777 protein-coding genes, 6 tRNA genes, 3 rRNA genes, 4 pseudogenes and 3 riboswitches (2 of these 793 only partly in view) are annotated in these 922,746 nt (G+C 71.0%); of the genes and pseudogenes, 484 read left to right on the top strand and 306 right to left on the bottom strand.

Annotation, left to right across the window (positions count from 1 at the left end; genetic code table 11):
- From AC2XR2_RS30825 to AC2XR2_RS30845, 5 genes are all read left to right on the top strand, one after another.
- Window positions 1-607 carry the 3' portion of a L,D-transpeptidase gene (locus AC2XR2_RS30825; RefSeq protein WP_381304862.1) on the top strand. 644 nt of this gene lie to the left of the window's left edge, so the window shows 607 of its 1,251 coding nt (coding positions 645-1,251); its start codon lies beyond the left edge, outside the window; its stop codon occupies window positions 605-607.
- A gap of 77 nt (window positions 608-684) precedes the next feature.
- Window positions 685-1,452 (top strand): enoyl-CoA hydratase/isomerase family protein, encoded by a 768-nt coding sequence (locus AC2XR2_RS30830; protein ID WP_123763165.1) that lies wholly within the window; start codon window positions 685-687, stop codon window positions 1,450-1,452.
- A gap of 262 nt (window positions 1,453-1,714) precedes the next feature.
- Window positions 1,715-2,218: an ATP-binding protein gene (locus tag AC2XR2_RS30835; RefSeq protein ID WP_491516837.1), complete on the top strand. Its 504-nt coding sequence runs from the start codon at window positions 1,715-1,717 to the stop codon at window positions 2,216-2,218.
- Window positions 2,219-2,260: 42 nt separating this feature from the next.
- Window positions 2,261-2,989: a polysaccharide deacetylase family protein gene (locus tag AC2XR2_RS30840; RefSeq protein ID WP_491516838.1), complete on the top strand. Its 729-nt coding sequence runs from the start codon at window positions 2,261-2,263 to the stop codon at window positions 2,987-2,989.
- Window positions 2,989-4,182: a YncE family protein gene (locus tag AC2XR2_RS30845; RefSeq protein WP_381304855.1), complete on the top strand. Its 1,194-nt coding sequence runs from the start codon at window positions 2,989-2,991 to the stop codon at window positions 4,180-4,182. The genes AC2XR2_RS30840 and AC2XR2_RS30845 overlap by 1 nt, the downstream gene beginning before the upstream one ends.
- A gap of 231 nt (window positions 4,183-4,413) precedes the next feature.
- Here the strand turns inward: AC2XR2_RS30845 and AC2XR2_RS30850 are convergent, their stop codons facing one another.
- Window positions 4,414-5,070: a GNAT family N-acetyltransferase gene (locus AC2XR2_RS30850; protein WP_449350681.1), complete on the bottom strand. Its 657-nt coding sequence runs from the start codon at window positions 5,068-5,070 to the stop codon at window positions 4,414-4,416.
- A gap of 49 nt (window positions 5,071-5,119) precedes the next feature.
- Between AC2XR2_RS30850 and AC2XR2_RS30855 the strand changes: the two genes are divergently transcribed.
- Together AC2XR2_RS30855 and AC2XR2_RS30860 are read left to right on the top strand one after the other, a co-directional pair.
- Window positions 5,120-6,031, top strand: coding sequence for a MerR family transcriptional regulator (locus AC2XR2_RS30855; RefSeq protein WP_491516839.1), 912 nt, complete (start codon window positions 5,120-5,122; stop codon window positions 6,029-6,031).
- Between the two features lie 56 nt (window positions 6,032-6,087).
- Window positions 6,088-6,306 carry an EF-hand domain-containing protein gene (locus tag AC2XR2_RS30860; RefSeq protein ID WP_330264349.1) on the top strand — a complete coding sequence of 73 codons (219 nt, stop codon included), beginning with the start codon at window positions 6,088-6,090 and terminating at the stop codon, window positions 6,304-6,306.
- A gap of 51 nt (window positions 6,307-6,357) precedes the next feature.
- On the opposite strand, the gene AC2XR2_RS30865 is transcribed toward AC2XR2_RS30860, so the two are convergent.
- Both AC2XR2_RS30865 and AC2XR2_RS30870 read right to left on the bottom strand, forming a co-directional pair.
- The gene (locus AC2XR2_RS30865; RefSeq protein WP_491516840.1) at window positions 6,358-7,146 is read right to left on the bottom strand and encodes an ABC transporter ATP-binding protein; all 789 of its coding nucleotides are present in this window, start codon (window positions 7,144-7,146) and stop codon (window positions 6,358-6,360) included.
- Window positions 7,143-8,855, bottom strand: coding sequence for a 2-isopropylmalate synthase (locus tag AC2XR2_RS30870; protein WP_491516841.1), 1,713 nt, complete (start codon window positions 8,853-8,855; stop codon window positions 7,143-7,145). The genes AC2XR2_RS30865 and AC2XR2_RS30870 overlap by 4 nt, the downstream gene beginning before the upstream one ends.
- A gap of 181 nt (window positions 8,856-9,036) precedes the next feature.
- Here AC2XR2_RS30870 and AC2XR2_RS30875 point away from each other — a divergent pair, with 181 nt between their 5' ends.
- Window positions 9,037-9,714 (top strand): FadR/GntR family transcriptional regulator, encoded by a 678-nt coding sequence (locus tag AC2XR2_RS30875; protein WP_491516842.1) that lies wholly within the window; start codon window positions 9,037-9,039, stop codon window positions 9,712-9,714.
- Window positions 9,715-9,745: 31 nt separating this feature from the next.
- Here AC2XR2_RS30875 and AC2XR2_RS30880 read toward each other — a convergent pair whose 3' ends face one another.
- From AC2XR2_RS30880 to AC2XR2_RS30890, 3 genes are all read right to left on the bottom strand, one after another.
- A complete protein-coding gene (locus AC2XR2_RS30880; RefSeq protein ID WP_449350685.1) occupies window positions 9,746-10,288 on the bottom strand; it encodes an MOSC domain-containing protein in 543 nt (180 codons plus the stop codon).
- A gap of 20 nt (window positions 10,289-10,308) precedes the next feature.
- The gene (locus AC2XR2_RS30885; RefSeq protein ID WP_381304839.1) at window positions 10,309-10,866 is read right to left on the bottom strand and encodes a glycoside hydrolase family 25 protein; all 558 of its coding nucleotides are present in this window, start codon (window positions 10,864-10,866) and stop codon (window positions 10,309-10,311) included.
- A gap of 145 nt (window positions 10,867-11,011) precedes the next feature.
- On the bottom strand, window positions 11,012-11,377 hold the full coding sequence (locus AC2XR2_RS30890) for a cupin domain-containing protein (RefSeq protein ID WP_330264344.1): 366 nt from the start codon (window positions 11,375-11,377) through the stop codon (window positions 11,012-11,014).
- A gap of 186 nt (window positions 11,378-11,563) precedes the next feature.
- Between AC2XR2_RS30890 and AC2XR2_RS30895 the strand changes: the two are divergent.
- A pseudogene (locus AC2XR2_RS30895) lies at window positions 11,564-12,607 on the top strand (LacI family DNA-binding transcriptional regulator); the annotation flags it as partial.
- A gap of 683 nt (window positions 12,608-13,290) precedes the next feature.
- On the opposite strand, the gene AC2XR2_RS30900 reads toward AC2XR2_RS30895, so the two are convergent.
- Window positions 13,291-13,458 (bottom strand): hypothetical protein, encoded by a 168-nt coding sequence (locus AC2XR2_RS30900; protein ID WP_381306143.1) that lies wholly within the window; start codon window positions 13,456-13,458, stop codon window positions 13,291-13,293.
- On the opposite strand from AC2XR2_RS30900, the gene AC2XR2_RS30905 reads away from it, so the two are divergent.
- From AC2XR2_RS30905 to araD, 8 genes are all read left to right on the top strand, one after another.
- Window positions 13,457-14,854 carry an ABC transporter substrate-binding protein gene (locus AC2XR2_RS30905; protein WP_491516843.1) on the top strand — a complete coding sequence of 466 codons (1,398 nt, stop codon included), beginning with the start codon at window positions 13,457-13,459 and terminating at the stop codon, window positions 14,852-14,854. The genes AC2XR2_RS30900 and AC2XR2_RS30905 overlap by 2 nt on opposite strands.
- Before the next feature lie 142 nt (window positions 14,855-14,996).
- On the top strand, window positions 14,997-15,938 hold the full coding sequence (locus tag AC2XR2_RS30910) for a carbohydrate ABC transporter permease (RefSeq protein WP_491516844.1): 942 nt from the start codon (window positions 14,997-14,999) through the stop codon (window positions 15,936-15,938).
- Window positions 15,935-16,903: a carbohydrate ABC transporter permease gene (locus AC2XR2_RS30915; protein ID WP_381306135.1), complete on the top strand. Its 969-nt coding sequence runs from the start codon at window positions 15,935-15,937 to the stop codon at window positions 16,901-16,903. The genes AC2XR2_RS30910 and AC2XR2_RS30915 overlap by 4 nt, the downstream gene beginning before the upstream one ends.
- 43 nt (window positions 16,904-16,946) lie before the next feature.
- The gene (locus AC2XR2_RS30920) at window positions 16,947-19,073 is read left to right on the top strand and encodes a beta-galactosidase (RefSeq protein WP_491516845.1); all 2,127 of its coding nucleotides are present in this window, start codon (window positions 16,947-16,949) and stop codon (window positions 19,071-19,073) included.
- Between the two features lie 88 nt (window positions 19,074-19,161).
- Window positions 19,162-20,898 (top strand): RICIN domain-containing protein, encoded by a 1,737-nt coding sequence (locus tag AC2XR2_RS30925; protein WP_491518536.1) that lies wholly within the window; start codon window positions 19,162-19,164, stop codon window positions 20,896-20,898.
- 122 nt (window positions 20,899-21,020) lie between these two features.
- Complete coding sequence (gene araB, locus AC2XR2_RS30930; protein WP_330264338.1) at window positions 21,021-22,712, top strand: ribulokinase; 1,692 nt, start codon at window positions 21,021-21,023, stop codon at window positions 22,710-22,712.
- Between the two features lie 28 nt (window positions 22,713-22,740).
- Window positions 22,741-24,258, top strand: a complete 1,518-nt coding sequence (gene araA, locus AC2XR2_RS30935; RefSeq protein ID WP_491516846.1) for an L-arabinose isomerase — start codon at window positions 22,741-22,743, stop codon at window positions 24,256-24,258.
- A gap of 31 nt (window positions 24,259-24,289) precedes the next feature.
- The gene (araD, locus tag AC2XR2_RS30940) at window positions 24,290-24,997 is read left to right on the top strand and encodes an L-ribulose-5-phosphate 4-epimerase AraD (protein ID WP_381306126.1); all 708 of its coding nucleotides are present in this window, start codon (window positions 24,290-24,292) and stop codon (window positions 24,995-24,997) included.
- 59 nt (window positions 24,998-25,056) lie between these two features.
- Here araD and AC2XR2_RS30945 read toward each other — a convergent pair whose 3' ends face one another.
- From AC2XR2_RS30945 to AC2XR2_RS30955, 3 genes are all read right to left on the bottom strand, one after another.
- On the bottom strand, window positions 25,057-25,680 hold the full coding sequence (locus tag AC2XR2_RS30945) for an HAD family hydrolase (protein ID WP_491516847.1): 624 nt from the start codon (window positions 25,678-25,680) through the stop codon (window positions 25,057-25,059).
- Between the two features lie 31 nt (window positions 25,681-25,711).
- Window positions 25,712-26,701 carry an LLM class flavin-dependent oxidoreductase gene (locus AC2XR2_RS30950; RefSeq protein WP_491516848.1) on the bottom strand — a complete coding sequence of 330 codons (990 nt, stop codon included), beginning with the start codon at window positions 26,699-26,701 and terminating at the stop codon, window positions 25,712-25,714.
- 77 nt (window positions 26,702-26,778) lie between these two features.
- Window positions 26,779-27,987, bottom strand: a complete 1,209-nt coding sequence (locus tag AC2XR2_RS30955) for an MFS transporter (RefSeq protein ID WP_491516849.1) — start codon at window positions 27,985-27,987, stop codon at window positions 26,779-26,781.
- A 90-nt stretch (window positions 27,988-28,077) separates the two neighbouring features.
- Between AC2XR2_RS30955 and AC2XR2_RS30960 the strand changes: the two genes are divergently transcribed.
- The gene (locus AC2XR2_RS30960) at window positions 28,078-28,839 is read left to right on the top strand and encodes a DeoR/GlpR family DNA-binding transcription regulator (RefSeq protein WP_491516850.1); all 762 of its coding nucleotides are present in this window, start codon (window positions 28,078-28,080) and stop codon (window positions 28,837-28,839) included.
- Between the two features lie 17 nt (window positions 28,840-28,856).
- Here AC2XR2_RS30960 and AC2XR2_RS30965 read toward each other — a convergent pair whose 3' ends face one another.
- Window positions 28,857-30,437 carry a GMC family oxidoreductase gene (locus AC2XR2_RS30965; protein WP_491516851.1) on the bottom strand — a complete coding sequence of 527 codons (1,581 nt, stop codon included), beginning with the start codon at window positions 30,435-30,437 and terminating at the stop codon, window positions 28,857-28,859.
- Window positions 30,438-30,609: 172 nt separating this feature from the next.
- Between AC2XR2_RS30965 and AC2XR2_RS30970 the strand changes: the two genes are divergently transcribed.
- Window positions 30,610-32,196, top strand: coding sequence for a GMC oxidoreductase (locus AC2XR2_RS30970; RefSeq protein WP_491516852.1), 1,587 nt, complete (start codon window positions 30,610-30,612; stop codon window positions 32,194-32,196).
- 19 nt (window positions 32,197-32,215) lie between these two features.
- On the opposite strand, the gene AC2XR2_RS30975 is transcribed toward AC2XR2_RS30970, so the two are convergent.
- Window positions 32,216-33,823 carry a PucR family transcriptional regulator gene (locus AC2XR2_RS30975; protein ID WP_449350692.1) on the bottom strand — a complete coding sequence of 536 codons (1,608 nt, stop codon included), beginning with the start codon at window positions 33,821-33,823 and terminating at the stop codon, window positions 32,216-32,218.
- Window positions 33,824-33,950: 127 nt separating this feature from the next.
- On the opposite strand from AC2XR2_RS30975, the gene hisD reads away from it, so the two are divergent.
- The 7 genes from hisD (at window position 33,951) to AC2XR2_RS31010 (ending at window position 45,037) form a co-directional block, all read left to right on the top strand.
- Window positions 33,951-35,276: a histidinol dehydrogenase gene (gene hisD, locus AC2XR2_RS30980; protein ID WP_491516853.1), complete on the top strand. Its 1,326-nt coding sequence runs from the start codon at window positions 33,951-33,953 to the stop codon at window positions 35,274-35,276.
- A 104-nt stretch (window positions 35,277-35,380) separates the two neighbouring features.
- Complete coding sequence (locus tag AC2XR2_RS30985; protein ID WP_491516854.1) at window positions 35,381-36,991, top strand: APC family permease; 1,611 nt, start codon at window positions 35,381-35,383, stop codon at window positions 36,989-36,991.
- Window positions 36,988-37,680 (top strand): ThuA domain-containing protein, encoded by a 693-nt coding sequence (locus tag AC2XR2_RS30990; protein WP_449350695.1) that lies wholly within the window; start codon window positions 36,988-36,990, stop codon window positions 37,678-37,680. Before AC2XR2_RS30985 ends, AC2XR2_RS30990 begins: the two co-directional genes overlap by 4 nt.
- Before the next feature lie 23 nt (window positions 37,681-37,703).
- Window positions 37,704-39,491: a thiamine pyrophosphate-binding protein gene (locus tag AC2XR2_RS30995; RefSeq protein WP_491516855.1), complete on the top strand. Its 1,788-nt coding sequence runs from the start codon at window positions 37,704-37,706 to the stop codon at window positions 39,489-39,491.
- Between the two features lie 186 nt (window positions 39,492-39,677).
- Window positions 39,678-40,130, top strand: a complete 453-nt coding sequence (locus AC2XR2_RS31000; RefSeq protein WP_491516856.1) for a hypothetical protein — start codon at window positions 39,678-39,680, stop codon at window positions 40,128-40,130.
- A 68-nt stretch (window positions 40,131-40,198) separates the two neighbouring features.
- Complete coding sequence (locus AC2XR2_RS31005; protein WP_491516857.1) at window positions 40,199-41,863, top strand: hypothetical protein; 1,665 nt, start codon at window positions 40,199-40,201, stop codon at window positions 41,861-41,863.
- Window positions 41,864-42,019: 156 nt separating this feature from the next.
- Window positions 42,020-45,037, top strand: coding sequence for a protease pro-enzyme activation domain-containing protein (locus AC2XR2_RS31010; protein WP_491516858.1), 3,018 nt, complete (start codon window positions 42,020-42,022; stop codon window positions 45,035-45,037).
- Window positions 45,038-45,154: 117 nt separating this feature from the next.
- On the opposite strand, the gene AC2XR2_RS31015 is transcribed toward AC2XR2_RS31010, so the two are convergent.
- The 4 genes from AC2XR2_RS31015 to gcvT all read right to left on the bottom strand — a co-directional run bounded on the left by AC2XR2_RS31015 (window position 45,155) and on the right by gcvT (window position 49,450).
- Window positions 45,155-46,522 carry an L-serine ammonia-lyase gene (locus tag AC2XR2_RS31015; protein WP_491516859.1) on the bottom strand — a complete coding sequence of 456 codons (1,368 nt, stop codon included), beginning with the start codon at window positions 46,520-46,522 and terminating at the stop codon, window positions 45,155-45,157.
- A 56-nt stretch (window positions 46,523-46,578) separates the two neighbouring features.
- Window positions 46,579-47,844: a serine hydroxymethyltransferase gene (gene glyA, locus AC2XR2_RS31020; RefSeq protein ID WP_491516860.1), complete on the bottom strand. Its 1,266-nt coding sequence runs from the start codon at window positions 47,842-47,844 to the stop codon at window positions 46,579-46,581.
- A 14-nt stretch (window positions 47,845-47,858) separates the two neighbouring features.
- Window positions 47,859-48,236, bottom strand: a complete 378-nt coding sequence (gcvH, locus tag AC2XR2_RS31025) for a glycine cleavage system protein GcvH (protein ID WP_007384830.1) — start codon at window positions 48,234-48,236, stop codon at window positions 47,859-47,861.
- 98 nt (window positions 48,237-48,334) lie between these two features.
- The gene (gene gcvT / locus AC2XR2_RS31030; protein ID WP_491516861.1) at window positions 48,335-49,450 is read right to left on the bottom strand and encodes a glycine cleavage system aminomethyltransferase GcvT; all 1,116 of its coding nucleotides are present in this window, start codon (window positions 49,448-49,450) and stop codon (window positions 48,335-48,337) included.
- Between the two features lie 44 nt (window positions 49,451-49,494).
- Window positions 49,495-49,596: riboswitch (glycine riboswitch) on the bottom strand.
- Window positions 49,597-49,693, bottom strand: a riboswitch (glycine riboswitch).
- 194 nt (window positions 49,694-49,887) lie between these two features.
- Here gcvT and AC2XR2_RS31035 point away from each other — a divergent pair.
- The 10 genes from AC2XR2_RS31035 (at window position 49,888) to AC2XR2_RS31080 (ending at window position 61,231) form a co-directional block, all read left to right on the top strand.
- The gene (locus AC2XR2_RS31035; protein ID WP_491516862.1) at window positions 49,888-50,556 is read left to right on the top strand and encodes an AAA family ATPase; all 669 of its coding nucleotides are present in this window, start codon (window positions 49,888-49,890) and stop codon (window positions 50,554-50,556) included.
- Window positions 50,557-50,697: 141 nt separating this feature from the next.
- The gene (locus tag AC2XR2_RS31040; protein WP_330264327.1) at window positions 50,698-51,489 is read left to right on the top strand and encodes an enhanced serine sensitivity protein SseB; all 792 of its coding nucleotides are present in this window, start codon (window positions 50,698-50,700) and stop codon (window positions 51,487-51,489) included.
- Between the two features lie 139 nt (window positions 51,490-51,628).
- Window positions 51,629-52,423 carry an enhanced serine sensitivity protein SseB C-terminal domain-containing protein gene (locus AC2XR2_RS31045; RefSeq protein ID WP_381305051.1) on the top strand — a complete coding sequence of 265 codons (795 nt, stop codon included), beginning with the start codon at window positions 51,629-51,631 and terminating at the stop codon, window positions 52,421-52,423.
- Window positions 52,424-52,758: 335 nt separating this feature from the next.
- Window positions 52,759-53,757: an ABC transporter permease gene (locus AC2XR2_RS31050; RefSeq protein ID WP_330264325.1), complete on the top strand. Its 999-nt coding sequence runs from the start codon at window positions 52,759-52,761 to the stop codon at window positions 53,755-53,757.
- 59 nt (window positions 53,758-53,816) lie between these two features.
- The gene (locus tag AC2XR2_RS31055; protein ID WP_330264324.1) at window positions 53,817-55,568 is read left to right on the top strand and encodes an ABC transporter substrate-binding protein; all 1,752 of its coding nucleotides are present in this window, start codon (window positions 53,817-53,819) and stop codon (window positions 55,566-55,568) included.
- 69 nt (window positions 55,569-55,637) lie between these two features.
- On the top strand, window positions 55,638-56,645 hold the full coding sequence (locus AC2XR2_RS31060; RefSeq protein WP_020139913.1) for an ABC transporter permease: 1,008 nt from the start codon (window positions 55,638-55,640) through the stop codon (window positions 56,643-56,645).
- Window positions 56,642-57,733, top strand: a complete 1,092-nt coding sequence (locus AC2XR2_RS31065) for an ABC transporter ATP-binding protein (protein WP_491516863.1) — start codon at window positions 56,642-56,644, stop codon at window positions 57,731-57,733. Before AC2XR2_RS31060 ends, AC2XR2_RS31065 begins: the two co-directional genes overlap by 4 nt.
- Entirely contained in the window at window positions 57,730-59,061 is a 1,332-nt protein-coding gene (locus tag AC2XR2_RS31070; protein WP_491516864.1) for an ABC transporter ATP-binding protein, read from the top strand. The genes AC2XR2_RS31065 and AC2XR2_RS31070 overlap by 4 nt, the downstream gene beginning before the upstream one ends.
- A 98-nt stretch (window positions 59,062-59,159) precedes the next feature.
- Window positions 59,160-60,551, top strand: a complete 1,392-nt coding sequence (locus AC2XR2_RS31075) for a M1 family metallopeptidase (RefSeq protein ID WP_449353193.1) — start codon at window positions 59,160-59,162, stop codon at window positions 60,549-60,551.
- 23 nt (window positions 60,552-60,574) lie between these two features.
- Window positions 60,575-61,231 (top strand): trimeric intracellular cation channel family protein, encoded by a 657-nt coding sequence (locus tag AC2XR2_RS31080; protein ID WP_123763231.1) that lies wholly within the window; start codon window positions 60,575-60,577, stop codon window positions 61,229-61,231.
- Here AC2XR2_RS31080 and AC2XR2_RS31085 read toward each other — a convergent pair.
- Window positions 61,140-62,360, bottom strand: coding sequence for an alpha/beta hydrolase (locus AC2XR2_RS31085; RefSeq protein WP_491516865.1), 1,221 nt, complete (start codon window positions 62,358-62,360; stop codon window positions 61,140-61,142). The genes AC2XR2_RS31080 and AC2XR2_RS31085 overlap by 92 nt on opposite strands.
- A 145-nt stretch (window positions 62,361-62,505) precedes the next feature.
- Between AC2XR2_RS31085 and AC2XR2_RS31090 the strand changes: the two genes are divergently transcribed.
- The 3 genes from AC2XR2_RS31090 (at window position 62,506) to AC2XR2_RS31100 (ending at window position 64,903) form a co-directional block, all read left to right on the top strand.
- Window positions 62,506-63,360, top strand: a complete 855-nt coding sequence (locus AC2XR2_RS31090) for a thioesterase family protein (RefSeq protein WP_491516866.1) — start codon at window positions 62,506-62,508, stop codon at window positions 63,358-63,360.
- Window positions 63,361-63,388: 28 nt separating this feature from the next.
- Entirely contained in the window at window positions 63,389-64,393 is a 1,005-nt protein-coding gene (locus tag AC2XR2_RS31095; RefSeq protein WP_491516867.1) for a helix-turn-helix transcriptional regulator, read from the top strand.
- Between the two features lie 114 nt (window positions 64,394-64,507).
- Window positions 64,508-64,903, top strand: a complete 396-nt coding sequence (locus AC2XR2_RS31100; protein WP_491516868.1) for a hypothetical protein — start codon at window positions 64,508-64,510, stop codon at window positions 64,901-64,903.
- Window positions 64,904-64,993: 90 nt separating this feature from the next.
- Here the strand turns inward: AC2XR2_RS31100 and AC2XR2_RS31105 are convergent, their stop codons facing one another.
- Complete coding sequence (locus AC2XR2_RS31105; protein ID WP_330264316.1) at window positions 64,994-65,620, bottom strand: TetR family transcriptional regulator; 627 nt, start codon at window positions 65,618-65,620, stop codon at window positions 64,994-64,996.
- Window positions 65,621-65,745: 125 nt separating this feature from the next.
- On the opposite strand from AC2XR2_RS31105, the gene AC2XR2_RS31110 reads away from it, so the two are divergent.
- The 4 genes from AC2XR2_RS31110 (at window position 65,746) to AC2XR2_RS31125 (ending at window position 67,852) form a co-directional block, all read left to right on the top strand.
- Window positions 65,746-65,910 (top strand): hypothetical protein, encoded by a 165-nt coding sequence (locus AC2XR2_RS31110; RefSeq protein ID WP_174269245.1) that lies wholly within the window; start codon window positions 65,746-65,748, stop codon window positions 65,908-65,910.
- 35 nt (window positions 65,911-65,945) lie between these two features.
- Window positions 65,946-66,212: a DUF4190 domain-containing protein gene (locus tag AC2XR2_RS31115; protein ID WP_381305071.1), complete on the top strand. Its 267-nt coding sequence runs from the start codon at window positions 65,946-65,948 to the stop codon at window positions 66,210-66,212.
- A 66-nt stretch (window positions 66,213-66,278) separates the two neighbouring features.
- Entirely contained in the window at window positions 66,279-67,448 is a 1,170-nt protein-coding gene (locus AC2XR2_RS31120; protein WP_381305073.1) for a cysteine desulfurase family protein, read from the top strand.
- A gap of 26 nt (window positions 67,449-67,474) precedes the next feature.
- Window positions 67,475-67,852, top strand: a complete 378-nt coding sequence (locus tag AC2XR2_RS31125) for a DUF1304 family protein (protein WP_491516869.1) — start codon at window positions 67,475-67,477, stop codon at window positions 67,850-67,852.
- Window positions 67,853-67,872: 20 nt separating this feature from the next.
- Here AC2XR2_RS31125 and AC2XR2_RS31130 read toward each other — a convergent pair whose 3' ends face one another.
- Window positions 67,873-69,423 carry a multicopper oxidase family protein gene (locus AC2XR2_RS31130; RefSeq protein WP_491516870.1) on the bottom strand — a complete coding sequence of 517 codons (1,551 nt, stop codon included), beginning with the start codon at window positions 69,421-69,423 and terminating at the stop codon, window positions 67,873-67,875.
- Window positions 69,424-69,597: 174 nt separating this feature from the next.
- Window positions 69,598-70,269 (bottom strand): N-acetylmuramoyl-L-alanine amidase, encoded by a 672-nt coding sequence (locus AC2XR2_RS31135; RefSeq protein WP_491516871.1) that lies wholly within the window; start codon window positions 70,267-70,269, stop codon window positions 69,598-69,600.
- Window positions 70,270-70,329: 60 nt separating this feature from the next.
- Between AC2XR2_RS31135 and mnmA the strand changes: the two genes are divergently transcribed.
- Window positions 70,330-71,454, top strand: a complete 1,125-nt coding sequence (gene mnmA, locus AC2XR2_RS31140; protein WP_330264310.1) for a tRNA 2-thiouridine(34) synthase MnmA — start codon at window positions 70,330-70,332, stop codon at window positions 71,452-71,454.
- Window positions 71,455-71,483: 29 nt separating this feature from the next.
- On the opposite strand, the gene AC2XR2_RS31145 is transcribed toward mnmA, so the two are convergent.
- A complete protein-coding gene (locus AC2XR2_RS31145; protein WP_381305087.1) occupies window positions 71,484-72,266 on the bottom strand; it encodes an alpha/beta fold hydrolase in 783 nt (260 codons plus the stop codon).
- Between the two features lie 37 nt (window positions 72,267-72,303).
- Complete coding sequence (locus tag AC2XR2_RS31150) at window positions 72,304-72,627, bottom strand: DUF427 domain-containing protein (protein ID WP_123763241.1); 324 nt, start codon at window positions 72,625-72,627, stop codon at window positions 72,304-72,306.
- A 50-nt stretch (window positions 72,628-72,677) separates the two neighbouring features.
- Here AC2XR2_RS31150 and AC2XR2_RS31155 point away from each other — a divergent pair, with 50 nt between their 5' ends.
- From AC2XR2_RS31155 to gatB, 9 genes are all read left to right on the top strand, one after another.
- The gene (locus tag AC2XR2_RS31155) at window positions 72,678-73,217 is read left to right on the top strand and encodes an LOG family protein (RefSeq protein ID WP_491516872.1); all 540 of its coding nucleotides are present in this window, start codon (window positions 72,678-72,680) and stop codon (window positions 73,215-73,217) included.
- 23 nt (window positions 73,218-73,240) lie between these two features.
- Window positions 73,241-73,930, top strand: a complete 690-nt coding sequence (locus tag AC2XR2_RS31160) for an SDR family oxidoreductase (protein WP_491516873.1) — start codon at window positions 73,241-73,243, stop codon at window positions 73,928-73,930.
- Between the two features lie 51 nt (window positions 73,931-73,981).
- Window positions 73,982-74,983, top strand: a complete 1,002-nt coding sequence (locus AC2XR2_RS31165; protein ID WP_381305091.1) for a methionine synthase — start codon at window positions 73,982-73,984, stop codon at window positions 74,981-74,983.
- 15 nt (window positions 74,984-74,998) lie between these two features.
- The gene (gene ligA / locus AC2XR2_RS31170; RefSeq protein WP_491516874.1) at window positions 74,999-77,191 is read left to right on the top strand and encodes an NAD-dependent DNA ligase LigA; all 2,193 of its coding nucleotides are present in this window, start codon (window positions 74,999-75,001) and stop codon (window positions 77,189-77,191) included.
- Between the two features lie 272 nt (window positions 77,192-77,463).
- Entirely contained in the window at window positions 77,464-79,704 is a 2,241-nt protein-coding gene (locus AC2XR2_RS31175) for a putative bifunctional diguanylate cyclase/phosphodiesterase (protein WP_491516875.1), read from the top strand.
- Window positions 79,705-79,838: 134 nt separating this feature from the next.
- Window positions 79,839-80,135 carry an Asp-tRNA(Asn)/Glu-tRNA(Gln) amidotransferase subunit GatC gene (gene gatC / locus AC2XR2_RS31180; protein ID WP_007384860.1) on the top strand — a complete coding sequence of 99 codons (297 nt, stop codon included), beginning with the start codon at window positions 79,839-79,841 and terminating at the stop codon, window positions 80,133-80,135.
- A 5-nt stretch (window positions 80,136-80,140) separates the two neighbouring features.
- Window positions 80,141-81,634, top strand: a complete 1,494-nt coding sequence (gene gatA, locus AC2XR2_RS31185; protein ID WP_330264302.1) for an Asp-tRNA(Asn)/Glu-tRNA(Gln) amidotransferase subunit GatA — start codon at window positions 80,141-80,143, stop codon at window positions 81,632-81,634.
- A complete protein-coding gene (locus AC2XR2_RS31190) occupies window positions 81,631-81,870 on the top strand; it encodes a hypothetical protein (protein ID WP_330264301.1) in 240 nt (79 codons plus the stop codon). Before gatA ends, AC2XR2_RS31190 begins: the two co-directional genes overlap by 4 nt.
- Window positions 81,871-81,885: 15 nt before the next feature.
- Complete coding sequence (gene gatB, locus AC2XR2_RS31195) at window positions 81,886-83,400, top strand: Asp-tRNA(Asn)/Glu-tRNA(Gln) amidotransferase subunit GatB (protein WP_381305102.1); 1,515 nt, start codon at window positions 81,886-81,888, stop codon at window positions 83,398-83,400.
- Window positions 83,401-83,449: 49 nt separating this feature from the next.
- Here the strand turns inward: gatB and AC2XR2_RS31200 are convergent, their stop codons facing one another.
- Window positions 83,450-84,256: an SAM-dependent methyltransferase gene (locus tag AC2XR2_RS31200; protein WP_449353182.1), complete on the bottom strand. Its 807-nt coding sequence runs from the start codon at window positions 84,254-84,256 to the stop codon at window positions 83,450-83,452.
- 139 nt (window positions 84,257-84,395) lie between these two features.
- On the opposite strand from AC2XR2_RS31200, the gene AC2XR2_RS31205 reads away from it, so the two are divergent.
- The 7 genes from AC2XR2_RS31205 to AC2XR2_RS31235 all read left to right on the top strand — a co-directional run bounded on the left by AC2XR2_RS31205 (window position 84,396) and on the right by AC2XR2_RS31235 (window position 92,181).
- On the top strand, window positions 84,396-84,713 hold the full coding sequence (locus AC2XR2_RS31205; RefSeq protein WP_381305106.1) for a hypothetical protein: 318 nt from the start codon (window positions 84,396-84,398) through the stop codon (window positions 84,711-84,713).
- 215 nt (window positions 84,714-84,928) lie between these two features.
- Window positions 84,929-87,172, top strand: a complete 2,244-nt coding sequence (locus AC2XR2_RS31210) for an MMPL family transporter (RefSeq protein ID WP_491516876.1) — start codon at window positions 84,929-84,931, stop codon at window positions 87,170-87,172.
- Window positions 87,150-87,725, top strand: coding sequence for a GNAT family N-acetyltransferase (locus AC2XR2_RS31215; protein ID WP_330264296.1), 576 nt, complete (start codon window positions 87,150-87,152; stop codon window positions 87,723-87,725). The genes AC2XR2_RS31210 and AC2XR2_RS31215 overlap by 23 nt, the downstream gene beginning before the upstream one ends.
- A gap of 35 nt (window positions 87,726-87,760) precedes the next feature.
- On the top strand, window positions 87,761-88,342 hold the full coding sequence (locus AC2XR2_RS31220) for a hypothetical protein (protein ID WP_491516877.1): 582 nt from the start codon (window positions 87,761-87,763) through the stop codon (window positions 88,340-88,342).
- 142 nt (window positions 88,343-88,484) lie between these two features.
- On the top strand, window positions 88,485-88,727 hold the full coding sequence (locus tag AC2XR2_RS31225; RefSeq protein ID WP_381305115.1) for a hypothetical protein: 243 nt from the start codon (window positions 88,485-88,487) through the stop codon (window positions 88,725-88,727).
- A gap of 140 nt (window positions 88,728-88,867) precedes the next feature.
- Window positions 88,868-91,927, top strand: coding sequence for a helix-turn-helix transcriptional regulator (locus tag AC2XR2_RS31230; RefSeq protein WP_491518537.1), 3,060 nt, complete (start codon window positions 88,868-88,870; stop codon window positions 91,925-91,927).
- A gap of 35 nt (window positions 91,928-91,962) precedes the next feature.
- A complete protein-coding gene (locus tag AC2XR2_RS31235; RefSeq protein ID WP_330264294.1) occupies window positions 91,963-92,181 on the top strand; it encodes a DUF6191 domain-containing protein in 219 nt (72 codons plus the stop codon).
- Here AC2XR2_RS31235 and AC2XR2_RS31240 read toward each other — a convergent pair.
- Both AC2XR2_RS31240 and AC2XR2_RS31245 read right to left on the bottom strand, forming a co-directional pair.
- Window positions 92,174-93,349 (bottom strand): PQQ-dependent sugar dehydrogenase, encoded by a 1,176-nt coding sequence (locus tag AC2XR2_RS31240; RefSeq protein ID WP_381304208.1) that lies wholly within the window; start codon window positions 93,347-93,349, stop codon window positions 92,174-92,176. The genes AC2XR2_RS31235 and AC2XR2_RS31240 overlap by 8 nt on opposite strands.
- Window positions 93,350-93,454: 105 nt before the next feature.
- The gene (locus tag AC2XR2_RS31245; protein WP_381304206.1) at window positions 93,455-94,453 is read right to left on the bottom strand and encodes an aldo/keto reductase; all 999 of its coding nucleotides are present in this window, start codon (window positions 94,451-94,453) and stop codon (window positions 93,455-93,457) included.
- Window positions 94,454-94,527: 74 nt separating this feature from the next.
- On the opposite strand from AC2XR2_RS31245, the gene AC2XR2_RS31250 reads away from it, so the two are divergent.
- The 6 genes from AC2XR2_RS31250 to serA all read left to right on the top strand — a co-directional run bounded on the left by AC2XR2_RS31250 (window position 94,528) and on the right by serA (window position 104,579).
- Window positions 94,528-95,490 carry a 2-hydroxyacid dehydrogenase gene (locus AC2XR2_RS31250; RefSeq protein ID WP_381304204.1) on the top strand — a complete coding sequence of 321 codons (963 nt, stop codon included), beginning with the start codon at window positions 94,528-94,530 and terminating at the stop codon, window positions 95,488-95,490.
- Between the two features lie 393 nt (window positions 95,491-95,883).
- A complete protein-coding gene (locus AC2XR2_RS31255; RefSeq protein WP_491516878.1) occupies window positions 95,884-98,880 on the top strand; it encodes a putative bifunctional diguanylate cyclase/phosphodiesterase in 2,997 nt (998 codons plus the stop codon).
- 207 nt (window positions 98,881-99,087) lie between these two features.
- Window positions 99,088-100,932: an acetolactate synthase large subunit gene (locus AC2XR2_RS31260; protein WP_330264289.1), complete on the top strand. Its 1,845-nt coding sequence runs from the start codon at window positions 99,088-99,090 to the stop codon at window positions 100,930-100,932.
- Between the two features lie 21 nt (window positions 100,933-100,953).
- Window positions 100,954-101,481 (top strand): acetolactate synthase small subunit, encoded by a 528-nt coding sequence (gene ilvN / locus AC2XR2_RS31265; protein ID WP_037712203.1) that lies wholly within the window; start codon window positions 100,954-100,956, stop codon window positions 101,479-101,481.
- 117 nt (window positions 101,482-101,598) lie between these two features.
- Window positions 101,599-102,597 (top strand): ketol-acid reductoisomerase, encoded by a 999-nt coding sequence (ilvC, locus tag AC2XR2_RS31270; protein WP_037712202.1) that lies wholly within the window; start codon window positions 101,599-101,601, stop codon window positions 102,595-102,597.
- Between the two features lie 392 nt (window positions 102,598-102,989).
- Window positions 102,990-104,579, top strand: coding sequence for a phosphoglycerate dehydrogenase (gene serA, locus AC2XR2_RS31275; protein WP_330264288.1), 1,590 nt, complete (start codon window positions 102,990-102,992; stop codon window positions 104,577-104,579).
- An 8-nt stretch (window positions 104,580-104,587) separates the two neighbouring features.
- On the opposite strand, the gene AC2XR2_RS31280 is transcribed toward serA, so the two are convergent.
- The gene (locus AC2XR2_RS31280; RefSeq protein ID WP_491516879.1) at window positions 104,588-106,117 is read right to left on the bottom strand and encodes an MFS transporter; all 1,530 of its coding nucleotides are present in this window, start codon (window positions 106,115-106,117) and stop codon (window positions 104,588-104,590) included.
- 97 nt (window positions 106,118-106,214) lie between these two features.
- On the opposite strand from AC2XR2_RS31280, the gene AC2XR2_RS31285 reads away from it, so the two are divergent.
- Window positions 106,215-106,805 (top strand): TetR/AcrR family transcriptional regulator, encoded by a 591-nt coding sequence (locus tag AC2XR2_RS31285; protein ID WP_491516880.1) that lies wholly within the window; start codon window positions 106,215-106,217, stop codon window positions 106,803-106,805.
- Window positions 106,806-106,852: 47 nt separating this feature from the next.
- On the opposite strand, the gene AC2XR2_RS31290 is transcribed toward AC2XR2_RS31285, so the two are convergent.
- Window positions 106,853-108,058 carry a PucR family transcriptional regulator gene (locus AC2XR2_RS31290; RefSeq protein WP_491516881.1) on the bottom strand — a complete coding sequence of 402 codons (1,206 nt, stop codon included), beginning with the start codon at window positions 108,056-108,058 and terminating at the stop codon, window positions 106,853-106,855.
- Between the two features lie 145 nt (window positions 108,059-108,203).
- On the opposite strand from AC2XR2_RS31290, the gene AC2XR2_RS31295 reads away from it, so the two are divergent.
- The 3 genes from AC2XR2_RS31295 to AC2XR2_RS31305 all read left to right on the top strand — a co-directional run bounded on the left by AC2XR2_RS31295 (window position 108,204) and on the right by AC2XR2_RS31305 (window position 111,846).
- Window positions 108,204-109,130 carry a proline dehydrogenase family protein gene (locus tag AC2XR2_RS31295; protein ID WP_381304195.1) on the top strand — a complete coding sequence of 309 codons (927 nt, stop codon included), beginning with the start codon at window positions 108,204-108,206 and terminating at the stop codon, window positions 109,128-109,130.
- 199 nt (window positions 109,131-109,329) lie between these two features.
- Window positions 109,330-110,961, top strand: coding sequence for an L-glutamate gamma-semialdehyde dehydrogenase (gene pruA, locus AC2XR2_RS31300; RefSeq protein ID WP_449353177.1), 1,632 nt, complete (start codon window positions 109,330-109,332; stop codon window positions 110,959-110,961).
- 66 nt (window positions 110,962-111,027) lie between these two features.
- Window positions 111,028-111,846, top strand: coding sequence for an alpha/beta fold hydrolase (locus AC2XR2_RS31305; protein ID WP_491516882.1), 819 nt, complete (start codon window positions 111,028-111,030; stop codon window positions 111,844-111,846).
- Here AC2XR2_RS31305 and AC2XR2_RS31310 read toward each other — a convergent pair.
- A complete protein-coding gene (locus AC2XR2_RS31310; RefSeq protein WP_491516883.1) occupies window positions 111,843-112,832 on the bottom strand; it encodes an NADP-dependent oxidoreductase in 990 nt (329 codons plus the stop codon). The two genes, AC2XR2_RS31305 and AC2XR2_RS31310, sit on opposite strands and share 4 nt — an antisense overlap.
- 102 nt (window positions 112,833-112,934) lie before the next feature.
- Here AC2XR2_RS31310 and AC2XR2_RS31315 point away from each other — a divergent pair, with 102 nt between their 5' ends.
- Window positions 112,935-113,831 (top strand): LysR family transcriptional regulator, encoded by an 897-nt coding sequence (locus AC2XR2_RS31315; RefSeq protein ID WP_491516884.1) that lies wholly within the window; start codon window positions 112,935-112,937, stop codon window positions 113,829-113,831.
- Between the two features lie 215 nt (window positions 113,832-114,046).
- Window positions 114,047-114,178, top strand: coding sequence for a hypothetical protein (locus AC2XR2_RS31320; protein WP_491516885.1), 132 nt, complete (start codon window positions 114,047-114,049; stop codon window positions 114,176-114,178).
- A gap of 51 nt (window positions 114,179-114,229) precedes the next feature.
- On the opposite strand, the gene AC2XR2_RS31325 is transcribed toward AC2XR2_RS31320, so the two are convergent.
- Entirely contained in the window at window positions 114,230-115,786 is a 1,557-nt protein-coding gene (locus AC2XR2_RS31325; protein ID WP_491516886.1) for a purple acid phosphatase family protein, read from the bottom strand.
- A 142-nt stretch (window positions 115,787-115,928) separates the two neighbouring features.
- Here AC2XR2_RS31325 and AC2XR2_RS31330 point away from each other — a divergent pair, with 142 nt between their 5' ends.
- Window positions 115,929-116,972 carry a 3-isopropylmalate dehydrogenase gene (locus tag AC2XR2_RS31330; protein ID WP_381304185.1) on the top strand — a complete coding sequence of 348 codons (1,044 nt, stop codon included), beginning with the start codon at window positions 115,929-115,931 and terminating at the stop codon, window positions 116,970-116,972.
- Between the two features lie 255 nt (window positions 116,973-117,227).
- On the top strand, window positions 117,228-118,316 hold the full coding sequence (locus AC2XR2_RS31335) for a branched-chain amino acid aminotransferase (RefSeq protein WP_330264272.1): 1,089 nt from the start codon (window positions 117,228-117,230) through the stop codon (window positions 118,314-118,316).
- Window positions 118,317-118,342: 26 nt separating this feature from the next.
- Here the strand turns inward: AC2XR2_RS31335 and AC2XR2_RS31340 are convergent, their stop codons facing one another.
- Complete coding sequence (locus tag AC2XR2_RS31340; RefSeq protein WP_381304183.1) at window positions 118,343-119,773, bottom strand: cytosine permease; 1,431 nt, start codon at window positions 119,771-119,773, stop codon at window positions 118,343-118,345.
- A 115-nt stretch (window positions 119,774-119,888) separates the two neighbouring features.
- On the opposite strand from AC2XR2_RS31340, the gene ureA reads away from it, so the two are divergent.
- The 8 genes from ureA (at window position 119,889) to cimA (ending at window position 129,760) form a co-directional block, all read left to right on the top strand.
- Window positions 119,889-120,584, top strand: coding sequence for an urease subunit gamma (ureA, locus tag AC2XR2_RS31345; RefSeq protein WP_491516887.1), 696 nt, complete (start codon window positions 119,889-119,891; stop codon window positions 120,582-120,584).
- Complete coding sequence (locus tag AC2XR2_RS31350) at window positions 120,581-122,290, top strand: urease subunit alpha (protein WP_491516888.1); 1,710 nt, start codon at window positions 120,581-120,583, stop codon at window positions 122,288-122,290. Before ureA ends, AC2XR2_RS31350 begins: the two co-directional genes overlap by 4 nt.
- A gap of 32 nt (window positions 122,291-122,322) precedes the next feature.
- Window positions 122,323-123,348, top strand: a complete 1,026-nt coding sequence (locus AC2XR2_RS31355) for an agmatine deiminase family protein (RefSeq protein WP_449353170.1) — start codon at window positions 122,323-122,325, stop codon at window positions 123,346-123,348.
- Window positions 123,349-123,357: 9 nt separating this feature from the next.
- Window positions 123,358-123,855: a hypothetical protein gene (locus AC2XR2_RS31360; protein WP_381304176.1), complete on the top strand. Its 498-nt coding sequence runs from the start codon at window positions 123,358-123,360 to the stop codon at window positions 123,853-123,855.
- Window positions 123,852-124,454 carry a TetR/AcrR family transcriptional regulator gene (locus tag AC2XR2_RS31365; protein WP_381304174.1) on the top strand — a complete coding sequence of 201 codons (603 nt, stop codon included), beginning with the start codon at window positions 123,852-123,854 and terminating at the stop codon, window positions 124,452-124,454. The genes AC2XR2_RS31360 and AC2XR2_RS31365 overlap by 4 nt, the downstream gene beginning before the upstream one ends.
- A gap of 123 nt (window positions 124,455-124,577) precedes the next feature.
- The gene (locus AC2XR2_RS31370; RefSeq protein ID WP_491516889.1) at window positions 124,578-126,626 is read left to right on the top strand and encodes a hypothetical protein; all 2,049 of its coding nucleotides are present in this window, start codon (window positions 124,578-124,580) and stop codon (window positions 126,624-126,626) included.
- Between the two features lie 29 nt (window positions 126,627-126,655).
- Window positions 126,656-127,834 carry a hypothetical protein gene (locus tag AC2XR2_RS31375; RefSeq protein ID WP_491516890.1) on the top strand — a complete coding sequence of 393 codons (1,179 nt, stop codon included), beginning with the start codon at window positions 126,656-126,658 and terminating at the stop codon, window positions 127,832-127,834.
- Between the two features lie 321 nt (window positions 127,835-128,155).
- Entirely contained in the window at window positions 128,156-129,760 is a 1,605-nt protein-coding gene (cimA, locus tag AC2XR2_RS31380; RefSeq protein ID WP_491516891.1) for a citramalate synthase, read from the top strand.
- 9 nt (window positions 129,761-129,769) lie between these two features.
- On the opposite strand, the gene AC2XR2_RS31385 is transcribed toward cimA, so the two are convergent.
- Window positions 129,770-130,261 (bottom strand): hypothetical protein, encoded by a 492-nt coding sequence (locus AC2XR2_RS31385; protein ID WP_381304167.1) that lies wholly within the window; start codon window positions 130,259-130,261, stop codon window positions 129,770-129,772.
- 182 nt (window positions 130,262-130,443) lie between these two features.
- On the opposite strand from AC2XR2_RS31385, the gene AC2XR2_RS31390 reads away from it, so the two are divergent.
- Window positions 130,444-133,455: a glycoside hydrolase family 3 N-terminal domain-containing protein gene (locus AC2XR2_RS31390; RefSeq protein WP_491516892.1), complete on the top strand. Its 3,012-nt coding sequence runs from the start codon at window positions 130,444-130,446 to the stop codon at window positions 133,453-133,455.
- 74 nt (window positions 133,456-133,529) lie between these two features.
- Entirely contained in the window at window positions 133,530-134,912 is a 1,383-nt protein-coding gene (locus AC2XR2_RS31395) for a hypothetical protein (protein WP_491516893.1), read from the top strand.
- 193 nt (window positions 134,913-135,105) lie between these two features.
- On the opposite strand, the gene AC2XR2_RS31400 is transcribed toward AC2XR2_RS31395, so the two are convergent.
- Both AC2XR2_RS31400 and AC2XR2_RS31405 read right to left on the bottom strand, forming a co-directional pair.
- Complete coding sequence (locus AC2XR2_RS31400) at window positions 135,106-135,888, bottom strand: serine protease (RefSeq protein ID WP_449353163.1); 783 nt, start codon at window positions 135,886-135,888, stop codon at window positions 135,106-135,108.
- A gap of 296 nt (window positions 135,889-136,184) precedes the next feature.
- Window positions 136,185-136,739 (bottom strand): YceI family protein, encoded by a 555-nt coding sequence (locus AC2XR2_RS31405; protein ID WP_330264259.1) that lies wholly within the window; start codon window positions 136,737-136,739, stop codon window positions 136,185-136,187.
- 134 nt (window positions 136,740-136,873) lie between these two features.
- Here AC2XR2_RS31405 and AC2XR2_RS31410 point away from each other — a divergent pair, with 134 nt between their 5' ends.
- The 3 genes from AC2XR2_RS31410 to AC2XR2_RS31420 all read left to right on the top strand — a co-directional run bounded on the left by AC2XR2_RS31410 (window position 136,874) and on the right by AC2XR2_RS31420 (window position 141,206).
- Window positions 136,874-139,210: a polysaccharide lyase 8 family protein gene (locus AC2XR2_RS31410; protein WP_491516894.1), complete on the top strand. Its 2,337-nt coding sequence runs from the start codon at window positions 136,874-136,876 to the stop codon at window positions 139,208-139,210.
- A gap of 151 nt (window positions 139,211-139,361) precedes the next feature.
- Complete coding sequence (locus tag AC2XR2_RS31415; RefSeq protein ID WP_330264258.1) at window positions 139,362-140,957, top strand: acyl-CoA carboxylase subunit beta; 1,596 nt, start codon at window positions 139,362-139,364, stop codon at window positions 140,955-140,957.
- Window positions 140,958-141,014: 57 nt separating this feature from the next.
- Entirely contained in the window at window positions 141,015-141,206 is a 192-nt protein-coding gene (locus tag AC2XR2_RS31420; RefSeq protein WP_330264257.1) for an acyl-CoA carboxylase subunit epsilon, read from the top strand.
- A gap of 75 nt (window positions 141,207-141,281) precedes the next feature.
- Here the strand turns inward: AC2XR2_RS31420 and AC2XR2_RS31425 are convergent, their stop codons facing one another.
- From AC2XR2_RS31425 to AC2XR2_RS31465, 9 genes are all read right to left on the bottom strand, one after another.
- The gene (locus tag AC2XR2_RS31425; RefSeq protein ID WP_491516895.1) at window positions 141,282-144,446 is read right to left on the bottom strand and encodes an NACHT domain-containing protein; all 3,165 of its coding nucleotides are present in this window, start codon (window positions 144,444-144,446) and stop codon (window positions 141,282-141,284) included.
- A 107-nt stretch (window positions 144,447-144,553) separates the two neighbouring features.
- Window positions 144,554-145,135 carry a GTP-binding protein gene (locus AC2XR2_RS31430; protein ID WP_009314218.1) on the bottom strand — a complete coding sequence of 194 codons (582 nt, stop codon included), beginning with the start codon at window positions 145,133-145,135 and terminating at the stop codon, window positions 144,554-144,556.
- Window positions 145,116-145,697, bottom strand: coding sequence for a DUF742 domain-containing protein (locus AC2XR2_RS31435; protein WP_330264255.1), 582 nt, complete (start codon window positions 145,695-145,697; stop codon window positions 145,116-145,118). Before AC2XR2_RS31435 ends, AC2XR2_RS31430 begins: the two co-directional genes overlap by 20 nt.
- Before the next feature lie 98 nt (window positions 145,698-145,795).
- On the bottom strand, window positions 145,796-146,209 hold the full coding sequence (locus tag AC2XR2_RS31440) for a roadblock/LC7 domain-containing protein (protein WP_004983065.1): 414 nt from the start codon (window positions 146,207-146,209) through the stop codon (window positions 145,796-145,798).
- Window positions 146,210-146,219: 10 nt separating this feature from the next.
- Window positions 146,220-149,507 carry a sensor histidine kinase gene (locus tag AC2XR2_RS31445; RefSeq protein WP_381298706.1) on the bottom strand — a complete coding sequence of 1,096 codons (3,288 nt, stop codon included), beginning with the start codon at window positions 149,505-149,507 and terminating at the stop codon, window positions 146,220-146,222.
- A gap of 402 nt (window positions 149,508-149,909) precedes the next feature.
- A complete protein-coding gene (locus AC2XR2_RS31450; protein ID WP_007384912.1) occupies window positions 149,910-150,485 on the bottom strand; it encodes a GTP-binding protein in 576 nt (191 codons plus the stop codon).
- Window positions 150,466-150,864, bottom strand: a complete 399-nt coding sequence (locus AC2XR2_RS31455; RefSeq protein ID WP_003973454.1) for a DUF742 domain-containing protein — start codon at window positions 150,862-150,864, stop codon at window positions 150,466-150,468. The genes AC2XR2_RS31450 and AC2XR2_RS31455 overlap by 20 nt, the downstream gene beginning before the upstream one ends.
- Before the next feature lie 111 nt (window positions 150,865-150,975).
- Window positions 150,976-151,389 carry a roadblock/LC7 domain-containing protein gene (locus AC2XR2_RS31460; RefSeq protein WP_003993189.1) on the bottom strand — a complete coding sequence of 138 codons (414 nt, stop codon included), beginning with the start codon at window positions 151,387-151,389 and terminating at the stop codon, window positions 150,976-150,978.
- Window positions 151,390-151,398: 9 nt separating this feature from the next.
- The gene (locus tag AC2XR2_RS31465) at window positions 151,399-155,292 is read right to left on the bottom strand and encodes a nitrate- and nitrite sensing domain-containing protein (protein ID WP_449353160.1); all 3,894 of its coding nucleotides are present in this window, start codon (window positions 155,290-155,292) and stop codon (window positions 151,399-151,401) included.
- A 568-nt stretch (window positions 155,293-155,860) separates the two neighbouring features.
- Between AC2XR2_RS31465 and AC2XR2_RS31470 the strand changes: the two genes are divergently transcribed.
- Window positions 155,861-156,046, top strand: a complete 186-nt coding sequence (locus AC2XR2_RS31470) for a hypothetical protein (protein WP_330264252.1) — start codon at window positions 155,861-155,863, stop codon at window positions 156,044-156,046.
- A 60-nt stretch (window positions 156,047-156,106) separates the two neighbouring features.
- Here AC2XR2_RS31470 and AC2XR2_RS31475 read toward each other — a convergent pair whose 3' ends face one another.
- Together AC2XR2_RS31475 and AC2XR2_RS31480 are read right to left on the bottom strand one after the other, a co-directional pair.
- Complete coding sequence (locus AC2XR2_RS31475; RefSeq protein WP_491516896.1) at window positions 156,107-157,006, bottom strand: hypothetical protein; 900 nt, start codon at window positions 157,004-157,006, stop codon at window positions 156,107-156,109.
- An 81-nt stretch (window positions 157,007-157,087) separates the two neighbouring features.
- Window positions 157,088-157,528 (bottom strand): hypothetical protein, encoded by a 441-nt coding sequence (locus AC2XR2_RS31480; RefSeq protein WP_381298700.1) that lies wholly within the window; start codon window positions 157,526-157,528, stop codon window positions 157,088-157,090.
- Window positions 157,529-157,805: 277 nt separating this feature from the next.
- Between AC2XR2_RS31480 and AC2XR2_RS31485 the strand changes: the two genes are divergently transcribed.
- The 9 genes from AC2XR2_RS31485 to AC2XR2_RS31525 all read left to right on the top strand — a co-directional run bounded on the left by AC2XR2_RS31485 (window position 157,806) and on the right by AC2XR2_RS31525 (window position 162,236).
- Complete coding sequence (locus AC2XR2_RS31485) at window positions 157,806-158,591, top strand: fumarylacetoacetate hydrolase family protein (RefSeq protein ID WP_330264249.1); 786 nt, start codon at window positions 157,806-157,808, stop codon at window positions 158,589-158,591.
- Entirely contained in the window at window positions 158,575-160,059 is a 1,485-nt protein-coding gene (gene gltX / locus AC2XR2_RS31490) for a glutamate--tRNA ligase (RefSeq protein WP_491516897.1), read from the top strand. Before AC2XR2_RS31485 ends, gltX begins: the two co-directional genes overlap by 17 nt.
- 110 nt (window positions 160,060-160,169) lie before the next feature.
- Window positions 160,170-160,832: a DUF4241 domain-containing protein gene (locus tag AC2XR2_RS31495; protein ID WP_491516898.1), complete on the top strand. Its 663-nt coding sequence runs from the start codon at window positions 160,170-160,172 to the stop codon at window positions 160,830-160,832.
- Between the two features lie 50 nt (window positions 160,833-160,882).
- A complete protein-coding gene (locus tag AC2XR2_RS31500) occupies window positions 160,883-161,614 on the top strand; it encodes an HAD family hydrolase (RefSeq protein WP_330264246.1) in 732 nt (243 codons plus the stop codon).
- 92 nt (window positions 161,615-161,706) lie between these two features.
- Window positions 161,707-161,778 (top strand) — tRNA-Gln (locus AC2XR2_RS31505).
- Window positions 161,779-161,819: 41 nt separating this feature from the next.
- Window positions 161,820-161,892, top strand: a tRNA-Glu gene (locus tag AC2XR2_RS31510).
- A gap of 62 nt (window positions 161,893-161,954) precedes the next feature.
- Window positions 161,955-162,027, top strand: a tRNA-Glu gene (locus AC2XR2_RS31515).
- Window positions 162,028-162,047: 20 nt separating this feature from the next.
- A tRNA-Gln gene (locus AC2XR2_RS31520) sits at window positions 162,048-162,119 on the top strand.
- Window positions 162,120-162,163: 44 nt separating this feature from the next.
- A tRNA-Glu gene (locus AC2XR2_RS31525) sits at window positions 162,164-162,236 on the top strand.
- 49 nt (window positions 162,237-162,285) lie between these two features.
- On the opposite strand, the gene AC2XR2_RS31530 is transcribed toward AC2XR2_RS31525, so the two are convergent.
- Window positions 162,286-162,930 (bottom strand): MerR family transcriptional regulator, encoded by a 645-nt coding sequence (locus tag AC2XR2_RS31530; RefSeq protein ID WP_491516899.1) that lies wholly within the window; start codon window positions 162,928-162,930, stop codon window positions 162,286-162,288.
- A 79-nt stretch (window positions 162,931-163,009) separates the two neighbouring features.
- On the opposite strand from AC2XR2_RS31530, the gene AC2XR2_RS31535 reads away from it, so the two are divergent.
- Complete coding sequence (locus AC2XR2_RS31535; RefSeq protein ID WP_381298690.1) at window positions 163,010-163,531, top strand: DUF4188 domain-containing protein; 522 nt, start codon at window positions 163,010-163,012, stop codon at window positions 163,529-163,531.
- Window positions 163,532-163,707: 176 nt separating this feature from the next.
- Here AC2XR2_RS31535 and ndgR read toward each other — a convergent pair whose 3' ends face one another.
- On the bottom strand, window positions 163,708-164,424 hold the full coding sequence (gene ndgR, locus AC2XR2_RS31540) for an IclR family transcriptional regulator NdgR (protein ID WP_015036427.1): 717 nt from the start codon (window positions 164,422-164,424) through the stop codon (window positions 163,708-163,710).
- A gap of 190 nt (window positions 164,425-164,614) precedes the next feature.
- Here ndgR and leuC point away from each other — a divergent pair, with 190 nt between their 5' ends.
- The 4 genes from leuC to AC2XR2_RS31560 all read left to right on the top strand — a co-directional run bounded on the left by leuC (window position 164,615) and on the right by AC2XR2_RS31560 (window position 167,950).
- Complete coding sequence (gene leuC / locus AC2XR2_RS31545) at window positions 164,615-166,039, top strand: 3-isopropylmalate dehydratase large subunit (RefSeq protein ID WP_491516900.1); 1,425 nt, start codon at window positions 164,615-164,617, stop codon at window positions 166,037-166,039.
- Between the two features lie 5 nt (window positions 166,040-166,044).
- Entirely contained in the window at window positions 166,045-166,638 is a 594-nt protein-coding gene (leuD, locus tag AC2XR2_RS31550; RefSeq protein ID WP_330264242.1) for a 3-isopropylmalate dehydratase small subunit, read from the top strand.
- Between the two features lie 297 nt (window positions 166,639-166,935).
- Window positions 166,936-167,166 carry an SCO5555 family protein gene (locus tag AC2XR2_RS31555; RefSeq protein ID WP_028809826.1) on the top strand — a complete coding sequence of 77 codons (231 nt, stop codon included), beginning with the start codon at window positions 166,936-166,938 and terminating at the stop codon, window positions 167,164-167,166.
- Between the two features lie 136 nt (window positions 167,167-167,302).
- On the top strand, window positions 167,303-167,950 hold the full coding sequence (locus AC2XR2_RS31560; RefSeq protein ID WP_123763305.1) for an HU family DNA-binding protein: 648 nt from the start codon (window positions 167,303-167,305) through the stop codon (window positions 167,948-167,950).
- A gap of 95 nt (window positions 167,951-168,045) precedes the next feature.
- Here the strand turns inward: AC2XR2_RS31560 and AC2XR2_RS31565 are convergent, their stop codons facing one another.
- Window positions 168,046-168,237, bottom strand: coding sequence for a hypothetical protein (locus AC2XR2_RS31565; RefSeq protein WP_491516901.1), 192 nt, complete (start codon window positions 168,235-168,237; stop codon window positions 168,046-168,048).
- 9 nt (window positions 168,238-168,246) lie between these two features.
- The gene (cofC, locus tag AC2XR2_RS31570; RefSeq protein ID WP_330264241.1) at window positions 168,247-168,885 is read right to left on the bottom strand and encodes a 2-phospho-L-lactate guanylyltransferase; all 639 of its coding nucleotides are present in this window, start codon (window positions 168,883-168,885) and stop codon (window positions 168,247-168,249) included.
- Window positions 168,886-169,040: 155 nt separating this feature from the next.
- On the opposite strand from cofC, the gene AC2XR2_RS31575 reads away from it, so the two are divergent.
- The 3 genes from AC2XR2_RS31575 to AC2XR2_RS31585 all read left to right on the top strand — a co-directional run bounded on the left by AC2XR2_RS31575 (window position 169,041) and on the right by AC2XR2_RS31585 (window position 172,052).
- Complete coding sequence (locus AC2XR2_RS31575) at window positions 169,041-169,805, top strand: lysophospholipid acyltransferase family protein (RefSeq protein ID WP_356458724.1); 765 nt, start codon at window positions 169,041-169,043, stop codon at window positions 169,803-169,805.
- Window positions 169,802-170,812 (top strand): NAD(P)H-dependent glycerol-3-phosphate dehydrogenase, encoded by a 1,011-nt coding sequence (locus AC2XR2_RS31580; RefSeq protein ID WP_381298687.1) that lies wholly within the window; start codon window positions 169,802-169,804, stop codon window positions 170,810-170,812. The genes AC2XR2_RS31575 and AC2XR2_RS31580 overlap by 4 nt, the downstream gene beginning before the upstream one ends.
- Before the next feature lie 82 nt (window positions 170,813-170,894).
- Window positions 170,895-172,052: a D-alanine--D-alanine ligase family protein gene (locus tag AC2XR2_RS31585; protein WP_330264238.1), complete on the top strand. Its 1,158-nt coding sequence runs from the start codon at window positions 170,895-170,897 to the stop codon at window positions 172,050-172,052.
- 37 nt (window positions 172,053-172,089) lie between these two features.
- On the opposite strand, the gene AC2XR2_RS31590 is transcribed toward AC2XR2_RS31585, so the two are convergent.
- Window positions 172,090-172,572: a DUF3515 domain-containing protein gene (locus AC2XR2_RS31590; protein ID WP_381298685.1), complete on the bottom strand. Its 483-nt coding sequence runs from the start codon at window positions 172,570-172,572 to the stop codon at window positions 172,090-172,092.
- Window positions 172,573-172,592: 20 nt separating this feature from the next.
- Entirely contained in the window at window positions 172,593-172,826 is a 234-nt protein-coding gene (locus tag AC2XR2_RS31595; RefSeq protein WP_003997603.1) for an Lrp/AsnC family transcriptional regulator, read from the bottom strand.
- A gap of 206 nt (window positions 172,827-173,032) precedes the next feature.
- On the opposite strand from AC2XR2_RS31595, the gene AC2XR2_RS31600 reads away from it, so the two are divergent.
- Both AC2XR2_RS31600 and thiD read left to right on the top strand, forming a co-directional pair.
- The gene (locus AC2XR2_RS31600) at window positions 173,033-174,001 is read left to right on the top strand and encodes a thiamine-phosphate kinase (RefSeq protein ID WP_123763312.1); all 969 of its coding nucleotides are present in this window, start codon (window positions 173,033-173,035) and stop codon (window positions 173,999-174,001) included.
- On the top strand, window positions 173,998-174,813 hold the full coding sequence (gene thiD / locus AC2XR2_RS31605; RefSeq protein ID WP_491516902.1) for a bifunctional hydroxymethylpyrimidine kinase/phosphomethylpyrimidine kinase: 816 nt from the start codon (window positions 173,998-174,000) through the stop codon (window positions 174,811-174,813). The genes AC2XR2_RS31600 and thiD overlap by 4 nt, the downstream gene beginning before the upstream one ends.
- 108 nt (window positions 174,814-174,921) lie before the next feature.
- Here thiD and rpmB read toward each other — a convergent pair whose 3' ends face one another.
- Window positions 174,922-175,107 (bottom strand): 50S ribosomal protein L28, encoded by a 186-nt coding sequence (rpmB, locus tag AC2XR2_RS31610; RefSeq protein WP_330264235.1) that lies wholly within the window; start codon window positions 175,105-175,107, stop codon window positions 174,922-174,924.
- Between the two features lie 257 nt (window positions 175,108-175,364).
- On the opposite strand from rpmB, the gene AC2XR2_RS31615 reads away from it, so the two are divergent.
- The gene (locus tag AC2XR2_RS31615) at window positions 175,365-177,101 is read left to right on the top strand and encodes a DAK2 domain-containing protein (RefSeq protein WP_491518538.1); all 1,737 of its coding nucleotides are present in this window, start codon (window positions 175,365-175,367) and stop codon (window positions 177,099-177,101) included.
- Window positions 177,102-177,128: 27 nt separating this feature from the next.
- Here the strand turns inward: AC2XR2_RS31615 and AC2XR2_RS31620 are convergent, their stop codons facing one another.
- On the bottom strand, window positions 177,129-180,254 hold the full coding sequence (locus AC2XR2_RS31620; RefSeq protein WP_491516903.1) for a tetratricopeptide repeat protein: 3,126 nt from the start codon (window positions 180,252-180,254) through the stop codon (window positions 177,129-177,131).
- Window positions 180,254-182,080: an HSP90 family protein gene (locus AC2XR2_RS31625; protein ID WP_381298679.1), complete on the bottom strand. Its 1,827-nt coding sequence runs from the start codon at window positions 182,078-182,080 to the stop codon at window positions 180,254-180,256. Before AC2XR2_RS31625 ends, AC2XR2_RS31620 begins: the two co-directional genes overlap by 1 nt.
- Before the next feature lie 167 nt (window positions 182,081-182,247).
- Here AC2XR2_RS31625 and recG point away from each other — a divergent pair, with 167 nt between their 5' ends.
- The 8 genes from recG to mutM all read left to right on the top strand — a co-directional run bounded on the left by recG (window position 182,248) and on the right by mutM (window position 189,528).
- The gene (gene recG, locus AC2XR2_RS31630; protein ID WP_491516904.1) at window positions 182,248-184,449 is read left to right on the top strand and encodes an ATP-dependent DNA helicase RecG; all 2,202 of its coding nucleotides are present in this window, start codon (window positions 182,248-182,250) and stop codon (window positions 184,447-184,449) included.
- A 39-nt stretch (window positions 184,450-184,488) separates the two neighbouring features.
- Window positions 184,489-185,091 carry a 16S rRNA (guanine(966)-N(2))-methyltransferase RsmD gene (gene rsmD / locus AC2XR2_RS31635; RefSeq protein ID WP_330264231.1) on the top strand — a complete coding sequence of 201 codons (603 nt, stop codon included), beginning with the start codon at window positions 184,489-184,491 and terminating at the stop codon, window positions 185,089-185,091.
- Between the two features lie 26 nt (window positions 185,092-185,117).
- The gene (coaD, locus tag AC2XR2_RS31640) at window positions 185,118-185,597 is read left to right on the top strand and encodes a pantetheine-phosphate adenylyltransferase (RefSeq protein WP_020138732.1); all 480 of its coding nucleotides are present in this window, start codon (window positions 185,118-185,120) and stop codon (window positions 185,595-185,597) included.
- 57 nt (window positions 185,598-185,654) lie between these two features.
- Window positions 185,655-186,713 (top strand): F0F1 ATP synthase subunit B family protein, encoded by a 1,059-nt coding sequence (locus AC2XR2_RS31645; protein ID WP_330264230.1) that lies wholly within the window; start codon window positions 185,655-185,657, stop codon window positions 186,711-186,713.
- A 143-nt stretch (window positions 186,714-186,856) separates the two neighbouring features.
- The gene (locus AC2XR2_RS31650) at window positions 186,857-187,507 is read left to right on the top strand and encodes a YceD family protein (RefSeq protein ID WP_020138734.1); all 651 of its coding nucleotides are present in this window, start codon (window positions 186,857-186,859) and stop codon (window positions 187,505-187,507) included.
- 2 nt (window positions 187,508-187,509) lie between these two features.
- The gene (gene rpmF / locus AC2XR2_RS31655; protein WP_006139588.1) at window positions 187,510-187,683 is read left to right on the top strand and encodes a 50S ribosomal protein L32; all 174 of its coding nucleotides are present in this window, start codon (window positions 187,510-187,512) and stop codon (window positions 187,681-187,683) included.
- Between the two features lie 19 nt (window positions 187,684-187,702).
- A complete protein-coding gene (gene rnc, locus AC2XR2_RS31660; protein ID WP_381298669.1) occupies window positions 187,703-188,518 on the top strand; it encodes a ribonuclease III in 816 nt (271 codons plus the stop codon).
- 149 nt (window positions 188,519-188,667) lie between these two features.
- Entirely contained in the window at window positions 188,668-189,528 is an 861-nt protein-coding gene (gene mutM / locus AC2XR2_RS31665; protein WP_491516905.1) for a bifunctional DNA-formamidopyrimidine glycosylase/DNA-(apurinic or apyrimidinic site) lyase, read from the top strand.
- Here the strand turns inward: mutM and AC2XR2_RS31670 are convergent.
- Window positions 189,501-189,902, bottom strand: a complete 402-nt coding sequence (locus tag AC2XR2_RS31670; RefSeq protein ID WP_491516906.1) for a winged helix-turn-helix transcriptional regulator — start codon at window positions 189,900-189,902, stop codon at window positions 189,501-189,503. The genes mutM and AC2XR2_RS31670 overlap by 28 nt on opposite strands.
- Window positions 189,903-190,010: 108 nt before the next feature.
- Window positions 190,011-191,114 (bottom strand): CAP domain-containing protein, encoded by a 1,104-nt coding sequence (locus AC2XR2_RS31675; protein WP_381298665.1) that lies wholly within the window; start codon window positions 191,112-191,114, stop codon window positions 190,011-190,013.
- Between the two features lie 172 nt (window positions 191,115-191,286).
- Between AC2XR2_RS31675 and AC2XR2_RS31680 the strand changes: the two genes are divergently transcribed.
- The 4 genes from AC2XR2_RS31680 to AC2XR2_RS31695 all read left to right on the top strand — a co-directional run bounded on the left by AC2XR2_RS31680 (window position 191,287) and on the right by AC2XR2_RS31695 (window position 197,561).
- Window positions 191,287-191,568: an acylphosphatase gene (locus tag AC2XR2_RS31680; RefSeq protein WP_057616505.1), complete on the top strand. Its 282-nt coding sequence runs from the start codon at window positions 191,287-191,289 to the stop codon at window positions 191,566-191,568.
- A gap of 382 nt (window positions 191,569-191,950) precedes the next feature.
- A complete protein-coding gene (locus tag AC2XR2_RS31685; RefSeq protein ID WP_016432419.1) occupies window positions 191,951-192,154 on the top strand; it encodes a hypothetical protein in 204 nt (67 codons plus the stop codon).
- 222 nt (window positions 192,155-192,376) lie between these two features.
- A complete protein-coding gene (gene smc, locus AC2XR2_RS31690) occupies window positions 192,377-195,961 on the top strand; it encodes a chromosome segregation protein SMC (RefSeq protein WP_381298663.1) in 3,585 nt (1,194 codons plus the stop codon).
- Between the two features lie 181 nt (window positions 195,962-196,142).
- Window positions 196,143-197,561 (top strand): sugar porter family MFS transporter, encoded by a 1,419-nt coding sequence (locus AC2XR2_RS31695; RefSeq protein ID WP_381298661.1) that lies wholly within the window; start codon window positions 196,143-196,145, stop codon window positions 197,559-197,561.
- Window positions 197,562-197,677: 116 nt separating this feature from the next.
- Here the strand turns inward: AC2XR2_RS31695 and AC2XR2_RS31700 are convergent, their stop codons facing one another.
- From AC2XR2_RS31700 to AC2XR2_RS31710, 3 genes are read right to left on the bottom strand one after another with little or no spacing between them, the layout of a single operon-like run.
- Complete coding sequence (locus tag AC2XR2_RS31700; protein ID WP_381298659.1) at window positions 197,678-197,848, bottom strand: hypothetical protein; 171 nt, start codon at window positions 197,846-197,848, stop codon at window positions 197,678-197,680.
- Window positions 197,849-197,892: 44 nt separating this feature from the next.
- Window positions 197,893-198,864, bottom strand: a complete 972-nt coding sequence (locus AC2XR2_RS31705) for an LLM class flavin-dependent oxidoreductase (protein ID WP_449353151.1) — start codon at window positions 198,862-198,864, stop codon at window positions 197,893-197,895.
- Between the two features lie 53 nt (window positions 198,865-198,917).
- Complete coding sequence (locus AC2XR2_RS31710; protein WP_491516907.1) at window positions 198,918-200,333, bottom strand: cytosine permease; 1,416 nt, start codon at window positions 200,331-200,333, stop codon at window positions 198,918-198,920.
- 105 nt (window positions 200,334-200,438) lie between these two features.
- On the opposite strand from AC2XR2_RS31710, the gene ftsY reads away from it, so the two are divergent.
- Window positions 200,439-201,635: a signal recognition particle-docking protein FtsY gene (gene ftsY / locus AC2XR2_RS31715; RefSeq protein ID WP_449353149.1), complete on the top strand. Its 1,197-nt coding sequence runs from the start codon at window positions 200,439-200,441 to the stop codon at window positions 201,633-201,635.
- A 67-nt stretch (window positions 201,636-201,702) separates the two neighbouring features.
- Here the strand turns inward: ftsY and AC2XR2_RS31720 are convergent, their stop codons facing one another.
- On the bottom strand, window positions 201,703-202,359 hold the full coding sequence (locus tag AC2XR2_RS31720; RefSeq protein ID WP_381298651.1) for a bifunctional DNA primase/polymerase: 657 nt from the start codon (window positions 202,357-202,359) through the stop codon (window positions 201,703-201,705).
- 434 nt (window positions 202,360-202,793) lie between these two features.
- Between AC2XR2_RS31720 and nsdA the strand changes: the two genes are divergently transcribed.
- From nsdA to ffh, 5 genes are all read left to right on the top strand, one after another.
- On the top strand, window positions 202,794-204,299 hold the full coding sequence (nsdA, locus tag AC2XR2_RS31725; RefSeq protein WP_449353147.1) for a transcriptional repressor NsdA: 1,506 nt from the start codon (window positions 202,794-202,796) through the stop codon (window positions 204,297-204,299).
- Between the two features lie 324 nt (window positions 204,300-204,623).
- A complete protein-coding gene (locus AC2XR2_RS31730) occupies window positions 204,624-205,955 on the top strand; it encodes an ammonium transporter (RefSeq protein ID WP_449353146.1) in 1,332 nt (443 codons plus the stop codon).
- Window positions 205,952-206,290 (top strand): P-II family nitrogen regulator, encoded by a 339-nt coding sequence (locus tag AC2XR2_RS31735; protein ID WP_055725071.1) that lies wholly within the window; start codon window positions 205,952-205,954, stop codon window positions 206,288-206,290. The genes AC2XR2_RS31730 and AC2XR2_RS31735 overlap by 4 nt, the downstream gene beginning before the upstream one ends.
- 26 nt (window positions 206,291-206,316) lie before the next feature.
- Window positions 206,317-208,770 carry a [protein-PII] uridylyltransferase gene (locus AC2XR2_RS31740; protein ID WP_491516908.1) on the top strand — a complete coding sequence of 818 codons (2,454 nt, stop codon included), beginning with the start codon at window positions 206,317-206,319 and terminating at the stop codon, window positions 208,768-208,770.
- A gap of 84 nt (window positions 208,771-208,854) precedes the next feature.
- Window positions 208,855-210,408: a signal recognition particle protein gene (ffh, locus tag AC2XR2_RS31745; protein ID WP_381298644.1), complete on the top strand. Its 1,554-nt coding sequence runs from the start codon at window positions 208,855-208,857 to the stop codon at window positions 210,406-210,408.
- Between the two features lie 90 nt (window positions 210,409-210,498).
- Here the strand turns inward: ffh and AC2XR2_RS31750 are convergent, their stop codons facing one another.
- Window positions 210,499-211,356, bottom strand: a complete 858-nt coding sequence (locus AC2XR2_RS31750) for an SAM-dependent methyltransferase (protein ID WP_491516909.1) — start codon at window positions 211,354-211,356, stop codon at window positions 210,499-210,501.
- A gap of 198 nt (window positions 211,357-211,554) precedes the next feature.
- Between AC2XR2_RS31750 and proS the strand changes: the two genes are divergently transcribed.
- From proS to AC2XR2_RS31840, 18 genes are all read left to right on the top strand, one after another.
- The gene (gene proS / locus AC2XR2_RS31755; protein ID WP_381298640.1) at window positions 211,555-212,970 is read left to right on the top strand and encodes a proline--tRNA ligase; all 1,416 of its coding nucleotides are present in this window, start codon (window positions 211,555-211,557) and stop codon (window positions 212,968-212,970) included.
- A gap of 261 nt (window positions 212,971-213,231) precedes the next feature.
- Window positions 213,232-213,834: a hypothetical protein gene (locus AC2XR2_RS31760; RefSeq protein ID WP_381298638.1), complete on the top strand. Its 603-nt coding sequence runs from the start codon at window positions 213,232-213,234 to the stop codon at window positions 213,832-213,834.
- 251 nt (window positions 213,835-214,085) lie between these two features.
- Window positions 214,086-214,505, top strand: coding sequence for a 30S ribosomal protein S16 (gene rpsP, locus AC2XR2_RS31765; RefSeq protein WP_491516910.1), 420 nt, complete (start codon window positions 214,086-214,088; stop codon window positions 214,503-214,505).
- Between the two features lie 2 nt (window positions 214,506-214,507).
- Window positions 214,508-214,747, top strand: coding sequence for an RNA-binding protein (locus tag AC2XR2_RS31770; RefSeq protein ID WP_003973401.1), 240 nt, complete (start codon window positions 214,508-214,510; stop codon window positions 214,745-214,747).
- A gap of 91 nt (window positions 214,748-214,838) precedes the next feature.
- Window positions 214,839-215,381 (top strand): ribosome maturation factor RimM, encoded by a 543-nt coding sequence (gene rimM / locus AC2XR2_RS31775; RefSeq protein ID WP_381298636.1) that lies wholly within the window; start codon window positions 214,839-214,841, stop codon window positions 215,379-215,381.
- 3 nt (window positions 215,382-215,384) lie between these two features.
- A complete protein-coding gene (gene trmD, locus AC2XR2_RS31780) occupies window positions 215,385-216,218 on the top strand; it encodes a tRNA (guanosine(37)-N1)-methyltransferase TrmD (RefSeq protein WP_449353143.1) in 834 nt (277 codons plus the stop codon).
- 133 nt (window positions 216,219-216,351) lie between these two features.
- Window positions 216,352-216,702: a 50S ribosomal protein L19 gene (rplS, locus tag AC2XR2_RS31785; protein WP_123763339.1), complete on the top strand. Its 351-nt coding sequence runs from the start codon at window positions 216,352-216,354 to the stop codon at window positions 216,700-216,702.
- Window positions 216,703-216,747: 45 nt separating this feature from the next.
- Complete coding sequence (gene lepB, locus AC2XR2_RS31790; RefSeq protein ID WP_381298632.1) at window positions 216,748-217,443, top strand: signal peptidase I; 696 nt, start codon at window positions 216,748-216,750, stop codon at window positions 217,441-217,443.
- On the top strand, window positions 217,436-218,530 hold the full coding sequence (gene lepB, locus AC2XR2_RS31795) for a signal peptidase I (protein WP_330264208.1): 1,095 nt from the start codon (window positions 217,436-217,438) through the stop codon (window positions 218,528-218,530). The genes lepB (AC2XR2_RS31790) and lepB (AC2XR2_RS31795) overlap by 8 nt, the downstream gene beginning before the upstream one ends.
- On the top strand, window positions 218,418-219,401 hold the full coding sequence (lepB, locus tag AC2XR2_RS31800) for a signal peptidase I (protein ID WP_381298629.1): 984 nt from the start codon (window positions 218,418-218,420) through the stop codon (window positions 219,399-219,401). The genes lepB (AC2XR2_RS31795) and lepB (AC2XR2_RS31800) overlap by 113 nt, the downstream gene beginning before the upstream one ends.
- Before the next feature lie 228 nt (window positions 219,402-219,629).
- Window positions 219,630-220,406, top strand: coding sequence for a signal peptidase I (lepB, locus tag AC2XR2_RS31805; protein WP_491516911.1), 777 nt, complete (start codon window positions 219,630-219,632; stop codon window positions 220,404-220,406).
- 328 nt (window positions 220,407-220,734) lie between these two features.
- On the top strand, window positions 220,735-221,211 hold the full coding sequence (locus AC2XR2_RS31810; protein ID WP_030315817.1) for an NUDIX hydrolase: 477 nt from the start codon (window positions 220,735-220,737) through the stop codon (window positions 221,209-221,211).
- Between the two features lie 56 nt (window positions 221,212-221,267).
- On the top strand, window positions 221,268-221,576 hold the full coding sequence (locus AC2XR2_RS31815) for a DUF2469 domain-containing protein (RefSeq protein ID WP_003965949.1): 309 nt from the start codon (window positions 221,268-221,270) through the stop codon (window positions 221,574-221,576).
- Between the two features lie 121 nt (window positions 221,577-221,697).
- Window positions 221,698-222,060, top strand: a complete 363-nt coding sequence (locus tag AC2XR2_RS31820) for a YraN family protein (protein WP_330264205.1) — start codon at window positions 221,698-221,700, stop codon at window positions 222,058-222,060.
- Window position 222,061: 1 nt separating this feature from the next.
- Complete coding sequence (locus AC2XR2_RS31825; RefSeq protein ID WP_381298624.1) at window positions 222,062-223,687, top strand: YifB family Mg chelatase-like AAA ATPase; 1,626 nt, start codon at window positions 222,062-222,064, stop codon at window positions 223,685-223,687.
- Window positions 223,684-224,829, top strand: a complete 1,146-nt coding sequence (dprA, locus tag AC2XR2_RS31830; protein ID WP_491516912.1) for a DNA-processing protein DprA — start codon at window positions 223,684-223,686, stop codon at window positions 224,827-224,829. The genes AC2XR2_RS31825 and dprA overlap by 4 nt, the downstream gene beginning before the upstream one ends.
- 243 nt (window positions 224,830-225,072) lie before the next feature.
- A complete protein-coding gene (gene whiG / locus AC2XR2_RS31835; protein ID WP_330264202.1) occupies window positions 225,073-225,915 on the top strand; it encodes an RNA polymerase sigma factor WhiG in 843 nt (280 codons plus the stop codon).
- A gap of 105 nt (window positions 225,916-226,020) precedes the next feature.
- Window positions 226,021-226,578: a TetR/AcrR family transcriptional regulator gene (locus tag AC2XR2_RS31840; protein ID WP_491518539.1), complete on the top strand. Its 558-nt coding sequence runs from the start codon at window positions 226,021-226,023 to the stop codon at window positions 226,576-226,578.
- A 97-nt stretch (window positions 226,579-226,675) separates the two neighbouring features.
- Here the strand turns inward: AC2XR2_RS31840 and AC2XR2_RS31845 are convergent, their stop codons facing one another.
- On the bottom strand, window positions 226,676-227,251 hold the full coding sequence (locus AC2XR2_RS31845) for a murein hydrolase activator EnvC family protein (protein WP_491516913.1): 576 nt from the start codon (window positions 227,249-227,251) through the stop codon (window positions 226,676-226,678).
- A 272-nt stretch (window positions 227,252-227,523) separates the two neighbouring features.
- Between AC2XR2_RS31845 and rpsB the strand changes: the two genes are divergently transcribed.
- The 13 genes from rpsB (at window position 227,524) to AC2XR2_RS31910 (ending at window position 240,012) form a co-directional block, all read left to right on the top strand.
- A complete protein-coding gene (gene rpsB, locus AC2XR2_RS31850) occupies window positions 227,524-228,444 on the top strand; it encodes a 30S ribosomal protein S2 (protein ID WP_491516914.1) in 921 nt (306 codons plus the stop codon).
- A 158-nt stretch (window positions 228,445-228,602) separates the two neighbouring features.
- Window positions 228,603-229,439, top strand: a complete 837-nt coding sequence (tsf, locus tag AC2XR2_RS31855) for a translation elongation factor Ts (protein ID WP_381298618.1) — start codon at window positions 228,603-228,605, stop codon at window positions 229,437-229,439.
- 189 nt (window positions 229,440-229,628) lie between these two features.
- Window positions 229,629-230,387 (top strand): UMP kinase, encoded by a 759-nt coding sequence (gene pyrH, locus AC2XR2_RS31860; RefSeq protein ID WP_020138770.1) that lies wholly within the window; start codon window positions 229,629-229,631, stop codon window positions 230,385-230,387.
- A 147-nt stretch (window positions 230,388-230,534) separates the two neighbouring features.
- Window positions 230,535-231,092, top strand: a complete 558-nt coding sequence (gene frr / locus AC2XR2_RS31865) for a ribosome recycling factor (RefSeq protein ID WP_059198018.1) — start codon at window positions 230,535-230,537, stop codon at window positions 231,090-231,092.
- A complete protein-coding gene (locus AC2XR2_RS31870) occupies window positions 231,092-232,264 on the top strand; it encodes a phosphatidate cytidylyltransferase (protein WP_449353135.1) in 1,173 nt (390 codons plus the stop codon). The genes frr and AC2XR2_RS31870 overlap by 1 nt, the downstream gene beginning before the upstream one ends.
- A 213-nt stretch (window positions 232,265-232,477) precedes the next feature.
- Window positions 232,478-232,807 (top strand): WXG100 family type VII secretion target, encoded by a 330-nt coding sequence (locus AC2XR2_RS31875; protein WP_491516915.1) that lies wholly within the window; start codon window positions 232,478-232,480, stop codon window positions 232,805-232,807.
- Window positions 232,804-233,940, top strand: a complete 1,137-nt coding sequence (locus tag AC2XR2_RS31880) for a WXG100 family type VII secretion target (protein WP_491516916.1) — start codon at window positions 232,804-232,806, stop codon at window positions 233,938-233,940. The genes AC2XR2_RS31875 and AC2XR2_RS31880 overlap by 4 nt, the downstream gene beginning before the upstream one ends.
- The gene (locus AC2XR2_RS31885) at window positions 233,937-234,200 is read left to right on the top strand and encodes a hypothetical protein (RefSeq protein ID WP_381298612.1); all 264 of its coding nucleotides are present in this window, start codon (window positions 233,937-233,939) and stop codon (window positions 234,198-234,200) included. The genes AC2XR2_RS31880 and AC2XR2_RS31885 overlap by 4 nt, the downstream gene beginning before the upstream one ends.
- 37 nt (window positions 234,201-234,237) lie before the next feature.
- On the top strand, window positions 234,238-235,344 hold the full coding sequence (rlmN, locus tag AC2XR2_RS31890) for a dual-specificity RNA methyltransferase RlmN (protein ID WP_381298611.1): 1,107 nt from the start codon (window positions 234,238-234,240) through the stop codon (window positions 235,342-235,344).
- A gap of 126 nt (window positions 235,345-235,470) precedes the next feature.
- The gene (locus AC2XR2_RS31895; protein WP_491516917.1) at window positions 235,471-236,541 is read left to right on the top strand and encodes a thiamine ABC transporter substrate-binding protein; all 1,071 of its coding nucleotides are present in this window, start codon (window positions 235,471-235,473) and stop codon (window positions 236,539-236,541) included.
- A complete protein-coding gene (locus tag AC2XR2_RS31900; protein WP_491516918.1) occupies window positions 236,517-238,181 on the top strand; it encodes an ABC transporter permease in 1,665 nt (554 codons plus the stop codon). The genes AC2XR2_RS31895 and AC2XR2_RS31900 overlap by 25 nt, the downstream gene beginning before the upstream one ends.
- Window positions 238,181-239,200, top strand: a complete 1,020-nt coding sequence (locus AC2XR2_RS31905; RefSeq protein ID WP_381298605.1) for an ABC transporter ATP-binding protein — start codon at window positions 238,181-238,183, stop codon at window positions 239,198-239,200. The genes AC2XR2_RS31900 and AC2XR2_RS31905 overlap by 1 nt, the downstream gene beginning before the upstream one ends.
- Before the next feature lie 23 nt (window positions 239,201-239,223).
- A complete protein-coding gene (locus AC2XR2_RS31910; RefSeq protein ID WP_491516919.1) occupies window positions 239,224-240,012 on the top strand; it encodes a maleylpyruvate isomerase family mycothiol-dependent enzyme in 789 nt (262 codons plus the stop codon).
- A 195-nt stretch (window positions 240,013-240,207) separates the two neighbouring features.
- Here AC2XR2_RS31910 and AC2XR2_RS31915 read toward each other — a convergent pair whose 3' ends face one another.
- From AC2XR2_RS31915 to AC2XR2_RS31945, 7 genes are all read right to left on the bottom strand, one after another.
- Window positions 240,208-240,903: an LAETG motif-containing sortase-dependent surface protein gene (locus AC2XR2_RS31915; RefSeq protein WP_491516920.1), complete on the bottom strand. Its 696-nt coding sequence runs from the start codon at window positions 240,901-240,903 to the stop codon at window positions 240,208-240,210.
- Window positions 240,904-241,050: 147 nt separating this feature from the next.
- The gene (locus tag AC2XR2_RS31920) at window positions 241,051-242,172 is read right to left on the bottom strand and encodes an LOG family protein (RefSeq protein ID WP_491516921.1); all 1,122 of its coding nucleotides are present in this window, start codon (window positions 242,170-242,172) and stop codon (window positions 241,051-241,053) included.
- Window positions 242,173-242,208: 36 nt separating this feature from the next.
- Window positions 242,209-242,628, bottom strand: coding sequence for a VOC family protein (locus AC2XR2_RS31925; RefSeq protein ID WP_330264173.1), 420 nt, complete (start codon window positions 242,626-242,628; stop codon window positions 242,209-242,211).
- A gap of 94 nt (window positions 242,629-242,722) precedes the next feature.
- On the bottom strand, window positions 242,723-244,072 hold the full coding sequence (locus AC2XR2_RS31930) for a hypothetical protein (RefSeq protein WP_491516922.1): 1,350 nt from the start codon (window positions 244,070-244,072) through the stop codon (window positions 242,723-242,725).
- Window positions 244,054-244,794, bottom strand: a complete 741-nt coding sequence (locus tag AC2XR2_RS31935; RefSeq protein WP_123763362.1) for an ABC transporter ATP-binding protein — start codon at window positions 244,792-244,794, stop codon at window positions 244,054-244,056. The genes AC2XR2_RS31930 and AC2XR2_RS31935 overlap by 19 nt, the downstream gene beginning before the upstream one ends.
- A gap of 202 nt (window positions 244,795-244,996) precedes the next feature.
- Window positions 244,997-246,361 carry an aspartate aminotransferase family protein gene (locus AC2XR2_RS31940; RefSeq protein WP_381298594.1) on the bottom strand — a complete coding sequence of 455 codons (1,365 nt, stop codon included), beginning with the start codon at window positions 246,359-246,361 and terminating at the stop codon, window positions 244,997-244,999.
- A gap of 19 nt (window positions 246,362-246,380) precedes the next feature.
- A complete protein-coding gene (locus AC2XR2_RS31945; RefSeq protein ID WP_062026720.1) occupies window positions 246,381-246,896 on the bottom strand; it encodes an Lrp/AsnC family transcriptional regulator in 516 nt (171 codons plus the stop codon).
- Between the two features lie 170 nt (window positions 246,897-247,066).
- On the opposite strand from AC2XR2_RS31945, the gene AC2XR2_RS31950 reads away from it, so the two are divergent.
- From AC2XR2_RS31950 to AC2XR2_RS31965, 4 genes are all read left to right on the top strand, one after another.
- Window positions 247,067-248,506: a gamma-aminobutyraldehyde dehydrogenase gene (locus tag AC2XR2_RS31950; RefSeq protein ID WP_381298590.1), complete on the top strand. Its 1,440-nt coding sequence runs from the start codon at window positions 247,067-247,069 to the stop codon at window positions 248,504-248,506.
- Window positions 248,507-248,668: 162 nt separating this feature from the next.
- A complete protein-coding gene (locus AC2XR2_RS31955; protein ID WP_491516923.1) occupies window positions 248,669-249,859 on the top strand; it encodes a polyamine ABC transporter substrate-binding protein in 1,191 nt (396 codons plus the stop codon).
- 174 nt (window positions 249,860-250,033) lie between these two features.
- The gene (locus AC2XR2_RS31960; RefSeq protein ID WP_491516924.1) at window positions 250,034-250,462 is read left to right on the top strand and encodes an SRPBCC family protein; all 429 of its coding nucleotides are present in this window, start codon (window positions 250,034-250,036) and stop codon (window positions 250,460-250,462) included.
- A 60-nt stretch (window positions 250,463-250,522) separates the two neighbouring features.
- Complete coding sequence (locus AC2XR2_RS31965) at window positions 250,523-251,038, top strand: hypothetical protein (RefSeq protein WP_491516925.1); 516 nt, start codon at window positions 250,523-250,525, stop codon at window positions 251,036-251,038.
- Here AC2XR2_RS31965 and AC2XR2_RS31970 read toward each other — a convergent pair.
- Entirely contained in the window at window positions 251,031-252,164 is a 1,134-nt protein-coding gene (locus AC2XR2_RS31970) for a serine hydrolase domain-containing protein (protein ID WP_491516926.1), read from the bottom strand. The genes AC2XR2_RS31965 and AC2XR2_RS31970 overlap by 8 nt on opposite strands.
- A gap of 243 nt (window positions 252,165-252,407) precedes the next feature.
- Between AC2XR2_RS31970 and AC2XR2_RS31975 the strand changes: the two genes are divergently transcribed.
- On the top strand, window positions 252,408-254,069 hold the full coding sequence (locus tag AC2XR2_RS31975; protein ID WP_491516927.1) for an RNA polymerase sigma factor: 1,662 nt from the start codon (window positions 252,408-252,410) through the stop codon (window positions 254,067-254,069).
- Between the two features lie 20 nt (window positions 254,070-254,089).
- Here AC2XR2_RS31975 and AC2XR2_RS31980 read toward each other — a convergent pair whose 3' ends face one another.
- Window positions 254,090-254,785 carry a glycerophosphodiester phosphodiesterase gene (locus AC2XR2_RS31980; RefSeq protein ID WP_449348515.1) on the bottom strand — a complete coding sequence of 232 codons (696 nt, stop codon included), beginning with the start codon at window positions 254,783-254,785 and terminating at the stop codon, window positions 254,090-254,092.
- Window positions 254,786-254,833: 48 nt separating this feature from the next.
- Window positions 254,834-255,892 (bottom strand): adenosine deaminase, encoded by a 1,059-nt coding sequence (locus tag AC2XR2_RS31985; RefSeq protein ID WP_491516928.1) that lies wholly within the window; start codon window positions 255,890-255,892, stop codon window positions 254,834-254,836.
- A 516-nt stretch (window positions 255,893-256,408) separates the two neighbouring features.
- On the opposite strand from AC2XR2_RS31985, the gene AC2XR2_RS31990 reads away from it, so the two are divergent.
- The gene (locus AC2XR2_RS31990; RefSeq protein WP_381298576.1) at window positions 256,409-257,095 is read left to right on the top strand and encodes a DUF4190 domain-containing protein; all 687 of its coding nucleotides are present in this window, start codon (window positions 256,409-256,411) and stop codon (window positions 257,093-257,095) included.
- Here the strand turns inward: AC2XR2_RS31990 and ybiA are convergent, their stop codons facing one another.
- Window positions 257,096-257,665: a riboflavin biosynthesis intermediates N-glycosidase gene (gene ybiA / locus AC2XR2_RS31995; protein ID WP_491516929.1), complete on the bottom strand. Its 570-nt coding sequence runs from the start codon at window positions 257,663-257,665 to the stop codon at window positions 257,096-257,098. It lies immediately after the preceding gene.
- 210 nt (window positions 257,666-257,875) lie between these two features.
- Between ybiA and AC2XR2_RS32000 the strand changes: the two genes are divergently transcribed.
- The 8 genes from AC2XR2_RS32000 to AC2XR2_RS32035 all read left to right on the top strand — a co-directional run bounded on the left by AC2XR2_RS32000 (window position 257,876) and on the right by AC2XR2_RS32035 (window position 267,496).
- Window positions 257,876-259,411 carry a gamma-aminobutyraldehyde dehydrogenase gene (locus tag AC2XR2_RS32000; RefSeq protein ID WP_491518540.1) on the top strand — a complete coding sequence of 512 codons (1,536 nt, stop codon included), beginning with the start codon at window positions 257,876-257,878 and terminating at the stop codon, window positions 259,409-259,411.
- Between the two features lie 56 nt (window positions 259,412-259,467).
- Window positions 259,468-260,715 carry an ABC transporter substrate-binding protein gene (locus AC2XR2_RS32005; RefSeq protein WP_381298573.1) on the top strand — a complete coding sequence of 416 codons (1,248 nt, stop codon included), beginning with the start codon at window positions 259,468-259,470 and terminating at the stop codon, window positions 260,713-260,715.
- Window positions 260,712-261,878, top strand: a complete 1,167-nt coding sequence (locus tag AC2XR2_RS32010; protein ID WP_381298571.1) for an ABC transporter ATP-binding protein — start codon at window positions 260,712-260,714, stop codon at window positions 261,876-261,878. The genes AC2XR2_RS32005 and AC2XR2_RS32010 overlap by 4 nt, the downstream gene beginning before the upstream one ends.
- The gene (locus AC2XR2_RS32015; protein WP_449348512.1) at window positions 261,878-262,807 is read left to right on the top strand and encodes an ABC transporter permease; all 930 of its coding nucleotides are present in this window, start codon (window positions 261,878-261,880) and stop codon (window positions 262,805-262,807) included. Before AC2XR2_RS32010 ends, AC2XR2_RS32015 begins: the two co-directional genes overlap by 1 nt.
- Window positions 262,808-263,608, top strand: a complete 801-nt coding sequence (locus AC2XR2_RS32020) for an ABC transporter permease (RefSeq protein WP_381298567.1) — start codon at window positions 262,808-262,810, stop codon at window positions 263,606-263,608. It abuts the gene before it with no gap.
- Entirely contained in the window at window positions 263,605-265,017 is a 1,413-nt protein-coding gene (locus tag AC2XR2_RS32025) for an NAD(P)/FAD-dependent oxidoreductase (RefSeq protein ID WP_491516930.1), read from the top strand. The genes AC2XR2_RS32020 and AC2XR2_RS32025 overlap by 4 nt, the downstream gene beginning before the upstream one ends.
- 119 nt (window positions 265,018-265,136) lie before the next feature.
- The gene (locus AC2XR2_RS32030; protein WP_330264131.1) at window positions 265,137-265,595 is read left to right on the top strand and encodes a hypothetical protein; all 459 of its coding nucleotides are present in this window, start codon (window positions 265,137-265,139) and stop codon (window positions 265,593-265,595) included.
- 104 nt (window positions 265,596-265,699) lie between these two features.
- Window positions 265,700-267,496, top strand: a complete 1,797-nt coding sequence (locus AC2XR2_RS32035) for a chitinase (RefSeq protein WP_491516931.1) — start codon at window positions 265,700-265,702, stop codon at window positions 267,494-267,496.
- Window positions 267,497-267,499: 3 nt separating this feature from the next.
- Here the strand turns inward: AC2XR2_RS32035 and AC2XR2_RS32040 are convergent, their stop codons facing one another.
- From AC2XR2_RS32040 to gabT, 3 genes are all read right to left on the bottom strand, one after another.
- Window positions 267,500-268,000, bottom strand: a complete 501-nt coding sequence (locus AC2XR2_RS32040; RefSeq protein ID WP_491516932.1) for a hypothetical protein — start codon at window positions 267,998-268,000, stop codon at window positions 267,500-267,502.
- Window positions 268,001-268,027: 27 nt separating this feature from the next.
- Entirely contained in the window at window positions 268,028-268,852 is an 825-nt protein-coding gene (locus tag AC2XR2_RS32045; protein ID WP_491518541.1) for a phosphatase PAP2 family protein, read from the bottom strand.
- A gap of 168 nt (window positions 268,853-269,020) precedes the next feature.
- Window positions 269,021-270,355 carry a 4-aminobutyrate--2-oxoglutarate transaminase gene (gene gabT, locus AC2XR2_RS32050; protein ID WP_491516933.1) on the bottom strand — a complete coding sequence of 445 codons (1,335 nt, stop codon included), beginning with the start codon at window positions 270,353-270,355 and terminating at the stop codon, window positions 269,021-269,023.
- Window positions 270,356-270,602: 247 nt separating this feature from the next.
- Here gabT and AC2XR2_RS32055 point away from each other — a divergent pair, with 247 nt between their 5' ends.
- The 3 genes from AC2XR2_RS32055 to AC2XR2_RS32065 all read left to right on the top strand — a co-directional run bounded on the left by AC2XR2_RS32055 (window position 270,603) and on the right by AC2XR2_RS32065 (window position 276,148).
- Entirely contained in the window at window positions 270,603-272,720 is a 2,118-nt protein-coding gene (locus tag AC2XR2_RS32055; RefSeq protein WP_491516934.1) for an ATP-binding protein, read from the top strand.
- A gap of 139 nt (window positions 272,721-272,859) precedes the next feature.
- Complete coding sequence (locus AC2XR2_RS32060) at window positions 272,860-274,566, top strand: PucR family transcriptional regulator (protein WP_381298557.1); 1,707 nt, start codon at window positions 272,860-272,862, stop codon at window positions 274,564-274,566.
- Window positions 274,567-274,702: 136 nt separating this feature from the next.
- Window positions 274,703-276,148 (top strand): aldehyde dehydrogenase family protein, encoded by a 1,446-nt coding sequence (locus tag AC2XR2_RS32065; RefSeq protein ID WP_381298556.1) that lies wholly within the window; start codon window positions 274,703-274,705, stop codon window positions 276,146-276,148.
- 136 nt (window positions 276,149-276,284) lie between these two features.
- On the opposite strand, the gene AC2XR2_RS32070 is transcribed toward AC2XR2_RS32065, so the two are convergent.
- On the bottom strand, window positions 276,285-279,140 hold the full coding sequence (locus tag AC2XR2_RS32070) for a glycoside hydrolase family 3 C-terminal domain-containing protein (protein ID WP_491516935.1): 2,856 nt from the start codon (window positions 279,138-279,140) through the stop codon (window positions 276,285-276,287).
- A 318-nt stretch (window positions 279,141-279,458) separates the two neighbouring features.
- Between AC2XR2_RS32070 and AC2XR2_RS32075 the strand changes: the two genes are divergently transcribed.
- From AC2XR2_RS32075 to AC2XR2_RS32110, 8 genes are all read left to right on the top strand, one after another.
- On the top strand, window positions 279,459-281,147 hold the full coding sequence (locus tag AC2XR2_RS32075) for an extracellular solute-binding protein (RefSeq protein WP_449348505.1): 1,689 nt from the start codon (window positions 279,459-279,461) through the stop codon (window positions 281,145-281,147).
- Window positions 281,147-282,226 (top strand): ABC transporter permease, encoded by a 1,080-nt coding sequence (locus AC2XR2_RS32080; RefSeq protein ID WP_491516936.1) that lies wholly within the window; start codon window positions 281,147-281,149, stop codon window positions 282,224-282,226. The genes AC2XR2_RS32075 and AC2XR2_RS32080 overlap by 1 nt, the downstream gene beginning before the upstream one ends.
- Window positions 282,223-283,149, top strand: coding sequence for a carbohydrate ABC transporter permease (locus AC2XR2_RS32085; protein WP_330264122.1), 927 nt, complete (start codon window positions 282,223-282,225; stop codon window positions 283,147-283,149). Before AC2XR2_RS32080 ends, AC2XR2_RS32085 begins: the two co-directional genes overlap by 4 nt.
- Before the next feature lie 123 nt (window positions 283,150-283,272).
- Window positions 283,273-285,465, top strand: a complete 2,193-nt coding sequence (locus tag AC2XR2_RS32090) for a WD40/YVTN/BNR-like repeat-containing protein (protein ID WP_491516937.1) — start codon at window positions 283,273-283,275, stop codon at window positions 285,463-285,465.
- Complete coding sequence (locus AC2XR2_RS32095; protein WP_491516938.1) at window positions 285,462-287,444, top strand: beta-galactosidase; 1,983 nt, start codon at window positions 285,462-285,464, stop codon at window positions 287,442-287,444. Before AC2XR2_RS32090 ends, AC2XR2_RS32095 begins: the two co-directional genes overlap by 4 nt.
- Complete coding sequence (locus AC2XR2_RS32100) at window positions 287,441-289,639, top strand: glycosyl hydrolase family 95 catalytic domain-containing protein (RefSeq protein WP_491516939.1); 2,199 nt, start codon at window positions 287,441-287,443, stop codon at window positions 289,637-289,639. Before AC2XR2_RS32095 ends, AC2XR2_RS32100 begins: the two co-directional genes overlap by 4 nt.
- A gap of 39 nt (window positions 289,640-289,678) precedes the next feature.
- Window positions 289,679-290,392, top strand: a complete 714-nt coding sequence (locus AC2XR2_RS32105) for a glycoside hydrolase family 12 protein (RefSeq protein ID WP_330264118.1) — start codon at window positions 289,679-289,681, stop codon at window positions 290,390-290,392.
- Between the two features lie 35 nt (window positions 290,393-290,427).
- Window positions 290,428-291,048 (top strand): chorismate mutase, encoded by a 621-nt coding sequence (locus tag AC2XR2_RS32110; RefSeq protein ID WP_491516940.1) that lies wholly within the window; start codon window positions 290,428-290,430, stop codon window positions 291,046-291,048.
- Between the two features lie 65 nt (window positions 291,049-291,113).
- On the opposite strand, the gene AC2XR2_RS32115 is transcribed toward AC2XR2_RS32110, so the two are convergent.
- Complete coding sequence (locus AC2XR2_RS32115) at window positions 291,114-293,162, bottom strand: glycoside hydrolase family 31 protein (RefSeq protein ID WP_491516941.1); 2,049 nt, start codon at window positions 293,160-293,162, stop codon at window positions 291,114-291,116.
- 144 nt (window positions 293,163-293,306) lie between these two features.
- The gene (locus AC2XR2_RS32120; protein ID WP_123763396.1) at window positions 293,307-294,320 is read right to left on the bottom strand and encodes a LacI family DNA-binding transcriptional regulator; all 1,014 of its coding nucleotides are present in this window, start codon (window positions 294,318-294,320) and stop codon (window positions 293,307-293,309) included.
- Window positions 294,321-294,659: 339 nt separating this feature from the next.
- Here AC2XR2_RS32120 and AC2XR2_RS32125 point away from each other — a divergent pair, with 339 nt between their 5' ends.
- The 5 genes from AC2XR2_RS32125 to ispG all read left to right on the top strand — a co-directional run bounded on the left by AC2XR2_RS32125 (window position 294,660) and on the right by ispG (window position 302,702).
- Window positions 294,660-296,591, top strand: a complete 1,932-nt coding sequence (locus tag AC2XR2_RS32125) for an acyl-CoA dehydrogenase family protein (RefSeq protein ID WP_491516942.1) — start codon at window positions 294,660-294,662, stop codon at window positions 296,589-296,591.
- A 72-nt stretch (window positions 296,592-296,663) separates the two neighbouring features.
- Window positions 296,664-297,920, top strand: a complete 1,257-nt coding sequence (dxr, locus tag AC2XR2_RS32130; protein ID WP_491516943.1) for a 1-deoxy-D-xylulose-5-phosphate reductoisomerase — start codon at window positions 296,664-296,666, stop codon at window positions 297,918-297,920.
- A gap of 8 nt (window positions 297,921-297,928) precedes the next feature.
- Window positions 297,929-299,221 (top strand): M50 family metallopeptidase, encoded by a 1,293-nt coding sequence (locus AC2XR2_RS32135; RefSeq protein WP_491518542.1) that lies wholly within the window; start codon window positions 297,929-297,931, stop codon window positions 299,219-299,221.
- 248 nt (window positions 299,222-299,469) lie between these two features.
- Window positions 299,470-301,374: a recombinase family protein gene (locus AC2XR2_RS32140; protein ID WP_491516944.1), complete on the top strand. Its 1,905-nt coding sequence runs from the start codon at window positions 299,470-299,472 to the stop codon at window positions 301,372-301,374.
- A gap of 170 nt (window positions 301,375-301,544) precedes the next feature.
- Complete coding sequence (gene ispG, locus AC2XR2_RS32145; protein ID WP_028809840.1) at window positions 301,545-302,702, top strand: flavodoxin-dependent (E)-4-hydroxy-3-methylbut-2-enyl-diphosphate synthase; 1,158 nt, start codon at window positions 301,545-301,547, stop codon at window positions 302,700-302,702.
- 9 nt (window positions 302,703-302,711) lie between these two features.
- Here ispG and AC2XR2_RS32150 read toward each other — a convergent pair whose 3' ends face one another.
- Window positions 302,712-303,449, bottom strand: a complete 738-nt coding sequence (locus AC2XR2_RS32150) for a hypothetical protein (RefSeq protein ID WP_491516945.1) — start codon at window positions 303,447-303,449, stop codon at window positions 302,712-302,714.
- Window positions 303,450-303,689: 240 nt separating this feature from the next.
- On the opposite strand from AC2XR2_RS32150, the gene AC2XR2_RS32155 reads away from it, so the two are divergent.
- The 3 genes from AC2XR2_RS32155 to AC2XR2_RS32165 all read left to right on the top strand — a co-directional run bounded on the left by AC2XR2_RS32155 (window position 303,690) and on the right by AC2XR2_RS32165 (window position 306,874).
- The gene (locus AC2XR2_RS32155; RefSeq protein WP_491516946.1) at window positions 303,690-304,538 is read left to right on the top strand and encodes a GNAT family N-acetyltransferase; all 849 of its coding nucleotides are present in this window, start codon (window positions 303,690-303,692) and stop codon (window positions 304,536-304,538) included.
- A 25-nt stretch (window positions 304,539-304,563) separates the two neighbouring features.
- Window positions 304,564-305,094, top strand: a complete 531-nt coding sequence (locus AC2XR2_RS32160) for a GNAT family N-acetyltransferase (RefSeq protein ID WP_381308248.1) — start codon at window positions 304,564-304,566, stop codon at window positions 305,092-305,094.
- A 76-nt stretch (window positions 305,095-305,170) separates the two neighbouring features.
- Window positions 305,171-306,874, top strand: a complete 1,704-nt coding sequence (locus AC2XR2_RS32165) for a proline--tRNA ligase (RefSeq protein ID WP_491516947.1) — start codon at window positions 305,171-305,173, stop codon at window positions 306,872-306,874.
- A 42-nt stretch (window positions 306,875-306,916) separates the two neighbouring features.
- On the opposite strand, the gene AC2XR2_RS32170 is transcribed toward AC2XR2_RS32165, so the two are convergent.
- The 3 genes from AC2XR2_RS32170 to AC2XR2_RS32180 form a co-directional block, all read right to left on the bottom strand.
- Window positions 306,917-307,813 (bottom strand): aminoglycoside phosphotransferase family protein, encoded by an 897-nt coding sequence (locus AC2XR2_RS32170; RefSeq protein ID WP_491516948.1) that lies wholly within the window; start codon window positions 307,811-307,813, stop codon window positions 306,917-306,919.
- Between the two features lie 69 nt (window positions 307,814-307,882).
- Window positions 307,883-308,329: a ferritin-like domain-containing protein gene (locus tag AC2XR2_RS32175; RefSeq protein ID WP_330264108.1), complete on the bottom strand. Its 447-nt coding sequence runs from the start codon at window positions 308,327-308,329 to the stop codon at window positions 307,883-307,885.
- Entirely contained in the window at window positions 308,326-308,886 is a 561-nt protein-coding gene (locus AC2XR2_RS32180; RefSeq protein ID WP_491516949.1) for a hypothetical protein, read from the bottom strand. Before AC2XR2_RS32180 ends, AC2XR2_RS32175 begins: the two co-directional genes overlap by 4 nt.
- Before the next feature lie 176 nt (window positions 308,887-309,062).
- On the opposite strand from AC2XR2_RS32180, the gene rimP reads away from it, so the two are divergent.
- From rimP to AC2XR2_RS32225, 9 genes are all read left to right on the top strand, one after another.
- Window positions 309,063-309,560, top strand: coding sequence for a ribosome maturation factor RimP (gene rimP / locus AC2XR2_RS32185; RefSeq protein ID WP_330264106.1), 498 nt, complete (start codon window positions 309,063-309,065; stop codon window positions 309,558-309,560).
- 2 nt (window positions 309,561-309,562) lie between these two features.
- Entirely contained in the window at window positions 309,563-310,570 is a 1,008-nt protein-coding gene (gene nusA, locus AC2XR2_RS32190) for a transcription termination factor NusA (protein ID WP_330264105.1), read from the top strand.
- 127 nt (window positions 310,571-310,697) lie between these two features.
- Window positions 310,698-310,994 (top strand): YlxR family protein, encoded by a 297-nt coding sequence (locus AC2XR2_RS32195; protein WP_381308260.1) that lies wholly within the window; start codon window positions 310,698-310,700, stop codon window positions 310,992-310,994.
- 146 nt (window positions 310,995-311,140) lie between these two features.
- On the top strand, window positions 311,141-314,269 hold the full coding sequence (gene infB / locus AC2XR2_RS32200; RefSeq protein WP_449348496.1) for a translation initiation factor IF-2: 3,129 nt from the start codon (window positions 311,141-311,143) through the stop codon (window positions 314,267-314,269).
- Window positions 314,270-314,415: 146 nt separating this feature from the next.
- A complete protein-coding gene (locus tag AC2XR2_RS32205; protein WP_030315687.1) occupies window positions 314,416-314,709 on the top strand; it encodes a DUF503 domain-containing protein in 294 nt (97 codons plus the stop codon).
- 32 nt (window positions 314,710-314,741) lie between these two features.
- On the top strand, window positions 314,742-315,194 hold the full coding sequence (gene rbfA, locus AC2XR2_RS32210; protein WP_330264101.1) for a 30S ribosome-binding factor RbfA: 453 nt from the start codon (window positions 314,742-314,744) through the stop codon (window positions 315,192-315,194).
- Window positions 315,191-316,096 (top strand): tRNA pseudouridine(55) synthase TruB, encoded by a 906-nt coding sequence (gene truB, locus AC2XR2_RS32215; protein WP_381308265.1) that lies wholly within the window; start codon window positions 315,191-315,193, stop codon window positions 316,094-316,096. The genes rbfA and truB overlap by 4 nt, the downstream gene beginning before the upstream one ends.
- 855 nt (window positions 316,097-316,951) lie before the next feature.
- Window positions 316,952-320,971 carry a trypsin-like peptidase domain-containing protein gene (locus tag AC2XR2_RS32220; protein WP_491516950.1) on the top strand — a complete coding sequence of 1,340 codons (4,020 nt, stop codon included), beginning with the start codon at window positions 316,952-316,954 and terminating at the stop codon, window positions 320,969-320,971.
- A gap of 142 nt (window positions 320,972-321,113) precedes the next feature.
- A complete protein-coding gene (locus tag AC2XR2_RS32225; RefSeq protein WP_491516951.1) occupies window positions 321,114-322,064 on the top strand; it encodes a bifunctional riboflavin kinase/FAD synthetase in 951 nt (316 codons plus the stop codon).
- A gap of 58 nt (window positions 322,065-322,122) precedes the next feature.
- Here the strand turns inward: AC2XR2_RS32225 and AC2XR2_RS32230 are convergent, their stop codons facing one another.
- The 4 genes from AC2XR2_RS32230 to eccE form a co-directional block, all read right to left on the bottom strand.
- The gene (locus AC2XR2_RS32230) at window positions 322,123-325,209 is read right to left on the bottom strand and encodes an SCO5717 family growth-regulating ATPase (RefSeq protein WP_491516952.1); all 3,087 of its coding nucleotides are present in this window, start codon (window positions 325,207-325,209) and stop codon (window positions 322,123-322,125) included.
- Between the two features lie 293 nt (window positions 325,210-325,502).
- On the bottom strand, window positions 325,503-325,820 hold the full coding sequence (locus tag AC2XR2_RS32235; RefSeq protein WP_330264096.1) for a DUF397 domain-containing protein: 318 nt from the start codon (window positions 325,818-325,820) through the stop codon (window positions 325,503-325,505).
- Window positions 325,821-325,957: 137 nt separating this feature from the next.
- Window positions 325,958-326,785, bottom strand: coding sequence for a hypothetical protein (locus AC2XR2_RS32240; protein ID WP_381304634.1), 828 nt, complete (start codon window positions 326,783-326,785; stop codon window positions 325,958-325,960).
- Window positions 326,785-328,116, bottom strand: a complete 1,332-nt coding sequence (eccE, locus tag AC2XR2_RS32245; protein ID WP_381304637.1) for a type VII secretion protein EccE — start codon at window positions 328,114-328,116, stop codon at window positions 326,785-326,787. The genes AC2XR2_RS32240 and eccE overlap by 1 nt, the downstream gene beginning before the upstream one ends.
- 196 nt (window positions 328,117-328,312) lie before the next feature.
- Here eccE and eccB point away from each other — a divergent pair, with 196 nt between their 5' ends.
- The 16 genes from eccB to AC2XR2_RS32325 all read left to right on the top strand — a co-directional run bounded on the left by eccB (window position 328,313) and on the right by AC2XR2_RS32325 (window position 346,283).
- Window positions 328,313-329,884, top strand: coding sequence for a type VII secretion protein EccB (eccB, locus tag AC2XR2_RS32250; RefSeq protein WP_330264094.1), 1,572 nt, complete (start codon window positions 328,313-328,315; stop codon window positions 329,882-329,884).
- Window positions 329,885-330,110: 226 nt separating this feature from the next.
- A complete protein-coding gene (locus AC2XR2_RS32255) occupies window positions 330,111-330,431 on the top strand; it encodes a WXG100 family type VII secretion target (protein ID WP_007385064.1) in 321 nt (106 codons plus the stop codon).
- 67 nt (window positions 330,432-330,498) lie between these two features.
- On the top strand, window positions 330,499-330,792 hold the full coding sequence (locus AC2XR2_RS32260; RefSeq protein ID WP_007385065.1) for a WXG100 family type VII secretion target: 294 nt from the start codon (window positions 330,499-330,501) through the stop codon (window positions 330,790-330,792).
- Between the two features lie 188 nt (window positions 330,793-330,980).
- The gene (gene mycP / locus AC2XR2_RS32265; RefSeq protein ID WP_381304639.1) at window positions 330,981-332,273 is read left to right on the top strand and encodes a type VII secretion-associated serine protease mycosin; all 1,293 of its coding nucleotides are present in this window, start codon (window positions 330,981-330,983) and stop codon (window positions 332,271-332,273) included.
- Window positions 332,274-332,278: 5 nt separating this feature from the next.
- Window positions 332,279-332,593: a WXG100 family type VII secretion target gene (locus AC2XR2_RS32270; protein WP_020122655.1), complete on the top strand. Its 315-nt coding sequence runs from the start codon at window positions 332,279-332,281 to the stop codon at window positions 332,591-332,593.
- 39 nt (window positions 332,594-332,632) lie between these two features.
- On the top strand, window positions 332,633-334,060 hold the full coding sequence (locus AC2XR2_RS32275; protein ID WP_449348494.1) for a WXG100 family type VII secretion target: 1,428 nt from the start codon (window positions 332,633-332,635) through the stop codon (window positions 334,058-334,060).
- An 89-nt stretch (window positions 334,061-334,149) separates the two neighbouring features.
- Entirely contained in the window at window positions 334,150-335,457 is a 1,308-nt protein-coding gene (mycP, locus tag AC2XR2_RS32280; RefSeq protein WP_491516953.1) for a type VII secretion-associated serine protease mycosin, read from the top strand.
- A gap of 96 nt (window positions 335,458-335,553) precedes the next feature.
- Window positions 335,554-336,897: a type VII secretion-associated serine protease mycosin gene (gene mycP, locus AC2XR2_RS32285; protein ID WP_491516954.1), complete on the top strand. Its 1,344-nt coding sequence runs from the start codon at window positions 335,554-335,556 to the stop codon at window positions 336,895-336,897.
- Between the two features lie 523 nt (window positions 336,898-337,420).
- On the top strand, window positions 337,421-338,197 hold the full coding sequence (locus AC2XR2_RS32290) for a hypothetical protein (protein WP_491516955.1): 777 nt from the start codon (window positions 337,421-337,423) through the stop codon (window positions 338,195-338,197).
- A 409-nt stretch (window positions 338,198-338,606) separates the two neighbouring features.
- Window positions 338,607-338,981 carry a hypothetical protein gene (locus tag AC2XR2_RS32295; RefSeq protein WP_381304655.1) on the top strand — a complete coding sequence of 125 codons (375 nt, stop codon included), beginning with the start codon at window positions 338,607-338,609 and terminating at the stop codon, window positions 338,979-338,981.
- Between the two features lie 92 nt (window positions 338,982-339,073).
- A complete protein-coding gene (locus tag AC2XR2_RS32300) occupies window positions 339,074-341,269 on the top strand; it encodes a DUF6571 family protein (RefSeq protein ID WP_491516956.1) in 2,196 nt (731 codons plus the stop codon).
- The gene (locus AC2XR2_RS32305) at window positions 341,266-341,928 is read left to right on the top strand and encodes a hypothetical protein (RefSeq protein WP_491516957.1); all 663 of its coding nucleotides are present in this window, start codon (window positions 341,266-341,268) and stop codon (window positions 341,926-341,928) included. Before AC2XR2_RS32300 ends, AC2XR2_RS32305 begins: the two co-directional genes overlap by 4 nt.
- A gap of 79 nt (window positions 341,929-342,007) precedes the next feature.
- Window positions 342,008-343,003: a hypothetical protein gene (locus AC2XR2_RS32310; RefSeq protein ID WP_491516958.1), complete on the top strand. Its 996-nt coding sequence runs from the start codon at window positions 342,008-342,010 to the stop codon at window positions 343,001-343,003.
- 327 nt (window positions 343,004-343,330) lie between these two features.
- Window positions 343,331-343,708: a hypothetical protein gene (locus AC2XR2_RS32315; protein ID WP_491516959.1), complete on the top strand. Its 378-nt coding sequence runs from the start codon at window positions 343,331-343,333 to the stop codon at window positions 343,706-343,708.
- Window positions 343,705-344,835: a WXG100 family type VII secretion target gene (locus AC2XR2_RS32320; RefSeq protein WP_491516960.1), complete on the top strand. Its 1,131-nt coding sequence runs from the start codon at window positions 343,705-343,707 to the stop codon at window positions 344,833-344,835. The genes AC2XR2_RS32315 and AC2XR2_RS32320 overlap by 4 nt, the downstream gene beginning before the upstream one ends.
- A gap of 26 nt (window positions 344,836-344,861) precedes the next feature.
- Window positions 344,862-346,283 (top strand): hypothetical protein, encoded by a 1,422-nt coding sequence (locus AC2XR2_RS32325; RefSeq protein WP_491516961.1) that lies wholly within the window; start codon window positions 344,862-344,864, stop codon window positions 346,281-346,283.
- Between the two features lie 74 nt (window positions 346,284-346,357).
- Here the strand turns inward: AC2XR2_RS32325 and AC2XR2_RS32330 are convergent, their stop codons facing one another.
- Genes AC2XR2_RS32330 through AC2XR2_RS32350 form a run of 5 tightly spaced genes read right to left on the bottom strand, consistent with a single transcriptional unit; the run spans window position 346,358 to window position 351,686 of the window.
- A complete protein-coding gene (locus AC2XR2_RS32330) occupies window positions 346,358-348,241 on the bottom strand; it encodes a WD40 repeat domain-containing protein (RefSeq protein WP_491516962.1) in 1,884 nt (627 codons plus the stop codon).
- Between the two features lie 17 nt (window positions 348,242-348,258).
- Entirely contained in the window at window positions 348,259-349,050 is a 792-nt protein-coding gene (locus AC2XR2_RS32335) for a nucleic acid/nucleotide deaminase domain-containing protein (RefSeq protein WP_381304678.1), read from the bottom strand.
- Between the two features lie 5 nt (window positions 349,051-349,055).
- On the bottom strand, window positions 349,056-349,316 hold the full coding sequence (locus AC2XR2_RS32340) for an SUKH-4 family immunity protein (protein WP_491516963.1): 261 nt from the start codon (window positions 349,314-349,316) through the stop codon (window positions 349,056-349,058).
- A 12-nt stretch (window positions 349,317-349,328) separates the two neighbouring features.
- Window positions 349,329-349,961, bottom strand: a complete 633-nt coding sequence (locus AC2XR2_RS32345; RefSeq protein ID WP_491516964.1) for an SUKH-4 family immunity protein — start codon at window positions 349,959-349,961, stop codon at window positions 349,329-349,331.
- A gap of 9 nt (window positions 349,962-349,970) precedes the next feature.
- Window positions 349,971-351,686 carry a nucleic acid/nucleotide deaminase domain-containing protein gene (locus AC2XR2_RS32350; RefSeq protein WP_491516965.1) on the bottom strand — a complete coding sequence of 572 codons (1,716 nt, stop codon included), beginning with the start codon at window positions 351,684-351,686 and terminating at the stop codon, window positions 349,971-349,973.
- Between the two features lie 204 nt (window positions 351,687-351,890).
- Between AC2XR2_RS32350 and AC2XR2_RS32355 the strand changes: the two genes are divergently transcribed.
- The 6 genes from AC2XR2_RS32355 to AC2XR2_RS32380 all read left to right on the top strand — a co-directional run bounded on the left by AC2XR2_RS32355 (window position 351,891) and on the right by AC2XR2_RS32380 (window position 357,219).
- On the top strand, window positions 351,891-352,607 hold the full coding sequence (locus tag AC2XR2_RS32355; protein ID WP_381304690.1) for a DinB family protein: 717 nt from the start codon (window positions 351,891-351,893) through the stop codon (window positions 352,605-352,607).
- A gap of 156 nt (window positions 352,608-352,763) precedes the next feature.
- Window positions 352,764-353,501, top strand: coding sequence for a hypothetical protein (locus AC2XR2_RS32360; protein ID WP_491516966.1), 738 nt, complete (start codon window positions 352,764-352,766; stop codon window positions 353,499-353,501).
- Window positions 353,502-353,612: 111 nt separating this feature from the next.
- Window positions 353,613-353,900 (top strand): DUF6317 family protein, encoded by a 288-nt coding sequence (locus AC2XR2_RS32365; RefSeq protein WP_381304695.1) that lies wholly within the window; start codon window positions 353,613-353,615, stop codon window positions 353,898-353,900.
- 67 nt (window positions 353,901-353,967) lie between these two features.
- Window positions 353,968-355,218, top strand: coding sequence for a putative T7SS-secreted protein (locus tag AC2XR2_RS32370; protein ID WP_381304697.1), 1,251 nt, complete (start codon window positions 353,968-353,970; stop codon window positions 355,216-355,218).
- A gap of 5 nt (window positions 355,219-355,223) precedes the next feature.
- Window positions 355,224-356,339: a hypothetical protein gene (locus tag AC2XR2_RS32375; protein ID WP_491516967.1), complete on the top strand. Its 1,116-nt coding sequence runs from the start codon at window positions 355,224-355,226 to the stop codon at window positions 356,337-356,339.
- A 25-nt stretch (window positions 356,340-356,364) separates the two neighbouring features.
- Window positions 356,365-357,219: a hypothetical protein gene (locus tag AC2XR2_RS32380; protein WP_491516968.1), complete on the top strand. Its 855-nt coding sequence runs from the start codon at window positions 356,365-356,367 to the stop codon at window positions 357,217-357,219.
- A gap of 75 nt (window positions 357,220-357,294) precedes the next feature.
- On the opposite strand, the gene AC2XR2_RS32385 is transcribed toward AC2XR2_RS32380, so the two are convergent.
- The 5 genes from AC2XR2_RS32385 to eccCa form a co-directional block, all read right to left on the bottom strand.
- On the bottom strand, window positions 357,295-357,897 hold the full coding sequence (locus tag AC2XR2_RS32385; protein WP_449353409.1) for a hypothetical protein: 603 nt from the start codon (window positions 357,895-357,897) through the stop codon (window positions 357,295-357,297).
- Between the two features lie 20 nt (window positions 357,898-357,917).
- Window positions 357,918-358,634, bottom strand: a complete 717-nt coding sequence (locus AC2XR2_RS32390; RefSeq protein WP_491516969.1) for a hypothetical protein — start codon at window positions 358,632-358,634, stop codon at window positions 357,918-357,920.
- A 13-nt stretch (window positions 358,635-358,647) separates the two neighbouring features.
- A complete protein-coding gene (locus AC2XR2_RS32395) occupies window positions 358,648-359,946 on the bottom strand; it encodes a hypothetical protein (RefSeq protein ID WP_491516970.1) in 1,299 nt (432 codons plus the stop codon).
- Window positions 359,943-360,254: a DUF6317 family protein gene (locus AC2XR2_RS32400; protein ID WP_381304712.1), complete on the bottom strand. Its 312-nt coding sequence runs from the start codon at window positions 360,252-360,254 to the stop codon at window positions 359,943-359,945. Before AC2XR2_RS32400 ends, AC2XR2_RS32395 begins: the two co-directional genes overlap by 4 nt.
- A gap of 86 nt (window positions 360,255-360,340) precedes the next feature.
- Entirely contained in the window at window positions 360,341-364,279 is a 3,939-nt protein-coding gene (eccCa, locus tag AC2XR2_RS32405; protein ID WP_381304715.1) for a type VII secretion protein EccCa, read from the bottom strand.
- A 260-nt stretch (window positions 364,280-364,539) separates the two neighbouring features.
- Here eccCa and eccD point away from each other — a divergent pair, with 260 nt between their 5' ends.
- The 6 genes from eccD to AC2XR2_RS32435 all read left to right on the top strand — a co-directional run bounded on the left by eccD (window position 364,540) and on the right by AC2XR2_RS32435 (window position 371,700).
- Window positions 364,540-366,003, top strand: a complete 1,464-nt coding sequence (eccD, locus tag AC2XR2_RS32410) for a type VII secretion integral membrane protein EccD (protein ID WP_491516971.1) — start codon at window positions 364,540-364,542, stop codon at window positions 366,001-366,003.
- A 257-nt stretch (window positions 366,004-366,260) separates the two neighbouring features.
- The gene (gene rpsO / locus AC2XR2_RS32415) at window positions 366,261-366,548 is read left to right on the top strand and encodes a 30S ribosomal protein S15 (protein WP_028802543.1); all 288 of its coding nucleotides are present in this window, start codon (window positions 366,261-366,263) and stop codon (window positions 366,546-366,548) included.
- A gap of 326 nt (window positions 366,549-366,874) precedes the next feature.
- The gene (locus AC2XR2_RS32420; RefSeq protein ID WP_330264062.1) at window positions 366,875-369,094 is read left to right on the top strand and encodes a polyribonucleotide nucleotidyltransferase; all 2,220 of its coding nucleotides are present in this window, start codon (window positions 366,875-366,877) and stop codon (window positions 369,092-369,094) included.
- The gene (locus AC2XR2_RS32425; RefSeq protein WP_491516972.1) at window positions 369,091-370,470 is read left to right on the top strand and encodes a M16 family metallopeptidase; all 1,380 of its coding nucleotides are present in this window, start codon (window positions 369,091-369,093) and stop codon (window positions 370,468-370,470) included. The genes AC2XR2_RS32420 and AC2XR2_RS32425 overlap by 4 nt, the downstream gene beginning before the upstream one ends.
- 25 nt (window positions 370,471-370,495) lie before the next feature.
- Window positions 370,496-371,248: a 4-hydroxy-tetrahydrodipicolinate reductase gene (gene dapB / locus AC2XR2_RS32430; protein ID WP_381308997.1), complete on the top strand. Its 753-nt coding sequence runs from the start codon at window positions 370,496-370,498 to the stop codon at window positions 371,246-371,248.
- On the top strand, window positions 371,248-371,700 hold the full coding sequence (locus tag AC2XR2_RS32435) for a tetratricopeptide repeat protein (RefSeq protein ID WP_123763444.1): 453 nt from the start codon (window positions 371,248-371,250) through the stop codon (window positions 371,698-371,700). The genes dapB and AC2XR2_RS32435 overlap by 1 nt, the downstream gene beginning before the upstream one ends.
- A gap of 148 nt (window positions 371,701-371,848) precedes the next feature.
- Here AC2XR2_RS32435 and AC2XR2_RS32440 read toward each other — a convergent pair whose 3' ends face one another.
- Together AC2XR2_RS32440 and AC2XR2_RS32445 are read right to left on the bottom strand one after the other, a co-directional pair.
- Complete coding sequence (locus tag AC2XR2_RS32440) at window positions 371,849-372,403, bottom strand: SCO5741 family PH domain-containing membrane protein (protein ID WP_449350020.1); 555 nt, start codon at window positions 372,401-372,403, stop codon at window positions 371,849-371,851.
- Window positions 372,404-372,493: 90 nt separating this feature from the next.
- On the bottom strand, window positions 372,494-372,733 hold the full coding sequence (locus AC2XR2_RS32445; RefSeq protein WP_330269584.1) for a hypothetical protein: 240 nt from the start codon (window positions 372,731-372,733) through the stop codon (window positions 372,494-372,496).
- 150 nt (window positions 372,734-372,883) lie between these two features.
- On the opposite strand from AC2XR2_RS32445, the gene thyX reads away from it, so the two are divergent.
- From thyX to AC2XR2_RS32485, 8 genes are all read left to right on the top strand, one after another.
- The gene (gene thyX, locus AC2XR2_RS32450; RefSeq protein WP_330264058.1) at window positions 372,884-373,624 is read left to right on the top strand and encodes an FAD-dependent thymidylate synthase; all 741 of its coding nucleotides are present in this window, start codon (window positions 372,884-372,886) and stop codon (window positions 373,622-373,624) included.
- A 211-nt stretch (window positions 373,625-373,835) separates the two neighbouring features.
- Entirely contained in the window at window positions 373,836-374,735 is a 900-nt protein-coding gene (gene dapA / locus AC2XR2_RS32455) for a 4-hydroxy-tetrahydrodipicolinate synthase (RefSeq protein WP_491516973.1), read from the top strand.
- A 154-nt stretch (window positions 374,736-374,889) separates the two neighbouring features.
- Window positions 374,890-376,575, top strand: a complete 1,686-nt coding sequence (locus tag AC2XR2_RS32460) for a ribonuclease J (protein ID WP_381309005.1) — start codon at window positions 374,890-374,892, stop codon at window positions 376,573-376,575.
- A gap of 501 nt (window positions 376,576-377,076) precedes the next feature.
- Window positions 377,077-378,602: ribosomal RNA gene (locus AC2XR2_RS32465) — 16S ribosomal RNA — on the top strand.
- 300 nt (window positions 378,603-378,902) lie between these two features.
- A 23S ribosomal RNA gene (locus AC2XR2_RS32470) occupies window positions 378,903-382,025 on the top strand.
- Window positions 382,026-382,095: 70 nt separating this feature from the next.
- Window positions 382,096-382,212: ribosomal RNA gene (gene rrf / locus AC2XR2_RS32475) — 5S ribosomal RNA — on the top strand.
- The 16S, 23S and 5S rRNA genes sit together here, the layout of an rRNA operon.
- 114 nt (window positions 382,213-382,326) lie before the next feature.
- The gene (locus AC2XR2_RS32480) at window positions 382,327-382,989 is read left to right on the top strand and encodes a DegT/DnrJ/EryC1/StrS family aminotransferase (protein WP_381306537.1); all 663 of its coding nucleotides are present in this window, start codon (window positions 382,327-382,329) and stop codon (window positions 382,987-382,989) included.
- 75 nt (window positions 382,990-383,064) lie between these two features.
- Window positions 383,065-383,137, top strand: a tRNA-Thr gene (locus tag AC2XR2_RS32485).
- Between the two features lie 49 nt (window positions 383,138-383,186).
- Here AC2XR2_RS32485 and AC2XR2_RS32490 read toward each other — a convergent pair.
- Window positions 383,187-385,940, bottom strand: coding sequence for a SpoIIE family protein phosphatase (locus tag AC2XR2_RS32490; protein ID WP_330264055.1), 2,754 nt, complete (start codon window positions 385,938-385,940; stop codon window positions 383,187-383,189).
- Between the two features lie 396 nt (window positions 385,941-386,336).
- Here AC2XR2_RS32490 and AC2XR2_RS32495 point away from each other — a divergent pair, with 396 nt between their 5' ends.
- From AC2XR2_RS32495 to AC2XR2_RS32535, 9 genes are all read left to right on the top strand, one after another.
- Window positions 386,337-391,808, top strand: coding sequence for a HAMP domain-containing protein (locus tag AC2XR2_RS32495; RefSeq protein WP_381306532.1), 5,472 nt, complete (start codon window positions 386,337-386,339; stop codon window positions 391,806-391,808).
- A 244-nt stretch (window positions 391,809-392,052) separates the two neighbouring features.
- Window positions 392,053-392,736 (top strand): response regulator, encoded by a 684-nt coding sequence (locus tag AC2XR2_RS32500; protein WP_330264053.1) that lies wholly within the window; start codon window positions 392,053-392,055, stop codon window positions 392,734-392,736.
- Between the two features lie 140 nt (window positions 392,737-392,876).
- On the top strand, window positions 392,877-395,600 hold the full coding sequence (locus AC2XR2_RS32505) for a DNA translocase FtsK (RefSeq protein WP_491516974.1): 2,724 nt from the start codon (window positions 392,877-392,879) through the stop codon (window positions 395,598-395,600).
- Between the two features lie 245 nt (window positions 395,601-395,845).
- Window positions 395,846-396,682 (top strand): helix-turn-helix domain-containing protein, encoded by an 837-nt coding sequence (locus AC2XR2_RS32510; protein WP_491516975.1) that lies wholly within the window; start codon window positions 395,846-395,848, stop codon window positions 396,680-396,682.
- A gap of 106 nt (window positions 396,683-396,788) precedes the next feature.
- Window positions 396,789-398,276 (top strand): 30S ribosomal protein S12 methylthiotransferase RimO, encoded by a 1,488-nt coding sequence (gene rimO / locus AC2XR2_RS32515; protein ID WP_491516976.1) that lies wholly within the window; start codon window positions 396,789-396,791, stop codon window positions 398,274-398,276.
- Complete coding sequence (pgsA, locus tag AC2XR2_RS32520; protein ID WP_491516977.1) at window positions 398,273-399,148, top strand: CDP-diacylglycerol--glycerol-3-phosphate 3-phosphatidyltransferase; 876 nt, start codon at window positions 398,273-398,275, stop codon at window positions 399,146-399,148. The genes rimO and pgsA overlap by 4 nt, the downstream gene beginning before the upstream one ends.
- On the top strand, window positions 399,145-399,690 hold the full coding sequence (locus AC2XR2_RS32525) for a CinA family protein (RefSeq protein WP_381306518.1): 546 nt from the start codon (window positions 399,145-399,147) through the stop codon (window positions 399,688-399,690). The genes pgsA and AC2XR2_RS32525 overlap by 4 nt, the downstream gene beginning before the upstream one ends.
- A gap of 109 nt (window positions 399,691-399,799) precedes the next feature.
- Entirely contained in the window at window positions 399,800-400,180 is a 381-nt protein-coding gene (locus AC2XR2_RS32530) for a helix-turn-helix domain-containing protein (RefSeq protein WP_007385114.1), read from the top strand.
- A 274-nt stretch (window positions 400,181-400,454) separates the two neighbouring features.
- The gene (locus AC2XR2_RS32535; RefSeq protein ID WP_449353198.1) at window positions 400,455-400,724 is read left to right on the top strand and encodes a hypothetical protein; all 270 of its coding nucleotides are present in this window, start codon (window positions 400,455-400,457) and stop codon (window positions 400,722-400,724) included.
- Window positions 400,725-400,816: 92 nt separating this feature from the next.
- Here AC2XR2_RS32535 and AC2XR2_RS32540 read toward each other — a convergent pair whose 3' ends face one another.
- From AC2XR2_RS32540 to AC2XR2_RS32550, 3 genes are all read right to left on the bottom strand, one after another.
- On the bottom strand, window positions 400,817-401,581 hold the full coding sequence (locus tag AC2XR2_RS32540; RefSeq protein ID WP_381306515.1) for an SDR family NAD(P)-dependent oxidoreductase: 765 nt from the start codon (window positions 401,579-401,581) through the stop codon (window positions 400,817-400,819).
- A gap of 32 nt (window positions 401,582-401,613) precedes the next feature.
- Complete coding sequence (locus AC2XR2_RS32545; protein WP_491516978.1) at window positions 401,614-402,432, bottom strand: Fpg/Nei family DNA glycosylase; 819 nt, start codon at window positions 402,430-402,432, stop codon at window positions 401,614-401,616.
- A gap of 412 nt (window positions 402,433-402,844) precedes the next feature.
- Window positions 402,845-407,779 carry an ATP-dependent helicase gene (locus AC2XR2_RS32550; protein ID WP_491516979.1) on the bottom strand — a complete coding sequence of 1,645 codons (4,935 nt, stop codon included), beginning with the start codon at window positions 407,777-407,779 and terminating at the stop codon, window positions 402,845-402,847.
- A 489-nt stretch (window positions 407,780-408,268) separates the two neighbouring features.
- Here AC2XR2_RS32550 and AC2XR2_RS32555 point away from each other — a divergent pair, with 489 nt between their 5' ends.
- Genes AC2XR2_RS32555 through AC2XR2_RS32565 form a run of 3 tightly spaced genes read left to right on the top strand, consistent with a single transcriptional unit; the run spans window position 408,269 to window position 410,168 of the window.
- Window positions 408,269-409,258 (top strand): AraC family transcriptional regulator, encoded by a 990-nt coding sequence (locus AC2XR2_RS32555; RefSeq protein ID WP_381306509.1) that lies wholly within the window; start codon window positions 408,269-408,271, stop codon window positions 409,256-409,258.
- On the top strand, window positions 409,222-409,863 hold the full coding sequence (locus tag AC2XR2_RS32560; protein WP_491516980.1) for an AzlC family ABC transporter permease: 642 nt from the start codon (window positions 409,222-409,224) through the stop codon (window positions 409,861-409,863). Before AC2XR2_RS32555 ends, AC2XR2_RS32560 begins: the two co-directional genes overlap by 37 nt.
- Entirely contained in the window at window positions 409,860-410,168 is a 309-nt protein-coding gene (locus AC2XR2_RS32565) for an AzlD domain-containing protein (protein ID WP_491516981.1), read from the top strand. Before AC2XR2_RS32560 ends, AC2XR2_RS32565 begins: the two co-directional genes overlap by 4 nt.
- Window positions 410,169-410,295: 127 nt before the next feature.
- Here AC2XR2_RS32565 and AC2XR2_RS32570 read toward each other — a convergent pair whose 3' ends face one another.
- Entirely contained in the window at window positions 410,296-411,240 is a 945-nt protein-coding gene (locus AC2XR2_RS32570; RefSeq protein ID WP_491516982.1) for a hypothetical protein, read from the bottom strand.
- An 80-nt stretch (window positions 411,241-411,320) separates the two neighbouring features.
- On the opposite strand from AC2XR2_RS32570, the gene AC2XR2_RS32575 reads away from it, so the two are divergent.
- Window positions 411,321-411,515, top strand: a complete 195-nt coding sequence (locus AC2XR2_RS32575) for a DUF3046 domain-containing protein (RefSeq protein ID WP_030326905.1) — start codon at window positions 411,321-411,323, stop codon at window positions 411,513-411,515.
- A 154-nt stretch (window positions 411,516-411,669) separates the two neighbouring features.
- The gene (locus AC2XR2_RS32580; protein WP_491516983.1) at window positions 411,670-412,983 is read left to right on the top strand and encodes an AI-2E family transporter; all 1,314 of its coding nucleotides are present in this window, start codon (window positions 411,670-411,672) and stop codon (window positions 412,981-412,983) included.
- Window positions 412,984-412,995: 12 nt separating this feature from the next.
- Here the strand turns inward: AC2XR2_RS32580 and AC2XR2_RS32585 are convergent, their stop codons facing one another.
- Both AC2XR2_RS32585 and AC2XR2_RS32590 read right to left on the bottom strand, forming a co-directional pair.
- Window positions 412,996-413,796, bottom strand: coding sequence for a hypothetical protein (locus AC2XR2_RS32585; RefSeq protein ID WP_491516984.1), 801 nt, complete (start codon window positions 413,794-413,796; stop codon window positions 412,996-412,998).
- Entirely contained in the window at window positions 413,796-414,236 is a 441-nt protein-coding gene (locus tag AC2XR2_RS32590; protein WP_491516985.1) for a hypothetical protein, read from the bottom strand. Before AC2XR2_RS32590 ends, AC2XR2_RS32585 begins: the two co-directional genes overlap by 1 nt.
- 377 nt (window positions 414,237-414,613) lie before the next feature.
- Between AC2XR2_RS32590 and recA the strand changes: the two genes are divergently transcribed.
- Window positions 414,614-415,738, top strand: a complete 1,125-nt coding sequence (recA, locus tag AC2XR2_RS32595; protein ID WP_381306488.1) for a recombinase RecA — start codon at window positions 414,614-414,616, stop codon at window positions 415,736-415,738.
- Between the two features lie 240 nt (window positions 415,739-415,978).
- Entirely contained in the window at window positions 415,979-416,911 is a 933-nt protein-coding gene (gene recX / locus AC2XR2_RS32600; RefSeq protein WP_491518543.1) for a recombination regulator RecX, read from the top strand.
- 274 nt (window positions 416,912-417,185) lie between these two features.
- On the opposite strand, the gene AC2XR2_RS32605 is transcribed toward recX, so the two are convergent.
- From AC2XR2_RS32605 to AC2XR2_RS32635, 7 genes are all read right to left on the bottom strand, one after another.
- Window positions 417,186-417,710, bottom strand: a complete 525-nt coding sequence (locus AC2XR2_RS32605) for a cupin domain-containing protein (protein WP_381306487.1) — start codon at window positions 417,708-417,710, stop codon at window positions 417,186-417,188.
- 76 nt (window positions 417,711-417,786) lie between these two features.
- Entirely contained in the window at window positions 417,787-417,834 is a 48-nt protein-coding gene (locus AC2XR2_RS32610) for a hypothetical protein (RefSeq protein ID WP_309506048.1), read from the bottom strand.
- A gap of 116 nt (window positions 417,835-417,950) precedes the next feature.
- Complete coding sequence (locus tag AC2XR2_RS32615; protein ID WP_449353206.1) at window positions 417,951-419,555, bottom strand: FAD-dependent monooxygenase; 1,605 nt, start codon at window positions 419,553-419,555, stop codon at window positions 417,951-417,953.
- A gap of 188 nt (window positions 419,556-419,743) precedes the next feature.
- Window positions 419,744-420,658, bottom strand: coding sequence for an amino acid ABC transporter permease (locus tag AC2XR2_RS32620; RefSeq protein ID WP_381306482.1), 915 nt, complete (start codon window positions 420,656-420,658; stop codon window positions 419,744-419,746).
- The gene (locus AC2XR2_RS32625; protein ID WP_028809886.1) at window positions 420,655-421,332 is read right to left on the bottom strand and encodes an amino acid ABC transporter permease; all 678 of its coding nucleotides are present in this window, start codon (window positions 421,330-421,332) and stop codon (window positions 420,655-420,657) included. The genes AC2XR2_RS32620 and AC2XR2_RS32625 overlap by 4 nt, the downstream gene beginning before the upstream one ends.
- A gap of 233 nt (window positions 421,333-421,565) precedes the next feature.
- Window positions 421,566-422,411, bottom strand: coding sequence for a glutamate ABC transporter substrate-binding protein (locus AC2XR2_RS32630; protein ID WP_123765205.1), 846 nt, complete (start codon window positions 422,409-422,411; stop codon window positions 421,566-421,568).
- Window positions 422,412-422,472: 61 nt separating this feature from the next.
- Entirely contained in the window at window positions 422,473-423,249 is a 777-nt protein-coding gene (locus tag AC2XR2_RS32635; protein WP_330264033.1) for an amino acid ABC transporter ATP-binding protein, read from the bottom strand.
- Between the two features lie 311 nt (window positions 423,250-423,560).
- On the opposite strand from AC2XR2_RS32635, the gene AC2XR2_RS32640 reads away from it, so the two are divergent.
- Complete coding sequence (locus tag AC2XR2_RS32640) at window positions 423,561-424,247, top strand: response regulator transcription factor (protein ID WP_330264032.1); 687 nt, start codon at window positions 423,561-423,563, stop codon at window positions 424,245-424,247.
- Window positions 424,248-424,542: 295 nt separating this feature from the next.
- A complete protein-coding gene (locus AC2XR2_RS32645) occupies window positions 424,543-425,925 on the top strand; it encodes a sensor histidine kinase (protein WP_491516986.1) in 1,383 nt (460 codons plus the stop codon).
- Between the two features lie 123 nt (window positions 425,926-426,048).
- Here AC2XR2_RS32645 and AC2XR2_RS32650 read toward each other — a convergent pair whose 3' ends face one another.
- The 3 genes from AC2XR2_RS32650 to AC2XR2_RS32660 all read right to left on the bottom strand — a co-directional run bounded on the left by AC2XR2_RS32650 (window position 426,049) and on the right by AC2XR2_RS32660 (window position 429,418).
- The gene (locus AC2XR2_RS32650) at window positions 426,049-427,044 is read right to left on the bottom strand and encodes a TAXI family TRAP transporter solute-binding subunit (protein ID WP_491516987.1); all 996 of its coding nucleotides are present in this window, start codon (window positions 427,042-427,044) and stop codon (window positions 426,049-426,051) included.
- Between the two features lie 656 nt (window positions 427,045-427,700).
- Window positions 427,701-428,927 (bottom strand): cation:proton antiporter, encoded by a 1,227-nt coding sequence (locus AC2XR2_RS32655; RefSeq protein ID WP_381308628.1) that lies wholly within the window; start codon window positions 428,925-428,927, stop codon window positions 427,701-427,703.
- Window positions 428,928-428,932: 5 nt separating this feature from the next.
- Window positions 428,933-429,418, bottom strand: coding sequence for a cation:proton antiporter regulatory subunit (locus tag AC2XR2_RS32660; protein WP_381308625.1), 486 nt, complete (start codon window positions 429,416-429,418; stop codon window positions 428,933-428,935).
- Window positions 429,419-429,586: 168 nt separating this feature from the next.
- Here AC2XR2_RS32660 and AC2XR2_RS32665 point away from each other — a divergent pair, with 168 nt between their 5' ends.
- Both AC2XR2_RS32665 and AC2XR2_RS32670 read left to right on the top strand, forming a co-directional pair.
- Window positions 429,587-430,534 carry a HAMP domain-containing sensor histidine kinase gene (locus AC2XR2_RS32665; protein WP_491518544.1) on the top strand — a complete coding sequence of 316 codons (948 nt, stop codon included), beginning with the start codon at window positions 429,587-429,589 and terminating at the stop codon, window positions 430,532-430,534.
- Complete coding sequence (locus tag AC2XR2_RS32670; protein ID WP_330264026.1) at window positions 430,534-431,187, top strand: response regulator transcription factor; 654 nt, start codon at window positions 430,534-430,536, stop codon at window positions 431,185-431,187. Before AC2XR2_RS32665 ends, AC2XR2_RS32670 begins: the two co-directional genes overlap by 1 nt.
- Here AC2XR2_RS32670 and AC2XR2_RS32675 read toward each other — a convergent pair.
- Both AC2XR2_RS32675 and AC2XR2_RS32680 read right to left on the bottom strand, forming a co-directional pair.
- Window positions 431,174-431,662: a hypothetical protein gene (locus AC2XR2_RS32675; protein WP_491516988.1), complete on the bottom strand. Its 489-nt coding sequence runs from the start codon at window positions 431,660-431,662 to the stop codon at window positions 431,174-431,176. The two genes, AC2XR2_RS32670 and AC2XR2_RS32675, sit on opposite strands and share 14 nt — an antisense overlap.
- A 102-nt stretch (window positions 431,663-431,764) precedes the next feature.
- Window positions 431,765-434,683: a SpoIIE family protein phosphatase gene (locus AC2XR2_RS32680; protein ID WP_491516989.1), complete on the bottom strand. Its 2,919-nt coding sequence runs from the start codon at window positions 434,681-434,683 to the stop codon at window positions 431,765-431,767.
- 168 nt (window positions 434,684-434,851) lie between these two features.
- On the opposite strand from AC2XR2_RS32680, the gene rutA reads away from it, so the two are divergent.
- Window positions 434,852-435,925: a pyrimidine utilization protein A gene (gene rutA, locus AC2XR2_RS32685; protein WP_491516990.1), complete on the top strand. Its 1,074-nt coding sequence runs from the start codon at window positions 434,852-434,854 to the stop codon at window positions 435,923-435,925.
- A gap of 82 nt (window positions 435,926-436,007) precedes the next feature.
- On the opposite strand, the gene argG is transcribed toward rutA, so the two are convergent.
- Entirely contained in the window at window positions 436,008-437,462 is a 1,455-nt protein-coding gene (gene argG, locus AC2XR2_RS32690; protein ID WP_123763482.1) for an argininosuccinate synthase, read from the bottom strand.
- A 655-nt stretch (window positions 437,463-438,117) separates the two neighbouring features.
- On the opposite strand from argG, the gene miaB reads away from it, so the two are divergent.
- The 3 genes from miaB to AC2XR2_RS32705 are packed head-to-tail and all read left to right on the top strand — an operon-like array spanning window position 438,118 to window position 440,686.
- Window positions 438,118-439,644: a tRNA (N6-isopentenyl adenosine(37)-C2)-methylthiotransferase MiaB gene (gene miaB, locus AC2XR2_RS32695; protein WP_491516991.1), complete on the top strand. Its 1,527-nt coding sequence runs from the start codon at window positions 438,118-438,120 to the stop codon at window positions 439,642-439,644.
- A gap of 27 nt (window positions 439,645-439,671) precedes the next feature.
- Window positions 439,672-439,968 (top strand): hypothetical protein, encoded by a 297-nt coding sequence (locus AC2XR2_RS32700; RefSeq protein WP_330264021.1) that lies wholly within the window; start codon window positions 439,672-439,674, stop codon window positions 439,966-439,968.
- A 10-nt stretch (window positions 439,969-439,978) separates the two neighbouring features.
- Window positions 439,979-440,686 carry a class III extradiol dioxygenase subunit B-like domain-containing protein gene (locus AC2XR2_RS32705; protein ID WP_491516992.1) on the top strand — a complete coding sequence of 236 codons (708 nt, stop codon included), beginning with the start codon at window positions 439,979-439,981 and terminating at the stop codon, window positions 440,684-440,686.
- A 176-nt stretch (window positions 440,687-440,862) separates the two neighbouring features.
- On the opposite strand, the gene AC2XR2_RS32710 is transcribed toward AC2XR2_RS32705, so the two are convergent.
- Together AC2XR2_RS32710 and AC2XR2_RS32715 are read right to left on the bottom strand one after the other, a co-directional pair.
- The gene (locus tag AC2XR2_RS32710; protein ID WP_381307730.1) at window positions 440,863-441,129 is read right to left on the bottom strand and encodes an antitoxin; all 267 of its coding nucleotides are present in this window, start codon (window positions 441,127-441,129) and stop codon (window positions 440,863-440,865) included.
- 24 nt (window positions 441,130-441,153) lie between these two features.
- The gene (locus AC2XR2_RS32715; RefSeq protein ID WP_491516993.1) at window positions 441,154-441,402 is read right to left on the bottom strand and encodes a hypothetical protein; all 249 of its coding nucleotides are present in this window, start codon (window positions 441,400-441,402) and stop codon (window positions 441,154-441,156) included.
- A gap of 269 nt (window positions 441,403-441,671) precedes the next feature.
- Between AC2XR2_RS32715 and miaA the strand changes: the two genes are divergently transcribed.
- The 6 genes from miaA (at window position 441,672) to hflX (ending at window position 450,540) form a co-directional block, all read left to right on the top strand.
- Complete coding sequence (gene miaA / locus AC2XR2_RS32720) at window positions 441,672-442,610, top strand: tRNA (adenosine(37)-N6)-dimethylallyltransferase MiaA (RefSeq protein ID WP_491516994.1); 939 nt, start codon at window positions 441,672-441,674, stop codon at window positions 442,608-442,610.
- 108 nt (window positions 442,611-442,718) lie between these two features.
- Window positions 442,719-443,222, top strand: coding sequence for a hypothetical protein (locus tag AC2XR2_RS32725; RefSeq protein WP_330269581.1), 504 nt, complete (start codon window positions 442,719-442,721; stop codon window positions 443,220-443,222).
- Window positions 443,223-443,319: 97 nt separating this feature from the next.
- Window positions 443,320-444,189, top strand: a complete 870-nt coding sequence (gene dapF / locus AC2XR2_RS32730) for a diaminopimelate epimerase (RefSeq protein ID WP_381307722.1) — start codon at window positions 443,320-443,322, stop codon at window positions 444,187-444,189.
- A gap of 282 nt (window positions 444,190-444,471) precedes the next feature.
- On the top strand, window positions 444,472-446,868 hold the full coding sequence (locus AC2XR2_RS32735) for a RelA/SpoT family protein (protein WP_491516995.1): 2,397 nt from the start codon (window positions 444,472-444,474) through the stop codon (window positions 446,866-446,868).
- A 456-nt stretch (window positions 446,869-447,324) separates the two neighbouring features.
- Window positions 447,325-448,875, top strand: a complete 1,551-nt coding sequence (locus AC2XR2_RS32740) for a M1 family metallopeptidase (RefSeq protein WP_491516996.1) — start codon at window positions 447,325-447,327, stop codon at window positions 448,873-448,875.
- A 168-nt stretch (window positions 448,876-449,043) separates the two neighbouring features.
- On the top strand, window positions 449,044-450,540 hold the full coding sequence (gene hflX / locus AC2XR2_RS32745) for a GTPase HflX (protein WP_381307716.1): 1,497 nt from the start codon (window positions 449,044-449,046) through the stop codon (window positions 450,538-450,540).
- Between the two features lie 186 nt (window positions 450,541-450,726).
- Here hflX and AC2XR2_RS32750 read toward each other — a convergent pair whose 3' ends face one another.
- On the bottom strand, window positions 450,727-451,956 hold the full coding sequence (locus tag AC2XR2_RS32750; protein ID WP_491516997.1) for a trypsin-like serine peptidase: 1,230 nt from the start codon (window positions 451,954-451,956) through the stop codon (window positions 450,727-450,729).
- Window positions 451,957-452,376: 420 nt separating this feature from the next.
- Here AC2XR2_RS32750 and AC2XR2_RS32755 point away from each other — a divergent pair, with 420 nt between their 5' ends.
- From AC2XR2_RS32755 to AC2XR2_RS32770, 4 genes are all read left to right on the top strand, one after another.
- A complete protein-coding gene (locus AC2XR2_RS32755) occupies window positions 452,377-453,927 on the top strand; it encodes a diaminobutyrate--2-oxoglutarate transaminase family protein (RefSeq protein ID WP_491516998.1) in 1,551 nt (516 codons plus the stop codon).
- 560 nt (window positions 453,928-454,487) lie between these two features.
- The gene (locus tag AC2XR2_RS32760) at window positions 454,488-456,491 is read left to right on the top strand and encodes an IucA/IucC family protein (protein WP_491516999.1); all 2,004 of its coding nucleotides are present in this window, start codon (window positions 454,488-454,490) and stop codon (window positions 456,489-456,491) included.
- A gap of 36 nt (window positions 456,492-456,527) precedes the next feature.
- Window positions 456,528-457,370: a GNAT family N-acetyltransferase gene (locus AC2XR2_RS32765; protein ID WP_491517000.1), complete on the top strand. Its 843-nt coding sequence runs from the start codon at window positions 456,528-456,530 to the stop codon at window positions 457,368-457,370.
- 310 nt (window positions 457,371-457,680) lie between these two features.
- Window positions 457,681-459,708, top strand: coding sequence for an ATP-dependent DNA helicase (locus AC2XR2_RS32770; protein ID WP_381307704.1), 2,028 nt, complete (start codon window positions 457,681-457,683; stop codon window positions 459,706-459,708).
- Window positions 459,709-459,849: 141 nt separating this feature from the next.
- Here the strand turns inward: AC2XR2_RS32770 and lexA are convergent, their stop codons facing one another.
- Window positions 459,850-460,629 (bottom strand): transcriptional repressor LexA, encoded by a 780-nt coding sequence (gene lexA / locus AC2XR2_RS32775; RefSeq protein ID WP_057613273.1) that lies wholly within the window; start codon window positions 460,627-460,629, stop codon window positions 459,850-459,852.
- Between the two features lie 560 nt (window positions 460,630-461,189).
- Here lexA and nrdR point away from each other — a divergent pair.
- The 3 genes from nrdR (at window position 461,190) to AC2XR2_RS32790 (ending at window position 465,681) form a co-directional block, all read left to right on the top strand.
- Window positions 461,190-461,768 (top strand): transcriptional regulator NrdR, encoded by a 579-nt coding sequence (gene nrdR / locus AC2XR2_RS32780; RefSeq protein ID WP_491517001.1) that lies wholly within the window; start codon window positions 461,190-461,192, stop codon window positions 461,766-461,768.
- A gap of 161 nt (window positions 461,769-461,929) precedes the next feature.
- Window positions 461,930-464,830, top strand: coding sequence for a vitamin B12-dependent ribonucleotide reductase (locus AC2XR2_RS32785; protein WP_449353223.1), 2,901 nt, complete (start codon window positions 461,930-461,932; stop codon window positions 464,828-464,830).
- Window positions 464,831-464,973: 143 nt separating this feature from the next.
- Window positions 464,974-465,681, top strand: a complete 708-nt coding sequence (locus AC2XR2_RS32790; RefSeq protein ID WP_449353224.1) for a DUF6215 domain-containing protein — start codon at window positions 464,974-464,976, stop codon at window positions 465,679-465,681.
- 4 nt (window positions 465,682-465,685) lie between these two features.
- Here AC2XR2_RS32790 and AC2XR2_RS32795 read toward each other — a convergent pair whose 3' ends face one another.
- On the bottom strand, window positions 465,686-466,210 hold the full coding sequence (locus AC2XR2_RS32795; protein ID WP_381302251.1) for a TerD family protein: 525 nt from the start codon (window positions 466,208-466,210) through the stop codon (window positions 465,686-465,688).
- 148 nt (window positions 466,211-466,358) lie between these two features.
- Between AC2XR2_RS32795 and AC2XR2_RS32800 the strand changes: the two genes are divergently transcribed.
- The 3 genes from AC2XR2_RS32800 to AC2XR2_RS32810 all read left to right on the top strand — a co-directional run bounded on the left by AC2XR2_RS32800 (window position 466,359) and on the right by AC2XR2_RS32810 (window position 468,661).
- On the top strand, window positions 466,359-466,964 hold the full coding sequence (locus AC2XR2_RS32800) for a YdbC family protein (protein ID WP_330264004.1): 606 nt from the start codon (window positions 466,359-466,361) through the stop codon (window positions 466,962-466,964).
- A gap of 119 nt (window positions 466,965-467,083) precedes the next feature.
- Window positions 467,084-467,743 (top strand): histidine phosphatase family protein, encoded by a 660-nt coding sequence (locus tag AC2XR2_RS32805; RefSeq protein ID WP_330264003.1) that lies wholly within the window; start codon window positions 467,084-467,086, stop codon window positions 467,741-467,743.
- Between the two features lie 12 nt (window positions 467,744-467,755).
- Window positions 467,756-468,661, top strand: a complete 906-nt coding sequence (locus tag AC2XR2_RS32810; protein ID WP_491517002.1) for an ADP-ribosylglycohydrolase family protein — start codon at window positions 467,756-467,758, stop codon at window positions 468,659-468,661.
- Between the two features lie 272 nt (window positions 468,662-468,933).
- Here AC2XR2_RS32810 and AC2XR2_RS32815 read toward each other — a convergent pair whose 3' ends face one another.
- Window positions 468,934-470,481, bottom strand: coding sequence for an MFS transporter (locus AC2XR2_RS32815; protein ID WP_491517003.1), 1,548 nt, complete (start codon window positions 470,479-470,481; stop codon window positions 468,934-468,936).
- Between the two features lie 186 nt (window positions 470,482-470,667).
- Between AC2XR2_RS32815 and AC2XR2_RS32820 the strand changes: the two genes are divergently transcribed.
- The 3 genes from AC2XR2_RS32820 to AC2XR2_RS32830 all read left to right on the top strand — a co-directional run bounded on the left by AC2XR2_RS32820 (window position 470,668) and on the right by AC2XR2_RS32830 (window position 472,811).
- Window positions 470,668-471,291, top strand: a complete 624-nt coding sequence (locus AC2XR2_RS32820; RefSeq protein ID WP_381302254.1) for a TetR/AcrR family transcriptional regulator — start codon at window positions 470,668-470,670, stop codon at window positions 471,289-471,291.
- Window positions 471,292-471,372: 81 nt separating this feature from the next.
- A complete protein-coding gene (rnhB, locus tag AC2XR2_RS32825; protein ID WP_491517004.1) occupies window positions 471,373-472,074 on the top strand; it encodes a ribonuclease HII in 702 nt (233 codons plus the stop codon).
- Between the two features lie 68 nt (window positions 472,075-472,142).
- A complete protein-coding gene (locus AC2XR2_RS32830; RefSeq protein ID WP_491517005.1) occupies window positions 472,143-472,811 on the top strand; it encodes a hypothetical protein in 669 nt (222 codons plus the stop codon).
- Between the two features lie 247 nt (window positions 472,812-473,058).
- On the opposite strand, the gene AC2XR2_RS32835 is transcribed toward AC2XR2_RS32830, so the two are convergent.
- On the bottom strand, window positions 473,059-473,691 hold the full coding sequence (locus tag AC2XR2_RS32835; protein ID WP_330263997.1) for a hypothetical protein: 633 nt from the start codon (window positions 473,689-473,691) through the stop codon (window positions 473,059-473,061).
- Window positions 473,692-473,982: 291 nt separating this feature from the next.
- On the bottom strand, window positions 473,983-476,154 hold the full coding sequence (locus tag AC2XR2_RS32840; protein ID WP_491517006.1) for a RecQ family ATP-dependent DNA helicase: 2,172 nt from the start codon (window positions 476,152-476,154) through the stop codon (window positions 473,983-473,985).
- Between the two features lie 184 nt (window positions 476,155-476,338).
- Between AC2XR2_RS32840 and AC2XR2_RS32845 the strand changes: the two genes are divergently transcribed.
- The 7 genes from AC2XR2_RS32845 to AC2XR2_RS32875 all read left to right on the top strand — a co-directional run bounded on the left by AC2XR2_RS32845 (window position 476,339) and on the right by AC2XR2_RS32875 (window position 487,832).
- Window positions 476,339-478,309 (top strand): DUF4192 domain-containing protein, encoded by a 1,971-nt coding sequence (locus tag AC2XR2_RS32845; RefSeq protein WP_491517007.1) that lies wholly within the window; start codon window positions 476,339-476,341, stop codon window positions 478,307-478,309.
- Window positions 478,310-478,953: 644 nt separating this feature from the next.
- Window positions 478,954-480,861 (top strand): glycogen debranching N-terminal domain-containing protein, encoded by a 1,908-nt coding sequence (locus tag AC2XR2_RS32850; protein ID WP_491518545.1) that lies wholly within the window; start codon window positions 478,954-478,956, stop codon window positions 480,859-480,861.
- A 131-nt stretch (window positions 480,862-480,992) separates the two neighbouring features.
- The gene (locus tag AC2XR2_RS32855) at window positions 480,993-481,751 is read left to right on the top strand and encodes an NUDIX hydrolase (RefSeq protein ID WP_491517008.1); all 759 of its coding nucleotides are present in this window, start codon (window positions 480,993-480,995) and stop codon (window positions 481,749-481,751) included.
- 40 nt (window positions 481,752-481,791) lie between these two features.
- Window positions 481,792-483,807 (top strand): ABC transporter ATP-binding protein, encoded by a 2,016-nt coding sequence (locus tag AC2XR2_RS32860; RefSeq protein WP_491517009.1) that lies wholly within the window; start codon window positions 481,792-481,794, stop codon window positions 483,805-483,807.
- Window positions 483,808-483,969: 162 nt separating this feature from the next.
- Window positions 483,970-484,857, top strand: a complete 888-nt coding sequence (locus tag AC2XR2_RS32865) for a FadR/GntR family transcriptional regulator (RefSeq protein ID WP_381302261.1) — start codon at window positions 483,970-483,972, stop codon at window positions 484,855-484,857.
- A gap of 428 nt (window positions 484,858-485,285) precedes the next feature.
- Window positions 485,286-486,827 (top strand): RNA polymerase sigma factor, encoded by a 1,542-nt coding sequence (locus tag AC2XR2_RS32870; RefSeq protein WP_381302262.1) that lies wholly within the window; start codon window positions 485,286-485,288, stop codon window positions 486,825-486,827.
- Window positions 486,828-486,947: 120 nt separating this feature from the next.
- Window positions 486,948-487,832, top strand: coding sequence for a serine protease (locus AC2XR2_RS32875; RefSeq protein WP_491517010.1), 885 nt, complete (start codon window positions 486,948-486,950; stop codon window positions 487,830-487,832).
- A 103-nt stretch (window positions 487,833-487,935) separates the two neighbouring features.
- Here the strand turns inward: AC2XR2_RS32875 and AC2XR2_RS32880 are convergent, their stop codons facing one another.
- A complete protein-coding gene (locus tag AC2XR2_RS32880; protein ID WP_062022557.1) occupies window positions 487,936-488,166 on the bottom strand; it encodes a DUF7455 domain-containing protein in 231 nt (76 codons plus the stop codon).
- Window positions 488,167-488,608: 442 nt separating this feature from the next.
- Between AC2XR2_RS32880 and AC2XR2_RS32885 the strand changes: the two genes are divergently transcribed.
- From AC2XR2_RS32885 to AC2XR2_RS32910, 6 genes are all read left to right on the top strand, one after another.
- Window positions 488,609-490,732: a DNA gyrase/topoisomerase IV subunit B gene (locus AC2XR2_RS32885; protein ID WP_356462920.1), complete on the top strand. Its 2,124-nt coding sequence runs from the start codon at window positions 488,609-488,611 to the stop codon at window positions 490,730-490,732.
- Window positions 490,733-491,301: 569 nt separating this feature from the next.
- On the top strand, window positions 491,302-491,838 hold the full coding sequence (locus tag AC2XR2_RS32890) for a DUF1453 domain-containing protein (protein ID WP_381302265.1): 537 nt from the start codon (window positions 491,302-491,304) through the stop codon (window positions 491,836-491,838).
- Window positions 491,835-492,986 (top strand): sensor histidine kinase, encoded by a 1,152-nt coding sequence (locus AC2XR2_RS32895; RefSeq protein WP_491517011.1) that lies wholly within the window; start codon window positions 491,835-491,837, stop codon window positions 492,984-492,986. The genes AC2XR2_RS32890 and AC2XR2_RS32895 overlap by 4 nt, the downstream gene beginning before the upstream one ends.
- The gene (locus tag AC2XR2_RS32900) at window positions 492,983-493,681 is read left to right on the top strand and encodes a response regulator transcription factor (protein WP_330263985.1); all 699 of its coding nucleotides are present in this window, start codon (window positions 492,983-492,985) and stop codon (window positions 493,679-493,681) included. Before AC2XR2_RS32895 ends, AC2XR2_RS32900 begins: the two co-directional genes overlap by 4 nt.
- Window positions 493,682-493,741: 60 nt before the next feature.
- Window positions 493,742-494,305: a DUF485 domain-containing protein gene (locus tag AC2XR2_RS32905; protein ID WP_491517012.1), complete on the top strand. Its 564-nt coding sequence runs from the start codon at window positions 493,742-493,744 to the stop codon at window positions 494,303-494,305.
- Window positions 494,302-495,894, top strand: coding sequence for a monocarboxylic acid transporter (locus tag AC2XR2_RS32910; protein WP_381302269.1), 1,593 nt, complete (start codon window positions 494,302-494,304; stop codon window positions 495,892-495,894). Before AC2XR2_RS32905 ends, AC2XR2_RS32910 begins: the two co-directional genes overlap by 4 nt.
- Before the next feature lie 115 nt (window positions 495,895-496,009).
- Here AC2XR2_RS32910 and AC2XR2_RS32915 read toward each other — a convergent pair whose 3' ends face one another.
- A complete protein-coding gene (locus AC2XR2_RS32915; RefSeq protein ID WP_330263982.1) occupies window positions 496,010-496,702 on the bottom strand; it encodes a response regulator in 693 nt (230 codons plus the stop codon).
- Window positions 496,703-496,863: 161 nt separating this feature from the next.
- On the opposite strand from AC2XR2_RS32915, the gene AC2XR2_RS32920 reads away from it, so the two are divergent.
- The 3 genes from AC2XR2_RS32920 to AC2XR2_RS32930 all read left to right on the top strand — a co-directional run bounded on the left by AC2XR2_RS32920 (window position 496,864) and on the right by AC2XR2_RS32930 (window position 499,744).
- Window positions 496,864-497,679, top strand: a complete 816-nt coding sequence (locus AC2XR2_RS32920) for an ABC transporter ATP-binding protein (protein WP_449353236.1) — start codon at window positions 496,864-496,866, stop codon at window positions 497,677-497,679.
- Window positions 497,669-498,535 carry an ABC transporter permease gene (locus AC2XR2_RS32925; RefSeq protein WP_491517013.1) on the top strand — a complete coding sequence of 289 codons (867 nt, stop codon included), beginning with the start codon at window positions 497,669-497,671 and terminating at the stop codon, window positions 498,533-498,535. Before AC2XR2_RS32920 ends, AC2XR2_RS32925 begins: the two co-directional genes overlap by 11 nt.
- Before the next feature lie 138 nt (window positions 498,536-498,673).
- Window positions 498,674-499,744 carry an ABC transporter substrate-binding protein gene (locus tag AC2XR2_RS32930; RefSeq protein ID WP_491517014.1) on the top strand — a complete coding sequence of 357 codons (1,071 nt, stop codon included), beginning with the start codon at window positions 498,674-498,676 and terminating at the stop codon, window positions 499,742-499,744.
- A gap of 39 nt (window positions 499,745-499,783) precedes the next feature.
- On the opposite strand, the gene AC2XR2_RS32935 is transcribed toward AC2XR2_RS32930, so the two are convergent.
- The 4 genes from AC2XR2_RS32935 to AC2XR2_RS32950 all read right to left on the bottom strand — a co-directional run bounded on the left by AC2XR2_RS32935 (window position 499,784) and on the right by AC2XR2_RS32950 (window position 504,557).
- Entirely contained in the window at window positions 499,784-500,464 is a 681-nt protein-coding gene (locus AC2XR2_RS32935; protein ID WP_491517015.1) for a response regulator, read from the bottom strand.
- The gene (locus AC2XR2_RS32940) at window positions 500,464-502,161 is read right to left on the bottom strand and encodes a sensor histidine kinase (RefSeq protein ID WP_491517016.1); all 1,698 of its coding nucleotides are present in this window, start codon (window positions 502,159-502,161) and stop codon (window positions 500,464-500,466) included. Before AC2XR2_RS32940 ends, AC2XR2_RS32935 begins: the two co-directional genes overlap by 1 nt.
- An 89-nt stretch (window positions 502,162-502,250) precedes the next feature.
- Window positions 502,251-503,195 (bottom strand): ferredoxin family protein, encoded by a 945-nt coding sequence (locus AC2XR2_RS32945; protein ID WP_491517017.1) that lies wholly within the window; start codon window positions 503,193-503,195, stop codon window positions 502,251-502,253.
- 99 nt (window positions 503,196-503,294) lie between these two features.
- On the bottom strand, window positions 503,295-504,557 hold the full coding sequence (locus tag AC2XR2_RS32950; RefSeq protein ID WP_491517018.1) for a citrate synthase: 1,263 nt from the start codon (window positions 504,555-504,557) through the stop codon (window positions 503,295-503,297).
- Window positions 504,558-504,679: 122 nt separating this feature from the next.
- On the opposite strand from AC2XR2_RS32950, the gene AC2XR2_RS32955 reads away from it, so the two are divergent.
- Window positions 504,680-505,846: a citrate synthase/methylcitrate synthase gene (locus AC2XR2_RS32955; RefSeq protein ID WP_491517019.1), complete on the top strand. Its 1,167-nt coding sequence runs from the start codon at window positions 504,680-504,682 to the stop codon at window positions 505,844-505,846.
- A gap of 10 nt (window positions 505,847-505,856) precedes the next feature.
- Here AC2XR2_RS32955 and AC2XR2_RS32960 read toward each other — a convergent pair whose 3' ends face one another.
- From AC2XR2_RS32960 to AC2XR2_RS32975, 4 genes are all read right to left on the bottom strand, one after another.
- The gene (locus tag AC2XR2_RS32960; protein WP_491517020.1) at window positions 505,857-506,555 is read right to left on the bottom strand and encodes a DUF6082 family protein; all 699 of its coding nucleotides are present in this window, start codon (window positions 506,553-506,555) and stop codon (window positions 505,857-505,859) included.
- 124 nt (window positions 506,556-506,679) lie between these two features.
- The gene (locus tag AC2XR2_RS32965; protein WP_491517021.1) at window positions 506,680-506,949 is read right to left on the bottom strand and encodes a hypothetical protein; all 270 of its coding nucleotides are present in this window, start codon (window positions 506,947-506,949) and stop codon (window positions 506,680-506,682) included.
- Between the two features lie 211 nt (window positions 506,950-507,160).
- Window positions 507,161-507,397 carry a hypothetical protein gene (locus tag AC2XR2_RS32970; protein ID WP_449353243.1) on the bottom strand — a complete coding sequence of 79 codons (237 nt, stop codon included), beginning with the start codon at window positions 507,395-507,397 and terminating at the stop codon, window positions 507,161-507,163.
- A gap of 119 nt (window positions 507,398-507,516) precedes the next feature.
- Entirely contained in the window at window positions 507,517-507,999 is a 483-nt protein-coding gene (locus tag AC2XR2_RS32975; protein WP_449353244.1) for a DUF6082 family protein, read from the bottom strand.
- A 321-nt stretch (window positions 508,000-508,320) separates the two neighbouring features.
- Between AC2XR2_RS32975 and AC2XR2_RS32980 the strand changes: the two genes are divergently transcribed.
- Window positions 508,321-509,403, top strand: coding sequence for a CobW family GTP-binding protein (locus tag AC2XR2_RS32980; RefSeq protein ID WP_491517022.1), 1,083 nt, complete (start codon window positions 508,321-508,323; stop codon window positions 509,401-509,403).
- Here the strand turns inward: AC2XR2_RS32980 and AC2XR2_RS32985 are convergent.
- Window positions 509,400-511,853, bottom strand: coding sequence for a DNA gyrase/topoisomerase IV subunit A (locus AC2XR2_RS32985; RefSeq protein WP_491517023.1), 2,454 nt, complete (start codon window positions 511,851-511,853; stop codon window positions 509,400-509,402). The genes AC2XR2_RS32980 and AC2XR2_RS32985 overlap by 4 nt on opposite strands.
- A 425-nt stretch (window positions 511,854-512,278) precedes the next feature.
- Between AC2XR2_RS32985 and AC2XR2_RS32990 the strand changes: the two genes are divergently transcribed.
- The 4 genes from AC2XR2_RS32990 to AC2XR2_RS33005 all read left to right on the top strand — a co-directional run bounded on the left by AC2XR2_RS32990 (window position 512,279) and on the right by AC2XR2_RS33005 (window position 517,106).
- Entirely contained in the window at window positions 512,279-513,679 is a 1,401-nt protein-coding gene (locus tag AC2XR2_RS32990) for a M16 family metallopeptidase (protein ID WP_381302287.1), read from the top strand.
- Window positions 513,676-515,064, top strand: a complete 1,389-nt coding sequence (locus tag AC2XR2_RS32995; protein WP_330263968.1) for a M16 family metallopeptidase — start codon at window positions 513,676-513,678, stop codon at window positions 515,062-515,064. The genes AC2XR2_RS32990 and AC2XR2_RS32995 overlap by 4 nt, the downstream gene beginning before the upstream one ends.
- 209 nt (window positions 515,065-515,273) lie before the next feature.
- Window positions 515,274-515,436: riboswitch (cyclic di-AMP (ydaO/yuaA leader) on the top strand.
- Between the two features lie 13 nt (window positions 515,437-515,449).
- Window positions 515,450-516,211: a M23 family metallopeptidase gene (locus AC2XR2_RS33000; protein WP_330263967.1), complete on the top strand. Its 762-nt coding sequence runs from the start codon at window positions 515,450-515,452 to the stop codon at window positions 516,209-516,211.
- Between the two features lie 199 nt (window positions 516,212-516,410).
- Window positions 516,411-517,106, top strand: a complete 696-nt coding sequence (locus AC2XR2_RS33005; protein ID WP_391198334.1) for a GntR family transcriptional regulator — start codon at window positions 516,411-516,413, stop codon at window positions 517,104-517,106.
- Window positions 517,107-517,242: 136 nt separating this feature from the next.
- On the opposite strand, the gene AC2XR2_RS33010 is transcribed toward AC2XR2_RS33005, so the two are convergent.
- The gene (locus AC2XR2_RS33010) at window positions 517,243-517,524 is read right to left on the bottom strand and encodes an HPr family phosphocarrier protein (protein ID WP_381302289.1); all 282 of its coding nucleotides are present in this window, start codon (window positions 517,522-517,524) and stop codon (window positions 517,243-517,245) included.
- Window positions 517,525-517,720: 196 nt separating this feature from the next.
- Here AC2XR2_RS33010 and AC2XR2_RS33015 point away from each other — a divergent pair, with 196 nt between their 5' ends.
- The 4 genes from AC2XR2_RS33015 to AC2XR2_RS33030 are packed head-to-tail and all read left to right on the top strand — an operon-like array spanning window position 517,721 to window position 523,093.
- Entirely contained in the window at window positions 517,721-520,558 is a 2,838-nt protein-coding gene (locus AC2XR2_RS33015) for a bifunctional acetate--CoA ligase family protein/GNAT family N-acetyltransferase (protein ID WP_491517024.1), read from the top strand.
- Window positions 520,559-520,600: 42 nt separating this feature from the next.
- Window positions 520,601-521,197, top strand: a complete 597-nt coding sequence (locus AC2XR2_RS33020) for a DUF5998 family protein (protein WP_079069891.1) — start codon at window positions 520,601-520,603, stop codon at window positions 521,195-521,197.
- The gene (locus AC2XR2_RS33025; protein WP_491517025.1) at window positions 521,197-522,393 is read left to right on the top strand and encodes an alkaline phosphatase family protein; all 1,197 of its coding nucleotides are present in this window, start codon (window positions 521,197-521,199) and stop codon (window positions 522,391-522,393) included. The genes AC2XR2_RS33020 and AC2XR2_RS33025 overlap by 1 nt, the downstream gene beginning before the upstream one ends.
- A 40-nt stretch (window positions 522,394-522,433) precedes the next feature.
- Entirely contained in the window at window positions 522,434-523,093 is a 660-nt protein-coding gene (locus tag AC2XR2_RS33030) for a thymidine kinase (RefSeq protein WP_330263963.1), read from the top strand.
- Between the two features lie 48 nt (window positions 523,094-523,141).
- Here the strand turns inward: AC2XR2_RS33030 and AC2XR2_RS33035 are convergent, their stop codons facing one another.
- Window positions 523,142-523,933: a VOC family protein gene (locus tag AC2XR2_RS33035; protein WP_381302292.1), complete on the bottom strand. Its 792-nt coding sequence runs from the start codon at window positions 523,931-523,933 to the stop codon at window positions 523,142-523,144.
- 298 nt (window positions 523,934-524,231) lie between these two features.
- On the opposite strand from AC2XR2_RS33035, the gene AC2XR2_RS33040 reads away from it, so the two are divergent.
- Window positions 524,232-525,089: a sulfurtransferase gene (locus AC2XR2_RS33040; protein ID WP_491517026.1), complete on the top strand. Its 858-nt coding sequence runs from the start codon at window positions 524,232-524,234 to the stop codon at window positions 525,087-525,089.
- Between the two features lie 157 nt (window positions 525,090-525,246).
- On the opposite strand, the gene sepH is transcribed toward AC2XR2_RS33040, so the two are convergent.
- The 3 genes from sepH to AC2XR2_RS33055 all read right to left on the bottom strand — a co-directional run bounded on the left by sepH (window position 525,247) and on the right by AC2XR2_RS33055 (window position 529,220).
- Window positions 525,247-526,272, bottom strand: a complete 1,026-nt coding sequence (gene sepH / locus AC2XR2_RS33045) for a septation protein SepH (protein ID WP_330263960.1) — start codon at window positions 526,270-526,272, stop codon at window positions 525,247-525,249.
- Window positions 526,273-526,702: 430 nt separating this feature from the next.
- The gene (locus AC2XR2_RS33050) at window positions 526,703-528,022 is read right to left on the bottom strand and encodes a D-arabinono-1,4-lactone oxidase (protein WP_381302294.1); all 1,320 of its coding nucleotides are present in this window, start codon (window positions 528,020-528,022) and stop codon (window positions 526,703-526,705) included.
- Window positions 527,982-529,220 (bottom strand): MFS transporter, encoded by a 1,239-nt coding sequence (locus AC2XR2_RS33055; RefSeq protein ID WP_381302295.1) that lies wholly within the window; start codon window positions 529,218-529,220, stop codon window positions 527,982-527,984. The genes AC2XR2_RS33050 and AC2XR2_RS33055 overlap by 41 nt, the downstream gene beginning before the upstream one ends.
- Window positions 529,221-529,395: 175 nt before the next feature.
- Here AC2XR2_RS33055 and AC2XR2_RS33060 point away from each other — a divergent pair, with 175 nt between their 5' ends.
- Together AC2XR2_RS33060 and AC2XR2_RS33065 are read left to right on the top strand one after the other, a co-directional pair.
- Window positions 529,396-530,523, top strand: a complete 1,128-nt coding sequence (locus tag AC2XR2_RS33060; RefSeq protein ID WP_491517027.1) for a ferrochelatase — start codon at window positions 529,396-529,398, stop codon at window positions 530,521-530,523.
- A gap of 8 nt (window positions 530,524-530,531) precedes the next feature.
- Window positions 530,532-531,347, top strand: a complete 816-nt coding sequence (locus tag AC2XR2_RS33065; protein ID WP_491517028.1) for an inositol monophosphatase family protein — start codon at window positions 530,532-530,534, stop codon at window positions 531,345-531,347.
- A 111-nt stretch (window positions 531,348-531,458) separates the two neighbouring features.
- Here AC2XR2_RS33065 and AC2XR2_RS33070 read toward each other — a convergent pair whose 3' ends face one another.
- On the bottom strand, window positions 531,459-531,623 hold the full coding sequence (locus AC2XR2_RS33070) for a hypothetical protein (RefSeq protein ID WP_330263955.1): 165 nt from the start codon (window positions 531,621-531,623) through the stop codon (window positions 531,459-531,461).
- Between the two features lie 415 nt (window positions 531,624-532,038).
- On the opposite strand from AC2XR2_RS33070, the gene AC2XR2_RS33075 reads away from it, so the two are divergent.
- The 4 genes from AC2XR2_RS33075 to AC2XR2_RS33090 all read left to right on the top strand — a co-directional run bounded on the left by AC2XR2_RS33075 (window position 532,039) and on the right by AC2XR2_RS33090 (window position 535,549).
- Complete coding sequence (locus tag AC2XR2_RS33075) at window positions 532,039-532,692, top strand: response regulator transcription factor (RefSeq protein WP_030605557.1); 654 nt, start codon at window positions 532,039-532,041, stop codon at window positions 532,690-532,692.
- A 6-nt stretch (window positions 532,693-532,698) separates the two neighbouring features.
- Entirely contained in the window at window positions 532,699-533,937 is a 1,239-nt protein-coding gene (locus tag AC2XR2_RS33080) for a sensor histidine kinase (RefSeq protein WP_381302298.1), read from the top strand.
- A 405-nt stretch (window positions 533,938-534,342) separates the two neighbouring features.
- Window positions 534,343-534,639 (top strand): DUF4193 domain-containing protein, encoded by a 297-nt coding sequence (locus tag AC2XR2_RS33085; RefSeq protein ID WP_005481602.1) that lies wholly within the window; start codon window positions 534,343-534,345, stop codon window positions 534,637-534,639.
- A 13-nt stretch (window positions 534,640-534,652) separates the two neighbouring features.
- Window positions 534,653-535,549, top strand: a complete 897-nt coding sequence (locus tag AC2XR2_RS33090; RefSeq protein WP_381302299.1) for a hypothetical protein — start codon at window positions 534,653-534,655, stop codon at window positions 535,547-535,549.
- Between the two features lie 54 nt (window positions 535,550-535,603).
- On the opposite strand, the gene AC2XR2_RS33095 is transcribed toward AC2XR2_RS33090, so the two are convergent.
- Window positions 535,604-536,068, bottom strand: a complete 465-nt coding sequence (locus AC2XR2_RS33095) for a DUF3093 domain-containing protein (protein ID WP_330263952.1) — start codon at window positions 536,066-536,068, stop codon at window positions 535,604-535,606.
- Window positions 536,069-536,181: 113 nt separating this feature from the next.
- On the opposite strand from AC2XR2_RS33095, the gene AC2XR2_RS33100 reads away from it, so the two are divergent.
- From AC2XR2_RS33100 to AC2XR2_RS33130, 7 genes are all read left to right on the top strand, one after another.
- Window positions 536,182-536,766, top strand: coding sequence for a PaaI family thioesterase (locus AC2XR2_RS33100; RefSeq protein WP_381302300.1), 585 nt, complete (start codon window positions 536,182-536,184; stop codon window positions 536,764-536,766).
- Window positions 536,763-537,314: a dUTP diphosphatase gene (gene dut, locus AC2XR2_RS33105; RefSeq protein WP_381302301.1), complete on the top strand. Its 552-nt coding sequence runs from the start codon at window positions 536,763-536,765 to the stop codon at window positions 537,312-537,314. The genes AC2XR2_RS33100 and dut overlap by 4 nt, the downstream gene beginning before the upstream one ends.
- A gap of 1 nt (window position 537,315) precedes the next feature.
- A complete protein-coding gene (locus AC2XR2_RS33110; RefSeq protein WP_330263949.1) occupies window positions 537,316-538,074 on the top strand; it encodes a DUF3710 domain-containing protein in 759 nt (252 codons plus the stop codon).
- 159 nt (window positions 538,075-538,233) lie between these two features.
- Window positions 538,234-539,400, top strand: a complete 1,167-nt coding sequence (locus tag AC2XR2_RS33115; protein WP_491517029.1) for an alginate lyase family protein — start codon at window positions 538,234-538,236, stop codon at window positions 539,398-539,400.
- 87 nt (window positions 539,401-539,487) lie between these two features.
- Window positions 539,488-540,180 (top strand): ABC transporter ATP-binding protein, encoded by a 693-nt coding sequence (locus AC2XR2_RS33120; protein WP_381302303.1) that lies wholly within the window; start codon window positions 539,488-539,490, stop codon window positions 540,178-540,180.
- A 318-nt stretch (window positions 540,181-540,498) separates the two neighbouring features.
- Window positions 540,499-543,090, top strand: coding sequence for a DUF4118 domain-containing protein (locus AC2XR2_RS33125; RefSeq protein ID WP_491517030.1), 2,592 nt, complete (start codon window positions 540,499-540,501; stop codon window positions 543,088-543,090).
- Complete coding sequence (locus AC2XR2_RS33130) at window positions 543,087-543,770, top strand: response regulator (protein ID WP_330263945.1); 684 nt, start codon at window positions 543,087-543,089, stop codon at window positions 543,768-543,770. Before AC2XR2_RS33125 ends, AC2XR2_RS33130 begins: the two co-directional genes overlap by 4 nt.
- Here the strand turns inward: AC2XR2_RS33130 and AC2XR2_RS33135 are convergent.
- On the bottom strand, window positions 543,674-544,000 hold the full coding sequence (locus tag AC2XR2_RS33135) for an aldehyde dehydrogenase family protein (RefSeq protein ID WP_491518546.1): 327 nt from the start codon (window positions 543,998-544,000) through the stop codon (window positions 543,674-543,676). The genes AC2XR2_RS33130 and AC2XR2_RS33135 overlap by 97 nt on opposite strands.
- A gap of 124 nt (window positions 544,001-544,124) precedes the next feature.
- On the opposite strand from AC2XR2_RS33135, the gene AC2XR2_RS33140 reads away from it, so the two are divergent.
- Together AC2XR2_RS33140 and AC2XR2_RS33145 are read left to right on the top strand one after the other, a co-directional pair.
- A complete protein-coding gene (locus AC2XR2_RS33140; RefSeq protein ID WP_330263944.1) occupies window positions 544,125-544,523 on the top strand; it encodes an OB-fold nucleic acid binding domain-containing protein in 399 nt (132 codons plus the stop codon).
- Window positions 544,524-544,526: 3 nt separating this feature from the next.
- Window positions 544,527-545,291 (top strand): DUF3159 domain-containing protein, encoded by a 765-nt coding sequence (locus AC2XR2_RS33145; protein WP_330263943.1) that lies wholly within the window; start codon window positions 544,527-544,529, stop codon window positions 545,289-545,291.
- A 62-nt stretch (window positions 545,292-545,353) separates the two neighbouring features.
- Here the strand turns inward: AC2XR2_RS33145 and AC2XR2_RS33150 are convergent, their stop codons facing one another.
- Both AC2XR2_RS33150 and AC2XR2_RS33155 read right to left on the bottom strand, forming a co-directional pair.
- The gene (locus AC2XR2_RS33150; protein WP_037710885.1) at window positions 545,354-546,028 is read right to left on the bottom strand and encodes a potassium channel family protein; all 675 of its coding nucleotides are present in this window, start codon (window positions 546,026-546,028) and stop codon (window positions 545,354-545,356) included.
- Complete coding sequence (locus AC2XR2_RS33155; RefSeq protein WP_123763562.1) at window positions 546,028-546,699, bottom strand: potassium channel family protein; 672 nt, start codon at window positions 546,697-546,699, stop codon at window positions 546,028-546,030. The genes AC2XR2_RS33150 and AC2XR2_RS33155 overlap by 1 nt, the downstream gene beginning before the upstream one ends.
- Before the next feature lie 405 nt (window positions 546,700-547,104).
- Here AC2XR2_RS33155 and AC2XR2_RS33160 point away from each other — a divergent pair, with 405 nt between their 5' ends.
- Complete coding sequence (locus tag AC2XR2_RS33160) at window positions 547,105-549,156, top strand: APC family permease (protein ID WP_330263942.1); 2,052 nt, start codon at window positions 547,105-547,107, stop codon at window positions 549,154-549,156.
- A 55-nt stretch (window positions 549,157-549,211) separates the two neighbouring features.
- The gene (locus AC2XR2_RS33165) at window positions 549,212-550,540 is read left to right on the top strand and encodes a class I SAM-dependent RNA methyltransferase (protein ID WP_449353252.1); all 1,329 of its coding nucleotides are present in this window, start codon (window positions 549,212-549,214) and stop codon (window positions 550,538-550,540) included.
- A gap of 142 nt (window positions 550,541-550,682) precedes the next feature.
- Here AC2XR2_RS33165 and AC2XR2_RS33170 read toward each other — a convergent pair whose 3' ends face one another.
- The 4 genes from AC2XR2_RS33170 to AC2XR2_RS33185 form a co-directional block, all read right to left on the bottom strand.
- Window positions 550,683-551,552 carry an alpha/beta fold hydrolase gene (locus tag AC2XR2_RS33170; protein WP_491517031.1) on the bottom strand — a complete coding sequence of 290 codons (870 nt, stop codon included), beginning with the start codon at window positions 551,550-551,552 and terminating at the stop codon, window positions 550,683-550,685.
- Between the two features lie 129 nt (window positions 551,553-551,681).
- Window positions 551,682-552,932, bottom strand: coding sequence for a hypothetical protein (locus AC2XR2_RS33175; RefSeq protein WP_491517032.1), 1,251 nt, complete (start codon window positions 552,930-552,932; stop codon window positions 551,682-551,684).
- Window positions 552,929-553,378 carry a DUF6114 domain-containing protein gene (locus AC2XR2_RS33180; RefSeq protein WP_330263938.1) on the bottom strand — a complete coding sequence of 150 codons (450 nt, stop codon included), beginning with the start codon at window positions 553,376-553,378 and terminating at the stop codon, window positions 552,929-552,931. Before AC2XR2_RS33180 ends, AC2XR2_RS33175 begins: the two co-directional genes overlap by 4 nt.
- 79 nt (window positions 553,379-553,457) lie before the next feature.
- A complete protein-coding gene (locus AC2XR2_RS33185) occupies window positions 553,458-554,072 on the bottom strand; it encodes a DUF6230 family protein (RefSeq protein ID WP_381305023.1) in 615 nt (204 codons plus the stop codon).
- Window positions 554,073-554,302: 230 nt separating this feature from the next.
- Here AC2XR2_RS33185 and AC2XR2_RS33190 point away from each other — a divergent pair, with 230 nt between their 5' ends.
- The 7 genes from AC2XR2_RS33190 (at window position 554,303) to AC2XR2_RS33220 (ending at window position 561,268) form a co-directional block, all read left to right on the top strand.
- Window positions 554,303-554,998 (top strand): MerR family transcriptional regulator, encoded by a 696-nt coding sequence (locus AC2XR2_RS33190; RefSeq protein WP_491517033.1) that lies wholly within the window; start codon window positions 554,303-554,305, stop codon window positions 554,996-554,998.
- 180 nt (window positions 554,999-555,178) lie between these two features.
- Window positions 555,179-556,678, top strand: a complete 1,500-nt coding sequence (locus tag AC2XR2_RS33195) for an MFS transporter (protein ID WP_449353256.1) — start codon at window positions 555,179-555,181, stop codon at window positions 556,676-556,678.
- A gap of 135 nt (window positions 556,679-556,813) precedes the next feature.
- Window positions 556,814-557,383, top strand: a complete 570-nt coding sequence (locus AC2XR2_RS33200) for a TetR/AcrR family transcriptional regulator (protein ID WP_491517034.1) — start codon at window positions 556,814-556,816, stop codon at window positions 557,381-557,383.
- A gap of 243 nt (window positions 557,384-557,626) precedes the next feature.
- Window positions 557,627-558,751, top strand: coding sequence for a 4Fe-4S binding protein (locus AC2XR2_RS33205; protein WP_491517035.1), 1,125 nt, complete (start codon window positions 557,627-557,629; stop codon window positions 558,749-558,751).
- A 250-nt stretch (window positions 558,752-559,001) separates the two neighbouring features.
- Complete coding sequence (locus AC2XR2_RS33210; protein WP_381303686.1) at window positions 559,002-559,571, top strand: TetR/AcrR family transcriptional regulator; 570 nt, start codon at window positions 559,002-559,004, stop codon at window positions 559,569-559,571.
- A 96-nt stretch (window positions 559,572-559,667) separates the two neighbouring features.
- On the top strand, window positions 559,668-559,973 hold the full coding sequence (locus AC2XR2_RS33215) for a hypothetical protein (RefSeq protein ID WP_491517036.1): 306 nt from the start codon (window positions 559,668-559,670) through the stop codon (window positions 559,971-559,973).
- A 119-nt stretch (window positions 559,974-560,092) separates the two neighbouring features.
- Window positions 560,093-561,268: a pyridoxal phosphate-dependent aminotransferase gene (locus AC2XR2_RS33220; RefSeq protein ID WP_491517037.1), complete on the top strand. Its 1,176-nt coding sequence runs from the start codon at window positions 560,093-560,095 to the stop codon at window positions 561,266-561,268.
- A 57-nt stretch (window positions 561,269-561,325) separates the two neighbouring features.
- Here AC2XR2_RS33220 and katG read toward each other — a convergent pair whose 3' ends face one another.
- Both katG and AC2XR2_RS33230 read right to left on the bottom strand, forming a co-directional pair.
- Window positions 561,326-563,542, bottom strand: a complete 2,217-nt coding sequence (katG, locus tag AC2XR2_RS33225; RefSeq protein ID WP_491517038.1) for a catalase/peroxidase HPI — start codon at window positions 563,540-563,542, stop codon at window positions 561,326-561,328.
- Between the two features lie 24 nt (window positions 563,543-563,566).
- On the bottom strand, window positions 563,567-564,013 hold the full coding sequence (locus AC2XR2_RS33230; protein WP_330263929.1) for a Fur family transcriptional regulator: 447 nt from the start codon (window positions 564,011-564,013) through the stop codon (window positions 563,567-563,569).
- Window positions 564,014-564,173: 160 nt separating this feature from the next.
- Between AC2XR2_RS33230 and AC2XR2_RS33235 the strand changes: the two genes are divergently transcribed.
- The 5 genes from AC2XR2_RS33235 to AC2XR2_RS33255 all read left to right on the top strand — a co-directional run bounded on the left by AC2XR2_RS33235 (window position 564,174) and on the right by AC2XR2_RS33255 (window position 571,481).
- Window positions 564,174-568,424: a bifunctional nitrate reductase/sulfite reductase flavoprotein subunit alpha gene (locus AC2XR2_RS33235; protein WP_491517039.1), complete on the top strand. Its 4,251-nt coding sequence runs from the start codon at window positions 564,174-564,176 to the stop codon at window positions 568,422-568,424.
- 48 nt (window positions 568,425-568,472) lie between these two features.
- Window positions 568,473-569,195, top strand: a complete 723-nt coding sequence (locus AC2XR2_RS33240) for a hypothetical protein (RefSeq protein ID WP_491517040.1) — start codon at window positions 568,473-568,475, stop codon at window positions 569,193-569,195.
- A gap of 39 nt (window positions 569,196-569,234) precedes the next feature.
- On the top strand, window positions 569,235-569,969 hold the full coding sequence (locus AC2XR2_RS33245; RefSeq protein WP_491517041.1) for a YcnI family protein: 735 nt from the start codon (window positions 569,235-569,237) through the stop codon (window positions 569,967-569,969).
- Between the two features lie 66 nt (window positions 569,970-570,035).
- The gene (locus AC2XR2_RS33250) at window positions 570,036-570,716 is read left to right on the top strand and encodes a hypothetical protein (protein WP_381303697.1); all 681 of its coding nucleotides are present in this window, start codon (window positions 570,036-570,038) and stop codon (window positions 570,714-570,716) included.
- A 180-nt stretch (window positions 570,717-570,896) separates the two neighbouring features.
- Window positions 570,897-571,481 carry a sigma-70 family RNA polymerase sigma factor gene (locus tag AC2XR2_RS33255; RefSeq protein WP_381303698.1) on the top strand — a complete coding sequence of 195 codons (585 nt, stop codon included), beginning with the start codon at window positions 570,897-570,899 and terminating at the stop codon, window positions 571,479-571,481.
- An 81-nt stretch (window positions 571,482-571,562) separates the two neighbouring features.
- On the opposite strand, the gene AC2XR2_RS33260 is transcribed toward AC2XR2_RS33255, so the two are convergent.
- Window positions 571,563-574,694, bottom strand: coding sequence for an FAD-binding and (Fe-S)-binding domain-containing protein (locus AC2XR2_RS33260; RefSeq protein WP_491517042.1), 3,132 nt, complete (start codon window positions 574,692-574,694; stop codon window positions 571,563-571,565).
- 59 nt (window positions 574,695-574,753) lie between these two features.
- Window positions 574,754-575,236, bottom strand: coding sequence for a MarR family winged helix-turn-helix transcriptional regulator (locus tag AC2XR2_RS33265; protein ID WP_491517043.1), 483 nt, complete (start codon window positions 575,234-575,236; stop codon window positions 574,754-574,756).
- Between the two features lie 83 nt (window positions 575,237-575,319).
- Here AC2XR2_RS33265 and AC2XR2_RS33270 point away from each other — a divergent pair, with 83 nt between their 5' ends.
- Window positions 575,320-575,835, top strand: a complete 516-nt coding sequence (locus tag AC2XR2_RS33270; RefSeq protein ID WP_491517044.1) for a YceI family protein — start codon at window positions 575,320-575,322, stop codon at window positions 575,833-575,835.
- On the opposite strand, the gene AC2XR2_RS33275 is transcribed toward AC2XR2_RS33270, so the two are convergent.
- On the bottom strand, window positions 575,816-577,486 hold the full coding sequence (locus AC2XR2_RS33275; protein WP_381303703.1) for a hypothetical protein: 1,671 nt from the start codon (window positions 577,484-577,486) through the stop codon (window positions 575,816-575,818). The genes AC2XR2_RS33270 and AC2XR2_RS33275 overlap by 20 nt on opposite strands.
- A gap of 267 nt (window positions 577,487-577,753) precedes the next feature.
- Here AC2XR2_RS33275 and AC2XR2_RS33280 point away from each other — a divergent pair, with 267 nt between their 5' ends.
- From AC2XR2_RS33280 to AC2XR2_RS33295, 4 genes are all read left to right on the top strand, one after another.
- A complete protein-coding gene (locus AC2XR2_RS33280; RefSeq protein ID WP_330263920.1) occupies window positions 577,754-578,143 on the top strand; it encodes a cell division protein SepF in 390 nt (129 codons plus the stop codon).
- Between the two features lie 130 nt (window positions 578,144-578,273).
- Window positions 578,274-579,470, top strand: coding sequence for an AAA family ATPase (locus AC2XR2_RS33285; protein WP_491517045.1), 1,197 nt, complete (start codon window positions 578,274-578,276; stop codon window positions 579,468-579,470).
- Complete coding sequence (locus AC2XR2_RS33290) at window positions 579,467-579,793, top strand: nucleotide pyrophosphohydrolase (protein WP_381303708.1); 327 nt, start codon at window positions 579,467-579,469, stop codon at window positions 579,791-579,793. Before AC2XR2_RS33285 ends, AC2XR2_RS33290 begins: the two co-directional genes overlap by 4 nt.
- Before the next feature lie 155 nt (window positions 579,794-579,948).
- Window positions 579,949-580,413, top strand: coding sequence for a DUF6099 family protein (locus AC2XR2_RS33295; protein ID WP_330263917.1), 465 nt, complete (start codon window positions 579,949-579,951; stop codon window positions 580,411-580,413).
- 297 nt (window positions 580,414-580,710) lie between these two features.
- On the opposite strand, the gene AC2XR2_RS33300 is transcribed toward AC2XR2_RS33295, so the two are convergent.
- On the bottom strand, window positions 580,711-580,866 hold the full coding sequence (locus tag AC2XR2_RS33300; RefSeq protein WP_491517046.1) for a hypothetical protein: 156 nt from the start codon (window positions 580,864-580,866) through the stop codon (window positions 580,711-580,713).
- Window positions 580,867-581,441: 575 nt separating this feature from the next.
- Here AC2XR2_RS33300 and AC2XR2_RS33305 point away from each other — a divergent pair.
- A complete protein-coding gene (locus AC2XR2_RS33305; RefSeq protein ID WP_491517047.1) occupies window positions 581,442-581,627 on the top strand; it encodes a hypothetical protein in 186 nt (61 codons plus the stop codon).
- 587 nt (window positions 581,628-582,214) lie between these two features.
- Window positions 582,215-582,844: a hypothetical protein gene (locus AC2XR2_RS33310; protein WP_491517048.1), complete on the top strand. Its 630-nt coding sequence runs from the start codon at window positions 582,215-582,217 to the stop codon at window positions 582,842-582,844.
- A 104-nt stretch (window positions 582,845-582,948) separates the two neighbouring features.
- Here AC2XR2_RS33310 and AC2XR2_RS33315 read toward each other — a convergent pair whose 3' ends face one another.
- Window positions 582,949-583,131 carry a hypothetical protein gene (locus AC2XR2_RS33315; RefSeq protein ID WP_491517049.1) on the bottom strand — a complete coding sequence of 61 codons (183 nt, stop codon included), beginning with the start codon at window positions 583,129-583,131 and terminating at the stop codon, window positions 582,949-582,951.
- A gap of 221 nt (window positions 583,132-583,352) precedes the next feature.
- Here AC2XR2_RS33315 and AC2XR2_RS33320 point away from each other — a divergent pair, with 221 nt between their 5' ends.
- The 3 genes from AC2XR2_RS33320 (at window position 583,353) to AC2XR2_RS33330 (ending at window position 588,427) form a co-directional block, all read left to right on the top strand.
- Entirely contained in the window at window positions 583,353-584,276 is a 924-nt protein-coding gene (locus AC2XR2_RS33320) for an LLM class F420-dependent oxidoreductase (protein ID WP_449353267.1), read from the top strand.
- 132 nt (window positions 584,277-584,408) lie between these two features.
- Window positions 584,409-585,887, top strand: coding sequence for a 3' terminal RNA ribose 2'-O-methyltransferase Hen1 (locus tag AC2XR2_RS33325; protein WP_491517050.1), 1,479 nt, complete (start codon window positions 584,409-584,411; stop codon window positions 585,885-585,887).
- On the top strand, window positions 585,884-588,427 hold the full coding sequence (locus AC2XR2_RS33330; protein ID WP_491517051.1) for a polynucleotide kinase-phosphatase: 2,544 nt from the start codon (window positions 585,884-585,886) through the stop codon (window positions 588,425-588,427). The genes AC2XR2_RS33325 and AC2XR2_RS33330 overlap by 4 nt, the downstream gene beginning before the upstream one ends.
- Before the next feature lie 40 nt (window positions 588,428-588,467).
- Here the strand turns inward: AC2XR2_RS33330 and AC2XR2_RS33335 are convergent, their stop codons facing one another.
- Together AC2XR2_RS33335 and AC2XR2_RS33340 are read right to left on the bottom strand one after the other, a co-directional pair.
- Window positions 588,468-589,358, bottom strand: coding sequence for an NAD(+)/NADH kinase (locus AC2XR2_RS33335; RefSeq protein WP_381303720.1), 891 nt, complete (start codon window positions 589,356-589,358; stop codon window positions 588,468-588,470).
- Window positions 589,355-590,359, bottom strand: coding sequence for an SPFH domain-containing protein (locus tag AC2XR2_RS33340; protein ID WP_491517052.1), 1,005 nt, complete (start codon window positions 590,357-590,359; stop codon window positions 589,355-589,357). The genes AC2XR2_RS33335 and AC2XR2_RS33340 overlap by 4 nt, the downstream gene beginning before the upstream one ends.
- A 123-nt stretch (window positions 590,360-590,482) precedes the next feature.
- Here AC2XR2_RS33340 and AC2XR2_RS33345 point away from each other — a divergent pair, with 123 nt between their 5' ends.
- Together AC2XR2_RS33345 and argF are read left to right on the top strand one after the other, a co-directional pair.
- On the top strand, window positions 590,483-591,706 hold the full coding sequence (locus tag AC2XR2_RS33345; protein ID WP_330263911.1) for an arginine deiminase: 1,224 nt from the start codon (window positions 590,483-590,485) through the stop codon (window positions 591,704-591,706).
- A gap of 59 nt (window positions 591,707-591,765) precedes the next feature.
- Window positions 591,766-592,773, top strand: a complete 1,008-nt coding sequence (gene argF, locus AC2XR2_RS33350) for an ornithine carbamoyltransferase (RefSeq protein ID WP_330263910.1) — start codon at window positions 591,766-591,768, stop codon at window positions 592,771-592,773.
- Window positions 592,774-592,783: 10 nt separating this feature from the next.
- On the opposite strand, the gene AC2XR2_RS33355 is transcribed toward argF, so the two are convergent.
- The gene (locus AC2XR2_RS33355; RefSeq protein ID WP_491517053.1) at window positions 592,784-593,230 is read right to left on the bottom strand and encodes an ATP-binding protein; all 447 of its coding nucleotides are present in this window, start codon (window positions 593,228-593,230) and stop codon (window positions 592,784-592,786) included.
- 341 nt (window positions 593,231-593,571) lie between these two features.
- On the opposite strand from AC2XR2_RS33355, the gene AC2XR2_RS33360 reads away from it, so the two are divergent.
- Window positions 593,572-594,399: an enoyl-CoA hydratase family protein gene (locus AC2XR2_RS33360; protein ID WP_491517054.1), complete on the top strand. Its 828-nt coding sequence runs from the start codon at window positions 593,572-593,574 to the stop codon at window positions 594,397-594,399.
- Window positions 594,384-596,720, top strand: coding sequence for a bifunctional salicylyl-CoA 5-hydroxylase/oxidoreductase (locus tag AC2XR2_RS33365; protein WP_491517055.1), 2,337 nt, complete (start codon window positions 594,384-594,386; stop codon window positions 596,718-596,720). Before AC2XR2_RS33360 ends, AC2XR2_RS33365 begins: the two co-directional genes overlap by 16 nt.
- 31 nt (window positions 596,721-596,751) lie before the next feature.
- Here the strand turns inward: AC2XR2_RS33365 and AC2XR2_RS33370 are convergent, their stop codons facing one another.
- Together AC2XR2_RS33370 and AC2XR2_RS33375 are read right to left on the bottom strand one after the other, a co-directional pair.
- Window positions 596,752-597,564, bottom strand: a complete 813-nt coding sequence (locus tag AC2XR2_RS33370) for a PaaX family transcriptional regulator (RefSeq protein WP_491517056.1) — start codon at window positions 597,562-597,564, stop codon at window positions 596,752-596,754.
- A gap of 15 nt (window positions 597,565-597,579) precedes the next feature.
- Window positions 597,580-599,172 (bottom strand): AMP-binding protein, encoded by a 1,593-nt coding sequence (locus AC2XR2_RS33375; protein ID WP_491517057.1) that lies wholly within the window; start codon window positions 599,170-599,172, stop codon window positions 597,580-597,582.
- Window positions 599,173-599,318: 146 nt separating this feature from the next.
- On the opposite strand from AC2XR2_RS33375, the gene AC2XR2_RS33380 reads away from it, so the two are divergent.
- Together AC2XR2_RS33380 and AC2XR2_RS33385 are read left to right on the top strand one after the other, a co-directional pair.
- Window positions 599,319-600,494 (top strand): acyl-CoA dehydrogenase family protein, encoded by a 1,176-nt coding sequence (locus tag AC2XR2_RS33380; protein ID WP_491517058.1) that lies wholly within the window; start codon window positions 599,319-599,321, stop codon window positions 600,492-600,494.
- A 22-nt stretch (window positions 600,495-600,516) separates the two neighbouring features.
- The gene (locus tag AC2XR2_RS33385; protein ID WP_491517059.1) at window positions 600,517-600,915 is read left to right on the top strand and encodes a RidA family protein; all 399 of its coding nucleotides are present in this window, start codon (window positions 600,517-600,519) and stop codon (window positions 600,913-600,915) included.
- Between the two features lie 22 nt (window positions 600,916-600,937).
- On the opposite strand, the gene AC2XR2_RS33390 is transcribed toward AC2XR2_RS33385, so the two are convergent.
- Window positions 600,938-601,132, bottom strand: coding sequence for a DUF5999 family protein (locus tag AC2XR2_RS33390; protein ID WP_330263903.1), 195 nt, complete (start codon window positions 601,130-601,132; stop codon window positions 600,938-600,940).
- A gap of 262 nt (window positions 601,133-601,394) precedes the next feature.
- Here AC2XR2_RS33390 and AC2XR2_RS33395 point away from each other — a divergent pair, with 262 nt between their 5' ends.
- Complete coding sequence (locus tag AC2XR2_RS33395) at window positions 601,395-601,823, top strand: DUF6299 family protein (protein ID WP_491517060.1); 429 nt, start codon at window positions 601,395-601,397, stop codon at window positions 601,821-601,823.
- Between the two features lie 39 nt (window positions 601,824-601,862).
- Here AC2XR2_RS33395 and AC2XR2_RS33400 read toward each other — a convergent pair whose 3' ends face one another.
- Entirely contained in the window at window positions 601,863-602,066 is a 204-nt protein-coding gene (locus tag AC2XR2_RS33400) for a hypothetical protein (RefSeq protein ID WP_381303741.1), read from the bottom strand.
- A 168-nt stretch (window positions 602,067-602,234) separates the two neighbouring features.
- Between AC2XR2_RS33400 and AC2XR2_RS33405 the strand changes: the two genes are divergently transcribed.
- Complete coding sequence (locus tag AC2XR2_RS33405; protein ID WP_491517061.1) at window positions 602,235-602,924, top strand: M24 family metallopeptidase; 690 nt, start codon at window positions 602,235-602,237, stop codon at window positions 602,922-602,924.
- 7 nt (window positions 602,925-602,931) lie between these two features.
- Here AC2XR2_RS33405 and AC2XR2_RS33410 read toward each other — a convergent pair whose 3' ends face one another.
- The gene (locus AC2XR2_RS33410) at window positions 602,932-603,327 is read right to left on the bottom strand and encodes a TOBE domain-containing protein (protein ID WP_381303744.1); all 396 of its coding nucleotides are present in this window, start codon (window positions 603,325-603,327) and stop codon (window positions 602,932-602,934) included.
- 148 nt (window positions 603,328-603,475) lie between these two features.
- Here AC2XR2_RS33410 and AC2XR2_RS33415 point away from each other — a divergent pair, with 148 nt between their 5' ends.
- Together AC2XR2_RS33415 and AC2XR2_RS33420 are read left to right on the top strand one after the other, a co-directional pair.
- Window positions 603,476-604,153: a class I SAM-dependent methyltransferase gene (locus AC2XR2_RS33415; RefSeq protein ID WP_449351094.1), complete on the top strand. Its 678-nt coding sequence runs from the start codon at window positions 603,476-603,478 to the stop codon at window positions 604,151-604,153.
- A gap of 103 nt (window positions 604,154-604,256) precedes the next feature.
- On the top strand, window positions 604,257-604,985 hold the full coding sequence (locus AC2XR2_RS33420; protein WP_491517062.1) for an SDR family oxidoreductase: 729 nt from the start codon (window positions 604,257-604,259) through the stop codon (window positions 604,983-604,985).
- Between the two features lie 144 nt (window positions 604,986-605,129).
- Here the strand turns inward: AC2XR2_RS33420 and AC2XR2_RS33425 are convergent, their stop codons facing one another.
- The 3 genes from AC2XR2_RS33425 to AC2XR2_RS33435 form a co-directional block, all read right to left on the bottom strand.
- On the bottom strand, window positions 605,130-606,659 hold the full coding sequence (locus tag AC2XR2_RS33425) for a helix-turn-helix domain-containing protein (protein WP_491517063.1): 1,530 nt from the start codon (window positions 606,657-606,659) through the stop codon (window positions 605,130-605,132).
- An 83-nt stretch (window positions 606,660-606,742) separates the two neighbouring features.
- Window positions 606,743-606,943, bottom strand: a complete 201-nt coding sequence (locus AC2XR2_RS33430) for a DUF4236 domain-containing protein (protein WP_123763654.1) — start codon at window positions 606,941-606,943, stop codon at window positions 606,743-606,745.
- Window positions 606,944-607,061: 118 nt separating this feature from the next.
- The gene (locus AC2XR2_RS33435; protein WP_491517064.1) at window positions 607,062-607,907 is read right to left on the bottom strand and encodes a class I SAM-dependent methyltransferase; all 846 of its coding nucleotides are present in this window, start codon (window positions 607,905-607,907) and stop codon (window positions 607,062-607,064) included.
- Window positions 607,908-608,174: 267 nt separating this feature from the next.
- Between AC2XR2_RS33435 and acnA the strand changes: the two genes are divergently transcribed.
- The 5 genes from acnA (at window position 608,175) to AC2XR2_RS33460 (ending at window position 616,200) form a co-directional block, all read left to right on the top strand.
- Window positions 608,175-610,892, top strand: coding sequence for an aconitate hydratase AcnA (gene acnA / locus AC2XR2_RS33440; protein ID WP_491517065.1), 2,718 nt, complete (start codon window positions 608,175-608,177; stop codon window positions 610,890-610,892).
- Window positions 610,893-611,151: 259 nt separating this feature from the next.
- On the top strand, window positions 611,152-612,654 hold the full coding sequence (locus AC2XR2_RS33445; protein WP_491517066.1) for a sensor histidine kinase: 1,503 nt from the start codon (window positions 611,152-611,154) through the stop codon (window positions 612,652-612,654).
- Between the two features lie 154 nt (window positions 612,655-612,808).
- Window positions 612,809-615,001, top strand: coding sequence for a serine/threonine-protein kinase (locus AC2XR2_RS33450; protein ID WP_491517067.1), 2,193 nt, complete (start codon window positions 612,809-612,811; stop codon window positions 614,999-615,001).
- Between the two features lie 42 nt (window positions 615,002-615,043).
- On the top strand, window positions 615,044-615,469 hold the full coding sequence (locus tag AC2XR2_RS33455) for a hypothetical protein (RefSeq protein WP_491517068.1): 426 nt from the start codon (window positions 615,044-615,046) through the stop codon (window positions 615,467-615,469).
- A 149-nt stretch (window positions 615,470-615,618) separates the two neighbouring features.
- Entirely contained in the window at window positions 615,619-616,200 is a 582-nt protein-coding gene (locus AC2XR2_RS33460) for an HD domain-containing protein (protein WP_491517069.1), read from the top strand.
- 19 nt (window positions 616,201-616,219) lie between these two features.
- On the opposite strand, the gene AC2XR2_RS33465 is transcribed toward AC2XR2_RS33460, so the two are convergent.
- Entirely contained in the window at window positions 616,220-616,477 is a 258-nt protein-coding gene (locus tag AC2XR2_RS33465) for a Uma2 family endonuclease (protein WP_491517070.1), read from the bottom strand.
- A gap of 495 nt (window positions 616,478-616,972) precedes the next feature.
- Here AC2XR2_RS33465 and AC2XR2_RS33470 point away from each other — a divergent pair, with 495 nt between their 5' ends.
- Together AC2XR2_RS33470 and AC2XR2_RS33475 are read left to right on the top strand one after the other, a co-directional pair.
- Window positions 616,973-618,037, top strand: coding sequence for a lytic polysaccharide monooxygenase auxiliary activity family 9 protein (locus AC2XR2_RS33470; RefSeq protein WP_381300122.1), 1,065 nt, complete (start codon window positions 616,973-616,975; stop codon window positions 618,035-618,037).
- A gap of 353 nt (window positions 618,038-618,390) precedes the next feature.
- Window positions 618,391-621,651, top strand: coding sequence for a GH92 family glycosyl hydrolase (locus tag AC2XR2_RS33475; RefSeq protein ID WP_491517071.1), 3,261 nt, complete (start codon window positions 618,391-618,393; stop codon window positions 621,649-621,651).
- On the opposite strand, the gene AC2XR2_RS33480 is transcribed toward AC2XR2_RS33475, so the two are convergent.
- On the bottom strand, window positions 621,632-622,636 hold the full coding sequence (locus AC2XR2_RS33480) for an acetylxylan esterase (RefSeq protein ID WP_491517072.1): 1,005 nt from the start codon (window positions 622,634-622,636) through the stop codon (window positions 621,632-621,634). The genes AC2XR2_RS33475 and AC2XR2_RS33480 overlap by 20 nt on opposite strands.
- A 264-nt stretch (window positions 622,637-622,900) precedes the next feature.
- Between AC2XR2_RS33480 and AC2XR2_RS33485 the strand changes: the two genes are divergently transcribed.
- The 6 genes from AC2XR2_RS33485 (at window position 622,901) to AC2XR2_RS33510 (ending at window position 629,521) form a co-directional block, all read left to right on the top strand.
- The gene (locus AC2XR2_RS33485) at window positions 622,901-623,821 is read left to right on the top strand and encodes an ABC transporter permease (protein WP_491518547.1); all 921 of its coding nucleotides are present in this window, start codon (window positions 622,901-622,903) and stop codon (window positions 623,819-623,821) included.
- The gene (locus tag AC2XR2_RS33490; RefSeq protein WP_491517073.1) at window positions 623,815-624,687 is read left to right on the top strand and encodes a carbohydrate ABC transporter permease; all 873 of its coding nucleotides are present in this window, start codon (window positions 623,815-623,817) and stop codon (window positions 624,685-624,687) included. Before AC2XR2_RS33485 ends, AC2XR2_RS33490 begins: the two co-directional genes overlap by 7 nt.
- A gap of 35 nt (window positions 624,688-624,722) precedes the next feature.
- Entirely contained in the window at window positions 624,723-626,378 is a 1,656-nt protein-coding gene (locus AC2XR2_RS33495; RefSeq protein ID WP_491517074.1) for an ABC transporter substrate-binding protein, read from the top strand.
- Window positions 626,375-626,728, top strand: coding sequence for a hypothetical protein (locus tag AC2XR2_RS33500; RefSeq protein WP_491517075.1), 354 nt, complete (start codon window positions 626,375-626,377; stop codon window positions 626,726-626,728). The genes AC2XR2_RS33495 and AC2XR2_RS33500 overlap by 4 nt, the downstream gene beginning before the upstream one ends.
- Window positions 626,729-626,837: 109 nt before the next feature.
- On the top strand, window positions 626,838-627,515 hold the full coding sequence (locus AC2XR2_RS33505) for a YesL family protein (protein ID WP_491517076.1): 678 nt from the start codon (window positions 626,838-626,840) through the stop codon (window positions 627,513-627,515).
- Entirely contained in the window at window positions 627,512-629,521 is a 2,010-nt protein-coding gene (locus AC2XR2_RS33510) for a beta-galactosidase (protein ID WP_491517077.1), read from the top strand. Before AC2XR2_RS33505 ends, AC2XR2_RS33510 begins: the two co-directional genes overlap by 4 nt.
- On the opposite strand, the gene AC2XR2_RS33515 is transcribed toward AC2XR2_RS33510, so the two are convergent.
- Both AC2XR2_RS33515 and AC2XR2_RS33520 read right to left on the bottom strand, forming a co-directional pair.
- The gene (locus AC2XR2_RS33515; RefSeq protein WP_491517078.1) at window positions 629,515-631,446 is read right to left on the bottom strand and encodes an alpha-glucuronidase; all 1,932 of its coding nucleotides are present in this window, start codon (window positions 631,444-631,446) and stop codon (window positions 629,515-629,517) included. The two genes, AC2XR2_RS33510 and AC2XR2_RS33515, sit on opposite strands and share 7 nt — an antisense overlap.
- A gap of 20 nt (window positions 631,447-631,466) precedes the next feature.
- Window positions 631,467-635,186 carry a GH92 family glycosyl hydrolase gene (locus AC2XR2_RS33520; protein ID WP_491518548.1) on the bottom strand — a complete coding sequence of 1,240 codons (3,720 nt, stop codon included), beginning with the start codon at window positions 635,184-635,186 and terminating at the stop codon, window positions 631,467-631,469.
- A gap of 421 nt (window positions 635,187-635,607) precedes the next feature.
- Here AC2XR2_RS33520 and ngcE point away from each other — a divergent pair, with 421 nt between their 5' ends.
- From ngcE to AC2XR2_RS33565, 9 genes are all read left to right on the top strand, one after another.
- Window positions 635,608-637,053: an N-acetylglucosamine/diacetylchitobiose ABC transporter substrate-binding protein gene (gene ngcE / locus AC2XR2_RS33525; protein ID WP_449353288.1), complete on the top strand. Its 1,446-nt coding sequence runs from the start codon at window positions 635,608-635,610 to the stop codon at window positions 637,051-637,053.
- A gap of 67 nt (window positions 637,054-637,120) precedes the next feature.
- The gene (locus AC2XR2_RS33530; protein ID WP_330263855.1) at window positions 637,121-638,056 is read left to right on the top strand and encodes a carbohydrate ABC transporter permease; all 936 of its coding nucleotides are present in this window, start codon (window positions 637,121-637,123) and stop codon (window positions 638,054-638,056) included.
- 17 nt (window positions 638,057-638,073) lie between these two features.
- Window positions 638,074-638,997 (top strand): carbohydrate ABC transporter permease, encoded by a 924-nt coding sequence (locus AC2XR2_RS33535; protein WP_491517079.1) that lies wholly within the window; start codon window positions 638,074-638,076, stop codon window positions 638,995-638,997.
- 183 nt (window positions 638,998-639,180) lie between these two features.
- A complete protein-coding gene (locus AC2XR2_RS33540) occupies window positions 639,181-640,380 on the top strand; it encodes an ROK family transcriptional regulator (RefSeq protein WP_330269574.1) in 1,200 nt (399 codons plus the stop codon).
- A gap of 133 nt (window positions 640,381-640,513) precedes the next feature.
- Window positions 640,514-641,605, top strand: a complete 1,092-nt coding sequence (locus tag AC2XR2_RS33545; protein WP_449353391.1) for a sugar ABC transporter substrate-binding protein — start codon at window positions 640,514-640,516, stop codon at window positions 641,603-641,605.
- 276 nt (window positions 641,606-641,881) lie between these two features.
- Window positions 641,882-642,673, top strand: a complete 792-nt coding sequence (locus tag AC2XR2_RS33550; RefSeq protein ID WP_030313847.1) for an ATP-binding cassette domain-containing protein — start codon at window positions 641,882-641,884, stop codon at window positions 642,671-642,673.
- Entirely contained in the window at window positions 642,670-643,989 is a 1,320-nt protein-coding gene (locus tag AC2XR2_RS33555; RefSeq protein ID WP_449353289.1) for a sugar ABC transporter permease, read from the top strand. The genes AC2XR2_RS33550 and AC2XR2_RS33555 overlap by 4 nt, the downstream gene beginning before the upstream one ends.
- Window positions 643,990-644,122: 133 nt before the next feature.
- Window positions 644,123-646,042 carry a 1-deoxy-D-xylulose-5-phosphate synthase gene (gene dxs / locus AC2XR2_RS33560; protein WP_491517080.1) on the top strand — a complete coding sequence of 640 codons (1,920 nt, stop codon included), beginning with the start codon at window positions 644,123-644,125 and terminating at the stop codon, window positions 646,040-646,042.
- A gap of 143 nt (window positions 646,043-646,185) precedes the next feature.
- Entirely contained in the window at window positions 646,186-647,670 is a 1,485-nt protein-coding gene (locus tag AC2XR2_RS33565) for an amino acid permease (protein ID WP_491517081.1), read from the top strand.
- Window positions 647,671-647,853: 183 nt separating this feature from the next.
- Here AC2XR2_RS33565 and AC2XR2_RS33570 read toward each other — a convergent pair whose 3' ends face one another.
- Window positions 647,854-648,222, bottom strand: a complete 369-nt coding sequence (locus tag AC2XR2_RS33570; RefSeq protein WP_491517082.1) for a PIN domain-containing protein — start codon at window positions 648,220-648,222, stop codon at window positions 647,854-647,856.
- Window positions 648,223-648,292: 70 nt separating this feature from the next.
- Between AC2XR2_RS33570 and AC2XR2_RS33575 the strand changes: the two genes are divergently transcribed.
- Entirely contained in the window at window positions 648,293-649,321 is a 1,029-nt protein-coding gene (locus AC2XR2_RS33575; RefSeq protein ID WP_449353293.1) for a DUF8189 domain-containing protein, read from the top strand.
- A gap of 87 nt (window positions 649,322-649,408) precedes the next feature.
- Here the strand turns inward: AC2XR2_RS33575 and AC2XR2_RS33580 are convergent, their stop codons facing one another.
- The 4 genes from AC2XR2_RS33580 to AC2XR2_RS33595 form a co-directional block, all read right to left on the bottom strand.
- Window positions 649,409-651,535, bottom strand: a complete 2,127-nt coding sequence (locus AC2XR2_RS33580; RefSeq protein WP_491517083.1) for a 3-hydroxyacyl-CoA dehydrogenase NAD-binding domain-containing protein — start codon at window positions 651,533-651,535, stop codon at window positions 649,409-649,411.
- Window positions 651,532-652,758, bottom strand: coding sequence for a thiolase family protein (locus AC2XR2_RS33585; protein WP_062022059.1), 1,227 nt, complete (start codon window positions 652,756-652,758; stop codon window positions 651,532-651,534). Before AC2XR2_RS33585 ends, AC2XR2_RS33580 begins: the two co-directional genes overlap by 4 nt.
- 118 nt (window positions 652,759-652,876) lie before the next feature.
- A complete protein-coding gene (locus tag AC2XR2_RS33590) occupies window positions 652,877-653,905 on the bottom strand; it encodes a LacI family DNA-binding transcriptional regulator (protein WP_381300103.1) in 1,029 nt (342 codons plus the stop codon).
- On the bottom strand, window positions 653,902-656,259 hold the full coding sequence (locus AC2XR2_RS33595) for a glycoside hydrolase family 2 protein (protein WP_491517084.1): 2,358 nt from the start codon (window positions 656,257-656,259) through the stop codon (window positions 653,902-653,904). Before AC2XR2_RS33595 ends, AC2XR2_RS33590 begins: the two co-directional genes overlap by 4 nt.
- A 154-nt stretch (window positions 656,260-656,413) precedes the next feature.
- Here AC2XR2_RS33595 and AC2XR2_RS33600 point away from each other — a divergent pair, with 154 nt between their 5' ends.
- From AC2XR2_RS33600 to AC2XR2_RS33610, 3 genes are read left to right on the top strand one after another with little or no spacing between them, the layout of a single operon-like run.
- Complete coding sequence (locus AC2XR2_RS33600) at window positions 656,414-657,733, top strand: ABC transporter substrate-binding protein (RefSeq protein WP_491517085.1); 1,320 nt, start codon at window positions 656,414-656,416, stop codon at window positions 657,731-657,733.
- Window positions 657,733-658,674: a carbohydrate ABC transporter permease gene (locus AC2XR2_RS33605; RefSeq protein WP_449350766.1), complete on the top strand. Its 942-nt coding sequence runs from the start codon at window positions 657,733-657,735 to the stop codon at window positions 658,672-658,674. The genes AC2XR2_RS33600 and AC2XR2_RS33605 overlap by 1 nt, the downstream gene beginning before the upstream one ends.
- Entirely contained in the window at window positions 658,671-659,501 is an 831-nt protein-coding gene (locus AC2XR2_RS33610; RefSeq protein WP_491517086.1) for a carbohydrate ABC transporter permease, read from the top strand. Before AC2XR2_RS33605 ends, AC2XR2_RS33610 begins: the two co-directional genes overlap by 4 nt.
- A gap of 79 nt (window positions 659,502-659,580) precedes the next feature.
- On the opposite strand, the gene AC2XR2_RS33615 is transcribed toward AC2XR2_RS33610, so the two are convergent.
- The 3 genes from AC2XR2_RS33615 to AC2XR2_RS33625 form a co-directional block, all read right to left on the bottom strand.
- A complete protein-coding gene (locus AC2XR2_RS33615; RefSeq protein WP_491517087.1) occupies window positions 659,581-660,861 on the bottom strand; it encodes an HRDC domain-containing protein in 1,281 nt (426 codons plus the stop codon).
- 157 nt (window positions 660,862-661,018) lie between these two features.
- The gene (locus AC2XR2_RS33620) at window positions 661,019-661,681 is read right to left on the bottom strand and encodes a response regulator transcription factor (protein ID WP_007385400.1); all 663 of its coding nucleotides are present in this window, start codon (window positions 661,679-661,681) and stop codon (window positions 661,019-661,021) included.
- 235 nt (window positions 661,682-661,916) lie between these two features.
- On the bottom strand, window positions 661,917-662,585 hold the full coding sequence (locus tag AC2XR2_RS33625; protein WP_330263842.1) for a DUF3000 domain-containing protein: 669 nt from the start codon (window positions 662,583-662,585) through the stop codon (window positions 661,917-661,919).
- A 116-nt stretch (window positions 662,586-662,701) separates the two neighbouring features.
- Here AC2XR2_RS33625 and hemE point away from each other — a divergent pair, with 116 nt between their 5' ends.
- Window positions 662,702-663,757: a uroporphyrinogen decarboxylase gene (gene hemE, locus AC2XR2_RS33630; RefSeq protein WP_330263841.1), complete on the top strand. Its 1,056-nt coding sequence runs from the start codon at window positions 662,702-662,704 to the stop codon at window positions 663,755-663,757.
- A gap of 6 nt (window positions 663,758-663,763) precedes the next feature.
- On the opposite strand, the gene AC2XR2_RS33635 is transcribed toward hemE, so the two are convergent.
- Window positions 663,764-664,591: a rhomboid family intramembrane serine protease gene (locus AC2XR2_RS33635; RefSeq protein ID WP_330269571.1), complete on the bottom strand. Its 828-nt coding sequence runs from the start codon at window positions 664,589-664,591 to the stop codon at window positions 663,764-663,766.
- A gap of 136 nt (window positions 664,592-664,727) precedes the next feature.
- Here AC2XR2_RS33635 and AC2XR2_RS33640 point away from each other — a divergent pair, with 136 nt between their 5' ends.
- Entirely contained in the window at window positions 664,728-665,054 is a 327-nt protein-coding gene (locus AC2XR2_RS33640) for a hypothetical protein (RefSeq protein WP_185093058.1), read from the top strand.
- A gap of 35 nt (window positions 665,055-665,089) precedes the next feature.
- Here the strand turns inward: AC2XR2_RS33640 and AC2XR2_RS33645 are convergent, their stop codons facing one another.
- Window positions 665,090-666,487, bottom strand: coding sequence for an FAD-dependent oxidoreductase (locus AC2XR2_RS33645; protein WP_491517088.1), 1,398 nt, complete (start codon window positions 666,485-666,487; stop codon window positions 665,090-665,092).
- A gap of 366 nt (window positions 666,488-666,853) precedes the next feature.
- Window positions 666,854-667,849: a DUF4349 domain-containing protein gene (locus AC2XR2_RS33650; RefSeq protein WP_491517089.1), complete on the bottom strand. Its 996-nt coding sequence runs from the start codon at window positions 667,847-667,849 to the stop codon at window positions 666,854-666,856.
- Between the two features lie 157 nt (window positions 667,850-668,006).
- On the opposite strand from AC2XR2_RS33650, the gene hemG reads away from it, so the two are divergent.
- Both hemG and hemQ read left to right on the top strand, forming a co-directional pair.
- Complete coding sequence (hemG, locus tag AC2XR2_RS33655; RefSeq protein ID WP_491517090.1) at window positions 668,007-669,446, top strand: protoporphyrinogen oxidase; 1,440 nt, start codon at window positions 668,007-668,009, stop codon at window positions 669,444-669,446.
- Window positions 669,447-669,451: 5 nt separating this feature from the next.
- Window positions 669,452-670,183, top strand: a complete 732-nt coding sequence (hemQ, locus tag AC2XR2_RS33660; protein WP_020133767.1) for a hydrogen peroxide-dependent heme synthase — start codon at window positions 669,452-669,454, stop codon at window positions 670,181-670,183.
- On the opposite strand, the gene AC2XR2_RS33665 is transcribed toward hemQ, so the two are convergent.
- The 18 genes from AC2XR2_RS33665 to zapE all read right to left on the bottom strand — a co-directional run bounded on the left by AC2XR2_RS33665 (window position 670,184) and on the right by zapE (window position 687,414).
- Entirely contained in the window at window positions 670,184-671,800 is a 1,617-nt protein-coding gene (locus AC2XR2_RS33665; protein ID WP_491517091.1) for an alpha/beta hydrolase, read from the bottom strand. It abuts the gene before it with no gap.
- Window positions 671,801-671,916: 116 nt separating this feature from the next.
- A complete protein-coding gene (locus AC2XR2_RS33670; protein WP_381299154.1) occupies window positions 671,917-672,708 on the bottom strand; it encodes a TIGR04222 domain-containing membrane protein in 792 nt (263 codons plus the stop codon).
- Window positions 672,709-672,808: 100 nt separating this feature from the next.
- On the bottom strand, window positions 672,809-673,603 hold the full coding sequence (locus tag AC2XR2_RS33675; protein WP_381299155.1) for a DUF4142 domain-containing protein: 795 nt from the start codon (window positions 673,601-673,603) through the stop codon (window positions 672,809-672,811).
- Window positions 673,604-673,726: 123 nt separating this feature from the next.
- Window positions 673,727-675,049 carry an MbnB/TglH/ChrH family RiPP precursor modification enzyme gene (locus tag AC2XR2_RS33680; RefSeq protein WP_491517092.1) on the bottom strand — a complete coding sequence of 441 codons (1,323 nt, stop codon included), beginning with the start codon at window positions 675,047-675,049 and terminating at the stop codon, window positions 673,727-673,729.
- A gap of 141 nt (window positions 675,050-675,190) precedes the next feature.
- Window positions 675,191-675,739: a TIGR03086 family metal-binding protein gene (locus AC2XR2_RS33685; protein WP_491518549.1), complete on the bottom strand. Its 549-nt coding sequence runs from the start codon at window positions 675,737-675,739 to the stop codon at window positions 675,191-675,193.
- Window positions 675,655-676,194 (bottom strand): hypothetical protein, encoded by a 540-nt coding sequence (locus AC2XR2_RS33690; RefSeq protein WP_491517093.1) that lies wholly within the window; start codon window positions 676,192-676,194, stop codon window positions 675,655-675,657. Before AC2XR2_RS33690 ends, AC2XR2_RS33685 begins: the two co-directional genes overlap by 85 nt.
- 82 nt (window positions 676,195-676,276) lie before the next feature.
- On the bottom strand, window positions 676,277-676,879 hold the full coding sequence (locus AC2XR2_RS33695) for a TetR/AcrR family transcriptional regulator (RefSeq protein WP_491517094.1): 603 nt from the start codon (window positions 676,877-676,879) through the stop codon (window positions 676,277-676,279).
- Window positions 676,876-677,592: a peptidyl-tRNA hydrolase gene (locus AC2XR2_RS33700; protein ID WP_491517095.1), complete on the bottom strand. Its 717-nt coding sequence runs from the start codon at window positions 677,590-677,592 to the stop codon at window positions 676,876-676,878. Before AC2XR2_RS33700 ends, AC2XR2_RS33695 begins: the two co-directional genes overlap by 4 nt.
- Before the next feature lie 16 nt (window positions 677,593-677,608).
- Complete coding sequence (locus tag AC2XR2_RS33705; RefSeq protein WP_381299159.1) at window positions 677,609-677,788, bottom strand: hypothetical protein; 180 nt, start codon at window positions 677,786-677,788, stop codon at window positions 677,609-677,611.
- A gap of 9 nt (window positions 677,789-677,797) precedes the next feature.
- Window positions 677,798-678,619, bottom strand: a complete 822-nt coding sequence (locus tag AC2XR2_RS33710; protein ID WP_491517096.1) for a polysaccharide deacetylase family protein — start codon at window positions 678,617-678,619, stop codon at window positions 677,798-677,800.
- A gap of 61 nt (window positions 678,620-678,680) precedes the next feature.
- Window positions 678,681-680,198, bottom strand: coding sequence for an FAD-dependent oxidoreductase (locus AC2XR2_RS33715; protein ID WP_491517097.1), 1,518 nt, complete (start codon window positions 680,196-680,198; stop codon window positions 678,681-678,683).
- A 21-nt stretch (window positions 680,199-680,219) separates the two neighbouring features.
- Window positions 680,220-681,140, bottom strand: coding sequence for a PPK2 family polyphosphate kinase (locus AC2XR2_RS33720; RefSeq protein WP_491517098.1), 921 nt, complete (start codon window positions 681,138-681,140; stop codon window positions 680,220-680,222).
- A gap of 80 nt (window positions 681,141-681,220) precedes the next feature.
- Window positions 681,221-682,588, bottom strand: coding sequence for a PhoX family protein (locus tag AC2XR2_RS33725; RefSeq protein ID WP_491517099.1), 1,368 nt, complete (start codon window positions 682,586-682,588; stop codon window positions 681,221-681,223).
- 101 nt (window positions 682,589-682,689) lie between these two features.
- The gene (locus AC2XR2_RS33730) at window positions 682,690-683,466 is read right to left on the bottom strand and encodes a slipin family protein (protein ID WP_123763704.1); all 777 of its coding nucleotides are present in this window, start codon (window positions 683,464-683,466) and stop codon (window positions 682,690-682,692) included.
- Between the two features lie 114 nt (window positions 683,467-683,580).
- Window positions 683,581-685,062, bottom strand: a complete 1,482-nt coding sequence (locus AC2XR2_RS33735) for a SulP family inorganic anion transporter (protein WP_491517100.1) — start codon at window positions 685,060-685,062, stop codon at window positions 683,581-683,583.
- Between the two features lie 5 nt (window positions 685,063-685,067).
- Window positions 685,068-685,646 (bottom strand): carbonic anhydrase, encoded by a 579-nt coding sequence (locus AC2XR2_RS33740; protein ID WP_123763705.1) that lies wholly within the window; start codon window positions 685,644-685,646, stop codon window positions 685,068-685,070.
- Between the two features lie 112 nt (window positions 685,647-685,758).
- Window positions 685,759-686,154: a hypothetical protein gene (locus tag AC2XR2_RS33745; protein ID WP_491517101.1), complete on the bottom strand. Its 396-nt coding sequence runs from the start codon at window positions 686,152-686,154 to the stop codon at window positions 685,759-685,761.
- A 183-nt stretch (window positions 686,155-686,337) separates the two neighbouring features.
- Window positions 686,338-687,414, bottom strand: a complete 1,077-nt coding sequence (gene zapE, locus AC2XR2_RS33750; RefSeq protein ID WP_381299239.1) for a cell division protein ZapE — start codon at window positions 687,412-687,414, stop codon at window positions 686,338-686,340.
- Window positions 687,415-687,487: 73 nt separating this feature from the next.
- Between zapE and AC2XR2_RS33755 the strand changes: the two genes are divergently transcribed.
- The 5 genes from AC2XR2_RS33755 to AC2XR2_RS33775 all read left to right on the top strand — a co-directional run bounded on the left by AC2XR2_RS33755 (window position 687,488) and on the right by AC2XR2_RS33775 (window position 692,380).
- Window positions 687,488-688,333 carry a pyrimidine reductase family protein gene (locus AC2XR2_RS33755; protein ID WP_491517102.1) on the top strand — a complete coding sequence of 282 codons (846 nt, stop codon included), beginning with the start codon at window positions 687,488-687,490 and terminating at the stop codon, window positions 688,331-688,333.
- A 160-nt stretch (window positions 688,334-688,493) separates the two neighbouring features.
- Window positions 688,494-688,967, top strand: coding sequence for an indole-3-glycerol phosphate synthase (locus AC2XR2_RS33760; protein ID WP_330263819.1), 474 nt, complete (start codon window positions 688,494-688,496; stop codon window positions 688,965-688,967).
- A 45-nt stretch (window positions 688,968-689,012) separates the two neighbouring features.
- Entirely contained in the window at window positions 689,013-690,404 is a 1,392-nt protein-coding gene (murC, locus tag AC2XR2_RS33765) for a UDP-N-acetylmuramate--L-alanine ligase (RefSeq protein ID WP_449353306.1), read from the top strand.
- A gap of 13 nt (window positions 690,405-690,417) precedes the next feature.
- Complete coding sequence (msrB, locus tag AC2XR2_RS33770; protein WP_330263817.1) at window positions 690,418-690,825, top strand: peptide-methionine (R)-S-oxide reductase MsrB; 408 nt, start codon at window positions 690,418-690,420, stop codon at window positions 690,823-690,825.
- 76 nt (window positions 690,826-690,901) lie between these two features.
- Complete coding sequence (locus AC2XR2_RS33775) at window positions 690,902-692,380, top strand: glycoside hydrolase family 3 protein (RefSeq protein WP_491517103.1); 1,479 nt, start codon at window positions 690,902-690,904, stop codon at window positions 692,378-692,380.
- A 75-nt stretch (window positions 692,381-692,455) separates the two neighbouring features.
- Here AC2XR2_RS33775 and AC2XR2_RS33780 read toward each other — a convergent pair whose 3' ends face one another.
- Window positions 692,456-693,766 (bottom strand): glycoside hydrolase 5 family protein, encoded by a 1,311-nt coding sequence (locus tag AC2XR2_RS33780; protein ID WP_491517104.1) that lies wholly within the window; start codon window positions 693,764-693,766, stop codon window positions 692,456-692,458.
- 8 nt (window positions 693,767-693,774) lie between these two features.
- Between AC2XR2_RS33780 and AC2XR2_RS33785 the strand changes: the two genes are divergently transcribed.
- Window positions 693,775-694,860: an N-acetylglucosamine kinase gene (locus AC2XR2_RS33785; RefSeq protein WP_491517105.1), complete on the top strand. Its 1,086-nt coding sequence runs from the start codon at window positions 693,775-693,777 to the stop codon at window positions 694,858-694,860.
- Complete coding sequence (locus AC2XR2_RS33790) at window positions 694,857-697,067, top strand: glycoside hydrolase family 3 N-terminal domain-containing protein (RefSeq protein ID WP_491517106.1); 2,211 nt, start codon at window positions 694,857-694,859, stop codon at window positions 697,065-697,067. The genes AC2XR2_RS33785 and AC2XR2_RS33790 overlap by 4 nt, the downstream gene beginning before the upstream one ends.
- On the opposite strand, the gene AC2XR2_RS33795 is transcribed toward AC2XR2_RS33790, so the two are convergent.
- The 6 genes from AC2XR2_RS33795 to AC2XR2_RS33820 all read right to left on the bottom strand — a co-directional run bounded on the left by AC2XR2_RS33795 (window position 697,031) and on the right by AC2XR2_RS33820 (window position 706,336).
- Complete coding sequence (locus AC2XR2_RS33795) at window positions 697,031-697,915, bottom strand: carbohydrate ABC transporter permease (protein WP_491517107.1); 885 nt, start codon at window positions 697,913-697,915, stop codon at window positions 697,031-697,033. The two genes, AC2XR2_RS33790 and AC2XR2_RS33795, sit on opposite strands and share 37 nt — an antisense overlap.
- Complete coding sequence (locus AC2XR2_RS33800) at window positions 697,912-698,916, bottom strand: carbohydrate ABC transporter permease (RefSeq protein ID WP_491518550.1); 1,005 nt, start codon at window positions 698,914-698,916, stop codon at window positions 697,912-697,914. The genes AC2XR2_RS33795 and AC2XR2_RS33800 overlap by 4 nt, the downstream gene beginning before the upstream one ends.
- A gap of 17 nt (window positions 698,917-698,933) precedes the next feature.
- On the bottom strand, window positions 698,934-700,310 hold the full coding sequence (locus tag AC2XR2_RS33805; RefSeq protein WP_449353308.1) for an extracellular solute-binding protein: 1,377 nt from the start codon (window positions 700,308-700,310) through the stop codon (window positions 698,934-698,936).
- A gap of 118 nt (window positions 700,311-700,428) precedes the next feature.
- Entirely contained in the window at window positions 700,429-701,166 is a 738-nt protein-coding gene (locus AC2XR2_RS33810) for a peptidyl-prolyl cis-trans isomerase (RefSeq protein ID WP_491517108.1), read from the bottom strand.
- On the bottom strand, window positions 701,112-705,323 hold the full coding sequence (locus AC2XR2_RS33815; protein WP_491517109.1) for a glycoside hydrolase family 38 N-terminal domain-containing protein: 4,212 nt from the start codon (window positions 705,321-705,323) through the stop codon (window positions 701,112-701,114). Before AC2XR2_RS33815 ends, AC2XR2_RS33810 begins: the two co-directional genes overlap by 55 nt.
- Before the next feature lie 128 nt (window positions 705,324-705,451).
- Window positions 705,452-706,336 carry a MurR/RpiR family transcriptional regulator gene (locus tag AC2XR2_RS33820; protein WP_330263809.1) on the bottom strand — a complete coding sequence of 295 codons (885 nt, stop codon included), beginning with the start codon at window positions 706,334-706,336 and terminating at the stop codon, window positions 705,452-705,454.
- Window positions 706,337-706,455: 119 nt separating this feature from the next.
- Between AC2XR2_RS33820 and AC2XR2_RS33825 the strand changes: the two genes are divergently transcribed.
- Window positions 706,456-707,220, top strand: a complete 765-nt coding sequence (locus AC2XR2_RS33825) for a sugar isomerase domain-containing protein (RefSeq protein WP_491517110.1) — start codon at window positions 706,456-706,458, stop codon at window positions 707,218-707,220.
- Between the two features lie 91 nt (window positions 707,221-707,311).
- Here AC2XR2_RS33825 and AC2XR2_RS33830 read toward each other — a convergent pair whose 3' ends face one another.
- The 4 genes from AC2XR2_RS33830 to AC2XR2_RS33845 all read right to left on the bottom strand — a co-directional run bounded on the left by AC2XR2_RS33830 (window position 707,312) and on the right by AC2XR2_RS33845 (window position 713,171).
- Window positions 707,312-710,377, bottom strand: a complete 3,066-nt coding sequence (locus AC2XR2_RS33830; RefSeq protein ID WP_491517111.1) for a beta-N-acetylglucosaminidase domain-containing protein — start codon at window positions 710,375-710,377, stop codon at window positions 707,312-707,314.
- 47 nt (window positions 710,378-710,424) lie between these two features.
- Window positions 710,425-711,465, bottom strand: coding sequence for a lysylphosphatidylglycerol synthase transmembrane domain-containing protein (locus AC2XR2_RS33835; protein WP_491517112.1), 1,041 nt, complete (start codon window positions 711,463-711,465; stop codon window positions 710,425-710,427).
- A gap of 224 nt (window positions 711,466-711,689) precedes the next feature.
- On the bottom strand, window positions 711,690-712,151 hold the full coding sequence (locus tag AC2XR2_RS33840) for a hypothetical protein (protein ID WP_356466821.1): 462 nt from the start codon (window positions 712,149-712,151) through the stop codon (window positions 711,690-711,692).
- Between the two features lie 117 nt (window positions 712,152-712,268).
- Window positions 712,269-713,171, bottom strand: coding sequence for a hypothetical protein (locus AC2XR2_RS33845; protein WP_491517113.1), 903 nt, complete (start codon window positions 713,169-713,171; stop codon window positions 712,269-712,271).
- A gap of 384 nt (window positions 713,172-713,555) precedes the next feature.
- Between AC2XR2_RS33845 and AC2XR2_RS33850 the strand changes: the two genes are divergently transcribed.
- From AC2XR2_RS33850 to AC2XR2_RS33870, 5 genes are all read left to right on the top strand, one after another.
- Complete coding sequence (locus tag AC2XR2_RS33850) at window positions 713,556-717,098, top strand: AfsR/SARP family transcriptional regulator (protein WP_491517114.1); 3,543 nt, start codon at window positions 713,556-713,558, stop codon at window positions 717,096-717,098.
- A 153-nt stretch (window positions 717,099-717,251) separates the two neighbouring features.
- The gene (locus AC2XR2_RS33855; RefSeq protein WP_330263802.1) at window positions 717,252-717,917 is read left to right on the top strand and encodes a M15 family metallopeptidase; all 666 of its coding nucleotides are present in this window, start codon (window positions 717,252-717,254) and stop codon (window positions 717,915-717,917) included.
- Between the two features lie 133 nt (window positions 717,918-718,050).
- A complete protein-coding gene (locus tag AC2XR2_RS33860; protein WP_381299182.1) occupies window positions 718,051-718,533 on the top strand; it encodes an RNA polymerase sigma factor in 483 nt (160 codons plus the stop codon).
- 110 nt (window positions 718,534-718,643) lie between these two features.
- On the top strand, window positions 718,644-719,789 hold the full coding sequence (locus tag AC2XR2_RS33865; RefSeq protein WP_381299183.1) for a C40 family peptidase: 1,146 nt from the start codon (window positions 718,644-718,646) through the stop codon (window positions 719,787-719,789).
- 200 nt (window positions 719,790-719,989) lie between these two features.
- The gene (locus AC2XR2_RS33870; RefSeq protein ID WP_491518551.1) at window positions 719,990-722,911 is read left to right on the top strand and encodes an ATP-binding SpoIIE family protein phosphatase; all 2,922 of its coding nucleotides are present in this window, start codon (window positions 719,990-719,992) and stop codon (window positions 722,909-722,911) included.
- On the opposite strand, the gene AC2XR2_RS33875 is transcribed toward AC2XR2_RS33870, so the two are convergent.
- On the bottom strand, window positions 722,898-724,265 hold the full coding sequence (locus AC2XR2_RS33875; RefSeq protein ID WP_491517115.1) for a hypothetical protein: 1,368 nt from the start codon (window positions 724,263-724,265) through the stop codon (window positions 722,898-722,900). The two genes, AC2XR2_RS33870 and AC2XR2_RS33875, sit on opposite strands and share 14 nt — an antisense overlap.
- Before the next feature lie 93 nt (window positions 724,266-724,358).
- Here AC2XR2_RS33875 and AC2XR2_RS33880 point away from each other — a divergent pair, with 93 nt between their 5' ends.
- Both AC2XR2_RS33880 and AC2XR2_RS33885 read left to right on the top strand, forming a co-directional pair.
- On the top strand, window positions 724,359-725,585 hold the full coding sequence (locus AC2XR2_RS33880; RefSeq protein WP_491517116.1) for a molybdopterin-dependent oxidoreductase: 1,227 nt from the start codon (window positions 724,359-724,361) through the stop codon (window positions 725,583-725,585).
- Window positions 725,585-726,022: a hypothetical protein gene (locus AC2XR2_RS33885; RefSeq protein ID WP_449353316.1), complete on the top strand. Its 438-nt coding sequence runs from the start codon at window positions 725,585-725,587 to the stop codon at window positions 726,020-726,022. The genes AC2XR2_RS33880 and AC2XR2_RS33885 overlap by 1 nt, the downstream gene beginning before the upstream one ends.
- A gap of 179 nt (window positions 726,023-726,201) precedes the next feature.
- Here AC2XR2_RS33885 and AC2XR2_RS33890 read toward each other — a convergent pair.
- The 3 genes and pseudogenes from AC2XR2_RS33890 to AC2XR2_RS33900 all read right to left on the bottom strand — a co-directional run.
- Window positions 726,202-726,741, bottom strand: a pseudogene (locus AC2XR2_RS33890) (methyltransferase domain-containing protein); the annotation flags it as partial.
- Complete coding sequence (locus AC2XR2_RS33895) at window positions 726,738-727,346, bottom strand: TIGR04282 family arsenosugar biosynthesis glycosyltransferase (protein WP_449353317.1); 609 nt, start codon at window positions 727,344-727,346, stop codon at window positions 726,738-726,740. The pseudogene AC2XR2_RS33890 and the gene AC2XR2_RS33895, both read right to left, overlap by 4 nt.
- Window positions 727,343-728,053, bottom strand: a complete 711-nt coding sequence (locus AC2XR2_RS33900) for a glycosyltransferase family 2 protein (RefSeq protein WP_491517117.1) — start codon at window positions 728,051-728,053, stop codon at window positions 727,343-727,345. The genes AC2XR2_RS33895 and AC2XR2_RS33900 overlap by 4 nt, the downstream gene beginning before the upstream one ends.
- A 103-nt stretch (window positions 728,054-728,156) precedes the next feature.
- Here AC2XR2_RS33900 and AC2XR2_RS33905 point away from each other — a divergent pair, with 103 nt between their 5' ends.
- Together AC2XR2_RS33905 and AC2XR2_RS33910 are read left to right on the top strand one after the other, a co-directional pair.
- Window positions 728,157-728,873 carry a response regulator transcription factor gene (locus AC2XR2_RS33905; RefSeq protein WP_449353318.1) on the top strand — a complete coding sequence of 239 codons (717 nt, stop codon included), beginning with the start codon at window positions 728,157-728,159 and terminating at the stop codon, window positions 728,871-728,873.
- A gap of 2 nt (window positions 728,874-728,875) precedes the next feature.
- Window positions 728,876-729,988, top strand: coding sequence for a sensor histidine kinase (locus tag AC2XR2_RS33910; protein ID WP_491517118.1), 1,113 nt, complete (start codon window positions 728,876-728,878; stop codon window positions 729,986-729,988).
- A gap of 85 nt (window positions 729,989-730,073) precedes the next feature.
- Here the strand turns inward: AC2XR2_RS33910 and AC2XR2_RS33915 are convergent, their stop codons facing one another.
- From AC2XR2_RS33915 to AC2XR2_RS33925, 3 genes are read right to left on the bottom strand one after another with little or no spacing between them, the layout of a single operon-like run.
- The gene (locus tag AC2XR2_RS33915) at window positions 730,074-731,075 is read right to left on the bottom strand and encodes an NAD-dependent epimerase/dehydratase family protein (protein WP_491517119.1); all 1,002 of its coding nucleotides are present in this window, start codon (window positions 731,073-731,075) and stop codon (window positions 730,074-730,076) included.
- Window positions 731,076-731,127: 52 nt separating this feature from the next.
- Window positions 731,128-732,576 carry a sensor histidine kinase gene (locus AC2XR2_RS33920; RefSeq protein WP_491517120.1) on the bottom strand — a complete coding sequence of 483 codons (1,449 nt, stop codon included), beginning with the start codon at window positions 732,574-732,576 and terminating at the stop codon, window positions 731,128-731,130.
- Complete coding sequence (locus AC2XR2_RS33925; RefSeq protein WP_123763728.1) at window positions 732,573-733,247, bottom strand: response regulator transcription factor; 675 nt, start codon at window positions 733,245-733,247, stop codon at window positions 732,573-732,575. Before AC2XR2_RS33925 ends, AC2XR2_RS33920 begins: the two co-directional genes overlap by 4 nt.
- A 175-nt stretch (window positions 733,248-733,422) precedes the next feature.
- Here AC2XR2_RS33925 and AC2XR2_RS33930 point away from each other — a divergent pair, with 175 nt between their 5' ends.
- The 6 genes from AC2XR2_RS33930 to AC2XR2_RS33955 all read left to right on the top strand — a co-directional run bounded on the left by AC2XR2_RS33930 (window position 733,423) and on the right by AC2XR2_RS33955 (window position 738,815).
- Window positions 733,423-734,763: a ferredoxin reductase family protein gene (locus tag AC2XR2_RS33930; protein ID WP_491517121.1), complete on the top strand. Its 1,341-nt coding sequence runs from the start codon at window positions 733,423-733,425 to the stop codon at window positions 734,761-734,763.
- 10 nt (window positions 734,764-734,773) lie between these two features.
- The gene (locus AC2XR2_RS33935; protein WP_381299194.1) at window positions 734,774-735,472 is read left to right on the top strand and encodes an FMN-binding protein; all 699 of its coding nucleotides are present in this window, start codon (window positions 734,774-734,776) and stop codon (window positions 735,470-735,472) included.
- Between the two features lie 8 nt (window positions 735,473-735,480).
- On the top strand, window positions 735,481-736,212 hold the full coding sequence (locus AC2XR2_RS33940) for an FAD:protein FMN transferase (protein WP_381299195.1): 732 nt from the start codon (window positions 735,481-735,483) through the stop codon (window positions 736,210-736,212).
- Between the two features lie 121 nt (window positions 736,213-736,333).
- Entirely contained in the window at window positions 736,334-737,464 is a 1,131-nt protein-coding gene (locus AC2XR2_RS33945; RefSeq protein ID WP_381299196.1) for an ABC transporter ATP-binding protein, read from the top strand.
- Window positions 737,461-738,150 carry an ABC transporter permease gene (locus AC2XR2_RS33950; RefSeq protein ID WP_330263786.1) on the top strand — a complete coding sequence of 230 codons (690 nt, stop codon included), beginning with the start codon at window positions 737,461-737,463 and terminating at the stop codon, window positions 738,148-738,150. The genes AC2XR2_RS33945 and AC2XR2_RS33950 overlap by 4 nt, the downstream gene beginning before the upstream one ends.
- The gene (locus AC2XR2_RS33955) at window positions 738,147-738,815 is read left to right on the top strand and encodes an ABC transporter permease (RefSeq protein WP_123763734.1); all 669 of its coding nucleotides are present in this window, start codon (window positions 738,147-738,149) and stop codon (window positions 738,813-738,815) included. Before AC2XR2_RS33950 ends, AC2XR2_RS33955 begins: the two co-directional genes overlap by 4 nt.
- Window positions 738,816-738,847: 32 nt before the next feature.
- Here the strand turns inward: AC2XR2_RS33955 and AC2XR2_RS33960 are convergent, their stop codons facing one another.
- Genes AC2XR2_RS33960 through AC2XR2_RS33975 form a run of 4 tightly spaced genes read right to left on the bottom strand, consistent with a single transcriptional unit; the run spans window position 738,848 to window position 743,000 of the window.
- Window positions 738,848-739,450, bottom strand: a complete 603-nt coding sequence (locus AC2XR2_RS33960) for a GTP-binding protein (protein ID WP_381299197.1) — start codon at window positions 739,448-739,450, stop codon at window positions 738,848-738,850.
- Complete coding sequence (locus AC2XR2_RS33965) at window positions 739,437-739,853, bottom strand: DUF742 domain-containing protein (RefSeq protein WP_007385463.1); 417 nt, start codon at window positions 739,851-739,853, stop codon at window positions 739,437-739,439. The genes AC2XR2_RS33960 and AC2XR2_RS33965 overlap by 14 nt, the downstream gene beginning before the upstream one ends.
- Before the next feature lie 19 nt (window positions 739,854-739,872).
- Window positions 739,873-740,349, bottom strand: a complete 477-nt coding sequence (locus AC2XR2_RS33970; RefSeq protein ID WP_330263784.1) for a roadblock/LC7 domain-containing protein — start codon at window positions 740,347-740,349, stop codon at window positions 739,873-739,875.
- Window positions 740,346-743,000 (bottom strand): sensor histidine kinase, encoded by a 2,655-nt coding sequence (locus tag AC2XR2_RS33975; RefSeq protein WP_491517122.1) that lies wholly within the window; start codon window positions 742,998-743,000, stop codon window positions 740,346-740,348. The genes AC2XR2_RS33970 and AC2XR2_RS33975 overlap by 4 nt, the downstream gene beginning before the upstream one ends.
- A gap of 384 nt (window positions 743,001-743,384) precedes the next feature.
- Between AC2XR2_RS33975 and AC2XR2_RS33980 the strand changes: the two genes are divergently transcribed.
- Entirely contained in the window at window positions 743,385-744,350 is a 966-nt protein-coding gene (locus AC2XR2_RS33980) for an ABC transporter substrate-binding protein (protein WP_330263782.1), read from the top strand.
- Window positions 744,351-744,404: 54 nt separating this feature from the next.
- Here the strand turns inward: AC2XR2_RS33980 and AC2XR2_RS33985 are convergent, their stop codons facing one another.
- From AC2XR2_RS33985 to AC2XR2_RS34005, 5 genes are read right to left on the bottom strand one after another with little or no spacing between them, the layout of a single operon-like run.
- Window positions 744,405-745,301, bottom strand: a complete 897-nt coding sequence (locus AC2XR2_RS33985) for an ROK family protein (RefSeq protein ID WP_491518552.1) — start codon at window positions 745,299-745,301, stop codon at window positions 744,405-744,407.
- Window positions 745,302-745,303: 2 nt separating this feature from the next.
- Window positions 745,304-746,923: a dipeptide ABC transporter ATP-binding protein gene (locus AC2XR2_RS33990; RefSeq protein ID WP_491517123.1), complete on the bottom strand. Its 1,620-nt coding sequence runs from the start codon at window positions 746,921-746,923 to the stop codon at window positions 745,304-745,306.
- Window positions 746,920-747,804, bottom strand: a complete 885-nt coding sequence (locus AC2XR2_RS33995) for an ABC transporter permease (RefSeq protein WP_491517124.1) — start codon at window positions 747,802-747,804, stop codon at window positions 746,920-746,922. The genes AC2XR2_RS33990 and AC2XR2_RS33995 overlap by 4 nt, the downstream gene beginning before the upstream one ends.
- The gene (locus AC2XR2_RS34000) at window positions 747,801-748,760 is read right to left on the bottom strand and encodes an ABC transporter permease (protein WP_491517125.1); all 960 of its coding nucleotides are present in this window, start codon (window positions 748,758-748,760) and stop codon (window positions 747,801-747,803) included. The genes AC2XR2_RS33995 and AC2XR2_RS34000 overlap by 4 nt, the downstream gene beginning before the upstream one ends.
- Window positions 748,760-750,505, bottom strand: a complete 1,746-nt coding sequence (locus tag AC2XR2_RS34005) for a peptide ABC transporter substrate-binding protein (protein WP_381299202.1) — start codon at window positions 750,503-750,505, stop codon at window positions 748,760-748,762. Before AC2XR2_RS34005 ends, AC2XR2_RS34000 begins: the two co-directional genes overlap by 1 nt.
- A gap of 180 nt (window positions 750,506-750,685) precedes the next feature.
- On the opposite strand from AC2XR2_RS34005, the gene AC2XR2_RS34010 reads away from it, so the two are divergent.
- Window positions 750,686-751,879, top strand: a complete 1,194-nt coding sequence (locus AC2XR2_RS34010) for an ROK family transcriptional regulator (protein WP_491517126.1) — start codon at window positions 750,686-750,688, stop codon at window positions 751,877-751,879.
- 92 nt (window positions 751,880-751,971) lie between these two features.
- The gene (locus tag AC2XR2_RS34015; RefSeq protein ID WP_491517127.1) at window positions 751,972-753,471 is read left to right on the top strand and encodes a M81 family metallopeptidase; all 1,500 of its coding nucleotides are present in this window, start codon (window positions 751,972-751,974) and stop codon (window positions 753,469-753,471) included.
- 3 nt (window positions 753,472-753,474) lie between these two features.
- Here AC2XR2_RS34015 and AC2XR2_RS34020 read toward each other — a convergent pair whose 3' ends face one another.
- From AC2XR2_RS34020 to AC2XR2_RS34040, 5 genes and pseudogenes are all read right to left on the bottom strand, one after another.
- The gene (locus AC2XR2_RS34020) at window positions 753,475-754,071 is read right to left on the bottom strand and encodes a GTP-binding protein (protein WP_330263774.1); all 597 of its coding nucleotides are present in this window, start codon (window positions 754,069-754,071) and stop codon (window positions 753,475-753,477) included.
- Window positions 754,058-754,417 carry a DUF742 domain-containing protein gene (locus AC2XR2_RS34025; RefSeq protein WP_123763742.1) on the bottom strand — a complete coding sequence of 120 codons (360 nt, stop codon included), beginning with the start codon at window positions 754,415-754,417 and terminating at the stop codon, window positions 754,058-754,060. Before AC2XR2_RS34025 ends, AC2XR2_RS34020 begins: the two co-directional genes overlap by 14 nt.
- Window position 754,418: 1 nt before the next feature.
- The gene (locus AC2XR2_RS34030; protein ID WP_030313681.1) at window positions 754,419-754,841 is read right to left on the bottom strand and encodes a roadblock/LC7 domain-containing protein; all 423 of its coding nucleotides are present in this window, start codon (window positions 754,839-754,841) and stop codon (window positions 754,419-754,421) included.
- Window positions 754,842-755,955: 1,114 nt separating this feature from the next.
- Window positions 755,956-757,879 (bottom strand): annotated as a pseudogene (locus AC2XR2_RS34035) (sensor histidine kinase); the annotation flags it as partial.
- 45 nt (window positions 757,880-757,924) lie between these two features.
- Window positions 757,925-758,935: a substrate-binding domain-containing protein gene (locus AC2XR2_RS34040; RefSeq protein ID WP_381299206.1), complete on the bottom strand. Its 1,011-nt coding sequence runs from the start codon at window positions 758,933-758,935 to the stop codon at window positions 757,925-757,927.
- Window positions 758,936-759,273: 338 nt separating this feature from the next.
- On the opposite strand from AC2XR2_RS34040, the gene AC2XR2_RS34045 reads away from it, so the two are divergent.
- Window positions 759,274-760,005 carry a Type 1 glutamine amidotransferase-like domain-containing protein gene (locus AC2XR2_RS34045; protein ID WP_123763745.1) on the top strand — a complete coding sequence of 244 codons (732 nt, stop codon included), beginning with the start codon at window positions 759,274-759,276 and terminating at the stop codon, window positions 760,003-760,005.
- A 196-nt stretch (window positions 760,006-760,201) separates the two neighbouring features.
- Here AC2XR2_RS34045 and AC2XR2_RS34050 read toward each other — a convergent pair whose 3' ends face one another.
- Both AC2XR2_RS34050 and AC2XR2_RS34055 read right to left on the bottom strand, forming a co-directional pair.
- Window positions 760,202-760,759, bottom strand: a complete 558-nt coding sequence (locus tag AC2XR2_RS34050; RefSeq protein ID WP_491517128.1) for a DUF6114 domain-containing protein — start codon at window positions 760,757-760,759, stop codon at window positions 760,202-760,204.
- Window positions 760,759-761,424, bottom strand: a complete 666-nt coding sequence (locus AC2XR2_RS34055) for a DUF6230 family protein (protein WP_381299208.1) — start codon at window positions 761,422-761,424, stop codon at window positions 760,759-760,761. The genes AC2XR2_RS34050 and AC2XR2_RS34055 overlap by 1 nt, the downstream gene beginning before the upstream one ends.
- A 665-nt stretch (window positions 761,425-762,089) precedes the next feature.
- On the opposite strand from AC2XR2_RS34055, the gene AC2XR2_RS34060 reads away from it, so the two are divergent.
- A complete protein-coding gene (locus tag AC2XR2_RS34060) occupies window positions 762,090-762,752 on the top strand; it encodes a Tat pathway signal sequence domain protein (RefSeq protein WP_381299209.1) in 663 nt (220 codons plus the stop codon).
- Window positions 762,753-762,770: 18 nt separating this feature from the next.
- Here the strand turns inward: AC2XR2_RS34060 and AC2XR2_RS34065 are convergent, their stop codons facing one another.
- The gene (locus tag AC2XR2_RS34065; protein WP_381299243.1) at window positions 762,771-763,700 is read right to left on the bottom strand and encodes a lytic polysaccharide monooxygenase; all 930 of its coding nucleotides are present in this window, start codon (window positions 763,698-763,700) and stop codon (window positions 762,771-762,773) included.
- Window positions 763,701-764,128: 428 nt separating this feature from the next.
- On the opposite strand from AC2XR2_RS34065, the gene AC2XR2_RS34070 reads away from it, so the two are divergent.
- Window positions 764,129-765,913 carry a S8 family peptidase gene (locus AC2XR2_RS34070; protein WP_491517129.1) on the top strand — a complete coding sequence of 595 codons (1,785 nt, stop codon included), beginning with the start codon at window positions 764,129-764,131 and terminating at the stop codon, window positions 765,911-765,913.
- 190 nt (window positions 765,914-766,103) lie between these two features.
- Here AC2XR2_RS34070 and AC2XR2_RS34075 read toward each other — a convergent pair whose 3' ends face one another.
- Window positions 766,104-766,766, bottom strand: coding sequence for a ScbR family autoregulator-binding transcription factor (locus AC2XR2_RS34075; protein ID WP_381299211.1), 663 nt, complete (start codon window positions 766,764-766,766; stop codon window positions 766,104-766,106).
- 159 nt (window positions 766,767-766,925) lie between these two features.
- Between AC2XR2_RS34075 and AC2XR2_RS34080 the strand changes: the two genes are divergently transcribed.
- The 4 genes from AC2XR2_RS34080 to AC2XR2_RS34095 all read left to right on the top strand — a co-directional run bounded on the left by AC2XR2_RS34080 (window position 766,926) and on the right by AC2XR2_RS34095 (window position 770,562).
- Window positions 766,926-767,852, top strand: a complete 927-nt coding sequence (locus tag AC2XR2_RS34080; RefSeq protein ID WP_381299212.1) for a ScbA/BarX family gamma-butyrolactone biosynthesis protein — start codon at window positions 766,926-766,928, stop codon at window positions 767,850-767,852.
- Window positions 767,853-767,922: 70 nt separating this feature from the next.
- Window positions 767,923-768,570: a ScbR family autoregulator-binding transcription factor gene (locus AC2XR2_RS34085; protein WP_330263764.1), complete on the top strand. Its 648-nt coding sequence runs from the start codon at window positions 767,923-767,925 to the stop codon at window positions 768,568-768,570.
- Between the two features lie 20 nt (window positions 768,571-768,590).
- The gene (locus AC2XR2_RS34090; protein ID WP_491517130.1) at window positions 768,591-769,742 is read left to right on the top strand and encodes a damage-control phosphatase ARMT1 family protein; all 1,152 of its coding nucleotides are present in this window, start codon (window positions 768,591-768,593) and stop codon (window positions 769,740-769,742) included.
- A 67-nt stretch (window positions 769,743-769,809) separates the two neighbouring features.
- On the top strand, window positions 769,810-770,562 hold the full coding sequence (locus tag AC2XR2_RS34095) for a class I SAM-dependent methyltransferase (RefSeq protein WP_381299214.1): 753 nt from the start codon (window positions 769,810-769,812) through the stop codon (window positions 770,560-770,562).
- On the opposite strand, the gene AC2XR2_RS34100 is transcribed toward AC2XR2_RS34095, so the two are convergent.
- The gene (locus AC2XR2_RS34100; RefSeq protein ID WP_491517131.1) at window positions 770,520-773,792 is read right to left on the bottom strand and encodes a tetratricopeptide repeat protein; all 3,273 of its coding nucleotides are present in this window, start codon (window positions 773,790-773,792) and stop codon (window positions 770,520-770,522) included. The two genes, AC2XR2_RS34095 and AC2XR2_RS34100, sit on opposite strands and share 43 nt — an antisense overlap.
- Before the next feature lie 210 nt (window positions 773,793-774,002).
- Between AC2XR2_RS34100 and AC2XR2_RS34105 the strand changes: the two genes are divergently transcribed.
- The 6 genes from AC2XR2_RS34105 (at window position 774,003) to cyc2 (ending at window position 780,815) form a co-directional block, all read left to right on the top strand.
- On the top strand, window positions 774,003-774,869 hold the full coding sequence (locus AC2XR2_RS34105; RefSeq protein ID WP_491517132.1) for a TIGR03619 family F420-dependent LLM class oxidoreductase: 867 nt from the start codon (window positions 774,003-774,005) through the stop codon (window positions 774,867-774,869).
- 103 nt (window positions 774,870-774,972) lie between these two features.
- The gene (locus tag AC2XR2_RS34110; protein WP_491517133.1) at window positions 774,973-775,944 is read left to right on the top strand and encodes an ABC transporter substrate-binding protein; all 972 of its coding nucleotides are present in this window, start codon (window positions 774,973-774,975) and stop codon (window positions 775,942-775,944) included.
- Between the two features lie 39 nt (window positions 775,945-775,983).
- Window positions 775,984-776,781, top strand: coding sequence for an ABC transporter permease (locus AC2XR2_RS34115; RefSeq protein ID WP_491517134.1), 798 nt, complete (start codon window positions 775,984-775,986; stop codon window positions 776,779-776,781).
- 155 nt (window positions 776,782-776,936) lie between these two features.
- Window positions 776,937-777,716, top strand: coding sequence for an ABC transporter permease (locus AC2XR2_RS34120; protein ID WP_491517135.1), 780 nt, complete (start codon window positions 776,937-776,939; stop codon window positions 777,714-777,716).
- Window positions 777,717-777,763: 47 nt separating this feature from the next.
- A complete protein-coding gene (locus tag AC2XR2_RS34125) occupies window positions 777,764-778,528 on the top strand; it encodes an ABC transporter ATP-binding protein (protein WP_449353399.1) in 765 nt (254 codons plus the stop codon).
- Window positions 778,529-778,655: 127 nt separating this feature from the next.
- Window positions 778,656-780,815 (top strand): germacradienol/geosmin synthase Cyc2, encoded by a 2,160-nt coding sequence (gene cyc2 / locus AC2XR2_RS34130; RefSeq protein ID WP_491517136.1) that lies wholly within the window; start codon window positions 778,656-778,658, stop codon window positions 780,813-780,815.
- Window positions 780,816-780,975: 160 nt separating this feature from the next.
- Here the strand turns inward: cyc2 and AC2XR2_RS34135 are convergent, their stop codons facing one another.
- A complete protein-coding gene (locus tag AC2XR2_RS34135; RefSeq protein WP_491517137.1) occupies window positions 780,976-782,184 on the bottom strand; it encodes a hypothetical protein in 1,209 nt (402 codons plus the stop codon).
- A 165-nt stretch (window positions 782,185-782,349) separates the two neighbouring features.
- On the opposite strand from AC2XR2_RS34135, the gene phsA reads away from it, so the two are divergent.
- Together phsA and AC2XR2_RS34145 are read left to right on the top strand one after the other, a co-directional pair.
- Window positions 782,350-784,218 (top strand): O-aminophenol oxidase PhsA, encoded by a 1,869-nt coding sequence (gene phsA / locus AC2XR2_RS34140; protein WP_491517138.1) that lies wholly within the window; start codon window positions 782,350-782,352, stop codon window positions 784,216-784,218.
- 216 nt (window positions 784,219-784,434) lie between these two features.
- Complete coding sequence (locus AC2XR2_RS34145; protein ID WP_491517139.1) at window positions 784,435-785,025, top strand: PDZ domain-containing protein; 591 nt, start codon at window positions 784,435-784,437, stop codon at window positions 785,023-785,025.
- 40 nt (window positions 785,026-785,065) lie between these two features.
- Here the strand turns inward: AC2XR2_RS34145 and AC2XR2_RS34150 are convergent, their stop codons facing one another.
- A complete protein-coding gene (locus tag AC2XR2_RS34150; protein ID WP_491517140.1) occupies window positions 785,066-785,821 on the bottom strand; it encodes a metallophosphoesterase in 756 nt (251 codons plus the stop codon).
- 245 nt (window positions 785,822-786,066) lie between these two features.
- On the opposite strand from AC2XR2_RS34150, the gene AC2XR2_RS34155 reads away from it, so the two are divergent.
- From AC2XR2_RS34155 to AC2XR2_RS34165, 3 genes are all read left to right on the top strand, one after another.
- Complete coding sequence (locus tag AC2XR2_RS34155) at window positions 786,067-787,191, top strand: aminopeptidase P family protein (protein WP_491517141.1); 1,125 nt, start codon at window positions 786,067-786,069, stop codon at window positions 787,189-787,191.
- 47 nt (window positions 787,192-787,238) lie between these two features.
- Complete coding sequence (locus tag AC2XR2_RS34160; RefSeq protein WP_491517142.1) at window positions 787,239-788,186, top strand: aminoglycoside phosphotransferase family protein; 948 nt, start codon at window positions 787,239-787,241, stop codon at window positions 788,184-788,186.
- A gap of 95 nt (window positions 788,187-788,281) precedes the next feature.
- Window positions 788,282-788,809 carry a hypothetical protein gene (locus AC2XR2_RS34165; RefSeq protein WP_491517143.1) on the top strand — a complete coding sequence of 176 codons (528 nt, stop codon included), beginning with the start codon at window positions 788,282-788,284 and terminating at the stop codon, window positions 788,807-788,809.
- Between the two features lie 29 nt (window positions 788,810-788,838).
- Here the strand turns inward: AC2XR2_RS34165 and treZ are convergent, their stop codons facing one another.
- Entirely contained in the window at window positions 788,839-790,584 is a 1,746-nt protein-coding gene (gene treZ, locus AC2XR2_RS34170) for a malto-oligosyltrehalose trehalohydrolase (protein ID WP_491517144.1), read from the bottom strand.
- Between the two features lie 172 nt (window positions 790,585-790,756).
- On the opposite strand from treZ, the gene AC2XR2_RS34175 reads away from it, so the two are divergent.
- The 3 genes from AC2XR2_RS34175 (at window position 790,757) to AC2XR2_RS34185 (ending at window position 793,233) form a co-directional block, all read left to right on the top strand.
- Window positions 790,757-791,308, top strand: a complete 552-nt coding sequence (locus AC2XR2_RS34175) for an FHA domain-containing protein (protein WP_330263747.1) — start codon at window positions 790,757-790,759, stop codon at window positions 791,306-791,308.
- A gap of 138 nt (window positions 791,309-791,446) precedes the next feature.
- The gene (locus tag AC2XR2_RS34180) at window positions 791,447-792,811 is read left to right on the top strand and encodes a M14 family zinc carboxypeptidase (RefSeq protein ID WP_491517145.1); all 1,365 of its coding nucleotides are present in this window, start codon (window positions 791,447-791,449) and stop codon (window positions 792,809-792,811) included.
- Window positions 792,808-793,233, top strand: a complete 426-nt coding sequence (locus tag AC2XR2_RS34185; protein WP_381299230.1) for an SSI family serine proteinase inhibitor — start codon at window positions 792,808-792,810, stop codon at window positions 793,231-793,233. Before AC2XR2_RS34180 ends, AC2XR2_RS34185 begins: the two co-directional genes overlap by 4 nt.
- A 44-nt stretch (window positions 793,234-793,277) precedes the next feature.
- On the opposite strand, the gene AC2XR2_RS34190 is transcribed toward AC2XR2_RS34185, so the two are convergent.
- The 3 genes from AC2XR2_RS34190 to treY all read right to left on the bottom strand — a co-directional run bounded on the left by AC2XR2_RS34190 (window position 793,278) and on the right by treY (window position 797,433).
- Window positions 793,278-794,528, bottom strand: a complete 1,251-nt coding sequence (locus AC2XR2_RS34190; protein ID WP_491517146.1) for a M14 family zinc carboxypeptidase — start codon at window positions 794,526-794,528, stop codon at window positions 793,278-793,280.
- 101 nt (window positions 794,529-794,629) lie between these two features.
- Window positions 794,630-794,863, bottom strand: a complete 234-nt coding sequence (locus AC2XR2_RS34195; RefSeq protein ID WP_491517147.1) for a hypothetical protein — start codon at window positions 794,861-794,863, stop codon at window positions 794,630-794,632.
- Between the two features lie 212 nt (window positions 794,864-795,075).
- Window positions 795,076-797,433, bottom strand: a complete 2,358-nt coding sequence (gene treY / locus AC2XR2_RS34200) for a malto-oligosyltrehalose synthase (RefSeq protein WP_491517148.1) — start codon at window positions 797,431-797,433, stop codon at window positions 795,076-795,078.
- Between the two features lie 431 nt (window positions 797,434-797,864).
- Between treY and AC2XR2_RS34205 the strand changes: the two genes are divergently transcribed.
- The 5 genes from AC2XR2_RS34205 to AC2XR2_RS34225 all read left to right on the top strand — a co-directional run bounded on the left by AC2XR2_RS34205 (window position 797,865) and on the right by AC2XR2_RS34225 (window position 800,688).
- A complete protein-coding gene (locus AC2XR2_RS34205) occupies window positions 797,865-798,647 on the top strand; it encodes a thioesterase II family protein (RefSeq protein ID WP_491517149.1) in 783 nt (260 codons plus the stop codon).
- Window positions 798,648-798,676: 29 nt separating this feature from the next.
- Window positions 798,677-799,504 carry an AfsR/SARP family transcriptional regulator gene (locus AC2XR2_RS34210; protein WP_491517150.1) on the top strand — a complete coding sequence of 276 codons (828 nt, stop codon included), beginning with the start codon at window positions 798,677-798,679 and terminating at the stop codon, window positions 799,502-799,504.
- 83 nt (window positions 799,505-799,587) lie between these two features.
- Window positions 799,588-799,851, top strand: coding sequence for an acyl carrier protein (locus AC2XR2_RS34215; protein ID WP_381299236.1), 264 nt, complete (start codon window positions 799,588-799,590; stop codon window positions 799,849-799,851).
- Entirely contained in the window at window positions 799,851-800,231 is a 381-nt protein-coding gene (locus tag AC2XR2_RS34220) for a SchA/CurD-like domain-containing protein (RefSeq protein WP_381299237.1), read from the top strand. The genes AC2XR2_RS34215 and AC2XR2_RS34220 overlap by 1 nt, the downstream gene beginning before the upstream one ends.
- A gap of 4 nt (window positions 800,232-800,235) precedes the next feature.
- Window positions 800,236-800,688, top strand: coding sequence for an anthrone oxygenase family protein (locus tag AC2XR2_RS34225; RefSeq protein ID WP_381299238.1), 453 nt, complete (start codon window positions 800,236-800,238; stop codon window positions 800,686-800,688).
- Window positions 800,689-800,755: 67 nt separating this feature from the next.
- Here the strand turns inward: AC2XR2_RS34225 and AC2XR2_RS34230 are convergent, their stop codons facing one another.
- Window positions 800,756-801,139, bottom strand: a complete 384-nt coding sequence (locus AC2XR2_RS34230; RefSeq protein WP_381308213.1) for a SchA/CurD-like domain-containing protein — start codon at window positions 801,137-801,139, stop codon at window positions 800,756-800,758.
- Between the two features lie 207 nt (window positions 801,140-801,346).
- On the opposite strand from AC2XR2_RS34230, the gene AC2XR2_RS34235 reads away from it, so the two are divergent.
- The 11 genes from AC2XR2_RS34235 (at window position 801,347) to AC2XR2_RS34285 (ending at window position 808,435) form a co-directional block, all read left to right on the top strand.
- Complete coding sequence (locus AC2XR2_RS34235) at window positions 801,347-801,682, top strand: TcmI family type II polyketide cyclase (protein ID WP_381308211.1); 336 nt, start codon at window positions 801,347-801,349, stop codon at window positions 801,680-801,682.
- Window positions 801,679-802,137 carry a cupin domain-containing protein gene (locus AC2XR2_RS34240; RefSeq protein WP_381308208.1) on the top strand — a complete coding sequence of 153 codons (459 nt, stop codon included), beginning with the start codon at window positions 801,679-801,681 and terminating at the stop codon, window positions 802,135-802,137. The genes AC2XR2_RS34235 and AC2XR2_RS34240 overlap by 4 nt, the downstream gene beginning before the upstream one ends.
- Window positions 802,134-803,432, top strand: a complete 1,299-nt coding sequence (locus tag AC2XR2_RS34245) for a beta-ketoacyl-[acyl-carrier-protein] synthase family protein (protein WP_381308205.1) — start codon at window positions 802,134-802,136, stop codon at window positions 803,430-803,432. Before AC2XR2_RS34240 ends, AC2XR2_RS34245 begins: the two co-directional genes overlap by 4 nt.
- 1 nt (window position 803,433) lies before the next feature.
- Window positions 803,434-804,675: a ketosynthase chain-length factor gene (locus tag AC2XR2_RS34250; protein ID WP_491517151.1), complete on the top strand. Its 1,242-nt coding sequence runs from the start codon at window positions 803,434-803,436 to the stop codon at window positions 804,673-804,675.
- Window positions 804,676-804,715: 40 nt separating this feature from the next.
- Window positions 804,716-805,177 carry an SRPBCC family protein gene (locus AC2XR2_RS34255; RefSeq protein ID WP_381308200.1) on the top strand — a complete coding sequence of 154 codons (462 nt, stop codon included), beginning with the start codon at window positions 804,716-804,718 and terminating at the stop codon, window positions 805,175-805,177.
- A 36-nt stretch (window positions 805,178-805,213) separates the two neighbouring features.
- Entirely contained in the window at window positions 805,214-805,675 is a 462-nt protein-coding gene (locus tag AC2XR2_RS34260) for an anthrone oxygenase family protein (RefSeq protein ID WP_381308198.1), read from the top strand.
- 71 nt (window positions 805,676-805,746) lie between these two features.
- The gene (locus AC2XR2_RS34265) at window positions 805,747-806,502 is read left to right on the top strand and encodes an SDR family NAD(P)-dependent oxidoreductase (RefSeq protein WP_381308195.1); all 756 of its coding nucleotides are present in this window, start codon (window positions 805,747-805,749) and stop codon (window positions 806,500-806,502) included.
- Window positions 806,502-806,822 carry an antibiotic biosynthesis monooxygenase family protein gene (locus AC2XR2_RS34270; protein WP_381308193.1) on the top strand — a complete coding sequence of 107 codons (321 nt, stop codon included), beginning with the start codon at window positions 806,502-806,504 and terminating at the stop codon, window positions 806,820-806,822. Before AC2XR2_RS34265 ends, AC2XR2_RS34270 begins: the two co-directional genes overlap by 1 nt.
- The gene (locus AC2XR2_RS34275; RefSeq protein WP_381308190.1) at window positions 806,815-807,123 is read left to right on the top strand and encodes an antibiotic biosynthesis monooxygenase family protein; all 309 of its coding nucleotides are present in this window, start codon (window positions 806,815-806,817) and stop codon (window positions 807,121-807,123) included. The genes AC2XR2_RS34270 and AC2XR2_RS34275 overlap by 8 nt, the downstream gene beginning before the upstream one ends.
- A 107-nt stretch (window positions 807,124-807,230) precedes the next feature.
- Complete coding sequence (locus AC2XR2_RS34280; protein WP_381308189.1) at window positions 807,231-808,097, top strand: NAD(P)-dependent oxidoreductase; 867 nt, start codon at window positions 807,231-807,233, stop codon at window positions 808,095-808,097.
- Window positions 808,098-808,102: 5 nt separating this feature from the next.
- On the top strand, window positions 808,103-808,435 hold the full coding sequence (locus AC2XR2_RS34285) for an antibiotic biosynthesis monooxygenase family protein (protein ID WP_381308186.1): 333 nt from the start codon (window positions 808,103-808,105) through the stop codon (window positions 808,433-808,435).
- A gap of 40 nt (window positions 808,436-808,475) precedes the next feature.
- Here AC2XR2_RS34285 and AC2XR2_RS34290 read toward each other — a convergent pair whose 3' ends face one another.
- From AC2XR2_RS34290 to AC2XR2_RS34300, 3 genes are all read right to left on the bottom strand, one after another.
- The gene (locus tag AC2XR2_RS34290; protein WP_491517152.1) at window positions 808,476-809,180 is read right to left on the bottom strand and encodes an SDR family NAD(P)-dependent oxidoreductase; all 705 of its coding nucleotides are present in this window, start codon (window positions 809,178-809,180) and stop codon (window positions 808,476-808,478) included.
- On the bottom strand, window positions 809,177-809,911 hold the full coding sequence (locus AC2XR2_RS34295) for an SDR family NAD(P)-dependent oxidoreductase (protein ID WP_381308181.1): 735 nt from the start codon (window positions 809,909-809,911) through the stop codon (window positions 809,177-809,179). The genes AC2XR2_RS34290 and AC2XR2_RS34295 overlap by 4 nt, the downstream gene beginning before the upstream one ends.
- A gap of 97 nt (window positions 809,912-810,008) precedes the next feature.
- Complete coding sequence (locus AC2XR2_RS34300) at window positions 810,009-811,025, bottom strand: methyltransferase (RefSeq protein WP_381308179.1); 1,017 nt, start codon at window positions 811,023-811,025, stop codon at window positions 810,009-810,011.
- Window positions 811,026-811,226: 201 nt separating this feature from the next.
- On the opposite strand from AC2XR2_RS34300, the gene AC2XR2_RS34305 reads away from it, so the two are divergent.
- Window positions 811,227-812,084, top strand: a complete 858-nt coding sequence (locus AC2XR2_RS34305; protein ID WP_381308176.1) for an LLM class flavin-dependent oxidoreductase — start codon at window positions 811,227-811,229, stop codon at window positions 812,082-812,084.
- Window positions 812,085-812,163: 79 nt separating this feature from the next.
- Here the strand turns inward: AC2XR2_RS34305 and AC2XR2_RS34310 are convergent, their stop codons facing one another.
- The 6 genes from AC2XR2_RS34310 to AC2XR2_RS34335 form a co-directional block, all read right to left on the bottom strand.
- Window positions 812,164-813,339 (bottom strand): nucleotide disphospho-sugar-binding domain-containing protein, encoded by a 1,176-nt coding sequence (locus tag AC2XR2_RS34310; RefSeq protein WP_491517153.1) that lies wholly within the window; start codon window positions 813,337-813,339, stop codon window positions 812,164-812,166.
- A gap of 58 nt (window positions 813,340-813,397) precedes the next feature.
- A complete protein-coding gene (locus AC2XR2_RS34315; RefSeq protein ID WP_491517154.1) occupies window positions 813,398-814,423 on the bottom strand; it encodes an LLM class flavin-dependent oxidoreductase in 1,026 nt (341 codons plus the stop codon).
- Window positions 814,424-814,464: 41 nt separating this feature from the next.
- Window positions 814,465-815,562, bottom strand: coding sequence for a methyltransferase (locus AC2XR2_RS34320; RefSeq protein ID WP_491517155.1), 1,098 nt, complete (start codon window positions 815,560-815,562; stop codon window positions 814,465-814,467).
- Between the two features lie 60 nt (window positions 815,563-815,622).
- Complete coding sequence (gene asnB, locus AC2XR2_RS34325; protein WP_491517156.1) at window positions 815,623-817,470, bottom strand: asparagine synthase (glutamine-hydrolyzing); 1,848 nt, start codon at window positions 817,468-817,470, stop codon at window positions 815,623-815,625.
- A 239-nt stretch (window positions 817,471-817,709) separates the two neighbouring features.
- Window positions 817,710-819,437: an MFS transporter gene (locus AC2XR2_RS34330; RefSeq protein ID WP_491517157.1), complete on the bottom strand. Its 1,728-nt coding sequence runs from the start codon at window positions 819,435-819,437 to the stop codon at window positions 817,710-817,712.
- A 199-nt stretch (window positions 819,438-819,636) separates the two neighbouring features.
- A complete protein-coding gene (locus AC2XR2_RS34335; protein ID WP_381308162.1) occupies window positions 819,637-820,392 on the bottom strand; it encodes a TetR/AcrR family transcriptional regulator in 756 nt (251 codons plus the stop codon).
- 182 nt (window positions 820,393-820,574) lie between these two features.
- Between AC2XR2_RS34335 and AC2XR2_RS34340 the strand changes: the two genes are divergently transcribed.
- The gene (locus tag AC2XR2_RS34340) at window positions 820,575-822,689 is read left to right on the top strand and encodes an MMPL family transporter (protein ID WP_491517158.1); all 2,115 of its coding nucleotides are present in this window, start codon (window positions 820,575-820,577) and stop codon (window positions 822,687-822,689) included.
- A 91-nt stretch (window positions 822,690-822,780) separates the two neighbouring features.
- Here AC2XR2_RS34340 and AC2XR2_RS34345 read toward each other — a convergent pair whose 3' ends face one another.
- On the bottom strand, window positions 822,781-822,990 hold the full coding sequence (locus tag AC2XR2_RS34345; protein WP_381299997.1) for an acyl-CoA carboxylase subunit epsilon: 210 nt from the start codon (window positions 822,988-822,990) through the stop codon (window positions 822,781-822,783).
- Window positions 822,991-823,030: 40 nt separating this feature from the next.
- Window positions 823,031-824,623, bottom strand: coding sequence for an acyl-CoA carboxylase subunit beta (locus AC2XR2_RS34350; protein ID WP_491517159.1), 1,593 nt, complete (start codon window positions 824,621-824,623; stop codon window positions 823,031-823,033).
- A gap of 163 nt (window positions 824,624-824,786) precedes the next feature.
- On the opposite strand from AC2XR2_RS34350, the gene AC2XR2_RS34355 reads away from it, so the two are divergent.
- Window positions 824,787-825,038: a DUF6059 family protein gene (locus AC2XR2_RS34355; protein WP_381300000.1), complete on the top strand. Its 252-nt coding sequence runs from the start codon at window positions 824,787-824,789 to the stop codon at window positions 825,036-825,038.
- 84 nt (window positions 825,039-825,122) lie between these two features.
- Window positions 825,123-825,728 carry a response regulator transcription factor gene (locus AC2XR2_RS34360; protein WP_381300092.1) on the top strand — a complete coding sequence of 202 codons (606 nt, stop codon included), beginning with the start codon at window positions 825,123-825,125 and terminating at the stop codon, window positions 825,726-825,728.
- 78 nt (window positions 825,729-825,806) lie between these two features.
- Here AC2XR2_RS34360 and AC2XR2_RS34365 read toward each other — a convergent pair whose 3' ends face one another.
- The gene (locus AC2XR2_RS34365; RefSeq protein WP_449353351.1) at window positions 825,807-826,823 is read right to left on the bottom strand and encodes a sensor histidine kinase; all 1,017 of its coding nucleotides are present in this window, start codon (window positions 826,821-826,823) and stop codon (window positions 825,807-825,809) included.
- A 532-nt stretch (window positions 826,824-827,355) separates the two neighbouring features.
- A complete protein-coding gene (gene glgX, locus AC2XR2_RS34370; RefSeq protein ID WP_381300003.1) occupies window positions 827,356-829,482 on the bottom strand; it encodes a glycogen debranching protein GlgX in 2,127 nt (708 codons plus the stop codon).
- A gap of 196 nt (window positions 829,483-829,678) precedes the next feature.
- Here glgX and AC2XR2_RS34375 point away from each other — a divergent pair, with 196 nt between their 5' ends.
- From AC2XR2_RS34375 to AC2XR2_RS34390, 4 genes are all read left to right on the top strand, one after another.
- Window positions 829,679-830,500 carry a Tat pathway signal sequence domain protein gene (locus tag AC2XR2_RS34375; RefSeq protein WP_381300004.1) on the top strand — a complete coding sequence of 274 codons (822 nt, stop codon included), beginning with the start codon at window positions 829,679-829,681 and terminating at the stop codon, window positions 830,498-830,500.
- A 61-nt stretch (window positions 830,501-830,561) separates the two neighbouring features.
- Window positions 830,562-831,881, top strand: coding sequence for a copper amine oxidase (locus AC2XR2_RS34380; protein ID WP_491517160.1), 1,320 nt, complete (start codon window positions 830,562-830,564; stop codon window positions 831,879-831,881).
- Window positions 831,882-831,995: 114 nt separating this feature from the next.
- Window positions 831,996-833,240, top strand: coding sequence for a DUF5919 domain-containing protein (locus AC2XR2_RS34385; protein ID WP_381300005.1), 1,245 nt, complete (start codon window positions 831,996-831,998; stop codon window positions 833,238-833,240).
- 111 nt (window positions 833,241-833,351) lie between these two features.
- Entirely contained in the window at window positions 833,352-834,074 is a 723-nt protein-coding gene (locus tag AC2XR2_RS34390) for a 3'-5' exonuclease (protein WP_381300006.1), read from the top strand.
- Window positions 834,075-834,081: 7 nt separating this feature from the next.
- Here the strand turns inward: AC2XR2_RS34390 and AC2XR2_RS34395 are convergent, their stop codons facing one another.
- The gene (locus tag AC2XR2_RS34395) at window positions 834,082-835,068 is read right to left on the bottom strand and encodes a DMT family transporter (protein ID WP_491517161.1); all 987 of its coding nucleotides are present in this window, start codon (window positions 835,066-835,068) and stop codon (window positions 834,082-834,084) included.
- Window positions 835,069-835,149: 81 nt separating this feature from the next.
- Here AC2XR2_RS34395 and AC2XR2_RS34400 point away from each other — a divergent pair, with 81 nt between their 5' ends.
- Entirely contained in the window at window positions 835,150-836,058 is a 909-nt protein-coding gene (locus AC2XR2_RS34400; protein WP_491517162.1) for a LysR family transcriptional regulator, read from the top strand.
- 46 nt (window positions 836,059-836,104) lie between these two features.
- Here AC2XR2_RS34400 and AC2XR2_RS34405 read toward each other — a convergent pair whose 3' ends face one another.
- Window positions 836,105-836,959 (bottom strand): phosphotransferase, encoded by an 855-nt coding sequence (locus tag AC2XR2_RS34405; RefSeq protein WP_491517163.1) that lies wholly within the window; start codon window positions 836,957-836,959, stop codon window positions 836,105-836,107.
- A 201-nt stretch (window positions 836,960-837,160) separates the two neighbouring features.
- Here AC2XR2_RS34405 and AC2XR2_RS34410 point away from each other — a divergent pair, with 201 nt between their 5' ends.
- From AC2XR2_RS34410 to mgt, 4 genes and pseudogenes are all read left to right on the top strand, one after another.
- Window positions 837,161-838,093 carry a carbohydrate ABC transporter permease gene (locus AC2XR2_RS34410; RefSeq protein ID WP_491517164.1) on the top strand — a complete coding sequence of 311 codons (933 nt, stop codon included), beginning with the start codon at window positions 837,161-837,163 and terminating at the stop codon, window positions 838,091-838,093.
- A complete protein-coding gene (locus tag AC2XR2_RS34415) occupies window positions 838,090-838,923 on the top strand; it encodes a carbohydrate ABC transporter permease (RefSeq protein WP_330263733.1) in 834 nt (277 codons plus the stop codon). The genes AC2XR2_RS34410 and AC2XR2_RS34415 overlap by 4 nt, the downstream gene beginning before the upstream one ends.
- Window positions 838,923-840,194, top strand: a complete 1,272-nt coding sequence (locus tag AC2XR2_RS34420; protein ID WP_491517165.1) for an ABC transporter substrate-binding protein — start codon at window positions 838,923-838,925, stop codon at window positions 840,192-840,194. Before AC2XR2_RS34415 ends, AC2XR2_RS34420 begins: the two co-directional genes overlap by 1 nt.
- A gap of 6 nt (window positions 840,195-840,200) precedes the next feature.
- Window positions 840,201-841,473: pseudogene (gene mgt, locus AC2XR2_RS34425) on the top strand (macrolide-inactivating glycosyltransferase).
- A 72-nt stretch (window positions 841,474-841,545) separates the two neighbouring features.
- On the opposite strand, the gene AC2XR2_RS34430 reads toward mgt, so the two are convergent.
- A complete protein-coding gene (locus AC2XR2_RS34430; RefSeq protein ID WP_381300015.1) occupies window positions 841,546-843,813 on the bottom strand; it encodes an MMPL family transporter in 2,268 nt (755 codons plus the stop codon).
- 234 nt (window positions 843,814-844,047) lie between these two features.
- Between AC2XR2_RS34430 and AC2XR2_RS34435 the strand changes: the two genes are divergently transcribed.
- Together AC2XR2_RS34435 and AC2XR2_RS34440 are read left to right on the top strand one after the other, a co-directional pair.
- Window positions 844,048-844,596: a DUF1697 domain-containing protein gene (locus AC2XR2_RS34435; RefSeq protein ID WP_491517166.1), complete on the top strand. Its 549-nt coding sequence runs from the start codon at window positions 844,048-844,050 to the stop codon at window positions 844,594-844,596.
- Between the two features lie 59 nt (window positions 844,597-844,655).
- Window positions 844,656-845,675, top strand: coding sequence for a ketopantoate reductase family protein (locus AC2XR2_RS34440; protein ID WP_491517167.1), 1,020 nt, complete (start codon window positions 844,656-844,658; stop codon window positions 845,673-845,675).
- Between the two features lie 7 nt (window positions 845,676-845,682).
- Here AC2XR2_RS34440 and AC2XR2_RS34445 read toward each other — a convergent pair whose 3' ends face one another.
- The 21 genes from AC2XR2_RS34445 to AC2XR2_RS34545 form a co-directional block, all read right to left on the bottom strand.
- Complete coding sequence (locus AC2XR2_RS34445; RefSeq protein ID WP_449353359.1) at window positions 845,683-846,420, bottom strand: sirohydrochlorin chelatase; 738 nt, start codon at window positions 846,418-846,420, stop codon at window positions 845,683-845,685.
- A gap of 5 nt (window positions 846,421-846,425) precedes the next feature.
- The gene (locus AC2XR2_RS34450) at window positions 846,426-847,304 is read right to left on the bottom strand and encodes an ABC transporter permease (RefSeq protein WP_381300020.1); all 879 of its coding nucleotides are present in this window, start codon (window positions 847,302-847,304) and stop codon (window positions 846,426-846,428) included.
- A complete protein-coding gene (locus AC2XR2_RS34455; protein WP_330263725.1) occupies window positions 847,291-848,100 on the bottom strand; it encodes an ABC transporter ATP-binding protein in 810 nt (269 codons plus the stop codon). Before AC2XR2_RS34455 ends, AC2XR2_RS34450 begins: the two co-directional genes overlap by 14 nt.
- A 13-nt stretch (window positions 848,101-848,113) precedes the next feature.
- On the bottom strand, window positions 848,114-849,217 hold the full coding sequence (locus AC2XR2_RS34460) for an aliphatic sulfonate ABC transporter substrate-binding protein (protein ID WP_449353360.1): 1,104 nt from the start codon (window positions 849,215-849,217) through the stop codon (window positions 848,114-848,116).
- 222 nt (window positions 849,218-849,439) lie between these two features.
- Complete coding sequence (locus AC2XR2_RS34465) at window positions 849,440-850,774, bottom strand: sulfate adenylyltransferase subunit 1 (RefSeq protein ID WP_381300023.1); 1,335 nt, start codon at window positions 850,772-850,774, stop codon at window positions 849,440-849,442.
- Between the two features lie 2 nt (window positions 850,775-850,776).
- Window positions 850,777-851,715, bottom strand: coding sequence for a sulfate adenylyltransferase subunit CysD (gene cysD, locus AC2XR2_RS34470; RefSeq protein ID WP_330263722.1), 939 nt, complete (start codon window positions 851,713-851,715; stop codon window positions 850,777-850,779).
- Window positions 851,712-852,248: an adenylyl-sulfate kinase gene (gene cysC, locus AC2XR2_RS34475; RefSeq protein WP_381300025.1), complete on the bottom strand. Its 537-nt coding sequence runs from the start codon at window positions 852,246-852,248 to the stop codon at window positions 851,712-851,714. The genes cysD and cysC overlap by 4 nt, the downstream gene beginning before the upstream one ends.
- A gap of 23 nt (window positions 852,249-852,271) precedes the next feature.
- The gene (locus AC2XR2_RS34480; protein WP_123763790.1) at window positions 852,272-852,982 is read right to left on the bottom strand and encodes a phosphoadenylyl-sulfate reductase; all 711 of its coding nucleotides are present in this window, start codon (window positions 852,980-852,982) and stop codon (window positions 852,272-852,274) included.
- Entirely contained in the window at window positions 852,979-853,158 is a 180-nt protein-coding gene (locus AC2XR2_RS34485) for a hypothetical protein (protein ID WP_330263720.1), read from the bottom strand. The genes AC2XR2_RS34480 and AC2XR2_RS34485 overlap by 4 nt, the downstream gene beginning before the upstream one ends.
- The gene (locus AC2XR2_RS34490) at window positions 853,155-854,852 is read right to left on the bottom strand and encodes a nitrite/sulfite reductase (RefSeq protein ID WP_449353363.1); all 1,698 of its coding nucleotides are present in this window, start codon (window positions 854,850-854,852) and stop codon (window positions 853,155-853,157) included. The genes AC2XR2_RS34485 and AC2XR2_RS34490 overlap by 4 nt, the downstream gene beginning before the upstream one ends.
- Before the next feature lie 127 nt (window positions 854,853-854,979).
- Window positions 854,980-855,063, bottom strand: coding sequence for a putative leader peptide (locus AC2XR2_RS34495; RefSeq protein ID WP_349817346.1), 84 nt, complete (start codon window positions 855,061-855,063; stop codon window positions 854,980-854,982).
- Window positions 855,064-855,190: 127 nt separating this feature from the next.
- The gene (locus tag AC2XR2_RS34500; RefSeq protein WP_449353364.1) at window positions 855,191-855,763 is read right to left on the bottom strand and encodes a GNAT family N-acetyltransferase; all 573 of its coding nucleotides are present in this window, start codon (window positions 855,761-855,763) and stop codon (window positions 855,191-855,193) included.
- A gap of 17 nt (window positions 855,764-855,780) precedes the next feature.
- Window positions 855,781-857,076, bottom strand: a complete 1,296-nt coding sequence (locus tag AC2XR2_RS34505; protein ID WP_491517168.1) for a hypothetical protein — start codon at window positions 857,074-857,076, stop codon at window positions 855,781-855,783.
- A 154-nt stretch (window positions 857,077-857,230) separates the two neighbouring features.
- Complete coding sequence (locus AC2XR2_RS34510) at window positions 857,231-858,538, bottom strand: GAF domain-containing protein (RefSeq protein WP_491517169.1); 1,308 nt, start codon at window positions 858,536-858,538, stop codon at window positions 857,231-857,233.
- Window positions 858,539-858,849: 311 nt separating this feature from the next.
- The gene (locus AC2XR2_RS34515; RefSeq protein WP_491517170.1) at window positions 858,850-860,484 is read right to left on the bottom strand and encodes an acyl-CoA dehydrogenase family protein; all 1,635 of its coding nucleotides are present in this window, start codon (window positions 860,482-860,484) and stop codon (window positions 858,850-858,852) included.
- Between the two features lie 691 nt (window positions 860,485-861,175).
- Window positions 861,176-862,159 carry a 2,3-diaminopropionate biosynthesis protein SbnA gene (gene sbnA, locus AC2XR2_RS34520; protein WP_449349800.1) on the bottom strand — a complete coding sequence of 328 codons (984 nt, stop codon included), beginning with the start codon at window positions 862,157-862,159 and terminating at the stop codon, window positions 861,176-861,178.
- A 31-nt stretch (window positions 862,160-862,190) separates the two neighbouring features.
- Window positions 862,191-863,222 (bottom strand): 2,3-diaminopropionate biosynthesis protein SbnB, encoded by a 1,032-nt coding sequence (sbnB, locus tag AC2XR2_RS34525; protein ID WP_491517171.1) that lies wholly within the window; start codon window positions 863,220-863,222, stop codon window positions 862,191-862,193.
- A complete protein-coding gene (locus AC2XR2_RS34530) occupies window positions 863,219-864,205 on the bottom strand; it encodes a TauD/TfdA family dioxygenase (RefSeq protein ID WP_491517172.1) in 987 nt (328 codons plus the stop codon). Before AC2XR2_RS34530 ends, sbnB begins: the two co-directional genes overlap by 4 nt.
- 12 nt (window positions 864,206-864,217) lie before the next feature.
- Window positions 864,218-866,293 (bottom strand): non-ribosomal peptide synthetase, encoded by a 2,076-nt coding sequence (locus AC2XR2_RS34535; protein ID WP_381300035.1) that lies wholly within the window; start codon window positions 866,291-866,293, stop codon window positions 864,218-864,220.
- 46 nt (window positions 866,294-866,339) lie between these two features.
- Window positions 866,340-868,805, bottom strand: a complete 2,466-nt coding sequence (locus AC2XR2_RS34540) for a Pls/PosA family non-ribosomal peptide synthetase (RefSeq protein WP_491518553.1) — start codon at window positions 868,803-868,805, stop codon at window positions 866,340-866,342.
- A gap of 74 nt (window positions 868,806-868,879) precedes the next feature.
- Window positions 868,880-870,088, bottom strand: coding sequence for a heparan-alpha-glucosaminide N-acetyltransferase domain-containing protein (locus AC2XR2_RS34545; protein WP_381300036.1), 1,209 nt, complete (start codon window positions 870,086-870,088; stop codon window positions 868,880-868,882).
- Between the two features lie 585 nt (window positions 870,089-870,673).
- On the opposite strand from AC2XR2_RS34545, the gene AC2XR2_RS34550 reads away from it, so the two are divergent.
- Window positions 870,674-871,819, top strand: coding sequence for a YihY/virulence factor BrkB family protein (locus AC2XR2_RS34550; RefSeq protein ID WP_330263709.1), 1,146 nt, complete (start codon window positions 870,674-870,676; stop codon window positions 871,817-871,819).
- Between the two features lie 106 nt (window positions 871,820-871,925).
- Here AC2XR2_RS34550 and AC2XR2_RS34555 read toward each other — a convergent pair whose 3' ends face one another.
- Window positions 871,926-872,762 (bottom strand): NmrA family NAD(P)-binding protein, encoded by an 837-nt coding sequence (locus tag AC2XR2_RS34555; RefSeq protein WP_491517173.1) that lies wholly within the window; start codon window positions 872,760-872,762, stop codon window positions 871,926-871,928.
- Window positions 872,763-872,843: 81 nt separating this feature from the next.
- On the opposite strand from AC2XR2_RS34555, the gene AC2XR2_RS34560 reads away from it, so the two are divergent.
- On the top strand, window positions 872,844-873,788 hold the full coding sequence (locus tag AC2XR2_RS34560) for an AraC family transcriptional regulator (RefSeq protein WP_491517174.1): 945 nt from the start codon (window positions 872,844-872,846) through the stop codon (window positions 873,786-873,788).
- 19 nt (window positions 873,789-873,807) lie between these two features.
- Window positions 873,808-874,473 (top strand): helix-turn-helix domain-containing protein, encoded by a 666-nt coding sequence (locus AC2XR2_RS34565; RefSeq protein WP_491517175.1) that lies wholly within the window; start codon window positions 873,808-873,810, stop codon window positions 874,471-874,473.
- Here the strand turns inward: AC2XR2_RS34565 and AC2XR2_RS34570 are convergent.
- Both AC2XR2_RS34570 and AC2XR2_RS34575 read right to left on the bottom strand, forming a co-directional pair.
- The gene (locus AC2XR2_RS34570) at window positions 874,456-874,857 is read right to left on the bottom strand and encodes a VOC family protein (RefSeq protein WP_381300040.1); all 402 of its coding nucleotides are present in this window, start codon (window positions 874,855-874,857) and stop codon (window positions 874,456-874,458) included. The two genes, AC2XR2_RS34565 and AC2XR2_RS34570, sit on opposite strands and share 18 nt — an antisense overlap.
- Window positions 874,858-874,909: 52 nt before the next feature.
- A complete protein-coding gene (locus AC2XR2_RS34575; RefSeq protein WP_491517176.1) occupies window positions 874,910-875,542 on the bottom strand; it encodes a VOC family protein in 633 nt (210 codons plus the stop codon).
- Between the two features lie 117 nt (window positions 875,543-875,659).
- Here AC2XR2_RS34575 and AC2XR2_RS34580 point away from each other — a divergent pair, with 117 nt between their 5' ends.
- Together AC2XR2_RS34580 and AC2XR2_RS34585 are read left to right on the top strand one after the other, a co-directional pair.
- Entirely contained in the window at window positions 875,660-876,334 is a 675-nt protein-coding gene (locus AC2XR2_RS34580; RefSeq protein ID WP_491517177.1) for a ThuA domain-containing protein, read from the top strand.
- A 215-nt stretch (window positions 876,335-876,549) separates the two neighbouring features.
- Window positions 876,550-877,089 carry a peptidoglycan-binding domain-containing protein gene (locus AC2XR2_RS34585; protein WP_491517178.1) on the top strand — a complete coding sequence of 180 codons (540 nt, stop codon included), beginning with the start codon at window positions 876,550-876,552 and terminating at the stop codon, window positions 877,087-877,089.
- A 34-nt stretch (window positions 877,090-877,123) separates the two neighbouring features.
- On the opposite strand, the gene AC2XR2_RS34590 is transcribed toward AC2XR2_RS34585, so the two are convergent.
- The 8 genes from AC2XR2_RS34590 to AC2XR2_RS34625 all read right to left on the bottom strand — a co-directional run bounded on the left by AC2XR2_RS34590 (window position 877,124) and on the right by AC2XR2_RS34625 (window position 886,718).
- Window positions 877,124-877,579, bottom strand: a complete 456-nt coding sequence (locus tag AC2XR2_RS34590) for a helix-turn-helix domain-containing protein (protein ID WP_491517179.1) — start codon at window positions 877,577-877,579, stop codon at window positions 877,124-877,126.
- Window positions 877,580-877,745: 166 nt separating this feature from the next.
- Window positions 877,746-878,789, bottom strand: coding sequence for a LacI family DNA-binding transcriptional regulator (locus AC2XR2_RS34595; RefSeq protein ID WP_381300095.1), 1,044 nt, complete (start codon window positions 878,787-878,789; stop codon window positions 877,746-877,748).
- Window positions 878,790-878,959: 170 nt separating this feature from the next.
- On the bottom strand, window positions 878,960-880,597 hold the full coding sequence (locus AC2XR2_RS34600; RefSeq protein ID WP_491517180.1) for a glycoside hydrolase family 43 protein: 1,638 nt from the start codon (window positions 880,595-880,597) through the stop codon (window positions 878,960-878,962).
- Window positions 880,594-881,502, bottom strand: a complete 909-nt coding sequence (locus AC2XR2_RS34605) for a carbohydrate ABC transporter permease (protein WP_449353376.1) — start codon at window positions 881,500-881,502, stop codon at window positions 880,594-880,596. The genes AC2XR2_RS34600 and AC2XR2_RS34605 overlap by 4 nt, the downstream gene beginning before the upstream one ends.
- A complete protein-coding gene (locus AC2XR2_RS34610) occupies window positions 881,502-882,386 on the bottom strand; it encodes a carbohydrate ABC transporter permease (protein WP_381300046.1) in 885 nt (294 codons plus the stop codon). The genes AC2XR2_RS34605 and AC2XR2_RS34610 overlap by 1 nt, the downstream gene beginning before the upstream one ends.
- A 20-nt stretch (window positions 882,387-882,406) precedes the next feature.
- A complete protein-coding gene (locus AC2XR2_RS34615; protein ID WP_381300048.1) occupies window positions 882,407-883,741 on the bottom strand; it encodes an ABC transporter substrate-binding protein in 1,335 nt (444 codons plus the stop codon).
- Window positions 883,742-884,125: 384 nt separating this feature from the next.
- Entirely contained in the window at window positions 884,126-885,214 is a 1,089-nt protein-coding gene (locus AC2XR2_RS34620; protein WP_491517181.1) for a LacI family DNA-binding transcriptional regulator, read from the bottom strand.
- A 490-nt stretch (window positions 885,215-885,704) separates the two neighbouring features.
- Window positions 885,705-886,718: a hydroxyacid dehydrogenase gene (locus AC2XR2_RS34625; RefSeq protein ID WP_491517182.1), complete on the bottom strand. Its 1,014-nt coding sequence runs from the start codon at window positions 886,716-886,718 to the stop codon at window positions 885,705-885,707.
- Window positions 886,719-886,999: 281 nt separating this feature from the next.
- On the opposite strand from AC2XR2_RS34625, the gene AC2XR2_RS34630 reads away from it, so the two are divergent.
- From AC2XR2_RS34630 to AC2XR2_RS34660, 7 genes are all read left to right on the top strand, one after another.
- Window positions 887,000-888,349: an extracellular solute-binding protein gene (locus AC2XR2_RS34630; RefSeq protein ID WP_491517183.1), complete on the top strand. Its 1,350-nt coding sequence runs from the start codon at window positions 887,000-887,002 to the stop codon at window positions 888,347-888,349.
- On the top strand, window positions 888,346-889,338 hold the full coding sequence (locus tag AC2XR2_RS34635; RefSeq protein ID WP_491517184.1) for a carbohydrate ABC transporter permease: 993 nt from the start codon (window positions 888,346-888,348) through the stop codon (window positions 889,336-889,338). Before AC2XR2_RS34630 ends, AC2XR2_RS34635 begins: the two co-directional genes overlap by 4 nt.
- A 50-nt stretch (window positions 889,339-889,388) precedes the next feature.
- On the top strand, window positions 889,389-890,237 hold the full coding sequence (locus tag AC2XR2_RS34640; protein ID WP_381300096.1) for a carbohydrate ABC transporter permease: 849 nt from the start codon (window positions 889,389-889,391) through the stop codon (window positions 890,235-890,237).
- A 33-nt stretch (window positions 890,238-890,270) separates the two neighbouring features.
- Window positions 890,271-891,803 (top strand): glycosyl hydrolase family 28 protein, encoded by a 1,533-nt coding sequence (locus tag AC2XR2_RS34645; protein WP_491517185.1) that lies wholly within the window; start codon window positions 890,271-890,273, stop codon window positions 891,801-891,803.
- A complete protein-coding gene (locus AC2XR2_RS34650) occupies window positions 891,800-895,147 on the top strand; it encodes an alginate lyase family protein (RefSeq protein ID WP_491517186.1) in 3,348 nt (1,115 codons plus the stop codon). Before AC2XR2_RS34645 ends, AC2XR2_RS34650 begins: the two co-directional genes overlap by 4 nt.
- Window positions 895,148-895,175: 28 nt before the next feature.
- Entirely contained in the window at window positions 895,176-896,429 is a 1,254-nt protein-coding gene (locus AC2XR2_RS34655) for an alginate lyase family protein (RefSeq protein WP_491517187.1), read from the top strand.
- A 93-nt stretch (window positions 896,430-896,522) separates the two neighbouring features.
- Entirely contained in the window at window positions 896,523-898,103 is a 1,581-nt protein-coding gene (locus AC2XR2_RS34660) for a carboxylesterase/lipase family protein (RefSeq protein WP_381300059.1), read from the top strand.
- Between the two features lie 15 nt (window positions 898,104-898,118).
- On the opposite strand, the gene AC2XR2_RS34665 is transcribed toward AC2XR2_RS34660, so the two are convergent.
- The 3 genes from AC2XR2_RS34665 to AC2XR2_RS34675 all read right to left on the bottom strand — a co-directional run bounded on the left by AC2XR2_RS34665 (window position 898,119) and on the right by AC2XR2_RS34675 (window position 902,776).
- Complete coding sequence (locus AC2XR2_RS34665) at window positions 898,119-899,174, bottom strand: LacI family DNA-binding transcriptional regulator (RefSeq protein ID WP_381300060.1); 1,056 nt, start codon at window positions 899,172-899,174, stop codon at window positions 898,119-898,121.
- A gap of 219 nt (window positions 899,175-899,393) precedes the next feature.
- Entirely contained in the window at window positions 899,394-900,335 is a 942-nt protein-coding gene (mmuM, locus tag AC2XR2_RS34670; RefSeq protein ID WP_491517188.1) for a homocysteine S-methyltransferase, read from the bottom strand.
- 392 nt (window positions 900,336-900,727) lie between these two features.
- On the bottom strand, window positions 900,728-902,776 hold the full coding sequence (locus AC2XR2_RS34675) for an autotransporter (protein WP_491517189.1): 2,049 nt from the start codon (window positions 902,774-902,776) through the stop codon (window positions 900,728-900,730).
- Between the two features lie 237 nt (window positions 902,777-903,013).
- Here AC2XR2_RS34675 and AC2XR2_RS34680 point away from each other — a divergent pair, with 237 nt between their 5' ends.
- Both AC2XR2_RS34680 and AC2XR2_RS34685 read left to right on the top strand, forming a co-directional pair.
- A complete protein-coding gene (locus AC2XR2_RS34680) occupies window positions 903,014-904,090 on the top strand; it encodes a glycoside hydrolase family 43 protein (protein ID WP_491517190.1) in 1,077 nt (358 codons plus the stop codon).
- A complete protein-coding gene (locus AC2XR2_RS34685; protein WP_491517191.1) occupies window positions 904,087-905,499 on the top strand; it encodes an RICIN domain-containing protein in 1,413 nt (470 codons plus the stop codon). The genes AC2XR2_RS34680 and AC2XR2_RS34685 overlap by 4 nt, the downstream gene beginning before the upstream one ends.
- Before the next feature lie 7 nt (window positions 905,500-905,506).
- Here AC2XR2_RS34685 and AC2XR2_RS34690 read toward each other — a convergent pair whose 3' ends face one another.
- The gene (locus AC2XR2_RS34690) at window positions 905,507-907,189 is read right to left on the bottom strand and encodes a rhamnogalacturonan lyase B N-terminal domain-containing protein (protein WP_491517192.1); all 1,683 of its coding nucleotides are present in this window, start codon (window positions 907,187-907,189) and stop codon (window positions 905,507-905,509) included.
- 193 nt (window positions 907,190-907,382) lie between these two features.
- Between AC2XR2_RS34690 and AC2XR2_RS34695 the strand changes: the two genes are divergently transcribed.
- Window positions 907,383-908,423: a rhamnogalacturonan acetylesterase gene (locus AC2XR2_RS34695; RefSeq protein ID WP_491517193.1), complete on the top strand. Its 1,041-nt coding sequence runs from the start codon at window positions 907,383-907,385 to the stop codon at window positions 908,421-908,423.
- A 151-nt stretch (window positions 908,424-908,574) separates the two neighbouring features.
- A complete protein-coding gene (locus tag AC2XR2_RS34700) occupies window positions 908,575-910,263 on the top strand; it encodes a DUF2264 domain-containing protein (RefSeq protein ID WP_491517194.1) in 1,689 nt (562 codons plus the stop codon).
- Here AC2XR2_RS34700 and AC2XR2_RS34705 read toward each other — a convergent pair.
- Window positions 910,253-911,761, bottom strand: coding sequence for a hypothetical protein (locus AC2XR2_RS34705; protein WP_491517195.1), 1,509 nt, complete (start codon window positions 911,759-911,761; stop codon window positions 910,253-910,255). The genes AC2XR2_RS34700 and AC2XR2_RS34705 overlap by 11 nt on opposite strands.
- A gap of 500 nt (window positions 911,762-912,261) precedes the next feature.
- On the opposite strand from AC2XR2_RS34705, the gene AC2XR2_RS34710 reads away from it, so the two are divergent.
- The gene (locus AC2XR2_RS34710; protein ID WP_491517196.1) at window positions 912,262-912,720 is read left to right on the top strand and encodes a hypothetical protein; all 459 of its coding nucleotides are present in this window, start codon (window positions 912,262-912,264) and stop codon (window positions 912,718-912,720) included.
- Here the strand turns inward: AC2XR2_RS34710 and AC2XR2_RS34715 are convergent.
- Both AC2XR2_RS34715 and AC2XR2_RS34720 read right to left on the bottom strand, forming a co-directional pair.
- Window positions 912,674-913,507: an alpha/beta fold hydrolase gene (locus tag AC2XR2_RS34715; RefSeq protein ID WP_491517197.1), complete on the bottom strand. Its 834-nt coding sequence runs from the start codon at window positions 913,505-913,507 to the stop codon at window positions 912,674-912,676. The genes AC2XR2_RS34710 and AC2XR2_RS34715 overlap by 47 nt on opposite strands.
- Window positions 913,500-914,087 (bottom strand): TetR/AcrR family transcriptional regulator, encoded by a 588-nt coding sequence (locus AC2XR2_RS34720; RefSeq protein WP_491517198.1) that lies wholly within the window; start codon window positions 914,085-914,087, stop codon window positions 913,500-913,502. Before AC2XR2_RS34720 ends, AC2XR2_RS34715 begins: the two co-directional genes overlap by 8 nt.
- A gap of 142 nt (window positions 914,088-914,229) precedes the next feature.
- Between AC2XR2_RS34720 and AC2XR2_RS34725 the strand changes: the two genes are divergently transcribed.
- The 3 genes from AC2XR2_RS34725 (at window position 914,230) to AC2XR2_RS34735 (ending at window position 917,429) form a co-directional block, all read left to right on the top strand.
- Entirely contained in the window at window positions 914,230-914,817 is a 588-nt protein-coding gene (locus tag AC2XR2_RS34725) for an ArsR/SmtB family transcription factor (protein WP_381300073.1), read from the top strand.
- The gene (locus AC2XR2_RS34730) at window positions 914,814-916,121 is read left to right on the top strand and encodes an MFS transporter (RefSeq protein WP_491517199.1); all 1,308 of its coding nucleotides are present in this window, start codon (window positions 914,814-914,816) and stop codon (window positions 916,119-916,121) included. Before AC2XR2_RS34725 ends, AC2XR2_RS34730 begins: the two co-directional genes overlap by 4 nt.
- A gap of 63 nt (window positions 916,122-916,184) precedes the next feature.
- Window positions 916,185-917,429: an MFS transporter gene (locus AC2XR2_RS34735; protein WP_491517200.1), complete on the top strand. Its 1,245-nt coding sequence runs from the start codon at window positions 916,185-916,187 to the stop codon at window positions 917,427-917,429.
- A 13-nt stretch (window positions 917,430-917,442) separates the two neighbouring features.
- Here AC2XR2_RS34735 and AC2XR2_RS34740 read toward each other — a convergent pair whose 3' ends face one another.
- Entirely contained in the window at window positions 917,443-917,880 is a 438-nt protein-coding gene (locus AC2XR2_RS34740; protein ID WP_330263673.1) for an Lrp/AsnC family transcriptional regulator, read from the bottom strand.
- A gap of 210 nt (window positions 917,881-918,090) precedes the next feature.
- Between AC2XR2_RS34740 and AC2XR2_RS34745 the strand changes: the two genes are divergently transcribed.
- Together AC2XR2_RS34745 and AC2XR2_RS34750 are read left to right on the top strand one after the other, a co-directional pair.
- Window positions 918,091-919,368, top strand: coding sequence for an ArgE/DapE family deacylase (locus AC2XR2_RS34745; protein ID WP_491517201.1), 1,278 nt, complete (start codon window positions 918,091-918,093; stop codon window positions 919,366-919,368).
- Between the two features lie 48 nt (window positions 919,369-919,416).
- Complete coding sequence (locus tag AC2XR2_RS34750; RefSeq protein ID WP_381300078.1) at window positions 919,417-919,740, top strand: hypothetical protein; 324 nt, start codon at window positions 919,417-919,419, stop codon at window positions 919,738-919,740.
- Window positions 919,741-919,752: 12 nt separating this feature from the next.
- On the opposite strand, the gene AC2XR2_RS34755 is transcribed toward AC2XR2_RS34750, so the two are convergent.
- From AC2XR2_RS34755 to AC2XR2_RS34770, 4 genes are all read right to left on the bottom strand, one after another.
- Window positions 919,753-920,397: a hypothetical protein gene (locus AC2XR2_RS34755; RefSeq protein WP_449349363.1), complete on the bottom strand. Its 645-nt coding sequence runs from the start codon at window positions 920,395-920,397 to the stop codon at window positions 919,753-919,755.
- 92 nt (window positions 920,398-920,489) lie between these two features.
- Window positions 920,490-921,290 carry an ABC transporter permease gene (locus tag AC2XR2_RS34760; protein ID WP_356464931.1) on the bottom strand — a complete coding sequence of 267 codons (801 nt, stop codon included), beginning with the start codon at window positions 921,288-921,290 and terminating at the stop codon, window positions 920,490-920,492.
- A gap of 4 nt (window positions 921,291-921,294) precedes the next feature.
- Window positions 921,295-922,098 (bottom strand): ABC transporter permease, encoded by an 804-nt coding sequence (locus tag AC2XR2_RS34765; protein WP_491517202.1) that lies wholly within the window; start codon window positions 922,096-922,098, stop codon window positions 921,295-921,297.
- 1 nt (window position 922,099) lies between these two features.
- Window positions 922,100-922,746: the 3' portion of an ABC transporter ATP-binding protein gene (locus AC2XR2_RS34770; protein ID WP_330263668.1), read on the bottom strand. 349 nt of this gene lie beyond the right edge of the window; the window shows 647 of its 996 coding nt (coding positions 350-996); the start codon falls outside the window, past its right edge — the gene reads right to left on this strand; the stop codon is at window positions 922,100-922,102.

Below are 922,746 nucleotides of genomic sequence, written 5' to 3' on the forward strand. Positions count from 1 at the left end.
GCTGGACTTCCGCCCCGAGCAGTACTGGAAGGAAGGCACCAAGGTCACCGTCGAGCTCCGCCTCGACGGCGTCGAGGGGCGCAAGGGCGTCTACGGCAAGCAGAACAAGACCGTCTCCTTCACCATCGGCCGCAACCAGGTCTCCGTCGTGGACGCCAAGAAGCACACGATGAAGGTCACCCAGGACGGCAGGACCATCAAGACCCTCAAGGTCACCACCGGCAAGCCCGGCTACGACACCTGGAACGGCCAGATGGTCATCAGCGAGAAGCTCGCGGTGACCCGGATGAACGGCGAAACGGTCGGCTACGGCGGCGAGTACGACATCAAGGACGTCCCGCACGCGGCCCGTCTCACCGACTCCGGCACCTTCATCCACGGCAACTACTGGGGCGGCGACGCCTTCGGCAACTACAACGCCAGCCACGGCTGCGTGGGCCTGCGCGACGTCAAGGGCGGCTACGACAGCGGGGTGCCGGCGGCCTGGTTCTTCAACCACTCCCTGCTCGGCGACGTGGTGGTCGTGAAGAACTCCGACGACGCGACGGTCGCCCCGGACAACGGGCTCAACGGCTGGAACATGTCGTGGGAGAAGTGGACGGCGTAGTTCTTACGACGGTCAGCGGGTCCGGTGTGAGGTACTGCACCGGGCCCGTTCCCGTTAGTGCCCGTTAACCTGCTGACATGACCGTGAATCTCGAAGTCGCCGAAGGCGTCGGCACCATCCGTCTCGACCGGCCGCCCATGAACGCGCTGGACGTGGCCACCCAGGACCGGCTCAAGGAGCTCGCCGAGGAGGCGACCCGGCGCGAGGACGTGCGCGCGGTGGTCGTGTACGGCGGGGAGAAGGTGTTCGCGGCCGGCGCGGACATCAAGGAGATGCAGAACATGGACCACACCGCGATGGTCCTGCGCGCCCGCGACCTCCAGGACTCCTTCACGGCCGTGGCCCGCATCCCCAAGCCGGTCGTCGCGGCGATCACCGGCTACGCGCTGGGCGGCGGCTGCGAACTCGCCCTGTGCGCCGACTTCCGGATCGCCGCGGAGAACGCCAAGCTGGGCCAGCCGGAGATCCTGCTCGGTCTGATCCCCGGCGCGGGCGGCACCCAGCGCCTGGCCCGGCTGGTCGGCCCGTCCAAGGCGAAGGACCTGATCTTCACGGGCCGTATGGTCAAGGCGGACGAGGCGCTGACGCTGGGCCTGGTGGACCGGGTCGTCCCCGCCGACGAGGTGTACACGCAGGCGCACGCCTGGGCGGCGAAGCTGGCGCAGGGGCCGGCGATCGCGCTGCGCGCCGCGAAGGAGTCGATCGACACGGGGCTCGAGACCGACATCGAGACGGGCCTCGCGGTGGAACGGAACTGGTTCGCAGGCCTGTTCGCCACCGAGGACCGCGAGCGGGGCATGAAGAGCTTCGTCGAGGAGGGCCCCGGCAAGGCGAAATTCCTCTGAACCCCTTGCAGTTGACACGATGTCTGATCCGGGTCCCTCGATGGGGCGGTTTATGGGAGCCTTAAGGCAGCCTTAAGTCTGCCTTGTCGAGGGAGTCCGTCGATTGCCTCCTCGTGAGCCTACGCCGCAGGTCACGGGGGCTGTCGACGGCGCCGATGTGCCTGCGGCATATGCCGATCGGTGCTCTCGGAGCGACGCATTCCGGGGGGCGTATTCGTCAGGAACGGCCCCGGAGGGCGCTTTGGGCGGCCATGATGGGGTCATGGCGGGGCTGGAGGGTTTCGAACAGCCGCGGGGAGACGGCCGTGTGACGGCGGCGCGCTGGTCTCCGGCGGTCGAGGACGAGCACGCACTGAAGGCGCTCGAACTGTTCGGAAACCCCACCGAGGCGGAGGTCCCGCTGCCCTCCCGGCCCGAGTCCGCGGCGGCCGCCCGGCGCCTGACCCAGGTCATCGTGCTGCGTCAGTGGGGGCTGACCCCCAAGATGACGGAGGACGCGGTCTTACTCGTGTCCGAACTCGTCGGCAACGCCGTACGGCACACGGGGGCGCGGGTGTTCGGCCTGCGCATGCGGCGTCGGCGGGGGTGGATCCGGATAGAGGTACGGGATCCCTCCCGGGGGCTGCCCTGTCTGATGCCGGTGCAGGAGATGGACGTCAGCGGCCGGGGGCTGTTCCTCGTCGACAAGCTGTCCGACCGGTGGGGGGTCGATCTGCTGCCCCGCGGCAAGACCACCTGGTTCGAGATGCGTGTGGCCGACCGGTAGCCGGTGGGTCGATCAGCGGCAATCCGTGACGGAACCCCTTAAATGGGGCGGGTGACCGCTACCGATCGCCGGGCCGTGCTGCTCGCCACCGCTGGGCTGACGTTGGCCGCGGGATGTGCGACCAGGAGTGCCGTCGCTCATCCCGCCCACTCCGCCGGCAGCGCCCCACCCCTCCCCGCCCAGCTCACCCACGGCCCCCGCGACCGCCCCCGCGTCGCCCTCACCTTCCACGGCGCCGGTGATCCCGCCGTCGCCCGCGCGCTCCTCACCGAGGCCGAGCAGCGCGGCGCCCGGGTCACCGTGCTCGCCGTGGGCAGCTGGCTCGACACGTACCCCGACCTCGCCCGCCGGATCCTCGACGGCGGGCACGACCTCGGCAACCACACCCTCAACCACCTCGACATCAACGCGATGTCCGAGTCCGAGGCGCGTCAGGAGATCACCGGCTGCGCCGAGCGGATCCGGCGGCTCACCGGCTCGGTCGGGAGCTGGTTCCGGCCCTCCCGTACGCCCACCGCCTCCCCCCTCGTCGTCCGGCTGGCCCAGGAGGCCGGCTACCCGCACGTCCTGTCCTACGACGTCGACTCCCTCGACTTCACCTCGCCCGGCGCCGCCGCCGTCGCCCGCAAGGTCCTCGCCGAGATCCGCGAAGGGTCCGTGGTGAGCCTGCACTTCGGGTACGCCGACACGGTCGCCGCGCTCCCCGTCGTACTGGAAGAACTCGACCGGCGCGGCCTGGCCGCGGTGACCACCACGGAGTTGTTCAGCTGATGCCCCGCACCCTCGCCCAGCGCGCTCTGCTCGCCTGTGCAGCCCTCGCCGTCCTCGCCGCCTGCGGCACCGAGACCAAGGACGGGGCGACCGAGGCCCTCGGCACCAAGGCCGCCGTCCCCGCCCCGGTGAAGCCGGTGGAACCCGTGCGGAAGCGGGTCCAGGGGCTGCCCGGGATGCCGCCCGTGCTCGACCCGAAGGACGTGTACGCCGCCGACCGCCCGAACCGGCTCTCGCCCGTGGTGAAGGACTTCCCGTCCCGGGTCTACGTCCCCAACACCGAGTCCGACACCGTCTCCGTCATCGACCCGAAGACGTACCAGGTCGTCGAGACGATCCGTGTCGGGCGGCAGCCCCAACACGTCGTGCCGTCCTGGGACATGAAGACGCTGTGGGTCAACAACAACCGCGGGCACACCCTCACCCCGATCGACCCGAGCACCGGGAAGGCGGGCGAGCCGGTCGAGGTGCACGACCCCTACAACCTGTACTTCACGCCGAACGGCAGGTACGCCGTGGTGATGGCCTCCCTCGACCGGGAGCTCGTCTTCCGCGACCCGCACACCATGGAGCGCAGGAAGACGGTCCCGGTCAGCTGCTACGGCGTCAACCACGCCGACTTCTCCCTGGACGGCCGGTACTTCATCGTCTCCTGCGAGTTCAGCGGGGAACTGCTGAAGGTCGACACCGAGAAGATGAAGGTGATCGGGCAGCAGAAGCTGCCCTTCGACGGGGCCATGCCGCAGGACGTCAAGGTCTCGCCCGACGGGAAGCGGTTCTACGTCGCCGACATGATGGCCGACGGGATGTGGGTCCTGGACGGCGACACCTTCGGCAAGCCGACCCTGCTGCCCACCGGCAAGGGCACCCACGGCCTGTACGTCAGCCGCGACTCCCGCGAGATGTACGTCTCCAACCGCGGCGAAGGGACCGTGTCCGTCTTCGACTTCACCCGGAACAGGATCACCAGGAAGTGGCACCTGCCCCAGGGTGGCAGCCCCGACATGGGTGGCGTCTCCGCCGACGGCAAGGTCCTGTGGCTCTCCGGCCGCTACAACTCCGAGGTCTACGCCATCGACACCCGCACCGGCGAACAGCTCGCCCGCATCAAGGTCGGCAGCGGCCCGCACGGCCTCGCGGTGTACCCCCAGCCGGGCCGCTACTCCCTCGGCCACACCGGGATCTTCCGCTGAAGCCGGCCCGGCGCCGTCGTCGAGTCCCCGCCGCTCCATGCCGCAGCCGGCACCCAGTGTTCCGGGGTGTCCTGACGACCGGCCGGGCGGGCCGGAGACGCCGCGGGGGCCCGCCGACGACCGGGTCTCGCTCCGCCGGCCGCCGCCCGCCACTCCAGCCTCCGACCCGTCCCGGGGCTCGCCCGGACACCACGGCCTCCGGCACTACCGCCGCCGGAACGCACCGCTTCCTCACCGAGGTGGGCCGGTGACCCGTCCAGGCGCCAGCAGCACCGCCTCCGCGCCCACCGGGCGGTAGCCCGCCGCCTGGAAGGCGCGCAGGCTGCGGGCGTTGCCGGGGGAGACCTGGGCCCACAGGGGCTCCGCGGTCAGGTGGCGGGCCGCCGTCACCAGGGCGCGGCCCAGGCCCCGCTGCCGTACGGCCTCGTCGACCTCGACCGAGACCTCCAGGCGGCCGCCCACGCCGCGTCCCGTCACCAGCACCCCGCCGTCCGCCGTCCACGCGCGGATGTCGTCGCGGCGCCGGCGGGCGTAGGCGATACGGGGGTGGTTCGCGTCCTCGATCTCCTTCAGCGGGAGCGGTGGTTCGCCCGGCAGGGGGTCCGCGACCAGCATCACGTCGATGGTCTCCGACCTGCGGCCGGTCCGGTCCTGGAGGGCGGTCAGGAAGCGCGGGTTCATGGTCGCGGCCAGCGCGTCGCAGTCCAGGCCGCGCAGGGTGGCGTGGACCCAGGCGGGGTCCTCGTCGGTGAAGACGACCGAGTGGGCCGTGAAGGACAGGACGCCCGCGTCCCGCCGACAGGACTGCGGAACGACTGTGGTGCCGCCGTCCGCGGGCGGGAAGACACCACGGGCCGCCGCATCGAGAATGTCCCGCAAAGTCTCCATCACCGCGCTCCTTGAGTCTCCACCCGCTGGAAGGCCCAGACTCGCAGACATGATCGAAGACGGCACCGGCCTTTTCACCATCGGCGAGCTGGCCCGGGCCACCGGACTGACCGTGCGGACCATCCGCTACTGGTCCGACGAGGACGTCCTCGGCCCGGTGACCCGCTCCGCCGGCGGCTACCGGCTCTACGACACCGAGTCCGTCGCCCGCCTGGAGCTGATCCGCACGCTGCGGGAACTGGGCCTCGGGCTGGACGTCGTACGTCAGGTGGTCGCCGGCGAGAAGGACCTCGCCTCCGTGGCCGCCGCGCACGTGGCGGCCCTGGACGCGCAGATCCGGTCACTGAAGGTGACCCGGGCGGTGCTGTCGACCGTGGCGCGACGCGGTTCGACCGCGGAGGAGATGACGTTGATGAACAAGCTGGCACGGCTGTCCGCCGCCGAGCGGCAGCGGATCGTGGACGACTTCGTGGAGGAGACCTTCAGCGGGCTGGACACCGCCGACCCGGTGATCCGGGACCGGCTGCGCCGGATCGGCGTAGACCTGCCCGACGACCCCACCCCCGAGCAGGTCGACGCCTGGGTCGAGCTGGCCGAGCTGCTGCGGAAGGAGGACTTCCGGGCAGCCATGCGCAGGATGATCGAGTTCAACGCGGCCGGCCGCGGCCCCGACACCCCGGCCGGCACCTCGATGTGGTTCATCCGGCGGCTGGTCGAGCTGGTCGGGGACGCCATGGCGCGCGGCACGGCACCCGAGGACCCCGAGGCGGACGCCCTGCTCGACGAACTGCTGGGGGAGGGGACGGACCGGGCGGCGGTGCTGGAACGCATCGACCTGGGCCAGGAGGTCGCCCGCTACCGGGAGTTGGCCGCCGTCATCTCCGGCGCGCCCGAGCCACCGAGGTACCAGGCGGAGTTCTCCTGGGTGGTCGCCGCGCTGCGGGCCAGGACCGGCGGCTAATCTGACCTGCGGCAGCAAGCCAGCGAGACACGAAGCACAGGAAAAGGGGCGGACCGGTGGCGCACATCGACATCGAGGAAGCACGCAAGCAGTTCGAGCGCATCGATGCGGACGGTGACGGCTCCATCACCGCCGCCGAGTTCAAGTCCGCCCTGGCCCAGGGCGGCGACTGGAACGTGACCGAGTCGGTCGCCGAGGCGATCATCAAGAGCCGCGACCTCAACGGCGACAAGCTCCTGTCGTTCGACGAGTTCTGGGCCTACCTGAACAAGTAGGACGTACGGGGAAGGGGGCGCCGCACCGGCTTCCGGTGGGCGCCCCCTTCGTCATGCCGGGCGCCTGATCCGTACCGTCCAGCGGCCGTCGTGCCGCTCCAGCACCAGCGGCAGGTCGAAGCACGTGCCCACCTGGTCGCCGGTGAGGACGTGCGACACCGGGCCCCGCGCGAGGACCCGGCCCTCGCGCAGCAGCATCGCGTGGGTGGTGCCGGGCGGAAGCTCCTCCAGGTGATGCGTGACGAGGACGGTCGCCAGTTCCGGATGCTCCCGGCGCAGGGAGTCCAGGGCGTCGATCAGCCGCTCGCGGCCCGGCAGGTCGAGGCCGGTGGCCGGTTCGTCGAGCAGCAGCAGCCGTGGCTTCGGCATCAGCGCGCGGGCGATGAGCGTACGGCCGCGCTGCCCGTGGGAGAGCGTGGGCCAGCGGGCGTCGGCGACACCGGCGAGACCGAGGGTGCCGATGAGCCGGTGGGCCCTCTCGCGCTGCCCTGGCGTCGGCCGCCAACGGGGGAGGAGCGCCACGGAGTTGGTCAGCCCGGTCAGGACGACGTCCCGGACCCGCAGCGGCGCGGTGAGCGGATGGCGCGGGTCGACATGACCGACGTGGGCGCGCAGCTCCCGCAGGTCCACCCGGCCCAGCCGGCGGCCCAGCACCTCGACCGTGCCCGCGGTGGGATGCGTCAGGGCGCCGAGCAGGCCGAGCAGCGTGGACTTGCCCGCGCCGTTGGCGCCCAGCAGCGCCCAGTGCTCCCCGGCCCGGACGGTCAGGGAGACCTCCTGGAGGATCGCCCTGCCGTCCCGCACGACACGGACGTCCTCGGCGCGCAGGACCTCCCTCACCGCAGTGCCCGATTGACCGCGGACAGCACGGCCCGGACACCGGCGGCCGGTCCCACACCGGCGCCCCAGGCCGCCGTACGACCGTCGACACGGCACTCGGCGTAGGCCGCCGTGCCGTCCTCGGCGAAGTCGACGACCTCGACCGTGTACCCGGCGCCGGCGAGCGCGTCCACGAAGGCCGAGAGCGCGCTGGTGCCCGTGCCCTCGTGGTCGCCGACCCGGTCGTCGCACTCCAGGGTGCCGACGAAGCGGTGGACGCCGGGCGCCTCCTCGTACGCCGTCCCGTCGTGCAGCCGGACCTCGCCCTCCGTGAGATAGGTGGCCCGGAACAGCTCGTACAGCTCTTGCGGACTCATCTCCCGGCCGCTGGTGTCGGTGGCCTCCTGGACGGTCCGGGAGAAGTCGGGGCGCATCCGGGGCGGCAGGTCGATGCCGTGGTGGGTGCGCAGCAGGTATGCCGTGCCGCCCTTGCCCGACTGGGAGTTGACGCGGATCACCGCCTCGTAGGTGCGCCCGATGTCGGCCGGGTCGATCGGCAGGTAGGGGACCTGCCAGGGCTCGTCCGGGTGCTGGTCCCGGTGGGCGAGGCCCTTGCTGATCGCGTCCTGGTGGGTGCCGGAGAAGGCGGTGTGGACGAGGTCGCCGGCGTACGGGTGGCGGGGGTGCACGGGGAGCCGGTTGCAGTGCTCGACGGTCTCCTTCACCGCGTCGAGGTCGCCGAAGTCGACCATGGGGTCCACCCCTTGGGCGTACAGGTTCATCGCGAGGGTCACCAGGTCGACGTTCCCGGTGCGCTCGCCGTTGCCGAACAGGCAGCCCTCCACGCGCTGGGCGCCGGCCAGCACGGCGAGTTCGGCGCAGGCGACGCCGGTGCCGCGGTCGTTGTGCGGGTGCACGGAGAGGATCACGGAGTCACGGCGGGAGAGGTTCCGGTGCATGTACTCGATCTGGTCGGCGTACACGTTCGGGGTGGCGATCTCGACGGTGGCGGGGAGGTTGAGGGTGACGGGGCGGTCGGGGCTCGCGTCCCACAACCGCGTGAGCATGTCGGACAGTTCGAGCACGAAGTCGGGTTCGGTGAGGTTGAAGGTCTCGGGGGAGAACTGGAAGCGGACGGCGGTGCCGGGGAGGGCGTCGGCCCGCCGTGCCATGTGCGCGGCCGCCTCCCGCACGGTCCGCCGCACCTCGTCCCGGTCCCGGCCGAGGACGACGTCCCGCCACACCGGCGAGGTGGCGATGTAGAGGTGTACGACGGCCCGCGGCAGCCCGGCGATCGAGTCGAAGGTCCGGTCGAGGAGGTCCTCGCGGGCCGGGGTGAAGACGACCGGAGTCACGTCGTCGGGGACGGCACCGCCGGTCACCAGGTGCCGGACGAAGTCGAAGTCCGTGCGGCTCGCGGAGGGGTAGCCGACCTCGATCTCCTTGAAACCGGTCCGCACCAGCAGCTCGAGGAAGCGGCTCTTGCGGGCGGTGTCCATCGGCTCGGCCAGGGCCTGGTTGCCGTCCCGCAGGTCGACGGGGACCCACAGGGGCGCGCGGTCGATCCGGGCGGAGGGCCAACTCCGTTCGGTGACGGGGACGTTCACCCGGTCCTGGAAGGGGCGGTAGCGGTGGAACGGCATCGGGCTCGGGCGCTGGGGGTTCCAGACGGGGGCCGCGGGGGCCGCGGGGGTGGGTGTCATGGGGCCGGTGTCCTTCTGCTCGGTCATGGGCTGGACCGGCAGCACGGCGTCCCGCGGCGGGGTGCCGGTCGCGTCAGGCCCCGCCGCGGCAGCCGAGAAGAAGGAGACCGCGGAAGATCACGGGGGTAGGCTAGTCACTCCTCAGCTCCTCAGACAAGTGAGAATTCGCTGAGTGCCCCTTGTCGTCGCGTGAGTTGGTGAACCGCAGATGCCGCTAGGTCCCGTCCGTCCCAGTCCTCTGGTCGAGCAGGCCGCCGAGCGGCTGCGCGAGCAGATCACCGCGGGGCACTGGCCCGTCGGCACCAGGCTGCCCGGGGAGACCACGCTCGCGAAGGACCTCGGCGTCGGCCGCTCCACGGTCAGGGAGGCGCTGCGGGCGCTGGCCGGGGCGGGGCTGGTGCGGGCGAGGCAGGGGGCGGGGGTCTACGTCACGGCCACGGAGGCGGTGGGGGACTGGCCGACCCGGCTGCGCCGGGCCGCGGTCACCGACGTCTACGAGGTCCGCATGGCCGTGGAGGTCCACGCGGCCCGCCTCGCCGCGCGCCGCCGTACCGCCGAGGACGTGGCGGCGATGGCACGCGCGCTGGAGGGCCGCCGGGCCGCCTCGGCCTCCTCCGACGCCGACTTCGTGGACGCGGACATCGCCTTCCACGCGGCGGTGGTCGCGGCCGCCCACAACCCCGTACTCGCCGACCTCTTCCGGGAGTTCACCCCGGTCCTGCGCGAGGGCCTGATCGAGCTGCTGACCCTGACCGGCCTGCGCGCCACCGACCCCAACACCGCCGACGAGGCCCACGCGGCGCTGGTGCGGGCGGTGACGGACGGGGACGCGGAGGGGGCGGCGGAGATCCTGCGGGGGGAGCTGGAGGATCCGTTCGGGGGCTAGGGCGTCGTCCGCCGGACAGGCCCCGCATCGGCTACACGATGTCCAGGGGCTCGTGCGGGCCGGACGGGAGGTTGATCTCCACCGCGTCGCCGGGCCGTATCTCGCCGCCCGTCACCACGATGCTCATGATTCCGGAGCGGAACCGCGGGCGGCCGTCCTCGGCTCGGCCCACGACCTGCTTCATCAGGCCCTTCTGGAAACCGTCGATCTGGGCGCACGGATTGCGCAGGCCCGTCACCTCGACGACGGCCGTGTCCCCGAGCCGCAGCCGTGTGCCCCGGGGCAGCGACAGGAGGTCGATCCCCCGGGTGGTGACGTTCTCGCCGAGTTGTCCGGCCGCGACCTCGAACCCGGCCTGCCGTACTTCCTCGAAGAGCTCCTCGTGGATCAGGTGCACCTGCCGGAGGTTCGGCTGGGAGGGGTCCTTCTTCATCCGGAACCGGTGCTTCACCGTCGCCCCGCCGTGGACGTCCCCCTCCACCCCGAACCCCGCGAGCAAGGTGATGCTCTCCCGGTTCGGCTTGCTGAAGGAGTACGTGCCGTTGCTGCTGACCGCGCTGATCATCCCACCCATGGGGCAAGCCTAAGCGCCGGTCAGGCGTCGGCGGCCCACTCCCGCAGCGCCGCCTTGCTCGCGAAGTCGGCGACGTTCTTGTCCAGCGGGTCGTCGGTGTACTGGTGGAAGCGCCACTTCGCCTTGATGCGGGGCTTGCCCGCCGTGACGTAGTCGGCGATCCAGAGGCCGTCGCCGGCGTAGGACGTGGTGTCGACGTTCAGCCAGTAGTGCCGGTTGCAGTACAGGATCACCCTGTTGTTCGGCCGGAGCTGCCGCACCTTGCGGATGAAGGCGTCCTTCTCCGCGTTGGTCGCGTGGGTGCCCTCGCCGGTCGTCTCCCAGTCCACGGCGAGGATGTCGCCCGCCTTCTCGGGGGCGTGCTTGACGAAGTACTCGGCCTGGGCGGTGAGGTTGCCGGGCCACAGGAAGTGGTAGAAGCCGACGACCAGGCCGGCGTCGCGCGCGTGCTTGGTCTGCGCCGCGAGTTTCGGATTGACGTAGGAGCGGCCCTCCGTCGCCTTGATGAAGACGAAGGAGAGACCGTCCGTGGCGTAGGACGAGGACTGGTAGGCGCTGACATCGATACCGCGGAGCATGTGGGGGCTCCCTGAAGTGTCGTCGGGGGGACGGGAGTTGTCATGATGCCCCCGATGCGCCGGAAGACACCTCGGGGAGGCTGCCGCGCTGCTTCCGGGACGCTGCCGCGCCACCTCGGGAAGGCTGCCACGCCGCCTCGGGGCGCTACTGCGGTACCGCGTAACCGGGCACGGACGGCCACCGGACGGTCAGGAGCACCGACTCCTCCTCCGCGTACCAGGAGTGGTCCACCCCGTGCCCCCACACGACGTAGTCGCCCTGCTCCGCCAGGACCACGTCCCGCCCGGGCAGCTCCACCCGGAAACGGCCGCTGATCAGGACCAGCAGCGCGGTACGCGCTTCGCCCCGCACCCACTCCTTGCGCCGGTCGCCGCGCGGGTGGATGCCCCACTTGATCTCCACGGCCTCGCTGTGGCGCGGATCGCCCGGCTCCTTGAAGTGGCCGAGGAGCCAACCCCGGTCCAGCGGGGCGTCCTTGCCGGCGTTGCCCACGTACACGCTGTCGTTCATGGCGGGGGATGCTAGCAACTTCCGTTTTGCCGGGAACCGGCGCGGTGTCCCACTCCCACATGACGGCAATGTTGCGGAAACCCTTGACGCGCGGAGCCCCGCTGCGTAGATATGTCTGCGCAGTCATGTCAGCGCAGTCATACGGGACCGGCCGGGCTGACGACTGCCGGAGATCAGGAGAGACCCATGGCACGACTGGCAAGCCGCAGCACCGGCACCGCACCACGCAGCATCGACGTGGCGCGGCTGGCGGGCGTCTCGCAGAAGACGGTGTCCAGGGTCATGAACGGTGAGCAGTACGTCTCCGGTGACCTGCGCCGACGGGTCCTGGAAGCGGCCGAGACCCTCGGCTACCGGCTCAACCACGCCGCCCGGGCGCTGGCCTCCGGGCGGACCCGGTCCATCGGCGTGGTGACGCTCGGTACCGCGCTGTACGGACCCGCCTCGCTGCTGATGGGCCTGGAGCGGGCCGTCCGGGACACCGGCTACACGCTCCGGGTGGTCAACACGGTGGAGGGGGACGCCGCGGGGATCGCCGGTGCCGTCGACTCGCTCCTCGACCAGGGCGTGGACGGCATCGTCATCTCCGAGCCGATCGACGAGGAGGGGGACGCCGGTGTCGCGATCCGCGCCGACGTGCCGTTCCTGGTCCTCGGTGCGCCGCCGCCGTTCACCGCGCACCGGGTGGTGACCGCGGGGCTCGTCGCCCACCAGCTGGCCCGGGCCGTCACCGAGCACCTGCTGGACCTCGGGCACCCGACCGTCCACCATCTCGCCGGTCCGCAGCGCTGGTACGCCGCCAGGGACCGGATGGAGGGATGGCGGGCCACGCTGGCCGCGCACGGCAGGCGCGAACCGCCGGTGACCGTGGGCGACTGGTCGGCCGCCTCCGGGTACCGCGCGGGGCTCGAACTGGCCCAGGACGGTGAGGTCACGGCGGTGTTCGCCGCCAACGACGACATGGCCATCGGGCTGATCCGCGCGCTGCTGGAGACGGGGCGGCGGGTGCCGGAGGACGTCAGCGTCGTCGGTCTGGACGACATACCAGTGGCCGCGTATGTGACTCCGCCGCTGACGACGGTCCGGCAGCCGTTCGACGCGACGGCGCAGGACGGCCTGAAGCGTCTGGTGCACGCCATCGAGAACCCGGACGCCGCGCCGATCCCGCTGGACGACCCACCGATCAACCTTGTCGTACGAGCGTCCACGGGGCCTCCGGCGGGTCGGACGGTGTCGCCGGGGCGGACGGTCTTGTCGGACCGGGTGGGGGCGGGGGACCGGGTGGCTGCGGCGGATCGGCTCGCTGTGCCGGATCGGGTGGTTGCGGCGGATCGCGTCGCTGTGCCGGATCGGGTGGTTGCGGCGGACCGGGTCGCCGTGCCGGATCGGGTGGCTCCGCCGGACCGGGTCGCTGTGCCGAGCCGGGTGGCTGCGGCGGACCGAGCGGAAGCGCCGGACCGGCCCGCTGTGCCCAGCCGGGTGGCTCCGCCGGACCGGGTCGTTGCACCGGATCGGCTCGCTGTGCCGGACCGGACGACCCCGTCCGAGCGAACCCCCTCGGCCGCCCGGCGAACCACAGCCTGACCCGTCGTCCGCCCCGCAGCCCACCGGCTCGCAGCCCGTTCCCCGTACGCGGTACCCGGATCCCCGTACCCGGTTCCCCGTACCCGGCACCCCGACCCCCGTTCCCCGATCCCGATGGGAGACCCGCCCACCCCCAGCGCCCACCCTCACCCGCAGCCCCCCCGCACCCCGCACCCCGCACCCCGCACCTGAGTGCGCGAGCCGGCCCCGTCGCATCGGGTCGTCGTACCGCCCACTCACCTGCGCGGAGGCCTGGGCGTCTCCCCCCGAGCCGTTTGCCCGCCCAGGGCCCCTGCCCCCTCCCGCCACCCCCGGCGGGAGCCCCCCTGTCAGCCGACGAGCGTGACGTGCCCCGCCCCGGCCCCCGTGAGGGAACACCCCACGGCCCGCCGGACCCGGCCCCGCCCCGCCGCCCGTGCCGAACCCAGCTCTGACATCCCGAACAGCACGCCGTCGCCGGTGCGCCGATTCCCTACGCCCTCTGCGGAGTCCACCATGTCGAAATTCCTCTCAGCCGCCTCCTCGGCCCCCGTGAACCCGGCCCCCTTGAACCGCCGCGGCTTCCTCGCCGCGACCGGCGCCCTGACCCTCGCGAGCACCCTCTCCGCCTGCGGAGGCGGCAGCGGCGGCGGCTCCGCCGCCAAGGCGGTCAGCCAGGCCGACATCGACAAGGCGATGAAGACGCCCACCGAGCTGGTGTTCTGGACCTGGGTCCCGAACATCGACAAGGAGATCGCCCTCTTCCAGCAGAAGTACCCGGCCATCAAGGTCAAGGTCGTCAACGCCGGACAGGGCGTCACCCACTACACGAAGCTGCGCACCGCGCTCAAGGCCGGCAGCGGCGCCCCCGACGCCGTACAGATCGAGTACCAGGCCATCCCGACCTTCACCATCACCGACAGCCTGCTGGACCTGCGCCCGTACGGCGCCGCCAAGCTCAAGGACACCTTCGTCGACTGGACGTGGGGACAGGTCAGCGGAGCCGACGGGGAGGTCTTCGCGATCCCGCAGGACACCGGCCCGATGGGCATGCTCTACCGCAAGGACATCTTCGACCAGCACAAGATCGAAGTCCCCACCACCTGGGACGAGTTCGCGGCCGCGGCCCGCACGCTGCACAAGGCCGACCCGAACGTCTACCTCACCAACCTCGCGGCGAACGAGGCCGCCGCCTGGCACGGTCTGCTCTGGCAGGCAGGGGCCAAGCCCTACGCCCTCTCCGGCAAGAGCGACATCACCATCAGCGTCGACGACGCCGTCTCCCGCAAGCTCGGCGACTACTGGGGCGGCCTCGCCAAGGAAGGCGTCATCGGCACCGAGCCCGACTTCGCCGACTCCTGGTACGCGGCCCTGAACAAGGGCAAGTACGCCACCTGGATCACCGCGGCCTGGGGCCCGGCCTTCCTGTCCGGCTCGGCCAAGTCCACCGCCGGTCACTGGCGCGCGGCCCCGCTGCCGCAGTGGGACGCGGCCAAGCCGAGCTCCGGCAACTGGGGCGGTTCGACCACCGCCGTCATCAAGAGCACCAAGAACCCGATCGCCGCGGCGCTGTTCGCGCAGTTCCTCAACAGCGACCCGGCGAGCGCGAAGATGTTCGCCACCGAGCAGTTCTTCTTCCCGGCCACCAAGGCCCTGCTCGGGGACGCGAGCTTCACGGGCGACGCGCCCTCCTTCTACGGCGGCCAGAAGGTCAACCAGGTCTTCGCCGACGTCAGCTCCACGGTCTCGCCCTCCTTCCAGTGGCCGCCGTTCCTCGACCAGGCGGCCACGGACTGGACCGAGACCGTGGGCAAGTCCCTCGCCGACAAGACCGACACCGTGCGCGCGCTGGGCGCCTGGCAGACACGGCTCACCGGCTACGCGAAGAAGCAGGGCTTCACGGTCACGTCCTGACGGCCCGCAAGGGTCCCGAGCCGCCCGGCCCGGGACCCGCCCGCCTCCTCCGACACCGGCCCCTCCCGCACCCGCCCCCTCCCGCACCCGCACATGCACCCGCCCCTCCCGCACCCGCACCCTCCCTCAGAAAGGCCCGCCCATGACTGCCACAACCGCGGCCTCCTCCAAAGGCCGGCGCCGAGACGGGCCGACCCGCCCCGCGCGCGGCGGCAGGCGCCACCGCCGGTCGGCAGGGCCCCTGTTCGTCGCCCCCTTCATGGTGCTGTTCCTGCTGCTCTTCCTCGCCCCCCTCGGCTACGCCGCCTACCTCAGCCTCTACCAGGAGCGGCTGATCGGCGGGACGGTCTTCGTCGGCCTCGACAACTACGTCCAGGCCGTGACCGACCCGCTGCTCGTCCACGGCGTCGTACGCGTCGCGCTGTTCTTCGTGATCCAGGTCCCGCTGATGCTGCTGCTGGCGCTGCTGTTCGCCCTCGCGCTCGACAGCGGCCTGCTGCGGCTGGCCCGGGTGATCCGCCTCGGCATCTTCGTCCCGTACGCCGTGCCGAGCGTGGTCGCCGCCCTCATGTGGGGCTATCTGTACGGCCCGGACTTCGGCCCGTTCGCCCAGCTCAGCCGGGACCTCAGCCTGCCGGTGCCGCGGTTCCTCAGCGAGGGCTGGATGCTCGGGAGCCTCGCGAACATCGTGACCTGGGAGTTCGTCGGCTACAACATGATCATCCTGTACGCCGCCCTGCGCACGATCCCGGCCGAGCTGTACGAGGCCGCCGCGATGGACGGCGCCGGTGCCTGGCGGATCGCCTGGTCGATCAAGCTGCCCGCGCTGCGTCCGGCGCTGCTGCTCACCCTGCTGTTCTCGGTGATCGGCAGCTTCCAGCTCTTCAACGAGCCCAACCTGCTGATGAAGGTCGCCCCCGACGTGATCAGCAGCTCCTACACCGCCAACCTCTACGCCTACTCCCTCGCCTTCACCGGCCAGCAGGTCAACTACGCGGCCACGGTGTCCTTCCTCCTCGGCCTCGTCATCGTGATCGTCTCCTACGCCGTCCTGCTCACCGCGAACCGCAGGAGGACGTCATGACGACCACTCCCCAGCCCTCGGCCTCCCTCGCCCAGGGCACCCCGCCCGCGGCGGCCCCGACCACCCCGGCCGCGAAGCCGGCCCGCGGCGCACTGCCGAGGCGGCCCCGGCGCGGCCCCCGCCGCAGCACCCCGCTGACCATCGCCATGCTGGCCGCCCTCGCCTACTTCCTGCTGCCGCTGTTCTGGCTGGTGATCGCCTCGACCAAGAGCACCCAGGACCTGTTCAACACGTTCGGCCTGTGGTTCTCGCACGCCCCGCAGCTGCTGACCAACGTCAAGGACACCTTCACCCAGGACGACGGCGTCTTCGTGCACTGGCTGCTCAACACGGCCCTGTACGCGGGCGTCAGCTCGGTCGGCGCCGCACTGCTGGCGGCGGCCGGCGGGTACGGGTTCGCCAAGTTCCGCTTCCGCGGCGACCGGGCCGCCTTCAACCTCGTGGTCGGCGCGGTCATGGTCCCGGCCACCGCGCTGGCCATCCCGACCTATCTGCTGTTCGCGAAGGCGGGCCTGGTCAACACCCCGTGGGCGGTCATCCTGCCCTCCCTGGTCAACCCCTTCGGCCTCTACCTGATGCGGGTCTACGCCGAGGACGCCGTACCCGAGAGCATCCTGGAGGCCGCCCGTATCGACGGGGCCGGCGAGCTGCGGATCTTCTTCCGGATCGTGCTGCGGCTGCTCGGCCCCGGCCTGGTCACGGTCCTGCTGTTCACGCTGGTGGCGACCTGGAACAACTACTTCCTGCCGCTGATCATGCTCAACGACCCGGACCTGTACCCGATCACGGTCGGCCTGTCCTCCTGGGCCGCGCAGGCCCAGAACGGCGGATCCGGCGCCAGCAGCGACATGCTCGCGCTCGTGGTGACCGGCTCGCTGATCTCGATCGTCCCGCTCGTCGTGGCGTTCCTGATGCTCCAGCGGTACTGGCAGAGCGGCCTCGCCTCCGGCGGCGTCAAGCAGTAGCGCACACCTCTCCCTCGTCCCCCGTCTCCCGGAGGTTCCCCCCATGGCGGCTCTGCCTGCCCGTGTCCTGTTCGGCGCCGCGTACTACCACGAGTACACGCCCGCCTACGACCCCGAACTCCAGCCGGACGAACGGCTGAAGACCGACCTCGACCTGATGGCCGAGGCGCACTTCACCGTCATCCGGGTCGGCGAGTCGGTCTGGTCGACCTGGGAGCCGAGCAACGGCCGTTTCGACCTCGACTGGCTCCAGCCCGTCCTCGACGGCGCCCACGAGCGCGGCATCTCCGTCATCCTCGGCACCCCGACGTACGCCGCACCGCAGTGGCTGGCCCGCCAGTACCCGGAGATCACCGCCGAGCGCGCCACCGGGCAGCGGATGGGCTGGGGCGCCCGGCAGGAGATCGACTTCACCCACCCCGCGTTCCGCTTCCACGCCGAGCGGGTCATCCGGAAGATCGCCGCACGCTACGCCGACCATCCCGCGGTCATCGGCTGGCAGGTCGACAACGAACCCGGCCTGCACCTCCTCCACAACCGCGGGGTCTTCCAGCGGTTCGTGGACCACCTGCGGGACACGTACGGCGACGTCGAGACCCTCAACCGCGAGTGGGGACTGGTGTATTGGTCCCATCGCCTGTCCGACTGGTCCGACCTGTGGACGCCCGACGGCAACGAGCAGCCGCAGTACGACGTCGCCTGGCGGGAGTTCCAGGCCCGCCAGGTCACCGAGTTCATCGGCTGGCAGGCCGACATCGTCCGCGAGTACGCGCGCGAGGGGCAGTTCGTCACCACCTGCATCTCGTACACCCGCCAGGGGGTGGCCGACGACGAGCTCGCCGCCCGTCTCGACATCGCCTCCGGCAACCCGTACTACGACATGCAGGACGGCCTGCTGCTCCCTGACCCCACCCCCGACACCCACGAGCAGGTCTGGAAGACCACCGGCGTCTGGTCGATGTACCAGACCGCCGACTGGATGTTCTCCTCCCGCCAGGAGCCCTTCCTCGTCACCGAGACCAACGCCCAGAGCATCGGCTTCGCGTGGGACAACCGGCCCGGCTACGACGGCCAGTGGCGCCAGGCCGCCTGGGCGCACGTGGCGCGCGGCGCCCGGATGATCGAGTACTGGCAGTGGCAGACCCTGCGCTTCGGCGCCGAGACCTATTGGGGCGGAGTCCTCCCGCACACCGGCCGGCCGGGTCGCACGTACGCCGAACTGGCCCGGCTGGGAGCAGAGTTCGAGGCCGCGGGCCCGCTGGTCGCCGGTCTCGAACCGGACGCCGACCTCACGATGGTCTACTCGACGCCCAGCAAGTGGCTCATGCAGAAGTACCCGCCGCTCGCGACCCCCGACGGCGAACCGGACACCGCCGCCTACCACCGCCTCTTCGACCCCTTCTACCGCGGCGCGTTCGACGCCCGCCGCCAGGTACGGATCGTGCACGCCCGGCAGTTGGGGGACCTGACCCCGGAGGAGGCCGTACGGCGTCACCCGGTCCTCGTCGTCCCGGCCCTGTACGTCGTCGACGACGTCACCCTGGACCAACTGGCGGCCTACGCCCACGCGGGCGGCCATCTGGTCCTCGGGCCCCGCACCGGCTACGCCGACCACGAGGCGAGGGCCCGGCTCACCCCGGCCCCCGGCCGTCTCGCCGAGGCCGCGGGTGTGTCGTACGACGAATTCAGCAACCTCCACCAGGACGTTCCCGTGCGCGGGACGCCCGGCGGCCCGCTGCGGCTGACCGGGTCCGCCACCGCGACCCGGTGGATCGAGTGCCTGAACGCCACCGACGCCGAGGTGCTCGCCGGTTACGACCACCCGCACTTCGGCCGGTGGCCGGCGATCACCACCCGCCGTCACGGCACGGGCCGGGTCACGACCGTCGGCACGGCACCGGGCCGCGACCTCGCCCGCGCGCTCGCCGAATGGCTGGCGCCCACCCCGACCGGCGGATGGCAGGACCTCCCCGAGTCGGTCACCGCGGCGACCGGCACCGCTCCCGACGGTCGTCGGGTCCACATCGTTCACAACTGGAGCTGGGAGGCCGCGAGCGTGAGCGTGCCGGCCGATCTCTCCGACGTTCTGGACGGCACGTCCGTTCCCGCCGGCAGCACGCTGGCTCTGGGTCCCTGGGACGTCCGTGTGCTCATCACCGCAACACCGTGACATCCCCGAAGGAGGGGCAGTGAAGAGAAGAACCACAGCAAAGGCGCTGGGCAGTTCGATTGCGGCGGCGGCACTGCTGGCCGGCTCCATGGCCGGAGCCCAGGCGTACAACCCGACCGGCGGGACCCTGTACCAGCTGGGCGGTGAGCCGTGTCTGAAGGGGCGGGGCAACTGCGCGGTCTACCCGAAGTCGGCCCAACTGCCCGGCGGACGGCTGGTCGCGTCCTTCGAGAAGTCGACGGTCGTGACGTCCTCGGGCAGCGCGGCCGGCCAGACCCTGCCGGTCTACAAGAGCGACGACGACGGCACGAGCTGGCAGCCCCTGTCGGAGGTCAAGGCGCCGGCGTACCTCTCCAAGGACCCCAAGTACGCCCGCTACACGAGCAATTGGACCAACCCGTACCTGTACGTCCTCCCGCAGGGCGTCGGTGGGATGAAGGCCGGCACGCTGCTCCTGGCGAGCGTCGTCTCCGGCGACGACGCCTACTACAAGGAGCACAAGGCGGCCGACCCGAACTGGACCCCGAACAACGACGGGGACCGCAGCGACCTGGCCATCGCCCTGTACTCCAGCACCGACCAGGGCCGCAGCTGGAAGGTCGTCAACGTCGTGGCGACCGGGGGGTGGCAGGGCGGCAGCGCGGGCGCGGTCGGGCAGAACGTCGCCGCCGCCAACACGTACCGGCAGGTGGACCCGCTCTGGGAGCCGTACCTGATGGTCCACAAGGGCAAGCTGGTCTGCTACTACTCCGACGAGAACGACTACACCGGCTTCGACCCGGTCACCGGCGTCCCCAGGAAGGACCCCGCCAACGACACGGCGACCGACTCGCACGGCCAGATCCTCGTGCACCGGACCTGGGACGGGAGGAGCGCCGGCTGGAGCGACCCCGTCGTCGACGTCTCCGGATCCGTCCAGGACATGGGCGGCGGCAAGACCGAGATCGGCGGCGGCCGGCCGGGCATGACCAACGTCGTGCCCACGACCGACGGCAGGTGGATGCTCACCTTCGAGTACTGGGGCGGCGGCGCCAACACCCGGTACGTGATCGCCGACGACCCGCTGAAGTTCTTCAAGGGCAGCCAGACGGGCATGTCGGTCGGCTCGCTGCCGGTCGTCGCCGGTTCCCGTCCGCTCAGCGGCGGGGGCAGCCCGGTGCTGATCCGGCTGCCCGACGGGCGCCTGGTCTACAACGCGTCCAACAGCGGCGACGTGTGGGTCAACGACAGCGGACGCAGCGACGGAGTGTGGACCGAGTACCAGACCACCTCACCGGCGGCCTACAGCCGCAACCTCCAGTACGTCGACGGCACCGGCCGCATCGCGATCCTCAACAACCAGGGCACGTCCACGATCGCGTACGCCGAGGTCGACCTCGGTGACTCGGCCGGCGCCTACTACCGGCTGGTCAACCGGAAGACGGGCCAGGTGATCGGCACCGGCAACAGGACCAACGACGCCAACCTCGGCAACGCGGACACCCCGGACGTGGTCCTGGAGGACTCGGGCGCGGCGGCGAACCGGGACACCCAGTACTGGCACGTGGTGACCGAGCCGGGCGGCGGTACGACCCTGCTGAACAAGTCGGGGGGCCGCGCCGCCGCCGTCTGGACGGGCAACGCCACCGTGGGGCAGCGCATCGGCCAGTGGGTCGACAACAGCTCGACGGGCAGCTGGAACCTCGTCAGGTCCGCCGACGGCTACTACCGGCTCCAGGCCGTCAAGAACACGAGCCTCTATCTGACCGGCGCCTCCACCTCGGCGCCCCTGACCCTCCAGAACGCGGCCGACGACGGTTCGCAGGACTGGAAGCTCGTCCGCTAGCCGGTGGTGGTGGTTCGGGGCGCATTCCGGGCCACCACCATCTACCTGCCGCGGAAGGACCGTGTCATACTCCCACGCGGGATATCGAACGCCATACGAAATATCGAACAAAGGGTGGTGTGATGGTGCACGCCGAGAACCAGGAACAACAGCCCCGACCCGAAACGTACGTCGTCGGGGTCGACTACGGAACTCTCTCGGGGCGGGCCGTCGTGGTCCGGGTGTCCGACGGCGCCGAGGTGGCCGCCGCCGAGCACCCCTACCCGCACGCCGTCCTGGACCGGCAGCTGCCCGACGGGACCGCGCTGCCGCCGGACTGGGCGCTCCAGGTCCCGTCCGACTACATCGACGTGCTGCGGATCGCCGTACCCGAGGCGCTGGAGCGTGCCGGGGTCCGTCCCGAGCAGGTCATCGGTATCGGCACGGACTTCACGGCCTGCACGATGGTGCCGGTGCTGGCGGACGGCACCCCGCTGTGCGACCTGCCGGAGTACGCCTCCCGCCCGCACGCCTACGTCAAGCTGTGGCGCCACCACGCGGCACAGGCGCAGGCCGACCGGATCACGGAGCTGGCGGAGCAGCGCAAGGAGCCGTGGCTGAAGCGGTACGGCGGGAAGATCTCCTCGGAGTGGGAGTTCGCCAAGGCCCTTCAGCTGCTGGAGGAGGACCCCGAGATCTACGCCCGCGTCGAGCGGTGGGTGGAGGCCGCCGACTGGATCGTGTGGCGCCTGTCCGGGACGTACGTCCGCAACGCCTGCACGGCGGGTTACAAGGGCCAGTACCAGGACGGCAGTTACCCCTCGCGCGAGTACCTGGCCGCCCTCAACCCGGACTTCGCGGACTTCGTGACCGAGAAGCTGGAGCACCCGATCGGTCAGCTCGGCGACCGTGCCGGTGGGCTGACGGCCGAGGCGGCCGCCTGGACCGGGCTGCCGGAGGGCATCGCGGTCTGCGTGGGCAACGTCGACGCCCATGTCACGGCGCCCGCCGCGACCGCCGTCGAACCCGGCCGGATGGTCGCCATCATGGGCACCTCCACCTGCCACGTGATGAGCTCCGACCAGTGGGCCGAGGTACCCGGCATGTGCGGGGTCGTCGACGGCGGCATCCTGCCGGGCCTGTGGGGCTACGAGGCCGGACAGAGCGGCGTCGGCGACATCTTCGGCTGGTTCGTGCGCAACGGCTTCCCCGCCGGGTACGCCGAGGAGGCCGCGGCCCTGGGCCGCGACCCGCACGAGCACCTCACCGCGCTGGCGGCCGAACAGGCCGTCGGTGAGCACGGGTTGATCGCGCTGGACTGGCAGAGCGGCAACCGGTCCGTCCTGGTCGACCACGACCTCAGCGGCGTCCTGGTGGGCCTGACCCTCTCGACCCGCCCCGAGGACATCTACCGGGCCCTGCTGGAGGCCACCGCCTTCGGCACCCGCACGATCATCGAGGCGTTCACGGCGTCCGGGGTCCCCGTCCAGGAGCTGATCATCGCGGGCGGTCTGATGAAGAACGCCCTGCTGATGCAGATCTACGCCGACGTCACGCGGCTGCCCCTGGGCGTCATCGACTCGGCGCAGGGTCCCGCCCTGGGCTCGGCGATGCACGCCGCGGTCGCCGCGGGCGCCTACCCGGACATCCGGGCCGCCGCCCAGGCCATGGGCAAGGCCCGCCCGGCCGTCTACCTCCCCGACCCGGAGCGCGCGGCGGCGTACGACCGCCTCTACGCCGAGTACCAGCTGCTGCACGACTACTTCGGCCGCGGCACCAACGAGGTCATGCACCGCCTGCGCCGCATCCGCGCCGAAGTCTCCGCGTCCTCCTGACCCGCAAGCCCGAAAGGAACCACCCCTCATGAACACCAACGCCCCCGCTTATCCCGATCACGAGATCTGGTTTCTCACCGGCAGCCAGGGCCTGTACGGCGACGACGTGCTGCGCCAGGTGGCGGAGCAGTCGCGGAGCATCTCCGAGACGCTGGGCCGGCCGGGCAAGGTGCCGGTCAAGATCGTGTGGAAGCCGGTGCTGACCGATGCCGAGGCGATCCGTCGGATGTGTCAGGAGGCGAGCGCGTCCGACACCTGTGTGGGTGTGATCGCGTGGATGCACACCTTCTCGCCGGCGAAGATGTGGATCGCGGGCCTGAGCGCGCTGGACGTGCCGCTGCTGCACCTGCACACCCAGTACAACCTGTCGCTGCCCTGGCCGAGCATCGACATGGACTTCATGAACCTCAACCAAGCCGCCCACGGGGACCGGGAGTTCGGGCACATCGAGTCCCGCGTCGGCGTGGACCGCAAGATCGTCGCCGGTCATGCCACCGACCCGCGCGTGATCCGCCGGATCGCCGCCTGGGCCCGGGCCGCCGCGGGCCGGCACGCCGCGCGCGGCCTGCGCCTGGCCCGCTTCGGCGACAACATGCGCGACGTCGCGGTCACCGAGGGCGACAAGGTCGAGGCACAGATACGGTTCGGGTTCTCCGTCAACACCTACGGCGTCAACGACCTGGTGGCCGTGGTCGACGAGGTCGAGGACAAGGCGGCGGCCGAACTCGCCGCCGAATACGTCGAGTTGTACGACGTCGTGCCCTCCCTGCGTCCGGGCGGCATCCGCCATGACTCCCTGCTGTACGCGGCCCGCCAGGAGATCGGCCTGCGCACCTTCCTCACCGAGGGCGGCTTCACCGCGTTCACCACCAACTTCGAGGACCTGGGCGGGCTGCGCCAGCTTCCCGGCCTGGCCGTGCAGCGGCTGATGGCCGACGGCTTCGGCTTCGGCGGCGAGGGCGACTGGAAGACCTCCGCGCTGCTGCGCACGATGAAGGTGATGGGCCAGGGACAGCCCGGCGGCACCTCCTTCATGGAGGACTACACCTACCACCTGGGCCCCGGCGAACCGCGCATCCTGGGCGCCCACATGCTGGAGGTCTGCCCCTCGGTGGCCGCCGACCGTCCCAGCTGCGAGATCCACCCGCTGTCCATCGGCGGCCGTGAGGACCCGGTCCGCCTGGTCTTCAACGCGGCCGAGGGCCCCGCCGTCGTCGTGGGCCTGTCCGACCTGGGCGACCGCTTCCGCCTCACCGCCAACGCCGTGGACGTCATCTCCCCCAACGAGCCGCTGCCCCAGCTCCCCGTCGCCCGCGCGGTGTGGAAGCCACAGCCCTCGCTGGCCGAGTCGGCCGAGAGCTGGCTGCTGGCGGGCGCCCCGCACCACACCGTCCTCAGCTCGGCGGTCGACATCGAGACCCTCACCGACTACGCGTCCATGACCGGCGTCGAACTGCTCACCATCGACCAGAACACCACCACCGAGCAGTTCGCCAAGGAAATCCGGTGGAACGCCGCCTACCACCGACTCGCCCAGGCCCTGTGACGGCCGCGCACCGGACTCCAGGAGAGAACCGATGACCGTACACGTCCGCGACGGCCTCCGGCAGGAGGTCCTGGACGCCAACCTGACCATCCCAAAGGTCGGCCTGGCCACCCTGACCTGGGGCAACGTGAGCGGGGTCGACCGCGAGGCGGGCGTCTTCGTCATCAAGCCCTCGGGGGTGCCGTACGACGACCTGGCGTTGGAGCACCTGGTGACGGTACGGCTGTCCGACGGCGAGGTCGTCGACGGCGACCTGCGTCCCTCCACGGACACCGAGACCCACCGCTGCCTGTACCTGGCGTTCCCCTCGATCGGCGGGGTGACCCACACCCACTCGACCCACGCCGTCGCGTTCGCGCAGGCCCGCCGGGACATACCGGTGCTCGGCACCACCCACGCCGACACCTTCAACGGGCCGATCCCCGTCACCCCGGACCTGACCGCGGAGCAGTGCGCGAAGGACTACGAGTACAACACCGGGCGCGTCATCGTGGACCTGCTGGAGGAGGACGACCAGCGGGCGGTCGAGGTCCCGGCCGCGCTGGTCGCGAACCACGGCCCCTTCACCTGGGGTTCGACGGCCCGCAAGTCCCTGGAGCACGCGATCATCTGCGAGGCCGTCGCCGACATCGCCCTCCACACGCTCAGCCTCGGCCCGACCGCTCCACCGCCCCCGCACCTCCTCGCCCGCCACTACACCCGCAAACACGGCCCGGACGCGTACTACGGCAACCCCTGAGTTCACCCTGACCGCCGGGCGCGCGACGAACCGTCACGCACCCGGCGGTCCCGCGTCTTTCACGGGCCGGCCGGCAGCCACGCGTCGATGACGGCGGCGAGTCCGTCCTGGCTCGTGAAGACGTGCCCGTCCATGCCGACCGCCCGCGCCGCGCGGACGTTCTCCTCGCGGTCGTCGACGAAGAGGAAGTCGGCGGGGGCGGCCCGCAGGGCGCCGACGCACGTCCGGAAGGCCGCCGGGTCGGGCTTGGCCGCGCCGATCCTGCCGGAGAAGGCCACGTGGTCGAGGTCGTGCAGCCAGGGCTGGGCGGCGAGGAAGGCGTCCGCGTGGTCCGCGGGGATGTTGGACAGCAGGGCCACCCGGGCCCGGTCCCGCAGGCCGCGCACGTAGGCGACCATGCGGTCGTCGACGCGGGACCAGCTGTCGATGTCGGTGAGCCGCAGCTCCTCGATCGTGTCGGCGTCGGCGGGGCGGGCCAGCGCACGCAGTACGTCGGTCCAGTACGCGGACGCGGTCTGCCGGCCGGCGTCGTAGGGCGGGCGGTGGGTCCAGTAGGCGCTGGTGAAGGCGTCGGCGGCGGCGCCGCAGCGGGCGGCCATCTTCTCCAGGGCGCCCGGGCGCTGGTGGCGGGCTATGACCCCGAAGAGGTCGAAGAGCACGATGCGGCGGCGGTCGGTGGACATACGGATCCCTTGAGGTCTCGGGGTGTTCGGGTCAGTGCCGGTGGGGCAGGGCGCGGGCGAGCGAGTCCAGTGCGGCCAGGCGGTCGGGGCCCGCCGGGGCGAGGACGACACTGGTCGCGCCGGCCACGTGGCGGGCGTCGATCGCCGCGCGGGCCTGGGCGGGAGTACCGGCGATGCTGAGCGCACGGACCCAGTCGGCGGGCATCGTCCTGGCGAAGTGCCGGGCGTCGGGGCTCGCGGCGCGGTGTGCGCGCAGTTCCTCGGCGAAGGGCAGCGGGTCGATGTGCGCGGCCCACTGCGGCTCACCGACGGACTCCAGGGCCGCGCGGACGCGGGTCAGGGCGGCCTCCTCGTCGTCGTCCACGGCCGCGGCGTCGTAGACGACGATCTCCGGAGAGTCCGCGGCGGCGGGACCCAGATTGCGCAGGGAGGCGGCGATGTAGCCGGGGGCGGCGGGCTCGGCCAGGAGGAGGCCGTCGGCCACCTCGCCCGCGACCGCCTGCGACTTGGGGCCGCGGACACCCAGGATCACCGGGGGCACGGTGTCCGGGATCTCGGTGAGGACCACGCCCTCGCAGCGCACGTACCGGCCGTCGGCGGGGCCGGGCTTTCCGGCGACCAGCAGGCGCAGGGCTCTCGCGTACTCCTTGATCAGCGTCAGGGGGCTTTCCGGCCAGGAGCCGACCGAGCGCATCCAGCCGGGCATGCCGTGGCCGACGCCCGCGACGATCCGGCCCGGGTGGAGCTGGGCGAGGGTGGCCAGTTCCATCGCGGCGAAGGCCACGTTGCGGGCGCCGGCGGGCATGATCCCGATGCCGACGGTGAGGTTCGTGGTGGCGGCCAGGACGGTGGCGGCCTGGGCGACACCACCGCGCCAGCCGAGGTCCTCCACCACCCAGACCTGGTCGAACCCCAGCTCCTCGGCACGCCGGACATAGGGCAGCACCTCGCCGACGGGGAGATCGAGCGGCAGCATGACGCCGACCTGGGCGGGGGCGGGGTGGGTGGGGGACTCGGACATCGGGGCTCCTTCGGTCGGCCGGCTTTCAGAGGTGAGCTTGTGCGGCACGGTTGTCAGGGACCGCACCGCACAAGCGGTCAGTGGGTGGTGGCCGCCATCTCGCGTTCGCGGCCGCGGTCGGGTCCGGTGCGCAGGACGCCGGCGCCCACGGCCGTGGTCACGCACAGCAGGATCAACAGGACGAAGGCGTGGTCGAGGGCGACGACGTGGGTCAGCCAGCCGATCACGGCGGGCCCGGCGAGCATGCCGACGTAACCGAGCCCGGCGACGCGGGACACGTTGGCCCCCGCGGCGGAGGGGTCCGCGTGCCCGGCCGCGCTGAACAGCTGCGGGACGCAGCCGGACAGGCCCAGGCCGAACAGCGCCCAGCCGGCGAACACCGCCCACATCCACGGGCCGAGGGTCACGAGGGTGATGCCGACGGCGGCCAGGGCCGCGCCGTGCCGCAGGATCGCCAGGGAACCGAACCGGGCGGCGAAGCGGTCGGCGAGCAGCCGGCCGAGGGTCATGGCGGCGGCGAAGGTGCCGTACGCGAAGGCCGCGGCACCGGCGGAGGCACCCATGACGTCCCTCAGGTGCAGGGCGCTCCAGTCGTTGGCGGCGCCTTCGCACAGCATCACCATCAGCGCCAGGACGGCCAGCAGCCAGACCCGGCCCGTGGCGCCGCCGCCCCCGACGGCCGGTGACGTCCCGGTCCCCACCTCGCGGTCGGCGTCCTCGACGGCGGGAGCCGCGGGCAGCAGGGCACGTGCCGTGGCCAGGGCGATCACGACGCCCACGGCTCCCATGGCGGCCATGGCCGCGACCGGGGGCAGTCCGGCGCCCGCCGCGGCCGCTCCGGCGAGCGCGGCGAGGACACCGCCGACGGAGAACGTGGCGTGGAAGCCGGACATGACGGGGCGGCCGTACGCCTTCTCCACGTGCACGGCGTGGGCGTTCATGCTCACGTCCAGGCACCCGTTGCAGAGCCCGAAGACCAGCAGCGCGCCGGCCAGCGTCCACGGATCGTGGGCGAGACCGGGCAGGAACAGGGTCGCCCCGCAGAGAAGGCCGCCCGCGGGCACCACGGTGCGGGTGCCGAGCCGGTCGGTCAGCGGACCCGCCACCCGCATGCCCACGAAGGCCCCGAGGCCGAGCACCACCAGCAGGCCGCCGAGCGCCGCGTGGCTGATGCCGACGCGCTCCTCGATCGCGGGGATGTGCACCACCCAGGTGCCCAGCAGGGTGCCGTACAGGACGAAGTAGACATAGGTCGCCACACGGGCGGCTCGCAGGGAACGTTCCATACCGGCCACCGTAACGAACATCTGACGTGTTTGAAAGTCGGGATAATGAACAAGTTGAGTGTTCGTTTCTCGGTGGTGTTCAATCGCCGTATGAGCAACGCAGACCGGCACCGGTTGATCGCGAAGGTCGTCCGGGACTCCGGAGGTGCCACCGTCCAGGAGCTGGCGGAGCTGACCGGCGCCTCGGAGATGACCATTCGGCGCGACCTCGACACCCTCGCCGCCCAGGGCGTGCTCGAACGCGTCCGCGGCGGGGCCCGCACCCTGCTGCTGCGGGGCGAGGAGCCCCCCTTCGCGCTCCGCGCCCACGAGGCGGTCGACGCCAAACGCCGGATCGCCGCCGAGATCTGCGCACTCGTCGCCGACGGTGAGAGCGTCCTGCTGGACAGCGGCACCACCTGCCTGGAGGTCGCCCGCCTCCTGCGCGAGCGGCCCGTCACCGTGATGCCGCTGTCCCTACAGGCCATCCATGTGCTGGCCGAGACACCCGGCCCGGCCACCCTGGTCGTGCCCGGCGGCCAGCCCCGCGCCGCCGAAGGAGCCCTCACCGGCCCCCTCACCCTGGCCTCCCTGGCCGCCCTGCGCTTCGACACCGCCGTCATCGGCTGCTGCGGGCTCAGCGCGGCCGACGGCGTGACCGCCTACGACCTCGACGACGCCGCGGTGAAGAAGGCGGGCATCGCCTCCGCCCGCCGGGTCGTCGCCGCCGCCGACGGCAGCAAACTCGGCCACACCGCCTACGCCCACGTCGGGCCCGCCGCCCTCGTGAACACCCTGGTCACGGACACCACCGCGCCCACCGACGAGGTCACCGCACTCGAAGCCGCCGGCACCGTCGTCCGCACGGTCTGACCTCGCGGCCCCCGGCGTCAGCCGGCCGACGTCCGGATGAAGGAGGCGGCCCGCTCGCCGATCATGATGGCGGGGGCGTTGGTGTTCCCGGTGACGAGGGTCGGCATGATCGACGTGTCCGCCACGCGGACGTTCTCCAGCCCCCGCACCCGGAGTTCGTGGTCGACGACCTTGCCCATCATGCAGGTGCCCGACGGGTGGTAGAAGGAGAACGACTGCGTGCGGACGAAGTCGTCGATGTCCTGGTCGCTGTCCGACAGCGGCGCGAGCCCGGCGTCGGCGGCCGCGCGCAGGTCCGCTTGCAGCAGGGACGTCAGCCGCCGTTCACGGGCGATGCGCATGCACAGCCGCACGCCCTCCCGCAGTCGCCGCCGGTCGTCGGGGTCGTCGAGGTAGTTGTGGAAGATGCGCGGCTTGGCGTAGGGGTGGGAGTGCCGCAGCCGCACCGAGCCGCGGCTCGCGGGCCGCGCGACGTACGGCCCGAACGACATGCCGGGCTCCAGCGGCGCGGCGAGTCCCTCGTCGCGGACGATCCCCAGCGCGGCGTGGACCTGGATGTCGGGAGCGGGGACGTCGTCGCCGGAGCTGAAGAAGCCGCCGACCTCGTTCCAGGCCATCGGGCCGGTGCCCCGCTCGCGCAGGAGCTGCTCCTCCCGGGAGGTGTCCGGGCCCAGGAGCGGCTCGGTGGCGCTGAAGAAGCTGATGAAGCACCCGGTGTGGTCCTGCATGTTCCTGCCCACGTCCGGCAGGTCGTGCAGCGGGGTGATCCCTCCCGCGGTCAGCTCGTCGGCCGGTCCGACACCGGACTGGAGGAGGAGGTGGGGCGAGTTGTAGGCCCCGAGGGACAGCACGATCTCCCGGTCGACGTGGACCGTCCGGACGGTGCCGAGGTGGTCGACCTCCAGGCCGGTGGCCCGCGTGCCGTCGAAGGCGAGGCGCAGGGCGGTCGTCGAGGGAAGCACGGTGAGGTTCGGGCGCCCCGCGGCAGGCTCCAGGAAGGCGATCGCACTGCTGCACCGCAGCCCGTTCCGCTGCGTGACCTGGTGGTGGCCCACGCCCTCCTGCTCGGCTCCGTTGAAGTCCGGGTTGTACCTGTGGCCCGCGTCCTGAGCCGCCTCGACCCATGCCGTCAGCAGCGGATGGACGGAGCGCGGGTCGCTGACCGTGAGGGGGCCGCCGGTGCCGTGGAAGTGGTCCGCCCCGCGCTCGTTGTCCTCGGACTTCCTGAAGTACGGCAGTACGTCGTCGTACCCCCAGCCCGGGTTGCCGAGCCGCTCCCACGTGTCGTAGTCGTAGCGGTGCCCGCGCACGTACAGCATCGTGTTCATGGAGCTGGTGCCGCCGATCACCCGGCCCCGGGGCAGATAGGCGCGGCGCCCGCCGAGCCGCGGCTCGGGTTCCGTCTCGAAGTCCCAGTCGAACGCCGATTTGAGCTGCTGCGAGAACAGCGCGGGTATCTCGAAGAGGCGGCCCCGGGCCGGTGGCCCCGCCTCGATCAGGGCGACCGTGACCTCCGGGTCCTCGGACAGCCGGGCCGCGAGCGCGCAGCCGGCCGAGCCGGCCCCGACGACGACGTAGTCGTACGATTCCCTGTTCATTCCGCCTCCAGGAGCTGGTTCCTGGGAGAGGCTAGGGACGCCGGACAGGCTCGGCACATGCACGAAGTGAGCAACTCGGGCGGCAGTCGTTACCCATTCCGTGCATGTGCTGCATTCGGGCCGCTGCTTAGGCTCTTTTCGAAATACCGCGGCAAAGAGGGGACCCCGACCCATGTCCGAACCGGTCCGTCATGACTACACACCCCCGGAGCTTCGGCCCGACGCCCTGGTATCCGTCGGCACCGCCGAGGAGATCAGCACCGACGTCCTGATCATCGGTTCCGGCATGGGCGGTTCCGCGCTGGCCTGGGCGCTGAAGGACTCAGGTCTCGACGTGCTCGTCGCGGAAAGGGGCCATTTCCTGCCGCGCGAACCGGAGAACTCCCAGCCGGCCGAGATGTATCTCAAGGGCCGGTACAAGAACGCCGGCTATTGGTACGACGGCAGCACCGGCAAGCCTTTCGCGCCGGGTGTGTATTACTGGGTGGGCGGAAACACCCGTTTCTACGGCGCCATGCTGCCCCGGTTCCGGCGCAGCGACTTCACCGAGGTGGAACACCACGAGGGCGTCTCACAGGCCTGGCCTTTCGCCTACGACGACCTGGAGCCCTTCTACACCGCCATGGAGGAGTTGCTCCAGGTGCACGGGCAGACCGGCGAGGACCCGACCGAGCCGCCCCGCTCCAAGCCCTACCCGTACCCGGCGCTCCAGCACGAACCGGAGATCGAGCGGTTCTCCCGGTCGCTGCGACGGCAGGGCCTGCACCCGTTCCACACCCCGAACGCCCTGAACATCAGCACCCAGGCCGACCGCGCCGCCGTGACGACCGCCGACGGTTGCCCGGACGGGACCGGCATGAAGTCCGACGCCGAGAACCGGCTCCTGCTGCCCGCACTGAGCGACGGCGTGAAGATCCTCACGGGTACCGAGATCACCCGCCTGATCACCTCGTCCGACGGCCGGAAGGTCGTCGCCGCCGAGGCACGGCACGCGGGCCGGGTCCTGCGGATCAACGCCAGGACCTTCGCCCTCGCCGGAGGTGCCGTCAACTCGGCCGCGCTGCTGCTGCGTTCCGCCGACAATGCGCACCCGCAGGGTCTCGCCAACTCCTCAGGGCTCCTCGGCCGCAACTACATGGTCCACAACAGCACGTTCTTCGTCGGGGTCAACCCCCTGCGGACCAACCCCACCCAGTGGCAGAAGACCCTCGGCCTCAACGACTTCTACGAATCCGGACCCGGCACCCGCTTCCCGCTCGGGAACCTCCAGATGCTCGGCAAGCTCCAGGCCCCCATGCTCAAGCCCGCCCGTCCGTGGGCACCGACCTGGGCCCTGAAGCTCATGGCGGCCAGGAGCCTCGACATCTACCTGACGACCGAGGACCTCCCGTCCCGGGACAACCGGGTACGCGTGGACGGCGACCGCATCCTCATCGACTGGACGCCGACCAACCTCGCGCCCCACCACGAACTGGTGCGCCGGGTGACCCGGGCGGTCCGCAAGGCCGGCTATCCGCTGATCTTCACCCAGCGCATGGGGATCGAGACCAACTCCCACATGTGCGGCACGGCCGTCGCCGGTCACGATCCGGCACGGAGCGTGCTCGATCCGCTGTGCCGCAGCCATGACGTCGAGAACCTCTGGCTGGCCGACTCGTCGTTCTTCCCGTCCTCCGCGGCGCTCAACCCGGCGCTGACGATCGGCGCGAACGCCCTGCGGATCGCCCCGTCCCTGACCCGGGCGACGAAAACGTCGTAGCGGTCAGGTCCGTCGCACGTCACGTCCGTCGCAGCGTCGGCTTGCGCAGCAGGTCGTGTCCCCGCACGGCCAGTTGCAGCCGCTGCTGGTTGCTGACCTGCGTGAGGTCGAGGCCGAGGATCTCGGAGAGCCTGTCGAGCCGGTGGTAGAGGGTGCGCCGCTGGATGAAGAGCTCCTCCGCCGCCCGCGCCTTGTTGCCACCGCAGTCGAGGAAGGTGCGCAGGGTGGGCAGCAGGGGGTTCTTCACCAGCGCGTCGTGCTCCAGGAGCGGACCGAGCTCGTCCTCGACGTACCGCCTCAGCTCGGGTCCCTCGGAGAGGGCGACGAGGAGACGCAGCGCCCCCAGGTCGTCGAAGTGACGCACTTCCGTGGTCGAGGCAGCCGCCGCGACGGAGGCCGCGCTGCGGCTCTGGCGCAGCGCCAGCGGAAGGGCCGCCGGCTCCACGATCCGGCTGATGCCGGCCCGTACCCCGTGCTCGGCCAGCAGGGTCCGGACCTGGCCGGCGTCGGTGCGTGCGGGCAGGCCCACGACCGCCACGTCGAAGTCCCCGGTGTCGCCCACGACGGCGGGCCAGCCGGCGTCCGCCAGAAGGCGGGCCAGAAGGTGGTCCTTGGTGGGCTCCTCGTCCCCCGCCCACGCCGTGACGACGATCAGGTCCCGCCCCCGCAGGTCCTGACCGAGCGCCAGGCCGAGGATCACGAACCGCTCGCCCGTGATGTCGCCCAGCAGCAGCCGGTTCAGCAGTGCCGTCTGGCGCTGGGAGGCGCGGGCACCGCTCTCCCGCTCGCTCAGCAGCGAGATCGCGACGGCCGCGGCGGCGCGTTCCAGCGTCCGTAGTTCGGGCGGGCTCGGCTGCTGTCCCCCGTGCAGCAGATGGAGCCAGCCCCACGACTCGCCCCGGAGCACCACGGGCTGGCGGGCGCAGGGCGCGACCTCGCGGAACGAGGCCGCCGACGCGGTCGGGACCTCGGGGCCCTGCGCCAGGAGCGAGGGATGGCGTTCGTGGATCGCCCGGGAGTGCGCACTCCACTCGTCCACGACCCGGTCGGCCTCCGGAGTCGCGCCGCCGTACGCCAGCATCTGATGGGCGACGTCCTCCAGCACCACGGGGTGTCCGGTGCGCCGGGCCAGCTCCCTGACCACGCCGACGTAGTCCTCGTCCGCCAGGAGCAGGTCCATGAACGCCTGGCTGGTCGCCTCCTCGGCGATCAGCTGCTTGACGCGCATCCCCACCAGCACCTCGTGGACCTGGGCCGAGGTCTCGACGAAGGGGATCTCGTCGGTGAGCCCCACCAGCGGCAGGCCGACCGCCTCCGCCTCCTCGATCACCGCCTCCGGCATGGCGTCGAACATGCGCCCGGCCAGCTCGACGACGAGGACGGCCGCGTGGGCGTCCGCGAGCCGCCGGATGAAGGCCCGCTGCTCCAGCGGTGTCGCGCCCATGCCGAGGCCCGCCGTCAGCAGCATCTCCTGACCGGTGAGAAAGCGGTGGATGTCCGGGATCTCGCCGGTGTGCACCCAGCGCACGGGGCGATCGAGATTCCGCTCCCCGGCGTACACCCGCACGGTCGTGCGCGTGAACACCTCGAGCTCCAGTGCGGCGCGAACCGTCAGGACTTCAGCCATGAGCCACGACCTCGGTGTGTGCAGGACCAGCGCCCAATATTGCACACGTTGTGCCTGTCGCCCCACCCCCCGTTTCCCCAGACTTCAGGGCAAGCCCGCAGGCACGACCCCGTGCAAGGAGTGCAGAGTGTCAGCCCACCACCAGACCATCAAGGCTCCTGTCGCCGTGCAGACGACGCGGACCAGCCGTCCGGAAATCGTCGAGACCGTCGCGGACGTGATCGCCGACGTACGGGCCAACGGCGATGCCGCCGTACGCCGTTGGTCCCAGAAGTTCGACGACTGGAGCCCGGAGTCCTACCGCCTCGGCCCCGACCGGATCGCCTCCGTCGTCTCCGCCGTCCCCGAGACGGTCCTCGACGACCTCCGGTTCGTCCAGAAGCAGGTCCGGGGCTTCGCGCAGGCACAACGGGACTCCCTCACCGCCTTCGAGGTGGAGACCCTGCCCGGAGTGTTCCTGGGACAGCGCAACCTCCCCATCGGGGCGGCCGGTGCCTATGTGCCCGGCGGCCGCTACCCCCTCACCGCGTCGGCCCACATGACCGTCCTGACGGCCAAGGTCGCCGGCGTCGAACGGGTCGCCGCGACCACCCCGCCGGACCGGGGCGCCCCGCCGCCCGTGAGCATCGCCGCGATGCACCTGGCCGGGGCCGACGAGATCTACGTCATGGGCGGGGTCCAGGCCGTGGCCGCCCTGGCGCTGGGCACCGAGACCATCGAGGCCGTCGACATGCTCGCGGGCCCCGGCAACGCCTACGTGGCGGAGGCCAAGCGCCAGCTGTTCGGCGAGGTCGGGATCGACCTCTTCGCCGGACCGACGGAGGTGCTGATCGTCGCCGACGACACCGCGGACCCCTTCGTGGTGGCCACCGACCTGCTGTCCCAGGCCGAGCACGGCCCCGACTCCCCGGCGGTCCTCATCACGACCTCCGAGGAGGTGGGCCGGCAGACCATCGCCTGGGTGGACAAGCTCCTGCCCGGCCTGCCCACCGGAGACGTCGCCGGCCGTGCCTGGCGTGACCACGGCGAGGTGATCGTGGTCCCCACCCTGGACGCCGCCTACACCCTCGCCGACGAGTACGCGAGCGAACACGTCCAGATCCTCACCGCCAGGCCCCGCGAGGCCCTGCACCGGATGCGCAACTACGGCGCCCTGTTCCTCGGGGACAAGACGTGCGTCGCGTACGGCGACAAGGTCATCGGCACCAACCACGTGCTGCCCACCCTGGGCGCGGCCCGCTACACCGGCGGCCTCTGGGTCGGCAAGTACCTCAAGACCGTGACCTACCAGGAGATCCGGGACCCCGCCTCCAGCGCCCGGCTCGGCGAGATCTGCGGCAGGGCCTCGCGCACCGAGAACTTCGAGGGCCACGCGCGCTCCGGCGACGTCCGCGCCGCGCGCTACGGATCGGCCCCGCTGGACTGGGCCGACCACACCTTCGAGCAGAGCTGATCCGCGATGACGGATCGCGATTTATGCCGGCGCGCCGAAGCGGCCCGGCAGCCGTTCGACAAGGAGCACCTCCCGCACCTCCCCCTAGACCCACGGAGATCGACATGTCAGCCACCGACAACGAGGCGCACTCGGCGCCCGCATCCACCCCCCTGGGCCGATCCGGCGGGGTGCCCGAGCCCGTCTCCTCGGCCGCGGACGCGGAAATGCTCGCCGTACTCGGCTATGAGCAGAAGTTCGACCGCAAGGTCAGCCTGTGGGGGAACTTCGCCCTCGGCTTCGTCTACCTCTCGCCCCTCGTGGGTGTCGTGGCCCTCTTCGCCGTCGGTCTGGCGACTGCCGGCGGGCCGTCCGTCTTCTGGATCGGCATCGTCGGCGCCGGGCAGTTCCTCGTCGCGCTGGTCTTCGGCGAGGTCGTCTCACAGTTCCCGCTCGCGGGCGGCCTGTACCAGTGGGTCAGACGGCTGTGGAACGGGCGCTATGCCTGGTTCAACGCCTGGACGTACATCTGTTGCATCACCATCGGCATCACCAGCACCGCGCTGTTCAGCTCGGACTTCGCGGCCAGCCTCTTCGCCGGAACCGCCGCCGAGCCCGCCATCAGCTCCACTCCCGCCCAGCGCCTGTGGATCGCCGTCGCGGTGACCGTCGTCTGCCTGATCTGCAACTGCTTCGGCACCCGGACCCTGGCCCTGATCTCGAAGATCGGACTCGCCGCCGAACTGATCGGCATCGTCCTCGTGGGCTTCTACCTGCTGATCTTCGAACGGCACAACTCCGTCTCGGTCTTCTTCGAGACCAGCAGCTCCACCCACGACAACTACGTCATGGCCTTCATCGCCGCCTCGCTCGTCGGGCTCTTCCTCTTCTACGGCTTCGAGGCGTGCGGCGAGATCGCCGAAGAGGTCCCCAACCCCTCCCGCAGCATCCCGCGGGCCATGCAGCTGACCGTCGCCGTCGGTGGCGTGGCCGCGCTGTTCGCCTTCGTCGGGTACGCACTCGCGGCGCCGGACCTCGCCTCGATCCTCTCCGGCAAGGACACCAACCCGATCCCCTCGATCCTCCAGAGCTCGGTCGGCACCGTCGGCACCAAGGCCGTCCTCACGGTGATCATGACCTCCTTCATCGCGGGTGTGATGAGCCAGCAGGCCGCCGCGAGCCGGATCGTCTTCTCCTTCGCCCGCGACGACATGTTCCCGGGCTCCCGCGTCTTCTCGCAGATCACCCGCAGGCACCGCATCCCCCTGAACGCGTTGCTGGCCGTGAACGTCCTTCCGCTGCTGCTCTTCGTGTTCGTCTACTACTCGCCGGACTCCCTCACCAAGATCGCGGCGTTCCAGATGCTGGCCGGATACGGGGCCTTCATGATGGTCGTACTGGCCGCCCTGCGGATGCGCCTGAAGGGCTGGCGCCCCGCCGGAGCCTGGACGCTGGGCCGCTGGGGCTTCGCGGTGACCGTGGCGGCCCTGACCTACGGCGTACTCGGCATGGTTCTCCTCGCCTGGCCGACCGGTGACTCCGGAACCCCCTTCGTGGACCGGTGGATCGCACTCATCGGGTTCCTCATCGTCTCGGCCGTGGGTCTGGTGTACCTGTTGACCGCCAAACCGGAGCGCAAGTCCACCGCGCCGGAAGGCGACGCCATCGAGGTGGCCGAGCGTCTGCGCAGCCGCGCCGAAGCCCTTGCCCGTACGACCTCAGGGAGCACCGCATGACCCGCGTTCTGTATCTGTACGGAGGCTGGCCCGGCCACAAGCCCTACCAGGTGGCCGAGGAATGGGCCCTGCCGATCTTCAAGCACCTCGGCTTCGACGTCGACGAGACCAACGACATCTTCTCGCTCGACGCCGACCTCACCGGCTACGACCTCATCGCCCTCAACTGGAACAACGCCCTGCTCTCCGAGGGGCTCACCGCCGCCCAGGAGTCGAACCTGCTGGGCGCGGTGGAGAACGGCACCGGGATCGCCGCCTGGCACGGCGCCGCGGCCGCGTTCCGCACCAGCCTCAAGTACCACTGGCTGATCGGCGGCAGCTTCCTCGAACACCCCGCCGGCGAAGGCGTGAAGTACCCCTACCAGGTCACCGTCACGGACACCGGCCACCCGGTCACCGCCGGCGTGAAGGACTTCCGGGTCGCCTCGGAGCAGTACTACATGTCCGTCGACCCCAACAACCACGTCCTGGCCGAGACCACCTTCACCGGCGAACACCTGCCCTGGCTGGAGGGAAAGACGATCCCTCAGGCATGGACCAGGACCTGGGGCCGGGGCCGCGTCTTCTACAGCGCGGTCGGACACGACCTCGACGACCTCCAGAACCCGGACGTCACCCGCCTGTGCACGCAGGGCTTCGCCTGGGCCGCCCGCACCTTTGCCCACACCTCCGCCCGCACCTCCGCCTGAGCCACCGCCGAAAGGAACCCGACATGCCCGTCCTCACCGGAGGCCAGATCGTCGCGCGGACCCTGCGCAACTACGGGGTCGACGTCGTCGCCGGCATCCCCGGCCACGGCATCTGGTCACTGACCGACGCCTTCCTCGACGACGAGTCCAGGATCCCCTTCATCCAGACCTTCCACGAGCAGAGCGCCGTCCACCTCGCCGACGGCTACTACCGCGTCACCGGCCGCCCGCAGGCCGCGGTGACCTCCATCGGCGCCGGCGCCAGCAACACCGTCATCGGCATGGGCACCGCGTTCACCGACTCCACCAGCGTCCTCGTCGTCACCGGCGGCCCGCCGACCCACATGCGCGGCCACGGACTGCTCCAGGAACTCGACCGCTACACGGCGAACGACTTCCCCAAGGTGGCCGAGGCCGTCAGCAAACGGCACTGGGTCGTCACCCGGGTCGAGGAGCTCCCCTTCGTCCTGCACCGCTGTTTCAACTCCATGCTGACCGGCCGCCCCGGCCCGGTGCACCTCGAAGTCCCCATGGACGTACAGGCCGAGGCCGCGAACGTCGAACTCCACGACCTGGAGCGGCGCATCCCCGTCGGCCGCCAGCACCCCGACCCGGAAGCCGTGGAACGCGCGGTGGACGTGCTGCTCGCGGCGACCCGGCCGGTCATCGTGGTCGGCGGCGGCGCGATCACCTCCGAGGCCTCCGACCAGGTCCTCGCGCTCGCCGAACGGTGGCAGATCCCGGTGGTCACCACCTGGAACGGCAAGAGCGCCTTCCCCGAGGACCACGAGCTGTTCGCCGGCAGCGTCGGCCAGACCGGCACGATGACCGGCAACGCGATCGCGAGCTCCGCCGATGTCGTGATCTCCGTCGGCTGCCGCTTCACCGACTGGTCCGCCTCCAGCTACGCCAAGGGCATCAGCTTCTCCATCCCGCCCGCGAAGCTCATCCACATCGACATCGACCCGCACGAGATCGGCAAGAACTACCCCGCCGAGGTGGGCATCGTCGCCGACGCCCAGCGGGCCGTGGCCGCGATCGTCGACTCCCTGCCCTCCCAGGGCGTCGACCGCTCGGAGTACCTCACCGAACTCGCGAGCCTCAAGCGGGACTGGGAGGAGAAGCTCGCAGGGCGCCGCGACAGCGACCGCTTCCCGTTCACCTCCCAGCGCCCGCTCGGGGCCCTGCGCAACGTGCTCCCGCGCGACGCGATCATCGTCGCGGGCTCGGGCAACACCCAGGGAGCGGTCAAGCAGACCTTCCCGGTCTACTCCCCGCGCACCCACCTCACCTCCGGCGGCTTCTCCTCCATGGGCTGGGCCATCCCGGCGGCCGTCGGTGCCAAGCTTGCCCGACCGGACAGCCCGGTCGTGTGCGTCCTGGGCGACGGCGACTTCCTGATGACCTCCCAGGAGATAGCCCTGAGCGTCACCGCCGGTGCCCCGGTGATCTTCGTGGTCCAGAACAACGCGGGCTACATGTCGATCCGCGGCGGCCAGCGCAAGCAGACCTCGCGCCACATCGGCGTCGAGTTCTCGCACCCCGACGGCTCGCCGTACAGCCCTGACTTCGCGGCCCTGGGCCGCTCCTTCGGGCTGGAGTCGTGGAAGGTCACCGACGCCGCGTCCCTGGAACCGACCCTGCGCAAGGCGGTCCAGTCCGGCGCCCCCGCCCTGGTCGAGGTCCCCACGGACCGCGACGCCGCGGGCCCCTGGGTCCCCGGCTGGTGGGACTTCCCGATCCCGGCGTACATCAAGGACGAGCGCCAGGACGAGTACGACCGCCTCAGGGCCACGGAGCAGCACCTCTGATCCCGCCCGACCCCGACGACCGCCCGTGCAGCCGAGACCCGGCCGCGCGGGCGGCCTCAGCAGTTCCTGCGCCCATGGCTCGAGCCGTTGCGGGTTTGATCGTTTGATCGGTGAATCCTGCCCCTCCCTTTGCCTGTCGGCGATCACCTGGGAGGTACCTTGCGCCAGGACGAAGGCAGGGGGCCGATGGGACAGGGAACACTCCAGGCACGGCGCGCCGCAGGTACGCGGACCGTGCTGGACGTGCTGTTGCGCTGGACATGGATCCGGCGCCGTACGCCCGCGCAGGACATCGAGGACTACGACAACGGCCGGACGCTGCAGGTCGTGGGTTTCACCAAGAACCTCGGCGGTGTGGTGACGCGCTCCATCGGCCAGGGCAGGAGCATCGACCGGCTGCGGCAGGGGTATCTGCGGCTCACCCCCGGACAGGCGCCGGTCTGGAGCGACCGTCGCGGCGACCGCACCGCGACCCTGAACCCGCCGTTCCAGCTGAAGCCCGCGGCCGGAAAGGCGCCGATGGCGCGCAAGTTCGACCGCTATGAACTCGCCACCGCCGACGGGACGTACGACCTGATGGTGCCGAGGACGGACGGGGAACTCCTGCGGCACGTGCTGCGCTCGTCGGAAGCCGGTTGACCTACATCCTCGCCCGCACGGCCACCACCTGTCACGCCGTCATCCACTCGACCTCACGAGGAAACCCCTTGAGACGCAGCACCTTCCGCGCGGCAGCCACGGCGACCGCCCTGTCCGCCACCCTGCTCACGGGCCTTGCTCCCGCCCAGGCGGACGACGCGACCGGCGGCCCCGTCCTGGTCGGCGCGGACGGCTGCCACGGGCCGGGACTGATCTGCGTGACCGCGCACTCCGACAGCCCGCTCACCCACATCACGGCCCACTTCTTCCCGCTGGACGCACCGGCCGACGCACCGGAAGCCGGATCGACCGAGGACTTCACGCAGTACTCCGGACCGGACGCGACGTCAGGCATCTGGCAGGCACCGGTCCACCTGCCCGACCTCGGCGACTACCGGGTGACCGTCGACCTCCAGGACGCCTCCGGCGCCACCCTCACCGGCGCCCTCTCCCCGTACGACCTGGAGTACCGGACCGTCGTCACGATCCCCGACCTGTCCGTCACCCCCAGCGCGCCGGACTACCTCCACCAGCAGGTCTCCGTCAGCGGCACCGCCCTCGCCGAGGACCCCCGCCACCCCGGCACCCGCACGCCCGCCGCCGGCGTACCCGTCCTCATCGACACCTGGCGGGGCCGGCTGACCGCGACCACCGCGGCCGACGGGCGCTTCGACACCACCTTCGTGCCCACGTACACGACCATGTACGTGTCTGCCACGCCCCAGGCGTCCGACGACTACCCGGGCGCGATCGACCTGGAGACGCCCGAGCAGTTCGTGCAGACCGCCCAGGCGCCCGTCCGCTTCACTGCGAGCACTCACGCCCTGAACCTGAAGCAGGGCGCCACCGGCACGGTCACCGGTCGCGCGGAGATCCAGACCAGCGCGGGCTGGCAACCGCTGCCGCACACCCCGATCGGCATCGACGAGGCCGGTACCGGCCACCTGATCGGCGAGACCACCACGGACAGCCAGGGCGCCTACACCCTGCACGTCCCGTCGGACGGCCCGGCGCCGAACGCCGAGATCTACGCGGCCAACGCCGACCTGCCCTTCCAGCAGCAGGCGACCGAACCCTTCAGCCTCCACGTCGCCTACACCACGCACATCGGCGTGAGCGCAAGCCTCAACGACGACTCGTCCCTCGCGGCCGCCGGCTACGTCTACTTCGAGGATCCCCGCGCGAAGTGGCCCGCCAAGCCCACCGTCACCCTCCAGTACTCCCAGGACGGCAAGAGCGGCTGGAAGAACGCCGCCACCCTGCCCCTCAAGATCCGCTACAACAAGCCCCAGTTCGAGGAGACGTTCGCCCGCACCTTCACCACCCCGGACAGCACCGCGTACTGGCGCGCCCGCTTCAACGGCAACCCGGACCTGGCGACCAGCACCACCAAACCCGTCCACCTCTACCGCTACGCCACCCGCGTCACCGGTTTCCACGCCACCCCGGACCCGGTCCGCAAGGGCCGGCCGATCCGTTTCGCGGGCACGTTGCAGTACAGGAACGGCACCACCTGGAAGCCGCTCTCCGGCGCGGCACCGTCCCTCTACTTCCGCCCCCGCGGCTCCACCACGTACCACTACGTCACCGACCTCGCTTCCGACCGGCACGGCCACCTCGTCGGCATGGTGACCGCCGGACGCGACGGCACCTGGGCCCTCGCCCTCAGCCGCCAGACCGGAGACCACTACCTGAGAAGCCCCCGGGTCACCGACTACGTCGACGTCCGCTGAACTCCCGCCGGGGGTCGCCACGACGGCGTAAAGATCCGCTCATGGTTCCTTGGCGAACAGAGACTCCAACTGTCGTGTCCTGATAGGAAATGCACACTTCGACCATCGTCCCCACCACGGGTGTGACGATGTGTCAGTTCCCTAGGAGAATTCCGCATGGCCAAGAGGGCCCACGCCGCGCCGGGACGTCCCGAGCACGCGGCGGTCAAGACCGGCAGACGGCCGAGAGTGATCACGGCGGCGTCCACCGCCGCCGTCGCTCTGCTCGTCCTCACCGCGACCGCCCAGGGCGCGGTCGCCCAGGGGGGAACGGCCGGATCGAACCCACCGAAGCGAATAGGGGCGGCACCGCGTGTCCCGGCGGGTGCGACGGTCACCGGCACGACCGCGTCGGGAACCCGGCTGCACCTCAGCGTGAACCTGGCCCCGCGTGACCCGCGGTCGCTCGCGGACTTCGTCACCGCGGTGTCCACACCGGGGAACGCCCAGTACCACCACTACCTCGCCAAGGGGCAGTTCGCCTCGGTCTTCGGTCCTACGCAGGCCACCGTCGCGGGAGTCTCCCGGGCGTTGAAGGCGGCCGGTCTGACTCCCGGCAAGGTGAGCCCGGACGGCCTGTCCATCCCGGTCACCGCCACCGCCGCGCAGGCGTCCCACGCCTTCGGCACCGGCTTCCGCGACGTCCGCCTCAAGGACGGCACCACCGACTACCTCAACACCTCGGCCCCCGCGCTGCCCGCGAACGTGGCGTCCTCGGTGACCGGGATCGTCGGCCTCAGCAGCATCAACACCATCAGCAGCCACCACTCCGCGGTGCGTCGCACCAGCAGGCACACCTCCGCCACCGCCTCGGCCGTCTCCGGACGCGGTGCGGGCGCGGCGACCGCCGACGGGTACACCCCGGCACTCTGCGCCGACTTCACCGGCTCGGGCCTGACCGACGGCACCGACTACTACAGCCCCGGCAAGCTGGCCGGCGCCTACGGGATGACCAGCTCCGCCACCGCCGGTGCGGGGCAGACCGTGGCCGTGTTCGAGCTGGAGAACGTCGACGCCGCCAGCATCGCCGCCTACCAGTCCTGCATCGGCACCAACACCCCGGTGTCCCGTGTGTACGTCGACACGACGTCGGGTGCCGGTGCGCCGGCCACCGACGGATCGGACGGCGTGGAGTCGGCGCTCGACATCGAGGACCTGATCGGTCTGGTGCCCGGCGCGAGCGTCATCGACTACCAGGGCCCGGACGCCGAGTCCGCGACCGACCAGAACGTGCTCGACGTCTACCAGCGGATGGTCACCGACGACCAGGCGCAGGTCATCTCCACCAGCTGGGGTGAGTGCGAGGCGGTCGAGAGCAGCGCGACCGCGAACGCCGAGAACACCGTCTTCGCGGAGGCCGCCGCCCAGGGGCAGAGCGTGGTCGCCGCCTCGGGCGACGACGGCTCCAGCGACTGCTACCGGGCGACCGGCTCCACGGCCAAGGCCGTCGACGACCCCGCCAGCCAGCCCTACGTCACCGGGGTCGGCGGCACCACGATGACCACCTCGGGCAGCACCAGCACCCAGACGACCTGGGGCAACGCCGACGGCGGCACCGGCGGCGGGGTCTCCGCACGCTGGGCGCCCGTCGTCTACCAGGGCGGTGTCGCCACCACCGCCAAGCGGGCCGTCCCGGACGTCTCCGCCCTGGCGGACCCGGCCGACGGGTACCCGGTCTACTTCCAGGACGACAGCGAATCCTCCAGCCCTGTGCCCGGCATCGTCGGCGGCACCAGTGCCGCGGCCCCGACCTGGGCCGCCGCGGTCGTCCAGGCCAACGCCGGCACGGCCTGCCAGGCCAACGGGCGGGTCGGCTTCCTCAACAACGCCCTCTACCGGGCCGCGCGCGGCAGCTACCCGACGGACTTCTGGGACGTCACCAGCGGCAACAACTCCGTCTACGCCACCGGCTACACGGCCACGGCCGGCTACGACGAGGTGACCGGCCTGGGCTCACCGAGGGAGGCCGGCCTGACCTCCGCCCTGTGCCCGGCCCAGGGCAGCGCGGCCACCGGCGCCTCCACCTTCCACGCGCTCAGCAGCCCCAAGCGCCTGCTGGACACCCGCAACGGCACCGGCTGGGGCCTCAGTTCCCTTCCGAGCACCAAGCCCCTGGTCGCGGGCGGCACCGCCCCGGTCAAGGTCGAGGGCGCCGGGGGCATCCCCAGCAGCGGCGTGACCGCCGTCGTGCTCAACCTGACGGTCACCGGCACCACCGGCTCGGGTTCGCTGATCGCCTGGGCCGACGGCACCAGCAAGCCGTCGACCAGCAACCTCAACTGGACCGGCGCGAGCCAGACCATCGCCGCGTCGGCGACCGTGAAGGTGGCCGCCGACGGGGTCGTGGACCTCTACACGAGCAGCACCACCCACCTGATCGCCGACGTCCAGGGCTACTGGACCAGCGGCACCACCGGCTCCAAGTACACGGCCCTGACCCCGGCCCGTCTGCTGGACACCCGTTCCAAGGTCGGCATCTCCACCACCAGCAAGATCACCAACGCGGTGATCAGCCTCAAGGTCCGCGGCCATGGCGGCGTACCGACCGGCGCCACCTCGGTGGTCCTCAACCTGACGGCCACCCAGACCGTCGGCGGGGGATACCTGGAGGCCTACCCCGAAGGCGCCACCCGCCCGACCGCGTCCAACGTCAACTGGTCCGCCACCGGCACCACCATCCCCAACCTGGTGACCGTGCCGATCGGCAGCGACGGCAACGTCAGCATCTACGTGCACGGCACCAGCCACGTGATCGCCGACGTCTCCGGCTACTTCTCCACCAGCGGCGCGACCTTCCAGACGGTCACCCCGCTGCGCCTGCTGGACACGCGCCAGACGACGGCGCTGGGCTCCGGCAAGACGCTGGCCGTGCAGATCTCGGGCCGCGACGCCATCCCGTCCACCGGCGTCAAGGCCGTGGTCCTGACCGTCACCGTCACCGGCACCACCGGCAGCGGCTACCTCACCGCCTGGGCCGACGGCGGCAGCCGTCCGACGGCCTCCAACCTGAACTGGGCCCAGGGCAGGACGATCGCCAACCAGGTGATCGTGCCCGTCGGCTCGGACGGCAAGGTGGACTTCTACACGAACAGCACCACCAACGTGCTCGCGGACGTGGCCGGCTACATCAGCTGACCCGACCGACAACCCGACCACGATGCCCCGCCGGCCTGGACCGGCGGGGCATCGTAGCGAACAGGTCCTGGGACACCTGCACCACCGTGAACGCAGGGGCTGCCCGAACCCCGCCCCTCAGCACTCGATGATGTTCACCGCCAGCCCCCCGCGCGCAGTCTCCTTGTACTTCACGCTCATGTCCGCCCCCGTGTCCTTCATGGTCTTGATGACCTTGTCGAGGGACACCTTGTGGGAGCCGTCCCCCCGCAGGGCCATCCTCGCCGCTGTGACCGCCTTCACCGCGGCCATGCCGTTGCGTTCGATGCAGGGGATCTGGACCAGTCCGCCGACCGGGTCGCAGGTCAGGCCCAGGTTGTGCTCCATGCCGATCTCGGCCGCGTTCTCGACCTGTTCGGGGGAGCCGCCCAGGACCTCGGCCAGCGCGCCCGCGGCCATCGAGCAGGCGGAGCCGACCTCGCCCTGGCAGCCCACCTCCGCGCCGGAGATGGACGCGTTCTCCTTGAAGAGCATGCCGATGGCGCCGGCCGCGAGGAGGAAGCGGACCACGCCGTCCTCGTCCGCGCCGGGCACGAAGTTCATGTAGTAGTGCAGGACCGCGGGGATGATGCCGGCCGCGCCGTTCGTCGGGGCGGTCACCACCCGGCCGCCGGCCGCGTTCTCCTCGTTGACCGCCATCGCGTACAGCGTGATCCACTCCATGGAGTGGGCCAACGCGTCGCCCTCCGCCCGCAGTTGACGAGCCGTCATGGCGGCCCGCCGCCGCACCCGCAGACCGCCCGGCAGGATGCCCTCCTGGGACATGCCCCGGGACACACAGGCCCGCATGACGCGCCAGATCTCAAGGAGCCCGGCCCGGATCTCGTCCTCCGTGCGCCAGGCGCGCTCGTTCTCCAGCATGAGCGAGGAGATCGACAGGCCGGTCTCCTTGGTCAGGCGCAGCAGCTCGTCACCCGTGCGGAAGGGGTACTTCAGCACCGTGTCGTCGAGCTTGATGCGGTCCTCGCCGACCGCGTCCTCGTCCACGACGAAGCCGCCGCCCACCGAGTAGTACGTCTTCGACAGGAGCTCGGCCCCCGAGGCGTCGTACGCCCACACCGTCATGCCGTTCGCGTGGTACGGGAGCGCCTTGCGCCGGTGCAGCACCAGGTCGTCGTCGAAGGAGAAGGCGATCTCGTGCTCGGCGAGCAGCTTCAGCAGGCCCTCGGACCGGATCTCGGCCACCCTGTCGTCCGCCGTCGCCACGTCGACCGTACGAGGAGACGCCCCCTCCAGTCCCAGCAGCACCGCCTTCGGGGTGCCGTGCCCGTGGCCGGTCGCGCCCAGGGAGCCGTACAGCTCGCAGCGGACGGAGGCGACCGACGGCAGCAGGTCCTCGTTGCGCAGGCGGCGGGCGAACATACGGGCCGCGCGCATCGGGCCGACCGTGTGGGAGCTCGACGGGCCTATGCCGATCGAGAACAGGTCGAAGACCGAGATGGCCACGGGAACTCCTTCACAAAGGGCGGGGGCACACGTCGTCGGGTGCCCCCGCCGGGGAACTACTTGTTGAGGCCGGGGTACAGCGGGTGCTTGTCGGCCAGGGCCTTGACCCGGGCCTTCAGGGCGTCTGCGTCGTACGACGGCTTCAGCGCCGCAGCGATCACGTCCGCGACCTCGGCGAAGTCCTCGGCCGTGAAGCCGCGGGTGGCCAGGGCGGGCGTGCCGATCCGGAGGCCCGACGTGACCATCGGCGGGCGCGGGTCGTTCGGGACGGCGTTGCGGTTGACCGTGATACCGACCTCGTGGAGACGGTCCTCGGCCTGCTTGCCGTCCAGCTCGGACTCGCGCAGGTCGACGAGGATGAGGTGCACGTCGGTGCCGCCGGAGAGCACGTTGACCCCGGCCTCCCGGGCGTCGTCGGCCGTCAGACGCTCGGCGAGGATGCGCGCACCCTCCACCGTACGCCGCTGGCGCTCCTTGAACTCCTCCGAGGCCGCGACCTTGAAGGACACCGCCTTCGCCGCGATCACATGCTCCAGGGGACCGCCCTGGAAGCCCGGGAAGACGGACGAGTTCAGCTTCTTCGCGAAGGCCTGCTTGGCGAGGATGATCCCGCCGCGCGGTCCGCCCAGCGTCTTGTGGGTGGTGGAGGTGACCACGTCCGCGTGCTCGACCGGGTTCGGGTGCAGCCCCGCCGCGACCAGACCCGCGAAGTGGGCCATGTCGACCCACAGGTACGCCTCGACCTCGTCGGCGATCCGGCGGAACTCCGCGAAGTCCAGCTGGCGCGGGTACGCCGACCACCCGGCGATGATCACCTTCGGGCGGTGTTCGCGCGCCAGCTTCTCCAGCTCGGCCATGTCGACCAGACCGGTGGCCGGGTCCACGTGGTACGCGACCACGTCGAACTGCTTGCCGGAGAAGTTCAGCCGCATCCCGTGGGTCAGGTGACCGCCGTGCGCCAGGTCCAGGCCCAGGATGGTGTCGCCGGGCTGGGCCAGCGCGAACAGCGCGGCCTGGTTCGCGGAGGCACCGGAGTGGGGCTGCACGTTGGCGTACTCGGCGCCGAACAGCTCCTTGAGCCGGTCGATCGCGATCTGCTCGGCCACGTCGACGTGCTCGCAGCCGCCGTAGTAGCGGCGGCCCGGGTAGCCCTCGGCGTACTTGTTGGTGAGGACCGAGCCCTGCGCCTCCATGACCGCGAGCGGAGCGAAGTTCTCCGAGGCGATCATCTCGAGGGTGGACTGCTGACGGTCCAGCTCGGCGTCGACCGCGGCGGCGATCTCCGGGTCGAGCTCGTGCAGGGGGGTGTTCAGTGCGGACATCAGGTGCGGACTCCTCAGCCGGCGGAAAAGGCGGTGTACTCGTCGGCGGAGAGCAGGTCGGCCGGCTCCTCCGCGACGCGTACCTTGAACAGCCAGCCGCCCTCGAAGGGGGCGGAGTTCACCAGCGCCGGGTCGCTGACGACGTCCTCGTTGACCTCGGTGACCTCACCGGAGACGGGGGAGTACAGGTCGGAGACCGACTTGGTCGACTCCAGCTCGCCGCAGGTCTCGCCCGCGGTCACCGTGTCACCGACCTCGGGGAGCTGGACGAAGACGACATCGCCGAGCGCGTTGGCCGCGTGCTCCGTGATGCCGACCGTCGAGACGCCGTCCTCGGCGCCCGACAGCCACTCGTGCTCCTTGCTGTAACGCAGCTGCTGGGGGTTGCTCATGGCCTGAATTCTCCTGTACGCGGGAAAGTGCTGATGAAGGGGGGACTGCGGAAGGCGTGCGTGAGCAGCGACTGTGCGCTCAGCATCGCCTACGGCGGCTACTTCTGGCGCTTGTAGAACGGCAGCGCCACGACCTCGTACGGCTCGTGGCTGCCCCGGATGTCCACCGCGACACCCGTCGTGCCCGGCGCGGCGTACATGGCGTCGACGTAGGCCATCGCGATCGGCTTGCCCAGCGTGGGGGAGGGCGCCCCGGAGGTGACCTCGCCGATCACCTTGCCCTCGGCGACGACGGCGTACCCGGCGCGGGGGACCCGGCGGCCCTCGGCGATCAGGCCGACCAGGACGGGCGGCTCGTGGTTCGCGTTCTCCGCGGCCTCACGCAGGGCCGCGCGGCCCACGAAGTCGCCCTCCTTGTCGAACTTCACCACCCGTCCGAGGCCCGCGTCGAAGGGGGTCAGCTCGCGGGACAGCTCGTGCCCGTAGAGCGGCATGCCCGCCTCCAGGCGCAGCGTGTCCCGGCAGGACAGCCCGCAGGGGACGAGTCCGACGCCCTCGCCCGCCTTGGTCAGCGCCTGCCACAGCGTCTCCGCGTCGGACGGCGCCACGAACAGCTCGAAGCCGTCCTCCCCGGTGTAGCCGGTGCGCGCGATCAGCGCCGGCACCCCGGCGACCGTGCCCGGCAGACCGGCGTAGTACTTGAGCCCGTCCAGGTCGGCGTCGGTCAGCGACGCGAGGATCCCGGGGGACTCCGGCCCCTGTACGGCGATCAGGGCGTAGGCGTCCCGGTCGTCCCGCACCTCGGCGTCGAAGCCGGCCGCGCGCTCGGTCAGCGCGTCCAGGACGACCTGGGCGTTGGAGGCGTTGGCGACGACCATGTACTCGGTGTCGGCGAGGCGGTAGACGATCAGGTCGTCCAGGATGCCGCCGTCTTCCTGGCAGATCATGGTGTAGCGGGCCCGGCCGATACCGACCGAGGCGATGTTGCCGACGAGGGCGTGGTTCAGCAGTCCGGCGGCCTGGGGACCGGTCACGGTGATCTCGCCCATGTGGGAGAGGTCGAACAGCCCGGCCTTCGTGCGCACCGCGTTGTGCTCGTCGCGCTCGGAGCCGTAGCGCAGGGGCATGTCCCAGCCGGCGAAGTCGGTCATCGTGGCACCGAGGGAGCGGTGCAGGGCGTCGAGCGCGGTGTGCCGGGGCGCAGAACTGGTCATAGAGCGGTCGTCTCCAGAATCCAAGGCATGACGGGCGAGGTCGTTCCTCCCCATCTGTCATCGGAACCTGAGAGGTTCGCCATGAAGGACATGGCTTGCACCGTGGGTGGGGCCACCGGCGTCGGCGGCCCGCTTTTCAGATGTGCCTCGCCCGCGCGGTAACGGGGCCTGAGAGATTCAAGGGAGGGACTTGCTCCTTCGGCGCCCGGGTACATGTACCCGGGACTCTCCCGCGCGGATTCAAACGGCCGGTATGCAGTTGGCGCGGACATCATTGCACGCATCGGAGGCCGACGGCAGGGCCGCACCCGGCGCACCCTCCCGGTCCCCTTCTGTAACCGGCTTGTGGCGGTACGCGTACAGAAACGCGAGAGATCATCCATTACCTTCTCTTTACGCTCGGTGGGGAGGGGAAGCCCTGAACCCGGAGGAGGACGATGACGGTGAACAGGACCACCGCGTACGCGACGACCTCGGGCATCGCGCTGCCCAAGCAGCCCGCGGCCCCGGCCGTCGAGGCCCGCGGCGCCCACCCGGTCGTCCGTGACCTGCGCGACCGCGCGGGCCACGGCCCGCACGCCCTGCTCTTCGGTCCCGAGGACCTCGTCGTCATCACCGGCCTGCCCGGCAGCGGCAAGTCCACCCTGATGAAGCGGGCGGTCACGGGGACCCGGATCGACTCCCAGGACACCCGGGACCGCTGGGACGGCCGGCTGTCCCGCTTCCTGCCGTACGCCGTCTACCGCCCCCTGGTCCGGCTCGCGCACTACGCCGGACTGCGCCGCGCCCTGCGCTCCGGCGGGGGAGTGGTGGTGCACGACTGCGGCACCCAGACCTGGGTGCGCGGCTGGCTGGCCCGCGAGGCCCGGCGCCGCGGCGGCACCCTGCACCTGCTGCTCCTCGACGTCACGGCGGACACCGCGCTGGAAGGCCAGCGCGAGCGCGGCCGGGGCGTCTCGCGGTACGCCTTCCTGCGGCACCGGGGCGCGGCCGCCCGGCTGATCCGCTCCGTGGAGCGCGGCGACCTGCCCCCGGGCTGCGGCTCGGCGGTGCTGATCGACCGGGACGCGGCGGACGTACTACGGCGGATCGACTTCACGGGCTGAGCCATACGCCTCGCGGCGGCTCGGCTGCTGAGGCTGAGCCACATGCCCCGCAGGCGATCCGCTTCACGGGCTGAGCCACACACCGTCCGCACCCGCTAGCCTTTCAGCCACATCAGCGGTTCACAGCAGGCGGTCAGACAGATGGACTTCCCGGCGGATCTTCCCGCGGACTTCCCGGCACAGTCGGCACACCCCCACCCGCACGGCGGGTGGCCCGGCAACGAGCTGGAGGAGGTGCTCTCGGCCTCCCTCGGCATGCCCTCGGCGGGCGGCCGGATCATCGAGGTGCTGGGCCGCAGCTTCGTCTGGGTCCCGCTGCCCAACGGCGGCGGCCCGCACAGCGGCCCCCTCGACCTGCCCACGCTGGAGCTCGGGGGCCAGGCGTTCGTCCCGGTCTTCAGCTCCGAGGAGCAGTTCCGCCAGGTCGTCGGCTCGCACCTGTCGTACACCATCGCCCCCGCGGTGGAGTTCGCCCGCGGTCTGCCCCCGCACGTGGGCATCGCCGTGAACCCCGACGGCGTGGTCGGCGTCCCGCTCCCGCCCGCCGCGGTGGCCGACCTCTGCCGCGTCGGCCGCACCCCGCTGGACGGCCCCAACACCGGCGGCCGCGTCAAGCTCTACGAGCCCGACTGGCAGGACGACCCGGTCGATTTCCTCGCGGCCGCGTCCGCGGAGTTCGCGGCGACCGGCGTGGTCCTCACCGCCCGCCGCTGCCTGGCCGCCATCGAGACGTCCGACCCGGTCATGTTCGTCGGCGTCGAACTCTCCCAGTGGGAGGGCGACCTGCGCACCCTCCCGATGGACGCCCTCGGCCGGGCGCTGGGCACGACCCCGGTGAAGTGGCCCGTCAACCTGGTCCTGTTGGACGTGGCGGACGACCCGGTGGGCCACTGGATGCGAGGACAGGTACGGCCCTTCTACACCCAGGGCTAGTCGAACCCGCTCAGGGGCGCGGGGAACTGCGCGACCAGCCACGGACAACGCGCACCCGCCGACGACGCACAGGTCCCCACCCGGTAGGCGCTTAAGCTGGTTTCATACTCGGGGAACTTTCAAGAAGGGGCGATACGACGTGAGCGCCAGCGGCACCGCGACCGGCTCGGTCGAGCACATGCTGCGCCAGGTGACCCCCGGGCGCTACGACGCCTACGAGGCACTGCTGCGCGCCCTCGCGACCCCGACCGCCGGCCAGATCTGGATGCTGCTGTGGCACGGCCAGTCCGGCTCCCCGGACGCCCAGTACGGAAACATGGAGGTCGACGGCCACGGTTACGCCCCCTGCGTGACCTCGGCCCAGGAGCTCTCCGCGAGCGGCTGGAACCGTTCCTACGAGGTCGTCGACGGCATCGACGTCGCCCGCACCCTCTACCCCGACCACTACGGTCTCTGGCTGAACCCGCACGCCCCCGGCGGTGGCGTCGGCATCCCCTGGCTCGACCTGCGCCGCATCGCCACCGGCCTGGAGCGCCAGCCCGCGGGCCCGCTCCGGCTCTCGGAGCCCGGTATCGAGGTCCCGCAGTTCTACGCCCTGCTCGTGCAGAACGCCCACCGCACCCCGGCGGTCCGCTCGCTGCGCCGCGCCTGGGTGCAGCCGGCGCTGGGGGCGCCGTATCTGGCCATCGGCCTGGATGTGTACGACACCAGCCCGTCGGCCGTGGACTCGGTGCGCGCGATGATGCAGCAGTCCATCGGCGCGGTCCCGGAGGGGCTGCCGGTGTCGACCGTGGCGATGTCCGACGAGTACGACCCGGTGGCGCTGTGGATGCGCGCGGGGGCCCGGCCCTTCTACGACCGTGAGGCGCACGGCGCTCCCGTCCAGGCCCCGGCGGCGGGGTACGGCTACCCGCCGGCCCGTGGCGGTTACTGAGAGTCAAAGCAACCCGTTCGGCTCGTTTACGTAACAGCCACATTTCTTCGCGCGTAGATAGCGGCGGATCATCACCGATGTCGCTTATTGTGCCGTTCTGTCCCAACTGGCATGCGTCCGGGAGGCGTTACCCGTTGTTCGGATAACGGAATCCCTCGTACTGCATCACGGTTACGCATACTTTCCTCGCCAGGCCTGGCGGGTGATCGCAGCGAAGCTGAAGACTCCCCAGGCAGACGCAGGATCAGATGTTCCTGTGAGCTGAGCAAGTCGACAAAGCCGTAATCCACGGCAGGTGTAGGCCGGTCACCACCGGCGAGAGGGGTCGGGTCACTGTGACCGCACCGATCGAGACCACCGGGGCGCAGGCCGAGGCGCAGCCTGAGGCTGTCCTCGCCGGGGCCGGCAAGGGGCAGATCGAGGGCCGTTCCCTGGGGCAGATCGCCTGGTCCCGTTTCAAGAGGGACAAGGTGGCGGTCGCCGGTGGCGTGATCGTCATCCTGCTGATCCTGGTCGCGGTGCTGTCCCGTCCCATCCAGGCCCTCTTCGGGCTGGACCCGAACGCCCTGCACCAGGATCTGATCGACCCCAACACCTCGCTGCCCAAGGGCGACTGGGGCGGCATGAGCTGGGACCACCCGCTCGGCGTCGAGCCGAAGTTCGGCCGCGACATCGCCACCCGCATCCTCGAGGGCTCCTGGGTCTCCCTGGTCGTGGCCTTCGGTGCCACGATCCTGTCCAACACGATCGGCGCGGTCCTCGGCGTGGTCGCCGGGTACTACGGCGGCCGGGTCGACACGATCATCAGCCGGCTGATGGACACCTTCCTGGCGTTCCCGCTGCTGCTGTTCGCCATCGCCATCTCGGCCACCCTGCAGGGCGGTGCCTTCGGCCTCGAGGGCCTGCCGCTGCACATCAGCGTGCTGATCTTCATCATCGGCTTCTTCAACTGGCCCTATCTGGGCCGCATCGTGCGCGGCCAGACGCTGGCCCTGCGCGAGCGGGAGTTCGTCGACGCGTCCCGGGGGATGGGGGCCAAGGGGCCCTACATCCTCTTCCGGGAGCTGCTGCCGAACCTCGTCGGCCCGATCATCGTCTACTCGACGCTGCTCATCCCGACCAACATCCTCTTCGAGGCGTCCCTCAGTTTCCTCGGCGTCGGCATCCAGCCTCCGCAGGCGTCCTGGGGCGGCATGATCAACCAGGCGGTCGACTACTACCAGGTCGACCCCCAGTTCATGATCGTGCCTGGTCTGGCCATCTTCGTGACCGTCCTGGCGTTCAACCTGCTCGGCGACGGTCTCCGCGACGCTCTCGACCCGCGCAGCCGCTGACCCGCGGCCGCGGTGAGAGTCCACAAGATTTCCGACAATTGAAGGGGAAGCAGACCATCATGCGAAGGTCAGCGCTGGCCGCAGTGGCGGCCATCGGCAGTGCGAGCCTGTTGCTCTCGGCTTGCAGCAAGGCCGATGACAACGACGGTGGAGACGGAAGCAAGTCGGCAGGGGCCAACGCAGCGACCAAGGGTGTCGTCAACGCCTCCACCCAGAAGGGTGGGACGGTCACGTACGAGTACTCCGACGTCCCGGACTCCTTCGACCCCGGCAACACGTACTACGCCTACATGTACAACCTCAGCCGGCTGTACGCCCGCCCGCTGATGACCTTCCAGCCCGGTCCGGGCGAGGAGGGCAACAAGCTGGTCCCGGACCTCGCCGAGAGCGCCGGCCAGCCGAGCGACGGCGGCAAGACCTGGACGTACAAGATCCGTTCGGGTCTGAAGTACCAGGACGGCACCCCGATCACCTCGAAGGACGTCAAGTACGCCGTCGAGCGCTCGAACTTCGCGCGTGACGTGCTCTCCCTCGGCCCGAACTACTTCCAGCAGTTCCTCGAGGGCGGCGACAAGTACAAGGGCCCCTACAAGGACAAGAGCGCCGAGGGCCTGAAGTCCATCGAGACGCCGGACGACACCACGATCGTCTTCAAGCTCAACCGCCCCTTCCAGGAGTTCGACTACCTGGTCGCCACGCCGCAGACGGCTCCGGTCCCGCAGGCCAAGGACACCGGCGTCGACTACGTCAAGAGCATCGTCTCCTCGGGCTCGTACAAGTTCCAGAGCTACAAGGAGGGCCAGCAGGCCGTCCTCGTGCGCAACGAGAACTGGGACGCGAAGACCGACCCGCTGCGCAAGCAGTACCCGGACAAGATCGTCGTCAAGCTGAAGGTCAACGCCGAGACGATCGACCAGGACGTCCAGGCCGGTGACGCGATCGACCTCGGTGGTACCGGCGTCCAGGCCGCGACCCAGGCGAAGGTCGTCAACGACTCCAACCTGAAGGCCAACACGGACAACACCTACGGTGGCCGTCTGGTCTACATGGCGATCAACACCCAGGTCGCGCCGTTCGACAAGGTCGAGTGCCGCAAGGCCGTCGAGTACGCCATCGACAAGGTCTCCGTGCAGACCGCCGAGGGCGGCCCGATCCGCGGTGACATCGCCACCACCGTCCTGCCGCCGGACATCCCCGGCTACCAGAAGGCCGACGTCTACGCGACCACCGGCAACAAGGGTGACGTCGCCAAGGCCAAGGAGCAGCTGAAGGCCTGCGGCAAGTCGACGATCAGCACCAACATCTCGGCGCGCAGCGACCGTCCGCAGGAGATCGACGCGGCCACCGCGATCATCGCCTCGCTGAAGAAGGTCGGCATCAACGCCAGCATGAAGCAGTACCCGTCGGGCAAGTACTTCACCGACTACGCGGGTGTGCCGAGCTTCGACAAGAAGCAGAACATCGGTCTGCACATGATGCAGTGGGGTGCCGACTGGCCCTCCGGCTACGGCTTCCTCCAGCAGATCCTGCACGGTGACGCGATCGGCGCGTCCGGCAACACCAACCTCTCGTATCTGAACGACAAGCAGATCAACGAGATGCTGGAGAAGGCCATCGCCACCGAGGACGACACCGCGCGCAACGCCCTGTACGGGCAGATCGACAAGCGTGCGATGGACCTGGCGGCGCTGGTCCCGCTGACCTACTTCAAGGTCCTGCTGTACCGTCCGGCCGGCTTCACCAACCTGGTGTCCTCGGCGGCCTTCAGCGGTCAGTACGACTACCTCAACATCGGCACGACCAAGAAGTAGCCCCGGAAGGCAGGTGAAGGCATTGGTGCCCGTGGGCTTCGCGGCCCACGGGCACCAGCGCCGGTCCCCGTGATCTCGTACATCCTCCGTCGGACGTTCGCGGCAGTGATCCTGCTGTTGGTCGTCACCGCGGTCACCTTCGCGATCTTCTTCCTGCTGCCACGGATGGCCGGTCAGACCGCCGACCAGCTCGCGCAGCAGTACCTCGGGAAGAGCCCGTCGAAGGCGGACATCCTCGCGGTCAAGCAGAACCTGGGTCTGGACGACCCCCTGTACCTCCAGTACTGGCACTTCATCAAGGGTGTCGTGTCCGGGGCCACCTACAACCTGGGTCCCACCACCGCGCACTGCGACGCGCCGTGCTTCGGTTACTCCTTCAAGACCCACGAGGCGGTCTGGCCGCAGCTCACCTCGCGCATCCCGGTGACCGCGTCGCTGGCCCTCGGTGCCGCCGTGCTGTGGCTGGTCTCCGGTGTCGTGATCGGTGTGATCTCCGCGCTCAAGCCCGGCAGCTTCTTCGACCGCAGCTTCATGGGCGTCGCGCTCGCCGGTGTCTCGCTGCCCATGTTCTTCACGGGCAACCTGGCGCTGCTGCTCTTCACCTACCAGTGGCCGATCTTCGGCCGCACCTATGTGCCGTTCACGGAGAACCCGGCCCAGTGGGCCAACACGCTCTTCCCGGCCTGGTGCTCGCTCGCTCTGCTGTACTCCGCCATCTACGCCCGGCTGACCCGTTCGGGCATGCTGGAGACGATGAACGAGGACTTCATCCGCACGGCCCGCGCCAAGGGCCTGCGCGAGCGCAACGTGGTCGGTCGGCACGGCCTGAGGGCAGCGCTGACGCCGATCATCACCGTGTTCGGCATGGACCTGGGTCTGCTGCTCGGCGGTGCGGTGATCACCGAGACCGTCTTCTCGCTGCCCGGCATCGGTCAGTACGCGGTCCAGGGCATCACCGACAACGACCTGCCCCCGATCCTCGGCGTGACGCTGCTGGCCGCCATCTTCGTCGTAGTCGCAAATCTCCTGGTGGACCTGCTGTACGCCGCCGCCGACCCGCGGGTGAGGCTCTCGTGACCGAACTCTCCAAGACCGGTGCCGCCCTGGGCGAGCCCGGGCCCGGCAACGCTCCCGACGCCTTCCTCGCGGTCCGCGACCTCAAGGTGCACTTCCCGACCGACGACGGCCTGGTCAAGTCCGTCGACGGGCTCAGCTTCCAGGTGGAGAAGGGCAAGACCCTCTGCATCGTCGGCGAGTCCGGCTCCGGCAAGTCCGTCACCTCGCTGGCCATCATGGGCCTGCACCGGCTCGGGGCGCGCGGCAAGAACGTGCAGATGTCCGGCGAGATCTGGCTGGGCGGCAAGGAGCTGGTCTCCGCCGACCCGGACGAGGTGCGCCGGCTGCGCGGCCGCGAGATGGCGATGATCTTCCAGGACCCGCTGTCCGCGATGCACCCGTACTACACGATCGGCAACCAGATCGTGGAGGCGTACCGGGTCCACCACGACGTCAACAAGAAGACCGCGCGCAAGCGGGCCGTCGAGATGCTCGACCGGGTCGGCATCCCCGAGCCCGGCAAGCGGGTCGACAGCTACCCGCACGAGTTCTCCGGCGGTATGCGTCAGCGCGCGATGATCGCGATGGCGCTGGTCAACAACCCCGAGCTGCTCATCGCGGACGAGCCGACCACCGCCCTCGACGTCACCGTCCAGGCGCAGATCCTCGACCTGATCCGGGACCTGCAGAAGGAGTTCGGCTCCGCGGTCGTCCTCATCACCCACGACCTGGGTGTGGTCGCCGAGATCGCCGACGACGTCCTCGTGATGTACGGCGGCCGGTGCGTGGAGCGCGGCAGTGTCGACGACGTCTTCGAGCGCCCGCAGCACCCGTACACCTGGGGCCTGCTGGGCTCGATGCCGCGCATCGACCGGGAGACGTCCGAGCGGTTGATCCCCGTCAAGGGCCAGCCGCCGAGCCTCATCAACGTCCCCTCGGGCTGCGCCTTCCACCCCCGCTGCCCGTACGCGGACATCCCCAAGGGCGATGTCACCCGTACCGTGCGCCCGGAGCTCCAGCAGGTCGGCGGCGGGCACTTCTCCGCGTGCCACCTCTCGCAGGAGGACCGCACGCGGATCTGGACCGAAGAGATTGCGCCGAAGCTGTGAGTGAGACGAAGAAAGCCGCCGACTCCGAGGTCCTGCTCAAGGTCGAGGGCCTCCAGAAGCACTTCCCGATCCGCAAGGGCGTGCTCCAGCGGCAGGTCGGCGCGGTCAAGGCGGTCGACGGCATCGACTTCGAGGTCCGCAAGGGCGAGACGCTCGGCGTGGTCGGCGAGTCGGGCTGCGGCAAGTCGACCATGGGCCGGGTCATCACCCGCCTCCAGGAACCGACCGGCGGCACGATCCACTTCGAGGGCCAGGACATCACGCGGCTGAACACGGCCGGGATGCGTCCGCTGCGGCGGGACATCCAGATGATCTTCCAGGACCCGTACGGCTCCCTGAACCCCCGGCACACCATCGGCGGAATCGTCTCTGCGCCCTTCCGGCTCCAGGGCGTGGAGCCCGAGGGCGGGGTGAAGAAGGAGGTCCAGCGCCTCCTGGAGCTGGTGGGCCTGAGCCCCGAGCACTACAACCGCTACCCGCACGAGTTCTCCGGCGGTCAGCGCCAGCGCATCGGCATCGCGAGGGCGCTCGCCCTGAAGCCGAAGCTGGTGGTGGCCGACGAGCCGGTGTCCGCGCTGGACGTCTCCATCCAGGCGCAGGTCGTGAATCTCATGGACGACCTCCAGGAGGAGCTCGGCCTCACGTACGTGATCATCGCGCACGACCTGTCCGTCGTACGGCACGTCTCGGACCGTATCGCGGTGATGTACCTCGGCAAGATCGTCGAACTCGCCGACCGCACCGCCCTGTACGAGGCGCCGATGCACCCGTACACCAAGGCGCTGATGTCGGCGGTCCCGGTGCCGGACCCGAAGCGCCGGGGTGCCAAGTCCGAGCGCATCCTGCTGCGCGGCGACGTCCCGTCCCCGATCTCCCCGCCCTCCGGCTGCCGTTTCCACACGCGGTGCTGGAAGGCCACGGAGATCTGCAAGACGACGGAACCGGCGCTGATCGAGCTGCGTCCCGGCCAGCGCGTGGCCTGCCACCACCCGGAGAACTTCGCGGACCAGGCGCCGCAGGACACGGTCCTGCTGTCGGTCGCGAAGGAGGCGGCATCGCTGGTCGCCGACGAGGTCCTGGAGGAGTCGGCGGAGACGTCGGCGGCGGTGGCGGCGGAGGTGGCTTCGCCGGAGACGGCCGAGCCGGCCGACACGGAGGCGTCCGAGGAGGTTCCGGAGAAGCCCGAGGTCACGACGGTGAAGACGGGTCCCGGAGCGAAGACGTCCCCCGTCGCTCCCGTCGTCGACCCGCAGTCGGACGACGAGCCGCAGTCGTCCGACGACACCACCGAACCGGAAGCCCCCGGTCAGGAGTCAACCGAGAAGTAACGCATGACGAGTTGGCAAAGTCATGCACATGCCCGAACGGGAGAGTGAAGAGTCGTCCGTGTCCGACTTATCGGTACACGCTCGAAAGGGACGACACCATGAGACTCTCCCGTTCGGCACGCTTAGGAGCCGTCGCGACCGCGGCGGCTTCCTTCTTTGTCATCGCGGCCGCCCCGGGCCCGAGACCCGGCGCCCCCGGCATCGGAGACCCCTACTTCCCGAACCTCGGCAACGGCGGCTACGACGCCCGCCACTACACCCTCGACGTGGCGTACGACCCGGACACCGACCGCCTGGACGGCCGTACGACCCTGTCCGCCCGCGCCACCCAGAACCTCTCCTCCTTCGACCTGGACCTCCAGCAACTCCAGGTCACCGAGGTCCAAGTCAACGGCAGGCGGGCGCAGTTCACGCGCGACGGCGACGAGATCCGCATCACCCCGCGCCAATCCCTGCGCAAGGGCAAGGACTTCACCGTCGCCGTCACCTACGGCGGTGTCCCGGAACCCCTCAGCGGTCCCATCGTCTTCGGCTCCGACTACGGCTGGATGAAGACCCCCGACGGCGTCTTCGTCGCCTGTGAACCCAACGCCGCCTCCACCTGGTTCCCGTCCAGCGACCACCCCTCGGACAAGGCCACCTACGACATCCGCATCAGGACCCCCAAGGGCCTGACCGCGGTCTCCAACGGCCGGCTCGTGTCGACGTACGACAAGGGCGGCTCGACGTACACCCACTGGCGCGAGAAGAAGCCCATGGCGACCTACCTCGCGACCGCCACCATCGGGAAGTTCGACGTGCGGACCGGGACGACACCCGGCGGCATCCCCATCTACACCGCCATCGACCCGGTGCTGGAGAACAGCAACAACGTCGACGTGTACGGCGTCACCGCCGAGGCCACCGACTACTGGTCGCAGGTCTTCGGGCCGTACCCCTTCGAGGAGACCGGCGCGATCGTCGACGACATGCCGCAGGCCGGGTTCTCGCTGGAGGTGCAGACCAAGCCGGTCTACTCGGCCGTCCGCAACGAGACGACGATCGTGCACGAGCTGGCCCACCAGTGGTTCGGCGACAGCGTCTCCGTCGCGCACTGGAAGGACATCTGGCTCAACGAGGGCTTCGCCACGTACAGCCAGTGGCTGTGGGCCGAGCACAAGGGCACCCGCAGCGCCCACGACTCCTTCATCGCGGGCTACGACGCCCGGCCCGCCGACAGCGCCTTCTGGCAGACCGTCGTCGGCGACCCGCAGCGCGACACCATGTTCGCCTCCGCGGTCTACCAGCGCGGCGCGATGACCCTCCAGGTGCTGCGCGAACGCATCGGCGACCAGGCCTTCTTCAAGCTCCTGCCGGCCTGGACCAAGCTGCACCGCTACGGCAACGCCGACACCGCCGACTTCGTCCGGCTCGCCGAGAAGGTCAGCGGACAGCAGCTCGACGACCTGTTCCGCACCTGGCTCTTCACGAAGGGCAAACCGGCCCTCTAGGAGCCCCTGCGCAAGAATGCGGTGTGCTCCAGCAACTGTTCAGCCCCTCCGTCCAGCACACGCTCGACCTCGTCGGCATCTTCGTGTTCGCCATCTCCGGCGCGCTGCTGGCCGTCCGCAAGAACTTCGACGTGTTCGGCATCGCCGTGCTCGCCGAGGTCACCGCGCTGGGCGGAGGGCTGTTCCGGGACCTGATCATCGGCGCGGTGCCGCCCGCCGCCTTCACGGACCTCGGGTACTTCCTCACCCCGCTGCTCGCCGCCCTCCTGGTCTTCTTCCTGCACCCGCACGTGGAGCGCATCCAGGTCGGCGTGAACGTCTTCGACGCGGCGGGCCTCGGCCTGTTCTGCGTCGCCGGGACGACCAAGGCGTACGAGTACGGGCTCGGCCTCACCCAGTCGGCGACCCTCGGTCTCGCCACCGCCGTCGGCGGCGGTGTCCTGAGGGACGTGCTCGCCAACGAGGTGCCCTCGCTGCTGCGCTGGGACCGCGACCTGTACGCGGTCCCGGCGATCGTCGGCGCCACCATGGTCGTCCTGTGCATCCGCTACGACGCCCTCACCCCGTTCACCAGCGGGCTCGCGGCGCTCACGGCCTTCGTACTGCGCCTGCTCGCGATGCGGTTCCACTGGCGAGCTCCGCGGGCCTGGAACCGGCGCTCGACCGTGCGTGAGGAGTAGCGCCCGCGCGGCCGTGCAGCAGGCCCATCTCCTCGGTCAGCCAGACGAAGGACGGCACCACCTGCGGCCGCCACAGCGCCATGTTGTGGCCGCCCGCGCTCTTCGGGATGTAGACGACGTGCACGGTCGTCGGCGCCTTCGCGACCTGTTCGAGGCCCACGGCCGCCTCGTAGCCGTCACCGGGCTGACCGGACTCGTAGAGCGCGATCGCGGGCGGGACGCGGTCGTCGCGCAGCAGCATGTAGGGGTTGTTGGCGCGGCGCAGGGCCGGGGTCTCGGAGGCCAGCGAGTTGCGTTCGCCGATCGGGTCGTTGTAGCCGGACATGCTGACCGCGGCCCGGTAGCGGTCGGGGTGGGCGACGGCGAGCTTGGTCGCGCAGTGCCCGCCCGCCGAGTACCCGGCCACCGCCCAGCCGGCCGGCCCGGGCTGGGCGCGGAAGTTGTCGGTGACCATCTTCGGCACGTCCACGCTGAGCCAGGTGTCGGCGTTGACCGTGCCGGTGATGTTGGCGCAGCCGGTGTCCACCCCGGCCAGCAGGTTCATCCGCGGGGCGATCAGGATGAACGGTGCCACCCGGCCGCTCCGCATGAGCGGTGCCAGCTGGTTCACCGCGTGCAGCGAGCCGAACCAGGCCTTCGCGGAGCCCGGGTAGCCCGACAGCAGTTCCACCACGGGGAACTTGTGGTGCCGGTAGGCGGGCTCGTGGTACTGCGGCGGCAGCCAGGCGTAGACCTCGGCGTTCACCCCGGAGACGCGGCCCTTGAGCTGGGTCACCCGCACGCCCTTCATGCCGGGGCCGCCCGCGTTCGTGAAGCGCTGCTTCACCCTGGGCAGCCGTTTCAGCGCGATGCCGCCGGTGCCGTCGGTGCCCAGGTTGGCGGCCTGCTGGACATGGTCGCCGGTGCCGAGCAGGTCGGCCCAGTTGTCGTACAGGTTGTTCTGGTTGTTGACCAGCACGAAGACGAGGGCGACCGCCGTGCCCTGGGCGAACAGCACCATCAGCAGCCGGGCGGTGGCGCGCAGGGCCCGCGGCCCTCCGATCCGCGACCACAGAACGAGCGGAAGCGCGACGGCGACGACGGACAGCACGATCAGCGTGTAGAGGAACGCGGTCCCGGTGAGGCTCATGTCCCTGTAGAGGGGGCGGGCAGGCCCCGGGTTTACGGACGAGTACGGACACTTACCGAGAAATTGCCGGGGTCTCACCTGAAACGGTCTTCCGTGATCCCGAGGAAAGCTACCGCTTAGTAGTTGGTTGTTGTACCGTTCAGGCATGCCAGAAGCAGCCTCCGTCACCCGGGCCACGATCGGCGACAGCGAGTTCGACCGGGACACCGCGGTCACCCGCCGCGCCCCCGGCGTCTACGACATCGACCTCTCCGCGGGCTGGACGATCATCAGCGCCGTCAACGGCGGCTACCTCCTGGCGGTCCTGGGCCGCGCCCTCGCGGACGCCCTGCCGCACGCCGACCCGTTCACCATCTCCGCGCACTACCTGACCGCGTCCCAGCCCGGACCCGCGGTCATCCGCACGGACGTCGTCCGCACCGGCCGCACCCTCTCCACCGGCCAGGCCTCGCTCTTCCAGTACGACGACGAGGGCACCGAGGTCGAGCGGATCCGCGTCCTCGCCTCCTACGGCGACCTCGACACCCTCCCCGACGACGTCCGTACGACGGCGAAGCCGCCCGCGTTCCCGCCGATGGACCAGTGCTTCGGCCCGGAGGACGGCCCGGCCCCGGTCGACGGCAGCTCGGCCATCACCGAGCGGCTGATGCTCAAGCTGGACCCCTCGACCCTGGGCTGGGCCCTCGGCGCACCCTCCGGCAGGGGCGAGATGCGGTCCTGGTTCGGCCTCGCCGACGGCCGGGACATGGACCCCCTCTCGCTGCTCCTCGCCGTGGACGCGCTGCCGCCGACCGCCTTCGAGATCGGCCTCAAGGGCTGGGTGCCGACGGTCGAACTGACCGTGCACGTGCGGTGCCGCCCGGCCCCGGGCCCCCTGCGCGTCTCCATCACCACCCGCAACCTCGCCGGCGGCTTCCTGGAGGAGGACGCCGAGGTCTGGGACAGCGCGGACCGGCTGGTGGCGCAGTCGCGGCAGCTGGCCCGGGTGCGGCTGGGCTGAGCCCGGCCCCGGGAGGGATCCTGGTGGGGTGAAGTCCGACCGCCTCCTGTCGATCCTGCTCCTGCTCCAGACCCGCGGCCGGATGACCGCCCCCGAACTCGCCGAGCGGCTGGAGGTCTCCGTCCGCACCGTCTACCGGGACGTCGAAGCCCTCTCCGCATCGGGTGTCCCGGTCTACGCCGAGCGTGGGCGGCACGGCGGCATCGAACTCCTCGCGGGCTTCCGCACCGACGTCACCGGCCTGACCGCCGACGAGTCCCGCGCGCTGTTCGTCCTGACCGCCCAGGGCGTCCACGCGGCCCTCGGCCTGGACTCCGCCCTGGGCTCGGCCCTGCGCAAGGTGATGGCCGCGCTGCCCGCCCCGCACCGCCCGGCCGCCGAAGTGACCTCCCGCCGGGTCCTGGTCGACGCCACCCGCTGGAAGGGCGGCCCGCAACCCGCCGCAGACCTGGACGTGTTGCAGGACGCCGTGTTCACCGACCGCCGGCTGCGGCTGCGCTACCGGCACAGCGGCGAGCGCACCACCCGGACGTACACCGTCGATCCGTACGGCCTGGTCGCCAAGGCGGGCGTCTGGTACCTGGTCGCCGACCGGCGCGGGCTGCCGAGGCTGTTCCGCGTGGACCGGGTGCGCTCCGCGACCGTGCTGGACGACCCCGTGCGGCGGCGGCCGGGTGCCGAACTCGCCGATGTCTGGGAGGAGTTGCGCCGCCAGGTCGAGGAGCGCCCCACCGGGGTCGAGGTCACCGTGCGGGTCCGCCGGGACCGACTCGACCTGTTCCGGCGGCTGATGACGCCGTATCTGGCCGAACCCCCCGAGCGCGACGGCACAGGCGGGTGGGTGACGGCCCGGCTGGTGTTCGGCGCGGTCGTCGAGGCCCGCCAACTCCTGATGTTCTCCGACCGGGTGGAGGTCCTCGCACCGCCCGAGGTACGCGCGGAACTGGCCGGGGCGGCCGCCTCTGTCACGGCCCTGTACCAGCGGGCAGGGGAGCGGCCGGGGGAGAACCCCAGCTCGGAGGGGGTGCTTTAGACGCGCTTTGCCCGGCGCACAGGCGGAGGACAGCGCGAACTCAAGGGGCCCCTAAACGGCGTTGGTTGAGTTCCGGGCCTCAGGACTTCCTCATCCTCCCTGGAGCTGTCTCTCATGAAGCGTCTGCGTCTCCTCCCCGCCGCGGCCCTGTTGGCGCTCTCGCCCCTCGCCCTGGTGGCCTGCGGCTCGGGCGACTCGTCGTCGACCTCGAACAGCGGCACCTCGGGTCAGCAGAACTGCCAGGCCCGCAACGCCTCCGGGATGCCGAGCGGCGCCCCCTCGGGCGCTCCCACCGGCAACGCCACCGTCCGGCCCTCGGGCGCGCCCAGTGGGAACCCCTCCGGCATGCCGAGCGGCGCGCCCGGTGGCGGGCGGGGCGGACAGGGCGGGCAGGGCGGCCCCGGTGGCGGTATGGGCGGCGGCTGCGGCGGTCCCGGCGGGGGCACCGGCGGCGCGGCCCCGAGCGGCGCGCCCAGCGGTGCCGCGAGCGCGGCGGCCACGAAGAGCTGACCTGGCGCGAAATCGCCGTACGAGAGGGGCGGCACTCCCGGTGAACGGGGGTGCCGCCCCTGTGCGCTGCCGACGCGTGCTGCGGCTGGGTCAGTCCAGCCAGTGATGGCGGCCGACGCTGATCAACCGCATCTGTCGCTTCGCCACCTGGGCGACCCGGGCGCGCTCCTCGTCCGACGCCTCCTGTGCCTCCAGGAACAGGGAGGCCGTGATCAGCATCTGGTCGACATAGAGGTTGGCGAGCATGAGCAGGTCGTCGTCGCTCCAGCCGTCGGACACGGGGTCCTTGGCCAGCTCCTCCTTCACCTCCTGCCCGAAGCGGGCCAGTTGGTCCCGGATGGCCTCCCGCACCGGCTGGACTCCGCCATGTCGTTCGCGGGCGATGAAACGGACGTGAGCGGGGTACCCGTGGACATGGCCGGCGATCAACTCGATGGCGCGCTCGATGCGTTGGTCGTGGTCGTCGACCGTGGACACCGTCGTCCGAATCATGGGGTGCAGGCTGCCCAGCGCCTCCTCGACCAGGGCCACGCCGAGATCCGCGATGGAGCGGAAGTGGCGGTAGAAGGCGGTCGGGGCGACGCCGACGGCCCGGGTGACCTCACGCAGACCCAGGCTGCTCAGGCTCTGCTCCTCCAGCAGTCCGAGCGCCGCGTCCAGGAGCGACTGCCGGGTCTTCTGTTTCTGTGCCTGCCGGATGCCGAGGGTGTGACTCATGTCATCCAGTTAACAACTGTTCTCCGTAATTGGAAAGCCGTACAGCGCGCTAGACTCTAGAGTCAGTGAACAACTGTAACTACAACTGTTCACCCAAACGTAACGACCGGAGGGGGATCCGTCCCATGCTGTTCCTCGTCGCCGCACTCATGCTCCTCGGCGTCGTCCTGGGCACCGTCGCCCACGCGCCGTTCACCTTCACCGCCGTCGCCGCCGCCGTGATCGCCGTCTGGCTGGGCGTCTTCGCGCTCCGCGAGCGTCACGCCCGCCGCCGCACCCCGTCCCACTGACCGCCGCCCCACCGTCCCCAGGAGCACTGATTCCCATGCAGCTCACCGCGCAGGCCAGCCCCCGCACCGGGGCCCGTGACGCCGACGGCATGGCCGTCGCGTCCTTCGTCCTCGGACTCCTCGGCCTTCTCGTCCTCAACGTCTTCCTCGGCCCGATCGCCATCGTCCTGGCCTCCGTGGCCCTGTGGCGCGGCACCGCCCGCCGCGGCCGCGCCTACCTGGGGCTCGGTCTCGGCGTGGCCGACCTGCTGGTCCTGGTGGCCTTCATGCAGTTCGACAGCACGGTATCCTGGAACCTGTGAGGCCGCCGGGACCGGCCGGTCCTGGCCTGAGGCCGCTCGGGTACGCCCCGTAGAATCGGCGTCACCATGGCATACCTCGACCACGCCGCGACCACCCCGATGCTTCCCGAGGCGGTCGAGGCACTCAGCGCCCACCTCGGCGCCACCGGCAACGCCTCTTCCCTCCACGCATCCGGCCGCAAGGCCCGCCGCACGGTCGAGGAATCCCGCGAGATGCTTGCGGAGGCGCTCGGCGCCCGCCCCAGCGAGATCGTCTTCACCTCCGGCGGCACGGAGGCCGACAACCTCGCCGTGAAGGGCCTGTACTGGTCCCGGCGTGACGCGGACCCCGCAAGGACGCGGGTCCTCGCCAGCCCCGTCGAACACCACGCCGTCCTCGACGCCGTCCACTGGCTGGGCGAGCACGAGGGCGCCACCGTCGAGTACCTCCCCGTCGACAAGCACGGCCGGGTCCACCCCGACGCCCTGCGCGCGGCCATCGCCCAGAACCCCGACGACGTCGCCCTGGCCACGGTCATGTGGGCCAACAACGAGATCGGCACCGTCCTGCCGGTCCGCGAACTCGCCGACGTCGCCGCTGAGTTCGGCGTCCCGCTGCACGCCGACGCGGTGCAGGCCTTCGGCCAGGTGCCCGTCGACTTCGCCGCCTCCGGCCTCGCCGCGATGACCGTCTCCGGCCACAAGATCGGCGGGCCGTACGGCATCGGCGCGCTCGTCCTCGGCCGTGAGTGGACCCCCGTCCCCGTCCTGCACGGCGGCGGCCAGGAGCGCCACGTCCGCTCCGGCACCCTCGACGTCCCCGCCATCGCCTCCTTCGCGGTGGCCGGCCGCCTCGCCGCCGAACAGCGCGAGTGGTTCGCCTCGGAGATCGGCGCCCTGCGCGACAGCCTGGTCGAGGCGGTCCGTACGGCGGTCCCGGACGCGATCCTCGGCGGCGACCCGGCACCGGGCGGCCGGCTCCCGGCCAACGCCCACTTCACCTTCCCCGGCTGCGAGGGCGACTCCCTGCTCCTCCTCCTGGACGCCCAGGGCATCGAGTGCTCCACCGGCTCCGCCTGCACCGCCGGCGTGGCCCAGCCCAGCCACGTCCTGCTGGCCACCGGCACCGACCCCGACCTCGCCCGCGGCACCCTGCGCTTCTCCCTCGGCCACACCTCCACCGAGGCGGACGTCGAGGCGCTCGCGAAGGCCATCGGCCCCGTCGTGGAGCGCGCTCGCGCGGCGGGGCTGACGTAACGGTCCCCGAGCAGGACACTCCTGGCGTGAACCTCGTATCCCAGGTCTTCACCCTGCTCGCGGCCGTGACCCATCTCGCCGTCGGCGTGCTCGAACGCTTCTTCTACGGCCGTGCGGCGGTCCGCGTCCTCCTCACCACGTCCCCCGCCGACGCCCCCGAGGTCACCCTGTGGCGCTCCGGCGTCGCCGTCTACAACCTGCTCCTCGGGCTCGGCCTGGTCGCCGGGGTGGTCGCGCTGCACGTCGGCGAACCCACCGCGGGCCGCACCCTGATCCTCTACCTCTGCGCCTGTCTCATCGCCTCCTCGCTCACCTTCGCCGCCTCCTTCCCGCGGCTGTGGCGAGGTGCCCTCGGGCAGGGGCTGCCGCCGGCCCTGGCGCTGCCGGCGGCAGCCGTGCTCTGAACTCGGCTCTCCGCGACCGTTCAGCTCTCCGTGACCATGAGGGACGCCATCATTCCCTGGTCCTCGTGCTGGAGCAGATGGCAGTGGAGCATGTACATGTACGTGTCGTCGGCGAAGTCGGTGAACTCCATGGCGATGACGAGGGTGCCGCCGCCGACCACCTCGTAGGTGTCGCGCCAGCCCAGATCGACCCCGGTGGGGGCCTCCCCGTTGATCGAGATCAACTGGTAGGGCACGTCGTGCAGATGGAAGGAGTGCTCCAGCTGGCTCGCGTTGGTGATCGTCCAGATCTCCTTCGCGCCCAGCGTGGTGCTGATCATGGCCATGCTGGACATGGTGAGCCCCGCCGAGCCGTTGATCTTCATGGTTGCGCCCGTGTTGCTGAGCGTGATGGTTCGGGCGGTGAAGCCGGAGGTGTCGTACCGCTCGATGGTGTTGAGGGTGCTCGGCAGGTCGTCCGGGGTGTCGGTGCCGCCCGCGCGGACGGTGAGGAACTCGTAGGTGCCGGAGCCGCCGCGGATCCAGCCGGTCGTGACGACGGCCTCCAGGGTGACGTCCGCGGTGACGTCCATGACGAACTCGGCTCGGGCGCCGGCCACCAGCCGGATACTGGTGACCTCGGTCGCCTCCGTCAGATAACCCTGTTCGGTGGCGATCTGGGTCAGCGTGCCACCGTCGCTGCGCTGGAGCGTGATGATGTCCGAGGGCGAGGCGTTGAGCGCCCGGAAGCGGTTGCGGGTCCTGGTGGCGGAGAAGCCGAGTGTGGTGTCGTCGACGTTCTCGCCGTTCACCAGCAGCGGGAAGCTGAGGCCGGAGCTGAGATAGCCCTTCTGGTCGTACTTGATGTCTCCGGCGCTGTCCACGGCCAGGCACTGGAAGATGAGCGGGATGTCATCGACGCCGTACTCGCCGGGCAGGGCGGCGGACGTGGTGGAGTCGTCCTCCACGATGATCATTCCGGCCAGGCCGTGGGTGGCCTGCTTGGCCGTGGTTCCCAGGGCGTGCGGGTGGTACCAGAGGGTCTTGGCCTCGTCCATGACCGTGAAGGTGGGGGACCAGACCGTCCCGGTCGAGAAGGCGTTCTGCGGACCGCCGTCCATCCTGGGCGGGACATGGGCGCCGTGGAAGTGGACGGAGGTGTCCTCGGTGAGGCTGTTGGTGATGTTCAGCAGCACGGTGTCGCCCTTGGTCCACTTCAGGGTGGGGCCGAGGAACGACTGGTTGTAGCCCGCGGTGCTGCTGGTGACCCCGCTGAGCACCTCGGCGGTGCCGGTCCGCGCCGCCAGGGTGTAGGTGGTCGTACCGTCGGCCGTGGTGCCCTCCAGCAACTCCGGGACGGTGAGGATGCGGTCCGTCGCGGCCGCCGCCTTGCTGCGGGTGCCGTCGGTCAGCAGGGAGAAGGTCGCCCCGGCCGCGCTCACCGCGGTGAGGCCCGCGCCGGCCATACCGCCGAGGAACTTCCGCCGGTGCAAACCCTTCTTGTGACCTCTGATCTCCATGTGGTGCTCGCCCTTGGCTTTCTGGCCGTCCCGCGCGTACGCGCCTCGGTCCGGCTCTGCGGTGTGTGTCATGGCCAGGGAGCTTCGGGCCGCGGCCTAGGGGAACACTGAGGTGAACCTGGGCGCGGGCCCGGGAAGCTGTGAAGCCGGCGTCCGGTCAACTCCCTTGAAGAAAAGCCAAGTTGACTGTCCGCAGGTCATGATCGGGGTGCGGGACATGTCGGGCACGCGATCACCGCCGGAAGTTCACACCTGGGCGGGGGCGCTCCTCGCCCCGCGGACCAGCTTCATGTACCGGTCCCAGTCCCAGTGCTTGCCCGGATCGGTGTGGTCCGTCCCCGGCACTTCCACGTGGCCGATGATGTGCTCGCGGTCGACGGGTATGTCGTAGCGCGCGCATATCCCGGCCGTGAGCCGCGCCGAGGCCGCGTACATCTCGGCCGTGAAGTCCTCCGGCCGGTCCACGAAGCCCTCGTGCTCGATGCCCACACTGCGTTCGTTGTAGGAGCGGTTGCCCGCGTGGTACGCCACGTCCAGCTCGCGGATCATCTGGGTGATGCGGCCGTCCTTGCCGACGATGTAGTGCGCTGCCGCACCGTGCCCCGGGTCCTGGAACACCTTCACCGCGCTGGCGAAACTGCCCTGGGTGACATGGATGACCACCATGTCTACGCCGTAGTCGTCGGGCCGGTCCGCGCGCCGCCAGTTCGCGTCGGAGGCCGCCACCCACTGCGCGCCGCGGAAGTCGACGGCGCCCTCGACCCGCGGCTTCTCCACGCCCGGCGCCCGCCACCACAGCCGCGCCAGCTCGTCACGGGCCAGCACCGCGGAGCCCACCGCGGCCGCCGTCCCGCCGACGATCAGCGCCCGGCGCCCGATGCGCCGGTCGGTGTCCCTGGAACCCTCTGTCGCCCCCATGTGATCGTCAACGGATACCCGGCGGCCCCGGTTCCCGCGCCCCCGTACTCTTGAAGGGTTATGACTGACACCACGCAGCGCCCCCTTCGCGTTCTCGCCGCCATGTCCGGAGGAGTGGACTCCGCCGTCGCCGCCGCCCGTGCCGCCGAAGCCGGCCATGACGTGACCGGCGTCCACCTCGCCCTCTCCGCGAACCCGCAGTCCTTCCGCACGGGCGCGCGGGGCTGTTGCACCATCGAGGACTCCCGCGACGCCCGCCGCGCCGCCGACGTCATCGGCATCCCGTTCTACGTGTGGGACCTTGCCGACCGCTTCCGTGAGGACGTCGTCGAGGACTTCGTCGCCGAGTACGAGGCCGGCCGCACCCCCAACCCCTGCCTGCGCTGCAACGAGAAGATCAAGTTCGCCGCGCTCCTCGACAAGGCGCTCGCGCTGGGCTTCGACGCGGTGTGCACGGGCCACTACGCGAAGGTGGTCACCCTCGCGGACGGCTCCCGCGAGCTGCATCGCGCCTCGGACATGGCGAAGGACCAGTCGTACGTCCTCGGCGTCCTGGACGAGCGGCAGCTGGCGCACGCCCTGTTCCCGCTCGGCGACACCGTCACCACCAAGGACGAGATCCGCGCCGAGGCCGAGCGCCGGGGCCTCGCGGTCGCCAAGAAGCCCGACTCGCACGACATCTGCTTCATCGCCGACGGCGACACCCAGGGCTTCCTCGCCTCCCGCCTCGGCAAGGCGGAGGGCGACATCGTCGACGAGTCCGGCGCGAAGATCGGCACCCACGAGGGCGCGTACGGCTTCACCATCGGCCAGCGCAAGGGGCTGCGGATCGGCACCCCGGCCGCCGACGGCAAGCCGCGCTACGTCCTCGACATCTCGCCGGTGAACAACACGGTGACGGTCGGCCCGGCCGCGGCCCTGGACGTCACGGCCCTCACCGCGATCAAGCCCCGCTGGTGCGGCACCGCCCCGGTGGGCCCCGGCACCTACACGGCCCAGCTCCGCGCCCACGGCGGCGAGACCGAGGTCCGCGCCGAACTCGTCGACGGCACCCTGGAGGTGACCTTCACCGAGCCCGTCCGCGGTGTCGCCCCCGGCCAGGCGATTGTTTTGTACGACGACACGCGTGTGGTGGGCTCGGCGACGATCGCGTCGACCACGCGCGCGACGGCCGGAGTGGCCTGACCGCTCACCGGGCACGCGTGGCCGGCCGGTCACTCCGCGAAGAATTCCGCCAGGGCCGGTGCCAGGGCGGTCGGGTCGACCATGTGGGTCTGGCCCTCCAGGACGCGGTACGCGCCGTTCGGGGCCGTTTCCGCGACCGCTCTGGTGCCCTCGCGCATCCACTCGGGGCTCGCGCCGCCGGCGACGGCCAGGACCGGGACCGTGACCGAGGCCAGCCGGTCCCGGGGGACCAGGCCGCCCGCCATGACCGCGTTGTCGTAGGCGAGGGTCGGGGCGACGGACTCCATGCCGGGCCACATCGGGGAGTTGCGGGCGCCCTGGATCATCTGCTCGCCCATGCCGGTGAGCCGCAGGAACAGCTCCACCGCGTCCCCGCGCCGGCCCTCGGCGAGCGCGGCCGTCAACTTCTCGGTGTACTCGGCGTTCTGCTCCGCGCCGCCCTCCAGGAAGTCGGCGAACGGCGTCTCGTACACCGCGACCCGGCGGACCGGCAGCCCGCTCGCCGCGGCCTCCAGCACCAGCGCGCCGCCGGACGAGATGCCGCACAGGCTCGCCTCGCCGCCCGCCTCCTCGATCAGCGCGGCGAGGTCCTCCACCTCGCGGGCCACGGCGTAGGGGGCCGTGTCGCCGCTCGCGCCGCGCCCTCGGCGGTCGTACACGAAGACACTGAACCGCTCGGACAGCGGCACGGCCAGGGGCGCGACCGTGCCGCCCGTGGACATCGCGCCGCTGACGAGGATGACGGCCGGGCCCTGCCCGGTGCGTTCGTACGCGATCGGGGTGCCGTCGCGCGAGAGGGTCTTCTTGTCCATGCTTTCCGAGACTGCCGCACGGCACGGAAATCATCGGTCAGGACACGTCGACTTCGTAGAAGCAGAGGTGGTCCTTGATCTCGGCGACGGCGGGTTTCGGGTCGGGATACGACCACACCAGGTCGGGCGCGTCCGGCAGCGACCAGTAGGACGCGGTGCCCTTGAAGGGGCAGTAGGTGTGCGTGTCGGAGGGGGTCAGCAGCTCCAGCCGTACGTCCTCGGCGGGCAGGTAGTACCGCGCGGGGCAGCCCGTCTCCCTGAGGACCAGCGGGCGGTCGCTCTCCGCGAGGACCTGGTCGCCGTGCACCACGCGCACGTGCTGGTCGACTTGCTCGATGGTGATCGTGTGTCCTTCGGCCATACCGGAAGAGCGCTCGCGGGCCCCCGGTTCTTCCCGCGTACGGTGACCTCATGCGAATCTGCGTCTTCCTCTCCGCCGCCGACCTCGACGACCGTTACACGCGCCCCGCGCGGGAGTTCGCGAAGCTGCTGGGCAAGGGTGGGCACACGCTGGTGTGGGGCGGCTCGGACGTCGGCCTGATGAAGGTGGTCGCGGACGGTGTGCAGGAGGCGGGCGGGCGGCTCGTCGGGGTCTCGGTGACGTTCCTGGCTTCCAAGGTCCGGCCCGGCGTCGACGAGATGGTGATCGCCGCCGATCTGGCCGAACGCAAGAAGCTGCTCCTGGAGAAGGCCGACGCCGTGGTGATCATGGTGGGCGGCACCGGCACCCTCGACGAGGCGACCGAGATCCTGGAGCTGAAGAAGCACGGGCACACCGACAAGCCGGTGGTGCTGCTGAACACGGCGGGCTTCTACGACGGCCTCAAGGAGCAGTTCCGGCGGATGGAGGACGAGGGGTTCCTGCCCCGTCCGCTCGCCGACCTGGTGTTCTTCGCGGAGGAGCCGGTGGGCGCGCTGGCGTACCTGGAGGAGTCGCTCGGTACCCCGTGACCGCGTGATGCGAGCATGGCGGCATGGCTACACATGTGATCACCGGAGCGGGCTCCGGCATCGGCGCGGCGGTGGCCCGCCGTCTGCACGCGCGCGGGGACGAACTCGTGCTGCACGCGCGCGACGCGGGCCGTGCGAAGGAGCTGGCGGCCCAGTTCCCGGGCGCGCGGACGCTGGTCGGTGACCTGGCCGACCCGGACAAACTGAGCTGGGCCTTCTCGCACCAGTCGCTGCCCGACCGGGTGGACTCCCTGCTGCACATCGCGGGCGTGGTCGACCTGGGCCCGGTGGGCGACCTGACCCCCAAGACCTGGCGCCACCAGCTGAACGTCAACCTGATCTCCCCGGCCGAGCTGACCCGCCACTTCCTGCCCCAACTCCGGGCCGCCCGCGGCCAGGTGCTGTTCGTGAACTCCGGCGCGGGCCTGACCGCCCACGCCGACTGGTCCGCCTACGCGGCCTCCAAGCACGGCCTGAAGGCACTGGCGGACTCCCTGCGCCACGAGGAGCACGGCAACGGCGTCCGCGTCACCTCGGTCTACCCCGGCCGCACGGCGAGCCCCATGCAGGCCAAGGTCCACCAGCAGGAGGGCAAGGAGTACGACGCCTCGCAGTGGATCGACCCGGAGTCGGTCGCCACGACGATCCTGACGGCGCTGGACCTCCCGAGGGACGCGGAGATCAACGACCTGACGGTGCGTCCGGGGCGCTGACGGCCAGGTGGGGGCGAGAAGGGCCGGCGCTCGCCTACGTAGGCTTCGTACGTGACCGCAGACTTCAGTTTCGCCCCCGCCACCGGCGTCGGCTCCCTCCCCGGCGGCGACGCCCGGGAAGCCGCCAAGACCGCCACCGGCTCCTTCGAGGACTTCCCCTTCCTGCCCGAGTTGCCCGCCCGCGGCCCCGGCGCCGACATGATCGGCCGGACCGCCGGGATGCTCGTCGAGCTGTACGCGCGCGTGGAGCCCAGCGGCTGGCGGATCGGCGACCGGCCGGGCCGGGACACCAAGCGGGCCCGGTCCTGGCTGGGGGAGGACCTGGACGCCCTGGAGGAGTTCACCCAGGGCTACGAGGGGCAGCTGAAGGTCCAGGCCGTCGGCCCCTGGACGCTCGCCGCCGCACTGGAACTCAGGAACGGCGAGGTCGCCCTCTCCGACCCCGGCGCCTGCCGGGACCTCGCCGCCTCCCTCGCCGAGGGGCTGCGGCTGCACCTGGAGGAGGTCCGCAGAAGGGTCCCCGGCGCGCAGGTCGTCCTCCAGCTCGACGAGCCCTCGCTCATCGCCGTCCTGCGCGGCCAGGTGAAGTCCGCCAGCGGCTACCGCACCCACCGGGCCGTCGACCGGCAGGTCGTGGAGGCCACGCTCCGGGACGTCGTCGGGGTTCACGCCGGCGGCCCCGTCGTGGTCCACTCGTGCGCACCGGACGTCCCCTTCGCCCTGCTGCGGCGGGCGGGCGCGGCGGCGATCTCCTTCGACTTCACGCTCCTCACCGAGCGTGACGACGACGCGATCGGTGAGGCGGTGGAAGGGGGTACCCGGCTCTTCGCGGGTGTCGTGCCGGGCACGGACACGGCATTGTCAGACCCTGCCGGTAGCGTCATGGGTGTCAGGACGTTGTGGCGCAGGCTGGGGCTGCATCCGGGACTGCTCGCGGAGGCGGTCACGGTCACTCCGTCGTGCGGACTCGCGGGGGCCTCCCCGGAGTACGCGCGCAGGGCCCTCGCCCACTGCGTCCAGGCGGCGAGATCCCTCGCGGACAACCCAGAGTAACGGGAGGACAACACGGTGGCCGGCGACAAGCAAGCGGAGACGACGGTGCCCGCCGAGGCACGGGAGAAGCACGCGCAGCTCGCTGAGCAGATCGAGGAGCACCGCTTCCGGTACTACGTGAACGACGCGCCGGTCATCAGCGACGCCGACTTCGACAAGCTCCTGCGCTCCCTGGAGGCGCTGGAGGAGGAGTACCCCGAGCTGCGCACGCCCGACTCCCCGACCCAGAAGGTCGCGGGGGCGTACGCGACGGAGTTCACGGCGGTCCAGCACCGCTCCCGCATGCTCTCCCTGGACAACGCGTTCAGCGACGAGGAGCTCGCGGCCTGGGCCGACCGCGTCGCCAAGGACGTCGGCACCACCGACTACCACCTGCTGTGCGAGCTGAAGGTCGACGGCCTCGCCGTCAACCTCACCTACGAGCACGGCAGGCTCACCCGCGCCGCCACCCGCGGCGACGGCCGCGCCGGCGAGGACATCACGCCCAACGTCCGTACGATCGCCGAGATCCCGGACCGCCTCACCGGCGACCAGGTCCCCGACCTCGTGGAGATCCGCGGCGAGGTCTACTTCCCGATGGAGAAGTTCGAGGAGCTCAACGCCCGGCTGGTCGAGGCCGGCGACAAGCCCTTCGCCAACCCGCGCAACGCGGCGGCCGGTTCGCTGCGCCAGAAGGACCCGCGCGTCACCGCCACCCGCCCCCTCCACATGGTCGTGCACGGCATCGGCGCCCTGGAGGGCTTCGAGGGCATGACCCGCCTCTCCCAGGGCTACGACCTCCTCAAGTCCTGGGGGCTGCCCACCGCGAAGCACAACAGGGTGGTCGACGACCTCGACGGAGTGAGGGAGTTCATCGCCTACTTCGGCGAGAACCGCCACTCCGTGGAGCACGAGATCGACGGCGCCGTCGTCAAGCTCGACGAGATCCCGCTCCAGGGACGGCTCGGCTCCACCTCCCGCGCCCCGCGCTGGGCGATCGCGTACAAGTACGCGCCCGAGGAGGTCAACACCAAGCTCATCAACATCCGCGTGGGCGTGGGCCGTACGGGCCGGGTCACGCCGTACGCCCAGGTCGAGCCGGTGACGGTGGCCGGCTCGGAGGTCGAGTTCGCCACCCTGCACAACCAGGACGTCGTCAAGCTCAAGGGCGTCCTGATCGGCGACACCGTGGTGCTGCGCAAGGCCGGTGACGTCATCCCCGAGATCCTCGGCCCGGTCGTCGACCTGCGCGACGGCAGCGAGCGCGAGTTCGTGATGCCGAGCGAGTGCCCCGAGTGCGGTACGGCGCTCAGGCCCATGAAGGAGGGCGACGTCGACCTGCGCTGCCCCAACGCCCGCACCTGCCCCGCCCAGCTGCGGGAACGCCTGTTCTACCTCGCGGGCCGCAAGTCGCTGGACATCGAGCACTTCGGGTACGTCGCCGCGGCCGCGCTCACCAAGCCGCTGGAGCCCGCGGACCCGCCGCTGGCCGACGAGGGCGACCTGTTCGACCTCACCATCGAACAGCTGCTGCCCATCAAGGCGTACGTCCTCGACCAGGACAGCGGTCTGCCCAAGCGGGACCCGAAGACCGGCGAGGAGAAGGTCGCCACCGTCTTCGCCAACCAGCAGGGCGAGCCCAAGAAGAACGCGGTGGCCATGCTGGAGAACATCGCGGCCGCCAAGGACCGCCCCCTCGCCCGGGTCCTCACCGGTCTGTCGATCCGCCATGTCGGCCCGGTCGCCGCCGAGGCCCTCGCCCGCAACTTCCGCTCGATCGAGCGCATCGAGGAGGCGAGCGAGGAGGAGCTGGCGGCCACCGACGGCGTCGGCTCGATCATCGCGAAGTCCCTCAAGGAGTGGTTCGCGGAGGACTGGCACCAGGAGATCCTGCGCAAGTGGAAGGCCGCGGGCGTGCGCATGGAGGAGGAGGGCTCGGGGGAGGACGAGGGCCCGCGCCCCCTGGAAGGGCTCACCGTCGTCGTCACCGGCACCCTGGAGCGCTTCACCCGTGACGGTGCCAAGGAGGCCCTCCAGACCAGAGGGGCGAAAGTAACCGGTTCGGTTTCGAAGAAGACGTCTTTCGTAGTCGTAGGCGACAATCCTGGTTCCAAGTACGACAAGGCGATGCAACTCAAGGTGCCGGTTCTGAACGAGGACGGCTTCGACGTCCTCCTGGAACAGGGCCCCGAAGCGGCCGCCGATGTGGCGCTTCCCACGGAGGAGTAGCGAGAAGCGGCGGTTGAAGGCCACCCGTTCGGCGCATACCAGATGCATACGGGTGGCCGGGGCGCATTCGGGCAACCGTCGACGACCGCTGCCCGTGGAAGCCTTCTGCGGCCTACTGTTGAGATGTGCGCCTGCCGTGCCCAGCTGCGGTTGGGGCATCCCCGTGCTCTTGATGAGCAAGGGGAAGGGTTTTCCAACGCGGCGCCGTCGAGGGTTTTGTCGGGCGAACGAGCCGCGTGGCGTGGGCACCGCCGGCTGTGAGAGGGACGGGAATGGAACCGACCGAGAGCGCCGCCCCGGACTCACGGCTGCGCCTGCGCCGGCTCACCGGCGCCTGGCGGGTGAGCCGGTGGTCCGGACGGCCTTCGGAGCGTCCGGGCGCGGAGGAACGTGCCGCCGGACAGTACACCGCGGCCGGTGGCCCCGGTGCCGCACAGCTCACCGCCGAGCGCGCCCCCGGCCTGCCGGACTCCGAACCCGATCGCCAGCTGTCCTGGCCCGCGCTGCCCACGGCGGTCGTCGCGGCCGCCGGATTCGTGCTCGGCGCGGGCTTCTACCGGGCCTTCACCGGCAGCCACGCCCTCTTCCCCTCGGGCACCGTCGGCTGGTCGCTGGCCGTGCTGACCGGCGTCATCGTCGGCCACCTCGTCGCCCTCGGCCGGGCCCGCTGGTGGGGCGGCACCGGCTCGGGCGCCGCCCTCACCCTCGCCGTCCTGCTGCTCTACGGCTGGGTGCCCGCCGGAATGGTCAGCCTCACCGTCGTGCTGCTGGTCGGCATAGCCAGGCGCCACCGCTGGCGGCAGGGCATCCTGCACGGCGCGGTGGACATCCTCGGCATAGCCACCGGCGCCCTGGTCCTCGCCGCCTTCGGCCAGTCCCCGTCCGTCGAGACCCCGTGGAACCCGGACACCTGGACGTTCTACACCGGCCCCGTGGTGATGCTCGTCGCGGCCGCCTACCTCGCCGTGACCCGTGTGCTCGGCTGGTACCTGCACTCCTCGCGCCACGCGGGACTGCCCACCATGGCCCGCACCGCCCTGGTCAGACAGGGCCTGGTCGCGGTCGCGCTGCTCGGCATCGCCCCGCTGGTCTGCGTGGTCGCCGCCGCCAAGCCCCTGCTGCTCCCGCTGTTCGCGATCCCGCTGATCGCCCTCGACTCCACCCTCTGGATGGCCCGGGCCCGCGCCGAGGAACAGCTGCGCGACCCGCTGACCGGACTGCCCAACCGGCAGTGGCTCCTGGAGCGCATCTGGACCGCCCTGGACGACGCCGAACGCATCGGCGCCCGGTCCGCCCTGATGCTCATCGACCTCGACCGCTTCCGCTCGGTCAACGACACCCTCGGCCACCTCGCCGGTGACCGGCTGCTCCTCCAGATCGCCGACCGGCTCAGGATCGCCCTGCCCCGTGGCGCCGAGGCGGCCCGGCTCGGCGGTGACGAGTTCGCCGTCTTACTGCCGGTCGCCGACTCCACGACCTCAGCGACCCGCGTCGCCCGCACCCTGGTCGCCGCCCTCAGCTCCCCGCTCGACCTCGACGGGCTCACCCTCGTCCTGGAGGCCAGCGCCGGAGTCGCTGTCTTCCCCGACCACGCCCTGGACGCCGAGGGCATGCTGCGCCGGGCGGACGTGGCGATGTACCAGGCCAAGCGGGACCGCACGGGCGTTGAGGTCTACGAGTCCAAGCGGGACTCCAACACCCCCGACCGCCTGGGTCTCCTGGGCGATCTGCGCCGGGCGCTGGACGCGCACGAGGTGCAGCTGCACTACCAGCCCAAGGTCCGCTTCGACGGACAGGTGGCCGGCCTGGAGGCGCTGGTGCGCTGGGTGCACCCGGAGCGCGGGAAGGTGCCGCCGGACGAGTTCATCGCGATCGCCGAGTCCTCCGGGCTGATGCCGCACCTCACCGAGTACGTCCTCGACACGGCTCTCGCGCAGGTCGCCGAGTGGCGGGCGCAGGGCCTGTTCGTCCCGGTCGCGGTCAACGTCTCCCCGCGTGACGTCCACACCCCGGGCTTCGCCGGCTCGGTCGCCGCCCGCCTCGCCCGGCACGGCGTCCCCGCGGGAGCGCTCCAGCTGGAGATCACCGAGCACGTCCTCCTGGAGGACCCCTCACGGGCCGGGGACACCCTCGCCGCGCTGACCGGCCACGGCGTCAAGATGTCCCTCGACGACTTCGGCACCGGCTACTCCTCCCTCGTCCACCTGCGCCGCCTCCCGGTCAGCGAACTGAAGATCGACCGCTCCTTCGTGGCCAAACTGGCCGTCGACACCGAGGACGCGGAGATCGTCCGCTGCACGGTGGACCTCGCCCACTCCCTGGGCCTCCTGGTGGTGGCCGAGGGCGTCGAGGACGACGAGACCTGGGAACGCCTGCGCGACATGGGCTGCGACGCCGTACAGGGATGGCTGGTCGCCGCGGCGATGCCCCCGGAGGAGACGACGGCGTGGCTGCTGGCCAGGGGATCGAGGGGCTGGCAGCGGCCCAGGGCGGCGCTGCCCGCGGCGGAGTGACCGCCTCAGGCATCCTTTGTCGCGGTATGGGGCTGCCCGTTGCCGTCGGCTGCGGGAAACCGTTTAACGGCCATCCGGCCGTGACCCATAGGATTGGCCCCAAACCACACACACTCACCCCAGAGGATCGCTGCATGCCTGGCATCACGCGCGAGGAGGTCGCCCACCTCGCACGGCTGGCGCGTCTGGAGCTGAAGCCCGAAGAGCTAGAGCACTTCGCGGGACAGCTGGACGACATCATCGGCGCGGTCGCACGCGTCAGCGAGGTCGCCGACCAAGACGTACCGCCGACCTCGCACCCGCTCCCGCTGACGAACGTCATGCGGGCGGACGAGGTCCGTCCGTCGCTCACCCCCGAGCAGGCGCTCTCCGGCGCCCCGGCCCAGGAGCAGCAGCGTTTCAAGGTGCCGCAGATCCTGGGGGAGGACTAACCGCCATGACGGACATCATCAAGCTCACCGCCGCCGAGACCGCCGAGAAGATCGCTTCCGGTGAGCTCACGGCCGTGCAGGTCACCGAGGCCCACCTGGCCCGGATCGACGCCGTCGACGAGAAGGTGCACGCCTTCCTGCACGTCGACCGCGAGGGCGCCCTCGCGCAGGCCCGCGCCGTCGACGAGAAGCGGGCCAGGGGCGAGAAGCTCGGCCCGCTCGCCGGTGTGCCGCTCGCGCTGAAGGACATCTTCACCACCGAGGGCATCCCGACCACCGTCGGCTCGAAGATCCTCGAGGGCTGGATCCCGCCGTACGACGCGACCCTCACCAAGAAGCTGAAGGCCGCCGACGTCGTCATCCTCGGCAAGACCAACATGGACGAGTTCGCCATGGGGTCCTCGACGGAGAACAGCGCCTACGGCCCGACCGGCAACCCCTGGGACCTCACCCGGATCCCCGGCGGCTCCGGCGGCGGCTCCTCCGCCGCGCTCGCCGCGCACATGGCGCCCCTCGCCATCGGCACCGACACCGGCGGCTCCATCCGCCAGCCGGCCGCCGTCACCGGCACGGTCGGCGTGAAGCCGACGTACGGCGCGGTCTCCCGCTACGGCATGGTCGCCTTCTCCAGCTCCCTCGACCAGGGCGGCCCGTGTGCCCGTACGGTCCTGGACGCGGCCCTGCTCCACGAGGTCATCGCCGGACACGACCCGCTGGACTCCACGTCGATCGACGCGCCCGTCCCGCCGGTCGTCGAGGCCGCCCGCAACGGCAGCGTGGCCGGCATGCGCGTCGGTGTCGTGAAGCAGTTCCGCGGCGAGGGCTACCAGGCCGGTGTCATCCAGCGCTTCGACGAGTCGGTGGCGCTGCTGAAGGACCTCGGCGCCGAGATCGTCGAGCTGGACTGCCCGTCCTTCGACCTGGCGCTCTCCGCGTACTACCTGATCGCGCCGAGCGAGTGTTCGAGCAACCTGGCCCGCTTCGACGGCCTGCGCTACGGCCTGCGGACCGGCGACGACGGCACCAACTCCGCCGAGGCGGTCACCTCCCTCACCCGTGAGGCGGGCTTCGGCCCCGAGGTCAAGCGCCGCATCATGCTCGGCACGTACGCCCTGAGCTCCGGCTACTACGACGCGTACTACGGCAGCGCCCAGAAGGTCCGCACGCTCATCACGCGGGACTTCGAGAAGGCCTTCGAGCAGGTGGACGTCATCGTCTCGCCGACGACTCCCACCACCGCCTTCCCGATCGGCGAGCGCGCCGACGACCCGATGGCGATGTACCTCGCCGACCTGTGCACCATCCCGACCAACCTCGCGGGCAACTCGGCCATGTCCCTGCCCTGCGGGCTGGCGCCGGAGGACAACCTCCCGGTCGGACTGCAGATCATCGCCCCGGCCCTGAAGGACGACCGCCTCTACAAGGTCGGCGCCGCCGTCGAGGCCGCCTTCGTGGAAAGGTGGGGCCACCCGCTCCTGGAGGAGGCACCGTCGCTGTGAGCAAGCTGACCAAGGCGAAGGACTTCAAGAAGTCCAAGTCCGGTACGTACCTGTCCATCGCCACCACGGCGTTCGGCGCCATCGGTGTCGCCAAGCGGCTCAAGAAGGCGCGCGCCGAGAACGACACGCTGGTCCTGGTCGACGCCACCGTCGCCGCGGTCGCCGTCGTCACCGGCCTCGCCGTCCTGTACCGCGAGCTGAAGCGGCTGGGCGACGACGACGTCCTGCTGGGCTGAGAGGGAAAACAGACCGTGACCACCACGACCGACCTGGTGTCGTACGAGGACGCACTCGCGTCGTACGACCCCGTCATGGGCCTCGAGGTCCATGTCGAACTCGGCACCAAGACCAAGATGTTCTGCGGCTGTTCGACCGAGCTCGGCCAGGACGCCAACACGCAGACCTGCCCCACCTGCCTCGGCCTGCCCGGCGCGCTCCCGGTCGTCAACGCGATCGGCATCGAGTCCGCCATCAAGATCGGTCTCGCGCTGAACTGCGAGATCGCCGAGTGGTGCCGCTTCGCCCGGAAGAACTACTTCTATCCGGACATGCCGAAGAACTTCCAGACCTCCCAGTACGACGAGCCGATCGCCTTCAACGGCTACCTCGACGTACAGCTGGAGGACGGCGAGACCTTCCGCGTGGAGATCGAGCGCGCCCACATGGAGGAGGACACCGGCAAGTCGACCCACGTGGGCGGCGCGACGGGCCGTATCCACGGCGCCTCGCACTCGCTCCTCGACTACAACCGCGCCGGCATCCCGCTCATCGAGATCGTCACCAAGCCGATCGAGGGCGCGGGCGAGCGTGCCCCCGAGGTCGCGCGGGCCTACGTCCGTGAGCTGCGCGAGGTCATCAAGGCGCTCGGCGTCTCCGAGGCCCGCATGGAGATGGGCCAGATGCGCTGCGACGTGAACCTGTCGCTGCGCCCGCACGGCACCGAGAAGTTCGGCACCCGCTCGGAGACGAAGAACGTCAACTCCCTGCGGTCCGTGGAGCGCGCGGCCCGCTTCGAGATCCAGCGGCACGCGGCCGTCCTCTCCTCCGGCGGGACGATCATCCAGGAGACCCGGCACTTCCACGAGGACACCGGGTCCACGACCTCGGGCCGCGTGAAGGAGGAGGCCGAGGACTACCGGTACTTTCCCGAGCCGGACCTCGTGCCGGTGGCTCCCTCGCGCGAGTGGGTCGAGGAACTCCGGGCCGGGCTGCCCGAGTTGCCGCTGGCCCGCCGCAACCGCCTGGTCGCGGAGTGGGGCATCACCGCGCTCGACATGCAGGCGATCCTCAACGCCGGTGCGCTGGACCCGATCGTCGCCACGATCGACGCCGGTGCCGACGCGGCCTCCGCCCGCAAGTGGTGGATGGGCGAGCTCGCCCGCAGCGCCAACGAGTCCGGCAAGGCGCTCGACGAACTGGCCATCACCCCGGCGCAGGTCGCCCGGGTGACCGAGCTGGTCTCGAAGGGTGACCTCAACGACAAGCTGGCCCGCCAGGTCATCGAAGGCGTCCTCGCGGGCGAAGGCACCCCGGACGAGGTCGTCGACAAGCGCGGTCTGAAGGTCGTCTCCGACGAAGGCGCCCTGGGCACCGCCGTCGACGAGGCCATCGCCGGCAACCCCGGTATCGCCGACAAGATCCGCTCGGGCAAGGTCGCCGCGGCCGGCGCCCTGGTCGGGGCGGTCATGAAGGCCACCCGTGGTCAGGCCGACGCGGCCCGCGTCAAGGAGCTGATCCTGGAGAAGCTGGGCGTCAGCGAGGGCTGAGCGCACACGCGTGACGGCCCCGGAGGACAGGTCCTCCGGGGCCGTACGGCTACTTACGGCGTCCTACGACCCGTACGAAGCCGAGGTGGCGGCCCTCGTCGACCCGCAGCATGTCGATGACCCGCCGGGACGTCTCCCGATGGAACTCCTCGGGGCTCTCCTCAGCGCACACCTGGCTCCACAGCAGCCAGTCGCGCCACCCGTCGGACAGCCAGTCGGCCTCCTCGACGTCCACGACACCGGTGCGGGTCCAATTGCGACGCCACCAGTCGGCGGTGTGGAACGCCCAGAATCCCGGATCGCCGAAGGCATGGATGTGCTCCGGCAGTTCGACGCCTTCCGGCTCCTCGCGGAACGCCGGTACGACGATCCCGATCCGCCCGCCCGGCTTCAACAGCCTGGTCAGCGTGGGCAGATAGAGATCGTTGGTGCCGAAGTACTGGTACGCGTCGATGCTCACGATCGCGTCGAAGCTGCCCTCGGCGAACGGCAGGTCGTGCGCCTCGGCGTGCACGGGCAGCACCCGGTCGGCGAAACCGGCCTCGGTGATGCGCTGTGCGTTCTCGTCGGGCTTGACCCACAGGTCGGCCGCGGTGACCTGGACGTCGTACTCCCGGGCCAGGAAGACCGAGGTCATCGCCCGGCCGCAGCCCAGGTCGAGCACACGGGCGCCGGGTCGCAGGGTGTCGAGGCCCAGGGCGGGCGCGAGCCACTCCAGCAGCCACAGCGCGTTCGGGCCCATCTGGTTGTCGATGACCCAGCGGACGTCGTAGCTGTTGCTGCGCGGGTAGCGGGCGTGGGTCAGTCGCTGGGTGAGGTCCTCATTCGAGGTCCTCGAGGTGATGTCGTCTGGCATCGGTGAACGGGCTCCTTGAGTCCGGAAAGGCGGAAAGGGATACGGAGGAGCTCGGTCGGACGCTCAAACAATGCACCTGCTTCGGCCGGGGGCGGACACGCCCTGGGATTCTCAGAAGGACACGCTACGCTCGCCCGCCATGAACGGTCCTGCGAATTCCGAGCCGTCCGGCATACAGCCCGGCGTACAGGAGGAGTACGACGATCAGGTGCTGGACGCCCGGCGGGCCCGCTGGACGGCCTCCGGCACCGGCGCCCTGCTGGCCCTCGCCGGCCTGGCCGCGGCGGCCCTGCGCGCCGCCGGTTCCGCTCCCGCGCTCGTACCGGCGGCCTACGCCTTCGGCGCCGCGGTGTGCGTGCTCGCGGCGCTCCTGGGCTCCCGCGGGCGCACCCGCAGAGCCCTGTGGCTGCTGATCGCGGGCGTCATGGTGATGGCGCTGGGCGACCAGTTCGACTGACGTCGGCGGACGTCCGGCAGGCGTGACAGAGTGACCGTTACTGTCCTGTGATCTGCCTCCCACTCTTGTGAATAACCGCACGATCGCGATAAACGATCACTTTCGCCTGCAAGAGTGGTCCACACATTGCTCATGCGTTCTTTGCGGGCTGTTCATCCCATGAACCACTGTTCCCGGTCAAAGATCCACAATTCGTCACCCCTGGGAGCAAGTTCGTGGCAGCCCTCGCACGCTGGTGTGTCAGGCGACGCCTTGTCGTCGTCCTCCTGTGGCTCCTCGCCCTCGGCGGAGTGAGCGCGGCCGCCGCCGTCACCGGCTCCGCGTACTCCAACGACTACGAGGTCCCGGGCACCGAGTCGGGCCGCGCCACCCAGCTGCTCCAGGAGGGCTTCCCGAACCTCGGCGGCGACAGCGACACCGTCGTCTGGCACGTCGACTCGGGCTCCGTCCGCGACGCCGACGTCGAACAGACGATGACCATGACCCTGGACAAGATCGCGGAGCTGCCCGGGTTGGCCTCCGTGGTCAGCCCGTACGACTCCGCGGGCAGCGGTCTGATCAGCGCCGACGGGCACACCGCCTACGCCGGCGTCACCTTCTCCCACTCCGCCGAGGACATAGACAAGTCCGAGGCGCGGGCCGTGGTGGACACCGCCAAGGACGCCGAGGCCGACGGACTCCAGGTCGAGCTGGGCGGCAGCGCCATCGCCTCCACCGAGTCCTCGGGCGGGCACCTCGCCGAGGTCGTCGGCGTGCTCGTGGCCGCCCTCGTGCTGTTCCTCGCCTTCGGCTCGCTCGCCGCCTCGCTGCTGCCCATCGCCACCGCCCTGGTCGGGGTGGGCACCGCCTACGCCGGGATCGTGCTCCTCGGGCACGCCATGACCGTCGCCGACTTCGCGCCCATGCTCGGCATGCTGATCGGTCTCGGCGTCGGCATTGACTACGCGCTCTTCATCGTCACCAGACACCGGCGCGGGCTGAAACGCGGCCTGACCGTCACCGAGGCCGTCGAGAACGCCGTCACCACCACAGGCCGTGCGGTCGTCTTCGCGGGTGCCACGGTTTGCATCGCCCTGCTGGGCATGCTGATCCTGCGGCTCGGCTTCCTCAACGGCGTCGCGATAGCCGCCTCCCTGACCGTGGTCCTCACCGTCGCCGCCTCCGTGACCCTGCTGCCCGCCCTGCTCTCCCTCATGGGCATGCGGGCCCTGAGCCGGCGCGAGCGGCGCCGCCTCGCCGAGCACGGCCCCGAGCCGGAACTGCCCACCGGGTTCGCCCACCGCTGGTCCGCGTTCGTGGAACGGCACCCCAAGCTGCTCGGCGCGATCGCCCTGGTGGTCATCACCGTCCTCGCCCTGCCCACCCTGGGCCTGCGCCTCGGCACCTCCGACCAGGGCAACGGCCCCGAGTCCGCCACCACCCGGCAGGCCTACGACCTCCTCGCGGACGGCTTCGGACCCGGCGTCAACGGCCCCCTCACCCTGGTGACTCGTGTCGACGGCGCCGAGGACAAACTGCTCCTCGACAACCTCGACGCGACCATCCGCACCACCAAGGGCATCGCGTCCACCACCCCGGTGACCTACGACAGCGGCGCCGACCTCGCCTACTTCACGATCGTCCCCGACTCCGCCCCGCAGTCCCAGCAGACCAGCGACCTGGTCGAGCGGCTGCGCACCGAGGTGCTGCCCCGCGCCGAGACCGGCACCACCCTCGACATCCACGTCGGCGGCATGACGGCGTCGTACGACGACTTCGCGGACGTCATCGTCGGCAAGCTGCCCCTGTTCGTGGGCGTCGTCATCGGCCTGGGCTGTCTGCTGCTCCTGCTCGCCTTCCGGTCCGTCGGCATCCCGCTGAAGGCCGCCGCGATGAACGTCGCCGCGGTCGCCGCCGCCTTCGGAGTGGTCGTCGCGATCTTCCAGTGGGGCTGGGGGAGCGAGCTGCTCGGGCTGGGCCGCGCCGGACCCATCGAACCCTTCCTCCCCGTGATCATGGTCTCGGTGCTCTTCGGGCTCTCCATGGACTACCAGGTCTTCCTGGTCAGCCGGATGTACGAGGAATGGCTGGAGACCGGCGACAACCGGCGGGCCGTGCGCGTGGGCCTCGCCGAGACCAGCCGGGTCATCAACTCCGCCGCGGTCATCATGATCTCCGTCTTCCTCGCCTTCGTCCTCAGTGGCGACCGCGTGATCGCCATGTTCGGCATCGCGCTCGCCGCCGCCGTGGCCCTCGACGCCTTCGTCCTGCGCACCCTTCTCGTCCCCGCCCTCATGCACCTGCTCGGCGGCGCCAACTGGTGGCTGCCCGGCTGGCTGGACCGCCGGATGCCCCGCATCAGCATCGAGCCGCCCGAGTGCCGCGCCGCGCATGAGAGGCTCACCGAAGTCGTGGAGCAGGACGTCGTGGAGCAGATGGAGAGGGAGCGGGACGAGGATGTACGCGATATCCCTGGGTGAGGACGGCGCCGAACTGCGGCCCCTGGAGCCCTGGCACGCGGAGGAGTTCCTGGCCAACCTGGAGCGCGGCCGCGAGTTCATCGGACAGTTCATCCCCTTCGGCTCCCAGGTCGTCGACCTGGCCTCCGCACGCGAGACGCTCGAGCGCTACGCCCGGATGCGCGCCGAGGACACCGGCGGCTACCACGGCATCTGGCTGGACGGGAAGCTCGTCGGCGGAGTGCTCACCCTGAACTTCGACGCCGAGCGGGGCAACTGCGAGGTCGGCTGCTGGCTGGAGCCCGCCGCGACCGGACGCGGCCTGATCACCCGTGCCATGCGCGTCCTGATCGACTGGGTCGTCGAGGAGCGCGGCGCCCACCGGATCGAATGGATCGCCGCGTCCGGGAACACCCCCAGCATCAACGTGGCCCGGCGCCTGGGAATGACCCGCGACGGAGTCCACCGGGAGGCGCACCCCTATCGTGGCGTACGGCACGACCTCGAGGTGTGGTCGGTTCTCGCCCCCGAGTGGCGTGAGGCACGCGCGCGTGCAGCCCGGAACGATCATTAAGAACCCTCTCAGACAGGATCCGTACGGTGCCCGACATGGGAACGAAGACAGCTGACGAGACCGGCGCCGAGACGGGCGCCGAGGCCACGACCGACCAGGAGAAGGTGAGCGTCGCCAAGACCGACGAGGTGACGGAGACGGAGGCCATCGCGGCCGACGACGACATCACCGCAGACCACGAGGACGAGTCGCCCGAGGCCGCCCAGGAGGAGGGCCCGACCGGCGTCGGCCAGGGCGCGGGCGCGGTCGTCTCCGCGGCGCTCGGCCTGGTCTCGCTCACCGGCAGCTGGATCGGCACCGTCGCCTCCGCGCGGCAGTCGCTCATCGGCCAGCTGCACGCGCAGACCGCGACCTCCTCCGACGTGGCGAAGCTCCTCGACGAGGGCTACGGCGACGCCTGGAAGGCCACCGCGCTCTGGGGTGGCGTCTTCGCGCTGTTCGCCCTGGTCGTCGGTGTCGCCGTGCTCGCCCGGCCCGCGTTCGGCGCCCCCGGCAAGCCGCAGGCCGGGTGGATCAAGTCCGTCGCCTGGGGCGGTGTCGCGCTCGGGGTCGTCGGCCTGCTCCTGGCCGTCCTCAAGTACACGGGCGCCCTGCTGGACCTGCCCTCCGCCGGCTGAACAACCGCAGGTCCCGAGGGGCCTCAGGGGCTCCGTAAGTACCTTACGGAGCCCCTGAGGCCCCTCCCGCGCGTCTAAGGCCCCTCCGGGCCCCCAAGATGCGGAACTCTCCCGATGTGGCGGACCCCCCTCGGAGACGAAAGTGGAGGCATCGCAGAAAGCGAAGCCCACCACCGACTCCCACGAGGACGACGCCATGTATCCCGAGTACGAGCTCTCCCAGTACCGCTCCGCCGAACTCCTCCGCCAGGCCGAGAACGAGCGGCTCGTCCGCGAGACCCTGCGGGGCCGCCGCGCCGCCCGCCGCGAAGCCGCCGAACGCTCCGCGGAGACCGATGCGCATACCGGCCGCCCCCGCCGGCACCGGTTCCTCCGCACGGCGTGAGCGCCGGGGGGAGGGAGGACGGCCGTACGGCTCTGCCCGTCCCCGCGGTCACCACCGCGGCCGTCCTCCCGGTGACCGGGGCGGGCCGGGACACCCGGCCCGCCCCGAAAACGGGTGCCCCGCCGTCGGACCCGCGTGTCATGCTCGGGCCTGTGCAGACCAGGTCCGTCAGTCCCGTGTTCGTCGGCCGCACCGAAGAACTGAACAGCCTGAACGAAGCGCTCGCCCGTGCCGCCGCGGGCGAGCCGCAGGCATTGCTGCTCGGCGGGGAGGCCGGCGTCGGCAAGACCCGGCTCGTCGAGGAGTTCGCCACCGCGGCCTGCCGGCAGGGCGCGGTCGTCGCCCTCGGCGGTTGCGTCGAGATCGGCGCCGACGGACTGCCCTTCGCCCCCTTCTCCACCGCGCTGCGCGCCCTGCGCCGCGCCCTGCCCGACGAACTCGCCGCCGCGGCCGCGGGCCAGGAGGAGGAACTGGCCCGGCTGCTCCCCGAGATCGGCGAGGCCCTCCCCGCCCGCGGCACAAGCCGGCACGACGAGGAGAGCCTGGCCCGCCTCTTCGAACTCACCGCACGCCTCCTGGAACGGGTCGCCGCCGAACGCACCGTGGTCGTCGCCCTGGAGGACCTGCACTGGGCCGACGCCTCCACCCGCCACCTCCTCGCCTACCTCTTCCGCACCCTGCGCACCGGCCGCCTGGTCGTCCTCGCCACCTACCGCGCCGACGACATCCACCGCCGCCATCCGCTGCGCCCCCTGCTCGCCGAACTCGACCGGCTGCGCACGGTCCACCGCATCGAACTCGGCCGTTTCACCCGGGACGAGGTGAGCCGCCAGATAGCCGGCATCCTCGCCACCGAACCGGACCCCGCCCAGGTCGACGACATCTTCGAACGCTCCGACGGCAACGCCTTCTTCGTCGAGGAACTCGCCGTCTGCGCCACCGAGGGCTGCGGCACCGGCCTCACCGACTCGCTGCGCGATCTGCTCCTGGTCCGGGTGGAGAGCCTGCCCGAGCGCACCCAGCGGGTCGCCAGGGTCGTCGCCGAGGGCGGCTCCACCGTGGAGTACCGGCTTCTGGCCGCCGTCACCGGGCTCGCCGAGGACGACCTCATCGAGGCGCTGCGGGCCGCCGTCAACGCCAACATCCTCAGCCCCGCACCCGACGGCGACGGCTACCGCTTCCGGCATTCCCTGGTCCGCGAGGCCGTCGCCGACGACCTGCTGCCCGGCGAACGCTCCCGCCTCAACCGGCGCTACGCCGAAGCCCTGGAGGCCGACCCCACGCTGGTCCCCGCCGACGAACGCGTCATGCGCCTGGCCAGCTACTGGTACCACGCCCATGACCCCGCCAAGGCACTGCCCGCCGTCCTGGACGCCGCTGCCGCCGCCCGCCGCCGGCACGCCTACTCCGAGCAACTCCGGTTCCTGGAACGCGCGATGGAGCTGTGGGACACCACCCCCGAGGACGTCCGGAACGCCCTGCGCCCCGTCGACTACACCGAGGTCTACCCTCCCTGCGGCTGCGACCCCGCCACCACCCCGCTGCGCTACCTCGACCTGATGGCCGAGGCCGCCGTGGCCGGGCGCCTGGGCGGCGAACGGGAACGCGCCCTGAAGATCGCCAAGCGGGCGCTGCACCTCCTGGAGGACGACGGCGACCCACTGCGCGCCGCGTGGTTCTGGGTCCAGCGCTCCCACCTCGTCCAAGGACTGGCCCGGGGTGACGGCTGGACCGAACTGGCCGCCGCCGAGGAGCTGGTGCGAGGTCTGCCGCCCTCGGAGGTGCACGCCGAGGTGCTGTACAACTTCGCGAACTGGTCCATGCTGCACTGCCCCGGCCCCGAGGCCGTCACGGCCGCCGAACGCGCCGTGGAGTACGCGCGGATGGTCGGTGCCCGCGAGATCGAGATGAACGCCTGCGTCACCGACGCGGGTCTGGCCGTCGAGTCCGGCGATGTCGAGACCGGTCTCGCCGCGATGTTCGAGATCCTGCGCCAGACCCTCGACGACGGGCTCTCCGCCGTCGTCGGCCGCGTCTACGTGAACCTGCCGAACGCCCTCGAAGCCATCGGCCGCTCCCGGGAAGCCGTCCCGATCCTGGAGGAAGGACTCGGCTACGCCCGGACGCACGGCATGTCCGACAAGGAGGCCTGGATCTGGGGCAACCTCGCCGAGTCCCTCTACTCCCTGGGCCGTTGGGACCAGGCGGCCGAGGCCGCCGTCCAGGCAGAACGCATCGGCCGCGGCGCCCAGCCCCGCGGCTTCCACGCGGCCAACCGGGCCACGCTCGCCCTCGCCCGCGGCGACCTCCCCGAGGCCGCACGCCAACTCACCGCGGCCCGCGGCTACTTCGGCTCCCACGACCGGACCCCGCAACACGACCTCCCACTCTCCGACCTGGCCATCGGCATCGCCGCGGCCGAAGGACGCCTCCTGGACGCCCGCGCCGACCTCGAACGCGTCCTGGACACCGGCTTCCCACCCGGCACCCAGCGCTACGCCTGGCCCCTGCTCCTCACCGCCGCCACCACGGAGGCCGACTCCCTCGGCCTGCCCGTCGCCGAGCAGGGCCGCGCGAAGATCCTCGACCGCATCCGGGAGGCCGCCAGGCCCCTCGCCACCAACGCCCCCGTCTGGCTGGCCCACGAGCGCTGGCTCCGCGCCGAACTGCTGCGCGCCGAGAGCGCCGACACCCCCGATCACTGGTCCGAGGCCGTCACCGCCTTCGAACCCCTGGAACGCCCCTACGACCTCGCCCGCGTCCGGCACCGGCTCGCCCAGGCCCTGCTGTCCGCGCCCGGGGGCGCCGAGCAGCCCGACCGCGACCAGGCCACCGAACTCCTGCGCCTCGCCCACGCCGCCGCCGACCACCTCGGCGCCCGGCTCCTCGCCGACGCGGTCGGCCTCCTCGCCCAGCGCGCCCGCCTCACCCTGACCGCGGAGCGGGCTCCCGCACCGGACGACCCGGCCCGCTCCCTCGGCCTCACCGGCCGCGAACGCGACGTCCTGCGCCTGGTCGCCCTCGGCCGCACCAACCGCCAGATCGCCGGGGAACTCTTCATCTCCCCGAAGACCGCCAGCGTCCACGTCTCCAACATCCTGGCCAAGCTCGCCGTCTCCGGAAGGGGCGAGGCCGCGGCCGTCGCACACCGGCTGGGACTGTTCCCCCAGGAGGCTCTCCAGGTGCCGATCACGGAGTGAGGCGTACGGTGGAGGGGACCGGCAGGGGAGGCCGTATGTTCAACATGTTCGAGGAACTGTTCGCACCCGGCCGCAAACACACCCACGACGAGCAGAAGCGGCTCGAGCTGACCCGGGAGGACGTCGGTGACGGCGACCCCGGACGCGGACCGATAGACCTCACCTCCGGGAAGGTCGTCGTACGCCTGCCCCAGCGGGACGAGGACCCGGCCGGAGCCCCTGCCGAGGACGAAGAGGAGCGCCCGGCTAGCTGACCTGTATCTCCAGGATCCGGTCGTCCCCGTCCTTCGGGCTGCCCCGGCCGTCGGTGTTGCTGGTGACCAGCCACAGCTTGTCCCCGCCCGCGGAGACCACCGTGCGCAGCCGGCCGTACTCGCCCTTCAGGAACGGCTGCGGGTCGGCCGAGGCCTCCGTGCCGTTCAGCGGGATCCGCCACAGGCGCTGTCCCTTGAGTCCGGCCATCCAGACGGAACCCTCGGCGTAGGCGGCACCGCTGGGGGAGGCGTCGTCGGTGTGCCACTGGGCTGTCGGGTTCTGGAACTTCTTGTCGTCCGACCTGCCCTCGGCGTCCGGCCAGCCGTAGTTGCCGCCGGGCTTGATCGCGTTCAGCTCGTCCCAGGTGTCCTGGCCGAACTCCGAGGCGAACAGCCGCTGCTTGGAGTCCCAGGTGAGGCCCTGCACATTGCGGTGGCCGTAGGAGTACACGGGGGAGCCGGGGAACGGGTTGCCCGGGGCCGCGTCGCCCTCCGGGGTCAGGCGCAGGATCTTGCCGCCCAGGGACTCGCGGTCCTGGGACAGCCCGGTGTTGCCGCTCTCGCCGGTGCCCGCGTAGAGCATCCTGTCGGGGCCGAAGGCGATCCGGCCGCCGTTGTGGATGAAGCCCTTGGGGATGCCCTTGAAGACGGTGTCGGGCGCGCCCAGTTGCTCGCCGGACGCCTTCCGCTCGTCGTAGACCATCCTGACGATGCGGTTGTCCGAGTCGGAGGTGAAGTAGGCGTACACCATGTGGTCGGAGGCGTAGTCCGGGGAGAGGGCGATGCCGAGGAGGCCGCCCTCGCCGGCCGCGGAGACCCCGGACACCTCGCCCAGCTCGGTCTTCTTGCCGGACTTCCCGTCGACCCTCAGGATCGTGCCGTCGTCGCGGGAGGAGACGAGCAGGTCGCCGTCGGGAAGCGGGGCGAGACCCCAGGGGGTCCTGAGGCCCTCGGCGACCGTGCGCAGCACCTTCACCGAGCCCTTCGCCGGCGGAGTCGCCCCGGCGGCCTGCCGGGTGGGGGAGGAGCCCGGAGCCGTACTGCCGGACGCGGCGCCGGCGCCGGCCCCGGAGGAGTCGTCTCCTCCGCCGTCGGAGGAGCAGCCGGCCGTCAGCAGGAGCGTGGTCGCGGCCAGTACGGCCGTCACAGCTCGACGATGCACGATCATGGTCCCTTCGAAGCGGCGGGTTCTACCTGTCATACACCGCTCGCGCCCCACAGGTTCCCGATCTTCGCGAGGCGATGCACGGAGGTGCCCACCGGCCCGGCCCGCTCAGTCCCACGACCCCAGCGCCGCCGGCAGTTCCGCCAGCTCCGTCAGGTCCTGCGCGGTCAGTCGCAGGGCCGTCGCCGCCGCGTTCTCCGTCACCCACCGCTCCCGCTTGGCGCCCGGTATCGGGACCACGTGGGGTGCCTGGGCCAGGACCCAGGCCAGGGCCACCTGGGCCGGGGTGACCGACTCCCCGTGGCGGGCCGCGACGCGGCGCAGGCCGGAGACGATCGGCTGGTTCGCGGCCATCATCTCGGCGGTGAAGCGGGGATGACGGGCGCGCACGTCGTCCGGTTCGAAGCCCTCGCCCGGGGTGAGGGTGCCGGTCAGGTAACCGTTGCCGAGCGGCATCGCCGCCAGGAACCCGATGCCGCGCGCCGCGCACCACGGCAGCAGCGTCTCCAGCGCCTCCCGCGACCACACCGACAGCTCGGCCTCCACCGCGCTCACCGGGAAGACCTGCTGGACCCGGCGCAACTGCCGGACCGTCGCGTCGTGCAGCCGGGTCCCGGAGCGGCGGCCACCCCGCGCCCCCATCGCGCACAGCCCCAACGACCGTACCTTTCCCGCCTGTACGAGCTCCGCCATCGCGCCCCAGGTCTCCTCGACCGGCACCTCGGGGTCCTCGCGGTGCAGTTGGTAGAGGTCGATCACATCGGTCTGGAGCCGTCGGAGGGACGCGTCGCAGGCCCGTCTCACATAGCCGGGGCGGCCGTTGGCCACGATGTGCTGCTCGCCCACCAGCAGGCCGACCTTGGTCGACACGAAGGCGTCCGCGCGCCGCTCCTTCAACACCCGCCCCAGCAGCAGCTCGTTGGTGAACGGGCCGTACATGTCGGCGGTGTCCAGCAGGGTCGAGCCCAGATCGAGAGCCCGGTGCACGGCCCGGACCGACTCGTCGCCCCGCTGCCGCGACCCGCTGTAGCCCCAGCTCATCGGCATGCACCCGAGTCCGACGGCTCCCACCGCGAGCGCCGCCGCGCCGATCGTCCTGCGCTCCACCTGCTCGTGACCCTCCCTATCCCGGCCCCCAACCTAACCTCTGGGCCGCCGGACCCCTGACATAGCCTCCTGGCATGACAGCTGACGTGTGGCTCCCCATCCCGCCGGACGAGATCGCAGGGCTCCCCGCAGGGCCCACCTATCTGTTCTGGGACGGGGGTGAGGACGGCGCTCAGGAGTTCCCCGGTGACCCCGCGGACTGCGTGCTGTACGTGGTGCCGTACATGAAGCGGCAGCCGGTCAAGGTACGGCCGCTGGCGCAGATGCCGAACCTCCAGGTGGTCCAGACGCTCACGGCGGGTGTCGACGACGTCATGGCAAAGCTGTCGGACCTGGCGCCGGGTGTGCGGCTCTGCAACGCGCGCGGTGTGCACGAGGCGAGCACCGCCGAGCTGGCCCTCACCCTGACCCTCGCGTCCCTGCGCGGCATCCCCGGCTTCGTCCGGGCCCAGCAACAGGAGCGCTGGCAGGGCGACTTCCATCCCGCGCTCGCCGACAAGAACGTGCTCGTCGTCGGCTACGGCGCGATCGGCGCCGCGATCGAGGACCGGCTCGTGCCCTTCGAGGTCGCGCGGGTGGCGCGCGTCGCGCGCTCCGCGCGCACCACGGAGCGCGGCCCGGTGCACCCGCTCACCGACCTGCCCGCACTGCTCCCCGAGGCGGACGTCGTCATCCTCTCCACCCCGCTGAACGACACCACGCGCGGTCTGGTGGACGCGGAGTTCCTGGCCCGGATGAAGGACGGCGCCCTGCTGGTGAACGTCGCCCGCGGCCCGGTCGTCGACACCAAGGCGCTGCTCGCGGAACTGGAGACCGGGCGCATCACCGCCGCCCTGGACGTGGTCGACCCCGAGCCGCTGCCCCCGGGGCACCCCCTCTGGCAGGCGCCGGGCCTCCTCATCAGTCCGCACGTCGGCGGACCCACCTCCGCCTTCCTGCCCCGGGCCAAAAGGCTCCTGGCGGACCAGTTGCACCGTTTCGTGAACCACGAGCCCTTGCGCAACGTGATCCTTACGACGGGCACGGCAGACGCATAGTCCGTTTTCGGTACCCTCCGCAACCTTTCGGACGCGGTCCGTGCTCCCAACTCCCCTGGTGGTCACGGAGCGTAGAGGAACTATGTCCCTGAGTGACGAGACTGGTGTATCGTCCCGACAGGGGCTGCGCCGCGCACCGTTCGGCGCCGGGGATGGACATTGCAGACTGTGAGGGGGGCGACGGGCGATGCACGGCCTATGGACGAGCGATCCGACGCGGCGGAGCCGCCGGCGGCGACCCTGGCAGACAGCCGCGCGCAGACGCGGTCACCACGCCGGTCACGGCGGCCACCACAGCCATCACCACCGCAGGCACAACAGCCGCAGGAGGCATGCGCACCCGGCGCACCCGGACCCCCGGGACCCCGGAGCGGCGCGGACCGGGAGGGCCCGGTGAGCTCGCCCCCGTCTCCCACGACCACCCTCGACGGAGCGCTGCGGGCCCCCCGCGCGCGGGGGGTGCTGCCCTCCCGGCCACCGGCCTCCCGCGGTGGGACGAGCCTGGTCCACCAACTCCTCCTCGCCCTGGTCTGCGCGGGCTACGCCGTCGGTTCCGCGCTCGGCTGGGGCTCGCCCGAAGCCGCCCTGATCATGGGCGACTTCGGGCTGAGCGCCGCGGCCGGCACCGCCGCCGTGTCCTGCTTCCTCTACGCCCGCGGCCGTCGGGTCCGCTTTCGACCCGCCTGGCTGCTCTTCGCGCTCTCCTCGGCGATGGCGGCCCTCGGCAACCTGGTCTGGGGGTGGTACGAGGTCGTCCTGGGGCGGCCCGTCCCCAGCCCCTCCTACGCCGACGGCTTCTTCCTCTGCTTCGCGCCACCGGCCATCGTGGGCCTGCTGGTCCTCGCCAAGCGCCCGGTCACCAAGGCCGGTTGGGTCTGCCTGGGCCTCGACGCCTGGCTGATCGGCGGCTCGCTGCTCACCCTGTCGTGGAGCCTCGCCCTCGCCCAGGCGGCGAAGTCCGAGGGACCCAGCGTCGCGCACACCGCGCTGTCGCTGGCGTATCCCATGCTGGACATCGCCCTCGTCAGCATGGTGCTCGCGCTGCACTTCCGGCGCTCGGCGGTCAACCGCACCGCGGTGAACACCGCGATCGGCGCGCTCGCCCTGACCGTGATGTGCGACGCCCTGTTCACCTCGCCGCTGCTCCACAACAACTACCGCTCGGGCCAGCTGCTGGACGCGGGCTGGTTCGCCGGCTCCCTGCTCCTCGCCTACGCCCCCTGGGCCGCACCCCGGCGCGGGGACGGCGAACGGCAGCCCCCGACCGGGCGCACCCGCGTGGTCCACGAACACCTGCCCAGGCACCGGTTCGGGATCCAGCACCACCCCTCCGCACAGGGCGCCCCGGGCGGTGATCACAGCCGGTACCCGGCCACCCGCCCCATCACCGGGTCACTGGCCGCGCTCACCCCCTACCTGGCGGCCGCGGTCTGCACCCTGGGCATCCTCTACAACGTCCTCAACGGCCGCAGCGTGGACCGCGTGGTGCTCCTCACCGGCGGCACCGTCGTGCTCGCCCTCGTGGTGCGCCAGGGCATCATGCTGCTCGACAACATCACCCTCACCCAGGAACTCGCGCAGAAGGAGAACCACTTCCGCTCCCTGGTGCAGGGCTCCAGCGACGTCATCATGATCGCCGCGCCGAACGGCATCCTCCGGTACGTCTCCCCGGCCGCCGCCGGTGTCTACGGCCGCCCGGCCGAGGACCTGGTGGGCACCGAACTGGCCGGTCTCATCCACCCCGAGGACCTGGGCTGCGTGGTGCACGAGGTGCGCCGTTTCCTCGCCGCCAACCCCCTCGAAGAGCCCACCACCCGCATCGAGTGCCGCTTCCGGTCCGGCGACGGCGGCTGGCTCAACGTCGAGTCCACCGTCAACCGCCACCACGGCGGCCTCATCTTCAACAGCCGGGACGTGACCGAAAGAGTGCGCCTCCAGGCGCAGCTCCAGCACAACGCCGAGCACGACCCGCTCACCGACCTGCCCAACCGCGCCCTGTTCACCCAGCGCGTCCAGCAGGCCCTGTCCGGCCGCCGCTCCTCCGACCGCGGCACCGCCGTCCTCTTCATCGACCTGGACGGATTCAAGGCCGTCAACGACACGATCGGCCACCAGGCCGGGGACGAACTGCTCGTCCAGGCCGCCCGCAGACTCCAGGACGCCGTCCGGCACGGCGACACCGCATCCCGGCTCGGCGGGGACGAGTTCGCCGCCCTGATCGTCGGGGACGGCACCCGCGACCGCACCGCCCGCGAGGGCAACATCCTGGAGCTCGCCGACCGCCTCAGGATCACCCTCTCGCAGCCCTACCTCATCGACGGCAACGATGTCCGGGTCGCCGCCTCCATCGGCGTCGCCTTCGCCGAACCCGGCCTCGGCGCGGGCGAGATCCTGCGCAACGCGGACCTGGCGATGTACCGCGCCAAGGCGGGCGGCAAGGGCCGCGTCGAGCTGTACGCACCGCAGATGCAGCAGGACGTCGTACGGAAGGCGGAGCTGGCCACGCGCCTGCGTGCCGCGCTGCACGACGGCGAGTTCGCCCTGCTGCACCAGCCCGTGGTGTCCCTGGAGGACGGCCGGATCACCTCGGTCAGCGCCCAGGCGCGCTGGCGGTCCTCCCAAGGGGTGCTGTTCACGCCCGCCGAGTTCCTGCGGGTGGCCGAGGACAGCGACCGGACGCAGGAGCTGGGCCGCTGGATCCTGGAGGAGGCCGTGGAACAGGCCGCCGAGCGCGCCGCGAACGGGCTCACCGTGCCGGTCGCGGTCCGGATGAACGCCCAGCGGCTGCTGGACCGCTCCCTGCCCCTGGGCTCCGTGGAGGCCCTGCTGACCCGGCACGGACTGCCCTCCGGCTCACTGCTCATCGAGCTCTCCGACGCCGACCCCAGGGTCTCCCTGGACGAGCTGGAGCGCCGGCTGACCGCGCTCCGGCGCGTCGGGGTCCGGATCGCCCTGGACGGCTTCGGCAGCGGCTACGCGGCGATCACCGCGCTGCGCAGACTCCCCGTCGACGTGCTGAAGCTCGACCGCAGCCTGGTCGAGGGCGTCGTGGAGTCCGCGCGACTGCACAAGATCACCAGCGGGCTGCTCAGGATCGCCGGGGACCTCGGGCTCCAGTCCGTGGCCGACGGGGTGGACCTGCCCGAACAGGTGGTCGCCCTGCGGGCGATGGGCTGCACCCATGGACAGGGCATGGCGTTCTCCGGGCCGTTGGACGAGTACCGGCTGCGCAGGGCGCTGGCCTCTGGGCACTATCCGGTGCCGCACGGCCCGGCGGAGCCCGCGTTCGCAGGTGGCGGTGCGGGGGTGTACACCGGAGGCATGACGGCCGTACTCGGTGGTGGGACGACCCTCCGCTCACATAATGAGACTCCCGTCCCACCCACTTGACAGTGGGTGCGTGCCGGGGGGAGGGTCAGTCTCATGCGCACCCGAATTCTCGTACTTGGAAAGCGCGTCGGCTGACGCTGAGCCACACACCGCTCAGCGATCCCCACCCGGCGCGCTCCCCTCGCTTGCCTTCTGGCACGAGGGGTTTTTTGTTGCCCAGCTTCCCCACCTCAGCTTCACACCCTCAGCATCGAGAAGAGAATGACGATGACCGAGCAGGCCACCGGGGCCCATCCGCAGCCGCGGCCCCGATCCGGAGGACAGCAGTCCGCCCCCGAGCACGTCACGGGCGCGCAGTCCCTCATCCGCTCTCTCGAGGAGGTGGGCGCCGAGACGGTGTTCGGCATTCCCGGCGGTGCCATCCTTCCGGCGTACGACCCGCTGATGGACTCCACCCGGGTGCGCCACGTCCTGGTCCGGCACGAGCAGGGCGCGGGCCACGCGGCCACCGGTTACGCGCAGGCCACCGGCAAGGTCGGCGTCTGCATGGCGACCTCGGGTCCCGGTGCCACCAACCTGGTCACCCCGATCGCGGACGCCCACATGGACTCGGTGCCGCTCGTGGCGATCACCGGCCAGGTGGCCTCCAAGGCGATCGGCACGGACGCCTTCCAGGAGGCGGACATCGTCGGCATCACCATGCCGATCACCAAGCACAACTTCCTCGTCACCAAGGCCGAGGACATCCCGCGGGTCATCGCGCAGGCCTTCCACATCGCCTCCACCGGCCGCCCCGGCCCGGTCCTGGTCGACATCGCCAAGGACGCCCTCCAGGCGAAGACGACGTTCTCCTGGCCGCCGGTCATGGACCTGCCCGGCTACCGCCCGGTGACCAAGCCGCACGCCAAGCAGATCCGCGAGGGCGCCAAGCTGATCACCCAGGCGAAGCGCCCCGTCCTCTACGTCGGCGGCGGTGTCATCAAGGCCGGCGCCACCGCCGAGCTGAAGGTCCTCGCAGAACTCACCGGAGCCCCCGTCACCACCACCCTGATGGGGCTCGGAGCGTTCCCCGACAGCCACCCGCTGCACGTGGGAATGCCGGGCATGCACGGTTCGGTCACCGCCGTCACCGCGCTGCAGAAGGCCGACCTGATCGTCGCCCTCGGTACCCGTTTCGACGACCGCGTCACCGGCAAGCTGGACAGCTTCGCCCCGCACGCCAAGATCGTCCACGCCGACATCGACCCCGCCGAGATCGGCAAGAACCGCGCCGCCGACGTCCCGATCGTCGGTGACGCCCGCGAGGTCATCGCCGACCTCGTCCAGGCCGTCCAGAAGGAGCACAGCGAGGGCCACCAGGGCGACTACAGCGCCTGGTGGAAGGACCTGTCCCGGTGGCGCGAGACCTACCCGCTCGGCTACGACCTGCCCGCCGACGGCTCGCTCTCCCCGCAGCAGGTCATCGAGCGGATCGGGCAACTCGCCCCCGAGGGCACGATCTTCGCCGCGGGCGTCGGCCAGCACCAGATGTGGGCCGCGCACTTCATCCAGTACGAGAAGCCCGCGACCTGGCTGAACTCCGGCGGCGCCGGAACCATGGGCTACGCGGTCCCGGCCGCGATGGGCGCCAAGGCCGGAGCCCCGGGCAACACCGTCTGGGCGATCGACGGCGACGGCTGCTTCCAGATGACCAACCAGGAGCTCACCACCTGCGCCCTGAACAACATCCCGATCAAGGTCGCCATCATCAACAACGGCGCCCTCGGGATGGTCCGCCAGTGGCAGACCCTCTTCTACAACCAGCGCTACTCCAACACCGTGCTGCACAGCGGCCCGGAGGACATCAACCCGGACGCGAAGGGCACGCGCGTGCCGGACTTCGTGAAGCTGTCCGAGGCGATGGGCTGCGTGGGCCTGCGCTGTGAGCGCCCGGAGGACCTGGACAAGGTCATCGAAGAGGCCAACTCCATCAACGACCGCCCCGTCGTCATCGACTTCATCGTCCACGAGGACGCGATGGTGTGGCCGATGGTCGCCGCCGGCACCTCCAACGACGAGATCATGGCCGCCCGGGACGTCCGCCCCGACTTCGGCGACAACGAAGACGACTGAGAGCCGTAAAGGAAGCAGATCATGTCCAAGCACACGCTCTCCGTCCTGGTGGAGAACACCCCGGGCATCCTGGCCCGGATCGCCGCGCTGTTCTCCCGCCGCGGGTTCAACATCGACTCGCTCGCGGTCGGTGTCACCGAGCACCCCGAGATCTCCCGGATCACGATCGTGGTCAGCGTGGTCGACGAACTGCCGCTGGAGCAGGTGACCAAGCAGCTCAACAAGCTCGTCAACGTCCTGAAGATCGTCGAACTGGAACCGGGTTCCGCCGTTCAGCGCGAACTCGTTCTGGTGAAGGTGCGCGCCGACAACGAGACGCGCTCCCAGATCGTCGAGATCGTCCAGCTGTTCCGCGCCAAGACCGTCGACGTCTCCCCGGAGGCCGTCACGATCGAGGCCACCGGCTCCAGCGACAAGCTGTCCGCGATGCTGAAGATGCTGGAGCCCTTCGGCATCAAGGAGCTCGTCCAGTCCGGCACCATCGCGATCGGCCGCGGCGCCCGCTCCATCACGGACCGCTCGCTGCGCGCCCTCGACCGAAGCGCGTAACCGGTGCGTCCGGGCGGCGGTTCCGGCCGCCGCCCGTATACCGAGACCCCGAGACTTCATCCCACCCCGCCGTCATACGGTGGGACGCAACACCTGCACTCAAGGAGAGAACCCAAAGTGGCCGAGCTGTTCTACGACGCCGACGCCGACCTGTCCATCATCCAGGGCCGCAAGGTCGCGGTCATCGGTTACGGCAGCCAGGGCCACGCCCACGCGCTGTCGCTCCGTGACTCGGGTGTCGACGTGCGTGTCGGTCTGCACGAGGGCTCCAAGTCCAAGGCCAAGGCCGAGGAGCAGGGCCTGCGCGTGGTGACGCCGTCCGAGGCCGCCGCCGAGGCCGACGTCATCATGATCCTGGTCCCGGACCCGATCCAGGCCCAGGTCTACGAGGAGTCCATCAAGGACAACCTGAACGACGGCGACGCGCTGTTCTTCGGCCACGGCCTGAACATCCGCTTCGACTTCATCAAGCCCCCGGCGAACGTCGACGTCTGCATGGTCGCCCCGAAGGGCCCGGGCCACCTCGTCCGCCGCCAGTACGAGGAGGGCCGCGGCGTTCCGTGTATCGCGGCCGTCGAGCAGGACGCGTCCGGCAACGCCTTCGCGCTCGCGCTGTCGTACGCCAAGGGCATCGGCGGCACCCGCGCGGGTGTCATCAAGACGACCTTCACCGAGGAGACCGAGACCGACCTGTTCGGTGAGCAGGCGGTTCTGTGCGGTGGTACGGCCGCGCTGGTCAAGGCCGGTTTCGAGACGCTGACCGAGGCCGGCTACCAGCCGGAGATCGCGTACTTCGAGTGCCTGCACGAGCTGAAGCTCATCGTCGACCTCATGTACGAGGGCGGCCTGGAGAAGATGCGCTGGTCGATCTCCGAGACCGCCGAGTGGGGCGACTACGTCACCGGCCCGCGGATCATCACGGACGCCACCAAGGCCGAGATGAAGAAGGTCCTCGCCGAGATCCAGGACGGCACCTTCGCGCGCGAGTGGATGGCCGAGTACCACGGCGGCCTGAAGAAGTACAACGAGTACAAGCAGCAGGACTCCGAGCACCTGCTGGAGACCACCGGCAAGCAGCTCCGCAAGCTGATGAGCTGGGTCGACGAGGAGGCGTAAGCCTCAGGTGACGGGACCGGAGCGGTCAGCTCCGGTCCCGTTGTCCAACCTGGCGGATCACGTCCGGGTGATCCTTCCGCGGAGGCGTAATACGCCCCCCATCGCGCCACTACACTGGCGCACAACATACGCGTCAGGCCCACAACGTCGTGCGTCTTCCACGCGGCTATGCGACACCGAGGAATTGTCCAGCACACCCCCACGCCGCCCGGCACGCACTCTCGCCGCACCGGCCAAAGGCCCTAGTAGCTCCGCTACGAGGACCTTCGTCCGGCACACCGAGAGCACGCACCGAACGACGCGGGAGCGCACCGGACAATTCCCCGGCGCCGCTCCCTCCACCGCCTGCGGCCGTCGGGACGGCCGTCCGCAATGGACCTGTGAGGACTCACGTGAGCTCGAAACCTGTCGTACTCATCGCTGAAGAGCTGTCGCCCGCGACCGTGGACGCGCTTGGGCCGGACTTCGAGATCCGGCACTGCAACGGCGCCGACCGGGCTGAGCTGCTGCCCGCCATCGCCGACGTCGACGCGATCCTGATCCGCTCCGCCACCAAGGTGGACGCCGAGGCCATCGCCGCCGCGAACAAGCTGAAGGTCGTCGCACGAGCCGGCGTCGGCCTGGACAACGTCGACGTCTCCGCCGCCACCAAGGCCGGCGTGATGGTCGTCAACGCCCCCACCTCGAACATCGTGACCGCCGCCGAGCTGGCCTGCGGTCTCCTCGTCGCCACCGCCCGCCACATCCCGCAGGCCAACGCCGCGCTGAAGAACGGCGAGTGGAAGCGCAGCAAGTACACGGGCGTGGAGCTGGCCGAGAAGACCCTCGGTGTCGTCGGCCTCGGCCGCATCGGCGCGCTCGTCGCCCAGCGCATGTCCGGGTTCGGGATGAAGGTCGTCGCCTACGACCCCTACATCCAGCCCGCCCGCGCCGCCCAGATGGGCGTCAAGGTGCTGTCGCTCGACGAGCTGCTCGAGGTCTCCGACTTCATCACCGTCCACCTCCCCAAGACCCCCGAGACCGTCGGCCTCATCGGCGACGAGGCGCTGCGCAAGGTCAAGCCGAGCGTGCGGATCGTCAACGCGGCCCGTGGCGGGATCGTCGACGAGGAGGCGCTGTACTCCGCCCTCAAGGAGGGCCGGGTCGCCGGTGCCGGTCTCGACGTGTACGCGAAGGAGCCCTGCACGGACTCCCCGCTCTTCGAGTTCGACCAGGTCGTCGCCACCCCGCACCTCGGTGCCTCCACCGACGAGGCCCAGGAGAAGGCCGGTATCGCCGTCGCCCGCTCGGTGCGGCTCGCCCTCGCCGGTGAGCTCGTGCCGGACGCGGTCAACGTCCAGGGCGGTGTCATCGCCGAGGACGTCAAGCCGGGCCTGCCGCTCGCCGAGCGCCTCGGCCGCATCTTCACCGCGCTCGCCGGTGAGGTCGCGGTCCGCCTCGACGTCGAGGTGTACGGCGAGATCACCCAGCACGACGTGAAGGTGCTGGAGCTCAGCGCCCTCAAGGGTGTCTTCGAGGACGTCGTCGACGAGACGGTGTCGTACGTCAACGCCCCGCTGTTCGCGCAGGAGCGCGGTGTCGAGGTGCGGCTGACGACCAGCTCCGAGTCGGCCGACCACCGCAATGTCGTCACCGTGCGCGGCACGCTCGGCAGCGGCGAGGAGGTGTCGGTCTCCGGCACGTTGGCCGGTCCGAAGCACCTCCAGAAGATCGTCGCCGTCGGCGAGTACGACGTGGACCTCGCGCTCGCCGACCACATGGTCGTCCTCAAGTACGAGGACCGGCCGGGTGTCGTCGGCACGGTCGGCCGGATCTTCGGTGAGGCCGGGATCAACATCGCCGGTATGCAGGTGTCGCGTGCGATCGCCGGTGGCGAGGCGCTGGCGGTTCTCACGGTGGACGACACCGTGCCCGCGGGCGTGCTGACCGAGGTCGCCGAGGAGATCGGCGCGACGTCGGCTCGTGCGGTGAACCTGGTCTGACAGCTGTCTCACACGCCGGACGGGCTGAGGGAACTCGGCTCGTCCGGCGTTTTGCTGTGCACCGGGATCCGCCGCAGCGTCAGCGCCGCCAGGCCCGCCGCTCCCACCAGCAGCACCGCCCCCGCGATCGCCGCGCCCTGCATCCCGCTGGTGAAGGCCTCCCTGGCCGTCGTCGCCAGCCCAGGGAAGCGGTCGGCGACCGCCAGCGCCCCGCCCAGCGTCTCCCGGGCCGCGTCCGGCGCCGACCCCGGCATCTCGTGGCGGTAGACCGCCGTACCGATCGAGCCGAGCACCGCCATGCCCAGGGCGCCCCCGAACTCCGTGCCCGTCTCCAGCAGCGAGGACGCCGACCCCGCGCGCTCCGCCGGGGCCGCGCCCAGGGCCAGGTCCGTCATCTGGGAGATCACCATGACGATCCCGGAGGCGAGGACACCGCAGGCGGTCAGGACCAGCCACATCGAGTCCGTACCGGCGAGGGCGAGGAGGCCGTATCCGCAGGCCGCGATCGCGAAGCCGGCCGTCACCACGTAGGCGCGGTTCACGCCCTTCTGGACCAGTGCGGTCGTCACCGGGGCCACCATGCCGATCGGCACCGAGGGGAGCAGTGCCCACAGGGCCGCCTCCAGGGCGCTCTTGCCGAGCACCGACTGGAGGTACTGCGTGGTGAAGACGGCCGAGCCCATCATCGCGAAGGCGGAGACGAGGTTGAGGACGACCGCGGGGGCGAAACCGTGGGCGCGGAACAGGGCCGGGGAGATCATCGGGTTGGTGGTGGTGCGCTGACGGTGGACGAAGAGAGCGGCGAAGAGCAGGCCGACGGTGATCGAGAGGACGTAACGGACGTTCCAGCCGTCGGAGGGGATCTCCTTCAGGCCGTAGACCACGGGCAGCACCGCCGCCATCGACAGCGGGACGCTGGGCCAGTCGAAGCGGCCGGGGGCGGGGTCGCGGGACTCGGGCAGCAGGAGCGGGCCGAGGACCAGCAGCAGCACCATCGCGGGCAGGTTGACCAGGAAGACCGAGCCCCACCAGAAGTACTCGACCAGAACGCCGCTCATCACCGAGCCGAGGGCGATGCCGGCCGTCATCATGCCGGACCAGATGCCGATGGCCTTCGCGCGCTGGCCGGGGTCGGTGAACATCGTGCGGATCAGGGCCATCGTCGAGGGCATCAGGGTCGCACCGCCGATGCCGAGGACCGCGCGGGCCGCGATCAGCATCTCGGCGCTGTTCGCGTACGCCGCCGCCAGTGAGGCCGCGCTGAAGGCGACCGCGCCGATCAGCAGCAGCCTGCGGCGGCCGATGCTGTCGCCCAGGGAGCCCATCGTCATCAGCAGGCCGGCCAGGACGAACGCGTAGATGTCGAAGATCCACAGCTGCTGGGTGCCGCTCGGCTCCAGGTCCGCGCTGATCGCGGGGATCGCGAAGTAGAGGACGGAGACGTCCATGGAGACCAGGAGCAGCGGAAGCATCAGGACGGCGAGTGCGGTCCATTCACGGCGGCCGGCCAGGGAGCCGGCGGAGGTCTGGGTTGTCATGCCGGTGACTGTACAAGCGTCTTAAACGCTTGTCTATGACGCTTGTATAAATCGCTTGTCTAGGACAGCTGTATGGATTCCTCGGTAGGCTGGGCGCATGGGACATCGCGAGGATCTGCTCGAAGGCGCCAAGCGCTGCCTGCTGGAGAAGGGGTTCCTGCGGACGACCGCGCGGGACATCGTCAAGGAGTCCGGGACGAACCTGGCGTCCATCGGCTATCACTACGGCTCGAAGGACGCGCTCCTGGTGCAGGCCTACGTCTCGCTCGTCGAGGCGACCGGCGACCGCTTCGACCCCGGTCGCGCGGGGCAGGGGTCGCTGTCGACGGCGCCGGGGTCGCTGGAGCGTTTCCAGGAGGTGTGGTCGCACATCGTCGGAGCGGTCGGGGAGTCGCGGGCAATCTGGATGCTGAGCTTCGAACTGATCGTCCAGGGCGACCGGTTGCCGGAGGTGCGCCGGATGCTCGTCGAGGCGGAGGAGCAGGGCCGCTCGGGGCTCCTGCCGCTGTTCAACGGCGTCCCGGAGGACGAGCAGCCCAAGGACGTCGTCGACACCGAGGGCCGCTTCTACCAGACCCTGCTCCAGGGACTCATGGTCCAGTGGCTCTTCAACCCGGAAACGGCCACGGACGCCGACCAGCTGACGGAGGGGCTGCGCCGGGTCATCGAGGGCGCGGTGAAGGGCTGACCGGCGCCGACACCGGCTCGTACGTCCGCGGGGTCACGTGCTCCTCGTCAGAGCCGCGCCCCCTTGAGTGTCATGTGCAGCAGGAGGCGGTCCTCTCCGTCGTCCAGGTCCAGGCCGGTGAGTTGTTCGACGCGGGAGAGGCGGTAATAGAGAGTCTGGCGGTGGATGCCGAGGGCGGCGGCGGTGCGGCCGGCCTGGCCCGCGCAGTCGAGGTAGACCTCGGCGGTGCGGGCGAGTTCGCGGTGGGCGGGGGAGAGGAGGGGGCGTACGGCGAAGTCCTGGGCTGTCTCCGGCGGCAGTGCGGTCAGCAGGCGGTACGGGCCGATCCGGGACCACTGAGTGACCGGGCCGAACCCCGGCTCCGCGAGCGCGGCCCGGGCCGCGGCGGAGGCCTCCTGCCAGGCGGCGGCGACTCCGGCGAGCCCGTCGCGCGGCTCACCGACCCCAGCCGCGCGGGACGGGGTGCGCGGCTCGCCCGTGCCGGGTCCTGACGTGCGGGTCTCCTCCGCGAGCAGGCGAGTCGCCGCCGTCGTCGCCGGGGTCAGGGTGTCCGGGGCCCGGAGGCGGACCAGAATCGCCAGGGCGTGGGCCGCGGGGCCCCACGGCACCGTGCACAGGGCCGTCGCGTGGGGGATCGTGCGGGCGGAGGGGGCGTCGTCGGGGTCGGTGGAGGGCCAGGGGGCGACGCAGACCATGGTGTACGGGCCGTCGCCGCGGGGGCCCAGGGCCGTGCGCAGGGCCGCCACCGCCATGTCGGCCTGCCAGCCGCGCTCGGCGGTCAGCACCGCCCGCAGTTCCCGGCTGAGGTCGGCCCCGTGCTGTGCCTCGTCCGCGAGCAACGCGCCGATCCGGGCCGTCACGCGCATGGCCGCGTCCAGTTGCCGGTCGGTCGGGCCGGGCTCGGAGTCCAGGAGCCAGACGTACCCGAGGACGACCCCGCGATGGCGTACGGGAAGGCAGATCCGGCCCCGGTAGACCCCTGCCTCCGGGGTCGGCGGAATCCGGACCGGACCGCTCGCCCGGGTGATGCCGAAGCCCTCGAACCAGGTCCGGACCGCGGTCGTGGAGCGCCGGGTCAGGATCGAGCGGGTGCGGACCGGGTCCAGCGCGGACGGATCGAGGTCGCCCTCACTGTCGTACGCGCCGAAGGCGATCAGTTCGAAGTCCCGGTTCTCCAGGGTCGCCGGAACGCCCAGGAGCTCCGAGATCTCGTCGACCAGCTCCTGGTAGTCACCTTTGTAGTCCCCTGTCACTCGGGCATTCTCGCGCAAAAACACCGCGCTTCATACATCTGTCTGAGATCTGCGGCACGGATGCGTGACAGCTGTCGATGGTCGACGATCGGAGGGATCCTTAGGTTTCACGGTGGTTCTATCTGCTGGTTTGTGGAGGTGCCCCGTGCTGGGTCCCGTGATTCTTGCCGCGTCGCGCAGCGACCGGATGCGACGTCTGATCTCGGCGGCCCCGGTGACCAAGCAGGTCGTCGACCGCTTCATCCCGGGTGAGAGCGTCGACGACGTGGTGCCGATCATCGAGGAGCTCACCGGTCGCGGCCTGGAGCTGACGATGGACGTCGTCGGCGAGGACATCACCACCCCCGAGCAGGCGGGCGCCGCCCGGGACGCCTACCTGGAGCTGATCGACCGGCTGCGCGACCTCGGTCTCGGCGAGCGCGTGGAGATGTCCGTCAAGCTGTCCCTGTTCGGGCAGGCGCTCGACGGCGGCCACGAGCTGGCCCTCGCCAACGTCCGGCCCGTTGTCGAGGCCGCCGCCGCGATCGGTACGACCGTCACGCTCGACGCCGAGGACCACACCACCCTCGACTCGATGTTCGCCATCCACGAGGAGCTGCGGAAGGACTTCCCGCAGACCGGCTGCGTGATCCAGGCCTACCTCTTCCGCACCGAGGCCGACGCCCGCCGGCTCGCCGCGGCCGGCAGCCGGGTGCGGCTGGTGAAGGGCGCCTACAAGGAGCCCGCCGAGGTCGCCTACCAGCAGAAGCACGAGATCGACAAGGCGTACGTCCGGGTCCTGCGCATCCTCATGGAGGGCGAGGGATACCCGATGGTCGGCTCCCACGACCCGCGTCTGATCTCCATCGCCCAGGAACTCGCCCGGCAGGCCGGCCGCAAGCCGGACGAGTACGAGTTCCAGATGCTGTACGGCATCCGGAGCGACGAGCACCTGCGGCTCGCCGCCGAGGGCCACCGCATGCGCGTCTACACGGCCTACGGCACCGACTGGTACGGCTACTTCATGCGGCGGCTCGCGGAGAAGCCGGCGAACCTGCGCTTCTTCGTCCGCAGCATGATCACCCGAGGTTGAAAAGTGACGGACACGCGAAGGCCTTTCTGCCGGGGGTCCGGGGGTCGCCCCCCGGGAAGGTGCAGCATGCGGCGGCTCGCGGAGAAGCCGGCGAACCTGCGCTTCTTCGTCCGCAGCATGATCACCCGAGGCTGAAGGCCTCCCCGTCAGCAAGGGCTGAGCCCCAACACCCGCTCAAGCACAAGGAGTTACGGAACCCATGGACGCTGTGACCCAGGTCCCCACCCCCGTCAACGAGCCGGTGCACGGCTATGCCCCCGGTTCCCCCGAGCGGGCCCGGCTGGAGGCCAAGCTCAAGGAGCTGGCCGAGAACCCGGTCGACCTGCCGATGACCATCGGCGGCGAGAAGCGGATGGGCGGCGGCGAGGCCTTCCAGGTCGTGCAGCCGCACAACCACAAGGCCGTGCTGGGCACTTACCGCAACGCCACCCAGCAGGACGCCCAGGACGCCATCGACGCGGCCCTCGCCGCCGCGCCCGCCTGGCGCGCGATGTCCTTCGACGACCGTGCCGCGATCATCCTGCGCGCCGCCGAACTGCTCGCCGGCCCCTGGCGCGAGACCCTCGCCGCGTCCACCATGCTCGGCCAGTCCAAGACCGCCCAGCAGGCCGAGATTGACACGCCCTGCGAGCTGGTCGACTTCTGGCGCTTCAACGTGAAGTACGCCCGTGACCTGCTCGCCGAGCAGCCCCCGGCCAACGCCCCCGGCGTATGGAACCGCCTCGACCACCGCCCCCTCGAGGGCTTCGTCTACGCGATCACGCCGTTCAACTTCACGGCGATCGCGGGCAACCTGCCCACCGCGCCCGCGCTCATGGGCAACGTGGTGGTCTGGAAGCCGTCCCCGACGCAGACCCACGCCGCCGTGCTGCTGATGCAGCTCCTGGAGGAGGCGGGTCTGCCCAAGGGCGTCATCAACCTCGTCACCGGCGACGGCATCGCGGTCTCCGAGGTCGCCCTGGAGCACCGCGACCTCGCGGGCATCCACTTCACCGGGTCCACCAAGACCTTCCAGCACCTGTGGAAGACGGTCGGCGCCAACATCGAGAAGTACCGCACCTACCCGCGTCTGGTCGGCGAGACCGGCGGCAAGGACTTCGTCGTCGCCCACCCGAGCGCCGACCGCGCCATCCTCAAGACCGCCCTCACCCGCGGTGCCTTCGAGTACCAGGGCCAGAAGTGCAGCGCCACCTCCCGGGCCTACATCCCGGCGTCGATCTGGAACAGCGGTTTCCGCGAGGAGTTCGCCGCCGAGGTCGACGGCATCGCCATGGGTGACGTCACCGACCTCACCAACTTCATCGGCGCCGTCATCGACGAGCGGGCCTTCGCCAAGAGCAAGGCCGCGATCGACCGCGCGCAGTCGGACCCCACCTGCACGATCGTCGCGGGCGGCTCCTACGACGACTCGGTGGGGTACTTCGTCCGCCCGACCGTCGTGGAGTGCACGGACCCGGCCAACGAGGTCTTCACCACCGAGTACTTCGGCCCGTTCCTCGCGGTCCACGTCTACGAGGACGACCGGTACGACGACATGCTGACCCAGATGGAGTCGGCCTCCGACTACGCCCTGACCGGCTCGGTCATCGCCAACGACCGCGCGGCGGCGGCGTACACGATGGAGAGGCTGCGCTACGCGGCCGGCAACTTCTACATCAACGACAAGTCGACGGGTGCCGTCGTCGGCCAGCAGCCCTTCGGCGGCGGCCGTGCCTCCGGCACCAACGACAAGGCCGGCGCCCCGCAGAACCTCCAGCGCTGGACCCTGACCCGCGCCATCAAGGAGACCCTGGTCCCGCCGACCGAGTACGGCTACCCGCACATGGGCTGACGTCCCGTCAGTCACCCTGAGGGGCCGGGCTGTTGCCCGGCCCCTTCGTGTGCGCACAATGCGGCCATGACCGTGATCACCGAGGACGGCGTACGACTGTGGGCTTCGCGTTCGGGTGCCCCTGACTCAGGTGACCCGCTGATTTTGTGCCACGGCGGGCCGGGTCTGTGGGACATGTTCGAGGACGTGGCCGCGATGCTCGGCGACCTGACCACGGTGATCCGCTGGGACCAGCGCGGCTGCGGCCGGTCCGACCGGTGCGACGGACCCTGGACGACCGACCGGTTCGTGGCCGACCTGGACGCCGTGCGCCGGCACTTCGGCCTGGACCGGATGGCCCTGCTCGGCCACTCCTGGGGCGCCCAGCTCGCGTTGAGCTATGCCCTGGCCCACCCGGCGCGGGTGAGCACGCTGATCTACGTGAGCGGGAACGGCATCGGTCCGGTGTCCGACTGGCACGCCGCCTACAAGGAGAACCTCGCGTCCCGCCTCGGCGGACAGGAGCGCCCGGGGGACGAGCGCGAGCGGGTGATCCTCCAGTGGTCGGCCGACTTCGCGGACCCCGCGCGCGCCCTGGAGCGGGCCCGGCGGATGGCTGACCCCTGGTTCGCGATCAACTACGCGTGCAACAGCGCGCTGAACACCGAGATCAAGAACACATGGGGCACTCCTGGGCTCCGGGTGGCCTGCCGGGCCCTGGACCTACCCGTCCTGATCGTCGACGGTGCCGAGGACATCCGCCCGCGCTCGGCCGTGGACTCCCTGGCGCAGGCGTTGCCACGTGTACGGCGGGTGGTGCTGCCGCGGGCCGGGCACCTGCCCTGGGTGGAGTCCCCGGCCGCCTTCCGGGAGGCCGTGACAGGGGCACTGGCCCACCGTCCCTAGGGCAGCGTCCGTACCAGGATCTTCCCCGTGTTCCCGCCCCGCAGCATCAGCAGGAACGCCTCCACGATGCGGTCGAAGCCGTCAAGGACCGTCTCGTCCAGGGCAAGGGTGCCGTCGAGCAGGCGCGGGACCGCGAACTCGTACAACTCCTCCTGCACGTCGGCGTAGTCGCGGACCAGGAAGCCCTCCAGGCGCAGGCTCTTCTCCACCACGTCCGCGTGGTTGAAGCGGACCGGGGGCGCGTCCGGGGTGTTGTACTGGCCGACCGTGCCCACGCGCACCACCCGTCCGCGGTCCCGCAGCGCGCCGATCGCCGCGCCCAGGTGCTCACCGCCGACGTTGTCCACGAACACGTCGATGCCGTCGGGCGCGGCCTGCGCGAGGAGGTCCGCGACCGGGCCGTCGTGGTAGTCGAACGCCGTGTCATAGCCGACCTGTTCCACCAGGTGGCGCACCTTGGCCGGTGAGCCCGCGCTGCCGATCAGCCGCCCCGCGCCCAGCAGCCGTGCGAAACGGCCCGTCGCCGTGCCGACCCCGCCGACGGCGGCGGAGACGAACAGGTCCTCGCCCTCGCGGAGCCGGGCGATGCGGGTGAGGCCGACGTACGCGGTGAGACCGGTGCCGCCGAGCACGCTCAAGTACGCGGAGAGCGGCAGGCCTTCGTGGCGGGGCAGGTGTCTGACCTCGGCCGGGCTCACCACCGAGTGGGTGCGCCAGCCCTTGCGGTGCACGATCAACTCGCCCTCACGCAGGGCCGGTTCGCGGGAGGCGACGACTCTGCCGAGGGTGCGGCCCTCCAGCGGGGCGTTCAACTCGAAGTCCCCGTCCATCATTTCGCGGTGGTAGGGGTCGACCGACCAGTAGAGGTTCTCCACGAGAGCCGTGCCGGGAGAGGGGGCGGGGATCGCCGACTCCACGAAACGGAAGTGCTCCGGGGTCGGGAAGCCGGTCGGGCGGGAGGTCTGGTGCACGGTGAGCGCGGTCATGTCCGGGACGGTAGGGAGGAATGCGCCGGGGCGGGCAGAGGGTTGGGCTCATGGAACGGGCGGGTCCATGAACCGCTCTCATGGCAGCAGGTGGGGGACAGGGTGAGCAGTGCCGTCGATCTCGCGCCCCAGGAGTTGCGGATCCTGGTGGCCGTCGCCGAGGCGGGCGGCTTCTCCGCGGCCGCGCCCCGCCTCGGCACCACCCAGTCCGCCGTCTCGCACGCCGTACGCGGCATCGAGCGCAAGCTGGGGGTCGTCCTGTTCGAGCGGGGCCGGTTCGGAGCCCGCCCCACCCCCGCCGGTGAACGGGCCGTGGCCCACGCCCGCCGGGTGCTGCGGATGCTCCAGGCGCTGGTCCGGGAGGCCCGGGACGCACCGAGGGCCGAGATCACCGGACCCCTGCGCATCGCCGCCTTCCGCAGCGCCGCCCTGTATCTGCTGCCGGCCGTCCTGGAGCGCCTCTCCGCACGGCACCCGGGGATCGAGGCGACCGTCACGGTCGTACGGGAGATCGGTCCCGGAACCGCCGGTGAGGTGGCCGAGGGGCGGGCCGACCTCGGCATCGCGACCTTCGCCGGCCGTACGGAGATCGCGCCGGGGCTCGTGGGGGACGTACTCCTGGAGGAGCCCTACGCCCTCGTCCACCCCGCCGGGCATCCCGAGCCGCGATCGCTGCCCCTGGTCGACTGGTGGGAGAACTGCTCCTCCTCCACGCGCGCGTGGTGGGCCGCGCAGGACTGGATCCCGGCCGCGACCGTCCGCGCCGAGGACGACGGGGCCGTGCTGTCGATGGTGGGCAGCGGGCTCGGGATGGCGATCATGCCCGTCCTCTCCCTCACCGCGGCCCCGCCCGGCACCCAGATCACCGACCTCGGACCCGAGCGGCCCACCCGCCGGGTCGGCTACGTCACCACTCCCGAGCTCGCCGCCACCGAGGCCGTCCGTGCGCTTGTCCGGGAACTCAGATCATCGGCGAAATCGCAGGTCAGCGCGGTGTGATCCACTTCGCCGTCTCAGATAGTAGGAAGTCCGAGTAATTGTGGAGACAGACCGGCCCTCCTCCCTTAGCTTTGTAGGAGCCGAACGTCTCGCTCGATCAAGCGAATGGCGGTCGTGAGCCAGGCCCGATGCAGGCAACCCCTGCGGCCGGTGCTCCCCGCCCCTTCCGGCGTCTCGTTTCCCCTTCCCGTGAAGTCCGAAGGAGTCGATTTCTCATGGCCGAGACGACCGCCCGCCGTCGAGTCCGTCGCATCTCCCGTACGAGCGATTCCGACCGCAAGAACGCCACCGCGGCGCTCCAGCGCGCCCTCGACCGCCGTGACAACGGCGGCTCGACCGGTCACTGACCGACCCCCGAAGCCGGGAGCCGCACCCGCACGAGGTGTGGCGCGGGACTCTCAGACCCCGCGCCGCACCTCGAAACGGTCGATGCGCTCCCCGCTCTGCGCGAGCGCCGACACCGTCAGCCGCGGCCGCGCCCCGCTCTCCACCTCCACCGAGAGCAGCGAGAAGCCGCGGTAGCGCACCCGCGACCACTCCACCGTCTCCTTCCGGGACTGCCGCGACTTCGTCCACTGGAAGGTCTCCACCGACTCGTGGTCGTGCACGCGCCCTTCGTAGCTCTCGCGCACGCCCGCGGGGAAGCCGTACAGATCCCGGCCGCCCCCGCCCGCCGTGACGTAGACGATCCCGTCCCGCGTCGGGTCCGTGGCCCCGCCGACCGGCACGGTCCGGCCCACCTCGCCACCGCGGATCGCGTCCGTCCGCTCGTACACGTGGTTGTGCCCGTTGATCACCAGGTCCACCCGGTGCTTCTCGAACAGCGGCAGCCACTCGGCGCGCACCCCGCCGTCGGAGGCGTGCGAGGACGTCGAGTACGCGCAGTGGTGGAAGTACACGACGACGAAGTCGATCCCCTCGGCCGCCCGCAGCTCACCGAGCCTCTTCTCCAGCCACCGCGTCTGCTTCCCGTCCGTGTAGCCGAAGTTGGCCTGGATCTCGTACGACACGTCGTTCGCGTCCAGCGCCACGACACCGACGTTGCCGTACGTGAAGGAGTACACGCCCGGTGCCGAGCGCGGGTCGAAGCCGCTGTCCGGCAGGGTCCAGCGGGCGAGCTGGCCGCCGTAGCCGTCGGGCGAGTACCAGGCCTCCATGTCGTGGTTGCCGGTCGTCACCATCCACGGCACGCTGCGCGCGACCCCCTCGTTCTGCTTGAGGAACAGGTCCCAGAAGCCCGGGTCGTAGCCGTCGGACGTCCGGCCCTGGCCGTTGGCGTCGGCGTAGCAGAGGTCGCCGGCGTGCAGGTGGAAGGCGGGCTTCTGGCGCAGCAGCAGGTTGTCGTTGGCGGCCGCGGCCGTGCCGACGCCCTGGTCGCCGAAGGCGGTGAACACGAACCTCTCCGGACTCGCCGGGGCCGTGCGGAAGCTCGTGATGGTCGCGCGGTGTCCGGAGTCCGCCGGGTCGAAGCCCTCGTGGCCGACGCCGTAGTAGTACGTCGTGCCGGGGCGCAGGCCGTCCAGGGCCGCGTGCAGGTAGTACTGGTCGAGGCCGAGGCGGACACCGGTCTGTCCGGGGGTGTGCAGGTCGCGGAGCTCCGCCTCGATCCGCCGGCCCAGGTCGTCGGGCCGCAGGCCGACGCGGACGTACGGCTTGCGGACCGCGAGCGGGACCTGCCACGAGATCCGCATCTGCGTCTTCGGGTCGGCACCGAAGGCGAGATGGCGGCCGAAGGGGGTGACGGCGGAGCCGTGCACCGTGGCCGTGGGGGAGGGGGAAGGGCCGGCCGTGGACGTCCCCGCGGCGGAACACCCCGACAGCAACCCGCTCGCCACCGCCCCCGCGGTCACCAGCGTCCGGCGCCGGGACAGCTTCGTGCGCAGGTACTCGTGCTGCTCGGCCATGCTCATCCGGCGCGCGAGCCGGGGCGGGATGCCGAAGTCGGGGAGATCCATGGTGGTGAACTTCCCAGCGGACCCCAACAACCGCCACACCTACGGGTGAACGCACGGAGAAGGGCTGACGCCCGGCCCCGCCGCGATGTCCGTATCGCGGACAGGCCATGTCATCCCATGGGACGAGGAGTAGGGTTCCCGCATGTCTCGCAGCATCAATCTCGCAGTGATTCCCGGTGACGGCATCGGCCAGGAGGTCGTGGCCGAAGGTCTGAAGGTCCTCTCCGCCGTCCTTCCGCAGGATGTGAAGCTGGAGACCAAGGACTTCGACTTCGGCGCCAAGCGCTACCACGCCACCGGTGAGACCCTCACCGACGCCGACCTCGACGCGCTGAAGCGGCACGACGCGATCCTGCTCGGCGCCATCGGCGACCCGTCGGTCCCCTCCGGAGTGCTGGAGCGCGGCTTCCTGCTCAAGCTCCGCTTCGCCTTCGACCACCACGTGAACCTGCGTCCGTCGAAGCTGCTCCCGGGTGTCGACACGCCCCTCAAGGGTGAGCCCGCGATCGACTTCGTCGTCGTCCGCGAGGGCACCGAGGGCCCGTACACCGGCAACGGCGGGACCATCCGCAAGGGCACCGAGCACGAGGTCGCCACCGAGGTCTCCGTGAACACGGCCTTCGGTGTCGAGCGCGTGGTCCGGGACGCCTTCGCCCGCGCCCAGGCCCGCCCGCGCAAGAAGCTCACGCTGGTCCACAAGAACAACGTGCTGACCTTCGCCGGACACCTGTGGACGAACATCTTCAACAAGGTGGCCAAGGAGTTCCCCGAGGTCACCACCGACTACATCCACGTGGACGCGGCCACCATCTACCTGGTCACCGACCCGGCCCGCTTCGACGTGATCGTCACCGACAACCTCTTCGGCGACATCATCACCGACCTCGCCGCGGCCGTCTCCGGCGGTATCGGCGTCGCCGCCTCCGGGAACATCAACCCGAGCGGCGAGTTCCCGTCCATGTTCGAGCCCGTCCACGGCTCGGCCCCAGACATCGCGGGCCAGGGCAAGGCCGACCCCACCGCCACCGTCCTGTCCGTCGCACTGCTCCTGCGCCACCTCGGCTACGAGGCCGAGGCCGCCCGCATCGAGGAGGCGGTCTCCGCCGACCTCGCCGAGCGCACCGGCAAGCCCGCCCGCAGCACCGCCGAGATCGGCGACGCGCTGGCCGTACGAGTAGCCGGCTGACCGGGCGGGCCACTCGAAAAGCATTCGAAGCCGCCGGGTCACTCGCACCCGGCGGCTTTCGCATGTCCCCCGCCGGGTGCCACCATCATCCCCCGGGTCGCATTTCACGCCGTTTCTTCCCCGGCTCCCCGCTTGCGATAATCGAACGCGGAGCCGCGGAATGAGGGAATGCTCGGACGTCCTAGCACTGGTCACTGACAGTAAAGGGGCGTGAGCGCGGCCCGTCACTACACAACCGGTGAAGGACAACCACTCATGACGACGCCCACGATCGAGCTCAAGCCCTCGGCCTCGCCACTTTCCTCCGCGGAACGCGAGGCGATCCTGGCGAACCCCGGGTTCGGCCGCCACTTCACCGACCACATGGTGGTCATCAAGTGGACCGAGGGGCGCGGCTGGCACGACGGCCAGCTCGTCCCGTACGCGCCGATCTCCCTCGACCCGGCGACCATGGTCCTGCACTACGCGCAGGAGATCTTCGAGGGGCTCAAGGCGTACCGCCAGCCCGACGGGACCGTCGCCACCTTCCGGCCCGAGAAGAACGCCGAGCGCTTCCAGCGCTCCGCGCACCGGCTCGGCATGCCGGAGCTGCCCGTCGAGACCTTCATCGAGGCCTGTGACGCGCTGGTCCGGCAGGACGAGGCGTGGGTCCCGGCGCACGGCGGCGAGGAGTCCCTCTACCTGCGTCCCTTCATGATCGCCACCGAGGTCGGCCTGGGCGTCAAGCCGGCCAACGAGTACCTCTTCCTGGTCATCGCCTCCCCGGCCGGCGCCTACTTCCCCGGCGGGGTCAAGCCGGTCTCCATCTGGCTCTCCGAGGACCGCGTCCGCGCCGTCCCGGGCGGCATGGGCGACGCCAAGACCGGCGGCAACTACGCCGCGTCCCTCCTCGCCCAGGCCGAGGCCGCCGCCAAGGGCTGCGACCAGGTCTGCTACCTCGACGCGGTCGAGCACAAGTGGGTCGAGGAACTCGGCGGCATGAACCTGTACTTCGTGTACGGCGACAAGATCGTCACCCCCACCCTCACCGGCTCCATCCTGGAGGGCGTCACCCGCGACTCCCTGCTGGCCGTCGCCCGCGACCTCGGCTACACCTCCGAGGAGAGCCGGGTCTCCGTCGACCAGTGGCAGCGTGACTCCGAGAACGGCACCCTGACCGAGGTCTTCGCCTGCGGTACGGCGGCCGTGATCACCCCCGTCGGCACGGTCAAGCGCGCGGGCGCCGAGTGGCACCAGTCCGGCGGCGAGCCCGGCGAGGTCACCCTGAAGCTCCGCCAGGCCCTCCTGGACATCCAGCGCGGCACGGCGGAGGACAAGCACGGCTGGATGCACAAGCTGGGCTAGGTGTACTGCCCGGGCAGGGTGTGGGCCTACCGCTTCGTCAGGGCCGCCGCGGACACCGGTTCCGCGGCGGCCCCGGTGCGTTCCCGGCGTGAGAGCAGCAGGTACACGGCCCCGCCGACCAGTCCCGACAACAGGAAGCTGCAGTCCACCCCGCCGGTCAGCGACAGCAGCGGTCCCTCGTACGACGGCAGGGAGACCGCCAGCAGGCCCACCCCGGCGCCCAGCGCCCAGGACACCGTCGCCGGGAGGTTCCAGCCGCCGCGGTACCAGTAGATCCCGCCCCGGGAGCGCCGGTTGAAGACCTGGAGGGCCTCCGCGTCGTAGACGCCCCGGCAGCGGGCGAAGCCGATGAGAGTGACGACCGCCCACGGGGTGCCGATCGCCGTCAGCAGGAGCACGAAGGACGTCATCGCGTCCTGCGCCGACGACCGGTAGTGGCCGACGAAGACACAGGCCGTCGCGACCACGGCGACCGTGTACGTGGCGGTCGCCCGGGACGCGCGCGGCAGGATCGCGTCCAGGTCGAGGCCCATGGAGTAGAGCATCAGCCCCGCGTTGCCGACCGAGCCGGCGGAGGCGGCCAGCAGCAGGGGGACCAGGTACCAGGCGGGGGACGCCGACACCAGGGGGCCCGCGTAGTCCGCCGCCGCGCGTGCCGCGTACGCCGTGAAGGTGCCGAAGAGCTGGGGGACCAGCAGACCCGCGATCAGCCCAAGCCAGGTGGCGTGCAGGACGCGGCGGGAGGTGTGCCGGGCCGGGGAGATGTAGCGGGTGTAGTCGCCGAGCAGCGTGATGAAGGCGACGGGACCGGACAGGCCGGCCGCGACCAGCGCCAGCAGCCAGGTCGGCCAGAAGCCGCCCAGCAGGTACCCGCCCGCCTCCGGCAGCGCGGCGGTGGTGAAGTGCGGGGCGTAGGCGACGACCCCCAGGACCAGCAGGGCCGTCATCCCGACCGCCAGCACCCGGGACATCGCGAGCAGCACACGGTAGCCGTACACCGCGCCCGCGACCGTCGCGGTGGCGAGCAGCCCGTAGACGACGCCGTACGACCATCCGCTCGCCGGGAGCCCGGTCAGCCGGCCCAGCGCGCCCACCATCACGTCGCCGCCGATCCACACCGTCAGCGCGGTGTAGCCGAGGGCCAGCAGGAGGCCGACGACCGAGCCGACGAGTCGGCCGCGCACGCCGAACTGGGCGCCGGAGGACGTCGACAGGTTGGTCGCCGTGCGCAGCGAGATCAGGGCGAGCGGGGCCGTGAGGGCGGTGCCGAGCAGGGTCCCCGCCACGATCGCGCTCACCGACGCCCACCAGCCCAGGCCGAAGGACGGCGGCAGCCAGCCGAAGACGATCACGCCCAGGCAGAGGTTGGAGCCGAGCAGGATCGAGACGAGGTCGCGGGGGCCGCTGGTGCGTTCCTCCTCGGGGATGGTGTCGACTCCGCGCTGTTCCATCGGCATGCTGGTCTCCCATTGTTAGAGCGACGTTCAATGTGGGGCGCTCCTGGCTCTGCCGTCAACCCTTTCCGTCACGGGATTTTTATGTTTAGAGTGATGCTCTAAAGAAGGGAACGACATGCGGCTGACCCCCACCGAACGCGACCGGCTGCTGCTCTTCGGCGCCGCCGAGCTGGCCCGGGCCCGCAGGGCGCGCGGGCTGCGGCTGAACGTCCCGGAGGCGACCGCGCTCATCGCGGACACCGTCTGCGAGGCCGCCCGGGACGGGGTGCGGTTGGCCGAGGCCGTGGAGCGCGCGCGGTCGGTGCTCGGGCCGGACGACGTGCTGCCCAGCGTCGCGGACGTCGTCACCGAGGTGCATGTCGAGGCGGTCTTCGAGGACGGCTCGCGGCTCGCGGTCGTGAGCGATCCGATCGGCGGGGGGCTCGGCGCCACGGCCCCGGGCGCGCTGCTGCCGGGTCCCGCGCACGAGGAGCCCGAGCCGGTCGTACGGCTGACCGTCACCAACACGGCCGGCGTGCCCGTCTCCGTCACCTCCCACTTCCACTTCTTCGAGGCCAACCCCCGGCTCGACTTCGACCGGGCCGCGGCGTACGGCATGCGGCTCGCCGTCCCCGCCGGGTCCTCCGTGCGCTTCGGTCCGGGGGAGAGCGTGCGGGTCGGGCTGCTGCCGGTCGGCGGCGACCGCGTCGCCATCGGCTTCGCCGGGCTCGTGGACGGGGCGCTGGATGCGCCGGGCGCGAAACAGGAGGCGCTGCGGAGGGCCGCCGCCTGCGGATACCTGGGGGCCCGGGACGAGGAGGCCACACGATGAGCCGGCCCGGAGGGCACCCCGCCGAAGCACGGCGGCTGACGCCCCACGAGTACGCCACCACTCACGGTCCGCGAGCCGGTGACCGGATCCGGCTCGGGGACTCCGGGCTGGTGATCCGGGTCGAGGAGGACGCGCAGCGGTACGGCGACGAGTTCCTCGCGGGGTTCGGGAAGACCGCGCGGGACGGGCTGCATCTCAAGGCCGCCGCCGTGCGCGAGACCTGTGACGTCGTCGTCAGCAATGTCGTCGTGATCGACGCCGTGCAGGGGATCCGCAAGGTCTCCATCGGCATCCGGGAAGGGCGGATCTGCGCCATCGGGCGGGCCGGGAACCCCGACACCCTCGACGGGGTGGACGTCGTCGTCGGCACCGGTACGTCCATCGTGTCCGGCGAGGGGCTCATCGCCACCGCCGGAGCCGTCGACACCCACGTCCACCTGCTGTCGCCGCGGGTCATGGAGGCCTCGCTGGCCTCGGGGGTGACCACGATCATCGGCCAGGAGTTCGGGCCGGTGTGGGGAGTCGGCGTCAACTCGCCCTGGGCCCTCAAGCACGCTTTCGGCGCCTTCGACGCCTGGCCGGTCAACATCGGCTTCCTGGGCCGGGGTTCGTCCTCCGACCCGGCCCCCCTCGTCGAGGCCCTCGCGGAGGGAGGCGCCTCGGGCTTCAAGGTGCACGAGGACATGGGCGCCCACGCCCGCGCCCTGGACACCGCCCTGCGGGTCGCCGAGGAGCACGACGTCCAAGTGGCCCTGCACAGCGACGGGTTGAACGAGTGCCTCTCCGTCGAGGACACCCTCGGGGTCCTCGAAGGCCGCACCATTCACGCCTTCCACATCGAGGGCTGCGGCGGCGGACACGTCCCGAACGTGCTGAAGATGGCCGGCGTCCCGAACGTCATCGGCTCCTCCACCAACCCGACCCTGCCCTTCGGCCGGGACGCCGTCGCCGAGCACTACGGCATGATCGTCTCCGTCCACGACCTCAAGCCCGACCTCCCCGGCGACGCCGCCCTGGCCCGCGACCGCATCCGCGCCGGGACCATGGGCGCCGAGGACGTGCTGCACGACCTGGGCGCGATCGGCATCACCTCCTCGGACGCGCAGGGCATGGGACGCGCGGGGGAGACGGTCCGCCGTACCTTCGCCATGGCCGGGAAGATGAAGACCGAGTTCGGCGCGCCCGACGAGCACGACAACGCACGCGTCCTGCGCTACATCGCCAAGCTGACCGTCAACCCGGCCATCGCCCACGGGCTCGCGCACGAGGTGGGGTCCATCGAGGTCGGCAAGCTGGCCGACCTCGTGCTGTGGCGGCCGGAGTACTTCGGGGCCAAGCCCCAGCTGGTCCTGAAGTCGGGCTTCCCGGCCTACGGCGTGGTCGGCGACCCGGGCGCGGCCACCGACACCTGCGAACCCCTCGTGCTGGGACCGCAGTTCGGGGCGCACGGGGCCACCCCCGCCGAGATCTCCGTCGCCTTCGTCGCCCGGGCCGCCCTCGACCAGGGCCACGACCTGATGCCGACCCGCAGGAGAAGGGTCGCCGTCCGGGGCACCCGCGGCATCGGCCCGGCCGACCTGCGCCTCAACTCCCGTACCGGAGCGGTGGACGTGGACCAGCGCACCGGACTGGTGACGCTGGACGGCGAGCCGATCCGCTCCGAACCGGCCGAGTCCGTCTCCCTCAACCGCCTGTACTTCCTCTAGCCACTTCTTCCAGCCCACGATCAGGACACGCCATGACCTACCGCATGCCGCCCGAGTGGGCCCCGCACGAGCGCACCTGGATGGCCTGGCCCGGCCCCAACCCCACCTTCACCGACGACGGGGAGCTCGCGGAGGCCCGCGCCGCCTGGGCCTCCGTCGCCCGCGCGGTGCGCCGCTTCGAACCGGTGACGATGGTGCACGGTCCCGGCCACGGCGAATCGGCGCGCGCGTTGCTCGGCCCCGGCATCACCCTCGTGGAACGCGAGCTGGACGACGCGTGGATGCGGGACATCGGCCCGACGTTCGTCCATGACGAGTCGGGGCGACCGGCCGCCGTGGACTGGGTGTTCAACGGCTGGGGCGGCCAGGACTGGGCCCGCTGGGAGCACGACTCCAAGATCGCCCGCCATGTGGCCGACCTGGCCGGGACGCCCGTGGTGAGCAGCCCGCTGGTCAACGAGGGCGGCGCGATCCACGTCGACGGCGAGGGCACCGTCCTGCTCACCGACACCGTCCAGCTCGGCGCCGGGCGCAACCCCGGCTGGACCCGGGAGCAGGTCGAGGCGGAGATCCACGCCCGGCTCGGCACCACCAAGGCGATCTGGCTCCCGCGCGGCCTGGCCGGCGACTACGGCAGGTACGGCACCCAGGGCCATGTCGACATCGTGGCCGCCTTCGCCCGCCCGGGCGTGGTGGTCGCGCATCACCAGCCCGACCCCGCGCACCCCGACCACGAGGTGACCAAGGAGGTCATCGGCCTGCTCCGGGACCGGACCGATGCGCGCGGCCGCCGGCTGGAGGTCGTCGAGGTGCCGGCCCCGACCGTCCTGGAGGCCGACGGCCACTGGGTCGACTACTCCTACATCAACCACTACCTCTGCAACGGCGGTGTCGTGCTCTGCGGCTTCGACGACCCGCGCGACGAGACCGCGGCGGCGATCTTCCGGCGGCTGTTCCCGGAGCGGACGGTCACGCTGGTCGACGCGCGGACCGTCTTCGCGGGCGGGGGAGGCGTCCACTGCATCACCCAGCAGCAGCCCAGGGCCGCTGTCGGGTAGAACGTACGCGTGAACGTGCTGACCTGTGCCGCCTGCGGAAGCCGGCTGACCGAGCCCCTGCGGCTCCTCGCCGAGCTGCCGCCCCGCCCGGAGTACGACCACCGGAAGAACCCCGACGGCTCGCGGCACCCCCCGCCGACCGTCCCGCGTGGGACGTACGCGGTGGACCCGGAGCCGTGCGGGGCGCCCTATGTGCCGCACCCCGACCCCGACTGGTGCGGCTCGGCCAACCCCGGCAACAGCTGCCTGGGCGACCCCGACGGCCCGGGGTTCCTGATGTCCGCCGGGCCGCGCGGCACCCTGGTGACCCACCCCGAGGACACCCGCGCACACCTGTCCGGCAACCCCGCCCTCCAGGAGATCGGCTGCTGCGGCCCGCCCGGTCGCGAGGGCCCCAACGAGGTGTGCGGGGAGTGCGGCGCGGTGGTGGCGACCCTGTACGCCGACTGCTCCGGCGCGTACGAGACGGACTTCCTGCCCCACGCCGTGCACGTGACCGCCGTATGAGCACCCCCCGCCGCACCCCTGCCCCGCCGCGCGAGCGGATCCTCGCCGCCGCCATGGAGATGATCGCCGAGCGCGGCCTGGAGAAGCTCACCATGGCGGCCCTCGGCCGGGAGGTCGGCATGAGCAGCGGCCACCTCCTCTACTACTTCCGCTCCAAGGACGAACTGCTGCTGCGGACCCTGGAGTGGAGCGAGGGACGGCTCGGCGCCGAGCGCGGCCGGCTGCTCACCCGCACCGCGACCGCCCGGGAACGGCTTGACGCGTACGTCGACCTGTACGTCCCGGGCGGCCATCGCGACCCGCACTGGACCCTGTGGCTGGAGGTCTGGAACCGCTCGCAGAACGCCGACGCCGACGCCCGTGACCGGCAGGCCGCCATCGAGGGCGCCTGGCACCGCGACCTGGTCGCGCTGCTCGCGGAGGGCATCTCGCGAGGCGAGTTCCGGGCCGTCGACCCCGACCGTTTCGCGACCCGGCTGCGGGCCCTGCTCGACGGCTTCTCCATCCACGTGGCGATCGGGCTGCGCGGCACGGACCGGGGGACGATTCTCGGCCACGTACGGGAGTTCCTCGACGAGAGCCTCCTCGCGGACGCGTGACCTCGCGCCCGGGTTGTACGCAATAAGGCCGATTGACCCTGTGGCCGGTGGTGCGTTTGCCTCGTGGGGAGCCCTCGGCGCGGGGCCGGGGGTAGTGCGTCAACGGGGATCACAGGGGGAAACATGTCCAGAGCCGCCGTATGCCTGTTGGGCACGGCCCTGCTCGTCGGGCTCACCGGAACCACCGCGGCCGCCGCGCCGCCCGTACGACACGCGCCGCACGCGCCGCACGCGCCGGTCGAGCGGGTGAGCACGGCGGCCGACGGCAGTCAGGCCGACGGGTCCTCGGGCGACGCCGGGATCAGCGCCGACGGCCGCACGGTGGCGTTCGTGTCCACCGCGGCGAGCTTCGGCTGCGCGCACTTCACCCCGTGCCTGCTGGTGAAGGACGTGCGCGACGGCGGGGTCACCAGGATCGACCTCGGCGAGGGGTACACGTACGGCTCACCGGCGCCGAGTGCCGACGGCAGCCGTGTCGCCTTCTCCGCCGGCACCCGCTTCCTGGCCCCCTACCTGTACGACCGCGCCACCGGTCGCGCGGAGAAGCTGTGGCCCCAGGACCCGCCCGGTTTCAACGAGTTGGGCCGCGCCCGGTCCATCAGCCCGGACGGCACCCACGTCGCGTACACCCTCGGCAACCGCCACGGCAACGAGAGCAGCGGCCTGCTCTACGTCCGCGACACCGCCACCGGCACCGACGCGCTGATCTCGCCGGCCGAGGAGGGCCAGAAGAACGGGGCCTCGGTGAGCGGCGACGGCAGGAAGGTCGCGTACGGCCTGCGCGTCGACAGCGAGACGGATCCCGCCGACGTCTACGTCAAGGACCGGACGACGGGCGAGCGGACCCGGGTGGACACCGGTCTCGGCGCCGCCTACCTGGTCGGCATCACCGCGGACGGCCGCCGGGTCCTCCTCGACGCGGAGAGCGGTCTGTACGTCCACGACCTGCGCACGGGCCAGTCGCGGCGGGTGGCCGACGGGCGCCCCCTCGCGGCCACCGCGGACGGCCGGTACGCCGTCGTCGACGGCGAGGACGGCACGCGTGTGCGTGACCTGCGCACCGGGGCCCGCGGGGCCGCGCTCCCGCGCGGGGACGCCCAGGTGACGGAGAACGCGCTGGCCGCCAAGGGCCGTGCCGTGGTGTTCGGTTCGTCCGCCTCCCACCTGGTGCCGGGCGACACCAACGCGGAGGACGACGTGTTCGTCTTCTCCGGCGCGCTGCGACGGAACCCGGCGCCTATGCCGTTCGTCACCGAGCGCCTGGCCACACCGGCCGGCGCCTCCCACGACCCGGTGATGGGGGAGAACAAGGTCGTCACCTTCACCTCCGAAGGCGATGTGTTCGTGAACACCCGCACGGGCGTCTCCCAGGTCAACTCGACCGGACAGCAGCCGTCGTCCGAGGGCAGCCCCTGCTACAGCGGGCGCATGATCGGCTACTCCGGCCCCTACGGGCCCGACGGCGGCCCGGGCATCCACGTCCGCAACCGCGCGGTCGGCAAGCTCACCAGCCTCGGCTCCCACCAGGGCGTCCGCTTCACCTGGATGGGACAGCCCGTGGTGGACCCCACCTGCCAGTGGCTCACCTACACGGCGACCCTGCCCGCCACCGACGCCGACCCGCACCCACAACCCCGCGTCTACCGCTTCAAGTTCAACGGTGGTGACACCGAGGTGGTCAGCGCCGCCACGAACGAACCGGCCGGCGATCCGGCCATCAACTACGACGGCCGGTACATCGCCTTCGAGCAGGGCGGCAGCGTCCACGTCCGTGATCTCGACACCGGCGCCCTGTCGGCGATCGGTCCCGGCGCGGACCCGTCGATCAGCGCGGACGGCCGCAAGGTGGCCTTCCAGCAGGGCTCCCAGGCCGTCGTGCGCGACCTGGACACCGGCACCACGATCCGGGTCAAGGGCACCCAGCCCTCGCTCGCCGGAGACGGCACGGCTCTGGCGTACACCTCGGGCCGCTCCGTGTACTGGCTCCGACTCGCCACCGGGGAGAAGCAGTTGATGAGTGTCGACCGCCGGGGCGGCCGCAACGACCTTCCGGCCGGGCACCCTTCGGTCAACGCGGACGGCACGGTCGTCGCGTTCGAGTCGGCCTCACCCGATCTGGTGGAAGGGGACACCAACGGGGTGACGGACGTCTTCCTGCGGACAGTGCAATGACAGGCAACGACCACAACGGGGGAACCATCATGCACAGCAGGACACACCTGGCGGCGATCGCCGCCGTGGCCGCGGTGGTGCTCTGCGCACCCACGGCGAGCGCCGGGCCCAGAGGCCCGCACACCGAGCCGGTCAGCGTCACCCCGGCGGGCAAGGCCGGCGACGGGGCCTCCCACGACGCCGTCATCAGCCGCAACGGCCGCTACGTGTTCTTCACCTCGGAGGCCGAGGACCTGGACCCGAACGTGCCGCACGGCGGGATGTACCTCCGTGACCTGCGCACCGGGAAGACCGAGTTCTCCGGATTCGGCGGCATCGTGGCGGTCCTGAACGACGGGCGCTACGCCTACACCCGGTCCGACGACGTCGTGGTCGACGACCCGCGCACGGGCAAGGAGGAGAAGTTCGGCATCGAGATCCCCGAGGGGTACGCGGGGCCGGTCGGCGAGGCCTCCATCAGCCCGAACGCCCGCTACGCCGTGTTCACGCTGCACGAGACCGGCGGGGGTGGCGTGGTCTTCCTGCGCGACCGGATCGCGGGCACCACCGAGCGGATCAGCCACCCGAAACCCACCTGGGAGCCGCGCAACGCCTCCTCGCCGACGGTCAGCGACGACGGCAAGCGGATCGTCTACCAGTACAACTACGCCAACGGCCCGCGCGGCGACGACTGGGGCGACGTGTGGATGTACGACCGCACGACCGGGGAGCGCACCCAGATCGACCGCTCCCACGACGGCTCACAGACCCAGCGCGAGTCGCTGGAGCCGTCCATCAGCGGCGACGGACGTACGGTCGTCTTCGAGTCCGCGGACACCCACCTGGTGCCCGACGACACCGACGGCAGCTGGAACGTGTTCGTGCACACCATCGCCACCGGCGTGAACCAGCGCATCCACGTGAGCCCCTCCCAGGCCTGGACCCGGGACCCGGCCGTCAGCGCGAACGGCCGGTACGTCACCTTCACGGGCCGGGTCGAGGGACTGCCCGGCGGCACCCGCAACCCCGTCTACCTGCGGGACCTGAGGAACGGCACCACCACCCTGGTCACCCCCGGCCCCGGCGGCGACCCGGTCTCCGCCCAGGTGGAACCCGGCGGTATCGCGGACGGCGCCCGGCGGATCACGTTCGTCTCCTGGGACGGCACGCTGATCCCGGGCGGGGACACCAACGAGGAGCGGGACGTGTTCGTACGGCACCTGCGGTGACCCCGGGGTGAGCAGCGCAGTGCTCGCATCCTGAGACGGAGGGTGAGCACGGGGACGGTCTGTGCCAGACTGCCCCCGTGCTCTCGTTCGCCATGATTATTGGCAGCAGGCGCGCCGGTCCGCAGTGACCACCACGTACGACCAGGTACGGGTGGACACCGTCGTCCTCGACCCGCGCGCAGACCTCTCGCACCCGCGAGGGGTTTTTCGCTTTTTCTGGCCCACCCGCAGCCGGAGGCGAGAGCGCGAGGGAGTATGTGGGGGCGGTGGAGCCGGTCATTCCGGTACGACCGAGACCAAATCCTCAGGAGCCTTGAGACCATGACCGCAACCAGCGAGCTCGACGATCAGTTCCACGTCTTCGACACCACCCTGCGCGACGGCGCCCAGCGGGAGGGCATCAACCTCACCGTCGCGGACAAGCTGGCCATCGCACGGCACCTGGACGACTTCGGCGTGGGCTTCATCGAGGGCGGCTGGCCCGGCGCCAACCCGCGGGACACCGAGTTCTTCGCGCGCGCCCGTCAGGAGATCGACTTCAAGCACGCCCAGCTGGTCGCCTTCGGCGCGACCCGCAGGGCCGGGGCCAAGGCCTCCGAGGACCCGCAGGTCAAGGCACTCCTCGACTCGGGCGCCGAGGTGATCACCCTGGTCGCCAAGTCCCACGACCGGCACGTGGAGCTGGCGCTCAGGACCACCCTGGACGAGAACCTGGAGATGGTCCGCGACACGGTGTCGTACCTGCGCGAGCAGGGCCGCCGCGTCTTCGTCGACTGCGAGCACTTCTTCGACGGCTACCGCGCCAACCCGGAGTACGCGAAGGCCGTCGTACGGGCCGCCTCGGAGGCCGGCGCGTCCGTCGTGATCCTCTGCGACACCAACGGCGGCATGCTCCCCGCCCAGATCCAGGCAGTGGTCGCCACGGTCCTCGCCGACACCGGCGCCCGGCTCGGCATCCACACCCAGGACGACACGGGCTGCGCGGTCGCCAACACCCTCGCCGCGGTCGACGCGGGCGCCACCCACGTCCAGTGCACGGCCAACGGCTACGGCGAGCGCGTCGGCAACGCCAACCTCTTCCCGGTGGTCGCGGCCCTGGAACTGAAGTACGGCAAGAAGGTCCTGCCCGACGGCCACCTGCGCGAGATGACCCGCATCTCGCACGCGATCGCCGAGGTCGTCAACCTCACGCCCTCCACCCACCAGCCCTATGTGGGTGTCTCCGCCTTCGCCCACAAGGCCGGCCTGCACGCCTCCGCGATCAAGGTCGACCCGGACCTCTACCAGCACATCGACCCCGAGCTCGTCGGCAACACCATGCGGATGCTGGTCTCCGACATGGCGGGCCGCGCCTCGATCGAGCTCAAGGGCAAGGAACTCGGCATCGACCTCGGCGGCGACCGCGAGCTGGTCGGCCGGGTCGTGGAGCGGGTCAAGGAGCGCGAGCTCAAGGGCTACACGTACGAGGCGGCCGACGCCTCCTTCGAACTGCTCCTGCGCGCCGAGGTCCAGGGCAAGCCGCTGAAGTACTTCTCCGTCGAGTCCTGGCGCGCGATCGTCGAGGACCGCCCCGACGGCAGCCACGCCAACGAGGCCACGGTGAAGCTCTTCGCCAAGGGCGAGCGCATCGTCGCCACGGCGGAGGGCAACGGCCCGGTGAACGCCCTGGACCGGTCCCTGCGCGTGGCCCTGGAGAAGATCTACCCGCAGCTCGCCAAGCTCGACCTCGTCGACTACAAGGTCCGCATCCTGGAGGGCGTGCACGGCACCCAGTCCACGACCCGCGTCCTGATCTCCACGTCCGACGGCTCGGGCGAGTGGTCGACGGTCGGCGTCGCGGAGAACGTGATCGCCGCGTCCTGGCAGGCCCTGGAGGACGCGTACACCTACGGCCTGCTGCGGGCGGGCGTCGAGCCGGCCGAGTAACCCCTCGGCTCAGCAGGAGTCCTCGGCGAGCTCCTCGAACTCGCCGAGGCTCATCGCCCGGTCGTCGGCCCAGACCTGACGGGGTTTCAGGGCCGCGAGATCGGTCGCCGTGAAGGTGACGACGCCGGAGTACTCGTAGTTGTACTCGTCCTTCCCGAAGGCGAGTTGATAGGTGTGCCCGGCCAGCACCCGCTGCTCGCCCACCGGAAGCACATGCCAGTCCCCGGGCGGCGAGAACAGCGGGAACTCGGCGTCGACGAGCCGCCGGCTGCCCGACGCCCTCCACCCGGACACGTTCCGCCCGGACTCCTCCTGACCGGTGGGCGTGCCGGTCAGGGACGGCCCCCGCACCAGATCGTCCCCGCACGGCCGCAGCACGACCTCCACCGCCCCCGCGTCATCGACCCGCACCGCGACGAGCGGCAGCGTCTCCGCGGTACACCCGCTCAACAGCCCTACGGCGGCGACCACTCCGGCCACCGCGAACAGTCCCCGTCTCATCCCTCCAGCACACCAACGAAGACGCCGCCGTACGACCACCGTTGCGCACCGGTCGGGTTGCGGTCGTACAACTCGCCCGGGGCGCGATGGCCGACGAGGTGTCTTGACGGATGTGTGGGCTCTCAGTTCACTCACGCCGTGAGGTAAGTCCTGTGCGAAACCTGAGAGTCGAGGGAAGGTCCATGCGAAGAACCGCCCTGCTCGTCTCCGCCGCGTTGCTCACCTCCCTGCTGCCGATGGCCGTCGCCCGGGCGGCCGACGATCCGCCGCCGATCCCCGTCGACCGCTTCGAGGGCGAGGTCCCCTTCGCGAGCCCCCCGGAGAACGGCCTCTTCACCTGGGGCGGCGACAACGACGACCCGCCCGCCCTTCAGCTCACCGCCAGGCCGGACGCACCCGAGGGCGACAAGGTCCTCGCCGGTACCTACGACATCAGCGGCTACGGCGGCTTCACCCACGACTTCGCCTTCGCCGAGCCCGCCCACGACTGGTCCGCCCGCAAGGGCGTCCGCTTCTGGTGGGACGGGCAGAACAACGGCAGGAAGGTCGCCTTCGAGCTCAAGGACGGCGGCGCCAACGGCGAGGCCTCCGAGCTGTGGACCACGTCCTTCACCGACGACTTCACCGGCTGGAAGCGGATCGAGATCCCCTTCACCGACTTCGCGTACCGCACCGACTACCAGCCCGTCGGCGGCATCGACCACGTCCTCGGGCTCACCGAGACCTGGGGCTACGCCGTCACCCTCCCCGTCGGCGCACCCGGCCGATTCGCCATGGACGGCGTCGAGTTGTACGGCAGGGCGGACCAGTCCCTGCGCGCCACCGTGACCACCGACTCCGTCGTCCACCCGGTGGGGGAGGGCAGGACCGCGTCCGTCGAGGTCACCGTCGCCACCACCGGCTCCGCCCCCCTCGACGAGCCCGTGACCGTCGCCTACGAAACGGCCGGCGGCACCGCCGATCCCGGCAAGGACTACACCCCCGTCTCCGGCACCCTCACCTTCCCGGCCGGTACGGCCTCCGGCGCCACCCGGACCATCCAGGTCCCGACCCTGAAGGACAAGGCCGCGGAGTCCGCCGAGACCATCCCCCTCAAGCTCACCGTGACCGGCGCCAAGGCCCCCGCCGAGACCCCGCAGGTCGTCATCGACGCGCACGGGCTGCCGTATCTGAACAGCAGGCTCCCCGTGCACAGGCGTGTCGCCGATCTCCTGTCCCGGATGAGCCTCGCGGAGAAGGCCGGCCAGATGACCCAGGCCGAGCGCGGAGCCGTCGGGGCCGGCGCCGACGTCACCGCCCACGACCTCGGCTCGCTGCTCTCCGGCGGCGGCTCGACCCCCACGCCCAACACCCCCGAGGCCTGGGCGAAGATGATCGACTCCTTCCAACTCCGGGCGCGGGCAACGCGGTTCCAGATCCCGCTCGTCTACGGCGTCGACGCCGTCCACGGCCACAACAACCTGGTCGGCGCCACCGTCCTGCCCCACAACATGGGCCTCGGTGCCACCCGCGATCCTCGACTCGTCCAAAAGACAGGTGCCGTGACCGCCGCCGAGGTCCGCGCCACCGGCGTCCCCTGGGACTTCGCGCCCTGCCTCTGCGTCACCCGCGACGAACGCTGGGGCCGCTCCTACGAGTCCTTCGGCGAGGACCCGGCCCTCGTCGAGTCCATGGAGACGATCATCCAGGGCCTCCAGGGCGCCGGGAACGGCAAGGACCTCGACCGGAGCGACAAGGTCCTCGCCACCGCCAAGCACTTCGTCGGCGACGGCGGCACCGCCTACGGCTCCTCCACGACGGGGACGTACACCATCGACCAGGGCGTCACCACGGTCACCCGGCAGCAGTTGGAGGCCGTCCACCTCTCCCCGTACAAGGAGGCCGTGAAGCGTGGCGTCGGGACGGTCATGCCGTCGTACTCCTCGCTGGACCTGATCGGGGACGGCCGAGGACCGGTCAAGATGCACGCCCGCGCCGACATGATCAACGGCGTCCTCAAGGACGGGCTCGGCTTCGACGGCTTCGTCGTCAGCGACTGGAACGGCATCGACCAGATCCCCGGCGACTACGCCTCGGACGTCCGGACCTCCGTCAACGCCGGCGTCGACATGGTCATGGCCCCCTACGCCTACCAGGACTTCCACAACACGCTGATCGCGGAGGTCCGGGCCGGACGGGTCAGCGAGCGGCGGGTCGACGACGCCGTGTCCCGCATCCTCACGCAGAAGTTCAGGCTCGGGCTCTTCGAGAAGCCGTACGCCGACACGAGCGGCGCCTCCAGGATCGGTTCCGCCGGGCACCGGGCCGTGGCACGGGAGGCGGTCGCCGAGTCGCAGGTGCTGCTGAAGAACAGCGGCGGACTCCTGCCGCTGAAGAAGTCGCAGAAGGTGTACGTCGCCGGGTCCGACGCCGATGACATCGGCAACCAGTCCGGCGGCTGGACCGTCACCTGGCAGGGCTCGTCCGGCGACATCACCCCCGGCACGACCGTCCTGGAGGCGATGCGCGAGAACTCCCCGGCGCTGACGTACTCCAAGGACGCCTCCGCACCGCTGAGCGGCTACGACGTCGGCGTGGTCGTCGTCGGCGAGACCCCGTACGCCGAGGGCGTCGGGGACGTGGGCAACGGCCACGACCTGGAGCTGTCCGCCGCCGACCGGGCCGCCGTGGACAAGGTGTGCGCGGCCATGAAGTGCGCGGTGCTGATCGTCTCCGGGCGGCCGCAGCTCGTCGGCGACCGGCTCGGTGCCGTCGACGCCCTGGTCGCCTCCTGGCTGCCGGGCACCGAGGGCGACGGCGTCGCGGACGTCCTGTACGGCAGGCGGCCGTTCACCGGTCAACTGCCCGTGACCTGGCCCAGGTCGGAGGCCCAGCTGCCGATCAACGTCGGCGACCCGACGTACGACCCGCAGTTCCCGTACGGCTGGGGCCTGACCACCCTCACCGAGGTCCCGCGGGGCGGGGAGACCACGCTGAAGTCGCTCGGGGTCGCGGCGAGGGCGGCCGAGCGGGCCGGGGCCGACGGGACGGGCCGGGCGCTGGTCACCCGGGCCCGGCTGATCGTCCAGCAGAAGACGGCCCAGCGGATGACGGCCGCGATCGCCGGGCCCTTCGCCGACGCCGACCACCTGCTGCTGACGGGACGCTACGCGGAGGCGGTGGCGAAGCTGACGCAGGCGTACCGGGCGGCCTGAGCGGACGGGCCCGGCAGCGCGAGCGGGTCCCTTCGCGGAGGTCTCTTTCGGGAGGCTTCGGGTAGCGTCGAAGTATGAAGGCCAGCGCACAGGCCGTAGTACCGACCCGAAGCCTCCCGGGGCTGCTCCTCACCCTGGTGGTGATGGCCCTGGCCGTCCTGTCGGCGGCCGCCCCGCCGGCCTCGGCCGCGTCCGTCACCAGCGCCTCGGAGATCGGCCGGGCCCTCCGCGAGAGCCCCGTCTACGTCGATCCGGCCGCCGCGGCCCAGCTGTCCGCCAAGGACGCGGACGCCCTGGCGGACCGGATCGCCAAGGCGGACCGGCCGCTGTTCGTCGCGGTGCTGCCCGCCGACTACCCGAAGCAGGACCTCTTCACCAAGCTGCGCACGGCGACCGGCATCACCGGCCTGTACGCGGTCCGCCTGGGCGACGCCTTCGACGCCCGGGCCGACTCCGCGGTCCTGTCGAACGCGGCCGTACGCAACCTGGTGACCACCGTCGAGGGCGAGGACACCCGCGCCCAGCTGACCGACTTCACCGCCGCCGCGCTCACCAACATGGGCGGCTCGGCCCCCTCGACCTGGCGGTCCGTGGACGACGGCGGCGGGGTGTCCGGCACCGCGCTGATCACCGTCGGCGCGGTCCTGGTGGCGGGCGGCGCCGGCGCGTACACGCTGGTGCGCCGCAACCGGCGCCGGCACGCCGAGGAGCAGCGGGCCGCGCTGGAGAAGCTGCGGGTGGTGGTGGACGAGGACATCACGGCGTTCGGCGAGGAACTGGACCGCCTGGACTTCCACCCGGCCGAGGCGGGCGCCGACGACGCGATGCGCGGCGACTACGAGCGGGCGCTGGACGCGTACGAGCAGGCGAAGTCGCTCATGGCGGCGGCCGCGAGACCGGAGGACGTGCGGGCGGTCACCCAGGCCCTGGAGGACGGCCGCTTCTCGCTGGCCCAGCTCGCCGCCCGCCGCGAGCACCGCCCGCTGCCCGAACGCCGGGTGCCCTGCTTCTTCGACCCCCGCCACGGCCCCTCCGTCACCGACGCCACCTGGACGCCGCCCGGCGGTGCCGCGCGCGAGGTACCGGTCTGCGCGGCCGACGCCACCCGCCTGTCCGACGGCCGCGACCCGGTGATGCGCGAGGTCGACACCGACCAGGGCCGCCGCCCCTACTGGGACGCGGGCCCGGCCTACGGCCCCTGGGCGGGCGGCTACTTCGGCGGCGGCCTCCTGCCCGGCCTGCTGGTCGGCACGGTCCTCGGCAGCATGATGGCCACCCCCGCCTACGCGGCCGACTACGGCTCCGGCTACGGCGACTTCGGCGGCGGCTACGAGGGCGGCGACCTCTCCGGCTCGGACTTCTCCTCAAGTGACTTCGGAGACTTCGGAGGTGGCGGCGACTTCGGCGGGGGCGGCGATTTCGGAGGGGGAGGGGACTTCGGGGGCGGAGGGTTCTGACCTGTCGAGGACTACGAAATCCAGCCCCTCCGGCGTTTGAGGAGCGGGGGTCCGGGGGCCGGCCCCCGGAGACGGGGGTCGAAGGGGGCAGCGCCCCTTGGAGGTGGGACGGGTAGGGGCGGCGGGGGCGAGAACCACGGGCCCGGCAACACCGCACCGGACCCGCGGACCACCGTACGAAACCGCCGTCACCTCACAACGACGCCGCCGCGGAGGCGATCGCCGAGGCGAACGTCGACACCTCGGTGTAGACCCCGGGCGCGTTCGGCTGGGCGCAGCCGATCCCCCAGCTCACGATCCCGACCTGGATCCACGCGTTGTTCGCGTCCCGCCGGAACATCGGCCCACCGGAGTCCCCCTGGCAGGTGTCCACCCCACCGGCCGCGTACCCCGCACAGATCTCCTCGCTCGCGATGAGCCCGCTGTACCCGCTGTACGACCGGCAGGTCGCGTCACTGACGAACGGCACGGTCGCCTTGAGCAGATACCGCTGCTGGGCCCCGCCCTGCGTGGCCGCACCCCACCCGGCGACGGTGAAGGTCCCGGTGTTGTACTGCGTGGTCGTGGCGATCTTCAGCGTCGGCAGGTTGATGGGCTGGGCGAGCTTGATGAGCGCCCAGTCCTTGCCGTCGCCGTTGTAGCCCGGAGCCCGGTAGACGTACGTCGACCTGACCTGGACCCGGCCGCTGGTGGACTGGAGGTCCACGACACCGGCGGTGGCGGTGATGCTGGTGTTCGCACCGGTGCCGTTCACGCAGTGCGCGGCGGTCAGCACGATCTGCTGGGTGTACAGGGCCCCGCCGCAGCCCATGGAGAGCCGGACCATGAACGGGAACTCGCCCTGTGCGGCACGGGTGCCGCCGACCACGGGCGAGGGGGCGGCCTGTGCGGCCGATACGGGCTGGAGACTGGCGATCGCGAGCGCGGCGGCTCCGACCGCCAGACATCTCTTGAGGGCTGTGAGGAGTTTCTTCAACGTGATGCCTTCCAGGTGGGGGTGGCATTGACGAGTTCATGCCAAATCTGGGCAGCAAAGCGATGCCCAAGTTCTGACATGGGCCGGTCAAATCCGCTGATGGATTATGAGAATCCTGTGAACTCCCGCACAAGGGGTGCGATTCAGCCAAGCGCTTCCGCGGCGTGAGCGGGGGCGGCGGATCGCCGAGAGGCGTCACGCGCGGCCACCGGAGATCCGGTGGCCGGAGTCCGGACGCTGCGTGGCCGGTCGATACGGAGTCGGGCCGGCCCCCCACCGAGGCCGACCCGTGCGACTCAGGCGTTCTTGATCGCCGAGATGTCGAAGCTCAGCTTGATCTTGTCGGAGATCAGGACGCCGCCCGTCTCCAGGGCCGCGTTCCAGGTCAGGCCCCACTCGGAGCGCTTGATCTCGGCCTTGCCCTCGAAGCCCACGCGCTCGTTGCCGAAGGGGTCCTTGGCGGCGCCGTTGAACTCGAGGTCGATGGTGAGCGGCTTGGTGGTGCCGAGGATCGTCAGGTCGCCGGTGATGCGGTAGTCCTCGTCGCCGAGCGCCTCCGCCTTGGTGGAGCGGAAGGTCATCGTCGGGAACTCCTCGATCTTGAAGAAGTCCGCGCTCTTGAGGTGCCCGTCCCGGTCCGCCGACCCGGTGTCGATGCTGTCCATCTTGACGTCGATGGAGGCCGTCGACGCGGACGGGTCGCCGCCGTCCAGGTGCAGCGAGCCGCTGAAGTCGTCGAACGTGCCCTTGACGTTGGTGACCATGGCGTGCCGGACGGTGAAGCCGATCGTGGAGTGGGCCGTGTCGATCGTGTAGTCGCCGGTCAGTGCGGTCAGGTCGGTGTTCGTCATGGCGAAGCTCCTTGGAGGCAGAATGTTGAACGTTGAACCACTCACCACGAAGCACCGTAGACCTATTCCATACAGGTTTCAACATCATCCGCGCAGTGTTGGCGGGATCGCCCCACGGTGGTAGACGCCCCTGTATGAACCCGCAGCGCAGAGCCCCCGTACGACCCACCCGCAGAGCCGTCTTAGTCGCGGCGGCGCTCCTCGCGGCCGCCGCCCCGCCCGCCCACGCAGCCTCCACAGCAGCGGCCGACTCCTACGGCACCCTCCGCCGCCGCTGGCTCGACCTCACCCTGGGCACCGGCTACGACCCGGCGGCCGAGCCCTACGCCTCCCGCCTCGCCGAGACCGGCGACCTCGCCCGCGCCTTCCGCGCCGCCATGGCCCCGACCCCCACCTCCCTCTGGCCGGGCGCCCCCTTCGACCCTCCGACGGGCATCACCCAGAGCTACAGCCGCCTGTGGACCATGACCCAGGCCCACGTCCAGCAGGGCACCGGCTCGACCGGCGACGAGGACCTCCTCGCGGACGTCCTGCGCGGCCTCGACCATCTCTCCGCCACCGTCTACAACCCCGCCACCACCCGCTACGGCAACTGGTGGGAATGGCAGATCGGCAGCCCCCGGCTCCTCATGGACATCACGGCCGCTCTGTACGACCACCTCGGCCCGGACCGCATCACCGCGGCCTGCGCCGCCGTGGACCACTTCATCCCCGACACGATGCTCACCGACTACTCCGGCACCTCCACCGGCGCCAACCGCGTCGACCTGTGCCGCTCGGTCGCCCTGCGCGGCATCCTCGGCAGGGACCCCGACCGGATCGCCCTGGCCCGCGACGCCCTCTCGCCGGTCTTCCCGTACGTCACGAAGGGCGACGGCCTCTACGCCGACGGGTCCTTCGTCCAGCACACCTGGGTCGCCTACTCCGGCACCTACGGCCAGGTCATGCTGGACGGCCTGGGCCGCCTCTTCACCCTCCTCGCCGGCTCCGACTGGGAGGTGACCGACCCGAACCGGCAGACCGTCCTCGACAGCGTCGAGCACGCCTACGCCCCGCTGATCCACGACGGGCTGGTGATGGACAGCGTCAACGGCCGGGCCATCAGCCGGGGTCTCCTCAAGAGCGACGACCGGCACGTCCTGCGCTCCGACCACTTCCACGGCCACGGCATCATCGCCGCCGTCGCCCTGCTGGCGGGCGGGGCGGGCGCGGCACAGCGGGAGCGCTGGTACGGCCTGCTGAAGGGCTGGATCCAACGGGACACCGTCACGCCGGTCCTGACCTCCCGCCAGTTCGGGGTCGCCGACCTCGCCCGGCTGCACGCCGTGGCCGGCTCACCGGTCCCGGCCGCCCCCGAACCCGTCGGCCACCACCTCTTCGCCGCCATGGACCGGGCCGTCCACCGCCGCCCCGGTTTCGTCGCGAACATCGCCATGGCGAGCGACCGCATCGCCGCCTACGAGTGCGGCAACGGCGAGAACCCCCGCGGCTGGCACACGGGTGCCGGAATGCTCTCCTGGTGGGCCGCGGGCCGCAGCGACCAGTACACGGACTGGTACTGGCCCACCGTCGACTGGTACCGCCTCCCCGGCACGACCGTCTCCACCCGCCGCCTCCCCGACCGGGCCGGCGGCGAATGGGGCGAGCCCAAGCCGGACGTCCGCTGGGTCGGCGGCACCACCGACGGCGAGTACGCGGCGGTCGGCCAGCATCTGAAGGGGCTCCAGTCCACGCTCCAGGCCCGCAAGTCGTGGTTCTGCGTCGCGGACGCGGTGATCTGCCTCGGCGCCGGGATCACCTGCACGGACGGCGTCCCGGTCGAGACGGTCGTCGACAACCGCAACCTGGGGGAGGGCGGGACGCAGTCCCTCGTACGAGGACGGGGCTGGGCGCACCTGGAGGGACACGGAGGCTGGCTCCTCCCGGACGGGGTGCGCACCCTGCGCGAGGACCGCACCGGCGCCTGGTCCGACATCAACACCACCAGCTCGGGCGAACGGCGCACCCGGCGCTGGCAGACCCTCTGGCTCGACCACGGCACCGACCCCGTGGACGCCACCTACGCCTACGTCCTGCTGCCCGGAGCCTCCCGCCGTGCGGTCGCCGCCCGGGCCGCCGACCGCCCCTGGCTGTCGGTCCTCGCCAACGACAGCGCGTGCCAGGCGGTCCACGTCGACCGGCTCGGCCTGACGGCGGCGAACTTCTGGCGGGCCGGCACGGCGGGTCCGCTCACCGCGTCGGCGGGGGCGAGCGTGCTGGTCCGCCGCACGGGCCGTACCGCTACGCTCTGCGTGGCCGAACCACCCCGAACGGGTGAACCCCTGGAGATCATCTGGAACCGGCCGGTGCGCTCGGTGATCCGGGCCGACGACACGGTCGACGTGCTCGCCACGGGCCGTCTGCTGCGGCTGCGCGTCACTCCGGGGGAGGTATGCGCCACCCATGTGTGTGAGGTGGCTCTCACGCCTTGACTTTGTGTGACCCCTACAAGCGACAGGCCCCTTGAGCAGTCAGAAGGCCTGCATGCCTCCAGGGTTCTGTTCAGTGGCACCAGGAAAACGGGCCGGAGACTGTACGGAGTCGACGGCTCGCTTTCCGCGCGGGTCTTCGTAAGGTCGCTACATGACCGTTTTGGATGAGGCGCCGAGTGAGTCGACGGGCGAGCCGACGGACGCGCGCGGACGGGTGGCCGAGCTGCACGAGATCCGTGCGGCGGCCCTGGCCGGCCCCAGCGAGAAGGCGACCGAGGCGCAGCACGCCAAGGGCAAGCTGACCGCACGGGAGCGCATCGAGCTGCTCCTCGACCCGGGTTCCTTCCAGGAGGTCGAGCAGCTGCGCCGGCACCGGGCGACCGGGTTCGGCCTGGAGGCCAAGAAGCCGTACACCGACGGTGTCATCACCGGCTGGGGCACGGTGGAGGGCCGTACGGTCTTCGTCTACGCCCATGACTTCCGCATCTTCGGCGGCGCGCTGGGCGAGGCCCACGCCACCAAGATCCACAAGATCATGGACATGGCCATCGCGGCCGGAGCGCCGCTGGTCTCCCTGAACGACGGCGCGGGCGCCCGCATCCAGGAGGGCGTCTCGGCGCTCGCCGGGTACGGCGGCATCTTCCAGCGCAACACCAAGGCCTCGGGTGTCATCCCGCAGATCTCGGTGATGCTGGGCCCGTGCGCGGGCGGCGCGGCCTACAGCCCGGCCCTGACCGACTTCGTGTTCATGGTCCGCGAGACCTCGCAGATGTTCATCACCGGACCGGACGTCGTCAAGGCGGTCACCGGCGAGGAGATCACCCAGAACGGCCTGGGCGGCGCGGACGTGCACGCCGAGACCTCCGGGGTCTGCCACTTCGCCTACGACGACGAGGAGACCTGCCTCGCCGAGGTGCGCTACCTGCTGTCGATGCTCCCGCAGAACAACCGGGAGAACCCGCCGCGCGTGGAGTCCTCGGACGCGGCCGACCGGCGCGGTGACGTCCTGCTGGACCTGGTGCCGGCCGACGGCAACCGGCCCTACGACATGGCCAAGGTCATCGAGGAGATCGTCGACGACGGCGACTACCTCGAGGTCCACGAGCGCTGGGCCCGCAACATCATCTGCGCGCTGGCCCGCCTGGACGGCCAGGTCGTCGGCATCGTCGCCAACCAGCCCTCCAGCCTCGCCGGTGTCCTGGACATCGAGGCGTCGGAGAAGGCCGCGCGCTTCGTCCAGATGTGCGACGCCTTCAACATCCCGATCGTCACCTTCCTGGACGTCCCCGGCTTCCTCCCGGGCGTCGACCAGGAGCACGGCGGCATCATCCGCCACGGCGCCAAGCTCCTCTACGCCTACTGCAACGCCACCGTGCCGCGGATCTCCCTGATCCTGCGCAAGGCCTACGGCGGCGCCTACATCGTCATGGACAGCCAGTCCATCGGCGCCGACCTCACCTACGCCTGGCCCACCAACGAGATCGCCGTGATGGGCGCCGAGGGTGCCGCGAACGTCATCTTCCGCCGCCAGATCGCCGAGGCCGAGGACCCCGAGGCCATGCGGGCCCGCATGGTCAAGGAGTACAAGTCCGAGCTCATGCACCCCTACTACGCGGCCGAGCGCGGCCTGGTCGACGACGTCATCGACCCCGCGGAAACCCGTGAGGTCCTGATCAAGTCCCTCGCCATGCTCCAGTCCAAGCACGCCGACCTGCCCTCCCGCAAGCACGGCAACCCACCGCAGTAACCCGGCGGACCCTCCGCGTCACCCTCGCGGAAACCTCTCTCACGGAGACTGTGACCTATGAACACCCCTGACATCCGCGTCGAGAAGGGCCACGCCGAGCCCGAGGAAGTCGCCGCCATCACGGCGATCCTCCTGGCCCGCGCCGCAGCCCAGCCCTCCGAGCCCCCGGCCCACCACGGCCGCCCCAAGGCCCGCTGGCGCCGCCTGGAACGCGAGGGCGGCTTCAGGGCTCCCCACAGCTGGCACTGAGCCCGCAACTGGCACTGAGCCCCGCAGCGCACACACGGCCCCGCTCTCCTTCGGGAGGGCGGGGCCGTACGCCGTTCAATGGCGTTTCACCCGGACGCCGGGTACCGGAGAGGTCGGCGGGCGCACGCTCGGGTCGATCGTCACGGTCAGCCGTGTCCGGTACGGGTCGCGGGCCAGGGTCGGCAGTCCGAGCGCGTGCTCGTCCGCCGTGCGGCACGCGCGCAGTTGCAGTCGGCGCAGCCGGTCCAGCGCGCCGATCGGCCCCAGGTCGCGGGGCAGCCGGCAGTTGAACAGATTCAGCACGCTCAGCCGGGGCGGCGCGCTCTCCAGCGTGGGCAGCCACGCACTGAGATCGAAGTGGTACAGCGTCAGGTGTGTCAGCCGGGTCAGGCGCGCGAGCCCGGACAGGCCTCGTGGGGTGCCGCTGCCCTGGAGCGCCAGTGACGTCCAGTCCGTGCGCTCCAGCAGCGGCCCCAGGTCGGTGTCCTCGTCCAGCCTGCCGAGCCCCAGACCCACCAGGCCGGCCGGCATCGGGAGCGTCTCCAGCGGCGGCACCGAGGCCCAGTCCTGGAGCTGGAGGTTGTGCAGCGAGGTCAGGCCGCGCAACGGGCCGACGTCCAGCAGCGGAAGATGCTCGCCGCCGCCGACGACGAGATTGCGCAGGGTCGGTCGTCGGGCGAGCGGCGAGAGGTCGTTGTCCCCGCGCAGTTGCGGCACCCACAGCCAGTCCAGCTCTCCCAGGGCCGAGGTGGCGGCGAGTCCGTCCGTGAACTCGTAGCCGATCCACACCCGCCGCGCCTCCTTCAGTCGCTGCGCCGCGGGCCACTGGGCGGGATGCGTCACCTGGAGGAGCAGCTCCTCCAGGGGGAGCCGGGGCAGTACCCGCTCCGCGTACTCGTCGGGGTCGAAGTACTCCCACGCGTCGACGAGTTCCTTCTGTACGTCCTCGCTCGCGCCCTCCGCGTACCCGGCCAGCAGCTCCAGTGCTCCCTCGCCGCCGACCAGGGCCGCGGTCCGCACGGTGGTGCGCGCCGCCCGCTCCGACAGGCGCTCCAGCGTCCGGGGCAGCCGACGCACGAGCGCGGGTCCCACCGAGGCCAGCGACCCGGCTTCCGAGCTTCGCCGGGGCGGCACCAGGGCGTCCAGCGCCTCGTCCAGCCTCCGTGCCAGGTCGTCGGGCACCGTGCTCATCGTCTCCAGACAGGCCGCCGCCAGCAGCCGCAGACGCCGAGTGTGCCGCGGCTCGGTGTCGGCCCGGTCCAGGATGCCCGCCACGAGCTCCCGGCGCTGTCGCAGATTCGCGTGCCCCGCCGCCATGACGATCGTCTCGCGCCAGAGGTCGAGGTGGGCCCGCTCGACGAGGTTGCCCATGTTGTCCTCGTCGGCCGCGTCCTGCGCGGCGAGGTACTCCTGGAAGGTGCGGTGCACGAAGTCGACCCGGCCCTCGACGGGGGAGCGCAGCACCCCCGACCTGGCCACCAGGTGGTCCAGGACGGCGGTCCTGTCGACGCCGTCCAGGTGCCGCATCGACGTCATCCGGGAGGCCACGAAACGGCGGGCCTGGTCGGTCGGGATCTCCGTGCGGTTGTTGTCGGACAGCCGCCAGGCCAGGTCGCGCAGCACACACAGCTTGTCCGGCAGGGTGAGCGGACCGGCCTCCGCGCTGGGCACCCGCCGGTCCGCGTCCCGATGCTGGACCAGTGTCTCCAGGGCGATCTTGTACAGCTCCATGCGGTTGCGCGGCAGTTGTCGGCCCTTGCTCAGATGCAGGGCGCAGATCAGCGCGGCCAGCAGGGGATTGGTTGCCAGGGACTGCAGATGCGGTCTGTCCTGGAGGCTGGTCAGCAGCGAGCGTTCGTAGTGCGGAAGTTCTTCCACGGAGCAGGGAAGTTCGTCCCCCTGCTCGCGCACCGCCGCATGCCACTGGCGGACGAACGCGGTGAGGTCCGCCGGGGTCATCCGCTCCAGCTGGTAGACCGTGAAGCCCTCCGTGCGCAGCCAGTCCACCCGAGCCGCCGCCGGCCGGGAGGTGACGACCACGCGCACGTCCGGGTACGCGTGCAGCAGCCGGCGCAGCCACTCGCGGACCGCGCTCCGCTCCACGGCCAGCAGTTCGTCCACCCCGTCGACGAGAAGCAGCACCCGCCCGTCCCGCAGCATCCGGTCCGTCCACCCCTTGGGCATGTGGCCGGTGAGCGGGCCCGCGACGCCGTCCAGCAGTGCCTCGGGCAGCGGCAGCCCCCGTCCGGCGTACCGGCGCAGTTTCACCAGGACCGGGACGAGCCGGTTCCACTCCCCGAGCGGTCCCCGGAAGGCGCTGCGGGCCGCCATGACCGCGAGCCACTGCATCAGGGTGGTCTTGCCGGACCCGGCCTCGCCGCGCAGCAGGACCCGGGACGCGCCCCCGAGCGCCTTCTCCACCCGCATTCCGGTGCCCTCGGCCTCCTCCCAGGCACGCAGTCCTCGGCGCAGCGGGGGCCGTCCGCCGGCGGTCCTGCGACGCCGTCCGTCGTCCGACGTGGCCCGCATGCTCACGTAAGCCACCGAGAGCTTCGCCCGGGTCACCTGCTCCGAGGCGAGCCGGAACAGCTCCACCTCGTCCAGTGAGCGGCTCACCAGTTCCAGGTACTCGCGAAGGAACGCGGTGTCCTCGTCCGTGCCCTCGGGCGCGTACAGCGACCGGGTCGGTAATCGCTCCAGGACCCTGGCGAGCTCCGCCCCGAGCGAGGTCGTACGGCCGAGCAGTTCGGTCAACGCGCGTTCGGAGAACACGGGCAGTCGGCGGAGGATGCGTACATAGCAGTCGCAGCACTCGGCGAACAGCAGGTCGTAGTAGCGCTCGCCGGCCTCGCCCAGTCCGACGGGCCGCGGCGCGTCGCGCCGGATGCGGCGCGCCAGCTCGGCCGCGTCGGCGTCCGACGCGAGCACCGACTCGTCCGACAGGTCTGCGTGCCGGAAGGTGTCCATGACACCGTGCGCGGCGGCCAGCCGTTCGTTCTCGGCCAGGCCCTGGAACTCGTGCGCCAGCAACGGCTCCATGCGGGCCGCCACCGCGTCCGCGATCTCCTCGAACTGCCGCTCCACACTGCGCTGGGAACGCAGCCCGGGGATCCGGAGCCGGACGAGCTCCGACATCCCCGTCAGCCGTTCCTGCTCGCTTCTGCGCCCGCCCAGCCACAGCCGAACCGCACTCGTCGCGACCGTCTGTCCGAGCCGCAGCGCGGCCACCTCGACGCTCATGCGCGCCCCCGTCGTCCCCCGGTTCCTGAAGAATTTCAGTGTGGCAGCGGGGTACGACAAAGGGGCCCTCTCCGCAGGGAAAGGGCCCCTTCGGTGAGGTCGGTCTGCTAGCGCAGCCGAGCCATCAACGCATGCTCCACGAGAGTGATCAGCGCGGACTTCGCGTCAGCGCGATGCCGGGCGTCCGTCGTGATGATCGGGGTGTCCGGGCCGATCTGGAGCGCCTCGCGCACCTCGTCCGGGTTGTACGGCTGCTGGCCGTCGAAGCCGTTCAGGGCGATCACAAAGGGAAGCCCCGAGTTCTCGAAGTAGTCGACAGCGGGGAAGCAGTCGGCAAGGCGCCTCGTGTCGACGAGGACGATCGCACCGATGGCACCGCGGACCAGGTCGTCCCACATGAACCAGAAGCGGTCCTGGCCCGGCGTACCGAAGAGGTACAGGATCAGGTCCTGGTCCAGGGTGATGCGGCCGAAGTCCATGGCGACCGTGGTGGTCGTCTTGTCCCCGGTGTGGGTGAGGTCGTCGATGCCGGCCGACGCGGACGTCATCACGGCCTCTGTGCGCAGCGGGTTGATCTCCGAAACGGCCCCGACGAACGTGGTCTTGCCCACGCCGAAGCCACCCGCCACCACGATCTTCGCCGAGGTGGTGGAGCGGGAAGGACCGCCGCTAGAGCTTGCGAAGTCCACTGAGCACCCTTTCGAGCAGTGTCACGTCTGGCTGGCCGCCGGCGTTCTCGTCGCCGCCGGGCTGATGGATGGCGACCAGGCCCGCCTCCGCCAAGTCGGCGACGAGGATCCTGGCCACGCCGAGAGGGATCGTCAGGAGCGCGGAGATTTCCGCTACCGACTTGATTTCCCGGCAGAGGTTGCAGATCCGCTGATGCTCGGGCAACTGGCCCTGCATCTGGTGCGGCTGCGCGGTGGTGTGCACCAGCGCCTCGATGGCGAGCTGGTAGCGCGGGCGAGTCCGGCCGCCGGTCATGGCGTACGGACGCACCAAGGGGTTGTTCGACGCCCCAGCGGGCGCCGGCTCAGAGCGTCGCTGCGGCTGCACGGGCTGGATGCGCGGGGCCGGCGGCTGGTCGTACGGCGAAGGACCGGGACCCTGCGGGCCCTGGGGCGCGTACGGCTGCTGCCGATGGCTGGGTGCGGAGGGGAAGTTGTAACGGTTCGGGTTCTGGCCGTCGTTCGGACCCTGGCCGGGTCCGTAGGACCAATTGCCAGATGAACCGCCTGGGGGTGTTGCCACTTTCTCTCCTCCTCCGACTGCGCCGGGCACCCATCAAACTGTGGAGCCGCGTCCCGAAACCTTACGGCCCCGGGACGCCAAAACGCACCGTCTGTCTGTCAGTTGAGCAGGCTGCCCTGGAGCTCCGCACGCAGATCGGGCGTCAGGACCGTTCCGGCACGGTCCACCAGAAGAGCCATCTCGTACCCGATGAGGCCGATGTCCGCCTCCGGATGTGCGAGAACCGCGAGCGACGAACCGTCGGAGATGGACATGATGAACAGGAATCCCCGCTCCATCTCCACAACGGTCTGGTTCACGCTGCCGCCCTCGAAAATGCGCGAGGCACCGGCGGTCAGCGAGGTCAGACCGGAGGCGACGGCCGCAAGCTGGTCGGCTCGGTCGCGCGGAAAGCCTTCGGACATCGCCAGAAGGAGTCCGTCGGCGGAGACCACCACCGTGTGGGACACCCCCGGGGTGTTGTCCACGAAGTTGGTGATCAACCAGTTCAGGTTCTGCGCCGCCTGGCTCATCGGGCTCACACTAACGCTCCTGGTTGTAGGTGCTGTCAGAACCGAAGCCCTGACCGTTCGTTTCACTGCCTGCGTTGCGGCCCCGCTGGACCCCGCGGCGCAGGTTGCTCAGCCTGCCCCGGACGTCCTCGGGGGCGCGGGAGACCGATGGGCCCCCCTGCGGGGTGGATTCGGCGGCTCCCTCGACCAGGTTGGCCTTGGGTACCCGCCGCGGCAGACCGGAGGAGGTGACCCCGCCCGCCTTGGGCTTCCGGAGCTGGGAGGCCTGCTGCCACCGCGCGTCGTTGGCCGAGCGCCAGATGTCGCCGCCGCCGTTGCTCTCCGGCGCGGAGGCCGGCGACTCCTGGTTCGCGTGCCGCGTACCGTTCGAGCCGTTCGCGCTGCTCCCGGTGGAGCCACGGCGGGGGAGCCCGGCGTCGGTCAGCTCGTGACCCTTGGTGGCGGGGGCCGGCCCCGGACGGTCGAAGCCTACGCGGTCGCGCTCACTCACGTCAGCGGCCTGCACAGATTCCGTTTCCGGAGCGTACTGGTCCGCGTAACCGCCCCGGTAACCGTCCGGTTGCGGCCAGTCATCCTGGTAGCGGCGCTCCTCGAAGCCCGAGAAGGTCTCCGGGGCGGCCGCGTGCACCGCCGCGGGCTCCTCCTGGACCGGCTCCGCATACCCCGGCTCGGGGTAGCCGCCGTTGGTGGAGAACAGGTCGTTCTGGGGCAGGCCGCCGTTCTGCGCGAAGTACGGCTCGTCGTACGCCGGGCGCTTCGGCTCCTCGTACGACGTCTGCCGCTGCTCCTCGTACGGCGCCTGCTGAGCCTCCTCGTACGACGTCTGCTGGTCGTATCCGGCGGGCTGCTGCTCCGGGAAGCCGTTCCTGCTGCTGTCGTAGCCGTTCTGCTGGGCGCTCTGGGGACCGTCGAACGCCTCGGTGTACGACGGGTCCGGGCCCTGCAGGGCCGCCGGCTGGTCCTGGTTCTGGGCCTCCAGGGCCGCGCGGCGCTCCTCACGCATCAGGGAGCGGCCGACCGGGTCCAGTTCGCGGATGTCGTCCGGGACCTCGGAGTAGCGGCTGTCGTCGAAGCCCAGCTCCGCGGCCGTACGCATGGGCAGACCGTTGTTGAAGTCCTCGCCCTGGTACTGCTGCTCCGGCATGATCTGCGAGACGGTGAACTCGTCGTTGGCCGGCTGGTGCTCGCCGCCACCGCCGTGGGTGATCGCGTCGGGCAGCATGACCAGCGAGGTGGTGCCGGCCTGCTCGCCCGAGGGGCGCAGCTGGACCCGGATGCCGTGCCGGTCGGACAGCCGGCCGACCACGAACAGACCCATGCGCTGCGAGATCGCGGCGTCCACGGTCGGCGGGTTGGCCAGCTTGTGGTTGATGTCCGCGAAGTCCTCGGCGGTCAGGCCGATGCCCTTGTCGTGGATCTCGATCATGATGCGGCCGTCGGGGAGACGGGTCGCGGTGACGCGGACCTTGGTCTGCGGCGAGGAGAACGTGGTGGCGTTCTCCAGGAGCTCGGCGAGCAGGTGCACGAGGTCGGTGACCGCGCGGCCGTGGATCTCGGCCTCCGGGACGCCGGACAGCTCGATGCGCTCGTACTGCTCCACCTCGGAGGAGGCGGCACGGAGCACGTCGACCAGCGGGACCGGCTGGTCCCAGCGGCGGCCGGGCTCCTCGCCGGCGAGGACCAGGAGGTTCTCGCCGTTGCGGCGCATACGGGTCGCGAGGTGGTCCAGGCGGAAGAGGTTCTCCAGCTGGTCCGGGTCGGCCTCGTTGTTCTCCAGGTCGGTGATCAGGGTCAGCTGGCCCTCGATCAGCGACTGGTTGCGCCGGGACAGGTTGGTGAAGATCGCGTTGATGTTGCCCCGCAGCAGGGCCTGCTCGGAGGCGAGCCGGACGGCCTCGCGGTGGACCTGGTCGAAGGCGCGGGCGACCTCGCCGATCTCGTCCTTGGTGTTGATCGGGATCGGCGCGACCCGGGTGTCGACCCGGCCGGGGTCGGTGCGCGAGAGCTGGTCGACCAGCATCGGCAGGCGCTGCTCGGCGATGCCGAAGGCGGCGTTGCGCAGCTGGCGCATCGAGCGGGACATCTGGCGGGCCACGGCACCGGCCAGGATGAACGCGAGGAGCAGGGCGACCACGACGGCGGCACCCACGATGAAGGCGTCCCGCTTGGCGTCGTCGGCGATGCTCGCGGCCTCGTTCACCGCGGTGTCGGCCAGATCGGTCTCGATCTGACGGTAGGCGTTGTACTTGAGGGTGTTGACCGCCCACCAGTTCTCGGCGGTGATGCCGTCCTTGGCGAGCGACTCACGGGCGCTCTGGTCCATCGACGGCAGCTGGGCGAGGCTGGAGACCATCTCCGTCGGGTTGGACGGCGGCGGCACGTAGTTCGGGTTCTTGGCGGCGGCCTCCTTGGCCAGCGCCACGCCCTCCGTCTGGATCTGCTTCTTCGCCGTCTCCAGCTTCGCCGCGTCGGCCTCGGTGCCACCGCCGACGTACTCCTCGACGGCGATGCCCTCCAGGTACGCGTACGAGGACAGGGCGACCTTCTGGCTGGCGAAGCTGCTCAGCCCCGGGCCCGGCTTGATCAGCAGGTGCATGCCGATGGAGCGCTGGAGCGACAGGGCCGCCTTGGTGAGCTCGATGGCGTAGACCGTACGGCCGTAGCTGGTGATGTTTCCGGTGCCCAGACCGAGCTCGTTGGCGAACTCGGTCAGCGGGTGCGCGACCTGGGTGTAGCCCTCCTCGGTCTTCACCCCGGTGAGCTTGGAGGAGGTGTAGGCGCCGGCGCGCAGCGTCTGGAGGCTGCCCTCGCCGTCCCGGAACAGCTTGAGGCGGCGCTCGAGGCCCGCCTTCTGCGGCATGTTCTGGGCGGCGGCGTCGAAGTCGTCCGCGGCCTCGTCGGTCTTCTTGCGGGCGGCGACGACCGTGGCGTTGTCCTGCCCCTGGCCGCTCAGCAGCGGGGCGGCGGTGCTGTCGCGCTCGTTGTAGAGGGCGTCGGCGTAGCTGAGGGCGGCCCGCACCAGACGCGCGGTGTTCTCCGCGTCCTCGGCCTCCCGCCAGGTGTCGATCGAGCTCTTCACCTGGAAGCCGCCCATGACGAGGCCGACGATCACGGGTATGAGCAGGATCGCGTTCAGCCGGGTCGGCACCCGCCAGTTGCGCGGGGAGAAACGACCACCGCTCGACGGCGGCGCGGCCGTCGGTTCCGGACCGGACACAGGGGCGGGCGCCGCTCCGCGCGGCGGCGGGGTGAAGTTGCCCCGGGCCGACGGCTCGGGACCGTTCTTGCTTCGCCTCACTCGACCAACAACCTCTCGGAGGGGTCGGCACCTACGTTGTGCCGCAGTCTCTCAGAGCCCAGTGCGTCATCGACTAGTGAGTACGTCTTTGACTATTGGGCAGTTCAGGCATTCCAGCACGACGGCCTGCGCACCTCCAAACATTGGTACGCGGGGATTCCGAGTGATGTAAGCCCCAGATAAAACGGTCATAAAGAGCGAGCCCCGTCAAAAGACGGGGCTGTTGTGAGCGCAGCGAGACCGGTTGGCAACCACGCGTGGCCGTACCACCCGATTCCTCTGCCGAAACGTTATGAACACCGGGGCCGACCGTGTCCAAGGCCACAGCCGGCTCCGGTACATCTACGACAACTGCCGTATGACGCTGTTGATTTGGGAGCTGCTCGACACGCCTTGAGGGCGTTACCGCAGACGTGCCATCAGGGCGTGCTCGACCAGCGTGATCAGGGCACTCTTGGCGTCCGAACGGTGCCGGGCGTCCGTGGTGATGATCGGGGCGTCCGGCCCGATCTGCAGGGCCTCGCGCACCTCCTCGGGAGCGTACGGCTGGTGCCCGTCGAAGCCGTTGAGGGCCACGACGAACGGCAGGCCGCTGTTCTCGAAGTAGTCGACCGCGGGGAAGCAGTCGGCGAGCCGCCGGGTGTCGACCAGGACCACCGCGCCGATGGCGCCGCGGACCAGGTCGTCCCACATGAACCAGAAGCGGTCCTGGCCCGGCGTACCGAAGAGGTACAGGATCAGGTCCTGGTCGAGCGTGATGCGGCCGAAGTCCATGGCGACCGTGGTGGTCGTCTTGTCCCCGGTGTGGGTGAGGTCGTCGATGCCCGCGCTCGCGGACGTCATCACGGCCTCGGTACGCAGCGGGTTGATCTCGGAGACCGCTCCCACGAACGTGGTCTTGCCCACGCCGAAGCCACCCGCCACCACGATCTTCGCGGAGGTGGTGGCCCGTCCCGCGTCAGAGCTTGCGAAGTCCACTGAGCACCCTTTCGAGCAGCGTCACATCGGGCGCGCCGCCGTTGTTCTCGTCGCCGCCCGGCTGGTGGATGGCCACCAGGCCGGCCTCGGCGAGGTCCGCGACGAGGATCCGAGCCACACCGAGCGGCATGGCGAGCAGCGCCGAGACCTCGGCGACCGACTTCACCTCACGGCACAGGTGGCAGATGCGCTGGTGCTCGGGGAGGAGCCCCATCAGCGCCGCCGGGTCGGCCGTGGTGCTGATCAGGGCCTCGATGGCGAGCTGGTAGCGCGGCCGGGTCCGGCCACCGGTCATCGCGTACGGACGTACCAGCGGCTGGTCGCCCTCATCCTCGTACGGCTCCGCGTACGGATCATGAGAGGCGGTGGGCGGGGTCATGAATCCTCCGGGCGGGACAGCAAGTCGGTAGGGCAAGCCGTCTGGTGAGGCCGGTGGGGGGATTGTGGCGGCCGGACGGTGGTTTGGTGAGACGGGTGGATCCGGGGCGGGTCAGTGGAGCAGACTGCCTTGCAGCTCGGCTCGCAGATCGGGCGTGAGCACGGCGCCCGCGCGGTCGACCAGCAGTGCCATCTCGTATCCGACAAGGCCGATGTCGCATTCGGGGTGGGCGAGGACCGCGAGCGAGGAACCGTCCGAGACGGACATGAGGAAGAGGAACCCCCGCTCCATCTCCACCACGGTCTGGGCGACGCTGCCGCCCTCGAAGATCCGTGAGGCACCCGCGGTCAGCGAGGTGAGTCCGGACGCGACGGCCGCCAGCTGGTCGGCACGGTCGCGCGGGAAACCCTCGGACATCGCCAGCAGGAGACCGTCGGCGGACACGACGACGGTGTGGGACACCCCGGGGGTGTTGTCCACGAAGTTGGTGATCAACCAGTTGAGGTTCTGTGCCGCCTGGCTCATCGGGCTCAACTAACGCTCCTGCTGGTGAGTGGGGTTCGGGAAGCTGCCCGTCTGGCCGTTGCCGCCGACCTGACGACCTTGCGCGATACCCCGACGGAGATTGGTCAGCCGACCGCGTACGTCGTCAGGCGCACGCGAGACCTGCGGACCGGTTTGGTGCTGTTGCTGCTGTGCGGTACCCGGGACGAGGTTCGCCCTGGGCACCCGGCGCGGCAGACCGGAGGTGGTGACACCGCCCGCGGCCGGCTGCCGGACGCGCTCCGCCTGCCGGACGAGGTCGTCGTTCGGCGAGGAACGCCAGGCCGCGGAGGCCGTGGGCCGCTGCGGAGCCGCAGCGGAACTCTGGGGGGCCGGAGCCTGCTGCGGCGGACGCGGGGCCGAGGCGGGGGAGGATCCGTTGCCGCCCGCCTGCTGTCCCTGGCCCTGACCGCCGTGGAACCAGTTGGTCTCCAGCGTGTCGTACAACGGCGTACGGCCGTCACCGGGGCCCGAGGCCGGGGGCAGCGCCTCCGGCTCCTGGCGGACCGGCCGCTGCTGCGGACGCGGCGGCATGGGCGGCCGCGGGGCGCCGAAGTCGGAGCCGTTGGTCCCCGGCCGCTCGAACTGGCCGGTGTGCGCGGGGTCCTGGCGGCCGGGCAGGGAGTGCTGCCCGGTGGAGCTGCCGTCGAAGCCCGGCACGGCGAACTGACCCGTCGAACCGCTGTCGTACGTTCCCGGACCCGGGTACTGCCCGGTGCCGCCGTTCTGCCCGGACGGGGTACCGAAGACGTCCGAGCGGACGAACTGACCCGTGTTCTGCTGGGAGTTCGTGTCCGGACGGGGGAACTCGCCCGTGTCCTGGGGGCTGTTCGAGCCGGGTCGCGGGAACTGTCCCGTGTTCTGCGGGGCGTTCGCACCCGGCCGCGGGAAGTCGTTCTGCGGGGCGTTCGCACCGGGCCGCGGGAACTGGCCGGTGTTCTGCGGGGCGTCGAAGTCCGGGCGGGGGAACTCCGAGGTGGCGGCAGGGCTCTGGTGCTCCTCGATCCGCGGCATGCGGGAGGTGGCCGCCGGGTCCTGCTCGTCATGGCCGCGCGGGACGTCGAGGGAGGCACGCGGCACCGGCGGCTGCGCGTTCTCGTCGCTCCAGCTGGGCGTGCGGGGCTGGTTGCCGCCCGGCAGCTCGGCCCGCGGACCACCGCGGCCCGGCAGCTGCGGCCGACGGCGCCGGCCCTGCTCGGGAGCCTGGCCGCCCTTCGGGGCCTGCGCCTGCGGGGGTACGGGGTTCCGGGAGCCGAAGGCGTCCTGGCCGGCGCCGAACGAGTTCTGTCCGCCGAAGGAGTCCTGGCCGCCGAAGGCGTCCTGAGCGCTGAAGGCGTCCTGGCCCGGCCCACCGGTGCCCGCGGCCTGGAGGCCCTGCGGGGCACCCGGCGCCTGGCCACCGAACCCGGCGCCCGCCGGAGCGGGCCGGCCCTGCGCGGGCGCACCCGGACCCTGCGGTCCGCGCGAGCCGCCCGGCGCACCGGGACGACCGCCCTGACCACTGCCGGGCAGCGCGGCCCGCGGTCCCTGACCGGAGTTGAGCCGCCCACCCGAGGGGGCGCCGGCACCGAGGGCGCCACCGCCCGCGCCACCGGGCGCACCGCCGAGGGCGCCACCGCCCTGGCCGTTGCCGCCACGGCGGGCCGCGGCCACACCGGCGGCGGCCTGCGCGGCCGACGGCGCGGCGGGAGCACCCTGACCGGGCTTGGGCTGGGGCTTCTTGCCGCCCTGGGCGACGTCGACGGGCAGCATGACCAGCGCGGTCGTACCACCGGAGTCGGACGGGCGCAGCTGGATGCGGATGCCGTGGCGCTGCGACAGACGACCGACCACGAAGAGGCCCATGCGTCGGGAGACCGAGACGTCCACGGTGGGCGGCGAGGCGAGCCGCTCGTTGATCGCCGCGAGGTCCTCGGGGGAGAGGCCGATACCGGTGTCGTGGATCTCGATCAGCACACGCCCGTCGGGCAGCGCGTGACCGGTGACCTTGACCTTGGTCTGCGGCGAGGAGAACGAGGTCGCGTTCTCCAGCAGCTCGGCGAGCAGGTGCACGAGGTCGTTGACCACGCGGCCGGCCACTTCGGTGGTCGGTACGGCGGCCAGCTCGATGCGCTCGTACTGCTCCACCTCGGACGCGGCGGCGCGGAGCACGTCGACCAGCGGGACCGGACGGGTCCAGCGACGGCCGGGCTCTTCACCGGCGAGAACCAGAAGGTTTTCACCGTTCCGGCGCATACGGGTCGCGAGGTGGTCGAGCTTGAACAGCGAGGACAGCTGGTCCGGGTCGGCCTCGCGGGACTCCAGTTCGGAGATGAGCGAGAGCTGACGCTGGATGAGGCCCTGCGAGCGGCGCGAGAGGTTGGTGAACATCGCGTTGACGTTGCCCCGCAGAAGGGCCTGCTCGGCGGCGAGGCGGACCGCCTCGCGGTGCACGTCGTCGAAGGCCGCGGCCACGCGGCCGATCTCGTCCCGGGAGTGCACACCGACCGACTCGACGGAGGTGTCGACGTCCTGCGGGTCCGACTCGGAGAGCTGCTTGACCAGCTCGGGCAGCCGGTCCTGGGCGACCTTGGTGGCGGTCTCCTGGAGCCGGCGCAGCGAGCGGATCATGGACCGGGCGACGACGAAGGCGCCGACCAGGGAGACACCCAGCACGATCAGGATCAGCGCACCGGCGATGATCGCGTCGCGCTCGGTGGCGCTGCGCAGCTCGCGGGCCTTCTGCTCCATGTCCTCGAGCAGCGTGTGCTCGATGTTGCCCATCTGCTGGATCTTGGTCGAGCTGTCGTCGACCCAGTCCTTGTACGAGCGCCGGTCCAGGTCGGCCAGGCCCTCGGGGCGGCCGAAGGCACGGCTGGCGTACTGGTCGGACGCCTCGATGGTGGAGTTGCCGTCCTCGATGGGCTTCAGAAGCTCCTCGGCGTCGTCGTCGCCGTAGATGCTCCGGAAGCTGCTGAGTTCGGACTCCTCGCTGTCGAGGGCGCCCTGGGCGTACAGCCGGTCGTTCTCGGTGAGGTTGCCGAGGGAGGTGTTGTTGGCCGGCAGGGCCGCGGCGAGGACCGCGCGCTGGATCGACGCGTACTCCTTGGCGGAGGAGAAGGCTGCCAGGGCACGCGTGCGCTGGATCATGTCCGGGTTGCTGGTGGCCTCGGCCATGTCCTGGGAGAGGTCCAGCAGGTGGGTGATCAGGCGGTGGTAGGACTCCACCGTCTGGGTGGCGTTGCCCTTGGTGTCGTAGGCGTCGCTGCGGATCTTGTTCAGCGTGTCCAGGTCGCGGACCAGGCCCACGAGGCTGTCACGGACGCCCTGGAGGTTGCCGTCCTTGCTGGAGGTGTCGATGTCCTCGGCGGCGTTGATGAAGTTGGTCGCGGCCCGGTCGGTCTTGTCCCGGTAGCCCTTGACCGTGATGTTGCTCGCCGTGGAGTCGTGCGCCAGCGGTCCGGCCGACTGGTCGCGCTCCTCCTGGAGGGCGGCGGCCAGCTCGGTGGCCTGCTTGGTCATCTCCGTCAGCAGCTTCATGTTGTCGAGCTGCTGGATGTCGTCCATGGAGTCGTTGATGCGCAGCGCGCCCAGCGAGGTGGCCGCCACCACGGGGAGCGCGAGCAGCGACACCAGGCGCGTGGAGATACGCCAGTTGCGCAGTGCTATTCGCGATCCCGGGCCGCTCGGGCCCTTCGGGGGCTTCACCGGCGGTGTGGCCGGTGCCGCCGGGCCCGAGGACGCCGACGAGCCGAGGCGGCCGGGTCCGGACGCGCCGTCGGCGGACGGTGCCGGGCCCGGGTTCTGGGCGTGCTGGGGGGAGGAACTGCCGACATTGGGGCCAGTCCCGCCGTGCCGCTCCGGCTCGGCCGAAGCGCTGCCATCCCTCTTGAAACGTCCCTGCACTAGCGTCGCAACCTCTGGACCAGGCGCTCCTCCGCAGGACGGCGGAGCACGGTGTCGGCGTTGTGGGGAGCGCCCTGAATGCGCGCCCCGGGTGGTCGTGAGTGACCGGCGCTGGCTCCCCCTTACTCACCGCCGCTCGGCGCTTCTCTGCGCCCCCTGTGCGCCGGTTCGATCCCGCGGCGGTCCGTGGAATTCCAGCACAGTGCCGGATCTCCAACAAGGTCCGAGGGTCAGACCGTGACCTACGTGACACCAAGTGAGGGCTGTGTCACCGGCCGTGGAAAGCGTTCTGGTGGAAAACGGACATGACCCCGCGAGTCACCTCGCCGTCAAGGGTGTCCCAGTCGCCATGATCAGGAGCGGAATGATGGCTTCAGGGAGTCAATGTCCGTTTCGTTGGGGTGGGTTGAGGCTGGGAATTGTCCGAATTGCCCACACGTCAGTGAGCAAACTCACACGCCGATCATTGAGTCTCCGTGGCGTGCGAGGGGAATGGCGCGCTTAGCCTGACGCTTTACAGGAGCGAGGCTTCTGTCGAACCCACCACTACCCGAGGTCGAGTACAACCGTGAAGACGACGATGATGTTCCGCAACATTGCCAACCCGCGGCGCACGACGCTGGTGCACGTCAAGGACGCCGGCGAACTGCACACCCCGGAGCAGCCGGAGCACGCGCTCGATCTCCCGGCCCAGACCGCCAACCCGCGGCGGACGGTCCTGATGGAGATCCCGGTCTCCGCAGCCGCAGAGTAGTCGACGAGGCCCAGCGGCCGCACAAGGGGCTCCCCGGTCACCCGGGGAGCCTTCTTCGTGTCAGGAGCCGGCCAGGATCTTCCGGGCCGCGCGCAGTTTCTTCTCGTGCAGTTCGCCCAGTTTTCCCAACGCTTCGGCATTGGCCTTGATCATGTCCTTCTGGATCGAGGACTCCGCGGCGAACCAGACGTCCGGGAGCCCGGTCCTCTCCTTGCAGGAGACATCGGCCACGGCGGTCTTCTTCTCGGTGTCCGACACCTTTCCCCGAAGGAAGGCGGGCGTGTCCAGCGCGTCCATGGGGGAGGTGTACGCATATCCCTCCTCCTTCATGCAGGAAGACCATTTCCCGAAGACTGTCCGGACTTCCGGGACCTTCTGGGAATCCTCGTAGCTCGCCGTCGAAATGCGGCTCGCCACTTCCGCTCCGGCTTTGTCCTCGTACGGTTTACGGAATCCGAGAATCGCGGCGCCCAGGCAGCCCTCGGCCGGTACCTTCTTTCCTCGGTATGTCAGTTCCGTGGAGTCCGCTCCGAGGGACCGGCTTCCGTACAGGACCTTGGTCTGGTCCTTCGTGAGTTTCGCCGTCGGCGTCTCCCGCTGCGGCGGCATCCGGTATCCGTAAAGCTCCGCGCTCTCCCTGTCCGTCAACCCGTACCGGCGATCCTCTGTCTCGGCCGGGGCCGTATTCTTCGTCGGCTCATAGGCGAGTCCGAAGTCCTTCATGCAGTCACGGGCCAGGACCTGCTCGGCCGCCCGGATCACCTCGTAATCGGCGTCGCTGTAGCTGTACACGGCGAGCGGCAGCCGGAAGGTGTAGCTCTTCCGCCCCGGTGACGACAGGCTCGGGCTCGCCTCCGGTGCCGAGGGGGAGCCGCTGGAGGGGCTCTCGGCCGACGGCTCGTGCGAGGTGCAGCCGACCAGCAGCGTGAGGAACAGGACGGGGATCGCCAAACGTCTCATGAGTCCAGATGTCTCTTGGATCCCCGCGCGGAGCAGATCACTCCGCGCGGGGCGGTGCGCTGTTTCCCTACAGGTGGCGGGTCAGTTCCACTTGTAGCAGTTCGTGCCGTTCCGGTTGAAATCGAAAGAGGCGTTCTCGTTGTACGTCTTGGCGAGCTTGTTGGTGTCGGCCAAGGGCGCGAACGTGTCGCAGGCACCGCCGTAGTTGCTGTTGAAGAAGACCGTGGCGATGTGGTCGACGCTCGCGTTCCAGAACGACGCGGCGTTGTTCTTCACGGTCTGTCCCTTACCGCTCCCGGAGGACAGGAAGTTGTACCCCGCGAGGTTGGAGACACCGTCGTCCGTGAAAGCGGTGTGCGACCCCGACAGGCCACTGTTGTAGTAGAAGACGGCGCAGTCGTTCGCCCACGTGGGACAGCTCTCTCTGGCCTCCGCGTGCGCCATCGGGGCCACACCCAGAACCGCTACGGCCGCAGCCGGAACCGCCATTGCCAGAGAAAGGACCTTACGCTTCGACTTCATGGATTCCCCTCGTTTGTGAATGCGCCGAGTGGCATTCGCGGAGATCACCCTAAAGAGGATGAAGCGATCACGACAAGCGATTTCTGGCCACTGGAGTGGCCGGGGACTGCCGGGTGTGCCCGGCCCGCAGCCCCACCCGGAGCCTCGCCCGGAGACCCGCTCGCCCGACCGGCGGCGGAGAGCCCGGACCGGTTAGCCTGGAGCGTCCAGAGTCGGCTGTCGCACCCACCAGCCGGCCCACGCACGCACAGTTCTCAGTGAGGGGCGCCCAGATCCCGTGCGCATCGCCAGATTCTCCATCGACGGGAACGTCGCCTTCGGCGCGGTCGAGGGCGACAAGCCGGACGAACTCGTCCTCGACATCATCAAGGGAATCCCGTTCGCGGACTTCGAGCTCTCCGGTACGAAGGTCCCGCTGAGCAAGGTGCGGCTGCTGCCCCCGGTGCTCCCCAACAAGGTCGTGGCGTACGGCCGTAACTACGCCGACCACGCCAAGGAGCTGGGCAACGAGGTCCCGGACGTCCCCTTCGCCTTCTTCAAGCCGTCCACCTCGGTGATCGGCCCCGGCGACGACATCCAGTACCCCTCCTTCTCCGCGGACGTCCACCACGAGGCCGAACTGGCCGTCGTCATCGGCCGCATGTGCCGCGAGGTCCCCCGCGAGCGTGTCAAGGACGTGATCTTCGGCTACACCTGCGCCAACGACATCACCGCGCGCGATGTCCAGAAGCGCGAGAAGCAGTGGGCGCGGGCCAAGGGCTTCGACACCTCCTGCCCGCTGGGCCCCTGGGTGGAGACCGGCCTGGACCTGGAGACGGCCGCCGACCTGACGATCCAGCTCACCGTCAACGGCGAGCAGCGCCAACTCGGCCGCACCAGCGAGATGATCCACTCCATCGAGGACCTGATCGTCAACATCTCCGAGGCCATGACGCTGCTCCCCGGCGACGTGATCCTCACGGGCACCCCGGCAGGCGTCGGGCCGCTCACCGTCGGCGACGAGGTCGCCGTCACCATCGAAGGCATCGGCACTCTCACCAACAAGGTTGTCAAGCGTGGCTAGCGCACCCGTCCGCGTACGTTTCTGCCCCTCGCCCACCGGTAACCCCCACGTGGGCCTGGTCCGCACCGCCCTGTTCAACTGGGCCTTCGCCCGGCACCACCAGGGCACGCTCGTCTTCCGCATCGAGGACACCGACGCGGCCCGCGACTCCGAGGAGTCGTACCAGCAGCTGCTCGACTCGATGCGCTGGCTGGGCTTCGACTGGGACGAGGGCCCCGAGGTCGGCGGCCCGCACGCGCCGTACCGCCAGTCGCAGCGGATGGACCTCTACAAGGACGTCGCCGCCAAGCTGCTGGACGCCGGCCACGCCTACCACTGCTACTGCTCCCAGGAGGAGCTGGACACCCGCCGCGAGGCCGCCCGCGCCGCCGGCAAGCCGTCCGGCTACGACGGCCACTGCCGCGACCTGAGCACCGAGCAGGTCGAGGAGTACCAGGCCCAGGGCCGTACGCCGATCGTCCGCTTCCGCATGCCCGACGAGACGATCACCTTCACCGACCTGGTCCGCGGTGAGCTGACGTTCACCCCGGAGAACGTCCCGGACTACGGGATCGTACGAGCGAACGGCGCGCCCCTCTACACGCTGGTCAACCCGGTCGACGACGCGCTGATGGAGATCACGCACGTCCTGCGCGGCGAGGACCTGCTGTCCTCCACCCCGCGCCAGATCGCCCTCTACAAGGCGCTGATCGAGCTCGGCGTCGCGAAGTCGGTGCCCGCCTTCGGCCATCTCCCGTACGTCATGGGCGAGGGCAACAAGAAGCTCTCCAAGCGTGACCCGCAGGCCTCGCTCAACCTCTACCGGGAGAAGGGCTTCCTGCCCGAGGGCCTGCTCAACTACCTGTCCCTGCTCGGCTGGTCGCTCTCGGCGGACAAGGACATCTTCGGCACCGACGAGCTGGTCGCGGCCTTCGACATCGCGGACGTGAACCCCAACCCGGCGCGCTTCGACCTGAAGAAGTGCGAGGCGATCAACGCCGACCACATCCGGCTGCTGGACGTGAAGGACTTCACGGAGCGCTGCGCGCCCTGGCTGAAGGCCCCCTTCGCGCCCTGGGCACCGGAGGACTTCGACGAGGCCAAGTGGCAGGCGATCGCCCCGCACGCCCAGACCCGCCTCAAGGTCCTCTCGGAAATCACCGACAACGTCGACTTCCTCTTCCTCCCCGAGCCGGTCTTCGACGAGCCGTCCTGGACGAAGGCGATGAAGGAGGGCAGCGACGCGCTGCTGAGGACCGCCCGCGAGAAGCTGGAGTCCGCCGACTGGGCCTCCCCGGAGTCCCTCAAGGAGGCCGTCCTGGCGGCCGGCGAGACCCACGGCCTCAAGCTCGGCAAGGCCCAGGCCCCGGTCCGCGTGGCCGTCACCGGCCGCACGGTCGGCCTGCCCCTCTTCGAGTCCCTTGAGGTCCTGGGCAAGGAGACGACCCTGGCGAGGATCGACGCGGCGCTGGCGAAGCTGGCCGCGTAGCGCACACGTGTGTGGAGGGGCGGTGGCCGTGGCGGCCGCCGTCCCTCGGCGTTGTCAGTGGGGCGCACTAGGGTTCCGGCATCGCACTCAAGATCCGGAAGGGCCCCGTCATGCCGATGTCGCCTCGTGACTACACCTGGCTGTTCACCCCGGGCAGCACGTTCGCCTACGAGTCCGGGCAGACCGGCGTCATCCACGTGACCGACGGCGGGATGCTCGACCTGCCCACCGGACGGGTCGTCGCCTGCGACCCCTTCGTCTACCTCGGGTCCGGGGACATAGAGCCGTTCACCGTCACCGTCGCCCCCGGCCGCTACCGCGTCGAGGCGGCCGTCGCGACCCTCACCCGCCCCGACGAGCCCCCGGCCGAGCGCCCCCACCGCCGGGTGGCGGCGGCCCGCCTGGTGATCAGCGACGAGCCCACCGCGACCTGGGAGTTGGCCCTCCAGCCGGAGCAGGATCTCGCCGAGCTCAAGGACGACGAGTTCTTCGGCTACGGCGTCGACGCCGGCACCGGCTGCTTCTACGACGCCTCGGCCGAGGAGGCCTTCCCCGGCACCGAGGAGGAAGAGGGGCCGCTGTGGGAGGCCTTCGAGAACAGCGACTGGTCGCAGGGGCCCCACCTGGTCACCTCCACCTCCACCGGCCACACCCTGGCCGCGTTCACCTCCGGCTGGGGCGACGGCTTCTACCCCACCTGGATCGGGCGTTCGGCGTCCGGCGAGGTCACCTGCTTCCTCACGGACTTCTTCGTCGCCCCCGACCCCTCCTGAGCCCCCACGATCCGCGGACGCGGCCCCCGACACCGGGTTACCGTCGGGTCATGAGCATTCGGGCCGTGGTCTGGGACGTCGACGACACCCTCTTCGACTACACGGGAGCCGACCGCATGGGGATGCGGCTGCATCTCGATGCCGAGGGGCTGCTGGGGGCGTACGAGAGTGTCGAGCAGGCCATCGCGCGGTGGCGGGCGGTCACCGATGCGCAGTGGGCGCGCTTCTCGGCGGGGGAGGTCGACTTCCCGGGGCAGCGGCGGGAGCGGGTGCGGGTGTTCCTCGGCCAGGAGCTGAGCGACGGGGAGGCCGACGCCTGGTTCCAGCGCTACATCGCGCACTACGAGACCGCCTGGGCCCTCTTCCCGGACGTCCTGCCCGCCCTGGACGCCCTCGCCGCCAGCCACCGGCACGCGGTGCTGTCCAACTCCAGCATCCACGTCCAGGACCACAAGCTCCGCGTCCTCGGCGTCCACGACCGCTTCGAGGTCATCCTGTGCGCGGCCGAGCTGGGCGTCTCCAAGCCCGAGGCCGGCGCCTTCCTCGCGGCCTGCGACGCCCTGGAGCTGGATCCGCACCAGGTGGCGTACGTCGGTGATCACCCGGAGATCGACGGACGGGGCGCCGCGGACGCCGGACTGCTCTCGGTCTGGATCGCCCGCGAGGGCCCGTACGCGACCGTCGAGGCGCCCGACGGCACCCACCGGATCGCCTCCCTCGCCGAACTCCCCACGATCCTCGGCTCGGATACCCGTTTTGGAGCCCCGTCCACCTTCGGGTAATGTTCTTCCTGCGCCGCCGGGGAGCGGGCCGAAAGGCCGGGAACCGGAGGAGCAGAACTAGAACAAGATCCCCGCAGGGGCTTGCGTTCCAGTGGCCTATGGTGTAATTGGCAGCACGACTGATTCTGGTTCAGTTAGTCTTGGTTCGAGTCCAGGTAGGCCAGCTCGCAGAGCTTATCTGCGCAGCGGAGATCAACTCCGTGAAGCCCCCGTTGTGTAGCGGCCTAGCACGCTGCCCTCTCAAGGCAGTAGCGCCGGTTCGAATCCGGTCGGGGGTACAGATCCTTCCCGGAGGGTCAGTCAGGGTCGCACCCACTGACTCTCATGCAGGATCGCTAGGGCCCCCGTTGTGTAGCGGCCTAGCACGCCGCCCTCTCAAGGCGGTAGCGCCGGTTCGAATCCGGTCGGGGGTACGCACTGGTCTAAACCACATTGGTCTATGGTGTAATTGGCAGCACGACTGATTCTGGTTCAGTTAGTCTTGGTTCGAGTCCAGGTAGACCAGCTCGGACCTGCGGCGATGTAGTTCCACACGCTTGCAGGCTCCACGCCCCCGTTGTGTAGCGCCCTAGCACGCCGCCCTCTCAAGGCGGTAGCGCCGGTTCGAATCCGGTCGGGGGTACGAGATGAAGGCCCTTCGCTTCGGCGGAGGGCCTTCGTTGCGTCCGGGCTCACTCGAAGCCGTACCTGCGCGCCGACTCCTCCTCCTGTGCCAGCCGGTGCAGCGCCTGGAGCGCCGGTTCGTTGAGGATCGCCCCCAGGACCGCGAACTCGACCCGCTCCCCTCCCGACGGGAGCGCTTCCAGGGAGTCCAGGTCCAGGATCGCCGTCCGCTGCATCAACTCGGCGTACGGCGCGAGCTGTTCGGCTCCCCAGTCGTAGCCGAGCCGGCGGAACGCGGCCACTGCCACGACCAGCGAGCGATACGCGGGGGAGATCGTCGTGAGCTGCTTGGCGTTCTCCCAGCCGAGCCGGTCCAGGAGTGCGCCGACCTCCCGGTGCGCCGCCTGTACGTACTCGTCCTCCGCGTCCGGCTCCGGGACCTGCGGCAGCGCCCACAGGGCCGCGCCGAGCCGGATCGTACGGCCCAGCGAGTCGTCGTCGACATGCCCCAGGACCTCGCGGACCGTCGCCACCGGGAGCCGGCCCACCTGGATCATGGCGCGCACCAGCCGCAGCCGCCGCAGATGCTCCTCGTCGTACTCCGCCGTCGTCGCGTTGATCTGGCGGCCGGGCGCCAACAGGCCTTCGCGCAGGTAGTACTTGATCGTCGCGGTGGACACCCCGCTGCGTTCGCTGAGTTCGGCCAGCCGCATCTCTTGTGCCCTTCCTCGGATAACGGCACTATCCAATCAGTCGCACTCGGATAGTGCAGCTCACCAACGAGGGGGTCCCGTGTCCGGGAAGTTCGGAAAGAAGGTCGCCGCGGGTCGTACCACCGCCGCGGCCGAGGGGGACGTGGTCGTCCTGTTGATCGGCATGCGGATCAATCACTTCTGGGCCGTGCACCACTGGGTGCCGGTCCTGCTCGCCATGCCGAGGATGCTGCGGGAGCTGGCGCGGGCGCCGGAGCGGGGGTTGCTCTCGCACGTCCTGCTGACGGCTTCACCGCGGACGTACTACGTCGTCCAGTACTGGGAGTCGAAGGAGAAGCTGTACGCCTACGCGCACTCGCCGGAGATGTTCCACCACCGTGCCTGGTCGATCATCAACCGCAAGGAGAAGGCGGGGAAGGTCCGGCAGCACGTGGGGCTGTGGCACGAGGCGTACGTGGTCCCGGAGGGCGCCTACGAGTCGATCTACGCGGACATGCCGGCGTTCGGATTGGCGGCGGCGCACGGTCAGGTACCGGTGGAGCGGCGAGGGCGGACCGCGAGGGAACGGTTCGCTCACAAGTCCGGACGTGTAGCTCCGTAAAGGGGCGCGGGGAACTGCGCGACAAGCCCCCACCGGCCGTCAGTCGACTGACTCGCCGTCGTGGCTGGTCGCGCAGTTCCCCGCGCCCCTGGGAAAGTCATCTCCCGTCGATCCAAGACCTGCCGCGGCGTTGAGGCTGGTCCCGCTCCGACGGGGTTACGACGATCTCGTGGCCCTCAGCCTGTTCGGCGCAGGGCCTCGGAGAGACGCGCCGCGGCGTCGATGACCGCCTGGGCGTGCATACGGCCCGGGTGGCGGGTGAGGCGCTCGATGGGGCCGGAGACCGAGACCGCGGCCACCACGCGGTTGGACGGACCGCGGACCGGCGCCGAGACGGACGCGACGCCCGGCTCGCGCTCGCCGATGGACTGGGCCCAGCCCCGGCGCCGTACGCCCGACAGGGCCGTGGCCGTGAAGCGGGCGCCCTGGAGGCCGCGGTGCAGGCGCTCCGGCTCCTCCCAGGCCATCAGGATCTGGGCCGAGGAGCCCGCCTTCATGGTGAGCGTCGAACCGACCGGGACGGTGTCCCGCAGGCCGGACAGGCGCTCCGCCGCGGCGACGCAGATGCGCATGTCGCCCTGGCGGCGGTAGAGCTGTGCGCTCTCGCCGGTGACGTCCCGCAGGTGCGTGAGCACCGGGCCCGCGGTCGCGAGGAGACGGTCCTCGCCCGCGGCGGCGGCCAGTTCGGCCAGCCGGGGGCCCAGAATGAAACGGCCCTGCATGTCGCGTGCCACCATGCGGTGGTGTTCCAGAGCCACGGCCAGCCGGTGGGCCGTGGGTCGTGCCAGTCCGGTCGCCGCGACCAGACCCGCGAGGGTGGCCGGACCGGACTCCAGGGCGCTGAGGACAAGGGCTGCCTTGTCCAGAACGCCGACGCCGCTACTGTTGTCCATGAAACGATACTCACGTCTCACTCTGTGAAACGCAAGTTCCTTTTTCCGTGAGACGCGCAACCCTTGTAGGCACAGCGGCCCGGTGACCGTACGGGCCTGGTGACGGGCGCCCGTGAACTGGGGCCGGGTGCCGTCTCCTCAAGATCTCTAGTTGGGCCGGTGGACGATCTCGCCGGCCGGAGGGAAAGCGATGGGTAGGACACTCGCGGAGAAGGTCTGGGACGACCATGTCGTCCGGCGCGCCGAGGGCGAGCCCGACCTCCTCTTCATCGATCTGCACCTGCTGCACGAGGTGACCAGCCCGCAGGCCTTCGACGGACTGCGCAAGAGCGGCCGCCAGGTGCGCCGGCTCGACCTGACCATCGCGACCGAGGACCACAACACCCCGACCCTCGACATCGACAAGCCCATCGCCGACCCGGTCTCCCGGGTCCAGCTGGAGACGCTGCGCAAGAACGCCGCCGAGTTCGGTGTGCGCCTGCACCCGCTGGGCGACGTCGAGCAGGGTGTCGTGCACGTCGTCGGCCCGCAGCTGGGCCTGACCCAGCCCGGTATGACCGTGGTCTGCGGCGACTCCCACACCTCCACGCACGGCGCCTTCGGCGGCCTGGCGTTCGGCATCGGCACCTCCCAGGTCGAGCACGTGCTGGCCACCCAGACGCTGCCGCTGGTCCGCCCGAAGACCATGGCCATCACGGTCAACGGCGAACTGCCCGACGGCGTCACCGCCAAGGACCTGATCCTGGCGATCATCGCCAAGATCGGCACGGGCGGCGGCCAGGGCTATGTCCTGGAGTACCGCGGCTCCGCCATCGAGAAGCTCTCGATGGAGGCCCGCATGACCATCTGCAACATGTCGATCGAGGCCGGTGCCCGCGCGGGCATGATCGCCCCCGACCAGACCACGTTCGACTACCTCGAGGGCCGTCCGCACGCGCCCAAGGGCGAGGACTGGGACGCGGCCGTCGCGTACTGGAAGACCCTGAAGACGGACGAGGACGCCGAGTTCGACGCCGAGGTCGTCATCGAGGCCGCCGAACTGTCGCCGTTCGTCACCTGGGGCACCAACCCGGGCCAGGGCGCCCCGCTTTCGGCGCACGTCCCCGATCCCGCTTCGTACGAAGACGCATCGGAGCGCCTCGCCGCCGAAAAGGCCCTGGAATACATGGGGTTGGAGGCCGGGCAGCCGCTGCGCTCCATCAAGGTGGACACCGTCTTCGTAGGTTCGTGCACCAACGGCCGCATCGAGGACCTGCGCGCCGCCGCCGAGCTCGTCAAGGGCCGCAAAGTCGCCGACGGCGTACGGATGCTGGTCGTCCCCGGCTCCGCGCGGGTCGGTCTCCAGGCCGTCTCCGAGGGCCTGGACGTCGTCTTCAAGGAGGCCGGCGCCGAATGGCGGCACGCGGGCTGCTCGATGTGTCTGGGCATGAACCCGGACCAGCTGGCCCCGGGTGAGCGCTCCGCGTCCACCTCCAACCGCAACTTCGAGGGCCGGCAGGGCAAGGGCGGCCGTACGCACCTGGTGTCGCCGCAGGTCGCGGCCGCCACCGCCGTACTGGGCCACCTGGCCTCGCCCGCCGACCTGTCCGACGCCCCTGTCGCCGCTGGAGTCTGAGAGTCATGGAAGCATTCACCACGCACACCGGCCGGGCCGTTCCGCTGCGTCGCTCGAACGTCGACACCGACCAGATCATCCCTGCTCACTGGCTCAAGAAGGTGACCAGGGACGGGTTCGAGGACGGGCTGTTCGAGGCCTGGCGCAAGGACGAGAAATTCATCCTCAACCAGCCCGAGCGCAAGGGCGCGACCGTCCTGGTCGCCGGCCCCGACTTCGGCACCGGATCCTCCCGTGAGCACGCGGTGTGGGCGCTCCAGAACTACGGCTTCAAGGCCGTGATCTCCTCCCGCTTCGCCGACATCTTCCGCGGCAACTCGCTGAAGAACGGCCTGCTCACGGTGGTCCTGGACCAGAAGATCGTGGACGCGCTCCAGGAGCTCACGGAGAAGGACCCCGAGGCGGAGATCACCGTCGACCTTGAGGCCCGCGAGGTGCGCGCCGAGGGCATCACCGCGAGCTTCGAGCTGGACGAGAACTCCCGCTGGCGGCTGCTGAACGGCCTGGACGACATCTCCATCACCCTCCAGAACGAGGCCGACATCGCCGCGTACGAGGCCAAGCGGCCCTCGTACAAGCCGCGGACGCTCCAGGCGTGACGCCCGGGTCGCCCCCGGGGTGACCCGAACTCCTTCGGAGCAACTGAACAGGTCGAGTTTCGGCCACCCAACACCCCCGCCGTACCCCCGATCAGCCCGATCGGGGGTACGGCTGTGTCTGCCCCCCGACGGCCCCGCGCGGTGCGACACGCCCGCTCAACTTCCCACGTTAAGACGGGTGTTGTCGGGGTACGCGTCCCTTGTCACCGCGGCTTCCGCAGGTGCCCGGAAGGCCGTCCGAGGCGGCAGTTGCACCCCTAGCAGGCGACAACTCGCCCCAGATGGCACAATCTGTGCATGGAACACGACGGCCAACTCGAGCTCTATGCGGCAGTCGCGGACCAACTGAAGGAAGCGCACGCAAGAGTGCGCGCACTGCAAGTCCCGGAGGGCGTACGGATGGCGCTGACCCGGAAGCTGCTGGTCATTACGGCCGCGGCCAAGCACGACGTCGTCGAAGCGACAAGGCGTCTGGAGCGGTTCACCGCTGACCTCGACGCGGGTCGAATCCCGGAAGAGGAACGCTGAACAAGTCCAGAGCAGCCGAGTTCGTTGCGGCACAAGGGTGATAAGCCCGTTTCGTGTTTGATTTGCGGTATATATCTGCCTAACGTGCGAAAAGCTTGAACACTTTCGTTCTGGCAATGTCTCCGAAGGGGAAGACGTGAACAAGGCGCAGCTCGTAGAAGCGATTGCCGACAAGGTGGGCGGCCGCCAGCAGGCCGCCGACGCGGTCGACGCGGTCCTGGACGCCATCGTCCGCGCGACGGTCGCGGGCGACCGTGTCTCGGTCACCGGCTTCGGTTCGTTCGAGAAGGTCGACCGGCCGGCCCGTTACGCTCGCAACCCCCAGACGGGCGAGCGGGTTCGGGTCAAGAAGACCTCCGTTCCGCGCTTCCGCGCGGGCCAGGGCTTCAAGGACCTGGTGAGCGGCACGAAGAAGCTCCCGAAGAACGACGTCGCGGTCAAGAAGGCCCCCAAGGGCAGCCTGACCGGCGGGGCTTCGGCCACGGTCAAGAAGGCGGCCGCCAAGAAGGCCACCGCCAAGACCGCCACCGCGAAGAAGACCACCGCGAAGAAGACGACGGCCAAGAAGACCACGGCCACCGCCAAGAAGACGACGGCGAAGAAGGCGCCCGCCAAGAAGGCGACCGGCACCGCCGCCAAGACCACCGCCGCGAACAAGACCGCCGCGAAGAAGACGACGGCCAAGAAGGCCCCGGCGAAGAAGGCGACCGCCAAGAAGGCGCCCGCCAAGAAGTCCGCTGCTCGCACCACCACCGCCAAGAAGGCCACGGCCCGCAAGAGGTAAGGGCACAGGGGCACTCACGCGCCGGGCCGGACTCCGTGACGGAGTCCGGCCCGCGGCGTGTGCAAGGGGTGCGTAAGGCCTGTTCGGAAGCCTGTTCAGAAGGTCTGGAGGGTCACCAGGGTGATGCTGTCCCCGTCCATCTCGACGCGCACGCGCTGACCGGGACGCAGCAGTCTCAGGCCGCCCGCGTCGAACGCCGGCGCGTCGAAGGGCACGGGGGTGCCGTCGTCGAGAAGCACCTGCCCACTGCGGCTCTCGGGGTCGTACGTGTACGCGGTCGCCTGCATGGCCGCAGCCTACTGCCCGGGAATCAGCAACCGCGCCGCGGCGGCGGCCGTCCGGGGACCCACCCCCAGCGCCAGCGCCGCCCGCAGGTCCTCGCCGGTGTCGACGTCCTGCCGTACGGAATCGACGTCGTCGAGACGGAGTTCCGCCGCTCCCGAGGCGTGGTGGCGGCGCCGGGAATCCGGGCCGAAGGCCGGGCGCAATTCCTCGCTTCCCGCCGCGGCCAACAAGGTCGTGCCCATGGCCGCCGCGTCCGGAAGGAAAGCGCGGGGGAATTCCGCAGCCGCGTCCAGGACCCGGGCCAATTCCAGGGGGCGCAGAGCCGGCAGATCGGCGTTCAGGGCGGCCAGGGCGCTTTCGGGGCGCGCCGACCGCACGGCGGACGCTCCGTGCCGCAGGGCCGCGTTCAGGCCGCCCCGGGGCTCGTCGGCGACGATGCGGGCGCCCAGGGCCGCCAGCTCGCGGCAGGCCAGGGCGTCGTCCGTGACTACCGCCACATCGCGGACCGCCGGGCAGGCCAGGGCCGCCGCCACGGTGTCCTGGGCGAAGGCCAGGGCCAGACCCGGGCGCATCCCGTCGTCGGCGGTGTCCGAGAGCCTGCTCTTGGCCCGCGCCAGGGGTTTCAGCGGGATGACCAACGTCCACTGCACGCGCGTTCCGTCCTTCTCTTCTCACGGTCATTGTCACTCAGTCGTCACGCGCCCCATCTGGCGGTGTCGGCGGCGGGGCGTACGGTGTTCTCGACAGACAGACGGCCCGGGGCGACACTTGTGCGGCCCCCCAGGCCCTAGAGGAAGGTGTCCGCGTGCCCCGCCGCAGAATCGGCTTCTGGTACCGCTTGGCAGCGGTGATCGCCAAACCGCCGCTCGTGGTTCTGATCAAGCGGGACTGGCGCGGATTGGAGAACATTCCGGCCGACGGCGGATTTATCACCGCGGTCAACCACAATTCGCACATCGACCCCTTCGCGTACGCGCACTTTCAGTACAACACCGGGCGCGTTCCGCGATTCCTGGCGAAGGCCGGTCTTTTCAAGAAGGGATTCGTCGGCGCCGTCATGCGCGGCACCGGACAGATCCCCGTCTATCGCGAGAGCACGGACGCGCTGAGCGCTTTCCGGGCCGCGATCGACGCCGTGGAGCGCGGTGAGTGCGTCGCGTTCTACCCCGAGGGCACCATCACCCGCGACCCGAACCAGTGGCCCATGACCGGCAAGACCGGCGCCGCGCGCGTGGCCCTGCAGACCAAGTGCCCGGTCGTCCCGGTCGCGCAGTGGGGCGCCAACGAGGTGCTGCCGCCGTACGCCAAGAAGCTCCACCTCTTCCCGCGCAAGACGCACCACGTCCTCGCGGGCCCGCCCGTGGACCTCACGCGCTTCTACGACAAGGACATGACCCAGGACCTCCTGAAGGAGGCCACCGAGGTCATCATGGCCGCCATCACCGCCCAGCTGGAGATCATCCGCGGCGAGAAGGCACCCGCGACCGCGTACGACCCGCGCCGCGAGCGGATCGAGCAGCGGCGCCGGAGCCAGGCCCAGAGCGGCCACGAGGGGGAGAAGAGCAAGTGAGCAAGCCCGTCAAGGCGGCCGTCTTCGGCACCGGTTCATGGGGTACCGCCTTCGGCATGGTGCTCGCCGACGCGGGGTGCGAGGTCACCCTGTGGGCGCGCCGCCCCGAGCTCGCGGACGCGGTCAACTCCACCCGCACCAACCCGGACTACCTCCCCGGTGTCGAACTCCCGGAGAACCTGAGGGCCACGGCGGACGCCGCCGAGGCCGCGCGCGACGCCGAGTTGACCGTCCTCGCGATCCCCTCGCAGACCCTGCGCGCCAACCTCGCCGAGTGGACCCCGCTGCTCGCGCCCGACACCGTCCTCGTCTCCCTCATGAAGGGCGTCGAACTCGGCTCGGCCATGCGGATGAGCGAGGTGATCGAGGACGTCGCCAAGGTGGGACAGGCCCGGATCGCCGTGGTCACCGGGCCCAACCTCGCGCGGGAGATCGCCGCCCGGATGCCGGCCGCCGCCGTGGTCGCCTGCACCGACGAGGCGGTCGCCAGGCGGCTCCAGGCCTCCTGCCACACGCCGTACTTCCGCCCGTACACCAACACCGACGTGGTGGGCTGCGAACTCGGCGGCGCCGTGAAGAACGTCATCGGCCTCGCCGTCGGCATCGCGGACGGCATGGGACTGGGCGACAACGCCAAGGGCTCGCTCATCACGCGCGGTCTGGCGGAGACGACCCGGCTGGGCCTCGCGATGGGCGCGGACCCCCTCACCTTCTCCGGACTCGCCGGTCTCGGCGACCTGGTGGCGACCTGCTCCTCGCCGCTGTCGCGCAACCACACCTTCGGCACCAACCTCGGCAAGGGCATGACCCTGCAGGAGACCATCGCGGTCACCAAGCAGACCGCCGAGGGTGTCAAGTCCTGTGAGTCCGTGCTGGATCTGGCCCGCAGGCACGGCGTCGACATGCCGATCACCGAGACCGTCGTCGGCATCGTGCACGAGGGCAAGTCCCCGGTGGTCGCCGTCAAGGAGCTGATGTCGCGCAGCGCGAAGCCCGAGCGACACTGAGCTACGACCTCGCCGTTCGCCTCGTCCGCCACCGGGGCGGACGCTGTATCGGGGCACTACCAACGGGTACTCTCAACGCGATATGAGCACCGAGAACCTCCCCCAGAGCCCTGAGCAGCCGCCTCGCAAGCCGCGCGTGGCCGTCGTGTTCGGCGGGCGCAGCTCCGAACACGGGATCTCCGTGGTCACCGCCGGCGCCGTCCTCAAGGCCATCGACCGGACGAAGTACGACGTCCTGCCGATCGGCATCACCCAGGACGGCCGTTGGGCCCTCACCGCCGACGAACCGGACCGCATGGCGATCACCGAGCGCCGTACGCCGAACGTCACCGAGCTCGCCGAGTCGCACGAGGGCGGGGTGGTGCTCCCCGTCGACCCCGCCAACCGCGAAGTCGTCTACAGCGAGCCCGGATCGGTGCCCAAGGCGCTCGGTGAGGTCGACGTCGTCTTCCCCGTCCTGCACGGCCCCTACGGCGAGGACGGCACCCTCCAGGGCCTCCTGGAGCTCTCCGGGGTCCCGTACGTCGGCTGCGGTGTGCTCGCCTCGGCCGTCGGGCAGGACAAGGAGTACATGAAGCGGGTGTTCACCTCCTTCGGACTCAAGGTCGGCCCGTACGTGGTGATCCGGCCGCGCGAGTGGGAGCGGGACGAGTCCGCCGCCCGCAAGAAGATCGTCGACTTCGCGGGCGAGCACGGCTGGCCGCTCTTCGTGAAGCCCGCGCGCGCGGGCTCGTCGATCGGCATCACCAAGGTCGACGACCTCTCCGGGCTGGACGAGGCGATCGCCGAGGCGCAGAGCCACGACCCGAAGGTCCTCGTCGAGGCGGCGCTGCGGGGCCGCGAGATCGAGTGCGGTGTCCTGGAGTTCGAGGACGGCCCGCGCGCCTCGGTCCCGGCCGAGATCCCGCCGCCGCAGGAGCACGCGTACTACGACTTCGAGGCGAAGTACATCGACTCGACCCCCGGGATCGTGCCGGCGCCGCTCACGCCCGAGGAGACGGCCGAGGTCCAGAAGCTCGCGGTCGACGCCTTCGACGCGGCCTCCTGTGAGGGTCTGGTCCGCGCGGACTTCTTCCTCACCGAGGACGGCGAGTTCGTGATCAACGAGATCAACACGCTCCCCGGCTTCACACCGATCTCGATGTACCCGCAGATGTGGGAGAAGAGCGGGATCAGCTACCCGGAGCTGGTGGACCTGCTGATCCAGGCGGCGCTGCGCAGGTCCACGGGCCTTCGGTAGCCGGTGGGCGGGCCTGCGTCGGCCGGCGGGTCGGTGGTCAGTCGGCGATCCCCTCGGGGATCGCCTTCTTTATGCCGGGCGCCAGGTCCACGAGGGGTGCCAGGCCGTTTCCGGTGCGCTTCTCGGGGATCGTCACCTCGACGTACGCCTTGCGCAGGGTCGTGGTGAGACGGAACGACCCGTCGTCCTGCTTCTCCAGCAGCCACCCCACCCCGTTGACCTCCACACCGTCGGCCTCCGGGTCGTCCATCTTCGCGGGCCGCTGTACACCGCACCGCAGTATGATCGCCGGGTCACCCCAGCCCGCGGTCAGCGCGGATGCCGGCTCGGGGTCCCGGCGATCCTGACCGTCGACCTTGGACGGCAGCGCCTTGTCGAGGTTCTCGCACAGCTCGGTGACTTCCGTGCCCGGGCTGGGAACCGCGGCCCGGGCGCCGTCGTCTGCTGAGGAGCAGCCCGTAATGGTGATCAGCGTGAGAAGCGCGGGCAGGCCGATGAGCCGGCGACGGAAATCAATCACCGGCCAAGGGTAGACGGGGGCTACAGATGGACCACCGGGCAGGTCAGGGTGCGGGTGATGCCGTCCACCTGCTGGACCTTCGCGACCACCATCCGGCCCAGGTCGTCTACGGTGTCGGCTTGTGCGCGGACGATCACGTCATACGGTCCTGTCACGTCCTCGGCCTGGATGACCCCAGGAATCTTGCTGATCGTCTCGGCGACGGTCGACGCCTTGCCGACCTCCGTCTGGATCAGGATGTACGCCTGTACCACGGAACCTCCAGGGCGGCCACGAGGATCATGTGGGGAAAAGGAACGCCACGGTATCGCGTCGTCGCTCGCCGCGGGGAGACCCGCGGGGGCGTGGACGCCCGCGCCGGGGTGCGGACACGACAGAAGTTCACGGTCCCCTCGACCGTATCGAGGACACTGATGACGCGCGACCGGGCACGGCACGGCACAGAAGGGGCGTAAGGGCCATGAAGGGCACTGTTGGTGAGCTCGGGGAGTTCGGGCTCATCAGGGAGCTCACCTCCCGTCTCACCACCACCCCGGCGGTCCGGGTGGGCCCCGGCGACGACGCCGCGGTGGTCGCCGCGCCCGACCGCCGGGTCGTGGCGAGCACTGACATCCTTCTGGAGGGCCGGCACTTCCGCCGCGACTGGTCCACGGCCTACGACGTGGGCCGCAAGGCCGCCGCGCAGAACCTCGCGGACATCGCCGCCATGGGCGCGGTGCCCACCGCCCTGCTGCTCGGCCTGGTCGTGCCCGCCGAACTCCCCGTCACCTGGCCCTCGGAGCTCATGGACGGCCTGCGCGACGAGTGCCAGGTCGCCGGCGCCTCGGTGGTCGGCGGAGACGTCGTACGGGGAGACACGATCATGGTCTCCATCACCGCCCTCGGCGATCTGCGGGGCCAGGAGCCCGTCACCCGGGCCGGCGCCCAGCCCGGCGACCTCGTCGCGGTGACCGGCTGGCTGGGCTGGTCCGCGGCCGGGTACGCGGTGCTCTCCCGGGGCTTCCGCTCGCCCCGCGCGTTCGTGGAGGCGCACCGGCGCCCCGAGCCGCCGTACCACGCGGGCCCCGCCGCCGCGGCGCTCGGCGCGACCGCGATGTGCGACGTGAGCGACGGACTGATCGCCGACCTCGGGCACATCGCCGAGGCCAGCAAGGTCCGCATCGACGTGCGCTCCGGCGCGATCGACATCCCCTCGCAGATGAACGACATCGGGCAGGCCGTCGGGGTCGACCCCATCCAGTGGGTGCTGACCGGGGGAGAGGACCACGCGATCGTGGCCACCTTCTCGCCGGACGTGAAGCTGCCGGCCCGCTGGAAGGTGATCGGCGAGGTCCTCAACCCCTCGGCGCTGCCCCAGGTGACGGTCGACGGGGCGCCCTGGACCAGCAAGGGCGGCTGGGACCACTTCGGCGAGGACATCGAGTCGTGAGGCCGCCCCTCGTGCTCACGGTGGCGGGCTCCGACTCCGGCGGCGGCGCCGGGATCCAGGCCGACCTGAAGACCATGCTCGCGCTCGGCGTGCACGGCATGAGTGTCGTCACCGCCGTGACCGCGCAGAACTCCCGTGGCGTACAGGGGGCTTGGGAGCTGCCGGTGGAGGCGGTGCGGGCCCAGTACCGCAGTGTCGTGGACGACATCGGCGTCCAGGCCGTCAAGACCGGGATGCTCGCCTCGGCCGAACTCGTCGAGACGGTGGCCGAGTTGCTCGGCGAGACCGGTGTCCCGGCCGTGGTCGACCCGGTCGGCGTCTCCAAGCACGGGGACTCCCTGCTGGCCTCGTCCGCCCTGGAGTCCGTGCGGCGAAAGCTGCTCCCGGTGGCCACCGTCGCCACCCCGAACCTCGACGAGGTGGCCCAACTCACCGGCGTGCAGGTGGAGTCGGAGTCCCGGATGCGGGAGGCGGCGGACGCCGTCCTGGCGTACGGACCGGCCTGGGTGCTCATCAAGGGCGGCCATCTTCCCGGTGACGCCGTCGACCTGCTCACCGACGGCTCCGAGGAGCACTGGCTGCGCGCGCCCCGCCACGACAACCGCCACACGCACGGCACGGGGTGCACCCTCGCCTCCGCGATCGCCTCCCAGCTCGCGAAGGGCCGGTCCGTGCCGGAGGCGGTGGCGGACGCGAAGGACTACGTCACCGGCGCGATCGCGTCCGGCTTCGCGCTGGGTGGCGGGATCGGACCGGTGGATCACGGCTGGGCGCTGGACCGGGATCTCACGCCGGGGGCGCCGGCGGCCTGACGCTGACGCCGGTCACATCGGCGTGGTGGGCACAGCAAAAAGCCGGCCCACCTTGCGGTGGACCGGCTCTGCAGCGAACCAGCAGTGGCCGCGCGCTTCAGCTGGGCGTCAGCGCTGGACCTTGCCGGCCTTGATGCACGAGGTGCAGACGTTCAGGCGCTTAGGCGTCCCGCCGATCACGGTACGGACGTGCTGGATGTTCGGGTTCCAGCGACGGGACGTACGGCGGTGCGAGAAGGACACGCTGTTGCCGAAGCCCGGCCCCTTGCCACAGACGTCGCAGTTGGCAGCCACGGGTCACTCCAAAGACTTCAGATGCACTTACGGTGGGATCCCGGGCGGGCCGGGATCGAGATCGCAGGATCAAAGATCTGAGTGGCGCTGCCAGGGGAATGGCCCGATCGGGATCGGGCAACCGGAGCAGCATACAACGACTGCGCCAGTAGAACGAAACTACCATGGCTGATCAGGCCCTCGCTCCCGGCCCTCTTCCGGCGGACGCCCGCCCGGGGTCTACGCTGCGTCCAGTCCAGCAGCCCGAGGAGGCGCAGGTGGCGCAGGTGCCGCAGACATTCTTCGATGCTCTCGCGGTGCGCACCTGGTGCGGTCTCGCGCTGCGGGCGCTGGGCCGGGCGCGCGAGGAGATCGACGCGATCAACGTCTACCCGGTCGCCGACGGGGACACCGGCACCAACCTGTACCTGACCGCGGAGTCCGCGGCCGCGGCCGTGGAGGCCGTCTTCGAGGCCCACGACGCCCATGACCAGGGGAAACCCGCACTCGCCGACGCCGCGCGCGCGATGGCGCACGGAGCCCTCATAGGCGCCCGCGGCAACTCCGGCACGATCCTCGCCCAGCTGCTGCGGGGCATGGCCCAGGTGCTGGCCGCCGACAGTGAGACGCCTCACACGGACGGCGAGGGACTCCGGCTCGCCCTGCGGCACGCCGCGGACTCCGCCCGCCAGGCCGTCGCCCACCCCGTCGAGGGCACGGTCCTCACGGTCGCCTCGGCCGCCGCCGACGCGGCCGGCCGGGCGGAGGGGGACTGCGGGACGGTCGCCCGGGCCGCCTACGACGGAGCCCGCGCCGCCCTCGCCGCGACCCCCGGCCAGCTGGCCGTCCTGGAACGGGCGGGAGTGGTGGACGCCGGCGGGCGCGGGCTGGTGGCGGTACTGGCGGCCCTGGTGGAGACGTTCACGGGGGAGGCGCCCAGGGCGGTTCCGGTGGCGGCCGACATGCAGCACGCGCGCGTGGCGGGCGGTACGGCCGTGACGTCCCCCGAGACCTCCGCGGACGTGTCCCGGATCCCCCCCGAAGGTCCCGTGGCCTCCCTGGAAGAGTGCGCCGACGGCCCGGACACCGGTGGCCCCGCCTTCGAGGTGATCTACCTCCTGGAGGCCGACGACACCGCCGTGGCGCGGCTGCGGGAGCGGCTCGACGGGCTCGGGGACTCCCTCGTCGTGGTCGGCGGCGACGGACTGTGGAACGTCCATGTGCACGTCGACGACGCGGGCGCCGCCGTGGAGGCGGGTGTCGAGGCCGGTCGGCCGTACCGGATACGGATCACCCACTTCGGCGTCGGCGACGTCCACACCACCGGCGCCGAACGGCCGCCCCGCGAGCGCGCCCAGCGGGCCGTCGTCGCCGTCGTGCCCGGCGAGGGCCTGGCGGGGCTGTACACCGAGGCCGGCGCGACCACCGTGCTCGCCCGCCCCGGGGAGCCGCCCGCGAGCGGAGAGCTCGTGGAGGCCGTACGGCGGGCCCACGCGCGCGAGGTGGTGCTGCTGCCCAACGACGCCGACCTGCGCCACACCGCGGCCGCGGCGGCCGAGCAGGCCCGCGCGGAGGGCATCCGGGTCGCGCTGATCCCGACCCGCTCCGCCGTCCAGGGCATCGCGGCGCTCGCCGTGCACGAGCCGGAGCGCCGGTTCGACGAGGACGTCGTGCAGATGACCTCGGCGGCCGGCGCGACCCGCCATGCCGAGGTCGTCGTCGCGGAACGCCAGTCCTGGACCATGGCCGGCATCTGCCAGGCCGGTGACGTCCTCGGCCTCATCGACGGGGACGTGGCCGTGATCGGCTCGGACGTCACCGCCACCGCCGAGGGCGTCCTCGACCGCATGCTCTCGGCCGGCGGCGAACTGGTCACCCTCGTTCTCGGCGACGAGGCCCCCGAGGCCGTCGCCGACCACCTGGAGACACGGGTGCGGGAGTCGTACCTCGCCGTGGACACGGTGGTGTACCGGGGCGGTCGACAGGGGGCCCTGCTGCTCATCGGGGTCGAGTAGGGCGGGCGGGCCCGTGGGCCCTGGGGGTCAGCCCTCCTGCTCCTCCATGAGCGCGAGCATCTGCTCGGCTTCGGCGCGACGGGCCTGTGCCGTTGCGTCGTCAGCGTCGCGACGGTCGGGTTTCGTCCCACCGCTCGCGTCGCGACGGGTCTGTTCCGTCCCGTCGTCGGCGGTACGACGGTCCTGTGCCGTTGCGTCGTCGGCGTCGCGACGGGCCTGTTGCGTCCCGTCGTCGGCGTCGCGACGCAACCGTGCCGTCCCGTCGTCCTCCCCACCGCCACCCCCGTCCCCGTCCCCGTCCCCGGCCCCGTAAGCAGCCAGCACCGCCCGCGCGCGTGCCGCTGCCTCCGCCGGGCGGCTCAGGTCCGCCGCCAGCCAGCCGGCCGCGAGTTCCGCGCCGGTGCGGGCGTCCAGGGCGGCGTCGCCGAGCGAGGCGAAGAGCACGATCGACTCGGCCACCTGGTCCAGCGCCTCCTCCAGAACCGCCTGGATCGCCTCGTCCTCGGCGTCCTCGGGCACGGAACGGGCCAACAGGTCACTGAACTGCCGGTGGGTGTGCCCGAGTTCGCCGACCAGCCGGAGCCGCGCCTCCTCGTCGGTGTCGGCGGCGCCCAGCGCGGCCTCGCCCTCCCGGACCGCCTCCGCCATCAACTCCCGTGCCGTGTCCGCCCCGTCCTCGGCCCGCAGCGCGAGCCACGCGCGGGCCCGCAGGGAGCGGATCAGGCCGTGCACATTGCCGAGCTCGCGCCACAGGCCACCCGCGCGCGCGTACGCCCGGTCCGCCTCGGCCGGCAGACCCGCGGCCCCGAGGGACTCGGCGGCAAGGTGGGCGAGCGTCGCGTGGTCGTGCTGCTCGGGCCAGTGCCGGGCGGTCTCGGCGGCCTGGAGACGCCGTTCGGCCGCCTCCCGGTGCTCACCCAGCTCGCTCAGGCAGTCGCCGAGCCACCACTGTGTCTGGACGACCACCCCGTCGCCGTGTGTCTCGGCGCTCAGGTCGGGCAGTGCCGACTCCAGTACCTCCGCCGCCTCGGCCCACCGCCCGAGCCGCACCAGGTAGCCGCCCAGCTGGTGCCGGGCCCAGGCCCCGAGGGTGGGGCCCTCCCCGGCCTCGTCGGCCCAGTGCGCGGCCTCCAGGGCGTGCTCGGCGGCCTCCTCGGCGAGTCCCCGGCCCCCGACGACCTCGGCGAGCTGGAGCCGCAGCTGGGCCTGTCCCACCGGCTCCAGATGCGGCCCGCCGTGCTCCAGGGCCGCGCGCAGCGCCCGCTCGGTCCCGGCCAGGTCGCCCAGGTGGTGGAGCAGCCCGGCCAGCCGGGCCTCGTACTCCACCGCGAACCAGGGCAGACCCGCGTCCACGAATCCCGCCGCGGCCCGTGCGAACAGCTCGGCGGCCGCCTCCACGTCCCCGGCCCGCGCGGCCAGTTCCGCCAGCATCGCCCGCGCCTCGGCCACGCGCGCGGCGAGCCGTACGTCGTCCCCGGTGCGCCCTTCCACGAGGGCGAGCACCTCCCGCACGGCCCCCTCGGCCTCGGAGCGGGCCTCGTCCTCCCCGGTCTCCTGCACCCTGCGCATCAGGATCCGTGCCCGGGACATCACCACCGACGCGGTCTGCCGTACGCCGGTGCCGTCCGCCGCGTAGAGCGCGAGGATCTCGTCGTACGGCCCGGCGACGGCTGTGAGGGCTTCGTCCACCTCGCCGTCCAGCGCCCGTACGTACGCGGCACGCGCGTGTGCGGCGAGTGCCTCGCCGGGGTCGCCCGCCCGCGCGTACAGCTCGGCGGCCCGCTCGAACAGTTCCACCCCCTCGGCGCCCCGGTCCATCGCCTCGTGGTCGGCCATCTCCGCGCGGTCGCGCGGGTCCAGCTCGACACCCTGTGCGGCCCGCGCGACCGCCGCCCACGCCTCCACGGCGTTCGGCTGGAGGGTGTCCGACAACCGCCGGGCCTCGGCGATCAGCGCGGGGAGTTCGGGCTCCTGGGCGGCCACGGGGGCCGGGGGCGCCACCGGGGGAGCGGCGACCGTCCGGACCGCCCGTACCCCGAGCGGCAGGCGTTCCACCAGCGGCCGCTGTGCCATCCGCGCGCGTGCCCGCTCGCTGACATGCGTCGTGCCGTTGCGCTCGTCGAAGCGGGCGGCCAGCGCGAGGGCCTCCTCGCGCGCGTGGGCGGCGAGTTCCGCGGCTGTCCAGGACCGGCCCGACGGCCCCGGCACCGGCCGGTCGGCCGGACCGAGCTCGACCAGACGGTCCATGAGCAGCGTCACCACGGCCATGAAGTCCAGCCTGCTGCGCGGATGACCGTCGTCCGTGAAGTACGCGGGACGCTCCGCGAGCAGCTCCAGGCCCCGCGCCTCGTTGCCGCTGAGCGCGCAGAACTCCACGTGGTCGGCGTAGGCGCCCCGCATGCTCTCCATGGACCGTACGAGCCGGAAGCCCCGCAGGTGGTTGGCGCGCGCCTCCTCCAGGCGCCCCAGCCGCAGCAGCGGCAGCAGGGAAGAGGCGAGGGCCGCGTGCGGCTCGTGGGCGCAGGTGAACTCGCCCGCCAGGACCGGCGCCCACAGCTCCAGCGCCTCCTCGTCGCTCCCGCGCTGCGCCTGCCACCAGCCCTGTTCGTGCAGCTCGCAGGCGTGGCAGTCGGCCATGCCGTCCCGGTCCGCGGCCAGCCACGCGGCGTAGGCGCGCTCGGCCCGCGCCAGGTCCCCGATGTGCGCGGCCACGCTGTACTCGGCGCTGCGCACGGCCCGTTCGGAGTGTCCCGCCAGCCGGTAGCGGTGCTCCATCTCGCCGAGCCACTTCTCCATGGCGGCCAGCGGGATGTGCGGCTGGTCGAGCATGCCGGCCGTCATCCACTTGAAGACCCAGTGCAGCGAGTGCGTCTCGTACTCGTCGAAGTCCTCGGGGCGCTCGTCCCACATGCGCAGCAGCCGCGCGAAGGGCACGAACATCTTGGCCTTCTCGGAGCTGTAGTTGTAGACCTTCAGCTGGTGTCCGAGCGCCTCGATCACCGCGAGCGGGACGTTCAGCTTCTCGGCCTCGGCGAGCAGCTGCTCCGCGCGCGCGTTGCGGGCCGGGCCCTCCGGCTCCTCGGAGTTCTCCGCCATCGCCCGGCGCAGCGCGTCGAGGTCGGTGATCCCGCCGAGTCCGTCGATCCCGCTCATCAGGGGCCCTCCTCGCCGTTCGTGGCCCACTCCAGGAGGCCGATGAAGGCCCGGTTCAGCAGCGCCGAGTCCGCGGGCCTGAGCGGGCGCTGGGCCATCAGCAGCGCCTGCCCGTACAGGGACTCGGTGGCGGTGCCGATCAGTTCCGGATCGCCGAGCGAACCGATCCGCCGTACCAGGGGGTTGAGATGGTTCAGCACGAGACGCGCGCGCGGGGCGCTCCCGCGCAGCGAGCCGAGGATGCCCGCCCACAGGTCGTCGGCCTGCTCCTCGGCGTCCGCCCGCGCCTGCTCGTGCCGGGCGTCCCGGTCGTCCAGGTGCAGCGCGGGCACGGACAGCGGCCGGAAGGCGCGCAGGACGACATCGCACCCCAGCGGGTCGAGCCTGGCCCGCGCGGCGGCGAGGAAACCGGACAGCGCCAGTTCCTCCACCGGGTCGACCAGGTCCATGTGGGCGGTGACGGTGTCCGCGTCCAGCTCGGTGACGACCGTCCCCGGCCGCACCGAGGGCAGCGCCTCGACCAGGTCGCTGTCGTACGTGTAACCGCCGTTGACCACCCCGACGCCCTGCGCGGAGGCGATCGGCGCGACCTGCCGGTACTCCTCGACGGTCCGCGTGAAGTGGACCACCGGGTGCCGCTGGGCGAACTCCTCCAGGGACAGCCGTCCGTCGGTCGTCTCGAACGGCAGCCAGGGCAGCATCGTGCGCAGCATCTCCCGGTCGTGCCGCGCGAGCGACTTCACGCCCAGGTGGTGCACGGACAGGAAGGCCGCGAGCCGCTCCGGGTCCCCGGCGGCCAGGCCCGTCAGCCAGGACCGGATCCGCTCGCCGAGCGCGTCCCGCACGGCGGCCAGCGTCTCGTCCTCGTACAGCGACTCGCGCGAGGCCGTGGGCCGCAGGCTGTCGGTGTCCAGGACGCAGCGCACGAAGAACGCCCAGTCCGGCAGCAGCTGTTCGGCCCGCTCGGTCAGCAGCATGCCCTTGAGATGCACGCGATGGGTGGCCCGCTGGGCAGGGCTGACGGCGGAGGGAAGGACGTACGCGACGCCCCGGACCCCGGCGAGCGGAACGTTCAGCTCGATCGAGTCCAGCGGGGTGAAGCCGAACAGGTCGTGGCAGTGCCGGGCCAGGGCCACCCTGCGGTTGGCCGGAGAGGGGTACGGGCGGTCCCAGGGCGCGGGCAGATCGGTGACCGCCTCCTCGCCGACCCGGACGTCGTACGGCAGCAGCGAGCCGAAGTCCCGCGCGAGCTGGAGGACGCGCCCGGGTGCGAGCCACTCGCCGGCGCCCGCGCGGGCGACCAGGTACACGGTCGTCCCCGGCTCCGGACGGGCGTCCGGGGGCAGCGTCCGCACCCGGTACGAACCGTCGTCGCTCGCCGTCCACTCCACGGGCGGGGCGTCCGGTGTACGGGCGCTGCGGCTGACCACGCGGATCCGCTCGGCGACCACGAAACAGGCGAGCAGGCCGATGCCGAACTGCCCGAGGAAGTCCGAGCGCGCCTCCTGAAGTCCCTCGGCCCGCTTGGAACTGCGCCCGATGGTGGCCAGCAGGCTGTGCACGTCCGCCTCGGTGAGCCCGACCCCGGAGTCCTCGACCCGCAGGGCGCCCTCCTCGGCGTACAGCCGCACTCTGGCCGGGGCGTCCGGCTGCTCGGCCCGCCGGGCCGTGATGGCGTCCACCGCGTTCTGGAGCAGCTCACGCAGGTAGACCTTGGGGCTGGAGTAGAGGTGATGGGAGAGGAGGTCCACCAGACCGCGCAGGTCGACCTGGAACGTATGAGGTTGCTGAGGTACCTGGGGTGTCTGTGAGGTCTGGGAATCCATCGTCGCAGCGCCGGTGGGGGGAACGTTCGGGCGGCGCGGGGTCGGGCGGTCCCGGGTGGGGCGGTGACCGCGGGGGATGGCCGGAGCGCGTCATCCTAAGCCCCAACCAGCCGCCTGACCAGGGGTTTCCCAGGACGTATACGGCAATGTCAGTGGCGTGGTGTGCAATGGATCTCGTGCCCGCACTGGAAGAACCACTGAAGAAGGTGCTCGGCCCCGCCACCGCGAAGGTGATGGCCGAGCATCTCGGCCTGCACTCCGTCGGCGACCTCCTGCACCACTACCCGCGCAGATACGAGGAGCGGGGGCAGCTGACCCACCTCGCCGACCTCCCCCTGGACGAACACGTCACCGTGGTCGCCCAGGTCGCCGACGCCCGCCTGCACAGCTTCGCCTCCGCCAAGGCGCCGCGCGGCAAGGGCCAGCGTCTGGAGGTCACCATCACGGACGGCAGTGGCCGCCTCCAACTGGTCTTCTTCGGCAGCGGCGTCCACAAGCCCCACAAGGAACTCCTGCCGGGCACCCGCGCGATGTTCGCCGGCAAGGTCTCCCTGTTCAACCGCCGCCTTCAACTGGCCCACCCGGCTTACGAGTTGCTGCGCGGCGACGCCGAGGAATCCGTCGAGACCTGGGCCGGCGCCCTGATCCCCATCTACCCCGCCACCGCCAAACTGGAGTCCTGGAAGATCGGCAAGGCGATCCAGACGGTCCTGCCCAGTGCCCAGGAGGCGCTCGACCCGCTCCCGGAGTCCCTGCGCGAGGGCCGGGGCCTGGTCACCCTCCCCGAAGCCCTGCTCAAGATCCACCGCCCGCACACCAAGGCCGACATCGCCGACGCCCACGCCCGCCTCAAGTGGGACGAGGCCTTCGTCCTCCAGGTGGCCCTGGCCCGCCGCCGCCACGCGGACGCCCAACTCCCCGCGGTCCCGCGCAAACCCGCTCCGGACGGCCTCCTCGCCGCCTTCGACGACCGCCTGCCCTTCACCCTCACCGACGGCCAGCAGAAGGTCTCCAAGGAGATCTTCGACGACCTGGCCACGGACCACCCGATGCACCGGCTTCTCCAGGGAGAGGTCGGCAGCGGAAAGACGATGGTGGCCCTGCGCGCCATGCTCGCCGTCGTCGACGCGGGTGGGCAGGCCGCGATGCTCGCGCCCACCGAAGTGCTCGCCCAGCAGCACCACCGTTCCGTCGTCGAGATGATGGGGGAGCTCGCCGAGGGCGGCATGCTGGGCGGGGCCGAGCACGCCACCAAGGTCGTGCTGCTCACCGGGTCCATGGGGACGGCCGCGCGCCGGCAGGCGATGCTGGACCTGGTCACCGGCGAGGCGGGGATCGTGATCGGCACGCACGCGCTGATCGAGGACAAGGTGCAGTTCCATGACCTGGGCCTGGTCGTGGTCGACGAACAGCACCGGTTCGGGGTCGAACAGCGGGACGCCCTGCGCGGCAAGGGCAAACAACCGCCCCACCTCCTCGTCATGACGGCCACCCCCATCCCGCGCACCGTCGCGATGACGGTCTTCGGCGATCTGGAGACCTCCGTCCTGGACCAGCTCCCGGCCGGCCGCTCCCCGATCGCCAGCCATGTCGTCCCCGCCACCGACAAGCCCCACTTCCTGAGCCGCGCCTGGGAGCGGGTCCGCGAGGAGGTCGAGAACGGCCACCAGGCCTACGTCGTCTGCCCCCGCATCGGCGACGAGGAGGACGACCCCAAGAAGGCCAGGAAGTCCGCCGAGGACGAGGCCGAGAAGCGGCCCCCGCTCGCGGTCCTGGAGATCGCTGACCAGCTCGCCAAGGGCCCGCTGCGAGGTCTCGCGGTCGAGGTCCTGCACGGCCGGATGCACCCCGACGACAAGGACGCGGTCATGCGCCGCTTCGCCGCCGGCGAGACCCATGTCCTCGTCGCCACCACGGTCATCGAGGTCGGCGTCAACGTCCCCAACGCCACCGCGATGGTCATCATGGACGCCGACCGCTTCGGCGTCTCCCAGCTCCACCAGCTGCGCGGCCGCGTCGGCCGGGGCTCGGCGGCGGGCCTGTGCCTCCTGGTCACCGAGATGCCGGAGGCCAGCCCGGCCCGCCAGCGCCTGAACGCGGTCGCCTCGACCCTGGACGGCTTCGAACTCTCCCGCATCGACCTGGAACAGCGCAGGGAGGGCGACGTCCTGGGCCAGGCCCAGTCGGGCGCCCGCACCTCGCTCAGGGTCCTCGCCGTGATCGAGGACGAGGAGATCATCGCGGAGGCGAGGGAGGAGGCGACGGCGGTGGTGGAGGCAGACCCGGAGCTGACGGCCCTGCCCGGCCTGCGCACGGCCCTGGACGCGCTCCTGGACGAGGAGAGGGAGCAGTACCTGGAGAAGGGCTGAGAAACTGGACCCGTAACCGCCCCCGAACAAGGACCGAAGATGACGCGCGTGATCGCGGGCAGGGCCGGCGGACGCCGCCTGGCCGTCCCGCCGGGAAACGGCACCCGTCCGACCTCCGACCGCGCCCGCGAAGGTCTCCTCTCCACCTGGCAGTCCCTGCTCGGCGGCCCCCTGTCCGGTGAACGGGTCCTCGACCTCTACGCCGGGTCGGGCGCCGTCGGCCTCGAAGCCCTCTCCCGCGGCGCGAGCCACACCCTCCTGGTCGAGGCCGACGCACGAGCCGCCCGCACGATCCGGGAGAACGTCAAGAGCCTCGGCCTCCCCGGCGCCGAGGTACGGGCGGGCAAAGCGGAACAGATCATTCAACAACCGGCGCCGGCACAGCCGTACGACATCGTCTTCCTCGACCCGCCCTACCGAGTCACAGATCACGATCTTCGGGAGATACTCCTCACACTCCGCGCCGAACACTGGCTAGCGCCCGAGGCCCTGGTCACCGTGGAGCGCAGTACCAGAGGGGGCGAATTCGTCTGGCCGCCCGGTTTCGAGGCGGTCAAGGCCCGTCGCTACGGCGAGGGAACGTTTTGGTACGGTCGCGCCGCCATGGGCGACAACGCCTCTACGTGCGAAGACGCACGATGACCGGACCGGAGAGCGAGGGATCTCAAGTGCGCCGCGCCGTCTGTCCCGGGTCGTTCGACCCGATCACCAACGGACATCTCGACATCATCTCCCGCGCCTCCAGGCTGTACGACGAGGTCTACGTCGCGGTGATGATCAACAAGTCCAAGAAGGGCCTCTTCGAGATCGACGAGCGGATCGACCTGATCCGCGAGGTCACCGCCGAGTACGGCAACGTGATCGTGGAGGCGTTCCACGGCCTCCTCGTCGACTACTGCAAGGAGCGCGACATCCCGGCCATCGTCAAGGGCCTGCGCGCGGTCAGCGACTTCGACTACGAGCTCCAGATGGCCCAGATGAACAACGGCCTCAGCGGTGTCGAGACCCTCTTCGTGCCCACCAACCCCACCTACAGCTTCCTCTCCTCCTCGCTCGTCAAGGAGGTCGCGACCTGGGGCGGAGACGTCTCCCACCTGGTACCCCCGAGGGTCCTGGAAGCGCTGAACGAGCGCCTCCGCAAAGGCTGATGGGGCTACAGTCGTCCCGTCCGTCTCCAACACAGCTGTAGAGAGTGGCGAGCACAGGTGGACGTGCAGAAGAAGCTCGACGAGATCGTGGCCACGGTCTCCGGCGCCCGGTCGATGCCGATGTCGGCCTCGGTGATGGTCAACCGCGCCGAACTGCTCGCGCTGCTGGAGGAGGTGCGCCAGGCCCTGCCCGGTTCCCTCGCGCAGGCCCAGGAGCTGATCGGCGACCGCGAGCAGATGGTCGAGCAGGCCCGCCAGGAGGCCGAGCGGATCATCGGGCAGGCACACGCCGAACGCGGCTCGCTGATCTCCGACACCGAGGTCGCCCGCCGCTCCCAGGCCGAGGCCGACCGGATCCTGGAAGAAGCCCGCCGGGAGGCCGAGGAGGTCCGCGCCGAGGCCGACGACTACGTCGACTCCAAGCTCGCCAACTTCGAGGTCGTCCTCACCAAGACCCTCGGCTCGGTCGGCCGCGGCCGCGAGAAGCTCCTCGGCACAGGCCCCGGCCTCGACGAGAACGGCTACGAGGACGAGGACGCCCCCGAGCGCAGTCACGACCCCGAGACCCTGCGCAAGGACGCCGACTCCTACGTCGACGCCAAGCTCGGCGCCTTCGAGGCGGTCCTCGCCAAGACCCTGGAGGCGGTCGGCCGCGGCCGCCAGAAGCTGCACGGCCGTATCGCCACGGACGACCTCGGCGCCCTCGCCGACGACCTGTCCACCGTCCAGCACTCCAGCGACGCCGACTACCTGGCCGACCTCGCCGCCCTCGCCGAGCGCGACAGCCAGGCAGTGGCCCAGGCGGCGGCCGCCGCGGCCGAGCAGCAGGACTACGCCCAGCAGGCGGCGTACGGCTACCAGCAGCAGAGCGAGGCCTACGCGGGCTACCAGCAGCAGCCCGATCCGTACGCCCAGCAGGACCCGTACGGCTACCAGCAGGCCGATCCGTACGCCTACCAGGGCTACGACCAGCAGCAGCCGGCCTACGACCCGAACCAGGCCCAGCAGCCCCAGCAGGCCCACCAGTCCTACGCCCTGGACGAGACGAGCCTCTTCGACACCGGCATGATCACGCCGGAGCAGCTGAGGGCGTACGAGCAGGGCCGCGGCCAGTGACGAACCCGTGAGGGACCACCGGATTGGGCCGTGAGCGAAAGGTCCAGTATCCTGGCTCTTCGGTCGCGCGTACGTCCGCGATCAACGCTGCCCGGGAACACCGAAGGGCGGCGTCCCTCTGAGCTCGAAGATCGAAAGCAGGAATGGCTCCCAACGCGCGCCTCGACCACCGCAACCCTCTTGTGTTCGACACACACGAGCTGGGGCGGCGTCCTGGCGCGCTGCAGCGCCTGACCCGCGAGATCGACGCCCCCAAGGATCTCGGGATCCAGGGAGTGATCGGAGTGCCGGAAGGCGCCCCGGTCGAGCTCGAACTCCGCCTGGAGTCGGTCATGGAAGGGGTGCTTGTCACAGGCACCGCCCGTGCACAGGCCAAGGGGGAGTGCGTAAGGTGTCTGGAGCCGCTGGAGCTTGCGCTCGAAGCGGACTTCCAGGAGATGTTCTCGTACCCTGACGCCGACGACCGTGGCCGCGTGAAGGCGGAACCGGCCGACGACGCCGAGGAAGACGAGGACAGGCTCTTCATCGAGGACGGCCTGTTCGACCTCGAACCCGTGCTGCGTGATGCGGTGGTGCTCGCACTGCCGATGCAGCCGGTGTGCCAGGACGACTGTCTGGGCCTGTGCTCCGAGTGCGGAGCGCGGCTCACGGACGACCCGGACCACCACCACGACGCCGTCGACATCCGTTGGGCGGCTTTGCAGGGACTCGCCGGTTCACTCGAAGACGGCGAGAAGGACGAGATGAGCGGCGCTGACGCGGAAGCGGGCGTCGACGAGAAGCAGGAGAAGTAGCCGTGGCTGTTCCGAAGCGGAAGATGTCGCGCAGCAACACGCGCCACCGCCGGTCGCAGTGGAAGGCTGCGGTCCCCACCCTGGTTGCGTGCGAGCGCTGCCACGAGCCCAAGCTGCAGCACATCGCGTGCCCCGCTTGTGGCACCTACAACAAGCGCCAGGTCCTCGAGGTCTGAGCGGCTGGTGAGAGGCACTGTGTCCACTCCGAAGAAGAACTCGGGCGACAACCAGGCCTCGTCCCACACGCTGTTGGAAGGGCGGCTCGGGTACAAACTCGAGTCCGCCCTTCTGGTGCGTGCGCTGACCCACCGGTCCTACGCGTACGAGAACGGCGGTCTGCCGACCAACGAGCGCCTGGAGTTCCTCGGGGACTCCGTGCTGGGGCTCGTGGTCACGGACACGCTGTACACCACCCACCCCGACCTGCCCGAAGGCCAGTTGGCCAAGTTGCGGGCCGCGGTGGTCAACTCGCGCGCGCTGGCGGAGGTCGGCCGTGGGCTCGACCTGGGTTCCTTCATCCGGCTCGGCCGTGGTGAAGAGGGCACAGGCGGCCGGGACAAGGCATCCATCCTCGCCGACACCCTGGAAGCGGTGATCGGCGCGGTCTATCTCGACCAGGGTCTCGATGCGGCGAGCGAGCTCGTCCACCGGCTCTTCGACCCGTTGATCGAGAAGTCCTCCAACCTCGGAGCCGGCCTGGACTGGAAGACCAGTCTCCAGGAGCTCACCGCGACCGAAGGACTCGGCGTGCCCGAGTACCTGGTCACGGAGACCGGCCCCGACCACGAGAAGACCTTCACTGCTGCCGCCCGCGTCGGAGGCGTCTCGTACGGCACCGGCACCGGCCGCAGCAAGAAGGAGGCGGAGCAGCAGGCCGCGGAATCCGCCTGGAGGTCCATCCGGGCCGCCGCGGACGAGCGCGCCAAGGCGGCGGCGAAGGCTGCCGAAGTCGCCGAAGCAGTCGAAGCCTCCGAGGACGACGACGAGGGTCCGTCGTCCGTCTCCGCCTGACGCCTGGAAACAGCGCGTCGGACGTCTGGAAGCACAGCGTCCGGCGCCTTGGAGAGAGCGCGTCCGGAAGCACAGCGCAGCCGAGCGCCTGTCCCGGTACACCGGGGCGGGCGCTCGGCTCATACACCGGTCCGTGACGGGGGAGCCCCATGCCCGAGTTGCCCGAGGTCGAGGTCGTACGGCGCGGTCTGGAGCGGTGGGTCGCCCACCGGACGGTCGCCGAGGCCGAGGTGCTGCACCCGCGTGCGGTACGACGCCACCTGGCCGGCGCCGACGACTTCGCGTTCCGGCTCAAGGGGCACCGCGTGGGCACCCCGAGCCGGCGCGGCAAATACCTGTGGCTGCCGCTGGAGGACACCGACCAGTCGGTCCTGGCGCATCTCGGCATGAGCGGTCAGCTGCTGGTGCAGCCGCACGCGGCGCCCGACGAGAAGCACCTCAGGATCCGTGTCAGGTTCGCCGACGAGGTCGACACCGAGCTGCGCTTCGTGGACCAACGCACCTTCGGCGGGCTGTCGTTGCACGACAACACCCCCGACGGGCTGCCCGACGTCATCGCGCACATCGCCCGCGACCCGCTCGACCCGCTCTTCGACGACGACGCCTTCCACCAGGCCCTGCGCCGCAAGCGCTCCACCATCAAACGGGCCCTGCTGGACCAGTCGTTGATCAGCGGGGTCGGCAACATCTATGCGGACGAGGCCCTTTGGCGCTCCCGCATCCACTACGAGCGCCCGACCGCGGGCTTCACGCGCCCGCGCACGGCCGAACTCCTCGGCCACGTGAGGGACGTGATGAACGCGGCCCTGGAGGTCGGCGGCACCAGCTTCGACAGCCTGTACGTCAACGTGAACGGTGAGTCGGGGTACTTCGACCGGTCCCTCGACGCGTACGGCCGCGAGGGGCTGCCCTGCAAGCGGTGCGGTACGCCGATGCGCCGACGGCCCTGGATGAACCGGTCCAGCTACTTCTGCCCGAGGTGTCAGCGGGCGCCGCGGGTCACGTCGTAGCGTTCGCGGGCGGCCAGGACGTCGTCCATGCGGCCCTCCACGAAGTGGATGAGGCCCAGGAGGCGCTCGGCGAGCTCATGGCCCAGCGGGGTCAGCTCGTAGTCGACCCGGGGCGGGTTGGTGGGCTGGGCGTCGCGGTGCACCAGGCCGTCCCGCTCCAGCGCCTGGAGCGTCTGGGAGAGCATCTTCTCGCTCACACCGTCGACCCGGCGGCGCAGCTCGTTGAAGCGCAGCGAGCCCTGGTACAGGGCGCCGAGGGTGAGCGCGCCCCAGCGGCCCGTCACGTGCTCCAGGGTGCCGCGCGAGGGGCAGGCCTTGGCGAACACGTCGTACGGGAGGTCCTGCGCCTCCAGGGGCTGCTGCGTGGTGTCCATATCGCAAGCGTACAGCGCTAACCCACGGGTTGCACTAACCATGAGTTAGTGCAACCCGCAAGCCGCACCCCGTGATCCGCAAGCCGTGCGGTCTGGGGGCCGACTCCGTCAGTACCCGAAGTCCTGCGTCCACCAGGGGCCGCCGGAGCCGAAGACCACACCCACGCCCAGCGTCTTGAAGTCGCAGTTGAGGATGTTGGCCTTGTGGCCGGGGCTGTTCATCCAGGCTTCCATGACCGCGGCCGGGTCGGACTGACCCCGGGCGATGTTCTCGCCGCCGAGGCTGGTGATCCCGGCCTGCGCGGCCCGGTCCCAGGGGGAGGCGCCGCTCGGGTCGGTGTGGTCGAAGAAGCCCTGGTCGGCCATGGCCTTGCTGAAGTCCGCGGCCAGGTCGGCCAGCGCGCTGTTGGCGGAGACCGGGCTGCACCCGACCTTGGCCCGCTCGACGTTCACGAGCTGGAGGACCTCGGCGGCGGCCGCGGCCTCCGTGGAGACCTCCACCGGCGCGGCGGTCTCCTTCTTCGCCGGCTCCTTCTCCTTCTGCGGAGGGTTAGGCTTCGGCTTCTTGCTCGGTGTGGTGGCCTCGGGCTTCTTCTCCGTCGGCTTCTCGGTCGGCGCGGCCGTCGAGGTGGACGGGGCCGGCGAGGGGGAGGCGGAGCGCTCGGCGTCGCGGCTCGTGGAGCTGCCGTCCTCGCGGCTCTCGGCGGCGCTGCCCGAGGTGCCGCCCTGCTCGGCGGGCGAGTTGGTGGGCGACCCGGCGGCCTGCACATCGCCGCCGGTGTTGCTGCTGCCGCCGATCTTGTAGTTGTCCAGGCCGGGCACCACACCGGTGGCGACGGCGACCGTGCCGATCGCGACGGCCGCGGAGACCCCGAGCAGACCGGTCTTGACCGGCGTCACGAGGTTCCTCTTGCGCCGGCGGTGCGAGCCGCCTCGCCGGGGTCCGTCGGCGGGCGTGTAGCCCTCGCCCCGGTACAGCGCGTACTCCTCCTCGGACGCGAACAGGTAGGCGTCACTGCGCGCGTACGGGTCGGGCTCCTGGCTCAGGTAGGTGGTGGTGCCCACCGAGGCGAAGTCGTAGGAGTCCTGCGGGGCGAATTGGTACGAGTCCTGCGGGTCGAAGCCGCTCCTGTGGGAGCTGTACGTCTCTGTGACCCCCGTGGCGCGGCCCGTGGCGGCGCGGCCGGCGGCGGAGCGTCGGTGGCGTCCCATGTCCTTGCCTTCCTCGTCTGTTCTTGAGGTCGACGCGTCCCCCCGGTCAACCAAAGTCACAAAACCCACACGATCGAGTGAGTTTCGTATGAGATTCATTGGCAGCGGACAGTACCGCATGGCGCCAGGGGAAGGAGTGTCCGGAGAGACATTGGCCGGTTAGGTTGCACCCATGAGCGAGGATGTACGACTGGTCGCCTGGGTGCGCGGACGCGTCCAAGGTGTGGGTTTCCGCTGGTTCACCCGGGCCAAGGCCCTCGAGATCGGCGGCCTGAGTGGTTTTGCTCTCAATTTGGACGACGGACGCGTCCAAGTGGTCGCGGAAGGACCGCGCAAGGGCTGCCAAGGACTCCTGGACTGGCTCCTGGGTGACGACACGCCCGGCCGCGTGGACGGCGTCACCGAGATCTGGGACACACCTCGCGGGGGTTACGACGGCTTCGCCATCCGGTGAGCCGTTTCTGTAAAACGACCCGGGCGGAAGCGGAGGGACCTGCCGCCGGCACCTGCCCGCAGCGGAAAGGTGCTGGTGGTTGCCAAGAAGCGTGTGCCGTGGCAGGCTCCGCACCTAAGATTGATCGCCACGCCCCGGGGGTCCCGAGGAAGCCGTCGCGCCGCCGTTCCAGGCCGCGCCGGAGCGGGTTGCCCACCAATACGGGGCGTGATCGTGTTGACCGTCAAACTTTTTGGTGAGACGCTGAAAGCACCCCGCGCACCTTAGCTGTTTGGCATGGTTGAACGGCACCACGAACTCAAAAGTGTCAAGCACCGCGGGTGCGAATCCCTCACGACCCACACCGCTTCGGTCGGTCACTCAGTGTGGAGGACCATCCATCATGGCAAAGGCGCTTCTCGGTTACGTCGGCGGCTCGGACCCTCGACTCCTCGCCGAGATGCGACGGCTCCAGCAGCGCGTCCAGGACCTGGAATCCGAGCTCGTACGGATCCAGGCCGAGAACGACGCGCTCGCGGCTGCCGCTTCTCACGACAGGATCATGGAGAGCATCGACGCACACCAGGCGGAGCCTGCGCTCACCTGATCGCTGTATCGCTCCACGACAGCTCACGCAGTGGTCGGGCGGCCCGTATCAACCGCTAAGTTGTCAGAGTTTGCAAGGGACGCTTCGGCGTCCCTTCTTTCTTGCCCCCGTGCACCCTTTCACTCTCTTAACGTTTGGTGTGCCCTTCACGTTCAACGGTGAAACCGCGGGCAACAGCGCGTTCATGGAGTGAGACACCCCCGGAAGGTAGAGTCCAGCGCCGTGCACCTCAAGGCCCTGACCCTCCGGGGGTTCAAGTCGTTCGCCTCGGCGACCACGCTCCGGTTCGAGCCGGGGATCACGTGTGTCGTGGGGCCCAACGGCTCGGGCAAGTCCAATGTCGTCGACGCCCTCAGCTGGGTGATGGGCGAACAGGGCGCCAAGTCGCTGCGCGGCGGCAAGATGGAGGACGTCATCTTCGCCGGCACCACCGGCCGCCCGCCGCTGGGCCGTGCCGAGGTGTCCCTGACCATCGACAACTCCGACGGCGCCCTGCCCATCGAGTACGCCGAGGTCACCATCACGCGGATCATGTTCCGCAACGGCGGCAGCGAGTACCAGATCAACGGCGACACCTGCCGTCTCCTCGACATCCAGGACCTGCTCTCCGACTCCGGCATCGGCCGCGAGATGCACGTCATCGTCGGCCAGGGCCAGCTCGACTCCGTCCTGCACGCCGACCCCACCGGCCGCCGCGCCTTCATCGAGGAGGCCGCGGGCGTCCTCAAACACCGCAAGCGCAAGGAGAAGGCCCTCCGCAAGCTGGACGCGATGCAGGCCAACCTCGCGCGCGTGCAGGACCTCACGGACGAACTGCGCCGCCAGCTGAAGCCGCTGGGACGACAGGCGGCGGTGGCCCGGCGGGCGGCAGTGATCCAGGCGGACCTGCGCGACGCCCGCCTCCGGCTGCTCGCCGACGATCTCGTACGACTGCGCCAGGCGCTGCGGACCGAGGTCGCGGACGAGGCCGCGCTCAAGGAGCGCAAGGAGGCCGCCGAGCAGGAGCTGAAGAAGGCGCTCCAGCGCGAGGCGCTCCTGGAGGACGAGGTCCGGCAGCTCACGCCCCGGCTCCAGCGGGCCCAGCAGACCTGGTACGAGCTCTCCCAGCTCGCCGAGCGGGTGCGCGGCACGATCTCGCTGGCCGACGCGCGCGTGAAGAGCGCGACCTCGGCGCCGCCCGAGGAGCGCCGGGGCCGTGACCCCGAGGACATGGAGCGCGAGGCCGCACGGATCCGCGAGCAGGAGGCCGAGCTCGAAGCGGCCCTGGAGGCGGCCGAGCGCGCCCTGGAGGACACGGTCGCGCACCGCGCCGATCTGGAGCGCGCGCTCCAGCAGGAGGAACGGCGCCTCAAGGACGTGGCCCGGGCCATCGCCGACCGCCGGGAGGGCCTCGCCCGGCTCAACGGCCAGGTCAACGCGGCCCGTTCCCGAGCCGCCTCCGCCCAGGCCGAGATCGACCGCCTGGCCGCGGCGCGGGACGAGGCCCAGGAGCGGGCGTTCGCCGCGCAGGAGGAGTACGAGGCGCTCAAGGCCGAGGTCGACGGCCTGGACGCGGGCGACGCGGAACTCGCCGAGCAGCATGACGCGGCCAAGCGGCAGCTGGCGGAGGCGGAGGCCGCCCTGACGGCTGCCCGCGAGGCGGCCACCGCGGCGGAACGCAGACGCGCGGCGACGCAGGCGAGGCATGAGGCGTTGGCGCTGGGGTTGCGCAGGAAGGACGGCACGGGAGCGCTGCTCGGCGCGAAGGACCGGCTCACGGGGCTGCTGGGCCCGGCGGCGGAACTGCTGACGGTGACTCCGGGCCACGAGGTGGCGTTGGCGGCGGCTTTCGGAGCGGCGGCGGACGCGTTGGCGGTGACGTCCCCGTCGGCGGCGGCGGACGCGATCCGCCTGCTGCGCAAGCAGGACGCCGGACGGGCGTCGCTCCTCTTGGCGGGCGCTCCGGAGAGCGCTTTTGGGGGCGCGGGGAACTGCGCGACCAGCCACGACGGACCCGCAGACGCCACCCATCAGCACGCGGCAGATCTGGTCCGCGCCCCCCAGGACCTCCTCCCCGCGGTAAGACGCCTGCTCCACGGCATCGTCGTCGTCGGCACCCTGGAAGACGCCGAAGACCTCGTCTACGCCAACCCCCACCTCACCGCAGTCACGGAAGAAGGCGACCTCCTGGGCGCCCACTTCGCCCACGGCGGCTCCGCGGGTGCTCCGAGCCTCCTCGAAGTACAGGCCTCGGTCGACGAAGCGGCGGCGGAACTCGAAGAGCTCGCGATCCGCTGCGAGGAACTCACCGAGGCCCAGCACACCGCCGTAGAGCAGCGAAAAGCAGCGGCCGCCCAGGTCGAGGAGCTCGGCGAGCGCCGCCGTACAGCGGACCGCGAGAAGTCGGCCGTGGCCCAGCAGCTCGGCCGGCTGTCGGGTCAGGCGAAGGGCGCCGCCGGTGAGGCCGAGCGGTCCACGGCCGCGGCCGCCCGCGCGCAGGAGTCGCTGGAGAGGGCCCTCGAAGAGGTCGAGGAGCTCGCCGAACGCCTCGCCGTCGCCGAGGAGATGCCGGTCGAGGAGGAGCCCGACACGTCGGTACGGGACCGTCTCGCCGCCGACGGCGCCAACGCCCGGCAGACCGAGATGGAGGCCCGCCTCCAGGTCCGTACGCACGAGGAGCGGGTCAAGGGGCTCGCGGGACGGGCCGACTCCCTGGACCGTGCCGCCCGGGCGGAGCGCGAGGCACGCGCGCGTGCCGAACAGCGGCGGGCCCGGCTGCGGCACGAGGCCGCCGTCGCGCAGGCCGTCGCCTCCGGCGCCCGGCAGCTGCTCGCCCACGTCGAGGTGTCCCTCGCCCGCGCCGACGAGGAGCGGACCGCGGCCGACGCCGCCAAGGCGCTCAGGGAACGGGAGTTGACCGCCGCCCGCACCACCGGCCGCGACCTGAAGGCCGAACTCGACAAGCTCACCGACTCCGTGCACCGGGGCGAGGTGCTCGGCGCCGAGAAGCGGATGCGGATCGAGCAGCTGGAGACCAAGGCGCTGGAGGAGCTGGGCGTCGAACCGGAGGGCCTGGTCGAGGAGTACGGCCCCCACCAGCTCGTCCCGCCGTCCCCGCCCGCCGAGGGCGAGGAGCTGCCCGAGGACCCGGAGCATCCGCGCAACCTGCCCAGACAGTTCCACCGGGCCGAGCAGGAGAAGCGGCTCAAGGCGGCCGAGCGGGCCTACCAGCAGCTCGGCAAGGTCAATCCGCTCGCCCTGGAGGAGTTCTCCGCGCTGGAGGAGCGGCACAAGTTCCTCAGCGAGCAGCTGGAGGACCTGAAGAAGACCCGAGCGGACCTGCTTCAGGTGGTGAAGGAGGTCGACGAGCGGGTCGAGCAGGTCTTCACCGAGGCCTACCGGGACACCGCCCGGGAGTTCGAGGGTGTGTTCAGCCGGCTCTTCCCGGGCGGCGAGGGGCGGTTGATCCTCACCGACCCCGACAACATGCTCACCACGGGCGTGGACGTCGAGGCGCGGCCGCCGGGCAAGAAGGTCAAGCGGCTCAGCCTGCTCTCCGGTGGCGAGCGGTCCCTCACCGCCGTGGCGCTGCTGGTGTCGATCTTCAAGGCGCGGCCCAGCCCGTTCTACGTCATGGACGAGGTCGAGGCCGCGCTCGACGACACCAACCTCCAGCGGCTGATCCGGATCATGCAGGAGCTCCAGGAAGCCTCGCAGCTCATCGTGATCACGCACCAGAAGCGGACCATGGAGGTCGCCGACGCGCTGTACGGCGTCTCCATGCAGGGCGACGGCGTGTCGAAGGTGATCAGCCAGCGGCTGCGTTGACCGCGGCTGACTTCAAGAAGTGAACGCATGTGACGGACGTCTGTCTAAGTTCTCACATTTCCCTGCGTTTGAATTTGAGACTTGAAGGCATAAGGTCAGCAACGTTTGGATTTACCTTCAGGTACCACCTATCTGGGGGCTGACCACACCGACAGCGTTGCCGGTGGCCCGAGGAGTAAACGTGACCAGCACAGCACAGGCATCCGAACCAGGAGCCCGGACGGCTCATCCCGATCATCTCGGGCACGTCATCTTCATCGCGGCGGCGGCCGCGATGGGCGGTTTCCTCTTCGGCTACGACAGCTCCGTGATCAACGGCGCCGTCGAGGCCATCCGGGGCCGCTACGACATCGGTTCCGCGGCCCTGGCGCAGGTCATCGCCATCGCCCTGATCGGCTGTGCCATCGGCGCGGCGACCGCGGGACGGATCGCGGACCGCATCGGCCGGATCCGCTGCATGCAGATCTCGGCGGTCCTCTTCACGGTCAGCGCCGTCGGCTCGGCGCTGCCCTTCGCGCTGTACGACCTGGCGTTCTGGCGGATCGTCGGCGGCTTCGCCATCGGCATGGCCTCCGTCATCGGCCCCGCCTACATCGCCGAGGTCGCCCCGCCGGCCTACCGCGGCCGTCTCGGTTCCTTTCAGCAGGCCGCGATCGTCATCGGCATCGCCATCTCGCAGCTGGTCAACTGGGGCCTGCTGAACGCGGCCGGTGGCGACCAGCGCGGCAAGCTGATGGGTCTCGAGGCCTGGCAGGTCATGCTCGGCGTCATGGTGATCCCGGCCGTCCTCTACGGTCTGCTCTCCTTCGCCATCCCCGAGTCCCCGCGCTTCCTGATCTCCGTCGGCAAGCACGAGCGCGCCCGCGAGATCCTCGCCGAGGTCGAGGGCGACAAGATCGACCTGAACGCCCGCGTCGCCGAGATCGAGCACGCGATGAAGAGCGAGCACAAGTCGACCTTCAAGGACCTGCTCGGCGGCTCCTTCTTCTTCAAGCCGATCGTCTGGGTCGGCATCGGCCTGTCGGTCTTCCAGCAGTTCGTCGGTATCAACGTCGCGTTCTACTACTCCTCGACGCTGTGGCAGTCGGTCGGTGTCGACCCGACGGACTCGTTCTTCTACTCGTTCACGACGTCGATCATCAACATCGTCGGCACCGTGATCGCGATGATCTTCGTGGACCGCGTCGGCCGCCGGCCGCTCGCCCTGATCGGCTCCGTCGGCATGGTGATCGGTCTGGCACTGGAGGCCTGGGCGTTCTCCTTCGACCTCGTCGACGGCAAGCTGCCGGCCGCGCAGGGCTGGACCGCGCTGATCGCCGCCCATGTGTTCGTGCTCTTCTTCGCCCTGTCCTGGGGTGTCGTCGTCTGGGTCTTCCTCGGCGAGATGTTCCCGAACCGGATCCGTGCCGCCGCGCTGGGCGTCGCTGCCTCCGCGCAGTGGATCGCCAACTGGGCCATCACCGCGAGCTTCCCGTCGCTGGCCGACTGGAACCTCTCCGCGACCTACGTGATCTACACGGTCTTCGCCGCGCTCTCCATCCCGTTCGTCCTCAAGTACGTCAAGGAGACGAAGGGCAAGAAGCTGGAGGAGATGGGCTGACGGCCCGCCCACGAGCCCGGGGGGAGGAGCCAACACCCCGCTGCCCCTCTCCCCGAACCGTCCGCCGCTTCCGGTCCGGCAACCGCCTGGACCGGGGGCGGCGGCGTCATACGGGGTCACCAGATGAGGACGCCGCCGCCGATCTCCTCTGCCTTGCGGATGCTGTCCTCGATGATCCGCAGCCGGGTGTCGATGTTGTCCCGGTGCTCGTCGAGGGTCCGCGGCCGCTGCGTGCCCTCGGCGACGTCGTCGAGACGGGAGCGCAGCAGCTCCACCAGCAAACTCATGGGCTCAGTGGAACATCGACAGGTCCACATGGATATCGCCCGGCTCAGCCGCCCAGCGCCGGAAGCACACGCTCCGCGAACAGCCGCAGGCTCCGCCAGCCCTCCGCCACCGGCATCCCGCCCGCCAGCGGATGCAGGACCAGGTTGTCGAGGTCCTGCTCCACGCACTGCTCGGGGGTGAGGATCCGGTACACGCCCTCCGCGCGCAGTTCGTCCACCGAGGTGGCCGCCGACCGGACCGCCGAGCGGATGTCGCCGGACTGCCAGGAGGCGTACGTGCGGGCCTCGTGGAGGAAGTGGTCGCCATAGGTCGCCCAGGTGCGGTCCGGGTCCTCCGCGATGTGCAGCAGCGGTGTCTCCGCGGTCGGCATCATGGTCCAGCCCTCGGTGCCGTACTCGACGAGCCGCTCCTTGTAGTACGCCTCCAGCTCCGGCAGATGCGCGCTGGGGAAGAAGGGCAGGCCGAGGCGGGCGGCTCGCCGGGCCGCGGCCTTGGAGGAACCGCCGACCAGGAGGAGGGGGTGCGGGTCCGTCAGGGGGCGCGGGGTGACCCGTACCGTACGGCCGCGGTACTCGAACTCCTCGCCGGTCCAGGCCTTGAGCAGGGTCTCCAGGAGCTCGTCCTGGATCCGGCCCCGGCGCCGCCACTCCACGTCGAACAGGGCGTACTCCTCGGGGCGGTAGCCGATGCCGGCCACCGTCACCAGCCGGCCGCCGCTCAGCAGGTCCAGTACGGCGATCTCCTCGGCGAGGCGCAGCGGGTCGTGGAGCGGGCCGATGACGGCCGAGACGGTGACCGCGATCCTCTTCGTCGCCCCGAACACCGCGCCCGCGAAGGCGAACGGAGAGGGCAGCCAGTTGTTGTCGACGCCGTGGTGCTCCTCGGTCTGCACGGTGGTGATCCCGTGCTCGTCGGCGTACGCGGCCATGTCCAGGGCGGCCCGGTAGCGGGCGCTGAGGGAGGCGGGCGTGGCGCCGGGCTCGACGAGGTTGAAACGGACGACCGTGACGGGCATGGGGGTCCCCCTTCACCGGGCGGTTGGTGCGGGGGACGGTAGCTGACGGTGCGTCAGAAGGCCATGGCCGTGGGTCGGTCGGAGACGGGTTCGGCGACCGCGGGCTTCGGCAGCACCGCGTAGAGCAGTCCCGAGGTCACGATCGTCACCGTCCAGCCGAGGCCGTACGCGCCGACCGGGTTGTTCGAGGCGAGCGGGCCGGTGAACCAGTCACAGGTGGTGAAGAGGAGGCCCGTGCCGAGGCCGGCCGCCCATGCGGTGACCGCGGCCGGGCAGAAGCCGTGCCGGTACCAGTAGGCGCCGGTGCGGGTCGTGTCGAGCAGGGCCTCGCCGTCGTACTCCTTGCGGCGGAGCATGTCCGCGCCGAAGACGCCGGCCCAGGCGGAGAAGGCCACCGCGAGCAGGGAGAGGAAGGCGACGAAGGTGCCCATGAAGCTCCGCGCGGCCAGCATGAGGATGCCACCGAGGACCAGGGAGATCAGCGCGTTGAGCGAGACCGCCCAGGGGCGCGGGACCCGGAAGCCGAGGGTCTGCGCGGTGAAGCCCGCGGAGTACATCGACATCGAGTTGATCAGCAGCGTGCCGACCAGGGCGGTCAGGAGATAGGGGACGGCGAGCCAGAGCGGGAGGAGCTCGCCGAGGAAGGAGACCGGGTCCCGGGCGGCGGCCAGGTCCGGGGTCGCCGACGCCATGACCGTGCCCATGAGCACCATCGGCAGCACGACGACCCCGGCACCGCACACCGTGTTGCGTACGATCGCCGCCGCCGACGCCGTGCCCGGCAGATAGCGGGTGAAGTCGGGGGAGGTCGGAACCCAGCTGATCCCGCCCGCGGCGACCAGCCCGATGCCCGTGATCATCGCCGACGCCGGTCCCGCGCCCCGTCCGAAGACCCGGCCCCAGTCCGTCTCGACGACCAGACGGGCCAGCACCAGGACGGAGAAGGCCCCGAACAGCCAGGTCGCCCAGGTCGTGCACCTGCGCACGGCCCGGATGCCCAGACCCGAGATCGCGAAGCTCGCGGCCACGAAGAGCAGCAGCGTCACGACGATCAGCGCGGTACCGCCGTGGACACCGAAGAGAATGTCCAGGACGGTGAGCAGGGCGTACGCGCCCGTCACCGCGTTGATCGTCTCCCAGCCCCAGCGGGCGACCCAGATCAGCGCCCCGGGCAGCAGGTTCCCGCGCTGACCGAAGACCGCGCGGGACAGGGCCATCCCGGGTGCGCCCCCGCGCCTGCCCGCGACACCGATCAGCCCGACCAGGCCGTACGACACCACCGGCGCCGTGACTCCGACGGTCAGGGCCTGCCAGAAGTTGAGGCCGTACGTCACGGCCAGGCTCGCGCCCACGGTCAGGAGGAGGACGCTCATGTTGGCGGCGACCCAGGTGGGGAACAGCTCGCGGGTCCTCGCGGTGCGCTCGTGGTCGGGAACCGGCTCCAGGCCGTGCGTTTCGAGGGCACTCATGATGAATCACCCTATATGCGGGCGAAATGGGGCGCAGATCGGTCGGTGTCCCCGGTGCGGCCGCTGCCCCTCCCCCGGGAGACAGGGATGGATACTGGACGGGTTATGGAAACCGTCATCCTTGCTGTAGTCATCGCCGTGGTCGTGCTCGGTGTGCTCGGCGGGCTCGTCGTCGGCAGCCGGCGCAAGAAGCCGCTGCCCCCGCCGCCCCCCGCCGCGCCCGACATCACCGCCCCTCCGGCCGAGCCGCACGTCGGCGACGAGGCCGAGACGCCGCGCGACGAAGCGCGCCGGACCATTGAGGAGGTGGATCTCCCGGACGGCTCCGCGCCGCCCGTCACCGAAGAGCTCCCGGCGGCGGCCGGGATCGAGATCCCGGAACCCACCGCGGGCCGCCTGGTCCGGCTGCGGGCCCGGCTCTCCCGCTCGCAGAACGCGCTCGGCAAGGGGCTGCTCACGCTCCTGTCGCGTGAGCACCTCGACGACGACACCTGGGAGGAGATCGAGGACACCCTCCTCACCGCCGACGTCGGTGTCGCCCCCACCCAGGAGCTGGTCGACGGGCTGCGCGAGCGGGTCAAGGTGCTCGGCACCCGCACCCCCGACGAGCTGCGCGGACTGCTCCGCGAGGAGCTGCTCAAGCTGGTCGGCACCGAGGTCGACCGCACGGTCCGCACCGAGCCGGACGACCGCAAGCCGGGCATCGTGATGGTCGTCGGCGTGAACGGCACCGGCAAGACCACCACCACCGGCAAGCTCGCGCGTGTGCTCGTGGCCGACGGGCGGACCGTCGTCCTCGGTGCCGCCGACACCTTCCGTGCCGCCGCCGCCGACCAGCTCCAGACCTGGGGCGAGCGGGTGGGCGCCCACACCGTGCGCGGGCCCGAGGCGGGCGACCCTGCCTCCGTCGCCTTCGACGCGGTGAAGGAGGGCAAGGAGATGGGGGTCGACGTGGTCCTCATCGACACCGCGGGCCGTCTGCACACCAAGACCGGGCTCATGGACGAGCTCGGCAAGGTCAAGCGGGTCGTGGAGAAGCACGCGCCGCTCGACGAGGTCCTGCTGGTCCTCGACGCCACCACCGGACAGAACGGCCTGGTGCAGGCCCGGGTCTTCGCCGAGGTCGTCGACATCACCGGCATCGTCCTGACCAAGCTGGACGGCACCGCCAAGGGCGGCATCGTGGTCGCGGTCCAGCGCGAACTGGGTGTGCCGGTCAAGCTGATCGGGCTGGGCGAGGGCGCGGACGATCTGGCGCCGTTCGAGCCGGAGGCGTTCGTGGACGCGCTGATCGGCGAGTGACAGCCTCTGCAGGCGAAGAAGCGCCCACCCCATGGTGCAGATGGGGTGGGCCCTTCGCTGTGGACGGCTATGCGCGCGACCGGTGCGCCACGTAGGCCAGGGTGCCGAGCAGGAGGCGGGCCGCCGGTGGCTTCGTCGCCGTGTCCAGTGACGGTGGCCGCAGCCACTGGACCGGGCCCAGGCCGCCGCGGTCCGACGGGGGAGCCGTGAGGTAGGTGCCGGGGCCCAGGCCGCGCAGGTCCAGGGAGGTCGCGTCGTCCCAGCCCATGCGGTAGAGGAGCTCGGTCAGGTCGGCCGCGGCGCCGGGGGCGACGAAGAACTGGGCGCGGCCGTCGGGGGTCGCCGTCACCGGGCCCAGGGGCAGGCCCATGCGCTCCAGGCGGACCAGGGCGCGGCGGCCGGCGGGCTCGGCGACCTCGATGACGTCGAAGGCGCGCCCGACCGGCAGCATCACGGAGGCGCCGGGGAACTCGGCCCATGCCTTGGACACGTCGTCGAGCGTGGCGCCGGCCGGGACCTGGGGCGCGAAGTCGAGCGGGTGGGCGCCTGGTTGGCGACAGTCCGGGCGTCCGCAGGAGCAGGCACCGGCCGCGGCCCGCGCGCCCGGGACGACGTCCCAGCCCCAGAGTCCGGTGAACTCGGCGACGGCGGTGCACTCCGAGGAGCGGCCGCGCCTGCGCGTACCGGAACGAATCTCCCGAATGCCGCCGATCGTGAAGCCCATGCCCCCTCCAACGGGTTCACCGCGCCGGTGGTTACGAGACGGACGCGGCCAGTCACTCTCCGTTTCCTCTTCCGGGCGATGGCGGCGCCCGGAAGTGCCCCGGGTGGTGCGCCGGGTCATGCGCGCCCCTGCGTGCACCGCTCCGCCCACCCCCGCACGGTCTATGTCAAGTGAATCGTGTGGAGGCGAGCGTGAGTTCATTCGAAGGGGTGGCGAATGGTGGCGTTTCCGGGATCGCCATGGCTGGACGGGTGATCGTAGGATTACTTTGAGTGCACGAGTCCTGGGGGCACATGCACTTGTGGGTATGCCGGAGGCAAGTCGGTTCCCCGTTCGAAGGCTGACAACCGCCGGACGAACGGCTGTATTTACCGGCATTCTGATAACGCTTGGCGCACTCGGCGACAAGTGGACTCAGGGATGGGGGCGTTCCAGTGGGCGGCAACAGCGGAAGCGGGACGGGCACCGGGAGCGCCGCGCAGAACTCCTCCTCGGCCGACAAGCGCCCCAACGAGCTGCTCACCTCCTGGTTCGTGCGCAGCGGCTGGTCGAAGGGCGAGCTCGCCCGCCAGGTCAACCGCAGGGCCCGCCAGTTGGGCGCCAACCACATCTCCACCGACACCTCGCGGGTGCGCCGCTGGCTGGACGGCGAGAACCCCCGCGAACCCATCCCCAGGATCCTGTCCGAGCTGTTCTCCGAGCGGTTCGGATGCGTCGTCTCCGTCGAGGACCTCGGACTGCGCGCCGCCCGCCAGTCACCGTCCGCCACCGGGGTCGACCTGCCCTGGACGGGCCCGCAGACCGTGGCCCTGCTCAGCGAGTTCTCGCGCAGCGACCTCATGCTGGCGCGGCGCGGCTTCCTCGGGACCTCGCTGGCCCTGTCCGCGGGCCCGTCCCTCATCGAGCCCATGCAGCGCTGGCTCGTCCCGGGCGCCGCCGGCACCCCGCACCGCGAACCCGACCCGGCCTCCGCCCGCCGGGCCGGCCGGCTCTCCCGCCCCGAGCTCGACCTCCTCGAGTCCACGACCGTGATGTTCCGGCAGTGGGACGCCCAGTGCGGCGGCGGACTGCGCCGCAAGGCCGTCGTCGGCCAGCTGCACGAGGTGACCGACCTCCTCCAGGAGCCCCAGCCCGAGGCGACCACCCGCAAGCTGTTCAAGGTCGCCGCCGAGCTGGCCGAGCTGGCCGGCTGGATGTCGTACGACGTCGGGCTCCAGCCCACCGCCCAGAAGTACTTCGTCCTCGCCCTGCACGCGGCCAAGGAGGCCGGTGACAAACCGCTCGGCTCCTACGTCCTGTCCAGCATGAGCCGCCAGATGATCCACCTCGGGCGGCCCGAGGACGCCCTGGAGCTGATCCACCTCGCGCAGTACGGCAGCCGGGACTGCGCGAGCCCGCGCACCCAGTCGATGCTGTATGCGATGGAGGCCCGCGCCTACGCCAACATGGGCCAGCCCGGCAAGTGCAAGCGGGCGGTCCGGATGGCCGAGGACACCTTCGCCGACGCCGACGACTGGGACGAGCCGGACCCCGACTGGATCCGCTTCTTCTCCGAGGCCGAGCTGTACGGCGAGAACTCCCACTCCTACCGCGACCTCGCCTACGTCGCAGGCCGCAGTCCGACCTACGCCTCGCTGGCCGAGCCCCTCATGCAGCGGGCCGTGGAGCTCTTCTCCGACGACGTCGAGCACCAGCGGTCGTACGCACTCAACCTCGTCGGCATGGCCACCGTGCACCTGCTGCGCCGCGAGCCCGAGCAGAGCACCGTACTGGTGGAACAGGCCATGCACATCGCCAAGAAGGTCCGCTCCGAGCGCGTCAACACTCGTATTCGAAAGACGGTCGACACGGCCGTACGCGATTTCGGTGATCTCGCCGAGGTCGTGGACCTCACGGAGAAGCTCGCACTCGAACTGCCCGAGACCGCAGAAGCCGTCTGAGAACCCCGCGGATCCCCGGAACCCCGGCCGCGGCCGGCCCTCCCGAACTGCCCGACTCGGCTCCCCCATGCCAGGTCATCGGAAGGCCGACCGTGGCCGGTTTTTTTCCTTCTACGAAGGTTGCGCCACGATAACGATCGACGTGGCCGGAATCTGCCAGTTCATCGACGCGTAACACACCAGGCGTCTTCGTCACGGCGGCGAAACAACGAGGGGCTTCCACCGAAACCGCGCTGCGTCAATCTCATGGCGCATAACCGGCCCACCCCTCAATCCGCTCTGGCTTCGCCCGCACGGGGCCGTACCTACGACGAGGAGACGCCGATGGCACCAGCCATCACGCTCGCCGCGGACAAGCTGTCCGTGGCCAACACAGGCTTCATGCTGATCTGTTCTGCCCTGGTGCTGGTCATGACCCCGGGCCTCGCCTTCTTCTACGGAGGCATGGTCCGCGTCAAGAGCACCCTCAACATGCTGATGATGAGCTTCATCAGCATGGGGATCGTCACCATCCTGTGGGTGGTCTACGGCTTCTCCATGGCGTTCGGTACGGACCACGGCTCGCTCATCGGCTGGGAGAACGACTTCTTCGGCTGGACCGGCATCGACAAGGGCGACATCTGGTCCGGGTACACGATCCCGGTCCTCGCCTTCGCGGTCTTCCAGATGATGTTCGCCATCATCACCCCCGCCCTGATAAGCGGTGCGCTCGCCGACCGCGTGAAGTTCTCCGCCTGGTCGCTGTTCGTCCTGCTGTGGGCGACGGTCGTCTACTTCCCGGTCGCGCACTGGGTCTGGGGCACCGGCGGCTGGGCCTTCGAGCTCGGTGTGATCGACTTCGCCGGTGGTACCGCGGTCCACATCAACGCGGGTGCCGCGGCACTCGGTGTGATCCTGGTCATCGGCAAGCGCGTCGGCTTCAAGAAGGACCCGATGCGCCCGCACAGCCTCCCTCTGGTCATGCTCGGCGCGGGCCTGCTGTGGTTCGGCTGGTTCGGCTTCAACGCCGGCTCGTGGCTGGGCAACGACGACGGCGTCGGCTCGCTGATGTTCGTCAACACCCAGATCGCCACCGCGGCCGCCATGCTCGGCTGGCTCCTCTACGAGAAGATCCGCCACGGCGCGTTCACCACGCTGGGCGCCGCCTCCGGCGCGGTCGCCGGTCTGGTCGCCATCACCCCCTCCGGTGGTGCGGTCACCCCGATCGGCGCGATCTGCGTCGGCGTCATCGCCGGTGTCCTGTGCGCCATGGCGGTCGGCCTGAAGTACAAGTTCGGCTACGACGACTCGCTGGACGTCGTCGGCGTCCACATGGTCGGCGGTGTCATCGGCTCCCTGCTGATCGGCTTCTTCGCCAGCGGCAAGGGCCAGTCCGACGTCGAGGGCCTCTTCTACGGCGGCGGCCTGGACCAGTTCTGGAAGCAGTGCGCCGGTGTCTTCGCGGTCCTCGCCTACTCCCTGATCGCCTCCGCGATCCTCGCCTTCCTGCTCGACAAGACGATCGGCATGCGGGTCAGTGAGGACGAGGAGGTCTCGGGCATCGACCAGGCCGAGCACGCCGAGACCGCATACGACTTCAGCGGTGCCGGTGGCGGCGCCGCCCGGACCTCCGTCACGGCCCCGGCCGCCGACGCGGGCAAGAAGGTGGACGCATGAAGCTCATCACCGCCGTCGTCAAGCCCCACCGGCTCGACGAGATCAAGGAAGCCCTCCAGGCCTTCGGGGTCCACGGCCTGACGGTCACCGAGGCGAGCGGCTACGGTCGTCAGCGGGGCCACACCGAGGTCTACCGCGGTGCCGAGTACACCGTCGACCTGGTCCCGAAGATCCGCATCGAGGTCCTCGCCGAGGACGACGACGCCGAGCAGTTGATCGACGTCATCGTCAAGGCGGCCCGCACCGGCAAGATCGGTGACGGCAAGGTCTGGTCCCTGCCGGTCGACACGGCCGTACGGGTCCGGACGGGCGAGCGCGGCCCGGACGCGCTCTGACCGAAGAACAGAACAGGAGCTGCTGGGTGACGAGCACGGACGTGCACAAGGACGTAGAGGACTCGGGACCCAGCGGCTATGCGGCGGCCCGGCTGCGCCTCCTCCAGGAGGGGGCGCGGTCCGGGCCGCCGCGCCGTTCCGCCCTCGCCGAACTGACCGACGACTGGCTCTCGGGACTCTTCGCCGCGGGCTCCGAGCAGCCGCGCGGGGTCTCCCTGATCGCCGTCGGCGGCTACGGCCGCGGCGAACTGTCGCCCCGCAGCGACCTGGACCTGGTCCTGCTGCACGACGGCAGCGACCCGGGCGCGGTCGCCGCCCTGGCCGACCGCATCTGGTACCCGGTGTGGGACCTGGGCCTCGCCCTCGACCACTCCGTGCGCACCCCCGCCGAGGCCCGCAAGACGGCCGCGGAGGACCTCAAGGTCCAGCTCGGCCTCCTGGACGCCCGCCACATCGCCGGCGACCTGGGTCTGACGGCGGGACTGCGGACGGCCGTCCTCGCCGACTGGCGCAACCAGGCGCCCAAGCGCCTCCCCGAACTCCAGGAGCTGTGCGCCGAGCGCGCCGAGCGCCAGGGCGAACTCCAGTACCTGCTCGAACCCGACCTCAAGGAGGCCCGCGGCGGCCTCCGGGACGCGACCGCCCTGCGCGCCGTCGCCGCCTCCTGGCTGGCCGACGCCCCGCGCGAGGGCCTCGACGACGCCCGGCGCCGGCTGCTCGACGTCCGGGACGCCCTGCACCTGACCACCGGCCGCGCCACCGACCGGCTCGCGCTCCAGGAACAGGACCAGGTCGCCGCCGAACTCGGTCTCCTGGACGCCGACACCCTGCTGCGCCAGGTCTACGAGGCCGCGCGGGTCATCTCCTACGCCAGTGACGTCACCTGGCGCGAGGTGGGACGCGTGCTCAGGTCGCGTGCCGTACGGCCGCGGCTGCGGGCCATGCTCGGGGGCGGCAAACCGGTCGCCGAGCGCTCACCGCTCGCGGAAGGCGTGGTGGAGCAGGACGGCGAGGTGGTGCTCGCCCGGGCCGCGCGCCCCGACCGCGACGCCGTGCTCCCGCTGCGGGCCGCGGCCGCCGCCGCCCAGGCCGGACTCCCGCTCTCCCTGCACGCCGTACGGCGCATGGCGGCGGGTGTCCGCCCCCTGCCCACCCCGTGGCCCGCCGAGGCACGCGAGCAGCTCGTGACCCTGCTCGGCTCGGGACAGTCCACCATCGACGTCTGGGAGGCGCTGGAGGCCGAGGGCCTGATCACCCGCATGCTGCCCGACTGGGAGCGGGTGCGCTGCCGCCCCCAGCGCAACGCCGTGCACATCTGGACCGTCGACCGGCACCTCATCGAGACGGCCGTGCGCGCCTCCGAGTTCACCCGCCGCGTCCACCGCCCCGACCTGCTGCTGGTCGCCGCGCTGCTGCACGACATCGGCAAGGGCTGGCCCGGCGACCACTCGGTGGCCGGCGAGATCATCGCCAAGGACGTCGCCGCGCGCATCGGCTTCGACCGCGACGACGTCGCCGTACTCGCGACCCTCGTACGGCACCACCTGCTGCTCGTGGACACCGCCACCCGGCGCGACCTGGAGGACCCGGCCACCGTGCGGTCGGTCGCCGAGGCGGTCGGGTCGCAGGGCACGCTGGAGCTGCTGCACGCCCTGACCGAGGCGGACGCGCTGGCCACCGGACCGGCCGCCTGGTCGTCCTGGCGGGGCTCGCTCGTCGCCGACCTGGTCAAGCGGGTGGCCGCGGTACTCGCCGGGGACGCCCCCGAGGAGCCCGAGGCCGCCGCGCCCACCGCCGAGCAGGAGCGGCTCGCCATCGAGGCCGTCGCGACCGGCGGGCCGGTGCTGTCGCTGCGCGCCCAGACCGAACCGCCGGTCCACTCGGAGGAGCAGCCGGCCGGGGACCCCGAACCGCTCGGTGTGGAGCTCGTGATCGCCGTACCGGACCAGCCGGGCGTGCTGCCCGCGGTCGCCGGGGTGCTGGCCGTGCACCGCCTCACCGTGCGCACCGCCGAACTCAGCACCCTGGACCTGCCCGACGGCGTCGAGGGCTCGGTGCTCCTGCTGAACTGGCGGGTCGCCGCCCAGTACGGCTCGCTGCCGCAGGCGGCCCGGCTGCGCGCCGATCTCGTACGGGCCCTGGACGGCTCCCTGGACATCGCCGGGCGGCTCGCCGAGCGGGACGCCGCGTATCCGCGGCGCCGGGGTGTCGTCGCGCCCCCCGCGCGCGTGGCGGTCGCCTCGGCCGCCTCCCGGCACGCCACGGTCATCGAGGTCCGCGCCCAGGACGCCCCCGGACTGCTGTTCCGGATCGGCCGGGCGCTGGAGGACGCCGGGGTGCGGATGCGCAGCGCGCACGTGTCGACGCTGGGCGCCAACGCGGTGGACGCCTTCTACGTGACCGACGCCAAGGGCGTGCCGCTCGCGGCCGGTGAGGCGGCCTCCGTGGCCCGGAAGCTGGAGGAGACCCTGCGGGGCTGACCGGGGGATCCCGGCGAGCCATGTCGCCGGGATACCCTGGAGGGCGATTCCCAGCTGCCACCGACCCCGAGGACCGCGAGCGCCGTGTTCGATACTCTTTCCGATCGCCTCTCAGCGACTTTCAAGAACCTGCGCGGCAAGGGACGGCTCTCCGAGGCGGACATCGACGCCACCGCGCGCGAGATCCGGATCGCGCTCCTCGAGGCGGACGTGGCCCTGCCCGTCGTCCGGACGTTCATCAAGAACGTCAAGGAGCGTGCCCTCGGCGCCGACGTCTCCCGGGCGCTCAACCCCGCCCAGCAGGTCCTGAAGATCGTCAACGAGGAACTCGTCACGATCCTCGGCGGCGAGACCCGGCGCCTCCGGTTCGCCAAGAACCCGCCCACCGTGATCATGCTGGCGGGTCTCCAGGGTGCCGGTAAGACCACCCTCGCGGGCAAGCTCGGCCGCTGGCTCAAGGAACAGGGCCACTCGCCGCTGCTCGTCGCCGCCGACCTCCAGCGCCCCAACGCCGTCAACCAGCTCAGCGTCGTCGCCGAGCGCGCCGGTGTCGCGGTCTACGCCCCCGAGCCGGGCAACGGCGTCGGTGACCCGGTCAAGGTCGCCAAGGACTCCATCGAGCACGCCAAGGCGAAGGTCCACGACATCGTGATCGTGGACACCGCCGGCCGTCTCGGTATCGACGCCGAGCTGATGCAGCAGGCCGCGGACATCCGCGACGCCGTCAGCCCCGACGAGATCCTCTTCGTCGTCGACGCGATGATCGGTCAGGACGCGGTCAACACCGCCGAGGCCTTCCGCGACGGCGTCGGCTTCGACGGCGTGGTGCTCTCCAAGCTCGACGGCGACGCCCGCGGCGGCGCGGCCCTGTCGATCCGGCAGATCACCGGCAAGCCGATCATGTTCGCCTCCAACGGCGAGAAGCTGGAGGACTTCGACGCCTTCCACCCCGACCGGATGGCCTCCCGCATCCTCGACATGGGTGACCTGCTCACCCTGATCGAGCAGGCGGAGAAGACGTTCAGTCAGGAAGAGGCCGAGAAGATGGCCTCCAAGCTGGCGTCCAAGAAGGGCCAGGACTTCACCCTGGACGACTTCCTGGCCCAGATGGAGCAGGTCCGCAAGATGGGCAGCATCTCCAAGCTGCTCGGCATGCTCCCGGGCATGGGCCAGATCAAGGACCAGATCAACAACCTGGACGAGCGGGACGTCGACCGCACGGCCGCGATCATCAAGTCGATGACCCCGGCCGAGCGCCAGGAGCCGACCATCATCAACGGCTCGCGCCGCGCCCGTATCGCCAAGGGCTCCGGTGTCGAGGTCAGCGCGGTCAAGAACCTCGTCGAGCGGTTCTTCGAGGCCCGCAAGATGATGTCCCGCATGGCCCAGGGCGGCGGGATGCCGGGCATGCCAGGGATCCCGGGCATGGGCGGCGGCCCCGGCCGCGCCAAGAAGCAGCCGAAGAAGGCCAAGGGCAAGCAGCGCTCCGGGAACCCGATGAAGCGCAAGCAGCAGGAGGCGGAGGAGGCGGCCCGCAAGGCCGCGGGCGCCCAGGGCGGCAGCGCCTTCGGCGTCCCGGGCCAGCAGGCCCCGCAGGACTTCGAGCTGCCGGACGAGTTCAAGAAGTTCATGGGCTGACGGATCATCGCGTACGGCGCCGGGGGCGCCCCTTGACGGGGGGCGCCCCCGGCGCCGTACGGGCCCGTGCCCCGGCGGGGAGACCGACGGCTAAGGCGTGCGTGCGATCAGGTAGCGGAACACGTTCGGCATCCACACCGTGCCGTCCCGGCGTTGATGCGGATGGAGTGCCTCCGTCACCTCCTTGTCCACTTGGGCCTGGTCGGTCTTCTCGATGGCCGCGTCGAACAGCCCGGTCGACAGCAGGCCCTTGAGGGCGCTGTCGAGGTCGGCGTACCCGAAGGGGCAGGCCACCCGGCCCGAGCCGTCGGGCCTGAGCCCCGCCCGCTGGGCGACCTCCTCCAGGTCGTCGCGCAGGGCCGGGCGCCAACTGCCCGCGCCGCGCAGCGGATCCGCCAGCCTGGTGGCCACCCGCAGCACGGACGACGTGGCACACCGCTCCGGCGGACCCCAGCCGACCAGCACCACGGGCGTCCCCCGCGCGGCGAGCGGGGTCGCCGCGGCGAGCAGGTCCGCGAGTCCCTCCGAGTCGCCCGCGAGGCAGCCGATCGGCTCGAAGGCGGTCACCACGGTGTACGGCGGAGTCCCGGCGTCGGCGACGTCCTCGGGCGTCCCCTCGGCGAGCCGGGTGCGGTACCGCGTGCGCGTGCCCGGTGTCTCCGGCAGCAGCCGCTCCCGCGCGAGGGCCAGCCGCTCGGGGGAGGCGGGTTCGACACCGGTGACCACGGCGCCTCTGGAGGCGGCCATCAGCAGGGCGAGTCCGCTGCCGCAGCCGAGGCCCAACAGCCGCGTCGCGGGGCCCACTTCCAGTCGCTCGTAGACGGCCTCGTACAGCGGAACCAGCATCCGCTCCTGGATCTCCGACCAGTCACGCGCGCGTGCACCGAGGTCCGCACGGGAGGTGGCTCCCGTCGAAGGCGGGTGCTGCCGCACGAGCGTAGGTGTCATGGATAAGCGCCCCAATCGCCGAGATTGCCTCTGTGCTTGATCACGTAGCCCCCGTGACGTGCGCTCGCGCTCCCCCCGTATGCCAGATAACTCCGCACTCGTCCGCGCGTCCAGAGGGCAAGGGGCCCCGCTTGCCGGGGAGGTGGTGCCGGGGAAAAGAATTCACATGGCGGCAACGTGCGCCCGTAACATCGCGCCATGGCAAAGGCACCTGTTCTCACACCCCGGGCGGACGACTTTCCGCGCTGGTACCAGGATCTGATCACCAAGGCCGAACTGGCCGACAACGGTCCGGTGCGCGGCACCATGGTCATCCGACCGTACGGGTACGGGCTGTGGGAGCGGATGCAGGCCGAGATGGACGCCCGCATCAAGGAGACGGGCACCCAGAACGCGTACTTCCCGCTGCTGATCCCCCAGTCGTACCTCACCCGCGAGGCCGACCACGTCGAGGGCTTCGCGCCCGAACTCGCGGTCGTCACCCACGGCGGCGGCAAGGAACTGGAGGAGCCCGCGGTCGTCCGCCCCACCTCCGAGATGATCATCAACGACTACTTCTCGAAGTGGGTGCAGAGCTACCGCGACCTTCCCCTGCTGATCAACCAGTGGGCCAACGTGGTGCGTTGGGAGCTCAGGCCCCGGCTCTTCCTCCGCACCACCGAGTTCCTGTGGCAGGAGGGCCACACCGCACACGCCACCCAGGAGGACGCGCGCGCGTTCGCCTCGCACATCCACCGGCGGGTCTACGAGGACTTCATGACCAATGTCCTCGCCATGGACGTCGTCCCCGGCCGCAAGACCGTCAAGGAGCGCTTCGCCGGCGCCATCAACACCCTCACCCTCGAAGGGATGATGGGCGACGGCAAGGCCCTCCAGATGGCCACCAGCCACGAACTGGGTCAGAACTTCGCCAAGGCCTTCAACACCACGTACCTGTCGAAGGAGGGCACCCAGGAACTCGTCTGGCAGACCTCCTGGGGCTCCACCACCCGCATGATCGGCGCCCTGGTGATGATGCACGGCGACGACCACGGCCTGCGCGTCCCGCCCCGGCTCGCGCAGACCCAGGTCGTCGTGCTCGCCATCAAGGGGGACGAACCGGTTCTGGCCAAGGTCCGCGAGATCGGCGACCGGCTGCGGGCGGCGGGCCTGCGCGTCCACGTCGACGACCGCACCGACACCCCCTTCGGCCGCCGCGCGGTCGACTGGGAGCTCAAGGGCGTGCCGGTCCGCGTCGAGGTCGGCCCCCGTGACCTGGAGAACGGCACCGCGATGGTGGCGCGACGGATCCCGGGCGGCAAGGAGGCCGTGTCGCTGGATTCCCTGACGGCACTGCTCCCCGGGTTCCTCGAGGAGGACCAGGCGCTGCTGCTGGCCCAGTCCCGGGAGCGCCGCGAGTCCCGTACGACCGAGGTGTCGACCTTCGACGAGGCCGTCGAGGCCGCTGTCGCCGGCGGCTGGGCGCGGATCCCGTGGGCCACTCTCGGTGAAGAAGGCGAGGCCAGGCTGGCCGAGCACGCGGTGACCGTACGGTGTCTGGTCGCCGAGGACGGGTCGGTGCCGGGCGCCGACGACGCGCCCGGTAACGTCGCGGTCGTCGCGCGCGCTTACTGAGGTAGCGCCCTTCCGGTGCGAGAGCGACCGAAACGCCCCTTGCCCACCCGCGGATCACAACCGCACCGGCGCGTGGACACGATCTACGCGCCGGGGCGTACTTCACACTACGTACCGGCTTGGTATGAGCTGTGAGGCTTCTCCGCAGATCAGCGCACCCGCCCTCGTCTCCACGCATCAGCGGCAACTGACGGGTACGTGCAAATTATTTGGGATGCCCCGGAATAGGAACACAGCGGCACTCTGGCTCGTTGTCATTACGTGAGCACGACACAGACACCACCTGTTCTCGCCGCAGAGCTGGCAGAGGCGTGGGCCGACATTCAGCGGTACCACCCCGAGCTGCCCGACCTTGCCGCGCCAGAGTCACTGATCGGGGAGTCGTCGTCCGCCTGCGGTCACGAGCTCTCCTTCGAGCGACTGCTTCACGAGGCAGTCCACGGCATCGCCGCCGCGCGAGGCATTCGCGACACCTCCCGCGCCGGCCGCTACCACAACCGGAGATTCCTCGCGATCGCCGAGGAGATGGGCCTGGACCACCCCGATGAGCCGCATCCCAGCAGCGGCTTCTCGCTGGTCACGCTCACCCCCGAGGCGAAGCGCCGGTACCGCCCGACCATCGAGCGGCTCCAGCGCGCCCTCAAGGCCCACACGGCGGCGACCTCCGCCGACACCGCCCGCTCCTTCCGGGGACCGGCGGCCCGGCACGGCTCCTCCGGGGGCGGGGTCCGGGTCAAGGCGGTCTGCGACTGCGGCCGCAACGTGCGGGTCGTCCCCTCCGTCCTGGCCCAGGCGCCGATCGTCTGCGGGGGGTGCGGCAAGCCGTTCCGGATCCCCGAGGTCGTGGGCGCGGCGGCGAGCTGAATCGCGGCTGCTCGTGGCAGCCGCGGTCGGCCCGGGGGCACCCGGAGTGCCGGGTGCCCCTCAGGCGTGCTCGCGCGCGACCTCGGTCCGAAGGGGGCCGCGGGGTGTGGCACAATGGCTAGCTGTACTCGACAGCCGCACAGGAACCCTCTCGCCTCCGGCTGACGCGTCCATCGGGCACTCGGGTACCGCAACCCCACGCGGCAATCTCGCCGTGCCCAACCACGTCAAAACCAGGAGAACCCACTCCCGTGGCAGTCAAGATCAAGCTGAAGCGTCTGGGCAAGATCCGTTCGCCTCACTACCGCATCGTCGTCGCCGACTCCCGCACCCGTCGTGACGGCCGTGCGATCGAGGAGATCGGTCTGTACCACCCGGTGCAGAACCCCTCGCGCATCGAGGTCGACACCGAGCGTGCGCAGTACTGGCTGGGTGTCGGCGCGCAGCCGACCGAGCCGGTTCTCGCCATCCTCAAGCTGACCGGCGACTGGCAGAAGTTCAAGGGCCTGCCCGCCCCGGCTCCGCTGCTCCAGCCGACCGAGAAGGCCGCGCGTCCCTCGTTCGAGGCCCTCGGTGGCGACGACGAGGGCAAGGGTGAGGCCATCACCCAGAAGAAGAAGGCTGAGAAGAAGGACGAGGCTGCCGCCGAGTCCGAGTCGACCGAGGCCTGAGCATGCTCGAGGAGGCTCTCGAGCACCTCGTGAAGGGCATCGTCGACAACCCTGACGATGTGCAGGTCGCCTCGCGCAACCTGCGCCGCGGACGCGTGCTGGAGGTCCGGGTGCACCCCGATGACCTCGGCAAGGTGATCGGCCGCAACGGCCGCACCGCACGCGCCCTGCGTACCGTCGTGGGCGCCATCGGCGGCCGCGGTGTCCGCGTCGACCTCGTCGACGTGGACCACGTCCGCTGACGCAACGCAGCACCGGCTCGGGCCGGGGAGGGCCGTCGGGCCGTCCCCGGCCCGTAGTCGTACCCATCTGTCGTCCAGGAGATCAAGCACAGTGCAGCTGGTAGTCGCTCGCATCGGCCGTGCTCACGGCATCAAGGGCGAGGTCACCGTCGAGGTCCGCACGGACGAGCCGGAGCTGAGGCTCTCGCCGGGTGCCGTCCTGCTCACGGACCCCGCCTCGACGGGCCCCCTCACCATCGAGACCGGCCGCGTCCACAGCGGCCGTCTCCTCCTGCGCTTCGAGGGCGTGAAGGACCGCACCGCCGCCGAAGCCCTCCGCAACACCCTCCTGATCGCCGAGGTCGATCCGGAGGAGCTGCCCGAGGAGGAGGACGAGTACTACGACCACCAGCTGATGGACCTGGACGTGGTCACCGCGGACGGCGTCGAGGTCGGCCGCATCACCGAGATCTCGCACCTGCCCTCCCAGGACCTCTTCATCGTGGAGCGGCCCGACGGCAGCGAGGTGATGATCCCGTTCGTCCAGGAGATCGTCACCGAGATCGACCTGGAGGAGCAGAAGGCGGTCATCACGCCACCGCCCGGGCTGATCGACGACCAGGCCGAGATCGCCTCGTCGCGGGAAGAGTCGTAGAAGATGCGCCTCGACGTCGTCACGATCTTCCCCGAGTACCTCGAACCCCTGAACGTCTCGCTGGTCGGCAAGGCACGCGCGCGTGGGCAGCTGAACGTGCACGTCCACGACCTGCGGGAGTGGACCTACGACCGCCACAACACCGTCGACGACACCCCGTACGGCGGCGGCCCGGGCATGGTCATGAAGACCGGGCCGTGGGGGGACGCACTGGACTCCGCACTGGCGGACGGCTACGAGACGGGCTCCCACACGCCCGCCCTCGTCGTCCCCACCCCGAGCGGCCGCCCCTTCACCCAGGAACTCGCCGTCGAGCTCTCCGAGCGCCCCTGGCTGATCTTCACGCCCGCGCGCTACGAGGGCATCGACCGACGGGTCATCGACGAGTACGCCACCAGGATGCCGGTCTACGAGGTGTCCATCGGCGACTACGTCCTCGCCGGCGGCGAAGCTGCTGTACTGGTGGTTACAGAGGCCGTCGCGCGGCTGTTGCCCGGTGTCCTCGGCAACGCCGAGTCGCACCGGGACGACTCCTTCGCACCCGGTGCCATGGCCAACCTCCTGGAGGGGCCCGTCTACACCAAGCCGCCCGAGTGGCGCGGCCGCGGCATCCCGGACGTGCTGCTCAGCGGCCACCACGGCAAGATCGCCCGCTGGCGCCGCGACGAGGCCCTCAGGCGTACGACGGCCCACCGGCCCGACCTCATCGAGCGCTGCGACCCCAAGGCCTTCGACAAGAAGGACCGCGAGATGCTCTCCATCCTGGGCTGGGCGCCGGACCCGGAGGGGGAGCCGTACGGCCGATTTTGGCGCAGGCCACAAGGCGTGGAAGAATAGCTCGCTGTTGTGCGTCGTCCGGCGTGCGCCCCTGCCACAGGGGGACACGACGCCCGCCCCGACACGGACAGCATCCTCAGAATCACCTAGCTACCGCCTATGACCTGTGGCATGGGCGAAGAAAGCAGACGAAATGTCTCACCTGCTCGACTCCGTCGACGCCGCGTCGCTGCGCAGCGACATCCCGGCCTTCCGCCCGGGTGACACGGTCAACGTCCACGTGCGCGTCATCGAGGGCAACCGCTCCCGTGTGCAGCAGTTCAAGGGCGTCGTCATCCGTCGCCAGGGCGCCGGTGTCCGCGAGACCTTCACGGTCCGCAAGGTCTCGTTCTCCGTCGGCGTCGAGCGCACCTTCCCGGTGCACACCCCGATCGTCGAGAAGATCGAGCTCGTCACCCGCGGTGACGTGCGTCGCGCCAAGCTGTACTACCTGCGCGAGCTGCGCGGCAAGGCCGCGAAGATCAAGGAGAAGCGCGAGAACTGAGCGCTTTTCGGAGGTCACAGCGGGGCCGGATAACATCTGGCCCCGATGGACACCGAAGCACAGCCGACGGAGCGCGACCGCTCCTCCCGTCCCGCACCAGGGACCGCGGAGGGACGGTCGCGTTTCGCGTTGGTGGCGAGGATCACCGAGTGGCTGCCCGGCGGCCGGATCTCGCTCTCCCTGCTGCTCTGCCTGGTCTTTCTTTTGCTGATCAGTACGTTCGTGGTCAGACCTTTCCAGATTCCTAGCGGATCCATGGAAAACGGATTGAGGGTCGGGGACCGCGTTCTCGTAAATAGGTTGGCGTACCGTTTCGGTGCCGAGCCGCGGCGCGGCGATGTGGTGGTGTTCGACGGAACCGGGTATTTCGGGGACGGGGACTACATCAAGCGCGTTGTCGGTGTGGGGGGAGACCATGTGCTCTGCTGCGACAAGAAGGGGAGGATCGAGGTGAACGGCCGGTCGGTCGACGAGTCGGGCTTCCTGTACCCGGGCGACGCTCCGTCCTCGGTGCCCTTCGACGTCGAGGTGCCCGACGGCACGCTGTTCGTGCTCGGTGACCATCGCAGTGTCTCCAGCGACTCCCGGGACCATCTGGGCTCCCCGGGCGGCGGCATGATCCCGGTCGACGACGTCCTGGGACGGGCGGACTGGATCGTCTGGCCGGCCGCGCACGCGGTCCGACTGCACCGTTCCGGCGCCTACGCGCGTGTGCCCGCCGTGGAGGGTGCGCATGGGTAACCGCGGCAAACCGCGCGGGGTGTCGAGCACCGCCGCCGAGAACCTCCTGCCCACCGGCGTCCGGCGCTCCACCAGTCCCGGCGGCGGCCGCTCGCGTGCGGAGCGCCGCCAGCTGCAGCGCAAGGTCAAGCGGCGCAGAAGGCGCGGAGCGGTCAAGGAGATACCGCTCCTCGTCGGCGTGGCCGTCCTCATAGCCCTGGTCCTGAAGACCTTCCTCGTCCAGGCGTTCGTGATCCCGTCCGGGTCGATGGAGCAGACGATCCGGATCGGCGACCGGGTCCTGGTCGACAAGTTCACCCCGTGGTTCGGCTCCGAGCCGAAGCGCGGGGACGTCGTCGTCTTCAAGGACCCCGGCGGCTGGCTCCAGGACGAGCAGACCACCACGAAGAAGGACGACCCCGTCGTCGTCAAGCAGGTCAAGGAAGGGCTCACCTTCATCGGCCTGTTGCCGTCCGAGAACGAGAAGGACCTCATCAAGCGGGTCGTCGGCGTCGGCGGGGACCGCGTCAAGTGCTGCGACGCCGAGGGGCGGGTGACCGTCAACGGCGTCCCCCTGAGCGAGACCGACTACCTGTATCCCGGAAACGCCCCGTCCGCCCAGCCGTTCGACATCACCGTCCCCCAGGGGCGGTTGTGGGTGATGGGCGACCACCGCGCCAACTCCGCGGACTCCCGCTCGCACCAGGACACCGACTACGGCGGCACCGTGTCCCTGGACTCGGTGGTGGGACGGGCCAGGGTCATCGCATGGCCTTTCGGACACTGGACCATGCTCGACGAACCGAAAACTTACTCTTCCGTTGCCGACTCGGCGGTCGGGGCGACCTCAGCCTCGCAGGCGTCGCTTAGGGTTGCTCCCGACGCTTCGAACGAAGCGATCCAACTCCCGAGCCCTGCGGAACTCCCGCTCGTTATGGGAGTGGTGGGCCTGCGCCGTACGTGGCGCAGGCGGCGGCACAGAGTAAGGAGTTGGCGTGGGGGATGTGGCGGTTGGCGCACGATCCGGGCACGACGGCGAGGAGCACCGCGGACGCCCCGTGGAAGCAGCCGACCCGGCCGCGGAGGGCGCCGTAACCTTCGGGAATGACCCGGCCGCGGGCGGCGAGGGCCCGCCGGTGGACGAGCCTCCCGGGACCGGTGGCGGCGGGACGGGCGGATCCGCGCCCAAGGCGAAGAAGCCGCGCTCCTTCTGGAAGGAGCTGCCCATCCTGATCGGTATCGCGCTGGTCCTCGCGCTGTTGATCAAGACGTTCCTGGTGCAGGCCTTCTCGATCCCGTCCGACTCGATGCAGAACACCCTCCAGCAGGGCGACCGTGTTCTGGTCGACAAGCTCACCCCGTGGTTCGGCTCCAAGCCCGAGCGCGGCGAGGTCGTCGTCTTCCACGACCCCGACAACTGGCTGGCGGGCGAGCCTACGGCGGACCCGAACGCCGTACAGACGTTCCTCTCCTGGATCGGCCTCATGCCGTCCGCCGAGGAGAAGGACCTCATCAAGCGCGTCGTCGGCGTCGGCGGCGACACGGTCTCCTGCTCCGGCACCGGCCCGCTGAAGGTCAACGGCAAGGCGCTGGACGAGGCATCGTACGTCTACCCCGGCAACACCCCGTGCAGCCAGGACGACCAGGGCGGCCAGTTCACCGTGAAGGTCCCCAAGGGCTACATCTGGGTGATGGGCGACCACCGCCAGAACTCCCGGGACTCCCGCTACAACCAGTCGGACGCGCACCACGGCATGGTCCCGGTCGACGACGTCGTGGGCCGCGCCATCGTCAAGGCCTGGCCGATCAACCGCTGGGGCACGCTGCCGAAGCCGGACACCTTCAGCCAGGCCGGCATCAACGACCAGGCGTCCGCGTCCGCCGCGCTGACCTTCGCGCCGCAGGGGGTCGCGCTCGTGGGCGTGGTGCCGGTGGCGCTGTGGCGGCGCAGGAAGCTGTCGGTGGAGCGGGGGCGCTGATCGCCTTGGGGTGAGGCTGCTCTCTCGGCGGATCGGCTTGGGGTGCGGAAGCCACCTTGGTGAATCGGCTTGGGGTGCGGGGGCTCCCTCGGTGAATCGGCCGGAGTCGCTGATCGCGGTCTGTTGCCCGAGGTATGGCATGACCTGGTGAAAGCTTTGCGGAGCTTGCGGCCCCGGGCGGCCGGGAAGGGCTGACCCCGTCAGTACCGCCGGGTAGGGTGCGGACCCATGGGTGGCGAGAGCGCAACACGTACGGCCCCGCGGAGCGGCGGCGGCACCGGCACACGCCCGGCGGGCAGCCGGACCGGACAGCGACTGTCCGGCCTGGCAGTCGCGCTGGGCATCGTGCTGTTCCTGGGTGGTTTCGCCTGGGGAGCGCTGCTCTACCGGCCGTTCACCGTGCCCACCAGCTCCATGTCGCCCACCATCGCCGCCGGTGACCGGGTGCTCGGACAGCGCGTCGACGCGGACGAGATACGCCGGGGCGACGTCGTCGTCTTCACCGACAAGGAGTGGGTGACCGGAGCCCTCGTGGTCAAGCGCGTCGTCGCGGTCGGCGGGGACACGGTCGCCTGCTGCACGAACGGCAAGCTGACGGTCAACGGCAAGGAGATCGACGAGCCGTACCTCAAGGGCGGTGTGGCCGAGGACAAGACCATCCCGACCGTGAAGGTGCCCGAGGGCCGGCTGTTCCTCCTCGGCGACGAGCGTCAGGGCTCCCTGGACTCCACCGCCCACCTCACCGACGCGGCCCAGGGCACGGTGGCGCGCAGCGCCGTGGAGGCCCGGGTGGACGCCGTCGTCTGGCCCTGGAAGGGCATGCTGGAGCGTCCGACCGGCTTCGGGAAGCTCGGCGCGATCTCCGAGCAGGGGCCGCTGAACACGATCCTCGTTCTGATCGTCGTCGGCGCCGTGCTGGTTCTGGGGGGCGGGGCGTACGGGCCGGTGGCCAAGTTGTTCGGCGGCCGCCGGGGGGTTCGGACGGAGCCTGCTGGTGCCCGCTGAGGTGGTGGGCGGGGGGTCGGGGTTTTCCTCGGGTTTGGTCCCGGACGGGGCCGCGGGTGGGGTGTCGGCCGGGGGCTCGGGCGGGGCTGTGGGGGTTTCGGGCGGGGCTTGCTCGGCGGGCCCGGGTGGGTTCTCGGTCGGGGGTTCCGGTGGGGCTGCGGAGGGATCTTCGGGGGAGGCGTCGGCCGGGTCCGCGTCCTCGGGCTCGGGCGGCGCATCGGCGGGAACATCGGGCGGGTCCCCGGTCGGAGCCTCGGCTGGATCCCTGGGTGGAGCCTCGGCCGGATCTCCGGGTGGGGCCGCGGCGGCGCACGAGGGCGAGGGTGAGTTGCGCAAGGTGGCGCGGGTGGTGTTGCTCGATCCCGAGGACCGCATCCTGCTGCTGCACGGACACGAACCGGACGATCCGGCCGACGACTGGTGGTTCACGCCCGGCGGAGGACTGGAGGGCGACGAGACCCGTGAAGAGGCCGCGCTGAGGGAACTCGCCGAGGAGACCGGCATCACCGAGGTGGAGCTCGGGCCGGTGCTCTGGCGGCGGACGTGCTCCTTCCCGTTCGCGGGCCGCCGCTGGGACCAGGACGAGTGGTACTACCTGGCCCGTACGACGCAGACGGCCACGGAGGCGAGAGGCCTCACCGAGCTGGAGCGGCGCAGTGTCGCCGGAGCGCGCTGGTGGACGTGTCAGGAACTGACCCGGGCACATGAGACGGTGTATCCGACCAGACTCGCCGAGCTGCTGCGCAGGCTGCTCGACGAAGGTCCCCCGGCCGGGCCCGTGACCCTCGACACCGAAATCGTCTAGGGGCTGACGGGACTGGCGCACAATGGTGGGATCGCACGGCTGAAGGGGAACATGCCATGAGCGCCGAGGACCTCGAGAAGTACGAGACCGAGATGGAGCTGAAGCTCTACCGGGAGTACCGCGATGTCGTCGGTCTGTTCAAATACGTGATCGAGACCGAGCGGCGCTTCTACCTGACCAACGACTACGAGATGCAGGTGCACTCGGTCCAGGGTGAGGTGTTCTTCGAGGTGTCCATGGCCGATGCGTGGGTGTGGGACATGTATCGGCCGGCTCGCTTCGTGAAACAGGTCCGGGTGTTGACGTTCAAGGACGTGAACATCGAGGAGCTGAACAAGAGCGACTTGGAGCTGCCGGGCGGGTGAGCCTGGCTGGATGGTGTTCGCCCGTGTGAGTGACGGGGTTTTCCACAACCGCTGAGTAGTCCACCAAGATCAACTCGGTGGGCGGAACTGCGTGATCGTCGGTGCCGGAGGTGGTGCCGACATGAACGCACGCAGTGCACTCGGCAAGTACGGCGAGAGTCTGGCCGCGAGGCGGCTGACCGAGGCCGGGATGACGGTCCTGGAGCGCAACTGGCGTTGTGGCAGGACCGGTGAGATCGACATCGTGGCGCGGGACGGGGAGGTCCTGGTCGTCTGCGAGGTCAAGACACGGCGGGCCGGGGCCTTCGAGCACCCGATGGCCGCGGTGACCCCCGAGAAGGCGGAGCGGCTGCGGGGGCTCGCGGCGTGCTGGATCCACGCCCACGGAGGCGCACCGCCAGGAGGCGTCCGGATCGACCTGGTGGGCGTGGTCCTGCCGCGGCGCGGCGCGCCCGTGGTCGAGCACGCGCGGGGGGTGGCCTGAGATGGGGTTCGCTCGTACGTGCTCGGTGGCGCTGGTGGGTGTCGAGGGGGTCGTGGTCGAGGTCCAGGCGGATCTGGAGCCGGGGGTGGCGGCGTTCACGTTGGTGGGCCTGCCGGACAAGAGCTTGACGGAGAGCCGGGACCGGGTGCGGGCCGCCGTCGTGAACTCGGGCGGGGAATGGCCGCAGAAGAAGCTGACCGTGGGGCTGAGCCCGGCGTCGGTGCCGAAGGCGGGTTCGGGGTTCGACCTCGCCGTCGCCTGCGCGGTGCTGGGCGCCTCCGAGCGGATCGACCCGCGGGTGCTCGCCGACATCGTGATGATCGGAGAGCTGGGACTGGACGGCCGGGTACGTCCCGTCCGGGGCATCCTGCCGGCGGTGCTGGCGGCGGCGGACGCCGGTTATGAACAGGTCGTGGTGCCGGAGTGCGCCGCAGCCGAAGCCTCGCTCGTGCCAGGTGTCTCCGTCCTCGGTGTGCGCAGTCTGCGGCAGCTGATCGCGGTCCTGGCCGACGAGCCGGTGCCCGAGGAGGAACCGGACGAGCCGGGCCGCCCCGACCCGCTGCTGGCAGGTCTGCGGGTGCCGGGCACCGGGGCCGCGACCGGAATGCACAGCGCGGGAGCGGCGCAGCAGGACCACGGGCACGACCTGGCCGACGTCGTCGGTCAGATCTCGGCGCGGACGGCGGTGGAGGTCGCGGCGGCCGGGGGCCACCACCTGTTCCTGGAGGGACCGCCGGGCGCCGGCAAGACGATGCTCGCGGAGCGCCTGCCGGCGGTCCTGCCCCGGCTGGCCAGGGAGGAGTCGCTCGAAGTGACGGCGGTCCACTCGGTGGCGGGTCTGCTGCCGCCGGGCAAGCCCCTGATCGACGTGGCCCCCTACTGCGCCCCGCACCACTCCGCCACCATGCAGGCCCTCGTCGGCGGCGGACCCGGCATCGCCCGGCCGGGCGCCGTCTCGCTCTCCCATCGAGGGGTGCTCTTCCTCGACGAGACACCCGAGTTCAACACCCAGGCCCTGGACGCGCTGCGGCAGCCCCTGGAGGCGGGACACGTGGTCATCGCGCGCAGCGCGGGCGTCGTGAGGTTCCCCGCGAAGTTCCTGATGGTGCTCGCGGCCAACCCGTGCCCCTGCGGTCGTTTCTCGCAGACGGACGACTTCTGCGAGTGCCCGCCCTCGGCGATCCGGCGCTACCAGGCCCGGCTCTCCGGCCCACTGCTCGACCGGGTCGACCTGCGGGTTCAGGTGGACCGGGTCACGCGGGACCAGCTCACTCAGCGGGGTGCCCGGGGCGAGTCGACCGAGGTGGTCGCCGACCGGGTGCGGGCTGCCAGGGAGAGGGCGGCGACGCGCTTCGCCGGCACCCCGTGGCGGACCAACAGCGACGTGCCCGGGCGTGAGCTGCGAAGCCGCTGGCACGCCGTGTCGGGGGCGATGGACGAGGCCGAGCGCAACCTGGAGCGGGGTGTGCTGACCGCCCGCGGACTCGACCGCGTCCTGCGGGTCGCCTGGACGGTCGCGGATCTCGTCGGTCACGACCGTCCTGACGCGACGGACGTCGCCCTGGCGCTGCAACTGCGCACCGGAGTGCCGCGGGGCGTGCCGATGGCCATCGGGGCACTGACGTGAACGACGGTGAGCTGGTCGATCGGGTGTTTCTTGGTCGGGTCATCGAGCCGGGGGACGAGGTCGGGGGGCGGTGGGTTCGGGAGTGGGGGGTGCGTGAGGTGGCCTCGCGGTTGCGGAGTGGTGGGGAGGCCTTGCCCGGGGTGAGTGAGAAGCGGTGGGGCGGGCTGCTGGGCCGGGCCCGGGTCGCCGACGCGGAGCGGGATCTCGGACTGGCGTACGAGGCCGGTGCCCGGTTCGTCGTTCCCGGCGACGCCGAGTGGCCCGGCCAGCTGGACGATCTCGGGGACGCGCGGCCCATCGGACTGTGGGTGCGGGGGCGGGCCAGTCTGCGGATGTGGGCGCTGAGATCGGTCGCCGTCGTCGGGGCCCGGGCCTGTACCGAGTACGGGGCCCACATGGCCGCCACCCTCGGCACCGGGCTCGCCGAGCGCGGCTGGGTCGTCGTGTCCGGCGGCGCCTACGGAGTCGACGGTGCCGCCCACCGCGGCGCCCTCGGCGCGGGCGGAGCCACCGTCGCCGTCCTGGCCTGCGGGGTCGACCGGCCCTACCCGCGCGGACACACCCAGTTGATCACCAGGATCGCGGAACAGGGCCTGGTCATCGGGGAGTTGCCGCCCGGCGAGCATCCGACGCCCAGCAGATTCGTGCTGCGGAACCGGGTGATCGCCGCCCTCACCCGCGGCACCGTGGTCGTCGAGGCCGCCCACCGCAGCGGCTCCCTGGTCACCGCGCGGGCGGCACAGCGGCTCGGCCGTCACACGATGGGGGTGCCCGGGCCCGCCACCAGCAGCCTGTCCGCCGGTGTGCACGAGCTGCTGCGCGGGGAGGCCACGCTGGTCACGGACGCCGAGGAAGTCGTGGAGCTCGTGGGCGACATGGGGGAGCTCGCCCCGGACCGGCGCGGGCCTGTGCTGCCGCGGGACCTCCTGGCCCCGGCGGCGCGGAGGGTTCTGTCCGCGCTGCCCGGACACCGGGAGGCCGGCGTGGACGAGATCGCCCGGGGTGCGCAGACCACCCGCGATGACGCGGTCGCGAGACTGTACGAACTCCGCTCACTTGGTTACGTCGAACGACACGGCGACGGCTGGAAGTTGACACGCCAGGCGATGATCTCGGTCCGCGGTGGCCGCGGCCCGTGCTGACCGAGCGTGTTCGGCCGTCCGGGGGAACCCCGACATCCTTGGTAATTACCGCAGTTGGGGTGTTCCGGTGATCACACAGGGCGACGATCGTGCCTCTGGGGAGGGGGCTGCGGTACGCATTCGCAGGCGTACTCCGCCACGCTGTTTGCGCACTGCGACACTTCAGTCACGCTACGCTCACGGGGATTCCGACGCACTTCACGTACATCGCGTACTTCACGGCAGAACGGCACAAGGCGACGAATGCCCCAGCACACTTCCGGATCCGACCGGGCGGCGATCCCCCCAGCCGCCCGTGACGGTGGCAGCGTGCGGCCGCCCGCTCCCTCGACACTCGACGAGCTGTGGCGGTCGTACAAGGCGTCGGGAGACGAGCGGCTGCGCGAGCAGCTGATCCTGCACTACTCACCGCTCGTGAAGTACGTCGCCGGGCGGGTGAGCGTCGGTCTGCCACCCAACGTCGAGCAGGCCGACTTCGTCTCCTCGGGGGTCTTCGGGCTCATCGACGCGATCGAGAAGTTCGACATCGACCGCGAGATCAAGTTCGAGACCTACGCGATCACCCGGATCCGGGGCGCCATGATCGACGAGCTGCGGGCGCTGGACTGGATCCCGCGGTCCGTGCGGCAGAAGGCGCGCAACGTCGAACGGGCCTACGCCACGCTGGAGGCGCGGCTGCGGCGGACGCCGACGGAGGGCGAGGTCGCCGGCGAGCTGGGCATCGCGGTGGACGATCTGCACGCGGTCTTCAGCCAGTTGTCGCTGGCCAACGTGGTGGCGCTGGAGGAGCTGCTGCACGTCGGGGGCGAGGGCGGTGACCGGCTGAGCCTCATGGACACCCTGGAGGACACCGCCGCGGACAACCCCGTGGAGGTCGCCGAGGACCGCGAGCTCAGACGGTTCCTCGCCCGGGCCATCAACACCCTGCCCGAGCGGGAGAAGACCGTGGTGACCCTGTACTACTACGAGGGCCTCACGCTCGCGGAGATCGGCAACGTGCTGGGCGTGACCGAGAGCAGGGTCAGCCAGATCCACACCAAGTCCGTGCTCCAGCTACGGGCGAAGCTGGCCGGTTTCGGCCGCTGACCGGGGCGGACGGCCTCCCGGTGGCAGCCGGTCGGGTGGAGTGACTCCCGTCGGCGGTGGCGCGTCCGTACAGTGGTTGACGTGCCAAGGATTCGAGCGGCCTCCGTGGCCGAGCACCGGTCGATGCAGCGAGCCGCCCTGCTGGACGCGGCTCGTTCTCTGCTGTCCGAGGGCGGGACGGAAGCGCTGACCTTCCCGGCCCTCGCCGAACGGACCGGACTCGCGCGGTCGTCGGTGTACGAGTACTTCCGGTCGCGGGCCGCCGTGGTCGAGGAGCTGTGCGAGGTCGACTTCCCCGTGTGGGCCGCGGAGGTCGCGGCGGCCATGGAGCGGGAGACCTCGCCCGAGGGCAAGGTCGAGGCGTATGTGCGGCAGCAGCTGGCACTGGTGGGGGACCGGCGGCACCGGGCGGTCGTCGCCATCTCCGCGAGTGAGCTGGACGCGGGCGCGCGGGAGAAGATCCGGGCGGCACACGGGGGCCTGGTGGCGCTGATCGTCTCGGCGCTCGCGGAGATGGGGCATGCGCAGCCTCGGCTCGCGGCGATGCTGGTGCAGGGGGTTGTGGACGCGGCTGTGCGGAGGATCGAGCTGGGGGCGGCGGAGGAGCCCGGTGTGATCACCGAGGCCGCGGTGTCCATGGCGCTGCGGGGAGTGCGGGGCTGAGGAAGGCTGCCGGGTGCGCGTCCGTCGTGGCTGGTCGCGCAGTTCCCCGCGCCCCTGGGGTGTCTGCCGCCGAGCCCTCTCGACCAGCGCCCGGTGCTTACGCAAGCAAGGGCACTCCCAGGACCGGCAGCAGTCTTGACGGGCCCCTGTGCAGGAGCCACGGCGGGAGCAGGGACAGCGGGTCCAGGTAGGTCTCGCCTCGCAGGAGTCCCCAGTGCACGCAGGCAGTGGGGCAGTGGGAGCCCGTAGGGGCCACCGTGCCGACCACCTCGCCGGCCTCCACCTCGTCGCCCTTCTCGACCGACGCCGTCACCGGCTCGTAGGTCGTTCGCAGATCTGTTCCTGTCAGGGCCACGGAGACCACACCCCTGCCCGCCACCTTGCCCACGAAGGACACCCGGCCCGCCGCGACCGCCCGTACCGGGGAGCCGGGAGGCGCCGACAGGTCCACGCCCCGGTGGCCGCGGCCGTACACCGTCGCCGGGGGTTCCCAGCCGCGCAGGACCACCGGGCGGGTGCCCACCGGCCAGGTGCGGCCGATCGCCGGTACCGAGGTGTCCGTGGCCGTCGGGGTGAGAAGGGGTGGCCCGGGTGCGGGGGTCGGTGCCGTCAGGAACAGCAGAAAGCCCAGCACCAGCCACCCGACGCATTGTCCGCATCGCTTCGCTCGCATGCGGAAACCGTCCCGTACCCGGACCGATCATGGCCGGGACCTGTGGACTACTCCCCGGTTGTGGACAGCGGCGTCACCCGGTACCTCGCGGGTCCCGTACACTTCTTCTGGCGATCCGGGTCACCGGGTCGACTTCGCACGCCCCGACACCACGCCGCCAAGCGGTCGGTGTCAGCGCCTCTCGGTCCTTTGTGGCAAGGCGCGTCGCGGGCGTCAGGCGCGGGTGCCCTCCGGTACCCGCGGTACAACCGAGAACACCAAGGAGAACGGCCATGGCCGTCGTCACGATGCGGGAGCTGCTGGAGAGCGGCGTCCACTTCGGTCACCAGACCCGTCGCTGGAACCCGAAGATGAAGCGCTTCATCTTCACCGAGCGCAACGGCATCTACATCATCGACCTGCTCCAGTCGCTGTCGTACATCGACCGCGCCTACGAGTTCGTCAAGGAGACCGTCGCCCACGGCGGCACGGTCATGTTCGTCGGCACGAAGAAGCAGGCGCAGGAGGCCATCGCCGAGCAGGCCACCCGCGTCGGCATGCCCTACGTCAACCAGCGCTGGCTGGGCGGCATGCTCACCAACTTCTCGACCGTCTACAAGCGTCTGCAGCGCCTCAAGGAGCTCGAGCAGATCGACTTCGAGGACGTCGCCGCCTCGGGTCTGACCAAGAAGGAGCTCCTGGTCCTCTCGCGTGAGAAGGCCAAGCTCGAGAAGACCCTCGGTGGTATCCGCGAGATGCAGAAGGTGCCCAGCGCCGTCTGGATCGTGGACACCAAGAAGGAGCACATCGCGGTCGGCGAGGCCCGGAAGCTCAACATCCCGGTCGTCGCGATCCTCGACACCAACTGCGACCCCGACGAGGTCGACTACAAGATCCCGGGCAACGACGACGCGATCCGCTCCGTCACCCTGCTCACCCGCGTGATCGCCGACGCCGTCGCCGAGGGCCTCATCAGCCGCTCGCGCGTCGCCACCGGTGACAAGGGCGAGAAGGCCGCCGGCGAGCCCCTCGCCGAGTGGGAGCGCGACCTGCTCGAGGGTGGCGAGAAGAAGGCCGAGGAGGCCCCCGCCGAGGCTGCTCCGGCCGCTGAGGCTCCCGCCGCCGAGGCCACCGAGGCCCCGGCTGCCGAGGCCCCCGCTGCCGAGGCCCCCGCCGCCGAGGCCGCTCCGGCCGCGGACGCCGAGCAGGCCTGACCCGTCAGCGTCAGCGGTGACGGCGGGAGCGGGGGCATGAACTCCGCTCCCGCCGTTCACCCGTAGGTCAGCGGAGAGTCGGCGGCCCCGGGCTAGATGGGGGCCGCAGACCCCGTAGATCTTCGATCTTCCAGACTTCGAGAAAGATTCACAGACTCATGGCGAACTACACCGCCGCCGACGTCAAGAAGCTCCGTGAGCTCACCGGCGCCGGCATGATGGACTGCAAGAAGGCGCTGGACGAGGCCGAGGGCGACGTCGAGAAGGCTGTCGAGGCGCTCCGGATCAAGGGCCAGAAGGGCGTCGCCAAGCGTGAGGGCCGCTCCGCCGAGAACGGCGCCGTGGTCTCCATCATCGCCGACGACAACTCCTCCGGCGTCCTCGTCGAGCTGAAGTGCGAGACGGACTTCGTCGCCAAGGGCGAGAAGTTCCAGGCCGTCGCCAACCAGATCGCCGAGCACGTCGCCGCGACCTCCCCGGCCGACCTGGAGGCCCTGCTCGCCTCCGAGATCGAGGCCGGCAAGACCGTACAGGCGTTCGTGGACGAGGCCAACGCCAACCTCGGCGAGAAGATCGTCCTGGACCGCTTCGCGCAGTTCGCCGACGGTTACGTGAGCGCGTACATGCACCGCACGATGCCCGACCTGCCCCCGCAGATCGGTGTCCTCGTCGAGCTGGACAAGCCCGACGCGGAGACCGCTCGCGGTGTCGCCCAGCACATCGCCGCGTTCGCGCCGAAGTACCTCTCCAAGGAGGACGTGCCGGCCGAGGTCGTCGAGTCGGAGCGTCGTATCGCCGAGGAGACCACCCGCGCCGAGGGCAAGCCCGAGGCCGCGATCGCCAAGATCGTCGAGGGTCGCGTCAACGGCTTCTTCAAGGACGCCACGCTGCTCGGTCAGCCGTACGCGCTCGACCCCAAGAAGTCGGTCCAGAAGGTCCTGGACGAGGCCGGTGTCACCCTGAAGCGCTTCACGCGCATCAAGGTCGGCATCTGAGTCCGTACCGCGAGCGACGCGCGGGCCCGATAGGGTCGTCAGCAGTCGTCCGGTACGCCGCCACGCACGCGCGTGGCGGACGACAGCAGATCTGACGAGGAGGCCATTGCCGCGCATGGGATGCGAACCAGTTCCCAACCGGCAGTGGCCTTCTTCGTATGTGCACCACGTGAAAGAGGCGGGATCTCCATGACCACCAAGGCCCAGAAGAGCGACGACGGCAAAGTACGCGGCCGGTTTCTGCTGAAGCTGTCCGGAGAGGCGTTCGCCGGTGGCGGGGGCCTGGGCGTGGACCCCGACGTGGTGCACAAGATCGCCCGTGAGATCGCCGCCGTCGTCCGGGACGGCGCCGAGATCGCCGTCGTCATCGGCGGCGGCAACTTCTTCCGCGGTGCCGAACTCCAGCAGCGCGGCATGGACAGGGCCCGCTCCGACTACATGGGCATGCTCGGCACCGTGATGAACTGCCTCGCCCTCCAGGACTTCCTGGAGAAGGAGGGCATCGACAGCCGGGTGCAGACCGCCATCACCATGGGCCAGGTCGCCGAGCCGTACATCCCGCTGCGGGCCGTGCGCCACCTGGAGAAGGGCCGTGTGGTCATCTTCGGCGCCGGTATGGGCATGCCGTACTTCTCCACCGACACCACCGCCGCGCAGCGCGCCCTGGAGATCGACGCCGAGGCGCTGCTCATGGGCAAGAACGGCGTGGACGGGGTCTACGACTCCGACCCGAAGACCAACCCCGACGCGGTCAAGTTCGACGCCCTCGGCTACGGCGAGGTCATCACCCGCGACCTCAAGGTCGCCGACGCCACCGCCGTCACGCTGTGCCGCGACAACAAGCTCCCGATCCTGGTGTTCGAGCTCCTGGCGGAGGGCAATATCGCCCGCGCCGTCAAGGGTGAGAAGATCGGCACGCTGGTGGGCGACCAGGACAGCCGGGACTGACCCGGGAAACACCCGGTCCCTGACCGGGGGATGGACAATGTCCTGCCGGTCGGGAACCGTGCAGGAAGAAGACGCGACGCAGCCGGCCGCCGCCCCCACGCATACGGAACAGCAGCCGGGCCTACTCAAGACACGCAGGAGCAAGTGGTGATCGAAGAGACCCTCCTCGAGGCCGAGGAGAAGATGGAGAAGGCCGTCGTGGTCGCCAAGGAGGACTTCGCCGCGATCCGCACCGGTCGTGCGCACCCGGCGATGTTCAACAAGATCGTGGCCGACTACTACGGTGCGCCGACGCCGATCAACCAGCTGGCTTCGTTCTCCGTGCCGGAGCCGCGCATGGCAGTCGTGACCCCGTTCGACAAGACCGCGCTGCGCAACATCGAGCAGGCGATCCGCGACTCCGACCTGGGCGTCAACCCGAGCAACGACGGCAACATCATCCGAGTGGTGTTCCCCGAGCTCACCGAGGAGCGCCGCCGCGACTACATCAAGGTCGCCAAGGGCAAGGCCGAGGACTCGCGCGTGTCGATCCGCTCGGTCCGCCGCAAGGCCAAGGACGCGATCGACAAGCTCGTCAAGGACGGCGAGATCGGCGAGGACGAGGGCCGCCGTGCGGAGAAGGAGCTCGACGACGCGACGCACAAGTACGTCGCCCAGGTGGACGAGCTCCTGAAGCACAAGGAAGCGGAGCTGCTCGAGGTCTGATGAACGACTCTTCCTGGGCGACTCCGCCCCACGCCGGGTACTGGGGGCCGTCCGACCAGGGGCCTGTCCAGGGGGCTGCCCCGGCGGGTCCCGCGTACGATGCGCATGACGCGCAGCACACTCGCCCCATGCCCATCGTGCCCGACGGACCCGCGTACGGCGGAGACCAGGATGACGACAGGGGGGCCGCTCGGCTGAGCGGTCCCTTGTTCCGGGACGAGACCTACCGGGACGAGACGTACCGGAACACGACCGTCCGCGACGAGACCACGCCGGCGCAGCCCCACGCGGCGCCGCAGAAGCAGGATCCGGAGCCCATGCCCGACGCCTCGCAGCCGGCGCCCGCGCCGCAGAAGAAGAGTGCGGGCCGGGATCTGGGCGCGGCCATAGGGGTCGGGGTCGGGCTCGGTGCGGTGATCATCGCGTCGCTGTTCTTCGTCAAGGCCGTGTTCGTCGGCGTGATCGTGGTCGCGGTCGTGGTGGGTCTGTGGGAACTGACCAGCAGGCTCCAGGAGCGCAAGGGCATCAAGGCACCGCTGGTGCCGCTGGCGCTCGGCGGGGCCGCGATGGTCGTCGCCGGGTACGTCCGGGGCGCCGAGGGGGCCTGGGTCGCCATGGCGCTCACCGCGCTCGCGGTCCTGGTCTGGCGGATGACGGAACCGCCGGAGGGCTACCTCAAGGACGTCACGGCGGGTGTCTTCGCGGCCTTCTACGTCCCGTTCCTGGCCACGTTCGTCGCCATGATGCTGACGGCGGACGACGGGGCGGTGCGGGTCCTGACCTTCCTGCTCCTGACGGTCGTCAGCGACACCGGCGCGTACGCGGTCGGCTGGCGCTTCGGCACGCACAAGCTGGCGCCGCGCATCAGCCCCGGCAAGACCCGGGAGGGACTGGTCGGAGCGGTGGCGTTCGCGATGGTGGCGGGCGCGCTGTGCATGCAGTTCCTGATCGACGACGGCCGCTGGTGGCAGGGCCTGCTCCTCGGCCTCGCGGTCGCGGCCAGCGCGACGCTGGGTGACCTCGGCGAGTCGATGATCAAGCGGGACCTCGGCATCAAGGACATGGGCACGCTGCTGCCGGGCCACGGCGGCATCATGGACCGCCTGGACTCGTTGCTGCCGACGGCGCCGGTGGTGTGGCTGCTGATGGTGCTGTTCGTGGGCTCGGCCTGACCGGCTTCTTCTCGTACGGCTTCTCGGCCCCCGTTCTGTTCTCAGGGCGGGGGCCGCGCCGTTCCTCCGCATATCGCCCAGGCGGGTATGGCCCAGGCCAGGCAGGCGCAAATTGTGCGTCAGGCCTTGCTTCGCACACGTAAAAGGGGCCGTTTCCGCCGGTCCTCGTCCGGGATGCTGACCGTCGCGTCGGGTTTCGAACGGGGGAGCGGGATGAGCGAGCAGTTCGGGGTGGACCCCGAGACGTTGACGGAGCTGGCGGGCAGGTTCGACCGGGAGGCGACGGGGCTTGCCGGGCCGATCGGGACGTTCTCGGGGAGCGCGGCGGAGATCGGGCAGGCGTTCGGGCTGCTGGGGATCTGCGACGGGGCGTCGGAGAAGTACCGGCAGCTGCTGGAGAACACCGTCAAGGCGCTCGGACACCTTCCGGACGTGCTCACGAGCGACGGCGACCGGCTGCGCCTGAACGCCACCCACTACACGGACTCGGACCGGACGGCCCTCGGCTATCTGCACTCCGCGGCCTCGGGCGGCCGCCCGTGAGCATCAACAGCTGGATCGACGGCAAGGTCCTGGAGATCCTCCAGGCGGCCGGTGTGGAACTCCCCGGCGGCGACGGCGACGCCCTCCGGACCATCGCCCGCGCCTGGGACGCCATGGGCACGGAGCTGACGGACGTCGTACGGGCCGTCGACGCGGCGATCGCCGGCGTCGACCGGCAGGGCTGGCACGGAGCCGCCCGGGACGCCTTCGAGAAGCACTGGGCCGAACAGAAGAAGGTCGTCCAGGACGTCGCGGCCGACTTCCACCGGGTCGCCGACGGCCTGCGGTCCTACGCGGACGAGATCGACGGGATCAACAAGGAGATCATCGACATCTGCGTCGAGATCGCCGAGATGGAGATCGCCGGGGTCGCGCTGTCGTTCTTCACCGGCTTCATCTCCGACCTGGTCGCCAACACGGCGGTGGCGGAGCGGGTGGCCAAGGTCGTGGACCTGGTGAAGTTGTTCACGTCGGCGGCGGAGCGGGTGGCGGGCCTCCTGGAACGGTTCTCGGGCCTGAGCGCGGAGACGGTCGCGACCCTGGAGAAGATGCTCACCGCTGTCGCAAGAGTCAGCGCGAGCTTCGCCAAGACGGGGCTGGAGAGCTTCGCGACGAACTTCGTGGCGGACTCGGGAAGCCTGATGGTGACCCAGGCCGTCAACGGGCAGCCGGTGACCGTGGGGGCCGACCTCACGAACGGTGCGTGGCTCGCGGGAGGAACAGCCGGGTTCACCGCCGGAGCCGGCGCGATCGGGGCCCGGTTCACAGGGGTGGCCGGAGACCTCCTGCGCGGGGAGGGCCTGCTCGGCACCTCGGTGAACGGCGCGCTCGGCAACGTCGCGGGGGGTCTGACAGCCGACTACAGGAACGGCCAGGACGCCTCGACCATGGGGCAGGACGCGCTGGCCAACGCCGCCGCCGGTGCGGTCGGAAACGCCCAGAACCACGGCGTCAACCATGCCCTGGAGCAGCACGGCAGCCTCGGCGGGGAACACCTCAGTGACCAGGGAAAGCTGGCGGACGGGGCCTTCAGGAACACCGTGGGCACCACGCTCAACACGGGCGTCTACGCCGCCGCGTCCGGTATCGAGTCCGACATCCAGGCCCTGACGAAGGACGAGAACGACCAGTGAGCCCCCTAGGCGAAGTGGCCCTCGCGGCCGTGTTCACCCCCAACCCGAAGCATCCCCTCACCGTGTCGGGCTTCTTCGAGTTCCTCGCCGTCGGCGTCGGCTGCGCCATCGCCCTCATCGGTCTCTACGCGGCGATCAGCACCTACCGCGGCCTCGACCCCACCCGCCGTCGCGGCCAGATCCTCCCCGTCACCCTCACCGGCGGCTTCTTCGTGGTCATCGGCCTGGCGGTCGCCGCCCTCGGCGCGTGGATCTTCTGACCACGGTCCCGGAATGATCTGCGACACTGGTACAGCTATGCCTAAGCCCGGAGAACTCACTTTCGTCGCCCCCCGCGGAGCCAAGAAGCCGCCGCGGCATCTCGCTGATCTCACTCCTGCCGAGCGCAAGGAGGTAGTGGCCGGGATCGGGGAGAAGCCGTTTCGGGCCAAGCAGCTCTCGCAGCACTACTTCGCGCGGTACGCGCACGACCCGGCGGAGTGGACCGACATCCCCGCCGCGGCGCGCGGGAAGCTGCAGGAGGCGTTGCTTCCCGAGCTGATGACCGTCGTACGGCATCTGTCGACCGACCAGGGGACCACGCGCAAGACGCTGTGGCGGCTGTTCGACGGGACGCTCGTGGAGTCGGTGCTGATGCGGTACCCGGACCGGGTGACCATGTGCATCAGCTCGCAGGCCGGGTGCGGGATGAACTGCCCGTTCTGTGCCACCGGGCAGGCCGGGCTGGACCGCAATCTGTCCACCGCCGAGATCGTCCATCAGATCGTCGACGGGATGCGGGCGCTCCGGGACGGGGAGGTGCCGGGCGGGCCCGCGCGGCTCTCCAACATCGTCTTCATGGGGATGGGCGAGCCGCTCGCCAACTACAAGCGGGTGACGCAGTCCATTCGCGCGCTCACCGATCCCGCCCCCGACGGGCTCGGGCTGTCGCAGCGCGGTATCACCGTGTCCACCGTGGGGCTCGTGCCCGCCATTCACCGGTTCGCCGACGAAGGGTTCAAGTGCCGGCTCGCGATCTCGCTGCACGCCCCCGACGACGAGCTGCGCGACACCCTCGTCCCCGTGAACACGCGGTGGAAGGTGCGCGAGGTGCTCGACGCCGGGTTCGAGTATGTCGAGAAGTCCGGGCGGCGGCTCTCCATCGAGTACGCGCTCATCCGGGACATCAACGACCAGGCCTGGCGCGGTGACCGGCTCGGGCGGCTGCTCCGGGGCAAGCCCGTGCACGTCAACCTCATCCCGCTGAACCCGACCCCCGGGTCCAAGTGGACCGCCTCCCGGCCCGAGGACGAGAAGGCCTTCGTCGAGGCGATCGCCGCGCACGGTGTGCCGGTGACCGTCCGGGACACCCGTGGTCAGGAGATCGACGGGGCCTGTGGTCAGCTGGCGGCCACCGAGCGGTAGTCTGACGGCGTACGTACATATTCATATCCGACAGGGGAGCGCAACAGCGCTGAGAGTGCGGCAACCGGGCCGCAGACCCTCTGAACCTCGCCCAGGTCATTCTGGGTAGGAAGTTCGGTCATCACCGTGAACAACAAGAAGCTTTTCGCTGCCGTCGTGGGCCTCGGCCTGGTCACGCTGTCCGCGTGCGGGTCGTCGTCCTCCGACTCCGGGAGCACCGGCTCCAAGACCATCACCCTCGTCAGCCACGACTCCTGGGCCGTCTCCAAGGGCGTCCTCGCCGACTTCGAGAAGAAGTCCGGCTACAAGGTCAAGGTCCTGGAGGACGGCGACGCCGGGCAGGCCGTCAACAAGGCCATCCTCACCAAGGACAACCCGCAGGGCGACGTCTTCTTCGGCGTCGACAACACCCTGCTCTCCCGCGCGCTCGACAACGGCCTCTTCCAGTCGTACGAGGCGAAGGGCGCCGACACGATCAAGGCGGGGTACCGCGTCGACGGGGACAAGGTCACGCCCATCGACACCGGCGACATCTGCGTCAACTACGACAAGGCGTACTTCACCGAGCACAAGCTCCAGCCGCCGACGTCGTACGACGATCTGATCAAGCCCGCCTACAAGAACCTCCTCGTCACCGAGAACGCCTCCACCTCCTCGCCGGGGCTCGGCTTCCTGCTCGGGTCCGCCGCGAAGTACGGGGACGACGGGTGGCAGGGCTACTGGAAGAAGCTGAAAACCAACGGCGTCAAGGTCGTCGACGGCTGGGAGCAGGCCTACAACGAGGAGTTCTCCGGGTCGGCGGGCGGCAAGAAGGCCAAGGCGGACCGGCCGCTCGTCGTGTCGTACGCCTCCTCGCCGCCCGCCGAGGTGATCTACGCCGACCCGAAGCCGAAGACCGCGCCCACCGGGGTCGCCGACGGCACCTGCTTCCGGCAGATCGAGTACGCGGGGCTGCTGAGCAACGCCAAGAACAGCAAGGGCGGCAAGGCGTTCCTGGACTTCCTGCTCACCAAGGAGTTCCAGCAGGACATGCCGCTCAACATGTTCGTCTACCCGGTCGTGGAGGGCGCACAGGTGCCCGCCGAGTTCACCGCGTACGGCCCGCAGGCCAAGGATCCCGAGACCATGGATCCCGCGCAGATCGCCGAACACCGTGACGACTGGGTCAAGTCGTGGACCTCGCTCGTACTGAAGTAGCCACCCGGCGCAAGGGGAGCGCGGCGCGGCTCGGGCTCATGGCCGTGCCCGTCGCGTTCTTCGCCGTCTTCTTCGCCTATCCCGTCGCCGCGATCGTCGAGCGTGGACTCCACACCGACGGGACCTGGCAGTTCGGCCGGATCCTCGATGTGCTGACCCAGCCGGACATCCGGCACGTCCTGTGGTTCACCACCTGGCAGGCGCTCGTCTCCACCGCGCTCACGCTGCTGGTCGCGCTCCCCGGCGCGTACGTCTTCGCGCGCTTCGACTTCCCCGGCAAGCAGATCCTGCGGGCCGTGGTCACCGTGCCGTTCGTGCTGCCCACGGTCGTGGTCGGTACGGCCTTCCTGGCGCTCGTCGGAAGGGGCGGCCTCACGGACGACCTGTGGGGCGTACGGCTCGACACCACCGTGTGGGCGATCCTGCTCGCGCACGTCTTCTTCAACTACGCGGTCGTCGTACGGACCGTGGGCGGACTGTGGGCGCAGCTGGACCCCCGGCAGGAGGAGGCCGCGCGGATGCTGGGCGCGTCCCGGCTCACGGCCTGGCGCACGGTCACCCTCCCCGCGCTCGGGCCCGCCGTGGCCGCCGCCGCGCTGATGGTCTTCCTGTTCACCTTCACCTCCTTCGGCGTGGTCCAGATCCTCGGCGGCCCGACCTTCTCCACCCTCGAAGTGGAGATCTACCGCCAGACCTCGGAGATCTTCGACCTGTCCACGGCCGCCGTGCTGACGATCATCCAGTTCGTGGCCGTGGGCGCGGTCCTCGCCCTGCACGCGTGGACCGTACGGCGCAGGGAGACCGCGCTCCGGCTCGTGGACGCGTCCGTCACCGCCCGCCGGCCGCGCGGTGCGGGGGAGTGGGGGCTGCTGGCCGGGGTCCTCGCGGTCGTCGCCGTCCTCCTGGTCCTGCCGCTCGCCGTGCTGGTACAACGCTCCCTCGGCGCACCCGACTTCGGCTACTACCGGGCGCTGACCCACGGCGACGGCGGGGTCTTCCTCGTCGCGCCGATCGAGGCGGTCGGGAACTCACTGGAGTACGCCCTCGCCGCGACCGCCATCGCGGTGCTGATCGGGGGGCTCGCGGCGGCCGCGCTCACACGACGGGACGCGGGGCGGTTCGTACGGGGCTTCGACGCGCTGCTGATGCTGCCGCTCGGGGTGTCCGCGGTGACGGTCGGCTTCGGGTTCCTGATCTCCCTGGACGAGCCGCCGCTGGACCTCAGACAGTCCTGGATCCTGGTGCCGCTCGCGCAGGCGCTGGTCGGGGTGCCCTTCGTCGTACGGACCATGCTGCCCGTGCTGCGGGCCGTGGACCACCGGCTGCGGGAGGCCGCGGCCGTGCTCGGGGCGCCGCCCTGGCGGGTGTGGCGGGAGGTCGACCTGCCGATGGTGCGGCGGGCGCTGCTGATCGCGGCGGGGTTCGCGTTCGCCGTGTCGCTGGGCGAGTTCGGCGCGACCGTCTTCATCGCACGGCCCGACAACCCGACCCTGCCGGTCGCGGTGGCCCGGCTGCTCGGACGCGCCGGTGATCTCAACTACGGCCAGGCGATGGCCCTTTCGACCATCCTGATGATCGTGTGCGCGGTGGCGCTGCTGGTGCTTGAACGGCTGCGGACCGACCGGACCGGGGAGTTCTGATGCTGCTGAGCCTTGCGGAGGCGACGGTACGGTTCGGCGGGCGGGCCGTGCTCGACGGGGTCGGGCTCGATGTCGCCGAGCACGAGATCGTGTGTGTGCTCGGGCCGAGCGGCAGCGGCAAGTCGACGCTGCTGCGGGCCGTCGCCGGGCTCCAGCCACTCGACGCGGGGCGGGTGTCGCTCGACGGCCGCGACCAGGCCGGGGTGCCCGCGCACCGGCGCGGGGTCGGGCTGATGTTCCAGGACCATCAGCTGTTCCCGCAGCGGGACGTGGGCGCCAACGTGGCCTTCGGACTGCGGATGCATGACGTGCCGAAGGCGCAACAGGGTGAGCGGGTGCGGGAGTTGCTCGACCTCGTCGGGCTGCCGGGGGCCGGGCGCCGGGCCGTCGCCTCGCTCTCCGGCGGTGAGCAGCAGCGGGTCGCGCTGGCCCGGGCGCTCGCTCCCCGGCCCCGGCTGCTGATGCTCGACGAGCCGCTCGGGCAGCTGGACCGGTCGCTGCGGGAGCGGCTGGTCGTCGAACTGCGGGAGCTGTTCGGCCGGTTGGGCACGACCGTGCTCGCCGTCACGCACGACCAGGGGGAGGCCTTCGCGCTCGCCGACCGGGTCGTGGTGATGCGGGACGGGCGGATCGCGCAGTCCGGTACGCCACTTGAGGTGTGGCAGCGCCCTGTGGACGAGTTCGTGGCCCGCTTCCTCGGCTTCGAGAACGTCGTGGAGGGGACCGTGACCGGCGAGGCGGCGGACACGGTGTGGGGCAAGGTGCCGGTGCCGCAGGGGGCCGCCCAGGGGGTCCGGAGCGTGCTGGTGCGGCCGGCGGGCGTACGGCTCGTGGCGTCCGACGAGGGGCTCCGCTGCACGGTCGCCGCACGCACCTTCAAGGGCACGCATGTCGCCGTACACCTGCAACCCGAGGACGGGCCGAGGTTGGAGGCCGCGTGCGCGCTGCGGGAGGCGCCGGAGGTGGGGGGCGTGGTGGGGGTGGAGTTCGACGCGGCCGAAATTGTCGTGCTGGGCTGACGGGGCCGACCTACAGTGCGGGCATGACGCTGCTCTCACACGACCGTTACTGCGACGAGATCGCCCATCAGGTGGGTCAGTTGAGGGCTCTCGTGGCCTCCGGGGCGGACCTTTCCGTGACCGTGCGGACCTGCCCTGACTGGTCGTTGCTGCGGTTGGTGCGGCATACCGGGGGTGCTCTGCGGTGGGCGGAGCTGATGGTGCGGACCCGGGCGCGGGAGGAAGTGCCCGAGGAGCGGGTGCCGTTGGGGGAGGGGCCCGAGGACGCGGGTGCGCTCGACGGGTGGCTCGCCGAGACCGGTGACGCCCTCGTCGCCACGCTGCGGGAGGCCGGGCCCGACGCCGAGGTGTGGTCCTGGGCCGGGGTCCCCACGTCCGGGTTCTGGGCCCGGCGGATGGCCCACGAGCTGACCGTGCACCGCGCCGACGCCGTGCTCGCCGCCGGACAGCCCTACGAGGTCGCCCCCGAGATCGCCGCCGACGCGATCGACGAGTGGCTGCAGATCGTGGAGTTCGTGCAGCGGACCGAGCCGCACGACGAGGCACGGGAGCTGCGGGGGCCGGGCCGGAGCATCCATCTGCACGCCACCGACGCGAGCGCGGAGCTCAACGCCGAGTGGCTGATCGGGTTCACCGAGGACGTCATCGACTGGCGGCGCGGGCACGAGAAGGCGACCGTCGCACTCCGCGGGCCACTGACCTCCGTCCTGCTCGCCTTCTACCGCCGACTGCCGCTCGACAGCCCCGATTTGGAGGTACTCGGCGACCGGAAGCTGCTGGAGTTCTGGCTGGAGCGGACGAGCTTCGGGTGACCCGGGACAGCGGAGAGGGCCCAGGCGTACGGCGGTCATCGGGCGAGCAGCTGCCTCTCAGGTCCGAAGCCGGAGGTTGCGGAAAGGCGAACGCGGCGCCAGCGGGCCTCTGGTGAGCGGCGACGGCCAGACACCCCCACCGACGCCGACGGCCCGCCCCCACCAAGGGGACGGGCCGTCGGGCTGTCGTGGGCGTCAGCGGGAGCTGCTCGCCCCGCGGCGGCGGAGGCCGAAGAAGACCGCGCCGCCGCCGATCGCCACGAGGGCGATCGCGATGCCGGCGATCAGGCCGGTGTTGGAGTTGGCGCCGGTCTCGGCGAGGTTGGAGTCGCCGGCCGCGGCCGACGGGGCGTTGCTCTCGACCGTGGCCGGAGCGGTGGTGCCCTCGGAGGCCGACGGGGTCGGGGTCGGGGTCTCCTCGGCCGGGGTGCTGGCGGAGTCCGACGGAGTGGGCGTGGGCGTCGGGGTCGGCGTCTCCTCGGTCTTGCAGGCGGTCGCCGGGGTGGTCAGGTTGGGCTTGATGTCCTCACCCTGGATGTAGGGCAGGGCCTCGATGCGGATGCGGTACTCGGCGTTGGGCGCCCAGTCCTCCTTGAAGGTGATGGTGGTGCCCTCCTTGGAGCCCTTCACCTTCTGCTCGCCGACCTTCTTCGCGTCGGCGCCGTTGTTCTGCAGGTACACCGAGACGGTGGCCTCGACGCCGGTCTTGTCGACGTCGGTCACGGTGATGACGCCCTGGGTGCCGTCACACTTGGCTTCGGCGGAGAACTCCTTGATGTTGCACGCAAGGGCGTTGCTGGAGGCGCCGAGCACGATCGCGGTCGAGGCGGCGGCGACGCCGAGGAAGCGCGCGGCGCGGGAGGTGCGGCGGGATATGGGCGTGAATGCCACGTTCATCCTTCACGGGGTGCGCAAATGCGGGGGGTTGACGGGAGGGTGATGTGTCATCACCATCCCCAGGAGTCTCACAGGTCTATAAGCGCTGCATAAGAAGTGTCAACGTGTAAGCCCCCTACAACCGTTGGCTTTACCTTCTTATTACACTGTGAGACGTTTCAGCGCCCCGGGAGCCTCCTCGATCCGGTCAACCAGGGCGATTCGGGCCTGCATTGACCGATCCCGCGCGAGCGCCTGGAGCAGCGGCCACGTCGGCAGTCTCTCCGTCCAGTGCGCGCGGTCCACGAGGACCATCGGCGTCGGTTCGCCGCGCGACTCGTAGTAGTTGGGCGTCGCGTTGTCGAAGATCTCCTGTACGGTCCCGGCGGCGCCCGGCAGGAAGACCACCCCGGCGTTGGAGCGGGCGAGCAGGCCGTCCTCGCGGGTGGCGTTGGCGAAGTACTTGGCGATGTGCGACGCGAAGGCGTTGGGCGGCTCGTGGCCGTAGAACCAGGTGGGGATGCCGACCGAGCGGCCGCCCCGGGGCCAGCGGCGGCGCACCTCGAAGGCGGCGCGTGCCCAGTCGGTGATCGAGGGCGTGAACGACGGTGCCCCGGCGAGCAGTTCGCACGCCTCGTCGAGCATGGAGTCCTCGAAGGGGGCGGCGTAGGCGCCGAGGTTGGCCGCCTCCATCGCGCCGGGTCCGCCGCCGGTGGCCACCGTGAGCCCCGCGCGGGCCAGTTCACGGCCGAGGCGGGCGGCACCGGCGTACTCCTCGGTCCCGCGGGCCATCGCGTGACCGCCCATGACCCCCACGACCCTGGTGCCGGGCAGCAGTTCGTCGAGGGCGTCGGAGACGGCGTCGTCGTGGACGGCGCGCAGCGTCGACGCGTATATGTCGCGGTCGGCCTTGGTGCGCTGGAACCAGGCGTACGCGAGGGCGTCGGGCGTCTGCTCGTAGCCCTTCTCCAGCCCGTCGAACAACTCGTCGGGGGAGTAGAGGAGACCGCGGTACGGATCGAAGGGGAGACCCGGGACGGGCGGGAAGACCAGGGCGCCGTCGGAGCGGATCTTCGCCGCCGCCTGCTCCCGCATGGGGCAGCCGAGGAAGACGGTGCCCGCGGTGTCGGTGGCGAGCAACTCCCTTGTCCGGTCGGTCAGATCGACGGCCTGGACACGGAATCCGGTGAGGGCGCCGCGGGCCGAGACGACCGCGTCGAACTCCTCCAGCGTCTCGATCTCACGGTCGTCGTGGTGTGCCGCGTGGGCGGGGCTCGTCTGCACCCGCCCATGCTCGCACGCCGGATTCCGGCCCGGGGGTCAGCCCTGGATCGCCGCCGGGTCCATCCACACGACCTCCCAGCCGTGGCCGTCGAGGTCGTCGAAGGAACGGCCGTACATGAAGCCCTGGTCCTGCACGTCGTCGTTGGCCGTGCCGCCCGCGGCGACCGCCTTCTCGACCAGCTCGTCCACCTTCGCGCGGCTCTCGGCGCTCAGACAGAGCAGCACCTGGCTGGACTTGGTCGCGTCCGCGATCTCCTTCTTGGTGAAGGTCGCGTAGAACGGCTTGGTGAGCAGCATCGCCACGATCGTCTCGCTGATCACGACGGAGGCCGCCTTGTCGTCGCTGAACTGTTCGTTCAGCGAGTAGCCGAGCTCCGTGTAGAACTTCTTCGAGGCCTCGAGGTCGTTCACGGGCAGGTTGACGAAGATCATCTGCTGGTAGGCCGGAGCGGTCATCGGAGTCTCTCCCATCGGGTGCGTGCGGTACGGGGGGTAGACGGGCGGGTGCGGCGGAACTCATCGGTGCGGAGAGATTTTTTCCGGCCGTCGGTCAGGGGGCCAGGGGGAGCGCCGCCAGCTCGGCCACGACCAGGGTCAGCGGGCCGAAGAGGGCCAGCAGGGCGCCCGCGCGCAGGGCCGCCGCGCTGCGGAGCATCGTGGCGGGGGCGCCGAGCCGGAGAAGGGCGGCCGTCGTGTCCGACCTCGCCTGCTTCGCCTCGACGGCGGCCGTGAGCAGTGTGGCGAGCGCGCAGCCGGTGACGAGGAGCAGCCCGAGGGTGGTGAGCGGGCCGACTTCGGGGCCCGTGGGGTCGTACAGCATGACCATCGCGTAGGTGCCGGAGGCGACCGCGCAGACGACACCGAGGGGGCGGCCGATGCGGGTCGCCTCGGCCATGAGGACCCGGCCGGCGAGGAGACGCAGGGCGCCGGGCCGGGTGGACTGGAGGAGCCGGCCGCACAGATGGGTGAGGCCGGGACCGGCCACCGCGAGGCCCACGGCGGTGAGGAGCCAGCCGACCAGCACGGAGGGGGCCCCGGTGAGGCCGGCGGGGAGGGGGGCGGCGGAGGCGGTGCCGTGGCGGTTGGCGTAGGCCTCCACGGCCAGGCCCGCGGCGAGGACGGCCACCCCCCAGGGAAGGCCTCTCGGGGCGGTTTGCGGGAGAGACGGGAGGGTGTCCGGCGTGAGGTCCGGGGGCTGGCTCTCGTCGAGGGCTGTTGCCGTGGGAGCGTCTTCGCCGGACTGGGTGGGTTCGGTGGCCTTGGACCCGCCCGCCGGCTGGCGTGCGCGGAAGCGGCCGTACGCCCCGAAGGGCTCCCTCGCGGTCGTCCTGCCGTACGCCCCGAAGCGGCCGTACGACCTCGCCTCCCGCTTCGCCGCTGCCGGTCTGTCGTCCCGTGGGCGGAGTACGAACCCCACCGTCACCGACGCGATCGCCGGGACCAGGGCCAGCAGGGTCAGGGCGGCCGGCAGCGGGAGGGGGGAGCCCGCGGCCAGGAAGTCCGCCGCCGCCCCGTCGAACGGCAGGCCCGTCAGGTCGCCCCGCAGATGGAGGAAGAAGAGCAGCGCCAGCATCGAGCCGAGCAGGCACGACAGGGCCGTGGTCGCCGCCGACACGGCCATCAGGCGGGCCGGACCCAGGCCGATCGCCGCGAGGCCCGGGCGCGGACGGGTCCCCGGGTCGGTGCGGGCGACCGCCAGGGCGAGGTGGACCGTGGCCGCCAGGGGGGTCAGGCACCAGGCCAGCCGGAGCACGGAGCCCGAGGGGTCTTCGGGGTGGCTCATCGCGTGGCCGAGGGTGCACAGGAGGAGGAAGCCCGTGCCCGCCGACGCCAGGGCCACCAGGAGGCGGCGCAGTTGTACGGTGGGACGGGCGCCCCGGGTCAGACGGAGAGCGAGCACGCGGTACGGCCTTCCGGGTCGGCCATCGGGGGCAGGTGCACGGTGTTGACCCGGCGGCCGTCCAGGAGGGTGACGGTACGGTCCGCCAGGGCCGCGGTGTCGGTGTCGTGTGTCGCGAGGACCACGGTGATGCCGTGGGAGCGGGCGGCCGTGGTGAGCGTGCGCAGGACGTGGCCGCGGTCCGCGCGGTGCAGCGGAGCCGTCGGCTCGTCGGCGAACAGCACCGAAGGCGCCGGGGCCAGGGCGCGGGCGATGCAGACGCGCTGGCGTTCGGACTGGGTCAGTTCGTGCGGGCGCCTGCGGGTGCGGTCGCCGATGTCGAGGCGCTCCAGCCACTCCAGGGCGGCGACCTTGGCCCTACGGCGGCCCGTGCCGCGCAGCATGAGGGGGAGGGCGGCGTTCTCCCAGGCGTTGAGCTCCGGGACGAGCACCGGGGCCGGGTCGATCCAGCCGAAGCGGTCCCGGCGCAGCCGCTCGCGGGTCATCGGGCCCATGGTGTGCACGGGCGCGCTGTTGAACCACACCTCGCCGCGCTGGGCCGGGGTGAGTCCCGCGAGACATCTCAGCAGTGCGGTCTTGCCGCTGCCGCGCGGGCCGCTCACGGCGAGGATCTCGCCCTCGCGCACTCCCAGGGAGACGCCTTGGAGGGCCGGCGAGCCGTCGCGGTGGGTGAAGTGCAGGGAGCGTGCCCAGAGCACATCGTTGTCGGGCGGGGCCTCCATGGGCGTACACCTCGTATCAGATCCGTTTGTGCCGTGCTGGTCCCCCGTGCGGGGGAACGAAGACAGGGCCGATCGGTTACCAGGCACGCTAGGGAAACGGGGGCGCGACCCCGGACAGCACGCGGCCCGGGGCGCATCCCTGTCACTCGGACGGGTGCACCCCGGGTCGTACAAGCGGCTGAATCGCCGAAGGTGTCGAAGGCTAGAGCTTCGTCCAGGCCTCGGTGAGGGTCGCGCGCAGGATCTGCTCGATCTCGTCGAAGGTCCCCTGGTCGGAGATCAGCGGCGGGGCGAGCTGGACGACCGGGTCGCCGCGGTCGTCGGCACGGCAGTACAGGCCGTTGTCGAAGAGGGCCTTGGAGAGGAAGCCGTACAGGACGCGCTCGGTCTCCTCGTCGTTGAAGGACTCCTTGGTCGTCTTGTCCTTGACCAGCTCGATGCCGTAGAAGAAGCCGTTGCCGCGGACGTCGCCGACGATCGGCAGGTCGTGGAGCTTCTCCAGCGTCGAGCGGAACGCGCCCTCGTGGTCGAGGACGTGCTGGTTGAGGTTCTCGCGCTCGAACAGGTCCAGGTTGGCGAGACCCACCGCGGCCGACACGGGGTGACCGCCGAAGGTGTAGCCGTGCAGGAAGGTGTTGTCGCCCTTGTAGAACGGCTCGGCCAGGCGGTCGGAGATGATGCAGGCGCCGATCGGGGAGTAGCCCGAGGTCATGCCCTTGGCGCAGGTGATCATGTCCGGGACGTAGTCGAACTTGTCGCAGGCGAACATGGTGCCCAGGCGGCCGAAGGCACAGATGACCTCGTCCGAGACGAGCAGGACGTCGTGGCGGTCGCAGATCTCGCGGACGCGCTGGAAGTAGCCGGGCGGGGGCGGGAAGCAGCCGCCCGCGTTCTGCACCGGCTCCAGGAAGACGGCCGCGACGGTGTCCGGGCCCTCGAAGAGGATCTGCTGCTCGATCTGGTCGGCGGCCCAGCGGCCGAAGGCCTCGGGGTCGTCGCCGAAGAGCGGGGCGCGGTAGATGTTGGTGTTCGGGACCTTGTGCGCGCCCGGGACCAGCGGCTCGAAGGGGGCCTTCAGGGCCGGCAGGCCGGTGATCGACAGGGCGCCCTGCGGGGTGCCGTGGTAGGCGACCGCGCGGGAGATGACCTTGTGCTTGGTCGGCTTGCCGGTGAGCTTGAAGTACTGCTTGGCGAGCTTCCAGGCGGTCTCGACCGCCTCACCGCCGCCGGTGGTGAAGAAGACCTTGTTCAGGTCGCCGGGCGCGTGCTGCGCGAGGCGCTCCGCGAGCTCGACGGCCTTCGGGTGGGCGTAGGACCACACCGGGAAGAACGCCAGGTCCTGCGCCTGCTTGAAGGCGGCCTCGGCGAGTTCCGTGCGGCCGTGGCCGGCCTGCACCACGAACAGGCCCGCGAGGCCGTCGAGGTAACGCCTGCCCTTGTCGTCGTAGATGTAGGTGCCCTCGCCCCGGACGATGGTCGGGACCGGGGAGTTCTCGTACGACGACATGCGGGTGAAGTGCATCCACAGGTGGTCGTACGCGGTGCGGCTGAGGTCCTTGGAGCTCACGGTTATCGGGTCCTCACGGTTATCGGGTTCCCCACATGTAGGTCTGCTTCTTGAGCTTCAGATAGACGAAGCTCTCGGTGGAGCGCACTCCGGGGATGGCCCGGATGCGGCGGTTGATGACCTCCAGGAGGTGGTCGTCGTCCTCGCAGACGATCTCCACCATCAGGTCGAAGGAACCCGCGGTCATCACGACGTACTCGCATTCCGGCATGGCCGTCAGGGCCTCGGCCGCGGACTCCACGTCGCCCTCGACGTGAATGCCGACCATCGCCTGGCGCCGGAAGCCCACGGTGAGCGGGTCCGTGACGGCGACGATCTGCATCACGCCCTGGTCGAGCAGCTTCTGGACGCGCTGGCGCACGGCCGCCTCGGACAGGCCGACGGCCTTGCCGATCGCGGCGTACGGACGGCGGCCGTCCTCCTGGAGCTGCTCGATGATGGCGAGGGAGACGGCATCCAGATGGGGGGTGCCGTTCCTGGACTCACGGGAGTCCCTGGGGTCTGCGCTTCGACTGGCCACGACGTCACTGTGCACGACGTCTCGACACTTCCGCAAGGCCAGGGCGATGAAATCCGTTGTTTACGCTACCGAGACCTGCGGATTTCGCAGCCTTGGCGCGATCGGGGGTGTTGAAAACGTGGGTGTGACGATTAGGGTGGGTGTCTCAGTCAGTGGACAGTTCCCATCCCCTCAGGAGGCCGGCAGTGAGCACCGAGCTGCGTCGTCTGCGCAACTACATCGACGGTGAGTTCCGGGACGCCGCCGATGGACGGACCACGGACGTGGTCAACCCCGCGACCGGTGAGGCGTACGCGACCGCGCCGCTGTCCGGGCAGGCGGACGTGGACGCGGCGATGGCCGCCGCGGAAGCCGCCTTCCCCGGCTGGCGCGACACCACTCCCGCCGAGCGCCAGAAGGCCCTGCTGAAGATCGCCGACGCGTTCGAGGAGCGGGCCGAGGAACTCATCGCGGCCGAGGTGGAGAACACCGGCAAGCCGATCGGGCTCACGCGGTCCGAGGAGATCCCGCCGATGGTCGACCAGATCCGCTTCTTCGCCGGTGCGGCGCGGATGCTGGAGGGCCGCTCGGCCGGTGAGTACATGGAGGGCCTGACCTCGATCGTGCGCCGCGAGCCGGTGGGCGTCTGCGCGCAGGTCGCGCCCTGGAACTACCCGATGATGATGGCCGTGTGGAAGTTCGCGCCGGCGATCGCGGCGGGCAACACCGTGGTGCTGAAGCCGTCGGACACGACCCCCGCGTCGACCGTGCTCATCGCCGAGATCATCGGATCGATCCTGCCCAAGGGCGTCTTCAACGTCATCACCGGCGACCGCGACACCGGCCGGCTGATGGTCGAGCACCCGACGCCGGCGATGGCCTCCATCACCGGGTCCGTGCGGGCCGGCATGTCGGTCGCCGAGTCCGCGTCCAGGGACCTGAAGCGGGTCCACCTGGAGCTGGGCGGCAAGGCCCCGGTCGTCGTCTTCGAGGACACCGACATCGCCAAGGCCGTCGAGGACATCTCCGTCGCGGGCTTCTTCAACGCGGGGCAGGACTGTACGGCGGCCACGCGCGTGCTGGTCCAGTCCTCCATCCACGACGAGTTCGTCTCGGCGCTGGCCAAGGCCGCCGCCGAGACGAAGACCGGGCAGCCGGACGACGAGGACGTGCTGTTCGGCCCGCTCAACAACCCGAACCAGCTCAAGCAGGTCTCCGGGTTCATCGAGCGGCTGCCCGCGCACGCCAAGGTCGAGGCCGGCGGCCACCAGGTCGGCGACAAGGGGTACTTCTACGCGCCGACCGTGGTCTCCGGGCTGAAGCAGGACGACGAGATCATCCAGAACGAGGTGTTCGGGCCGGTCATCACCGTGCAGTCCTTCTCCGACGAGGAGCAGGCCGTGTCCTGGGCCAACGGGGTCGAGTACGCGCTCGCCTCCTCGGTGTGGACCAAGGACCACGGCCGCGCGATGCGGATGTCGAAGAAGCTGGACTTCGGGTGCGTGTGGATCAACACGCACATCCCGCTGGTCGCGGAGATGCCGCACGGCGGGTTCAAGAAGTCCGGCTATGGCAAGGACCTTTCGGGATACGGGTTCGAGGACTACACGCGGATCAAGCACGTGATGACGTCGTTGGACGCGTAGGTTCTTCGGCGGCGGGGGTCTGGGGTTCTGCCGGTAGTGGTTCGGCCGCGGGTGCGTGGGGGCTGGTCGCGCAGTTCCCCGCGCCCCTCAGGTGGGCTCGCCGCCCCGGCGCCCGGAGATTCGGCCTTGTCGGCCCACCGTCAGGGACGGCATGCTGCGGCGATGCCCCTCACGCCCGAGCCGTTCCCGCCCTCCCGCAGGACCCTGCTGCGTGCCCTCGGTGGTGGGGCGGTGCTGGGTGGGCTCGCCGGCTGCGGGGTGCCCGCCGCGTACGTGGCCGCGGGTGACCGGGCCGGCCCCGACCGCTCCGCCGACGACAAGCGGCTGACCTGGGCGAACTGGCCGCTCTACATCGACACGGACGACGACGACTCGACGCGGCGGCCGACGCTGGACGCCTTCCGCAGGCGGACCGGCATATCCGTCGACTACGTCGAGGAGATCAACGACAACGACGAGTTCTTCGGCAAGATCAGCCCCGCGCTGATGAACCACCAGCAGACCGGCCGCGACCTCATCGTCGTCAGCGACTGGATGTGCGCGCGGTTCGTACGGCTGGGCTGGGTCCAGGAGATGGACCGGGCGCACCAGCCGAACGTCACCAAGTACCTTGACCCGCTGCTGCGTTCGCCCGCCTTCGACCCGGGCCGCAGGTTCACCGTGCCCTGGCAGTCGGGGATCACCGGGATCGCGTACAACCGCGGGAAGCTGGGCCGCGAGATCCGGCACGTCAAGGATCTCTGGGCGAGCGACCTCAAGGGCCGCGTCACCCTGCTCTCCGGGCTCGACGAGGCCTTCGCGCTGCTCATGCAGGGCAACGGCGTCGACATCAGGACGTGGACGGCGGACGACTTCCACGAGGTCTGCGACCAGGTCGAGAGGTACGTGAAGAACGGCCAGATCCGCCGCTTCACCGGCAACGACTACACCAAGGACCTCGTCAGCGGTGACGTCCTGGCCTGCCAGGCGTACTCCGGGGACGTGATCCAGCTCCAGGCCGACAACCCCGACATCCGCTTCGTCGTCCCCGAGGAGGGCGCGGAGCTGTGGTCGGACTCCCTGATGATCCCCGACCGCGCCCTGCACAAGGCGAACGCCGAGCGTCTCGTCGACTACTACTACGACCCCGAGGTCGCCGCGGAACTCGCCGCCTGGGTCAACTACGTCTGCCCCGTCCCCGCCGCACGGGAGGTCCTGGCCGCGTCGAAGGACGAGGACACGGCTGCGCTCGCCGAGAACCCCCTGATCTTCCCGGACACGCGGATGCGGGAGCGGCTGGTGATCGCACGGGACATCACGTCGAGGGAGCGGGTGGGGTTTGCGCGGCGGTGGAACGCGATCGTGGGGTTGTGAGGGGGCAGGGGTCGTCCCGCAGGAAGAGGTGAACGGAGACCGTCGTGGGGGGCGTTGGCCGAGCCCGGGGGCCGTTTCGCGGCACGAGATGAGATGAGCCGCCCCGACCGGGGTATCCGCTTCGCACCGCACCCGTCGGGCCGGGGCCCGGCCAACCGGAAGGAGAGGTAACGCATGTCCGCGTCCCTCGTGGAAACGGTCGATATCGAGGCTCCCGTCGCCGTCGCCTGGTCGCTGTGGAGCGATGTGACCCGGTGGCCGGCCTTTCTGAGCCACGTCCGTCTGGTGGAGCGGCTGGACGAGCGCCGTTTCGCCTGGCAGCTCCAACTGCCCGGCGCCGACAAGAACTTCGTCGCCGAGCTCACCGAGGTCGTCCCGGAGGACCGCATCGCCTGGCACACCGTGGAGGGCGTGCACCACGCGGGCGTGGTCACCTTCCACCGGCTCAGCGACACGTCGAGCCGGGTGACCCTGCAGATCGAGTACGACCCCCAGGGGTTCATCGAGCACCTCGGCGCCCTCACCAACCTGGACTCGGCCCTCGCCAACTACGACCTCGGCGAGTTCCAGAAGCTGGCCGAGACGACGGCGGCGGCCGGCTGACAGAGATCCCGGCACCCCTAACCTTTTGAACATGTTCAAATCCAGGCGTACGCTGCTGCCATGAGCGACAGAGCCGCCCAACTCCGGGGCATCCGCGCATGGCTGGTCTTCTTCGTCGTCTGCCTGGTGCTCAGCGGGGCCACCGCCTTCCCGCTGGTCCACGAACTGCGCTGGACCGAGGAGGTCCTGCGGCACCTGCCCGCGCCGGACGCCCTGATGGACTGGATCACGCGCGTCCGGCGCGGGCTCGACACCGCCGACGCGGACTACCCCTTCCTCCTGTACGGCACGGACTGGCTGGCCTTCGCCCACCTGGTCATCGCGGTCGCCTTCTACGGCCCCTACCGTGACCCGGTCCGCAACATCTGGGTCGTCGAGTTCGGGATGATCGCCTGCGCGGGGATCATCCCGCTCGCCCTGATCTGCGGACCGATCCGGGGGATACCGTTCTGGTGGAGCGTGATCGACATGTCGTTCGGGGTCATCGGGATCGTCCCGCTGTACGTCCTACGGAAGAAGATCAAGCGGCTGGAGGCGCTCACCCCGCCCGACGTCCGGGCCGTGCCCGCTACTTGAGCGCGGCGGCGACGATCCGGGCGACGACCGGGTTCGCGTCCTCGCTCTTCGCGTCGGTCGAGTTGACCGAGTGGACGAGCGTGCGGCTCAGGTCGCGGGTGCCGGCGATCGCCGAGTTGTAGCCGTACCGGCCACCGGACTTGAGCCAGTACACCGTCCCGCCGGACTCGAAGCGCCGGAGGCCGCCCGCGCTGTAACTCGCTCCGGTGATGTCCGCCGGGACCGAGAACACCTCCCTCATCAGCGGCCGCGGCACGATCCGGCCCCGGAAGAGGCCGGTGAGCAGGCGCTCCAGGTCCGCGGTCGTGGAGATCATGTCCCCGGCCGCGAACCGGTCCGCCTGGTTCCACTCCGTGACGTCCAGGAGCTCCGTGGTCCCGTCGGCCCTCCGCACCGCCTGGTAGCCCCGGTTGTGAGGGCCGCGAATGCGCGGGTCGGTGCCGGGGAAGTACGTGTCCCGCATCCCGGCCGGTGCCAGCACCAACCGGGCGGCCTCCGAGGCGTACGGCCGTCCCGTCACCCGCTCGATCAGCAGGCCGAGGAACGTGTAGTTGATGTTGAGGTAGTGCTGGCGCCTCCCCGGGCAGAACTCCGGTTCCTTCGCGCCCGCGGACGCCGCCACCCGCTGCGGGCCGAGCGTCTCGAAGCGGCGGGCGTACACCTCCTCGAAGGTGGCGCCGAGGTCGTCGCCCGCCGGGATGCCGCTGGTGTGGTTCAGCAGCTGCCGGACGGTGACCGGCCGGAACCGGCTGCCCAGGAGGCCGGGCAGGTAGTGCTGGACCGGCGTGTCCAGGTCGATCCGCCTCTCGTCCGCCAGGCGCAGTACGGTCGCCGCCGTCACCACCTTCGTCGTCGACCCGGCCCTGAAGCGCGCGTCGGGATCGGCCGGCCGCCCGCTCTCCAGGTCGCGCACGCCCGAACTGCCCCGCCACCTGCCGTCACGGCCACCGACCCGCACCAGGGCTGCGGTGGCGTCGGCGTCGGGGAGCCCCGCCAGCGCGGCGCGCAGTGCCCTGGCGTCCGGTCCGCAGGCGGTGTCCGCGTTCGCCGGGGAGGCCGGCAGGGCGGCGGCCAGGGGCGCGGCGAGGGCACCGGCGAGGAGACTTCTGCGACGGAGGTCACGCACGGGTCGACTCCAGGGGGTGTGGGATGTGTGTGATCATCCTGCGGGGCCTTCGAGGCGGCGTGATCCTCACCGAGGAGGGGCTCGACCCCGGGAAAGCCCTGAGCAACTCCCTTTGCCTGTAGGGGAGTTGCTCGGAGAAACCCCCTAGGGGAGAAAAAGTGTTATCGCGGAGCCCTTCACTCCGTCTCCACTGACGCACGCACGAAGGGGCACCACGAAGGGTCACCGCCCGGAAAGGACGACGTGGACACGCGGCAGTGGCGCGACACCATCGCGGCGGCGCAGGACGGCGACCGACGCGCGCTGGACGAGCTCGTCGAGGGCTGGCTGCCGCTGGTGTACAACATCGTCGGCCGTGCCCTGAACGGCCACGCCGACGTCGACGACGTCGTCCAGGAGACCATGCTGCGGGCCGTCGGCAACCTCGGCAGTCTGCGCGACCCGGACAGCTTCCGGTCCTGGCTGGTCGCCATCGCCATGCGCCAGATACGGGACCGGGCCCGCCGCAGGACCCCCGCCCCGCTGGACGAGTCGGCTGCGCGCGAAGCCGCCGACTTCGCCGAACTCACCGTGTTGAGGCTCCAGTTGGAAGGGCAGCGGCGCGAGGTCGCGGAGGCCGTGCGATGGCTCGACGACGAGGACCGGCAACTGCTGTCGCTGTGGTGGCTGGAGGTCGCGGGCGAGCTCACCCGGCGCGAGCTGGCCGCCGCCGTCGGGATCAGCCGGCAGCACGCCGCCGTGCGCGTGCAGCGGATGAAGGAGCGCCTGGAGACCTCCCGCGGCATCGTCCGCGCCCTCGACGGCGCCTGCCCGGACCTGCGCGAGCTGACCGCCCGCTGGAACGGCCGCCCCGACTCGGTCTGGCGCAAGCGGCTCGCCCGGCACATCCGCGGCTGCGGCTACTGCGGCGACACCCGCGAGTCCGTCGTACCGGCGGAGCGCCTGCTGGTCGGCATCGCGCTGGTGCCGGTCCCCGTGGGCTTCACCCTGTCGCTGGCCCTGGGGAGCAAGACGGCCGCGGCGGCCACGGTCGCGTCCGTGAGCTGGTCCGCCAAGGTGATGGGCGCCCTCACCCAGCCCGTCGTCGCGGCCACCGCGGGAGCGACGATCGTCGCGGGCGGGGCCTACGTCGTCACCCAGCAGCCGGACGCGCCGGCGCCACGGGTCGCGGTCTCACCCACGGCGGCCAGCACCCATCGCCCGCCGTCGCTCCTGCCCACCCCGCCGCCTTCACCGTCACCGTCTCCGTCCCCCTCGGCGATCCCCGCGAAGACCGTCCTCTACGGCAGTGTCGTCGACGCCGTCGACCGGGCCCCCGACCCCGACACCCCGCCCGCCGCCCTGCCCCACCGGCCGGAGACCGGCATCAGCAGCACCGGCGGCGCCCACGCCGTCCTGAACCACCGCGGGGACGCCGTCACGCTCACCGGCGAGGGCTACGTCCTCGTCCGCTGGCAGATCTCCCCGCAGTACCGGCCCGGCAGCCTGGTCCCGCCCTCCTGGACCGGCCTCGACGGCAAGCTGTTCCACGTCGCCTCGGGCGGCGGCCGCCGTATGGACGACTCCGTCAGCGCCACCGACAGCAGCGCCACCGGCATGGGCAGCGCGGCCACCGGCTACGCCGTCCTGCCCGCCGGCACCCAGCAGATGTGGCAGAACGAGTACTTCTACCTCGACGGCAGCGTCACCCTCACCGTCAACGAACGCGGCGCCGACTACGGCCTCAGCGTCTTCCCCTCGACGTGGGACGCGGCCGAGAAGGACATCACCACCGGCCCCGCGCAGGGGGCCGAGCGCTACGGCCTGGTCCGCGACACCGGCAAGGACGACGCCCCGGTCCCGCAGTACGTCACCCGCTCGACCCCCGCCGACCCGGCGACGGTCGCCCAGAAGTCCCGGGTGTAGCACCACGGCGCTTGTGCGCCCTACCCCGTCGGGTCGGCCGCCCGCAGCGCGCAGAGCACGTCCACCCGGTTCGTGGTGATCGAGTCGACGCCCATCCCGGCGAGGCGGCGCATCGAGCGGCGGGTGTCGGGGGTCCAGACGGAGATCAGGTAACCGTCCGTGTGGATGCGGTCCGCGAGGTCCCGGTCCATCAGGGTGAAGCGGTAGTTGAGCCAGCGGGGCTTGACCGCGTTCAGCAGGGCGGGGCGCGGGGGTGCGAGGCTGGTCCAGGTGAGCGCGATCTCCGCGGACGGGTCGGCCTCGCGGACGGCGAGCATGGCGGTGGCGTCGGCGCAGTAGTAGACGCGGTCCTGGGCTCCCTGCTCGCGGACCACGTCGACCACGCGGCGGGCGACCCGGGTCTCGCGCGTGCCGGGCAGGTCGAGCATCAGGCGGTGGCCGTCGGTGGCCCGCAGCGCCTCCGCGAGCGTCGGCACCCGGCCGTCGGTCAGCCCCCGCACCTCGTCCGCGGACAGCGACAGCAGCGGCCGGTCGTGCTCCCACAGCCGCTTCAGCGTGTGGTCGTGGAGCAGGACCGGTACGCCGTCCCTGGTGAGCCGTACGTCGACCTCCACCGCGTCCGCGCCCAGGTCGAGTGCGGTACGCAGGGAGTCGATCGTGTTCTCACGGACGCGGTAGGGGGCGCCGCGGTGTGCCACGGCCGTCAGCTTTTGCATGGGCCCATTGTGGTGCCGGTGGGTTGCGGGAGGGTGACGCAGTGCGGGTCAGGGGGCGAGCCAGGCGGTGGTGTAGGCGTCGATCTCGTCCTTGATCCTGGACTTGCCGGGTCCGTCCAGGAAGGACGCGTCCACGGCCGCCTTCGCCAGCTCCGCCAGGCCGCGTTCGTCGAGGTCCAGGAGCCTCGCCGCGACCGCGTACTCGGTGTTCAGGTCGGTGCCGAACATCGGGGGGTCGTCGGAGTTGACCGTGACGACGATCCCGGCGCGCACGAACTCCTTGATCGGATGCTCGTCGAGGGTGCGGACGGCCCGGGTGGCGATGTTGGAGGTGGGGCACACCTCCAGCGGGATGCGGTGCTCGGCGAGGTGCGCGAGGAGCTGCGGGTCCTGGAAGGAGTGCGTGCCGTGGCCGATGCGCTCGGCGCGGAGGTGGGTGAGGGCGTCCCACACGGTCTCCGGGCCGGTCGTCTCGCCGGCGTGCGGGACGGAGTGCAGGCCGGCGGCGATGGCCTGGTCGAAGTACGGCTTGAACTGGGGGCGGGGTACGCCGATCTCGGGGCCGCCGAGACCGAAGCTGACGAGGCCCTCCGGGCGGAGGCGGTCGTCGGTGGCGAGCCGTGTCGTCTCCTCGGCGGCCTCCATGCCGGCCTCGCCGGGGATGTCGAAGCACCAGCGCAGCACCGTGCCGAACTCGGACTCCGCCGCCTTGCGGGCGTCCTCGATCGCCTCCATGAAGGCGCGCTCGTCGATGCCGCGGCGGGTGGAGGAGAACGGCGTGATGGTGAGCTCGGCGTAGCGGACCTGCTGGCGGGCGAGGTCCCTGGCGACCTCGAAGGTCAGGAGCCGGACGTCCTCGGGGGTGCGGATCAGGTCCACGACGCTGAGGTAGACGTCGATGAAGTGGGCGAAGTCCGTGAACGTGAAGTAGTCGACGAGGGCTTCGGGGTCGGTGGGGACCTTGGAGTCGGGGTGGCGGGCGGCGAGTTCGGAGACGATGCGGGGGGAGGCGGAGCCGACGTGGTGGACGTGCAGTTCGGCCTTCGGCAGTTCGGCGATGAAGGCGTGGTGGAGGGGGGTTTGGGCGGGGTTGGGTGTCGTCGTCATGGGGGCCTCCCCTTGCAGGGCGCCTGGCACGGTGGTTTCTTGTGCGGCGCGGTGATCGGCTGATCGAGTGCGGCCATCGTAGGACGGGGGGTGGTGGGGTGGGTGCGGGTGGGTGGGGGCGGGCGTTTTTGCGCCCACGCGGCGGAGCCGCATATCGACACAGTCCCGCGCCCCTGGAGGCCTGCGGCGGCCCCTTGCGGCCCGGTGGGGGTGCGTGTAGCGCGTGCTGGTTCGTCTGGGGTCGGTGCCGGGGTGGGGGGTATCCGTCCTCGGTCCGGCGGCTCGGTCGTTCATGAGGGGCTCGGTAACGGACGCCGGCCGCTGCGGGCGGACACCCCCCACCCCGTCCCCTTCACGCCGTCGGCGGCTTGAGGAGCGTCCACCGTCCCCACCCAGGGGCGCGGGGAACTGCGCGACCAGCCACGACGGGCCCGCACCCGCCCGACAACCTGACCCGGCACCCCCCTTTCCGCGACCGGTAACATGGCCGCACGAACGACCAAGGGGGACATGGGCATGACGGACGGAACGCAGTCGGGTGGGGAGGCCGGGCGGGATCCGTGGGCGGCGCCGGAGAGTGGGCCGTCGTTGGAGAAGAGTTCGCCGCCGCCGTCCGTGCATGATCAGGCCACCGTGACGTCGGTGCCCAGTGACGGGTACGGCTTTCCGCCCCCCGCACCCGCCCCCGGTCCAACGCCCGGTTACGGCTACCCCGCTCCGGAGCAGGGCGTCCCCGGCCCCGGCCCCGGCATACCCGGTGGGCCCGGCTTCGTGCCGCCGCCTCCCATCGCGCCCGGTGGGCCCGGCGCCCCGGCCGGATACGGGTACCCCGGCTACCCCCAGGCCCCGCAGGGATACGGCTGGGCCCCGCCCATGCCCCCGCAGAACGGCATGGGCGTCGCCGCGATGGTGCTGGGCATCATCTCCTGCGTCATGTTCTGCCTGTACGGCGTGCTCTCCCTGGTGCTCGGCATCATCGCCATCGTCCTCGGCGTCAAGGGGCGCAGGAAGGCCGCGCGGGGCGAGGCCACGAACCACGGTCAGGCGCAGGCCGGCTTCATCATGGGCATCATCGGGACGATCCTCGGCCTCGCCGTCATCGTCTTCATGGCCATCGTCATCACGGCCGCCGTCACCTCCGACGACGAGCCCGACTACTACGACGGCTCCCTGCACGCCGTCCAGGTGGCACAGCAGTACTGATCAGAGGTCTCTGAGCCGCTCCCGGGCCGCCATCAACGCGAAGCCCAGGAGGTTCGGGCCTCGCCAGCGCTCCGGGTCGCTCGCCGCCTCGTCGTCCGCGGCGAGGCCGATGCCCCACACCCGGTCCACCGGGCTCGCCTCCACCAGCACCCGCTCGCCGGTGCTCAGCAGGAACTCACGCAGGTCGTCGTGGGCCGCGAACTTGTGCACGCTGCCCTCGACGACGATCCCGAAGCGCTCCCGCTGCCAGATCCGCTCGTCGAAGCCGCGCACCAGTCGGCCCGCTTTCTTGGCCTGGGACGGGTGGCCGGCGGCCAGCACTAGGCGCTCGGCTTCCTGATCTTCGAAAAGCCGCGCCTTCGCCGCCATCATCCAGTGCTCGGCGGTCGCATAGGTCACTCCGTCCACCACGAACGGTGACGGCCACCACTGGCTCAGACAGCTCGCGCCGACGCGGCCGTCCGAACGCGGGCGGTGTCCCCAGAAGTGCAGATACTTGATGTGTGCGCCTGCTCGGACCTGCTTGACCAGGGCGTCCTGTGAATCGGTCTTCCCCGTGATCTTCCCCATGCACGCGAGTCTGACAGGCACCACTGACACTCCGTCCTTCCTTTTCGGGGACGACTCGACACCTGGTCGACAGATTCCGTCGCGTAACCGAAAGGCAACAACGGAATCACTTGTAGGAGTGTCATTGCTCTGTCAGGATCGGCACTCAAATCGAGCTGGAGCTACGCCACCCGCCCTCGGGACCGAGGGATGACGGCGGAGGAGAGCGACATGCACAACCCGGGCAGTGCCACCCCGGACCGGTTCGCGGCCCAGGAGCGGTTCGCCGACGGCGCGCAGTTCATCGGAGGGCGTCTCGCCAAGGGGACCTCCGGGCGGACGCACGCCGTCGTGGACCCCGCGAGCGGGGAGGAGGTCCTCACCTACGAGCTGGCGGGCGCGGCGGACGTGGATGCCGCCGTCGCCGCGGCACGGGAGGCCTTTCCCGGCTGGGCGGGCGCCACTCCCGGTGAGCGGTCCGACGCCCTGCACCGGTTCGCCGCCGTGCTCGCCGACCGTGCCGAGGACTTCGCCCGCGCGGAGTCCCTCCAGTGCGGGAAGCCGCTGAAGCTGACCCGGGAGTTCGACGTTCCGGGGACCATCGACAACACGTCCTTCTTCGCGGGTGCGGCCCGTCATCTTCAGGGGCAGTCCGCCGGGGAGTACTCCGGGGATCACACGTCCTACGTGCGGCGGGAGCCCATCGGGGTCGTCGGGTCCATCGCGCCCTGGAACTACCCGCTCCAGATGGCCGCCTGGAAGATCCTTCCGGCGATCGCCGCAGGCAACACCATCGTGCTGAAGCCTGCTGAGATCACGCCTCTGACCTCGCTGCTCTTCGCCCAGGCTGCCACCGATGCCGGGATCCCGGACGGGGTCGTCAACATCGTCACCGGGACCGGGAAGGAGGCCGGGGAGCGGCTGGTCGGGCATCCCGATGTGGCCATGACCTCCTTCACCGGGTCCACGGCCGTCGGCAAGCGGGTCGCCGAGATCGCCACCGCCACCGTCAAGCGGCTCCACCTGGAGCTCGGCGGCAAGGCCCCCTTCCTTGTCTTCGACGACGCCGACCTGGAGGCCGCCGTCCACGGAGCCGTGGCCGGTGCGCTCATCAACACCGGGCAGGACTGCACGGCCGCCACACGCGCGTACGTGCAGCGGCCGCTGTACGAGGCCTTCGTGGAGCGCACCGCCGCGCTGATGGAGACCGTTCGCCTCGGCGACCCCTTCGCTCCCGGCACCGACCTCGGGCCGCTGATCTCGCACGTCCAGCGGGACCGGGTCGCCGGGTTCGTCGACCGTGCGCGTGCCTACGCGCGCGTGGTGACGGGCGGGGAGGCACCGGGCGAAGAGCTCGCCAAGGGGGCGTACTACAAGCCCACCCTCGTCGCCGACGCCGCCCAGGACAGCGAGATCGTCCAGTCGGAGATCTTCGGGCCCGTTCTCGTCGTGCTGCCCTTCGACAGCGACGAGGAGGGCATCCGGCTCGCCAACGACACCCCCTACGGGCTCGCCGCCTCCGCCTGGAGCCGGGACGTCTACCGGGCGAACCGCGCCACCCGGGAGATCAAGACCGGGTGCGTGTGGGTCAACGACCACATTCCGATCATCAGCGAGATGCCGCACGGCGGGTACAAGGCGTCCGGCTTCGGCAAGGACATGTCCTCGTACTCGTTCGAGGAGTACACGCAGATCAAGCACGTCATGTTCGACAACACCGCGATCGCCAGGAAGGACTGGCACCGCACGATCTTCGGGGACCGATAGCCGTTGTTCAGGCCGCCCGACCCGCGGCCGCCCACTTCCCGAAAGGGCACCAGCGCATGGAGCAGTACGAGCCCGACCGCCTGTCACCGGCCCAAGTGGCCGCCATGCGGCGCAGTTTCCGAAGCGGCCGGGCCGCCATGACCCGGCGGTCCCTGTTGCGCGCCTCCGCGGGCGGCGCGCTCGCGGTCGGCGGCCTCGGCACCCTGAGCGCCTGCGGCATCCCCGCGGCCGGCACCACCCAGGGCGGCGTCTCCGCCGACGACCACTCGGCCGAGGAGAAGGTCGTCAACTTCTCCAACTGGACCGAGTACATCGACGTGGACGAGAGCGAGAAGCACCACCCCACGCTCGACCAGTTCAAGAAGCAGACCGGCATCTCGGTCAAGTACACCGAGGACATCAACGACAACGTCGAGTTCTTCGGCAAGATCAAGCCGCAGCTCGCGGCCGGGCAGGACACCGGGCGCGACATCATCGTCCTCACGGACTGGCTCGCGGCCCGCCTCATCCGCCTCGGGTGGGTCCAGAAACTGGACGCGTCCAACCTGCCGCACGCCTACGCCAACCTCTCCCAGCAGTTCCGCGAACCCGACTGGGACCCGGGACGGGCGTACTCCTATGTGTGGCAGGGCATCTCGACCGTCATCGCCTACAACAAGAAGGCCCTTGACGGCCAGGAGGTGAAGTCGATCTCCGACCTGCTCGACAACCCCAAGCTCAAGGGGCGCGTCGGCTTCCTGTCGGAGATGCGCGACAGCATCGGCATGACCCTGCTCGACATGGGCAAGGACCCCGCGAAGTTCACCGCCGACGACTACGACGCGGCGATCGCCCGCCTCCAGAAGGCCGTCGACAAGGGCCAGATCCGCCGCTTCACCGGCAACGACTACACCTCGGACCTGACCAGCGGCGACTTCGCGGCCTGTGTCGCCTGGGCCGGGGACGTCGTCCAGCTGAAGGCGGACAGCCCCGACATCGACTTCATCATCCCGGACAGCGGATACATGACGTCGACCGACAACATGCTGATCCCCAACAAGGCCCGTCACAAGACGAACGCCGAGCGGCTCATCGACTTCTACTACCAGCCCAAGCCCGCCGCCGAGCTCGCCGCGTACATCAACTACGTGTCGCCCGTCGACGGTGTGAAGCCCGAGCTGGAGAAGCTCGACCCGGATGCGGCGAACAACCCGCTGATCATCCCCGACAAGGCCATGGCCGCGAAGTCCCACGCCTTCCGCTCGCTGAGCTCGAAGGAAGAGACGACCTTTGAAGAGAAGTTCGCGAAGCTGACTGGGGCGTGATCACCGTGACGAACAAGAACACCGACACCAGCGGAGACGTCCGCCTCTCCGGCATCAGCAAGACGTACGACAACGGCTTCACCGCCGTACACCCGCTGGACCTGACCGTGCCCCAGGGCTCCTTCTTCGCCCTGCTCGGCGCCTCCGGCTGCGGCAAGACGACCACCCTGCGCATGATCGCCGGACTCGAGGAGCCCACCACGGGCACCGTGCACCTCGGCGACCAGGAGGTCACCCGGCTGCCTCCCTACAAGCGGCCGGTGAACACCGTCTTCCAGTCCTACGCCCTCTTCCCGCACCTCGACATCTTCGAGAACGTCGCCTTCGGTCTGCGCCGGCGCGGCATCAAGTCGGTGAAGAAGCAGGTCGAGGACATGCTGGAGCTCGTCCAGCTGGGGGAGCAGGCCCGCAAGAAGCCGCACCAGCTCTCCGGCGGCCAGCAGCAGCGCGTGGCGGTGGCGAGAGCCCTGATCAACACGCCCAAGGTGCTCCTCCTCGACGAGCCGCTCGGCGCCCTCGACCTCAAGCTGCGCCGCCAGATGCAGCTGGAGCTCAAGCGCATCCAGACCGAGGTCGGCATCACCTTCGTGCACGTCACGCACGACCAGGAGGAGGCCATGACCATGGCCGACACGGTCGCCGTGATGAACGCGGGCCGCGTCGAGCAGCTCGGCTCGCCCACCGACCTGTACGAGAACCCGCAGACCACCTTCGTCGCCAACTTCCTCGGCACCTCCAACCTCATCGAGGCCGAGGTCGACTCCAAGAGCGGCGGCGAGATCGTCCTGAAGGCGGGCGGCGGCAAGCTGGTGCTGCCCGAGGCGCGGTACGCCGGGCCCACCGCGACCGGCGGCAAGGTGCTCGTCGGCGTACGCCCCGAGAAGATCACCCTCACGCACGCGGACGAGGCCGGGGAGATCCCCGAGGGCCGCAACCGCATCACCGGCACGATCGCCGACTCCTCCTTCATCGGCGTCTCCACGCAGTACGTCATCGACAGCCCCGTCTGCCCCGAGTTCGAGGTCTACGCCCAGAACATCGACCGCGACGCCCGCCTCGTGCCCGGCGCCGAGGTCGTCCTGCACTGGAACCCGGCCCACACCTTCGGTCTGGACGCGGCCCAGGACATCGACGCCGGCATCCAGGAAGAGGCGACGGTCTGATGGCGACGCTCACCGAGGCGCCACCGCCTCTGTCCCCGACCGCGCCGGAGAAGAAGCCGCCGCGCAAGAGGGGCCGCTTCACGCCGTACTGGCTGCTGCTGCCCGGCATCCTGTGGCTGCTGGTCTTCTTCGCCCTGCCGATGATCTACCAGGCCTCCACGTCCGTGCAGACGGGCTCCCTGGAGACGGGCTACAAGGTCACCTGGCACTTCGCCACCTACTGGGACGCGCTGTCCGAGTACTGGCCGCAGTTCCTGCGCTCGATCCTGTACGCCGGTGCCGCGACGATCCTCTGTCTGGTGCTGGGCTACCCGCTGGCGTACCTGATCGCGTTCCGCGCGGGACGCTGGCGGAACCTGATCATGATCCTGGTGATCGCGCCCTTCTTCACCAGCTTCCTGATCCGCACCCTCGCCTGGAAGACGATCCTCGCGGACGGCGGCCCGGTCGTCGGCGCCCTCAACACGCTGCACGTCCTGGACGTCACCGACTGGCTCGGCTGGACGGCAGGCGACCGCGTCCTCGCCACCCCGCTCGCGGTGGTGTGCGGTCTGACGTACAACTTCCTGCCGTTCATGATCCTGCCGCTCTACACCTCCCTGGAGCGCATCGACGGCCGGCTGCACGAGGCGGCGGGCGATCTCTACGCCAAGCCCGTCACCACCTTCCGCAAGGTGACCTTCCCGCTGTCCATGCCGGGCGTGGTCTCCGGGACGCTGCTGACCTTCATCCCGGCGGCCGGTGACTACGTCAACGCCGAACTCCTCGGCTCGACCGACACGCGCATGATCGGAAACGTCATCCAGACCCAGTTCCTGCGGATTCTGGACTATCCGACGGCGGCAGCCCTCTCCTTCATCCTGATGGCCGCGATTCTCCTCATGGTCACCTTCTACATCCGCAAGTCCGGGACGGAGGATCTGGTTTAAATGGCCCTCGTCAACTGGCTCAAGCGTCATTTCGTCGTCATCGCGGGACTGCTGACACTCGGATATCTCCTGCTGCCCAACATCGTCGTCACGGTGTTCTCCTTCAACAAACCGAAGGGGCGCTTCAACTACCAGTGGCAGCAGTTCTCCACGGACGCCTGGAAGGACCCCTGCGGCGTCGCCGACATGTGCGGCTCGCTGTCGATCAGCCTCCAGATCGCCTTCTGGGCGACGGTCGGCGCGACCGTCCTCGGCAGCATGATCGCCTTCGCGCTGGTCCGTTACCGGTTCCGCGCGCGGGGCACCGTGAACTCCCTGATCTTCCTGCCGATGGCGATGCCCGAGGTCGTCATGGCCGCCTCGCTGCTCACCCTGTTCCTCAACCTGGGTGCCCAGCTGGGTTTCTGGACGATCCTGATCGCCCACATCATGTTCTGCCTCAGCTTTGTCGTCGTCGCCGTCAAGGCGCGCGTGATGTCGATGGACCCGCGCCTGGAGGAGGCAGCCCGGGATCTGTACGCGAGTCCCGTCCAGACCTTCCTCCGGGTGACCCTGCCCATCGCGGCCCCAGGAATCGCCGCGGGCGCGATGCTGTCCTTCGCGCTCTCCTTCGACGATTTCATCATCACCAATTTCAACGCGGGCTCGACCGTCACCTTCCCCATGTTCGTCTGGGGTTCGGCACAGCGCGGCACGCCCGTGCAGATCAATGTCATCGGTACGGCCATGTTCCTGGTCGCCGTACTCCTGGTCCTGGCCTCGATGGTCATCAGCAACCGCCGTAACAGGCAAAAGGCATGAGTGCCATGAGCCGTTGGACGAAGGCACTCTCCGAAGCCCAGCCGGTTCCGTACTGGCTCGACGACCCCGGCCGGCCCCACCCCGAGCCCGCCCTCACCGGCGCCGAGACCTGCGACCTGCTGGTCGTCGGCGGGGGGTACAGCGGGCTGTGGACCGCGCTCAACGCCAAGGAGCGCGATCCGCAGCGGGACGTCGTCCTGCTCGAAGGCCGTGAGGTGGGCTGGGCCGCCTCCGGTCGCAACGGCGGCTTCTGCGCCGCCTCCCTCACCCACGGGCTGCCCAACGGGCTGACCCGCTGGCCGGACGAGATCGTGAAGCTCCAGGAGCTGGGCGCCCGCAACCTCGACGAGATCGAGAAGGCGGTCGCCCGGCACGACCTGGACTGCGAGTTCGAGCGCACCGGCGAGATCGACGTGGCGACCGAGACGTACCAGGCGTGGGAGCTGCGCGACTGGTACCAGGAGCTCCAGGAGAAGGGCCTCGCCGACGGCGTCGACTTCCTGGACGCCGACGCGGTGCGCGAGCAGGTCGCCTCGCCGACCTTCGAGGCCGGCCTGTGGGACCGCAGGGGCGTGGCCATGGTCAACCCGGCCAAGCTGGTCTGGGGCCTGAAGCGGGCCTGCCTGCGGCTCGGGGTCCGCGTCTACGAGCACACCCCCGCGCTCACGCTGAAGCCGTACGGCGCCGGCATGGCCGTACGCACGCCGTACGGCTCCGTCCGCGCCCGGCAGATCGCGCTCGGCACCAACATCTTCCCGAGCCTGGTCAAGCGGGTGCGGGCGTACACCGTGCCGGTCTACGACTACGCGCTGATGACCGAGCCGCTGAGCGAGGAGCAGCTGGCGTCGGTCGGCTGGAAGAACCGGCAGGGGCTCGGGGACTCGGCGAACCAGTTCCACTACTTCCGGCTCTCCGCCGACAACCGGATCCTGTGGGGCGGTTACGACGCCGTCTACCCGTACGGCGGCCGGGTGCGCGCCGAGTACGACGACCGGCCGGAGACCTACGCCAAGCTCGCCGGGCACTTCTTCACCTGCTTCCCGCAGCTGGAGGGCGTCCGCTTCACCCACGCGTGGGGCGGCGCCATCGACACCTGCTCGCGCTTCTCCGCGTTCTACGGCACCGCCCACCACGGCAAGGTCGCGTACGCGGCGGGCTACACGGGCCTCGGCGTCGGCGCGACCCGGTTCGGCGCGGACGTGATGCTGGACCTGCTGGCGGGGGAGCAGACCGAGCGGACCTCGCTGGAGATGGTCCGCAAGAAGCCGCTGCCCTTCCCGCCGGAGCCCTTCGCCTGGACGGGCATCGCCCTGACCAAGTGGTCGCTGGCGCGTGCCGACGCGCAGGGCGGCCGGCGCAATCTGTGGCTCAGGACGATGGACAAACTCGGTCTGGGATTCGACAGCTGAACGATCGTATGTGATCTGATTCACCCCAACGGGTGGTCGGAACCCGCGTAATGCCTGCCAGGGGACCTCCCTCTCCCTCGTGACGCGAACAGCGTCGAGAGAGAAAGGGAGGTCTTCTCATGACTGGGGCGAAGACGGCGGTCGAGTGGCTGGCATCCGTCGCACCGGATCCCGAGGCCTGCCGCTGGGAGTGGGAACGCAATCCCCTCGGGGTGGCGCTGCTGCCGGCGGGCAAGGCCTGGGACGTCCTGATCCTGCCGGGTGAGCTCGGCTATCCGACGCTCGACGTCCTCACCCGCATCCTCGACCAACTCGGCCCGGTGCTCGTCGACTTCGGTGACGCCCGGATGGGCTTCTTCGTGCCGCCGGGCACCGCGGCCCGCTGGCTGGGCACCGGCATCCGTACGGCGGGCGCCGGGACCTGGATCGTGGTGCCGTACCCGGGCCGGGTGGCCGGGGGAGGGGTGCGCTGGCTGGTGCCGCCGGACGGTTCGGGCACGCTCACCGACCCGGCGCTGCTGGAGCTGGCGATGCACGAGGCGGCGGCCGGGCTGGCGACGGAACAGGGCGACGGCTGAGCGGCCGGCCCCGAACCGCTGACGGGAGGTCTTGACAACCCGGATTGGTCTGGACCAAGTTGGGCGCGCTCCACCCTCCAAATCCCCCATGCCCGGAGGCCCTTGTGGAACGCACCGGACTCATCAGACCCGTCCTCGCCGCGCTGACGGCCACCTTGCTGGCCCTGCCCGGCATCACCGCGCTCTCGTCGGCCGCCCGTGCGGCCGACGCGGACCTGGCGAGGAACGGAGGTTTCGAAGCGGGACTCGACGGCTGGACCTGCTCCGCGGGTACGACGGTCAACAGCCCTGTGCACAGTGGGAGTTCGGCGCTCCAGGCGACCCCGGCCGGCAGCGACCACGCCCAGTGCGCCCAGACCGTGACCGTCCGGCCCGACGCGCAGTACACCCTGTCCGGATACGTCCGCGGCGCCTACGTCTACCTCGGCGCGAGCGGCACCGGCACCACCGACGTCTCCACCTGGACCCAGTCCGCCCCCGACTGGCAGCGGCTCACCACCACCTTCCGCACCGGCCCGGCCACCACCAAGGTCACGCTCTACACGCACGGTTGGTACGGGACAGGCGCGTACCACGCGGACGACGTGTCCCTCACCGGGCCGGGTGTCGACGCCGGACAGCCGCCGGCCACGCCCACCGGTCTGCAGGCGGGCACGGTCACGTCCTCCAGCGTGGCCCTGTCCTGGACGGCGGTCCCGGGCGCCACCGGCTACGCGGTCTACCGGGACGGCGCCAAGGTCCGGACGGTGAGCGGGACTTCGGCCTCCGTGAGCGGACTCGCGCCCTCGACGGCGTACGGCTTCCAGGTCGCGGCGGTCAACGAGGCGGGGGAGTCGGCGAGGACCGGCTCCGTCAACGTGACCACGACGGCCGGGACTTCCACGGACCTGCCCGCCCACGCCCTGGTCGGCTACCTCCACGCGAGCTTCGCCAACGGCGCCGGCTACACGCGCCTGGCCGACGTCCCCGACAGCTGGGACGTCATCGACCTGGCCTTCGGTGAACCCACCTCGGTCACCTCCGGCGACATCCGCTTCACCCGCTGCCCGGTCACCGAGTGCCCGAACGTCGAGTCCGACGCCGACTTCAAGGCGGCGATCAGGGCGAAGCAGGCCGCCGGGAAGAAGGTGCTGATCTCGATCGGCGGCCAGAACGGCCAGGTCCAGCTGACGACCACGGCCGCCCGGGACGCCTTCGTCTCCTCCGTCTCCTCGATCATCGACACCTACGGCCTCGACGGCCTGGACATCGACTTCGAGGGCCACTCGCTCTCCCTGAACGCCGACGACACCGACTTCAGGAACCCGAAGACCCCGGTCATCGTGAACCTGATCTCGGCGCTGAAGACGCTGAAGGCGAAGTACGGGGCGCGCTTCGTCCTCTCGATGGCCCCGGAGACCTTCTTCGTGCAGATGGGCTACCAGTACTACGGCACCGGCAAGTGGGGCGGCCAGGACCCGCGCTGCGGGGCGTACCTCCCGGTGATCCACGCCCTGCGCGACGACCTGACCCTGCTGCACGTCCAGGACTACAACTCGGGCCCGATCATGGGCCTCGACAACCAGTACCACTCCATGGGCGGCGCCGACTTCCACATCGCCATGACCGACATGCTCCTCACCGGCTTCCCGGTCGCCGGCGACCCCGCGAACGTCTTCCCGCCCCTGCGCCCCGACCAGGTGGCCATCGGCATGCCCGCCTCGGTGAACGCGGGCAACGGCTACGTCTCCCCGACTGAGGTCACCAAGACCCTCGACTGCCTCACGAAGAAGACGAACTGCGGCTCCTACCCCACCCACGGCACCTGGCCCACCCTGCGCGGCCTGATGACCTGGTCGGTCAACTGGGACCGCTTCTCCGGCGGGGAGTTCCAGAGGACCTTCGACGGCTATTTCGGCTGACGGTCACGCCAGCACCGCCGCCCACACCTTCGCGAGCGTCGAGTCCCGCTCGGCGTCCCCCAGGGCGCCGAGCACCGACGGAAGATGCAGGGACACCGACCGCACCCGGGCGGACATGGAGCCGTCCCAGCGTCGTACGGCGATGTTCCCCCGTGTCGCCGAGACGCTCCCCGGGTGGATCAGCACGCACGTCGGCGGACCGCCGGAGGGCTGCCGGGCCGGCGCGTGCGCGTACACGAACGCCTGGGGGCCGTCGATGGACCGGGTGAACGCGGTGCTGCCCGCTGTGTCGTGGGACGGGGCCGAGTCGATGAGTCGCCGCCACAGCAGACGGTCCGGGTCCGGGAAACGGGGGAGCGCGTCGCCGTCGGTGAGATGGCCGCACCGGGGATCGTGGTGGATCTTGCGGCCGTAGAGGGGAAGGACGACCTCGCCCGGTGACGGGGTCAGGGCGAAGTCGTGGTTCTCGAAGGCGACCGTCACCTGGTGCTGCTCGTCGGGCATGGTGCTTCCCCCCGGTCCCGGCCGCCGCTACGCGACCGGCTGGCTGCTCTCGTCCTGTGCCGACTTCCGACCGTATCGCCTGACGGTCAGCGTCAGGAGCTGAAGGAGTACGGCGGACAGGCACCAGCTCGCCGCGACGTCCAGGGGCCAGTGGTAGCCGCGGCGGATCAGGCCGTAGGAGGTGCCGAGGACCAGAAGGGCGCAGAGGAGGAGCAGGGCGCGGCGGAGCCGGGGGGTGGGGAGGAGGGGGAGGAGGGAGAGGGCGGCGGTGCCGTAGGCGATGGCCGCTGTCGCGGTGTGGCCGGAGGGGAAGTAGCCGGTGGCCGGGGGCACCACGGGGGTGCCGGGGCGGTCGGTCCAGATCTTGAGGGGGACGACGATCACCGGGACCAGGGCCATGAGGAGGGCTCCCGCGGTGGCCGGGAGCCACCAGCGGTCCGTGCCCGAGCGGCGGTGCCGCCAGGTCACGTAGGCCAGGGCCGCGACCAAGACGGGTACGGCCACCTGGACGCTGCCCAGGTCGGAGAGGGTGCCCCCGAGGCGGTCCGGGTGGACGAGGGCGCGGCTGAGGCGGGCGTCGGCACGCAGAAGCGGCCCGTCCTCTACGACCTGCCAGGTGATCAGGGCGAAGAGGAGGGCCGGGATTCCGAGAAGGAGGAGGAAGGCCGGCCGCCCCGGAACAGGGGGGGTGGTTCCGGGGCGGCCGATCAGATCGGGTCGTCGGCCGCCCCGGGGGGTTTGGGGCGGGCGACTGTCCGATCGGTGAGGAGATCCGGAGCCGGAGGCTCCAGTTGTGTGCGCGAGGGCACGACCAGGTCGAAGCTGGGGAGGCCCCGGCCTGGCGTCGCCCACAGTCCCCTGTGGGCGGGGTGTATCTCTCATCTGGAAAGAACCTACGACAGGGGGACGGCGTACGACAGGCAGAATCCCATCCTCACCGCCACCTCGCACACCTTCTTCACACCCTCTGCCGCTCGCCACCGCAGCCCCGGAATCCCAAGGGCTGTCAGGCCTGTGACGTCAGATGCGGGTGAAGGCCTGCTCGATGATGTCGAGGCCCTCGTTCAGCAGGTCCTCGCCGATGACGAGCGGGGGCAGGAAGCGCAGCACGTTGCCGTAGGTGCCACAGGTCAGGACCAGCAGGCCCTCCTGGTGGCAGGCCTTGGCGAGCGCGGCCGTCGCCTCCGGGTTCGGCTCCTTGGTCGTACGGTCCTTGACGAGCTCGATGGCGATCATGGCGCCGCGGCCGCGGACGTCGCCGATGACGTCGAACTTCTCGGCCATGGCGGTGAGGCGGGCCTTCATCGTGGCCTCGATCGCCTTCGCCTTCCCGTTGAGGTCGAGCTCCTTCATGGTCTCGATGGCGCCGAGCGCGCCCGCGCAGGCGACCGGGTTGCCGCCGTAGGTGCCGCCCAGGCCGCCCGCGTGGGCCGCGTCCATGATCTCGGCGCGGCCGGTGACGGCGGCGAGCGGGAGGCCGCCGGCGATGCCCTTGGCGGTGGTGATCAGGTCCGGGACGATGCCCTCGTCCTCACAGGCGAACCACTGGCCGGTGCGGCAGAAGCCGGACTGGATCTCGTCGGCGACGAAGACGATGCCGTTGGCCTCGGCGAACTTGCTGATCGCGGGCAGGAAGCCCTTGGCGGGCTCGATGAAGCCGCCCTCGCCCAGGACCGGCTCGATGATGATCGCGGCGACGTTCTCCGGGCCGACCTGCTTGGTGATCTGGTCGATGGCCTGCGCGGCGGCCTCGGGTCCGGCGTTCTCCGGACCGGTCGGCCAGCGGTAGCCGTAGGCGACCGGGACGCGGTACACCTCCGGCGCGAACGGACCGAAGCCGTGCTTGTACGGCATGTTCTTCGCGGTCAGCGCCATGGTGAGGTTGGTGCGGCCGTGGTAGCCGTGGTCGAAGACGACGACGGCCTGGCGCTTGGTGTACGCCCGCGCGATCTTGACGGCGTTCTCGACGGCCTCGGCGCCGGAGTTGAACAGCGCGCTCTTCTTCGCGTGGTCACCCGGGGTGAGCTCGGCGAGGGCCTCGGCGACCTCCACATAGCCCTCGTACGGGGTGACCATGAAACAGGTGTGGGTGAAGTCGGCGAGCTGTGCGGTGGCCCGGCGTACGACGGCCTCGGCGGAGGCGCCGACGGAGGTCACGGCGATGCCCGAACCGAAGTCGATCAGCCGGTTCCCGTCGACGTCCTCGATGATCCCGCCGCCCGCGCGCGCCGTGAACACGGGCAGCACGGACCCCACACCCTGCGCGACCGCGGCGACGCGGCGGGCCTGGAGCTCCTGCGACTTGGGGCCGGGGACGGGGGTGACGAGGCGGCGCTCCTGCGGAAGTGCGGTCATGAGGGGCTCCTGGGGTGTTGCCGACGCTTACCTTCTTTTCTCGCAGGCTAGGGCCGTCCTTGCGGGGCGGGCATGCTCCATGTGGGCGTTCTCGACGGCATGGGTTGTCCGTCTTGGACATAGCGGCGTACGGCTCGGGTATCGGCCACCTCCGCGAGCCCGGCCGCGTAAGCGGTGAACTCCCCTGGCGGGGGCGTTAGATTGACCGCTGATGGTGGACGGAACGGCTGGTCAAGGGGCGAGGGCGATGGACAGCGACGGGACGCGGGACACCAGGGGTACGCACGCGAACCCTGTGCCACGTCCGGCGGGACCGCCGACGGTGCCGCCTCGGCCGGAGCGGGCACCCGGTGTGCCCCCGCTGCCGGACGGTGCGGGGTTTCTCGGCTGGCTTCGGACCCCCCGGCCCGAGGCGGCACCCGGCGTGTGGCGCTTCGGCCACGTACCGCGGCCCGAGAAGGAACCGGAGCAGATCCCGACGCGGCAGCTGCTGAGCGGGGCCGTGATCGGGTTCCTCTGCGGGTGGCTGCTCTGCTCCCTGCTGTACAACGGTTTCCTCGGTGGCTTCTGGCTGTGGCCCTGGTTCGTGATGGCTCCGGACTCGTGGACGCTGGGGCGCGCGGGATGGCTCAGCAGCCTGTCCTATGCGTACGAGGCGCTGTTCTTCGCCGGGATCTTCGCGATCTTCGGGAAGATCAGCCGCTGGGGCGAGGTCTGGCGCCGCTTCGGTCCGCCTGCCTGGCGTCAGAAGGCCGCGACCTCCCACGAACCACCGCCCACCCCCGAACAGGACCCTGTCGAGTGGCCCCAGCTGCGCGCCGCCGGCGCCGTGGACGCTGCCGAGCGGCTGGCTGCTGAGGCCAAGGCCGGGTTGATGCGGGATGTGGATCATGCGCGGATTCTTCGGGCGTGGCAGGGCGTGCGCGGTGGGCGGTTCAGTCTCGCCACGTTCACCGGCACCGTGCTGAAGGACGGCGCCGCCGCCTGTCTGCACCCCTCCGGCGCCCGCGACCTGCCCGGCCGGCTGGCCCGGCACGACCTGCTGACCGGACAGGTACGGCTCGGCACCACCGCCGACGACGCCCGCAATCCGTACGCCTACCGGGGGACCGGGCTGGGCCTGGGGCCCGAGCTGCTCGGCACCTCGCTGCTCGCCGTCGGACCGGCCGGGTCCGGGAAGACCGGGACCGTCGTGCGGCCGCTCGCCGAGTCGCTGTGCCTGCACGCCCTCGCCGGGCGGGCCGCCGTCGTGGTCGTCGGTGCGGCGGGCGCCGGGCTCGGACCGGCCGACGCCTACGACGTCGTCGTACAGATCGGGAATCCGGAGTCGGTGTACGACCTCGACCTGTACGGGGGGACGACGGATCCCGACGAGGCCGCCGCCGTGCTCGCCGAGGCGCTCGTCGGGGACCTCGCCGAGCCGCACCAGGGGGGCGACACCCGGCGCTCCACCACCGTGCTCGCCCAGCTGCTCGGACCGTTCCGGGCGGTGCACGGCCGCTTCCCCGCCGTACCGGAGCTGCGGCAGCTGCTGGACGGCGCACCCGCGCCGCTGGCCGCGCTGCGCGAGGGCCTGGAGGACTCCGGGCAGGACGCGCTGCTGCGCGAACTCGACGCGCGGGAGCGGCAGATGGGGCACCCGGGGGATGTGGGGGGCATCCTCGCGGACCGGGTCGCGCTGCTCGACCGGCCCGCCTTCGCCGGGTTCTTCGACACGTCCGGGCAGTCGCGGCCGTTCTCGCTGAAGGCCCTCGACCATCCGGTGCGGGTGCGGATCGACCTGCCCCAGCGGGGGCACGCCGACGCCTCCCGGATGCTGGCGCGGCTGGTGCTCGCGCAGTTCACGGCGAGTGTCGCGGTGCGCGAGGACCGGTCGCTGTTCGCCTGTCTCGTCCTCGACGACGCCACGGGGGCCGTCACCCCGGAGGCCGTGCGCGGCATCCAGCGGCTGCGGTCCGGCAACGCCGGCGTGGTGCTGACGCTGCGGACCCTCGACGACGTGCCCCGGCCCCTGCGCGGACCCCTCCTCGGGGCCACCGGCTGCCGGATGGCGCTGTCGGGGCTCACCCCGTGGGACGGGCAGGACTTCGCCGAGGTGTGGGGCAAGGAGTGGATCGAGGCCCGGGACGTCACCGACCGGCAGATCATCGCGGAGACCCCGGCCGGCAAGGTGCTGCACGCGGTGCGCCAGGTCATCACCGGCAAGGCGCCGACCGCCCGGGCGGTGACCGTACGGCAGGTCGAGCGGGAGCGGTGGTCCGCGTCGGAGCTCGCACACGGGGTGCCGCCGGGACACGCGGTGCTGTCCCTGACCAGCGTGAAGGGGGAGCACGCGCCGCCGCTGCTGGTGGATCTGCGGGGCTGAGGGGATGAGAGGTGACCTGAGGACCGTACAGTGAGGCAGAATCCTCACAGGTCGTTCATACACCGCGGCCAAAAGATCACCACCTGATCGCCACTTGATCACCACCTGAGATCACACCGCTCCGAAGGTCCAAGGCCTCATGCCCCCCACCCTCGCCTCGCTCGTCCACCACTCCGCGCTCAAGCTGACCGTGCGCGCGGGCGAGGACCGGCTGGACGTCCCCGTCCGCTGGGCGCACGTCAGCGAACTCGCCGATCCCGTCCCCTACATGGAGGGCGGCGAGCTGTTGCTGATCACCGCGCTGAAGCTGGACGCGGAGGATCCCGAGGCCATGCGGCGGTATGTGAAGCGGCTGGCCGGGGCGGGGGTCGTCGGGCTCGGGTTCGCCGTCGGCGTGAACTACGAGGAGATTCCCGAGGCCCTCGTGGACGCCGCCCGCGACGAGGGGCTGCCGCTGCTCGAAGTGCCGCGCCGCACCCCCTTCCTCGCCATCAGCAAGGCGGTGTCCGCGGCGATCGCGGCCGACCAGTACCGTTCCGTCACCGCGGGCTTCGCCGCCCAGCGCGAGCTCACCCGACAGGCCCTGACCGCCGGCCCGGAGGGGCTGCTCGCCGCGCTCGCCTCCCAGGTGGACGGCTGGACGGCGCTCTACGACGCCTCGGGCGCCGTCGTCGCCACCGCCCCGGAGTGGGCCGGCCGCCGGGCGGCACGGATCACCGCCGACGTGGAACGGCTGCGGGAGCGGCCCGCACCCGCCTCCTCCGTGGTCGCGGGCCCCGAGGACGACGACCGGGTCGAGCTGCACACCCTGGGCACCGGGCGCCGGCCGCGCGCCGCGCTGGCGGTCGGCACGGCCGCCGCCCTCGGCACCGCCGAGCGGTACGCGGTGCACTCGGCGATCGCGCTGCTCACCCTGACCACCGAGCGCTCCCGCTCCCTGCACGCGGCCGAGCAGCGGCTCGGCGCGGCCGTACTGCGGATGCTGCTGGCCGGGGAGCCGGAGCACGCGCGCACGGTCGCGGGCGACCTCTACGGCGGGCTCCTGGACGCGCCCTTCCGGCTGGTCGTCGCCGAACCGGCGGCGGTACGGATGTCCGTCGACTCGCACGCGCACCTGGACCCGAAGGCCGCCACGGCGAGCCCCACGGCCGCCGGCGGCGCGCACGGCGATCCGCTCGCCGCGCTCACCGAGATCGTCGAGTCGGCCGCCGCGCGGGCCGGGGAGGCCGTGCTGGTCGTGCCCGAGGGGGACGGTGAGGGGCAGCGGCTGGTGGTGCTGGCCGCGGACGGCGGTGCCGCGGTGGCCGCCTGCGCGGACCACGCGGCGGCGCTGGAGGCCTCGCGGGCCGGCGTGGCCCGCGAACAGACGTCGAGGAACGGCACCGGGGCCCAGGGCCGGCCGGTCACCGCCCACGACGAGGACGAGCTGGTGATCGGGGTCTCCGCCCCGGTCGGGCCGATCGCCGCCGCGGCGGGGTACAAGCAGGCCGAGCAGTCCCTGTCGGTCGCCCGGCGGCGGGGCCGGCTGTACGTCGAGCACGAACAGCTGGCCGCCGGATCCGTGCTGCCGCTGCTCGCGGACGACGCGGTCAGGGCGTTCGCGGACGGCCTGCTGCGCCCCCTGTACGAACACGACGCGACCGGCCGCGGCGACCTGGTCGACTCCCTGCGGGCCTGGCTGTCCCGGCACGGCCAGTGGGACGCGGCCGCCGCCGACCTGGGCGTCCACCGGCACACCCTGCGGTACCGGATGCGCCGGGTCGAGGAGATCCTGGGCCGTTCCCTGGACGATCCGGACGTACGGATGGAGCTGTGGCTGGCGCTGAAGGCGACCACCACCGAATAGGCGTCGTCCACGGAGGACCCGTCACGGAGGACCCGTCGCCCACGGAAGAGCCCTTGGCCGGGCTGGAGTGCCGGCCCGCCGCACTGCTACACCCCGGACAAGTTCGATCCCGCCCCGACGGACCTACCGTGGGGGCATGACTTCCACCCACGCCTTCTGGCTCGCCGGCCGCCAGGTCACCGGCGAGGACACCTTCGACGTCACCTCCCCGTGGGACGGCCGGCTCGTCGGCAGGGCCGCCCTGCCGAACGACGCGCAGATCGAGGAGGCCGTGGCCGCCGCGTACGCCGTACGGGACGCGTTCGCCGCCACCCCCGCGCACGTCCGCGCCGCCGCCCTCGACCATGTGAGCCGTCGGCTCGTCGAGCGCACCGAGGAGATCGCACGGCTGATCTCCGACGAGAACGGCAAGCCGGTCAAGTGGGCGCGCGGCGAGGTCGGCCGCGCGGTGTCGGTGTTCCGGTTCGCGGCCGAGGAGGCCCGCCGCTTCAACGGCGGTGAGGCCCAGCGCCTCGACACCGACCTCGGCGGTCAGGGCCGTCTCGCGCTGACCCGGCGCTTCCCCAAGGGGGTCGTGCTCGGGATCGCGCCCTTCAACTTCCCGCTCAACCTCTGCGCCCACAAGATCGCCCCCGCGATCGCGGCCGGAGTGCCGATCATCCTGAAGCCCGCCCCGGCCACCCCGCTCTCCGGCCTCGTCATCGGCGAGCTGCTGGCCGAGACCGAGCTGCCCGCCGGTTCCTGGAGCATCCTCCCGGTCCCGAACGACCGGATGGCCGCCCTCGTCCAGGACGAGCGCCTGCCGGTGATCTCCTTCACCGGTTCCGAGAAGGTCGGTTACGCGATCATGGACTCGGTGCCGCGCAAGCACTGCACGCTGGAGCTGGGCGGCAACGGCGCCGCGGTCGTGCTCGGCGACTACGCCTCCGACGAGGACCTCGACTGGGCCGCGACCCGCATCGCGACCTTCTCCAACTACCAGGGCGGCCAGTCCTGCATCTCGGTGCAGCGGGTCATCGCCGACGCGTCGGTGTACGACCGGCTGCTCCCGCGGATCGTCGCCGCGGTGGAGGCCCAGGTCACCGGGGACCCGGCCGACGACAAGACGGACGTCGGCCCGCTGGTCAGCGAGGACGCGGCGAAGCGGGTCGAGGCGTGGGTGAAGGAGGCCGTCGAGGCCGGCGCCACCCTGCTCACGGGCGGCGACCGGGACGGCGCCTCCTACGCGCCGACCGTCCTCACCGACGTCCCGGCCGACACCACGATCTCCTGCGAGGAGGTCTTCGGACCGGTCCTCACCGTGCAGAAGGTGGACGGCGAGGACGCGGCCTTCGCGGCCGTCAACGACTCCAAGTACGGCCTCCAGGCAGGCGTGTTCACCCACGACCTCCAGGCCGCCTTCCGCGCCCACCGGGCCCTTGAGGTCGGCGGTGTCGTCATCGGCGACGTGCCCTCCTACCGGGCCGACCAGATGCCGTACGGCGGTGCCAAGCAGTCCGGCGTGGGCCGGGAGGGCGTGAAGTTCGCGATGGACGACTACACGTACGAGCGGGTGCTGGTGCTGACGGGGCTGGCGCTCTGAGGAAACCCCCACTAGTAAATGGGAACCATTTTCATGTAGTGTTGCGGCAGCGACGCTGACCCGCCGCCCCGAAGGGGCCCGGCACCGATGCCTTCCGGTGCCGGGCCCCTTCCTGTGTGCCGGCTCCTGCGGACCCTCAACCGGAGAAGCCGACATGCGCGAGCCGCAGCGGGCCGCGCAGCCTGAGATGCACGTCGTGCACGCCCTCGGCGACGATCCCGGCGCCGACGGTGAGGTAGTCGTACGGCCCGGACCCGGACTCCGCCACCTCCAGCACGGCGAGCACCGCGCCCCCGTCCAGCGACAGCTCGACCGCTCCCGCGCCGGAGACCAGGGCCGTCACCTCGGTGACGCCGGTGCCGAAGTCGCAGTCCCGGTAGACCAGTTCACCGGTACGGCCCGCGGCCGCCGTCACCGCGTCGCCCGCCGTCCTCGTGCGGTCGACGATCTCCACACCGCTCTGCTCGTCGAAGTCCGCCCCGTCCAGGCCCCGTTGGAGGACCGGACGCGGTGCGCCCGGCTCGCCGTCGAGCAGGACCGTCGTCCGCAGCCGGACGTCCTCGCTGGAGGCACCGGCCAGCAGCTCGTACGGACCCGGCTCCAGACGCCACCCGCCCCGCGCCACGTCCCAGAACTCGAAGGCGCGCAACGGTACTTCGAAGGACAGCTCCGCCCGGGCACCCGGCGCGAGCGTCACCCGGCGGTGCGCCAGCAGTTCGCGGCGCGGGCGGGGCATGGCCGGGTCGACCGCGCGGCCGTAGAGCTGGGCGACCTCGTCGGCGGTGACGTCACCGGTGTTCGTGATCGTGAACGAGACGTGCGCCGTGCCGCCGTCGACCCGGGTCTCCAGATCGCCGTAGGAGAAGGAGGCGTACGACAGCCCGTGGCCGAACGGGAACAGGGGCGTGCCCTCGAAGTAGAGGTAGGTCTGGCGGCTGCCGATCACGTCGTAGTCGAGCAGGCCGGGCAGGTCGGCGTCGCTCTCGTACCAGGTCTGCGGGAGCCGTCCCGCGGGGGAGACGTCACCGGCCAGGACGCGGGCCAGGGCGGTGCCGGCCGCCTGGCCGCCGTGGGCCGTCCACAGGGTCGCTGCCAGGTCGGACGTGTCGAGCGCGTAGGGGTAGGCCGACACCAGGGCGAGCACCGTGCGGGGGTTCGCGGCGCGCGCCGCCCGCAGCAGGCGCTCCTGGTGCGGGGGCAGCCTGAGGGACACGCGGTCCTCGGTCTCGCGGCCGTTGATGTGCGGGTCGTTGCCCGCGACGACCACGACGACGTCCGCCTCGGACGTGACGCGGGTCACTGCGTTCTCGCCGCGTTCGACGATGATCAGCTCGAAGGTCTCCGCGGTTGCGTCGCTGTCTTCGTTCTCGTCGGCAACCTTTACTCCGTCCGCGGCGACCGTGACGTGGCGGCCCGTGCCGAGATGCCTGAGGAGGTGACCGCCACCGTGCGGTTCCAGGCGGAAGGTCTCCTGGACGACCCAGCCTCCGGGCCGGTCGGCGGAGGCGCGCAGGTAGCCGTCCTCGGCGACCGAGAGATAGCGGCCGTCGGGGGCGCGCAGCGTGAGGACGCCCTCGTCCCAGTCGATCAGCGCGAACTCGGTGCCCCGCGCGTCGGTGGTCAGCGGCGGCAGGTCGGTGCGGCCCGCGAGCAGCGCCGGGTCCAGGGCGCCCTCGGCGCCGCGCACCTCGTCCGCGCTGTCCTCGGAGGCCGGGACGTGCAGAAACGTCCCCGCGGAGGTCTTCAGCCGGACCCGGTCCACCCCCTCAGCGAACTCCACCCGCTCGGCGCCGAACCGCTCGTAGAGCCCCTCCAGCGGGGTCGAGCGGTGGATGAGCGTGCCGCTGTACCAGTCGAGCTTGCACTCGTCGGCGAGCAGGCCGACCACCGCGATCCGGGTGTCGGGCGCGAGCGGCAGCACCCCGTCGTTCCTCAGCAGCACGATCGCCTGCTCGGCGGCCTCCTGCGCGAGCGCCCGGTGCGCCGGGGTGTCGAAGTCGGTGACGCCGGCGTGCGGGTCGTAGTGCGGGTCGAACTCGCCGAGCCGGAAGCGGACCGAGAGCTGGCGGCGGACCGCGGTGTCGATGTCGGCCTCGGTCAGCAGGCCCTGCTCATGGGCCCGCCGGATCCGCCCGACCATCTGCGAGCTGTCCGTGCCGTGGTCGGTGAAGCTGTCGACACCGGCCCTGAGCGAGGCGGCGGTCGCCTCCTCGTGGGTGTCGAAGTAGTGCTCGTGGTCGACCAGGTTGGAGGGCGCGCCCGCGTCCGAGCAGACCAGCAGCTCCTCCTCGGTCCAGGTGCGCAGCTGCTCGCGCAGATACGGCGAGACGTGGTTGGGGCGGCCGTTGACCAGGTTGTACGCCGGCATCACCCCGGCCACCGCGCCCGCCTCGACGGCCTCGCGGAAGGCCCGCAGGTCGTACTCGTGCAGCACGCGCGGCCGTACCGAACTCGACGCGGTGGCCCGGTCCGTCTCGTTGTTGTGGGCCAGCCAGTGCTTGAGCACCGGGGCCGTGCGCCAGTACGTGGGGTGGTCGCCGCGCAGCCCGTGGGTGTAGGCGGTGGCGATGGCCGAGGTGAGCTTCGGGTCCTCCGAGTAGCCCTCCTCGTTACGGCCCCACAGCGGATGGCGCAGCAGGTTCACCGTCGGTGCCCAGACGTTGAGGCCGACGCGGTCGTCGTGGGCGCGCATGGCCCGGATCTCCTTGGACACCGCCTCCCCGACCCGCCGTACGAGCTCGGTGTTCCAGGTCGCGCCGAGGCCCACCGCCTGCGGGAAGACGGTCGCCGGGCCCATCCACGCGACGCCGTGCAGCGCCTCCTGGCCGGTGCGGAACGCGGAGATGCCGAGCCGTTCGACGGCGGGCACGAACTGGTGCAGGAAGCCGATCTTCTCGTCGAGGGTCAGCCGCGACAGCAGATCGTCGATGCGCTTCGCGAACGGCAGTTGCGGATCGCGAAAAGGCGGAGTGTGCGGCGGGTGTGCGGTCACGTGGGGATCCCCTTGCGATGGATCGGTTCGATGCTTTCGAAGCGCTTCGATGCTGGTTCGACGGTGGGGTGGGTGTCAAGGGATCAACACCGTCACTTCAAGCGGTGCATAAGAAAAGGTCACCTCCCGTACGTACGAGGAATCTTGGGATCGACCCTTGTGCACCCCGGGGGGTTCACTTAACCTCACAGCAACATCGAAGCGCTTCGACTACGGATTCGGTCGGGGGATCGCTTCAGCTCAGCCAGTTCCACTCAAGACACCTCAGCCGACGGCCCCACCGCCGGGTGTCCTGGTGCGCCATGAAGGGTTGACGCAATGACGCCGAATGCCGCTGCCCCCTCCTCCGGTCCCTCCGGGCCCAGCCGGAGAAGCTTCCTCGCCTCGACGGCGGTCGCCACCGCCGCGGTGGCGGGAGGGATGCCGCTGCTGGCCGCCTGCGGCGGTTCGGACAGCGGATCGAAGGAGGGGACCACCTCGGGCAAGGCCGCGGACAAGATGCTCCCGGCCTTCGTCGCCAGCACGGTCGCCAAGCCGGACCTCCCGTCGAAGAACGGTTCCGCCGCCGGCTTCACCGGCAAGGTCGACCTCGCGGCCCTCGGGACCTCGGTCCCGAAGAAGCTCGGCACCGGCGCCCCCTTCAAGATCATGTCGCCGTTCTGGGGCTCCCCGCCGAAGGCCGGCTGCGCCTACTACACGGCGCTCGACGCGGCCGCCGGCACCAAGATCACCTGGCAGAACCAGGACGGCAACACCTACGGCGAGAAGCTCGGCGCGGTCCTCGCCTCCAGCTCCATACCGGACATGGTGGTCGTGCCCGGCTGGGAACTGGTCGGCAAGATCGCGAACGCGGTCACCGCGAAGTTCATGGACCTCAGCCCCTACATCGCGGGCGACAAGGTCAAGAAGTACCCGAACCTGGCCGCGATCCCCTCCGACGCCTGGCGCATGGGCATCTTCGGCGGCGCGCTGCGCGGGATCCCGATGCCGGCCGCCACGGCGAACTGGATCACGCCCTTCTACCGCAAGGACATCTTCGACAAGAAGGGCTACAGCGTCCCCAAGTCGACCGACGAGTTCCTCAGTTGGGCCAAGGAGGCCACCAGCGCCAAGGCCAAGGTGTGGGCCTGCGGTGACATGACCTGGAGCGCGTGGAGCATGTTCGGCGTCCGCCCCTCCGGCACCCTCGGCTGGAACATCGGGGACGACGGCAAGCTGACCTACCGCCATGAGGTGCCCGAGTACCTCGAGGCCCTGGAGTGGGTCCGCAAGCTGTTCGACGCGGGCGTGGTCCACCCCGACGACAAGGCGCGCTCGGGCGACGCGGGCCAGCGGTTCACCGCCGGGCAGATCCTCGTCTACAACGACAACATCTCCAGCTGGTACGGCAAGACCTCCGAACAGGCCGCCTCCAACCCGGACTTCGTCATCGAGGGCATGGACATCTTCGGCGCCGACGGCGGCGACCCGAAGCTGTGGGCGGGCCAGCCGGCCACCATCTGGTCGATGATCCGCAAGGGCGCCTCGAAGGAGACGATCGAGAACGCGCTCGCCGCCGCCGACTTCGCGGCCGCGCCCTACGGCACCAAGGAGCGGATGCTCGTCGACTACGGCGTCGAGGGCACCCACTACACCGTCAAGAACGGCGTCCCGGTCAAGAACGACCTGGGCAACTCCGAGGTCCTCAACGCCTGGGTGATGCTGGCCGCACCGGCCGCCTACTACGCCCACCCCGACTTCCCCGAGATCGCCCGCAAGCAGGTCGAGTGGCAGCAGAGGATGGGCGCCTTCATGAAGAAGACGTCCACCTTCGGCATGAACATCGTCGAACCGACCCGCTGGGCCAACCTCGGCAGCCAGTTCGAGCAGCTGGAGCTCGACTACGTGCGCGGCAACCGCAAGCTCTCCGACGTCCAGGCCGCCATCTCCACCTGGAAGTCCTCCGGCGGCGACAAGCTGCGCGACTGGTACAAGCAGCTCCTCGAAAAGAACGGCAGCGGCAACTGATGTCTCTCACGGCGGGGAGCCGGCCCGACGGGACCCGTCCTCCCGCGGCCGTCGAGGAACCGGCGGCCGCGGTCGCCGCCGCGGTCGCCAAGGACCGGGTTCCGGGCAAGGCGGGCAAGGCCGGCAGGGCGGGCAGGGCAGGGAAGGCCGGGAAGGTCCCCTTCAAGGTGCGGCTGCGCCGCGACCGCACGCTCATCCTGATGACGCTGCCGGTCATGGTCCTGCTCCTGGTCTTCAACTACGTCCCGCTGCTCGGCAACGTCGTCGCCTTCCAGGAGTACGACCCGTACGTCTCCAGCAACGGCATCACCGCGATCTTCCACAGCCCCTGGGTAGGGGTGGAGCAGTTCTCGCGGATGATCGACGACCCGCTGTTCTGGAGCGCCGCGAAGAACACCATCGTGCTCTTCGTGCTCCAGCTGGTGCTGTTCTTCCCGGTCCCCGTCGCCCTCGCGCTGCTCATCAACAGCGTGGTCCGGCCCCGGGTCCGGGCGGTGGCCCAGGCGATCATGTACCTGCCGCACTTCTTCTCGTGGGTCCTCGTCGTCACCGTCTTCCAGCAGATCTTCGGCGGCGCGGGCATCATCGCCCAGACCCTGGAGGACCACGGCTGGAGCGGCTTCGACCTGATGACCAACGCGAGCCTCTTCAAGTACCTGGTCACCGCGCAGGCCGTCTGGAAGGACGCCGGCTGGGGGATCATCGTCTTCCTCGCCGCGCTGGCCGCGGTCAGCACCGACCTGTACGAGGCCGCCGCCATGGACGGCGCCGGGCGCTGGCGCCGGATGTGGCACGTGACGCTGCCCGCGCTGCGCCCGGTGATCGCGCTGCTGCTGGTCCTCAGGGTCGGTGACGCGCTCAGCGTCGGCTTCGAGCAGTTCCTGCTCCAGCGGTACGCGGTCGGAGCCGGGGCCAGCGAGGTCCTCGACACCTACGTGTGGAACATGGGTATCCAGAACGGCGACTTCAGCTACGCGGCCGCGGTCGGCCTCGTCAAGGGAGCCATCGGAGTGTGTCTCGTCCTGGCCGCGAACAAGTTCGCGCACCTGCTGGGCGAGCAGGGGGTGTACCAGAAGTGAGCCTCAACACGCAGCTCGTCCGCAGCCTCAAGGCTCCCGCCCGGCCGGTGTGGGAGGAGGAGCCCAGCAAGGCCGGGCTCACCGCCAAGGGCGGCCTCCTGCTCCTGTGTTGCCTGGGCGTGCTCGGTCCGCTGTGGATCGTCATCGTCACCAGTCTCTCCCCGAAGCCGGTGATCGACCGGGTCGGCGGACTCGTCGTGATCCCGCAGGGCATCACCTTCGTCAACTACACGGAACTGCTCAGCGGGGGCCAGGTCAGCCGGGCCATCATGGTGTCGGTCGGGGTCACCCTCGTGGGCACGCTGTTCTCGATGACGGTGTCGGTGCTGGCGGCCTACGGGCTGTCGCGGCCGGGGAGTCTCGGACACCGGTTCTTCCTGATGACCATGATGGCCACGATGTTCTTCGGCGCCGGGCTCATCCCGACGTATCTGCTCGTGCAGTCGCTGGGGCTCACCGACACCTATCTGTCGCTGATCCTCCCGAGTGCGGTCAGCGTCTTCAACATCCTCGTGCTGCGGGCCTTCTTCATGGGGATCTCGCCCGAACTCACCGAGTCCGCGCGGATCGACGGGGCCGGGGACATGCGGATCCTGCTGACCATCGTCATGCCGCTGTCGCGGGCCGTGCTGGCGGTGATCTCGCTGTTCTACGCGGTGGGGTACTGGAGCGCGTGGTTCAACGCGTCGATCTATCTCAGCGACCAGTCGATGATGCCGCTCCAGAACGTGCTCATTCAGTTGGTGCAGAAGAACACGGAGGCCCCTACGGGGTTGCAGCAGGCGGTGCGGACGGGGCAGTTGTCGGCGCTGGGGTTGCAGATGGCCGTGATGGTGCTGGCGTTGATTCCGGTGGCGGTGGCTTCTCCGTTCGTGCAGCGGCATTTCAAGAAGGGGATGCTGACCGGTGCGGTGAAGGGCTGACCGTTCGCCATCCCACAGGGGTGGTTCTGACGGACGGCGGCCGCGGGTCGTCTGCGGCTGGGCGCGCAGTTCCCCGCGCCCCTGAGTGGGCTCACTTTCCCTTAGTTCAGAGCGAGGTTTGTCATGCTTACGTCCGGTCCCAGCCGTCGTGCTGTTCTCGCCGGGGCCGCGGCCGTTGCCGCGATCACCGCCGTCCCGTCCTTTTCCGGCGTGGCCTCGGCCGCCGACTCCGCCACCCCCTCCTACCGCTGGCGCCAGGTCGTCATCGGGGGGACCGGGTTCGTCACCGGTGTGCTCTTCCACCCGTCCGTGCGTGGGCTCGCCTATGCCCGGACCGACATCGGCGGGGCCTACCGGTGGGACGACCGGGGTGCGCGGTGGATTCCGCTCAACGACGACCTCGGGTGGGACGACTGGAACCTGCTCGGTGTCGAGGCGATGGCCGTCGACCCGGCCCATCCCGACCGGGTCTATCTCGCACTCGGCACCTACGCGCAGTCCTGGGCCGGCAACGGGGCCGTGCTGCGGTCCGAGGACCGGGGGGCCACCTGGGCGCGGGCCGACCTCACCGTGAAGCTCGGCGGCAACGAGGACGGCAGGGGGACCGGGGAACGGCTGCTCGTCGATCCCCGGGACAGTGACACGCTGTGGCTGGGAACCAGACACGACGGCCTGCTCAAGTCCACCGACCGGGGCGCCACTTGGGGCGCCGCGAGCGGCTTCCCGGGCACCCCGAGCGGCAGCGGCCAGGGCGTCACCCTGCTCGTCGCCGCCGGGCGGGTCCTCTACGCCGGCTGGGGCGACTCCGACGGCACCACCGCCAACCTGTACCGCACCCTCGACGGCACCACCTGGGAAGCCGTCCCCGGGCAGCCCTCCGGCACCTCCGCCAAGGTGCCGATCCGGGCCGCCTACGACTGCCACACCCGCGAGCTGTACGTCAGCTACGCCGACGCCCCCGGACCCAACGGACAGTCCGACGGCAGCGTGCACAAGCTGGCCGTCGCCACCGGCACCTGGACCGACGTCACCCCCGTCCGGCCCGGTGGCAGTGACACCTTCGGCTACGGCGGGGTCGCCGTGGACGCCCGCCGCCCCGGCACCGTCGTCGTCTCCACCAACAACCGCTGGGCGGCCGTCGACACCCTGTACCGGACCACGAACGGCGGCCGCACCTGGACCTCCCTGAAGGACTCCGCGGTCCTCGACGTGTCCGAGACGCCGTTCCTCACCTTCGGCGCCGACGCGCCCAAGTTCGGCTGGTGGATCCAGGCCGTCGCCGTCGACCCGTACGACTCGAAGCACATCGTCTACGGCACCGGCGCCACCCTCTACGGCACCCGCGACCTCAAGCACTGGGCCCCGCAGATCCGCGGCCTGGAGGAGACCTCCGTACGGCAGCTGATCTCGCCCCCGACCGGTCAGGCGCACCTGCTCAGCGGGCTCGGGGACGTCGGCGTGATGTACCACGAGCGGCTCACCGCCTCACCCTCGCGCGGCATGGCGTCGAACCCCGTGTTCGGATCGGCGACCGGCCTCGCCCAGGCCGCCGCCAAGCCGTCGTACGTCGTCCGCACGGGCTTCGGGGACCACGGCAACGGCGCCTTCTCGAACGACGGCGGCAGGACCTGGGCCCCCTTCGCGGCCCAGCCCGCCCTCGCCAAGGACGCGCCGGGACCGATCGCCACCAACACCGACGGCAGCGTGCTGCTGTGGACCTTCGTGCACTGGGACGGCACCAAGTACCCCGCCCAGCGCTCCACGGACAACGGAGCGAGCTGGTCCGAGGTCGCCTCGTACCCGAAGGGCGCCACCCCGCTCGCCGACCCGGCCGACCCGACGCGCTTCTACGCCTACGACACCGACACGGGCACCCTGTTCGCCAGCACCGACGGCGGGCTCACCTTCACCGGGCGTGCGAGCGGACTGCCCTCCGGGGACAGCCAGTTCCAGCTGGCCGCGGCCCCGGGGCGCTCCGGCGACCTGTGGCTGAGCACCAAGTGGAACGGCCTGTACCGGTCCACCGACGGCGGAGCGACCTTCACGAAGCTCACCAGCTGCTGGGCCTCGTACACCCTCGCCTTCGGCAAGGCCGCCGACGGCGCCGACTACCCGGCGATCTACCAGGTCGGCTCCACGGAGACGATCACCGCCGTGTACCGCTCCGACGACGAGGCGAAGACCTGGGTACGGGTCAACGACGACCGGCACCAGTGGGGCTGGATCGGCGCGACCATCGCCGCCGACCCGCGGCTCTACGGCCGCGTCTACATCGCCACCAACGGCCGGGGCATCCAGTACGGGGAGCCGGCGTGACCCCGGGACTCCAGGACGCCACCCGCGGCCGCATCCTCTACGGCGGCGACTACAACCCCGAGCAGTGGCCCGAGGAGACCTGGCAGGAGGACGTCCGGCTGATGAGGGCCGCCGGCGTCAACTCCGTCACCCTCGGCGTCTTCTCCTGGGCGAAGCTCGAACCCCGGCCGGGGGAGCGGGACTTCGGCTGGCTGGACCGGCTGATGGACCTGATGCACGCGAACGGCATCGGGGTCGTCCTCGCCACCCCGACCTCCTCACCGCCGCCGTGGCTGGGCCACCTGCACCCCGACACCCTGCCCGTCACCGAGGACGGCCGCACCGAGCACTGGGGCGGGCGCCAGCACTTCTCGCACTCCAGCGCCACCTACCGGCGGTTCGCCGCCGCCATCACCGAGGACCTCGCCGCCCGCTACGGCGGCCACCCCGCCCTCACCATGTGGCACATCAACAACGAGTACTGCACCTACGACTGGAGCGACGAGGCCGCCGCCCGCTTCCGGCTCTGGCTCCAGCAGCGCCACGGCACCCTCGACGCCCTCAACTCCGCCTGGGGCACCGCCTTCTGGAGCCAGGGCTACGGCGACTGGGCCGAGGTGCACACGCCCCGGCACGCGCACTACCTGAAGAACCCCACCCAGGTCCTCGACTTCCGGCGCTTCACCTCCGACATGCTTCTGGAGTGCTACCTCGCCGAGCGGGACATCGTCCGCCGGGCCACCCCGCACCTCCCCGTGACCACCAACTTCATGCCGCTGTGGTTCGGACAGGACGCCTGGCGGTGGGCCGAGGAGGAGGACGTCGTCTCCGTCGACATCTACCCCGACCCGCGTGATCCGCTGGGAGCCCAACAGGGCGCCCTCGTGCAGGACATGACCCGCTCGCAGGCCCGCGGGCCCTGGATGCTGATGGAGCAGGCCGCGGGACCGGTCAACTGGCGGGGCGTGAACCACCCCAAACCCCGTGGCATGAACCGGCTCTGGTCCCTCCAGGCCGTCGCGCGGGGCGCCGACGCCGTCTGCTACTTCCAGTGGCGCCAGTCCCGGCAGGGCGCGGAGAAGTTCCACTCCGGGATGGTCAGCCACGCGGGGGAGGAGGGCCGCACCTACCAGGAGGTCAAGCAGCTCGGCGCCGAACTCGCCCGCATCGCGCAGAGAGTGACGGGCCGTCACACCGCTCACGACATCGCGATCCTGCACGACTGGCACGCATGGTGGGCCGGCGCCCAGGACGGCCGGCTGTCCACCGAGGTCGATTACCCGGACGTCCTGAAGTCCTGGCACCGCGCCCTCTGGGAGGCCCACCTCACCACCGACTTCGCCCACCCCGAGCACGACCTCACCGCCTGGAAGGTGGTCGTCGTCCCCCAGCTCTACGCCCTCACCGACCCGGCGATCGACAACCTCCTCGCCTACGTCCGCCAGGGCGGCACCCTCGTCTCCGGATTCCTCACCGGCATCGCCGACCAGGACGACCGAGTACGCCCCGGCGGCATGGACGCCCGCCTGCGCGCACTGTTCGGCATCCGCACCCTGCACGAGTGGTGGCCGCTCGACGCGGGCGAGCACACCGAGTGCGAAGGCCCGCGGGGTGCCTTCCGGGGCACCCTGTGGTCGGAGGAGATCGACAAGACCGAGGACGCCACCGCGGAGGCCGTCTACAAGGGCGGTGAGCTCGACGGGCTGCCCGCGATCCTCCGCAGGGGCCGCGCCTGGTACCTCTCCACGCTCCCCGAACCGCACGCCCTGCGCGAGCTCCTCGCCCGCATCGCCGACGACGCGGGCGTACGGCCCGCCCTCGCCGGACTGCCCGACGGCGTCGAGGCGGTGCCCCGCGGCGACCTGCTCTTCCTCCTCAACCACGGGAGCGAGTCGGTGACCGTGGCGGTGCCAGGCACCCACCGGGACCTGCTGACGGGGCAGTCCGGCGCGGACCGGGTGACGCTGGACCGCTACGGAGTGGCGGTACTCGAACGATGAACGACGGCCCCGTCCACGGCACCTGGGAACCCGCACCGGCCGCCCGCTGGGAGGACGGCTTCCTGAGCGGCAACGGCCGCCACGGCGCCCTGCTGTTCGGCGACCCGCACGACGAGCGGGTCGTCGTCACCCACCACACCCTGGTCCGCCCCAACGGTGCCGAACACGCCCGCCCACCGCACCTCGCCGCGGAACTCCCCGCGCTCCAGGACCGGTTGCTCGCGGGGGAGCGCGACGCCGCCGAACGCTTCACGGACGGACGCCCGCTGCAGTGGGTGCAGCCCTTCCACCCCGCCTTCGAGATCCGGCTGCGCGCCACGGCCCCCGCCGAGGACACCGGCCACCGCCGCTCCGTCGACTTCGCCACCGGCGTCGTCCAGGCCGAGTCCGAGGACCGCCTCAGCCGCGTCTTCGTCTCCCGCGCCGACGACGTCATCGTCCACCAGGTCACCACCCCCGACCTGGCCGTCTCCCTCGACCACCGGCTCCCGGGCGTCCCCCACGGCCTGGCCGTCGGCCACGGCGCCGTCCTCACCTCCGAGGGCGCCCTGCTCACCCTGCGCGCCCGCTACCCCGGCAGCGACCGCGCCTACACCGGCGTCACCCTGGTCGCGGTCACGGGCGGCCGTACGACCCTCACACCCCCCGGCCTGCGCATCACCGGCGCGGACTCCGTCCTGCTGCTGACCCGGGTGCTGCGGCACACCGACGAGCCGGACGCCCTCGCCGAGGCCAGGGCCCTGGGCGAGCTACTGCCCGACGGCCACGGCGACCCGTACGGCCGTCTCCTCGCCCGCCACACCGAGCCGCACCGCACCGCCTACCGGCGGGTGACCCTGGACCTCGGCGCGGACCCCGCCGAACGCGCCCTGCCCGGCTCGGAGTTGCTCCGAAGGCCTGACAGCCCCGCCCTCCTGGAGCGCCTCTTCGCCGCCGGCCGCTACCACCTGCTCTCCTCCAGCGGCCTCAACCCGCCCCGCCTGACCGGCCTGTGGACCGGCGACTGGGACACCGCCTGGTCGGGAGCCTTCACCAACGACGCCAACATCAACCTCCAGACGGCATCGGCGGCCTGCGCGGCCCTCCCCGAAGTCACCGAAGCCCTCGCCACCCTGATCCACCGTCAGCTGCCCGACTGGCAGGACAACGCCCGCGAGATCTTCGGCGCCCGCGGTGTCGTGGCCCCGCCCCACTCCGACGGCGAGTCCGGGCTGACGTACCACTTCAACCGCGAGTACCCGCTACACCTGTGGACCGCGGGCGCCGACTGGCTGCTCAAACCCCTCGTCGACCACGACGAGACCCGCGGCGAACAGGACCCGCGCACCGCACACGCACTCGCCCAAGTAGCCCAGTTCTACGAGGACTTCCTGCACCGGACCGACGAGAACGGCCATCTCGTCGTCGTCCCCTCCTACTCACCCGAGAACCGCCCCGCCAACGCCGGCTGGGGCGCGATCAACGCGGCCATGGACCTCTCCGCCGCCCGGCACGCCCTGCGCACGGCCGCCTCCTACCACCCCGAGCGGGCGCAGACCTGGCGCGCCCTCGCCGACCGGCTCCCACCCCACCGCACCAACGCCGAAGGCGCCCTCGCCGAATGGGCCTGGCCCGGCCTCGACGACACCTACGACCACCGCCACCTCAGTCACCTCTACGGCGTCTGGCCCCTCGACGAGATCACCCCCTACGACACCCCCGACCTCGCCAAGGCCGCCCACCGGGCCCTCGAACTCCGGGGCGCCGAGAACGACTCGGCGCACGGACACCTGCACCACGCCCTCGTCGCCGCCCGGCTGCGCGACGGCGAACGGGTCGCGCACGCCCTCGGCCAGGTCCTGGGCGGCGACTTCTTCCACGACTCCCTGATGAGCGCGCACTACCCGAACCGGCACGTGTACAACGCGGACGCCGCCCACACCCTGCCCGCCGTCCTGATCGAGATGCTCGTGCAGTCGACACCGGACCGGCTGGTGCTCCTGCCGGCGGTCCCCGCCCGCTGCCCCCAGGGCGAACTACGCGGCATCCGCACCCGGTTCGGGGCGGAACTCGACCTCACCTGGAGCCCCACCGAAGCGACCGCGGTGCTGCGCCCCACGCGCACCCACCGCGTCGAACTGAGGACTTCCTCCGGCGCCGAACAGCTCGACCTCGTCGCCGGAGAAGACCACGTCCTGCGTCTGGAGGCGTGGTAACCACCCCCGCATTTCCCCCCACCCATGGAAAGGGACACCATGGCAAAGAACCCCCTCAACAAGATCACCACGGCGGTCCTGGCCCCGGCGATGGCCGTCGGCGCCCTCGTCGGTCTCGCCTCCGCCCCCGCGTCCGCCGCGGTCTGGAGCTCCTGCGACCAGTGGGCCAACACGAGCCTGAACGGCTACACCCTCTACAACAACATCTGGGGCTCCGGCGCCGGCAGCCAGTGCATCTGGGCCAACTCCGGCACCAACTGGGGCGTCAACGCCAACCACCCCAACACCGGCGGCATCAAGTCCTACCCGAACTCCAAGAAGGTGATCAACAAGTCGATCACCTCGCTGGGCTCGCTCTCCAGCAGCTACAACGTCACGGTCCCGTCGTCCGGCGCGTACAACACGTCGTACGACATCTGGGACACCGACTACGACTACGAGATCATGCTCTGGGTCAACAAGACCGGAGCCGTCGGCCCGCTCGGCACCTCGCAGGGCAACGTGACGCTCGGCGGCCACACCTGGACCGTCTACAAGGGCACCAACGGCGCCAACCAGGTCTTCTCCTTCGTGCGCACCTCCAACTCCAGCTCCGGCACGGTCAACATCCTGCCGATCCTGAAGTGGATCAAGGACACCAAGGGCTGGTTCGGCAACGAGACCATCGGTGACGTCCAGTTCGGCTTCGAGATCACCAGCTCGTCCGGCGGCCTGAACTTCACCACCAACAACCTGACGGTAAGCAGCAGTTGACCTGATCGTGGGACAGCGTCGGGTTTGATGGGGGCATGCGTACCACCACCCCCCTCCGACGTGCCCTGATCACCCTGACCGCGACCGCGGCCGTCGCCCTCACCGCGACGGGCTCCGCGGTCGCGGTTCCGGTCTCCGGCACCGCCCCGGCCCCCCACGCCACCGCCCTCTCCCTGTCCCCCCTGCACCCCGTCGTCGAGCTGGCCGCCGAACGCCTCGCCACCGCCGACCTCGTCGCGGCCGCCAAGTGGGGCACCGACAGCCCCATCGACGACCCGGCCCGCGAACAGCAGGTCCTCGACAACGTGGCCGCACAGGCCCAGCAGCTGGGCGCCGACCCGGACGAGATCCGGACGATCTTCCGCGACCAGATCGAGGCCAACAAGGTCGTCCAGCGCGGCCTGTTCCAGCGCTGGACCGACCACCCCGACGAGGCCCCGACGACCAAGCCCGACCTGACGGTTGTCCGCCGGCAGATCAACCAGATCACCAGCGCGCTGGTCCAGGCTCTGGCCGACACGTCGGAAAACCGCGACACGTTCGCATGCCGCCCCGAACTGGCCTTGGCTGCCTTCCAGGTCCACCACGAGAACCACTTGGACGCGTTGCACACCCACGCCCTGATCCGGGCCCTGCCCTCGATCTGCCGGGACTGACCTGCTTTTCAGGGGCGCGGGGAACTGCGCGACCAGCCACGACGGCGCCGCACCCGACGAACGACCTACCGCGGCACATCCTGAATCGGCAACCGCGCCCCATCCCGCAGAAACAACGGAATCCGGTCCAGCGGCGCAGCCACAGTCACCGTGGTACCGCCTTCATACGTCACTCCCGTCCACGCATCCGTCCAGGACGAACCCGCCGGAAGATACGTCGTACGGGCCGTGGCGCCAGCGGTAAGCACCGGCGCGACCAGCAGATCCGCCCCGAACAGATACGCGTCGTCCACCCCCCAGGCCGCCTGGTCCTCGGGAAACTCCAGGAACAGCGGCCGCATCGGCGTCACCCCCTCCTCGTGCGCCTGACGCATGACCCGAAGCACATACGGCCGCAACCGCTCCCGCAGCCGCAGGTACTTCTCCAGGATCGCGCCGGCCTCCTCCCCGTACGACCACACCTCGTTGGGCCCGCCCGTCATGTCCGGCCCGAGCGGCATCCCCGGATCCCGGAACCCGTGCAGCCGCATCAGCGGGGACAGCGCGCCGAACTGGAACCAGCGCACCATGACCTCGCGGTACGCCGGGTCGTCCGGGTCACCCCCGTGGAAGCCGCCGATGTCCGTGTTCCACCAGGGAATCCCGGACATCGCCGTGTTGAGACCCGCCGCGATCTGCGCGCGCAGTGTGGCGAAGTCGGTGCCGATGTCCCCCGACCACAGCGCGGCGCCGTAGCGCTGACTGCCCGCCCAGGCCGACCGGTTGAGGGTGATGACCTCCTCACCCGCGGCGGTGAGACCCTCGTGGAAGGTGCGCGAGTTCTCGGCCGGATAGCTGTTGCCGACCTCCAGGCCGGGCCCCGCCCAGTACCGCAGGTTCTCCTGGAACCCCGGCTTCAGCTCCGGCTCGCACGCATCCAGCCAGAACGCCGTGATGCCGTACGGCTCCAGGTAGTTCTCCTTCACCCGCGACCACACGAACTCCCGGGCCTCCGGGTTCGTGGCGTCGTAGAAGGCGACCTGGACGGTGGAGGCGACCCCCTTGTCGGGCCAGTCGGCGTGCGCCATCGGGCCGTACTGGGTGCCGATGAAGTAGCCGCGCTGCTCCATCACGGGGTGGTTCTCGCTGAGCGGTGACACCGACGGCCAGACGCTGACCACCAACTTGATGCCCAGCTCGTCCAGTTCGCGGACCATCGCCGCCGGGTCGGGCCACTCGGCCGGGTCGAACTTCCACTCGCCGAGGTGCGTCCAGTGGAAGAAGTCGCAGACGATCGCCGAGACGGGCAGCCCGCGTCGCTTGTACTCCCGTGCCACGGCGAGGAGTTCGTCCTGCGTGCGGTAGCGCAGCTTGCACTGCCAGAACCCGGCCGCCCACTCCGGCAGCATCGGCGTCCGGCCGGTCACCGCGCTGTAGCGGCGCTGGCCGTCCGCCAGGTCGCCCGCGGTGATCCAGTAGTCGATCTGGCGGGCCGAGTCGGCCACCCAGCGCGTGCCGTTGTGGGCCAGCTCCACACGGCCGACCGCCGGGTTGTTCCACAGCAGGGTGTAGCCGCGGCTGGAGGCGAGGACCGGGATGCTCACCTCGGCGTTGCGCTGGACCAGGTCCAGGACCAGGCCCTTCTGGTCCAGCTTGCCGTGCTGGTGCTGGCCGAGGCCGTACAGCTTCTCGTCGTCGTAGGCGGCGAAGCGCTGCTCCAGGCGGTGGTGGCCGTTGCCGACCGCCGTGTAGAGCCGCGAGCCGGGCCACCAGAAGTGGGCGCGGGCCTCCGCGAGCAGCTCGGACGAGTCCTCGGTGCGCAGGAAGCGCAGCTGCCCCTCGGCGTCGACGTGGACGGTCAGCCGGCCCACCGTCAACTGGGCTTCCCCGTCACCGATCTTGACCGTGCTCTCGGTGGCCGGCGGCTCGTCCAGCAGGGCGCCCGGCAGCCCCTCCAGGACCGGTCCGCCGAGCCGGGCCCGCACCCGGACCGCGTCCGGGCCCCAGGGCTCGACCCGCACGGTCTCCTGGCGCCCGCTCCACTCCAGCGCGCCGTCCCGCTCCCGGAACGTGCCGACGGTGGGGGAGGACTGCGCGAGGCTGACCTTGGGCTGGATTTCGGCAGGCTGATTCACGAGGGGTGCTCCTGAAGGAGTGCAGACAGCGAGTGCAGACAGGGGCGTGCCGCGCAGGCACGTGAACATGCGGTGCGTGAAGTGGGACGTGATGCGTGAGAGCCGTGGTGTGTGTACGGGGGGCTTCGAGGGGCGCCCGAGTGCTCAGGACACCGAAGGCGCCGGTCCCGTGCTCGACCGGACCGTCAACTCCGGTTCGATCAGGACGACTTCGTCCTCACCGCGGCCCTCCAGCTTCGCGGCGAGACGTTCCACCGCGTGCCGGCCCATCTCCTGGGCGGGGATGGAGACCGAGGTCAGCCGCACCGAGGCCTGGAGGGCTACCTGTTCGGGGCAGATCGCGACCACCGAGACGTCCTCGGGGACGGCCCGGCCCTGCTGCCGCAGCAGCGCGAGCAGCGGCTCCACCGCCTGTTCGTTCTGGACGACGAAGCCCGTGGTGGAGGGCCGCTCGTCGAGGATGCGGGCGACGGTCACGGCCATCGCGTCATAGCCGCCGTCGCACGGCCGGTGCAGCAGCCGTACGCCCAACTCCTGGGCCCGTGACCGCAGTCCGTCGAGCGTGCGCTCGGCGAAACCGGTGTGGCGCTCGTAGACCGCGGGGGCCTCGCCGATGACAGCGATGTCGCGGTGACCGAGCTTCGCGAGGTGCTCGACGCACAGCGCGCCGGTGGCCCGGAAGTCGAGGTCGACGCAGGTCAGACCCGAGGTGTCGGCGGGGAGGCCGATGAGCACGGACGGCTGGTCGGTGCCGCGCAGCAGCGGCAGCCGCTCGTCGTCGAGCTCGACGTCCATCAGGATCATCGCGTCGGCCAGCCCGCTGCCGGTGACCCGGCGCACCGCGTCGGGACCCTCCTCACCGGTGAGCAGCAGCACGTCGTAGCCGTGCGTCCGGGCCGTGGTGGCCACCGCGATGGCGATCTCCATCATCACCGGCACGTACATGTCGGTGCGGAGCGGGACCATCAGCGCGATGATGTTCGACCTGCTGCTGGCGAGCGCGCGGGCACCCGCGTTCGGGTGGTAGCCGAGTTCGCGGATGCTCTCCTCGACCCGCTGCCGGGTGCTCGTCGAGATGGACCGCTTGCCACTGAGGACATAGCTCACCGTGCTCGCCGAGACTCCGGCGTGCTGGGCGACCTCGGCGAGGGTGACCATCCAGCTCTCCAAGCTTTGTGAAGCGCTTCGACAGTGCGCAGTGCGAACAGGTGCGGGTGGGGGTGGTTCGACAGTAGCTCCCCCGGGAGTGGGTGTCCATAGGTTGTCGAAGCGCTTCGACAACCTCCTCCGCAGGGTGCGGCCTCCTGCCTACCACGCAAGGCGGCGGCTCGGCACCACCCCGTACCCGGCTGGACATCACCCCGTATTCCGTCCACATCGGCCGAACGGCCGCGCGCGGGGTGGTGACCTCGCCCGGGATCAGGTACATACGATCGAGTAGCACCGGTCAGTAACGCATCGGCACCAAGATCCCGATTCGCGACGAGGTGAGCCTTAATGTCCGCACCGTCCACCAAGCCCGTCGTCACCGAACGCGAGGCCCGCGAGGTGGCGGAGGCCGCCCGGGAGCAGGTCTGGCGCAAGCCCAGCTTCGCCAAGGAGCTGTTCCTCGGCCGATTCCGGCTCGACCTCATCCACCCGCACCCGATGCCCCCCGCCGAGGACGCCCGGCGCGGCGAGCGGTTCCTCGCCCAGCTCCGCGACTTCTGCGAGACCAAGGTCGACGGGGCGCTCATCGAACGCGAGGCCCGCATCCCCGACGACGTCGTCAACGGGCTCAAGGAGCTCGGCGCCTTCGGCATGAAGATCGACACCAAGTACGGCGGCCTCGGCCTCACCCAGGTGTACTACAACAAGGCACTGGCCCTCGTGGGCTCCGCGAGCCCCGCGATCGGCGTGCTGCTCTCCGCCCACCAGTCGATCGGCGTACCCCAGCCGCTCAAACTGTTCGGCACCCAGGAGCAGAAGGAGAAGTTCCTGCCCCGGTGCGCCCGCACCGACATCAGCGCCTTCCTCCTCACCGAACCCGACGTCGGCTCCGACCCGGCCCGCCTCGCCACCACCGCCGTACCCGACGGGGACGACTACATCCTCGACGGAGTGAAACTCTGGACCACCAACGGCGTGGTCGCCGACCTCCTCGTCGTCATGGCCCGCGTCCCCAGGTCCGAGGGCCACAAGGGCGGCATCACCGCCTTCGTCGTGGAGACCGACTCACCCGGCGTCACCGTCGAGAACCGCAACGCCTTCATGGGCCTGCGCGGCATCGAGAACGGCGTCACCCGCTTCCACCAGGTCCGGGTCCCCGCGGCCAACCGCGTCGGCCCCGAAGGTGCCGGTCTGAAGATCGCGCTCACCACCCTCAACACCGGGCGCCTCTCCCTGCCCGCCTCCTGCGTGGCCGCCGGCAAGTGGAGCCTGAAGATCGCCCGCGAATGGTCCGCCGCCCGCGAGCAGTGGGGCAAACCCATCGCCCACCACGAAGCGGTCGGCTCCAAGATCTCCTTCATCGCGGCGACGACCTTCGCCCTGGAAGCCGTCCTCGACCTGTCGAGCCAGATGGCCGACGAGGACCGCAACGACATCCGCATCGAGGGCGCCCTCGCCAAGCTCTACGCCTCCGAGATGGCCTGGCTCGTCGCCGACGAACTCGTCCAGATCCGCGGCGGCCGAGGATTCGAGACCGCCGAGTCCCTGCGGGCCCGCGGCGAGAAGGCCGTCCCCGCCGAACAGGTCCTGCGCGACCTGCGCATCAACCGCATCTTCGAGGGCTCCACCGAGATCATGCACCTGCTGATCGCCCGCGAGGCCGTCGACGCCCACCTGTCCGTCGCGGGCGACCTGATCGACCCGGAGAAGTCCCTCTCCGACAAGGCCAAGGCAGGCGCCAACGCGGGCGTCTTCTACGCCAAGTGGCTCCCCAAACTGGTCGCGGGACCAGGACAACTCCCCACCTCCTACGCCGAGTTCAAGCGCGAGGTCGACCTCTCGGCGCACCTGCGCTACGTCGAACGCACCTCCCGCAAACTCGCCCGCTCCACCTTCTACGCGATGTCCCGCTGGCAGGGCCGGATGGAGACCAAGCAGGGCTTCCTCGGCCGGATCGTGGACATCGGCGCCGAACTGTTCGCCATGTCCGCGGCCTGCGTACGCGCCGAACTCCTGTACACCACCGAGCCCCACGGCCGCGAGGCCTACCAGCTCGCCGACGCCTTCTGCCACCAGTCCCGCCTGCGCGTCGAGGAACTCTTCGGCCGCCTCTGGAACAACACCGACGACCAGGACCGCAAGGTCGTCAAGGGCGTCATGTCCGGCACCTACACCTGGCTCGAGGACGGCATCGTCGACCCCTCCGGCGAAGGCGCCTGGATCGCGGACGCCACCCCCGGCCCCTCCGAGAAGGAGAACGTCCACCGCCCGATCCGGTGACCGCGCGAGGACAGCGCGCCCCCGAGGGGACGCGCTGTCCTCCTACGCCGTCCTTACGGCCACAATGGAGGGATGAGCGACAGTCCAGCCCCCCTCGCCGACCCTCATCTCGTCTACGACCCGGTCGCGGGCGACGGCCCCAAGGACGTGGTGATCCTCGGCTCCACCGGGTCGATCGGCACCCAGGCCATCGACCTCGTGCTGCGCAACCCCGACCGGTTCCGGGTCACCGGGCTCTCCGCCAACGGCGGCCGGGTCGCGCTCCTCGCCGAGCAGGCGCACCGGCTGAGGGCGCGGACCGTCGCCGTGGCCCGCGAGGACGTCGTACCGGAGCTGAAGGAAGCCCTGAAGGCGCGATACGGCACGGCCGAACCCCTTCCCGAGATCCTCGCCGGACCCGACGCGGCCACCCACCTCGCCGCCTCCGACTGCCACACCGTCCTCAACGGCATCACCGGCTCCATCGGCCTCGCCCCCACCCTCGCCGCCCTGGAGGCGGGCCGCACCCTCGCGCTCGCCAACAAGGAGTCGCTCATCGTGGGCGGCCCGCTGGTCAAGGCCCTCGCCAAGCCCGGCCAGATCATCCCCGTCGACTCCGAGCACGCGGCCCTCTTCCAGTCCCTGGCCTCCGGCACCCGGGCCGACGTACGCAAGCTGGTCGTGACGGCCTCCGGCGGCCCCTTCCGCGGCCGTACGAAAGCCGACCTCGCCCGGGTCACCGTCGAGGACGCCCTCGCCCACCCCACCTGGGCCATGGGACCGGTCATCACCATCAACTCCGCGACCCTCGTCAACAAGGGCCTGGAAGTCATCGAGGCACACCTCCTCTACGACATTCCCTTCGACCGCATTGAGGTGGTCGTGCATCCCCAGTCGTATGTCCACTCGATGGTTGAGTTCACCGACGGATCCACGATCGCCCAGGCGACGCCCCCCGACATGCGCGGGCCCATCGCCATCGGCCTCGGCTGGCCCGAGCGCGTCCCCGACGCTGCCCCCGCCTTCGACTGGAGCAAGGCGTCCACGTGGGAGTTCTTCCCGCTCGACAACGACGCCTTCCCCTCGGTGAACCTCGCGAGGCACGTGGGACAGCTCGCGGGCACGGCCCCGGCGGTGTTCAATGCGGCCAACGAGGAGTGCGTCGAGGCCTTCCGGGCGGGCGCACTGCCGTTCAACGGGATCATGGAGACCGTGACCCGGGTGGTGGACGAGCACGGCACCCCGAGCCGGGGAACCTCGCTCACCGTCGCGGACGTCCTCGAAGCGGAGACCTGGGCGCGGACCCGGGCCCGGGAACTGACGGCACAGACGGCGGAGGCCCGTGCATGACGACCCTGATGTTCATCCTCGGCATAGGGCTCTTCGCCCTCGGCCTGCTGGTGTCGATCGCGTGGCACGAACTCGGTCACCTGTCCTTCGCCAAGCTGTTCGGCATCCGCGTGCCGCAGTACATGGTCGGCTTCGGCCCCACCATCTGGTCGCGCAAGAAGGGCGAGACGGAGTACGGCATCAAGGCCGTCCCCTTCGGCGGCTACATCCGCATGATCGGCATGTTCCCGCCCGGCGACGACGGCCGTATCAGCGCCCGCTCCACCTCCCCCTGGCGCGGCATGATCGAGGACGCCCGCTCGGCCGCCTTCGAGGAACTCCAGCCCGGCGACGAGAAACGCCTCTTCTACACCCGTAAGCCCTGGAAACGCGTCATCGTGATGTTCGCGGGCCCCTTCGCGAACCTGATCCTCGCGGTCGCGCTGTTCCTCACCGTCCTCATGGGCTTCGGCATCTCCCAGCAGACCAACACGGTCAGCTCGGTCTCCCAGTGCGTGATCGCCCAGAGCGAGAACCGCGAGAAGTGCAAGGCGTCCGACCCGGCCTCCCCGGCCGCGGCCGCCGGCCTCAAGGCGGGCGACAAGATCCTCTCGTTCAACGGCGTCAGGACGGACGACTGGAACAAGCTCTCCGACCTCATCCGCGCCAACCCCGACAAGACGGTCCCGATCGTCGTCGAGCGCGACGGCAAGGACGTCACGCTGACGGCGAAGATCGCCAGCAACCAGGTCGCCAAGAAGGACTCCAGCGGCCAGTACGTCCAGGGCGAGTACGTCACCGCCGGCTTCCTCGGCTTCAGCGCCGCCACCGGCATCGTCAAGCAGGACTTCGGCGACTCCGTGGTGTGGATGGGCGACCGCGTCGGCGAGGCCGTCGACTCCCTGGCCGCCCTCCCCGGCAAGATCCCGGCCCTGTGGAACGCGGCCTTCGACGACGCCCCACGCGAGCCGGACTCCCCGATGGGCGTGGTCGGCGCGGCCCGCGTCGGCGGAGAGATCTTCACCCTGGACATCCCCCCCACCCAGCAACTCGCCATGGCGCTGATGCTGGTCGCGGGCTTCAACCTCTCCCTGTTCCTCTTCAACATGCTCCCGCTGCTCCCCCTGGACGGCGGCCACATCGCCGGCGCCCTCTGGGAGTCCCTGCGCCGCAACCTGGCGAGGATCCTCAAGCGCCCGGACCCGGGCCCGTTCGACGTGGCGAAGCTGATGCCGGTGGCCTATGTGGTGGCGGGCATCTTCATCTGCTTCACGATCTTGGTCCTCATTGCCGACGTCGTTAACCCGGTCAGGCTCAGCTGAGAATCGGTCATTTTCTGTCAAGGTGGCGATAGTGCCTCGCCTTTCACTCAGGTAGCTCACATGGGTGAAAGGCGAGGCTTTCTTGTGCGAAGCAAATGCGGACTTTGTACGTTCCTGCTGTTCATGGGTGACCCCAGCGGTGCGCCAACACCCTGGGGTCTGGCCAGTCTTGGAAGGGACTGACATGCAGCAAGGCCGCCGGCACCGGTACTGCGCCGTGCGCAGGAGGCAAGAGCGGGGACACCGAGATGTCTGCCGTCGCCGCGTACATGCGCGTGTCGACAGCGGAGCAGAAGCGAAGGTATGGAATTCCGGCTCAGGCCGATGCCATTCGGACGTTCATGGAAGAGCGTTCGAAGTGGCGGCTCACGGGATCCTGGGAAGACCTCGGCGAATCAGGCTCGACCACTTCGAGGCCTGGACTGAATGACCTGCTCGCGGAAATCGTCGCAGGTCGGGTGGACGTCGTACTCGTGTCCAGCCTTGACCGTTTGGGGCGCACTGAGGCAGCGATCTGGCACTGCCTCTGGCAGATCGAGGACGGCGGGGCGGCACTTCAATGCTGTGAGCGGGACCTGGGGGCACTTGGACTGGACAGGTGGCTCACGATCGACCGGCTGGCACAGGCGGTGGAGGCGGACTACTCCCGAATCGTCACCCGCACCCAGTCGGGTCGGCAGCTCAAGGCCATGGGTGGCGGCTGGCCAGGCGGTCCGGCTCCCTACGGCTACAGGATCAGTGGGAAGGGCGCCTTCGGATCGACTCTCGAGGTCGATCACGCTGAGGCCGCCGTGGTGAGGCTTTTGGCAGACCTCGTGATCGAAGGTCGCCGGACTCTCTCGGAGCTTGCCGAGGAACTGAACAGGCGAGGCATTCCCACCCGCAGCGGCAGACCCTGGACGAGGGCGAATCTGCACCGACGGCTGAAGAGCGCAGCGTTTGTCGGAAGGGCCGTGTTTCGCCGCTCCGATCAGCAATGGGGCGGCCATTGCACCAGGCTTGACGGCTCCGGACGCCCCGTGCACGGCGAAAGCGTGGTGATCTCGCTGCCGCCGATTCTCCCGGCGGACCGAATCCGTGCCGTTCAACAAGCCCTGGCCGAGTTCGCCCGTCCACGCAGGATTCCCGTGGGGGAGTATCCACTCACCGGGCGAATCCACGGGCCGTGCGGACGGCCCTACGTCGGGTGTTTCCGCAGCAACGACGGAGTGCGGACGTACCGCTGTGCGGGGTGGCAGGAAAACGTCCCGTGCGGCTGCGTCTTCCTGCGCGCCGACTACGTCGAGGAACAGGTGGCACGGCATGTGGACGCTCTGCTGGCATCCACGTCCCTTCCTGATCGGCCGATGCTGCCGACTCCCTCGGAGACCCAAACGCAGCTGATCCTGCATGCCGAGCGGGTGAGGTCGCTGGAGGAACTTGTCGCGCAGTGTGGGGTGGAACTGGACGGACTGCGGCGCCAGGCGCCGCACAGTCGGATCATCGCCGCTGCGATGCGGCAGCTCGAAGCTGACAAGGGGACGTTGGAGCGCGTCCTGGCCCATGCACGGGACTGGCTGGACGAGCTGGAGGCCAGAGTGAGCAGGGATGGTCGACTGGCGGCTGTCCTGGGGGCAACCGCACCGGACAGTCGGTCTCTGTTGCCTTCGGAGCAGCGGTGCCTGATCGAGTCGCTCGACGTGCGGGTCGACATCGCGGACCCGGAGTTCCGGTACCGCGAGGGGACGAAATGTTTGACGATGCAGTGGCATGAGCGCACAGGCACACTCGTTCCTCCCGACCCGACAGATATCGTCTGGGCCCGTGTCGAGGAGTTCCTCCGCTCCAGATATCGGCCTCACCACTTCCGTTCGCCGCTCGATCTGCGAGCCGCCCTCACAGGAATGCTCCACCGTCTACGCACGGGCCTGATGTGGCGTGATCTTCCGGAGTGCTTCGGCGATCTTCGGAAGGTTCGGCTCCGACAGCGCACCTGGCTGGCGGACGGGGTGTGGGCGGAGATCGGGGGCATCCTCAGCGAGGAGGGAGAAGGCGCCCCTGTGCTGAGCCACGCGACCGTTCCCGAGTTGTCCATTCGCTCGGGGCCCGTCACCGAAGCACAGCTGGGCATGCCACCCGGCTCCAGGGTCGTTAACCCCGTGAGAATCTCCTAGTCATACGGCGTTGGCGGCGCCCCGGCACGGTCCGTGTCGGGGCGTCTTCCATTGAGTGGGTTTGGCGGGCGGGATGTGCTCGTGGGCCGGTCGGTGCCGTAATCTCGAAGCCTGGAGCCCGCCGCTGACGGGACCTGGGCCTTGATCCACGACTTGGGGTTGCACAGCAGATGACTGCGATTTCTCTCGGCATGCCGTCCGTTCCGACCAGGGTTGCCGAGCGCCGCAAGAGCCGGCAGATCCAGGTGGGGTCTGTGGCGGTCGGCGGCGACGCCCCCGTCTCCGTGCAGTCGATGACGACGACGCGTACGTCCGACATCGGCGCCACCCTCCAGCAGATCGCCGAGCTCACCGCGTCCGGCTGCCAGATCGTGCGTGTGGCGTGCCCCACCCAGGACGACGCGGACGCCCTCGCGACCATCGCGCGCAAGTCGCAGATCCCGGTGATCGCGGACATCCACTTCCAGCCGAAGTACGTGTTCGCGGCGATCGAGGCCGGCTGTGCGGCCGTACGCGTCAATCCCGGCAACATCAAGCAGTTCGACGACAAGGTGAAGGAGATCGCGAAGGCCGCGCGCGACCACGGCACGCCGATCCGCATCGGCGTGAACGCGGGCTCGCTGGACCGCCGTCTGCTCCAGAAGTACGGCAAGGCGACGCCTGAGGCCCTGGTCGAGAGCGCGCTGTGGGAGGCCTCGCTGTTCGAGGAGCACGACTTCCGGGACATCAAGATCTCCGTCAAGCACAACGACCCGGTCGTCATGATCGAGGCCTACAAGCAGCTCGCCGCGCAGTGCGACTACCCGCTGCACCTCGGGGTGACGGAGGCGGGCCCGGCGTTCCAGGGCACCATCAAGTCGGCCGTGGCCTTCGGTGCCCTCCTCTCCCAGGGCATCGGCGACACCATCCGGGTGTCCCTGAGCGCCCCGCCGGTCGAGGAGGTCAAGGTCGGCAACCAGATCCTGGAGTCCCTGAACCTCAAGCAGCGGGGTCTGGAGATCGTGTCCTGCCCCTCCTGCGGTCGCGCCCAGGTGGACGTCTACAAGCTGGCCGAGGAGGTCACGGCGGGCCTGACCGGCATGGAGGTCCCCCTCCGCGTCGCCGTCATGGGCTGTGTCGTGAACGGCCCCGGTGAGGCCCGCGAGGCCGACCTCGGTGTCGCCTCCGGCAACGGCAAGGGCCAGATCTTCGTCAAGGGCGAGGTCATCAAGACGGTCCCCGAGTCCAAGATCGTGGAGACCCTCATCGAGGAGGCGATGAAGATCGCCGAGCAGATGCAGGACGCGGGCGTGGAGTCGGGCGAGCCGTCGGTGTCGGTGGCGGGCTGACGCCGTGGCTCACCGGTGCCGCATCCAGACGTTCGGCTCCTGGTAGATGCCGACGTCGGCCGCCCGGTCGACCCGCAGCACACTCAGCCCGTCCGGGATGACGTAGTCGCCGGATGCGGGGAGGGCGAGGCCCGTCCAGCCCTCCCACTCGGTCACGGTCCCGGTCATCGTCTGGGACTCGGGCGCCGCGGCGAGAATCTCGGCGCCGAGGCGCTCGTGGGTGCGGATCCAGGGGTCGAGGGCGGTCCCGTCGTCCCGACGCCAGCGCATGTACGACTCGATCGGCGTCAGCGGGTAGCGGGCCTTCGCGGTCGGCCGCACGGGGGCGACGACGCGCGGCAGCCCCGCCCGCTGCCCGGCGTCCCGCAGCGCGGTGAGCATGCGTCCGGCGAGCCCCTGCCCCTTGAGTGACGGGGTGACGATCGCTCCGCAGATCACGAGCGTGTCGGGCCGCACACCCCGCTCATGCCCCTCGACGGCCCGCACGAGCGCGTCCGTGTACCCCGAGGGCAACGCTTCGGCCCGCCCGTCCCACCGCACCGGCACACCCCATCCGGCAGCCACGGGAACCCTGTTCCCGTCCAGCAGCATCAGATCCCACTCCGGGAAGAACTCCCGCACCCGGCCTATGTACTGCTTCACCAGCCGGTCCGCGGTGATGAACTGCGGGAAGCCCTCACTGAACAACTCGGCGAGCTGCTCGGCGGGCCAGTCCCGGGCATCGGACCGTTCAACGGTGAAGATCATCTGCCCTTCCTATCAGAGGGGCGCTGAGTCCCCACGCCGGTCCAGCATCCCCAGCCCGTCCGGCGTTTGAGGACGAGGCCCCTTCAGGGCCGAAGCGGGGGCTGGGGGCGCAGCCCCCAGGGGGGTTCACCGAAACGCACCGTGCCCCGGAGACGACCGGCACCCGAACACAGGTCGGCACGGCCCAGCTTCCGCAGGTACAGTGCGGAGATCAGCAGACCCCACCGTGAGGCCCCGCCCGTGTTGACCCAGACGACCTCCCGGGTCCTCGAACCGAGCGACCTGGACGCCGCGCTCGCCGTCCTCGACCGTGAGCCGGTCGCGAACGCCTTCGTGACGTCGAGGGTCCAGGTGGCCGGCCTCGACCCGTGGCGGCTCGGCGGCGAGATGTGGGGCTGGTACGAGGACGGCATGCTGACGTCCCTCTGCTACGCCGGCGCCAACCTGGTGCCGATCTGCGCCACCCCGCGAGCCGTCCGCGCCTTCGCCGACCGGGCCAGGAGGGCCGGCCGGCGCTGCTCCTCCATCGTCGGCCCCGCCGAACCCACCGCCCAGCTCTGGCGGCTGCTGGAACCCAGTTGGGGCCCGGCCCGTGAGGTCCGCGCCCACCAGCCCCTCATGGTCACCGACCGCATGTCCGCCGAGGTCGCCCCGGATCCGTACGTCCGCCGCATCCGCAAGGACGAGATGGAGACGATCATGCCGGCCTGCGTGGCGATGTTCACCGAGGAGGTCGGCGTCTCACCGCTGGCCGGCGACGGTGGCCTGCTCTACCAGGCCCGCGTCGCCGAACTGGTCGGCTCCGGCCGCTCCTTCGCCCGCCTCGACGAGCACGGCACGGTCGTCTTCAAGGCCGAGATCGGCGCGGCGACGGACCGGGCCTGCCAGATCCAGGGCGTCTGGGTGGCCCCCGAGTACCGGGGCAGGGGAGTGGCGGCCCCCGGGATGGCCGCGGTGCTGCGCTACGCCCTCGCGGACGTGGCCCCGGTGGTGAGCCTGTACGTCAACGACTTCAACACCCCGGCGAGAAGGACGTACACGAGGGTGGGCTTCCAAGAGGTGGGCGCGTTCATGAGCGTCCTGTTCTGAACCCGCCAACCTGTACGCTCCCCGCATGGACCTCGTCATCGGCCCCCTGGACCTGTCCGCCCACGTGGACGAGGCCCTCGCGGTCCAGGCCATCGCCTTCGGTCTCGGTGCCGACGAGGTGGCGGTCCGGCGTCAGATCGTGCTGCGCCACATGACCTACCCGGGTGCGAGAGCCCTCGGTGCGACGGTCGACGGCGCCCTCGTGGGATTCGTGTACGGCATGCCCAACGACCGCACCCACTGGTGGTCCACCGTCGTGGAGCCCTACCTCCGCGCCCAGCACAACGACCTCTGGCTCGACGACTCCTTCGTGATCACCGAGCTGCACGTCCACCCCCACCACCAGAACCGCGGGATCGGCCGGTCCCTGATCACCACCATCACCGACGGCGCCACCGAGCCCCGCTCGATCCTCTCCGCGATCGACACCGACAGCCCGGCCCGCGGCCTCTACCACTCCCTCGGCTACCAGGACCTCGCCCGCCAGGTCCTCTTCCCGAGCGCCCCGAAGCCGTACGCCGTGATGGGCGCCCCGCTGCCGCTGCGCCGCCGCTGACAGCGAATTTCCGCCCCCACAGCGCTCCCGGCTAACCTCCATGCCATCACCCTTTCCCGGCAGGAGTACGAGAACCATGGCGAACGCACCGGTCCAGCGCATGTCCCAGTTGATGGCGAAGACGCTGCGCGACGACCCGGCGGACGCCGAGGTCCTCAGCCACAAGCTGCTCGTGCGCGCCGGGTACGTCCGCCGCACCGCCGCCGGCATCTGGTCCTGGCTGCCGCTCGGCAAGAAGGTGCTGGCCAACGTCGAGCGGATCGTCCGCGAGGAGATGGACGCGATCGGCGCCCAGGAGGTCCTGCTCCCCGCCCTGCTGCCGCGCGAGCCGTACGAGGCCACCGGCCGCTGGGACGAGTACGGCGCCGAGCTGTTCCGGCTCCAGGACCGCAAGGGCGGCGACTACCTCCTCGGCCCGACCCACGAGGAGATCTTCACGCTGCTGGTGAAGGACCAGGCGTCCTCCTACAAGGACCTGCCGGTCATCCTCTACCAGATCCAGCACAAGTACCGTGACGAGGCCCGCCCCCGGGCCGGCATCCTGCGCGGCCGTGAGTTCCTGATGAAGGACTCCTACTCCTTCGACACCGAGGACGAGGGCCTCGCCCGGTCCTACGCCCTGCACCGCCAGGCCTACCAGAAGGTCTTCGAGCGCCTGGGCCTCGACTACCGCATCTGCGCCGCCACCGCCGGCGCGATGGGCGGCTCCAAGTCGGAGGAGTTCCTGGCCCCCGCCGAGGCCGGCGAGGACACCTTCGCGGACTGCCCGAACTGCGACTTCGCGGCCAACACCGAGGCGATCACGTACGAGTTGAAGCCGGTGGACGCGGGTGACCTCCCCGCTCTCGAGGAGATCCCCACCCCGGACACCCCGACCATCGAGACCCTCGCCGCGCACCTCGGCGTCGAGGCCTCCGCCACCCTCAAGAACCTCCTCGTGAAGGTCGACGGCGAGATCGTGGCCGTGGGCGTCCCCGGCGACCGCGAGGTCGACCTGGACAAGGTCGAGGCGCACTTCGCGCCCGCCGCCGTCGAGATGGTCACCGAGGCGGACTTCGCGGGCCGTCCGGACCTGGTCCGCGGCTACGTCGGCCCGCAGGGCCTCGGGGAGAAGGTCAAGTACATCGCGGACCCGCGCGTGGCCCCCGGCACGGACTGGATCACCGGCGCCAACAAGGAGGGCACGCACGCCAAACACGTCCTCGTGGGCCGTGACTTCGAGGTCGACGAGTACGTCGACGTCGTGGTCGTCCAGGAGGGCGACCCGTGCCCGAAGTGCGGCACCGGCCTCAAGCTGGACCGCGCCATCGAGATCGGCCACATCTTCCAGCTCGGCCGCAAGTACGCCGACGCCCTCAAGCTCGACGTCCTCGGCCAGAACGGCAAGCCGGTCCGCGTGACCATGGGCTCCTACGGCATCGGCGTCTCCCGCGCGGTCGCCGCCCTCGCCGAGCAGACCGCCGACGACAAGGGCCTGTGCTGGCCCGCCGAGGTCGCCCCGGCCGACGTGCACGTCGTCGCCGCCGGCAAGGCCCTCCAGATCGAACTGGCCCTGGACGTCTCCGAGAAGCTGCGCGCGGCGGGCCTCAGGGTGCTGGTCGACGACCGCGCGGGGGTCTCCCCGGGTGTGAAGTTCACCGACTCCGAGCTGATCGGCGTACCGAAGATCCTGGTCGCGGGCCGCCGTGCCGCCGAGGGCGTCCTGGAGCTCAAGGACCGCCGTACCGGTGAGCGCGAGGAGCTGACGGTGGACGAGGCGATCGCCCGCCTGTCCGCATAGGGCGAACCGGCACGGGGTGAGGCGGCGTACGCGGGCGCCGCCTCACAGCCACCCGGCGAACTCCAGCAGCAGCTCCGCGTCCCGGGGCCGTCCCACCCGCAGCGCCCGGACCCCCGACTCCACGGCCCGGAACAGCGTCCACCCCCGCAGCCGCTCCTGATCCACCTCCAGCGACTCCGCGAGCCGCTTCACCCGCCGCCGGGTCGTGGAGGCCCCCGACGTCGAGGCGATCAGGTCCTCGACCCGGTCCCGTACGAGCCGGGCCAGATCGAACGCGCACTCCCCGACCACCGGATCCGGCCCCACCGCCAGCCAGGGGGCCCGCTCACCGGCCAGCACCTTGCTCTGCCGGAACGTCCCGTGCAGCAACCGCACCTCGGGCGGCGCGGCCAGCAGCTCCTCCCGGGCCGAGAGCGCCGCGTCCACCAGCTCCGCGACCTCCGCCGCGGCGGGCGTGCCCCGCATGGCCTCGGCCTGCCGCCCGGTCCGCTCGGCCACCGTCTCGAAGCCGGCCCCCTCGGGCGGCGCCACCCACAGCCGCCGCAGCGTCCCCGCCGCCTCCAGCCACGCCTTCGCCTCCGGCAGCGACCGCACGGAGACCTCGGGATGCAGCCGCTCCAGCAGCAGGACACCCTCCGTCACGGCGGACTCGATCAGCTGTACGGCCCCGAGGCCGCCCCAGTGCGCCAGGGCCGCCCGCTCCGCCTCCGGCCGGGACCGCGGCGGGGCCAGCTTGAGCACCGCCGGGGTGCCGTCGGGGAGCCGCACCAGCACGACGAGGCTGCTGCGCCCACCCGGCACCTGGACCCGCTCCACGGTCAACTCCCGCAGCGCGACGGCCTGCCGTGTCGCCTCGGGCAGCTTCTCCACCCAGGCGTCACCGTCCGGGGCGCTCTCAGCGAGCGCCCGCACCAGCCGCTGCGGCGGTTCGAAAGCCATGCGCGAGTCGTCCCCTTCCGATGCCGATGCCGATGCCGATGCCGTGTCACGCCGTGGGCGCTCGTCGTGTCATGCCGTGGGCGATGCCGCGCCCGCCCGCTCCGCGAGCCCAGGGAAGGCTACGCTCTCGCCCCGCCAGCGCACGGCCCGCACCGCGGCCTCCCGCAGCGCCTCGGCGGCCGTGCCCCGCCGCCCGCCCTCGGTTGCCCGGACCACGTCGGCGTACACCCCCGCCACCCGGTCCTCCAGAACCGCGGCGAGCCGTACGGCCGCTGCCGAGTCCGGCACCGGGAAGGGCAGCGCGTACCCCGCCGCCGCGGCCACCGGGGTCCCGCCCAGGCCCCGCACCGCACGCACCAGCGCGTCCCGGCGGGCCCGGTGGGAGTCGTAGGCGGCCATGGCCTCCGCGCGCCGGGCCTCACCGATCCGGCCGCCGACGACGCCGTAGCCGTAGACGGCCGCGTGCTCGGCGGCCAGGGCCTCCTGGAGGGCCTGCACCTCGCGCTTCTCGCTCATCGGGAACCCTCCGTCAGCAGATAGGCGTGGGCCGCTCCGGCCGCCGCCACCGAGGCCAGCAGCCGGGCCAGCTCGCCCGGCACGTCCAGCAGCGCCTTGGCCCGCCGGTCGGCGAGCGCCCGCTCGGCGGCGGCGAGCTGGGCCAGGGCGTCCTTCTCGGTCGCGGGCACGGCGACCGACGACGCGGACGCGGAGGCCGACGGCGAGGCGCCGCCCGGTGTGCCGGAGGCGCTGCTCGACGGGCTGGGTGACGCCTTCGGGGCCGTCTCCCCGAACGCCTCCACATGCCGTACGGCTTCCGCCCGCAACGGTCCCACCCGCTCCGCGAGCGTCGGATGGGCGGCCAGGACGGCGTCGTAGCGCTCGACGATCCCCCGGCTGTCCCGCGCCGCACGCGCGCGTACCCGCTCGACGACGGACGGGCTGCCGGCGGTGCCCTCCTCGCCGCTTCCGGCGCCGTCGGAGCACCCCGCCAGCAGGGCGCCCCCGGCGACCGAGGCGAGCAGGGATCTTCTGCGCGGCCCCGAGGGGACGCGCGGCGGAGGGGGGTACGACACGGCAGACGTCCTCGGGAAGCTCGTACGAACACACGGGCGGGAGGTCGGGCCCGCCGGCGATCACGGTACCCGCGCATCCGACGTCACCTGGACGGCAACACCCCCCGCGACCGGATACCCTTTGACCAGACACGCGACCTACCCACAACAGCACACGCGGCCGAGGAGTCACCCGGATGAGCACCACCCAGAGCGAGAGGCTGCGAGAGCTCCTGGAACCGCTCGTCACCTCCCAGGGCCTGGATCTCGAAGAGATCGCCGTGGACTCCGTCGGACGCAAGCGCGTGCTGCGCGTCGTCGTCGACTCCGACACCGGTGCCGACCTGGACCAGATCGCCGATGTGAGCCGCGCGCTCTCGGCGAAGCTCGACGACAGCGACGCGATGGGCGCGGGGGAGTACACCCTCGAGGTCGGCACCCCGGGCGCCGAACGGCTCCTCAAGGAGCACCGGCACTATGTGCGCGCCGTGGACCGGCTGGTGAAGTTCCAGCTGACCGAGGGCGGCGAACTCGTCGCGCGGATCCTGAACGTCGACGACGAAGGCCTCGACCTCGAGGTCCCCGGTGTCAAGGGCCGCAAGGCCACCGCTCGCAGAATCGCCTTCTCCGACATCGACAAGGCGCGCGTGCAGGTCGAGTTCAACCGCAAGGACAAGAACGAAGAGGAGGCGTAGCCGTGGACATCGACATGAGTGCCCTGCGGGGCTTGGTACGGGAGAAGGAGATCTCCTTCCCCCTGTTGGTCGAGGCGATCGAGTCGGCCCTCCTCATCGCCTACCACCGCACCGAGGGAAGCCGCCGTCACGCGCGCGTGGAGCTCAACCGGGAGACCGGCCATGTGACCGTGTGGGCGAAGGAGGACCCCGACGACCTCGAGGAGGGCCAGGAGGCCCGCGAGTTCGACGACACCCCCTCGGGCTTCGGCCGGATCGCCGCCACCACCGCCAAGCAGGTCATCCTGCAGCGGCTGCGCGACGCCGAGGACGACGCGACGCTCGGCGAGTACGCGGGACGCGAGGGCGACATCGTCATGGGCGTGGTCCAGCAGGGCCGCGACCCGAAGAACGTCCTCGTGGACATCGGCAAGCTGGAGGCCATCCTGCCGGTGCAGGAGCAGGTCCCCGGGGAGACGTATCCGCACGGCATGCGGCTGCGGTCGTACGTCGTGCGGGTGGCGCGGGGCGTCCGCGGGCCGTCCGTGACCCTCTCGCGCACCCACCCCAACCTGGTGAAGAAGCTCTTCGCCCTGGAGGTGCCGGAGATCGCCGACGGGTCCGTCGAGATCGCCGCGATCGCCCGTGAGGCCGGTCACCGCACCAAGATCGCCGTCCGGTCCACCCGTTCGGGCCTGAACGCCAAGGGCGCCTGCATCGGCCCCATGGGCGGCCGGGTGCGCAATGTCATGGGCGAGCTGAACGGTGAGAAGATCGACATCGTCGACTGGTCGGACGACCCGGCCGAGATGGTGGCGAACGCCCTGTCGCCGGCCCGGGTCTCCAAGGTCGAGGTCGTGGACATGGCGGCCCGCTCCGCGCGCGTGACCGTCCCCGACTACCAGCTCTCCCTCGCCATCGGCAAGGAAGGGCAGAACGCCCGGCTCGCGGCCCGGCTCACCGGCTGGCGGATCGACATCCGCCCGGACACCGAGCAGACCGGCGAGCAGGGCGGCGAGCAGGACCGCTAGGACCGGAACACGGCTGCGGAACAGGGCTGAGGAATAGATCCAAGCCGTACGCCGCTGAGATCACGACAACAACCGTTCGATCCCTGCCCCCAAGGGGTGAGGTCGGTACGGGGAGGTAGACTTAAGAGTGTCTGGCCGGACGCACGCCCGCGCATGCCCTGAACGCACCTGTGTGGGATGCAGGCAGCGAGCGGCCAAGACCGATCTGCTGCGCACCGTGGCGATCAAGGACGCATGCGTCCCGGATCCTCGCGGTACGCTGCCCGGCCGGGGTGCGTACATCCACCCCGCCCTGGTCTGTCTCGACCAGGCGGTACGCCGCCGGGCGTTCACGCGGGCGCTGCGCGCCCCGGGAGCGCTCGACACAAACGCGTTGCGCCGGTACGTCGAGCAGACAGACAGTTGTCGGCAGGCAACACCGTAAGGAAGGTCGTGCGGAACCCCCGTGCGGCCCTGGTACCCCGCGAGTTGGAAGTAGGTCGAGATTGCGATGAGCACTCGATGAGCACGCGATGAGTACGCCCATGAAGTAGCGACGGTCCGGACGCACCCGGACCTAAAAGGAGCGAAGTGGCTAAGGTCCGGGTATACGAACTCGCCAAGGAGTTCGGGGTTGAGAGCAAGGTCGTCATGGCCAAGCTCCAGGAACTCGGTGAATTCGTCCGTTCGGCGTCTTCGACCATCGAAGCGCCCGTCGTCCGTAAGCTGACGGACGCCCTCCAGCAGGGCAACGGAGGCGGCAAGCCCGCCCCCGCACGCAAGGCCGCCCCGGCACGTCCGGCGGCCCCCTCTCCCGCGCAGGCAGCCCGTCCGGCCGCCCCGCGCCCGCCGGCCCCCAAGCCGGCCGCCGCCGAGAGGCCCGCGGCTTCCGCCGCCCCGGCCGCTCCCGGCCCCCGTCCCACCCCGGGCCCGAAGCCCGCGCCGCGCCCCGCGCCGGCGTCCCCGGCTCCGACCACGCCCGAGTTCACCGCGCCTCCGTCGGCCCCCGCCGCACCGGCCTCCCAGGGTCAGGGCTCCGGCCCGCGCCCGGGTGCCCCGCGTCCGGCCGGCCAGCAGGCCCCGCGTCCCGGCGCCCCGCGTCCGGCAGGCGGTCCCGGTCAGGGCGGCCAGGGCCGCGGTGACCGCCCCGAGCGTCCCGGCGCCCCGCGTCCGGGCGGCCAGGGCGCACGTCCCGGTGCCCGTCCGGCCGGTCCCCGTCCGGGCAACAACCCCTTCACCTCCGGTGGCTCCACCGGCATGGCGCGCCCGCAGGCGCCCCGTCCGGGTGGTGCCCCGCGTCCGGGCGGCCCCGGTGCCCCCGGCGCTCCCGGCGGCGCTCCGCGTCCGCAGGGTCAGGGCCAGGGCGGTCCCCGTCCCCAGGGCGCGGCGGGCGGTCCCCGTCCGCAGGCTCCGGGCGGCGCCCGTCCCAGCCCGGGCGGCATGCCCCGTCCGCAGGGCGGTCCCCGTCCCGGCGGCGGCCCCGGCGGCCCGCGTCCCAACCCCGGCATGATGCCGCAGCGTCCTGCTGCCGGCCCGCGTCCCGGCGGTGGCCCCGGCGGTGGCCGTGGTCCCGGCGGCGGCGGTCGTCCCGGTGGTGGCGGCGGTCGTCCGGGTGGCGGCGGCGGCTTCGCCGGTCGTCCCGGTGGCGGCGGCGGTGGCGGCTTCGCAGGCCGTCCCGGCGGTCCCGGTGGCGGTGGCGGCGGCTTCGCCGGTCGTCCGGGTGGTCCCGGCGCCGGTGGCGGCGGTCGTCCCGGCTTCGGCGGTCGTCCCGGCGGCCCCGGTGGCCGTGGTGGCACGCAGGGCGCCTTCGGTCGTCCCGGCGGTCCCGCGCGTCGCGGTCGCAAGTCGAAGCGGCAGAGGCGCCAGGAGTACGAGGCCATGCAGGCCCCGTCGGTCGGCGGCGTGATGCTGCCTCGCGGCAACGGCGAGACCATTCGCCTGTCGCGCGGTGCCTCCCTCACCGACTTCGCGGAGAAGATCAACGCCAACCCGGCGTCGCTCGTCGCGGTCATGATGAACCTCGGCGAGATGGTCACGGCCACGCAGTCCGTCTCCGACGAGACGCTCCAGCTCCTCGCGGGCGAGATGAACTACGAGGTTCAGATCGTCAGCCCCGAGGAGGAGGACCGCGAGCTGCTCGAGTCCTTCGACATCGAGTTCGGCGAGGACGAGGGCGACGACGAGGACCTGGTGGTCCGTCCGCCGGTCGTGACCGTCATGGGTCACGTCGACCACGGTAAGACCCGGCTCCTCGACGCCATCCGCAAGACGAACGTCATCGCGGGCGAGGCCGGCGGCATCACCCAGCACATCGGTGCCTACCAGGTCTCGACCCAGGTCAACGACGAGGACCGCGCGATCACCTTCATCGACACCCCGGGTCACGAGGCGTTCACCGCCATGCGTGCCCGTGGTGCCCGGTCGACGGACATCGCGATCCTGGTCGTCGCGGCCAACGACGGCGTCATGCCGCAGACGGTCGAGGCGCTCAACCACGCCAAGGCGGCCGACGTCCCGATCGTCGTCGCGGTCAACAAGATCGACGTCGAGGGCGCCGACCCGACCAAGGTGCGCGGTCAGCTGACCGAGTACGGCCTGGTGGCCGAGGAGTACGGCGGCGACACCATGTTCGTCGACATCTCCGCCAAGCAGGGTCTGCACATCGACTCCCTGCTGGAGGCCGTGGTCCTCACCGCGGACGCCTCGCTCGACCTGCGGGCCAACCCGAACCAGGACGCGCAGGGCATCTCCATCGAGTCCCGTCTCGACCGCGGCCGCGGTGCCGTGGCGACGGTCCTCGTGCAGCGAGGCACCCTGCGGGTCGGCGACACGATGGTCGTGGGCGACGCCTACGGTCGCGTCCGCGCCATGCTCGACGACAACGGCAACAACGTCGCCGAGGCGGGTCCGTCGACTCCGGTCCAGGTGTTGGGTCTCACCAACGTCCCGGGCGCCGGCGACAACTTCCTGGTGGTCGACGAGGACCGTACGGCCCGTCAGATCGCCGAGAAGCGTGCCGCCCGCGAGCGCAACGCGGCCTTCGCCAAGCGCACGCGCCGTGTCTCGCTCGAGGACCTGGACAAGGTGCTCAAGGCCGGCGAGGTCCAGCAGCTCAACCTCATCATCAAGGGTGACGCTTCTGGTTCCGTCGAGGCGCTCGAGTCCTCCCTGCTCCAGCTGGACGTCGGCGAAGAGGTCGACATCCGCGTCCTGCACCGCGGTGTCGGTGCGGTCACGGAGTCGGACATCGACCTGGCGATGGGCTCCGACGCCATCGTGATCGGCTTCAACGTGCGCGCCGCCGGGCGGGCACAGCAGATGGCCGAGCGCGAGGGTGTGGACGTCCGCTACTACTCGGTCATCTACCAGGCGATCGAGGAGATCGAGGCGGCCCTCAAGGGCATGCTCAAGCCGGAGTACGAAGAGGTCGAGCTCGGTACGGCGGAGATCCGCGAGGTCTTCCGCTCGTCCAAGCTGGGCAACATCGCGGGTGTTCTCATCCGCTCCGGCGAGGTCAAGCGCAACACCAAGGCCCGACTGCTGCGCGATGGCAAGGTCATCGCGGAGAACCTCAACATCGAGGGCCTGCGCCGCTTCAAGGACGACGTCACCGAGATCCGCGAAGGCTTCGAGGGCGGTATCAACCTCGGAAACTTCAACGACATCAAGATCGACGACGTCATCGCGACGTACGAGATGCGCGAGAAGCCGCGAGGCTGACCGTCACAGCACGCGATCGGGGCCGATCGGCGGAGCCGTTCCCTCTGGGAATTTCCGTCGATCGGCCCCGGCCGTTGCGTGTACGGTTCCCGTATCGGCGTCGACGCGGCGCCCGTACCCCGAACCGGCGGGACATCCGGACACACATGTATGTGGGGACTCTGTCCTTCGACCTGCTCCTCGGTGACGTGCACTCACTGAAGGAGAAACGCTCTCTCGTCCGTCCGATCGTGGCCGAGCTCCAGCGCAAGTACGCGGTGAGCGTGGCGGAGACGGGCAACCAGAACCTCCACCGACGGGCCGAGATCGGGCTCGCGGTGGTGTCCGGGGACACGGGACACCTCACCGACGTACTGGACCGCTGCGAGCGGCTGGTCGCCGGGCGGCCCGAGGTGGAACTGCTCTCGGTTCGACGCAGGCTCCACAGCGACGAAGACTGAAGCAACAAGTAAGTACTTAAGGAGACGGACCAGTGGCCGACAACGCGCGCGCCAAGAGGCTGGCGGACCTCATCCGAGAGGTGGTGGCCCAGAAGCTGCTGCGCGGGATCAAGGACCCGCGGCTCGGCTCACACGTCACCATCACGGACACCCGGGTCACGGGCGACCTGCGGGAGGCGACCGTCTTCTACACGGTCTACGGCGGCGAGGAGGAGCGAGCGGCCGCGGCAGCCGGACTGGAGAGCGCCAAGGGCGTGCTCCGGTCGGCCGTCGGGGCGGCGGCGGGCGTGAAGTTCACCCCGACGCTGACCTTCGTGGCCGACGCGCTGCCCGACACCGCCAAGACCATCGACGACCTCCTCGACAAGGCACGGCAGTCCGACGAGAAGGTGCGCGAGGTCTCGGCGGGTGCCGCCTACGCCGGTGACGCCGACCCGTACCGGAAGCCGGGCGACGAGGACGAGACGGACGACGCCGCAGAATGACCCAGAAGAACCGGACGCCCGACGGCCTTGTCATCGTCGACAAGCCGTCGGGCTTCACTTCGCACGACGTGGTCGCCAAGATGCGCGGGATCGCGAAGACCCGCCGCGTCGGACACGCCGGCACCCTCGACCCCATGGCGACGGGTGTGCTCGTCCTCGGCGTCGAGAAGGCGACCAAGCTCCTCGGACACCTCGCGCTGACCGAGAAGGAGTACCTGGGCACGATCCGGCTCGGCCAGACGACCCTGACCGACGACGCCGAGGGCGAGATCACGGGGTCGGTCGACGCCTCGAAGGTCACCCGGGAAGCCGTCGACGCCGGGATCGCCAAGCTGAGCGGCGACATCATGCAGGTGCCGTCCAAGGTCAGCGCCATCAAGATCGACGGGGTGCGCTCGTACAAACGGGCCCGTGAGGGCGAGGAGTTCGAGATCCCGGCGCGACCCGTGCGGATCTCGTCCTTCGCGGTGTACGACGTCCGGGACGCGGTCGCCGAGGACGGCACGCCGGTCCTCGACCTGGTGGTCTCCGTGGTCTGCTCCTCCGGCACCTACATCCGGGCGCTCGCCCGTGACCTGGGTGCGGACCTGGGCGTGGGCGGCCATCTGACGGCTCTGCGCCGGACCCGGGTGGGGCCGTACAAGCTGGACTCCGCGCGGACCCTCGACCAGCTCCAGCAGGAGCTGACGGTGATGCCGATCGGCGAGGCCGCGGCGGCCGCGTTCCCCCGCTGGGACGTCGACGCGCGGCGGGCCAAGCTGCTCACCAACGGGGTGCGGCTCGACATGCCCGAGGAGTACGTGGGTGTCGGCACGGTGGCCGTGTTCGACGCCGAGGGCGGCTTCCTCGCGCTGGTCGAGGAACAGAAGGGCAAGGCGAAGAGCCTGGCCGTGTTCGGCTGAGGCCTGTTCGGGGGCACCGGGGCTGGGCCTGCCCGTGGAGCGGCGATCACGGGGTTGTGCCGCCGCTCCACGGTCCCCCCTCGGTTCCCCCACCCCTAGGGTGTATCCGCCCGTCCCCTTCCATTCACCCGCGCGGGCAGGCGCTCGGAGTGAACCGGGGGAGTGGAAGGGGGCGCGTTCCGCACGCGATCTGTCCCGCTGATCACCCCGCGCCTACCGTCGAAAACAGGAACGTGCGTACGGCGGGAAGGCTCGACCATGACGACAGGGGGTGACTCCGTCGGCGGAGCGGCACGGCTTGCCTCCGGGGTGGAGAGCGGGGGGTGGGACGGCGGGGTCTTGGGGGAGGGGGCTCGGTGGGGCGGGCGGGCGTCGCAGGCAGGGCGGGCAGGAGAGGCAGGGCCGGCGGGGCGAGGAGGGCAGGGAGGCCGGGGGAGCGGTGAGGCTGTGTGGGCCGGATCCGGTTCGGGTTTTGCGGGGGCTGGCTCGGGTGGGGACTTCGGGTGGGCGGGTTCGGGTGGGGATCTTGCGGCGTCGGGTTTCGGTGGGGATTTCGCGGTGCCGGGTTCCGAGGGGGATCCCGCGGGGCCCGGTCCTGGTAGGGATTTGGCGGCGCTGGGTTCCGGTGGGGATTTTGCGAGGCCCGGTCCTGGTGAGGATCTTGCCGCGCCCGGTTCCGGTGGGGATTCAGCGTCGCCGTCCAGTGCCGGTGTGGGGCCCGCGGCCGACGGCGGGGGGCAGGTCCGGCGAGGTGGGTGTGAGGGGGGTCGGGCGCTGGGGTGGGGGCGTCGGTCGCGGTATGCGCGTGGGCGGGGGCCGGGTCCTCAGGGTGGGGTCGGGCGGGACGACTGTCTCGTGCGGGTTCATGATCTGGCCGGGCGGCTCCGCGGGGTCGGCTTCGTGGCCGATCACCACGGCACCGTCGTCACCGGTCACGAGGTCGTCGACGGGCTGGCCCGGATCGTGCTGCACGCCGGTGACCGCAGCTGTGTAGTGAGCGCCGACGCCGTGACCCCGCTGCCCGGGCGGGATCTGGCGCTCGTGCGGACCGAGGGCCTCGGCGTGGACCCGCTGCCCCTGTCCGTGCGCGACACCGTCGAACCCGGCACCTACGTACGCCTGCCCGCCGGCTGCTGGCGTGAGGCCCGGGTGCTCGGCCCGGTCACCGTGACCTACACGGCCACGGACCGCTTCCATCTCCTCGATGGTGTCCTGGAGTTGGCGATCGGCACCGCGGGCCGGGACGCGCTGCGGCTGGGCGGCGGGGCCGCCGGAGGGCCCGTACTCGACGCCGAGACCGGCGCGGTCGTCGCCGTCCTCGGCACCGCCCTGCAGAGCGGCCCCCGCGACACCGCCCACGCGATCCCCCTCCGGTCCCCCGGCAACGGCGCTGTCGCCGACGTACGCGCGAGGAAGGCCGTTACCGGGCAGCTCGTGGGGGACGCGGCGACGGGCCCGCTCGCCGATGTGTTCGCGCAGAACGCGGTGGTCGGCCCCCTCGGTGCCCGAGCGCAGAACGCGGTCCCCGGTTCCTTCGCTGAGAACGCGGTGGTCGGCACCTGCGCCGAAAACGCGGTCGCCGGCCGGCTTGTGGGGAACACGGCTGCTGGCCCGCTCGCCGATGCGCGGGCGGAGCACGCGGTCTGCGGCCCCTTCGCCGAGAGCGTGGCAATCGACCCCCTGGCCGAGAACGCGGTCGCCGGCAGGCTTGCGGGGGACGCGGCTGCTGGCCAGGTCGCCGATGCGCAGGCGGAGAACACGGCCCCCGGCCCCTTCGCCGAGAGCGTGGCAATCGACCCCCTGGCCGAGAACGCGGTCGCCGGCAGGCTTGCGGGGGACGCGGCTGCTGGCCCGGCCGCCGATGCGCAGGCGGAGAACACAGCCCCCCGCCCCTTCGCCGAGTACGCGGAAACCGATCCCCTCGTCCACAACGCGGCCACCGGCCAGCTCGCGGGGAACGCAGCAACCGGCCCGCTCACCGATGCGCGCACAGAGCACGCGCTCCCCGGCCGCCCCCTCCCCGAGCACCCGGTCACCGCCCGGCGCGCGGAGGACGCCCCCACCGACCCCCTAGCCGCCCTGCTCGCCGAGAACGCAGCCACCGTCCCCGCCTACGGAGCCGACCTCAACCTCGCCGGCGTGCTGGAGCTGGCCGCCACCTCCGTAGGCCAGGACGGGCCGTACGGCGCCCTGGCTGGTCATGTCGGGCGGGGGGACATCGCGGAGCCGGTGCAACGCGCCGTGACCGCGCGGGAGTTCGCCGCATTCACCGACGGCGACGCCACCGTGCTCGGGCTCGTCGGGCCGCCCGGCAGTGGTCGTACGACGGAACTCGCGGCCCTCGCCGCCCGCCGTCACCGTGGCCCCGCCCCCGCCCCCACCCTGTGGCTGCGCGGTGCCGACCTGGAGGCCACCGACGACTCGGTGGCCGACGCGGCGCGCCGCGCGCTCAGCAGGGCCGCCCGGATCGTCGCGACCTCTACGGACACCGACCTCGGCGACGTCACCCCCGAACGCCTGGCCCGGCTGTCCCGGGACGCCGGCCGACCCCTGTTCCTGCTCCTCGACGGCCCCGAGGAGATGCCCCCGGTCCTCGCCCACCGCCTCCCGGAGTGGACGCGGGGCACGGCACGGTGGCTGCGGGAGACGGGGGCGCGGCTGGTCGTGGCGTGCCGGGAGGAGTACTGGGAGGGCACGGACTTCCCGGCGGAGCTGTTGTACGGCGACCCGGGCCGGCACGTCCCGCCCCGCGTCCCCCTCGCCGACCTCACCGACGACGAGGCCCGCCGCGCCCGCAGCCGCTACGAACTCCCCGACGGCACCCTCACCGCCCCGGACGACCGGCACCCCCTCACCCTCCGGCTGCTCTCCGAGGTCCGTGCCGCCCTCCCCGGCACCGCGCACGCCCCCGTCGACCGCGACCAGGTCCTCGAGGCCTACCTCGACCTGATGTGCCTGCGTATCGCGGTGCGCCTCGCCACTCCGGGCGGGCTGCGCGGCAGCGCCGTGCGTCGGCTCGCCGCGAAGGTGTCCGGGCAGGTCCACGAGGCCGCCCGCCGCAGCCTCGGTCCCGGCCAGGGCGAGCTGGACCGCGCGTCGTTCGAGGCGGTGTTCCCCTGGGGCCCGGCCCCGAAGCGGCTCGGCGGCACCGGCTGGGCCTCCGCCGTCCTCACCGAGGGCCTCCTCGTCCCCGCCGGCACCGGCTACCGCTTCGCGCACGAGGAACTCGCCGACTGGATCCAGGGCATGCACCTGGACCTCGACGAGGCCCTGCGCGTCCTGGTCCACCGCCGCGGCACCGGGCGGGAGCAGCCCCTCCCCGTCCCGCACCACCGCATCGGCCCCGTCGTCGAGGCCCTGCTCCTCGTCGCCCGCCAGCACGGCGCACCGCAACTGTCGTACCGGCTGGAGGAGTTGCTCCACGCCCTCGACGCCGACCCGCACTCCTGGTGGGCCGCCCGCCTCCTCACCGAGACCCTCCTGAGGGTCCCCGACGCGACGCCGTACACCGATGTCCTGCGGCAGCTCGCCGACCGCCTCGTGGCCGGGCGCCGTCGGAGCGAGCCGGTCCCGCCCGGCTTCGGCCCCGCGTTCTGGACCGCGCTCCGGCTCCCGCAGGGCGCCCGCTTCGACCTGCTCCGCCGGCTCGTCCTCGCCGACGGGCCCCCGCAGGAGCCCGGGCCGCGGTTCCTGGACGCCGTGGCGGAGCTGCTCGCCGTCGACCCCACCGCCGTACAGCCGCAGCTGACGCGCTGGTTCGACGACGACCGGGCGCTGCCCGCGACCCCGCACGCGACCGTCGCCGAGGCCGCGCAGGCGCTGCTGCACACGCACCGGACCCGGGCCCTGGACGACCTCACCGAGGTGCTCGTCGGGTGTGCGCACCGGCGGGGCGACGAACTGCTCGCCGTGCTGGCCGAGGACGAGCCGTCGGCGGTGTGCCGGGCCGTGGACCGGTGGGCCCACGACGAGCGGCCGGCGAGGCGGGTGGCCGCGGTGGCGTACGGACTGCGGGCCGCCCCGCACGTCCGCACCGAGGCCGACCGCGAGCTGCTCCGCTACGCCGCCCTCGCTCTGCTGGCCCGCCCCGAGGACCGTGCCCTGCACGGCGGCGCGCTCGCCCTGCTGGTGCGCGATCCGCACACGCGTGCCCGTCATCTCCCGCAGGCGCTCGGGCACTTCGCGGCCGGCGACCCGCAGTTCCCGCCCGGCGCCCTGGTCCCCGCGCTCGCCACCCACCCCGGCCCGGTCCTGGACGCCTTCCGGGAGCGGCTGCGGCGGCCCGGTGCCGGGGACGCGCTGCGCACCCTCGCCGACGTCACCACGCCCGCCCTGGCCCGCCGGGTGGCCGCGCTGGTGCGGGAGGCCGTCGAGCGGCGCCCGGAGACCGCCGCGGACGTGGCCGCCTACGTCGACCGGCGCCTCGACCAGGGGCCCGCCGCCCGGGCCGTCCTCCTCCCGCTGGTCACCGGGCTCCTCGACGGCGGCCCGGAAGGCGTGCGGGCCGCGCTGGCGGCTGTCCTCGCGGGCCCCGGCACCCCCGCCTCCCGCCCCCTGCGCGACGAACTCCTCGACCACCTCCTCGACCACGAACAGGAGCCGTCGGTCCTGGCCGCCCTGCTGCCCGCGGCCGCCGCCCGCGCGGACGCCGACATCCGCGCCCTGGTCCACCGCATCGGCCTCCACCTGGTCCGCACCCCGGACGGCGCCACCCGCTTCGACCGCGGGCTCGTCGACCTCGGCCGGCATGTGCCCGGATTCGCCGCGCTGGTGGCCGGCTGGCTCGCCGAGGCCCCGCGGGAGTGGGCGGCGGTGGTCGGACCCAGCACCCGGCGGATGATCGGGAACCTCGCGGGCGTACGGGTGCCGGCCTGAGACCGCGCGGAGCACGCGGGGCGCGTGCGTCGGGTCACAGCCCCCATGCCGATGCGGGCCACGGGCACGCGGCATGGCACCCTTAGACCTGCGCAGGTCTTGAGAGTCAATACGGACACGGGTTCGACGAGGAGCGGTCACAGTGCAGCGCTGGCGTGGCTTGGAGGACATCCCCGAGGACTGGGGGCGCAGCGTCGTCACCATCGGTTCCTACGACGGGGTGCACCGCGGGCACCAGCTGATCATCCGGCACGCCGTGGACCGCGCGCGTGAGCTGGGCGTTCCCTCGGTCGTCGTCACCTTCGACCCGCACCCCAGCGAGGTCGTCCGCCCGGGCAGCCACCCGCCGCTGCTGGCCCCGCACCACCGACGCGCCGAGCTGATGGCGGACCTGGGCGTGGACGCGGTCCTGATCCTCCCCTTCACCACCGAGTTCTCGAAGCTCTCGCCCGCCGACTTCGTCGTCAAGGTCCTCGTCGACAAGCTGCACGCCAAGGCGGTCGTCGAGGGCCCCAACTTCCGCTTCGGCCACAAGGCCGCGGGCAATGTCGACTTCCTCGCCGAGCAGGGCAAGACGTACGACTTCGAGGTCGAGGTCGTCGACCTGTACGTGTCCGGCGCGGCGGGCGGCGGCGAGCCCTTCTCCTCCACGCTGACCCGGCGCCTGGTCGCCGAGGGGGACGTCGAGGGGGCCGGGGAGATCCTGGGCCGTCCGCACCGGGTGGAGGGCGTGGTCGTCCGAGGTGCCCAGCGGGGACGGGAGTTGGGCTTCCCCACGGCCAACGTCGAGACCCTCCCGCACACCGCTATCCCCGCCGACGGCGTCTACGCCGGCTGGCTGCACGTCCAGGGCGAGGCGATGCCGGCCGCGATCTCCGTCGGCACCAACCCGCAGTTCGACGGCACCGAGCGCACGGTGGAGGCGTACGCCATCGACCGCGTCGGGCTCGACCTGTACGGGCTGCACGTGGCGGTGGACTTCCTCGCCTATGTGCGCGGGCAGCAGAAGTTCGACTCGCTGGACGCGCTGCTGAAGGCGATGGCCGTCGACGTGCAGCGCTGCCGGGAGCTGATCGAGGGCGCGGAAGCCTGATCCAGGGCGTGAAAAGGGGGCCGGCACCTTCGAGGTGCCGGCCCCCTTCTCTGTCGGGCTACTGCTGCGGCGGCCGGCCCACGTTCGGGTCGTACGGCGGCTGCGGGTATCCGGGCTGGGGCTGACCCGTCTGCCAGGGCTGGCCCGGCTGGGCGCCGGGGAAGCCCTGGAACGGCGGCTGCGGGGCCGGGGGCTGCGGCTGCCCGGGGGCCTGCGGCTGGCCCGGCATCGGGGGCGCCATGGTCGGGGGCTGGTTGTTGCCGTTCCCCGTCCACAGCCCCTGCTCCTGCTGGGCGCGCGCGAAGTCCTCGGCCACCATCGTGGCGAGGTCGAAGTACGCCTCCCGGACCTTCGGCCGCATCATGTCGAGGTCGACCTCGGCACCGGCCGCCAGGTGCTCGTCGAACGGCACGACGATCACACCGCGGCAGCGCTGCTCGAAGTGGGTGACGATGTCCTCCACCTTGATCATCTTGCCGGTCTCGCGGACACCCGAGATCACGGTGATGGACCGCGACACCAGCGCCGCGTACCCGTGCGCCGACAGCCAGTCCAGGGTCGTACTGGCGCTGCTCGCCCCGTCCACCGACGGCGTCGAGATGATGATCAGCTGGTCGGCGAGGTCGAGCACGCCGCGCATCGCGCTGTAGAGCAGACCGGTGCCCGAGTCGGTGAGGATGATCGGGTACTGGCGGCCCAGCACGTCGATCGCGCGCCGGTAGTCCTCGTCGTTGAAGGTCGTGGACACGGCCGGGTCGACGTCGTTGGCGATGATCTCCAGACCGGAGGGCGCCTGCGAGGTGAACCGCCGGATGTCCATGTAGGAGTTGAGGTACGGGATCGCCTGGACCAGGTCACGGATGGTGGCCCCGGTCTCGCGCCGCACCCGGCGGCCGAGGGTGCCGGCGTCCGGGTTGGCGTCGATCGCGAGGATCTTGTCCTGGCGCTCGGTGGCGAGGGTCGAGCCGAGGGCGGTGGTCGTGGTCGTCTTGCCCACGCCGCCCTTGAGGCTGATCACCGCGATCCGGTAGCAGGACAGCACCGGGGTGCGGATGAGGTCGAGCTTGCGCTGCCGCTCGGCCTCCTCCTTCTTGCCGCCGAGCTTGAACTTCGAGCCACCCGGGGCCGGCCTGCTGCTCTTGGCCTTCTGCTTCTTGCTGTTGACCAGCCGGTCCGAGGTCAGCTCGACGGCGGCGTTGTAACCGAGCGGCGCACCCGCGCCGGCCACCTGCTGCCGCTGGTCGTGCTGAACGGCGGCCGGCCACGCGGCACCGGTACGGGGGTCCACGCCGGGCTGGCCCGGAGCGCCCGCGTAGGGGTTGGGGTTCGGTGCCTGGGGCGGCTGCTGGCCCGGGAAGTTCGGCTGTTCCGGCTGCGCGGGGGGCGGCGGCACGGGCTGGCCGGGGTGGGCCGGGGGCTGCTGCTGGGGGTAGCCGTAGCCGCTCTGGTTCGGCTGGGGGGCGGGAGGCTGCGGGAAGCCGTAACCGCTCTGGGGGTTCTGGGGCGCGGGCGGCTGGGGGAAGCCGTAGCCGGCCTGCGGGTTCTGGGGCGCGGGCGGCTGCGGGTAGCCGTAGCCGCCCTGGCCGGGCTGGGGGGCCGCGGGATGCGGGAAGCCGTAACCGCCCTGTGCGGCCTGGCCGTCCGGCTGCGGCGGGGTGGCCGGCCAGCCGCCGGGGGCGGGCTGCGGGGCCTGCGGCTGTCCCGTGGGGGCCGTCGGCTGGGCGGGCGGGAGCGGGGCGCCGGGCTGGGCGGGTGGCTGCGGCTGGCCGCCCGTCGTCCACTCCGGAGCGGAGGCGGGGGCCGTACCCGGGGCCGCCTGGGCGAACTGCGGCGGCAGCGGCGGGACCGCGCCCTGCGGCGCCGGCGGGGGACGCCAGCCTTCCTGCTGGGCGTCGGGCTGCTCGGGCGCCGAGCCCTGGGCGGGGGCCTGGGGCTGCTCGGGGGTGGGGGCCTGAGGGGGCTGGGGTGCCTGCGGTTGGTCGGGGGCGGGGGCCTGGGGTGCCTGCGGCTGCTCCGAAGTGCCGGTCGGCGTGGCCGAGGGCTGGTCCGGAGCACCGGTGTGGGCGGCGGGGGGTGCCGGGGCGTCGGGCGTGGCTGCGTGCGGCTCGGTACCCGGGTCAGTGCCGGGCTCGGTGTCAACGGCCGGGGCGGCGGGTGGGGTTGGGGCTTCGGGGGCTTCCGGTGCCGTGGCTTCGGGGGCGGGTGCGTCCGTGCCCTCGGCGGTGGTCCCGGTCTCCTCGGGGGAGGCGGGCTCGGTCGGGGCCGGGGCCGCCGGTGCCTCGGCTTCCGCCTCGGCGGACACCTGCGGGGCTTCGGCGGGGGCCGGGGGCTCGGGGGCGGTGGGAGCCGCAGGGGGCTCCGGGGCGCTCGTCGTCGTGGCGGGGGCGGAGGGCGCGTCGATACGGCCTTCCGCGTCAGCACCGGAGACGGCCGCGCCGTCCGTGCCGTCCACGCCGGAGGAGGCGGGAGCCACCGGGGGCGCGGGGGCCACGGGTGCCGTCGGAGGGGCGGGGGCCACGGGAGGCGCGGGGGGTGCGGGAGCGACTGGGGGTGCCGGGGCGACCGGGGGTGCTGGGGTCGCCGAGGCCGCCGGGGCGACCGGGGGTGCCGGGGTCGCCGGAGGTGCCGGAGTCGCCGAGGTCGCCTGGGGTGCCGTAGGAGGCACGGGTGGTTGCGGGTAGCCGTAACCGCTCTGCGGCGCGGGCGGTTGCGGATAGCCGTAACCGCTCGGGGGGTTCGGCGGTGTGGGCGGCTGGGGGTAGCCGTAGCCGCTCTGCGGGCTCGGCGGCGCGGGCGGTTGCGGGTAGCCGTAGCCGCTCTGCGGGTTCGGGGGCGCCGGCGGCTGCGGGGCCGTCGTGGGGGCGCCCGACCACGGCGGGGGCGGTGGCGTCGCGGCGGACGGTGTGGGTGCGGGAGCGGACGGATCGGGGTGACCGGGGTGGGGTGCAGGCGCGGCGGGGGCAGGGGTCGGCGCGGGAGGTGCTGCCTCGGGCTCGGGCTGGGGCGCCGCGCTCTGCGTGTACCAGGCAGGTGCGGCGTAGTCGATGGTGAACTCGCCCGTCATCTCGGTGGCGGACTCCGCGTCGGACTGGTCGTCGCTGGGCGTGGTCCAGCCCGCGCGCAGCCCGTCCCGATCGCTCTGCACAATTCCTCCTGGTTGGTCGAGCACCCAAGTGCCGTGTGGGCACTCATGTGCCGGGCTGGGGGCGACCGTTCCTGTTGTCCGATCCGACTGAAGTCCCCTGGACGCGAACAACCCACCCGTGGGTTCTTACGTCGCACCCGCATCAAGCGTAAACGCCACAGGCCTCGGCGGGGCAGGCCCGTCCGCTGTGCGCTCGCACGCACCGGACGGCCGCCTGCCCCGATGTCGGCCTTGTGACGGTTGTCTGTCTCCTGAAGCCCGGGACGGTCGGTCCTGCGGTCCGGCCGCCGCCCCTACTCCGCCGGGAGTCCGCCGTCGTGCGGCGCGGGCTCCAGGTCGAACTCGCCGTCGCGGGCGCCCAGTACGAAGGCCCGCCACTCCGCCTCCGTGTACCGCAGCACGGTGTCCGGGTCGAGGGAGGACCGCATGGCCACCGCGCCCTCGGGGAGGTAGGCGATCTCGACGCGTTCCTCGTGCTCCTCGGTCCCGGGCGCGCTGTGCCACTCGACGCCGGAGATGTCCAGGCCGTACAGCTCGTCCCGTTCCCGTTCCTTTCGCGCCTTCACATCCGGGTCCGGTGTCTTTGCGGCGATGTCGTCCGCGTCAGCCATGGTCGGCGGGCCCTTTCTCCTGAGCGAACCTCGTGCAGGAGCACCCTACTTGGCCTCGGTCCCCTCACACAGTGCAACGGTTCGCTCACGAACTCGCGCGAGCCGTCGAGGCCTTGGCCTCGCCACGGACCCGTCCGTCAGTCCATCCGGCGGGGCGCGCCGAGCAGACCGGTCTCCGCGTCGGTGGGCTGGGTCATCACGTACTGCCGCGACTTCTGCGTGCACCACAGGGCGACGTTGTCGGACAGGCTCGACAGGGACGAGGCGTCGCCCTGGGGCAACCGCATGGACTTGCCCACGACTTCGGACTCCTGCGGGGAGATCCGCTGCACACCGACGATGTCCGCGTTGGCGAGCAGCCGGGGCGCCGTCGGGCCGAGGTAGGGGAGCAGGGTCAGCACCGACTGCCAGGGCGCCGTGGTGAGACGGCTGCGCGGCGGACGGATGCCCAGGTCGCGGATGATGAGCACCGGGCTGGCCGGGGACGGCCCCTGCGGGGCGATCCGCCCCACCTGGTGCACCGTCACCGCCTGCTGGCCGCCGCCGGCCGCCTGCGCCATCGGCGCCCACAGCTGCGGACGGGCCGTCTCCACGGCCACGCGCGCGCCGATCGCCGCCGCGCGCAGGGCGATGACCTGGGCGAGCCAGGTGCCGCCCACCAGCACCATGTCCAGCCGGGTGGGGCGGCACAGCCCCAGCACCGCGGGCTGGTTGTCGGGGTCGATACCGAGGATCAGGCCGTCGTCGCCGACCGGAAGGGTCAGCTGCGCGAGCACGTCGGCGTCGACGAGGTGGCGCTCACGGCGCGGGCCGAGCAGCCCGAAGGCCTCCCGCAGCCGCCGCTCGGGACCGAGCCGGGCGGGCTCGGGGGAGCGGGGCAGATGCCCGGGACGCTGGCCGGGGAAGCCCGGAGCGGAGTTCCCGAAGCCGGAGCGGCCGGAAGGACGGACGGTGGGAGCGGACATCAGCGGGTACCTCCCAGCGGCAGGGTGGCCAGAACTCCGGGCAGCTGCTCACGGTCGAGCCGTACCAGGCCGACCTTGAACGCGGACGCGGCCCGCTCCAAGTGCTGGGCGGCCTCGCCCAGTTCGTTCTCACCGCGGCCGGTCAGCCGTACGTGCCCGGACAGCGCGAGCAGCTTGCCGCGCCGCCTGCTGATGGTGAGCGAGAAGGTGCTGGCGAGCGTCGGCGCCGAGGTCAGCGCGCCGACCAGCCGGGGGAAGGCCGGGCCGCCACCGCCGAACTGCGGCCACTTCGAGATCCAGTACGTGGTGTGCAGCCGGTCGTCGCAGCGCCAGGTGCGGGTGGTCTCGGCCGTACGGCGGCCGGAGCGGCTGCCGTCCAGGGCGGCACCGCCGGTGGTGGCCATCGGGTTGACACAGGCGGAGGTCGCGACGGCACCGCAGATGTCCGCCTCGCTCAGCACCTTGGCCTGCATACCGGCGCCCATGAGACGGCTGGCCAGCTGGTCGGCGACGCGCAGCAGGGCCCGCCGGGCACCCTGCATCCCGCCGCCGCGCGCCTCCACGGCCTCCGGGCACAGCTCCGGGTCGAGCTTGAGGGCGACCCAGGTGATACGGAGTCCGGGCGTCATGCTCTGGGCCTGGAGCGGGCCGTAGGAACGGACCGCCATGGCCTGCGGGGGCAGGTGCGGGGCGGGCGCGGGCTGGGTGTGCTGGACGACCTGGACGGAGGCGAGCCGGATGTCGTCCACCTCCAGCAGGCCCTGGAGCAGATCGAGGGGGATGTCCCCGGTGCCGTAGGACGGACGCAGGGGGGTGTCGGCGGCCTGCACCTGGACCAGCGCGGTGAGGAAGGTGCCGTCGCCGAGCATGCCGATCTCGCGCTGCTCGCGGTCCTGGAAGCTGTAGGTGCGCAGCGCCGGGTCGCACTCGACGGCCGGGGCGAAGCCGGGGTCGGTGCCGGGCGGCACGGGTTCGGCGTTGCGCTTGCGGCGGTCGCGGAGCGCGCGGGCGGTGGTGAACCACTCGGGCAGCGGGCGGCCGCGCCGGCGCAGCAGCCCGGCCAGGACCAGGGGTACGGCCAGCACGATGCCGACGGTGAGACCGATGGGGCGCAGCAGCCAGCCGATCAGCAGGACCGCGGCGGCCAGTTCGAAGCCGACCAGCTGCTGGATGCGGATCGGGCCGATGCTGCCGGGGCGCCTGGCGAGCGACGGCGAGGCCGGACTGGGGGCCGCGGCCGGCCGTGCCGGTTCCGGCACCTGCCCTGGCCCCTGGTTCTCCTGGGTACGACGGCTGCCGTTACGGCGCCGTGACCTGGTCGCAGTGCTCATCCCCCGGTACAACCCCTTTGCATTGTCTGGCCGCGACTCGAGCTGGCGGCGGATCACCGTACCCCGTACCGTACGGTGCGATCGTCACACGGCATAGTAGAGGCCCCTGCAGGAGCAAACGTCACGGAGTACCGGGCGGCCCTGGGGAGTTCCGCATTCGGAAACAAAGCGAAAATAACGGGGAGTTGACCCATCGATGGCGACACGTCGGGATGAGCTGAACGCTTACTCCTTCGCGCGCAGGCGCACGGTGGCGGCGTTTCTTCAGCCGTCGCCGCACGGTTCGGAGGAGGCGGCGCCGCGGCCCCTCAAGACCGTCCTGCCGAGTCTCGGTGTGGCGGTGTTGGTGCTCATCGGATTCGGGGCCTGGGGCATGCTCAGCCCGACCGCGCCGAAGGGCTGGGACGCACAGGGTAAGAACATCCTCGTCGGCAGCGAGTCGACGACGCGCTACGTGCTGGTGAAGACCAAGGGCGAGAACAAGCTGAGCCTGCACCCCGTGCTCAACCTGGCGTCCGCCAAGCTGCTGTTGAACGGCGAGAACCCCCAGGTCCTGAAGATCAAGGAGTCGGTGCTCGACAACAGCAAGTACCCGATGGGCGCGACGGTCGGCATCCCCTTCGCCCCGGACCGGCTGCCCTCCGCCGAGGACGCCAAGACGGCGAAGACCTGGGCGCTGTGCCAGGCTCCGGGCGAGGACGGGCAGCCGGTCAGCGCGACGTACGTGCTGGACAAGAGCGACTACCAGAAGCTCCTCCAGAATCACGGGGAGTTGAACCAGAACAAGGTCCTTTACGTCGAGGGCCCGAAGGATCCCGGTTCGGTCAGCGGCAACGGTCCGCGGTACATGGTCACTCCGGACGGGAGCGCCTATCTGCTCGGCGGCAAGACCTGGCGGCTGTCGAGCGAGAACGCCCTTCAGGACATCCAGCGCGCCGTGTTCGGTGAAGGGGTGCAGCCGCAGCGCGTCAGCGCGGACTTCCTCAAGACCCTGAACGTCGTGGGCGACCTCCAGTTCCCCTCGCTGGGTGGGGACGCCGGGGCGGCGGCGAACGTCGAGGGGCTTCCCACGCGCGTGGCCAAGGTGGGCATGGTCCTCGTGACCGGTACCGGGGCCAGGCAGCAGAAGTACATCGTGCTGAAGAACGAGGTGCGGCCCATCTCCGACTTCACGGCGGAGATGTGGCTCAGCAGCCCGTTCATCAACGCCGTCTACGCGGGCGCCACCCCGGCGCCGGCACAGGTCGGGTTCAACGACATCCACCCGGAGAACGGTGAGTGGATGGCGGAGAAGACCTGGCCCGAGCAGCCGGTGGTGCAGGCCAACACGTACTGGAAGCCGGGTGGCGACAAGGTCTCGTGCAGTGTCTGGCACGGCGGGGCGATCAACCAGAACAACAACCGGCAGCTGATGACGGTCTGGAGCGGCCGGGACTATCCCAAGGACCTCTCGCAGAGCGGTTCCCGCACCTACGTCTCGCCGGGCAGCGGACTGCTCTTCAAGCGGATCACGGGCACCGACGCCGGCGGCGGCAGCACCTTCCTCGTCACCGACACCGGCCTGCGCTACTCGGTCCCCGCTCGCAACGACAGCGAGGTCACGGGCGGCGAGAAGGCCGACGCCAACACCCAGCAGACCAACACCTCGCAGGTGCGCCTCGGTTACGGCAAGATCCGCGCGGCGTCGGTTCCGGCGACCTGGGCGGACCTGCTGGCGGCGGGGCCGGAGCTCAGCAGCGGCAACGCGGAGCAGGCGCAGGGGTCGTAGGCCCGCTTCGGGATCGCGGGTCGTCACTCGCACTTCACGAACGCACTTGTGAAAAAGGTGAGTTGACTTCATCGCGATCTTGCCACAAGCCCCAACTGATGTTCGCTCTGTCGGCGGATGCGACTAGAGTGGAACCAGACCGGACTGGATACGCCTGCCACCATTCGGTGACGGCGTTCCGAGTGAGGGTCTACTCAGAACTCCTACGTCTCATGGGGGACACAACATGGCTGGACAGCAGTTCACCATGACCGAGGAGGAGATGGTCGCGTTCAGCGGCAAGATCTCCTCGGTCAACTCCTCGATCCAGGGCGAAATCTCCCGCCTGCAGACCGTGATCGACACGATCACGGGCGGCTGGAAGGGCTCGGCGGCCACCGCGTACAACAACCTGCAGTCGCAGGTGAACCAGGATGCCAACAAGATCAACCAGATCTTGAACGACATCAAGGAAGCGATCGACCAGAGCACCAAGGCCTACGCGGCTTCGGAAGAGGAGCAGCGCGCGTCCATCCAGAACATCGCTGCCTCGTCCCCCTTCGGATGATCGGACCCGTGCGCCTCGGCGCACGTCCGTGATCGACCATCCATACATCTGAGGAGACACAGAAGAGATGTCCGGGCAGATTCTTGTAAATTTCGCCACGATCTCCCAGGCCGCGCAGGACGTCCGCAGCACCGCGGGCAAGATCCGTACGCAGCTTGACGAGCTCGAGAGCGGCGTGAAGCGCATCTCCGCCAGCTGGGAAGGCTCGGCGCAGGAGTCCTACCGCGCCAAGCAGGCCGAGTGGGACCAGCGCGCCGCCTCCATGCAGCAGACGCTGGAGGCCATCGCCAAGGCCCTCGACAGCGCCGCCCAGAACTACCAGGCGACCGAGTCGAAGAACGCCCAGATCTGGGGCGGCTGACGTGACCGTCTGATGGGGGCGAGTGTGCGACAGCGCGCTCGCCCCCATCGGCGGTTCACGGGGCGTGTGGACTTTCCGGCTGATAGCCGGGTCATCGGCGCAAGTCGAGTCATCGGCTCATAGTCGGGTGACCGGCTCGTAGCCGGTCCATGCGCCCCGTACAGAAACAAAACGGGAGGACGTAACAAGTGGGATCCGGGGCATCGCGCGCCGCGCGTCGGAGCGCCGCAGGCACCGCCGCCCTGGCGGTCCTCGCCTGTGGGCTGCCCTTCGCGGGCGCCGCGCCGGCAGCCGCCGCGGACCGGGTGCGGACCGTCTTGGCCGACGACGACGTGCGCTTCCAGGTCGACGACACCAGCTGCTCGTTCCCGTCCGACGTCATCAAGGGAACCCCCTGGTCGCTTCAGCGCGTGGTCCTCGACCAGTTGTGGCAGGACACCAGGGGCAAGGGTGTCAAGGTCGCCGTCATCGACACCGGCGTGGACACCGTCAACGCACAGCTCAAGACGGCCGTCGCCAACGGCAAGGACTACCTGCACGCGGGCGGCAACGGCAAGACCGACAAGGTCGGCCACGGCACCAAGGTGGCGGGCATCATCGCAGCCCGGAAGCTCGACGGCACCGGTTTCGTCGGCCTGGCCCCGGAAGCGACGATCATCCCGATCCGCCAGAACGACGACCAGGGCAGCGGCAATGTCGGCACCATGATGGACGCCATCAGGTGGGCGGCCTCGCAGGGCGCCAAGGTCATCAACATCTCGCAGGACACCGCGTCGAAGATGAACCCGACGGTCGACGCCGCCTTCCGTTCGGCGATCGAGTTCGCCCAGTCGAAGGACGCGCTGATCGTGGCCGCGGCCGGCAACGACGGTGCGGACGGCACGGTCAAGGAGACCTACCCGGCGGCGTACCCCGGCGTCCTCGCGGTCGCCGCCTCGGACCGGAACAACGCCCGCGCCCCCTTCTCCCAGTCGGGTCCTTTCGTGGGCGTCGCGGCACCGGGCATCGACATGGTCTCGACCGTCCCGGTGGGCGGCAACTGCGTCGACCAGGGCACGAGTTTCGCGGCGCCGTACGTCTCGGGAGTCGCCGCCCTGATCCGCGCCAAGCACCCGGACTGGGGCTACAAGCAGGTCATCACCCAGATCGAGCAGACGGCGGACCGGACCAAGGCGGGCCGTGACGACTTCGTGGGCTGGGGCGTGGTCGACCCGACCGCAGCGGTCAACGACGACACCACGGAGCCCTCGGCCGACGGCCCCAAGCCGGACTCGGCCGGCCCCGTGGGCGACGCGGCCGACGTCCAGGCCGCGACACTGGTCCTCGGCGAGACCGAACAGCAACGAACGGAACGGTACGCGCTGTACGTGGTCGCCGCCGGGTTCGCCCTGGTGCTGCTGCTGTTCGGAGGCGGCCGGGTTCTCGGCGACTGGCGGCGCAAGCAGGGTGTGGGTAACAACGTGGAGTCAACGGGGAGCTGAGCATTATGGCTGAGCAGTACAAGGTCGATCTCAGTGAGATCGAGGGGACGATCACCAAGCTGAACGGCGTCATCAGAGACATGACGACGTCCAAGTCGAGCTGCATGGGCAACACGTACCTGCCGCAGGGCGCGTTGGGGACGGGCTTCGGTGAGGCCAAGGCGCTGTACGACGCGCACGAAGCGATGAAGGAGCGTCTCTACGAGATCGTCGCGCACCTGGAAGACGTGCTGGACGACTTCGGGAAGAAGACGAAGAGGACGCATGACGCGTTCAGCGACGCTGAGGCGGAGAACTATGCGGCGTTCAACAGGAAGTAACGGGATGTCCTGCTACGTGGGTATGAGGGGGCTGTAGACATGGGCGACAAGGACATCGACGACTTCGAGTACGTCGAGACGAACCAGTGCATTTCGGCGAAGCACACCACGCCGTTCGGGCTGAACTACGACATGGACCAGATGAAGGACATGGTCCGTGACGCCGATCCGGGCACGGTGAACCGGGTGGCGGCGGCGTGGGACGCCCTGAGCAAGGACCTCGTCGGTCCCGGAGGGATCAAGGAGAGCCTCGACGCGGCTGTCGAGCACGTACTCGCCCACTGGGAGGGCCAGAGCGCGGATCTGTTCCGCCAGCGGGCGCAGGTGATCGGCCAGAAACTCACCGACAGCTCGAAGTACGCCTCCCACACCTCGACGTCCCTCAAGGGCGCCGCCGCGACACTCGCGCAGATCAAGCCCGAGATCATGGCGATGGAGAAGCCGGGCAAGGTCTCCAGCGCCCTCGACTACATCGGCAACATGGGCGACCGCGACGACTCGGGCGCGAACAACGCCCTCAAGAGCGGCGAAAGCTCGCAGGCGGCCCTCGACGGGAACGCGGGCAGCCTGTCGGAGGGGCGCGAGGCGCAGCTTCGGATGGCTGTGAAGATGGAGGCGTTGGGGGCGGCTTATAACAGTCGGGCTGCGGAGATGGGGCAATTCAAGCCTTCACCCAAACCCGGGACAGGCACCATCAGCGATGGTGATGATTGGCCGGGCGAGCCCGGTGGGGTTGCACCTGCGCCCGTAATCGTGCCGACGGAGACCACTCCTCGCAGCCCGAGAGGCGCAACCTCGAGCACAGCTCGCAGTGGGCAGGTTGGCACGATCGGCTCCTCGAAGCCAGTGACTCCGCCTTCTGGTATTACGGGTGGCGCACACAAGCCGACCACGACGCAGCCTCAAGTCAATACTGCGATCGACGGCATTTCCGGTGGTCGTGCAGGTGCGCCTGTGACTGGCGGTGTCGGCGCGGTCGGAGGCGGAACCACTGGTGGAGGCGGCGTCGGCGGTAGCGCTGGCTTTGTCGGAGGTGCTGTTGGCGGAGTGGCTGGATCCGGTGCAGTTCGCGGTGGCATGGTCGGTCGGGCCGGTGCCGGTGCCGGTGCCAGCGCCGGCACCGGTGGCATGGCAGGCCGCGCTGGCGGCGTAGGCGGTTCGGGTGCGACGGGTGCGGCTGGGCGAGTCGGAGGATCGGCTCGGGGTGGCGTAGTCGGCGGCGCGCCCAAGTCCGGTGCGGGTGCGGGCAGGGGCACGGCCGGCGGTTCGGGTCTGCACAGCAGCCGGGGTGCTGCAGGAAAGGGAGCCAGCGCTGTCCGTAAGGGCGGCATCGCGGGCGCGCCCGGTTCGCGCGCTGGTCGCCGCAAGGAAGACGAGCAGCACGAGGGCGAGCGTCCTGACTACTTGGTCGAGGACGAGGAGACGTGGACTCCGCAGACCAACGTGGCTCCTCGCGTGATTGAGTAGTCGCTCAGTGCTTACGGGCACGTGACAGGATGCGTGGGCGTGGCTTCCGGGCCACGCCCACGCTCGGTACTGGGAGAGGGAAGACGGAAATGGCCTTCAGGCGAATGGCATGCGCACTGAGCGCCACAGCACTGACTGGCGCGCTGGTCCTGGCAATGGCTCCTACTGCTTCTGCTGACCAGACCAGACAGGCTCAGTGGGCTCTGCAGACGCTGCAGGCCGAGTCCGCATGGAAGATCTCCGAAGGTAAAGGTGTCACGGTTGCCGTAATTGACACTGGCGTGAATGCCGAGCATGTGGATCTGAAGGGAAACGTCCTAAAGGGAAAAGACTTCAGTGACGGCGACGACGATGCATCGCCCGAAGCTTCTGAGGAAGACCCCTCGCACGGCACTGAGATGGCTGCCGTTATTGCAGGCCATGGCCACGGACCTAACGACACTGACGGCGTGATGGGGTTGGCCCCAGAAGCCAAGATTTTGCCGATCAGGGACGACACCGAGCGCGACTTCAGTTTCGCTGATGAAATTCGCTACGCTGTGGATCAGGGCGCCTCAATCATCAACATTTCGGGATTCACAACCCAAGACAGTGCAGCCGACCGTGCCGCCATTTCCTATGCATTGGAACGCGATGTCTTGGTCGTAGCTGGTTCTGGAAACCAGAACAAGGACCCGCAGATTCAATACCCTGCAAAGTATCCTGGCGTTTTGGCTGTCGGGGGAGTGACACAGGACGGGGCGATCTGGGATGGGTCAAACAGTGGCCCCGAGGTTCTACTGTCTGCTCCCGCCACTCGGATTGTGAGTGCTGGATGGCCCGGTAATAAGCTCCGTATCTCCGACGGAACCTCAAACTCGACCGCATTTGTTTCCGCTGCCGCAGCGTTGTTGCGATCGAAGTATCCTGATCTGACCGCCGGGCAAATCGCAAATCGCCTGGTCAAGACTGCTGTGCTTCCTTCTTCGGTAAAGGGCGCCTCTCTTCCTGACGAGAAGTACGGGTACGGAGAAATTCGGCCACTAGCGGCCTTGTCGGAGACTATCCCCGCCGGGTCGAAGTACGGCCCGCTCAAGGTTACTGGTGCAGGTGCTGAAAGCCCGTCTGCAGCTGCGACAGCTGGCCCGTCCGAGACCGAGCAAGCTGCCGAAAAGGAAAAGGCAGACCAGAAGCAAATGATCTTCTTCGTCGTCCTGGGTGTCATCGCCCTGGTCGTGGTCGGCATCATCGTGCTTCTGATCGTGAAGCTGTCCCGGCGCAACAAGAACAACAACGGTGGGCCCGGCGGCCCGGGAGCGTACCCACAGTACGGACAGCAGCCCTTCCCGCCGCAGCAACAGAACCCGTACCAGCAGCAGCCCACCCCGCCCCAGTCGCAGTGGCCGCCGCAGCAGTAGTGGTTTCGGGCTTCATCAGTGCTGATAGTGGCTTTGCCTGCGTGGGCGTGGCTTCCGGGCCACGCCCACGTTCAGTAACCGGATAGGGAAGACGGAATGGCTTTGAAGCGAACGGTGCATGCGTTGGGTGCCATGGCGCTGACTGGCGCGCTGATTCTTGGCGTAGCGCCCGCTGCTTCCGCCGACCAGACAAGACGTGATCAGTGGGCACTGGACGCGCTTCAAGCCGGATCCGCCTGGAAGGTCTCGAAAGGTAAAGGAGTAACGGTCGCAGTCATCGACGACGGGGTCAACGCCGAGCACCAGGACCTTGAGGGCAACGTGCTCCAAGGCAAGGATTTTGTCGATGGTGACAATGATGCGTCCCCGACAGATGACGATCATGGTACGGGGATGGCCTCCATCATCGCTGGACACGGTCATGGGGCAGGAGCGGCAGATGGCGTCATCGGGCTTGCACCAGAAGCTAAGATCCTTCCAATCCGCGTAAACCTGGAGCATGGATCCGGATTCGCAGATGAGATTCGTTATGCGGTGGATCATGGAGCGCAAGTCATCAATATCTCCATGACCCTCGTAGACTCTCGATACGAAAATAGTGGTTCGCCCGAGGATCTCGCGGCCGTTTCTTACGCGCTCGACAAGGACGTCTTGATCGTGGCTGGCGCGGGGAATGATGGGATCGGTCCCGATCTCCCGTTCCCGGCCAATGCTGCCGGCGTTGTGGCTGTCGGCGGTGTGGACAAGTCTGGTAAATACTGGGCAAATTCGAACTATGGCCCTAAGGTTATGCTTACCGCACCCGCTACACGTATCGTGACGGCGGGGGCTCCAGGAAACAGGCTACGGATCGGTGACGGTACGTCGGATTCGACTGCTTTCGTATCGGCTGCTGCCGCCTTGTTGAGGTCAAAGTTTCCTGACCTTACGGCAGGGCAAATCGCCAATCGCCTTGTGAAGACCGCGGTCCTCCCGGATTCTGCGAAGGGCATCTCTCTCCCCGACGAGAAGTACGGCTACGGAGAAATCCGCCCTCTCGCCGCGCTGACGGAAAGCATCCCCGTCGGCTCGAAGTACGGCCCTCTCGCCGCCCCGGGGTCGGATAACCCGTCCGCTGCCGCAAGCACCGGTACATCCGACACTGAATCCGCGGCAGAGAAAGAGAAGGCAGACCAGAAGCAGATGATCTTCTTCGTTGTTCTCGGTGTCATTGCCCTGGTCGTGGTAGGCCTCATCGTCCTGTTGATCGTGAAGCTGTCCCGGCGTAACAAGAACAACAACAACGGTGGGCCCGGCGGTCCGGGCGCGTACCCGCAGTACGGCCAGCAGTCCTTCCCGCCGCAGCAGAACCCCTACCAGCAGCCTGTCTCGCCGCAGCAACAGAATCCGTACCAGCAGCAGCCCACTCCGCCCCAGTCGCAGTGGCCGCCGCAGCAGTAACCGCAGGATCGGTCCCGCGCGGATCCTGATCCTCATGTGTGGGCGCAAAGATGTCTGACCATCTTTGCGCCCACCCCACGTTTTCGGGCAGGCCCGGAAGCGTTAGCACCCGCCTCTCCAGCACCTGCCCGATCGACATCACCACACCGTCCCAGCAGCCGGTCCCGGGAATCACCCGTCGCGCAAACGTACGGCGGCGATAGGGCTGGTGGCGGCGATCCCTGGCAGCCTGGAACCCCCTCGTCTGCTTCGCGCCCTAGCCTCCGCGTGGAAACACGGCGCGGGTCACGTGAATTATTGGTGTCGCCTCGCTCCAGCCCCCGGCCTTCACCCCCCTTTCGCGGTTTGGGCACCCAAGCAGACTCCGCTAAACTGCGGCAGCTCATCGGCAGCTCGGCGTGACGCCTCGGAGGAATTCGGGCGCAACTCCGCCTCCAGAGGGCCGATTTGGAGTGCCGGGTGACTTCTTGCTTAGATGATCAAGAACGTTCGTCCGTAATCAGGAATTGCCACGGGGGTATTCGTGCGCACGCATGTCCAACCAATTCGCCATGTCGCCGCCGCACTGTTCTGCGCAGCCGCACTGACGTCGCTCACCGCCTGCAACAGCGGCAGCGACAGCGACGCCGTGAAGTCGAAGTCCGCCGCCGGATCCGCGCCGTCCAAGGGGGCGGACGCCAGTCCCGTCGCCAAGTCGAACGGCATCGACAAGCTCTCCGCCAAGGAGATCTACGACACCGGCATGAAGACCAACGCCGAAGCGGGGTCCTTCCACGAGAAGATGGAGCGGGAGGGGACCAAGAGTGACCTCCGGCTCTCCGCCACGGAATGTGTGGGAAGTGTCGAGATTTCGGGGAAGGGTTCTTTCGAGATCATCCGAAAGGGCGACGACATCTGGGCCAAGCCCGATTCGACGTTCGCCGAAGGTATGAACTCGGCGCTCGGCGAGAAGTCGTTCTCCACCGAGAAGTGGACCCACGGCCCCTCGAGCAACCCGCTCATGGCGAAGCTCGCCAGCTGGTGTCACCAGGAGCAGGTCACCGCCCCCGACACGCTCGACGCCGGCAGCAAGGCGACCAAGGGGCAGGTCACCACAGTGGACGGGCAGTCGGCGGTGCCGGTTGTTCTGGCGGAGAAGGGGGAGTCCGTCACGTGGTACGTGGCGACCACCGGCAAGCCGTACTTCATCAAGCAGGACAGCACACGCGCTGACATGCAGGACCTCACGGACGACGGCTTCGGCCAGTCGGTGGGGGCGAAGGCGCCGACCGGCGCGGTCGTGGAGGCCCCGGCGGGCTGAACCACGGTGAGGGCTGACGGCTCGACGGGCAGGAACTCGTCGGGCCGTTCGCATGTGCATCCCCAGTTCATCCACAGTGCATCGCCGGTGCGTCCCTGGTGCATCCCCAAGTGGGTCTCCAGCGCATCGCCAGCGCGTCCCACAGTGCGGCCAACGGTGGTTCCCGGAAAGGAAGATCCGGTATCTTCGGCCTGCTGATTGGCATGTCCGTGCCTGGGTCGCCGAGGCGGGGCCGGGCGGAGTGGGCGCCTCACTGTCGTACGGATGCAACGCGCCCCGTCGTCGAGTGAGCGAACCCGGACTGCCCACCACTTTCACAACGGGGATGGGACAAGGGATGAGTACTCCCTTCGATGGGCCACAACAGGGTGGAACCTCTCAGGCGACGCCGCGGACGCGGCTGAACTCCGTGCCCGCCGAGGGTGGGGGAGGCGGCGGTGGCGGTGGTACCAACGTCGACACCCAGCGCCTCGACGAAGCCGCCAATGCCCTCGTCGAACTGCGCGGTGACACCGAGAACGCCGACAACGGCGCCGACGACGACTGCCTCAGCGCCTCCCGGGGGCTGAACAAGCACACGGCCGGCGGGATGGCCGAGGGCGGGTCATGGGCGACCGCCGGCTCCCTGGTGACCATGGACGTCCGCTGGGGCTCCCAGGTCCTCAACCTCAAGCGCCTCCTCCAGGACATCAGCGACAAGCTCCACGCCACCAGCGGGCACTACACCCGCACCGAGCAGGAGGAGCGGGCCCGGCAGAACTCGATCAGCACGCCCTTCGGGTGAGCCGACCCCCGGGCCGGTAGCGGTAGCCGTACCGCCGCGCCCGGGCGAGCCGTCGAGTCGTACCGGAACCCCTTCACAAGGAGCAGTCGCACATGGTGTCCATCCCCTACCTCGACAAGGCCGACCTCGGCCCGCTGGCCGACGCCGCCGCGTCCTGGTCGGCTCTGCCGGCCAAGTACGAAGCGTTGCAGCGGGAGTTCGAGCAGCGGGTCGTCAACCACCTCAAGGGTCACTGGGACGGTGACGCGGCCGACGCCGCGTTCGTCACCATGGGCAAGGCCCGCACCGAGTACGAGAACGCTGCCACCGAGGCGGAGCGCGTCGGCAAGCTGCTGCGGGACGCGCACGGCGAATTCGCCGCGTCCCAGAAGCAGTTGCACGCGCTGCTCGACGAGGCCCGCAACGATCACTACAAGGTGTACGACGACGGCCGCGTCGAGGACGTCGACCCGCGGCAGGACAGCCCGACCGCGTCCGCCTCGCCGGGCCTCGCCGAGGAGCGCAAGAAGAAGCTGGACTCGCTCGTCTCCCGGCTGACGCGGGTCCTGGAGGTGGCCACCGCCGCCGACGAGGCCGCCAGTTCGGCTCTGGAGCGCGACGCCAACGGCGACAACCAGTCCTTCAACACCAGCGTCTACACCACGCTCGACGCCGTCGAGGCCGACCAGGCGTCCGCGCTGATGAACAAGAAGGGCCGTCTCACCGACGCCGAGATCACCAAACTGAACCTGCTTCTCTCCGCCAACAGGAACGACCCTGAGTTCTCACGGGAGTTCGCGGTCAAGACCGGCGGCGAGAACATGCTCAGCAAGTACAACGAGCTCATGAGCCCACCGGCCGGCACCACGCTCTCCAAGGCACAGCTGGCTCAACTCAAGGAGCTCAAGGCGAACTTGGGCACCACCATCGGTACGGCCACCACCTCGGACGACCACCGCAAGGGCGGCCCCGACCCCGAGATCACCAAGTTCCAGAACGACCTCCTCAAGGCGGGCCAGCGGGACTTCAACGCCAACCCCACCGAGTCGCCGTACGGCCTCAGCGGCTACCAGCTCACCAGCAGCCTGATGAGCGAGGGCAAGTGGGACAAGGACTTCCTCCAGGACTACGGCGACGCGCTGATCACCGCGGAGAAGAACGGCGCCAACGGCGGGCAGAACCCGGATGCCTACTGGGGGTACCCGCGGACACTGGGCTCGACGAACATCGGGGCGCTCGACCCGATGACCGGCTTCATGGACGCTCTGGGGCACAACCCCGACGCCTCCACAGAGTTCCTCACCTCCGACGCCACCATCGACGGCGAGAAGGTGGACCACCTCGACTACCTGCTCAAGGACCGCCACTGGCCCGAGGGGCCGGGGTACACCGGTGACCCCGCCAACCCCAGTGGGTACAACAACCTCGGCCACGCCATGGAATCCGCCACCTCGGGCCGTGCCTTCGACGACGACGGTGCTCCCGTGAAGCACACCGCCGAGCGCGCGGCCCTGATGAAGGAAGTGGTCGACACCATCGGCGGCGATCCCAACCTCGCCAGTGACTCCGGCCGCGACGCGCTCCGCGACAGCCTGGGCAACATGACGGCGGAGTACATGGCGGACGTGCAGGCTTCCATCGCCAACGAACAGGGCACGATCAAGCCTTTCGGGGCGGATGCCCACCTCGACATGGGCACCCTGGAGCCGTTCATCTCCACGGTCGGGCGGGATCCCGACGCCTATGTCGCGATCACTGAGGCGTCCAAGGCCAACACGGCCATTTGGATGCAGGAGGTGGCCAAGGGAGACCCGTCGAACCTGACTGCCGCGATGCAGAATGTCACCTATCCCGGGGGCGTCGTGGCGGGATTTCTCAGCGACTCACGCGATCAGGCCATTTTCGAGGAGCACTCCGCCTCCGACAAGGACTTCAACGACGCCGTGGCCAACGGTGACAAGTGGGTCGGACGTGGTCTTGGTATGGCGGTCGGGGCGGCGACAGGGACGGCCGCACCGATCGTGGGAACGATTGCCGGCTGGGCTGTCGAGGATGTCCAAGCAATGGTGGTGGAACAAGTTCAACAAGACACCACGGATGAGGCCAAGCGGGAAGCGGCTAACAAGTACGCCGAAGGCTGGACTGCGGTCGGCAAGTCCAGTGCTGAATCGGTGAGGGAAGCCGTCGAACACTCGGGTCGGCACATGTCGGACGACGACCTCAGCCAGCTGGCCGGCTCCGTGGAGCAGGCCGCGAAGTCGGGCCATACGGCGGGCGCCACCTGGAACTCCTCAGTGAACGGACGATGATTGCTGTGCTGTCACGCGCTCCTCGGAGAACTCGAAACCTGATCGCAGTCGCCGTTGCCTTGCTGGCCGTGGCAGGTTGCAGCAGTTCGGACAAGCAGACGAACGACGAGAGTAAGCCGGTGTGCGGCGGCAAGCTCGACGGAGAGGCCTTCCAGACGCTGGTCGGCGACGACGGCGTCACCGAGGAGGACGTCGACAAGTTCTCGCCCACTAAGTGGACTGCTGCCGGGTCTTGCTCGGTCTACGGCAAGAAGCACGCCGTGGTTGTCGACTATCTCTTTCACTCGGACACCATCGACAACCTCGACAGGTACAGGTCTCCGGGCCCCTCTACCGTCAAGACCTTCAAGGTGGGGTCGGCTACCGGATTCCTGGAGACGACCAAGGTGCGGGTGGCCAAGGGAAACGTGAACCAGAACCGGGCGTGGCTGGCTCTGCCCTGTGCCATTCCGGGAAAGAAGACGAGCGATCACGCAATGCTTGAGATCGAGGTGAAGGAGCCGCCGCCGGCGCGGACTCTCGACGACGCGCTGACCAATGCGTTCGTCTCTGCCCTGACCATCGCCACGAGCTATCTCGGTGACGATGTCTTCAAGTGCTCGGCGGCTCCCTCGGCAACGCCGTCGGAACCGGCCTCTCCGGGCCCTTCGGGTGGCTGAAGGTGGCAGGGCTCTTGATGGCCGACTCCTCCGGCGCCTCCGAGGTGGGAATGGCCGACGTCGACTGACCGGTTCTGTGGTGGCTCTCGCCCTGCTGGGCGCCGGGTACTACGGATTCCAACTCCAGTACCCGGCGGCCAGGACCGCGCGGGCGTGCAGCGGCATGCTGCCCGTCGGCTCGGTCCTGGATCTCGCGGGAAAGTCCAAGCTCTCCCTGCTCGGTCTGGGATTCGACGTGTCCAGCTGGCAGTTCGACGTGGCGCACGACGTGACCGAGACGGCCGGTCTGGCGACGCGGTGCGCGGTCGACGGCATCGACATCGCCATCGAGACCACGGCCGGCGCCATGAACGCGTACGGCGCCTACCAGGACAACGAGAAGGCCACTCCCGTACCCCTGAACGGCGGGTGGCAGGGGCTCATGGTCGACAAGAACGAGGAGTCGACGGCATCGGTGCTCCTCAGCTGCAAGAACTGGACACCGAAGGAGGGCAGCGGAATCCTCGTGACGGCAGATTCGCCGTACGACGTCGAAGTCACCGAGTCCGTACGCCTCAAGCTCGCCCGGACCGCCGTGGAGACGGCGCAGCGGGCGGCTGACAAGACCGGCTGTGAGTCCGAACCGGGAGAGGCGGGCAAGCTGACCGCTCCGGCGGCAGGCGCCCGCACGGTGTCGGCCGGGGCCGCCACGGGGACCTGCGAGGGGATGACCTCCGCGCCGACCGTGCGCGAGACCGACGCCGCGAAGTCGCCGGTCGAGGAGTGCGTCCTCGGCGGTGACCTGCGACTCGTCGCCGCGTACGGGCCCTTCAGCGATGCGTCGGACGCCGTCGTCAACGGCAAGTACGGCGGTCACGAGACGCCTTCGGGGGTCGACAGCACCACGGCCTGGACGTCGGCCACGTGCCAGGGCGCGCTGGGCGTCGGCTACTACCACGCCACGCCGGTCCAGGGCAGCGACCGGAAGCTCACCTCGGACCCGCTCACCGAGAAGGAGCGGGCGGATCTGGCCCACTTCGCGCAGGAGTCGGCGGCTCGGCACGGCTGCGGCGCACCGGCGGCTCTGCGCTCCTGATCAGGGGCACCGCCGGGCTTTCGTGGTGCTCTGGCGACTCGGCACGTTGCCCCTCGCAGGGCTGCGGTCGCGGTCGCCGGCACTGAACCAACTCGCCTTGTGGGCCAGTTCGCCTCCTCCGCGTGACCGTACCCCGCCGTGTGCGACCCGCCTCGTCGACGGGTCGGCCGCCGACTCCCCCCATGGCGGGATAGTGCTGTCGGTGTCGAAGCAGGGGGCGATCGCGGACGTAGCCTCACCGCGCGCGTTCTCCGCAATGGGCGCTTGCCCGCACTGCGTTGACTCCGTCCTTCCATCGTGTGCAACCCGTGACTCTTCGGTCGGTGCGTGGTTGCGGAAGTGCACGTCAAGATCTCGGAGGACGGGGAGCAGGAGCTGCGTATGGCTGGGAACTTCTACTTGGATGCGCGGGAACTGGGGCAGCTGGCACGCGCGTTCGACACGCGCGCCCATGACCTGGCGATTGCGGTCGAGGCGTTCGAGCGTACGACGGGGGCGGAGCCGATCCATGACGGGTTCGGGTTTCTGACGGAGTCGGAAGAGGTCACGTCGGCCTACGTCGACTTGGCCGCCGGGATGGTCGAGGCATTGGGGAATCTGGCTCGGCAGTTCGATGCGGTGAGTCAGGCCGTACGGGACAACGCGAAGAACTCCGAAGCGGCGGACGACGCCCTCGCCGGGCTGTTCGGGGGCGGGAAGAGTTGAGCGAGGAGAGCGTCGCCGAAAAGGTCTACGAAGCCGGGATCGAGGTCGTGAATCCCGGTGGCCGTCCCGATGTGCTGCGTGCGGCGGCCAGGGGGTGGCGGACCATGGGGGAGGAGCTGGAGGAGGCGTACGGCGGGCTCGACCGGAGGGTGCGAGGTGTCCTCGGTGAGCACTGGCGGGGAGATTCGGCCGAAGCCTTCCACGCGTACTGGCGGAATGTCGGAAAGGCGGTCGAGGCGACCTTGCCGCTCTTCGAACAGGCCGCGAGAGGGCTTGAGAAGGCGGCCGACGACATTGAGGAGATCAATGACGAGATTCATCAGATCTACCTCGAGATCGGGGTCTCGATCGGTGCGTCCGTGTTGCTCTCCTTCGTCACTGTCGGGTTCTCGGCGGCCGCCGGGGCGGCGAATGCGGTGCGCTTGGGTGCGCAGGCCGTGGAGGCGGCCACGAGGTTGGGGCGCTTGCTGGCCGCTGCGGCCCGAATGTTCCAGACCATTCGCACGACGGTGAGGAACAGTAAGTGGCTGAGGCTGGGCGTCGAACTGGGTCTCCAGTGGGCCGCCGGGACCGGGGCCGGTGTCGCGACGAATGTGGCCACCGGCGATGACGCCGACTTAAGGAGCAACGCGGTCAACGGCGTTCTGGGAGCCCTCGGCGGCAGGTTCGTCGCGGGTCGCTTGGCTTCGCAGCTCGGCGGAGGTGTGGTCGCCAATGCTGTCGACGGCGTGGCTGTGGGCGCCTTCTCCTCCGTCGCCGGCGACACCGTCAACAACCTGCGGAGCGGGGACCGGTTCGACGGCTCGCAGATGGCGTTCGGAGCGGTTGCCGGAGGTCTCACCGGGGGAGCGGGGAGCGTGGCTGTTCACCGGGCCACGGACGGGCGAACCCTTTCGGCGGCGCGAAGCCTGACGGGTGATGTCGCCACCAACGTTCCTGTCGGCATCGCGCTCGGTGCGAGCGGCAACCTGTCCAAACACGGTGACGCGGCGGTCAACGGAGATCCCAACGCCGACGACAAGGAGGACCGACCCGGTGCGGCCGACGACACCAGCAGGAGAGCCCGTGACAGTGCGCGGGCCTTGCGGGATCGGCCCGACCCACGGCGTTATGGGGCGTTCGGATGAGTAGCGAGTGGACCGTCGACAAGGCCGTGACCGACATCCGTGCTTACCAGCTCTGCGGGAGGTTCGTCACCGTGGCCGTCCCGCTCGCCCTTGTGGCGCTGACCACCGCCTGGCTGTTCCTGGGAGCACCGGTGCGCACGGCTGTCCTGTGGTTCTCAGTGTCTCTGCTCGCCGCGTCCCTGGTCATCTGGGCGATGGCCGTGCTGCGCGACGGCGGTCGGCGCCGCGGTGAGACCTACGGATGGGCGGTCCGGGCGGCCTCGGCGTCGCCGGGAAGCGGCGACGGCACCGTGCCCCAGCGGATGGATGGCACACGCTGGCTGACGATCCGTTACGGCGGCGCGGTGGTCACTTCCCTCACTCTGATGGCTCTCTGGGTGATGCTCGCCGCATCGGATGCGCGAGGAACAGGCCTGAGCGCGGCGCTGGCCCGCGAAGGCGCGGTGATCGAACGGCGTCCCATCGTGAAGATCGAGAACCAGGACGCGGGCACCAGTCACCGCTCCTCCGCGACAGCCGACTACACCGTCCTGCTTCCCGCATCGGCCGGAGGCAGCAGCGTGCCCGCGACCTTCCGGGCAGACACCAACCGGCGCCAGGGGATCGGTAGCGAGCTGTACGTGGCGTCCGTACCGGAGCGGCCCGAGCTCGGCGCCATCGGCGACGATCAGCTCGCTGAGGTGCAGCGTCAACTCGACGGGCGTGCGGTGGAGTTCGCAAGCGTGTGGGTGATCGGACCTCTGTGGCTACTGGCGACTCTCGCCGCGACCGTGGGCTGGGCCCTGACCGGAAGCGTCCGTCGGCCCTCCCGCACGGTCACCACGGACTGGCGCACCATGCGCGTCACCGTCACCGGCACCGGCACCGGCACCGAAGAGCACACCGAAGTGCCTTTGCCAGGAAGTCCCGAGGCTGTCGACGAGAAGAAGCGCCGGGAGAACACTCGCCGGTTGCAATGCCTCGTGCTGGAATGCCGCGGTCACACGATCCCCTTCCACTCCCAGATGGGAACCGAGGCAGCGGGCGAAGTCCTGTCCGGCGCGCGGGGCCTGCTGCTCTGGCATCCCCGTCAACGCCGAGGCCGTGACGTCCTTGCCGAGTTGGTGGGCGACGACGGCTGGCAACTGCCCGGCGCCGTCCCGGTCCGCGTGGCCGAGGAGGCCGTGGCGCAGGATCTCACCGATCCAGCGCAGCCGGACCCCGAACGGCGGGTCAGGTTGTTGGACCTCGGAGCGGGTTGGCTGGTGACCGCCTCTCTGCCGGGAGTTGCGGGGTTCGCTGTGGCGTTCGGCTGCCTGGCCACCCTGCTGCTCGTCCCGGACAGCGGAGCCTGGCGATGGTGGACCGCCGTGGCGGGCGTGCTCGCTCCGGGCGTCGGCTTCACCGTGCAGGGGGTGGCGAGCATGGATCCCGGGACGGCGGCTCAGGGGCTTCAAGGGAGCCGGTGAACAGGGCCCTTACGCCGCCCGCGAGCCGAAGGCGTCAGCGACCGCCTGCCCCTTCGGCCAGCGGGCAGGGCACCTCACTGCTCCCAGAGGACGTCCAGCCGCAGCCGTACGGCGGAGAGCCCCCCGGGGTCGGCGATGACCAGCAGTCCATCAGGGGTCAGAGCGAGCGCGTCGCACCCCCGCAGCCAGGGCAGCACCCGCACCCTGCCGGAGAACACGTGCCACAGATGCAGCTCGCCGTCGTTCCACGCCACGGCGAGCACGGGACCCGCGGGGGTGTCCGCCGCGGCGAGCGCGGTGGTCCGGTATGGGCGCTGCTGCACCGGCACCGGCATCGGCTCGGCCGAGGTCTCCCACAGCCGCACCGAGCCGTCCGCCCCGGCCGTGAAGGTGAGCGTCAGCCCGTCGGCGGTGTCGACGCAGGTGGCGGCCGTGACCGGCTGTTCGTGCACCCGGTAGGAGCGCGGGACGTCCTGGTACTCGCCCAGGGACCACACGTGCACCGTGCCGCCCCGGTCGCCGACGATCGCGTACGGCGACCGGATGCCACCGCCACCGAGCGCGGTGACCAGCGACTCCTCCCCGGCGAGCGCGGCCGAACCATGGTGCTCGGCGATGCGCCCGAGCGCGAACGCGGTGGTCGGGTCGTCGTCGGTCACGAGCGGCAGCAGCGCGTCGGACCCGTCGAGCAGCAGCGCCGAGCGGGCGTCCCGAGCGGCGAGGGAGCGCGGTCGTACGACAGCGGGGTGGCCGAACCACGCGGTGGCCCCGGCGGAGACGCCGGACGCCCTGCTCGCGTCGGAGACGCCGGGTGACGTGTCGAGGGACGGCCCGCTGATGCCGGACATCGCCCCGCTTCCCACGTCATACGTCCCCAGCCGCCCCGTCCGCTCGGCCGCCAGCAGCCGTCCCTCCACACCCGGCACCAAAGCGAGCGCGCTCACGGAGAGGTCCGGGCGGCCCCACACCGTGGACCACCAGTGCTGTCCGGCGAGCGGACGCAGGTACTCGGCGAGGCCCGGGTCCGTGGCGGCCGCGGCTGCGTGCAGCAGGGCGGCCCGTTCGGCGCTGTCGGTGTGATACGCCGTCAGTTCCGGGGCGGCCCGCCGCCACACCTCGCGCAGTCGCCCGGGCACGGGGATGCGCTCGTCGGCGAGGGTGGCCGTGAGCGCGGTGGCCGAGCCGTGCACCAGGAACCCCGGGTCGGCCAACAGGCCGCGAACGGCGGCCCCTTGGTCATCGGTGCGCAGCGCCGCGTCGAGGATGCGGCGGAGCACGGGGGCGGGTGCCTGGGACCAGTCCGGGCGGCCGTCGACGGTGCGCGGGACCGCGGCCACGAGATCGACGTATGAGACGGACGAGACGGACGAGATGTACGAGACGTACGAAGACTGTCCGGTCCCGTCGCCGTCGCCGTCACCGCCGCCTTCACCCAGGTCCACGACCTCGGCACCGCCGTGCCCGGCCAGCAACCCCGACGCCCCGACCTCAACGGCCGCCCGCAGATGGGGAAGAGCCAGGAGCGGCTCCAGCAACTCCGCGACCAAGGTCTCCGGCGCGGCCGACGGCAGATCCGCGGGCCCCGCTCCCGCCCGGTGCAGATCGGGGACGAGCAGCAGCAACGGCCGTTCGTCCGCGGCGACTTGGTCGAGCAGGCGGTCGGGGGAGAGGGGGCCGTAGCCGAGCTGGCGGCCCAGCTCCCACGCGAAGCTCTCGGTGGTCAGCCCCTCGGACGGCACGGTGGCGTGGACCGTGAGTCCTGGCCGGCCGACGGTCCCGGCCAGCAGCCAGGCGAGCAGAGCGCTCTTGCCGCTGCCCCCTGCCCCCCGCACCAGACACAGCCGGGGCCCTTCGCCGGCGGTCGCCCAGTCGAGCAACCGCCGCCCCTGGGCCCGCTTCTCCTCGTCCAGCGGCGGCCAGGAGGTGATGTCCGGCGTGACGGTCGTACCGGCGGTCATGGTGTGCTGGATCCCCTTCACTGCGGCTGCTGGGCCGCTGCCTCACGCAGTTGCCGGATGCCCTCGGCGCGGGACTCGGCCGTCTCGCCGTAGGGGAAGTTGTGCGTCAGCTGAGCGTCGGGGAAGACCTGGCCGAGCCACAGCGAGCAGTAGTGGCCCGGCATGAAGCAGGCCTCCAACTCGGTGTGGATGCGCAGGACTTGCTGCGGCTCCACGCCCGCGGCCCGCAGCCGGGCCCACAGCCGCTCCTCCGGGTGCACACCGATGTCACCGGCCTGCGTGACGATCTGCTTCTCGCCCTGGTCGTTGACGATCTCGAAGGCGGTGAACCACTCCGCGCCCGCGGTGTCCCGGATGTCGTCCAGGACGAGGGGCCACCAGTGCTCCCGCCCCTCGAACGCCCCTGGGTCGATGGTCCGCAGCCGCTGCTCCAGCTCCGCGTACGCGGCGCCGGCCTCCTGCGGCTCGTCGGTGCCGAGGATCTGGGCGAGGCCCTGTTCGAGCGCGGTGAGCGACCGGGCGAAGGCCTCCGCGGTCCCGTTGACGAACCGCGACTCCTCGGTCCAGTCGAGGAGCACGGCGCGTACGACGCCCTCCTGATCGGCACAGATCTCGAACCCGCGGTCGGACCCGAACCGCGCCCACTCCCGGCATTCCTCCAGCACGACCGTACGCCCGACGGACTGGGCGAAGTCCTGCAACGGAACGGGGTCGGACGCGGCCGTCGTGAAATACGGGCCGACGGTCAGCGGAAGGGTGATCTCCCCGATGCGCCGAACACCGCTGTCATTCCTCGCGCTGTCATTCATCGCCATTACCTCGCCTCGGGTTCGGCGACATGAAGGCAGTGCATGACCCCGGAGACCCCGTCGAGGGCGATGTCGTCATAGGGCGCCATGCCCAGCAGAAGCCAGCCCCCGGCACCCTCGGGCAGGTCCGTCCACCGCTCGCGGAGGTCGTCGTAGGCCTCGCCGAGCGTCCTGACCTGTTCCGGAGTTCCGTCCACGAGGTCGAACCAGGGATTCGGGCGGGCCGGAATGCCGACATCGCGAAGAAGGTCCGCAGGGGCTGTCATGGGTGATTCCGCCTAGTCGATCGACTCGTACACGTTCGAAAGCACAGCATCCCACGGGGGCAGGCGGGGGGCGTCCTCGTCATCCCAGTCGAACTCCTCCGACCAGGCGGGCTCCACGCCCGCGAAAGGCAACGGGTCGGCCTCGATCATCCGCTCCCGCAGAGAAATCGCCACATCCTCGGATTCGTCGACGTCCTCGGACACCGAGTAGTCGTACTTGGGGCGCTCCAGCTGGAGGAGATACGTGAAATAGGCGAAGGAATCGAGGCTGCGGTTCAGCGGAAGGGCCCGGTATTCGCCGTCGGGCAGGCAGTACACCGTGCCGGACTCGGGGTCCAGCACGACGACGTCGTAGAAGATCTCACCGATGACGAGCCACTTCTCCCAGCCCTCCGGCATGTCCTCGTACTCGGAGAAGTGCTCCAGTTCCGCGCAGCGGCGGAATGCTGCCGGGGTGTCCTCGCCCTCGAAGAGCGCGCCGTCCAGGAGGAAGAAGGAGCTGCGGTCGTGCGGGAGTCCGACCTCGGTCAGGACCGTGCGCGCCGAGGCGTGGAGTCCGGCGGGGAGTTTCTCCTCCTGCCACGTCTCGATCTCCTCGGCGGGAAAGACCGACTCCATCATCGCGTGGTCGACGAGCGGGGGCATGTGCTGTTGCTACCTCTTCTTCGGGTTCATGCCGTTCAGGTACTTCTCCATCGCGTCGTTGCCCTTCTGCTTCGAATCCGGTGTGTCGCCGTATTCGACGGTATGGGAGACGCGGACGTCCTTCGGGAGGTACTCCGACATCCAGGCGCTGCAGTTCTGCGCGCCTTTTCCGGTCGTGCACGGTTCTCGTTCGGTGTAGAGCTCGGTCAGCCGGTCCTTGGTCCCGGCATTGAGGAACGGTATCCCCACCTGCCGTTCCGAATGCGACGCGGGCCATTTGCTGCGGCCGACGATGATGAACTCGTCGTCGTCCCCCGGCTTTCCGTACCGGCCTGCGGCGTAGTTCCGGCTGGAGAACTTCCCCTTCGACGTCCTTCCGTAGTCACCGTTGGCCTGGCGGGCCGTCCTGGTGGCCTGCGAGAGATCAGTGCTACCGAAGGCTACCTGCTGCGACGGTTTGCTCTCCCGCTTGCCCTTGGGCAGCGGATAGTTGCCCGCCTTCCGCTCGGGGACGGTGTCCCCCTGGAGGTTCAGTGAGGTCAGGCGGGTGCGGTCGTCGTCGGTGAGATCGTGGTGCCCCGCCGAGGTGATCCGGGTGACCTTGCCCTTGTCGTCGAGGTGGTAGACGGGGATGTCGCGGCCCGGCGACTTGGTGAGGCCCTGGAGTTCCGTCGCTATGCCGTCGTCGTTGTCCTTGTGCCGCTTGGCCATCTGCTTGAGGCCACCGGTCATGCTCTCGTCGAGGTGGGCGGCCGAACGCTTGACGCCCTTGCCGATGCCCTCCATGACCTCGTCCACCATGGGGTCGAGGAGGTTGGTGAGGGGGTCCTTGCCCCGGGCACGGCCGTGCGAGGACTTCGCGCGGGACAGCTTGGTGCCGGCCCCGTCGCGGATCTTGCCGCCCGCGCCCTTGAGGCCGTTGCTCGCGCGGTCGTAGGAGTCGAGGTCCATGCTGAACTGACCGCCGCCGCCGCCGCCTCCGCCGCCGCTCGACCCGCCGTCCCCGCCCGCACCGGCCAGCTGCATGGAACCGCCGCCGCCACCCGCGCTGGCCAGCTGCATCCCGCCCGACTTGAGGGTGTCGACGCCCTCGCCCAGACCCTTCTCGCCGGCCTTCGCGGTCTGGCCGAGGTCGACGCCGTTCTGCGTGCCGAGGGCGTTGCCGCCGATCTGCACCACGAGGTCGCCCGCCATCGCGCCGAGGGCCTGGAAGACCGGGCCCATCGCGACCTCCATGATCCGCCCGGCGATCTCCTCGCACACCTCCTCGAAGATGCGCTTCACCGCGATCCGGGTGACCTGCGTGCCCGCGACACCGCCGAGGGTGGACAGGCCGAAGGTGAGCGGGGCGGCGGCGATGGCGGCCGCGATCTCGGCCGCGAGGATGCCGAGTTGGGCGATCGCGGCGATCTTCGCGCCCTCGATCAGTACGGCGACCGCGTCCAGCGCGGTCGCCGCCACCCGGCCCGCGTCGGCGAGGTTGGTCAGGTGCTTGCCCTTGACGAGATCCCAGTGCCTCTCGAGCGCCTGGATCGCGAGGCCTTCGTTGCCGCCGACCAGGTCGGTGATCGCCTGGTGCGCGTCCGCGGCGCCGTCGTCGATGTCGTCGGCGAACTCCCGCATGGCCTGGGCCATGTCGCGGTAGTCGTCCTCGTCGACATTGGGCCAGCTGATGCCTATCAGGTCCAGGGCCGCATCCAGCTCGCTCGGCAGGACTACACCCACAGGGACCCCCGTTCGAAAGTTTCTCGGGGCAACGTAACTTTGATCGAATCTTGTGAACAAGTTGATCCGGTGTCACTTGACTTGAACTGAAGCCCAGTTGGCGCAGACCTTTCCGAACGGAACCGAAGGGCGCGGAAATCCGTCGCGCTCTCGCCGGCGGGCGGTTAGCCTCCGCCAGGACATGAGGGCGAGGGGAGCCGGGGCATGGAGACGGGACGCATACGGACCGACCGACTGGGCGTACTGCTGGACCAGTTCGACTGCGTGAGGGAGCGGGCGCAGGTACGGCTCGAAGGGCTCGGCGACGAGGAGTACCTCTGGGAGCCGGTTCCCGGCTGCTGGTCGATCCGGCGCCGCGGCGAGGCGGTGACACCTCGGGCCTACGGTCCCGGCGAGTGGGTCATCGACAAGGGCGCCCCGGACATCCCGTCGGGTGAGTACGCCGAGGTCGCCCGGCAGGCCGCCGACGGCATGAGCGTCGCCAAGATCGCCGAGGACTGGAGCGTGAGCGTCGAGCGGGTCGAGGAGGTCCTCGCGCACACCGGCCCCGTGGAACCCGACATCAGCCCGGTCACCACCATCGCGTGGCGACTCGCCCACCTCCACTCCTGCTTCGCCGGCGAATGGGAGTGGACCTTCGGTGAACGCCGCACGGATCCGCACCAGTTGGTCGACTTCACCCCCTCCGCCTCCCTCGCCCAGGAACGCTTCTGGTCCCTGCTCGACCGCTGGCGGGAGGCCGTCGGCAAGGTGACGGAGGAACAGCTCGACACCATCGGCTTCTCCCAGTACCCCTACGGCTCCGCCCCGGACGAGCCGTACATCGCCACGCTGTGGGGCTCCAACCTGGAACTCATCCACCACATGGCGGAGATCGCCCTGCTGCGCGATCTGTGGCAGGCCCGCCGTACCGAGGGCTGATCCGGCAGGGGCCGTACACCTTCGGGTGCGTGGTGTGGAAGTTCTGTGGACAAGTCGGCCGCGGCCCCGCCGACGCCGACCACCCCGCGACATCGCCGACCCACTTTTGAGAGTCTGTCGACCGTCAACGTCAACCGGACCGACAGTTGGGCGGCCATGAACCACAGCAGCCAGGAATGGGCCCCGCAGGCTCAGCAACCGGGGCCGTACGGCCAGGCGCCCGGTCCTGCGGAGACCGTGATCCACGTCCCCAACAAGAGACTGCGCAGATACGACAAGGCCGCACCGGGGGAGCCGGCCACCACCGTCCAGCAGGCCGGCCCCGGTCCCCAGGGCCCGCCGCTGGCGTACGTCCACGTCCCCCAGGACGCCCCGAAGGGCGGCCGCCAGAGCCGGCCGCCGTTCACCCTCAGCGGCCCGAACGGCGAACCGCTCGCTTCCGTACGGTCCGTCGGCGACGGTGTCTACGAGGTTTACGGCGGTGACGGCGTCCCGCTCGGCCGGATCACCCGGCGCGGTGGCCGGACGCTGCCGTGGCCGCGCCGGGTGCGGTGGAGCGTGCGGCCCGCCCAGGGAGAGGGGCCGCTGGCCGGCGAGGTGGGGACCGGCAAGGCGTGGACGGTGTTCGTCCTGATCTCCCCGATCTACTTCCTGTGCTGGGCGGTCATGTCGGCGCAGGGAGCGCTCTGGCTGCTGCTCGGCGAGAAGGGTGAGGCGAAGAAGGAAGCCGCCTGGGAGCTGGAGCCGCCGACCTGGACCCGGTGGCGCCGGGACGGTGAGCCGGACCCCGTGATCGAGTACCAGACAGGCCGCAAGTACCGCCTCGCCTCACCGCGTCTGGACCCCCGCCTCGCCTACGCCCAGGCCGTCCTGCACGTATGGGACCGCGCCTGAGCGTGCGCATGCCACAAATTGGCGACAGCGAACACCGCCAGGTAGGCCGGAAGTTGCTGCTCCGATAGTCTGACCGGCGATCACCGATGACGCTACGGGGAGGCAACGGGGATGGCGGACTTCCAGATCGATGTCGATCGTATGAAGACCCTGATCAACAGGCTGGACCAGGTGGACGACCGTATGCGCGGCGCCCAGGAGCGGCTGAACAAGGTCGGTCCCAAGGGCCTGGGCACGGACGGTCTCGACAACGCCTGTGACGGCTTCCAGGACGACTGGGGTGACGGCATCAAGCGCATCGCCGACGGCGCCAAGCAGCTGCACGAGGGGCTCCAGAAGACGCTCGAGGCGTACCGGTCGACCGACCAGGATTTGCAGAAGGGCTTCAGCCAGAAGTAGCCCGCAGCACTGCTGCACCACCTCCGCACCACCGCTTTGACAACACGCACACAACGGGGAGAAGACGATGGGGATGTTCGACGATCCCAACTGGCCCGGACTGACGTTCAATCCGGCCAAGGGTGACCTGCACACGATCCAGTCGCTGGCGTACGACGTCAAGACGGTCGGCGACGAGCTCGACGAGATGCGCGAGATGCTCGTCGGCATCGGCAAGACGGACGGCATCTGGGACGGCGAGGCCGCCAGGAAGTTCCAGGAGAAGGTCGGCGAGCTGCCCAAGTACCTCCAGCAGGGCCACGAGTCGATGAACGCCTGCTCCCGGGCGCTCAAGGGCTGGCACGACGAACTGGAGACCATGCAGCGCCAGGCCAAGAACCTGGAGGAGCGCGCGGTCGAGGCCCGCAAGCGGCTCGACCAGAAGAACGCCGACGTCGACCGGGTCAACGTCAAGATCGAGGGCGCGATGTTCCAGCAGCTCACCGAGCAGCAGGCCAAGGCGCTGTCGGAGGAGGCCGACTCCGCCTCCCGGGCCGCCCAGGACGCCGCGACCGACCTCAAGCTCCTCATCCAGGACGGCGAGGCACTCCGCAAGTACTGGGAGGAGCAGGCCGCGAAGGCCGAGAACGCCATTCGCGAGGCCGCGAACAACCGGCCGCCGGACATCAGCGTCTGGGACAAGATCACGGACGGTCTGAAGGGAGCCTGGGACGGCTTCAAGAACTTCCTGATCGACAACGCGGACCTGTTCTCCACGATCTCCGCCGCGCTCGCGGCCGCCGCCATCGTCGTCAACGTCATCCCCGTCGGCGGTCAGGTCGCCTCGGCGATCCTCGGTGCCGGCTCGGTCGCGTTCGCCGGTGCGGCGATGGCCGGCCACTGGATGGGCGGCGCCCCGATGTGGAAGGTCGGCCTCGACGCCCTCGGTGTGATCCCCGGTGTCGGTGGCGCCGGCAAGGCGCTCATCTCCGGCGGCAAGGCGCTGTTCACCGGGGCCCGGGAAGCGGGGGCACTGGCCTCCGGCGCCAAGGTCATGATGAACCAGATCAAGAACCCCATGAGCACCAAGATGATCAACTGGGGCCTCGGCAAGTTCGGCAAGGCCGTCGACCCCTCGCTCATCACCGGCGGTGTCAAGGGCTTCTCCACCGGCTTCGGCCTCGGCCACCTGATCTCCGGCGGCAACGAGGGCGGAGACGCGCCCGCGGTCTCGACCCAGCCCGCCCCGGCCACCGGCCAGCCCCGCCCCGAGCCCCAGGTCACGACGATGCCCTGGCCGGCCTCGGGTGACAAGTTCCACCAGACCCTGGCGGCCTGAGCACCATGAGCGAACTCACCACCGCCGCTCCGGCCACGGAGCCGTTCGCGCTGCACGTCGGCTGGGTGGTCCCGCCGTTCTTCCACGAACTCCCGCTGGGCACGGACGACGCCGAAGAGGCCGCCGAGCAGCTCTACGAGACGGTCCACAAGGTCATGCCGGGCGGCACCGACCAGGACCGGTTCCGCATGTTCGTCACCTACGCCGGCCTCATCGACGACCTGCGCAACGCCGGAGCCGTGTACGCGGGCTTCTGCAACCTGGACTTCGACGGCCGCCCCAGCACCGCCACCGTCGCCGTCTACCGCATGCCGCTGCACGACATCACCGCCGAGGACGTCCTGTCGGAGGCCCTCAGCGGCCTCCGGCGGGCCTACCCCGACGACGACGTCCGCCTCAGCACCCTGCCCTCCGGCAAGGGCGACTCCGAGGCCGTCGTACGGATCGGCCAGGCCCCCTTCACCCTCACCGCCGAGGCCTCGCCCACGGGGGAGCCCCTGGAGGTGCCGCGCGGCCAGATCCAGGTCTACATCCCGCTGCCGAACAACGCAGACCTGCTGGCGTTCGAGCTCTCCACGCCCTGCATGGAGGACTGGGACTTCTACTCGGAGCTCTTCGCGACGATCGTGCGGACCCTGGACTGGGCGACGGAGGAGCAGGCCGAGATGGAGGCCGCGCTCTCCCGGGCCCAGCCGGTCCCGGACGTGGCGCCCGACCCGGCCGTGGTCCAGGAGCTCTACTCCTTCTCCAGCCGGGTCCTGGACGGTCTCGGCGTCCGCGGCCGGATGGACGAGGGCAACGTGGTGTCCTCGGTGACCTGCGCCGACTGCTGGTCCAAGGGGCTGACGACGGTGTGCACGGCCCGCCACCTCTGGCAGATCGACGGGGTCGAGGACGCGCAGCTCGCGGTCGCCGTGGGGCGGCTCGACGAGACCTTCCAGAGCCAGGGCTGGCTCAAGCTGGCCGGCACACCGGGGGAGAGCGTGTCCCTGGCCGCGGACAGCGGCACGGGCCACCGCGTCAACGCCACCGTCATCCACGGCCGGCAGCGGCTCGTCGTCGAGGTCGTCGCCCCCTGCACCCGCACGGTGCGCGGGCCGGGCGACTCCGTCTTCGGATGACGTCCGGACAGCTGAGGATCGCATCATGAACGACAACGCGACGGGCCTCCTCCCCGTCGGCGCCCGCGCACTGTCCGCGGACCCCCGGCTCGCCACCGCCGTACGGGACGTCGGCAGAACCTACGGCTACGACTATTTCGACGACGAGACGGTCGGGCGGACCCTCGCCGAGCACGAGGCGGCCCTGCGCCGGCTCTCGCGCGGTGGACTGGTCCGGGCCGGCTCCCTGGCCACCGCGGTCGGGATCGTGTGGCTGGTGTGGGCCGCTTCCGGCGAGCCGGACGACATGGCGGTCGCCGTCACACCCCCGGCCGTCGTCCTGGTCCTGGCCCTCGCCGCCTTCGTCCAGGTCAACCTCCAGGGCAGGCGCAGGCTCCGCCACCCCTTCCTGGAGGGATACCGGCACGTCCTCGCGGCGGCACGCGCGCACGGCGCCCCCGTGTCGTTCGTGCCCGCCTGGCTGACCGGCCGGGGCGGCGCGGCGCTGGACATGGCCCCGCTGCCGTCGTACGAGGCACCGGCCGGGGGCCGTTCCACTGCCGTCGCTCCACCGCCCAAGCCCCCGGAGGTCGAGGAGTACGAGCGGATCGCCGACCAGGGCGGCTGGCACGACGAGGCGGGCGGGATCCTCGTCGTCGCGGGAGCCGTCGGTATCGGCTACGCCGTGGTCCAGGACCTGCCCGCGGCGTACGCGTCTGTCCTGCTCATCGCGCTCGGCATCTGGACCTGGATCGCCGGTCACCGTCTCGGCAGACGCCAGCGGGAGTTGTCCGGCGAGGCCCGCCGCTACCTCGACGAGCTGACCCGGGCCCAGGCCGCCGGAGCCCCCGTGCACGAGCTCTCGCCGCCCCTGCGCAAGCTCCTGGACACACGGCTCTGACAGACGGCACGCGTACGGCGGTGGCGGCACCCTCTCCGGGCGCCGCCACCGCCGTACTCACGACTGCTCAGCCCCTCAACCGACCCGCGCCCCCGCGGCCCTGGCCCGCTCCCGTGCCTCGGGGCTGACGCCCCGGGTGCGGGCCGACATCCGGTCGTCCACCGCCGTGCGCTGAGCGACACCGAACAGCCGACGCGGGCCCGGTACGGCGACGACGCCCAGGAAACGGGGGTCGCCGGCGAACCAGACCTCGCCGACCTCGCCGGACCTGACCTTGCGGACCCAGAACGTGCGACCGCTGCCCAGGAAGCTGCCGTAACCGAGGGAGACGGTCTTGTCCGGGCGTTCGGGGTCCGTGAAGGAGAAGCGGGTGGTGCCGTTCTTCGCGATCGAGGCGGCTCCCGGGACGGACTGCCAGGGGTAGACCTTCAGGATCCGGCGCAGCGATCGGATGCCCAGGACCCTCGCCGTGTTGAGCATGGCCAGGTAGATGAGCACGAACAGGGCCGGGAAGAGGATCCAGAGCGTCCATACCGGTGTCAGGAGCACCGCGTACAGCCAGGCCACGAAGGACACCAGCGAGAGCACGAAGGCACTGAGCCGGAACGTGGCCGTACGGCGCCAGGCCGACCGGGTGGCCGGGTCCTCCCAGGCCGTCTTCGTCAGGGGAACGTCCACTGCGTTTCACTCCCTCGGAGTCAGCCGAAGACCGCGCGCACGGACGCCTCGACCTCGGATGCGGGGATCTGGGCCTTGAACTCCTCGGGGAGCGGATTGTCGAAGCTCACCATCTCCGTCATGGCGCGGTGGACGTCACGGTAGTGCTCGCGAGCGTCCACGGCCGTCGTCGTCAGGGTGAGGATCGCGAGGTTGCGCCCGTCCGGGAACGGCAGGTACGCGGTCGCCTCGTACAGGGAACGCTGCCGGGCGTCGGCCTGAGGGGGCAGCTCCACCAGGGACTCGGTGAACGCGCCGGGCCCGCAGGGCAGGTCCGCCACGGAGACCGGCAGCGCGTTGCTCCGCGCGGTCACCGCCTGCGCCGCCGCCAGCTTGCGCGGAGTCCACGGGATCTCGCGCCGGGCCAGCAGCACGACCGATTCCAGCATCGTGCCGTCGTCCCCTTCGTGCGCGCCGATGGCGAAGCTCACCACGCCTTCCCGCCGCATCTCCGAGGTCAGGGCCCGGGCCTCGGCCAGCTGCTCCAGGAAGCCGGACTGCTGCTCCGGAGGAACCAGCTCCAGAAGGGAGTTGACGGCCTCGACCACCCTCGCGCCCTCCGGAGACTCCGGATCGGCGAACAGGTCGCGGAAGGGGACCTCCACATAGCCGGGCGCGAGCGCGAACCACAGGTCGCAGCCGCGCTCCATGGCCGACTCGTCGATGGCGTACTCGAACTCGTCCGTGTCGTCGGTCATGAGTTCCACTCCTTCAGTGCGTCGCGCCGAACAGGATCTTCAGCGTCTTCAGAGCGGTGGCACCATGGCCGGCCCCGTCGAAGCTGCTGGCCCGGACCCCGTCCGCCCCGGTCGCCGCGTTCTCCGCGACGGGGTTCTTGATCTCGTCCCACAGGTTCTTGGCCACGCCGTACGTCCCGGTGAGCGCACCCGCGCCGGAGACCGAGACATCGACGATCTTCGCCGCCGCGGACGGATCGGTGGCGCCCTTCACCAGCCAGGTGGTCAGCGGGTTCTCGGCGGCGTGGATGCGCTGGGCCGCCAGCCAGGTCTTGCCGCCCGCACTGCTCAGCTTCTCGCCCAGGGTGAGCGCCTCCGCACCGGCGCTCGCCGACCGCGCCGCACCGTTGACCCCGCGTGCGACGGCACCGATGCCCGGCACCATGCCGAGGCTGTCGCCGACCACGCCCACCGCGTTGCTCCAGAAGTCCGCGTCGAACTCCCCCTTGGTGAAGCCGTCCTTGAGGGACGCCCGCACCACCGGGTTCGACAACCGGCTGATCAGCGTCGCCGCGCTCGCCGCCGCCGCGACCAGCAGGAGGATGGGGCCGACCGGCACGGCGAAGAACAGCGCCGCGAGGCCCGCGATGGCCGCGATCGTGCCGAGGATGTCGGTGAGGTTGTCGCCGACCCAGTCCATGGCCTTCTCGAACCAGTTCGGCTCCTCGGGCGCCAGCTTGTCCGTGGAGTCCCGCAGCACGCGCGCCTTGCCGCGGGCGTCGGTGCCGTGCTCCTCCTGGAGCTCCTGCGCCTTCCTGATGACGTCGCTGTAGGCGGTCCTGGCGTTGGTCACCGCCTCGCGCGCCTTGGTGAGCTCCTCGGTCGCCTTGTCCAGCCGCGCCTGCGCGTTCCTCAGCTCGGCGTCATCGGTGAACGTCCTGCCCGCCAGCTTGAGATCGGGGTTCGCGGCAGCCGACTTCTCCTGTCCCTCCGCCGTCTCGATCTTCCCCTTGGCGTCCTTGGCGTCCCCGTCGAGCGCCCTGGCCCGCTGCTGGTAGCCGTCGAGCGCCTTCTGCCAGTCGGCCAGCGCGGTCGCCGCCCTGGTGATGGAGGAGTGGGCGTTCTTCAGGTTCGTCGGGAGCGCCCCGTCGAGCTGCTCCCGGAAGGCGACCGCCGCGTCCCCCTCCCAGTCGCCGCCCGACCGCAGGTTCTCGATCATCTTGTGGGCGTCGGAGATGGTCTGCGCGGACTTCTGGAGCCGGGACGTCAGTTCCGACACGACCGTGACGTTGCCCGGTGCCGGGTCGAAGCCCAGCGAAGGATAGGAGCTCACTTGCCGCCTCCCTGCGCCGCCGCCTTGCGGAAGCCCTCTTCGAGGGCGTGGTCGACCTCGTCGTAGTTGGCCTTGCTCTGGCCCACGCTGTCCGCGAACTTCCCGGTCAGCTCGGCGATCTGCTCGGAGCCGTACTTCCAGTGCTCGTGGAAGTCGGCACAGGCGGCGTCCAGCTCCTTGGTGCCGATGCCCTCCGCGGTGACGTCCTGCATCCACTTGCGGACGTTGTCGAGTTCCGCCTTCGCGTCCTCCAACGTCTTTCTGAAGCGCCCCAGTTCGGCGGTGTCGGTCTTGAAGTAGTCCGTCACGACTTCTCTCCCCGTTCGACAAGAATCTTCACAACAACAAAGAGGGGCGGACCGCAGACACGGCCCGCCCCCTCACCAGAGCAGGCTCAGCTCTCCGGCAGGTAACCCGTCTGCACGAGCTGGCCGCTCGTCCGGCGGGAGATGAACTGGCCTCGGCCCTGCGGCTGCGGAGTGGCCTTGATGTTGTTGAACACCGGGCCCTCCGACGGGTCGCCGGACAGCACGATGCCCTGCGCGCCGAGTTCCTTGATCCGGGTGAGGACCGGCTCGAAGGAGGAGCGCGAGGCACCGGAGGTGGTGCGGGCCAGGATGATCCGCAGACCGAGGTCACGCGCGAACGGCAGGTACTCCATGAGCACGGACATCGGGTTGCCCATCGACGTGGCGACGAGGTCGTAGTCGTCGATGAAGATGAACGCGTCGGGCTCGTTGTACCAGGACCGGTTGCGCAGCTGGTCCGGCGTCACGTCCGGGCCCGGCATACGGCGGCTCATCGAGCCGGCCAGCGACTCCATGACCTCCTGGAGCTGCGGACCCGAGGCGCAGTACTTGTACATGTGGCTCTCGGGCACCTGGCCGAGCAGGGCGCGCCGGAAGTCCGAGACCACGAACAGCGCCTTGTTGGGCTGGTACCGCTCCGCGATCTGCTTGGCCATGAACCGCAGCAGCGAGGACTTGCCGGACTCGCTCTCGCCGTAGATGACGAACAGCGGGTCGGTCTCGAAGTCCACGAAGACCGGCGAGAGGGTGAGCTCGTCGACGCCGACCGCGATACCGCGGCTGCCGAAGTCGCCGCCACCGGGCAGCTCGGACGCGTGCAGCATCGTCGGCAGCATCCGCACCTTGGGGGCCGTCGGGCCCTGCCAGGCGCTGTTGACGCTCTGCACGAGGTTCGCCATGCCGTCGGCCAGGTCCTCCACCTGCGTCGACCCGTCGATGCGGGGCGTGGCGGCGAGGTAGTCCAGCTTGTCCGGCGACAGACCGCGGCCGGGCTTGCCCATCGGCACGTTCTCGGCCCGCTTGCGGTCGAACTCCGACTCCATCGCGTCACCGAGGCGCAGTTCGAGCCGGCTGAGGATCTGGTCGCGCAGCGCGGGCCGCATCTCGGTGTACCGGGTCGCGGTGATGATCAGGTGGATGCCGAAACCGAGACCGCGGGTCGCGATGTCCGCGATGACCGGGTCGAGCATCTCGTAGTCGTTCTTGAAGGTCGCCCAGCCGTCGATGATGAGGAAGACATCACCCCACTGCTGGTCGGGGTAGTGCCCCTGCGCCCGGCGGGAGCGGAAGGTGCCCATGGAGTCGATGCTCTTGGAGCGGAAGAACTCCTCACGGGCGTTGAGGATGCCGTGCACCTCCGCCACCGTACGGCGGACCTTCTCCTGGTCCAGACGGGAGGCCGCGCCGCCCATGTGGGCCAGGTTCTCCAGCGCGAGCATGCCGCCACCGCCGAAGTCGAGGGCGTAGAACTGCACTTCGGCCGGTGTGTGGGTGAGCGCGAACGACGTGATCATCGTGCGCACCAGCGTCGACTTGCCGGACTGCGGGCCACCCACGATCAGCGCGTGACCGGCGGCACCCGAGAGGTCCGCGTACATCACGTCACGGCGCTGCTCGAAGGGCTTGTCGACCAGGCCGACCGGGACGATCAGCTTGCTCTGCGCGTGGTAGCCCTCGGCGTGCAGACCGCGCTCCGGGCTGACGCCCAGCGCCGGCAGCACCTGGTCGAGGCTGAACGGCTCGTCCAGCGGCGGCAGCCACACCTGGTGGGCGGGCGGACCCTGTCCCTCCAGGCGGCTGACGATGACGTCGAGGACGGTGTCGGCGAGCGCGTCGTCGACCTGGTTGCTGCGGGTCTCCGGCTCCGGCTCGGCGAGGATCCGCACCGGCACCGGCGCCGCGGTGAACAGCACGGGGGAGCGGTCGATCCGCCCGCCGCCCTGCGCCATCGGCCCGTTCGCACGGTAGGTGCCGGACACGTACGCGGCCTTGAACTGCACCATCGTCTCGGTGTCGTACTTGAGGATGCCCGCGCCGGGGACGTTCGGCAGGTGGTAGGCGTCGGGCACACCGATCGCGGTGCGGGACTCGGCCGCGGAGAAGGTGCGCAGACCGATGCGGTACGACAGGAAGGTGTCCAGGCCGCGCAGCTTGCCTTCTTCCAGTCGCTGCGAGGCGAGCAGCATGTGCACACCCAGCGAACGGCCGATCCGGCCGATCTGGATGAACATCTCGATGAAGTCCGGCTTGGCGGCGAGGAGTTCGCTGAACTCGTCGATGATCAGGACGAGCGAGGGCAGCGGGTCGAGCGCGGCACCGGCGGCGCGCGCCTTCTCGTAGTCGGTGATGTTGGCGTAGTTGCCGGCCTGCCGCAGCAGCTCCTGGCGGCGGGTCAGCTCACCGGTGATGGAGTCGCGCATGCGGTCCACCAGGGTGAGCTCGTCGGCCAGGTTGGTGATGACCGCGGAGACGTGCGGCATGGACCCCATGCCGGTGAAGGTGGCACCGCCCTTGAAGTCCGCGAGGACGAAGTTGAGCGTCTCGGAGGAGTGCGTGACCGCGAGGCCCAGCACCAGCGTGCGCAGCAGCTCCGACTTGCCGGAACCGGTGGCGCCGACGCACAGACCGTGCGGGCCCATGCCCTCCTGCGAGGCCTCCTTGATGTCCAGCATGACCGGCTCGCCGTTCTCGCCGAGACCGATCGGCACCCGCAGCCGCTCGTGCAGCGTGCGCGGCCGCCAGGTGCGCGAGACGTCCACGCCCGCCGCGTCACCGATCTGCATCAGGTCGGTGAAGTCCAGGTTCGCCAGCAGCGGTTCGTCCGCGTCGGCGGCACCGAGGCGCAGCGGCGCCAGCTGCCGGGCCAGCGACTCGGCCTGCGCCTGCGACAGCACGTCGGGGACACCGGTGAAGACACCCGTGCCCGCCTCCAGCTCCATGGCGTCCGGCCACACCCGGATCGACAACGAGCCCCGCGCCTCGTCGAGTTCACCGGGCACCACCTCGAGGATGGTCACGCCCTGCAGACCCTCCGCCGAGGCGAGCACCGAGTCCGCGGGCACCCCGCCGCCGTCGAGGACGACGACCACGTGCGGCTGGTCGAGGACCGGCGAACCGTCCCGGCTCCAGCGGGGGCGGCCCTCCAGCTGGTGGGCGATCAGCTCCTCCAGCTCGCCGAGGTCGTAGCAGAGCAGACGCCGGGAACCCGCGCCGTCGGACTCCTTGTGCTGCATGTGCGGCAGCCACTTGGTCCACTCCCAGTCCACCGCCGCGCCCGGCGAGGCCACGACCGCGACCACCACGTCCTCGGGCGAGTGCAGCGCGGCCAACTGGCCGACCATGGACCGGGTCTGGCCGTAGACCGTCTCGGCGTCACCGGAGATCGTCACGTGGTAGAAGGAGCGCAGCCCGATGGCCAGCGGGAGTTCACCGAGCGTGCCGTAGCTCGCGATGAACTGCTGCATCGCGTGGGCGGTCAGCGGCTCCAGCTCGTCCACCGGCGCGGTGTCGGGGGCGACCAGCGGGGTGGCCAGCTGCTGCGGGCCGAGGCCGATGCGGACCTGGACGAAGTCCTGGTCCATGGACCGCCGTTCCCACAGCCGGGACCCCTCGGCGACCAGCGCCCACAGCTGTTCCGGCGCCGGGTGCAGGTAGTACTGGGCGTCGCGCTGCTTGTGCACCGTGCGCCGCACCTCACGACGCTTCTGTGCCAGGTACTTGAGGTAGTCGCGCCGGGCCTCGGCCATCTGACCGGAGGGTCCCTTGCGGGCCCGCACGATCTGGGCGACCAGCATGGCGACCGTGGACACCATCATCAGGCCGCCCATGATCTTCATGAAGCCCTGGGCGCCCGGCATGAAGAAGAACGCCGCCGACGAACCCATGCCCAGCATGGGCAGCAGGTTCATCAGCAGACTGTCGTCCTCGGTACGAGGCAGTTCGGGAGGGGACTCGAGCTTGACCTCCTCATTCGGCACCTCCGGCGGGTAAACCCGCGGCGGGCGCTTGACGATGACGACGCTCACCGATCCACCAGTCCTTCACGCGATAGCAATGTCGAACCGCCCCCGTCGTGACGGCCCCCGTATGTTCGTCGACTCATGGGGCTCTGCCAACGCATGAGTCGGGCGTTGATCCTACTGTTCTGCGGGCCCGTTGAGCCGGGAGGGGATGAGGAGAAGCCGCAAGGGGACGGTAGGGTGACGCTCCAAACGCAGCGGGGAGCGGGTTTCGCCCTGGCAAACCGCGACGAATCACCGAGTACTGGACTAGGGGGAACCGTCAGGTGAGTACGGTTTCAGCAACCGGATTCTGCCGGGTCACGGTGGCGGCACCGAACAGCCGGATCGACGTGGCACTTCCCGAGGACGTGCCGCTCTCTGACGTATACCCGGAGATCCTGCGGCTGTCGGGACAGACGCCCGAGGAGGCCGCGCCCACCGGGTACAACCTGGTGCGCAGGGACGGCTCCGTCCTCGACGACGGCCGCTCGCTCGCCGAACAGCAGATACGCGATGGTGAATTGCTGCTCCTGCGGCCGTTCGCGGACTCGCTGCCGCCCGCCGTCTTCGACGACGTCGTGGACGCCGTGGCCGCGGTCGTCGAGGCCGACCGGCGCAGCTGGAACGACGGCATGATGCGGATCGTCGGCCTGACCGCCGGCGCACTGCTGCTGACCATGATGGCGCTGGCCCTGTGGTTCTCCGAGCCGCTGCGCCACGACATGCACGGCCTGCCCGGGGTCATCGCGGGCGTCACCGGCATCGTCCTGGTCGCGCTCGCCTCCGTACGCGCGCGGGTCTACGACGACCACCACGCGGCCGTGGCCCTCGGCATCGCCTCGCTGCCGCACCTGATGGTGGGCGGCTCCGGCGTCATGGGCCTCGACGCGGGCGAGGGCCCCGGCCGGCTGAACCTCCTCGTCGGTTTCGCCACCGTCCTCGTCGCCGCCGTGCTGCTCGTCCTGATGCTCCCGCAGAAGGACGCGCCCTTCATCGCCGCCGCGTTCGGCGCCGGCATCGGCGTTCTCGCCACCTTCGCCGCGATCGTCTCCGAGGCCGAGCCGCGCGAGACCGCCGCCGTCACCGCCGTCATCATGATCGCCGTCATCGGCTTCCTGCCCGGCTGGTCCGCCCGCTTCTCCCGGCTGCCCATCGGGTTCCGCTCGCCCGACCAGATCGCCAAGCGCGGCCGCGCCGAGGACCAGCAGGAGCAGGAGCCGGTCGACTACCAGCTCATCACCGACCAGGCCCGCCGCGGCCACGAGCTGCTGCTCGGCCTCGTCGGCGGCTGCGCGGTCACCGGGGTCGCCTCCGCCGGCGTGGTGCTCGGCTTCTCCACCAGCGGCTGGGCCCAGCTGCTGTCGCTGGCGGCCGGCCTCGCCATGCTGATGCGGGCCCGGCTCTTCCTGTACACGTCCCAGGTCGTGACCCTGATGATCTCGGGCATCGTCACCGTCAGCCTGCTGGTCCTGGGCCTCGCCCTGAACCCGCCGGCCGACATCATGGAAGAGCTCGTCTACAACCACAACCACGCCCCGCTGGACATCCGCACCGTCTGGCTCTCCGCCGCGGTCGCGTTCGGCGCCATGCTCCTGGTGGCGGTCGCCCTGATCGTCCCGCGCAAGGGTGTCACCCCGTTCTGGGGCCGCATGCTCGACCTGAGCGAGGGCGCGGTGCTGCTGTCCCTCGTCCCGCTGTGCCTCGCGGTCCTCGACCTGTACGCGGCGGCCCGCGGCATGACCAGCTGACGCACGCCCCGACCGGTTGACGGCGGCTGTCACCCACACGGGTGGCAGCCGCCGCTTCTTTCCTACGACGTCGGCGTGGCCCCGGGCACTCCCGCCGGGCTGATACCCTGGCTGACGGCCGTTTGTGTACGCACCCCCGGAGCCCCGCGCTCTGGAGGCCGCGCCCAGCGGATCCCCGCCTCCCGAGTTACGGAAGCTCCCCTGAGAAGTGGACCAGGGGCACTCGGTGGCTACCCAAGAGACTACGAGGAGTACGCGTGTCGCTCGACGCCGCTACGAAGAAGCAGATCATCTCCGAGTTCGGCCAGAAGGAGGGCGACACCGGCTCCCCCGAGGTCCAGGTCGCCATGCTCTCGCGTCGGATCTCCGACCTGACCGAGCACCTCAAGACCCACAAGCACGACCACCACTCCCGTCGTGGTCTGCTGATCCTGGTCGGTCAGCGCCGCCGCCTTCTCCAGTACCTGGCGAAGAAGGACATCCAGCGCTTCCGTACGCTGGTCGACCGCCTCGGCATCCGCCGCGGTGCGGCGGGCGCCAAGTAGGACGCCGTGAAGGGAGCGGTTCCCGAAACGATCGGGGGCCGCTCCCTTTGCCGTATGCGCGCCCCGTACGTGCACGCCGTACGTACGGAAACGTGCGCAGTGTCACACCCACTTTGTAGTGTGGTAGCACAACGCAGTACCACGAGGAGAAGTGCACCTCGCCGCCGCCGGTCCTCGGTAGTGGCCCCCGGGCCTTGCGAACCCGGGTGCTTCGATCGAAGACCGGCCCGCACCAGATGGAGCGCTTCTCCGCGCACGTCCCCCCGCCACACGGGCGGATCGGGACAAAAGACGATACGCAGACGAAAAGTAACGGAGAGCACCTAGTGGAGAACGAGACCCACTACGCCGAGGCCGTCATCGACAACGGCTCCTTCGGCACCCGCACCATCCGCTTCGAGACGGGCCGCCTCGCCAAGCAGGCCGCCGGCTCCGCCGTGGCCTACCTGGACGACGACACCATGGTGCTGTCGGCGACCACCGCCTCGAAGAACCCCAAGGACCAGCTCGACTTCTTCCCCCTGACGGTGGACGTCGAGGAGCGGATGTACGCCGCCGGCAAGATCCCCGGCAGCTTCTTCCGCCGCGAGGGCCGGCCCTCCGAGGACGCGATCCTCACCTGCCGCCTCATCGACCGCCCGCTGCGCCCCTCCTTCAAGAAGGGCCTGCGCAACGAGATCCAGGTCGTCGCCACCATCATGGCGCTCAACCCCGACCACCTGTACGACGTCGTGGCGATCAACGCCGCCTCCGCGTCCACCCAGCTGGCCGGTCTGCCCTTCTCCGGCCCGATCGGCGGCGTCCGCGTCGCGCTGATCAACGGCCAGTGGGTCGCCTTCCCGACGCACTCCGAGCTCGAGGACGCCGTCTTCGACATGGTCGTCGCGGGCCGCACCCTGGAGGACGGCGACGTCGCGATCATGATGGTCGAGGCCGAGGCCACCGAGAAGACCATCCAGCTCGTCAAGGGCGGCGCCGAGGCCCCGACCGAGGAGGTCGTCGCCGCCGGTCTGGAAGCCGCGAAGCCCTTCATCAAGGTCCTCTGCAAGGCCCAGGCCGACCTCGCCGCGAAGGCCGCCAAGCCCACCGGCGAGTTCCCGATCTTCCTCGACTACCAGGACGACGTCCTGGAGGCGCTGTCCGCCGCGGTCCGCCCGGAGCTCGCCTCCGCGCTGACCATCGCGGGCAAGCAGGAGCGCGAGTCCGAGCTGGACCGCGTGAAGGCGCTCGCCGCCGAGAAGCTCCTCCCGGAGTTCGAGGGCCGCGAGAAGGAGATCTCCGCCGCATACCGCTCCCTGACCAAGCAGCTCGTCCGCGAGCGCGTGATCAAGGAGAAGAAGCGCATCGACGGCCGTGGCGTCACGGACATCCGTACGCTCGCCGCCGAGGTCGAGGCCATCCCGCGCGTGCACGGCTCCGCGGTGTTCGAGCGTGGCGAGACCCAGATCCTGGGCGTCACCACCCTCAACATGCTCCGCATGGAGCAGCAGCTGGACACCCTCTCCCCGGTGACCCGCAAGCGCTACATGCACAACTACAACTTCCCGCCGTACTCCACCGGCGAGACCGGCCGCGTCGGCTCCCCGAAGCGCCGCGAGATCGGCCACGGCGCCCTCGCCGAGCGCGCCCTGGTCCCGGTCCTGCCGACCCGCGAGGAGTTCCCCTACGCGATCCGCCAGGTCTCCGAGGCGCTGAGCTCCAACGGCTCCACCTCCATGGGCTCGGTCTGCGCCTCCACCATGTCGCTGCTGAACGCCGGTGTGCCGCTGAAGGCCCCCGTCGCCGGTATCGCCATGGGCCTGATCTCCCAGGACATCGACGGCGAGACGCACTACGTCACGCTCACCGACATCCTCGGTGCGGAGGACGCCTTCGGCGACATGGACTTCAAGGTCGCCGGCACCAAGGAGTTCGTCACCGCCCTCCAGCTCGACACCAAGCTGGACGGCATCCCCGCCTCCGTCCTGGCCGCGGCCCTCAAGCAGGCCCGCGACGCCCGCCTCCACATCCTCGACGTGATGATGGAAGCGATCGACACCCCGGACGAGATGTCCCCGAACGCCCCGCGGATCATCACCGTCAAGATCCCCGTGGACAAGATCGGCGAGGTCATCGGCCCCAAGGGCAAGATGATCAACCAGATCCAGGAGGACACCGGCGCCGAGATCACGATCGAGGACGACGGCACCATCTACATCGGTGCCGCCGACGGCCCGGCCGCCGAGGCCGCCCGCACCACGATCAACGGCATCGCCAACCCGACCATGCCGGAGGTCGGCGAGCGCTACCTGGGCACCGTCGTGAAGACGACGACCTTCGGCGCGTTCGTGTCGCTGCTCCCGGGCAAGGACGGTCTGCTGCACATTTCGCAGATCCGCAAGCTCGCGGGCGGCAAGCGCGTGGAGAACGTCGAGGACGTCCTCGGTGTGGGCCAGAAGGTCCAGGTCGAGATCGCCGAGATCGACTCCCGCGGCAAGCTCTCCCTGATCCCCGTGATCGAGGGCGAAGAAGGCTCCGAGGACAAGAAGGACGACACCGACAAGTGACGTCGAGCAACTCCACGGCGACGGCCCGCACCTCCTCGGAGGCGCGGGCCGTCGCCCGTACCCAAACCCTGATCAAGGGCGAGAACGGCATCGGCACCGTCCGCAAGACCACCCTCCCGGGCGGCTTGCGCATCGTCACCGAGACCCTCCCCTCGGTCCGCTCCGCGACCTTCGGCATCTGGGCGCACGTCGGCTCCCGCGACGAGACCCCGTCCCTGAACGGCGCCACGCACTACCTGGAGCACCTCCTCTTCAAGGGCACCTCCCAGCGCAGCGCCCTGGACATCTCCTCCGCCCTCGACGCGGTCGGCGGCGAGATGAACGCGTTCACGGCGAAGGAGTACACGTGCTACTACGCGCGCGTGCTCGACTCCGACCTGCCGCTCGCCATAGACGTCGTCTGCGACATGCTGACCGGCTCCCTGATCCTCGAGGAGGACGTCAACGTCGAGCGCGGCGCCATCCTCGAAGAGATCGCCATGACCGAGGACGACCCGGGCGACTGCGTGCACGACCTGTTCGCGCACACCATGTTCGGCGACAACCCCCTCGGCCGCCCGGTCCTCGGCACCGTCGACACCGTCAACGCCCTGACCGCCGACCGCATCCGCCGCTTTTACAAGAAGCACTACGACCCGACCCACCTCGTGGTCGCGGCCGCGGGCAACGTCGACCACACCAAGGTCGTACGACAGGTCCGGGCCGCCTTCGAGAAGGCCGGCGCCCTCAAGAACCTGGAGGCCGCCCCCATCGCCCCGCGCGACGGCAGGCGGGCCCTGCGCACCGCGGGCCGCGTCGAGCTGGTCGGCCGCAGGACCGAACAGGCCCACGTCGTCCTCGGCATGCCGGGCCTGGCCCGCACCGACGACCGCCGCTGGGCCCTCGGCGTGCTCAACACCGCGCTCGGTGGCGGCATGTCCTCCCGGCTCTTCCAGGAGGTCCGCGAGAAGCGCGGCCTGGCCTACAGCGTGTACTCGTACACCTCGGGCTTCGCCGACTGCGGCCTGTTCGGCGTCTACGCCGGCTGCCGGCCCTCGCAGGTCCACGACGTGCTGAAGATCTGCCGCGACGAACTCGACCAGGTCGCCGAACACGGCCTGACCGACGACGAGATCGGCCGCGCCATCGGCCAGCTGCGGGGCTCCACCGTCCTCGGCCTCGAGGACACCGGCGCGCTGATGAACCGCATCGGCAAGAGCGAGCTGTGCTGGGGCGAGCAGATGTCCGTCGACGACATGCTGGGCCGGATAGCGTCGGTCACCCCGGACGACGTGCGCGAGGTCGCCCGCGAGATCCTGGGACAGCGCCCGTCGCTGTCGGTCATCGGCCCGCTGAAGGACAAGCAGGCGGCCCGACTGCACGAAGCGGTCGCGTAAGCCCTCCCCTTAAGGAAGCAAGAAGATGAGCAAGCTGCGCGTGGCGGTCCTCGGTGCCAAGGGCCGGATCGGTTCCGAGGCGGTCAGGGCCGTGGAGGCCGCCGAGGACATGGAACTGGTCGCCGCTCTCGGCCGGGGCGACAAGCTGGAGACCCTCGCCGAGACGGGCGCCCAGGTCGCCGTCGAACTGACCACGCCCGCCTCGGTGATGGAGAACCTGGAGTACTGCCTCGGCCACGGCATCCACGCGGTCGTAGGGACGACGGGGTGGACCGACGAGCGGCTCGCGCAGCTCGACGGCTGGCTCGCCGCCTCCCCGGAGACCGGCGTGCTCATCGCGCCCAACTTCTCCATCGGGGCCGTACTGAACATGAAGTTCGCGCAGATCGCCGCGCCGTACTTCGAGTCGGTGGAGGTCATCGAGCTGCACCACCCGAAGAAGGTCGACGCCCCTTCGGGCACCGCCACGCGCACCGCCCAGCTGATCGCCTCCGCCCGCGCCGAGGCGGGCACCGCCCCCGCGCCGGACGCCACGGAGACGGCCCTGGACGGAGCGCGCGGCGCGGACGTCGACGGCGTCCCGGTCCACTCCGTCCGGCTGCGCGGTCTGCTGGCCCACCAGGAGGTCCTGCTCGGCGGCGAGGGCGAGACCCTGACGATCCGCCACGACTCCCTCCACCACAGCAGCTTCATGCCGGGCATCCTGCTCGGCGCCCGCCGCGTGGTCACGACCCCGGGCCTGACCTTCGGCCTGGAGAACTTCCTGGACCTGGGCTGATGCGCGCCAAGCTGTCCTACGCCGTCACGGCCGCCGTCCTGGTCTTCTACTTCGTCCTGGTCGGCAGCCGCGGCGTCATGCTGATCGAGTCCGGCACCGTGGTCACCGTCACGTTCGGCGTCGCGGTGCTGATCCTGCCGGTGATCGGCCTGTGGTTCCTGTGGAAGAACACCCAGTTCGTCCGCAGGGCCAACGCCCTCGCCGCCGAACTCGACGCCGAGGGCGGTCTGCCCGTCGACGAACTGAAGCGCACGCCCGCCGGCCGGATCGACCGCGACTCGGCCGACGAGGTCTTCGCCAAACGCAAGGCCGAGACGGAGGCCGCCCCCGACGACTGGCGCAGCTGGTTCCGCCTCGCCGTCGCCTACCACGACGCCCGCGACACCCCGCGCGCCCGCAAGGCGATGCAGCGCGCGATAGCCCTGCACGACGGCAGGACGATCGAGGCCTAGCGGCCCGGCACCGACGTCGGGGCCTGGCCGCCCAGCACCGACATCGGGGCCTGGCCCCACAGCACCGAACATTGAGGCTTGGCCTCACGCACACCGAAGGGGCCGGTCCGCGTTCGCCGCGGATCGGCCCCTTCGACGTCTGTCCGGCTCAGACCCGCCCGTACTCCGCAGCCCACGCCTCCACCGCGTCCGCGGCCCGGTCGAAGGCCTGGCCGCGCGCGAGGAAGTCCGCGTTGTGCGTGGTCAGCAGCGGCGGCACGTCCTCCGGCGCCCGGCCCTGCCGTACGAGGGTCAGGGCCTGTCCCTGGACGGTGCGCGGGAGTCCGAGCCAGCGCACCGGCTGCTGGGCCGTGCGCACGGCGACGACCTGGTCCCAGGACACCGTGCGGGTGACCAGGAAGCCCACCCGACGGACCCCGCGGGCGCTCACCCACACCCCCATACGCAGCAGCCGCAGCGAGCCCAGGATGACGAGCAGCGCGATGCCGAGGACCACGCCGGCCTCCGACGGCGAGTCGGTCAGCGCGATGATCACCGCCGCGAACAGCACGTACGACGCGAGCAGCAGCAGGATCGCCGCCACACCCACCCGCCACGGACCGGGCCGGTAGGGGCGCCGCCAGCGGTCACGGTCGTCGAACGGCAACGCGACGTCGTCCGTCGTGTCGAATGCGCGGTCGGCCGTCAGGAAGGGCAGGGGCACGGCGGGTCCTCACTCGATCCAGGCGTGGGCTGTGCCCGGTGAGGCTATCCGCCGGTGTTGTCATGAGCCACTTCAGGGGGCCCGTCTGAGTCAGTGCCCCTGGGACGCCTGGGACTGCTGGCTCTGTGAGGGCGCCTGATCCTGCGACAGCGCCGGCATCCCGAGAACCAGTGAGCCCACGAGTCCGGCGACGATCGTCAGCCCCAGCAGCCAACGCCCGGCTATCTCACCGGCGGACGCGCGCTCCCGGGGCGGCGGGGTGACATCGCTGCGGAACCTGTCGGCTTCGGCGAGGAAGGCGAACGGTACGGGCTCGCGCCGACGCAACAGCATGGGGGTACTTCTCCCTTCGGGGATCGAACAGACAACTCCTGCCTGTACAGACGAGCGGGTACCGCAAATGGTGCCCTCTATTGGCAAATCGGTTCACGCGTAGAGTGGGCGCCGACCGCCGATGTGATGGGAAGGAACCCCCCGAACGTGACCTCCACCCCCGACGACGATTTCAAGATCGAACTGCGCGACGACGTCACCGTCGAACTGGTCAAGCACAGTGCGGCCGACTCCGACGTGCTGTTCGCCGCCAGGGTGTCGACCGTCGGAGAGCAGTCCCTGGACGAGCTGAACAAGGACCCGGAGCGCTCCAAGGGGCTGATCAACTACCTCATGCGGGACCGGCACGGCAGCCCGTTCGAGCACAACTCCATGACCTTCTTCATCAGCGCCCCGATCCTCGTCTTCCGCGAGTTCATGCGGCACCGCGTGGGCTGGTCCTACAACGAGGAGTCCGGCCGCTACCGGGAGCTCCAGCCCGTCTTCTACGTCCCCGGCCCCGACCGCAAGCTCGTCCAGCAGGGCCGCCCGGGCAAGTACGTCTTCGTCGAGGGCACCCCGGAGCAGCACGAGTCCGTCGGGCACGCGATGGAGGAGTCGTACCGCCAGGCATACCGGGCCTACCAGGACATGCTCGCGCAGGGCGTCGCCCGCGAGGTCGCCCGTTCGGTCCTGCCCGTCGGCCTGTTCTCCTCGATGTACGCCACCTGCAACGCCCGCTCGCTGATGCACTTCCTCGGTCTGCGCACCCAGCACGAACAGGCGAAGGTCCCGTCCTTCCCGCAGCGGGAGATCGAGATGGTCGGCGAGAAGATGGAGGCGGAGTGGGCCAAGCTCATGCCGCTCACCTACGCCGCCTTCAATGCGAACGGCCGTGTGGCGCCGTAACGGACGCCTGTTTCGCTGCAGGGCACAGATGTACGGGTCCACCTCGCGAAGTGTCCGTATTGCGGCATTTGGAGAAGTTCATCTAGCCTGATCAAACGGACCCGGCACTGCTTGAACCCCCGAGCAGGCAGTGCCGGGCTCCGCATTTGTCCGGACTTTTCCGAGCCCCCGAGGGCAGACCGTCCGATGAGCACCGAGTAGCGTGTATGCCATGGCTCCGACCTCCACTCCGCAGACCCCCTTCGGGCGGGTCCTCACCGCCATGGTCACGCCGTTCACGGCGGACGGCGCACTCGACCTCGACGGCGCACAGCGGCTCGCCACCCACCTGGTGGACGCAGGCAACGACGGCCTGATCATCAACGGCACCACCGGCGAGTCTCCCACCACCAGTGACGCGGAGAAATCGGACCTCGTACGAGCCGTACTGGAGGCGGTCGGCAACCGCGCCCACGTCGTCGCCGGAGTCGGCACCAACGACACCCACCACAGCATCGAGCTCGCCCGCGCGGCCGAACGCACCGGCGCACACGGCCTGCTCATCGTCACGCCGTACTACAACAAGCCCCCGCAGGAAGGCCTGTACCGGCACTTCAAGGCCGTCGCCGACGCCGCCGAGCTGCCGGTCATGCTCTACGACATCCCCGGGCGCAGCGGCGTGCCGATCAACAGCGAGACCCTGGTCCGTCTCGCGGAACACCCGCGGATCGTCGCCAACAAGGACGCCAAGGGCGACCTCGGCCGCGCCAGCTGGGCCATCGCCCGCTCGGGCCTCGCCTGGTACTCCGGCGACGACATGCTGAACCTCCCGCTGCTCTCCGTGGGCGCGGTCGGCTTCGTCTCGGTCGTCGGCCATGTGGTCACCCCGGATCTGCGCGCCCTGGTCGAGGCGTTCACCTCCGGCGACGTCCAGAAGGCCACCGAGATCCACCAGAAGCTGCTCCCGGTCTACACGGGCATGTTCCGCACCCAGGGCGTGATGACCACCAAGGCGGCGCTCGCCCTCCAGGGGCTCCCCGCCGGACCCCTTCGCGCCCCCATGGTCGAGCTCTCTTCCGAAGAGATCGAGCAGCTCAAGATCGATCTTGCCGCCGGCGGGGTACAGCTCTAACACCAGACTTCGCGCGCCGGGCGCGCAACCAGACTCAACAACTGAATACGCGGGCCACCGGTGCCCGCACACCACAACGACAACTGCTACACGCACGAACGTCACGCGCGCCACGTGCCCACCGGTACGTGGCGTGCGTGGTGAGGAGAGTCTTTTGAGTCATCCGCATCCTGAACTGGCCCCGCCGCCGCCGCTCCCCGAGGGCGGCCTGCGGGTCACCCCCCTCGGCGGTCTCGGCGAGATCGGCCGAAACATGACGGTCTTCGAGTACGGCGGCCGCCTGCTCATCGTCGACTGCGGTGTGCTCTTCCCGGAGGAGGAGCAGCCCGGAATCGACCTGATCCTGCCGGACTTCTCGTCCGTGAGGGACCGCCTCGACGACATCGAGGGCATCGTCCTCACGCACGGCCACGAGGACCACATCGGCGGCGTCCCCTTCCTCCTGCGCGAGAAGCCGGACATCCCGCTCATCGGCTCCAAGCTGACCCTCGCGCTCATCGAGGCCAAGCTCCAGGAGCACCGCATCCGCCCGTACACCCTCGAGGTGGCGGAGGGGCACCGCGAACGCATCGGCCCCTTCGACTGCGAGTTCGTCGCGGTCAACCACTCCATCCCGGACGCCCTGGCCGTCGCCATCCGCACCCCGGCCGGCATGGTGGTCCACACCGGCGACTTCAAGATGGACCAGCTCCCGCTGGACGGCCGCCTCACGGACCTGCACGCCTTCGCGCGGCTGAGCGAGGAGGGCATCGACCTCCTCCTCTCCGACTCGACGAACGCCGAGGTCCCGGGCTTCGTCCCGCCGGAGAAGGACATCTCCAACGTCCTGCGGCAGGTCTTCGCCAACGCCCGCAAGCGGATCATCGTGGCGAGCTTCGCGAGCCACATCCACCGCATCCAGCAGATCCTGGACGCGGCCCATGAGTACGGCCGCCGGGTTGCCTTCGTCGGCCGCTCGATGGTCCGCAACATGGGGATCGCGCGGGACCTCGGGTACCTCAAGGTCCCCCCGGGCCTGGTGGTCGACGTCAAGACGCTCGACGACCTCCCCGACCACGAGGTGGTCCTGGTCTGCACGGGCTCCCAGGGCGAACCGATGGCCGCCCTGTCCCGCATGGCCAACCGCGACCACCAGATCCGGATCGTCAACGGCGACACCGTGATCCTCGCGTCGTCGCTGATCCCGGGCAACGAGAACGCGGTCTACCGCGTGATCAACGGCCTGACCCGCTGGGGCGCCAACGTCGTCCACAAGGGCAACGCCAAGGTGCACGTCTCGGGCCACGCGTCCGCGGGCGAGCTCCTGTACTTCTACAACATCTGCCGGCCCCGGAACCTGATGCCGGTCCACGGCGAATGGCGCCACCTCCGTGCCAACGCCGAGCTGGGCGCCCTGACCGGCGTCCCGCACGACCGGATCGTCATCGCCGAGGACGGCGTGGTCGTCGACCTCGTCGAGGGCAAGGCGAAGATCTCGGGCAAGGTGCAGGCGGGATACGTCTACGTCGACGGCCTCTCGGTCGGCGATGTCGGCGAGCCGGCCCTCAAGGACCGCAAGATCCTCGGCGACGAGGGCATCATCTCGGTCTTCGTGGTCGTCGACTCGTCCACCGGCAAGATCACCGGCGGCCCGCACATCCAGGCGCGCGGCTCGGGCATCGAGGACTCGGCGTTCGCCGACGTGATCCCGCGGATCACGGAGGTCCTGGAGCGCTCGGCGCAGGACGGCGTGGTCGAACCCCACCAGCTCCAGCAGCTGGTGCGGCGGACCCTGGGCAAGTGGGTCTCCGACACGTATCGCCGCAGGCCGATGATCCTCCCGGTGGTCGTGGAGGTCTGACGGACCGTCGGACAGCCGTCCGGGTGAACTGGGAGCGGGGCGCCTCGATTTGCATCGAGGCGCCCCGCTCCAGTACGTTTACGGCTCCGCCCGAGGGGGAACCCGGCAGCTTCGTGCTCCGAGGCGAGCCTCCAGGGGGCGGGAATTCCGACTCAGAACCTCTGATAAAGTCGGAGCCGCCGGAAAGGGAAACGCGGAAGCGGAACCTGGAAAGCACCGAGGAAATCGGAACCGGAAACGGTCTGATAGAGTCGGAAACGCAAGACCGAAGGGAAGAGCCCGGAGGAAAGCCCGAGAGGGTGAGTACAAAGGAAGCGTCCGTTCCTTGAGAACTCAACAGCGTGCCAAAAATCAACGCCAGATATGTTGATACCCCGTCTCCAGTCAATCGGCTGGGGCGAGGTTCCTTTGAAATAAACACAGCGAGGACGCTGTGAATAGCCGCCTTATTCCGGTGGCTGTTCCGCTCTCGTGATGTGTGCACCGGATATCCGGTAAACATTCACGGAGAGTTTGATCCTGGCTCAGGACGAACGCTGGCGGCGTGCTTAACACATGCAAGTCGAACGATGAACCACTTCGGTGGGGATTAGTGGCGAACGGGTGAGTAACACGTGGGCAATCTGCCCTTCACTCTGGGACAAGCCCTGGAAACGGGGTCTAATACCGGATACCACTGCTCAAGGCATCTTGGGTGGTTGAAAGCTCCGGCGGTGAAGGATGAGCCCGCGGCCTATCAGCTTGTTGGTGAGGTAACGGCTCACCAAGGCGACGACGGGTAGCCGGCCTGAGAGGGCGACCGGCCACACTGGGACTGAGACACGGCCCAGACTCCTACGGGAGGCAGCAGTGGGGAATATTGCACAATGGGCGCAAGCCTGATGCAGCGACGCCGCGTGAGGGATGACGGCCTTCGGGTTGTAAACCTCTTTCAGCAGGGAAGAAGCGCAAGTGACGGTACCTGCAGAAGAAGCGCCGGCTAACTACGTGCCAGCAGCCGCGGTAATACGTAGGGCGCAAGCGTTGTCCGGAATTATTGGGCGTAAAGAGCTCGTAGGCGGCTTGTCACGTCGGGTGTGAAAGCCCGGGGCTTAACCCCGGGTCTGCATTCGATACGGGCAGGCTAGAGTGTGGTAGGGGAGATCGGAATTCCTGGTGTAGCGGTGAAATGCGCAGATATCAGGAGGAACACCGGTGGCGAAGGCGGATCTCTGGGCCATTACTGACGCTGAGGAGCGAAAGCGTGGGGAGCGAACAGGATTAGATACCCTGGTAGTCCACGCCGTAAACGGTGGGAACTAGGTGTTGGCGACATTCCACGTCGTCGGTGCCGCAGCTAACGCATTAAGTTCCCCGCCTGGGGAGTACGGCCGCAAGGCTAAAACTCAAAGGAATTGACGGGGGCCCGCACAAGCAGCGGAGCATGTGGCTTAATTCGACGCAACGCGAAGAACCTTACCAAGGCTTGACATACACCGGAAACGGCCAGAGATGGTCGCCCCCTTGTGGTCGGTGTACAGGTGGTGCATGGCTGTCGTCAGCTCGTGTCGTGAGATGTTGGGTTAAGTCCCGCAACGAGCGCAACCCTTGTCCTGTGTTGCCAGCGTGCCCTTCGGGGTGACGGGGACTCACAGGAGACCGCCGGGGTCAACTCGGAGGAAGGTGGGGACGACGTCAAGTCATCATGCCCCTTATGTCTTGGGCTGCACACGTGCTACAATGGCAGGTACAATGAGCTGCGATACCGTGAGGTGGAGCGAATCTCAAAAAGCCTGTCTCAGTTCGGATTGGGGTCTGCAACTCGACCCCATGAAGTCGGAGTTGCTAGTAATCGCAGATCAGCATTGCTGCGGTGAATACGTTCCCGGGCCTTGTACACACCGCCCGTCACGTCACGAAAGTCGGTAACACCCGAAGCCGGTGGCCCAACCCCTTGTGGGAGGGAGCTGTCGAAGGTGGGACTGGCGATTGGGACGAAGTCGTAACAAGGTAGCCGTACCGGAAGGTGCGGCTGGATCACCTCCTTTCTAAGGAGCACTTCTTACCGGGTTCGCTCGGTCAGAGGCCACTACGCAGGCAAACGTTCTGCGGTGGTTGCTCATGGGTGGAACGTTGATTATTCGGCACACTTGATCGTCTTCTCCTTCTAGTACTGCTCTTCGGAGCGTGGAACGTTGAGGGAAGCGGGGAGTGTGTCGGGCACGCTGTTGGGTGTTTGAGGGAATGAACCCCCTCGTGATGCCGGCCCCAGTGAACTCCAGCTTCGGTTGGGGGTGATGGGTGGCTGGTCGTTGTTTGAGAACTGCACAGTGGACGCGAGCATCTGTGGCCAAGTTTTTAAGGGCGCACGGTGGATGCCTTGGCACCAGGAACCGATGAAGGACGTGGGAGGCCACGATAGTCCCCGGGGAGTCGTCAACCAGGCTTTGATCCGGGGGTTTCCGAATGGGGAAACCCGGCAGTCGTCATGGGCTGTCACCCTTGCCTGAACACATAGGGCAAGTGGAGGGAACGCGGGGAAGTGAAACATCTCAGTACCCGCAGGAAGAGAAAACAACCGTGATTCCGGGAGTAGTGGCGAGCGAAACCGGATGAGGCCAAACCGTATGCGTGTGAGACCCGGCAGGGGTTGCGCATGCGGGGTTGTGGGATCTCTCTTCCACGGTCTGCCGGCCGTGGGACGAGTCAGAAACCGTTGATGTAGGCGAAGGACATGCGAAAGGTCCGGCGTAGAGGGTAAGACCCCCGTAGTCGAAACGTCAGCGGCTCGTTTGAGAGACACCCAAGTAGCACGGGGCCCGAGAAATCCCGTGTGAATCTGGCGGGACCACCCGCTAAGCCTAAATATTCCCTGGTGACCGATAGCGGATAGTACCGTGAGGGAATGGTGAAAAGTACCGCGGGAGCGGAGTGAAATAGTACCTGAAACCGTGTGCCTACAAGCCGTGGGAGCGTCGGACATCAAGCTTGCTTGGTGTCTCGTGACTGCGTGCCTTTTGAAGAATGAGCCTGCGAGTTTGCGGTGTGTTGCGAGGTTAACCCGGGTGGGGTAGCCGTAGCGAAAGCGAGTCCGAATAGGGCGTTTCAGTAGCACGCTCAAGACCCGAAGCGGAGTGATCTAGCCATGGGCAGGTTGAAGCGGAGGTAAGACTTCGTGGAGGACCGAACCCACCAGGGTTGAAAACCTGGGGGATGACCTGTGGTTAGGGGTGAAAGGCCAATCAAACTCCGTGATAGCTGGTTCTCCCCGAAATGCATTTAGGTGCAGCGTCGTGTGTTTCTTGCCGGAGGTAGAGCACTGGATAGGCGATGGGCCCTACCGGGTTACTGACCTTAGCCAAACTCCGAATGCCGGTAAGTGAGAGCGCGGCAGTGAGACTGTGGGGGATAAGCTCCATGGTCGAGAGGGAAACAGCCCAGAGCATCGACTAAGGCCCCTAAGCGTACGCTAAGTGGGAAAGGATGTGGAGTCGCAGAGACAACCAGGAGGTTGGCTTAGAAGCAGCCACCCTTGAAAGAGTGCGTAATAGCTCACTGGTCTAGTGATTCCGCGCCGACAATGTAGCGGGGCTCAAGCGTACCGCCGAAGTCGTGTCATTGCAGCAATAGGGCCAACGCCTGCTGTGATGGGTAGGGGAGCGTCGTGTGCCGGGTGAAGCTGCGCCGGAAGGCAGTGGTGGACGGTTCACGAGTGAGAATGCAGGCATGAGTAGCGATACACACGTGGGAAACGTGTGCGCCGATTGACTAAGGGTTCCTGGGTCAAGCTGATCTGCCCAGGGTAAGTCGGGACCTAAGGCGAGGCCGACAGGCGTAGTCGATGGATAACCGGTTGATATTCCGGTACCCGCTGTGAAGCGTCAAACATCGAACCAGGCGATGCTAAGTCCGTGAAGCCGCCCCGGAGCCTTCGGGCAAAGGGGAGTGGTGGAGCCGACGAACCAGACTTGCAGTAGGTGAGTGATGGGGTGACGCAGGAAGGTAGTCCATCCCGGGCGGTGGTTGTCCCGGGGTAAGGGTGTAGGCCGTGCGATAGGCAAATCCGTCGCACATGAGGCTGAGACCTGATGCCGAGCCGATTGTGGTGAAGTGGATGATCCTATGCTGTCGAGAAAAGCCTCTAGCGAGTTTCATGGCGGCCCGTACCCTAAACCGACTCAGGTGGTCAGGTAGAGAATACCGAGGCGTTCGGGTGAACTATGGTTAAGGAACTCGGCAAAATGCCCCCGTAACTTCGGGAGAAGGGGGGCCACACCTGGTGATCCAATTTACTTGGTGAGCTGGGGGTGGCCGCAGAGACCAGCGAGAAGCGACTGTTTACTAAAAACACAGGTCCGTGCGAAGCCGTAAGGCGATGTATACGGACTGACGCCTGCCCGGTGCTGGAACGTTAAGGGGACCGGTTAGTCACATTTCGGTGTGGCGAAGCTGAGAACTTAAGCGCCAGTAAACGGCGGTGGTAACTATAACCATCCTAAGGTAGCGAAATTCCTTGTCGGGTAAGTTCCGACCTGCACGAATGGCGTAACGACTTCTCGACTGTCTCAACCATAGGCCCGGTGAAATTGCACTACGAGTAAAGATGCTCGTTTCGCGCAGCAGGACGGAAAGACCCCGGGACCTTTACTACAGTTTGATATTGGTGTTCGGTTCGGCTTGTGTAGGATAGCTGGGAGACTTTGAAACGCGGACGCCAGTTCGCGGTGAGTCGTCGTTGAAATACCAGTCTGGTCGTGCTGGATGTCTAACCTGGGTCCGTGATCCGGATCAGGGACAGTGTCTGATGGGTAGTTTAACTGGGGCGGTTGCCTCCTAAAGGGTAACGGAGGCGCCCAAAGGTTCCCTCAGCCTGGTTGGTAATCAGGTGTTGAGTGTAAGTGCACAAGGGAGCTTGACTGTGAGACCGACGGGTCGAGCAGGGACGAAAGTCGGGACTAGTGATCCGGCGGTGGCTTGTGGAAGCGCCGTCGCTCAACGGATAAAAGGTACCCCGGGGATAACAGGCTGATCTTCCCCAAGAGTCCATATCGACGGGATGGTTTGGCACCTCGATGTCGGCTCGTCGCATCCTGGGGCTGGAGTCGGTCCCAAGGGTTGGGCTGTTCGCCCATTAAAGCGGTACGCGAGCTGGGTTTAGAACGTCGTGAGACAGTTCGGTCCCTATCCGCTGTGCGCGTAGGAATATTGAGAAGGGCTGTCCCTAGTACGAGAGGACCGGGACGGACGAACCTCTGGTGTGCCAGTTGTTCTGCCAAGGGCATGGCTGGTTGGCTACGTTCGGGAGGGATAACCGCTGAAAGCATCTAAGCGGGAAGCCTGCTTCGAGATGAGTATTCCCACCCCCTTTGAGGGGTTAAGGCTCCCAGTAGACGACTGGGTTGATAGGCCGGATCTGGAAGGCGGGTAACCGCTGGAGGTGACCGGTACTAATAGGCCGAGGGCTTGTCCATATTTGCTCGCGTCCACTGTGTTAGTTCTGAGGCAACGACCGTGTGTTTTCCGGTCTGAGTTTCATAGTGTTTCGGTGGTCATAGCGTGAGGGAAACGCCCGGTTACATTCCGAACCCGGAAGCTAAGCCTTACAGCGCCGATGGTACTGCAGGGGGGACCCTGTGGGAGAGTAGGACACCGCCGAACAATCATTCAAAGGGTTGGATCCTGAACTTCGGTTCGGGGTCCAACCCTTTTTTGTTGTGCGTCACTTGAAGTTCACGTTGCGCAACAACCATCCGAAGCATGGGTACTGCTGCAATGCTCAGGGCCGCCGGCGTCGGAGTCGGTGACGAGGTCGTCGTACCGGCCTTCGGGAACGTCGAGGTTGCCGAGGCGGTGACACTCGCCGGTGCGCTCCCGGTGTTCGCGGACATACATCCGTCGACCTACTGCCTTGACGCGTCCGCTGTCGACGCAGCCGTAACTCCGCGGACCGCGGCCGTCGTTGTCGTCCATCGCTTCGGACGGCCGGCCGACATGCGGCGGCTGCTCGAGGTCGGGCAACGGCACGGACTGCTGGTCCTGCAGGAGGGCGAGTCCGAGGCGCCGTACGACGAGGTCGCCCAGCGTCGGGAGCGGGCCTGTTATCTCGACGGGAAGCTGCGGGGCGTGCGCACGCCGGACGGCGGGGTCGGGCACACCTATCAGCAGTACGTGGTGCGGGTCCCCGGGAACGGGCGACCGGACCGTGATGCCTTCGCTCGAGCTCTGCGCGGCAAGGGAGTTGACTGCCGGGTGCCGGTGAAGACCCCCGTGCACCGGCTGCCGGAGTTCCGGCGCTGTGTGTCGCTGCCGGAGACCGAGCGGGCCGCCGACGAGACGCTCGCCCTGCCCGTGGACGCCTCGTTGACCAAGCGGGACATGCAGCGGGTCGTGGCCGCGTGCAATGCGCTCGGGGGACTGCTTCAGCCTGCTTTCTGAGCGGGTTGGGAGCACGGCTCTGTTCGGGGTATGATCTATTTCGTTGCCGCGAGGGAAACCTCGAAAAGGCGACAGGCCCCCTTAGCTCAGTCGGCAGAGCGTCTCCATGGTAAGGAGAAGGTCAACGGTTCGATTCCGTTAGGGGGCTCAGCCAAAAGGCCCCGCCCAATCGGGCGGGGCCTTTTTCGTGCTTTCTCTCAGTCCTTGTGGAGACCCGGGACGCGCATCGCCAGGATCGCCATGTCGTCGGACGGGGCGTCGGAGGCGAAACGCTCGACCGCGCGCATGATGCGGGCCGCGACCGCCCCGGCCGTCAGGCCCGTGCAGGTGGTCAGGACGTCGGCGAGGCCGTCGTCGCCCAGCATGCGGGTGCCCTCACGGCGTTCCGTGACGCCGTCGGTGACGCAGAGGAGGACATCGCCCGGGTCGAGGGTGACCGTCTGCTCGTAGAGTTCCAGGTCCTCCATGACGCCGAGGAGCGGCTGCGGCTCGGCAGCCGGTTCGACGGTGCCGTCCTGGCGCAGGCGGAGCGGGAGCGGGTGGCCGGCGCAGACGACCTTCAGGCGGGCGCTGCCGTCCTCCTGCGGCCACAACTCGCCGTAGAGCAGGGTCAGGAAGCGGCTGCGGGCGCCCTCGTCGAGGATCGCGGAGTTCAGGCGCTCCAGGACCGCCGGGCCGCTGAGGCCCTCGCGGGCCAGGAGGCGGAGGGCATGACGGGCCAGGCCCGTCACCGCCGCCGCGTTCGGGCCCGTACCGCAGACGTCGCCGATGGCGAAGCCGTAGGCGCCGTCGCTGATGGGGAAGACGTCGTAGAAGTCGCCGCCGACCTCGTTGCCCTCGCCGGCCGCGCGGTAGATGACCTCGACCTCGACGCCGTCGATCTCGGGGAGCTCGGGGGGCAGGAGGCTGCGCTGGAGGGACTGGCTGATCGCGGTGCGCTCGGAGTAGAGACGGGCGTTGTCCAGGGCCAGGGCGGCCCGGCGGCTCAAGTCCTCGGCCAGTTCCAGGATTTCCTGGCGGAAGTGTTCGTCGGTGGGCTTGCCGAGGGTGAGCATGCCGATGACGCGGTTGCGGGCGACCAGGGGGAGGACGACGGTCTCGCCGCCCACCGCGGACGCTGTGGCGAGCGTGGGGCCGATTCCGGAGGCGATCTGGTGGGTGGGGCCGCCGCTGAGTCCGAGGCTGCGCATGGAGCTGCGCAGGGCCGCCTGATGGGCCGCCTCGCCGGGCGCGGACCAGACGCGGGCGCCGGGGGTGGGGACCGGGTCCGGGGGCTGGACCTTCGAGAGCAGCGACTTGATGCCGTCGATGAGTTCCTCGTCCTCGTGCAGGACGTACGACAGATAGGGCTCGGAGGCCTGGTCGGCGATCGTGTAGACGGCGCACCAGGTGGCCAGGGTCGGGACGGTCATCTGGGCCATGAGGGCCAGGGTCTGGTCGCGGTCCAGGGTGCCGGCGAGGAGGTCGGAGGCCTCGACGAGGAAGCTGAGGGAGCCGCGGCGCAGGCGTTCCAGCTCGCCCAGTCGGGCCGACTCGACGGCCAACGCGATGCGGTCGGCGGCGAATTGGAGGCGCAGGGCCTCTTCGTTGGAGTATCTGCCGGGGGCTTCCGCGGCCACGCCGAGGGAGCCGGTGAGGCGGCCTTCGACCTTCAGCGGGACGGTGACGACCGAGCGCATCCCGGTGCCGTTCAGGAGGGGTACGGCGCCCGGTACGGCCGACAGGTCGTCGTGGACGGCAGGCATGCGGGCGGAGCCGTAGCGGCCGGGGCCCGCCTCGACGGGCACGCGCGCGAAGCGCTGGCGGGCGGAGGGCAGGCCGGTGGAGGCGCGGACCTCCAACTCCGTCTCGTCGTCGGTCGCGAGGAGCAGGAAGGCGGAGTCGCCGTCGAGCATGTCGCGGGCGCGTTCGACCGTGCGCTGGAGGAGGCCGTCGAGGTCGTCCGGGGCGGGCGAGCCGATGAACACCTCGAAGGGGTCGGTGCTCTGGCCGTCGGAGGACGTCGTGGTGTCGGAGGCGGCGACCCGCAACGGCGTCTGGAGTACGGCCCGTTCGTGGTCGCGGACCAGGAGGCAGACCGTGGAGGGCTCGCCGCCGGTGTCGCGGACGCGCAGGTGGGAGGCGTACACCGAAGTGACGCGGCCGTTGGCGGCCCTGATGCCGTAACTGCCCTCCCAGCGCGAGAGCCGGAGGGCCTCGGCGATGCCGGTGCCGGTGCCGGGGGTGTGCGGCCAGGCCGCGAGGTCGGTGAGGGGCTTGCCGATCACTTGTTCGGCGGCGTAACCGAAGAGTTCCTCGGCGTCCTCGTTCCACGAGGTGATGGCGCATGTGCGGTCGATCTGGACGACGGCGACGCGGACCCGGCCGTCGGCCAGCGGGAGGAGGTCGGCGGGCAGGGACGGGCCGGCCGTGCGGGTGCCCACCCGGCGCTCGGGCAGGTCGAGCTGGAACCAGACCTGCTTCTGGGTGGGGGTGTACTCCACGCCCCAGCGGCCGGCGAGCGCGGCGCAGAGCTGGAGGCCGCGGCCGCCCTCGCGGTCCAGGTTGCCCATGTTGACGGCCTGGCCCTGGAGCGGGATCTCGCGCTCGGGGTAGCGGTCGGCCACCTCGATCCGTACACCTTCGTCACTGCGCAGGCACAGGACGTCCGCGGACGTGCCCGCGTGGACCACCGCGTTGGTGACGAGTTCGCTGGTCAGGACGACCGCGTCGTCGACGATGTCGGCGAATCCCCAGCCCTGGAGGGTGTCGCGGACGAACGAGCGGGCGGTCGCCACCGATCGTCCGACGGGCTCGAAGCTGGCGGCCGCGCGCGCGGTGATCACAGAACTCCTCGACCGGTTGTCGACGTGCAGGGCTGCCTGGCCGACCGGCTGGTGCCGCTGCTGCGGCAGACCGCCCGTCGGCCGGGGGTCCGGGTTCTGTCCCCCGGGGATCAGTCCGGTGGTCATGTGTGCGGCCGCCCTCCGATGCCCGCTCGTGCTCGTGCCACCGCCCAGGCCGGACGGACCGGCTCGGCTGGACAGCCGCATGCAAGGTTACTTACCTTCGACGGCCATGCGGATGCCGGTCTGCAGTGTTTCCGTCCGGAGGGTGTGCGGACGATGTGCGAAGCTGCCGAACTGTTATGGCCGGGTTCAACCTGGGTGAAACACTGGGCAGGCTCCTGAAGAAGGTTCGGGCAGGCCGAGTGCCTTCCGCGTGAGACGGGCAGCAGCCCGTGGTGCGGCTTTGCACGCCCGGTTGAAATATCGCTGTAGTAAGCAGGAGTGCGCGGCAGCAACCGGTATGCCGCGCGGCACCACCCGAGCACAGCAGTAACGGTCGACCCCTGCGGGAGGGACACAGTGGAGTCTGGCGCAGCGACGCGGGGCACTAAGACGCGCGCGAAAGGCGGACAGTCCCCGAGCAACCAGCGCAAACCACGCAACGGGACCACCGCGGTGGACACGGCCGCCCTGAACCGGCTGCTGGCCGCGCTGGTGTCCATGCGGGACGGGAACTTCCGCAAGCGCCTCACGGTGTCCGGCGACGGCGTGATGTCGGAGATCGCGGCCGTTTTCAACGAGGTGGCCGACCGCAACCTGCACCTGACGGGTGAGCTGTCGCGGGTGCGGCGCATGGTGGGTCGTGAGGGCAAGCTCACGGAACGGCTGGAAACAGGTGCCTGTGAGGGCTCCTGGGCGGCAGCCATCGACGCCTCCAACGCGTTGGTGGACGATCTCGTACGGCCCGTCTCCGAGGTCGGCCGGGTGCTGTCCGCGGTCGCGGAGGGCGATCTGTCGCCCCGCATGGAGCTCAGGACCCAGGCGCCGGACGGGACGGGGCATCCGCTGCGCGGGGAGTTCCTGAAGGTCGGGCGGACTGTGAACAACCTTGTCGATCAGCTCTCGACGTTCACCGACGAGGTCACCCGCGTGGCCAGTGAGGTCGGCACCGAGGGCAAGCTCGGCGGGCAGGCACGCGTGCGTGGCATGTCGGGTTCCTGGAAGGACCTGACCGAGTCCGTCAACACGATGGCGTACCGGCTGACGGCCCAGGTGCGGGACATCGCGCTGGTGACCACGGCGGTCGCCAAGGGTGACCTGTCCCGCAAGGTCACGGTGCACGTGGCCGGCGAGATGCTGGAGCTGAAGAACACCGTCAACACGATGGTGGACCAGCTGTCCTCCTTCTCCTCCGAGGTGACCCGCGTCGCCCGTGAGGTGGGTGTCGAGGGCGAGCTGGGCGGCCAGGCGCAGGTGCCCGGTGTGGCCGGCGTGTGGAAGGACCTCACCGATTCGGTGAATCTGATGGCAGGAAACCTTACTGCCCAGGTGCGCGGGATCGCCCAGGTCACCACGGCGGTCGCCAACGGTGATCTGTCGCAGAAGGTCACGGTGTCCGCACGCGGTGAGGTCGCGCAGCTGGCCGACACGATCAACCAGATGACCGAGACGCTGCGGATCTTCGCGGACGAGGTCACACGTGTGGCCAACGAGGTCGGGGCCGAGGGGCAGCTCGGTGGGCAGGCGAACGTGCCGGGTGCGGCGGGGACGTGGAAGGACCTCACCGACTCGGTGAACACGGTCTTCCGGAACCTCACCACTCAGGTGCGGGACATCGCCGCGGTGACGACGGCGGTGGCCAACGGTGACCTGTCGCAGAAGGTCACCGTGGACGTGGCCGGCGAGATGCTGGAGCTGAAGAACACCGTCAACGGGATGGTGGACCAGCTGTCCGCGTTCGGTGCCGAGGTCACGCGCGTGGCCCGCGAGATCGGCGTCGAGGGTGAGCTGGGCGGTCAGGCGCAGGTGCCCGGGGCCGCCGGTACGTGGAAGGACCTCACCGACTCCGTCAACACGGCGTTCAGGAACCTCACCGGTCAGGTGAGGAACATCGCCCAGGTGACGACGGCGGTGGCCAACGGTGATCTGTCGCAGAAGGTCACTGTGGACGTCTCCGGCGAGATGCTCCAGCTGAAGAACACCGTGAACACGATGGTGGACCAGCTGTCGGCCTTCGCGGACCAGGTGACGCGGATGGCCCGGGACGTGGGCACCGAGGGCCGGCTGGGCGGTCAGGCCGTCGTGCCGGGGGTCTCCGGGACGTGGAAGGAGCTCACCGACTCCGTCAACTTCATGGGTGGCAACCTCACCTCCCAGGTGCGGCAGATCGCCCAGGTGACGACCGCGGTGGCCCGGGGTGACCTGTCGCAGAAGATCGACGTGGACGCGCGCGGCGAGATCCTGGAGCTGAAGAACACCATCAACACGATGGTCGACCAGCTCTCCGCCTTCGCCGACCAGGTGACCCGGGTGGCCCGTGAGGTGGGTACCGAGGGCCGTCTCGGCGGCCAGGCGCAGGTGCCCGGGGTTGCCGGTGTGTGGCGGGACCTCACCGACTCCGTGAACGGAATGGCAGGAAACCTTACTGCCCAGGTGCGGAACATCGCCCAGGTGGCCACCGCGGTGGCCCGGGGTGACCTGTCGCAGAAGATCGACGTGGACGCCCGGGGCGAGATCCTGGAGCTGAAGAACACACTCAACACGATGGTGGACCAGCTCTCCAGCTTCGCCGACCAGGTGACGCGGGTGGCCCGTGAGGTGGGTACCGAGGGCATCCTGGGCGGGCAGGCCGAGGTGCAGGGGGTCTCCGGCACCTGGAAGGACCTCACGCAGTCCGTGAACTTCATGGCGAACAACCTGACCATTCAGGTGCGCAACATCGCCGAGGTCACGACCGCGGTCGCCAAGGGCGACCTGTCGAAGAAGATCACCGTCGACGCGAAGGGCGAGATCCTCGAACTCGTCACCACCGTCAACACGATGGTCGACCAGCTGTCGTCCTTCGCCGAGCAGGTGACCCGGGTGGCCCGCGAGGTGGGCACCGAGGGCATCCTGGGCGGCCAGGCGCACGTTCCGGGTGTCACGGGCATCTGGAAGGACCTCAGCGACAACGTGAACCTGATGGCCAACAACCTGACCATGCAGGTGCGCAACATCTCCCAGGTCGCGAACGCGGTCGCCAACGGTGACCTGACGCGGACGGTGACGATCGAGGCGCGCGGCGAGGTCGCGCAGCTCGCGGACACCTTCAACACCATGGTGAAGACGCTGAGTTCGTTCGCCGACCAGGTCACCAAGGTGGCCCGTGAGGTGGGTACGGACGGCATCCTGGGCGGTCAGGCCCGGGTGCCCGGTGTGGCCGGCACCTGGAAGGACCTCACCGAGTCGGTGAACCAGATGGCGTCCAACCTGACCGGTCAGGTGCGGAACATCGCCATGGTGACCACGGCGATCGCCAAGGGTGACCTGACCAAGAAGATCGACATCGACGCGCGCGGCGAGATCCTGGAGCTGAAGACCACGATCAACACGATGGTCGATCAGCTGTCCTCGTTCGCCGAGGAAGTCACCCGAGTGGCCCGCGAGGTGGGTACCGAAGGACAGCTCGGCGGCCAGGCACGCGTGCGGGACGTCGACGGCACCTGGCGGGACCTGACCGAGTCCGTGAACGAAATGGCAGGAAACCTTACGCGCCAGGTGCGCGCCATCGCGCGTGTGGCGACCGCGGTGACCCGGGGTGACCTGAACCTGAAGATCGACGTGGACGCGTCCGGCGAGATCCAGGAGCTCCAGGACTACATCAACAAGATGATCGCCAACCTGCGCGACACCACGATCGCCAACAAGGAGCAGGACTGGCTCAAGGGCAACCTGGCCCGTATCTCGGCGCTCATGCAGGGCCGCCGGGACCTGGAGGACGTGGCCTCGCTGATCATGAGCGAGCTGACGCCGGTGGTGACCGCCCAGCACGGGGCGTTCTTCGTCGCGATGCCGCTCCTGGACGGCAAGGACCTGAGCGCCGAGGCCGAGGACCAGTACGAGCTGCGGATGCTCGGGTCGTACGGCTACTCGATGGGCTCCATGCCGACGTCGTTCCGGCCGGGGGAGGCGCTCATCGGGACGGCCGCCGAGGAGAAGCGCACCATCCTGGTGGAGAACGCGCCCAGCGGCTACCTGAAGATCTCCTCCGGTCTCGGAGAGGCGCCGCCCGCGCAAGTGATCGTCCTTCCGGTGCTGTTCGAGGGGAAGGTGCTCGGTGTCATCGAGCTCGCTTCCTTCACACCCTTCACGCAGATCCAGAAGGACTTCCTCAACCAGATCGCCGAGATGATCGCGACCAGCGTCAACACCATCTCCGTCAACACCAAGACGGAGGTGCTGCTGAAGCAGTCGCAGGAGCTGACCGAGCAACTCCGCGAGCGGTCGGCCGAGTTGGAGAACCGGCAGAAGGCCCTCCAGGCGTCCAACGCCGAACTGGAGGAGAAGGCCGAGCTGCTGGCCCAGCAGAACCGCGACATCGAGGTCAAGAACACCGAGATCGAGGAAGCGCGGCAGGTCCTGGAGGAGCGCGCCGAGCAGCTCGCCGTATCCATGCGGTACAAGAGCGAGTTCCTGGCCAACATGTCGCACGAGCTGCGGACACCGCTCAACTCGCTGCTGATCCTCGCCAAGCTGCTCGCCGACAACGCGGACTCCAACCTCACCCCGAAGCAGGTCGAGTTCGCCGAGACCATCCACGGGGCCGGTTCCGACCTGCTCCAGCTGATCAACGACATCCTCGACCTGTCGAAGGTCGAGGCGGGCAAGATGGACGTCTCCCCGACACGCATCGCGCTCGTGCAGCTCGTGGACTACGTGGAGGCCACCTTCCGGCCGCTGACCGCGGAGAAGGGCCTCGACCTGTCGGTACGGGTGTCGCCCGAACTGCCCGCCACGCTGCACACCGACGAGCAGCGCCTCCTCCAGGTGCTGCGCAACCTGCTGTCCAACGCGGTGAAGTTCACCGACTCCGGGGCCGTCGAGCTGGTCATCCGGCCCGCCGGGCGGGATGTGCCGATGGCGATCCGGGAGCAGTTGCTGGAGGCCGGTTCGCTGCGTGACGCGGACGCCGACCTGATCGCGTTCTCGGTGACCGACACCGGCATCGGCATCGCGGCCAGCAAGATGCGGGTGATCTTCGAGGCGTTCAAGCAGGCCGACGGCACGACCAGCCGCAAGTACGGCGGCACCGGTCTCGGGCTGTCGATCTCGCGGGAGATCGCGCAGCTGCTCGGCGGTGAGATCCACGCGCAGAGCGAGCCGGGCCGCGGATCGACCTTCACGCTGTATTTGCCGCTGCACCCCAGCGAACTGCCGCCCCAGGGCTACCAGCAGTCCATGCCCGCCCTGGAGGCCGGCGACCTGGTGGCGTCCACGTCGGAGAACGGGCTGTCCGGCGCCCAGGTGGAGACGCCGGCCGAGGTGAAGTCGTACCAGGAGACGCAGAACGGCGCAGCGGCGCTGTTCCGGCGCCGTCGCAGGACCGCGCCCGCCCTCGAACAGCGGATCGGACAGCCGGACCAGTGGTCGGCGGTGGAGCACCAGTCCGCGCCGCAGCCGCGCCGGGGCATCCGGTTCGGCGGGGAGAAGGTGCTGATCGTCGACGACGACATCCGCAACGTCTTCGCGCTCACCAGCGTCCTCGAGCAGCACGGGCTGTCGGTGCTGTACGCGGAGAACGGCCGTGAGGGCATCGAGGTGCTGGAACAGCACGAGGACGTGGCGGTCGTCCTGATGGACATCATGATGCCGGAGATGGACGGGTACGCGACGACGACGGCGATCCGCAGGATGCCGCAGTTCGCCGGGCTGCCGATCATCGCGCTGACCGCGAAGGCGATGAAGGGCGACCGGGAGAAGGCCATCGAGTCGGGTGCCTCCGACTACGTGACCAAGCCCGTCGATCCCGATCACCTGCTGTCGGTGATGGAACAGTGGATGCGGGGGGAGTGATGAGAATCCGCGAAGGACACGCGGAGTTGCTGACTCAGTGTGCCCGACGCCGTGTAGAACTACGGGATTCGGGGAACCTTCTGGTCTCCCGCTTCGTTTCTGCTACGTGCACAGTGACATCGCGGTGACAGGGTGTGGCGACAGACAGGGTGCGGCTACGATGACCGGCACAAGGACGGGCGGCGAAAGGGAGTCGTCCCCAGGGGCGGCACCCGGTGCACATCCGGGGCGAGGAGGGCGGGCCATGGTGCAGAAGGCCAAGATCCTCCTGGTCGATGACCGGCCGGAGAATCTGCTGGCGCTGGAGGCCATCCTCTCCGCGCTCGATCAGACACTGGTGCGGGCATCGTCCGGGGAGGAAGCGCTCAAAGCGCTGCTCACGGACGACTTCGCGGTGATTCTGCTGGACGTCCAGATGCCGGGCATGGACGGCTTCGAGACCGCGGCGCACATCAAACGGCGGGAGCGGACCCGGGACATCCCGATCATCTTCCTCACCGCCATCAACCACGGCCCGCACCACACCTTCCGGGGATACGCGGCCGGCGCGGTGGACTACATCTCCAAGCCGTTCGACCCGTGGGTGCTGCGCGCCAAGGTCTCCGTGTTCGTCGAGCTCTACATGAAGAACTGCCAGCTTCGGGAGCAGGCGGCGCTGCTGCGGCTCCAGTTGGAGGGCGGTGGCGGCAAGTCCGCGGTCGGCGACGCCAAGGAGCCGGCCGGCCTGCTCGCCGAGTTGTCGGCGCGCCTGGCGGCGGTCGAGGAGCAGGCGGAGGCGCTGTCCAAGCAACTGGACGACGAGTCCGCGGACGCGGCCGCGGTGGCCACCGCGGCCCATCTCGAACGCAAACTCACGGGGTTGCGGCGGGCGCTGGACGCGCTGGAGCCCGGGACCGGGCCCTCTCCCTCGGTGTCCTCGCAGAACTGACGCGGGATCGCCGGTGAGCATTCGTCAGTTCACCTGCTCCACAAGCGCGCGTCAGTTTCGTGCCTCTCCAGCAGCGACACGAACGGGTGAAGCACCGGGCACACGTGTCCGTTGCCTTCTCCACCGGTAATCTCACACCTATGGCCTCACGTCCCTCCGCAGCCAAGAAGCAGCCCGCCAAGAAGGCTGCCGCTCCCGCGAAGGGTCCGGCGAAGAAGGCCGCTGCCAAGAAGGCCCCCGCGAAGAAAGCCGCCGCCAGGAAGGCCCCCGCGAAGAAGGCAGTGCCGCCGAGGCCCGCGCCCAGTCCCACCGGTGGTGTCCTCCGGCTCATCCGTGCCCTCTGGCTCGGCCTCGCCCATGCCGTCGGCGCGGTGTTCCGCGGCATAGGGCAGGGCGCGAAGAACCTCGACCCAGCGCACCGGAAGGACGGCGTGGCCCTCCTGCTGCTCGGCCTCGGCCTGATCGTCGCCGCCGGCACCTGGTCGAACCTGCGCGGTCCCGTCGGCGACCTCGTCGAGATCATCGTCACGGGCGCCTTCGGCCGGCTCGACCTCCTCGTGCCGATACTGCTCGCGGTCATCGCCGTCCGCTTCATCCGGCACCCCGAGAAGCCCGAGGCCAACGGCCGGATCGTGATCGGTCTGTCGGCGCTCCTCATCGGGGTGCTCGGCCAGGTCCACATCGCCTGCGGCTCGCCCGCCCGCAGCCACGGCATGCAGGCCATAAGGGACGCCGGCGGCCTCATCGGCTGGGGAGCGGCGACCCCGCTGACGTACACCATGGGCGAGGTCCTCGCCGTACCGCTGCTCGTGCTGCTGACCGTCTTCGGCCTGCTCGTCGTCACCGCCACCCCGGTCAACGCCATCCCGCGAAGGCTGCGGGAGCTCGGGGTGCGGCTCGGCATCGTGCACGACCCGGGCGGGGACGAATTCACCGAGGACGACGAGCGCTACGACGAGCAGTGGCGCGAGGCGCTGCCCGCGCGCGGTCGCAGGCGCGGTCCCGCGCCCGAGTCGTACGACCCCGACGGCGCGGAGCAGGAAGCCCTCTCGCGGCGTCGCGGACGTCCCAGGCGCTCCGCGCTGCCGCAGCCCGCGATGGACCGGCAGATGGACGCCGTGGACATCGCCGCGGCCGCCGCCGCGGACCTGGACGGCGTGGTCATGCACGGCCTGCCGCCCTCGCCGCTGGTCGCCGACCTCACCCAGGGCGTGAGCGTGGGCGACCGCGTGGAGACGACCCCGGTGCCCACACCGGTCCCGGCCGCCCGGCCCAAGCAGGACGCGAAGCCCAAGCAGGAGAAGCTCAAGGTCGAGGTCGCCGACCTCACCAAGCCCGCTCCCGAGGCGCCGAGCGAGCTGCCCGCGCGCGCGGAGCAGCTCCAGCTGTCCGGCGACATCACCTACGCGCTGCCCTCCCTCGACCTGCTGGAGCGCGGCGGCCCGGGCAAGGCGCGCAGCGCGGCCAACGACGCCATAGTCGCGTCGCTGACGAACGTCTTCACCGAGTTCAAGGTCGACGCCGCCGTCACCGGCTTCACGCGCGGGCCGACGGTCACGCGCTACGAGGTCGAGCTCGGACCCGCCGTGAAGGTCGAGCGGATCACCGCGCTGGCCAAGAACATCGCCTACGCCGTCGCCAGTCCGGACGTGCGGATCATCTCGCCGATCCCCGGCAAGTCCGCGGTCGGCATCGAGATCCCCAACACCGACCGGGAGATGGTCAACCTCGGTGACGTGCTGCGGCTCGCGGCCGCCGCCGAGGACGAGCATCCCATGCTGGTCGCGCTCGGCAAGGACGTCGAGGGCGGCTATGTGATGGCCAACCTGGCGAAGATGCCGCACGTGCTCGTCGCCGGAGCCACCGGTTCGGGTAAGTCGTCGTGCATCAACTGCCTGATCACGTCCATCATGGTGCGCGCGACCCCCGAGGACGTGCGCATGGTCCTGGTCGACCCCAAGCGCGTGGAGCTGACGGCCTACGAGGGCATCCCGCACCTGATCACGCCGATCATCACCAACCCGAAGCGGGCCGCCGAGGCGCTCCAGTGGGTCGTACGCGAGATGGACCTGCGCTACGACGACCTCGCGGCCTACGGGTTCCGGCACATCGACGACTTCAACGAGGCCATCAGGAACGGCAAGGTCAAGCTGCCCGAGGGCAGTGAGCGCGAGCTCCAGCCGTACCCCTATCTGCTGGTGATCGTGGACGAGCTCGCCGACCTGATGATGGTCGCGCCCCGGGACGTCGAGGACGCGATCGTGCGCATCACGCAGCTCGCTCGCGCGGCCGGCATCCACCTGGTGCTCGCCACGCAGCGGCCGTCGGTGGACGTCGTCACCGGTCTGATCAAGGCGAACGTGCCCTCGCGGCTCGCCTTCGCCACCTCCTCGCTCGCCGACTCGCGGGTCATCCTCGACCAGCCGGGCGCGGAGAAGCTGATCGGCAAGGGCGACGGGCTGTTCCTGCCGATGGGCGCCAACAAGCCCACCCGTATGCAGGGCGCCTTCGTGACCGAGGAAGAGGTCGCGGCGATCGTCCAGCACTGCAAGGACCAGATGGCGCCGGTCTTCCGGGACGACGTCGTCGTGGGCACCAAGCAGAAGAAGGAGATCGACGAGGAGATCGGCGACGACCTCGACCTGCTGTGCCAGGCGGCCGAGCTGGTCGTCTCGACGCAGTTCGGGTCCACGTCCATGCTCCAGCGCAAGCTGCGGGTCGGCTTCGCGAAGGCCGGACGGCTGATGGACCTGATGGAGTCCCGGGGGATCGTCGGACCGAGCGAGGGGTCCAAGGCACGTGACGTTCTTGTGAAGGCTGACGAGCTGGACGGAGTGCTCGCGGTGATCCGCGGGGAGGCTTGAGGGGAGCCCGGAGCGGGTGCGGCCACCGATGTTCGATCGTGACTCACCCGTAAGGGATCATTGAGCAACCGTTTCCCTTCGGCGCACGTCAAGTTGAGGGAAGCGAAAAGCTGCTGCCCCACCATCGGCGTGTCCGGCCATACCGATGGCGTACAAAGTCCTACCGCCCGGTTGCCCCACCCTTTCGCACCCCCCCTAGACTGAACCCTCAGCACAGGTGGCTTAAACGCTCGAAAGGCGCCCCCGTGTCCATCGGCAACTCCCCTGAAGACGAGCGTCCGTTCGAAGACGACCGGCAGGAAGCCCGCCTCTCCGTCGGTCACGCCCTGAAACAGGCGCGGATCGCGGCCGGGCTGACCGTCGACGACGTCAGCAACGCCACCAGGGTCCGCATCGCCATCGTGCACGCCATCGAGGCGGACGACTTCGCCCCCTGCGGTGGCGACGTGTACGCCCGGGGCCACATCCGGACCCTGGCCAAGGCCGTCCACCTGGATCCGGCCCCGCTGCTGGACCAGTACGCCGCCGATCACGGCGGCGGACGTCCGGCCCCCACCCCGGCCGCCCCGCTGTTCGAGGCGGAACGCATCCGTCCCGAGCGCCGGGGACCCAACTGGACCGCGGCCATGGTCGCCGCGATCGTCGCCGTGGTCGGCTTCGTCGGGTTCACCGCCTTCAAGGGCGGCGACGACGGCGGGACGACCCAGGTCGCCGACGGCACCACGCCCGCCACCACCAAGTCCCCGACGCCCAAGTCCGCCAAGACCACCAAGGACCCGAAGCCGACGCCGTCCGACAGCGCCATCGCGGCGGCACCCCAGGACAAGGTGACCGTGCAGGTCAGCGCCGCCGACGGCAAGAGCTGGATCCTCGCCAAGGACCACAACGGCCGCAAGCTCTTCGACGGACTGCTCCAGCAGGGCGACTCCAAGACCTTCCAGGACAGCGAGAAGATCAACCTCGTCCTCGGCGACGCCGGGGCCATCCAGCTGTACGTCAACGGCAAGAAGATCGACGACGACTGGCAGCCCGGCGCCGTGGAGCGCCTGACCTACACCAAGGGCGACCCGCAGGTCGGCTGAGGAGCTGTTCGGTTTCGCTCTGTTCGGTTTCACCGCGAAGGGGTTGGCCAAGATCGGCCAACCCCTTCGACGTGGGGTGTCAGTGGGACGAAGTAGTCTTGAGCCCATGCCTGAACGCCGTACCGTCGCACTCGTCACCCTTGGCTGCGCCCGTAACGAGGTGGACTCGGAGGAGCTCGCAGGCCGTTTGGAGGCGGACGGCTGGGATCTCGTGGAGGACGCCGCCGACGCGGACGTCGCCGTCGTCAACACCTGTGGCTTCGTCGAGGCCGCCAAGAAGGACTCCGTCGACGCCCTCCTGGAGGCCAACGACCTCAAGGGGCACGGCAGAACCCAGGCCGTCGTGGCGGTGGGCTGCATGGCCGAGCGGTACGGCAAGGACCTCGCCGAGGCCCTTCCCGAGGCCGACGGCGTGCTCGGCTTCGACGACTACGCCGACATCTCCGACCGGCTCCAGACCATCCTCAGCGGCGGCATCCACGCCGCGCACACCCCGCGCGACCGGCGCAAGCTGCTGCCGATCAGCCCCGCCCAGCGCCAGGAGTCGGCGGCGTCCGTCGCCCTGCCGGGCCACGGTCCGGCCGTGGCGGAGACTCCTGCCCCCGCCGACCTGCCGGAGGGGCTCGCGCCCGCCTCCGGCCCGCGTGCGCCCCTGCGCCGCCGTCTGGACGGCTCCCCGGTCGCCTCGGTGAAGCTCGCCTCCGGCTGCGACCGGCGCTGCTCCTTCTGCGCCATCCCGTCCTTCCGCGGCTCCTTCATCTCGCGCCGCCCCTCGGACGTGCTGAACGAGACCCGCTGGCTCGCCGAGCAGGGCGTCAAGGAGATCATGCTGGTCTCCGAGAACAACACGTCCTACGGCAAGGACCTGGGCGACATCCGGCTGCTCGAGTCGCTCCTGCCCGAGCTCGCCGAGGTCGACGGCCTGGAGCGGGTGCGCGTCAGCTACCTCCAGCCCGCCGAGATGCGGCCCGGCCTGATCGACGTGCTGACCTCCACGCCCAAGGTCGTGCCCTACTTCGACCTGTCCTTCCAGCACTCCGCCCCCGACGTGCTGCGCGCCATGCGCCGCTTCGGCGACACCGACCGCTTCCTGGAGCTCTTGGACACCATCCGCGGCAAGGCCCCCGAGGCCGGCGTGCGCTCCAACTTCATCGTCGGCTTCCCCGGCGAGACCGAGGCCGACCTCGCCGAGCTGGAGCGGTTCCTGAACGGCGCGCGACTGGACGCCGTCGGCGTCTTCGGGTACTCCGACGAGGAGGGCACCGAGGCCGCCACCTACGACAACAAGCTGGACGAGGACGTCGTCGCCGAGCGGCTGGCGCGTGTCTCCCGGCTCGCCGAGGAACTCGTCTCGCAGCGCGCCGAGGAGCGCGTCGGCGAGACCGTGCACGTCCTGGTCGAGTCGGTGGACGACGAGGGCGTGTACGGCCGCGGCGCGCACCAGGCGCCCGAGACCGACGGCCAGGTGCTGCTCACGAGCGGCGAAGGTCTGAGTGTCGGTCGTATGGTCGAGGCGAAGGTGGTCGGCACGGAGGGTGTCGACCTGGTGGCCGAGCCGCTTCAGGGCGCGTGTAGTGAGGAGGCGGGCAGATGACCGGAGTTCCGGCGTCCGCTGCGGGTGGCCCCTCCGCCGCGAAGGGCGGACCGGTGGGCGAGGTCCCGGGTACCGCCTCCGCGGCGGCACCGGGCACTCCTTCGGACGCGGTCTCCGGTACGGCCGGTGAGGCGCGGGCGAGCGTGGTGGCCGGCGCGGGTGTCGTGCCCGGTGTGGCTGTCGTCCCCGAGGCGACCGTGGTGCCCGGGGAGGTCCCGGAGGCCGAGGACGGGTCCGACGCGAAGCCCGCGCGCGGGAAGAAGATCGCGGCCGCGGCCGTCAACCAGGCCAGCGTCTGGAACATCGCCAATCTGCTGACCATGCTCCGGCTGGTCCTGGTGCCCGGATTCGTCGCCCTGATGCTGGCCGACGGCGGGTACGACCCGGCGTGGCGATCGTTCGCCTGGGCGGCCTTCGCCGTCGCCATGATCACCGACCTGTTCGACGGTCACCTGGCCCGCACCTACAACCTCGTCACCGACTTCGGGAAGATCGCCGACCCGATCGCCGACAAGGCGATCATGGGGGCGGCGCTGATCTGTCTCTCGGGGCTCGGCGACCTGCCCTGGTGGGTGACCATCGTCATCCTCGGGCGGGAACTCGGGATCACCCTGCTGCGTTTCCTCGTCATCCGGTACGGCGTGATCCCGGCGAGCCGCGGCGGCAAGCTCAAGACCCTCAGTCAGGGAATCGCCGTAGGGATGTACATCCTGGCGCTGACGGGGTGGCTGGCCACCGCGCGGTTCTGGGTGATGGCCGTGGCGGTCGTGCTGACCGTCGCGACCGGGCTGGACTATGTGAGACAGGCCATTGTGCTGCGCAGGCAGGGAATCGCCGAGCGCGAGGCGGCGTTGGAGGAGACGGAAGCGTGAATTCCCCGGCCGCCCAAGTGGTGCGACTACTCACCGTGAAGGGACAGACGCTCGCGGTCGCCGAGTCGCTCACGGGTGGGCTGGTTGCGGCGGAAATCACAGCGGCTCCCGGCGCGTCCCAGGCGTTCCGGGGTTCGGTGACCGCCTACGCCACCGAGCTGAAGCATGAGCTGCTGGGGGTCGACGCCACCCTGCTGGACCAGCAGGGTGCGGTGGATCCGCAGGTCGCGGCCCAGATGGCGGCCGGAGTGCGCAAGGCGCTCGGGGCCGACTGGGGTATCGCGACCACCGGAGTCGCGGGCCCGGAACCGCAGGACGGCAAGCCCGTCGGAACGGTTTTCGTGGCTGTCGACGGGCCTTCCGACGGCGCTTCCGCGGCAACCGGTGGCGGGAAAGTGTCCGCGCTGCGGTTGAACGGCGACCGCGCGGAAATTCGTATGGAGAGTGTACGGAGCGTACTCGCTTTGCTCCTGGAAGAGCTTACGAGCGAACAGACCGGGAATGAGCGGGCACAGGATACGGAACGGAACGGGGGGTTTTGATGTTTGCAGCCCTGAGTGAACACGACATCGCTCCCCGCACGGCCGCGGCGCAAGGCGGTACGGTGGGGCGTGAAGGATGCGGCTACGCGGTCCGAGGAGGGAGCCACCGATGATTCTGCTCCGTCGCCTGCTGGGTGACGTGCTGCGTCGGCAGCGCCAACGCCAGGGCCGTACTCTGCGCGAAGTCTCCTCGTCCGCCCGAGTCTCACTCGGCTATCTCTCCGAGGTGGAGCGGGGGCAGAAGGAGGCTTCCTCCGAGCTGCTCTCCGCGATCTGCGACGCGCTGGACGTACGGATGTCCGAGCTCATGCGGGAAGTGAGCGACGAGCTCGCCCTCGCCGAGCTGGCCCAGTCTGCTGCGGCCACCCCCAGCGAGCCCGTACCGGCGCCGGTGCGCCCGATGCTGGGTTCCGTCTCGGTCAAGGGTGTGCCACCGGAACGGGTGACCATCAAGGCGCCCAGCGAAGCGGTGGACGTCGTCGCGGCGTAGTGCTCACCGCTGGTGTGAGCAGGTGCTGACAGCGCGCTGAGAAGAAGTGTGCGAGGCCCCGGACGGGCTTCTCCGGTTGATCTGGAGAGGCGCCGGTCGGGGTTTTCGTGCATCTTGGAGCGACGGCGTGAGCGGCCGTGCCGGGCGCCGGGCCGGTGTGCCGGGACGGTGCTGCGGTGGTGACGGTGGGCGTTTCCGGTGCGTCTGTGTGCCCGGGGTGCGCCCTCCCCCGTGGGTGAAGCGGAGGTCTAGCGTCCGGGCTGGAGGTGGCTGCATGGCGGGGCCGACAGTGTGCCGGGGCGTGGCTCTCGGGCTCGGGGTGCTGTGGTGGTGGGCCGTGGCGCGGTTGGTCCTCGCGCCCGACGCCGGGGCGCTCGAGGGGGCGGTGGCGGCCGGCGGGTGGGGGCTGAGCCTGTTGCCTGTCCACTGTGTGCCGAAGGGGCGGGCCGTGGGGGCGCTGAGGGCGGGACGGTGGCGTCGGGCTTGGGGGGCGGGCGCGGCGGGCGCGGTTTCGGGTGGGGAGAGCGGCGATCGGCCGGCGTAACGGGCGGGGCGGATGGGCGGTGGTGGCGGTGGCGGTTTGGCTGGAGGAGCCTGGGTGGGGTGCTGAGGGGGAGGGGCGCTGGGTGGGGGTGATTACCAGGGCATGGATACTCCACCGTTCGGGCGGAGGATTTGGCCTGTGGTGAAGGATGAGGCGGTTGACGCCAGGTGGAGGACGGCGTGGGCGATGTCCTCCGGCTCGCCCACTCGCCTGAGGGGTGACATGCGGGACATGAGGGCCTCGGTGTGCGTCTGGGCCTCATCGTCGTGGCGGTCGGTCATGGGGGTGCGGATCCAGCCCGGAGCGACCGCGTTGACCCGGATGCCGTAGCGGCCCACCTCGGTGGCCAGGGTCTTCGTCAGCTGGACCACCGCCGCCTTGGCCGCGCCGTAGCAGAGCAGGCCGGGGCCGCCCGTGTCCACGGCTCCCGAGGCCATCGTGACGATGCTGCCCTCCGTTCCACGCTCGATCATCAGGCGGGCCGCCTCCTGGCAGGCGTACAGCACGCCTTTGAAATTGACGTTCAGGACGCGGTCCAGGTCTTCGTCCCTCGTCTCCAGGACCGGGCTGCTGTGCATGATCCCGGCGATCGCGGCCAGGACGTCCAGACGGTCGCAGGAGGTGATGGCCCGCCGGAGCTGCTCGCGGTCGGTGACGTCCAGCGGGTGCGTGTGCGCGGTGCCGCCGGCGTCCCTGATGTGCGTCGCCGTCTCGTGCAGGCCCTTCTCGTCGCGGTCCGCGCAGTGCACGGTGGCGCCCGCCTCGGCGAGCAGGACGGCGGACGCACGGCCGATGCCGCTCGCGGCGCCGGTGACGAACGCGGTGCGTCCGGTGAGGTCGTACGCGCTGACGGCCATGGAGCGACCGTACGAGCGTTTCTGACGGAGCGTCAATTGGTCGTACGGCGTGAGGTTCCCGGGGTCGGGCCGGTCTGGCAGTGGGGGCACCAGTAGGTGGGGCGTTCCCGGGAGCCGTCGCCCTGGTCGGCGACCCGGATGGAGGTGCGGCAGCGCAGGCAGGGGCGCGGGGCGCGGCCGTAGACGAAGAGGTCCTGGCCGCGGCGGCCGGTCGTGCTGCGGATCGGGCGGTCGCGGTTGGCCTCCAGGAGCTTCTTCGCGAGCGCGGGGAGGTGGGCGGTGCGGTCGGCGGGGAGCGCGCCGACGGGGAGCCAGGGGGTGGCGCCGAGCAGGAAGCAGAGTTCGCTCTTGTAGACATTGCCGATGCCGGCGAGGTTGCGCTGGTCGAGGAGGGCCTCGCCGAGTTCGCGGGTGGGGTCCTGGAGGAGGTTCGCCAAGGCTCGCTCGGGGTTCCAGTCCGGGCCCAGGAGGTCGGGGCCGAGGTGGCCGACGGCTTTGTGTTCGTCGGTGGTGCGGAGGAGTTCCAGGACGGGGAGGCGGTAGCCGACGGCCGTGCGGTCGGTGTTGCCCAGGATCGCGCGGATCTGGTGGGTGGGGCCGCCGGTCCAGCGTTGGTCGTTGGCGTAAACCTTCCAGGAGCCGTCCATGCGGAGGTGGGAGTGGAGGGTGAGGCCGCCCTCCACGCGGGTGAGGAGGTGTTTGCCGCGGGGGGTGACGTCCAGGACGTGGCGGCCTGTGAGGTCGGCGGTGGCGTACTTCGGGACTCTCAGGTCGCTGCGGGTCAGGGGTTTGCCGGCGAGGGCTTCGTGCAGGCGTCTCGCGGCTTGCCAGACGGTGTCTCCTTCGGGCATGGGTCAAGGGTGGCATGAGGGTGGGGGCGGTGGCCTCGGCTGCACCTTCGGCGGTTTGTTGTCCCACCCGCACCACCCGTGCGGGTTTCGTGGTCGGGTGCGGGTGGCCCTTGTGGGGGCTCGTCGCCGTTGGCGGGTGCGGGTGCGGGTGCGGGTGGGCCGGTGCCGGTCGGAGTGGGGCGTGTGCGCCTTACGGGCTCGTGTGGGAGCGCGTGGGGCGTGGGCGTGGTTGTCCCGGGAACGCACGGCTGTCGGCGTCGGGGGGCGTGGGCGGGGCGCCTAGGCGTGGTTGGTCCTGGGGGCGCAGGGCTGTCGGCGTCGGGGCGTTCGTGGGTGGGGGTGCGTGGATGTCGGTGCGGGGGCTTCCGGGGCGTAGGGCTGTCGCGTGTGTTCTGGGGGTCGGGGGTGGGGGCTACGCGCGGAGGCGTAGGCCTCGGGGGGTGGCGATGAAGCCTGTTGATTCCAGGAGGGTGCCTGTGGGGGAGGTCAGGGCTGGGTTGCCGTTGATGCGTTCCACTGTGACTGTGCCCAGGGAGCCCGCCTTGGCCGCCGCGGCCAGGGACTCGGCCGCCACGCGCAGGCGGGGGTCGTCCGTGGGGGCGGTGTCGGGCGTGGAAGGCCAGGCCAGGAGGGTTTTGCCGCCTCGCTCCATGTAGAGCGTGAGCTCGCCGTCGACGAGGACGACCAGGGAGCCCGCCTTGCGGCCCGGCTTGTGGCCTGCCTCGGTCGGGGGGTCCGGCCAGGGGAGGGCGGCGCCGTAGGCGTTGGCGGGGTCGGCGGCGGCCAGGACGACGGCTCGGGAGGCATCGGCGGTGGTGTGCCTGCGGTTGCCGAAGCCTGAGCCTGGCGTGAGGTGGGAGTAGTCGTCAGGCGAGGGGGTCGGGGGGTAGTCCCGTGGGGAGATGTACTCGTCGCGGGAGGCCGGGGAGGCCGGGGTGCGGGTTCGGTGGGGGGTTTGGCCGTCCAGGTCGGTGGGTGGGTCGAAGGGGCCGAAGGCGTCCGCCCAGTCGAAGTCCTCGGGTGCGAGGGTGTCCGGGTCGGTGAAATTGTCGGAGGCGGTGGGTCCCGGAGCTGTGGGCGGGAGGGGTTCGCCCCGGTCGCGGGCGTTGGACACCGCCCGTAGGCGGTCCACTGCTCCGTCCATGGCGAACTGGGCCGCGCCGAGGCCCTCCACCACGTAGCCGCGGCGGGCCTGGCCGCTGTCCTCGAAGGCGGACAGGATGCGGTACGTCGCCGAGAAGCCGCCCTCCACGCCCTCCGCCGTGACCGCTCCGCGCGTGACCACTCCGTGCCGGTCGAGGAGGGTACGGGCCAGGGCGTGGGCGCGCACGGTCGGGTCGGGCTCGCGTGCGGGCAGGAGGGACCAGCGGCCGGCCACCGTCGGCGGGCCGGTGCGCGAGGCGGTGCGGGCCGCTGCGGTGAGGGAGCCGTAGCGGCCGCGCGGGACGCTGCGTTTGGCGCGGTGCGCGGTCGAGCCCGCGGTCCGGCCCGAGCCCAGCAGGGCGCGTAGGGGGGTGAGGGTGTCGTTGGTGAGCCGGCCGGACCAGGCCAGGTCCCATACGGCGTCGGCCAGTTGGGGGTCGGTGGCGTCGGGGTGGGTGGTGGCGCGGACCTGGTCGGCGATCTGGCGGAAGAACAGGCCGTAGCCGCCGGCGAGGGCGTCCAGGACGGACTGGTGGAGTGCCGTCAGCTCCAGGGGGTGGGGTGGGGGCAGGAGGAGCGGGGCCGCGTCCGCGAGGTAGAGGGAGACCCAGCCGTCCTTGCCGGGGAGCGCGCCCGCCCCGGCCCACACGATCTCCCCGGCGGCGGTGAGCTCGTCGAGCATGGCCGGGTTGTAGTGGGTGACGCGCGACGGCAGGACGAGCTTCTCCAGGGCGGAGGCGGGCACGGAGGCGCCTTGAAGCTGCTCGACCGCCCGCACCAGACCGTCGACGCCCCGCAGGGAGTGGCCCTTGCCGATGTGCTGCCACTGCGGGAGGAACTGGGCGAGGGCCGGTGGCGGCACCGGTTCGAGTTCGTGGCGCAGGGCGGCCAGGGAGCGGCGGCGCAGACGGCGGAGCACGGTCGCGTCGCACCACTCCTGGCCGATGCCCGCCGGGTGGAACTCTCCCTGTACGACCCGCCCGCTCGCGGCGAGCCGCTGCAACGCGCCCTCGGTGACCGCCGTGCCCAGGCCGAAGCGGGCCGCGACCGTCGCCGAGGTGAACGGGCCGTGGGTGCGGGCGTACCGGGCGAGAAGGTCGCCGAGTGGGTCCTTGACCGGCTCGGTGAAGGCCTCCGGGACACCGACCGGCAGTGCTGTGCCGAGGGCGTCGCGCAGGCGGCCCGCGTCCTCGATCGCCGCCCAGTGGTCGGCGCCCGCGACACGGACCTTGATCGCGCGGCGGGCTCGGGCGAGGTCCTGCGCCCACTGCGGTTCGGCGCCCCGCTCGGCCAGCTCGGCGTCCGTGAGCGGGCCGAGGAGACGGAGGAGGTCCGCGACGCCCTCGGCGTCCTTGACCCGGCGGTCCTCGGTGAGCCACTGGAGCTCCCGCTCCAGCTCGCTCAGCACCTCGGCGTCGAGCAGTTCCCTGAGTTCCGCCTGGCCGAGCAGCTCGGCCAGCAGCCGGGAGTCCAGCGACAGGGCCGCCGCGCGGCGCTCGGCGAGGGGCGAGTCACCCTCGTACAGGAACTGGGCGACGTAACCGAAGAGGAGGGAGCGCGCGAAGGGCGAGGGCTCGGGGGTGGTGACCTCGACCAGACGGACCTTGCGGGACTCCAGGTCGCCCATCAGCTCCACGAGGCCCGGTACGTCGAAGACGTCCTGGAGGCACTCGCGGACCGCCTCCAGGACGATCGGGAACGAGCCGAACTCGCTCGCCACCTGGAGCAGTTGGGAGGCACGCTGGCGCTGCTGCCACAGGGGGGTGCGCTTGCCGGGGTTGCGGCGGGGGAGCAGGAGCGCGCGGGCGGCGCACTCGCGGAAGCGGGAGGCGAACAGGGCCGAGCCGCCGACCTGGTCGGTGACCATCTGGTCGACCTCGCCCTTGTCGAAGACGACGTCCGCGGCGCCCACGGGGGCCTGCTCCGCGTCGTACTCCGTGCCGATCGCGGTCGGTTCCCGGTCCAGGAGGTCCAGGCTCATCAGGTCCGCGTCCGGCAGCCGGAGCACGATGCCGTCGTCGGCGTGCATGACCTGGGCGTCCATGCCGTAGCGCTCGGAGAGCTTGGCGCCGAGGGCCAGCGCCCAGGGGGCGTGGACCTGGGCGCCAAAGGGGGAGTGGACGACGACCCGCCAGTCGCCGAGTTCGTCGCGGAAGCGCTCCACGACGATGGTGCGGTCGTCCGGGATGTGGCCGCAGGCCTCGCGCTGTTCGTCGAGGTACGACAGGACGTTGTCGGCCGCCCAGGCGTCCAGGCCGGCCGCGAGGAGGCGCAGGCGGGCGTCCTCCTTGGGGAGCGAGCCCACCTCGCGGAGGAACGCGCCCACCGCGCGACCCAGTTCCAGGGGGCGGCCCAGCTGGTCGCCCTTCCAGAAGGGGAGCCGGCCGGGGACGCCGGGGGCGGGGGAGACCAGGACGCGGTCGCGCGTGATGTCCTCGATGCGCCAGGAACTGGTGCCGAGCGTGAAGACGTCCCCCACGCGCGACTCGTAGACCATCTCCTCGTCCAGCTCGCCGACCCGTCCGCCGCCCTTCTTGGGATCGGAGCCGGCGAGGAAGACGCCGAAGAGGCCGCGGTCGGGGATCGTGCCGCCGGAGGTGACGGCGAGGCGCTGGGCGCCCGGGCGGCCGGTGATGGTCCCGGCGATACGGTCCCAGACCACGCGCGGGCGCAGCTCGGCGAAGGCGTCGGAGGGGTAGCGGCCGGCGAGCATGTCCAGGACCGCGGTGAACGCGGACTCGGGCAGGGAGGCGAAAGGGGCCGCCCTGCGGACGGTGGCCAGGAGGTCGTCCAGCTGCCAGGTGTCCATGGCGGTCATCGCGACCAGTTGCTGGGCGAGCACGTCCAGGGGGTTCGCCGGGACCTTGAGGGACTCGATGGAGCCGGTGCGCATGCGCTCGGTGACGACCGCCGCCTGGACCAGGTCGCCGCGGTACTTCGGGAAGACCACGCCGGTGGAGACGGCGCCGACCTGGTGGCCCGCGCGGCCGACGCGTTGCAGGCCGGAGGCCACCGAGGGGGGTGATTCGACCTGGACCACCAGGTCCACCGCGCCCATGTCGATGCCGAGTTCGAGGCTGGAGGTGGCCACGACCGCGGGGAGTCTTCCTGCCTTCAGGTCCTCCTCGACCAGGGCGCGCTGTTCCTTGGAGACCGAGCCGTGGTGGGCCCTCGCGATGACCTGGGGTGCGCCCTGGGCCGCGCCCGAGCCGCCCATGAGCTCCGCGGGGGCGTGGTGTTCGTCCAGGGGTTCGCCGGTGGCCCGCTCGTAGGCGATCTCGTTGAGGCGGTTGCAGAGGCGTTCCGCGAGGCGGCGGGAGTTCGCGAAGACGATCGTGGAGCGGTGGGACTGGACGAGGTCGGCGATGCGCTCCTCGACATGGGGCCAGATCGAGGGGCGTTCCGCGCCGCCGCCGTCGCCGCCGTTGCTGTCGGCGACCGGGGAGCCGCCGAGTTCGCCGAGGTCCTCCACCGGGACCACCACCGAGAGGTCGAACTCCTTGCCCGACTTCGGCTGGACGATCTCCACCTTGCGGTGCGGGGAGAGGTAGCGGGCGATCTCGTCCACCGGGCGGACCGTGGCGGACAGGCCGATGCGGCGGGCCGGCTTCGGGAGGAGTTCGTCCAGGCGCTCCAGGGAGAGGGCCAGGTGGGCGCCGCGCTTGGTGCCGGCCACGGCGTGGACCTCGTCGAGGATCACTGTCTCGATGCCGGTGAGCGCGTCGCGGGTCGCCGACGTCAGCATCAGGAACAGGGATTCCGGGGTGGTGATCAGGATGTCCGGGGGGCGGGTGGAGAGGGCTCGGCGCTCGGCCGCGGGGGTGTCACCTGAGCGGATGCCGACCTTGACCTCGGGTTCGGGCAGGCCCAGGCGGACGGATTCCTGGCGGATGCCGGTGAGGGGGCTGCGGAGGTTGCGCTCCACGTCGACGGCGAGGGCCTTCAGGGGGGAGACGTAGAGGACCCGGCAGCGCTTCTTGGGGTCGGCGGGTGGGGGTGTGGAGGCGAGCTGGTCCAGGGCGGCGAGGAAGGCGGCGAGGGTTTTGCCGGAGCCGGTGGGGGCCACGACCAGCACGTCCGAGCCCTCGGCGATGGCCTGCCAGGCGCCTGCCTGGGCGGTGGTGGGGGCGTCGAAGGCGCCCGTGAACCAGCCGCGGGTTGCGGGGGAGAAGGTGTTGAGGGCTTGGTGTGCTGGGCTGACCATGCGTCCATCGTGCACCTCGGCACTGACAGTGGGTGGGTGGTGGGGGTGTCGGGTCGAGCGCGGGTTCGGTGGGGGCTGGCGTTTTTGCGCAGTTCCCCGCGCCCCTGGAGGCCTGCGGCGGCCCGTTGCGGCCCGGTGGGGGCTTGTGTAGCGCGTGCGGTCGGTTTGGGGTCGGGGCCGGGGTGGGGGGTATCCGTCCTCGGTCCGGCGGCTCGGTCCATCGGAAAAGGGGCCCTGTAACGGACGCCGGCCGCTGCGGGCGGACACCCCCCACCCCGTCCCCTTCGCGCCGTACGCGGCGAACGGCCGGTGGGGGGCGGACGCGGGCGGCTGACGGCCCGTGGGGTCGCAGGCCAACTGCAGCCCACCCAGGGGCGCGGGGAACTGCGCGACCAGCCACGACGGACCCGCCCCCGCCCGACAACAGGACCTGGCACCCCCCTAGGCGCCCGGTCCAAGCCCAGCGCAGCGGGGCGGCACAATGGGCGTATGGCAGGTACCAGCGAGCGGGCCAGGCATTGGCGGTATGCCGCCCTGCCCGGGGTTGATCTGCTGCGGGCGCGGTATGTGCGGAAGACGTTTGTGCGGCATACGCATGAGAACTTCGTGATCGCTGCCATTGCGGACGGGGTGGAGGTCTTTCAGCATCGGGGGGCCGATCAGTACGCGGGGGCCGGGGCGCTGGCTCTGGTGAATCCTGATACGGCTCATACGGGGCGGGCCGGGGTGCCGGAGGGGTGGCGGTACGGGGCTGTCTATCCGTCGCCCGAGGTTGTGGCCGGGATTGCCGCCGAGACCAGTTCGCTGCGTGGGACGCCGGGGTTCGTGAGGCCCGTGCTCGATGATCCGTACGCCGTGCGGCTGGTGCATCAGGTGCTGCGGGCCGCCGAGGAAGGGAACGCCCTGGCCGCCGACACCTTGTTGCGGGTGGCCGTGACGCGGTTGCTGCGGGTGAACGGTGGGGTGCTGCCGGAGCGGGACGTGCGGTCCGCCGGAGCGCGGGTGGCGGTGCGGGCGCGTGCCGTGCTGGAGGAGCGGATGGCTGAGCCGCCCTCTCTGGAGGGGCTGGCGGCTGATCTCGGGACCAGTCCGTTCGCGCTGCTGCGTGCCTTCCGGGGGGTGTACGGGATGCCGCCGCACACGTGGCTGACCGATGCCCGGGTGCGGCGGGCTCAGCGGTTGCTGGACGCGGGGGCCGGTCCGGCCGCCACGGCCGTCGAGGTGGGGTTCACGGACCAGTCGCATCTGAACCGGCACTTCACGCGGATCGTCGGTGTGCCGCCCGGGGCCTATCAGCGGGAGCGCAAGAACGTACAAGACTCTTCGGAGGCGCTGCTCGTAGCGTCCGAGGCGTGGCAGAACAGACCGCTCTCGCAGATACGCACCCCGACGGTGGAGGAAGGCCGGACGCCGCCGTCGTACGAGACGCCCTCGGCGTCGGGGTGGCCGTCGGACTGTCCGGTTTCGCCTTCGGGGTGACCTCGGCCGGCAGCGGGCTCACGCTGCCGCAGACCTGTGCTCTCAGCCTTCTGGTGTTCACCGGCGCGTCCCAGTTCGCCCTGGTGGGAGCGCTCGCGGCCGGGGGGAGTCCGTTCACCGCGGCCGCCGGAGCCTTCTTCCTGGGGGTGCGCAACGCGTTCTACGGGCTGCGGCTGTCGCAGTTGCTGGCCCTGCCGCGCATGCTGCGCCCGTTCGCCGCTCAGTGGGTCATCGACGAGACGGCCGCGGTCTCGCTGGCGCAGCCCACGCGGCGAGCCGGCCGGATCGGGTTCGCCGTCACGGGGCTCACCCTGTATGTGCTGTGGAACCTGACCACCTTGCTGGGGGCCCTGGGCGCCGACGCGATCGGGGACACGCGCGAGTGGGGGCTGGACGCGGCCGGGCCCGCCGTGTTCCTCGCGTTGCTCGCGCCCATGGTGAAGAGCGGCACAGAGCGGGCGGTGGCCGGGCTCGCCGTGCTGCTGGGGCTCGGGCTGCTTCCTGTGCTGCCCGCCGGGGTGCCGGTGCTGGCGGCCGCTCTCGCCGCGCCTCTCGTGCTGTGGGTGCGAGGGCGTCGGGAGCGGGCGCGGGAGGAGGGGCGGTGAACACCTGGATCGCGATCGGCGTCACCGCCCTCGGTTGCTATGTCGTCAAGCTTCTCGGGCTGCTGGTGCCCGCGGGCGTTCTCGACCGGCCCCTGGTGAAGCGCCTCGCCGCACTGCTGCCGGTGGCTCTCCTGGCCGCGCTCACCGCTCAGCAGACCTTCGCCGACGGGCGGATGCCGGTGCTCGACGCGCGGGCCGCGGGACTGGCCGCGGCGGCTGTGGCGCTCCTCCTGCGGGCTCCGTTCCTGGTCGTCGTCGCCGCCGCGGTGGTCGTGACGGCCGGGGTGCGGGCCCTGGCGGCGTGAGCGCGGCCGCACGCGTGTGTCCGGCCGCGCGTCGGCACGCGTGTGTGGGCTGCGCGTCGGCACGCGTGTATGCGGGCCTTCCGCCGGTAGCCGATCCCTCCCGCAGGTCACCGGTGCCTTCCGCGGGTCAGCCGATGCCGCGGCCGTAGGCGCGCAGGGTGTGCAGTGCCCGGATCGTCACCATGGGGCGCGCTTCCAGGGCGGTGGTCGGTGCCCAGGGGCGCCATCGGATCGGCCAGCCGCCGTCCTCCTGCTGCTCGGCGGCCAGGAAGTCCAGCGAACGGGCCATCTCGTCGTCCGTGAACCACTCGCGCGCGAGCGAGTCCGCGGTCTTCGCGTAGTCGTGCGGGAAGTGGTGCTCGCCCGGGGCGTAGCCGGGGGAGACGGGGAACGCCGCGAGGTCCGCCGGGTCCAGCACGGCCAGCCGTCGCTCGCGCACCAGGCGGCCCAGGCGGTCGGCGCCGGCCTGTGCGCGCGAGCGGTCGGGAACGGAGTCCAGGAAGGTCAGGGCGGCCTGGATCTCGTACGGATGGGACACCTCCAGGGACTCCACCGCCTGCCAGCAGAAGTCCGTGGCCCGGAACAGCCAGGCGTGCCACACCTCGTTGCGGTGCAGCAGGCCGACCACGGGACCGGTGGTGAGCAGTTCGCTCGGCGGGGCGTCCACGACCGGCAGGAAGGGGGCCGTCGGATAACCGCGTTGAGCGGGAGTGACGGCGGGCAGGGCGCCGTCCGAGGTGGAGACGGACGTGAGATAGCGGCACACGCGCTCGACGCGCTGTCCGCCGCAGCGTCCTACGGCGTCCAGGACCCGCAGGGCGTGAGCGGTGTGCAGGGGCTGGCTGACCGGCCCGCGCAGATCGGGCTCCAGGGCGTGGCCGTAACCGCCGTCCTCGTTGCGGTAGGCGTCCAGAGCCGTCTCCACCGGGTCGGGGCCGCCGTTCAGGAAGTGGTACGCGAACAGCCGCTGTTCCAGCACGCGCGCGGTGAGCCAGACGAAGTGCTCCGCTCGGAAGAGCGGGGAGTGCGCCGGTGACGTCTGGGGGAGTGGGGAAGCTCCTGTTTCGGGCATGCGACAGACCGTAGGGCGGAAAGCGGTCTCGGCAAGCGGTCCCGGCCGAGGCCCACCCCCAGGGGCGGGATACTGGAGTCATGCGGTTGACGGTCTTCTGGCAGCGGATGGCGGAGCACTTCGGTCCGGGGTACGCCGACACCTTCGCGCGCGATCATGTGATGGCGGAGCTCGGTGGGCGCACGGTGCACGAGGCGCTCGACTCCGGCTGGGACGCCAAGGACGTGTGGCGCGTGGTGTGCACCGTGATGAACGTTCCGGCGGAGAGGCACTGAGGGTGCCTGGGGGCGCTGAGGGTGTCGCTTTCGGGCGTGGACGTTCCGGGGAGAAGTGCCACCAGTCGTGAACATCTCACGAAAGAGGCACTGACCGGTCACGAAGATCGCAGGACGGCAGCCGATTGTCAGTGACGTGGGCGAGACTTGCTCCGTGGCACCCACTGACGAGTCCGGGCAGGCAGCCCCGCAGGCATCTCCGTTCGGCACGACGCCGCCCTCCCGGCCCCCGGCCGCCGGCGCCGGGCCGAACGCCCGCATGCCGCGCTGGCTGCCGCGCGCCATGGTGCTCGCGCTGGCCCTCATCGCCGTGTTCCAGTTCGGCAGTTGGGCCTTCCACCAGCTGATAGGCCTGCTGACCAACGTTCTCATCGCGTTCTTCCTGGCCCTGGCGATCGAACCCGCGGTGAGCAAGATGGCGGCCCGCGGCATGCGCAGGGGGCTCGCGACCTTCCTCGTCTTCTTCGGGGTGCTGATCGTGACCGCCGGCTTCGTCACGCTGCTCGGTTCCATGCTCGCGGGTCAGATCGTCAAGATCGTCGAGGACTTCCCGGACTACCTCGACTCCGTCATCAGCTGGATCAACGGGCACTTCCACACCGATCTGAAGCGGGTGGACGTCCAGGAGGGCCTGCTGCGCTCCGACTGGCTGCGCAACTACGTGCAGAACAGCGCCACCGGCGTCCTGGACGTGTCCGCCCAGGTGCTCGGCGGGCTCTTCCAGCTGCTGACGATCGCGCTGTTCTCGTTCTACTTCGCCGCCGACGGGCCCCGGCTGCGCCGCGCGATCTGCTCCGTCCTGCCGCCCGCCCGGCAGGCCGAGGTGCTGCGCGCCTGGGAGATCGCCGTCGACAAGACCGGCGGCTACATCTACTCGCGCGGTCTGATGGCGCTCGTCTCCGGGGTGGCCCACTTCATCCTGCTCCAGGCCCTGGACGTGCCGTACGCGCCCGTGCTGGCCGTGTGGGTGGGCCTGGTCTCGCAGTTCATCCCGACCATCGGCACCTATCTCGCGGGCGCCCTGCCCATGCTGATCGCCTTCACGGTCGATCCCTGGTACGCGCTGTGGGTGCTGGTCTTCGTGGTGATCTACCAGCAGTTCGAGAACTACGTGCTCCAGCCCAAGCTGACCTCGAAGACCGTCGACATCCACCCCGCGGTCGCCTTCGGGTCGGTCATCGCGGGCACCGCCCTGCTCGGTGCCGTCGGCGCCCTGATCGCCATCCCGGCGGTCGCCACGCTCCAGGCCTTCCTGGGGGCCTATGTGAAGCGGTACGCCGTCACCGACGATCCCCGGGTCCACGGCCACCGGAGGCGGGGGGACGGGCCCTCGCCGGTCACGCGCGCGCGTGCGCTGTGGGAGCGGCGGCGGCCGGCGGCGCACGACGCCAGCGACGCCAAGGACACCACCGGCACCCAGGACGCCCCTGGCGACCAGGACTCCAACGGCGGCGACGGCTCCTCCTGAAAGGGCCCCGGTTCAGTAGGTGAGGACGGCCCAGATCCCGGCACCGGCGACGGCTGTGACGTAGGAGCCGATCGCCGCGTACAGGATCCGTCGCCGTAGGGTCTCGCTCCACCGGGTGCGGGACAGCAGCCAGGCCAGTACGGGCAGGACCAGGACCGCGTGCAGGCTCACGCCGTGCAGCGGCTTGAGCGGGGCGGTCGAGTGGTAGGCCGCCTCCTGGTGTCCGGTACGGGTGAGGACGACCCCGCGCGCGATCATCGCGGCACCCGAGGCGAGTGCCACGAGCAGGAGCGCGAACCCGGACCGCACCGCGAGGTCCATCCCCGCCGGGCCTGAGGGCCGGTGGCGGAAGGAGGCGACCGCGAACGCCGTCAGCAGCAGCACCAGGACGCCGCCGCCCACCGCGAGCGTCATGGACACCGCCGTGTCGAAGGGCGTCTCCATGTCGAGGTGGGAGGGCACCCCGCGCCACGCCTGGAGGGTGATGCCGCCGACCTCGACCACACAGTCGGCCGCGAACACCGTGAGCAGCGCGGCACGCGTGCGTGTGCCGACGCGCAGATAGGACGTGACCCAGGTGACCGCGATCAGCGTCACCCCGAAGGACAGCCCGAACGTCACCGGCTTGCGCCAGGAGACCGGCCCGTCCCAGGGGCCGCCGGCCACGGCGAACACCACCAGGTGCGCGAGCCCGGAGAGGACGAGGAGCAGACCGGTGGCGTGACAGAGCCGCTCCACGCGGCGTGCGCCGGAGGCCCACGGCGCCGACGTCCCTGTCGGCAGTGCGGGCGGGTTCGCGAGGGCCGGGTCCATCAGGGCCGGGCTCCCTTGCGGGCGAGGCCGGCCGTCGTGCCGGCTGCCCCCTTCCGGGCCAGGCAGGCCGTGGAACCGGCGATCACCAGGGCGGTGAGGGCGATGACCTCGGCGACCGTGGCGGCGATGAGCGCGGTGTCCCCCGACGTGAGGTGGTCCGAGGTGTTCGGGGTCAGGATCGCGCCCACGCCGATGAACAGGCCGACGCCTAGGGCGAGTCCGGTCGTCCAGCGGTTCGCACGCCAGATCAGCAGGGCCGCCGCCACGAGCGGGATGACGAGGCCGGGCGGGACGGTCGGGTAGTCCGCGCCGGCGGCGATCTGGCCGACGATGGACACGGCCAGCAGGAGCAGGGCGGACAGGGTCACGATCACGGCCGGGGTACGTGGTGTCGTGTCGGCTTTCCGCGGCGGTACTCGGGTGCGCGTCTTGGTCTCCATGGCTCAAGACTGGCGAGAAGGGCTCCCGGGGTCGTCGTACGGCCGAAGGCTCCTCAAGTACGCCGCGGGAAGTAGCCGGAGGGTGCACGGGAGGTCGGCGGAGGGGACACGCGAGGGTGGCTGGAGGAGCCTGCGGGAGGGCGTCGACGCCTGGCGGGGGAAGTCGCTCGGGTGCCGCGTGGTGCGCTTGACACGAAAATCGAACATCCATTCTTATGGAGGCTCCGGTCAAGTCGGCGGCGGGTGTTTCGGCATGATTTGCCTGGAGAAGTACCCGAGTTATCCACAGGCCGGACGGGCGTCAGGGCGCATTGTCAGTGGCAGGCGTTAGCGTCTTTGACGTGAAGCGATCGACTCAAGCAAATCGGGTGGAACCCATGGCAGGAACCGACCGCGAGAAGGCGCTCGACGCCGCGCTCGCACAGATTGAACGGCAGTTCGGCAAGGGCGCGGTCATGCGCATGGGCGAGCGGCCGAACGAGCCCATCGAGGTCATCCCCACCGGGTCGACCGCGCTCGACGTCGCGCTCGGCGTAGGCGGCATCCCGCGCGGCCGAGTGGTGGAGGTGTACGGACCGGAGTCCTCCGGCAAGACGACCCTGACCCTGCACGCGGTGGCCAACGCGCAGCGGGCCGGCGGCCAGGTGGCCTTCGTGGACGCGGAGCACGCCCTCGACCCCGAGTACGCGCGCAAGCTCGGCGTCGACGTCGACAACCTGATCCTGTCCCAGCCGGACAACGGCGAGCAGGCCCTGGAGATCGTGGACATGCTGGTCCGCTCCGGTGCCCTCGACCTGATCGTCATCGACTCCGTCGCCGCGCTCGTGCCGCGCGCGGAGATCGAGGGCGAGATGGGTGACAGCCACGTCGGTCTGCAGGCCCGTCTGATGAGCCAGGCCCTGCGGAAGATCACCAGCGCGCTCAACCAGTCCAAGACCACCGCGATCTTCATCAACCAGCTCCGCGAGAAGATCGGCGTGATGTTCGGCTCCCCGGAGACCACGACCGGTGGCCGGGCGCTGAAGTTCTACGCCTCGGTGCGCATGGACATCCGCCGTATCGAGACCCTGAAGGACGGCACGGACGCGGTCGGCAACCGCACCCGTGTCAAGGTCGTCAAGAACAAGGTCGCGCCGCCCTTCAAGCAGGCCGAGTTCGACATCCTCTACGGCCAGGGCATCAGCCGCGAGGGCGGTCTGATCGACATGGGCGTGGAGCACGGCTTCGTGCGCAAGGCCGGCGCCTGGTACACGTACGAGGGCGACCAGCTCGGCCAGGGCAAGGAGAACGCGCGCAACTTCCTGAAGGACAACCCCGACCTGGCCAACGAGATCGAGAAGAAGATCAAGGAGAAGCTGGGCGTCGGCGTGCGTCCCGAGGAGCCGGCCGCCGAGCCGGGTACGGACGCCGCGGTGTCCGCTGCCGCGGACGACACCGCGAAGGTGCCGGCTCCGACGGCCGCGAAGGCGACGAAGGCCAAGGCCCCGGCCGCCAAGAGCTGATCCCGTACCGTGCCTGATTCAGAGACATGGCGAACCGACCGGGCCGAGCACGAGGACGCTCCGCGAGGGCGGGGCGGTAAGGGCGACGGGGGTTCTGTCGGGCCGGGCGGCGACGCGCGCGGAGACGGTACGGGGCACGGGGCGGACGGGGGACACGGCCGCCCGGTGTCGTCCGGCTCGGGCCGGTCCTCCGGCGACGAGCCCTCGGGGGGCGGTGCGGACGGGGGATTCGGCCGCGCGCTGAGATACGGCGACGGCCGGCCCTACGTGGTCCCTCGCTCCGACGGCGGCACATCGCAGGGCGGCGTGTCGAGCGACGACGCCTGGCAGGGCGGTCTGTCGAGCGACGGCGCGTCGGACGGCGGCAGTGGGGCGTGCGGTGACGACCCGTCATATGGCGGCGGTGGATCGTACGGTGATGGTGCGTCATACAGCAGTGCTCAGTCGTACGGTGACGGTCCGTCGTACGGCGATGACCTTTCTTCGTACGGCCGTGAAGGGACCGCTCGTGGTTCCCGGGCGGCCGGGCGGAGTGCGCGTCGCGGTGATGGCGGCGCTCCTGGCACGGGCGGTCCCCGTGGGCGTCGGCAGCGTCGGCGCGGCTTCGGGGAGGCGCCCGGTGAGGACGGAGGCGGCCCTTCCTCGTCGAGGGCCGAGAAGGGGGAGCCTCCGGCGGACCCGGTGGAGCGGGCGCGGGCGATCTGTCTGCGCCTGCTCACCGGGACCCCGCGTACGCGCAAGCAGCTAGCCGACGCCCTGCGCAAGCGGGAGATCCCGGACGACGCCGCCGAGGAGGTGCTGTCGCGGTTCGAGGAGGTCGGGCTGATCAACGACAGCGCGTTCGCGGACGCCTGGGTGGAGTCCCGGCACCATGGCCGGGGGCTCGCCCGGCGGGCGCTCGCCCAGGAGCTGCGGACCAAGGGCGTCGACTCCACGCTGATCGACGAGGCCGTCTCCCAGCTCGACTCCGAGCAGGAGGAGGCGACGGCACGCGAGCTGGTCGACCGCAAGCTGCGCGCGACCCGTGGCCTCGACCGCGACAAGCGGCTGCGCCGCCTCGCCGGGATGCTGGCCCGCAAGGGCTACCCCGAGGGCATGGCCCTGCGGGTGGTGCGGCAGGCACTGGAGGAGGAAGGCGAGGACACGGAGTTCCTCGGCGACGAGGGGTTTTGAGGCGCGGGGACCGCTCTCGGGGGACGAGAAAGCGCCCATGCAGGGAGCGGGGGCTGGGTAGCGGTTGACGTCGGTGACGGGAACGGTTCACGTCGGTGCCGGGGGGCGCAGGGCTCGCAGACCCTGAGCCGTGGCCGGCGCAGCCCGGTCGGGTGCACGGGCTCCGCCGTCAGGCCGGAGGCGCAGGCCACGACTTACGGATAGAAGCGCTCGACTCTCAGCACGGGGGATCAGTCAAGCGCACCCGTGCAGGGTCCTGTCGGCCGGGCCGTGCTCACTGCCAGTCCTCCGGGCGTTCCACATGCTCCAGACGCAGGGTCGGGCCCGTGCGGCTGTAGCGGCGGATCTGGGGGAGGGGCGGGTAGTAGGCGTGGACGGAGATCGCGTGGACCTCGGTGGACTCGTTGAGGACCTCGTGGACGTGGTGGCGGCCGAAGGAGCGGCCCTTGCCGGCCGGCAGGCGGCGTTCGCGGTCGACGTCGTCGGAGAGTTCGAGGGTCTTCCAGCCGTCGGCGGGCAGCCGGGCGGCGAGGGAGTTCTCCTTGAGCTCACCGGCCGCGGTGATGAAGGCACCGACCGACTCGGCGTGGTCGTGCCAGCCGGTGCCGGTGCCGGGCGGCCAGCCGATCAGCCAGGCCTCGCTGCCGCCGGGGCCCTCCAGCCGCACCCAGGTGCGGCCTTCGGGGTCGAGCGGGAGCGAGTCGATCAGCTCGGCGTCGGCGGCCGTACGCCGTACGAAGTCGAGGAGTTCGGCCTGGGTGGGCGGCGCGACGGTGGAGACAGAGGGGAGCACAGACACAGGTACCGTCCTGAGAAGAGTTCGCGGGACCGCGGCGCCGCTCAGCAGCGGCGCGCGAGGAAAGAAAGAGGCGAATTCAGCAGGACGGGCGACACACGCAGCCCGCATAGCGGACGAGGTCCATATGGACCCTCCGCCACAGGCGCACACAGGTGTCGGTCACGATCCGGAGTACACCATGCCGCCGACGGACGTTTCAACTCACTGTCACTATGTGGACGCACAGTGACAGTGAGCACGTCAACGGGGGCCGGCCCCCGCGCTCGCCTCCGCCTTCGTCGGCGGACCGCCGAGCGCCGTCTCGGCCGCCGAGTACAGGTCGGCCGGGCGGACCCCGCTCAGGGCGGTGACGAGATGGCCGTCCGGCCGTACGAGAAGGACCGTGTGCGGGGCGGCGCCCGGGTACTCCTCGGCGACCAGGAGCTCGGCGGAGTGCGGCAGCGCGGTCACCGCGGCGGCCAGGCGGGGCATGATTCCGGCGGTCACCCAGTGTTTGCGCTCCCACACGCCGGTGCCCGGCGCGACCAGGACGACCAGCAGCGCGCCCCGACCCAGGCGCTCGTGCAGCCGTACGAACGAGCCGTCCTCGGCGGTGACCCGGACATCCACGACCGGCGCGCCCGGCGGGGTGTCGACGGGCACTTCTCCTTCGAGGTGCCGGGGTGCGAGGGGCGAGTCGGCGTACGCCCCCGGCGCACCGAGCGGGCCGCGCCCCAGGTGACCGTCCGTGAGCAGCGCGTCGTGGCCGCGGGCCGAGCCCGGGACGACCGAGCGCAGCCCCCCGCCACCGCGCACCAGCGGCAGGGCCTGGTCGGCGGCGCGCAGCCGAGCGGCGACGATCGCGCGCCGCTCGGCCTGGTAGCTGTCCAGAAGCGCCTCGTGCGGGCCGTGGTGCCAGGCCAGAGCCAGCTTCCAGGCGAGGTTGTCGGCGTCCCTGAGGCTCTCGTCGAGCCCCTGCGTGCCGAGCGCGCCGAGGCAGTGCGCCGAGTCCCCGGCGAGGAAGACCCGGCCGGCGCGCCAGCGGCGGGCCAGCCGGTGGTGCACGGTGTGGACACCGGTGTCGAGGAGTTCGTACGGCGGAGTCGAGCCGCCCGTCCAGCCCGCGAGGGTCTCCCGGACGCGGGTCACCAGGAGTTCGGGCGTGACCAGGTCCTTGCCGGGCGGCAGGAGCCAGTCCAAGCGCCACACGCCCTCGGGGAGCGGGCGGGCGGTGATCTCCCCGGCCGACGGCCCGGACGTCCGCCACGGCGGCATCCGGTGCAGCAACGCCCGGTCCTCGAAGGGGAGTTCGGTGCGCAGGGCGGCGACCGCGTGGCGTTCCACCGCCGTACGGCCCGGGAAGCGGATGTCCTCCAGCTTGCGCACGGTGGAGCGCGGGCCGTCGCAGCCGACCAGGTAACTCCCGCGCCACCACGTGCCCTTGGGGCCGCGCGTGTGAGCGGTGACGCCCGAGGGCTCCTGCTCGATGGTGTCGAGCCTGCTGTCCGGGGCGATCTTCACCAGCCGTTCCTCGGCGAGGGCGGCACGCAGGGCGTTCGTCAGGACGTGCTGGGCGACGTGCAGCGGGGCGTCCCCGGTCTCCTCGAAGTCGACCTCGCGCATCACCTGCTTGCGGCGCATCGACAGCCATCCGGCCCAGTGCGCGCCCAGCCCGGTGACCGGGACTCCGGTCAGGCGGGACATGAGGGCGGCGGTGTCCTCGTGCAGTACGGCGGTGCGGGCCAGGCGGGGTTCGTCCTTGCCGGGGCCCTCGTCGAGGACCACGGAGGGGACCTCCTGGCGCGCCAGCGCCAGGGCGAGCGTGAGCCCGACGGGCCCCGCTCCGACGATGATCACCGGGTCCACGGTGCGGCGCCCCCTGTGCCCGGCGGAGTCCCGAGAGACGTATGTGAACAGGAGGTTGGAGCAGGGTGCACGATCACAGAACGTATGCAACCCATTGCCGGTGCTTGCGTCAAGTGACGGAGGCAGTGGCGATCATGCCACTGCCTCCGTGTCGTCCGGGTGGACCGTTCAACGCACTTGATTGAGCGTCAGAATCCGCCGCCGGTGTTCTCGCCGGTTCCGTATGCGCCGCGCACGGCGGCGGGGTTGACCTCGACCGTGTCCTCGCCGAGAACCGCCCCCGTGCTCTTCTTGCTGCGCCGCAGCCGCTGCTCCAGCCAGCTCGCGAAGCTGGTGAGGATGAAGTTGACGATGATGTAGATGATCGCCACGACGATGAAGCTGGGGATGACGTTGGCGTAGTTGGCCGCCAGCGTCTGGCGCGCGTTGAGCAGCTCGGTGAAGCCGAGCATCACGCCGCCCAGCGCGGTGTCCTTCACGATGACCACCAGCTGGCTGACGATGGCCGGCAGCATCGCGGTGACCGCCTGCGGAAGCAGGATGCTGGTCATCGTCTGGCCCTTGCGCAGACCGACCGCGTAGGCCGCCTCCGTCTGTCCCCGGGGCAGCGAGAGGATGCCGGCCCGCACGACCTCGGCGAGCACCGAGGCGTTGTAGAGCACCAGGCCGGTGACGACGGCGTACAGGGGCCGTTCCTCACTGCTGATGTTCAGGGAGGAACGGACGTAGAGCTCGTTGGCGAACAGCATCAGCAGCAGGACCGGGATGGCCCGGAAGAACTCGACCACCGTGCCGGCCACGCCCCGCACCCACGCGTGGTCGGACATCCGGGCGATGCCGAAGACCGCGCCCAGGGGCAGGGCGATCACCATGGAGATCGCCGCGGCCTTGAGGGTGTCGGCGAGGCCGGGCAGGAGGTAGGTCGTCCAGGCCTCACTCGTGGTGAAGGGCTCCCAGAGGTCCCACTCCAGCTGGTTGTTGTCGTCCATCGTCCGCCACACCCACCACAGCAGGAGGGCGAGCAGGAGGGTGAAGACGACCGACAGCAGGACGTTGCGCCGTTTGGCGCGGGGTCCCGGGGTGTCGTAGAGGACCGAGCTCATCGCTTCACCGCCAGTCGCTTGCTCAGCCAGCCCAGGAAGAGGCCGGTGGGCAGGGTCAGTACCACGAAACCGAAGGCGAAGACCGCGCCGATGAGCAGCGTCTGGGCCTCGTTCTCGATCATTGTCTTCATCAGGTACGCGGCCTCGGCCACGCCGATCGCGGCCGCCACCGTGGTGTTCTTCGTCAGCGCGATCAGGACGTTGGCCAGCGGCCCGATGACCGAGCGGAAGGCCTGCGGCAGCACGATGAGGCGCAGGGTCTGGCTGAAGTTCAGCCCGATCGCGCGGGCCGCCTCGGCCTGGCCGAGCGGCACCGTGTTGATGCCGGAGCGGATCGCCTCGCAGACGAACGCGGCGGTGTAGACGATGAAACCGAGGATGGCCAGCCGGAAGCTCATGACCTTCACGTCGTCGCCCGCGCCCAGCGTGATGCGGAAGATGTCGGCGAGGCCGAGAGAGGTGAAGACGATGATGACCGTCAGGGGGATGTTCCGGACGATGTTGACGTAGGCGGTGCCGAACCCGCGCATCAGCGGGACGGGACTGACCCGCATCGCGGCCAGCAGGGTGCCCCAGACGAGGGAGCCGATGCCGGAGAAGAAGGTCAGCTTCACCGTCATCCAGAAGGCGCCCCACAGACTCGGGTCGTCATAGTCTGAAATAAAGTCGAACACGATCTCCCGCGCTTCCGGGTGTGTGGCGGAGGTATGAGGGGCGCGACGCGCCGCCGCCCTGATCGCGGCGGGCGGCGGCGCGCCGGTGGATCCCCGGGCAGACGCTCCGCTGGGCGGTCGGCGCCCGCCGGTGGTCGGCCGCGGGCCCGCTGTGGCTCGTCGTGCGCTCGCCCGCGCCCCTTCCGGGGCGCGGCCGAACCGCGGTCACAGCGCCGCGCCGGTGGATCCCGGCGTTACTTGACGATGACGCCGATCTTCGGGGCGGGCTCGTTCTTGTAGCCGGCCGGGCCGAAGTTGGCGTCGACCGCCTTCTGCCAGGAGCCGTCGCTGACCATCTTCTCCAGGGCCTTGTTGATCTTGTTGACGGTGGCGGTGTCGCCCTTCTTCACACCGATGCCGTAGTTCTCGTTGCTCAGCTTGAGGCCGGCGAGCTTGAACTGACCCTTGTACTTGTCCTGGGACGCGAAGCCCGCGAGGATCGAGTCGTCCGTGGTCAGCGCGTCGACGGCACCGCTCTGGAGGCCGGCGATGCACTCCGAGTAACCGGAGTACTCACGCAGCTGGGCCTTCGGGGCGAAGTCGTCCTTGACGTTCTGCGCCGAGGTGGAGCCGGTCACGGAACACAGCTTCTCGCCGTTGAGGTCCGTGGCCTCGCTGATCTTGGAGTCCTTCTTGACCAGCAGGTCCTGGTGGGCCAGCAGGTACGGGCCGGCGAAGTCGACCTTCTTCTTGCGCTCGTCGTTGATCGAGTAGGTGGCCGCGATGAACTTGACGTCGCCACGGGCGAGCGCGTTCTCGCGGTCGGCGCTCTTGGTCTCGACGAACTCGATCTGGTCGGGCTTGTAACCGAGTTCCTTGGCCACGTACGTGGCCACGTCCACGTCGAAGCCGGAGAAGGACCCGTCGGGCTTCTTCAGTCCGAGGCCGGGCTGGTCGTACTTGATGCCGACCTTGATCGTGCCACCGCCGCCGGAGCCCGAGCCGGAGCCCTCGTCCTTGCTGTCGCCGCCGCAGGCGGTCGCGGACAGGGCGAGGGCGAGAACGGCTGCCGAGGCGGCGGTGACCTTGCGGAGCTTCATGGTGAACATCCTTTGGGTGGTGAAGAGATGAGAGCCGTCGGTGGTCGATCCGGGTGGCACGTCAGTGGTGCAGGATCTTCGACAGGAAGTCCTTGGCACGGTCGCTGCGCGGGTTGCTGAAGAACTGGTCGGGCGCAGCCTCCTCGACGATCCGGCCGTCCGCCATGAACACCACGCGGTTTGCGGCCGATCGTGCGAAACCCATCTCGTGGGTCACGACGATCATGGTCATCCCGTCTCGGGCGAGCTGCTGCATGACCTCCAGCACCTCGTTGATCATCTCAGGGTCGAGCGCCGACGTGGGCTCGTCGAAGAGCATGACCTTGGGATCCATGGCCAGGGCGCGCGCGATCGCGACCCGCTGCTGCTGGCCGCCGGACAGCTGGGCGGGGTACTTGTCCGCCTGGGTGGCGACGCCGACCCGGTCGAGGAGGGCGCGCGCCTTCTCCTCGGCCTTCTTCTTGTCGGCCTTGCGGACCTTGATCTGTCCCAGCATCACGTTCTCGAGCACGGTCTTGTGCGCGAAGAGGTTGAAGGACTGGAAGACCATGCCGACGTCGGCGCGCAGCCGGGCCAGTTCCTTGCCCTCCTGGGGCAGCGGCTTGCCGTCGATGGAGATCGAACCCGTGTCGATCGTCTCGAGGCGGTTGATGGTGCGGCACAGGGTGGACTTCCCGGACCCGGAGGGTCCGATGACCACGACGACCTCGCCGCGGGCGATCGTCAGGTCGATGTCCTGCAGTACGTGCAACGCACCGAAGTGCTTGTTGACGCCCTTCAGGACGACCAGTTCGCCGGTCGCGACCGCATCTTCCTTGGCCGCCGATACTTCGGTCATCGCTCTCTGGCTCCGTCCTCCTCGGTTTCGGAGGACAGTAGTAACCCCATGCGACCAGCGTCATTAGTCTTGAGGGGAATCTGAGCATCACGATCCGATAGCAATCGGACACGTGTCGTAGCAGTTGTGACCAGTGCGCATCCGATGTGCGTATCGGCCGGATAACGGAACCGTGGCGCAACCGGAAGCCTCTTGACGCCGTCCTCATCCATCAGCATGACTGCACGGTGCGCACGCGCGCGTGCGTATGCCTATTGTGCCTGTTCACCACATATTCAGATAGTACGTCCGATGGGTCAAAGGGGGCCGGCGTGAGACTTCTCCTCGTCGAGGACGACAACCACGTGGCCGCCGCGCTGTCCGCGGTGCTCGCGCGGCACGGGTTCGACGTCACGCACGCACGCAGCGGCGAGGAGGCGCTCCGGGCGCTCGTCCCGGAGAGCGACGGCTTCGGGGTCGTGCTGCTCGACCTCGGCCTGCCCGACCAGGACGGCTACGAGGTGTGCGGCAAGATCCGCAAGCGCACCAGCACCCCGGTGATCATGGTCACCGCGCGCTCCGACGTCCGCTCCCGCATCCACGGCCTCAACCTCGGCGCCGACGACTACGTGGTCAAGCCGTACGACACCGGGGAACTGCTCGCCCGCATCCACGCCGTCAGCCGGCGCACCGCCCACGAGGACGCACCCGGCGCCGCCGACACCGCGCTCGTCCTCGGTGCCGTGCGCATCGAACTGCCGACCCGTCAGGTCAGCGTCGACGGCACGGTCGTACAGCTCACCCGCAAGGAGTTCGACCTCCTCGCGCTGCTCGCCCAGCGGCCCGGTGTGGTCTTCCGGCGCGAACAGATCATCAGCGAGGTCTGGCGCACGAGTTGGGAAGGGACCGGGCGGACACTGGAGGTCCATGTGGCGTCCCTGCGCGCGAAGCTGCGGATGCCGGCGCTGATCGAGACGGTACGGGGGGTGGGGTACCGGTTGGTGGCGCCCGGGGGGTGAGGGCTTGGGGACGGGGCAGGCTGGGGCGGGGTCTGGTTGGGTGCCGGTGCCTGGTGCTCGGGGGTCGGGATGCCGGTGCTGTGTGAAGTGTGGGGCGGGGAGCTGTGCGAGGCTCGGGGTGAGGTGTTCGGGCGGAAGAGGGACGGTGGCTGTGGGCGCGGGTGAGCGGGGTGGCAGGGGTGCCCGCGGGTGCGGTGGTGCGCCACGCGTCGGCGCCGGGTCGGGGGTCGGTGCGGACGTGAGCCGAGGGCCGCGGCTCCTGTGCCGGTCGGCGGGCGGGGCGTAGGCGGGAACCGTGCGTACACGTCTGCTTCCGCTGCTCATCGTCCTCATGGCCGCCGTGCTGCTCGCGCTGGGCGTGCCGCTCGCCATCGGCGTGGCCGCCGCGCAGCAACAGAAGGTCGTCGTCGACCGGATCGACGACACCGCCCACTTCGCCGCGCTCGCCCAGTTCGTCACCGACTCCTCCGACGAACGCCTGGAGACCCTGAAGAGCGAACTCGCCAGCTACTACAGCGTCTACGGCATCCGCGTCGGAGTCTTCTACGACGGCGACGTACCCATGGCCACGGCGCCACGCGAGTGGTACCTCCCCCACGAGGGCGAGGTGCGTGACGCGTTCGGCGAGGCACTGCTCAGCCGCCGCAGCCAGGACCCGAAGCAGGTGTGGCCCTGGCAGCGGAGCCAGCTCGTCGTCGCCTCGCCGGTGATCCGCGACGGGGACGTCGTCGCGGTCGTCGTCACCGACTCGCCCACCGGGCCGATGCGGTCACGGATCCTGCACGGCTGGCTCGTGATCTTCGCGGGCGAACTCGCCGCGATGCTGCTCGCCGTCGCCGCCGCGCTCCGGCTGACCGGCTGGGTGCTCAGGCCCGTGCGGGTGCTCGACGCCACCACCCACGACATCGCCACCGGGCGGCTCAAGTCCCGGGTGGCGGCGGCGGGCGGCCCGCCCGAACTCCAGCGGCTGGCACGGTCGTTCAACGAGATGGCGGACAACGTCGAGGACGTGCTGGAGCAGCAGCGGGCCTTTGTCGCCGACGCGTCCCACCAGTTGCGGAACCCGCTCGCGGCGCTTCTGCTGCGCATCGAGCTGCTCGCGTTCGAACTCCCCCCGGACAACAAGGAGATCGCGTCCGTCCAGGCCGAGGGCAAGCGGCTGGCCCAGGTCCTGGACGACCTCCTCGACCTCGCGCTAGCCGAGCACACCGAGGCGGATCTGAGGATCACCGACATCGGGGAGCTCACGGCCGAGCGGGTGGCCGCGTGGACGCCGACCGCGGAGGCCAAGGGGGTACAGCTGGTGGGGAGTTGTCCGCCCACCACCGCGTGGGCCGACCCCGTCACCCTGTCCAGCGCCCTGGACGCGGTCATCGACAACGCGCTCAAGTTCACGCCGGAGGACGAGACCGTGACGGTCACCGTCGCCGCGGACGGGGACACGTCGACGGTCGTCGTCGCCGACCACGGGCCCGGGCTCACCGACGAGGAACTCTCGCGGGTGGGCGACCGGTTCTGGCGCAGCGGGCGGCATCAGAACGTCAAGGGGTCCGGGCTCGGGCTGTCCATCTCGCGGGCGCTGCTGGCGGCGGGGGGCGGGTCGATCTCGTACGGGCACCATGAGCCGCATGGGCTGGTGGTGACGGTGGCTGTGCCGCGTAGTCGGCCTGCGGTTTGAGATCTTCTACGGTTCGTGGGCTTCCGCGGTTCGAGATCTTCTGCGGTTCGAGGGATTCCGCGGTGTGAGGGCTTCTGCGGTTCGGGGGCTTCCGCGGTGTGAGGGCTTCCAGGTTTGAGGCTTCTACGGCTTCACCGAGCGGTAGTAGCGGCGGGCGCCCTCGTGGAGGGGGACCGGGTCCGTGTAGATGGCCGTGCGTACGTCGACCAGCTGGGCGGAGTGGACGTCGTGGCCGATGCCGTCCCTGCTCTTGATCACGGTCCGGGTGAGCCACTCGGTGAGCTCGGGGTCCACGTCCTCGCGGGTGATCAGCAGGTTGGAGACGGCCATCGTCGGCACCGTCGTGTTGTTCTGGACGGACGGGTACGCCGACGCGGGCATGTTGGTGGCGCGGTAGTAGCGGGTGGGCTCGCCCTCCGCGTGCAGCTTCGCCACGAGGGACGGTTCGATCGGGACGAAACGGAACGCGGAGCGTTCTGCCAGTTGTTTCAGGCCGTCGGTGGGCAGGCCGCCGGACCAGAAGAACGCGTCCAGGCCGTGGCCGAGGAGCTTGGGGCCGGTGTCGATGCCGTAGGCCTTCGCGTCGATGTCCTTGGCGGGGTTGATGCCGGCGGCTTCGAGGACGCGGTTCGCTATCAGGCGTACGCCGGAGTTGGGGACGCCGATGGAGACGTGCTTGCCCTTGAGGTCGTGGATGGTCCGGATGTCCGAGTCGGACGGGACGACGAGCTGTACGTAGTCGTCGTAGAGGCGGGCCACTCCGCGGAGCTGGTCGGCGCCGGGGGCGTGGTTCTGCTGGTAGGTCTCCACGGCGTCGGCGGCGGCGATGGCGAAGTCGGACGCTCCGGTGGCCACGAGTCTGACGTTCTCCTGGGAGCCCGCGCTGTCCTCCAGTTTCACCTTCAGGTCCGGCATGTCCTTGTGGAGCTCTCTGTCGAGGAGGTTGCCGTACTTCTGGTAGACGCCGGCGCGGGTGCCGGTGCTGAAGGTGATCGTGCCGCTCGGGGGGTCCTCGCCGAGGGGGAGCAGCCACCACAGGATCAGGGCGAGGGCCACGAGGGTCGCTGCCGCTGTCTGGAGGGCGTGGCGGCGGGTTGGGCGGGGGAACGGGTGGGGCATGGCGGTGATCCTGCCAGGGGGTGTGGGGGGCGTCCAGCAGTTGTCGGGTCGGGTGCGGTTTGGTGGGGGCGGGCGTTTTTGCGCAGTTCCCCGCGCCCCTGAGGGGCCTGCGGCGGCCTCTTGCTGTTGGGTGGGGGCGTGCGTAGCGCATCCGGTTCGGTGGGTGGGTCGGTGCCGGGGTGGGGGGTATCCGTCCTCGGTCCGGCGGCTCGGTCGCTTGAGATGTGCTCGGTTCCGGACGCCGGCCGCTGCGGGCGGACACCCCCCACCCCGTCCCCTTCACGCCGTCGGCGGCCAACGGCCCGTGGTGGCGAGCGCGGGCGGCCAACGGTCCGAGGGGCGGGCGCGGCACCCAACGGCCCGTGGTGGCGAGCGCGGGCGGCTAACGGTCCGTTGGGCGGGTGCGGGCGGCTGACGGTCCCGTCGTGGCGCAGGCCAACTGCAACCCACCTAGGGGCGCGGGGAACTGCGCGACAAGCCACGACGGACCCGCACCCGCCCGACAACCGAACCCAGCACCCTCTTAGGCGCCCGGCCCAAGCCCAGCGCAGCGGGGGCGCGGGGAACTGCGCGATCAGCCACAACCCACCCGCACCCCCCCCCCCCGCAACAGAACCCGGCACCCCCATAGGCGCCCAGTAGGCACCCGGCACCCCTTACACCCCGTCCCTCCCCACAGTCGCCTCCGTCGCCCGGGACGGCGGGGCCTCCGGAGTCTTCGCGGAGCCAAGCCGCATGGTGAGCCGCGTAGCCACAGGCTCCGTGTAGCGCGCTGTCAGGGGGCCCAGGATGACCAGGATGAGGACGTACGCCGTGGCGAGGGGGCCCAGGGAGGGTTCTATGCCGGCCGAGACCGCGAGGCCCGCTATGACGATCGAGAACTCGCCGCGGGCCACGAGCGCGCCGCCCGTGCGCCAGCGGCCCTTGGGGGAGATGCCGGCTCGGCGCGCGGCCCAGTAGCCGGTGGCGATCTTCGTGGCCGCGGTGATCAGGGCGAGGGCGAGGGCGGGGAGGAGGACCGGGGGGATGCTCGCCGGGTCCGTGTGGAGGCCGAAGAAGACGAAGAAGACCGCGGCGAAGAGGTCCCGCAGGGGGCTGAGGAGGGTGTGGGCGCCCTCCGCCACCTCGCCGGACAGGGCTATGCCGACCAGGAACGCGCCCACCGCCGCCGAGACCTGGAGCTGCTGGGCGACTCCGGCGACGAGGATGGTCAGGCCGAGGACTACCAGGAGCAGTTTCTCCGGGTCGTCGCTCGAGACGAAGCGGGAGATCAGGCGGCCGTAGCGGACCGCTATGAAGAGGACCAGGCCGGCCGCGCCGAGGGCGATCGCCAGGGTCAGGCTTCCTGCCAGGAGGCCCGCGCCCGCTACCAGCGCGGTGACTATGGGGAGGTAGACCGCCATGGCCAGGTCCTCCAGGACCAGGACGCTCAGGATGACCGGGGTTTCGCGGTTGCCGACTCTGCCCAGGTCGCCCAGGACCTTCGCGATGACGCCCGAGGAGGAGATCCAGGTGACGCCCGCCAGGACGACCGCCGCCACCGGGCCCCAGCCCAGGAGCAGGGCGGCCGCTGCGCCGGGGACGGCGTTGAGGGCGCCGTCGACCAAGCCCGCGGGGTAGTGGGCCTTGAGGTTGGTGACCAGGTCGCCTGCGGTGTACTCCAGGCCGAGCATCAGGAGGAGCAGGATCACTCCTATCTCGGCTCCTATGGAGACGAATTCCTCGCTCGCGCCCAGGGGGAGCAGGCCGCCCTCGCCGAAGGCCAGGCCGGCCAGGAGGTAGAGGGGGATGGGGGAGAGGCGGAAACGGGCGGCGAAACGGCCCAGGAGTCCCAGGCCGAGGATGATCGAGCCGAACTCGATCAGGAGGACCGCGGAGTGCATGCTTCCTACTCCCGGCCGAGGATCGCCGCCGCGGCGTCCACGCCCTCGCGGGTGCCCACGACGATCAGGATGTCGCCGCCCGCCAGGCGGAAGTCGGGCGCGGGGGACGGGATCGCCTCGGCGCGGCGCAGGGCCGCCACGACGGAGGCCCCGGTGTCGGTGCGCATCTTCGTGTCGCCCAGGACCCGGCCGTTCCAGCGGGAGCCGGCCGCCACCTCGATGCGTTCGGCCACCAGGCCCAGGTCGGAGGTGTAGAGGAGGCTCGCGCTGTGGTGGGAGGGCTTCAGCGCGTCGATCAGGGCGCCCGCCTCGGAGCCGGTCAGCCGCAGGGACTGGGCGCAGGAGTCGGGGTCGTCGGCCCGGTACACGCTCACCGTGCGCCCGCCGTCGCGGTGGGCCACCACGGACAGATGGCGGTCCTCCCGGGTGATGAGGTCGTACTGGACCCCGATGCCCGGCAGCGGCGTCGCCCTCAGGCGTGGAGCAGACACGTTTCTTCCCCTTGCGGTTCGGTGATCACTGGTGCCGGTTGGCATCGTGCCAGTACCCCGTACGGTGGCGATATGGGTGACGTGACGGATATACGCGAGCGGCGGGCACCGGCGACGCTGGCCACGGAAGCGTCGTGCGGAGCCGAGGAGAGGAGCGGGGGCCGGGCCGTGTCGTTGTTCTGGCGGATCTTCTCGCTCAACGCCGCGGGCCTCCTCGTCGCCGCCGCGCTGCTGCTGGGGCCGGTCACCGTGTCGACTCCGGTGCGGCGGGGGGAGGCCGGCGTCGTCCTCGCCGGGCTTGTGCTGCTGCTGGTCGCCAACGCCCTGGTGCTGCGGGTCGGGCTCGCCCCGCTCCAGCGGCTGGGACAGGCCATGGCCGCCGCCGACCTGCTGCGTCCCGGGGTGCGTGCCCCTGTCTCCGGTCCCGCCGAGACGGCGGCGCTGATCACGACGTACAACACCATGCTCGACCGGCTGGAGGCCGAGCGGGCGACCGGCGCGGCCCACGCGCTGTCCGCGCAGGAGCGGGAGCGGCACCGGATCGCGCGCGAGCTGCACGACGAGGTCGGACAGACCCTGACCGCCGTGCTGCTCCAGCTCAAGAGAGTCGCCGACCGGGCTCCCGAGGAGCTGCGGGAGGAGGTCGGGCAGGCGCAGGAGGCCACCCGGGCCGGGCTCGACGAGATCCGCCGGATCGCGCGCCGGCTGCGGCCGGGGGTGCTGGAGGAGCTGGGGCTGCCGAGCGCCCTGCGGTCCCTCGCGGCCGAGTTCACCACGCACGGGCTGACCGTGCGCCATCACGTCGGGGGCGATCTGCCGCCGTTGACCGAGGAGTCGGAACTGGTCGTCTACCGGGTGGCCCAGGAGGGGCTCACGAACACCGCGCGGCACTCCGCCGCCGACCGTGCCGAGGTGCGGCTCCAGCCGGTCGCGGGCGGTGTCGAGCTGCTCGTGCGGGACAACGGCAGTGGGCTGCGTGGGGCGGCCGAGGGCGCCGGGATACAGGGCATGCGGGAGCGGGCGCTGCTGGTGGGGGCGGTCTTCTCGGTGGCGGCCGGACCCGATCGGGGGACCGACGTGCGGTTGCGGATACCGGTCGCGGCGGAGGTGCGGTGATGGCCGGGCCGACCCGGGTGCTGCTCGCCGACGACCACACCCTCGTACGGCGAGGGGTCCGGCTGATCCTGGAGGGCGAGCCGGACCTCACGGTCGTGGCCGAGGCCGGGGACGGCGCCGAGGCCGTGGAGCTGGCACGCGCGCGTGAGGTCGATCTGGCCGTGCTGGACATCGCGATGCCCCGGATGACGGGGTTGCAGGCCGCGCGCGAGCTGTCCCGGCGCCTGCCCGACCTGCGGATCCTGATCCTCACGATGTACGACAACGAGCAGTACTTCTTCGAGGCGCTCAAGGCCGGCGCCAGCGGGTACGTGCTCAAGTCCGTCGCCGACCGCGATCTCGTCGAGGCGTGCCGGGCCGCCGTACGCGACGAGTCCTTCGTCTATCCCGGCGCGGAGCGGGCCCTCGTCCGCTCCTACCTGGACCGGCTGCACCGCGGTGTCGACCTGCCCGCCCGGGCCGTCACCGAGCGGGAGGAGGAGATCCTCAAGCTCGTCGCCGAGGGGCACACCACCAAGGAGATCGGTGAGCTGCTGTTCATCAGCGCGAAGACGGTCGAGCGGCATCGGGCGAACCTGCTGGCGAAGCTCGGCATGAGGGACCGGCTGGAGCTGACCCGGTACGCGATAAGGGCCGGGCTCATCGACCCGTGACGCGAACTCCCCTGCCCCGGCGGCCGGTCCCGCGGCGCCGCCGTACCACGTACGTGCCCGCGAGCCCCGCTCCGGCGAGCGCCAGCGTCACGCCGATCGCCCGCTCGAAACCGGCCGGGCCGACACTGCCTCCGGAGCCGCCCTGGACGCCGAGGGTGGGAGCGACGGTGGCCACGCTCACGGTGCTGGTCTCCGGCTGGAGCAGCACTTCCGGGGCGACCTCCGGCTGGGGCAGCACCTCCACGGCGGACTCCCGCCGGGGCAGGTCCTCGCAGGCGATGCCGTCGTCCTGTCCCCGGTCCTCGTCGAGGCGGTCGGGGTCGGCGAGGTCGCGGTCGAACTCCGCCTGCGCGTCCTCCTGGAAGGCGAAGTCCGCGCAGTCCAGGTCGCTTCGGGCGTGCGCGGCGCCGGTCATGGGGCCGGCGGTGGCCAGCAGGACCACTGCCGCGGCGGTGATCGCGGTGCGTATTGCCATGGGTCGGGTGCCTTTCGGGCGGGGACTGAAGAGCCGTCACCGCGACCCTAGAAACGCGCCCGGCGTTCGGCCCGTGGTGCTGGGCCGAACGGGCGCGCGGTGTCACAGCAGCGCGTCCCAGTCCCCGTCCCAGTCCCCGCCCAGGTCGGTGTCGAAGGCCGCGGCGCTCAGGAGCGGCACGTCCAACGGCTGTTCGGGGCCGCGCAGTGACTGTTCCGTCCAGATGCACTTGCCCGAGGGCGTGTAGCGGGCGCCCCAGTGGGTGGAGAGGGCCGAGATGAGCTGGAGGCCCCGGCCGCCCTCGTCGGTCTCCGTGGCGCGGCGGATGCGGGGCATGGTCTGGCTGCCGTCGTAGACCTCACAGATCAGCCCGGCGCTGTACAGGAGCCGGAGCCGGACCGGGCCCCTGGCGTGCCGGACGACGTTCCCGACCAGCTCGCTGACCAGGAGTTCCGTGGTGGGGGCGAGGTCGTCCAGCTCCCAGGCCGCCAGTTGCTCGCGGACATGGCGACGCGCCTGGCTCGCGGCCTTCGGGTCGTCGGGCAGCCGCCAGGAGGCCATCCGGTCGGCGGGCAGCGCGTGCAGGCGGGCGACCAGGAACGCCGCGTCGTCGGCCGCCTGCTGGTCCGTCGGCAGCAGACCCGCCGTCAGCGTGTCGCACAGGCGTTCAAGGTCTACGGCGGTCCCGTCCGCGTGGGCGGCGGCGAGCAGCCGCGCCAGCTCGGCCATGCCCTCGTCGATCTCCCGCTTGGCCGACTCCACCAGGCCGTCCGTGTACAGCACCAGCAGGCTGCCCTCGGGCACCTCCAACTCGGCGGTCTCGAAAGGCGGTTTCGCCGCGCCCAGCGGCGGGTCGGCGTCCGGCTCCGGGAAGTGCACCGAGCCGTCGGGGTGGACCAGGGCGGGCGGCGGGTGTCCGGCCCGCGCGAGGGAACAGACCCGGGTCGTGGAGTCGTAGAGCGCGTACAGGCAGGTGGCGTACGACGCCTCGCCCATGCCGCCGACGATGTCGTTGAGGTGGCCGAGGATCTCGGCGGGCGGCAGCTCCAGGTCGGCCAGGGTGTGCACCGCGGTCCGCAGTCGGCCCATGGTGGCCGCCTCCGGCAGGCCGTGACCCATGACGTCGCCGACGACCAGCGCGACCTGCCCCCCGGACAGCGGGATGATGTCGTACCAGTCGCCGCCCACGTCCGCGCCGGGACCGGCCGGCAGATAGCGCGCGGCCGCCGTGCACGCGGGCAGGTCGGGCAGCGCCTGGGGGAGCAGACTGCGCTGGAGTTCCCGGGACCGGGTGTGCTCGGCGTCGTAGAGCCGGGCCCGCTCCAGGGACTGGGCGAGGAGGGCGGCGATCGTGGTGAGCAGGGCGCGCTCCTCGTCGTCGAGGAGCCGGGGCCGGTCGAAGGAGACGACGCACACTCCGAAGGTGTGCCCGGAGGCCGTCAGCGGCAGGAACGCCCAGGACTTCTTGTCGCCGCGGGCGGGGAAGTCGGCCAGTTCGGGATAGCGGGCCGCGTACTCGTGGGGCGACGACATGAACAGCGGGTCGCCGGACTCGATCGTGTCCCAGGCGGGGTCGCCGGTGGTGGCCCGGGGGCGGCTGTCGAGGAGGGCGACGAACTCGGCGGGGTAGCCGACCGCGCCGACGTGGTGGAGCCGGTCGCCCTCGCTGACCTGGACCATGAGCCCGGCGGCGGCGAACGGGGGCAGCACCCGCCGGGCGACCGCGTCCACCACGTCCCGTGAGGTCGTCGCCTTGGCGAGCTCCGTGGTCAGCTCCGCGATCCGCAACGCCCGTTCGGCCGCGGCCCGTTCCGCCGCCTGCCGCTCCTCCGCGAGCCGGCGCTTCTCGGTGACGTCCTGGAAGTACAGGGTGCGCCCGTCGGGTCCGGGCACCAGCCGGACGTGCAGGCGCCGCGCGCAGTCCGCGATGTGCACGTCGAAGCCGGTGGGCCGCTCCTCGGCCGCCGCGGCCAGGCAGCTCTCCTTCAGCCCGGGGACCTGCCGGGTGGCCGCCAGGTCCCACAGCAGCCGCCCGAACAACTCCTCCTCCGAGAATCCGAGGAAGCGTTCCGCCTCCAGGTTCGCGAAGGTGATCCGCCACTCGTCGTCCACCGCGAGGAAGCCGTCGCTCATGTGCCGGAGGGCCCGGCTGAGCGCGTCCCGGGCGGTGCGCGACTCGTTGCTCTCCCAGCCGACCCCGATCATCCGCAGGGGTTCGCCCTGCTCGTCGTAGGTCGCCCGGCCGCGCGCCTGGGTCCACCCCCAGCTGCCGTCCAGCCGCCGCACGCGGTACTCGGCCTCGTAGACGGAGTGGTCGAGGATGGCCCGCTGCGCCGCCGCGAGGGTGGGGGCCAGGTCGTCGGGGTGGACGATCCGCATCCAGTTGTCGATCCTGCCGGTGAAGTCGGCGGGACGGGTGCCGTAGAGCGCGAGGGCCGCCTCGTCCCAGACCAGGTCGCCGCTGCGGATGTCCCAGTCCCACGAACCGACCTGGACCTCCTTCAGGGCGTGCCGCAGCCGCTCGCCGTGCAGCTCCGACTGCGGGGGACCGGACGGCCGCGGGGCCTGGGCCATGCGGTCCTCGGTCCAGGCGACCACGTCCCGCAGGAAGTTCCAGTGCTCCGGGGTGGGCTCGCCCCGCTCACCCGCCACGACGGTCAGCGCGCCGATGCTGCGTCTGCCGCTGAACACCGGGAGGGCCGCGAGGCCGGTGCCGGGCCAGGTGCCCTGCTCGGGCGGGTCCTGGTCGGGGGAGAGCGGCACCCACACGCCTTTGCCGCGCTGGAGCGCGCGGGCCGGGGCCAGCGGGCCCTCCTGGTCGACGATCTCCCAGGAGCGGGTGAGGGCGGGCGGCAGGCCGACGGACGACACCAGGCGCAGGGCGGACATCGGGCCGCGCAGATGCATCGTTCCGCCGAGCGCGCTCAGCTCGCCGACCGCGTGCCCGAGCGCCAGCCGGAAGACCTCGCTCTCCGTCGTGCCGGGGGCCACTGTGCCGAGAAGAGCGAGCCGCGCGTTCATGAAGGGAACTTATCGTTCCCGATCGCTTTCGAAACCCTGCTTCACAGTTCCGACCCGGGCGACTCCTTCACTTCCTCACCTCAACTGCCGCTGAATCACGGCAAGTTGCTGAAATCCCGGACGTGTACCGTGCCGTCGGACGGGCAGTCTCCGATCATGAGGAGCGGCATGGACATCGGTGTCTTCATCCCCATAGGCAACAACGGCTGGCTCATCTCGAAGAGTTCCCCGCAGTACATGCCGACGTTCGAGCTCAACAAGGCCGTCGTCCAGAAGGCCGAGGAGCACGGGTTCGATTTCGCCCTGTCCATGATCAAGCTCAAGGGCTTCGGCGGGGAGACCGAGTTCTGGGACCACTGCCTGGAGTCGTTCACGCTGATGGCGGGCCTGGCCGCGGTGACCGAGCGGATCAAGCTGTACGCCTCCACGCCGATCCTCGCCCTGCCGCCGGCCGTCGTCGCCCGCATGGCGGTCACCGTCGACTCCATCGCCCCCGGCCGCTTCGGGGTCAACATCGTCACCGGGTGGGCGCCCGGCGAGTACGCGCAGATGGGCGTCTGGCCCGGCGACGAGCACTTCGGCAACCGGTACGCGCGTGCCGAGGAGTACGTGACGGTGATGAAGGAGCTGTGGAGCGAGGGCGTCAGCAACTTCAAGGGCGCGTTCTACGAGATGGACGACTGCGTGCTCTCGCCGCGCCCCGCGGGCGGGCACATCGACATCGTGGCCGCGGGGCAGAGCGGTACGGGGATGCGGTTCGCCGCGGAGCACGCCGACTACAACTTCATCCTGGGCAGCGGGGTGAACACCCCGCTGGCGTTCTCGGACAGCGCGGCCACGCTGGTGGCGGCGGCGCGGGAGACCGGCCGGGACGTGGGCGCGCTGTCGCTGTTCATGGTCATCGCCGACGAGACGGACGAAGCCGCCCGCGCGAAATGGCAGTCGTACCACGACGGCGCCGACCATGCGGCGCTCGCCTACATGGCGGGGGAGTCGGCCACGGACACCAGCGCCGACGACTCCTCCACGGCCCGCACCATCGTGTTGCCCGAGGGCGCGGTGAACTTCAACATGGGCACGCTGGTGGGGTCGTACGAGAGCGTCGCCCGCATGCTCGACGAGATCGCCGGGGTCGAGGGAACCAAGGGGATCATGCTGGTCTTCGACGACTTCCTCGAGGGGATCGAGAGGTTCGGGACGCGGATCCAGCCGTTGATGGCGTCGCGGGCGGACCGGACGTGAGAGAGGGCCGGTGCGCTGCCGCACCGGCCCTCTCCGTCCAGACCGTCAAGCCTTCGTTTCTCCTACGACGGCCAGGGCGCCGTCAGTCCGTGCCGAACTCCATCGCCGCCCGGTCCAGGAGGGCCTCGTCCTCCGAGACCTCGCCGCGGGAGGCGATCGCCTCGGCGCCGCCCTCGGGGAGTTCCGGCATGGTGCCGATGAGGCCCGTCGCCGCGGCCTGGGACGCGCCGATCGTGGGGCTGCCGGTGCCGATCAGGCCGAGGCCCGCGTACTGCTCCAGCTTGGCGCGGGAGTCGGCGATGTCGAGGTTGCGCATGGTGAGCTGGCCGATCCGGTCCACCGGGCCGAAGGCCGAGTCCTCGGTGCGCTCCATGGACAGCTTGTCCGGGTGGTACGAGAACGCCGGACCCGTGGTGTCGAGGATCGAGTAGTCCTCGCCCCGCCGCAGCCGCAGGGTGACCTCACCCGTGACCGCCGCGCCGACCCACCGCTGGAGCGACTCGCGGATCATCAGGGCCTGCGGGTCCAGCCAGCGGCCCTCGTACATGAGACGGCCCAGGCGCCGGCCCTCGTTGTGGTACTGGGCGAGGGTGTCCTCGTTGTGGATCGCGTTGACGAGACGCTCGTAGGCCGCGTGGAGCAGCGCCATGCCGGGCGCCTCGTAGATGCCGCGGCTCTTCGCCTCGATGATCCGGTTCTCGATCTGGTCGGACATGCCGAGGCCGTGCCGGCCGCCGATCGCGTTGGCCTCCATGACCAGGTCGACGGCGGAGCCGAACTCCTTGCCGTTGATGGTCACCGGGCGGCCCTGGTCGAAGCCGATCGTCACGTCCTCGGGCGCGATCTCGACCGACGGGTCCCAGAACCTGACGCCCATGATCGGGTCGACGGTCTCGATGCCGGTGTTGAGGTGCTCCAGGGTCTTGGCCTCGTGCGTGGCGCCCCAGATGTTGGCGTCGGTGGAGTACGCCTTCTCGGTCGAGTCCCGGTACGGCAGCTGGTGCGCGACCAGCCACTCCGACATCTCCTTGCGGCCGCCGAGCTCGGTCACGAAGTCCGCGTCCAGCCACGGCTTGTAGATCCGCAGGTTCGGGTTGGCGAGCAGGCCGTAGCGGTAGAACCGCTCGATGTCGTTGCCCTTGAAGGTCGAACCGTCGCCCCAGATCTGGACGTTGTCCTCCATCATCGCCCGCACCAGGAGCGTGCCGGTGACGGCACGGCCCAGCGGGGTGGTGTTGAAGTACGCCCGCCCGCCCGAGCGGATGTGGAACGCCCCGCAGGTGAGCGCGGCCAGGCCCTCCTCGACCAGCGCGGCCCGGCAGTCGACCAGGCGCGCGATCTCGGCACCGTAGGTCTTCGCGCGGCCGGGCACCGAGTCGATGTCGGGCTCGTCGTACTGGCCGATGTGCGCGGTGTAGGTGCACGGGATGGCGCCCTTGTCGCGCATCCACGCGACCGCGACGGAGGTGTCGAGACCGCCGGAGAAGGCGATGCCGACGCGCTCGCCGGCGGGGAGGGACGTGAGGACCTTGGACATAGGAAGATTATGCATCACGACGCATGGTCATGCAAAGCCCCTGGGCGGGCCCCCAAACGTGATTCACGTCATCCGCGCGGCGCCGCTTCAAGGGCCACCAGGTCGACCGCGTCTCCGTTGACCTCCGCGCACGAACAGTCCGTCGGCCCCGGCGATGGCGTACGTGGCCGGGGTGTGCACGGACGCGTGGCTCAGGTCCGGGAACAGTTCCGCGGCCACCTCCTCGATCTTCCGCCGTGCGATGTCCCGGGCCTCCAGGGCCTAGGCGCAGGAAGTCCGGCTCGGTGACCAGGGACTTCGTCACGTCCGCGCTCGGGGTGGCGCCGGTGCGGGCGGCCGGGCATGCGCAAGCTCTGGGCGTAGGCGACCGCAACGACCCCACGCCGACATCGGCGAGCTCGGTGGTCTCCTGGAGGGCGACATCGGTTCGCCGCTCTGCCGGCAGCCGCTGCGCCGCGCACACCAGCGCGTTCCTGGTCCGCTCCGGGCGCCGGTCGAGGCGCCTCGGGGCGGTCTCCTCGGCCATGGCGCCCTCCGTTCCCGCCCATGCTGCCGCCGCGGGCCGACGTCAGGCACAGGGTGGCGACCGAGGCCCTCCGGGGACCGCGGGATGAGGCGATCCTTGGCGGCTCCGTGGAGCGCCTACCCTTGACTCATGACCAGCAGCAGCGACCGGAGCCCGGCAGTGGACGTTTCATCTCCGAAAACGTACGAAGTGCGCACCTACGGGTGCCAGATGAACGTCCACGACTCCGAGCGATTGTCCGGACTGCTGGAGGAGGCGGGGTACGTGCCCGCGCCCGAGGGCTCCGACGGGGACGCGGACGTCGTCGTCTTCAACACCTGCGCGGTGCGGGAGAACGCCGACAACCGCCTCTACGGCAACCTCGGCCGCCTCGCGCCCCGGAAGGCCTCGCGGCCCGGCATGCAGATCGCCGTCGGCGGCTGCCTCGCCCAGAAGGACCGCGACACCATCGTCAAGAAGGCGCCCTGGGTCGACGTCGTCTTCGGCACGCACAACATCGGCAAGCTGCCGGTCCTGCTGGAACGCGCGCGCGTGCAGGAGGAGGCGCAGGTCGAGATCGCCGAGTCCCTGGAGGCGTTCCCGTCCACCCTGCCGACCCGCCGCGAGAGCGCCTACGCGGCCTGGGTGTCGATCTCCGTCGGCTGCAACAACACCTGCACCTTCTGCATCGTCCCGGCCCTGCGCGGCAAGGAGAAGGACCGCCGTACCGGCGACATCCTCGCCGAGATCGAGACCCTGGTCGGCGAGGGCGTCTCCGAGATCACGCTGCTCGGGCAGAACGTCAACGCGTACGGCTCCGACATCGGCGACCGCGAGGCCTTCAGCAAGCTGCTGCGGGCCTGCGGCACCATCGAGGGCCTGGAGCGCGTCCGCTTCACCTCGCCCCACCCCCGCGACTTCACGGACGACGTGATCGCGGCGATGGCGGAGACCCCGAACGTCATGCCCCAGCTCCACATGCCGCTCCAGTCCGGTTCGGACACCGTCCTGAAGGCGATGCGCCGCTCCTACCGCCAGGACCGCTACCTCGGGATCATCGAGAAGGTCCGCGCCGCCATGCCGGACGCCGCGATCTCGACCGACATCATCGTGGGCTTCCCCGGCGAGACCGAGGAGGACTTCGAGCAGACCATGCACGTGGTCCGCGAGGCCCGTTTCACCAACGCCTTCACCTTCCAGTACTCCAAGCGCCCGGGGACCCCCGCGGCGACCATGGAGGGGCAGATCCCCAAGGAGGTCGTGCAGTCGCGCTACGAGCGGCTCGTCGCCCTCCAGGAGGAGATCTCCTGGGAGGAGAACAAGAAGCAGGTCGGCCGCACCCTGGAGCTGATGGTCGCCGAGGGCGAGGGCCGCAAGGACGGCGCCACCCACCGCCTCTCCGGCCGTGCCCCCGACAACCGCCTGGTCCACTTCACCAAGCCCGACCAGGAGGTCCGCCCCGGCGACGTCGTCACGGTCGAGATCACCTACGCCGCCCCCCACCACCTCCTCGCCGAGGGCGCCGTCCTCGACGTGCGCCGCACGCGCGCGGGCGACGCGTGGGAGAAGCGCAACGCGGCCGAAGCCGCCGCGCCCGCGGGTGTCATGCTGGGCCTCCCGAAGATCGGGGTTCCCGAGCCGCTGCCGGCGGCCACGGGCGGCTGCGCGGCGCACTGAGCGCCGCAGGGGGCAAGGGGCGGGGCCATGGCGCGCTGGGTGGTGGTCGTCGACCGCAGCATCGGCAACCAGAACGACGTCGACGAGGTGGCGCACTTCGAGGGCACCCGGGACGAGGCCCGGGCCCGTCTGTACGAGATCGCCTGCACCCACCGCCCGGGCGTCGGCCTGCGCCAGAAGCGCCGCCAGGTCTACCGGATGGCTGACGGGGACGCCTACTACGTCAACGTCGAAGGCGCGATCAGCACGCACCGCGTGGTGTACCGGCTCGCCGAGCTGGCCTGGAGCACCCATCCGGAGTCCTGGCCCTGGGCCTGGAAGTAGGCTCGCGACCATGCTTGTCGCCGCCGCCGTCTGCCCCTGCCCACCGCTCCTCGTGCCCGAGGTCGCCGCGGGCGCCGCGCCCGAGCTGGACGCCGCGCGTGCCGCGTGCACGGACGCGCTGGGCGTGCTCGCCGCCGCCCGGCCGGATCTCCTCGTGGTCGTCGGTCCCGCCGAGCAGAGCGGGCGCGGTGTGCTGCCGGAGGGCACCCGCGGGTCGTTCCGCGGTTTCGGTGTGGAGGTCGACGTACAATTGGGCCGGGACGGGGAGTCCGAGCGCGAACTGCCCACCTCCCTCGCCGTCGCCGCCTGGCTCCTGGCGCGCACCGGCTGGTCCGATGCCCCGATCGAGGGACTCGGTGTGGGGGAACCGCTGGAGCCCGAGCGGTGTATCCAGACCGGGAGGGGAATCGCCGCCCGGGCCGAGCGGGTGGCGTTGCTGGTGATGGGCGACGCCAGCGCCTGCCGCACGCTCAAGGCACCCGGTTACCTCGACGAGCGCGCGGCCCCTTTCGACGCGGAGGTCGCGCGGGCCCTGGGCGCGGCCGACGCGGCGGCCCTGCGCGCGCTGGACACCGACCTGGCGTACGAGCTCAAGGCCTCCGGCCGCGCGCCCTGGCAGGTCCTCGCGGGCGCCGCCGAGGGGGCGGACCTGGGCGGCTCGCTGCTGTACGAGGACGCGCCCTACGGCGTGGGGTACGTGGTCGCGACCTGGTCGTGACGTCGTGGCAGGGCCGTGGCGGCCGTAGTAGCGCCGTAGGGGTCGTAGCAGGGCCGTAGGGGAGTCCGGACCGCCCGGGCCCGCCCGGGATGCCGGGACCGCCCCAGACCGCCCGGACAACGGCGGACGGCCGGGGGCGTCTGCCCGCGGCCGTCCGTCGGTGTGCCGTGCGCCGTTCAGGAAGCGGGCGGCGGTGAGGCCGGTGGCGTGGTGCCGCCGGGTCCCTCCGTGCCGTCCTTGTGCGCGAGTCGGTCCATGGCGTGCTTGGCCTTGCCCGTGCCCGTGTGGATCCTGTCGCTGTACTTGCCCTTGGTCTTCTCGTCCACGACCTTCGCGGCCTTGTCGAGGCCGTGCTGGATCTTGCCCCCGTGCTGTTGCGCGAGGCCGGAGACCTTGTCCTTCGCCGGGCTGAGCTTGGCCTTGAAATTGTCCAGGAGACCCATCGTTCGCCTTCCCACGCGGGGCAGTTACGTGCGGGCGCCCTCACCGGCCTCACGATCGGCCGCGTCCTCGGCGGACTGCTGCTTGGGGATCTCGACGTCGTCGGCAGCGGCCTCCTCGACGGCCTCCGTCGCCGTCGACGCGTCCGTGTCCTCGGCTCCCGCCGCCTCGGTGACCTCGGCCCCGACCTTGTCGCCGGCCTTGTCGTCGACCTTGGGACCGGCCGTGGCCTCGGTCGCATCCTCTGCCGCTGCCGCCTCGTCCGCCGCGGGCACGGCCGCTCGGGTGTCGGCCTGCGTCTCGGCGGTTGACGCCTCCTCCGTAGCCTTCGACCTCCGGAGAAGTCGTGCGAAAACGCCCATATCCACTCCATACGTTACTCGTGCGGGGGAAATCCCGCGTCGTCCGGTGCGCCCGTCTGCGCCACCCGGATCGCCGCCTCCAGGGACAGAGCGGCGGAACCACGCAACTGGCAACGACGCCGGGGCCGGGCCGTCACGTAACTCGTTCGAGGTGGGGCTCGGAGGTTTGCGAGACTGGGGCGGTGAGCAGCGCACCCCCCGCCCCCCGCGTCATCGCCGTCGTCGGACCCACCGCGGCCGGAAAGTCCGATCTGGGCGTCTTCCTCGCCCAGCGCCTGGGAGGCGAGGTCGTCAACGCCGACTCCATGCAGCTCTACCGAGGGATGGACATCGGCACCGCCAAGCTGACGCCCCAGGAGCGCGACGGCGTCCCGCACCACCTCCTGGACATCTGGGACGTCACGGTCACGGCCTCCGTCGCCGAGTACCAGCGGCTCGCCCGCGCCAGGATCGAGGCCCTGCTCGCCGAGGGCCGCTGGCCGATCCTCGTCGGCGGCTCCGGGCTGTACGTCCGCGGGGCCGTCGACAATCTGGAGTTCCCCGGCACCGACCCCGACGTCAGGGCCCGCCTGGAGGACGAGCTCGTCCTGCGCGGCTCCGGCGCGCTGCACGCCCGTCTCGCCGCCGCCGACCCCGGCGCCGCGCGGGCGATCCTGCCCAGCAACGGCCGCCGTATCGTCCGGGCCCTGGAGGTCATCGAGATCACCGGCAAACCCTTCACGGCGAACCTCCCCGGCCATGACTCCGTCTACGACACCCTCCAGATCGGCGTCGACGTGGCCCGGCCCGAGCTCGACGAGCGCATCGCGCGCCGGGTCGACCGGATGTGGGACGCGGGACTCGTGGACGAGGTGCGGGAGCTCGAGGCGCGCGGGTTGCGCGAGGGGCGCACGGCCTCGCGCGCACTCGGGTACCAGCAGGTGCTCGCGGCGCTCACGGGGGAGTGCACGATGGAGGACGCGCGGGCCGAGACCGTACGGGCCACGAAACGCTTCGCGCGCCGCCAGGATTCATGGTTCAGGCGCGACCCGCGGGTGCATTGGTTGAGTGGGGCTGCGGCGCATCTCACAGAACTTCCGCAGCTCGCACTGGCGTTGGTCGAACGACCGGTTACAGCCTGATCACGTCCTGGCATCGGGACGCTCCGGCCGTCATCCCGGCCTCCGGCGCCGTGCCATCATCGAGCTTCGATCGACCAAGTGGAGTCCGAGTTGGGAGGGCGCGTGGCGATGGAGGCCGGCCCTCGCGACACCGCACACGGCACCGAGCCCCTCACCGTCGAGAGCGGTGAACCGGAGCAGGACGGAACCCGTCTGAGCCCCGACGGGCTCGACGAGGTGCCGGACGGTGTGACCGACGACGGCCCCGAGCCCGAGGAGATGTTCGCGGCCGGGGAAGAGGTCGAGGTCGAGCTGCGCCCGCAGCGCCGCCTGCGCATCTGGCAGCTCGCCCCCATCGTCACGCTGGCCGCGGTCGGCTCCCTGATGTTCGCCTTCCCGCTGGCCTTCGACTTCGGCGACAGCGGAGCGGTGATCGCGATGCTGGGCCTGCTGATCTGCTCGTGCGCGGCGGGCTGGGGAATGATGGCGGCGCGGCGCGTTGGTTACACGTGGCCGGGCCTGCCGCAGAGGGGTTCGGACCGGCGCGCGGACTGGCGGGTCGTACTGGCGTACCTGCTGCTGGTGGCAGTGGTGATCGTTCTCGCCGTGTGGCGTGTGGCAAGGCTGCGCTGAAGCTCCTCGGGGGGCGGGGCTGTATCGATGTGCGGCTCCGCCGCGTGGGCGCGACCAGCCCCCACCGGCTCGCGGTCGAAGAACTACCATCGAGCACATGAGCACGCGGATCCCCTTCCTCAAGGGTCACGGCACCGAGAACGACTTCGTGATCGTCCCGGACCCGGAGAACACCCTCGACCTGCCGCCGGAGACCGTCGCCGCCCTCTGCGACCGCCGGGCCGGCATCGGCGGTGACGGTCTGCTCCACGTCGTGCGATCCGCGTCACACCCCGAGGCCGCGCACCTGGCGTCCGAGGCCGAGTGGTTCATGGACTACCGCAACGGCGACGGTTCGGTCGCCGAGATGTGCGGCAACGGCGTACGCGTCTTCGCCCGCTACCTCCAGCGCGCCGGCCATGTCACCGAGGGCGACCTCGCCGTGGCCACGCGCGGCGGGGTGAAGACCGTGCACATCGACAAGGCGGGCGACGTCACCGTGGGCATGGGCAGGGCGCTGCTCCCCGCCGGTGACGTCACCGTGAGCGTCGGCGAGCGGGACTGGCCCGCGCGGAACGTGAACATGGGCAACCCGCACGCCGTCGCCTTCGTGGACGACCTCGCGCACGCCGGTGACCTGTACTCCCCGCCGCCCTTCAGCCCGGCCGCCGCCTACCCGGACGGGGTCAACGTCGAGTTCGTCGTCGACCGCGGCCCCCGTCACGTCGCGATGCGCGTGCACGAGCGCGGCTCCGGCGAGACCCGCTCCTGCGGCACCGGCGCGTGTGCCGTCGCCGTCGCCGCCGCCCGCAGGGACGGCGCCGACCCGGCGGTCACCGGCACCCCGGTGACCTACACCGTGGACGTGCCCGGCGGCACCCTCGTGATCACCGAGCGGGCGGACGGCGAGATCGAGATGACCGGCCCCGCGGTGATCGTCGCCGAGGGCGAGATCGACGCCGACTGGCTTGAAAACGCCGTTCGTTGACCATATGAACGACGGTATGCAGAGTGCCTGAGGCATGGAACCGAAGCCTCCGGAGCTCTGCGCCAGGGGAATGTGTGAGCGTTCGCGCTTCAGGCGGCGCGAAATCGTAAACCTGTGAACCGTCGCTCGAATGGGTGATCCGTTTCACGCTCGCCGAGAGGCGGTCAGCCGGGCGTGATGGGCTCGGTAGCATCAAGCACCGGCCCGGACGGGGGAATGCCATCCCCTGAGCCGTGTCCGCCATGGGGCACCCCGTCCGCCGGTCCACAGCCGGAGGTGCCCATGAGTGCGGAGGCCACGAACCCCGCGACCCCAGGTCCGGTGACAGGTGCGGCCGCCCGTTGGCGGGCGCGGATCGACCTGCGCCGCCTGGGCCGCGCCGCGCTGCTCGGCCCTGCCGCCCGTGACCGGCTGCCCGACGCCATCAGCCATGTCGCCGAGGCCCACCGCGCCCACCACCCCGACGCCGACCTCGAACCCCTGCGCCGCGCCTGGTTCCTGGCCGAGTCCTCGCACCGCGGGCAGATGCGCAAGAGCGGTGAGCCGTACATCACCCACCCGCTCGCCGTCACCCTGATCCTGGCCGAACTCGGCGCCGAGACCACCACCTTGACCGCCTCCCTGCTCCACGACACCGTCGAGGACACCGAGGTGACGCTGGATCAGGTGGGCGAGGAGTTCGGCGAGGAGGTCCGCTTCCTCGTCGACGGCGTCACCAAGCTGGAGAAGGTCGACTACGGCGCCGCCGCCGAGCCCGAGACCTTCCGCAAGATGCTCGTCGCCACCGGCAACGACGTCCGTGTGATGTCGATCAAACTCGCCGACCGGCTGCACAACATGCGCACCCTCGGCGTGATGCGCCCCGAGAAACAGGCCCGCATCGCCAAGGTCACCCGCGACGTCCTCATCCCGCTCGCCGAACGCCTCGGCGTCCAGGCCCTCAAGACCGAGCTGGAGGACCTGGTCTTCGCGATCCTCCACCCCGAGGAGTACGAGCACACCCGCGAGCTGATCGTCGACAACGCCTCCCGCGCGGACGACCCGCTCGCCGAGATCGCCGACGAGGTGCGCGGGGTGCTGCGCGAGGCCGGCATCCAGGCCGAGGTCGTCATCCGGCCGCGGCACTTCGTCTCCGTGCACCGCACGGCCCGCAAGCGGGGGCGGCTGCGCGGCGCGGACTTCGGCCGCCTGCTGGTCCTGGTCGGCGAGGACGCGGACTGTTACGCCGTCCTGGGCGAGCTGCACACCTGTATGACGCCGGTCGTCTCGGAGTTCAAGGACTTCATCGCCGTACCGAAGTTCAACCTGTACCAGTCGCTGCACACCGCCGTGGCCCGCGGCGACGGCCAGGTCGTCGAAGTCCTCATCCGTACGCACCAGATGCACAAGGTCGCCGAGGCCGGGGTGGTCGCGCTCGGCAACCCGTACGTGGGCTCCCCGGAGGAGTCCGGGGCGGTCGACGAGGAGCGGGTCGACCCCACCCGGCCCGGCTGGCTCTCCCGCCTCCTCGACTGGCAGGCGGCCGCGCCCGACGCCGACACCTTCTGGTCGACCCTGCGCGAGGATCTCGCCCAGGACCGCGAGATCACCGTCTTCCGGCCCGACGGCGGCACCCTGGGGCTGCCCGAGGGGGCGACCTGTGTGGACGCCGCGTACGCGCAGTACGGCGAGGACGCGCACGCGTGTCTCGGCGCTCGCGTCAACGGCCGCCTGGCGACGCTGAGCACCGTTCTGAAGGACGGCGACACCGTCCAGCTCCTCATGGGGCAGGACCCCGCCGCCGAGCCCTCCAAGGAGTGGCTGGAGCACGCGCACACGCCCGCGGCCCGGATCGCGATCCAGCGGTGGATCGCTACGCATCCGTCGCATGATGCGGCGGAGGGGGGCGTGGAGCGCGGGGCTGCGGTTTTGGCTACTGAGAAGGGGAGGGCGCGGGGTGCTCAGGGTGACGTGAGGTCCCTGAGGCCGGCCGAGTCCGCGTCGGGTGTCGCTGGAGGGGGTGCCCTCGGGTCTGTTGCCGCCGAGCGGGGTGTCACGGGGCCGGGTTCCGGGGAGTTGGGCGTCGCCGAGCCCGGTCCTGCGGAGCTGGGCATCACCGAGCCGGGTCCTGCGGAGCGGGGCATCACCGAGCCTGGTCCTGCGGAGCTGGGCGCCGCCGACACGCCCGACCGCGGGTACCGGCCCGCCGCCGCGTCGCCGACCGCCACCGACCAGGCCGAGGCCCGCACCGGCACCGCCAACGCCCTCGTCGACCAGCCCGGCGCGACCGTACGGCTCGCCGGGTGCTGCACGCCCGTACCGCCCGACGAGATCACCGGCTTCGCGGTACGCGGCGGAGTGGTCACCGTGCACCGCGTCGAGTGCTCGGCGGTGGAGCGTATGCAGAGCATGGGGCGCAAAGAGGTCGGTGTGCGCTGGGGTGACACCGCCGAGTGCCGGGTCACCCTGTTCGCCGAATCGTTCGGCCGCCCGCACCTCCTGGCCGACCTCACCGAGGCCATGGCGATCGAGGGGGCCGAGATCGTCTCCGCGACCGTCGAACCGCCCAGCCAACAGCGCGTGCGCCACACGTACACCGTCCAGCTGCCGGACGCGGCCCTGCTGCCCTCCCTGATGCGGGCCATGCGGAACGTGGCGGGCGTCTACGACGTGAGCAGGGCACAGACGCCGGGGGCCTGACGGGGGCAGCCGAGCCGGGGGCCCGGCGCAGTCACGCGCGGGCCGCCGGGTAGGTCCGGCCGCGAGGGCGGCACTCGGGTCCCGGGGGTCCGGCGTTGCACCCGCACCCCGCCACACGCGTGTGGTCGCTCGTCGCAGGACCTTATGCACCACCTCAGCGGGCCACGGGCGTCGCCTCGGGGAGCCACGAGCACCCCTCGACGGACTGCTGGTGTCGCCTTGGCAGGCCACCCGCGTCGCCTCAAGGGGCTGCCCGCGTTGCTTCAGCAGACCGGCTGTGTCGCCTTGACGGACCGCCCGCGTCACGTCAGCGGACGGCACGCGTCGCCTCAGCAGACCGCCCGTGTCCCCTCCACGAACCGCCCGCGTCGCCCAGACGGGACCGGAAGACCTCGTTCGGGTGGGCCGGTTGCGCGTCGTCGCTGTGTCGGTCGTGTGCGCTGGTAGCGGTGGTGCATGCCGCTCACCCCCCGCAGTCACGCCCAGCCAGCCCGCGTACGGTCCGCCCACGGCGACCGTTCGGGCTCCGGTGCCCTCCGTCGTCGTACCGGAGCCTCCCGGCGCCGCACAGCGGCCGCGCTGCTCGCCTCCGCCGTCTCCGTCTGCCTGCTCGCCGCGAGTGCCCCGGCCGCGCCGCTCGGGGTCGGTGACCGCCTCTTCCCGTACCTGGGCAACCCCGGCTACGACGTGGCGTCGTACGACCTCTCCTTCACCTATTCGGGCAGCAACAGCAAGCCGCTCACGGCCGTCACCACGATCGACGCCTGGACGACGACCGAACTCGACCGCGTCAACCTCGACTTCGCGCACGGCGATGTCCAGTCCGTGGAGGTCGACGGTCGGCCCGCCGCCTTCAGCAGTGCCGGTGAAGACCTCGTCGTCACCCCCGACGGGCCGCTGCCCGGTGGCAGCTGGATGCGGATCACCGTCCGGCACACCAGCGACCCCGTCCCCGCGGGCGACCGAGACGGCGGCTGGGTGCGTACCGCGGACGGGCTCGCCATGGCCAACCAGGCGGACGTCGCCCACCTGGTGTTCCCCTGCAACGACCACCCCTCCGACAAGGCCAGGTTCACCATCCGGGTCACCGCGCCGGACGGCTACACGGCCGTCGCCAACGGTCTGCCGACCGACGTGGACCGGGCCGGCCGGACCACCACATGGACGTACCGCACCCAGCACCCCATGGCCACCGAGCTCGCGCAGGTGTCCATCGGCCGTTCCACCGTGCTGCGCCGCAGCGGACCACATGGACTTCCCGTGCGGGACGTGGTGCCCACCCAGGACCGCGCCGCACTGGAACCCTGGCTCAAGAAGACCCCCGCGCAGATCGCATGGATGGAGGACAGGGTCGGGCCGTACCCCTTCGAGACCTACGGCATCCTCATGGCCGCCGCCGACACCGGCTTCGAGTTGGAAACTCAAACCCTGTCCCTCTTTGAGAAGGACCTGTTCACCGAGCCCGCCTACCCCAAGTGGTACGTCGAGTCGATCATGGTGCATGAGCTCGCCCACCAGTGGTTCGGCGACAGCGTCAGCCCCCGCACCTGGTCCGACCTGTGGCTCAACGAAGGACACGCCACCTGGTACGAGGCCCTGTACGCGGAGGCGAAGGCGGGCCGGACCCTGGACGCCCGTATGAAGGCCGCGTACGGCGCCTCCGACCGCTGGCGCGAAGCCGGCGGACCGCCCGCCCTGCCGAAGGCGCCCAAGCCCGGCCAGAAGATCGGCATCTTCCGCCCGAACGTCTACGACGGCGCCGCGCTCGTCCTGTACGCCCTGCGCCAGGAAATCGGCCGCACGTCCTTCGAGACCCTGGAACGGGCCTGGGTGCAGCAACACCGGGACGGTACGGCCACGACCGCCGACTTCGTCCGTCTCGCCTCCGAGATCTCCGGGCGCGACCTCGGCGGCTTCCTCCACGACTGGCTCTACGCCGAGAAGACCCCGCCGATGCCCGGGCACCCGGACTGGAAGGCCGTGGCAGCCGTCCTTCCCGTGAAATAAGGCGGTGACGAGACGCCCCGTGCCGTGCGACCATCTTCAGGTCGGCGCGGCACGGGACACGGGAATCTCCCGGGGTACTCGTGCGTTGACCAAGATGACCGCGGTGGCGATGTGACCACCACGGCCCGACGAGCGCCGTATCGGACTCCCCAACGACGTAAGGACCCAATGACCTCCTCTTCATCCACTTCCCAGGACACGCAGCGCCTCGCGCACACCTACGCCGAAGGTCTTCGGGCCGATGCCCTGATGGAAGAGGACGTCGCCTGGAGCCACGAGATCGACGGAGAGCGGGACGGCGACCAGTTCGACCGCTCCGAGCGCGCGGCCCTGCGCCGCGTCGCCGGCCTCTCCACCGAGCTCGAGGACGTCACCGAGGTCGAGTACCGCCAGCTCCGTCTGGAGCGGGTCGTCCTCGTCGGCGTCTGGACCACGGGGACCTCGCAGGACGCGGACAACTCCCTCGCGGAGCTCGCCGCCCTGGCCGAGACCGCCGGCGCTCTCGTGCTCGACGGCGTGATCCAGCGCCGCGACAAGCCCGACGCGGCCACCTTCATCGGTTCCGGCAAGGCTCTGGAGCTGCGCGACATCGTCGTCGAGTCCGGCGCGGACACCGTCATCTGCGACGGCGAGCTCAGCCCCGGCCAGCTCATCGCCCTGGAAGACGTCGTCAAGGTCAAGGTCATCGACCGTACGGCCCTGATCCTCGACATCTTCGCCCAGCACGCCAAGTCCCGAGAGGGCAAGGCGCAGGTCGCGCTCGCGCAGATGCAGTACATGCTGCCGAGGCTGCGAGGCTGGGGTCAGTCGCTGTCCCGTCAGATGGGCGGCGGCAAGGGCGGCGGCCTCGCCACCCGTGGTCCCGGTGAGACCAAGATCGAGACGGACCGGCGTCGGATCCGCGAGAAGATGGCGAAGATGCGCCGGGAGATCGCGGACATGAAGACCGGCCGCGAGATCAAGCGCCAGGAACGCAAGCGCCACAAGGTGCCCTCCGTCGCCATCGCGGGCTACACCAACGCGGGCAAGTCGTCCCTGCTCAACCGCCTGACGGGCGCCGGTGTCTTGGTCGAGAACGCCCTGTTCGCGACCCTGGACCCGACCGTCCGCCGCGCGGAGACCCCGAGCGGCCGGCTGTACACGCTGGCCGACACCGTCGGTTTTGTACGACACCTGCCGCACCACCTGGTCGAGGCGTTCCGCTCCACCATGGAGGAGGTCGGCGAGTCCGACCTGATCCTGCACGTGGTGGACGGCTCGCACCCGGCTCCGGAGGAGCAGCTCGCCGCCGTACGCGAGGTGATCAGGGACGTCGGCGCCACCGACGTGCCCGAGATCGTCGTGATCAACAAGGCCGACGCGGCGGACCCGCTGACGCTCCAGCGGCTGATGCGGATCGAGAAGCGCGCCATCGCGGTCTCGGCCCGTACCGGCCAGGGCATCGCCGAGCTGCTCGCCCTGATCGACAACGAACTGCCGCGGCCGTCCGTCGAGATCGAGGCGCTCGTGCCGTACACCCACGGCAAGCTGGTCGCCCGCGCCCACGACGAGGGCGAGGTGATCTCCGAGGAACACACCGCGGAGGGCACCCTGCTCAAGGTGCGGGTGCACGAGGAACTGGCGGCGGATCTGGCGCCGTATGTGCCGACGCCGGTTGTGGCCTGAGGGTCGTGCAGTTCTTGCGACCCTTGTCGTTCATGTAGTTCTTGAGTGGGTTCGAGGCCCGTCCCTTTACGGGGGCGGGCCTCGGGCTTGCTCGGGTGCGGGTGCGGGTGCGGGTGCGGGTGCGGGTGCGGTGCTCGTGCTGGTGCCGGCTGTTGCTGATCGGGGGAGGGGCAGGGGGGCAGGCCGTCACTGGCCCGCGAACTTCTGGCTGACCGAGTCGTACACCCCCTCGGCCACCTGGCCCAGCCGTGGTCCGGCCAGCCAGCCCGCGTTCACCGGGCCGATGGAGGTGTTGGACACCAGCGCCGGCTCGCCGTCCGACCCGGTCGCGACCCAGCCGCCGCCGGACGAACCGCCGGTCATGGTGCAGCCGATCCGGTACATCGTCGGATCCGAGGCGGTGATCGACAGCCGCCCCGGCCTGTCCTGGCACTGGTACAACGACTCCCCGTCGAACGGCGCCGCAGCCGGATACCCACTCGCCGTGATGCTCTCCACCCGCGCCACCGCCGGAGCGTCGAAGTTCACCGGCAGAGCCGAACCGACCGTCTCCTCCAGCGACTTGCCGGTACCTCCCTCCTCCGGCGTCACATGGATCACGGCGAAGTCGTACGGCGCCCCGGCCCCGCCCGTCGGCCCGCCCTGCGCGATCCACTGCTCCGAGGTCTGCGCCCAGTCGGCCCACCAGACGCCGTAAGGAGCGAGCTCGTCCTCGGTCGCGCTCGCCAACTCCCCGCCCGACAGAGCCTGGTCGTTGTACGACGGCACGAACGCGATGTTGCGATACCAGCCACCGCTCCTGCCCGCGTGCACGCAATGCCCCGCCGTCCACACCAAGCTGGACCTGCCCGGGTCGGCCGGGTCCGCCACGACCGTCGCCGAGCAGACCATCGTGCCTTCGGGGGAGTCGAAGAACACCTTGCCCGCCTCGGGGACGTTGTCGTGGTACGTAGGCGATACGGCCTTCGCGTCCACCGGCGCCGGCTCCGGGTCGGTCACCCCCTGGTCACCCGAGAGGTCACTCTCCTGGACACCACGGTCAGGATCCTCGGCCCGGCGCATCCGGTCCGGGTCCCACAGGCCCTCGATGATCGGGTTGATGTAGTCCTGGGCCTCGCGCAGCCAGTCGTCCCTGTCCCAGTCCTTCCAGGCGCCGTTCTTCCACTTGTCGACATCGATCCCGTGCTCCTTGAGCCTGTCCCTGATGTCGTCGGGGATCGTGATCTTGCCGTCGCCCTCGGACGCGGCGGAGCCGGAGGTCTGCGCGTCGGCGTCCGCGTCGCCCGAGCCGCAGGCGGTGGCGGTCAGGGCCAGCACCGATGCGAGGGCCATGGCGGTCAGCATGCGGGAGGTTCTGCGACGCGCGCCCCTCACGCCCTCGTCGCGAGCGGCCACCGACAGCGGTTCGGATCGCATGCATACCCCCCTGGCGTTGACGAACCGGGCACCAGAGCCGACGACTTGCCGCGGACGTCCCGCGAGTTCGCCTTCCGGCACCGCGTCTTGGAACGGCATCACACACTATGCGCCCGCTGTGGGTGACTTCCGACGGAATCGCAACAGTTCCGTCACTCCGGAAATCCTCGGAACACTCCAAAGATCCCCGGAACACCCGTAACCCGGTGAACGGTCCGGGGTTGGTAGCGGTAGGCGCTTGCCCGCGCCCCTGCCGGCGGACGGCCGGGTGCCCCGCGTCCCCCTTCCCGGAGGTTTTCCGGACACCGGGTCATCGATGTGCCGAGATGTCGAGCAAAGGCTCACGGGGTTCCGTATGTCGGGGCGGGCGAGTCCGTGAGGGAACCGCTTGCCCCTGCACAGCGCGACGACGGGAGAACCATGGCCGTGACCGAGACCGCACCGGGGAAGGCCATGGCGGGGCAGACCACCGCCCAAGAACCGTCGGCGGCCCGGTCCGCACACGAGGGCATTCTGCGGCGCCAGTCGGCCCGCGAGTCGGCGGCCCGCACCTACGCCCGCGCCCTTCCGATCGTCCCCGTCCGCGCCCGCGGCCTGACCATCGAAGGCGCCGACGGCCGCCGCTACCTCGACTGCCTCTCGGGCGCCGGCACCCTGGCCCTCGGGCACAACCACCCCGTCGTCCTCGAAGCCATCCGCAAGGTTCTCGACTCGGGCGCGCCCCTCCACGCCCTCGACCTCGCGACCCCCGTCAAGGGCGCCTTCACCACCGAACTGTTCCGGACCTTGCCGCCCGGTCTCGCCGACCGCGCACGCGTGCAGTTCTGCGGACCGGCCGGCACCGACGCGGTCGAGGCCGCCTTCAAGCTCGTGCGCGCCGCGACCGGCCGCAGCGAACTCCTGGCCTTCGCCGGGGCCTACCACGGCATGACCTCCGGCGCCCTCGAAGCCTCCGGCCACGCCCCCGACGTGCGGGTCGCCCGGCTGCCCTACCCGCAGGACTACCGCTGCCCCTTCGGCGTCGGCGGTCCGCAGGGCGCCGAACTCGCCGCCCGCTGGACCGAATCCGTCCTCGACGACCCCAAGTCCGGGGTCCCGCTGCCCGCCGGGATGATCCTCGAACCCGTCCAGGGCGAGGGCGGGGTGCTCCCCGCCCCGGACGACTGGATGCGGCGCATGCGGCAGATCACGGCCGACCGCTCGATCCCGCTGATCGCCGACGAGGTCCAGACGGGTGTCGGCCGCACCGGCGCCTTCTGGGCGGTCGAGCACAGCGGCATCACCCCCGACGTCATGGTCCTCTCCAAGGCCATCGGCGGCAGTCTGCCCCTCGCCGTCGTCGTCTACCGCGACGACCTCGACGTCTGGGAACCCGGCGCCCACGCCGGCACCTTCCGCGGCAACCAACTCGCCATGGCCGCGGGCACAGCCACGATGGCCTACGTCCGCGAAAACGCCCTCACAGAACGCGCGGCGGTTCTGGGCGCACGCATGCTGGACCAACTCCGGCTCCTGGCCGGGGAGTTCCCAGTGATCGGTGATGTGCGGGGACGGGGGTTGATGATCGGCGTGGAGATGGTGGAGCCAGAGGGGTGGGGGGCTGCTCTCGGAGGCGGACCGGGCGAGCTCGTCGGGGGCGTCGCCCTTGCTGGTGGCGCCGACGGTGTGCCACTGCCGGATTCTGGTCTCTCGTCGTGCGCTGCCTCCCCTCGTCCCGCTTCGCCGGAGCTTGCCGCCGCCGTCCAGCGCGAGTGCCTCCGACGCGGCCTGATCGTCGAACTCGGGGGACGCCACTCAAGCGTCGTCCGCCTGCTCCCACCCCTGACGATCACTGACGAGCAGGCCACGGCCGTCCTCGACCGCTTCGCCGACGCCTTGGGAGCGGTGGCCCGCGATCATGACCCCGAGGCGGGGAGGCGGCGGCGGGGGCGCGGTCGGAGGGAGGGCGAGGGGGTGGGGCGGGCTGGGTAGGTGCGGGGGTGGAGCGGGTGGGTGGCGGGTGGTTGCTGCGGGCGGTGCGAGTCTTGGTGCCGGTGCCGGTGCCGGTGCCGGTGCCGGTGCCGACGGGTGCGGCGGGTGTCGTCGCTGGTGCCGGGTGCAAGGTGGGAGCCGCGCTCGGACGCGGGGAGGCCGTGGCGCCAGCCGAAGCCACAGGAGTTACAGGAGCCGGGGACTCGCCGGGTGCTGCCTGGAGTGCTGCGGCTGGAGCCACGCCCTTGGCCAGATGGGCCGCCCGGTCTGGAACCGCTGTGGCGTCTCCGCGTCGGGTTGGCATTGAGGTCGGGGCTGAACCGGGGCCGCACTCGGTGTCAGTGCCGAGATAGAGCCGGAAACCGTGAGGGCCTCCCGGCCCCATAGCCGCCGCCGTTCCCGCGCCCACCGCCGGCCAGGGGGCCTCTTGCCCGGTGCGCCTCAACAGGCCCCGCCATCAGGCCGATTGCCCACCGCTTCCCTCCACACCCCCTCCACTGACGCCGCGCCCAAACCCGACACAGGACCAGCCCCACACAGCCCCCCAAGGAACAGCGCCCTTGAACACCACCCCCGCCTCCGACAACCACACCTCTACGCCGCGCCACACCCCGTCCACCCCACCACCGCCCCCTCAGTACTCCCTCCCTCCCCACCGCACTCCGTCCCAGGCCGGGCCCCCAGACCAGGAGCGCCTGCGCGGCACCACCCCCGACCTCCTGGACCACCCAGACCCCCACACGGCAGCCGAGGCCGCAGCCGTGGAGAACCTGCTGCGCTGCTGGGTCCGAGAGACCGACCCCCCGGCCCCTCCCGTCGACGCTGGCACCGGCACTCGCACCCTCCACATCCCCCTCCCCGCCAGCGGCACCTCCCTCCTCGTCCCCGTCCAGTACTGGTCCCCGACGGGGTGGCACCGCTTCGGCCGCCCCCGTCTCGACGGCGCCCCCGCACAGGCCCCGCCGGTCGACGCGGTCACCCTCGCGGCACTACTCACCCGCGAGTCACTGCCGACCGCCGCCGCAGCCACCACCGGCACCGCCGCCGCAGGCACCACCGCCACCGCCGCAGCAGGTGCCGAACTCACCGCCCGCGTGGCCGACTCCGTCCGCCGCACCGCCACCTTCGTCAGCGAGCGCCGAAAGCACCCCGACGACGGCCCCGACCTCTTCCTCACCGCCGAACAGGCACTCGTCCTCGGCCACCCCCTGCACCCGGCCCCGAAGAGCCGCGAAGGTCTCTCCGAAGCCGAAGCGGCCTCCTACTCACCCGAACTGCGCGGCTCCTTCCCCCTGCGCTGGATCGCCGTCGACCCCTCTCTCCTCGCCACCGATTCGGCCTGGACCGAACGCGGACGCCCCGTCCCCGCCGCCCACCTCACCAAGCGCCTCGCCGGCCCAGAACTGCCCCTGCCCACCGGCCAAGCCGCACTGCCTCTGCACCCCTGGCAGCTTCGGGAGGTCCGGCACCGCCCCGAAACCGTCCCGCTCTTCGCATCCGGACTGCTCCGGGATCTCGGTGACCACGGCTCCCCATGGCACCCCACCTCCTCCGTACGTACGGTCCATCGCTCCGGCGCCCCCGCCATGCTCAAGCTCTCGCTCGGTCTGCGCATCACCAACTCCCGCCGCGAGAACCTCCGCAAGGAACTTCACCGCGGCGTCGAGGTCCACCGGCTCCTGCGCGCCGGTCTGTCCAAGGACTGGCAGGCGGCCCACCCCGCTTTCGACATCGTTCGCGACCCCGCCTGGCTGGCTGTCGACGCGCCCGACGGCACCCCCGTCCCCGGCCTCGACGTGGTGATCCGTCATAACCCGTTCAGCCCGTCACACGACGTCTCCTGCATCGCCGGCCTTGTCTCACCCCGCCCCCGAGTCGGTCCCGGCGCCGACGCGGGCCGCCTTGAGAAGGGCCTCCCGTGCCTGCCCACAGGCCGCCCGGCTTGGCGATCTCGGCTGGCCGAGTTGGTCACCCGCCTCGCCTCCCGGACCGGCCGCCCCAGGGGAGCCGTCGCCACCGAGTGGTTCCTGCGCTACCTCGAGCATGTCGTCCGACCCGTCCTCTGGCTCGACGGGGAGGTGGGGATCGCCCTGGAGGCACACCAGCAGAACACCCTGGTACTGCTGGACGCTGAAGGCTGGCCTGCCGGGGGCCGCTACCGCGACAACCAGGGCTACTACTTCCGCGAGTCCCGGCGGCCGGAACTCGAAGCCCGGTTGCCCGGCATCGGCCGGCACAGCGACACCTTCGTCTCCGACGAGGTCACCGATGAGCGCTTCGCCTACTACCTGGCGATCAACAACGTCTTCGGACTCATCGGTGCGTTCGGCTCCCAGCAGCTGGCCGACGAACGGTTGCTGCTCGCCGCCTTCCGCCGCTTCCTCCACGACGTGGCCTCCGGACCCGACCGACTGCGCACCACTCTCCCCGGCCACCTCCTCGACTCACCCGTCCTGCGCTGCAAGGCCAATCTGCTGACCCGAGTGCACGGCCTCGACGAGCTCGTCGGTCCGGTCGACACCCAGTCCGTCTACGTCACCATCGCCAACCCCCTTCACTCCTGAGGAACATGACCCACCCCACCTTCTGAGAGGCCCGCCGTGTCAGCCACCGACGCCCACGCCGACGCCGATTCCGTTCCCTCCGCCCCCACCGAGACCGACGCCGATGCAGACGACGGCAACGGTCCCCACAGCAGCGAGGGCAGTGCCACGCCGACCACCGACCGGGGCACCGACACCGAGGACACGCTGGACCTGCGCCTACCCGCAGAACTCCTCGCGCTCCTCGAAACGGAAGGAACCGACGCAAGCGCATACGCGAGTTGCGGCGGCAGCGCTACACCGCCCACAGAACGCACCCCCACCCGCGACGACCTGCTCGACCACATCGCCCACTGGGGCCCGGTCACCACCCCGGCAGGCGTGTTCCAACTGGTGCCCGTGCGAGTCGGGCGGGACCTCCCCCTCGTCTGCCGCTGGATGAACGACCCCGCCGTCACCGCGTTCTGGGAGCTGGCCGGGCCCCAGAACGTGACGGAGGACCATCTGCAGTCCCAGCTCACCGGCGACGGACGCAGCGTGCCCTGCCTCGGGGTGCTGGAGGGCACACCGATGAGCTACTGGGAGATCTACCGGGCAGACCTCGATCCGCTGGCCCGCCACTATCCGGCCAGGCCCCACGACACCGGTATCCACCTCCTCATCGGCGCCGTTCCCGACCGCGGGCGGGGTCTCGGCAGCACGCTCCTGCGCGCCGTCGCCGATCTCGCGCTCGACAAGCGACCTGCCTGTGCCCGCGTCGTCGCGGAACCCGACCTTCGCAACATCCCGTCCGTCACCGCCTTCCTGAGCGCAGGCTTCCGCTTCTCCGCCGAGATCGACCTGCCCGCCAAGCGGGCGGCACTCATGGTCCGAGACCGGTCCCTGCGCGATCTGCTGTAGCAGCACGTCACCGCGCAATCACTTTTGGTACACCGCCCGTGCCCAGTCGGTTCCCACCCGTCACGAAAGATTTCTTGCGACGGCCCCGCACCTCGTGGACCACGCCCGTCAGACGGGCTCCCCGGTCACTTTCGGCCGTCGATGGACGGATCCCGACCCGCTTGTATCAGACCCGGTCCCGTACGAACCGAGTCGAGCCCGATCCGCTACCGACCGGCTGCTGCTCCGAGGCGCTCCCGGTCCTGTTCCCGCCCCTCGTCCCCGCCTTGATCACCCCAATGTCAGTGCCGGGCCGTAGGGTGGTCGCGCTATGACGAAGCCCTCACTCCCCGAACTCCTGCATGCTGCCGTCACTGCCGTCGGCGGTACGGAGCGCCCCGGCCAGGTGACCATGGCCGAATCCGTCAGGGACGCGATCGACGACAGCTCCCACCTGCTGGTGCAGGCCGGCACCGGCACCGGAAAGTCGCTGGGCTATCTCGTGCCCGCGCTCGCGCACGGGGAGCGGGTCGTCGTAGCGACGGCCACCCTGGCCCTCCAGAGACAGCTCGTCGAGCGTGACCTGCCGCGCACGGTCGAGGCTCTGCATCCGCTCCTGCGCCGTCGTCCGGAGTTCGCCATGCTCAAGGGCCGGTCGAACTACCTGTGTCTGCACCGGCTGCACGAGGGCGTGCCGCAGGACGAGGAGGAGGGCCTCTTCGACCAGTTCGAGGCCGCGGCGCCCACCAGCAAGCTGGGCCAGGACCTCCTGCGGCTGCGGGACTGGTCCCAGGACACCGAGACCGGTGACCGCGACGACCTCACGCCCGGCGTCTCCGACCGGGCCTGGGCGCAGATCTCCGTGTCCTCCCGCGAGTGCCTGGGAGCCACCAAGTGCGCCTATGGGGCAGAGTGCTTCGCCGAGATGGCCCGAGAGCGCGCCAAGCTGGCCGAGGTCGTCGTCACCAACCACGCGCTGCTCGCGATCGACGCCATCGAAGGTGCCCCGGTCCTCCCGCAGCACGAGGTGCTGATCGTCGACGAGGCTCACGAGCTGGTCTCCCGGGTCACCGGCGTCGCCACCGGCGAGCTCACCCCCGGCCAGGTCAACCGCGCGGTACGCCGCGCCGCGAAGCTGGTCAATGAGAAGGCGGCCGACCAGCTCCAGACCGCCGCCGAGGGCTTCGAGCGGCTGATGGAACTCGCCCTGCCCGGCCGCCTCGAGGAGATCCCGGAGGACCTCGGCTACGCGCTCATGGCCCTGCGCGACGCCGCGCGTACGGTCATCTCCGCGATCGGCGCGACCCGCGACAAGTCGGTCCAGGACGAGGACGCGGTCCGCAAGCAGGCGCTCGCCTCGGTGGAGTCGGTCCACGACGTGGCGGAGCGGATCACGAACGGCTCGGAGTGGGACGTCGTCTGGTACGAGCGTCACGACCGCTTCGGTGCCTCTCTGCGCGTCGCCCCCATGTCGGTGTCGGGCCTGCTGAGGGAGAAACTGTTCGCGGACCGCTCCGTGATCCTCACCTCGGCGACCCTGAAGCTGGGCGGCGACTTCAACGGCGTGGGAGCGTCCCTCGGGCTCGCCCCGGAGGGCACCGAGGGCGATGACCTGCCGAAGTGGAAGGGCGTGGACGTGGGTTCACCCTTCGACTACCCGAGGCAGGGCATCCTGTACGTCGCCAAGCACCTCTCGCGCCCCGCGCGGGACGGCGATCGCGTGGACATGCTCGACGAGCTGACCGAGCTCATCCAGGCCGCCGGCGGCCGCACCCTGGGGCTCTTCTCGTCCATGAGAGCGGCCCAGCTGGCCGCCGAGGAACTGCGCTCCCGTATCCCGGAGTTCCCGATCCTCCTCCAGGGCGAGGAGACCCTCGGCGAACTGATCAAGAACTTCGCGGCCGACCCGAAGACCTGCCTCTTCGGCACACTGTCGCTGTGGCAGGGCGTAGACGTCCCCGGCCCCAGCTGTCAGCTGGTCGTCATGGACAAGATCCCGTTCCCGCGTCCCGACGACCCTTTGATGAGCGCCCGCCAGAAGGCGGTCGAGGAGGCGGGTGGCAACGGCTTCATGGCCGTCGCGGCCACCCACGCCGCGCTGCTCATGGCCCAGGGCGCCGGCCGCCTCGTCCGCGCTTCGGGGGACCGCGGCGTCGTAGCCGTACTGGATCAAAGACTGGCCACCGCGCGGTACGGCAGCTATCTGAAGGCGTCACTGCCTGACTTCTGGTACACCACGGACCGTAATCAGGTCCGGAAGTCACTGGCAGCGATCGACGCCGCCGCGAAGGCGGTGGAGGCGGCGGCCGAGGTCGAGAAGGCGCAGGCAGACGCCGAGGAGGTGCAGGCCGAAGCCTGACAGACGTGGGGTGGCTGTCCCCGGGATAGGGACAGCCACCCCGATGTGAACCGTCCGTCGCCGGGGCCGGACAGTGCAGGGCCCCGGAACCGGCGCAGGGGTTCCGGGGCCCGGTCGAATCGGCGAGGCCTGCCGCGGTGCTCAGACGCGCCGCAGAACTGCCACCACCTTGCCGAGAATGGTCGCGTCGTCGCCGGGGATCGGCTCGTACGCGGAGTTGTGGGGGAGAAGCCAGACGTGGCCGTCCTCGCGCTTGAAGCGCTTGACGGTGGCCTCGCCTTCGAGCATCGCGGCCACGATGTCGCCGTTCTCGGCGACGGGCTGGCGGCGGACGGTGACCCAGTCGCCGTCGCAGATCGCGGCCTCGATCATCGAGTCACCGACGACCTTGAGGACGAACAGTTCACCGTCACCGACGAGCTGGCGCGGGAGGGGGAACACGTCCTCGACGGATTCCTCGGCGAGGATCGGGCCACCGGCGGCGATCCGGCCGACCAGCGGGACGTACGACGCGGCCGGCTTGCCCGCGGTGTCCGTGGGCTGCACCGAGGCGCCCTGGTCGGAGCCCCGCACCTCGTACGCGCGCGGGCGATGCGGGTCGCGGCGCAGGAAGCCCTTGCGCTCCAGTGCCATCAGCTGATGGGCGACGGACGAGGTGCTGGACAGGCCCACCGCCTGGCCGATCTCCCGCATGGACGGCGGGTAGCCGCGCCGCTGGACGGAGTCCCTGATGACCTCGATCACTCGGCGCTGCCGGTCGGTGAGTCCCGAGCTGTCGGCCCTAATGCCTGGAGGTCGGCCCGGCAGGGAGCGCTTGTGTCCCTCGGGATTCACGGCTTCGTTCATCGCATGCACCGGCTCGAGTCGGCCCTGGGAACGGTCCTGGGCAGTGATGGTGGCACTGTCTGCGGTCGTGGTCACGTCGGCCCCTCTCGATGGTCTCCCTGCTGGACAACGGTAGTTGCTTTCGAAAGGTTGCGCCAAACACACGTTCGAGTGAAAAATCGCGGATTGCCTGACGCGATCAAGTGTCTGGGTGTATGGCTAACGCGCCGACCGCCGAACAAAAGGGCCCATTGCTGTACTCTTCACCGCCGGTGGCGACCTCGCGGTTTGTTGGGCCAGTCTGCCACCCGGCGACCTGTCAGCCGGGTAACGGCTTCCATCTGTGCGGGAATCCCACGTCCCCTCCTTGTGGCGCCCACGGTATCTCCGCATGCGCCGCAGCGATACGGCTGTGCGTCGTGTTCGCCGGGAGTCGGGGCGGTCGTACGGCACATGCCCATACGGACGCGACACGCGCGTACGGCGTGTATGTAGTGCCGATCCCTACATGTAGTGCTTGGATTGCTACAGCAGCCCAGAAGTTGTGGTCCCCCGGGTCTCCACGCCCGCCGCGATCCCCTATGCTTGGGGCTGCTTCGAGGGGCCCATGGGCCTAGCGAGGCTATTGAGTCTGCTGTGAGGAGGGTTGGGAGTTCATGCACTGCCCCTTCTGCAGGCACCCCGACAGCCGCGTCGTCGACAGTCGTACGACCGACGACGGCACGTCGATCCGCAGGCGCCGCCAGTGTCCGGACTGCTCCCGTCGTTTCACGACCGTGGAGACGTGCTCGCTGATGGTGGTCAAGCGGTCCGGAGTCACCGAGCCTTTCAGCCGTACCAAGGTCATCAACGGTGTGCGCAAGGCATGCCAGGGACGGCCTGTCACCGAGGACGCGCTCGCCCAGCTCGGCCAACGGGTCGAGGAGGCGGTGCGGGCCACCGGGAGCGCCGAGCTGACCACCCACGACGTGGGGCTGGCCATACTCGGCCCGTTGCAGGAGCTCGATCTCGTCGCGTATCTGCGATTCGCCTCCGTCTACCGGGCGTTCGACTCGCTCGAGGACTTCGAGGCCGCGATCGCGGAACTGAGGGAAGACACGGGACCCCCCGCCGCGGACGACGAGGACCGCGGAGAGGCTAAGGACGGCGACGAGGCCGTCGTGGGGAGCCAGGAAGACGATCGCGGGCCCGGGGGGACTGCTCAGGTCCCCGAGCCCGCCCGCGCCGCCGACTGATCGGCGGGCCGGACCGGGCCAGGACCCCGGGACGGCCGGACGGCGGCGAACGAGACCTGTTGCGGGCGGTAGCGAGTGGGCGCCCGCAACACCAGACAGAACACCGTGTCACGGGAACAACGTGGCACTTCAGGGCGTTTTAGCCCGTACAGGGAGGCGGCATGACAGAGACGGCGAGCGGTCCGGCACGGAGTTCCCGCGCCAAGGGCACCAAGGCGGCTGCGAACAAGGGCCTGCGTATCGAGCGCATCCACACCACTCCCGGCGTGCATCCGTACGACGAGGTGGCCTGGGAGCGCCGTGACGTCGTCATGACCAACTGGCGCGACGGCTCGGTCAACTTCGAGCAGCGCGGCGTCGAGTTCCCCGACTTCTGGTCGGTGAACGCGGTCAACATCGTCACCAGCAAGTACTTCCGCGGTGCCGTCGGCACCCCGCAGCGCGAGACCGGCCTCAAGCAGCTGATCGACCGCATCGTGAAGACGTACCGGAAGGCCGGCGAGGACTACAAGTACTTCGCCTCGCCCGCCGACGCGGAGATCTTCGAGCACGAACTGGCGTACGCCCTCCTGCACCAGATCTTCAGCTTCAACAGCCCCGTGTGGTTCAACGTCGGTACGCCCCAGCCGCAGCAGGTCTCCGCCTGCTTCATCCTGGCCGTCGACGACTCCATGGAGTCGATCCTCGACTGGTACAAGGAAGAGGGCATGATCTTCAAGGGCGGCTCCGGGGCCGGCCTGAACCTCTCCCGGATCCGCTCCTCCAAGGAGCTGCTGTCCTCCGGCGGCAACGCCTCGGGTCCCGTCTCCTTCATGCGCGGTGCCGACGCCTCCGCAGGAACGATCAAGTCGGGTGGCGCCACGCGCCGCGCCGCCAAGATGGTCATCCTCGACGTCGACCACCCCGACATCGAGGACTTCATCGAGACCAAGGTGAAGGAAGAGGAGAAGATCCGCGCCCTGCGCGACGCGGGCTTCGACATGGACCTGGGCGGCGACGACATCACGTCCGTCCAGTACCAGAACGCCAACAACTCGGTCCGCGTGAACGACACCTTCATGAAGGCTGTCGAGACGGGCGGCAAGTTCGGGCTGACCTCCCGCATGACCGGCGAGGTCATCGAAGAGGTCGACGCCAAGGCCCTGTTCCGCAAGATGGCCGAGGCCGCGTGGGCCTGTGCCGACCCGGGCATCCAGTACGACGACACCATCAACCACTGGCACACGTGCCCGGAGTCCGGCCGTATCAACGGCTCGAACCCGTGCAGCGAGTACATGCACCTGGACAACACGTCCTGCAACCTCGCCTCGCTGAACCTCATGAAGTTCCTGAAGGATGACGGCAAGGGCCACCAGTCCTTCGACGTCGAGCGCTTCGCGAAGGTCGTCGAGCTCGTCATCACGGCAATGGACATCTCCATCTGCTTCGCTGACTTCCCGACCCAGAAGATCGGCGAGAACACGCGCGCGTTCCGCCAGCTCGGCATCGGCTACGCCAACCTCGGCGCCCTGCTGATGGCGACCGGTCACGCCTACGACTCCGACGGCGGCCGTGCCCTCGCCGGCTCCATCACCTCCCTGATGACCGGCACCTCGTACCGGCGCTCCGCCGAACTCGCCGCGGTCGTCGGCCCGTACGACGGCTACGCGCGCAACGCGCAGCCGCACCTGCGGGTCATGAAGCAGCACGCCGACGAGAACACCAAGGCCGTCCGCATGGACGACCTGGACACGCCGATCTGGGCCGCCGCCACAGAGGCCTGGCAGGACGTGCTGCGTCTCGGTGAGAAGAACGGTTTCCGTAACTCCCAGGCGTCCGTCATCGCCCCGACCGGCACCATCGGTCTCGCGATGTCCTGCGACACCACCGGTCTTGAGCCCGACCTCGCGCTGGTCAAGTTCAAGAAGCTGGTCGGCGGCGGCTCGATGCAGATCGTCAACGGCACGGTCCCGCAGGCCCTGCGCCGCCTGGGCTACCAGGAGGAGCAGATCGAGGCGATCGTCGCCCACATCGCCGAGAACGGCAATGTCGTCGACGCCCCCGGCCTCAAGCACGAGCACTACGAGGTGTTCGACTGCGCCATGGGCGAGCGCTCCATCTCCGCGATGGGCCACGTCCGCATGATGGCGGCGATCCAGCCGTGGATCTCCGGTGCGCTCTCCAAGACGGTCAACATGCCGGAGTCGGCGACCGTCGAGGAGGTCGAGGAGATCTACTTCGAGGCCTGGAAGATGGGCGTCAAGGCGCTCGCCATCTACCGCGACAACTGCAAGGTCGGCCAGCCGCTCTCCGCGAAGACCAAGGAGAAGGAGAAGGCCGAGGTCACCGAGAAGGCCGAGGCGACCATCCGTGAGACGGTCGAGAAGGTCATCGAGTACCGCCCGGTCCGCAAGCGCCTCCCGAAGGGCCGTCCCGGCATCACCACGTCCTTCACCGTCGGCGGCGCCGAGGGCTACATGACCGCCAACTCCTACCCGGACGACGGTCTCGGCGAGGTCTTCCTGAAGATGTCGAAGCAGGGCTCGACCCTCGCGGGCATGATGGACGCCTTCTCCATCGCGGTCTCCGTCGGCCTCCAGTACGGCGTGCCGCTGGAGACGTACGTCTCGAAGTTCACCAACATGCGCTTCGAGCCGGCCGGTATGACGGACGACCCGGACGTGCGGATGGCGCAGTCGATCGTCGACTACATCTTCCGCCGCCTGGCGCTGGACTTCCTGCCCTTCGAGACGCGCTCCGCGCTCGGCATCCACTCCGCCGAGGAGCGTCAGCGCCATCTGGAGACCGGCTCCTACGAGCCGACCGAGGACGAGGTCGACGTCGAGGGGCTGGCCCAGTCGGCGCCCCGTGCCCAGGAGCTGAAGGCGGTCGCCACGCCCAAGGCGGCGGTCGAGGCGGCCAAGCCCGCCCCGAAGCAGGCCCACACCAGCGCCGAGTTGGTGGAGATGCAGCTGGGCATCCAGGCCGACGCCCCGCTCTGCTTCTCCTGCGGTACGAAGATGCAGCGGGCCGGTTCCTGCTACATCTGCGAGGGGTGCGGCTCGACCAGCGGTTGCAGCTGACGCTGAACTAGCCGCATAGGGCGGTGCGGTCGGGAAACCGACCGCACCGCCCTTGGTCTTTTCCGTTTCTCCACAAGAGGATCACACGCTAGGCTCCCTCCGCGCACGACCGGCGCGAACAGCAGGGTGGGGACACGGGGGACATGAGCGAGCAGCAGATCGTCGATGCCGTAAAGAGCGCCGAGAGACCCGAGAAGGGCATGAACGAATGGGGTCAGGCCCTCTTTGCCCTGGTACTGGTCGGGGGTCTCGCCGCCCTTTTGTTGTCAGGGACCTTTCAGCAGAAGTCCAGTGACCCCGATCCGGCCGCGTGCGACGCGACGGATGGCACCAGGCCTTCGAAGCCCGTCTCCGGGATGCAGCTGTGCACGGCGCTGAACCGCGCGGACCTGCCCACGCTGCTCGGCACCCCGACCGAGTACGCGATGACCGCCAGCGGCAAGGAGATCATGAGCAAGTGGGCCGACGGCGAAAGGACCGTCTCCCCCGAGGCGGAGATCCAGCTGGCCACCTACTCCGTCAAGCTCTCCACGTCCGACGACGACATCCCGGTGGCCGAGATGGCGGGCTTCCTGGGCAGCTCGGTGCAGAACAGGACCATAGGCGGGCACCCGGCGCTCCTCTACTCGGACCGGACCATCTCCCTGAAGTTCAACCTCGGCGGCGGCAAGGTGGACACCGGGCCCGGTGGCATCGCCCGAAGTCTGCTGGTCGCCAAGGACTCCAAGGACGGCGGCGGCTTCTACGAGGTCACCATATGGCGCCAGGACGACGTCGTCCCCGATGACTTCGCCTTGCTCCGGATCGCCGAGACGGTGCTGCCGACGGTCCCCGGCTGGACCGCCGGCTGACGCGTCACTTGCGGCCCATGCTCCGGGTGAAGGTGGCGGGGTCGTCCTCGAAGCCGCTGATCCCGGGGTGGAAGTCCCAGGTGCCGGATTCCTGGCGGACGAACTCGGCGATGGTCGCCGCCGTCGCACCGAGGACGCTGCCGAAGTCGTCCTCGGCCAGGACCGTGTAGCCCTCCCGTATGCGCAGGGCCGGGTTGGCCACCCCGACGAAGGTGCGGTGCGCGGAGCGCTGCTGGATGACGGTGCCGACCACCACACGCGTGTACCGCGCGTCGAGCCGGTCGAGCTCCAGGGTCATCACCTCGTCCCAGCCGAAGCCCTTGCCGTCCTTGCTGTCCCGGTTGAGGTAGATGGTGCCGTCGGGGGAGCGGCTGTCGAAGTGCACCACATAGGCGGGATCTCCGTACGGGGCGTCCGCCACATAGGTCGCGGCAACGATGTCCAGGTCGGTGGCCGGCTGCCCTGCGGGACTCGGATCCCACTTGAGAGCGACTTCGACCTTGCGGATCCCCTTGTTGATGGCGCTCACCAGGCGTCCCCTTCCCCCTGTGTCCACGGCCCGAACTGCCGGTCAGGCAAGACCGGTTGTCCATCCTGCCATGCGGGTCCGACACTTGGGGTCCCGCTCTCTCGCCGAGCGTGACCGACGCCACGCTCACTGGCCTTACGATGGCGCGGTGCTGGTCAAGTGGATTCGCTGCACCGTGGTGGACCGCCGCGGCTTCGAGCGGGGGCAGCGAAAGTGGGCGGGGCTACTGGGAGAGCCGGGGTTTCGGGGACAGGGCGGAGGCTGGAGCCGGGGGCGGCAGGGTGTGGCGCACATCTTCTCCTTCTGGGAGAGCCGTTCCTTCTACGACTCCTTCATGGCGCGTTCCCATGACCGGCTCGCGGCGGCCCAGTCAGGCACGTTCAAGGACATCCAGGTCAAGCTGTTCGACCACCGCTTCGACGTGAAGACGGGCTTCGAGCCCCGCTTCACCGACGCCGACCTGGTGCGCTTCGCTCACTGCCGCGTCCACGAGGAACGCGCGGAACACTTCACCCTGATGCAGGAGAAGGTCTGGAACCCGGCGATGGCCGGCTCACCCGGCATGATCCGCGGACTGTTCGGCGAGGCTCCCGGGCACGAGTTCCTGGTGCTCTCCATGTGGCGATCGGCCGCCGAACACGGCAAGTACCGCACCGAACGGGTGGAGCGCCTCGCCCTGCGCGCCCAGACCGAGGCCGACGTAGCCGCCCTCACGGGTGACATCGTGGACCTCGAGCCTGCCTGGACAGTTTGAGATCCGGACCCGGTACAGGTGCGCCCATATGTGACTCCTGGTGCGGAAACTGTGTGACCTACGCCGTATGGAGCCCGTACGAGTCCTCGATACGGGCCGACTCGATCTAGGGTTTTGGCATGGCACGACCACGGCGCATCGTCCTTGTCCGGCACGGGGAGTCAACGGGCAATGTTGATGACACCGTGTATGAACGCGAGCCCGACCACGCCCTGGCCCTGACGGAGCAGGGCTGGCGGCAGGCGGAAGAGACGGGCAAACGGCTGCGCGAGGTCTTCGGCCGCGAACGCGTCAGTGTGTACGTCTCCCCGTACCGACGCACCCACGAGACGCTCCGCGCCTTCCACCTGGACCCCGAGCTCATACGGGTCCGCGAGGAACCCCGGCTGCGGGAGCAGGACTGGGGGAACTGGCAGGACCGGGACGACGTACGTCTGCAAAAGGCTTATCGGGACGCCTACGGGCACTTCTTCTACCGGTTCGCGCAGGGGGAGTCCGGGGCCGACGTGTACGACCGGGTCGGCGGCTTCCTGGAGAGCCTGTTCCGCAGCTTCGAGGCGCCCGACCATCCGCCGAACGTCCTGATCGTGACGCACGGCCTGGCCATGCGGCTGTTCTGCATGCGCTGGTTCCACTGGACGGTCGCGGAATTCGAGTCGCTGTCGAACCCGGGGAACGCCGAGATGCGGATGCTCGTTCTCGGGGACGACGGCAAGTACGTGATGGACAGGCCGTTCGATCGTTGGCGAGATCCGGAACCGTACGGGATCTCCGACTAGAGTGGCCGACCGATGACCGCTGAATTCTCACCCGACGGGCGCCTGGACCGCGCCCTGGCCAGTCTGCGTGGTCTGGCCGTGGGAGACGCGCTGGGCTCGCAGTTCTTCGTCCCGGTGAACTACCCCCTGCTGAAGAACCGAGAGCTGCCGCCGGGCCACTGGCAGTGGACGGACGACACCGAGATGGCCTGCTCGGTGGTGTCGGTGCTGGGCACGCACCACCGCATCGACCAGGACGCCCTGGCCCACTCCTTCGCCCGTCACCACGACTTCGACCGCGGCTACGGTCCCGCCGTCAATCGTCTGCTGCGGCTGGTCCGTGAGGGCGGCGACTGGCGTGAGCTCGCCGCGGCCCTCTTCAACGGCCAGGGCTCGTGGGGCAACGGGGCCGCGATGCGCATCCCGCCCCTCGGCGCCTACTACGCGGACGACCCGGAGCAGGCGACCCACCAGGCGGAGATCTCCGCCTATCCCACGCACCAGCACCGTGAGGCCGTTGTCGGCGCCATGGCGGTGGCCGCGGCAGCCGCCCTGGCCGCGGATCCCAGCGGCCCGCCGAGCCCCGGAGCGCTCCTCGACGGTGTCATCGCGCTCGTCCCGAAGAGTGCCGTCGGCGCGGGGCTGCGCAGGGCCCGGGACATGCTCGACTACGGCGACGCCTCCACCGTGGCTGCGGTCCTGGGCTGCGGCCGCCGTACGACGGCTCATGACACCGTGCCGTTCGCCCTCTGGTCGGCCGCCCGATCCCTCGGCGACTACGAAGAGGCGTTCTGGACGACCGCCCAGGTCGGCGGTGACGTGGACACGACCTGCGCCATCGTGGGCGGGGTGATCGCCGCCGGGAAGGCCGGGGCGCCGCCCGCCGAGTGGCTGGAGCGCACCGAGGCCTTTCCGGAGTGGATGCGGGTGCCTGAGTAGGAGCCCCGCGATCACCGCGCCGGAACTCTCCGTGCATGTCGGGAACTCTGCGTGACCGTCAGCTCGTTGTCGTGGCAGTTGCCGTGCGACGGATGGGCCGGTGCACGCGGAAGGCCGGCATGGGGGGTGTGGTGATGAAGTGGTTGCCGGTGCTCGGGATGTTCGCCGTGCTGTGGGTTGTGCTCCGTGCGCGGATGGCCGGGCCGTCGTCCTCGCCGTCGGTCCCCGGGATCGGGCCCGGCCGTCCGCTGTTCGGTGTGAGTCCGTCCGGGTCAGCCGAGGCCCGGACCCGCCGTGCCGGCGAGCGCCTCCAGGTCGCTCTTGCGGACCTTGATCACCAGCCAGGCGCTGACCAGGGCGAGTACGGCCATCGCGGCGGCCGCGACAAAGCCGGTGGAGATGCCCTGGGCGAGCACCTCGTGCCCCCAGGGAGCGGGCAGCTGGTGCGTCTTGGCGAACTCCGCCTTCTGCTCCGCGGACCCGTTGGCCATGAAGTTCGGCAGCTGCTTCTCCGCCTCGTCCTTGCTGGCGGACCCGAACACCGTCGTCAGGATGGACAGTCCGAGCGAACCGCCCACCTGCTGCATGGCGTTGAGCAGCCCGGAAGCCGCGCCGGCCTCGTGCTGGGCGACACCGGAGACCGCTGTGATCGTCAGTGTCACGAAGTTAAGGCCCATGCCGAAGCCGAAGACCAGCATCGGGCCCAGCACTCCGCCGGCGTAGGAGCTGTCGGAGCTGATGAGCGCCTGCCAGGCGAGACCGGCCACCGCGAGCGCCGACCCGGTGAGCATGAACGGCTTGGGGCCGAACACCGGCAGGAACCGCTGCGACAGACCCGCGCCCAGAGCGATCACGACGGTCACCGGCAGGAACGCGAGTCCGGCCTCGATAGGGGTGTAGTCCAGTACGTTCTGGACGAAGAGCACGATGTAGAAGAACATTCCGAACATCGCCGCGGCCAGGCTCAGCATGATCACGTACGTGCCCGCACGGTTGCGGTCGGCGAACATCCGCAGCGGGGTGATCGGCTCCTTGGCTCGCGACTCGATGTACGCGAAGGCGAGCAGGAGCACTACGGCGACGCCGAAGGAGCCGATGGTCAGGCTGTCCTGCCAGCCCTCGTCGGCGGCGCGGATGAAGCCGTAGACGAGCAGGGCCATGCCTCCGGTGGAGGTCAGGGCCCCCGCGATGTCGAAGCGGCCGCTGTGCCGCTCGGACTCGCTGATGTAGAGCGGGGTGAGTACCGCGATCAGTACGCCGATCGGCACGTTGACGAAGAGCACCCACCGCCAGTCGAGCCACTCGGTGAGCATTCCTCCCGCCAGCAGGCCTATCGCGCCGCCGCCCGCGGAGACGGCGGCGAAGACACCGAAGGCCCGGTTCCGCTCGGGCCCTTCGGGGAAGGTCGTGGTGATCAGCGCCAGCGAAGTGGGCGAGGCGATCGCGCCACCCACGCCCTGCAGGACGCGTGCGGCCAGCAGCTGCCAGGGTTCCTGGGCGAGTCCGCCGAGCAGCGAGGCGAAGGTGAACAGCAGGATGCCGGTCATGAAGACCCGGCGGCGCCCAAGGATGTCACCTGCCCGGCCGCCCAGGAGCAGCAGGCCGCCGAAGGTGAGCGTGTAGGCGCTGACCACCCATGTGAGGTCGGTGGTGCTGAACTTGAGCGCGTCTTGAATGTGCGGCAGCGCGATGTTCACAATCGTCGCGTCGAGTACCACCATGAGTTGGCAGGCCGCGATGACGGTGAGCGCGATGCCGGGACGCCCTTCCCGGCGGGCCGCACCTGGTTTCTGATCTTTGATCAACTGAGAGGTTGTCACAATGGGTCCCCCACAAGCGCGTTAGTGAACGGTGTCGTTCACTGTCGCGCCAACGGTAGTGAGTCCTCAGTAGTGAACGCAAGCGTTCACTTAAGTTTGCCGGTGCGTGGCGTATCCCCCTATGTCGCCGCGCAGCGCCCCGTCCTCCCCGGAATTACCACTTCCCTGTTCGCTGGAGACACTCAGATGGTTACCTCGCGCTGGACGGCCGCCCCCGCTCGGACGGCCTCCCTCCGTCGGCGCGGCGCCGTGCTGGAGCGTGCGATCCTCGACGCCGCCCTGGAGCAGCTCAGTACGGTCGGCTGGAACGGCCTCACGATGGAAGGCGTCGCCGCCGGAGCCCAGACGGGCAAGGCCGCGGTCTATCGCCGCTGGCCCTCCAAGGAGGACCTCGTCGCGGACGCCCTTCGGGCCGGACTGCCGCGCTTCGAGGAGGTGCCGGATCTCGGTGGTGTGCGCGAGGACCTGCTCGAACTGTGTCGACTGGCGCGCGAGGCGATGTACTCGCGCCCCGGCTTCGCGCTGCGGGCTGTCATTCACGAATGCGATCAGGCTCAGGCCGAGCGCTTCCATACGGTCATCTTCAACGGTGTCGTGGAGCCGAGCGTCAAGCTGCTGCGAGAGATTGTCACGCGCGGAATTGAGCGGGGAGAGGTGCGTCCTGACGCGGCGAACGACTACGTCTTCGATGCCATTCCGGCCATGATGATGTACCGCTCCAAGATGCGCGGAAGCGAATGGGGCGACGAGGATCTCGAAGAGATGATCGACCAGTTCGTCCTGCCTCTGCTGCGGCCGGCCGGTCCCTGACCGGTGATCGTGGGTGTCCTGTCACTCATCGGAGAACCGGGGTGTCGCAGGGTGATCCGAGCGGCGTAGGCTAAGGGCGCCATGCCGTACGAACCGCCTACTCACACCGTCGAGCGCTCCCTCCGCGCCACGACCGGAGCGAAGATCATTGCCGGTGTCGACGAGGTCGGGCGAGGTGCCTGGGCCGGCCCTGTCACCGTCTGCGCGGCCGTCACCGGACTGCGCCGACCGCCCCAAGGCCTCACCGACTCCAAGCTGCTCAGCGTCAAACGCCGTACCGCACTCGCCGAGGAGCTGCGGACCTGGGTGACGTCGTACGCCCTGGGGCACGCGAGTCACGAAGAGATCGACGACCTGGGGATGACGGCCGCCCTGCGCATCGCCGCCGTGCGCGCCCTGGAGGCCCTTCCGGTCCGTCCCGACGCGGTGATCCTCGACGGGAAGCACGATTACCTCGGCACGCCCTGGAAGGTCCGGACCGTCATCAAGGGCGACCAGTCCTGTGTGGCGGTCGCGGCGGCCTCGGTGATCGCCAAGGTTCAGCGCGACAAAATGATGGCCGAACTGGGTATCGACCATGCAGACTTCGACTTCGCGGCCAACGCCGGGTATCCCTCACCCGTGCACCAGGCCGCACTGGAGGTTCGGGGCCCCACCCCGTACCACCGGTTGTCGTGGGCGTATCTTGATGCGCTGCCACAGTGGCAGCACCTCAAGAAGGCCCGCAGCTGGGCGAGTGGAAGCGCTCCGGAGATCGAGGGTCAGCTCGGCTTCGATTTCTGACGATTCCGCTCGCACTGATGTGCCACCCGCTGACGCGAGCCGCACCAACGTTTGATAAACATCAGCCCATGCCTCTCATTCCCGAGGAGCCTCAGATTCACGAGAGTGCCCAGGGTCCCCGCGCCACTCCGGCCAGCAGCCGCACCGCGCCGACCCCTCGTCCCGTACCCGGCCCCCGCCCCGTGGCTCCGCCGCGTCCCGGTCGTCCCGGCCCTCTTCGGCCCGCGCCGCCGGTGCAGCGCACGCCGCACGACGTGGCCGTGGCCAAGCCCGGACTGCCGGGCCCCGCTGCCCCTGCCGCCAGTGCTCCGACTCCGGCTGCCCCGGCTCCTGCTCCGGCTTCGACGACTCCGCAGATCCAGCTCATCCCGGCCTCGGCCGCCGGTGCGCTCGACGCTGTCGAAGAGGCCGTCGATCTGCTGCTGGAGTCGGGCCGTGCTCCCGGTGAGGTGCTGGTGATCACCACCGGCGAACACCATCCGTGGGCCGCCCACGAACTGTCTTTCGGTGAAGCTTCCTACTGGGCGCAGCACGACGCCGGCGACGACGTGTTCTACGCGGACGCCACCGCCGTCGCGCGTGCCGCGTCCCGCCCCGTGGTCGTGGTCGCCGTCAACGGCGGATCAGCCGCCGCTGCCGCCGAGGCCCTGCCGCTGGCCCACGCCCGGGCCGGTGCCCTGCTGATCGTCTGCGGCGACCCGCAGCAGATCAACTCGGTACTGGGCGCAGGCGTCTGAGCCGTTCCGGTACGTCCGGCGCGCCGGGGGGTGTGACCGACGGTGCCGCTTGCGCGGCACCTGTACGGCGGTCGGCTTGGCATGCTCGCGTCCGTGTGTGGCCTGCGCGCTCTTGGCGGGCCTGTGGTGAGCCCGCGCGGGCCGTACGTCGGTGACGTACGGCCGCAGTGACGGTGCCGGAGCCGCTCGCGGCCCTCGCGGAAGCCGCGGTGTTCAGCGCGCCGCAGCCCTCAGCGCGCCGCAGTCCTCAGCGGGCCGCGGCGCGGCGCAGGACCTCTGAGGCGACGCCGCCGGTGCGCGGCAGCAGAGGCGGCGACTCGGACGTGGCGAAGGGCTCCGGTGCGGAATCCGCGTTCGGGCGCCGCCCGCCGCGGCCCTCGCCGAGGACCTGCCAGCCGTCGCGCGTCAGCGTGATGTACGCCCCGCAGCGCAGTCCGTGCAAGGTGCAGGCGTCACGCAGTCCCCACATCCACGCGCCGTCCTCCTCCGTCCAACGCGCGTCGCCCTCACGGCAGTAGAGCAGCACGGCGGTGCGCACGGGAGTGCGGCGCCGCAGGTCGTGCGGGATCACCCGACGCAGCTGCGAGAGCAGCGTGTTCCGGAACATCCAGCCATCGGCCGGTGCCGGGCGGCGTGTGAACGAGGCGCTCGCCAGCAGCCGTTCGTCCGGATCGAGGACCGCCACGATCGCGGTCGCCGGCTTGGGCTGGTGCCGGGAGTGCAGCCCGCTGACAACCTCGCGCGGACTGCGCAGCAGCGGGATACCGGCCTCGGCCCACTCCGCGGGTTCGAGCAGACGGGCCAGAGGGTTGGCGGATGCGGCGGACAGGTCGGTTGACGACGTGGACGCCGCGGAGGACGGAGCGAATCCGAAGGTCACGGTCCTCCCTTCGGCTACGCGCCCATACGGGGGCGGGGTCGGATTCGGGGGAGCGCGCACCGCAGCAGAGCCCTACCGGTCCACGGACGAGCCGTGCGGGGAGCGGACCTCAATTCTTCCTGTCGAACTTGGTTGCGGCAACGAGCAATTGGGCCCACCGACCCGAATCGGACGGTTGGTGGCTTATATCCCTACCCCGTGTTTTGCCGGGCGACGCCTGGGGCCGCCGGGCCCGGCTCTTCGTGGCCCCAACCGGCACGTGCGCGTGGACCTTTGCCGACTCCGGCGCCCTCAGCCGCGTACTGCCAGCACCAGGGGCAACACCCCCTGTGCACCTGACCGCAACAGCAACCGGGCGGCCACGGCAAGCGTCCATCCGCTCTCGGTCATGTCGTCGACGAGCAGCACCGGACCGCTTGCCGCCTCAAGCGCCTCCCTCAGGGACGGAGGCACGACGAGCGCACCGTGCAGTGCCCGCAGGCGCTGGGCGCTGTTGGAGCGGGGCAGGGAGAGGTCGTCGGAGTGGTCCGTGTATTCGAGGGAGCCCAGGAGAGGGATGCGGCCGACAGTGGAGATCCGACTCCCGAGCGACTGGACCAGCTGAGGCCGGCTGCGCGAGGGCAGGGTGACGACCCCGACGGGGCGGGCGGGGGCGTCCGGGGTGCCGGAGGCCCAGCCGTCGGGCCCCTTGGCCCAGTCGGCCAGCACGGTCACGACGGCGTGCGCCACATCGTCGGGAACGGGCGCGTCCGGGGTCTGAGGCGCGAGCAGCGGACGCAGCCGGTTCCCCCAGCCGATGTCCGACAGCCGCCCGAGGGCTCGGCCCGGGGAGGCCTGTTCGCCGGGTGGAATACGGCCCTTGAGGTCGACGCCGATGGCCGGCAGCCCTGTGGGCCACATCCGACGCGGCTCCACCACGACACCGGCCCGGGCGAGGGAACCGCCTGCCGTGTCCAGGGCGGCCGGGGAGATGTCGGCGGTGAAGCGGGGGCCCGCGCAGTTGTCGCAGCGGCCGCAGGGAGCCGCCTCCTCGTCGTCCAGCTGTCGCCGTAGGAACTCCATACGGCACTGCGCGGTCGTGGCGTAGTCGCGCATGGCCTGTTGCTCGGCGGCACGTTGCTTGGCGACCCACGCGTAGCGCTCGGTGTCGTACGACCAGGGCGTTCCGGTGGCGATCCAGCCACCCTTGACCCGGTGGACGGCGCCGTCCACGTCGAGCACCTTGAGCATGATCTCCAGGCGGGTGCGGTTGAGCTCGACCAGCGGTTCGAGCGCGGGCAGCGACAACGGCCGGTCCGCCCGGGACAGGGCGTCGAGGGTGCGCCGTACGGCTTCCTCGGGCGGGAACGCGACGGAGGCGAAGTAGGACCAGATCGCCTCGTCCTCGCGGCCGGGCAGGAGCAGCACCTCGGCGTGTTCCACACCTCGTCCGGCGCGGCCCACCTGCTGGTAGTAGGCGATGGGGGAGGAGGGCGAACCCACGTGGACCACGAAGCCGAGGTCCGGTTTGTCGAATCCCATGCCCAGCGCGGAGGTGGCGACCAGCGCCTTGACCTTGTTCGCGAGCAGGGCCTCCTCGGCCTGCTGGCGTTCGGCGTTCTCCGTCTTTCCCGTGTACGAGGCGACGGTGTGCCCGCACTCGCGCAGGAAGGCGGTGATCTCCTCGGCCGCGGCGACCGTGAGTGTGTAGATGATTCCGGAGCCCGGCAGGTCGTCCAGGTGGTCGGCGAGCCAGGCCAGCCGGTGCGCCGCGTCCGGGAGTTGGAGCACGGCGAGACTGAGGCTCTCGCGGTCGAGCGGGCCGCGCAGCACCAGCGCGTCCGAGCCGCTGCCCGTGCCGAGCTGCTCCGCCACGTCGGCGGTGACCCGGGCGTTGGCGGTGGCCGTGGTGGCGAGCACCGGCACGCCGGGCGGAAGGTCGGTGAGCATGGTGCGCAGCCGGCGGTAGTCGGGGCGGAAGTCGTGGCCCCAGTCGGAGATGCAGTGCGCCTCGTCTACGACGAGAAGGCCGGTGGCGGCGGACAGTTCCGGCAGGACGTTGTCGCGGAAGTCGGGATTGTTGAGCCGCTCGGGGCTGACCAGCAGCACGTCCACGGTGCCCGCGGCGACCTCGGCGCGGATGGTCTCCCACTCCTCGGGGTTGGAGGAGTTGATGGTCCGGGCGTGAATGCCGGCTCGGGCGGCGGCGTCGACCTGGTTGCGCATGAGCGCGAGCAGCGGGGAGACGATCACGGTCGGTCCGGCGCCGTGCTCCCGCAGGAGTGCCGTCGCGACGAAGTACACCGCGGACTTGCCCCACCCCGTGCGCTGCACGACCAGGGCGCGACGCTTGTCGGCGACCAGTGCCTCGATGGCTCGCCACTGGTCCTCGCGCAACCGCGCCGATCCGGTGTTGTCCCCGACGAGCCGGGCGAGGATTCCGTCAGCAGCCTCGCGCAACTCGGCCTTGCTCGTGTGCGTCATGCCTCCCATACAACAGGACGCCTCGGACAGTCGGGCGTCTCGGCGGGCGGCCTGTGGACGACGCCCCCGTTTGTTGCCTGCGGAATGCCGATCTGTGCACTGCGGATCTGATGGTTGTCGTGGCCCTGATCGGACTTATCCACAGGGTCAAGCGGAGCTTCGCAATCCGCGAGATCGTCTGCGCATGACGAATCACAGCGAAACGACCGGATCGGCCGCAAACGGTGAAAACAGCGAGCCGGGCAGCAGCGGACGAAGCGGCGGTGGGTGGGACCAGCATGGACAGGACGGCGGTGGGTGGGACGGCGATGGACGCGACGGCGGCGCCCGGGACAGTGGTCGACGCGACGGCGGCGCCCGGGACAGTGATCGACGTGACGGCGGCGGCCAGGACAGTGGTCGACGTGACGGCGGCGGCCGGCACACTGGCCGTTCGGAGATCGGTGAGCGCGTCGGATTCGACGCGCACGGCGCCGAGCACCAAGTCACCCTGCGGACGCCGGGCGAACTGGCGGACGCCCTGCCGTACCTCCTCGGATACCGGCCCGAGGACAGCATCGTGCTGGTCGCCCTGCACGACCAGGGCGGACGGGGCCGGTTCGGAGGGCGAGCGCGGCTCGGGATTCCCGCGAACAAGGATGACTGGGCGGCTGTGGCCCGGCAGTTGGCCCACGGGCTGATCACCGGCAGCGAGCGCAGGGGAGCCCGCCCTGAGCAGATGGTCGCCTACCTCTGCCAGGAACCGGGAGCCGGAGAGACCGGACGGCAGATCACGGAGCGGCTGGCACCGCTCGCCGCCCTGCTGCGCACGGAATGCGGCCGGCTCGACGTACCCGTGATCGAGGCGTTGTGCATCTCGGGCGGCCGTTTCTGGTCTTACTGCTGCCCGAGCGAGGAATGCTGCCCCGTGGAGGGACTCCCGATGGGACTGCCCGGCACCTCCGTGCTCGCCGCCGCGGCGACCTACGCCGGGCTGCAAGTGCGCGGCACTCTGCGCGAGCTGCGGGCGAGGTTGCAGCCCTGGGAGACCGCTGCCGCCCTGGAGCAGGAAGTGGCTCTGGACACCGCGGGCATGGCGCTGGTTCCCAAGATGCTCGACCTGACCAGCCGAGCGGACGTGGCGGAGGAGACGCTGCGCCTGGCACGGCGCACCATGACGCGCTTCGCCGAAGCTCCACCCGTGTCCGGAACCCTCCAGGCGGACCTGCGCGACGACGAACTGCTGAGCCACGACGAGGCAGCGGAACTCATCCTCGGCCTTCAGGACCGCACGACCCGGGACCGCGCGGCCGAGTGGATGGAGGCGGAGGAGGCCGGGCCGGCCCTGCGGCTGTGGCGTGCGCTCGCCCGCCGGTGTGTCGGTCCCTACGGAGAACACGCGGCGGCGCCGCTCACGCTGGCCGGGTGGGTCGCGTGGTCCGGTGGCGACGAGATCGAGGCCAGGGAGGCGCTGGCCATGGCCCTCGGTGCGGATCCCAGCTACCTCTTCGCCCGGCTTCTGCACCAGGCGTGCAACGAGGGCCTGGACCCGGAGTCGATCCGTCGTTGTCTGCGCGCGGAACGTCAGGGACGTGAGACGCAAGCCCGGTCGGCGGCCTGTCAGTCCGACGACCAGCAGACGGCGGAGGGCCTGCCACTGCCGAAGACGGCTGACTCCGACGGCAGTCGGCCGCTCGGTTCCGACCGGACTCTTCCGACGCATCTGTCTGGTGCCCGCAGCTCCCTGACGCCTCCGTCGGGCGCCCCTGGGACCCTTCCGCTCCCGTCGGACGTCTCCGAGAACCTTCCGGCCGCCTCCGGTAACCCCGAGCCCGTTCCGGCATCCCCACCCGCCGCGGCCTCCCGCCGACGCAAGCGGACACGTAACGGCACTCGCATCGATGCCCGACCGCACCTCGCGGAAGCGGAAGGGCGACCGTCCGGTGCCGAAGATTCACGCCCGCCCTCCCGCGCGGTCAGCGGTACGCGTCCCGGTGCAGTGCGCCGACGTGCCACGGGCAAGGGCGACGCGTGCCGATCCGAAGGCTCCCGGGCCGGAGAGGGTGCCACTAAGGGCACTCGGGCCGGAAGCGGACTCACCGAAGTCACTCGGCCCGCAGGCGGTGCCACCAAGCGCACTCCGCCCGGAGGCGGCGCCACCGAGGGGGAGGAATGAGTGATCGCTGGAAACGTGTCGGACAGGGGCTGTCCCGTCTGTGCCGTCGGGTGGCACTCCTCGGCCGCCGCCATTCGGTCGGCATGCCCGCCCACGGGCGTGACCCAGGACAGCCCCGCCCCGTTCACCTGAGTGGCGGAAAGCCCGACCGGGCCGAGCCGTCGCCTCGCCCTTGTCCGTCAGGAGCCCCGAACCGGGGGCCGCACCCGCCCGAGCCGCGCAGAGCGCAGAGGAAGCGACCCTTGCATCAGCCGACTCCGCCCTCCACCGACGACGCCCGATCCGCCCTCGATGCGCCGAGGACCGCATGGGTAGGAAGCGCCGGCCCGCCGCCGCGAGCCACGGACACCGGCACGCCCGAGCCGAGGTTCCCGGGCGGCACCCAGCGCACCTCGGTGACTGCCGAGCACCGGTCGCCTGATCGGTGGGGGAGCACGCCCTCGGCGTCATGGGATCGTGAGTCGCCTCCACCGGCAGGGTCCGCACGACGTCCCTCGACACCGACGGGGCAGAGTCGGACTCCGTCGTCGGCCGGGAGCCATGTCTCGCGTCCTCCGGCACCTGCCCCGTCCGGCCCGCCACCGTCGGGCGGCCCCTCCGCTCCCCGAGGATCCGCCGACCTGCCCCCCGCGCACTCGGCCATCATCTGCGTGGCGCTTCCGGGCCTCGCCATCTCCACCGATCAAGGGCAGTTGACCGGCCAGGGGCTGGAGGGCTTCTACCGTGCGGGCCGGCGGGTGCTCTCCCGGTGCCAGGTCCGGGTCGCCGGCCGTGAGCCACTCGCGGTCCAGGCACGGACGACCGCAGCGGATCGCGCACGCTTCGTTGCCACCGTCCGCGTCTCACCGGGCCCGGGCCCGGACCCCGATGTCGTCGTCGAACGCACACGCCACGCCGACGGGACGGAACGCATCACGCTGCACAGCGCGGCCCCCCGCCCACTGCGGCTGCCCGTGGAGGTGGCCCTCGGCACGGATCTGGCGGACCTGGGCGAGATCGCGTCGGGCCGCGCGGGACCCGAACTGCCCGCGAGCGTCCACGACTCCGGCCTGCGTTGGTCCAGTGCGGTCGGCGGGGCCTCGGTCACAGCCGACCCGCCACCCAGCGAAGCGCTGGCGTCGGCAGGCCTGCTGCGCTGGGAACTCCAACTGCCCCCGGGCGGCACGGCCGTTCTGGAGCTGCGTGCACGCCTCGACGGGGCAGGTCCCCTCCGGGCCGTGGGCCGTGCGTCGACCAGTCCCTTGGCTTCCGCGCGGGCGACCGGAGACCACCCCGCGCTCCAGCCTCTGCTGCACACGAGCATCGACGATCTCCAGTCCTTACTGCTGCGCGACCCGGCGCACCCCACCGACACCCACCTCGCGGCCGGAGCCCCCTGGCGCTGCGGACTGGCCCCGGCCGACGCGCTCGCCGCGGCCCGCATGGCCCTGCCGCTCGGCACCCGGCTCGCGGCTGGGACGCTCCGCACCCTCGCCCGCACCCAACACCGAGGGGAGACGACACAGTCCGGGATGATCCCCGGCCCGCGCCGGGACGCGGGACCGCACCTGCCGGCCGGCTGTACCGGCACCGAGGCCACCCTGCTCTTCCCCGCCCTGCTCGCGGAGGCCTTCCGGTGGGGACTCTCGCGGCAGGAGACGGAGGATCTGCTCCCGGCGGCCGAGCGCTGTCTGGGCTGGCTGCGAAAGACCGTGGGGGAGGGGACGTATCTCTGCGACCCGCAACCCGGTGGCCCGGCCCGCTGCGAGACACAGGCCCACGCCCATCGCGCGGCCGTCCTCGGTGCTGAGCTGCTCGACGCTTTCGACAGACCCGGTGGGGCCGCACTGCGGCAGTGGGCCCGTGATCTGAGAACGGCCTTCCGCGCGGACTTCTGGGTCGAGGACCGTGGTGGGGGCCGCCCGGCGGCGGCCCTTGCTCCGGACGGCCGCCTCGTGCCGCACCTCGGAGCCACAGCCGTCCATCTCCTGGACACAGGCCTGCTCGGCGGGGGCGAACAGGCACCCGGACTCCTCGACAGGGTGCAGACCGAGCAGCTCGCCCGGCTGCTCGGTGGCCCGGCCATGGATTCGGGCTGGGGCCTGGGCATGAAGGAGGCGGGACACAACCCGTTCGGCCATCGCACCGGAGCCGTACGCGTCCACGAAACGGCCGTCGCCGTCGCGGGGCTGGCCGCCGCCGGGTACGAGAAGGAGGCCGGCTCGCTCCTGCGGGGGCTGCTCGCGGCGGCCGAGGCCTTCGGGTACCGGCTCCCCGAGATGTTCGCCGGGGAACAGCGCGCAGAAGGGAGCGCGCCCCTTCCCCATCCGGCCGCCTGTCGTCCCGCCGCCACGGCAGCCGCCGCGGGAGTGCTGTTGCTGAGTGCCCTCGCGGGAATCCGTCCCGACGCCCCGGCGGGGACGGTCACCCTGCGCCCCGTGCGCAGTGCGCCTCTCGGGGAGATCGGACTGACCGGACTGAAGGTTGCGGGCGCACCGTTCGCGGTCCGGGTCAGCAGACTCGGGCTCGCCATGGTCGAGGAGGCTGCCGAAGGGCTGCAACTGAGGTCGTGACCTCGCCCGACATGGCATCCGGCAGTGACCACGAACAAGGGACGGGAGCTGTCCCGGGCTGCTGTGGATCAACCATCGATGCGACGGGCGAAGGGAGTGTTTATCGTCAGGCAGACGACTATGATCGCCGCATGCCCTACGACCCGTCAGCCTTCCCGCCCTTCGCCGTCACCGTGGACCTGGTCGTACTGACCGTGCGTCGCCACGCCCTGTGTGCGCTCGCGGTGCGCAGGGGCGAGCCGCCGTTCCAGGGACGCTGGGCACTGCCGGGCGGCTTCGTACGGGCCGACGAGGATCTGGCGCGGGCGGCAGCCCGCGAGCTGGCCGAGGAGACCGGACTGCGCGCCCATGACCCGGCCGTCCCCGTCCAGGACAACGGCGCACATCTGGAGCAGCTGGCAACCTACGGCGACCCCAAGCGTGATCCCCGGATGCGCGTGGTGAGCGTCGCCCACCTGGCTCTCGCCCCGGATCTGCCCGCTCCCCGGGCGGGCGGTGACGCCAGCAACGCACGCTGGGCCCCCGTCGAGGAGCTGTTGCAGCAGGGTGGGTACGGTCGCGACGGAGAAGCGGTCGCACCGCTCGCCTTCGACCACGCGCAGATTCTGTCGGACGGGGTGGAGCGCGCCCGCTCGAAGATCGAGTACTCGTCGCTTGCCACCGCCTTCTGCCCGCCCGAGTTCACCGTCGGTGAGCTGCGTCGTGTCTACGAGGCGGTGTGGGGGGTGGCGCTCGACCCACGCAACTTCCACCGCAAGGTCACCGGCACGCCGGGCTTCCTGGTCCCCACCGGAGGGACGACCACGCGGCAGGGCGGCCGTCCCGCTCAGCTCTTCCGGGCCGGCGGAGCCACTCTGCTCAACCCTCCGATGCTGCGCCCCGAAGTGTGAAGCCGTCGAAAACCGTACATAACGCGCTATCTTGCTACGGGTGATCCAGGCCTTCGGACTGACCAGCAACTCCCGCAAGGACCTCCCGCCCGCGGTCGACGACGTGTCCTTCGAAGCCCGTGCGGGCCGCGTCACCGCGCTTCTCGGAGCGACGGGCGCGGGCAAGACCTCAGCGCTCAGACTGATGCTCGAACTCCAACAGGGCCGCGGCATCACCTACTTCAGGGGACGTCCGCTGCACCGCATCGCGCATCCCTCGCGCGAGGTCGGCGTCCTCATGGGGGATGTACCGGGCCATCCCGCACGCACGGTCCGCGGCCACCTGCGGATGCTGTGCGCGGCGGCCGGCGTACCGGTCAGACGCGCCGACGAGGTGCTCGAAGTGGTGGGCCTGGTCAGCCTGCGCGATGAGCGCCTCGGCACGCTGTCACGTGGCATGGACCGCCGCCTGGGCCTGGCCTGTGCCCTGTTGGCGGACCCGCACACCCTTGTGCTGGACGAGCCTGCCGACGGGCTTTCCAGCCGTGAGGGCCGCTGGCTGCACGGCATGCTGCGTGCGCATGCGGCCCACGGCGGCACGGTCCTGTTCACCACGTCCGAGCCCAAGGAGGCCGCGCGCGTGGCGGATCGGGTCGTCACCCTGGAACAGGGCAGACTCGCCGCCGACCAGGAGGCCCAGGAGTTCGCCCGCACCCGGCTGCGCCCCCGTGTCGCCGTACGCAGTCCCCACGCCGCCCGCCTCGCCGCCCTGCTGACCAAGGAGGCCCGCGCGGCGCACCGATCCGTCGAGGTCGTCAGGGAGGGCGGCAACAGGCTTTCCGTGTACGGCAGTACGTGTGCCGACGTCGGCGAGGCCGCGTTCCGCCACGGCATTCTCGTACACCAACTCGCCGACGAGACGGGGGACATGGGGCCGGGGGCGGGTTTCCTTCCCGGGGAGGAGCAGGCCCGGAACTCGGGACATTTTCCAGAGGAGGCGGTTCAGGCCGGGCGGGCCGATGCCGCGGCGGCGGAATCCGGAGAGCTGCTCGGTGCCGGGGGAGACGCGAAGGCTGATGGAGAGTCGCACGGCGACGGACTGACGCTCGGAAACTCGGGAGCCCACGATGACCGAGCGGCGCAGGCCGCAAAGGGAGTGTCCGGCGACCAGGCGTCGCGGGACACTCACCAGGAGGCCCGCGGCGGTTCGGTGGAAGGCGGCGGACGCGATGCTTCGACCCCCGTGAAAGCTGTGAAATCCCCCGCCCCCCTACCCCCCCTCCCACCCCCCATCTCCGTCAGGTCCGCCCCAGGCCCCCTCCGCCCTCTCCGCTATGAACTCCGTCGCGCGACAGGGATCAGCACAGGGTTCCTCACCGCCGCGGCCGTACTCGTCACGTCCGCTCTCACCGCCGTACTCCTGGCGCGGGTCGGGCACACCCCGCAGGCCCGCCTGCTGGCGGCATGGCCCAGGGAACTGCCGCTGCCGCCGGCGGCGCTCGGAGCGGGACTGCTCGGCGCGCTCGCCTTCGGCGACGAGTTCCGCCACCCCGCCCTGGCCGCGGACCGCGGCACCGTCCCCCGCCGGCTGGGGCTGCTGACCGCGAAACTCGTCGTCGCCGCGGTCACCGCGCTGGCGTTGGCCCTGCTCGCGGTGGGCTGCGACGCCGAAGTGCTGTACCTCGTCTACGGACGAGGGCTCACGGAAGTTCCCGGCGACTGGTTGGCGTTGAGCGCGAGTTGGTTCGGACTCGTGATCGGGTGTGCCTGGGCGGGTGTCCTGGCCGCCGGCATCTTCCGGTCCACCACGGCCGGGCTCGCCGCGGTGGTCGCGGTGCCCGTCCTCGGCGTACCCCTCGTACAGAAAGCCCTGGAGGGGGCGTCCGTGCGAACGGCGGCCGGTCTGCCCGCGCGGCTGCGTGAGGTCTTCCTGTTCCAGTGGCCCTTCGGCGGAGAGCGCTATCTGGCCGGAGCGGTGCGCGTGATCGCTCAACCGGTGGGCGGTGCACTGACGTTGTCGCTGACCGCCCTGCTCTGCGCGTATCTGCTCACGAGCCTGCGCAGCAGGGTCCGATGACGACCGACCGTGCCCTTCCGGTCCTGACGTGCGCACAACTCCCCGGTGAAAGCGCATTTCTTTCCGATAAGGCGTCAATTGCGACGGGGTGAGCGATCACCCTTTCGTGTGCTTTTCACCAAAGACCTCAAGGGAGTTGGAGGCAACGCCGACAAAGGATCCGTGAGTACCCTTGCGCACACCATGATGACCGCCGCCCGCTCCACCGACTCCGGTCTGGCCGGCCCGGGCGAACTCGACCGCTACCCCTACGCCGAGAGCCCGGGCGCCGCCCGCGTCGGAGCCTCCGTGTGGGACGGCTCGGACCCGGAGCTGGGCCGCGTGGGCCGACGAGCCGCAGGCAGCCGCGGGCGCGGACTCCACGGCCAACTCGTCCAGCAGCTCGGACAGATGATCGTCTCCGGTGACCTGGGAGCCGACCGGCCGCTCGTCCCCGAGGAGATCGGGCAGCGCTTCGAGGTCTCCCGCACCGTCGTCCGCGAGTCGCTCCGCGTCCTGGAGGCCAAGGGCCTGGTCAGCGCCCGCCCGAACGTCGGCACGCGCGTGCGTCCCGTCAGCGACTGGAACCTCCTGGACCCGGACATCATCGAATGGCGGGCCTTCGGACCGCAGCGCGACGATCAGCGCCGCGAGCTGAGCGAGCTGCGCTGGACGATCGAGCCGCTCGCCGCGCGCCTGGCCGCCGGACACGGCCGTGACGACATCCAGCAGCGTCTCGGCGACATGGTCGAGATCATGGGGCACGCGATGAGCCAGGGCGACGCGCTCACCTTCTCCCGCGCCGACGCGGAGTTCCACTCCCTGCTCATCCAGGTCGCGGGCAACCGCATGCTGGAACACCTCTCCGGGATCGTCTCGGCCGCTCTCCAGGTCTCCGGAGGCCCGGTCACCGGCTGTGACCGACCGACCGAGTCGTCGCTGGCGCACCACGGCCGGATCGTCGACGCTCTCGCCACCGGCGACGGAACGGCGGCCGAAGCGGCCATGCGGCAGCTGCTCACCGTCCACCCCGAGGTGGAGCGCGTGGTACCCGCCCCGCGCGAGCACTGACCGCGCACAGCGGGCGGCGCGGCCGGGGATGTCTTCCCCTCCTTGCATCATCGTTCGGCCGTCGAGCCGCCTCCGTCGGACCCCGCAGGATCTCCAGGGACCCTGCGGGGTCCGACGGCGCGGAGGGGTGAGAGCATTTCCGGGCATCGCCGACCGGAGCCACCGGCTGACCGTGTCTGCCCGTGTCTGACCGTTTTTGGTTACTTACGGGGTGTGACTCGGGCCACGCAGATTGGGCGTAACGCTCGTGGAAACAGCGCGATGACCTAAGAGGTGACAGCCGCGGAGGGAATACGGACGCCGTTTCAGGCGCTGTGCATCTTCCCCGGCCCCCGCCCGCGCCGTCGGCCCTTCCCAGGTCGGTGGTCGGCTCCTGTCCGTCTTGGACGGGGCCGGAAGCCGTTTTCCAACGTTCCGAGAGGTTGTTCGTGTCGGCCAGCACATCCCGTACGCTCCCGCCGGAGATCGCCGAGTCCGTCTCTGTCATGGCTCTCATTGAGCGGGGAAAGGCTGAGGGGCAGATCGCCGGCGATGACGTGCGTCGGGCCTTCGAAGCTGACCAGATTCCGGCCACTCAGTGGAAGAACGTACTGCGCAGCCTCAACCAGATCCTCGAGGAAGAGGGTGTGACGCTGATGGTCAGTGCCGCGGAGCCCAAGCGCACCCGAAAGAGCGTCGCAGCGAAGAGTCCGGCCAAGCGCACCGCCACCAAGACGGTCGCGGCGAAGACGGTGACCACGAAGAAGGCCACCGCCACCGCCACCCCCGCGGCCCCCGCCGCCGAGCCCGTCGTCGAGGGCGAGGCCACCGCGAAGCCGGCCGCCAAGAAGGCTGCCGCCACCAAGAAGGCGGCCGCGAAGAAGACGGTTGCCACCAAGAAGACCGTGGCGGCCAAGAAGACCACCGCCAAGAAGGACGACGCCGAGGTCCTCGAGGAAGAGGTTCTCGAGGAGGCGGCCCCCAAGGCGGGCGACGAGCCCGAGGGCGCCGAGAGCGCCGGGTTCGTGCTCTCCGACGAGGACGAGGACGACGCGCCCGCGCAGCAGGTCGCGGCCGCCGGTGCCACCGCCGACCCCGTCAAGGACTACCTCAAGCAGATCGGCAAGGTCCCCCTGCTCAACGCCGAGCAGGAGGTCGAACTCGCCAAGCGCATCGAGGCCGGTCTGTTCGCCGAGGACAAGCTGGCCAACGCCGACAAGCTCGCCCCCAAGCTCAAGCGCGAGCTGGAGATCATCGCCGAGGACGGCCGCCGCGCCAAGAACCACCTCCTGGAGGCCAACCTCCGTCTGGTGGTCTCCCTGGCCAAGCGCTACACCGGCCGCGGCATGCTCTTCCTGGACCTCATCCAGGAGGGCAACCTCGGTCTGATCCGCGCGGTCGAGAAGTTCGACTACACCAAGGGCTACAAGTTCTCCACGTACGCCACCTGGTGGATCCGTCAGGCGATCACCCGCGCCATGGCCGACCAGGCCCGCACCATCCGTATCCCGGTGCACATGGTCGAGGTCATCAACAAGCTCGCGCGCGTGCAGCGCCAGATGCTCCAGGACCTGGGCCGCGAGCCCACCCCGGAGGAGCTGGCCAAGGAACTCGACATGACCCCGGAGAAGGTCATCGAGGTCCAGAAGTACGGCCGCGAGCCCATCTCGCTGCACACCCCGCTGGGCGAGGACGGCGACAGCGAGTTCGGTGACCTCATCGAGGACTCCGAGGCCGTCGTCCCGGCCGACGCGGTCAGCTTCACGCTTCTGCAGGAGCAGCTGCACTCCGTCCTCGACACCCTGTCCGAGCGCGAGGCGGGCGTCGTCTCGATGCGCTTCGGTCTCACCGACGGTCAGCCGAAGACCCTCGACGAGATCGGCAAGGTGTACGGCGTCACGCGTGAGCGCATCCGTCAGATCGAGTCGAAGACCATGTCGAAGCTGCGCCACCCGTCGCGTTCGCAGGTGCTGCGCGACTACCTCGACTAGGTCGTAGTCGTACGACATCACAGGCCCGGTCCCTCTTCAGGGGCCGGGCCTTCGTGCTGCGCGCACAGGCGCCCTGCGTGACTCTGGGTTTCCGATCGTTACCCGGAGTGAGGAGCATGCATGCGTCGTCCCATTGCCCGGGCGCTGACCCGGCCGCTGATTCTGGCGGCCGTGGCGGCGGCCATACCGCTGGCGTCGGCTGCCCCTGTGGCGGCCGACAGCATTGTCGTCGGGGGATTCCCGGTCGATGTGTCGACGGCGCCCTGGACGGTGGCGCTGTCCAGCCGTGACCGGTTCGGGGGTACGCGCGCCGGGCAGTTCTGCGGTGGTGTCGCCGTCGGCCCGACCACGGTGCTCACCGCGGCCCACTGCATGGGCGAGAACGTGCTGGGGGCGCCACCGGAGCGGGTGCGCGACTTCCGGGTCATCGCGGGCCGTACGGACCTGCTGTCGGACCAGGGTGCGGAGATCCCTGTACGAGAGGCCTGGGTGAATCCGGGATACGACCCGGACACCAATGCGGGGGACTTCGCCGTTCTCACGCTCGCCGAGCCGCTGCCGCAGAGTGCGGTGATCGGGATGGCGGCCACCGGAGATCCGGCATACGCGGCGGGGACCCGCGCGACGGTCTACGGCTGGGGCGACATCACAGGTGGTGGTGACTACGCGCGAAGTCTCCGGGCCGCGCGGGTGCACGTGATGTCGGACACGCGTTGCCAAGAGGCCTATCCGGGGACGGCCGAGGGCACCTACCGCGCCGACAGCATGCTGTGCGCCGGAGAGGAGCGGGGCGGCCGAGACTCCTGCCAGGGGGATAGCGGAGGGCCGCTGGTCGCCCAGGGGAAGCTGATCGGACTGGTGTCCTGGGGAAACGGCTGCGGGCGGCCGGGCTGGCCCGGCGTCTACACGCGGGTGTCCGACGTCATGCGGACCCTGGACCAGGACGGTCGCAGAGTGGCCGCGTCGGTGCCGCGGGACCGTGCAGGGGCGCCTGAGAGGCACTGAGCGGGCCCACGCGAGCCATGAGCAAGGGCGGCTGCCCCTGGGAGCAGGGGCGGCCGCCCTTATGCCGACCTGTGTCGGCGCCGGCTCGTCGTGGACGCGAGTGTCAGCGCTCTTCTTCGGAGGCGGTTGCGGGAACGGCCGTGAGCCGCTCCGTCTCGTCCTGTATCTCAGCGGCGATCTTCTTGAGTTCCGGCTCGAACTTGCGACCGTGGTGGGCGCAGAAGAGCAGTTCTCCGCCGCTGATCAGGACGACGCGTACGTACGCCTGGGCGCCGCAGCGGTCGCAGCGGTCTGCGGCCGTCAGCGGGCTCGCGGGGGTCAGAACAGTAGTCACGTCGCCTCTTCTCTAGCTCGACGAGCTGTCGTACCAGGGTCAACATCCAACCAGCCCCAAAACGTTCCCGCTCGGGGCTTCTCCCAGAGAGAAATTTTCCGGACGGCTGGCTGCTGCCGGTTTGGCGGCGAATGTGCCGTATTGCGTGTCTCTGTGTCTTACGGTTTCGCACTGGTCGGTCAAGGTCAGTCCCGCCGGCTGGGTTGCCGGTTGTTCATGAGGACGTGCCCGGAGCCTAAATGGTTCATGCCCCTGAGGGAACGTGATATGTACTTCACCCCATCGAGGGATCGAACAGGCATGCGACCCTGGATTAGTCTGTGTTCCGCACGAGGGTGGCGTTACAACGGCTCTACCAGGCCTCGGTACCCTCTTGGCGGCTACCGAAGCCGCGCCCTTACCCACAAGGGCCCCACCTGAAATTCAGCGAGGAGCGAACCGCGTGACCGCCGAGACGTCCGTGCCGTCCACAGCTCTGCTGGCAGGAGCAGACCGGGACGGGTCCAACTACACCGCGCGGCACCTGCTCGTCCTCGAGGGGCTCGAGGCCGTACGCAAGCGCCCGGGTATGTACATCGGCTCCACCGACAGCCGTGGTCTCATGCACTGCCTGTGGGAGATCATCGACAACTCCGTCGATGAGGCCCTGGGCGGGTACTGCGACCACATCGAGGTGATCCTCCACGACGACGCCTCCGTGGAGGTCCGGGACAACGGCCGGGGCATCCCGGTCGACGTGGAGCCCAAGACCGGCCTCTCCGGTGTCGAGGTCGTCATGACCAAGCTGCACGCCGGCGGCAAGTTCGGAGGCGGCTCGTACGCCGCCTCCGGCGGTCTGCACGGCGTGGGCGCCTCCGTGGTCAACGCCCTGTCCGCGCGACTGGACGTCGAGGTGGACCGCGGCGGCCACACGCACGCGATCAGCTTCCGGCGCGGCGTGCCGGGGGCCTTCGCGGCGACCGGACCCGACGCCAAGTTCGATGCCGCGAGCGGCCTGCGCAAGGCCAAGAAGATCCCCAAGACCCGCACCGGCACGCGCGTGCGGTACTGGGCCGACCGCCAGATCTTCCTCAAGGACGCCAAGCTCTCCCTGGAGAACCTCCACCAGCGCGCCCGCCAGACCGCGTTCCTGGTGCCGGGCCTGACCATCGTCGTCCGCGACGAGTTCGGTCTGGGCGAGGGCGGCAGCAAGGGTGAGGAGTCCTTCCGCTTCGACGGCGGCATCAGCGAGTTCTGCGAGTACCTGGCGACCGACAAGCCGGTCAACGACGTCCTCCGCTTCTCCGGCCAGGGCACCTTCAGGGAGACCGTCCCGGTCCTCGACGAGCACGGCCAGATGACCCCGACCCAGGTCACCCGTGAGCTCGACGTCGACGTCGCGATGCGCTGGGGCACGGGGTACGACACGACTCTGAAGTCGTTCGTGAACATCATCGCCACGCCCAAGGGCGGCACCCATGTCGCGGGCTTCGAGACGGCCGTCACCAGCACGATGAACGAGGTGCTCCGCGCCAAGAAGCTGCTGCGCGTCGCCGAGGACGACATCGTCAAGGACGACGCCCTCGAGGGCCTCACCGCGGTCGTCACCGTGCGCCTGGCCGAGCCCCAGTTCGAGGGCCAGACCAAGGAGGTCCTGGGTACCTCTGCGGCCCGCCGCATCGTGAACACCGTGATCTCCAGGGAGCTCAAGGCCTTCCTGACGTCCACGAAGCGGGACGCCGCAGCACAGGCCCGGGTCGTCATGGAGAAGGCGGTCGCCGCCGCGCGTACCCGCATCGCGGCCCGCCAGCACAAGGACGCGCAGCGCCGGAAGACGGCCCTGGAGTCCTCCACGCTGCCGGCCAAGCTCGCCGACTGCCGCAGCGACGACGTCGACCGCAGCGAGCTGTTCATCGTCGAGGGGGACTCCGCGCTCGGTACCGCGAAGCTCGCCCGGAACTCCGAGTTCCAGGCGCTGCTGCCGATCCGGGGCAAGATCCTCAACGTCCAGAAGTCGTCCGTCACCGACATGCTCAAGAACGTCGAGTGCGGTGCGATCATCCAGGTCATAGGGGCAGGCTCGGGCCGGACGTTCGACATCGACGCCGCCCGCTACGGCAAGATCATCATGATGACCGACGCCGACGTCGACGGTTCGCACATCCGCTGCCTGCTGCTGACGCTGTTCCAGCGGTACATGCGGCCCATGGTCGAGGCGGGCCGGGTGTTCGCGGCCGTGCCGCCGCTGCACCGGATCGAGCTCGTTCAGCCGAAGAAGGGCCAGGACAAGTACGTCTACACGTACTCGGACCGGGAGCTGCGCGAGAAGCTGCTGGAGTTCCAGAGCAAGGGTGTCCGGTACAAGGACTCCATCCAGCGGTACAAGGGTCTCGGCGAGATGGACGCGGACCAGCTGGCCGAGACGACGATGGATCCCCGGCACCGGACTCTGCGGCGGATCAACCTCGCCGACCTGGAGGCGGCCGAGCAGGTCTTCGATCTGCTCATGGGCAATGACGTCGCGCCGCGCAAGGAGTTCATCTCCGGGTCGGCGGCGACGCTGGACCGGTCGCGCATCGACGCGTAGTCGCTGCGCTGGGCTCGGGCGGGGTTGTGGCTGGCCCTGTCCGAGCCTTCGGCTGTGTTTGACGGCTGCCTGTGGTGCGGGTTCGGTCAGGTTGACGGGGTGTCCCGTGTCGGCGGTACAGGCAAGTCGGGCGGTCGCCGACATTGCGGGTTCGGCTCTCGTGATCGGGCCTGGGCGACTTATGGGCGGGGGCCCGCCGTAGGCGGTCGCGGTTCGATGCCGGCCGGTCGTGGGCGGTTGGCTTCGGGTGGCCGTGGGTGACCCGTGTGGTGCGGTGACGGTCGGCTCCGGTGCTGGGGGCCCCGCTGTTGGATTGCCTCGGTCGTCCACGCGAGGGCTTTGACTCTGGGCGGACCGACGGCGGGATCCGGCTCTCTCGTTCACGGCGCCCCGCGAATCCGGTCGCCGTCCGACCGGGCTTCTCCACCCGTGGGTGGAGGGCAGGCCCGTCCCGGAATCCACCCGTGATCCACCCTCGCTCCGATCTCCCAGCCTGCGGATTTCCGTAGCTTCGAAGGTGTCGACGGCATCCGCTGCCGGCACTCCCTTCCTCGCTCACGGAGGCTGTGATGTCCGGGCTCGTCGACGCGTTGCTGATCGTGGTCGCGGTGGTCGTGGTGATCACCCGGCAGTTCCGCGCAAGCCGGATCGACACCGGGCGACGCTGGTGGCTGCTGCCCGTGATCCTGGCCGTCGTGGCGCTCCGGGAGCCGGGACTGGTGGATGCCCAGCACCGCACGGCATCCATAGCCCTGCTCGCCGCCGAGCTGCTCACCGGCCTCGCCATCGGCGCCGGCTGGGCCTGGACCAGCCGCATATGGACCGAGCCGGATGGCGCTGTGTGGAGCAGGAGCACCAAGGCGAGCGGCGCTGTCTGGGGCGTCGGCATCGGATTGCGGGTCGGCCTCTTCGCACTCGGTGCGGCGACAGGTGTTCACCAGGACTCCTCCGCCCTGCTGCTCGCCCTGGCCGCCACCCTGCTGGTGCGCTCCGGAATCCTGGTCTGGCGTGCGCACTTCCTGCGCCCTGCCGCCACAACCGCGAACGCAACCGCTCCGGCGTACGGTGAGCCCATGGTCCGGTCCACGGGGAAGGAACGCGTGTGACGGAGAACGGCTGGACCCGCTGGCCCTCCCGGGAGGCGCTCACGCGCGAGGCGGCCACACGTCCCCGCCGGGTGCTCGGCTACGTCACGCGGTCGCTGGTGCTGGGCATGCTCCTCTGGGGCGCTTTCAACAGCACGCACGTGCGTGGCTGGGCGGTGCTCGGGGCGGTGGCGTCCATCCTCCTGGCCGCGGTCGCCGGATGGGCCCTCTTCCGCACCACCCTGGCGCACCGGCTCTGGCCCTCCCTGACGCTCTACGGCGTCCTCCTGGTGATCGCGGTCGCCGCCCAGGCCGCTGACTTCGGCGTCATCGCCCTTGTCCTGTGGTGCGGTTGCGCCATCACCGCGCTGGAGCGGCTGCCCATCGCAGCCGCCATGCCGGTGACCGCGGTCGCCCTCGCCCTGTACGCGGCGGTCAATGACGACGGGTGGCTGACCACGGTGGCCACGACGGCGGGGCTCGCGCTGGCCGGCTACGTCCTGCGCCTGGACGCCGAGGCCCGTGGCAGCGCACAGCGGCTGCTCACCCAGGAGCGTGCGGCGCGGGCCGCCGAGGCCGAGTCGGTGGCGCTCGCGGAGCGCGCCCGTATCGCTCGGGAGATCCACGACGTGCTGGCCCACAGCCTCTCCGCCCAGCTTGTGCACCTCGAGGCGGCCAGGCTGCTGATCGAGGGGGGCGCTGACCGGGACCAGATCCTCGAAAGGGTGGTGGCCGCACGGGGCATGGCCCGCGAAGGTCTCGCCGAGACCCGGCAGGCACTGTCGGCCCTGCGCGGGGACATGACCCCGCTGGAGGACTTCCTGAGCCAGCTGGTGGGGACGGCCGACGGAACAGAAGCCACCATTTCGGGTGAGCGCAGACCGCTGCCGGCCGAGGCGTCGCAGGCCGTGCGGAGAGTGGCCCAGGAGGCCCTGACCAACGTCCGGAAGCACGCGCCGGGGGCCAAGGTCAGGATGCGGCTCGAGTACGGCGAGGACCAGGTGACGCTGGTGGTGCGGGACTCGGGCGGTTCGCCGGGTGAACTCACCGCCACCGGAGGCGGGTACGGTCTGCGGGGGATGCGGGAGCGCGCCGAACTGCTGGGCGGTTCGCTGGACGCGGGGCCGGACGAAGAGGGGTTCGTGGTGACGTTGAAGGTGCCGGTATGACGGAGGGGGCGCAGCCGAAGCCCGCGCGGGTGGTGGTCGCGGACGACCAGACCGTGGTCCGCGAAGGCATCGTGATGCTGCTAGGCCTGCTGCCCGGGATCGAGGTCGTGGGCGCCGCGGGGGACGGGGAGCAGGCGGTCGAGCTCGTCGCGGAACTCGCCCCGGACGTCGTGCTGATGGACCTGCGGATGCCCCGCTGCGACGGGGTGGAGGCGACCCGGCGGATCCGCAGCGAACACCCCGGGACACAGGTCGTGGTGCTGACCACGTACGCGGACGACGACTCGCTGTTCCCCGCGCTGAAGGCGGGGGCGCGTGGCTATCTGACCAAGGACGCGGGAGGTGACGAGATCGTGCGGGCCGTGCAGAGCGTGCTCTCCGGCGACGCGGGACTGTCGCCGAGCATCCAGCGGCGGCTTCTGGAGCGGCTGTCGGATCCCGAGTCACCTCAGCCGCTGTCCGCGTCCATGGAGCCGCCGGACGGGCTCACCTCCCGGGAGGTCGAGGTGCTGGCGCTGATCGCCGAAGGGTTCAGCAACCAGGAGATCGCCCGCGCACTGCACGTCTCCACCGCCACCGTGAAGACCCACATCAACAACCTCTTCGCCAAGACGGGACTCAAGGACCGTGCGCAGGCCGTGCGTTACGCCTATGCGAAGGGACTTGTGCGGCCACCGACGGGAGGAATCACCTGATGGGGTGAAGAGCGTGGGGAAGAAGAGTCGGGGATCTTCCCGTTCTGTCCATCCTTGGGCATGCAGTCAAGCAACGCTCGTCCCCGTGGAAGCGGGGGTGATGCCGAGAGTTCGGCCGAGACCCACGACGGGCAGGATCAGGCCCGCGCCGAGGCGTCCGCCGGGGCGCGGTACGACGACCCCTGGTACGACGCCCTCGCCTCCGGCTGGGGCGAGACGAGCGGTGACGGCACACCCGTGACCCCGGCCGAGGCGGCACGCGCGGAGCGCGAGGACAGGGCCGCGGCCGCAGCCGACGTCTACCTCGAAGTGCAGCGCAGCGCGGCCTTCCAGGAGGTGCGCAGCCGGTACCGGCGGTTCGTGGTGCCGGCGGGCATCGGGTTCTTCGTCTGGTACGTGGCCTACGTCGTGACAGCGACGACCGCGCCCGGGCTGATGGCGCGCCCCGTGGCGGGTGCGGTGAACGTGGCGATGCTCGCGGGACTCGGGCAGTTCCTCACCACGTTCCTGCTGACCTGGGCCTACGCCCGGCATGCGCGGCTGCGTCGGGACCGGGCCGCGCTCGAACTGCGGTGGGACACCCAGGAACTGACGCGTACGGCCCGGGGCGGTGTCACGTCGTGACGGGGGACCACCAGACTCTGGCGCTGTTGCTGTTCAGCGCATTCGTCGCGGTGACGTTGGGGATCACGACGTGGGTGAGCCGCCACCGGCACGGCTCGGCGGAGGAGTTCTACGCGGGCGGCCGACTGTTCTCGCCGATGGAGAATGGTTTTGCCATCGCGGGCGACTACATGTCGGCGGCGTCCTTTCTCGGGATCTCCGGGCTCATCGCCCTGTTCGGGTACGACGGGATGCTCTACTCGGTCGGCTTCCTGGTGGCCTGGCTGGTGGTGCTGTTCCTGGTCGCCGAACTGGTGCGCAACTGCGGGCGGTTCACACTCGCCGACGTGGTCGCGGCGCGGATGAGCGAGCGGCCGGTGCGGATCGCGGCGGGAACCTCCTCGGTCACCGTGTCCGTTCTGTATCTGGTGGCACAGATGGTGGGCGCGGGCAGCCTGGTCGCGCTGCTGCTCGGCGGCACCAGTGAGGCGGCCCAGTCCTGGACGGTCATCGGGGTCGGGGCGCTCATGGTGATCTATGTGTCCCTGGGCGGTATGCGGGCCACCACCTGGATCCAGATCGTCAAGGCGGTCCTGTTGCTCGGCGGGACCGTCGCGCTGACCGTGCTGGTGCTGGTGCGGTTCCACGGCGACTTCGACCAGTTGCTGCTCACGGCGGCCGAGCGCAGTGGCCATGGGCAGTCGTTCCTGGCGCCCGGCCTCAAGTACGGCGGGGACTGGACCGCCCGCTTCGACTTCATCAGCCTGGGACTCGCGCTCGTGCTCGGCACGGCAGGGCTCCCGCACATCCTGTCCCGCTTCTACACCGTGCCCACCGCACGCGCGGCACGGCGTTCGGTGGTCTGGTCGATCGGGCTCATCGGTGGCTTCTACCTGATGACGATCGTCCTCGGCTTCGGTGCCGCGGCCATCGTGGGGCCCGAGGCGGTACGGGGATCGAACGCCGCCGGGAACACGGCGGTCCCGCTGCTGGCCCTAGACCTGGGCGGCGGCGCCGATTCCACGGGCGGAACGGTTCTGTTCGCGATCGTCGCCGCCATCGCCTTCGCCACGATCCTTGCCGTGGTCGCCGGCATCACGCTCGCCTCCTCGGCCTCCGTCGCCCACGACCTGTACGCCTCGCTGCGGCGCCGACGGGCCAAGCCGCGCAGTGAGGTGGCCGTGGCCAGAACCGCCGCCGTGGGGATCGGTGTGATCGCGATCGCCCTCGGCCTGCTGGCCCGGGACCTCAACGTGGCCTTCCTGGTGGGCCTCGCCTTTGCCGTCGCCGCCTCCGCAAACCTGCCGGTCCTGCTCTACTCCCTGTTCTGGCGCGGGTTCACCACCCGAGGCGCTGTCTGGTCCGTCTACGGCGGCCTCCTCCCGGCCCTCGCCCTCGTGCTGCTGTCGCCCGTGGTGTCCGGCAGTCCCGAATCGCTGTTCCCCGGCGTCGACTTCCAGTACTTCCCGCTCCAGAACCCCGGCCTGGTCTCCATCCCCCTCGGCTTCGTCGCCGGCTGGCTCGGCACGGTCACCTCGCCGGAGGTCGCCGACGAGGCCAAGCACGCGGAGACCGAGGTGCGGTCACTGACGGGAGCGGGGGCTGTGTAGCGACGGCGCCTTCGTCGCCGTAGGGCGTCAGTCTCCGTCTTACGGTCCATCTGCGTCGTACGGCGTCCGTCTGCCTCGTACGACATCTGCCCGCCGGCCATGCCGGGACGTACGGCTAGGGCGCCACCCACGCGTAGCGGTGCTCCGGGCGGCCTGTGTCGCCGTATCTGAGGGACAGGCGGAGGCGGCCGGCCTGTTCGAGGTGGCGGAGGTAGCGCTGGGCTGTGGAGCGGCTCAGGCCTGTCTCGGCGGCGACCTCGTGGGCGGAGAGCGGGTGGTCGGCGTGGTGCAGGACGCGGCAGATGAGGTCCGTCGTGGGTTCCGAGTGACCGCTGGGCAGACCGGGGGAGGCCGGGGCCGGTGTGGTGCGCAGGGCGCTGAACATCCGGTCGACCTGCTCCTGGCCGGCGATGCCGCGGCCGCCGACCCGGTCGACGGTGCGGCGCAGGGCGGCGTAGGAGTCCAGACGGGTGCGCAGGGCGGCGAAGGTGAACGGTTTGACCAGGTAGTGCAGGGCGCCCAGGCGCATCGCGGTCTGGATGGTCGTCACGTCGTGGGCCGCCGTGATCATGATGACGTCGGTGCCGTGACCCTGTTCCCGCATGCGGTGGACGAGTTCGAGGCCGGTCTGGTCGGGCAGGTAGTGGTCGAGCAGGACCAGGTCGATGGTCCCGCGCTGCACGCTGGCCAGCGCCTGGGCGGCGCTGTGCGCGCGGGCGGCCACCCGGAAGCCGGGAACCTTTCCCACGTACTTGGCGTTGATCTCGGCGACGCGGAAGTCGTCGTCCACGACCAGGACGTCAATCATCGGGCCTCTTTCCCTCAAGGCCTGGCGGGCGTCGAGCCCATGTTTCGGCTCCGCTGTTGTAGCGCGCGCAAAACGAGCACAACAGGCCGTTGCAAGCAAAAGAACGGCATGCGCTCAGAAGACTGATGCCGTGGCGCGCGCCACATCTACCGTCCCCGGCCATGAGCGCAGACATCAGCCCCGCCATCGAGCTGCGGGGCGCGAGCAAGACATTCCGGACCCCGTCGGGGGGTCTGCACACGGCGGTCAAAGGACTCGATCTCACGGTGGGCCGTGGGGAGTTCGTGGCGGTCGTCGGGCCCACGGGCTGCGGCAAATCCACCACGTTGACGCTGGTCAGCGGGTTGGAGGAGCCCTCCGAGGGCGAGGTTCTGGTGGTCGGGGAGCCGGTCCGCGGAGTCGGGGACAAGGTCGGTTTCGTCTTCCAGCAGGACGCCACCTTCCCCTGGCGCACCGTGCTGTCGAACGTGATGGCGGGTCCGCGTTTCCGTGGGGTGCCCAAGGCCGAGGCGAAGCAGAAGGCGCGGGAATGGCTGGCCCGGGTCGGGCTCACGGCCTTCGAGGACCGCTACCCCCACCAGCTCTCCGGAGGCCAGCGCAAGCGCGTCGCGCTCGCGGCGACCTTCGTCAACGACCCCGAGATCCTGCTCATGGACGAGCCGTTCTCCGCGCTCGACGTGCAGACCCGGGCCCTGATGTCCGACGAACTCCTCGAACTGTGGGAGGGCACGGGCGCCTCGGTCGTCTTCGTCACCCACGACCTGGAGGAGTCCATCGCGCTGGCCGACAAGGTCGTCGTGATGACGGCCGGACCGGCCACCGTCAAGCAGGTGTTCGACATCGACCTGCCGCGGCCGCGCAAGGTCGAGTCGGTGCGCCTGGAGCCGCGGTTCATCGAGATCTACCGCGAGATCTGGGAGTCGCTGGGCGAAGAGGTCCGCATCACCCGGGAGAGGGGTGCCGCTCATGTCGCCTGAGGTCCTCAGCACACCGGTCGTGGACACGGCCAAGACCCCACCGAACCGCGCGCACTCACGCGCGCGGGCCGCCCGCAGACGCAGGATCGTCGTCGCGGTGTCCCGGGTACTGCTCCTGGTGGCCGTCCTGGGCCTCTGGGAGGTGCTCGCCCGGGCGGAGGTCATCGATCCCTTCAACTTCTCCATGCCCTCGAAGATCTGGGACCAGATCTGGACCTGGATCACGCACGGGACCGCGCTCGGCTCGCTGGGCGAACAGATCTGGTACACGCTCCATGAGGCGTTGCTGGGCTGGGTCTTCGGTGTGGTGGCCGGTGTGGTCTTCGGTATCGCGTTGGGGCGGATCACCTTGCTCGCCGATGTGCTTGGTCCATACATCAAGGTGCTCAACTCGATACCCAGGATTGTCCTTGCACCCATCTTTGTGATCTGGTTCGGACTCGGACCGGCCTCCAAGGTGGCTTCGGCCGTCGTCCTGGTCTTCTTCCCGGTCTTCTTCAACGCCTTCCAGGGCGCCCGCGAGGTCGACCGCAACCTGGTCGCGAACGCCCGCATCCTCGGTGCGAGCGACCGCCGGGTGACGCTTCAGGTCGTCATCCCGTCCGCGACCTCGTGGATCTTCACCAGCCTGCACGTCAGCTTCGGCTTCGCCCTCATCGGCGCGATCGTCGGCGAGTACATCGGCGCGACCAAGGGCATCGGCCTGCTCGTCGCGCAGTCACAGGGCACCTTCAACGCGGCCGGTGTGTACGCCGCGATGGTCATCCTCGCCGTCGTCGCCCTCGTGGCTGAAGGGCTGCTCACCTTCGCCGAGCGCCGCATCTTCCGCTGGAAGCCGGCGGGGTCCGACAGCTGACGACCGCTTCCGCGCTCCCGTCTCCACACGCCGACGACCGTCTCGGCACCCTCTCCCGCCTGTCGGCGACCGCCCCGGCGCCCCTCACACGCTGACGGCGACCCCTGTGCCCCTCCCACTCACAAGGACGTGAACCCCATGCGCAAGACCGCCAGATACGCCTCCCTGGCCACAGCCGGCCTGCTCGCCCTCACCTCGCTCACCGCCTGCGCCAACGACGCCTCGAGCACCGCTTCGACCGGCTCCGGCAGCAAGGGGGACGGCAAGGGGACGAAGGTCAAGATCATGGTCGGTGGCCTCGACAAGGTCATCTACCTGCCCGCGATGCTCACCCAGCGGCTCGGCTACTTCGACTCCGAGGGGCTCGACGTGGAGCTGCTCAGCGAACCGGCCGGCGTCCAGGCGGAGACCGCGCTCGTCTCCGGTCAGGTCCAGGGGGCCGTCGGCTTCTACGACCACACGCTCGACCTCCAGGTGAAGGGCAAGGACGTGGAGTCGGTCGTGCAGTTCTCGCACGCGCCCGGCGAGGTGGAGATCGTCTCCAACAAGGCGGCCGGTGACATCACCTCGCCCAAGGACTTCAAGGGCAAGAAGCTCGGCGTCACGGGCCTCGGCTCCTCCACCGACTTCCTCACCAAGTACCTCGCGGTCAAGAACGGCGTGAAGGTCAGCGACTTCACCCCGGTCGCCGTCGGGGCGGGACCGACCTTCATCTCGGCGCTGCAACAGGGCTCGATCGACGGCGGCATGACCACCGATCCCACCGTCGCGACGATCCTGGACAAGAAGGCCGGCAAGATCCTCCTGGACATGCGTACGCCTCAGGGTTCCGACGAGGCGCTCGGTGGGCCGTATCCCTCGTCAAGTCTGTACATGCAGACGGAATGGGTCAACGGTCACAAGGACACCGTCCAGAAGTTGGCCAATGCATTCGTCAAGACGCTCAAGTGGATGTCCACCCACAGCGCGACCCAGATCGCTGACAAGATGCCCGCCGACTACTCGCAGGGCAACAAGCTGCTCTACGCGGTGGCCATCAAGAACACGCTGCCCATGTTCACCAAGGACGGTGTGATGCCCAAGGACGGTCCGGAGACCGTGGAGAAGGTCCTCAAGGCGTTCAACCCGACCATCCAGAACGCCGACGTCGACCTGGACAAGACGTACACGACGGAGTTCGTGGAGAAGGCCGCGCAGAACGCCGGTTGAGCGTCGGCCGAGCGCCGACGCCGAGCGCGCGGTGCCTCCTCACGCGCGGGTCGCCCACACGTAACGGTGTTCCGGGCGGCCCGCGTCGCCGTACTTGAGCGTGAGCCTGGCCCGTCCGGTGCGCTCCAGGAGCTTGAGATAGCGCTGGGCGGTCTGCCGGCTCACCCCGGTCCGGTCGGCGATCTCCTGGGCCGACAGGGGCCCTTCGGCGTTCATCAGGGACCGGCGGACGAGTTCCGCCGTGGTGGGGGAGTGTCCCTTGGGCAGGTCGGGCTCCGCCGACGAGGACAGGGCGCCGAAGATGCGGTCGACCTCGGCCTGCTCCGCCTCGCCGCCGCCGTCCAGGGTGCGGCGCAGCTCGGCATAGGCCTCCAGCCTGGCCCTGAGGCCCGCGAAGGCGAAGGGCTTGACCAGGTACTGGAGCGCGCCGTGCCGCATCGCCGCCTGCACGGTCGTCACGTCCCGCGCCGCCGTCACCATGATCACGTCGGTCTGGTGGCCGCGCCGACGCATCTCCTGGACCACTGCCAGGCCCGTCTCGTCGGGCAGATAGTGGTCCATGAGGACCAGGTCCACGTGGGGCAGTGCCTCCAGCTGCCGCAGTGCCTCCGCCGCGCAGTGCGCCTCGCCGGCCACATGGAAGCCGGGCACCTTCTCGACGTACGCGGCGTTGACGCGCGCCACGCGGGTGTCGTCGTCCACGACCAGGACCTCGATCATCACGACTCCTCCTCGGGGGCGGTCTGCTGGGCGGCCGGTGCGGTGAGAGCGGGCCGGGTCCCGGCCGGTGCACCGAGAGCGGGTTGCGTCTCGGCGAGTGCGTCGGGCAGTACGACGGTGAACTCGGCGCCCCCGCCGTCGGCTTCCGCGACGGTCGCGCTGCCGCCCTGACGCTCGGCGAGCTTGCGGACCAGGGAGAGCCCGAGGCCGCGTCCCCGGTGTGCCGGGGGTTCCTTGGTCGACCAGCCCTCGGTGAAGACCAACTCGCGCTGCTCCACCGGGATCCCGGGCCCGGTGTCCCGCACCCTGAGGACGGCCGTACGACCCTCGGTGCGCAGTTCGACCTCCACGCGCGCGTGCGGTGCGCCGGCAGCGGCGTCCAGGGCGTTGTCCACGAGGTTGCCCACGATGGTGACCAGCCCGCTCGGATCGACGAGCCGGTCCGGCAGCCGGGTCCGGTCGGAGACCCACAGGGCGACTCCGCGCTCGGCCGCGACGGTCGCCTTGCCCACCAGCAGCGCGGCGAGCAACGGGTCCTCGATCTTCTCGGTGACCTGTTCCGCGGTGGCCCGGTGATCGCCGACGACCTCTCCGACGAACTCCACGGCGTCCTCGTACATCTCCAGCTCCAGCAGCCCCAGGAGCGTGTGCATCCGGTTCGCGTGCTCGTGGTCCTGTGCCCGCAGCGCGTCGATGAGACCGTGGGTCGAGTCGAGCTCCCGGCCGAGCTGCTCCAGTTCGGTGCGGTCGCGCAGAGTGGCCACCGCGCCGCCGTCGTCGGTGGGCATGCGGTTGGCGACCAGCACCCGCTGGCCCCGCACGGTGACCAGATCGGTGCCGGTCACCCGTCCGGCCAGGACATCGGCCGTACGGCCGTCTCCGAGCGCCTCGTCGGGGGAGCGCCCGACGGCCTCGTCGCCGATGCCCAGCAGCCGCCGTGCCTCGTCGTTGAGCAGGCGGACGCGTCCGGCGCGGTCGAGGGCGACGACGCCCTCCCTGATGCCGTGCAGCATGGCCTCGCGCTCGGCGAGGAGGCCCGAGATGTCGGAGAAGGCCAGGTCACGGGTCTGCCGTTGGACCCGGCGGGAGATGAGCCAGGCGGCCAGCGCACCCACGGCGAGGGCCCCGCCGGCGTAGGCGAACAGCCCGGGGATCGCGTGGATCAGCCGGGCGCGCACACTGTCGTAGGCGATACCGACCGAGACCGCCCCGACGATCTTGTGCCGGCTGTCGTACAGCGGCACCTTGCCCCGGGCGGTGCGGCCCAGGGTGCCGCTGTCGATCTGCATGATCTCCTTGCCGGCCAAGGCCTGGCCGGGGTCGGTCGAGACGATCCTGCCGACCTCGCTGCGGGTCGGATGCGACCAGCGCACGCCTCGCCAGTCCAGCACGACGACGTATTCGGCCCCGGTGGCCTTGCGGATCCGCTCCGCCTCCTGCTGGACGGGGCCGCTGGGCAGCGGGGGAGTGTTCTTGACCTGCTCGGCGATCTGCGGCTCGGCGGCGGTGGTCTGGGCGATGGCGAGCGCCCGGCGCATCGCCTGGTCGTCCAGCTGCTTGCTCAGAGGGGCGAGGAACAGACCGGTCGCGAGCACCGCGACTCCCGCGGCGATCGCCAGCTGCATCAGGAGCACCTGCGAGAACACCCGGCGGGGCAGTCCCAGGCGCAGGCGACGGGCGGTGGGAGTGCGGCTCATACCCATGAAGGTACGTGGGGGTGCCGGATCCACCGCAGGGGGTGTGGCGTGGATCTCTTGATCAATATGTGGATGGGCCGGTCGGGCGGTCAGCTCGCCAGCATTGTCGAGGCGGTCAACTCCCGCACGGCGACCACGTCCATGCGCGCGGGCGAGCCGAGCACCGACGCTCCGCAGCTCTCCGGGCGGGGTGGCAGGGAGGCGGTCTGGGCCACAAGGACGCGCCAGTGGCGGCCGTCGGCGTGTGCGACGGTCACCTCCCAGTGCGGGGCCGCACCGTCGGTCCGTACGACCGTCAGCGCCTCGGCCGCGTATTCGCCCGCCCTCGTGCGTACCGCCAGCTCGGCGGCCTGGCCGGGCCGTTCCCAGGCGGAGTTCCCGCGGCACCCCTCGACCACGATCCGGCCCTCCTGGACGCTGTGCAGGACCTGCTTGACGGTGTGGGCCTCGGCGCGGCCGTAGGCGTAGCCGTACGGCAGGACGAGCAGCGTCGGGGAGAAACGGTGACCACCCAGATGGGTGACCTCCCAGACGCCCTCGACGCCCGAAGCGGCCAGTTCCGCGGCGAGCGGGCGGCCGAGGAGGGCGCAGCAGCGGTCCCGCTTGCCGTTGGTGCAGACGAGCGCGAGCGGATCGCCGGTGTGGGCGCGTCCATGGAGCGCGGTGTCGAAGGAGGTGTGGTCACCCCTGCCGAGCGCGGCGAGATCCAGGTCGAGCAGGTCCCGTGGGTCGCGGGTCGTCGTGCTGTGGAGCCACACATTGCCGGGCGTGGTGTGGGCCGCGTACACCTGCCGGACCGCAGGGGTGCCACTGTCGGCGTGCCGCCCGGGGCGGCGGATGAGCGCGATCCGTACGCCCGTGTCCTTCGCGGCGGTCTCCAGGACGCGGCCGAGCGCGGGGTCCAGGTGGCTCGAAGTGAGCGCCTTGGCGCCCCAAGGGCCGGGCTGTTCCAGGAGCAGCCAGGTCCGCGCGGTGGCCGCGGTTCCGGAAACGGGCTCGTCGAGGTCGTGCGAGACCGTTGTACAGGTACTCACAGAGGTGAGCCTAACCTGACTTGTGCGCGGCGGCTTCCGGTCCGTGTTCTGGTCAGTGGTCCGACCGGAACCGCAGTCTCCTCAAAGTCGGCCTCGGAGTCACTGTTCGGGCAGCGGCTGCGGCGGCTTCGGGCCCATGTAGATGCCGCTCGGGCGCATGCGCAGGGGGCGCTCGCCGTACTCCTCCAGTGCGTGGGCGATCCAGCCTGCCGTTCGGGCGACGGCGAAGACCGTCTCGCCCGCCGTGGCGGGCATGCCGGAGGAAGCGGTGAACACGGCGAGGGCGAGGTCCACGTTGGCGTGCAGGGGGGCGTGCCGGGCCGTGGTGGCCACGATGTCGCGGGCCGCGAGGAGGGCGGGCTCCGCGCGCGGAATCTCCTCCAGGAGGGCGAACAGGGCACGCGCGCGTGGGTCCTCCCCCGGGTAGAGCCGGTGACCGAGGCCGGGGATGCGCCGGCCGGCCCGCAGCTCCTCCGCGATCACGGGGGCCGCGTCACCCCGCTCGAGCACGTCGAGCAGCAGCTTGTGGGCGAGTCCGCTGGCCGCCCCGTGCAAGGGGCCCTCCAGGACGCCGAGCCCGGCGGAGACGGCCGCGTAGGCGTGCGCGCGGGCCGACGCGGCGACCCGTACCGCGAGAGTCGACGCGGCGAGGTCGTGGTCGACGAGCAGACCGAGCGCCGTGTCCAGGGCGCGCAGGGACGCCTCGTCGGACTTGCGGCCGCTCAGGCGGGTCCAGAGGCGGCGGGCCAGGGGGCCGTCGTCGCGACCGCGGTCGCGCAGGACGGGTGGCAGGGCGGTGACGAGCGTGGGGATGAGGGTGCGCGCGGTGCCGAGCACGGCCTCCTCGGACAGGTCGAAACGCAGTGGGTCCGCGGCGGCCGTGGCGATCGCCGCGACCCGCAACCGGTCGGTGGGGCTGGTGTGTTCGGGCAGCGCGTCCACCGCGCGACGGGCCGCCTGTACGGACGCGTCGGGAGCGGTGAAGGTGACGCCGGGGCGCAGCTGTCCGGTCCAGAGCCACTCCGCGATCTCTTCGTAGGAGTGGCGTGCGGCCAGTTCCGCCGCGTCGACGCCGCGGAAGTAGTACCGGTCCCGGTCGATGAACGTGATGCGGGTCCGTACGGCCAGTTCGCCGCCTGACCCCGGACTCCCGCCGCTCTCCCGGCGGTTGCGCCGGGCAAGAGTCTCCACCTCCTTGGCGTCGAAGGTGCTGCCCCGGCCTCCGGGCACGCGTCGGCTGCTGAGCTGGCCGCGGCTGACGTAGGCGTACACGGTCTCGGGCTTCACGCCGAGCAGTTCGGCGGCTTCCTTGGTGCTGAGCCTGTGTTCGGCCGGGCCGGAGCGGGGGTCTTGATCGCGCATAAGAGGTCACCGTATCCGCAGCCGGGTGGGTTGATGGCGCATGTTGAGTCTATGTTGATTAGATCAATATTGACAGAGAATGAGTCAACCATGGACAGTCGAATCAAGTCCAGGGAGGAATCATGTCGGTCAACAGGTCCGCAACCACACTCGTCGACGTACCGCGAGGACTCGCCGGAGTCGTCGTCACCGACACCGAGGTCGGGGACGTGCGGGGGCGCGAGGGGTTCTATCACTACCGCCAGTACTCGGCCGTCGAACTCGCGCAGACCCGGGGCTTCGAGGACGTCTGGCACCTGCTGATCCACGGTGAACTGCCGGACGCCGGACAGGCCGCGGCCTTCCGCGCCGAGACCGCGGCGCTGCGGCGGCTGCCGGGCGAGGTGCGGGCGGCGCTGCCCGCGATCGCGGCGGCGAGCGGACGGTCGGGTCCGCTCGCGGGTATGCGCACCGCCTTGTCGCTGCTCGGGGCGGCGAAGGGGTTCCGTGCGGTGTACGACATCGACCCGGACGAGCGGCGCCGGGACACGCTCGTGGCGGCCGCGGCCGTACCCACGCTGCTCACGGCGCTGCACCGGCTGGGCAAGGGGCTGGAGCCCGTGGAGCCGCGTGAGGACCTCTCGTACGCGGCGAACTACCTCTACATGCTGACGGGTTCGGAGCCGGAGCCGGAGCGGGCCCGGGCGGTCGAGCAGTACTTGATCTCAACCATTGATCACGGCTTCAATGCATCAACCTTCACGGCGCGGGTCATCGCGTCGACGGGGGCCGATGTGGCGGCGTGCCTCGTGGGGGCCGTGGGGGCGCTGTCCGGGCCGCTGCACGGTGGGGCGCCCAGTCGGGCGCTGGACACCCTGGACGCGATCGGTACGCCCGACCGTATCGACCCCTGGATCCGGGAACGCGTACTCGCCGGCGAGCGGATCATGGGCTTCGGCCACGCGATCTACCGCACGGAGGACCCTCGCTCCCGGATGCTCCGGGAGGTGGCGCAGCGGTTCGGCGGGCCGCGTGTGGACTTCGCCGTCGAGGTGGAACGCCATGTCGAGGCCATCCTGGCCGAGTTGAAGCCCGGGCGGGAGCTGCACACCAACGTCGAGTTCTACGCGGGCGTGGTCATGGAGCTGTGCGGGTTGCCGCGCGAGATGTTCACGCCCACGTTCGCTGCGGCGCGGGTGGTGGGGTGGAGCGCGAACATCCTGGAACAGGCGGCGGACTCGAAGATCATTCGGCCGGTGGCGCGGTATGTGGGGGTAGAGGCGCCGGTGGCGGTGCCGGTGATGACCTGACCCGCGGCCCTCAGGACGGATACGGGGGCGTAGCTCGCCGTAGGTCGGCAAGTGTCTGCTCAAAAAGCTGGAAGGCTTGTCCGTCCGGGCTCTGTGGAGACATCCGCTGTTTCTGGTCGCGAGTGCTTTCCCAGTAGTGCCGGAAGACGTCGCTGCTGAGCATCGTCCTCGCGGCCGCTCGGACGTCCGCGTCCGAGTAGGTGTCCCAGCTGCGTGCCAGGACGAGATGGGCGTAGACCAGATTCGAGTAGAGGTGTTGGCGGAGGGTCGCCTGTGGGCTCTCGCGATAGGTGGTCCACACGCTCGCGAGTGTGGGGTCAGCCATGGCCATCTGTGTGAGTTGGATGTGCAAGGCGCGCAGGTCCGCCTCGGCGCTGCGGCGCAACTCGGCGCGCGAGGCCACGAGTTCCTCGCGTTGGAGTGTAAGTTCCTCGCGCTGTGACCGTAACTCGCGCTGCTGGAAAAACAGAGCGATCACCAGCATCAAGAGCGCGAGCCCCGAGAACACGGCACTTGCCCCGCCGAAGTAGTCGCCGAGAGAGCTGAGCTCAAGCGCCGCTTCGCGGCCCCCGGTCACTCCCTGAACTCCGTCGATGAGCCATCTGCTGACGGCTATGGATGCCAGACCTGTGACGGTCACGCAGGTCACCGCAGCGGCGGCCCACGTGCCGATCGAGAGTAACGAACGATGGATACCCTGGCGCGCCACTAATGCCTCCTTGTCGGCACGCTCAAGCCTTGCCCAGGTGCCTACGGAAGAAACAGCTCCGGTTGCTGTCCAGGGCGCCCCCGGGGAACGCCAGGCGCGGGGCGTCCCCCGGGGGCTTCATGACCTACTCGTCCAGAGCCTTCTTCGCCTCCCTGATGACCCTGCCGGGTACTACGACGTAAGTGTGGTGAGGCGTGGGGTCGGGGAGCCCGTGCTTCTTGCGGATTTCCTCGGGCAGTTCCCTGCCCATCACGGCGATGTCATTGCTGTCGAGCAGAAATGCGGCAGGGCAGCAGTCGCCATCAAGGCAACGGGGCTTTCCGAGGCGCCTCACTATCTTGTGCCTCCGCTGCGCAAGTCTGCGGGCCTCTACGCGTCCAAGACGCACGGTCATGCAGGTCTCCGATCGGGCCGTAACCACGAGTAACGAGTAGGGAGTAGAAGCGCGGGGGTGTGCGCTTCGTCGCATGGTGTGAGAGAGGTGTTTCCCGCCCGGAAGCCCTCAATGGACCGAGTGGTGTCTCGGTGGGGCGACGCCGGATCGCCGGGACGAGGTGATGTCACGGACCGGCGTGAGATGCGAAGCAGTACTGCGAAGTGGGAGGTCAGGCGTCGGGAATGTCGGCTTTGGCCCTGAGGAGGGTCTCCCGTGTGATGACGACGATCCGCTCGTAGTCCGCCCGCGCGGCGTCGTGGGGGAGCTCGCCGTCGAGTTCTGCAGTGGCCTCCCGCCCGATGACGGCGAAGTCACCGTCCTCAAGTTCGAAAATGTCAGGGCAGGTCTGGCCGGTTTGGCTTCCTCGCTCCCGTGGAGCAGCACCGATGCGGCGCACGATCTTCAAATGGATCCCGGTCCTTGGCACGTTGAGTGGGCTAGGGCGGGGACACATTAGCGGCTCGAAGAAGCGCACAACTGACATGTACTCCGGACGGACGCAACTTCATGGACGCGTAACTTGCCCTACTCGGTGGGAGGTTCGCCCACGACCCACCATTCATCGGTGTCCGAGTCCTCCAGGTCCCGGATGAGACCGTCCACCATGCGACCCAGGCGGCCTTCCAGTGTTGTTCCCAAGCTCGCGCGATGGTGGCGTGTCGCCTCCCAGTACTCGCGGAAGACCTGGTTCTGGCACATCACCCGAAGGTGTCCGAAAAGTTCCCGCAGACTGATCGCACCGATCCGATGCGCGTGCAATGCGTTGATGTACAGGGCATTGGCGAACAGGAACTGCCTCTGCTTCTCCCTGGGCACGTCGGAATCGTAAGTGTCCAGTACGGCGGTCAACGTCGGATCGTCCATGGCCTTGCACAGGAGGTCGAAGTGCAGCCGATGCCGCTCGCTCTGCGCACGCTGCTGCCGCCGTCGCACGCCCAACAGGTAGGCGGCAGCCGAAATCCCGGTCGCGGCGCCGAGCCTGCGTACCGCGCGCTTCTGTGTGGCCATGTCATCCCCGATTCAAACGGCCGTCCGCCGGTCGTCGGGGTGCGGGTCGACTGATGGGGACCGGCGAGCGGTGGGCGGCGCTTGCCGTCTCCCAGGGTGCCGAGCGGCTCTGATCGGCGGGGGAGGCGGAGAGGAGGCGCACGGAGGGAAGTGAGGGTCGCACGAACCGGCGCCTTGCCCAACGTCTGCCCCGCGAGCGCTGCTAACAATCGTTCACTGAGAGGGGATTGTTCCGGCTCGTATCCTGGTCCGGCATTCACAGCTCGTCCGTGCGCCGGGACCGCGATCCGGTGCACGCAGCAGCGCGAAAGAGGTCGCACGTTGAGTCAGCCGAGCGGGAGCCCCCGGCAGATCCCGGTCGTCGTCCTCGCCGGATTCCTGGGATCCGGCAAGACCACCCTCCTCAATCATCTGCTCCACCGCAGCGGCGGCAGCCGGATCGGCGCCGTCGTCAACGACTTCGGTGCCATCGAGATCGACGCCATGGCCGTCGCCGGCGCGCTCGGCGACTCCACCGTCTCCCTCGGGAACGGCTGCCTGTGCTGCGCCGTCGACGTCAGCGAGCTCGACGGGTACCTGGCCAAGCTCGCTCACCCCGACGCCGGCATCGACGTCATCGTCATCGAGGCCAGCGGCCTCGCCGAGCCGCAGGAACTCGTCCGCATGGTGCTCGCCAGCGAGGAGCCCGGCATCGTCTACGGCGGTCTCGTCGAGGTCGTCGACGCCGCCGAGTTCGACGGCACCCGCGCCAAGCACCCCGAGCTCGACCGGCATCTCGCCCTCGCCGACCTGGTCGTCGTCAACAAGCTCGACCGGGCCGCCGACGCCGAGCGCGTCCAGGAGACGGTTCGGTCCCTCGTCGACCGCGCCGCCGTCGTCCCCGCCACCTACGGCCGCATCGACCCGGAGTTCCTCTTCGACTGCCGCCCCGGCGAGGAACGCATCGGACAGCTCACCTTCGACGATCTCGACGATCTCGACGGCCTCCACGACCACACCGACATACACCGTCACGACGACCACCTGCACTCCGGCTACGACAGCGTGTCGTTCCGTTCCGCCGTGCCCATGGACCCCCGCCGGCTGATGGCCTTCCTCGACACCAGGCCGGAGGGGCTGTACCGGATCAAGGGGTACGTCGACTTCGGGCCGTACGACGTCCGCAACCGTTACGCCGTCCATGCCGTCGGCAGCTTCCTGCGGTTCTACCCGGAGCCCTGGGGCGCCGGGGACGAGCGTCTCACCCAGCTCGTCCTCATCGGCTCCGGTATCGACACCCGCGCGCTCCACGAGGAACTGGAGGCGGGCAGGCAGAACGCCCCGCACACCGCCGACGAGGCCGGTATGTGGGGCGTCCTGCGTTTCGTGCAGGGGACGGAAGAGGATCCCGACGAACCGGCCTAGACCGGCCCCGCCACGACCGACACCGTCTTCCCGAGCGACACGCCCGAGCCGTCCCGGCGCGGGTCCATCTCCGGGAGGTCGGCCGGGGTGCCGTTCTTCTGCGCGGCACGGGCCGGGACGGCGCCCGCCCAGGCCAGGGACAGGCAGTCCTCGCCCTTCAGGAACCGCTGGCACCGCACACCACCGGTGGCGCGGCCCTTGCGCGGGTACTGGTCGAACGGCGTCAGCTTGGCCGTCGTCTGGACCGAGTCGTCGAGCGTGCCGCGCGAGCCCGCGACCGTGAACACGACCGCGTCCGCCGCCGGGTCCACCGCGGTGAACGAGATGACCTTCGCGCCCTCGGTCAACTTGATGCCCGTCATACCGCCCGCCGGACGGCCCTGCGGCCGGACCTGGGAGGCCTGGTAGCGCAACAGCTGCGCGTCGTCGGTGATGAAGACCAGGTCCTCCTCGCCCGTGCGCAGTTCCACCGCGCCGACGATCCGGTCGCCCTCCTTGAGCGTGATGACCTCCAACTCGTCCTTGTTGGACGGATAGTCGGGGACCACACGCTTGACGACGCCCTGTTCGGTGCCGAGCGCCAGACCGGGGGAGGACTCGTCCAGCGTGGTCAGGCAGACCAGCGTCTCGCCGTCCTCAAGGGAGAGGAACTCCGCCAGCGGGGCGCCCCCCGCGAGGTTCGCCGCCGACTCCGGGAGCTGCGGCAGGTCGATGACGTTGATCCGCAGCAGGCGGCCCGCCGAGGTCACCGCGCCGACCTCGCCCCGCGCGGTGGCCGGCACCGCCGAGACGATCACGTCGTGCTTGGCGCGCTTGCCGCCCGCCTCCTCCGGGAACGGCTCGCCGTTGGCCGTACGGCCCAGCAGCCCCGTCGAGGACAGCAGCACCCGGCACGGGTCGTCCGCCACCTGGAGCGGAACGGCGGCGACAGGAGCCGTCGCCCCGGCCTCCAGCAGCACCGTGCGCCGCTCGGTGCCGTACTTCTTGGCGACCGCGGCCAGTTCGGCGGAGACCAGCTTGCGCAGCTCGGCGTCCGACTCCAGGATCCGGGTCAGCTCCGCGATCTCCGCGTTGAGGCGGTCCTTCTCCGACTCCAGCTCGATGCGGTCGAACCGGGTCAGGCGCCGCAGGGGCGTGTCCAGGATGTACTGCGTCTGGATCTCGCTCAGCGAGAAGCGCTCGATCAGGCGCTCCTTCGCCTGTGCGGAGTTGTCGCTGGAGCGGATGATCCGGATGACCTCGTCGATGTCGACCAGGGCGGTGAGCAGGCCCTCGACCAGGTGCAGCCGGTCGCGCCGCTTGGTGCGCCGAAACTCGCTGCGGCGGCGCACCACTTCGAAGCGGTGGTCGAGGTAGACCTCAAGGAGCTCCTTGAGGCCGAGCGTGAGGGGCTGCCCGTCCACCAGCGCCACGTTGTTGACGCCGAAGGACTCCTCCATCGGCGTCAGCTTGTAGAGCTGCTCCAGGACCGCCTCCGGCACGAAGCCGTTCTTGATCTCGATGACCAGGCGCAGGCCGTGGGCGCGGTCGGTGAGGTCCTTGACGTCGGCGATGCCCTGGAGCTTCTTCGCGCCGACCAGGTCCTTGATCTTGGCGATCACCTTCTCCGGACCGACCGTGAAGGGCAGCTCGGTGACGACCAGGCCCTTGCGGCGCGCGGTCACCGTCTCCACCGACACCGTCGCGCGGATCTTGAAGGTGCCGCGGCCCGTCTCGTAGGCGTCCCGGATGCCCGAGAGGCCGACGATCCGGCCGCCGGTGGGCAGGTCGGGGCCAGGGATGTGCTTCATCAGGGCGTCCAGATCCGCGTTCGGGTAGCGGATCAGGTGGCGGGCGGCCGCGATGACCTCGGTGAGGTTGTGCGGCGCCATGTTGGTGGCCATGCCGACCGCGATGCCCGAGGCGCCGTTCACCAGGAGGTTGGGGAAGGCGGCGGGCAGCGCGCCCGGCTCCTGCTCCTGCCCGTCGTAGTTCGGGGCGAAGTCGACGGTGTCCTCGTCGATCGACTCCGTCATCAGGCTCGCGGCCTCGGCCGCCCGGCACTCGGTGTACCGCATGGCGGCCGGCGGGTCGTCATTGCCCAGCGAACCGAAGTTCCCGTGGCCGTCGATCAGCGGCACGCTCATCGAGAAGGGCTGGGCCATGCGCACGAGGGCGTCGTAGATCGACGCGTCCCCGTGCGGGTGCAGCTTGCCCATGACCTCGCCGACGACACGTGCGCACTTCACATAGCCGCGGTCGGGGCGCAGGCCCATCTCGTTCATCTGGTAGACGATGCGCCGGTGCACCGGCTTGAGGCCGTCGCGGGCGTCGGGGAGCGCGCGGGAGTAGATGACCGAGTACGCGTACTCGAGGTACGAGCCCTTCATCTCGTCCACGACGTCGATGTCGAGGATCCGCTCCTCGTACGAGTCGTCGGGCGGCGGGGTCTTCGTGCTGCGGCGGGCCATCGCTGCCGGCTCCTCTTTTCTGGTCGCTCGCCTACGGGTCGCTCACATCGGCCCTTTGGCTCACTCTTGCTGAAGCGTGAACAGGATCTGACGCGGACCATTGTGGACCGCGGCACTGACAGTCCGGGCCAGGACCCGGCTCAGCCGCTCGGCCGACGACCATCACGCCGCCCGGCCGACCGCCGTCACGCCGCCTGACCCGACGACCGTCACGCCGCCCGGCCGACGATCACCGGGCCGCCGGCCCGGCGACCGCGCAGCGCCCTGCTCACGGTTGCCCGCAGGCTACGCGATCCGCTGTGGGCGTACGCGCCCCGGGAACTTCACCGAGGGTCCGCACGCTTGCATACAGTGGCAGGACCGGCAGGAAAACAGCTCCACGAACCGCGGTTTCCACGACCGCGACCGCGATCGAAGGGACGTACATGCCCATGGGTCACACGGCCACAGACCAGGCAGGCACCGGGGGCCTGACAGCGACCGAGCACCGCCTGGCCAACGGGCTGCGCGTGGTGCTCTCCGAGGACCACCTGACCCCGGTCGCGGCGGTGTGCCTCTGGTACGACGTCGGTTCGCGCCACGAGGTCAAGGGGCGTACCGGCCTTGCTCACCTCTTCGAGCACCTGATGTTCCAGGGTTCGAAGCAGGTGCACGGCAACGGGCACTTCGAGCTCGTCCAGGGCGCCGGCGGCTCGCTCAACGGCACCACCAGCTTCGAGCGCACCAACTACTTCGAGACCATGCCGACCCACCAGCTGGAACTCGCCCTCTGGCTGGAGGCCGACCGCATGGGCTCCCTGCTGGCCGCCCTCGACGACGAGTCGATGGAGAACCAGCGCGACGTCGTCAAGAACGAACGCAGGCAGCGCTACGACAACGTCCCCTACGGCACCGCGTTCGAGAAGCTGACCGCGCTCGCCTACCCGGAGGGCCACCCCTACCACCACACCCCGATCGGTTCCATGGCCGACCTGGACGCGGCCACCCTGGAGGACGCCCGCGCGTTCTTCCGCACCTACTACGCGCCCAACAACGCCGTCCTGTCGGTCGTCGGCGACATCGACCCGGAGCAGACGCTCGCCTGGGTCGAGAAGTACTTCGGCTCCATCCCCTCCCACGACGGCAAGCAGCCCCCGCGCGACGGCACCCTGCCCGACATCATCGGCGAGCAGCTGCGCGAGGTCGTCGAGGAGGAGGTCCCCGCGCGCGCGTTGATGGCCGCCTACCGGCTGCCGCACGACGGCACCCGCGAGGCGGACGCCGCCGACCTCGCCCTGACCGTCCTGGGCGGCGGCGAGTCCTCCCGCCTCTACAACCGGCTGGTACGGCGCGACCGTACGGCCGTCGCGGCCGGCTTCGGCCTGCTGCGGCTGGCCGGTGCGCCCTCCCTGGGCTGGCTGGACGTGAAGACCTCCGGTGACGTCGAGGTGCCGGTCATCGAGGCCGCCATCGACGAGGAGCTCGCCCGGTTCGCCGCGGAGGGCCCCACCGCCGAGGAGATGGAGCGCGCCCAGGCACAGTTGGAGCGCGAGTGGCTGGACCGGCTCGGCACCGTCGCGGGCCGCGCCGACGAACTGTGCCGCTACGCCGTCCTGTTCGGCGACCCGCAGCTCGCCCTGACCGCCGTGCAGCGCGTCCTGGACGTGAGCGCGGAGGAGGTGCAGGCGGTCGCCAAGGCCAAGCTGCGCCCCGACAACCGCGCGGTGCTCGTCTACGAGCCCACCGCCCCGGCCGAGATCGCCGACAGTGCCGAGGACGCCTCCGAGGACCCGGAGGCCGCGGCGACCGTAGAAGCCACCGACGAGAACGAGGAGGCGGCCAAGTGACCGAGCTCGCCGCGATGGAATTCCACCCGCAGCCGCAGGCGGGCGAGCCCAAGGTCTGGGCCTTCCCCGCCCCCGAGCGAGGGACGCTCGACAACGGCCTGACCCTCCTGCGCTGCCACCGCCCCGGCCAGCAGGTCGTCGCCGTCGAGGTGCTCCTGGACGCGCCCCTGGACGCCGAACCGGCCGGCCTGGACGGCGTTGCCACGATCATGGCGCGTGCCTTCTCCGAGGGCACCGACAAGCACTCCGCCGAGGAGTTCGCCGCCGAGCTGGAGCGCTGCGGCGCCACCCTCGACGCACACGCCGACCACCCGGGCGTCCGCCTCAGCCTCGAAGTGCCCGCCTCCCGGCTGGCCAAGGCGCTCGGTCTGCTGGCCGACGCCCTCAGGGCGCCCGCGTTCGCGGACAGCGAGGTCGAGCGGCTCGTCACCAACCGCCTGGACGAGATCCCGCACGAGCTGGCCAACCCCTCGCGCCGCGCCGCCAAGGAGCTCTCCCGGGAGCTCTTCCCGGCGGACTCGCGCATGTCGCGCCCGCGCCAGGGCACCGAGGAGACCGTCGAGAACATCGACTCCGCTGCCGTACGCGCCTTCTACGAGAAGCACGTGCGCCCCGCCACCGCGACCGCCGTGGTCGTCGGCGACCTCACCGGCATCGACCTGGACGCGCTGCTCGCCGACACTCTCGGCTCCTGGACCGGTTCCCAGGCCCAGCCGCGCCCGGTGCCGCCGGTGACCGCCGACGACACCGGACGGGTCGTCATCGTGGACCGCCCCGGCGCCGTGCAGACGCAGCTGCTGATCGGCCGTATCGGCGCCGACCGGCACGCACGCGTGTGGCCCGCGCAGGTGCTCGGCACGTACTGCCTCGGCGGCACCCTCACCTCCCGCCTGGACCGCGTCCTGCGCGAGGAGAAGGGCTACACCTACGGCGTACGGGCGTTCGGGCAGGTCCTCAGGTCCGCGCCGGACGGCTCGGGCGCCGCGATGCTCGCCATCAGCGGCTCGGTCGACACCCCCAACACCGGTCCCGCCCTGGACGACCTGTGGAAGGTGCTGCGCACGCTCGCCGAGGGCGGTCTCACCGACGCCGAGCGCGATGTCGCCGTACAGAACCTCGTGGGTGTGGCGCCGCTCAAGTACGAGACCGCGGCGGCCGTCGCGAGCACGCTGGCCGACCAGGTCGAGCAGCACCTGCCGGACGACTACCAGGCGACGCTGTACCAGCAGCTCGCCGCGACCGGCACCGTCGAGGCCACCGCGGCCGTCGTGAACGCCTTCCCGGTGGACCGGCTGGTGACGGTCCTGGTCGGCGACGCGGCCGCCATCAAGGAGCCCGTCGAGGCGCTCGGCATCGGCGAAGTCAAGGTCGTGACGGCCGAGTAGAGGAAGCGCGATCTAGGGGCCCTGGTGACGGAAGCGTCACCAGGGCCCTTTCGACACCCAGGTCTCTTAGATGTCCGAATTGGGGCGGAGGTTGCCTGTCTGCCCTGTGGGATGCGCTACAAAAACCGTGATCGGTTTGGGGATTGAAAGTTGCCCCGCTTAGCGTCCTCTGGGCTGTCCGTCAGGCACCGAGCCGCGTCCGCGGCACCGGACAGTCATCGCCGAGTCCCCGTACGGCGCGAGCCAGGGGAGCCGGGGACCCACCACACGTCCCTGGGGTGAATCGGGCGCCCGCGCACCGCGAGGGGGCCCGTAGGAGACCTTCCTGCTCCGAACCCGTCAGCTAACCCGGTAGGCGAGAAGGAAGGAAAGGACCAGCCACCACATGGCGTTCACCTGCGCCACCGGGAAGCACCGTCGTCCCAGCCGCATGAAGCGCACCACCGCCCGCGCCGCGGGCGTCGCCGCCCTCGCCACCACCGGCGTCATCGGCACCATCGCCGCCCCGGCGCTCGCCGCCGACAACTCCGTCAGCTCCGTCGAGCAGAGCGGCCTCATGCCCGTCGTCAGCACCGGCGAGTCGCTCGCCGCGCAGATCGACGCCCAGGCCGTGGCCCAGGAGCAGGCCGCCGCGCAGAAGAAGGCGGCCGCCGAGGCCAAGCGCAAGGCCGAGGCCAGGGCCAAGGAGATACGCGAGGCCAAGGAGCGCGCCGCCCGCGAGGCCGAGCGCAAGCGCCTCAACGCCTTCGTCGCCCCGATCTCCGGCTCCTACATCTCCACCGGCTACAAGAGCGGCGGCTCCCTGTGGTCGTCCGGCAGCCACACCGGTGTCGACTTCCACGCCGCCAGCGGCACCTCCGTGCACGCGGTCGGCCGCGGCACCGTCGTGGAGGCCGGCTGGGGAGGGTCGTACGGCAACAACATCGTGATCAGGATGGCCGACGGCACGTACACCCAGTACGGCCACCTGTCGTCCATAGGCGTCTCGGTCGGCCAGTCCGTCACCCCCGGCCAGCAGATCGGCCTGTCCGGCGCGACCGGCAACGTCACCGGGCCGCACCTGCACTTCGAGGCGCGCACCAGCCCCGAGTACGGCTCGGACATCGACCCCGTCGCCTACCTGCGCTCGCACGGCGTCAACGTCTGACGCCCCCGGCGCGACTCCCGCGCGATCCCCACGAGGCCCCGGCTCCCGCGAGCCGGGGTTTCGTCGTTTCCGCCGCCGTGTTGTCCAAAAAATATCCCCGGATTCCGGCCCGCCGTCGGAAATTCCCGCGGATTGCAATAGAGTCACTGAACACACGTCAATCGGCGACGTTTCACGGGGATTAAGACGGAGGTCGGACATGCGTATTCCGGCGCACTCGGTATGCACGGCGATCCGGGACGACATCGTCGCCGGTGTCCACGAGCGCGGCAGCCGGCTCACCGAGGAACTGCTCGCCCGTCGCTACGGCGTCTCCCGCGTCCCCGTCCGGGAGGCCCTGCGCACCCTGGAGGCCGAGGGCTTCGTCGTGACCCGGCGGCACGCGGGCGCGTGCGTCGCCGAACCCACCGAGCAGGAGGGCGCGGACCTCCTGGAGATGCGCATGCTCCTCGAGCCGCTCGGCGCCTCCCGGGCCGCCCAGCGGCGCACCGAGGCCCATCTGAAGGTGCTGCGCGGCCTGGTCCGGCTGGGCCAGGAGCGGGCCAGGCGGGGCAACAGCGAGGATCTGCGCTCCCTGGGGAGCTGGTTCCACGAGACGCTGGCCCAGGCCGCCGGCAGCCCCGCGATGACGTCGATACTGACCCAGTTGCGGCACAAGATCGCCTGGATGTACATCGTGGACGCGCCCGCCGACCCGGTGGAGTCCTGGGCGGAGCACGGCGCGATCGTGGACGCGGTGGCGCGCGGGGACGGCGAGCGCGCGCGGGCGATCACGGCCCTGCACACCGAGCGCTCGAGCGCGGCGCACCGGCCGCGGTTCACCTCGGGGGCGGATCGCGCCGACCGTGTGAGGACCTCGCAACATCCTGTAAACGTGACGGGTCTGCGGCATTAACACGGGCGCCGTATACAAAGAGGGGGCAATTCGTGGGGCAGTAATTCTGCTGCCCGTGAAAGGGAAATGCGAAGGGCCCGCCCGATAATTCGGACGAGCCCTTCGACTGTTTTTACCGCGCTGTGCCCCGGAGAACTCAGACGGTCTCGGGAAGCTCCTCGAGTCCCTCGGCGACCAGCTTCGCGAGCCGGTCGAGGGCCGCGTCCGCGCCCTCGGCGTCGGAGGCGAGGACGACCTCCTCGCCGCCCTGGGCGCCGAGGCCCAGAACGCCCAGCATGGAGGCCGCGTTGACGGGGGTGCCGTCGGCCTTGGCGATCGTGACCGGGATACCTGCGGCCGTGGCGGCCCGGACGAAGATGGAAGCGGGGCGGGCGTGGAGGCCCTCGGCCCAGCCGACGTTGACGCGGCGCTCAGCCATGTGATGCTGCCCTTCGGTGTTCAGGGTTGTCTAGACCAGTTTCCCACACGTGAAACGTCTCCGGACAGGACCGGAGTCCTCCCGGGGTGAGTCGTCGGACCGCGGCCTCGGCCCGACATCCGTCCTCGCGCTCTCGCGCGCGTTCTCCACAGACTGCCTCGCGCCGTTGTCGTACGCGAGCCGTACTCTGGGGCCCATGCAGAGCGCGTCGGACCGGCACGAGTACCCCGCCCACTGGGAGGCCGACGTAGTGCTGCGCGACGGCGGCACCGCGCGCATCAGGCCCATCACCGTCGACGACGCCGATCGCCTGGTCAGCTTCTATGAGCAGGTCTCGGACGAGTCGAAGTACTACCGCTTCTTCGCGCCCTACCCGCGCCTGTCCGCCAAGGACGTCCACCGCTTCACGCACCACGACTTTGTGGACCGGGTGGGACTCGCCGCCACGGTCGGCGGCGAGTTCATCGCCACCGTACGCTACGACCGCATCGGCGACGATGGCATGCCTGCCTCCGCCCCCGCCGACGAGGCCGAGGTCGCCTTCCTCGTCCAGGACGCCCACCAGGGCCGCGGCGTGGCCTCCGCCCTCCTCGAACACATCGGCGCCGTCGCCCGCGAGCGCGGCATCCGGCGCTTCGCCGCCGAGGTGCTGCCCGCCAACGTCAAGATGATCAAGGTGTTCACCGACGCCGGGTACACCCAGAAGCGCAGCTTCGAGGACGGCGTCGTACGCCTGGAGTTCGACCTGGAGCCCACCGACCGCTCGCTCGCCGTGCAGTACGCGCGCGAGCAGCGCGCCGAGTCCCGGTCGGTGCAGCGGCTGCTCGCCCCCGGCTCCGTCGCCGTCGTCGGCGTCGGCCGCACCCCCGGCGGTGTGGGCCGCAGCGTGCTCGCCAACATCCGGGACTACGGCTTCGAAGGCCCGCTGTACGCCGTGAACAAGGCGTTCCCGGAGGAGCAGAAGGAGGTCGACGGGGTTCCCGCGCACCGCTCGGTGCGCGACATCGACAGCCCCGTCGACCTCGCGGTCGTCGCCGTACCGGCCGAGCACGTCCCCGAGGCCGTCGCCGAGTGCGGGGCACACGGCGTGCAGGGGCTCGTCGTGCTGTCCGCCGGGTACGCCGAGAGCGGCCCCGAGGGACGCGAGCGCCAGCGTGAACTCGTCCGGCACGCACGCGCGTACGGCATGCGGATCATCGGCCCGAACGCCTTCGGGATCATCAACACCTCCCCGGACGTCCGGCTGAACGCGTCCCTGGCCCCCGAGACCCCCCGCCCCGGCCGGATCGGCCTGTTCGCCCAGTCCGGCGCCATCGGCATCGCCCTGCTCTCCCGGCTGCACCGCCGCGGCGGCGGGGTCACCGGCGTCACCGGCGTCTCCACCTTCGTCTCCTCCGGCAACCGCGCGGACGTCTCCGGCAACGACGTCCTGCAGTACTGGTACGACGACCCGGACACCGACGTCGTCCTCATGTACCTGGAGTCCATCGGCAACCCCCGCAAGTTCACCCGCCTCGCCCGGCGTACGGCGGCGGCGAAGCCCCTGGTCGTCGTGCAGGGGGCGGGATCGGCCCCGCAGGGCCACGCCGTGCGCGCCACCCGCCTGCCGCACGCCACGGTGTCCGCGCTGTTGAGGCAGGCCGGCGTGATCCGCGTGGACACCATCACCGAACTCGTCGACACCGGCCTGCTGCTGGCCCGTCAGCCGCTGCCCACCGGGCCCAGGGTGGCGATCCTCGGCAACTCCGAGTCGCTCGGCCTGCTCACCTACGACGCCTGCGTGGCCGAGGGCCTCAAGCCGACGCCCCCGCTGGACCTGACCACGGCGGCCGCGCCGGAGGACTTCCACGCGGCCCTCGCGCGCGCGTTGGCCGACGACGCCTGCGACGCGGTGATCGTGACGGCGATCCCCGCGGTCGGCCAGGGATCCGTCGGCGACGCCGCGCTCGCCGAGGCCCTCAGGTCCGCCGCCGAGCAGGTCCCCGGCAAGCCGGTCCTCGTGGTGCACGTCGAACTCGGCGGCCTCGCCCAGGCCCTGTCCGCGGCGACCAGCACCGCACCCCAGGCCGCCGCGGGCCCGCCGACGATCCGCGCCGACCACCCCTTCCGTGCCCTGGACCGGCTCCAGGCCGCACCGGCCCCCGTCCGGCCGCCCGTCCCCGAGACCTCCGACCGTCTCATCCCGGCCTACCCCGCCGCCGAGCGCGCGGTGCGGTCCCTGGCCGACGTGGTGGAGTACGCCCAGTGGCGCCGGGAAGCGGCCGAACCCGGCAAGGTGCCCGACTACGAGAACATCGACGAGAAGGGCGCGGCCACCCTCATCGACGGCCTCCTCACGCGCGGGCAGGGCCTCACCCTCGGCGCCGACGAGACCTGCGAGCTGCTCGGCAGGTACGGCATAGAGGTGCACCGCGCCCTGCCCCCCCCCACCCCCGACGCGGCCGCGGAGGCCGCCCGCACCCTTGGCTACCCGGTCGCCCTGAAGGCCACCGCCCCGCACCTGCGCCACCGCGCCGACCTCGGTGGCGTACGCCTCGACCTCGCCGACGAGGAGCAGCTGCGGCGGGCGTACGCCGAGCTGACCGAGCTGTTCGGCCCGCCCGACGAACTGCGGCCCGTGGTGCAGGGGATGGCCCCGCGCGGGGTGGACACCGTGATCCGGGCCGTCATCGACCCCGCCGCCGGTGCCGTCCTGTCCTTCGGGCTCGCGGGGGCCGCCTCGCAGCTGCTGGGCGACACCGCGCACCGGCTGATTCCGGTCACCGACCGGGAGGCGACGACCCTGGTCCGCTCGATCCGGACGGCCCCGCTCCTCTTCGGTTGGCGCGGCTCCACACCCGTGGACACACCCGCCCTCGAGGAGCTGCTGCTGCGGGTGTCCCGGCTGGTCGACGACCATCCCGAGGTCGTGGCGGTCACGCTGGAGCCGGTCGTCGTCGCTCCGCGTGGCCTGAGCGTCCTCGGCGCCTCCGTACGGCTCGCGCCGCCGCCCGCCCGCGACGACCTCGGCCCGCGGACACTCCCCACGTACTGAGCTGCGGCGAGCGGTGCCTCGCAGTCAGTGCGCCCCCGTAGGATGGACGTCATGGCCAAGACCAGTACGACGACCCAGGGGCTGCGGGCGGCGATCGAACGCAGCGGCTACTACCCGGCCCTCGTGGCCGAGGCGGTGGAGGCCGCCGTGGGCGGTGAGCCCATCCGGTCGTACCTGGTCCACCAGGAGACGACGTTCGACCAGAACGAGGTGCGGCGGCACGTGACCGTGCTCGTCCTCACCGGCAACCGCTTCATCGTCAGCCACACCGACGAGCAGGCCGCGGACAGCACGTCCCCGACGCCCTACGCCACCACCTCCACGGAGTCCGTCAAGCTCGGCCGGATCTCGTCGGTCGTGGTCAGCCGGGTCGTCGCCAACCCCGAGCAGTACCAGCCGGGCACCCTGCCCCGCGAGGTCGTGCTGACCATCGGCTGGGGCGCGGTCTCCCGCATCGACCTGGAGCCCGCCGCCTGCGGCGACCCCAACTGCGAGGCGGACCACGGCTACACCGGCAGCTCCACGGCCGACGACCTCAGCCTGCGCGTCAGCGAGGCCGGGGACGGCCCGGACACCGTGCGCCAGGCGCTCGCCTTCGCGCAGGCCATCTCCGAGGCGACCGCGGACGTCACCCGCTGATGGCACAGCCGGCCGCCTGGGACCACCCCGAACCCCTCGCCCTCGACACCGCGCCCGTCCCCGAGTACGGCTCCGGCTCCCTCGCCGACCTGCTGCCCACCCTCGCCGCCGGCATGGCCGTACCGGACATGACCGCCACGATCACCGAGCTCACCCCCGCCGACCGGAACTGCGTGTTCCTGATCGACGGTCTGGGCTGGGAGCAGCTGAAGGCGCACCCGGACGAGGCGCCCTTCATGACCTCGCTGCTCAGCAGCTCGCGCGGCGGCACCGGCCGCCCCCTGACCACCGGTTACCCGGCGACCACCGCGACCTCCCTCGCCTCCGTCGGCACCGGCCGGCCGCCGGGCGCCCACGGCCTGCCCGGCTACACCGTGCGCAACCCGGCCACCGGCGAGCTGATGAACCAGCTGCGCTGGCAGCCGTGGACCAAGCCCGGGGCCTGGCAGCCGTACCCCACCGTCTTCCAACTCGCCCACCAGGCAGGGGTGCACGCGGCCCAGGTCTCCTCGCCCACCTTCCAGAACACCCCGCTGACCAAGGTCGCGCTCAGCGGCGGGACCTTCCACGGGCGGCTGTCCGGCGAGGAGCGCGTGGACCTCGCGGCCGAGCAACTGGCCGCCGGTGACCGCTCGTTGGTGTACACGTACTACGCCGAGGTGGACGGCGCGGGCCACCGCTTCGGCGTCGACTCCGACACCTGGCGCGGCCAGTTGATGTACGTCGACCGCCTGGTCCAGCGCCTCGCCGAGCAACTCCCGTCGAACAGCGCGCTGTACGTCACCGCCGACCACGGCATGGTCGACATCCCCTTCGACGAGCAGCACCGCATCGACTTCGACGAGGACTGGGAGCTGCGCGCCGGGGTCGCCCTGCTGGGCGGCGAGGGCCGGGCCCGCCATGTGTACGCGGTGCCGGGCGCCGCCGGCGACGTGCTGACCTGCTGGCGCGAGGTCCTCGGCGAGCAGTTCTGGGTCGCCTCACGCGACGAGGCCATCGCGGCGGGCTGGTTCGGACCGCCGGACCGCGTCGACGAGCGGGTGTACGAGCGGATCGGTGACGTGGTCGCCGCCGCCCGCGACGACGTCCTGCTCATCGCCTCCGAGCGGGAGCCGAAGGAGTCGGCGATGGTCGGCAACCACGGTTCGATGACCCCCGCCGAACAACTCGTCCCGCTGCTCGAAGTACGCTCCTGACGCCCCTGTCCTCCTCCCACCGAAAGGTGCTCGACTCGCCATGCCCGAGCTGGTGTTCTTCTCCGGAACCATGGACTGCGGGAAGTCCACGCTGGCTCTCCAGATCGAGCACAACCGCTCGGCACGCGGCCTGACGGGCATGATCTTCACCCGGGACGACCGGGCCGGCGAGGGCAAACTCTCCTCGCGGCTCGGCCTGGTCACCGACGCGGTGGAGGTCGAGGACGGTCAGGACCTGTACGCCTACCTCGTCGACCACCTCTCCCGCGGCGGCGTCGCGGACTACGTGATCGCGGACGAGGCGCAGTTCCTCGCGCCGGAGCAGATCGACCAGCTCGCCCGCGTGGTCGACGACCTGGACCTCGACGTCTACGCCTTCGGCATCACCACCGACTTCCGCTCCAAGCTGTTCCCCGGCTCCCAGCGCCTGGTGGAACTCGCCGACCGGGTCGAGGTCCTCCAGGTGGAGGCCCTGTGCTGGTGCGGCGCCCGGGCCACCCACAACGCCCGTACCGTCAACGGCGAGATGGTCGTCGAGGGCGCCCAGGTGGTCGTCGGCGACGTCAACCAGTCCGACGACATCGGCTACGAGGTCCTGTGCCGCCGGCACCACCGCCGCCGTATGACCGCGGGTACGGCCCGCGCGGCCGCCCTGTCCCCGGACGTCCTGCCGGTCGAGCAGACCGCCGCGCACGCCTGACCGAGGGCCGCAGCCCGGTGCCGGGCCTCGAACGTCCGGCCGGGGGCTTCAGCGTGGGTTCTCGATCAGTGAGAACCGCGCCCCCTCCGGGTCCGCCACCGTGGCCACGCGTCCGTGCGGGCTGTCGTGGGGCGGGCGCAGGACGTGCCCTCCGAGGTCCACGAGGAGACGGGTCGCCGCGTCGGCGTCGGACACCTCGAAGTACGTCATCCAGTGCGGACCCCGGTCGCGGGGGAGGGCGTGGCCGACGCCGTGGAGGCCGGCCACCGGGCGGCCGCCGGCGTGGAGGGTGACGTAGTCGAAGTCGGCGGAGACCACCGGCTCTCCCTCGAGACCGAACACCGTCTCGTAGAACTTGGTGACGCTCACCGTCTCGAAGGTGAGCAGCTCGTGCCAGGCAGGGGTGCCCGGTACGCCCGCGACGGACGTGCCGAGATGCGCGGCCGCCTGCCACACGCCGAAGACGGCGCCGGACGGGTCGGAGCCGATCACCAGCCGGCCGGCGTCCCCGGCGTCCAGTGGTCCCACCCCCACCGTGCCGCCGCACAGCCGTACCGTCTCGGCCGTCAGGTCGATGTCCTCCGAGGCGAGATAGGGCGTCCACGCGACCGGAAGATGCCGGTCGGGCGGCAACTGGCCGATCCCGGCGACCTCCTGGCCGTCCAGCAGGGCCCGGACATAGGGCCCGAGCTGCTGCGGTCCCGGTACGAACTCCCAGCCGAACAGGGCTCCGTAGAACTCCTGGGTGGCGGCCATCCCGTGCACCATCAGACTCACCCAGCAGGGCGTACCGGGCGTGTGCCGAGCGGGCCGGGCTGCCGGCTCCCTTGCCTCGGTCATCGTCACTCTCTCCTCGGCCCCTCGTGGGGACCGTGTCGTGTCCGCTGTCCGGACCTCCGTGCCGATGCTCGCACCACCCGCGGTGCCGCGCGCTCCGGGCGCGCCGCCGCACGGCACCCCCGTGCCCCGAGGGTGCCTGTCGCGCGGCTGCCCGTCCATGGCCGGGCGATGGCCGAGGGACGGCGATCGGCTGTACAGCATGTGCCCGTTCCCGTACGCCTCGTGATCGGGCCTGCTCGGCCGAGCAGAGTAGCCGGACATGGACGACGCGGCCACCCCGTGCGCGAGGATGGTGGCCATGAACGCCATCATCTCCGCATCCGAACTCGCGAGCGATCTGGCGGGCCCGAAGCCGCCCGTCCTGCTCGACGTCCGCTGGCAGTTGAGCGTGGCCAAGGCGGCCGGCGAGCCGCCTTTCGACGGCCGTGCCGAGTACGCGGCCGGGCACATCCCGGGCGCCGTCTACGTCGACCTGGACCGGGAGCTGGCCGGCCCGGCCGGCAGCGGCGGACGGCACCCGCTGCCCGACCTCGCGCAGTTCGGCGCCGCCATGCGCCGCGCGGGCGTCTCCGCGGACCGACCGGTGGTCGTGTACGACGGCGGACAGGGCTGGGCGGCCGCCCGCGCGTGGTGGCTGCTGCGCTGGACGGGTCACCCGGACGTGCGAGTCCTTGACGGCGGGTTGACGTCCTGGGAGGGCCCGCTCCAGTCCTCGGTGCCGGGCCCCGCGCTCGCCGAGGGCGACTTCGAGCCGGTGCCCGCGGCGGCCGGTCTGCTCGACGCCGACGAGGCCGCGGCACTCGCCCGCGCGGGTGTGCTGCTGGACGCGCGCGCGGGGGAGCGGTACCGCGGCGAGGTGGAGCCCATCGACCGGGTCGGCGGCCACATCCCGGGCGCCCGGTCCGCTCCCACCACGGACAACGTCGGCCCGGACGGCCGCTTCCTGCCCGCGGAGGAGCTGCGCGCCCGCTTCAAGTCCCTCGGCGCCGGCGACGACACCGAGGTCGGTGTCTACTGCGGCTCCGGCGTCTCCGGCGCCCACGAGGTGCTGGCCCTGGCGGTCGCGGGCATCCCGGCGGCCCTGTACGTCGGTTCCTGGTCGGAGTGGTCCTCGGACCCGGAGCGCCCGGTCGCGGTGGGCCCGGATCCGCAGTAGGCATCCGGCGGATCACGCTCACGGCAGATCCCGGCAGGCATGCTGCGGATCCCTGGTGGGCACGACGGATCCCCGGTGGGCACGACGGATCCCGAGCACGCACTCAGCAGAAGGGCCCGCCTCTGCCCGAGGCGGGCCCTCACAGCCGTAGAACCGGCTACTCCTGCTTCTTCCGCCGGGTGCCGAACACGATCTCGTCCCAGCTCGGGACCGCCGCTCTACGGCCCGGCCGGACGCCGTCGGCCTCGGCCTGGCGGTCGGTCGCGCCGATGAGGCGGTCGCGGTGGCTGGCCACCGAGCGGGGCATGAGGACGTCCGCGTAGGCGGAACCCGCCGAGGCCGCGGGAGCCGGGGGCTCCTCCGCCTCGGGCTCCGGGTCGGGCTCCTCGACGGTCGCCGTCTCGGACGGCCGCTCGGGTACGACCATGTCGCCCCGGAAGCTCGGCACCGCCTCCAACAGGCTGGTCAGCGAGTCCCGTTCGGCGACGGCCTCCTCGACGGGCTCGGCCGGGGGCAGGCTCGGCCGGTCGAGGGCGCGGTCCAGCGGCCGGTCGCGCGGCAGCCGGGCGATCCGCGGCACGAACGGGAAGCTCGGCTCCGGCGCGCCCAGGTCCTCGGACTCGCCGATCAGCGAGCGGGCCTCCTCGTCGACGGCCTGGACGAGCCGCCGGGGCGGGTCGTAGGTCCAGCTCGCCGAGTGCGGTTCGCCCGCGACGCAGTAGACCAGCAGCACTTCCCAGGTGCCGTCGTCACGGCGCCAGGAGTCCCACTGGACGGTGTCCTTCTCGGCGCCGCGCAGCAACAGCCGCTCCTGCACGGCCTCGCCGAGCTGCGGACCCGCGTTCTCGCCGGGCCGGCGGACCGGGGTCTTGCGGGCTCGTTCGGCCATGAAGGCGCGCTCGGCGAGCACGGGGCCCTCGAAGCGCCGTACACGGTCTACGGGGATACCTGCGAGCTGGGCTACCTCTTCCGCGGTGGCACCCGCGCGTATACGCGCCTGGATGTCGCGGGGACGGAGATGGCTTTCGACCTCGATCTCGATCTGACCGAGGCGGGGACGGTCGCCGCGCACCGCAGCGCGCAGCCGCTCGTCGATCGGAAGCGTGTACTCCGTTGAGTCGGCAGCCTTCAGCACCAGCCGTGTGCCGTCATTGGAGACGGCCACGACACGCAGTTCGGGCATGGGGACCTCCCGGGTGGTGCCTGCCGACGTCACGTGCGTCGCTGCTTCCGCTAGTCGAGTGTGGCCTGCCCGGGTGCAGCCTGCCACAACCTTGCCGAGTTGCCCGGCGTGTCGGGCACGGGCCCTGGATCGCCGTTATGGCACGGTTACCTATTCGCAACGCTAAGTGACCAACTCCGTCACCCTGTGCAACTAGCCCCCTCCCGGCCGCCCTTGAAGGCCACGGACGCCCTGGCGGGAGCCCGGACCCAGGGCTCGCAACAGTACTCCATTTGGGCCACGTGCGTGGATTGGCGCGCCACTCAACTTCGTTCAAGAAGTGATGTCCGGCCGCCTGTTGAGCGGTTCGGGGATCTTGAACGTGGCGCACTTCACGCAATGTCCAGAAACGGAACGGCCGCTGGGTCCCGCTGCGAGCCCGCCAGCTCCGCTACGGCCCCAACACCCTGCGCAGGTAGTCGTTCTGGAAGCGGCGGTCGGGGTCGAGCCGGTCACGGAGCGCGGTGAACTCGCCGAAGCGCGGGTAGACGCCATGGAAGTACTCGGCGTCGCGCGTGTGCACCTTGCCCCAGTGCGGGCGCCCCTCGTGCGCCGTGAAGATCCGCTCCGCGGCCGTGAAGTACGCCTGGTAGGGCGTCCCCTTGACCATGTGGACGGCGATGTACGCGGTGTCCCGGCCGGACGCGGTGGACAGCGTGATGTCGTCCGCGGGCGCGGTGCGCACCTCCACGGGGAAGCTGACCCTGAGGCCCGAGCGGTCCACCGCGGCCTTCAGTTCCCGCAGGGTCTCGACGACGGCCTCGCGCGGGACGGCGTACTCCATCTCCACGAACCGCACCCGGCGGGGCGACGTGAAGACCTTGTACGGGATGTCGGTGTAGGTCCGCGCGGACAGCGCCTTGCTGGAGATCCGGGCGATCGAGGGAATCGTGCCCGGCGCGGCGCGGCCCACCCACTGCGCCACCTGGAAGACGCCGTTGGAGAGGAACTCGTCCTCGATCCAGCCCTTCAGCTGCGGCACCGGCTGCTCGGGGCCCGCGCTGCGGTTGTTGCGCTTGGTGTTGGTGGAGCCGGTGTGCGGGAACCAGTAGAACTCGAAGTGTTCGTTCTCGGCCCAGAGTTCGTCGAAGGCGCTGGTGACCTTGTCGAAGCTCATCGGCTCCTCGCGGGCGGTGAGCAAAAAGATCGGCTCCACGGCGAAGGTGATCGCGGTGACGATGCCGAGCGCGCCCAGGCCGATCCGCGCGGCCGCGAAGACCTCGGGGTTCTCCTTCTCGGAGCAGCTGAGCACCGACCCGTCGGCCGTGACCAGCTCGAGTCCCCTGATCTGGGCGGCTATCGAGCCCGACTCGCGGCCGGTGCCGTGGGTGCCGGTGCTGGTGGCCCCGGAGACCGTCTGCTCCATGATGTCGCCCATGTTGGTGAGCGAGAGCCCCTCGCGCGCGAGAGCCATGTTGAGCCTCTTGAGCGGAGTGCCGGCCTCCACCGTGACGGTCATGGCGTCCCGGTCAATGTTGCGGATACCGGTCAACAGTTGAGGGCGGATCAACACACCGTCGGTCGCCGCGATGGACGTGAAGGAGTGCCCGGTGCCGACGGCCTTCACCTTCAGACCGTCCTCGGCGGCCTTCCGCACGGCAGCCGCCAGCTCGTCGACCGAGGCGGGCGTGACCTCCCGCGCGGGACGGGCGGTGACATTGCCGCCCCAGTTACGCCACGTGCCGTTCTTCCCGCTCGCTGCCGTGCTCAACGGTGCCTCCCCGACGTGGAGCCGGCCTGCTGAGCCGGCGGTACCCCAGGAAACCGACCGCGACCGCGACGGCCCCGGCGACCGCCGGAACCCCGTACCCGGCGCGCGCACCGGCCGCGTCGATCACCCAGCCGGCCACCGAGGAGCCGAGCGCGACCCCCACCGCGAGCCCGGTGCTGATCCAGGTCATGCCCTCGGTCAGTTGCGCGCGTGGTACGTGCTGCTCGATCAGGGACATCGTCGTGATCATCGTGGGAGCGATGGACAGACCCGCTACGAACAGCGCCACGGCCAGAAACGGCAAGTTTCCGACCAGTAGGAGGGGGATCATACTCACGGCCATGGCGCATATGCCCAGCAGCCAGCGGCGCTCGGGCGCTCCCGGCAGGTGCAGCAACCCGAAGACGAGCCCCGCGACACACGAACCCGCCGCGTAGAGGGCGAGCACCACACTCGCGGCCCCCTTGTGACCCTGCTCGTCGGCGAAGGCCACGGTGACCACGTCCACCGCCCCGAAGATCGTGCCGGTCGCCACGAAGGTGGCCACCAGGACCTGGAGGCCCGGCGAGCGCAGCGCCGTACGGCCGCCGTCCTGCTCGCGCGGGTGCGGGGCCGGCTCGGTGGCCCGCTGCGCGGTCAGCCAGAAGACGCCGACCGCCAGGAAGCAGGCCGCGAGCAGCGGGCCCGCCTCAGGGAACCAGGCCGTGGAGAGCCCGATGGAGATGATCGGCCCGAAGATGAAGCAGACCTCGTCGACGACCGACTCGAAGGAGTAGGCCGTGTGCAGCTGCGGGGTGCCCCGGTACAGGGCCGCCCACCGCGCGCGGATCATCGCGCCGAGGCTCGGCACCGAGCCGATGCCGACGGCGCACACGAACAGCACCCAGTCCGGCCAGCCGAAGTGCGCGGCGAGCAGCATCCCCGCGGACGCCACGAGCGCGACGAGGGTCGCCGGGCGCAGCACCCGGCGCTGGCCGTGCAGGTCCACCAGCCGTGACACCTGCGGCCCGATCGCCGCGGCCGCCAGCGCGATGGTGGCCGACAGCGAGCCCGCGAGCCCGTACCTGCCGGTGAGCTGGGAGATCATCGTGACCACGCCGATGCCCATCATCGACAGCGGCATCCGGCCGACGAACCCCGCGGCGGAGAAGCCCTTGGAGCCGGGGGCGGCGAACAGGGCGCGGTAGGGGCTGGGCACGGAGGTCTCCGGTCGGACAAGGGGCAGCTGGCGGGCGGCCGCGACGTAAGGCGTCAACGCGGCCCATACAGCTTACGAGTGAGGTGACCCTAACGCACCCGTCCGAACGGGCCGGGAACCCGGGTGGTCACCCCGCCGTTTCCCGGCTGTCAGTACCGGATGACAGGATCGACCCATGCGAGACGCGCTCGACGCCACCCCCTACGACGCCCTGCTCCTGCTCTCGTTCGGAGGCCCCGAGGGCCCGGACGACGTGGTCCCGTTCCTGGAGAACGTGACGCGCGGGCGAGGCATCCCCAAGGAACGCCTCAAGGAAGTCGGGCAGCACTACTTCCTGTTCGGCGGGGTCAGCCCGATCAACGACCAGAACCGCGCCCTGCTGGACGCCCTCCGCAAGGACTTCGCGGACCACGGCCTGGGCCTGCCGATCTACTGGGGCAACCGCAACTGGGCGCCCTACCTCACCGACACCCTGCGCGAGATGGTCGCCGACGGCCACCGCCGCGTCCTGGTCCTCGCCACCAGCGCCTACGCCTCCTACTCGGGCTGCCGCCAGTACCGCGAGAACCTCGCCGACTCGCTGGCCGCCCTGGAGGCCGAGGGCCTTCAGCCGCCGAGGATCGACAAGCTGCGGCACTACTTCAACCACCCCGGCTTCGTGGAGCCGATGGTCGACGGAGTGATCGAGTCCCTCGCCGAGCTCCCCGAGGAGGTCCGCGAGGGCGCCCACATCGCCTTCTCGACCCACTCGATCCCGACCGCGTCCGCGGACACCTCCGGCCCGGCCGAGAGCCACGGCGAGGGCGGCGCGTACGTCGCCCAGCACCTGGAGGTCGCCCGGCTGATCGCCGACGCGGTCCGTGAGCGCACCGGCGTCGACCACCCCTGGCAGCTCGTCTACCAGTCGCGCTCCGGCGCCCCGCACATCCCGTGGCTGGAGCCCGACATCTGCGACCACCTGGAGGAGCGGCACGCCTCCGGCGTCCCGGCCGTGGTGATCGCGCCCATCGGCTTCGTCTCCGACCACATGGAGGTCCTCTACGACCTCGACACCGAGGCCAAGGCCAAGGCCGAGGAGCTGGGCCTGCCGATGCGCCGGTCGGCGACCGTCGGCGCCGACCCGCGGTTCGCCGCCGCGATCCGCGACCTCGTCCTGGAGCGCGCCTCCGTGGAGCGCGGCCAGGAGGTCACCCCCTGCGCCCTGGGCGCCCTCGGGGCGAGCCACAACCTCTGCCCGGTCGGGTGCTGCCCCGCCCGTGCCCCCAAGCCCGCCGCCGCGGGCGCCGACAGCCCGTACGCGTGAGGAGCGCCGTGACCGACCCCCTGCACGCGGAACTGCTTCAGCTGGCCCAGGAGGCGGCCCGGCGCGCCGGCACCCTGCTGCGGGACGGCCGCCCGGCCGACCTCGAGGTCGCCAGGACCAAGTCCAGCCCCATCGACGTGGTGACCGAGATGGACATCGCGGCGGAGAAGCTGATCACCGACCTGATCTCCGAGCGTCGCCCGGACGACGGCTTCCTCGGCGAGGAAGGCGCGTCCACCGAGGGCACCAGCGGGATCCGCTGGGTGATCGACCCGCTCGACGGCACCGTCAACTACCTCTACGGACTGCCGACCTGGTCCGTCTCCATCGCGGCCGAGCAGGACGGCGAGACCGTCGTCGGGGTCGTCGCGGTGCCGATGCGCGGGGAGACGTACCACGCGGTCCGCGGCGCGGGCGCCTGGGCCAGCGGTGCCTGGGAGGGCGAGCGCAGGCTGACCTGCCGCCCGGCGCCGCTCCTGGAGCAGGCCCTGGTGTCGACGGGCTTCAACTACGTCAGCGAGGTCCGCGCGCACCAGGCCGAGGTGGCCGCGCGGCTGATCCCGCTGCTGCGTGACATCCGCCGCGGCGGATCGGCGGCGGTCGACCTGTGCGACCTGGCCGCGGGCCGCCTCGACGGCTACTACGAGCGGGGCCTGAACGCCTGGGACTACGGAGCCGGTGACCTCGTCGCCCGGGAGGCGGGCGCCCTGACCGGCGGACGCCCCGGAGAGCGCCCCAACCCGTCCCTCACGGTCGCAGGGACCCCGGGCGTCTTCGAGCCCCTCCAGCGGCTCCTGGAGGACTTCGGCGCCTGGCACGACTGAGGGGCGACCACCGTACGAACACGAGGTGAACGCGGCCGTACGCCGACGCAGCGGACCCCCGGCGCTGGATTCGCCGGGGGTCCGCTGTCGTGCCGCGAAGCCGATCAGACGCTAGGCGCCGACCTCCACACCGTGCTCGGCGGCGAGGCGGCGCAGGTCGTCGAGCTCGCCCTGCTCCACCTCGACGAGGAAGTCGTCGCCCTCGTTGCGAGCCCGCGTCAGGTCGGTCTCGGTCGCCCTTATGCGCTGCAGAAGTCCTGCGGTGAATGCGTCCATGCTGCGCCCCCTCGTCCTGGGTCGTGAGTCGGTGGCACGGGGGTGTGCCGTTCGGAAGGGGCGATCACGTCTCCTACGGGTGCCCAGCGCTGCCCTGCCGGGCGGCGACGGTGCCGGACACCCACGCCCGCTCTGGACAAACGGGAGCGCGTCGTGCCGCATGGTGGTACGGCACGTGCAGAGCGTGATCGCGGGGTGTAAAGCCGTCCTCCCCCCGCTCCTTCCGCCGGAAACCTCAACCACGCGAGAAAATCCCGCATTCCCGCTCTCACACCTGTCTTTCAGCTGCCCCTCATCCGCCTTACCGCCGACTTATGGCCGAAAAGGGCAGGATGGAGACCAACACTCACCCGAACTCCTGCCCGTGCGGTGCCCGAAGCGCGCTACGCGGGTGGACACAGGAAGGACAAGCGACGTGCGCGTACTCGTCGTCGAGGACGAGCAGCTGCTCGCCGATGCGGTGGCCACCGGACTGCGCCGGGAGGCCATGGCCGTCGACGTCGTGTACGACGGTGCGGCCGCCCTGGAGCGCATCGGCGTCAACGACTACGACGTGGTCGTCCTCGACCGCGACCTCCCCCTCGTCCACGGTGACGACGTCTGCCGCAAGATCGTCGAACTCGGCATGCCCACGCGCGTGTTGATGCTCACGGCCTCCGGTGACGTCAGCGACCGCGTCGAGGGCCTGGAGATCGGCGCCGACGACTACCTGCCGAAGCCCTTCGCGTTCAGCGAGCTGACGGCACGCGTGCGCGCCCTCGGCCGGCGCACCAGCGTGCCCCTGCCGCCGGTCCTGGAGCGTGCCGGGATCAAGCTCGACCCCAACCGCCGCGAGGTCTTCCGCGACGGCAAGGAGGTCCAGCTCGCGCCGAAGGAGTTCGCTGTCCTGGAGGTGCTGATGCGCTCCGAGGGCGCCGTCGTCTCCGCGGAGCAGCTCCTGGAGAAGGCGTGGGACGAGAACACCGACCCCTTCACCAACGTCGTGCGGGTGACCGTCATGACCCTGCGCCGCAAGCTGGGCGAACCCGCGGTGATCGTCACCGTCCCCGGCTCGGGCTACCGGATCTGATATCCCGTGGCTTCGACTCCCGCTCCTCCCCAGGCCCCTCCGAAACCCACCTGGGACCCCAGGCGGCCGGCCCCGCAGCTGCCCTGGCTGCGCCCGACCATCCGCATAAGGCTCACGCTGCTGTACGGCGGCATGTTCCTGATCGCGGGCATCCTGCTGCTGTCGATCATCTACCTGGTGGCCGCGCAGGCGCTGAACGTGGGCAGCAAACTGCCCTTCGAGATCACCTCGGGCAATGTCAGCAGCGAAATCTGCCGCAACCTGCCTGACAGCGGCACCTCCGAGGTCATGAACAAGGCCATCAACGCCTGCGTCAACGACCAGCGCCAACACGCCCTCGACGACCTCCTCAGCCGTTCCCTGCTGGCCCTGCTCGGCCTCGCGATCATCGCCTTCGCCTTCGGCTACGCGATGGCCGGCCGTGTCCTGTCGCCGCTGGGCCGGATCCTGCGCACCGCCCGCGCGGTGGCCGGCTCGGACCTCTCCCGCCGGATCGAGCTGGACGGCCCGGACGACGAGATCAAGGAACTGGCCGACACCTTCGACGACATGCTGGAACGCCTGGAGCGGGCCTTCACGGCCCAGCAGCGTTTCGTCGGCAACGCCTCGCACGAGCTGCGGACACCGCTGGCGATCAACCGCACGCTCCTGGAGGTGCACCTGTCCGATCCGGGCGCGCCGGTGGAGCTCCAGCAGCTCGGCAAGACCCTGCTGGCCACCAACGAGCGCAGTGAGCAGCTCGTGGAGGGCCTGCTGCTGCTCGCCCGCAGCGACAACCAGATCGTCGAGCGCAAGCCCGTGGACCTCGCCGAGGTCGCGGAGCAGGCGGTCGACCAGGTGCGCGGCGAGGCCGAGGCCAAGGGCGTGGCGATCCGCGGCGAGCAGAAGTCCGCGGTCGTCCAGGGCAACGGCGTCCTGCTGGAGCGCATCGCCCTGAACCTCGTACAGAACGCCGTGCGCTACAACGTGCCCGAGGACGGCTGGGTCGAGGTCACCACGGAGGTCCGGCACGGCCAGGCGGTGCTCACGGTCTCCAACACGGGCCCGGTGGTGCCGGCGTACGAGGTCGACAATCTCTTCGAGCCCTTCAAGCGGCTGCGCGGCGCCGACCGCACCGGCAGCGACAAGGGCGTCGGACTCGGCCTGTCCATCGTGCGGTCTGTGGCGCGGGCGCACGGCGGGCACATCACGGCTCAGCCGCGTGAAGGGGGTGGGCTCGTGATGCGAGTCGCCCTGCCGGTCTGAGATCATGGCCCCCGCACTGAGATCGACACTCGGGGATGTTCGCTTTGCGCGGAATTTTCTGGGCACCCGGCGGACTGTTCCGTGTGTGATCGATCACAAGGGAGATTTTCCGGCCATCTACTCTCAGTGATCATGCACCCTGTCGGAAAGCCGGGATAATCCGGGTTTTCAGGGGTCGTGATCACGGGAAGTACACGGTGAGACGCCTTTGAAGTGCGGGATTCGGACCGTGTACGGTCCCGATCGCCATCCAACCCGATCACTCAAGAGGAGTCCGGTTGGGTGTCGATTGAGTAACAGACCTTGATGTGAGGCAAAATCTCCGCCTCGGGTCGGGCACAAGTCCGGCCTCTCACGCGTTACGTGCGCTGGAGACACCGCAGACACCCAGAGGGGGAGAGCGACATGGCAACGGATTACGACACCCCACGCAAGACCGACGACGACGTCGACTCGGACAGCCTTGAAGAGCTCAAGGCCCGGAGGAACGACAAGTCGACGTCCGCCGTCGACGTGGACGAGTTCGAGGCCGCGGAAGGCCTGGAACTGCCCGGCGCAGACCTCTCCAACGAGGAGCTGGCCGTCCGGGTGCTGCCCAAGCAGCAGGACGAGTTCACCTGCATGAGCTGCTTCCTGGTGCACCACCGCAGCCAGCTGGCCCGCGAGAAGAACGGCCAGCCGATCTGCCGCGACTGCGACTGAGGGCGGGTCGGGCATGACTGGCTCGACCCCTCCTAGGAAGCGCCGCTTTCCCCTGCGGAAGGCGGACCAAGGGCCGTCCGTCGGTCCTCAGCGCGCGCGTGACGACGAGCGGGGCTCTTTCGATCCGGGAGCCTCGCTCGAACCGGCGGCCGGCCGGGCTGACCTCCCGGTGCCGGCCGACCCGACCAGGACGCCTCCTCCCGTCGCCGGACGGCGTGGGGCGGCGATCCGGGACAAGGCCCGGGAAGGGGTCCGCAAGGGCGGTAGCCGGGCCAGGGCGGGCCTGGCGTACCTCACCGACCGGATCATCGAGATCGCCCCGCGTGTCCCCGTACGGGACCTCGCGACCCTCCGTCGCCAGTTCCCCGGCCTCGGCCCCGAGGAGCTCGCCGACAAGCTCGTCACGGGCGCGGCGAGCGCCACCGCGACGGTCGGCGCCGGGGTCGGTGCGGCGGCGATGCTCCCCGTGCCGCCGGCGATGCCGACCGAACTGGCCGCCGAGATCACCGGCGTGGCCGCGATCGAGCTGAAGCTGATCGCCGAGCTGCACGAGGTCTACGGCGTACGGCCGCCCGGAAACCTCCGGGAGCGCAGCACCGCGTATCTGAACTCCTGGTCCGGGGAGCGCGGGATCGACGTGAAGAAGCCGTCGACGTTCAACAACGCCGTGAACAGCCGTATGAAGCAGCAGCTGCGGCAGCAGATCATGAAGCGGATGATCCGTGACCTGCCGAACCTGATGCCGTTCATGGTGGGCGCGGCCGTGGGTGCGGTCATGAACCGCCGGGACACCAGGAAGCTCGCCGAACGCATCCGCCAGGACCTGCGCAGGATGCAGGTGCCCTGGAGCGACCTCCCCGCGCTGCCGGCTCTGGAGGTTCCGGAGAACCCGCTGGAGCTGGAGAAGTAAGACTTCCGTGAGAAGTGCGGGCCCCACTCTCGGGTGAAGCCCTGCACGAACGTTCTAGGCGGCGGTGGTGCGGGCCGCCTTCAGCGCCTCGGCCAGCCGCTCCGGGTCCCGCGTCGACAGGTACAGGTAGGGCGTCGGGTCGGCCGGATCGGTGACCTCGACCTTCAGCGCCCTCGGGATGTAGGCCCGCAGCAGCAGGAACGCGCGGGTGTCGGCCTTGTAGGTCCGCCAGGCCCGGGCCTCCTCCGGGTCCAGGATCTCCGCGTCACCCAGCGCCGACACCGGGATCTTCGCCTCGCCCGCGATCAGCGAGTCGCCCACCACACGGATGCGCAGGGAGCCGTAGGAACTCGCCATGACCGCCGCCGCCGCGGTGCCGCCGACCAGGCCGCCGAGCAGCGGCAGCGTGCCGAAGGGGAGCAGGATCAGCGCGAGGGCGACCCCGACCAGGAAGGAGATCAGCCACCAGGAGCGGGGGGCGGTGAGGCGTTCGTCGTACGGGACGGCGGAGGGCTGCATGAAGCCAAGCTTGGCACGGTGTCCTGACACACCCGATGTCAGGGGGAGCCGGCGCGAAGCGCTGTCAAGCGGGGTGGCGGTGGGAGACGGGCGGGCGGGTAAGGTCTGCGCCTGTGAGTGGTACTTCCCCGGCTCTCCGGCCTCCCGCCGACGCGGCGCAACCTGTGCGACACCCGGACGCTCCCGCGCCCGGTGAGCTGCTCGGTGCGCACTACGGCCAGTGTTTCGGCTGTGGCGGCGAGCAGCCCCACGGACTGCACCTGGAGGCGCGGGCCGGCGAGGGCGTCTCGGTCACCGCCGAGTTCACCGTGCGCCCCGCCCATCAGGGCGCTCCCGGGCTCGCCCACGGCGGAGTCCTCGCGACCGCCCTCGACGAGACCCTGGGCTCGCTCAACTGGCTGCTGCGCACCATCGCCGTGACCGGCCGCCTGGAGACCGACTTCGTGCGGCCGGTGCCGGTCGGCACGGTGCTGTACCTGGAGGCCGAGGTGACGGCGGTGGCCGGGCGGAAGATCTTCTCGAGGGCGACCGGCCGGATCGGCGGTCCCGAGGGACCCGTCGCGGTCCGCGCGGACGCCCTGTTCGTCGAGGTCAAGGTGGACCACTTCATCGACAACGGCCGCCCGGAGGAGATCCGGGCCGCCATGGACGACCCGGACCAGGTCCGGCGTGCCCGTGCCTTCGAGGTGAACCCGTGAGCCGTGACCCCGTGGACGTGCTGATCCGGCGCGTCGACCCCGACGTACCGCTTCCGGCGTACGCGCACCCCGGTGACGCGGGCGCCGATCTGCGGACCACCGAGAGCCGTGAACTGAAGCCGGGGGAGCGGGCCGTGCTGCCCACCGGGGTGTCTGTGGCGCTGCCGGAGGGGTACGCGGCCTTCGTGCACCCCCGATCCGGCCTCGCCGCCCGCTGCGGTGTCGCTCTCGTGAATGCCCCGGGGACGGTTGATGCCGGGTACCGTGGGGAGATCAAGGTGATCGTGGTGAATCTCGACCCGCACGAGCCGGTGCGGTTCGAGCGCTTCGACCGGATTGCCCAACTCGTCGTCCAGCAGGTCGAGAGGGTCCGCTTCCAGGAGGTCGCGGAGCTTCCCGGATCGGCGCGGGCCGAGGGGGGCTTCGGGTCCACCGGCGGTCACGCCGCCGTGGGCGACGGGGGCGATACAGACGATGCGGCCGCCGTGGGCGGTCATACGGGTGGGAATCGATACGCTTCGGTCGTATCCGACCGGGAAGGACAGTGACGTGTTCGGACGTCGCAAGAAGAAGGGTGCCGCCGAGGACGCGGCCGGCGAGGCCGAGCAGGTCGTCGACAGTGTCGACACTGAGGCGGACGACGTAGAGCGCGAGCGCGTACGGCTGGAGCCGGAGCCGCGCCCCGACGGGCCCTGGGACGACACCGAGGTGCGCGACCCCGCCGAGGGCCGGGTCGACCTGGGCGGTCTGTTCGTCCCGGGTGTCGACGGCATGGAGCTGCGGGTCGAGGTCGCGGGCGACGCGATCGTCGCGGCCACCGTCGTGCTGCGCGACAGCGCCATCCAGTTGCAGGCCTTCGCCGCTCCCAAGCGCGAGGGCATCTGGGGCGAGGTGCGCGAGGAGATCGGCTCCGGCATCACCCAGCAGGGCGGCATCGTCGACGAGGTCGAGGGTCCGCTGGGCTGGGAGCTGCGCGCCCAGGTGCCGGTGCAGCTGCCGGACGGCACGGGCGGCTTCCAGGTCGTCCGGTTCGTGGGTGTGGACGGCCCGCGCTGGTTCCTGCGCGGTGTGATCTCGGGCCAGGGCGCGGTGCAGCCGCAGGCGGCCGGGCTCCTGGAGCAGATCTTCCGGGACACGGTCGTGGTCCGCGGCGAGGGCCCGATGGCGCCCCGCGACCCGATCGTCCTCAAGCTGCCGAACGACGCCCAGATGGTCCCCGAGGGCGTCCAGCAGCAGGAGGAGGGCTCCCGCTTCTCCGGCGGGATGGGCCAGCTCCAGCGCGGTCCGGAGATCACCGAGGTCCGCTAGTCGTACGACGTCTAGGGCCGTACCCCGTCCTTGGGGTGCGGCCCTTTCGCGTGCGCGGAGTCTTGACGGCCGATTGGTCTGTACCTACGGTCTCCGCTCAACGCCTCTGTTCATAAAGGCGCTTTCCGTTCATGTACGAGAACGAAAGGCCTCCCCCGTATGCGCAGAACCGCTCTCCTCGCCACCGCCGCGGCGCTCGCCGCCGGCGCTCTCGCCGTACCCGCCGACGCCGCCCCCGCCACCTTCGTCCATCCGGGAGTCACCGTCTCCCAGGGGCAGTTGGACTTCGTCCGCGGCAAGGTCAACGCGGGCGCCCAGCCCTGGAAGGGCGCCTTCGACAAGATGCTGGCGAGCAAGTACGCCGATCTGAACCGCACGCCGAAGCCGCGCGCGGTCGTCGAGTGCGGGTCGTACTCGAACCCCAACTACGGCTGCACCGACGAGCGCGAGGACGCGATCGCCGCCTACACCGACGCGCTCGCCTGGTACATCACGCGGGACGACCGGTACGCCAAGAAGGCCATCCAGCTCATGGACGCCTGGTCGGCGGTGATCACGGACCACACCAACAGCAACGCGCCCCTCCAGACCGGCTGGGCCGGCTCGACGTGGCCCAGGGCGGCCGAGATCATCAAGTACACGTACACCGGAAGCTGGTCGAACTCCGGGCGCTTCGCGACCATGCTCCGCACCGTCTACCTCCCGGAGATCATCAACGGCTCGAACTCCAACGGGAACTGGGAGCTGTCGATGATGGAGGCCGCCGTCGGCATCTCCGTCTTCCTGGAGGACAAGGCGTCGTACGACAAGGCGATGGGGAAGTTCCGGACCCGCACCGCCGCGTACGTGTACCTGGAGTCCGACGGCGCGCTGCCGAGGACCGTGCCGAGCCAGAACCTCAACACCCGGGAGAAGATCGTCAATTACTGGCAGGGACAGTCGACCTTCGTCACCGGGCTCACCCAGGAGACCTGCCGGGACCTCACGCACACCGGGTACGGCATCTCCGCGATCTCGCACGTCGCCGAGACCAGCAGGATCCAGGGACAGGACCTGTACGGCACCGATGTGGGCGAGCGGCTGCGGCAGGCGCTGGGGTTCCAGGCCAAGTACGAGCTGGGGACGGCCGTACCCGGTTGGCTGTGCGGGGGGTCGCTGAAGCTGGGACTCGGGCCGGTCACCGAGGTCGGCTACAACGCCCTGCACAATCGGCTTGGCATGGGCATGACTAACACGCAGGCGCTGACCGAGCGGAACCGTCCGGCGGGCAGCAACAGTCTCTTCGTGGCGTGGGAGACGCTCACGCACGGGGACAACCCGAGCTGAAAGCGTTGAAGGCCGGGCGCCGTACGGTGATACTGGCGCCCGGTTTCACGGCGGTTCAGGGGTTTCACGGTTCACGGGGGAGGACGTATGACGCAGGTGGTCACCGAGACCGCGGTGCGGGTCGAGGACATCCACAGGTCGTTCGGTGAGGGGGCCGGCGCGGTGCACGCGCTGCGCGGGGTGTCCTTCGAGGTGCCGCGGGGTGAGCTGGTGGCTCTCAAGGGGCGTTCGGGCTCCGGGAAGACCACGCTCCTCAACATCGTCGGCGGGCTCGACCGGCCCGACCGGGGGCGGGTGGAGCTCGACGGCGTCGATCTCGCCGGGCTGGACGAGGACGGACTGCTGGCACTGCGCCGGGACCGTATCGGCTTCGTCTTCCAGTCCTTCGGGCTCATCCCGATCCTCACGGCGGCGGAGAACGTCGGCGTGCCGATGCGGCTGCGGCGGGCGGAGGCACGCGCGCGTGAGGAGCGCGTCGAGCTGCTGCTCGCCCTGGTCGGCCTCTCGGACCACGCGAAGCAGCGCCCCGGTGAGCTCTCCGGCGGCCAGCAGCAGCGTGTCGCCATCGCCCGCGCCCTCGCCAACAACCCCACCCTCCTCGTCGCGGACGAGCCGACCGGCCAGCTGGACGCGGAGACCGGCCACGCCGTGATGGAACTGCTGCGGGCCGTCGTACGCAGCGAGAACGTCACGGCGCTGGTGGCCACGCACGACGCGACGCTGCTGGACCTGGCGGACCGGGTGCTGGAGCTGGGGGACGGGGAGATCGTGGGGGGCTGAGGGGTGGGGCGGGGGCGCTCAGTGGGGCAGGGAATCGCTCAGCGAGTCCAAGGGCATGACCACAACGTCCGTCCACCGGCGCGGGGCCGAGCCGGCGTTCCTGGTGCCCGACGGGGCTTTCCGAGGGAGCCCGGTCAGGTCCGGCCGCACGTCGAGGCGTCCGGTCTCCGCTGCGCCCCACCCCTGCCACGGCGCCCCTCCCCGCGTCAGAGTTGCGTCAAAGAGCACGCCCAGCCCCCGTTCCGGCCCCCTTCGTCGGGGTTGTCGGACGTAGGGTCGGCGCTGCGTAGGCAGTGGTGACCGGAAGACAATGGGCTCATGGGACGCGGCAGGCTTCGGATTTACCTCGGTGCGGCACCGGGGGTCGGGAAGACGTACGCGATGCTGTCCGAGGCCCACCGCAGGGTCGAGCGGGGCACCGACTGCGTCGTGGGCTTCGTGGAGCATCACGGGCGGCCGCGCACCGAGGTGATGCTGCACGGGCTCGAGGAGATCCCGCGCCGGGAGATCGAGTACCGGGACGCCGTCTTCACCGAGATGGACGTCGACGCCGTGCTGCGGCGGGCCCCCGCCGTCGCCCTGGTGGACGAACTCGCCCACACCAACATCCCGGGCTCCCGCAACGCCAAGCGCTGGCAGGACGTGGAGGAGCTGCTGGCGGCGGGGATCGACGTGGTCTCGACCGTGAACATCCAGCACCTGGAGTCCCTCGGCGACGTCGTCGAGTCGATCACCGGGGTGCGGCAGCGCGAGACCGTGCCCGACGAGGTCGTACGGCGGGCCGACCAGATCGAGCTTGTCGACATGTCGCCCCAGGCGCTGCGGCGGCGGATGGCGCACGGCAACATCTACCAGCCGGACAAGGTCGACGCGGCGCTCTCGAACTACTTCCGGCCCGGCAACCTCACCGCCCTGCGCGAGCTCGCCCTGCTGTGGGTGGCCGACCGGGTCGACGAGTACCTCAAGCAGTACCGCAACGAGCACCGCGTCTCCAGGATCTGGGGTTCGCGGGAGCGGATCGTGGTCGGGCTGACCGGTGGGCCGGAGGGGCGCACCCTCATCCGGCGGGCCGCGCGGCTGGCCGAGAAGGGCGCCGGCGGTGAGGTCCTCGCCGTCTACATAGCGCGCAGCGACGGCCTGACCTCCGCCTCGCCCAAGGAGCTCGCCGACCAGCGCACCCTGGCCGAGGACCTCGGCGGAACCTTTCACCACGTCGTCGGCGACGACATACCGGCCGCGCTGCTCGACTTCGCGCGCGGCGTCAACGCCACCCAGATCGTCCTCGGCTCCTCCCGCCGCAAGACCTGGCAGTACGTCTTCGGACCGGGCGTGGGCGCGACCGTCGCGAGGGAGTCCGGGCCCGACCTGGACGTGCACATCGTCACCCACGACGAGGTCGCCAAGGGGCGTGGACTGCCGGTCGCCCGCGGTGCCCGGCTCGGACGGGCCCGCATCCTGTGGGGCTGGCTGGTCGGCATGGCGGGACCGGTACTCCTGACCGTCCTGCTCAGCGCCGTCGACCTCGGCCTCGCCAACGACATGCTGCTGTTCCTCGCGCTCGTGGTCGCCGCGGCCCTGCTCGGCGGGCTGTTCCCGGCGCTCGCCTCGGCCGCGGTCGGCTCGCTGCTGCTGAACTACTTCTACACACCGCCCCTGCACCGCTGGACCATCGCCGACCCGAAGAACATCGTCGCCATCGTGATCTTCGTGGGCGTCGGCATCTCGGTGGCCTCCGTCGTCGACCTGGCGGCCAGGAGGACCCATCAGGCCGCCCGGCTGCGCGCCGAGTCGGAGATCCTGTCCTTCCTCGCCGGGAACGTGCTGCGCGGCGAGACCGGCCTGGAGGAGCTGTTGGAGCGCGTCCGGGAGACCTTCGGCATGGAGTCGGCGGCCCTGCTGGAACGGGCGAGCGACACCGAGCCCTGGACCTGCGCGGGCCGCTCCGGACTCGGGCCGCCCGTGGAGCGGCCGGAGGACGCCGACGTCGACATGCCCGTGGGGGACCACATGGCGCTCGCGCTCACCGGCCGGGTGCTGCCCGCCGAGGACCGCCGGGTGCTGGCCGCGTTCGCCGCCCAGGCAGCCGTCGTCCTGGACCGCAGCCGCCTCCAGGAGGAGGCCGACCGGGCCCGCACGCTCGCCGAGGGCAACCGGATCCGCACGGCGCTCCTGGCGGCCGTGTCGCACGACCTGCGGACCCCGCTCGCCGGGATCAAGGCGGCCGTCTCCTCGCTCAGGTCCGACGACGTGGCCTGGTCCGAGGAGGACCAGGCGGAGCTCCTGGAGGGCATCGAGGAGGGCGCCGACCGGCTCGACCACCTCGTGGGCAACCTGCTCGACATGTCCCGCCTCCAGACCGGCACGGTCACCCCGCTCATCCGGGAGATCGACGTCGACGAGGTGGTGCCGATGGCGCTCGGCGGGGTGCCCGACGGAAGCGTCGAGCTGGACGTCCCGGAGAGCCTGCCGATGGTCGCCGTGGACCCTGGGCTCCTGGAGCGCTCGGTGGCCAACCTGGTCGAGAACGCCGTCAAGTACAGCCCGCCCGGCGAGCTCGTCCGGGTCTCCGCCAGCGCCATCGCCGACCGGGTCGAGGTGCGGGTCGTCGACCGCGGCCCCGGCGTCCCCGACGAGGCCAAGGAACGCATCTTCGCGCCCTTCCAGCGCTACGGCGACGCCCCGCGCGGTGCCGGGGTGGGGCTCGGGCTCGCGGTGGCCCGGGGTTTCGCGGAGGCGATGAACGGCACCCTCAACGCCGAGGACACACCCGGCGGAGGCCTCACCATGGTGCTGACGCTCCGCGCGGCGCACACGCGCGTGGAGTTCCCCGAAGAACCCTTCGCGGAAGCGGAACCCCAGAGCGCGGAACCCGAGAGCACCGCGGCGGAACCCGAAAGGCAGGCCACATGACCAGAGTGTTGGTCATCGACGACGAGCCGCAGATCGTGCGCGCCCTCGTGATCAACCTCAAGGCGCGCAAGTACGAGGTCGACGCGGCGCACGACGGCGCCACGGCCCTCCGGCTCGCCGCCGCCCGCCACCCCGACGTGGTCGTCCTCGACCTCGGCCTGCCCGACATGGACGGCGTCGAGGTGATCAGAGGGCTGCGCGGCTGGACCCGGGTGCCGATCCTCGTGCTGTCCGCCCGGCACTCCTCCGACGAGAAGGTCGAGGCGCTGGACGCGGGCGCCGACGACTACGTGACCAAGCCGTTCGGCATGGACGAGCTGCTGGCCCGTCTGAGGGCCGCCGTGCGCCGCGCCGAGCCCACCGGGGGCGGCGAGGACGACGTCCTGGTGGAGACCGACGAGTTCACCGTCGACCTGGCCGCGAAGAAGGTCCAGCGGCACGGCCGTGACGTACGGCTCACGCCCACCGAGTGGCACCTGCTGGAGGTGCTGGTGCGCAACACCGGCCGGCTGGTCGGGCAGCGGCAGCTCCTCCAGGAGGTCTGGGGGCCGTCGTACGGCACGGAGAGCAACTACCTGCGGGTCTACATGGCCCAGCTGCGGCGGAAGCTGGAGGCGGACCCTTCGCACCCCAAGCACTTCATCACGGAGCCGGGGATGGGGTACCGCTTCGAGAAGTGAACTGCGGGGGCCGCGATGTCCGGGGCCCGTTTGCCGAGCAGGTCCGCAGCGGTGCGCAGCAGGCGGACGCGCTCTTCGGCCGGCGTCGCGGCCCAGGCCGCGAACGCGTCGTGAGCTGCCTCGGCGGCGCGCTGGGCGTCTGCGACCGACGCCGCGGCGGCGTCGGTCGCCGCCTCGCCGGTGAACGGGTCGGTCTCGGTCGGGGGTCCGGGGGTCGGCCCCCGGGAGATGCAGCATCACGGAGCCGGGGATGGGGTACCGGTTCGAGAAGTGAGGTGCCGGTAACGAAGGGCCGGTTCGAACGCCAGTGCTGTGGGTACAACGCTGTCGGCGGGCCCCGGTACGCTTTCGGATATGAGTGCTGTTCCTCGTTCCGAGAAGCCGGTGAGCCGGTTCCGGCGCATGCTCGACCGGCTCTCCTCGTCGCAGGAGGACCTGGAGTCCGAGGAGCTGCGCGAGGACACCGAGACCGCCGGCTGCACCCGGATCGGTGACTGCCACGACCGCCAGATCGTGACCGTTACTGGTACCTTGCGCACGGTCACCCTGCGGCCGCGCGCGGGCGTCCCCGCCCTGGAGGCCGAGCTGTTCGACGGCTCCGCCGCCCTGGACGTGGTGTGGCTCGGCAGACGCTCCATCGTCGGGATAGAACCGGGGCGCAAGCTGATCGCGTCGGGCCGGATCTCGATGAGCCGGGGCCGACGGGTGCTGTTCAATCCGAAATACGAACTCCGACCCCTCGGACGGGAGTAGCCGGTGACGTCTCTCGACAAGCCGACCGAAGACACTCAGGCCGACGACGCACGGGCGGTGACCGAGGCCGCCCTCTTCGAGGCGTTCGGCGGCGTCCGGGGCATGGTCGAGACGGTCCTGCCAGGGCTGCTCTTCGTCACGATCTTCACGATCAACAAGGACCTGCACCTGTCGGCGATCGCCGCGCTCGCGGTGTCCCTGCTGCTGGTCGTGGTCCGCCTGGTCATGCGCGACACCGTCAAGCACGCCTTCAGCGGCGTCTTCGGCGTCGCCTTCGGTGTCGTCTTCGCGATGATGACCGGCAACGCCAAGAACTTCTACCTGCCCGGCATGCTGTACACCCTGGGCCTGGGCCTCGCCTACGTCATCACCACCCTCGCCGGGGTGCCGCTGATGGGGCTCATCCTCGGCCCGGTCTTCAAGGAGAACCTCTCCTGGCGGACCCGCAACCCCGGCCGCAAGAAGGCGTACGCCAAGGCCAGTTACGCCTGGGGCGGCATCCTGCTCGCCAAGTGCGCGATCCTCTTCCCGCTGTACTGGTGGGCCGACACCGCGCAGCTCGGCTGGGTCCTGGTCGCCCTGAAGATCCCGCCGTTCCTGCTGGCCGTCTGGCTCACCTGGGTCTTCCTCGCGAAGGCACCCGCTCCGATCGACGTGTTCGCGGAGATGGAGGCCGAGGAGAAGGCCGAGGAGGCACGCAAGGCCGCGCAGGACGCCGAGCGCGGGGACACCGAGACCGCGGGCGGGCGGCACCGGCGCGAAGCCTAGATCGCTCTACGACGACGGAGGGCGCCCTGCATCACGCAGGGCGCCCTCCGTCGTCGTACGGCCTAGGAAGCTTCTTCCTTGCGGACCGACAGCAGGTCCTCCAGCTGCTCCTCGCGGGCCTGGGCCGCCACGAACAGGAGTTCGTCGCCCGCCTCCAGGGAGTCCTCCTGGGAGGGGGTCAGGACGCGGGTGCCGCGGATGATGGTGACCAGGGAGGTGTCCTCGGGCCACTCCACGTCGCCGACCGTGGTGCCGGCCAGGGCCGACTCCTCCGGAAGGGTCAGCTCGACCAGGTTGGCGTCGCCGTGGCTGAAGCGGAGCAGGCGGACCAGGTCGCCGACGCTCACCGCCTCCTCGACCAGGGCCGACATCAGGCGCGGGGTGGAGACGGCGACGTCCACGCCCCAGGACTCGTTGAAGAGCCACTCGTTCTTCGGGTTGTTCACCCGGGCGACGACCCGCGGGACGCCGTACTCCGTCTTCGCCAGCAGGGAGACGACCAGGTTGACCTTGTCGTCGCCGGTCGCGGCGATCACGACGTTGCAGCGCTGGAGCGCGGCCTCGTCCAGGGAGGTGATCTCGCAGGCGTCGGCGAGCAGCCACTCCGCCTGCGGGACGCGCTCGACCGAGATGGCGGTCGGCGCCTTGTCGATGAGAAGGACCTCGTGGCCGTTCTCCAGCAGTTCGCCCGCGATCGAGCGGCCGACCGCGCCGGCACCGGCAATGGCGACCCTCATCAGTGACCGCCCTCCTCTTCGGGGCCCTCGGCGAAGGACGCCTCGACCTTCTCGATGTCGTCCGTGCGCATCATCACGTGGACCAGGTCACCCTCCTGGAGCACGGTCTGCGAGGTGGGCAGGATCGCCTCGCCGAGGCGGGTCAGGAACGCCACCCGGACGCCCGTCTCCTCCTGCATCCTGCTGATCTTGTGGCCGACCCAGGCGGACGAGGCGTGCACCTCGGCCAGCTGGACCCCGCCGGTGGGGTCGCGCCACAGCGGCTCCGCGCCGGACGGCAGCAGGCGGCGCAGCATCTGGTCCGCCGTCCAGCGGACCGTGGCCACCGTCGGGATGCCGAGGCGCTGGTAGACCTCGGCGCGCCGAGGGTCGTAGATACGGGCCGCGACGTTCTCGATGCCGAACATCTCGCGGGCCACGCGCGCGGCGATGATGTTGGAGTTGTCGCCGCTGGAGACGGCGGCGAAGGCACCGGCCTCCTCGATGCCCGCCTCGCGCAGGGTGTCCTGGTCGAAGCCGACTCCGGTGACACGCCGGCCGCCGAAACCGGAGCCCAGTCGTCGGAAGGCGGTGGGGTCCTGGTCGATCACGGCGACCGTGTGCCCCTGTTGCTCCAGGGTCTGGGCGAGAGCGGAACCCACTCTCCCGCAGCCCATGATGACGATGTGCACGACCGTCCTTCCGGTGTCAATAACTACTGCTCAGCCACATCAGGGTCTCAGACAGAGGCCCAAGCTACACACGCGCGGTAGGACGACGGCACCCCTGTGCACGGTTGCCCCCGACTTCGTGCCGTCAGCGGCGGCTGATGCTGCGGACACTCGCGAGGGTCAGGATTCCGAGGCCGACGAGGGCGGCGGCCGCGCCGATCAGTTGCGCGGTGGTGTCCATGGGGGCCTCCGGGGGCGGGTGAGGGGCGGGTGAGGGGCGGGTGACGGACGGGGTCTTGTCATATAGGCATGCCGATCCGTCCGGCCGCGGAATCCGCTGCCGGTGGGGCGCCGCATTTCACTCGGTGGGCAGATGTGGGGTGGCGGGTGGTTGGGCATGCGTTCGAACGCCTACGATGCACTGTTGTGTCCAAACTGACCGACGTGCCCAAACGGATTCTGATCGGGCGCGCACTGCGCAGTGATCGGCTCGGGGAAACGCTCCTGCCGAAGCGCATCGCCCTACCCGTGTTCGCCTCCGACCCGCTGTCGTCCGTGGCGTACGCGCCCGGCGAGGTGCTGCTGGTCCTGTCCATCGCGGGCGTGTCGGCGTACCACTTCAGCCCCTGGATCGCCGTCGCGGTCGTCGTGCTGATGTTCACCGTGGTCGCCTCCTACCGGCAGAACGTGCACGCGTACCCGAGCGGCGGCGGCGACTACGAGGTGGCCACCACCAACCTCGGCCCCAAGGCCGGCCTCACGGTCGCCAGCGCCCTGCTCGTCGACTACGTCCTCACGGTCGCCGTCTCCATCGCCTCCGGCATCGAGAACCTCGGCTCAGCGGTCCCCTTCGTCGTCGAGCACAAGGTGCTGTGCGCGATCGCCGTGATCGTGCTGCTGACCCTGATGAACCTGCGTGGGGTCAAGGAGTCCGGCTCGCTCTTCGCGATCCCGACCTACGTCTTCGTCGCGGGCGTCTTCGTCATGATCGCGTGGGGGGCGTTCCGGGGCCTGGTCCTCGGCGACACCATGCGGGCACCGACGGCGGACTACCACATCAAGGCCGAGCACCAGGGCCTGGCGGGCTTCGCGCTGGTCTTCCTGATGCTGCGCGCCTTCTCCTCCGGCTGTGCCGCGCTCACCGGCGTCGAGGCGATCTCCAACGGCGTGCCCGCCTTCCGCAAGCCCAAGTCGAAGAACGCGGCGACCACGCTCGCGATGATGGGCCTGCTGGCCGTCACCATGTTCTGCGGGATCATCGCGCTGGCCATGGCCACCAACGTCCGCATGGCCGAGAACCCGGCCGTGGACCTGCTCCACAACGGCGTCGCCCTCGGCTCGGACTACGTCCAGAACCCGGTGATCTCCCAGGTCGCCGAGGCCGTCTTCGGCAAGGGCAGCTTCCTGTTCGTCGTGCTGGCCGCGGCCACCGCCCTGGTGCTGTTCCTGGCCGCCAACACGGCCTACAACGGCTTCCCGCTGCTCGGCTCGATCCTCGCCCAGGACCGCTACCTCCCGCGCCAGCTGCACACCCGCGGCGACCGCCTCGCCTTCTCCAACGGCATCGTGCTGCTGGCCGGCGCGGCCGCGATGCTGGTGTGGATCTACGGCGCCGACTCGACCCGGCTGATCCAGCTCTACATCGTCGGCGTGTTCGTGTCCTTCACGCTCAGCCAGACCGGCATGGTCCGGCACTGGAACCGCCATCTGGCGACCGAGAAGGACCCCGCCAAGCGCACCCACATGATCCGCTCCCGGGCGATCAACGCCTTCGGCGCCTTCTTCACCGGGCTGGTCCTGGTCGTCGTCCTGGTCACCAAGTTCACCCACGGCGCCTGGGTCGCCCTGCTGGGCATGTGCATCTTCTACGCGACGATGACGGCGATCCGTAAGCACTACGACCGCGTCGCGGAGGAGCTCGCCGCGCCCGAGGGCCCGAGCGACGACAGCCTGCGGCCCTCCCGCGTCCACTCCGTGGTCCTGATCTCCAAGATCCACCGCCCGGCGCTGCGCGCGCTCGCCTACGCCAAGCTGATGCGCTCGGACTCGCTGGAGGCCCTGAGCGTCAACGTGGACCCGGCCGAGACCAAGGCGCTGCGCGCCGAGTGGGAGCGGCGCGGGATCGACGTACCCCTGAAGGTGCTGGACTCGCCCTACCGCGAGATCACGCGGCCGATCATCGAGTACGTGAAGGGGCTCCGGAAGGAGTCGCCGCGCGACGCCGTGGCCGTGATCATCCCCGAGTACGTGGTGGGCCACTGGTACGAGCATCTGCTGCACAACCAGAGCGCGCTGCGGCTCAAGGGGCGGCTGCTGTTCACGCCGGGGGTCATGGTGACCTCGGTGCCGTACCAGCTCCAGTCCTCCGAGGCGGCGAAGCTGCGGGCCCGCAGGCGGCAGGAGTGGAACGCGCCGGGTTCGGTGCGGCGCGGTCCGGCCGCTGTGGACCGGGCGAAGGAGTCGTCGGCGCCGAAGTAGACTGGTCGGCTGTTGTCCCGACGCGCGTCCCTCACTTTTTTGGAGTCACCCCGCCATGCAGGCAGAACCGAAGAAATCGCTGGTGGGGACGGAGTTCGAGGTCGAGGTCGGCCCCGTCGCCCACGGCGGTCACTGCATCGCCCGTACGTCCGACGGCCAGGTGCTGTTCGTCCGGCACACGCTGCCCGGTGAGCGGGTCGTGGCCCGGGTCACCGAGGGCGAGGAGGGCGCGCGGTTCCTGCGCGCCGACGCGGTGACGGTGCTGGAGGCCTCCAAGGACCGCATCGAGGCACCCTGTCCCTACGCCGGTCCCGGCCGCTGCGGCGGCTGCGACTGGCAGCACGCCAAGCCGGGGGCCCAGCGGCGGCTCAAGGGCGAGGTGGTCGCCGAGCAGCTGAAGCGGCTCGCGGGGCTCACCCCCGAGGAGGCGGGCTGGGACGGCACGGTGATGCCCGCCGAGGGCGACAAGCTGCCGGCGGGCGAGGTGCCGTCGTGGCGCACGCGCGTGCAGTACGCGGTGGACGCCGACGGCAACGCCGGTCTGCGCCGCCACCGTTCGCACGAGGTCGAGCCGATCGAGCACTGCATGATCGCCGCGCCCGGCGTGAGCGAGCTGGGCATCGAGGAGCGCGACTGGTCGGGGATGGCCTCGGTGGAGGCGATCGCGGCGACCGGTTCGCAGGACCGCATGGTCATCCTGGAGCCCCGCCCGGGCGCCCGGCTGCCCCTGGTGGAGCTCGACAAGCCCGTCTCCGTGATGCGCGTCGAGGAGAAGGACGGCGGCATCCACCGCGTCCACGGCCGCGCGTTCGTGCGTGAGCGCGCCGACGGCCGCACCCACCGGGTGGGCAGCGGCGGCTTCTGGCAGGTCCACCCGCAGGCGGCCGACACCCTGGTGAAGGCGGTCATGCAGGGCCTGTTGCCGCGCAAGGGCGAGATGGCGCTCGACCTGTACTGCGGTGTCGGCCTGTTCGCGGGCGCCCTGGCCGACCGCCTCGGCGACCAGGGCGCGGTGCTCGGCATCGAGTCCGGCAAGCGCGCGGTCGAGGACGCCCGCCACAACCTCGCCGGCTTCGACCGGGTCCGTATCGAGCAGGGCAAGGTCGAGAGCGTCCTGCCGCGCACGGGCATCACCGAGGTCGACCTGATCGTCCTGGATCCGCCGCGGGCGGGGGCGGGGCGCAAGACGGTGGAGCACCTGTCGTCCCTGGGCGCCCGCCGCATCGCGTACGTCGCCTGCGATCCCGCCGCGCTGGCTCGGGACCTGGGGTACTTCCGGGACGGGGGGTACCGGGTGCGGACGCTTCGGGTGTTCGATCTGTTTCCGATGACGCATCACATGGAGTGCGTGGCGATTCTGGAGCCTGCCGCGAAGGGGCTCTGAGCTGTGGTTTCCCGCTCGCTCGGGCCGTCAGCGACGGGACGCGGGGTGGTGTGACCGGCGGCGCGTGCACGCGCCGCCGGGGCTACCGGAGCGGCGGCCCGGTTGGTCGGGCCGGAGCCGTGTTCGGTGTGGCTCGTCCGGGTCACGCTGTCCTGTTCAGCAGGTCGGCCAGGACGTCGGGGCGTTCCAGGGCGATGAAGTGGCCGGCCCCGGGGACCTGGGTGAAGTCGGCGGTGGGCAGGAGCTGGCGGTTGGCTTCCCGGTCCGAGGGGCGGGACCAGTCCTTCTCGCCGTAGACGAGGTGGATGGGTGCCTTGACCTCGGGGTAGCGGGTGCGGGCCGCGATGAGGCTGGGCAGGGCCTGGTAGACACTCCGGGCGACGGTGGGGTAGCCGGGGTGCTTGCCCACCCGGAGGAGTTCGTCCAGGTAGTCCTCGCGCAGTGCGCTCTTGTCGCCGAGGCCGCCCTGGAAGATCGTGCGCATCGCGGGCTTGGGCTCGACCCCGGCGATCACGGGGCCCACGCCGGGGGCGAGGACGCCGGTGACCACGATGCGGGCGAGGAGGCTGGAGCGGGCGATGCCGCCGGCGAAGTCGTAGGCGTTGACCGCGACGACGCGTCGGACGCGTTCGGGGAGGTCGGCCGCGGTGGTCAGGGCGAGCACCGCGCCCATGGACTCGCCGGCCAACGTCACGTCGTGCAGGTCGAGTTCGGTCAGCAGGCGCTTGACGCCCGCGCGCATCGCGGGTTCGTCGTACGACGCCCCGGGCACGATCTGCGAGTAGCCCATCCCCGGCAGGTCCAGGGCGTAGACCGTGTAGTGCTCCGCGACCAGCGGGATGAGCGCGCGGAAGTGCTCGGCCTGGGTCCGCACGGTGTGCAGCAGGACCAGGGGGGCGCCGGTGCCCGCCTTGAGGTAGCGCAGCTGTCCCTCCCGGTCGCCGCGCGGGGGGATCGTGTGGCTGGTGGTCCCGGGAAGGTGAAGGGTGGGACGTGACTCTTGGCTGGGCATCTCGCCGACTCCTTGTGGGTGAGGGATTACCAAAACGGTCACGGCTCGCACCGGAGAACGTGAAACCGATCGGTTTCCACTAAGGTAAACCGATCGGTTTCCGAGCGCAAGCCCGCCACGGTCAAGGATTCACCGGGGCGTCCCGTACCCGTGGATACCTGGGACGACGAGCTCTCCGCCGGTCTGTCCCGCCTGGTCGATATCGGCATCGGTCAGGTCGAGCCGTAGCTTGAGGCCGAGCGTCCCGACCGTGTCGTAGAGCCACTCCGGCACGGTGTCGGGAGTGAGGTGCAGGCGGAGGGCCGGCGGCAGGGGCAGGCCTTCGATGCCGGAGAGGGTGCCCGTCAGGCTCTCGACGTACATGGTGATGCGGTCGCCTCGCAGCGTGGACGTCGATCCGGGTGCTCCGTCGATGTGCTGGATCTGCGGGCCGACGGGTACGGCCATCTTCAGGTCGCGGATCGTGACGGCCGCCGCCGAGAACTTGAGCACCCGCTTGGGCCCGGCGGCCGTGTCCACGGTCACCACGCCACCGAAGACGAGGTCGTGCAGTCCGAGGCGGGTTCCCTTCATGTTCCAGGACTCGGCGGCGAATCGACCGGCGCTCGTGTCCTCGGGGGCCTTGAGGTCGCTGATGTCGCAGGTGCGGGGGGCTGCTGTGGTGGGTGTCGGGCGGGGTGGCGGCTCGGTGGTCCGGTGGTGGGGGGTGGGTGTTCGCGGCACGTCTGTGTGGGGGGTGGGGGAGGCGTGGGGTGTGGTCGGGGGTGCGGCGGAGGGATTCGCGGTCGTCGGCGTCTGCGTCGGGGCGGTCGGGATCGGGGTGGGAGTCGTGCCGGGTTGCGGGCTCTGCTCTTCGGTGGCGCCGGGGAGGAGGGAGCCGAGGAGGTCTGCGAGGGCGTTGGGGGCGGCGGTCGCGGTTGGTGCGGCGGTCGCCGTCGGTGAGGCGGCCGTGCTCGGTGAAGCGGTGGCCGTCGGTGAGGCGGTCGTAGTCGGGGCCGGGGCCGCCTTTCCGACGGTCCCGCGCTCCCGTGGCTCGACGGGGGCCGCCTCGCTCGTGGGGGCACCCGGCGTGCCCGGAACGGTGGCCGAGAAAGTGGGGGAGGGGGCTGCCGTGTCGCCGGGGCGGGCGCAGTCGACGCCGTCGGCGAACTCCTCCTCGGGAGCGGAATGAGCCGCGGTGGCGCTCGTGTCGACCGTGGGTGGACGCTGGCTCGCCAGGACGAGGACGGTCGGCAGCGCGGTGAGTGCGAGAGCCTTCCCGAGCGGCAGGCGCAGTCGGGTCAGCGCGGACGTACGGGGAACGGCGTGACGGCCTTTCGACGACCGCTGGTGGTGCGGTGCTACGGCCCCGCCGTGGAGGTCGGGCGACTGGTCGGTCATTCGCCGGCCCCTTCCGCCGGCCCCTCGGTGTCGTCGGCCGTGTTCACCGGGCCCCACGCCAGGGCCAGGAGTCCACCCGTGGCGGCACACAGCGTGCCGAAGAAGAAGCCGCCGAAGTTCGAGATGGGCAGCGACAGCACACCGAGGAAGACGGCCACGCACCCGGCGAAGAACCTGATGACCGGCTGGAACCACAGGAGTCCACCGAGGACGATCAGCGTCAGCCCGATGACCAGGGACCCCGCCCCCGCGGTGGTGGACATCGCGACCGACAGGGCGCCCAGGGAGAGGTTGAAGTACGGGAAGTAGATGATCGGCGCGGCTGCCAGGAGCACCAGCAGCCCCGCCCAGAAGGGGCGGGTGCGCCGCCAGGTCCGAAAGCCCTGGCGAGCGCGGGCGAAGCCGCTGTCACTGTGGGGGTGCGCGGGTGCGCCGGCACTCGTCATGTGGAGGTTCCCAACTCGTCGGCGGGCGGGGCGGATCCGGGGTGGGGCGGGGGGATAGGGGGCGGGGTGGGCCGGGGTGTCAGAAGCAGTCGTGGCGGCCGGGCGCAATGTTCATGTGCAGGCCCGCGAGTTCGAACGTTCCGGCGGAGGTGGCCCAGACCTTCTGGTGGGCGTCGATGATCTCGATGGAGTCGGCCTGCTGGGCGTAGCCGTCGGGATCGACGTGGTCCTTGGGGTTGACCTGGCCCTTTGTGATGGAGCCGGTGGCCACGCCGATGTCGACGTTCCTGAAGGTGCCGGACTTGGCCTGGAGGTCGGTCATGTCGATGTACAGGTTCCTGGCCTTGACGGCGGTGCCCTCGCCGCCGGCCTTGAGCGACATCGTGTAGGTCCCGAGCACCGGGATGTCCACGGGCACCGACTGGCACATGTCGGTGATCTTCGCCTTCTCCAGGGCCGAGACGGAGACGGGTATGTGCTTGCCGTTCTTGGCGACGTCCACCGTCGCGTAGTTGGCGAATCCGGAGCCGCTCAGGGAACCGGCGGAGACCTTGAAGTCGGAACCGGAGATGCTGAACGAAGCGGCCAGCGCGCCCTGGGCCATGGAGACGGCGACAGCGGCTGTGGCGGCCACGGTCGGCACCGCGCCGATGGCAAAACGCTTCCAGTGCGTCCTGCCCGTTTGCTGGGACATGCGTGGACCTCCGTTGTCGAGGTGAACGTCGAGGGGGTGCGGGGTGAGTCGAGGGGGTGCGGGGTGGGTCGATGTGTACCGGGTGCGTCGAGGCCGGGCGCGCGAAGAAGGCATGCCGGAGAAGCACTCGGTAGTGCTGCTATCGAGTGCCTGATAGTGGCACTATCGAGCTCGGTGGTGCAACCCCCGGTAACGCGATACTGGAGGGACAGTCGAGCGTGAGGGAGCGCATGAGGATTTCGGAGCTCAGCCGACGGTCCGGGGTGCCGGTGGCGACCATCAAGTACTACCGACGGGAGGGGCTGCTCCCGGAGGGGCGCGCGCTGAATCCGACCACGGTCGAGTACGACGAGGAGCACGTCCGGCGACTGCGTCTGATCCGTTCCCTCATCCAGCTCGGCGGGCTGTCCGTTGCCCGCGCCCGGGAGGTGCTCGAAGCCGTCGAGCAGCCGCTGGACGCGTTCGAGACCCTGGCCGTCGTCCACCACGCTCTGCCCGTTCCTTCCGCGGAGGCGGTCGGGGAGGGGGAGGGCGGTGAGGGCGACGGGAATGCCGGTGAGGAAGTGGCAGCCGGCGCGGCCGCCGAGCGGGTCGAGACCCTCATCGCGAGCATGGGCTGGCAGATCTCCGACGCGTCCCCGCACCGCCCGGCCCTCGCCGAGAGCCTCGCGGCGCTGAGCCGCCTCGGCGCCGACTACGCGGCCGACGACCTCGTCCCCTACGCGCGGCTCGCCACCTCCACCGCGGACCTGGACTTCGCGCAGTTGGAAGGGATCGAGGACCAGGTCACCCTCGCCGAGCGGGCGGTGGTCCTCAGCGTGCTGTTCGAGCCGGTCGTGAGGCTGCTGCGGCGCCTGGCCCAGGAGGACGCGAACCACCGTCGCCACGATCGCCGTGCGTGCGGGCGGGAGGAGCGGACGCTGTAGCCCGCGGGACGGGTGCCGGTTCGCCGACGCGGTCGTCGGTCGGACCGGCGTGTGGATTCCTCTGTCCGGACAGCCGTGCGACCCGGTCCGCTTGCATGCGGGAAACCGATCTGTTTTCCTAGGGGAAACAGATCGGTTTCCGACCGGTGGTCGGTCCATGACCAGCGACTAAGGGGAAAAGTGAGTACCACCTTCGACCGCGGAGCGCCCGCCTCCGGGAAAACAGACTCGGGCCGCCGCGGCTCACATGCCGTGCGCTGGTGGGTGCTCGTCGTGCTGGGCGTGGCGCAGCTCATGGTCACGCTCGACGCGACCGTCGTGAACATCGCGCTGCCCGAAGCGCAGCACGACCTCGGTTTCAGTGACGGCAGCCGGCAGTGGGTCATCACGGGGTACGCCCTGGCCTTCGGCAGCCTGCTGCTGCTCGGCGGCCGACTCGGTGACCTGTTCGGGCGTCGTACGACCTTTGTGACCGGCCTGGTCGGTTTCGCGGCCGCATCCGTCGTGGGCGGTGCGGCGACCAGCTTCGAGATACTCGTCGCGGCCCGTGTGGCCCAGGGCCTGTTCGCCGCGCTGCTCGCGCCCGCCGCGCTCTCGCTGCTCAGTGTGACCTTCACCGATCCGGCCGAGCGGCCGAAGGCCTTCGGCATCTTCAGTGCGCTGTCCGGTGCGGGCGCCGCGGTCGGACTCCTGCTCGGCGGCATGCTCACCGAATGGGCGTCCTGGCGCTGGGTGATGTACGTGAACGTCGTCTTCGCGGGCGTCGCGCTGGTCGGTGCGCTGCTGTTGCTGGCCAAGCCCGCGCACACCGAACGACCCAGGATCGACATTCCCGGCACCGTCGCGGTGAGCGCGGCGCTGTTCGGCATCGTCTACGGGTTCGCGCACGTCGAGTCCACCAGCTGGACCGACCCCGTCGCCCTCGGCTCCATGATCAGCGGGGTGGTACTGCTCGGGGTCTTCGCCTGGCTGGAACTCAGGGTGCCGCATCCGCTGCTGCCGCTGCGCGTGGTGCTGGACCGGACCCGGGGTGGTTCGTTCCTGGCCGTGTTCGTCCTGGGCATGGGGATGTTCTCGATCTTCCTGTTCCTGACGTACTACCTGGAGGCCAGCATCGGCTACTCGCCGATCGAGGCCGGGCTGTCCTTCCTGCCGATGGTCGGGGGCATCGTCGCCGCGTCGACCACGGTGCCGTCGCTGCTGCTGCCCAGGGTCGGTCCGAAGGTCGTGGTCAGCGCCGGCTTCCTGGTCTCCGCGTCCGGTATGGCCCTGCTGACGCAGCTCACCCTGAACAGCGCCTACGTCGCCGACATCATGCCGGGCATGATCCTGTTGGGGCTCGGCATCGGTGCGGTGATGACCACCGCGTTCCAGGGAGCGACCTCAGGCCTGCATCACGAGGACTCGGGTGTGGCCTCGGCGCTGATCAACACCAGCCAGCAGGTGGGCGGTTCGATCAGTACGGCGCTGCTGACCACCGTCGCCTCGTCGGCCGCGACCGACTACCTGTCCTCGCACAAGCCGGGCGCGCTGACCATGGCCCAGGCCGGGGTCGAGAGCTACACGGCCACGCTGGCGTGGGGAGCCGGGATCTTCGTGGTCGGTGCGGTGCTGGCGGCGTTCCTGATGCCGAACGCGGCGCTGGCGCCGTCGGAGGGCGAGCCGGTGATCGCCCACTGAGGGTGGGCCGTGACGGGGGTGCCGCCGTTCTGGCGCCACCCCCGTCGTCGTGCTGTCCGGCGCCTGCCCCGCCTTGCCGCGCACGCCGTAAACCGATCGGTTTCCAATCGGCCGGAATCGAGTTAACCTCGCCGTATGACCACCGAAGCAATGCCAAGCTCCCGAGAGCGCCTGCTGGAGGCGGCGGGAAGGCTCACCTACCGAGACGGCGTCAACATCGGCATCGACGCGCTGTGCAGGGAGGCGGGGGTGTCCAAGCGCTCCATGTACAAGCTGTTCGAGAGCAAGGACGAACTGCTGGCGGCCACTCTGGAGGAGCGCGCCTCCGACTATGTGGCGGCACTCCTGCCGACGGCGGACGACGACCGTCCGCCCCGCGAGCGGATCCTGCACGTCTTCGGGCAGGCCGAGGCGCAGGCGGGTGTGGCCGACTTCCAGGGCTGTCGGTATCTCGTCGCGCAGATCGAGCTCAAGGATCCGGACCATCCCGCCAGCCGGGTCGCCCGCGGGGTGAAGGACGACGTGACGGCCTTCTTCCGTGCCGAGGCCGAACAGGGCGGGGCGAGGGATCCGGAGCTGCTGGCCCGGCAACTGATCCTGGTCTTCGACGGCGCGAGCGCGCGTGCGGGGATCAAGGTCGAAACGCAGGGGGGTCTGCTCGCGCCGACGGTGGCCACGCTGCTTGACGCGGCGGGCGTGCGGTGAGGGGGGTGCCGGGTTCGGTTGTCGGGCGGGTGCGGGGGCGGGTGCCGGTGTCGGTGCGGGTGCGGGGGCGGGTGCGGGTGCGTGGGGGCTGGTCGCGCAGTTCCCCGCGCCCCTGGGGCAGTTCGGCGTATGCCGGCTCGGTGCTGGGGACTTGCGTGTGAAAACCGATCGGTTTACGGTGGTGAAACTGATCGGTTTCTCGCCCGTCGTGGTGAGCCCGCACCCCCCATCCCTGGAGCACGGATGACCGCCGCGCGTGACACCGAGGGGCACCCCGCCCGTCGCCCGATTCCGGCGAGGCTGGCGGCCCACCCGTCGGTACGGGCCGTACTCGCCCGGCGCGAGGCCGGTGACGTCGTACGGCCGCCCGCGGTGATCGACGCGGAGTGGCTGCGCGAGTTGTGTCTCGCGGCCGGCGCGGACGATGCCGCCGCCGTCAGCCTGGACCACCCCGACCTGGCCGGTGAGCGGGAGTGCACGCAGTCCGCGCTGCCCGGCACCCGCTCCCTGATCGCGATGGCGGTGCGGATGAACCGCGACAACTGCCGTTCTCCGGCCCGCAGCGTGGCCAACCAGGAGTACCACCAGGCCGACGACCAGGCCAACCACGCCGCCCGCAAGGTCACTCGGGCGCTCCAGGACGCCGGCTACCGGGCGCTCAATCCGTCCGTCGGCTTCCCGCAGGAGATGGACCGCTTCCCCAAGGAGCGGATCTGGGTGGTGGCGCACAAGACCGTCGCGGTGGCCGCCGGGCTCGGGGTGATGGGCCTGCACCGCAACGTCATCCACCCGAAGTTCGGCAGCTTCATTCTGCTCGTGACCGTTCTGGTGGACGCGGAGGTGAGCGCGTACGGACAGGCCCTCGACTACAACCCCTGCATCGACTGCAAGTTGTGCGTCGCCGCCTGCCCGGTCGGCGCCATCGCCAAGGACGGCGCCTTCGACGCCCTGGCCTGCACCACGCACAACTACCGGGAGTTCATGAGCGGGTTCACCGACTGGGCGCAGACCGTGGCCGACAGCGAGGACGCCGCCGACTACCGCTCCCGGGTCAGCGACTCCGAGAACGCCTCGATGTGGCAGAGCCTGTCCTCGCCGCCCGGCTACAAGTCCGGCTACTGCGTGGCCGTATGCCCCGCGGGAGAGGACGTTCTGGGGCCCTACCTGGACGACCGCAGGACGTTCATGGACACCGTGCTGCGCCCGCTCCAGGACAAGAAGGAAACCCTGTACGTCCTGCCCGGCTCGCCCGCCCAGGAGTACGCCCGGCGCCGCTTCCCCCACAAGCCCGTCAAGGAAGTCACCGGCGGCTGGCAGCCCCCGGCGAAACGCTCCGGGGCCGGCGACGGGGAGGGGCGTACGCCGTGAGCGGCGGTCACGTGCCGGCATGACGGCCGGTCGCGCCGGTGGGGCGTTTTGGCCGGTCGCTCTGTCCGGTCACTCGAGCGGGCCATTACTCGGAGTGGCCCCGGTGTGCGGCGCCCTGACGGGGACGGCGGGCGCGCGCACCACCATGGCTCGGCGACGGCCGTTCCCCCCGGCCGTCGCCGGGCCTCTCGCCCGGACCTGCGGAAACCGATCGGTTTTCATTTCGTCCGCTTCGGGTTAACCTCACGGTATGACCACCGAAGTGAAACTGAGCCCCAGGGAGCGACTGCTGGAGGCGGCGGCCACGCTCACCTACCGAGACGGTGTCAACATCGGCGTCGAGGCGCTGTGCAAGGCCGCGGGTGTGTCGAAGCGCTCGATGTACCAGCTGTTCGAGAGCAAGGACGAACTGCTGGCGGTGAGCCTGAAGGAGCGTGCCACCGCTTATGCGGCAACCCTCCTTCCGGCGGCGGACGACGGCCGTACCCCCCGCGAGCGCATCCTGCACGTCTTCGAGCGGGTGGAGTCGCAATCGGGTGCGCCCGAGTTCCGGGGATGCCGGTATCTGGCCGTCCAGATCGAGCTCAAGGACCAGGGCCATCCCGCGAGCCGGGTGGCCCACCAGGTCAAGGCGAACCTGACCGCCTTCTTCCGTTCCGAGGCCGAACGGGGTGGCGCCGGCGACCCCGACCTGCTGGCCCGACAGCTCAGCCTGGTCTTCGACGGCGCCAGCGCCCGCGCGGGCATCGGAGCCGACAAACTGACAGGCCTCGTCACCCCCACGGTGACGACCCTGCTGGACGCGGCCGGAGTGAGCTGAGACATCGAGATACCTGTGGGAGCCGAGTCGTCGAGTCCACCGAGCCGCTGGGGCAGAGGAATCGGCCTTGGTGTCCTCTTCGGAGGACTCACCGCGGTGGCGTCCGTCGCCGCTGTCGGCAGGGCGTGGGCTGCTTGTGACATCGGCGTCAACGCCGCGGCCAACAGCTTGAGTCTGCTGTTCCTCACGCCTCTCATCTGGCTCACGGCCGCGGTGCCCTGGGTGATCCTGTACGGCACCCTCGGCAGACGTCATCGCAGCGCAGCCCTGGGCGTAGGGCTTGTCTTCACCCTGTGGTTCGCCTGGTTCCTTGTCACATGGCTCGGCATGCCGGACGCCTACCCCGCGCCGTCGTGCCCGGGCAATGTCCCACCCTGGTGGCCGAGCTTCCTCCCGACATGACTCTGAGGTGCTGGCTTGCCCACCTGGTGGCACAGTGGCTCGACCAAGACGCCTGACCTGCCCCTTTACCCCGCCTCGTATAGTTCGACGTGATTCGAGGACCCCAGGAGGCCGACCGTATGAGGATCTCGCAGCGGGCTCGGTCCGTCGCGCCGTTCTATGCCATGGAGTTCGGCAAGCATGCTGCCGCGCTGGAGGCCGAGGGGCGTCACGTCGTCAAACTCAGCCTGGGGGAGCCGGACTTCGGGGCGCCGCCGGCCGTGATCGAGGCGATGCGGGACGGCGTGGGCAGTCGGCCCATGAGCTACACCGGGGCGCTCGGGCTGCCCGAACTGCGGCTGGCCATAGCGCGGTTCTACGGTGAGCGGCACGGTGTCGAGGTCGATCCGGGCCGGGTCGTCGTGACCGCCGGGGCCTCCGCCGCGCTGGTGCTGGGTGCCGCCGCGCTCGTCGACCCCGGGGACGAGGTGCTGATCGCCGACCCCTCCTACCCCTGCAACCGGCAGATCGCCGAGAGCTTCGGCGCGCGGGTCGGCCTTGTGCCCACCAGCGCCGCGTCGCGGTACCAGCTGGACACCGGGTCGGTGCGGGCGCACTGGACCGACCGCACCCGCGGGATCATGGTCGCCAGTCCCTCCAATCCGACCGGCACCTCCGTACCGGCCGACGAGCTGGCCGCGATCAGCGCGTTCGCCCGGGAGCGGGACGCGTGGCGGATCGTCGACGAGATCTACCTCGACCTCGGCGATCACGACGAGCACGGGCGGCCGCCGCGCAGTGTGCTGTCGTACGACCAGGAAGCCGTGGTCATCAACAGCTTCTCGAAGTACTTCGGGATGACCGGCTGGCGGCTGGGCTGGTGCGTGGTGCCCGAGGCGCTGGTGCCCGCGCTGGAGCGGCTCGCCCAGAACTACATGATCTGCGCCTCCACCCCCGCCCAGTACGCCGCGCTCGCCTGCTTCACGCCCGAGTCGCTCGCCGTGTGCGAGGAGCGGCGGGCCGAGTTCGGGCGGCGGCGGGCCCTCGTCCTCGACGGGCTCGCGCAGATCGGGCTGCCGGTGCCCGTGCCGCCCGACGGCGCCTTCTACGTCTACTTCGACGTCAGCGGCACCGGGCTCACCTCATGGGAGTTCTGCGGACGGGCGCTGGACGAGGCGCAGGTCGCCCTCACGCCGGGCCGGGACTTCGGGGTGGCCACCGCCGAGACCCATGTACGGCTGTCCTACGCGGCCTCGGCCGAGGAGCTGCGCGAGGGCATCGCGCGGCTCGGGAAGTTCGTCGCCACGCTCGGCTGAACAGAGCAAAGGGGCCGGTCCACCAGGACCGGCCCCTTCTCACTCAGGTGAGGTCGCTCAGACCAGGTCGAAGCGGTCCAGGTTCGAGACCTTGACCCACGCGTCGACGAAGTCCTTCACGAACTTCTCCTTGGCGTCGTCGCTCGCGTAGACCTCGGCGAGGGCGCGCAGCTCGGAGTTGGAGCCGAAGACCAGGTCGGCACGGGTGCCGGTCCACTTCAGCTTGCCCGTCTCCGCGTCCCGGCCCTCGAACGCCGTCTGGTCCTCCGAGGTGGACTTCCACGTCGTACCCAGGTCGAGCAGGTTGACGTAGAAGTCGTTGCTCAGGACGCCCGGACGGTCGGTGAAGACGCCGTGCGCCGTGCCGCCCTGGTTGGCGCCGAGGACCCGCAGGCCACCGACGAGGACGGTCATCTCGGGGGCGCTCAGGGTGAGCAGGTTCGCCTTGTCGAGCAGCAGGTACTCGGCCGGCAGGCGGTTGCCCTTGCCGAGGTAGTTGCGGAAGCCGTCCGCGACCGGCTCCAGCGCGGCGAAGGACTCGACGTCGGTGTGCTCCTCCGTCGCGTCCACGCGGCCCGGGGTGAAGGGGACCTCCACCGCGACGCCGGCGTCCTTGGCGGCCTTCTCGACCGCCGCGGCACCCGCGAGGACGATCAGGTCGGCCAGCGAGACCTTCTTGGCGCCGGTGTTGAACTCGGCCTGGACGCCCTCCAGGACCCGCAGGACCTGGGCGAGCTGCTCCGGGTCGTTGACCTCCCAGCCGCGCTGCGGCTCCAGGCGGATACGGGCGCCGTTGGCACCGCCGCGCTTGTCGCTGCCGCGGAAGGTGGACGCCGAGGCCCACGCGGTCGACACCAGCTGCGAGACCGTGAGGCCGGTCTCCAGGATCTTGACCTTCAGGGCCGCGATGTCGGCGGCGTCGATGGCCTCGCCCTCGGCCTGCGGCAGCGGGTCCTGCCACAGCAGGGTCTCCGCCGGGACCTCCGGGCCGAGGTACAGGGACTTCGGGCCCAGGTCACGGTGGGTCAGCTTGTACCAGGCGCGGGCGAAGGCGTCCGCGAACTGGTCCGGGTTCTCGTGGAAGCGCTTGGAGATCTCGCCGTAGATCGGGTCGAAGCGCAGCGAGAGGTCCGTGGTGAGCATCGTCGGACGGCGCTTCTTCGACGGGTCGTGGGCGTCCGGGATGATCTCCTGCGAGTCCTTGGCCACCCACTGCTTGGCGCCGGCCGGGGACTCGGTGAGCTCCCACTCGTAGCCGAAGAGGATGTCGAAGAAGTCGTTGCTCCACTGCGTCGGCTTGGTGGTCCAGGTGACCTCGAGACCGGAGGTGATGGCGTCGCCGCCCTTGCCGGTGCCGTAGGTGGACTTCCAGCCCAGGCCCTGCTCCTCCAGGGAGGCGGCCTCGGGGTCGTTGCCGACGTGGTCGGCCGGGCCGGCGCCGTGGGTCTTGCCGAAGGTGTGGCCACCGGCGATGAGGGCGACGGTCTCCTCGTCGTTCATCGCCATGCGGCGGAAGGTCTCACGGATGTCGCGGGCCGCGGCCAGCGGGTCCGGGTTGCCGTTGGGGCCCTCGGGGTTGACGTAGATGAGGCCCATCTGGACGGCGCCGAGCGGGTTCTCCAGCTCGCGGTCACCGGTGTAGCGCTGGTCGTCCAGCCAGGTGGTCTCGGGACCCCAGTAGACGTCCTCGTCGGCCTCCCAGACGTCGGCGCGGCCGCCGCCGAAGCCGAAGGTCTCGAAGCCCATGGTCTCCAGGGCGACGTTGCCGGTGAGGATCATGAGGTCGGCCCAGGAGATGGACTGGCCGTACTTCTTCTTCACGGGCCACAGCAGACGGCGGGCCTTGTCCAGGTTGCCGTTGTCCGGCCAGCTGTTCAGCGGCGCGAAGCGCTGCTGGCCACGGCCGCCACCGCCACGGCCGTCGCTGATGCGGTAGGTGCCGGCGCTGTGCCAGGCCATGCGGATCATCAGCGGGCCGTAGTTGCCGAAGTCGGCGGGCCACCAGTCCTGCGAGCTGGTGAGCACCTCGGCGATGTCCCGCTTCACGGCGTCCAGGTCGAGGGCCTGGAAGGCCTGGGCGTAGTCGAAGTCCGCGCCGAGCGGGTTCGCGACGACCGGGTCCTTGGCAAGGATCTTCAGGTTCAGGCGCTCCGGCCACCACTGGCGGTTGCCGCCACCCTGGGTCGGGTGCGCGGCACGCCCGTGCGCGACCGGGCAGCCACCGGTGCCCTCGGGCTGGGAGTCGGTGACGATTGCGTCGTGGTTCTCAGACATGTCAGTCCTTCCGAACTGGGTGGATCACGGTGCTGAAGTAAGCCTTTGGGGGGAACAGGCGGGGCACAGGCCCCAGTAGATGACCTCGGCCTCGTCGATCGAGAAGCCGCGGTCGTCGGAAGCTGTCAGGCAGGGCGCGTGGCCGACGGCACAGTCGACGTCGACGACGGCCCCGCACGACCGGCAGACCAGGTGGTGGTGGTTGTCCCCGACCCGTCCCTCGAACCGGGCAGGACTGCCCGGCGGCTCGAGGCGGCGTACGAGACCCGCCGCGGTGAGCGAGTGCAGAGCCTCGTAGACGGCCTGGAGCGATATGTGGCCCAGACGGTCGCGCACTCCCGTGGCGATCGCGTCGACGGGGAGGTGGTCACCGGCCCGAACGGTCTCGAGCAGTGCGACGCGCGCGGCCGTCACCCGCAGGCCGGCACCGCGCAGCTCATCGGCGGTGTTCGGAAGCTGGGGGGCGGTCATGGTGACCAACCTACCCCCATAAACCTGAATGGTTCAAGAAATGGAACCGTTCCAAGTCTGTGTCGCGTCGGATCGGGGCCCCGGACGCGCTCACAAGGGTTCCTTGTCAGGTGTGCGGGCGGTGTAACTCCTGATGAACGGCTCGGGAGACATCTGCGTAATGGGTGTTTCGTACGGTCGACGGAGATCGAACCGGCTGAGCTCAGGAGGCGTGCCCGTGGTGCGGACGGTCTGCTCGTACTGCGGTGTGGGCTGCGGCCTGGTCCTCGACATCGGCATGGGCCCGGACGGACGGCGTACGGTCCTGAAGGCCTCCGGCGACAAGGAGCACCCGGCCAACTTCGGCAAGCTCTGCACCAAGGGGGCGACCACCGCCGACCTGCTCGCCGCTCCCGGCCGGCTGACCACGGCCCTGGTACGCCCCGAGCGCGGCGAGGAACCGGTGCCGCAGGCCGTCGGCACGGCGATCACCGAGACGGCCCGGCGGCTGCGGGAGATCGTCGACGAGCACGGCCCCGACGCGGTCGCGCTCTACGTGTCCGGGCAGATGAGCCTGGAGGCGCAGTACCTGGCGAACAAGCTGGCCAAGGGCTTCCTGCGCACCAACCAGATCGAGTCGAACTCCCGGCTGTGCATGGCCAGCGCCGGCACCGGCTACAAGCTGTCCCTCGGCGCGGACGGTCCGCCCGGCTCGTACCAGGACTTCGAGAAGGCCGACCTTTTCCTCGTCATCGGCTCCAACACGGCCGACTGCCACCCCATCCTCTTCCTGCGCATGATGGAGCGGGTCAAGGCCTCGGGCGCCAAGGTGATCGTCGTCGACCCGCGGCGCACCGCCACCGCCGCGAAGGCCGACCTGTTCCTCCAGATCAAGCCCGGCGCCGACCTCGCCCTGCTGAACGGCCTGCTGCACCTCCTCCACGCCAACGGCGACACCGACCCGGACTTCATCGCCGCCCACACCGAGGGCTGGGAGGCGATGCCGGAGTTCCTGGCCGACTACACGCCCGCGGCGGTCGCCGAGATGACGGGCCTCGCGGAGGAGGACATCCGGGAGGCGGCGCGGCTCATCGGCGCCGCCGGTGAGTGGATGAGCCTGTGGACCATGGGCCTCAACCAGTCCACCCACGGCACCTGGAACACCAACGCCCTGGTCAACCTGCACCTCGCGACGGGCGCGATCTGCCGCCCCGGCAGCGGCCCCTTCTCCCTCACCGGCCAGCCCAACGCGATGGGCGGCCGCGAGATGGGCTACATGGGCCCGGGCCTGCCCGGCCAGCGCTCCGTCCTCGTCGACGACGAGCGGGCCTTCGTCGAGGAGCTCTGGGAGCTGCCCCCGGACACCCTGCGCGCCGACGGCGTCGGCAAGGGCACCGTCGAGCTGTTCCGGAAGATGGCCGACGGCGAGATCAAGGCCTGCTGGATCATCTGCACCAACCCGGTCGCCTCCGTCGCGGGCCGCCGTACCGTCATCGAGGGCCTGGAGGCCGCCGAGTTCGTCGTCACCCAGGACGTCTTCGCCGACACCGAGACCAACGCGTACGCCGACGTCGTGCTGCCCGGCGCGCTGTGGACCGAGGGCGAGGGCGTCTTCGTCAACAGCGAGCGCAACCTCACCCTGACCCCGGCCGTCGCCGACCCGCCCGGCGAGGCCATGGCGGACTGGCGGATCATCGCGGCCGTCGCCCGCGAGATGGGCTACGAGAAGGGCTTCTCGTACGACAGCGCCGAGCAGGTCTTCGAGGAGATCAAGCAGGCCTGGAACCCGAAGACCGGCTGGGACCTGCGCGGGGTCTCCTACGACCGGCTGCGGCGGACGCCCGTGCAGTGGCCCGCGGCGAGCGAGGACGGGCCCGACCGCAACCCGATCCGGTACGTGGGGGAGGACGGGACGCTCCGCTTCCCCACGGCGAGCGGGCGGGGCGTCTTCTTCGCCCGGCCTCACATCCCGCCGGCCGAGATGCCCGACGACGACTACCCCTTCGTCCTCAACACCGGGCGGCTCCAGCACCAGTGGCACACGCTGACCAAGACGGCCAAGGTGGCGAAGCTGAACAAGCTGAACCCCGGGCCCTTCGTCGAACTGCATCCCGAGGACGCCTCGGCACTGGGCGTGGTCGAAGGCGACTCCGTCGAGGTGGCCTCCCGGCGCGGGCGGGCCGTACTGCCCGCGGTCGTGACGGACCGGGTGCGGCCGGGGTGCTGCTTCGCGCCCTTCCACTGGAACGACCTCTTCGGGGAGTACCTCAGCGTCAACGCGGTGACGAGCGACGCGGTGGACCCGCTGTCGTTCCAGCCGGAGTTCAAGGTGTGCGCGGTGTCGCTGACGAAGGTGGCGGTACGGGCGCCTGCGGCGGGCTCGGCCGTGTCGACACCGGTTGCCGAGCCGGAAACCGCTTCGGTCGCCGTTGCCGCAGGCGTGTTCGGGCTCGCGCCGGCCCCGCCGCCAGTCCTCACCGCGCAGGAGCGCCAGTACCTGGTCGGCTTTCTCGCCGGGGTCCCGGCGGGCGCACCCGGAGTGCCGGTGCTGCCTCCCGACGCCCCCTTCAGCCCCGAGCACGCCCTGTGGGTCAACGGCACACTCGCCGGGATGTACTCACGGGCGACGACCACACAGCCCCTGACGACACAGCTCCCGGCCACACAGTCCCCGGCCGCACCCGCACCGGTGACGGTCCTGCGCCGCGAGGTCGTCATCCTGTGGGCCTCGCAGACCGGCAACGCCGAGGAGTTCGCGGCGGCCACCGCCGAGCGCCTCACCACCGTCGGCCACAGCACCTCCCTGGTCGGCATGGACCAGGCCGACCTCGGCCAACTGCCGCCCGGCGCCGATCTGTTGCTGATCACCAGCACCTTCGGCGACGGCGACGCCCCTGACAACGGCAGCGGCTTCTGGGATGCCCTGGCCGACCCCGGCACCCCCCGGCTGGAGGGCCGGCGGTACGCGGTACTGGCCTTCGGCGACTCGTCGTACGACGACTTCTGCGGGCACGGCCGCCGACTCGACCAGCGCCTCGACGAGCTGGGCGCGCTGCGGCTGGCCCCCCGCACGGACTGCGAACCGGACTTCGAGGACGCGGCACACGGCTGGCTGGACCAGGTCCTGACGGCACTGTCCGACACGGCCGGCTCCGGCCCGGAGGGGGCGGGGTCCGGTGTTTCCCGGTCGACGTCCGCTCAGGTCCGGCTCACCGCAACGCCCCTCCGTGGGACGCCCGTTGGCATGGAGCCCGGTTCCGTCGCGAGCCCGCCGGCCGCCCTCCCCGCCACCTCGCCGCCCCGCCCCAGGAAGCCCGTCCCCGTCCTCGCCCGCCTCACCGGCAACCGGCTGCTGAGCCTGCCCGGCGCCGGCAAGGAGGTCCGGCGGTTCACCTTCGACACCCGGGACGGCGAGACCCCGTTCCTGTACGACGCCGGCGACGCCCTCGGCATCCGTCCGCTCAACTCCGCGGACCTGGTCCAGGAATGGCTCGCGGTGACCGGCCTCGACGCCACGGCCGCCGTGGACGTGAACGGCGTCGGCGAGGTCCCGCTCGGCGAGGCGTTCCTGCGGCACCTGGACATCACCAGGATCACCCCCGCCCTGCTCCGCTTCGTCGCCGAACACACCCGTGACCCACGGGAGTTGAAGAAGCTGCTGCGCCCGGACAACAAGGACGAGCTGGCCAAGTGGGGCTGGGGCCGGCAGGCCGTGGACGTGATCACCGAGTACGGCGTGAAGGCCGCCCCGCAGGACTGGGCGCGGACCCTCGGACGCCTCCAGCCGCGGCTGTACTCCATATCGTCCAGCCCGCTGACCGACCCGCACCTCGTCTCGCTCACCGTCTCCGTCGTGCGCTACGAGAACCTGCGCGGCAAGCCCCGCCAAGGCGTCTGCTCACCCTTCCTGGCCGACGCCGCCGCGGGCACCCCGGTTCCCGTGCACGTCCAGCGCTCCCCGCACTTCCGCCCGCCGGCCGACTCCGCCACGCCGATGGTGATGGTCGGCCCCGGCACCGGCGTCGCCCCCTTCGTCGGCTTCCTGGAACAGCGCCGCGCCCTCGGCCAACGCGGCCCGAACTGGCTGTTCTTCGGGGAACAGCACCGGGCGACCGACTTCTACTACGAGGACGAGCTGAACGCCTTCCGCGCCGACGGGACCCTGACCCGCCTGGACACCGCCTTCTCCCGCGACCAGCGCGCCAAGGTCTACGTCCAGGACCGGATGCGCGAGCACGGCCCGCTGCTGTGGTCCTGGCTCCAGGACGGCGCCCACTTCTACGTGTGCGGGGACGCCTCCCGCATGGCCAAGGACGTCGACGAGGCGCTCAGGGACATCGCGGTCCTTCATGGCGGCCTGGACGAGGCGGGCGCGGCGGCGTACGTGAAGCAGCTCGCCACCGACAAGCGCTATGTGCGGGACGTCTACTGACCGAACCCCCGGGCGGGCACCGGGCCACACATGGGAGGATCGGTCGCCATGAGGGCATCCCCCGCGGTCCGCAGCCTGCGTGCGGCGGTGTTCGCCGCGCTGTGCGTGCTGCTGGCCGCCGGGGGACACACGCTGGCCACCGGCATGGCACCGCCGGTGTGGACACAGGCGGCCGGCTTCGCGCCGGTGTTCGCGGCCGGCTGGCTGCTCGGCGGCCGGGAACGCTCGCTCGGCTCCATCGGCGCCGCGACCCTCGCCTCCCAGGGCGGCCTGCACCTGGCCTTCGGCGCGGCGCACCCCCGCTCCATGAGGACGTCGTACGGCATGGCGACGCCCCACATGGCGATGCCGCACATGTCGGCGACGCACAGGTCGATTCCCCACATGTCGGCGACGCACATGTCGGTGACGCACGTGTCGGCGACGCACATGACCATGCAGGGCATGCGGATGATGCACTCCGCGGCACCGCCCCCGCACGTCCTCGCCGCGCACGCCATCACCCCCCACGCCACCGCGGCCCACCTCACCGCCGCCCTCCTGCTCACCTGGTGGCTGCGCCGCGGCGAGGCCGCCCTGTGGTCCCTCATGCGGCGGGCGGTCACCCTGCTGCCCGGCCTCGCGGCCTGGTGGCGGGGGTACGGCGAGCCGGCCGCCCCGGCCCCCGCACGTCCGGTCCCCGACCAGGGCACCCGCGCACCCCGCCCCCTCCTGCTCCGCCACACGGTCCACCGGCGCGGACCGCCCACGACGATCCCGTACGCGATCTGACCCCCGCACCCCTTTCCCCAGTACGGAGATCCCTCAGCCATGTCCCGAGCACACACCGCCCTGCGCCGCGCCGGCCTCGGCACCGCCCTCGCCGCCACCGCCGTCCTGACCGCCGCCGGCGTCGCCTCCGCGCACGTCACCGTCCACCCCGACAGCTACGCCAAGGGCGCCACGGACGGCGCCCTGAGCTTCCGTGTCCCCGACGAGAGCGACACCACGAGCACCACGAAGGTCCAGCTGTTCCTGCCCACCGACCACCCGCTGCTCGGCGTGCTCGTCTCCCCGCACGACGGCTGGACCGCCAAGGTCACCGACACCAAGCTGAAGACGCCGGTCAAGACGGACGACGGCACGATCACCGACGCGGTCTCCGAGATCACCTGGACCGGCGGGAGGATCGCCCCCGGTCACTACGAGGACTTCGACGTCGCCTTCGGCCAGCTCCCCGACGACACCGCCCAGTTGACCTTCAAGACCCTCCAGACCTACTCCGACGGAAAGGTCGTCCGCTGGATCGAGGAGGCCGCCAAGGGCGACGAGGAACCGGAGAACCCGGCGCCGGTCGTCAAGCTCACGGCCGCCACGACCACGTCGGACACCGCGGCCGCGTCGGGCACCGCGGCCCGGACCGCCTCGAAGACCTCGGCGGCCGCCTCCAAGGCCTCGGCGAGCGACTCCACCGCCCGCGGTCTCGGCGTCGCCGGGCTCGTCGTGGGCGTGCTGGGGCTGGCCGCCGGGGTCTTCGCCGTCGTGCGGGGCCGCCGGACGCGGTGAGCGGGAGCCGGTGGATTTCCGTACCCACAGGTGAAGGACGGTGCCCGGATGGGAGGATGAGGCGCCATGACAGCAGGGTGGGGTGCTCGCACAGTGCGGGCCGCGGTGTTCGCGGCCGTCTGTGTGCTGCTCGCCGCCCTGGGCCACGTCCTCATGTCCGGCGCCTCCGTGCCGACCGGGACACTGGCCGCGGGCCTGGCCGTGACCGGGTGCGCGGGCTGGTGTCTCGCGGGCCGTGAACGCGGCCTGCCGCTCATCGTGACCGTCGTGGTGGCCGCCCAGACGGCCCTGCACTCGGCGTTCTCCCTCGCGCAGTCCGCGTCGGCGGCGCAATCCGTACCGACGGCACAGCCCACACCCGCGACACCGGGCATGGGTTCGATGCACATGGAGTCCATGCACAGCAGTGGCATGGACTCCATGGACATGGCCCCCATGGGGACCTCGACGGGCGTCGGCGCCCTGTCGTTCTGGCTGCCGTTCGGGATGTACGCCGCCCACCTGCTCGCCGCGCTCCTCACCGGTCTCTGGCTGGCGTACGGCGAGAGGGCCGCGTTCCGCATCCTGCGGGCCGTGGCCGGATGGCTGGCGGCGCCGCTGCGGCTGCTCCTGCTCGCCCTGCCCGTCACCCCGCACCGCCCGCGGCTGCGGGCACGCCGCGCCCGCTCGCAGCGGGCCCCGCGGCTCCTCCTTCTCGGCCATGCGATCACCCATAGGGGGCCGCCCGTGGGGACCGCTGTCGCCTGACGACAGCTGGTGACCCGAGGCGCCCCTGAGCCCCTCGGGCCTCGGTCGTACGTCTCCGCGGACGCCAGGTGCCACGCAGCGCCCGGCGCCACGCGCCGTACGGCCGTCCCTCACCGGACCGCCGCGCACCCGGGTGCGCCGACGCGGTCCGGATCACGGCTGACCCGAGAAGGACACCTGGTGATCACTTCCGCCCTGCCCGCTCCCGCCGACCCCCGCGCCCGACGCGAGTCCGCCGACGCCTCGGCCACCGCGTGGGCGCTCGCCGCCCGCGCGGGCGACGCCGACGCCGTCGACCACTTCGTGCGCGCCCTGCACCGCGACGTCCTGCGCTATGTCTCCCACCTGTGCGGCGACCCCCAGGCCGTGGACGACCTGGCCCAGGACACGTTCCTGCGGGCGCTCGGCAGTCTGCACCGGTTCGAGGGACGGTCCTCGGCGCGGGCCTGGGTGCTGTCCATCGCCCGCCGCGCGGTAATCGACGGCTTCCGGCACGCGGCGGTGCGGCCCCGCCGGTACGACGGTGCCGACTGGCAGGCCGCGGTGGAGCGTGCGCAGCCTCGGGATGTGCTCGGCTTCGACGACGGGATAGTGCTGCTCGATCTGTTGGAGGCGTTGTCCGAGGAGCGGCGGGAGGCGTTCGTGCTCACGCAGATGCTGGGGCTGTCCTACGAGGAGGCGGCTGTGGTGAGTGGGTGTCCGGTGGGGACGGTTCGGTCCCGGGTGGCGCGGGCCAGGGCGGCGCTGACGGAACTGGTGGTCTGAGGTCCGTCGGCGGCCGCGGCGCCCTCGTGGCTGGTCGCGCCCACGCGGCGGTAGCCGCACGTTCACCACAGCCCCGCGCCCCTATAGGCGATTCCGGCGCCGCCCGTTCTGTATCAGCCCGGCCACTGCCAGGCCCGCCGAGCCTGCGCCGGCCAGAGCCAGCGCCCTCGCCGTCCGACTCGGCGGCGCCGGCCTCGCCCCCGGCGCCACCCCGTACGCACTGCCCGGCGCCCCCGGGATCGCGCTCGCCAGCAGTTCCGCCAGGTGGACCGCCTCGTGGCCGCCGCTGTCGAACTCGTGGATCTGGGTGCGGCAGCTGAAGCCGTCCGCCAGGACCACCGTCTCCGGGGGCTCCTCCCGCAGGCGGGGGAGGAGCACCCGCTCCGCGCAGGCCTCGCTGACCTCCAGATGGCCCGGTTCGAAGCCGAAGTTGCCGGCGAGACCGCAGCAGCCGGAGTCCAGTCGCTCGGCGTGGACACCCGCGCGGTGCAGGAGTTCTTGGTCGGCCTGCCAGTCCAGGACCGCGTGCTGGTGGCAGTGGACCTGGGCGAGAGCCTTCGCGGAGCGTTCCGGGACGTGCGGGGGCTCGTAGCCGGGGGAGTGCTCGGTGAGCAGCTCGGCGAGCGTCACCGTCCGGTCGCGCAGCCGCCGTACGTCCTGGTCGCCGGGGAACATCTCCGGCGCGTCCGAGCGGAACACGGCCGTGCAGCTCGGCTCCAGGCCGACCACCAGACCGCCCGCCCGGACGTGCTCGGCGAGACTGCGCACGGTCCGGCCCAACACCCGCTCAGCGGTGGCGAGTTGGCCCGTGGAGATCCAGGTCAGGCCGCAGCACAGCGGCTCCTCGGGAAGGACGACCCGCCAGCCCGCGTGTTCCATGAGCGTCACGGCCGCGCGGCCGATGTGCGGGTGGAAGTGGTCGGTGAAGGTGTCCGGCCACAGCAGGACGCTGCCGCGCTCCCCGTCGCCGTACGGCTCGTGACGGGCGAACCACTGCCGCAGGGTCTGACCGGCGAACAGCGGGACCTCACGGTTCTCGACCCCGGCGAGCGCCACGGCCGCCCTCGACAGGAGCGGGGTGTGGGTCAACGCGTTGACGAGCGGCCCGAGTCGGGCGCGCCCGACCACCTGCGCGACGGCGGGCAGCCAGCCCATGGAGAGGTGTGCGCGGGGCCGGCGCCACCACCGGCCCTCGTAGTGGTGGGAGAGGAACTCCGCCTTGTAGGTGGCCATGTCGACGTCCGCCGGGCAGTCCTTCTTGCAGCCCTTGCAGGCCAGGCACAGATCGAGGGCGTCCCGTACGGCCTCGGACCGCCAGCCGTCCCGGATCGCGCTGTCGCCGTGCCCGTCGAGCATCTCGAACAGCAGCCGGGCCCGTCCGCGGGTGGAGTGCTCCTCCTCGTGGGTGACCTGGTAGGACGGGCACATCACCGCGTCGCCGTCGGTGGTGTGCTGACGGCATTTCCCCACGCCCACACAGCGGTTGGCGGCCTCGGCGAAGGACCCGCCGTCGTGCGGGAAGCGGAAGTGCAGCTCGCGCGGGTCGTACGGGGCCCAGTCGCCGCCGAGGCGGAGGTTCTCGTCCAGCTTGTACAGCGTGGACGGCGTCACCACCTTGCCGGGGTTCATCCGGTCGAGCGGGTCGAAGACGGCCTTCACCTCACCGAAGGCGGTGACGAGCCGGTCCCCGAACATGCGTGGCAGCAGCTCGCCCCGGCTCTGTCCGTCGCCGTGCTCCCCGGACAGGGAGCCGCCGAACTCGACGACCAGGTCGGCGGCCCGCTCCATGAAGCGCCGGTAGGTGGCCACCCCGTCGGCGGAGTACAGGTCGAAGGGGATCCGGGTGTGGACACAGCCGTGGCCGAAGTGGCCGTAGAGACTGGGCCCGGTGTCGCTGAGGTAGCCGAACTCGTCGTACAGGCCCCGCAGTCGGCGCAGGTAGTCGCCGAGCCGTGCGGGCGGGACCGCGGAGTCCTCCCAGCCCTCGAAGGTGTCGGGGCGGCCCGGGAGGTGCGCGGTGGCGCCGAGTCCGGCCTCGCGGACCTGCCACAACTCCTGCTCGTGGGACGGGTCGTCGAGGAAGGCGACCTCGGGATCGTGCTCGGACCCGTGCAGACCGTCGAGCATCCGGTGGGCGTGCTCGTCGGCCTCCTGGAGGGTGTCGGCGCCGAACTGGGCCATCAAGAAGGCCCTGCCGTCCGGGAGTTCGGCGCGGGCCTCCGGGTTGAGACGCTTGATCCGCTCGTCCTCGATCAGCCGTGCGTCGAGGCCCTCCAGCGCGATCGGCTCGTACGGCAGGATGGCGGGGACGGCGTCGGCGGCCGTCTCGATGTCGGGGAACCCCAGGACGACCAGGGTGCGTTCCCTGACGACCGGCACCAGTTCCAGCTCCGCGCGCAGCACGGTGACGAGCGTCGACTCGCTGCCCACCAGCAACCCGGCGACGTCGAAGCCGTGTTCCGGGAGCAGGGAGTCGAGGTTGTAGCCGGAGACCCGGCGCGGGATGTCCGGGAAGCGGGCGCGGATCTCGTCGCCGTAGGCGTCGCGCAGAGCCCTCAACCGCCGGTACACGGAGGCCCGCAGGTCACCCTGCCGTTCGATCTCGGCGTACTCCTCGTCGCTGGTCTCCCCGCACCAGAACCGGGTGCCGTCGTACAACTGCACTTCCAGACGGGCGATGTTGTCGACGACCTTGCCGTACGCCTGCGCGGTGGCCCCGCAGGAGTTGTTGCCGATCATGCCGCCGATCGTGCAGTTGGCGTGGGTGGCCGGTTCGGGGCCGAACCGCAGTCCGGTCGGGGCGAGTTGGCGGTTGAGCTGGTCGAGGACGATCCCGGGTTGCACGACACAGGTGCGGGCGTCCTCGTCCACGGCCTCCACGCGGTCGCAGTACTTCGACCAGTCGATCACCACGGCCGTGTTGGTGCACTGTCCCGCCAGGCTGGTGCCGCCGCCCCGGGACAGCACCGGCGCGTCGTGCTTGCGGGCCACGGCCAGCGCCTCCGCGGCCGCCTCGGGGGTCCGGGGCACGACCACGCCGATCGGGGTCTGGCGGAAGTTCGAGGCGTCGGTCGAGTAGGCGGCCCGGCTGCCCGCGTCGAAGCGGACCTCGCCGTCGACCCTCTCGCGCAGCGCGCGTTCCAGGGCCGCGGTGTCCCGCGGGGGCGCGGCGGGCCGTCGTACGGCGGGAACGGGCAGGTCGGAGGTCGTCATGAACCCCTCCTTCGGTCGCGGCGCGGGCACCGGCCGGGTACCCGCGACCGCACCGACGACTACTCCGGTCCGGCCTCTCCGGCGAGCTCCGGCATCAGCGCGCACAGCGCCTCGCGCTGGTCGGGTCCCATGAACCGGGCCAGGGCCGCCTTGACCGTCTCGGCGAGGGTGCCGGAGGCGTCCTCGAGGAGGTTCCGCGCCTTCTCGGTGAGGGCCACCTCGACGCCCCGCTTGTCGCCGCAGACCGACTTCCGGGTGACGAGCCCCGCGTGCTGGAGACAGGCGATCTGGTAGGTGAGGCGGGTCTTGGGGCGGCCCAGCAGTTCGGCGATCCGCGTCATGCGCTGACCTTCCCGGGGGCCGGTGGCCAGCAGGCACAGGACCAGGAACTCGTCGTGCGAGACGTCGAGCCGTTCCTTGACCACGCCACGCAGCTCCTGCTCCACGGCTCCGGTCGCCGCCAGCATCAGCATCCAGGCGTGCAGCTCGGCGGGCAGGAGTCCGTCACCTGCGGCGGAGGGACAGTCGGAGTGGTCGGCCATGGATTCGATTCTACCCGTTGTCCAAATTTGAATAATCGGCTAGCGTACTGTCATCCAAATTTGGACTACCTGAGTGAGGAACCATGTCCGTCGCCGTCGAAACCGGAACCTGGCAGCTCGACCGGACCGCCACCACCGTCGCCCTGAAGCACAAGACGATGTGGGGCCTGGTCACGGTCAAGGGCGCCTTCGCCACCGTGGACGGTCAGGGCGAGGTACGGGCCGACGGGTCCGCCGTCGGCACCGTGACCCTGGACGCCGCCTCCCTCGACACCAAGAACGCCAAGCGCGACGAGCACCTGCGCGGCTCCGACTTCTTCGACGTCGCGAACCACCCCGAGATCACCTTCGCGGTGCGCAGCGCGGAACTGCGCGACGGCGACCAGGTGCACGTGATAGGCCAGCTGACCGTGCGCGGCATCAGCCGCCCGCAGTCCTTCACCGGCCGGATCAGCGACGCGAGCGCCGACGCGGTCACGGTGAACGCCGAGTTCTCGGTCGACCGCGACCAGTTCGGCCTGGGCTGGAACCAGCTGGGCATGATCCGCGGCCTGACCACGGTCGACGCCACGCTCCGCTTCAAGCGGTCGGCAGCGTGAGGTAGGCGCTCGACAGCGTCTGCGGCGAGGACGTGAACACGCGCAGCCGGACCTGCTGGTGCTGGTGCGGCAGCGCGTACGTCCCCTCGGGCGGCCGTAGTTCGTAGACGGCCGTGGCGTGGGCGGGCAGCGTCGCCGGACCCCGCAGCACCGAGAAGTACGGGTACATGCCCTGGCCCCGGGTGAGGGTGAAGTGGGGTGCGAGCGCCTCGTCGGCCGTGTTGGTGACCCGGAGGGTCAGCCTGGAGAGCGAGCGGGCGTCATGACGGACCCCGGCGACCTCCAGGCGCAGGGGCGGTGAGCCGGTGGCCGCCAGCGCCGCGCTCGCCAGGGCCGGGCTCAGCAGCAGCACGGCCGCGGCGATCCGCGCGGGACGCCGTGTCGCCCCGCCGAGCCGCCGCCCGAACGGCTGCCAGGCCCCCGCGAACTCCGCCGTCGGTGCGGTGACCGCCGCCGCCAGCCACAACGGGGTCATCATCAGGTAGTAGCCGTCCTGCGAACGCGTCGCCAGCCAGAACGCCAGCCACGGCAGCACGGTCGCCGCCGGACCGAGCCGGCGCACGAACAGCACGAACAGCGCCAGCAGACCGGCGAGCAGCAGCACACTGGCGTACCCGTACCAGTCGAGCCGGTCGCTGCCGTTCGTGAGGTACAGCGACACACCCACCAGGCCCTGGCCGTGCAGCACCGCGCCCTGGATCAGCGGCAGCACGATCCCCTTCAGCCACGCGACCGGCCGGCTCACGATGAAATACGTGTTGATCAGCAGCCATACGCCGGCGGCGACCCCGGCGAGCCGCAGCACCACCAGGCCCGCCGCCCGCGCGCCGAGCTCCCCGCGCCGCACGGCGTGGATCCCGGCCAGCAGGAACGGCGCGAGGAACCACGGCAGTTGCTGCGCCGCGCACGCCGCGCCCAGACAGGCCGCCTGCGCCACCCCGGCGGCACCCAGCCGCCCGCCCCGCCCGATCCGGGGCCAGCGCACCACCACCGGGATCATCAGGGCCAGCGCCAGGATCGCCGGGTAGCCGAGACGGGCGTACATGGTGAGCATCGAGAACCCCAGGCACGCCATGGTCGCCGCCGACCGCCACGGCACGGGCAGCAGCCACCACAGCACGACCGTGCCGACGAGCAGCGCGCCCGTGCTCATCGCTATGGCGGGCAGGCTGCCGTGCCCGAGCCACAGCAGGGGAGCGGTGAGCAGCGGGGCGAGCGGGGGATAGCCGTACGTGTAGTCGTAGCCGCCCGTGACCGTGGGCGTGAGTGCGATGCCCTTGCCGCCGAAGAGCCAGGGCCAGGGACGGCCGTAGATCCCGTGTCCGGCGACCAGGTCGCGCGCGGCCTGGGTGGTGAGGACGGACTCGTCGGAGCCGCGGTGGAACAGGACGAACGCGCACAGGGCCAGCGTCAGGCCGGTCACCAGGACGCACAGGTCCACGCGGGCCAGGGACCGTCGCTCGCGCACCACCAGGGCCAGCACGCCGCACACCAGGATCGAGGCGTAGCAGACCGAGATGACCGCGGCCACGGTGAGCCGGTGGGTGGCCGCCTGGGTCCACACCTCGCGGGTGCCGATGAGGAGGCTGACGTCCGCGAGCACCGTCAGGACGCGATGCCACTGCGTGGGGGGTTCAGGCTCGGCGGACACCGCCGGCCGGGTGGTCCGGCCGGGTGCCGACAGCTGAGTATCTGCCAGGGACACGGCATCGGACGCTAATCGGACCCGGTGAGCGGGGTGCGGTCGGAGGCCAAGAGTCCGGTGTGAGGCGGGTAAGACCCCTTTCGTCACGATGGGCGGGGGCGCCGGGGGCCGCCGGGACGGTCGCGGACCGTGTCGCTGTTGGGCCGAACGGGTGACTTGGCGTAAGAATTGGCCGGTGCAGGCAATGAAGGCGAGTCGGAGCGGGGGGAGCCGGTGAACAGGTACGACGTCACCGATGAACAGTGGGAGGGGCTCGCCCAGGTCGTTCCGTTGCGAGGACGGGACGCGTGGCCGTCCGCGGTCGACCACCGGTCCGTGCCGGAGGCCGAGACCGAGGCCCGGCGCCGTTTCGTCGTCCTGCGGATCAACGTCTTCGCGGACGCCCGCGAGGTCGCCGAGACCCTCATGGCGGGCATCCCGGTCCTCCTCGACCTCACCGGCGCGGAGACGGACGTCGCCAAACGCGTCCTCGACTTCAGCACGGGCGTCGTCTTCGGCCTGGCCAGCGGGATGCACCGGGTGGACCGGAACGTCTTCCTGCTGACGCCCGCCGGGACCGAGGTGACGGGGTTGATGGAGGGGGCGGGGATGCCGGGGGTGTAGCCCGGCGGGTGTGGGAGGGGGCGGCGCGTGGCCCTCCCGGTTCGTACCGGCGCGTGGCCTGTTCGCTCGATCGTGGGAAGGCCGGCGGGCAGGAACGGTTCGCCCGCGGGCGGAGTCCTACCGTCCGGATATGCGCGTGCCCCCCACCTCCTCCGTCGTCCCTGCCCAGTCGCCCTCCCCGTTCGCGGAGCCGGCGCAGGAGGCCGTGCGGCGTCCCGACCGGCCCTGTCTCACCGAACTGCGGCTCTCCGCGTACGCCAACCACCGCAGGGCCGGATTACCGATCGGGCCGCTGACCCTGTTCACCGGCCCCAGCGGAAGCGGCAAGACCAGCGCGCTCCGGGCCTACGAGGCCCTCGCGCGGCTCGGCGGCGGCGCGAACCTCGTCGAGGCGTTCCCCGACCCCGTCGCCTGCGTCCCCGACCGCGCCCGCCCCGACGCCCAGCGCCGCCGGGGCTTCCGGATCGGCTGCACCGCCGACGGCCCCGAAGGGCCGGTCCGTCTCGACGTCGCCGTCCAGGCCGAGCCCCACCTGCGCGTCGTGGGCGAGCGGTTGACGTCCGGCGGGCTCGTCCTCCTGGAGACCGCCCTGCGCGACCCCGCCCGCCGCGCCGTCCAGGCCGCCTGGCACACCGCGGGCTCCGCCCCGGTCACCCGCGCCCCGCTCCCCGACGACCAACTCGGCACCGCCCTGCTGCCGTTGCGGGTGGCGGGCAAGACGGACGGACAGCGGCGCGTCCTCGCCGCCGCCGAGCAGATGGTCGTCGCCCTGCGCTCCGTCTTCGGCTGCGACCCACGCCCCGGCCGCATGCGCCTGCCCGTCCGGACCGGCTCCGGACGCCTGCTGGGCGGCTGCGACAACCTCGCCGACGTCCTGTGGCGCACCCGCGCGGAGTGCGGCCGACGGCACGCGCAACTCGTCGCCGCGGTGCGCGCCGGATGCGCGGGGCCCGTCGCCGACGTCCTCGCCGAGCCCGTGCTCACCGGGGCGGTCCGGGCCCTGCTCGACCGCGGGGACGGCAGCCGTACGGAGCTCGGGCGGCTGGGGGACGGCGAGTTGAGGTACCTCGCCCTGGCGCTCGTGCTGCTCACCGGGCCCGGCGTGCTGGAGGTCGACCCGGCCGGCGAGGTGCCGGCGGCCCTGCAGACCCTCACCGTCCTCGCCGACAACCTCGACCGCGGACTCGACGTACGGCAGCGGGCCGAACTGCTCCGACTGGCCCTGCGGATGTGCGAACGCGGACACATCCGGCTCGTCGGCGCGGTGAGCGACGCCTCGTGGGCCGCCGGGACGGACGGCGTCACGGTGGTACACCTGGAGCCGTGACAGAACCTCTCGACGTGGCGGCGCTGCAACGCCGGCTGGCCGAATTCGCGGCGGCCCGCGACTGGCAGCCGTACCACACCCCCAAGAACCTCGTCTCCGCGCTCAGCGTGGAGGCCTCCGAACTGGTCGAGATCTTCCAGTGGTTGACGCCCGAGCAGTCGGCGCGGGTCATGGAGGACCCCGACACCGCGCACCGCGTCACGGACGAGATCGCCGACGTGCTCGCGTATCTGCTCCAGCTGTGCGAGGTCCTCGGAGTCGATCCCCTGGCCGCGCTGTCCGCGAAGATCGACCGCAACGAGCGACGGTTTCCCGCGCCGTGAGGAGCGATCCACTCCTCTTTCACTCTCCGTGATAGAAGCGTGGTCTGAAATCGATTTGTTGTCCACAAATTTCCGCCCACCTCTGGCTTTTCGTTCCGAGCGACCTCACTCTGGGTAGTGAACAAGGGAGTTCGGGCGACAGACGGGGGCAGCCGATGGACGCGGTGCGGCTCATCGTGACGAGCAGACGTGCCCTGGCCGGGGGCGGCGAGGCGCCTCAGGTCATGGCCGAGGTGTGGCAGGCGCAAGCCCTGGCCCAGGCGATAGGGAGCCGCCTCGCGGTCGCCGGACCGCCCGAACTGCGGGGCGAGGCCCTGGGATTGACCGAACTGGCGGGGCGGGGCTGCGGGGTCCTGGAGCGTCCCGACATCGCCCTGGCGGAGCTGCGGGCCGCCCAGCTCACCGACCTCGGCGACGCCCGCCAGGCCCTCCTCTACCTCGGCGGCCTCCTCGGCGAGGTCGGCATAGCCCTGGTCGGCCTCGCCTGCGCGGCGGACGACGAGACGACGTACTGGCAGTGCATGGAGGCGATCGACGCGGCGGACGAGTCACGGGACCGGGTGCTGCAGATGCTGCGAAGACTGGCGGACCGGGGGGAGGAGTTGCCGGAGGCGGGGTGAGTTCTCGGCCGCGGGTGGGTGGGGGCTGGTCGCGCCCACGTGGCGGTAGCCGCAGATTCAGTACAGCCCCGCGCCCCCAGGCAGGTGGGTACAGCCCGTGTGTGCCCGGCTGTACCCACCTTTCTTGGGGGCGCGGGGAACTGCGCGACCAGCCACGACGGACCCGCAGCCGCCCGGCCACGGAACCTCAGCCCGCCTCCTCCTCGCCACCCCACGCAGTGCGCCCTGGGCGCTCCCGGACAAGATCGACCATGTCCCGGCGCTGCCGGGGACTGATGAAGATCACCCTCGCGCCGCTCACGACTGTCCAGCCGCGACCAGGTGATCGGCGATCGCCTCACGGACGTCATCCGGCAGGCCACGGATCAACTCGCCGAGGCTGCGCGGGCCCTGCGGCAGCCACCACTGCCGGACCAGCTCCCCGGCCCCGACGCCGTGTCGCGCGCGTCGCACGAGGCGCGCTGGACTCCTCCGTCGCCGGTCAAGCGACGGCTCAGGCCCGTCGGCGGGGCACGTTCCGGAGCAAGCGGCCACTACGTGTGCACCTGCCCGAACCCGCTGGAGTGCGACACGTACCGCCCGCCTGGATCGCCCGGTGATTCAAGTGATTCAAGGTGATTTACCGGTGGTTCAAATCACTTGAGGAGTGGTGGTTCAGCCCTTTAGGGCGCCACCACCGGAAAGCGCAGGTCAAAGGTCTGAATCACCTGAAGGGGCGGCGGAGTGATTCAAACCACCCCGCCGCCCCGCACACCACCGCCCTGAGCCCCCCTTGCCGGCTCACCTCATGAGCCCCACTCGCCCCACCCGTCCGAGCACTGGAGACCGAACATCACCAGTCCGCTCCAGCTCGACCGTGACCGGGAGGCGCGTGCCGTCCGGGACGCCGAGATCTACCGCCTGAAAGTCGCCGGGTCGACCGAGCGGGCCGTCGCCACCCGGTACGGCCTGGAAGGCTCCACGGTGCACGAGATCATCGACAAGGCCCCCGGGACCTGCTGACACCGGGGGCCGAGGCGCTGGGGCAGATGGAGGCGGACCCGCTGGACGACGCCCGCCGGGCCGCCTCCACCGTCCGCTCGCGACGGCTGTTCGGCCTGGACGCCCCGAAGCAGCTGAACATTGCGCTGGACAAGCGGATCGACGATGAGTCGGCCGACATCGCCGAGGGGCTCCTCAGGGTGATCCCGGAGTTCTGGACGCCGTGGACGTAGACGGCACTTTCCGCGCCCGGTCGCCACTTACGCACTGGAGCTGGCTCCGCAGCCTGAACGGCGAGGACCCCGGCGCTCCACGTCCCGAGGCGCCCTGGCCGCAGCTCGCCCTGCCCCGGGCCCGTCCGCCGCTCGGCCGGACGACGCACCCCCGCCCCGGTACCGGGAGCCGGACAGCGTGGACCGCGTGCTGCGCGAACTGGCGAAGACCCAGGACGAGTTGGGAGACTGCTCACCGAGGGAGATGACGACGGACCTGAGGACGATCAAGAAGCGGTTGCGTGAGCTGGCCGCCGACCCGGACCGCCCTGGCGCGGGTAGAGCTTCAGCGGCTGCAGGGTGAGTTGCTGTGTGTACGCGGCCGTACCGGCGTGGCGGAGCCTGCGGCGGAGCCGACCGTGGCACCCCTGATCGGGCTGACCGAGCAGGATTGAAGCGATCAAGACGTGGCCGCCCGAACTCCGCCCCCGGCTGCGGGGCGACGCCCTGACACATGTCATCCTGCCGTGGCAGGACTGACGCACCAACTTCCGTTTCGCACCGTGGCGTTCACCCATGCGGGGCAAGTCCGTACATACGATCTCACCATGGCATTGGAACCTGTCGAGGCCACCCTGATCGTCGGGGCAGTCGGCCTCCTCGGGACGGCGTCTGCCGTTCTCATCACTCACCGGCTGACCCGTCATCGGGATCGCCGGCACCGCGTGTGGGACCGTCGGATGGACACCTACCAGGAGGTGTTGCGCACCCGCCGGTTCCTGGCTCAGCACCGGGCGGACGTGCTACGTGCCCGGTCGGCCCGGTCGACCATTATCGACTCTGAGGGCGAATTCAAGGCGTTCCTGCTGACGCAGGCTCAGTTGGACATGTTCGGCTCGCCCGAGATCAGGGCCCTGGACACTTTCACTTTGGCAGCGTTCAACCACTGGACCCGTGCCTTGTCGGAGTGGAGTGATCTGCACGCCCGTGCTACTGCCCACTACAACGACAAGGACATGTGGGAGGAGGCCGACAAGAAGTGGGCGGAACTCGAAGAGTTCTCGAAGACTGTCGACCTGGCTGACCGGCGGCTGGCTGAAGCGATCCGAGAAGAGGCGGAGTTCAGGGACTACCTGAAGATCCCGTGGTGGCAGCGCTTCAAGACGGGGTTGCAGCGGCTCCGTGTCCGACGCAGGCAGGTCGTGGCCGCAGCGGCTACTCCAGCGCCTCCGGACTGAGTACGCTCGGAAGCGGCTCGTTGACCTAGGTGTCTAATAAACGTTGACGAGGCGGTTCGAATGCCTAGGAATCGCGGCCCGTGACGGGCCGCGATTACGCTCGATTAGCGGTCGCTAATCTCTCCTGACCAAGTCTGATCTGCCTTGGATTCCATGGGGGAAACACCCGCTTCGATCTCAAGCGCCGACAGATCCGCGTTCAGTGCCGCCATCAACTCCTCCATCTGCTGCAACAACCCCTTCGGCTGCCCAGCCCCCGCAGTCAGCGGCACGGTTTCTTCGGACATGACGGCCTCCTCGGCCCAAGGACCCACGCGGGTATCGGATGACGCACCGGCGACGACAAGCCGGCTCCGCCCGAGCCAACGATCACCAAAGGGCCCGGTCACTGGCACGGCCGCCCCTCGCGCAGGCCGTGGACGAATTTCACCCGACCGGGGACGGCGGTGCCGCGGAGGTCACAGGGGCCCGTGAGGCCACAGCGCACTCCTGCGTGCAGGATGGAGACATGGATCTCCGCATCTTCACCGAGCCCCAGCAGGGCGCGAGCTACGACACCCTCCTCACCGTCGCCAAGGCCACCGAGGACCTCGGTTTCGACGCCTTCTTCCGCTCCGACCACTATCTGAAGATGGGCGACGGCGACGGCCTCCCCGGCCCCACCGACGCCTGGATCACCCTCGCCGGCCTCGCCCGTGAGACCAAGCGCATCCGCCTCGGCACCCTGATGACCGCCGCCACCTTCCGGCTGCCCGGCGTGCTCGCCATCCAGGTCGCCCAGGTCGACCAGATGTCCGGCGGCCGCGTCGAACTGGGCCTGGGCGCGGGCTGGTTCGAGGAGGAGCACCAGGCGTACGGCATCCCGTTCCCGAAGGAGAAGTTCCCGCGGCTCGAGGAGCAGCTGGAGATCGTCACCGGGCTGTGGGCCACCGAGCCCGGCGACACCTTCGACTTCCACGGCAAGCACTACGACCTCACAAAGTCGCCCGCGCTACCCAAGCCCGCCCAGGACAGGATCCCCGTGCTGATCGGCGGCCACGGTGCGACGAGGACCCCGCGTCTGGCCGCCCGCTACGCCGACGAGTTCAACATGCCGTTCGCCTCGGTCGAGGACAGCGAGACCCAGTTCGGCCGGGTCCGTGCCGCCGCCCAGGAGGCGGGCCGCGCGGCCGACGCGATCACCTTCTCCAACGCCCTCGTCGCCTGCGTCGGCAAGGACGACCAGGAGGTCGCCCGCCGCGCCGCCGCGATCGGCCGCGAGGTCGACGAGCTCAAGGCCAACGGCCTGGCCGGCACCCCCGCCGAGGTCGTCGACAAGATCGGCCGCTATGCCGCCGTGGGCTCCCGCCGCGTCTACCTCCAGATCCTCGACCTCGACGACCTGGACCACCTGGAGCTGATCTCCGCCCAGGTCCAGTCGCAGCTGTCGTAAATCGAAGGCACTGGTCACAGCGCCTGTGCGAAGCTGAGGACGTCGTCCTGCCGAGCCCCCAGGATCACCCTTCCTGGGGGCTCTCGCGCGCACGGCACCCCGTACCGTCCACCGGCCGGAGAGGCCCTCACCATGTTCCTGACCATCACCACCACCGGCACTCCCGAGCGCCCCGCGACCGACCTCGGCTTCCTGCTGCACAAGCATCCCGACAAGGCGCAGGCGTTCTCCACCTCCTACGGCAGGGCGCACGTCCTCTACCCCGAGGCGGACGATCAGCGCTGCACGGCCGCGCTGCTCCTGGAGGTCGACGCGGTGGCGCTGGTCAAGCGCGGCAAGGGCAAGGGCCGCGGCGGCGCCCCCGACGCGGCGCTCGCCCAGTACGTCAACGACCGCCCCTACGCGGCCTCTTCACTGCTCGCGGTGGCCCTGAGCGCGGTCTTTTCCAGCGCGATGCGCGGGGTGTGCACCGCCAAGCCCGAACTCCCCTCGCAGCCGCGGCCGTTGCGCATCGAGGTGCCCGCCGTCGCGGCCCGAGGCGGCCCGGAAGTCGTACGGCGGCTGTTCGAGCCGCTCGGCTGGACCGTGAGCGTCGAACCGGTCGCGCTGGACACCGAGTTCCCGGAGTGGGGCGACTCGCGCTATGTGCGGCTCGAACTGGAGTCCGCCGAGCTCACCGTCGCCGAGGCGCTGCGCCACCTGTACGTCCTCCTCCCCGTCCTCGACGACGCCAAGCACTACTGGGTGGCCTCCGACGAGGTCGACAAGCTGCTGCGGGCCGGCGAGGGCTGGCTGCCCGCGCACCCGGAGCAGAGGCTGATCACCAGCCGCTACCTGTCGCGCCGCTGGTCGCTGACGCGCGAGGCGATGGAGCGACTGGAGCTGGTCCGGCTCGCCGAGGCCGACGACAGCGAGGTCGAGGAGATCGACAACGCCGTCGAGGCGGAGACCGAGACCGAGGAGAAGCCGACCCCGCTCGCCGTGCAGCGCCGCGAGGCCGTCCTGGAGGCGCTGCGCGCCGCCGGTGCCGCCCGCGTTCTCGACCTCGGGTGCGGGCAGGGCCAGTTGGTGCAGGCGCTGCTCAAGGACCCGAGGTTCACCGAGATCGTCGGCGTGGACGTATCGGTGCGGGCGCTCACCATCGCCTCCCGGCGGCTCAAGCTGGACCGCATGGGGGAGCGGATGGCCTCGCGCGTCCAGCTCTTCCAGGGCTCGCTGGCCTACACCGACAAGCGGCTCAAGGGGTACGACGCCGCCGTGCTCAGCGAGGTCATCGAGCACCTCGACCTGCCCCGACTGCCCGCCCTGGAGTACGCGGTGTTCGGCGCGGCCCGCCCCCGTACCGTCCTGGTGACGACCCCGAACGTCGAGTACAACGTCCGCTGGGAGTCGCTCCCGGCCGGCCACGTCCGGCACGGCGACCACCGCTTCGAGTGGACCCGCGAGGAGTTCCGCACCTGGGCGGCCGCGGTGGCCGAACGGCACGGGTACGAGGTGAAGTTCACCCCGGTGGGACCGGACGACCCCGAGGTCGGGCCGCCCACGCAGATGGCCGTTTTCACATGGAACACCGCTGAGACCAGGACCGAGAAGGAGGCGAAGGCGGCATGACCGAGACCGTGAAGAAGGGGCGCACCCTCCCCGTCACCGACCTCTCCCTCGTGGTCCTCGTCGGCGCCTCCGGCTCCGGCAAGTCCACCTTCGCCCGGCGCCACTTCAAGCCGACCGAGGTGATCTCCTCGGACTTCTGCCGGGGCCTGGTCTCCGACGACGAGAACGACCAGGGCGCCACCAAGGACGCCTTCGACGTCCTGCACTACATCGCCGGCAAGCGGCTGGCCGCCGGCCGCCGCACCGTCGTCGACGCGACCAGCGTGCAGTCGGACTCCCGGCGCCAGCTGATCGACCTGGCCAAGCAGTACGACGTGCTGCCCATCGCCATCGTCCTGGACGTGCCCGAGGAGGTGTGCGCCGAGCGCAACGCGGCCCGCGCCGACCGGGCCGAGATGCCGGTCCGGGTCATCAAGCGCCACATCCGCGAACTGCGGCGCTCGATCCGTCACCTGGAGCGCGAGGGCTTCCGCAAGGTGCACGTCCTGCGCGGGGTCGAGGACATCGAGCACGCCACCGTCGTCACCGAGAAGCGCTTCAACGACCTGACCCACCTCACCGGCCCCTTCGACATCGTCGGCGACATCCACGGCTGCGCCTCCGAACTGGAGACCCTGCTCGCGAAGTTGGGCTACACCGACGGCGTCCACCCCGAGGGCCGTACCGCGGTCTTCGTCGGCGACCTCGTCGACCGCGGCCCGGACAGCCCCGGTGTGCTGCGCCGCGTGATGTCGATGGTCAAGTCGGGCAACGCGCTGTGCGTGCCGGGCAACCACGAGAACAAGTACGGCCGTTACCTCAAGGGCCGCAAGGTCCAGCACACCCACGGGCTCGCCGAGACCATCGAGCAGATGGAGCACGTCACGGACGAGTTCCGCGCCGAGGTACGGGAGTTCATCGACGGACTGGTCAGCCACTACGTCCTCGACGGCGGCCGCCTCGTGGTCTGTCACGCCGGTCTGCCGGAGAAGTACCACGGCCGCACCTCCGGCCGGGTCCGCTCGCACGCGCTGTACGGCGACACCACCGGTGAGACCGACGAGTTCGGGCTGCCGGTGCGCTACCCGTGGGCGGAGGACTACCGCGGCCGGGCGGCCGTGGTCTACGGCCACACCCCGGTCCCGGAGGCGACCTGGCTCAACAACACCATCTGCCTGGACACCGGCGCCGTCTTCGGCGGCAAGCTCACCGCGCTGCGCTGGCCGGAGCGGGAGCTGGTCGACGTACCGGCGGAAAAGGTCTGGTACGAGCCCGCCAAGCCGCTGAAGTCGGAGGCTCCCGGTGGTCAGGACGGCCGGCCGCTCGACCTCGCCGACGTGTACGGCCGCAGGGTCGTCGAGACCCGGCACCAGGGCCGGGTCGCCGTCCGGGAGGAGAACGCGGCCGCGGCGCTGGAGGTCATGAGCCGTTTCGCGGTGGACCCGCGGCTGCTGCCGTACCTCCCGCCGACCATGGCCCCGACGGCGACCAGTCACATCGAGGGCTACCTGGAGCACCCGGCCGAGGCGTTCGCGCAGTACGCCGCGGACGGTGTCGAGCGGGTCGTGTGCGAGGAGAAGCACATGGGCTCGCGGGCGGTGGCCCTGGTCTGCCGGGACGCGGAGGCGGCCCGCGGGCGCTTCGGTGTGGACGGTCCGACCGGCTCGCTGTACACCCGCACCGGCCGTCCGTTCTTCGACGACGAGTCGGTGACGGAGACGATCCTGGACCGGCTGCGCACGGCGATCGGCGAGGCCGGTCTGTGGGACGGACTCGACACGGACTGGCTGCTGTTGGACGCCGAGCTGATGCCGTGGTCGCTGAAGGCCGCCGGCCTGCTGCGGTCGCAGTACGCGGCCGTCGGCGCCGCGTCCGGCGCGGTGTTCCCGGGGGCGCTGGCAGCACTGGAAGGCGCCGCGGCACGCGGTGTCGAGGTCGCCGAGCTGCTGGCCCGCCAGCGCGCCCGCGCCTCGGACGCCGCCGCGTTCACCGACGCGTACCGCCGCTACTGCTGGACCACCGACGGCCTGGACGGCGTCCGCCTGGCACCGTTCCAGATCCTCGCGGTCCAGGGCCGCAGTCTCGCCGGGCTCCCGCACGACGAGCAGCTGGCCCTGCTGGACCGCCTGGTGGAGCACGACAGCACCGGCCTGCTCCAGACCACCCGGCGCCTCTACGTCGACACCGGTGACCCGGAGTCGGTGCGGGCGGGCGTCGACTGGTGGCTGGAGATGACCGGCCGCGGCGGCGAGGGCATGGTCGTCAAGCCGCTCGGCGCGGTGGTCCGCAGTACCGAGGGCCGCCTGGTCCAGCCCGGCATCAAGTGCCGGGGCCGGGAGTACCTGCGGATCATCTACGGCCCCGAGTACACCCGCCCGGAGAACCTCGACCGGCTGCGCAAGAGGTTCCTCAACCACAAGCGCTCCCTCGCGATCCGCGAGTACGCCCTGGGCCTGGAGGCCCTGGACCGGCTGGCGGAGGGCGAACCGCTGTGGCGGGTGCACGAGGCGGTGTTCGGGGTGCTGGCGCTGGAGTCGGAGCCGGTCGACCCCCGGCTGTGAGCCGCCGGGCGGAAGTGAGGGGTGACCCACCGGTCACCCCTCACCCCACCAACCGCAACCGCTCCCCGCACACCCCCACCTCCACCGTCTGCCCCCACGTCAGCTCCACCGCGTCCCCCTCCATCCCGTCCCCGAAGGCGATCAGCCGTTCGGACTCGACGGTGAGGCGGAGGCGGGCGCGGGCGGGGAGTTCGCCGGCGGTCAGGGTCGTGCCGGTGGCCGGGGACGGCCAGGCCTCGCGGACGAACCACACCAGGCGGTTCTCCGTAGGCTCCGGCAGCCGCAGGCGGGCACCCCGCTCCTGCCACACCGACCGGAGCCAGCCCGTGGCCCCCGTCCCCGTCCCCACCAGCACCCCGGAGGAAGCCTGGGCCTCGACGACACCCCCGTCGCCCTCCAGGCCCAGGCGGTATCGGGCGGTCTGATGACCGGCGGCGCCCAGGTAGATCTCGTTCAGCGCGACGAGCCGCTGGGTGTCGTCCGCGACGGCCTCGACCATCGTCAGCTCGTCGGCCTGCGCACCGGCCGCCGTCAGCAACTTCGCCGTGTCCCGCGGACGGTGGCGCACCAGCACGCCCGGGTTGCGGCCGGGCTCGGTGTCGATGCCCAACACCGGTTGCCCGGAGAGGTACTTGGCCGCATTGGCCACCAGACCGTCCTGCCCGACCACGACGACGACGTCCTCGGGGGCGAACAGGAAACGGTCCAGGTCGGCCCGCTCGACCCGGGCCTGACGCCAGGTCAGCGGAATCGCGGCGGTCACCTCGGCCAGTGCCCGCTGGGCGCGCTCGTGGCGCTCGGCGACCTCGCGGATGTCCCGGCCCCGGGAGGAGAGGAAGTAGGCCGCCTGGCCGTGGGTGCCGTGGTGGGCCACCAACTCCTCGTACTCCGTGGTGCGATGGACCAGGACGGCCCGTGGCGCGAGACTCACTCCGGCTCCCGTGCGCCCAGCCTGGCCAGCAGCCCCGTCAGCACATCCGGTGAGATCGTCACGCTGTCGATGTGCGGCAGGTTCTCCGCGAGCCGGGTCCCGGTGAGGGCGTGCAGGGTGGCGACGTCGACGTCCGCGTGCACCTGCAACCAGGCGGCCTGCGCCTGCGCCTTGGCGTCACCCACGGCGCGCACCTCGTCGGCCTCCGCACGGGCGAGCCGTACCGAACGGGCCGCCTCGGCCTCCGCCCGTACCGCGTCCGCGGCCGCGTGCTCCTCCGCCTCCCGGCGGGCGTTGGTGCCCCGCTGCTCCACCAACTGCTCTTCCCTGCGGGCGAGTTCGATCTGGCTGGCGAGTTCGTTCTCGGCGATGGCACGCTCCCGCTCGACGGCCACGGCCCGGCGTTCGTAGGTCGCCCGGTCCGCCTCCTGCTGGATCTGCTCGCGGGCCGGGGTGCGCAGCGCCCGCTCCACCTCCGGCTCGGGGCGCACCGCCATCACGCGTACGGCGACCACCTCGATGCCGGTGGCCGGCAGCCGGGGTTCGGCGTCCAGGCCCGCCCGGATCCGCTCGCGCACCGCGGACACGCCGTCGACCAGGGCGGACGACAGGGAGGTCCGGGTCAGGACGTCGAGCGCGTGCTGCTGGGCCGTCTCGGTGAGCAGGGTGCCCAGTTGCTCCAGGGGCGAGCCCCGCCACACCCCGGTGTCCGGGTCGATGGAGAAGTCCAGGCGGGCGGCGGCGAGGGCCGGGTCGCCGATCCGGTAGGTCACGGTCGCCTGCACGGCCACGTCCTGGAAGTCGGACGTACGGGCATGGAAGGTCATGGCCAACTCGCGGTCGTCGACCGGCACTTCGGAGAGCGCTGCGGTCAGTGCGCGGAACCAGAAGCTGAGTCCGGGGCCGTCGTGGAGCAGTGTGCCGCCACGGTGGTGCCGGATGTGCGCCGTGGGCGCGCCGCGCAGGTGGCGCCAGCCGAGGCGCCGGGTGATGTCGGCCATCAGTTCCCCTCTTTTCGTCTGCACGACGATAAGCGGACCGACCGTTTATCGTCAAGAGGACGACAACAGGAAATTCGTGCGAACGAAGGGGTCAAGCGGCTTTTCGTTGGTCAGGATGGAGGCATGGGATTCCATGTCGACTCCGAGGCCGGGCGGCTCAGCCGCGTCATCCTGCACCGGCCGGATCTCGAGCTCAAAAGGCTCACCCCCAGCAACAAGGACCAGCTGCTCTTCGACGACGTGCTGTGGGTGCGCCGGGCGCGCGCCGAGCACGACGGGTTCGCCGACGTGCTGCGCGACCGCGGGGTCGCCGTCCACCTCTTCGGCGACCTGCTCACCGAGGCCCTGGAGGTGCCGGCGGCCCGGTCCCTCGTCCTCGACCGCGTCTTCGACGAGAAGGAGTACGGCCCGCTGGCCACCGACCACCTGCGGTCCTGCTTCGAGACGCTGCCCGCCGCGGAGCTGGCGGAGGCGCTGGTCGGCGGCATGACCAAGCGGGAGTTCCTGGAGACGCACGCGGAGCCGACCTCCGTGCGCTTCCACGTCATGGACCTCGACGACTTCCTCCTCGCCCCGCTGCCCAACCACCTCTTCACCCGCGACACCTCGGCCTGGATCTACGACGGCGTCTCCGTCAACGCCATGAAGTGGCCCGCCCGGCAGCGCGAGACCGTCCACTTCGAGGCGATCTACCGCCACCACCCGCTCTTCCGCGACGAGACCTTCCACCTCTGGTCGGAGGGGCAGGCCGACTACCCGTCCACCATCGAGGGCGGGGACGTCCTCGTCATCGGCAACGGCGCGGTCCTCATCGGCATGAGTGAGCGGACCACGCCCCAGGCCGTCGAGATGCTCGCCCACAAGCTCTTCGCCGAGGGCTCCGCACAGACGATCGTGGCCCTGGACATGCCGAAGCGACGGGCCTTCATGCACCTCGACACCGTGATGACGATGGTCGACGGCGACACCTTCACCCAGTACGCCGGACTCGGCATGCTGCGGTCGTACACCATCGAACCGGGCGTCGGCGACAAGGAGCTCAAGGTCACCGACCATCCGCCGGAGCACATGCACCGCGCGATCGCCGCCGCGCTGGGCCTGGACGCGATCCGGGTGCTGACCGCCACCCAGGACGTGCACGCCGCCGAGCGCGAGCAGTGGGACGACGGCTGCAACGTCCTCGCCGTCGAACCGGGCGTCGTCGTCGCCTACGAACGCAACGCCACCACCAACACCCATCTGCGCAAGCAGGGCATCGAGGTCATCGAGATCCCGGGCAGCGAGCTGGGGCGGGGGAGGGGCGGGCCGCGCTGCATGAGCTGTCCCGTGGAAAGGGAGGCTGTATAGAAATGCTGAATATCGTATAGACTTCCAGAGTCCTGTTCTCATCCCGCTGGAGCGTCCCCATGGCGACCGTCCCCACCGCCCTCGCCGGGCGCCACTTCCTCAAGGAGCTCGACTTCACCGCCGAGGAGTTCCTCGGCCTGGTCGAGCTGGCCGCCGAGCTGAAGGCGGCCAAGAAGGCCGGGACCGAGACGCGCCGACTGAGCGGGAAGAACATCGCGCTGATCTTCGAGAAGACCTCCACGCGCACGCGGTGCGCGTTCGAGGTCGCCGCCGCGGACCAGGGCGCCTCCACGACGTACCTGGACCCCTCCGGCTCGCAGATCGGGCACAAGGAGTCCGTACGGGACACCGCGCGCGTCCTCGGTCGTATGTACGACGGGATCGAGTACCGCGGAGACAGCCAGCAGAAGGTCGAGGAGCTGGCCGCCTACGCCGGCGTGCCGGTCTACAACGGGCTCACCGACGACTGGCACCCCACCCAGATGCTGGCCGACGTGCTGACCATGACCGAGCACACCGCGAAGCCGGTGCCGGAGATCGCCTTCGCCTACCTCGGTGACGCGCGGTTCAACATGGGCAACTCCTATCTGATCACCGGCGCGCTGCTCGGCATGGACGTGCGGATCGTCGCCCCCAAGACCTACTGGCCCGCCCAGGACGTCGTCGAGCGGGCCCGCGCGCTCGCCGTGGACAGCGGGGCCCGGATCACCCTCACCGAGTCGCTGGAGGACGGCGTCCTCGGCGCGGACTTCGTCGCCACCGACGTCTGGGTGTCCATGGGGGAGCCCAAGGAGGTCTGGGACGAGCGGATCGCCGCGCTCGCGCCGTACGCGGTGACCATGGACGTGCTGCGGGCCACGGGCAACGCGGACGTGAAGTTCCTGCACTGCCTGCCGGCCTTCCACGACCTCGGGACCAAGGTGGGGCAGGAGATCTTCGAGACCCACGGGCTGGAGTCCCTGGAGGTCACGGACGAGGTGTTCGAGTCGGCGCACTCGGTGGTGTTCGACGAGGCGGAGAACCGGCTGCACACGATCAAGGCGGTGCTGGTGGCCACGCTGGCCTGAAGGAGCGTCCTCAGGCCGGGTTCCACTGGTGCGGCACCACCGGCAGCCGGAACCACACCGCCTTGCCGGTCTCGGTCGGGCGGTGCCCGCAGGACGAGCTGAGCGCCCTGATCAGGAGCAGGCCGCGGCCGTGCTCCTGCCAGGGGTCCGGGTCCTGGGTGTCCGGCTGGGTCAGATGGCCCGGCGGCGCCGGGTCCGGGTCGTGCACCTCCACCTGGCAGCCCGTGGGGAGCAGCTCGACCACGAGCTCTATGGGCGTGTCACCGGCCGTGTGCTCCACGGCGTTCGCCACCAGCTCGGCCGTCAGCAGCTCCGCGGTGTCGCAGTCCGCCCCGTGCTCCAGCTCGGCCAGCGCGGTGCGGACCAGGGCGCGCGCCACGGGCACGGCCGCGGCGGAGTGCGGCAGCGCGATGCGCCAGGAGGCGGAGGGGCGATCTTGCAAGGCGGGTCCGTTCATGAGCAGGCTGTCCTGCTTTCAACCGTATGAATGGTACGGCGCCGTCGGCAGGCTCGTCGGGCGGGCACCGTACGGGACCTTCGGCCCCGTTGGCAGGCGGCTTACCCGTAGCAACGGCTTGCCTCCCGGCGTCGATCCCGCCGTTGCCGCTCTGTCGACGAGCCGTGACGGATGTGACCGGTTCAGGTCACTCCGGCGTGCCCTCCATGGCTCGACCCCTACCGCGTTATCGCGCACTCGTGACGACAGTCAAAGATGAGTGATAGCTTCGATGGGTAGAGCGCCGCGTATCGCGCACCTCGCACCTCGCACCTCGCCCGAGCACGAGGAGGCCGCACCGCATGAGTCCCTTCACCGGCTCCGCCGCCCGCACCCCGGACTGGCGGCACCTGCGCGTCGACCTCGCCGACGGGGTCGCCACGGTCACCCTCGCCCGCCCCGAGAAACTCAACGCGCTCACCTTCGGCGCCTACGCCGACCTGCGCGATCTGCTCGCCGAGCTGTCCCGCGAGCGTTCCGTCCGGGCCCTGGTCCTGGCCGGCGAGGGCCGTGGCTTCTGCTCCGGCGGCGACGTCGACGAGATCATCGGCGCCACCCTGGCCATGGACACCGCCCAGCTCCTCGACTTCAACCGGATGACGGGCCAGGTCGTGCGGGCCGTACGGGAATGCCCGTTCCCGGTGATCGCGGCGGTGCACGGGGTGGCGGCGGGCGCCGGGGCGGTCCTGGCCCTCGCGGCGGACTTCCGCGTGGCCGACCCCACGGCCCGCTTCGCCTTCCTCTTCACCCGGGTCGGCCTGTCCGGGGGCGACATGGGCGCGGCCTACCTGCTGCCCAGGGTGGTGGGACTGGGCCACGCGACCCGACTCCTGATGCTCGGCGAACCGGTCCGCGCTCCCGAGGCCGAGCGCATCGGCCTGATCAGCGAGCTGACGGAGGAGGGCGACGCGGACAAGGCCGCTTCAGCCCTGGCCCGCCGCCTGGCCGAGGGCCCGGCACTGGCGTACGCCCAGACGAAGGCCCTGCTCACGGCCGAGCTGGACATGCCGTTGGCGGCCGCAGTGGAACTGGACGCATCAACCCAGGCCCTCCTGATGAACGGTGCGGACTACGCGGAGTTCCACCGGGCGTTCACGGAAAAGCGTCCTCCCAAATGGAGCGGACGGTGAGGACATCACCCTCAGGGGCGCGGGGAACTGCGCGACAAGCCCCCACTCACCCGCACCCGCAACGCATCGCAGTCATCGGCGGCGGCCCCGGCGGCCTCTACGCCGCCGCCCTGCTCAAACGCCTCGACCCCCGAAGAGAAGTGACCGTCTGGGAACGCAACGCCCCCGACGACACCTTCGGCTTCGGCGTGGTCCTCTCCGACGAAACCCTCGGCGGCATCGAGCACGCGGACCCTCACGTCTACGAGGCCCTCCAGCACCACTTCACCCGCTGGGACGACATAGACATCGTCCACAGAGGCACCCGCCAGACCTCCGGAGGCCACGGCTTCGCCGCCCTCGGCCGCAAACGGCTGCTCGAAATACTGCACGACCGCTGCCGCACCCTCGGCGTCGACCTCCGCTTCCGCACCCCCGCCCCGCCCGGCCTCGCGGACACGCACGACCTCGTCATCGCCGCCGACGGAGTCAACAGCACCACACGCGAGACCCACACCCATGTGTTCCGCCCCCATGTGACCTCGCACCACTGCCGCTACATCTGGCTCGCCGCGGACTTCCCCTTCGACGCCTTCCGTTTCGAGATCGCCGAGACCGAGCACGGCGTGATGCAACTGCACGGCTACCCCTACGCGGCCGACGCCTCCACCGTGATCATCGAGATGCGGGAGGAGGTGTGGCGGGCGGCGGGCTTCGCCGAACTGGACACGGCGGACTCCATCGACCGCTGCGCCAAGATCTTCACGGAAGCCCTCCGCGGCCGCCCCCTGCGCTCCAACAAGTCCACCTGGACCACCTTCCGCACGGTCGTCAACGAGCACTGGTCCCACGGCAACACCGTGCTGCTCGGCGATGCCGCCCACACCGCCCACTTCTCCATCGGCTCCGGCACCAAGCTCGCCGTCGAGGACGCCCTCGCCCTGGCCGCCTGTCTGGAGGAACAGCCGTCGGTGGAAAGGGCGTTGGCGGCCTACGAGGCGGAACGCAAACCGGTCGTCGCCTCCACCCAACGCGCCGCCCTCGCCAGCCTGGAGTGGTTCGAGAACCTCCGGCTGTACCTCGACCAGCCGCCCCGCCAGTTCGCCTTCAACCTGCTCACCCGCAGCCGCCGCGTCACCCACGACAACCTGCGGCTCCGCGACGCCCGCTTCACCGGAGCCGTGGAGCACGAGTTCGGCTGCGAACCCGGTACGCCCCCGATGTTCACCCCGTTCCGGCTGCGCGGGCTGACCCTGCGCAACCGGGTCGTCGTGTCGCCGATGGACATGTACTCCGCCACCGACGGCGTCCCCGACGACTTCCACCTGGTCCACCTCGGCGCCCGGGCGCTGGGCGGCGCCGGCCTGGTGATGACCGAGATGGTGTGTGTCTCACCCGAGGGCCGGATCACCCCCGGCTGCACCGGCCTCTACGACGGCGGGCAGGCCGCTGCCTGGAAGCGGATCACCGACTTCGTGCACACGCGGTCGCCGGGCACCGCGATCGGCGTGCAGCTCGGCCACAGCGGCCGCAAGGGCTCGACCAAGCTGATGTGGGAGGGCATCGACGAACCGCTGCCCGAGGGCAACTGGCCCGTCGTGGGGCCGTCCCCGATCCCGTACAAGGCCGCCAACCAGACCCCGCGCGAGCTCACCCTTGCCGAACTAGCCGACCTCCGAGAGCAGTTCACCGCGGCCGCCCGGCGTGCCGACCGCGCCGGCTTCGACCTGCTCGAACTGCACTGCGCGCACGGCTACTTGCTCTCCAGCTTCCTCTCTCCGCTGACCAACCGCCGTACCGACGCCTACGGCGGCCCACTCGCCGGACGACTCCGCTTCCCGCTGGAGGTCTTCGACGCCGTCAGAGAAGTGTGGCCGCGGGAACGGCCCATGACCGTCCGTGTCTCCGCCACCGACTGGGCCGAGGGCGGCAACACCGCCGTGGACGCCGTCGAGATCGCCCGCGCCTTCGCCGCGCACGGCGCCGACGCGATCGACGTGTCCACCGGGCAGGTCGTGGCCGAGGAGCAGCCGGAGTACGGGCGCTCCTACCAGACGCCGTACGCCGACCGGATCCGCCACGAGACCGGCGTCCCGGTGATCGCGGTCGGCGCGATCTCCTCCTGGGACGACGTCAACTCGCTGATCCTGGCCGGCCGTACGGACCTGTGCGCGCTGGCCCGCCCGCACCTCTACGACCCGCACTGGACGCTGCACGCGGCCGCCGAGCAGGGCTACGAAGGTCCCGGTGCCGTCTGGCCCGATCCGTACCGCGCGGGCAGCCGCCGCCCGCAGACCGGCCGCACGGACGCGCCCAAGCCCCGGCTGACCCTGGGGACTTGAGGGGCTTGCGAGAGCGGGGACGCCCGAGGGGTCACAGGCCCACGAAGGCGGCCCCCGCGTCCCGCAGCCGCTCGTGCAGCCCCCGGAACACCGCCGCCGCCCGCTCGCCCGGCCAGTCCTCCGGGAGCAGCGGGGTGGGCAGACCGGGGTCGGCGTAGGGGAGATGGCGCCAGGAGTCGAGGGCGAGGAGGTAGTCGCGGTAGGCCTCCTCGGGCGGGGTGTCGGCCCGGTCCTCCCAGGCGTGCAGCACGCGCGCGTGGCGGTCCAGGAACGCCTCGTGCTCCTTGGCGATCGCGGCCAGGTCCCACCAGCGGGCCACGGCCTCGACGGTCGCCGCGAAGCCGAGGTGCTCGCCGCGGAAGAAGTCGACGTACGGGTCCAGGCGGAGCCGCTGGAGGGTGTGCCGGGCCTCCTCGTACAGCCGCGCCGGGGCGATCCACACCCCGGGGGCCGCCGTGCCGAAGCCGAGTCCGGCCAGGCGTGAGCGCAGCACGTGCCGCTTCTGCCGCTCCGACTCGGGCACCGAGAACACGGCGAGCACCCAGCCCTCGTCCTCGGGCGGCCGTACGGCGTAGATGCGCCGGTCGCCGTCGTCGAGGAGCTGGCGGGCGTCCGGCGAGAGCTCGTAGCCGGCCGCGCCCTGGGCCGTTCGGGCCGGAAGCAGCAGTCCGCGCCGTTTGAGCCGGGACACCGAGGACCGTACGGAAGGGGCGTCCACGCCGACCGCGGCCAGCAGCCGGATCAGTTCGGCGACGGGCACGGGACCCGGGACGAAGCGGCCGTAGGCGCCGTAGAGCGTGACGATGAGAGACCGTGGTGCATGCTGGTCGGACACGTTGATCATCTTAGGTCGTGTGGATCACTGCTGGTCACCATCGGTGCGCAGCCTGAACCGCTGGAGTTTGCCGGTCGCCGTGCGCGGCAGCGCGTCCATGAAGACGATCTCGCGCGGACATTTGTAGGGCGCCAGCTCGGCCTTGACGAACGTGCGCAGCGCCTCGGCGTCCCGTTCGACGCCCTCCTTGAGGACGACGTGGGCCACCACCACCTGGCCGCGCGCCTCGTCGGACCGCCCCACCACGGCCGCCTCGACGACGTCCGGGTGCCGCAGGAGCGCGTCCTCGACCTCCGGACCCGCGATGTTGTACCCGGCCGAGATGATCATGTCGTCCGCGCGGGCCACATAGCGGAAGTACCCATCGTTCTCGCGGATGTATGTGTCCCCGGTGATGTTCCAGCCGTCCCGCACGTACTCGCGCTGGCGTGGGTCGGCGAGATAGCGGCAGCCGACGGGACCGCGCACGGCGAGCAGCCCGGGCTCGCCGTCGGGCCGTTCACGGCCCGTCTCGTCGACCACGCGCGCCTGCCACCCGGGCACGGGGACCCCGGTCGTCCCCGGCCGGATGTGCTCGTCGGCGGCGGAGATGAAGATGTGCAGCAGCTCGGTGGCGCCGATGCCGTTGACGATGCCGAGACCGGTCCGCTCCTGCCAGGCCCGCCAGGTCGCCGCGGGCAGGTTCTCGCCCGCGGAGACACAGCGGCGCAGGGAGGAGACGTCGTACGCGTCGAGCTCGTCCAGCATCGCGCGGTAGGCGGTCGGGGCGGTGAACAGGACGGAGACCCGGTGCTCGGCGATCGCCGGCAGCAACTGCTTGGGGTGGGCCTGTTCCAGCAGGAGGGAGCCGGCGCCCGCTCGCATCGGGAAGATCACCAGGCCGCCGAGCCCGAAGGTGAAACCGAGCGGGGGACTGCCGGCGAAGATGTCGTCCACATGTGGTTGAAGCACATGCTTGGAGAAGGTGTCGGCTATCGCGAGCACATCCCGATGGAAGTGCATACAGCCCTTGGGTCGTCCGGTGGTCCCCGAGGTGAAGGCGATCAGCGCCACGTCGTCGGCAGCGGTCTCCACGGCGCGGTACGGCGTCCCGGGCGCCTCGCGGTTCAGGAGGTCGTCGGGGGCGTCGCCGCCGTACGTCGTGATCCTGAGGCCCGGTATCTCGGCCTTGGCGAGGTCGTCGACGGCGCGTATGTCGCACAGGGCGTGCTCGATGCGCGCGATCTCGCACATCGTGGCCAGCTCGTGCGGCCGCTGCTGGGCCAGCACCGTCACGGCGACCGCGCCCGCCTTCAGGACCGCCAGCCAGCAGGCCGCGAGCCACGGTGTGGTCGGGCCGCGCAGCAGGACGCGGTTGCCGGGGACGACCCCGAGGTCCCCGCTGAGCAGGTGCGCCAGCCGGTCCACGCGGGCGCGCAGGGTGCCGTACGTCCAGGTGTCCCCGGCGGGGGTGTGGAAGACCGGCCGGTCGTCGGGCGGGCCCGTCAGCAGTTCGGCGGCGCAGTTCAGCCGATCGGGGTACCGCAGCTCCGGCAGGTCGAAGCGGAGCTCCGGCCACTGGTCGGGAGGCGGGAGGTGGTCGCGCGCGAAGGTGTCGACGTGGGCCGAGACGTGCATGGCGGGTCGCCCCCTGCCTTGTGGGCCGCGTGGGCCGCCTTGTGGGCGTCGATGGTGGGCTCGCACAAGGAGCGTATCGTGTTGGTGACGACAGTCAACGGCACGCGATACTGTCGTAGGGCCCTGTCGACGAGAAGGGACCTGAGATGCCCGCATTCTCGCTCGAACCGTCACAGACCGCCCGTTGTGCACAGCTGCGCGCCCTCGCCGCGGAACGGCTGCGCCCGCTCGCGGAGAAGGGCGAGCCGGGCCATGTGAACCGTCCCCTGATCGCCGAGCTGGGCCGACTCGGCCTGCTGGAGCGGCTGTTCACCTCCGGCGCGCTGGACCTCTGCCTGATGCGGGAGTCCCTCGCGTACGCCTGCACGGAGGCCGAGACAGCCCTCGCCCTCCAGGGCCTGGGCGCCCACCCCGTCCACGCCCACGGCACCCCGGCCCAGCGGGACCGCTGGCTGCCGGCGGTGAGCGAGGGCAGCGCGGTGGCGGCGTTCGCGCTGAGCGAGCCGGGGGCGGGGTCGGACGCGGCGGCGCTGGGCTTGCGGGCGGAGCGGGATCCGGGCTCGTCGGCCGATCCGCCGGCCCAGCCGGTCGCCGTCCCCGACGGGGCCTCCCGGTGGCGGCTCACCGGCGAGAAGTGCTGGATCTCCAACGCTCCCGAGGCCGACTTCTACACCGTCTTCGCCCGGACCACGCCCGGCGCCGGTGCCCGGGGCGTGACCGCGTTCCTCGTGCCCGCCGACCGGCCCGGGCTCACCGGCGGCGCGCTCGACATGCTCTCCCCGCACCCCATCGGCACCCTCGCCTTCGACGCCGTGCCGGTGAGCGCCGACGACGTCCTCGGTGAGGTCGACCGCGGGTTCCGGGTCGCGATGGGCACACTCAACCTCTTCCGGCCCAGCGTCGGCGCCTTCGCGGTCGGCATGGCGCAGGCGGCACTCGACGCGTCCCTCGCGCACACCGCTCAACGGGACGCGTTCGGCGGCAAGTTGCGGGACCTGCAGAGCGTCGCCCACACGGTCGCCGAGATGGCGCTGCGCACGGACGCGGCCCGGCTCATGGTGTACGCGGCGGCGACGGCGTACGACGAAGACGCCCCGGACGTACCGAAGCGGGCGGCGATGGCGAAGCTGCTCGCGACCGAGACCGCGCAGTACGTCGTCGACACCGCGGTCCAACTCCACGGCGCCCGCGCCCTTCAGCGCGGTCATCTGCTGGAGCACCTGTACCGGGAGGTGCGCGCCCCGCGCATCTACGAGGGGGCGAGCGAGGTCCAACGGGGCATCATCGCCAAGGAGTTGTACGCGAATCCGGCGGTCCGGTGAACGCCGGCGAGAGGGAGGCCCCGTGAGTGCCGAGCGCGTCAACCCGCCCGAGCTCTCCCCGCCGACCGGCTTCTCGCACGCGGTCGTGGCCACCGGCTCGCGGGTGGTCTTCCTGGCGGGGCAGACGGCCCTGGACGCCGACGGGAAAGTGGTGGGGGCGTCCCTGCCCGAGCAGTTCGAGCGGGCGCTCACGAACCTGCTGACCGCGCTGCGGGCCGCGGGGGGCACACCCGCGGATCTCGCCCGCGTCACCGTCTACACCACCGACATCGCCGACTACCGCACCCACGTCCGCGAACTCGGCCGTATCTGGCGGGAGGCGGCGGGCCGGGACTATCCGGCGATGGCGGTCGTCGAGGTCGTACGGCTCTGGGACGACCAGGCGGCGGTGGAACTCGACGGCTTCGCGGTGCTGCCCTAGCCTCGCGGCTCCGGGAACCGGGTCAGGCGGCGACGGCCAGCTGGGCGAGCGGCGAGCGGTGCGGCGCGACGATCCGTCCGTCGGGCAGCAGCTCACCGGTGTCGTCGAAGACGATCGCGCCGTTGCACAGCAGGTTCCAGCCCTGCTCGGGGTGGGCGGCGACGACGTGCGGAGCGGTGCTGTCGGACGCAGGGCACGAAGACTGGTGAGAACACATGGCGCACCTCCACATTGGTGGGACCGTCCCCATGGGGTCCGTATCCGTATGTGTAGACCATGCTCCCGCCGCGAACTCATCGGAACGGCTCGACATGAAGCGTGACAACACGCGGACAACTCTCGGACCGTTCCACGACGCTCGATGCGGACTCGCCACCGAAGGAGTGACGATCACGGCTGTCGGCGCGCGTTCCCGGTAGCAGTGGAGGGCCCCGCTCCACTCAGCGGAGACCCCGCCCCATTCATCCGGGAGGCATCCCATGTCCGTCCGCTCCGTCCTCGCCGCCACCGCCGGTGCCGCGCTGTTCCTGCTCGCAGCTCCCGCGCTGCCCGCGCAGGCCGACCCGTACGAGACGGTCACCGTCGACCCCGTCGGCCGTATCGCCACCGACGGCACCGTCACGCTCTCCGGCACCTACCGCTGCACCGGCGGCACCGGTCCCGTGTTCGTCAGCTCCTCCGTGGGGCAGCGCTCCGAGTCGGTCCGGCACGGCATCGGCGGTACCCGCGCGGTGTGCGACGGCGTCGAGCACGTCTGGGCGAACACCGGCAAGCCCACCCCGGGCTCCCTCGAAGCCGGACAGGCCCGGGTGGAGGCCACCCTCATGGAACTCAGCCCCCAGGGCGGCCTGCTGCTGCCCCGCTTCCACGCGACCGAGCAGCAGGACATCACGCTGACGAAGAGCTGAGCGCGGCCGGGCCCGACAGCCGGTGCCGGCCGGCACCGCTCACCGTACGAGTCTGATCTCCGGAGGCCACAGCACCCCGTCGGCCAGCAGCAGTGCCGGGCCCAGGTGTTGCGGACACACCACCAGCGGTGGCCGCGCGTGGCAGGAGATCTCGAAGCGCGCCCGGGCCCCGCACTCCGCCCCGTCCCGCGGTCCGGAGTGCCGGCTCGCGCACCGCCGTACGGGCGTGCCGTCCGAGGCCATGGTCTCCTCCTCCGATCAGGCGGCCCGGGCCGGACGGACCCACCCCAGGCACTGCCTTCACGCTAGGAAGGGGCCGCCCGGGCGGCCCGCCCGGGGGGCCATCCGGGTGAGGGAACCCGGGAGTAAATCCCTTTGCCGGGGATGATCGGGATGATTACGGTCGGCCCCATGGCGGACGACGAACCCACGCGCGCGGCCAAGCTGCTGAACGCCCAGGCGAAGGCCGAGCGGCTCTTCGCGGAGATCGAGGCGCGCGGGCTGATCGCGCCGGGCGAGGGGGAGCGGGCGGTCAGCGACCGGATCCGGGACCTGGCCAACGAGCTGTTCGGCACCACCCGGCACTGGCACAAGCGGATCGTGCGCTCCGGACCGAACACGCTCCAGCCGTACCGGGAGAACCCGCCGGACCGCGTGATCGGCGCGGACGACATCGTCTTCGCCGACTTCGGTCCGATCTTCGAGGAGTACGAGGCCGACTTCGGCCGCACCTTCGTCCTCGGCGACGACCCGGTCAGGCACCGTCTCCGCGACGACCTGCCGCGGATCTTCGCCGCGGGCCGGAAGTTCTTCGAGGCCGACCCGGACATCACCGGCGCGCGTCTGTACGCCGAGGTGGCGCGACTCGCCGCCAACTCCGGTTGGCAGCTGGGCGGTTGGCACGCCGGGCACCTCGTCGGTGAGTTCCCGCACGAGTGGATCGACGGTGCCGACGTGGAGTCGTACATCGCCCCCGCCAACGACACGCCGCTGCGCCGTACCGACAAGGCGGGACGTCGTTGCCACTGGATCCTGGAGATCCATCTCGTCGACGGTGAGCGGGAGTTCGGCGGCTTCTACGAGGAACTGCTCACGCTCTGACCGCGTTTCAGGCGCGGTCGATGTGCACGTTCGTCGACTTCACGCGGGCGATGGCCTCCACGCCGACCTCCAGGCCGAGTTCCTCCACGGCCTCCCGCGTCAGGAGGGACACCAGCCGGTGCGGCCCCGCCTGGATCTCCACCTGCGCCGCGACGTCGCCGAGCTTGACGGCGGTGACGATGCCGGGGAAGGCGTTGCGGACGGAGGTGTGGGAGGTCTCCTCGTCACCGCCGTCGCCCTTGGCGAGTTCCACGGAGAAGGCGGCCAGGTCCTTCCCGTCGATGAGGCGCCGCCCGCCCTCGTCCCGGTGCGTGGGAACCCGCCCGGCGTCCGCCCACCGCCGCGCGGTGTCGGGACTCACGCCGAGCAGCCGTGCGGCCTGGCCGATCGTGTAGGACTGCATGGGCGCCAAGATAGGCGATCCACGGCGACGGGACGCACGTCAGCCCACAGGCTCCGTACATCGCGGGGCAGCGGGCGGCGGCGCGGAGGTTTTGCCGGAACGGCAACAGCGCTGGCCCCACCGGGACCCGAGGGGTGACGGTGGGCCCGTGACTCACGACAACGCGGGATCGACCGTGTCCAGGACCCCCCTGCCCGCCGACGGATACGTCGGGGACCCCGAGGTGCGGGCGGAGTGGGACAACCGCTACGCCGACCGGCCACAGCTGTGGAGCGGACGGCCCAACGGCGCGCTGGTGGCCGAGGTCGCCGGGCTCACGCCCGGACGGGTGCTCGACGTCGGCTGCGGCGAGGGTGCCGACGCCGTCTGGCTCGCGCGCGGCGGCTGGGACGTGACCGCCCTTGAGGTCTCGGGCGTGGCGCTGGAGCGGGCCGCGGGGCACGCGCGCGACGCCGGTGTCGCCGTGCGCTGGATCCACGCCGAACTGACGGAAGCGGAGCTCGTGCCGGGCTCCTTCGACCTGGTCTCCGCGCAGTACCCGGCCCTGCTGCGCACCCCCGACGCGGCGGCCGAGCGGGCGCTGCTCGCGGCCGTCGCCCCCGGTGGCGTCCTGCTGGTCGTGCACCACGCGGGGATGGACACCCAGCACCCGCACGACAGCGAGTTCGACCCGGCCGACTACGTCTGGCCCGCGATGGTCGCCGCGCTGTTCGACGACGACTGGGAGGTGGAGGTGGACGAGCAGCGGCCCCGGCCGGCCCCCGAGGGAGGCGCCGGCGCGCACCACACCGACGACGTGGTGCTGCGGGCCCGCCGACTGCGCTGAAGGTCCCCTCGGGCGGTGTGGCGGGCACGGTGACTTCTCTCACGCCTGCCCTGGCAGAAGGCGCTTGCCCCTGACGCCAACGTCAGGTTCTAGCGTTCCGGGCATGGACATCAACAACTCAGTCGCCCTTGTCACCGGAGCCAACCGCGGTCTGGGCCGCGCCTTCGCCCAGCGCCTGCTCGAACGCGGCGTCCGCAAGGTCTACGCGACGGCCCGCAGGCCGGAGACCGTGGACCTGCCCGGGGTCGAGGTGCTGCCCCTCGACATCGCCGATCCCGCGTCCGTGCGGGCAGCGGCAGGGGCCGCCCCGGACGTCTCGCTGCTCATCAACAACGCGGGAATCAGTACGGGTACCGACCTGGTGACCGGCTCGCTGGACGCGGTACGGCACGAGCTGGAGACCAACATGTTCGGCCACCTGGGCATGATCCGGGAGTTCGCGCCGACGCTCGCCGACAACGGCGGGGGCGCGATCGTCAACGTCCTCTCCGCCATGTCGTGGTTCGGGGGCAAGGGCGCCAACGCCTACCACCTGACCAAGGCCGCCGCCTGGGCCATGACCAACGGCGTCCGCCTGGAACTCGCCGACCAGGGCACGCTCGTGACGGCGGTGCACCTCGGCCTGGCCGACACCGACATGGCCGCGGGCTGGCCCGTGGACAAGCTCGCGCCGGCGGACCTGGCCGACGCGGCGCTCGACGGTGTCGAGGCCGGGTCCGCCGAGGTCCTCGCCGACCAGTGGAGCCGGGACGTCAAGTCCCGGCTGCCGCTGACACCGGAGGAGTTCAACGCCGCGATGGAACGCGCCCTGGCGGCGCTGACAGCGGCCTGACGGCAGCGCTGACGGCAGTGTTGACGGCAGCGCTGACGGCGGCCTGAGGGTCGTTCCGCCGCCCTGGCACCGGCCGGCGAGAGCCGCTCGCACCGCGGCAGCCGCCGGAGACCAGGACGTCCGCTTCGCCTCTCAGATGTCCCTTCAGATGTCCCGGAAGATCTCGATCTGCGCTCCCACCGAGTTCAGCCGCTCCGCCAGATCCTCGTACCCCCGGTTGATGACGTACACGTTGCGCAGCACCGACGTGCCGTCCGCCGCCATCATCGCCAGCAGGACGACCACGGCGGGGCGCAGGGCCGGTGGGCACATCATCTCGGCGGCGCGCCAGCGGGTCGGGCCGCCCACCAGCACCCGGTGCGGGTCCAGGAGTTGGAGCCTGCCGCCGAGCCGGTTCAGGTCCGTCAGATAGATCGCGCGGTTGTCGTAGACCCAGTCGTGGATGAGGGTCTGGCCCTGCGCGACCGCCGCGATCGCCGCGAAGAACGGGACGTTGTCGATGTTCAGGCCCGGGAACGGCATCGGGTGGATCTTGTCGATGGGGGCTTCGAGCTTGCTGGGGCGGACCGTGAGGTCGACCAGGCGGGTGCGGCCGTTGTCGGCGAAGTACTCCGGTGTGCGGTCGTGGTCGAGGCCCATCTCCTCCAGGACCGCGAGCTCGATCTCCAGGAACTCGATCGGCACCCGGCGCACCGTCAGCTCCGACTCCGTGACCACCGCGGCGGCCAGCAGGCTCATCGCCTCGACCGGGTCCTCGGAGGGGGAGTAGTCCACGTCCACGTCGATGCGCGGCACGCCGTGCACGGTGAGCGTGGTGGTGCCGATGCCCTCGACCCGGACGCCCAGGGCCTCCAGGAAGAAGCACAGGTCCTGGACCATGTAGTTGGAGGAGGCGTTGCGGATGACGGTGACGCCGTCGTGGCGGGCGGCCGCGAGCAGCGCGTTCTCCGTCACGGTGTCGCCGCGCTCGGTCAGCACGATCGGCCGGTCGGGGCGGACCGCCCGATCGACCCGGGCGTGGTACTGCCCCTCGGTCGCCGCGACCTCCAGACCGAACCGGCGCAGCGCGATCATGTGCGGCTCGATGGTCCGGGTGCCGAGGTCGCAGCCGCCGGCGTACGGCAGCTTGAAGCGGTCCATGCGGTGCAGCAGCGGGCCGAGGAACATGATGATCGAGCGCGTGCGTACGGCCGCGTCGGCGTCGATCGCCGCCATGTTCAGCTCGGCGGGCGGGACCAGCTCCAGGTCGACGCCGTCGTTGATCCAGCGGGTGCGCACCCCGATGGAGCCCAGCACCTCCAGCAGCCGGTAGACCTCCTCGATGCGGGCGACCCTGCGCAGCACCGTGCGCCCCTTGTTGAGGAGCGAGGCGCAGAGCAGGGCCACGCACGCGTTCTTGCTCGTCTTGACGTCGATCGCGCCGGAGAGCCGGCGCCCGCCGACCACCCGCAGATGCATCGGACCCGCGTAGCCCAGAGAGACGATTTCGCTGTCCAGTGCTTCACCGATACGGGCGATCATCTCAAGGCTGATGTTCTGGTTGCCGCGCTCGATGCGGTTGACGGCGCTCTGACTGGTGCCGAGCGCCTCCGCGAGCTGCGACTGTGTCCAGCCCCGGTGCTGCCGGGCGTCACGGATGAGCTTGCCGATACGTACGAGGTAGTCGTCTGCCATGGGGTTGAGGCTATCTCAGATATGAGATGCCGCATTCCGGGAGGTCCGTTCAGGTGAGAGACCCGCACGGACCTGAGGAAACGTCAGTGGCGCTTGGCGGTACGGGTCCGACGCCACCCGAAAGGTCCGGGCAGATCCACCGATGTCGTACGACGTCCCGTGCTGCTGTGGGTGTGCTTGGGGCCGTGGCTGCCGCCGCCGGTCGTGATGGACCAGGAGCGCCGGTTGATGTTCAGCCGTACGCCGGGAAGGATCCGGAAACTCTTGCGGAACGTGAGCGGCATGGGGGCCTCCCGTCGAAGGTAGGTCGCGTGCTGTCGTCCTCCTTCGCCTACCCCGGCCGGGCCGAGTGATGGGTGCCGGGTTTCGCACCGCCCCGCTGTCGTGGGCGAGTTGACCCCGTCACCCCTTGCGGCGCGGTGGGCGCCAGATCATGATCCGGGTGGCCGGGAGGTGTTCCGCGAAGCGGCCGCCCGGCGAGATCCGGCGCAGCAGGGCACGCAGGTCCTCTTCGAACTCCCCCCGCCGGTCGCCGAACAGATGGGGGGCGGAGTCGGACCGGGAGAACGTCCACGCCACCAGGTCGTCCGGGGTGCGCTCGACCACCTGTCCGGCCGGCACGACATGCTCCTCGTAGCCCTCGAACCCGGCGCGCTCCAGGACCAGGTCCTCCCGTCCCGGCGTGCCGTTGACGAGCCTGCCCTGACCCGCGCGGCGCACCGGGCCCAGACGGTCGCGTACCAAAGCGCCGATCTCGGCGTACGGGGAGGCGGGCCACGGCAGGGGAGTGGTCGCGGCCGGCTCGTCCTTGTCGTCACTGACGTGGACGAACGCCCCTCCCGGTTCCAGCATGTCCCGCACGGTCGCGGCGACCCGGTCGCGGTCGGTCCAGTGGAAGGACTGCGCGAACACGACGGTCCGGAACGTCCCCAGCCCGGCCGGCAGGTCCTCGGCGCGACCGGACACCCAGCGCGCGTTGCCGACCCCGCGCCGCCCGGCCTGCCGCTCCGCCTCGGCCAGCATGTCCTCGTCGGGGTCGAGGCCGACCGCCTCGGTGAAGTACTGCGCCAGCGCGAGCAGCACGGTCCCGGGTCCGCAGCCCACGTCGAGAAGCCTGCCCCGGCCGTCCAGTCCGAGGGCCCTCGCCACCGTTTCGGCGAGGCCCGCGGCGTACGGCAGCCGGCCGCGCTCGTAGTGGGCCGCGCTTCCCTGGAAGAGGGTCCTGTCCCATTCCCATCCGTCAGGCATGCCGGTGTCCCATCTGTCAGGCACACCGACGTTCCATCCGTCCGGCGTGCCGTTCAGGACATCACAGCGGGGCCGGGCATGACCATCCCGGCCTCATGTACTAGAGTTATCTCGACATCGAGATATCTGCCGAGGCGTACCGCGGCACCACGTGTCCGCCGAGCCCGACGGTAAGGCATGCCTAACTTAGCCTTACCTTAGCGGATCGGCCAAGACGGCGTGGCGGCAGGATGCGGTGGTAAGCGCACAAAAATGAAGGAGACTGTCGTGTCGGCGAACAGCTTCGACGCCCGCGCCACGCTGAGCGTGGGCGACGAGTCGTACGAGATCTTCCGGCTGGACAAGGTGGAGGGCTCGGCCCGCCTGCCGTACAGCCTCAAGGTTCTCCTGGAGAACCTGCTCCGTACCGAGGACGGCGCGAACATCACCGCCGACCACATCCGCGCCCTCGGCAGCTGGGACTCCCAGGCCCAGCCGTCGCAGGAGATCCAGTTCACGCCGGCCCGCGTGATCATGCAGGACTTCACCGGCGTGCCCTGTGTCGTGGACCTCGCCACCATGCGTGAGGCCGTGAAGGAGCTCGGCGGCGACCCGGCGAAGGTCAACCCGCTCTCCCCGGCCGAGCTGGTCATCGACCACTCCGTCATCGCGGACAAGTTCGGCACCCACGACGCGTTCGCGCAGAACGTCGAGCTGGAGTACGGCCGCAACCGCGAGCGCTACCAGTTCCTGCGCTGGGGCCAGACCGCCTTCGACGACTTCAAGGTCGTCCCGCCGGGTACTGGCATCGTCCACCAGGTGAACATCGAGCACCTGGCCCGTACGGTCATGGTCCGTAACGGCCAGGCCTACCCCGACACCCTCGTCGGCACCGACTCGCACACCACCATGGTCAACGGCCTCGGTGTGCTGGGCTGGGGCGTCGGCGGCATCGAGGCCGAGGCCGCGATGCTCGGCCAGCCGGTCTCCATGCTCATCCCGCGTGTCGTCGGCTTCAAGCTGACCGGTGAGCTCAAGCCCGGCACCACCGCCACCGACCTCGTGCTGACCATCACCGAGATGCTCCGCAAGCACGGCGTGGTCGGCAAGTTCGTCGAGTTCTACGGCGAGGGCGTGGCCGCCACCTCCCTCGCGAACCGCGCCACCATCGGCAACATGTCGCCGGAGTTCGGCTCGACCGCCGCGATCTTCCCGATCGACGACGAGACGATCAAGTACCTCAAGCTCACCGGCCGCTCCGAGCAGCAGCTCGCGCTCGTCGAGGCGTACGCCAAGGAGCAGGGCCTCTGGCTGGACCCGAAGGCCGAGCCGGACTTCTCGGAGAAGCTCGAGCTGGACCTCGCCACGGTCGTCCCCTCGATCGCCGGCCCGAAGCGCCCGCAGGACCGTATCGTCCTCGCGAACGCCGCCCAGCAGTTCAAGTCGGACGTCCTCAACTACGTCGACGCCGTGGACGAGGCGGGCAAGGAGTCCTTCCCGGCCTCCGACGCCCCCGCGGTCGCCCCCAACGGCGTGCCGTCCAACCCGGTCACCGTGACCGCCCCCGACGGCTCGACGTACGAGATCGACCACGGCGCGGTGACGGTCGCGGCCATCACCTCCTGCACCAACACCTCCAACCCGTACGTCATGGTCGCCGCCGCGCTCGTCGCGAAGAAGGCCGTGGAGAAGGGCCTGACCCGCAAGCCGTGGGTCAAGACCACCCTCGCCCCGGGTTCCAAGGTCGTCACCGACTACTTCGACAAGGCGGGCCTGACCCCGTACCTCGACAAGGTCGGCTTCAACCTCGTCGGCTACGGCTGCACCACCTGCATCGGCAACTCCGGCCCGCTGCCGGAGGAGGTCTCCAAGGCCGTCAACGACCACGACCTCGCGGTCACCTCGGTCCTCTCCGGCAACCGGAACTTCGAGGGCCGGATCAACCCCGACGTCAAGATGAACTACCTGGCCTCCCCGCCGCTGGTCGTCGCGTACGCCATCGCGGGCTCCATGAAGGTGGACATCACCAAGGACGCGCTCGGTGTCGACCAGGACGGCAACGCCGTCTACCTGAAGGACATCTGGCCCTCCGAGGCCGAGGTCAACGACGTCGTGGCGAACGCCATCGGCGAGGACATGTTCAACAAGTCCTACTCCGACGTCTTCGCGGGCGACGCCCAGTGGCAGGCGCTGCCGATCCCGACCGGCAACACCTTCGAGTGGGACGCCGAGTCGACCTACGTCCGCAAGCCCCCGTACTTCGAGGGCATGACGATGGAGACCACGCCGGTCAGCGACATCACCGGCGCCCGGGTCCTCGCCAAGCTCGGCGACTCGGTCACCACCGACCACATCTCGCCCGCCGGTGCCATCAAGGCCGACACCCCGGCCGGCAAGTACCTCACCGAGCACGGTGTGGAGCGTCGTGACTTCAACTCCTACGGCTCGCGCCGAGGCAACCACGAGGTCATGATCCGCGGCACCTTCGCCAACATCCGCCTGCGCAACCAGATCGCGCCGGGCACCGAGGGCGGCTACACCCGCGACTTCACCCAGGACGGCGGTCCGGTGTCGTTCATCTACGACGCCTCCCGCAACTACATCGAGCAGGGCATCCCGCTGGCCATCCTGGCCGGCAAGGAGTACGGCTCCGGCTCGTCCCGCGACTGGGCCGCCAAGGGCACCGCGCTCCTCGGCGTCAAGGCCGTCATCGCCGAGTCGTACGAGCGCATCCACCGCTCGAACCTCATCGGCATGGGCGTCCTGCCGCTCCAGTTCCCCGAGGGCCAGTCCGCCGCGACGCTCGGCCTGACCGGCGAGGAGACCTTCTCCTTCACCGGCGTCGAGGAGCTCAACAACGGCACCACGCCGCGCACGGTCAAGGTCACCACCGACACGGGCGTCGAGTTCGACGCGGTCGTCCGCATCGACACCCCCGGTGAGGCCGACTACTACCGCAACGGCGGCATCATGCAGTACGTGCTGCGTTCGCTGATCCGCAAGTAGTCCTTCGCGAGGGGGCCGTACTCCCGGTGCCGGGGGTGCGGCCCTTTTCGCCGTTTCCGAGAGGAATCACCGCGGTCATCACCCACCCTCAGGCGGAACACAGGGTTCCCTCAGCGGACGGGGACACGATCGGTACATGTCTGGCACCTCCCGGTCCCGCACCGGCCGCGTACGTGTGCTCATCCCCATGAGGTCGGGCACCGGTGATCCCCGCCGTGCGCGGCCTCGGGTACGCCGTCAAGGCACCGGAGGAGGGGAGATGAGGGCGCCGGCCCGCCCGGGTGCGCGCAGTCGCTCCCTCCGCACCCGCCTGCTCGTCTTCGTCAGCGTCACCCTGATCGTCGTATGCGCCGCGATGGGTCTGATCACCACGCTCTTCCAACGCGCCTACCTGATGGGCGACTTGGACGACCATGTCCTCGGTGCCGCCGAACGGGCACTGGGCGGAGCCTCGTCGCATCCGCACCTGGAGAGCGACCTGACCTTCCTCAGGGAGAACGGACAGCCCGCCGGCATGCTCTCCGCCCGGCTGGACGAGGACGGCGCGATCGCCTCCGCGGCCGTCGTCGCCCAGGACGCCCCGCCCCAGGACCTCACCGCCGGGCAGCGCACCGCACTGTCCGGGATCGGCGCCGACGGCGCCATGCACACCAGGGCCGTACCGGGCCTCGGCACCTACCGGGTCACCGTCCTCGCGAACGGCGACGTCCGGGTCCTCACCGGCCTGCCCATGGACGGCGTCCAGGACATGATCAGCCAACTCGTGGCGATCGAGACGGGCGTCGCGGTGGCCGGGCTCGCCGTCGCCGGCTGCGTCTGCGCGGTGGTCATACGACGCCAACTCCGCCCCCTCGGCAGGGTCGCCGCCACCGCCGCCGAGGTCTCCCGCGCCCCGCTCGGACACGCTGAGGTCACCGGCCTGGCCCGGGTACCCGCCCGCGACACCGACCCGGGCAGCGAGGCCGGCCAGGTCGGCGCCGCCCTCAACCACCTCCTCGATCACGTGGAGTCCTCCCTCGCCGAACGCCGGCGCAGCGAGGAACGCATGCGGCGCTTCCTGTCCGACGCCGGCCACGAACTCCGTACGCCGCTCGCCTCGATCGCCGGATACGCCGAGCTCATGAACCGCGGCACCGCCCGCGTCGAGCCGGTGCTGGCCTGGCGCCGGGTCTCCGCGGAGTCGGCTCGCATGAAGGGCCTGGTGGAGGACCTGCTCCTGCTCGCCCGCCTCGACGAGGGACGCCCGCTCCAGTCCGCCGAGGTGGACCTCGCGGCACTGGTCGCGGAGGCGGTGCGGGACGCCCGGGCGGCGGGCGGCGGCCACGACTGGCAACTCGAACTGAGCCTGGACGCCCCGGCGTCGGTGACCGGCGACGAGGCCCGACTCCACCAGGTGGTGGCGAACCTCCTGAGCAACGCGCGCATGCACACCCCGCCCGGCACGCGGGTGGTGGCCTCGGTCGAGTCGACGCTCGACCACCGCGTGATCCGGGTCCGCGACAACGGCCCCGGCATCCCCCCGACCCTCCTGCCCACGGTCTTCGAACGCTTCACCCGAGCGGACACCTCCCGCTCCCGCACCGACCCGAGGTCGGGCGGCTCCGGCCTGGGGCTGGCGACAGCGGCAGCGATCACGACCGCCCATGGAGGCCGCATCCAGGTCGAAAGCACCCCGGGCCGAACGGAGTTCACGATCGAACTGCCGACGCGACCCCTGATCGTGGAGGAGCGAGCGGTCTCGGGAAAACAAGCGTCGGTGTAGCTCCTCAGGGGCGCGGGGAACTGTGCGACAAGCCTCATCGCACCCGCACCCGCCTGACGACCTCAGACCCCCGGCCCCTTGGGCGGCACACTCGCTACTCTGTTCCTCCTGAACACCCCTGTGACGCACGGGACATGGAAAGGCCGATCCGCACATGCCGCTGAGCCCCGAGGAATCCATCGGCGCGATCGGCGGCTACACCCTGGTCAACCGGCTCGGCGCGGGCGGCATGGGCGTCGTCTACCTGGCCCGCTCCGACTCCGGCCGCCAGGTCGCCGTGAAGGTCGTGCACACCCAGTACGCCCAGGACGAGGAGTTCCGCACCCGCTTCCGCCAGGAGGTCGCGGCGGCCCGCAGGGTGAGCGGAGCGTTCACCGCCCCGGTCGTGGACGCCGACCCGGACGCCCAACTCCCCTGGATGGCAACGCTGTACGTCCCGGGACGCACCCTCGACGACATCGTTGCCCAGCACGGCCCCCTCCGCGGAGCCCCGCTCCGCACGCTCGCCCTCGGACTGGTCGAGGCGCTCCGGGACATCCACCAGGCCGGAGTGGTCCACCGCGACCTGAAGCCGAGCAACGTCCTGATGGCCGAGGACGGCCCCCGGGTCATCGACTTCGGCATATCGCGCGCCGCCGACAACCAGGCCCTCACGGTGACCGGCCGTCTGATCGGAACACCGCCCTTCATGTCCCCGGAGCAGTTCGCCGCCCCGAAGGACGTCACCCCCGCCTCGGACGTGTTCTCCCTGGGCTCGCTCCTGGTGTTCGCGGCCACGGGCAACCGCCCCTTCGACGGCGACAGCCCGTACATGACGGGCTATCAGGTCGTGCACGAACAGCCCTCCCTGGACGGCGTGCCCCAGCCGCTCCGGGGCGTCATCGAGCGCTGCCTCCAGAAGAACCCGGTGGACCGACCCCAACTGGCGGAACTACAAGCCCTGTTCAGATCGCTACCGGACACCTCCGCACCGACCTTCCCCGGCGGCGGCCGTAGTCCGTCGCCCCGAGGCCTCGCCGATACGACGACCCCAGGCGCCCGGAACCGAAGCCGCCGCCGTGGCCGCCCGCACCGTGTCACCCGCCTGGCGGTGCTCGGTGTCGTCCTGGCCGTCGGCGCGGGTGCCGCGGTGATGTTCCACCTGGGGACCGGAGCGAAGACGTCGAACGACACACCGGTGCCCGACACCACCGCGTCGGGTGCCGTGAAGCTGCCCGCCGGCTGGCGCCCCTGGCAGACGAGCCTCACGAGCGCGGTGAAGAGCGATCCGCTGAGCACCGACGTGGACACCGTGGACGCCGGCTGTGTGTCCGACGGCTCCGCCCTGTACTGCGCGGGCACCGGCTTCACCGTCGCCCGACTCGATCCCGCGACGGGCAGGATCGGCTGGCGGTACGGCAGCAACTCCCAGGCCGCCGAACGACCCCTCGGCGTACGGGACGGCATCGTGTACACCTACGAGCAGCCGGACGAGGTGTACGCCGACCAGCGGGTGACGGCGTTGGACGCGGCCACCGGGAAGCGGATCTGGGCCAGGGACGTCGACGCGAGCCACCCCGTGACCCTGTTCGACGGCGGGATCCTCACGGCGTCGGACACCGCGAAGTCCTTCATCGCGCTCGACCTCACCACCGGCAAGGACCTGTGGCGGACCGCGGCCAGGTCGTCGGCCGGCACCCTGTGCGGTCCCCTGACCCTGGGCGAGTCCGTGCCCTACGGCCTGTGCACCGACGCGAACGACCCCACCAGCGGCCAGGTCGCCCTCCTGCGCCTCGACCCGGCCGACGGCACGGCCCGCGAACTGGACTCGCTGCCCTCGACCGCGGCCCTGGTCGGCGCGGTCGACGGACAGCCACTGTTCGTCCTGCCGGAGAACACCACGGGGTACGCGACAGGCGACGGCCGGGACGAGGCGTACACCGCGCTGCTACGGGTGAACCCGACGACGGGCAGGGCCACCCGAGTCACGATGAAGGACATCCCCCGCGGCACGCCCTCGGTCCTCGACGACACGGTGTACTTCGTCCGCCCCGACGGCACGGTCACCGCGATCGACGCGTCGACCGGCGCCCGCCGATGGCGACGGGACACCCAGATCGAGAACCTCTCACCCCCGGTGCACTCGACGACGTACGACGCCCTCTACTTCGTCAACCGCTACGGTCGCGTCCTGTCCCTGGACCACACCACGGGCTCCGTCCGCTGGACCACCCCCAAGCTGACCGACACCGGCCCCTCGGCCCAGAACACGAACCCGAACGCGGTCCTGGTGAAGGACGCGATCGTGGGAGCCGCGGGAAACAGGGCGTTCTCGGTGAGCCCGGACCGGCGGGCGGCGGGGGAGTGACCGGGCGTGGGAGGGGGGAACTCGGCGTGGCAGCATGCGGCAATGGCCCTTCGACACCCCGACGGCGAGTACGCGATCACCGCGATGTACTCCGTGCCCGATGACGCCTGGTATCTGGAGCTGGATCAGGTGGCCGGGCAGCGGAATCTCGTGACCGCCATCGTCCAGGTCGACGGGGAGATCCGTACCTCCAGGGCCTGGATGCGGCTGAGGCCGGAACTCGTCGAGATCATCCATGACCTCCGTCAGGAGTACATGGGCTTCATCGACGACGACGCCTTTCCCTCAGTGCTGGCCGAGCTGCGCGCCACGGTGTCCGAGGCGGACCTCCCCACCGTTCTGAAGGCCGCCTTCGGGCGCGGTCCTGACGGCAACACCATGGACGGTCCACCGGAGCCGGAGCCGGAGCCGGAGCCGGAGCCGGAGTCGCAGCCGCAGCCTGTGGCCGGTCGGACAGAACCGCCCTGAGGGCCCCACCGCGCCGTTCCGCCTCACACCCACGGAGCCCCTCCCGGCGGAGAGAACCGGCCGGTTCGCAGGCCGACCCGCCACACCACCGCGCCGCCGCCCGGAGCCGCACCCTCTCCAACTCCCGCCCGCCCCCTTACCCTTACCGGGTGCCCACCCCCGACCTTCTCCACTGCGCCCTCCACGCCTCCGGCCCCCGCCCCCTCCCCGACGAAGCCGCCCGCCTTCTCCGCGTCCTCGGCGCCCCGCCCCGCCTGGCGGCACACCTGCGGCTGGTGCACGACGTGGCACACGAACTCACCGCATGGCTGGCACGACGGCACCCCGCGCTGCGACTCGACCGGGACGCGGTGCTGTTCGGCGCCGCCACGCACGACATCGGCAAGACGACGCACGTCGCCGAACTCTCCGGCCCCGGCTCCGCACACGAGAAGGCCGGCCAGGACCTCCTCCTCGCCCACGGCATCCCCCCGCACCTGGCCCGCTTCGCCGCCACCCACGCGACCTGGACCCTCCCGGGCATCGGCCTCGAGGACCTGCTGGTGAGCGTCGCCGACAAGATCTGGAAGAACAAGCGGGTCCCGGAGCTGGAGGACCTCGTGGTCAGGAGGCTGGCCGAGGCGAGCGGGCGGACGGTGTGGGAGGAGTTCCTGGAGTTCGACGACGCGCTGACGGCCGTAGGGGAAGACGCGGAGGAACGACTCGCCTTCCAGGCGGCTCACCCGGTGTGACCGCCACCGAGCCCCCGGTTCAGAAACCGACCAGCGCCTCGAGATCGACCTCGACGGGGAACGGCAGCTCGGTGACCAGCTTGTCGTGGTGGACCGGGTGGGACGGCGCGGGGAAGTAGGCGAGGGTGTCGGCGTTCAGCCAGTACTCGTGCACCGCGAGCTTCTGGTCCCGGTCCAGTTCGACCCGCCAGTAGTACGGCACCTTGTGCGCGGCGAAGAGCGCCGGCTTGCGCACCCGGTCGTCCTGGCGGGAGGTGGGGGACACGATTTCGACCACCAGGGCGAGCCTCTCGACCGGGACGCACTCGATACGCCCCGGTCTCGGTGGTGCTCAGCGCGCCCGCCAACCCACCCCGCACATGGTTGTGCCACAGCGCGACTTGCCCGCGCGGCGCGGTCACACCGTCCACCAGCTCCCGGTCGAAGGGCAACTCCACCTCCCTGACCTGGTCGAAGCCCCAGCCCTCGACCGGAGTGAGCATCCAGGTCTCCGTGGTGGCCACGCGCGCTCCCATGCACCTCAGTCTGGACGTTGACCACGCGCGCGCGACCCCGTACGGAACAGCGCCCCCCCCGAACCGGCGACCCCGCACCACGCCATTGACCCCACCGCCCCCCGTTTACATCTGCCCCACATCCCGCTACCTTCCGCAGAAGTGGGGTGGGAGCGCTCCCATGCGGACGGACCGGAACCCGCCCGCGTGCACGTCCCCCACCCCACCCCAACCCCACACCCGCACGGCCCGTACCTCAAGGAACGGACTGGACTGTCATGATCCTGACAAAATTATCGAGGGTGACCCGCCCCAGAGCCCTCTTCCTGGTCCTCGTCTCCCTGCTCGCCACCATCCCCGCCCTGAGCCTCGTCCTCACGACGGGCGGCGAGGCCGAGGCCCACGGCACCCCCATGAAACCCGCCAGCCGCACCTTCCTGTGCTGGCAGGACGGCCTGACCGACACCGGTGAGATCAAACCGGTCAACCCCGCCTGCCGGAACGCCCAACAGGTCAGCGGCACCACGCCGTTCTACAACTGGTTCTCCGTGCTGCGCTCCGACGGCGCCGGCCGCACCCGCGGCTTCGTCCCGGACGGTCAGCTGTGCAGCGGCGGCAACACCAACTTCACCGGCTTCAACGCCCCGCGCGACGACTGGCCGCTCACCCACCTCACCGCGGGCAGGACCGTCGACTTCTCCTACAACGCCTGGGCCGCGCACCCGGGTTGGTTCTACGTCTACGTCACCAAGGACGGCTTCGACCCGAAGAAGACCCTCACCTGGGACGACATGGAGGCCCAGCCCTTCCTCTCCGTCGACCACCCGCCGCTCAACGGCAGCCCGGGCACGGTCGAGGCCAACTACTCCTGGACCGGGCAGCTTCCGGCGAACAAGTCCGGCCGCCACATCATCTACATGGTCTGGCAGCGCTCGGACAGCGCGGAGACCTTCTACTCCTGCTCCGACGTCGTCTTCGACGGCGGCAACGGCGAGGTCACCGGCATCCACGAGCCCGGCAACCCGACCGAGCCGGTCCCCGGCACCTGCACGGCCACCCGTAGGACCACCGGCAGTTGGAACGGTGGCTACCAGTCCGAGGTCACCGTCACCAACTCCGGTGACGTGCCGATGCTGGGCTGGATGGTCGACTGGACCCTGCCGAGCGGCCAGAAGGTGGACAGCCTCTGGAACGGCAACGCCACCTACACCGGCCAGGGCGTGATGGTCCACAACGCCAACTGGAACGGCTCGTTGAGTCCGGGGCAGAGCACGACGTTCGGCTACGTCGTGACGGGCTCCGGCGGTGACACGGCCACGAGCCTGCCCTGCCGGGTCGGCTGAGCCACCGTCAGTACGTGCGAGAACCGCTCAGGGCGGACCCGGTGGGGCTGTGCGCCACCGGGTCCGCGAGCCGGGTCGGCACGAGGGGGGTGGGTGGCCGACGCGGGTGGTGCATGGCTTGTGACGACGCGACGCGCGACAACGTTGTCGAGTGGTCTATACAAGACTCTACCGCCTCAACGGACAACGATGTCAAATAAGTTGGGGAGAAGAGGCTGGACCGGCCGGGTGAGACCGTCGCGCGTCCCTTCCGGCGCACGCACCCTTCCGTGATACGCGTGGCGCACGTTACTGTCCCTGCGGCTTGTGCGACCTGTGGTGCGCGACCCGTCCGAAGGAGGAGGGGCCGCGTCATGCGTTTCCGTCCCACGTCCCTGCTGCTGGCGACCGTCCTCGCGGTCACCGGAGCCACCCCCGCCCTGAGTGCACCCCCCGGTCTCGTCGACGACCCCACCGCCTACGTCGACCCGCTCATCGGCACGGCGAACGGCGGCAACGTCTTCCCGGGCGCCGTCACGCCGTTCGGCATGTTCTCCTTCAGCCCCGAGAACACCCGCGGCGACGCCACCAGAACCGCCGCGCCCGGGGGTTACCTGTACGACGCCACCCGCATCCGCGGCTTCAGCCTCACCCACATGTCCGGCACGGGCTGCGCGGGCGGCAGCGGCGACATCCCGCTCCTCCCGTTCGCCGGGGAGGTCACCTCGTCCCCGGCGAACGACACCAAGGACGCGGTGTACGCGGCCGACTTCAACCACGCCGACGAGACGGCCGAGCCCGGCCACTACAAGGTCGGCCTCGCCTCCGGCGTCACCGCCGACCTCACCGCCACCGCCCGCACCGGCTCGGCCCGCTTCACCTACCCGGCCGACAAGCCCGCCTCGCTGCTGTTCCGCACGGCCAACTCCGAGGTGGGCTCGACGGATTCGACCGTCGAGATCGACCCGGCGACCCGGACCGTCTCCGGCTCCGTGACCTCCGGCAACTTCTGCGGCTACCTGGACCCGGAGGGCCAACGCGCCTACTACACCCTCCACTTCACGGCCCACTTCGACCAGCCCTTCGCCGCCACCGGCACCTGGCAGGACGAGAGGCTCAGCCCCGGGTCCCTCACGGCGTCCGGCGGCACGGGCGGCTTCTCCCAGGGCGGGCGACCCGTCGCCGGCAAGGGGGCGGGCGGATACGTCCGGTTCGCGCCCGGCACCGAACAGGTCGGCGTCCGGATCGGGATCTCCTACGTCAGCCGAGCGGGCGCCGAGGCCAACCTCGCCGCCGAGAACCCGCCCCGACGCTCCTTCGACTCGGTGCGCGACGCGGCCGCCCGTGCCTGGCGCGAGCGGTTGCGGGCGATCCGGGTCGGCGGCGGCACCGACGACGAGCGCACCACCTTCTACACCGCGCTCTACCACGCCCTGCTCCACCCCAACGTCATCAGTGACGCCGACGGCGCGTACCGGGGCAGCGACGGCAAGGCGCACCGAGTCGCCCGCGGCCACCGTGCCCAGTACGGCACCTTCTCCGGCTGGGACGTCTACCGCGGCCAGGTGCAGCTGCTGACCCTGCTCGACCCGCGGACCGGCTCGGACGTGGCGCAGTCCCTGTACGAACTGGCCCGGCAGAACGGCGGTGTCTGGGACCGCTGGCTGCACGGCGCGAGCGGCACCCACGTCATGAACGGCGACCCCTCACCCATCGCCCTGGCCGGCATCCACGCCTTCGGCGGCACCGACTTCGACCTGCGCGGCGCACTGGACTCGTTGGTGAAGGCCGCGACGGTCCCCACCGAGCAGGACCTGTCGTCGACCGGCAAGCCCGTCCTCTCCGTCGGCCAACGCCCGTCTCTGGACAAGTACTTGAAGCTGCACCACATGCCGTCCGTCTCCAACGCCTGGGGCGGCGCCGCCGAGACCCTGGAGCTGTCCGGCGCCGACTTCGCGCTCTCCCGGCTGGCCCGCGCGGCGGGGGAGAAGGGCACGGCGGCGGCCTTCGCCCGACGCTCCCAGTACTGGCAGAACACCTTCAACATCGCCGCAGACCCGAGCGGCGGCTACATCGCCAACCGCAAGGCGGACGGCAGCTGGGTCACCGGCTTCACCCCGGCCACGGGCAACGGCTTCGTCGAGGGGACGGCGGCCCAGTACACCTGGATGGTCCAGCACGACCCCGCGGGCCTGTTCGCCGCGATGGGCGGCCGCGACAAGGCCCTGGCCCGCCTGGACGCCTTCTTCCACGACGACAAGGGCGACTGGGCCTTCACCGGCAACGGCGGCGAGAAGTCCGAGCTGGACAACGAGCCGTCGATCAACGTCCCCTACCTGTACGCCTACGCCGGCGCCCCCTACAAGACCCAGGAGACCGTCCGGGCCGCCATGCGGCAGCTCTGGTCGACCGAACCGGGTGGCATCCCGGGCAACGACGACCTCGGCGCGATGTCCTCCTGGTACGTCTTCTCCGCGCTCGGCATGTACCCCCAGGTGCCGTCGAGGTCCGAACTGGTCCTGGCCTCACCGCTGTTCCCACGCATCGAGATCACCCGGCCCACCGGCAACGACATCTCCGTCCGCGCCGAGGGCGCGGCCGCGAACTCCCCGTATGTCCACTCCCTCAGGGTCAACGGCCGTACCAGCGACGCCCCTTGGCTTCCGGCCTCCTTCGTCCGGGACGGCGGCCGGCTCGACTTCACCCTCTCCGGCACACCCGATTCGGCCTGGGGCGCCTCGTCGGCCCCGCCGTCCTTCCGGGAGGGCGAGCAGCCGTACCAGATCGGCGTCGGCCCGACCACGGCGACGATCCCGCCGGGCGGCAGCACGAAGGTCGGGATCCGCGCGCTCTCGCTGAGCGGCGACGGCACGGGCCCCGCGGTCCGCTTCCAGGTGGAGGCACCCGAGGGCATCAAGGCAACTCCGGCCGAGGGCACGGTCGTCGACGGCTCCCAGGAGATCACCCTCCGTGCCGACGAGGGCTCCCCGCAGGGCTTCTACGACGCCAGGATCACGGTGAGTTCGGACGGCACCTCCTACGAACAGCCCGTGGCCCTCACGGTCGCCGCGCCCGGCACCCTCCTCGCCGCCTACGACAACACCGGGATCTCCGACGACTCCGGTGACCACGACGAGGCCGACTACGACGGCGGCGGCTGGAGCTACTCCCGCCAGGCCCTGGAGGCGGCCGGACTCACCCCGGGCGCGCGGGGCACGGTCGCCGGCCTGAGCTTCACCTGGCCGAACTCACCGGACGGCCGGCCCGACAACGCCACGGGCTCCGGCCAGACCGTCCAACTGACCAGCCCCGTCAGCCGGTTGTCCTTCGTCGGCAGCGCGGTCAACGGCGACCAGCGGGCCGAGGCCACCGTCACCTACACCGACGGCAGCACCGGCACGGTCGAGCTCGCCTTCACCGACTGGACCGTCGGGGGAGGGGGCGGCACCGTCCAGTACGGCAACGAGGTCGTCGCCCGCGCCGCCTATCGCAACGTGGCGGGCGCGGACCGGGACCCGGTGGCGACGTACGTCTTCGCCACGAAGCCGTTCACCGCACCGGACGGCAAGAGGATCGCGAGCGTGCGGCTGCCGGACAACACCGACCTGCACGTGTTCACCCTGGCCACTGACTGACTCCCAATACCTCGACCAGCCAGTCGAGTTGGCGTCGTACGTGCACCGCGTCGCCGCCCTCGTGGCCGTTGTACGGATAGGCGTGGATCTCCTTGCGGGGGTCCGCGCCGGTCAGCTCGCCGTACTGGTGGAAGGCCGCGTACGCCCCGCTCGGCGGGCACACCGTGTCGCGCAGGCCCACCCCGAAGTGGGCCGGGGCGGTGGCGCGCCGGGCGAAGGACACGCCCTCCACGTACGAGAGCGTGCGGTACGCGGCCTCCTCCGCGCCCCGGTGCACGGACAGGTAGGCGCTGATCTCGCCGTACGGGCTCGCGTCGGTGAGGTCCAGTGCGCGCCGGATGCCGCACAGGAACGGCGCGGTGACCAGGACCGCCGCCAGGTCCGGTATCAGTCCCGCGACGGCCAGCGCCAGTCCGCCGCCCTGGCTGTTGCCGACGGCCGCGACCCGTCCCCCGTCCACACCCGGCAGGGCCCGCACCGCCGTCACCGCGCGCACCGCGTCCGTGATCAGGCGCCGGTAGTGGTAGTCGCGCGGGTCGAGCAGCCCCCGCGCCGCCGGGCCCGGCCCGCCCGGTGCCGAGGCGTGCGGGTCGGGGGTCGCGCCGCCGTTGCCGTACTGGTCGCCCTGGCCGCGGTTGTCCATCAGCAGATGCGCGTACCCGGCGTTCACCCAGGTCAGCCGCTCGTGCGGGAGGCCGCGGCCGCGGCCGTAACCGGCGTACTCGACCACCGCGGGCAGCGCCGGGCGCACTCCCACCGGTCTGCTGTACCAGGCACGGACCGGATCGCCGGCGAAGCCGCGGAAGGTCACGTCCCAGGTGTCCGTGAGCCGTAGCCCGCTCTCGACCGGGCGCACCGACACCAACACGTCCGGGTCCGCCGCCTCCTTCAGGGTGTCACGCCAGAACTCGTCGAAATCCGGGGGTTCCTGGACATCCGGGCGGTAGCGCTCCAGCTCCTTCGGCGGCAGGTCGAACGCAGGCACAGGACACCTCGCATGAGTCGGTCAAAGCAGTGAAACTTGCGGAAGGCACCGGGACTTGGTCTCCCGGTTCCTACCCCACTCGCGTCCCAGGTATCTCCTGTCCGATCCATTGACAGCGCTTTCTCGGTGGCTCTAAGTTGCCGCGAAGTTACCGGTAAGAGCTCGAAAGTTTCGGTTCCGCCCCCCCGCCTGAGAGGACCGAGCGTGAGCACCTCCATCAAGTCGGCCGCTCCGCCCCCCAGCGTCGAGGACCCACCGACCCCGATGCCCCGGCCGACGCCGCGCGGCGGCTGGCGCCGAACCCTGCGCCGGGACTGGCAGCTGTACTCGCTGGCCGTTCTGCCGTTGCTGTTCTTCCTGGTCTTCCGCTATCTGCCGATGATCGGCAACGTGATCGCCTTCCGGCGCTTCGAGCCCGGCGGTTCGATGTTCGGCGAGGACTGGGTGGGCCTGCGCTATGTGCGCATGTTCCTCAGCGACCCGACCTTCTGGCAGGTGTTCCGCAACACCCTGTGGCTCGGCGGACTCACCCTCGTGTTCTGCTTCCCGATCCCGATCGTCCTTGCCCTCCTGCTGAACGAGGTCCGCCGGCGCTCGCTGAAGCGGTTCGTCCAGTCGGTGTCGTACCTCCCGCACTTCCTGTCGATCGTGATCGTCGCGGGCCTCACCCTCCAGATGCTCGCCACCGACGGTCCGGTCAACCACGCCCTCGGCTGGCTCGGCCACGACGAGGTCCGCTTCATCCAGGAACCCGGCTGGTTCCGCACGATCTACGTCGGTTCCGAGATCTGGCAGACCGCCGGCTGGGGCACGATCCTCTACCTCGCCGCGCTCACCACCATCGACGAGGACCTGTACGAGGCCGCGCGCATCGACGGCGCCAACCGCTGGCAGCAGATCTGGCACGTCACGCTGCCCGGCATCCGCCCCACCATGATCACGCTGCTGATCCTCAACATCGGCACCTTCATGGCGGTCGGCTTCGAGAAGGTCCTGCTGCTGTACAACCCGCTGACCTATCCGACCGCCGACGTGATCTCGACGTACGTGTACCGCACGGGTGTCGAGTCCAACAGCTTCAGCTACGCGGCCGCCATCGGGCTGTTCGAGGCGGTCATCGGCCTGGTCCTGATCACGTCCGCCAACACCCTCTCGCGCCGCACAGTGGGGACCAGCCTGTGGTGAAGCCGAGCCGTTCCTACCGGGTTTTCCAGGGCGTCAACGGGGTGATCCTCGCCCTCGTCGTGGTCGTCACCCTGTACCCCTTCGTCAACATCGTCGCCCGGTCCTTCAGCGGGGAACGCCAGATCCGGGCCGGTGAAGTCACCCTGTGGCCCAAGGGGTTCAACCTCACCACGTACAAGATCGTGTTCCAGGACTCGATGTTCTGGCGGAACTACGGCAACACGGTCTTCTACACGCTCGTGTCGACCGCCGTGGCCATGGTCCTGACGACCTGTTACGCCTATGTGCTGTCCAAGAAGAACCTTCGGGGACGCGGAGTGCTCGTCGGCGTCGCCGTGTTCACGATGTTCTTCACCGGCGGCCTCATCCCGAACTACATCCTGGTCACCGAGCTCGGGCTGAAGAACAGCGTCTGGGCCATCGCGCTGCCCAACGCGATCAGCGTCTTCAACCTGCTGGTGATGAAGGCCTTCTTCGAGAGCCTGCCGAGCGAGCTGGAGGAGGCCGCGCAGATCGACGGCCTGAGCACCTACGGCATCCTGCTCAGGATCGTGCTGCCGCTGTCCAAGGCGGTCGTCGCGACCATGGTGCTCTTCTACACGGTGTCCTTCTGGAACTCGTGGTTCGGCGCGTTCCTCTACATGGACCGCTCCGACCTGATGCCGGTCACCGTCTATCTGCGCAACCTCATCGCGGGCGCCACCGGAGGCGGCAACGCGGGCGCCACCACCGCCGAGCTCAGCCAGGTCGGCGCGAGCATCCAGGCGGTCACGATCGTGCTCACCGCGCTGCCGATCATCTGTGTCTACCCCTTCGTCCAGCGCTACTTCGTCTCGGGCGTGATGCTCGGCGCGGTCAAGGGCTGATTCCAGCAACTCACCGACGGAACAAGGGAGTTCCCGTGCCAAACGCAGGAGAGCTGTCACGGCGTCAGATCCTGGCCGCGGCCGGCTTCATCGGCCTCGCCACCCTCACCGGCTGCGGCAGCGGTGACGACGGAGGCGACTCCAAGGACCTGTCGAAGAAGCAGAACGGCGCGATGAAGGACTACCGCGCCGGACAGCAGTTCAAGGCGGCCAAGGCGCTGTCCTTCTCGATGCTGCACAACGACAACCCGGTCTACCCCCTGAAGAACAGCTGGCTGTTCTGGAAGGAGGTCACCAAGCGCACCGGGGTCACCATCAAGCCGCTCGACGTGCCGCTCGCCGACTACGAGAAGAAGCGCAGTGTCCTCATCGGCGCGGGCGACGCGCCCTTCATCATCCCGAAGACCTACCACCCCGGCGAGGTCGCCTTCGTGTCCTCGGGCGCGATCCTGCCGGTCAGCGAGTACGTCCACCTGATGCCCAACTTCCGCGACAAGGTGAAGAAGTGGAAGCTGGAGCCCGAGCTCGACTCCATCCGCCAGTCCGACGGCAAGTACTACCTGCTGCCCGGTCTGCACGAGCGGCCCAAGTCCGGCTACTCCCTGTCCTTCCGCACGGACGTCCTCGACCAGCACGGCCTCACCCTGCCCACGACCTGGGACGAGGTGTACGACGTCCTCAAGGCGCTCAAGGCGGAGTACCCGGACAAGTACCCGTGGACCGACCGCTGGAGCACCAACACCCCCTTCCCGTGCGGGGCGTTGTTCAGCTACCTCGGCCAGTCGTACGGCGTGAAGGCGGGCTGGACGTACGACAACATCAGCTTCGACGCCAAGGCGCAGAAGTTCGTCTTCACCGCGGCGCAGGACGCGTACCGCGCGATGGTCGAGTTCCTGAGGAAGATGGTCGCCGAGAAGCTCCTCGACCCGGAGTCCTTCACCCAGCAGGACGACCAGGCCATCCAGAAGCTGCTGGCCGAGAAGTCCTACGTGATCAGCGCCAACCCGCAGGAGCTGGTGCAGAACTACCGCTACAACCTGGGCAAGCAGGTCAAGGGCTCGAAGATCGAGATGGTCCCGGTGCCGCTCGGCCCGGCGGGGCCGATCCTGCTGAGCGGAATCCGCCTGGAGAACGGCATCATGATCTCCAGCAAGGCCCTCAAGAGCGACACCTTCGTCGCGATGATGCAGTTCGTGGACTGGCTCTGGTACTCCGACGAGGGCCAGAAGTTCTGCAAGTGGGGCGTGGAGGGCGTCACCTACACCGAGTCCGGCGGCAAGTACACGCTGGAACCCGGCATCTCCCTCATGGGCTCCGACCCGGACGCCCCGAAGGACCTCCAGAAGGACTTCGGCTTCTTCAACGGCGTGTTCACCTACGGCGGCAGCTGGGAACTGGTCTCCTCCAACTTCAGCCCTGACGAGAGGAAGTTCCAGGACGTCATGTCCCAGCGCAAGGAACTCCCCGTCGACCCGGCCCACCCGCTCCAGTCCTTCGAACAGGAGCAGGCGACCCTCTGGGACACCCCGCTCAAGGACACCGCCATCCAGAACACCCTCCAGTTCGTGCTCGGCAAACGCCCGATGTCCGACTGGGACGCGCACCTCGCCGAGCTGAAGGCGAAGAACATGCAGCAGCTCGTCGATCTGCACAACAAGGCGCACGAACGGTTCAGGAAGGAGAACGGGTGACCCTCCGAGTCCCCGCCGGATGGCACCGGCCGCGCCTGTCCGTGCCGGTGCCGGGCGCGCGGGAGGCGTTCGTGAGGGGGCCCGTGGTCGGCGAGGAGAACGGCAACGCCCGTACCGCCCGGCAGCGGATGAGCAGCCCACCCTCACCTCGGCCGCACGAGATCGACGTACGCCACGAGGCGGCCGAGCCCAGCCGACGGCACCCGCGGCCCCCGGTCGAGGACGACCGCACCGAACCGGACCTGACACCGGCCCGCCACGAGGTCACTCCGGTCGAGGTGAGCCTGATCGCGCACGAGCCCCCGCCGCGGTCCGACGAGCACCGCCAGCTGGGAAGGGAGCCCCGTTGAGCACCCCTGTCACCTGCCGGTGGGCCGCACCGCGTGTCGAGGGAGCCCCGTTGAGCATCCCCGCCTCCCCGCAGGCCGACGAGCACCGCCCGCCCGGAGAGGAGCCCCGTTGAGCACCCCCGCCACCTTCGGTCAGGGTTCCCTCTCCCGGGCCGCCGCTCTCGTCCACACCCTCGTCACCGTCGAAGCGCTGCTGCTCCTCGCCGCCTCGCCGGGCCTGGCCGCGCTGTTCCTCGTCGGTCCCGATCCCGCGGGCCTCCCGCTCGCCGCCGTGTGCCTGCTGCCCCTCGGCCCGGCCGCGGCCGCCGCGCTGTACGCCCTCCACCACCGCGACCGCGACCTGACCGACCTGCGCCCGGCGCGGGCCTACTGGCGGGGCTGGCGGCTCAACGCCGTACCCGCGCTGAAGCTGTGGACCCCGCTGCTGGCCTGGCTCACGGTCATCGCGTTCACGCTCACCCACTTCCCGGCCACGGGCCTGCCCGGCTGGTGGGCGGTGCTGCTCGCGGCGGTCGGTACCGGCTCCCTCCTGTGGGGCGCGCACGCGCTCGTCCTCACCGCCCTGTTCGCCTTCCGGGCCCGGGACACCGCCCGCCTCGCCGCCTACTTCCTGCTCCGGCACGGTCGGGCCACCCTCGGCGCCGGCTCACTGCTCGTCCTGACCGCCGCCGGGACCGCCGTACTGACCGAGGCCCTGCCCGCGCTGCTCGCCGCCCCGCTGCTGCTGTCCCTGCTGCACAGCAGCCGCCCGGTGATCGCCGAGACCCAGGAGGACTTCACCGCATGACCCCGTCGAACTCCAAGATCCCCTACGGCGGCGACTACAACCCCGAACAGTGGCCGGAGGAGGTCTGGGACGACGACCACCGGCTGTTCACCCGGGCCGGCATCGACACCCTCACCGTCGGCGTCTTCTCCTGGTCCCTCACCCAACCCGCCGAGGAGACCTACGACTTCACGGTGCTCGACCGCGTCCTCGACCGGGTCGCGGCCGAGGGCCGACAGGTGTGCCTGGCCACGGGCACGGCCGCCCTGCCGCCCTGGCTCGCGAAGAAGTACCCCGAGGTGAACCGCACCGACTTCGAGGGCCGCCGCCATCGCCACGGCCAGCGTCACAACTTCTGCCCCAGCTCACCGGCGTACCGCCGACTCGCCACGGCGATGGCGGCACGGCTGGCCGAACGGTACGCGGACCACCCGGCGCTGCTCGCCTGGCACATCAACAACGAGTACGGCGGCGTCTGTTACTGCGAGCTCTGCGCCGACGCGTTCCGGGACTGGCTGCGCGACAAGTACGTGACCCTCGACGCCCTCAACGACGCCTGGTGGACGACGTTCTGGTCACACCGCTACACCGACTTCGCCGAGATCGAGCCGCCGAGCGCCCTCACCGAGCACTGGCGGGGCCCCGACCACACCGCCTTCCAGGGCATCACGCTCGACTACTTCCGCTTCACCACCGACGCGCTGCTCGGCTGCTTCCTGGCCGAGAAGGAGGTGATCCGCGCCCACGACCCGGTCACACCCGTCACGACCAACTTCATGGGCATGTTTCGCCCCCTCGACTACCACCGCTGGGCACCCCACCTCGACTTCGCGTCCTGGGACAGCTATCCGCCCCTGGACGCCCCGCCGACCTGGGCGGCCCTGGCCCACGACCTGATGCGGGGTCTCAAGGACGGCGCCCCTTTCTGGCTGATGGAGCAGACCCCGTCCACGACGGCCTGCCGGGACGTCAACCCCCTGCGCAGGCCGGGGGAGTTGCGTCTGGCGACCCACCAGGCCATCGCCCACGGCGCGGACGCGGCCCTCTACTTCCAGCTGCGCGCCTCCCGCGGAGCCTGCGAGAAGTACCACGGGGCGGTCATCGGTCACGCGGGCCGTGACGACACCCGGGTCTTCCGGGAAGTAGCCGCGCTGGGCGAGGAGTTGGCGCTGCTCGGCGCCGCCTCCCTCGGCGCCCGCACCCCCGCCCGCACCGCGCTCATCTTCGACTGGGACAGCTGGTGGGCCCTGGAGATCTCCGACGGCCCCTCCCGCCTGGTCAAGTACCAGGAGGTGGTGCACGCCTACTACCGGGCCGTCCGGGAGGCCGGTGCCGACGTGGACGTCGTCCCGCACACCGCCGACCTCACCCCCTACGACGTGGTCCTCGCCCCCGCCCTGCACATGGTCAAGGGCGATCTCGCGGCCCGCCTGGAAGCGGTGGCGGAGCGCGGCGGCACGGTCCTTGCCACCTTCCTCTCCGGCCGCGTCGACGAACACGACCGCGCCTTCCTCACCGACGTCCCCGGCCCGCTCGCCCCCCTCATGGGCATCCGCGTCGACGAATGGGACGCACGGCAAAGGGAGTTCACTCAACCGATCCCCGAACTCGACTCGGCGGGACGGCTGGTCTTCGAGATCGTGCAGCTCAGGGGAGCCGAAGCGGTCGCCACATACGGCTCCGACTTCTACGCCGGCACCCCTGCCGTGACCCGCAACGCCTACGGCGACGGCGAGGGCTGGTACGTCGCCACCGCCCTCGACCAGCCCGGTGTGGACCAGGTCGTCCGCCGGGTCCTGTCCCGCCACGACCTCGTCGGCCCCTACGCCGACCGCGAGGGGCTGGAGACGGCGACCCGCGTCGCCCCCGACGGCACCCGGCTCCTCTTCCTCCTCAACCACACAGAACTGGCAGCCGAGTTGACGGCTCACGCCACGGCGACCGATCTGCTCACCGGGAAGCAGACCGAGGCCGGCGCCCCGCTCGTCCTCGACCCGCGAGGTGTCGCCGTGCTCCGGCTTCAGTAGATGACCCGCCCCCGCGCGTCCGGCACCCCCGACTTCCGGAAGAAGTAGCTGTTGACCTGATCGCGCCACTCCCGGGCACTGCGGAGCTGCTCCTCGAACCGCTCCGTCACCCGCGCGTGACGCGCCGGGTCCACGAGCTGAGCCAGCGAGGCCCACACCTCCCGGGCCGCCTCCACCTCCACCACGCCCTCGAAGTGCGTGTCGTAGATGTGCTGGATCACCGTCTTGCCGCTCTTCAGCATGTGCCCGTACGACACGTGGTGGAAGAACAGCAGCAGCTCGTCCGGGCAGGTCTCCGGCGACTCGTACACCTCGGCCCACGGCTTGGCGTACTGCCCCGCGAACCCGGTCCCGCTCGCCACGCTCCGGTCCACACCCACGCCGTCGCGGTCGGCGAAGTGGTAGGTGCCCCACGGGCTGTACTCGTAGCCGTCGACACCCGGCCCGTAGTGGTGCCCCGGCTGGACCATGAACCCCACACCGAGGGGAGCGGTGTACTTCTCGTACGTCCGCCACGAACCGTCCAGGATCGAGCGCAGGCCCGCCGCGGGACCCGGCCCGTAGCTCAGCCGGATCCAGTCGTCGAGGACCTCGTACGGATCGGCACCCGGCTCCCAGGCCAGCCGGCCGAACGTGTACAGGTTCGCCTGGGCCAGCGGATGCCCCGTCCAGAACGGGTCGTCCCCGACGTTGGACACGGCGACGAGCCCACCGCGCGCCGACGCGCCCACGGAGGACCCCTCGGCGATCCCGAACCGCAGCACCTCGCTCCACATCGGCCCCAGCCAGCACACATGCCGCTGCTGACCGGTGTACTCCTGCGTCACCTGGAGCTCCACCGCGAGCCGGGTCCCCGGCATCGCCCCGATCAGCGGTGAGACCGGCTCCCGCACCTGGAAGTCCATCGGCCCGTGCTTGACCTGGAGCACGGCGTTGTCCGCGAACTCCCCGTCCAGCGGCACGAAATGGTCGTACGCGGCCCGCGCCCGGTCCGTCGTGCGGTCCCGCCAGTCCTGGTGGTGGTCGTAGACGAAGGCCCGCCAGTGGACCGTGCCGCCGTGCGGGGCGAGGGCGGCGGCGAGCATGTTCGCGCCGTCCGCATGACTGCGCCCGTACGCGAACGGCCCCGGCTGCCCCTCCGAGTCCGCCTTCACGACGAACCCGCCGAAGTCCGGGATCCGCGAGCAGACCCGCGCGGTCGCGTCGGCCCACCACGCGCGCACCTCGGCGTCGAGCGGGTCGGCCGTCCCCAGCCCACCCAGCACGACCGGCGCGGCGAAGGTGACCGACAGATGCGTGCGGATGCCGTACGGCCGCAACGCGCCCGCGATGTCCGCCACTTCCTCAAGACGGTCGGTCAGCAGCCGGGCCTCCGCCGCGTGCACGTTGACGTTGTTCACCGCCACCGCGTTGATCCCGCAGGCCGCCAGCAGCCTGCCGTACGCCCGCACCCGCTCCAGGTCCCCGCGAGCCCGCCCGTCCTCCCAGAACAGCGACCCGCCCGCGTACCCGCGCTCCACCTGGCCCATGACCGGGTGCACGGCCACGTTGTCCCAGTGGTCGAGCATCCGCAGCGCCAACTCGGGCCGGTGTTCCTCGGGTTCGGCCTCTTCGAGGAAGGCGGTCTCCCCGAGCCGTACGACATGGAAGAGGCCGTACAGCAAGCCGCGCGCGCCGGTCGCCGTGACGGTCGTACAACCGTCACGGCGACCGTACGTGAACCCCTCGCCGGCGTCGTCGCCGGTCAGCTCCAGCACGAGGTCGGGGTCGTCCTGGACGACCGCGCCCCCGAACCGCGCGCAGGCCCGGGCCACCTCCCCGCGGACCGTGTCCACCAGCGGACCCGAGCCGCGGATCAGGGTCCGCCGGGTGCCGATCGGCCGGAACGCCTCGTCCGGCAGCCAGGCCGGATCGACACCCTGCATGGGACCCCCAACGCCGTTGCTCAGGCCAGCAGTTCGACCTCCGACACGACCGCCTCGCCGTCGAGCACCAGACGGTACTTCCCGTACGTACCCGGAGACCTCACGGTGAACGCCCGTGTCTGCCGGTCCCATGCGAACGACTCCGCGGACCGCCGGTCCAGGGTCTTCCACGTGGTGCCGTCGGCCGAGCCCTGGAGCGTCCAGCCGGTCGGCGCCTTCGTGTGGTCCGACGACGAGGTCACCGTGTACTGGACGCCCTTGACCTCGCCGGACACCGGAAGGTCGACCGAGGTCACGGCCGCGTCCGTCGCCGAGGTGTTGTCGAACAGCGCCCCCTCGCCGGTCAGTACGTCCGCACGCGGGGTCGGCACCTGGTCGTCCTGGGTGATCGACACCGGGGCCGCGTTCCTCCCCGTGCCCCACTTCGACGGCTTCGGGCCCATGGCGAAGTCCAGGACGGCCCCCTTGGACAGCACCGAGTGGGGGAGCGAAGTCGACGTCCACGGCTTGCCGTTGACCCGCAGACCCTGCACGTACACGTTCCGCGCGCTGTTCTCGGGCGCCCTGACCACCAGGTCCCGGCCGTTCTCCAGATGCACGGTCGCCTTGGTGAACAGCGGGGAGCCGACGGCGTATTCGCCGCTGCCCATCACCAGCGGGTAGAAGCCCAGCGCCGAGAACAGGTACCAGGCCGACTGCTCGCCGTTGTCCTCGTCACCGTGGTAGCCCTGCCCGATCTCGCTGCCGACGTACAGCCGGGACAGCACCTCGCGGACGTTCTTCTGCGTCTTCCAGGGCTGACCGGCCGCGTCGTACATGTAGGTGACGTGGTGGGCGACCTGGTTGGAATGGCCGTACATGCCCATCCGGACGTCCCGCGCCTCCGTCATCTCGTGGATGACACCGCCGTAGGAGCCGACGAGGTCCGGCGAGGCCGTTTCGGGTGTCGCGAAGTACTGGTCCAGCTTCTCGGCCAGCCCGGAGCGGCCGCCGTACAGGTTGGCGAGCCCCCGGCTGTCCTGCGGGGCGGTGAAGGCGTACCCCCAGCCGTTGGTCTCGGTGTAGTCGTAGCCCCACACGCGAGGGTCGTAACTCGACGAATCCACCCGCCACTTGCCGTCGGCGTCGCGGCCCTGGAAGAAGCCCGCCTTCGCGTCGAAGAGGTTCACGTAGTCCTGGGCCCGGTTGAGGAAGTACTCCGACTCCTCCTTGTAGCGCTTCTCTCCCGTCTTCGCGTACAGCGCCCGGCCCATCCGCGCGATGCCGTAGTCGTTGAGGTAGCCCTCCAGCGCCCAGGACAGGCCCTCGTGGGTGTCGGTGCTGGTGTAGCCGAGGAACGGCGAGGTCGTCATGCCCTTGCGGCCCACACCGGAGGACGGGGGCGCGACCGTGGCGTTCTTCAGGGCCGCGTCGTACGCCGACCTCGCGTCGAAGTCCACGCCCTTGACGTATGCGTCCGCGAACGCCACGTCCGAGGAGGTGCCGGTCATCAGGTCCGCGTAACCGGGGGAGGACCAGCGGGAGGTCCAGCCGCCGTCCTTGTACTGCTGGACGAACCCGTCCACCATCTCGCCCGCCTGAGAGGGCGTCAGCAGCGCGTACGCCGGCCAGGTCGTCCGATAGGTGTCCCAGAAGCCGTTGTTGACGTACACCTTGCCGTCCACGATCTTCGCCCCGGTGTGCGTCGGGGTGTCGGGGGACGGCATCGGGGAGAACGGCGAGGCGTACTGGTACTTCGAACCCACCTTCTCGAAGCCGGAGTTGGGGTACAGGTACAGCCGGTACAGGCTGGAGTACAGCGTGGTCAGCTGGTCCTGGGTGGCGCCCTCCACCTCGACCTTGCCGAGGATCCGGTCCCAGGCGCGCTGGGCGGCCCCCTTCACGTCGTCGAAGGACGTGCCGTCCGGGATCTCCTGGCGCAGGTTGTCCTTGGCCTGGTCGAGGCTGATGAGGGAGGTGGCGATGCGCAGGGTGACGGTCCGGTCGTTGAACCGCAGGTACCCCTTCACCCCGCTGGACGCCCCGTCCACCACCGGCTTGTCGAACACGCCGTACACGAACAACCGGGTCGCTCCCGCCGACAGCCCGGACTTCACGTCCGAGTAGCCGGTGAAGGTCCCGCTCTCCTTGTCGAGCGTGAGCCCCGCCTGGTCCGTCACGTTGTCGAAGAGGACGCTCGCGTCGTCGCCCGGGTAGCTGAACCGCAGGACCGCCGCGTGGTCCGTCGGCGCCATCTCCGCCGTCAGCCCGTTCTCGAACCGCACCCCGTAGTAGTACGGCCGCGCGGTCTCGTTCTCGTGCCGGAACGCCAGCTCACGGGCCTCCCGTCCGAGGTCAGGGGTCCCGGCGGCGGCCGACGGCATCACCTGGAAGGTCTGCCGGTCGCCCATCCACGGGCTCGGCTCGTGGCTCGCGCTGAACGCCTGGATCGTCGGCAGGTTGTCCTCGTTGTTCGCGCGTGCGTAGTCGTAGAGCCAGCTCAGCGACGACGCGTTGGTCACCGGCGTCCAGAAGTTGAAGCCGTGCGGCACGGCTGTCGCCGGGAAGTTGTTGCCGCGCGAGAAGCCACCGCTGGAGTTGGTGCCGCGGGTGGTGAGCGCGTAGTCCGACAGATGCGCCTTCGGCTTCTCCGGCGCGGCCCGCTCCAGCGTCACGTCGTCCAGCCAGCCGCGGAACTTCGCGGGCCCGCCGGGGGAGTCGTAGGCGACCAGGATCCGGTCGACGGTCTTCCCGGCCGCGACCGACCCGATCCGCGCGACCACGTTGTTCCACTGGTTGACGTACAGCGCCTTCGAGGCGCCCTGCCCCTGCGGTGAGAGCGTGAATCCGTGCTGGTCACGCGCCCCGAGCCGGCTCAGGAAGGTGCCGTCGGTGAAGGCCAGGTCCACCGAGACGTCGGTCGAGTCGTAGTCCCGGTCGCCGTCCACCATCGACGGGTAGATCCGGTACGACAGCCGGGTGAGCCGGTCGACCGCCACGTTCACGTCGAAGATCTTGTTGTACGAGTAAGCCCGTCCCTCGGCCGTGTGCCGTCCGGCGTAACGCAGGGCCTTCTTTCCGGTGAATCCGGCGGCTGCCTTCGCGGTGGGCGATCCGGTCGGGCTGCGGTCGACGAGGGAGAGCATGTCCGGGGGCACCGGCCCCTCGTTCCCGCCCGTGGAGAGCTGGAGGTCGGCGAGCTGGAGGATCCCGGAGGCCCCGTTGTTCTTCGTGATCTCCAGCCGGAAGTACTGGTATTCGGCCGGATCCGCGATGTCGTACGACTGCGTCCGGAACCGTTCGGCGAAGGTCTCACCCGAGCGGGTGTCGAGGGTCTTCCAGTCCTTGCCGTCCGTGGAGCCCTTGAGGGTCCAGTCCCTCGGGTCGCGCTCGGCGAAGTCGTTGGCCGAGGTCAGCGCGTAGGTGACCGCCTTCACCGGCTTGTCCAGGTCGAACTCCGCCCAGCCGGTGGACGCGAAAGCCAGCCACTTGGTGCCCGGCTCGCTGTCCGCGAGGTTCTCCTTCACCTCGCCGCCGGAGGCGTTCTCGGCGCTCGCCCGCACGTCCGTGACCCGGTCGGTGACATTGCCGGGGATGCCGGTGCGGTAGCCGCCGTCGACGCCGGAGGCCCGGCCGCCGTCGACGGTGCTGATCCAGTCGGGGGCCGGCTCGCCCGCCTCGAAGGAGGAGCGGAACTCCTGGTCGGCCGGGGCGGGGGCGGCGGGCAGGGCGACCGCCGCGCCCTGGGAGCCGACCGTCACGCAGAAGGCGGCCGTGATCACGACCGCCGTACTCCGTCTGAGCCGAGTTCTGTACCGAGCCATGGGCGAGTACCCTCCCTGCACCAGGATGGACAACGTTGTCAGGCGATCCGTGCAAGGATCAGTAGGGGCCCAAGTGGACAGTGATGTCAAGGGTGTTGGCTGTGGCATTCGAGGCCTATGTCGCGGATTTTTCCGGCAAGCTTCGCACAGGGCGCTCATATTTCCGCGAGGTCTCAACTCGAAAACACCCACGGCCAACCTTGCATTCGATCTTGCTCCGTCGGCGGGAAGTGGACTATACCTGTCGGCGATTCACCCCACTCGCACGAACCTCTTGCACGAACCTGCTTGACCTGACCGCGGTGCCGGGGAGGATCCGGTTCACCGCCTGAGTCCTGGAGAAGGCGAGGACTTGAGCATGGGATCCACTTCCGCAGACAGCCACGGTGACGAAGGTGTCGGCCGCCGCGATCTGATCAAGCGTTCCGCGGCGCTCGGACTGGCCGCCGTCCCCGCGACCGGTTTTCTGTCCGCCTGCGCCAGCGGCGGCGGCGACGAATCGAGCGACGACAACACCAAGGGCACCACCTCGAAGGACAACCCCTTCGGAGCGGCCAAGGGCAGCAAGCTCGACGTCGTGATCTTCAAGGGCGGTTACGGCGACGACTACGCCAAGGCGTGGGAGGCCGACTTCCAGAAGAAGCTCGGGATCACCTCCACGCACACCGGCACCCAGGAGATCACCGGAAAGCTCCAGCCCCGCTTCAACGCGGGCAACCCGCCGGACATCGTCGACGACTCCGGCGCCCAGCAGATCAAGGTCGACGTCCTCTACAAGAACGGGCAGCTGCTCGACCTCGCCGAGGTCCTGGACGCGCCCGCCATCGACGACCCGAGCAAGAAGGTCCGCGACCTCATCATCCCCGGGACCCTCGACGCCGGTCTCCAGGGCGGCAAGATCGTCGCCCTCAACTACATCTACACCGTCTGGGGTCTGTGGTACTCCGGCAAGCTCTTCAAGGAGAAGGGCTGGGAGGAGCCCAAGACCTGGGACGACTTCCTCGCCGTCTGTCAGGACGCCAAGAAGCAGGGCATCGGGGGCCTCGCCCACCAGGGCAAGTACCCGTACTACATCAACGTCGCCATCATGGACCTGATCGCCAAGAAGGGCGGTCTGGACGCCATGAAGGCGATCGACAACCTCGATCCCAAGGCATTCGTCGGCTCCGACGCGGCCCAGGCCGGTGTCGAGGCGATCTACGAGGTGGTGGAGAAGGGCCTGTTGATGCCCGGCACCAACGGCCTGACCCACACCGAGTCCCAGACCCGCTGGAACCAGTACAAGGCCGCCTTCATCACCTGCGGCTCCTGGCTGGAGAACGAGCAGCTCAAGCAGACCCCGGCGGACTTCGACATGAAGTTCATGCCGATGCCGCTGCTGCCCGACAGCGCGCTGCCCTTCGAGGCCATCCGGGCCGGCTCCGGCGAGCCCTTCATCATCCCGGCGAAGGCCAAGAACCTGCCGGGCGCCAAGGAGTTCATGCGCCGCATGCTCTCCAAGGAGTGGTCGACCCTCTTCGCCAAGGAGGCCAACTCCCTCACCATCCTCAAGGACGGCGTCGACCCCAGCGTGAAGCTGCGCCCGGGTACCCAGTCCACCGTCGAGGCGTCCAAGGCGGCCGGTGACGACACCTTCCGTTACCTGTACACCGAGTGGTACAGCGAGATGGGAGCGGCGATCGAGGCCGCGTCCAACGAGCTGATGGCCAAGCGCATCCAGCCGAAGGAGTGGCTCAAGCGGGCCCAGGCCGCGGTCGACAAGCAGGCCAAGGACCCGGCCTCCAAGAAGAACCACCGGGACTGACCGCAACGCCGTTTCCCGGGCCGGAGAGATCCGGCCCGGGAAAGGACACCAGGGGCAGGAATCGCCAATGCGCAAAGGGCAGTACAGGTTCGTCGCGGGATTTCTCTTCGCACCCGTGGCGCTCTACCTGATCTTCGTGATCTGGCCGTACCTCCAGACGTTCGGCTATTCGCTGACCGACTGGAAAGGGCAGTCGCAGACGTTCAAGTTCGTCGGTCTGGACAACTACAAGGCGCTGTTCCAGGACGACGTCTTCATGCAGGCCATCTGGCACAACATCCTGTTCCTGATCTTCATCCCGGTGATCACCATTCTGCTCGCCCTGTTCTTCGCGTTCATGCTGAACGCGGGCGGGCGCAGCAAAGCCGGCGGAGTACGGGGAGTCGCCGGATCGCAGGTCTACAAGGTCGTCTACTTCTTTCCCCAGGTGCTGTCGCTGGCGATCGTCGCCGTACTGTTCAACGCGGTGTACCGCAGTGACGGCGGAGGTCTTCTCAACGGATTCCTGATCAAACTCGGCCTGGTCGACGCCGAGAATCCGATGGAATGGCTCAACGAGCCCAACCTGGTGCTGTGGATGCTGGTCATCGCCGTGGTGTGGCACGGGGTCGGCTTCTACCTGGTGCTGTTCTCGGCCGCCATGCAGTCCATCCCGAAGGACATCTACGAGGCCGCGCTCATCGACGGCGCCGGCCGCAACCAGTCCTTCTTCCGCATCACCCTGCCGCTGCTGTGGGACACCGTGCAGACCGCCTGGGTCTATCTGGGCATCGTCGCGATGGACATGTTCGTGCTGGTGTCGTCGATGACCCAGAACATGGGTGCCTACGGAGGCGGCCCCGACCATCACAGCGACGTGATGTCGACGGTGATGATGCGCAACTTCCAGTACTTCGGCAAGAGCGGATACGCCTGCGCGATGGGCGTCGTCATGCTGCTGCTCACCCTGGTCCTGTCCGTGGTCATGCTGCGTGCCACCCGCCGCGACCGCGTCGAGTTCTGAGCGGGAGAGATACGACGATGAGCGCACCCATCAAGGAGACCGCCGCCGTCCCGGCAATGCGGACCACGGACACGGCCCCGGTCCGCCCCGGCAGCGAGCGCAGCGAGGGCGTCGTCCTGAACGCCTTCTCGCACGGCTTCCTCGCGCTGTGGGCCCTGCTGATCGTGCTGCCACTGCTGTGGCTGGTGCTCAGCTCCTTCAAGACCGACGCCCAGATCGGCGGTTCGGCCTTCGGCTGGCCGCAGAACTGGTCCCTGGACGTCTTCGGACGGGCCTGGGACAAGGGCATCGGCGACTACTTCCTGAACACCGTCATCGTGCTGGTCTTCTCGGTGCCGCTGACGATGCTGCTCGGCTCCATGGCCGCCTACGTCCTGGCCCGCTACCAGTTCTGGGGCAACAGGTTCCTGTACTTCTTCTTCGTCGCGGGCGCGATGTTCCCGGTGTTCCTGGCCCTGGTCCCGCTGTTCTTCATGGTCAAGCGGCTGGACATGCTGAACACCTACCAGGGGCTGATCCTGGTGTACGTCGCCTACTCGATGCCGTTCACGGTGTTCTTCATGCACGCGTTCTTCCGCACGCTGCCCACGGCCGTCTTCGAGGCCGCGGTCCTCGACGGCGCCTCGCACACCCGGACCTTCTTCCAGGTGATGCTGCCGATGGCGAAGCCGGGGCTGATCAGCGTCGGCATCTTCAACACGCTCGGCCAGTGGAACCAGTTCATCCTGCCCACGGTGCTGATGCAGCCGCAGAGCGGCGACGATCCGGAGCGCTATGTGCTCACCCAGGGCCTGATCCAGCTCCAGCAGCAGATGGGATACGCCTCTGACCTTCCGGTGCTCTTCGCCGGGGTGACCATCGCCATGATCCCCATGCTGGTGGTGTACCTGTCCTTCCAGCGCCAGGTGCAGGCGGGACTGACGTCGGCGACCTTGAAGTAGCGCTCCGCGAGCGCGCGCGGGCACACCGTCGCCGGTTCCGGTGACGGTGCGCCGACGTGTGCGCTACACCCCGGATACTGTTCAACCTCTTGACGGGAGGCGACCCGAACGGCTCAGCTTAGAGTTCACTAGTTGGACATAGACGGGGCCTCATCGCTGCGGTCCCGCGCGCAGGAGGTCGTCGTGGAGACTCCGGGGTCGCAGTCGTCGCTGCACCGAGCCAACCTGGAGCGGGTCGTTCGGGCCGTCCGGCTGGCCGGGTCGCTCACGCAGGCGGAGATCGCGCGGACCACGGGGCTGTCCGCCGCGACCGTCTCCAATATCGTCCGCGAGCTCAAGGACGGCGGAACCGTCGAGGTCACGCCCACGTCGGCGGGTGGCCGGCGGGCGCGCGCGGTCTCCCTGAGCGGGGACGCCGGCATCGTCATAGGGGTGGACTTCGGGCACACCCATCTGCGCGTCGCGGTCGGGAACCTCGCCCACCAGGTGCTGGCCGAGGAGTCCGAGCCGCTGGACGTGGACGCCTCCTCCACGCAGGGCTTCGACCGGGCGGAACAGCTGGTCACCCGGCTGATCGAGGCGACCGGCGTGGACCGTACGAAGATCGCCGGGGTGGGTCTCGGCGTGCCCGGACCCATCGATCTGGAGTCGGGTTCGCTGGGCTCCTCCGCCATCCTGCCGGGCTGGATCGGCACCAAGCCCGCGGAGGAGCTCCAGGGCCGTCTGGGCGTACCGGTGCACGTGGACAACGACGCCAACCTCGGGGCCCTCGGTGAGCTGGTGTGGGGCAGTGGCCGGGGGGTCAGGGACCTGGCGTACATCAAGGTCGCGAGCGGTGTGGGCGCCGGACTGGTGATCAGCGGCAAGATCTACCGTGGCCCGGGTGGCACAGCGGGAGAAATCGGGCATATTACTCTTGATGAGTCCGGCCCCGTCTGCCGTTGCGGCAACCGCGGCTGCCTGGAGACCTTCGCGGCGGCGCGCTATGTGCTCCCGCTCCTCCAGTCCAGTCACGGCACCGACCTGACCATGGAAGGCGTTGTCCGACTCGCACGGGACGGAGACCCTGGCTGCCGTCGGGTGATCGCCGACGTCGGCCGACACATCGGCAGTGGAGTCGCCAATCTCTGCAACTTGCTGAACCCGAGCCGAGTGGTCCTGGGCGGTGATCTCGCCGAGGCCGGTGAGCTGGTGCTCGGGCCCATCCGGGAGTCTGTCGGCCGCTATGCGATCCCCAGTGCGGCCCGCCAACTGTCCGTGCTTCCAGGGGCACTTGGCGGGCGCGCGGAGGTGCTCGGAGCACTCGCCCTCGCCCTGAGCGAGATGGGTGATTCGACCCTTTTGGACAGCACGCTGCATGCAGCGGCACCTGCCTTCACTTAGAGAACGCAGGACGCCGTTGCCATCTCGTTAAGTATTTACTTCTTGACGTCGCACGTGTGGCCGAGTTGACTTCCAGCCACCTCGGCCGCAACGACGCGGCCTCGTCAGGGAGGTTTCTCAAGTGAACACGCTCATGCGTCGTGTGGCCGTATCCGTCGCGATCTCGGCGCTCGCCGTCTCCGCCGCGGCCTGTGGCAAGGCCGGCGACGACGACAACGGCAGCGACAGCAGCAGCTCGGGTGCCGGCGGCAAGTCGATCGGCCTGCTCCTGCCCGACAACGTCACCGCGCGGTACGAGAAGTTCGACATGCCGTACTTCAAGGCCAAGGTCAAGGAGCTGTGCAGCGACTGCGACGTCTCCTACGCCAACGCCGCGGCCGACCCGGCCAAGCAGGCTCAGCAGATGAGCAGCATGGTCACCAAGGGCGTCAAGGTCATCGTGGTCTCCGCCCAGGACTCCGCCGCCATCAAGTCCTCCATCGCCTCCGCGGTGAGCAAGGGCGTCAAGGTCGTCGCGTACGACCGTCTGGCCCAGGGCCCGGTCTCCGCGTACGTCTCCTTCGACAACGTCAAGGTCGGCGAGCTCCAGGGCCAGGCCCTGCTCGACGCCCTCGGCTCCAAGGCGACCCCCAAGGCCAACGTCGTCATGATCAACGGTGACGACGCCGACCCGAACGCCGCGCAGTTCAAGGAAGGCGCGCACAAGGTCCTCGACGGCAAGGTCAAGATCGCCTACGAGCAGTCGGGCCTGTGGAAGGACACCGTCGCCGCGCAGAAGATGTCGGCCGCCATCACCCAGCTGGGCGCCAAGAACATCGCGGGCGTCTACGCCGCCAACGACGGCATGGCCGGTGGTATCGCCAACACCCTCAAGGGCGCGGGCATCAGCAACATCCCGCTGACCGGTCAGGACGCCGAGCTCGCCGCCATCCAGCGGATCGTCGCCGGCACCCAGTCCGCCACGGTCTACAAGGCCTACAAGCCCGAGGCCGACAACGCCGCCGAGCTCGCGGTCAACCTCCTCCAGGGCAAGGACATCAAGTCCCTGGCCGACACCGAGGTCACCAGCGGCTCCGGCGACAAGGTCCAGGCGAAGCTGCTGACCCCCGTCTCCGTGACCGTCAAGAACATCAAGGACACGGTCGTCAAGGACGGTCTCTACACCGTCGCCCAGATCTGCACCGCGGACTACGCCGCCGCGTGCAAGAAGGCCGGCCTCCAGTAAGAGCCGCCCAAGCCCCCGGGGCGCGTCCCGCAGCGGACCCGCCCCGAGGGCAGGCACAGAGCCTGTCCGGTGCCCGCACCGCCTTCATACCCCGCTGCGGGGCGGGCACCGGACGGAAGCATGGCGGACGCAGCCGTTGCCAAAGGGCACCGGCCGCGCGCATGTTCGACTTGTAAATCAGTGCTTACGGCGCAACTCGTCCCACGAGTGCTGAAAGCACAACCCTCCGCGCCTTACCCCAAGCGCGGCATCCCCGCCGGTCAGGCGGCGAAGGAGATGGTTCACGTGTCCGCTACGCCCGTGCTGGCGTTGCGCGGAGTCTCCAAGCGATTCGGTGCGGTCCAGGCCCTCACCGATGTCGAACTGGAGGTCCACGCCGGAGAAGTGGTCGCCCTGGTCGGCGACAACGGCGCCGGAAAGTCGACGCTGGTCAAGACGATCGCCGGTGTCCACCCCATCGATGAGGGCGTCATCGAATGGGACGGCAAGCCGGTCAGCATCAACAAGCCGCACGACGCCCAGGGACTCGGCGTCGCGACGGTCTACCAGGACCTCGCGCTGTGCGACAACCTCGACGTGGTCGGCAACCTGTACCTCGGACGCGAGCTGCTGCGCCGCGGCGTCATCGACGAGGTCACGATGGAGAAGAACTCGCGTGAACTGCTGAACACGCTCTCCATCCGCATCCCGAGCGTCCGCATCCCGATCGCGAGCCTCTCCGGTGGTCAGCGTCAGGTCGTCGCCATCGCGCGCGCCCTGATCGGCGACCCCAAGGTCGTGATCCTGGACGAGCCCACCGCCGCTCTCGGCGTCGAGCAGACCGCGCAGGTCCTCGACCTGGTCGAGCGGCTGCGCGAGCGCAACCTCGCCGTGATCCTCATCAGCCACAACATGGCCGACGTGAAGGCGGTCGCCGACACCGTCGCCGTGCTGCGCCTGGGCAAGAACAACGGCTCCTTCTCGGTGAAGGACACCAGTCAGGAAGAAATCATCTCCGCGATCACGGGTGCCACGGACAACGCCGTCACCCGTCGTGCGGGACGTCGCAACGCGGAGGCGGCAAAGTGAGCGACACGTCGAAGGTTTCCAAGGCGGAAACGGCGGAGGACCAGACCACGGTCGCTCCCGCCGACGACCCCACCGCCGCGCCGGTCGCGGTCGTCGACCCCCGGCTGCTGGTCCGCGAAGAGGGCTTCAAGGGCTACTGGACCGAGTTCACCCGCAAGGTCAAGGGCGGTGAGCTGGGCTCGCTGCCGGTCGTCGTCGGCCTGATCGTCATCTGGGCGATCTTCCAGTTCAAGAACGACCGCTTCCTGAGCGCCGACAACCTCTCCAACATCAGCTACTACCTCTCGGCCACCGGCATGATCGCCATCGGCCTGGTGTTCGTGCTGCTGCTCGGCGAGATCGACCTGTCGGTCGGTTCCGTCAGCGGCCTGGCCTCCACCCTGTTCGCGGTGTGGGTGGTCAACCACGGCATGAACGTCTGGCTGGCCCTCGTCCTGGCGATCGTCACCGGTGTCGCCATCGGTGCGCTGCACGGCTGGTTCTTCGCCAAGATCGGGGTACCGGCGTTCGTCGTCACCCTGGCGGGTCTGCTCGGCTGGAACGGTCTGATGCTGTGGCTGCTGGGCTCCAGCGGCACCATCAACATCCCGTCCGACTCGGGTCCGATCCACCTGTTCGGCCAGAGCTCGTTCTTCATGGACCAGGCCATCATCGGCGCCTACCTGCTGGCCGGCCTCGCCGTCGTGCTGACCCTCGTCGGCAACTTCAACGAGCAGCGGCGCCGCAAGGCCGCGGGCGTGCCCTTCCGGCCGACCGGCGAGATCCTGGTGCGCGTCGGCGCGCTCGCCGTCGCGTCCTTCGTGGCCGCCGCCGTGCTGAACAACGCCTCGGGTGTCTCCAACTCGCTGGTGATCTTCCTGGCGGCGCTGGTGGTCGTCGACTTCGTGCTCCGCCGCACCACGTACGGCCGTCAGGTCTTCGCGGTGGGCGGCGGCATCGAGGCCGCACGCCGTGCCGGTATCAGCGTGCCGATGATCCGGATCACCGTCTTCGCCATCTCCGGCGGTTTCGCCGCGATCGGCGGTATGTTCTTCGCCGGCCAGACCGCGAGCGCCACCCTCAGCGCCGGCGGCGGCAACACCCTGATGCTGGCCATCGCGGCGGCCGTCATCGGCGGTACGAGCCTCTTCGGCGGCCGCGGTTCGGTGTGGTCCGCCCTCCTGGGCATGCTGGTCATCCAGTCCATCACGACCGGTCTCGACCTGCTGAACATGAACGCCTCGATCCAGTACATGATCACCGGTGGCGTGCTGCTCGGCGCGGTCGTCATCGACTCCGTCTCGCGCAGGTCCCAGAAGGCCTCGGGTCGCGGATGACGTCGTAGGACCCCCCTCGGGGGAAGATCCACTTGCCCGGCACCCAAAAGGTGCCGGGCAAGTTCGTTGTCGGAGAACATTAGACTCGACACGCCCGGCAAAGCTCGATCAGCTCTACTGCAAGGAGGCACGGGTGCCGCTGCTGACCCGTATCAGGGGACCGCGCGATCTGGACCGGCTCAGCCTTGAGGAGCTGGACCAGCTGGCGGAGGAGATCAGGAGCTTCCTCGTCGGCGCCGTTTCCAAGACCGGTGGGCACCTGGGGCCCAACCTCGGTGTGGTCGAGCTGACCATCGCGCTGCACCGCGTCTTCGACTCGCCCAAGGACCGGGTGCTCTTCGACACAGGGCACCAGTCCTATGTGCACAAGCTGCTCACCGGCCGCCACGACTTCTCGAAGCTGCGCTCCAAGGGCGGCCTGTCCGGCTACCCCTCGCGCGCCGAGTCCGAGCACGACGTCATCGAGAACAGCCACGCCTCGACCGTCCTCGGCTGGGCCGACGGGCTCGCGAAAGCCAACCAGGTGCTCAAACGGGACGACCACGTCGTCGCCGTCATCGGTGACGGCGCCCTGACCGGCGGTATGGCCTGGGAGGCGCTGAACAACATCGCCGACGCCAAGGACCGCCCGCTCGTCATCGTCGTCAACGACAACGAGCGCTCCTACGCGCCGACCATCGGCGGCCTCGCCAACCACCTCGCGACCCTGCGCACCACCGACGGCTACGAGCGCTTCCTGGCCCGCGGCAAGGACCTCCTGGAGCGCACCCCGGTCGTCGGCCGCCCCCTCTACGAGACCCTGCACGGCGCCAAGAAGGGCCTCAAGGACTTCATCGCGCCCCAGGGCATGTTCGAGGACCTCGGCCTGAAGTACGTCGGCCCCATCGACGGCCACGACATCGAGGCGCTGGAGTCGGCGCTGGCCCGCGCCAAGCGGTTCGGCGGCCCGGTGATCGTGCACTGCCTCACCGAGAAGGGCCGCGGCTACGAGCCCGCCGAGCAGGACGAGGCCGACCGCTTCCACGGCATCGGCCCGATCCACCCCGACACCGGCCTGCCCATCAAGGCCGCCGCCGCCAGCTGGACCTCCGTCTTCGGCGACGAGATGGTCAAGCTCGGCCAGGAGCGCGAGGACATCGTCGCCATCACCGCGGCCATGCTCCAGCCGGTCGGCCTGAAGAAGTTCGCGGACACCTTCCCGGACCGGATCTACGACGTCGGCATCGCCGAGCAGCACGCGGCCGTCTCTGCGGCGGGCCTCGCGACCGGTGGACTGCACCCCGTCTTCGCCGTCTACGCCACCTTCCTCAACCGCGCCTTCGACCAGGTCCTCATGGACGTCGCCCTGCACAAGTGCGGGGTGACCTTCGTCCTCGACCGGGCCGGCGTCACCGGCGACGACGGTGCCTCCCACAACGGCATGTGGGACATGTCGATGCTCCAGGTCGTCCCGACCCTGCGGCTCGCCGCCCCGCGCGACGCCGAGCAGTTGCGCGCCCAGCTCCGCGAGGCCGTCCAGGTCGAGGACGCGCCGACCGTGCTGCGCTACTCCAAGGGCGTCGTCGGCCCCGCCGTACCCGCCGTGGGCACCGTCGGCGGCATGGACGTCCTGCGCGAGCCCGGCACCGACACGCCCGACGTGCTCCTCGTCTCCGTCGGCGCCCTCGCGCCGATGTGCCTGGAGATCGCGGGCCTGCTCGACCAGCAGGGCATCTCCACCACCGTCGTCGACCCGCGCTGGGTCAAGCCCGTCGACGAGGCCATGGCCCCGCTCGCCGAGCGGCACCGCGTGGTCGTCACCGTCGAGGACAACTCCCGCGTCGGCGGCGTCGGCTCGGCGATCGCGCAGGCCCTGCGCGACGCGGGTGTGGACGTCCCGCTGCGCGACTTCGGCATCCCGCCGCGCTTCCTCGACCACGCCTCCCGCGCCGAGATCATGGCGGAGATCGGGCTCACCGCGCCCGACATCGCCCGCCAGGTCACCGGCCTGGTCTCCAAGCTGGACGGCCGCTACGACGACGCACGCACCGAAGTGGAGTCGGCCCGCGACTGACGGGGGGCTCGCCCGTACGGGCCGGTCACACCACTCTTGACAGTGGTGTGACCGGCCCATTCGCGTGAATCGGCCCGTGCCGGGGCATACGACCTACGCCCCCTCTCGATCATGTCGAGGACGACACAGCGTGGGAGGTCATCGTGAGCAGCACCCTCTTCCGGACGAAGAAGGTCGAGCAGTCCATCCTCGATACCGAGGAGCCAGAGCACGCGCTCAAGAAATCCTTGTCCGCGCTCGATCTGACGGTCTTCGGCGTCGGCGTCATCATCGGCACCGGCATCTTCGTCCTGACCGGCACCGTCGCCAAGAACAACGCCGGCCCGGCGGTCGCCCTGGCCTTCGTGGTCGCCGGCGTCGTCTGCGCGCTCGCCGCGCTCTGCTACGCCGAGTTCGCCTCCACCGTCCCGGTGGCGGGATCGGCGTACACCTTCTCCTACGCCTCCCTCGGCGAACTGCCCGCCTGGATCATCGGCTGGGACCTCGTCCTGGAGTTCGCGCTCGGCACCGCGGTGGTCGCGGTCGGCTGGTCCGGCTACATCGCCTCGCTCCTCGACAACGCGGGCGTCCATCTGCCGGAGGCGCTCAGCGGCCGGGACGGGGCCGACGGCTTCGGCTTCGACATCCTCGCCGCCCTGCTCGTCCTGGTGCTCACCGGCATCCTCGTGCTCGGCACCAAGCTCTCCGCGCGCGTCACCTCGCTCGTGGTCGCGGTCAAGGTGACGGTCGTCCTGACCGTGATCGTCGCCGGTGCCTTCTTCATCAAGGGCGACAACTACGACCCGTTCATCCCGAAGGCACAGGAGGTCCCGGCGGGTGACAGTCTCCAGTCGCCGCTCATCCAGCTGATGTTCGGCTGGGCGCCCTCCAACTTCGGCGTCATGGGCATCTTCACGGCCGCCTCGGTCGTCTTCTTCGCCTTCATCGGCTTCGACGTGGTCGCCACGGCGGCGGAGGAGACCCGCAACCCGCAGCGGGACATGCCCCGGGGCATCCTCGGCTCCCTGCTCATCTGCACGACGCTCTACGTGGCCGTGTCGATCGTGGTGACCGGCATGCAGAAGTACACCGACCTGTCCGTCACGGCCCCGCTCGCGGACGCCTTCAAGGCCACCGGGCACCCCTGGTTCGCGGGCTTCATCAGCTTCGGCGCCGCGGTCGGCCTGACGACGGTGTGCATGATCCTGCTCCTGGGTCAGACACGCGTCTTCTTCGCGATGAGCCGGGACGGACTCCTGCCGACGTTCTTCTCCCACGTGCACCCGAAGTTCCGCACCCCGCACCGCCCGACCATCCTGCTCGGCGTGGTCATCGCGATCGTCGCCGGCTTCACCCCGCTCAGCGAACTCGCCGAACTGGTCAACATCGGCACCCTGTTCGCGTTCGTGGTGGTGGCGATCGGCGTGATCATCCTCCGCAAGTCCCGCCCCGACCTGCCCCGCGCCTTCCGCACCCCGTGGGTCCCGGTCATCCCGATCCTGTCGGTCCTCGCCTCCCTCTGGCTGATGCTCAACCTGCCGGCGGAGACGTGGCTGCGGTTCGCGATCTGGATGGTGCTCGGGTTCGCGGTGTACTTCCTGTACGGCCGCACCCACAGCCGCCTGAATCAGCGGGCCGAGACGGAGTAACGCGCAGCGGGTGCGTTGTCGGCTGCGGGCCGGTGGGGGCCGGTCGCGCAGTTCCCCGCGCCCCTGAGTGGGTGCAGTCCGGGCATGCCCAGCTGTGACCCACCTAGGGGCGCGGGGAACTGCGCGACCAGCCACGACGCACCCGCAGCCGCCTCACGACATGCGCGGCACATCCATAGGCGCTCAGGAACGAACCGTCCGCGGCCCCGCCACCTCCGCCCCCAACTCCCCAACTCTCCGCCGTAGTTCACGATCCGCCGTGACCACCAGCACCGGCCGCTCACCCCCCGCCCCGGCCACCAGCTCCACCATGTGGTCGTCCCCACTCCCCCGCGCCGACTCCACCCGCACCCCCGGCACCGACGACACCCCCCGAGCCGCCCCCTCCACCACCAGCACGATCTCCAGGGGACCGTCCCGTCCCGGCACCCCGTCCGCCGCCAGCCGGTCCCGCAGCCGCTCCGCCGCCCCCCGCCGGTCCCGCCACCACCCGTCCGGCACCGAACCGACGACATTCGCGGCGTCCACGACCACCAGCAGCACGTCACTCATGCCCCCAGCGTCCCACGCCCGGCCCACCCGAACGCGCTGCCGACCGCCCGATTAGAGTGACCCCGTGTCAATGGTCCGTACAGTGAACGGCAACTGGCTCATCCGCGCCCGCGACGGCCGGCTCGGCGTCTACGCCGTCCGCGAGGACGGAGTGTGGTGCCGGGCGGAGCGTCGCCCGGGCGACGACACCTGGCTGCCCTGGCGCAAGGTCGGCGGCGACCAGCGCCTGCACCCCGGACTCGCCGTCGGCCGGGGCGTCGACGGCTACGCCCACCTGGTCGCCTGGCGCCCCACCAAGGCCGCGGAGTCGGGCCTGGTCCACTCCACCCACTTCCGCGTCCACCTCGCCCCCCTCGACTGGGCTCCCATCGGCCACCCCGACAAGGCGGGCGCGCGTACCGGCCTGCCCGCCGTGGCCGTGGACGCGGAGGGCCGGGCGCATGTCTTCGTCCGCAACCGCGGGAACGGCGTGCACGCGCTCGTACAGAAGGAGCGCGGCGGCTGGAGCGCCTGGGCGGACCTCAAGGGCGCCGACGTCCACGAGCAACTGGCCGCCGTGACGGGGGAGTCGGGCCGGGTGGAGCTGTACGGCAGCAACCCCACCGGCGTCCTGCGCTGGCTCCAGGAGGAGGCCGGGGCGCCTCCCGTGCCGGACGACCCGCTGCCGGTCCGCGTGGAGCCGGGCACCCTGAGCGCGCTGCCCACCTCCAAGGAGCACACCACGCTGTTCTTCGCGGACCCCGAGGGCATGCTGCACGCCTGGCGCCCGGGCCTGGAGCCCGTGCCCCTGCTCGCGGCGGCCGGTCCCGGCCCGGTCGCCCTGCTGCGCTGCACGCTGGAGGGGCACGACTGCACGCTGCTCGCCCAGCGGTCGGCCTCCGGCCGGGTCGCCTTCGCCGCCTGCCCCACCGAGCAGGAGTCGGCGGGCCTGTGGTGGACCGAGTCCGGGCCGCAGCTGCCGGTGGGCACGGCCGTGGCCCTCGCCGAGGACGCGGACGGCCGTATCGTCGCCGCGACGCTCACCCCCGACGGCGACCTGCGGGTCGCCCGGCAGAAGGACGAGCCGGGACTCGCGCTGGCGGCCTGGCAGGACGTCTGAGCCCCCCGACTGCCGAGAACGTACGACAGAGGGCCTCCGCCCGGAAACCCGGAACGGAGGCCCTCAGTACGGCCGTACGAGACGCGCTTACGCCGGGACCGACGCCACGCCCGGCGCCAGGAACTTCTTGCCGTTCACGCGCTCCGAGACACCCTCGCGGTCCAGGTACGGCGTGATGCCGCCCAGGTGGAAGGGCCAGCCGGCGCCCGTGATCAGGCAGAGGTCGATGTCCTGGGCCTCGGCGACGACACCCTCGTCGAGCATGAGCCCGATCTCCTGGGCGACGGCGTCCAGGACGCGCTCGCGGACCTGCTCCTCGGACAGGACGACATCGCCCTGCTCGAGGAGCGCGGCGACCTCGGGGTCCAGCTCCGGCTTGCCGGAGTCGTAGACGTAGAAGCCGCGCTTGCCCGCCTTGACGACGGCCGCGAGGTTCGGGGAGACCGTGAAGCGGTCCGGGAAGGCCCGGTTGAGGGTCTCCGAGACGTGCAGACCGATCGCGGGACCGACCAGCTCCAGGAGGACCAGCGGGGACATCGGCAGGCCGAGCGGCTCCACCGCCTTCTCCGCGACGGCGACCGGGGTGCCCTCGTCGATGACGTTCTGGATCTCGCCCATGAAGCGGGTGAGGATGCGGTTCACGACGAACGCCGGGGCGTCCTTCACGAGCACCGCGGTCTTCTTCAGCTCCTTGGCCACCGCGAAGGCGGTCGCGAGCGACGCGTCGTCGGTCTGCTCGCCGCGGACGATCTCCAGGAGCGGGAGGATCGCGACCGGGTTGAAGAAGTGGAAGCCCACGACCCGCTCGGGGTTCTTCAGCTTCGACGCCATCTCCGAGACGGACAGCGAGGAGGTGTTGGTGGCGAGGATCGCGTGCGCCGGGGCGACCGCCTCGACCTCCGCGAACACCTGCTGCTTGACGCCGATCTCCTCGAACACGGCCTCGATGATGAAGTCCGCGTCGGAGAAGCCCTCCGCCTTGTCCAGCACACCGGTGACCAGGGCCTTGAGGCGGTTGGCCTTGTCCTGGTTGATACGGCCCTTGCCGAGCAGCTTCTCGATCTCGGCGTGGACGTAGCCCACACCCTTGTCGACGCGCTCCTGGTCGATGTCGGTCAGCACGACCGGCACCTCCAGGCGGCGCAGGAACAGCAGCGCGAGCTGGGAGGCCATCAGACCGGCGCCGACGACACCGACCTTGGTGACCGGGCGGGCCAGGTTCTTGTCCGGGGCGCCGGCGGGACGCTTGCCGCGCTTCTGCACCAGGTTGAACGCGTAGATGCCGGAGCGCAGTTCGCCACCCATGATCAGGTCGGCGAGGGCCTGGTCCTCGGCGTCGTAGCCCTGCTGGAGATCGCCGTTCTTGGCGGCCTCGATGATGTCCAGGGCGCGGTAGGCGGCCGGGGCGGCACCGTGCACCTTGGAGTCCGCGACGAAGCGGCCCTTGGCGACGGCCTGGTCCCAGGCCTCACCGCGGTCGATCGCGGGACGCTCGACGACGATCTCGCCCTTGAGGACGGACGCCGTCCACAGCAGGGACTGCTCCAGGAAGTCCGCGCCCTCGAACAGGGCGTCGGCGATGCCCAGTTCGTAGACCTGGGCGCCCTTGAGCTGCTTGTTCTGGTTGAGGGAGTTCTCGATGATGACCGAGACGGCCTTCTCGGCGCCGATCAGGTTCGGCAGCAGGGTGCAGCCGCCCCAGCCGGGGACGAGGCCGAGGAAGACCTCGGGGAGCGAGAAGGCGGGCAGGGCCGCGGACACCGTGCGGTAGGTGCAGTGCAGGCCGACCTCGACGCCACCGCCCATGGCCGCGCCGTTGTAGTACGCGAAGGTCGGCACCGCGATGCCCGCGAGGCGCTTGAAGACCTCGTGGCCGCCCTTGCCGATGGCCAGCGCGTCCTTGTGCTCCTTGAGCAGCTCGACGCCCTTGAGGTCGGCGCCGACGGCGAAGATGAACGGCTTGCCGGTGATGCCGACACCGACGATCTCGCCGGCCGAGGCCTCCTTCTCGACCTGGTCGATGGCGGTGTTCAGGTTCGCCAGCGACGCCGGGCCGAAGGTGGTCGGCTTGGTGTGGTCGAAGCCGTTGTCCAGCGTGATGAGCGCGAAGCGCCCCGCGTTGAACGGCAGGTCCAGGTGGCGTACGTGCGCCTGGGTGACGACCTCGTCCGGGAACAGCTCGGCCGCACCCTTCAAGAGCTCAGTGGTGCTCACTTGCTGCCTCCGGCGTCCTTGTGGTTCGGGTTCTCCCAGATGACCGTCGCGCCCATGCCGAAGCCGACGCACATGGTGGTCAGGCCGTAGCGGACCTCGGGCTGCTCCTCGAACTGGCGGGCCAGCTGCGTCATCAGACGCACACCCGAGGAGGCCAGCGGGTGACCGAAGGCGATGGCGCCGCCGTACTGGTTGACGCGCTCGTCGTCGTCCGCGATGCCGTAGTGCTCCAGGAAGGCCAGGACCTGGACCGCGAAGGCCTCGTTGATCTCGAACAGACCGATGTCGGAGATCGACAGACCCGCCTGGGCGAGCGCCTTCTCGGTGGCCGGGATCGGGCCGTAGCCCATGACCTCGGGCTCGACACCCGCGAAGGAGTACGAGACCAGGCGCATCTTCACCGGCAGGTCGTTCTCGCGGGCGAAGTCCTCGGAGGCGATGAGGGAGGCGGTGGCGCCGTCGTTCAGACCGGCCGCGTTACCGGCGGTGACCCGGCCGTGGACGCGGAACGGGGTCTTCAGACCGGAGAGGTTCTCCAGGGTGGTGCCCGGGCGCATCGGCTCGTCGGCGGTGACCAGGCCCCAGCCCGTCTCACCGGCCTCCGGGTTGGTCCGGCGCACCGAGATCGGGACCAGGTCGGCCTGGATCTTGCCGTTGGCGTACGCCTTGGCGGCCTTCTCCTGGGAGCGCACGGCGTACTCGTCGGCGCGCTGCTTGGTGATCGTCGGGTAGCGGTCGTGCAGGTTCTCGGCGGTCATGCCCATGAACAGGGCGGACTCGTCGACCAGCTTCTCGCTCACGAACCGCGGGTTCGGGTCCACGCCCTCGCCCATGGGGTGGCGGCCCATGTGCTCGACACCACCGGCGACGGCGATGTCGTAGGCACCGAAGGCGACCGAACCGGCGACCGTCGTCACGGCGGTCAGGGCGCCCGCGCACATGCGGTCGATGGAGTAGCCGGGTACCGACTGCGGCAGACCGGCGAGGATGCCCGCGGTGCGGCCGATGGTCAGGCCCTGGTCGCCGATCTGCGTGGTCGCGGCGATGGCGACCTCGTCGATCTTCTTCGGGTCCAGACCCGGGTTGCGGCGCAGCAGCTCCCGGATCGCCTTCACGACGAGGTCGTCGGCGCGGGTCTCGTGGTAGATGCCCTTCGGGCCCGCCTTGCCGAACGGGGTGCGGACGCCGTCGACGAAGACGACGTCCCTGACGGTACGAGGCACGATGGCTCTCCTCCAGATGCGGGATCTGCACTGCTGCGGCCGCGCTGAGCGCGCGCTCAGCCCCATGCTACTTATCAGTAACGTGACTGCCCACCCCTGGAGGCGGGAGCGGCGAAGGTCACACCGCGGGAGGCGCCGTGGAACCCCGTGGCGTCAGGACCGGAGTGGGTACCGGATGCGATCCGGGCCCCTCTCCGGTGATCACCCCGAACAGCGTACGGGCCGCCTCCGCGCCGAATCCGTGCACGTCGTGGCTCATCGCGGAGAGTGTCGGATGGGTGAGCCGGCACAGCTGGGAGTCGTCCCAGGCGAGCAGCGAGACGTCGCGCGGAACGTGCAGGCCCATCTCCGCCGCGACCGACAGCCCGGCGACGGCCATGATGTCGTTGTCGTAGACGATCGCCGTCGGCCGGTCCGGCGGGGCGGCGGTCAGCAGGGACCTCGTGGCCCGTGCCCCCGCCTCGCCCGAGTAGTCGGTGGTGACCTGCCAGGCCCCGGCGAGCTCCAGGGCCCGCGCCGCCTCGTCGAAGGCGGCCGTCCGCATGGCCGTGTGCCCGAGGGCCGCCGCCCCGCCCACCCGGGCGATCCGCCGGTGGCCGAGCGCCGCGAGGTACCGCACGGCCTCCGTCACGGCGGTCGCGTCGTCGGTCCACACGGAGGTCAGCGTGCCGGTGAACGACGGATGCCCCACGGCCACCACCGGCATCCCCAGCCGCTCGGCGGCGGCGACCCGCGGATCGTCCGCCCGGAAGTCGACCAAAATCGAGCCGCCGATCTGCCGGCCCCGCCACCACGCCTCCTGGAGCCCGACCTCCTCCTCCACGTTCCGCACGAGGCGCAGCAGCAGCGAGCAGTTCCGCTCGATCAGCACGCTCTCCACACCCGACACGAACTCCATGTAGAAGGGCTCCAGCCCCAGCAACCGGGCCGGCCGGCAGACCGCGAGCCCCACCACGTCCACCCGCGACCCGGCCAGCGTCCGCGCGGTGAGGTTCGGCGCCCAGCCCAGCTCCCGCGCGGCCCGGAAGATCCGGTCCCGGGTCGCCTCCGACAGCCCCGGCTTGTGGTTGAAGGCGAGCGACACGGCCCCCTTGGACACCCCGGCGCGCGCGGCGACGTCCTTGATGGTGACGCGGGAGGTCGTCATGAAGTGGGCTCCATGCAGTACAGGGCGGACCGGGCGAGGTCCGCGTCAGGAGTCTCCCAGCCGCCGACCCCGATGGTCACCCGCTCACCGGGCAACAACGTCACCAGGCCCCGGTCGGCCCGAGCCGCCGGATCCAGCCGGTCGGCCTGCAACAGCAGATCCCGTACGAGGGTGCGGGCCGTCACGGTGACGGCACCCGGCGCCACGGTGACGTCGAACTCCGGCCGGGGGTAGGGGATGTCACGGTCGGGGGCGGGAAAGTGCAGGGCCCGCAGCCCGTCGGCGTCGGCCACCAGGAACTCCTTCGGCCCCACCGGCTCCAGCTCGCCCGGCACCGGCACCTCGGCGACCGCCCGCCGCCCCGCCCGGAACTCCACGTCCGCCTCGCCGATCACCGCTCCCTCGACCGACATCCGCCGCAGCCGCACCACCCCCGTCCACTCCTCGGCGGCCTGGTTGACGACGGCCAGCACACCCTCCCGGAGCGTCAACAGCCGGTCCGCGTACACCCGCCGCAGCTCGTGGTACAGCGGTTTCTCCCGCCCGTCCCCGTCCACCGCCGCCCAACTCGTCACCGGCCAGCAGTCGTTGAGCTGCCACACCACCGTCCCCGCGCACACCGGCCAGTGCGACCGCCAGTGCTCGATCCCGGCCGCCACGGCCCGCGCCTGGTTGACCTGCGTGAGGTAGTGCCAGCGGTCGAAGTCCCCCTCGGGGAAGGTGAAATGCCGCTCCAGCCCCCGCCGCAGCTTGCCGTTCCCGTCGTCGGCCTTCTGGTGGTGCAGCATGCCAGGGGAGTCCGCCGCGAGCTCCTCCCTGGCCAGCGCCCGCGCCAGCGTCGCGTACGCGGGCGGTGCCTGCCACCCGAACTCGGCCACGAACCGGGGCACTTCGGTGCGGTACTCGGCGTAGTCGAGACGGTTCCACACCTCCCACGAGTGATGCGTGCCGTGCGCCGGATCGTTCGGGTGGTGCTCCCACGACCCGGACCAGGGACTCCCCGCCGTGTACGGCCGCGTCGGATCCAACTCGGCCACCACGCGCGGCAGTACGCCCAGGTAGTACCCCTCGCCCCAGGAGTCCCCGGCGAGCCGCGCCTCCCAGCCCCAGTCCCGGAACCCCCACAGGTTCTCGTTGTTGCCGTTCCACAGCACCAGCGAGGGATGCGGCATCAGCCGTACGACGTTCTCCCGGGCCTCCGCCTCCACCTCGCCCCTGAGCGGCTGCTCCTCCGGATAGGCGGCGCAGGCGAACGGGAAGTCCTGCCACACCAGCAGCCCCGACTCGTCGCAGGCGTCGTAGAAGTCCTCGCTCTCGTAGATCCCGCCGCCCCAGACCCGCACCAGGTCCACCCCGGCGTCGGCGGCCTGCCGCAAGCGGGATCGGTACCGCTCACGGGTGATCCGGGAGGGGAAGACGTCGTCCGGGATCCAGTTCACGCCGCGCGCGAAGATCCGCTCGCCGTTGACGACCAGACAGAACCCGGTGCCGTGCTCATCGGCCGACCGATCCAGCTCGACGATCCGAAAGCCGATCCTGCGCCGCCACCCGTCCAGCGGCCTGCCCTCGTGCCGCAAGGTCAACTCGACGTCGTACAGCGGTTGTTCACCGTAACCGCGCGGCCACCACAGCCGCGGCGAGGGCACTTCCAGCCGTACGACCCCCTGCGAGCCGTCCACCGAGGCGCGCGCCCGCACCCCGCCCACCGTGGCCTCCACGGTCAGCGGCGCCTCGACCCGGGCGCGCTCCACCTCGACCGCCAACTCCACGACACCCAGGCCGTCTTCCACCCTCACCAGCGGCCGCACCCGGGCGATCCGGGCCGTCGACCACCGCTCGATCCGCACCGGCCGCCAGATCCCGGCCGTCACCAGCGTCGGCCCCCAGTCCCAGCCGAACGAGCAGGCCATCTTGCGGATGTACTGATACGGCTCGGCATACGCGGCCGGCCGCTCGCCCAGCGTCCCGCGCACCGCCTCGGCCTCGGCGTAGGCGGAGGCGAACCGCACGCTCAGCCGACCGGACATGCCGGTCACGTCGAAGCGGTACGAGCGGTGCATGTTCCGTGTCCGGCCCAGGAGTTGACCGTCCAGGCGGATCTCCGCCGCGGTGTCCAGGCCGTCGAAGACGAGGTCGGTCTGCTCATGCCCGTTCGAGGGCGCGAGGTCCCTCTCGTAGGTCCACTCCCGCCGCCCCACCCACGCGACCTCTCGCTCGCCCAGGCCGAGAAAGGGATCCGGGATCACCCCGGCCGCCAGCAGATCGGTGTGCACACAGCCCGGCACGACGGCCGGCAGCGCCTCTTCCCCGTGCCGCAGGATCCAGCCCTCGGTGAGCGGTGTGGCCTGAAGCATGTACACACTCCCTAAACCGATCGAGTCCAGTGGCCCGAAAGCTTTTCGGCATCCTTGGCGAGATAGGGACTTTACCGGTTAAGAAAACGTTGTCAGAGTACCGAACCAGCCAACCCGCTCGTGCTCGTCCGTCCCATGAACGGAGCTGATGCACATGAACCGCCGTACAGCCGTGTCCCTGGCCGTGGTCGCGAGTGCCGCCCTGCTGCTCCCGGGCTGCACCGGCACCGGAGGATCGTCGAAGGGCGCCGACGCCAAGGCTCCTGACGACCCGTCGAAGGTCACCGGAACCATCAAGGTGCTCACCGTCCGCACCGACCTCGTGCAGGACGGCACCCTCAAGAAGTACGCCGCCGAGTTCAACAAGACCTACCCGAAGGTCAAGGTCGAGTTCGAGGGCCTCACGAACTACGAGGCCGAGGTCAAGATCCGGATGAACACCGAGAACTACGGTGACGTCCTGCTGATCCCCGCGGTCATCAAGAAGGCCGACTACCCGAGGTTCTTCGCCTCGCTGGGCACCCAGGCCGAGCGCAGCAAGAAGTACCGCTTCACCGACTACACCGCCGTCGACGGCAAGGTCTACGGACAGAGCCCGGTCGGCGTGGCCCCGGGGTTCATCTACAACAAGCGGATCTGGAAGGAGGCCGGGGTCACCGAATGGCCCACCACCCCGGCCGAGTTCCTCGCCGACCTGAAGGCCATCAAGGCCAAGACCGACGCGATTCCGTACTACACCAACTTCGCGGCGGGCTGGACGCTCACCTCGTGGACGTACGTCGACGGCGCCGTCAGCTGCGACCCGAAGGCCACCACCAGGCTCGCCGAGGACGACCCGTGGGCGAAGGGCGCCGACCTGCGCGTCGGCGACACCCTGCTCTACGACATCGTGAAGGAGGGCCTGGTCGAGAAGGACCCGACGACCAGCAACTGGGAGGAGTCCAAGCCCCGTACGGCCAAGGGCGAGATCGCCACCCAGTGGCTCGGCACCTGGGCGATCGTGCAGTTCCAGGACGCGGCCAAGAAGGCCGGGGTGAACCCCGACGACATCGGCTTCATGCCGTTCCCGGCGCAGACCGGCGGCAAGTTCTGCGCGACCGTGGCCCCGGACTACAACCAGGCGGTCAACGTCCACTCCAAGTACAAGGAGGCCGCCCGCGCCTGGATCGACTGGTTCACCGACAAGTCCGGCTACGTCGAGGACAACCTGTCCATCTCCCCGCTGAAGGACGCCCCGATGCCCCAGGTCCTCAAGCCCTACGAGGACCAGGGCGTGAAGCTCATCGAGGTGGACGACGCCCAGGGCGCCCGGGTCAAGCAGCTCGACAGCGACTCGGAGGTCGGCATCTACGCCCCCGAGTACCGCCAGAACCTCGTCGACCTCGCCCGCGGCGCACGCAAGGGCACCCTCGACGGCTTCCTCGGCGACCTCAGCAAGCGCTGGACGGACGCCCAGAAGAACCTGGGGTCCTGATGACGGACACCACCGAGAAGGCGGCCGTGGAGGTGAGCACGGCCGCCCCCGTCCCGGCGCCCGCCTCCCGCCGGACCCGTGCCTGGCGGGGCGTCACCCCCTGGCTGTTCCTGATCGCCCCGCTCGCCCTGCTGATCACGTTCACGTACGCGCCGATCGTCAACATGCTGGCGTACAGCTTCACCGACTGGGACGGCGTCAGCCCCGTACTGCACTACACGGGCACCGAGAACTACCAGGAGGTCTTCACCCGCCCGGATCTCTTCGAGGTCTTCTGGGTGAGTGGCTACTACCTGGCCGCCTCCGCGGTCCAAATAGCCCTGGCGCTCTACTTCGCGACGATCCTCAGCTTCGACGTCCGCTTCCGGAACTTCTTCAAGGGCGTGCTCTTCTTCCCGTACCTGATCAACGGGGTCGCGATCGGCTTCGTGTTCCTCTACTTCTTCCAGGACGGCGGCACCCTCGACTCGGTGCTGAGCCTGTTCGGCGTGCACACCGACCACGCCTGGCTGGGCACCCCGGCCTCCGCCAACACCTCACTCGCCGGCGTCTCGGTCTGGCGCTACCTGGGCCTGAACTTCGTGCTCTTCCTGGGCGCCATCCAGTCGATCCCGGGCGAGCTCTACGAGGCCGCCGAACTGGACGGCGCGAACCGCTGGCACCAGTTCCGCCACATCATCGCGCCCGGCATCAAGCCGGTCCTGACCCTCACGGTGATCCTGTCGATCTCCGGCTCGCTGTCGGTCTTCGAGATCCCGTACATCATGACCGGGGGCGCGACCGGCACCGAGACCTTCGTGATCCAGACGGTGAACCTGGCGTTCCGCTTCAACAAGACGGGCCTGGCCTCGGCGGCCGCCATCGTCCTCCTGCTGATCATCCTGCTGGTGACCTGGGTGCAGCGGCGCCTGGTCCCCGACGACAAGGTGGACCTCGTATGACCCGCCGTACGGTCGCCCGCGCCCTGGTCCATCTGTCGCTGGTCGCCGCGACCGTGGTCGTCCTGCTCCCGCTCGTGGTGGTCCTGCTGACCTCCCTCAAGTCGGAGAAGGAGATGGCGGACACGAGCGGTGCCCTGGAACTCCCTCACGACCTGCTGAACTTCCACAACTACGTGGCGGCGTTCCAGGACGGCGAGATGCTCTCCGCCTTCATGAACACCACGATCATCCTGCTGGTCTCGGTCGCCGGCACGGTCCTCATCGGCTCGATGACCGCCTACGCCATCGACCGCTTCACCTTCCGCTTCAAGAAGCTGGTGGTGGCGCTCTTCCTGACGGCGGCCCTGGTCCCGGGTGTGACGACCCAGGTGGCCACCTTCCAGATCGTCAACAGCTTCGGCATGTTCGACACCCTCTGGGCGCCGATCGCCCTCTACATGGGCACCGACATCGTCTCGATCTACATCTTCCTGCAGTTCGTCCGCTCGATCCCGATCTCCCTGGACGAATCGGCCCGCCTGGACGGCGCCAACGCCTTCACGATCTACCGAAAGATCATCTTCCCGCTGCTGAAGCCCGCGACAGCGACGGTGGTGATCGTGAAGGGCATCACCGTCTACAACGACTTCTACATCCCCTTCCTCTACATGCCCTCGGAAGATCTTGGCGTGATCTCGACGTCCCTGTTCCGCTTCAAGGGCCCGTACGCGGCCCACTGGGAGGTGATTTCGGCAGGAGCGGTCCTGGTCATCCTGCCGACGCTGATCGTCTTCCTGTCGTTGCAGCGCTTCATCTACAACGGCTTCATGCGAGGAGCGACGAGATGACTCCCTAGGGGCGCGGGGAACTGCGCGAGCAACCACAGACAACCCGCAGCCGCCGTACCTCGCAGAACCCCAACGGCGGCTATGCGGACAACGCGGCCACCAGAACCGGCGTCACCTGCTCCACCTGCCAGGCCCGAGCCCCCAAACCGGCCAACGCAGCTCCTACGGACTCGGCGTCGACAGGCGAGGGCGGCTCCCAGCAAACCCGCCGCACCGTGTCCGGAGTGATCAGGTTCTCCTGAGGCATGTTCAGGGACTCGGCCAACGCCGAAACCGCAGCCCGCGCCGCGGACAACCGAGCCGCCGCCGCAGGATCCTTGTCGGCCCAGGCGCGCGGGGGCGGAGGCCCCGTGACCGGCTGCCCCGGCTGCGGCAACTGCACCTCGGCAAGACCCCTCGCCCGATCGACGGCCGCCTGCCACTGCTCCAGCTGCCGCCGCCCCATCCGATGCCCGAACCCGTTCAACGCGGCGAGCGCGTGCACGTTCACCGGAACGGCGAGCGCCGCCTCGACGATCGCCGCGTCGGACAGCACCTTGCCCGGCGACACGTCCCGCCGCTGGGCGATCCGGTCCCGCGCCTCCCACAGCTCCCGCACCACGGCCAGCTGCCGGCGCCGCCGTACCTTGTGCATGCCGGAGGTCCGGCGCCAGGGGTCCTTGCGCGGTTCGGCCGGGGGCGCCGAGGCGATCGCGTCGAACTCCTGGAGCGCCCACTCCAGCTTCCCCTGGCGGTCGAGCTCCTTCTCCAGCGCGTCCCGCAGATCGACGAGAAGCTCCACGTCGAGGGCGGCGTACCGCAGCCACGGCTCGGGCAGCGGACGGGTCGACCAGTCGACGGCCGAGTGCCCCTTCTCCAGGACGAAGCCCAGGACGCCCTCGACCATCGCGCCGAGCCCCACCCGGGGGAACCCGGCGATCCGCCCGGCCAGCTCGGTGTCGAAGAGCCGCGACGGCACCATGCCTATTTCGCGGAGACAGGGCAGGTCCTGCGTGGCGGCGTGCAGCACCCACTCGACACCGGAGAGTGCCTCGCCGAGCCCGGACAGGTCGGGACAGGCCACGGGGTCGATCAACGCGGTCCCCGCGCCCGCGCGGCGCAGCTGCACGAGGTACGCGCGCTGGCCGTAGCGATAGCCGGACGCCCGCTCGGCGTCGACGGCGACGGGCCCGGAGCCCGCGGCGAACGCGGCGATCACCTCGGCGAGCGCGGCCTCGTCTGCGATCACGGGCGGAATGCCCTCGCGCGGCTCCAGCAGAGGGATCGGCGCCTCCGCGACAGAAGATCCGCCATCGTCCGGAGGGCCGCCTCCGGTGGTTCGCAGTGAAACGTCTGCTGCGGTCTCTTGGGCGTCGGTCACATGTCAAGGGTATCCGTGTATGGACAGCGCCTGCCGACGGAACGTTCCGTCGGCAGGCGCTTGGGGGTCGTAAACCAGTCAGCCCGGTGAAAGCTCTGGTTCACGTCCGTGAACTGCGGGGCTCGGGGAGCCCCTGGAGAGGCCGGTGTGCTGCGTCTCAGTGGATGATGCCGGTGCGCAGGGCCACCGCCACCATGCCGGCACGGTCACCCGTGCCCAGCTTGCGGGCGATCCGGGCGAGGTGGCTCTTGACGGTCAGTGCGGACAGGCCCATCGAGACGCCGATCGCCTTGTTCGACTGCCCTTCGGCCACCAGCCGCAGCACCTCGACCTCACGGCCGGAGAGCTCGCGGTAGCCGCCCGGGTGGCTCGGGGCACCCGGGGGGCGGCGGTGCATGCGGGCGGCGGCAGCGCCGATGGGGGCGGCGCCCGGTCGGGTGGGGAGCCCGAGGTTGGTGCGGGTGCCGGTGACGACGTAGCCCTTGACGCCGCCCGCGAGGGCGTTGCGTACGGCGCCGATGTCGTCGGCCGCGGAGAGGGCGAGGCCGTTGGGCCAGCCCGCGGCGCGGGTCTCGGACAGCAGCGTCAGGCCGGAGCCGTCGGGGAGGTGGACGTCGGCGACGCAGATGTCTCTGGGGCTGCCGATGCGGGGACGGGCCTCCGCCACCGACGAGGCCTCGATGACATCGCGCACACCGAGCGCCCAGAGGTGACGGGTGACGGTGGAGCGGACACGCGGGTCGGCCACGACCACCATGGCGGTGGGCTTGTTGGGGCGGTAGGCGACCAGGCTTGCGGGCTGCTCGAGGAGAACGGACACCGGGCCTCCTGGGGTGCGGGACGGCTTGGAAGGTCACAGACGTCTTCGGCACCGAACCCGGCGTCCTTTAGAGAATGATCACGATCTAGTGAGTAACAATTAGTGCAATTCGGACGTGCGATCGATCGTTCGGTGAGCACATCGGGTCGTTCGATGACTCACTCCTGACTGAAAGTGGCCGTATCGACAAATTGATGCGCCATGTGGGTGGACGGTACCGCTGGTCGGCGGGGGGTCAGCGGGCCTGGGGGTCCCGTCGCTGTGGCAACGTCACCACCGACGCGTCACCCGGACCGGCCGGCGGCAGACCGGCGACCTGGGCCAGCAGATCGCACCAGGACGCCAGGTGCGCCGCCGCGTCCGGCACCCCGCCCAGGCCCTCACGGGGCGTCCAGGAGGCCCGGATCTCGATCTGCGAGGCCGCGGGGCGCTCGGACAGCCCGCCGAAGTAGTGCGAGCTCGCGCGCGTGACGGTGCCGCTCGGTTCGCCGTACGACAGCCCGCGCGCCGCGAGCGCCCCGGTCAGCCAGGACCAGCAGACGTCGGGCAGCAGCGGGTCGGCGGCCATCTCCGGCTCCAGCTCCGCGCGCACCAGCGTCACCAGCCGGAAGGTGCCCCGCCAGGCGTCGTGCCCGTCCGGGTCGTGCAGCAGCACCAGCCGCCCGTCGGCGAGGTCCTGGTCACCGTCGACGACGGTCGCCTCGAGCGCGTACGCGTGCGGCGCGAGCCGCTGCGGAGCCCGGGTCGGCTCGATCTCGATCTGCGGCCTCAGCCGACTGCCGCGCAGGGCCTGAACCGCGGCCTGGAAAGCCGGCGGAGCCGCACCGCTCCCATCCCGGTCACTCCCCTTCGCGTCGTCCATTCCGCCCGTGTCGTCCGACAGTCGTCCCTGTGCCGCAGCCATGCGGGAAGGTTAAAGGGAAGGGGGCCGTGGTGCCGCCCTAGACACCCGGTCTTGGCCCCATGCCCACACGGACACCGCGCGCCGGGCACCCACCGCACCGTGCGAGACTTTCCGACGTGAGTGCACACCAGACGCCGCCGTCGGCCACGTACGAATCCGCCTTCCTCAAGGCCTGCCGGCGCGAACCCGTGCCGCACACCCCGGTGTGGTTCATGCGCCAGGCGGGGCGCTCGCTGCCGGAGTACCGCAAGGTCCGCGAGGGCATCCCGATGCTGGAGTCCTGCGCGCGGCCCGAGCTGGTCGCCGAGATCACCCTCCAGCCGGTGCGCCGGCACCACGTGGACGCGGCGATCTACTACAGCGACATCGTCGTCCCGCTCAAGGCCATCGGCATCGACCTCGACATCAAGCCCGGCGTCGGCCCGGTCGTCGAGCGCCCGATCCGCACCCGCGCCGACCTGGCCCAGCTGCGCGACCTCACCCCCGAGGACGTCTCCTACGTCACCGAGGCGATCGGCCTGCTGACCGCCGAGCTCGGCCCGACCCCCCTCATCGGTTTCGCCGGAGCGCCTTTCACCCTCGCGAGCTACCTCGTCGAGGGCGGTCCGTCCCGCACGTACGAGAACGCCAAGTCGATGATGTACGGCGACCCCGAGCTCTGGGCCGACCTGCTCGACCGTCTCGCCGAGATCACCGCCGCCTTCCTGAAGGTCCAGATCGAGGCCGGCGCCTCCGCCGTCCAGCTCTTCGACTCGTGGGCCGGCGCCCTCGCGCCCGCCGACTACCGCCGCTCGGTGCTGCCCGCCTCCGCGAAGGTCTTCCAGGCGGTCGAGGGCTACGGCGTCCCCCGCATCCACTTCGGCGTCGGCACCGGCGAGCTGCTGAACCTCCTGGGCGAGGCCGGCGCGGACGTCGTCGGCGTCGACTGGCGGGTCCCGCTCGACGAGGCGGCCCGCCGCGTCGGCCCCGGCAAGGCGCTCCAGGGCAACCTCGACCCGACGGTCCTGTTCGCCTCCACGGCGGCCGTCGAGGCCAAGACCCGCGAGGTCCTGGACTCGGCAAAGGACCTGGAGGGCCATGTCTTCAACCTCGGCCACGGCGTCATGCCGACCACCGACCCGGACGCGCTCACCCGTCTCGTCGAGTACGTCCACACGCAGACGGCCCGATAGGCCACCTCACCACGTGTGCCGGGGCCGGGCCTTCCTGCCGAAGAGCAGGCCGCGCGGTTCCGGCGGCGGGGGAGTGCCGGCCTTGAGCGGCCAGGCCAGCAGCATGCCGACGAGGAAGCCCACGACGTGCGCCGCGTACGCCACCGTGCCCGCGGCGGACACGCCCTCGCCGGACGAGTAGAAGGCCTGGAGCACGAACCAGAAGCCCAGCACCAGCCAGGCCGGCAGTCTCAGCGGCAGGAAGACCAGGAAGGGCACCAGGACCCACACCCTGGCCTTCGGGTACAGCACCAGATAGGCGCCCAGGACCCCGGCGATGGCCCCCGAGGCGCCGATCAGGGGGTCGCTGGAGTCGGCGTTGAGGAGCGCGAAGCCGTACGAGGCCGCGTAGCCGCAGACGACGTAGAAGAGCGCGAAGCGCACATGCCCCATGCGGTCCTCGACGTTGTTGCCGAAGATCAGCAGGAACAGCATGTTGCCCAGCAGGTGCAGCCAGCCGCCGTGCAGGAACATCGCCGTCAGGACCGACAGCGCGGGGGACTTGTCGTAGTCCGGCGGGGCCACCACACAGCCCGTCGTGCCCTGTGCGTTCGTGCCGACGTCGCCCGTGGGGACGAGGTGCGGCATCTGATGGTGGATCAACTCCTGCGGGACCGCCGCCCAGTGGTCCAGGAACGCCTGGAGATGGCACAGCTGCGACACGCTGCTGTCGCCCGCCACGGAGCCTGCCAGGCCGGGCATGAACAGGAACACGAGGACGTTCGCGGCGATGAGCGCGTACGTCACCACCGGGGTGCGGCGCACGGGGTTCACGTCATGGACGGGGATGACCACAAGGAAGTACTGCCCGCGATGCGTCCGCCGAATCGGTGCCGCCCCGGTGAACACCCGCACGCACGCGTGCGTATGACTCCTCAACCGCCCGCGGCACGGGGAAGGCGGGCCGCGGGGACTACGTGAGGAACAGGCGATGAACGACCGTATTACTCCTCCGATGCACGCTCTTCCCGACGGCGAGGCCGAGCTGTCTCTCGTGGTGCGGCTGCCGTGGGAGGACGTGGCCAGGCTCGGTCAGGAGGCCGGGCGGCTGGCGTCCCAGATGCAGCGGCCGGTGACGCTCGACGAGGCGGTGAGCAACCGGCTCAGGTCCACCCGGTCCGCGGCGCACGCCAAGCCGGCCGGTGAGCAGCCGGCCGCGATGCCCCCCAGCACCAGCGCCTCCGTGTCGGCGCTGCCGCCCCGGCCGCCGGCCGACCAGGCCCGCCAGGCCATCGAGCGGATCAACGGGACGGCGTAACCCTCGGGCAGCCCTCCGGGGCCCCGAGCAGGCCCTCAGGAGGTGGCCCGCACCTTCGCGGCGGCCTTCCTGGCCGCCACCAGCACCGGGTCCCACACCGGGCTGAACGGCGGCGCGTACCCCAGGTCCAGGGCCGTCATCCGCTCCACCGTCATCCCCGCCGTCAGGGCCACCGCGGCGATGTCGACCCTCTTGCCCGCGCCCTCCCTCCCGACGATCTGCACGCCGAGCAGCCGCCCCGTGCGGCGCTCGGCGAGCATCTTGACCGTCATGGGGGAGGCGCCGGGGTAGTAGCCGGCCCGGCTCGTCGACTCGATGGTGACCGACTCGAACCGCAGGCCCACCCGACGGGCGTCCTTCTCGCGCAGCCCGGTACGGGCGATCTCCAGGTCGCAGACCTTGCTGACGGCGGTGCCGACGACCCCGGGGAAGGTGGCGTAGCCGCCGCCGACGTTCGTGCCGATGATCTGGCCGTGCTTGTTGGCGTGGGTGCCGAGCGCGATGTGCCGCTCCTGCCCGGAGACCAGGTCGAGGACCTCCACGCAGTCGCCGCCCGCCCAGATGTTCTCGTGGCCGCGCACCCGCATCCCGAGGTCGGTCAGCAGCCCGCCGTGACCGCCCAGCGGCAGCCCGGCCGCCTCCGCGAGAGCAGTCTCCGGGCGTACGCCGATACCGAGCACCACCACGTCCGCCGGGTACTCGGCGTCCTCGGTGACCACGGCCCGCACCCGGCCGTCCTCGCCCGTGAGCACCTTGGTCACCTCGGCGTCGTTGACCATGGTGATGCCGAGGCCCTCCATCGCCCGGTGCACCAGCCGGCCCATGTCCGGGTCGAGCGTGGACATGGGCTCACTGCCCCGGTTGACGACCGTCACCTCGTAGCCCCGGTTGATGAGGGCCTCGGCCATCTCGACGCCGATGTACCCGGCACCGACGACCACCGCGCGGCGGCCACGCGTGTGTGCCAGCGTGTCGATGAGCGCCTGGCCGTCGTCGAGGGTCTGCACGCCGTGCACACCGGCCGCGTCGACGCCCGGCATGTCGGGCCGGATCGGCCGGGCACCGGTCGCGATCACGAGTTTGTCGTACGGCGTCCAGGACTCGTCCCCCGATTCGAGGTCACGCGCGCGTACCCGCTGCCCGTCCACGTCGATCCCGGTGACCTCGGTGCGCAGGCGCAGGTCGATGCCGCGCTCCCGGTGCTCCTCGGGCGTACGGGCGATCAACCGGTCCCGCTCCTCGACGTCCCCGCCCACCCAGTACGGGATGCCGCACGCCGAGTAGGAGGTGAAGTGGCCGCGCTCGAACGCCACGATCTCCAACTCATCGGGGCCCCTCATCCGGCGGGCCTGCGACGCCGCGGACATCCCCGCGGCATCACCACCGATCACGACCAGACGTTCCCTCGTGCCCTGCGTACGGCTCATGTCCATGCGAACACGCTACGAGGACGGGTCATTTCAGCCCCGGGCACCCCGCCCCGACCCTCGGGACGTTCCCGGTTCCTCCGTCCGTCCGGGTTCGTGGGCGCGGACGGACTTCTCCGCCTGCCGCCGCTCCCGCGGAAGGTCCGGGGGCGGGGAAGGGGGCGGGAGCGGTTCGAGGCGGGGCAGATAGGGGGCGGAACTTGGCCGCGGGCCCGGGCGGCCGCGACGCCGGCCGGGGGTGCGGAGCCGCCGGGCGGGGCGGCCGGGGGCGGATGAGGCGCAGCCACACCCGCTTGTCCCGTTCCCCCCGCCCCGTGCGTCAGCCGCTCGCGCCCGGGATGCGTCAGCACCCCTCGCCCGTCCCGCCGTGCGTCAGTCCTCCTCGCCCCGCTCCTGCGGGCGGTTCGGGTCCGGGGCGGGGTGGGCGACGGGCAGGGGGCCCAGGGCGGTCGCGACGGAGGTGGGGGCCGGGCGGCGCGGGAGGCGGGGGCGGATCAGGCGCAGCCACAGCAGGGCGAGCAGTGCGAGTCCCGCCAGGAACGGGAGGACCGCCGCCAGCGCCACCACGATCCAGCGCAGCATGGTCACGAACGCGTCCCAGCCGCCCGTCAGCGCGTCGGCGACGCCCGGGTCGTCGTCCTCCTCGGCCTTCACGACCGGCTTCTCGGACAGCGACAGGGTGATGGTCGCCAGCGTGGTGCGGTCCTTCAGGGAGGCCTGGCGGGCGAGCAAAGACTCCAGGTCGGCCTCGCGGGTGCTGAGTTCGCCCTCCAGGGTGACCACGTCACTCAGCTTGGTCGCCTTGTCCATCAGCTCGCGGATCCGCGCCACGCTCGCCCGCTGGGTCGCGATCCGGCTGTTCACGTCGACGACCTGGTCGGTGACGTCCTGCGCGTTCGCGGTGCGCTCCAGCAGCTTGCCGGCGCCCTCAAGGTCGGCGAGGACCTCGTCGTACTTCTCGACCGGCACCCGCAGCACCACCTGCGTCTGCTCGTTGCCCTCCTCGTCGCGGGTGGTGGTCTCCTTGCCGACGAACCCGCCCGCGTTCTCGGTGGTGGTGCGGGCCGCGTCGAGGGCCTTGGGTACGTCCTTGACCTGCACGGTGAGCGAGGCGGTGCGGATGATGTGGTTCGGGGTGATCTTGGGCGCGGAACTGGCCTGCTTGCCGCTCGCGGCGTCCTGGGCACCGGCCCCGCTCTCCGGCTGGGCCTGTGCCGCGCCGTCCCGGTCCTCGCTCGCGGAGTTGGCGCCGCTGTCGCCGGCCCCGCTGCACCCGGTCAGCGCGAGCGCACCGGCCAGCAGGAGCCCGGCCAGGGCCCGGCCACGGCGTACGGAGCGTCGTGAACGGCGTGAACGTGGTGTGTGCATGGGTGTCCCCCCGAGGGTCGTGAACAACTGACGGTCCTTCGACGCCGCAGGGGCCGCGAACGTTGGACCCCGCCGGTCCCGATGCGGTCACGGTCAGGACTCGTGAAGGACACCGGGCCGCCGACGGACTGTCAGTGGGGTCTGAGAGGCTGGGGCCATGAGCGGATCACAGGTGGTCGTCGTCGGAGCCGGCATCGCGGGACTGGCCGCGGCCCACCGGCTCCTCGCGCGCGGCGCGCGCGTCACCGTGCTGGAGGCGTCGGACCGGGTGGGCGGCAAGCTGCTGCCCGGCGAGATCGCCGGCGCGCGCGTGGACCTCGGCGCCGAGTCGATGCTGGCCCGCAGGCCGGAGGCGGTGGCCCTCGCGCGCGAAGTGGGCCTCGAACAGCGCCTCCAGCCGCCCGCCACCGCGACCGCCTCGATCTGGACCCGCGGCGCCCTGCGCCCCATGCCCAAGGGCCATGTCATGGGCGTCCCCGGCACCGCCGACGCGCTCGCCGGAGTGCTCTCCGACGAGGGCCTGGCCCGCATCGGGCAGGACGCGGAACTGCCCCGCACCGAGGTCGGCGACGACGTGGCGGTCGGCGAGTTCGTGGCCGCGCGCCTGGGCCGCGAGGTCGTCGACCGTCTCGTGGAGCCCCTCCTGGGCGGGGTCTACGCGGGCGACGCGTACCGCATCTCGATGCGCTCGGCGGTCCCGCAGCTCTTCCAGGTCGCGAAGACCCACACCTCGCTCACCGAGGGCGTCCGCGAGATCCAGGCGCGGATGGCCGCCAACCAGCAGACCGGGCCGGTGTTCATGGGCATCGAGGGCGGCGTGGGCACCCTGCCGCTCGCCGTCGCCGACGCGGTCCGCGCGCGGGGCGGCGAGATCGTCACCGGCGCCCCGGTGACCGAGCTGCGCCGCGAGGCCTCCGGCGGCTGGAAGGTCGTCGCGGGGGACCGGGTCCTGCACGCCGACGCGGTGGTCGTCGCCGTCCCCGCCCCGGCCACCGCGAGCCTCCTGCGTGCCGAGGCCCCCGAGGCCGCCGGCGAGCTCGACACCGTCGAGTACGCCTCCATGGCCCTGGTCACCCTCGCCTACCGCCGCTCCGACACCGCCTTGCCCGCCGGCAGCGGGTTCCTCGTCCCGCCCGTCGACGGCCGCACCATCAAGGCGTCCACCTTCGCCTCCCAGAAGTGGGGCTGGATCGCCGACGAGAACCCGGACCTCGTGATCCTGCGCACCTCCGTCGGCCGCTACGGCGAGACGAAGATCCTGGAGCGCGACGACGCGGGCCTGGTGGACGTCTCCCGCGCCGACCTGGAGGCGGCCACCGGTCTGGCCGCCACCCCCGTCGAGACCCGCGTCACCCGCTGGACCGACGGCCTGCCCCAGTACCCGGTCGGCCACCACGCGCGCGTGGCCCGCATCCGCGAGCACCTCGCCAAGCTCCCCGGCCTCGCGGTGTGCGGCGCGCAGTACGACGGCGTCGGCATCCCGGCCTGCATCGCGAGCGCCCACGCGGCCGTGGACCAGATCCAGGGCGACCTGACCGCGGTGCGCGAGCTCACCGCCAACCCGGTGCAGAGCCTGCACGGCGGAGCGGGAGAATAGGGCCCATGAGCAACGACGCCCCCACCCCCGAGTCCGGCAGGGTCCCGAACAAGGGCAAGCTGGCCAAGGACCTCAACGAGGTCATCCGCTACACGCTCTGGTCCGTCTTCAAGCTGAAGGACGTGCTCCCCGAGGACCGCACCGGCTACGCCGACGAGGTCCAGGAGCTGTTCGACCAGCTCGCCGCCAAGGACGTCACGATCCGCGGCACCTACGACGTGTCCGGGCTGCGCGCCGACGCCGACGTCATGATCTGGTGGCACGCGGAGACCAGCGACCAGCTCCAGGAGGCGTACAACCTCTTCCGCCGCACCCGGCTGGGCCGCGCCCTGGAGCCGGTCTGGTCGAACATGGCGCTGCACCGCCCCGCCGAGTTCAACCGCTCCCACATCCCGGCGTTCCTGGCCGACGAGAACCCCCGGGACTACGTCAGCGTGTACCCGTTCGTGCGGTCGTACGACTGGTACCTCCTGCCCGACGAGGACCGCCGCCGCATGCTCGCCGACCACGGCAAGATGGCCCGCGGCTACCCCGACGTCCGCGCCAACACGGTCGCGTCGTTCTCGCTCGGCGACTACGAGTGGATCCTGGCGTTCGAGGCCGACGAGCTGTACCGCATCGTCGACCTCATGCGCCACCTGCGCGCCTCGGAGGCCCGGATGCACGTCCGCGAGGAGGTGCCGTTCTACACCGGCCGCCGCAAGGACCTCGGCGACCTCGTGGCGGGCCTCGCCTGATCAGCGAGTCGGTGTGCCGGCCGCCTTCCGGGGGCCGGCCGTCGCCCTCGGCTTCGGCTCCGGGTGCGGGGCGCACGCGGCGCGCCGCACCGGGAGGCGGCCCTCCAGCAGGTAGGCGTCCAGGTATCCGTTGACGCAGGGGTTCGGGCCGCCCGCGATGCCGTGCGTGCCCGCGTCCCGCTCGGTCACCAGCACCGACCCCGACAGTCGCCGGTGCAACTCCAGCGCCCCCTCATAGGGCGCGGCGGCATCCCGCTCGGCGGCGAGGATCAGCGTCGCCGGCAACTCCCCGGGCCCGGTCCGCACGTCCAGCGGCTCCTGCCGGACCATGGGCCAGTAGGCGCAGGGGAGGTTCATCCACACGTTGTCCCACGTCTCGAACGGCGCCACCCGCGCCAGCCGCGTGTTGTCCCGGTCCCACACCTTCCAGTCCGTCGGCCAGGACGCGTCGTTGCACTCGACGGCCGTGTAGACGGCGTGGGAGTTCTCCGCCTCCTTCGCCGCCTCCTGATGCGGTCCCGCCTGCTGGACGAGCGGCTTCGGGTCGCCCTTGAGGTACGCCGACAGCGCCTGCGCCCGGTGTGGCCAGACGTCGTCGTAGTACCCGACGGACAGGAACGCCCCCTGGAGCTGCCCCGGCCCGACCTTCCCCCCGGCCGGCTCGGCGGCCAGCCGGGCCGCGGCCTTCTCGTAACTGCCCAGCACCTTCTGGGCGGTGTTCCCGAGCCCGTACACGTCGTCGTGCCGGGCCGCCCACTCCCGGAAGTCGGCCCAGCGGTCCTCGAACGCGGCCGACTGGTCGAGGTTGTTGCGGTACCAGACCTGTTCCGGGTCCGGGTTCACCGCCGCGTCGAACACCATCCGCCGCACGTGCGAGGGGAAGAGCGTCGCGTAGAGGGCACCGAAGTAGGTCCCGTAGGACGCCCCCATGAACGTCAGCCTCGGCTCGCCCAGCGCGGCGCGCAGGACGTCCAGGTCGCGGGCGTTGTTGAGCGAGGTGTAGTGCCGCAGCGCCGTCCCGGACCGCCGGGCGCACCCGCGCGCGTAGGCCTTCGCCTGCGCGACGCGCTCCTTCTTGTACGACTCCGAGGGGTGCGTCGGCGCCTGCGTGGGCGCGTGGAGGAACTGCTGCGGGTCCTTGCAGGACAGCGGCGCCGAACGGCCCACTCCGCGCGGGGCGTAGCCGACGAGGTCGTAGGCCGCCGCGAGCCCCTTCCACTCGGGAAGGGCGCCGATCAGCGGGAAGTACATGCCGGAGGCGCCGGGACCGCCGGGGTTGTAGACCAGGGCACCCTGCCGGGGCACGCGGCGCTTGCTGTTGCGGGGGTCCTTGTGGGTGGCGCGGACCCGGCTGACGGTGAGCTTGATCTGCTTGCCGTCGGGGTGCGCGTAGTCGAGCGGGACGGACACCGTGCCGCACTCGACACCGTCGGGCAGGTCCTCCACCTCGGGGCAGGCGCCGAAGCGGATCCCGGCGGTCCCGGCGCGCGCCGCGGCGAGCGCGGTCCCGTGCGACTCCGCGACGCCCGGGGCGGCCGGAGCGCTCCCGGCCGGAACGGCGGCGAGCGTGGTGAGGAGCAAGGACCCGGCGGCCGTGTAGAGGGCGGGAGCTCTCATCGCGTATCCCTTCGGAGCGCGGCTGCGACAAAAGGGATGTTTCGTTCGGGTGGGTCGGAAGGCAAGCACCGCCCTGCCGGTGTCGGCCCCAATGCCTCCGTGCGCCCCCGGAGCGCTCAGTCCCGCGGGTCCGTGCCCCACCCGTCGTGCCGCTGCTCGCGGTGGGCGAAGGCCGCGCGCAGATCGGGTTCGCCGACCGCGCTGATGCCGCGCACCGCGACGGAGGTGAGATACGTCCGCTCGTCCGTGCCGCCGGTGCCCCGGGCCAGGGCGCCGAGCAGCCGCTGGCCGGCCGGGGAGGCCCAGCGCGAGTACGGGTGGACCTCCATCCTCGCGATGGCCAGGCAGCTCAGGTCGAGCGCGAGCGGCAGGGCGAACCAGAGGGCGATCAGGTGCCGCGGCATCTCGGACGGAGCGGGCGCCAGCAGCGCGATCGCGCCCAGGGCCACGACGGCCACCGAGGCCGACCGCACCTGGCGGACCGCCGCCGCGATGCCGGACCGGGCGCCCGCGGGCACGGCGAGGCCCGCGTCCACGAGCCGGTCGCCGAGACCGCGCACCGCGTCCGCCGAAGCCGCGTCGGCGCGCACCGGGGCGATCCGCGACTGCCCCTCGGGCCCGATGGCGCCGATGACCGTGCGCTCCATCTCGTCCCGCCCCCGCGGATCGACGACGGTCGCCCAGCCGGTGCGGGCCAGCAGCAGCCGGCGCTGCCGGGCCATCGAGACGAGCGTCAGATCGGCCACCCGCCGGGGACCGCCGGACAGGAACGCGGCCTCGTACAGCGTCAGATCATGTGCCCGGGCATCCGCGTCCGCGGCCGCCGCGTGAACGGCGGCCAGGCACAACCGCGTGCACGCGGTGCCGGTGGCGGCCCAGGCCAGCAGCAGGAGAAGAACCCAGAACATGCCGCGTTTCTATGCCAAAGGCTCGCGGCGGCGCCATGGGCTGTTCACGATCCGGACGGAGTGTTGTCGGTGTGTGACGTTCCGTTTGTCCGGAAGTGCACTACGACGGGGTGGGCACCGAGGGCGGGCTGGAGGCGGCCGGGGGCAGCGTGTACGTCGTCGCGTACGGCGACGGCGTGACCGGCACGACCACGCCCGGGTCGGTCGTCGGACCGGGCGGCGCGGGGGAGTTGACGAGCGGCGGCGCGCTGTCGCCGGCCAGCTCCTGGGCCAGGGCGGCGAAGTCGACGTACCCGGTGGCCTCCAGGACCTTGATGTGGTCGAGGACGGTGGTGTTGGCGTCGTCGGCCAGGGCGCGGACCAGGGAGTTCTGGGTGCTCGCGCGGACCTCGGCGACGACCGAGAACACCCTGCCGTGCGCCAGGCGCAGGATGTTGGCGAACTGCCGGTCGTAGTCGACGCCCTGGGCCTGGTTCAGGGTTGCGAGCCACTGCTTCTGCTGGTCGTTGGGCTCGTTGGGCAGCGCGAGCCCGAGCTTCGCCGCCACGTCCCGCACCCGGGCGTCCAGGAAGGTGTGCCCCGCCACGAGGTGCTCACCGGCCGTCCGGACCGCCTGCGTCGTGCCCTTCTGCTCCGCCTGCTGACCCGCGGGCAGCTCCCACAGCCCCGCCAGCCGCACCTTGGTGACGAAGTCCCGGTCCAGCGCGGAGAGCGGGCCGTAAGGAGTGGTCACCGTCCCGGCGTTGAGCACGCTCAGCCCCGTGTCCGAGCGGTCAGCGTACGACCAGATCGGGACGAGCAGCGCCACCAGGGTCGCCGTGAGACCGGTGATGATGACTCCGGTGCCGGTGAAGATGCCTCGACCTCTGAGGGGCGGTCGTGGTCGCGGTCGCATGGTGCCTCCAGTTGCGGCACCGCACGCTAGTGGGTTTCAGGTGCGGGGTTGACATATTACCGTCGGGTCAACGTCAACCGTCGTACACCCGTGCCCGCCGGCCACGGGCCGCGGCGCACCCCCTCAGCGCCGCAGCAGCACCTTCCGCGTGGCCCGGGCCAGCCGGACCGCGGGCCGTCGGGACCTCGGCGCGGGCCCCGACCGCTCCAGCCACCACTCCCGCAGCTCCCGCCGCGCCCTGACATCCGCCACCTTCCCGCCGAGCAGCAGGTGTTCGGCGAAGGACAACGCGTCCCGCCGGTACCCGTCCGTCATCGGCGCCCCCTGCGCGTACGCCAGGAACGCCGGCCGGTACCCCGCTCCGAGGATCAACGGCAGCTCCGGCGCCACCTTCGCCACCACGTCCGCCCGCTTCGCCGCGAGCGCCCTCGCCTGCACCCCCAGCCGCACCCGGTCAAACCCCTCCGGAACCGGCGTCCCCGCCACCAGCGCGGACAGCAGCGCGGCCTGCGCGAGGGCGACCCGCTGCCGAGCGGCTTCGACCTGCCCCTCCGGGGATGCGGCCCGCTCAGCACCGACGGACGGCCCCCGCGACACCGCCGACGATCGCCCTGTCCCACCGCCCCCCTTCTCCACAGCGTCCCGGATCGCCCTCAACTCCCCTTCCAGCTCACCCGGTTCGGGGAAGTTCTCGTCCCGTTCCAGCAGTACCCCCGGTGGCGACACCCGGGACGCGAGGTCGGTCAGGATGTCGAGGACCGGTCGGGGTACCGGGTGGGCGTGGCTGTCGTGCCACACGCCGTCCCGCTCGAACCCGCCCGCGACATGGACGTACGCGAGGGCCTCCAGGGGGAGTTCGGCGAGCGCCTCGGCCGGGTCCTCGCCGCGGTTGACGTGGTTGGTGTGCAGATTGGCCACGTCGATCAGCAGCCGCACCCCGGTCCGGTCGGCGAGGTCGTACAGGAACTGGCCCTCGGTCATCTCCTCGCCCGGCCAGCAGATCAGCGCGGCGATGTTCTCCACGGCGAGCGGCACCGGCAGCGCGTCCTGTGCGACGCGGATGTTCTCGCACAGGACGTCGAGCGCGTCCCGGGTGCGGGGGACGGGCAGCAGGTGCCCGGCCTCCAGGCCGGGGGAGGCGGTCAGCGGACCACCCGCCCGGACGAACGCGATGTGCTCGGTGACCAGCGGCGCCCCCAGCGCCTCGACCCGTTCGGCCAGCGCGGCCAGCCGCCCGGCGTCGGGCCGCTCCGCCCCGCCGAGCCCGAGCGAGACCCCGTGCGGCACCACGGTCACCCCGCGCCCGCGCAGCCGCCGCAGCGACTCCGGGAGATGCCCGGGGCAGACGTTCTCGGCCACGACCTCGACCCAGTCGATGCCCGGCATGGCCTCCACCGCGTCCGCGATCTCCGGCCGCCACCCGATACCCGTGCCCAGTCGCTCCATGGTCCGTCCCCTCCTCGTCCTCTCCCGTATCCCTCCGGCTGCCCGCCGATCGGCGTGACGGAGGTATGGCCCAGGGCCTCCGGCCCGAACCGTGCCCGGGGGACCTTCAGAGCAACATTTGAGGTTCGGGACCGGGCCCCGTCAGACGCCCGTGCCGGGCCACGCCTCCGGCTCCCGGCCCAGCAGCCGCAGCGTCTCCTCCAGCGGCCCGGCCCCCTCCGGAACCTTCAGCGCGGGCGCGAACGCGAACCCCGGGCCGCGGCCCGCCGGATCCGTCGGCACCCGCCGGGCGACGGCCAGTGCCGTCCCGAGCACCTCGTCCGCCAGCCAGAGCGGCACTCCGAGCGCCGCCGCCACGTCCCACGCGTGCACCACGTAGTCCACTAAGTGAAACCCGATCGCCGTACGGCCGGCGAACCCGCCGCCCAGCTCCGGCAGCACGAACTCCCGCTCCACCGCCCCCGTTTGGGCGAAGGCCGCGAGCACCGCGTCGGCGGCCCTCCGGTGCGCCCGGGCGGGGTCACCGTCCTCCGCCCGCTCCCGCCAGAACCGCGTCTCACCGCCCTCGCCCCGGGCCGCCGCCGCGAATCCGTGGTGCTGGCCGGTCATGTGCGCCACCAGCCGCCGCAGGTCCCACCCCGCACAGGGGGTGTCCCGCGCCCAGTCCCCCTCCCGGGCCAGGTCCACCACCCGCGCAGCCTCCCGTACGGCGATCCGGTCCAGCTCGACGACATCCATCTGCGCTCCTCGGAGATCAGCTCAAGGGCGTACGCCCACACGGCATCCGGCTCGAACTCCTCGAACTCCCGCCGGGCCGACCGCAGTTCACCGCGCCCGCGATACGCACGGACGATCCGCGCATGGTCCGGGCGCCCGGTGAACCCCTTCAGTCCCCGCTCCTCGGTCCACACGGACACGGACCCGGAGCGCCGGCGCAGAGGATCCGCCCACAGCCACATGCCGACCGCGCCGGGAGTCGACGCCCAGGTGCGGCGCAACCGCAGTCCCGCCAGCGCCACGGCCACGGACTGCCCGTAGTCGTGGGCGGTGAAGTCGGTGAGGGCGACGAGCACAGGATTGTCGAGCGGGATCGCGGGGCCGGACGTCCAGCGGGAGCGCAGGACACGGCGTCGAGGAGTACCCATGCCCCGACCATAAAACTAAACGAACGATCGTGCTACTAGTTTCCGGGACCGAAGCGGCGCGGCAACCGGCCTGCCGCAGATCTCAGGTGCCCAACCGTGCCGCGATGCCCCGCCGGGCTCTCGCATAGGGCGTGGACTCGCCGTGCAGCAGCGACATCGCGTTCGCCGTCTCCATCAACGCGACCACCTCGAAGGCGAGTTGCGCCGGATCGGTGCCCGCGTCCAGTTCACCCCGGGCCCGCGCCCGCTCGGCGCACCTCTCCAACTCCGCGAGCCAGGCCCGCTGGGCCTCGACGAGGGCGTCATGGACCGGGCCCTCGCGGGCGTCGAACTCGGCCATCACGCCGTAGAAGAAGCACCCCCCGGGAAAGACCCGTTCCTCCGAGTACCGCAGCCAGCCCTCGCACAGCCCTCGCAGGCGCGCGAGCCCCTCCGCCGCCTCGGCGACCGGCTCCAGCACCTCGGCGACGAAGATCCGCGAGGCCTCCCGCACGGTCGCCAGCTGCAACTCCTGCTTGGAGCCGAACAGCGCGAAGACCCCGCTCTTGCTCAGCTCCAGCTCCCCGGCCAACCGCCCCACGGACAAGGCCTCCAGGCCCTCGACCGAGGCGATGTCGACGGCCCGCCGCAACACCGTCCGCCGGGTCCGGTTACCGCGCTCCACGCGCCCGTCGAGGCGGGTCACCGCAGCGCCGGATGGTCGGCGACGACCGTGCAGGAGCCCGGCGCGATCTCGGTGAAGCCGGCGTCACGGACCAACGGCAGCCCGCTGGTGGTCAGTTCAGCCCAGCGGCCTGGGTCCGCGGTGCGCACGGCGAGCGGGAACCCGGCGTCCCGCCAGCCGGCCTTCTCCCCGTCCGACAGTTCCCACCAGGCCAGTTGGGCGCCGTGACCGGCCTGGGCCATCGCCTTGCCGGCCGACATGTCGAGATCAGGGTTGAGCCACAGCACCGGGGTCGCCGGGTCCGCCGCCACCGGGGGCTCCGGGTCGTCGAGGTCGGTGCCGGAGACCTGGAGCTTGGCCAGTTCCTTGGGCCAGCCGTCGAGCGGCACCGGGGGGAACACCCGCACCTCCGCCGACTTCCCCGGCACGGTGATCCCGGGCAGCGCCTCCGCCCGCCGCCACTCGGCCCCCCGGGCCCGCCGTACGACCTTCCGGATCCGGGCGTCCTGCCAGTCCCGCACGACCTCGGCCCACTCCCCGTCGCCGATCGAGCGCTCGTCGCTCAGCATCACGAGCACGGCCCGGGCCGCGGTCTCCAGAGCGTCGGTGCGAGCGGGCGGAGCGGCCTTCTCGATCCGGACGACCAGGGGCAGCACGAACTGCGGCGCCTGGTCGCGCGCGGTCCGCTCGGAACGGAAGGGGCTGTCGGTCGAGGGCGTCACGTCGTTGCTCACCGGACAACCCTAAAGCTCAGCCGGAACAGGCCGTCCGCTGAGCCTCCTGCCACTCGCAGACGGGGCACAAGGTGATGCCCTTGTACGAGTCCGGATATTCGGTCGGCTTCCGGCACAGCACGCAGTCCGCGTACGGCGGTCCATCGGCGACCGGCGGCTTCGGCACGTCGCCGATCGTGCAGTAGTCCTCGCTCATACCTCCAGCCTAGGACCCGATCAGCTCGGACACCTTCACGAACCGGAAGCCCCGCGCCCGCAGCTCCGGCACCACCGCCCGGACCACCCGTTCCGTCGTCGGCGCCGCGCTCCGCGTGCAGTGCAGGACCACGACCGACCCCGGCCGCACCCCCTCCAGCACCTGCCGCGACACCGCGTCCGCGTCCGTCGCGAACGCGTCCCCGCTCACCACGTCCCACTGCACCGCGGTCACCCCGGCCGGGGTCAGCTCCCTGAGCGCCCGACGGTCGTAGCACCCGCCGGGAAAGCGGAAGTACGGCCGCGCGTCCGGCACCCCGGCCTTCCGGAACGCCGCGTAGGCGCGCTCCACGTCCGCCCGCATCCGGTCGGCGGACACGGTTGGCAGTCCGTAGCAGTCGCCGGTGAAGGCGTAGTGGCTGTAGGAGTGGTTGGCCACCTCGAAGAGCGGGTCCCGCCCGATCGACCGGGCCTGGTCCGGGTACTCCTCGGCCCACCGCCCGGTCATGAACACGGTGGCCGGCACCTTCAGCGCCCGCAGCGCCGAGATCAGACCCGGATTGTCGAAGTGCTCACCGGCCGCGGCCCGTGCCCCCTGGTCCGCGGTCATGTCGGCGTCGAAGGTGAGCGCGACGGTCCGGCCGCGGCCGCGGGAGCCGTTGGTGAAGACGGGGGTCAGGCCGCCCGGACCGGGCGCCAGCGTGGGCGGCGCGGTGGTCGCCGAGGGGGCCGGGCGGGCCGGGCGAGCGGCCTGGCGGGGAGCGGCGGCGCAGGCCGTGAGGGCGGCGCCGAGGAGTAGGACGGCGGTGACGCGTCGTACAAGAGTGATCACCGAATGAAAATAGGGCGAACCATCCTATTTTCCTGTAACACCTGTCCGTGCCGTCACCCGCTCAGATGTCCCGCCGCTCCAGCGGCTTGGTCGCCGGTCCCTGGATCACCTTGCCGTTGGTGTCGAAGCGGGAGCCGTGGCACGGGCACTCCCAGGCGTCCTCGGCGCCGTTGAAGGAGACCAGACAGCCGAGGTGGGTGCAGCGGGGGGAGACGGCGTGCAGGGCGCCCTCCTCGTCGCGGTAGACCGCGACCCGGTCGCCGTTCACCCGGACCACGGCCCCCTCTCCCGGCGGGAGGGACTCCAGCGGGGGCGCCGGACGCAGGCGGTCGCCGACGAAGTGGCGGGCCACCTGGGCCTGCGTCTTGAGGAAGGACGGCGCCTCGCGGACCTGCGAGCGCAGCCGGCGCGGGTCGTACAACTCGCTCCACGCGCACTGCTCGCCGGTGATCTGGGCCGTGAGCAGACGGCCCGCCATGATGCCGCCGCTCATGCCCCAGCCGCCGAACCCGGTGGCGACATAGGTGTGCCGGGCGCCCGGGTGCAGGGGGCCGACCAGCGGCACGGTGTCGGTGGGGTCGTTGTCCTGGGTGGCCCAGGCGTGGGTGAACTCGACGTCGGGGAAGTGCCGGGCGGCCCAGCCGGAGAGGTCGTCGAACCGGGCCCGGGTGTCGCCGGTGCCGGGCGTGAAGTGCTCGCCGGTGACGATGAGCAGGCGCCGGTCCTCGTCCCAGGGAGCCGTACGGACCGAGCGGGTGCCCTCGTCCGGCGTGATGAACATGCCGTCCGGGTCCCGCTCCCGCTCGATCGTCCCGGCGACCACCAGCTCGCGGCGCGGCGAGAGCCGGGTGAACAGCAGGGCCCGGTCGAAGATCGGGTAGTGGGTGGCGACCACGACGTCCCGGGCCGTCACCGTCGCCCCCGTGTCCGTCTTCAGGCGGCACGGCTCACCCTCGTCGAGGCCGATGACGACGGTGTGCTCGTGGACGGCCGCCCCGGAGGCGACCAGGTCCTCCATCAGGGCCAGCAGGTACTTGCGGGGATGGAACTGCGCCTGGTCCGTGACCCGCACCGCCCCCGCCACCGGGAACGGCAGCCCGGTCTCCGTCACGAACGACGCCGGCAGCCCCGCCTCCCGGGCGGCCTCCGCCTCGGCCCGCAGCTCCTCGACCCGGCTCTCGTCACGGACGTAGGTGTAGGCGCTGCGCCGCTCCCAGTCGCAGTCGACGCCCAGCTCCTCCGCGATCTCGGCGGCCCGTTCGATCGCCTCGCTCTGCGAGCGGGCGTAGAGCCGGGCGCCCTCCGGGCCGCGGGTGCGGCGCAGTTTGTCGTAGATCAGGGTGTGCAGGGCGGTCAGCTTGGCGGTGGTGTGCCCGGAGACCCCGCCCGCCACCTGCCCGGCCTCCAGGACGGCCACCCGCCGCCCGGCCTGCGTCAGCTCCCACGCCGTGCTCAGCCCGGCGATGCCGGCGCCGATGACGGCCACGTCGACGTCGAGGTCCTCGGTCAGTGGCGGCTGGGGCCCGCCGGGTGCCGTCTCCAGCCAGTACGAGCCCTTGACGTGCCGGTTCTCGGTCATGCGGGCCGAGTACCCCGGGATTCACTGTTCCAGCAGCCGCCTGCGCGCTTCCGCCACGTCGAAGTCCGCCTTCGGATAGTGCGGGTCCAGCTCGGACAGGTGCTCCAGGAGGAGCCGGCTGACCGCCCAGTTGCGGTACCACTTGCGGTCGGCGGGGACCAGGTACCAGGGCGCGTGCCGGGTCGAGCAGCGCTCCAGGGCGATCTCGTACGCCCGCTGGTAGGCGGACCACAGGGCGCGCTCGTCGATGTCCGAGACGTTGAACTTCCAGTGCTTGTCCGGGCGGTCCAGGCGCTTGAGGAGACGGTCGCGCTGTTCGTCGTACGAGATGTGCAGGAAGCACTTGACCACGGTGACGCCGTCGTCGGTAAGAGCCTTCTCGAAGCGGTTGATCTCGTCGTAGCGGCGCTCGAGCTCGGCCGTCGGGGCGAGTTCGCGCACCCGGGCGATGAGGACGTCCTCGTAGTGCGAGCGGTCGAAGATGCCCAGCTCACCGGCTTGCGGCAGGGCCTTCTTCACGCGCCAGAGGAAGGGGTGCTCCAGCTCCTTCGGGGTGGGTGCCTTGAAGGCGTGGATGCGGCAGCCGGAGGGGTTGAACAGGCCGATGACGTGCTTGACCGTGCCGCCCTTGCCGCTGGTGTCCATGCCCTGGAGCACCAGCAGGACCCGGCGCCGGTCGCCCGCCGTGCTCGCCGCCCACAGACGTTCCTGAAGGTCGCCGAGCGGGGTGGCGAGCGCGGTCATCGCGGCCAGGCCCGCCTCCTTGTCCCGGGGACCGGCCGGGATCTCCCGGGCGTCGTAGGAGGCCAGGTCCACGGTCTTGCCGCCCGGCACGCGCAGCAGCCCGCGCAGGGAGAAGTCGTCGGCCTCGGAGCCCTTCTCGGTCGCGCGGGCCTTCGAGTCCTTCTTCCCCGCGTCGGCCTTCGAGCCCTTCTTGGACATGGGGCACCCCTTCCGGTCCGGGTCCGGTCCCTCGATCCTGCGCCGGGGGACCGGGGCGCGCCAGCCGTCGCGGAGGGCGGCTACCTGCGCCAGGGGCCCGTCACCGCGAAGGTCGTCCCGGGCGTGTAGCAGTTGACGTACATCGTCTGCCCGTCGGGGGAGAAGGTGACGCCGGCGAACTCGCCCCACTCCGGTGCCTCGGGGGTGCCGATGTTCTGCGCGTTGCGGGCCATCGCGTAGACCTCGCCGTGCCGGGTCACACCGAACACGTGCTGGGCGCCGTTGCCGTCCTCGCACACCATCAGGCCGCCGCTGGGCGCCAGGCAGATGTTGTCGGGGGACTCGCCCGGCAGCTGCACATCGGTGTCCGGGCCGAAGACGATCACCAGGGTGAGCCGGCGCGCCGAGGGGTCGTAGCGCCAGATCTGCCCGAAGTGGTCGGCGGCCGAACCCTCCGCGCTGTGCGCGAACGACGACACGAAGTAGACGGACTTCCCGCCCCAGTAGCAGCCCTCCAGCTTCTGGGCGTGCGTGATGCCCTTCGGGCCGAAGTCCTGGAGCCGGACGGGGGTCTGGGCGGCCAGCGGGTCCGGTACGTCGACCCACTCGATGCCCTCGAAGCAGGCGCCGGTCTCCTGGATCACGGACAGGTCCGGCACGCCCGGCACCCGCATCGCCTGGAGCCGGCCGCCCGCGCGCAGCGAACCGGGGCCGCCCTGGGGCCGGTTGGGCAGGAAGCGGTAGAAGAGGCCGAAGGGCTTGAGGAAGGCGTCCTCGGTCTCGTAGACGATCCCGCGCTTCGGGTCGATCGCGATGGCCTCGTGCTGGAAGCGGCCCATCGCGGTCAGCGGTACGGCGCCCGAGCGGTGCGGGTCGACCGGGTCCACCTCGAAGATGAAGCCGTGGTCCTTGGTGTAGCCGTTGGTGCCGGCCTTGTCCTCGGTCTCCTCGCAGGTCAGCCAGGTGCCCCAAGGGGTGGGCCCGCCCGCGCAGTTGACGGCGGTACCGGCGATGGCGACCCGCTCCGACAGCACGTTGTTCCGGGAGTCCAGCGTGAGCGCCGTACAACCGCCCTTGCCGGCCGGGTCGTAGGTGAGGCCCTCGATCGTCGGCACCTGGAGGGGGGCGGTGGGGCGGTTCTCGTGGTTGCGGACCAGGTGGACCCGGCCGTGTCTGCCGGGCAGTGCGGTCATGCCGTCGTGGTTGGAGGGGACCTTGCCCTCACCGGAGCGCAGCTGGTCGCCCTCACGGGAGAGGACCTTGTAGCGGAACCCTTTCGGCAGGTCCAGCAGGCCCTTCGGGTCGGGTACGAGGGGGCCGTAGCCGGTGTGGCCGAGGGACTGGGCGGCGGCCGTGCCCGCGAAGAGTTCGGACAGGGCCCCGGTGAAGGCGATGCCGACCCCGAGGGCCCCTGAGCGGGCGAGGACTTGACGTCGTGTTGCAGACATGGCGGTGCGACCTTCCTGCTGGCGGACAGGAACTGTGACGCCGCTGTGTCTATCACCTGGGTCGGCCCTCGGGAACCACGCGCGTAGCGTGTCCCCCTCCGTCACTGCCCGGTCGGGTGCTCCTGCGCGCGCTCCAGGAAGCGCAACAGCTCCACCGGGAACGGCAGGACCAGCGTGGAGTTCTTCTCCGCGGCCACCGCGACGACCGTCTGGAGCAGCCTCAGCTGGAGCGCGGCGGGCTGCTCGGACATCTCCTTGGCGGCCTCCGCGAGCTTCTTGGATGCCTGGAGCTCGGCGTCGGCGTTGATGATCCGGGCCCGCCGCTCACGGTCGGCCTCGGCCTGGCGGGCCATCGACCGCTTCATCGTGTCCGGCAGCGACACGTCCTTGATCTCCACGCGGTCCACCTGCACACCCCAGCCCACGGCCGGACTGTCGATCATCAGCTCCAGGCCCTCGTTGAGCTTCTCGCGGTTGGACAGCAGATCGTCCAGCTCGCTCTTGCCGATGATCGAACGCAGCGAGGTCTGGGCCATCTGCGAGACGGCGAACTTGTAGTCCTCGACCTTCACGAGGGCGCTCGCCGCGTCGACGACCCGGAAGTAGACGACCGCGTCCACGCGCACCGTCACGTTGTCCCGGGTGATGCCCTCCTGGGCCGGCACCGGCAGCGTGACGATCTGCATGTTCACCTTGTGCAGCCGGTCCACGAACGGCACGACCACCGTGAACCCGGGCTCGCGCACCCCGCCCGCGAGCCGCCCGAGGCGGAAGACCACCCCGCGCTCGTACTGCTTGACGACCCGGGCCGCCGCCGCGAGGTAGACGCATCCGGCGGCGGCGGTCGCCGCGGCCGCCGCCAACAACTCTGGGAGCATGCCGACCCCCTCGTCGAGAGGTCCTTTATGTCTGCTCCTACGACCATATGCCTGACGCCCGGTCCGGGGCCACGATCGGCCTCGCACCGGGCGTCGGGAGTGCCTTCGGCCGCGCTAGGGAGCGACGGCCTTCACGGGCTCGGGCTCGGTGACCCGCACCGGTTCCGTGCCGACGGAGCTGTGCCGCTCGGCCCAGTTCTCCAGGGCCGTACGGCAGGCGTGGTCCAGGTGGTGCAGGCCGGAGAGGTCCAGCTCCACGGCCCGGTCCTGGGGCAGCGACTCCAGGCTGTCGAGGATCTTCGGCAGCCTCAGGAAGGTCGCGTTGCCCGACAGGTGCGCCTGGATGGGGCCCGCGCCCTTGTCGACGATCTCCAGCCTGAGGTGCGAGGCCTCCCAGGCGGTCTTGGCGACGGACAGCGCCAGACCGATCAGCACACCCTCGAACATGTTGATCGCGACGATCGAGACGGCCGTGGCCACCAGGATCAGCGCCTCACCGCGGTGGCTGCGCCACAGCGGCACGATCGCCCGGAACGGGATCAGCTTGAAGCCCGCGTGGACCAGGATGCCGGCGAGCGCGGGCAGCGGGATCAGCGCCAGCGTGGACGGCAGCAGGGCCGCGAACAGCAGCAGCCACACACCGTGCATGAACCGGGACGCCTTGGTCCGCGCGCCCGCCTGGACGTTGGCGGAGCTGCGCACGATGACCGCGGTCATGGGCAGGGCGCCGAGCGCGCCGCACACCGCGTTGCCCGCGCCCTGGGCCATGAGTTCCCTGTCGTACTCGGTGCGCGGGCCGTCGTGCAGCCGGTCCACCGCGGCCGCGCTGAACAGCGACTCGGCGGAGGCGATCAGCGTGAACGCCAGGATGGTGCCGAATATGGCCGGGTCGGCCAGCTCGCCGAAGGCCTCCGAACCGGGCGGCTGGATGGAGTCCAGCAGGCCGTTCACCTCGACGGTGGCGATCGACAGGCCGAAGACCTGGGTGACCACGGTGGCCAGCAGGACGGCGGCGAGCGCGCCCGGCACGGTCTGCGCCTTCTTGGGCAGCTTCTTCCACAGCACCAGCACCGCGACGGTGCCCGCGCCGACGGCGAGCGAGATGAGCGCGGTGGAACTGCCGAGCGCGTCGACGGCGGCACCGGGCAGCCCCAGGATCTTGCCGACCCCGGTGGTGGGCGCCTTCAGGCCGGCCGCGGAGTACAGCTGGCCGGCGATGAGCACGAGGCCGATACCGGCCAGCATGCCCTCGACGACCGAGACGGATATCGCCCGGAACCAGCGCCCCAGCTTCAGGGCGCCCATGGCGAGCTGGATGAGCCCGGCGGCCAGCACGATCACACCGAGCGCGGGGAGCCCGAACTCCTGCACCGCCTCGAAGACGAGGACGGTCAGACCGGCGGCCGGCCCGGAGACCTGGAGGCTGCTGCCCCGCATGACTCCGGTGACCAGCCCGCCGACTATGCCGGTGACGAGCCCGAGCTCGGCCGGGACACCGGAGGCGACGGCCACGCCCACGCACAGCGGGAGCGCGACCAGGAACACGACCAGGGAGGCGGCGAAGTCCTGCCGCAGATGAGGGAATTTGGTCAGCATCCCGATCACAGACCCTCGAACGCGTCGGTCTCGGCGCGGTGGACGCGCACCGCGCCCGTGTGCACCTCGTAGTACCAGGCGTGCAGGGTCAGTTGTTCTTCCGCGAGCTTCTTGTCGATGAAGGGGTAGGACCGCAGCCGCAGGACCTGGGCCAGGACATGGCTCTGCACACCCTCGGCCACCTCCGGGTCCTCGGCCGCGCCGGCCGGGCGCGGGGTGGCGCGGTGCAGCCAGTCCCGTACGGCGGGCACGGCGTCGAGGTCGTCGCCGCGGACCAGGGCGCCGACGGCGCCGCAGTGGGAGTGCCCGCAGACCACGATGTCGCGCACGCCGAGGACTTCCACGGCGTACTCGATGGTGGCCGCCTCGCTGGTGGGGTGCTCGGAGGCGTAGGGGGGAACGATGTTGCCCGCGGTGCGCAGCTCGAAGAGCTCGCCCGGTCGGGCGCCCGTGATCAGGGCCGGGACGACCCTGGAATCCGAGCAGGTGATGAACAGAACCTGGGGGGACTGGCCTTGGGCCAGCGGGGCGAACTCCTCAGGGCGCTGTCCGAACGTACGGGCGTTGTCGATGAGGGGCTGCATGTGGTGACTCCTCCTGGCGCGCCGTGGGGGCGCGTCGGGCGTACCGGCCGCGCGGGACGCGCGTCGGCTTGCATGACAGTGATTCAGGTGAGGTGGGGGGACTTCGCCGCGATCAGCAGCGGAAGACCTGAAGTGCCGCCGGAGCATGGGCTGTCGAGGGTCTCGACAAGGGGAAACCGCCGGGCACGGCGTGTTTCCCGGGTGCGCTCGCCGACTCCTGGGTCGGTGCCGGGCGCTCGGGCCCCTGGGGGGCGAAGTCGACGGCGCGGTGCCGGTCGCGTGCGCGCAGGGGACCGGTCGGGTCCCCCGCGGGGTTGCAGTGGCGCTTCGTGGCGGCTTCGGTGCGCTGGGTGGCGCCGGTTGGTTTGGATCCGGCAAGAGCTTTGGCCTCGACTTGACGGCCAGTATGCGCGGATGCGAAGCCCCCGGTGGGAGCGAAGAACTGGAGGGCGAGCAGGACGGCGGCGAGGGCCGTGAGCGCGGTACGCACCGTCGCACCTCGGAACATGCGCCCCCCTCCCGCATTCGCACTTCTAGTCCAGACCAACGGTTGGTCAACGGCTGGTCAAGAAACACCTTAGCCCGGCAAAGTTGTTTGCAGGGTTAACTTAACGTTTCCAGCTGAAGAGAGGCTGAAGCGTGCGGGGTCGCTGTCGCGAACTTGCCCTTGACGGGCGAACTTTCGGTGTGATTACGCGACGAGACCCTTGGCGTCGCGGGCCAGCGCGGTGAGCCGGGATATCGCGCGGAAGTACTTCTTGCGGTAGCCGCCGTTCAGCATCTCCTCGCTGAACAGCCGGTCGAAGGGCAGCCCGGAGGCCAGCACCGGCACCTCGCGGTCGTAGAGACGGTCCGCCAGCACCACGAGCCGCAGCGCCGTCGACTGGTCCGGCACCGGCTGGACGTCGGTGAGGCACACCGCCCGCAGACCGTCCGTCAGGGCGCCGTACCGGCTGGGGTGGACCTTGGCGAGGTGCGCCAGCAGGCTCGGGAAGTCGTCGAGGGAGGCGCCCTCGGTGGCGTACGCCGCCCTGGTGACCTCCTCGTCGGCGAACGGCGCCGGCGCCTCGGGCAGCCCGCGGTGGCGGTAGTCCTCGCCGTCGATGCGCAGGGGGCGGAACTGCGCCGCGAGGCCCTGGATCTCGCGCAGGAAGTCGGCGGCCGCGAACCGGCCCTCGCCGAGCTTGCCCGGCAGGGTGTTGGAGGTGGCGGCGAGCGCCACGCCCGCGTCAACGAGCTTGCCGAGCAGGGTGGAGACCAGGACGGTGTCGCCGGGGTCGTCCAGTTCGAACTCGTCGATGCACAGCAGGCGGTGGCCGGAGAGCGTCCGGACCGTCTGCTGGAAGCCGAGGGCGCCGACCAGGTTGGTCAGCTCGACGAAGGTGCCGAAGGCCTTGAGGGCGGGCTCGGCGGGGGTGGCGTGCCACAGGGAGGCCAGCAGGTGGGTCTTGCCGACGCCGTAGCCGCCGTCGAGGTAGACACCGCGGGGGCCGGCGGGCGTCTTCGCCGGCTTGGTCCTGCCGAACGCCTTGCCGAAGCCGAGGAAGCCGCGCTTGCCGCCGCCGAGCGCGTGGGCGCCGCCGAGGCCCGCCGCGAAGCCTTCCAGGACCCGCACGGCATCGGTCTGGCTGGGCTGGTTCGGGTCCGGGAGGTAGGTGTCGAAACGCACCGAGTCGAACCGCGGCGGCGGCACCATCTCGGCGACCAGCCGGTCCGCGGGGACGTGCGGCGCGCGGTCGCACAGGGACAGCGGGGCGGTCTCGGCCATCGGGCCGAACCCGGACGCGGCGGGGGAAGTAGACACGGTTCACCATGCTAAGCGCCGTGCCAGACTGCACGACATGCGACGCCTGTTCCCTGTGACCGACCAGACAGCGATCCGGACCCCGGCCGAGGACGGGAGCGGCCGCGACGGCGACGCGACGGCGGCCCGGCCACCGGCGGGTCATGACTGGAGCCTCGCCGAGCTGGCCGCCGCCTACGCCTACCCCGAGCTCGGGCCGGGCGCGGGACCCGGTGCTCCGGAGGTCTGGCTGCGCGCCAACATGGTTTCCACGCTCGACGGGGCCGCCCAGCACGACGGTCGTTCGCACCCCATCTCGACCGCGACCGACATGCGGATCTTCGGGACGCTGCGGGCGCTGGCCGACGTCGTGGTGGTCGGTGCGGAAACGGTCCGCCAGGAGGGGTACCGGCCCGCACGCGCGCGTGCCGAGTTCGCGGCCGTGCGGGAGACCGCCGGACAGGGCCCGGCCCCGGCGATCGCGGTGGTCAGCGCGAGCCTGGACCTGGACTTCTCCCTCCCGCTGTACACCTCGCCCCTGGTGCCCACGCTGATCCTCACGGGCGCGGCGGCGGCACCGGACCGCGTCGCCGCGGCGGAGAAGGCCGGGGCACGGGTGGTGATCGCCGGGGACGGCGTCGGCGTCGACCCCGCGCGGGCGGTACGGGCGCTGGCCGAACTCGGGCACACCCGGCTGCTGACCGAGGGCGGACCGCGGCTGCTCGGACAGCTGGTGGCCGCCGGGGTGCTCGACGAGCTCTGTCTGACCCTGTCCCCGATGCTCACCGCGGGGGACGCGCAGCGGATCGCGGGGGGACCGTCGGTCGCGGTGCCCACGCGGTTCGTACTGGACTCCCTGCTGGAGGAGGACGGATTCCTCTACAGCAGGTACCGCCGGCCTTGAACGGGGGCGTATGGGTAGAGGGGTTCGATCCGTACCGCTGTCGCCGACATCGGTGGAATCTGTCGTTCCGTTTAGCGTCCGACGGGCACACTGAATCGGCAGTACCCGTGCGATCACGGGGCAGGATGGTTTCCGCAGAGCCCAGAGAAGGGGACGCCCGGTGTTCACCAGCGTTTTGATGATCGAGAAGGCCCTGACGTCCGCCGACGTGGAGTTCGTCACCACCTTGCACGGGGACGAGCAGGTCGCGTTCCACGTGCTGCTCCAGCCGCGGGGAGATCAGGCGGACCGGCTGCTGAGGGCCATCGACGACGTGGCGCTGGGCGAGCTGGACGAGGCCGTACGGGAGCGGGAGACACCCGAGGGCGAGGCCGCGAAGGGAGTGGGGGAGCAGGCGCTGTCCGTGTCCCTCCAGGCGCTCAGAGCCTCCGGGAGCGAGGCGGAGGGGCGGCTCATCGAGGACCACCCCCTGGACGCGCTGAAGTCCCTCGTCGACGAGATCGGCGCGGACGAGGTGATCGTCCTGACCGATCCGCACTACGTGGAGGAGTTCTTCCACCGCGACTGGGCGTCCCGGGCGCGTCACAAGGTGGGCGTCCCGGTGCTGAAGCTGTTCTCGCACAGCAAGGCATAGGCTGAGCCCCGCACTCGTACCGCACCACTTTGGGGAGACACACGCATGGCACCCGGCCTTCCTACCGCCATGGACCGACCGCACTTCATCGGGATCGGTGGGGCCGGGATGTCGGGGATCGCGAAGATCCTCGCGCAGCGCGGCGCGAAGGTGGCCGGCAGCGACGCCAAGGAGTCGGCGACCGCGGAGGCGCTGCGGGCGCTGGGCGCGACCGTGCACATCGGGCACGCGGCGGAGCACCTGGCGTCCGACGCCACCTGCGTGGTCGTGTCCTCGGCGATCCGGGCCGACAACCCCGAGCTGGCCCGGGCGGCCGAGCTCGGCATCCCGGTCGTCCACCGCTCCGACGCCCTCGCCTCCCTGATGGACGGCCTGCGGCCGATCGCCGTCGCGGGCACCCACGGCAAGACGACCACCACCTCGATGCTGGCGGTCTCCCTGTCCGAACTGGGCCTGAAGCCGTCGTACGCGATCGGCGGCGACCTCGACGCCCCCGGCTCCAACGCCCTGCACGGCGAGGGCGAGATCTTCGTCGCCGAGGCCGACGAATCGGACCGCAGCTTCCACAAGTACGCCCCCGAGGTCGCGATCGTCCTCAACGTCGAGCTCGACCACCACGCCAACTACGCGTCGATGGACGAGATCTACGAGTCCTTCGAGACGTTCGTGGACCGCGTCACCGAGGGCGGCACGCTGGTGGTCAACGCCGACCACGAGGGCGCTCGCGAGCTGACCCGGCGGGTCACCGCCTGTGACGTGCGCGTGGTGACGTACGGCGACGCCGAGGACGCCGACGTGCGGGTGCTGTCCGTCGTGCCGCAGGGTCTGAAGAGCGAGGTCACCGTGCTCCTCGACGGTGCCGAGCTCACCTTCACGGTCTCCGTCCCCGGCCGGCACTACGCGCACAACGCGGTCGCCGCGCTGGCAGCGGGCGTGGCCCTCGGGGTCCCGGCCGCCGAGCTGGCGCCCGCCCTGGCCGCGTACACCGGCGTCAAGCGGCGCCTCCAGCTCAAGGGCGAGGCGGCCGGCGTCCAGGTCATCGACTCCTACGCCCACCACCCCACCGAGATGACCGCCGACCTGGAGGCCATGCGCGCGGCCGCCGGGGACGCCCGGATCCTGGTCGTCTTCCAGCCCCACCTCTTCTCCCGCACGCAGGAGCTCGGCAAGGAGATGGGCGAGGCCCTCGCGCTGGCCGACGCCTCGGTCGTCCTGGACATCTACCCGGCCCGCGAGGACCCGATCCCCGGGGTCACCAGCGAGCTGATCATCGACGCGGCGCGTACCGCGGGCGCGGACGTGACGCCGGTCCACGACAAGGCGGAGGTGCCGTCGGTGGTCGCGGGAATGGCGAAGGCCGGTGATCTGGTTCTCACCATGGGCGCGGGTGATGTCACGGACCTCGGCCCGCTGATCCTGGACCGTCTCGCGAAGTAAGGGGCTGAGCTTCATGTCGTACGACGTCGAAAAGCCGGACGAGCAGTGGCGAGCGGAGCTGACGCCGGCCGAGTACGCCGTACTCCGCCAGGCCGGTACGGAGCCCGCCTTCACCGGTGAGTACACCGACACCAAGACCACCGGCGTGTACTCCTGTCGCGCCTGCGGTGCCGAACTCTTCACCTCCACCACGAAGTTCGAGTCCCACTGCGGCTGGCCGTCCTTCTACGACCCGAAGGACACCGACGCGGTCGAACTGATCGAGGACCGCTCCCACGGCATGGTCCGCACCGAGGTGCGCTGCGCCCGCTGCGGCTCGCACCTCGGGCACGTCTTCGAGGGCGAGGGGTATCCGACGCCCACCGACCAGCGGTACTGCATCAACAGCATCTCGCTGCGGCTGACGGCGGACGAGGGCTGACACCACCACCCCCGGAGTGAATGACCGAACCATTGGTCTGTTGACTTTCGGCTGAGTGAGCCAGAGGATTCCGGGGGTGACCCACTCCGAGCACCCGTCTGCCCGCACCGCCCTCCCCGTCGACCTCGACGAGGCCGCCCACCGCTGCCTCGTCGCCGGGTTCGAGGGGACCACGGCCGTCCCCGACACCCTGAAGCGGCTCATCGACCGCGGCCTCGGCGGGGTCATTCTGTTCACCCGCAACGTGCGCGACGCGGAGCAGGTGCGCCGCCTCACCGACACCCTGCGGGCCCTGCGCCCCGACCTGCTGGTCGCCATCGACAACGAGGGCGGCGGCATCGGGCACCTGGTGGCCGCGGGCGCCCCCGAGGTCCCCGGCAGCTACGCCCTCGGCGTCGTCGACGACCCGGCCCTCACCGCCCGCTGCGCCGACGCGCTCGCCGGACACCTGGCCGCCCTCGGCATCACCGCCTCCTACGCGCCCGTCGCCGACGTCCAGCGGCAGGCCGACAACCCGATCGTGCGCACCCGGGCCTTCGGCGAGGACACCGAGCTGGTCTCCCGGCATCTGCGCGCCTGGATCGCCGCGACCGAGGCACGCGGCATCGCCTCCTGCGCCAAGCACTTCCCGGGGCACGGCGGCACCCTCACCGACAGCCACCACGAGATCGCCGTCGACCCGCGGCCGTACGAGGAACTCGACCTCGCGCCCTTCCGGGCCGCGATCGCCGCGGGGGTGCCGATGCTGATGAGTGCGCACGTCGTGTTCCCGGCGCTCGACGCCAACCGTCCGGCCACGCTCAGCCGTCGCATCCTGGGCGATCTGCTCCGGCACGAGCTCGACTTCGACGGGGTGCTGGTCAGCGACGCGCTGGAGATGAAGGCGATCGCCGACCTGTACGGGGAGGCCGCGGGGGCGCGGATCGCCCTCGCCGCCGGGGCCGACCAGGTCATCGTCGCCGTGGCCGATCTCAGGGTCACCCTGGAGTGCCGGGACGCCGTGCTGGAGGCGCTGCGGGACGGGGTGCTGGCGGAGGAGCGGATCCGGGAGGCGGCGGGGCGGGTGCAGCGGCTGGCCTCGCGGTACGCGACGCCGGCGGCGGAGGTCGCGCCGTGGGACGCGGAGGCCGGTCTTGAGGCGGCCAGGCGGGCCGTGTGCGGTCAGGAGCTGCCGGTTCGTGTGTCCGGGGCGCATGTCGTGGATCTGTTCCCGGCGCCGCATCCCGCGTTGAACTGGGGCGGGGAGGATCTGCTGACCCAGGTGCTGGCTGTTGATCCGACGGCTACGGGGACGGCGGTTTCCGGGGAGCCGGTTGATCCTTCCGCGCTCGTCGACGTGATTCTGGCCAAGGCCGGGAGTGCGCCGCTGGTCGTGGCCACGTGTGATGCGGGCCTGTACCCGTGGCAGGCCCGCATGCGGGATGAGCTGATGGGCCGGAGGCAGGGGGCGGTACGGGTCGCCACGGGGCTGCCGGAGGATGGCGCGTTGTGTTCTTACGGGCGGGGGAAGGTCAATTTGCGGGCGGTGGCTGAAGTGCTGAACGCTGCGCGGTGAGTGCGGGCCGGTGGGGCTTCTCGCGCCCGCGCGGCGGAGCCGCAGATCGACACAGCCCCGCGCCCCTGGAGTAGCTCACCTGCACGGAATGTGTATGAGCTCCTTGATTCCCCTGGCCGCCAAGTAGGTTTCGTCCTCCGCCCGTTCCGCCAGCACCACCGCCGGGCGCACCCCCTGCTGCCGCAACCGCATCCACTCCTCGAAGTACGTGCCTCCCGGGCCCGAGACCGATCGCGTGGACGGGGTGCAGTCCAGGACCAGGGCCGTGTCGCGGGGGAGGGCCGCCAGGGGGGCCACCCGGAGTTCCGCCACTGTGGACGCCAGGGCTTCCGCGATCGGCTTGGGGCGGCCCTGTGCGTCGAAGAGGCCCAGCGTGTACTCCAGTTCCGGGAAGTCCGCCAGGGTGCGGTCCACGTCGTGGGAGCACCACCACGTGACGCCCCACAGACCCTCGCAGCCGGACGCGTTGAGGATCGTCTCGCGGGCGAAGTGCGGGGCGTCGGCGGCCGGGATGTGGGGTTCGGGGGCGCCCGTCTCCTGGACCCAGACCGGGCGGGAGGGGTCCTCGGCGTAGGCCTTGGCGAGTTCCGTGCCGTACTCGGCGAGGTGCAGGACCTGGGGGGAGCGGGGGCCGTAGAGGCCGGCGCAGCCGCCGGAGAAGACCCAGGGGTGGACGGTGGTGACGTCGCCCTTGCGGGCCGAGGCCTGCGGGGTGAAGGGGTGGTCGTCGCCGTACCAGGCCGCGTCGTACGCGGAGTGGGTCACCAGGCCCGCGCCCGCGCCGAGCCCCTCGCGGGCCGCCGCCAGCAGGGAGTCCAGGTAGTGGTCGACCTCCTCGACCGTCGCCGGGTTGTGCTCGATCAGGTTGTTGAGCTCGTTGCCCAGCTGGAGGCCGATGAGGTTGGGGCGGCCGGACAGGGCGCGGCCGAGGGTGCGCAGCAGGTCGGCCTGGGCGGCGACGGCGTCCGGGTCGGTGAAGACGTTGCGGTGGTGCCAGCTGCGGGTCCACTCCGGGTAGAAGTCGAAGCTCGACAGATGGCCCTGCACGCCGTCCACCAGGACGTCCAGGCCCGCCTCGGCGGCCAGGTCGACCAGCTGCGCGAGCTGGTCGACGGCGGTGCTCCGGATCAGGGTGCGGTTGGGCTGGAGGAGCGGCCAGAGGTGGAAGACCCGGACGTGGTCGAGGCCGAGTCCGGCGATCTGGGCGAGATCCTCGCGGGTGCGGGCCGGATCGAAGTCGTGCCAGGCGTGGAACCAGCCGTGGCGGGGCGTGTAGTTGACGCCGAAGCGGAGCGTGGGAATGGGATCCTCCTCGGGTTCGGCCCGGTCCGACCTCGGCCCGGCTCGTCTTCCGCTCTTGTCCTGCGCGAATGTATCAATCACCATAGTCATCGATGGGTAATTATTTGAACCACGAACTGGGAGACGGTCCCGGCGCCCTGGTCATCGGCCTCGACGCCGGCGGGACCCGCACCCGCGCGCTCCTCGCCGCCGCCTCCGCCACCGACGGCCGGGTGCTCGGCGAGGCCGTCGGCGGTCCCGGCAACGCCATGACCGTGCCGGTCCCGCAGCTCACCGAGCACCTCGTCGAGGCACTCGCCCGAGTGGTGCCCGAGGAAGCCCGCGGCCGGGTCGTGGCCGTGACCGGCGGTTTCGCGGGCGCCACGGCGGCCTCCGCCGAGGATCCCGGCACCGTGAAGGCCCGTACGGCCCTCACCGAGGCGCTGCGCCGCCTCGGTGTCCCGTCGGGCCGGGTCGGCGTGTGCAGCGACATCGAGGCCGCCTTCGCCGCCGCCCCCGGCACCCCCTCCGACGGCCTCGCCCTGGTCGCGGGCACCGGAGCGGTCGCCCTGCGCGTCACCGCCCGGCGCGCCACCACCACGGTCGACGGCGACGGCTGGCTCCTCGGTGACGAGGGCAGCGGCTTCTGGATCGGCCGCAGCGCGGTCCGCGCCGCCCTGCGCATGGCCGACGGCCGCGGCCGCCCCACCGTCCTCGCCGCCTGGGTCGGGCGCACCCTCGGCCTGCCCGTCGACGTCCTCCCCAAGGGCGGAATCCCTTCGTACGACCATGGCGGCACCGACCTGCCGAGCGGTACCGGCACCCCCACCCCCGGAGTCCCCGGCTGGGAGCGCGCCCGGCGTGAGGACTTCCGCCGGCATCTGCTGCCCGCCGTCATGGCCGACCCGCCGATCCGGCTGGCCCGCTTCGCCCCGCTGGTCGCCGAGGCGGCGGCCGAGAAGGACGCCGTGGCCCTGGCGATCCTCGCCGAGGCGGCCGACCACCTGCTGGAGACCGTACGGGCGCTGGAACCGCGCCCCGGCGAGCGGATCGTCGCCACCGGCGGCCTCCTCGGACCGGCGGGCCCCCTCACCGCCCCGCTGGCCGACCGGCTCCGCACCCATGACCTGAGCCTCGACTGGGTGGCCGACGGCTGCCCCGGCGCGGTCGCCCTCGCACGACTGGCCCACACCTCATGAGCGACGCCCTCTACCGCGACCCCACCGCCCCGACCGACGCCCGCGTCCGGGACCTCCTCGCGCGGATGACCCTGCGCGAGAAGGCCGGCCAGCTCAACCAGCGGATGTACGGCTGGGACGCCTACCGGCGCACCCCCGACGGCGGCTTCGAACTCACCGACGCCCTGTACGCCGAGACCGACCGCTTCGAGGGCCTCGGCGCCCTGTACGGCCTCCAGCGCGCCGACGCCTGGTCCGGCGTGGACCACGGGAGCGGGCCCGGCGCCGAGGACGGGGCCGAGCTGGCCGAGCTGGTGCAGCGGCATGTCGTGGAGCGGAGCCGGCTCGGCATTCCCGCCCTCTTCGTCGAGGAGGTCCCGCACGGCCTCATGGCCCTGGACGGCACGGTCCTCCCGGTCAACCTGGCGGTCGGCGCCGGCTGGGACCCGGACCTGTACGAGCGTGCCGCCGCGCACGCCGCCGCCGAACTGCGCGCCCGCGGCGGCCATGTGGCCCTCGTCTCGGCGCTGGACATCGTCCGCGACCCGCGCTGGGGCCGCACGGAGGAGTGCTTCGGCGAGGACCCCTACCTGGCCGCGCGGCTCACCCAGGCGCTGGTCCGGGGGATGCAAGGGGCCGGTGACGTCTTCGCGGAGGACAAGGCCCCCGTCGTCCTCAAGCACTTCGCGGGCCAGGGTGCCACCGTCGGCGGTCGCAACTCCGCCGAGTCCGAGCTCGGTTGGCGCGAACTCCACGAGATCCACCTCCCCGCCGCCCGGGCCGGTGTCCGCGCGGGCGCCGCCGCCGTCATGGCCGCGTACAACGAGGTCGACGGCATGCCCTGCTCCGGCAACCGCGCCCTGCTCACCGGGCTGCTCCGTGAGGAGTGGGGCTTCGAGGGGCTGGTCATGGCGGACGGTCTCGCCGTCGACCGGCTCGCCCGTATCACCGGCGACAAGGTCTCGGCGGGCGTTCTCGCACTCAACTCCGGTGTGGATCTGAGCCTTTGGGACGACGGCTTCACCCACCTGGAGGAAGCGGTCGAGCGCGGGCTCGTCGAAGAGACGGTCCTCGACGCGGCCGTCGCCCGCGTCCTGCGCCTCAAGTTCCGGCTGGGACTGTTCGAACGACGGCACACGGCCGCCGCTCCGCCGCCCGGTGGTGCGGAGCTCAGCAAGGAGATCGCCCGGGCCGCCGTGACCCTCCTGCGCAACGACGGGGTGCTGCCCATCGGCGGGCACGTCTCCCGACTCGCCGTGCTCGGACCCCAAGCGGCCACCACCGCCCACCAGTTGGGCGACTACACCGCTCCGCAGCGCCCCGGCACCGGCAGCAGCGTCCTCGACGCCCTGCGCCGGCTCGCCCCGCCCGGACTCGACATCCGCCACGCCCCCGGCTGCGCCCTCACCGGCACGGACCTCTCCGGCATCCCGGCGGCGATCGCCGCGGCCGCCGCCTCCGACCTCGCCGTGCTGGTGCTGGGTGGCAGCAGCGCCCGCACCACCGGGACCGAGTTCGACGCCAACGGGGCGGCACTCACCGCGGTCCCCGAGATGACCTGCGGCGAGGGCGTCGACCTGGCCGAACTGCGGCTCGGCGCGGCCCAGTACGCGCTCCTCGACGCCGTCGTGGCCACGGGCACGCCGACCGCCGTCGTGCTGGTCCAAGGGCGCCCCCACGTCGTACCGGACACCGCGCCCGCGCTGCTCACGGCCTGGTACCCCGGCCCCTGGGGCGGCGACGCCATCGCCGAGGTCCTGCTCGGACTCGCCGAACCGGCGGGCCGACTCCCGGTCTCCGTGCCGCGCTCGGCGGCCCAGCTCCCCGTCTACTACAACCACAAGGACACCGAGTACGGCGGGTACGTGGACCAGAGCGCCGAGCCGCGGTACTCCTTCGGGCACGGGTTGTCGTACACGGACTTCGCGTACGGCGAGCCGCGTCTGACGGGACGTACGGTCGAGGTCGACGTCACCAACACCGGCCCGCGCTACGGCCGTTCAGTGGTCCAGGTCTACCTTCGCCGTCTCGTCACGCCGACCTGGCCGCGCACCCTCGAACTGTGTGCGTTCGAGGGTGTCGGCCTGGCCCCGGGGGAGCGCCGTACGGTGACCCTGCCGCTCCGAGGTCTCGGTGGCACCGTCGAGATCAGGGTCGCCGCGTCAGCCGCGGAGGCGCTCGGCGTGAAGGGTCACAGCTTCACGGCCCCCGCCGAGACGCCCTTGTAGAACCACCGCTGGGTGATCACGAACAGCACCAGCACCGGGATCACCGAGATCACCGAACCGGCCATCACCATCCGCTGGTCGTAGCCGAACGACGAGCTCTGGAGACGGGAAAGGCCCAGCGTCAGCGTCATGTTGCTCTCGGAGCGCAGCACGATCAGCGGCCACAGGAAGTCGTCCCAGGCGCTGATGAAGGTGTTGATGACGACGACCAGGATCGCGCCCCACGCCGACGGCAGATACAGGTACCGGAAGCGCTGCCACTCGTTCGCGCCGTCCAGCATCGCCGAGTCCTCGATCTCGCGCGGGACCGCGAGGAACGCGCCGCGCATGAGGAGGACGTTGATCGCGCCGACGAAGCCGGGCAGCCACACACCGGCCAGGCTGTCCACCAGGCCGAGGTCCCGGATGCTCAGGAACAGCGACACCATGATCGACTCGAAGGGGAACATCATCGAGGCGACCAGGACCACCCAGACCGCCTTGCGGCCCTTCCAGCCGGGCTTGGAGAGCATGTAGCCGGCGGTGGTGGAGAACAGCAGCTGGCTGGTGACCGACAGGGCCACCACGATCAGGCTGTTCTTGATGTACGACCACACCGGCACCTGGTCGAAGACGGTCCGGTAGGCGCGCAGGGTCGGGTGGTGCGGCAACAGGGTGGCGTCCGCGCCGAAGACGTCCTCGCTCGTGCCCTTCAGGGAGGCCAGCAGCTGCCACAGCAGCGGGCCCACGGTGAGGCCGAGCACCAGGAGGAGCAGCAGATAGCGGACGAGCAGCTCGCGGGGGCGGCCGTAGTCCCGCCAACGCGGTGTCAGACGGCGGCGCTTGGGCGCGAGGGCGGTCGTCGTCATGCCTCGTCCTCCTTCGTCAGGCGCTGCGCCAGCAGGGTCAGCCCCAGCGTCAGCGCGAACAGGGCCACGCTGACGGCCGAGCCGTAGCCGGCGTTGCCGGTGATGGGGTCCAGGCCGACGTCCCGGATGTAGAACGGCAGGGTGCGGTCGGCGCCGCCGGGGCCGCCGGTGGAGCTGCCGAGCATGTAGATCTCGGTGAAGACCCTGAGCGAGCCGATGCCGGTGAGGGTGCCGACGAGCATCATGGCCTGCCGTACGCCCGGCACGGTGATGTGCCAGAAGCGGCGGGCCGCTCCGGCGCCGTCCATGGCGGCGGCCTCGTGGAGTTCCTTGGGGACGTTCCCGAGGGCGGCCAGGTAGAACACCATGTACCAGCCGAGGCCCTTCCACAGGGTCAGGCCCATCGCGGACAGCAGGATCAGCCACGAGTCCGACAGGAACGGGATGGCCGACCTGATCAAGTGGGCTTTCTGGAGCCAGGTGTTGACCAGTCCGTCGTCCGCGAGCAGCCACTGCCAGCTCAGGCCCACGACCACGCTGGAGGCCAGCACCGGGGTGTAGAAGGCGGACCGGAAGAAGCCGATGCCCGGCAGGTTCTTCTCCACCAGCACCGCGAGCAGCAGCGGCAGCAGCACCATCAGCGGTACGACGATCAGCGCGTACAGGATGCTGTTGCGGGTCGCCAGCCAGAAGTCCGAGTCGTCCAGCATCCGCGTGTAGTTGTCGAGCCCGACGAAGCTCGACGCGCCGCCCAGCGGCTTGGCGTTGGTGAACGACAGCAGCACCGTGTTGAGGAACGGGAACACGCCGAAGACCACCGCGCAGGCGATCGCGGGCGCGGTCCACAGCCACGGCAGCCACCAACGGCGGTACATGGCCGCTCCGTTGGCGCCGGGGGCGGGGCCGGGGAGCGCGGCCCTGGCGAGTCGGCGGAGGCGGGACGGGGCCGGGCCCGGCGTGGAGGAGGTCGGGGACTCCGCCACGCCGGACACCGGCTTCATGGTCTGTGCCGTCACCGTCAGCTGCCCTGCTTCAGGAGTTCGTTGGACTTCTCCTGGGCGTCCTTGACGGCGTCCGCAGCGCTCTTCTTGCCCTGCATGGCCAGCTGCACCTGGGACACGATGGCGTTCTGCACGGCCGGGGAGAGGTTGGTCTGGTTGGTGTCGGCCGTCTTGAGCTGGTCGGCGACGAGCTTGCGGGCCTGCGAGAACGGGTCGCTGCCGGTGACGTTCTGGAAGAACGGGTCGTCCAGCGACTTCGTCGTCGTCGGGAAGATCACCACGTCCGGGTCCTTGCACCAGGCCGTCTGGTTCTCGGCGTTGGTGAGGAACTCGGCGAACGACAGGGCGACCGGCGCGTGCTTGCTGGTCGCGGCGACCGAGATGTACTGCGGGGCACCGGCGGAGGCGCGGCCGAGCGCGTCGTAGGGCTGCTGTCCGACGGCCGTCTTGTCGTAGACGGACGGGCTGTTCTGCTTCACGAACCGCACGAAGCTCGGGTTCGTCGAGCCGTACGCGACCTTGCCCTGGCTGTAGAGCGTGGACGGGTCGTTGCTGGAGGACAGCGAGTCCTTCGGCATCGCGCCCTCCTTGTACAGCTTCGCCATCCAGGCGACCCACTGGGTGGTGCGCGGGTCGTCGGCGAAGACGGCGGACTTGCCGTCGGGGGAGAGGACCTTGATGCCCATCTGGTCGAAGTCCGCGGGGATGCGCCAGATCGGGTTGGCCATCGTCGCGAAGAACTTGCCGTCGGCGGCCTTGGCGACCTTCTCGTAGTCGGCGAAGAGCCCGAAGATGCTCGTCGGCGGCTTCGCCGGGTCCACGCCGGCCTTCGCCAGCAGGTCCTTGTTGTACGTCAGGAGGACACCGCCGGTGTACCAGGGCAGCGTGGTGTGGATCGACTTGCCGGAGGCGTCCGCGAAGGTGGCGGTCTTCCAGAAGGACGGCACGAAGGGCTTGGCCGCGTCGGGGTCCTTGGTGCCGATGTCGAGCAGGTAGCCGGCCTTGGTGAGGGCGGTCGCCGTCGGCGCGTTGACGTTGATGACGTCGGCCATCGTGCAGGCCTGGGCGTCGGCGACGGTCCGGGTGGTGAACGTGTTGTCACCGGGGTCGTCGATCCACTTGACCTTGGTGCCGGGGTGGGCCTTCTCGAAGTCGGCGATCACTCCGTTGAAGAAGTCGCCGAAGTCTTTCTTCAGGTTCGTCGTCTGGAAGGTGATGTCGCCCTTGACCTCGCCGGTGAGCTTGCCCGACCCGACGTTGCCCTTGTCGACCTTGCAGCCGCCGGCGGTGGCGTCACCGCTGTCGGAACCGCCGCCGGACAGGCCGCAGCCGGCGGCCGTGAGCGACAGCACGGCGATACAGGTCAGGGTGCGGGTCAGTCTCTTTACGCGCATGTGATGCCCCTCCACGGCTGGTTCAATGAACCAACTCCGACTCCGATTGATGAAAAGGTGGACCAGAATTCATCGGAGGTCAATGGTTTGCCGTGTTGCTTTTAGGTTCCGTAGGAGATCAGTGACGGTGTTCGTGGTCCGGATGGGACGGATCGCCGGGGTGTTCGTGCCCGTGGGAGTAGGTCACATCGGCGCGTGCCTGGTCCAGCCAGCCGAAGAAGGCCTGGTGGCCCGCGGCCCGTTGCAGCTCGCGTGAGATGGCCTCGCGGACCTCCTCGTACGGGCGTACGTCCTCCGGGGCCGCCCCGTCGAAGGGGGTCACGCCTCGCCGTAGCGCGTCCGGGGTGAGGAAGCGGTCCTGGTTGCGGTCGTAGTAGTCGCGTACGGCGGTCTCCGGGACCGTCTGTTCGGACTCCAGGGCGGCGAGGAGGGTGCGGGCGGCGGGGGAGTGGGCCAGCGCTGCGGCGACGATGCTGCCCAGGTCTGCGACGTCGGACTCGGCCAGGGTGAGGGCCTTGGCCGGGGAGAGCTCTTCCGGGACCTTCAGGCCTCGGCCGGCGCAGGCCCTGCGGGCGAGTTCGTCGGTGACGATCACTTGGGTGGCCCAGCGGCGTCTTTGTCTCGCGACAGAGGGGGGTTCCATCTGTCGTCGGGCGGGTGCGGGGCCGTCGTGGCTGGTCGCGCCCCGCGGCGGAGCCGCAAATTGATGCAGCCCCGCGCCCCTGTACGGCGCTTCCAAGAAGGCGTTCACCCGTGCTGTCGGCAGGGGTTCGCCGTCTATCAGTGCTGCGTGTTCCGGCGTCACGAAGTCACCTCCAAGGGGATCGTCCTCGTGTATGCCACCTGGCCGTTCCATGCCGCCTTCGCCATCAGCCAGTACGAACCCGGGGGGATCTGTGAGCCGTCCACCTCGATCACGGACTCGGCACGCTCCCCTCCCCGCACCCTGAAGCCCTGCAGGCCCGGCCCCACGCCCTGCCACGTGCCCCAGGACGACACCGCCCACAGCTGGCCGCCGACCGGGCCCCGGGTGGTGTTGTGCAGGCTCACCGGAACCTGAGCCCGCTCACCGTGGCGCACGGTGACCCGGTCGGCGTTCAGCTCGCACGTCAGTCCCGGACCGGCCGGTGGGGAGCCCGGCACGTCGAGGCCGACGACGTCCTCGTAGGTCTGGCCGCCGTACGTCAGCCGGGCCGTGACCCAGTGGCGGCCGGGCTCGGCGTCCGGTGGCGGTGTCACCCTGACCTCGGACAGGGAGAAGCCGCCGGGGCCCAGCGCGTACGGCAGTTCGGCGGGCTCCGCGGACCAGCCGGGCGGTACCTCGAAGACCACCGTGCCCTGCGTCGAGGTGTCCGTGAGTTCCGAGCCGACCCGGACCGTCGCGGTGACGGGGCCCGTGGCGGTCAGGGCGGTGGGGGAGACATAGACGGACACCGGCATGTTGCCCCGGGGGGCCGGTCCGGAGTTGTGGAGCCAGTAGCGGGTGTGGATCGGCTGGGCGGGCTCGTGGGCGGCGACGCCGGGGTCGGTCCCCGGTTCGGGGGCCTGCGGGGGTGCGGCCAGGACGGTGACCACCTCGAAGCCGGTGAGCGCCGTTTCCAGGGTCCCTTCGCCGTCCGGTGTCAGCGGCTCACCCGGCCTTTCCAGTACGTCAGCCCGGGCGCCCTCCGTCCAGGCGACCGGCCCGCGCACCCGGGCCCGCACCGGCCGCCCGTTCACCTCGTGCACCCGGACCACGACCCCGCGCCCGGGGTCCGCCGGGGCCGAGCCGCCCCTGGCCAGCGGTGAGCCCAGTGGCTTGAGGGCGTCCAGGAGCACCTCGCGGGCAGGTTCCACCTCCAGCAGGGAGGTCGTGCGGGGCAGCAGCGGGTTCTCGCCCTCGTCGCGCACCCTGGCCGTGAGCGGGTGGTTGTACTCGTGGCCGCGCGCGGGGAGTTCGAGGTCCCGCCAGTCGCCCTCGCCCGCGACGACCGCGTACTCGAAGGTGTGCGACCAGCGCTGGAGCTGGAAGCCCGAACCGTCGGGGGTGGTGCGGCGGGGCGGGTCGACCCAGATGCCGGACGGCCAGCCGGTGCAGGAGCGCATGAGCGACATGTAGAGGTCGCCGGAGCCGGTGATCACACAGCCGGGCGTGCCCCGGTTCAGGACGGCGAAGCCGCGCCCGTCCCAGGCGTCGCCGGGCGGGAGGGCCTCACCGCCGCCCGCCGCGGTGGCCGTGATCGTGAAGTCGTCGAGGTCGGCGATCAGCGTGTCCACCGCCTTCGCGTCCCCCGAGGGGTCGGCGCCCGCGACCACCAGCAGCGGCAGGCGTTCCAGGTCGCGCAGGTCGGCGCCGGGCACCCACTCCTCGCGCAGGGAGGCGCGCGGCGCGACCCAGACGGCCGCCACGCCCTGTTCGGCGACCTGGCGGCGCAGTTCGCGGTCGGCGGCCGGGTCCATGGCGAGGGCCTCGGCGACCAGGGAGTTGCGCTCCGGGCCGCCGACGGCGATCCGGATGTCGGGGAGGTTGGAGTCGACCTCCAGGTCGCCGTAGCGGGGACCGCCGGCGATGGTCGAGGTGGCGGTGACGCCCGCGCGGACCAGCGCCGCCGCGAGCGGGGCGCCCAGCTCACCGGCCTCGTCCCAGTCGGCGTACACCAACTCGGCGACCCCGATGGACCGTTGGCCCAGAGCCGCCCCGGAGTCGTCCCGGAGCGCGACCCGGGCCGTGGAACCGAGCGCGAACCAGGTGTTGGCCGGGTTGTCCAGCGTCCAGGGGAACTCCTCGCTGTTGACCTCCACGAAGCCGAAGCCCCGTCCGATCACCGCGTCGGCGACCTCGTGCACGGGCAGTCCGCCCCGCACGTCGGAGGGCCAGCGGACGCGGATCAGGCGGTCCTCGCCGTCGTAACCGTCGATCGTCGTGGAGACGTCGAGCCGGTCCACGCCGGTCCACAGGGTCAGGCGCTGGGTGTACGTGAACAGCCCGAGGTCGGCGCGGACGGTGATGCGGGAGCCGGCCGGGGAGTGATCGACATCGATGTCGGCGGTCACGTCACGGCTGCGGGCGGCGGTCGTGCCGGTCGGGGTGAGGTGCCAGGGGCCCTCGCCGAAGCGCGGGTGCCGGGCGAACTCCTCCTGGACGACGAGCTCGTTGCCGATGTCCCCGGCGGGCAGGAGTTCCCGGTCCTCGGCGACCGACCTGAGACTGCTCACGGCGCCGCCGCGCGCCGGGTCGACCGTCACCTCGTAGAACTCGTTGCGGATGGTCGTGCCCTCGCCGGGGGCCCACTCGGGGATCGAACCGGCCGCCAGGGGCAGGGCCTTCAGGCCCATGCCGGGCACCTGCGGTACGACGACCCGGAGGGTGCCGTCCTCCTCGCGGACGGCCGGCAGCGGCTGGAAGTCGTCGCCGACGGGGACGAGCCCCGGGTCGGCGACGGTCAGCACGTCCCGCCGTTCCCAGGTGGCCGGGTTGAAGACCACGAGATCGGGTCCGGTGCCCGGCTCGACCCGGTCGGCCAGCGCCTTCGTCGCGTCGGCGTGCACGGTCTCGGCGAGGTCGGCCAGCTCCCGCCAGCCGGTGAGGAGATCGATGTACACCTGGTCCGACTCGGAGCCGGTGATGGCGTCGTGGTGGGCGCCGTAGACCAGCTGCCGCCAGGCCTTGTCGAGGGCCGCGTCCGGATAGGGGTGCCCGGTGACGAGCGAGGCGAGCGTCGCCCAGGCCTCCGCGTCGGCGAGGAGCGTCTCGCCGTACCGCTGGGCCTGCTTGGTGTCGATGTAGGAGACGTCCTTGCCGGTGTAGACCGGGTTCATGTCCCGCGTCTGCGGCGAGGCCCTGCGGCCCTCGGCCGCCAACTCGGCGCGGACGGCGGCGAAGAAGTCCCGGGGGACGCCGGAGACGAACCGCGGCCACACGTAACGGGCGTTCCAGTCCCGGTGGATGTCCATCACCCAGCGGCACGGCGGCGCGTAGTCACCGCCGACCGGGAGCAGCACGTTGCGGGTGAGCGCGACCTGCTTGAGCCCCTTGAAGAGTTTGAGGGCCTCCGCCTCCGCCGCGGGCAGGGTCGGCGCGTTGTCGATCCGCCAGCCGGCCCCGTAGTGGTTGACCATGTACGCGGTGAGGATCCCGCGCCCCGAAGGGGCGATCCAGTCGAACTCGGCCGGGAACTGCATCCGGTTCGGATCCCGCGGCTCCTCGCCGAACACCGAGAGCGTGGGCCCCCACTGGTGGAACGGCCCGCGCGCCCACGAGCTGGACGTGACGCCCGCGTCCGCCATCAGCCCCGGGAACTGCGGGTCGTGCCCGAACGCGTCCAGCTGCCAGGCCGTCTCCGGGGACGCCCCGAGGACGGCCCGCTGGTATCCGTCGCCGTAGAGGGCATTGCGTACGGTCGCCTCGGCGCCGGTGAGATTGGTGTTCGGCTCGTTGTAGGTGCCGCCCATGATCTCGACGCGGCCGGTGCGGATCAGCTCTCGCAGGAAGCCGCGCTCCTCCGGGAAGGCGTTCCAGTACGGCTTGAGGTAGTCGACCTCGGCGAGCACGAAGGTGTACGCGGGGTCGCGCCGGGCGAGATCGGAGTGCGCCCTCACCAGGCTCATCCCGGACTGGCCGCGCGAGTCGAAGGTACGGGCGGGCAGTCCGGTGCCGGCCGGGTCGTCGGCGACGTCCCAGGTCTCGGTGTAGGCGCCCTGGGTGTTCCACCAGACCGGGTCGTAGTGGAAGTGGCTGACCATGAACATGGTCCAGCCGGGCTCGGCGACCGTGAACTCACCGGTGCCGCTCGCGGTGTGCTCCCGGTCGGTGGCGGTGACCGTCATCGGGCCGTCGGCGCCGGTCACCGGTATCTCGGCGTGTACGGTGCCGCTCTCGCCGACGGTCGCGACGGTCTCCCCGTGGGCGGCGCCCTCGACGGTGACACGGACCGACCGGCCCGGGACGTGCTCGATCTCGACCGCCACCACCTGACGCGGTTGCTCGGGGGTGCCGACGAACAGCTCGGTCGACTCGACAGAGGTGACGCGCATGGGGCTCCTACGAGTGCTCGTGCGTGCTCGGGGGAGCCCCATCCTGGCACCGCCGGGATGATTCAAACAACCATCTTCAGTTATCTCAGGTGGTTCATCCATACATTCCGGGCCAGCCGGAGCGTGGCTCAGCGGGCCCGGCGGTTCTTCACCGCGTGCTGCGGGGTGATGTGGTCGGTGAGCGCGAGGGAGGCGCTGGCCCGCTGGTAGGCGACCTGGCCGACCCGGACGTAGAGGCAGTCCACGATCATCAGGACGGAGTGCCGGCCGCCGATGCTGCCGGTGCGGAAACTGGTCTCCGAGGTCGCCGAGATGAGCCGGATGTCGGCGGCCTTGGCCAGCGGGGAGCGTGGATCGGTGGTGATGGCGATGGTGGTCGCGCCCCGCTCCTTGGCCATCTCGAAGGGTTCGAGGGTCTCGCGGGTGGCGCCCGAGTGGGAGATCCCTATGGCCACGTCGGCGGGGGTGAGCAGGGCCGCGGAGGTGGCGGCGCCGTGCACCTCGGTCCAGCCGCGCACCTGGCAGCCGATGCGGAACAGCCGGGTCTCGGTCTCCTGGGCGACCGCGCCGCTGCCGCCGACGCCGTACACATCGATCCGGCGGGCCTTGGCCAGTGCCTGGGCCGCCCGCTCCAGGGCGTCGAGGTCGATGCGCTCGATGGTCTGCTGGATCGCGCGCAGGTCGGCGCTGCCGACCACCTGGACGACCCGCTCCAGGCTGTCGTCCGGGGAGATGTCGGGGCCGATCTCGGCCGAGCCCCAGTCGGAGACCTCACCGCGGCCGCGCTCCTGGGCCAGTTCGATCAGCAGATGCTGGTAGGAGTCGAGTCCGATGGCCCGGCAGAACCGGGTCACCGTGGCCTGCGAGGTTCCGGTGCGGCGGCCCAGCTCGGCGGCCGAGCAGTGGGTGACGGCGGCCGGATCCTCCAGGATCAGCTCGCCGACCTTCCGCAGGGAACCGGCCAGCCGGGGCAGCTCGGTGCGGATCAGTGTGGTGACGTCCGTCGGAGGCATGGAAAGAAGGTATCAGCCACCCTTTGGGGCACTGATTGAATACCAGGACCGTGCTGTGATTTATTGATTCATCGATCGGTGATTGAATGGTGGTTCAATCCATCAGTGGGGAGTGTCGCGTGTCCGTCGAGTCAGTCAGCGCCCAGGGCTTCGCCGAACAGAGCCTGGACGTCCTCCGTCACGTCACCGAGTCCGCCCGCGAGGACGTGCGCCGAGCCGCCGGGCTGATCGCCGACTGCATCCGCGCCGACGGCGTGATCCAGGCCTTCGGCACCGGGCACTCCCAGGCGATGGTGCTGGAGATCGCGGGCCGTGCGGGTGGGCTCGTGCCCACGAACCGACTCCAGATGTCCGACCTCGTGCTGTACGGCGGGGACGCGCCGAGCGTTCTCGACGATCCGCTGTTGGAGCGCGCGCCGGGGGTCGCCCTCCGGCTGTACGACCTGGCCGCGCCTGCCCCTCAGGACCTCTTCGTGATCATCTCCAACTCCGGGGTCAACAACGTCATCGTGGAGATGGCGCTGCATGCGAAGTCGCGGGGGCACCGGGTTCTCGCGATCACCTCTCTCACCCACACGTCGGCCGTGCCGGCCGGGCATGCGAGCGGGAAGAAGCTCGTGGATCTGGCGGACGTGGTGCTGGACAACGCGGCGCCGGTGGGTGACGCGATGATGGCGTTGCCGGGGGGTGGGGCGGTGGGGGCGCTGTCGACTCTGACCGGGGTGATGCTGGTGCAGATGGCTGTCGCCGAGGCGTCGGGGTTGTTGCTTGCGTCCGGGGAGCGGCCGCCGGTGTATGTGTCGGCCAACGTGCCCGGTGGGTTCGAGGGGAATCTGGAGTTGGAGAAGCGGTATGCGGGGCGGGTTCGGCGTACGGCCACCTAGGGTTCGGGGTTTCTGGGGTATCGCGGGGAACTGGCGGCCGGTGGGGGCTGGTCGCGCAGTTCCCCGCGCCCCTGGGTGGGTTGCTCGCCCCTTAGTTCACAGGTAGCGGAGTCAGGGCAACCGCCAGCGGATATGCGCCCGTTGTGTAGACGTTGCCCGTGCTGCCCGTGTTCGTGTCCACCGGGACCAGGGCGTTGGCGTCCGCCGTTGTCACGTAGGCCGTGGTGCCGTTCCAGTTCAGGGACACGTCGAAGGCGGACCTGCCCACCTTCACCGGGGTGCCCGGGGCGCCGGTCACCGTGTTCACCGGGGTGATCGTGTCGCCGTTGCTGGGGCTGACCCAGAGGGTGCGGCCGTCCGGGGACAGCCCCAGGCCGTACGCCTGACCGGTGACCAGGAGGGTGGGTTCGGTGTCGTTCGTCGCCGTGTTGATGGGAGTCACCGTCGAGCCGCCCGAGTTGGAGACGTAGACCGTCCTGCCGTCGGGGGCCGCCACGACGTTGAAGGGGCTCGGGCCCACCGGGATCGCCTTGCCCGCCTTCGCGGTGGTGAGGTCGACGGGGGTGACCGTGTTGTCGTGGATGTTCGCCACGTACAGGGTCTTGGCGTCGGGGGTGATCGCCATGTTCTCGGGACCGTCGCCCACCGGGGTCGGTGTGCCCGTCCTCAGCGTGGCGGTGTCGATCGACTGCACTGTGCCGTCCGTGTAGTTGGCGACCCAGAGCGTGTCGCCGTCCGGGGTGAGGGCGAGGCCGGCCGGGACCTTGCCGACCGGCACCGTGGCGGTGACCTTGGCGCTCGCCACGTCGATCACGCTGACCGTGTTCGAACCCTGGTTGGCCGCGTACGCGGTACGGCCGTCCGCGCTCACCACGACCTCGCCGGGGTTGGCGCCGACGGCGATGTCCGTCGTCGTCCCGGAGGAGAGGTCGATCGAACTCACCGACGCGCCACTGAAGTCGGCCGTCAGGGCTCGGGGCGTGCCCGTGCCGTCCGTGACCTGGACGGGCAGTGCCCGGTCGAGGATGCCGGTGCCTTCCACGACGACCGAGTGCACACCCTCCGTCTTCCCCGTGAGGGTGATGGTGGCCTGTGTGCCCGTGCCTTCCGACGGTGTGGCGGTGACGCCGGTGGGCACGTCGAGCTTCCAACTGACCGGCCCGGTCCGGGAGTCGGAGAGGTCGAGAGTGACCGTCGCCGATGCCCCGGGCTTCAGGGAGAGGGACCGGGGCGAGAAGGTCGCGTCCACGCCGGGGTCGGGGGCGTTCTCCAGCATCGTCGTGTAGAGGAACTGGTCCATCACGCCCGGCGAGACCTGCTGCGGCACGGCGTCCAACTCCTTGCGGTCGGCCTGGAGTTCGCTCCAGTACTTCGACACCGCAGTCGTGTCTCCGGCCTTGTGCGCCAGCAGCAGGTCCACGGCCGTCCCGCCCGCGCTGCCGTAGCTGCCGAGTTTGTCCAGCCAGGCGGAGGTCTCGTGGAGGAAGCCCGGGTTGTCGAGGTGGGCGCGCAGCTGGGCGGGCGTGGCGGCCATGTCGGCGAAGTAGGACTTCAGTCGGGCCGCCGCCCGGTCGACTCCGCTGTTCTGCTGCAACGCCTCGCGGAAGGCGGCGATCAGCCCGGTGAGGGTGGGGGACTCGGTCGCGTCGAGCTGGGAGGAGTAGTTGTTCTCCGCGAAGATGCGCAGCCACTTGGCGGCGCCGGTGCCCTGTCCGGCCAGATCGCGGACCGAGGCGAGGAACGCCTCGCGGGGGTCGTAGGCGTTCGGGTTCCACAGGTAGGCGGCCGAGGTGAACAGGGCGAGCCGGCTCGCCTCGCCCTGGACCATCGGGTTGGCGGTCACCCCGACCGCCTGGGCGGCCACACCCGGTTCGCGGCCGGTGTAGGGGCCGAGGAGGAGACGGCTGGTGACGTAGTCGTTGACCGGGTAGTTGTCCCAGACCAGGATCGGGTGGCCGTAGACCTCGCGGGCCTGCTTCAGCTGGTCGGTGGTGATGGTGGGTGCGATGACGCCGACGCCGGTCCACTCGACGACCACGGACGGGTCGAGCCGCTCCCGCAGGGCCTTCTTGTAGGGGGAGTCGGCCAGGTCCGAGTACTCGGTGGGGACCGTCTCCAGGGGCTCCAGGTCCGGGTGCCGCGCGGAGAACCGCTTCCAGACGGTGTTCAGCAGCCGGGCCTGGGCGGCACCGGCCGCACCGCCGCCGGTGCCGAACTCCGCCTCGTCCTCGGGGCAGTTCCACTTCGTGTAGCTGATGTCGTCGAGCGGGATCGCGAAGGAGCGGACACCGATGGCGTACAGCGACTCGAACTTGGTGACGAGGGCCTCGACGTCGGCGTCGGAGGAGTAGCAGACGGAGAGGCCGGGGGAGAGGGCGTAGGTGAAGCGGACGTGGTCGGCCGTGGCCCGGTCCACCAGCTCCTTCAGCTGGGCCAGTTCGGCGGGCGGGTACTCGTCCCGCCAGCGGGCCCGCAGATAGTCGTCGTCCTTGGGGGAGTAGACGTACACGTTCTGCTTCGTACGTCCGTAGAAGTCGAGTTGCGCGAGCCGCTCGGCGTGGGTCCAGGGGGTGCCGTAGAAGCCCTCGATGACTCCGCGGAGGGCGGCGGTGGGCCAGTCGCGGATGGTCAGCGCGGGCAACTCGCGGCGCCCGTCGAGGAGTTGGCGCAGGGTCTGGGCGGCGTAGAAGGTGCCGGTCGCATCGACGCCGGAGAGGGCGAGGAGGGACCGGCCGTGGCTGCGGCCGGAGGCGAGGACGTAGCCGCCGGAGGGGAGGCCGTTCGGGGAGCCGGCGTGGAGCTGTTTCAGTACCTGGGCGGTGGCCTTGTTCTCGCCGGGGCCGCCCAGGTAGACGGTGAGGGCGGCCGGGGGTGGGCGGTCGCCGGTGTGCACGGTGGTGATGCGGTCGGCGCCGGCCGCCTTGAGGGCCGCTTCGACGACCCGTCGGGCGGAGGGGTCGGTGCCGGGGCCGACGACCTCGACGACCCGGTCGGGGACGGGCAGTCGGCCCTTTCCGACGGTCATGTGCTGCGGAGTCGGCCAGACCTGGGGCGCGGGCTGCCGGGGCGCGGCGGAGGCGGGGGCCCCGGGGGTCGCCAGGCCGAGGGCGAGGAGCAGGGCGGCGGTCGTACGTCTGAAGTTGATGAATGAATCCACCCTGAGAGGCTATTGACGTTGAATGAAGCATTCAATGGGGCGGGCGTTCAAAGAACCTTCCGGTGCACGAGGGCCGACATGCACAGCACCCCCGGCAGCAGCGGCAGCCACACCGTCAGGACGCGGTAGCCGATCAGGGCCGCGGTGCCGATGCCCACCGGAACGCCGTAGACGGACAGGGTGAAGACCATGGCCGCGTCCACCGGGCCGATGCCGCCGGGCGCGGGCACGGATCCGACCGCGGTGCTCGCGGCCAGGTACGCGAACGCGACCTGCGCCCAGGACAGCGTCACGCCGAGCGAGGCGCCGACCGCGTGGATCACGCTCGCCTGGAGCAGGGGAGCGGCGGCCGCACCGCCCCACAGGGCCAGGACCCGGCTGGGCATGGTGTGCAGCCGGCGCGCGTCGGTCAGGGCGGTCCGCACGAACGTGACCGCCGGGCGGCGCAGCGGACGGACCAGGAGCAGCAGCAGGAGCGTGCCGCCGAGACCGAGCGCCGCGGCCACCACCGGCAGGAACAGCATGCGCCAGTCCGGGACGAGCTCACCGAGCCGCAGCAGTCCGGGCAGGGTGACCAGGAAACCGACCAGCACCAGTGTCTTCGCGATCGGCCGGACCAGCGAGTACAGCGCGAGCGAGGCGGTGGCGCGGGCCAGCGGGATGCCCCGGCCCTGGAGGAAGCGCAGGGTGACGGCGTGGGCGCCGAGACTCGCCGGCAGCACGTGGTTGGCGGCACCGGCGGCGAACTGCGAGGCCACCAGGAGCCCCGGGGGCAGCCGCTCGGGGAGCGCGCCCTGGCGTACGACGGAGGCGGACACCCAGCCGAGGCAGGTCCACAGGAGCGCGACGAGCAGCCACCCGGGGTCGGCGTCGGCCAGCCGCGCGGTGCCGTCGTACAGGGCACGCCAGTCCAGCACCGCCCAGACGGCGATGAGCAGGAGGGGCAGCAGGGTCAGCAGCCGGCGGGTGAGACGGGACAGGGAGCGGCGGGAACCGGCGGGGGCGGGGGCCGGGGCGCTGCTCGGGAGCGGGGCCGGGGCGGGGGCGGGGAGCGGCCCCGGGGGACCTTCGAGCGGAAGCAGGGACACGGCTCACGTCGTCCTTTCGCGTCATGCCCCGTGCGGGACACGGGGCATGACGGAGGCAAGGCGATGCAGAGGGGACGAGGGAAACGTTCCCGCTCGGCGTGACGTTCAAATGTCCGGCAGTCGAAGGAGTGCGGGCGGGTGGGCGACACGGGGTGGGGCGGCGGTCACGGAAACGGGTCGCCCCGGCATCCGTGTCGGGGTGCCGGGGCGACGTCGCGGACCGGTCAGCCGCCCTGGCTGCAGTAGTCGACCCAGCGGTGCGAGGAGATGTTGTTGTTGACGCTCTTCCCGAACTGCTCCAGGCCCTCGCCGTAGGTGAAGCGGTAGTTGCCGGTGGTGGTGTCCCACCAGCGGTCGCCCTGGCTGATGCAGGCGTGCGCGCCACCGGCGTTGGGGGCCGTGTACAGGTCGACGGCGTCGAGGCCACCCGCGTAACCGTTGTTCCAGATGTCGGAGGTCAGGTTGCGGCAGGAACCCCAGTCGTTGGAGTTGCCCTGCCACTTGCACTCCCGGCCGCCGCCGTAGGGCTGGGTGTACACGTGCAGGTAGCCGTCCGCGGAGGCCAGCTGGGCGGACTTGGTCCCCTGGGAGCCCGACTCGGCGGCGCTGGCACCGGTGACCGGCGCGAAGAGGACGGCGACGGCCGCGGCGGAGGCGGCGAGGGTGAGGGCACGCTTGATGGACATGGGGTTCCTTCGTTTCGTGAGGGGTGGGTGGTGAGGGGTGGTGCGACCACGGCCGGTGCCGTGGTGGTCTGTGGGGACGTGGGCCCCTGGGGTGGCGAGGGGGCGGCCGGCGGCGGGTCAGTCGCCGCGGGCGACGATCGCCCGGGCCCGGGGCAGCGCCTCGCGCTTGAGCCGGTCGAGGTCGGCCGTCGGTCCGGGGTAGCGCCGGCGCAACTCGGCCCGGTACTCGGTGTCGAGGGACCTGGCCACCGCCGGCAGCTCACCGGCGCGGGCGCAGTCCGCCTCGGCCGAGGCCAGCCGTACTTCCTTCGTGTGCGGCCATGCCCTGTCGGGCCGGGTGGCCGCGGCACGGGCCTCGGCGGGGCTCTTGTACGGGTGCCCCTTCGCCTTCATGCAGCGCGCCCACGGTGCCACGGCCACCTTGTACCGCTTGTCGGTCAGCACCAGGTTGACGCGCAGGTCGCCGAGGCTGTCGGTGACCCGGGTGGCCCGGAACCAGGCCGGCAGGTCCTTGTACAGCGTCCGCTCCGCCTCGGCCTCGCAGCCCTGGTCGCTGTGCGTGACCCGGATGCCGGTCGGGAGGCGGGCGGACAGTCCCTTCGGCTGGGGCCCGTTGAGGGCGCTCACCAGGGCGGGTGCACGGTCGGCCGGCATGGAGTGGAAGTAGCGCTGGTTCGGGTCGCGCAGGGCCTCCTGCTGCCGCGCGCGGTAGAGGTCGGTGCCGTAGCCGTGCCGGGCGGCCCAGGCCGGGTCGTCGACGACGTACGGGAACCGGGTCGCTCCGTCGGCCGCCGGCCGCTTCTCGACCCAGTACTTGTATCCGCGCTTCTCCATGCAGTTCTTGATCAGGAGCTGCTCGGCGAGGTGCAGGGTCTGCTCGGGGTCGTCGGAGACGTGCCGGGCGGTGCCGGTGTCCGTGCCGGGAGCGGCCTGCGGGGACGACGTCGTACCGTCCGCGCACCCCGTGAGCGTCGCCGCCAGTACAGCGGCGGTCAGAAGGAGCAAGGTCCGGCGTGGCATCGGGCGACTCCCTGGGCGCGGTGGAAACGGCTTGTGCTTTCAGGCCGTTGACGCCTCTCGCGTCCCTTCCGTATGACCCGTGACGCAAAAGAATTTTCGCCGGGGGAAATATCGGCGGGCCCTCATACGAGCGGCCCGCGCGAGCCGTCCCTCAGGTGAGCCGGTTCTGTGTCGACCGTTGAAATCCGGCCAACCGCGGTTCGGTGGGGGTGTCGGTGAGTGGGGCCTCTGTTCCTGTCTCCAGGCGCTGTCCGGGGTCCGCCTCGGGGTGATCAGCCGTTCGGATCCGGCCAGCGCGGCTGTGCGCACGCCGTGCGGTGTCCGTGCCCGTCGATATCGTCGATCGCGTATCCGTGGGGTGGGCGGTGCGGCGATCGGGGGACCATGCTCCAGGTACGGCTACTGGGTCCGGTGGAGGTGTGGCAGGGCAACCGGCGGGCCCCGCTCGGCGGGGTCAGACCACTCGCCGTCCTGTCCGCGCTCGTCGTCCACCTGGGCGAGGTCCTCTCCACGGAACGGCTCGTCGACTCCGTCTGGGACGAACAGGCCCCCGCGACCGCCAACGCCCTCGTCGCCACCCATGTCTCCGCGGTCCGCCGCGCCCTGGCCCGGGTCGAGGCCGCCGAGGTGATCCGGACCCGGCCGCCGGGCTACGTCGCCGACCTCGACCCCGCCCAGGTCGACGCCCGCCGCTTCGAGGAACTGCTCGCGTCCGGCCGGTCCGAGGCCGCCCGGGGGCACGTCGAGGAGGCCGCCGAGCTGCTGTCGGAGGCGCTCGGACTGTGGCGCGGCCAGGAGGCCCTGGAGGGGCTGGCGCAGTCGTTCGCCCGGATCGAGGCGGCCCGGCTGGCGGAACTGCGGCTGGTCGCCCAGGAGGAGTCCTTCGGCCTGCACCTGGAGCTCGGCCGCGCCGACCGCACCATCGCGCCCCTGCTCGCGCACGTCGCCGCGCATCCCTTGCGGGAGCGGCCGCGCGGCCAGCTGATGACCGCGCTGTTCCGCACCGGCCGGGTCTCCGACGCCCTGCGCACCTACCAGGAGGGCCGCGAGGCCCTGCGGGAGGAACTGGGCATCGACGCGGGCCCGGAGCTGCGGGCCCTGCACAAGGCGGTACTGACCAACGACCCGGCGCTGCTCGGTCCGGGGGACCGGCGCGGCGAGGGCTCACGGGCCGCCGAGGGGTTCGGGTCCGGCACCGGGCCGCGGCCACGGCCGCGGTCTCAGGGCGCCGCACGACCCGGCGCCGGTGCCTCGCCGCCCGGTGCCGGTGCCTCGCCGCCAAGCGGTGGCTCCCGGGCCGATGAGTCCCCACGGTTCGGCCCGGGGGCCCGGTCGGGCGAGTCCGATCCCCTTTCCCCCGGCTCGCGGTCGCCGCACGAGTCCGCTCCGTTCGGCTTCGGCTCCGGGGCGCACGAGTCCGCTGCCTTCGGCTCCGGCTCCGGGGCGCGGGAGTCCTTTCCGTCCGTTCCCGGCTTCCGGTCGCACGAGTCCCAACCGTCCGTCCCCGGCTTCCGGTCGCACGAGTCCCAACCGTCCGTTCCCGGCTCGCGGTCGCCGCACGAGTCCGTTCCGTTCGGCCCCGGCTCCCGGTCCTCGGTGGCCGGGCGGCAGGTCGGGGAGCGGGCGGCGGTGCGTCGTACGGCGGCCGGGGCCGGCGCGGTCGCGCGACCCGCCCCCTCCCATCTGCCCCCGGACATCGCGGACTTCGTCGGCCGTGCCGACCAGATCGACTGGGCGGTCTCGCTGCTGGGCGGAGTCGACGACCCGGGCCGTACCGCCCCGCCCATCGGGGTGATCTCCGGACGCTCGGGCACCGGCAAGACCGCCCTCGCCGTCCATGTCGGCCACCGCACCGCCGAACTCTTCCCGGACGGCCGCCTTTTCGTGGACCTGCGGGCCGCCGACACCGCCCCCCTCCAGCCCGCCGACGCCCTTGCCCGGCTGCTGCGCGCCATGAGTGCCGAACCCGAGACCCTGCCGAGCTCGGTCGAGGAACTCACCGGCCTGTACCGCACGTACACCGGCCACCGCCGCATCCTGCTGATCCTCGACAACGCCGCCGGGGAGGCACACGTACGACCGCTGCTGCCGCCCGGACCCGGCTCCGCGGTGCTGGTCACGAGCCGGCGCCGGCTGGTGGCGCTGGAGGGCGCCGCCCACCTCGACCTGACCGTGCCCGGCCAGGACGAGGCCCTCGAACTCCTGAGGAGGGTCGCCGGAGCGGACCGTACCGACGCCGAGCCGGAACAGACCGCCGAGATCGTCTCCCTGTGCGGGCGGCTGCCGCTCGCCGTGCGCATCGCCGGGGCGCGGCTCGCCGCCCGGCCGCACTGGGTGCCCGGCCGGCTCGCCGCCCGGCTGCGCGACGAACGGCTCCGGCTCAACGAACTGCGCGCCGGGGACCTGGAGTTGCGCACCAGCCTCGAACTGGGCTACGCCGACCTCGACCCGCAGGAGCGGCGCGCCCTGCGTCGGCTCGCCCTGCTCGACCTGCCCGACTTCGCCGCCTGGATCGCCGCGCCCCTGCTGGACATCGGCACCGAGGAGGCCGAGGAGGCCGTCGAGCGGCTGGTGGACTGCCACTTCATCGACGTGATCGGGGTGGACGGCACCGGCCGCAGCCGCTACCGCATCCACGACCTGGCCCGCGAACACGCCCGTGAGCGCTGTCTGTCGGAGGAGAGCGCCGAGGAACGCTCGGCGGCCGTGCTGCGGCTCGTCGAGTGCTGGCTCGGACTCGCCGAGAAGGCCGCGGCCCGGGGCCCCGGCGGCGCGGCCCGCTACTTCCCCGAACCGGCCTCCGTACGGCCCGTCGACCCACGGGACCCCGGGGCCGAGGAGGATCTGCTCGCCCGGCCCGCCGCCTGGTTCGCCGCCGAACAGGCGGGCCTGCTCGCCGCGGTGGACCACTGCGCCGACCACGGCCTGGACCGCGCCGCCCGGGACCTCGCCGGGGCGCTGATCGCCAGCTCCGTCGCCCTGTACAACCAGTTCGACGCCTGGTCCCGCTCGCACACCGCGGCGATGGCGGCGGTGCGCCGCAGCGGCGACCGCGAGGGCGAGGCGTGGCTGCACGTCGGACTGGGCCAACTACGCTACGAGCAGGACGAGCTCGAGGAGTCGTACGGCTACTTCAGGGACGCCCTGAGGCTGTTCGAGGCCCTCGAGGACGTGCCGCAGGGGACGGCCCAGGCCCTGGTCGGCATGGCCACCGCCCGCAGGGAACAGGCCCTCTTCGCGGAGGCCCTGGAGCTGTTCGGCGCGGCGCTGGAGCGGTACGGGCCGGACGGCGACCGCGGGGCCCGGGCCCAGGTGCTGTACGGCATCGGCTGCGTCCACCGGGAACAGGGGCGGGGGGCGGACGCCCGCGAGGCCTTCACGCAGGCCCTGGAGCTGTACCGGGCGGAGGACGACCGGTTCGGTGCGGCGCTGACCGTGCGTTCGCTGGGCCTGTGCCACAGGGCGGAGGGCGAGTGGGCGGCGGCGGAGGGATTGCTGCGGGACGCGCTGCGGGGCTTCGCCGACCTCCACGACACATTGGGCCTGATGTACACGGAGCAGTCGCTGGCGAAGGTGGAGCTGCGGCAGGGGCGGCTCGGCGAGGCGCGCGAGCGGCTCGAGCGGTGTCTGGAAGTGGCCCGCGACCGGCAGGACCGGTTCGGGGAGGCGCTGGTGCTGCGGACGCTGGGGGAGTGGCACCTGGCCGCCGGTGACGCGGTGGCCGCGCGGGGGCCGTTGGAGCGGGCGCTCGGTGGGTGGGAGGCGTTGCGGCTTCCCCTGTGGCGGGCGCGGACGCTGTGGGATCTGGGGGAGGTGTTCGACGCGGTGGGGGAGTCGGGGCCGGGTTCGGATGCCCGGGCTGAAGCGATGGGTGTGTTTCGGGAGTTGGGGGCCAGGGAGGCGCGGGAGCGGGGTGATGGCGCCTAAGAGGGTGCCGCGATCCGTTGTAGGGCGACCACGGGTGTTTCGTGGCTGGTCGCGCAGTTCCCCGCGCCCCTGACGGGGCGCTGCAGAACCCCTGTTCAACTGCTTGCAGGCGTTCTGCAGAGCAATTGCAGAGCTGGCCGGGACGCTGTTCCCGTGACCGACATCATCACGCTTGCCGATCCTCGGGTCGCCGCCGTCCGGCCGGACGAATGCGGGGAGCCGCTCGTCGATCTGCGGGTCGGCGGGCAGTTGCTGCTCGACGAGCGGCAGGCCGACGGCGACGGCAGCTACGCCCATCTGCGGGCCGGCGCCCTGGAGCGGCTCGTGCGGGCGCAGCGGCTGCTGCCCGCCGGGATCCGGCTGCTGGTGGTCGAGGGGTACCGGCCGCCGGACCTCCAGCGCCGCTACTTCGAGCAGTACGCGGCGACCCTGCGCAAGGACCACCCGGACGCGGGTCCCGAGCGGATCCGTGAGCTGGCGAGCGCGTACATCTCACCGCCGGAGGTCGCCCCGCACGTCAGCGGCGGCGCGGTCGACCTGACCCTGTGCGACCACACGGGCCGCGAACTGCCGCTCGGCACCGAGGTCAACGCCACCCCGGAGGAGAGCGGCGGCGCCTGCCGCACCCACGCACCCGGCGTCAGCGCCGAGGCGCGCGCGAACCGGGCCCTGCTCGGCCGCGTGCTCGGCGCGACCGGGTTCGTCAACTACCCCACCGAGTGGTGGCACTGGTCGTACGGCGACCGGTACTGGGCGCTGCTGCGCCGGGTGCCGGCCGCTCGCTACGGCCCCGCCGCCCCACCCCGCCCGCCGGCCTGACCACCGGCGCGGGACAGCACCACAGAACACCGCAAGGGATCACATGATCACCGCCAGGGATCACCGCAAGGGGGAACGAGTGGACCACAGTCCTCATGGCTGTCCGCCACCGCCGCGTGAGGCCGACACCCGGATGAGCCCGGGAGACTTCGACGCCTCCTTCACGGCCGACATGCCACGTCTGCGCAGACGGCTGCTGGCGCTGACGGGCAATCCGCACGACGCCGACGACCTGCTCCAGGAGACCTATCTGCGGCTCTCCCGACGAGCCCGCGCCCAGAGCCTGACGCGACAGCAGCATCCGTACGCCTACACCTGCGCCGTCGCCCTCAACCTGCTGCGCGACTCCTGGCAGCACCCCTCCCGCCGCGAGCGCACCACCGACGAGCTGCCGGAGGCCGGCTGGGACGGCGGACTCGCCTCCTACGAGGCCTCCGCCACGGCGCTCTCCCTGCTCGGCATGCTCTCCGAGAAGGAGGCCGCCGCGGTGATCCTCGTCGATCTGGAGGGATTCACCCACGACACGGCCGGGGAGCGGCTCGGCGCCCACCGCGGCACGGTCCAGCGCAACCGGCTGCGGGGCCTCGCCAAGATGCGCGCCGCGCTCCACAACTGACCGGGTGGCACACCTCCACGGGGGTGGGGTGTGCCGCCCGGTCTGCCCGCCGGCGTCACCGGCATCCCGCCGGCGCCATCTCGACGTCACCTCGACGAAGGAAGAGTCCCTTGAAGACCATCAGCACGCGCCGCCGGACCAGCGGCGCGATCCTGGGCGCCTCGGCCCTGGCCCTCACCGCCTTCTTCTCCGCCCCGGCCCACGCGGCCCAGGCCGCCGCAGACGCGAGCTGTGGCGTCCTCGCGCCCGGTGCCTCGGCCACCGCGCAGGCCGCCGTCGCCGCGGCCTGTTCGCAGATCGGCGTCTGGTACAGCTGGGGCGGCGGCCACGCGGCCACGCCCGGCGCCAGCTACGGCTACTACGACGGCTCGGACCCGGACAGCCTGCACGACGGCGAGCGCAAGGGCTTCGACTGCTCCGGACTGATGCGGTACGCCTACTACCAGGCCACCGGCAAGGACCTGCTCAACGGCACGGCCGACGACCAGTTCCACACCTCGCAGGCCTCCGCCCGCTTCTCCGCCGGACAGGGCACCGCCCCGCTGCTGCCGGGCGACCTGATGTTCTGGGGCAGCGGGCACATCCACCACGTGGCCATGTACCTGGGCAACGGCCAGATGGTCGAGGCGTACGAGTCCGGCACCCACATCCGGGTCACCTCGGTGCGCACCGGCGGCGACTACGCGGGCGCGGTCCGGATCAACGGCTCCGGCACCCCGATCCCGCCGCCCGCGAACGGCGGCACGGTCTTCGAGACCTGGGGCACCGGCGTGCGTACGCACCGGTCGCCGAGCGTGGGCTCCGCCGTCGTCGACACCTTCCCCGGGCCGACGCAGGTGTCCGTGCAGTGCCAGCAGCACGCGGAGACCGTGACCGCCGAGGGCTACACCAACGACGCCTGGTCCAAGCTCGCCGACGGCTCCTGGGTCACCAACATCTACATCAAGGGCCCGGCCTGGCTGCCCGGCATCCCGGACTGCGGCGGCAGCAGCACCCCGCCGCCGTCCGGTGGCAGCAAGGCGTTCCAGACCTGGGGCACCGGGGTGCGCACCCACAGCGAGCCCAACGTCAACGCCGGCGTGGTCGACTACTTCGCGCAGCCCACCACGGTCAACGTGGTCTGCCAGGCCCACGCCCAGACGGTGACGGCCGAGGGCTACACCAACGACGCCTGGGCGAAGCTCACCGACGGCTCGTGGATGACCGTCATCTACATCAAGGGCCCGGAGTGGCTGCCCGGCGTGGCCACCTGCTGACCTGAAGGACGCCTCGACCGGACCGGTCCTGCGGGTGGGCCGGTCCGGTCGCGGCGTCGGCGTCCCGCGCGGGCGGCTCCGGAGACCCTGCGAAGGCTGTTGTGAGGCGCGTCACAAGAGGTCTACGGTGTAGGGGCTTGGAGAGCGCCGGGGGCGAGCCGAGCGGCGGCGAGCGACCGGGCCACCTCCTGGTGAGGGAAGTGATTCCGTTGTCCGTCACCTGGGACGACATCGGCGGCCTGGTCGATGCCCACGAACGATTCCTGGCCGGCGCCCGGGTGGACTCGGACGTCCGGGGAGCGGTGCTCGACTCCTGGAAGCGGTGCCGGTCCGTCGGTCTCGACCCCGACCGGCTCCTCGTGCCGTACGCGCCCGACCTCGCCCTGGACGAGGGCTTCCTGCGGGCCGCCGAACCGGTGCTGCACCGCCTGACCGGCTCCCTGTCCGAGGTGGGCATGACCATCGCGCTCTGCGACGGTCAGGGGCGGATGGTGCAACGGCTCGGCGGGGACCGGCTGTTGCGGGGGCGACTGGACGAGGTGCGGTTCGCCCCGGGTTTCGACGCCTCCGAGCAGGTCGTCGGCACCAACGGCGTGGGCACCGCGCTGGCCGAGCGCGGGCCCGTCTACGTCGTCGGCCGGGAACACTTCGCGGACTGCCTCCAGCCCTTCGCCTGCGCGGGGGCGCCGGTGCGCAATCCGCTCAGCGGGCACATCGAGGCCGTACTCGATCTGACCTGTCTGCGCGACGACGGCGACCCCCTGATGCTCCGGCTGGTCCGCGAGGCGGCCCGGGACATCGAGGCGCGGCTGCTGGACCAGGCCACGGAACGGGAGCGGGCGCTGCTGGCCGCGTACCGGCGGGCGGGGCGGGACGCCGGAGGGTGGCCGCGGCAGCCCGCGCCGGTGACCGGGGGCGCCGAGGGGGGTGGTCTCGGGCGGATCGATCTGGCCGTCCTGCGGGAGAAGGCCGAGGAGCTCATCGCGGCACCGCACCGGACCCTCGACGAGGTCATGCTCTCCGGCGGTCGCAGCGCGATGCTGCTGCGCCGGCAGGTACGGGGAGCGGCGGGTGAGACGGGTGTGGTGATCGAGGCGCGGATTCTGGGCGGCCGCCCGGACTCGGTGCCAGGCCCCCTCGACCTGCTCCCCGGTTCCCGACCGGGACCGCTGCCCACGACCGGGTCGACCCCGCCCCTGACCCCGACACCGACCCCGACTCCGACCCCGACACCGGCACCGGCACCGACCCCGGCCCCGACCCTGACACCGACGGCGACCCTGACGCCGGCACCGACGCCCGCCACGGCCATCAGAACCGGGACCCCGGCGAGGACCAGCGCGACCACGCCGAGCATCCCCACCCCCGCCCCCGCGACCGACGACCGTCTGCTCCTCCTCGGTGACCCCGGGGTCGGCCGGCTCGCCCTGCTCGCGCGCCGGCGGCTGGAATTGCTGCACGAGGCCGGGATCCGGATCGGCACCACCCTCGACGTCGCGCGCACCGCCGAGGAACTCGCGGAGGTGGCCGTGCCGCGGTTCGCCGACTTCACCGCCGTCGATCTGCCCGACCCCGTGCTGCACGGCGAGGAACCCGGGCCGCTCGGCGCCGACACCCCGCTGCGCCGGGTCGCCGTGGGCAGCGTGCGCGAGGAGCCCGACCTGTACGGCGTCGGCGACCAGGTCGGCTATGTGCCCTCGACCCCGCAGTCCCGCAGCCTGGAGAGCGGGCGGGCGGTGCTGGAACCCGTGCTCGCGGAGGCGGGCGGCTGGCTCGCCCAGGACCCGGCGCGGCTCGCCCGGGTGCTCACGGCCGGCATCCACTCCCTGATCACCGTGCCGCTGCGGGCCCGCGGCACGACCCTCGGCGTGGTCAGCTTCTACCGATCGGGACAGCCCGTCCCCTTCGAGGAGGACGACCTCTCCCTCGCCCAGGAACTGGCCGGCCGCGCGGCCATCTGCATCGACAACGCCCGCCGCTACACCCGCGAGCACAACACCGCGCTCGCCCTCCAGCGCAGCCTGCTGCCCAAGGGCCGCCCCGAGCAGAGCGCGGTCGAGGTCGCCTACCGGTACCTGCCCGCGCAGGCCGGTGTCGGCGGCGACTGGTTCGACGTGATCCCGCTGTCCGGGGCCCGGGTGGCCCTGGTGGTCGGCGATGTCGTCGGCCACGGCCTGCACGCCGCCGCCACCATGGGCCGGCTGCGCACCGCCGTGCACAACTTCTGCTCCCTCGACCTGCCGCCCGACGAACTCCTCACCCACCTCGACGACCTGGTGGCCCGACTGGACCGCGGCGAGGGCTGGGCGGTCGACAGCGACCAGGCGGACTCCGGCATCGTCGGAGCGACCTGCCTCTACGCCGTCTACGACCCGGTGTCCCGGCGCTGCACCCTGACCCGTGCCGGACACCCCCTGCCCGCGGTCGTCGCCCCCGACGGCAGCGTCGAGTTCGTCGACCTGCCCTCCGGACCGCCCCTCGGACTCGGCGGCATGCCCTTCGAGACCGTCGAGCTGGAACTCGCCGAGGGCAGCCAACTGGTGCTCTACACCGACGGGTTGATCGAGGACCGGCACCAGGACATCGACACCGGCCTCGCCCGGTTGCGCTCCGTGCTCGCCCGCGCCGACCGGCCGCCGGAGGAGACCTGCGAGGCCGTCCTGGACGCGATGCTCCCGGCCCGGCCCAGCGACGACGTGGCCCTGCTCGTCGCCCGCACCCGCGCCCTCGATCCCGGGCGGGTCGCCCAGTGGGAGCTGCCGAGCGACCCGGCGGTCGTCTCCCGCTCCCGCGCCGCGGTCACCGAACAGCTCGCCGCATGGGGCCTCACGGACCTGTCGTTCACCGTCGAACTCGTCGCCAGCGAACTCGTCACCAACGCCATCCGGCACGCCACCGGCCCGGTCCGGCTCCGGCTGCTCCGGGACCGCGCCCTCATCTGCGAGGTCTCCGACGGCAGCAACACCTCACCCCGGCTGCGCCGCGCCCGCACCGAGGACGAGGGCGGCCGCGGCCTCTTCCTGGTCGCCCAGCTCGCCGAACGCTGGGGGACCCGCTACACGCCCGACGGGAAGATCATCTGGACCGAACTGCCGCTGCCGGGACGGCTCACCATCCCGTGAGCAGCAGATGGTTGAGGAGCAGCGCGACCAGGGCCTGCCCGACCAGCCAGCCCCGCACTCCCGTCACAAGCGCACACGCGGGCAACAGCCAAACGGCGAACGGCAACCAGATGCGTTCGGTCTCCGCCTTGCTCATACCGGAGAGATCGGCGACGAGCAGAGCCAGCACAGCGGCGAGCACCAGGACCGCCAACGGGCGCGGGGCCGCATCGATATGCGGCTCCGCCGCGGGGCGCGACCAGCCCCCGCCCCGCCACAGCCGAACGACGACCCGCCGCACCCCCGCCACAGTGGCCGGACCCACGATCAGCACAGCGCACGCCAGATTCGCCCACACCCAGTACCCGTACGGCCGGACCCCGCCCGCCCCCTGGTAGTAGCGGGTGACGAGAATCCGGTACCCCTCCCACCACTCGAACCCCAGCGCGGTGAAGACGACCGGAGCGACCGCGCAGCCGGCCAGCGCCGGCCACAGGGACCGACGGGAGGACCCCACCCACACCACCGCCCCGGCGATGACGAGCATCAGCGTCAGGCCGTACGACAGATAGACGGTCAGCCCGAACAGCAGTCCCGAGCAGAAGCCGCACAGTGTCGGCCGGACCCCCCGCACCGCGAGGGCGAGCAGGGCCACCGCCCAGGCGGCCACCGCCGCGAAGTACCCGTCGGCCGAGGTGCCCACCCAGACCGCGGCCGGGGCCAGGACCAGGAAGGGCGCGGCGCGGCGGGCGAGCGACTCGTCGGCGAGGGCCCGTACGGCGACCAGGACCGCGACCGCCGCGGTGGTGCCGAGGGTGATGCACCAGGTCCCCGCCCAGCCCCCGCCGCCGAGGCCGACCCGGTCGAGCAGGACGAAGGTGAGGGTGGCGCCCGGGGGATGCCCGGCGACATGGGCGCCCCAGTTGTCGGGAGCGTCGATCAGGATGTGCCGGGTGAAGTCCCGCAGGGCCGCCGGGATGTCGTGGAAGCGAGGGACGGCCCGGAGGTACTCGTTCCGAGTGGTGAGCTGTTCGGCGACGCCCCGGTGCCAGCCGTCCACGAGGGCCAGGGACCACGTCCAGGCCATGCCCGCGCCCCAGACGGCGAGCAGCAGCGGGCGCCAGGGCAGCCGGGCGGCGAGCGAGGGGCCGTAGGCCACCACGGCGGCCGCGACGAGCACCGCGGCCGGGGTGCCGGGACCGACATGGGGATCCCAACTCGCCAGCAGGGGCGGCCAGTCGACACGGAGGGAGCCGTCCCGGTGCTGGATCGCCCGGCCGACCAGGACGGCGGTCAGCACGAGGAGCGCGGCGCACAGGGCCGCATACAGGTCACGACGAAGGTCCCGGTTCACCCGGACGACGCTAGGGCGCATGGGCGCCCCCGGACGGCTGACATGCGACGACGTCAGACTTTCGTCATGGTTCGCGGACGCGTTTCCGGGGTGCCGCGGACCTACCGTCGGGGCATGGCACGGTCTCCCTTCACCCCCTCCTTCTGGCGCAGCCCGCTGCGCGGCCCCTGGCTCACCTCGGTCCTCGGGGTCGTCCTCCTCGGCGGCATCACGCTGCTGTTCGTGACGGGGCTGCTGTCGTACGCCGCCTACAACCCGGACCTCGCGCCGGTGAACGACAAGACCCCGGACAAGGGGATCCTCGGCTTCTACCTCTTCTCCTGGCCGACCGACCCGCACTGGCTCTACCGGCTGACCCAGGGGGTCCACGTCACCCTCGGCATCACCCTGATCCCCGTCCTGCTGGCCAAGCTGTGGTCGGTGGTGCCCAAGCTGTTCACGCTGCCGCCCGCGCGCTCCCTCGCGCACGCCCTGGAGCGGGTCTCGCTGCTTCTGCTGGTCGGTGGCGCGCTCTTCGAGTTCGTGACCGGGGTGCTCAACGTCCAGCTCGACTACGTCTTCCCGGGCTCCTTCTACCCGCTGCACTTCTACGGGGCGTGGGTGTTCTTCACCGCGTTCGTCGCGCACGCCGTGCTGAAGATGCCCCTCGCGCTCCGCAATCTGCGGCAACTCAGGGAAGAGAAAACCGAGTTGGTGTCACCGGACCCCGCCGAGCCGACCGTGTCCCGGCGTGGGGCCCTCTGGTTCGTCGGGGGCGGATCGCTGCTGCTGTTCCTCACCACGGCCGGGCAGAGCTTCGACGGCGCGCTCCGCAGAACCGCCCTGTTCGCCCCGCACGGGGGCGCCGAGCCGGCGTCGGGGCCGGGCGGCTTCCAGATCAACAAGACGGCCACCTACGCGGGGATCGACCAGGTCGAGACGAGCGAGGAGGTCTGGCGGCTGGTCGTCGTCGGGCGTGCCGGCCGTACCGTCCGCCTCAGCCGTGCCGACCTGCTCCGACTCCCGCTGCACAGCTCGGCGTTGCCCATCGCCTGCGTGGAGGGCTGGTCCACCTCCGACCAGTGGTGGCGCGGGGTGCGGCTGCGGGACCTCGCGGCGCTCGTCGGGTACGAGGACGCGCCACCGGACCTCTTCGTGGAGTCGCTGCAACGGCACGGCGCCTTCCGGCGGGCCGCCCTGCGCGCCAACCAGGTCGCCGACCCGCGCTCCCTGCTCGCCCTGTCCGTCAACGGCGAGGACCTGACCCCCGACCACGGCCACCCGGCCCGGATCATCGTGCCCGCGGCACCCGGTGTGCTCAACACCAAGTGGGTGGCGCGGCTGACCTTCGGAGACCTGTGATGCGGATCCCTCTCGGCAGCCCCCTCCAACTCCTCCTGCTCGTCTGCTCGTTCGCCCTAGCGGGGTACGCGGGAGTGCGGCTGCTCGCCGGGGACCGGTTCGGGATCGCGCTGTGGTTCGTCGGGGCGGCCGTCCTGCACGACCTGGTGCTGCTGCCGCTGTACGCGGCGGCGGACCGGGCGCTGGTGCGGACGGCGGGCCGGCACGTCCTGTACGTCCGGGTGCCGGCCGCCTTCTCCCTGCTGCTCCTGCTCGTGTGGTTCCCGCTGATCAGCGGGCAGGTCGCGGACCGCTACGCCTCGGCGACCGGCCTGTCCCCGGACGGCTTCCTGGCCCGCTGGCTGCTGGTGACGGCCGTGCTCTTCGGCGGTTCGGCGGTGGTCCTCGTCGTACGGCGGCGCAGGGCCACGAAGCAGCGGCCGCCCGCCGTCCACTGATCCACCGGCGCCCAGCCGGCGCGGGCCGCGTGCCGCAGCAGGGCGGCGGTACCGAGCCGGGCCCACGGGAACGGGTCGCCGACCGCGCCACGGGCGTCGGTGACATGCACCCGGACCCGCTCGTCGAGGTCGGGATCGGTGACCGTCTCGACGATCAACAGGCCGCCGCGCGAGAGGAGTTGGGCCGTACGGTCGAGCAGGGCCGTGGGGTCGCCGCCGATGCCGATGTTGCCGTCGAGCAGCAGCGCGGTGCCCCAACGACCCTCGCCGGGCAGGGACTCGAAGACGGACCGCCGCAGGGCCTGCCCGCCGAGCGCGACGGTCCGCGCGACCGCCGCGTCGCTCACGTCGATGCCGAGCACCCGCCGTCCGCGGGCCCCGAGCGCGGCGACGAGCCGCCCCGGACCGCACCCGACATCCAGCACCGCGCCCTCGCAGCGCCGCAGCACCCCCAGATCCACGGCGTCCGCGGCGGCGCACCAGCGCTCCAGTTCGAGCGGGAGCAGCCAGCCGTCGGCCCGGCCCAGGAAGAGGGGGCCCCGGCCGGTACGCAGGGCCCGCGCGTAGGGGTCGGCGGACCAGGTGCCGTCCGCCGCCTCCGGCCCATCCCTGCGGGCGTCGCCCGCCGGGGCTGCGTAAGCCCGGGCACCGGCGCCCGGCAGCACCGACCTGAGGCGGGGTGCCGCGCCGGTCGAGATGCCGACTCGTGGCCCCCTCACCGCGGCACCCCCGCGATCCGGGTCAGTTCCGTCGCGAACCGTCCGTGCGGGGCCTCCCGGGCGACCCGTTCCGCGTCGGACGCCGTGTCCACGTCCCGCAGCGGGGGCAGGTCCCGTACCCGCAGGCCGGTCAGCCGGGCGCGCTGGGCCGCACCGGTGCCGGGGGTCGACATCGGGACCCCGCGCAGCCGGGACGGGTCCGGTTCGGCCAGGCCCAGCGCCCAGAAGCCGCCGTCCTCCGCGGGCCCGAAGTACGCCTCGCAGTCGGCGAAGTCCACCGTGAGCAGCTCGGGCGTCACCTGGGGGGTGTCCATGCCGATGAGCAGGGCCGGCCCGTCGCAGCCCGCGAAGGCAGCGGCCAGCCGTTCGTCGAGGCCGCCCGCGCACTGCCGTACGACCTCGAAACCCGGCGGCAGCCAGGGGCCCGGGGCGCCCTCCAGGACCAGGACCCGGCGCCGGGCCGGAGTGCGGGCCACCACGTCGAGGGTGTCCGCGAGGGACGCCTCGGCCAGCGCGGCCGCCTGTTCGGGCGTGAACGGCGGGGTGAGCCGGGTCTTGACCCGACCCGGCCTCGGCTCCTTGGCGATGACGAGCAGTGTGGTCACACCCGCACCCCCGTCCCGGATCCGGAGAGGACCTGGCTCATGTCCCGCACCGCCTGCCACGTGCCCCGCCAGGTGCCCGTCACCTTGGAGGCACCGGTCCGCGCGCGGTACGGCACGTCGTGCTCGGTGATCCGCCAGCCCGCGTCGGCCGCCCGGACCACCATCTCCAGCGGATAGCCGCTGCGCCGGTCCGTGAGGCCGAGGGCGAGCAGCGGCTCACGCCGGGCGGCCCGCAGCGGCCCCAGGTCGTGCAGCCGCAGACCGGTGCGGCGGCGCAGCAGCCGGGCGAGCGCGAGGTTGCCCGCGCGGGCGTGCGCCGGCCACGCACCGCGGGCCTGCGGGCGGCGCCGGCCGAGCACGAGGTCCGCCTCACCGGCCAGCACCTCGGCCACGAACGGCACCAGGTCCGACGGGTCCAGCGAGGCGTCGCAGTCGCAGAAGCACACGAGGTCGGCCGTGGCCGCGGTCAGTCCCGCATGGCAGGCGGCGCCGAAGCCGCGCCGCTCCTCGCGGACGACGGTCGCGCCGAGAGCCCGGGCGATGCCGGCCGAGCCGTCCGAGGAGCCGTTGTCCACGACGAGCGCGCGCCAGCCGGGCGGAACGCGTTCCAGCACCCAGGGCAGGGCCCCGGCCTCGTCCAGGCAGGGCAGCACGACGTCCACGGACGCCGCCGGTTCGTTCACTGAAGGGGTTGTCACGGCTTTCACCCTACGAACGCAGAACGGGCAAACCGGACTCCGGCTCCTTACGAAACAAGGACGTCGCCGCCCGTCCGCGGCACATCCGCGCGCGCGGTGCGAGGCTGGCGGCATGGAGCAGCAGCAGTACGCACAGACCCGGCGCCGGGTCCTCGTCGTCGACGACGACCCCACCGTCGCCGAGGTGGTCTCCGGCTACCTGGACCGGGCCGGATACCTCGTGGACCGGGCCGCCGACGGCCCCGAGGCACTCGCCCGGGCCACCGCACACCGCCCGGACCTCGTCGTCCTCGACCTGATGCTGCCCGGCATGGACGGTCTGGAGGTGTGCCGCCGGATGCGGGGGAGCGGGCCCGTCCCGGTCATCATGCTCACCGCGCGCGGCGACGAGGACGACCGCATCCTGGGCCTGGAGGTCGGCGCCGACGACTACGTCACCAAGCCCTTCAGTCCCCGCGAACTGGTCCTGCGCGTCGAGTCCGTGCTGCGCCGCTCCCGGCCCGCCCAGCAGGCCGGAACCCTGCGCGCCGCCGGGCTCAGCCTCGACCCCCAGGCCCGCCGCGCCACCAAGAACGGCGCCGAACTCGCCCTGACCATCCGCGAGTTCGACCTCCTCGCGTTCTTCCTGCGGCACCCCGGCCGGGTCTTCGGCCGCGAGGACCTGATGCGGGAGGTGTGGGGCTGGGACTTCGGCGACCTGTCCACCGTCACCGTCCATGTGCGCAGGCTGCGCGGAAAGGTCGAGGACGACCCGGCGCGCCCGCGGCTCATCCAGACCGTGTGGGGTGTCGGATACCGCTTCGAGGACGCCGCGGGAAGCGAGGCCTGACCATGCGCGACATGCTCCTCATCGCCCTCTACGCCTTCCTCGGCGCAGTCGCCGCCGGCCTCCTCGGCGCGTGGGTCCTGCTGCTGGTCCGGCGCCGCTCGCTCTCCCTGCACCTCACCGTGGTCGCCGCGGTCGGCATCACCGCGATGCTGGCCGGCACCCTCGCGGTCGCCCAGGCGATGTTCCTGTCCGGCCACGACCTGCGGGTCGTCACCACCGTCGTCCTGATGGCCGCGGTGGTCTCGCTGGCCACCGCCCTGCTGCTCGGCCGCTGGGTCGCCGCCCGCAGCCGGGCCCTCGCCCTCGCCGCCCGTTCCTTCGGCGACGGCGGCGACTTCACCTCGCCCGGCGGCCCCACCACCGCCGAACTCGACACCCTCAGCCGTGAGTTGGAGGCCACCAGCGCCAGACTCGCCGAGTCCAGGGAGCGCGAGAGGGCCCTGGAGTCCTCCCGTCGCGAACTCGTCGCCTGGATCTCCCACGACCTGCGCACCCCGCTCGCCGGGCTGCGCGCGATGTCCGAGGCCCTGGAGGACGGTGTCGCCGCCGACCCCGCCCGCTATCTGCGGCAGATCCGCACCGAGGTGGAACGCCTCAACGACATGGTCGGCGACCTCTTCGAGCTCTCCCGCATCCACGCCGGGACGCTGGCGCTGAGCCCGAGCCGGATCTCCCTGTACGACCTCGTCTCGGACGCCCTCGCGGGCGCCGACCCGCTGGCCCGTGAGCACGGCGTACGGCTGGTCGGCGACCGGGTGGCGGCCGTGCCGGTCGAGGTGGACGGCAAGGAGATGAGCCGCGTCCTGGGCAACCTCCTCGTCAACGCCATCCGCCGCACCCCCCCGGACGGCACGGTCGCGGTGGCCGCCGAGCACCGCGCCGAGGGCGTCGTGCTGTCCGTCACGGACGGCTGCGGCGGTATCCCCGAGGAGGACCTGCCCCGCGTCTTCGACACCGGCTGGCGCGGCACGCACGCCCGAACTCCCCCTGCCGGGGCGGGACTCGGCCTCGCGATCGTCCGGGGCATCGTGGAGGCCCACGCGGGCCGGGCCACCGTACGCAATGTGCCGGGCGGCTGCCGCTTCGAGGTGGTGCTGCCGTCGGCGGCTTCCTGAAAGAGCCGCCGGGGCCGCTCGAGAAAATGGTGGTGCCGCCCGTGGCCGCTTTCTTTCACGGGCGGCACCACCGGTCCACCGCGGGCTACGCGTCCCGCATCCCGGCGCCCGCGAACTCCCGCATCCCCTCGGCGAATCCGACCTCCGCCTTCCACCCCAGCTCCGCCCGCAGCCGTGCCGAGTCCGCCGTGATGTGCCGTACGTCCCCGAGGCGGTACTCCCCGGTGACCACCGGCTCGGGACCGCCGTACGCCTCGGCGAGCGCGCGGGCCATCTCGCCCACCGTGTGCGGCTCCCCGCTCCCGGTGTTGTACGACGTGAGCGCGCCGTCCGCCGAACCCGCCTCCAGCGCCGCCACGTTGGCCGCGGCCACGTCCCGCACATGGACGAAGTCCCGGCGCTGACCGCCGTCCTCGAAGACCCGCGGGGCCTCACCGCGCGCGAGCGCCGAGCGGAAGAAGGAGGCGACGCCGGCGTACGGGGTGTCGCGGGGCATGCCCGGCCCGTACACGTTGTGGTAGCGCAGCGCCACCGCGGACCAGCCCGTGGCCCGCGCCCAGGACGCGGACAGGTGTTCCTGGGCGAGCTTGGTCGTCGCGTACACGTTCCGCGGGTCGACCGGGGCGTCCTCACCGACCAGTCCCGGCGAGAGGGCCGCGCCGCACCGCGGGCAGGGCGGCTCGAAGCGCCCCGCGTCCAGGTCGGCCACGGCGCGCGGGCCCGGTCGTACGGCCCCGTGCCGGGGGCAGGTGTAGCGGCCCTCGCCGTACACGACCATGGACCCGGCGAGCACCAGCCGCCGTACGCCCAGGTCGGCCATGGCGGCGAGCAGGACCGCCGTACCGAGGTCGTTGTGGGAGACGTATTGCGGGGCGTCGGCGAAATCCACGCCCAGGCCGACCATGGCCGCCTGGTGGCACACGGCGTCCACCCCGGTCAGGGCGCGGCGGACGGCGTCGGCGTCCCGTACGTCGGACGCCGGGTCGGTCCGGACGTCGTACGGGAGGGGCTCGTGGCCGCCTGCCGCGAGCGCCTCGACGATCTGGGACCCGATGAATCCGGCACCGCCGGTGACCAGTACGCGCATGCCCTCACGCTAGGGCCGTGACGGGCCCGGACGACCGGGCCGCGCCCGCATGTCACGGCTTCGTAAGACTCAGCGGGAACGACACCGTGAACACCGTCGAGCCGGGCCCGCTGCTCAGCTCGACGGTTCCGCCGTGCGCCCGGACCAGGGAGTTCGCCACCGCCAGGCCCAGTCCGCTGCCGCCCCGGTCCCGGCTGCGGGCCTTGTCGACCCGGTAGAAGCGGTCGAAGACCCGCTCCTGGTCGGCGGCCGGGATACCGGGGCCCGCGTCCGCGATCCGCACCCGCGCGCTCCCGTCCCGCACCCGCACCCCGACCGACACCTCGGTGCCCGGCGGGGTGTGGACGGCCGCGTTGGTGAGGAGGTTGTCGAGGACCTGGCGGACCCGCTGCGGATCGAGCCGCAGCTTCAGGGCCTGCGGTCCCGGCGTCACCGTCAGCGGATGGTCCGGGTGACTCGCGCGGAAGGCGTCGGCCGCGTGCTCGACCAGTTCCACCAGGTCCACCTCGGCGGGCCTGAGCGGGGTCTCGACCTCCGCCGCGTCCAGCCGCGCGAGCAGCAGCAGGTCGTCCAGGAGGAAGCCCATCCGGGCCGCCTCGGCACGCAGCCGGGCCAGGTGCTTGTCGCGCTCCTCGGGGGCGTTCGCGGCGGCGTACTGGAAGAGGTCCGCGTAGCCCCGTACGGACATCAAGGGGGTGCGCAGCTCGTGCGAGGCGTCCGCGACGAACCGGCGCAGCCGCTGCTCGGCCTCCGCGCGGACCGCGAGCGAGTCGTCGATGTGCTCCAGCATGGTGTTGAACGCCGTCCGCAGCTCCTCGACCTCCGGGCCGCCGCCCCGCTTGTCGGCGCGCAGCGGCAGCCGGGCCGCCGGCTCGGAGAGGTCGTGGGAGGCGATGCCGTGCGCGGTGGACGCCATGTCGCTCAGCGGTTGCAGACCGCGCCGCAGCAGCCTGCGGCCGACCACCACGAGCGCCAGCAGGGCCAGCCCGAACGCGATCACCTGGACGGTGATCAGCCGCCGTACCGTGTCGTCGATGTCGTCCAGCGGCGCGGCGCTGACCAGGACCACCCCGGGCTTCACCTCACAGGCCCGCAGCCGGTACTCGCCGGCGCCCGCGATGTGCTCGGTGCGCAACAGCTCGGTGTGCGCGGCGGTCTGCGCCCCGGCCAGGGCGGTGAAGGCGCCGACGTCCTCCGGCAGGTCGCCGGCGTCCTCGGGCTTGCGGAGCGTGGGGGTGCCGTCCGTCACGTCGTACACGGCGTAGAACCAGCTCCAGTACTTCTTGCCGGAGAGGGTGCCGTAGTCCGCGATGCTCTTGGACTGGGCGATCTGCGCCTGTGCGAGCTGGGTGTCGAGCTGGGCCGACAGGTAGTCCCGCATGTACGTGGTCAGCGCGGTGCCCACGACCGCGAACACCACCAGGGCCAGCGCGCCGAGCCCCAGCGCCAGCCGGGTCCCGAGCCGCATCCGCCGGTACGCCGAGCGCAGCCGCCGGATCACTCGGCCGCCTGCCGGATGACGTACCCGAAGCCGCGCACGGTGTGGATCAGCGGCGCCCGGCCGTCGTCGGGCTCGTCCAGCTTGCGGCGCAGCCGGCTGACGACCAGCTCGACGACGTTGGAGCGGCCGCCGAAGCCGTACTCCCACACATGGTCGAGGATCTGCGCCTTGGTGAGCACGGTCGGCGACTTGCGCATCAGGTACCGCAGCACCTCGTACTCGGTCGGGGTGAGGGTGAGCAGCTTGTCACCCCGGCGCACCTCGCGGGTGTCCTCGTCCATGGTGAGGTCCCCGACGCTGAGCACCGAGCGCTGGAAGCCGGGTCCGGCGGCGCGCCGCAGCACGGTCCGCAGCCGGGCCATCAGCTCCTCCACGGCGAACGGCTTGACCAGGTAGTCGTCGCCGCCCCGGGTCAGCCCGGCCACCCGGTCGGCGACCGCGTCCCGCGCGGTGAGGAACACCACCGGCACCATGGTCCCCGAGCGGCGCAGCCGGTCCAGGACGCCGAAGCCGTCGATGTCGGGCAGCATCAGGTCGAGCACCACGATGTCCGGACGGAACTCCGCGGCACGGCTCAGCGCCTCCTCACCGGAGTTCGCGGTGACCGCCTCCCAGCCCTCGTAGCGGGCGACCGTCGCCACGAGATCGGCGATCGGCGGGTCGTCGTCCACGACGAGGAGTCGTACTTTTTCCACCTGCTCATAGTGCTTCACAGCGGGCCGAAAGCCAGCGCCGGACGGGAACCCGGGACAGATCGATAACCTCTTGAAAGTTGTACGACAGCTGATCGACAGCTGCCGCCGGGGAAGCTCGGTAGCCCAGGCCCCGATCAAGGAGCTCCCTCCCGTGACGACCGTCCAATCGCCCCCCGCGCCCCCCACGGCGGCCAAACGCCCCAGGGTGGTGGCCCGCACCGGGCTGTACGCCGTGCTGGCCGCCAACGCGGCGGTGGTCGCCTGGTTCTTCACCCAGGCGGGCTTCGCCTCCAACGCGCTGATCGTGCTCGGCCGCCTGACCGGTCTGTACGCCGCGCTCATCATGGCCTTCCAGCTGGTGCTGGTGGCCCGGCTGCCCTGGCTCGACCGCCGCATCGGCATGGACCGGCTGACCTCCTGGCACCGCTGGACCGGCTTCGGCATCCTGTGGACGCTCCTCGCGCACGTCGTCTTCATCGCCTTCGGCTACGCCGAGGGCACCGACACGGGCCCGATCGGTGAGGTCGTCGACCTCGCCGAGACCACCGAGGGAGTGCTCCGCGCGGTCGTCGCGTTCTTCCTGATCCTCGTGGTCGGCGCGGTCTCCGCCCGCTACGCCCGGCGCCGCCTCGCCTACGAGACCTGGCACTTCATCCACCTCTACACCTACGTCGCCGTGGTGCTGGCCTTCACCCACCAGGTCTCGGTCGGGACCACCTTCACGTCCTCGTCCGCCGCCACCGCCTACTGGTACGGCGTCTGGGGCGTCGCGCTCGGTTCCGTCGTCCTGGGCCGCGCGGTGCTCCCGCTGTGGCGCAACTGGCGCCACCAGTTCCGGGTCACCGCCGTGGTCCCCGAGAACGACAACGTCGTGTCGATCTACATCAGCGGCAAGGACCTCGACCAACTGCCCGCCCGCGCGGGCCAGTTCTTCCTGTGGCGCTTCCTGACCGCCGACCGCTGGTGGCAGGCCAACCCCTTCTCCCTGTCCGCCGCCCCCGACGGAAAAACCCTGCGCCTGACCGCCAAGGCGGCCGGCGAGGGCAGCGCCGCCCTCCGGCACGTCAAGGTCGGCACCCGCGTCTTCGCCGAGGGCCCCTACGGCGCCTTCACCGCCCTGCACCGCACCCGCCCCGAGTCCCTCCTGATCGCCGGCGGCGTCGGCGTCACCCCGATCCGGGCCCTCCTGGAGGAGCTGGAGGGCCACGCCGTGGTCATCTACCGGGTCGGCTCCGACCGGGACGCCGTCCTCTACGACGAGCTGCGCGACCTCGCGGGCGCCAAGGGCGCCGACCTCCACCTGGTCACCGGGCCGCCGGTGCCCGACAAGCTGGCGGCGGCCGAACTGGCCCGCCTCGTGCCGGACATCGCCGAGCGGGACGTCTTCCTGTGCGGGCCGCCCCCGATGATGAACGCCGTGCTGGGCAGCCTGCGGGAGCTGAACGTGCCCAAGGCGCAGACCCACTTCGAGCGCTTCAGCCTGGCGGGATGAGGAAGAGACCGTGAAACGAGCCATACCTGTCGTCGTCCTGAGCATCGCGGGCCTGGTGCCCGTGTGGCTGTACCAGCCCTCGGCCGGCTCCTCGACCGTCCAGGCCGCCACCCCGGCGCCGACGTCCACGTCCTCCGCCGGGTCGTCCGGCGAGAACGTGGTCACGACCACGACGGTCGAGACGGAGAAGGGGCCCCTGCAACTCCAGGTGACCTTCGCCGGTACGAAGATCACCGCCGTGAGGACGCTCCAGCAGCCCGACCACCCGCAGACCGAGGCCGCCGTGCCGAAACTCGTGGCGGAGACCCTCCAGGCGCAGAGCGCGGACATCGACACCGTCTCCGGTGCCACGATCACCAGCGAGGCCTACAAGGACTCCCTCCAGGCCGCGATCGACGACAACGCGAAGACGGCGTCGGCATCCCCTGCGGCATCGGCCACGCAGCAGTCGTCCCAGACCGTCGACGGCACCGCGGTCGACACCGAGAAGGGCACCGTCCAGGTGCAGGTGACCTTCGAGGGCGACAAGATCACCACCGTGAACATGCTCCAGCAGCCGAACCACCCGCAGACCACCGCGGCCGTGCCCCAGCTGATCTCGGGGACCCTGGAGGCGCAGAGCGCGGACATCGACACGGTGTCCGGAGCGACCATCACCAGTGACGGCTACAAGGAGTCCCTCCAGGCCGCGATCGACGCGAAGGGCTGAGCACCGCGATGCACCGGGTCGAACACGTCATGGGCTTCCCCGTCTCACTGCGGGTCGACGACGAGCACGTCCCCGCGTCGGCGGCGGACGAGGTCTTCGCGTGGCTGCGCGAGGCCGACGCCCGGTTCAGCCCGTTCAAGGAGGACAGCGAGGTGTCGCGGTACGACCGCGCCGAGCTGACCTCCGACGAGCTGAGCCCCGACCTGCGCGAGATCCTCGCCCTGTGCGAGCACTACCGTCTCGCCACGGGCGGCGCCTTCGACGTACGGCCGCCCGGTCGCCGTCTCGACCCCTGCGCGGTGGTCAAGGGCTGGTCGGTGCAGCGGGCCGCGGAACTGCTCAGGGCCGCGGGCGCGACCCGGTTCGTGCTGAACGCCGGTGGTGACGTGGTCGTCTCCGGCGGTCCCTGGCGGGTGGGTGTACGGCATCCCGAGCACGCCGACCAGTTGTGCACGGTGCTCACGCTCACCGACGGGGCGGTCGCCACCTCCGCGCGTTACGAACGCGGCGACCACATCCTCGACGCCCGCACCGGCCGTCCGGCGACGGGCCTGCTCAGCCTGACGGTCGTGGCGCCGACCCTCACGGAGGCCGACTCGGTCGCCACGGCGGCCTTCGCCCTGGGCCCCGAGGGCGTCGACTGGGCGGCCTCCCTGGCGGGCTGCGAGGTCTTCGCGGTGGATGCCGAGCGCCGGGTACTGCGTACGCCCGGCTTCCCCGCGGCTCCCGCGGCCGCCTGAACGGACAGCGCCCGGACCGCCGTCACGGTGTCGAAACCCCGGCGGTCTAGACTCTGCCGGACGGCCGTTCGAGTGGCCGGAAGTGGTCAACCCCGGCCAGACCCGAAGGGTATTCGGCGCCTTGATACGGATAGATTCAGTCACCAAGCGGTACCCGGACGGCACGGTGGCGGTCGACCGGCTCTCGTTGGAGATACCCGACCGTTCCATCACCGTCCTCGTCGGACCCTCGGGCTGCGGCAAGACGACCACGCTGCGGATGATCAACCGGATGGTCGAGCCCAGCGAGGGCACCATCCTGATCGACGGCAAGGACAGCCGGCAGCAGCCGGTCAACACCCTGCGCCGCTCCATGGGTTACGTCATCCAGAACGCCGGTCTCTTCCAGCACCGCACGATCGTCGACAACATCGCCACCGTGCCCCGGATGCTGGGCTGGGGCAAGGACAAGGCACGCGCCCGGGCCCGGGAGCTGATGGAGCGGGTCGGGCTCGACGGCTCGCTCGCCAAGCGGTACCCCTACCAGCTGTCCGGCGGCCAGCAGCAGCGCGTCGGAGTGGCCCGGGCCCTCGCCGCCGACCCGCCGGTGCTCCTCATGGACGAGCCCTTCTCGGCCGTCGACCCCATCGTGCGCAAGGGCCTCCAGGACGAACTCCTGCGCATCCAGGACGAGTTGGGCAAGACCATCGTCTTCGTCACCCATGACATCGACGAGGCCGTCAAGATCGGCACGATGGTCGCGGTGATGCGCACCGGCGGCAAGCTCGCCCAGTACGCGCCGCCCGCCGAACTGCTCTCCCGTCCCGCCGACGCCTTCGTCGAGGACTTCCTCGGCACCGACCGGGGCATCCGCCGGCTCTCCTTCTTCGGCTCCGCCGGACTGCGGCTGCTCACCACGCCGGTCGTCGCGGTCGACGCCACCGCCGAGCAGATCGCCGCGCGCGGCACGGACGAGGCCCCCTACCTCCTCGTCACCGACCTGGACGGCCGGCCCCTCGGCTGGAGCGAGCCCCGGGACCTGACCGCCGGCAGCATCGACACCGGCCGACTGCTGTCGTACGGGCGGCCGTTCGTGGCCGGCACGGACTCGCTGCGGGCCGCGCTCGACTGCGCGGTGCTCTCGCCCACCGGCTGGGCGGTCGGCGTCGACGCCGAGGGGCGGGTCGCCGGAGTGGTCTCCCAGCAGAGCATCGGCGAGGCGATCCGCGGGGCGCACGCGGAAGGCCGTACCGACTCCGAGGCCGTGCGGTGAACGGCTTCTTCGACATCCCCAGCGACCTCCAGCACAGCTGGCTCGGGCTGATCGGCCTGCACCTCAGGGAAGCCCTGCTGCCGGTCCTCGCCGGACTGGTGATCGCCCTGCCGCTGTCCCAACTGTGCGTGCGCTTCCGGTGGTTGTACCCGCCGGTGCTGTGGGTGACGACCGTGCTGTACGCCATCCCCTCGCTGGCCTTCTTCGTCGTCCTCATCGACTACACCGGCCAGACCGAACTGACGGTGATGATCCCGCTCACCGTCTACACCCTCGTCATCCTGGTGCCGGCGATCGTCGACGGGGTCCGCTCGGTGCCGCAGGAGACCCTCGCCGCCGCGACCGCGATGGGCTTCGGGCCCGTACGCCGTTACCTCCAGGTCCAGTTGCCCATCGCGGTGCCCGCCATCATCGCGGGGCTGCGGGTGGCGACCGTGTCGAGCATCTCGCTCGTCAGCGTCGGCGCCCTCATCGGCAACCAGGGGGCGCTCGGCAACCTCATCAACGACGCGAACATCTACAACCGGCCCGAACTCGCCGTGAACGCCGTGCTGACCATGGCGGTCCTCGCGATCCTCGCCGACGGCCTGCTGGTCGCCGTACGACTGCTGCTGACGCCGTGGATGCCGAGCGGCGCGCGGACGCGTCGCGCGCAGCGGCCCGAACCGGAGGTCGCCGCCCGGTGAACGTCCTCAACTTCATCAACGCCTTCTTCAGCGACAACGCGCACTGGACGGGCTACGACGGGATTCCCACGCGGCTCTGGGAACACGTCCAGTACACCCTGGAGGCGCTCGCCATCGCCGCGGCGATCGGGCTGCCGGTGGGGCTGGTGACCGGGCACTACGGGCGCGGCGGCAACGCGCTGGCCTTCATCGCCGTCGCCGGACGGGCACTGCCGACCTTCGGTCTGCTGGTGCTGATGACCCTGTCCCTCGGGTTCGGACTCATCAACGTGATGATCCCGCTGGTCGTGCTCGCCGTGCCGCCGATCCTCGTCACCACGTACGAGGCGATGCGGTCCGTGGATCCCGCGCCGGTGGACGCGGCGCGGGGGATGGGCATGCACGAGGTGGAGGTGCTGTTCCGGGTCGAGTTGCCGGTCGCTCTTCCGCTCATCCTCGGCGGGCTGCGGTCGGCGGCCATCCAGATCGTGTCGACGGCGACGATCGCCGCGTACGTCTCTCTGGGCGGGCTCGGGCGGTACATCGTGGACGGGCTGTACCAGCGGAACTACGAGAAGGTCGTGGGTGGGGCGACCCTGGTCGCCGCCCTGGCGCTGGCCACGCTGGCGCTGTTCTGGGGGATCACCCGGCTCACCGTGTCGCGCGGGGTCCTCAGGAGCAACTGAGCGACGGGCCGGGGGAGTCCCCCCGGCCCACCTCAGTTCTGGGTGCGCGCCAGTGCCTGTTCCAGGACCACCAGCAGCGCGTCCCGCACCGAACCCCGTTCCCTCGCGTCGAAGACGATCACCGGGACACGGTCGTTGACGTCCAGGGCCCAGCGGACCTCGTCCAGGGTGTGGTCGACCCTGCCGTCGAAGGCGTTGACGGCGACCGCGAACGGGATCTGCTTGTGCTCGAAGTAGTCGACCGCGGCGTAGCAGTCGTCGAGGCGGCGGGTGTCGACGATGACCAGGCCACCGACCGCGCCCTCGACGATGTCGTCCCACATGAAGCCGAAGCGCTCCTGGCCGGGCGTGCCGAACAGGTACAGCTTCAGGGTCGGGTCGACGGTGATGCAGCCGAAGTCCATCGCGACCGTGGTCGTGGTCTTGCGCGGAGTGTGGCTGAGGTCGTCCACGCCCGCGGCGACCTCGGTGATGGCGGCCTCCGTGGTCAGCGGCTCGATCTCGGAGATCGAGCCGACCGCGGTGGTCTTGCCCACCCCGAAGCCGCCCGCGATCACCATTTTGACCGGCAGCGGCGGTCGTACGGCGGCGGAGGGCGCGGCCGAGGGCCGGGTGGCCGGTTCAGTCGGTGTCACGGAGTACCCCTCGGGAGTCGGGGATGGCACGCAGGCCGTCGATGAGCCTGCGCAGGACGGAGGCGTCGTGGGTGACGCCGGTGTCGGGCACGTGCACCGTCAACTGCCCTGCCGTGCGCAGGTCCTCGGCGAGGATCCGCACCACGTTCAGGTGCAGCCGCAGCCGGGCCGCGATCTCCGCGATGGACTGCGGGATCCGGCACGCGGCGACGATGTCGTGCTGTTCGAAGGCCAGCCGGTCGAGCACGGCGAGCCCCTCGGCGGTGGCCACCACCTGGGTCTCGACGGGCATCGTCCGGCCGGACGGATCGGGCGCCACCCGGCCGGCGGTGACGAGGAACGGCCGTACGGCGGGCACGGGACCGCCCGGCTCCGGGTCCGGAGGCGTGCTGCCGTCCGCCATGACTGCGCTTCCTCCTCGGTCAGCGCTTCGACGTGGCGCCGACGCTGTTCTTCAGCTCCAGCACCAGCTGGGGGCTGAGCGCGGCACCGGCACGGTTCGCGAACAGGGTCATCTCGTACGCGATGTTGCCGAGCTTGGCCTCCTTGTCGGTGACGACGCCGAGCACGGCGCCGCTGCCGATCGCGGAGACCAGGACATGGCCGCCCTCCAGGTCGATGATGACCTTGTTGAGGGCGCCGAGACCGTAGTTGCCGGAGGCGCCCGCGGCCAGGCTCGTGATGCCCGAGACGATCGCGGCGAGGCGCTCGGAGTCCGCGTGCTCACGCAGCTCCGAGACGGCGATGAGCAGCCCGTCCGAGGACACCGCGATGGCGTCGACGACGCCCGCGGTCTCCGTCGCGAAACGGTTCAGCAGCCAGGTGAAGTCGGCTGCGGCGGCCTGCAGATCGGCGGGCGTGCTGCCTCCCGTAGGCGTGTCACCTGTGGACGTGCTCACTGCTCCGCTCCTTCCGGGGAGTGGTTCTGTTCGTGCGGGGGGTTGGATGCGGTCTGGTGGGTTGCCACGGTGTCCTTCAGTACCGGTCGGGAGTGGCTGCCGGTGTCCCGGTGGGCCCGCTCCACGGCCGCCTCGAACGCGTCGAGCTCGTCGCGCACGGCCTCCGCGTCGGCGGGCCGGGGGGCGGCGGCCTTCGGTACGACGTCGGCACCGAGGGTGGTCCGCAGCGTGGCCCCGCGGACGCGGCGACGCAGGGGGCGGGCACCGGCGGGGTCGTCGGCGGTACCGGCCGCCTCGGCGGCGCGGGCCTTCGGGATGAACGGGGGCGTGGGAGAAGAGGGTTCGGCGGATGCGTCCGGGCCGTCGGGAGCCGGGTCGCGGTGCGGGACCCGGCGGGGGAGCGGGGCGTGATCGCCGTCGGCGGCAGCGGCCCCCGTGACGCCGGGCTCGGAATCCGCGGTACGCCGGGGGAGTGGGCCGGTGGGCGCCTCCTGGCCGGACTCGGGGCGTGCGGCCGTAGGACCTGTGGCCGGAACCGGATCCGGGGCCGGCGTCGGATCCGAGGCCCAGGTCGGTGCCGGGCGGGTCGGCGGGGCGGCGGCCGGGGGCGCGTCGGAGTGCGCCGCGGCTGCCGTCGGGGCGCCCGCGGCGACCGCCACCGGGCTCATCGTCAGCAGCAGTGAGGAGGGGATGGTCACCTCGGCCGTGACGCCGCCCCCCGGGGTGCGGGAGAGGGCCACGCTCACGTCCCAGCGGCGCGCCAGCGTGCCGACCACGAAGAGGCCGAGGACCTTCGTCGGGACCAGGTCGAGGCGTTCGCGGCGGATGAGCCGGGCGTTCTCCTCCTCCAGGCGCTCGGCGCTCATGCCGAGACCGTGGTCGGAGATCACGACCAGCGCACCCTCGCGGCTGTCCTTGACGATCACCTCGACCGGACTGCCCGCGGGCGAGAACGACACCGCGTTCTCGACGAGTTCGGCCACCATCAGCGTGAGGTCGCCGATGATGTCCGGCTCCACCATGACCTCGGTGCCCGCCTGGAGGGAGACCCGCTGGAACCCCTCGATCTGCCCGAGCGCGGCCCGGACGACGTTGGTGAGGGCGAGCGGACCGGAGTCGAGGACGGTCTCGCGGATGCCCGCGAGCAGCATCAGGCTGTCGGCGTTGCGGCGCAGGCGGACCGCGATGTGGTCGATGCTGTAGAGGCGTTCCAGCAGCGCCGGGTCGGTCTCGCCGCGCTCGACCGCGTCGATCAGCGCCAGCTGCCGCGTGGTGAGGTTGCTGACCCGGCGGCCCACGTTGCCGAACATCTCGGCGACGTTGCGCCGGCTGAGCACCTGGCGTTCGAGGAGCGCGACCGCGGTGGTCTGCACCTGGTTGAACACATCGGCGAGGTCGCCGATCTCGTCCTTCGCCGTGACCGGCATCTCCTGGAGCCGCGGCGTGCCGGTGTCCTCGGTGTCGTCGTCGGCCACGCGGGCGAGTTCACGGCCGGCCACCTCGGCGACCTGCCGGGCGGCACCGGTCAGCGCCTGCACCGGCCGTACCACCGAACGCCGTACGGCGACCGAGAAGGCCAGCCAGAGCACGAAGCCGAGCAGGGCCGACCCGAGCAGCCACGCCGCGTTCGAGCGGGCCTCGCGGGAGGCGGCGTCGGCGCGGTCGGCGATCTGGTCGATCAGCGAGGTGGTGGTCTTCAGCCGGGTCCGGGCCTGGGTGCGGTAGTCCGGGTAGGAGTCGAGCGCCGTCTGGAAGGCGGCCTTGATCTCGGACTGGCTCTCCGCCTGGAGCGAGCCGGGGTCGATCTGGAGCTCTGCGTACTGCCGGGCGATGGTCGCCTGGGCGCTGTTGTGCTCGATGTCGCCGAGTTCCTCGGCCTGCTCCGGGGTGGCGAACCGGCCGAAGCGCTCGACCTGGTGGGTGTACTCGTCGTAGGAGCCGATCGCGCCGATCAGCTCGATGAGGGCGTTGGAGTCACCGGTCGTGGCGGAGAAGACACCGGTCTCGAAGGAGCCGTGCGCGGCGTCGGCGCGCAGCAGCGAGTCGAGCAGGTTGCCGGTGAAGGTGGCGGCGAGGGCCGGGTTCCGGTCGAGCCCGAGGCCGTCGATCAGGCCCTTGGCGGCGTCGCTGTAGGCCGGGTCGATGTTGTCGGCGGGCAGATAGGCCTTCTCGATGGTGGTGCGCAGGTCCGCGAGGCCGTTGACCTCGCGCAGCGCCTCGGCCTCCTCGTCCGGCAGCCGGTCGCCGAAGGTCGCGCGGACCTTCTCGACCTGGTTGTCCACCCGGATCTGGGCCTCGCGGTAGGCGGTCTGCGAAGGCGTGTCGCCGGCCCGGTTCGACTGGTGGCGCACCGAGAGCAGGACGGCCTGCTGGTGCTCGGCCTCCAACTGCCCGACCAGCTTGGCGACCTGGGCGCTGTCCCGCACCAGCTGGGCGGCCTTCGACGCGTCCTGGGACTGGCCGACCTGGTCGGCGAAGAGGTAGGCCAGCAGCGCGGCGACCACCGCGAGCGGCACACCCACCAGGATGTTCAGCTTGCGCCGGAACGGCCAGCGCTCGGCGAAGTCCCGCAGGCCCCGGTCATCGCGTACGTCGACCCGGCTCGGCGGCGGTGCCGACCGGGTGGACGCGTCCACCTCGTTCGTGGACACCAGCCCTCCTTCGTGGATGTCCCGGCCGACGCGCGAGGACCGCGCATGACCGATTCTGATCGCTACGGGACGGTGCATAGGACACCTGAGTGGCTCCTGCACGCCTGTGTGACCGGCGCCAACTTCGGCGAGACTACAGCCTCTTCGGACAGCGCTTCCCGCCGCCCTGAGTCAAGAATCCGTTACAACCTGTCGGCACCCCGCGCGCCGGTTTCGCTTTTCCTTCACAACCGACTGGTGATGGGAGCCAATTGTGACCAGGCCGGTCTTGACTGGGCGAGAACAGGCTGGATTGGATCAGAGCAAGGGCTTCCCCGAAGCCGAGGGCTTCACTCCAAGCCCCCTGAATCCCCCTTGAGTCCCCCTGAGTCCGGAACGGGAATCGTGACTGTTACCGCCGTACACCGCAGGTCCATCAGGAAGAACCCCGGCCTGGCCGCCGTCGCGCTCGCCGCCGCCACGGTCCTGCTGGCGGGATGTGGGTCCTCCGACGACACCTCCGACCCGCTCAACGAGGACAGCGCGGGTGCCGGCAGCGGCGACACCGTCGTGGTCGGCTCCAACAACTTCGCCGAGAGCATCCTGCTCGCCGACATCTACGGCGAGGCCCTGAAGGCCAAGGGCGTCAAGGTCACCTACAAGCCCAACATCGGCAGCCGTGAGACCACCTACGGCCTGCTGAAGAACGGCTCGATCACCGTCCTGCCCGAGTACAACGGCTCGCTGCTGGCCTACCTCGACAAGGACGCGGCGCAGGAGTCGGCCGCGGCCGTGAACACCGGGGTCAAGGCCAAGCTCGACCCCAAGCTGACGCTGCTGGAGTCGGCGCCGGCGGAGGACAAGGACTCGGTCACGGTCAACGCGGACACCGCGAAGAAGTACAACCTGACCTCCGCGTCCACGCTCGCCGACCTCAAGGCGATCGCCCCGGACCTGGTCATCGGCGGCTCCCCGGAGTTCCAGACCCGGCAGCAGGGTCTGCTCGGCCTCGAGTCCGAGTACGGCCTGAAGTTCAAGTCCTTCAAGGCGCTCGACGCGGGCGGTCCGCTGACCCAGGCGGCGCTGAAGAAGAACACCGTGCAGGCGGCGGACATCTTCACGACCGACCCGACCATCACCAAGGAGAAGTTCGTCGTCCTCCAGGACCCGAAGAACCTCTTCGGCTTCGCGAACGTGACCCCGCTGGTCTACAAGTCCGGCCTCAGCCAGGAGGGCGTGGCCGCCCTGAACGCGGTCTCCGCGAAGCTGGACACCAAGGCGCTCCTCGACATGGACTCCCAGGTCCAGCTGGAGAACAAGGACCCGCTGGACGTGGCGAAGGCCTGGCTGAAGACGAACGGCCTGGGCTGACCCGGAGCCCGGCAGGACGGGACGTGCCCTCACGGGTGCGTCCCGGCCGTGGGGTTACACCCCGCCGAGTTCCGTCCGCACCCGCGCCGCCGCTCCCACCGTCACCGCGTCCCCACCGAGCAGAGCGGGCAGCACCCGCAACTCCTGCCCGCTGACCGGGGGTTCGGCGGCCAGGGCGCGGTGGACGGCCGGCGCCAGCAGGTGCCAGGCGCGGCTGACCCCACCGCCCAGCACCACGGTGGTCACGTCCAGCAGGCCCGCCGTGACGAGCAGCGCCCGCGCCACGGCGGCCCCCGCCTCCTCGTACACGGCGAGCGCGTCCGGGTCGGCGGCCGCCGCCAGCTCGTGGGCGCTCACCACGCGCCCGGTCCGCTCGCCGTACCGGGCCGCGATCGCCCGCCCGGAGGCCAGCGTCTCCAGATGCCCGCGCCCTCCGCAGGTGCAGGGCAGGTCGCCGAAGCCGGGGACGTGCCCGATCTCGCCCGCCGCGCCGTGCGGCCCGTCGTACAGGGCGCCGTCCAGCCACAGCGCCCCGCCGACCCCCGTCCCCAGGGTCATCCCGAGCACGTGCCGCTCCCCGGCGACCGCCCCGGCCGTCGCCTCGCCGCGCAGGAACGCGTTGACGTCGTTGTCCAGGAACGCCGGCACCCCCAGCGCCGCCTCGAACGCCGCCGTCACCGCGAACCCGGCCCAGCCCCGGAACGAGTCGCTGGCCACCAGCACCCGTCCGCCCACCGCGTCCACCACACCCGCCGCCCCCACCCCGACCCCGAGCAGCCGGGCGTCGTTGCGGTCCAGCAGCAGGCGTACGGCATCCACCGCGGCCCCGGTCATCGCGGCCCCGCCGACGTCCGCCGGGGTGGCCGTCTCCAGCCGGTCCACGACGGCCAAGTCCGGTGTGCACAGGGCCACTTGGGTGGTCGTTCCGCCGATGTCGACACCGGCGAACACCTTCACGCGGTGACCTCCGTCCGCTGTGCCCGCCGCTCGCGCTGCACGACCGGGTCCGGCACGGGGACGGCCGCGATGAGCCGCCGGGTGTACTCGGTCTCCGGGCGCAGCAGCGTGGCCATGGTCGGCCCCTGCTCCTCCACGCGCCCGTCCCGCATCACGACCACTCGCCCCGCGAACTCCTGCACGACGGCCAGGTCGTGGGAGACGAGGAGACAGGCGAACCCCAACTCCCGCTGCAACGCGGCGATCACCTCGAGGACGGTCCGCTGCACGCTCACGTCCAGCGCGCTGGTCGGCTCGTCCGCCACCAGCAGCCGGGGTTCGAGGACCAGCGCCCGCGCGAGACTCACCCGCTGCCGCTGGCCTCCGGACAGCTCACGAGGTCCGCGCCCCGCCAACTCCCGCGGCAGCCGCACGAGTTCGAGGACCTCCGCCACCCGGTCCCGGCGCTCCGCCCCCGACATGCCCCGGCGGTGCACCCTGAGCGGCTCGGCCACGCACTCCGCCACGCTCATCCGCGCGTCCAGCGAGGCCACCGGATCCTGGAGCACCACGCCCACCCCGGCGAGCAGTGCCCGCCGTTTCCGGCCCCGGACCCGGCGCAGGTCGGCGCCGAACAGCGACACCGAGCCGGAGTCGGGCGCGACGAGCCCGAGCGCGACCCTGGCCGCCGTCGACTTGCCCGACCCGGACTCGCCCACCAGTCCCACGGTCTCACCGGGCCGCACGTCGAGGGAGACCCCGTCGAGGGCCCGCACCCGCCCGAACCGCACGGACACGTCCCGGAGCCGCACCACCGGCGCCGCCTCCTCGGCCGGCTGGGCGTCGGTACCGCTGAACCGCAGCCGCGGCACCGCCGCCAGCAGCTCCCGGGTGTACTCGTGCCGGGGCCGCAACAGCACCTCCTCCACCGACCCGGTCTCCACGACCTCGCCCCGCAGCATCACCGCGACCCGGTCGGCGAAGTCGGCGACCACCCCCATGTTGTGCGTGACCAGCAGCACGCCCGTGCCCGAGTCGGCCGCCAACCCCCGCAGCAGGTCCAGGATCTCGGCCTGCACGGTGACGTCGAGCGCGGTGGTCGGCTCGTCCGCGATCAGCAGACCCGGCGAGTTGGCGATCGCCATGGCGATGACGACCCGCTGCCGCTGGCCGCCCGACAGCTGGAAGGGGAAGGCCGAGGCCCGCCGCTCCGGCTCGGGAATCCCGACCCGGCGCAGGAGTTCGACCGCCTCCCGAGCGGCCTCGGACCGGGAGACGTCCCGGTGGTTGCGTACGACCTCCGCGATCTGGGCGCCGACCCGGGTCAGCGGGTCGAGGGCGGTGGCCGGCTCCTGGAACACCATGGAGGCGGTCCGCCCCCGCAGCCGGGTGAGCGAGGCGTCCGGCGCCCCGACGATCTCCGTGCCGTCGACCGAGACCCGCCCCGAGACACGCGCGGTGCCCGGCAGCAGGCCCATCGCGGCGAGCGCCACCGTCGACTTCCCGGACCCCGACTCGCCGACCAGCGCCAGCGTCTCGCCGGGCCGCACGTGCAGGGACACCCCCCGCACGGCGGGCACGTCCCCCGTCTCCGTCGCGAAGGTCACCCCGAGGTCCTCGATGGTCAGGATGTTCACGCGCGTCCCCTCACGTCGAAGGCGTCCCGCAGCCCGTCGCCGATCGCGTTGAACGCGCACACGACGAGGATGATCGCGAGGCCCGGCGGCACGATCAGCCACCAGCGCCCCGAGTACGCGGCCGTCAGCCCGGCCGACAGCATGCCGCCCCAGTCGGTCTTCGGCGGCTGCACACCGAGACCGAGATACGACACATAGGCGATGAGCAGGATCGCGTCGGCGACCTGGAAGGTGGCTGCGACGACGATCGTGGAGACGGCGTTGGGCAGGATGTGCCGCCGGATCGCCCGCCCGTGCGTCCCCCCGGTGGCCCGCAGGGTCAGCACATGGTCCCGGTTCTTCAGCGTGAGCGTCTCGGCCCGCACGAGCCGCGACGGCACGAGCCAGGACACCAGCCCGAGCACGACGATCAACCCGAGTGTCCCGGGGCTGGTGACGGCGGACACGACGAGCAGGATGAACAGCGCGGGAATGGCGATCCCTGCGTCGACCACCCGCATCATCACGGCGTCGACCCATCCGCCGGCATATCCGGCGACGGCCCCCCACAACGTCCCGATCACGGTCGCGAGCACCCCGGCCGCCAGCCCCACGAGCAACGACACCTGCCCGCCGTACATGAGCCGCCCGAGCTGGTCATGCCCGACGGCGTCGGTACCGAGCCAATGGCTGGAGTTGGGCGCGAGGTTCACCTGGGTGAGATCGGTGTGGGTCTGGTCGGTTGAGTGGAGGAGGGGCCCGATGAAGCAGAAGCCAAGGAAGAGGACGACGACTACGAGCCCGGCCACGGCAAGCTTGTTGCGCGCGAAGCGCGCTTTAAGGGGCGCGGGGAACTGCGCGACAAGCCCCCACCGGCGGACAGCCTCAATACGACCGCTCATACCCTCCCCTCCTTCACCCGAGGATCAACAACCCGCTGCACCACATCCGCAAGCAACGTCCCCACCACAGTCGCCACCGAGATCACCAGCACACACCCCAGCAGCACCGGATAGTCCGAAGACTGCGCCGCGGACCAGAACAACAGCCCCATCCCCGGGTAGTTGAAGAGCTGCTCCACCACCAGCGCACCCCCGAACAGCACCGGCACGTAATACCCCAGCATCGCCACCACCGGAGTCAGCGAGTTCCGGAACACATGCCGAAACAGCACCGCGTACTGCCCCGCGCCCCCCGCGCGAGCGGTCCGCACATAGTCCTCGGAGAGGTTCTCCAGCGTCGCGCCCCGCATGTACCGACTGAACACGGCGACCATCGACGCGGCCCCCGTCACCACGGGCAGCACCAGCCCCGCCGGATCCGCGAACACCTGGGCCAGTGTGTCCCCTTGGGGCGCCTGCGAGGGAAACCACCGAAGGGTCTGCGTGAACAGCAGGATGAGCAGCAACCCGAGAAAATAGACCGGCGTCGAGTACGCGACGAAGCTCAGCGTGGTGATGACGTAATCCGTCGGCCGGTTCCGCCGCACCGCCTGCCACATCCCCAGCGGCACCGCGAGCACCAGCCCCACCACCGCCGACAGCACGGTCAGCACCAGTGTCTTCGGCAGCCGTTGCTCGATCAGCCGGGACACCGCCTCGTTGAGGGTGTACGACGTCCCGAGGTCACCCTGCACCAACTCGCGCAGGTAGTAGGCGTACTGCACCGGCAGCGACCGGTCGAGCCCCTGCTCGTGCTCGAACGCGGCGATCTGCCCGGCCGTGGCCTGCGGCCCGAGGATCCCGCGCGCGGGGCCCCCGGGCAGCGCGTGCAGCAGGCAGAAGACCACGATCGTGACGATCAGGATCACGGCGAGGGCCTGGAGGAGCCGCCGGCCGAGGTAGAGGACCGTGTCCACTAGTCCGTCCACTTCCACTGCGCCGGGTGGAAGTTGGCCAGCGAGTCCTGGGAGAACCCGCCGAGGCCGTTCCTGACGACGGAGATCTGGTAGTCCGGCTCGGGCAGCCAGATCACCGGCAGGTCCTTGGCGAGGGCCGCGCTGTAGTCCTGGATCGCCTGGTTCGAACTGGACGTCGTCGTCGCGGAGATGAGCTTGTCCACGGCCGGGTTCGAGTAGCTGCCGAAGTTCGAGCCGCCGCCGGTCTGGAACAGCGAGTCACCGGTCGGGAACGCGTTGAAGTACCAACTGCCCGCCGTACCGAAGAAACTGAGCTGCCACTTGCAGATCGACTGCCCCGAGGTGCACTGCGGGGTCTGCGAGAGCACCGAGTTGACCGGGGCCGTCCTGATCGAGAACTTGATGCCGCTCTTCGAGAGCGAGGACTGGATCGCGCTCATCATGTTGTCGGTGACGGCCGACCCGGACTGCGAGAGCACCTGCATCTCGAACTTCGTGCCCTTGGCGACGCCCGCACCGCACTTCGCGGGCTCCGAGCAGGTCATCACGCCACCCTGTTCGGTCCAGCCATGGCTGGTCAGCAGGGACTTGGCGGTGTCGTTCGAGAAGGGGTACGGGTTGTCCTTCTGCACCGGCGACAGGAAGTCCGAGGCCTGCCCCTGCGGGATCGGCCCGTAGCCCGGCACCGCCGTCCCGTTGAGGACGACCTTCGCGAGGCTCGCCTGGTCGATCGAGTGCTGGACCGCCTGACGGGCGTAGAGCTGCTTGAACACCGCGCCCATCGCCGGGTTGTTGAAGTTGTACGGCATGTAGGTGATCGCCCAGCCCGACCACGGCTCCACCCGGTAGCCCTGCGCGGTGAAGCTGTCCTTCTGGTCGAGGTCGGTCGCCTCGATGTAGCCGTAGTCGACGCTGCCGGACCGCAGGGCGTTCTTCTCGGCGTCCGCGGTGGTGAACGGAAGCAGGTTCACCGTCGGGATGTTCGCCTTCTCACCGCCGTCGTACTTCTTGTTGGCGGTCAGGACCACCTTGCCCGCGGTCGAGAAGGACTTCACGGCGTAGGGGCCGCTGATGGTCTTCCACAGCGGGTTCGAGGCGTAGCCGGAGATGTTCTTGGCCGCGTCGTTGAGATACGTCCACGCCTGCTTGGGGTCCCGGCCGCCGGCCCAGGCGTGCCGGGGGAGCGGGGTGATGGAGTTCAGCTCGTTGGCCAGCATCCACTGCGGGTTGTAGGCCTTGTCGAAGGTGATCGTGAAATGGCGGTCGTCGACCGTCCTGAAGGACGTCCAGTTGTCCGGAGCCTTGCCCGGGTTGTAGCCCGCCCACTGGGCCTTGTTCGCCTTGATCAGGTCGAACCAGAACTTCACGTCCGCGGAGGTGATCGGCTTCCCGTCGCTCCAGTGCCGGTCGCCCAGGGTGATCGTCACGCTCTTGTTGTCGGCGGCGAACTTCGCGTCCGTGGCCACCGAACCCGCCTTGTTCCAGCCGATCTTTCCGGTCGAGCCGTCGTAGGCGATGAGCGGTTCCCACAGTGTGTTCGCGATGGAGATGTTGTTGGTGTTGAGGTGGGCCGCGGTGCCGATCGGCAGGATCCAGTTCGGCGTGAAGTTCGCCGGCAGCGCGTAGTCGATGGTGTCGTGCGAGGCCGACGACGTGCCGCTCGACCCGGAACACGCGGTGAGCAGCAGGGTGCCCGCGCTGAGGGCGGCGGCACCGGCGAGGAGTCTCGTGCGGGCAGGGGACATGGTTGCTCCAGGGACCTGGGAGGCGGAAGCGGGGGTGGAGCCAGTGAACGCCCCCTCTGTTGGAAGAAACAGGCGTGCCGCTGTAAAAAGCCTGTTTCTGCTGTTCTGGAAAAAGGACAGAGGGGCTTTCCGGGCTTACGCTCGACGCCCCGGCCGCCGAATTCGGGAGTAACTTCGTCCATGCTTGAAAAAAGTGCCCCGCCCCATCGGAGAAACGGCGCGGGCTTCTCCTCGCTCGCCGAGGGGATCCTCGAACTCCTCGCCTCCGGACAGGCCTCGACCCGCACGGAACTCGCCGCGCTGCTCGGCGCCGCGCCCTCCACGGTGTCCTTCGCGGTCGGCCAGTTGCTGACCCACGGGCTGGTCGCCGAGGAGGGCACCCGGTCCTCCACCGGGGGACGGCCCCGCAAGGTGCTGCGGCTCGGCGGCAGCGACGGGTACGCGGTCGCCGCCGACATCGGCGGGAAGCACGCCCACGTGGGAGTCGTCCATCCCGGGGGCGGCCTCACGGACGTGTCGACCGTGCCGTTCGCCACCGCGGAGGGACCCGAGGCCGCGCTGCCCGGGCTCGCGGACACCCTCCAGGCGCTCGTCGACCTGCACGGCCCGGACCGGCTCCGGGGCGTGGGCCTGTGTCTCCCCGGCCCGGTCGACGTCGAACCGGGTCTGGTGACCCTGCCGGCCCGCATGCCCGGCTGGAACCGCTTCCCCGTGCGCGACTGGTTCGAGGAACGCTTCACCGTCCCGGTGGCCGTCGAGAACGACGCCAACTGCATGGCCGTCGGCGAGCACAGTGTCCGGCCCGCCGAGCAGCGCCAGTCCATCATGGTCAAGGCGGGCTCCGGCATCGGCGCCGGCATCATCGCCGACGGCCGTCTGTACCGGGGCGCGACCGGAGGGGCGGGGGAGATCACCCACGTCCGGGTGGAGGCGGCCCACGACACACCCTGCTCGTGCGGCAACACCGGTTGCCTGGAGACGGTGGCGTCCGGGGCCGCACTCGTACGGCTCCTGCGCGGACGGGGCCTGCGGGTGACGGCGACGGAGGACGTCGTACGCCTCGCCGTGGACGCCGACCCGGAAGCCACCCGAGCGGTCCGCCAGGCCGGCCGCTACCTGGGCCAAGTCCTGTCGGCCAACGTGAACTTCTTCAACCCGGACGCGGTGTACCTGGGCGGCATCCTCTCCACCTTGGCGCCGTTCGTGGCGGCGGTGAGAAGCCAACTCTACGAAGGCTGCCACCCGTTGGTGACACAGCACCTGGTGATCGAGCGCACCTCGTTGGGCGCGGACGCGGGGTTGGCGGGAGCGGGCCAGTTCGCGTTGCAGCGGGCGCTGGCGCAGGCCATGCAGACGGTCACCGGAGCTCTTTAGGGGCGCGGGACGGTGTCCATGTGCGGCTCCGCCGCGTGGGCGCGACCAGCCACGACGAACCCGCAGCCGACAGACCACGTTTGGAGTCCCCCATGCACCCCGTGATCGCCGTCGCAGGCCTCGGCATCGAGTCCTCGACCTTCTCCCCGGCCCGCACCGAGGCCCCCGCCTTCCACCCCCTGCGCGGCGAGGAAGTCCTCACCCGCTACCCCTTCCTCGCCCCCGGCGAGCCCCTGCGCGAGTCGGCCGACTGGCGAGGCGCCCTCGTCGGCAAGGCACTGCCCGGCGGTACGGTGACAGCGGCCGCCTACGCCGAGCTGACCCGTGAACTACTCGACCGTCTCAGGGAACTGGGCCCCCTCGACGGCCTCTGGTACGACATCCACGGCGCGATGACGGTAGAGGGCCTGGACGACGCCGAGGCCGAACTCCTCCATCGCATACGGCAGATCACCGGCCCCGACACGGTCATCTCCACCTCCATGGACCTGCACGGCAACGTCTCCCGCGAACTCGCCCACCGCACCGACCTGATCACCTGCTACCGCATGGCACCCCACGAGGACGCGACGGAGACGAAGGAGCGCGCCGCCCGCAATCTCGTGACCCACCTCAGGAGCGGCGCCCCCCGCCCGGTCAAGGCCTGGATCCCGGTCCCCGTCCTGCTGGCCGGCGAGCAGACCAGCACCCGTATCGAACCGGCGAAGAGCGTGTACGCGGCCGTAGCGGACGTGGAAGCCACCGAGGGCGTGACGGACGCCGCGATCTGGGTCGGTTACGCGTGGGCCGACGAACCCCGCAACCGGGCCGCGGTCGTCGTCACCGGCCCTTCCGCGCAGGCGGTGACGACCGGAGCCGAACGGCTCGCCGAGGGCTTCTGGAAGGCCCGCCACGACTTCGGCTTCGTCGCGCCGACCGGCACGCTGGAGGAGTGCCTGGACGCGGCCCTGGCCTCGCGGAGGCGGCCGTACTTCATCAGCGACACCGGGGACAACCCCACGGCGGGCGGCGCCGGTGACGTCACCTGGGGGCTCCGACAGGTGCTGGCGCGACCGGAGTTCGCGGACCCCTCCGGGCCGACGGTCGTCTATGCCTCACTGCCGGGCCCGTCCGCCGTCGACACGGCGGTGGCGGCCGGTGTCGGGGCCACGGTCACCGTGACCGCGGGCGCCGAGGTCGACGACCGGCACGCGGGCCCCCTCACGCTCACCGGAGTGGTCCACGCGATCCGGCACGGTGACGAGCACGCGGTGACCGAGGTGGTGCTGCGGGTGGGGAGCGTGCACGTGGTCCTGACGCGGCTGAGGAAGCCGTACCACCATGAACACGACTTCACCGACCTGGAGTTGGAGCCCCGGAAGGCGGATGTCGTCCTCGTCAAGATCGGATATCTGGAGCCGGAGCTGTTCGCGATGGCCGCCGACTGGAAGATGGCCCTCACCCCGGGCGGAGTGGACCAGGACCTGGCGCGGCTCGGACACCGGCGCGTCCGTCGGCCGATGTTCCCGTTCGACCCGCAGATGCCCGACCCGGACCTCCGGGCCCGGCTGATCCCGTCCTCAGACAGGGAGTTGACCGGACCCGACGAGTGAGGGTCAGTCGTCCACCGCGGAGGCGATCAGCAGGTCAAGGAGGGCGATCAGCACGTCCCGGGACGACTCGCGGCGGCGGGCGTCGCACAGCACCACCGGCACCTCCGCCGGCAGCGCGAGGGACTCCCTGATGTCCTCGGCGGGGTAGGGGTGCCGGCCGTCGAACCCGTTCACGGCGACGACGAAGGGGATGCGCCGGCGTTCGAAGAAGTCCACCGCGGCGAAGCTCGACTCGGGGCGGCGGACGTCGATGAGGACGACCGCGCCCAAAGCGCCCACCGCGAGGTCGTTCCACATGAACCAGAACCGCTGCTGGCCGGGCGTGCCGAAGAGGTAGAGCACCAGTTCGTCGCTGATGGTGATGCGGCCGAAGTCCATGGCCACGGTGGTGGCCCGCTTCTGCTCGATCCCGGCGAGGTCGTCGACGCCGAGGCCGGCGACGGTGAGCGGTTCCTCCGTGCGCAGCGGGGCGATCTCGCTGACCGAGCCCACCATGGTGGTCTTGCCGACGCCGAAGCCCCCGGCGATCAGGATCTTGACGGTGTCGGGCGCGGCGGGCGTCTCAGCGGTCTCGCGGGCGCGCGTCTCAGAGCCGGCCAAGGCCTTCCCTCACTTTCTGCAACAGGTCCAGGTCCGGGGTGCGGGGCGAGACGGGGCGCGGGGGATGCGCCGTGATCAGGCCCGCCTCCAGCAGATCGCAGAGCATGATCACGACCACGCTGACCGGCAGGTCGAGCAGCGCGGCCAGCTCCGCCACGGCGACCGGGCGGGCGCACCGGCGCAGGATGCGGGTCTGCTCGGGCTGCGGGCGCGGGGCCCGCTCCGGTGGCGGGTCCACCGCGGTCACCGTCGTGATGAGGGTGAAGTCGGCACGGCTGGGCCGCGTCCGTCCGCCGGTGAGGGCGAACGGCCGCACCAGCCGGCCCGCCGCGTCGCTGTCGGTCACCTCACCCGCCGGTGGGGCCGATGCCGGCCCGCGGCGCCGCGCTGAGGTGCTCGCCGATCTTCTTCACCAGCATGTTCATCTGGTACGCCACGACCCCCACGTCGGCGTTCGGTCCGGTGAGGACGACGAGGTGGGCGCCGGGCCCCGCCGAGGTCAGGATCAGGAAACTGTTGGCCATCTCGATGAGCGCCTGGCGCACCGGGCCGCCGCGGAAGTCCATGCTGACGCCCTTGCTCAGGCTCATCAGGCCGGACGCGGTCGCCGCCAGCCGCTCGGCGTCGTCGCGCAGGAACCCGGTGGACTTGCTGACGACCAGCCCGTCCTCGGAGAGCACGACGGCCTGCGTCACGTCGGCGACCCGCTCCACGAGTCCGGTGAGCAGCTGGTCCAGCTGGGTGTGCGTGGCGGGGGTGGGGCGTGTCATGGCGGTGTCCTTCATGAGCGGTCGGTGTGGGGAGTGCGGGCGGCGACGGCCGGGTCCTGCGGGGCGTCGAGGGGGCCGTCGGGGGCCTCGGGGGAACCGGCGTCCCCGACGGCGTCCGCGCTCTCCGCAGCACGGTCCCCGGGGGTGTCGAGCGGGTCGGTCCCGTAGGCGGTGGCCTCTTTCGGTACGTCGGGTGCGGCACTGTCCGTGGCCGGGTCCTGCGAGCTCTCCGGGCCCTCCGGCTCCCACGGGTCGTCGAGGAGGTCGTCCTCGTCCCGGGCGCGTAGCGTGCCGCGCTGGAACCCGGCGAGCGAGGAGGCCGCGTGGTCCGCCGTGAACTCCTCGGCGCCCTCGTCCACACCGCTGACCGAGGGGTCGTCCCGCAACTCCACGGCAAGGCTGGTCTGCGGCACCCGCCGGGGGAGCGGGGCGAGACCGTCGAAGCGGGGCGCGGGGGGAGGGCCGAGGTCCGAGGCGGCCGAGCCCGCGGCACCGCGCGCGCCGGTGGTGTCGTCCGTCCCGGCGGGCCCGGCATCCACCGGGCCGCCCGCGCCCGCACCGGACCCCACCTCTGCGAGCCCCGGCGCACGACTGGCCCCGCTGCCTGAGCGACCTGACCCGCCCGCGTCGGCTGCCCGACCCCGACCGTCGGTGTGAGCTGAGCGGTCCGACTCGTTCGCGTCAGCTGTGTGGCCGCGAGCGTCGGTGTGAGCTGAGCGGTCCGACTCGTCCGCCTCAGCTGTGTGACCCCGAGCGTCGGTGTGAGCTGAGCGGTCCGACTCGTTCGCGTCAGCTGTGTGGCCCCGACCGTCCGTGTCAGCCGCGCGGTCCGGGTCACCCGTGCCGGTCGAGCGGGTCGTCCCGTTCGCCTCGGCTGCTCCGACCGTGTCGTCCGCGCCTGCCGAGTGGTCCGTGTCGTCCCCCTCGGGTGCGCTGCCCGTGCCGTCGGCCTCGCCCGCGTCACGTGGGTGGTCCGGTCGGTCGGCGCTCCTCGTCCGGCGGACCGGGCCGGCCGCGAGCGCGGTCCTCGCGGAGCCGCCCGCCACCGCCGCGGTCACACCGGCCGCCTCCGGTGAAACGTCACTCAAGGCGCCCGCGTCACCGAACGCCCCCGCCTCGTCCCGTACGACCACCTCGTGCGGGATCAGCACGATCGCCGTCGTCCCCCCGTACGGCGAGGACCGCAGCGTCACCTGGATGCCGTGGCGGTTGGCGAGGCGGGCGACGACGAACATGCCGAGGCGGAGGTCGTCGGCGAGGGCGACCACGTCGAACTTGGGCGCCTCGGTCAAGTGGGCGTTGAAGGCGGCGTACTCCTCCTCCGACATGCCGAGGCCCCGGTCCTCGACCTCGACGGCCAGCCCCTTGGCGACCAGCCCCGCCCGCACCCCGACCGGGCTCGGCGCGGGGGAGTACAGCGTCGCGTTCTCGATCAGCTCGGCCAGGAGGTGGATCACGTCCGCGACCGCGGGCGGCGCCAGACAGACCTCCTCCTCGGTGTGCACCTCGACCCGCTGGTACTCGGCGACCTCACCCACCGCGCTGCGCAGGATGTCGATCAGCGCGACCGGCTCGCTCCAGCTGCGCCCCGGCCGGCCGCCGCTGATGATGACCAGGTTCTCCTCGTACCGCCGCAACTGGCTTGCCGTGGAGTCCAGTTCGTACAGACCGGCCAGGACGTCCGGGTCCTGGTGCTCGCGCTCCAGCGTGTCCAGCCGGCTGAGCTGGAGGTTGACGAGGTTCTGGCTCTGCCGGGCGATCCCGAGGATCACCTTCTGGAACCCCCGCCGGGTGTCGGCGAGTTCGACGGCGGTCACCACGGCCGTCCGCTGCGCCGTGTTGAACGCCTTGGCCACCTGCCCCAGTTCGTCCGAGCCGTAGTCCAGCTCAGGCGCCGCCTTGTCCACCTCGACCTTCTCGCCGCGCTCCAGCCGCGCCACCACGTCCGGCAGCAGTTCGTGGGCGAGCCCCAGCGTGGCCACCCGCAGGCCGCGCAGCCGCCGGGACAGCGAGCGGGTGATCCGCCACGACATGACGAGGCAGATCAGCAGCGCGACCAGCCCGCCCGCGCTGAGCGACGCGGCTGTCAGCAGCTGCTCGTGCGCCTTGTCCGCGCTCCGGGTCAGCAGCCCCGAGGTCTGCTGCCGGATCAGGGCGCTGTAGCGGACGGAGACCCTTTCCATCGCGGCCGCCCACCGCTTGCGCGCGTCCGGCAGGGCCACCCGTCCCGTGCCGTCGGACCGCGCGGCGAGCACCTGGTCCTCGACGGACATCAGGGTCTGCCAGTCCGGGCTCGCGAGGATCCGCTCGGTCTGGGTCTTCGCGCTGCCGCTCAGCGCGGGCACGATCTGGTCCTCGACCAGCCAGCGGCGCGTGTTCACCAGCTGGACGAACTGCTCCCAGTCCTTCTCGGCGAGATGCCCGGACGGCCAGGCCAGGGTCAGCTGGACGTCCTCCTGCGAGGTGAGCTCCGCCGCGTGCTCCAGGGCCACGAGGGGCCCGGCCTGCGAGGTGAGGTCGCCGTCGTCGACCTGGGAGAGCTGCTGGAAGGCGTGGACCTGGTCGTCGATGATCGAGGTGTACTGGTCCAGTGCCTGTACGGCGGTGATGTCCGTGGGGTGGTCCACCTGACCGCGGTAGTACTCCAGGCTGCCGACCGAGCCCAGCACCGAGTACAGCTGGTCGGCGATGCGGCCGGGCGCCCGCTGGATCTCGTCCGACCGCCCGACGAGCTTGGCGACCGCCTTGTCGCTGTCCGCGCGCTTCTGGTCCAGCACCGACCGGGAGCCGGGCACACCGGCCAGCCAGGCGGCGGAGGCCGCGCGTTCCCCCTGGAGCGCGAGCGTGGCCTCGGTGCCCATCGCGCCGGTCGACCTGCTGAGCTCCGTCTGTGAGCGCAGCCGTAGACCCTCCGAGAACAACTGCGTGGTCGTCACGCCCCACATGGCGGTCAGCGTGACGCTGGGCACCAGCGCCAGCAGGATGAGGGAGAGACGTATGGAACCGAGGCGGCGCCGGGCACCTTTCCGGTCGGGCATGGTCGTCCTTGGGCGGTCAGCGGGAGGGTGTTCCCGAGGAAGGGGTCAACGGGTGCCGGCGGCGGCGAACTTCGCGACGGCCGCGACGTTCGTCCGGGTGACGAAGGCGGGCCCGGTCAGGACGGGGGCCACGCCGCCCCCGCTGATGTTGCCGTTGGTCTTGTACAGCCACAGCGAGTCGACCGCGAGATAGCCCTGGAGGTACGGCTGCTGGTCCACCGCGAACTGTACGTTCCCGGCACGGATCGCCTTGACCAGGTCGTTGTTGAGATCGAAGGTGGCGACCTGGGCCTTGCTGCCCGCCGCCTTCACCGAGCCCACGGCGTCCAGCGCGAACTGCGCGCCCAGGGTGACGACTTCGTCGATCCCGGGGTCCTGCCGCAGCCTCGCCGTGAGCACCGCGTCCACCGCGTCGGGGTCGGTGCCCTCCACGTACAGGTTCTCGGTCTCGCCGCCGAACGTCTTGCGCACACCGGCGCAGCGCGCCTCCAGGGCGACGTTGCCCCGCTCGTGGATGACGCACAGCGCGTGCTTGGCCTTCAGGCCGTTCAGCTTGGTGCCCACGGCCGCGCCGGCGACGCTCTCGTCCTGGCCGAAGTACTCGAGGAGCCCCTGCGACTTCCAGGCGTCGATACCGGAGTTGAGGCCGACCACCGGGATGCCCGCCGCGCGGGCCGCGGCCACCGGCGCCCTCATCGCGGCCGGCTTGGCCAGCGTCACCGCGATGCCGTCGACGCGGTCGCCGATCGCGTCCCGCACCAACTGGGCCTGGCCCGTCGGATCGGAGTCGTTCGCGTACGTCAGCTCGACACCGTCCTTCGCGGCGGCGGCCTCGGCCCCCTTGCGGACCAGCTCCCAGAAGGAGTCGTCCTTGCCCGCGTGGGTGAGCAGGGCGATTCTCAGGCGGGCGGTGTCCGCCTGCGCCCCGTCCGTGCCCGAGTCGAGCCGGGAGTCGCCGGCGCCGGAGCAGCCGGCGAGCAGCAGGAGGACGACGGCGGCCAGGGCGGCGACGGACACGGATCTGGAGCGGGCCCGAGGTGGGGGAGGAGTGTTCATGGGTGCGGCACCTCGCTGTGCGGCCGAGCAGGCGGAACGCGAAAGTGCGGCCGGAACGCGGGCGCGTCGGCCGATTGAACTTTCACTGGCCAGGAGCCAACCGCGTGTGACCGCCGGTAGTCAAGTGATCAGCCCCTTGTAGTGACTTCTCGGTTCCGCATCGTAATGATCTTCACGTCAGCGGGCAGGAGGAGGTGGCGGTAGCGGGCTTGCGCTCACGTCCCGGCCTGGCTGCGGGCGAGGGTCACGACCCGCGGGCGGCCATCCCGTCTCCGCGCCGCGTTCGCCGAGCACCGCCTGCCCCCTCCGCCGCGTGACCGCTGGCTAGGATCACGTGAATGGCCACAGAACCGACGATCGTCGCGACCTCCGGAGGACACCGCACCGGGGGTCGCACCATGGTGTCCTTCCACGCGCTGGTGCACCATGCCGTAGAGCTGTCGGGTGCCCACGGGCGCAGGCCGCGCGTGATGTACGTCGGTACGGCCATCGGGGACGCCGAGCACTTCACGGCCCGGATGCACGAGGCGGCCCGGGTGGCCGGCTTCGACCTCACCCCGCTCCAGCTCTTCCCCATGCCCAACCTGGACGACGTCGAGGGCACCGTCCTGGAACAGGACGTGGTGTGGGTGATGGGCGGCTCCGTCGCGAACCTGCTCGCCGTGTGGCGGGTCCACGGCCTGGACCGGATCATGCGCCGGGCGTGGGAGTCCGGCGTGGTGCTGAGCGGCGTCAGCGCGGGCTCCCTGTGCTGGTTCGAGGGCGGCACCACCGACTCCTACGGCCCCGAACTCCGGCCGCTCACCGACGCGTTGGGCTTCCTGCCGTACGGCAACGGAGTGCACTACGACAGCGACCCGGGCCGCCGTCCCCTGGTCCACCGGCTCGTCGCGGACGGCACCCTGCCCGTGACCCACTGCACGGACGACGGCGTGGGCCTGGTCTACCGCGGCACCGAACTCGTCGAGGCCGTCACCGAGATCCCCGGCAAGGGCGCCTACGTCGTCACCCGGGACGGGGACACGGCGGTGGAGGAACGCGTCGAACCGCGCAGGCTGCCCGGCGTGTGACGGGCGGTGCCTGCGCGGTCCGGCCCCGGGGAGGGCGGGCGCGTGATGCCGCGGACCCGGGCGGTCCGCCCCGGCAGCAGGACCCGGGCGGAGTGCGCAGGCCCGGCTGCCGGGCGCAGGACCCGGGCGGAGTGCGCGGGCCCGGCTACCTGGCGGTCCGGGTCACTGCGCGGTACGGGTCACTGCCGGGTCCGGGTCACTGGGCGGTCTGCGGGGTGGCGGAGGCCATCCCGGCCGTGCCCGTCCCGGTGCCGGGCTGCCCCGTGTCGTACGACGGACCGTCCTGCGCGGTCCGCTGTCCCTGCTCGCGCCGGTCGCGGCGGCTCGTCCGCGGGCCCTGGTCGGGCAGCCAGCCGAAGATGAGGACGCTGCCCACCACCCCGAGCAGCAGGCCGACCATGAAGCCGCCCAGGTTCGAGGTGAGCCAGGTGCCCATGGAGCACAGGACGCCGACGATCGAGTAGAACAGGCGCTGCCCCGGACTGAAGAGGGTCAGCAGACCCACCAGGATCATCAGGGTCGGCAGGAGGTAGCCCGCCACTCCCTGCATCCCGACGTGCATGACGACCTTGATCGAGGCCTTCATGGTGAGCAGGATCCAGGCCCCGCCCAGCGTGAGCCACAGTCCGCCGAAGAAGGGCCGTCCGTACACCCAGCGGGTGAACGCGTCCTGCTGGGCGACGGGTTGCTGCGCGCCCCCGGGCTGTCCGCCCTCCACCGGCTGTCCGCCGTCCACCGGCTCCTGGCTCTCCATCAGCAGGCCGTGCCGCTGAAGCTCATCTTGAGGTTGGGCAGCTTGAACACGCCGGCCGTGGTGGCGTAGTTGGTCTGGCGCAGGTTGTCGATGTACACGGTGTCGGACTGCTGGCTGAAGACGCCGAGGGGGCCCTTGACGCCGGCCTTGGTGAGGGTGCTGGCGTCGTTGCCGATCTCGATGTTCCGGAACGCGGCGTCACCGGACAGCTCGGTCGAGTCCGTGGTCAGGTCCGTCGCCTCGACCTTCTTGGCGCCCCAGCCGGCCTTGATGACGAGGTTGGTGCCGCCCAGGTCGACGCTCTGGCACAGCTTGGTGAGGGTCGCGCTCTTGATGGCGGAGGTCATCACCAGGACCTGGCCGCCGGTGTCGCCGGCGTTCGGGCTGTTGTCCGCCATGTTGTCGAGGCCGCCGAACTGCTCGAAGCCGGTGCCGTCGAGGTTCTCCGCGGTGACCGTGAAGGGCATGCCGGAGATGGCGAACTGGACGCCGAGCGCACCCTCGGCGGTCATGATCGCGAGACCCGCGGTGATCGCGACGGCCGGCACCGCCATGATCGCGGCCCGGCGACCCCGGACCCGCCCGCGTCTCGCGGAGCCGTCGGGGGCTTGTGGAGCGGAACCGCTTTCGGAGGTCTCGGAGGTGTTGCCGACGGATGAGGCCATGTGCTGCTCCCAGGGGCATAGTCAACGCAAGTGGGGCTCACGTGCGGATGTGCGGCTTCGTAGGCGTGGTGTCCTGGCGCGGACATCGGCTGCGGCGCACGCCCCCTCGCACCTCCCGGTGGCTGCAAGGGCTTTCCGGTACGTACTCCGCAGTAACGCCACGGAAGTTACCGGCGGTTACGCTCATGGGTCAAGCAAGTTGTGAGTAAAGGGTGTTGATTATGTGGCACCGGTGATCAACAAGGCCCGGACAGGCGAAAAAAACCGCCAATCAAAGATCAACTCCCTTTCGGTACCTTGACGTTGACAGATGATCAGGTCTACAACTCTCCTGGCTTCCCCCGGATCCGTGGCGCCGGATCCAAGCCTTCGGGCGGTACCTGTCCGCATTCCCGGACCGTCTGTCCATCACGGGCTCTTCACCGCCCGAGCCCGACCCTCCACGGCACCCGTACCGGCCGCTTCCCCCCTGGGCCGCACCGGGCTCGCCACCTCCCGACCGGCCCGACCGAAGCCCTCCCCCATGGGGCATTCGGACGGTCACCGGCGGCTGCCGTTGCCGGTCCGTCACGTACGGAGAAGGCGTGACGGGTCGGCAACGGCGGACGCGACACGCGTCCGCGCCCCCCACACCCACCCTCACCTCACGAAAGAGGCAACCCCGCATGCGTATGCGTTCTCTCGTCTCCCTCACCGCCGCCGCTGCCGCCTTCGCGCTCCCCGTGGCCGTGGCCGCCTCCGCCCCCGCCGCCGCGGACGACGTCGCGGTCCTCACCACCGGCTCGGTCGGCGGACCCAGCGTCGCCGAGGGCACCACCATCACGGCGTCCCTGGCCGGCGGCACCACCGCGACCCTGTTCTCCAGCGCGACCGGCACCAGCGGCATCACCTGTGCCGCCTCCACCTTCACCGCGACGGTGGGCAGCAACCCGACCGCGCCGGGCACCGCCGTCGAGTCCCTGACCGGGCAGACCTTCAGCAGCTGCACCTCGAACGTGGTCGGCGTCCTCGGCGTCACCAGCATCACGGTGAACAACCTGCCCTACACCACCGACGTCTCCTCCGGCGGCGCCGTCTCCGTGACCCCGGCAAGCGGTTCCGCGATCCAGACCACCGTCGTGCTGCGCACCCTGCTCGGCAGTGTCAGCTGCGTCTACCAGGCGGCGGCCGGCCTGTCCGGCACGGCCGACAACGCCGACAACAGCATCGCGTTCAGCAACCAGCAGTTCACCCGCACCTCCGGCTCCTCGCTGTGCCCCGCCAACGGCTTCTGGAGCGCCAAGTACAGCCCGGTGACCGCGAGCGGCGACCCCGTTTACGTCAACTGACCGCTGTAAGCGCGTAGTTCAGCGTCGGCGCAGACGAAGCGCCAGGGCGGCGCCCCCGGTGAGCACCAGCACCGCGGCGGCGCCGCCCGCAAGCACGGGCGCGGACGGTCCGGAGTTGCCGTCCGCGTCGGCGGCCACCGGCGTGGAGTCGGGGGCCACCGCGCCCGCGGAACGGGCGAGGGACGGAGCCGGCGTAGGCGTCGCGGCGGGAGTGGACGGCGCCGGACTCGTCGCCGGCTTCTTCTCCGCGGCCCGGGACCTGGTCGGCGACGCGGCCGGGGCTGCGGCCCCGTCCCCGCTCTTGTCCTCGGCCGCCGGGAACACCACGTCCGAGCACGAGTAGTACGTGTCCGCCGTACTGCTGTTCTGCCAGATCGTGTACAGCACCTGCCGCCCCGTACGGTCCTTCGGCAGCGTCATCCTGATCCGGTACGCGCCGTCCGTGAGCGCCGGGTCCTTCACCTCGGCGAACGGCCGCTCCGGCAGATCGGACCACTTCAGCGGCTTCGACGGGTCGTAGCCGGGCTCGGTGAGGTACATCCGGAACGTGCCGGTGTGCGGGATCGTGGAGACGTACTTCATGGTCAGGCTCGCGCCGGGGGACAGCCGGGTCGCCGGCCAGTCGGCGCGCGCCAGGTCCAGGCCCCGGTAGTCGGGCAGGCCACCGCTGCACAGCTTGCCGTCCGGGATCGTCTGCCGGTCCCGGCCGTTCACGTTCGCGACCCGCAGGTTGTCCCACGCGGTGAAGGGCGAGCCGTTCGCCGCCACGGCCGCCCGGCACGCGGCCGTGCCCGAGGAACCGCCGTCGGGGGAGCAGGCGAAGACCCGGCTCACCGGATCCGTGGGAGCGCCATGGGCCTGCGCGGGCGCCGCCGCGAACAAGGTCAGCAGGAAGGGTGTCAGGGCGGCGACCGCCGCACTCGTACGACGGGCTGTGGTCCAGGGCATCCGGGCCATCCGGAACGCCTCCTCGGGCGGCGCGGGAAAGACGGGCTTCCGTGCAGTACGGGACACGGCCCGCGAGCGTTCACCGGCGCCCCGCACGGTCCGCGAGCGTTCACCGGCGCCCCGCACGGTCCGCCGCAGGCAGACGCGGGCAAAGCGGCCATCCCCGGTCAACCGGTCGGCGCAGAGGGTGGGTTCCTTGCCTGCTCAAGGGTTTCCCCTGTATCCCCATGACCTTCCCTTTGCCTATCGTTCGACCACAGCTGACCCACAGGTAACCCCGAACGGGTCACGCCCGCACCCCACGTTTCGCCGGCCGGCCGCCGCGCTCCTGGCTCCACCCCCGCAGCTGCACCCCCCGCCGCTTCATCGCCGAAGCGAATCGACTGCCGCTCCGCGCTGCCCGGAGCACGGCCACGAAAGGCAAGCCCTTGCGTACCTCCCCCTCCCTCCGGCGGAAGCTGATATCCGCCGCGGCCGTCTCCGCGGCCCTGCTCTCCGTCGGCACGGCCTCCGTCGCCGTCGCCCAGGACACCCCCGCGCAGGACACCGCCGTCCCGGCCGCGCTCACCGAGGCCGCTCCCGGCGTCCAGGCCGAGCGCCTGATCGTCGGCTACAAGTCCGGCGCCGCCGAGGCCACCTCGAACAAGGCCGCCGAGGCCGACGCCGCCGCCAAGGACGCCGACTTCCAGCGCAGACTCGGCACCGGGGCCGCCCTCGTCGACCTGGGCGCGGACGCCGACAAGGCCGAAGTCGCCGACGCCGTCGCCGAGTTCAAGGCGGACCCGCAGGTCGCCTACGTCGTGCCGGACCGCCTGAACAAGCCGCAGGCCGACCCGAACGACACCGAGTACGCCAAGCAGTGGGACCTGTTCGAGTCCACGGCCGGCATGAACGTGCCCGGCGCCTGGGCGACGTCGACCGGCACCGGCGTCACCGTCGCCGTCATCGACACCGGTTACGTCACCCACTCGGACCTCGCCGCGAACATCGTCGGCGGCTACGACTTCATCTCCGACACCGCGGTATCCGTCGACGGCAACGGCCGCGACAGCAACCCCGCCGACCCGGGCGACTACTACGCGGCCAACGAGTGCGGCGCCGGCATCCCGGCTTCCACCTCCTCCTGGCACGGCACGCACGTCGCCGGCACCATCGCCGCGGTCACGAACAACAGCAAGGGCGTCGCGGGCATCGCGTACGGCGCGAAGATCTCCCCGGTGCGTGTCCTCGGCAAGTGCGGCGGCTACGACTCCGACATCATCGACGCCATCACCTGGGCGTCCGGCGGCACCGTCTCCGGAGTGCCCGCCAACACCAACGTCGCCAAGGTCATCAACATGAGCCTCGGCGGCGACGGCGCCTGCACCTCGGCGACCCAGACCGCCATCAACAACGCCGTCAGCCGCGGTACGACCGTCGTCGTGGCCGCCGGCAACGACAACGAGAACGTCTCCGGGCACTCGCCGGGCAACTGCAACAACATCATCTCGGTCGCCGCGACCAACCGCACCGGCGCCAAGGCCTCCTACTCCAACTACGGCTCCCTGGTGGACATCTCGGCGCCCGGCGGCCAGACCAGCACCGGCACCGCCAACGGCATCCTGTCCACGCTCAACTCCGGTGCCTCGACGCCCTCTTCGGAGTCGTACGCCTACTACCAGGGCACCAGCATGGCCACCCCGCACATCGCGGGCCTGGTCGCGCTGGTGAAGTCGGCCAACTCCTCGCTGACCCCGGCGCAGATCGAGACCGCCATCAAGAACAACGCCCGTCCGCTGCCGGGCGCCTGCTCCGGCGGCTGCGGCGCGGGCCTCGCGGACGCGGCGAAGACGGTCGCGGCCGTCAGCGGCGGCGGTACGACGACGGGGACGACGTTCTCCAACACCACCGCTGTCGCCGTCCCGGACAACGGCTCCGCGATCGAGTCCGCCATCACGGTCAGCGGCCGCACCGGCAACGCCCCCTCGGCCCTCCAGGTCGGCGTCGACATCACCCACACCTACCGCGGTGACCTGGTGATCGGCCTCGTCGCCCCGGACGGCACGGTGTACAGCCTGAAGACGGCCAGCTCCTCCGACGCGGCCGACAACGTCAACACCACCTACACCGTGAACGCCTCCTCCGAGACCGCCAACGGCACCTGGAAGCTGCGCGTCCAGGACACGGCGGCGCAGGACACGGGCACGCTCAACAGCTGGAAGTTGACCTTCTGAGGCAACTCCCGCGAACGAGTGGGCCGGCCGGTGCGGATGGGGCACGGGCCGGCCCACTTGCGTGCGGCACGCGTGGGAGGGCCGGCCCACTCCCGTGCGGGACCCCGTGACAGGTAGGGCCCTCTCCCGTGCGGCGCCCGTGGGAGGTCCGGCCCACTCCCGTGCGGCGCCCGTGGCGGAGCCCCCGCGCTCAGGCCTCCGCGCCCACCAGTTCCCGGCCCTCGATCAGCGCCAGCAGCCGGGCCCCGCGGTCGGGTCGGCTGTCGAGGCCGGTCAGCAGTCCCGGCACCGCGATGCTCGGCAGCATGTGGGCCCACATCACGGAGATCCGGTGCCCGAGATCCGCCCGCTCGTGCAGCGCCCGTGACATCAACTGCACTCCGGCGAACGCCCCGACCAGCAGATCAGCCGTCTCCCGCGGCTCCACCGTGGGCAGCAACTCGCCCTGTTCCCGGGCCCCTTGCAGCATCCCCGTCAGATGCTCGCCCCACTGCCTGAACGGCCCCGTGTGATCGACCCCGGGCGGCGCGCACTGGTCCACCGTCAGCCGCACGCTGCCCTTCAGCAGGGAGTTGGTCCGCAGCCGCTGCCCGAAGACGAACGTCATGTCGACGATCTCCTGGAGCTTGCACGGATGCGGCGGCACGGCCCCCAGCGACAACTGCTCGTCGAGCACCGCCTGGGCGAGGGACTCCTTGGAGGGGAAGTGGAAGTACAGGGCGCCTTTGGTGACTTCGGCCCGCTCCAGCACCATCGCGATGGTGCTCGCCGCGTACCCGTGCTCGTCGAAGACGGCGCCCGCGGCCTCCACGATCGTCCTGCGTGTCCTGATGGCGCGCTCCTGTCTCGCCACAAGAACCCCTCCCATGAGCCGAGTCGGGTCTCGTCCGGTCTCGATCAGGTCACATTGAAAACAGACCGGAATCCCTCGTACTCTATCGCTCACCGGCACGGGCACCTCGCCGTCCGTCATCGCTACGGAGGAACCGCTTCGGAGGAACGAGGGGGAGACATGCCAGAGTTGCGGCAGTTCGCACAGTTCCCGTCCGCGTCCGGGCCCCTGACGGCGACCGTCCCCCGCGAACTCGTGCACCGCGTGTCCGTCGCGGAGACCCTCCTCACCGGCTGGACCAGGACCGGACCCGACCGTTTCAGTCTCACCGCCCAGTGGCCGCGCGCCCACCAGTTACACGTGTCGGCGGACCGCTCGGCCTATGAGCCGCTGCTGGTTGCAGAAACGGTCCGCCAGTGCGGGGCGCTGCTCGCCCACACCGCCTACGAGGTCCCCATAGGTCATCAGTTCGTCCTCCGGGACCTGCGTGTCGACACCCGCCCCGAGCATCTGGCGGTCGGCGCCACCCCCGCCGAACCCGTCGTCGACATCACCGTCGACGAGGTCCGCCGGCGCGCGGGCCGACCCGCCGCGCTGAGCTACGACGCCGTGGTCCACCTCGGGCCGGAGCGCGTCGCGACCGGCCGCATCGCCGTGAGCTGGACGAAGGAGAGCGTCTACCGCCGGCTGCGCGGGGGGCGTACCGCCGACGTGGGGGCCCTGCGGCTGCCCCGGCCGACGCCGGCGCCCTTGCCGGCCGACGCGGTGGGACGGGCCCTGTCCACCGACGTGCTCCTGTCGCCCGCCGACCGCCCCGACCGCTGGCGGCTCAGGGTCGATACCGCGCACCCCGTTTTCTTCGATCACCCGCTGGACCACATCCCCGGCATGCTCCTCCTGGAGGCCGCCCGCCAGGCCGTACGGGCGCACGGCGGCGCGGACGGCCCGGTGCCCGCGTCCTTCCACGCCACGTTTCACCAGTTCGCCGAGCTGGACCGGCCGGTCTGGATCGAGGTGAGCGGCACGGGCGGCGCCGACGTACAAGTCGTAGCGCTGCAAGGGGAGTCGGTGACCTTCGTATGCCGTGTAGGTGCCGTCGCAGGGTGAGTTATCGTGTACAGGGAGTGAGAAACAAACGGCATGACCCGTTCTTTTCCGTCACAGGAGTGTGCAGTCGATGCCGAGGCAGTTACGCGCTGAACAGACCCGAGCGACGATCATCACCGCCGCCGCCGATCTGTTCGACCGTCGTGGCTATGAATCGACCAGTCTCAGCGACATCGTCGAGCACGCCCAAGTCACCAAGGGCGCGCTGTACTTCCACTTCGCGGCGAAGGACGACCTCGCCCACGCGATCATGGAGATACAGTCCCGGACCTCGCGTCAGGTGGCCGGGGACGTGGAGGCCCGTGGCTGCACCTCGCTGGAGGCGCTGGTCCGCATCACCTTCCAGATAGCGCGGTTGTCGGTCGAGGGGCCCATACTGCGGGCCGGACTCCGGCTCGCCACGGGCGGAGTCGAGGTGCGGGCACCGCTGCGGCACCCGTTCACCGAGTGGCTCGACCTCGCGACGGGAAAACTGCTCGGCGCGGTCAAGGAGTCCGACCTCCACCCGGACACCGACGTGGACGCGGTCGCCCACTCGCTCGTCTGCTTCTTCGTCGGGACACGCGTGGTGGGACCGCATCTGGAGCCGGTCGGCCGGCAGCCGCGGCGACTCGCCCAGATGTGGCACGTGATGATCCGGGGGCTGGTGCCGGTGCCCCGCCGGGCCCGCTACCTGGCACTGGTGAGCCAGCTGGAGCAGGAGTCGAGAGGCGTCTGAAGGGTGGCTACAGTCGGCGTATGTCTGTCAGCGCCGCCGTAGTCCTCGCCAGTGAACCCGGCTCCTTCCCGCACAGTGTGCTCGCCGAGCGGCACCCCGCGATCATCGCGCAGGTGCGGGAGGCCTTCCCCTACGGCCCCGAGCAGCACCGTGCTCTCGACGCGCTGCTCGACAACTGCACCAAGGGCGTGATCGAACCGCTCCCCGGCGGGGCGTGGGCCGAGTGGGGCATCGACACCCACCTCGGGCAGTCCTGGTTCGACGTGCCCTGGCTGTGGTCCGAGAGCTACTTCTACCGCCGGCTCCTCGACGCCGTCGGCTACTTCGCCCCCGGCCCCTGGCAGGGCATCGACCCCTTCCGGCCCGCCAAGCTCACCGAGCTCGACTCCCCGGAGACGGACCAGGAACTGGCCGCGCTGGACGAGCTCGCCTCCCGGTCCGTCGAGGAGCGGGGTGCGGCCCTGCTGCACGGCTCGCTGTGGGGCAACCGCGCCGACCTCGGGTTCCGGCTCTCCGACGGCCGGGCCGAGGGACGGGACGCCGTACCCGATCTGGTCGCCGACGACAGCGAACGGCTGTGGGAGCTGCTCGACGGCACCGGCACGCTGTGCCTGATCGCCGACAACGCCGGGCGCGAACTCATCCCCGACCTGCTCCTCCTCGCCCACCTCCTCGAACACGGGCGCATCGAGCGGGCCGTCCTGCACGTGAAGCCGTACCCCTACTACGTCTCCGACGCCACCACCGCCGACGTCGTCGACTCGCTGCGCCGGCTGGTGCGGGCGCCGGGGGAGGCCGAGGGATACGGTCGGCGGCTGTGGGACGCCATGGCGGACGGGCGGCTCGGCGTCCGCGCGCACGCGTTCTCCTGCGCGCCGCTGCCGTACGCCGACATGCCCGACGACCTGCGTACGGAGATCGGCGGAGCCGCCCTGACCGTGCTGAAGGGGGACCTCAACTACCGGCGTCTGGTGGGGGACCGGTGGTGGGCGCCGACCACGTCCTTCGCCGAGACGACCGTCCATTTCCCGGGGCCGGTCGCCGCGCTGCGCACACTGAAGTCCGATGTGATCACCGGGCTCGACGCCCGCACGGAGGCCGCGCTGGTCGAGGCGGAGGGGCAGCGCTGGCGGACCGGCGGGACCCACGCGCTCATCCAGGTCCGGCCCTGAGGAGCGTTATGCTGCCTGAGGCTGGGCTGCCACACGTCCCGCCGACGGGCAGCGAAAGAGGACGTCATTGACCCCGCGGTACCTGAGCAATCCTGGGGAGCCCGTCTACGACGTGGACGCGCGGCGCTACGTCGACGTCACGGACCCCCGTGACGAGGCCGACCTGCACGACGTGTTCACGGACATCTACCGCACCAACCGCTGGGGTTCCGACGAGACCCGCTCAGGACCGGGCTCCGAGCTACAGCGCATGAAGCGGGTGATCGCCCAACTCGGCGCTCTCATCGAGGACTTGGGTGTCCGGTCGGTACTGGACGCACCCTGCGGCGACTTCAACTGGATGCGGTACGTCGAACTGCACGGCGCCTCCTACCTCGGCGGGGACGTGGTCGCGGAACTCGTCGCCGCCAACCGCGTCAACCACCCGGGCCCGGGGCGGGAGTTCCAGCTGCTCGACTTCACCGCGCAGCCGGTGCCGCGGGTCGACCTCATCGTGTGCCGGGACGCCCTCGTGCACTTCTCCTACCAGCACGTGGTGGAGGCCCTGACCCGGTTCCGGGAGAGCGGCTCACGCTATCTCCTCACCACCACCTTCCCCCGGACGCCGGCCAACACCGACATCGTCACCGGCTGGTGGCGCCCCATCGACCTGTGCAAGGCACCCTTCGGCCTGCCCGAGCCGCTCCAGGTCATCGACGACGACGAGTCCGACGACTTCTACGACGACAAGACCCTCGCCCTGTGGGACCTCAGCCGGATCCCCTCCCGTTTCCCGGGCTACGAACCGGCCGCCGCGGAATCGGGATCGCGAGGCGTCTGATCGCCGTCCTCGGTCCGCAGGCGGGCCAGCGCCTCCCCGGCGGCCAGCGTCCGCGGGTGACGTAGCCCCAGCACCTCCTCGCAGGCCTCCCGCACCTCCGTGAACTCCGTCCGGGCCTCGGCGAGTTCACCCTTGAGGCACAGCAGGTCGGCCAGGTTGTGCCGGACCGCCAAGGTCCCCGGATGCCGTGGCCCCAGCGTGTCCACGCAGTCCGCGAGCACCGTGCGGTACTCCGCCTCCGCCCGCTCGACATGCCCGCGCAGGTGCAGGACGTGCGCCGCGCCGTGCCGTACGGACAGGGTCAGCAGGTGCTGTTCGCCCAGCACGGTCCGCCGGGCCTCGTAGACCTCCCTGAACTCCTGTTCCGCGGCCGCGAACCGGCCCTGGTCCTTGAGCAGGTCGGCGAGGTTGTGCCGGACCGCGAGGGTGCCGGGGTGACGGGGGCCCAGGGTGTCGACGCAGTCCGCCAGCACCGTGCGGTACTCGGTTTCCGCCCGCTCGACATGGCCGCGCAGGTGCAGGACGTGCGCCGCGCCGTGCCGTACGGACAGGGTCAGCAGGTGCTGCTCGCCCAGCACCTCGCGGCGCGCCGCGTACACCTCCCTGAACTCCGCCTCCGCCGCCTCCAGTTGCCCCCGCTCCATCAGCAGGTCGGCCAGGTTGTGCCGGACCACCAGGGTGTGCGGGTGCATGTCGCCGAGCAGTCGGCGCTGCACCTCGAAGACCTCCCGGAACTCGGTCTCCGCGTCACCGGGCCAGCCCCGGTCGCGCAGCACGGTGGCCAGGCCGTGCCGGGCGGACACGGTCTCCGGGTGGTCCTCGCCGTAGGCATCGGCGCGCGTCGCCAGCACCGTGCGGAACTCGCGCTCGGCCTCGGCCAGCAGGCCGCGGTCGCGCAGCACGTCGGCGAGGTCGTGGCGCACCGCGAGCGTGCTCGGGTGGCGTTCGCCCAGCACCCGCGCACACACCTCGAGCGTCTCCCGCAGCTCCAGCTCGGCCTGGCGGAACATCCCGCGCTCGTGCAGCACCTGGGCCATCTCGTGCCGGGTGGCCAGGGTATCGGGATGGTTGGCGCCGAGGGTCTCCCGGTAGGCGTCCAGGAGCAGGCGGTACTCCTCCTCGGCCTCCGCGAGCAGCCCCCGGTAACGGGCCATCCAGGCCACGCCCTTGCGGGCGGCGAGGGTCCGGGGGTCGCGCTCGCCCAGCAGGGCCCGGCGCGTGGCGTGCACCGCGCGGTACTCGGTCTCCGCCTCCACCGGGCGGCCCCGGCCGTTGAGCAGGTTCGCGAGCGCGTACCGGGCGTCGGCGGTCTCGGCGGCCGCGTCGCCGAACAGCGCCCGGGTGTCCTCCAGCACCGTACGGAACAGCGACTCGGCCGCGGACAAGCGACCGCGCATGTGCAGCAAGTGGGCCGCGGCGGCCCGTACTTCGAGCGCGTCGGGATCGCGCGGGCCGCACGCGAGCACCACCGGCTCGCACGCGTCGAGCACCTCCTCCGCGCGGTCCAGCCAGCCCCGCCGGAACAGATGCCGGGCCCCGGCCGCCGCCGCCCGCAGCGCCTTGGAGACCAGCTCGTCCTCGGCCTCGTACGGGTCGCCCATCAGGGCCAGCGGGGCGTCGCAGTGCGGGAGCAGCAGCCGCCAGCGCGGCCAGTCGCGCGGGTCGTCCTCGCTCAGCTCGGCGGTGGCGCAGACGACCAGGTCGGCGACGACGGCCGCGTACTCCTCCCAGTGCTCGGCGAGGTCCCGCTGGAGCCGGCCGGCGTCCCGGACCAGGGGGTGCAGCACCAGGGTGCGGGCGTGGTCGTCGCCGCCGGGCGGGGTGTGCAGCTCGACCAGGCCGAAGTCGGCGAGCGCGGTGAGCGCGGTGTACAGCTCCTGGGGGGTGATCCCGGGCAGCAGCGAGGAGGCCGCCAGCCGGTCCGGCCGTAACAGACCGACCAGCGGTACCGGGGCCTCGCCCAGGCAGCACAGCAGCCGCATCAGCGGCCGGGCCTGGACGATGCCCCGGCGCTCCAGGAGGTCCAGGGACAGCTCCCAGGTGCCGGTCACCGGGACGGAGTAGGTGCCGCCCTGCTGCCCGGGCGGGCGCTGGTCGAGGAGTTCGGTGAAGCGCTCGTCGAGGGCCACGCGGTAGTCGGCGTACGTCCGCACGGTCGTCGTGCCCGGCCAGGCGGGGAACGCCGAGGCCGCCGCGAGATGCGAACCGGCGATGCGCAGCGCCAGCGGCAGCCCGCCGAGCCGGCGGGTCAGCATCCGGGCGTCCTCGCGCGAACCGGCCCGCTCCCCGGCGAGGTCCCAGAGCACCTCGGTCGCGTCGTCCTCCTCCAGGGCGTCGACCGAGTGCAGCGTGGCCCACGGCCCCCAGGTCGTGGGGCTGCTGTCCCGGCTGGTGATCAGCACCAGCCCCGGCAGCTCGGCGGCGGGCCGGATCCATCCCGTGCCCTCCGCCAACCGGCCGTAGGGCGCCAGGTGTTCGGGCTCGTCGGCGTTGTCCACCACCAGCAGCCAGGGGCTCGCGGTGTCGCACAGCCGCCGCCACAGCAGATCGGTCGCGCTCGAACGCCCGGACCAGGCACGGTCGATGAGATCCGCGGGCGTGCCCAGCGCGGCCACCACCTCGCGCATCCCCGCGCTCAGCGCGGCGGGGTTCTTCGCCGTCACCCACCACACGTCGACGTTCAGCGCGGCGGCGTACGCGGCGATCTCCAGGGCGACCGTGGTCTTCCCGCTCCCGCCCATGCCGTGCAGCACCCGCACTCCCGAAGTCGGCTTGCCCACCAGCTGCTTGAGCGTGTCCAGCAGCGGCCCACGGCCGCGCACCCGGCGGTCGAGCCGGCCCAGCGGAGGAGCGACGGTCAGCGCGCCCGGGGCGCGGGCGGGCTCCAGCGGGGCCGGCGGCTGCTGGACCTGGATGAAAACCGGGCGCACCATGCCGGAGAACTCCTGGACGAACTCCGTCAGCAGCCCGGACAGCGTGGGGTCGCGTTCCAGCAGACCGCGCAGGGTGCTGTCCCACTCCTCCCGCTGCTGCCGCAGGATGACCTGCCGCCGCCCCGGCGGCGCGGCGTCCAGCTCCGCCCGCGCGCGGTCCAGCCGCTCCACGTCCTCCCGGCGCAGGAACCGCGCGATCCGGTGCCGGGCCACCTGCCAGGCGTCGGTGGTCATCAGCCCCACCATCGTGCCCGCGGCGGCGGCAGCGGTCTGGGTGAACAACTCTGCCCCGAACATCGAGGACCCCCCTGTCGGCACACACCTCGACGGCTCTGCCCGAACCCCTCTCCCGCTTTCAGGTTCTCATGTCACACGGGACGGAAGGGACTTGATTCCGTCGATGGGCCCGGCACGGGACGAAGGCCGCGTACGGGATGAGGGGCGGCTGTCGCCTTGTTGGCTCTGGTGCACCATCCCCGTCACCTCACGCCAAGGGAGGCGCATCGCATGCGTCTGGGAGTCGCTCCGCACCGACTGTGGCCCGCTCATGAGGACGAGCTCGACGGCGTCCTCGAAACCACCCGTACGGCCGAGGAGTTGGGCTTCGACCACATCATCGCGAGCAGTCATCTGCTGGCCGGAGCGGCGGGGGTGACGCCGGACCCGCTGGTCCTGCTGTCGGCGGCGGCGGGGGCGACCAGCAGGATCGGCCTGGTCACCAGTGTCCTCATCCTGCCCCTGTACAACCCGGCCGTCGTGGCTCACCAGGCCGCCACACTCGACCGTCTGTCAGGCGGCCGCCTCACCCTCGGTGTCGGCACCGGCTGGGACACCGCGGAGTTCGACGCGGCCGGGGTCCCGTTCGCCGGACGGGGCCGCCGGGCCGACGAACAGCTGGACGCAGTACGGAAGTTGTGGCGGGACGAGGCGGAGGTACGGCTCGGGGTGCGGCCGCGCACGCCCGGGGGGCCGCCCGTGTGGGTCGGCGGACACAGCGACGCCGCTCTGCGCCGGGCTGTGCGGTACGGCGACGCATGGCACGGGTTCGGCCTCGACGCGGCCGGACTCGCCGAGGTGCGGGGCCGGTTGGCGGGGCTCGGCGAGGAGGCGGGGCGGGATCCGGCCACCCCGCTGGAGCTGACGGCGGGCCAGGTCCTCGTACCGCCGGGCTTCGAGGCCGTCGTACAGCCGTCCGGCTGGCGGCCGTTGGGCGGAGCCGCGCCGACCGCCGAGCGGGTGCGCGAGGAGCTGGGTGAGCTCGCCGACGCCGGGCTCACCGCCTGTTCGCTGTGGCTGCCGGTCGCCACCGAGGCGCTGTCCGACGCGCTCGCATGGGTGGCGGAGGAGGTCCTTTCGCACTTCAGCCAGGAGTGACGAATTCGGCTGACCGTGAAGTGACCATTCGGCTGACCGTGATGCGACGGTTCGGCTGACCTTGATGTAGTGATCATGTCAATCGATGGGTCATCATGCCAGAATGGCGTTACGACCTTGGCGTTCGGGAAGTGGGAAGGCGACGGCCGCCGCGGCCGCGCTCGTGCTGGCCCTCACGGCGTGCGGCGGTGACGGGGACTCCGGGTCCTCCGGCGGCGGGCGTACGACGGTCAGGGTGGCCGCGCTGCCCCTGAGCGACTGCGCCATGCTGTACATCGCGCAGAACCGCGGGCTCTTCGAGAAAGAGGGGCTCGACGTCCGCATCCAGCAGATCCAGCAGAGCCTCCAGGCGCTCCCGGCCCTGTCCAAGGGGCAGATCGACATGGTCGCGAGCGCGAACTACGTCACCTACTTCCAGGCCCAGGACCAGGGCACCCTCGACATCCGGATCGTCGCCGAGGCGATCAGGGCGGCGCCGCGCATGATGGACGTCCTCGTGCCGAAGGACTCCGACATCAAGACCCTCGCCGACCTCGAGGGCAGGAAACTCGCCGTCAACGTCCTCAACAACGTCCAGTCGCTGACCTTCAACGAGATCCTGGCCGAGCACGGTGTCGGCGCGCCCGTCTACCGGCAGATCCCCTTCCCGCAGATGGGTGCGGCCCTGGACAGGGGACAGGTCGACGCCGTGCACGCGGTCGAACCCTTCGACAGCGCCATCCAGGACGAGTCGGGGGCGAGGGTGCTGGTGGACGGGGCCTCGGCACCCGTCGGGGCGATCCCGCTCAGCGGCTACATCACGACGTCGGCGTACGCCGGGAAGAACGGGGACGCGCTGGCCCGGTTCCAACGGGCCCTCAAGGCCGCCGTGCGGCTCGCCGACGCCGATCCGTCGCTCGTGCGGGCGGTGCTGCCGACGTACACCAAGGTCACCAAGGAGCAGGCGGAGAAGATCGACCTGCCGGTGTATCCGGCGACGATGGACGGGACGCAGATCGCGCGGGTCACCGAACTCATGCGGAAACAGAAGATGTTGAAGAAGCCGATCGATCCGGCGTCGCTGCTGGTGAAGTGAGAGGCCTGCCCGGTGCGGTGGTTGTGGGCGCGTCGGTGGGTGCGGGCCGGTCGGGAGTGGTGGCTGGGGCTCCTCGGGGTGCTGATCGCCTTCGGGGTGTGCGAGGCGGTGAGCCGGGCGGGCCTGGTCCGTCGCAGTTACCTCCCGCCGGCCTCCGAAGTCGCCTCCCGGGCGGTGGAGTTGGCGGGTGACCCCGTGTTCCTCGACGGCATCGGGGCGACCCTGCGCGCCTGGGCGCTCGGACTCGCCCTCGCCTGCGCCGTCGCCGTACCGCTCGGGCTGCTGCTGGGCAGTGTGCCGCTCGTCGACGCGGCCGCCCGGGCGATCGTCGAGCTGCTGCGGCCGCTGCCGTCCGTCGCGCTCATCCCGCTGGTGTCCCTGCTGCTGGGCTCCGGGACCGAGACCGAGGTCGCGCTGATCGCCTACGCCTCGGTGTGGCCGGTCCTCTTCAACACCGTCTACGGCCTGGGCGAGACCGACCCCCTCGCCAAGGACACCCTGCGCGCCTTCGGCTTCGGCCGCCTCGCGGTCCTCCTGCGCGCCGAACTCCCCGCCACGGCCCCCTTCATCGCCGCCGGCATCCGCATCTCCGCCGCGGTCGCCCTCATCCTCGCCGTCGCCACGGAGATCCTCTCCGGCTTCGGCGAGGGCCTCGGCATCTTCATCGCCCAGGCCGGCCTGGCCACGGACGGCACGCGGGATGTCCTGGCGGGGGTGGTGTGGGCCGGTGTTCTGGGGCTGGTGATCAACGGGGCGCTGGTGTGGGCCGAACGACGACTGTTTCCGTGGACGCCGGAACACCGGGGGACGGGTGGGGTGGGGGCGAGCGGCGGATGACGGGAGGCGGGGAGGTGGAGGAGTGGGGTGAGGATCGGGACGGGGAGTTGGGGGAACCGTCCGGAAGCCGCTCGGGCAGCTCGTCGGCTCCGCAGCCACCCGCCAACCGCCCGCACCGGCCGCTACCCCCACATACACCCACGCCCAGTTCCCGAGTGACCGCCCACTCCGCCCTCCTCCGATGGCTCGTTCTCCTCCTCGCCGTCGCGGCCTGGGAGTTGGCCGCAAGGGCCCACGGCAGTGTCTACTTCCCGCCCCCCGACCGCATCGCCCGGCACATGCACGACCTGTGGTTCGACGGACCCGCCCGGCACCTCTTCCTCAGCTCCGCAGCGGTGGCCGACATCCTGCCCAGCCTCGGACGGATGGCCGCCGGGTTCGCACTGGCCGCCCTCGCCGGGATCGCGCTCGGCGTCGCGGTCGGGCGCTCGCGGCGGGCGTACGCGCTGTGCAACCCCGTCCTCCAGTTCGCCCGCGCCGTCCCACCCCCTGCCCTGGTCCCCGTCTTCGTCGTGGTCTTCGCCTTCGGCACGCCGATGCAGATCGCCTCGATCACCTTCAGCGCCGTCTGGCCGGTACTGATCAACACCGCCGCCGGCGTCCGCAACACCGACCCCCTGCGGCTCGACGTCGCCGCCGTCCTGCGCCTCGACCCCGCCGAACGCCTCTGGTTCCTCGTCCTGCCCTCCGCCCTGCCCCGCATCTTCGCCGGACTGCGCCTGAGCCTTTCGCTTTCCCTCATCCTCATGGTGTTCTCGGAACTCCTGCCGGGCACCGCGAACGGCATCGGCTTCACGCTCACCGAGGCCCAGACCCGCTCCGACCTGCTCACCGTATGGGCGGCGCTGGTTCTGCTGGGCGTCCTCGGCCATCTGCTCAACACCGGCCTGCTGGCCGTCGAGAAACGGCTGCTCGGCAGGGGAAGGCCCACATGAGCCCCATGAGCCACGCCCCCCGCACCCGGGGCCCCGGCACCGACCGCATGCTCCAGCTCACCGCCGTCGGCCAGCACTACGGCGACCACCGGGTCCTGCACGACATCACCCTCACCGTCCCCGCCGGCCAACTCCTGTGCGTCGTCGGCCCGTCCGGTTGCGGCAAGTCCACCCTGCTGCGGACCATCGCCGGTCTGCTCCCCGCCCGCGAAGGCACCGTCACGATCGACGGCGCCCCCGTCACCGGCGTCCCCGACAGTCTCGCCGTCGTCTTCCAGGACTACGGCCGCTCCCTCTTCCCCTGGCTCACCGTCCGCGACAACGTAGCGCTGGCGCTGCGCCGCCGCGGCCTCGGCCGGGCCGAACGACGCGCCGAGGCCGACCGCATCCTCGACCGCGTCGGCCTCTCCGACGCCGCCCGCCGCCACCCCTGGCAGCTCTCCGGCGGCATGCAGCAACGCGTCGCCATCGCCCGCGCCCTCGTCCGCCACCCCACCCTCCTGCTGATGGACGAACCCTTCGGCTCCCTCGACGCCCAGACCCGCGAGGACCTGGAGGACCTCCTCCTGGAGGTCCACCGCACCGACGGCACGACCATCGTGTTCGTCACCCACGACATCGACGAGAGCGTCTACGTCGGCGACCGCGTCGTCGTCCTGTCGCCGGGCCCCGGTTCGCGGATCGTCCTGGACCTGCCGGTCGGGCTCCCCGGGCGACGGGACCAGATCGCCACCCGGGGGCTGCCGGAGTTCGTCGCCCTGCGCGCGGAGGTGGGGCGGGCGGTACGCGGCAAGGGAGTTCAGGAGACGTGAACGCCCGGGGCCTGGGCACGTCACAAGTCCCCACCGCAATGCCCGGATTCACCCTCGATTCACGCGATGGTGTGATCATGTCCCGGCCCGCGGATGGCACTCGGGGGCCCTGGGTAGGGCCCGGCTCATGACGCAGCAGCCCTTCGAACTCCCGCACTTCTACATGCCGTACCCCGCGCGGCTGAACCCGCACGTCGACGAGGCACGCGCCCACTCGACCGCGTGGGCGCGCGAGATGGGCATGCTGGAGGGGTCCGGGATCTGGGAGCAGTCCGACCTCGACGCGCACGACTACGGACTGCTCTGCGCCTACACGCACCCCGACTGCGACGGCCCCGCCCTCTCGCTGATCACCGACTGGTACGTGTGGGTGTTCTTCTTCGACGACCACTTCCTGGAGATCTTCAAGCGCACCCAGGACCGCGCCGGCGGCAAGGCCTACCTCGACCGGCTGCCGCTGTTCATGCCGATGGACCTGTCGACCCCCATGCCGGAGCCCGAGAACCCGGTCGAGGCGGGCCTCGCCGACCTGTGGACACGGACCGTGCCGTCGATGTCCGCCGACTGGCGCCGCCGCTTCGCCGTCGCCACCGAGCACCTGCTCAACGAGTCCATGTGGGAGCTCTCCAACATCAACGAGGGCCGGATCGCCAACCCCGTCGAGTACATCGAGATGCGCCGCAAGGTGGGAGGCGCCCCGTGGTCGGCGGGTCTCGTGGAGTACGCGACGGCCGAGGTGCCGGCCGCCGTCGCCGGTTCGCGGCCGCTGCGGGTCCTGATGGAGACCTTCTCCGACGCCGTCCACCTGCGCAACGACCTCTTCTCCTACCAGCGCGAGGTCGAGGACGAGGGCGAGCTCAGCAACGGCGTGCTGGTCCTGGAGACCTTCTTCGGCTGCACCACCCAGGAGGCCGCCGACACCGTCAACGACGTCCTCACCTCCCGCCTCCACCAGTTCGAGCACACCGCGCTCACCGAGGTGCCCGCCGTCGCCCTGGAGAAAGGTCTCTCCCCGGGCGAGGTGACAGCGGTCGCCAAGTACACCCAGGGACTCCAGGACTGGCAGTCCGGCGGCCACGAATGGCACATGCGCTCCAGCCGCTACATGAACGCCCGCGCCGAGACCACCTCCCCCTGGCAGAACCTGACCGGCCCCGGCACCTCGGCCGCCGACGTCGGCGCCCTGCTCGCCGCGGCCGGCGCGGAGCGGCTGCGCGCCCACACGCATGTGCCGTTCCAGAAGGTCGGGCCGTCCCTGCTGCCCGACTTCTCCATGCCGTTCCAGGTCGAGCACAGCCCCCACCTGCCCGGCGCCCGCCCCCGGCTCACCGAGTGGATGCACCGCATGGGCATGCTCCAGGAGGGCGTCTGGGACGAGGACCGGCTCGCCGCGGCCGACCTCCCGCTGTGCTCCGCGGGCATCGACCCCGACGCGAGCGCCGAGGCCCTCGACCTCAGCTCGCACTGGCTGGCCTGGGGCACCTACGGCGACGACTACTACCCCCTCGTCTACGGCGGCCGCCGCGACCTCGCCGCCGCCCGCCTCACCACACACCGTCTGTCGGACTGCATGCCCCTCGACGGCGAACAGACCCTCGTGCCCGTCAACGGCATGGAACGCGGCCTGATCGACCTGTGGACCCGCACCACGGCCGGGATGACCCCGGACCAGCGGCGCACCCTCAAGGACGCCGTGAACGTGATGACCGAGAGCTGGGTGTGGGAGCTGGCCAACCAGATCCACCACCGCGTGCCCGACCCCGTCGACTACCTGGAGATGCGGCGCGCCACCTTCGGCTCCGACCTCACGATGAGCATGTGCCGGATGGGCCACGGCCCCGCGGTCCCGCCCGAGGTCTACCGCAGCGGACCCGTGCGTTCCCTGGAGAACGCCGCCGTCGACTACGCGTGCCTGCTCAACGACGTCTTCTCCTACCAGAAGGAGATCGAGTACGAGGGCGAGATCCACAACTCGATCCTCGTCGTGCAGAACTTCTTCGGCATCGACTACCCGACCGCGCTGCGCGTCGTCCACGACCTGATGACCCAGCGCATGCAGCAGTTCGAGCACGTCGCCGCACACGAACTGCCCGTCGTGTACGACGACTTCGGGCTCTCGGAGGAGGCACGCGAGGTGATGCGCGGCTATGTGACCGACCTCCAGCACTGGATGGCGGGCATCCTGCACTGGCACCGCACGGTCGACCGCTACAAAGCCACCTACCTGGCCACCCGCACCCACGGCTTCCTCCCGGACAGGACCCCGACCCTACCGATGGCGGGCTGACGGGCCGCCGAACCGCGAGGCCAGGCGCCCCGGCAGCGTCGGGGTACCTGGCTGCTCCGGGACCCGGTTCCGCAGTCCGCCCGCCGGCGTCCCATGCCAGGGGCCGGCGAAAGCTCGCCGAAGTGCTCGGCGCCTGCCGACCCCCCCCCGGGCCCCCGGCTCAGCGTCGCGCCGGTTTGTCCTGGAGGGCCAAGTGCAAGCGCCGTGCTCTGGCTGACTGGACCGGCTCGCCCAGCGTTTCGAACTCCTCGGCGAGTGTGTTCAGTTCGTCGGTGTCCAGCTGGGTGGGGTCGTCGGCGGAGCGCAGCAGGCTCTGGTCGAGTTCGATCGCGTCGAGCCGGCGTATCAGCGCGACCAGGGCCAGCCCGGTCAGGCCCTGGTCCAGGGCGAGGTCGGTCCAGGTGTACAGCGGTTCGTCGGCGGGGTCCGTGCCGAAGAACACGCGGTCGGTGTCCCGCGCCCACTGTCTCAGCGCGGCCGGGTCCGCGCCGGGCTCGGGGATCTCGCTCAGGCCGCACGCCGTGTCGAAGTCGGTCTCCCGCACCTCGTGCAGCAGCGGCAGATCCTCCACCCGTCCGTGCAGCCCCACGAGCACCGCGGCCAGGCGCAGTTCGTCCGTCAGCGAGGACCGCGTCTCGTACCGCAGCAACCGCCGCAGCAGCTCCAGGTCCCCCGCCACCCGGTCGAACTGCGCGGCCCGCAGCGCGAGCCGACGCCGTACACCGTCCTCCGCCACCGCCTCCCACACCTCGCGCTCGCCCGCCCGCAGCGCCGCCAGATCGGCGCGGCCCGAGGCCAGGACCGACTCCCACAGCGGCGGCGGGGGCGGACCGATCAGGTCGTAGGCGCGGCCCTCCTCCGCGTTGAGGAGCACGAAGTCGGGTTCCGTGCGGGACAGCGCGGCGTGCAGCATCCGCACCAGCTCGACCGGCGAACGCTCCGGGAACCCCAGGGCGGACCGGAGTGCGAGCCGCTCCTCGTCCAGCGAGATCTCGCACTCCTCGCGGATCTCCCGCTCCACCTCGGCCACGTGCGCGAGGATCCGCTCCTCGCCGTCCTCCGGGGACAGCTGGAGGCAGTCGTGCCACCCGGGCAGGCCGATCAGTATCTCCAGTGCCTCGTCCACGCTGGAGCCGATGATCCCGGCCCCGCCCTCCGAGTCGGCGTACAGCACGGAGCCGTCCCCGCACCGGAAGTACGTGCCCCCGGTGTCGTCGCCCGCTATGGCCTCCAGCGGGCCGCCGGAGGCGAGTCGGACCGGCTCGCCATGGCCGTACTCGGCGCGGTCGAGGGAGAAGTCGAAGGGGAAGCCGGCCAGTTCGGCCAGCCGGGAGTCCTGCCGGAGCAGCCTCAGGGCGTGATCGGTCATGTCACAGAACGTAACAGCGCCCACTGACAACGGGACCTCGTCGTTCCGTATGCGGTTTCCGAACCTTCTTGTCCGGAATGGGACATTCAGGGAACTTCGGTGGGGTGTCGGGAGTCTGTCGAGGTAAGCGCAGCAACCTACTGAACACACGGGGGTGTTCGGACCTTGACCGAAATCATCGACAGGATCACGGAGAGCGACCAGAGGCGGCCCGAGAGCGAGGCAGGGGCACCCGGCGAGCTGACGCCGTATGTCGCACCACTGCCCGTCCCGCCCGTCCTGCGCCCCGCCTCGGGCGACGTGCCGCGCGAGACGGAGATCGCCCTGCGCCCCACCTGGGTGCGCCTGCACCCGCAGCTGCCGCCCACCCTGATGTGGGGCTACGACGGCCAGGTGCCGGGCCCCACCATCGAGGTGCGGCGAGGCCGGCGCGTGCGCATCGCGTGGACCAACCGCATCCCGAAGGGCAGCGAGTACCCGGTCACCTCCGTCGAGGTGCTGCCGCCTGCCTCGCCCACCCTGCCCGGCCGGGAGGGCGCAGAGCCGAACAAGGACGTCGCCGCCCTGCCCGCCTGGTCGGTGACCCACCTGCACGGCGCGCAGACCGGCGGCGGCAACGACGGCTGGGCGGACAACGCGGTCGGCTTCGGCGACGCCCAGCTCTCCGAGTACCCGAACGACCACCAGGCGGTGCAGTGGTGGTACCACGACCACGCCATGAACATCACCCGGTGGAACGTGATGGCGGGCCTGTACGGCACCTACCTCGTCCGCGACGACGAGGAGGACGCCCTCCGACTGCCGTGCGGCGACCGGGAGATCCCGCTGCTGCTCGCCGACCGCAACCTCGACACCGACGAGGACGGCCGGCTCAACGGACGGCTGCTGCACAAGACGCTCATCGTCCAGGCGAAGAACCCGGAGACCGGCAAGCCGGTCACCATCCCGTTCGCGGGCCCGTACACCACGGTCAACGGCCGCATCTGGCCGTATGCCGAAGTGGACAGCGGCTGGTACCGCTTCCGGCTGGTCAACGCCTCCAACGCGCGCATCTACGACCTGGTCCTGCTCGACGAGGACGACACCCCCGTGCCGGGGACCGTCCACCAGATCGGCAGTGACGGCGGGCTGCTGCCGCGCCCCGTACCGATCGACTTCGACGGCACGCTGCCCACGCTGACCGCGGCCCCGGCCGAGCGCTTCGACCTGCTCGTCGACTTCCGGGCCTTCGCCGGCCGCACCCTCCGGCTGGTCAACAAGGGCCCCAACCAGCCCGCGGGCACGCCCGACCCGGCGGGCGGCGTGCGCTATCCGGCGGTCATGGAGTTCCGGGTCCGGGAGGGCTGCGACACCGACACCTTCGAGCTGCCCGAGGTGCTCTCCGGCTCCTTCCGCCGCTACTCGCACGACATCCCGCACGGCCACCGCCTGATCGTGCTCACCCCGCCCGGCACCAAGGGCTCCGGCGGGCACCCGGAGATCTGGGAGATGACCGAGGTGGCGGACGCGAGCGGCATCCAGTTCCCGGCCGAGGGGATCATCCAGGTCACCGGCGCCGACGGCACCACCAGGACCTACCGGCGCACCGCGCGGACGTTCAACGACGGTCTAGGCTTCACCATCGCCGAGGGCAGTCACGAACAGTGGAGCTTCCTCAACCTCGCGCCGATCCCGCACCCGATGCACATCCACCTGGCCGACTTCCAGGCGCTGGGCCGGGACCCGTACGTCGTGACGGGCTTCGACGCGACGGTGGGCGGCACCCGCACGCCGATCACCTACGACCCGTCCCGGACGATCCCCTTGGCGCCCAACGAACTGGGCTACAAGGACGTCTACCGGGTCCCGGGCAGCCAGATGCTGCGGATCATGGGGAAGTTCGACGGGGCGTACGGCCGCTTCATGTACCACTGCCACTTCCTGGAGCACGAGGACATGGGCATGATGCGGCCCTTCGTCGTCATGCCCCCGGAGGCCCTGAAGTTCGACCACGGCGGGGCCCACGGCGGCCACGGCGAGGGCCACACGGGCTGAGCCGGTCGCCGTGCCGGTCGTGGAGTCGAGGGTCGTGCACCGCACGGACTTGGTGCACGCGGGCGTGCCCGGCGGGGCCGCGGCGGACGTGGTCGGCCTGCCTGTTCCGGTCGCTTCCCGCTCCTGACCGCGCGTCAGTCTCACTCGTTCGTGGCTCGTCGCGCGCCGGTGCGCCGGGTAGTCACCACCCGGTGGTGATCCAGCCGGAGGCGATCCATGGAACAGACTGCGTTGCGCCCCAAGCCGATGCCCGGTCAGGAGACCGGCGGCGGCAGGAAGCCCGGGCCCGCCCGGCGCCCGCACGCCGCGCGCCGGCGCGGCCGCCGGCTCACGACCCTGCTGTTCGGCCTGTTCGTCGCGGCCGTCCTGGTGCTGTCGGGGGTCGGCCTCGGCACGGTGGGCGCCACCGTGATCGGGATGAGCAGACTGGCCGAACTGCAACGGCAGGTCGGGTTGCACCCGGGCGGCCCGTCCACCTCGGTGCACCCGAGCCCCTCCCCGTCGTCCGCGACACCGACGCCGGCCCCGTCGACCGCGCCCGCCGTCGCGACGCTCGGCCTGGAGGTCGTGGACGCCGAGAAGTCGGGCGCGCTCGTGGTGGGCGTCCATGTTCCGGGCCCCGGCTTCACGGCGGGACTGGTCCGCGGTGACGTACTGCTCGGGTTCGGCCGCACCCGGATCGACACGGCCGACGACCTCGCGCGAGCCGTCGCCGACGCCCGCTCCGGCCGCGAGATCGTCCTGACGGTCCGCCACCGCGGCGGGAGCTACCAGCAGTTGACGGCCGTACCGGGCGTGGTGACATGAGCCCTCGCGGCACGCCGGGCGCCGATGCGGAACAGCGCCGTCACACGACCACCCTGAAGTGCGTCGTCAACCGCGCCTCGTCGTCCAGCACATGGAACGCCAGCCCCACCGGCGCCTCCCGGTCCGCCACCTGCTCGCCCTCCCAGGGCAGCCGCAGTGTCCAGGTCACCCCGGGGCCGACCACCAGCGGCCGCCCGGCGAACACGGTCGCCGCGGGCGTGTGCGCATGGCCGGTGATCAGCCCGGCGATCCCGGGCCGCCGCTCCAGCAGCGCGGCCAGCCGCCCGGGCCCGTGCAACTGGTAGGAGTCGGGCAGCGGGTGGTGCAGCGCCACCGGCGGGTGGTGGAAGGCCAACAGTGCCGGAACCCTCCCGTCCAGTTCGTCGAGGGTCGCCTCGATCCAGTCGTACGTCTCCTCGTCCAGCGCCCCCTCGTCGCTCCCCGGGATGCTGGAGTCGCACATCAGGACCGCGCCGCCGTCGAAGACCCGCACGCTGTTCACCGGCCCGTCGGCCGCCGGCTGCCGCAGCAGGGCCTTGCGGTACGGGCCGCGGCTGTCGTGGTTGCCCGGGCAGGTGAGCACCGGGAACGGCGTGTCGGCCTCGTGCAGTCCCAGCAGCCGCGCGGCCTCCTCGTACTCCGCCTCGGCGCCGTGGTCCGCGATGTCACCGGTCACCAGCAGGGCATCCACCCGCCCCGGCAACCCCCACAACCGGTCACGCACCCGCTCGGCGCGCTCCGTCGCCCGTGCGGTTCCGTCGAGATGCAGATCGCTGATGTGTGCGAGTACGAGCACGACCGTACCCCCTCCTCTAATGGCTTGGATTGATCCAAGCATTAGGGGTAATGGTTGGGCAAGCTGCTTCCGTTAGTTGAGGTGAGAAGGAACGGAATGTCGGTGCCGACGACGAGGGCCGGGAGAGCTGACGCGCGGGAGGCGCTTTACGCGCGGCGCCGGAAAGACGTGTCGACCGGCTCGCGCCGCCCACGCCGTACGGGCAGGATGCTGCCCAAGACCCACACCCGCCCAGGGAGGCCCGGATGACCGGCACCGCAGCGCCCTTCGCCGCCGACGACTACAGGGCGCGCATGGAGCGCGCGGCCCGGTCGGCCGCCGAGGCAGGGCTCGCGGGCCTGCTGGTGGCCCCGGGGCCGGACCTGGTCTGGCTCACCGGCTACGCGCCCACCGCCGCCACCGAACGCCTCACCCTGCTGGTCCTCGCCCCCGGCCAGGACCCCGTCCTCGTCGTCCCCACCCTGGAGGCCCCGGACGCCGCCAAGGCCGCCGGCGCGAGCGCCCTGACCCTGCGGGACTGGACCGACGGCAAGGACCCGTACGCCGCCACCGCCGCCCTCCTCGACACCGGCGGCCGGTTCGGGATCAGCGACAACGCCTGGGCCATGCACCTGCTGGGCCTCCAGAAGGCACTGCCCGGCACGTCGTACGCCTCGCTCACCGAGGCCCTGCCGATGCTCCGGGCCGTCAAGGACCCCGCGGAACTGGAGCTGCTGGCAGCGGCGGGCGAGGCCGCCGACGCGGCGTTCGAGGAGATCCGGAAGGTTCCCTTCGGCGGCCGCCGGGAGTCCGAGGTCGCCGCCGACCTCGCCGGACTGCTGCGCCGCTTCGGCCACTCCCAGGTCGACTTCACCATCGTCGCCTCAGGACCGAACGGCGCCAACCCGCACCACGAGGTCGGCGACCGGGTCATCGAACGCGGCGACATGGTCGTCCTCGACTTCGGCGGTCTCAAGGACGGCTACGGCTCCGACACCTCCCGCACGGTCCACGTCGGCGAACCCACCGACGAGGAACGCCGGGTGCACGACCTCGTCCGCGCGGCCCAGGAGGCGGGCTACGGCGCGGTACGGCCCGGAGCGGCCTGCCAGGAGGTCGACCGGGCCGCCCGCGCGGTCATCGCGGACGCCGGGTACGGCGCGTACTTCATCCACCGCACCGGGCACGGCATCGGCGTCACCACGCACGAACCGCCGTACATGATCGAGGGCGAGGAACAGCCCCTCGTGCCGGGCATGTGCTTCTCCGTGGAGCCCGGTGTCTATCTGCCGGGCCGTTTCGGGGTACGCATCGAGGACATCGTCACGGTCACCGAGGACGGCGGCCGCAGGCTCAACGACACGACCCGCGAGATGGTCATAGTGGACTGACCGAACCCTCAGGAGCCCTTCCACCCTCGACTGACTACGGCGCGACCATGACCCAGGCACCGACACCCACCGCGGACACGGTCCGCCGGCTGGTCCGTTCCCTGCTCAAGGACGGCACGGCGGACACCGGCGGGCCCGAGGTCCGGCCCGTCGCCGAGGGCGGCGAGCACGCCACCTGGTGGGTCGGCACCCGCCACGTGCTGCGCCTCTCCGCCGACCGCGCGGCCGCGACCCGCCGACGCCGCGAACTGCGCCTGCGCGACCTGGTCCGCCCGCACGTCCCGGTCGCGGTGCCGACCAGCGTCGCGCAGGGCGAGTGGGCGCCAGGGCTGGCGTACACGCTGGACACCAAGGTCCCCGGCGGCTCGGCGGAGGAGCACGACGTCTCCGCCGTCGGCGAGGCCGACCTGGCCGGGCTCCTCACCGGACTGCGCGAGGTGCCCGTACGGCAGGCCGAGGCGCTCGGCGTCCCACGCCTCGCCCCGCGCTCCCTGGAGGCGCTGCGCCGGGAGGCCGGCCGGGCCGCCGAACTCCTGCGCACGGCCGACGAGTTCGACCCGGCCCGGCTCCAGCAGCTCACCTCGGCCGCCGCGGTCCAGCTCGCCGCGCAGCCCGGCAGCGCGGTCCTCGTGCACCACGCCCTGACCGGCGAACACCTCGTGGTCAGCGCCGACGGCCGGGTGCGGGGCGTCCTCGACTGGACCGACACGGTCGTCGGCGACCCCGCCGAGGACATCGCGGGCCTCGCCGTCGCCGTCGGCGCCCCCGCCGCCGTCCGCGCCGCCACCCTCGCCGGGTACGGCGCCCGCCCCTGCCTGCGCGGCCTCTGGCTCGCCCGCTGCGACACCGTGATCCACCTCGCCGCGGCCCTCGAACGCCGGGAAGGCGCGCCGCTCGGCCTGCTGAGGACCCGCCTCGGCCGCGCCTGGGAGGCGATCCTGCTGGAACGGGTCACGGAGCTGCGGGACGAGGAGACGGACGACGCGGAGCTGTAGGCGGGCGGGTGGAGCCGTCTCCACCTGCGCTTTTCCACCCGCCGTCCACCCGTGGGCCGAGGCGCGTGACCGGGTCGGAGCCGGATAGTCGAAGCATGACGATCTCCGACTGGCTCATCGACGTGGCGCTTCTCCTCGTGGTCTTCCGGCAGCTGCGCGAGGAGCGGCTGACCCTGCGCACGGTGCTGCTGCCCCTCGTCCTGATCACCTGGGCGGGCACCGCCTACCTGCACCACATCCCCACGGCGGGCCATGACCCTCTGCTGATCGGCGTGTTCGCCGGCATCGGCGTCGCGCTCGGCCTGGCCGGGGGACTGATCACCCGCGTGCGGTTCGCCGACGGGCACATACGGGTCAAGGCGACGCTGGGCGCGGCGGCACTCTGGGTGGTCAGCATGGGCTTCCGGCTCGGCTTCGCGGTCTGGTCCTCCCACCCCTCCGGCGGGGCGCATGTCGCCCGCTTCTCCGCCGAGCACGACATCACCAGCGGGCAGGCGTGGGTGGCCGCCCTGGTCCTCATGGCGTTCGGGGAGGTCGTCGTCCGACTCGGCGTGATCGTCGTCCGAGGCCTGCGCATACGGGCCCACCACCAGGGAGCGCCCGCCCTGTCCGCCCTCGCCTGAGCAGGGGAGGCGAGGGAGAAGCCGTCAGGTCACGCCTGGAGCAGCACCACGCACGACTCGCCGGGCACATGCAGCACCCCGTCCGCGCCCGGTGCCTCCACCGGCTCCCAGGCCGCCAGGACACGGGCCTCCCGGGGACCCAGGGGGATGGCCGCCGGGGACTTCGAGAGGTTCACGGCCACCCGGACGTCCCCGCGGCGGAAGGCGAGCCAGCGCTGGTCCTCGTCGTAGGCGACCTTGGTGTCGGCGAGGTCCGGGTCGGTGATGTCCGGCTGTTCGTGCCGCAGCGCGAGGAGCCGGCGGTACCAGGCCAGCACGCGCGCGTGGGGCTCGCGCCCGAGCTCGGACCAGTCGAGGCAGGAGCGGTCCCGGGTCGCCGGGTCCTGCGGGTCGGGCACGTCCTCCTCGGCCCAGCCGTGCTCCGCGAACTCCCGCCGCCTGCCCCGCCGTACGGCCTCGGCGAGCTCGGGATCGGTGTGGTCGGTGAAGAACTGCCAGGGCGTGCCCGCCGCCCACTCCTCACCCATGAACAGCATGGGCGTGAAGGGCGCGGTCAGCACCAGCGCCGCCGCACAGGCCGCCAGGCCGGGGGAGAGGGAGGCCGCCAGCCGGTCGCCCTGGGCGCGGTTGCCGACCTGGTCGTGGGTCTGGGAGTAGCCGAGCAGCCGGTGCGCCGCCACACGGGTGCGGTCCAGCGGACGCCCGTGGCCGCGGCCGCGGAAGCTGGACCAGGTGCCGTCGTGGAAGTAGCCGCCGGTGAGCGTCTTGGCGAGCGCGGCCAGGGGAGCGCGGGCGAAGTCGGCGTAGTAGCCCTGGGACTCGCCGGTCAGCGCGGTGTGCAGGGCGTGGTGGAAGTCGTCGTTCCACTGCGCGTGCAGCCCGAGACCGCCCTGCGCGCGGGGCGTGATGAGCCGCGGGTCGTTCAGGTCCGACTCGGCGATCAGGAACAGCGGCCGCCCCAGGTCGGCGGCGAGGGCGTCGACGGCCGTCGACAGTTCCTCGAGGAAGTGGCACGCGCGGGTGTCCGCCAGCGCGTGCACGGCGTCCAGGCGCAGCCCGTCGATCCGGTAGTCCCGCAGCCAGGACAGCGCGCTGCCCAGCAGATACGCGCGCACCTCGTCCGAGCCGGGCGCGTCCAGGTTGACCGCGGAACCCCAGGGAGTGTGATGCGTGTCCGTGAAGTACGGCCCGAAGGCGGGCAGGTAGTTGCCCGACGGGCCGAGGTGGTTGTGCACCACGTCCAGGACGACCCCGAGGCCCAGTTCATGCGCCCGGTCCACGAAACGCTTCAGGGCCTCGGGGCCGCCGTAGGGCTCGTGCACGGCCCACAGGGAGACGCCCTCGTAGCCCCAGCCGTGGCGCCCGGGGAAGGGGCACAGGGGCATCAACTCGACATGGGTCACGCCGAGTTCGACGAGGTGTTCAAGGCGGGCGGCGGCCGCGTCCAGCGTGCCCTCGGGCGTGTAGGTGCCCACGTGCAGCTCGTACAGGACCGCGCCCGGCAGGGGGCGGCCCGCCCAGTGGGTACGCCAGGCGTAGCGCTCGTGCTCGACGACCGCGCTGAGCCCGTCCGGGCCGTCCGGCTGGCGCCGGGAGCGCGGATCGGGCAGCACCGGGCCGTCGTCCAGCGCGTATCCGTAGCGGGTGCCGTCCCCGGCCTCCGCCTGCGTCCACCACCATCCCGCGCGGTCCGGATCGCGCTCCAACGCGCGCGTGGCGCCCTCGCAATGGAGCGTCACACGGCCGGCCTGCGGTGCCCACACCTCGAACTGCACGGACGGTCCCCTTCGTCGGCTCACCGGGATGTAGCCCGTCCATGGTGCTTCAAACACGATCAATCCGCCTCGGAATCAGCCCCTTTGTGGCAGGTGTCGTCAGGTACGCGTGCGTGGCGGCCGTTGTCTCGTTTTCTGGACACCCGGGGTTCACTGCCCGACAATCACCAACGTGACGTCGTCCTTCGAGTTCAACACGTACCCCGCGCGGCTCTCCGACGTGGAGCGCGACAAGGCGCTGAAGGTGCTCCGTGACGGCGTCGCCATGGGCCGCCTCTCGCACGACACGTTCGTGCGCCGCATGGAACTGGCCCTCATCGCCCGCCGGTCCGACGAACTCGCCGCGCTCACCGCCGACCTGCCCCAGGAGAACCGCGTCTCCCGGCTGGTGTTCGGCACCGTCGAGGCGGTCTCCGGCTTCACCGTACGGCTGCGCAGGGCGTGGCAGGCCGAGCGGCTGCCCAAGCTGCTGCTGCCGCACCCCGGCAGCGGTCACGCGCTGCGCATCGGACGGGATCCGGCGAACGGCCTCAGGCTGACCCACGAGACGGTCTCCCGTGTGCACGCCGAACTGACCCGGCAGGGCGGCATGTGGGTGCTGCGCGATCTCGGCTCCACCAACGGCACCACCGTGAACGGCCGTCGGGTCATCGGTGCCGCCGTCGTCCGTGAGGGCGACCAGGTCGGGTTCGGGCGGATGGCCTTCCGGCTCGCGGTCAACTGAGCCCAACCTCACCTCTGGCCTGGGCTTTACGTGCCGTCGCGACCCAAAACCCTTTCCTCCGCACGGTGTTGACGTACCCCCCAACTCGTGACTGACTGTGCGTACACCATGCACACCAGGTGAACCGACGGCACCACATTGTGGAGGTGTGCCCTGCCGCCCCTCCTCCGCTACCCGACCGTCGACGAGCTGGGCGCACGGGCCGCGGCGCTCGTCGCCCGCCATCCCGCGGACGCCCGGCTGCGCCGGGTCGGCACCTCACGCGCCGGCAACCCGCTATGGCTGCTCTCCGTCGGCCACGGCAGCCGCCAGGCCCTCGTCGTCGCCGGACCGCACGCCAACGAGCCCGTGGGCGGCGGCACCGTCCTCAGACTCGCCGAGCGGGCCCTGGCCGACCCCCGGCTCACCGCGGGGGCCGACGCCACCTGGAACCTCCTGCTCTGCCTCGACCCCGACGGCCTGCGCCGCAACGAGGGCTGGCTGCGCGGCCCGTACTCCCTCGACCGCTACTTCCGGAACTTCTTCCGGCCGGGCTTCGGCGAACAGCCGGAGTGGCTCCCGGACGGCGCGGAGGCCGCCGCGCTCCCGGAGACCCGCACCCTCCTCGCCCTCCAGGACGAGCTGCGCCCCTTCCTCCAGTGCTCCCTGCACGGCGTCGACGTCGGCGGCGGCTTCGTCGAACTCACCCACGACCTGCCCGGCATCTCCCGGCACGTCGCCCACACCGCCGCCCGGCTGCGCATCCCGCGCGAGGTCGGACCGTACGACACGCTCTACTGGCCGTGCCTGGGCCCGGCCGTCTACCGCATCCCGCCGCCGCGCCGGGGCGACCTGGCCGCCGCCATAACGGAAGCCGCCGTCGAGTCGACCTGGTACCACCCGCACCCGTACGGCACCGTGACCGCCGTCGTGGAGGCGCCCATGTGGGGCGTGGCCGCCGTCGAGGACGCCGGTACGCCCGCCGACGGGGCCGCCGTGCTGCGGACCGTCAGCCACGCCCTGCGCCACGACGCGCGGCTCCTGGAGGACGTCCTGGCGCGGATCCGCCCGCATGTCTCGGACACCCAGGACGCGGCGCGGCTGCTCTCCCCGGTCGAGGACTATTTACTGGTCGGCCCCGGCCTCGCCGACGCCTGGGACCCCGACGTCACCGACGGCGGCCGCCCGCTGCCCCCGCTCAGCGCCGGCCACCTGACCGCCCTGCGCATCGCGGGCCGGCGCCTGGCCCTGCGCACCGCCGGACTCCTCCACCAGCTCGTCACCCGCGCGGGCGTCGACCCGGCGGGCGCGCTGCCGGAGCTGGACCGGCTCATCGACCTCTGGTGCGCCGACTACCGCGACGGCTGCGGGGCCCGCTGGATCCCGGTCCCGCGCCAGATCGAGTACCAGTCCCGGGTCGTGCTCGCCGCCTTCGAGCTCGCCGCACGGTACGCGCCCGCGTGCTCCCGTTCGGGTGAGCCCGGGTGGGGTTCCGAGGCCGCCGTGCCGATGCATCGGGAATGACGCACACCACCACAGCGACAGCACGGCGACGAGCGGCGCGTGCGGGTCTGACGGCGACGGCCGCCCTGCTGCTGGCCGCCGCGGCCCCCGCCCCGGCCGAGGCCCGGTCCGGCGGCGACTACCTCTACCTCCTGGTCACCAAGGGCGACAGCCGCTCCAGCGACACCCGCGGCACCCTGCTGCTGTGCGACCCGCCCCAGGGCCACGGTCGCGCCACCGAGGCCTGCGCCCAGCTCGACGCCGCCGGAGGTGACATCGGTGCCCTCCCGGCCGCCGACGTGTACTGCCCGATGGTCTACGCGCCGGTCACCGTCCAGGCGCGCGGACAGTGGGGCGGCCGGCCGGTCGAGTACCGGCAGACCTTCCCGAACGGCTGCGTGATGGAGGCGCGGACCGGGGCCGTGTTCGCCCTGGAGAGCTGACGTACGCACTGAAGCGCACGCACGCGCTTGGCGTCGCGTCGTCCTCAGCCGGCCCGCACACGCGCGTGCAGCGCCACCGCCACGACCGTGCGGGCCTGGTGCTCCACCTGGTGCTCCAACGGCACCCAGCGGGCCCGGAAACGCTCCGCGAAGGAGTCGCTCCAGGCCTTCACGAGCCGTTCCAGACGCGGCGCCGCACGGTCGTCGCTCTCCCGCAGGACCCGCAGCAGCATGGCCGCCGCCCGCAGCGGCAGCCGCCGGGAGAACGCGTCCACACTGCCGATGTACGCCCTGGTGTCGTCGGCGGGACGGGTGTGGATCCAGTCCGCGGCCAGCCCCGGCACGAGCTCCAGACCCCAGGTGGCCGCCCGCAGCAACGGCCCGTCGGCGCCCTCCAGACGCGGCCGCGCGTCCGCCAGCACCCGCTCCACCGCCCGCGACTCCCGCAGCAGCCGGCCCGCCAGCCGCCGCATCGCCGCCGCCGGGGCCGGATGCGGCGCCGGATCGTCCACCAGGTCGCTCGCCCACATCGGCACCTCCACGACTGCGGTCAGACCGCCGTAACGGTGCGCGTGGTACCAGGTACTGCGCCGGGCGTCGTCCGGCATGCTCGGGTACGCCGCCCCCGCGCCCGGCGCCGGCATCACATGCACCCCCGGGCCCAGGGCCGGCCAGCCCGCCGCGTCCGAGGCGCCGGTCTCCACCGGAATGTGCAGCTGCGCCGCGGACTTGGCGAACGGCTCGGCGAGACCGGGGACGTCCTTCGTCAACTGCACCCAGCTGCCGCCCAGATCGGTGCCGTGCAGGGTCACCTGGAGGTAGGGCCGCAGCTCGTCGATCACCGCGGTCAGCGCGCGGGTCTCGGGCGGCAGCCGGTCGGGCGGCAGCATCGACGGGGCCCACTCGGGCTGCTCCTCGCCGGCCGGCCGGAAGAAGCCGAGGTGGTAGTCGAACAGGCTGCGCGGGGCCGGGGTGACATGGAGACTCGCCCCGTCGGGATCCGCGCACAGCAGGAAGTGCCAGGAGGTGTCCGCCCGCAACTCCGGCTCGGCCAGCACCCGTTCCGCCACCGCCAGGGCCGCGGGGCCGCCCGCCGGTTCGTTGGCGTGGGCGCCGGCGACGACCAGAACGGCCCGTGGGGAGTGGCCGACGGACAGCAACTCAAGGGGCCTGCCCGCGCGCGAGACGCCCACCTGCCGCAGCCGGCAGACGCCGGGCCGTCTGGCGGCCAACACCCGAGCGGAGACGACAAGTTCGGGCACCGTGGGGTAGCGCAGCTCCGGCAGGAGACTCACCCCCGACCTGTCCGACCGGCCTCGCAATCCGCAGTACCCCACGCTCTGGTTGAGCTGTCAAGGACGCCGAGGGGGAGGCTCCAGGGGGCGCCCAGAGGCATTTACCGGCAGCGGGTAGAGCCGTAGGGGCCGACGGGGCCGCCCCCGCCTAAGTCCCGCCTGCGTTCCCGCCCCCGCGCCCGCATCAGCGTCCCCGCCACACCGCCGCCCCGGGCCGGACACCGGGTCATCTCGGGCGCCCGCAGCGGCAGCAGCGACACATGGGCCCCGGCCGCGGACAGCGGGTCGTCGCCCGCCACCGCGCGCCGGCCGTCCGGCACGAACCCCGGGAGCATGCGCGGGCGTGAGCCGGTCGCGAGAGCGACGCCCCGGCGTGCGATGAAGAGCGCACGCCGGACCCGTCCGCCCCAGCTGCTCTCACCCGGACCCGTCCGCCCCAGCTGCTCTCACCCGGCCCCGACCGCCCCCAGCCGCTCTCACCCGACCCCGACCGCCCGCCCCGGTCCAGACCGCCCGCCCCGGGCCCCGACCACTCACCCCGTCCCCCTCACTCCGCCCCACCCACCCGCTCCAACAACGCCACCGGCGACTCGCCGAACAGCTTCGCCAGCTGCACCTGTCCCGAGAACTCCCGCTCCGGCACCAGCACATCGCTCCACACCCCGGCCGGCAGCGGCAGCACCGTCTCCCGCCAGCCGCCCGCCTCCGCGAGCCGCAGCGACAGCCGGGTCACCGCGGTGACCACCTCCCCGGAGCGCGCGAAGGCCACGCAGTGCGCCGAAGCGGGCCCCTCGGCGGCCAGCGGCTCATAGGTCGCCGCCGCCCCGAAGGCCTCCGGCCGACGCCGCCGCAGCCGCAGCGCCGCCGCGGTGAGCGCGCCCTTGTCGCCGGAGTCCTCCGGCGGGAACCCCACGACCCGCCGGTTGTCCGGGTCCACCAGCGCCAGGTACTCGCCCTCCGTGCCCTGGTACACGTCGGGCACCCCGGGCATGGTCAGCTGGACCAGGGCCGCGCCCAGCTCGTTCGCCAGGATGTGCGGCCGCAGCCGGCTCCGCAGCTCGGCCACCCGCTCGCCCTGCGGCCCGCACGGCCCGGCCGCGACGAACGCCGCCACCGCCTCCTCGTACGCCGGCTCCTGCTCCGTCCAGCTCGTGTACAGGCCCGCCTCGCGCACATGCTTCAGCAGCGCCTCCCGCACCCGCCCGGGTTCCGCCGGGCCGAGCCCGAACACCGTCTGCCAGGCCGCCCACGCCTGCTGCGCGTCGGGAACCCCGTCACCGGCACGCGTCACCTCCGCCAGCGTGTCCGCCCACCACTCGGGGCACTCGGTGAGCACGGCCAGCGCCGCCCGCACATCGGCACTGCGCTTGGTGTCGTGCGTCGAGGTAACCGTCCCCGTCAGCGGCCAGTCCCGCTGCACGCGCGCGCAGTAGGCGTGGAAGTCCTCGACGGAGACGGCCGGGCGCCCCGGGTTCCCGCCCACCTCGGTCGCCGACAGCAGCGGCATGTACCGGTAGAACGCCGTGTCCTCCACGGACTTGGCCCGCAGCGCCGACGAGGTTTGCGCGAACCGGGTCCGGAACTCCACGTGCTCCGGCCCGTCACCGGCCCGCCCCAGCACCAGATCCCGTACGACGTCCACGGCCTCCGCCTCCTCGGGGACCACGAAGGCGAGCCGGGCCTCGGCCGCGGCCTCCTCGGTGACCACGGCGGCGGCGTCCGAGGAGGCGTAGGGCCGGTAGACCTCCATGCGCACCAGCAGCTCCTGGAGCGCGGTGCGCAGCGCCCAGGGCGCCCGGTCGCGCAGCGCGGGCTCCGGGGAGGTGGCACACACGCGTACCGCCACCCGGGTCAGCCGCTCGGTCTCGGCCGCCAGCTCGTGCGTGATCACCTTGTACGCGGCCCGCCGTACCGTCGCCGCCCAGTCGCCGCCGCGGTCCGTCTGCGGGGCCGCGAAGCGCCGGTACTGGCCGAGGAGTTCCCCGAACCCCGCGGGGTCCGTGAACAGCCCGTCGAGGTGCCTGAGGGCGTCGTAGCCGGTCGTCCCGGCCACCGGCCAGGAGGCGGGTAGGTGCTCGCCGTCCGCGAGGATCTTCTCCACGACCGTCCAGCGGCCGCCGGTCGCCTCGTGGAGCCGCAGGAGGTAGCCGTCGGGGTCGGCGAGCCCGTCCGGGTGGTCGATCCGCAGCCCGTCCACCACCCCCTCGTGCAGCAGCTGGAGGACCTTGGCGTGGGTCGCCTCGAACACCTCCGGGTCCTCCACCCGCACCCCGATCAGCTCGGAGATGCTGAAGAAGCGCCGGTAGTTGAGCTCCGTACGGGCCAGCCGCCACCAGCCGAGGCGGTACCACTGCGCGTCCAGGAGCTGCGGCAGCGGCAGCTCCCCGGTGCCCTCGCGGAGCGGGAACTCGTGGTCGTAGTAGCGCAGGACATCGCCGTCCACCGTGAGGTTGCCCAGCTCCGCGCCGACCGGCCGGCCCAGCACCGGCAGCAGCACCTGGCCGCCCTGCGCCTCCCAGTCGATGTCGAACCAGCGCGCGTACGGCGACTTCGGGCCCTCCCGCAGCACCTCCCACAGGGCGCGGTTGTGCCGCGGGGCCATCGCCATGTGGTTCGGCACGATGTCCAGCACCAGCCCGAGCCCGTGCTCCCGCGCGGTGCTCGACAGCGCCCGCAGCCCGTCCTCGCCGCCGAGTTCCCCGCGCACGCGCGCGGGGTCGACGACGTCGTAGCCGTGCGTCGAACCGGGCACGGCCTCCAGGACGGGCGACAGGTGCAGATGCGAGACGCCGAGCGAGGCCAGGTACGGCACGGCGGCCGCCGCGGCCCCGAACGGGAACTCGGGCTGCAACTGGAGCCGGTACGTGGCCGTCGGCACGGCCGGGGCGGATCGCTCAGGTGTCATGCAGAGCTAGGTACCCACCGGGCGCCCTTTCCCGACAAGGACTGGGCCACGCGGCCCCGCCGCCCGTGGGCGCCGACCGGCCGCAGCGTGCGGACACCACCCTCGACCTGCCGTGACGGCGGGGGACCGTGAGAATCTCATGGTCCTCGCGTGAGTCTTCCTCCTGCCCGATTCCTGAAGGCGTCACTGTCGGCGGGTCGCCGCGAGATGGCAAGCTCCAGACAGTCGGACACGGCATCGAACACCGTCGCGATCCGGCACCGCACCCCACGTCCGCCCCGTACCCGTCCCCTCACCCGCACGGTCGCGGCTGCTGCTCGCGGGCCGCCCGTGCCGCTCGGCCGAACGTTCACCCACGCGCCGACACCGCTCCCCGTCCCGGCCCGCCCCCGGCCGGACCGGGCGGCGCCGTCCCACGGCAGAGGACTCCTGTGAACCAGTACCTCGCGGCCCGGCCGCGCACCGGCACCTCCCTGACCCTCTACTGCTTCCACCATGCCGGAGCAGGCGCCTCCGCTTTCGCCGGCTGGACCCGCCGCGTCGGCCCCGCGTTCTCCGTCGTGCCCGTGCGGCTGCCCGGCCGGGAGAGCCGGCGCGCCGAGGCCGGCATCACCGAACCCGAGGTCCTCTTCCGGGACCTCGACGACAGCCTCGGCGAGCTGCTGGAGGAGGAACCGTACGCCTTCTACGGGCACAGCCTCGGCGCTCTGGTGGCCCATGGCTACACCGACCATCGCCTCGCGGCAGGCCGGCGGCCGCCGCGGGCGCTGCTCCTGGGCGCCTGCGCCCCACCGCACCTGCCGAACGGCCTGACCGACGACGGCGGCCCGCCCGACGACGGCGACCTGACCGATGACCGGCTGCTGGCCGCGCTGCGGGCGGCCGGCGGTCTCCCCGCCGACCTGGAGGCCCGGCCGGCCCTGCTGCGCAGCACACTGGCCACCACCCGCGACGACCTCCGGCTCTGCCGCGCCCTGCGGGAGCGCGCACGCCGTCCGGTGCCCGTCCCGGTCCGGGCCTTCGCCGGACTGCGGGACCGGGTCGTCGCCCCCGCCGCGGTCGCGGGGTGGCAACGCTGGACGACGGGCGCGTTCCGCATGCACGTCGTGCCGGGCGACCACTTCTTCGTACGAGAGCCCGCACTGCCCCGCCTCGTCGGGCAGCTGCTCGAACCACTGGCCGCGACGGCGACCGCCGCCCCGGCCACGCGCTGACCCCTCACCCATGCCAAGGAGGACTCCCTGTGGACATCGGTCTGCTCGGTCCGCTCAAGGTCGAACTCTCGGGACAACCGGTCGTACCCACGGCGAGAAAGCCACGGACCGTCCTGGCGCTGCTGGCCGCCTGTCCGAACCGACTCGTCCCGGTCGAGACCCTGATCGAGGAGGTGTGGGGAGAGCGTCCGCCCCGAAGCGTGCAGACCACCCTCCAGACCTACGTCCTGCAACTGCGCGGCCGTATCTCCGCCGCGCTCGGCGACGCGCCGCACGGCGACCTGCCGCTGGGCAACAAGAGCGTCCTGGTGACCGAACCCGGCGGCTATCTGCTGGACACCCGGGGCGGATCGGCCGACTCGCAGGAGTTCGACCGGCTCTCCCGACGCGGCCACCGCGCGATGGAGGCCGGGGACCCCGCCGCCGCGTCCCAGGCGTTCCGGCAGGCCCTCGACCTGTGGCGGGGCCCGGCCCTGGCCGACGTCCAGCGCGGCCCGCGACTGGAGGCCGAGGCCCGCTGCCTGGAGGAGTCCCGGCTGAGCATCCTCAGCCGGCGCATCGAGGCGGACCTCAGTCTCGGCCGCCACCACGAGCTGGTCGGCGAACTGTCCGGGCTCGCCGACCAGTACCCGCTGCACGAGGGCTACCACGCCCAGCTGATGCTCGCCCTGCACCGGGCCGGACGCCGCAGCACCGCGCTGGAGACCTACCAGCGGCTGCGCACCGTGCTCAACACCGAACTGGGTCTCGACCCGTCCCCCGAACTGCGGCAACTGCAGTGCGCGTTGCTCGCCTCCGACCCCGCGCTGGACCTGCCCGCCGAACCCCGGTCCCGCAGCCTGCTACGCGCCGGCTGAGCCCGCGTCCCACGACAGCGGCGCGCCGACGGACCGGCGCGCCGGAGCACCGACCCGACGACGAGCCACGAGAGGAACCCGCGATGAACGAACTCACCATGGAGGAGCTGACCGCGCTGCTGCGCGACAGTGCCGGTGACATCGAGACGGCGGATCCGGGGACGCAGGACGTCTCGGACCTGACCTTCCTGGAACTGGGCTACGACTCCCTCGCCCTGCTCCAGGTGGCCGGCCTGGTCAAGCGCGAATACGGCGTCGAACTGGCCGACGAGGACGTGACGGGCGTGGAGACCCCGAGACTGCTGCTGCGGCTGATCAACGCCGGACTGCGGACGGAGGCCGCCTGATGCCGTACGCAGCGATCACCTACCGGGTCCGGCCGGGGCACGAGGACGAGATCGCCGAGATCTTCGCCGCCTTCCAACGCGTCGACACCCCCGAGTTCGGCGCCGAGGGCGGCACCCCGTCCGGCCGGCTGCTGGGCACCGGGGTGTTCGTCAAGGACGACGTGATGGTCCGTGTCATCCACTACGAGGGGGACTTCGCCGCCGTGGGCCGGCACATGGCCGGGCAGCAGGGCGTGCACCAGCTGGAGGAGCGACTGGCGCCCTTCCTCGCCGAGCGACGGGACACCTCGACCGCGGAGGGCTTCCAGGAGTACTTCCGCAACGCCCTGATGCGGTCGGTCTCCCAGCTGACGATCGACACCCACCCCACCCGGACGTGAGCGGATGACGGTGACTCTGGGGGTCCTGGTGCTGCTCGGCAGCGGGCTCACGGCCGGGGTGCTGTTCGCGGTCGCGGTGAGCGTCCTGCCGGCCCTCCTCGCGATGCCGACCGGTATTTACGTCTACGCCCACCAACTGCTCGGCCGCAACTGGGACCCCACCATGCCGGTCATCGTCCTGACCTCGACCGCCGCGGACGCCCTGCTGGCCGTGTGGTCCACAGGCACCGCCCGGGCCCTCGCAATGTCCGCCGCCGTGCTGCTGCTGGGGGTCTCCGCGGTGTCCCACCTCGCGAACGTGCCCATCAACCGGCGCGTGAAGGCGGTCACCGACCCCCGGCGGCTGCCCGACGACTGGACCGACCCGCGCCCGCTGTGGCGGCGCTGGCACCTGCTGCGCACCTCCCTCGCCGTCATGGCCCTCGCCGTCAACGCGGCGGCGGTCGCCCTCCGGTGACGGCCCGACGCGTCCCGCGCACGGAGGCGGCCCGGAACCCCCAGGTTCCGGGCCGCCTCCGTACGCCTCAGCCCGCGGTGGGCTGCCGGTCGCGGACCGAGACCTGGGCGACGGTGCGCAGCAGACTGCGCCGGAAGGTCGCAACGAAGCCCTCCGCCGTGTCGGTCTCCCGCGGCCTGCTCAGATAGGGCTTCAGCTTCCGTTCCACCTCCTGCACGCCCGGCTGTGCCGCCATGTGACGGGCCACCGCGTCGAGATCGCCCTCGTACTCGATGACGCGGACCAGCGTGGCGTCCCGGACGAACACCGCGGTCGACAGGATCCGGCCGGCCCGCGCGCCGGTCTCGTCCCTGACCTGGTCCGACTTCACCCGGCGGAAGGTGCGGAAGATCTCGGCGAGTTCCTCCTCGAACCCCGGCTTGACGTCGTAGGTGACGGCGGCGAACGGCATGGGCCTCTCCTGTTCGGGAGCTGGACGTACGGGCATCCGCCATGCCAGCAGAGCGCGCTCGTGTCCGCCTGGAGTGTCCGGGGTGCCGCGGCCGCCGTCCGGTACGCGTCGTCGCCGTCCTGTACGCGCTTTCGAGCGGCATTCCAGCAGCCGCTGCGACGGTGCCACGGAGCCGATTTCCGGTAACCGGTTGGCAGGAGGCCAGCAGTGCATCGAACCCTCATCGTGGCGAAGTTGCGCCCGGGGCGGACCGACGACATCGCCGCCATCTTCGGCGACTCGGACGCCACCGACCTGCCCCACATGATCGGGGTCTCCCGGCGGACCCTCTTCCGCTTTCACGATCTGTACTTCCACCTCGTCGAGGCCGACCAGGACATCTCGCCCAACCTCTACCGGGCCCGCAGCCACCCCCTCTACGAGGAGGTCAACACCCGGCTCGCGGAATGTGTCCACCCCTACGACCCGGACTGGAAGGAACCCAAGGACGCCATGGCGACCCCCTTCTACGTGTGGACCGGCGACGGGGGGCGGATCCTGTGACCGCCACTCCCACGGCCGGCCGGCCCACCACGCTCACCCGCACGGTCCGGGTCACCTCCGCCGACGTCGAGGCCAACACCCGGCGGGGCGGCGACATCCGGGTGACCCTCAGCCCGAAGACCGTGGCCTGCACCTCCGGCTTCGGCGGCCGCCTCGAGCTGGCCCCCGGCGACTTCGTCAGCGAGCACTACCACCCCTACTCCGAGGAGTTCCTGCACATCGTCTCCGGGGAGCTGGAGATGACCATGGACGGCCAGCCGGTCTTCCTGGCCGCCGGGGACTCGCTGCTCGTCCCGATCGGCGTCCGGCACCGGCTGGTCAACACCGGCGACACGGTGGCGCACTGCGTCTTCCACCTCTCCCCGCTCGCGCCCCGCCCCGAACTCGGGCACGTGGACACCGAACAGGTCCAGCACCCGCGGGCCGGGGAACCCCGGGTCGGTGGGACGCCGTGACCACCGCGCACCGGGCCGGCCCGCGGCGGGCCGTGGTCACCGGCATCGGTGTGGTGGCCCCCGGCGGGGTCGGCCGTGAGGCGTTCTGGGACCTGCTCACCGCCGGCCGGACCGCCACCCGTCGGATCACCCTGTTCGACCCGGCCGCCCTGCGCTCCCAGGTGGCCGCCGAGGTGGACTTCGACCCGGTGGCCGCCGGACTGACGGCCCGGCAGATCCGACGTACGGACCGGGCCGCCCAGTTCGCCGTCGTCTGCGCGCGCGAGGCCCTCGCCGACAGCGGCCTGGACCTCGCCGCCCTGGCCCCGGAGGACATCGCCGTGGGCCTCGGCAGCGCGGTCGGCTGCACCATGGGCCTGGAGGAGGAGTACGTCGTCCTCAGCGACCACGGCAGACAGTGGCTGGTCGACCCCGCCTACGCGGTGCCGCACCTGTACGGCTACATGGTGCCCTCCACCCTCGCGGTGGAGGTGGCCCGCGAGGTCGGCGCGGAGGGACCGGTCGCCCTGGTCTCCACCGGCTGCACCTCCGGCATCGACGCTGTGGCGCACGCCGTCCAGCTGATCGAGGAAGGCAGCGCCGAAGTCGCGTTCGCCGGCGCCACCGACGCACCCGTCTCGCCGATCAGCGCGGCCTGCTTCGACGCCATCCGGGCCACGACACCGATGAACGACGACCCCGAACACGCCTCCCGCCCCTTCGACCGGGATCGCCGCGGCTTCGTCCTAGGGGAGGGCGCGGCCGTCCTGGTGCTGGAGGAGAAGACGGCGGCCGAGGCGCGCGGCGCCCATGTGTACGCGGAGATCGTCGGCAGCGCCGGGCGCAGCAACGCGTACCACATGACCGGGCTGCGGCCCGACGGCCGGGAGATGGCCGAGGCGATCCGGGTCGCCCTGGACCGGGCCCGGCTCGATCCCACCGCGGTGGACTACGTCAACGCCCACGGCTCCGGGACCAAGCAGAACGACCGTCACGAGACCGCCGCCTTCAAACGCAGCCTCGGCGACCACGCCCACCGGATCCCGGTCAGTTCCATCAAGTCGATGGTCGGCCACTCGCTCGGCGCCATCGGCTCCCTGGAGATCGCGGCCTGCGCCCTCACCCTGGACCGCCGGGTGATCCCGCCGACCGCCAACCTGCACCACCCCGACCCGGAGTGCGATCTCGACTACGTACCTCTGACCGCCCGGGAACAGGCCACCGACGTCGTGCTCACCGTGGGCAGCGGCTTCGGCGGCTTCCAGAGCGCCATGGTGCTGACCCGGCCCGGTGTCGTCGACCACGAGGGGAGCTGACATGAGCCCGCGACCGACCCCGGCTACCCGGCCCGAGGCGCCCGTCGTCACCGGACTCGGCATCACCGCCCCCACCGGCATCGGCATCGACGCCCACTGGTCCGCAGTGCTGGCCGGCAAGTCCGGCATCGGGCGCATCGAGCGCTTCGACCCCGAGCCCTACCCGGTCCGGCTGGCCGGGCAGGTGCCCGGCTTCTCGGCACAGGAGCGGGTGCCCGGGCGGTTGATCCCGCAGACCGACCACTGGACCCACCTGGCGCTGGCCGCCGCCGAGTCGGCGCTCGACGACGCGGGCGTCGACCCCGCCGGGCTGCCCGAGTACGAGATGGCGGTCGTCACCTCCAGCTCCTCCGGCGGAACGGAGTTCGGCCAGCACGAGATGGAGGCGCTCTACCAGCACGACCCGTCCTGGGTCGGCGCCTACCAGTCGATCGCCTGGTTCTACGCCGCCACCACCGGGCAGCTCTCGATCCGGCACGGCATGCGCGGCCCGTGCGGGGTGCTCTGCGCCGAGCAGGCCGGCGGCCTCGACGCCGTCGGGCAGGCCCGTCGCCTCACCCGGGGCGGGGCCCGGCTCGTCCTCACCGGGGGCACCGACGCCTCCCTGTGCCCCTACGGCCTGACCGCCCAGCTCGCCGCCGGCACGCTCTCCACCGTCCCCGACCCGGCGCGGGCCTACCTGCCCTTCGACCGCGCGGCCGCCGGACACCTGCCCGGCGAGGGCGGCGCCATCCTCGTGCTGGAGAACGCCGCCGCAGCCCGCGAACGCGGCGCCGGGCAGCCGTACGGCGCCGTCCTCGGATACGCGGCAGGCTTCGACCCGCCCCCCGGCAGCGGCCGCCCCCCGGCTCTGCGCCGCACCCTGCTGAAGGCGCTGGCGGACGCGGGCCTCGAACCCGGCGCGATCGACGTGGTCTTCGCCGACGGCGCCGCGATGCCCGCTGCCGACCGCGCCGAGGCCGAGGCGATCAGCGACGTCTTCGGTCCGCGCGGCGTCCCGGTCACCGTCCCGAAGGTGCTGGCCGGGCGGCTCTACGGAGGCGGCGGCGCCCTCGATGCCGCCACCGCCCTGCTGGCCCTGCGCGACGGCGTCGTCCCGCACACCGCCGGGGTCACCGCCCTCGCACCGGGCTGCGACATCGACCTGGTCACCGGCGAACCGCGCGCCGCCGACCTGCGGCACGCCCTCGTCCTCGCCCGCGGGCACGGCGGCTTCGTGTCCGCCCTCGTCCTCGGGCGCTGAGCACCCGTCACGGCACCCCGTACCGGAAGGAAGAACCGCAATGGCAGGCCACACCGACAACTCGATCGTCATCCAGGCACCCATGGACCTCGTCTGGGACACCACCAACGACGTGGCCGACTGGCCGAACCTGTTCAGCGAGTACGCCTCCGCCGAGATCCTGGACCGCGACGGCGACACGGTCACCTTCCGGCTCACCATGCACCCCGACGAGGACGGCAACGTCTGGTCGTGGGTCTCCCGGCGCACTCCCGACCCGGTGACCCGCACGGTCGTGGCCCACCGGGTGGAGACCGGGCCGTTCGCCTACATGAACCTCCGCTGGGAGTACACCCCGGCCGACGGGGGCGGGATCCGGATGCGCTGGATCCAGGACTTCCGCATGAAGCCCGAGGCCCCGGTCACCGACGCGGCGATGACCGAACACCTCAACCGGAGCACCGCGGTGCAGATGCGGCTGATCAAGGACAAGGTCGAGGCGGCCGCCCGCGCCGCCGTCTGACGCCGTACCACCCGAACCCACACCGCGGAGGCCCTGATGATCCCCGTGCTCGCCCCGGTGGTCGTGCTGCTGAACGGTCTCGCCGCCGGAGTCCTCCTCGGCACCCAGCTGGGCGGGTGGCCGCTGCTCGCCGCCCTGCCCCCGGACCGCTACGTGCACGCCCACGCCTTCTTCGCCACCCGCTACGACCCCGCCATGCCGATCTGCCTGCTCGGCACCGTGCTCGGCGACGGTGTCCTCGCACTCACGGCACCGCAGACGGCCGCGCGGCTGCTCTTCGGGGCGGGCGCGCTGGCGGCCGCCGTCACCGTGGCCATCTCGGTGACCAAGAACGTCCCGGTCAACAAGTGGATCAGGACCATCGACCCGGACCGGCTGCCGGCCGACTTCGCGCGGCTCGACCCCCGCCCCAGCTGGGGCCCGTGGAACCGGCGCCGCAGCGTCCTGACCATCGCGGCCTTCGCCGTGAACTGCGCCGCCCTGACCACTTTGCTGTGACGACCCTCCCCACGAGCCCGTCCGGGCTCGCACCCACCCACCGCGGGCTCCCACCAAGAAACGAGGCAACCATGGATCTCGGTCTCAGGGGCAAGAAGGCCCTGGTCACCGGCGGCACCCGAGGCGTCGGCCGGGGCATCGTGCTCGCCCTGGCACGCGCCGGAGTCGACGTCGTCACCTGCTATCGCAGCGAGAGCGAGTACGTCGCCTCCCTGGAACGGGAGCTCAAGGACATCGGTGGCGACCACCTCGTGGTCCAGGCCGACCTGACCCAGCCGGTGCGCGTCGCCCGGCTGCTGGAGCAGGTGCGCGAGGCCCACGGTGGCGTCCTGGACCTGGTCGTCAACAACGCGGGTGCCATCAGCCACATCCCGTACGAGCAGCTCTCCCTGGACGAATGGCAGCGCGTCCTGGCCACCAACCTCACCGCCGCCCACCTCGTCGTCCAGCACGCGCTGCCACTGCTGCGGGCGGGGTCCTCCGTGGTGAGCATCGGATCCAAGGCGGTGGACGCCGGCATACCACTGCGCTCGCACTACACCGCCACCAAGGCGGCGCTCGTGGGGCTGAACCGCTCCCTGGCCAAGGAGTTCGGGCCCCGGGGCATCCGCTTCAACGTGGTCGCGCTCGGCGTCGTGGAGACCGAGAACCTGCACGCGCTGCCGGAGGCGGACCGCCGCCTCATGATCGAGCGGTACAGCGCGAAGACCGCCCTCGGCCGGCTCGGCCTCCCCGAGGAGGTGGCGGGCGCGGTGCTGTGGCTGGCCGGCGACCTGTCCCGGTACGTCACCGGCTCGACCGTCAGCGTGGACGGAGGCATCTCCTGATGGGCTTCAGGGTCGTGCTCCGTATGGAGGTGCAGCAGGGCGCGGCCGCCGCGTTCGAGACGGAGTGGCTCAGCGGCACCGACGCGGTCACCGGGCACCCGGCGTGCCTCGGCCAGTGGCTGGCCCGCGACACCGCCGAGCCGCGCGTCTACTGGATCGTCAGCGACTGGGTCGACGAGGCCGGGTTCCGCTCCTTCGAGGACAGCCCCGAACACCTGCGGCACCGCGCGAAGCTCCATCCGTTCCGGTCCGGCGGTTCCTTCCACACCATGGACATCGTCGCCCGGATCGAGGGAAGGGCGGCGACCGTCCATGACTGAGGTGCGGGTGATGGTCTATCAGGCCGCCCACGACGAACGGGAACTGGCCGCCGTCCGCGCCGCCTACCACGAGGTGAGCACCCGGCTCGCGACGGTGCCCGGGCTGCTCGGCAACGAACTGCTGCGCAGCCCCCACGACCCGACGTCCCTGGTGGTGCTCAGCCGCTGGGCGGGTCGGGAGGCCTTCGACGCCTGGGAGTCCGGCGACTCGCACCGCGCGGACACCGCCCCGCTGCGCGCCTACCGGGACACCCGCAGACCCGTGCCGTTCGCGGTCTACGAAGTCGACGCCACGCACTGACCCGCACCCCCCGGTCCCCGGTCCCCGGCCCGGCTCCGCCGCCGTGCCGGGGGCCGTTCGCCCTTCCCGTTCCCCCTTCCCCTTTCACGATCCCGGGAGAGACCACTGTGAGCAGCAGGAAACCGGCATTCATCGGACTCGGCGCCATGGGCGCCGGCATGGCGCACAGCCTGCTCGACGCGGGCTTCGAGCTCACCGTCCACAACCGCACGGCGAGCAGGGCGGCTCCGCTCGCCGAGGCCGGCGCGCACGTCGCCGGCTCGGCCGCAGGGGCGGCGGCCGACCGGGACACGGTCGTGCTGAGCCTCAGCGACGAGGCCGCCGTGGACGAGGTGCTCTTCGGCCAGGTACTGCCCGTCCTGCGGCCGGGCGCCACCGTCGTCGACACCTCCACCGTCTCCCCGCGCTACGCCCGCGACAGCGCCCGGCGGCTCGGCGCCGCCGGAGTGCGCCGGGTGGAGGCCTGCGTCGTCGGCAACCCGCTCCAGGCCCGGCAGGGCGCCCTGCGTGTGTTCGCCGCGGGGGAGGAGCAGGACATCGAGGCGGTGCGCGACCTCCTGGAGGCGATCGGCACCGAGGTCGTCACCGTCGGCGCCCCCGGCACGGCGGCCACCGTCAAGCTCGTCCTCAACCTCCTGCTCGGAGCCCAGGTCGCCGCCCTGGCCGAGGCGGTCGCCTACGGCGTACGGGCCGGACTGGACCGCGACCAGCTGCTGGCCTCCGTCGCCGGGAGCGGCTTCAGCTCGGCCGTCCTGCGCTTCCGGGCCGAGCTGATGCGCAAGGACAGCTACGAACCGGCGTTCTTCCGCTCGGCGCTCATGGAGAAGGACCTGCGCCTCGCGGTCTCCGACGGGGCGGACCTCGGGGTGCCGATGCCCGTGCTGGAGAGGGTCCGGGGCCGCTTCGAGGACGTCGTGCGCGCGGGCGACGGCGACAAGGACGCCGCGGTCCTCGCCCGGCACACCGGACGGTGAGCACCATGAGCGGGCCGCGGGCCGGGGAACCGGTGCGGGTGGTGCTGCGGATGGAGATCGTTCCCGGCAGGGAGCGGGAATTCGAGGAGCTCTGGCTGGAGATCGCCCGGACGATCGGCCGCAGCCCGGCCAACAGGGGACAGGTCCTGGCCCGGGCCGGCGCGATGGCGGGCGCGAGCGTGTACTACGTGTACACGGACTGGACGGACGAGGCGAGTTTCCGGGCGTTCGAGACGAGCCCCGACCACGGGGAGAACCGGCGCCGCCTCGGCCCGCTGCGCGTGGGCGGCGAGATGACGGTGACCGCGGTCGTGCACCGCCTGCGGGGACCCGCCTGACCGGACAGAGCGCCGGACGGGTCCCCGCGGCCGCGGCCGCCTACCAGCCGATGACGGCCCCCCTCCGCAGCAACACCCCGGTGGGGCCGTCGTCGGGCAGCAGCGCCGCGTGGACCACCGCCTTGGCCGCCTCCTCGGGGCTCTGCGGCGCGTCCGGTCGCATGCGGGTCCGCACCAGACCCGGATTGACCGCGTTGACCAGCACTCCCGTGCCGACCAGCTCCGCACCGAGCGTCGCCGTCAGGGCGTTGAGGGCGGCCTTGGACACCGAGTAGCCGGCACACTGCGGGGCGATGCCGTGGGTGAACGACCCCGCCCCGCTGGAGACCATCACGATTCGGCCCCAGCCGCGCTCCACCATGCCGGGCACGAACGCCTGCGACACCCGCCAGGCCCCGAAGAGGTTCACCGCAAAGGTGTCCGCCACCGCGTCCAGCGCCACCGACGACGGCCGGGTCCCCCAGTCGAGCTGAACACCCGCGTTGTTCACGACGACGTCCACCGGACCCGCCGCCCGAGCGGCCCGGGCCACCGAGGCCGCGTCGGTGACGTCCAGCACCAGCGGGACGGCGTCCCCGCCGAGCCCCGCCGCGACCCGCGCGCCGTCCCGCTCGTCGCGCACCCCGGCCAGCACCCGGTGCCCCAGACCGTGCAGCGCCGTGGCGACCGCGAGGCCGAGACCACGTGCCGCCCCGGTCACGAGCACCGTGCGACGCACCCCGGCCACCGGCCCCGCCGCGTTCATATCCCGCCGTCCACGTCGAGGACCTGACCCGTGACGTACGACGAGGCGGCGCCCGCGAGGAACAGGATCGCGCCCGCCACCTCCGCGGGCCGGCCCAGCCGTCCCAGGGCGGTCGTCGCGGCGATCCGCGCCGCCACGGCCGGCGGCGGACCCGATCCCGGCTCACCCCCCATGACCCCGGGAGCGACCGTGTTGACCCGCACCCCGCGTGGCCCCAACTCCTTGGCCAGCGACCGCCCGAGGCCGATCAGAGCCGCCTTGGAGGCCGCGTAGTGGGCCCCGCCGGGCCGTCCCCGCAGCGCCACCGAGGCGCCCACGTTGACGACCGAGGCCCCCGCACCGAGGAGGTCCAGCACGGCCCCGGTGACCAGGTACGTGGAGGTGACGTTGTGGTCCACGACCCGGTGCCACTCGTCGGGCGTCAGCTCGTCGAAGGCCGTGTGCCCGTCCACGCCCACGTTGTTGACCAGCACGTCGAGGCCGCCCAGGGACTCCCGCATCCGATCGGCCAGCTCGGTGACCTCCTCCGCACGCGTCACATCCGCGCGCACCAGCAGGTGCCACGCTCCCAGCTCCTTCAACTCCCGCTCCAGGGCCTGCTCCCGATCCCCGCCCCGGGACACGACGGCGACGCGGGCACCGCAGCGCGCGAAGGCGAGCACCGCGGCCCGGCCGATTCCCCGGGTACCGCCGGTGACCAGCACCCGCTTGCCGGACAGTTGGTGATCCATCAGCTTCCTCCCAGAAATCCCGGGCCGCGCGACCGGGCCCGGAGCACGGCGGCGGGGCGGCGCGCACCGGAGACAGCGCGCCGCCCCCGTGGGGTGGTCAGGGCGCCTTGTGGGCGATGACGAGGGTGTCGAACTCGCCGAGCGGCAGGACCTCGGTCGAGACGAAGCCGGCCTTCTCGGCGTGCCCCAGCAGCTCCGACACCGGGTACTCGGAACCGCCGTCGGTCACCAGCAGCATGTCCAGGCTGATCACCAGGTTCTCCACGTACGCAGGCCCCTCGTCGAGCATGCGGTCGTACGCCAGCAGGTACCCCCCGGGGTTGACGGCGTCGAACGCAGTACGCACCAACTGCTCGCGCCGGTCCCGGTCCCAGTCGTGCAGGACGTGCCCCATCGTCACCACGTCCGCCGTGACGGGAACGCCGTCGTCGAAGAAGTCACCCCCGTGGAACTCCACCCGCCCGGTCAGACCGCGCTCGGCCATGTGCTCGGTGAACAGCGGCTCCATGGCGGGCAGATCGAAGACGTGGCCGGTCAGGTGGGGCTGTGCGGCCACGACGATGGAGGCGAGGTTGCCGCGCGCGCCACCGATGTCCAGCACCGAGGAACTGCGCGACCAGTCGAACGACTTGACCAGCTCCGGGCCGATCACCTGTGTCAGCGCGTCCATCATCCCCACGAACTGCCGCAGGATGCCCGGGTTGTTGGTGACCGCCTCGAAGTGGCTGCCCGACTGCTGCTCCCCGGTGCGCAGGGCCTCGGAGAGCCTGCCCCAGGCGGGGTACAGGTTGCGGTTCGAGCGCTGGAGGAACCCGCCGACGTAGTCCCTGTGGTCCGCCACCAGAAAGCGGTCCGGGCCCTCGGCGTTGCGGTAGGTGCCGTTCTCGCGCACCAGCAGCCCCAGGGCGGTGAGCAGGTCGAGGAAGTCGGCCAGACCCCGTCCGTGCAGACCGAGGTGGGCGCGCACGTCCTCCTCGGTGGCCGGGCCGTGCCGGTGCAGGTGGGTGAACAGACCGAACTCGACGGCGGTCAGCAGTGCCTTGGCGTCGCAGAACATGTTGGCCATCCGGATGATGCCGGAGGGGGTGCTGACGTCCGGGGTGGTGAGCGTCATGCGCGGACTCCTTCCAGGACGGCGTGGTCGGGCGCCACCGCCGCTGTGTCGGACAGTCGCAGGCGGCGATGGAGTACGGCTCGAAGGGCGCTCACGGCGGCCGGGCGGCGGTCCCGTGGACCTCAGGCCGTCCTCGAGGAGGACCGGCTATCCCTGGCGTAGGAGCGAAGAAGCGACCAGCCGACAGGAAGGACGTTCTCCGTGGACATCGGAGTTGGCCTGCCCACCACCGTCCCCGACGCCACCCGCGACCGGCTGCTGACCTGGGCGCGGGAGGCGGATCGGTACGGGTTCTCCACGCTCGGCGTCCTCGACCGCCTGGTGTACGACAACTACGAGTCGCTGGTGTCACTGGCCGCCGCCGCGGCCGTCACCGAGCGGATCCGGCTCGCCACCACGATCCTGATCGCCCCCTACCGCCCCGGCCCCGCCTTGCTGGCCAAGCAGCTCGCCTCCCTCGACGAACTCTCCGGCGGACGGCTCGTCGTGGGCCTGGCGGCCGGCGGACGGGACGACGACTACCGGGCCACCGGAGCGGTGTACGGGGACCGGGGGCGCCGGCTCGACGCCCTCGTCGTCGCTCTTCGGGAGACCTGGTCCGGCGGAGGCCCGGTACCGGGCATCGGCCCCCGGCCCGGGAGCGGCGGTCCGGGCCTGCTCTTCGGCGGCCACTCCCCGGCCGCGATGCGCCGGGCCGCCCGCCACGGCGAGGGTTGGATCGCGGGCGGCAGCTCAGCGGCCGGGTTCGGTGAACTGGCCCGGCGGGCGGGCGAGATCTGGACGGCCGAGGGGCGCACCGGGCGGCCGCGGACGGTGGCGCTGCTGTACGCCTGCCTCGGCCCGGACGCCCGGGCCAGGGCCGAGAGCTATCTGCGGGCCTACTACGCCTTCATCGGGCCCAAGGCGGAGATGGCCGCGCGTGCCGTGATCACCGACGAGCGGGAGCTCAAGGACACGATCGGCTCGTACGCTGCCCAGGGCTGCGACGAGTTGCTGGTCTTCCCGTGCACCGCCGATCCCGCGCAGCTCGACCTCCTGGCGCGCACCGCCCTCGGCTGATCCGGCCCGTACGCGACAGGTCCGTCTCCCGCTGGCCAGGAGACGGACCTCGACGTACGACTGTTCGCGCGGCGGACGGTCACAGGTGCCCGGCGCCTCCGCCGGCGTATCCCTCCAGTTGTTCGGCCACCTCCGCCGGGGACGGTTGGGCCGCCATCTCCGCCTGGAGCTTGCGTGCCGCCGTCCGTGCCGGACCGTCCTGCGGCAGCAGCCGCCGGGTCGACTCCAGCAAGCGCTCCGGGGTGGCCTCGTCGCGGGTCAGGACCTCGCCCGCGCCCGCCTCGGCCACCCGCCGGGCGTGCCCGGCATGGTCGGGGAGCTGTGGCACCAGGAGCAACGGCAGCCCGTGCCGCAGGGCGGTGAGGACCGTCCCGGCACCGCCGTGGGAGACGACCAGGTCGCAGCCGGGGAGCAGCCGGTCGAGAGCCGTGTCCACCACGACCTCGACCTCCTGCGGCACCACGCCGTCGAGCAGGGGCAGTTGGGCCTCGGAGACCGCCAGGACGACCTCCGTCCCGGCCGCGGCGAGCGCGGCCGCCGTCCGGGCGCCGAGGAAGCGATCAGGGCCGAGCCGGGCCATCGTGTGCCCCCAGGTGACACAGACACGCGGCCGGCCGCTGTCCTCCGCCGGCCGCGGGCCCCTCGACGATCCGTTGTAGGGCACGTGACGCATCGGCAGCCGACGGTAGTCGGTGGGCACCTGGAGACCCGTGGGGGTGGGATCCACGGTCGCCGCGCCGAAGGGGTCGAATCCGCTCGCGCCGTGCCGTGCGGCCAACGGTGCGAGGGCCTCGGTGAGCGGGACGCGGGCCCGCAGCAGCAGGTCGGTGCCGTACAGATGACGCACGGCGGGGAGACCGGCCGCCGCCGCGGCGATCGGACCGGCCATGGCGGTCGGGTCGTGGACCACGAGGTCCACCCCCGCGCCGCGGACAAGGTCCACCAGGTCGTCCGTCATCGACTCGGCGTTGTCCAGCACCATGCGCAGGGCGCGCGGACCGCCCCCGGCGGGCCGACCCGCCGGTGCGGGCGGCCCGTCCGCCGCCGACGGCAGCACATAACCGCGGACGAGCCCGACCGAGTCCACGTCCGTCCCGACGGCGGTGCCCGGCAGGCCGGTGCGCGCGATCTCGTCGAGCAGCGCGGGCTGGCTCGCCACCACCACGTCGTGGCCGCGGGCCCGGCAGGCCCAGGCGAGGGGGACCAGGGCATACAGATGCGACGGCCAGGCCCATGTGCAGAAGAGCACTCTCATGTCCCGTCCTTGATCCTTCCCGGGAGAGCGGTCGATTGGTGGGGCGGCGGACCGGGGGTCACAGTCCCGCCAGGCGTCCGGCGGCGGCGACCCCGGTCAGGGTCCGTACCCGCTCCTCGGAAGTGGCGGACAGCGGAGAGACCGCGAGTGTCGTGACGCCGGCCTTGTCGTAGGCGCGCAGCCGTTCAGCGATCCGTTCCGGCGGTCCCAGCAGGGCGATGCGGTCGACGAAGTCGAACGGCACGGCCGCCGCGGCGCCCACCGGGTCACCCGCGAGGAACCGCTCCTGGACGGCCACGGCCGCCTCGCCCAGACCGAGCCGGGCGAGATGCGCGTAGTAGAAGTTCCCGGTGCCGCGCCCCAGACTGACGAAACGCGACACGTACCGTCGCACCGGTTCGGCGGCCTCGCGCGGGTCGTCGGCCACGACGGCGGGCACCGACAGCAGGACGTCGAAGTCCGCGAGCCCGTCCCGGCCGGCCCGTCGCCGGCCCGTCTCCAGCCGGCGCACATTCTCGGCGACCCGGTCCGGCGGACAGAAGTTGCCGATCCAGCCGTCGGCCACCTCGCCCGCCAGCTCCACGTTGCGCGGCCCCACGGCGGCGAGATACACGGGCAGATCGGGACGGGCCCCGGGCACCCGCAGGGTGAACGGGGCCCAGGGCCCGCCGGGCGGAGCGAGCGTGAAGTGCTCTCCCCGGTGGCTCACCGGCCGTCCGCTCAACGTCAGCCGCACCACGTCGAGATACTCGCGGGTGCGGGCCAGCGGCCGGTCGAAGGGGACACCGTGCCAGCCTTCCGAGACCTGCGCGTTGGCCACGCCCAGGCCGAGCGTGAAGCGGCCCGCGGACACCGCGTCCAGCGTCGCCGCGGTCATCGCGGTGAGCACCGGGGTCCGGGCGGGGATCTCGAACACGCCCGAGGCGAGCCGGAGCCGGGTCGTCCGGCTCGCCGCCGCGCCCAGCGCGACCGCGGCCTCGGTGACGTACCCCTCGGCCACCAGCCCCAGCTCGTAACCGAGTTCCTCAGCCACCGGCGCCGTCCACGCCGCTTCGTCGTAGGTGAAGTACGCCCCGAGGCGCATGGTGCTCTCCGTTCGTCGTCCCGGGCGGCCGGGGGCGTGGGTCAGACGGGGCGGCACTCCAGGGCGGTCCACGGCGAGCTGTCCCGGGCGGGCACCGTGACCACCTCGAAGCCCGCGCGCCCGGCCAGCTCCCGCCACTGGGCGAGGGTGCGCTCGCCGCCGCCGTAGAGCATCAGCAGGTCCAGGTCGATGAGCTTGCTGTAGTCCCACTTGTTGGGCAGGTGGCTGACGACCTTCTCGCAGATGAAGAGCCGGCTGTCGGCGCGGTCGCCCATCGCCGTCCGGACGCGTCGCAGGACGGTGTCGGCCCGGGCGTCGTCCATCGTGTTGAGGACCGTGTTGAGGACGTAGGCGTCGCAACCGGCGGGCGCCGTGACGAAGTAGTCCCCGGCGACCAGGTCGACGCGGTCCCGCACGCCGAACTGCTCCAGCAGCGCGCCCGCGTGGTCGAGGACGGCCTGCCGCTCGAACAGCACGCCGGTGGCGTGCGGTTGCTTTCCGAGCACCTCGCCGAGGAAGTGGCCCCTGCCGCCGCCGATGTCCGCGATCCGCGAGAACCGCGAGAAGTCGGTGGTGGACAGCAGGTCGCCGGCGTTGACGACGAGGCGGCTGCGCTGGAGCATGCACCGGTCGAACAGCTCCCCGGCTTCGGGGTGTTCGTCGAAATAGTCGTACAGCGGCAGGCCGAAGGCCTGGTCGAAGGCGGGTTCACCGGTACGGACGCTGTGCATCAGGGCCGCGTAGCCGGTGGTGAAGATCTCGCCGGTGTTGAACAGGGTGAGGTCGCGGAGGCTGAACCCGTCCGAGGCGAGCGACTCGGCCTCGGGGGTCATCACATAGCGGCCGTCGGGCAGTTCGGCGAAGAGCTCGATGGACGAGGCGGCGCGCAGGACACGGGACAGGACGTCCGGACGCGTTCCGGTGGCCTCCGCCAGCTCCTCGGCGGTGCGCGGCCGCTCGCGAACGAGGTCGGCGACACCCAGTTCGGCGACGACGTTGAGGATCGCGATGATCCGCACGCCGTAGAGAAGGAACAACAGCCGGTCGAAGGCAGGCAGTTCGGCGTTGCGGGAGACCCATGCCCAGAAGCCGGAGGGGATGGGCCGGTCGGCGGGCTGGTCCGTTTCCTCGTGGTGCATCGCAGTCGGTTCCTCTCTGATCTGACGGTGGTCCGGTGGCTGTCCGGCGCGGTGACGGGTTCAGAGCGCCAGCCGCACGCCGTAGTGGCGCAGCCACTGGTCGAGGGAGAGCACGGTCTCGGCGTCCGTGCGGATGATCCAGTTCTCCGGCGGCCCGCCCGGCCGGTCGAGCAGCTGACGCACGGCCGCCCGGTCGAGCAGCGGGCCGACCGGGGCGTCCCGGTCGTCGGCGAGTGCGCGCAGGTCCTCGACGACGGTCTTCTGGTAGCCGGGGTCGATGGCGATGGGGAAGGGGCTCTTGCGCCGCCGTAGCACCGATTCGGGCAGCACGTCGTCGGTGGCGGCCCGCAGCAGGCTCTTCTCCCGGCCGTCGAACGTCTTCATGGCGTTCGGGACGTTGAAGACGTAGTCGATGAGCCGCGTGTCCGCGTACGGCATGCGCAGCTGGAGCCCAACCGCCGCCGCCATGCGTTCGCTGTGCGCGAGCTGGTTCTCGGCCCAGCGGGTGAGCTGGAGATAGGTGTACTGACGGGCGCGGCGCTCGGCGGCGGGCAGCGAGTGAGGCAGGTCCAGCTCCTCGCGGGCCTCGCGGCAGCGGTCGACGGCGTAGCCGTGCACGTCCAGCCGGGTCAGCAGGTCGTCGGAGAGCAGCCCGCAGCCGAGGGCGTGGCGGGCACCGTGCCGGCGGGCCAGGGCCACCCAGGGCAGCGGTTCGCCGCCGGGCTCCTCCTCGTCGCTGAAGACGTTGCCTCCGAAGACCGAGTCGGCGGTCTCGCCGGACAGCACGATCCGGGTGTGTTCGCGGACCGCCCGCGACAGCAGGTAGAGGGAGGTGTTCATGTCGCCGTACGTGCTGGGCAGATCCCGCGCGCGCAACGCCGCCCGGCGGACCACGGGGTCCGTCAGCTCCTCGGTGTCCAGCACGATGTCGAAGTGCTCCGCGTCCACCCGGTCGGCGACGTCCCTGACGAACCGGGTGTCGGGCGTCGAGCGGATGACGTCGGGCTGGAACTGCTCGTCGTAGCCGGTGAAGGTCACGGTGTACGTCTTCTGCGGCCGGCCGGGCCGCAGCCGGTCGGCGAGCCCGACCATGGCGCTGGAGTCCAGGCCGCCGGAGAGCATGGAGCTGACCGGACCGTCGTGGGCGATCTGGTCGCTCACCGACCGGCCGAGCAGCTCGCGCACGGTCTCGACGGTGGTCGGCAGGTCGTCGGTGTGCTCCCGGTAGGTCATGCGCCAGTACGGCAGCGTCCGGGTGCCGTTGCGGCCGACGCGTACGACGGTCCCGGCCCGCACCTTGCGCAGGTCGCGGTAGACGGCGTGCTCCGGGCTGCCCGCGTAGGTGAGGATCTCCAGCATTCCCTGGGCGTCGACGACCGGTTCCACCGCGCCGGTGGCGAGGATGGCCTTGGCCTCGGATCCGAACAGCACACCGCCGGGGACCGGTGCGTAGTAGAGCGGGGTGAAGCCGAGCCGGTCCCGGCCGAGCAGGAGTTCCTGCGACCGGATGTCCCACAGGGCGAAGGCGAAGACACCCTCCAGCCGTTCGACGAAGGCGGGCCCCCACTCCAGGTAGGCGTGCAGGACGGTGCGTTCCTGGCTGCCGGCGGCGGCGTGGCGGTGGCCCCGGGAGGCGAGTTCCGCGGCGAGGGAGCGGGTGTTGGTGAGCAGCCCGGCGAAGGCGACGGCCGCGACGGGGGTGCCGTTCGCGTCGGCGACCGTCCACGGCTCACGGACGGTGGGGCCGTCGGCGGCCAGGACGCGCCGGGCGAGGGCGGCGTGGCCGTCGGCCCACAGCTCTTCGGCGTCGGGGCCGCGGTGGGCGAGCTCGGCCGCCATGGTCCTCACGGTCGGGAGCCAACTGGTCAGATCCCTGCTGTAGTCGACCCACCCGGCGATACCCGACATGAACTGCCTCCTGATGTGGCTCGGCACTGACGTGAGCTCGATCGTGTCCGCCCCGACTGGAGGCGGGATGGGAACCGGCTCGAGCCGCGGGTGGCCTCGTGCTTTGGGGGCTGGAGGGCCGGGCCTGGGCCGCGGGCCGTGAGTGGCACCGCACTCGGAGCAGGGGCGCATGCCGCACCGCGTACAGGAGGAGGGCCGGCCGTTCGGCCGGCCCTCCTGGGCCTGGAGAGGGGGGCGGGTCAGCCCGCAGTGGTGTCCGGGACGTGGCCGCGGGCCCGTCGGGGGAGCAGCCAGGCCAGGACGAAGGTCAGGGCGAACAGCCCGACCTCGATCCACAGGGTCCGCTTGACCGCCGAGGTGAACGCGGTGCCGGTCGCCTCGGTACCGGCGGCACCGACCGCCCGGCCGATCGCGGCGGCCTCGCGGGGCGAACCGGCGGACGAGCGGATCTCGCGCGCCAGCCGGGCGCAGCTCGGAGGGGTCCGGCCCTGGTCCTTGTTGACCGCCTCGTCATGGCTGCACGCGCTGAAGTCGGCGAGGATCGACCGCTGTTGGGCGGACGGTACCGCCGCCGCGGTCAGCGCGGCCCGCACCGGAGCCGCCGAGTCGGTCGCCGCGGTGCCTGCCTGCTGGCCGATGAAGGTGAAGAACAGCGTGGCGACGACGGCGACGCCCACGGTGTTGCCGATCTGGTTGACGGCGTTGAGCATGCCGGAGCCGGAGCCGATCTCCCGGTCCGAGACACCCGCGAGGATGATGTCGAAGAGCGGCGCCAGCACCAGGCCCATGCCGACGCCCGCCACGGTCAGCGACGGCACCAGTTCCATCGAGGTGACCGCGGAGCCGTAGTGCTGGATGGTGAGCACGGTGGCCGCGACCGCGAGGGTCATCAGCGCGGCTCCCGCCTGCAGCACCTTGCGGCCGTACTTCGGGCCGAGCGAGCCGCCCGCCACAGCACCGCCGATCGCCGTGCCCAACGCCCAGGCCCCGATCGTCAGGCCGGTACGCAGGGTCGAGTACCCGAGGCCGATCTGCAGGTACAGGGCGAAGACGAGGAAGAACGCGGCCATTCCGGCGAAGAAGATGACGGTGACCAGCAGCCCGGCCAGGTAGGTGCGGTTGCGGAACAGGCTCAGCTCCAGCAGCGGTGAGCCGCCCGCGCGGTCGCGCCGGCGCTCGTACACCGCGGTCACGGCGAAGACGGGCAGCGAGGCCGCCATGCAGACGAAGGTCCACACCGGCCAGCCGTGCTCACGGCCCTCGATCACCGGGGCGATCAGCATCAACAGGGCCACCACGACCAGCAGCATGCCGATCAGGTCGAGCCTGAGCGGCCGGGGCGACCGGGACTCGCGCAGCAGCGGCCCTGTGGCGAGGAAGGCCGCGAGCCCCACGGGGACGTTGACGAAGAAGATCGGTCGCCAGCCCAGACCGAAGAGATCGCCCTGGGTGATCAGGCCGCCGAGGACGGGTCCGCCGACCGCGGCCAGTCCCATCACCGGCCCGTACATGGCCAGTGCGACGACCTGCTCGCGGCGGGGGAACATGTCGCGGATGACGCCGAGGACCTGAGGCACCATCACGGCGGCGCAGGCGCCTTGCAGCACCCGGCTGCCGATCAGCATCCCGCCGCTGGTGGCGAGCCCGCACAGGGCGGACGCCACGGTGAAACCGAGGACCCCGAGGGTGAACATCCGCTTGCGGCCGTGGATGTCGCCGAGTCGGCCGCCGGTGATCAGGATCGCGGCGAAGGCCAGGGTGTACCCGGCCGCGATCCACTGGATGGCGGCGTAGCCGGTGTGCAGGTCCTTCTCGATGGCGGGTGTGGCGACGTTCACGATCGAGCCGTCCAGCAGGTTCATGAACGACGCGCACATCACGACGATCAGTGCCCGCCAACGCTGTGGATCGGCGGTCTCTTCCCGCTCTTCGGCCGCCCGTTCGGCCGTCTCGTTCTGGGTGGACATCCCGGCCTCCAGAGATTTTGCCCACGCCGCTTGCTGAGCGGCGTTGTTTGAGTGAACATTGTTCATTAGAAAACGCCGTTCAGCAAGCGTACGGCATTCACTTCAAGGGGGCGGTGTGCCCGGACAGCACGCAAGAACCCCGCGGCACGGGCCGCGGGGTTCGCAGGAAGAAGGGCCGGGAGCGGGCCTGGGAGAGGGGTCAGCCCGCCGGGTCGGACGCGGGTCCGGTCAGCCGGGTCAGACCGCCCACCAGCACGTCGAGACCGAACTCGAAGCGGTCGCCCGGGGAGGCGTCGTACATGGGCCCGGCCAGGGTCGTCAGGTTCGGGAACCGCTCGGCCGGCAGCGCGCTGAGGTAGGCGCGGGCCTGCTCGAGCCGCTGCTCGACCGAGGCGCCCTGGGCGTCCGCCTCCCGCCACACGCTCGCCTCGAAGACGGCCGACTTGACGTAGCCGGCGACCAGTTCGGCCGCGTACGCCGCGTCCCGGCCCGACAGACCGCCGGCGGTCAGGATCGCCAGCAGCCCCTCGAAGACCACCACCGCGTTCGGGCCCGACGGAATCTGGCCGAAGGACATCTGCGCCACCGCCGGGTACCGCGACAGCAGCGCCCGGGTGGCCCGGGCGAACTCCTTCACCTGCTCCGCCCAGCGCTCCGGCTCCGGCTCCGGCAGCGACAGTTCGCCCATCACCCGGTCCAGCGTCAGCTGCAGCAACTCCTCCTTATTGCGGACGTGCACGTACAGCGCCCCGGGGCTGACCTCCAGCCGGTCCGACACCCGGCGCATCGTGAGGCGGTCGAGCCCTTCCTCGGTGATCAGCGCGAGGGCCGCGTCCACCACGGTCTCCTGGCTGAGCGGTACGCGGACCCGGCGCGGCGCCCGCTCGGGCTGCAGCCACGGCGGCGTCGGCACACCGGCGGCCTTTCCGGCAACGGGGGGCAGCGGCTCGTCCATGGCCTCGCATCCTACTGCGCGGTCCCGCGAGGTCAGGGAGCCCCTGCGCTCGAGCCGCGCTCGACCGCGCAGGGAGGACGGGCGCGCGCCCCCGCTTCCCCGCCGGAAGGACCGGTGCGCCGCCCTCGCGTCCCCCACGTCCTCCCGCCCCGTCCGTACGCACCTGACCAGGAGGTCTCACCGTGACACCCCCAAGCGGCACCACGCGAACCGGTCGCATCCTCCGCCGGCTGCTGCCGGCGCTCCTCGTCGTCGGCTGGCTCGTGCTCGCCGCCACCACGGGCCCCTACGAGGGAAAGCTCTCCGACGTGGCCACCAACGACGGCCAGGCCTACCTCCCCGCCAGCGCCGAGTCCGTGGAGGCCGACCAGGCGCAGGCCCGGTTCGACCGGACGGCCGAGACCTATCCGGCCGTCGTGGTCTACGAGCGGACGTCCGGCATCACCCCCGCCGACCGCGCCAAGGCCGCCGCGGACGCGGCCTTCGCTGCCCGGCTGCCCCACCTCACAGGTCCGGTGAGCCCGGTGCGGGCGTCCGAGGACGGCCAGGCCCTGCAGTTCACCGTCCCGGTGAGCAACCGGACCCAGTGGGTCCACGACACCGTGACCACCCTGCGGGACCGGGTGCACTCCGGGCCCGGCCCGGTCGTCCACGTCACCGGCCTCGCCGGGCTCTTCGCCGACCTGGGCGCGGCCTTCACCAGCCTGGACGGCACCCTGCTGCTGGTCGCGGTCGGACTCGTGGTCCTGGTGCTGATCCTGGTGTACCGCAGTCCCACCCTGCCGTTCCTCGTCCTGCTGGCCGCCGTGTTCGCCATGGGTCTGGCGGCCGCCGTGGTCTACGCCCTGGCCAAGGGCGGTCACCTCACCCTGACCGGCCAGAGCCAGGGCGTGCTGCTGGTCCTGGTGGTGGGCGCCACCACGGACTACGCCCTGCTGCTGGTCAGCCGCTACCAGGAGGAACTGCGCCGCACCGAGGACGCCCGCGAGGCGCTGACCACCGCCTGGCGGGCGGTGCTCCGGCCGGTGCTGGCCTCCGGCGGCACCGTGGTCCTCGGCACGCTCTGCCTGCTGCTCAGCGGACTCAACAGCAACCGCAGCCTGGGCCCGGTGGCCGCGCTCGGCATCCTCGCCTCCCTGCTCGCCGGACTCACCTTCCTGCCGGCGGTGCTCGCGCTCACCGGACGCGGCACCTTCTGGCCGCTGCGCCCGACCTACGGCAGCACCGGACGTGGCGCGCAGGGTGTCTGGGCCCGGGTGGCCGGGCTGGTGGAGCGCAGGCAGCGGACCGTGCTGGCCGCGAGCGTACTGCTGCTGGCGGTGGGCGCCGCGTTCGTGGGGCAGTTCAGGGCCTCCGGACTCGCCCTGTCCGACGGATTCACCAAGACCACGGACGCCGTCGCCGGACAGCGGGTGCTCGGCGCGCACTTCCCCGGCGGCACGGCGACCCCCGTCACCGTGATCGCCAGGGCCGCGCGGGCCGACGCGGTGGTCACCGCGGTGCGGGGGGTGCCCGGCGTCGCCGCCGTCACCCGCCAGGGTCCCGAGGACGGCCTGGTCTCGGTGAGCGCCGTCCTCGACGTGACCCCCGACGGTCCGGCGGGCGAGCGGGCGGTACGACGCGTGCGTACGGCGGTGCACGCCGTATCCGGGGCGCACGCCCAGGTCGGCGGCTACACGGCCGTCGCCCTGGACACCCGGACGGCCGGCGAGCGGGACCTGAAGGTCGTCATCCCCGCGGTTCTCGCGGTGATCCTGGTGATCCTCGCGCTGCTGCTGCGCTCCCTGGTCGCGCCGCTGGTGCTGGTGGCGAGCGTCGTCCTGTCGTACGCCGCGACCATGGGGGTCTCCGCACTGGTCTTCGACCACGTGCTGGACTTCGCGGGCGCGGAACCCTGGGTGCCACTGCTCGGGTTCGTCTTCCTGGTGGCCTTCGGCGTCGACTACAACATCTTCCTGATGCACCGGGTGCGCGAGGAGGCGCTGCGGACAGGTACCCGGGCCGGCGTCACGACGGCCCTGCGCACCACCGGCGGCGTCATCACCTCGGCCGGCGTGGTGCTCGCGGCCACCTTCGCCGCACTCGCGGTCGTCCCCATGGTGTCGATGGCCCAGCAGGCGTTCATCGTGGCCTTCGGCGTGCTGCTCGACACCTTCCTGGTGCGGTCGCTGCTGGTCCCCGCGCTCACGCTGCGGCTCGACCGGCTCAGCTGGTGGCCGTCCCGGCTCGCGTCGCGCACCGAGCCCGCCGGCTCCGCGGCCGCCCGTCCGGACCGGACCTCACCCGTGGGCGGCTGATCCGCGGCGGGCGCTCGGCACGGCGATGACAGAACGAAGCCGCCGTCCCCCGGCCGGGGCGGGCCGGGGGACGGCGGCGATCCGCGGGCGGTCAGGCGGCCCGGCGCCAGCTGGTCGGGGACCACAGGGCCCGCAGCCGCTCGGCGCGTGACCACCGGTCGACCGACCGGAGGGGGACGGGCGGCGGGAGGGTTCCGGCGAGCCGGGAGAGGAGGACGGCGGTGAGGGCGGCGAGTTCCTCGTCGGTCGCTGTGCCGCTGACGACACGCAGGACCGGCTCGGTGGACGTCGGGACGGACATGGGCGGGGACCTCCTGGGGGACGGGACGGACACGGACGCACTAGAGCGGGGGGTTGCCGTGCTTGCGGTCGGGCAGGTCGGCGTGCTTGGACTGGAGCACGGCGAGGGCGGCGGCGATCACCGAACGGGTCCGCGCCGGGTCGATGACGTCGTCGACGAGTCCGCGCTCGGCGGCGTGGTACGGATGCATCAGCTCGTTCTCATACGCCCTGGTCCGCTCGGCGCGCACCGCCTCGGGGTCCGCAGCGGCGGCGATCTCCCGGCGGAAGACGACCTCGGCGGCGCCCGCAGCCCCCATGACGGCGATCTCGTTCGTGGGCCAGGCGTAGGACAGGTCGGCGCCCACCGACCGGGAGTCCATGACGATGTACGCGCCCCCGTACGCCTTGCGCAGGATCAACTGCACCCGTGGCACGGTGGCGTTGCAGTAGGCGTACAGCAGCTTGGCCCCGTGCCGGATGATCCCGCCGTGCTCCTGGCCCACCCCGGGCAGGAAGCCCGGCACGTCCACCAGGGTGACCAGGGGGATGTTGAAGGCGTCGCACAGCTGCACGAAACGGGCCGCTTTCTCGCTGGCGTCGATGTCCAGCACCCCGGCCAGCGACATCGGCTGACTGGCCACCACGCCGGCCACCCGGCCGTCGACCCGGGCCAGGACGCACAGCACGTTGGCCGCCCAGTGCTCGTGGACCTCGAGGAACTCGCCGTCGTCGACGATCTCCGCGATCACCGCCCTCATGTCGTACGGTCGGTTGCCGTCGGCCGGGACGAGCTCGGTGAGCGCCTCGTTGGGGCGGTCCGCGGGGTCGTCGGTGGGCCGGTACGGCGGGGCCTCGCGGTTGTTCTGCGGCAGCAGGGACAGCAGGTAGCGCACCTCCTCCAGACAACCGCGCTCGTCGTCGAAGGCGAAGTGGGCGACCCCCGACACCGACGCGTGCACGTCGGCGCCGCCGAGCCCGTCCTGTCCGATCGTCTCGCCGGTGACCGCCTGCACCACGTCCGGGCCGGTGAGGAACATCTGCGAGGTCTCCCGGACCATGAACACGAAGTCGGTGAGCGCCGGGGAGTAGGCGGCACCGCCGGCGCACGGGCCGAGCATCACCGAGATCTGCGGGATCACCCCGGACGCCGCGGCGTTGCGCCGGAAGATCCCGCCGTACCCGGCCAGGGCCGTCACGCCCTCCTGGATCCGCGCGCCCGCGCCGTCGTTGAGCGACACCAGCGGCGCCCCGGCGGCGAGGGCCAGGTCCATGATCTTGTGGATCTTCTGGGCGTGCGCCTCGCCCAGCGAGCCGCCGAAGATCCTGAAGTCATGGGCGTAGACGAAGACCGTGCGCCCGTGGACGGTGCCCCAGCCCGTGACGACGCCGTCGGTGTGCGGACGCCGGGACTCCAGGCCGAAGCCGGTGGCCCGGTGCCGGCGCAGCGGCTCGATCTCCTGGAAGGACCCCTCGTCCAGGAGCAGGCCGATCCGCTCCCGTGCGGTGAGTTTGCCCTTCGCGTGCTGTGCCGCGGTGGCCTGCTCGCCGGGGCCGCGCAGCACCCGCTCCCGCATGGCGTGCAGGGCGGCCGTCCGGTCGCGGGTGCTTCCCGTGGCGGCGGTGACAGTGGCCGGTTCCTCAAGGGTGGTCATGCGCAGGACCGTAGGAACCCGGCCTCGGTCCTGGCTCGCGGGCCGCTCGACGCGGATACCGAGTGTTCCTCGAGTCCCGGCTGCCAGGCTCACCCCGCGATCGTGGACCGCACGGCGGGAGGAGCGCGGAGTGCAGCACAGGACTTGGCTTCGACGGTGGAGTATGCGGGCCCTGCGGACCGTCGGCGAGTGTCTCGCCGCGCTGGCCCCGATGCACGGCGTGCTCCCGCCCTTCGACCTCACCCGCTTCCCGCCCGTGCCGTGGGACGTTCCGCCCGGGCCGACGCTGATCCACGGGGAGCCGTCGGCGCCGCCGCCGTACCACCCCGAGCGACTGCGTCCGGACCTGCCGCTGACGGAGACCGAACAGGCACTGGCGAGGGAGCTCTCGGACCAGCGGTGGCCGACGGAGTAGCGCCGACCAGCCTGGCCGGGAGAAAATTCGAACGGCCAACACCGGGCAGCTCAGTCGGCACCACGGGGGAGAGCAGAGCCGATGCTGATTAGAATCGTCCTGGCCGAGGACATGCACATGATCAGGGGCGCGCTGGTGGCCCTGCTGGAGACCGAGGCGGACATCGCCGTCGTCGAGGCCGTCTCCTCCGGTGACGAGATCGTGCCCGCCGTGGCCCGGCACCGCCCCGACGTGGCGGTGCTCGACATAGACCTGCCCGGCACCGACGGGCTGACGGCCGCCGCCGTACTGCACGAACGCTGGCCGTGCACGAAGACGCTGATGCTGACGAACCTGGGCCATCCGGCCAATCTGCGCCGGGCCATGTCGCTCCGGGTGTGGGGCCTGCTGCTGAAGGAGGCGCCGCCGGAACGGCTCGCCGACGCGATCAGGACCGTGGCGTCCGGGCGCCGGGCAATCGATCCGGAACTCGCGCTCGCGGCCTGGGAGAGCCATGAGAACCCGCTCACCGCGCGGGAGATGGAGGCGCTGCGGATGTCCGCCGACGGCGCCGAGGCCAAGGAGGTCGCGGAACGGATGTGCCTGTCCGTGGGCACGGTGCGCAACTATCTCACCGCGGTCGTCACCAAGTTGAACGCGCGCAACCGGGTCGACGCGATCCGGGTCGCCCGGCAGTCCGGATGGCTGTAGAGCCTGCCCTGGCCGTCCGCCGGTCTGTGCTTCCGCCTGGCCGTCCGCCGGTCAGCGCTCCCGCCTCGCCGGCCACGGTCAGTGCTCCCGCGCGTCCCGTCCGGCCGCGGTGCCGACGGGGCCGGCGACACCGGGCGCCGGCGCCAGCGGTACCTCGGCCTCCAGCCGGAAGCGGTGACCGGGCAGGATGCCGGCCCCGAGCGTGCCTCCGATGGCCGCGACGCGGGCGGCCAGGTTGCCGAGCCCGGTACCTCCCGCGCAGCCGGACGAGGTCCCGCGTTCGGGCACCCCGTCGTTGACGAGCGTCAGCACCCCGGACGTCCCCTCGCGCCGCACCTCTATCAGGCACCACCGCACCGCGCTGTGCCGGAGGATGTTGGTGGTGCCCTCCCGCAGCACCGTGCCGAGGACGGTACTGACCGGCGCACTCAGCCCTTCCGCGGCCGCCGCTCCCCGCACCTCGACCTCGATCCCCGCACAGCCGAGCACCGAGCGCGCCGCCGAGAGCTCCTCGGACAGGCTCAGATGCCGGTATGACCGGGCCACCTGCCGTACGTCGGTCAGCGCCTGGCGCGCGACCCCGAGGATGGCGTCGACCTCCTGGTACGCCCGGCCTGGGTCGTCCCGGACCAGCCGGGCCGTCAGCTCGCCCCGCAGCACGATGGTGGAGAGGCTGAAGCCGAGCAGGTCGTGCAGATCGCGGGCGAAGCGCAGCCGCTCCTGTTCCACCGCGAGCACGGCCAGTCCCTCGCGGGCCGCCCGCAGGCTGAGCACCATGTCGTTGAGCCGGGTCAAGCCGTAGACACTGAGCCCGGACAGCAGCGTGGACCCGACGAAGTAGGCGGTGCCGAGGACTCCCGGGTGCTGGCCGGTGGCGATCGCGCCGGTCAGCAGCACCAGCACGGCGAAGCAGCACCAGCTGACCGCGCCGGAGTACAGCAGCAGGATCGCCCCGTCGAGGAATCCCGGGACGCCCAGCCAGCCCGCCCCGAATAAGCACACCGGAGCGAAGGTCAGCGCCGCCAAAGTGATCAGGACCGGGATCCGGCGGCGGGCCCGTCTGCTGTGGCAGCCGGGCCAGCAGAGTCTGACCATGATCGCCAGGGAACCCAGGATGCACAGGATCGCGCCAATGAGGCGATATCTGTCCGGTCTGAGGGCGAGTAGCCAGAGCAGACTGTAACCGCAGATCAAGGCGAAGGCGGCGAGCTGGACGGCATGTGCCAGACGTGGAGCCGGTGAGTTGTCCAGGTCGGAGACACGGCCGGTCGACGGTTTCCCGGGCTGCACCGATTCCATCGTGTATCACCCCTGCACATGACCGGTTTGATTCAAACCATTCAGCGAGTGTGAGGAGTAGTCGCCGGCGGTGAGGCGGCGGCAGCCTGCGGTTACCCCCGTAACTGACGGCTGGAAGTTTAACCTTGACCGGATTATCGCGGCAAGCATGTCTTTAAATCCGTGAAACGGAATAAGTTACTCCGACTGGGGTCCGTCGATTGCTCGTCGAGTTTCTCTTGAGAAACTTTACCTGTCCTCTACCGGTATAAAATTTTTGCTGATCAAACATGCGGGAGGGTGAAGAAATCCCATAATTCTCTGTGGTATTCCTTCACCCTCCATTTGCCTAGACGGGACGCTGGAGCACCGCCATGCTCCGGTCCACCAGGGTCAGCCGGTCCCCGGCCTGCACCTTCGCCCCCGTGCCCGGCGGTACCCCGTCCGGGCGGCCGGTGTCGACCACGACCTGCCACTGCCGGCCGTGGTTGACCGGCACCACGAAGTCCAGCGTCTTCGGCGAGGCGTTGAACATCAGCAGGAACGAGTCGTCGGTGATCCGCTCCCCGCGGGCGCCGGGCTCGGAGATCGCGTTGCCGTTGAGGAACACCGTCAGGGCCGAGGCCTGCGCCCGGTCCCAGTCCCGCTGGGTCATCTCCTTGCCCTCGGGGGTGAACCAGGCGATGTCGGAGAGCTCGTCGTGGGTGCCCTCCACGGGCCGTCCGTGGAAGAAGCGGCGGCGCCGGAAGACCGGATGGTCCTTGCGCAGCCACACCATCGCGCGCGTGAAGTCCAGCAGCTCGCTGCCGAGCCCCGCCGCCTCCGCCGATTCCGGCCAGGTCACCCAGGCGATCTCGCTGTCCTGGCAGTAGGCGTTGTTGTTGCCGCCCTGGGTGCGGGCCACCTCGTCGCCGTGACTGATCATCGGCACGCCCTGGGAGAGCATCAGGGTGGCGATGAAGTTGCGCATCTGCCGGGCGCGCAGCTCCCGCACCGCCGGGTCGTTCGTCTCCCCTTCCGCCCCGCAGTTCCAGGAGCGGTTGTGGCTCTCGCCGTCCCGGTTGTCCTCGCCGTTGGCCTCGTTGTGCTTGTCGTTGTACGAGACGAGGTCGCGCAGGGTGAAGCCGTCGTGGCAGGTCACGAAGTTGATGGAGGCGAGCGGTCGGCGGCCGTCGTCCTGGTACAGGTCCGAGGAACCCGTGAGCCGGGACGCGAACTCCGCGAGTGCCCGCGGCTCGCCCCGCCACAGGTCCCGCACGGTGTCGCGGTACTTGCCGTTCCACTCGGTCCACAGCGGCGGGAAGTTGCCCACCTGGTAGCCGCCCTCGCCCACGTCCCACGGCTCGGCGATCAGCTTCACCTGGGAGACCACCGGGTCCTGCTGCACCAGGTCGAAGAACGACGACAGCCGGTCCACCTCGTGGAACTGCCGGGCCAGCGTGGCCGCCAGGTCGAAGCGGAAGCCGTCGACGTGCATCTCGGTGACCCAGTAGCGGAGCGAGTCCATGATCAGCTGGAGGACGTGCGGGGACCGCATCAGCAGGGAGTTCCCGGTGCCCGTGGTGTCCATGTAGTACCGCTGGTCGTCGGTCAGGCGGTAGTACTGCGGGTTGTCGAGGCCCTTGAAGGACAGCGTCGGGCCCAGGTGGTTGCCCTCGGCGGTGTGGTTGTAGACGACGTCCAGGATGACCTCGATCCCGGCCTCGTGCAGCGCCCGGACCGCCGACTTGAACTCCAGGACCTGCTGGCCGCGGTCGCCCCAGGAGGCGTACGCGTTGTGCGGGGCGAAGAAGCCGATGGTGTTGTAGCCCCAGTAATTGTTCAGGCCCATGTCGACCAGGCGGTGGTCGTTCACGAACTGGTGGACCGGCATCAGCTCCAGCGTGGTCACCCCGAGCTCCACCAGGTGCTCGATGATCGCCGGGTGCGCGAGGGCCGCGTAGGTGCCGCGCAGTTCCTCGGGCAGCCCGGGGTGGCGCATGGTGAGGCCCTTGACGTGTGCCTCGTAGATCACCGTCTCGTGGTAGCCGATCCGGGGCCGCCGGTCGTCGCCCCAGTCGAAGTACGGGTTGACCACGACCGACGTCATGGTGTGCGGCGCCGAGTCGAGGTCGTTGCGCTTGTCGGGCGAGTCGAAGTGGTAGCCGTACACCTCCTCGCCCCAGCGGATCGAACCGCTGATCGCGCGCGCGTACGGATCGAGCAGCAGCTTCGACGAGTTGCAGCGCAGGCCCCGCTCGGGAGCGTACGGGCCGTGCGCGCGGAAGCCGTACCGCTGGCCCGGCATCACGCCGGGCAGGTACGCGTGCCGCACGAAAGCGTCGCTCTCGCGCAGTTCCACCGCCGTTTCCGAGCCGTCGTCGTGCAACAGACACAGCTCTACTCGGTCCGCGGCCTCCGTGAAGACCGCGAAGTTGGTACCGGCGCCGTCGTACGTGGCACCGAGTGGATACGCCTCTCCAGGCCAGACCTGCATGGAACGACTCTTTCAGGTGTGCCGCGCCCCGTGTGGCGCCTTGGGCCCGAGTGTCCACGAAAGTGATGGAACCACCTATGACTTACGTCCCTCTTACCGATCGACCAGCGCACAGGACGATCACAGGATCGGACCTGGGCCGAACCATTGGGGCAGACACGTACTCCCGGAGTTCGCCGGGGAGTAGGGGGAAGATGTGCGCAAGATAGTGCACCGCCACCTCGGGAAGGTGGTGGCAGGTGCGGCCATCGCGGTGGCCGGGACCGCCGTGATGATCGGGATCACCCTGCCGGGCACGGCGGGCGCGGACGACGACCCGGGGGGCGGCACGACAGCCGCGGGGCAGTCCGCGGCGCAGGCGGGACAGGGTGCGGACGGGGCCGTGGCACCCGGGGTCGTCGAGGAGACCCCGGCCGCCGAGGGCGCGAAGGGCAAGGGCCGCGACCCGCTGACCGACGACGAGATCAAGCGGGTCGAACAGCTCGCCGTGAACCGGCAGATGTTCAACGCCAGTGAGGACGTCGAGGGCGAGCGCGGGCCCGAGCGGCTCACCGTCGACCTCGCCGACCCGAAGGCCGACGAACTGGACGACCCGAACGCGCCCCGGCGCGCGGACGTGACGTTCTACGACTACCGGGACGACACCCTCGTCACCAAGACCGTCGACCTCGACAGCGGCAAGGTCGTCGCGACCGGCACCCAGCACGGCGTGCAGCCGCCGCTGAGCAGCGCCGAGTACGCGGAGGCCGCGAGCCTGCTGATCGCCGACCCGCTGGGCGCGGACCTCAAGGCCGACTACAAGGACGCCACCGACAAGGAACTCACGGACCCGAACCAGCTGCTGCTGACCGGCGCCGTGTACCGGGCGGTCCCGGGCGGCCAGCCGGCCGTCCTTGACAAGTGCGGCGAGCACCGCTGCGTACGGCTGTTCCCGAAGGTCAAGAACGGCCCCTGGATCGACGCCAGGGCCTTCGTGATCGACCTCAGCGCCCGCAAGATCGCCAAGCTCGACAGCTGAGCCGCGCCTCTTCTTCGTCCACTTTTCCCACCTGCTCCTTCCGCAAGGGAGTCATCTCTTCATGCGTGTCAACAGAATCAGCCGCGCGCGCAGGCACGCGGCCCTCGGCGTTTCCGTGGCCGCGCTGGCCGCCGGTGTCACCACCGGAGCGGGACCCGCCGCCGCCCAGCCGAAGGCCGCCGCCGCTGCCGCCGCGGAGTGCAGCTCCGCCTACAAGATCGAGCAGAAGCTCTCCAGCGGCACGACCTGGAGCATGTGCTGGCGCTACGACAGCAAGGCCGGGCTCGTCCTGGAGGACATCTCCTACCAGCCCAAGGGCGAGACCAAGGCCATCAAGGTCCTCAACAGCGCCCGGCTCGGCCAGATCCACGTCCCCTACGACGACGGCAGCGTCGAGTACGACGACCTGACCGGCTTCGGCTTCGCGCAGGGCCTGATGAACCTGGACCCGGGCGAGTGTCCCGGCGGCACCATCAAGAAGGTCAAGGTCCCCGACTCCTGGGACCCGGACCAGCCCGACGTCAACGGGCTGTGCACCACGACCCGCTCCCGCGGCCACGCCTACCGCATGCAGGGCGACAGCGCCAACAAGGTCTACCAGGCACAGGGCAAGGACCTGCTGGTCTACTCGGTCAACCAGGTCGGCTGGTACGAGTACATGACCGAGTGGCGCTTCCAGGACGACGGCACCATCACCATGAACCTGGGCGCGACCGGCAGCCTGTCGTACTACGACTACGACGCCGGCGACGGCCGCGGCTGGCCCATCGGCAAGGGCCCCCGCGCCCAGGCCACCAGCCACAGCCACAACGCCTTCTGGCGCCTGGACTTCGCCCTCGACGGCTCCTCCAAGAACCGCGTCGAGCAGTACGACTCGACGGTCACCGCGGCCGCCCAGGGCCAGCAGGCGCCGAGCACCAAGACCACCCGTACCCCGGTCACCAAGGAACTCGCCGGCGACGCCAAGAGCTACCGCTGGTGGCGCGTGGTCAGCGCGGTCGGCAAGAACAAGGACTGGCACCCGCGGTCGTACGAGATCGTCCCCGGGCCGAGCACCAAGTACCCGGGCCGCAGCTTCACCAAGCACGACATGTACGTCACCGAGTACAACCCGTGCGAGCAGTTCGCCAGCAACAACCCCGGCAACTGCGGTACCGGAGCGGGCAAGTCGGTGGACAAGTGGGTCGACGGCCAGACCCTCACGCACCCGGTGGTCTGGATGAACGTGGGCTTCCACCACATCGCCCGCGACGAGGACCAGCAGCCCATGCCGGTCCACTGGCAGGGATTCTCCATCGCCCCCAGGGACGTCACGGCTATGAATCCGCTCACTCCGGCCGAGCTCGCCGGGCAGAACGGGCAGTGGACGCCCGGTAGTTGAGATTGACCCTGTCCATCCGGCTGCACCGCCGACCGCTCCCGGAGTACCCTTCCTTGATCGTTGGGTGGGGAGACCCTCCGGGCAGCGCCCGGGGGAGCGGAAGGCGGTGCGCGGGTGGGCTCGGGAGGGCTGGAGTTGCCCCCTGGTGACGAGGGTCACGAGGGGAACTCCCAAGACGCCCCGCCCGGCACGGTGTCCCTGGCACGGCCGATGGACGCGGGAGCGACGATCGGGCCGGAGCTGGACTGGGACGCCGACGCCTGGCGCGAGGTGCGTACGCGCGCGCAGCGCGCGGGGCGGGCCTACATCTGGCTGAACCTCGTGGAACAGCGGCTGCGGGCCGTCGTGGCCGCCGTGCTGCGTCCCATCTACGAACCCGTCCACGGCCACGACGACTGGGTGGTGGCCGCCGCCGGACCTGCCGGACAGGAGTGGGTCCAGCGCGCGGTCGCCGTCCGCGAGGTCAGCCGCCGCAAGGGCTACCTGCTCGACCCCGCCGACGACAACGTGCTCAGCTTCCTCACGCTCCCGCAGCTGCGGGAGCTGATGGTGCAGCACTGGCCGTGCTTCGAGCCCTACTTCGACGAGCGCCGGGACGTCGAACTGGCCCTGGACGAGCTGGAGGTGACGCGCAACGTCGTCTCCCGCAACCGGGCCCTGTCCGAGGCCGTCCTCGGCCAGGCCGAGCGCGCCTCCGCCAAGCTCCTGGACATACTCGGCGCCGGCGGTGACGTACCGTCCGCCCGGCGACTGCCCGTGGACGCGGTCGAGGACCTGGTGGGCGACCGGTACGCCGACGTGGTCGCCGTCCACCCCGACCGGGTGCGGCTGCTGCGGCAGTTCCCCGCCGAGGACATCTTCGGCGGCGCCCGCCGCCTCGACGCCGTCGGCATCGGCCTCAACCTCCTCGTGCAGAACTTCTCCGGCCGCCGCCTGGTGCGGCTCGCCGAGGCCGGCTGCCGGGTGCGGCTGCTGTTCCTGAACCCGGCCTCCAGCGCCGTCAAGCGGCGCGAGCGGGAACTGGGCATGAAGCGGGGCGAGTTGAGCCGCTCCGTCGAGATGAACATCCTCCACATGCGCCGGGTGCGGTCCAGGCTGCGCGACCCGGGCGCCTTCGAGATCCAGGTCTACGACGAGACACCGCGCTTCTCGGCCTACCTGGTGGACGCCGACGGCTCGGACGGCATCGCGGTCGTGCAGTCCTATCTGCGCCGGTCCAGGGGCATGGAGGCACCCGTTCTCGTGCTGCGCAACGGCAACCGGGTGGTGAAGGCGGGCGACGTGGACGACAGCGGCCTCTTCCCGACCTACCGCGAGGAGTTCGAGACGAACTGGGCGGATTCACGCCCGGTGTCCTGAACTGTCCCGAACCGCAGGGGCGGTAAGCGGAACGCAGTCCTCTGATTGTCAGTGGCGCATGGGAAGGTGGAGACCACTGGGGGAAAGCACCACCAAGAAGGGGGACCGCCCATGGGCTGGCACCAAGAGCTGCTGATCGGCTTCGACCTGGAGACCACCGGCACCGATCCGCGCGAGGCGCGCATCGTCACGGGAGCCGTGATCGAGGTCAGGGGCGGACAGCCGCTGGGGCGCCGGGAGTGGCTGGCGGACCCCGGTGTGGAGATCCCAGCGGACGCCGTGGCGGTCCACGGCATCAGCAATGAGCGGGCCGCAGCCGAGGGCCGCCCCGCCGACCAGGTCGCCGACGCCATCGCGGACGTCCTCACCACCTACTGGAAGACCGGCGTCCCGGTCGTCGCGTACAACGCCGCGTTCGACCTGAGCCTGCTCTCCGCCGAACTGCGCCGGTACGGCCTGCCGTCCCTGCGGGAGCGCCTGGGCAACCTCGACCCCGCCCCGGTCATCGACCCGTACACCATCGACCGCTCGGTGGACCGCTACCGCCGCGGCAAGCGCAACCTCGAAGCGGTCTGCACCGAGTACGGCATCGCCCTCGACGCGGCCCACGACGCCTCCGCCGACGCCCTCGCCGCGGCCCGGCTGGCCTGCGCGATAGCCGTCCGCCACCCCAAGGTCGCCGCGTTCGGCCCGGCGGAACTGCACCGCCGCCAGATCGAGTGGTACGCGCAATGGGCGGCGGACTTCCAGGACTTCCTGCGCCGCAAGGGCGACGCGACCGCGGTGGTCGACGGCACGTGGCCACTGCGTGAGCCTGCCGACGAGACGGTGTGAGAGACCCTCACGGGAGCAGAGCCGGCGGGGTGGGCGCCGCGGTGTCGCTCGACGGCGTACCTGGGCGCCCGATGTCCTCCTCGGGGGGTCGGACTTCCCTGCGGCGCACGCCGGTCGCGCGGTGGGCGCGCTCCACGGACTGCCCCCAGTAGGTGCCGGTGACCATCAGGACCGCGCCCAGCCCGGTCAGTACGGTGAAGTGCTCGCCGCCCAGGGCGACACCGACCGCGGCGGCCCAGATCGGCTCGGTGCCCAGCAGCAGACTGGCCCGGCTGGCCGAGGTGCGCTGCACGGCCCAGGTCTGGGCGAGAAACGCGAACACACTGCAGAACAGGGCGAGATAGACCAGCTGGGTCCAGGTGGCCGCATCCGCATGGGCCAGGGTCGGCAGGTCCCGTGCGGCCGGGACCAGGAACAGGGCGGTGCCCACGAGGGTCTGCACGGTCGTGAGGTGCAGCGGCCGTATCGCCCGCCCCGCGGTGAGCCGGCCGACCAGCGCCACATGGCCCGCCCGTACCACGGCGGCGCCGAGCATCAGCAGGTCGCCGAGGCGGGGCGCGTGGAAGCCGTTGCCCGCCATGAGGAGTCCGACGGCCAGGACGCACAGGCCGGCCGCGGCGTAGAAGACGGGCGGGAGACCGCCCCGGTGACCGGCGCGGTCCAGAAGGGGGGTGAGGACGATGGTCAGGCTGATGATGAGACCCGCGTTGGCGGCGCTGGTGTGGGCGACACCGTAGGTCTCCACGACCAGGACGGCGGCCTGGGTGAGGCCGAGGGGAAGGCCGGCGCGCAGTTCCTCGCGAGTCCACCGGTGCGGCCCTCGACCGGGAGCGGCCACCACCCCCAGGCAGGCGAGCGCGGACAGGGCGTAGCGGGCGAAGAGCACCAGCAGGACGGGGAGAGCGGAGGTCGCGGTCTGGGCGGACAGATAGCTGGAACCCCAGACGAGCGCGACCAGCAGGAGTACCGCGTCGGTACGGCGGGCGTCGGACACCCGACCCACACTGCACCCAACCGTCTCTGAAGCCCAGAACCAGTTCCTTCAACGATCTTTTAGCACTCCTACACTGTGGTGATGGACGAACGTCAGCTGCGGATCCTGCGGGAGCTGGGCGAACTGGGCAGTGTCACCGCGGTCGCCGAGGCACTGCTGGTGACCCCGTCGGCCATCTCCCAACAGCTACGGCTGTTGCAGCGCTCGGTGAAGGTGCCGCTGACCGAGCGCGACGGACGCCGACTGGTGCTCACCGACGCCGGGCAGGCCCTGGCGGGCGCTGCCATCGAGGTGGAGACGGCACTGGCACGCGCCCGGCACACCGTCGAGGAGTTCGTGGACCGCCCCGACGGCGAGGTGTCGGTGGCGGCGTTCCACAGCGCGGCTGCGGCCTTCTTCCCGCTGCTGCTGCGGTCACTCGCCGGTACGGACGGTCCGGTGCCGAGGCTGGCCGACGAGGACGTCCCGCAGGAGGACTTCCCCCGCCTCACCCGCGCGTACGACATCGTCCTGGCCCACCGCCTGGAACACGCCCCCGCCTGGGCGCCCACGGTGACTGCCACCACCTTGCTGCGCGAACCCCTGGACGTGGCCATGCCCGCCGATCACCCCTTGGCGGCCAAGCGCCGGGTGACCCCCAAGGACGTGGCCGGCGAACCCTGGATCACGGTCCACGACGGCTTCCCGGTCATGGCCACCATCGAGGCGATCGGGGCGGCAGCGGGCCACCGACTCCACCTGGCCCACCGCATCAACGAGTTCGCGGTGGCGGCGGAGGCGGTGGCGGCGGGGGGTGGCCTGGCGTTGATGCCCCGCTGGACGACCCGCCCCCACCCGGCACTGACCCTGAGACCCCTGACCGGCGTCCGCGCCAGACGCCACATCGACGCCTTGTACCGCCCGGAGAGAACAGCGAGGAGGGCGGTCAGGACGGTTTTGACGGAGCTGAAGAAGGCAGCACTCTGGTTTCAGGGTGAGCAGAGTCCTTAGGGGCGCGGGGAACTGCGCGACCAGCCACGACGGACCCGCACCCGCCCTAGAACGGATACCACCGCACAGTCGAATCCCCGTCCCGCAAAGACCCCACCCTCCGCTCGAACTCCACCAAAGCCTTCGGATTCGACGCCGCATGCTGCGCCACCCACGCACAACTGGCCGTCTCCCGAGCCCCCCGCAACACCGCACACCCCTCCCACTCCCGCACGTCCCACCCGTACGCAGCGGTGAACGCGTCATAAGCGGCCGCAGGCACCCCGTACCGATCCCGGGACAGCGCCATCACCACCAGATCGTGCTCCCGCAGATCCGAGGAGAAGGTCTCCAGGTCGACCAGGACCGGCCCGGACGGCCCCACATGCACGTTCCGGGGCAACGCGTCCCCATGGATCGCCCCCGGCACCAGATGAGGCGTCACCCCCGCCACCGCCCCCGCGAACCCGTCCCGCCGCTGTCGCAGATACTCCGCGTCGGCGGCGGAGATGGCGTCCCCCGCGAGCCGCAGCCACCGCTCCACACCCCCCAGCAACTCACGGCGAGGCAACGCGAAAGGCGGGGCCGGCAGCGCGTGCACCACCCGCAGCAGTTCGGCCAGATCCCGCGGCTCGGCGGGGCGTACGGCGTCCGGCAGCCGGTGCCACACCGTCACCGGGTGCCCCTGGACCAGTCGCGCCTTCGGTTCGGCCGCGCGTACCGCCGGCACCCCCGCCTCCGCGAGCCACACCGCGATGTCCAGTTCCCGGCGGGCCCGGTCGATCAGCTCGGCGTCGCGGCCGACCTTGACGACCAGGTCGCCGGCGGCGAAGACGGCGTTCTCGCCGAGCGCGAGCAGCGGCGCCGACGCCGGCAGCACCCCCGCCGCGTCCAGTACGTCCCGCGCCCGTGCCTCGTCCATCGTCCGGCCTCCAGTCCGCCGTAGGTCCGCAGGCTCGCCTGCGCCACCGGGAACGGCGTCATCGAGCCAATCATCGGCCAGTCTCGCATCAGCACAGGTCGGCCCGTGTGCGCGCGGTCTTGACGGGGCATGGCGCGGTCACGACCATGACGGGGCCCACCGGACTCGTACCGTCACGATCCGCGCGAAGGAGCCGATCACGTGACAGTGGTGACCGCGACGAAGCGGCCGGCGCGCGACGCCCCGCGTGCAGGGAACGGGCGGACGTCCGACCGTGGGGCCTGGTTCCTGGTGCTGCCCGCGCTGATCCCGATCCTGGTGCTGAGCGTGGGCCCCCTGCTGTACGGGATCCTGCTGGCCTTCACCGACGCCCAGTCCGGCCGGACCCGGGCCACGCAGTGGATCGGCGGACTGAACTTCCAGGACCTGCTGCACGACACGCTGTTCTGGGAGTCGTTCCGGATCGGTCTGGTGTGGGCGGTCGGCGTGACCGTCCCGCAGTTCCTGCTGGCACTCGGTCTCGCCCTGCTCCTCGACCAGGACCTCAAGCTGCGCTGGCTCGCCCGCGCCCTCGCGATCATCCCGTGGGCCATGCCCGAGGTCGTCGTCGGTGTGATGTGGCGGCTCGTCTACAACCCGGACGCCGGCGTCCTCAACGAGACCCTCCGCGCCTTCGGCCTCGGCGACGGCCGGGACTGGCTCAGCGGCCTGTCCACCGCGCTGCCCGCCGTGATCGTCGTGGGGGTCTGGGCCGGGATGCCCCAGACCACGGTCACCCTGCTCGCCGGCCTCCAGAACACCCCGCGCGAACTCCACGAGGCCGCCGCGATGGACGGCGCGGGCGCCTGGCGCCGCTTCCGCACCGTCACCTGGCCCGCCCTGAGACCGGTCGCGCTCGCGATCACCGCGCTCAACTTCATCTGGAACTTCAACTCGTTCGCCCTGGTGTACGTGCTCACCAGCGGCGGTCCCGGGGGCCGGACCCGTCTCCCGATGCTCTTCGCCTACGAAGAGGCCTTCCGCTACGGCCAGTTCGGTTACGCCGCCGCGATGGGACTCGTGATGGTCGCCGTGGTCTCCCTGCTCCTCACCCTCTTCCTGGTGGGCCGATTGAAGGCGGGTGACGAGGCATGAGGACCAGCACCACCGGCCGCGTCGGCCAGTACGCCGCCCTCCTCGGGTATCTCGTCTTCCTCGCCTTCCCGTTCCTCTGGCTGGTCTCCACCGCCTTCAAGTCCCCGCGCGAGCTGGGGAGTCTGCACCCCACCTGGATCCCGCGGCACCCCACCCTCGACAACTTCCGCCAGGCCTTCGACGAACAGCCCCTGCTGCGCGCCGCCGGCAACTCCCTGCTGGCCGCACTCGCCGCCGCCGTGATCGCCGTACTGATCGCGACACCGCTCGCCTACGTCATGGCCCGGCGCCGCACCCGGCTCGCGAAGGCCGCCACCGGCTGGGTGGTGGTCAGCCAGGCCTTCCCCTTGGTGCTGGTGATCATCCCGCTGTTCCTGGTGCTCAAGGAGCTGCGGCTGATCAACTCCCTCGCGGGGCTCGTGATGGTGTACGTCGTGTGGGCGCTGCCGTTCGCGCTGTGGATGCTCGTCGGATACGTGCGTGCCGTGCCGACCGAGCTGGAGGAGGCGGCCGCCGTCGACGGTGCCGGACGCCTCAGGACCCTGGTGTCGGTGACGGCACCGCTGCTCGCGCCGGGGATCGTGGCGACGGCGCTGTTCGCCTTCATCACCGCGTGGAACGAGTTCTTCTTCGCGCTGGTGCTGCTGAAGACGCCGGAGAAACAGACCCTGCCGGTCGTCCTCACCCACTTCATCGGCGCGGAGGGCGTCGCCGACCTGGGCCCGCTCGCGGCCGCCGCCTTCCTCGCCACCCTTCCCTCGCTGATCATCTTCGCGATCATCCAACGGCGCATCACAGGAGGCATGTTGGCCGGGGCGGTGAAGAGCTGATGCGCGCACGATGGATCGTCGTCCTCGCCCTGCTCCTCGCGGGATGCACCGGCACGCCCGACTCCGACGGCGACCCCGTCACCCTCCGCTTCCAGTCCCTGGCCTGGCAGGAGGAGTCCGTCGAGGCCAACAAGGAACTCGTCAAGGAGTGGAACGCGACCCACCCGGACGTCAAGGTCGAGTACGTGCAGGGAAGTTGGGACAGCGTCCACGACCAGCTGCTCACCTCCTTCGAGGGCGGCGAGGCGCCGGACATCATCCATGACGCCTCCGACGACCTCGCGGACTTCGCCTACGGCGGCTACCTCGCCGATCTGAGCGACCTGCTGCCCGGGCGGCTCAAGTCCGACATCCCGCAGCGGAGTTGGGACACGGCCACTTTCGGCGACGGCGTCTACGGCGTGCCGTTCCTCCAGGAACCCCGGGTCCTGATCGCCAATGCCAGGTGGCTGAAGGAGTCCGGCGTACGCGTCCCGACCCCCGAACACCCCTGGAGCTGGGCGGAGTTCCGGCGGATCACGCACCAGCTCAGCGGGGGCGGGAAGTACGGCGTGGCCTGGCCGCTCAAGGAGCCCGTCTCCGCGACCCTCAACCTCTCCCTGTCGGCGGGCGGACAGCTGTTCCACCGGGGCGACGACGGCAAGGTCACCATCCGCTTCGAGCGGGCCGACGAGACCGTGCCGCGCACCATCCACGACCAGGCGAACACCGACCACAGCGCCTCGCCGACCACCCTCGGCAGCGGCGGCTCCGACACCCTGCCCGGCTTCTTCGGCGGCAAGTACGCGATGGTCCCGCTCGGCTTCTCCTACCGCCAGCAGATCGCGCAGCAGGCGCCGAAGGGCTTCCGGTGGCAGGTGCTGCCCGCCCCGGCCGGCGCCGACGGACTCACCCAGGGCGTCAGCCCGCAGACCCTGTCCGTCGCCGAGGACAGCCCGCACAAGGAGGAGGCGGCCGCGTTCATCGACTTCCTCCTCCAGCCGGAGAACATGGTCCGGCTGGCGCTCGGGGACTGGATGCTGCCCACCGGCACGGCAGCCCTCGAGGACCCCGCCCTGCACACCGCGAAGGACGGCTGGGCGACGGGCACCGCCCTCGCCGCGCACCTCCGGTCGGCCCCGGCACAGTCCGTGCGCGGCTACCCCGAATGGAAGGACAAGGTCGCCACCCCCGCCTTCCAGGAGTACTACAGCGGCGCGATCGACCTCGGTGAGCTGCGCAAACGCCTGGAGGAGGACGGCAACCTGGTGCTGGCCCGCTACCAGCGCTGAAACCCGGTGCCCACGGGGAGCCCCGTCCCGCAATCCTCCTTGTACGAGACGTCTCGTCTCGTCTATGCTCCCTGTCATGACCAGTCGCTCGCACATCGCCATGTTCTCCGTCGCCGCCCACGGCCATGTGAACCCCAGCCTGGAAGTGATCCGCGAGCTCGTGGCGCGGGGGCACCGGGTCACGTACGCCATTCCGCCCCTGTTCGAGGAGAAGGTCGCCGAGACCGGTGCCGAGCCCAGGCTCTGGAACTCCACGCTGCCCGGACCCGACGACGATCCCTCGGCCTGGGGCTCCGAACTCCTCGACCACGTGGAGCTCTTCCTCGCCGACGCGATGCAGGCCCTGCCGCAGCTCGTCGAGGCCTACGAGGGCGACGCACCGGACCTCGTGCTGCACGACATCACCGCCTACCCGGCCCGGATCCTCGCCCACCGCTGGGGAGTCCCGGCGATCTCCCTCTCGCCGAACCTCGTCGCCTGGGAGGGGTACGAGGAAGAGGTCGCCGAGCCCATGTGGGCGGAGCCCAGGAGCACCGAACGCGGGCAGGCCTACTACGCCCGTTTCCAGCGGTGGTTGGAGGAGAACGGAGTCCGACTGCACCCGGACGCCTTCGTCGGCCGCCCCGACCGCTCCCTCGTCCTGATCCCCAGGGCCCTCCAGCCCCACGCCGACCGGGTCGACGAGCGGGTGTACACCTTCGTCGGCGCCTGCCAGGGCGATCGCGGCGCGCAGGGGGAGTGGCGGCGGCCGGCCGCGGCCGAGAAGGTGGTGCTCGTCTCCCTCGGCTCCGCCTTCACCAAGCGGCCCGACTTCTACCGGGAGTGCGTCAAGGCCTTCGGCGACCTCCCCGGCTGGCACCTCGTGCTCCAGGTCGGCAGCCATGTCGACCCGGCCGAGCTGGGTGACGTACCGGACAACGTCGAAGTGCGGTCCTGGGTACCGCAGTTGGCGATCCTCAAGCAGGCGGACCTGTTCGTCACCCACGCCGGCGCGGGCGGCAGCCAGGAGGGACTGGCGACCGCCACGCCGATGATCGCCGTACCGCAGGCCGTGGACCAGTTCGGCAACGCGGACATGCTGTGCGGGCTCGGGGTCGCCCGGCGGATCGACACCGAGGACGCGACCGCCGAGGCGCTGCGGGAGGCCGCCCTCGCGCTGGTCGACGATCCCGAAGTCGCCCGGAGACTCAAGGAGGTTCAGGCGGAGATGGCCCAGGAGGGCGGCACGCGCCGGGCGGCCGACCTGATCGAGGCCGAACTCGCCGCACGCCGTGCATGAGTGAGGGCCCGTTGGCACCCCGGTCGCCAACGGGCCCTCGGTATCGGGGGGTTCGGTCCCCGCCCCGGAGGGTCAGACCCTCACACGCTCACCCTCGTCGTCCCGGGCCGCGGGGGCCGCCACGGCGTCCGCGGTCTCGTCGTGGGTGAGGTCCGGCAGCCGGTTCAGCCACTTCGGCAGGTACCAGTTGCGCTCCCCGAGCAGTGCCATGACCGCCGGGAGCAGCACACCCCGGATGATCGTCGCGTCGATGAGGACCGCGGCCGCGAGACCCACGCCCATCTGCTTCATGGACTGCATGGACAGCGTTCCGAAGATCGCGAACACGGCGACCATGATGACGGCGGCGCTGGTGACGACACCGGCCGTGGTGACCACCCCGTGCTGGATCGCGTCCTTCGTCGTACGGCCCCGCAGCCGCGCCTCGCGGATCCGCGAGACCACGAACACGTGGTAGTCCATCGACAGGCCGAACAGGATCACGAAGAGGAACAGCGGCAGCCAGGTGATGATGGCGCCGACACCCTCCGCGCCCACCAGGGACGCGCCCCAGCCGTGCTGGAAGACCGCGACGAGAATGCCGTAGGCCGCGCCCACCGACAGCAGGTTGAGCACGATCGAGGTGATCGCGACGGTCAGCGAGCGGAACGACAGCAGCATCAGCACGAAGGCGAAGACCACGACGAACGCGAACACCGGCACGACCGCCCCGGTCAGCTGGTCGTTGAAGTCCTTGGAACCGGCGACCTGTCCGGTGATCGGCGCCTCGAGCCCGTCGACCTTGCCGAGCGTGGCCGGACGCACCTCGTCGCGCAGCTTGTCCAGGCTCTGCCCGGCCTTGTCGAAGTCGGAACCGCCCACCAGCGGGACGTACACGAAGGCCAGGTTCTGCGCGTCGTGCAGCTTGATCTCGACCGGGCCGCGCGAGGCGCCCGAGGAGATCGCCCTCGCCTTGAAGTCGGCCAGCGCGCCGGTGACTTCGGGGGCGTTGATGTCGGCGGCCTTGACGACCACCTCGGCCGGCTCGGAACCGCCCGGGAAGGCGTCGTTGACCCTGTTGTAGGTCTGCACGATCGGCAGCGAGTCGCCGAACTCCTGGTCCAGGGTGAGGTTCTGGGTCTTCATGCCGAGCGCGGGTGCCGCGATCGCGAGCAGCGCGCCGGCCGCGACCACGACCGAGACGACCGGCTTCGCGAGGACGCCCTTCAGCACGGCGGTCCAGAACCGGCTCTCCCGGTTGCCGGCCGCCCGCTTGCGGCGCAGCTTGCTCTCCGGGTGCAGGAAGGGGATCTTGCCCTTCTCGACCCGCTCGCCGAGCAGCGAGAGCAGCGCGGGCAGCACGGTCACGGAACCGACCATGGCGACCGCCACGACCATCAGCGAGGCCAGGCCCATCGCCTCGAACTCGGCGAGCCCGGTGAACAGCATCCCGGCCATCGCCACGCACACCGTGACACCCGAGACGATGATCGCGCGGCCACTGGTGGCGGCGGCGATCCTGAGGGCGGTCTGGGCGTCCCGTCCGGCCTGCCGCTCCTCGCGCTCACGGCGCAGATAGAACAGGCAGTAGTCGACGCCCACGGCCAGACCGACCAGCAGCATCACGGAGTTGGCGGTGTCGCTCATCGGCATCACATGGCTGACGATGCCCATCAGACCCATCGTCGCCATGATCGCGCTGACCGCCAGCAGCACCGGCAGCAGCGCCGCGACCAGCGCGCCGAAGGCGATGAGCAGGATGCCGAGGGCCACCGGCACCGCGGAGAGCTCGGCCTTCTCGAAGTCGTCGCCGAACGCGTCGTCGAACGTCTTCATCATGCTGGCGCCGCCGATCTCCTCGATCCGCAGCGACCCGTGCTCCTTCTGCACCCCCTCGACGGCCTTCAGCACCGGCTCGACCCGCTCCCCGGCGGTGTCCGCCTCGCCGCGCATGTCGAACTGCACGAGTGCGCTGCGGCCGTCCTTCGAGATCGTCTTCGTGTCGTACGGCGATGTCACGTCCGTGACCTTGCCGGTGCCCTCGACCGCCTTCATCACCGCGGCGACGGCGGCCCTGAAGTCGGCGTCGGTGGCCTTGCCGCCGGCGTCCTTGGCCTGGATCAGCACCGTCTCACTCGCCGGTTCGTCGATCCCGGCGTCCTCGATGATCTTCGCGGCGGTGTGGGTCTCGCCCTTCAGCTGGTCGCTGTCCTTGACGTCGACCCGGCCCGCCGCCGAGCCGAGTCCCATGGCCAGGACGACGAACAGCACCCAGATACCGACGGCAGCCCATCGGTGCCGTGCGCTCCAGCCGCCGGCCCGGGCGGCCAGGCCCCGCACCCTTGTGTCTCCGTTCCCCATGACGGGCTTGCCCCCTAGGAAGCGGTGGCAGCCCCCTGCCGCCACCTTTCGCTTCGAAGGTATGAGCTGGATAAATTCTTCTCGTCGTGCTGTCCGGTGAAGTGCGGGGGCCGCCGGCTCCTCCCAGGGGACCGCGCCCCCTCCGTACTGGGGAGGACCGTGACCCTTACATCTAACGGACCTTGTGCGGGGCGGTGATCGGGGTCCGCGCGAGACCCGTCCTAGGGTGGGCGCATGACGACCACGTACGCGGCGCTGCTGCGCGGAATCAACGTCGGCGGCAGCAGGAAGGTCCCCATGGCCGACCTGCGCACGCTTCTGGAAGACCTCGGCTTCAGCGGGGTGCGCAGCTACCTCCAGAGCGGCCAGGCCGTGTTCACCGCCGACCACGGTGACGAGGAGTCCCTGGCCGCCGAACTCACGGGCGCGATCGAGAAGCGGTTCGGCTTCCCGGTCGACGTGCTCGTCCGCGACCACGCCTACCTGACGGCCGTCGTCGACAACTGCCCCTTCCCGGCGGCAGAGTTGGAGGCCAAGCAGCTCCACGTCACCTACTTCTCCGCACCCGTCGACGAGGACCGCTTCGCGGAGATCGACCGCGCCGCCTACCTCCCCGAGGAGTTCCGCCTGGGCGACCGCGCCCTGTACCTCTACGTCCCGGACGGCCTCGGCCGCTCCAAGCTCGCCGAGCACCTGTCGAAGCCGCGGCTGAACAAGGGCGTGATCGCCACGAGCCGGAACTGGAACACGGTCGTCAAGCTGGTGGAGATGACCGGCGGCTGACCGCACCGACTCCGAGTGCGGGGTGACAGGGGCTCGTGCCGCTGTGCGAGGCTCCTCCCATGCGCTACATCATCATCGGGGCAGGGGCGGTCGGCGGGGCCGTGGGCGGGCGGCTGGCGGGGGCCGGGCACGAGGTCGTGCTGGTCGCGCGGGGCGCGCAGTACGCGGCGCTCAGGGACGGCGGACTGCGACTGCGGGTGCCGGACGGCGAGTTCACGTACCGGCTGCCGGTCGTGGACGGACCGGCCGGACTCGGCACCCTGCGCGCCGACGACGTGCTCGTCCTCGCCGTGAAGACCCAGGACACCGAGGCCGCCCTGGCCGCGTGGGGCCCGGCCCCGGTCGAGGGCGGCGGCACCGCGGCCGCGCGGCTGCCGCTGCTGTGCGCGCAGAACGGCGTGGAGGGCCAGCGGGTGGCCCTGCGCCGCTTCCGGCACGTGTACGGCGTCTGCGTGTGGCTGCCGGCCACCTTCGTGACCCCCGGGGTCGTCTCCGCCGCGGGCAGCCCGCTCACCGGCATCCTGCACCTGGGCGTTCATCCGCGCGGCACCGACGAGACCGTCCGGCTGATCGCCGCCGACCTGGAGAAGGCGAGGTTCGAGGCGCCGGTCGTGCCGGACCTGGCCCGCTGGCAGTACGCCAAACTGCTGTCCAACCTCGCCAACGCGGTCGAGGCGGTCACCGGTCCCGTCGAGGGCGAGGCGGCGCTGGAGTTCGTCGAGCGGGTCCGGGCGGAGGGCGCGGCCGTCCTCGACGCCGCCGGGATCGCGTACGCGAGCGCCGAGGAACAGCGCGCGCGACGCGGCGACAAGGTCACCCTGCTGCCCCTGGCGGACGCCCCGCGCGGCGGCGGCTCCTCCTGGCAGTCCCTGACCCGCGGCACCGGCACCGTCGAGGCCGACTACCTCAACGGCGAGATCACCCTCCTGGGCCGCCTGCACGGCGTCCCGACCCCTCTCAACGAACTCCTCCAGCGACTCGCCAACACCTTCGCCCGCGAACACCGGGAGGCGGGATCGATGCCCCTGGCCGAGCTGGTCCGGCTGGCCGACGAGGCCGAGGCCGCCGTAGCCGCGTAAGAACCCCTCACGCACTCACAGGCAGCGGCAGCGCCCCCGCCGACGCCGTGTCGTACCGCCGGAGCAGCACCCGTGCCACCTCCGGCGCCGCCCCCAGCACCTCGGCGAGCACGTCCGCGTCCGCCGCGCCCCGCGCGATGCGGTCCGGGAGGAAACCGGGGGCCAGGACGTACGGCGCCACGGCCACCCGCGCACAGCCCAGAGCCCGCAGTTCGCGCACCGCGTCCTCGGTGCGGGGCAGGGCCGCGGAGGCGAACGCAGGCCGCACGGCGCACCAACCGGTGTGCCGCCACTCCCGCGCGATGTCAGCGATCACTGCGATCGCCTCCGGGTCGGTGGACCCCGCCGAGGCCAGCACGACCCCGGTCGAGGACTTGTCGGCGGGCGTCAACCCCGCCTCGTACAGACGGCGTTCGAGCGCCGACAGGAGCAGCGGGGACGGACCCAGCACCTCCGCCTGCCGGATCCGCAGCTGCGGCGGCGCGTCCCGCAGCACCGCCGGGATGTCCGCCTTCGCGTGGAACGCGCGGGTCAGCAGCAGCGGAAGGGCCACCACGTCCCGTACGCCCTCCGCCGCCAGCGACTCCAACACCCCTTGTACGGAAGGGATGTTGAAGTCGAGGAAGCCGGTCTCCACCCGCACCCCGGGGCGCAGCGCGCGCACCCGTCGTACGAGAGCGTGCACCGTCGCGGCGTGCCGCGGATCGCGGCTGCCGTGGGCGATGACGAGGAGGACCGGCTTCATCGGGATCAGCTCTTCACCAGCAGACCGCGGCTGCGCAGCACCCACCGCTCCAGCGGGCTGAAGATCAGCAGGTCGATCGCGATGCCGACGAACAGGATGAGCAGGATCGCCTCGAACACCATGGCCATGTCGCTGTTGGTGCGGCCGTTCTCCAGCAACTGGCCGAGGCCCACACCCAGGTCGGGGAACTGGGCGATGATCTCCGCGGCCATCAGCGAGCGCCAGGAGAACGCCCACCCCTGCTTGAGGCCCGCCACATAGCCGGGCAGTGCGGCCGGCAGGGTGACGTGCCAGATGCCCTTGATGCCCGTCGCCCCCATGGTGCGGCCCGCCCGCAGGAACAGCGGCGGCACCTGGTCGACACCGGACACCAGGCCGTTGGCGATGGAGGGGACCGCGCCGAGCAGGATCACCGCGTACATCATGGAGTTGTTCAGGCCCAGCCAGATCACGGCCGGCGGCACCCACGCCACCGACGGCAGCGACTGGAGGCCGGACAGGATCGGGCCGATGGCCGCGCGGATGAACTTCACCCGGGCCACGATCAGGCCCAGCGGGGTGCCGATGAGCAGGGCGAAGAAGAAGCCCAGCAGACCGCGCGAGACGCTGGTCCAGATGTAGCCGAGCAGATCGCCCGCCAGCCAGGCGTCCTTGAACGTGGCGCCCACCGCCGAGGGCGAGGGCAGCTTGGAGGGATCGTCGACGATCGGGTAGAGCAGGGTCCAGACCACGAGGACCAACGCGAGCGCGACGACCGGCGGCAGGATCTTGCTGACCAGGGTCTGCCGGAGGGTCGGGCGGCCGGTGGTCCGGGTCTCCAGTGCGTCGAGGCCCGCCTCTACGCTGCCGGCGTCCTGGGCCGGTGCCGTGTCAGTGCTGGCCATGACGGCGGATCTCCCCACGCAGTTCTTCGGTGATCTCACGGGCCAGTTCGGCCACGGGCGCGTCCTCGATGCGGCGCGGCTGCGGGATGTCGACCGTCCACTCGCGGGCGATCCGGCCCGGGCGGGAGGACAGCAGGATGACCCGCTGTGCGAGCCGTACCGCCTCACGCACGTTGTGCGTGACGAACAGGACGGAGACCCCGGTCTCCTCCCAGATCCGGGTGATCTCGTCGTGCAGCACGTCCCGCGTGATGGCGTCGAGGGCCGCGAACGGCTCGTCCATCAGCAGCAGGTTGCTCTCCTGGGCGAGGGCGCGGGCCAGCGCCACGCGCTGGCGCATACCGCCCGACAGTTCGTGGACGCGCTTGCCGTACGCGCCCTTCAGCCGGACCAGTTCGAGCAGCTCCTCGGCCTTGCCGCGCCGCTCGGGCTTGGGAACTCCCCCGAGCTTCAGGGCGAGTTCGATGTTCTTGCCCGCGGTCAGCCACGGGAAGAGGGCGTGCTCCTGGAACATCAGGGCGGGGCGGCCGTCCGTCGTGATGGACCCGGCGGTCGGGCCGTCGAGCCCGGCCACCAGGTTCAGCAGGGTGGACTTGCCGCAGCCCGAGGCCCCCAGGAGGGTGACGAACTCGCCCGGCGCGACATCGATGCTGATGTCGTCCAGGACGAGCTGCTGTCCACCCGGTCCCGCGAAGGACTTCGAGACGTGATCGAGGCGTGCTGCGTACTCGACGGACTCGTCGGCCTTGGCGAGCGTCGTGGTCGTGGCCATGGTCGTCACCTCCTGGGAACTCATCGGGGAACGGGGGTCAGCTGGTGCCGAGACCGGCGGCGTCCACCGTGGACTCCCCGTCGGCCTTGAGGACCTTGTTGAGGATCGTGAGGTCGTAGATCCCGTTCAGGTCGGGCTTCTTCAGCAGACCGGCCTTGACCGCGTGCTCCGCTTCGGTGTTGAGGGTGGAGGCCAGCGGGTCGTTGGTGAACTGGATCGACTTCCAGGCCGGGTCCAGGACCTCGGGCTTGAGCGCCTTGCCGGAGTCGGCCTCCAGCTGCTTGTTGGCGGCCGCCTTCGCCTCGTCCGGGTTGGCGTTGATCCACTTGTTGGCTTCCACCGACGCCTTCAGGACGGCCTCGACCGCCTTCGGGTGCTCCTTGAGGAAGTCCTGGCGCACGATGATGTTCGTGATCACGAACTTCTTGTCCGGCCACAGCGACGCCTCGTCGAGCAGCACCTTGCCGCCCTCGGCGACCAGCTTGGACGCGGTCGGCTCCGGCACCCAGGCACCGTCGATGGAACCGGCCTTGTAGGCGTCCGGCGTGATCTTGTTGTCGGTGCGGACGACGGTGACGTCACCCTTGCCGCTCTGCGCGTCGACCTTCCAGCCCTGGTCGGCGATCCAGTTGAGGAACGCCACGTCCTGCGTGTTGCCGAGCTGAGGGGTGGCGATCTTCTTGCCCTTGACGTCCTTGAGGGACTTGATCTTGTCGGGGTTGACGACCAGCTTCACACCGCCGGACGCGGAACCGCCGATGATCTTCAGGCTCTTGCCGCCCGACTTGACGTAGCCGTTGATGGCCGGGGAGGGGCCGATCCAGCCGATGTCGATCGACTTGGAGTTCAGCGCCTCGATCTCGGACGGACCGGCGTTGAAGGTCGCGTACGACGCCTTGGTGGCGCCCAGCTCCTTCTGGAAGAAGCCCTTGTTCACGCCCACGAGCGCGGTGCCGTGGGTGAGGTTGCCGAAGTAGCCGATCTTGACGGAGTCGAGTCCGTCGATCTTCTTGGCGCCGGCGGCGACCTTGGCGGTGTCGGTGTCCTTCGACTCGGAGCCGTAGCCGCACGCGGCGAGGGTGAGCAGCGGGAGCGCGGCGATGACCGCGAAGGAGCGGCGCAGAGCGGATGAAGCAGGCACGGGAGGTGTTCCTCTCGGAGGCCCGGCGGTCACGGTCTTTCAGGTCGTGGCCGGGAGGTCGGCAGGTTTGCGTCTACGGCTGTGGGGGGACGGGGCGCGCAAGCGGTGCGCGTACGTCAACGCACACATCGCGCCACTCCGCCCTGCCCGCTGCCGAGCGCGCCGCTGCCTACGCGGCCGCCCTCCTTCGCGAACGTGGACCAGTAGTCGGTGGAGTTCATGTCAGAAGTCCCACCCGTCGTCCTCGGCCTCGTCCTTGACGGGCTCCGGGGACGCGAACGACTCGCCGACCATGCCCGCGGTGAGCGTGGTGCCGTCGTTCGGGTCGATGAGGATGAACGAACCGGTGCGCCGCGAGTCCGAGTAGGAGTCGACGGGCAGGGGTTCGGCGGTACGGATCTTCACCCGGCCGATGTCGTTGGCGACGAGCTGTCCCGGGTGCGGGTGCAGGGACAGGTCGTCGAGCGTGAGCCGGGACGGGATGTCCTTCACGATCGCCTTGACCGTGCGGGTGCCGTGCTTGAGCAGCACCCGGTGACCGACCGTCAGCGGGGCGTCGGCGACATGGCACACGGTCGCCTCGATGTCCTGGGTGGTCGGCGGGGCGTCCTTGCTGGGCACCAGCAGGTCGCCGCGCGAGATGTCGATGTCGTCCTCCAGGAGGATCGTCACCGACTGCGTCGTCCAGGCCACGTCCACCGGCTCACCGAGCAGGTCGATACCCGCGATCTTCGTGGAGCGGCCCGAGGGCAGCACCGTGACCTGCTCACCGACCCGGAACGAACCGGCGGCGATCTGACCGGCGTACCCCCGGTAGTCGGGGTGCTCGGCGGTCTGCGGCCGGATCACGTACTGCACGGGCAGGCGGGCGTGGCAGTGCGACAGGTCGTGGGTGACCGGGACCGTCTCCAGGTGCTCCAGGACGGTCGGGCCGCCGTACCAGTCCATGTTCGCGGACGGCTCCACCACGTTGTCCCCGGCCAGCGCCGAGATCGGGATCGCGGTGACCTCCGGGACGCCCAGCTCGGTCGCGTACGCCGTGAACTCCTCGGCGATCGCGGCGAAGACGGGCTCGGCGTAGTCGACGAGGTCCATCTTGTTGACGGCGAGGACGACGTGCGGCACCCGCAGCAGCGCCGCGAGGGCCGCGTGCCGGCGGGTCTGCTCGACGACGCCGTTGCGGGCGTCGATGAGGATCACCGTCAGCTCGGCCGTGGAGGCACCCGTCACCATGTTGCGGGTGTACTGCACGTGGCCGGGGGTGTCGGCGAGGATGAACCGGCGCCGGGGCGTGGCGAAGTAGCGGTAGGCCACGTCGATGGTGATGCCCTGCTCGCGCTCGGCGCGCAGCCCGTCGGTGAGCAGCGCCAGGTCGGGCGCGTCCTGCCCCCGGCTCAGGGAGGCGCGCTCCACGGCCTCCAGCTGGTCGGTGAGGACCGACTTGGAGTCGTGCAGCAGCCGGCCCACGAGGGTGGACTTGCCGTCGTCGACGGAGCCCGCGGTCGCGAACCGCAGCAGGGTCGTCTCCGAGAGCACCTCGGAAGTGGTCGTGCTCATGGTTAGAAGTACCCCTCGCGCTTGCGGTCTTCCATCGCGGCCTCGGACATCTTGTCGTCGGCGCGGGTGGCGCCCCGCTCGGTGAGCCGGGAGGCGGCGATCTCGGTGATGACCTGTTCCAGCGTCACCGCGTCGGAGTCGACGGCACCCGTGCAGGACATGTCCCCGACGGTCCGGTAGCGCACGAGCCGCTTCTCCACGGTCTCGCCGTCCTTCGGGCCGCCCCACTCACCGGCGGTCAGCCACATGCCGTTGCGCGCGAACACCTCACGCTCGTGCGCGAAGTAGATCTCCGGCAGCTCGATGCCCTCCCGGGCGATGTACTGCCACACGTCCAGCTCGGTCCAGTTGGACAGCGGGAAGACCCGGACGTGCTCGCCGGGCGCGTGGCGGCCGTTGTACAGGTTCCACAGCTCGGGCCGCTGACGGCGCGGGTCCCACTGCGAGAACTCGTCCCGCAGCGAGAACACCCGCTCCTTGGCCCGGGCCTTCTCCTCGTCCCGGCGGCCACCGCCGAACACGGCGTCGAACTTCTCCGCCTGGATCTTCTCCGTCAGGGGAAGCGTCTGGAGCGGGTTGCGGGTCCCGTCCGGACGCTCCTTGAGCACACCGCGGTCGATGTAGTCCTGGACGGAGGCCACATGCAGGCGCAGCCCATGGGCGGCGACCACCCGGTCCCGGTACTCGAGGACCTCGGGAAAGTTGTGTCCGGTGTCCACATGCAGCAGCGAGAACGGCACCGACGCCGGGGCGAACGCCTTGAGCGCCAGATGCAGCATGACGATGGAGTCCTTGCCGCCGGAGAACAGGATCACCGGCCGCTCGAACTCGCCCGCCACCTCGCGGAAGATGTGCACCGCCTCGGACTCCAGCGCGTCCAGGTGCGAGAGGGCGTACGGAGCCTCCGTGCCCTCCTCCGCCGTGGCGACAGTCGTCGTCATGCCAGTCCCCTCTCGGTGAGCAGCGTGTGGACCGCCGCCGCGGACTCCTGGACGGTCTGGTGCTGCGACTCGATCCGCAGATCGGGCGACTCGGGCTCCTCGTAGGGGTCGTCCACCCCGGTCAGCCCGGACAGCTCGCCCGCCGCCTGCTTGGCGTACAGGCCCTTCACATCGCGTACGGAGCACACCTCGACCGGAGTCGCCACGTGCACCTCGATGTACGCCGTGCCGCTCTCCTGGTGGCGCTTGCGCACCGCCTCACGGCTGTCGGCGTACGGCGCGATGACCGGGACCAGCGCCTTGACGCCGTTGCGGGCGAGCAGTTCGGCGAGGAAGCCGATGCGCTGCACGTTGGTGTGCCGGTCCTCGCGGCTGAAGCCGAGGCCCGCGGAGATGAACTCGCGGATCTCGTCGCCGTCGAGCACCTCGACGAGGTGGCCCTCCTCGCGCAGCCGGCCTGCCAGCTCGTACGCGATGGTGGTCTTGCCGGCACTCGGCAGACCCGTGAGCCAGACGGTGGCTCCGGTCGTCACGTGCAACTCCTTGTCGGTGGCGGTCATCCGTGCAGCCCGCACTCGGTCTTGGCGCGCCCGGCCCAGCGGCCGGCGCGCGCGTCCTCGCCCTCCAGGACACGGCGGGTGCAGGGGGCGCAGCCGACGGACGCGTAGCCGTCCATCAGCAGGGGGTTGGTGAGCACGCCGTGCTCCTGGACGTAGGCGTCCACGTCGTCCTGGGTCCAGCGGGCGATGGGGGAGACCTTGACCTTCTGCCGCTTCTCGTCCCAGCCGACGACCGGGGTGTTCGCCCGGGTCGGGGACTCGTCGCGGCGCAGTCCGGTCGCCCAGGCCACGTAGTCCTTCAGGCCCCGCTCCAGCGGCTCGACCTTGCGCAGCTTGCAGCACAGGTCGGGGTCGCGGTCGTGCAGCTTCGGGCCGTACTCGGCGTCCTGCTCGGCGACCGTCTGACGCGGGGTCAGCGTGATGACGTTGACGTCCATCACGGCTTCGACCGCGTCCCGGGTGCCGATGGTCTCCTCGAAGTGGTAGCCGGTGTCGAGGAAGACGACGTCCACGCCCTTCATCGCGCGGGACGCGAGATGGGCGACCACCGCGTCCTCCATCGACGAGGTCACGCAGAAGCGCTTGCCGAAGGTGTCGACGGCCCACTGGAGGATCTCCAGCGCGGAGGCGTCCTCCAGGTCGCGGCCCGCCTGCTCGGCGAGGGCCTTGAGGTCGTCGGTCGTGCGCTCTTCCTGGATCGCGGTCATATCCGGTCTCCCCCTGCGTCGTTGTGCTGAAGGCCCCGGGCGAGCAGCCCGAGGAACTTCAACTGGAATGCGCGGTTGCACGCCGCGCATTCCCACGCGCCGTGGCCCTGCTCGCTCGGACGCAGGTCCTCGTCACCGCAGTAGGGGCAGTAGAACGGGGCGGCACGCTCGCTCATGAGAGGGCCTCCTCGGAGGCGCGCGAGGCCCAGGCGGCGAACCGCTCGCCGTCCTCACGCTCGGCCTGGAACCGCTTCAGGACGCGCTCGACGTAGTCGGGCAGCTCCTCGGCGGTGACCTTCAGGCCACGCACCTTGCGGCCGAACCCGGCCTCCAGACCGAGCGCGCCGCCCAGGTGCACCTGGTAGCCCTCGACCTGCTCGCCCTTGTCGTCGAGGACCAGCTGGCCCTTGAGACCGATGTCCGCCACCTGGATACGGGCGCAGGCGTTCGGGCAACCGTTGATGTTGATGGTGAGCGGCTCGTCGAACTCCGGGATCCGGCGCTCGAGTTCGTCGATCAGGGTGGAGCCGCGCTGCTTGGTCTCGACGATGGCGAGCTTGCAGTACTCGATGCCGGTGCAGGCCATGGTGCCGCGCCGGAAGGGCGAGGGCTTGGCCGTCAGGTCGAGTGCCTCCAGGGCCTCGACCAGCGGCTCGACCTGGGCCTCCTCGACATCGAGAATGATCATCTTCTGCTCGACGGTGGTCCGGACCCGGCCCGAGCCGTGCGCCTCGGCGACCTCGGCGATCTTCGTCAGGGTGGCACCGTCGACGCGGCCGACGCGCGGGGCGAAACCGACGTAGAACAGGCCGTCCTTCTGGCGGTGCACACCGACGTGGTCGCGCCAGCGGCCCGAGGGCTCGGCGGGCGCGGGGCCGTCGACCAGCTTCCGCTTCAGGTAGTCGTCCTCCAGGACCTGGCGGAACTTCTCCGGGCCCCAGTCGGCGACGAGGAACTTCAGACGGGCACGCGTGCGCAGCCGCCGGTAGCCCCAGTCACGGAAGATGCCGACCACACCGGCCCACACCTCGGGCACGTCCTCCAACGGCACCCAGGCGCCGAGCCGGACGCCGAGCTTGGGGTTGGTGGACAGGCCGCCGCCGACCCACAGGTCGAAGCCGGGGCCGTGCTCGGGGTGCTCGACACCGACGAACGCGATGTCGTTGATCTCGTGCACCACGTCCAGGAGCGGGGATCCCGAGATCGCCGTCTTGAACTTGCGGGGCAGGTTGGAGAACTCCTTGCTGCCGATGTACCGCTCGTGGATCTCGTCGATGGCCCAGGAGCCGTCGATGATCTCGTCCTCGGCGATGCCGGCGACCGGCGAGCCGATGACCACACGCGGGCAGTCGCCGCAGGCCTCGGTGGTGGAGAGGCCGACCGCCTCCAGGCGGTTCCAGATCTCCGGGACGTCCTCGATGCGGATCCAGTGCAGCTGGATGTTCTGCCGGTCGGTGACGTCCGCGCTGCCGCGCGCGAACTCCTCGGAGATCTCGCCGATGACGCGCAGCTGCTGGGTGGTGAGGCGTCCGCCGTCGATCCGCACCCGCAGCATGAAGTACTTGTCGTCCAGCTCCTCCGGCTCCAGGATCGCGGTCTTGCCGCCGTCGATCCCGGGCTTGCGCTGGGTGTAGAGGCCCCACCAGCGCATCCGCCCGCGCAGGTCGTTGGGGTCGATCGAGTCGAAGCCGCGCTTCGAGTAGATCGTCTCAATGCGTGTCCGCACATTGAGACCGTCGTCGTCCTTCTTGAACTGCTCGTTGCCGTTGAGCGGGGTGTGGTGCCCCGCGGCCCACTGACCCTCACCGCGGTGACGGCTCACCTTGCGGCGGGGCGCTGCGGCAGCAGGGTTCTGCGGGGTGGCGGCCATGGTTGTTACGTCCTTCGGGACAGGCGGAAAGCGGCTCTTACCTGCGCGTACGGGCGCATGGGTATACCTGCGCGTCATTGCGCGGGGGAGGAGAACGAGAAGAGGTACCGGGTGACGCTGCGGCTCGTCAGCGCACCGGACAGATGGCGCTGGACATGCGGCCGAGGTCGACGTGCCGCCGACTCACCAAGGCAATTCCAGTTCCAGACATGACGGAAGCGTGTCACGGCGATCTGGACACAGTCCAGCTTTATCCGCCATGTGGACACCCTTGTCTCGTCAGGCGAGACGAGGGTGTCGTTGGTCACAAAGATCGCGGGACCTCTTGTTCCCGCAGGTCAGGCCGGGTACGCCCCAGGCCAGGGGCCCGGTGCGGGTACCTCCGCCTCCTCCTCGACCTTGGTGTCGAAGAGCTTGAAGCCACGGCGCTGGTAGTTGTCCATCGCGTGCTCGCCGTCCTTGCTGCACGTGTGCAGCCACACCCGCTTGGTGTCCGTCAGCCCTGGCCAGCGGTCCGCGAGGTCCCAGGCGCGGGCGGTGCCGTACGAGAGGAGGTGGCCGCCGATCCGTCGGCCGCGGAAGGACGGGATCAGGCCGAAGTAGACGATCTCCACCACACCGTCGTCCTGCGGCTCCAGCTCGACGTATCCGGCGGGGGTGCCCCGGTCGTAGGCCACCCAGGTCTCCACGCCCGGCCGCTCCAGATGCTCCCGCCACCGGGCGTACGTCCAGGAGAGCCGGTCGGTCCAGCGGATGTCCCCGCCCACGGAGGCGTACAGATAGCGGCTGAACTCGGGGGAGGGGATCTCGGCGCGACGGACGCGGACGTCGCCGTCCGGGACGGCGGCCGGGAGGAGGTCGGTCGGGGCGGTCTGTTCCAGGGACCAGGTGGTCACGGGGATGTTCGGCATGGAGGCCAGGGAACCATCTACCCCAGAGATCTGTCGATCGAGGCCAGCGGCAGCGCGAACAGCACCCGGCCCGACTGCGACCACACCTCGCCCGTCTGTTCCCAGTACGACAGCGACTCCGACTCCCCGCTCCAGCAGGCGCGGGACTCGTCCGTGCCGCAGCGGGTCGCCTTGGCGGTGCCGGACGTGGTCTGGCGCCACAGGGTGCCGTGATCGCCCTCGCTGTCGGCCGCCCGGCTCAGGTACCACCGCGAGTCGTACGACAGGACGGGGCCGGACCCGGACGCCTTGGTGACGTAGGCGTCGTGCACGCGCGCGTAGCCCTCGGTGTCGGTGGCCAGCAGCCCGGCGCGGTCGGCGGCGCCGCTGAAGTCGTAGCGCCACAGCCGTGTGCCCCGGTCGTCGCCCGAGGACACCCACTCGCTCGCCACCAGGGAGTCCGGGGAGGTGCTGCGGTCCAGGGACAGATAGTCGGGACGGGCGGCGCCCGCGTCGCCGGTCAGGCGGTAGGAGCCGACCGCGGGCAGCACCCACGGGGCGCCGTGCGCCGACCAGCCGCCGCGGACCTTGCCGACCGCGGCGCTGTCGACGCTGGCCCGCTGGACGCGGTTCATGTCGTACACGTACAGCGCGTCGCCGTCCTCGCCGCTCGCGGTGACCAGCAGTTTGTTCTGGTACCAGACCATGCCGGAGACCTGCGAGACCAGGCCGCGGAAGTCGCGTCCGCCGTCGACCGGGACGGCCAGCAGGGCCCAGGAGTAGGTGGGGCGGTCCAGGTCGTCGGCGCCGACGAAGGCGACCCGGGCGAGGCCCCCGTCGTGCGCCGCGGTGCCGGTACGGCTCCACGCGGAGAGGATCACGCGGTGGGTGCCCCACACACCGTCGTCGTCGGCGTCCCCCGAGGTGGTGACCGCCCCGGCCCGCCAGGACCGGGTGTCGGCCGCGTCCCAGCAGTACGCGGCGGTGGCCGTCGGCGCCACGGGCAGCGCCCTGCGCTCACCGGCCGTGCAGTCGATCGCGTCGCGCAGGCTCCGGTCGGCGGAGGCGAGGACCGCGGAGACCCCGACGGGACGTCCCATCGCGGCCGACAGCCGGTCGAGCGTGCGCTCGGGGACCAGGGATTCCTTCAGTCGCAGCGGGGCGGTCTCGGCGGCGGAGTCGAGGGGCTTCAGCTCCCCGGGATTGGCGGCCACGGTGGCCTGGGACGCACTGATCATGGTGGCGGCCGCGGTCAGCGCGAGAGCGGTCCCGGCCAGGAAGGCGCGCAGCGCTTGGCCACGCTTCCGCCTGCGGTGTCTGCCACGATGCTTCATACCGTCCTCCCGAGGCGGGCCAACTGCGCCTGATGATCCGTACGTTGACCGAGGAGCAGGTGGGGTGGCCCGTAGAGGCACACTACGGCAGTCAGGCACCGCTGGGGACGAAGACCCTGCAATTATGCGGAAGATCCGCCCAGATCGAGGGTTTTCACTCGGTCTCGGTGACTGCGCGGGCCCCGAGCACGGCCGGGGCCGTCGAGTGCGGCAGCAGGTCGCCGGGATTGTCCGGAAGCAGCACTTCCACCTCGGCGTCCTCGCAGAAACGATACGGCCGATGTTCCAGGAACGCCCCGAGATACCGCCGTACCCGGGACATCTCCGCACGCACCGTCACCGTACGGCCCGGATCGCCGAACACGTCCCCGGCCAGGCCCGCCGCACTGCGGCCGGAGCGGTGCAGGGCCAGCAGGTACAGCAACTCGGCGTGCCGGGGGCTCAGTTCATGACTCCAGGTGCCCGCGCCGCCCCACACCGTCACCGTCCAGCGGCGCGGGTGCGCCAGGTCGAGGACGATCCGGGTGACCCCGGGCGGCTCCGGCTGGTCGGCGGCGCGGATCAACCAGCCGCCCGCCAGCGGCTCCAGTGTGCACAGACCGAGCGCGGGCAGCCACCGGCGGCCCGGCGAGGGCGACTTGGGCAGCGCGATCCGGTTCGCGTACGGCATTCCCGTGACCGCCGCCGTCCAGCCGTCCGCGTCCACCACCAGGGCCCTGCCGGTGAGCCGGGCGAGCACCGGCGAGGCCACCGCCCGCAGTTGCTCCAGCGAGGTCAGATGCAGCTCGCGCAGCCGGGACTCGGCGAGCTTGGCCACCGAGTCGACCCAGGCCAGCGTGGCCGGATGCATGGTGTCCAGCGGCCCGCTCACGTCGACCACACCGATCAGCCGGCCGTCCCGCGGATCCTTGATGGGGGCGCCGGTACAGGTCCAGGAGGTCTGCGAGCGCACGAAGTGCTCGGAGGCGAACACCTGCACGGGCCGGCGCACCACCACCGGGGTGCCGATGCCGTTCGTGCCGACGACGTGCTCCCGCCAGTCGGCGCCCAGTTCGAAGCCGGTGCCGTCGGCCTTGCGCAGCACCGGGGAGCTGCCCTCCCGCCACAGCACCCGGCCGTCCTCGTCGGCGACGACCATGATGTGGTGGGCGACGTCCGCGACCGCCAGCAGTCCGTCCCTGAGCACCGGCAGGACGTGCCGGAGCCGGGTGGCCTCCCGGCGCCGCTGCACCTCCTCCGGGGGCAGCAGCCCCGACCGGAAGTCGTGGTCCGGGTCGACACCGCCGCGCAGCATGCGGCTCCAGGACTCCTTGATCACGGGACGCGGGGCGACGGGGGCACGCCGGCCGGACAGGGTGGCGGAGCGGATGTCGTTCAGCATCCGGGCCGCGCGTGCCGTGTCCACGGTGGCTAGGTGGGTCACGTGTGTCGGCGCCACAGGTCCTCCCGCTCTCCGGTCCATTGACTGTCCGTCTCATAGTGCCGGTCGGGCGCGAGCGAGGCACACAGTCCGTCCACAGACGCCAGGAAGTTGCAACCCCTTGCAACCCTGGTGGTGTGCGCGGGTTTGTTTGAAACTTGGGCGAACGTCGTCTCGCAGCGGCGTTCTCCGGCCTCTGAGGGCCATGTGCCGGGGGTGGTGCCGTGTCGGCGCAGCACCACCCCCGTCTCCGACGGTTGGGCGGGGCGCCTACGGGGGGTGCCGCGTTGGGTGCGTTTGCGGCTGCGGGCCGGTGGGGGCTTGTCGCGCAGTTCCCCGCGCCCCTGGATCGGTCAGGCCTGCGGCCTTGACCGATCCACCACCTTCGCCAGGTCGAGAGTCGTGGGCAGTGTGCCGAAGGCCGCTCCTGCGTCTCTTCCCAGGCGCGAGGCGCAGAAGGCGTCGGCCACCTCCGGTGGGGCGTACCGGACGAGCAAGGAACCCTGGAGGACCAGGGCGAGGCGTTCGGTGAGGTGTCTTGCGCGGCCCTCGACGGCCTCCAGGTCGGCCAGTTCCGTGAAGAGGCTCTTGGTGGCCGCGTCCAGGCGGTGGTCGGCGCCCCGGGTGCGGCCGATCTCCAGGAGATAGGCGTTCAGGGCCTGGGGTTCCCGCTGGAGGACCCGCACCACGTCGAGGGCCTGGATGTTGCCGGCGCCCTCCCAGACCGAGTTGAGGGGGGACTCCCGGACCAGGCGGGGCAGGCCCGACTCCTCGACGTAGCCGTTGCCGCCCAGGCACTCCGCGGCCTCCGTGACGAGGGGCGTGCAGCGCTTGGTGATCCAGTACTTGGCCGCCGGCACCGCGATCCTGAGCAGGGCCCGCTCCTGCTCGTCGCCGTTGTCGTGGGCGGCCGCCAGACGCAGCGCGAGGGTGGTCGCGGCCTCGGACTCCAGGGCCAGGTCGGCCAGGACGTTGCGCATCAGGGGCTTGTCGACGAGCTTGCCGCCGAAGGCCTCCCGGTGCGTGCAGTGGTGGATCGCCTGGGCCACCGCCTGGCGCATCAGGCCCGCCGAGCCGAGGGCGCAGTCCAGCCGGGTCGCCGCGACCATCTCGATGATGGTGCGCACCCCGCGGCCCTCGTCGCCCACCCGGCGGGCCCAGGTCCGGTCGAACTCGACCTCGGCGGAGGCGTTGGAGCGGTTGCCGAGCTTGTCCTTCAGGCGCTGGAGCAGGAACGGGTTGCGGGTGCCGTCCTCCAGGACCCGGGGGACGAGGAAGCAGGTGAGTCCGCCCGGGGCCTGGGCGAGGACCAGGAAGCCGTCCGACATGGGGGCCGAGCAGAACCACTTGTGGCCGGTGAGTTCGTAGGTCTCGCCGTCGGGGAGGGGGCGCGCGGTGGTCGCGTTGGCCCGGACGTCGCTGCCGCCCTGCTTCTCCGTCATGCCCATTCCGAACAGGGCCCCCGCCTTGAGGTGGGCGGGGCGCAGTGCACGGTCGTAGACCATGGACGTGAGCCGGGGTTCCCACTCGGCGGCCAGGTCCGGGTCGGTGCGCAGGGCGGGTACCGCCGCGTGGGTCATCGACAGGGGGCAGCAGTTGCCCGCGTCGACCTGCGTCCACAGCAGGAAGGCCGCCGCGCGCCGTACGTGTCCGCCGGGGCGGGCCCAGGCGGCGGTCAGGCCCGCGGAGACGCCCTTGCCGAGCACGCGGTGCCAGGCCGGATGGAACTCGACCTCGTCGATACGGTGGCCGTGACGGTCGTGGGTGCGCAGTCGGGGCGGGTTCTCGTTGGCGTGGGCCCCCCACTCCTGCACCTGCGCGGAGCCGCAGGCCCGGCCGAGCGCCGACAGCTCGCCGTGGACCTCGTCGAGCAGGGCCGGGTCCAGGTGCCGTTCTACGGCCTCCTTCAGGGCGCAGTCGGCGCCGTAGACGTCGTAGCCGATCAGGGGTGGGGGCTGGTTGGTCACGGTGTGCGTGGTGCCTGCCATGCCTGCGAAAGTACCCCGGGGTACCGGGCAGGTCACCTGACGGACACGGCGCAGGTCGCGGCGGGGGTGCGAAAGCGCCGGGGCACGGCCGGGCGCGGCTGCCTGCGGCCGGCCGCGCGTGGCGTGGGGGTGATCGCGTCGAGCACACCGGCTGCGGAACCGGGCCCTCCGCCGTCTGCGCTGCCGGGCGTCGGCTGCGGAACCGGTGCCCGCCGCCTGGATTGCTGGGTACCGGCTGGGGACCTTGGCCGCCCGCCGCTTGCGCTGCCGGGCGTCGGCTGCGGAACCGGGGCCCGTCACCTGGATTGCTGGGTACCGGCTGGAGACCCTGGCCCTCGCAGCCTGCGCTGCTGGGTACCGGCTGGGGACCCTGGCCCTCGTCGCCTGCGCTGCCGGGCCCCGGCTGGGGACCCCGGCTGCCCGCCGCCTGCGCTGCCGGGCGCCCGCTGCGGAATCCCGGCCCGCCACCTGGACTGCTGGGCCCCGGCCCTCGCCACCCCCACTGCCGAGCGCACCGGCTGGAACCCCGGCCCCCGCCGCCTGCGCTCCCGGCCCCCCGACGGAACCCCGGCGCCCCGCACCGCCGGGCCCCGCCCGCAGCCCCCGGTGTGGGCACCCCCACGCCGGAACCCGCGGGGTGACCCGGCCGGTGCGGTTCGCCGGGTGGGGCGCTTTCGCCTCCCCCTCCGCCTCAGGACAGGTGGGCCATCGCCTCCGCCGGTTCGTGGAGGGGGTCCGGTTCGGGGGCGCCGTGGGGCCAGCCCGCGCGGTACACCGTGTCGAGGTAGCGCTCGCCGAGGTCCGGGGCGATCGCGACCGCGGTGAGGCCGCGCCGGCCGTGCGCGGACAGCCACTGGTGGGCGCCGCTGACGACCGTGCCGGTGGAGCCGCCGAACAGGAAACCCCGCGCGGCCAGCCGGCGGCAGGCCTGGAGGGTGTCCGGCTCCTCGACGAGGACCACGTCGTCGATGTACGACTTGTCGAGCAGCTGCGGCGGCACGCTCGTGCCGAGCCCCGGGATGAGACGCACTCCGGGCGGCCCGCCGAAGGTGACCGAGCCGACGCTGTCGACGGCGACGATCCGCACCGGCCGCCGCCACTGCCAGAACCAGCGGGCGCAGCCCATCAGGGTCCCCGTGGTGCCGGCCCCCACGAACAGCACGTCCAGGTCCGGGAAGCGCCGCGCGATCTCCGGCGCCGTGGTCCGGTAGTGCGAGCGCCAGTTGCCCTGGTTGCTGTACTGGTTGAGCCACACGTACCGCTCGTCCGAGGCGCACAGCGCCCGCACGTACGCGAGCCGGGCGCCCAGGTACCCGTCGTGCAGATTCGGCTCCCTGACCACGTGCACCCGGGTGCCGAGCGACTCCATCAGCCGGATCGTCGGCAGGTTGCACCGCGAGTCGGTCACGCACAGGAACCGGTAGCCCCGGCTCGCGGCGATCATGCTCAGGGCCACCCCCAGGTTCCCCGACGACGACTCGACCAGGATCGACCCCGGCCGCAGGGTGCCGTCGCGCTCGGCGGCGTCCACCATCTCGCGGGCCGCCTTCAGCTTGATCGACCCGGCGAAGTTGAAGCCCTCGCACTTCAGGTACAGCGGAAGCTCCAGCGCCGCCCGCAGGTCGACGTAGAGGTCTGACTCGTTGAACTCCGAAGGATCGGATATGACGGGCATGACGCCCCCCTCCTCATGCGCCACTGATCGTTCAGCCGTACCGGCGCAGCTCGTTGAAGAACCCGTCGACGACGTGCAGTTCGCCGCGCCGGGCCAGTTCGTCGTGGACGTACCGGCCGACGGCGAGGTCGAGCACCCCCAGTCCGAAGGGGGAGAACACCACCGTCCGGTCCGTCGGGACGGTCACCCGTCCGGTCAGCACGTCGTCGAGCGTGCCGTCGATGAAGTCCCTGCTCCCCGTGAGCTGTTCGGCCAGGTGCGGGGAGGTCTCGGCCTTGAGGCAGTGCTCCACGTCGTCGACGAAGTTGGCGGACGCGAGCAGGATCTCCGGGTCGAGATCGCGCAGGGACACATGCAGGACCAATGGGTGATGGCCGAACCACGACGGATCGTGGACGTGCGGCTTCCCGGCGACCGTGGCGAAGACCACCAGGTCGCTGGAGCGGATCAGGGATTCGGCCGAGTCGTGCACGACCGCCCTCCCCGGCGCACCCGACCGCTCCAGATAGCCGCGGAACCCGGCGGCGCTCTCGACGGACAGGTCGTGCACGCCCGTCTCCTCGAACTCCCAGCCGGTGGCGGTGAGATGGGTGTGGATGTAGCGGGCGATCAGCCCGGTGCCGATGAACCCGACCCGGCTCGGACGGACCCGGCCCGCGCTGAGCTTCCCGGCCGCCAGCGCCGCCGACGACGCGGTGCGCGTGGCACTGATGATCGAGCTCTCCAGACAGGCGAACGGGTAACCGGTGTCCGGGTCGTTGAGGATCAGCACCGCGGAGGCCCGCGGCAGCCCGGACGAGATGTTCTCCGGGAAGCTGGAGACCCACTTCAGGCCGTCCACCCTGAGCGGTCCGCCCAGCGAGGCGGGCAGCGCGATGATCCGGGACGACGGGCGGTCCGGGAACCGCAGGAAGTACGACGGCGGGTTCACCGAGTCACCGGCGCCGTGCAGCCGGTACACCGCCTCGACGAGGTCCGCGATCTCCGGTTCCCGTCCGGTGAGGGCCTGTTGGACCTGGGCGCCGGTGACGAGCGCGAAGGAGGGAGCGTCCATGGTGCTCATACCCCGCTCACCTCGCCGTCGGCGCGCAGCACCGGGTCGCCGAGCGCGGCCAGCACCTCGCGCGGCCCCTCGAAGGGCTCACGGCTGTGCGCCGTACGGATGTTGTCGACGAGCAGGAGGTCGCCGTCCTGCCAGGGCTCGCGCACGGTGTGGGCGTCGTACACCTCGTTGATCGTCCGCACGACGTCCGCGTCGATCGGATCGCCGTTCCCGAAGCGGGTGTTGAAGGGCAGTCCGTCCGCGCCGTACATGTCCACCAGGTACTCGTGCACTTCGGGCTCCATGGTCCACTCGTTGAGGAACGCGATCTGGTTGAACCAGCAGGGCAGCCCGGAGTCGGGGTGCCGGAGCACCGCCCCGCGCCGCTGCCGGGTGTGCAGGGAGCCGTCGCCCTGCCAGGCGAACTCGATGGCGTGCCGGCGGCAGTAGCGCTCGACGGCGGCGCGGTCGTCCGTGCCGAACGCCTCCTCGACGGACGCGCCGATGTCGTCGTGGTACGCCCGGGTGAGCAGCCAGCCCTCCCGCTCGAAGCGCGAGACCAGCTCGCGGGGCAGGTCCCGCAGCACCGCCGAGGCGTCGGCGAGCGCGGTCGCGCCCCCGGCGCCGGGCGCCTCCAGGCAGGCGAACAGCAGCAGGCCGGGGAACTCCAGGCCGTAGCTGACCTCGTGGTGCATGCACATCTGCTGGTTCGGCGGCCACTTGGTCGACGAGTACACGCCCTCCGCGTAGCGGCGCCGGGGCGCGAAGGGCTCGCGGTCGGGCATGAGGCCGTCGGCCAGCCGCCGGAAGACCGCCTCGGCGCTCCCGGGATCGGCCAGCCCGAGGCCGCGGACCAGGACACAGCCGTGCTCGAGAACCAGGGCCCGCAGCGGGTCACGGTGCTCGGCCGCCCAACTCGCCGCGTCAGCAGCGGACTTGGCGTGCAGGACCGGCGGGGTGCCCGGGGCCAGATCCAGGTAGGGAAGCAGACTCGTGGAGGACATCTCGGGTTCCTTTCAGCCGCGCCGGTCGAGCAGGCCCGCCAGGTCCGCGAGGACCGGATGGCGGACGACGTCCTTGAGGGTGATCGCCCGGTCCAGGGCGATCGCGAGACGCACGGCGGACAGCGAGCTGCCACCGCGGTCGAAGAAGTGGTCGAGCCGGCCGATCCGTTCGACGGGCACACCGAGCACCTCGGCCCAGGCCCGCGCCAGTCGCCGCTCCCCGGCCGTCACGGGTTCGCCCGCCCCCGCGGCGTCGAGGTCCTCGGCGAGCGCGGTGAGCGTACGGCGGTCGGTCTTGCCGTTGGCGGTCAGCGGCAGCCGCTCCCGCCAGTGCACGACCGCGGGCACCATGTACGGCGGCAGCGACGCGGCCAGCCGCTCCCGTACCGTGTCCGCGCCGACCGGCTCGGGCCCCGTGCAGAACGCGGCGAGCTGGGCCCCCCGGACCACCACGACGGCCCCGTCGCGCACCCCGTCCACCCGCAGCAGCGCGTTCTCGATCTCGCCGATCTCCACGCGGAACCCGCGGATCTTGACCTGGGTGTCCCGGCGGCCGAGGAACTCCAGCCGGCCGTCCGGCCGCCAGCGCCCCACGTCACCGCTGCGGTAGAGCCGTTCACCGGGCCGGTACGGGTCCGCCATGAAGGCGGCCGCGGTCCGCTCGGGGTCGTTGACGTACCCGCGCCCCACGCACACCCCGGAGAAGACGATCTCGCCGGGCGCCCCGAACGGCACGGGCACCAGGTCCTCGTCGACGACGTACACCCGCACGTTGCGCACCGGCCGCCCGAGCGGAACCCGGTCGCCGTCCGGCACCCGGTCCATGACCTCGTGGTTGGTGTCGTCCGACGTCTCGGTCAGGCCGTAGGCGTTGGCCAGCCGGATCCCGGGAGCGACCGCGAACCAGCGCTGCACCAGCTCCCGCTTCACCGCCTCGCCGGTCACCGACACACAGCGCAGGCCGGTCAGTTCACGCGGCCGCTGCCCCAACTCGGCGAGCACGGCCTCCAGATACGACGGCACGACCTGGAGCACGTTGACCCCGCCCCGCACCACCGTGTCCACGAACCGCGGCACGTCGAGGATCGTCTCCTGGTCGACGATCAGGGTCCGCCCGCCGACGACCGGCCCGGCGAGCAGCTGCCACAGCGAGATGTCGAAGCACTGCGGTGCGGTCTGCGCGACCACGTCGTCCTCGCCGATCCCCAGGTCCTCGACCTTGGCGAGCACATGGTTGAGGAACCCGGCGTGCTCGCACATCGCGCCCTTGGGCTCACCGGTGGAGCCCGACGTGAAGTAGATGTACGCCAGTTGACCCGCGGCGACCGTGATGCCGAGAGCGCCGTCCGGGTGCCCCTCGGCGTACACGTCCGCCACGAACAGCGTGTCGGCCGACGTGCCGGACAGTGAGCCGGTGCTGCCCCGCTCGGTGACGACGAGCCCGCAGCCGGCCCGGGACAGCGTCCTCGCGACCCGCTCGGCCGGGAAGTGCGGCTCGACGGGCAGATACACCCCGCCCGCCTTGAGCACGCCCAGCACGGCGGCCATCCAGTCGAGGTTCCGTTCCATGACGACGGCGACGACGTCCTCGGCCTCCAGACCCCGGCTCAGCAGCGCCCGGCCGATCCGGTTCGCCCGGGAGTCGAGCTCGGCGTACGTCCACCGCCGCTCGCCCTGGACGGCGGCCACGGCGTCCGGGTGCTTCTCGACCCGCTCCTCGAACAGCTCGTGCACCCGCCGGTCCGGCAGTTCACGGACCGGACCCGCCAACTCCTCCAGCTGGAAGCGGAGTTCCTCCTCGGACAGCAGGCTGGTGCGGTCCGGGTGGGCGAGTGCGGTGAGGTGGTAGCCGGCGATGCGGGCGGCGGCGCCGGTGTCGAGGGCGCCGGTGCGGTGGCGCAGCCGCAGGGTGCCGTCGGTGACGGTGACGCTCACCTCGTCGCCGGGTTCGGCCGAGAGGGCGGCCAGCACCCTGGTGTGCGCCGCCGACAGCGCGGCGGGATCGGTCGGTGTGCCCTCGGGCAGCGGGACCGCGTACTCGGTGACGTCCGGTATCGGACCGGGCGTCGGGTGCGGAACTGTTTCCATGACTTTCTTCCCCCTGTTGTTCCTCGTGCAGGCAGTGCGGGGCGGTTCAGGCGCGGCGCAGCGCGACCGCCGGATTCCCGCCCCAGTGCGCTCCCGACGGCATCTCCTCGCCCTTCATCAGGAAGGAGTCGGGACCGAGCACGGCGCCGTCGCCCATCTGGACGCCGTAGTGGACCAGCGCGCCCGCCCCGAGGGTGCAGCCGTCGCCGATGACGATGTGGTCGGACTTGAAGGTGCCGTCCTCCTGGGAGTGGGCCTGCACCTTGGAGTGGGCGCCGAGGGTGCAGTCGTCGCCGATGGCGGTCAGCGTCCGCTCGGTGATGGCGACACCGTCGTCGAAGACCCGGTGGCCGATCCGTACGCCCATGAGCCGCCAGACGACGTTCTTGAAGGGCGTGCCGTTGAACACCTTGAGCTGCCCGTCGGGCACCTTCCACAGACGCTCGTGCCACCAGAAGTAGGGCTCGTAGATGGAGCACAACTGCGGCCGCAGCGGCCGGAACCGGGTGATCAGCCGCTCCACCAGCACGTAGTAGCCCACGGTGAGCGCGAGACCGGCCATCAGGTAGCCGCCGATCAGTAGACCGCCGAAGGCGCCCTGGCCGCCGTAGAGATCGACGACCGCGAAGCCGAGGAGCGTCAGCACGAACCAGTGCAGCCACCGGACGAACAGGAACAGGGCCATCGAGCGGGCGTTGAAGCGGTTCTTGGCGCTCAGCCGGCGGCGCAGCTCGTCGCCCTCGCGGAGGTGGTCGAAGCGGGTGTCGCGCTCCACCGTGCGCGGGATCTCGAAGGGCGGCGAGCCCAGCAGGCCCACCCCTTCCCGGAGTTCGCCGTCCAGCGGGACCAGTACCTTCGTGGCGAGCAGGCAGTTGTCCCCGGTGCGGCCGCCGACCGGGTAGGCGATGTGGTTGCCGAGGAAGTTGTGCCCGCCGATCGTGACCCGGGAGACGCGGAACGACGTGCTGGAGTACTCGGCGTTGAGGATCGACAGCCCGTCCGCGACCATCGTGCCGCTGCCGACGGTGGCCAGGTACGGCGTCTCGTGCGACACCTCGGTACCGAAGTTCGAGCCGGTCTGCTCGACCTGCGAGAGGTCGTAACCGATGGACCGCAGGTAGGGGACGATGTACGAGCTGTCCCCGCACAGCCACTTGAAGAACTTGAGGTTGGTCATCCGGGCGATCGCCCGCTGCACCGAGTAGTGGAAGCCGTACAGCGGATAGATCCGGTCGGCCTTGAGGGTCAGGTTCAGCAGCCGCGGCAGCACGCTCACGGTGACGAGGCCCACGACGACGGAACCCGTGAACAGAGCGAGGGACAGGACGAGCGCCTGGGCGTAGAACGCGGCCGAGGCCAGTTCCTTCGCGTCCGGCTCCAGCAGCGGGTCCAGGGCCGGGACCAGGTCCATCACCAGGAACGTGCCGCCGATGCCGAGCGGGACGTACACCAGCAGCGTCTGGAGCAGTGCCACGAGGCCGTAGCCGGCCCGGCGGGCGGTGGTGCAGCGGGTCGCCGGGACGCGGATGTGGTCGACGTCGGTGGGGCGGGCCGGGGAGCCGTGCCGGCGCTCGCCGGCGGGGATCGCGGCGCCGTCGTACAGCGCGGAGGAGTGGCCGAGCTGGCCGCCGTCGCCGATCGAGGTGCCGATGTCGAGGACCGTCTTCTCGCCCACGAAGACGTCCCGGCCGAGGGTGACGGGGCCGGTGCGGATCCGGCCCGCGTGCGCCCGGTAGCCGAGGAACAGGGAGTCCTTGCGGATCACGGTGCCCGCGCCCACGGTCAGCAGGTCGGTGGCGACCGGCACCGAGTGGGACAGGATCGTCACGCCCGGGCCGATACGGGCGCCGAGGGCCCGCAGGTACAGGACGTACAGCGGGTTGCCCGCGAACAGGACCATCGGGTTGGCGTGCAGCAGCGCCTTGACCAGCCAGAAGCGGACGTAGGCGAGGCTCCACACCGGGAACTCCGTCTCCTTCCACCGGCCGACCAGCACCCACTTCGCCACCACGGGCAGGGTGCACAGGGCGAGGAACAGGGCGCCGCCGAAGACCAGCGAGCGCAGATAGACGGAGAGCAGGCCGTCGCCGGCGGATATCCAGGAGTACCCCGCGGCCATGGCCAGACCGGCCCCGAAGCAGTATGCGGCGAAGACGAGGAACTGCAGCACCCCGCACAGCACATAGCGGGCGGTGTTCCCGGGCGGCGGGGGCGGCTCGGCCGGTCGTGCGGGGGCCGGTGCGGTGGCCGGGACCTCGGCGAGGGCCGCCGCCAGAGAGCGGATCGTCGGGTGGCCGTAGACGTCCCGCATCGACACCGACGGCAGGTCGTCGCGCTTCCGTACCCGGGCGCAGAACTGTGCCATGACCAGGGAGTTGGCCCCCAGGTCGTCGAAGAAGTGGCTGTCGAGGGGGACTTGATCCGCTTTCACGACCCCGGCCAGCACCTCGGCGAGGACCTGCGCGGTGCCGTGCACCTCAGCGGTGCCGTGCACCCGCGCGGTGCCGTTCACCGGGGCGACTGTCGTGATCTCGCCGGGATTTACCACCACTTGAGCTCCTAGATCATTACTTTTGGTCTTATGGACTATTCGATGTGCTTGCTAAGTCGGACCGGGTCCGCGACCGGTTCCGGGGGCCGGGGCGGTGTTACGGCCTCGCGACACCGCCGGGCCGCGCCTGCGACGACCGTTTCCAGCGGGCCACGTCCGACGTGCCGCCACGAGAGGGCGAAGAGGAGCGCTCCGGTGGTCATGACGGCGTAGAGGAGCTCGGGGGAGCCGGAGAGTGCGCCGGTGGCGAGCAGCAGCACATGGGCGACGTAGAGGGTGAGCGGCATGCTGCCCGCCGCGGCGAGCGGTGTGAGCGCCCGCGTGAGAAGGGTGCTCCTGGTCAGCAGCAGGGCGCCGCCGAGGATCGCCGCGGCCGAGCCCAGGGTGAGGAGCAGGTCGAAGGGCGTGGTCGAGTGCGGGGCGCGGGAGACGAGCGCCCACCAGGTCACGCCGTCGGGGCTGTCCCACAGCGCCTCGGCCCGGGAGGCACCGGGGAACTCCGCGTCCCACAGGTGCCGCAGCCCGTCGTACCGGAACAGGACCAGCGACGACACCGCCCACACTCCGGCGACCAGGGCGAGGCCGCCCGCGAGGAGCCGGGGCGCGATCTTCCGTGACGTCAGGTCCAGGCGGCCGAGGGCGAGTCCGGCGCACAGGTAGGCGGTCCAGGCGAGCACGGGGTAGTCGCCGTGCACGAGCAGGTCCGAGACCAGGCCGAGCGGATCGGCGACCACGTCCTGGAGGGTCGGGTCGCCGTCGAAGGCGGGCTCCGGCAGCACGCCCCGCAGCGCGTGGACGGCGAACGGCGCCCCCACGGCCAAGGTCAGCGACAGGCCGGCCAGGGCCAGGGGGCCGAGGCCCAGCAGCGGGATCGCGATCAGGAACAGCAGGGCGTAGAACGCCAGGATCACGTCCACGTCCAGGTCGGCCGCGCGTGAGGCGTAACCGAGCAGCAGCCCGATCAGCGCGATGACACCGGCCCGGGTCGCCACCGCGGCCGCCGCGGGCCGGCCGGGCGCGGGGCGGTGCCCGCCGGTCGTGAAGGCCAGCCCGACCCCGGCCGTCACGGCGAACGTCGCCGAGGAACGGCCGCCCGCGAACATCCAGGCGGGCGTGGCCGATCCGGCCTCGTCAAAAGCACCGAACACGTGAACGGAGAACATACCGAGCAGAGCGAGGCCCCGTGCCACATCAACCCCCACGATGCGCGGCACGGCAGGCTTCGGCGCGTACGGAACAGGCATGGAATTTCTCCAGAGAGGGATACGGCGGAATATCGCCCGCTGTTCACCGCGCAGCGGAAAATCATGGTGAGGAACCCCCGTGGTTCCGGTGTGCCGGAAGAAAGAGAAGTGCCGTGAGGCACGGAATGAGATAAGAGAAGGAGCGGTTCGGTATGCGCCTGGAGTGACCGCGCGGCGGGGATGTGGTGGCCGGTTCGAGCCGTGGTCAGGGCCCTGAGAATGCAATCCGAATTGTTTCGAGGTGCTCATGAACGGGTCAAGCACGTTTCAGTCAATGGCGATTTCCTGACGGTCGCCCGTTCGCTGGCGGTATGACCTTTTCGCGCCCCTCGGGGGTGTCACCGGGGAACTCACTTCAAGGGCGGTGCATATGTCATCGAGCATTCCGCTTCACCTGGCCTCGAAATCTGGCCACCGAGTTCATGACAGAAAAGGGGTTCGATTTCCTTGACGATTTCCGCGGAGTTGCCCGGTGTTTTCGGCGGCATGAAGGAACCGGCCGCGAGCGGACGTTCCTCGCACGGGTGTGCCCCACGCCGGGACCGGGGGATGAGTGCACGCTCCCGTGGCGGATACCTTTAGGTCGTGCAGGCAGCAAGCGAATCCCCTCAAGAGCCCTCCGGCCGGCTCCACCGGGCCCGTGCCCTCTACCGGAACGTCTCGAAGCGCAGGACCGCCTGGCTGCTGCTCAAGGACACCGTCAACTCGTGCATCGAGTACCGCATCCTGGGGCTCGCCGCCGAGGCCGCGTTCTTCTCGCTGCTGTCCGTGCCGCCGCTGCTGCTCAGCCTCATCGGACTGCTCGGCTACGTCGACGACTGGACCGGCACCGACAGCATCAGCAGCCTGGAGGCCAACATCCTCGATGCCGCGCGCACGGTGCTGTCCGACAAGGGGGTACGGCAGATCGCGCAGCCGATCCTCGACGACGTGATGAAGGGCGGCCGACCCGACGTCATCTCCGTCGGCTTCCTCTTCGCCCTGTGGTCCGGTTCGCGCGCGGTCAACGTCTTCATCGACACCATCACCGTCATGTACGGCCTCGACGGCGTGCGGGGCATCGTCAAGACCCGCCTCGTGGCGTTCGCGCTGTTCGTCGCGGCCCTGCTGATCGGCTCGGTGGCGCTGCCGCTGATGGTGGCGGGGCCGGACGCGGTGGTGCGGATCGTGCCCTGGTCGGAGACGGTGGTGCAGGTCCTGTACTGGCCCGTGGTGATCATCCTGTCCATCGCCTTCCTGACCACGCTGTACCACGTGTCGGTACCGGTGCGCTCACCGTGGATCGAGGACGTCCCCGGCGCGCTGGTGGCCCTCGCGATGTGGGTGCTGGGCAGCTTCCTGCTCCGGATCTACCTCCAGAGCACGATCGAGGGCGCGACGATCTACGGCTCGCTGGCGGCCGCGGTCGCGGTGCTCCTGTGGATCGGGGTGTCCGCCTTCGCGGTCCTGGTGGGCGCGGCGGTCAACGCGGCGATCGACCGGGTCTGGCCGGCCGCGGCGACGGCGGCGGCGCGGGCCGCGAACGAGCGGGTGCGGGAGGCGCAGGTCGCCGAGTATGTGGCCCGCGCGGCGGCGGCGGTCCGGGACACCGACGTCGACCCCGAGGACCCCGACATGCCCTCGGAGTTCCCGGAGCGGTGGTCGCGGTTCCTGCCGCCGGAGGACGTGACGTCGCGGTTGCGGACGCACGTGAAGTCGACGCATCCTCCTCAGAAGCCGGAGGGGTCCTGAGGGGGTGCGTTGTCGGGTGCGGCTCGGTGGGGGCTGGTCGCGCCCACACGGCGGAGCCGCATATCGATGCAGCCCCGCGCCCCTGGGGCGATTCACTGCACCTGTGTCAGACCTTCCACGTTCCCTCTGCCGCCGCCTCCCTCGCGAAGTCCGTGAAGTCCCGCGGCTCATGGCCCAGTACCTGCTGGATGCCGTCCGACAGGTAGGCGTTACGGCCGTCCAGCAGCTGCTCGAACGCCTCCACCAGCGCGCCGACCTCCGCCTCCGGCACCCCGAACCCCGCGAGCCGCTCCCCGTACTCCTTCGCCGACACCGATCGGTACGTCAGCTCGCGGCCCGTCGCTTTCGCGATCTCCGCGACCGCCTCACCGAAGGTCAGCAGGCGTGGGCCGGACACGGTGATCGTCTGTCCTGCACAGGTGTCACCGGACGCCAGGACCGTCGCCACCACGTCCCCGATGTCCCGCACGTCCACGAACGGCTCGCGCACCTCACCCGCCGGGAACACCAGCTCCCCGCTCAGCCGCAGCTCCTCCACCAGCGGCCCCTCGCTGAAGTTCTGCGAGAACCACGCGGCCCGTACGACCGTCCAGTCCGCCCCCGACGCGTGCAGCGCCTCCTCCGCGTCCCGTGCCCGGTCCTGCCCCCGCGACGACAGCAGCACCAGGCGTCGTACGCCGGCCCCCACCGCCTCCCGCGAGAGCGCCCCGACCGCCTCCGCGGCCCCCGGGGCGCCGATGTCCGAGGGGTACACCAGGTAGGCCGCGTCCGCGCCCCGCAGCACCTGAGCCCACGTGGACCGGTCCGCCCAGTCGAACCCCTGCGCGCGGGACGCGGCCCGAACCGTCAGGCCCGCCGCCCGCGCGGACCGCGCCACCCGGCTGCCCGTCCTGCCCGAGGCACCGGTCACCACCACTGTCATGTTCCGCGTGTTCTCCGTCATGCGAACGAGTCAACTCCCGTGCCCCGCAAGGGACCATCGCTGAACGGCTCATTCCCATGTGCGCGCGTCTACGCTGGCCACATGGACGCTCTGGCAGGCCTGCTGGAAGGACCGCGGGCGCGTGGCGCCTTCATGATCCGCGCGTGTTTCGACCCGCCCTGGGCGGTGCGGGTGGAGGACCGGGCGCCCCTGACGGTGATGCTCATGGTCCGCGGGGAGGCCGTGATCCTGCCCGACAAGGGGCAGAGCCTCCGGCTGCGCCCCGGCGACCTCGCCATCGCCCGCGGCCCCGACCCCTACACTTGCGCCGACGCCCCCGACACGGCCCCGCAGGCGCTGATCCTGCCCGGCGCCGAGTGCCGCTACCCCGACGGGCGGTCCCTCAACGGCTCCATGGACCTCGGCGTCCGCAGCTGGGGCGACCGGCTCGACGGCGAGACGGTGGTCCTCATCGGGACGTACCTGATGGACGGCGAGATCAGCAACCGGCTCCTGGACGCCCTGCCGCCGCTGCTGTCGCTGACCACCGACGTCTGGGAATGCCCGCTGACCCCGCTCCTCATGGAGGAGATCGTGCGCGACGAGCCCGGTCAGGAGGTCGTCCTGGACCGGATGCTCGACCTCCTGGTCATCGCCGCGCTCCGCGCCTGGTTCTCCCGGCCCGAGGCGGAGGCTCCCGCCTGGTACGCGGCGCTGGCGGACCCCGTGGTGGGACGGGTGCTGCGGCTGATGCAGGACGATCCGGCGCATCCGTGGACGGTGGCGTCCCTCGCCGCGAAGGCGGGGGTGTCACGGGCGGCGCTCGCGCGGCGGTTCACGGAGCTCGTGGGGGAGCCGGTGATGGCGTATCTGACCGGGTGGAGGCTGGCGCTGGCGGCGGATCGGTTGCGGGAGGGTTCCGCGACGCTCGATGCCATTGCCCGGCAGGTCGGGTATGGGAGCGCCTTTGCTCTGTCCAGTGCGTTCAAGAGGGGGTACGGGGTCAGTCCGCAGGAGTTTCGGGTGCGGGCCGGTGGGCGCCCCTGAAAGCCTTAGCCTGGGGTATGTGTACAAGGAAAGGGCGTCCAGGCTCACAGGCGCTGTCCTCTGGACCGGTGACGGTGCCGGACGGGTCCTGCCCGACGGGTGCATGGATCTGCTCTGGCACGACGGGCGGCTGCTCGTCGCCGGGCCCGATACCCGGGCGTACGTCACCGGGGGCGCCCCGAGCCGTTGGGTGGGCCTGCGCTTCGCGCCCGGTGCCGCGCCCGCCTTCCTGGGAGTGCCGGGGCATGAACTGCGTGACCTGCGCGTCGAGTTGACCGATCTGTGGCCGGCTTCGGAGGTACGGCGGCTGCGGGACCGGATGGCCGAGGCCCCGGACCCCGCCGTGGCCCTCGAAGGGATCGTCCTGGAGCGAGCTGCCCCGCCTGAGCCCCTGCTCCGTGCCCTTGTCGCCTCCCTCGACGCCGGCCGGCCCGTAGCCGTGGCCGCCGATGAACTCGGCCTGGGCGCCCGGCAATTGCACCGCAGGTCCCTCGTCGCGTTCGGGTACGGGCCCAAGACGCTCGCCCGGATCCTGCGGCTGCGGCGGGCGCTCGTGCTGGCGCGGGCCGGGGTGCCGTACGCGGAGACGGCCCTGCGGAGCGGGTTCGCCGACCAGGCTCATCTCGCGCGGGACGTGAGGGAGTTGGCGGGCGTGCCGCTCACGCGGCTACTCGGTGCCGGGTAGCGGGGCGTAGAGGTCGACGCCGTTGCCGTCGGGGTCGTGCAGGGAGGCGTAGCGCTGGCCCCAGTCGGCGTTCCAGGGCTTGAGCTCGCCGTGGGCTCCCTCGCCCACCAGCCGCTCGTACACCGCGTCGACCTCGGCGGGGCTGTCGCAGCGCAGTGCGAGGCCGGTGCGGCTGCCGCCCGCCGGTGGCCGCCAGCCGGGGTGGAAGGAGCGGACCGTCTCCTCGGTGTCGAGCATCAGCCTTACCCCGCCCGGGAGTTCGGCCTCGGCGTGCGGCTGTGACTCGGCCCCCTCGGGGAACGGGAAACCGAGCCGCCGGTAGAAGGCGACGGAGGCGGCCATGTCGGAGGCCACCAGGCCGATGGCGTCGAATCGTGGAGTCATGAGGTCACCGTAGGCAGGGACCGGGGCCGGCGTCTTGAAGGAATCGGACACGTCAGCCGAAGGTCACCGGGCCGCGCGGGGTGTCCACCGTGAAGGAGAGGCCCACCGGGCCCTCGGCGAGGTGGAGGCCGGTGTCGAGGGCGGCGAGGAGCGGGCGGATCTCGTCCGGGGCCGGGGTGGTCGCGGTGAGGGAGAGCAGGGGAGTGCCGGGCAGGCCGGAGGCCGTCGGATGCGGGGAGGTGCCCCAGTCGATGAGGAAGGGGACCAGGCCGGAGGGGTGCTGGGTGTCGCCGTCCGTGAGGCGCCAGCGCAGCAGGGTGCCGTCCGGTCGGCGACGGCTCATCGGGCGGACGTCTCCGGGGTCGTAGCCGCGCGAGCGGGCTCTCGCCACCGCCGCGTCCAGGTCGGGCGGGGCGATCGCCCAGGTGACCGTGCGCGCGGCGGCCAGGGTGTCGACGTCGAAGGGGCGCGGGCCCCTCGGCCGCGGCTGCTCGGGGTCCGGGCCGATGATCTCCAGATAGGAGGTGCCGCCCAGGGCCACGAGGTGGTTGCGGGTGCCGAGACCGACATGCACCCCGCCGGGGGCGGGTGTGACGCCGGTGCGCCGGGTGAAGTCGGCGACCGTCGCCGCCAGGTCGGGGGTCGCGAGGACCAGATGGTCGAGGCGTGCGGGAATCGCGTTCACCGCGCCGAGGCTACGCACCGCCGACCGCGCGGCGGAACACCCGTACAGGGACACGTCGTTCGGGTGCGGCGAGCGGCGAGCGGCGAGCGGCGGGTGCCCTCGGCCTAACCTCACACCATGGCCTCCCGACCTTCCGTTCCCCGACTCCTCGTCCACACCCGCACCACCGCCTACCGCCACGACTCCATCCCGGCCGCCGTCGACGCCCTCCGCACCCTCGGCGGCTTCCAGGTGGACGCGAGCGAGGACCCGGCGGCCCTGGAGCGGCCCCTCGACGGGTACGCCGCCGTCGTCTTCCTCTCCACCAGCGGTGAGGTGCTCACCCCGGCCGGGCGCGAGCGGCTCGCCGCCCATGTGGAGTCGGGCGGCGGGTTCGTCGGGGTGCACGCGGCGGCCTGCACCGAGTACGAGTGGCCGTACTACGGCGAGCTGTTGGGCGCCCGCTTCGACAAGCACCCCGACTACCAGCCCGGCAGGGTCCTCGTGGAGGACCGCGAGCATCCGGCGACCCGACACCTGCCCGCCGTATGGGAGTTCACCGACGAGTGGTACGACTTCCGCACCAACCCCAGGGGCTCCGTGCGGGTGTTGGCCCGCGCCGACGAGTCGTCGTACGACGGCGGCGGCATGGGTGCGGACCATCCACTGGTGTGGTGCCGGGAGCAGGGCGCGGGGCGGGTCTTCTACACCGCCCTCGGACACGCCGCCGAGGCCTACGCGGACCCGGGGTTCCGGTCCCATCTGCTGGGCGGGATCAACTGGGCGGCACGACTGGAGCCGACCCGGGACTGAGCCCGTCCCATCCCGTCCCGGCAGGTCCCCGTACGTCCCGCCCTCGCGGTCCACTCCGCCGTACACCGGACGGACCGTCCCCCGCCGGACCGGGGACGCGGGTGGCTCTCGCTGTGGGCATCTCAGGCCTGTGACGCTGTGCCGTGCCAAGCGAAGCGAGCCGCCGCAGGGGGAACCACGGGGGGAACCACGGCGGTTCGGAAAGGGAGACCTCCATGAGCATGCGCAAGCGGGCCGTCGCGACGGTGACGGCCGCGTTGCTGGGCTTCGGGACCATCGGCCTCGCCGTGGCGCCGGCGGCCGACGCGGCCCCGTACCACGGCGTCGACGGCAACGGCGTCGTCAGCGACGACTTCCAGGACGAGGAGAACCTCGGCGTCGACGACCACGCGAACGGCAACGCCACCGCGCTGTGGCAGTCCGTCCTGTACGCGGACGGCGCCAAGTGGCAGGACGACGACGGGGACTGGCACAACTTCGCCAAGAGCCAGATCGACGGCTCCTTCGGCCCGCAGACCGAGTCGGCCACCCAGTGGTGGCAGGGACGCTTCGGCCTCACCGACAACGACGGCGTGGTCACCGACCAGAGCTGGGAGTTCGCCCAGCAGTGGCTCCACGGCCCCTTCGCGGGCGGCACCGTCCGGTACGACGGCGACAAGCGGGACGTCGACTTCAAGCGGGTCGGCGGCAAGTACCGGGTGAAGCTCAGGGGCACGGGCCCCTGGCGGAACGCGTACTACGACCAGCTCGGCTGACCCCGCCGGTGGGGGAGCGGGGGCGGCCCCTCCGTCACCCGCTCCCCGACGGCCACGCCCACAGCAGCCCCGCCACCAGCAGCACGATCACGGCGAACGCCACCAGCGCCGCCGTACGCCATCGCCGGTACTCGAGACCGGGCCCGACCGCAGCGACTGCCTCCGGCACCGCATCCGGCACCTGTCCCGGCGCCGGCGGTGACGCCACGGTGACCGTCGTGCCGTACGGCCAGACCGGATCGGCCAGTTCCCACAGGGCCAGCAGCCGGGCCTGGTCCGCGTCCGCCACCCGGCACAGGGCCCGCACCGCGCCGCGCGGCGGCTGCTTGGCCCCGCTCAGATACCGCTGCCAGGACGACTTGCTGTACGCGGTGCGCCGGGCGAGCCCCGCGAGGCTCAGATCCGTGCGGTCCTTGAGCTGCCGCAGCTGCTCGACGAGGAGCCGCGCCTCCCTCGGCAGTGCGTCCGGCAGCGGCCGCCAGCGCGTCATGGTCGTCCCCCCAGTGCTCGCCGCCGCCCTGGCCGGGGCGACGGCCCCCCTGCCCGCCGCATCGTTCGACGCCCGTCCGCCCCGGCCAGTTCCCCTCGCCCACGGATGACCGAAGCTGAACGATTCCGACGCACGGGGGCCCGCACCAGGGACCCGTACGGACGGTTCAGCCGCGTGGCGGCGCCGTGCTCGCCCGCTCCACCAGCCGCGTCGACAGCTCCGTCCGGGTGCTCTCCGGGCGGTCGCCCTCCATCATGCGGACCAGCAGGCGCAGGGCCGTCGCCGCCATCTCCGAGAGGGGCTGGCGGACCGTGGTGAGGGCCGGGGTGGTCCAGCGGGCCTCGGGAAGGTCGTCGAAACCCACCACGCTCATGTCGTCCGGCACCCGCAGCCCGCGTTCGGCCAGGGCCTCGTACACGCCGAGGGCCATGCGGTCGGAGCAGACGAAGACCGCAGTGGGCGGTTCGGGCAGGTCGAGGAGTTCCAGCGCCCGGCGGCGGGCGGCGCTCTCGTCGAAGCCGGCGTGCCGCACGTACTCGGGCCGCTGCCGCACTCCGGCCGCCGCGAGCGCGGAACGGTAGCCGGCCACGCGGGCGCTGCTGCACATCTTGCGCTGGTGACCGGCGACGACGGCGATGCGCTCGTGGCCCAGCGCGAGCAGGTGCTCGGTCGCCGTCACCCCGCCCTGCCAGTTCGCCGCGCCCACCGAGACCACACCCGGCGGCGGCTCGAGCACCGGGTCGATCAGGACGTACGGGATGCGGTGCTGGTCCAGCCAGCCGTACTGCGCCGCCGACAGCTCGGCCAGGTTGAACAGCACCCCGGAGGAGCCGCGCCCGGTGAGCTTGTCGAGCCAGCCGCGCTCGGGCCGGCCCGTCCGGTTCCGGTTCAGGGCCGCGGAGACGACCACCTCCAGACCGGCGTCGTGGGCGGCCGCCTCCACCCCGTGCAGCACCGCCCCCGACCAGGAGGTCTCCAGCGAGTGCACGACCAGGTCGACCAGGCCCGACGACTTCGCCGCGTCGAACCTCGGTCTGCGGACGTAGCCGAGCCGGTCCAGCGCCTCCGTGACCCGGCGACGGGTCTCGGGGGCCACGTCCTCGCGGCCGTTGACCACCTTGGAGGCGGTCGGCACCGACACACCCGCCTCCCGGGCCACGACCGCCAGCGTCGGACCGGCCGCCACGCTCGCACTCCCCGTGCGGACCATCGGGAACCCCACCTCTCCGGCCCGCCCGAGGGCCATGAAAGTTTCGACCAGCGCGGAAACTGCCAACGCGAAACAGTAAGCGCTTCCTACCCTAGGTTCGCCCGGTGGAGTCGGGAAGAGGTCGGGCTTCGCGGGTCTCCGTATTCCCCCGTCTTTCGAAACTTCGAACGCTATCCGCAGCTCAGGCGGAACCCGCGGAAGTCGGCCGTGAAGGCCGCGTCGACCAGGTCCACCGCATGGATTCCGGCCATCGCGCCCGTGAAGCGGAGTTTGGACCCGTGGTCGTCGGAGAGGCGGGTGAAGTCCAGGTCCGGGCCGACCTGCGTCCGTGCGCCGTCGCCGTCCAGGCGCCAGAAACGAGCCATCCCGTCCGTGATACTCACCCCGATCGTGAAGGCGCTTTCCCCTTCCTCGACCTCCACCACGGCCATCTGCCGGGTGCTGCCCTCGTCCCGCTCGACCAGGCTGAGCACCCTTCGCCCGCCGCCCCGCCACTGCTGTCCGCGCTGCCCCTCGCCCTCGGGCTCGGCCCAGGTCAGGTCGAGGGCCAGATAGGACTCGGTGTTGTACCAGAGCAACAGCCCGGCGGCCTGGGTGAAACTGCCCGGCCGCGCCTCGACGGTGACCTCGGCCTCCGCCCGGTGCTCGGTGATCCGCTGCGCCAGCAGACTGTGTGCCCACCACGACTCCGGCCCGTGCCGCCCCCGCAGCCGGATCCATCCGGGGCGTGCGGTGGTGTCCGCCCAGGACGGATCGACGGGGGTACGCAGCGTGCTCCAGGGCCAGCCCAAGGGGTCGCTGGGGGAGGTGAGTTGACCCGGCTCCGACTTCGACCCCGATTCCGACTCCGGCTTCAGTACCCGCTCAGCCGATGGCACCGTCGAGATGTCGACCTCGACCTCCGGATGCACACCCCCGTGGCGCAGTCTCGGCCAGCCCTCCGCATCCCAGCTGATCGCCTGGATCGCCGTCTCCCGGCCGAGCGGGCAGCGCGGGCCCTCCGGGGTGTTCAGCGGGCGGGCCGTGAGGTGACTCAACACCCAGCTCTCGTCGGGGAGTTGGACCAGCTCGCCGTGTCCCGCCTTCTGGAGTTCCAGGGACGGATCGTCGCGGCACGTCAGCAGCGGCCGGTCGTCCAGCTCGTACGGGCCGGTGATCTCCCGGCTGCGGGCGACCAGCACCCCGTGCTCGAACCCGGTGCCGCCCTCGGCGAGGACCAGGAAGTACCGGCCGTCCTCGCGGAGCAACTTCGGCCCCTCGACGAGCCGTTCGTGCTGGAGCAGCAGATGGGTGTCACCGACGGGCGCCAGTGTCCCCCGGTCCAGCTCCGTCAGCACGATCCCGGCGAAGCGCCGGCCGCCGGGGCGGTGGTCGTTCTGGAGGTTGAGCAGCCACAGCCGGCCCTGGTCGTGGAAGAGGGCGGGGTCGAAGCCGTGGCTCGCGATCCGCCGCGGCGCCGACCACGGACCGGCCGCCTTCGTCGCCGTACAGACGTAGGTGTCCGTGTCGAAGTACGGCGTGCCCACCGAGCGGACGATCGAGTAGACCACCCAGAAGCGCTCGCCGTCCCAGCTCAGGGAGGGTGCCCAGATGCCGCCCGAATCGGGCACGCCCGTGAGGGAGTCGCCCGGGACCGCGCCCGAGACATGGCCCGCGTACTCCCAGTGCGCGAGGTCGCGGGAGCGGTGGAGCGGGATCGTCGGGAACCACTCGAAGGAGCTGGTGGCCACGTAGTACCAGTCGCCGACGCGGACCATCGACGGGTCGGGGGCGAAGCCGCGGATCACCGGGTTGTGCAGCAGGGTCACTTGAGGGCTCCGAGGGTGACTCCGGTGCGCCAGTAGCGGCGCATCGCGACCATCATGATCGCCATCGGGACGATGGACAGCAGGGCACCGGTCAGGACCAGGCTGGTGAGGTCGACGCCGGACTCCAGGCGCTTGCCGGACCAGTTGTAGAGGCCGATGTTGAGCGTCCAGTTGCTCTCGCCGCGCAGCACGGTCAGCGGCAGGAAGAAGGCGTTCCAGGTGTTGACGAAGGCCAGCAGGAACACGGTCGCCCCGCCCGTCGTCATCATCCGCAGCACGATGCTGAAGAAGATCCGCAGCTCGCCGGCTCCGTCGATCCGGGCCGCCTCAAGCAGCTCGAACGGGATCGTGGCCTCGGTGTACACCTTGGCGAGGTACACGCTGAACGGGTTGATCAGGCAGGGGATCAGCATCGCCCAGGGCGTGTCGACCAGCCCGATCTCCGAGAACAGCAGATACAGCGGCAGGGTCAGCAGCGCGATCGGGATGAGGAAGGAGCCGACCACACACGCGAACACCAGGTTGCGGCCCGGGAAGTCGAAGCGCGCGAGCCCGTAACCGGTGGCCAGCGCGAGCAGCGTGCCGCCCAGGGAGCCGACACCGGCGTACAGGAACGAGTTCGCCGTCCAGCGCAGGAAGATGCCGTCCTCGTAGGTGAACAGCTGATGCAGGTTGTCCCACAGGTGCCAGCCGGAGAACCACAGGCCGTTGCTCTGGTAGAGCGCGGTCCGGTCCTTGGTGGCGGCGACGACCAGCCACCACACCGGGAACAGGCTGTAGACGCTCGCCAGGGAGAGTCCCACGAGGAGGAACCGCTGCCCGCCCCGTGAACGGGCAGCGGAGTCGGGGGTGTTCAGGCGCCGGACGGGCTGCGTACGGCGCGGGCGTTCCTCGGTGATCGTCATCAGTCGGCCTCCTTCGAGGTGAACCGGTAGAACAGGAAGGAGGCGACGCCGAGGATCAGGGCGAGCAGCACCGAAAGGGCCGCCGCGTAGTGGTAGTTGCCCGCGTTGAACGCCTGGTTGTAGATGATCATGATCGGGGTGAAGGAGTCGCTGACCGTCTGCGGGGTGACGTTCCGGAACAGCGCGGGCTCGTTGAAGATCTGGAGCATCTGGATGATGGACAGCATCCCGGTCAGCACCAACGCCCCCCGCACGAACGGGATCTTGATGCTGCGCGCTATCCGCAGCTCGGAGGCCCCGTCGAGGCGCGCGGCCTCGAACAGCTCACGGGGCACCCCCTGGAGCGCCGAGTAGATGATGACCATGTTGTAGCCGATGCCGTGCCAGGTCAGCAGGTTGCCGATGGACGGCCACACCATCGAGGGCGCGAAGAAGTTCCAGGAGAACCCGAAGATCTTCCCGAGCGGGGTGAGCGGGCCGACGTCCGGGCTGTAGAGGTTCAGCCACACGATCGCGGCCACCACACCCGGGATCATGTACGGCACCAGCAGCAGGATCCGGAACCGCCCGGCCACCTTCGAGGTGAGCGCGTCCAGGAACAGCGCCAGGACCAGACTGACGAGCAGCATGACCGGGATCTGCACACAGGCGAAGAGCACCACCCGCAGCACGGACCCCATGAACGCCGAGTCGGTCAGCCCCTGTTGGTAGTTGTCGAGCCCCGAGAACTCATCGGTGGTCCCGCCCAGCCCCAACCCCGAGGACTGCGAACGGTACAACGACTGGTAGACGGCGTACCCGATGGGCAGCAGGTACAGGAAGACGAAGCCGAGCTGGAAGGGCACCGTGAACGCGGCACCCTTCCAGCGCAGTGAGCGAATCATCAGCAGCAGCCCTCGCGCCTTCAGCCCTTGACGCTGATGCCGCGGGACTTCAGGTCGTTGACCGTCCACTCCTGCATGTGGGCGAGGAGCTGGGTCACCGTCTGCTCCTTGCTGACCACCTTGGCCCAGCCGGCCTGCATCTCGGTGAACATCGCGGTCCAGTCGGGCCCGAAGGTCCAGTCGGTGGTGACGGTCTTCAGGCTGTCCTTCACGACTTGCTGCCCCGCCTGGTAGTTGGACCCGAGCAGCTTCTCGGAGACCGCCTCGGGCACGTACGAGTCACTGTCGGCCAGCGCCGGCATCACGCCGTTGCCGGTCGTCGGGCTCGCCATCGTCTTCACGGCCCCGGTGTTGGTGGACATCCACAGCGCGGCCTCGGCGGCCTGCTTCTGGTTCTTGCAGCCCTTGGTCACCAGCGTCACGCTGCCGGTCAGGTTGGTGCCGGCCGGCGTCTTGGGGGCCTCACCGGCGAAGGTCGGCCAGGGCGCCAGCGCCCAGTCGCCGAAGGACTTGGTGAAGTTCTGCACCATGCCCGCCATCTGCCAGGTGGAGATCTGCCGGGTCGCGGTGTCGCCCTGGTCGTAGGAGCGCTGCACGGCCGCGTAGTCGGCGAAGGACAGCTTGGCGTTGAGGTCGTTGTCGATGATCTCCTGGATCACCTTGGCGGCCTTCAGGGTGCCCGCGTCCTGGAAGTCCACCTTCCAGGAGTTGCCGTCGATGGCGTACCAGTGCGCGCCGGCCTGCATGGCCAGCACCTCCAGCGTGCTGGGGTCCTCACCGGCGTAGTTGGTGATCTTGATGCCGTGCTTCTTCAGCACCTTGCCCGCGGCGATGAACTCGTCCCAGGTGGTCGGGACCTCGATGCCGTACTTCTTGAAGATGTCGGTGCGGTAGATCGTGAACGCCGGCGCGGAGGCCGTCGGAACGCCGTACATCTTCCCCTGCACCTGGCCGTTGGCCCACGCGCCGGAGTTGAACTTGTCCTTGCTCGACTCGACGTACTCGGTGATGTCGGCCAGCGCGCCCTGCGCGACCCAACTCGTCACGTACTCCGCGGTGTTCTGCACCAGACAGGGCGCGTTGCCCGCCTTCACCGCGTTGGTCAGCTGCTTCTGCATGGTCAGCTGGTCGGTGACCTTCGTGTACTTCAGCTGGATGTCCTTGTGCGAGGCGTTGAACGCCTTGACGACGGCGTCCTGGCCGTTGGCCCAGCCCCAGAAGGGGAGCGTGACCGGACCGGACGACTGCGAGTCACCCGAGTCGCCCGACCCGCCGCACGCGGTGAGCAGACCTGACAGCGCGAGTCCCGCAACGGCGGCGCGGGCGAACCTTCTCCGGGGGCTGCTGAAGTTCATCTGACCGTGTTCCTTCGGAAAGTAGGGCGTCTCGGAGAGGAGAGAGGGGGACGGCGGCTCGGTGTCGGCCGGAAACGGCGGCCGGAAGTCTCGTCGGCTCGCGGTTGCGGGGGGTCGGCCCAGCGGAAGCTGTAGTAACCGGTTGCTGGGACGTTAGGCCGACGGCCGGGTGGTTAGCAAGAGGGGGGCGTCAATTTGTTACGCCGGTTTGTCCGTGGGGTTAGCAGAGGCGCGACCTGCCCGGCACCGCCTGCAGCGATGTACGACCAGCTCAGCGACCTGTATTGACTGTGAAGGCGAGGTCGCGCGACGACGGAAAACGACCCGCCCCACGCCCGGGAAGCCGTGGAAACCGTTTACGAAACGATCTCTACCTTCTCCCCGCTAGCGAGGTGGGGCGGGCGGCCGCACGGAGTTCCGCACGACGACATGGGTGCCCAGCACCAGATGGTCCCCGTCGGACCCCTTTCGCCGCGCTCCGCCGCCCTCACGCCGGTCGGCGACGGCTCGCAGGGCGACCCGTCCCATCTCCTCGTAGGGCACGTGGACGGTGGTGAGCTGGGGGGTCAGCTGCGCGGCGAGCGGGATGTCGTCGTACCCGACGATCGACACGTCCTCGGGCACCCGCAGCCCGGCCGTGCGCAGGGCCTGCATGGCTCCCGCGGCGACGACATCGGTCCCGGCGAGGACCGCGGTGAAGGCGAGCCCGTCCCGCAGACACTCCTCGACGGCCTCGTACCCGTGCTCGTAGTCGTAGGGTCCGTGCCGCACCATGTTCGCCTCGAAGGGCACGCCGTACGCCTCGAAGGCCCGTTGGGCGCCCTTCAAGCGCCCCTGGGCGGTGGTGAGTTCGGCGTGCCCGGGCAGTACGAGCACCTGCCGGTGGCCGGCCGAGAGCAGATGGCTGGCCATGGCGTAGGCCCCGCCCTCGTTGTCGTAGTCGATGGTGGTGGCGGGGACGTCGCCCTCCAGCGGGGGCCGTCCCACGAGCACGAGATGCGAGCCGGCGGCGTCCAGGGACCGGGCGAACCTGGCCATGCGCAGCTGGTACTCGTCGTAGTCGTAGGCCCCGCCGAGCAGGATGACGGCCGCGACGCCCTGCTGGCGCATGAGGTTGACGAGGGCGAGCTCCCGCTCGGGATCGTCCCCGGTGGTCCCCACCAGCGAGAGCCACCCGCGGAGGGTGGCGGCACCTTCGACCCCCTTGGCCACGTGGGCGAAGGCGGCACCGGTGATGTTGTTGATGAGGATGGCGACGGTGGGGGTGCCACCTCCGGCGAGCGACCGGGCATGGGCGTTGGTGACGTAGTCCAGGTCGCGGACGACCTTCATCACCTTGCGGCGCAGGTCCTCGGAGACCGGATAGTTCCCGGACAACACCCGCGACACGCTGGCCACGGACACCCCGGCCCGCTCGGCCACGTCCCGAATGGTGGCCCGTCCGACGTCCCCGGACGCCCTGCGCTGACTCACCGCGGCTCCTTAGCAATAGCCGGCCCCAGAACCCAGGCCCCGGAAACCGTATCCCATTGTTACTCCAGCACGATTCCCACGGCCCAGACCACAAGCGGGCGGCAAGTGCCCACCAAGTGGGGCGACACCCCGGACACCGGCCGTGAGGGAGCTGGAGGGGGCGCGTCGGTGTCGAGAGGCCATGGGGGCCCCTCCCGCTCGAGCGAAGCCGAGAGTGGGGGAGCGCGGAGGCGCGCAGCGCCGAGCACGATCGGTCGCTCGACACCGACTGGAGCGCCCCCGGAGGCGACCGAACAGAAGTGGTACGGGTAAGTGCAGTGACCCGGGACCAGGTGATACGGCCGGGGTTCTTTAGGCGATCCGGGTCCAGGTGATACGGCCGGGGTTCTTCAGGTGCCCCGGGACCAGGTGATACAGCCGCGGTTCCTTGGGTCACCCAGGACCAGCTGACCGCCCAACTCCCCACACCGCCCGACGAGTCGCCACCCCCTCAAGCCACCCGCCCCATATCCGCATACCGAACCTCGTGCACCAACCCCACCCCCGCCCCCACCCGCTCCAGCTCCTCCACCACGATCCGCCCCAGCCGCTCCAGTTCGTTTCCCAGCGACCCGGCGATGTGCGGTGTGAGGAAGACGTTCGGCAGCCGGTACAGCGGTGACCCCGCCGGCAGCGGCTCGGGTTCCGTGACGTCGAGGACCGCCCGCAGTCGCCCGGACACCAGCTCGTCGGTGAGCGCGTCGGGGTCGACCAGCGCCCCCCGGGACGTGTTGATGAGCACGCCCCCGTCCCGGATCAGCCCGAGCCGGGCCGCGTCGAGCATCCGGTAGGTCTCGGGGATGTCGGGCGCGTGCAGCGACACGATGTCGCTGTGCCGCAACAGGTCCTCCAGTGACAGGAGTTCGGCCCCGAGCGCGCCCGCCTCCGCGGAGCTGACGTAGGGGTCGTGGAGCAGCACGGTGAAGTCGAAGGGCCGTAGCAGTTCGAGCAGCCGCCGCCCCACCCGGGACGCCCCGATGACCCCGATCCGCCGCCCCACGTTCCCCGTGTCCGCGGTCTCCGCCGGACCCGGATACGCGTGGCTGACCCGGAACCGCTCCCGGTGCTCGAAGGCGTCCTTCCCGCACAGCAGGATCATCGCGAGGGTGTACTCCGCGACCGGCAGGGCGTTGCCGGTGACCGCGCTGGACACGGCGATCCCGCGGTGCCACAGGGCGTCACCGACCAGTGAGCGGACGGATCCCGCGGCGTGCAGGACGGTGCGCAGGCGGGGTGCCGCGGCGAGGACGCCGGTGTCGAGGCGGGGGCAGCCCCAGCCGGTGATCAGTACGTCGGCCTCGGCCAGGGCGTCGGCCGCGGCGGGGTCGGTGAAGTCCTGGACGACGAGCGCGGGGTCGAGCCGGGCGGCCTCGGTCAGCCGGGTCATCAGGGGTGGCGGGAAGAGCAGGGGGAGGTGCACGGGATCCAACGCGAACACGGCCCTGGGTGGCTGAGGGCTGGGCATGTCACTCCTGACACACTGGGCGGAAACAGTTTCTGAAACCGTCTTCTACGGCGGATCTACCGTAGGTCTGGCGTCGAGTGGTGGTCAATCGGTGAGGGGCCTCGGATAGCAACCGGTTTCCCATCAGGACCGTGTCGGCGAGGTTACACAGTCTTTTCGAAAGTCCGTCAAGCCTCTTGACGCGGTTTCCGGACAGGACCGAAGCTCTGCCCCAGCGCAGCAACCGGTTGCCATCCGCTTGCCGCGTTCCCGTCCACGGACAGAGCAGGAGGTGGTGCGCCGTGCGCCCACATGCCGGGGCCGCGCTGAGCCGCCGCCGTTTTCTCTCCCTCTCCGCCGGCGGTGCCGCGGCGGGGGCTGCGGCGCTGAGTGGCTGCGCGATGCGGGTGTCGAGCGCGGTGGGCGGATCCGGCGAGACCGTCACGGTGATGGCCAAGGCCGACGACATCTCCGTGGACCTGATCAAGCAGGCCCAGAAGGACATCGGCGTCAGGATCAACACGGTGCTGTACAGCACCAGCAAGCTGATCGCGATGATGACCAACGGCAACCCGCCGGACCTCGTGCGCGGGGTCGGAGCCGTGGACGCCCCGTACTTCGCGGCCCGGGGCGTGATGGAGGACCTGGACCCGTACTTCGCGAGGAGCAGTGTCCTCAGGCCGGCCGACCTCGACCCGGTCAACGACCTGTGGCGCTACGACGGCCGCACCCAGGGCAAGGGGCCCCGCTACGGCATGGCGAAGGACTTCTCCCAGGACTCCATGTTCTGGTACAACACCGGCCTGTTCGACGAGGCGGGGGTGGAGTACCCGCCGGAGCTGGACCCGGTGACCTACGAGGAGTGGCTGGACAAGGCCAAGCGGCTGACCCGCCGCAGGAACGGCCAGACGACGGTGTTCGGCGGCAGCTACAACGGCGTGCTCACCCCCAACCTGCTGACGAGCCTCACCGTGGCCGCCGGCGGGAACCTCTTCACCGACGACTACTCCCGGGTCGACTTCACCACCCCCGAGGCCCGCAAGGCGCTCGGCTGGTACATCGACTACTGCCGGACCAAGGTCGGACCCAGCATCGTCCAGCCCGACCCCAACGCCTGGGACGGGCCCACCTTCCAGGCGAACCGGCTGGCCATGTCGAACTCCGGCTACTGGCTCGGCGGTCTGATCAACGCGGACAAGAAGCTCGCGCCGCTGTCCCGGCTCGCCCCCGCCCCGTACTTCGAGGGCGGCAAGCGGGTCAGCCCCTGCCAGGCGGGCACCGGCTTCTGGATCCCCAGCAAGTCCCACAACAAGGACGCCGCCTGGCGGGTCTTCGAGTGGTTCTTCGGCGAGGCACCGGCCAAGGCACGGGCCTCGGGCGGCTGGGGCATCCCGACCCTCAAGTCCCTGCGCTCCCTGATGCCCGCTCAGGAGGACTACCAGAAGCGGGTGTTGAAGGTGCAGGAGGCCGAGCTGAAGCACTACTCGGTGATCGCCTTCACGCCGTACGCCACCGCGGACGCGCTCCTCGCCCTCTTCAACCAGATCGCCCCGGCCGCCATGACCGGCGGCATGTCCGTCGACACCCTCGCGGGACGCCTGAACTCGGCCATGAACGAGCAGCTCAAGCGCGGTGCGGAGCAGGTGGGATGACGGTCGATCAGATGACGCCCCTCGCGGACCGGCGCGGCTCCGCCCCGGTCGCGGGCCGGGCCGGTTCCCGGCGGCACACCTCCGTCGTCACGCGCAGGCACCGGGCGTTCTACATGTTCGCCGCGCCCTGGATCATCGGCTTCGCGCTGCTGACCGTCGCGCCGATGGCGTACGCGCTGTGGCTGAGCTTCACCACCTTCGACGGGATCTCGCCCAACTGGCACTACGTCGGCCTGGGCAACTACCGCGAGCTGTTCTCCGACGCGCAGACCTGGCGGTCGCTGGGCCGCACCGGTCTGTTCGCGATCACCTCGGTCCCGCTGTCGATCGTCGCGGGTCTCGCTCTGGCCGTCCTCGTCAACCGGCCGCTCAAGGCGCGCGGACTGTTCCGCACCCTGCTCTACCTGCCGGCGGTGGTGCCCCCGGTGGGCGCGGGCATCGCGTTCAAGCAGCTCTTCGACCAGAACTCCGGTGCGGCGAACGGGGTGTTGAACCTCTTCGGCATCGACGCCCTGGGTTGGCTCGCCGACCCCTACGCCCGCTACGTACTGATCATGACGGTGCTCTGGACCGCCGGAAACATCATGATCATCTCGCTGGCCGGGCTCCAGGACATCCCCCGCGAGCTCCTCGAAGCGGCCCGGATCGACGGGGCGAGCGCCTGGCGCAGCTTCCGCAGCATCACGGTGCCGCTGCTGTCGCCGGTGCTGCTCTTCCAGACCGTGACCGGGGTCATCGCCTCGGTGCAGACCATCATGCCGCTGCTGCTGGCCCCGGACCCGACCCCGGCCGGCATCACGGCGCTCCCGCAGTCCACCTACCTCTACATGATGCACGTGTTCGCGGAGTACTTCGCGTTCGGCCGCTACGGCTACGCCTCCGCGCTGCTGTGGGTGCTCTTCGTCCTGATCCTCGTCGCGACCGGACTGATCTTCAGGGCCACGTCCGGCGTGGTGTTCTACAACGTCGACCCGGAGGCGAAGAAGTGACCGCCACGAGCCCGACCGCCACCGACCCCACCGCCACGAGGCCGGTCCCGGTGAGCTCGGCCCCCAGGCCGGCGCCTCGGATCCGCGTCAACCGCCTCGTCCTCTACACCGCCCTGGTCGCGATCACCGGACTGTTCCTCGGCCCCTTCGGCTGGCTGGTGATCTCCGGCCTGAAGACCCCGGCCGAGCTGGCGGCCTCGCCCGTGCACTGGCTGCCGGAACACATCCAGTGGCACAACTTCGCCGACGCCTACCGGCTCATCGACTTCCTCGGCTACGCCCGCAACTCCCTGGTCATCGCGCTCATCTACGCCACCCTCGTGACCCTGAGCTCCGCCTGGGTCGGCTTCGGCTTCGCCCGCCTCGAAGCCCCGGGCAAGAAGACCCTGTTCGGGATCCTGCTCGGCTCGATGATGCTGCCCCAGATGATCACGTTGCTGCCGACCTACCTGATCTTCGCCAAGCTCGGCATGGTCGACACGTACTGGCCGTGGGTGCTGTGGGGGCTGTCCTCCGCGCCCTATCTGGTCTTCCTGTTCCGGCAGTTCTTCGCGGGGCTGCCCCGCGAGCTGGAGGAGGCGGCGATCGTCGACGGCTGCGGCTGGTCCGGCATCTTCTGGCGGATCTTCCTCCCGCAGTCCTGGCCGGTCCTGTCCGCGAGCTTCGTGATCGCCTTCACCTGGACCTGGGGCGACTACATCGCCCCGCAGCTCCTGCTCTCCACGGACCGCACCACCCTCGCGGTCGCCGTCATGTCCACCTACGTCACCTCGGCGGGCACCCCGGTCACCAACCTCCAGGCCGCGGCCTCGGTGATGTACGTGGTGCCGATCCTGCTGATCTTCCTCGTCGCCCAGCGCGGCTTCGTCGCCGGCACGGCCACGACCGGCCTCAAGTAGCCGTCTCCTCATACCTGTTGCAAGGAGTCACGCATGAACACGCCCCTGTCCCGCCGTACGGCCCTCCAGGCGGCCGGCGCCACCGTGCTCGCCTCCGGGCTCACCAGCCTGACGGCCACGGCGGCCCGGGCCGACGACACCGCCGCGGCCGCCGGACCGAAGCTGGTGACCTACCCCCGCCCGGCCGCGATGCCGACCAACACCAGCTTCAGGGTGCGGGTCCGTACCGCCCCCGACGGCGAGTGGCAGACCCTCGACATCTGGCGGCCCCAGCTGGGCGAGATCAACCCCACCACCGGCTCCAGCAAGATCTACAACTCCTCGCTGGCGTACTTCGACTTCGAGGGTTCCGTCGAGGTCGAGGTCACCTACCTCAAGGGCGGCACCACCAAGGTCCGGGTGAGACCGGACTCGTACGGCATCACGCCCGAAGTCGGCGGCGACACCCTGGTGTTCACGCTGGACCAGCCGCGCAACGTCGTCGTCCAGATCAACGACGACATCTTCGACTGCCTCCACCTGTTCGCCCGTGCGATCGAGAAGAAGAAGCCCGCGCAGGACGACCCGGACGTCCTCTACTACGGCCCCGGCGTCCACACCACCGCCGACGGCACCCTGCTCGTCCCCTCCGGCAAGACCGTGTACCTCGACGGCGGGGCCGTCCTCAAGGCGACCGTGATCTTCCGGAACGTGGAGCACGCCGGGATCGCCGGCCGTGGTGTGCTCGCCGGGACCGCGGGCGGCGGGGCCCTGGTGGAGAGTTCGCGGAACATCTCCATCGGCGCGGTCACCGTCCTCAACCCCAACGGCTACGCCGTCCAGTTGGGGGAGGCCACCGGCGTCACCATCAAGGGGCTCGGCTCCTTCAGCTCCAAGGGCTGGGGCGACGGCATCGACGTGTTCTGCTCCAGCAACGTCGTCATCGACGGCGTCTTCATGCGCAACTCCGACGACTGCATCGCCATCTACACCCACCGCTGGGACTACTACGGCGACACCACCGACATCACCGTCCGCAACTCCACCCTCTGGGCGGACGTCGCCCACCCCATCAACGTCGGCACCCACGGCAACACCGACAACCCCGAGGTCCTGAAGAACCTCCGCTTCAAGAACATCGACATCCTCGACCACCGCGAACCGCAGATGAACTACCAGGGCTGCATCGCCCTCAACCCCGGCGACTCCAACCTGATCAAGAACGTCCGCATCGAGGACATCAGGATCGAGGACTTCCGCTGGGGCCAGGTCATCTACATGAAGGTCATGTACAACACCAAGTACAACACCTCGGTCGGCCGCGGCATCCAGAACGTCTACGTCAAGAACCTCAGCTACACGGGCACCAACGCCAAGCCCTCCCTCTTCCTCGGCTACGACGCCAAGCACGCCATCAAGGACGTCACCTTCGAGAACCTGGTGATCAACGGGCTCGTCGTCGCCGACTCGATGAAGAAGCCGAGCTGGTACTACACGACCGACACCGTCCAGTGGTTCGCCAACGAGCACGTGACGAACCTCAAGTTCATCACCACCGCCGAGGCCGAGGCGGCCGCCGCGTCATGAGCACCAGCCCCACGGGAACCGAACTCGCCCCGACCCGCCGGGGTTTCCTCGGCGGCACGGCCGCCCTGCTCCTGGTGGCGGGCGGGAGCGGACTGCTCGCACCCGGCACCGCCCGGGCCGCCGACCGGGAGGGCGCCAGAAGCTTCACCCACCCCGGCCTCCTGCACGCCGCCGACGACCTCGCCTGTATGAAGGCCGCCGTCGCCGCGAAGCAGTCACCGGTCTACGACGGCTACCTGGCGTTCGCGGCCCACGCGCGCTCCAAGTCGACGTACACCATCCAGAACACCGGCCAGATCACCACCTGGGGCCGCGGCCCCACCAACTTCCAGAACCAGGCCGTCGCCGACTCGGCCGCCGCCTACCAGAACGCCCTCATGTGGGCGGTAACCGGCGACCGCGCCAACGCCGACAAGGCCCGCGACCTCCTCAACGCCTGGTCGGCCTCCCTCACCATGATCACGGGAGCGGACGGCCCGCTCGGCGCCGGGCTCCAGGCCTTCAAGTTCGTCAACGCGGCCGAACTCCTGCGCCACACCGGCTACGACGGCTGGGCGGCCGCGGACATCGCCCGCTGCGAGCGGTCCTTCCTGGACGTCTGGTATCCCGCCGTCTCCGGCTACATGCTCTACGCCAACGGCAACTGGGACCTGACGGCCCTTCAGACCATCCTGGCCATAGGGGTGTTCTGCGAGCAGCACACCCTCTTCGAGGACGCCCTGCGCTTCGCCGCGGCCGGCGCCGGCAACGGCTCCATCGCCCACCGCATCGTCACCGACGCCGGCCAGGGCCAGGAGTCCGGCCGCGACCAGGGCCACGAACAACTCGCGGTCGGCCTGACCGGTGACATCGCCCAGGTCGCCTGGAACCAGGGCGTCGACCTGTGGGGATACGACGACAACCGGATCCTCGCCAACTTCGAGTACGCGGCCCGCTACAACCTCGGCGGCGACGTCCCCTTCGTCCCCGACCTCGACCGGACCGGCAAGTACATCAAGACGACCGTCTCCGCCGTCTCCCGCGGCACCCTGCCCCCGATCTACGAGATGGCCTACGCCCACTACGCCGGCGTCCGCGGCCTCGACACCCCGTACACCAAGGCGGCCGTCTTCCGCGGCACCGGTGGCGCCCGGGTCGTCGAGGGCAGCAACGACGACCTGCCCAGCTGGGGCACCTTCGCCTACGCGGGCACCACCGCCCCCGCGACCACCGCACCGACGGCACCGGCGGGCGTCACCGCGGTGGGGGAGCGGACCGGGGTCACGGTCAGCTGGCTGCCCTCCACCTGGGCCGCGAGCTACACCGTCCGCCGGGCCATGCGCCCCGAGGGGCCGTACGAGCAGATCGCCACCGGCCTCGACCGGCCGACGTACACCGACCACCGGGTGCACGCGGGACGGACGTACCACTACGTCATCACCGCCGCCAACTCCCAGGGCGGCAGCGGCGATTCGGCGCCCGCCGCCGCCTCCGCGGGCCTTCCCGCGCCCTGGGAGAGCCGGGACATCGGGGACGTGAGGATCCCCGGTTCGGCCGTCTTCGACGGGGAGCGGTTCGTCCTGGAGGCGAGCGGCACCGCCGACACCCACCGGCTCGTGCATCTGCCCCTGCGCGGCGACGGCACCGTCACCGCGCGGATCGTGTGGCCCCTGAGCTCGCAGTACTCCAAGATCGGCGTCAGCCTGCGGGACTCCCTCGACGCCGACGCGGCCCACGCGGCCATGGTGATCCAGGGCCTGCCGCTGCACACCTGGAGCGGGGTGTGGACGGTACGTCCGTCGAAGGACGCCGACGTCTCCGCGACCGGCAGCACCCCGGTGCCGCCCTCGCAGCAGACGGCCGTCACCACCGGCGCCGCCTTCCCGATCTCCAGTCTCGGCACCCTGCCCGAGTCGGCGACCCCGCTCGAGGCCCCGTACGTCGAGGCCGCCGGCGACGGCTACCGGCTGCGCAAGCCCTACTGGGTCCGAGTGACCCGCAAGGGCCGACGCTGCACCGGCGCGATCTCCCCCGACGGCGTCCACTGGACCGAAGTCGGCACCAGCGAGGTCGAGTTGGGCCGCACCGCGTACGCGGGCCTCCTCCTCACCTCCTGCCTCGGCGTCGACGCGGACTACGCCGAGACCGGCACCGGCGCCTTCGACAACGTCACCGTGACGTCGGCGTACGGCGAGGTGTGGTCCGTGCCGAAACCGGCCCGGACCGCCGGAGACCTGACGGCCGTCAGCGGCTCGGACGCCGTCGAGCTGGCCTGGACCGACCCGGACCTCTCCGCCCGCTACAAGGTGCTGCGCGCCAAGGACGCCGACGGCCCCTACACCACCCTCGCCACCGGCGTGGGCCCGGTCGGGTCCGGCACCCGTATCCGGTACAGCGACGCGACGGGCACGCCCGGGACGACGTACCACTACGCCGTCGCGAAGACGAACACCGCCGGACGCGGCCCGCTCTCGGAGCCGGCCACCGCCGCGATGCCCACCCCGTCAGTCCCCCAACTCATCTCTGCCGCAGTGGCGTTCGCCAATACAGGTGTCGCCTTCCGGCACCTCCTGCGGGCCTCCCACGAGCCCGTGCGCTTCACCGCCACCGGGCTCCCCGACGGACTCCGCGTCGACAAGCGCACCGGCCTGATCCACGGAACCCCCGGCGAGACCGGCGAGTTCACCGTCACCACCACCGCGGGGAACGCCGCCGGCGACGGCACCGGCACGCTCACCCTCACCGTCGCCACCCCGCCGCCGAGCCCGTGGACGTACGGCGACCTCGGGGACGTGGTCCTCGACGACCGCGACTACGGGACGCTGGGCGTCGCCGCGATCCTCACCCCCGGCAGCACCGCCCACGAGGACGGGACCTTCGTGGTGCGGGGCGCGGGCGTCGACCTGACCGTCAACGGCCAGGGGATGACAGGGCAGTTCGTACGGCAGCCGGTCACCGGCGACTGCCAGGTCACCGCCCGGCTGGTCTCCCGCAGCGGGGCCAGTGCCGACCGGGTCGGGCTGCTGATGGCGAAGTCGCTGTCGCCGTTCGACCAGGCGGCCGGGGCGATCGTCACCGGCGGCACCACCGCGCAGCTCATGCTGCGCAAGACCGTCGCCGGAGCCTCCGCCTTCACCGGCAACGCGGCCGTGCAACTCCCCACGCTGCTGCGGCTGAAGCGCACCGGGACCGTCTTCACCGCGTCCGTCTCCGGCGACGACGGCGCCACCTGGACCGACCTCGCCACCGGCGAGATCCCCGGCTTCGGTGACGCCCCCTTCCACGTCGGCCTGGTGGCCTGCTCCCGCAGCCCGCTGGCCCTCGTCACCTCGACCTTCGGCGAGGTGAGCATCATCCCCATCTGATTCCCCCCACGGAACGGAGATGCACCGCATGAGCCGCACTTCCCCCCACCGGCACCTCCACCAGTCCGAGTTGAGCCGCCGCGGTCTGTTCAGGACCGCCGGCGGACTCGGCGCCGCGCTCGCCCTGGGAAGCGGCGCGTTCGCCGCCACCACCGCGGACGCGGCGCCCTCGACCTGGACCCACCCCGGCATGCTGCACAACGCCGGGGACATCAACCGCGCCAAGGTCAGGGTCGCCGCGGGCACCGACCCCTGGCTCTCCGGCTGGAACAAACTGGTCGCCAACTCCCACTCCCAGTCCACCTGGACCAACCGGGCCACCGCCACGATCATCCGCGGCGGCACCGGCGAGAACTACTCCCTGCTCTTCAACGACATCGCGGCCGCCTACCAGAACGCGCTGCGCTGGCAGGTCGGCGGCACCGAGGCCAACGCCGCGTGCGCCGCGAAGATCCTCAACGCCTGGTCGAAGACGCTCACTTCGGTCACCGGCAACGCGGACAGATTCCTCGCGGCGGGCATCTACGGCTGGCAGTTCGCCAACGCCTGCGAACTCCTGCGCGGCTACAGCGGCTTCGACCTGGCTGCCGCCCAGGACATGCTGGCCAAGGTCTTCTACCCGCTCAACAACAGCTTCCTGACCAACCACAACGACGCCTGCATCACCAACTACTGGGCCAACTGGGACCTGTGCAACATGGCCTCGATCCTGGCCATCGGCATCCTCAACGAGGACTCCGCCAAGTACGACCAGGCCGTCACCTACTTCAAGTCCGGCGCCGGCAACGGCTCGATCGCCCACGCGGTGCCGTACCTGTACACCGACTCCGCCGGCTACGCGCTCGGCCAGTGGCAGGAGTCCGGCCGCGACCAGGGCCACACCATGATGGGCATGGGCCAGATGGGTGCCATCTGCGAGATGGCCTGGAACCAGGGCGACGACCTCTACTCGTACGACAGCCGCCGCTTCATGAAGGCCGCCCAGTACGTCGCGAAGTACAACCTCGGCCAGGACGTCCCCTTCACCACCTACAACTGGGGCACCGGGCAGAACTGCGCCGCCTCCTCCCAGACCGTGATCTCCGCCGCCTCCCGCGGCCAGGTCCGCCCCGTCTGGGCGATGCTCCACTTCCACTACAACCGGCGCCTGGGCCTCGACGACAAGTACATCTCGCAGATGTACTACGACCTCGTCGCCCCCGAGGGCGGCGGCGGTGACTACGGCACCACCAGCGGCGGCTTCGACCAGCTGGGCTTCGGCACCCTGATGTACGCCAAGTAGCCGCCGAACCGCGCTCTGCACCGGAATACCGGGCCGAAATGTGGTGCTCTGTTGTTCAGGGTGCAGCAGCGCGGTGAGGAGGCTGGTGGACACATGACAGCAGTCCGGACAGAGCCCGTGGTCAGCACGCCGTACGGAGCCGTACGCGGACGGTACGAGGACGGGGTCGCGGCCTTCCGGGGCATCCCCTACGCGGCCCCGCCCTTCGGCCCCCTCCGCTTCCGCCCGCCCGTCCCGCCCGAGCCCTGGGACGGTGTGCGGGACACCGTCGACTTCGGGCCGACGGCGCCGAAACCGCCGTACTCCGAGGCCTTCGCGCACTACCTCTCCGACCCGTTCGTGCCCGGCGACGACTGCCTCAACCTCAACGTGTGGACGCCCGAGCCCGGCCCCGGCGCCCGCCTCCCGGTCCTGGTCTGGCTGCACGGCGGCGCCCTGACCAGGGGATCCTCCGCGGTACCCGTGTACGACGGGCACGCCTTCGCCCGGGACGGCGTGGTGTTCGTCTCGGTGAACTACCGGCTCGGCGTCGAGGGCTACGGCCTCTTCCCGGACGCCCCCGCCAACCCCGGGCTGCGCGACCAGCTCGCCGCCCTGCGCTGGGTCCGCGAGGCGATCGAGGCCTTCGGCGGCGACCCGGACCGCATCACCGTGGCCGGACAGTCGGCGGGCGCCATCAGCATCGGCGCCCTGCTCGCCGCCCCGCAGGCCCAGGGCCTGTTCCGGCGCGCGGTCCTGCAGAGCGGGCCGCCCGAGGCGAGCGACCGCGACAAGGTGCGGCGGATGGTGCGCCGCATGGCCACCCGGCTGAAGGTGCCCGCCACCGCCGCGGCCTTCGCCGAGGTCGACCGCGAGCTGCTGCTGCGCACCCAGGCCGAGGTGGGCCGCCTCAGCAGCCCGGTCCTCGGCGGCCCGGCCTTCGGCATCGTGATCGACGGCGACCTCGTGCCGCGCGACCCGCTGGAGGCCCTGATCGAGGGCGAGGCGGCCCGTGACGTCGAGCTGATGCTGGGCTGGACCAGCGACGAGTACCGCCTCTGGCTCGTCCCGGGCGGCCTCCTGGAGCGCGTCGACCGGCTCGGACCGGTCGCCCTCGCCGGCGCCATGGCCCGCTGCCACTGCGGCTCCGAGGTGGTCCGCGGCTACCGCGCCCTGCACCCCGACGCCGGCACCGCGGACATCGTCGGCCAGATGGTCACCGACCACCTGCTGCGCATCCCCCTGCACCGCCTGGCCGAGGCCCGCCCGGGCTCGTCGTACGTCTACGAGTTCGCCTGGCCCTCCAACCTCCCCTACCTCGGCGCCTGCCACGCCCTCGAACTGGGCTTCGTCTTCGACACGGGTGCCGCCCCGGAGTCGGCCAAGCTCGCGGGCGAGGGCGCCCCGACCGAGCTCGCCGACGCCATGCACGGCGCGTGGGTGCGCTTCGCCACCGACGGCGACCCCGGCTGGCGGCCCTGGGACACCACGCACCCGGTGCAGATCTTCGGCAAGGGCGACCCCTACGTCGAGTCCGGCCCTCGGGACGCCGATTTCGCGGTGTGGACGGCGGACACGACCACGAAGGAGACCGCCCCCGTGACGGAACCGGCGGAGGGCTGGCCGGCCCGGACGGCGGAGCTGCGGTCGGTGGTACGGCGGCTGCGGCGGACGGGGTTGGCGCGGCGGCACTGAGACGGGCCGCTCGTCTCAGTGACCGGTCCCCGCGACCGAGTCCCGGACCACGACATGGGTGCCCAGCAGCAGGTGCTCGGCCGGGTCCTCCGCCGTACGGCCGAGCGCGGTGCGTACGGCCAGGCGGCCCAGTTCCTCGTAGGGGACGTGGACCGTGGTGAGGGCCGGGTGGAGGTCGCGGGCGAAGGGGATGTCGTCGTACCCGGCCAGGGAGACGTCCCCGGGCACGGTGAGGCCGGCCTCGTGGAGGGCGGTCAGGGCGCCCGCCGCGACCATGTCCGTGGCGGCGACCACGGCCGTGAAGTCCAGGCCGTCCTTCAGCGCCCGCCGCATCAGGCGGTGCCCGGAGTCGCGGGTGAAGTCGCCGTTGAGGATCAGCGCGGGGTCCGGATCCAGCCCGCGCGCGCGGTGCGCGGCGAGATAGCCGCGCTCCCTGCCCTGCGCGGTGGTGTGGTCGGCCCTGCCGCCGACGAACAGGATCCGCCGGTGGCCCTGGGACAGCACGTGGGCGACGAGCGCGTAGGCGCCGCCCTCGTTGTCGTACTCGATGACGGTGACCGGCGCGCCGGGGCCGAGCGGCGGTCTGCCGCACAGCACGAGCCGGGAGCCCGCCGACGCGAGCGAGTCGGCCATACGGCGGGTGCGCTCGCGGTACTCGACGGTGTCGGCGGCGCCGCCCACCAGGATCACGGCGGCCGCGCGCTGGGCCCGCATCATCTCCACGAACTCCAGTTCGTGCTCGACATCGCCCTCCGTGCTGCACACCAGGCACAGATGGCCGAGCCGGGTCGCCTCGCGCTCCACACCGTGCGCCATCAGGGCGAACGAGGGCCCGGTGATGTCCTCCAGCACGAACGCCAGCGTGGGGGTGCCGACCCCCGCGATCGCCTTCGCGCGCGCGTCGGCGACGTAGTCCATGTCGCGCACGGCCCGCATCACGCTCGCGCGGGTCGCCGCGCTCACCGGATACACCCCGCCCAGCACCCGCGACACGGTCGACGCGGACACCCCGGCCCGCGCGGCCACATCCCGAATGGTGCTCCGACCGACGTCCGCACTCTTCCTGGTCATCCCTGCCTCACCCCCTGAGGAACAGCGGCAACACCCATGGAAACCGGTTCCCGAGCGGAGGCTAGCAGGGGGAGACCCGCAGGGCTAAGGGCCAGGAGCGGACCAAATCAGGGGGCGCGCAGCGCCCCCTGGGGGCGCGGGGAACTGCGCGAGCAACCACGGCGAAGGCAGCACTCGCGGGACGACGGAGGCTCGACGGCGAGTAGGCGCACGGCCCGGCTAGCGCAGCGCACCCGCGATTCCGGTGATCGCCGGCGGCCCCACCCGGCAGCACCCCCCGATCAACCGCGCCCCGGCCGCCCGCCAGCCGCGGACCTCCTCCGGGGCGAAGGACGACCTGCCCTCCCACGCGCGCGTGTCCCCGTTCCAGGACTCCCCGCTGTTGGGATAGACGACCACCGGCTTGCCGGTGACCCGCGCGGCGATCTCCACCGCGGGCGCCACGTCCTCCGGCACACAGCAGTTGACCCCGACCGCGACGACCTCGTCGACCTCGGCGGCGAGCGCGAACGCCTCCTCCAGCGGCTGCCCGGCCCGGGTCCGGTCACCCGCGACGGAGTAGGAGAGCCAGGCCGGGACCCCGAGCCCACGGACCGCCCGCAGCAGCGCCCGAGCCTCGTCGGCGTCCGGGATCGTCTCCAGGGCCAGGACGTCGGGGCCGGCCGCCGCCAGCACGTCCAGGCGGGGCCGGTGGAAGGCCTCCAGCTCGGCCACGCTCAGCCCGTACCGGCCCCGGTACTCCGAGCCGTCCGCGAGCATCGCGCCGTAGGGCCCGACCGAGGCCGCGACATACAGCGGCCGCCGGACCCCCTTCGCCGCCGCCCGCCGTGCCGCCTCCCGGGCCAACTCGACGCTCAGGGCGAGCAGTTCGGCCGCCCGCTCACGCGCGATCCCGCGGTTGGCGAACCCCTCGAAGGTGGCCTGGTAGCTTGAGGTGATCGCCACGTCCGCGCCCGCCTCGTAGTACGCGAGATGCGCCTCGGTGATCGCCTCGGGCCGCTCCGCGAGCAGCCGCGCCGACCACAGCTGGTCGCTCAGGTCGTGTCCGGCGGACTCCAGCTGATTGGACATACCACCGTCAAGCACGACCGCCCCGGCCGCGAGGGCCTCGACGAAGGGACGGGCGAGGGCGTCGGAGGCTTCCGGAGTGTCACTGCTCATACCTCGACGCTAACCGAAGCGACGACAGCCGTCCGAGCCGGTCCGCCGGCCGACCGGCGGAACCGACCTGCGGGCCCGACGCCCGCCGGGGGCTGACCCGGACATGCGCCTTCCGGCCCCCGAAGACCGGCCTGACATCCGAGACGCCGCCTGGCATCGCTCGTCCGTCTCGCACGCCGGCGTCTGCCGGGCTCACCGGAGGACTGGCGGCGAGACAGCGACCCGGTTGGCCCGTGGGGGTGCGCCTGGCTCCCCGGGACTGGCCTGGCTCCCGGGGGGAGTCTGCCCGGCTCCGGCGACCCGCCAGGCACCCCGGGTCTGTCCCGAACGTCTCGGGTCCGCCCAGGCACCCGGAGACCCGCCCGGCTTCGGAGACCCGCTCGCTCGCGAAGTCAGCGGTGCACCGCGTGCCTTCCGCCCCCGCGCCGCCTCCCCCGTATCCGCAGCGTCGGTGGGACCACCAGGCCGCCCAGCAGGCCCAGGGCCAGGACGTACGGCCACCAGCCGAGGCCCTCGGCCGTCGCGCTCGTCGTGCGAGGAGCCGCGACCTGCGCCGACGGGGTGCTGTCGGGGCGGGCACCCGCCGTGGCGTGAGCCGTGACGGCCGTCAGGACGACGTCGTTGCCGTCGCCGCCCCGGTAGCTGATCCGGTAGGTGGTGTCGGCGAGCCTGAGCCGGGTGCCCTCCGCGAGCCCCTTGAAGGCGCCCGTCGTCCTCGCACCGCCCCGGTGGTCCAGGACCGTGATGGTGCGCCCCGGATTCGTGCCGACCGCAGCCAGATCGAGCTCCCCGCCCAGCCGCACCGCCCCCGTCACCTTCAACGGGTTCTTCGCCAGCACCAGTTCGCCCTTCGCGCTCTGCGTGTAGCCGCCGGTGACGGTCAAACCGCCCGTCACCACACCGTCGTTGGCGACCGAACCCCGCACCGTCCCCTTGCCGGACAGCGAGGACAGCACGCGCAGACCCGTCGTGCCCGCGTCCAGCCGTGCGGCCGCAGAGGTGAGCCGAATTCCCCTGCTGCGGGCCAGAGTTGCTCCGCCGCGCAACGCGAGCGTGCCCTTGCGGACCGTCGTCGTCCCGGTGTACGTGACCGCGCCGCCGGTCAACGTCGTCGTCGCCCCGCCCGCCTGCGTGAGCGAACCGCTGCCGCTGATCCGGGACAGCGTCAGGGGTTTGCTCGTGTTGTCGACGACGAGCGAGCCGTCGTTCACGACCTTGTAGAGGGCGCCCCCGGTGTACAGGCCCCCGTCGCCCCCGGGTCTGCCGCTGCCCAGGCGGAGCACGGCGTTCTTCTCGACGGTCGTGGAGCCGTCGTAGTACTGGACGGCGGCGAAGGTGACGTCGTTGCCCTTCGTCCCCTTGATCACCACGTCACCGGCGCCGGGCGCGGACAGGGTGTCGTGGAAGCGGCCGCCGCCGATCGGCGCGCCCAGCGTGACCGGGCCGTTGTAGTCGAAGGTCAGCAGGGAGCGGGAGCGTGCCGCGAGGAGGTTGATGTAGACCGTCTTCGCGGTGCCCGGCATGAAGATCCTGGCGGTGGTCCCGTCGCCCCACTGGACGTTCGCGCCCTTGATGTTGGTGCCGCGCTTGTTGACGTTCTTGGTGGCCGGCGTCCAGTTCAGGGCGGGGTTGCTCAGGGACGGGTCCGTGTCGCCGCCCCGGTCCGACCAGCTGTACTGGCCCGTCAGGATCACCTTGCCGCCCGGCCGGGACTGGACGTTGATGTCGCTGCCGTACTCGCGCTGGTAGAAGTCCATCCGCTGGGTGACGGTCTCGCCCAGCGGGGTGTCCACGGTCCAGGTGCCCTGGTTGAGCACCTTGCGGACGTTCGGCAGCGAGGTCGCGTACTCGGGCCGGCCCGCGTTGGCCTGCGTACCGTTGTCGATCACCCCGGAGAACGGACCGGACGTCAGGTCCCAGGTGCCCCACAGGAAGCGCGGCTGGGTGATCAGGCCGGAGCCGCTGACCGTGCCCAGGTTGTAGGCGCTCTTGAGGGACAGCCGCAGGGTGCCGTCGACCCGGATGTTGTCCTGGTTCAGCCGGAACGCCGGGGTGCCGTACGGGAAGTGGCCGATCAGGCCGGTCGTGCCGCCGTTGCCGTACTGGAGCGTTGCCCCGCGTTCGACCGTGACCGCGGGCGGATCGGCGGCGGTGGTGGTGACGTACGGGTGGTTGCCGCCCAGGATCCGTACCCGCTGCCGGGACGCGGGCAGGGTGAAGTCGCTGTCCCGGGTGAGGACCAGGGTCCCGGTGCCGCGCACGGTGAGGGTGCCCCGGCCGCTGAACACCCCGTCGTACGTCGTCGTCCCGGCGGGCACGGTGACGACGGTGTCGCCGGTCAGCGTGACGTTCCGGCCGGCGAGCACGTCGGCGGTGACGTCCCGGGGGCCGGCCGCCCGGGCCGGGGAGGACGAGGCCAGGAGGGCCACGAGGGCGCCCACGGCTGCTGCTGTCTTCTGGGTTCGGCTGCGCACATGATCGGAGACGCGCGGGGGCCGGACCGATAACAGAAATCCGCGGCACTGGATCCCCAGCGCAGAAAGCGCCTTCTTTTGTCGCGTCCGACCCGTTGACCTACCCGTTCCCCAGCCGTACCTTTCGGCTGTTCGCAATAAACAACAGATGTTCTCAATACCGAACATCGCTCTCAGGACACCCCCACCCGAGAGGCAGTCCGCATGAGCCGCGCCCCCGACGTCCCCGACCGACGACTGCTGCTGAAGGGTGCCCTGGCCGCGGGCGCCCTGGCCGCGACCCCCACAGCTGCCCAGGCCGTCCCCCGCCCGCAGAAGGCCGTTCCCTTCGTGAACCCGCTCGTCCGCAACCGCGCGGACCCGTACGTCCACCGCCACTCGGACGGCTTCTACTACTTCACGGCCACCGCCCCCGAGTACGACCGCATCATCCTGCGCCGCTCACGCACCCTGAACGGGCTCGCGACCGCCGCCGAGTCCGTCATCTGGACCAAGCACCCCACCGGTGTCATGGGCGCCCACATCTGGGCACCGGAGATCCACCGCATCGGCGGCAAGTGGTACATCTACTTCGCCTCCGCGCCCGCCGAGAGCGTCTGGGACATCCGCATCTGGGTCCTGGAGAACGCCAACCCCAATCCCTTCATGGGGACTTGGGAGGAGAAGGGCCAGGTCAGGACCGCCTGGGAGACCTTCTCCCTGGACGCCACCACCTTCACCCACCGCGGCACCCGCTACCTCGCCTGGGCCCAGCACGAACCCGGCCTGGACAACAACACCGGCCTCTTCCTGTCGAGGATGGCGAACCCCTGGACCCTGACGGGCCCTCAGATCAGGCTGTCCACCCCGGAGTACGACTGGGAGTGCGTCGGCTACAAGGTCAACGAAGGCCCCTCGGTCATCGCCCGCCACGGCCGCGTCTTCATGTCCTACTCGGCCAGCGCCACCGACTGGCACTACTGCATGGGCCTGCTCACCGCCGACGCGGACGCCGACCTCATGAACCCGGCGAGCTGGTCCAAGTCGCCGACCCCCGTGTTCACCAGCAACGACACCACCAGGCAGTACGGCCCCGGCCACAACTGCTTCACCGTCGCCGAGGACGGCCGCAGTGACGTCCTCGTCTACCACGCCCGCCAGTACAAGGAGATCGTCGGCGACCCGCTGAACGACCCCAACCGCCACACCCGTGTCCAGAAGCTCGGCTGGCACGCGGACGGCACCCCGAACTTCGGCATACCGGTGGCGGACACCGCCACGGACACGGAGGTTGCGTCATGAGACGTGCTCACGCCGTACTGCTCGCCCTCTGTCTGGCCCTGGCCGGCGCCCTCATGACCGCGGGACCGGCCCAGGCCGCCCCGCTCACGATCCCCAACGGCGTCCAGTTCACGGACACTTCGGGGAACGCCCTGCACGCGCACGGCGGCGGGGTCATCAAGGTCGGCTCGTACTACTACTGGTTCGGCGAGGACCGCAACGCCGACAACACCTTCCGGTACGTGGACGCCTACCGCTCCACCGACCTGAAGAACTGGGAGTTCAGGAACCACGTCCTGACCCAGTCGTCCGCCTCCGAGCTGGGCACCGCCTACATCGAGCGGCCCAAGGTGGTCTACAACGCGACCACCGGCAAGTTCGTGATGTGGATGCACAAGGAGAACGGCACCGACTACAGCGAGGCCCGCGCCGCCGTCGCCGTGTCGTCCACGGTCGACGGCAGCTACACCTACCAGGGCAGCTTCCGCCCGCTCGGCGACAACATGTCCCGTGACATCACGACGTTCGTCGACACCGACGGCACCGGCTACATGGTCTCGGCCGCCAACGAGAACTACGACCTGCACATCTACAAGCTGACCGCCGACTACACCGGCATCGCCTCCCTGGTCGCCAACCCCTGGCCGGGCGGCCACCGCGAGGCCCCCGCCCTGTTCAAGCGCGGCAACGTCTACTTCATGCTGACCTCGGGAGCGACCGGCTGGAGCGCCAACCAGCAGCAGTACGCCACCGCCACCTCCCTCGCCGGGCCCTGGACCTCGATGGCCAACGTCGGCGACTCCACGACGTACAACTCGCAGACCGCGTACGTCCTTCCGGTGCAGGGAACCTCGGGCACCTCGTACCTCTACATGGGCGACCGCTGGGGCAACTCCTTCGGCGGCACCGTCAACGACTCCCGGTACGTGTGGCTGCCGCTCACCTTCCCGACCTCCACCACGATGTCCATGTCCTGGTACCCCGAGGTCACCATCGACGCGGCCGCCGGGACGATCGGCGGCACCAGCGCCACGTACAACACGCTCGTCGCCCGGCACAGCGGCAAGTGCGCGGACGTGGCGAACCAGTCGCTGTGGCAGGGCGTCGCGATCAGCCAGTACACCTGCAACGGCGGCGGCAACCAGAAGTGGTGGTTCAAGGACCTCGGCACCGGCTACTACCAGCTGGTCGGCCGCGGCAGCTCGTTGTGTCTCCAGGAGAACTCCACCAACGTGACCCAGGAGAACTGCTCGTCGAGCGCCACCACCCAGCAGTGGTCGCTGGTCACGTCGGGTTCGTACGTCAACGTCAAGGCCCGCGCCACCGGCGAGTGCCTTGACGTCAACGGCGCGTCCACCGCCAACTCCGCCGCGATCATCACGTACACGTGCAACGGAGCGACCAACCAGCAGTGGACGCGCGGGACCTGACGTCCGATCAGGAGAGCAGGTCGATCGCGTCGATCGACGTGCCCGCGCTGAGATAGGCCGTCGACCCCGAACCGCTCACGATGTTGATCTTCAGCGTGTTGTACTGGCTGGTGTCCGTACGCCAGGCACTGGCCGGCACGCTGTAGGTGAACGTGTAGTTGTTGCCCCGGTAGGACCCGTTGGTCAGGGACCGGGTGCTCGGCTGGGTGGGCGGGGAGGGGATCGCGGAGGTCCAGGTGTCGTTGACGACGACCTGCGGCCGCCCGTTGGCGTAGGCCGTCGTCACCCCGATCCGCAGGGTGTGCGCGGCGGCGGCCTGGGCGGCGGTCAGCTTGAAGTACACCAGCAGACCGCTGTTGACGTCCTTCCAGAGGTAGCAGGGGAAGGCGGAGGTCTCGGTGCCGCTGCCGATCACCACGTTGCCGGTCCAGGCGGCGGCACGGACGTCGGAGGGATGGGCGTACGTCATCAGGTCGGCGTTCTTGAAGCCGCTCGGCGTGCCCGTCCAGTCGTTGATCCGCCAGATCGCGCCCGCGTTGCTCGGGTCGTTCGAGGACGGGACGGCGATCGAGTTCAGGGTGGTCGTGCCGCCGGCGGTGACCGTCACCGAGGTGGTGTAGACGGCGAGTTCGCTCTTGTGGACGGTCAGGGTGTACGTCCCCGGAAGGACCCCGCCGATGGAGAAGTAACCGTCCGAGGAGCGGGCCGAACCCCAGTACTGCGCGGCCGAGTTGGCGAGGCCGACGGTGTACGGGTACGCCGTGTTCCGCCCGGTGATGCCGACGCCCGCGACCTTGCCGCGACCGCCCGAGGCGACGTAACCGGAGATACCGAGCGAGTCCGCCCAGGAGGTGGTGAGCGTGCCGGGGAAGAGGGACGAGGAGGGCGCGCCGCCGTCCGTGAGGGCGATGACGTACGGGCCCTGGAGGCCGAAGCGCTCGTCCTCGGTCTGGTTCTGGGCGTAGTGCAGGATCTCGTAGAGGCCGCCGCCGTCCGCGCTCTGGTGGCGCAGCAGGGAGCGGTAGAAGGGGCCGCCGGACGCCTTCTCGTGGTTGGAGCGGACGATCCACAGGCCGACGCCGTTCGCGCTCCAGCCGATGTAGTTGTAGTCGCTGACCCGCAGCTTCGAGTAGTGCTTGGAGCGGGTCTGGCCGTCGGACTTGGCGAACACGTCCGAGGCCTCGATGGTGGTGGGCGCGTACGTGTAGGAATCGGGCTCGTCGTTGAGGAACAGGCCCGCCTTGACACGCAGGATGAAGCGGGTGGAGGCGACCGAGGTGTCGGCCCGGTTGGTCCACAGGTAGACGTTGTTCTCGCCGCTGCGGGCCGCGTAGTAGTGCCGGAGCGTGCCGTACGCGACCGAGATCAGGATCGTCGTGCCGGACTGCTTGATCGTGACGGTCGAGGCGCCGAGGCCGGACTCGATGTGCGAGTTCTTGCCGCCGTAGCCCTGGTATTCGGTGCCCTTGTAGACCAGCGAGGTCAGGTCGCCGTTGGACTTGCTGACCTTGAAGACCAGGTTCGCGCCGGTGTCGACGACGTAGTTCGAGCCGTCGTCGGTGTAGCCGAAGCCCGCGGCGGACGCGGACGGGGCGAGCGGCCCGGCGAGGGCGGCGGTGCCGGCGGCGGCCGCGGTGCCGAGGACGAAGGTACGGCGTCCGACCGGTCTGTTCACGGTGGGCTCGGACATGGGGGTGCCTCCTTCGAGACATGTGGGGGAGGTGCGGGTGTCTCGCAGAGTGACAGTTGAATCGATTTCGCGAAAGGGCTTTCGCTTGCTGGAGGTTGGCAATCTTGTGAAATCGACCCAAGGGGTAGAAAGCGCTTGCGGATGAGGGTACGGTCCAGCCGCCAGGCCTTGTCGTCCATCAGGGGAGCCACGAATGAGACGTTTCAATCTCGCCGTGCTGGCAGCGGTCACGCTGGCCGCGGGCCTCGCCGCCACTCCGGCGCAGGCACACACCGGACGTGCCCTCGGTATCGAGAACTGCACGGGGAGCGCCTGCCACTTCGATGTCCCGCCCGGAACGTACGACGTCAAGGTCCTCCTCGGCGGGGACACGGAGTCGAGCACCGCGATCAGTGGTGAGACCCGGCGTTCCCTGCTGCCGGAGACCGCCGTGGCCGCCGGCGAGCGGACCGCCCGCAGCTTCACCGTGAACGTCCGCACCCCGGAGGGCGAGCCGACGGGACCCGACGGCACCCCCGGCCTCGACCTGACGCTCGGCGGCACCGCCCCCGCTCTCGCCGACATCCGCGTCACCCCGGCCCGGCACGCCCGCCAGATCTTCCTCGTCGGCGACTCCACGGTCTGCGACCAGCCCGGCGACCCGTACTCCGGCTGGGGCCAGCAGCTGCCCCAGTACCTCCGCAAGGGCGTGTCCGTGGCCAACTACGCCGACTCCGGCGAGAGCACGGTGACGTATCTGTCCGAGCCGCGCCTGTGGGCCACGGTCCAGCCGCTGATCCGCCGCGGCGACCTCGTCCTGATCCAGCTCGCCCACAACGACAAGACCACGGACGAGGCGACGTACCGGGCGAACCTGGAGACACTGGTCGCGGGTGTGAGGGAGAAAGGCGGGAACCCTGTCCTCGTGACGCCCATCGTGCGACGCTGGTTCAACTCGGACGGCACACTGAACAACGGGACGGCCCTGCTGGTCAACGGCCTCGGCGTGGACCATCCCGCGGTGATCCGCTCGGTGGCCGCGGCCGAGGACGTCCCGCTGGTCGACCTGACGGCGAAGACGAAGACGCTGGTGGAGTCCTTGGGCGTGGAGGGTTCCAAGGCGATCTACCTCTACAACGAGAAAAGGGACAACACCCACACCTCCGTGCACGGCGCCACCGTGTACGCGGGCCTGGTCCGCGACGAACTGCTCGCGCAGGGACTGGTGCCCAAAGGGGCTGTGAGGGTGGGATAGACGCCTGGGGCGTCCCGACCGGAACCGGGGCGCCCCAGGTCTGCGTTGCGAGCAGCGGGCCGCGAGCAGCGAGCTGCAAGCCGCGCGCCGCAAGCTGAGCCACGAGCCGCGAGCCGGGCCGCGAGTCTGCAAGTCGAAGAAGAGAGAACCGATGCACCTGCCTCCCGAGGACCGCACCCTCAGTCCGCACACCGGCTACACGCGCGCCCACTGGGAGGCCGCGGCCGACGCCCTGCTCGCGGCGGTGGAGCCGTACGCCACCGAGGACCGCGCCCTCTACCACTTCCCCGGCGACCGCCAGAGCTGGACGGGCCGCCTCTCCGACGGCCTGGAGGGCTACGCCCGTACGCTCCTGCTGGCGGCCTTCCGCCCGGACGAGACCACGCTCCAGCGGTACGCCGAGGGCCTCGCGGCCGGGGTCAGCGGGGTATGGCCGCGCATCGAGGACCGTACCCAGCCGCTGGTCGAGGCGGCGTCGATCGCCTTCGCGCTGCGGATCACCAAGCCGCTGCTGTGGGACCGGCTGGACGACGCCGTACGGCAGCGCGCCGCGGCCTGGCTCGGCGACGCGCTGACCGCCGAAGCCTGGCCCTGCAACTGGGAGTTGTTCCCGGTCACCGTCGCCGGCTTCCTGGAGTCGGTCGGCTACGAGCCCGAGGTGTGCCGCAAGGCGATCGACCGGGGTCTCACGCGGATCGAGCAGTGGTACGTCGGCGACGGCTGGTACACCGACGGCGACGGCCGCAAGTTCGACTACTACAACGGCTGGGCCATGCACCTCTACCCGGTGCTGCACGCCTGGCTCGCGCGGGACGACCGGCTGCTGGACCTGTACGGCGGCCGCCTCTCCCGCCATCTCGAGGACTACGCCCGCCTGTTCGGGGCCGACGGTGCCCCGATGCACCAGGGCCGCTCCCTGACGTACCGCTTCGCGACCACGGCCCCCCTGTGGCTGGGCGCCCTGACGGGCCACACCCCGCTGCTCCCGGGCCAGACGCGACGGCTGGCCTCCGGCGCCCTGAAGTACTTCCTGGACCGGGGCGCGGTGGACTCCAACGGCCTGCTCTCCCTCGGCTGGCACGGCCCCGACCCGGCCGTCCTGCAGGGCTATTCGGGCCCCGCCTCCCCGTACTGGGCGAGCAAGGGCTTCCTCGGCCTGCTCCTCCCGGCCGACCACGAGGTGTGGACGGCGGTGGAGGAACCCGGCCCGGCCGAGCGCTCCGACGCGCTCACCCCGCTCGCCGCCCCCAACTGGCTTCTGCAATCCACCCGTTCGGACGGCGTGGTCCGCCTCCACAACCACGGCAGCGAGGACGTCCGCTACGACCCGTACTACACCCGCCTCGCCTACTCCACGGTGACGGAACCCTCCCCGTCGTACGACAACAGCCTGATCCTGGGCGGCGATCCGAGCCGCACCGAGATAGAGCCGCTGGGCGTCGGCGAGGGATGGGCGGCCTCCCGCCACACGGCGGCAGGCGGCGCCCGGGTCTCCAGCGTGGTGCTCGCACGGGGAGCCGTCGAGGTACGCGCCTTCCTGGTGACCGGCGCCGCCCCCGGCACACCGGTACGGGTGACGGGCTGGGCCCCACGGGACGGAATCCAGACCGAACTCCTGCCGGCCGTGGGCCTGGACGCCGACCTCGGCGGCGAGACGGGAGACGGCAACACCCTGTTCGCCGCGCTGTCCCGCCTCACCGCGGACGCCGACGCAGTGCCGTTGGCGGAGACGGTGGCCGTACGGGTCGTAGGGGAGGGCGAGTTGGCGGTGGTGTGGACCGAGGGCCCCGAGACGCGGGTCCGCCTCGACAGTTCCGGAGTGGATGTCCTCAGGGCTTGAGGCGGGCGATCCGCAGGCTCGTCGAGGTCGGGGACGCGCCCGTCAGCGGCTTCGTGTACGTCGGCGTCACCGGTACGTAGGCCCAGGTCAGCGTCCCGTCCTTCTGGACGGCGATGTCACCGGTGATCCGTGCCTGGACCAGCTTGTCCGCACCCTGGACCTTGCCGTTCCAGTCGATGAGACGCAGGTGGGTGCCCGTGAAGGTGCCGGTGCAGGTGCCGCTCGCGCACTTGGGGTTCTTCAGGGACTCCCAGGACACGAGGAGACGGTCCTTGCCGTACGGCGCCACGTGCACGTTGACGTGCTCGGTGCCGGGTGCGTTGGTGAGGTAGACCGCCTTGCCGGGGCCGGAGTTGCGGTTCTTCAGGAAGGCCACGGCCACCTGGTGGGTGCTGGTCCTCGGCTTGACCGTCCAGCCGCGGCCGCTGGAGTCGTCCGGGTTCTTCTTCGCGGACGCGGCGCCGCGCGAGGCGAAGGCGGTCGCGTAGCGGCCGGTGGCGGACTTCACCAGGTCACCCGTGCGGCCGGGGAACGTACCGCCGCAGTACCCCGCCCAGCACTGCTCGCGCTGCACGACCGGGGCCACGTCCGGGGCGCCGATGCCCGTCGACACGAACAGGCCCGAACGCCAGTCGTCGAAGCAGAGGGAGGTGAAGTTCCCGGTGGTCTCGGCATGCAGGGCGATCCCCTCGTTGTGGCTGCACCCCCAGCCCCAACCTCCGCCCAGCTTCCCGCCCTTGGCGCTGACGTACGTCAACTTGTCGCCGAAGTGCCCGTCCGCGAAGCCGCCCGCGCCGTGCACCACGAAGTAGGCGCCGTACTTCGTGCCGTTCCAGGTGAGCCGGCCGTCGAGGGTGGGGGAGGTGTCGTGGGAGGCGGTGCCGGTGAGCTTGGTCGTCCAGGTCTTCCTGGCACCCGTGTACCGGACGATCGCGGCCGCCGTCTCCTTCCACTTGTTGGTGTCGGCGACCCGGGTGAGCAGCGCGAAGCCGTCGTTGTGCGCGACCAGGCCGCCGACCTCCTTGGCACCCTTGACGACGGTGTCCGCGCCGGAACGCTTCCCGGCCGACGTCAGCGGGGTGACGTGCACACCGTCCGAGGCGGGCCAGGCCACCCGCAGGGTGCCGTTCGGCGCGACCGCGGTCGCCGTCCGGGTCCACTCGCGCGTGTTGTTGTAACCGGCGGACAGGTAGGGGAACTTGGCGGACAGGGTCACGGCCGTGGTGGTGGGGGCGAGCGCGGGAGCGGTGGCCGCACCGGCGGTGGCGTACCAGGCACCGACGAGCGCGGCCGTGGCGGCGAGTCCGCCGATGAGCGGCTTGCGGGCCGTACGGACTCGGCGGTGGCGGGGGATCGCTCCGGGGGCGCCGAGGGGGATCTCGCCGGGGGCGTGGAAAGGGGCCTCGCCGGGGGTGCCGAGCGTGGCCTCACCGGAGGTGCCGCTGTTGGTGCCCACAGGGGCGTCGCCGTCGCGCGGTGTGCGTCTTGCGGAAGTCATGTCACCAGGTCGCCGTGAACACCGCGAAGGTTGCCGTCGGTCTTGGCCTGGCGGGTGGCAGCCTTTCGGCCGGTCCTTGCGCTCGGGCGGGCGGCAACCCTTTCGTCGGTCAGGTGCCTGCGGCGGACGGTAACCCGTTCGTCGGTCATGTGTCTGCGGCGGACGGTAACCCTTTCGTCGGTCATGTGCCTGCGGCGGATCGTAACCCGCCGTCGGTCGTTTGCCCCCGGCGCGGCAGCCCTTCGCAGGTCTTGCCTTCCGGCGGGCGGCAACCCATTCGCCGGCCACGTGTCCACGGCGGACGGTAACCCCCCATCGGTCGTTTGCCCCCGGCGTGGCAGCCCTCCGCCGGTCTCGTCTCCCGGCGGGCGGGCAACCTTCCGCCGCCCCTTCGCCCCCGGCAGACGGCAATCCCTCCGCCTGCCCCTTCTGCCCCGGCGCCCGGCTCCCCCCGGCACACTTCGGCGCGCACCGAAACGACCCGCCCCTACCGTTCCGGCATGACCACGAACCCATCGGAGGCACCCGCCCGGGCCGTGACCGGCATGGTCGAGCACGTTCTCGCCCTGGCCGCGACCTGGACCACCTGGGACGGCACACCCGCCCACGTCGACGACCGCGCGTACACCCCGCACAAGGCGATCCGCCGCGTCGCCGACCATCTGGTCGACCACCTCGCCGAGTTGGAGGCACGGCTGGTGGGCGAGACCCCGCAGCCCGATCACTGGCACGCGTCCGCGACGACCACCGAGGCCGACCTCGCGCCCTTCACCCAGGAGGACCTGGAGGAGGCCCGCAGCCGTCTCACCCGGCTGGCCCGCATCTGGGCGAACCGCCTGGACGCGCTCACGGAGGACCAGCTGGACCGTTCCCCCGGCGAGGGCTGGACCTTCCGCGAACTCGCCCTGCACCTCAAGGAGTCCACGTACTACGCCGACGTGCTCGGCGACCTGTCATGACCGCAGGTCGCCCCCCGAGCAGCGTCCGCGTGAGCCGTCCGGCGAACTCCACCGGATGCTGGAGGATGCCGAGGTGACCGCCCGGGAACTCGACCAGCTCGGCCTGCCGCTCCTTGGCGAGGAACTCGGCGGTGCGGTACAGGAGTTGCCCGCGGGAGTCGGTGCCCGCGCCGACGGTGAGGCGCACCTGTGAGGGCCCCGCCTCAGGGACGTACGACGTGAAGGGCCGCAGGACATGCGCGAGGGAGAGCGCCATAGGGCTGAGCAACTCCTCTTCCCGGGGGAGGGGTTGGCCTTCGGGGAGTTCGTCCGCCTCCCGCTCCTCCAGTACGGCGGTCATCAGGGCGCCCGCCGCCACGAGCCCCTTGGCGCGGTAGACGTCACAGACCTCGGCGAACCGGGCCTGCTGCCGTGCCCCGTCCGGCAACACCCCCACGCACGGCGGCTCGTGCGCGACGACGTGCCGCAGCCGCTCCGGGTGCCGGGCGAGCAGGTCCAGCGCGACGACGGCACCGGCACTGGTACCGAGAACGTACGCCGACCCGCCCTCCGGCAGCGTCGCGTCGAGCACCCGCCGCGCACCGTCGCTCCAGTCCTGGACCCGCTGGTCCGCGACGGGTTCGCCGAGACGGCCGTGGGCGAGGCCGAGGGGGTCGTAGGTGACGACGGTGAAGTGCGCGGAGAGCACGTCCGTCATCGCGTCGAGCCCCATCGGGTGCCCCGCGCCACCGGGGACGATCAGCAGGACGGGTCCGTCGCCGGTGATGTCGTAGTGCAAGTCAGTCATCGTTCTTCTCCTCCTGGGGCCAGTTCTCCAGTGCGATGTGCAGGGCGTCGACCGCCTTGTCCCAGGACCTCCCCACCTCGCGGGGCGCGCCGAACCCGCCGGTGGACTCCAGGGCGCAGTAACCGTGGAAGGTGGCGCGCAACAGGCGTACGGCGTCGGTGAGATCGGGTTCGGCGAGGCCGTACGCGCGGAGCATGCCGTAGGTGATCTCGGCGGTGCGCCGGAGGGCGGGGGTGTCCGCGATCAGCGACTGGTCGATACGGATCTGGGTGGCCGCGTACCGCCCGGGCCGCTCCAGGGCATACGCCCGGTAGGCACCGGCGAAGGCGGCCAGCGCGTCCTTCCCGGCCCGCCCCGCCACCGCGACCGCGATCCGGTCGATCATCTCGCCGCCGGCGAGCAGAGCGACCCGGGTACGCAGGTCCTGAAGACTCCGGACGTGCGAGTACAGACTCGCGTCCCTCACCCCGAAGCGCTTGGCCAGGGCCGCCAGAGTGACGTTCTCGAACCCGATCTCGTCGGCGAGCTCGGCCGCGGCCTCGGTGAGACGGTCGGGGGTCAGGCCTGCACGGGGACTCATGGGAGCAGGTTACCTAGGACCCCTAGGCTCAAGGCTAGCGATTTTCGCTTGGGTGGCTGGCACTGGCCCCTGATCGGCCATCAACCCCACTGCTTTTTATGAGAGTTGACTCTCACACTTTCTGAGAGGACACTCTCACGTCATGGATTCCGCCAACCGTCTCGGCGACATAGAGATCACCGACCCGAAGGCCATGCGGGCACTCGCGCATCCCGTACGGCTCGCCATCCTGGAGCGGCTCCAGCGCCACGGGCCCGCCACCGCCTCCCAGTTGTCGCCGCACGTCGGCGCCACGCCCTCCGTGACCAGCTGGCATCTGCGCCACCTGGCGGGGTTCGGGCTGGTGCGGGACGCGGTCGAGGGCGGCACGGACCGGCGGGAGAGGCGGTGGGAGGCGGTGGCGCGGGGGTTCCGGTTCGAGGTGCCCGACGACGAGGACGGCACCTCTGCCGCGCGGGCACTGTCCTGGGAGATGTTCGCCCGGGCCGCCGAACTGCCCGAACGCTGGGCCACCGAGACCGAACCCGCCCTCGAACCGGCCTGGCGGCGGCTCTCCGGCCTCGCCAACACCCGTGTCGTCGTCACCGCCGAGGAACTCGCCGCCATCGAGGACGCCATCGAGGCCGTCCTCGCTCCCTACGTCATGCGGGATGAGCGGCCCGAGGACAGCCGGGGCGTACGGCTGCTGCGGTACATGCTTCCCGAGGCGACGGAAGCCGGCGACGCGTGAACTCCCTCTGGCGGGACGGGCGTTTCGTCCGCTACTGGGTCAGCAGTGCCGTGTCGCAGTTCGGCGACCGGGTCTCCGAGGTGGCGGTACCGCTCGTCGCCGTCACCGTCCTGGACGCCTCGGCCGGCCAGGTGGCCGTGCTGACCGCGCTCGCGTGGACGCCGAACCTGCTCGCGGTGGTCCTGGGCGCCTGGGTCGACGGGCGGGCCCGGAAGAGGCGGCTGCTGGTGGTCATGGATCTCCTGCGGACGGGCGTGCTGTTGTCGCTGCCCGTCACCTACCTCTGCGGGAGCGTCACCCTGGGACAGCTGTACGCGGTGGTGCTGCTCGGCGGGCTCGCGGGGGTGGTGGCCGGGTGTGCCTGGCAGCCGCTGTTCACGCGGATCGTGCCGCGTTCGTCGTACGTCGACGCCAACAGCAGGTTCAGCGCGGCCCGTTCGGCGTCCTTCGTGGCCGGACCCGCTGTCGGCGGCGGCCTGGTGCAGGCGCTGGGCGCGCCGGTCGCCGTCGTAGCCGACGCGCTGTCCTTTCTGGTGTCCGCCCTGCTGCTGGGAGGAGCCCGGGTCGACGAGCCCGCGCCCGCCGCCCGTTCCGGCGCCGCCGTGCCCGCGCTGCTGCGGGACGCCCGCGAGGGTCTCCTCTTCGTCCTGCGCCACCCGGTGCTGCGCGCGGGCCTGGCCTGCACGACCACCATCAACTTCTTCACCTTCCTCGCCGGTACCGGCATGGTCGTGCTCTTCGCCGACCGGGAGCTCCACCTCTCCCCGGGAGCCATCGGGTTGACGCTCGGCGTCGGAGCGACCGGGTCCCTCCTCGGAGCGCTCACCGCGCCGTGGCTGTCCCGCCGGATCGGGGTGGGGCGGTGCGTCGCGGTCGGAGCCGTACTGTTCCCGGCGCCCTTCGCCCTGGCCGCGGTCGCGGGTGGACCGGCGTGGGCCGGTGTCGTGCTCCTGGGCGCGGCCCAGTTCCTGGTGGGTCTCGGGGTGATGTGGTTCGACGTGCCCCTCAACTCCCTTCAGGCCGCGGTCACTCCGGACGCCCTGCGCAGCCGGGTCGTGGGCGCCTACAGCACCCTCAACTACGGCGTGCGCCCCCTCGGCGCGATCGCCGGAGGAGCACTCGCCACGACCGTCGGCCTCAGGGCCACCCTGGTCGTGGTCGCCGTGGGCGGAGTCCTCTCGGTGCTGTGGCTGCTGCCCTCGCCGATCCCGGGCATCCGCCGGCTGGCCGACACCGAGGAAGGGCGGGCGGCGGAACCGGCCGAGGACACCGCCGGCGGTTCTGAGGGCGTCCGCGCGGCCTGAATATTCGCAGCGAGGTGTCTGCCCGCGACCGTAGGGTGATCGGCGGACGACCGGGGGAGGGGCGTGACGTACGAGGCGCAGCGGGACGAGGGTGCGGACAGCCGTACGCTTCCGAAGGCGCGGCCCCTGTGGCGGCAGCGCGACTTCGCCGTCTTCTGGGCCGCCCAGACCCTCTCCGTCCTCGGTGACTCCTTCGCCCTGATCGCCCTGCCCCTGCTGGTCCTTGAGGCGACCGGGTCCGTCGCCCGCATGGGGCTGCTGACGGCGGTAGGCGGTGCGGCCTCGGTCGTCGCGGCCGTGTTCGCGGGGGTCGTGGTGGACCGGGTCGACCGGCGCCGGCTGCTCATCGCCTGCGACCTCGTGCGGATGGTGCTGTACGGGGTGATCCCGGTGGTGTGGCTCCTCGGGCCGGAGGTGTGGCTGCTGTACGCCGTCCTGCCGGTGTGCGAGGCCGTCGGGATGCTGTTCGCCGTCGGATACGTCACCGTCGTGCGGAGCCTCGTCGGCACCGGTCAACTCACCGAGGCCAACGGTCGGTTGAACGCCACCGCCGCCGCGGCCGGAGTGCTGGGCCCGGTGTGCGCGGGTGTCGTGGCGGCCTGGACGGGCCCCGCCACCGCGGTCGGCGTGGACGCGGCCAGCTTCGGGGTGTCGGCGCTCTGCACGGCCTTCGTGCGTTTCCGGCCCCGCCCCGCCGGACCCTCCCAACGCACCGGGCTGTGGCGGGATGTGCGCACCGGAGCGGCCTTCCTGCGCCGGCAGCCGGTGCTGCGGTCGCTGACCGTGTTGCTGTTCGGGTTCAGCTTCCTCACCCTCGGCCTCAACGACCTGGTGATCTACCACCTCAAGCACGACCTCGGCCACGACGACGGCACGGTCGGCACCGTCCTGGCCGTGGGCGCCCTCGGCACCATCACGGGAGCGCTGCTGGTGGCCCGGCTCCGCCGCTGGTGGGGTTTCGGCGCGGTCTGGACCGGCTCCGTCGCGCTGTGCGGCCTCGCTTTCGCCGGCATCGCCCGCGCCGACGACATCCCCGTCGTCGCCCTCCTGAGCGCCCTCTTCCTCGCCGGCGGCGGCATGGCGGGCACCTGCTCCATGTCCCTGCGCCAGGAGATCACCCCCGAACCCCTCCTGGGCCGCGTCACCTCGGCGTTCTGGACCCTCCACTACGCGGCCGCCCCGCTCGGCGCGGCCACCCTCACCTGGGCGGCGGAACACCACGGCACGGCCCCGGTGGGCCTGGCGGCGGGCGCCTGCTGCGTACTGGTCGCGGCAGCCGCCCTGGTCACCCCGATCCGCCGGGCCTGAGCAGGCGGGTCGGTCACACGCGGGGCCGGTTCAACAGCCGGGAGAGCACGATGGCGCTCTCGGTCCGTTCGACCGGAGTGGTGGCACGCACGCGTTGGATGGCCTGTTCCAGGTGGGTGATGTCCCTGGCGAGCATGTGGACGACGGCGTCGGCGGCGCCGGAGACGGTGCAGGCCTCGACGACCTCGGGGATGTTCTCCAGAGCTCGGCGCAGTTCGGCGGGGGTGGGGTTGCCGGTGCAGTAGACCTCGACGAAGGCCTCGGTGTGCCAGGCCAGCGCCTGAGGGTCGACGAGGGCGGTGAAACCGCGGATCGCGCCGGTGGCCACCAGGCGGTCGAGACGCCGTTTGGCAGCGGACGCGGACAGCCCGGCCGCCTTGCCGATCTCGGCGTACGTGGCACGTGCGTCGTGCAGCACGCAGCGGATGATCGCTTCGTCGATGGCGTCCATGACCTCACTCCAGACGTCGGGGCCCGTGGCGGTGGCAGTGGCGGTGGCGGTGCAGTAGCGGTGGCGGTTGGCGGTGGCGCAAGAATCCGCCGTGGGCCCGCTGACATTGCAAGAAATCAACAGGGGATAGCAGCAAATGGCGATTGCTTGCGCCGCTTCCCCGAACATAGTCTCCGGCTTGTCCTGATGTCACGTGGGAGCAGGGGTGAGATGACAGCAAGCCTGAGCGGTGTGGAAGCCACGGCACTGGCCGCGGTGGACGAGGCGGCCATCGCCCGGTTGCTGCTGGAGCTCCTCGCCGTTCCGAGCGTGACGGGGACCGCCGCGGAGTCCGAACTCCAGCACGTCCTGGCCCGGCACCTGGAGCGGACGGACCTCGATGTCGACCTGTGGTCCATGAACCTGCCCGAGCTACGCGCCCACCCGGACTTCCCCGGCAGCGAGGCCCCGCGCACGGACGCGTGGGGCCTGGTGGGCGGGACGCGGCCGCAGGGTGACGGGCCGACCCTGGTCCTCCAGGGGCACGTCGACGTCGTCCCGCACGGGGACCTGTCGCGGTGGGAGGGCGACCCCTTCCGCCCCCGGGTCACCGGGGACGTGGTGCACGCACGGGGAGCGTGCGACATGAAGGCGGGGGTGGTGGCGATACTCGCCGCCCTGGCCGCGATACGGGCGGCGGGTACGAGGCTGCGCGGCCAGGTGTCCGCGCACTTCGTCGTCAGCGAGGAGGACGGCGGCCTCGGCGCCTTCGGCACCCTCCAGCGCGGCCACACCGGTGACGCCTGCATCATCACCGAGCCGACCAGCGGCGCACTCATGACCGCGAACGCCGGCGCCCTGACCTTCCGCATCGAGGTACCCGGCCGGGCCACCCACGGCAGCACCCGCTACGTGGGGGTGAGCGCCATCGACGCCTACCTGCCCATCCACCGCGCGCTCGCCCACCTGGAAACCCGCCGCAACACCGACGCCGACCCGCTCATGTCCGACTACCCCATCCCCTACCCGCTGTCCGTCGGCACCGTCCACTCCGGAGACTGGGCCAGCAGCGTGCCCGACCTGCTCGTGGCCGAAGGAAGACTGGGCGTCCGGCTGGGCGAGGACCCGGCCCGGGCACGCGCCGAACTGGAGGCGTGCGTGGCCGAAGCCTGCGCGGCCGACCCCTGGCTGCGCTCCCACCCCGCCACGGTGACGTGGCCCGGCGGACAGTTCGCCAGCGGACGCCTCCCGGCCGGCCACCCGCTCGCGCCCCGGGTAGCCGACGCACACGCCACCGTCACGGGCGGCCCACGCCCAGCCGAGCGAGGCGCCCCCTACGGCAGCGACCTGCGCCTGTACTCCGCAGCGGGCATCCCCACCCTGCAGTACGGCCCCGGCGACGTCCGCCATGCCCACGGCCCCCAGGAACAGGTCCGCGTGAGCGAGATCGTCACCGTCACGAGGACCCTGATACTCACCACACTGCGCACACTCGGCACCAAGCAGTAGACGCCGGGCACGGGGCGGCCAGGGAAACGGACCGAGCACCGAGGTGACATGCTTCTCGACATGGGGTCGCACACGAGTCGCACGAAGTGCTTTCCGCGTCTGGGGGACGTCTGTCCCGATCTCGTGGAGGACGTCGTCACTCTGCTGCGGGAGGCGTCTCCGGGAGATCCGATCGCAGACTCGATCGCCGACCTGCCCTTCCACGGTGTACGCCGTGGCTATGTGCTGACCTCTCCCGAGGGAGCGCCTACTCCGTCAGTCATGGAGCTGGAGCGGGGAGATGAGGCGGTCTTCCTGGTGGGCATTGACCCTTCCCACTCAGTCGTCACCTGGGTCGATGTTCTCGACGGCCGCGACTTGCCTTCGCGCTGAACCCCTGGCGCCCTACCTCACCCGCTTCGCGAGACGGGTTCGCCTTGCCCGGTCGATTCGGTCGGGTCCGGCCTGCTGGCGTTCCTCGGCGAACTTGGCCCAGTCCTCAGGCCGCACCACCAGCAGTGTGTCGCTGCCGGGTACGACGACCACCCCGCCGAAAGGCAGGTCCCCCGCGAACCACACGCCGTCTTCAGCACCCTCAGGCCAGCGGTGCCGCTCCAAGGCGTCAACAGCCCGCATGAGCGGCGACCTTCCGCGCTCGTCAGCCTTGACCCGCACCGTGAAGACCGTGCCGTACTTCGTCCGGCTCTCACTCTTCTTGGACATACCCGAGCGGAACTCGAGGGGGTACTCCCTCAACACCCGCCTGCACCTGCCGAGTGACAGAAGAGCGAAGGGAAACCTGTAGGCCATCAGGACAAACCCCAGGACCCCCGCCACGGTCAGCACGGCGAGCACGGGCGAGTCCCAGGTCCCCGTCCTGGACAGCACCACCGGTGTCGCACTCAGCGCCCCGAAGAGGACGAGACGGAGCAGAAAGGCCCGAACCAGAAGGACGTAGTTGCGCTTCAGCAGTCGGTCCACCTCCGCGGCTCCGGGTGGACTCGTGGCCCCAAGAGTGCCTGACATCATCTTTCCTTCCAGCTCGACCACGGCCACGGATCATCCCAAGGGGTTCCTCACCTCGGCAGGGGCGTCGCTTCCCTCCCTAGGGCCGATGGATGTGCCGCAGCCGGCGGTGAGGGTCAGCCGTTGATCCCCGCATAATGCCGCAGGCTCCACCGCCACAGCACCCGGGATCCCAGATACGCCGCCACCCCCACCAGCGGTGACAGGGCCGCCAGCCAGTACGGGGCGCCCGTGTCGTGGGCGTGGCCCGTCAGGACTGCTGCGGGGAAGTAGGCCACGAAGGCGAGGGGGAGGCCGTAGGTGAGGAGGCCGCCCACTGCTTTCGGGAGGACGTTCAGGGGGTAGCTGCCGAAGGTGCCGAGGAGTTCCTCCAGCCAGCGGCTCCAGTAGTCGGCCGCCGGGAAGCGCAGGGCCGCGCAGGTGACCGCCGTGAACAGGGCCGCCTCCAGGAACATGCCGCCGATGATCGCCGCGATGAGGTAGGAGATCCGGCCCGGCGTCCAGTCCAGCTGGCTGCGGCTCAGGGCGCCGACCATCAGGCCGACCGCGACCGTCAGGTCGCCCAGCGCGTTCGTCGGGAAGAACTCCAGCTGGAGCTGGCGGTGCACCGGCATCGGGCGGGTCAGGTAGATGTCGATCCTGCCCTCCTGGATCTGCCGGCCGGAGCCGTGCACCCGGCCCAGGAACAGGACGAACAGGCCGTGGGCGAGCATCCGGGTCGCCGGGATCAGCAGGACCTCCGAACTGTCCCACCCGCCCATCCCGGTGAACCGGGTCAGCAGCACCGTGGCGAACACGATCACCGACACCTGCCAGATCGCGCCGATCGCGATCATCAGCAGGAACTCGGTCCGGTACTCCAGCTGCGCACGGAAGTTGAGACGCGTGACGCGCCATGCGATGCGGACGGCGTTCATCGGCTCAGCCTCCCTGGGAGATGACACGGCGGGCGGCCCGCCGCCACAGAAAACGGGTGAACAGGGTGAGCGCCACCACCCAGAACGCCTGGATCGACAGTTGCGAGACGGCGTCCGACAGCGGGATGCGGCCTATGTAGATCGACAGCGGCACGCTCAATGTCGCCTGGAACGGCAGGAATCCGCTCAGCGTGATGAACCAGTCCGGGAAGAACCACAGCGGCGCGTACACCCCGGACAGCAGGTTCTGCGCGAAGATCAGGATCAGCATCGCCGCGTTGTTGCGGACGGTCCAGAAGCACAACTGGTCCAGCAGCAGCATGACGTTGTAAAGGACCACCTGGCCGAGGAGGAGGCTCAGCACGAACACCCCGGCCACGGCGGCCGACCTGGGCGGGTCGACCACCCCCGCCGCGAGACAGACCAGATAGCCGCCGAGCGCCCACGCGAAGCCGTACACCTGCTCGCCCAGCGCCCGCAGGGCGTGGTAGCGCTGCGGCGGCAGCGGGCGCAGGTACCAGTAGACGATCGTGCCGAAGTGCATGTGCTGGAGCACGGTGTCGCGGCCCGCGTACTGGTCCAACTCCCGCAGCCGGGAGGCGAGTACGGCGAGGACGGCGTACGAGACCGCCTGGCCCTCGGCGAGGCCGGCGGTGGTGCCGGTGTGGGAGTACAGGCCGTGCCACAGGGACGCCACCAGGATCACCTGGACGACCAGGCGGACCAGCACGGCGGTCATCCGGGGCGGCGCGTGCAGCTCACCGAGCGGGGTGACGCGCGCGGCGCGCCAGGCATGCAGAACGGCCACCTCAGACCGCCTCTACGTGCACGTACGCCGCCCGCATCACGTCTTCCAGGTCGGCCTCGTCGATGGCGACGCCCGTCACCTCGTACCGCTCGATGACCGCCTTCAGCGCCTGGTGCACGGTGGGGGAGTCCGGCCCCTCGGGCCCGAAGACCACCTGCGGTCCGTCCTTCTTCAGTACGGCGATCCCGGGCAGCGGCGATACCTCCGTGTGCGCGTCCGCGAGCGTCGCCCTGACCTGCCAGGTCGAGCCGAACTTGCGGCGGATCTCGTCGAGGCTGCCGTCGAGGACGAGCCGTCCGTGGTTGATCAGGACGACCCGCTCGGCGAGCCGCTCCACCTCGGTCATGTCGTGGGTGGTCAGCAGGACCGTACGGCCCCGCTCCTCGACCTGGTGGCGCAGGAACTCCCGCACCTGTTCCTTGACCACCACGTCCATGCCGATGGTCGGCTCGTCGAGGAAGACCACCGGCGGGTCGTGCAGCAGCGCGGCCGCCAGGTCGCAGCGCACCCGCTGGCCGAGCGAGAGATGGCGGACCCGGGTGTCCCAGAACGTGGACAGCTCCAGGATGGCGTCGAACTCCGCGAGGCGCGCCGCGTGTTCGGCCTTCGGCACCTCGTAGATGTCCCGGAGGATCGAGAACGACTCCC

Source organism: Streptomyces sp. LS-MS-L19, from assembly GCF_058382285.1.

Coding starts and splice junctions, on each gene's coding strand:
- AC2XR2_RS30830 (WP_123763165.1), top strand. CDS start 685: ATGACCGTGAATCTCGAAGTCGCCGAAGGCGTCGGCACCATCCGTCTC.
- AC2XR2_RS30835 (WP_491516837.1), top strand. CDS start 1,715: ATGGCGGGGCTGGAGGGTTTCGAACAGCCGCGGGGAGACGGCCGTGTG.
- AC2XR2_RS30840 (WP_491516838.1), top strand. CDS start 2,261: ATGGGGCGGGTGACCGCTACCGATCGCCGGGCCGTGCTGCTCGCCACC.
- AC2XR2_RS30845 (WP_381304855.1), top strand. CDS start 2,989: ATGCCCCGCACCCTCGCCCAGCGCGCTCTGCTCGCCTGTGCAGCCCTC.
- AC2XR2_RS30850 (WP_449350681.1), bottom strand. CDS start 5,070: ATGGAGACTTTGCGGGACATTCTCGATGCGGCGGCCCGTGGTGTCTTC.
- AC2XR2_RS30855 (WP_491516839.1), top strand. CDS start 5,120: ATGATCGAAGACGGCACCGGCCTTTTCACCATCGGCGAGCTGGCCCGG.
- AC2XR2_RS30870 (WP_491516841.1), bottom strand. CDS start 8,855: ATGACCGAGCAGAAGGACACCGGCCCCATGACACCCACCCCCGCGGCC.
- AC2XR2_RS30875 (WP_491516842.1), top strand. CDS start 9,037: ATGCCGCTAGGTCCCGTCCGTCCCAGTCCTCTGGTCGAGCAGGCCGCC.
- AC2XR2_RS30880 (WP_449350685.1), bottom strand. CDS start 10,288: ATGGGTGGGATGATCAGCGCGGTCAGCAGCAACGGCACGTACTCCTTC.
- AC2XR2_RS30885 (WP_381304839.1), bottom strand. CDS start 10,866: ATGCTCCGCGGTATCGATGTCAGCGCCTACCAGTCCTCGTCCTACGCC.
- AC2XR2_RS30890 (WP_330264344.1), bottom strand. CDS start 11,377: ATGAACGACAGCGTGTACGTGGGCAACGCCGGCAAGGACGCCCCGCTG.
- AC2XR2_RS30905 (WP_491516843.1), top strand. CDS start 13,457: ATGTCGAAATTCCTCTCAGCCGCCTCCTCGGCCCCCGTGAACCCGGCC.
- AC2XR2_RS30900 (WP_381306143.1), bottom strand. CDS start 13,458: ATGGTGGACTCCGCAGAGGGCGTAGGGAATCGGCGCACCGGCGACGGC.
- AC2XR2_RS30910 (WP_491516844.1), top strand. CDS start 14,997: ATGACTGCCACAACCGCGGCCTCCTCCAAAGGCCGGCGCCGAGACGGG.
- AC2XR2_RS30915 (WP_381306135.1), top strand. CDS start 15,935: ATGACGACCACTCCCCAGCCCTCGGCCTCCCTCGCCCAGGGCACCCCG.
- AC2XR2_RS30920 (WP_491516845.1), top strand. CDS start 16,947: ATGGCGGCTCTGCCTGCCCGTGTCCTGTTCGGCGCCGCGTACTACCAC.
- AC2XR2_RS30925 (WP_491518536.1), top strand. CDS start 19,162: ATGGCCGGAGCCCAGGCGTACAACCCGACCGGCGGGACCCTGTACCAG.
- araB (WP_330264338.1), top strand. CDS start 21,021: ATGGTGCACGCCGAGAACCAGGAACAACAGCCCCGACCCGAAACGTAC.
- araA (WP_491516846.1), top strand. CDS start 22,741: ATGAACACCAACGCCCCCGCTTATCCCGATCACGAGATCTGGTTTCTC.
- araD (WP_381306126.1), top strand. CDS start 24,290: ATGACCGTACACGTCCGCGACGGCCTCCGGCAGGAGGTCCTGGACGCC.
- AC2XR2_RS30945 (WP_491516847.1), bottom strand. CDS start 25,680: ATGTCCACCGACCGCCGCCGCATCGTGCTCTTCGACCTCTTCGGGGTC.
- AC2XR2_RS30950 (WP_491516848.1), bottom strand. CDS start 26,701: ATGTCCGAGTCCCCCACCCACCCCGCCCCCGCCCAGGTCGGCGTCATG.
- AC2XR2_RS30955 (WP_491516849.1), bottom strand. CDS start 27,987: ATGGAACGTTCCCTGCGAGCCGCCCGTGTGGCGACCTATGTCTACTTC.
- AC2XR2_RS30960 (WP_491516850.1), top strand. CDS start 28,078: ATGAGCAACGCAGACCGGCACCGGTTGATCGCGAAGGTCGTCCGGGAC.
- AC2XR2_RS30965 (WP_491516851.1), bottom strand. CDS start 30,437: ATGAACAGGGAATCGTACGACTACGTCGTCGTCGGGGCCGGCTCGGCC.
- AC2XR2_RS30970 (WP_491516852.1), top strand. CDS start 30,610: ATGTCCGAACCGGTCCGTCATGACTACACACCCCCGGAGCTTCGGCCC.
- AC2XR2_RS30975 (WP_449350692.1), bottom strand. CDS start 33,823: ATGGCTGAAGTCCTGACGGTTCGCGCCGCACTGGAGCTCGAGGTGTTC.
- AC2XR2_RS30985 (WP_491516854.1), top strand. CDS start 35,381: ATGTCAGCCACCGACAACGAGGCGCACTCGGCGCCCGCATCCACCCCC.
- AC2XR2_RS30990 (WP_449350695.1), top strand. CDS start 36,988: ATGACCCGCGTTCTGTATCTGTACGGAGGCTGGCCCGGCCACAAGCCC.
- AC2XR2_RS30995 (WP_491516855.1), top strand. CDS start 37,704: ATGCCCGTCCTCACCGGAGGCCAGATCGTCGCGCGGACCCTGCGCAAC.
- AC2XR2_RS31000 (WP_491516856.1), top strand. CDS start 39,678: ATGGGACAGGGAACACTCCAGGCACGGCGCGCCGCAGGTACGCGGACC.
- AC2XR2_RS31010 (WP_491516858.1), top strand. CDS start 42,020: ATGGCCAAGAGGGCCCACGCCGCGCCGGGACGTCCCGAGCACGCGGCG.
- glyA (WP_491516860.1), bottom strand. CDS start 47,844: ATGTCCGCACTGAACACCCCCCTGCACGAGCTCGACCCGGAGATCGCC.
- gcvH (WP_007384830.1), bottom strand. CDS start 48,236: ATGAGCAACCCCCAGCAGCTGCGTTACAGCAAGGAGCACGAGTGGCTG.
- gcvT (WP_491516861.1), bottom strand. CDS start 49,450: ATGACCAGTTCTGCGCCCCGGCACACCGCGCTCGACGCCCTGCACCGC.
- AC2XR2_RS31035 (WP_491516862.1), top strand. CDS start 49,888: ATGACGGTGAACAGGACCACCGCGTACGCGACGACCTCGGGCATCGCG.
- AC2XR2_RS31040 (WP_330264327.1), top strand. CDS start 50,698: ATGGACTTCCCGGCGGATCTTCCCGCGGACTTCCCGGCACAGTCGGCA.
- AC2XR2_RS31055 (WP_330264324.1), top strand. CDS start 53,817: ATGCGAAGGTCAGCGCTGGCCGCAGTGGCGGCCATCGGCAGTGCGAGC.
- AC2XR2_RS31075 (WP_449353193.1), top strand. CDS start 59,160: ATGAGACTCTCCCGTTCGGCACGCTTAGGAGCCGTCGCGACCGCGGCG.
- AC2XR2_RS31085 (WP_491516865.1), bottom strand. CDS start 62,360: ATGAGCCTCACCGGGACCGCGTTCCTCTACACGCTGATCGTGCTGTCC.
- AC2XR2_RS31090 (WP_491516866.1), top strand. CDS start 62,506: ATGCCAGAAGCAGCCTCCGTCACCCGGGCCACGATCGGCGACAGCGAG.
- AC2XR2_RS31100 (WP_491516868.1), top strand. CDS start 64,508: ATGAAGCGTCTGCGTCTCCTCCCCGCCGCGGCCCTGTTGGCGCTCTCG.
- AC2XR2_RS31105 (WP_330264316.1), bottom strand. CDS start 65,620: ATGAGTCACACCCTCGGCATCCGGCAGGCACAGAAACAGAAGACCCGG.
- AC2XR2_RS31110 (WP_174269245.1), top strand. CDS start 65,746: ATGCTGTTCCTCGTCGCCGCACTCATGCTCCTCGGCGTCGTCCTGGGC.
- AC2XR2_RS31115 (WP_381305071.1), top strand. CDS start 65,946: ATGCAGCTCACCGCGCAGGCCAGCCCCCGCACCGGGGCCCGTGACGCC.
- AC2XR2_RS31120 (WP_381305073.1), top strand. CDS start 66,279: ATGGCATACCTCGACCACGCCGCGACCACCCCGATGCTTCCCGAGGCG.
- AC2XR2_RS31130 (WP_491516870.1), bottom strand. CDS start 69,423: ATGACACACACCGCAGAGCCGGACCGAGGCGCGTACGCGCGGGACGGC.
- AC2XR2_RS31135 (WP_491516871.1), bottom strand. CDS start 70,269: ATGGGGGCGACAGAGGGTTCCAGGGACACCGACCGGCGCATCGGGCGC.
- mnmA (WP_330264310.1), top strand. CDS start 70,330: ATGACTGACACCACGCAGCGCCCCCTTCGCGTTCTCGCCGCCATGTCC.
- AC2XR2_RS31145 (WP_381305087.1), bottom strand. CDS start 72,266: ATGGACAAGAAGACCCTCTCGCGCGACGGCACCCCGATCGCGTACGAA.
- AC2XR2_RS31150 (WP_123763241.1), bottom strand. CDS start 72,627: ATGGCCGAAGGACACACGATCACCATCGAGCAAGTCGACCAGCACGTG.
- AC2XR2_RS31155 (WP_491516872.1), top strand. CDS start 72,678: ATGCGAATCTGCGTCTTCCTCTCCGCCGCCGACCTCGACGACCGTTAC.
- AC2XR2_RS31160 (WP_491516873.1), top strand. CDS start 73,241: ATGGCTACACATGTGATCACCGGAGCGGGCTCCGGCATCGGCGCGGCG.
- AC2XR2_RS31175 (WP_491516875.1), top strand. CDS start 77,464: ATGGAACCGACCGAGAGCGCCGCCCCGGACTCACGGCTGCGCCTGCGC.
- gatC (WP_007384860.1), top strand. CDS start 79,839: ATGCCTGGCATCACGCGCGAGGAGGTCGCCCACCTCGCACGGCTGGCG.
- gatA (WP_330264302.1), top strand. CDS start 80,141: ATGACGGACATCATCAAGCTCACCGCCGCCGAGACCGCCGAGAAGATC.
- AC2XR2_RS31200 (WP_449353182.1), bottom strand. CDS start 84,256: ATGCCAGACGACATCACCTCGAGGACCTCGAATGAGGACCTCACCCAG.
- AC2XR2_RS31205 (WP_381305106.1), top strand. CDS start 84,396: ATGAACGGTCCTGCGAATTCCGAGCCGTCCGGCATACAGCCCGGCGTA.
- AC2XR2_RS31215 (WP_330264296.1), top strand. CDS start 87,150: ATGTACGCGATATCCCTGGGTGAGGACGGCGCCGAACTGCGGCCCCTG.
- AC2XR2_RS31220 (WP_491516877.1), top strand. CDS start 87,761: ATGGGAACGAAGACAGCTGACGAGACCGGCGCCGAGACGGGCGCCGAG.
- AC2XR2_RS31230 (WP_491518537.1), top strand. CDS start 88,868: ATGCTCGGGCCTGTGCAGACCAGGTCCGTCAGTCCCGTGTTCGTCGGC.
- AC2XR2_RS31235 (WP_330264294.1), top strand. CDS start 91,963: ATGTTCAACATGTTCGAGGAACTGTTCGCACCCGGCCGCAAACACACC.
- AC2XR2_RS31240 (WP_381304208.1), bottom strand. CDS start 93,349: ATGATCGTGCATCGTCGAGCTGTGACGGCCGTACTGGCCGCGACCACG.
- AC2XR2_RS31250 (WP_381304204.1), top strand. CDS start 94,528: ATGACAGCTGACGTGTGGCTCCCCATCCCGCCGGACGAGATCGCAGGG.
- AC2XR2_RS31260 (WP_330264289.1), top strand. CDS start 99,088: ATGACCGAGCAGGCCACCGGGGCCCATCCGCAGCCGCGGCCCCGATCC.
- ilvN (WP_037712203.1), top strand. CDS start 100,954: ATGTCCAAGCACACGCTCTCCGTCCTGGTGGAGAACACCCCGGGCATC.
- AC2XR2_RS31280 (WP_491516879.1), bottom strand. CDS start 106,117: ATGACAACCCAGACCTCCGCCGGCTCCCTGGCCGGCCGCCGTGAATGG.
- AC2XR2_RS31285 (WP_491516880.1), top strand. CDS start 106,215: ATGGGACATCGCGAGGATCTGCTCGAAGGCGCCAAGCGCTGCCTGCTG.
- pruA (WP_449353177.1), top strand. CDS start 109,330: ATGGACGCTGTGACCCAGGTCCCCACCCCCGTCAACGAGCCGGTGCAC.
- AC2XR2_RS31305 (WP_491516882.1), top strand. CDS start 111,028: ATGACCGTGATCACCGAGGACGGCGTACGACTGTGGGCTTCGCGTTCG.
- AC2XR2_RS31310 (WP_491516883.1), bottom strand. CDS start 112,832: ATGACCGCGCTCACCGTGCACCAGACCTCCCGCCCGACCGGCTTCCCG.
- AC2XR2_RS31320 (WP_491516885.1), top strand. CDS start 114,047: ATGGCCGAGACGACCGCCCGCCGTCGAGTCCGTCGCATCTCCCGTACG.
- AC2XR2_RS31325 (WP_491516886.1), bottom strand. CDS start 115,786: ATGGATCTCCCCGACTTCGGCATCCCGCCCCGGCTCGCGCGCCGGATG.
- AC2XR2_RS31330 (WP_381304185.1), top strand. CDS start 115,929: ATGTCTCGCAGCATCAATCTCGCAGTGATTCCCGGTGACGGCATCGGC.
- AC2XR2_RS31335 (WP_330264272.1), top strand. CDS start 117,228: ATGACGACGCCCACGATCGAGCTCAAGCCCTCGGCCTCGCCACTTTCC.
- AC2XR2_RS31340 (WP_381304183.1), bottom strand. CDS start 119,773: ATGCCGATGGAACAGCGCGGAGTCGACACCATCCCCGAGGAGGAACGC.
- ureA (WP_491516887.1), top strand. CDS start 119,889: ATGCGGCTGACCCCCACCGAACGCGACCGGCTGCTGCTCTTCGGCGCC.
- AC2XR2_RS31350 (WP_491516888.1), top strand. CDS start 120,581: ATGAGCCGGCCCGGAGGGCACCCCGCCGAAGCACGGCGGCTGACGCCC.
- AC2XR2_RS31355 (WP_449353170.1), top strand. CDS start 122,323: ATGACCTACCGCATGCCGCCCGAGTGGGCCCCGCACGAGCGCACCTGG.
- AC2XR2_RS31365 (WP_381304174.1), top strand. CDS start 123,852: ATGAGCACCCCCCGCCGCACCCCTGCCCCGCCGCGCGAGCGGATCCTC.
- AC2XR2_RS31370 (WP_491516889.1), top strand. CDS start 124,578: ATGTCCAGAGCCGCCGTATGCCTGTTGGGCACGGCCCTGCTCGTCGGG.
- AC2XR2_RS31375 (WP_491516890.1), top strand. CDS start 126,656: ATGCACAGCAGGACACACCTGGCGGCGATCGCCGCCGTGGCCGCGGTG.
- cimA (WP_491516891.1), top strand. CDS start 128,156: ATGACCGCAACCAGCGAGCTCGACGATCAGTTCCACGTCTTCGACACC.
- AC2XR2_RS31385 (WP_381304167.1), bottom strand. CDS start 130,261: ATGAGACGGGGACTGTTCGCGGTGGCCGGAGTGGTCGCCGCCGTAGGG.
- AC2XR2_RS31390 (WP_491516892.1), top strand. CDS start 130,444: ATGCGAAGAACCGCCCTGCTCGTCTCCGCCGCGTTGCTCACCTCCCTG.
- AC2XR2_RS31395 (WP_491516893.1), top strand. CDS start 133,530: ATGAAGGCCAGCGCACAGGCCGTAGTACCGACCCGAAGCCTCCCGGGG.
- AC2XR2_RS31405 (WP_330264259.1), bottom strand. CDS start 136,739: ATGACGAACACCGACCTGACCGCACTGACCGGCGACTACACGATCGAC.
- AC2XR2_RS31410 (WP_491516894.1), top strand. CDS start 136,874: ATGAACCCGCAGCGCAGAGCCCCCGTACGACCCACCCGCAGAGCCGTC.
- AC2XR2_RS31415 (WP_330264258.1), top strand. CDS start 139,362: ATGACCGTTTTGGATGAGGCGCCGAGTGAGTCGACGGGCGAGCCGACG.
- AC2XR2_RS31420 (WP_330264257.1), top strand. CDS start 141,015: ATGAACACCCCTGACATCCGCGTCGAGAAGGGCCACGCCGAGCCCGAG.
- AC2XR2_RS31425 (WP_491516895.1), bottom strand. CDS start 144,446: ATGAGCGTCGAGGTGGCCGCGCTGCGGCTCGGACAGACGGTCGCGACG.
- AC2XR2_RS31440 (WP_004983065.1), bottom strand. CDS start 146,209: ATGAGCCAGGCGGCGCAGAACCTGAACTGGTTGATCACCAACTTCGTG.
- AC2XR2_RS31455 (WP_003973454.1), bottom strand. CDS start 150,864: ATGACCCCGCCCACCGCCTCTCATGATCCGTACGCGGAGCCGTACGAG.
- AC2XR2_RS31460 (WP_003993189.1), bottom strand. CDS start 151,389: ATGAGCCAGGCGGCACAGAACCTCAACTGGTTGATCACCAACTTCGTG.
- AC2XR2_RS31475 (WP_491516896.1), bottom strand. CDS start 157,006: ATGAGACGTTTGGCGATCCCCGTCCTGTTCCTCACGCTGCTGGTCGGC.
- AC2XR2_RS31480 (WP_381298700.1), bottom strand. CDS start 157,528: ATGAAGTCGAAGCGTAAGGTCCTTTCTCTGGCAATGGCGGTTCCGGCT.
- AC2XR2_RS31495 (WP_491516898.1), top strand. CDS start 160,170: ATGCCGATGTCGCCTCGTGACTACACCTGGCTGTTCACCCCGGGCAGC.
- AC2XR2_RS31500 (WP_330264246.1), top strand. CDS start 160,883: ATGAGCATTCGGGCCGTGGTCTGGGACGTCGACGACACCCTCTTCGAC.
- AC2XR2_RS31530 (WP_491516899.1), bottom strand. CDS start 162,930: ATGCGGCTGGCCGAACTCAGCGAACGCAGCGGGGTGTCCACCGCGACG.
- ndgR (WP_015036427.1), bottom strand. CDS start 164,424: ATGGACAACAGTAGCGGCGTCGGCGTTCTGGACAAGGCAGCCCTTGTC.
- leuC (WP_491516900.1), top strand. CDS start 164,615: ATGGGTAGGACACTCGCGGAGAAGGTCTGGGACGACCATGTCGTCCGG.
- leuD (WP_330264242.1), top strand. CDS start 166,045: ATGGAAGCATTCACCACGCACACCGGCCGGGCCGTTCCGCTGCGTCGC.
- AC2XR2_RS31555 (WP_028809826.1), top strand. CDS start 166,936: ATGGAACACGACGGCCAACTCGAGCTCTATGCGGCAGTCGCGGACCAA.
- AC2XR2_RS31565 (WP_491516901.1), bottom strand. CDS start 168,237: ATGCAGGCGACCGCGTACACGTACGACCCCGAGAGCCGCAGTGGGCAG.
- AC2XR2_RS31585 (WP_330264238.1), top strand. CDS start 170,895: ATGAGCACCGAGAACCTCCCCCAGAGCCCTGAGCAGCCGCCTCGCAAG.
- AC2XR2_RS31600 (WP_123763312.1), top strand. CDS start 173,033: ATGAAGGGCACTGTTGGTGAGCTCGGGGAGTTCGGGCTCATCAGGGAG.
- AC2XR2_RS31620 (WP_491516903.1), bottom strand. CDS start 180,254: ATGAGCGGGATCGACGGACTCGGCGGGATCACCGACCTCGACGCGCTG.
- AC2XR2_RS31625 (WP_381298679.1), bottom strand. CDS start 182,080: ATGGATTCCCAGACCTCACAGACACCCCAGGTACCTCAGCAACCTCAT.
- recG (WP_491516904.1), top strand. CDS start 182,248: ATGGATCTCGTGCCCGCACTGGAAGAACCACTGAAGAAGGTGCTCGGC.
- rsmD (WP_330264231.1), top strand. CDS start 184,489: ATGACGCGCGTGATCGCGGGCAGGGCCGGCGGACGCCGCCTGGCCGTC.
- AC2XR2_RS31650 (WP_020138734.1), top strand. CDS start 186,857: ATGGCTCCCAACGCGCGCCTCGACCACCGCAACCCTCTTGTGTTCGAC.
- mutM (WP_491516905.1), top strand. CDS start 188,668: ATGCCCGAGTTGCCCGAGGTCGAGGTCGTACGGCGCGGTCTGGAGCGG.
- AC2XR2_RS31670 (WP_491516906.1), bottom strand. CDS start 189,902: ATGGACACCACGCAGCAGCCCCTGGAGGCGCAGGACCTCCCGTACGAC.
- AC2XR2_RS31675 (WP_381298665.1), bottom strand. CDS start 191,114: ATGGGACGCCACCGACGCTCCGCCGCCGGCCGCGCCGCCACGGGCCGC.
- AC2XR2_RS31680 (WP_057616505.1), top strand. CDS start 191,287: ATGAGCGAGGATGTACGACTGGTCGCCTGGGTGCGCGGACGCGTCCAA.
- AC2XR2_RS31685 (WP_016432419.1), top strand. CDS start 191,951: ATGGCAAAGGCGCTTCTCGGTTACGTCGGCGGCTCGGACCCTCGACTC.
- AC2XR2_RS31700 (WP_381298659.1), bottom strand. CDS start 197,848: ATGAGTTTGCTGGTGGAGCTGCTGCGCTCCCGTCTCGACGACGTCGCC.
- AC2XR2_RS31705 (WP_449353151.1), bottom strand. CDS start 198,864: ATGCCCGTCACGGTCGTCCGTTTCAACCTCGTCGAGCCCGGCGCCACG.
- AC2XR2_RS31710 (WP_491516907.1), bottom strand. CDS start 200,333: ATGAGTGCCCTCGAAACGCACGGCCTGGAGCCGGTTCCCGACCACGAG.
- ftsY (WP_449353149.1), top strand. CDS start 200,439: ATGGAAACCGTCATCCTTGCTGTAGTCATCGCCGTGGTCGTGCTCGGT.
- AC2XR2_RS31720 (WP_381298651.1), bottom strand. CDS start 202,359: ATGGGCTTCACGATCGGCGGCATTCGGGAGATTCGTTCCGGTACGCGC.
- AC2XR2_RS31730 (WP_449353146.1), top strand. CDS start 204,624: ATGGCACCAGCCATCACGCTCGCCGCGGACAAGCTGTCCGTGGCCAAC.
- AC2XR2_RS31735 (WP_055725071.1), top strand. CDS start 205,952: ATGAAGCTCATCACCGCCGTCGTCAAGCCCCACCGGCTCGACGAGATC.
- AC2XR2_RS31750 (WP_491516909.1), bottom strand. CDS start 211,356: ATGACACCTACGCTCGTGCGGCAGCACCCGCCTTCGACGGGAGCCACC.
- proS (WP_381298640.1), top strand. CDS start 211,555: ATGGCAAAGGCACCTGTTCTCACACCCCGGGCGGACGACTTTCCGCGC.
- AC2XR2_RS31770 (WP_003973401.1), top strand. CDS start 214,508: ATGCTCGAGGAGGCTCTCGAGCACCTCGTGAAGGGCATCGTCGACAAC.
- trmD (WP_449353143.1), top strand. CDS start 215,385: ATGCGCCTCGACGTCGTCACGATCTTCCCCGAGTACCTCGAACCCCTG.
- rplS (WP_123763339.1), top strand. CDS start 216,352: ATGTCTCACCTGCTCGACTCCGTCGACGCCGCGTCGCTGCGCAGCGAC.
- lepB (WP_381298632.1), top strand. CDS start 216,748: ATGGACACCGAAGCACAGCCGACGGAGCGCGACCGCTCCTCCCGTCCC.
- lepB (WP_330264208.1), top strand. CDS start 217,436: ATGGGTAACCGCGGCAAACCGCGCGGGGTGTCGAGCACCGCCGCCGAG.
- lepB (WP_491516911.1), top strand. CDS start 219,630: ATGGGTGGCGAGAGCGCAACACGTACGGCCCCGCGGAGCGGCGGCGGC.
- AC2XR2_RS31815 (WP_003965949.1), top strand. CDS start 221,268: ATGAGCGCCGAGGACCTCGAGAAGTACGAGACCGAGATGGAGCTGAAG.
- AC2XR2_RS31820 (WP_330264205.1), top strand. CDS start 221,698: ATGAACGCACGCAGTGCACTCGGCAAGTACGGCGAGAGTCTGGCCGCG.
- AC2XR2_RS31825 (WP_381298624.1), top strand. CDS start 222,062: ATGGGGTTCGCTCGTACGTGCTCGGTGGCGCTGGTGGGTGTCGAGGGG.
- whiG (WP_330264202.1), top strand. CDS start 225,073: ATGCCCCAGCACACTTCCGGATCCGACCGGGCGGCGATCCCCCCAGCC.
- AC2XR2_RS31845 (WP_491516913.1), bottom strand. CDS start 227,251: ATGCGAGCGAAGCGATGCGGACAATGCGTCGGGTGGCTGGTGCTGGGC.
- rpsB (WP_491516914.1), top strand. CDS start 227,524: ATGGCCGTCGTCACGATGCGGGAGCTGCTGGAGAGCGGCGTCCACTTC.
- tsf (WP_381298618.1), top strand. CDS start 228,603: ATGGCGAACTACACCGCCGCCGACGTCAAGAAGCTCCGTGAGCTCACC.
- pyrH (WP_020138770.1), top strand. CDS start 229,629: ATGACCACCAAGGCCCAGAAGAGCGACGACGGCAAAGTACGCGGCCGG.
- AC2XR2_RS31870 (WP_449353135.1), top strand. CDS start 231,092: ATGAACGACTCTTCCTGGGCGACTCCGCCCCACGCCGGGTACTGGGGG.
- AC2XR2_RS31875 (WP_491516915.1), top strand. CDS start 232,478: ATGAGCGAGCAGTTCGGGGTGGACCCCGAGACGTTGACGGAGCTGGCG.
- rlmN (WP_381298611.1), top strand. CDS start 234,238: ATGCCTAAGCCCGGAGAACTCACTTTCGTCGCCCCCCGCGGAGCCAAG.
- AC2XR2_RS31905 (WP_381298605.1), top strand. CDS start 238,181: ATGCTGCTGAGCCTTGCGGAGGCGACGGTACGGTTCGGCGGGCGGGCC.
- AC2XR2_RS31910 (WP_491516919.1), top strand. CDS start 239,224: ATGACGCTGCTCTCACACGACCGTTACTGCGACGAGATCGCCCATCAG.
- AC2XR2_RS31925 (WP_330264173.1), bottom strand. CDS start 242,628: ATGACCGCTCCGGCCTACCAGCAGATGATCTTCGTCAACCTGCCCGTG.
- AC2XR2_RS31935 (WP_123763362.1), bottom strand. CDS start 244,794: ATGGAGGCCCCGCCCGACAACGATGTGCTCTGGGCACGCTCCCTGCAC.
- AC2XR2_RS31955 (WP_491516923.1), top strand. CDS start 248,669: ATGCCCCTCACGCCCGAGCCGTTCCCGCCCTCCCGCAGGACCCTGCTG.
- AC2XR2_RS31960 (WP_491516924.1), top strand. CDS start 250,034: ATGTCCGCGTCCCTCGTGGAAACGGTCGATATCGAGGCTCCCGTCGCC.
- AC2XR2_RS31965 (WP_491516925.1), top strand. CDS start 250,523: ATGAGCGACAGAGCCGCCCAACTCCGGGGCATCCGCGCATGGCTGGTC.
- AC2XR2_RS31980 (WP_449348515.1), bottom strand. CDS start 254,785: ATGCAAAAGCTGACGGCCGTGGCACACCGCGGCGCCCCCTACCGCGTC.
- AC2XR2_RS31985 (WP_491516928.1), bottom strand. CDS start 255,892: ATGACGACGACACCCAACCCCGCCCAAACCCCCCTCCACCACGCCTTC.
- AC2XR2_RS31990 (WP_381298576.1), top strand. CDS start 256,409: ATGACGGACGGAACGCAGTCGGGTGGGGAGGCCGGGCGGGATCCGTGG.
- ybiA (WP_491516929.1), bottom strand. CDS start 257,665: ATGGGGAAGATCACGGGGAAGACCGATTCACAGGACGCCCTGGTCAAG.
- AC2XR2_RS32000 (WP_491518540.1), top strand. CDS start 257,876: ATGCACAACCCGGGCAGTGCCACCCCGGACCGGTTCGCGGCCCAGGAG.
- AC2XR2_RS32005 (WP_381298573.1), top strand. CDS start 259,468: ATGGAGCAGTACGAGCCCGACCGCCTGTCACCGGCCCAAGTGGCCGCC.
- AC2XR2_RS32015 (WP_449348512.1), top strand. CDS start 261,878: ATGGCGACGCTCACCGAGGCGCCACCGCCTCTGTCCCCGACCGCGCCG.
- AC2XR2_RS32020 (WP_381298567.1), top strand. CDS start 262,808: ATGGCCCTCGTCAACTGGCTCAAGCGTCATTTCGTCGTCATCGCGGGA.
- AC2XR2_RS32025 (WP_491516930.1), top strand. CDS start 263,605: ATGAGTGCCATGAGCCGTTGGACGAAGGCACTCTCCGAAGCCCAGCCG.
- AC2XR2_RS32030 (WP_330264131.1), top strand. CDS start 265,137: ATGACTGGGGCGAAGACGGCGGTCGAGTGGCTGGCATCCGTCGCACCG.
- AC2XR2_RS32040 (WP_491516932.1), bottom strand. CDS start 268,000: ATGCCCGACGAGCAGCACCAGGTGACGGTCGCCTTCGAGAACCACGAC.
- gabT (WP_491516933.1), bottom strand. CDS start 270,355: ATGACCGCACTTCCGCAGGAGCGCCGCCTCGTCACCCCCGTCCCCGGC.
- AC2XR2_RS32055 (WP_491516934.1), top strand. CDS start 270,603: ATGGACAGCGACGGGACGCGGGACACCAGGGGTACGCACGCGAACCCT.
- AC2XR2_RS32060 (WP_381298557.1), top strand. CDS start 272,860: ATGCCCCCCACCCTCGCCTCGCTCGTCCACCACTCCGCGCTCAAGCTG.
- AC2XR2_RS32065 (WP_381298556.1), top strand. CDS start 274,703: ATGACTTCCACCCACGCCTTCTGGCTCGCCGGCCGCCAGGTCACCGGC.
- AC2XR2_RS32075 (WP_449348505.1), top strand. CDS start 279,459: ATGACGCCGAATGCCGCTGCCCCCTCCTCCGGTCCCTCCGGGCCCAGC.
- AC2XR2_RS32080 (WP_491516936.1), top strand. CDS start 281,147: ATGTCTCTCACGGCGGGGAGCCGGCCCGACGGGACCCGTCCTCCCGCG.
- AC2XR2_RS32090 (WP_491516937.1), top strand. CDS start 283,273: ATGCTTACGTCCGGTCCCAGCCGTCGTGCTGTTCTCGCCGGGGCCGCG.
- AC2XR2_RS32100 (WP_491516939.1), top strand. CDS start 287,441: ATGAACGACGGCCCCGTCCACGGCACCTGGGAACCCGCACCGGCCGCC.
- AC2XR2_RS32105 (WP_330264118.1), top strand. CDS start 289,679: ATGGCAAAGAACCCCCTCAACAAGATCACCACGGCGGTCCTGGCCCCG.
- AC2XR2_RS32110 (WP_491516940.1), top strand. CDS start 290,428: ATGCGTACCACCACCCCCCTCCGACGTGCCCTGATCACCCTGACCGCG.
- AC2XR2_RS32120 (WP_123763396.1), bottom strand. CDS start 294,320: ATGGTCACCCTCGCCGAGGTCGCCCAGCACGCCGGAGTCTCGGCGAGC.
- AC2XR2_RS32125 (WP_491516942.1), top strand. CDS start 294,660: ATGTCCGCACCGTCCACCAAGCCCGTCGTCACCGAACGCGAGGCCCGC.
- dxr (WP_491516943.1), top strand. CDS start 296,664: ATGAGCGACAGTCCAGCCCCCCTCGCCGACCCTCATCTCGTCTACGAC.
- AC2XR2_RS32135 (WP_491518542.1), top strand. CDS start 297,929: ATGTTCATCCTCGGCATAGGGCTCTTCGCCCTCGGCCTGCTGGTGTCG.
- AC2XR2_RS32140 (WP_491516944.1), top strand. CDS start 299,470: ATGTCTGCCGTCGCCGCGTACATGCGCGTGTCGACAGCGGAGCAGAAG.
- ispG (WP_028809840.1), top strand. CDS start 301,545: ATGACTGCGATTTCTCTCGGCATGCCGTCCGTTCCGACCAGGGTTGCC.
- AC2XR2_RS32150 (WP_491516945.1), bottom strand. CDS start 303,449: ATGATCTTCACCGTTGAACGGTCCGATGCCCGGGACTGGCCCGCCGAG.
- AC2XR2_RS32160 (WP_381308248.1), top strand. CDS start 304,564: ATGGACCTCGTCATCGGCCCCCTGGACCTGTCCGCCCACGTGGACGAG.
- AC2XR2_RS32165 (WP_491516947.1), top strand. CDS start 305,171: ATGGCGAACGCACCGGTCCAGCGCATGTCCCAGTTGATGGCGAAGACG.
- AC2XR2_RS32170 (WP_491516948.1), bottom strand. CDS start 307,813: ATGGCTTTCGAACCGCCGCAGCGGCTGGTGCGGGCGCTCGCTGAGAGC.
- AC2XR2_RS32175 (WP_330264108.1), bottom strand. CDS start 308,329: ATGAGCGAGAAGCGCGAGGTGCAGGCCCTCCAGGAGGCCCTGGCCGCC.
- rimP (WP_330264106.1), top strand. CDS start 309,063: ATGAGCACCACCCAGAGCGAGAGGCTGCGAGAGCTCCTGGAACCGCTC.
- AC2XR2_RS32205 (WP_030315687.1), top strand. CDS start 314,416: ATGTATGTGGGGACTCTGTCCTTCGACCTGCTCCTCGGTGACGTGCAC.
- truB (WP_381308265.1), top strand. CDS start 315,191: ATGACCCAGAAGAACCGGACGCCCGACGGCCTTGTCATCGTCGACAAG.
- AC2XR2_RS32235 (WP_330264096.1), bottom strand. CDS start 325,820: ATGGCTGACGCGGACGACATCGCCGCAAAGACACCGGACCCGGATGTG.
- AC2XR2_RS32240 (WP_381304634.1), bottom strand. CDS start 326,785: ATGTCCGCTCCCACCGTCCGTCCTTCCGGCCGCTCCGGCTTCGGGAAC.
- eccE (WP_381304637.1), bottom strand. CDS start 328,116: ATGAGCACTGCGACCAGGTCACGGCGCCGTAACGGCAGCCGTCGTACC.
- eccB (WP_330264094.1), top strand. CDS start 328,313: ATGGCGACACGTCGGGATGAGCTGAACGCTTACTCCTTCGCGCGCAGG.
- AC2XR2_RS32255 (WP_007385064.1), top strand. CDS start 330,111: ATGGCTGGACAGCAGTTCACCATGACCGAGGAGGAGATGGTCGCGTTC.
- AC2XR2_RS32260 (WP_007385065.1), top strand. CDS start 330,499: ATGTCCGGGCAGATTCTTGTAAATTTCGCCACGATCTCCCAGGCCGCG.
- AC2XR2_RS32270 (WP_020122655.1), top strand. CDS start 332,279: ATGGCTGAGCAGTACAAGGTCGATCTCAGTGAGATCGAGGGGACGATC.
- AC2XR2_RS32275 (WP_449348494.1), top strand. CDS start 332,633: ATGGGCGACAAGGACATCGACGACTTCGAGTACGTCGAGACGAACCAG.
- mycP (WP_491516953.1), top strand. CDS start 334,150: ATGGCCTTCAGGCGAATGGCATGCGCACTGAGCGCCACAGCACTGACT.
- mycP (WP_491516954.1), top strand. CDS start 335,554: ATGGCTTTGAAGCGAACGGTGCATGCGTTGGGTGCCATGGCGCTGACT.
- AC2XR2_RS32300 (WP_491516956.1), top strand. CDS start 339,074: ATGGTGTCCATCCCCTACCTCGACAAGGCCGACCTCGGCCCGCTGGCC.
- AC2XR2_RS32305 (WP_491516957.1), top strand. CDS start 341,266: ATGATTGCTGTGCTGTCACGCGCTCCTCGGAGAACTCGAAACCTGATC.
- AC2XR2_RS32330 (WP_491516962.1), bottom strand. CDS start 348,241: ATGACCGCCGGTACGACCGTCACGCCGGACATCACCTCCTGGCCGCCG.
- AC2XR2_RS32335 (WP_381304678.1), bottom strand. CDS start 349,050: ATGAATGACAGCGCGAGGAATGACAGCGGTGTTCGGCGCATCGGGGAG.
- AC2XR2_RS32340 (WP_491516963.1), bottom strand. CDS start 349,316: ATGACAGCCCCTGCGGACCTTCTTCGCGATGTCGGCATTCCGGCCCGC.
- AC2XR2_RS32345 (WP_491516964.1), bottom strand. CDS start 349,961: ATGCCCCCGCTCGTCGACCACGCGATGATGGAGTCGGTCTTTCCCGCC.
- AC2XR2_RS32355 (WP_381304690.1), top strand. CDS start 351,891: ATGGAGACGGGACGCATACGGACCGACCGACTGGGCGTACTGCTGGAC.
- AC2XR2_RS32360 (WP_491516966.1), top strand. CDS start 352,764: ATGAACCACAGCAGCCAGGAATGGGCCCCGCAGGCTCAGCAACCGGGG.
- AC2XR2_RS32365 (WP_381304695.1), top strand. CDS start 353,613: ATGGCGGACTTCCAGATCGATGTCGATCGTATGAAGACCCTGATCAAC.
- AC2XR2_RS32370 (WP_381304697.1), top strand. CDS start 353,968: ATGGGGATGTTCGACGATCCCAACTGGCCCGGACTGACGTTCAATCCG.
- AC2XR2_RS32375 (WP_491516967.1), top strand. CDS start 355,224: ATGAGCGAACTCACCACCGCCGCTCCGGCCACGGAGCCGTTCGCGCTG.
- AC2XR2_RS32380 (WP_491516968.1), top strand. CDS start 356,365: ATGAACGACAACGCGACGGGCCTCCTCCCCGTCGGCGCCCGCGCACTG.
- AC2XR2_RS32390 (WP_491516969.1), bottom strand. CDS start 358,634: ATGACCGACGACACGGACGAGTTCGAGTACGCCATCGACGAGTCGGCC.
- dapB (WP_381308997.1), top strand. CDS start 370,496: ATGAGCAAGCTGCGCGTGGCGGTCCTCGGTGCCAAGGGCCGGATCGGT.
- AC2XR2_RS32435 (WP_123763444.1), top strand. CDS start 371,248: ATGCGCGCCAAGCTGTCCTACGCCGTCACGGCCGCCGTCCTGGTCTTC.
- dapA (WP_491516973.1), top strand. CDS start 373,836: ATGGCTCCGACCTCCACTCCGCAGACCCCCTTCGGGCGGGTCCTCACC.
- AC2XR2_RS32480 (WP_381306537.1), top strand. CDS start 382,327: ATGCTCAGGGCCGCCGGCGTCGGAGTCGGTGACGAGGTCGTCGTACCG.
- AC2XR2_RS32490 (WP_330264055.1), bottom strand. CDS start 385,940: ATGACCACCGGACTGATCCCCGGGGGACAGAACCCGGACCCCCGGCCG.
- AC2XR2_RS32500 (WP_330264053.1), top strand. CDS start 392,053: ATGGTGCAGAAGGCCAAGATCCTCCTGGTCGATGACCGGCCGGAGAAT.
- AC2XR2_RS32505 (WP_491516974.1), top strand. CDS start 392,877: ATGGCCTCACGTCCCTCCGCAGCCAAGAAGCAGCCCGCCAAGAAGGCT.
- rimO (WP_491516976.1), top strand. CDS start 396,789: ATGCCTGAACGCCGTACCGTCGCACTCGTCACCCTTGGCTGCGCCCGT.
- pgsA (WP_491516977.1), top strand. CDS start 398,273: ATGACCGGAGTTCCGGCGTCCGCTGCGGGTGGCCCCTCCGCCGCGAAG.
- AC2XR2_RS32530 (WP_007385114.1), top strand. CDS start 399,800: ATGATTCTGCTCCGTCGCCTGCTGGGTGACGTGCTGCGTCGGCAGCGC.
- AC2XR2_RS32535 (WP_449353198.1), top strand. CDS start 400,455: ATGGCGGGGCCGACAGTGTGCCGGGGCGTGGCTCTCGGGCTCGGGGTG.
- AC2XR2_RS32540 (WP_381306515.1), bottom strand. CDS start 401,581: ATGGCCGTCAGCGCGTACGACCTCACCGGACGCACCGCGTTCGTCACC.
- AC2XR2_RS32545 (WP_491516978.1), bottom strand. CDS start 402,432: ATGCCCGAAGGAGACACCGTCTGGCAAGCCGCGAGACGCCTGCACGAA.
- AC2XR2_RS32550 (WP_491516979.1), bottom strand. CDS start 407,779: ATGGTCAGCCCAGCACACCAAGCCCTCAACACCTTCTCCCCCGCAACC.
- AC2XR2_RS32555 (WP_381306509.1), top strand. CDS start 408,269: ATGGCAGGTACCAGCGAGCGGGCCAGGCATTGGCGGTATGCCGCCCTG.
- AC2XR2_RS32570 (WP_491516982.1), bottom strand. CDS start 411,240: ATGCCCGAAACAGGAGCTTCCCCACTCCCCCAGACGTCACCGGCGCAC.
- AC2XR2_RS32575 (WP_030326905.1), top strand. CDS start 411,321: ATGCGGTTGACGGTCTTCTGGCAGCGGATGGCGGAGCACTTCGGTCCG.
- AC2XR2_RS32585 (WP_491516984.1), bottom strand. CDS start 413,796: ATGGACCCGGCCCTCGCGAACCCGCCCGCACTGCCGACAGGGACGTCG.
- AC2XR2_RS32590 (WP_491516985.1), bottom strand. CDS start 414,236: ATGGAGACCAAGACGCGCACCCGAGTACCGCCGCGGAAAGCCGACACG.
- recA (WP_381306488.1), top strand. CDS start 414,614: ATGGCAGGAACCGACCGCGAGAAGGCGCTCGACGCCGCGCTCGCACAG.
- AC2XR2_RS32620 (WP_381306482.1), bottom strand. CDS start 420,658: ATGAGCTCGGTCCTCTACGACACCCCGGGACCCCGCGCCAAACGGCGC.
- AC2XR2_RS32630 (WP_123765205.1), bottom strand. CDS start 422,411: ATGAAGCTCCGCAAGGTCACCGCCGCCTCGGCAGCCGTTCTCGCCCTC.
- AC2XR2_RS32635 (WP_330264033.1), bottom strand. CDS start 423,249: ATGACCGAAGTATCGGCGGCCAAGGAAGATGCGGTCGCGACCGGCGAA.
- AC2XR2_RS32650 (WP_491516987.1), bottom strand. CDS start 427,044: ATGCCCCACCCGTTCCCCCGCCCAACCCGCCGCCACGCCCTCCAGACA.
- AC2XR2_RS32655 (WP_381308628.1), bottom strand. CDS start 428,927: ATGCACTCCGCGGTCCTCCTGATCGAGTTCGGCTCGATCATCCTCGGC.
- AC2XR2_RS32670 (WP_330264026.1), top strand. CDS start 430,534: ATGGCCGGGCCGACCCGGGTGCTGCTCGCCGACGACCACACCCTCGTA.
- AC2XR2_RS32675 (WP_491516988.1), bottom strand. CDS start 431,662: ATGGCAATACGCACCGCGATCACCGCCGCGGCAGTGGTCCTGCTGGCC.
- AC2XR2_RS32680 (WP_491516989.1), bottom strand. CDS start 434,683: ATGAACGCGCGGCTCGCTCTTCTCGGCACAGTGGCCCCCGGCACGACG.
- rutA (WP_491516990.1), top strand. CDS start 434,852: ATGGACATCGGTGTCTTCATCCCCATAGGCAACAACGGCTGGCTCATC.
- argG (WP_123763482.1), bottom strand. CDS start 437,462: ATGTCCAAGGTCCTCACGTCCCTCCCCGCCGGCGAGCGCGTCGGCATC.
- miaB (WP_491516991.1), top strand. CDS start 438,118: ATGACCAGCAGCAGCGACCGGAGCCCGGCAGTGGACGTTTCATCTCCG.
- AC2XR2_RS32700 (WP_330264021.1), top strand. CDS start 439,672: ATGGCGCGCTGGGTGGTGGTCGTCGACCGCAGCATCGGCAACCAGAAC.
- AC2XR2_RS32705 (WP_491516992.1), top strand. CDS start 439,979: ATGCTTGTCGCCGCCGCCGTCTGCCCCTGCCCACCGCTCCTCGTGCCC.
- AC2XR2_RS32710 (WP_381307730.1), bottom strand. CDS start 441,129: ATGGGTCTCCTGGACAATTTCAAGGCCAAGCTCAGCCCGGCGAAGGAC.
- AC2XR2_RS32725 (WP_330269581.1), top strand. CDS start 442,719: ATGGAGGCCGGCCCTCGCGACACCGCACACGGCACCGAGCCCCTCACC.
- dapF (WP_381307722.1), top strand. CDS start 443,320: ATGAGCACGCGGATCCCCTTCCTCAAGGGTCACGGCACCGAGAACGAC.
- AC2XR2_RS32735 (WP_491516995.1), top strand. CDS start 444,472: ATGAGTGCGGAGGCCACGAACCCCGCGACCCCAGGTCCGGTGACAGGT.
- AC2XR2_RS32740 (WP_491516996.1), top strand. CDS start 447,325: ATGCCGCTCACCCCCCGCAGTCACGCCCAGCCAGCCCGCGTACGGTCC.
- hflX (WP_381307716.1), top strand. CDS start 449,044: ATGACCTCCTCTTCATCCACTTCCCAGGACACGCAGCGCCTCGCGCAC.
- AC2XR2_RS32750 (WP_491516997.1), bottom strand. CDS start 451,956: ATGCGATCCGAACCGCTGTCGGTGGCCGCTCGCGACGAGGGCGTGAGG.
- AC2XR2_RS32755 (WP_491516998.1), top strand. CDS start 452,377: ATGGCCGTGACCGAGACCGCACCGGGGAAGGCCATGGCGGGGCAGACC.
- AC2XR2_RS32770 (WP_381307704.1), top strand. CDS start 457,681: ATGACGAAGCCCTCACTCCCCGAACTCCTGCATGCTGCCGTCACTGCC.
- nrdR (WP_491517001.1), top strand. CDS start 461,190: ATGCACTGCCCCTTCTGCAGGCACCCCGACAGCCGCGTCGTCGACAGT.
- AC2XR2_RS32785 (WP_449353223.1), top strand. CDS start 461,930: ATGACAGAGACGGCGAGCGGTCCGGCACGGAGTTCCCGCGCCAAGGGC.
- AC2XR2_RS32790 (WP_449353224.1), top strand. CDS start 464,974: ATGAGCGAGCAGCAGATCGTCGATGCCGTAAAGAGCGCCGAGAGACCC.
- AC2XR2_RS32805 (WP_330264003.1), top strand. CDS start 467,084: ATGGCACGACCACGGCGCATCGTCCTTGTCCGGCACGGGGAGTCAACG.
- AC2XR2_RS32810 (WP_491517002.1), top strand. CDS start 467,756: ATGACCGCTGAATTCTCACCCGACGGGCGCCTGGACCGCGCCCTGGCC.
- AC2XR2_RS32820 (WP_381302254.1), top strand. CDS start 470,668: ATGGTTACCTCGCGCTGGACGGCCGCCCCCGCTCGGACGGCCTCCCTC.
- rnhB (WP_491517004.1), top strand. CDS start 471,373: ATGCCGTACGAACCGCCTACTCACACCGTCGAGCGCTCCCTCCGCGCC.
- AC2XR2_RS32830 (WP_491517005.1), top strand. CDS start 472,143: ATGCCTCTCATTCCCGAGGAGCCTCAGATTCACGAGAGTGCCCAGGGT.
- AC2XR2_RS32840 (WP_491517006.1), bottom strand. CDS start 476,154: ATGACGCACACGAGCAAGGCCGAGTTGCGCGAGGCTGCTGACGGAATC.
- AC2XR2_RS32845 (WP_491517007.1), top strand. CDS start 476,339: ATGACGAATCACAGCGAAACGACCGGATCGGCCGCAAACGGTGAAAAC.
- AC2XR2_RS32855 (WP_491517008.1), top strand. CDS start 480,993: ATGCCCTACGACCCGTCAGCCTTCCCGCCCTTCGCCGTCACCGTGGAC.
- AC2XR2_RS32875 (WP_491517010.1), top strand. CDS start 486,948: ATGCGTCGTCCCATTGCCCGGGCGCTGACCCGGCCGCTGATTCTGGCG.
- AC2XR2_RS32890 (WP_381302265.1), top strand. CDS start 491,302: ATGTCCGGGCTCGTCGACGCGTTGCTGATCGTGGTCGCGGTGGTCGTG.
- AC2XR2_RS32900 (WP_330263985.1), top strand. CDS start 492,983: ATGACGGAGGGGGCGCAGCCGAAGCCCGCGCGGGTGGTGGTCGCGGAC.
- AC2XR2_RS32905 (WP_491517012.1), top strand. CDS start 493,742: ATGCAGTCAAGCAACGCTCGTCCCCGTGGAAGCGGGGGTGATGCCGAG.
- AC2XR2_RS32915 (WP_330263982.1), bottom strand. CDS start 496,702: ATGATTGACGTCCTGGTCGTGGACGACGACTTCCGCGTCGCCGAGATC.
- AC2XR2_RS32920 (WP_449353236.1), top strand. CDS start 496,864: ATGAGCGCAGACATCAGCCCCGCCATCGAGCTGCGGGGCGCGAGCAAG.
- AC2XR2_RS32925 (WP_491517013.1), top strand. CDS start 497,669: ATGTCGCCTGAGGTCCTCAGCACACCGGTCGTGGACACGGCCAAGACC.
- AC2XR2_RS32930 (WP_491517014.1), top strand. CDS start 498,674: ATGCGCAAGACCGCCAGATACGCCTCCCTGGCCACAGCCGGCCTGCTC.
- AC2XR2_RS32935 (WP_491517015.1), bottom strand. CDS start 500,464: ATGATCGAGGTCCTGGTCGTGGACGACGACACCCGCGTGGCGCGCGTC.
- AC2XR2_RS32940 (WP_491517016.1), bottom strand. CDS start 502,161: ATGAGCCGCACTCCCACCGCCCGTCGCCTGCGCCTGGGACTGCCCCGC.
- AC2XR2_RS32950 (WP_491517018.1), bottom strand. CDS start 504,557: ATGCGCGATCAAGACCCCCGCTCCGGCCCGGCCGAACACAGGCTCAGC.
- AC2XR2_RS32955 (WP_491517019.1), top strand. CDS start 504,680: ATGTCGGTCAACAGGTCCGCAACCACACTCGTCGACGTACCGCGAGGA.
- AC2XR2_RS32965 (WP_491517021.1), bottom strand. CDS start 506,949: ATGACCGTGCGTCTTGGACGCGTAGAGGCCCGCAGACTTGCGCAGCGG.
- AC2XR2_RS32975 (WP_449353244.1), bottom strand. CDS start 507,999: ATGGCCACACAGAAGCGCGCGGTACGCAGGCTCGGCGCCGCGACCGGG.
- AC2XR2_RS32985 (WP_491517023.1), bottom strand. CDS start 511,853: ATGGCCCGCCGCAGCACGAAGACCCCGCCGCCCGACGACTCGTACGAG.
- AC2XR2_RS32990 (WP_381302287.1), top strand. CDS start 512,279: ATGCCCATGGGTCACACGGCCACAGACCAGGCAGGCACCGGGGGCCTG.
- AC2XR2_RS33000 (WP_330263967.1), top strand. CDS start 515,450: ATGGCGTTCACCTGCGCCACCGGGAAGCACCGTCGTCCCAGCCGCATG.
- AC2XR2_RS33005 (WP_391198334.1), top strand. CDS start 516,411: ATGCGTATTCCGGCGCACTCGGTATGCACGGCGATCCGGGACGACATC.
- AC2XR2_RS33010 (WP_381302289.1), bottom strand. CDS start 517,524: ATGGCTGAGCGCCGCGTCAACGTCGGCTGGGCCGAGGGCCTCCACGCC.
- AC2XR2_RS33015 (WP_491517024.1), top strand. CDS start 517,721: ATGCAGAGCGCGTCGGACCGGCACGAGTACCCCGCCCACTGGGAGGCC.
- AC2XR2_RS33020 (WP_079069891.1), top strand. CDS start 520,601: ATGGACGTCATGGCCAAGACCAGTACGACGACCCAGGGGCTGCGGGCG.
- AC2XR2_RS33025 (WP_491517025.1), top strand. CDS start 521,197: ATGGCACAGCCGGCCGCCTGGGACCACCCCGAACCCCTCGCCCTCGAC.
- AC2XR2_RS33030 (WP_330263963.1), top strand. CDS start 522,434: ATGCCCGAGCTGGTGTTCTTCTCCGGAACCATGGACTGCGGGAAGTCC.
- AC2XR2_RS33035 (WP_381302292.1), bottom strand. CDS start 523,933: ATGACCGAGGCAAGGGAGCCGGCAGCCCGGCCCGCTCGGCACACGCCC.
- AC2XR2_RS33040 (WP_491517026.1), top strand. CDS start 524,232: ATGAACGCCATCATCTCCGCATCCGAACTCGCGAGCGATCTGGCGGGC.
- sepH (WP_330263960.1), bottom strand. CDS start 526,272: ATGCCCGAACTGCGTGTCGTGGCCGTCTCCAATGACGGCACACGGCTG.
- AC2XR2_RS33060 (WP_491517027.1), top strand. CDS start 529,396: ATGCGAGACGCGCTCGACGCCACCCCCTACGACGCCCTGCTCCTGCTC.
- AC2XR2_RS33070 (WP_330263955.1), bottom strand. CDS start 531,623: ATGGACGCATTCACCGCAGGACTTCTGCAGCGCATAAGGGCGACCGAG.
- AC2XR2_RS33085 (WP_005481602.1), top strand. CDS start 534,343: ATGGCAACGGATTACGACACCCCACGCAAGACCGACGACGACGTCGAC.
- AC2XR2_RS33090 (WP_381302299.1), top strand. CDS start 534,653: ATGACTGGCTCGACCCCTCCTAGGAAGCGCCGCTTTCCCCTGCGGAAG.
- AC2XR2_RS33095 (WP_330263952.1), bottom strand. CDS start 536,068: ATGCAGCCCTCCGCCGTCCCGTACGACGAACGCCTCACCGCCCCCCGC.
- AC2XR2_RS33115 (WP_491517029.1), top strand. CDS start 538,234: ATGCGCAGAACCGCTCTCCTCGCCACCGCCGCGGCGCTCGCCGCCGGC.
- AC2XR2_RS33120 (WP_381302303.1), top strand. CDS start 539,488: ATGACGCAGGTGGTCACCGAGACCGCGGTGCGGGTCGAGGACATCCAC.
- AC2XR2_RS33125 (WP_491517030.1), top strand. CDS start 540,499: ATGGGACGCGGCAGGCTTCGGATTTACCTCGGTGCGGCACCGGGGGTC.
- AC2XR2_RS33130 (WP_330263945.1), top strand. CDS start 543,087: ATGACCAGAGTGTTGGTCATCGACGACGAGCCGCAGATCGTGCGCGCC.
- AC2XR2_RS33140 (WP_330263944.1), top strand. CDS start 544,125: ATGAGTGCTGTTCCTCGTTCCGAGAAGCCGGTGAGCCGGTTCCGGCGC.
- AC2XR2_RS33150 (WP_037710885.1), bottom strand. CDS start 546,028: ATGAGGGTCGCCATTGCCGGTGCCGGCGCGGTCGGCCGCTCGATCGCG.
- AC2XR2_RS33165 (WP_449353252.1), top strand. CDS start 549,212: ATGCAGGCAGAACCGAAGAAATCGCTGGTGGGGACGGAGTTCGAGGTC.
- AC2XR2_RS33170 (WP_491517031.1), bottom strand. CDS start 551,552: ATGCCCAGCCAAGAGTCACGTCCCACCCTTCACCTTCCCGGGACCACC.
- AC2XR2_RS33175 (WP_491517032.1), bottom strand. CDS start 552,932: ATGACCGACCAGTCGCCCGACCTCCACGGCGGGGCCGTAGCACCGCAC.
- AC2XR2_RS33180 (WP_330263938.1), bottom strand. CDS start 553,378: ATGACGAGTGCCGGCGCACCCGCGCACCCCCACAGTGACAGCGGCTTC.
- AC2XR2_RS33185 (WP_381305023.1), bottom strand. CDS start 554,072: ATGTCCCAGCAAACGGGCAGGACGCACTGGAAGCGTTTTGCCATCGGC.
- AC2XR2_RS33190 (WP_491517033.1), top strand. CDS start 554,303: ATGAGGATTTCGGAGCTCAGCCGACGGTCCGGGGTGCCGGTGGCGACC.
- AC2XR2_RS33200 (WP_491517034.1), top strand. CDS start 556,814: ATGACCACCGAAGCAATGCCAAGCTCCCGAGAGCGCCTGCTGGAGGCG.
- AC2XR2_RS33205 (WP_491517035.1), top strand. CDS start 557,627: ATGACCGCCGCGCGTGACACCGAGGGGCACCCCGCCCGTCGCCCGATT.
- AC2XR2_RS33210 (WP_381303686.1), top strand. CDS start 559,002: ATGACCACCGAAGTGAAACTGAGCCCCAGGGAGCGACTGCTGGAGGCG.
- AC2XR2_RS33220 (WP_491517037.1), top strand. CDS start 560,093: ATGAGGATCTCGCAGCGGGCTCGGTCCGTCGCGCCGTTCTATGCCATG.
- katG (WP_491517038.1), bottom strand. CDS start 563,542: ATGTCTGAGAACCACGACGCAATCGTCACCGACTCCCAGCCCGAGGGC.
- AC2XR2_RS33230 (WP_330263929.1), bottom strand. CDS start 564,013: ATGACCGCCCCCCAGCTTCCGAACACCGCCGATGAGCTGCGCGGTGCC.
- AC2XR2_RS33235 (WP_491517039.1), top strand. CDS start 564,174: ATGGGTGTTTCGTACGGTCGACGGAGATCGAACCGGCTGAGCTCAGGA.
- AC2XR2_RS33240 (WP_491517040.1), top strand. CDS start 568,473: ATGAGGGCATCCCCCGCGGTCCGCAGCCTGCGTGCGGCGGTGTTCGCC.
- AC2XR2_RS33245 (WP_491517041.1), top strand. CDS start 569,235: ATGTCCCGAGCACACACCGCCCTGCGCCGCGCCGGCCTCGGCACCGCC.
- AC2XR2_RS33250 (WP_381303697.1), top strand. CDS start 570,036: ATGACAGCAGGGTGGGGTGCTCGCACAGTGCGGGCCGCGGTGTTCGCG.
- AC2XR2_RS33260 (WP_491517042.1), bottom strand. CDS start 574,694: ATGACGACCTCCGACCTGCCCGTTCCCGCCGTACGACGGCCCGCCGCG.
- AC2XR2_RS33265 (WP_491517043.1), bottom strand. CDS start 575,236: ATGGCCGACCACTCCGACTGTCCCTCCGCCGCAGGTGACGGACTCCTG.
- AC2XR2_RS33270 (WP_491517044.1), top strand. CDS start 575,320: ATGTCCGTCGCCGTCGAAACCGGAACCTGGCAGCTCGACCGGACCGCC.
- AC2XR2_RS33285 (WP_491517045.1), top strand. CDS start 578,274: ATGCGCGTGCCCCCCACCTCCTCCGTCGTCCCTGCCCAGTCGCCCTCC.
- AC2XR2_RS33295 (WP_330263917.1), top strand. CDS start 579,949: ATGGACGCGGTGCGGCTCATCGTGACGAGCAGACGTGCCCTGGCCGGG.
- AC2XR2_RS33305 (WP_491517047.1), top strand. CDS start 581,442: ATGGAGGCGGACCCGCTGGACGACGCCCGCCGGGCCGCCTCCACCGTC.
- AC2XR2_RS33310 (WP_491517048.1), top strand. CDS start 582,215: ATGGCATTGGAACCTGTCGAGGCCACCCTGATCGTCGGGGCAGTCGGC.
- AC2XR2_RS33315 (WP_491517049.1), bottom strand. CDS start 583,131: ATGTCCGAAGAAACCGTGCCGCTGACTGCGGGGGCTGGGCAGCCGAAG.
- AC2XR2_RS33320 (WP_449353267.1), top strand. CDS start 583,353: ATGGATCTCCGCATCTTCACCGAGCCCCAGCAGGGCGCGAGCTACGAC.
- AC2XR2_RS33325 (WP_491517050.1), top strand. CDS start 584,409: ATGTTCCTGACCATCACCACCACCGGCACTCCCGAGCGCCCCGCGACC.
- AC2XR2_RS33330 (WP_491517051.1), top strand. CDS start 585,884: ATGACCGAGACCGTGAAGAAGGGGCGCACCCTCCCCGTCACCGACCTC.
- AC2XR2_RS33340 (WP_491517052.1), bottom strand. CDS start 590,359: ATGGCCGACATCACCCGGCGCCTCGGCTGGCGCCACCTGCGCGGCGCG.
- AC2XR2_RS33345 (WP_330263911.1), top strand. CDS start 590,483: ATGGGATTCCATGTCGACTCCGAGGCCGGGCGGCTCAGCCGCGTCATC.
- argF (WP_330263910.1), top strand. CDS start 591,766: ATGGCGACCGTCCCCACCGCCCTCGCCGGGCGCCACTTCCTCAAGGAG.
- AC2XR2_RS33355 (WP_491517053.1), bottom strand. CDS start 593,230: ATGAACGGACCCGCCTTGCAAGATCGCCCCTCCGCCTCCTGGCGCATC.
- AC2XR2_RS33360 (WP_491517054.1), top strand. CDS start 593,572: ATGAGTCCCTTCACCGGCTCCGCCGCCCGCACCCCGGACTGGCGGCAC.
- AC2XR2_RS33365 (WP_491517055.1), top strand. CDS start 594,384: ATGGAGCGGACGGTGAGGACATCACCCTCAGGGGCGCGGGGAACTGCG.
- AC2XR2_RS33370 (WP_491517056.1), bottom strand. CDS start 597,564: ATGATCAACGTGTCCGACCAGCATGCACCACGGTCTCTCATCGTCACG.
- AC2XR2_RS33375 (WP_491517057.1), bottom strand. CDS start 599,172: ATGCACGTCTCGGCCCACGTCGACACCTTCGCGCGCGACCACCTCCCG.
- AC2XR2_RS33380 (WP_491517058.1), top strand. CDS start 599,319: ATGCCCGCATTCTCGCTCGAACCGTCACAGACCGCCCGTTGTGCACAG.
- AC2XR2_RS33390 (WP_330263903.1), bottom strand. CDS start 601,132: ATGTGTTCTCACCAGTCTTCGTGCCCTGCGTCCGACAGCACCGCTCCG.
- AC2XR2_RS33395 (WP_491517060.1), top strand. CDS start 601,395: ATGTCCGTCCGCTCCGTCCTCGCCGCCACCGCCGGTGCCGCGCTGTTC.
- AC2XR2_RS33400 (WP_381303741.1), bottom strand. CDS start 602,066: ATGGCCTCGGACGGCACGCCCGTACGGCGGTGCGCGAGCCGGCACTCC.
- AC2XR2_RS33405 (WP_491517061.1), top strand. CDS start 602,235: ATGGCGGACGACGAACCCACGCGCGCGGCCAAGCTGCTGAACGCCCAG.
- AC2XR2_RS33410 (WP_381303744.1), bottom strand. CDS start 603,327: ATGCAGTCCTACACGATCGGCCAGGCCGCACGGCTGCTCGGCGTGAGT.
- AC2XR2_RS33420 (WP_491517062.1), top strand. CDS start 604,257: ATGGACATCAACAACTCAGTCGCCCTTGTCACCGGAGCCAACCGCGGT.
- AC2XR2_RS33425 (WP_491517063.1), bottom strand. CDS start 606,659: ATGGCAGACGACTACCTCGTACGTATCGGCAAGCTCATCCGTGACGCC.
- AC2XR2_RS33430 (WP_123763654.1), bottom strand. CDS start 606,943: ATGCCGCTCACGTTCCGCAAGAGTTTCCGGATCCTTCCCGGCGTACGG.
- AC2XR2_RS33435 (WP_491517064.1), bottom strand. CDS start 607,907: ATGCCTGACGGATGGGAATGGGACAGGACCCTCTTCCAGGGAAGCGCG.
- AC2XR2_RS33445 (WP_491517066.1), top strand. CDS start 611,152: ATGAGGGCGCCGGCCCGCCCGGGTGCGCGCAGTCGCTCCCTCCGCACC.
- AC2XR2_RS33450 (WP_491517067.1), top strand. CDS start 612,809: ATGCCGCTGAGCCCCGAGGAATCCATCGGCGCGATCGGCGGCTACACC.
- AC2XR2_RS33455 (WP_491517068.1), top strand. CDS start 615,044: ATGGCCCTTCGACACCCCGACGGCGAGTACGCGATCACCGCGATGTAC.
- AC2XR2_RS33470 (WP_381300122.1), top strand. CDS start 616,973: ATGATCCTGACAAAATTATCGAGGGTGACCCGCCCCAGAGCCCTCTTC.
- AC2XR2_RS33475 (WP_491517071.1), top strand. CDS start 618,391: ATGCGTTTCCGTCCCACGTCCCTGCTGCTGGCGACCGTCCTCGCGGTC.
- AC2XR2_RS33485 (WP_491518547.1), top strand. CDS start 622,901: ATGCCCCGGCCGACGCCGCGCGGCGGCTGGCGCCGAACCCTGCGCCGG.
- AC2XR2_RS33510 (WP_491517077.1), top strand. CDS start 627,512: ATGACCCCGTCGAACTCCAAGATCCCCTACGGCGGCGACTACAACCCC.
- AC2XR2_RS33515 (WP_491517078.1), bottom strand. CDS start 631,446: ATGCAGGGTGTCGATCCGGCCTGGCTGCCGGACGAGGCGTTCCGGCCG.
- ngcE (WP_449353288.1), top strand. CDS start 635,608: ATGGGATCCACTTCCGCAGACAGCCACGGTGACGAAGGTGTCGGCCGC.
- AC2XR2_RS33530 (WP_330263855.1), top strand. CDS start 637,121: ATGCGCAAAGGGCAGTACAGGTTCGTCGCGGGATTTCTCTTCGCACCC.
- AC2XR2_RS33535 (WP_491517079.1), top strand. CDS start 638,074: ATGAGCGCACCCATCAAGGAGACCGCCGCCGTCCCGGCAATGCGGACC.
- AC2XR2_RS33545 (WP_449353391.1), top strand. CDS start 640,514: ATGCGTCGTGTGGCCGTATCCGTCGCGATCTCGGCGCTCGCCGTCTCC.
- AC2XR2_RS33550 (WP_030313847.1), top strand. CDS start 641,882: ATGGTTCACGTGTCCGCTACGCCCGTGCTGGCGTTGCGCGGAGTCTCC.
- AC2XR2_RS33570 (WP_491517082.1), bottom strand. CDS start 648,222: ATGAGTGACGTGCTGCTGGTGGTCGTGGACGCCGCGAATGTCGTCGGT.
- AC2XR2_RS33575 (WP_449353293.1), top strand. CDS start 648,293: ATGGTCCGTACAGTGAACGGCAACTGGCTCATCCGCGCCCGCGACGGC.
- AC2XR2_RS33590 (WP_381300103.1), bottom strand. CDS start 653,905: ATGACGACCTCCCGCGTCACCATCAAGGACGTCGCCGCGCGCGCCGGG.
- AC2XR2_RS33595 (WP_491517084.1), bottom strand. CDS start 656,259: ATGCTTCAGGCCACACCGCTCACCGAGGGCTGGATCCTGCGGCACGGG.
- AC2XR2_RS33600 (WP_491517085.1), top strand. CDS start 656,414: ATGAACCGCCGTACAGCCGTGTCCCTGGCCGTGGTCGCGAGTGCCGCC.
- AC2XR2_RS33605 (WP_449350766.1), top strand. CDS start 657,733: ATGACGGACACCACCGAGAAGGCGGCCGTGGAGGTGAGCACGGCCGCC.
- AC2XR2_RS33610 (WP_491517086.1), top strand. CDS start 658,671: ATGACCCGCCGTACGGTCGCCCGCGCCCTGGTCCATCTGTCGCTGGTC.
- AC2XR2_RS33625 (WP_330263842.1), bottom strand. CDS start 662,585: ATGGCTGCGGCACAGGGACGACTGTCGGACGACACGGGCGGAATGGAC.
- AC2XR2_RS33640 (WP_185093058.1), top strand. CDS start 664,728: ATGAACGACCGTATTACTCCTCCGATGCACGCTCTTCCCGACGGCGAG.
- AC2XR2_RS33645 (WP_491517088.1), bottom strand. CDS start 666,487: ATGGACATGAGCCGTACGCAGGGCACGAGGGAACGTCTGGTCGTGATC.
- AC2XR2_RS33650 (WP_491517089.1), bottom strand. CDS start 667,849: ATGCACACACCACGTTCACGCCGTTCACGACGCTCCGTACGCCGTGGC.
- hemG (WP_491517090.1), top strand. CDS start 668,007: ATGAGCGGATCACAGGTGGTCGTCGTCGGAGCCGGCATCGCGGGACTG.
- hemQ (WP_020133767.1), top strand. CDS start 669,452: ATGAGCAACGACGCCCCCACCCCCGAGTCCGGCAGGGTCCCGAACAAG.
- AC2XR2_RS33665 (WP_491517091.1), bottom strand. CDS start 671,800: ATGAGAGCTCCCGCCCTCTACACGGCCGCCGGGTCCTTGCTCCTCACC.
- AC2XR2_RS33670 (WP_381299154.1), bottom strand. CDS start 672,708: ATGTTCTGGGTTCTTCTCCTGCTGCTGGCCTGGGCCGCCACCGGCACC.
- AC2XR2_RS33675 (WP_381299155.1), bottom strand. CDS start 673,603: ATGCGACCGCGACCACGACCGCCCCTCAGAGGTCGAGGCATCTTCACC.
- AC2XR2_RS33680 (WP_491517092.1), bottom strand. CDS start 675,049: ATGGAGCGACTGGGCACGGGTATCGGGTGGCGGCCGGAGATCGCGGAC.
- AC2XR2_RS33690 (WP_491517093.1), bottom strand. CDS start 676,194: ATGGGTACTCCTCGACGCCGTGTCCTGCGCTCCCGCTGGACGTCCGGC.
- AC2XR2_RS33705 (WP_381299159.1), bottom strand. CDS start 677,788: ATGAGCGAGGACTACTGCACGATCGGCGACGTGCCGAAGCCGCCGGTC.
- AC2XR2_RS33715 (WP_491517097.1), bottom strand. CDS start 680,198: ATGACCGAGAACCGGCACGTCAAGGGCTCGTACTGGCTGGAGACGGCA.
- AC2XR2_RS33720 (WP_491517098.1), bottom strand. CDS start 681,140: ATGTCCAAGAAGGGCTCGAAGGCCGACGCGGGGAAGAAGGACTCGAAG.
- AC2XR2_RS33725 (WP_491517099.1), bottom strand. CDS start 682,588: ATGTCTGCAACACGACGTCAAGTCCTCGCCCGCTCAGGGGCCCTCGGG.
- AC2XR2_RS33730 (WP_123763704.1), bottom strand. CDS start 683,466: ATGCTCCCAGAGTTGTTGGCGGCGGCCGCGGCGACCGCCGCCGCCGGA.
- AC2XR2_RS33735 (WP_491517100.1), bottom strand. CDS start 685,062: ATGCTGACCAAATTCCCTCATCTGCGGCAGGACTTCGCCGCCTCCCTG.
- AC2XR2_RS33740 (WP_123763705.1), bottom strand. CDS start 685,646: ATGCAGCCCCTCATCGACAACGCCCGTACGTTCGGACAGCGCCCTGAG.
- AC2XR2_RS33745 (WP_491517101.1), bottom strand. CDS start 686,154: ATGTTCCGAGGTGCGACGGTGCGTACCGCGCTCACGGCCCTCGCCGCC.
- zapE (WP_381299239.1), bottom strand. CDS start 687,414: ATGGCCGAGACCGCCCCGCTGTCCCTGTGCGACCGCGCGCCGCACGTC.
- AC2XR2_RS33755 (WP_491517102.1), top strand. CDS start 687,488: ATGCGACGCCTGTTCCCTGTGACCGACCAGACAGCGATCCGGACCCCG.
- murC (WP_449353306.1), top strand. CDS start 689,013: ATGGCACCCGGCCTTCCTACCGCCATGGACCGACCGCACTTCATCGGG.
- msrB (WP_330263817.1), top strand. CDS start 690,418: ATGTCGTACGACGTCGAAAAGCCGGACGAGCAGTGGCGAGCGGAGCTG.
- AC2XR2_RS33780 (WP_491517104.1), bottom strand. CDS start 693,766: ATGGTGATTGATACATTCGCGCAGGACAAGAGCGGAAGACGAGCCGGG.
- AC2XR2_RS33785 (WP_491517105.1), top strand. CDS start 693,775: ATGGGTAATTATTTGAACCACGAACTGGGAGACGGTCCCGGCGCCCTG.
- AC2XR2_RS33790 (WP_491517106.1), top strand. CDS start 694,857: ATGAGCGACGCCCTCTACCGCGACCCCACCGCCCCGACCGACGCCCGC.
- AC2XR2_RS33795 (WP_491517107.1), bottom strand. CDS start 697,915: ATGACGACGACCGCCCTCGCGCCCAAGCGCCGCCGTCTGACACCGCGT.
- AC2XR2_RS33800 (WP_491518550.1), bottom strand. CDS start 698,916: ATGAAGCCGGTGTCCGGCGTGGCGGAGTCCCCGACCTCCTCCACGCCG.
- AC2XR2_RS33805 (WP_449353308.1), bottom strand. CDS start 700,310: ATGCGCGTAAAGAGACTGACCCGCACCCTGACCTGTATCGCCGTGCTG.
- AC2XR2_RS33810 (WP_491517108.1), bottom strand. CDS start 701,166: ATGGAACGGCCAGGTGGCATACACGAGGACGATCCCCTTGGAGGTGAC.
- AC2XR2_RS33815 (WP_491517109.1), bottom strand. CDS start 705,323: ATGCGCGTCACCTCTGTCGAGTCGACCGAGCTGTTCGTCGGCACCCCC.
- AC2XR2_RS33820 (WP_330263809.1), bottom strand. CDS start 706,336: ATGCCTCCGACGGACGTCACCACACTGATCCGCACCGAGCTGCCCCGG.
- AC2XR2_RS33840 (WP_356466821.1), bottom strand. CDS start 712,151: ATGTCCATCAAGCGTGCCCTCACCCTCGCCGCCTCCGCCGCGGCCGTC.
- AC2XR2_RS33845 (WP_491517113.1), bottom strand. CDS start 713,171: ATGCCACGCCGGACCTTGCTCCTTCTGACCGCCGCTGTACTGGCGGCG.
- AC2XR2_RS33850 (WP_491517114.1), top strand. CDS start 713,556: ATGCTCCAGGTACGGCTACTGGGTCCGGTGGAGGTGTGGCAGGGCAAC.
- AC2XR2_RS33860 (WP_381299182.1), top strand. CDS start 718,051: ATGAGCCCGGGAGACTTCGACGCCTCCTTCACGGCCGACATGCCACGT.
- AC2XR2_RS33875 (WP_491517115.1), bottom strand. CDS start 724,265: ATGCGCCCTAGCGTCGTCCGGGTGAACCGGGACCTTCGTCGTGACCTG.
- AC2XR2_RS33880 (WP_491517116.1), top strand. CDS start 724,359: ATGGCACGGTCTCCCTTCACCCCCTCCTTCTGGCGCAGCCCGCTGCGC.
- AC2XR2_RS33885 (WP_449353316.1), top strand. CDS start 725,585: ATGCGGATCCCTCTCGGCAGCCCCCTCCAACTCCTCCTGCTCGTCTGC.
- AC2XR2_RS33905 (WP_449353318.1), top strand. CDS start 728,157: ATGGAGCAGCAGCAGTACGCACAGACCCGGCGCCGGGTCCTCGTCGTC.
- AC2XR2_RS33910 (WP_491517118.1), top strand. CDS start 728,876: ATGCGCGACATGCTCCTCATCGCCCTCTACGCCTTCCTCGGCGCAGTC.
- AC2XR2_RS33915 (WP_491517119.1), bottom strand. CDS start 731,075: ATGCGCGTACTGGTCACCGGCGGTGCCGGATTCATCGGGTCCCAGATC.
- AC2XR2_RS33940 (WP_381299195.1), top strand. CDS start 735,481: ATGCACCGGGTCGAACACGTCATGGGCTTCCCCGTCTCACTGCGGGTC.
- AC2XR2_RS33965 (WP_007385463.1), bottom strand. CDS start 739,853: ATGGCGGACGGCAGCACGCCTCCGGACCCGGAGCCGGGCGGTCCCGTG.
- AC2XR2_RS33995 (WP_491517124.1), bottom strand. CDS start 747,804: ATGAGCGGTCGTATTGAGGCTGTCCGCCGGTGGGGGCTTGTCGCGCAG.
- AC2XR2_RS34005 (WP_381299202.1), bottom strand. CDS start 750,505: ATGTCCCCTGCCCGCACGAGACTCCTCGCCGGTGCCGCCGCCCTCAGC.
- AC2XR2_RS34010 (WP_491517126.1), top strand. CDS start 750,686: ATGCTTGAAAAAAGTGCCCCGCCCCATCGGAGAAACGGCGCGGGCTTC.
- AC2XR2_RS34015 (WP_491517127.1), top strand. CDS start 751,972: ATGCACCCCGTGATCGCCGTCGCAGGCCTCGGCATCGAGTCCTCGACC.
- AC2XR2_RS34030 (WP_030313681.1), bottom strand. CDS start 754,841: ATGACACGCCCCACCCCCGCCACGCACACCCAGCTGGACCAGCTGCTC.
- AC2XR2_RS34040 (WP_381299206.1), bottom strand. CDS start 758,935: ATGAACACTCCTCCCCCACCTCGGGCCCGCTCCAGATCCGTGTCCGTC.
- AC2XR2_RS34045 (WP_123763745.1), top strand. CDS start 759,274: ATGGCCACAGAACCGACGATCGTCGCGACCTCCGGAGGACACCGCACC.
- AC2XR2_RS34050 (WP_491517128.1), bottom strand. CDS start 760,759: ATGGAGAGCCAGGAGCCGGTGGACGGCGGACAGCCGGTGGAGGGCGGA.
- AC2XR2_RS34055 (WP_381299208.1), bottom strand. CDS start 761,424: ATGGCCTCATCCGTCGGCAACACCTCCGAGACCTCCGAAAGCGGTTCC.
- AC2XR2_RS34060 (WP_381299209.1), top strand. CDS start 762,090: ATGCGTATGCGTTCTCTCGTCTCCCTCACCGCCGCCGCTGCCGCCTTC.
- AC2XR2_RS34065 (WP_381299243.1), bottom strand. CDS start 763,700: ATGCCCTGGACCACAGCCCGTCGTACGAGTGCGGCGGTCGCCGCCCTG.
- AC2XR2_RS34080 (WP_381299212.1), top strand. CDS start 766,926: ATGCCAGAGTTGCGGCAGTTCGCACAGTTCCCGTCCGCGTCCGGGCCC.
- AC2XR2_RS34085 (WP_330263764.1), top strand. CDS start 767,923: ATGCCGAGGCAGTTACGCGCTGAACAGACCCGAGCGACGATCATCACC.
- AC2XR2_RS34090 (WP_491517130.1), top strand. CDS start 768,591: ATGTCTGTCAGCGCCGCCGTAGTCCTCGCCAGTGAACCCGGCTCCTTC.
- AC2XR2_RS34100 (WP_491517131.1), bottom strand. CDS start 773,792: ATGTTCGGGGCAGAGTTGTTCACCCAGACCGCTGCCGCCGCCGCGGGC.
- AC2XR2_RS34105 (WP_491517132.1), top strand. CDS start 774,003: ATGCGTCTGGGAGTCGCTCCGCACCGACTGTGGCCCGCTCATGAGGAC.
- AC2XR2_RS34110 (WP_491517133.1), top strand. CDS start 774,973: ATGGCGTTACGACCTTGGCGTTCGGGAAGTGGGAAGGCGACGGCCGCC.
- AC2XR2_RS34125 (WP_449353399.1), top strand. CDS start 777,764: ATGCTCCAGCTCACCGCCGTCGGCCAGCACTACGGCGACCACCGGGTC.
- cyc2 (WP_491517136.1), top strand. CDS start 778,656: ATGACGCAGCAGCCCTTCGAACTCCCGCACTTCTACATGCCGTACCCC.
- AC2XR2_RS34135 (WP_491517137.1), bottom strand. CDS start 782,184: ATGACCGATCACGCCCTGAGGCTGCTCCGGCAGGACTCCCGGCTGGCC.
- AC2XR2_RS34145 (WP_491517139.1), top strand. CDS start 784,435: ATGGAACAGACTGCGTTGCGCCCCAAGCCGATGCCCGGTCAGGAGACC.
- AC2XR2_RS34155 (WP_491517141.1), top strand. CDS start 786,067: ATGACCGGCACCGCAGCGCCCTTCGCCGCCGACGACTACAGGGCGCGC.
- AC2XR2_RS34160 (WP_491517142.1), top strand. CDS start 787,239: ATGACCCAGGCACCGACACCCACCGCGGACACGGTCCGCCGGCTGGTC.
- AC2XR2_RS34165 (WP_491517143.1), top strand. CDS start 788,282: ATGACGATCTCCGACTGGCTCATCGACGTGGCGCTTCTCCTCGTGGTC.
- AC2XR2_RS34185 (WP_381299230.1), top strand. CDS start 792,808: ATGACGCACACCACCACAGCGACAGCACGGCGACGAGCGGCGCGTGCG.
- AC2XR2_RS34195 (WP_491517147.1), bottom strand. CDS start 794,863: ATGCTCCCGGGGTTCGTGCCGGACGGCCGGCGCGCGGTGGCGGGCGAC.
- treY (WP_491517148.1), bottom strand. CDS start 797,433: ATGACACCTGAGCGATCCGCCCCGGCCGTGCCGACGGCCACGTACCGG.
- AC2XR2_RS34215 (WP_381299236.1), top strand. CDS start 799,588: ATGAACGAACTCACCATGGAGGAGCTGACCGCGCTGCTGCGCGACAGT.
- AC2XR2_RS34220 (WP_381299237.1), top strand. CDS start 799,851: ATGCCGTACGCAGCGATCACCTACCGGGTCCGGCCGGGGCACGAGGAC.
- AC2XR2_RS34225 (WP_381299238.1), top strand. CDS start 800,236: ATGACGGTGACTCTGGGGGTCCTGGTGCTGCTCGGCAGCGGGCTCACG.
- AC2XR2_RS34230 (WP_381308213.1), bottom strand. CDS start 801,139: ATGCCGTTCGCCGCCGTCACCTACGACGTCAAGCCGGGGTTCGAGGAG.
- AC2XR2_RS34250 (WP_491517151.1), top strand. CDS start 803,434: ATGAGCCCGCGACCGACCCCGGCTACCCGGCCCGAGGCGCCCGTCGTC.
- AC2XR2_RS34255 (WP_381308200.1), top strand. CDS start 804,716: ATGGCAGGCCACACCGACAACTCGATCGTCATCCAGGCACCCATGGAC.
- AC2XR2_RS34260 (WP_381308198.1), top strand. CDS start 805,214: ATGATCCCCGTGCTCGCCCCGGTGGTCGTGCTGCTGAACGGTCTCGCC.
- AC2XR2_RS34265 (WP_381308195.1), top strand. CDS start 805,747: ATGGATCTCGGTCTCAGGGGCAAGAAGGCCCTGGTCACCGGCGGCACC.
- AC2XR2_RS34270 (WP_381308193.1), top strand. CDS start 806,502: ATGGGCTTCAGGGTCGTGCTCCGTATGGAGGTGCAGCAGGGCGCGGCC.
- AC2XR2_RS34275 (WP_381308190.1), top strand. CDS start 806,815: ATGACTGAGGTGCGGGTGATGGTCTATCAGGCCGCCCACGACGAACGG.
- AC2XR2_RS34285 (WP_381308186.1), top strand. CDS start 808,103: ATGAGCGGGCCGCGGGCCGGGGAACCGGTGCGGGTGGTGCTGCGGATG.
- AC2XR2_RS34290 (WP_491517152.1), bottom strand. CDS start 809,180: ATGAACGCGGCGGGGCCGGTGGCCGGGGTGCGTCGCACGGTGCTCGTG.
- AC2XR2_RS34295 (WP_381308181.1), bottom strand. CDS start 809,911: ATGGATCACCAACTGTCCGGCAAGCGGGTGCTGGTCACCGGCGGTACC.
- AC2XR2_RS34300 (WP_381308179.1), bottom strand. CDS start 811,025: ATGACGCTCACCACCCCGGACGTCAGCACCCCCTCCGGCATCATCCGG.
- AC2XR2_RS34310 (WP_491517153.1), bottom strand. CDS start 813,339: ATGAGAGTGCTCTTCTGCACATGGGCCTGGCCGTCGCATCTGTATGCC.
- AC2XR2_RS34315 (WP_491517154.1), bottom strand. CDS start 814,423: ATGCGCCTCGGGGCGTACTTCACCTACGACGAAGCGGCGTGGACGGCG.
- AC2XR2_RS34320 (WP_491517155.1), bottom strand. CDS start 815,562: ATGCACCACGAGGAAACGGACCAGCCCGCCGACCGGCCCATCCCCTCC.
- asnB (WP_491517156.1), bottom strand. CDS start 817,470: ATGTCGGGTATCGCCGGGTGGGTCGACTACAGCAGGGATCTGACCAGT.
- AC2XR2_RS34330 (WP_491517157.1), bottom strand. CDS start 819,437: ATGTCCACCCAGAACGAGACGGCCGAACGGGCGGCCGAAGAGCGGGAA.
- AC2XR2_RS34335 (WP_381308162.1), bottom strand. CDS start 820,392: ATGGACGAGCCGCTGCCCCCCGTTGCCGGAAAGGCCGCCGGTGTGCCG.
- AC2XR2_RS34345 (WP_381299997.1), bottom strand. CDS start 822,990: ATGTCCGTCCCGACGTCCACCGAGCCGGTCCTGCGTGTCGTCAGCGGC.
- AC2XR2_RS34350 (WP_491517159.1), bottom strand. CDS start 824,623: ATGACCACCCTTGAGGAACCGGCCACTGTCACCGCCGCCACGGGAAGC.
- AC2XR2_RS34355 (WP_381300000.1), top strand. CDS start 824,787: ATGCGGGCCCTGCGGACCGTCGGCGAGTGTCTCGCCGCGCTGGCCCCG.
- AC2XR2_RS34365 (WP_449353351.1), bottom strand. CDS start 826,823: ATGGTCAGACTCTGCTGGCCCGGCTGCCACAGCAGACGGGCCCGCCGC.
- glgX (WP_381300003.1), bottom strand. CDS start 829,482: ATGCAGGTCTGGCCTGGAGAGGCGTATCCACTCGGTGCCACGTACGAC.
- AC2XR2_RS34380 (WP_491517160.1), top strand. CDS start 830,562: ATGCGTGTCAACAGAATCAGCCGCGCGCGCAGGCACGCGGCCCTCGGC.
- AC2XR2_RS34390 (WP_381300006.1), top strand. CDS start 833,352: ATGGGCTGGCACCAAGAGCTGCTGATCGGCTTCGACCTGGAGACCACC.
- AC2XR2_RS34400 (WP_491517162.1), top strand. CDS start 835,150: ATGGACGAACGTCAGCTGCGGATCCTGCGGGAGCTGGGCGAACTGGGC.
- AC2XR2_RS34405 (WP_491517163.1), bottom strand. CDS start 836,959: ATGGACGAGGCACGGGCGCGGGACGTACTGGACGCGGCGGGGGTGCTG.
- AC2XR2_RS34415 (WP_330263733.1), top strand. CDS start 838,090: ATGAGGACCAGCACCACCGGCCGCGTCGGCCAGTACGCCGCCCTCCTC.
- AC2XR2_RS34420 (WP_491517165.1), top strand. CDS start 838,923: ATGCGCGCACGATGGATCGTCGTCCTCGCCCTGCTCCTCGCGGGATGC.
- AC2XR2_RS34430 (WP_381300015.1), bottom strand. CDS start 843,813: ATGGGGAACGGAGACACAAGGGTGCGGGGCCTGGCCGCCCGGGCCGGC.
- AC2XR2_RS34435 (WP_491517166.1), top strand. CDS start 844,048: ATGACGACCACGTACGCGGCGCTGCTGCGCGGAATCAACGTCGGCGGC.
- AC2XR2_RS34440 (WP_491517167.1), top strand. CDS start 844,656: ATGCGCTACATCATCATCGGGGCAGGGGCGGTCGGCGGGGCCGTGGGC.
- AC2XR2_RS34445 (WP_449353359.1), bottom strand. CDS start 846,420: ATGAAGCCGGTCCTCCTCGTCATCGCCCACGGCAGCCGCGATCCGCGG.
- AC2XR2_RS34450 (WP_381300020.1), bottom strand. CDS start 847,304: ATGGCCAGCACTGACACGGCACCGGCCCAGGACGCCGGCAGCGTAGAG.
- AC2XR2_RS34455 (WP_330263725.1), bottom strand. CDS start 848,100: ATGAGTTCCCAGGAGGTGACGACCATGGCCACGACCACGACGCTCGCC.
- AC2XR2_RS34465 (WP_381300023.1), bottom strand. CDS start 850,774: ATGAGCACGACCACTTCCGAGGTGCTCTCGGAGACGACCCTGCTGCGG.
- cysD (WP_330263722.1), bottom strand. CDS start 851,715: ATGACGACGACTGTCGCCACGGCGGAGGAGGGCACGGAGGCTCCGTAC.
- AC2XR2_RS34480 (WP_123763790.1), bottom strand. CDS start 852,982: ATGACCGCGATCCAGGAAGAGCGCACGACCGACGACCTCAAGGCCCTC.
- AC2XR2_RS34485 (WP_330263720.1), bottom strand. CDS start 853,158: ATGAGCGAGCGTGCCGCCCCGTTCTACTGCCCCTACTGCGGTGACGAG.
- AC2XR2_RS34490 (WP_449353363.1), bottom strand. CDS start 854,852: ATGGCCGCCACCCCGCAGAACCCTGCTGCCGCAGCGCCCCGCCGCAAG.
- AC2XR2_RS34495 (WP_349817346.1), bottom strand. CDS start 855,063: ATGTCTGGAACTGGAATTGCCTTGGTGAGTCGGCGGCACGTCGACCTC.
- AC2XR2_RS34500 (WP_449353364.1), bottom strand. CDS start 855,763: ATGCCGAACATCCCCGTGACCACCTGGTCCCTGGAACAGACCGCCCCG.
- AC2XR2_RS34505 (WP_491517168.1), bottom strand. CDS start 857,076: ATGAAGCATCGTGGCAGACACCGCAGGCGGAAGCGTGGCCAAGCGCTG.
- AC2XR2_RS34510 (WP_491517169.1), bottom strand. CDS start 858,538: ATGGACCGGAGAGCGGGAGGACCTGTGGCGCCGACACACGTGACCCAC.
- AC2XR2_RS34515 (WP_491517170.1), bottom strand. CDS start 860,484: ATGGCAGGCACCACGCACACCGTGACCAACCAGCCCCCACCCCTGATC.
- sbnA (WP_449349800.1), bottom strand. CDS start 862,159: ATGCCCGTCATATCCGATCCTTCGGAGTTCAACGAGTCAGACCTCTAC.
- sbnB (WP_491517171.1), bottom strand. CDS start 863,222: ATGAGCACCATGGACGCTCCCTCCTTCGCGCTCGTCACCGGCGCCCAG.
- AC2XR2_RS34530 (WP_491517172.1), bottom strand. CDS start 864,205: ATGTCCTCCACGAGTCTGCTTCCCTACCTGGATCTGGCCCCGGGCACC.
- AC2XR2_RS34535 (WP_381300035.1), bottom strand. CDS start 866,293: ATGGAAACAGTTCCGCACCCGACGCCCGGTCCGATACCGGACGTCACC.
- AC2XR2_RS34545 (WP_381300036.1), bottom strand. CDS start 870,088: ATGCCTGTTCCGTACGCGCCGAAGCCTGCCGTGCCGCGCATCGTGGGG.
- AC2XR2_RS34555 (WP_491517173.1), bottom strand. CDS start 872,762: ATGACGGAGAACACGCGGAACATGACAGTGGTGGTGACCGGTGCCTCG.
- AC2XR2_RS34560 (WP_491517174.1), top strand. CDS start 872,844: ATGGACGCTCTGGCAGGCCTGCTGGAAGGACCGCGGGCGCGTGGCGCC.
- AC2XR2_RS34570 (WP_381300040.1), bottom strand. CDS start 874,857: ATGACTCCACGATTCGACGCCATCGGCCTGGTGGCCTCCGACATGGCC.
- AC2XR2_RS34580 (WP_491517177.1), top strand. CDS start 875,660: ATGGCCTCCCGACCTTCCGTTCCCCGACTCCTCGTCCACACCCGCACC.
- AC2XR2_RS34585 (WP_491517178.1), top strand. CDS start 876,550: ATGAGCATGCGCAAGCGGGCCGTCGCGACGGTGACGGCCGCGTTGCTG.
- AC2XR2_RS34590 (WP_491517179.1), bottom strand. CDS start 877,579: ATGACGCGCTGGCGGCCGCTGCCGGACGCACTGCCGAGGGAGGCGCGG.
- AC2XR2_RS34595 (WP_381300095.1), bottom strand. CDS start 878,789: ATGGTCCGCACGGGGAGTGCGAGCGTGGCGGCCGGTCCGACGCTGGCG.
- AC2XR2_RS34605 (WP_449353376.1), bottom strand. CDS start 881,502: ATGACGATCACCGAGGAACGCCCGCGCCGTACGCAGCCCGTCCGGCGC.
- AC2XR2_RS34610 (WP_381300046.1), bottom strand. CDS start 882,386: ATGATTCGCTCACTGCGCTGGAAGGGTGCCGCGTTCACGGTGCCCTTC.
- AC2XR2_RS34615 (WP_381300048.1), bottom strand. CDS start 883,741: ATGAACTTCAGCAGCCCCCGGAGAAGGTTCGCCCGCGCCGCCGTTGCG.
- AC2XR2_RS34625 (WP_491517182.1), bottom strand. CDS start 886,718: ATGCCCAGCCCTCAGCCACCCAGGGCCGTGTTCGCGTTGGATCCCGTG.
- AC2XR2_RS34635 (WP_491517184.1), top strand. CDS start 888,346: ATGACGGTCGATCAGATGACGCCCCTCGCGGACCGGCGCGGCTCCGCC.
- AC2XR2_RS34645 (WP_491517185.1), top strand. CDS start 890,271: ATGAACACGCCCCTGTCCCGCCGTACGGCCCTCCAGGCGGCCGGCGCC.
- AC2XR2_RS34650 (WP_491517186.1), top strand. CDS start 891,800: ATGAGCACCAGCCCCACGGGAACCGAACTCGCCCCGACCCGCCGGGGT.
- AC2XR2_RS34655 (WP_491517187.1), top strand. CDS start 895,176: ATGAGCCGCACTTCCCCCCACCGGCACCTCCACCAGTCCGAGTTGAGC.
- AC2XR2_RS34660 (WP_381300059.1), top strand. CDS start 896,523: ATGACAGCAGTCCGGACAGAGCCCGTGGTCAGCACGCCGTACGGAGCC.
- AC2XR2_RS34665 (WP_381300060.1), bottom strand. CDS start 899,174: ATGACCAGGAAGAGTGCGGACGTCGGTCGGAGCACCATTCGGGATGTG.
- mmuM (WP_491517188.1), bottom strand. CDS start 900,335: ATGAGCAGTGACACTCCGGAAGCCTCCGACGCCCTCGCCCGTCCCTTC.
- AC2XR2_RS34680 (WP_491517190.1), top strand. CDS start 903,014: ATGAGCCGCGCCCCCGACGTCCCCGACCGACGACTGCTGCTGAAGGGT.
- AC2XR2_RS34685 (WP_491517191.1), top strand. CDS start 904,087: ATGAGACGTGCTCACGCCGTACTGCTCGCCCTCTGTCTGGCCCTGGCC.
- AC2XR2_RS34690 (WP_491517192.1), bottom strand. CDS start 907,189: ATGTCCGAGCCCACCGTGAACAGACCGGTCGGACGCCGTACCTTCGTC.
- AC2XR2_RS34695 (WP_491517193.1), top strand. CDS start 907,383: ATGAGACGTTTCAATCTCGCCGTGCTGGCAGCGGTCACGCTGGCCGCG.
- AC2XR2_RS34700 (WP_491517194.1), top strand. CDS start 908,575: ATGCACCTGCCTCCCGAGGACCGCACCCTCAGTCCGCACACCGGCTAC.
- AC2XR2_RS34705 (WP_491517195.1), bottom strand. CDS start 911,761: ATGACTTCCGCAAGACGCACACCGCGCGACGGCGACGCCCCTGTGGGC.
- AC2XR2_RS34710 (WP_491517196.1), top strand. CDS start 912,262: ATGACCACGAACCCATCGGAGGCACCCGCCCGGGCCGTGACCGGCATG.
- AC2XR2_RS34715 (WP_491517197.1), bottom strand. CDS start 913,507: ATGACTGACTTGCACTACGACATCACCGGCGACGGACCCGTCCTGCTG.
- AC2XR2_RS34720 (WP_491517198.1), bottom strand. CDS start 914,087: ATGAGTCCCCGTGCAGGCCTGACCCCCGACCGTCTCACCGAGGCCGCG.
- AC2XR2_RS34725 (WP_381300073.1), top strand. CDS start 914,230: ATGGATTCCGCCAACCGTCTCGGCGACATAGAGATCACCGACCCGAAG.
- AC2XR2_RS34740 (WP_330263673.1), bottom strand. CDS start 917,880: ATGGACGCCATCGACGAAGCGATCATCCGCTGCGTGCTGCACGACGCA.
- AC2XR2_RS34745 (WP_491517201.1), top strand. CDS start 918,091: ATGACAGCAAGCCTGAGCGGTGTGGAAGCCACGGCACTGGCCGCGGTG.
- AC2XR2_RS34750 (WP_381300078.1), top strand. CDS start 919,417: ATGCTTCTCGACATGGGGTCGCACACGAGTCGCACGAAGTGCTTTCCG.
- AC2XR2_RS34760 (WP_356464931.1), bottom strand. CDS start 921,290: ATGAACGCCGTCCGCATCGCATGGCGCGTCACGCGTCTCAACTTCCGT.